Source organism: Chroococcidiopsis sp. CCNUC1 (assembly GCF_023546805.1).
GTDB lineage: Bacteria > Cyanobacteriota > Cyanobacteriia > Cyanobacteriales > Chroococcidiopsidaceae > Chroococcidiopsis > Chroococcidiopsis thermalis.
The window spans coordinates 5,071,176-5,993,921 of record NZ_CP097480.1 but is presented as its reverse complement, the minus strand read 5'-3'; the positions used below and the strand labels follow the sequence as shown (position 1 = coordinate 5,993,921).

The 922,746-nt window shown below is 44.1% G+C and carries 837 protein-coding genes, 12 tRNA genes, 6 rRNA genes, 22 pseudogenes and 1 riboswitch (2 of these 878 running past the window's edge); of the genes and pseudogenes, 444 read left to right on the top strand and 433 right to left on the bottom strand.

From position 1 onward, the window contains the following. The 3 genes from M5J74_RS27740 to M5J74_RS27730 form a co-directional block, all read left to right on the top strand. Window positions 1–848, top strand: the 3' portion of a protein-coding gene (locus M5J74_RS27740; RefSeq protein WP_106167715.1) for an AtzE family amidohydrolase. It extends 550 nt beyond the left edge of the window; only the last 848 of its 1,398 coding nucleotides appear in the window; its start codon lies beyond the left edge, outside the window; the stop codon is at window positions 846–848. A gap of 48 nt (window positions 849–896) precedes the next feature. Then, window positions 897–1,814, top strand: coding sequence for an isopenicillin N synthase family oxygenase (locus M5J74_RS27735; protein ID WP_250014449.1), 918 nt, complete (start codon window positions 897–899; stop codon window positions 1,812–1,814). 90 nt (window positions 1,815–1,904) lie between these two features. Further along, complete coding sequence (locus tag M5J74_RS27730; RefSeq protein WP_250014447.1) at window positions 1,905–3,332, top strand: GIY-YIG nuclease family protein; 1,428 nt, start codon at window positions 1,905–1,907, stop codon at window positions 3,330–3,332. 10 nt (window positions 3,333–3,342) lie between these two features. Here M5J74_RS27730 and ggt read toward each other — a convergent pair whose 3' ends face one another. Beyond that, window positions 3,343–4,983 carry a gamma-glutamyltransferase gene (gene ggt / locus M5J74_RS27725; RefSeq protein ID WP_250014445.1) on the bottom strand — a complete coding sequence of 547 codons (1,641 nt, stop codon included), beginning with the start codon at window positions 4,981–4,983 and terminating at the stop codon, window positions 3,343–3,345. 233 nt (window positions 4,984–5,216) lie between these two features. Here ggt and M5J74_RS27720 point away from each other — a divergent pair, with 233 nt between their 5' ends. Next, entirely contained in the window at window positions 5,217–5,444 is a 228-nt protein-coding gene (locus M5J74_RS27720; protein ID WP_250014443.1) for a hemolysin XhlA family protein, read from the top strand. Between the two features lie 31 nt (window positions 5,445–5,475). Here M5J74_RS27720 and M5J74_RS27715 read toward each other — a convergent pair whose 3' ends face one another. Next, complete coding sequence (locus tag M5J74_RS27715; protein ID WP_250014441.1) at window positions 5,476–7,617, bottom strand: chromosome segregation ATPase; 2,142 nt, start codon at window positions 7,615–7,617, stop codon at window positions 5,476–5,478. A 212-nt stretch (window positions 7,618–7,829) separates the two neighbouring features. Then, window positions 7,830–8,726: an Hsp33 family molecular chaperone HslO gene (hslO, locus tag M5J74_RS27710; protein ID WP_015157098.1), complete on the bottom strand. Its 897-nt coding sequence runs from the start codon at window positions 8,724–8,726 to the stop codon at window positions 7,830–7,832. A 73-nt stretch (window positions 8,727–8,799) separates the two neighbouring features. Here hslO and M5J74_RS32955 point away from each other — a divergent pair, with 73 nt between their 5' ends. The 3 genes from M5J74_RS32955 (at window position 8,800) to M5J74_RS27700 (ending at window position 10,151) form a co-directional block, all read left to right on the top strand. Further along, complete coding sequence (locus tag M5J74_RS32955; RefSeq protein ID WP_256498639.1) at window positions 8,800–8,931, top strand: hypothetical protein; 132 nt, start codon at window positions 8,800–8,802, stop codon at window positions 8,929–8,931. Window positions 8,932–8,998: 67 nt separating this feature from the next. Beyond that, a complete protein-coding gene (gene rpe, locus M5J74_RS27705) occupies window positions 8,999–9,706 on the top strand; it encodes a ribulose-phosphate 3-epimerase (protein WP_041463527.1) in 708 nt (235 codons plus the stop codon). Window positions 9,707–9,911: 205 nt separating this feature from the next. Continuing rightward, complete coding sequence (locus M5J74_RS27700) at window positions 9,912–10,151, top strand: hypothetical protein (RefSeq protein ID WP_250014439.1); 240 nt, start codon at window positions 9,912–9,914, stop codon at window positions 10,149–10,151. A gap of 27 nt (window positions 10,152–10,178) precedes the next feature. On the opposite strand, the gene M5J74_RS27695 is transcribed toward M5J74_RS27700, so the two are convergent. Genes M5J74_RS27695 through M5J74_RS27680 form a run of 4 tightly spaced genes read right to left on the bottom strand, consistent with a single transcriptional unit; the run spans window position 10,179 to window position 13,641 of the window. Beyond that, a complete protein-coding gene (locus M5J74_RS27695; protein ID WP_250014437.1) occupies window positions 10,179–11,729 on the bottom strand; it encodes a response regulator in 1,551 nt (516 codons plus the stop codon). 51 nt (window positions 11,730–11,780) lie between these two features. After that, the gene (locus M5J74_RS27690; RefSeq protein ID WP_250014435.1) at window positions 11,781–11,993 is read right to left on the bottom strand and encodes a hypothetical protein; all 213 of its coding nucleotides are present in this window, start codon (window positions 11,991–11,993) and stop codon (window positions 11,781–11,783) included. A 23-nt stretch (window positions 11,994–12,016) separates the two neighbouring features. After that, entirely contained in the window at window positions 12,017–13,066 is a 1,050-nt protein-coding gene (locus tag M5J74_RS27685) for a response regulator (RefSeq protein WP_250014433.1), read from the bottom strand. Next, window positions 12,958–13,641, bottom strand: a complete 684-nt coding sequence (locus M5J74_RS27680) for a response regulator transcription factor (RefSeq protein WP_250014432.1) — start codon at window positions 13,639–13,641, stop codon at window positions 12,958–12,960. The genes M5J74_RS27685 and M5J74_RS27680 overlap by 109 nt, the downstream gene beginning before the upstream one ends. Window positions 13,642–13,865: 224 nt before the next feature. Between M5J74_RS27680 and M5J74_RS27675 the strand changes: the two genes are divergently transcribed. After that, a complete protein-coding gene (locus M5J74_RS27675; RefSeq protein WP_015157092.1) occupies window positions 13,866–14,138 on the top strand; it encodes a 2TM domain-containing protein in 273 nt (90 codons plus the stop codon). A gap of 154 nt (window positions 14,139–14,292) precedes the next feature. Next, a complete protein-coding gene (locus tag M5J74_RS27670; RefSeq protein WP_015157091.1) occupies window positions 14,293–14,601 on the top strand; it encodes a DUF3181 family protein in 309 nt (102 codons plus the stop codon). A gap of 133 nt (window positions 14,602–14,734) precedes the next feature. On the opposite strand, the gene murJ is transcribed toward M5J74_RS27670, so the two are convergent. After that, window positions 14,735–16,336 (bottom strand): murein biosynthesis integral membrane protein MurJ, encoded by a 1,602-nt coding sequence (gene murJ, locus M5J74_RS27665; protein ID WP_015157090.1) that lies wholly within the window; start codon window positions 16,334–16,336, stop codon window positions 14,735–14,737. 401 nt (window positions 16,337–16,737) lie between these two features. On the opposite strand from murJ, the gene M5J74_RS27660 reads away from it, so the two are divergent. Then, a complete protein-coding gene (locus tag M5J74_RS27660; protein ID WP_250014431.1) occupies window positions 16,738–20,112 on the top strand; it encodes a PAS domain S-box protein in 3,375 nt (1,124 codons plus the stop codon). 135 nt (window positions 20,113–20,247) lie between these two features. Next, on the top strand, window positions 20,248–21,339 hold the full coding sequence (locus M5J74_RS27655) for a response regulator (RefSeq protein ID WP_015157088.1): 1,092 nt from the start codon (window positions 20,248–20,250) through the stop codon (window positions 21,337–21,339). A gap of 34 nt (window positions 21,340–21,373) precedes the next feature. Here M5J74_RS27655 and argJ read toward each other — a convergent pair whose 3' ends face one another. The 6 genes from argJ to gatB form a co-directional block, all read right to left on the bottom strand. Beyond that, window positions 21,374–22,729, bottom strand: a complete 1,356-nt coding sequence (argJ, locus tag M5J74_RS27650) for a bifunctional ornithine acetyltransferase/N-acetylglutamate synthase (protein ID WP_250014430.1) — start codon at window positions 22,727–22,729, stop codon at window positions 21,374–21,376. Between the two features lie 81 nt (window positions 22,730–22,810). Further along, the gene (locus M5J74_RS27645; protein WP_250014429.1) at window positions 22,811–25,393 is read right to left on the bottom strand and encodes a TonB-dependent siderophore receptor; all 2,583 of its coding nucleotides are present in this window, start codon (window positions 25,391–25,393) and stop codon (window positions 22,811–22,813) included. 96 nt (window positions 25,394–25,489) lie between these two features. Beyond that, entirely contained in the window at window positions 25,490–26,509 is a 1,020-nt protein-coding gene (locus M5J74_RS27640) for an AraC family transcriptional regulator (RefSeq protein ID WP_015157085.1), read from the bottom strand. A gap of 118 nt (window positions 26,510–26,627) precedes the next feature. After that, window positions 26,628–29,216 (bottom strand): TonB-dependent siderophore receptor, encoded by a 2,589-nt coding sequence (locus M5J74_RS27635; RefSeq protein WP_250014428.1) that lies wholly within the window; start codon window positions 29,214–29,216, stop codon window positions 26,628–26,630. 104 nt (window positions 29,217–29,320) lie between these two features. After that, a complete protein-coding gene (locus M5J74_RS27630; RefSeq protein ID WP_250014427.1) occupies window positions 29,321–30,334 on the bottom strand; it encodes a helix-turn-helix transcriptional regulator in 1,014 nt (337 codons plus the stop codon). 486 nt (window positions 30,335–30,820) lie between these two features. Next, window positions 30,821–32,305 carry an Asp-tRNA(Asn)/Glu-tRNA(Gln) amidotransferase subunit GatB gene (gatB, locus tag M5J74_RS27625; RefSeq protein WP_106166628.1) on the bottom strand — a complete coding sequence of 495 codons (1,485 nt, stop codon included), beginning with the start codon at window positions 32,303–32,305 and terminating at the stop codon, window positions 30,821–30,823. 277 nt (window positions 32,306–32,582) lie between these two features. On the opposite strand from gatB, the gene M5J74_RS27620 reads away from it, so the two are divergent. The 3 genes from M5J74_RS27620 (at window position 32,583) to M5J74_RS27610 (ending at window position 34,328) form a co-directional block, all read left to right on the top strand. Continuing rightward, complete coding sequence (locus tag M5J74_RS27620; protein ID WP_015157081.1) at window positions 32,583–33,518, top strand: SPFH domain-containing protein; 936 nt, start codon at window positions 32,583–32,585, stop codon at window positions 33,516–33,518. After that, a complete protein-coding gene (locus tag M5J74_RS27615) occupies window positions 33,515–33,727 on the top strand; it encodes a hypothetical protein (protein ID WP_250014426.1) in 213 nt (70 codons plus the stop codon). Before M5J74_RS27620 ends, M5J74_RS27615 begins: the two co-directional genes overlap by 4 nt. 220 nt (window positions 33,728–33,947) lie before the next feature. Next, complete coding sequence (locus M5J74_RS27610) at window positions 33,948–34,328, top strand: phosphomannose isomerase type II C-terminal cupin domain (RefSeq protein ID WP_015157079.1); 381 nt, start codon at window positions 33,948–33,950, stop codon at window positions 34,326–34,328. A gap of 26 nt (window positions 34,329–34,354) precedes the next feature. Here the strand turns inward: M5J74_RS27610 and M5J74_RS27605 are convergent, their stop codons facing one another. The 4 genes from M5J74_RS27605 to M5J74_RS27590 form a co-directional block, all read right to left on the bottom strand. Then, window positions 34,355–37,036, bottom strand: a complete 2,682-nt coding sequence (locus tag M5J74_RS27605) for a glucosidase (protein WP_250014425.1) — start codon at window positions 37,034–37,036, stop codon at window positions 34,355–34,357. A 66-nt stretch (window positions 37,037–37,102) separates the two neighbouring features. Next, window positions 37,103–37,942 (bottom strand): SWIM zinc finger family protein, encoded by an 840-nt coding sequence (locus M5J74_RS27600; RefSeq protein ID WP_250014424.1) that lies wholly within the window; start codon window positions 37,940–37,942, stop codon window positions 37,103–37,105. 5 nt (window positions 37,943–37,947) lie between these two features. Further along, a complete protein-coding gene (locus M5J74_RS27595) occupies window positions 37,948–41,115 on the bottom strand; it encodes a DEAD/DEAH box helicase (protein WP_250014423.1) in 3,168 nt (1,055 codons plus the stop codon). A gap of 17 nt (window positions 41,116–41,132) precedes the next feature. Then, a complete protein-coding gene (locus tag M5J74_RS27590; protein ID WP_250014422.1) occupies window positions 41,133–43,028 on the bottom strand; it encodes a serine/threonine protein kinase in 1,896 nt (631 codons plus the stop codon). Window positions 43,029–43,119: 91 nt separating this feature from the next. Between M5J74_RS27590 and M5J74_RS27585 the strand changes: the two genes are divergently transcribed. Both M5J74_RS27585 and M5J74_RS27580 read left to right on the top strand, forming a co-directional pair. Further along, window positions 43,120–43,302 carry a hypothetical protein gene (locus M5J74_RS27585; RefSeq protein ID WP_127022191.1) on the top strand — a complete coding sequence of 61 codons (183 nt, stop codon included), beginning with the start codon at window positions 43,120–43,122 and terminating at the stop codon, window positions 43,300–43,302. Between the two features lie 194 nt (window positions 43,303–43,496). After that, a pseudogene (locus tag M5J74_RS27580) lies at window positions 43,497–44,898 on the top strand (lipid-A-disaccharide synthase-related protein). Window positions 44,899–44,977: 79 nt separating this feature from the next. On the opposite strand, the gene M5J74_RS27570 reads toward M5J74_RS27580, so the two are convergent. The 5 genes from M5J74_RS27570 to M5J74_RS27550 form a co-directional block, all read right to left on the bottom strand. After that, window positions 44,978–45,556: a hemerythrin gene (locus M5J74_RS27570; RefSeq protein WP_015157074.1), complete on the bottom strand. Its 579-nt coding sequence runs from the start codon at window positions 45,554–45,556 to the stop codon at window positions 44,978–44,980. Window positions 45,557–45,704: 148 nt separating this feature from the next. Then, entirely contained in the window at window positions 45,705–47,045 is a 1,341-nt protein-coding gene (locus M5J74_RS27565; RefSeq protein ID WP_015157073.1) for a TldD/PmbA family protein, read from the bottom strand. Window positions 47,046–47,219: 174 nt separating this feature from the next. Next, the gene (locus M5J74_RS27560; protein ID WP_015157072.1) at window positions 47,220–48,704 is read right to left on the bottom strand and encodes a TldD/PmbA family protein; all 1,485 of its coding nucleotides are present in this window, start codon (window positions 48,702–48,704) and stop codon (window positions 47,220–47,222) included. A gap of 283 nt (window positions 48,705–48,987) precedes the next feature. Continuing rightward, complete coding sequence (locus M5J74_RS27555; protein WP_250014417.1) at window positions 48,988–49,248, bottom strand: nucleotidyltransferase family protein; 261 nt, start codon at window positions 49,246–49,248, stop codon at window positions 48,988–48,990. A gap of 189 nt (window positions 49,249–49,437) precedes the next feature. Then, window positions 49,438–50,886 (bottom strand): hypothetical protein, encoded by a 1,449-nt coding sequence (locus M5J74_RS27550; RefSeq protein WP_250014416.1) that lies wholly within the window; start codon window positions 50,884–50,886, stop codon window positions 49,438–49,440. Between the two features lie 920 nt (window positions 50,887–51,806). On the opposite strand from M5J74_RS27550, the pseudogene M5J74_RS33700 reads away from it, so the two are divergent. Continuing rightward, window positions 51,807–54,180, top strand: a pseudogene (locus M5J74_RS33700) (ATP-dependent helicase). An 82-nt stretch (window positions 54,181–54,262) separates the two neighbouring features. On the opposite strand, the gene M5J74_RS27535 reads toward M5J74_RS33700, so the two are convergent. Next, the gene (locus M5J74_RS27535) at window positions 54,263–55,108 is read right to left on the bottom strand and encodes an AraC family transcriptional regulator (protein WP_250014411.1); all 846 of its coding nucleotides are present in this window, start codon (window positions 55,106–55,108) and stop codon (window positions 54,263–54,265) included. 173 nt (window positions 55,109–55,281) lie between these two features. On the opposite strand from M5J74_RS27535, the gene M5J74_RS27530 reads away from it, so the two are divergent. The 9 genes and pseudogenes from M5J74_RS27530 to M5J74_RS27485 all read left to right on the top strand — a co-directional run bounded on the left by M5J74_RS27530 (window position 55,282) and on the right by M5J74_RS27485 (window position 64,754). Beyond that, window positions 55,282–56,307 (top strand): ABC transporter permease, encoded by a 1,026-nt coding sequence (locus tag M5J74_RS27530; protein ID WP_106218223.1) that lies wholly within the window; start codon window positions 55,282–55,284, stop codon window positions 56,305–56,307. A 149-nt stretch (window positions 56,308–56,456) separates the two neighbouring features. Beyond that, window positions 56,457–57,596: a hypothetical protein gene (locus M5J74_RS27525; protein ID WP_250014409.1), complete on the top strand. Its 1,140-nt coding sequence runs from the start codon at window positions 56,457–56,459 to the stop codon at window positions 57,594–57,596. A 128-nt stretch (window positions 57,597–57,724) separates the two neighbouring features. Continuing rightward, on the top strand, window positions 57,725–57,874 hold the full coding sequence (locus M5J74_RS27520; protein ID WP_250014407.1) for a hypothetical protein: 150 nt from the start codon (window positions 57,725–57,727) through the stop codon (window positions 57,872–57,874). Between the two features lie 228 nt (window positions 57,875–58,102). Next, entirely contained in the window at window positions 58,103–58,564 is a 462-nt protein-coding gene (rimP, locus tag M5J74_RS27515; protein ID WP_015157062.1) for a ribosome maturation factor RimP, read from the top strand. Window positions 58,565–58,709: 145 nt separating this feature from the next. Continuing rightward, complete coding sequence (nusA, locus tag M5J74_RS27510; protein ID WP_015157061.1) at window positions 58,710–60,044, top strand: transcription termination factor NusA; 1,335 nt, start codon at window positions 58,710–58,712, stop codon at window positions 60,042–60,044. Between the two features lie 65 nt (window positions 60,045–60,109). Further along, window positions 60,110–60,367: a YlxR family protein gene (locus M5J74_RS27505; protein WP_015157060.1), complete on the top strand. Its 258-nt coding sequence runs from the start codon at window positions 60,110–60,112 to the stop codon at window positions 60,365–60,367. A 468-nt stretch (window positions 60,368–60,835) separates the two neighbouring features. Continuing rightward, a pseudogene (gene infB, locus M5J74_RS27495) lies at window positions 60,836–63,867 on the top strand (translation initiation factor IF-2). A 44-nt stretch (window positions 63,868–63,911) separates the two neighbouring features. Next, window positions 63,912–64,547 carry a low-complexity tail membrane protein gene (locus tag M5J74_RS27490; protein ID WP_015157058.1) on the top strand — a complete coding sequence of 212 codons (636 nt, stop codon included), beginning with the start codon at window positions 63,912–63,914 and terminating at the stop codon, window positions 64,545–64,547. 6 nt (window positions 64,548–64,553) lie between these two features. Then, entirely contained in the window at window positions 64,554–64,754 is a 201-nt protein-coding gene (locus M5J74_RS27485; protein ID WP_015157057.1) for a hypothetical protein, read from the top strand. A 72-nt stretch (window positions 64,755–64,826) separates the two neighbouring features. Here M5J74_RS27485 and M5J74_RS27480 read toward each other — a convergent pair whose 3' ends face one another. After that, complete coding sequence (locus M5J74_RS27480) at window positions 64,827–65,357, bottom strand: alpha/beta hydrolase (protein WP_106218226.1); 531 nt, start codon at window positions 65,355–65,357, stop codon at window positions 64,827–64,829. 180 nt (window positions 65,358–65,537) lie between these two features. Here M5J74_RS27480 and M5J74_RS27475 point away from each other — a divergent pair, with 180 nt between their 5' ends. Continuing rightward, complete coding sequence (locus M5J74_RS27475; protein ID WP_250014402.1) at window positions 65,538–67,337, top strand: DUF1565 domain-containing protein; 1,800 nt, start codon at window positions 65,538–65,540, stop codon at window positions 67,335–67,337. A 612-nt stretch (window positions 67,338–67,949) separates the two neighbouring features. Here M5J74_RS27475 and M5J74_RS27470 read toward each other — a convergent pair. Then, window positions 67,950–68,228: a DUF3493 domain-containing protein gene (locus tag M5J74_RS27470; protein WP_015157054.1), complete on the bottom strand. Its 279-nt coding sequence runs from the start codon at window positions 68,226–68,228 to the stop codon at window positions 67,950–67,952. Between the two features lie 34 nt (window positions 68,229–68,262). On the opposite strand from M5J74_RS27470, the gene M5J74_RS27465 reads away from it, so the two are divergent. The 4 genes from M5J74_RS27465 to M5J74_RS27450 all read left to right on the top strand — a co-directional run bounded on the left by M5J74_RS27465 (window position 68,263) and on the right by M5J74_RS27450 (window position 71,539). Further along, window positions 68,263–68,334: transfer RNA gene (locus tag M5J74_RS27465), tRNA-Thr, on the top strand. Window positions 68,335–69,056: 722 nt separating this feature from the next. After that, window positions 69,057–69,875 carry a DUF1206 domain-containing protein gene (locus M5J74_RS27460; protein ID WP_015157053.1) on the top strand — a complete coding sequence of 273 codons (819 nt, stop codon included), beginning with the start codon at window positions 69,057–69,059 and terminating at the stop codon, window positions 69,873–69,875. Between the two features lie 3 nt (window positions 69,876–69,878). Then, window positions 69,879–71,030: a glycoside hydrolase family 10 protein gene (locus tag M5J74_RS27455; RefSeq protein WP_250014400.1), complete on the top strand. Its 1,152-nt coding sequence runs from the start codon at window positions 69,879–69,881 to the stop codon at window positions 71,028–71,030. Between the two features lie 89 nt (window positions 71,031–71,119). Next, window positions 71,120–71,539 carry a DUF2358 domain-containing protein gene (locus M5J74_RS27450; protein WP_015157051.1) on the top strand — a complete coding sequence of 140 codons (420 nt, stop codon included), beginning with the start codon at window positions 71,120–71,122 and terminating at the stop codon, window positions 71,537–71,539. 47 nt (window positions 71,540–71,586) lie between these two features. On the opposite strand, the gene M5J74_RS27445 is transcribed toward M5J74_RS27450, so the two are convergent. The 6 genes from M5J74_RS27445 to M5J74_RS27420 all read right to left on the bottom strand — a co-directional run bounded on the left by M5J74_RS27445 (window position 71,587) and on the right by M5J74_RS27420 (window position 78,635). Beyond that, window positions 71,587–72,012, bottom strand: coding sequence for a hypothetical protein (locus M5J74_RS27445; protein ID WP_250017179.1), 426 nt, complete (start codon window positions 72,010–72,012; stop codon window positions 71,587–71,589). 81 nt (window positions 72,013–72,093) lie between these two features. Further along, window positions 72,094–72,945 (bottom strand): hypothetical protein, encoded by an 852-nt coding sequence (locus M5J74_RS27440; protein ID WP_106166286.1) that lies wholly within the window; start codon window positions 72,943–72,945, stop codon window positions 72,094–72,096. Window positions 72,946–73,050: 105 nt separating this feature from the next. Then, window positions 73,051–73,941, bottom strand: coding sequence for a 2OG-Fe(II) oxygenase (locus tag M5J74_RS27435; RefSeq protein ID WP_250014398.1), 891 nt, complete (start codon window positions 73,939–73,941; stop codon window positions 73,051–73,053). Window positions 73,942–74,380: 439 nt separating this feature from the next. Next, entirely contained in the window at window positions 74,381–75,463 is a 1,083-nt protein-coding gene (locus M5J74_RS27430; RefSeq protein WP_250014397.1) for an ABC transporter permease, read from the bottom strand. Between the two features lie 66 nt (window positions 75,464–75,529). After that, the gene (locus tag M5J74_RS27425) at window positions 75,530–76,315 is read right to left on the bottom strand and encodes an ABC transporter permease (RefSeq protein ID WP_015157046.1); all 786 of its coding nucleotides are present in this window, start codon (window positions 76,313–76,315) and stop codon (window positions 75,530–75,532) included. Between the two features lie 52 nt (window positions 76,316–76,367). Next, on the bottom strand, window positions 76,368–78,635 hold the full coding sequence (locus M5J74_RS27420; RefSeq protein WP_181824235.1) for a bifunctional diguanylate cyclase/phosphodiesterase: 2,268 nt from the start codon (window positions 78,633–78,635) through the stop codon (window positions 76,368–76,370). A 514-nt stretch (window positions 78,636–79,149) separates the two neighbouring features. On the opposite strand from M5J74_RS27420, the gene M5J74_RS27415 reads away from it, so the two are divergent. From M5J74_RS27415 to M5J74_RS27405, 3 genes are all read left to right on the top strand, one after another. After that, complete coding sequence (locus M5J74_RS27415) at window positions 79,150–81,927, top strand: response regulator (protein ID WP_250014389.1); 2,778 nt, start codon at window positions 79,150–79,152, stop codon at window positions 81,925–81,927. Between the two features lie 124 nt (window positions 81,928–82,051). Then, complete coding sequence (locus M5J74_RS27410; RefSeq protein WP_371934091.1) at window positions 82,052–82,387, top strand: Hpt domain-containing protein; 336 nt, start codon at window positions 82,052–82,054, stop codon at window positions 82,385–82,387. Between the two features lie 346 nt (window positions 82,388–82,733). Then, window positions 82,734–82,946 (top strand): hypothetical protein, encoded by a 213-nt coding sequence (locus tag M5J74_RS27405; protein WP_132867019.1) that lies wholly within the window; start codon window positions 82,734–82,736, stop codon window positions 82,944–82,946. 87 nt (window positions 82,947–83,033) lie between these two features. On the opposite strand, the gene M5J74_RS27400 is transcribed toward M5J74_RS27405, so the two are convergent. After that, window positions 83,034–83,465 carry a nucleoside deaminase gene (locus M5J74_RS27400; RefSeq protein WP_106547510.1) on the bottom strand — a complete coding sequence of 144 codons (432 nt, stop codon included), beginning with the start codon at window positions 83,463–83,465 and terminating at the stop codon, window positions 83,034–83,036. 17 nt (window positions 83,466–83,482) lie between these two features. Between M5J74_RS27400 and M5J74_RS27395 the strand changes: the two genes are divergently transcribed. Further along, on the top strand, window positions 83,483–84,406 hold the full coding sequence (locus M5J74_RS27395; protein WP_015157041.1) for a nucleoside hydrolase: 924 nt from the start codon (window positions 83,483–83,485) through the stop codon (window positions 84,404–84,406). A 297-nt stretch (window positions 84,407–84,703) separates the two neighbouring features. Here the strand turns inward: M5J74_RS27395 and M5J74_RS32950 are convergent, their stop codons facing one another. After that, window positions 84,704–84,826: a hypothetical protein gene (locus M5J74_RS32950; RefSeq protein WP_255410047.1), complete on the bottom strand. Its 123-nt coding sequence runs from the start codon at window positions 84,824–84,826 to the stop codon at window positions 84,704–84,706. Between the two features lie 43 nt (window positions 84,827–84,869). Here M5J74_RS32950 and M5J74_RS27390 point away from each other — a divergent pair, with 43 nt between their 5' ends. Beyond that, on the top strand, window positions 84,870–85,466 hold the full coding sequence (locus M5J74_RS27390; protein WP_250014387.1) for a hypothetical protein: 597 nt from the start codon (window positions 84,870–84,872) through the stop codon (window positions 85,464–85,466). A 37-nt stretch (window positions 85,467–85,503) separates the two neighbouring features. Here M5J74_RS27390 and M5J74_RS27385 read toward each other — a convergent pair whose 3' ends face one another. Then, a complete protein-coding gene (locus M5J74_RS27385) occupies window positions 85,504–86,595 on the bottom strand; it encodes a M48 family metallopeptidase (RefSeq protein WP_250014378.1) in 1,092 nt (363 codons plus the stop codon). Window positions 86,596–86,960: 365 nt separating this feature from the next. On the opposite strand from M5J74_RS27385, the gene rpsU reads away from it, so the two are divergent. Further along, window positions 86,961–87,140, top strand: coding sequence for a 30S ribosomal protein S21 (gene rpsU, locus M5J74_RS27380; RefSeq protein WP_015157038.1), 180 nt, complete (start codon window positions 86,961–86,963; stop codon window positions 87,138–87,140). 118 nt (window positions 87,141–87,258) lie between these two features. Here the strand turns inward: rpsU and pth are convergent, their stop codons facing one another. From pth to psbH, 3 genes are all read right to left on the bottom strand, one after another. Beyond that, window positions 87,259–87,936 (bottom strand): aminoacyl-tRNA hydrolase, encoded by a 678-nt coding sequence (gene pth / locus M5J74_RS27375; protein ID WP_127022176.1) that lies wholly within the window; start codon window positions 87,934–87,936, stop codon window positions 87,259–87,261. 28 nt (window positions 87,937–87,964) lie between these two features. Beyond that, entirely contained in the window at window positions 87,965–88,252 is a 288-nt protein-coding gene (locus tag M5J74_RS27370; protein WP_015157036.1) for a TatA/E family twin arginine-targeting protein translocase, read from the bottom strand. A gap of 222 nt (window positions 88,253–88,474) precedes the next feature. Continuing rightward, the gene (gene psbH / locus M5J74_RS27365; RefSeq protein WP_015157035.1) at window positions 88,475–88,684 is read right to left on the bottom strand and encodes a photosystem II reaction center phosphoprotein PsbH; all 210 of its coding nucleotides are present in this window, start codon (window positions 88,682–88,684) and stop codon (window positions 88,475–88,477) included. A gap of 83 nt (window positions 88,685–88,767) precedes the next feature. Here psbH and psbN point away from each other — a divergent pair, with 83 nt between their 5' ends. Beyond that, window positions 88,768–88,899, top strand: coding sequence for a photosystem II reaction center protein PsbN (gene psbN, locus M5J74_RS27360; RefSeq protein WP_041462633.1), 132 nt, complete (start codon window positions 88,768–88,770; stop codon window positions 88,897–88,899). A 105-nt stretch (window positions 88,900–89,004) separates the two neighbouring features. On the opposite strand, the gene M5J74_RS27355 is transcribed toward psbN, so the two are convergent. Next, window positions 89,005–92,175: an alpha-mannosidase gene (locus tag M5J74_RS27355; RefSeq protein WP_250014376.1), complete on the bottom strand. Its 3,171-nt coding sequence runs from the start codon at window positions 92,173–92,175 to the stop codon at window positions 89,005–89,007. A 254-nt stretch (window positions 92,176–92,429) separates the two neighbouring features. Between M5J74_RS27355 and M5J74_RS27350 the strand changes: the two genes are divergently transcribed. Both M5J74_RS27350 and M5J74_RS27345 read left to right on the top strand, forming a co-directional pair. Continuing rightward, entirely contained in the window at window positions 92,430–93,818 is a 1,389-nt protein-coding gene (locus M5J74_RS27350; protein ID WP_250014366.1) for a hypothetical protein, read from the top strand. 251 nt (window positions 93,819–94,069) lie between these two features. After that, window positions 94,070–94,234 carry a hypothetical protein gene (locus tag M5J74_RS27345; protein ID WP_250014364.1) on the top strand — a complete coding sequence of 55 codons (165 nt, stop codon included), beginning with the start codon at window positions 94,070–94,072 and terminating at the stop codon, window positions 94,232–94,234. A 44-nt stretch (window positions 94,235–94,278) separates the two neighbouring features. Here the strand turns inward: M5J74_RS27345 and M5J74_RS27340 are convergent, their stop codons facing one another. After that, a complete protein-coding gene (locus M5J74_RS27340) occupies window positions 94,279–94,755 on the bottom strand; it encodes a hypothetical protein (RefSeq protein WP_015157031.1) in 477 nt (158 codons plus the stop codon). Window positions 94,756–95,405: 650 nt separating this feature from the next. On the opposite strand from M5J74_RS27340, the gene M5J74_RS27335 reads away from it, so the two are divergent. Further along, window positions 95,406–96,725: an OmpP1/FadL family transporter gene (locus M5J74_RS27335; protein WP_250014362.1), complete on the top strand. Its 1,320-nt coding sequence runs from the start codon at window positions 95,406–95,408 to the stop codon at window positions 96,723–96,725. 116 nt (window positions 96,726–96,841) lie between these two features. Here M5J74_RS27335 and M5J74_RS27330 read toward each other — a convergent pair whose 3' ends face one another. The 5 genes from M5J74_RS27330 to M5J74_RS27310 all read right to left on the bottom strand — a co-directional run bounded on the left by M5J74_RS27330 (window position 96,842) and on the right by M5J74_RS27310 (window position 99,184). After that, the gene (locus M5J74_RS27330) at window positions 96,842–97,078 is read right to left on the bottom strand and encodes a hypothetical protein (protein ID WP_106168012.1); all 237 of its coding nucleotides are present in this window, start codon (window positions 97,076–97,078) and stop codon (window positions 96,842–96,844) included. Window positions 97,079–97,209: 131 nt separating this feature from the next. After that, window positions 97,210–97,443 carry a hypothetical protein gene (locus tag M5J74_RS27325; RefSeq protein WP_250014360.1) on the bottom strand — a complete coding sequence of 78 codons (234 nt, stop codon included), beginning with the start codon at window positions 97,441–97,443 and terminating at the stop codon, window positions 97,210–97,212. A 42-nt stretch (window positions 97,444–97,485) separates the two neighbouring features. Beyond that, window positions 97,486–97,989: a hypothetical protein gene (locus tag M5J74_RS27320; protein ID WP_250014359.1), complete on the bottom strand. Its 504-nt coding sequence runs from the start codon at window positions 97,987–97,989 to the stop codon at window positions 97,486–97,488. A 27-nt stretch (window positions 97,990–98,016) separates the two neighbouring features. Beyond that, the gene (locus M5J74_RS27315) at window positions 98,017–98,634 is read right to left on the bottom strand and encodes a hypothetical protein (RefSeq protein ID WP_015157026.1); all 618 of its coding nucleotides are present in this window, start codon (window positions 98,632–98,634) and stop codon (window positions 98,017–98,019) included. Window positions 98,635–98,968: 334 nt separating this feature from the next. Next, window positions 98,969–99,184, bottom strand: a complete 216-nt coding sequence (locus tag M5J74_RS27310; protein WP_015157024.1) for a hypothetical protein — start codon at window positions 99,182–99,184, stop codon at window positions 98,969–98,971. Between the two features lie 384 nt (window positions 99,185–99,568). Here M5J74_RS27310 and M5J74_RS27305 point away from each other — a divergent pair, with 384 nt between their 5' ends. Continuing rightward, a complete protein-coding gene (locus M5J74_RS27305; RefSeq protein ID WP_041462629.1) occupies window positions 99,569–99,781 on the top strand; it encodes a hypothetical protein in 213 nt (70 codons plus the stop codon). 2 nt (window positions 99,782–99,783) lie between these two features. Here M5J74_RS27305 and M5J74_RS27300 read toward each other — a convergent pair whose 3' ends face one another. Beyond that, the gene (locus M5J74_RS27300; protein WP_015157023.1) at window positions 99,784–101,205 is read right to left on the bottom strand and encodes a serine/threonine-protein kinase; all 1,422 of its coding nucleotides are present in this window, start codon (window positions 101,203–101,205) and stop codon (window positions 99,784–99,786) included. 170 nt (window positions 101,206–101,375) lie between these two features. Between M5J74_RS27300 and crtD the strand changes: the two are divergent. Together crtD and M5J74_RS27285 are read left to right on the top strand one after the other, a co-directional pair. Then, window positions 101,376–102,889 (top strand): annotated as a pseudogene (gene crtD / locus M5J74_RS27295) (C-3',4' desaturase CrtD). Window positions 102,890–103,018: 129 nt separating this feature from the next. After that, on the top strand, window positions 103,019–104,371 hold the full coding sequence (locus tag M5J74_RS27285) for a pentapeptide repeat-containing protein (RefSeq protein ID WP_015157021.1): 1,353 nt from the start codon (window positions 103,019–103,021) through the stop codon (window positions 104,369–104,371). Between the two features lie 105 nt (window positions 104,372–104,476). Here M5J74_RS27285 and M5J74_RS27280 read toward each other — a convergent pair whose 3' ends face one another. Both M5J74_RS27280 and M5J74_RS27275 read right to left on the bottom strand, forming a co-directional pair. Further along, a complete protein-coding gene (locus tag M5J74_RS27280; protein WP_106168018.1) occupies window positions 104,477–105,901 on the bottom strand; it encodes an NADP-dependent isocitrate dehydrogenase in 1,425 nt (474 codons plus the stop codon). Between the two features lie 158 nt (window positions 105,902–106,059). Beyond that, the gene (locus M5J74_RS27275; protein WP_250014354.1) at window positions 106,060–106,380 is read right to left on the bottom strand and encodes a hypothetical protein; all 321 of its coding nucleotides are present in this window, start codon (window positions 106,378–106,380) and stop codon (window positions 106,060–106,062) included. Here M5J74_RS27275 and M5J74_RS27270 point away from each other — a divergent pair. Together M5J74_RS27270 and M5J74_RS27265 are read left to right on the top strand one after the other, a co-directional pair. Then, complete coding sequence (locus M5J74_RS27270) at window positions 106,379–107,125, top strand: GUN4 domain-containing protein (RefSeq protein ID WP_250014352.1); 747 nt, start codon at window positions 106,379–106,381, stop codon at window positions 107,123–107,125. The two genes, M5J74_RS27275 and M5J74_RS27270, sit on opposite strands and share 2 nt — an antisense overlap. A 232-nt stretch (window positions 107,126–107,357) precedes the next feature. Then, on the top strand, window positions 107,358–108,872 hold the full coding sequence (locus tag M5J74_RS27265; RefSeq protein ID WP_015157018.1) for a GAF domain-containing sensor histidine kinase: 1,515 nt from the start codon (window positions 107,358–107,360) through the stop codon (window positions 108,870–108,872). 93 nt (window positions 108,873–108,965) lie between these two features. On the opposite strand, the gene M5J74_RS27260 is transcribed toward M5J74_RS27265, so the two are convergent. Continuing rightward, window positions 108,966–109,778, bottom strand: coding sequence for a family 16 glycosylhydrolase (locus M5J74_RS27260; protein WP_015157017.1), 813 nt, complete (start codon window positions 109,776–109,778; stop codon window positions 108,966–108,968). Window positions 109,779–110,457: 679 nt separating this feature from the next. Between M5J74_RS27260 and M5J74_RS27255 the strand changes: the two genes are divergently transcribed. From M5J74_RS27255 to M5J74_RS27240, 4 genes are all read left to right on the top strand, one after another. Then, window positions 110,458–111,891 carry an IctB family putative bicarbonate transporter gene (locus M5J74_RS27255; RefSeq protein ID WP_015157016.1) on the top strand — a complete coding sequence of 478 codons (1,434 nt, stop codon included), beginning with the start codon at window positions 110,458–110,460 and terminating at the stop codon, window positions 111,889–111,891. 326 nt (window positions 111,892–112,217) lie between these two features. Continuing rightward, on the top strand, window positions 112,218–113,576 hold the full coding sequence (locus M5J74_RS27250) for a Mur ligase family protein (protein ID WP_015157015.1): 1,359 nt from the start codon (window positions 112,218–112,220) through the stop codon (window positions 113,574–113,576). 62 nt (window positions 113,577–113,638) lie between these two features. Beyond that, complete coding sequence (locus tag M5J74_RS27245; RefSeq protein ID WP_015157014.1) at window positions 113,639–114,361, top strand: DUF4253 domain-containing protein; 723 nt, start codon at window positions 113,639–113,641, stop codon at window positions 114,359–114,361. 13 nt (window positions 114,362–114,374) lie between these two features. After that, window positions 114,375–115,184 carry a type 1 glutamine amidotransferase gene (locus tag M5J74_RS27240; RefSeq protein ID WP_250014351.1) on the top strand — a complete coding sequence of 270 codons (810 nt, stop codon included), beginning with the start codon at window positions 114,375–114,377 and terminating at the stop codon, window positions 115,182–115,184. Between the two features lie 23 nt (window positions 115,185–115,207). Here the strand turns inward: M5J74_RS27240 and M5J74_RS27235 are convergent, their stop codons facing one another. The 3 genes from M5J74_RS27235 to htpG all read right to left on the bottom strand — a co-directional run bounded on the left by M5J74_RS27235 (window position 115,208) and on the right by htpG (window position 118,773). After that, on the bottom strand, window positions 115,208–115,945 hold the full coding sequence (locus M5J74_RS27235) for an ABC transporter permease (protein WP_015157012.1): 738 nt from the start codon (window positions 115,943–115,945) through the stop codon (window positions 115,208–115,210). A gap of 502 nt (window positions 115,946–116,447) precedes the next feature. Next, window positions 116,448–116,597 (bottom strand): hypothetical protein, encoded by a 150-nt coding sequence (locus tag M5J74_RS27230; RefSeq protein WP_015157010.1) that lies wholly within the window; start codon window positions 116,595–116,597, stop codon window positions 116,448–116,450. 151 nt (window positions 116,598–116,748) lie between these two features. Further along, window positions 116,749–118,773 carry a molecular chaperone HtpG gene (gene htpG / locus M5J74_RS27225; protein ID WP_250014349.1) on the bottom strand — a complete coding sequence of 675 codons (2,025 nt, stop codon included), beginning with the start codon at window positions 118,771–118,773 and terminating at the stop codon, window positions 116,749–116,751. Window positions 118,774–119,135: 362 nt separating this feature from the next. On the opposite strand from htpG, the gene M5J74_RS27220 reads away from it, so the two are divergent. Both M5J74_RS27220 and M5J74_RS33695 read left to right on the top strand, forming a co-directional pair. Then, entirely contained in the window at window positions 119,136–120,113 is a 978-nt protein-coding gene (locus tag M5J74_RS27220; protein ID WP_250014347.1) for an FAD-binding domain-containing protein, read from the top strand. A 53-nt stretch (window positions 120,114–120,166) separates the two neighbouring features. Then, window positions 120,167–120,592, top strand: coding sequence for a hypothetical protein (locus tag M5J74_RS33695; protein ID WP_371934090.1), 426 nt, complete (start codon window positions 120,167–120,169; stop codon window positions 120,590–120,592). Window positions 120,593–120,602: 10 nt separating this feature from the next. On the opposite strand, the gene M5J74_RS27215 is transcribed toward M5J74_RS33695, so the two are convergent. The 6 genes from M5J74_RS27215 to M5J74_RS27185 form a co-directional block, all read right to left on the bottom strand. Beyond that, on the bottom strand, window positions 120,603–121,433 hold the full coding sequence (locus M5J74_RS27215) for a carbohydrate ABC transporter permease (RefSeq protein WP_106166511.1): 831 nt from the start codon (window positions 121,431–121,433) through the stop codon (window positions 120,603–120,605). Between the two features lie 634 nt (window positions 121,434–122,067). Further along, the gene (locus M5J74_RS27205) at window positions 122,068–122,811 is read right to left on the bottom strand and encodes a carbonic anhydrase (protein WP_250014345.1); all 744 of its coding nucleotides are present in this window, start codon (window positions 122,809–122,811) and stop codon (window positions 122,068–122,070) included. A 103-nt stretch (window positions 122,812–122,914) separates the two neighbouring features. Next, a complete protein-coding gene (locus tag M5J74_RS27200) occupies window positions 122,915–123,211 on the bottom strand; it encodes a P-II family nitrogen regulator (RefSeq protein ID WP_015157004.1) in 297 nt (98 codons plus the stop codon). A gap of 4 nt (window positions 123,212–123,215) precedes the next feature. After that, on the bottom strand, window positions 123,216–124,187 hold the full coding sequence (locus tag M5J74_RS27195; protein WP_106166509.1) for a sodium-dependent bicarbonate transport family permease: 972 nt from the start codon (window positions 124,185–124,187) through the stop codon (window positions 123,216–123,218). Between the two features lie 255 nt (window positions 124,188–124,442). Then, complete coding sequence (locus M5J74_RS27190; protein ID WP_106166508.1) at window positions 124,443–125,084, bottom strand: Uma2 family endonuclease; 642 nt, start codon at window positions 125,082–125,084, stop codon at window positions 124,443–124,445. 34 nt (window positions 125,085–125,118) lie between these two features. Continuing rightward, window positions 125,119–125,742 (bottom strand): hypothetical protein, encoded by a 624-nt coding sequence (locus tag M5J74_RS27185; protein WP_250014343.1) that lies wholly within the window; start codon window positions 125,740–125,742, stop codon window positions 125,119–125,121. Between the two features lie 114 nt (window positions 125,743–125,856). Between M5J74_RS27185 and cobU the strand changes: the two genes are divergently transcribed. Further along, complete coding sequence (gene cobU, locus M5J74_RS27180) at window positions 125,857–126,435, top strand: bifunctional adenosylcobinamide kinase/adenosylcobinamide-phosphate guanylyltransferase (RefSeq protein WP_106218812.1); 579 nt, start codon at window positions 125,857–125,859, stop codon at window positions 126,433–126,435. Window positions 126,436–126,560: 125 nt separating this feature from the next. Further along, window positions 126,561–126,986: a hypothetical protein gene (locus M5J74_RS27175; RefSeq protein WP_106166505.1), complete on the top strand. Its 426-nt coding sequence runs from the start codon at window positions 126,561–126,563 to the stop codon at window positions 126,984–126,986. A gap of 31 nt (window positions 126,987–127,017) precedes the next feature. On the opposite strand, the gene M5J74_RS27170 is transcribed toward M5J74_RS27175, so the two are convergent. Then, window positions 127,018–127,983, bottom strand: a complete 966-nt coding sequence (locus tag M5J74_RS27170; protein ID WP_106166504.1) for a ribonuclease Z — start codon at window positions 127,981–127,983, stop codon at window positions 127,018–127,020. Window positions 127,984–129,111: 1,128 nt separating this feature from the next. Between M5J74_RS27170 and M5J74_RS27165 the strand changes: the two genes are divergently transcribed. Beyond that, window positions 129,112–131,955, top strand: coding sequence for a polysaccharide biosynthesis protein (locus tag M5J74_RS27165; RefSeq protein ID WP_250014334.1), 2,844 nt, complete (start codon window positions 129,112–129,114; stop codon window positions 131,953–131,955). A gap of 78 nt (window positions 131,956–132,033) precedes the next feature. Here the strand turns inward: M5J74_RS27165 and M5J74_RS27160 are convergent, their stop codons facing one another. From M5J74_RS27160 to M5J74_RS27130, 8 genes are all read right to left on the bottom strand, one after another. Next, window positions 132,034–132,630 (bottom strand): FHA domain-containing protein, encoded by a 597-nt coding sequence (locus tag M5J74_RS27160; protein WP_250014332.1) that lies wholly within the window; start codon window positions 132,628–132,630, stop codon window positions 132,034–132,036. A 229-nt stretch (window positions 132,631–132,859) separates the two neighbouring features. After that, a complete protein-coding gene (locus M5J74_RS32945) occupies window positions 132,860–133,045 on the bottom strand; it encodes an EamA family transporter (RefSeq protein ID WP_071925456.1) in 186 nt (61 codons plus the stop codon). Continuing rightward, a complete protein-coding gene (locus M5J74_RS32940; protein ID WP_256498637.1) occupies window positions 132,996–133,322 on the bottom strand; it encodes an EamA family transporter in 327 nt (108 codons plus the stop codon). Before M5J74_RS32940 ends, M5J74_RS32945 begins: the two co-directional genes overlap by 50 nt. Continuing rightward, window positions 133,319–134,083 carry an SDR family NAD(P)-dependent oxidoreductase gene (locus tag M5J74_RS27150; RefSeq protein ID WP_106217515.1) on the bottom strand — a complete coding sequence of 255 codons (765 nt, stop codon included), beginning with the start codon at window positions 134,081–134,083 and terminating at the stop codon, window positions 133,319–133,321. Before M5J74_RS27150 ends, M5J74_RS32940 begins: the two co-directional genes overlap by 4 nt. Before the next feature lie 195 nt (window positions 134,084–134,278). Further along, a complete protein-coding gene (locus M5J74_RS27145; protein WP_015156994.1) occupies window positions 134,279–134,479 on the bottom strand; it encodes a hypothetical protein in 201 nt (66 codons plus the stop codon). Window positions 134,480–134,585: 106 nt separating this feature from the next. Beyond that, window positions 134,586–135,920 (bottom strand): flippase, encoded by a 1,335-nt coding sequence (locus M5J74_RS27140; RefSeq protein WP_250014330.1) that lies wholly within the window; start codon window positions 135,918–135,920, stop codon window positions 134,586–134,588. 36 nt (window positions 135,921–135,956) lie between these two features. Continuing rightward, complete coding sequence (gene add, locus M5J74_RS27135; protein WP_250014328.1) at window positions 135,957–136,994, bottom strand: adenosine deaminase; 1,038 nt, start codon at window positions 136,992–136,994, stop codon at window positions 135,957–135,959. Between the two features lie 129 nt (window positions 136,995–137,123). After that, a complete protein-coding gene (locus M5J74_RS27130) occupies window positions 137,124–137,699 on the bottom strand; it encodes a helix-turn-helix domain-containing protein (protein WP_015156991.1) in 576 nt (191 codons plus the stop codon). Window positions 137,700–137,871: 172 nt separating this feature from the next. On the opposite strand from M5J74_RS27130, the gene M5J74_RS27125 reads away from it, so the two are divergent. Beyond that, window positions 137,872–139,065 carry an NAD(P)/FAD-dependent oxidoreductase gene (locus M5J74_RS27125; protein WP_015156990.1) on the top strand — a complete coding sequence of 398 codons (1,194 nt, stop codon included), beginning with the start codon at window positions 137,872–137,874 and terminating at the stop codon, window positions 139,063–139,065. A gap of 62 nt (window positions 139,066–139,127) precedes the next feature. Here M5J74_RS27125 and M5J74_RS27120 read toward each other — a convergent pair whose 3' ends face one another. After that, the gene (locus tag M5J74_RS27120) at window positions 139,128–139,847 is read right to left on the bottom strand and encodes a diacylglycerol/polyprenol kinase family protein (protein WP_015156989.1); all 720 of its coding nucleotides are present in this window, start codon (window positions 139,845–139,847) and stop codon (window positions 139,128–139,130) included. Window positions 139,848–140,033: 186 nt separating this feature from the next. On the opposite strand from M5J74_RS27120, the gene yidD reads away from it, so the two are divergent. Further along, on the top strand, window positions 140,034–140,279 hold the full coding sequence (yidD, locus tag M5J74_RS27115) for a membrane protein insertion efficiency factor YidD (RefSeq protein WP_041463508.1): 246 nt from the start codon (window positions 140,034–140,036) through the stop codon (window positions 140,277–140,279). A 40-nt stretch (window positions 140,280–140,319) separates the two neighbouring features. Here yidD and M5J74_RS27110 read toward each other — a convergent pair whose 3' ends face one another. After that, on the bottom strand, window positions 140,320–142,443 hold the full coding sequence (locus M5J74_RS27110) for a serine/threonine-protein kinase (RefSeq protein WP_250017177.1): 2,124 nt from the start codon (window positions 142,441–142,443) through the stop codon (window positions 140,320–140,322). A gap of 719 nt (window positions 142,444–143,162) precedes the next feature. Between M5J74_RS27110 and M5J74_RS27105 the strand changes: the two genes are divergently transcribed. Both M5J74_RS27105 and M5J74_RS27100 read left to right on the top strand, forming a co-directional pair. Next, complete coding sequence (locus M5J74_RS27105; protein WP_250014326.1) at window positions 143,163–144,329, top strand: WD40 repeat domain-containing protein; 1,167 nt, start codon at window positions 143,163–143,165, stop codon at window positions 144,327–144,329. Between the two features lie 111 nt (window positions 144,330–144,440). Further along, window positions 144,441–145,130: a M15 family metallopeptidase gene (locus M5J74_RS27100; RefSeq protein WP_015156985.1), complete on the top strand. Its 690-nt coding sequence runs from the start codon at window positions 144,441–144,443 to the stop codon at window positions 145,128–145,130. Window positions 145,131–145,159: 29 nt separating this feature from the next. Here the strand turns inward: M5J74_RS27100 and M5J74_RS27095 are convergent, their stop codons facing one another. From M5J74_RS27095 to M5J74_RS27075, 5 genes are all read right to left on the bottom strand, one after another. Continuing rightward, entirely contained in the window at window positions 145,160–146,737 is a 1,578-nt protein-coding gene (locus M5J74_RS27095; protein WP_250014324.1) for a DUF6798 domain-containing protein, read from the bottom strand. A gap of 115 nt (window positions 146,738–146,852) precedes the next feature. After that, complete coding sequence (locus M5J74_RS27090) at window positions 146,853–148,400, bottom strand: hypothetical protein (RefSeq protein ID WP_250014323.1); 1,548 nt, start codon at window positions 148,398–148,400, stop codon at window positions 146,853–146,855. A gap of 47 nt (window positions 148,401–148,447) precedes the next feature. Continuing rightward, on the bottom strand, window positions 148,448–150,040 hold the full coding sequence (locus tag M5J74_RS27085) for a glycosyltransferase family 39 protein (protein WP_250014321.1): 1,593 nt from the start codon (window positions 150,038–150,040) through the stop codon (window positions 148,448–148,450). Window positions 150,041–150,215: 175 nt separating this feature from the next. After that, window positions 150,216–151,781, bottom strand: coding sequence for a glycosyltransferase family 39 protein (locus M5J74_RS27080; RefSeq protein WP_250014319.1), 1,566 nt, complete (start codon window positions 151,779–151,781; stop codon window positions 150,216–150,218). Between the two features lie 20 nt (window positions 151,782–151,801). Next, window positions 151,802–152,524 (bottom strand): WecB/TagA/CpsF family glycosyltransferase, encoded by a 723-nt coding sequence (locus tag M5J74_RS27075; protein ID WP_015156979.1) that lies wholly within the window; start codon window positions 152,522–152,524, stop codon window positions 151,802–151,804. 150 nt (window positions 152,525–152,674) lie between these two features. Here M5J74_RS27075 and uvrA point away from each other — a divergent pair, with 150 nt between their 5' ends. The 4 genes from uvrA (at window position 152,675) to M5J74_RS27055 (ending at window position 157,922) form a co-directional block, all read left to right on the top strand. Continuing rightward, window positions 152,675–155,407 (top strand): excinuclease ABC subunit UvrA, encoded by a 2,733-nt coding sequence (gene uvrA / locus M5J74_RS27070; RefSeq protein WP_250014317.1) that lies wholly within the window; start codon window positions 152,675–152,677, stop codon window positions 155,405–155,407. 35 nt (window positions 155,408–155,442) lie between these two features. Further along, window positions 155,443–155,697 carry a hypothetical protein gene (locus M5J74_RS27065; protein WP_250014315.1) on the top strand — a complete coding sequence of 85 codons (255 nt, stop codon included), beginning with the start codon at window positions 155,443–155,445 and terminating at the stop codon, window positions 155,695–155,697. 376 nt (window positions 155,698–156,073) lie between these two features. After that, window positions 156,074–156,919, top strand: coding sequence for a carbohydrate ABC transporter permease (locus M5J74_RS27060; RefSeq protein ID WP_250014314.1), 846 nt, complete (start codon window positions 156,074–156,076; stop codon window positions 156,917–156,919). A gap of 46 nt (window positions 156,920–156,965) precedes the next feature. After that, window positions 156,966–157,922 (top strand): D-2-hydroxyacid dehydrogenase, encoded by a 957-nt coding sequence (locus M5J74_RS27055; protein WP_250014312.1) that lies wholly within the window; start codon window positions 156,966–156,968, stop codon window positions 157,920–157,922. On the opposite strand, the gene M5J74_RS27050 is transcribed toward M5J74_RS27055, so the two are convergent. Continuing rightward, the gene (locus M5J74_RS27050) at window positions 157,919–160,579 is read right to left on the bottom strand and encodes a carboxypeptidase-like regulatory domain-containing protein (RefSeq protein WP_250014310.1); all 2,661 of its coding nucleotides are present in this window, start codon (window positions 160,577–160,579) and stop codon (window positions 157,919–157,921) included. The genes M5J74_RS27055 and M5J74_RS27050 overlap by 4 nt on opposite strands. Window positions 160,580–161,190: 611 nt before the next feature. On the opposite strand from M5J74_RS27050, the gene M5J74_RS27045 reads away from it, so the two are divergent. Both M5J74_RS27045 and M5J74_RS27040 read left to right on the top strand, forming a co-directional pair. Beyond that, window positions 161,191–161,739, top strand: a complete 549-nt coding sequence (locus tag M5J74_RS27045) for a hypothetical protein (RefSeq protein ID WP_015156974.1) — start codon at window positions 161,191–161,193, stop codon at window positions 161,737–161,739. A gap of 141 nt (window positions 161,740–161,880) precedes the next feature. Continuing rightward, the gene (locus tag M5J74_RS27040; protein WP_015156973.1) at window positions 161,881–162,705 is read left to right on the top strand and encodes a hypothetical protein; all 825 of its coding nucleotides are present in this window, start codon (window positions 161,881–161,883) and stop codon (window positions 162,703–162,705) included. 13 nt (window positions 162,706–162,718) lie between these two features. Here M5J74_RS27040 and M5J74_RS27035 read toward each other — a convergent pair whose 3' ends face one another. Next, on the bottom strand, window positions 162,719–163,168 hold the full coding sequence (locus M5J74_RS27035) for a hypothetical protein (protein WP_015156972.1): 450 nt from the start codon (window positions 163,166–163,168) through the stop codon (window positions 162,719–162,721). Window positions 163,169–163,300: 132 nt separating this feature from the next. Continuing rightward, the gene (locus M5J74_RS27030; RefSeq protein ID WP_015156971.1) at window positions 163,301–163,438 is read right to left on the bottom strand and encodes a hypothetical protein; all 138 of its coding nucleotides are present in this window, start codon (window positions 163,436–163,438) and stop codon (window positions 163,301–163,303) included. A 309-nt stretch (window positions 163,439–163,747) separates the two neighbouring features. Here M5J74_RS27030 and M5J74_RS27025 point away from each other — a divergent pair, with 309 nt between their 5' ends. Continuing rightward, a complete protein-coding gene (locus tag M5J74_RS27025) occupies window positions 163,748–164,200 on the top strand; it encodes an EVE domain-containing protein (RefSeq protein WP_015156970.1) in 453 nt (150 codons plus the stop codon). A gap of 85 nt (window positions 164,201–164,285) precedes the next feature. On the opposite strand, the gene M5J74_RS27020 is transcribed toward M5J74_RS27025, so the two are convergent. After that, entirely contained in the window at window positions 164,286–165,452 is a 1,167-nt protein-coding gene (locus M5J74_RS27020) for a DUF1822 family protein (RefSeq protein ID WP_015156969.1), read from the bottom strand. After that, window positions 165,449–166,663: a sigma-70 family RNA polymerase sigma factor gene (locus M5J74_RS27015; RefSeq protein ID WP_106546025.1), complete on the bottom strand. Its 1,215-nt coding sequence runs from the start codon at window positions 166,661–166,663 to the stop codon at window positions 165,449–165,451. Before M5J74_RS27015 ends, M5J74_RS27020 begins: the two co-directional genes overlap by 4 nt. 133 nt (window positions 166,664–166,796) lie before the next feature. On the opposite strand from M5J74_RS27015, the gene M5J74_RS27010 reads away from it, so the two are divergent. The 3 genes from M5J74_RS27010 to M5J74_RS27000 are packed head-to-tail and all read left to right on the top strand — an operon-like array spanning window position 166,797 to window position 167,415. After that, window positions 166,797–167,066, top strand: coding sequence for a Mo-dependent nitrogenase C-terminal domain-containing protein (locus M5J74_RS27010; protein WP_015156967.1), 270 nt, complete (start codon window positions 166,797–166,799; stop codon window positions 167,064–167,066). Continuing rightward, entirely contained in the window at window positions 167,047–167,253 is a 207-nt protein-coding gene (locus M5J74_RS27005; RefSeq protein ID WP_250014309.1) for a hypothetical protein, read from the top strand. Before M5J74_RS27010 ends, M5J74_RS27005 begins: the two co-directional genes overlap by 20 nt. Window positions 167,254–167,277: 24 nt before the next feature. Continuing rightward, window positions 167,278–167,415, top strand: coding sequence for a hypothetical protein (locus tag M5J74_RS27000; RefSeq protein ID WP_158631798.1), 138 nt, complete (start codon window positions 167,278–167,280; stop codon window positions 167,413–167,415). A gap of 91 nt (window positions 167,416–167,506) precedes the next feature. Here M5J74_RS27000 and M5J74_RS26995 read toward each other — a convergent pair whose 3' ends face one another. Next, window positions 167,507–168,364: a FecR domain-containing protein gene (locus tag M5J74_RS26995; protein WP_250014307.1), complete on the bottom strand. Its 858-nt coding sequence runs from the start codon at window positions 168,362–168,364 to the stop codon at window positions 167,507–167,509. A 280-nt stretch (window positions 168,365–168,644) separates the two neighbouring features. On the opposite strand from M5J74_RS26995, the gene M5J74_RS26990 reads away from it, so the two are divergent. From M5J74_RS26990 to glgP, 11 genes are all read left to right on the top strand, one after another. Then, window positions 168,645–168,995, top strand: coding sequence for a hypothetical protein (locus tag M5J74_RS26990; RefSeq protein ID WP_015156964.1), 351 nt, complete (start codon window positions 168,645–168,647; stop codon window positions 168,993–168,995). Window positions 168,996–169,275: 280 nt separating this feature from the next. Beyond that, complete coding sequence (locus M5J74_RS26985) at window positions 169,276–169,653, top strand: hypothetical protein (RefSeq protein ID WP_015156963.1); 378 nt, start codon at window positions 169,276–169,278, stop codon at window positions 169,651–169,653. A 127-nt stretch (window positions 169,654–169,780) separates the two neighbouring features. Next, window positions 169,781–170,209, top strand: a complete 429-nt coding sequence (locus tag M5J74_RS26980; RefSeq protein WP_015156962.1) for a hypothetical protein — start codon at window positions 169,781–169,783, stop codon at window positions 170,207–170,209. An 80-nt stretch (window positions 170,210–170,289) separates the two neighbouring features. After that, window positions 170,290–170,637: a hypothetical protein gene (locus tag M5J74_RS26975; protein ID WP_015156961.1), complete on the top strand. Its 348-nt coding sequence runs from the start codon at window positions 170,290–170,292 to the stop codon at window positions 170,635–170,637. 85 nt (window positions 170,638–170,722) lie between these two features. Then, complete coding sequence (locus M5J74_RS26970) at window positions 170,723–171,109, top strand: hypothetical protein (protein ID WP_127023379.1); 387 nt, start codon at window positions 170,723–170,725, stop codon at window positions 171,107–171,109. 23 nt (window positions 171,110–171,132) lie between these two features. Further along, on the top strand, window positions 171,133–171,351 hold the full coding sequence (locus M5J74_RS26965; RefSeq protein ID WP_250014299.1) for a hypothetical protein: 219 nt from the start codon (window positions 171,133–171,135) through the stop codon (window positions 171,349–171,351). A gap of 43 nt (window positions 171,352–171,394) precedes the next feature. Next, window positions 171,395–171,781 (top strand): hypothetical protein, encoded by a 387-nt coding sequence (locus M5J74_RS26960; protein ID WP_051033303.1) that lies wholly within the window; start codon window positions 171,395–171,397, stop codon window positions 171,779–171,781. 289 nt (window positions 171,782–172,070) lie between these two features. Continuing rightward, the gene (locus M5J74_RS26955; protein ID WP_250014297.1) at window positions 172,071–172,700 is read left to right on the top strand and encodes a hypothetical protein; all 630 of its coding nucleotides are present in this window, start codon (window positions 172,071–172,073) and stop codon (window positions 172,698–172,700) included. Between the two features lie 182 nt (window positions 172,701–172,882). Beyond that, window positions 172,883–174,241 (top strand): serine/threonine-protein kinase, encoded by a 1,359-nt coding sequence (locus tag M5J74_RS26950; RefSeq protein ID WP_250014295.1) that lies wholly within the window; start codon window positions 172,883–172,885, stop codon window positions 174,239–174,241. A 172-nt stretch (window positions 174,242–174,413) separates the two neighbouring features. Beyond that, window positions 174,414–174,884, top strand: a complete 471-nt coding sequence (locus tag M5J74_RS26945; RefSeq protein ID WP_106167576.1) for an ABA4-like family protein — start codon at window positions 174,414–174,416, stop codon at window positions 174,882–174,884. 142 nt (window positions 174,885–175,026) lie between these two features. Beyond that, entirely contained in the window at window positions 175,027–177,717 is a 2,691-nt protein-coding gene (glgP, locus tag M5J74_RS26940; RefSeq protein ID WP_250014293.1) for an alpha-glucan family phosphorylase, read from the top strand. Here glgP and M5J74_RS26935 read toward each other — a convergent pair. Then, window positions 177,619–178,491, bottom strand: a complete 873-nt coding sequence (locus M5J74_RS26935) for a DUF429 domain-containing protein (RefSeq protein ID WP_250014292.1) — start codon at window positions 178,489–178,491, stop codon at window positions 177,619–177,621. The two genes, glgP and M5J74_RS26935, sit on opposite strands and share 99 nt — an antisense overlap. A 70-nt stretch (window positions 178,492–178,561) precedes the next feature. Here M5J74_RS26935 and gloB point away from each other — a divergent pair, with 70 nt between their 5' ends. Then, a complete protein-coding gene (gene gloB, locus M5J74_RS26930) occupies window positions 178,562–179,335 on the top strand; it encodes a hydroxyacylglutathione hydrolase (protein WP_106217530.1) in 774 nt (257 codons plus the stop codon). A gap of 17 nt (window positions 179,336–179,352) precedes the next feature. Here the strand turns inward: gloB and M5J74_RS26925 are convergent, their stop codons facing one another. Continuing rightward, complete coding sequence (locus tag M5J74_RS26925) at window positions 179,353–180,096, bottom strand: glycoside hydrolase family protein (RefSeq protein WP_015156953.1); 744 nt, start codon at window positions 180,094–180,096, stop codon at window positions 179,353–179,355. 39 nt (window positions 180,097–180,135) lie between these two features. Then, on the bottom strand, window positions 180,136–180,798 hold the full coding sequence (locus M5J74_RS26920) for an NAD(P)H-binding protein (protein ID WP_015156952.1): 663 nt from the start codon (window positions 180,796–180,798) through the stop codon (window positions 180,136–180,138). Between the two features lie 184 nt (window positions 180,799–180,982). On the opposite strand from M5J74_RS26920, the gene M5J74_RS26915 reads away from it, so the two are divergent. Next, entirely contained in the window at window positions 180,983–181,645 is a 663-nt protein-coding gene (locus M5J74_RS26915; protein ID WP_015156951.1) for a DUF1997 domain-containing protein, read from the top strand. Between the two features lie 36 nt (window positions 181,646–181,681). Here M5J74_RS26915 and M5J74_RS26910 read toward each other — a convergent pair whose 3' ends face one another. Beyond that, window positions 181,682–182,152, bottom strand: a complete 471-nt coding sequence (locus M5J74_RS26910; protein WP_015156950.1) for a DUF4079 domain-containing protein — start codon at window positions 182,150–182,152, stop codon at window positions 181,682–181,684. Window positions 182,153–182,343: 191 nt separating this feature from the next. On the opposite strand from M5J74_RS26910, the gene M5J74_RS26905 reads away from it, so the two are divergent. Then, window positions 182,344–183,825 carry an ankyrin repeat domain-containing protein gene (locus M5J74_RS26905; RefSeq protein ID WP_106217531.1) on the top strand — a complete coding sequence of 494 codons (1,482 nt, stop codon included), beginning with the start codon at window positions 182,344–182,346 and terminating at the stop codon, window positions 183,823–183,825. Window positions 183,826–183,907: 82 nt separating this feature from the next. Here M5J74_RS26905 and M5J74_RS26900 read toward each other — a convergent pair whose 3' ends face one another. Then, the gene (locus M5J74_RS26900; RefSeq protein ID WP_041462623.1) at window positions 183,908–184,291 is read right to left on the bottom strand and encodes a pentapeptide repeat-containing protein; all 384 of its coding nucleotides are present in this window, start codon (window positions 184,289–184,291) and stop codon (window positions 183,908–183,910) included. Window positions 184,292–184,470: 179 nt separating this feature from the next. On the opposite strand from M5J74_RS26900, the gene M5J74_RS26895 reads away from it, so the two are divergent. Continuing rightward, complete coding sequence (locus M5J74_RS26895; protein WP_250014290.1) at window positions 184,471–184,839, top strand: VOC family protein; 369 nt, start codon at window positions 184,471–184,473, stop codon at window positions 184,837–184,839. A gap of 55 nt (window positions 184,840–184,894) precedes the next feature. Here M5J74_RS26895 and M5J74_RS26890 read toward each other — a convergent pair whose 3' ends face one another. Beyond that, complete coding sequence (locus M5J74_RS26890; RefSeq protein ID WP_250014288.1) at window positions 184,895–185,125, bottom strand: hypothetical protein; 231 nt, start codon at window positions 185,123–185,125, stop codon at window positions 184,895–184,897. On the opposite strand from M5J74_RS26890, the gene M5J74_RS26885 reads away from it, so the two are divergent. Next, window positions 185,119–186,417: a recombinase family protein gene (locus M5J74_RS26885; protein ID WP_250014287.1), complete on the top strand. Its 1,299-nt coding sequence runs from the start codon at window positions 185,119–185,121 to the stop codon at window positions 186,415–186,417. The genes M5J74_RS26890 and M5J74_RS26885 overlap by 7 nt on opposite strands. A gap of 20 nt (window positions 186,418–186,437) precedes the next feature. Here the strand turns inward: M5J74_RS26885 and M5J74_RS26880 are convergent, their stop codons facing one another. Next, window positions 186,438–187,046, bottom strand: a complete 609-nt coding sequence (locus tag M5J74_RS26880; RefSeq protein ID WP_127023370.1) for a hypothetical protein — start codon at window positions 187,044–187,046, stop codon at window positions 186,438–186,440. Between the two features lie 463 nt (window positions 187,047–187,509). Between M5J74_RS26880 and M5J74_RS26875 the strand changes: the two genes are divergently transcribed. After that, the gene (locus M5J74_RS26875) at window positions 187,510–187,926 is read left to right on the top strand and encodes a DUF1499 domain-containing protein (RefSeq protein ID WP_015156944.1); all 417 of its coding nucleotides are present in this window, start codon (window positions 187,510–187,512) and stop codon (window positions 187,924–187,926) included. A gap of 268 nt (window positions 187,927–188,194) precedes the next feature. Here M5J74_RS26875 and M5J74_RS26870 read toward each other — a convergent pair whose 3' ends face one another. The 3 genes from M5J74_RS26870 to psaA all read right to left on the bottom strand — a co-directional run bounded on the left by M5J74_RS26870 (window position 188,195) and on the right by psaA (window position 193,469). Beyond that, a complete protein-coding gene (locus tag M5J74_RS26870) occupies window positions 188,195–188,587 on the bottom strand; it encodes a hypothetical protein (RefSeq protein ID WP_015156943.1) in 393 nt (130 codons plus the stop codon). 345 nt (window positions 188,588–188,932) lie between these two features. Beyond that, a complete protein-coding gene (psaB, locus tag M5J74_RS26865; protein ID WP_015156942.1) occupies window positions 188,933–191,146 on the bottom strand; it encodes a photosystem I core protein PsaB in 2,214 nt (737 codons plus the stop codon). A 64-nt stretch (window positions 191,147–191,210) separates the two neighbouring features. After that, window positions 191,211–193,469, bottom strand: a complete 2,259-nt coding sequence (gene psaA, locus M5J74_RS26860) for a photosystem I core protein PsaA (protein ID WP_015156941.1) — start codon at window positions 193,467–193,469, stop codon at window positions 191,211–191,213. A 678-nt stretch (window positions 193,470–194,147) separates the two neighbouring features. Here psaA and M5J74_RS26855 point away from each other — a divergent pair. Further along, window positions 194,148–196,088 (top strand): hypothetical protein, encoded by a 1,941-nt coding sequence (locus tag M5J74_RS26855; protein ID WP_250014285.1) that lies wholly within the window; start codon window positions 194,148–194,150, stop codon window positions 196,086–196,088. A gap of 7 nt (window positions 196,089–196,095) precedes the next feature. Further along, window positions 196,096–196,395 (top strand): hypothetical protein, encoded by a 300-nt coding sequence (locus tag M5J74_RS26850; RefSeq protein ID WP_250014283.1) that lies wholly within the window; start codon window positions 196,096–196,098, stop codon window positions 196,393–196,395. Here the strand turns inward: M5J74_RS26850 and M5J74_RS26845 are convergent. Then, the gene (locus M5J74_RS26845) at window positions 196,373–196,960 is read right to left on the bottom strand and encodes a rhomboid family intramembrane serine protease (protein ID WP_015156938.1); all 588 of its coding nucleotides are present in this window, start codon (window positions 196,958–196,960) and stop codon (window positions 196,373–196,375) included. The two genes, M5J74_RS26850 and M5J74_RS26845, sit on opposite strands and share 23 nt — an antisense overlap. Window positions 196,961–197,097: 137 nt before the next feature. Then, window positions 197,098–198,060 (bottom strand): lysylphosphatidylglycerol synthase domain-containing protein, encoded by a 963-nt coding sequence (locus tag M5J74_RS26840; protein ID WP_106546211.1) that lies wholly within the window; start codon window positions 198,058–198,060, stop codon window positions 197,098–197,100. 486 nt (window positions 198,061–198,546) lie between these two features. Here M5J74_RS26840 and M5J74_RS26835 point away from each other — a divergent pair, with 486 nt between their 5' ends. Further along, window positions 198,547–198,789: an RNA-binding protein gene (locus tag M5J74_RS26835; protein ID WP_015156936.1), complete on the top strand. Its 243-nt coding sequence runs from the start codon at window positions 198,547–198,549 to the stop codon at window positions 198,787–198,789. Between the two features lie 191 nt (window positions 198,790–198,980). Here M5J74_RS26835 and M5J74_RS26830 read toward each other — a convergent pair whose 3' ends face one another. Continuing rightward, the gene (locus tag M5J74_RS26830) at window positions 198,981–199,253 is read right to left on the bottom strand and encodes a GlsB/YeaQ/YmgE family stress response membrane protein (protein WP_015156935.1); all 273 of its coding nucleotides are present in this window, start codon (window positions 199,251–199,253) and stop codon (window positions 198,981–198,983) included. 161 nt (window positions 199,254–199,414) lie between these two features. Between M5J74_RS26830 and M5J74_RS26825 the strand changes: the two genes are divergently transcribed. From M5J74_RS26825 to M5J74_RS26805, 5 genes are all read left to right on the top strand, one after another. Next, on the top strand, window positions 199,415–200,293 hold the full coding sequence (locus M5J74_RS26825; protein ID WP_250014281.1) for a M28 family peptidase: 879 nt from the start codon (window positions 199,415–199,417) through the stop codon (window positions 200,291–200,293). Window positions 200,294–200,365: 72 nt separating this feature from the next. Continuing rightward, the gene (locus M5J74_RS26820; RefSeq protein WP_250014280.1) at window positions 200,366–201,322 is read left to right on the top strand and encodes a hydantoinase/oxoprolinase N-terminal domain-containing protein; all 957 of its coding nucleotides are present in this window, start codon (window positions 200,366–200,368) and stop codon (window positions 201,320–201,322) included. Then, entirely contained in the window at window positions 201,322–204,231 is a 2,910-nt protein-coding gene (locus M5J74_RS26815; RefSeq protein WP_250014278.1) for a hydantoinase B/oxoprolinase family protein, read from the top strand. Before M5J74_RS26820 ends, M5J74_RS26815 begins: the two co-directional genes overlap by 1 nt. 285 nt (window positions 204,232–204,516) lie before the next feature. Continuing rightward, the gene (locus M5J74_RS26810) at window positions 204,517–204,732 is read left to right on the top strand and encodes a DUF2945 domain-containing protein (RefSeq protein ID WP_015156932.1); all 216 of its coding nucleotides are present in this window, start codon (window positions 204,517–204,519) and stop codon (window positions 204,730–204,732) included. A 9-nt stretch (window positions 204,733–204,741) separates the two neighbouring features. Beyond that, on the top strand, window positions 204,742–205,074 hold the full coding sequence (locus M5J74_RS26805; RefSeq protein ID WP_015156931.1) for a DUF3140 domain-containing protein: 333 nt from the start codon (window positions 204,742–204,744) through the stop codon (window positions 205,072–205,074). Window positions 205,075–205,162: 88 nt separating this feature from the next. Here the strand turns inward: M5J74_RS26805 and M5J74_RS26800 are convergent, their stop codons facing one another. The 4 genes from M5J74_RS26800 to psbQ all read right to left on the bottom strand — a co-directional run bounded on the left by M5J74_RS26800 (window position 205,163) and on the right by psbQ (window position 208,347). After that, window positions 205,163–205,645: a hypothetical protein gene (locus M5J74_RS26800; RefSeq protein ID WP_015156930.1), complete on the bottom strand. Its 483-nt coding sequence runs from the start codon at window positions 205,643–205,645 to the stop codon at window positions 205,163–205,165. Window positions 205,646–205,707: 62 nt separating this feature from the next. Next, window positions 205,708–206,553: an alpha/beta fold hydrolase gene (locus M5J74_RS26795; RefSeq protein WP_250014276.1), complete on the bottom strand. Its 846-nt coding sequence runs from the start codon at window positions 206,551–206,553 to the stop codon at window positions 205,708–205,710. A gap of 74 nt (window positions 206,554–206,627) precedes the next feature. Beyond that, window positions 206,628–207,779 carry an FAD-binding oxidoreductase gene (locus M5J74_RS26790; RefSeq protein WP_250014274.1) on the bottom strand — a complete coding sequence of 384 codons (1,152 nt, stop codon included), beginning with the start codon at window positions 207,777–207,779 and terminating at the stop codon, window positions 206,628–206,630. A gap of 112 nt (window positions 207,780–207,891) precedes the next feature. Then, window positions 207,892–208,347: a photosystem II protein PsbQ gene (gene psbQ / locus M5J74_RS26785; protein WP_015156927.1), complete on the bottom strand. Its 456-nt coding sequence runs from the start codon at window positions 208,345–208,347 to the stop codon at window positions 207,892–207,894. 727 nt (window positions 208,348–209,074) lie between these two features. On the opposite strand from psbQ, the gene M5J74_RS26780 reads away from it, so the two are divergent. The 3 genes from M5J74_RS26780 to M5J74_RS26770 all read left to right on the top strand — a co-directional run bounded on the left by M5J74_RS26780 (window position 209,075) and on the right by M5J74_RS26770 (window position 211,508). Then, window positions 209,075–209,806 (top strand): carbonic anhydrase, encoded by a 732-nt coding sequence (locus M5J74_RS26780; protein ID WP_106218120.1) that lies wholly within the window; start codon window positions 209,075–209,077, stop codon window positions 209,804–209,806. A 438-nt stretch (window positions 209,807–210,244) separates the two neighbouring features. Then, the gene (locus M5J74_RS26775) at window positions 210,245–210,853 is read left to right on the top strand and encodes an SET domain-containing protein (protein WP_106171203.1); all 609 of its coding nucleotides are present in this window, start codon (window positions 210,245–210,247) and stop codon (window positions 210,851–210,853) included. 37 nt (window positions 210,854–210,890) lie between these two features. After that, window positions 210,891–211,508: an MFS transporter gene (locus M5J74_RS26770; RefSeq protein WP_106218121.1), complete on the top strand. Its 618-nt coding sequence runs from the start codon at window positions 210,891–210,893 to the stop codon at window positions 211,506–211,508. Between the two features lie 31 nt (window positions 211,509–211,539). Here M5J74_RS26770 and M5J74_RS26765 read toward each other — a convergent pair whose 3' ends face one another. The 3 genes from M5J74_RS26765 to M5J74_RS26755 form a co-directional block, all read right to left on the bottom strand. Then, on the bottom strand, window positions 211,540–213,978 hold the full coding sequence (locus tag M5J74_RS26765; RefSeq protein ID WP_250014267.1) for a GH116 family glycosyl hydrolase: 2,439 nt from the start codon (window positions 213,976–213,978) through the stop codon (window positions 211,540–211,542). Window positions 213,979–214,256: 278 nt separating this feature from the next. Continuing rightward, complete coding sequence (locus tag M5J74_RS26760; protein ID WP_015156922.1) at window positions 214,257–214,979, bottom strand: molybdopterin-dependent oxidoreductase; 723 nt, start codon at window positions 214,977–214,979, stop codon at window positions 214,257–214,259. Between the two features lie 16 nt (window positions 214,980–214,995). Beyond that, window positions 214,996–215,580, bottom strand: a complete 585-nt coding sequence (locus tag M5J74_RS26755; protein ID WP_250014259.1) for a cytochrome b/b6 domain-containing protein — start codon at window positions 215,578–215,580, stop codon at window positions 214,996–214,998. A gap of 98 nt (window positions 215,581–215,678) precedes the next feature. Between M5J74_RS26755 and M5J74_RS33690 the strand changes: the two are divergent. Beyond that, window positions 215,679–217,560: pseudogene (locus tag M5J74_RS33690) on the top strand (RluA family pseudouridine synthase). Here M5J74_RS33690 and M5J74_RS26740 read toward each other — a convergent pair. Together M5J74_RS26740 and M5J74_RS26735 are read right to left on the bottom strand one after the other, a co-directional pair. Continuing rightward, the gene (locus tag M5J74_RS26740; RefSeq protein WP_250014254.1) at window positions 217,557–220,712 is read right to left on the bottom strand and encodes an efflux RND transporter permease subunit; all 3,156 of its coding nucleotides are present in this window, start codon (window positions 220,710–220,712) and stop codon (window positions 217,557–217,559) included. The pseudogene M5J74_RS33690 and the gene M5J74_RS26740 sit on opposite strands and share 4 nt — an antisense overlap. A 63-nt stretch (window positions 220,713–220,775) precedes the next feature. Further along, window positions 220,776–222,134, bottom strand: coding sequence for an efflux RND transporter periplasmic adaptor subunit (locus M5J74_RS26735; protein WP_250014253.1), 1,359 nt, complete (start codon window positions 222,132–222,134; stop codon window positions 220,776–220,778). Window positions 222,135–222,298: 164 nt separating this feature from the next. On the opposite strand from M5J74_RS26735, the gene M5J74_RS26730 reads away from it, so the two are divergent. Further along, a complete protein-coding gene (locus M5J74_RS26730) occupies window positions 222,299–222,832 on the top strand; it encodes a PadR family transcriptional regulator (protein ID WP_250014251.1) in 534 nt (177 codons plus the stop codon). 127 nt (window positions 222,833–222,959) lie between these two features. Here M5J74_RS26730 and M5J74_RS26725 read toward each other — a convergent pair whose 3' ends face one another. The 5 genes from M5J74_RS26725 to M5J74_RS26705 form a co-directional block, all read right to left on the bottom strand. Next, window positions 222,960–223,769, bottom strand: coding sequence for a tryptophan-rich sensory protein (locus M5J74_RS26725; protein WP_250014249.1), 810 nt, complete (start codon window positions 223,767–223,769; stop codon window positions 222,960–222,962). 51 nt (window positions 223,770–223,820) lie between these two features. Beyond that, complete coding sequence (locus tag M5J74_RS26720) at window positions 223,821–224,369, bottom strand: methylmalonic aciduria and homocystinuria type D protein (RefSeq protein WP_015156918.1); 549 nt, start codon at window positions 224,367–224,369, stop codon at window positions 223,821–223,823. Between the two features lie 8 nt (window positions 224,370–224,377). Then, on the bottom strand, window positions 224,378–225,256 hold the full coding sequence (locus M5J74_RS26715; RefSeq protein ID WP_106166194.1) for an alpha/beta hydrolase: 879 nt from the start codon (window positions 225,254–225,256) through the stop codon (window positions 224,378–224,380). Between the two features lie 4 nt (window positions 225,257–225,260). Continuing rightward, entirely contained in the window at window positions 225,261–225,725 is a 465-nt protein-coding gene (locus M5J74_RS26710; RefSeq protein ID WP_015156916.1) for a cupin, read from the bottom strand. Window positions 225,726–225,911: 186 nt separating this feature from the next. After that, window positions 225,912–227,498 (bottom strand): glucose-6-phosphate isomerase, encoded by a 1,587-nt coding sequence (locus M5J74_RS26705; protein WP_250014248.1) that lies wholly within the window; start codon window positions 227,496–227,498, stop codon window positions 225,912–225,914. A 269-nt stretch (window positions 227,499–227,767) separates the two neighbouring features. Between M5J74_RS26705 and M5J74_RS26700 the strand changes: the two genes are divergently transcribed. From M5J74_RS26700 to hpt, 5 genes are all read left to right on the top strand, one after another. Continuing rightward, window positions 227,768–228,955 (top strand): branched-chain amino acid ABC transporter permease, encoded by a 1,188-nt coding sequence (locus M5J74_RS26700; RefSeq protein WP_015156914.1) that lies wholly within the window; start codon window positions 227,768–227,770, stop codon window positions 228,953–228,955. Window positions 228,956–229,042: 87 nt separating this feature from the next. Continuing rightward, entirely contained in the window at window positions 229,043–229,828 is a 786-nt protein-coding gene (locus M5J74_RS26695) for an ABC transporter ATP-binding protein (protein ID WP_371933984.1), read from the top strand. 373 nt (window positions 229,829–230,201) lie between these two features. After that, the gene (locus M5J74_RS26690) at window positions 230,202–231,638 is read left to right on the top strand and encodes an NCS2 family permease (protein WP_015156912.1); all 1,437 of its coding nucleotides are present in this window, start codon (window positions 230,202–230,204) and stop codon (window positions 231,636–231,638) included. Window positions 231,639–231,704: 66 nt separating this feature from the next. After that, window positions 231,705–232,706 carry an adenosine deaminase gene (locus M5J74_RS26685; RefSeq protein WP_250014244.1) on the top strand — a complete coding sequence of 334 codons (1,002 nt, stop codon included), beginning with the start codon at window positions 231,705–231,707 and terminating at the stop codon, window positions 232,704–232,706. 7 nt (window positions 232,707–232,713) lie between these two features. After that, on the top strand, window positions 232,714–233,241 hold the full coding sequence (hpt, locus tag M5J74_RS26680; protein ID WP_250014242.1) for a hypoxanthine phosphoribosyltransferase: 528 nt from the start codon (window positions 232,714–232,716) through the stop codon (window positions 233,239–233,241). Between the two features lie 15 nt (window positions 233,242–233,256). On the opposite strand, the gene M5J74_RS26675 is transcribed toward hpt, so the two are convergent. Next, a complete protein-coding gene (locus M5J74_RS26675) occupies window positions 233,257–234,684 on the bottom strand; it encodes a sensor histidine kinase (RefSeq protein WP_106166198.1) in 1,428 nt (475 codons plus the stop codon). Window positions 234,685–234,961: 277 nt separating this feature from the next. Here M5J74_RS26675 and M5J74_RS26670 point away from each other — a divergent pair, with 277 nt between their 5' ends. Together M5J74_RS26670 and M5J74_RS26665 are read left to right on the top strand one after the other, a co-directional pair. Then, the gene (locus tag M5J74_RS26670; protein WP_250014240.1) at window positions 234,962–235,453 is read left to right on the top strand and encodes a hypothetical protein; all 492 of its coding nucleotides are present in this window, start codon (window positions 234,962–234,964) and stop codon (window positions 235,451–235,453) included. A gap of 44 nt (window positions 235,454–235,497) precedes the next feature. Further along, a complete protein-coding gene (locus M5J74_RS26665; protein ID WP_250014238.1) occupies window positions 235,498–236,118 on the top strand; it encodes an FMN-binding negative transcriptional regulator in 621 nt (206 codons plus the stop codon). A 20-nt stretch (window positions 236,119–236,138) separates the two neighbouring features. Here M5J74_RS26665 and M5J74_RS26660 read toward each other — a convergent pair. Next, window positions 236,139–236,234, bottom strand: a pseudogene (locus tag M5J74_RS26660) (TetR/AcrR family transcriptional regulator); the annotation flags it as partial. 108 nt (window positions 236,235–236,342) lie between these two features. Further along, window positions 236,343–236,864, bottom strand: a pseudogene (locus M5J74_RS26655) (TetR/AcrR family transcriptional regulator); the annotation flags it as partial. 111 nt (window positions 236,865–236,975) lie between these two features. Here M5J74_RS26655 and M5J74_RS26650 point away from each other — a divergent pair. Beyond that, window positions 236,976–237,926, top strand: a complete 951-nt coding sequence (locus M5J74_RS26650; RefSeq protein WP_250014236.1) for a Rieske (2Fe-2S) protein — start codon at window positions 236,976–236,978, stop codon at window positions 237,924–237,926. Window positions 237,927–238,125: 199 nt separating this feature from the next. Continuing rightward, window positions 238,126–239,727: a glycosyltransferase family 39 protein gene (locus M5J74_RS26645; RefSeq protein ID WP_250014234.1), complete on the top strand. Its 1,602-nt coding sequence runs from the start codon at window positions 238,126–238,128 to the stop codon at window positions 239,725–239,727. A gap of 105 nt (window positions 239,728–239,832) precedes the next feature. Here the strand turns inward: M5J74_RS26645 and M5J74_RS26640 are convergent, their stop codons facing one another. Continuing rightward, window positions 239,833–240,210, bottom strand: a complete 378-nt coding sequence (locus M5J74_RS26640) for a hypothetical protein (RefSeq protein ID WP_041463490.1) — start codon at window positions 240,208–240,210, stop codon at window positions 239,833–239,835. A 727-nt stretch (window positions 240,211–240,937) separates the two neighbouring features. On the opposite strand from M5J74_RS26640, the gene M5J74_RS26635 reads away from it, so the two are divergent. After that, window positions 240,938–242,827 (top strand): chloride channel protein, encoded by a 1,890-nt coding sequence (locus M5J74_RS26635; RefSeq protein WP_106166202.1) that lies wholly within the window; start codon window positions 240,938–240,940, stop codon window positions 242,825–242,827. A 399-nt stretch (window positions 242,828–243,226) separates the two neighbouring features. On the opposite strand, the gene M5J74_RS26630 is transcribed toward M5J74_RS26635, so the two are convergent. Beyond that, window positions 243,227–243,628 carry an AbrB family transcriptional regulator gene (locus M5J74_RS26630; RefSeq protein ID WP_015156902.1) on the bottom strand — a complete coding sequence of 134 codons (402 nt, stop codon included), beginning with the start codon at window positions 243,626–243,628 and terminating at the stop codon, window positions 243,227–243,229. A gap of 587 nt (window positions 243,629–244,215) precedes the next feature. On the opposite strand from M5J74_RS26630, the gene M5J74_RS26625 reads away from it, so the two are divergent. Genes M5J74_RS26625 through cbiB form a run of 3 tightly spaced genes read left to right on the top strand, consistent with a single transcriptional unit; the run spans window position 244,216 to window position 245,793 of the window. Further along, window positions 244,216–244,659: an Rrf2 family transcriptional regulator gene (locus M5J74_RS26625; protein WP_015156901.1), complete on the top strand. Its 444-nt coding sequence runs from the start codon at window positions 244,216–244,218 to the stop codon at window positions 244,657–244,659. 16 nt (window positions 244,660–244,675) lie between these two features. Next, on the top strand, window positions 244,676–244,813 hold the full coding sequence (locus tag M5J74_RS26620; protein ID WP_250014232.1) for a hypothetical protein: 138 nt from the start codon (window positions 244,676–244,678) through the stop codon (window positions 244,811–244,813). Beyond that, a complete protein-coding gene (cbiB, locus tag M5J74_RS26615) occupies window positions 244,810–245,793 on the top strand; it encodes an adenosylcobinamide-phosphate synthase CbiB (RefSeq protein ID WP_250014231.1) in 984 nt (327 codons plus the stop codon). The genes M5J74_RS26620 and cbiB overlap by 4 nt, the downstream gene beginning before the upstream one ends. Window positions 245,794–245,805: 12 nt before the next feature. Here cbiB and M5J74_RS26610 read toward each other — a convergent pair whose 3' ends face one another. The 5 genes from M5J74_RS26610 to M5J74_RS26590 all read right to left on the bottom strand — a co-directional run bounded on the left by M5J74_RS26610 (window position 245,806) and on the right by M5J74_RS26590 (window position 249,000). Continuing rightward, the gene (locus M5J74_RS26610; RefSeq protein WP_250014229.1) at window positions 245,806–246,495 is read right to left on the bottom strand and encodes an urease accessory protein UreF; all 690 of its coding nucleotides are present in this window, start codon (window positions 246,493–246,495) and stop codon (window positions 245,806–245,808) included. Then, window positions 246,482–246,916, bottom strand: coding sequence for an urease accessory protein UreE (gene ureE / locus M5J74_RS26605; protein WP_015156897.1), 435 nt, complete (start codon window positions 246,914–246,916; stop codon window positions 246,482–246,484). Before ureE ends, M5J74_RS26610 begins: the two co-directional genes overlap by 14 nt. Before the next feature lie 152 nt (window positions 246,917–247,068). Then, window positions 247,069–247,554 carry a DUF4168 domain-containing protein gene (locus M5J74_RS26600; protein WP_015156896.1) on the bottom strand — a complete coding sequence of 162 codons (486 nt, stop codon included), beginning with the start codon at window positions 247,552–247,554 and terminating at the stop codon, window positions 247,069–247,071. A gap of 107 nt (window positions 247,555–247,661) precedes the next feature. Then, entirely contained in the window at window positions 247,662–248,654 is a 993-nt protein-coding gene (gene holA / locus M5J74_RS26595; protein ID WP_106166205.1) for a DNA polymerase III subunit delta, read from the bottom strand. Between the two features lie 208 nt (window positions 248,655–248,862). Continuing rightward, on the bottom strand, window positions 248,863–249,000 hold the full coding sequence (locus M5J74_RS26590) for a hypothetical protein (protein WP_250014227.1): 138 nt from the start codon (window positions 248,998–249,000) through the stop codon (window positions 248,863–248,865). Here M5J74_RS26590 and M5J74_RS26585 point away from each other — a divergent pair. Next, window positions 248,999–249,595: a precorrin-8X methylmutase gene (locus tag M5J74_RS26585; protein WP_241994272.1), complete on the top strand. Its 597-nt coding sequence runs from the start codon at window positions 248,999–249,001 to the stop codon at window positions 249,593–249,595. The two genes, M5J74_RS26590 and M5J74_RS26585, sit on opposite strands and share 2 nt — an antisense overlap. Before the next feature lie 92 nt (window positions 249,596–249,687). Beyond that, window positions 249,688–250,935 carry a precorrin-6y C5,15-methyltransferase (decarboxylating) subunit CbiE gene (cbiE, locus tag M5J74_RS26580; RefSeq protein ID WP_127023659.1) on the top strand — a complete coding sequence of 416 codons (1,248 nt, stop codon included), beginning with the start codon at window positions 249,688–249,690 and terminating at the stop codon, window positions 250,933–250,935. Between the two features lie 165 nt (window positions 250,936–251,100). Here the strand turns inward: cbiE and M5J74_RS26575 are convergent, their stop codons facing one another. Both M5J74_RS26575 and M5J74_RS26570 read right to left on the bottom strand, forming a co-directional pair. Continuing rightward, the gene (locus M5J74_RS26575) at window positions 251,101–251,931 is read right to left on the bottom strand and encodes a CPBP family intramembrane glutamic endopeptidase (RefSeq protein WP_051033300.1); all 831 of its coding nucleotides are present in this window, start codon (window positions 251,929–251,931) and stop codon (window positions 251,101–251,103) included. Between the two features lie 115 nt (window positions 251,932–252,046). Further along, window positions 252,047–252,460, bottom strand: coding sequence for an AbrB family transcriptional regulator (locus M5J74_RS26570; RefSeq protein WP_015156891.1), 414 nt, complete (start codon window positions 252,458–252,460; stop codon window positions 252,047–252,049). 1,046 nt (window positions 252,461–253,506) lie between these two features. On the opposite strand from M5J74_RS26570, the gene M5J74_RS26565 reads away from it, so the two are divergent. Next, window positions 253,507–254,517, top strand: a complete 1,011-nt coding sequence (locus tag M5J74_RS26565) for a succinate dehydrogenase/fumarate reductase iron-sulfur subunit (RefSeq protein WP_084739233.1) — start codon at window positions 253,507–253,509, stop codon at window positions 254,515–254,517. 166 nt (window positions 254,518–254,683) lie between these two features. Here M5J74_RS26565 and M5J74_RS26560 read toward each other — a convergent pair whose 3' ends face one another. From M5J74_RS26560 to psbX, 4 genes are all read right to left on the bottom strand, one after another. Continuing rightward, window positions 254,684–255,208, bottom strand: a complete 525-nt coding sequence (locus M5J74_RS26560) for a TolB family protein (RefSeq protein WP_041463488.1) — start codon at window positions 255,206–255,208, stop codon at window positions 254,684–254,686. 145 nt (window positions 255,209–255,353) lie between these two features. Then, a complete protein-coding gene (locus tag M5J74_RS26555; RefSeq protein ID WP_106218307.1) occupies window positions 255,354–255,914 on the bottom strand; it encodes a TolB family protein in 561 nt (186 codons plus the stop codon). Between the two features lie 25 nt (window positions 255,915–255,939). After that, window positions 255,940–256,839 carry a Ycf66 family protein gene (locus M5J74_RS26550; RefSeq protein ID WP_015156887.1) on the bottom strand — a complete coding sequence of 300 codons (900 nt, stop codon included), beginning with the start codon at window positions 256,837–256,839 and terminating at the stop codon, window positions 255,940–255,942. A gap of 173 nt (window positions 256,840–257,012) precedes the next feature. Continuing rightward, window positions 257,013–257,132, bottom strand: coding sequence for a photosystem II reaction center X protein (psbX, locus tag M5J74_RS26545; protein WP_106218306.1), 120 nt, complete (start codon window positions 257,130–257,132; stop codon window positions 257,013–257,015). Window positions 257,133–257,343: 211 nt separating this feature from the next. Between psbX and pdxH the strand changes: the two genes are divergently transcribed. After that, the gene (gene pdxH / locus M5J74_RS26540; RefSeq protein ID WP_106218305.1) at window positions 257,344–257,988 is read left to right on the top strand and encodes a pyridoxamine 5'-phosphate oxidase; all 645 of its coding nucleotides are present in this window, start codon (window positions 257,344–257,346) and stop codon (window positions 257,986–257,988) included. 27 nt (window positions 257,989–258,015) lie between these two features. On the opposite strand, the gene M5J74_RS26535 is transcribed toward pdxH, so the two are convergent. Then, window positions 258,016–258,813, bottom strand: coding sequence for a DUF3153 domain-containing protein (locus M5J74_RS26535; RefSeq protein ID WP_250014221.1), 798 nt, complete (start codon window positions 258,811–258,813; stop codon window positions 258,016–258,018). Window positions 258,814–258,972: 159 nt separating this feature from the next. Between M5J74_RS26535 and M5J74_RS26530 the strand changes: the two genes are divergently transcribed. After that, entirely contained in the window at window positions 258,973–259,725 is a 753-nt protein-coding gene (locus tag M5J74_RS26530; RefSeq protein ID WP_106166378.1) for an FRG domain-containing protein, read from the top strand. Window positions 259,726–259,742: 17 nt separating this feature from the next. Here the strand turns inward: M5J74_RS26530 and M5J74_RS26525 are convergent, their stop codons facing one another. Beyond that, a complete protein-coding gene (locus M5J74_RS26525; protein WP_250014219.1) occupies window positions 259,743–260,279 on the bottom strand; it encodes a tetratricopeptide repeat protein in 537 nt (178 codons plus the stop codon). A 214-nt stretch (window positions 260,280–260,493) separates the two neighbouring features. Between M5J74_RS26525 and M5J74_RS26520 the strand changes: the two genes are divergently transcribed. Continuing rightward, window positions 260,494–260,781 carry a hypothetical protein gene (locus M5J74_RS26520; RefSeq protein ID WP_250014218.1) on the top strand — a complete coding sequence of 96 codons (288 nt, stop codon included), beginning with the start codon at window positions 260,494–260,496 and terminating at the stop codon, window positions 260,779–260,781. Continuing rightward, window positions 260,778–260,987, top strand: coding sequence for a hypothetical protein (locus tag M5J74_RS26515; protein WP_250014209.1), 210 nt, complete (start codon window positions 260,778–260,780; stop codon window positions 260,985–260,987). The genes M5J74_RS26520 and M5J74_RS26515 overlap by 4 nt, the downstream gene beginning before the upstream one ends. Before the next feature lie 88 nt (window positions 260,988–261,075). On the opposite strand, the gene argB is transcribed toward M5J74_RS26515, so the two are convergent. Next, window positions 261,076–261,969 (bottom strand): acetylglutamate kinase, encoded by an 894-nt coding sequence (argB, locus tag M5J74_RS26510; protein ID WP_106166376.1) that lies wholly within the window; start codon window positions 261,967–261,969, stop codon window positions 261,076–261,078. Between the two features lie 86 nt (window positions 261,970–262,055). Here argB and M5J74_RS26505 point away from each other — a divergent pair, with 86 nt between their 5' ends. From M5J74_RS26505 to M5J74_RS26465, 9 genes are all read left to right on the top strand, one after another. Further along, window positions 262,056–262,250: a hypothetical protein gene (locus tag M5J74_RS26505; protein WP_250014208.1), complete on the top strand. Its 195-nt coding sequence runs from the start codon at window positions 262,056–262,058 to the stop codon at window positions 262,248–262,250. Between the two features lie 603 nt (window positions 262,251–262,853). Then, window positions 262,854–263,297, top strand: coding sequence for an Hsp20/alpha crystallin family protein (locus tag M5J74_RS26500; protein ID WP_250014206.1), 444 nt, complete (start codon window positions 262,854–262,856; stop codon window positions 263,295–263,297). Window positions 263,298–263,613: 316 nt separating this feature from the next. Beyond that, entirely contained in the window at window positions 263,614–264,009 is a 396-nt protein-coding gene (locus M5J74_RS26495) for a nuclear transport factor 2 family protein (RefSeq protein ID WP_250014197.1), read from the top strand. 59 nt (window positions 264,010–264,068) lie between these two features. Further along, window positions 264,069–264,743 (top strand): hypothetical protein, encoded by a 675-nt coding sequence (locus M5J74_RS26490; RefSeq protein WP_015156877.1) that lies wholly within the window; start codon window positions 264,069–264,071, stop codon window positions 264,741–264,743. Window positions 264,744–264,891: 148 nt separating this feature from the next. Further along, window positions 264,892–265,350, top strand: a complete 459-nt coding sequence (locus M5J74_RS26485) for a DoxX family protein (RefSeq protein WP_015156876.1) — start codon at window positions 264,892–264,894, stop codon at window positions 265,348–265,350. A gap of 126 nt (window positions 265,351–265,476) precedes the next feature. Continuing rightward, window positions 265,477–266,298 (top strand): tetratricopeptide repeat protein, encoded by an 822-nt coding sequence (locus M5J74_RS26480; protein ID WP_250014195.1) that lies wholly within the window; start codon window positions 265,477–265,479, stop codon window positions 266,296–266,298. Between the two features lie 212 nt (window positions 266,299–266,510). Next, the gene (locus M5J74_RS26475; RefSeq protein ID WP_015156874.1) at window positions 266,511–266,888 is read left to right on the top strand and encodes a DUF952 domain-containing protein; all 378 of its coding nucleotides are present in this window, start codon (window positions 266,511–266,513) and stop codon (window positions 266,886–266,888) included. Between the two features lie 70 nt (window positions 266,889–266,958). After that, window positions 266,959–267,924, top strand: a complete 966-nt coding sequence (locus tag M5J74_RS26470) for a queuosine salvage family protein (RefSeq protein ID WP_106166371.1) — start codon at window positions 266,959–266,961, stop codon at window positions 267,922–267,924. Window positions 267,925–268,421: 497 nt separating this feature from the next. Continuing rightward, window positions 268,422–268,685 (top strand): hypothetical protein, encoded by a 264-nt coding sequence (locus M5J74_RS26465; RefSeq protein ID WP_015156872.1) that lies wholly within the window; start codon window positions 268,422–268,424, stop codon window positions 268,683–268,685. A gap of 27 nt (window positions 268,686–268,712) precedes the next feature. On the opposite strand, the gene M5J74_RS26460 is transcribed toward M5J74_RS26465, so the two are convergent. Next, a complete protein-coding gene (locus tag M5J74_RS26460; RefSeq protein ID WP_071925454.1) occupies window positions 268,713–268,874 on the bottom strand; it encodes a molybdenum-pterin-binding domain-containing protein in 162 nt (53 codons plus the stop codon). A gap of 498 nt (window positions 268,875–269,372) precedes the next feature. Between M5J74_RS26460 and M5J74_RS26455 the strand changes: the two genes are divergently transcribed. Then, on the top strand, window positions 269,373–269,717 hold the full coding sequence (locus tag M5J74_RS26455; RefSeq protein ID WP_250014194.1) for a hypothetical protein: 345 nt from the start codon (window positions 269,373–269,375) through the stop codon (window positions 269,715–269,717). Between the two features lie 18 nt (window positions 269,718–269,735). Here M5J74_RS26455 and M5J74_RS26450 read toward each other — a convergent pair whose 3' ends face one another. From M5J74_RS26450 to M5J74_RS26440, 3 genes are all read right to left on the bottom strand, one after another. After that, window positions 269,736–270,464, bottom strand: a complete 729-nt coding sequence (locus M5J74_RS26450) for a pyridoxine 5'-phosphate synthase (protein WP_250014192.1) — start codon at window positions 270,462–270,464, stop codon at window positions 269,736–269,738. 104 nt (window positions 270,465–270,568) lie between these two features. Further along, a complete protein-coding gene (locus M5J74_RS26445) occupies window positions 270,569–271,105 on the bottom strand; it encodes a GNAT family N-acetyltransferase (RefSeq protein ID WP_250014190.1) in 537 nt (178 codons plus the stop codon). A gap of 109 nt (window positions 271,106–271,214) precedes the next feature. After that, window positions 271,215–272,696: a PLP-dependent aminotransferase family protein gene (locus M5J74_RS26440; protein ID WP_250014189.1), complete on the bottom strand. Its 1,482-nt coding sequence runs from the start codon at window positions 272,694–272,696 to the stop codon at window positions 271,215–271,217. A gap of 275 nt (window positions 272,697–272,971) precedes the next feature. Here M5J74_RS26440 and M5J74_RS26435 point away from each other — a divergent pair, with 275 nt between their 5' ends. Then, window positions 272,972–273,226, top strand: a complete 255-nt coding sequence (locus M5J74_RS26435; protein ID WP_015156867.1) for a hypothetical protein — start codon at window positions 272,972–272,974, stop codon at window positions 273,224–273,226. Window positions 273,227–273,473: 247 nt separating this feature from the next. On the opposite strand, the gene M5J74_RS26430 is transcribed toward M5J74_RS26435, so the two are convergent. Genes M5J74_RS26430 through M5J74_RS26420 form a run of 3 tightly spaced genes read right to left on the bottom strand, consistent with a single transcriptional unit; the run spans window position 273,474 to window position 276,404 of the window. After that, the gene (locus tag M5J74_RS26430; RefSeq protein ID WP_250014188.1) at window positions 273,474–275,114 is read right to left on the bottom strand and encodes a CocE/NonD family hydrolase; all 1,641 of its coding nucleotides are present in this window, start codon (window positions 275,112–275,114) and stop codon (window positions 273,474–273,476) included. After that, a complete protein-coding gene (locus M5J74_RS26425) occupies window positions 275,108–275,563 on the bottom strand; it encodes a cupin domain-containing protein (protein ID WP_015156864.1) in 456 nt (151 codons plus the stop codon). Before M5J74_RS26425 ends, M5J74_RS26430 begins: the two co-directional genes overlap by 7 nt. A gap of 55 nt (window positions 275,564–275,618) precedes the next feature. Then, window positions 275,619–276,404: a cysteine hydrolase family protein gene (locus M5J74_RS26420; protein WP_371934089.1), complete on the bottom strand. Its 786-nt coding sequence runs from the start codon at window positions 276,402–276,404 to the stop codon at window positions 275,619–275,621. Between the two features lie 196 nt (window positions 276,405–276,600). Between M5J74_RS26420 and M5J74_RS26415 the strand changes: the two genes are divergently transcribed. Further along, complete coding sequence (locus M5J74_RS26415; protein WP_015156862.1) at window positions 276,601–277,998, top strand: amidohydrolase; 1,398 nt, start codon at window positions 276,601–276,603, stop codon at window positions 277,996–277,998. A 261-nt stretch (window positions 277,999–278,259) separates the two neighbouring features. Beyond that, complete coding sequence (locus tag M5J74_RS26410) at window positions 278,260–278,964, top strand: rhomboid family intramembrane serine protease (RefSeq protein ID WP_015156861.1); 705 nt, start codon at window positions 278,260–278,262, stop codon at window positions 278,962–278,964. Between the two features lie 70 nt (window positions 278,965–279,034). On the opposite strand, the gene rrf (M5J74_RS26405) is transcribed toward M5J74_RS26410, so the two are convergent. From rrf (M5J74_RS26405) to M5J74_RS26385, 5 genes are all read right to left on the bottom strand, one after another. Next, window positions 279,035–279,152, bottom strand: a 5S ribosomal RNA gene (rrf, locus tag M5J74_RS26405). Window positions 279,153–279,226: 74 nt separating this feature from the next. Further along, window positions 279,227–282,107: ribosomal RNA gene (locus tag M5J74_RS26400) — 23S ribosomal RNA — on the bottom strand. A gap of 222 nt (window positions 282,108–282,329) precedes the next feature. Then, a tRNA-Ile gene (locus M5J74_RS26395) sits at window positions 282,330–282,403 on the bottom strand. Window positions 282,404–282,583: 180 nt separating this feature from the next. Further along, window positions 282,584–284,075: ribosomal RNA gene (locus tag M5J74_RS26390) — 16S ribosomal RNA — on the bottom strand. The 16S, 23S and 5S rRNA genes sit together here with 1 tRNA gene alongside, the layout of an rRNA operon. A gap of 243 nt (window positions 284,076–284,318) precedes the next feature. Continuing rightward, a complete protein-coding gene (locus M5J74_RS26385; protein WP_250014177.1) occupies window positions 284,319–285,566 on the bottom strand; it encodes a glycoside hydrolase family 10 protein in 1,248 nt (415 codons plus the stop codon). A gap of 167 nt (window positions 285,567–285,733) precedes the next feature. On the opposite strand from M5J74_RS26385, the gene M5J74_RS26380 reads away from it, so the two are divergent. From M5J74_RS26380 to moeB, 3 genes are all read left to right on the top strand, one after another. Continuing rightward, a complete protein-coding gene (locus M5J74_RS26380) occupies window positions 285,734–286,714 on the top strand; it encodes a 3'(2'),5'-bisphosphate nucleotidase (RefSeq protein ID WP_250014175.1) in 981 nt (326 codons plus the stop codon). Between the two features lie 15 nt (window positions 286,715–286,729). Next, on the top strand, window positions 286,730–287,209 hold the full coding sequence (locus tag M5J74_RS26375; RefSeq protein WP_106170816.1) for a Mov34/MPN/PAD-1 family protein: 480 nt from the start codon (window positions 286,730–286,732) through the stop codon (window positions 287,207–287,209). Between the two features lie 180 nt (window positions 287,210–287,389). Further along, window positions 287,390–288,562, top strand: a complete 1,173-nt coding sequence (gene moeB, locus M5J74_RS26370) for a molybdopterin-synthase adenylyltransferase MoeB (RefSeq protein WP_015157394.1) — start codon at window positions 287,390–287,392, stop codon at window positions 288,560–288,562. Window positions 288,563–288,708: 146 nt separating this feature from the next. On the opposite strand, the gene metK is transcribed toward moeB, so the two are convergent. The 5 genes from metK to M5J74_RS26345 all read right to left on the bottom strand — a co-directional run bounded on the left by metK (window position 288,709) and on the right by M5J74_RS26345 (window position 295,362). Beyond that, the gene (gene metK, locus M5J74_RS26365) at window positions 288,709–289,968 is read right to left on the bottom strand and encodes a methionine adenosyltransferase (protein WP_250017175.1); all 1,260 of its coding nucleotides are present in this window, start codon (window positions 289,966–289,968) and stop codon (window positions 288,709–288,711) included. A 256-nt stretch (window positions 289,969–290,224) separates the two neighbouring features. Further along, a complete protein-coding gene (locus M5J74_RS26360) occupies window positions 290,225–291,592 on the bottom strand; it encodes an aldehyde dehydrogenase family protein (RefSeq protein ID WP_250014167.1) in 1,368 nt (455 codons plus the stop codon). Window positions 291,593–291,858: 266 nt separating this feature from the next. Next, window positions 291,859–292,953: a hybrid sensor histidine kinase/response regulator gene (locus M5J74_RS26355; protein ID WP_015157397.1), complete on the bottom strand. Its 1,095-nt coding sequence runs from the start codon at window positions 292,951–292,953 to the stop codon at window positions 291,859–291,861. A 283-nt stretch (window positions 292,954–293,236) separates the two neighbouring features. Further along, on the bottom strand, window positions 293,237–294,955 hold the full coding sequence (gene ureC, locus M5J74_RS26350; RefSeq protein ID WP_015157398.1) for an urease subunit alpha: 1,719 nt from the start codon (window positions 294,953–294,955) through the stop codon (window positions 293,237–293,239). A gap of 95 nt (window positions 294,956–295,050) precedes the next feature. Further along, complete coding sequence (locus M5J74_RS26345; protein WP_015157399.1) at window positions 295,051–295,362, bottom strand: urease subunit beta; 312 nt, start codon at window positions 295,360–295,362, stop codon at window positions 295,051–295,053. A gap of 241 nt (window positions 295,363–295,603) precedes the next feature. On the opposite strand from M5J74_RS26345, the gene M5J74_RS26340 reads away from it, so the two are divergent. Then, a complete protein-coding gene (locus tag M5J74_RS26340; protein ID WP_250014166.1) occupies window positions 295,604–301,513 on the top strand; it encodes an EAL domain-containing protein in 5,910 nt (1,969 codons plus the stop codon). Window positions 301,514–301,740: 227 nt separating this feature from the next. Here M5J74_RS26340 and M5J74_RS26335 read toward each other — a convergent pair whose 3' ends face one another. Both M5J74_RS26335 and M5J74_RS26330 read right to left on the bottom strand, forming a co-directional pair. Beyond that, window positions 301,741–302,787: a M42 family metallopeptidase gene (locus tag M5J74_RS26335; RefSeq protein ID WP_250014164.1), complete on the bottom strand. Its 1,047-nt coding sequence runs from the start codon at window positions 302,785–302,787 to the stop codon at window positions 301,741–301,743. Window positions 302,788–302,886: 99 nt separating this feature from the next. Continuing rightward, window positions 302,887–303,879, bottom strand: coding sequence for an SGNH/GDSL hydrolase family protein (locus tag M5J74_RS26330; RefSeq protein ID WP_015157402.1), 993 nt, complete (start codon window positions 303,877–303,879; stop codon window positions 302,887–302,889). A 269-nt stretch (window positions 303,880–304,148) separates the two neighbouring features. Between M5J74_RS26330 and M5J74_RS26325 the strand changes: the two genes are divergently transcribed. Next, entirely contained in the window at window positions 304,149–305,087 is a 939-nt protein-coding gene (locus M5J74_RS26325) for an ABC transporter ATP-binding protein (protein ID WP_041462657.1), read from the top strand. Then, complete coding sequence (locus tag M5J74_RS26320) at window positions 305,084–305,863, top strand: ABC transporter permease (RefSeq protein WP_106168361.1); 780 nt, start codon at window positions 305,084–305,086, stop codon at window positions 305,861–305,863. The genes M5J74_RS26325 and M5J74_RS26320 overlap by 4 nt, the downstream gene beginning before the upstream one ends. Before the next feature lie 57 nt (window positions 305,864–305,920). Here the strand turns inward: M5J74_RS26320 and M5J74_RS26315 are convergent. From M5J74_RS26315 to purE, 4 genes and pseudogenes are all read right to left on the bottom strand, one after another. Beyond that, a tRNA-Pro gene (locus tag M5J74_RS26315) sits at window positions 305,921–305,994 on the bottom strand. Window positions 305,995–306,673: 679 nt separating this feature from the next. Next, a pseudogene (locus tag M5J74_RS26310) lies at window positions 306,674–307,057 on the bottom strand (ammonia channel protein); the annotation flags it as partial. A 383-nt stretch (window positions 307,058–307,440) separates the two neighbouring features. Then, window positions 307,441–309,000 carry an ammonium transporter gene (locus M5J74_RS26305; protein WP_051033315.1) on the bottom strand — a complete coding sequence of 520 codons (1,560 nt, stop codon included), beginning with the start codon at window positions 308,998–309,000 and terminating at the stop codon, window positions 307,441–307,443. Between the two features lie 904 nt (window positions 309,001–309,904). Then, window positions 309,905–310,423 (bottom strand): 5-(carboxyamino)imidazole ribonucleotide mutase, encoded by a 519-nt coding sequence (gene purE, locus M5J74_RS26300; protein WP_015157406.1) that lies wholly within the window; start codon window positions 310,421–310,423, stop codon window positions 309,905–309,907. Between the two features lie 137 nt (window positions 310,424–310,560). Here purE and nagA point away from each other — a divergent pair, with 137 nt between their 5' ends. The 5 genes from nagA to M5J74_RS26275 all read left to right on the top strand — a co-directional run bounded on the left by nagA (window position 310,561) and on the right by M5J74_RS26275 (window position 315,256). Then, on the top strand, window positions 310,561–311,730 hold the full coding sequence (gene nagA, locus M5J74_RS26295; RefSeq protein ID WP_371934088.1) for an N-acetylglucosamine-6-phosphate deacetylase: 1,170 nt from the start codon (window positions 310,561–310,563) through the stop codon (window positions 311,728–311,730). Window positions 311,731–311,780: 50 nt separating this feature from the next. Next, a complete protein-coding gene (bchM, locus tag M5J74_RS26290; RefSeq protein WP_015157408.1) occupies window positions 311,781–312,473 on the top strand; it encodes a magnesium protoporphyrin IX methyltransferase in 693 nt (230 codons plus the stop codon). 89 nt (window positions 312,474–312,562) lie between these two features. After that, window positions 312,563–312,946 (top strand): DUF423 domain-containing protein, encoded by a 384-nt coding sequence (locus M5J74_RS26285; protein WP_015157409.1) that lies wholly within the window; start codon window positions 312,563–312,565, stop codon window positions 312,944–312,946. A 232-nt stretch (window positions 312,947–313,178) separates the two neighbouring features. Continuing rightward, window positions 313,179–313,634 carry an orange carotenoid protein N-terminal domain-containing protein gene (locus M5J74_RS26280; RefSeq protein ID WP_015157410.1) on the top strand — a complete coding sequence of 152 codons (456 nt, stop codon included), beginning with the start codon at window positions 313,179–313,181 and terminating at the stop codon, window positions 313,632–313,634. Window positions 313,635–313,777: 143 nt separating this feature from the next. Then, window positions 313,778–315,256 (top strand): CoA-acylating methylmalonate-semialdehyde dehydrogenase, encoded by a 1,479-nt coding sequence (locus tag M5J74_RS26275; protein WP_015157411.1) that lies wholly within the window; start codon window positions 313,778–313,780, stop codon window positions 315,254–315,256. Between the two features lie 274 nt (window positions 315,257–315,530). Here the strand turns inward: M5J74_RS26275 and petE are convergent, their stop codons facing one another. Further along, window positions 315,531–315,950, bottom strand: a complete 420-nt coding sequence (gene petE / locus M5J74_RS26270) for a plastocyanin (RefSeq protein ID WP_015157412.1) — start codon at window positions 315,948–315,950, stop codon at window positions 315,531–315,533. Between the two features lie 479 nt (window positions 315,951–316,429). On the opposite strand from petE, the gene M5J74_RS26265 reads away from it, so the two are divergent. Further along, window positions 316,430–316,954: a TIGR02281 family clan AA aspartic protease gene (locus M5J74_RS26265; RefSeq protein ID WP_106218046.1), complete on the top strand. Its 525-nt coding sequence runs from the start codon at window positions 316,430–316,432 to the stop codon at window positions 316,952–316,954. On the opposite strand, the gene M5J74_RS26260 is transcribed toward M5J74_RS26265, so the two are convergent. Next, the gene (locus M5J74_RS26260; RefSeq protein WP_371934087.1) at window positions 316,942–318,516 is read right to left on the bottom strand and encodes a bifunctional pantoate--beta-alanine ligase/(d)CMP kinase; all 1,575 of its coding nucleotides are present in this window, start codon (window positions 318,514–318,516) and stop codon (window positions 316,942–316,944) included. The two genes, M5J74_RS26265 and M5J74_RS26260, sit on opposite strands and share 13 nt — an antisense overlap. Window positions 318,517–318,734: 218 nt before the next feature. Further along, window positions 318,735–319,793, bottom strand: a complete 1,059-nt coding sequence (locus M5J74_RS26255) for a septal ring lytic transglycosylase RlpA family protein (RefSeq protein WP_106217682.1) — start codon at window positions 319,791–319,793, stop codon at window positions 318,735–318,737. A 484-nt stretch (window positions 319,794–320,277) separates the two neighbouring features. Between M5J74_RS26255 and purM the strand changes: the two genes are divergently transcribed. Continuing rightward, window positions 320,278–321,309 (top strand): phosphoribosylformylglycinamidine cyclo-ligase, encoded by a 1,032-nt coding sequence (purM, locus tag M5J74_RS26250; RefSeq protein WP_015157415.1) that lies wholly within the window; start codon window positions 320,278–320,280, stop codon window positions 321,307–321,309. A 168-nt stretch (window positions 321,310–321,477) separates the two neighbouring features. After that, window positions 321,478–322,737: an MFS transporter gene (locus M5J74_RS26245; protein ID WP_106217681.1), complete on the top strand. Its 1,260-nt coding sequence runs from the start codon at window positions 321,478–321,480 to the stop codon at window positions 322,735–322,737. Between the two features lie 29 nt (window positions 322,738–322,766). Here M5J74_RS26245 and M5J74_RS26240 read toward each other — a convergent pair whose 3' ends face one another. Both M5J74_RS26240 and M5J74_RS26235 read right to left on the bottom strand, forming a co-directional pair. Continuing rightward, complete coding sequence (locus M5J74_RS26240; protein ID WP_015157417.1) at window positions 322,767–323,039, bottom strand: hypothetical protein; 273 nt, start codon at window positions 323,037–323,039, stop codon at window positions 322,767–322,769. After that, window positions 323,036–323,221, bottom strand: a complete 186-nt coding sequence (locus tag M5J74_RS26235; protein ID WP_015157418.1) for a hypothetical protein — start codon at window positions 323,219–323,221, stop codon at window positions 323,036–323,038. Before M5J74_RS26235 ends, M5J74_RS26240 begins: the two co-directional genes overlap by 4 nt. A 142-nt stretch (window positions 323,222–323,363) precedes the next feature. Between M5J74_RS26235 and M5J74_RS26230 the strand changes: the two genes are divergently transcribed. Continuing rightward, on the top strand, window positions 323,364–325,115 hold the full coding sequence (locus tag M5J74_RS26230; RefSeq protein ID WP_250014151.1) for an ABC transporter ATP-binding protein: 1,752 nt from the start codon (window positions 323,364–323,366) through the stop codon (window positions 325,113–325,115). A 7-nt stretch (window positions 325,116–325,122) separates the two neighbouring features. Here M5J74_RS26230 and M5J74_RS26225 read toward each other — a convergent pair whose 3' ends face one another. From M5J74_RS26225 to M5J74_RS26205, 5 genes are all read right to left on the bottom strand, one after another. Next, window positions 325,123–325,317, bottom strand: coding sequence for a hypothetical protein (locus M5J74_RS26225; RefSeq protein WP_106166514.1), 195 nt, complete (start codon window positions 325,315–325,317; stop codon window positions 325,123–325,125). A 129-nt stretch (window positions 325,318–325,446) separates the two neighbouring features. Beyond that, window positions 325,447–326,958 carry an HlyD family efflux transporter periplasmic adaptor subunit gene (locus tag M5J74_RS26220; RefSeq protein WP_250014149.1) on the bottom strand — a complete coding sequence of 504 codons (1,512 nt, stop codon included), beginning with the start codon at window positions 326,956–326,958 and terminating at the stop codon, window positions 325,447–325,449. A 50-nt stretch (window positions 326,959–327,008) separates the two neighbouring features. Then, window positions 327,009–329,240 (bottom strand): peptidase domain-containing ABC transporter, encoded by a 2,232-nt coding sequence (locus M5J74_RS26215; RefSeq protein WP_250014147.1) that lies wholly within the window; start codon window positions 329,238–329,240, stop codon window positions 327,009–327,011. 301 nt (window positions 329,241–329,541) lie between these two features. Continuing rightward, window positions 329,542–329,922, bottom strand: coding sequence for a hypothetical protein (locus M5J74_RS26210; protein WP_250014145.1), 381 nt, complete (start codon window positions 329,920–329,922; stop codon window positions 329,542–329,544). 206 nt (window positions 329,923–330,128) lie between these two features. Then, window positions 330,129–330,497 carry a hypothetical protein gene (locus M5J74_RS26205; protein ID WP_250014143.1) on the bottom strand — a complete coding sequence of 123 codons (369 nt, stop codon included), beginning with the start codon at window positions 330,495–330,497 and terminating at the stop codon, window positions 330,129–330,131. Window positions 330,498–331,385: 888 nt separating this feature from the next. Further along, window positions 331,386–331,592, top strand: a riboswitch (cobalamin riboswitch). Between the two features lie 21 nt (window positions 331,593–331,613). Between M5J74_RS26205 and M5J74_RS26200 the strand changes: the two genes are divergently transcribed. The 5 genes from M5J74_RS26200 to M5J74_RS26180 all read left to right on the top strand — a co-directional run bounded on the left by M5J74_RS26200 (window position 331,614) and on the right by M5J74_RS26180 (window position 339,867). Next, complete coding sequence (locus tag M5J74_RS26200; protein WP_250014141.1) at window positions 331,614–332,282, top strand: HupE/UreJ family protein; 669 nt, start codon at window positions 331,614–331,616, stop codon at window positions 332,280–332,282. 264 nt (window positions 332,283–332,546) lie between these two features. After that, window positions 332,547–333,602 carry a cobalamin biosynthesis protein CobW gene (gene cobW, locus M5J74_RS26195; protein WP_106217679.1) on the top strand — a complete coding sequence of 352 codons (1,056 nt, stop codon included), beginning with the start codon at window positions 332,547–332,549 and terminating at the stop codon, window positions 333,600–333,602. 236 nt (window positions 333,603–333,838) lie between these two features. Then, the gene (locus tag M5J74_RS26190; protein WP_250014132.1) at window positions 333,839–336,154 is read left to right on the top strand and encodes an ATP-binding protein; all 2,316 of its coding nucleotides are present in this window, start codon (window positions 333,839–333,841) and stop codon (window positions 336,152–336,154) included. Between the two features lie 117 nt (window positions 336,155–336,271). After that, on the top strand, window positions 336,272–336,727 hold the full coding sequence (locus M5J74_RS26185) for a response regulator (RefSeq protein ID WP_106167942.1): 456 nt from the start codon (window positions 336,272–336,274) through the stop codon (window positions 336,725–336,727). Next, window positions 336,727–339,867 carry a PAS domain S-box protein gene (locus M5J74_RS26180; RefSeq protein WP_250014130.1) on the top strand — a complete coding sequence of 1,047 codons (3,141 nt, stop codon included), beginning with the start codon at window positions 336,727–336,729 and terminating at the stop codon, window positions 339,865–339,867. The genes M5J74_RS26185 and M5J74_RS26180 overlap by 1 nt, the downstream gene beginning before the upstream one ends. On the opposite strand, the gene M5J74_RS26175 is transcribed toward M5J74_RS26180, so the two are convergent. Continuing rightward, complete coding sequence (locus M5J74_RS26175; protein WP_250014128.1) at window positions 339,833–340,714, bottom strand: PfkB family carbohydrate kinase; 882 nt, start codon at window positions 340,712–340,714, stop codon at window positions 339,833–339,835. The genes M5J74_RS26180 and M5J74_RS26175 overlap by 35 nt on opposite strands. Next, a complete protein-coding gene (locus tag M5J74_RS26170; RefSeq protein WP_250014126.1) occupies window positions 340,708–340,881 on the bottom strand; it encodes a hypothetical protein in 174 nt (57 codons plus the stop codon). Before M5J74_RS26170 ends, M5J74_RS26175 begins: the two co-directional genes overlap by 7 nt. Before the next feature lie 42 nt (window positions 340,882–340,923). On the opposite strand from M5J74_RS26170, the gene M5J74_RS26165 reads away from it, so the two are divergent. Both M5J74_RS26165 and M5J74_RS26160 read left to right on the top strand, forming a co-directional pair. Further along, on the top strand, window positions 340,924–341,256 hold the full coding sequence (locus M5J74_RS26165) for a type II toxin-antitoxin system RelE/ParE family toxin (RefSeq protein ID WP_015157430.1): 333 nt from the start codon (window positions 340,924–340,926) through the stop codon (window positions 341,254–341,256). Next, the gene (locus M5J74_RS26160; protein ID WP_106167938.1) at window positions 341,243–341,533 is read left to right on the top strand and encodes a transcriptional regulator; all 291 of its coding nucleotides are present in this window, start codon (window positions 341,243–341,245) and stop codon (window positions 341,531–341,533) included. The genes M5J74_RS26165 and M5J74_RS26160 overlap by 14 nt, the downstream gene beginning before the upstream one ends. Before the next feature lie 115 nt (window positions 341,534–341,648). On the opposite strand, the gene M5J74_RS26155 is transcribed toward M5J74_RS26160, so the two are convergent. From M5J74_RS26155 to M5J74_RS26125, 7 genes are all read right to left on the bottom strand, one after another. Beyond that, window positions 341,649–342,401, bottom strand: a complete 753-nt coding sequence (locus M5J74_RS26155) for an amino acid ABC transporter ATP-binding protein (RefSeq protein WP_015157432.1) — start codon at window positions 342,399–342,401, stop codon at window positions 341,649–341,651. A 99-nt stretch (window positions 342,402–342,500) separates the two neighbouring features. Then, window positions 342,501–343,691, bottom strand: a complete 1,191-nt coding sequence (locus tag M5J74_RS26150; RefSeq protein WP_250014124.1) for an amino acid ABC transporter permease — start codon at window positions 343,689–343,691, stop codon at window positions 342,501–342,503. Window positions 343,692–343,695: 4 nt separating this feature from the next. Then, window positions 343,696–344,856 (bottom strand): amino acid ABC transporter permease, encoded by a 1,161-nt coding sequence (locus M5J74_RS26145; RefSeq protein WP_106167936.1) that lies wholly within the window; start codon window positions 344,854–344,856, stop codon window positions 343,696–343,698. Window positions 344,857–344,964: 108 nt separating this feature from the next. Continuing rightward, the gene (locus tag M5J74_RS26140) at window positions 344,965–346,053 is read right to left on the bottom strand and encodes an amino acid ABC transporter substrate-binding protein (protein WP_106217675.1); all 1,089 of its coding nucleotides are present in this window, start codon (window positions 346,051–346,053) and stop codon (window positions 344,965–344,967) included. A gap of 229 nt (window positions 346,054–346,282) precedes the next feature. Beyond that, complete coding sequence (locus M5J74_RS26135) at window positions 346,283–346,516, bottom strand: hypothetical protein (RefSeq protein ID WP_015157436.1); 234 nt, start codon at window positions 346,514–346,516, stop codon at window positions 346,283–346,285. A gap of 90 nt (window positions 346,517–346,606) precedes the next feature. After that, a complete protein-coding gene (locus M5J74_RS26130) occupies window positions 346,607–346,789 on the bottom strand; it encodes a hypothetical protein (protein ID WP_250014122.1) in 183 nt (60 codons plus the stop codon). Further along, window positions 346,782–347,129 (bottom strand): hypothetical protein, encoded by a 348-nt coding sequence (locus M5J74_RS26125; RefSeq protein ID WP_106167934.1) that lies wholly within the window; start codon window positions 347,127–347,129, stop codon window positions 346,782–346,784. The genes M5J74_RS26130 and M5J74_RS26125 overlap by 8 nt, the downstream gene beginning before the upstream one ends. 269 nt (window positions 347,130–347,398) lie before the next feature. On the opposite strand from M5J74_RS26125, the gene M5J74_RS26120 reads away from it, so the two are divergent. The 6 genes from M5J74_RS26120 to M5J74_RS26095 all read left to right on the top strand — a co-directional run bounded on the left by M5J74_RS26120 (window position 347,399) and on the right by M5J74_RS26095 (window position 352,372). Further along, on the top strand, window positions 347,399–347,911 hold the full coding sequence (locus tag M5J74_RS26120) for a YdcF family protein (RefSeq protein ID WP_015157439.1): 513 nt from the start codon (window positions 347,399–347,401) through the stop codon (window positions 347,909–347,911). Beyond that, window positions 347,866–348,078: a hypothetical protein gene (locus M5J74_RS26115; protein WP_250014120.1), complete on the top strand. Its 213-nt coding sequence runs from the start codon at window positions 347,866–347,868 to the stop codon at window positions 348,076–348,078. Before M5J74_RS26120 ends, M5J74_RS26115 begins: the two co-directional genes overlap by 46 nt. A gap of 100 nt (window positions 348,079–348,178) precedes the next feature. Further along, entirely contained in the window at window positions 348,179–349,108 is a 930-nt protein-coding gene (gene uvsE / locus M5J74_RS26110) for a UV DNA damage repair endonuclease UvsE (protein ID WP_250014118.1), read from the top strand. 65 nt (window positions 349,109–349,173) lie between these two features. Next, a complete protein-coding gene (locus tag M5J74_RS26105) occupies window positions 349,174–350,598 on the top strand; it encodes a hypothetical protein (RefSeq protein ID WP_250014117.1) in 1,425 nt (474 codons plus the stop codon). Between the two features lie 142 nt (window positions 350,599–350,740). Further along, window positions 350,741–351,397, top strand: a complete 657-nt coding sequence (locus M5J74_RS26100) for a DUF1295 domain-containing protein (RefSeq protein WP_041463587.1) — start codon at window positions 350,741–350,743, stop codon at window positions 351,395–351,397. A gap of 198 nt (window positions 351,398–351,595) precedes the next feature. Next, on the top strand, window positions 351,596–352,372 hold the full coding sequence (locus M5J74_RS26095) for a ZIP family metal transporter (protein WP_015157443.1): 777 nt from the start codon (window positions 351,596–351,598) through the stop codon (window positions 352,370–352,372). 68 nt (window positions 352,373–352,440) lie between these two features. Here the strand turns inward: M5J74_RS26095 and M5J74_RS26090 are convergent, their stop codons facing one another. Beyond that, complete coding sequence (locus tag M5J74_RS26090) at window positions 352,441–352,740, bottom strand: hypothetical protein (RefSeq protein ID WP_015157444.1); 300 nt, start codon at window positions 352,738–352,740, stop codon at window positions 352,441–352,443. Window positions 352,741–353,115: 375 nt separating this feature from the next. Here M5J74_RS26090 and M5J74_RS26085 point away from each other — a divergent pair, with 375 nt between their 5' ends. The 4 genes from M5J74_RS26085 (at window position 353,116) to M5J74_RS26070 (ending at window position 356,552) form a co-directional block, all read left to right on the top strand. Further along, window positions 353,116–354,132 (top strand): CsgG/HfaB family protein, encoded by a 1,017-nt coding sequence (locus tag M5J74_RS26085; protein WP_127023120.1) that lies wholly within the window; start codon window positions 353,116–353,118, stop codon window positions 354,130–354,132. Window positions 354,133–354,287: 155 nt separating this feature from the next. Next, window positions 354,288–354,695, top strand: a complete 408-nt coding sequence (locus M5J74_RS26080; RefSeq protein WP_106171661.1) for an Npun_F0494 family protein — start codon at window positions 354,288–354,290, stop codon at window positions 354,693–354,695. Between the two features lie 121 nt (window positions 354,696–354,816). After that, entirely contained in the window at window positions 354,817–356,301 is a 1,485-nt protein-coding gene (cobQ, locus tag M5J74_RS26075) for a cobyric acid synthase CobQ (protein ID WP_015157447.1), read from the top strand. An 11-nt stretch (window positions 356,302–356,312) separates the two neighbouring features. After that, entirely contained in the window at window positions 356,313–356,552 is a 240-nt protein-coding gene (locus M5J74_RS26070) for a 2Fe-2S iron-sulfur cluster-binding protein (protein ID WP_015157448.1), read from the top strand. A 10-nt stretch (window positions 356,553–356,562) separates the two neighbouring features. Here the strand turns inward: M5J74_RS26070 and M5J74_RS26065 are convergent, their stop codons facing one another. From M5J74_RS26065 to M5J74_RS26055, 3 genes are all read right to left on the bottom strand, one after another. After that, on the bottom strand, window positions 356,563–357,747 hold the full coding sequence (locus tag M5J74_RS26065) for an MFS transporter (protein ID WP_250014115.1): 1,185 nt from the start codon (window positions 357,745–357,747) through the stop codon (window positions 356,563–356,565). A 25-nt stretch (window positions 357,748–357,772) separates the two neighbouring features. Then, entirely contained in the window at window positions 357,773–358,270 is a 498-nt protein-coding gene (locus M5J74_RS26060; protein ID WP_106217668.1) for a DUF192 domain-containing protein, read from the bottom strand. Between the two features lie 160 nt (window positions 358,271–358,430). After that, window positions 358,431–358,952 carry a DUF192 domain-containing protein gene (locus M5J74_RS26055; RefSeq protein WP_015157451.1) on the bottom strand — a complete coding sequence of 174 codons (522 nt, stop codon included), beginning with the start codon at window positions 358,950–358,952 and terminating at the stop codon, window positions 358,431–358,433. Window positions 358,953–359,305: 353 nt separating this feature from the next. Here M5J74_RS26055 and M5J74_RS26050 point away from each other — a divergent pair, with 353 nt between their 5' ends. Beyond that, a complete protein-coding gene (locus M5J74_RS26050) occupies window positions 359,306–359,818 on the top strand; it encodes a hypothetical protein (RefSeq protein ID WP_015157452.1) in 513 nt (170 codons plus the stop codon). Window positions 359,819–359,857: 39 nt separating this feature from the next. Here the strand turns inward: M5J74_RS26050 and M5J74_RS26045 are convergent, their stop codons facing one another. From M5J74_RS26045 to M5J74_RS26035, 3 genes are all read right to left on the bottom strand, one after another. Further along, the gene (locus M5J74_RS26045) at window positions 359,858–360,937 is read right to left on the bottom strand and encodes a pentapeptide repeat-containing protein (RefSeq protein ID WP_015157453.1); all 1,080 of its coding nucleotides are present in this window, start codon (window positions 360,935–360,937) and stop codon (window positions 359,858–359,860) included. 122 nt (window positions 360,938–361,059) lie between these two features. Further along, window positions 361,060–362,241 (bottom strand): NACHT domain-containing NTPase, encoded by a 1,182-nt coding sequence (locus M5J74_RS26040; RefSeq protein WP_127023114.1) that lies wholly within the window; start codon window positions 362,239–362,241, stop codon window positions 361,060–361,062. Window positions 362,242–362,330: 89 nt separating this feature from the next. Next, window positions 362,331–363,116, bottom strand: coding sequence for an RNA polymerase sigma factor SigF (locus M5J74_RS26035; protein ID WP_015157455.1), 786 nt, complete (start codon window positions 363,114–363,116; stop codon window positions 362,331–362,333). 331 nt (window positions 363,117–363,447) lie between these two features. Between M5J74_RS26035 and M5J74_RS26030 the strand changes: the two genes are divergently transcribed. The 9 genes from M5J74_RS26030 (at window position 363,448) to M5J74_RS25990 (ending at window position 370,627) form a co-directional block, all read left to right on the top strand. Beyond that, window positions 363,448–364,176: a Bax inhibitor-1 family protein gene (locus tag M5J74_RS26030; RefSeq protein WP_015157456.1), complete on the top strand. Its 729-nt coding sequence runs from the start codon at window positions 363,448–363,450 to the stop codon at window positions 364,174–364,176. A 287-nt stretch (window positions 364,177–364,463) separates the two neighbouring features. Next, window positions 364,464–365,577, top strand: a protein-coding gene (gene prfB / locus M5J74_RS26025) for a peptide chain release factor 2 (RefSeq protein WP_127023111.1) whose coding sequence is annotated in 2 segments (ribosomal slippage) — window positions 364,464–364,535 and window positions 364,537–365,577 — 1,113 coding nt in all. Because the reading frame shifts where the segments join, the coding sequence is not laid out codon by codon here. 347 nt (window positions 365,578–365,924) lie between these two features. Then, window positions 365,925–366,854: a hypothetical protein gene (locus M5J74_RS26020; RefSeq protein ID WP_106217667.1), complete on the top strand. Its 930-nt coding sequence runs from the start codon at window positions 365,925–365,927 to the stop codon at window positions 366,852–366,854. Between the two features lie 229 nt (window positions 366,855–367,083). Further along, window positions 367,084–367,311 carry a DUF3285 domain-containing protein gene (locus tag M5J74_RS26015; RefSeq protein ID WP_015157458.1) on the top strand — a complete coding sequence of 76 codons (228 nt, stop codon included), beginning with the start codon at window positions 367,084–367,086 and terminating at the stop codon, window positions 367,309–367,311. Next, window positions 367,311–367,844, top strand: coding sequence for an rRNA maturation RNase YbeY (gene ybeY / locus M5J74_RS26010; RefSeq protein ID WP_015157459.1), 534 nt, complete (start codon window positions 367,311–367,313; stop codon window positions 367,842–367,844). The genes M5J74_RS26015 and ybeY overlap by 1 nt, the downstream gene beginning before the upstream one ends. A gap of 182 nt (window positions 367,845–368,026) precedes the next feature. Next, window positions 368,027–368,482, top strand: a complete 456-nt coding sequence (locus M5J74_RS26005) for a diacylglycerol kinase family protein (protein ID WP_250014113.1) — start codon at window positions 368,027–368,029, stop codon at window positions 368,480–368,482. Window positions 368,483–368,600: 118 nt separating this feature from the next. Beyond that, window positions 368,601–369,197: an aminodeoxychorismate/anthranilate synthase component II gene (locus M5J74_RS26000; protein WP_015157461.1), complete on the top strand. Its 597-nt coding sequence runs from the start codon at window positions 368,601–368,603 to the stop codon at window positions 369,195–369,197. 19 nt (window positions 369,198–369,216) lie between these two features. Beyond that, the gene (locus tag M5J74_RS25995) at window positions 369,217–369,993 is read left to right on the top strand and encodes an MBL fold metallo-hydrolase (RefSeq protein WP_250014111.1); all 777 of its coding nucleotides are present in this window, start codon (window positions 369,217–369,219) and stop codon (window positions 369,991–369,993) included. Window positions 369,994–370,162: 169 nt separating this feature from the next. After that, on the top strand, window positions 370,163–370,627 hold the full coding sequence (locus M5J74_RS25990; RefSeq protein WP_015157463.1) for a hypothetical protein: 465 nt from the start codon (window positions 370,163–370,165) through the stop codon (window positions 370,625–370,627). Here M5J74_RS25990 and M5J74_RS25985 read toward each other — a convergent pair. Together M5J74_RS25985 and M5J74_RS33685 are read right to left on the bottom strand one after the other, a co-directional pair. After that, complete coding sequence (locus M5J74_RS25985; RefSeq protein ID WP_250014110.1) at window positions 370,624–371,931, bottom strand: URC4/urg3 family protein; 1,308 nt, start codon at window positions 371,929–371,931, stop codon at window positions 370,624–370,626. The genes M5J74_RS25990 and M5J74_RS25985 overlap by 4 nt on opposite strands. A gap of 164 nt (window positions 371,932–372,095) precedes the next feature. Then, a pseudogene (locus tag M5J74_RS33685) lies at window positions 372,096–373,351 on the bottom strand (GTP cyclohydrolase II). A gap of 334 nt (window positions 373,352–373,685) precedes the next feature. On the opposite strand from M5J74_RS33685, the gene M5J74_RS25970 reads away from it, so the two are divergent. From M5J74_RS25970 to M5J74_RS25960, 3 genes are all read left to right on the top strand, one after another. Then, window positions 373,686–374,153, top strand: coding sequence for a tetratricopeptide repeat protein (locus M5J74_RS25970; RefSeq protein ID WP_015157466.1), 468 nt, complete (start codon window positions 373,686–373,688; stop codon window positions 374,151–374,153). A 95-nt stretch (window positions 374,154–374,248) separates the two neighbouring features. Continuing rightward, window positions 374,249–375,580: an FAD-binding oxidoreductase gene (locus tag M5J74_RS25965; protein ID WP_106218105.1), complete on the top strand. Its 1,332-nt coding sequence runs from the start codon at window positions 374,249–374,251 to the stop codon at window positions 375,578–375,580. 14 nt (window positions 375,581–375,594) lie between these two features. Continuing rightward, entirely contained in the window at window positions 375,595–377,097 is a 1,503-nt protein-coding gene (locus M5J74_RS25960) for an FAD-dependent oxidoreductase (protein WP_250014105.1), read from the top strand. Between the two features lie 79 nt (window positions 377,098–377,176). Here the strand turns inward: M5J74_RS25960 and M5J74_RS25955 are convergent, their stop codons facing one another. From M5J74_RS25955 to M5J74_RS25945, 3 genes are all read right to left on the bottom strand, one after another. Beyond that, on the bottom strand, window positions 377,177–377,797 hold the full coding sequence (locus M5J74_RS25955; protein ID WP_250014103.1) for an antibiotic biosynthesis monooxygenase: 621 nt from the start codon (window positions 377,795–377,797) through the stop codon (window positions 377,177–377,179). A gap of 106 nt (window positions 377,798–377,903) precedes the next feature. After that, window positions 377,904–378,773 carry an AraC family transcriptional regulator gene (locus tag M5J74_RS25950; RefSeq protein ID WP_250014101.1) on the bottom strand — a complete coding sequence of 290 codons (870 nt, stop codon included), beginning with the start codon at window positions 378,771–378,773 and terminating at the stop codon, window positions 377,904–377,906. A gap of 67 nt (window positions 378,774–378,840) precedes the next feature. Next, window positions 378,841–379,251, bottom strand: coding sequence for a VOC family protein (locus tag M5J74_RS25945; RefSeq protein ID WP_106169009.1), 411 nt, complete (start codon window positions 379,249–379,251; stop codon window positions 378,841–378,843). A gap of 174 nt (window positions 379,252–379,425) precedes the next feature. Here M5J74_RS25945 and M5J74_RS25940 point away from each other — a divergent pair, with 174 nt between their 5' ends. The 6 genes from M5J74_RS25940 to M5J74_RS25915 all read left to right on the top strand — a co-directional run bounded on the left by M5J74_RS25940 (window position 379,426) and on the right by M5J74_RS25915 (window position 385,803). After that, the gene (locus M5J74_RS25940; protein WP_371934086.1) at window positions 379,426–380,646 is read left to right on the top strand and encodes an aminotransferase class V-fold PLP-dependent enzyme; all 1,221 of its coding nucleotides are present in this window, start codon (window positions 379,426–379,428) and stop codon (window positions 380,644–380,646) included. A 66-nt stretch (window positions 380,647–380,712) separates the two neighbouring features. Then, window positions 380,713–381,819 (top strand): glycosyl transferase, encoded by a 1,107-nt coding sequence (locus M5J74_RS25935; RefSeq protein WP_250014097.1) that lies wholly within the window; start codon window positions 380,713–380,715, stop codon window positions 381,817–381,819. Window positions 381,820–381,835: 16 nt separating this feature from the next. Then, the gene (locus tag M5J74_RS25930) at window positions 381,836–382,240 is read left to right on the top strand and encodes a secondary thiamine-phosphate synthase enzyme YjbQ (protein WP_250014089.1); all 405 of its coding nucleotides are present in this window, start codon (window positions 381,836–381,838) and stop codon (window positions 382,238–382,240) included. A gap of 79 nt (window positions 382,241–382,319) precedes the next feature. Next, on the top strand, window positions 382,320–383,126 hold the full coding sequence (locus tag M5J74_RS25925; protein WP_250014078.1) for a Nif3-like dinuclear metal center hexameric protein: 807 nt from the start codon (window positions 382,320–382,322) through the stop codon (window positions 383,124–383,126). Window positions 383,127–383,656: 530 nt separating this feature from the next. Continuing rightward, window positions 383,657–384,877, top strand: coding sequence for a glycosyltransferase (locus tag M5J74_RS25920; protein ID WP_127023105.1), 1,221 nt, complete (start codon window positions 383,657–383,659; stop codon window positions 384,875–384,877). Window positions 384,878–385,491: 614 nt separating this feature from the next. Next, window positions 385,492–385,803: a DUF6679 family protein gene (locus tag M5J74_RS25915; protein WP_015157477.1), complete on the top strand. Its 312-nt coding sequence runs from the start codon at window positions 385,492–385,494 to the stop codon at window positions 385,801–385,803. A gap of 43 nt (window positions 385,804–385,846) precedes the next feature. Here M5J74_RS25915 and M5J74_RS25910 read toward each other — a convergent pair whose 3' ends face one another. Beyond that, window positions 385,847–387,532: an MBL fold metallo-hydrolase gene (locus tag M5J74_RS25910; protein ID WP_015157478.1), complete on the bottom strand. Its 1,686-nt coding sequence runs from the start codon at window positions 387,530–387,532 to the stop codon at window positions 385,847–385,849. A 221-nt stretch (window positions 387,533–387,753) separates the two neighbouring features. After that, the gene (locus M5J74_RS32935; protein ID WP_015157479.1) at window positions 387,754–387,876 is read right to left on the bottom strand and encodes a hypothetical protein; all 123 of its coding nucleotides are present in this window, start codon (window positions 387,874–387,876) and stop codon (window positions 387,754–387,756) included. Between the two features lie 145 nt (window positions 387,877–388,021). Between M5J74_RS32935 and M5J74_RS25905 the strand changes: the two genes are divergently transcribed. The 7 genes from M5J74_RS25905 to psbM all read left to right on the top strand — a co-directional run bounded on the left by M5J74_RS25905 (window position 388,022) and on the right by psbM (window position 392,110). Further along, window positions 388,022–388,606, top strand: coding sequence for a DNA-3-methyladenine glycosylase (locus M5J74_RS25905; RefSeq protein WP_015157480.1), 585 nt, complete (start codon window positions 388,022–388,024; stop codon window positions 388,604–388,606). A gap of 117 nt (window positions 388,607–388,723) precedes the next feature. Continuing rightward, a complete protein-coding gene (mscL, locus tag M5J74_RS25900; RefSeq protein WP_106170586.1) occupies window positions 388,724–389,158 on the top strand; it encodes a large conductance mechanosensitive channel protein MscL in 435 nt (144 codons plus the stop codon). 195 nt (window positions 389,159–389,353) lie between these two features. Further along, a complete protein-coding gene (locus M5J74_RS25895; protein WP_127023103.1) occupies window positions 389,354–390,277 on the top strand; it encodes a class I SAM-dependent methyltransferase in 924 nt (307 codons plus the stop codon). A 6-nt stretch (window positions 390,278–390,283) separates the two neighbouring features. After that, window positions 390,284–391,327, top strand: a complete 1,044-nt coding sequence (locus M5J74_RS25890; RefSeq protein WP_106168769.1) for a PrsW family glutamic-type intramembrane protease — start codon at window positions 390,284–390,286, stop codon at window positions 391,325–391,327. Between the two features lie 130 nt (window positions 391,328–391,457). Then, window positions 391,458–391,757 (top strand): 2Fe-2S iron-sulfur cluster-binding protein, encoded by a 300-nt coding sequence (locus M5J74_RS25885; protein WP_041463596.1) that lies wholly within the window; start codon window positions 391,458–391,460, stop codon window positions 391,755–391,757. Beyond that, window positions 391,754–391,948, top strand: a complete 195-nt coding sequence (locus M5J74_RS25880; protein ID WP_250014062.1) for a hypothetical protein — start codon at window positions 391,754–391,756, stop codon at window positions 391,946–391,948. The genes M5J74_RS25885 and M5J74_RS25880 overlap by 4 nt, the downstream gene beginning before the upstream one ends. 48 nt (window positions 391,949–391,996) lie before the next feature. Continuing rightward, window positions 391,997–392,110: a photosystem II reaction center protein PsbM gene (gene psbM / locus M5J74_RS25875; RefSeq protein WP_015157485.1), complete on the top strand. Its 114-nt coding sequence runs from the start codon at window positions 391,997–391,999 to the stop codon at window positions 392,108–392,110. A gap of 139 nt (window positions 392,111–392,249) precedes the next feature. Here psbM and M5J74_RS25870 read toward each other — a convergent pair whose 3' ends face one another. Continuing rightward, window positions 392,250–393,101, bottom strand: coding sequence for a universal stress protein (locus M5J74_RS25870; RefSeq protein ID WP_106168770.1), 852 nt, complete (start codon window positions 393,099–393,101; stop codon window positions 392,250–392,252). Between the two features lie 702 nt (window positions 393,102–393,803). On the opposite strand from M5J74_RS25870, the gene M5J74_RS25865 reads away from it, so the two are divergent. The 4 genes from M5J74_RS25865 (at window position 393,804) to M5J74_RS25850 (ending at window position 398,077) form a co-directional block, all read left to right on the top strand. Next, entirely contained in the window at window positions 393,804–395,615 is a 1,812-nt protein-coding gene (locus M5J74_RS25865; RefSeq protein WP_015157487.1) for an iron uptake porin, read from the top strand. 249 nt (window positions 395,616–395,864) lie between these two features. After that, on the top strand, window positions 395,865–396,302 hold the full coding sequence (locus tag M5J74_RS25860; protein WP_015157488.1) for an Rrf2 family transcriptional regulator: 438 nt from the start codon (window positions 395,865–395,867) through the stop codon (window positions 396,300–396,302). A gap of 83 nt (window positions 396,303–396,385) precedes the next feature. Then, window positions 396,386–397,348 carry a cysteine synthase A gene (gene cysK, locus M5J74_RS25855; protein WP_041463597.1) on the top strand — a complete coding sequence of 321 codons (963 nt, stop codon included), beginning with the start codon at window positions 396,386–396,388 and terminating at the stop codon, window positions 397,346–397,348. A gap of 15 nt (window positions 397,349–397,363) precedes the next feature. Then, window positions 397,364–398,077, top strand: coding sequence for a J domain-containing protein (locus M5J74_RS25850; RefSeq protein ID WP_015157490.1), 714 nt, complete (start codon window positions 397,364–397,366; stop codon window positions 398,075–398,077). 139 nt (window positions 398,078–398,216) lie between these two features. Here the strand turns inward: M5J74_RS25850 and rrf (M5J74_RS25845) are convergent. From rrf (M5J74_RS25845) to M5J74_RS25830, 4 genes are all read right to left on the bottom strand, one after another. Further along, window positions 398,217–398,334: ribosomal RNA gene (gene rrf, locus M5J74_RS25845) — 5S ribosomal RNA — on the bottom strand. A gap of 74 nt (window positions 398,335–398,408) precedes the next feature. Next, window positions 398,409–401,288: ribosomal RNA gene (locus tag M5J74_RS25840) — 23S ribosomal RNA — on the bottom strand. 222 nt (window positions 401,289–401,510) lie between these two features. Beyond that, a tRNA-Ile gene (locus M5J74_RS25835) sits at window positions 401,511–401,584 on the bottom strand. A gap of 180 nt (window positions 401,585–401,764) precedes the next feature. Next, window positions 401,765–403,256, bottom strand: a 16S ribosomal RNA gene (locus M5J74_RS25830). A gap of 270 nt (window positions 403,257–403,526) precedes the next feature. Here M5J74_RS25830 and glyQ point away from each other — a divergent pair. From glyQ to M5J74_RS25795, 6 genes and pseudogenes are all read left to right on the top strand, one after another. Beyond that, a complete protein-coding gene (glyQ, locus tag M5J74_RS25825; protein WP_015156860.1) occupies window positions 403,527–404,405 on the top strand; it encodes a glycine--tRNA ligase subunit alpha in 879 nt (292 codons plus the stop codon). A gap of 7 nt (window positions 404,406–404,412) precedes the next feature. Then, the gene (locus M5J74_RS25820; RefSeq protein WP_250014060.1) at window positions 404,413–404,892 is read left to right on the top strand and encodes a DUF4079 domain-containing protein; all 480 of its coding nucleotides are present in this window, start codon (window positions 404,413–404,415) and stop codon (window positions 404,890–404,892) included. 75 nt (window positions 404,893–404,967) lie between these two features. After that, window positions 404,968–405,772 (top strand): annotated as a pseudogene (locus M5J74_RS33680) (NYN domain-containing protein). A 12-nt stretch (window positions 405,773–405,784) separates the two neighbouring features. After that, window positions 405,785–408,070 carry a ComEC/Rec2 family competence protein gene (locus M5J74_RS25805; RefSeq protein ID WP_250014056.1) on the top strand — a complete coding sequence of 762 codons (2,286 nt, stop codon included), beginning with the start codon at window positions 405,785–405,787 and terminating at the stop codon, window positions 408,068–408,070. A gap of 41 nt (window positions 408,071–408,111) precedes the next feature. Continuing rightward, window positions 408,112–408,198 (top strand) — tRNA-Ser (locus M5J74_RS25800). A 136-nt stretch (window positions 408,199–408,334) separates the two neighbouring features. Continuing rightward, on the top strand, window positions 408,335–409,438 hold the full coding sequence (locus M5J74_RS25795; RefSeq protein ID WP_015156857.1) for a TRAP transporter substrate-binding protein: 1,104 nt from the start codon (window positions 408,335–408,337) through the stop codon (window positions 409,436–409,438). Window positions 409,439–409,525: 87 nt separating this feature from the next. On the opposite strand, the gene M5J74_RS25790 is transcribed toward M5J74_RS25795, so the two are convergent. From M5J74_RS25790 to rpmI, 3 genes are read right to left on the bottom strand one after another with little or no spacing between them, the layout of a single operon-like run. Next, entirely contained in the window at window positions 409,526–410,359 is an 834-nt protein-coding gene (locus M5J74_RS25790) for a transporter substrate-binding domain-containing protein (RefSeq protein WP_015156856.1), read from the bottom strand. A 10-nt stretch (window positions 410,360–410,369) separates the two neighbouring features. Continuing rightward, window positions 410,370–410,723, bottom strand: coding sequence for a 50S ribosomal protein L20 (rplT, locus tag M5J74_RS25785; RefSeq protein WP_015156855.1), 354 nt, complete (start codon window positions 410,721–410,723; stop codon window positions 410,370–410,372). Window positions 410,724–410,743: 20 nt separating this feature from the next. Next, window positions 410,744–410,941: a 50S ribosomal protein L35 gene (gene rpmI, locus M5J74_RS25780; RefSeq protein WP_015156854.1), complete on the bottom strand. Its 198-nt coding sequence runs from the start codon at window positions 410,939–410,941 to the stop codon at window positions 410,744–410,746. A gap of 234 nt (window positions 410,942–411,175) precedes the next feature. Between rpmI and M5J74_RS25775 the strand changes: the two genes are divergently transcribed. Further along, window positions 411,176–412,375: a choice-of-anchor tandem repeat NxxGxxAF-containing protein gene (locus M5J74_RS25775; protein WP_015156853.1), complete on the top strand. Its 1,200-nt coding sequence runs from the start codon at window positions 411,176–411,178 to the stop codon at window positions 412,373–412,375. On the opposite strand, the gene M5J74_RS25770 is transcribed toward M5J74_RS25775, so the two are convergent. Then, window positions 412,368–413,162: an RNA methyltransferase gene (locus M5J74_RS25770; RefSeq protein WP_106168368.1), complete on the bottom strand. Its 795-nt coding sequence runs from the start codon at window positions 413,160–413,162 to the stop codon at window positions 412,368–412,370. The genes M5J74_RS25775 and M5J74_RS25770 overlap by 8 nt on opposite strands. A 130-nt stretch (window positions 413,163–413,292) precedes the next feature. Next, window positions 413,293–413,374 (bottom strand) — tRNA-Leu (locus M5J74_RS25765). Window positions 413,375–413,722: 348 nt separating this feature from the next. Here M5J74_RS25765 and murA point away from each other — a divergent pair. The 10 genes from murA to M5J74_RS25715 all read left to right on the top strand — a co-directional run bounded on the left by murA (window position 413,723) and on the right by M5J74_RS25715 (window position 422,935). Next, a complete protein-coding gene (murA, locus tag M5J74_RS25760; protein ID WP_051033298.1) occupies window positions 413,723–415,102 on the top strand; it encodes a UDP-N-acetylglucosamine 1-carboxyvinyltransferase in 1,380 nt (459 codons plus the stop codon). Between the two features lie 144 nt (window positions 415,103–415,246). Then, a complete protein-coding gene (locus M5J74_RS25755; protein ID WP_015156850.1) occupies window positions 415,247–416,584 on the top strand; it encodes an adenylosuccinate synthase in 1,338 nt (445 codons plus the stop codon). Window positions 416,585–416,663: 79 nt separating this feature from the next. Continuing rightward, a complete protein-coding gene (locus tag M5J74_RS25750) occupies window positions 416,664–417,302 on the top strand; it encodes a 50S ribosomal protein L25/general stress protein Ctc (RefSeq protein ID WP_015156849.1) in 639 nt (212 codons plus the stop codon). 123 nt (window positions 417,303–417,425) lie between these two features. Next, on the top strand, window positions 417,426–418,958 hold the full coding sequence (locus M5J74_RS25745) for an AAA family ATPase (protein ID WP_250014054.1): 1,533 nt from the start codon (window positions 417,426–417,428) through the stop codon (window positions 418,956–418,958). A 21-nt stretch (window positions 418,959–418,979) separates the two neighbouring features. Beyond that, on the top strand, window positions 418,980–419,120 hold the full coding sequence (locus M5J74_RS25740; protein WP_219336008.1) for a hypothetical protein: 141 nt from the start codon (window positions 418,980–418,982) through the stop codon (window positions 419,118–419,120). Then, entirely contained in the window at window positions 419,101–419,817 is a 717-nt protein-coding gene (locus M5J74_RS25735) for a YdcF family protein (protein WP_250014052.1), read from the top strand. The genes M5J74_RS25740 and M5J74_RS25735 overlap by 20 nt, the downstream gene beginning before the upstream one ends. Window positions 419,818–419,958: 141 nt before the next feature. After that, complete coding sequence (locus M5J74_RS25730) at window positions 419,959–421,029, top strand: Mrp/NBP35 family ATP-binding protein (protein ID WP_250014050.1); 1,071 nt, start codon at window positions 419,959–419,961, stop codon at window positions 421,027–421,029. A gap of 105 nt (window positions 421,030–421,134) precedes the next feature. Then, on the top strand, window positions 421,135–422,406 hold the full coding sequence (gene rodA, locus M5J74_RS25725) for a rod shape-determining protein RodA (protein ID WP_015156845.1): 1,272 nt from the start codon (window positions 421,135–421,137) through the stop codon (window positions 422,404–422,406). After that, on the top strand, window positions 422,331–422,678 hold the full coding sequence (locus tag M5J74_RS25720; protein WP_250014048.1) for a hypothetical protein: 348 nt from the start codon (window positions 422,331–422,333) through the stop codon (window positions 422,676–422,678). The genes rodA and M5J74_RS25720 overlap by 76 nt, the downstream gene beginning before the upstream one ends. 65 nt (window positions 422,679–422,743) lie before the next feature. Beyond that, complete coding sequence (locus M5J74_RS25715) at window positions 422,744–422,935, top strand: NAD(P)H dehydrogenase subunit NdhS (protein ID WP_015156844.1); 192 nt, start codon at window positions 422,744–422,746, stop codon at window positions 422,933–422,935. A 63-nt stretch (window positions 422,936–422,998) separates the two neighbouring features. On the opposite strand, the gene M5J74_RS25710 is transcribed toward M5J74_RS25715, so the two are convergent. Next, window positions 422,999–423,622, bottom strand: a complete 624-nt coding sequence (locus M5J74_RS25710) for a chemotaxis protein CheB (RefSeq protein ID WP_106169962.1) — start codon at window positions 423,620–423,622, stop codon at window positions 422,999–423,001. Between the two features lie 234 nt (window positions 423,623–423,856). Here M5J74_RS25710 and M5J74_RS25705 point away from each other — a divergent pair, with 234 nt between their 5' ends. The 4 genes from M5J74_RS25705 (at window position 423,857) to M5J74_RS25690 (ending at window position 432,415) form a co-directional block, all read left to right on the top strand. Continuing rightward, on the top strand, window positions 423,857–424,582 hold the full coding sequence (locus M5J74_RS25705; RefSeq protein WP_041463480.1) for a Crp/Fnr family transcriptional regulator: 726 nt from the start codon (window positions 423,857–423,859) through the stop codon (window positions 424,580–424,582). Between the two features lie 181 nt (window positions 424,583–424,763). Then, window positions 424,764–425,420 (top strand): HAS-barrel domain-containing protein, encoded by a 657-nt coding sequence (locus tag M5J74_RS25700; protein ID WP_015156841.1) that lies wholly within the window; start codon window positions 424,764–424,766, stop codon window positions 425,418–425,420. 233 nt (window positions 425,421–425,653) lie between these two features. Then, on the top strand, window positions 425,654–430,390 hold the full coding sequence (locus M5J74_RS25695) for a response regulator (RefSeq protein WP_250014046.1): 4,737 nt from the start codon (window positions 425,654–425,656) through the stop codon (window positions 430,388–430,390). 132 nt (window positions 430,391–430,522) lie between these two features. Then, a complete protein-coding gene (locus tag M5J74_RS25690) occupies window positions 430,523–432,415 on the top strand; it encodes a response regulator (protein ID WP_250014044.1) in 1,893 nt (630 codons plus the stop codon). A gap of 17 nt (window positions 432,416–432,432) precedes the next feature. On the opposite strand, the gene M5J74_RS25685 is transcribed toward M5J74_RS25690, so the two are convergent. Both M5J74_RS25685 and murD read right to left on the bottom strand, forming a co-directional pair. Next, window positions 432,433–433,023, bottom strand: a complete 591-nt coding sequence (locus M5J74_RS25685; protein WP_015156838.1) for a Crp/Fnr family transcriptional regulator — start codon at window positions 433,021–433,023, stop codon at window positions 432,433–432,435. Between the two features lie 221 nt (window positions 433,024–433,244). Then, on the bottom strand, window positions 433,245–434,639 hold the full coding sequence (gene murD, locus M5J74_RS25680) for a UDP-N-acetylmuramoyl-L-alanine--D-glutamate ligase (RefSeq protein ID WP_250014042.1): 1,395 nt from the start codon (window positions 434,637–434,639) through the stop codon (window positions 433,245–433,247). 66 nt (window positions 434,640–434,705) lie between these two features. On the opposite strand from murD, the gene M5J74_RS25675 reads away from it, so the two are divergent. Next, complete coding sequence (locus tag M5J74_RS25675; protein WP_250014040.1) at window positions 434,706–434,939, top strand: hypothetical protein; 234 nt, start codon at window positions 434,706–434,708, stop codon at window positions 434,937–434,939. Here M5J74_RS25675 and M5J74_RS25670 read toward each other — a convergent pair. From M5J74_RS25670 to M5J74_RS25620, 11 genes are all read right to left on the bottom strand, one after another. Further along, window positions 434,936–435,256, bottom strand: a complete 321-nt coding sequence (locus M5J74_RS25670; protein WP_015156836.1) for a hypothetical protein — start codon at window positions 435,254–435,256, stop codon at window positions 434,936–434,938. The two genes, M5J74_RS25675 and M5J74_RS25670, sit on opposite strands and share 4 nt — an antisense overlap. A 21-nt stretch (window positions 435,257–435,277) precedes the next feature. Further along, window positions 435,278–437,440 carry a peptidase domain-containing ABC transporter gene (locus M5J74_RS25665; RefSeq protein ID WP_015156835.1) on the bottom strand — a complete coding sequence of 721 codons (2,163 nt, stop codon included), beginning with the start codon at window positions 437,438–437,440 and terminating at the stop codon, window positions 435,278–435,280. Between the two features lie 106 nt (window positions 437,441–437,546). Further along, complete coding sequence (locus M5J74_RS25660; RefSeq protein ID WP_015156834.1) at window positions 437,547–438,854, bottom strand: HlyD family secretion protein; 1,308 nt, start codon at window positions 438,852–438,854, stop codon at window positions 437,547–437,549. 112 nt (window positions 438,855–438,966) lie between these two features. Further along, entirely contained in the window at window positions 438,967–439,188 is a 222-nt protein-coding gene (locus M5J74_RS25655; RefSeq protein WP_015156833.1) for a hypothetical protein, read from the bottom strand. A 205-nt stretch (window positions 439,189–439,393) separates the two neighbouring features. Beyond that, on the bottom strand, window positions 439,394–439,654 hold the full coding sequence (locus M5J74_RS25650; RefSeq protein WP_015156832.1) for a CTB family bacteriocin: 261 nt from the start codon (window positions 439,652–439,654) through the stop codon (window positions 439,394–439,396). A gap of 110 nt (window positions 439,655–439,764) precedes the next feature. After that, window positions 439,765–440,028, bottom strand: coding sequence for a CTB family bacteriocin (locus M5J74_RS25645; protein WP_015156831.1), 264 nt, complete (start codon window positions 440,026–440,028; stop codon window positions 439,765–439,767). A 124-nt stretch (window positions 440,029–440,152) separates the two neighbouring features. Beyond that, a complete protein-coding gene (locus M5J74_RS25640; RefSeq protein ID WP_015156831.1) occupies window positions 440,153–440,416 on the bottom strand; it encodes a CTB family bacteriocin in 264 nt (87 codons plus the stop codon). 80 nt (window positions 440,417–440,496) lie between these two features. Then, window positions 440,497–440,757: a CTB family bacteriocin gene (locus M5J74_RS25635; RefSeq protein WP_015156829.1), complete on the bottom strand. Its 261-nt coding sequence runs from the start codon at window positions 440,755–440,757 to the stop codon at window positions 440,497–440,499. A gap of 124 nt (window positions 440,758–440,881) precedes the next feature. Further along, on the bottom strand, window positions 440,882–441,148 hold the full coding sequence (locus M5J74_RS25630; protein ID WP_015156830.1) for a CTB family bacteriocin: 267 nt from the start codon (window positions 441,146–441,148) through the stop codon (window positions 440,882–440,884). 80 nt (window positions 441,149–441,228) lie between these two features. Beyond that, window positions 441,229–441,489 (bottom strand): CTB family bacteriocin, encoded by a 261-nt coding sequence (locus M5J74_RS25625; protein ID WP_250014038.1) that lies wholly within the window; start codon window positions 441,487–441,489, stop codon window positions 441,229–441,231. Between the two features lie 770 nt (window positions 441,490–442,259). Beyond that, window positions 442,260–443,021 (bottom strand): response regulator transcription factor, encoded by a 762-nt coding sequence (locus tag M5J74_RS25620; protein ID WP_106168935.1) that lies wholly within the window; start codon window positions 443,019–443,021, stop codon window positions 442,260–442,262. Between the two features lie 1,130 nt (window positions 443,022–444,151). Between M5J74_RS25620 and M5J74_RS25615 the strand changes: the two genes are divergently transcribed. Both M5J74_RS25615 and M5J74_RS25610 read left to right on the top strand, forming a co-directional pair. Then, window positions 444,152–446,278 (top strand): serine/threonine protein kinase, encoded by a 2,127-nt coding sequence (locus M5J74_RS25615; RefSeq protein WP_250014036.1) that lies wholly within the window; start codon window positions 444,152–444,154, stop codon window positions 446,276–446,278. Window positions 446,279–446,472: 194 nt separating this feature from the next. Continuing rightward, a complete protein-coding gene (locus M5J74_RS25610) occupies window positions 446,473–448,194 on the top strand; it encodes a hypothetical protein (protein WP_250014035.1) in 1,722 nt (573 codons plus the stop codon). 143 nt (window positions 448,195–448,337) lie between these two features. Here M5J74_RS25610 and M5J74_RS25605 read toward each other — a convergent pair whose 3' ends face one another. Together M5J74_RS25605 and M5J74_RS25600 are read right to left on the bottom strand one after the other, a co-directional pair. Then, the gene (locus tag M5J74_RS25605) at window positions 448,338–448,847 is read right to left on the bottom strand and encodes a shikimate kinase (RefSeq protein ID WP_181246451.1); all 510 of its coding nucleotides are present in this window, start codon (window positions 448,845–448,847) and stop codon (window positions 448,338–448,340) included. 81 nt (window positions 448,848–448,928) lie between these two features. Next, window positions 448,929–449,090 carry a hypothetical protein gene (locus M5J74_RS25600; RefSeq protein WP_250014033.1) on the bottom strand — a complete coding sequence of 54 codons (162 nt, stop codon included), beginning with the start codon at window positions 449,088–449,090 and terminating at the stop codon, window positions 448,929–448,931. A 128-nt stretch (window positions 449,091–449,218) separates the two neighbouring features. Here M5J74_RS25600 and M5J74_RS25595 point away from each other — a divergent pair, with 128 nt between their 5' ends. The 6 genes from M5J74_RS25595 to M5J74_RS25570 all read left to right on the top strand — a co-directional run bounded on the left by M5J74_RS25595 (window position 449,219) and on the right by M5J74_RS25570 (window position 453,855). Continuing rightward, complete coding sequence (locus M5J74_RS25595; RefSeq protein ID WP_250014031.1) at window positions 449,219–450,694, top strand: leucyl aminopeptidase; 1,476 nt, start codon at window positions 449,219–449,221, stop codon at window positions 450,692–450,694. Between the two features lie 65 nt (window positions 450,695–450,759). After that, a complete protein-coding gene (lgt, locus tag M5J74_RS25590; protein WP_250014029.1) occupies window positions 450,760–451,644 on the top strand; it encodes a prolipoprotein diacylglyceryl transferase in 885 nt (294 codons plus the stop codon). Between the two features lie 161 nt (window positions 451,645–451,805). Further along, on the top strand, window positions 451,806–452,630 hold the full coding sequence (gene cobM / locus M5J74_RS25585; protein WP_015156820.1) for a precorrin-4 C(11)-methyltransferase: 825 nt from the start codon (window positions 451,806–451,808) through the stop codon (window positions 452,628–452,630). A gap of 125 nt (window positions 452,631–452,755) precedes the next feature. Next, entirely contained in the window at window positions 452,756–453,235 is a 480-nt protein-coding gene (locus tag M5J74_RS25580) for a flavin reductase family protein (protein ID WP_015156819.1), read from the top strand. A gap of 86 nt (window positions 453,236–453,321) precedes the next feature. Continuing rightward, window positions 453,322–453,675 carry a phenylpyruvate tautomerase MIF-related protein gene (locus M5J74_RS25575; RefSeq protein ID WP_106546744.1) on the top strand — a complete coding sequence of 118 codons (354 nt, stop codon included), beginning with the start codon at window positions 453,322–453,324 and terminating at the stop codon, window positions 453,673–453,675. Between the two features lie 107 nt (window positions 453,676–453,782). Further along, window positions 453,783–453,855: transfer RNA gene (locus M5J74_RS25570), tRNA-Arg, on the top strand. Between the two features lie 8 nt (window positions 453,856–453,863). Here M5J74_RS25570 and M5J74_RS25565 read toward each other — a convergent pair. Beyond that, the gene (locus M5J74_RS25565) at window positions 453,864–454,877 is read right to left on the bottom strand and encodes an NAD(P)-dependent alcohol dehydrogenase (protein ID WP_250014027.1); all 1,014 of its coding nucleotides are present in this window, start codon (window positions 454,875–454,877) and stop codon (window positions 453,864–453,866) included. Window positions 454,878–455,142: 265 nt separating this feature from the next. Between M5J74_RS25565 and M5J74_RS25560 the strand changes: the two genes are divergently transcribed. Together M5J74_RS25560 and M5J74_RS25555 are read left to right on the top strand one after the other, a co-directional pair. Further along, on the top strand, window positions 455,143–455,499 hold the full coding sequence (locus M5J74_RS25560) for a helix-turn-helix domain-containing protein (RefSeq protein WP_015156816.1): 357 nt from the start codon (window positions 455,143–455,145) through the stop codon (window positions 455,497–455,499). A 95-nt stretch (window positions 455,500–455,594) separates the two neighbouring features. Beyond that, complete coding sequence (locus tag M5J74_RS25555) at window positions 455,595–455,777, top strand: hypothetical protein (protein ID WP_250014026.1); 183 nt, start codon at window positions 455,595–455,597, stop codon at window positions 455,775–455,777. Window positions 455,778–455,809: 32 nt separating this feature from the next. Here the strand turns inward: M5J74_RS25555 and M5J74_RS25550 are convergent, their stop codons facing one another. The 3 genes and pseudogenes from M5J74_RS25550 to cbiD all read right to left on the bottom strand — a co-directional run. Continuing rightward, the gene (locus tag M5J74_RS25550; protein ID WP_015156814.1) at window positions 455,810–456,073 is read right to left on the bottom strand and encodes a hypothetical protein; all 264 of its coding nucleotides are present in this window, start codon (window positions 456,071–456,073) and stop codon (window positions 455,810–455,812) included. Between the two features lie 9 nt (window positions 456,074–456,082). After that, complete coding sequence (gene guaA, locus M5J74_RS25545) at window positions 456,083–457,672, bottom strand: glutamine-hydrolyzing GMP synthase (RefSeq protein ID WP_041462616.1); 1,590 nt, start codon at window positions 457,670–457,672, stop codon at window positions 456,083–456,085. A 159-nt stretch (window positions 457,673–457,831) separates the two neighbouring features. Next, a pseudogene (cbiD, locus tag M5J74_RS25540) lies at window positions 457,832–459,108 on the bottom strand (cobalt-precorrin-5B (C(1))-methyltransferase CbiD); the annotation flags it as partial. 188 nt (window positions 459,109–459,296) lie between these two features. On the opposite strand from cbiD, the gene M5J74_RS25530 reads away from it, so the two are divergent. After that, on the top strand, window positions 459,297–460,712 hold the full coding sequence (locus tag M5J74_RS25530; RefSeq protein WP_015156811.1) for a glycosyltransferase family 2 protein: 1,416 nt from the start codon (window positions 459,297–459,299) through the stop codon (window positions 460,710–460,712). A gap of 77 nt (window positions 460,713–460,789) precedes the next feature. Here M5J74_RS25530 and M5J74_RS25525 read toward each other — a convergent pair whose 3' ends face one another. Then, window positions 460,790–462,835, bottom strand: a complete 2,046-nt coding sequence (locus M5J74_RS25525) for a DNA polymerase III subunit gamma/tau (protein WP_250014022.1) — start codon at window positions 462,833–462,835, stop codon at window positions 460,790–460,792. A 249-nt stretch (window positions 462,836–463,084) separates the two neighbouring features. Then, entirely contained in the window at window positions 463,085–465,181 is a 2,097-nt protein-coding gene (locus M5J74_RS25520; RefSeq protein WP_015156809.1) for a thioredoxin domain-containing protein, read from the bottom strand. 293 nt (window positions 465,182–465,474) lie between these two features. Between M5J74_RS25520 and clpP the strand changes: the two genes are divergently transcribed. Then, window positions 465,475–466,083 carry an ATP-dependent Clp endopeptidase proteolytic subunit ClpP gene (clpP, locus tag M5J74_RS25515; RefSeq protein WP_106171151.1) on the top strand — a complete coding sequence of 203 codons (609 nt, stop codon included), beginning with the start codon at window positions 465,475–465,477 and terminating at the stop codon, window positions 466,081–466,083. 32 nt (window positions 466,084–466,115) lie between these two features. On the opposite strand, the gene M5J74_RS25510 is transcribed toward clpP, so the two are convergent. Further along, window positions 466,116–467,057 carry a hypothetical protein gene (locus tag M5J74_RS25510; protein WP_250014020.1) on the bottom strand — a complete coding sequence of 314 codons (942 nt, stop codon included), beginning with the start codon at window positions 467,055–467,057 and terminating at the stop codon, window positions 466,116–466,118. A gap of 10 nt (window positions 467,058–467,067) precedes the next feature. Then, on the bottom strand, window positions 467,068–467,235 hold the full coding sequence (locus M5J74_RS25505) for a hypothetical protein (protein ID WP_250014018.1): 168 nt from the start codon (window positions 467,233–467,235) through the stop codon (window positions 467,068–467,070). Window positions 467,236–467,790: 555 nt separating this feature from the next. Here M5J74_RS25505 and M5J74_RS25500 point away from each other — a divergent pair. The 3 genes from M5J74_RS25500 (at window position 467,791) to M5J74_RS25490 (ending at window position 471,774) form a co-directional block, all read left to right on the top strand. Beyond that, entirely contained in the window at window positions 467,791–470,115 is a 2,325-nt protein-coding gene (locus M5J74_RS25500) for a ribonuclease R family protein (protein WP_106217837.1), read from the top strand. Beyond that, a complete protein-coding gene (locus tag M5J74_RS25495; protein ID WP_015156804.1) occupies window positions 470,105–470,719 on the top strand; it encodes a flavin prenyltransferase UbiX in 615 nt (204 codons plus the stop codon). Before M5J74_RS25500 ends, M5J74_RS25495 begins: the two co-directional genes overlap by 11 nt. 173 nt (window positions 470,720–470,892) lie before the next feature. Then, on the top strand, window positions 470,893–471,774 hold the full coding sequence (locus tag M5J74_RS25490) for a LapA family protein (protein WP_250014016.1): 882 nt from the start codon (window positions 470,893–470,895) through the stop codon (window positions 471,772–471,774). Window positions 471,775–471,791: 17 nt separating this feature from the next. Here M5J74_RS25490 and M5J74_RS25485 read toward each other — a convergent pair whose 3' ends face one another. The 3 genes from M5J74_RS25485 to M5J74_RS25475 form a co-directional block, all read right to left on the bottom strand. Further along, the gene (locus M5J74_RS25485; RefSeq protein ID WP_250014014.1) at window positions 471,792–472,016 is read right to left on the bottom strand and encodes a hypothetical protein; all 225 of its coding nucleotides are present in this window, start codon (window positions 472,014–472,016) and stop codon (window positions 471,792–471,794) included. Between the two features lie 292 nt (window positions 472,017–472,308). Next, window positions 472,309–472,614 carry a hypothetical protein gene (locus tag M5J74_RS25480; protein ID WP_015156801.1) on the bottom strand — a complete coding sequence of 102 codons (306 nt, stop codon included), beginning with the start codon at window positions 472,612–472,614 and terminating at the stop codon, window positions 472,309–472,311. 22 nt (window positions 472,615–472,636) lie between these two features. Next, a complete protein-coding gene (locus tag M5J74_RS25475) occupies window positions 472,637–473,545 on the bottom strand; it encodes an alpha/beta fold hydrolase (protein ID WP_106168786.1) in 909 nt (302 codons plus the stop codon). A 360-nt stretch (window positions 473,546–473,905) separates the two neighbouring features. On the opposite strand from M5J74_RS25475, the pseudogene M5J74_RS25470 reads away from it, so the two are divergent. The 3 genes and pseudogenes from M5J74_RS25470 to fba all read left to right on the top strand — a co-directional run bounded on the left by M5J74_RS25470 (window position 473,906) and on the right by fba (window position 475,958). Beyond that, window positions 473,906–474,432 (top strand): annotated as a pseudogene (locus M5J74_RS25470) (GNAT family N-acetyltransferase). Window positions 474,433–474,578: 146 nt separating this feature from the next. Next, window positions 474,579–474,650, top strand: a tRNA-Lys gene (locus tag M5J74_RS25460). A 228-nt stretch (window positions 474,651–474,878) separates the two neighbouring features. Continuing rightward, on the top strand, window positions 474,879–475,958 hold the full coding sequence (fba, locus tag M5J74_RS25455; protein ID WP_106168787.1) for a class II fructose-bisphosphate aldolase: 1,080 nt from the start codon (window positions 474,879–474,881) through the stop codon (window positions 475,956–475,958). A gap of 89 nt (window positions 475,959–476,047) precedes the next feature. On the opposite strand, the gene M5J74_RS25450 is transcribed toward fba, so the two are convergent. The 4 genes from M5J74_RS25450 to M5J74_RS25435 all read right to left on the bottom strand — a co-directional run bounded on the left by M5J74_RS25450 (window position 476,048) and on the right by M5J74_RS25435 (window position 481,778). After that, on the bottom strand, window positions 476,048–476,860 hold the full coding sequence (locus tag M5J74_RS25450) for a carbon-nitrogen hydrolase family protein (RefSeq protein ID WP_127022923.1): 813 nt from the start codon (window positions 476,858–476,860) through the stop codon (window positions 476,048–476,050). Window positions 476,861–477,237: 377 nt separating this feature from the next. Further along, a complete protein-coding gene (locus M5J74_RS25445; protein WP_250014008.1) occupies window positions 477,238–479,010 on the bottom strand; it encodes a M61 family metallopeptidase in 1,773 nt (590 codons plus the stop codon). A gap of 180 nt (window positions 479,011–479,190) precedes the next feature. Next, window positions 479,191–480,462 (bottom strand): hypothetical protein, encoded by a 1,272-nt coding sequence (locus tag M5J74_RS25440; protein ID WP_250014006.1) that lies wholly within the window; start codon window positions 480,460–480,462, stop codon window positions 479,191–479,193. 131 nt (window positions 480,463–480,593) lie between these two features. Next, a complete protein-coding gene (locus M5J74_RS25435; protein WP_106168177.1) occupies window positions 480,594–481,778 on the bottom strand; it encodes a HetZ-related protein 2 in 1,185 nt (394 codons plus the stop codon). An 809-nt stretch (window positions 481,779–482,587) separates the two neighbouring features. Between M5J74_RS25435 and upp (M5J74_RS25430) the strand changes: the two genes are divergently transcribed. Then, the gene (gene upp, locus M5J74_RS25430) at window positions 482,588–483,223 is read left to right on the top strand and encodes a uracil phosphoribosyltransferase (protein ID WP_015156791.1); all 636 of its coding nucleotides are present in this window, start codon (window positions 482,588–482,590) and stop codon (window positions 483,221–483,223) included. Window positions 483,224–483,262: 39 nt separating this feature from the next. On the opposite strand, the gene M5J74_RS25425 is transcribed toward upp (M5J74_RS25430), so the two are convergent. From M5J74_RS25425 to M5J74_RS25410, 4 genes are all read right to left on the bottom strand, one after another. Next, complete coding sequence (locus M5J74_RS25425) at window positions 483,263–484,192, bottom strand: ABC transporter permease (protein ID WP_106217843.1); 930 nt, start codon at window positions 484,190–484,192, stop codon at window positions 483,263–483,265. Between the two features lie 148 nt (window positions 484,193–484,340). Further along, complete coding sequence (locus M5J74_RS25420; protein ID WP_106168179.1) at window positions 484,341–484,886, bottom strand: superoxide dismutase family protein; 546 nt, start codon at window positions 484,884–484,886, stop codon at window positions 484,341–484,343. 335 nt (window positions 484,887–485,221) lie between these two features. Continuing rightward, window positions 485,222–485,638 (bottom strand): hypothetical protein, encoded by a 417-nt coding sequence (locus M5J74_RS25415; RefSeq protein ID WP_106168180.1) that lies wholly within the window; start codon window positions 485,636–485,638, stop codon window positions 485,222–485,224. A gap of 53 nt (window positions 485,639–485,691) precedes the next feature. Then, on the bottom strand, window positions 485,692–486,579 hold the full coding sequence (locus M5J74_RS25410; RefSeq protein WP_015156787.1) for a M48 family metalloprotease: 888 nt from the start codon (window positions 486,577–486,579) through the stop codon (window positions 485,692–485,694). Window positions 486,580–486,721: 142 nt separating this feature from the next. Here M5J74_RS25410 and M5J74_RS32930 point away from each other — a divergent pair, with 142 nt between their 5' ends. The 5 genes and pseudogenes from M5J74_RS32930 (at window position 486,722) to M5J74_RS25395 (ending at window position 489,411) form a co-directional block, all read left to right on the top strand. Next, on the top strand, window positions 486,722–486,856 hold the full coding sequence (locus tag M5J74_RS32930) for a hypothetical protein (protein WP_255409974.1): 135 nt from the start codon (window positions 486,722–486,724) through the stop codon (window positions 486,854–486,856). 209 nt (window positions 486,857–487,065) lie between these two features. Next, window positions 487,066–487,324: pseudogene (locus M5J74_RS33675) on the top strand (CrcB family protein). 42 nt (window positions 487,325–487,366) lie between these two features. Next, a complete protein-coding gene (locus M5J74_RS25405) occupies window positions 487,367–488,047 on the top strand; it encodes a class I SAM-dependent methyltransferase (RefSeq protein WP_015156786.1) in 681 nt (226 codons plus the stop codon). A gap of 47 nt (window positions 488,048–488,094) precedes the next feature. After that, the gene (locus M5J74_RS25400) at window positions 488,095–488,238 is read left to right on the top strand and encodes a hypothetical protein (protein WP_158631768.1); all 144 of its coding nucleotides are present in this window, start codon (window positions 488,095–488,097) and stop codon (window positions 488,236–488,238) included. Window positions 488,239–488,256: 18 nt separating this feature from the next. After that, window positions 488,257–489,411, top strand: a complete 1,155-nt coding sequence (locus M5J74_RS25395; RefSeq protein ID WP_015156785.1) for a quinone-dependent dihydroorotate dehydrogenase — start codon at window positions 488,257–488,259, stop codon at window positions 489,409–489,411. A 62-nt stretch (window positions 489,412–489,473) separates the two neighbouring features. Here the strand turns inward: M5J74_RS25395 and M5J74_RS25390 are convergent, their stop codons facing one another. From M5J74_RS25390 to M5J74_RS25355, 8 genes and pseudogenes are all read right to left on the bottom strand, one after another. Further along, complete coding sequence (locus tag M5J74_RS25390; RefSeq protein WP_250014003.1) at window positions 489,474–490,256, bottom strand: hypothetical protein; 783 nt, start codon at window positions 490,254–490,256, stop codon at window positions 489,474–489,476. A gap of 146 nt (window positions 490,257–490,402) precedes the next feature. Beyond that, the gene (gene holB / locus M5J74_RS25385; RefSeq protein ID WP_015156783.1) at window positions 490,403–491,353 is read right to left on the bottom strand and encodes a DNA polymerase III subunit delta'; all 951 of its coding nucleotides are present in this window, start codon (window positions 491,351–491,353) and stop codon (window positions 490,403–490,405) included. A 209-nt stretch (window positions 491,354–491,562) separates the two neighbouring features. Then, a complete protein-coding gene (locus M5J74_RS25380) occupies window positions 491,563–492,951 on the bottom strand; it encodes an NAD(P)/FAD-dependent oxidoreductase (protein WP_250013988.1) in 1,389 nt (462 codons plus the stop codon). Further along, window positions 492,948–493,609, bottom strand: a pseudogene (gene tmk, locus M5J74_RS25375) (dTMP kinase). Before tmk ends, M5J74_RS25380 begins: the two are co-directional and overlap by 4 nt. A gap of 67 nt (window positions 493,610–493,676) precedes the next feature. Then, the gene (gene trpA / locus M5J74_RS25370) at window positions 493,677–494,477 is read right to left on the bottom strand and encodes a tryptophan synthase subunit alpha (RefSeq protein WP_106218922.1); all 801 of its coding nucleotides are present in this window, start codon (window positions 494,475–494,477) and stop codon (window positions 493,677–493,679) included. 10 nt (window positions 494,478–494,487) lie between these two features. Then, window positions 494,488–494,799: a DUF3007 family protein gene (locus M5J74_RS25365; RefSeq protein ID WP_371934085.1), complete on the bottom strand. Its 312-nt coding sequence runs from the start codon at window positions 494,797–494,799 to the stop codon at window positions 494,488–494,490. A gap of 36 nt (window positions 494,800–494,835) precedes the next feature. Continuing rightward, window positions 494,836–495,048, bottom strand: a complete 213-nt coding sequence (gene ndhL, locus M5J74_RS25360) for an NAD(P)H-quinone oxidoreductase subunit L (protein ID WP_015156778.1) — start codon at window positions 495,046–495,048, stop codon at window positions 494,836–494,838. A gap of 114 nt (window positions 495,049–495,162) precedes the next feature. Beyond that, a complete protein-coding gene (locus tag M5J74_RS25355; RefSeq protein ID WP_250013983.1) occupies window positions 495,163–495,399 on the bottom strand; it encodes a hypothetical protein in 237 nt (78 codons plus the stop codon). 70 nt (window positions 495,400–495,469) lie between these two features. Here M5J74_RS25355 and M5J74_RS25350 point away from each other — a divergent pair. Both M5J74_RS25350 and M5J74_RS25345 read left to right on the top strand, forming a co-directional pair. Next, window positions 495,470–495,554: transfer RNA gene (locus M5J74_RS25350), tRNA-Leu, on the top strand. 315 nt (window positions 495,555–495,869) lie between these two features. Continuing rightward, a complete protein-coding gene (locus M5J74_RS25345) occupies window positions 495,870–497,105 on the top strand; it encodes a hypothetical protein (protein WP_015156776.1) in 1,236 nt (411 codons plus the stop codon). Between the two features lie 181 nt (window positions 497,106–497,286). Here the strand turns inward: M5J74_RS25345 and M5J74_RS25340 are convergent, their stop codons facing one another. Continuing rightward, a complete protein-coding gene (locus tag M5J74_RS25340) occupies window positions 497,287–498,228 on the bottom strand; it encodes a lysylphosphatidylglycerol synthase domain-containing protein (RefSeq protein WP_127022920.1) in 942 nt (313 codons plus the stop codon). 292 nt (window positions 498,229–498,520) lie between these two features. Here M5J74_RS25340 and M5J74_RS25335 point away from each other — a divergent pair, with 292 nt between their 5' ends. Together M5J74_RS25335 and M5J74_RS25330 are read left to right on the top strand one after the other, a co-directional pair. Continuing rightward, the gene (locus tag M5J74_RS25335) at window positions 498,521–499,087 is read left to right on the top strand and encodes a DUF6658 family protein (RefSeq protein ID WP_015156774.1); all 567 of its coding nucleotides are present in this window, start codon (window positions 498,521–498,523) and stop codon (window positions 499,085–499,087) included. 93 nt (window positions 499,088–499,180) lie between these two features. Then, on the top strand, window positions 499,181–499,909 hold the full coding sequence (locus tag M5J74_RS25330; RefSeq protein WP_250013980.1) for an apolipoprotein A1/A4/E family protein: 729 nt from the start codon (window positions 499,181–499,183) through the stop codon (window positions 499,907–499,909). Between the two features lie 84 nt (window positions 499,910–499,993). On the opposite strand, the gene M5J74_RS25325 is transcribed toward M5J74_RS25330, so the two are convergent. The 4 genes from M5J74_RS25325 to M5J74_RS25310 form a co-directional block, all read right to left on the bottom strand. Beyond that, window positions 499,994–500,572 carry a TetR/AcrR family transcriptional regulator gene (locus M5J74_RS25325; RefSeq protein WP_106168197.1) on the bottom strand — a complete coding sequence of 193 codons (579 nt, stop codon included), beginning with the start codon at window positions 500,570–500,572 and terminating at the stop codon, window positions 499,994–499,996. Next, a complete protein-coding gene (locus tag M5J74_RS25320; RefSeq protein ID WP_015156771.1) occupies window positions 500,569–500,943 on the bottom strand; it encodes a hypothetical protein in 375 nt (124 codons plus the stop codon). Before M5J74_RS25320 ends, M5J74_RS25325 begins: the two co-directional genes overlap by 4 nt. A gap of 98 nt (window positions 500,944–501,041) precedes the next feature. Beyond that, window positions 501,042–502,298: a nickel pincer cofactor biosynthesis protein LarC gene (gene larC, locus M5J74_RS25315; RefSeq protein ID WP_106168198.1), complete on the bottom strand. Its 1,257-nt coding sequence runs from the start codon at window positions 502,296–502,298 to the stop codon at window positions 501,042–501,044. Next, window positions 502,295–502,489 (bottom strand): hypothetical protein, encoded by a 195-nt coding sequence (locus tag M5J74_RS25310; RefSeq protein ID WP_250013977.1) that lies wholly within the window; start codon window positions 502,487–502,489, stop codon window positions 502,295–502,297. Before M5J74_RS25310 ends, larC begins: the two co-directional genes overlap by 4 nt. Here M5J74_RS25310 and M5J74_RS25305 point away from each other — a divergent pair. Next, a complete protein-coding gene (locus M5J74_RS25305) occupies window positions 502,466–503,116 on the top strand; it encodes an L-threonylcarbamoyladenylate synthase (protein ID WP_106216797.1) in 651 nt (216 codons plus the stop codon). The genes M5J74_RS25310 and M5J74_RS25305 overlap by 24 nt on opposite strands. A gap of 317 nt (window positions 503,117–503,433) precedes the next feature. After that, window positions 503,434–504,129, top strand: a complete 696-nt coding sequence (locus M5J74_RS25300) for a PHP domain-containing protein (RefSeq protein WP_015156768.1) — start codon at window positions 503,434–503,436, stop codon at window positions 504,127–504,129. An 18-nt stretch (window positions 504,130–504,147) separates the two neighbouring features. Here the strand turns inward: M5J74_RS25300 and M5J74_RS25295 are convergent, their stop codons facing one another. Further along, window positions 504,148–505,098: a cobalamin-binding protein gene (locus tag M5J74_RS25295; RefSeq protein WP_015156767.1), complete on the bottom strand. Its 951-nt coding sequence runs from the start codon at window positions 505,096–505,098 to the stop codon at window positions 504,148–504,150. Window positions 505,099–505,503: 405 nt separating this feature from the next. Here M5J74_RS25295 and M5J74_RS25290 point away from each other — a divergent pair, with 405 nt between their 5' ends. Further along, window positions 505,504–508,416: a PAS domain S-box protein gene (locus tag M5J74_RS25290; RefSeq protein WP_250013974.1), complete on the top strand. Its 2,913-nt coding sequence runs from the start codon at window positions 505,504–505,506 to the stop codon at window positions 508,414–508,416. Window positions 508,417–508,455: 39 nt separating this feature from the next. On the opposite strand, the gene M5J74_RS25285 is transcribed toward M5J74_RS25290, so the two are convergent. Beyond that, window positions 508,456–509,460: a DUF1565 domain-containing protein gene (locus M5J74_RS25285; RefSeq protein ID WP_015156765.1), complete on the bottom strand. Its 1,005-nt coding sequence runs from the start codon at window positions 509,458–509,460 to the stop codon at window positions 508,456–508,458. Between the two features lie 637 nt (window positions 509,461–510,097). Between M5J74_RS25285 and M5J74_RS25280 the strand changes: the two genes are divergently transcribed. Further along, window positions 510,098–511,645 carry an NB-ARC domain-containing protein gene (locus M5J74_RS25280; RefSeq protein WP_250013958.1) on the top strand — a complete coding sequence of 516 codons (1,548 nt, stop codon included), beginning with the start codon at window positions 510,098–510,100 and terminating at the stop codon, window positions 511,643–511,645. A 67-nt stretch (window positions 511,646–511,712) separates the two neighbouring features. Here the strand turns inward: M5J74_RS25280 and M5J74_RS25275 are convergent, their stop codons facing one another. The 3 genes from M5J74_RS25275 to dapF all read right to left on the bottom strand — a co-directional run bounded on the left by M5J74_RS25275 (window position 511,713) and on the right by dapF (window position 513,819). Continuing rightward, window positions 511,713–512,339 (bottom strand): hypothetical protein, encoded by a 627-nt coding sequence (locus tag M5J74_RS25275; RefSeq protein ID WP_250013955.1) that lies wholly within the window; start codon window positions 512,337–512,339, stop codon window positions 511,713–511,715. 104 nt (window positions 512,340–512,443) lie between these two features. Next, a complete protein-coding gene (locus M5J74_RS25270) occupies window positions 512,444–512,908 on the bottom strand; it encodes a MarR family winged helix-turn-helix transcriptional regulator (protein ID WP_015156762.1) in 465 nt (154 codons plus the stop codon). A 71-nt stretch (window positions 512,909–512,979) separates the two neighbouring features. Further along, window positions 512,980–513,819 (bottom strand): diaminopimelate epimerase, encoded by an 840-nt coding sequence (gene dapF / locus M5J74_RS25265; RefSeq protein WP_041462613.1) that lies wholly within the window; start codon window positions 513,817–513,819, stop codon window positions 512,980–512,982. 181 nt (window positions 513,820–514,000) lie between these two features. Here dapF and M5J74_RS25260 point away from each other — a divergent pair, with 181 nt between their 5' ends. Then, window positions 514,001–514,234: a hypothetical protein gene (locus tag M5J74_RS25260; RefSeq protein WP_015156760.1), complete on the top strand. Its 234-nt coding sequence runs from the start codon at window positions 514,001–514,003 to the stop codon at window positions 514,232–514,234. Between the two features lie 59 nt (window positions 514,235–514,293). Here the strand turns inward: M5J74_RS25260 and M5J74_RS25255 are convergent, their stop codons facing one another. Then, a complete protein-coding gene (locus tag M5J74_RS25255) occupies window positions 514,294–516,621 on the bottom strand; it encodes a cation:proton antiporter (protein ID WP_015156759.1) in 2,328 nt (775 codons plus the stop codon). 173 nt (window positions 516,622–516,794) lie between these two features. On the opposite strand from M5J74_RS25255, the gene M5J74_RS25250 reads away from it, so the two are divergent. The 5 genes from M5J74_RS25250 to M5J74_RS25230 all read left to right on the top strand — a co-directional run bounded on the left by M5J74_RS25250 (window position 516,795) and on the right by M5J74_RS25230 (window position 520,579). Then, entirely contained in the window at window positions 516,795–517,796 is a 1,002-nt protein-coding gene (locus M5J74_RS25250; RefSeq protein WP_250013953.1) for a M23 family metallopeptidase, read from the top strand. Window positions 517,797–517,886: 90 nt separating this feature from the next. Further along, window positions 517,887–518,432 (top strand): late competence development ComFB family protein, encoded by a 546-nt coding sequence (locus tag M5J74_RS25245; protein WP_015156757.1) that lies wholly within the window; start codon window positions 517,887–517,889, stop codon window positions 518,430–518,432. 320 nt (window positions 518,433–518,752) lie between these two features. Then, window positions 518,753–518,941, top strand: coding sequence for a hypothetical protein (locus M5J74_RS25240; protein ID WP_015156756.1), 189 nt, complete (start codon window positions 518,753–518,755; stop codon window positions 518,939–518,941). Window positions 518,942–519,171: 230 nt separating this feature from the next. After that, window positions 519,172–519,831 carry a sigma-70 family RNA polymerase sigma factor gene (locus M5J74_RS25235; protein WP_015156755.1) on the top strand — a complete coding sequence of 220 codons (660 nt, stop codon included), beginning with the start codon at window positions 519,172–519,174 and terminating at the stop codon, window positions 519,829–519,831. A 166-nt stretch (window positions 519,832–519,997) separates the two neighbouring features. Further along, window positions 519,998–520,579, top strand: a complete 582-nt coding sequence (locus M5J74_RS25230) for an anti-sigma factor (RefSeq protein ID WP_015156754.1) — start codon at window positions 519,998–520,000, stop codon at window positions 520,577–520,579. An 88-nt stretch (window positions 520,580–520,667) separates the two neighbouring features. Here the strand turns inward: M5J74_RS25230 and M5J74_RS25225 are convergent, their stop codons facing one another. Further along, on the bottom strand, window positions 520,668–521,099 hold the full coding sequence (locus M5J74_RS25225; protein ID WP_250013950.1) for a gamma-glutamylcyclotransferase: 432 nt from the start codon (window positions 521,097–521,099) through the stop codon (window positions 520,668–520,670). Window positions 521,100–521,282: 183 nt separating this feature from the next. Between M5J74_RS25225 and leuS the strand changes: the two are divergent. The 18 genes and pseudogenes from leuS to M5J74_RS25130 all read left to right on the top strand — a co-directional run bounded on the left by leuS (window position 521,283) and on the right by M5J74_RS25130 (window position 545,238). Then, window positions 521,283–523,918, top strand: a pseudogene (gene leuS, locus M5J74_RS25220) (leucine--tRNA ligase). 112 nt (window positions 523,919–524,030) lie between these two features. Then, window positions 524,031–525,251 carry a 1-acyl-sn-glycerol-3-phosphate acyltransferase gene (locus tag M5J74_RS25210; protein ID WP_250013941.1) on the top strand — a complete coding sequence of 407 codons (1,221 nt, stop codon included), beginning with the start codon at window positions 524,031–524,033 and terminating at the stop codon, window positions 525,249–525,251. Between the two features lie 611 nt (window positions 525,252–525,862). After that, window positions 525,863–526,321, top strand: coding sequence for a hypothetical protein (locus M5J74_RS25205; RefSeq protein ID WP_015156750.1), 459 nt, complete (start codon window positions 525,863–525,865; stop codon window positions 526,319–526,321). Between the two features lie 28 nt (window positions 526,322–526,349). Continuing rightward, entirely contained in the window at window positions 526,350–527,474 is a 1,125-nt protein-coding gene (locus M5J74_RS25200; RefSeq protein ID WP_371934084.1) for a DegT/DnrJ/EryC1/StrS family aminotransferase, read from the top strand. 91 nt (window positions 527,475–527,565) lie between these two features. Continuing rightward, window positions 527,566–528,894, top strand: a complete 1,329-nt coding sequence (locus M5J74_RS25195; RefSeq protein ID WP_250013935.1) for a glycosyltransferase family 1 protein — start codon at window positions 527,566–527,568, stop codon at window positions 528,892–528,894. A 400-nt stretch (window positions 528,895–529,294) separates the two neighbouring features. Further along, complete coding sequence (locus tag M5J74_RS25190) at window positions 529,295–530,890, top strand: S-layer homology domain-containing protein (protein WP_015156747.1); 1,596 nt, start codon at window positions 529,295–529,297, stop codon at window positions 530,888–530,890. A 24-nt stretch (window positions 530,891–530,914) separates the two neighbouring features. Beyond that, window positions 530,915–531,505: a hypothetical protein gene (locus M5J74_RS25185; protein ID WP_015156746.1), complete on the top strand. Its 591-nt coding sequence runs from the start codon at window positions 530,915–530,917 to the stop codon at window positions 531,503–531,505. Window positions 531,506–531,630: 125 nt separating this feature from the next. Beyond that, window positions 531,631–532,464, top strand: coding sequence for an ABC transporter permease (locus M5J74_RS25180; RefSeq protein ID WP_015156745.1), 834 nt, complete (start codon window positions 531,631–531,633; stop codon window positions 532,462–532,464). Window positions 532,465–532,480: 16 nt separating this feature from the next. Further along, the gene (locus tag M5J74_RS25175; protein WP_250013932.1) at window positions 532,481–533,755 is read left to right on the top strand and encodes a polysaccharide ABC transporter ATP-binding protein; all 1,275 of its coding nucleotides are present in this window, start codon (window positions 532,481–532,483) and stop codon (window positions 533,753–533,755) included. Window positions 533,756–533,786: 31 nt separating this feature from the next. Continuing rightward, entirely contained in the window at window positions 533,787–534,293 is a 507-nt protein-coding gene (locus M5J74_RS25170) for an acyltransferase (RefSeq protein WP_106216786.1), read from the top strand. Window positions 534,294–534,352: 59 nt separating this feature from the next. Beyond that, window positions 534,353–536,887, top strand: coding sequence for a glycosyltransferase (locus tag M5J74_RS25165; protein ID WP_250013930.1), 2,535 nt, complete (start codon window positions 534,353–534,355; stop codon window positions 536,885–536,887). Between the two features lie 135 nt (window positions 536,888–537,022). Next, window positions 537,023–538,063, top strand: a complete 1,041-nt coding sequence (locus M5J74_RS25160) for a Gfo/Idh/MocA family protein (protein ID WP_250013927.1) — start codon at window positions 537,023–537,025, stop codon at window positions 538,061–538,063. After that, window positions 538,060–539,157 (top strand): DegT/DnrJ/EryC1/StrS aminotransferase family protein, encoded by a 1,098-nt coding sequence (locus M5J74_RS25155; RefSeq protein WP_250013924.1) that lies wholly within the window; start codon window positions 538,060–538,062, stop codon window positions 539,155–539,157. The genes M5J74_RS25160 and M5J74_RS25155 overlap by 4 nt, the downstream gene beginning before the upstream one ends. Window positions 539,158–539,259: 102 nt before the next feature. After that, on the top strand, window positions 539,260–539,982 hold the full coding sequence (locus M5J74_RS25150; RefSeq protein WP_106216782.1) for a DapH/DapD/GlmU-related protein: 723 nt from the start codon (window positions 539,260–539,262) through the stop codon (window positions 539,980–539,982). Window positions 539,983–540,135: 153 nt separating this feature from the next. After that, window positions 540,136–541,110, top strand: coding sequence for an SDR family NAD(P)-dependent oxidoreductase (locus M5J74_RS25145; protein ID WP_250013907.1), 975 nt, complete (start codon window positions 540,136–540,138; stop codon window positions 541,108–541,110). Beyond that, window positions 541,103–542,269 carry a DegT/DnrJ/EryC1/StrS aminotransferase family protein gene (locus M5J74_RS25140; RefSeq protein ID WP_250013905.1) on the top strand — a complete coding sequence of 389 codons (1,167 nt, stop codon included), beginning with the start codon at window positions 541,103–541,105 and terminating at the stop codon, window positions 542,267–542,269. The genes M5J74_RS25145 and M5J74_RS25140 overlap by 8 nt, the downstream gene beginning before the upstream one ends. 46 nt (window positions 542,270–542,315) lie before the next feature. Continuing rightward, a complete protein-coding gene (locus M5J74_RS25135; RefSeq protein ID WP_250013903.1) occupies window positions 542,316–543,968 on the top strand; it encodes a glycosyltransferase in 1,653 nt (550 codons plus the stop codon). 61 nt (window positions 543,969–544,029) lie between these two features. Further along, a complete protein-coding gene (locus tag M5J74_RS25130; RefSeq protein WP_106166826.1) occupies window positions 544,030–545,238 on the top strand; it encodes a glycosyltransferase in 1,209 nt (402 codons plus the stop codon). A gap of 232 nt (window positions 545,239–545,470) precedes the next feature. Here the strand turns inward: M5J74_RS25130 and M5J74_RS25125 are convergent, their stop codons facing one another. Next, window positions 545,471–548,722 carry a DUF4082 domain-containing protein gene (locus tag M5J74_RS25125; RefSeq protein ID WP_250013902.1) on the bottom strand — a complete coding sequence of 1,084 codons (3,252 nt, stop codon included), beginning with the start codon at window positions 548,720–548,722 and terminating at the stop codon, window positions 545,471–545,473. Between the two features lie 98 nt (window positions 548,723–548,820). Continuing rightward, window positions 548,821–552,399, bottom strand: a complete 3,579-nt coding sequence (locus M5J74_RS25120; protein WP_106216777.1) for a DUF4082 domain-containing protein — start codon at window positions 552,397–552,399, stop codon at window positions 548,821–548,823. 1,304 nt (window positions 552,400–553,703) lie between these two features. Here M5J74_RS25120 and M5J74_RS25115 point away from each other — a divergent pair. The 14 genes from M5J74_RS25115 to M5J74_RS25050 all read left to right on the top strand — a co-directional run bounded on the left by M5J74_RS25115 (window position 553,704) and on the right by M5J74_RS25050 (window position 569,456). Beyond that, entirely contained in the window at window positions 553,704–554,765 is a 1,062-nt protein-coding gene (locus tag M5J74_RS25115) for an NAD-dependent epimerase/dehydratase family protein (protein WP_106166828.1), read from the top strand. 8 nt (window positions 554,766–554,773) lie between these two features. Next, window positions 554,774–556,045, top strand: coding sequence for a glycosyltransferase (locus M5J74_RS25110; RefSeq protein WP_127022903.1), 1,272 nt, complete (start codon window positions 554,774–554,776; stop codon window positions 556,043–556,045). Between the two features lie 69 nt (window positions 556,046–556,114). Beyond that, on the top strand, window positions 556,115–556,639 hold the full coding sequence (locus M5J74_RS25105; protein WP_250013901.1) for a glycosyltransferase family 2 protein: 525 nt from the start codon (window positions 556,115–556,117) through the stop codon (window positions 556,637–556,639). Between the two features lie 44 nt (window positions 556,640–556,683). Further along, a complete protein-coding gene (locus M5J74_RS25100) occupies window positions 556,684–556,986 on the top strand; it encodes a hypothetical protein (protein ID WP_250013898.1) in 303 nt (100 codons plus the stop codon). Between the two features lie 19 nt (window positions 556,987–557,005). After that, the gene (locus tag M5J74_RS25095) at window positions 557,006–557,809 is read left to right on the top strand and encodes a bifunctional 2-polyprenyl-6-hydroxyphenol methylase/3-demethylubiquinol 3-O-methyltransferase UbiG (RefSeq protein ID WP_106166830.1); all 804 of its coding nucleotides are present in this window, start codon (window positions 557,006–557,008) and stop codon (window positions 557,807–557,809) included. 23 nt (window positions 557,810–557,832) lie between these two features. Continuing rightward, window positions 557,833–558,933, top strand: a complete 1,101-nt coding sequence (locus M5J74_RS25090; RefSeq protein ID WP_250013896.1) for a glycosyltransferase family 1 protein — start codon at window positions 557,833–557,835, stop codon at window positions 558,931–558,933. Between the two features lie 64 nt (window positions 558,934–558,997). Beyond that, window positions 558,998–560,410: a hypothetical protein gene (locus M5J74_RS25085; protein ID WP_250013893.1), complete on the top strand. Its 1,413-nt coding sequence runs from the start codon at window positions 558,998–559,000 to the stop codon at window positions 560,408–560,410. Beyond that, entirely contained in the window at window positions 560,370–561,626 is a 1,257-nt protein-coding gene (locus M5J74_RS25080) for a glycosyltransferase family 4 protein (RefSeq protein WP_250013891.1), read from the top strand. The genes M5J74_RS25085 and M5J74_RS25080 overlap by 41 nt, the downstream gene beginning before the upstream one ends. Further along, window positions 561,614–562,771, top strand: a complete 1,158-nt coding sequence (locus tag M5J74_RS25075; protein ID WP_015156721.1) for a glycosyltransferase — start codon at window positions 561,614–561,616, stop codon at window positions 562,769–562,771. The genes M5J74_RS25080 and M5J74_RS25075 overlap by 13 nt, the downstream gene beginning before the upstream one ends. Beyond that, window positions 562,768–563,988: a glycosyltransferase gene (locus M5J74_RS25070; RefSeq protein WP_250013888.1), complete on the top strand. Its 1,221-nt coding sequence runs from the start codon at window positions 562,768–562,770 to the stop codon at window positions 563,986–563,988. Before M5J74_RS25075 ends, M5J74_RS25070 begins: the two co-directional genes overlap by 4 nt. A gap of 30 nt (window positions 563,989–564,018) precedes the next feature. After that, window positions 564,019–564,615 (top strand): YdcF family protein, encoded by a 597-nt coding sequence (locus M5J74_RS25065; RefSeq protein ID WP_250013885.1) that lies wholly within the window; start codon window positions 564,019–564,021, stop codon window positions 564,613–564,615. Between the two features lie 18 nt (window positions 564,616–564,633). Next, window positions 564,634–565,182, top strand: coding sequence for a WcaF family extracellular polysaccharide biosynthesis acetyltransferase (locus M5J74_RS25060; RefSeq protein WP_250013882.1), 549 nt, complete (start codon window positions 564,634–564,636; stop codon window positions 565,180–565,182). A 517-nt stretch (window positions 565,183–565,699) separates the two neighbouring features. After that, window positions 565,700–567,067, top strand: a complete 1,368-nt coding sequence (locus M5J74_RS25055) for a glycosyltransferase family 4 protein (RefSeq protein WP_106170728.1) — start codon at window positions 565,700–565,702, stop codon at window positions 567,065–567,067. A gap of 61 nt (window positions 567,068–567,128) precedes the next feature. Next, window positions 567,129–569,456, top strand: coding sequence for a polysaccharide biosynthesis tyrosine autokinase (locus M5J74_RS25050; RefSeq protein WP_250013864.1), 2,328 nt, complete (start codon window positions 567,129–567,131; stop codon window positions 569,454–569,456). Window positions 569,457–569,541: 85 nt separating this feature from the next. Here M5J74_RS25050 and M5J74_RS25045 read toward each other — a convergent pair whose 3' ends face one another. From M5J74_RS25045 to M5J74_RS25035, 3 genes are all read right to left on the bottom strand, one after another. Continuing rightward, on the bottom strand, window positions 569,542–570,867 hold the full coding sequence (locus tag M5J74_RS25045; protein ID WP_245570510.1) for a bestrophin family protein: 1,326 nt from the start codon (window positions 570,865–570,867) through the stop codon (window positions 569,542–569,544). A 34-nt stretch (window positions 570,868–570,901) separates the two neighbouring features. Then, a complete protein-coding gene (locus tag M5J74_RS25040) occupies window positions 570,902–572,812 on the bottom strand; it encodes a GAF domain-containing protein (RefSeq protein WP_250013861.1) in 1,911 nt (636 codons plus the stop codon). A gap of 430 nt (window positions 572,813–573,242) precedes the next feature. After that, window positions 573,243–573,386: a hypothetical protein gene (locus tag M5J74_RS25035; protein ID WP_158265858.1), complete on the bottom strand. Its 144-nt coding sequence runs from the start codon at window positions 573,384–573,386 to the stop codon at window positions 573,243–573,245. A 130-nt stretch (window positions 573,387–573,516) separates the two neighbouring features. Here M5J74_RS25035 and M5J74_RS25030 point away from each other — a divergent pair, with 130 nt between their 5' ends. The 9 genes from M5J74_RS25030 to M5J74_RS24990 all read left to right on the top strand — a co-directional run bounded on the left by M5J74_RS25030 (window position 573,517) and on the right by M5J74_RS24990 (window position 582,810). Further along, window positions 573,517–575,493, top strand: coding sequence for a phosphodiester glycosidase family protein (locus M5J74_RS25030; protein ID WP_219336001.1), 1,977 nt, complete (start codon window positions 573,517–573,519; stop codon window positions 575,491–575,493). 327 nt (window positions 575,494–575,820) lie between these two features. Then, window positions 575,821–576,240: a phosphomannose isomerase type II C-terminal cupin domain gene (locus M5J74_RS25025; protein ID WP_015156712.1), complete on the top strand. Its 420-nt coding sequence runs from the start codon at window positions 575,821–575,823 to the stop codon at window positions 576,238–576,240. Window positions 576,241–576,325: 85 nt separating this feature from the next. Next, window positions 576,326–576,652, top strand: a complete 327-nt coding sequence (locus M5J74_RS25020) for an iron-sulfur cluster assembly accessory protein (protein WP_250013858.1) — start codon at window positions 576,326–576,328, stop codon at window positions 576,650–576,652. A gap of 150 nt (window positions 576,653–576,802) precedes the next feature. Further along, the gene (gene rpsL / locus M5J74_RS25015) at window positions 576,803–577,177 is read left to right on the top strand and encodes a 30S ribosomal protein S12 (RefSeq protein ID WP_015156710.1); all 375 of its coding nucleotides are present in this window, start codon (window positions 576,803–576,805) and stop codon (window positions 577,175–577,177) included. A gap of 300 nt (window positions 577,178–577,477) precedes the next feature. Beyond that, entirely contained in the window at window positions 577,478–577,948 is a 471-nt protein-coding gene (gene rpsG, locus M5J74_RS25010) for a 30S ribosomal protein S7 (RefSeq protein ID WP_015156709.1), read from the top strand. Window positions 577,949–578,081: 133 nt separating this feature from the next. Continuing rightward, on the top strand, window positions 578,082–580,157 hold the full coding sequence (fusA, locus tag M5J74_RS25005) for an elongation factor G (protein WP_015156708.1): 2,076 nt from the start codon (window positions 578,082–578,084) through the stop codon (window positions 580,155–580,157). Between the two features lie 111 nt (window positions 580,158–580,268). Next, on the top strand, window positions 580,269–581,498 hold the full coding sequence (gene tuf, locus M5J74_RS25000) for an elongation factor Tu (RefSeq protein WP_015156707.1): 1,230 nt from the start codon (window positions 580,269–580,271) through the stop codon (window positions 581,496–581,498). 202 nt (window positions 581,499–581,700) lie between these two features. Next, window positions 581,701–582,018 carry a 30S ribosomal protein S10 gene (gene rpsJ / locus M5J74_RS24995; protein WP_015156706.1) on the top strand — a complete coding sequence of 106 codons (318 nt, stop codon included), beginning with the start codon at window positions 581,701–581,703 and terminating at the stop codon, window positions 582,016–582,018. Window positions 582,019–582,165: 147 nt separating this feature from the next. After that, window positions 582,166–582,810 carry an LON peptidase substrate-binding domain-containing protein gene (locus tag M5J74_RS24990; protein WP_015156705.1) on the top strand — a complete coding sequence of 215 codons (645 nt, stop codon included), beginning with the start codon at window positions 582,166–582,168 and terminating at the stop codon, window positions 582,808–582,810. 114 nt (window positions 582,811–582,924) lie between these two features. On the opposite strand, the gene M5J74_RS24985 is transcribed toward M5J74_RS24990, so the two are convergent. From M5J74_RS24985 to dacB, 3 genes are all read right to left on the bottom strand, one after another. Further along, window positions 582,925–583,680, bottom strand: a complete 756-nt coding sequence (locus tag M5J74_RS24985; RefSeq protein ID WP_015156704.1) for an ATP-binding cassette domain-containing protein — start codon at window positions 583,678–583,680, stop codon at window positions 582,925–582,927. Window positions 583,681–583,700: 20 nt separating this feature from the next. Next, entirely contained in the window at window positions 583,701–584,255 is a 555-nt protein-coding gene (locus M5J74_RS24980; RefSeq protein ID WP_250013855.1) for a hypothetical protein, read from the bottom strand. A 165-nt stretch (window positions 584,256–584,420) separates the two neighbouring features. After that, window positions 584,421–585,971 (bottom strand): D-alanyl-D-alanine carboxypeptidase/D-alanyl-D-alanine-endopeptidase, encoded by a 1,551-nt coding sequence (gene dacB, locus M5J74_RS24975; RefSeq protein WP_015156702.1) that lies wholly within the window; start codon window positions 585,969–585,971, stop codon window positions 584,421–584,423. 102 nt (window positions 585,972–586,073) lie between these two features. On the opposite strand from dacB, the gene M5J74_RS24970 reads away from it, so the two are divergent. Continuing rightward, window positions 586,074–587,153: a hypothetical protein gene (locus tag M5J74_RS24970; RefSeq protein ID WP_250013853.1), complete on the top strand. Its 1,080-nt coding sequence runs from the start codon at window positions 586,074–586,076 to the stop codon at window positions 587,151–587,153. A gap of 175 nt (window positions 587,154–587,328) precedes the next feature. After that, window positions 587,329–587,931, top strand: coding sequence for a hypothetical protein (locus M5J74_RS24965; protein ID WP_015156700.1), 603 nt, complete (start codon window positions 587,329–587,331; stop codon window positions 587,929–587,931). 64 nt (window positions 587,932–587,995) lie between these two features. On the opposite strand, the gene ilvB is transcribed toward M5J74_RS24965, so the two are convergent. From ilvB to M5J74_RS24945, 5 genes and pseudogenes are all read right to left on the bottom strand, one after another. Then, the gene (gene ilvB, locus M5J74_RS24960) at window positions 587,996–589,834 is read right to left on the bottom strand and encodes a biosynthetic-type acetolactate synthase large subunit (RefSeq protein ID WP_041463457.1); all 1,839 of its coding nucleotides are present in this window, start codon (window positions 589,832–589,834) and stop codon (window positions 587,996–587,998) included. 328 nt (window positions 589,835–590,162) lie between these two features. Next, a pseudogene (locus M5J74_RS33670) lies at window positions 590,163–590,389 on the bottom strand (type II toxin-antitoxin system HicA family toxin). 4 nt (window positions 590,390–590,393) lie between these two features. Next, complete coding sequence (locus M5J74_RS24955) at window positions 590,394–590,603, bottom strand: type II toxin-antitoxin system HicB family antitoxin (RefSeq protein ID WP_015156698.1); 210 nt, start codon at window positions 590,601–590,603, stop codon at window positions 590,394–590,396. Window positions 590,604–590,664: 61 nt separating this feature from the next. Beyond that, window positions 590,665–591,921 (bottom strand): MFS transporter, encoded by a 1,257-nt coding sequence (locus M5J74_RS24950; protein ID WP_015156697.1) that lies wholly within the window; start codon window positions 591,919–591,921, stop codon window positions 590,665–590,667. Between the two features lie 160 nt (window positions 591,922–592,081). Beyond that, window positions 592,082–592,675: a hypothetical protein gene (locus M5J74_RS24945; RefSeq protein WP_106169312.1), complete on the bottom strand. Its 594-nt coding sequence runs from the start codon at window positions 592,673–592,675 to the stop codon at window positions 592,082–592,084. Between the two features lie 117 nt (window positions 592,676–592,792). Between M5J74_RS24945 and M5J74_RS24940 the strand changes: the two genes are divergently transcribed. After that, the gene (locus M5J74_RS24940; RefSeq protein ID WP_250013850.1) at window positions 592,793–595,834 is read left to right on the top strand and encodes a diguanylate cyclase; all 3,042 of its coding nucleotides are present in this window, start codon (window positions 592,793–592,795) and stop codon (window positions 595,832–595,834) included. On the opposite strand, the gene M5J74_RS24935 is transcribed toward M5J74_RS24940, so the two are convergent. Continuing rightward, complete coding sequence (locus tag M5J74_RS24935; protein ID WP_250013836.1) at window positions 595,789–596,091, bottom strand: hypothetical protein; 303 nt, start codon at window positions 596,089–596,091, stop codon at window positions 595,789–595,791. The genes M5J74_RS24940 and M5J74_RS24935 overlap by 46 nt on opposite strands. Window positions 596,092–596,213: 122 nt before the next feature. Between M5J74_RS24935 and M5J74_RS24930 the strand changes: the two genes are divergently transcribed. Next, a complete protein-coding gene (locus M5J74_RS24930) occupies window positions 596,214–597,383 on the top strand; it encodes a ferrochelatase (RefSeq protein ID WP_041463455.1) in 1,170 nt (389 codons plus the stop codon). 34 nt (window positions 597,384–597,417) lie between these two features. On the opposite strand, the gene M5J74_RS24925 is transcribed toward M5J74_RS24930, so the two are convergent. Next, complete coding sequence (locus M5J74_RS24925; protein ID WP_250013833.1) at window positions 597,418–597,963, bottom strand: NADPH-dependent FMN reductase; 546 nt, start codon at window positions 597,961–597,963, stop codon at window positions 597,418–597,420. Between the two features lie 464 nt (window positions 597,964–598,427). On the opposite strand from M5J74_RS24925, the gene ftsH reads away from it, so the two are divergent. From ftsH to M5J74_RS24860, 13 genes are all read left to right on the top strand, one after another. Further along, window positions 598,428–600,347 carry an ATP-dependent zinc metalloprotease FtsH gene (ftsH, locus tag M5J74_RS24920; RefSeq protein ID WP_181245490.1) on the top strand — a complete coding sequence of 640 codons (1,920 nt, stop codon included), beginning with the start codon at window positions 598,428–598,430 and terminating at the stop codon, window positions 600,345–600,347. A 164-nt stretch (window positions 600,348–600,511) separates the two neighbouring features. Further along, window positions 600,512–600,769 carry a BrnA antitoxin family protein gene (locus tag M5J74_RS24915; protein ID WP_015156691.1) on the top strand — a complete coding sequence of 86 codons (258 nt, stop codon included), beginning with the start codon at window positions 600,512–600,514 and terminating at the stop codon, window positions 600,767–600,769. 46 nt (window positions 600,770–600,815) lie between these two features. Further along, a complete protein-coding gene (locus M5J74_RS24910; protein ID WP_250013830.1) occupies window positions 600,816–601,796 on the top strand; it encodes an NAD(P)-dependent alcohol dehydrogenase in 981 nt (326 codons plus the stop codon). Between the two features lie 12 nt (window positions 601,797–601,808). Further along, window positions 601,809–602,300: an ATP-binding protein gene (locus tag M5J74_RS24905; RefSeq protein ID WP_250013827.1), complete on the top strand. Its 492-nt coding sequence runs from the start codon at window positions 601,809–601,811 to the stop codon at window positions 602,298–602,300. An 81-nt stretch (window positions 602,301–602,381) separates the two neighbouring features. Further along, complete coding sequence (locus M5J74_RS24900) at window positions 602,382–603,554, top strand: AGE family epimerase/isomerase (protein ID WP_371934083.1); 1,173 nt, start codon at window positions 602,382–602,384, stop codon at window positions 603,552–603,554. 283 nt (window positions 603,555–603,837) lie between these two features. Continuing rightward, complete coding sequence (locus M5J74_RS24895; protein ID WP_106168220.1) at window positions 603,838–604,185, top strand: hypothetical protein; 348 nt, start codon at window positions 603,838–603,840, stop codon at window positions 604,183–604,185. 322 nt (window positions 604,186–604,507) lie between these two features. Continuing rightward, window positions 604,508–604,873 carry a response regulator transcription factor gene (locus M5J74_RS24890; RefSeq protein ID WP_015156687.1) on the top strand — a complete coding sequence of 122 codons (366 nt, stop codon included), beginning with the start codon at window positions 604,508–604,510 and terminating at the stop codon, window positions 604,871–604,873. 30 nt (window positions 604,874–604,903) lie between these two features. After that, window positions 604,904–605,398: a chemotaxis protein CheW gene (locus M5J74_RS24885; protein WP_106218298.1), complete on the top strand. Its 495-nt coding sequence runs from the start codon at window positions 604,904–604,906 to the stop codon at window positions 605,396–605,398. After that, window positions 605,395–608,136, top strand: coding sequence for a methyl-accepting chemotaxis protein (locus M5J74_RS24880; RefSeq protein ID WP_127023400.1), 2,742 nt, complete (start codon window positions 605,395–605,397; stop codon window positions 608,134–608,136). Before M5J74_RS24885 ends, M5J74_RS24880 begins: the two co-directional genes overlap by 4 nt. A 2-nt stretch (window positions 608,137–608,138) precedes the next feature. Next, a complete protein-coding gene (locus tag M5J74_RS24875; RefSeq protein ID WP_106168223.1) occupies window positions 608,139–610,685 on the top strand; it encodes a response regulator in 2,547 nt (848 codons plus the stop codon). 18 nt (window positions 610,686–610,703) lie between these two features. Beyond that, window positions 610,704–611,738 carry a response regulator transcription factor gene (locus tag M5J74_RS24870; RefSeq protein WP_106168224.1) on the top strand — a complete coding sequence of 345 codons (1,035 nt, stop codon included), beginning with the start codon at window positions 610,704–610,706 and terminating at the stop codon, window positions 611,736–611,738. Window positions 611,739–611,780: 42 nt separating this feature from the next. Continuing rightward, complete coding sequence (locus tag M5J74_RS24865) at window positions 611,781–612,461, top strand: hypothetical protein (RefSeq protein WP_015156682.1); 681 nt, start codon at window positions 611,781–611,783, stop codon at window positions 612,459–612,461. Window positions 612,462–612,619: 158 nt separating this feature from the next. Continuing rightward, complete coding sequence (locus tag M5J74_RS24860) at window positions 612,620–614,170, top strand: alkaline phosphatase (protein WP_106218852.1); 1,551 nt, start codon at window positions 612,620–612,622, stop codon at window positions 614,168–614,170. A gap of 38 nt (window positions 614,171–614,208) precedes the next feature. Here the strand turns inward: M5J74_RS24860 and M5J74_RS24855 are convergent, their stop codons facing one another. The 4 genes from M5J74_RS24855 to M5J74_RS24840 all read right to left on the bottom strand — a co-directional run bounded on the left by M5J74_RS24855 (window position 614,209) and on the right by M5J74_RS24840 (window position 618,494). Further along, entirely contained in the window at window positions 614,209–614,382 is a 174-nt protein-coding gene (locus M5J74_RS24855; protein WP_158265857.1) for a hypothetical protein, read from the bottom strand. 8 nt (window positions 614,383–614,390) lie between these two features. Next, complete coding sequence (gene petN, locus M5J74_RS24850; RefSeq protein WP_015156680.1) at window positions 614,391–614,483, bottom strand: cytochrome b6-f complex subunit PetN; 93 nt, start codon at window positions 614,481–614,483, stop codon at window positions 614,391–614,393. Window positions 614,484–614,633: 150 nt separating this feature from the next. After that, on the bottom strand, window positions 614,634–616,949 hold the full coding sequence (locus tag M5J74_RS24845) for an amylo-alpha-1,6-glucosidase (protein WP_250013821.1): 2,316 nt from the start codon (window positions 616,947–616,949) through the stop codon (window positions 614,634–614,636). A gap of 519 nt (window positions 616,950–617,468) precedes the next feature. Continuing rightward, a complete protein-coding gene (locus M5J74_RS24840) occupies window positions 617,469–618,494 on the bottom strand; it encodes a glycosyltransferase family 4 protein (protein ID WP_015156678.1) in 1,026 nt (341 codons plus the stop codon). 481 nt (window positions 618,495–618,975) lie between these two features. On the opposite strand from M5J74_RS24840, the gene M5J74_RS24835 reads away from it, so the two are divergent. From M5J74_RS24835 to M5J74_RS24820, 4 genes are all read left to right on the top strand, one after another. Beyond that, window positions 618,976–620,982 (top strand): DICT sensory domain-containing protein, encoded by a 2,007-nt coding sequence (locus M5J74_RS24835; protein WP_106544357.1) that lies wholly within the window; start codon window positions 618,976–618,978, stop codon window positions 620,980–620,982. 230 nt (window positions 620,983–621,212) lie between these two features. Next, on the top strand, window positions 621,213–621,641 hold the full coding sequence (gene psaD / locus M5J74_RS24830; protein WP_015156676.1) for a photosystem I reaction center subunit II PsaD: 429 nt from the start codon (window positions 621,213–621,215) through the stop codon (window positions 621,639–621,641). Window positions 621,642–621,880: 239 nt separating this feature from the next. Continuing rightward, window positions 621,881–623,419 (top strand): anthranilate synthase component I, encoded by a 1,539-nt coding sequence (trpE, locus tag M5J74_RS24825; protein WP_106218310.1) that lies wholly within the window; start codon window positions 621,881–621,883, stop codon window positions 623,417–623,419. 167 nt (window positions 623,420–623,586) lie between these two features. Further along, window positions 623,587–624,459 carry an inositol monophosphatase family protein gene (locus M5J74_RS24820; RefSeq protein WP_250013819.1) on the top strand — a complete coding sequence of 291 codons (873 nt, stop codon included), beginning with the start codon at window positions 623,587–623,589 and terminating at the stop codon, window positions 624,457–624,459. Window positions 624,460–624,477: 18 nt separating this feature from the next. Here M5J74_RS24820 and M5J74_RS24815 read toward each other — a convergent pair whose 3' ends face one another. Together M5J74_RS24815 and M5J74_RS24810 are read right to left on the bottom strand one after the other, a co-directional pair. Next, window positions 624,478–625,482 carry a glycosyltransferase gene (locus M5J74_RS24815; RefSeq protein WP_250013816.1) on the bottom strand — a complete coding sequence of 335 codons (1,005 nt, stop codon included), beginning with the start codon at window positions 625,480–625,482 and terminating at the stop codon, window positions 624,478–624,480. 344 nt (window positions 625,483–625,826) lie between these two features. Then, window positions 625,827–627,179, bottom strand: coding sequence for a deoxyguanosinetriphosphate triphosphohydrolase (locus M5J74_RS24810; RefSeq protein ID WP_371934082.1), 1,353 nt, complete (start codon window positions 627,177–627,179; stop codon window positions 625,827–625,829). 184 nt (window positions 627,180–627,363) lie between these two features. On the opposite strand from M5J74_RS24810, the gene M5J74_RS24805 reads away from it, so the two are divergent. Beyond that, window positions 627,364–628,800 carry a S41 family peptidase gene (locus M5J74_RS24805; protein ID WP_250013812.1) on the top strand — a complete coding sequence of 479 codons (1,437 nt, stop codon included), beginning with the start codon at window positions 627,364–627,366 and terminating at the stop codon, window positions 628,798–628,800. Then, window positions 628,790–629,209 carry a hypothetical protein gene (locus M5J74_RS24800; RefSeq protein WP_015156669.1) on the top strand — a complete coding sequence of 140 codons (420 nt, stop codon included), beginning with the start codon at window positions 628,790–628,792 and terminating at the stop codon, window positions 629,207–629,209. The genes M5J74_RS24805 and M5J74_RS24800 overlap by 11 nt, the downstream gene beginning before the upstream one ends. Here the strand turns inward: M5J74_RS24800 and M5J74_RS24795 are convergent. Further along, a complete protein-coding gene (locus M5J74_RS24795; protein WP_250013809.1) occupies window positions 629,196–629,870 on the bottom strand; it encodes an SDR family oxidoreductase in 675 nt (224 codons plus the stop codon). The two genes, M5J74_RS24800 and M5J74_RS24795, sit on opposite strands and share 14 nt — an antisense overlap. 351 nt (window positions 629,871–630,221) lie before the next feature. On the opposite strand from M5J74_RS24795, the gene gntT reads away from it, so the two are divergent. Then, window positions 630,222–631,574, top strand: a complete 1,353-nt coding sequence (gene gntT / locus M5J74_RS24790) for a guanitoxin biosynthesis MATE family efflux transporter GntT (protein WP_371934081.1) — start codon at window positions 630,222–630,224, stop codon at window positions 631,572–631,574. Window positions 631,575–631,850: 276 nt separating this feature from the next. Here gntT and M5J74_RS24785 read toward each other — a convergent pair whose 3' ends face one another. Both M5J74_RS24785 and M5J74_RS24780 read right to left on the bottom strand, forming a co-directional pair. Further along, entirely contained in the window at window positions 631,851–632,450 is a 600-nt protein-coding gene (locus tag M5J74_RS24785) for a cysteine hydrolase family protein (protein ID WP_250013803.1), read from the bottom strand. A 122-nt stretch (window positions 632,451–632,572) separates the two neighbouring features. After that, a complete protein-coding gene (locus M5J74_RS24780; RefSeq protein ID WP_106544411.1) occupies window positions 632,573–633,427 on the bottom strand; it encodes an ABC transporter permease in 855 nt (284 codons plus the stop codon). A 590-nt stretch (window positions 633,428–634,017) separates the two neighbouring features. Here M5J74_RS24780 and M5J74_RS24775 point away from each other — a divergent pair. The 3 genes from M5J74_RS24775 (at window position 634,018) to M5J74_RS24765 (ending at window position 636,778) form a co-directional block, all read left to right on the top strand. After that, window positions 634,018–634,845: an ABC transporter ATP-binding protein gene (locus M5J74_RS24775; protein ID WP_015156664.1), complete on the top strand. Its 828-nt coding sequence runs from the start codon at window positions 634,018–634,020 to the stop codon at window positions 634,843–634,845. Window positions 634,846–634,937: 92 nt separating this feature from the next. After that, entirely contained in the window at window positions 634,938–635,954 is a 1,017-nt protein-coding gene (locus M5J74_RS24770; RefSeq protein WP_015156663.1) for an ABC transporter substrate-binding protein, read from the top strand. Between the two features lie 56 nt (window positions 635,955–636,010). Next, on the top strand, window positions 636,011–636,778 hold the full coding sequence (locus M5J74_RS24765) for an MBL fold metallo-hydrolase (protein ID WP_041463447.1): 768 nt from the start codon (window positions 636,011–636,013) through the stop codon (window positions 636,776–636,778). Window positions 636,779–636,830: 52 nt separating this feature from the next. On the opposite strand, the gene M5J74_RS24760 is transcribed toward M5J74_RS24765, so the two are convergent. The 7 genes from M5J74_RS24760 to M5J74_RS24730 form a co-directional block, all read right to left on the bottom strand. Beyond that, entirely contained in the window at window positions 636,831–637,913 is a 1,083-nt protein-coding gene (locus tag M5J74_RS24760; protein WP_250013800.1) for a fatty acid desaturase, read from the bottom strand. Window positions 637,914–638,027: 114 nt separating this feature from the next. Further along, on the bottom strand, window positions 638,028–639,512 hold the full coding sequence (locus M5J74_RS24755) for a mannitol dehydrogenase family protein (protein ID WP_371934080.1): 1,485 nt from the start codon (window positions 639,510–639,512) through the stop codon (window positions 638,028–638,030). Next, complete coding sequence (locus M5J74_RS24750; protein ID WP_250013795.1) at window positions 639,478–640,623, bottom strand: ABC transporter ATP-binding protein; 1,146 nt, start codon at window positions 640,621–640,623, stop codon at window positions 639,478–639,480. The genes M5J74_RS24755 and M5J74_RS24750 overlap by 35 nt, the downstream gene beginning before the upstream one ends. Continuing rightward, window positions 640,605–640,835 carry a hypothetical protein gene (locus tag M5J74_RS24745; RefSeq protein WP_250013792.1) on the bottom strand — a complete coding sequence of 77 codons (231 nt, stop codon included), beginning with the start codon at window positions 640,833–640,835 and terminating at the stop codon, window positions 640,605–640,607. Before M5J74_RS24745 ends, M5J74_RS24750 begins: the two co-directional genes overlap by 19 nt. Before the next feature lie 40 nt (window positions 640,836–640,875). Continuing rightward, window positions 640,876–641,697, bottom strand: a complete 822-nt coding sequence (locus tag M5J74_RS24740; protein ID WP_015156658.1) for a carbohydrate ABC transporter permease — start codon at window positions 641,695–641,697, stop codon at window positions 640,876–640,878. Between the two features lie 2 nt (window positions 641,698–641,699). Further along, window positions 641,700–642,620 carry a carbohydrate ABC transporter permease gene (locus tag M5J74_RS24735; protein WP_106170385.1) on the bottom strand — a complete coding sequence of 307 codons (921 nt, stop codon included), beginning with the start codon at window positions 642,618–642,620 and terminating at the stop codon, window positions 641,700–641,702. 226 nt (window positions 642,621–642,846) lie between these two features. Then, window positions 642,847–644,145: a sugar ABC transporter substrate-binding protein gene (locus tag M5J74_RS24730; protein WP_084739185.1), complete on the bottom strand. Its 1,299-nt coding sequence runs from the start codon at window positions 644,143–644,145 to the stop codon at window positions 642,847–642,849. 207 nt (window positions 644,146–644,352) lie between these two features. On the opposite strand from M5J74_RS24730, the gene M5J74_RS24725 reads away from it, so the two are divergent. Genes M5J74_RS24725 through M5J74_RS24715 form a run of 3 tightly spaced genes read left to right on the top strand, consistent with a single transcriptional unit; the run spans window position 644,353 to window position 646,439 of the window. Continuing rightward, complete coding sequence (locus tag M5J74_RS24725) at window positions 644,353–645,156, top strand: SDR family NAD(P)-dependent oxidoreductase (protein WP_015156655.1); 804 nt, start codon at window positions 644,353–644,355, stop codon at window positions 645,154–645,156. Next, window positions 645,146–645,637, top strand: a complete 492-nt coding sequence (locus M5J74_RS24720) for a hypothetical protein (RefSeq protein WP_250013789.1) — start codon at window positions 645,146–645,148, stop codon at window positions 645,635–645,637. The genes M5J74_RS24725 and M5J74_RS24720 overlap by 11 nt, the downstream gene beginning before the upstream one ends. Next, the gene (locus M5J74_RS24715) at window positions 645,519–646,439 is read left to right on the top strand and encodes a sugar-binding transcriptional regulator (protein ID WP_342669351.1); all 921 of its coding nucleotides are present in this window, start codon (window positions 645,519–645,521) and stop codon (window positions 646,437–646,439) included. Before M5J74_RS24720 ends, M5J74_RS24715 begins: the two co-directional genes overlap by 119 nt. Before the next feature lie 91 nt (window positions 646,440–646,530). Here the strand turns inward: M5J74_RS24715 and apcB are convergent, their stop codons facing one another. Beyond that, complete coding sequence (apcB, locus tag M5J74_RS24710; RefSeq protein WP_015156653.1) at window positions 646,531–647,040, bottom strand: allophycocyanin subunit beta; 510 nt, start codon at window positions 647,038–647,040, stop codon at window positions 646,531–646,533. Between the two features lie 369 nt (window positions 647,041–647,409). On the opposite strand from apcB, the gene glnA reads away from it, so the two are divergent. The 5 genes from glnA to thiL all read left to right on the top strand — a co-directional run bounded on the left by glnA (window position 647,410) and on the right by thiL (window position 652,887). After that, window positions 647,410–648,831, top strand: a complete 1,422-nt coding sequence (glnA, locus tag M5J74_RS24705; protein WP_015156652.1) for a type I glutamate--ammonia ligase — start codon at window positions 647,410–647,412, stop codon at window positions 648,829–648,831. A gap of 284 nt (window positions 648,832–649,115) precedes the next feature. Next, window positions 649,116–650,171 (top strand): class I SAM-dependent methyltransferase, encoded by a 1,056-nt coding sequence (locus M5J74_RS24700; RefSeq protein WP_106169521.1) that lies wholly within the window; start codon window positions 649,116–649,118, stop codon window positions 650,169–650,171. A 159-nt stretch (window positions 650,172–650,330) separates the two neighbouring features. Next, window positions 650,331–650,825 (top strand): YbjN domain-containing protein, encoded by a 495-nt coding sequence (locus M5J74_RS24695; protein WP_015156650.1) that lies wholly within the window; start codon window positions 650,331–650,333, stop codon window positions 650,823–650,825. Window positions 650,826–651,102: 277 nt separating this feature from the next. Then, complete coding sequence (locus M5J74_RS24690; RefSeq protein WP_106219021.1) at window positions 651,103–651,780, top strand: biotin/lipoate A/B protein ligase family protein; 678 nt, start codon at window positions 651,103–651,105, stop codon at window positions 651,778–651,780. Window positions 651,781–651,843: 63 nt separating this feature from the next. After that, a complete protein-coding gene (thiL, locus tag M5J74_RS24685; RefSeq protein ID WP_106544423.1) occupies window positions 651,844–652,887 on the top strand; it encodes a thiamine-phosphate kinase in 1,044 nt (347 codons plus the stop codon). A 66-nt stretch (window positions 652,888–652,953) separates the two neighbouring features. On the opposite strand, the gene M5J74_RS24680 is transcribed toward thiL, so the two are convergent. From M5J74_RS24680 to M5J74_RS24645, 8 genes are all read right to left on the bottom strand, one after another. Further along, the gene (locus M5J74_RS24680; RefSeq protein ID WP_015156647.1) at window positions 652,954–653,967 is read right to left on the bottom strand and encodes a type I glyceraldehyde-3-phosphate dehydrogenase; all 1,014 of its coding nucleotides are present in this window, start codon (window positions 653,965–653,967) and stop codon (window positions 652,954–652,956) included. 128 nt (window positions 653,968–654,095) lie between these two features. Continuing rightward, on the bottom strand, window positions 654,096–654,716 hold the full coding sequence (gene nadD, locus M5J74_RS24675; protein WP_015156646.1) for a nicotinate (nicotinamide) nucleotide adenylyltransferase: 621 nt from the start codon (window positions 654,714–654,716) through the stop codon (window positions 654,096–654,098). A gap of 73 nt (window positions 654,717–654,789) precedes the next feature. Continuing rightward, entirely contained in the window at window positions 654,790–655,392 is a 603-nt protein-coding gene (locus tag M5J74_RS24670) for a methyltransferase domain-containing protein (RefSeq protein ID WP_106167677.1), read from the bottom strand. A 76-nt stretch (window positions 655,393–655,468) separates the two neighbouring features. Then, window positions 655,469–656,191: a rhomboid family intramembrane serine protease gene (locus M5J74_RS24665; protein ID WP_015156644.1), complete on the bottom strand. Its 723-nt coding sequence runs from the start codon at window positions 656,189–656,191 to the stop codon at window positions 655,469–655,471. A 221-nt stretch (window positions 656,192–656,412) separates the two neighbouring features. Further along, entirely contained in the window at window positions 656,413–657,981 is a 1,569-nt protein-coding gene (locus M5J74_RS24660) for a B12-binding domain-containing radical SAM protein (RefSeq protein ID WP_015156643.1), read from the bottom strand. A 448-nt stretch (window positions 657,982–658,429) separates the two neighbouring features. After that, window positions 658,430–659,830: an amidohydrolase family protein gene (locus tag M5J74_RS24655; RefSeq protein WP_015156642.1), complete on the bottom strand. Its 1,401-nt coding sequence runs from the start codon at window positions 659,828–659,830 to the stop codon at window positions 658,430–658,432. Between the two features lie 35 nt (window positions 659,831–659,865). Next, complete coding sequence (locus M5J74_RS24650; protein ID WP_041463443.1) at window positions 659,866–660,207, bottom strand: DUF962 domain-containing protein; 342 nt, start codon at window positions 660,205–660,207, stop codon at window positions 659,866–659,868. Window positions 660,208–660,681: 474 nt separating this feature from the next. Continuing rightward, a complete protein-coding gene (locus M5J74_RS24645) occupies window positions 660,682–661,164 on the bottom strand; it encodes an adenosine-specific kinase (protein WP_250013787.1) in 483 nt (160 codons plus the stop codon). Window positions 661,165–661,343: 179 nt separating this feature from the next. Between M5J74_RS24645 and M5J74_RS24640 the strand changes: the two genes are divergently transcribed. Genes M5J74_RS24640 through M5J74_RS33665 form a run of 3 tightly spaced genes read left to right on the top strand, consistent with a single transcriptional unit; the run spans window position 661,344 to window position 662,933 of the window. Beyond that, the gene (locus M5J74_RS24640; RefSeq protein ID WP_250013784.1) at window positions 661,344–662,423 is read left to right on the top strand and encodes an ATP/GTP-binding protein; all 1,080 of its coding nucleotides are present in this window, start codon (window positions 661,344–661,346) and stop codon (window positions 662,421–662,423) included. Beyond that, window positions 662,423–662,788, top strand: coding sequence for a DUF3226 domain-containing protein (locus M5J74_RS24635; RefSeq protein WP_250013782.1), 366 nt, complete (start codon window positions 662,423–662,425; stop codon window positions 662,786–662,788). Before M5J74_RS24640 ends, M5J74_RS24635 begins: the two co-directional genes overlap by 1 nt. Further along, window positions 662,760–662,933 (top strand): DUF3226 domain-containing protein, encoded by a 174-nt coding sequence (locus M5J74_RS33665; RefSeq protein ID WP_342669350.1) that lies wholly within the window; start codon window positions 662,760–662,762, stop codon window positions 662,931–662,933. The genes M5J74_RS24635 and M5J74_RS33665 overlap by 29 nt, the downstream gene beginning before the upstream one ends. 54 nt (window positions 662,934–662,987) lie before the next feature. On the opposite strand, the gene M5J74_RS24630 is transcribed toward M5J74_RS33665, so the two are convergent. The 4 genes from M5J74_RS24630 to dxr all read right to left on the bottom strand — a co-directional run bounded on the left by M5J74_RS24630 (window position 662,988) and on the right by dxr (window position 666,507). Then, complete coding sequence (locus M5J74_RS24630) at window positions 662,988–663,521, bottom strand: hypothetical protein (RefSeq protein ID WP_250013780.1); 534 nt, start codon at window positions 663,519–663,521, stop codon at window positions 662,988–662,990. Continuing rightward, window positions 663,511–664,785, bottom strand: a complete 1,275-nt coding sequence (gene iscB, locus M5J74_RS24625) for an RNA-guided endonuclease IscB (RefSeq protein ID WP_250013777.1) — start codon at window positions 664,783–664,785, stop codon at window positions 663,511–663,513. The genes M5J74_RS24630 and iscB overlap by 11 nt, the downstream gene beginning before the upstream one ends. A gap of 211 nt (window positions 664,786–664,996) precedes the next feature. After that, entirely contained in the window at window positions 664,997–665,224 is a 228-nt protein-coding gene (locus tag M5J74_RS24620; protein ID WP_015156638.1) for a hypothetical protein, read from the bottom strand. Window positions 665,225–665,310: 86 nt separating this feature from the next. Then, on the bottom strand, window positions 665,311–666,507 hold the full coding sequence (dxr, locus tag M5J74_RS24615) for a 1-deoxy-D-xylulose-5-phosphate reductoisomerase (protein ID WP_015156637.1): 1,197 nt from the start codon (window positions 666,505–666,507) through the stop codon (window positions 665,311–665,313). On the opposite strand from dxr, the gene M5J74_RS24610 reads away from it, so the two are divergent. Then, window positions 666,460–666,831, top strand: coding sequence for a hypothetical protein (locus M5J74_RS24610; protein WP_250013774.1), 372 nt, complete (start codon window positions 666,460–666,462; stop codon window positions 666,829–666,831). The genes dxr and M5J74_RS24610 overlap by 48 nt on opposite strands. Before the next feature lie 177 nt (window positions 666,832–667,008). After that, the gene (locus tag M5J74_RS24605; RefSeq protein ID WP_015156636.1) at window positions 667,009–667,242 is read left to right on the top strand and encodes a Nif11-like leader peptide family natural product precursor; all 234 of its coding nucleotides are present in this window, start codon (window positions 667,009–667,011) and stop codon (window positions 667,240–667,242) included. Window positions 667,243–667,287: 45 nt separating this feature from the next. Here the strand turns inward: M5J74_RS24605 and M5J74_RS24600 are convergent, their stop codons facing one another. Further along, a complete protein-coding gene (locus M5J74_RS24600; RefSeq protein ID WP_015156635.1) occupies window positions 667,288–668,925 on the bottom strand; it encodes a CTP synthase in 1,638 nt (545 codons plus the stop codon). 265 nt (window positions 668,926–669,190) lie between these two features. Between M5J74_RS24600 and M5J74_RS24595 the strand changes: the two genes are divergently transcribed. Beyond that, a complete protein-coding gene (locus M5J74_RS24595; RefSeq protein WP_250013772.1) occupies window positions 669,191–671,029 on the top strand; it encodes an N-acetylmuramoyl-L-alanine amidase in 1,839 nt (612 codons plus the stop codon). Window positions 671,030–671,099: 70 nt separating this feature from the next. Here M5J74_RS24595 and M5J74_RS24590 read toward each other — a convergent pair whose 3' ends face one another. The 8 genes from M5J74_RS24590 to M5J74_RS24555 all read right to left on the bottom strand — a co-directional run bounded on the left by M5J74_RS24590 (window position 671,100) and on the right by M5J74_RS24555 (window position 677,176). Beyond that, complete coding sequence (locus tag M5J74_RS24590) at window positions 671,100–671,918, bottom strand: glucosamine-6-phosphate deaminase (protein ID WP_250013769.1); 819 nt, start codon at window positions 671,916–671,918, stop codon at window positions 671,100–671,102. Between the two features lie 52 nt (window positions 671,919–671,970). Then, window positions 671,971–672,345, bottom strand: a complete 375-nt coding sequence (locus tag M5J74_RS24585; protein WP_015156632.1) for a hypothetical protein — start codon at window positions 672,343–672,345, stop codon at window positions 671,971–671,973. Window positions 672,346–672,540: 195 nt separating this feature from the next. Then, entirely contained in the window at window positions 672,541–673,428 is an 888-nt protein-coding gene (locus M5J74_RS24580; protein WP_106166531.1) for a hypothetical protein, read from the bottom strand. Between the two features lie 83 nt (window positions 673,429–673,511). Beyond that, a complete protein-coding gene (locus M5J74_RS24575; RefSeq protein WP_015156630.1) occupies window positions 673,512–674,027 on the bottom strand; it encodes a hypothetical protein in 516 nt (171 codons plus the stop codon). A gap of 70 nt (window positions 674,028–674,097) precedes the next feature. Continuing rightward, window positions 674,098–674,742: a class I SAM-dependent methyltransferase gene (locus tag M5J74_RS24570; protein WP_015156629.1), complete on the bottom strand. Its 645-nt coding sequence runs from the start codon at window positions 674,740–674,742 to the stop codon at window positions 674,098–674,100. Between the two features lie 82 nt (window positions 674,743–674,824). After that, window positions 674,825–675,127, bottom strand: a complete 303-nt coding sequence (gene ureA, locus M5J74_RS24565) for an urease subunit gamma (protein WP_015156628.1) — start codon at window positions 675,125–675,127, stop codon at window positions 674,825–674,827. 12 nt (window positions 675,128–675,139) lie between these two features. Further along, on the bottom strand, window positions 675,140–676,015 hold the full coding sequence (locus tag M5J74_RS24560) for an urease accessory protein UreD (RefSeq protein WP_250013767.1): 876 nt from the start codon (window positions 676,013–676,015) through the stop codon (window positions 675,140–675,142). A 3-nt stretch (window positions 676,016–676,018) separates the two neighbouring features. Then, window positions 676,019–677,176 carry a metal ABC transporter substrate-binding protein gene (locus M5J74_RS24555; protein ID WP_371934079.1) on the bottom strand — a complete coding sequence of 386 codons (1,158 nt, stop codon included), beginning with the start codon at window positions 677,174–677,176 and terminating at the stop codon, window positions 676,019–676,021. A 160-nt stretch (window positions 677,177–677,336) separates the two neighbouring features. Here M5J74_RS24555 and M5J74_RS24550 point away from each other — a divergent pair, with 160 nt between their 5' ends. The 3 genes from M5J74_RS24550 (at window position 677,337) to M5J74_RS24540 (ending at window position 679,490) form a co-directional block, all read left to right on the top strand. Next, window positions 677,337–678,092: a metal ABC transporter ATP-binding protein gene (locus M5J74_RS24550; RefSeq protein ID WP_051033293.1), complete on the top strand. Its 756-nt coding sequence runs from the start codon at window positions 677,337–677,339 to the stop codon at window positions 678,090–678,092. Beyond that, window positions 678,092–678,958, top strand: a complete 867-nt coding sequence (locus M5J74_RS24545; RefSeq protein WP_015156624.1) for a metal ABC transporter permease — start codon at window positions 678,092–678,094, stop codon at window positions 678,956–678,958. Before M5J74_RS24550 ends, M5J74_RS24545 begins: the two co-directional genes overlap by 1 nt. Window positions 678,959–679,088: 130 nt before the next feature. Beyond that, complete coding sequence (locus tag M5J74_RS24540; protein ID WP_015156623.1) at window positions 679,089–679,490, top strand: fasciclin domain-containing protein; 402 nt, start codon at window positions 679,089–679,091, stop codon at window positions 679,488–679,490. Between the two features lie 38 nt (window positions 679,491–679,528). On the opposite strand, the gene M5J74_RS24535 is transcribed toward M5J74_RS24540, so the two are convergent. The 5 genes and pseudogenes from M5J74_RS24535 to M5J74_RS24515 form a co-directional block, all read right to left on the bottom strand. After that, window positions 679,529–680,566 carry a low specificity L-threonine aldolase gene (locus M5J74_RS24535; RefSeq protein WP_250013764.1) on the bottom strand — a complete coding sequence of 346 codons (1,038 nt, stop codon included), beginning with the start codon at window positions 680,564–680,566 and terminating at the stop codon, window positions 679,529–679,531. Between the two features lie 15 nt (window positions 680,567–680,581). Then, on the bottom strand, window positions 680,582–682,024 hold the full coding sequence (locus tag M5J74_RS24530; RefSeq protein ID WP_250013762.1) for an ATP-dependent DNA helicase RecQ: 1,443 nt from the start codon (window positions 682,022–682,024) through the stop codon (window positions 680,582–680,584). Window positions 682,025–682,179: 155 nt separating this feature from the next. Beyond that, window positions 682,180–683,250 (bottom strand): 3-deoxy-7-phosphoheptulonate synthase, encoded by a 1,071-nt coding sequence (locus M5J74_RS24525; protein WP_015156619.1) that lies wholly within the window; start codon window positions 683,248–683,250, stop codon window positions 682,180–682,182. 221 nt (window positions 683,251–683,471) lie between these two features. Next, window positions 683,472–683,749 (bottom strand): annotated as a pseudogene (locus M5J74_RS24520) (acylphosphatase). A gap of 209 nt (window positions 683,750–683,958) precedes the next feature. After that, complete coding sequence (locus tag M5J74_RS24515) at window positions 683,959–684,186, bottom strand: hypothetical protein (protein WP_015156617.1); 228 nt, start codon at window positions 684,184–684,186, stop codon at window positions 683,959–683,961. Window positions 684,187–684,597: 411 nt separating this feature from the next. Here M5J74_RS24515 and M5J74_RS24510 point away from each other — a divergent pair, with 411 nt between their 5' ends. Beyond that, a complete protein-coding gene (locus tag M5J74_RS24510) occupies window positions 684,598–685,857 on the top strand; it encodes an MFS transporter (protein WP_250013740.1) in 1,260 nt (419 codons plus the stop codon). Between the two features lie 3 nt (window positions 685,858–685,860). On the opposite strand, the gene M5J74_RS24505 is transcribed toward M5J74_RS24510, so the two are convergent. Both M5J74_RS24505 and M5J74_RS24500 read right to left on the bottom strand, forming a co-directional pair. Then, window positions 685,861–686,202, bottom strand: coding sequence for a polyribonucleotide nucleotidyltransferase (locus M5J74_RS24505; protein WP_106166524.1), 342 nt, complete (start codon window positions 686,200–686,202; stop codon window positions 685,861–685,863). A 169-nt stretch (window positions 686,203–686,371) separates the two neighbouring features. Then, window positions 686,372–688,402 carry an aconitate hydratase gene (locus tag M5J74_RS24500; RefSeq protein WP_250013726.1) on the bottom strand — a complete coding sequence of 677 codons (2,031 nt, stop codon included), beginning with the start codon at window positions 688,400–688,402 and terminating at the stop codon, window positions 686,372–686,374. Between the two features lie 178 nt (window positions 688,403–688,580). Between M5J74_RS24500 and M5J74_RS24495 the strand changes: the two genes are divergently transcribed. The 5 genes and pseudogenes from M5J74_RS24495 to M5J74_RS33660 form a co-directional block, all read left to right on the top strand. Further along, on the top strand, window positions 688,581–688,808 hold the full coding sequence (locus M5J74_RS24495) for a hypothetical protein (RefSeq protein WP_041462604.1): 228 nt from the start codon (window positions 688,581–688,583) through the stop codon (window positions 688,806–688,808). Between the two features lie 2 nt (window positions 688,809–688,810). Then, window positions 688,811–690,103 (top strand): cytosine permease, encoded by a 1,293-nt coding sequence (gene codB / locus M5J74_RS24490; RefSeq protein WP_250013723.1) that lies wholly within the window; start codon window positions 688,811–688,813, stop codon window positions 690,101–690,103. A gap of 452 nt (window positions 690,104–690,555) precedes the next feature. After that, window positions 690,556–692,772 (top strand): polysaccharide biosynthesis tyrosine autokinase, encoded by a 2,217-nt coding sequence (locus M5J74_RS24485; RefSeq protein WP_250013722.1) that lies wholly within the window; start codon window positions 690,556–690,558, stop codon window positions 692,770–692,772. Window positions 692,773–692,897: 125 nt separating this feature from the next. Next, window positions 692,898–694,175 carry an oligosaccharide flippase family protein gene (locus M5J74_RS24480; RefSeq protein ID WP_250013719.1) on the top strand — a complete coding sequence of 426 codons (1,278 nt, stop codon included), beginning with the start codon at window positions 692,898–692,900 and terminating at the stop codon, window positions 694,173–694,175. A 389-nt stretch (window positions 694,176–694,564) separates the two neighbouring features. Beyond that, a pseudogene (locus M5J74_RS33660) lies at window positions 694,565–695,248 on the top strand (O-antigen ligase family protein); the annotation flags it as partial. Window positions 695,249–695,325: 77 nt separating this feature from the next. On the opposite strand, the gene M5J74_RS33655 reads toward M5J74_RS33660, so the two are convergent. Continuing rightward, entirely contained in the window at window positions 695,326–695,490 is a 165-nt protein-coding gene (locus M5J74_RS33655; RefSeq protein WP_371934078.1) for a hypothetical protein, read from the bottom strand. Between the two features lie 98 nt (window positions 695,491–695,588). Here M5J74_RS33655 and M5J74_RS24470 point away from each other — a divergent pair, with 98 nt between their 5' ends. Genes M5J74_RS24470 through M5J74_RS24455 form a run of 4 tightly spaced genes read left to right on the top strand, consistent with a single transcriptional unit; the run spans window position 695,589 to window position 700,151 of the window. After that, complete coding sequence (locus tag M5J74_RS24470; protein WP_250013713.1) at window positions 695,589–696,638, top strand: glycosyltransferase; 1,050 nt, start codon at window positions 695,589–695,591, stop codon at window positions 696,636–696,638. 14 nt (window positions 696,639–696,652) lie between these two features. After that, entirely contained in the window at window positions 696,653–697,864 is a 1,212-nt protein-coding gene (locus M5J74_RS24465) for a glycosyltransferase family 4 protein (RefSeq protein WP_250013710.1), read from the top strand. Beyond that, on the top strand, window positions 697,846–699,024 hold the full coding sequence (locus M5J74_RS24460) for a glycosyltransferase family 1 protein (protein ID WP_250013696.1): 1,179 nt from the start codon (window positions 697,846–697,848) through the stop codon (window positions 699,022–699,024). Before M5J74_RS24465 ends, M5J74_RS24460 begins: the two co-directional genes overlap by 19 nt. Further along, a complete protein-coding gene (locus tag M5J74_RS24455; protein WP_250013693.1) occupies window positions 699,021–700,151 on the top strand; it encodes a glycosyltransferase in 1,131 nt (376 codons plus the stop codon). Before M5J74_RS24460 ends, M5J74_RS24455 begins: the two co-directional genes overlap by 4 nt. Window positions 700,152–700,493: 342 nt before the next feature. Here M5J74_RS24455 and M5J74_RS24450 read toward each other — a convergent pair whose 3' ends face one another. Further along, complete coding sequence (locus tag M5J74_RS24450) at window positions 700,494–701,171, bottom strand: class I SAM-dependent methyltransferase (protein WP_250013679.1); 678 nt, start codon at window positions 701,169–701,171, stop codon at window positions 700,494–700,496. Window positions 701,172–701,668: 497 nt separating this feature from the next. Between M5J74_RS24450 and M5J74_RS24445 the strand changes: the two genes are divergently transcribed. The 3 genes from M5J74_RS24445 (at window position 701,669) to M5J74_RS24435 (ending at window position 707,570) form a co-directional block, all read left to right on the top strand. After that, a complete protein-coding gene (locus M5J74_RS24445) occupies window positions 701,669–705,151 on the top strand; it encodes a Calx-beta domain-containing protein (protein WP_250013676.1) in 3,483 nt (1,160 codons plus the stop codon). A 399-nt stretch (window positions 705,152–705,550) separates the two neighbouring features. Next, complete coding sequence (locus M5J74_RS24440) at window positions 705,551–706,984, top strand: sugar transferase (RefSeq protein ID WP_250013675.1); 1,434 nt, start codon at window positions 705,551–705,553, stop codon at window positions 706,982–706,984. A 232-nt stretch (window positions 706,985–707,216) separates the two neighbouring features. Beyond that, a complete protein-coding gene (locus tag M5J74_RS24435) occupies window positions 707,217–707,570 on the top strand; it encodes a DUF6464 family protein (RefSeq protein WP_015156599.1) in 354 nt (117 codons plus the stop codon). A gap of 20 nt (window positions 707,571–707,590) precedes the next feature. On the opposite strand, the gene fmt is transcribed toward M5J74_RS24435, so the two are convergent. Together fmt and M5J74_RS24425 are read right to left on the bottom strand one after the other, a co-directional pair. Next, entirely contained in the window at window positions 707,591–708,583 is a 993-nt protein-coding gene (fmt, locus tag M5J74_RS24430; RefSeq protein ID WP_250013672.1) for a methionyl-tRNA formyltransferase, read from the bottom strand. A gap of 142 nt (window positions 708,584–708,725) precedes the next feature. After that, complete coding sequence (locus tag M5J74_RS24425) at window positions 708,726–709,250, bottom strand: DUF937 domain-containing protein (RefSeq protein ID WP_106167500.1); 525 nt, start codon at window positions 709,248–709,250, stop codon at window positions 708,726–708,728. A gap of 215 nt (window positions 709,251–709,465) precedes the next feature. Between M5J74_RS24425 and purH the strand changes: the two genes are divergently transcribed. Beyond that, entirely contained in the window at window positions 709,466–711,049 is a 1,584-nt protein-coding gene (gene purH / locus M5J74_RS24420) for a bifunctional phosphoribosylaminoimidazolecarboxamide formyltransferase/IMP cyclohydrolase (RefSeq protein ID WP_250013670.1), read from the top strand. Between the two features lie 149 nt (window positions 711,050–711,198). Beyond that, window positions 711,199–713,826: an ATP-dependent chaperone ClpB gene (clpB, locus tag M5J74_RS24415; RefSeq protein WP_106544730.1), complete on the top strand. Its 2,628-nt coding sequence runs from the start codon at window positions 711,199–711,201 to the stop codon at window positions 713,824–713,826. A 78-nt stretch (window positions 713,827–713,904) separates the two neighbouring features. Here the strand turns inward: clpB and M5J74_RS24410 are convergent, their stop codons facing one another. Further along, on the bottom strand, window positions 713,905–714,549 hold the full coding sequence (locus M5J74_RS24410) for an XRE family transcriptional regulator (RefSeq protein ID WP_250013667.1): 645 nt from the start codon (window positions 714,547–714,549) through the stop codon (window positions 713,905–713,907). Between the two features lie 152 nt (window positions 714,550–714,701). Here M5J74_RS24410 and M5J74_RS24405 point away from each other — a divergent pair, with 152 nt between their 5' ends. From M5J74_RS24405 to M5J74_RS24365, 9 genes are all read left to right on the top strand, one after another. Further along, entirely contained in the window at window positions 714,702–715,943 is a 1,242-nt protein-coding gene (locus M5J74_RS24405; RefSeq protein ID WP_250013666.1) for an FAD-dependent oxidoreductase, read from the top strand. A gap of 2 nt (window positions 715,944–715,945) precedes the next feature. Further along, a complete protein-coding gene (locus M5J74_RS24400; protein WP_015156592.1) occupies window positions 715,946–716,203 on the top strand; it encodes a sarcosine oxidase subunit delta in 258 nt (85 codons plus the stop codon). 12 nt (window positions 716,204–716,215) lie between these two features. Then, on the top strand, window positions 716,216–719,116 hold the full coding sequence (locus M5J74_RS24395) for a 2Fe-2S iron-sulfur cluster-binding protein (protein WP_250013663.1): 2,901 nt from the start codon (window positions 716,216–716,218) through the stop codon (window positions 719,114–719,116). Continuing rightward, window positions 719,113–719,766, top strand: coding sequence for a methylglutamate dehydrogenase (locus M5J74_RS24390; protein WP_250013661.1), 654 nt, complete (start codon window positions 719,113–719,115; stop codon window positions 719,764–719,766). Before M5J74_RS24395 ends, M5J74_RS24390 begins: the two co-directional genes overlap by 4 nt. Window positions 719,767–719,822: 56 nt before the next feature. After that, window positions 719,823–721,151, top strand: a complete 1,329-nt coding sequence (gene glnT, locus M5J74_RS24385) for a type III glutamate--ammonia ligase (protein WP_015156589.1) — start codon at window positions 719,823–719,825, stop codon at window positions 721,149–721,151. Between the two features lie 215 nt (window positions 721,152–721,366). Beyond that, the gene (locus tag M5J74_RS24380) at window positions 721,367–722,257 is read left to right on the top strand and encodes a class II glutamine amidotransferase (protein ID WP_015156588.1); all 891 of its coding nucleotides are present in this window, start codon (window positions 721,367–721,369) and stop codon (window positions 722,255–722,257) included. A gap of 2 nt (window positions 722,258–722,259) precedes the next feature. Beyond that, complete coding sequence (locus M5J74_RS24375; RefSeq protein ID WP_371934077.1) at window positions 722,260–722,940, top strand: protein glxC; 681 nt, start codon at window positions 722,260–722,262, stop codon at window positions 722,938–722,940. After that, window positions 722,924–723,145 carry a hypothetical protein gene (locus M5J74_RS24370; RefSeq protein ID WP_250013657.1) on the top strand — a complete coding sequence of 74 codons (222 nt, stop codon included), beginning with the start codon at window positions 722,924–722,926 and terminating at the stop codon, window positions 723,143–723,145. Before M5J74_RS24375 ends, M5J74_RS24370 begins: the two co-directional genes overlap by 17 nt. 33 nt (window positions 723,146–723,178) lie before the next feature. After that, a complete protein-coding gene (locus M5J74_RS24365; RefSeq protein ID WP_250013654.1) occupies window positions 723,179–724,543 on the top strand; it encodes an FMN-binding glutamate synthase family protein in 1,365 nt (454 codons plus the stop codon). A 17-nt stretch (window positions 724,544–724,560) separates the two neighbouring features. On the opposite strand, the gene M5J74_RS24360 is transcribed toward M5J74_RS24365, so the two are convergent. After that, window positions 724,561–724,980: a fasciclin domain-containing protein gene (locus M5J74_RS24360; RefSeq protein WP_015156585.1), complete on the bottom strand. Its 420-nt coding sequence runs from the start codon at window positions 724,978–724,980 to the stop codon at window positions 724,561–724,563. A 147-nt stretch (window positions 724,981–725,127) separates the two neighbouring features. Here M5J74_RS24360 and M5J74_RS24355 point away from each other — a divergent pair, with 147 nt between their 5' ends. From M5J74_RS24355 to M5J74_RS24345, 3 genes are all read left to right on the top strand, one after another. Next, entirely contained in the window at window positions 725,128–726,387 is a 1,260-nt protein-coding gene (locus M5J74_RS24355; protein WP_250013652.1) for an ABC transporter substrate-binding protein, read from the top strand. Window positions 726,388–726,467: 80 nt separating this feature from the next. Continuing rightward, complete coding sequence (locus tag M5J74_RS24350; RefSeq protein WP_084739232.1) at window positions 726,468–727,304, top strand: carbohydrate ABC transporter permease; 837 nt, start codon at window positions 726,468–726,470, stop codon at window positions 727,302–727,304. A gap of 77 nt (window positions 727,305–727,381) precedes the next feature. Next, complete coding sequence (locus M5J74_RS24345) at window positions 727,382–727,711, top strand: peptidase M35 (protein WP_015156582.1); 330 nt, start codon at window positions 727,382–727,384, stop codon at window positions 727,709–727,711. Window positions 727,712–727,751: 40 nt separating this feature from the next. Here the strand turns inward: M5J74_RS24345 and M5J74_RS24340 are convergent, their stop codons facing one another. The 4 genes from M5J74_RS24340 to M5J74_RS24325 form a co-directional block, all read right to left on the bottom strand. Beyond that, a complete protein-coding gene (locus tag M5J74_RS24340) occupies window positions 727,752–728,669 on the bottom strand; it encodes a TIGR01777 family oxidoreductase (protein ID WP_015156581.1) in 918 nt (305 codons plus the stop codon). A gap of 57 nt (window positions 728,670–728,726) precedes the next feature. Further along, the gene (gene psb28 / locus M5J74_RS24335) at window positions 728,727–729,098 is read right to left on the bottom strand and encodes a photosystem II reaction center protein Psb28 (protein WP_015156580.1); all 372 of its coding nucleotides are present in this window, start codon (window positions 729,096–729,098) and stop codon (window positions 728,727–728,729) included. A gap of 151 nt (window positions 729,099–729,249) precedes the next feature. Next, window positions 729,250–729,513, bottom strand: a complete 264-nt coding sequence (locus M5J74_RS24330; RefSeq protein ID WP_015156579.1) for a Txe/YoeB family addiction module toxin — start codon at window positions 729,511–729,513, stop codon at window positions 729,250–729,252. Next, window positions 729,476–729,769, bottom strand: a complete 294-nt coding sequence (locus tag M5J74_RS24325) for a type II toxin-antitoxin system Phd/YefM family antitoxin (protein ID WP_233222533.1) — start codon at window positions 729,767–729,769, stop codon at window positions 729,476–729,478. The genes M5J74_RS24330 and M5J74_RS24325 overlap by 38 nt, the downstream gene beginning before the upstream one ends. Before the next feature lie 50 nt (window positions 729,770–729,819). Between M5J74_RS24325 and M5J74_RS32925 the strand changes: the two genes are divergently transcribed. Next, complete coding sequence (locus tag M5J74_RS32925) at window positions 729,820–729,951, top strand: hypothetical protein (protein ID WP_255409934.1); 132 nt, start codon at window positions 729,820–729,822, stop codon at window positions 729,949–729,951. Between the two features lie 138 nt (window positions 729,952–730,089). On the opposite strand, the gene M5J74_RS24320 is transcribed toward M5J74_RS32925, so the two are convergent. The 19 genes from M5J74_RS24320 to M5J74_RS24230 all read right to left on the bottom strand — a co-directional run bounded on the left by M5J74_RS24320 (window position 730,090) and on the right by M5J74_RS24230 (window position 755,914). Continuing rightward, on the bottom strand, window positions 730,090–731,409 hold the full coding sequence (locus M5J74_RS24320; protein WP_106216708.1) for an APC family permease: 1,320 nt from the start codon (window positions 731,407–731,409) through the stop codon (window positions 730,090–730,092). 241 nt (window positions 731,410–731,650) lie between these two features. After that, complete coding sequence (locus M5J74_RS24315; protein WP_250013649.1) at window positions 731,651–732,925, bottom strand: hypothetical protein; 1,275 nt, start codon at window positions 732,923–732,925, stop codon at window positions 731,651–731,653. Window positions 732,926–733,733: 808 nt separating this feature from the next. After that, a complete protein-coding gene (locus M5J74_RS24310) occupies window positions 733,734–735,596 on the bottom strand; it encodes a hypothetical protein (RefSeq protein WP_250013648.1) in 1,863 nt (620 codons plus the stop codon). A gap of 78 nt (window positions 735,597–735,674) precedes the next feature. Further along, entirely contained in the window at window positions 735,675–736,967 is a 1,293-nt protein-coding gene (locus M5J74_RS24305; RefSeq protein ID WP_015156573.1) for an NAD(P)/FAD-dependent oxidoreductase, read from the bottom strand. A 96-nt stretch (window positions 736,968–737,063) separates the two neighbouring features. Further along, window positions 737,064–737,948 carry a lysylphosphatidylglycerol synthase transmembrane domain-containing protein gene (locus tag M5J74_RS24300; RefSeq protein ID WP_250017171.1) on the bottom strand — a complete coding sequence of 295 codons (885 nt, stop codon included), beginning with the start codon at window positions 737,946–737,948 and terminating at the stop codon, window positions 737,064–737,066. A gap of 68 nt (window positions 737,949–738,016) precedes the next feature. Next, complete coding sequence (locus M5J74_RS24295) at window positions 738,017–739,012, bottom strand: glycosyltransferase family 2 protein (protein WP_106168758.1); 996 nt, start codon at window positions 739,010–739,012, stop codon at window positions 738,017–738,019. A gap of 174 nt (window positions 739,013–739,186) precedes the next feature. Beyond that, window positions 739,187–740,101: a dTDP-4-dehydrorhamnose reductase gene (gene rfbD, locus M5J74_RS24290; protein WP_015156570.1), complete on the bottom strand. Its 915-nt coding sequence runs from the start codon at window positions 740,099–740,101 to the stop codon at window positions 739,187–739,189. Next, entirely contained in the window at window positions 740,098–740,643 is a 546-nt protein-coding gene (gene rfbC / locus M5J74_RS24285) for a dTDP-4-dehydrorhamnose 3,5-epimerase (protein WP_015156569.1), read from the bottom strand. Before rfbC ends, rfbD begins: the two co-directional genes overlap by 4 nt. Before the next feature lie 4 nt (window positions 740,644–740,647). Continuing rightward, entirely contained in the window at window positions 740,648–741,574 is a 927-nt protein-coding gene (gene rfbA, locus M5J74_RS24280; protein ID WP_015156568.1) for a glucose-1-phosphate thymidylyltransferase RfbA, read from the bottom strand. Window positions 741,575–741,616: 42 nt separating this feature from the next. Beyond that, window positions 741,617–742,450, bottom strand: a complete 834-nt coding sequence (locus M5J74_RS24275; RefSeq protein WP_106216712.1) for a class I SAM-dependent methyltransferase — start codon at window positions 742,448–742,450, stop codon at window positions 741,617–741,619. Window positions 742,451–742,537: 87 nt separating this feature from the next. Then, window positions 742,538–743,452 (bottom strand): hypothetical protein, encoded by a 915-nt coding sequence (locus tag M5J74_RS24270; protein ID WP_181245328.1) that lies wholly within the window; start codon window positions 743,450–743,452, stop codon window positions 742,538–742,540. 10 nt (window positions 743,453–743,462) lie between these two features. After that, the gene (locus M5J74_RS24265; protein WP_250013645.1) at window positions 743,463–744,950 is read right to left on the bottom strand and encodes an MBOAT family protein; all 1,488 of its coding nucleotides are present in this window, start codon (window positions 744,948–744,950) and stop codon (window positions 743,463–743,465) included. Window positions 744,951–745,144: 194 nt separating this feature from the next. Next, window positions 745,145–747,436, bottom strand: coding sequence for a hypothetical protein (locus M5J74_RS24260; RefSeq protein ID WP_250013643.1), 2,292 nt, complete (start codon window positions 747,434–747,436; stop codon window positions 745,145–745,147). Between the two features lie 120 nt (window positions 747,437–747,556). Beyond that, the gene (locus tag M5J74_RS24255; protein ID WP_106166933.1) at window positions 747,557–749,872 is read right to left on the bottom strand and encodes a polysaccharide biosynthesis tyrosine autokinase; all 2,316 of its coding nucleotides are present in this window, start codon (window positions 749,870–749,872) and stop codon (window positions 747,557–747,559) included. A gap of 753 nt (window positions 749,873–750,625) precedes the next feature. Beyond that, complete coding sequence (locus M5J74_RS24250; RefSeq protein ID WP_015156562.1) at window positions 750,626–751,561, bottom strand: NAD(P)-dependent oxidoreductase; 936 nt, start codon at window positions 751,559–751,561, stop codon at window positions 750,626–750,628. A 65-nt stretch (window positions 751,562–751,626) separates the two neighbouring features. After that, window positions 751,627–752,706, bottom strand: a complete 1,080-nt coding sequence (gmd, locus tag M5J74_RS24245; RefSeq protein WP_106166932.1) for a GDP-mannose 4,6-dehydratase — start codon at window positions 752,704–752,706, stop codon at window positions 751,627–751,629. Between the two features lie 55 nt (window positions 752,707–752,761). Beyond that, a complete protein-coding gene (locus tag M5J74_RS24240; protein WP_106166931.1) occupies window positions 752,762–753,721 on the bottom strand; it encodes a hypothetical protein in 960 nt (319 codons plus the stop codon). Window positions 753,722–753,851: 130 nt separating this feature from the next. Then, entirely contained in the window at window positions 753,852–754,796 is a 945-nt protein-coding gene (locus M5J74_RS24235) for a glycosyltransferase (RefSeq protein WP_106166930.1), read from the bottom strand. Next, complete coding sequence (locus tag M5J74_RS24230) at window positions 754,784–755,914, bottom strand: glycoside hydrolase family 99-like domain-containing protein (RefSeq protein WP_250013640.1); 1,131 nt, start codon at window positions 755,912–755,914, stop codon at window positions 754,784–754,786. Before M5J74_RS24230 ends, M5J74_RS24235 begins: the two co-directional genes overlap by 13 nt. 939 nt (window positions 755,915–756,853) lie before the next feature. Here M5J74_RS24230 and M5J74_RS24225 point away from each other — a divergent pair. The 13 genes from M5J74_RS24225 to M5J74_RS24170 all read left to right on the top strand — a co-directional run bounded on the left by M5J74_RS24225 (window position 756,854) and on the right by M5J74_RS24170 (window position 769,297). After that, entirely contained in the window at window positions 756,854–757,714 is an 861-nt protein-coding gene (locus M5J74_RS24225; protein WP_106166928.1) for a DUF3102 domain-containing protein, read from the top strand. A 579-nt stretch (window positions 757,715–758,293) separates the two neighbouring features. After that, window positions 758,294–758,428: a hypothetical protein gene (locus M5J74_RS32920; RefSeq protein ID WP_256498615.1), complete on the top strand. Its 135-nt coding sequence runs from the start codon at window positions 758,294–758,296 to the stop codon at window positions 758,426–758,428. 385 nt (window positions 758,429–758,813) lie between these two features. Beyond that, on the top strand, window positions 758,814–760,076 hold the full coding sequence (locus M5J74_RS24220; RefSeq protein WP_250013639.1) for a glycosyltransferase family 4 protein: 1,263 nt from the start codon (window positions 758,814–758,816) through the stop codon (window positions 760,074–760,076). A gap of 3 nt (window positions 760,077–760,079) precedes the next feature. Then, window positions 760,080–760,844 (top strand): FkbM family methyltransferase, encoded by a 765-nt coding sequence (locus M5J74_RS24215; protein WP_250013636.1) that lies wholly within the window; start codon window positions 760,080–760,082, stop codon window positions 760,842–760,844. Between the two features lie 339 nt (window positions 760,845–761,183). Beyond that, a complete protein-coding gene (locus tag M5J74_RS24210) occupies window positions 761,184–762,050 on the top strand; it encodes an ABC transporter permease (protein ID WP_250013634.1) in 867 nt (288 codons plus the stop codon). A gap of 97 nt (window positions 762,051–762,147) precedes the next feature. After that, window positions 762,148–762,747 (top strand): class I SAM-dependent methyltransferase, encoded by a 600-nt coding sequence (locus M5J74_RS24205; protein WP_250013632.1) that lies wholly within the window; start codon window positions 762,148–762,150, stop codon window positions 762,745–762,747. Window positions 762,748–762,837: 90 nt separating this feature from the next. Then, window positions 762,838–764,142, top strand: coding sequence for a polysaccharide ABC transporter ATP-binding protein (locus tag M5J74_RS24200; RefSeq protein WP_015156551.1), 1,305 nt, complete (start codon window positions 762,838–762,840; stop codon window positions 764,140–764,142). 4 nt (window positions 764,143–764,146) lie between these two features. Continuing rightward, complete coding sequence (locus M5J74_RS24195) at window positions 764,147–765,076, top strand: FkbM family methyltransferase (protein WP_015156550.1); 930 nt, start codon at window positions 764,147–764,149, stop codon at window positions 765,074–765,076. A 58-nt stretch (window positions 765,077–765,134) separates the two neighbouring features. Beyond that, a complete protein-coding gene (locus tag M5J74_RS24190) occupies window positions 765,135–766,061 on the top strand; it encodes a methyltransferase domain-containing protein (RefSeq protein WP_015156549.1) in 927 nt (308 codons plus the stop codon). A 71-nt stretch (window positions 766,062–766,132) separates the two neighbouring features. Continuing rightward, entirely contained in the window at window positions 766,133–766,774 is a 642-nt protein-coding gene (locus M5J74_RS24185) for a bifunctional 2-polyprenyl-6-hydroxyphenol methylase/3-demethylubiquinol 3-O-methyltransferase UbiG (RefSeq protein ID WP_250013629.1), read from the top strand. Between the two features lie 62 nt (window positions 766,775–766,836). After that, window positions 766,837–768,015, top strand: a complete 1,179-nt coding sequence (locus M5J74_RS24180; RefSeq protein ID WP_250013627.1) for a glycosyltransferase family 4 protein — start codon at window positions 766,837–766,839, stop codon at window positions 768,013–768,015. A gap of 471 nt (window positions 768,016–768,486) precedes the next feature. Next, window positions 768,487–769,089, top strand: coding sequence for a glycosyltransferase family 4 protein (locus M5J74_RS24175; protein ID WP_241994147.1), 603 nt, complete (start codon window positions 768,487–768,489; stop codon window positions 769,087–769,089). A gap of 40 nt (window positions 769,090–769,129) precedes the next feature. Beyond that, window positions 769,130–769,297, top strand: coding sequence for a hypothetical protein (locus M5J74_RS24170; protein WP_250013624.1), 168 nt, complete (start codon window positions 769,130–769,132; stop codon window positions 769,295–769,297). Window positions 769,298–769,563: 266 nt separating this feature from the next. Here the strand turns inward: M5J74_RS24170 and M5J74_RS24165 are convergent, their stop codons facing one another. The 16 genes from M5J74_RS24165 to M5J74_RS24090 all read right to left on the bottom strand — a co-directional run bounded on the left by M5J74_RS24165 (window position 769,564) and on the right by M5J74_RS24090 (window position 791,020). Beyond that, complete coding sequence (locus M5J74_RS24165) at window positions 769,564–771,183, bottom strand: hypothetical protein (protein ID WP_250013622.1); 1,620 nt, start codon at window positions 771,181–771,183, stop codon at window positions 769,564–769,566. Between the two features lie 311 nt (window positions 771,184–771,494). Further along, window positions 771,495–772,952 carry a hypothetical protein gene (locus M5J74_RS24160; protein WP_015156544.1) on the bottom strand — a complete coding sequence of 486 codons (1,458 nt, stop codon included), beginning with the start codon at window positions 772,950–772,952 and terminating at the stop codon, window positions 771,495–771,497. Between the two features lie 261 nt (window positions 772,953–773,213). Further along, a complete protein-coding gene (locus tag M5J74_RS24155; RefSeq protein WP_250013619.1) occupies window positions 773,214–774,104 on the bottom strand; it encodes a glycosyltransferase family 2 protein in 891 nt (296 codons plus the stop codon). Between the two features lie 135 nt (window positions 774,105–774,239). Further along, window positions 774,240–774,914: a hypothetical protein gene (locus M5J74_RS24150; protein WP_250013616.1), complete on the bottom strand. Its 675-nt coding sequence runs from the start codon at window positions 774,912–774,914 to the stop codon at window positions 774,240–774,242. A 138-nt stretch (window positions 774,915–775,052) separates the two neighbouring features. Continuing rightward, a complete protein-coding gene (locus M5J74_RS24145; RefSeq protein WP_250013614.1) occupies window positions 775,053–776,351 on the bottom strand; it encodes an ABC transporter ATP-binding protein in 1,299 nt (432 codons plus the stop codon). Continuing rightward, entirely contained in the window at window positions 776,351–777,244 is an 894-nt protein-coding gene (locus M5J74_RS24140; protein WP_015156541.1) for an ABC transporter permease, read from the bottom strand. Before M5J74_RS24140 ends, M5J74_RS24145 begins: the two co-directional genes overlap by 1 nt. Continuing rightward, window positions 777,241–778,455, bottom strand: coding sequence for a glycosyltransferase family 4 protein (locus tag M5J74_RS24135; protein ID WP_015156540.1), 1,215 nt, complete (start codon window positions 778,453–778,455; stop codon window positions 777,241–777,243). The genes M5J74_RS24140 and M5J74_RS24135 overlap by 4 nt, the downstream gene beginning before the upstream one ends. 10 nt (window positions 778,456–778,465) lie before the next feature. After that, the gene (locus M5J74_RS24130; RefSeq protein ID WP_015156539.1) at window positions 778,466–779,524 is read right to left on the bottom strand and encodes a glycosyltransferase family 2 protein; all 1,059 of its coding nucleotides are present in this window, start codon (window positions 779,522–779,524) and stop codon (window positions 778,466–778,468) included. Between the two features lie 90 nt (window positions 779,525–779,614). Next, the gene (locus M5J74_RS24125; RefSeq protein WP_041462595.1) at window positions 779,615–781,105 is read right to left on the bottom strand and encodes an NAD(P)/FAD-dependent oxidoreductase; all 1,491 of its coding nucleotides are present in this window, start codon (window positions 781,103–781,105) and stop codon (window positions 779,615–779,617) included. 43 nt (window positions 781,106–781,148) lie between these two features. Continuing rightward, a complete protein-coding gene (locus M5J74_RS24120; protein ID WP_015156537.1) occupies window positions 781,149–782,174 on the bottom strand; it encodes a glycosyltransferase family 2 protein in 1,026 nt (341 codons plus the stop codon). A gap of 1,115 nt (window positions 782,175–783,289) precedes the next feature. After that, window positions 783,290–784,105 (bottom strand): polysaccharide lyase, encoded by an 816-nt coding sequence (locus tag M5J74_RS24115; protein WP_250017169.1) that lies wholly within the window; start codon window positions 784,103–784,105, stop codon window positions 783,290–783,292. A 431-nt stretch (window positions 784,106–784,536) separates the two neighbouring features. Beyond that, a complete protein-coding gene (locus tag M5J74_RS24110) occupies window positions 784,537–785,472 on the bottom strand; it encodes a class I SAM-dependent methyltransferase (RefSeq protein WP_250013601.1) in 936 nt (311 codons plus the stop codon). Window positions 785,473–785,671: 199 nt separating this feature from the next. After that, window positions 785,672–786,628 (bottom strand): FkbM family methyltransferase, encoded by a 957-nt coding sequence (locus M5J74_RS24105; RefSeq protein WP_106216727.1) that lies wholly within the window; start codon window positions 786,626–786,628, stop codon window positions 785,672–785,674. A gap of 86 nt (window positions 786,629–786,714) precedes the next feature. Further along, a complete protein-coding gene (locus M5J74_RS24100) occupies window positions 786,715–787,818 on the bottom strand; it encodes a glycosyltransferase family 4 protein (protein ID WP_015156533.1) in 1,104 nt (367 codons plus the stop codon). Between the two features lie 89 nt (window positions 787,819–787,907). Next, window positions 787,908–788,783 carry a class I SAM-dependent methyltransferase gene (locus M5J74_RS24095; protein ID WP_015156532.1) on the bottom strand — a complete coding sequence of 292 codons (876 nt, stop codon included), beginning with the start codon at window positions 788,781–788,783 and terminating at the stop codon, window positions 787,908–787,910. Window positions 788,784–789,409: 626 nt separating this feature from the next. Then, entirely contained in the window at window positions 789,410–791,020 is a 1,611-nt protein-coding gene (locus M5J74_RS24090) for an NB-ARC domain-containing protein (protein WP_051033292.1), read from the bottom strand. A 779-nt stretch (window positions 791,021–791,799) separates the two neighbouring features. Here M5J74_RS24090 and M5J74_RS24085 point away from each other — a divergent pair. After that, a complete protein-coding gene (locus M5J74_RS24085) occupies window positions 791,800–792,129 on the top strand; it encodes a hypothetical protein (RefSeq protein WP_106167277.1) in 330 nt (109 codons plus the stop codon). Window positions 792,130–792,973: 844 nt separating this feature from the next. Here the strand turns inward: M5J74_RS24085 and M5J74_RS24080 are convergent. Beyond that, window positions 792,974–793,771, bottom strand: coding sequence for a DUF3102 domain-containing protein (locus tag M5J74_RS24080; RefSeq protein ID WP_106167267.1), 798 nt, complete (start codon window positions 793,769–793,771; stop codon window positions 792,974–792,976). Between the two features lie 1,065 nt (window positions 793,772–794,836). On the opposite strand from M5J74_RS24080, the gene M5J74_RS24075 reads away from it, so the two are divergent. Next, window positions 794,837–795,259, top strand: coding sequence for a cell division protein SepF (locus M5J74_RS24075; RefSeq protein ID WP_015156528.1), 423 nt, complete (start codon window positions 794,837–794,839; stop codon window positions 795,257–795,259). A gap of 279 nt (window positions 795,260–795,538) precedes the next feature. Here M5J74_RS24075 and M5J74_RS24070 read toward each other — a convergent pair whose 3' ends face one another. From M5J74_RS24070 to cysE (M5J74_RS24035), 9 genes are all read right to left on the bottom strand, one after another. Then, complete coding sequence (locus tag M5J74_RS24070) at window positions 795,539–795,808, bottom strand: hypothetical protein (protein WP_015156527.1); 270 nt, start codon at window positions 795,806–795,808, stop codon at window positions 795,539–795,541. Between the two features lie 853 nt (window positions 795,809–796,661). Continuing rightward, the gene (locus M5J74_RS24065) at window positions 796,662–797,225 is read right to left on the bottom strand and encodes a hypothetical protein (protein WP_106216730.1); all 564 of its coding nucleotides are present in this window, start codon (window positions 797,223–797,225) and stop codon (window positions 796,662–796,664) included. 5 nt (window positions 797,226–797,230) lie between these two features. Beyond that, window positions 797,231–797,452 (bottom strand): putative nitrogen fixation protein NifT, encoded by a 222-nt coding sequence (gene nifT, locus M5J74_RS24060; protein ID WP_015156525.1) that lies wholly within the window; start codon window positions 797,450–797,452, stop codon window positions 797,231–797,233. Next, window positions 797,449–797,715 (bottom strand): nitrogen fixation protein NifZ, encoded by a 267-nt coding sequence (locus M5J74_RS24055; protein ID WP_015156524.1) that lies wholly within the window; start codon window positions 797,713–797,715, stop codon window positions 797,449–797,451. Before M5J74_RS24055 ends, nifT begins: the two co-directional genes overlap by 4 nt. A gap of 35 nt (window positions 797,716–797,750) precedes the next feature. Next, window positions 797,751–798,938: a homocitrate synthase gene (gene nifV / locus M5J74_RS24050; protein WP_106547368.1), complete on the bottom strand. Its 1,188-nt coding sequence runs from the start codon at window positions 798,936–798,938 to the stop codon at window positions 797,751–797,753. 335 nt (window positions 798,939–799,273) lie between these two features. After that, window positions 799,274–799,369, bottom strand: a complete 96-nt coding sequence (locus M5J74_RS33650; RefSeq protein WP_371933983.1) for a DUF2949 domain-containing protein — start codon at window positions 799,367–799,369, stop codon at window positions 799,274–799,276. 45 nt (window positions 799,370–799,414) lie between these two features. Then, window positions 799,415–799,969, bottom strand: a complete 555-nt coding sequence (locus tag M5J74_RS24045; RefSeq protein WP_106216732.1) for a Dps family protein — start codon at window positions 799,967–799,969, stop codon at window positions 799,415–799,417. A gap of 95 nt (window positions 799,970–800,064) precedes the next feature. Then, a complete protein-coding gene (locus M5J74_RS24040) occupies window positions 800,065–800,319 on the bottom strand; it encodes an Asr1405/Asl0597 family protein (protein ID WP_106216733.1) in 255 nt (84 codons plus the stop codon). Between the two features lie 235 nt (window positions 800,320–800,554). Beyond that, complete coding sequence (cysE, locus tag M5J74_RS24035; protein WP_106167275.1) at window positions 800,555–801,244, bottom strand: serine O-acetyltransferase; 690 nt, start codon at window positions 801,242–801,244, stop codon at window positions 800,555–800,557. Between the two features lie 844 nt (window positions 801,245–802,088). Between cysE (M5J74_RS24035) and nifB the strand changes: the two genes are divergently transcribed. From nifB to nifU, 4 genes are all read left to right on the top strand, one after another. Further along, complete coding sequence (gene nifB, locus M5J74_RS24030; protein WP_250013598.1) at window positions 802,089–803,564, top strand: nitrogenase cofactor biosynthesis protein NifB; 1,476 nt, start codon at window positions 802,089–802,091, stop codon at window positions 803,562–803,564. Window positions 803,565–803,566: 2 nt separating this feature from the next. Next, window positions 803,567–803,902, top strand: coding sequence for a 4Fe-4S binding protein (locus tag M5J74_RS24025; RefSeq protein ID WP_015156518.1), 336 nt, complete (start codon window positions 803,567–803,569; stop codon window positions 803,900–803,902). A gap of 95 nt (window positions 803,903–803,997) precedes the next feature. Then, a complete protein-coding gene (gene nifS, locus M5J74_RS24020; protein ID WP_250013595.1) occupies window positions 803,998–805,221 on the top strand; it encodes a cysteine desulfurase NifS in 1,224 nt (407 codons plus the stop codon). A 78-nt stretch (window positions 805,222–805,299) separates the two neighbouring features. Continuing rightward, window positions 805,300–806,187, top strand: a complete 888-nt coding sequence (gene nifU, locus M5J74_RS24015) for a Fe-S cluster assembly protein NifU (protein ID WP_371933982.1) — start codon at window positions 805,300–805,302, stop codon at window positions 806,185–806,187. 63 nt (window positions 806,188–806,250) lie between these two features. On the opposite strand, the gene M5J74_RS32915 is transcribed toward nifU, so the two are convergent. Then, the gene (locus M5J74_RS32915) at window positions 806,251–806,373 is read right to left on the bottom strand and encodes a hypothetical protein (RefSeq protein WP_256498613.1); all 123 of its coding nucleotides are present in this window, start codon (window positions 806,371–806,373) and stop codon (window positions 806,251–806,253) included. 2 nt (window positions 806,374–806,375) lie between these two features. Between M5J74_RS32915 and nifH the strand changes: the two genes are divergently transcribed. The 16 genes from nifH to fdxB all read left to right on the top strand — a co-directional run bounded on the left by nifH (window position 806,376) and on the right by fdxB (window position 818,263). Further along, window positions 806,376–807,266 (top strand): nitrogenase iron protein, encoded by an 891-nt coding sequence (nifH, locus tag M5J74_RS24010; protein WP_015156515.1) that lies wholly within the window; start codon window positions 806,376–806,378, stop codon window positions 807,264–807,266. A gap of 186 nt (window positions 807,267–807,452) precedes the next feature. Continuing rightward, window positions 807,453–808,934, top strand: a complete 1,482-nt coding sequence (gene nifD, locus M5J74_RS24005) for a nitrogenase molybdenum-iron protein alpha chain (protein WP_250013593.1) — start codon at window positions 807,453–807,455, stop codon at window positions 808,932–808,934. Window positions 808,935–809,104: 170 nt separating this feature from the next. Further along, complete coding sequence (gene nifK / locus M5J74_RS24000; RefSeq protein ID WP_250013591.1) at window positions 809,105–810,643, top strand: nitrogenase molybdenum-iron protein subunit beta; 1,539 nt, start codon at window positions 809,105–809,107, stop codon at window positions 810,641–810,643. 83 nt (window positions 810,644–810,726) lie between these two features. Further along, window positions 810,727–811,041: a Mo-dependent nitrogenase C-terminal domain-containing protein gene (locus M5J74_RS23995; protein WP_015156512.1), complete on the top strand. Its 315-nt coding sequence runs from the start codon at window positions 810,727–810,729 to the stop codon at window positions 811,039–811,041. Window positions 811,042–811,278: 237 nt separating this feature from the next. Continuing rightward, a complete protein-coding gene (gene nifE / locus M5J74_RS23990; RefSeq protein ID WP_250013578.1) occupies window positions 811,279–812,838 on the top strand; it encodes a nitrogenase iron-molybdenum cofactor biosynthesis protein NifE in 1,560 nt (519 codons plus the stop codon). Beyond that, complete coding sequence (gene nifN, locus M5J74_RS23985; protein ID WP_106168615.1) at window positions 812,778–814,100, top strand: nitrogenase iron-molybdenum cofactor biosynthesis protein NifN; 1,323 nt, start codon at window positions 812,778–812,780, stop codon at window positions 814,098–814,100. Before nifE ends, nifN begins: the two co-directional genes overlap by 61 nt. Next, window positions 814,090–814,230, top strand: coding sequence for a hypothetical protein (locus tag M5J74_RS23980; RefSeq protein ID WP_158631744.1), 141 nt, complete (start codon window positions 814,090–814,092; stop codon window positions 814,228–814,230). The genes nifN and M5J74_RS23980 overlap by 11 nt, the downstream gene beginning before the upstream one ends. Then, a complete protein-coding gene (nifX, locus tag M5J74_RS23975) occupies window positions 814,208–814,618 on the top strand; it encodes a nitrogen fixation protein NifX (protein ID WP_250013575.1) in 411 nt (136 codons plus the stop codon). The genes M5J74_RS23980 and nifX overlap by 23 nt, the downstream gene beginning before the upstream one ends. Beyond that, a complete protein-coding gene (locus tag M5J74_RS23970) occupies window positions 814,615–815,088 on the top strand; it encodes a NifX-associated nitrogen fixation protein (RefSeq protein WP_250013573.1) in 474 nt (157 codons plus the stop codon). The genes nifX and M5J74_RS23970 overlap by 4 nt, the downstream gene beginning before the upstream one ends. Before the next feature lie 25 nt (window positions 815,089–815,113). Then, window positions 815,114–815,344 carry a CCE_0567 family metalloprotein gene (locus tag M5J74_RS23965; protein WP_015156508.1) on the top strand — a complete coding sequence of 77 codons (231 nt, stop codon included), beginning with the start codon at window positions 815,114–815,116 and terminating at the stop codon, window positions 815,342–815,344. Then, window positions 815,341–815,655, top strand: a complete 315-nt coding sequence (gene nifW, locus M5J74_RS23960) for a nitrogenase-stabilizing/protective protein NifW (RefSeq protein WP_250013570.1) — start codon at window positions 815,341–815,343, stop codon at window positions 815,653–815,655. Before M5J74_RS23965 ends, nifW begins: the two co-directional genes overlap by 4 nt. Window positions 815,656–815,666: 11 nt before the next feature. Continuing rightward, window positions 815,667–816,491 carry a HesA/MoeB/ThiF family protein gene (locus tag M5J74_RS23955; protein ID WP_106216743.1) on the top strand — a complete coding sequence of 275 codons (825 nt, stop codon included), beginning with the start codon at window positions 815,667–815,669 and terminating at the stop codon, window positions 816,489–816,491. 191 nt (window positions 816,492–816,682) lie between these two features. Beyond that, entirely contained in the window at window positions 816,683–817,054 is a 372-nt protein-coding gene (locus M5J74_RS23950) for an iron-sulfur cluster assembly accessory protein (RefSeq protein WP_250013568.1), read from the top strand. Window positions 817,055–817,190: 136 nt separating this feature from the next. Next, window positions 817,191–817,490 (top strand): 2Fe-2S iron-sulfur cluster-binding protein, encoded by a 300-nt coding sequence (locus M5J74_RS23945; RefSeq protein ID WP_015156504.1) that lies wholly within the window; start codon window positions 817,191–817,193, stop codon window positions 817,488–817,490. Between the two features lie 11 nt (window positions 817,491–817,501). Next, the gene (locus tag M5J74_RS23940; protein WP_106216744.1) at window positions 817,502–817,891 is read left to right on the top strand and encodes a FeoA family protein; all 390 of its coding nucleotides are present in this window, start codon (window positions 817,502–817,504) and stop codon (window positions 817,889–817,891) included. 75 nt (window positions 817,892–817,966) lie between these two features. Further along, the gene (gene fdxB, locus M5J74_RS23935) at window positions 817,967–818,263 is read left to right on the top strand and encodes a ferredoxin III, nif-specific (protein WP_106548288.1); all 297 of its coding nucleotides are present in this window, start codon (window positions 817,967–817,969) and stop codon (window positions 818,261–818,263) included. Between the two features lie 48 nt (window positions 818,264–818,311). Here the strand turns inward: fdxB and M5J74_RS23930 are convergent, their stop codons facing one another. Continuing rightward, a complete protein-coding gene (locus tag M5J74_RS23930; protein WP_250013565.1) occupies window positions 818,312–818,488 on the bottom strand; it encodes a hypothetical protein in 177 nt (58 codons plus the stop codon). Between M5J74_RS23930 and M5J74_RS23925 the strand changes: the two genes are divergently transcribed. Then, window positions 818,471–819,139 (top strand): trans-aconitate 2-methyltransferase, encoded by a 669-nt coding sequence (locus M5J74_RS23925; RefSeq protein WP_250013563.1) that lies wholly within the window; start codon window positions 818,471–818,473, stop codon window positions 819,137–819,139. The two genes, M5J74_RS23930 and M5J74_RS23925, sit on opposite strands and share 18 nt — an antisense overlap. Here M5J74_RS23925 and M5J74_RS23920 read toward each other — a convergent pair. After that, window positions 819,113–819,322 carry a molybdopterin-binding protein gene (locus tag M5J74_RS23920; RefSeq protein ID WP_015156500.1) on the bottom strand — a complete coding sequence of 70 codons (210 nt, stop codon included), beginning with the start codon at window positions 819,320–819,322 and terminating at the stop codon, window positions 819,113–819,115. The genes M5J74_RS23925 and M5J74_RS23920 overlap by 27 nt on opposite strands. Before the next feature lie 251 nt (window positions 819,323–819,573). Here M5J74_RS23920 and modA point away from each other — a divergent pair, with 251 nt between their 5' ends. Both modA and M5J74_RS23910 read left to right on the top strand, forming a co-directional pair. Further along, entirely contained in the window at window positions 819,574–820,380 is an 807-nt protein-coding gene (gene modA / locus M5J74_RS23915; RefSeq protein ID WP_106217651.1) for a molybdate ABC transporter substrate-binding protein, read from the top strand. Between the two features lie 453 nt (window positions 820,381–820,833). After that, on the top strand, window positions 820,834–822,432 hold the full coding sequence (locus M5J74_RS23910; protein ID WP_250013561.1) for a helix-turn-helix domain-containing protein: 1,599 nt from the start codon (window positions 820,834–820,836) through the stop codon (window positions 822,430–822,432). Window positions 822,433–822,620: 188 nt separating this feature from the next. On the opposite strand, the gene M5J74_RS32910 is transcribed toward M5J74_RS23910, so the two are convergent. Further along, window positions 822,621–822,746: a hypothetical protein gene (locus M5J74_RS32910; RefSeq protein WP_256498612.1), complete on the bottom strand. Its 126-nt coding sequence runs from the start codon at window positions 822,744–822,746 to the stop codon at window positions 822,621–822,623. A 53-nt stretch (window positions 822,747–822,799) separates the two neighbouring features. Here M5J74_RS32910 and M5J74_RS23905 point away from each other — a divergent pair, with 53 nt between their 5' ends. Further along, the gene (locus tag M5J74_RS23905; RefSeq protein ID WP_250013559.1) at window positions 822,800–824,572 is read left to right on the top strand and encodes a S8 family peptidase; all 1,773 of its coding nucleotides are present in this window, start codon (window positions 822,800–822,802) and stop codon (window positions 824,570–824,572) included. Between the two features lie 148 nt (window positions 824,573–824,720). After that, window positions 824,721–824,945, top strand: coding sequence for a DUF1344 domain-containing protein (locus M5J74_RS23900; RefSeq protein ID WP_015156496.1), 225 nt, complete (start codon window positions 824,721–824,723; stop codon window positions 824,943–824,945). 59 nt (window positions 824,946–825,004) lie between these two features. Here the strand turns inward: M5J74_RS23900 and M5J74_RS23895 are convergent, their stop codons facing one another. Next, the gene (locus M5J74_RS23895) at window positions 825,005–825,316 is read right to left on the bottom strand and encodes a hypothetical protein (RefSeq protein ID WP_015156495.1); all 312 of its coding nucleotides are present in this window, start codon (window positions 825,314–825,316) and stop codon (window positions 825,005–825,007) included. A 363-nt stretch (window positions 825,317–825,679) separates the two neighbouring features. Here M5J74_RS23895 and M5J74_RS23890 point away from each other — a divergent pair, with 363 nt between their 5' ends. Both M5J74_RS23890 and M5J74_RS23885 read left to right on the top strand, forming a co-directional pair. Then, window positions 825,680–827,476, top strand: coding sequence for a PAS domain S-box protein (locus M5J74_RS23890; RefSeq protein ID WP_250013556.1), 1,797 nt, complete (start codon window positions 825,680–825,682; stop codon window positions 827,474–827,476). 17 nt (window positions 827,477–827,493) lie between these two features. Continuing rightward, window positions 827,494–829,047: a hybrid sensor histidine kinase/response regulator gene (locus M5J74_RS23885; protein WP_015156493.1), complete on the top strand. Its 1,554-nt coding sequence runs from the start codon at window positions 827,494–827,496 to the stop codon at window positions 829,045–829,047. A gap of 55 nt (window positions 829,048–829,102) precedes the next feature. Here M5J74_RS23885 and M5J74_RS23880 read toward each other — a convergent pair whose 3' ends face one another. From M5J74_RS23880 to M5J74_RS23850, 7 genes and pseudogenes are all read right to left on the bottom strand, one after another. Next, on the bottom strand, window positions 829,103–830,620 hold the full coding sequence (locus M5J74_RS23880) for an aminotransferase class I/II-fold pyridoxal phosphate-dependent enzyme (RefSeq protein ID WP_250013554.1): 1,518 nt from the start codon (window positions 830,618–830,620) through the stop codon (window positions 829,103–829,105). Window positions 830,621–830,813: 193 nt separating this feature from the next. Continuing rightward, window positions 830,814–831,107, bottom strand: coding sequence for an NIL domain-containing protein (locus tag M5J74_RS23875; protein WP_015156491.1), 294 nt, complete (start codon window positions 831,105–831,107; stop codon window positions 830,814–830,816). A gap of 264 nt (window positions 831,108–831,371) precedes the next feature. Then, on the bottom strand, window positions 831,372–831,815 hold the full coding sequence (locus M5J74_RS23870) for a 2'-5' RNA ligase family protein (protein ID WP_250013552.1): 444 nt from the start codon (window positions 831,813–831,815) through the stop codon (window positions 831,372–831,374). Beyond that, entirely contained in the window at window positions 831,799–833,310 is a 1,512-nt protein-coding gene (locus tag M5J74_RS23865) for an IS66 family transposase (protein WP_250013550.1), read from the bottom strand. The genes M5J74_RS23870 and M5J74_RS23865 overlap by 17 nt, the downstream gene beginning before the upstream one ends. Before the next feature lie 35 nt (window positions 833,311–833,345). Beyond that, a complete protein-coding gene (locus tag M5J74_RS23860; protein WP_250013525.1) occupies window positions 833,346–833,501 on the bottom strand; it encodes a hypothetical protein in 156 nt (51 codons plus the stop codon). 20 nt (window positions 833,502–833,521) lie between these two features. Further along, window positions 833,522–833,803 carry a hypothetical protein gene (locus M5J74_RS23855; protein ID WP_250013524.1) on the bottom strand — a complete coding sequence of 94 codons (282 nt, stop codon included), beginning with the start codon at window positions 833,801–833,803 and terminating at the stop codon, window positions 833,522–833,524. Continuing rightward, window positions 833,776–834,097, bottom strand: a pseudogene (locus M5J74_RS23850) (carbon dioxide-concentrating mechanism protein CcmK). Before M5J74_RS23850 ends, M5J74_RS23855 begins: the two are co-directional and overlap by 28 nt. Before the next feature lie 211 nt (window positions 834,098–834,308). Between M5J74_RS23850 and M5J74_RS23845 the strand changes: the two are divergent. Continuing rightward, window positions 834,309–837,551, top strand: coding sequence for a tetratricopeptide repeat protein (locus M5J74_RS23845; RefSeq protein ID WP_250013520.1), 3,243 nt, complete (start codon window positions 834,309–834,311; stop codon window positions 837,549–837,551). A gap of 78 nt (window positions 837,552–837,629) precedes the next feature. Here the strand turns inward: M5J74_RS23845 and M5J74_RS23840 are convergent, their stop codons facing one another. The 7 genes and pseudogenes from M5J74_RS23840 to M5J74_RS23810 all read right to left on the bottom strand — a co-directional run bounded on the left by M5J74_RS23840 (window position 837,630) and on the right by M5J74_RS23810 (window position 843,573). Next, complete coding sequence (locus M5J74_RS23840) at window positions 837,630–837,818, bottom strand: CPXCG motif-containing cysteine-rich protein (protein WP_015156486.1); 189 nt, start codon at window positions 837,816–837,818, stop codon at window positions 837,630–837,632. Between the two features lie 22 nt (window positions 837,819–837,840). After that, window positions 837,841–837,984: pseudogene (locus M5J74_RS23835) on the bottom strand (VapC toxin family PIN domain ribonuclease); the annotation flags it as partial. A gap of 101 nt (window positions 837,985–838,085) precedes the next feature. Beyond that, window positions 838,086–840,353 carry an FdhF/YdeP family oxidoreductase gene (locus tag M5J74_RS23830; protein ID WP_250013516.1) on the bottom strand — a complete coding sequence of 756 codons (2,268 nt, stop codon included), beginning with the start codon at window positions 840,351–840,353 and terminating at the stop codon, window positions 838,086–838,088. Window positions 840,354–840,576: 223 nt separating this feature from the next. Then, a complete protein-coding gene (locus M5J74_RS23825) occupies window positions 840,577–841,437 on the bottom strand; it encodes a 3'(2'),5'-bisphosphate nucleotidase CysQ (RefSeq protein ID WP_015156484.1) in 861 nt (286 codons plus the stop codon). A 65-nt stretch (window positions 841,438–841,502) separates the two neighbouring features. Then, window positions 841,503–842,315 carry a TlyA family RNA methyltransferase gene (locus M5J74_RS23820; RefSeq protein ID WP_015156483.1) on the bottom strand — a complete coding sequence of 271 codons (813 nt, stop codon included), beginning with the start codon at window positions 842,313–842,315 and terminating at the stop codon, window positions 841,503–841,505. Between the two features lie 6 nt (window positions 842,316–842,321). Next, window positions 842,322–842,750, bottom strand: coding sequence for a DUF29 family protein (locus M5J74_RS23815; protein ID WP_041463411.1), 429 nt, complete (start codon window positions 842,748–842,750; stop codon window positions 842,322–842,324). A gap of 49 nt (window positions 842,751–842,799) precedes the next feature. Beyond that, the gene (locus M5J74_RS23810) at window positions 842,800–843,573 is read right to left on the bottom strand and encodes a nucleoside phosphorylase (protein ID WP_250013514.1); all 774 of its coding nucleotides are present in this window, start codon (window positions 843,571–843,573) and stop codon (window positions 842,800–842,802) included. Window positions 843,574–843,749: 176 nt separating this feature from the next. Between M5J74_RS23810 and M5J74_RS23805 the strand changes: the two genes are divergently transcribed. Then, entirely contained in the window at window positions 843,750–845,480 is a 1,731-nt protein-coding gene (locus M5J74_RS23805; protein ID WP_250013512.1) for a dynamin family protein, read from the top strand. Between the two features lie 176 nt (window positions 845,481–845,656). Next, the gene (locus M5J74_RS23800) at window positions 845,657–846,688 is read left to right on the top strand and encodes an IS630 family transposase (RefSeq protein WP_250013510.1); all 1,032 of its coding nucleotides are present in this window, start codon (window positions 845,657–845,659) and stop codon (window positions 846,686–846,688) included. A 353-nt stretch (window positions 846,689–847,041) separates the two neighbouring features. Here the strand turns inward: M5J74_RS23800 and M5J74_RS23795 are convergent, their stop codons facing one another. From M5J74_RS23795 to M5J74_RS23740, 11 genes and pseudogenes are all read right to left on the bottom strand, one after another. Continuing rightward, the gene (locus M5J74_RS23795; RefSeq protein WP_250013508.1) at window positions 847,042–848,085 is read right to left on the bottom strand and encodes a hypothetical protein; all 1,044 of its coding nucleotides are present in this window, start codon (window positions 848,083–848,085) and stop codon (window positions 847,042–847,044) included. 228 nt (window positions 848,086–848,313) lie between these two features. Then, on the bottom strand, window positions 848,314–850,446 hold the full coding sequence (locus tag M5J74_RS23790) for an AGE family epimerase/isomerase (protein WP_250013506.1): 2,133 nt from the start codon (window positions 850,444–850,446) through the stop codon (window positions 848,314–848,316). Window positions 850,447–850,483: 37 nt separating this feature from the next. After that, window positions 850,484–852,579 (bottom strand): annotated as a pseudogene (gene glgX, locus M5J74_RS23780) (glycogen debranching protein GlgX). A 26-nt stretch (window positions 852,580–852,605) separates the two neighbouring features. Beyond that, window positions 852,606–853,253 (bottom strand): DJ-1/PfpI family protein, encoded by a 648-nt coding sequence (locus tag M5J74_RS23775; RefSeq protein ID WP_250013502.1) that lies wholly within the window; start codon window positions 853,251–853,253, stop codon window positions 852,606–852,608. 45 nt (window positions 853,254–853,298) lie between these two features. After that, window positions 853,299–854,750, bottom strand: a complete 1,452-nt coding sequence (locus tag M5J74_RS23770; RefSeq protein WP_250013500.1) for an ankyrin repeat domain-containing protein — start codon at window positions 854,748–854,750, stop codon at window positions 853,299–853,301. An 18-nt stretch (window positions 854,751–854,768) separates the two neighbouring features. Continuing rightward, window positions 854,769–856,277 (bottom strand): GMC oxidoreductase, encoded by a 1,509-nt coding sequence (locus tag M5J74_RS23765; RefSeq protein ID WP_250013498.1) that lies wholly within the window; start codon window positions 856,275–856,277, stop codon window positions 854,769–854,771. 40 nt (window positions 856,278–856,317) lie between these two features. Further along, window positions 856,318–856,758: a VOC family protein gene (locus M5J74_RS23760; RefSeq protein ID WP_250013496.1), complete on the bottom strand. Its 441-nt coding sequence runs from the start codon at window positions 856,756–856,758 to the stop codon at window positions 856,318–856,320. Between the two features lie 36 nt (window positions 856,759–856,794). Then, window positions 856,795–857,490, bottom strand: coding sequence for an EthD family reductase (locus tag M5J74_RS23755; RefSeq protein WP_015156472.1), 696 nt, complete (start codon window positions 857,488–857,490; stop codon window positions 856,795–856,797). An 80-nt stretch (window positions 857,491–857,570) separates the two neighbouring features. Next, entirely contained in the window at window positions 857,571–858,161 is a 591-nt protein-coding gene (locus tag M5J74_RS23750; RefSeq protein WP_250013494.1) for a nuclear transport factor 2 family protein, read from the bottom strand. 28 nt (window positions 858,162–858,189) lie between these two features. After that, a complete protein-coding gene (locus M5J74_RS23745) occupies window positions 858,190–859,896 on the bottom strand; it encodes a thiamine pyrophosphate-binding protein (protein ID WP_250013492.1) in 1,707 nt (568 codons plus the stop codon). Window positions 859,897–859,946: 50 nt separating this feature from the next. Next, on the bottom strand, window positions 859,947–860,810 hold the full coding sequence (locus M5J74_RS23740) for a type 1 glutamine amidotransferase domain-containing protein (RefSeq protein WP_106167772.1): 864 nt from the start codon (window positions 860,808–860,810) through the stop codon (window positions 859,947–859,949). A gap of 1,610 nt (window positions 860,811–862,420) precedes the next feature. Between M5J74_RS23740 and M5J74_RS23735 the strand changes: the two genes are divergently transcribed. After that, window positions 862,421–862,999 carry a hypothetical protein gene (locus tag M5J74_RS23735; RefSeq protein ID WP_015156467.1) on the top strand — a complete coding sequence of 193 codons (579 nt, stop codon included), beginning with the start codon at window positions 862,421–862,423 and terminating at the stop codon, window positions 862,997–862,999. Between the two features lie 82 nt (window positions 863,000–863,081). Here M5J74_RS23735 and xylB read toward each other — a convergent pair whose 3' ends face one another. Both xylB and M5J74_RS23725 read right to left on the bottom strand, forming a co-directional pair. Then, a complete protein-coding gene (gene xylB / locus M5J74_RS23730) occupies window positions 863,082–864,545 on the bottom strand; it encodes a xylulokinase (protein WP_250013483.1) in 1,464 nt (487 codons plus the stop codon). An 81-nt stretch (window positions 864,546–864,626) separates the two neighbouring features. Further along, complete coding sequence (locus tag M5J74_RS23725) at window positions 864,627–865,262, bottom strand: hypothetical protein (RefSeq protein WP_015156465.1); 636 nt, start codon at window positions 865,260–865,262, stop codon at window positions 864,627–864,629. Between M5J74_RS23725 and M5J74_RS23720 the strand changes: the two genes are divergently transcribed. Further along, a complete protein-coding gene (locus tag M5J74_RS23720; RefSeq protein ID WP_250013481.1) occupies window positions 865,204–865,620 on the top strand; it encodes a hypothetical protein in 417 nt (138 codons plus the stop codon). The genes M5J74_RS23725 and M5J74_RS23720 overlap by 59 nt on opposite strands. A gap of 135 nt (window positions 865,621–865,755) precedes the next feature. Beyond that, window positions 865,756–866,196: a hypothetical protein gene (locus M5J74_RS23715; RefSeq protein WP_015156464.1), complete on the top strand. Its 441-nt coding sequence runs from the start codon at window positions 865,756–865,758 to the stop codon at window positions 866,194–866,196. Window positions 866,197–866,355: 159 nt separating this feature from the next. Here M5J74_RS23715 and M5J74_RS23710 read toward each other — a convergent pair whose 3' ends face one another. From M5J74_RS23710 to upp (M5J74_RS23700), 3 genes are all read right to left on the bottom strand, one after another. After that, window positions 866,356–866,640, bottom strand: a complete 285-nt coding sequence (locus M5J74_RS23710) for a YggT family protein (RefSeq protein ID WP_015156463.1) — start codon at window positions 866,638–866,640, stop codon at window positions 866,356–866,358. Window positions 866,641–866,779: 139 nt separating this feature from the next. Next, window positions 866,780–867,130: a hypothetical protein gene (locus M5J74_RS23705; protein ID WP_015156462.1), complete on the bottom strand. Its 351-nt coding sequence runs from the start codon at window positions 867,128–867,130 to the stop codon at window positions 866,780–866,782. A gap of 57 nt (window positions 867,131–867,187) precedes the next feature. Next, complete coding sequence (gene upp / locus M5J74_RS23700; protein ID WP_015156461.1) at window positions 867,188–867,838, bottom strand: uracil phosphoribosyltransferase; 651 nt, start codon at window positions 867,836–867,838, stop codon at window positions 867,188–867,190. Between the two features lie 331 nt (window positions 867,839–868,169). On the opposite strand from upp (M5J74_RS23700), the gene crtH reads away from it, so the two are divergent. Then, window positions 868,170–869,714, top strand: a complete 1,545-nt coding sequence (gene crtH / locus M5J74_RS23695; RefSeq protein WP_015156460.1) for a carotenoid isomerase — start codon at window positions 868,170–868,172, stop codon at window positions 869,712–869,714. 17 nt (window positions 869,715–869,731) lie between these two features. Here the strand turns inward: crtH and mazG are convergent, their stop codons facing one another. Beyond that, complete coding sequence (gene mazG / locus M5J74_RS23690; protein WP_106167773.1) at window positions 869,732–870,553, bottom strand: nucleoside triphosphate pyrophosphohydrolase; 822 nt, start codon at window positions 870,551–870,553, stop codon at window positions 869,732–869,734. A gap of 53 nt (window positions 870,554–870,606) precedes the next feature. Beyond that, on the bottom strand, window positions 870,607–871,239 hold the full coding sequence (locus M5J74_RS23685; protein WP_250013479.1) for a metal-binding protein: 633 nt from the start codon (window positions 871,237–871,239) through the stop codon (window positions 870,607–870,609). On the opposite strand from M5J74_RS23685, the gene M5J74_RS23680 reads away from it, so the two are divergent. Further along, a complete protein-coding gene (locus tag M5J74_RS23680; protein WP_250013478.1) occupies window positions 871,221–871,442 on the top strand; it encodes a hypothetical protein in 222 nt (73 codons plus the stop codon). The two genes, M5J74_RS23685 and M5J74_RS23680, sit on opposite strands and share 19 nt — an antisense overlap. A 48-nt stretch (window positions 871,443–871,490) precedes the next feature. After that, window positions 871,491–871,562 (top strand) — tRNA-Val (locus M5J74_RS23675). A 413-nt stretch (window positions 871,563–871,975) separates the two neighbouring features. On the opposite strand, the pseudogene M5J74_RS23670 reads toward M5J74_RS23675, so the two are convergent. The 3 genes and pseudogenes from M5J74_RS23670 to bchL form a co-directional block, all read right to left on the bottom strand. Then, a pseudogene (locus M5J74_RS23670) lies at window positions 871,976–873,375 on the bottom strand (ferredoxin:protochlorophyllide reductase (ATP-dependent) subunit N). A gap of 147 nt (window positions 873,376–873,522) precedes the next feature. Beyond that, window positions 873,523–874,092, bottom strand: a complete 570-nt coding sequence (locus tag M5J74_RS23665; RefSeq protein WP_106167859.1) for a DUF5331 domain-containing protein — start codon at window positions 874,090–874,092, stop codon at window positions 873,523–873,525. Between the two features lie 34 nt (window positions 874,093–874,126). Further along, window positions 874,127–874,993: a ferredoxin:protochlorophyllide reductase (ATP-dependent) iron-sulfur ATP-binding protein gene (gene bchL, locus M5J74_RS23660; RefSeq protein ID WP_106167858.1), complete on the bottom strand. Its 867-nt coding sequence runs from the start codon at window positions 874,991–874,993 to the stop codon at window positions 874,127–874,129. A gap of 963 nt (window positions 874,994–875,956) precedes the next feature. Here bchL and M5J74_RS23655 point away from each other — a divergent pair. Beyond that, on the top strand, window positions 875,957–877,447 hold the full coding sequence (locus M5J74_RS23655) for a hypothetical protein (RefSeq protein WP_015156453.1): 1,491 nt from the start codon (window positions 875,957–875,959) through the stop codon (window positions 877,445–877,447). A gap of 63 nt (window positions 877,448–877,510) precedes the next feature. On the opposite strand, the gene M5J74_RS23650 is transcribed toward M5J74_RS23655, so the two are convergent. Both M5J74_RS23650 and M5J74_RS23645 read right to left on the bottom strand, forming a co-directional pair. Then, on the bottom strand, window positions 877,511–878,764 hold the full coding sequence (locus tag M5J74_RS23650; RefSeq protein ID WP_250013475.1) for a glycosyltransferase family 4 protein: 1,254 nt from the start codon (window positions 878,762–878,764) through the stop codon (window positions 877,511–877,513). A gap of 15 nt (window positions 878,765–878,779) precedes the next feature. Next, window positions 878,780–879,577 carry an ABC transporter ATP-binding protein gene (locus M5J74_RS23645; RefSeq protein ID WP_250013473.1) on the bottom strand — a complete coding sequence of 266 codons (798 nt, stop codon included), beginning with the start codon at window positions 879,575–879,577 and terminating at the stop codon, window positions 878,780–878,782. A gap of 256 nt (window positions 879,578–879,833) precedes the next feature. On the opposite strand from M5J74_RS23645, the gene msrB reads away from it, so the two are divergent. Then, a complete protein-coding gene (gene msrB / locus M5J74_RS23640) occupies window positions 879,834–880,328 on the top strand; it encodes a peptide-methionine (R)-S-oxide reductase MsrB (protein WP_106218586.1) in 495 nt (164 codons plus the stop codon). 116 nt (window positions 880,329–880,444) lie between these two features. Here msrB and M5J74_RS23635 read toward each other — a convergent pair whose 3' ends face one another. Continuing rightward, a complete protein-coding gene (locus tag M5J74_RS23635) occupies window positions 880,445–881,020 on the bottom strand; it encodes a DUF981 family protein (RefSeq protein WP_106168907.1) in 576 nt (191 codons plus the stop codon). 189 nt (window positions 881,021–881,209) lie between these two features. Further along, window positions 881,210–881,641, bottom strand: coding sequence for a NirD/YgiW/YdeI family stress tolerance protein (locus tag M5J74_RS23630; RefSeq protein WP_250013471.1), 432 nt, complete (start codon window positions 881,639–881,641; stop codon window positions 881,210–881,212). Between the two features lie 313 nt (window positions 881,642–881,954). Between M5J74_RS23630 and M5J74_RS23625 the strand changes: the two genes are divergently transcribed. The 3 genes from M5J74_RS23625 to M5J74_RS23615 all read left to right on the top strand — a co-directional run bounded on the left by M5J74_RS23625 (window position 881,955) and on the right by M5J74_RS23615 (window position 883,597). Further along, window positions 881,955–882,332: a hypothetical protein gene (locus M5J74_RS23625; protein WP_015156447.1), complete on the top strand. Its 378-nt coding sequence runs from the start codon at window positions 881,955–881,957 to the stop codon at window positions 882,330–882,332. Between the two features lie 136 nt (window positions 882,333–882,468). Continuing rightward, window positions 882,469–883,341 carry an S-methyl-5'-thioadenosine phosphorylase gene (locus M5J74_RS23620; RefSeq protein WP_015156446.1) on the top strand — a complete coding sequence of 291 codons (873 nt, stop codon included), beginning with the start codon at window positions 882,469–882,471 and terminating at the stop codon, window positions 883,339–883,341. Window positions 883,342–883,348: 7 nt separating this feature from the next. Further along, on the top strand, window positions 883,349–883,597 hold the full coding sequence (locus M5J74_RS23615) for a hypothetical protein (RefSeq protein WP_015156445.1): 249 nt from the start codon (window positions 883,349–883,351) through the stop codon (window positions 883,595–883,597). Window positions 883,598–883,613: 16 nt separating this feature from the next. Here M5J74_RS23615 and M5J74_RS23610 read toward each other — a convergent pair whose 3' ends face one another. Beyond that, on the bottom strand, window positions 883,614–884,789 hold the full coding sequence (locus tag M5J74_RS23610) for an AAA family ATPase (RefSeq protein WP_250013470.1): 1,176 nt from the start codon (window positions 884,787–884,789) through the stop codon (window positions 883,614–883,616). 222 nt (window positions 884,790–885,011) lie between these two features. Continuing rightward, window positions 885,012–885,085: transfer RNA gene (locus tag M5J74_RS23605), tRNA-Phe, on the bottom strand. Between the two features lie 147 nt (window positions 885,086–885,232). Between M5J74_RS23605 and M5J74_RS32905 the strand changes: the two genes are divergently transcribed. Further along, a complete protein-coding gene (locus M5J74_RS32905; RefSeq protein ID WP_255410077.1) occupies window positions 885,233–885,358 on the top strand; it encodes a hypothetical protein in 126 nt (41 codons plus the stop codon). A gap of 186 nt (window positions 885,359–885,544) precedes the next feature. Here the strand turns inward: M5J74_RS32905 and M5J74_RS23600 are convergent, their stop codons facing one another. From M5J74_RS23600 to M5J74_RS23585, 4 genes are all read right to left on the bottom strand, one after another. Further along, window positions 885,545–885,730: a hypothetical protein gene (locus tag M5J74_RS23600; protein ID WP_146139846.1), complete on the bottom strand. Its 186-nt coding sequence runs from the start codon at window positions 885,728–885,730 to the stop codon at window positions 885,545–885,547. Between the two features lie 103 nt (window positions 885,731–885,833). Further along, entirely contained in the window at window positions 885,834–886,223 is a 390-nt protein-coding gene (locus tag M5J74_RS23595; RefSeq protein ID WP_106168901.1) for an alr0857 family protein, read from the bottom strand. Beyond that, window positions 886,217–886,759, bottom strand: coding sequence for an HNH endonuclease (locus M5J74_RS23590; RefSeq protein ID WP_015156440.1), 543 nt, complete (start codon window positions 886,757–886,759; stop codon window positions 886,217–886,219). Before M5J74_RS23590 ends, M5J74_RS23595 begins: the two co-directional genes overlap by 7 nt. Before the next feature lie 118 nt (window positions 886,760–886,877). Further along, window positions 886,878–887,141, bottom strand: a complete 264-nt coding sequence (locus M5J74_RS23585; RefSeq protein WP_015156439.1) for a hypothetical protein — start codon at window positions 887,139–887,141, stop codon at window positions 886,878–886,880. A 97-nt stretch (window positions 887,142–887,238) separates the two neighbouring features. Here M5J74_RS23585 and M5J74_RS23580 point away from each other — a divergent pair, with 97 nt between their 5' ends. Then, window positions 887,239–887,574, top strand: coding sequence for a hypothetical protein (locus tag M5J74_RS23580; protein WP_041463407.1), 336 nt, complete (start codon window positions 887,239–887,241; stop codon window positions 887,572–887,574). A 69-nt stretch (window positions 887,575–887,643) separates the two neighbouring features. On the opposite strand, the gene M5J74_RS23575 is transcribed toward M5J74_RS23580, so the two are convergent. Beyond that, complete coding sequence (locus M5J74_RS23575) at window positions 887,644–887,898, bottom strand: hypothetical protein (RefSeq protein ID WP_250013468.1); 255 nt, start codon at window positions 887,896–887,898, stop codon at window positions 887,644–887,646. A 297-nt stretch (window positions 887,899–888,195) separates the two neighbouring features. On the opposite strand from M5J74_RS23575, the gene M5J74_RS23570 reads away from it, so the two are divergent. Continuing rightward, on the top strand, window positions 888,196–890,337 hold the full coding sequence (locus M5J74_RS23570) for a GAF domain-containing sensor histidine kinase (protein WP_250013466.1): 2,142 nt from the start codon (window positions 888,196–888,198) through the stop codon (window positions 890,335–890,337). Between the two features lie 35 nt (window positions 890,338–890,372). Then, complete coding sequence (locus M5J74_RS23565; RefSeq protein ID WP_015156436.1) at window positions 890,373–890,942, top strand: SRPBCC family protein; 570 nt, start codon at window positions 890,373–890,375, stop codon at window positions 890,940–890,942. 86 nt (window positions 890,943–891,028) lie between these two features. On the opposite strand, the gene M5J74_RS23560 is transcribed toward M5J74_RS23565, so the two are convergent. Both M5J74_RS23560 and M5J74_RS23555 read right to left on the bottom strand, forming a co-directional pair. Next, window positions 891,029–891,101, bottom strand: a tRNA-Glu gene (locus tag M5J74_RS23560). A gap of 100 nt (window positions 891,102–891,201) precedes the next feature. After that, complete coding sequence (locus M5J74_RS23555) at window positions 891,202–891,480, bottom strand: Npun_R1517 family heterocyst differentiation transcriptional regulator (protein WP_015156435.1); 279 nt, start codon at window positions 891,478–891,480, stop codon at window positions 891,202–891,204. Between the two features lie 803 nt (window positions 891,481–892,283). Between M5J74_RS23555 and M5J74_RS23550 the strand changes: the two genes are divergently transcribed. Continuing rightward, the gene (locus tag M5J74_RS23550; RefSeq protein WP_106168325.1) at window positions 892,284–892,829 is read left to right on the top strand and encodes a 3-isopropylmalate dehydratase; all 546 of its coding nucleotides are present in this window, start codon (window positions 892,284–892,286) and stop codon (window positions 892,827–892,829) included. A gap of 110 nt (window positions 892,830–892,939) precedes the next feature. Further along, entirely contained in the window at window positions 892,940–893,296 is a 357-nt protein-coding gene (locus M5J74_RS23545; protein WP_015156433.1) for an NAD(P)H-quinone oxidoreductase subunit M, read from the top strand. Window positions 893,297–893,432: 136 nt separating this feature from the next. Here M5J74_RS23545 and M5J74_RS23540 read toward each other — a convergent pair whose 3' ends face one another. Beyond that, a complete protein-coding gene (locus tag M5J74_RS23540; RefSeq protein WP_015156432.1) occupies window positions 893,433–893,705 on the bottom strand; it encodes a hypothetical protein in 273 nt (90 codons plus the stop codon). Between the two features lie 525 nt (window positions 893,706–894,230). Between M5J74_RS23540 and M5J74_RS23535 the strand changes: the two genes are divergently transcribed. The 3 genes from M5J74_RS23535 to M5J74_RS23525 all read left to right on the top strand — a co-directional run bounded on the left by M5J74_RS23535 (window position 894,231) and on the right by M5J74_RS23525 (window position 899,435). Beyond that, entirely contained in the window at window positions 894,231–896,549 is a 2,319-nt protein-coding gene (locus M5J74_RS23535; protein ID WP_106168324.1) for a protein phosphatase 2C domain-containing protein, read from the top strand. Between the two features lie 182 nt (window positions 896,550–896,731). Continuing rightward, window positions 896,732–898,351: a CHAT domain-containing protein gene (locus tag M5J74_RS23530; RefSeq protein ID WP_015156430.1), complete on the top strand. Its 1,620-nt coding sequence runs from the start codon at window positions 896,732–896,734 to the stop codon at window positions 898,349–898,351. Window positions 898,352–898,790: 439 nt separating this feature from the next. Then, window positions 898,791–899,435: a hypothetical protein gene (locus tag M5J74_RS23525; RefSeq protein WP_250013464.1), complete on the top strand. Its 645-nt coding sequence runs from the start codon at window positions 898,791–898,793 to the stop codon at window positions 899,433–899,435. 50 nt (window positions 899,436–899,485) lie between these two features. Here M5J74_RS23525 and M5J74_RS23520 read toward each other — a convergent pair whose 3' ends face one another. The 3 genes from M5J74_RS23520 to def all read right to left on the bottom strand — a co-directional run bounded on the left by M5J74_RS23520 (window position 899,486) and on the right by def (window position 901,860). Continuing rightward, a complete protein-coding gene (locus tag M5J74_RS23520) occupies window positions 899,486–900,853 on the bottom strand; it encodes a PrsW family glutamic-type intramembrane protease (protein ID WP_250013463.1) in 1,368 nt (455 codons plus the stop codon). Between the two features lie 231 nt (window positions 900,854–901,084). Further along, complete coding sequence (locus M5J74_RS23515) at window positions 901,085–901,285, bottom strand: hypothetical protein (protein WP_015156427.1); 201 nt, start codon at window positions 901,283–901,285, stop codon at window positions 901,085–901,087. A gap of 11 nt (window positions 901,286–901,296) precedes the next feature. Continuing rightward, entirely contained in the window at window positions 901,297–901,860 is a 564-nt protein-coding gene (gene def / locus M5J74_RS23510; protein ID WP_015156426.1) for a peptide deformylase, read from the bottom strand. Between the two features lie 37 nt (window positions 901,861–901,897). Between def and M5J74_RS23505 the strand changes: the two genes are divergently transcribed. The 4 genes from M5J74_RS23505 to cysE (M5J74_RS23490) all read left to right on the top strand — a co-directional run bounded on the left by M5J74_RS23505 (window position 901,898) and on the right by cysE (M5J74_RS23490) (window position 904,186). After that, complete coding sequence (locus tag M5J74_RS23505) at window positions 901,898–902,074, top strand: hypothetical protein (protein ID WP_250013461.1); 177 nt, start codon at window positions 901,898–901,900, stop codon at window positions 902,072–902,074. A 450-nt stretch (window positions 902,075–902,524) separates the two neighbouring features. Further along, window positions 902,525–902,836 (top strand): hypothetical protein, encoded by a 312-nt coding sequence (locus M5J74_RS23500; RefSeq protein ID WP_250013459.1) that lies wholly within the window; start codon window positions 902,525–902,527, stop codon window positions 902,834–902,836. A gap of 69 nt (window positions 902,837–902,905) precedes the next feature. Continuing rightward, complete coding sequence (locus M5J74_RS23495; protein WP_250013457.1) at window positions 902,906–903,103, top strand: hypothetical protein; 198 nt, start codon at window positions 902,906–902,908, stop codon at window positions 903,101–903,103. Between the two features lie 348 nt (window positions 903,104–903,451). Then, window positions 903,452–904,186 (top strand): serine O-acetyltransferase, encoded by a 735-nt coding sequence (gene cysE, locus M5J74_RS23490; RefSeq protein WP_015156424.1) that lies wholly within the window; start codon window positions 903,452–903,454, stop codon window positions 904,184–904,186. Here the strand turns inward: cysE (M5J74_RS23490) and M5J74_RS23485 are convergent. Both M5J74_RS23485 and M5J74_RS23480 read right to left on the bottom strand, forming a co-directional pair. Further along, a complete protein-coding gene (locus M5J74_RS23485; protein WP_250013455.1) occupies window positions 904,183–904,812 on the bottom strand; it encodes an Npun_F5749 family FMN-dependent PPOX-type flavoprotein in 630 nt (209 codons plus the stop codon). The two genes, cysE (M5J74_RS23490) and M5J74_RS23485, sit on opposite strands and share 4 nt — an antisense overlap. After that, the gene (locus tag M5J74_RS23480; protein ID WP_106218236.1) at window positions 904,805–905,974 is read right to left on the bottom strand and encodes an AI-2E family transporter; all 1,170 of its coding nucleotides are present in this window, start codon (window positions 905,972–905,974) and stop codon (window positions 904,805–904,807) included. The genes M5J74_RS23485 and M5J74_RS23480 overlap by 8 nt, the downstream gene beginning before the upstream one ends. A 105-nt stretch (window positions 905,975–906,079) precedes the next feature. On the opposite strand from M5J74_RS23480, the gene M5J74_RS23475 reads away from it, so the two are divergent. Next, window positions 906,080–906,580, top strand: a complete 501-nt coding sequence (locus M5J74_RS23475) for a hypothetical protein (protein WP_015156421.1) — start codon at window positions 906,080–906,082, stop codon at window positions 906,578–906,580. Between the two features lie 349 nt (window positions 906,581–906,929). Further along, entirely contained in the window at window positions 906,930–908,282 is a 1,353-nt protein-coding gene (locus tag M5J74_RS23470; protein WP_250013453.1) for an LCP family protein, read from the top strand. Window positions 908,283–908,359: 77 nt separating this feature from the next. Here M5J74_RS23470 and M5J74_RS23465 read toward each other — a convergent pair whose 3' ends face one another. The 8 genes from M5J74_RS23465 to M5J74_RS23430 form a co-directional block, all read right to left on the bottom strand. Continuing rightward, a complete protein-coding gene (locus M5J74_RS23465) occupies window positions 908,360–909,292 on the bottom strand; it encodes an alpha/beta fold hydrolase (protein ID WP_015156419.1) in 933 nt (310 codons plus the stop codon). 62 nt (window positions 909,293–909,354) lie between these two features. Next, window positions 909,355–909,981 (bottom strand): HAD family phosphatase, encoded by a 627-nt coding sequence (locus tag M5J74_RS23460; protein ID WP_015156418.1) that lies wholly within the window; start codon window positions 909,979–909,981, stop codon window positions 909,355–909,357. 16 nt (window positions 909,982–909,997) lie between these two features. Then, complete coding sequence (locus M5J74_RS23455; RefSeq protein WP_250013444.1) at window positions 909,998–911,050, bottom strand: PstS family phosphate ABC transporter substrate-binding protein; 1,053 nt, start codon at window positions 911,048–911,050, stop codon at window positions 909,998–910,000. 102 nt (window positions 911,051–911,152) lie between these two features. After that, window positions 911,153–912,379, bottom strand: coding sequence for a Na/Pi cotransporter family protein (locus tag M5J74_RS23450; protein ID WP_015156416.1), 1,227 nt, complete (start codon window positions 912,377–912,379; stop codon window positions 911,153–911,155). A gap of 322 nt (window positions 912,380–912,701) precedes the next feature. Beyond that, window positions 912,702–913,247 (bottom strand): hypothetical protein, encoded by a 546-nt coding sequence (locus tag M5J74_RS23445; protein WP_250013442.1) that lies wholly within the window; start codon window positions 913,245–913,247, stop codon window positions 912,702–912,704. Window positions 913,248–913,290: 43 nt separating this feature from the next. Beyond that, window positions 913,291–914,022: an ABC transporter ATP-binding protein gene (locus M5J74_RS23440; protein WP_250013441.1), complete on the bottom strand. Its 732-nt coding sequence runs from the start codon at window positions 914,020–914,022 to the stop codon at window positions 913,291–913,293. Window positions 914,023–914,117: 95 nt separating this feature from the next. Continuing rightward, complete coding sequence (locus M5J74_RS23435) at window positions 914,118–914,342, bottom strand: ferredoxin family protein (protein WP_015156413.1); 225 nt, start codon at window positions 914,340–914,342, stop codon at window positions 914,118–914,120. A 166-nt stretch (window positions 914,343–914,508) separates the two neighbouring features. Beyond that, on the bottom strand, window positions 914,509–915,060 hold the full coding sequence (locus M5J74_RS23430; RefSeq protein ID WP_250013439.1) for a GNAT family N-acetyltransferase: 552 nt from the start codon (window positions 915,058–915,060) through the stop codon (window positions 914,509–914,511). A gap of 331 nt (window positions 915,061–915,391) precedes the next feature. Between M5J74_RS23430 and M5J74_RS23425 the strand changes: the two genes are divergently transcribed. The 4 genes from M5J74_RS23425 to M5J74_RS23410 all read left to right on the top strand — a co-directional run bounded on the left by M5J74_RS23425 (window position 915,392) and on the right by M5J74_RS23410 (window position 918,729). Continuing rightward, the gene (locus M5J74_RS23425; protein ID WP_015156411.1) at window positions 915,392–916,027 is read left to right on the top strand and encodes a peroxiredoxin; all 636 of its coding nucleotides are present in this window, start codon (window positions 915,392–915,394) and stop codon (window positions 916,025–916,027) included. Window positions 916,028–916,146: 119 nt separating this feature from the next. Continuing rightward, entirely contained in the window at window positions 916,147–916,707 is a 561-nt protein-coding gene (locus M5J74_RS23420) for a TRAP transporter small permease subunit (RefSeq protein ID WP_015156410.1), read from the top strand. Next, on the top strand, window positions 916,691–918,028 hold the full coding sequence (locus M5J74_RS23415) for a TRAP transporter large permease subunit (RefSeq protein WP_041463399.1): 1,338 nt from the start codon (window positions 916,691–916,693) through the stop codon (window positions 918,026–918,028). The genes M5J74_RS23420 and M5J74_RS23415 overlap by 17 nt, the downstream gene beginning before the upstream one ends. Before the next feature lie 173 nt (window positions 918,029–918,201). Next, complete coding sequence (locus tag M5J74_RS23410) at window positions 918,202–918,729, top strand: tetratricopeptide repeat protein (RefSeq protein WP_015156408.1); 528 nt, start codon at window positions 918,202–918,204, stop codon at window positions 918,727–918,729. Between the two features lie 59 nt (window positions 918,730–918,788). On the opposite strand, the gene M5J74_RS23405 is transcribed toward M5J74_RS23410, so the two are convergent. Beyond that, on the bottom strand, window positions 918,789–918,914 hold the full coding sequence (locus M5J74_RS23405; protein ID WP_015156407.1) for a photosystem II protein Y: 126 nt from the start codon (window positions 918,912–918,914) through the stop codon (window positions 918,789–918,791). Window positions 918,915–919,110: 196 nt separating this feature from the next. Next, a complete protein-coding gene (locus M5J74_RS23400; protein ID WP_015156406.1) occupies window positions 919,111–919,671 on the bottom strand; it encodes a gamma carbonic anhydrase family protein in 561 nt (186 codons plus the stop codon). A gap of 177 nt (window positions 919,672–919,848) precedes the next feature. Here M5J74_RS23400 and M5J74_RS23395 point away from each other — a divergent pair, with 177 nt between their 5' ends. Next, on the top strand, window positions 919,849–920,358 hold the full coding sequence (locus M5J74_RS23395) for a TIGR02652 family protein (protein WP_015156405.1): 510 nt from the start codon (window positions 919,849–919,851) through the stop codon (window positions 920,356–920,358). Window positions 920,359–920,469: 111 nt separating this feature from the next. Beyond that, window positions 920,470–920,919, top strand: a complete 450-nt coding sequence (locus M5J74_RS23390; RefSeq protein WP_015156404.1) for a VOC family protein — start codon at window positions 920,470–920,472, stop codon at window positions 920,917–920,919. A gap of 3 nt (window positions 920,920–920,922) precedes the next feature. Here M5J74_RS23390 and M5J74_RS23385 read toward each other — a convergent pair whose 3' ends face one another. Together M5J74_RS23385 and M5J74_RS23380 are read right to left on the bottom strand one after the other, a co-directional pair. Further along, on the bottom strand, window positions 920,923–922,143 hold the full coding sequence (locus tag M5J74_RS23385) for an aminomethyltransferase family protein (RefSeq protein ID WP_250013437.1): 1,221 nt from the start codon (window positions 922,141–922,143) through the stop codon (window positions 920,923–920,925). 67 nt (window positions 922,144–922,210) lie between these two features. Beyond that, window positions 922,211–922,746 carry the final stretch of an aspartate aminotransferase family protein gene (locus tag M5J74_RS23380; protein ID WP_015156402.1) on the bottom strand. 973 nt of this gene lie beyond the right edge of the window, so 536 of the gene's 1,509 nt are visible here — the last part of the coding sequence; its start codon lies off the right edge, out of view — the gene reads right to left on this strand; it ends in the stop codon at window positions 922,211–922,213.

Here is a 922,746-nt window from a genome sequence, read left to right as displayed (position 1 = left end):
CGGCTTTATGCGGTGTCTACGGACTCAAACCCACCTATGGGAGATTATCGCGGGCGGGAGCGTTTTTATTTGCCAGTAGTTTCGACCACATTGGCACGTTTACCCGTTCTGTAAGAGATGTAGCGATCGCCTTTGACGTGCTGCAAGGATGGGACAGTCGCGATCCGGTTTGCACGCAACGTTCCCCTGTAGAGACGTTACATGTAACGTCTCTACAACCGGACAATATTGATGGGTTACGCATTGCCATTGCTGAAGATTATTTTCGGACAGGTGCAGAACCGGAAGCTTTAGCTGTTGTGGAACGAGTCGCCCAAGTTTTAGGCGCGACGCAATACGTTACTATCCCAGAAGCGCACCGTGCTAGGGCAGCGGCTTTTATAATTACAGCGTGTGAAGGGGCAAATCTGCATTTAGCAAACTTGCGATCGCGTCTTGAAGACTTCGATCCGGCTACCCGCGATCGTTTTTTGGCTGGGGCGATGATTCCTGCGAGTTGGTATATTCAGGCGCAGAGATTTAGACGGTGGTTTCGCGATCGCGTCCGCGCAATTTTTCAACACGTCGATTTGATTCTAGCCCCTACAACACCATGTGTTGCACCATTCATCGGACAACAAACAATTCAGTTAGATGGGCGGGAAATTTTAGTTCGTCCCCATTTGGGATTGTTTACTCAGCCGCTATCTTTTATTGGTTTACCTGTTTTATCCGTGCCAATCGCGCGATCGAATGGTTTACCTTTGGGGGTGCAGTTGATTGCCGCACCTTACAATGAGGGGAAAATTTTACAGGTGGCTGCAATGTTGGAGGCTGAGGGTGTTATTGCTGCATCTGTTGTTGATTAATACTAATTATTTATTATCAATTACCAACATTTACGTGCAAATATAACTATGACTAACCCAGTATTGCAAATTCCAATTATTGATTTGCAAACATTTGCAACAGGAGATGAATTAGAAAGACAAACTATAGTCGATCGCGTTTATCAAGCTTGTCATGAAATTGGATTTTTATATATTAAAAATTCAGGTATTTCTTCTCATTTAATCCAACAGCTATTTACACACTCTCAGCATTTTTTTAATCTTCCGTTGGAAGCAAAAAACCAAATAGCGTGGTTAGATGAATCTCACAACAGTGGTTATGTAGGTATAGAAAGGGAACGCCTCAATCCAAAACAGCCAGGAGATTTAAAAGAAGCATTAAATCTAAATTTAAAATCCATTGCTCAAAACCCAGACTTTAGTACTGAATTTCATAGTTGTGTATTGAATTTCTGGGAAGCTTGTGTACAAATAACGGATATAATTCTACAAACTTTTGCGATGGCATTACAAATTCCAGAAGACTTTTTTATTGCCAATCATAATGCACAAGCTCATACTCTGAGATTACTACACTACCCCCTATTAGAACAACCTCCAAAACAAGGACAGGTAAGGGCGGGAGAACATGCTGATTACGGTAGTATTACTTTGTTATTTCAAGATGATATTGGCGGATTAGAAGTACAAACGAAAAATGGAGAATGGATCGCAGCTCCAGCGATTCCTGATACGATAATTGTAAATACTGGAGATTTAATGCAACGATGGACAAATCATGTTTTTTGTTCTACCAAACATCGGGTAGCGATTCCAACAGATGAAAAAATGAAGCGATCGCGTTATTCAATAGCTTTTTTCTGCCATCCTAACGATGATACTGAGGTTGCTTGTCTTCCTGGTTGTTGTACGGATCGAGTAGCAATGTATCCTTCTATTTCTGCCAAAGATTACTTGATTAGCCGCTTGCAGGCAACTTATTAAAAATAAAATCAGTATATCTACTGTTTTAATATAACTAATAATTAATACAAAATCGAAGATGATAGTAGATTCTATGAGTTAAGTTAAACAATGAAATGTGGTGTTTACCAAATTACTAATACTGTAAATAATAAATCTTACATAGGTCAATCTAGAAATATACAAAAACGCTGGAGGCAGCATACTAGAGGTTTAGATCGAGCTTCTGCTTTAGATAGTGGTAGTTATCCACTGCGAGCAGCTTTCTTAAAGTATGGGTTGAGGACAGTAGTTTCTAAGGCAGGTAGAATAGGAGTATTTGAATTCAATATAATTGAGGAATGTCAAGAAAAGCAATTATTAGAAAGAGAACAGTTTTGGATTAAAAAACTTAATCCTGAGTATAATTGTAATACTTGGACTCCTGCAAAATCTCAGAGACAAGAAAAAACCAAGTCAAAATTTTGGATTCAATATCATAATTACGACAAGCTAGGATATTTGCCAGCAGAAACACTGCTTGACTATGATGAATATGAGTATGAAAGTGCATTATCCTGCGTATCAACAAATAAAAGAGCCATCCTTAATGCAGAAGGAGATACGATCTTTCTAATAGTTGGAATAGGTAAAAATCCTAAATTGTATTATTTATGGTCTAAAATTGTGGTTGAAGAAGTAGAAGTAATTGATGAGGCAGAAGAACATTACTATCATGCCTTTGGTAACGGCTATCTCCTTGAACAACCTCAGCTTCTCAACTCTACAGCATTTAATAAATTTAAAGAGTTTTGTGGAAACTTTGGTTTTGGCTTGATGTCAGTAGATAGTTCTCCATACTTAGATACGCTTCAAAGTATAGCAAAAACCAAGAAACCTCAAACTCCTAAAATTAACTTTTTCCAATACATAGAAAAATTTTATAATCAAGTATCTCAAACTAATTCAAAAATAGATATCTCTAACAGATTAATCAGTAGAACATTAGGAGCTTCTTTGTATCCAGACAATGTCCTATTTTATTTAGCAGGTATACACAATACTCTAGTTGTTTTTGAACCAAATAATATCGTAATAGACTATAAAGGAAAAATTTTGTTACACACTTTAGATTTCTATGAAATAACATCAAATAAAAACGATTGCGAAGTTGTAAGACTACTTGAAAAACTGAGGAAAAACTGTTTTGAAATCCTATTCTCATTTGAACTAGATGAAAAGACATTTCCAGCTCATGCTATCCAAGGATGGGCTACTGTTGAGAAGGTTTTCAAGTATGATTCTGTTAGTTTTGCAGCTGATAAAGAGGCTCATGGTTTGGGTGATAATCTAGCTGAATATCAAGCTGAATGCAGCATGGATAGACAAGAGGCTTGGGGTATTCGTTTAAGTAACCCAGTTTATTTGGAAGAACCTGTATGTGACGTTTTACCACCTGATAATGTATTCAGCGGAGATATTTGGTTTCCGCAAAACTCACAGCACATAGAAGCCTTCAAGATTGCTTTTCAAAGCAAAATATTTAATGAGACTGATTAATTAATAGAAACTAATACCCTACAGCAGCACCATCACTTCTTGGATCGGCAGCACCGTATTTTATATTAGTTTCAGCGTCGATTAAAATCGCCCCAGCGTGTCCCATCACATCTGTATAATCTTCAACAACTTTAACAGAGTGACCGCGATCGCTTAATTCTCGAACAATATCTGCTGAAACTCTGCCTTCAATTTTAAGTTCGTTGGTAGCGACTCCCCAAGTACGTCCTTGCAACCATCGCGGTGCAGAAATTGCATCTTCGACATTAAAACCAAAATCGACAATTCGAGTTGCGATCGCAGCTTGAGTTTGAGGTTGTCCTTCTCCTCCCATCGTACCGTAGACTAAATACGGTTTGCCGTTTTGAAATAACATGGCAGGGTTTAACGTGTGAAAAGTACGTTTTTTAGGTTGCAAACAATTTACATGTTGCGGATCTAAGGAGAAAAAACACCCTCGATTTTGTAATAAAATCCCCGTATCACCTGCAACTATACCCGAACCAAATTCGTAGTAAATACTTTGAATTAAAGAGACAGCGTTACCATCTTTATCTACAACTCCCAGCCAAATTGTATCGCCTTTTGGATCGAGAGGTTGTACTTGGTTAGCGGCTTGCTGCAAGTTAATCTGTGCTGCTAGTTCTTTACCACGTTCTGAAGATAATAGCCAATCTAAAGGCATATTTACAAAGTCAGGATCGCTCACATATTTATCGCGATCGCTAAATGCTTGTTTGGTTGCTTCTACAATCAAATGATAGTAATCTGCCGTTCCTTCTCCTAGTTTGCGTAAATCGAAATTATTTAAGATATTTAAAATCGATAAAGAGGCAATTCCTTGAGTGTTGGGTGGTAAGTTATAAGCAATATAATCGCGATAATTGACTGAAATTGGTTCTACCCAGTTAGCAGTATGTTCCGCAAAATCTTGCAGAGTTAAAATTCCCCCGTTCTCTTGTAAATCTGCAACGATATTTTGGGCAATTTCCCCTTGATAAAACTCGGCTGCACCTTGAGAGGCGATCGCTGCTAAACTTTGAGCTAAGTGCGATTGTTTAAATATTTCACCTGTTTGATAAATTGTTCCATCAGATTTCAAATAGATTTGACGAAAACCAGAAAATCTTTGTAAATTAAAAAATTCTTTATCTACATCAATACTTGTTTGAGTCCAGCTTGCTTGATTTTGAGAAGTTGGGAAACCATTCTCAGAAAACTTAATTGCAGAAGCAAAAAGTTGCTGCCAAGGCAAAGAATTATTTATGCTTGCTTGAGCGTATTTATATGCTAAATCCCAGCCGGATACTGCTCCAGGTACGGTATTTGCAGCTAAATAACCTCTAAAAGGAATTCTGTCATAACCTAGAGACTGATAGAGATCGATTGTTGCCTTTTCCCCCGCTCGACCGCTAGCATTCAAACCTTTTAATTCTCGTTTTTTGATATTATAAATCAACCAAAAATTATCGCCACCCAAACTATTCATATGGGGATAAACCACCGTCAAGGTAGCAGCAGCAGCGATCGCAGCATCAACGGCATTTCCCCCTTGCTGAAGTATTTCTAAACCCGCTTGGGAAGCTAGGTAGTGAGGGGTTGTGACTATACCATTAGTAGAAATGGCTGCTTTGTTTGTCAAATGAGACATAGCTATTTTTAGGTGAAAAAAGTACGAATCGCGTTGACTCTTGAGTTTCCCTACTGTCTTCTGTGCTGAGTCACCATTTATATATTACAGGTATATATTACAGGGTATAAACTATACCTTATAAGGTTAAAAAACTTGATTGTAGGGAATCGCTTTTAACATTCCAGGGGAAATGCGATCGCAACTATGCTAAAAGAATCTATAATAATTTCTCCCAAATAGGAATTTTACCTATGTCAGTCACACTAGAGCAAGACTTAAAGGAAATTTTAGCTAAGCTTGACCAGAAATTAGATGGTCTACAAAAAGATGTTGTCGATCTAAAAGTAGGGCAAACCGAAATTAAAGGAGAAATTAAAGCTCTGGGTGAGAGAATAAATGGACTAGATGAACAAGTTAAGAACCAAGATTTTATCAATAGAATGGTAACAACTTTTTGCTGCTATGTTTATGATGCCTAATCAAAACCGTTAAAGTTTACAATCGTCAGGATTAGTTATCATCAGGACTAGCACTAGGAATAGGCTCGGAATTTATCGGACTCGGTGCGGTGTTATCGAGGCTGGGAAGCGGTTCGGGAGGAGGAGGGTTCAAAATCCTCTGCCACTCGCCTATCTGCGCTTGAGCGGCTCCGTAGGCGCTGCTGCTGCGCGGAATTTTACGGGCTATGTCAATCCCTGCTTGCGGGTTGTATGTCCCTTGGTCTTGCGCCAACCGCAACAAGCGATCGCCCCAGTTATTAATGGCTGGATTCACATCCAATCGTAAGGAATTGCTGTTAGGAACCCGATCCGCCAGCCGAATTGCTTGTGCCAATGCATCGGGAGTATTCTGCAAAGCAACTTGCTGGGCTTCGCGCCAATCTTGTTCCGCCTGAAGTTGAGTTTGCCATTCCTTAACTTCTGCCTGCGCTGTGGCATGTAGCGCCCGTCCCGCACCAATTTGCCCAGCAGCAGCGATCGCCGCTGGTAGATTGCCATTATTTGCCAAGTCTCGCGCTTGGTCTAAGAATGGCTGGTCTTCAATCGTTTGGATCTGGCGCGTCCAGTTGCGAATTCGCTTACGGGCTTCGCCATAAAGCGCGCGTCCTTCACCAATTTTACTCGCTTCATCAACTGCTGCTTGTAAAGCGACGACATCGCCTTCAACCACTATCTCGTCGGCACGGTTAAGGTAAGGTTGGTCTTCAAATGTTTGTATCCGTCGCCGCCAGCCGTCAATTTCTCGCTTGGCTTCAGCAGCACGGGGATTCGAGTCTGGAATCATCAAAGCTTCAGCGATCGCTGCATTTAAATCGGCAACTGCCCCTGGTTGAGCTAAGCTGCGTGCTTTGGCTAGATGCTGCACATCTTCAATTTCAAGTTGCCAACGGGCGATCGTATCTTGAGCTTTATAGTAAAGCGGTCGGTCTAGTCCAATTTTTTGCGCTTCGGCAATTGCCGCTTCTATGCTAGAAACAGTACCGACAAAAGCACTCCGATGTGCCTCAGCTAGGACGGTAAAATCTTGGACTTCTGTTTCTAATTTGGCAACAGCAGGAATTTGATTGGCAATTTCAACCGCTTTGTCTACATCTCTTTTATCTAAAGTTTCCTGGGCTAAATCGAGCATTTTGCGCCCGATATCGGGAATCATTGCTTGAGCTTTCTGATAAAAATAGCTACCTGCTTCAATTGCTTGAATTTGCTGTATAGCAGCTAGAAAATCGTCGGCTCTGCCTCGATTGACCAAATTTTGAATTTTCTCCAATCTTCCGCCATCTTCTCTGGCGGTGGCGATCGCATATTTTAATTCTTCGTATTTGGTATTTGCCCAATAGTTGTTACCGACATTGAGCAAACGTACCGCTGCCATCGAAGCCCGATACCAGTTTTCTTTCGGGATCTGGGACTCGGCTTCAGCATAAATTTTTTCTGCTTCCGCCCAAATCGATTTCCACTTTTCAATTTGCGTTGGGACGGTGGAGGCTGTAGAGACATCTGACGGAATATCGGAGGCGATCGCGATCGCCTCCGATAGCTGTCCGGCTTGAAACTTTTCTTCTGCTAAGGCGAGTAAATCTTGCGACCACTCTGCTAAACCCCGTTCGATTTCTTGACTTAAAGGATGATTTTGTGGTAGAGGCTTTACTAAGGCGATCGCTGCCATTAAATCTGGTACAGTTCGTTTTGCCGCTGCAACTTGAGCGCAATGCAACCGCACCGTCCCTGAAGCCAGAGGCCAAAAAATTGCCGGACAATTAGGTGCAGATGGTAACTTAAATAACATCGTCATGGCGACGATCGCCACTCCATTAGCCCCCAACGCTGCCAGAGCTGCCCAAAGCATCCAGTGTTTCCACCACCGCTTGCGTCCGACACTAGGCGGCTCTCCCGATGGAGGTACGCTAGACCACAACTTACCGTCTGTAGCTGATGAAGGGGAAACGCTACCAGATTGGGACGAGTTCGATGGTGATTGTGGCATGACTTCTGAATTGTGCCTTTGCTGGGACAGGTATTGAGACAGCTCGCGATCCGTTGGATATTGAGAAGCAGAGTCTACAGAATGTTGGGTATGAGGCTGATTGCCATTGTCCTCCTTTGCTGGCGGCTGACTCACAGACCAATCCTCTGGCATACTCCGATCGCTCATGACTCGCCCCAATATCTTAAGTACTATGCTTGATTTTGCCTGCTAAGCACATTCATTGTCATCCTATATTGGTCATTGGTCATTTGTCATTGGTAGTTGGTAATGGGTAATTGGTAATGGGTAATTGGTAATGGGCAATTCGCGCCATGCACGCAATTCAGATTAATCGATCGCTCTCTACCGATCACTGGTCACTGGTCACTGGTCACTGATTAAGACTCTGCCCGTAAATCCAAAATCAACTGCTCTAACTGATTGCTGCTGGCTTTGTAAACTTGTCCGCAAAAATGACATGTGGCTTCGGCTCCGTCATCTTTGGCAATCATGTCTTGTAATTCTGCTTCGCCTAGAATTTTCAGCGCTCCTAGAACGCGCTCAAAAGAGCAACCACAGTAAAAGCGCACTAACTGAGATTCTGGAAAAATCTCCAAATTCATATCTCCTAACAGTTGCTCGAAGATTTGCGGTAAGGTCTTTCCAGCTTGGAGTAAGGGCGTGAATCCTGCTAGCTGAGCAATTCTTGATTCTAATGTTTGTACTAAAGCTTCATCGCGGGCTGCTTTGGGCAAAACTTGAATCAGCAATCCTCCTGCTGCTGTCACTCCTGTAGCGCCGACAAATACGCCTAATACTAACGCTGACGGTGTTTGTTCTGACGTAGCTAGGTAGTGAGACAAGTCGTCGCCAATCTCTCCCGATATTAGCTCTACCGTGCTGGAGTAGGGATAGCCATAGCCAACATCGCGTACGACGTAGAGATAACCCTCTGAACCCACAGCACCGCCAACATCCAATTTACCGCGATCGTTTGGTGGTAGTTCGATCGCGGGATTGCCGACGTAACCTCTTACAGTACCGTCTAAACCTGCATCGACTAAAATTCCCTCTAACGGACCATTACCTTTGACCCGAATATTGACTCGCGAATCAGGGCGTTTCATGCTAGAAGCAAATAACAACCCAGCGGACATAGTGCGTCCTAGCGCTGCCGTCGCCACGTAGGAAAGTTCATGCCGTTTTCTTGCCTCTTCAGTCAGCTTGGTGGTGATAACGCCGACAGCGCGAATTCCCCCATCGGCGGCTGTGGCACGAATTAACCGATCTGCCATGAGAAAACCTTACAATTCTTTACGAAAGCTACTCTATTTATTCTATGTTGGCGATCCGGTAAAAGGTTGAGGGGTGAAGTACGGCTTTCCTGGCTGGCGATCGCAAGTTCGTCAAATTCAAGTAGGGTTAGCATTGCCCACCCTACTACTCCCGGTCGCAATTCCGAATTCCGAATTCCGAATTCCGAATTCCGAATTCAGATAACACTTGGGGGAAAACTAAACATTTTGTTAAAATGCTGACAACAGAGGAAGCAGGAGAATCTCCAACCATGACCCAAACGCCATCCAAAAAGCAAACTGTTATTGCTCCATCCATACTATCAGCAGATTTTAGCCGTCTAGGAGCTGAGATTCAAGCGATCGATGAGGCTGGAGCTGACTGGATTCACGTTGATGTCATGGACGGTCGATTCGTGCCTAACATCACTATTGGTCCGCTGATTGTCGAAGCAATTCGCCCAGTGACTCAAAAACCTCTGGATGTCCACTTGATGATCGTAGAGCCAGAGAAGTACGTTGAAGATTTTGCCAAAGCAGGAGCCGATATTATCTCCGTTCATGCCGAGCATAATGCTTCCCCTCACCTCCACCGCACGCTCGGTCAAATTAGAGAATTAGGGAAACAAGCAGGGGTCGTACTCAATCCTTCTACACCATTAGAACTGATCGAGTACGTACTAGAACTTTGCGACTTAGTGCTAATCATGAGCGTTAACCCAGGTTTTGGTGGTCAAAGCTTTATTCCATCTGTCGTACCCAAAATCCGCAAACTGCGCCAAATGTGCGACGATCGCGGTTTAGATCCTTGGATTGAGGTTGATGGTGGCTTAAAAGGTAACAACACCTGGCAGGTGCTAGAAGCAGGCGCAAATGCGATCGTTGCTGGTTCGGCAGTATTTAAAGCTAAAGATTACGCTGAGGCGATCGCAGGCATTCGTAACAGTAAGCGTCCCGCACCTGAGTTAGCAACCGTTTAGAAAACATAGCATTTCTTTTGATTAGAATTGCAATACATTTCAATCGTAGGGGCGTACAGCGTGCGCCCCTGCTACTATATATACTTTTTGAAAGCGGTTATATCTAAATCAGTAATATATTCGGGATTGCCTGTTCTTAACTTTGTATTAATTCCATACTTGTAAGATTGAAATTGCTATTCACTGCTCGCGTTAGATCGAATTTATGAATGACCGATTAGAGCAAATCCTGATTCAACAACTTCATTTAATTACCAAGCTGCAAACCAAAACTGATGAAATTTTGAGCTGGAATACTTCAACTGAATCCGCAGCAGCTACAGCAGCTTATTTTCAAGCTTTGGAAAGCGCGGTTGATGGTTTGGAAAGTTTGTCTGAAGTTTACGAATATTTTGAAGACTGGAGTTTAGCAGAAGACGAAGTTGCAGAAGTTATTTCACCCTAAATTGTCAAAATTCTAGCAAAAGTCGAGCTAGGTCGATCGCTCTGACGCGGATAGATGCTTGTGAATCAATTTCACGACTGCATCAGCTTGCACGGGTTTGTCCAGACAGTCGGATGCACCCACAACCATCGCCCGCACGCGATCGATCAAATTGCCGCTAAAAATGACGATCGGTGTATCGCGGAACGCATTAATTTTGCGGATGCGCGTGCAAATTTCATAACCATTTAGTTTTGGCATGATGAGATCTAAAAAGATCATGTCTGGTTTTTGACTTAACAAAATTGCGAGCGCCCGCAAAGGATCTTGAATGTCTATAAACTGATATCCTGCATCCGTAATAATGTTCCGCATCACCTCGCACACTAATGGACTATCATCAATGCAGGCGATCGTCGGTTTCAGTGCTATGGGCGTAACTGGTGGTTCTAATGCAACCTCTCCAGTCGTGGGCATAGCCAGATCGGGAATGTCTATTAATTCCACCATGTCGTCCTGAAGGTAAGGTGACAAAGTGTAGGATAGCTCTAAAACCTGACGTTTCATCAGTACGGCTAAATCGCGTAGCGTCCGCCGTCCGTCTAGAAGTGTAGTCAACTGGCGGTAAGTATTAGGAGAAGTTTTTCGTTGCAATAATTCTGGATTTTTGAGGATCGGAGCTTGATTGGGACAAACATTTGTTAAGTTAGCGTGTTGCCAGTTACGCCACATTTGATAAGCTGACGCAAGTGCTTGCTCGATGTCCATGAGTAATAATTGCAACCCAGAAGAATTTTCGATCTGCACCTGATATTTGATAACTTGCCCAGTTTGCAAAATATCAAATAGCACTTCCGTGATACTACCGCGCACGATTTGCGTGACTTGCCTGCTGGTAATTTGCTCCTGTTTGAGCCATAAACTCAGAACTTGATACTCCCATGCCGAGCCAGCTAGATCGGTTGGTAATTTCAGTCGATCGATTGAAATTTGCGGGCAGTGCGTGACTATAAGCCTTTGCCACCTGCGGATGGGATGCATTCCTCCAGTAGCATATAAAACTCGACCGGAGTACAGATAAAAAGTCCACTCTTGCCCCGAAGCACTGGTGACAGATAGTCTGCCAGTCACTTGAGCTGACTTGAGCGAAAGAAACTCGGCAACAAAAATATTTGCGTTGTCGCGATCGCCATGATGTTCGTCGTGGGATGGTTCCGGTTGGCGTAACGCTGTTTGCTTTTTTAACCGCGCGGCGATCGCCCCTAATAAATCTTTTTTTGAGAACGGTTTAGTTAGGTAATCATCAGCACCTAATTCCATCCCTTGGCGCAAATGAGTTTTATCTGCTTTGGCTGAGAGAAAAATGAAAGGCATCAGTGCTGTAGTTGGTTCTTCGCGCAGCAACTTCAACACTTCATAGCCATCTAATTCCGGCATCATCACATCGCACAAAATCAGATCGGGTTTATGTTCCCAAGCCCAGTTAATGCCAACGTGACCGTTCTCTGCGGCAACGATTTCGTATCCCTCCGTCGCTAGCAGCTCGGTAATATTTTCTCTAACTGCCTGCTCGTCTTCGATGACCAGAATCTTTGTCATTTCGCTCTACCTGCGGATCTCATGCCAGTCTCAGTTATCAGTTATCAGTTATCAGTTATCAGTTATCAGCGAACAGGGTGTAAGGTGTAGGGTGTGGAGAATTGGTAGTTGGTAGTTGGTAGTTGGTCGTTTTCTCCCTTGTCTCCCCCCTCTCCCTTGTCTCCCCCCTCTCCCTTGTCTCCCCCCTCTCCCTTGTCTCCCCCCTCTCCCTTGTCTCCCTTGTCTCCCCCTCTCCCTTGTCTCCCCCCTCTCCCTTGTCTCCAACTCCCGACTTACGACTTTTCTCTTCAGCTTCCTACAGAAATGTGTTTGCCAATCATTTGCAATAACTTTTCTGTTTGTACGGGTTTTTCTAGGTAATCCGAGACTCCTGCTGCTTGCGCTTGGGCGCGGTCGATCGCATTACCACTAAGAATGACAATCGGTGTATCGCGGAAAGCTGCAATCTTACGCAGTCGCGAGCTAATTTCATAGCCATTCAAGTTAGGCATAACCAGATCTAAGAAAATTAAATCTGGCTTGCGCGTCAGCAAAGTTGAGATTGCTCGTAGAGGATCTTGAATTGTCAATACCTGATAGCCTGCGTTGGACAGCATTTGATCCATAGTTTGACAGACGAGAGGGCTGTCATCGATACAAGCAATCAGTAGCGATTTGGCTGCTGTTGATGTGGCGGGTGTAGCTGATGTCGGTGGTGTTGCAGGTTGTGCGGTGGCTGCGTGCGGTAGTGGTAGGTCAGGGAGTTGGACGAGTTCGACGATCTTGGATTGGAAGTAGGGTAAGAGAGACACAGCAACTTCGGCAGCTTGACGCTTCATCAATACTGCCAGTTCGCGCAGCGATCGCTTGCCATCGAGTACTGCTGTCAGTTGACGGTAGACAGCTGGTGAAGTTTGTTGTTGTAAAGCTTCTGGCTGTTTGACTAGGGGGGCATAGTTGGGTAGAAGCGAAGTTAGATTGCTCGATTGCCAAGCTTGCCATAGTTTTTGGGCTGGGGTGAAGACTTGCTCCCACTCTAAAGCAAGAAGTTGTAAAGGCAAGGCTTGCTCCGATTTTTGGTAATTGATTTGCCCTGCCTGCATCATGTCAAACAGGACTTCGACAACACAATCGCGCACTATTGGGGCAATGTGTTCGCGACCGATCTGTTGTTGTTTCAGTAACAAGCCGAGTAATTGATATTCCCAAGCAGGTCGAGTAAAAAGCTCGGTTGGTAAATTTAATTGAGTCAGTTGAATTTGGGGCAGTAAGTCGAGACATGCCGCTGCCAGCGCCGCGCTAAATGCATCCCTCCTGTAGCGTACAACAAGCGCCCCTGATGCAAGTAAAAGTCCCAAGACTGATCCGTGGCGCTTTTAACATTTAATTTGCCAGTAAATTGAGCCGATTGGAGTGCTGCTAGTTCCTGAGCAAATGCGTTGAAGTCTTGATATTGAGCTGGTGCAGGCGTGGAAGGCGCGTTAATTATGGGTTGAGGTGCGAGCGAAATGCGATCGCTGTTGAATAGGGAAGCCTGCAAAAGTTCTGCATATTGGACGATCGCATCCCGTCTTTTCAGCCGCGCCGCCACCGTATCTAATAGTTCGTCGGGAGTAAAGGGTTTTGTAATGTAATCGTCAGCTCCCAAGTTCATGCCATGACGGATCTCAGCTTTTTCCACCTTGGCGGAGAGAAAAACAAACGGCAGCAGTGCCGTGGTTGGTTCTTGACGCAGCGATCGCAATACTTCGTAGCCATCTAACTCCGGCAGCATCACATCGCACAAAATCAGATCGGGTTTGTGTTCGCTTGCCCAGTCCAAACCAACTTGACCGTTATCAACTCCAACAACCTCATAGCCGCCATCTTCCAAACAGTCTAGGATGTTGTCTCTAACCAAACGCTCGTCTTCTATAACTAAGATCTTTTTCATAGGTCATGCCTAAATTGTCTAAATTCAACAAATTTCTATTTGGCTCATTGTCAATAGCGGCAAACGAGCATTTTTATATAAATGACTGTCTCCATAAAACTTAAATTTGGTTTTGAGAGAGTTTCTTACTTCAGGTCTAGTTTGCCCAGTTTGGCATCGATACTTACTATCCGCAGCAAGAAGTCGATAAAATATAGACAACTCAATCGGTGAACAGCAAACACATGCCTCCTCGTTGGCCCCGTAAACCAGACCGCCGCGATCCTGCCTATCGACGTTTAGACGATCGCATGAACTTTGCTACCCACGTAGCGATTTTCGCTGCCATGAATTCCGGTCTGTGGTTCGTCCACATTCTCAAAACCACAGCTTGGGAGTGGTTGCCTTGGTTAACAGGGGGATGGGCAACTGTATTATTAGGACATTTAATTTACATTGCCGCGATCGCCAACTATTCTGAGTCAGCTGCGCCAGATACACCGCCCAAATCTACCTAGAGAGTCAGTTATCAGTTGTCAGTTATCAGCTATCAGTGAAGAGTGGTAATGGGTAATGGGTAATTGGTGAGTGAGGCAAAGAGGCTTTCTTGCAACAGGCTTTTGACTTGCGACTTATCCATTACCCTTTTCAAATAGAAGGAAGTTCAGTTTTATGGCTAAACAAAGTACTTCAGAAGTTATTGAAGCGATCGCAGCTGAAATCGGCGAAAACGTATATATAGATATTGCCAAATGGCATCTTTATCTTGCCGATGCCAAACTTCATACCCTGCTTGCCGAACAACTCTATCCCATTTTGACGGCGCGATCGCTCTCAGAAGATCGAGTCCAGCAAGTTTTACAAAATATTCCCGTTAAACTTGGGGGCGGGAAAAAAGAAATCCCCCTAATTGACTTGATACCAGCCCGAGGTCAAGCTGACTTAATGGAGATTTTGCAGAAGTATCAAGATGAAATGTAATGGGTAATGGGTAATGGGTAGTTGGTAGTTGGTAGTTGCTCCCTTGTCCCCCTTGTCCCCCTTGTCCTCCTTTTCCTCCTCAGCCCCCTCAGCTCTCTTTCCCTCCCGTACGGGCGGGTTTAGAAACCTGCCCCTACTGGCTCCCGGCTCCCCTTTTAGTCAACCGAGCCACTAAAAAATCGATTTCTGGCAATTTCATCCGAGTGGCAAGGAGGGCAAAAACTCCCATGCCTACTAACCCGGAAGCGATCGTTTGCAGCAGTAGTAAAACTAATCCCTGACTACCGAAGAAATGTTGCAAACTCCAAAGAGTCCCCCAGCTAGAGACTCCTGCGGTAAAACCACTGACAATTAAACCTAAAATTGGTAAACTCCATTGTCGCAATGGTAAACCGTGGAGTTTACGATGCAAGATACCCAAAAACAGCAGCATCGAGATCGTATTGACTCCTACTGTTGCCAGTGTAATTCCAGGGGCACCAAAAGGTTTGATGAGGATAAAATCTAGTAGAACGTTGAGGAAGATATTTAATACACCAACGCGGAAGGGCGTTTCTCCATCTCCCAAGGCGTAAAATACTCGTACCAAGACATCGCGCCCTAAGTAGACAAACATACCAATACCGTAGGCAACTAAAATTGAAGCTACGAGTTGCGAATCATCTTGTTGAAAGGCTCCGCGTTCGTAAACGATTCGGACGATTGGCATCGCTAGAGCCGCAAACAAAGCTCCTAAAGGCAGCATCGTGAGAGCCGTTAGAATCAATCCCTGGCGCAGTCGCGATTTCAAATTGTGCCACTCTAACGGATCGGCAAGCCGAGAGAGAATTGTAAATAAGGGCAGCAAAATGACATTGGAAATGATGCCCAGGGGAGTCTGAACGATCAAGTTAGCGTAGTTGAAAGCAGCAGCAGCCCCAGGAATGCCGGAAGCAAAGAAATAATCGGTGAACAGATTAATTTGTAGCATCCCAGAAGCAAAAACAGCCGGAGCCATTAACTTAACTGCTTGCTGCACGCCAGGAGAGCGAAAATCGAACCGCAGGCGCAGCGTACCGAGTCGTAACCGCCACTGTACGATTAATTGTACGATCCACTGAAATAATGCCCCTGCAAGGGTTCCCCAGGCTAAAACCTGCCCGCCAATCGCCACATAAGCAGGAGAAATTATTTGGCTTCCCACGGATAAATATAAGATTCCCAGCCCCAAAATAATTGTGATACTAGAAAGTACGGGACTGAGGGACAGCAACCAGTATTGATTGGCAGTATTGAGCGTGCCAAAACCAATTCCAATTAATCCCGATAGTAAAATCATTGGAGACATAATTCGCAATTGCTCGGCAGCGATCGCGTGGGCTGTCTGGCTCAATTGCGGACCCACCAAATAAATTAATCCATCCGCCGACAAGAACAGGGCGATGGATACGAGCAACAACACTCCGCTAACTAGAGTCGTGATGCTTTCCACTAGGGGAGCGGCTTCCTGTTTGCTACGCTTTTCTAAGATGCTGACAATCGTGGTGTGGATCGGACCATTCACACCTCCCAGCAAGATTAAAAAGAAACTAGGAATGATATAGGCATAGTTGTAGGCATTAGCAGCTATACCCGTACCGAAAGCCGCCGCGATCGCCTGTTGGCGGAACAAGGCAACTAATTTACTCAGCAGGGTTGCGATCGCCACAATCCCCGCAATTCCAGCTAAAGTTCGAGATTTCTGTTGATTGGTCACAAAAAAATAGGGAGCGCACGAGCAGGGAGCGCACGAGCAGGGACGAGCTGGGAGCAGGGACGAGCTGGGAGCAGAGGGGAAGAGGGGGAGAGGGGGAGAGGGGGAGAAGGGGAGTAATTACCAATTACCAATTACCCATTACCTATTACCCATTACCCATTACCCACACCCTACACCCCTTCTTCATGCACCACACACCACTCTTCACTACTCGCTTGCCAAATAACATTTAAACCCAGAATTCCCAATCTTTCACATCGCCAGCAGTAAAAATGTAAGTCAATGCAAAAACTTGGGAATACTAACTGTTAAGAATAACCCTTGGAGAATTCAGAATTAACTGGTCACTGGTCACTGGTCACTGGTAAAGGCGATCGCTAAATCATAGTAGGAAAATGACGGTGAAAGATTCACTGCCTAGTAACGAAATAGATAGACTTCATGCCCTACAGCGGTACGATATTCTGGATACTTCACCAGAACAGGCGTTTGACGATCTCACTCGTTTGGCTGCCCAAATTTGCCAGACTCCTACAGCACTCATTAGTTTGGTCGATGCCGAGCGCCAATGGTTTAAGTCTCAAGTTGGTTTAACTATTCCAGAAACTCCTCGTCATATTGCTTTTTGCGATCGGGCAATTGCCGAACGCCACTTACTGATCGTGCCTGATGCTTGCCAAGACGAGCGTTTTGCCGACAACCCACTGGTAACTGGAGAACCCAAAATTCGGTTTTATGCGGGCGCACCACTGGTGACATCGGACAATTTTGCTTTGGGAACTCTCTGCGCGATCGACTACGTACCTCGCGAGTTGAGTCCCCAACAATTGGAGGCTTTGGAAATTCTGGCGCGTCAGGTCATGACACAGTTGGAGCTAAGACGGAATTTCATCGATTTACAGCAGGCACATCAACAGCAGCGGCAAACTGAATTTGCCCTGCGACAGAGCCAAGAACGTTATCGAGATTTATTTGAAAATGCTAACGATTTGATTCAATCGGTTACGCCAGATGGCAGATTTATCTATGTTAACCGCGCCTGGAAAGAAGCTCTTGGCTATAGTGAAGCAGAACTTGCCGAGCTAAAAATTTACGACATTATTCATCCCGATAGCTTGTGCCACTGCCTCGAAGTCTTTGGGCGCATCATGGCTGGCGAGAAATTCGCGCAAGTTGAAACAATTTTTGTCACCAAGCAAGGCGAAAAAATTTGGGTAGAAGGTAGCATCAACTGTCAATTTGTCGAGTCTCAACCAACGGCGACTCGCGGAATTTTTCGTAATATTAGCGATCGCAAAGCTGCGGAATTAGCCCTACATGATGCTTATTGTCAGTTAGAAACCAAAGTTGCCGATCGGACTGCCGAACTGGTCAGCATCAACCAGCAACTCCACAGTGAAATGGCAGAACGTCACCGCGCTGAGGCAGAAGTCCGGCTGTTACAAAAAATCGCTCAGGCGATCGGAGATGCCCAAAACTTCCATGCTGCTCTGGGAGTGGCACTGCGTCAGATCTGCGAATTTACTGGTTGGAGTTATGGTGAGGCGTGGATACCCAGTGCAGAAAACGATATCCTTCAGAGCAGTCCTGCTTGGTATGGCAAGCATTACAACGTCACAAACTTCCGTAGTTCGAGCAAGAAATTTAAATTCTCCCCTGGCGTTGGTTTAATCGGTCATGTTTGGCGATCGCAGCAACCGCATTGGGTTCCGAGTCTAGAAGACGAGACTGAGATGGCGATCGTCCGCAGCCATTTAGCACGGGCTGCTGGTCTCAAAGCAAGTTTAGCCATTCCGATCGTCGCCGATCGCGCTGCGAACAGATCGGAAGTACTAGCTGTTATCGCCTTTTTCATGTCCGAATCTTGCACTGAGGACAAGCATCAAGTCGAGATCGTCTCAACTGTGGCTACCCAGCTAGGCGGATTAATGCAACGCAAGCGAGCAGAAGAAGGACTGCACGACAGCGAATCTCGGTATCGTGCTGTAGTCAAGCAGACTGCCGAGGGAATTTGTCTCGTCGATATCGAGACAAAACGTATTTTGGAAGCAAATGATGCTTTTGCGCGTTTCCTCGGTTATGCTCCCGAGCGACTTTTACAACTGACGCTATACGATATTTTCGCAGGCGATCGCCTGACAATCGATCGCAATGCCCAGCGCGCGCTGAGGGGAAAAAATCTATTTTTAGGAGAAGTGCCACATCACCGCAGCAATGAGAGCGTGGCTTATGCAGAAGTTCATCTCAACTCAATTTTTTATGGTGGCAAAGAAGTTTTTTGTATCGTTGCCCACGATGTCACAGAACGCCAGCAAGTACAAGAGGCACTGCGGCAGAGCGAGGAGCGGTTACAAGCAATTTTAGATAACTCTACGGCATTAATTTACGTTAAAGATTTAGAGGGCAAATATCTCACGGTCAATTCTTGGTATGGGATTCTGTTCCATTTAGATCGAACTGAGGCAATTGGTAAAACTGACTACGAGATCTTCCCGCCAGAAATTGCTGAGGTGCTGCGAACCAACGATCGCCAGGTGTTAGAGACAAAATCGGCATTGGATTGGGAAGAGGTACTACCCCACGATGACGGTTTGCATACATACCTTTCAGTTAAGTTTCCCTTATTCAATGCTGCTGGCGAACCCTACGCTGTTGGGGGTATCTCTACCGATATTACCGAGCGCAAGCGAGCAGAAGAAGCTCTCCGTTCTAGCCTTGCTACTAACCGCGCTCTGATCAATGCGATTCCCGATTTAATGTTCCGCATGAATGGCGATGGAATTTTTGTCAACTACAAAGTTTCTAAAGCAGAAGAGTTAATTGTCCCGCCAGATCGGTTTTTGGGCAGACGAATTGATGAAGTACTGCCACCAGAAATCGCTCAGCCGACGATGTATTACATTCAGCAAGCCTTAGCTACGGGAGAATTGCAAATCTTTGAATACCAACTTTACACCGAAGATGAATTGCGCGATTACGAAGCGCGAATTGTCGTGAGTGCAGAAAATGAAGTGATGGCGATCGTCCGCAACATTACCGATCGCAAGCGAACTGAAGCAGAAATGCAGCACACGCTGGCTAAAGAAAAAGAACTTAGCGAACTCAAGTCTCGCTTTGTCACCATGACTTCTCACGAATTCCGCACGCCATTAACCACTATCCTGTCTTCAGCCGAATTGATGGAAGATTTCGGCTCTCAATGGGCAGAAGAAAAGAAACTGCTGCACTTACGGCGCATTGTCACCACTGTCAAGCACATGAATCAACTTTTAGATGACGTGTTGTTAATTGGGAAAGCCGAAGCGGGAAAACTAGAGTGTAACCCAATCGAACTCGATATCGTCCAGTTCTGTCGCGAGCTAGTAGAGGAGATGCAAATGATTACCGACAGCCACACAATTCATTTAAACTCTCAATGTGAATCTAGCGAGGTGGCGTTGGATGAAAAGTTATTGCGCCATATTTTGATTAATTTATTATCAAATGCAATTAAATATTCTCCTACTAGTAGTATCGTCAGTTTCAATCTGAATGTTGATGCAAAAAAAGTTATCTTTCAGGTGCAGGATCGAGGTATTGGAATTCCTAAGATCGACAGAGAACAGTTGTTTCAGTCTTTCTATCGGGCTAGCAATGTCGGCACGATCTCCGGTACGGGTTTGGGTTTAGCTATTGTCAAAAGAGCAGTCGATTTGCACTGCGGCAATATTACTGTCGAAAGTGAAGTTGGAGTAGGAACAACTTTTATAGTTTCTCTTCCTTATGAAAGCAGTTAGGAGTCACGAAAAATTCATTTATCAAGACATGAGGGTACGAGGTATTTCATTTTGACGATTGAGTTCTGAATGCTAATTTTTGAATACCTCATTAAAACACAGTTTTTAACTCTAAATTAATTAGGAAAGATCGACATGAGCCGAATTTTAGTGATTGAAGATGAACTATCAGTGCGAGAAAATATACTCGCCCGTTTGGAAGCAGAAGGATTTGATACGATTGATGCAGAAAATGGATTGAAAGGCTATCAGATGGCATTAGCGCATAAGCCAGATCTGATTATTTGCGATGTGATGATGCCAGAAATGGATGGCTATGGGGTATTAACTATGGTACGTCAAAATCCGCTCACAGCATCAACTCCATTTATTTTTTTAACGGCTAAAGCTGATAAATTAGACGTGCGCCAAGGCATGGAAATGGGAGCAGATGACTACATCAGCAAACCATTTACACGCACGGAACTATTGGGGGCGATCGCGGCGAGATTGCAAAAGCAGGCATTTGTCGCCCAACAGTCAGAAAAAAAGCTAGCCGAGTTACGCAGAAGTATTACCGATGCTCTACCGCAAGAACTATTGTTACCTTTAAGCGAAGTCCTAGCTTTTTCTAAAGTCCTAGTTGAAAGTTACGATACAATAAAACCTCAAGAACTATTAGAAACCGCCCAGAATTTACATAATTCTTCTCAACGCCTGCAAAGAATGATTGAGAATTTTATTATGTACGCTCAAATTGAACTATTAGCAACTAATCCTGAAGAACTACAAGCTTTACGCAGTTGTCAAACCCTCAACCCTAGCGATATTATCTTTGCTATAGCAATTCAAAAGGCAAAACAATATCAACGAGAAGCAGATTTAATTTTACAAGTTGCTAATTCTAACGTCAAAATTGCGAAGCGAGACTTGAAAAAAGCGATCGAAGAAATTATCGATAATGCTTTTAAATTCTCTGAAGCTGGCACATCTGTTCATGTCAAAGCTGCCACTGAAAAAGATGGATTCAAAATTAGTATTACTAACTACGGACGCGCTATGTCTAACGAACAAATTGCTAGTATTGGCGGTTATATGCAATTCGAGCGCAAATTTTACGAACAACAGGGTTTAGGCTTGGGTTTAATTTTGGCAAAACGCATCACAGAATTACATGGAGGTAAATTATTTATTGAAAGTGGCGGGACAGAATTGAAAACGACTGTCAGCGTGTTGTTGCAACGTTAGATGTAGAGACGTTGCGTGCAACGTCTCTACATCTTCACGTCGTATATTCAGCGTTAATCTTCACGTAATCGTAGCTGAGATCGCAGCCCCAGGCTATGCCAGAACCGAAACCACTGCCAATGCTGACGGCAATTAAAACGGTTTCGTCTTGAAAGCGATCGCCTCCGCTTTGACGCTCGAAAGCTTGTGTTTCTCCATCTTTAACCGCTAATAATTCGTTGCTCTGGGCAGTACTAACGGTTTCTACTTGAGACTTTTGTGCTGCTTTTTGCTTTAAGTATGCACTAGCAGCAGCGCGATCGAAGTCTAAGGGCTGTCCGTTTTCCATTAAGAGAAAATCTCCTAATTGGATTCTGAGATTTTCCTGCTCGAAAGGTACTCCCGCACGTCCCGCCGCAGCTGCAATTCTACCCCAGTTGGGATCGCGTCCGAAAATGGCTGATTTAACTAGAGAAGAACCAGCGATGGTTTTTGCTACCTGACGCGCGGCTTTTTCGTCGGTTGCCCCTGATACTTGCACTTCAATTAAACAAGTTGCCCCTTCACCGTCGCGGGCGATCGCTTTGGCTAGATGCTGGCACACGGCTGTGAGCATTGCTTCTAATTTTTCTGCCTCTGCACCCATTTCGGTAATTGCTGGGGTGCGCGATTGTCCGTTGGCTAAGGCAATTAAACAATCGTTGGTGCTAGTATCGCCATCAACGGTGATTTGGTTAAAACTTTTATCGGCAGCTCGACTCAACATATGTTGCCATAATGCGGGAGAGACAGCCGCATCGCAGGTAACAAAAGCTAACATCGTTGCCATGTTGGGGTGGATCATGCCCGAACCCTTAGCAATACCACCAATTCGCACGGGGCGATCGCCCATTGTTGTTTCTAAAGCAATCGATTTTGTGACTAAATCTGTAGTGACGATCGCTTGTGCAGCCGCATCTCCGCCTGTTTCGGAAGCCTCTGCAACTAGTTGGGGAATGCCTGCGTGCATCTTGTCCATCACAATTCTTTTGCCAATTACCCCAGTAGAGGCAAGCAACACCGATTCTGAGGGAATACTCAATGCTTGCCCCAGTGCCATCGCACACTCTAGGGCATCCAACCAGCCTTGAGAACCCGTAGCAGCATTAGCTTGCCCTGCATTGCAAAGAATCGCACGGGCGCTGGGTTTGTCTTGTAATCTTTGCTTGCAGTAATCGACACAAGCAGCACGGACTTGAGATGTGGTAAACACACCTGCGGCGATCGCTTCTACATCTGACAAAATTAGGGCTAAATCTGGTAGTCCTGAAGGCTTTAACCCCGCTCTAATGCCTGCCGCTTTGTAACCCCTTGGCGCAGTGATTCCACCGCTTATCTCATGCCATGCCATGTTGCCTGTCTCCCAACGCATAGCCTGCGATTATATCAGAAGGGGTGAGGGGTAAGGAGTGAGGGGTGAGAGATTTTGAGAATTAAGGGGTGGTGTCAGCTACTAAAACTCCCAAGACACTGTTCCTTGCACGGTGAATGGTTCGCCATAGAATACGCGGAATCTATTTAACGCAGCTTCAAAGTAATCTGCGTCGAATAGATTTCTAAAATTTAGAGCAGCTCTGAAGCGATCGCGCTTGTAAAAGATAGAGGCATCAGTGCGAAAATAGCTGGGAGCTTGAAATGTATTGGCTAAATCGCCTTGTCGTTCTCCCACAAAATATAATCCCAAGCCAAAGCCTAACCCTTGCAAAGAGCCTTGTTGAATTTCATAGGTCGTCCATAAATTAAAAGCATTTTCTGGTGTATTATTTAGGCGATTGCCAACATCAAAAGTTTCATCTTCTCTAATCCGCGCATCGGTATAAGCATAGCCACCAAAAACGTTCCATCCTGGTAGAATTTCACCACTAACATTGAGTTCAATACCTTGGCTGTTTTGCTTACCTGTTTGGATAGAAAAACCTTCATTTAGGGGATCGTCAGTTAAGACATTAGAGCGGGTTAAATCGTATAAGGCGAGGGTTGCAGACAGTTGTTCGTTCAAATCTGCTTTAATCCCAACTTCGTATTGCGTCCCGCGTTCTGGTTGAAATTGGTTATTATCGAAAGATCTACCGATTGCTGGTGTAAACGAGCGAATATAGCTGGCATAAAGAGAAATCGGTTCAATCGGTTGATAGACGATACCTATGCGGGGACTGAAAGCATCTCCAGTTTGCTCTTGTTCTGTGTCTTCAATGAAATCTTCTGTGGTTTGCTTAAAGGTATCAAATCGACCACCCAATAGTAACTTGAGATTGTCTGCTAGCGTAATTTGGTCTTGAATATAGATACCCAGCGAATCTGTCAGCCTAGAAGTATCACCTCTATCAGTAATAGGACCTATTGGCTGACCGTACACAGGGTTAAAGAGATCGAGTGGTGCAGCAGTTCCAGTGACATACTGTTGTCGGTATTCATTGACTCGATATAAATCAAAGCCAAATAGAAGTTGGTGTTGAATAGAACCAGTGGAAAAAGTACCCAAAATATTTGTGTCTAAATTAAAGATGTTGTCATCATATTCACCAAGCTCATAACCACGATTTAGGGTGCGATTATCAGAATCGAGACTTGTAGCATATAAAAATTCTCGATTTGCACGATAGAATGAAGCCAAGAAGCTACTTCTAATTGACCAATTTTCGCTAAGCTTGTGTTCGAGTCGATAGCCTGCTTTGCTTGTCGTAATCCCAAAAGTGTCATCGTCTCCGATAGGAGATTCACTATAATTCAAGTTGCGTGGTAACCTGCCAATACCAGTAGGCAGAACCGAACCAACTGCTGGTTGACCTAGTAAGAAGAAAAAGTCCCATTTGCGGTACTCTGCTTCTAAGGTCAGCTTCGTGTTTTTACCAATATCGAAGCTTAAAACGGGTGCAATAAAGAAAATTTTATCTTGTTGGAAATCAATAAATCCTTTGTTATCTTGATAGGCAGCATTAAGTCGGTAGGCAATTGTTTTAGAACTGTTTAATGGTCCAGACAAATCGATCGCGCCTCGATAAAAGTCATAGTTGCCGATCGTCCCTTCAACCGCATAGAACGGCTCGCGAAGTGGCTGTTTTGTCACGATATTAATCGTTCCACCTGGACTCCCCAAACCAAATAATACCGAAGCTGGACCTTTCAAGACTTCAACGCGATCGACATTGGCAAATTCAAGTCCTAATCCTCCACGCGGATCTCTCAATCCGTTACGCAAGAGATTTCCAGTAAAGCCAGAAGACTGAAATCCGCGAATCGTTACTGCCCCGTCTCTTACATAAGATGCTCTCGTTCCAGTCACGCCGCTGACATTGCGGGTAGCATCCTCTAAACTGTTGATATTTTGGTCGCGCAACACTTGTTGTGGTACTACCTGAATCGATTGGGGAATGTCGCGCAAAGGTGTGTCGGTTTTGGTTCCAGTGCTGGTATCTGTAACACTATATCCATCTTGCTCGCCCGTAACCACAATTTCCATTTCTTCCCCTGGCGCTGTATCTGCTGGTTCGGGTGCAGATGGTGGAGTGCTTTCGCCTTCTGCCTCTGGTGTCGTTGCTTCTGGCTGGGTGGGAGTTTGCGGTATGGTTGGAGGTGGTACGGGTGTTTGAGCAGTGGGAGCGACGGGGGCAGTTAAACTGAAAATGCTATTGCCATTACTCTGCCTCACCTTTGCTGTTGGCAATCCTTCAGAACCGATCGCACTCACCCGAATACCATTGTTTCCTTGTGGAGTAACGCTAACAATCGCAATTCCAGCGTTGGGGTTTTCCTGACGAAAGCTGTTGCCTTCTGGTAAATCTAAGCGAGCATTGGTAATGTTGGCAACAAAAGTTTTTCCATAACCGGAAGTCACAATACTGAGTGGCTGCTTGCTTGTAGTTTCCAAGAATATTTCCAAACCACTATCCGTTTGGTTCAGTCGCACGCTTGTAACGGTTACGGGCGATGGAATACTTATGCTTGACTGAGCAAAAACTCGTACCTGTACGACTGGAACGATCGAAAGAGAAAACACACCTGCTAGAAATAGCGATCGCCACCACAATTTCAACATCACTCACACCAAACTGAGAAGAATTGTCAAAAACAATACAGGATGGTAAGCGCGATCGAAAGATATTTTGGCGGTTGGAGGAACTTTTTTTTAACGCTAGAAGAACTTTTTTCGCTGCATCTGATAAGTCTTAGGATTGAAACCAAATTTTTTTCTAAATGCCTCCGCAAAATAGCTTTGATTGTTAAATCCCACGGCAGCAGCAACTTCAGCTACTTTCATTTCTTTAGTTTCTAACAGTTGACGCGCTTGCTCTAGCCGATAGTGGTGCAGGTAAGCAAAGGTAGGTTTGCCAAAACAAGTGCGAAATCCCTCTTTAAGCGCGCGGCTATTTAGCCCTACTTGTTGCGCTAGGTCTATCAACGATGGCGGATTGTCAAGTTTTCGTAATAAAATTTCTCTAGCATGGTGAATTCTCTCCACTACATCAGGCTTTAAGGAGTAAGATTCGCCGCTACCTTTCCAGATTTCTATTTCCTCCACAACTACCATTGCCATCAATTCTAGGGCTTTGCTTTCTAGGTATAACCGTTTGGCAATTCCTTGATAGGGACACTGTACAATTTGCCGCGCCACTCTTTGCATTGCCAGTGAAGCATTTCCCCTACGACAGTAATGTTCCCGATCTAACTGTCCGATCCACGGCTGCAATGCTGGTGGTAATTCTCCTGCCTGGTTACTGGCAAAAGAGTACAGCACCTCTGGCTTTATATGTACGATCGCTTCCAGATAGGGTTGCCTATCCGAACAATCACAAGTTCTATGCGGATCGATGCCAATTCCAAATAACCCATATTCGCCGCTACCAATAGATGCGCGACGATCCTCATGTCTACCTGAAAAATGAAAGTGATACTGGATGTCCTGTCGTTCCTGTTCGGGGTGTTTTGTCACCATGCGATCGCGTAACTGAAGATCTCCAATCGTCAACTCTAGTCCCTGTCGCAGTTTAATTTCCCGCCAGTAGCCCTGTCCTAGCGGTTGTGGATACTTGTACATCACATCCAACGGATCGTCAGGATCGGGGTGTTGCGTTAGCGAAGCTGACCGAAGGTATCGCTCCACAGTCTCCTGAAATAGGTCGTTGAGGGCTTGCTGGGAGATAGTGATAGTCATGAGGGTTCAGCCATGCAGATAAGAGGCTTTGAGGATTAATAAGAAATTATCGCATTAAAGCCTTTTGGCGATCGCCCAACTTAAAGCATGACAAAGACGCGATCGCCTAGTACGTCACCTAAAACTGCCACGAAATCGTTCCCAGCACCGTAAAAGGCTGTCCGTAGTTAACACGAGTAGCACTAGAACCATTTTCAAAATACTCTATATCAAATAGGTTTCTAAAGTTGAGTGCAATTCTGAATGTATCTCTGTTATAGAAAACAGCCGCATCAGTCCGAACATAACTAGGTATATCGTAAGTATTGTCCAAATCTCCAGCGCGATCGCCTACAAAAAACAAGCCAAAGCCAACACCTAACCCTTGTAAGTTACCCTTTTGAATTTCGTAAGTAGTCCATAAGTTAGCAGCATGGTAGGGAGTGTTGGGTAATTGGTTTCCAGAATCATAAGTATTATCTTCAGTGATTCGTGCATCTGTATAAGCGTAGCCTGCAAAAATATTCCATCCTGGCAAAATTTCGCCTGCAAGATTCAGTTCGATCCCTTGGCTATTTTGCTCGCCTACTTGGATAGAAAAATCTGGATTATCAGGGTCTTCTGTTAAGACATTAGTACGAGTTAAATCGTACAATGCAAGTGTAGCTGACAACCGATCGTTTAAATCTGCTTTTACTCCAACCTCATACTGACGACCGCGTTCTGGCTCAAAGGGATCGTCCAAACTACCACCAAAAAGATATGTGCCTCTTGCTGGAGTGAATGAACTGATATAGCTAGCGTAAAGTGAAATAGCTGGAATAGGTTGATAGACAATCCCAAAACGAGGACTAAATGCACTATCTGATAGGCTGCTTTCCGTGTCAGCAGAAAAATCTTCAGATTTTTGGTCGAAAGTATCAAAGCGACCACCCAATATCACTTTCAAGCTATCTATTGGTGAAATTTGGTCTTGAAGATAAATCCCCAATGAGTCTGTAATTGTGGTGTTACTAGTTTCTGAACTAAGTTCACCTCGTGGCTGACCGTAAATAGGATTGAATATATCAATTGGTGCAGCAGTAGCTTCAGCAAATTTTAGTGTTTCGTTCTCATAACTATTCAAATCAACTCCAAATAACAACTGATGCTGAATTGAACCAGTGGAAAATTTGCCAACAACATTCGTAGTTAAAGCATAAGATGTGCTTTGAAATTCGTAATCTCGGTAGGAACGATTCAGCGTGCGATTATCTGCTTCTAAGCTTCCGGGAAGCGTTCTTTTGTCGCTGTAATCGCGAAAATTGTATGCAAAAGTATTGCGTAACGACCAGCGATCGCTAAACTTATGTTCTAGTTGATATCCCAGCCTAGTCAACGATGCATTGATTTCATCTGAAGGTTCGCCAACGTTGCGATCGCGTGGTATCTTGCCATTAGGGTTGCTTAGTACAGAGCCAACAACGGGTACAAAAGGTGTGAATCCAGAATCCTTGGTTTCGATATAATCTCCTTCTATAGTCAGGTTAGTTCTCTCACCAATTGCCACAGTGACGACAGGTGATATATTAAAATGTTCGCTATTGTAAAAATCAATAAAACTATCTGAATTTCTGTAGGCTGTGTTGAGACGATACGATACGGTTTTTGCATCGTTTAAGGATCCAGATAAATCAATTGCACCTCGATAGAAACTATAACTACCAACAGTTGCATCGACACCATAAAAAGGTTCGCTTAAGGGACGCTTAGTGATGATGTTGATGCTTCCACCTGGATTACCTAAGCCAAATAGCACTGATGCAGGTCCCTTGAGGACTTCGACTCGCTCGACACTGGAAAGTTCAACAGATTCTCCCGCCCCCGCATCTACTTGCCCATTCCTGAGCAAATTATTATTTAATGCCTCAAATCCGCGAATTCTATAGGTAACATATGGACCAGAATTAAAATCTGGAGTTGCACCAGCCACATTTCTGAGTGCATCATCCAAGCGAGTAATCTGTTGGTTGCGCAACACTTGTTGTGGTACTACCTGAATCGATTGGGGAATGTCGCGCAAGGGTGTATCGGTTCTCGTTCCCGTCGTTGCACTGGGTACAAGATACCCATCTTGCTCCCCTGTCACCACAATTTCAATTTCTTCGTCCCCTTGCACCGATCCCTCTGGCTGTTCGTCGGGTGTAACTGGTGGGGGTATTTCTTCTGTTTCTGGTGCGATCGCCTCTGGCTGAGTTGGAGTTGCTGGTACTGCTGGCTGAGGTGTGGGTGTTTGAGCTGTGGGAGCGGCGGGGGCAGATAAACTGAGACTGGTACTGCCATTACTCCGTCTCAACTTTGCCGTCGGTAATCCCGCCGAACCGATCGCACTTACCCGAATACTACTTCCCTGCTGAGTGACGCTCACAACTGCTATCCCACCAGTTAAGTTTGACTGACGAAAGCTGTTGCCTTCTGGTAGGGCTAGCCGAGCATTGATAATATTGGCAACAAATGTTTTTCCGTAACCAGAAGTCGCAATACTGAGTGGCTGCTGGCTTGTAGTTTCCAATAACACCTCTAAACCACTATCTGTTTGCTTCAGCCTTACTCCGGTGACAGTTATGGGTGATGCATGACTTGCTGGTGACTGAGCCAAAACTCTCTTTTCGATCGATACTGCTGGAATCACCGAAACAGAAAATACACCTGCGAATAATAGCGATCGCCACCACAATTTCAACTTCACAACCCACACCTATAAACTAGCTAGGAATTTCTCTCAGTTAGCTTACAGGAAACAAATGATACTCAAGCGATCGTAATTCGGCTTAAACGGAATTTCTTTTCAGCTCAAACGGAATATTTTTTCATGCAGTCGCGCGGTCGTATCCCAAACTTTTTATAAAAAGCTCTGCCAAAAGCAGTAAAATCCCTGTAACCGACCATTTGAGCGGCTTCTCCCACTCTCCAGGTTCCTGCTTCAAGCAGTTGCCGTGCTTGCTCCAAACGATAGTTGTGTAGATAGCCGAATACTGTTGTCCCGAAAATCTGCCGAAAGCCCCGTTTTAGAGTACATTCATTGAGTCCTACTTGTCTTGCCAGTGTTGCCAGAGTTAGCGGATCGTCCAATCGTTGTAGCAAAATATCTCTGGCGTGGTGGATTCTGTCTACTGCATCAGATTTTAAAGAGTAAGGATTGTATTTGCCGTCCCCGATTTCAATTTCCTCAGCAATCAGCATTCCCATTAACTCCAAAACCTTACCTTCCAAGTACACTCGCTTGGCAATTCCTTGGTAGGGACACTGGACGATTTGTTTAGCTACAGTCTGCATGGTAGGGGTTGCAGTTCCCAGACGGCTGTAACGCTCTCCCTCAGTCTGTCTAATCCACGGTTGCAAGCAGTGCGGTAATTCTCCTTCGCAATCGCCTGCGAAGGAGTAAAGTAACTCCGGCTGTACGTGGATCAGAATCTCAAAGTATGGTTCTTTACCCGAACAATCCCAAACTTCTTGAGGAGCTAAACCATTGCCATAAAGTGCGTATTGTCCGCCACATATTGAGTTGTACCTGTCTTGATGCTCTCCAGAAAAATGAAAGTGATATTCCCACCAATCTTCCCGTTCTGGCGCTCCGGTAATAATGCGATCGCGCATTTGCAAGTTTCCAATTGTCAACTGCAATCCTTGGCGCAGTTGAATTTCCCGCCAGTAACCCTGTCCCAACACTTGCGGAAATCGATACACTGCATCCAAAGGATCGTCGGGATCTGGGTGTTGCGTTAGCGAAGCTGACCGAAGGTATCGCTCTACCGTCTCCTGATGAAACAGTTCGTCGTAGGCTTGCTGGGAAATGGTGATAGTCATGACAACGGAGGCATAGAACTTAATAAGAAATTATCTCATTAATTCCTTTTTCTACTTGAAGCGATCGTAGCTTTTTCAGTTATCAGTTATCAGTTATCAGTTACTTGCGATCGGAATGCAGGGGAGAAAAACAAGAAAGCCTCTTGCCAACTACCAACTAACCATTACTACTATTCACCGCTCGCTGAAAAAAGCCAAAAAAAAAGAGAGTCAGTTCGGTGACTCTCCCAATCATCAGGGTGCATCTACTCAGTAGAATATAACAGGTGGTGTGTAAAGAATCTTACGGCTTTCTACGGGATTTTCTTAAAGATCCGATGAAGAATTGCTGTTTTTGGAGGAAGCAGAGAGCAGCGAGCAGGGAGCAGTAACCAGTTATCAGTTATTAGTGGCTAGTAAAAGCGCGGCTGGAGACTAGAAAAAATTCCAGCTACTAGCCACCAGCCACTCATCAATACCCAACAACTACCAACTACCAACTACCTATTACCCATTGAGCTTTTCCGCTAACAGTTGGTTTGTCAGTTTCGGATCTGCACGTCCGCCTGTTTGCTTCAGCACTTGCCCGACAAAGAAGCCGAGAAGCTTGGTTTTGCCGTTACGGTACTGTTCTAGTTCTTTGGGATTGGCAGCAATGACTTGCTCGACGATCGCTTCTATGGCGCTGCGATCGGAAATTTGAATTAATCCTTTACGTTCTACTAACTCCTTCGCCGAACCACCTTGAGCTAGCAGTTCAGGCAAGATATCTTTAGCAATTTTGCCGCTGATTGTATTGCCTTCAATCAACTGAATCAATTCGGCAAGAGTATTTGGTTTGAGGGCAAGTTCGGTAATGTTGAGCTTATTGCTATTTAAGTAAGCTGCAATATCTCCCATAATCCAGTTAGCAGCTTGTTTTGCCGAGGCTCCAGCCGCCACAGTTGCTTCAAAATATTCCGCTACCGCTCGCTCATCGGTTAGTACGCGGGTGTCGTAAGCGGAAAGCCCCAGTTCGCTTTCATAGCGATGGCGTTTTTGGGCTGGTAATTCTGGCAACTCAGCACGCCATTTTTCTAACTGTTCTTTGGAAACTTCAATCGGCGCTAAATCCGGTTCGGGGAAATAGCGGTAGTCGCTAGAACCCTCTTTAGTCCGCATACTAACAGTGCGTTGGCTGCCTTCTTCCCATAGCCTGGTTTCTTGAACAATTCTTTCTCCAGACTCTACAGCCGCAATTTGCCGTTCGATCTCGTATTCAATCGCCCGTTGAATGGCGTTGAACGAGTTCATATTTTTAATTTCTACCTTCGTGCCAAACTCTTTTTGTCCGACAGGACGCACGGAGATATTGACATCGCAACGTAAAGAGCCTTCTTGCATATTGCCATCACTGACACCCAAATAGCGCAAGATCCGACGTAGTTCTTGGGCGTATTCCGCCGCTTCTTGTCCAGAACGCATATCGGGTTCTGAGACAATTTCCACCAAAGGCACGCCAGCACGATTGTAGTCTACTAAAGAGTAAGTAGAACCAGACAGGCGATCGCTACCCCCGTGTACTAACTTGCCTGCGTCTTCTTCCATGTGCAAGCGCGTAATCCCAATTCGCTTACTGATAGGGTTGTTATCCGCATCGAGAAGTTCGATTTCTAACCAACCGTGTTCGGCAATTGGCAAGTCATACTGAGAAATTTGATAATTCTTCGGTAAGTCGGGATAAAAATACTGTTTGCGATCGAACTTGCTATAAGGTGCAATTTGGCAATTTAACGCCAAACCCGCCTTCACTGCGTATTCCAATACCTTCTCATTCAATACGGGCAACACTCCAGGTAAACCCATACAAATCGGATCGATATTTGTATTTGGAGGCGAGCCAAACTCTGTAGAACTGCTAGAAAAAATTTTCGTATTCGTATTCAGCTGGCAATGGGTTTCTAAACCAATAATCGCCTCATATTTAGTTTTTGTCGGTGCAGCAGTAGTCATATCTTTTATTTGCCGCTGTGATTGTAATACTTTCCAATCTTTACACTTCTCTGGTTTTTGGTCACGCAAAGACGCAAAGGCGCTAAGAATCTTTTGCGTCTTCGCTACGCCAGTCGCGGGACTCGGGGGAAACCCCCGCACGGCGCTGGCTCGTCTTTGCGTGACATTTTCTCAGACAAACTTTAACTAAGTGATACTGTAATAATATCACATTGACATTATGAACAAACTAATTATATCGTTGTGATATCACATTAAAATCAGGTGACAAAAATCTATGGAGCGATTAAAGGAGCGTCCTGCCTTTAAGGTTGATGGTTTTGTGGCGTTGGTAGTATTAGGTGCGATCGCAATTTTGGCTATTTGGTGGCTGTGGACGACTATCCACGGATGGGAGGCAATCTTAGGTAGAACTCTGAAAATTACCGATTTTCTGGGAGAAGACACCGCAGCAGAAATAAGTGCATGGCTGGGAGCAACTCTAATTGCAGTCGTTATCCCTACATTTTCAGGCTTCTTTACGGTGGAACCAAACCAAGCAGTTGTAGTAACATTTTTGGGTCGTTACGCTGGTAGCGTTAGAGAAGCAGGATTTTGGTGGACTAACCCTTTTACCCGCAAACGCAAGATTTCATTGCGAGTACGCAACTTTAACAGCAAAATTCTCAAAGTCAATGACGCTCAAGGTAGCCCAATTGAAATTGCAGCCGTGGTAGTTTGGCAAGTTGTAGATTCTGCCAAATCCTATTTTGAAGTAGACGACTACGAAGAATTTGTTGCCATCCAAAGTGAAACGGCAATTCGTGCCTTAGCGATCCGCTACCCTTATGACACAGGTGATGATGAGAGTATACCTTCGCTGCGAGGCATTCCTGACGAAGTAGCGCGATCGCTGCAACAAGAATTACAAGCACGGTTAGAAGTTGCGGGGGTAGAGATTATTGAAGCTAGGCTTTCTCACCTTGCCTACGCGCCAGAAATTGCTCAAGCAATGCTCCGCCGCCAACAAGCTAAAGCAATAATTGACGCTCGACGGCAGATTGTAGATAGTGCTGTAGGGATGGTTGACGAAGCATTGAGAAGGTTAAGCGAACAACAAATCGTCGAATTGGATGAGGAACGCAAAGCTACGATGGTGAATAATTTACTTGTGGTTTTAACCTCGGAACAAAACGCTCAGCCTGTAGTCAATACTGGTAGTTTGTATACATGAGTCAAAAAAAAAGATTCTTGCTGCGTCTAGATCTAAAACTGTATAAAGTATTAGAAAAATGGTCGGCTGACGAACTCAGAAGTGTCAATGCTCAAATTGAATACTTACTCACAGACGCGGCAAGAAAGACGGGAAGATGGAAGGAAGATCGGCACAAGAAAGTTTCTGAATCTCTCCCAGAAAATACAGATTCGGAAGATTTAGAGTGATGAAGATATCGAGATGTTTAGTTCAAAATATCGAAGTTTTAGCAACGAAATTTCGATCGGGCTGAAACTACTTCAGACAAATCCCCAAAAAGCCGATTGTGAAGAGTACATTTTGAAGTTTAAATAAATTTGAAGATTTTGTTAACCAACCTACTCTTCCAGAGCTGAAATGCCATACTTCTGCTAATAATGGCGATTGACGTTTATTTTCAGGCTATTTATGAGTAACAACGGGAATCAGGCTCAGCTAGATTTAATTGAATCCTCTCCACACGCAGGTCAGAGATATTGGGGTTTGGTTGAGGTAATAGAAGAAGGAGAAAATTATCGAATTAATCGGATTGAAATTAAACCGAAGCACCGCATAAAATCGCAAATTCACTACCATCGTAGCGAACATTGGGTTGTTGTTTCTGGTACGGCTAAAGTTAATTGCGGTGATGATGAGAAGTTACTACATCGCAATGAGTCAACATACGTACCTGTAGCAACGCTACATAGTATTGAAAATCCTGGGGCAATTCCACTCATTTTACTAGAAATTCAAAATGGCGAATATATGGGTGAAGATGATACCGAACGTCCTTACGATTTGACTTAAGATTATCTACCTGCGAAATCAATTCTTCATCTATCGTATTCACCACACTGCTGAATTAATTTCGCCACTAAACCCGTCCAACCCGTCTGATGATTTGCCCCTAAACCCGCACCATTATCACCATGAAAGTATTCGTGAAACATAATTAAATTGTGCCAGTGTGGATCGGTTTGGAACTTTTCTAGATCTCCATAAACTGGTCTTTTCCCCGATTCATCTTGCAGAAATATTTTAATCAGTCTTTGCGACAATTCCTGAGAAACTTCCCACAGATTCATTTCGCGACCCGAACCACTGGGAAACTCAACTTTAAAATCATCACCTAAATAATAATGAAACTTTTGTAATGCTTCTATGACTAAGTAATTGATTGGAAACCAAATGGGACCTCTCCAATTAGAATTACCCCCAAATATAGCATCACTTGATTCTGCGGGTTCGTATTTGACGTGATATTTTTGTCCGTCTAATTTAATGGAATAGGGATGAGAAGCATGATATTTAGATACGGAACGAATACCATAGGGACTTAAAAATTCGTTCTCATCTAGCATTGTTTTCAAAATGCAGCGCAACTTATTTTCTGCTTCCGTTCCTCCTGGTGGTTTATAACAAATTGCTAATAGCCTTCTTGCACCAATTCCTTTTGTTTCCATACAAGCAACATTTTGACGCAGATCGGGGCGATTGTTAATAAACCACTCCATGCGTTTTTTAAAACCAGGCAATCGTTCTAAAACGTCTGGTTCTAAAGTTTCAACAGCCAATAAGGGAATCAGTCCTACAAGACTTCGCACTTTCAGGACTATATCCCCATCAGCGGGGACGTGGAGCATATCGTAATAAAAACTATCGTCTTTATCCCACAAACCTTTGCGTTCCTCTCCCATACTATTCATCGCATCAGCAATGTAGAGGAAATGCTCGAAAAATTTACTGGCAGTATCTTCATAGGCGGGATTTTCTTTAGCTAATTCTAACGCGATCGCCAGCATATTTAAACAGTACATACCCATCCAACTCGTACCATCTGACTGCTGTAAATAGGCATCAGTAGGAACTTGGGTACTGCGATCGAATACTCCTATATTATCCATTCCCAAAAACCCGCCTTGAAAAACGTTTTTACCAGCTATATCTTTGCGATTTACCCACCAGGTAAAATTGAGTAAGAGCTTTTGAAATACCCGTTCTAAAAATAAGCGATCGGCGCGTCCGTAGATCTTTTGTTCGATCTTATATATGCGCCACGTCGCCCAAGCATGAACGGGCGGATTGACATCGCTAAAATTCCATTCGTAAGCTGGTAATTGCCCGTTAGGATGTAAATACCATTCTCGCGTCAAACGACTTAATTGACGCTTGGCAAAATCAGGATCGATAATAGCGAGAGGAATGACATGAAAAGCTAGATCCCACGCTGCATACCAGGGATATTCCCATTTATCGGGCATGGAAATAACATCATCGTTAAATAGATGAATCCAATCAGTATTTCTCACGTTTTGTCGCGATTTTGATGGCTTAGGATGAGCCGGATCGCCTTGCAGCCATTCATGGATGACATAATAATAATATTGTTTAGCCCATAGCATCCCCGCAAAAGCCTGTCGCTGGATATTGCGTCGATCTGGTGTTAATTGACAAGGAGAAGTAATGCGATCGTAAAACTCGTCTGCTTCTTGAATGCGAGTTTGAAATATTTGCTCGAAATCTTTACCAAATGGGGTGACTAAATAAGGAGAGTCGCATAGACGTAGGCAAATAGTTACGGTTTCACCTGCGGCAATATTTAGGTTATAATTGGCTGCAAATTTAGTACCAATTTGGCGAGGATTGACGGTGTTTTTATCATTGTTAACAAGATAATCGTTAATTCCATCTTTAACGAAATCAGATTTATTTTCGACCCCGAACAACTTTTGGTAGTTCGTGTCATTTTCAGTAAATAATAACTCTGCTGTACCTTCACAATACAACCAGCGATCGCCTAAACTAGGATGAGTAGATTCGATAATACTCAGATTGCTATCTTGATGCAGCTTTTTCAGTCTGGGTTTAGCGGTTTCGGCTCGTCCCCAAGCCCAAGTATTGCGAAACCATAATGTAGGCAATAAATATAAATTTCTAGTTTCCGAAGCACGATTAGCGATACTAATTTTAATTAAAATATCTTCAGGTGTATTTTTGGCATATTCAACAAAAACATCAAAATAAGTGTTATTGTCAAATATTCCTGTATCAAGTAATTCAAATTCACGATCGCGCTTGCTGCGATTTTGATTTTCTGTCACTAATTGAGTATAGGGAAAAGCTTGCTGAGAATATTTATAGAGATATTTCATGTAAGAGTGAGTGGGAGTATTGTCAAGGTAAAAGTAACATTCCTTGACATCTTCGCCGTGATTGCCTTCATTACCAGTTAAACCAAACAGCCTTTCCTTTAAAATTGGATCGACACCATTCCAAAGCGCGATCGCAAAACACAAGCGTTGGTGATTGTCGGAAATACCTGCAATTCCATCTTCACCCCAGCGATAAGCGCGAGAACGCGCTTGTTCGTGAGAAAAATAATCCCAAGCCGAACCATCAGCACTGTAATCTTCGCGGACTGTTCCCCATTGTCGTTCGCTTAAATACGAACCCCAGCGCCGCCAGTGTGCTTTGCGATCGCGGTCTTCTTGTAATCTTTGTTCTTCTTGAGTCATGATGAGAATTGAGAATGAGGAATAGAGGATATGGGGGACAAAGAAAATTAGTAATTTTTGACTTTCTTACATAACGTCTTTGTTTTTTGTTCTCACTCGCTGATATAATTCTTCCATCACCGTAATAAAGGAAGTATCTTTTTGCCAAAAAGCGGGATAGTCCCCCTGTTTTTTCACGACAATTGCTGGAATAATTGCTGGTTCGGCAACTTCAATATTTGATGGTAAGCGCTTAGTTCCAAGCCAGAATTCTCTAGAATGCATCTGCTCGGTTACAGGCACTTGTTCGAGTTTTGTATAGTAAGATGTTTCTGCTACTAAAGGAGTTTCTTTAGTAGTTAATTCGGCAGATAAAACTTGTCCTAAAGGAGATTTCACGAGTTCTGACTGCAATTCTTCCTTAGATAAACCCCTCAATTCAAATAAGAGAAATGGGTTATGGTCGAGTTGAGATGCAACTAAGTAATAAACACCTGCAATATGTTTGCAAGGGTTAGCATAATCGGGACAACTACAGCTCGTTTTGAAGTCTTTTCTACTATGCGGTAGTAAATGCAATCCTAAGTCAGCAAAAGCTGAGTCAATACTGTCTGGCACTTCACTCATTAACAACTTTGATACAAAACTTGCTTTAGAAGAAACGTATTTAATTGCCTTTGACCAACTCGCTTTGTCAATTGGAGTAATTTCGATTTTTGTATCGTATTTTGGTTCTTTATATACCCCAAAATAGGGATTTATCGAACCTCTCACCTTAGCCGTAATTTTGTTGCCGTCAATTTTATATTCAATGATTTTACCATTGCTAGCATAGGAACGTCCGCGCCCCAGCCTACCAGAATCGCTGAATGCTTCTAAGGCTTCAATGAAACGCTTTCCCCACCAAGTTCGACTGAATTTAGCCACGATCGCTACTCCAATATTGCAGTTTTATTTAATGCAATTAGTTGTTTAAATGCTTCATTATCGAGTTCTGTCAGCCAAGACTCATCATTACCAACAATCGCAGAAGATAGCTTTTTCTTATCGGCGATCATTTGGTCGATGCGTTCTTCTAACGTACCCATTGCAACGAATTTATGTACGAAAACATTCTTCTTTTGACCGATCCGAAAAGCTCTATCTGTCGCCTGATCCTCTACTGCGGGGTTCCACCAGCGATCGAAGTGAAAAACATGGTTGGCTTTAGTCAGAGTAATTCCCACTCCTCCCGCTTTTAAAGATAGAATAAATACCGATGGTTCTGTTTCAGGGTCTTGAAACTCGGCGATCGCTGCTTCTCTTTTATTACGGTTTGTCCCACCGTGAATGTAATAAGTATTGTAATGACAATTGTGCTTCAAATACTTTTCTAAAGGGTCGCAAATTTCTTTAAATTGACTGAAGATCAACATACTTTCTCCTTCAGCAATCGCCTCTTCTACCATTTCTATTAAACGGCTAAGTTTGTGCGATCGCTCTGGAGAAAATTCGCTACTATCTTGTAAAAACTGTGCCGGATGATTGCAGACTTGTTTGAGTTTCAATAAAGTCGATAGAATTAACCCTTTGCGTTGAATTCCCTCTGATTCTTCAATTTGCTTTGAGACATCTTTTACGACAGCTTCATAGAGCGAAGCTTGTTCTTTTGTCAAGTTACAATATAAATTTTGTTCGACTTTATCCGGTAAATCATTAATAATCGATTTATCAGTTTTGACTCGCCGTAAAATAAACGGTTCGACTAGTTTCTTTAAACTACTAGATTTGACTTTACTATTATCTTTTTGAATTGGGATTTCAAACGATTTCCGAAATTGTGCTTCTTTTCCCAAATAACCTGGATTGAGAAAATTGAAAATCGACCATAAATCTAATAAGCGGTTTTCTACAGGCGTTCCCGTTAAAGCTAGTCGATGTTTAGCTTGTAATTTTAAAACGGCACGAGTTTGAGCTGCTTTCGGATTTTTGATATTTTGGGCTTCATCTATTACTATGCGCTGCCACGTTACACTACTTAAAAGTTTTTCATCTTTACGAGCAAGAGTAAATGAAGTAATTACCACATCGTGTTTGAGACAGGTAGCTTTAAATTCAGCTTCATCTTTGAGGCGATCGCTACCATGATGTACCATTGCTTGTAGATGTGGTGCAAATTTAGCAATTTCCCGCAGCCAATTTCCTACGACTGATGTAGGTGCAATTAATAAAGTTGGTGGTGTAGCAATCGCTTCTTTTTCATTGATGATTCTGGTAATCACTTGTACCGATTTTCCCAGTCCCATATCATCAGCTAAACATCCGTTGATCCCTAAAGCTTCTAAATATTGCAGCCAAGCTACACCACGTTTTTGATATTCCCGTAAAGTCCCTTGCAACTGCGGCGGATCTGAAATTGGTTCTAGCTTGCTTTTGTCCTGCAACTTCGCCATCATTGTTGCTAAAGCATCATCGTGGTCAACTTCTAATTCATCTTCTGATGCTGCTAATTTCATTAAATCGAGTAGCGACATTTCTGGCTGTTCTTTAGCTTGAGATTGCCAAAATTCCAACATCTGCCGCATTTTATCTTGGTCTAATTCTATCCACTGACCCCGAAATTGTACGAGCGGAGTTTTCGCATTCACAAGTTGCTGCCATTCTTTTTGCGTGACAGCCTCACCGCCAATTGCCAATTCGTATTGATACTGTACTAGAGAGTCTAGACTGAAATATCCCTGGTTTGCAGTTGTCGATTTAGCGCCGCGTGAAGACGTTTTGAGACGAATCTTGGCGCGACGACGACCTTCAGGAGTCCACCAAGCAGGAACGATAACTTTGTAGCCTGCATCTTCTAATACCCAGGCGTTTTCTTTGAGAAATTCAAAGGCTTGTGTCAAACTTAGTTGTAACCCAATCGGGCGATCGGTTTCTAATCCCTCCCAAAGCAAAGGATACATTCTTGCTGCGTATCCCAAATTCAATAACAAATCGGCTTCAAAATCCGTACCCAAATGTTTAAACCAAGCTTTTTTAGCTCTTTGGTTCATACCCCAATAATCGGATAGCGATAGCTTTAAAGAAGGGTCTTGTTTTGGCGCTACTAAAAAGTCAATATTCCAATTATCTACGCGATCGGCTGGCGCTTCCTGGAGTTGAAAACAGAGGTCAAAAGGGGTAGCAGTTTGGGTACGGGTAATTTTTTCTTTCCAGGCGTACCACTGTTTGTATTCTATTAAAGCGCGATCGCTTTGTTGGGGAGTATTGTTAGATTGAAAGCATTTTTGCAGCAAGGAATCAGAGATTAAGCTATCAAATGCAGCCGTGGAAGGGGTATGAGTTATAATGTCTCGCAGTAGATATTCGGAAAAGTGTCGCAGCAAAGTTTCTGGAGTAAAAAACTCCACGCGATCGCTCGAAGTTGCCCGTCCCGCCGTGCAGATAGCTGGCATATAATCAACATATTTTTGGACGATCGCATCGTATTGTTCGGAGACTATTTCCCAAGCTGGATAAATTTCAAATCGATTAGCTGTCTGTTTGCGTTTACTTTTGGTTGCTGGCAGTTCGCGATATTTTAGTGCTGGGATATATTGGTCTTTGAGGATAATTTCTTTAAAAGCTTGGGTGTAGTGATACCAAAATACTAAATCCGAACCAAATTGAATTTCATCAGCATTATTTAAAGCTAAAAAATGAATGTCGTTGAGCAGTTTAATAATATGACTGACTTGACTATAGCTGTAACTGTTTGTTTTGACGCTGGTATTAACTAGGTAACAAGCAATTGCCCAATATGCAAATCCTTCATTTTCTAGCTCGATGTCATCAAGATATCTGGCTAATTCTGGTGAAGGAAGGGGGCGATCGCTTGCAGTTGGTAGGGCAAAGTATTTAGTAGAAATGCGATCGTTCGTCTTGCTATAAGTAGCTGAGGCAATTCCCAATTGCTCAGTTAAGAAGGCTTCTAGATCTGCTGAAGCCAAATGAAAAGGATGGGTGCGCCGATCGGTGTTGCGACGTTTTTGGACAGTTGAAGTTTCTACCCACAGGTAAAATGCACCATCTTGAATGAAATCAGCTTCGGCAGAGGGAATCCAAGTACCGTGGATGATTTTCATGGATAGATACCAGGTTTTTAATGTGGTGGATTGGCAGGGGGTGTTTGTGCAGCTGTGGGCGTTGGTGATGGCGTAATGCTACCAGACTCGTAATCGCTAGGCAACATTGGCTCTCCTCCTTTTGCTGGAGAGGAATTTGAACTTGGTGCAGCGGGTGTTGGCGATGGTGGTTGGTGGTTGGTTGTTGGGGAGGCTTCTGGTGTTGGTGCTGGTGCGTTCTGGGGTGAGGGTGCTGCTTCTGGTGATGGCTGAGCGTTTTGCGGTGAGGGTGATGCTTCTGGGGATGGTTGAGCGTTCTGGGGTGAGGGTGATGCTTCTGGGGATGGTTGAGCGTTCTGGGGTGAGGGTGATGCTGCTGGGGATGGGGATGGTGTTGGCGAGGATGGGGTTGGGGACTGCTTAGATGTTGGCGATTGTTCTGGTTTTGGTGTAGGGGATGGTGCAGGTTGAGGTGATTTATTCTTATTTGTCTTTGTCGAGTTACGTTGAGGATTGGTTTTAGGTTGAGTAGGCGTGACAGTTGAGCGATTTCTGGTTGATGAGGTAGCCCTCACTCTACGGTTAAAACCTTGCCCAGCATTATTCCGATCTTGTCTCCATCTGCGAGTGCCAGATCGAATTGTTGGGTTGACGGGGCTGCTGAGATTTTGCGTCCCACTTTGCCCAGAAGTATTGGCTGCTGGCTGTTGCTCGGTAGTATTTTTTACAGGTTGAGTTGGCGGGGGAGCGGTTGAGTTTGCTTTTTGCGAGTTTTCTTTTTGTGGAAGTGTAATGTTTTTCTCATATCTAGCATCGGTGGGCGATGTAGGCTGAGGTGCAGGCTGGCTGGAGCGCGCGGGTATCGAATTTTGAGGTGACTGAGGTACAGACTTAGGAAAAACTGTGCCGATCGCTAGAGTTGCAATGCCAGCGATCGCAGCTAAACCACCACCAATCCACAAACCGCGTAAAAAAGATTGTTTGGCGGGGATCTCCTCGCTCTCGATAGATGGGGGTTCCATAACCGATACTCCAGGTTGGCTGGACTGAGAAAGCCAACTCGGGATCGAAGAATTATGAGTTGGCGATCGCCCGCCACCCGTCAGACCACCTGAGAAACTTTGGGAATAAGTATGAGGCAATAGTTCCAGCCAATCGGCTACGGTAGCAGGTCGATTGACAGCTTCAATCTCCATCCCCAAAATAATCGCTCGTTCCACGTCAACACTTAACCGAGGATTGATTTGGCGTACGTTGGGCATAGGGATGCGATCGCGCAGGCTAGCGGCAACTGGTACTTTGGCTGTCAAGATCGCGTATAGCGTTGCTGCTAGGGCATAAACATCTGTGGCTGGAGTACGGGGGGCATGGGCGAGATACTGTTCTATGGGTGCGTACCCTTCTGAAACCATGTTGGTATGAGTTTGGGTTGAACCTGGAGTAAATTCCCGCGCAATCCCAAAATCAATCAGTACGACTTCCTGAGTTCCCTGGCGCAAAATAATGTTTTGGGGTTTCACGTCCCGATGCAGCAAGTTCTTCTGATGCACGACTTCCAATGCCGCACCAATCTGCCGAATGTAGTGAATTGCCAGCGTTTCTGGCAAGGGACGATCTGGAAACACCACCTTGGCGAGAGTTTGCCCAGGAATATAATCCATCACCATGAATGGCAAGCCGTCCTCAATGAAGAAGTCGCTGACTCGCACAATATTGGGGTGGACGCAGGCTGCTAAGCGTCGGGCTTCATCCTGAAATTGGCGCTGAAACTTAGCAAATTGCGGCGCTTGCCGGAGCAATTCATTCAGCGTTTTGACTACCACTGGTTGCCCTAAAAATTGGTGGGTGGCTTTATAAGTAATGCCAAATCCCCCCCGTCCTATTTCTTGTTCCAGGGTATATTTCCCACGCTGTAATGTTTTGCCAGCTAGCATACTCCCCTCAAGACTAATGCACGACCTTTAGGCTTGCTTAATTTTTCTGCCTCTTGCCTATGCTAAATCGCTTTTATGTAGAATTTTTAACTTGGTTCCACTTATAGACCTGTCACCCTCCGACGCGACAAAAAACCAGTATGGATTATACCAACCACTGCTACCAGCCGTACACTCATCCAGTCGTCCAATCTGCTTGCTGCGTAGCGAAAGCGATCGCGGCGTGACGTGCAGTTTTATTCTTTCTTTAGAGATGAAAGACGAGAAACAGTGAGGGCTACAGCAATGAAATCCAAAGCCATACATCTATCAGTCTAAGTTAGTCCAAATTAGTCTGGCTGAGAAGTTATGGTTTGTTAACTAACCCACAAGCCTCGAAATAGCTTCTTAGCGACCTAGTAACAACGCTTCTTCAATGCTAAAAATTTAAACAACTCCCTCGCTCTTTTATTAATTTTTATTACTGAAATGGACTATAGATCTCATTCCTGCTTCAGTTCTGACTTTATACTCGCCCCTCATTCGCGGTTACTCTGTCTAAGTAACGGTCATGGCGAAGATATCATTTCAGTTCGGATCGTCCAAGAACTCCAGCAGCTTTGTCCAAACCTCGATATTGCTGCTTTACCAATTGTCGGTGAAGGTAAAGCTTACGCTCGTCTGGGTATTCCCCTAATTGGTAGCGTAAAAATCATGCCTTCTGGTGGCTTCATTTACATGGATGGACGGCAACTGCTAGGAGATCTTCAAGGTGGCTTGTTACAACTGACTTGGCATCAGTTGAGGGCGATACGTCAATGGGTAAGGGGAGCAGGGAGTAGGGAGCAGGGAGCAGGGGAGAAGAGAGCTGAGAAAGCTGAGGAAGCAAATCAAAATTCAAAATTAATTCCGAATTCCGAATTCCGAATTCCGAATTCTTTAGTATTAGCCGTAGGCGATATCGTACCCTTACTCTTTGCCTGGCGGAGTGGAGCGAATTATGCTTTTGTGGGGACAGCTAAATCTGAATATTACGTGCGGGATGAAAATGGTGTTTTGCCTGGGCGATCGCCTTTTGCCCGTTTAGAACATTGGTCGGGTTCGATTTATCATCCTTGGGAGCGCTATTTTATGAGCCATCGCCGCTGTCGAGCGGTATTTCCTAGAGACTCCCTGACTGCTAAAATTTTGCAACAGCATAACGTTCCTGCCTTCGATCTGGGAAATCCCATGATGGATCGCCTCGAACCATCCCAATTTGTAGAGGAGACAAGCCAAGCGCTAAAAATTCTGCTGCTACCTGGTTCTCGTCCTCCCGAAGTTTACCGAAATTGGGAACTGATATTGCAAGCAGTCAAAGATTTAATCGTGACTTTCGGCGATCGCCCATTGGTATTTTTAGCTGCGATCGCCCCTAATCTCGATTTAGAGCCTTTTTGTCAATCTCTTGTAAATACTAGATTTACCAAAGCCCCCCGATCTTCGGGGGTTGGGGGATCCTCCCGAGTCATTGACATTTCAACAAAAAAATGCATCTGTTATCTTAACTCAACACGCCTACAACGACTGCTTGCATCAAGCCCAAATTGCGATCGCAATGGCAGGAACGGCGACAGAACAATTCATTGGGCTAGGCAAACCTGCCATTATCATGCCTGGTCAAGGTCCGCAATTTACCTATGCTTTTGCTGAGGCACAAAGCCGTCATTTTGGGGAATCGATTACTTTCGTCCAAAACCCTCACCAAGTTGGTGTTGCGATCGCGGCTTTACTCTCTAACCCCGAAAAGCTGCAATCTATCGCTGAGAACGGCATACGCCGCATGGGTAAACCGGGTGCAGCCCGCCGCATTGCCGAGTGCTTAATTGAGAAATATAGCAAATGTCTGTAGGGGCGCACAGCTGTGCGCCCCTACACAAGGTGTTTAAACAAACTATATGCCTTTTAAAGGGAGTTGGGGGAGCGAATAACTACTTCGTCAACCCATCAAATACGCCCCGCAAAGCAGCGACAGCATCTTGAGTTCTTGCCCAAACGCTTTGATCTGGATCTTTACCCGTTAGTTCGCGGGTTCCCAGAACCTCTAGAATTCCTTTCATTTGCTCTTGGTGGGCGCGGTTTTCAAAGTTGACTTGGTTAAGAGGCGCGATCGCATCCTTGACATCTTCCCCTGTCACCTGGGATGCTTTGTGAATAATTAAGCCAGTCATAACAGCTTGGTGTTTGATCCGCTCGTGAGCTGAGACTTTTTGATATAACGAAAGTTCGTTACCATCCATTAAACGGTTGACTTGCTCTACATATTGCCCAGTTGTATCTCTATGCCCGACAGAACCACCACCAAACTTAGCAATAACTTCGTTAATGACAGTCAAATTTTGCCTGTCGTCTCTGAGAAAATCGTTGAGGCGATCGCTAATTTCTTTATCGCTACTGACAGATGGAATCAATTTCTCTTCATTGCTAATTAGCAACTCTTGTAGGGCTTTTAAATCTGCTAGTTCCATTGCGATCGCTCTACGCTTGGTATCGTCTAAAGTTGCGACCATATTTCACTTTCCCTCCAATTGCTATGTCAAGCTATAAGCTCTCATATAAAGCTATTTATTTGAATCTTACTTGAGATATATTCTCAAGAAATCTGCAATCGATAGGGGCGCACAGTGTGCGTCCCTACCAAGAACTAGCAACCAACAACTATTCCCCAGTAATTGATAAATTATCGATCCAAATCCGAGGGCAAACCCCAGATGGGGTTAATTCTGCCTCTGGTTCGACGAAAATAATTGACTGCAACACTTCCAGAAAATCTCCTGCCACAGTAGCAGATTCGATACTCGTCCGCTTGCCATTGTTAACGACCCAACCATCGAAGGGGAGGGAGAAAGAACCTTGCAAGGCTTTGACTCCGGCATGTAAGGCATGTAAATCGTCAACAAAAATGACATTTTCAGCCGTATCTAAGTTGTATGTTTGAGTTGCTGGTTGGTTAGAAAAAACGTGATAGAAATGAGGACTAACCGTCACCTTTGCCCCAATGTTAGCGTGTCCGGTGGGTTTTGCGTCTAAGCGCTTTGCCGTACCTGCGCTATGGAGAAAATTTGTTAATACTCCATCAGAGATAATCGAGATGCGACGGGTAGGCGTACCTTCACCGTCAAACGTTTCTCCAGCAATATTTTCAGGATGTAATGCATCATCGCACACCGAAAGCAAAGGCGAGGCAATTTGCTTACCGATAGATTCTGGTGTAGACAGACTTTGTTTATCCAGAATACTTTGAGCATTGTACAGATTAGAAAAAGCACCCAGCAGACTTAAAAAAGCTTCAGGAGAAAAGACAACGCGATATTTACCAGACTTAACTTTCTCGTAATTCAAGTGACTGATAGTTTTTTCGGCTGCTTCTTTCAGACAAGCTTGAATATCTAAGTTGTCTAGATTACGGCTAATCCGAAATGCGCCAGCAGAACGGGGTTTTTTCCCTTCTTCATCGGTTTTGCTGTAAAGATAGATCGAAGCATAGGAACGGGCTTCATGACGTGTCGCACCTTCACTATTAAGATAAAACCGATCTAAATCTCTTTGCGATAAACCATTGTAGGGTACACCCGCGATCGCCGGGTGAGCAGCCAAGAGTTCCTTTTCAGCCGAGATCAGGGTTTCAATTAACTTAGCTACAGGTGCTTGAGGTGCTGTAGCTTCTGTATCAGCAGTAATCGGCGCGATTGCTTCTGGACTAAAATCTGGTACATTTTCTTTAACCCCAAAGAAACTCGCTTCATAGGCAGTTTTCAAAGCAAGTTCGATACCTTCAGGATATACGTCTGTCGTGCTAGTGACTCCTACGTTATTGTTTTCATTCCACACCCGCACCGTCACCCCAGAACGATTTGAGGCTTTGACTTGTTTTGGTTCGCCTGAATCTACCTGCACGCTAGTTTCATCAACAGAAGAACCGAAAATATCAAATTTTTGAACGCCAATTTTACCAGCACTATCTCGAACGTAATTTGCAAGTTCTTGAATATTCGTCATACTCTTTACTTATCTTCTTAAAATGCGATCGTGCAAAGACGCAGAGACGCTAAGCATCCTTTGCACGGACACTTTGACGCGACGTGCTTTAACGGGGGAACCCCGCAACGCAGTCGCTCCTCAACGGGGGACACCCCCGCACGCAAGTGTCCTTGTCTTTGCGTGACAAAATTCTTATCTTCCGCCAACCGTAATCGAATCTACCTTAATATGAGGTTGTCCGACAGTAACGTAGATACTACCGCTAACAGAACCGCAGAAACCCGCCGCTAATCCCAAATCCTGGGAACACATAGAAATCTTATTCATAATTTCCTGTGCGTCACCAATCAAAGTAGCACCTTTAAGGGGTTTGGTAATTTTGCCATTTTCAATTAAGTAAGCTTCTTCAACCGCAAAGTTGAACTGTCCCGTCGCGCCGACGCTACCACCACCCATTTTCTTGCAGTAGATCCCTTTGTCAATCGAACCAAAGATTTCTTCGTTGGTATAGCTACCTGGTGCGATATAAGTGTTGCGCATCCGCGAGGCGGCGGCGTAGGTATAACTTTGCCTGCGTCCGCTTCCCGTTCTGGGGTGTCCGGTGCGCAAGGAACCAGCGCGATCGCTCAAGAAGTTTTTCAAAATTCCATTTTCGATCAATAATGTCCGTTGGGCTGGCATTCCCTCATCGTCCATGTCAATCGTACCGAAAGCACTATCTGACAGTCCTTCATCCCAAGCAGTCAGGCTTTCATGAGCGATTTTTTCACCCTTCTTGTCAGCAAAAGGAGTGGTTTTGCGTTCGATTTGGGTGGTTTCCAGCAGGTGTCCGCAAGCTTCATGGAAGATGACACCACCAAACTGATTTGCCATCACGATTGGATACGTACCCGATTCTACATAATCGGCATACAACATCTTACCTGCCGATTCTGCCACTTCCTCAGCGGTTGATTTGTAATCCCAAGCTCTGAGAAAATTAGGATCGCTAGTACTACCTGCCCGTTGTCCGATGGATGTCCGATGGATGCCATCCGCACACAACAAGTTAAATCCTACCGATTGCGTCAAGCGAATGTCTCTAGCAAATGTGCCATCACTGGAAGCAACTAAAACTTCTTGCCAGTCGCGGAAATAGGTAGCGCGTCTCGATTGGACGTGGTTTGCTTTGAGTTGTAACTGTTGGTTGGCATCTAGCAGCACTTCTCCCATTTCGCGAATCGAACTACAGCTAGCAAACCAGCTATCTTTACCTTTAGTCGTGGCGTAGTCTCGCAGCAGTTCTAAATTAATCGCAGGGATGTAGGCGTTGGGTGCTGGAAGTTGTAACCCTAGAATGGAAAGTCCTTTTTCTAAAGCGGCTTTGAGTCCGTTAAATGTTAAATCGTTGGTGCTGACATAGCAATCAGCCTTACCGCGAAACACTCTCACCCCTGCACCAGTAGATAATCTGGGGGAGATGCTGGCGATCGTGTCGTCTTCTGCTAAACAGTTAATATAGTTAACTCGTTCCAAGAAAAATTCTACAAAATCTGCACCTGCTGCTCGTCCTAAACCAAGTAGGGTAGCAAGGGGTGCTTCCCAAGTTTCATCAAAGCGATCGCGTTTTAATTTATAGTCCAGGTTAGGCAGTTCTCTCGATAGCAGTAGGCTACTCGGATACGTCGATAGCATCATCGGGCTTGAGCGTCCTTGTTGAGGATTTACTGACACTTTAGACTTTCAGTCTAACAAACTACCATCAGCCCAAGCTGTAGGGGTATCGCTACGTTAAAGTAGGGTGTGTTAAATAACGCACCCTAATACTAGGGTTTCATCTTGCACAAATTTTGTCTTGTCTAAACTCGTAGAATTTGTGATGATGTATGTCGTTTCATCAAGAATGTGCTGCAAATATTCACGAGCCGACGGAGACATACTCGACCTCATCTAGAATGTGCGGAGCAATGTAAGGACTTAATTATTCAATAGTAATAAGGTCAACTGCTCTACCGAAAAGATCTTCTAGAAAAAAGGATAGGTGTATAAAGTTATCAAACGTTTTCTGGTCTGGCTCAAAAGCAACTAAAATATCGACATCACTTTGAGCGTGAATTGCGGTATCACGGGCGAACGAGCCGAAAACGCCGCAACGTTTAACTCCAAAGCGCTGCAACTCCTGCTGATATTCCTGGAGAAGAGCCAGCACTTGAGCTTTCGTTTGTACGGGCATCGTTTGCATAGACTACTCATCTGATGCTGAGTCTATCACAACCTTGGGGACTCAGAAATAGCATCAAAACATTGTCTCCGCTGGGGGACTGAGCAGGTCAACGTTCCTGTTAAGTAGTTACAAGTAACTTTGTGTAACCCCACCAAGATCTTTCAACAATTCACTTCAACGTAGTTTTTGTGTCGCTTCACACAGATCTTACTCTAGCTTTATCCAAGCTCTAACGACAGCTTTTCCAACATTGATGTAAGGATTGTCTAAAAATTCTTCAATGGCTGCCTCACTACCAGCTTGCAATGCACTAACTACTCGACGTTTAAAACTAGGAGTAGTTTCATCATTAACATATGCTACCTTGTCGGCATCAGTGGCGGTAGGATTACTTTGCTCTAACTGTTTAAGAAGTTTTTGAATTTCTGCTGCTGCTTCAGCAAGGGTTTTCTTTTGTTCCATCTGAACAAAAGTATTATTGTCTGAACGAGCATATCTGCCCGCAGCTCCTGCCTGACCAATATTGTATGTATCGCCCATGTTGTATACCTCTGTTAGTGTTACATTTGCCCACTGATTGACAAACCGCTCTAACTTGTCAAAAATATTTTTACGTATGTCTAACCTTTCAAGAGAAGCAAGAAGATTATCACGTTGTCCTGGACTAATGATGTGAATAGATTCACGTGCGATTTCAATAAGCTCTGTTTCAAAATGTTTATTAGAAGCAGTTTCTAGCTTGCTTATTCTTGCTGTTGCACTGTTCAAATACCTTTGAAGCGTATCACTTTGCGGAGTTCTAGGTAGTATGTTGATTTTCTCATTCATTATATTCCGTAGAATCAGACGTAATCCCTCGTGTTCAGCATGTAATCTAAGAAGACAAATACGCAAGGTTCTTGCTCTATCTGACTCATAGAGTTTTTCATGATGGTTGCTTCTCCATGTTGAACTTCTATTAGTATGAAGTACCCACATACGGAGATTAAACCCTGAGTAAGGCACAAGACAATGAAGAAGCTGAAACTCTTCATCTTCTGATATAATAACTGGCTTAGACCAAAATGGTAACTTAATGTCTTCTTTAGCATTTAACTGAGTAAATAGCAGCGGGACACCAGACCTTACCCACCAATCTTCTGGTTTACATAAAAAGCTTTGGCTTGTAGTTGCCTCCTGATACAGTTGAACCAAATGCTTACCCGAGCGCAATAAATCATAGAATTCTGTATTTCCTTGAAAGTTTCTAATTGAAACAGGAAGAGATAGAAAATGTTCGATAAGCTCCTTGAATTGCCAATTAAGTAGTGTCGAGCGCATTCTCTTCTTGGGACAAATACCTACTTCGTATTTACCAACCGCCCAGCCATCAAAGTATAAGCGCCGAAAAACGCAGCGAAGCAAAATACTCGATGCTAATTTGCTATCAACGAATTTCAGGCTATTACAAAATCGAAGCGCTTTATCTGCCTCACAAATTTCATCTTCTCCTATCCATCCTTCTATGCCACCTCGTCTTCGTCTCCTGATGCTTCCAAAACAGCGAACGAATTCATAATCAGGTGTAGGTAATGGCCATCCTGGAACATCTAATCGCCCAGTATTTTCAAGAAATTTTCTTGCATCTGCAAACGGAAATTGGATGGAAATTAACATGAATCAAGTTTTTTTAAATGTTCCTCCCCCTCGAACGAGGAGGAACTGTAGATAACCAGATCGAATCCGGTGGGAACTTCTAGTTAATTTGCTTTACGTTTTTTGACTTGGGCATTTACCTGCCTCACGGTATGCTATCTACAATCGCTACCAGTGATCCACAGTCACCAGATCAATAGTCTTTAAGCTCGATATGCTATTCTGACAAGAACCACCGGTACATACCAGCTATGGGTAACCCCCAACAGATTAATGGTTTAGATGCTGAACAACAATTAACCACCTAAGATTAGCTTCGTTCTTTCAGATATAGACTGACAATAGATAGACTAGAGACTTTTAGCATCTTCAATATGAAACTTCCGCATGGTCTCTGTCAATAGATATTCCATCAAGTTGAGCATTCTTAGTTTTCTAACACCTCCAGCTTGACACACGCACAATTTCTAGCTGGTCGGCATAATTATTTATCATGCAGAAACTTTCTGTATAACTATCCCATTTAGGACTTTATCCAGAATCCTTCCGTATAACTACCCTGTTTAGGACATTATTCGGAATCTTTTTGTATATCCACCTTGACTAGAATTTCATCCAGAACAGAATTTCAATTAAATACGATCGCACCTCTCCTATTCTCATTACATGGTAAGGGCGATCGCTTTATCCTGTACAAATACTGTAGTCTCACTTGTCATCCAACGACAATCTGGGCTTAATATTGAAAAATTACGCTGAAAACATAAATTCTCTTTTAGATTTAGATATCTAGATTGAGTCCAAAATTCCCGATGCCAGAAGCCAACCTCACCGACCAATTATCCATCCCGACTCCCGACTCTAGTACGGGCGCACAGCTGTGCGCCCGTACAAATAATTGGGAACAGCTGCGCAACAGCTTGCGCCCAGGACAGCAACAAATGGCAGATTGGCAGGGGGGACAGTTGGCAGTCTCGGCAGTGCCAGGGGCAGGCAAATCGACGGGAATGGCAGCAGCAACGGCAATTGCGATCGCCCGCTATCAATTACATGCCAAACGTGCGATTGTTGTTGTTACATTTACTCGTTCTGCGGCAGCAAATATTAAAGGTAAGATTCGCAGGTATTTACGAGAAGAATTATCTCTACCACCAAGAGGATTCACTGTCAATACCCTACACGGTTTAGCGCTGAATATTGCCAGCCGCTATCCTGACTTGTCGGGACTACCGTTGGATAACGCGACGTTAATCACGCCCAACCAGAGCCACCGCTTGATTCGGACTTGTGTAGAACAGTGGATTGCTGCTAATCCCCGCTTGTATTCTCGGTTACTCGAAGGTAGGCAATTTGACGGCGAAGAAACAGAACGCTTACGGCGACAGTCGGTATTGCGGACAGAAGTACTACCAGGATTAGCTTATTTAGTCATTCACGAAGCGAAAAGCTCTGGATATCAACCGCAACAGTTGCGAGTGTTGGGCGAACAGGCAATAGATGAATATGAAATTTTAACCGTCGCCGCTGGATTGTACGAACAGTATCAGAATCTAATGCGATCGCGCGATTTAATCGACTACGACGATATGATTTTGGCAGCGCTACGGGTACTAGAAAATCCTAGCGCCAGACGCAACGAACAAAAGCAAGTTTTTGCCGTATTTGAAGACGAAGCTCAAGACTCTTCACCCCTGCAAACCAAACTCTTAGAAATTCTGGCGCAAGATCCAGAAAACCCAGATTTACCACCAAATTTAATCCGCGTTGGCGATCCCAACCAAGCAATTAATTCTACCTTTACCCCTGCCGACCCAATTTATTTTCGTCGCTTCTGCGAAGAGTGCCAGCAGCAACAACGTTTGGCGACAATGGATATGGCAGGACGCAGCACTAGGATTGTCATTGCCGCAGCTAACTTTATGTTGGGGTGGGTGAATGGAAGGGAGCAGGGAGTAGGGAGTAGGGAGCAGGGAGGAAGGGGACAAGGGGACGAGGGGGAACTCGGGGTCCCGCGACCGAAGGGAGTGGGGATTAGGGGGCGAAGGGGGACAAGGGGGACAAGGGAGCGGTCAACCAATTACCAATTACCAATTACCAATTACCTCTTTGCCATTTCGAGCGCAAACGATTCATCCGGTTAGCCTGGACGACCCGCAGCCGGATGCTAATCCTGCGCCGATTGGTGGGGGATTGGAGTTGCATACGCCTCGCGATATTCATCACACGGCAGAATTGATTGGTCGGCGGGTAGTGGCGCTGTGTCAAGCAGAATCGAATGGAGAAACACAAACTCCAGAAACACCGAATAATCTGCGCATGGCGGTTTTAGTGAGGGAAAACAGACAGGGACGATGGCTGGCTGAAGCGATCGCGCCGATTTGCCAAGAGCATAATATCGTAGTGTACGAGGTTTCAGAAAGCGATCGCCATTCTCAAGTTCCGGCGGAAGTGCTAGCACTGCTGCAATTCCTCGACCGTCCTCACTCCCCCGATTATCTCAAAGCTGCCTTGGAAGTTTTGGTACAGCGTCAGTTAATCCAACCGCAAGATTTGAACGCGCTGGCAACCATTCCCGAACAATTTCTGTATCCTGGTCCTTTAGACGCACCTCAACCCGAACCAGCTCAAAAAGCCAGTCATTTGTGCCGCAGCCTGCTTCGCGCTCGCATGGAGTTACCTCCCTATCAATTAATTTCCTTCCTTGCCTTAACCCTGAATTACGACCAAGCAGAACTCGCGACAGCAGATAAGCTAGCAGAACGAGTGCAGCAACAACTTGCTGGTAATGGCAGTCATAATTTGGCTGCCATGTTGCTAGTGTTGAGCGAAATTGTCAATTCGGAAAAATTTGAAGCCGTGGATACGGAAGATTCCGAGGCGCGTTATACCCGTCCTGGGCAACTGACAATTATTACCATGCACAAAGCTAAAGGATTGGATTGGGACTGCGTATTCATTCCGTTTTTACACGAAAATACAATTCCTGGAAATCTGCGCGTTTTACCTCAAGCTCATTTTTTGGGAGATTTCACCGTTGCAGAAGTTGCCCGCGCCCAAATTCGCGCTGCTTTGCACGAACAATTTCCCTTACCCGATGTTGCTACGGCGTGGGAACAGGCAAAACAACTCAAGACAGCAGAAGAGTTTCGCTTACTTTATGTTGCCATCACTCGCGCCAAACGGTTACTGTGGATTTCTGCGGCACAAAAAGCACCTTTCACCTGGAGCAAACCTGAAAATTTAGATAACAGTCGCCCCTGTCCGGTATTTTCGGCTTTAGTGCGCCAATTTCCGCGATCGCTAGTCACAACATAACAATATTGACTGTCCCGAACATAATTATCAGCAGCTCGTCTCTCGCAGTCGCCACAAATGCCTAGAGCCCAAAGTGATGGTATTATCCGACTGGTTTACTATACTTCCCTGGCGTGACTCCAACAAAACGCTTGAATTGCCTGGTTAAATGACTTTGATCGGCAAAACCCGTTTGTTGCGCCACCTGCGCGATCGCATATCCTCGTGATAAAAGCCTTTTTGCTTTTGCCACCCGCACTTGAGTTAAATACTCGTAAGGTGGCATACCAACGCGATCGCGAAATGTTCGTAATAAATAAAACGGACTGAGATTGGCGATCGCGGCAAGTTTTTCTAAAGAAATATTTTCTGTATAATTTGCTTCTAAATACGATCTAATTCGCGCGATCGGTTTGTCTTGTGTACCTATTTGTTTCAGTGTAGGGCGAGCGCCTGCATGACGTTGAATCAATTTTACAAGCGTTCCCAACCAGCGCGTATCTTTTTCTAACTGCGACGGCGAAGTTTCTAAACTTTGATGTAGTTGTAATATCTGTTGAGCAAGCTGGCGATCGTCAATCACGGCTTGCGGAAAATAAGGCATAACCTGTCGTCCCACAAAAGCCTCAGCCGCAGCTTGTTGCAATAAACTCACATCAGGATATAACACGCGATATGTCCAACCATTCTCAACTCCCGCACTTCCCGTATGCACCTCACCAGGGTTGACAATCACCACCGTACCAGCAGGGGCAAAATGCATTTCGCCTTGGTAAGTAAACTTTTCTACCCCTTGTTCGATGACACCGATAGTATAAGCTTCGTGAATGTGTCGGCAGAAAGCATGAGTAATATAAGTTGCTCTAAGTAACTCCAAATTACCAAACTCCGGCTGTCGCCAAAACTTAGCACGTTCGCACCTAGCTGGAGTTCTAGCAGCGTTATCCATAAGATAGCAGTTCGTAGCGATCGGCTTTCCTGAAGGGATATTAGCATTAATGGCAGTTGCCGATCTAAGATATTGCTGACTAATCGTTCTTCCCCGATCTTAAGTCAGCGATCGGTCGCTAATTCTCCCTTATTTCCCTGCTCCCAGCTCGTCCCTGCTCCCTTATCCCTCATATGTCTCGCTCAAAATCTCTGCAATATTACATTCTGGCTCGATTGCTGCTGACACCACTCATGCTGTGGACGATCGTGACTGTGGTATTTTTGTTGTTAAGAGCAACTCCTGGCGATCCCGTCGATGCTGTGTTAGGAGGACGCGCCCCAGAAAGCGTCAAGCAAGAATATCGGCAACGGTTAGGGCTACTCGATCCTTTGCCAATTCAATACATTCGTTACATTGGTAGTCTTTTACGTTTCGATCTCGGTAGTTCCATTACGACTCAAGGGGAATCCGTTTGGCAAACCATCGGACAGCACTTCCCCGCTACGGCAGAATTAGCCGTATTTAGCATGGCATTTGCGCTCATCATTGGAATTAGCATCGGAATGCTAGCTGCTTCCCGCCCTAATTCTTGGTTAGATGTAGGGGGGCGATTATTTGGGATTATCACTTATGCCTTACCCTTATTCTGGGTAGGAATGTTAATGCAGTTGGTATTTGCAGTACAGTTGGGGTGGTTTCCCTTGGGAACGCGCTTTCCAACTTCTATACCCGCACCTGAAGGTTTTACAGGACTCTACACTATTGATAGTTTATTAAGCGGCAATTTTACCCAGTTTTTCAGTGCTATCTATTACCTATTGCTGCCGAGTCTAACTCTAGGACTTTTACTATCGGGAATTTTCGAGCGTATTGTTCGCGTCAACCTCAAACATACCCTTAAAGCTGACTATGTAGAAGCTGCCCGTGCTAGGGGAATTCCCGAACGACGGATCTTATTTGCCCATGCTTTAAAAAATGCCTTAATTCCCGTGATTACGATTATGGGACTCACTTTCGCCTCTTTATTAGGCGGAGCAATCTTAACTGAGGTGACATTTTCTTGGCCTGGTTTAGCCAACCGCCTCTACGAAGCAATTTCCTTGCGCGATTATCCTACCGTTCAAGGAATTTTAGTATTCTTTGGTACGATCGTCGTGCTTGCCAGCATCATCATTGATATTCTCAATGCCTCCATCGATCCCCGCATTCGTTATTAATACTACTGGTAAGATCTAGAAGACACGCAGGTTGTAATGGTAATGGGTAATGGGTAATTGGTAGTTGGTGGTTGCTAGTTAGAGCGGGTTAGTTTTCATTCCTGACCATCACTGTTATCTCCTATATCCTAATTTTTGACATTTAACTTTTGACTTTTGACTTGCCTAAACGTCGCTTTTCTCTATGGTTCGAGCGCTTAATGGCGATCGCAGCTACAGTAAATTTTGGTTTAGTCATTTTTGACTTCACCTACGTCCCCTGGCGCGATTTTTACCTCAACCGCATTCCTGAAGTTACAACAATTTACGATCCAATTAAAGGCATTGAGCCGCACCGCGAAACTCAGCAGTATTTAAAGCTAGTCAATGCCTTAGAACAACAAGTGAGTCAAACAGGATTGCAGTCACCCCAGACAGCAGCCGTATTAGAGCAACTGCGCCGCTACAGCAGTGACATTATCGAAACTAATCCGTTTGCCTTGGCAAATAAGACGGGGACGCTAGAAAGAATTAAAAATCGAATGCGCGATCGCATCGGTGAAGAATCTTCGCGTACTGCTTTTAATATTTTTTGGAGTCAAGAATATCTCCTCAAGGCTGGGTGGCAAAAAGAGATTGACTTTTTCAATCGCAGTATTCGCCCTTTAGTTGCCACAAATTATTATCGTGCGATCGGTGAAAACGGAGAATTTATCGATGAATTCTGGGGAATTGACGCTTATTTCATCGTCCTGTTTGGCGTAGAATTTCTCATCCGCACTTTTATCATTAGCCGTCGTCATGTTGGGTTGAAATGGCAAGATGCGATGTTATGGCGATGGTATGACATTCTACTCATCGTTCCCTTTGAGTTGTTACCTTTTTTGCGCTGGACGTGGCTGCGAATTATTCCAGTGACGGTTCGCTTGCACCAAGCAAAATTATTAAATTTAGAATCAGTCCGACGACAAGCGACTCAAGGATTTGTCGCCAGTTTGGCACAGGAAATCACTGAAGTCGTTTTAATTCAATTTATTAATCAGTTACAAGTTTCGGTACGACGGGGAGAGTTAACAAATTGGTTATCCGCCAGCTCTAAGCGGCAACCATACATAGATTTAAATAATATTAACGAAATTGAGACGATCGCTTCTCTGGTCGTCAACGTCCTCGTCTACCAAGTCTTCCCCCAAATCGAACCAGATATCATTGCCATTTTACGCCACAGCATCGAAAGTACCCTCGACCAATCCCCCCTCTACCGCAGCATCCAAAATCTACCAGGAGTCGGCAACTCCCCCACGCGCTGAGCCAGCAACTAGCGACCTCCATTACCCAAAATTTTTATACCGCGATCGTCAAAGCCGTAGAAGATCCGGTTGGGGCAAAAATTTCCCGCCAGCTAGCTCAACATTTCAGCCAAGCTTTAGGTACGCAAATGCAGGAAAAACATACCTTAGAACGCATTCAATCTCTGATTTCTGACTTTTTAGAAGAAGTCAAACTCAACTACGTCCGCAGACTAGCACAAGAGGATGTCGAGCAAATTATGGAACAAACCCGGCTATTGAAGCGGGGTGAGAAGTGAGGAGTAAGGGGTGAGGGACAAGGAGGACAAGGGAGACAAGGGGGACAGGAAGAAAAACATTTTTCCCCTCTCCCTTGTCTCATTCTCTCGCTCCTCGCTCCTCACCCCTAATTGATGCGCTAAACTCAAATGTAAGGGCGAAACGAATTTGTTTCGCCTTTAAACTTTCTGGAAAAATAACTGTTTCTCAGGAAGTGGGTGTCCACCCGCTTTTTTTATGTCTGAACAATGGCTCATCCCTTAATTCCCCAAATCATTGAACTCGCCTCGCCTGTAGCAGAAGATCTAGGGTTGGAAATCGTTGACGTTGTTTTCCATACAAACCATCGTCCGCCAGTGCTGCGCGTGGACATCCGCAATCCGCAGCAAGACACCGGACTAGACGACTGCGAACGCATGAGCCGCGCTTTAGAAGCAACGCTAGATACAGCAGATGTCATTCCTGATGCTTACGTTTTGGAGGTTTCTAGTCCAGGGATATCGCGCCAGCTGGTGGCAGACCGAGACTTTATTTCTTTTAAAGGATTCCCTGCGATCGTCACCTTATCCGAACCCTATGAAGGTCATACAGAGTGGACGGGTCAATTAATTAAGCGCGATGAAACCGCAGTGTTTTTGAATCAAAAAGGTCGGGCGATCGCCATTCCCCGCTCTCTCATCACCAGGGTACAACTGGACGAGCGCCACTAAATCAGAGGTTAGGAGTGAGGGATTGGAGGTTAGGAAAATTGTGAATTTGAGATTTCGGATTGCAATTTCTCCCTTGTCTCCCTTGTCCTCCTTGTCTTCCTTGTCCCCACTTCCGACTCCCTACAGATAAAGAGGTTTAAATATTATGTCAATGGTTAGCCTACCGGGTCTAAAAGAATTAATTGAAAGCATCAGCCGCGAACGGAATTTACCTCGGAATGCGGTACAAAATGCCTTGAGAGAAGCTTTGCTAAAAGGCTACGAGCGCTATCGGCGAGCGCAAAATTTAGACAAAAAGCATTTTGAAGAAGAATATTTTGACAACTTTGAAGTAGAGTTGGATGTTGAAGAACAAGGCTTTCGAGTTCTAGCAACTAAAACGATTATTGAAGAAGTCACCAACTCCGACCACGAGATTTCCCTCAAAGACGTGCAAGAATTTGCAGGGGATGCAGCTCAAATTGGTGATTCGGTGCTAGTTGACGTGACTCCAGATAAAGAAGAGTTTGGACGCATGGCAGCGATGCAGACCAAACAAGTTTTGTCGCAAAAACTCCGCGATCAGCAGCGTCAAATGATCCAAGAGGAATTTCAAGATATAGAAGATACCGTACTGCAAGCTAGAGTACTACGGTTTGAGCGACAGTCAGTGATTATGGCGGTTAGTAGCAGCTTCGGTCAGCCAGAAGTCGAAGCAGAATTACCCAAGCGGGAGCAACTACCTAACGATAATTATCGCGCCAATGCTACTTTTAAGGTTTATCTCAAGAAAGTCTTGCAGGGACAGCATCGAGGTCCACAGTTATTGGTTTCCAGGGCTGATGCTGGTCTAGTCGTGTATTTATTTGCGAATGAAGTGCCGGAAATAGAGGATGAAGTCGTCCGCATTGTCGCTGTAGCTAGGGAAGCCAATCCTCCCTCCAGGCATGTCGGTCCTCGGACAAAAATAGCTGTCGATACCCTAGACCGAGATGTAGACCCAGTAGGGGCATGTATTGGCGCTAGAGGGTCGCGAATTCAAGTCGTAGTCAACGAATTACGCGGAGAAAAAATTGATGTGATTCGCTGGTCGCCCGATCCAGCTACTTATATTGCCAATGCTTTGAGTCCGGCTAGGGTGGATGAAGTACGGTTGATGGACCCGGAAACTCGTCAGACTCACGTATTGGTGGCAGAAGATCAACTCAGTTTGGCAATTGGTAAAGAAGGACAAAACGTCCGTCTAGCTGCCCGTTTGACAGGATGGAAAATTGACATCAAAGACCGCGACAAATACGATTACGCCGCTGAAGATGCTAAATTTGCGGCAGCAGCTAGACAACAAGCCGCCGCACAGTTAGAGGAAGAATTAGCAGAGGAAGAATTGGCAGAGGAAGAACTAGAAGACATGATAGAAACAGTAGATGACACTGGTGAAGCATTGGATGAAGAACTGGAAACATCTGAGGAGCTAGAAGAATCGGCGACTAACGAACTGTGACTCGTGACTCGTGACTTGGTAACTGCCCCTGAAGCTCTCTTCACCGTCCCAACCCCCTCCTGTTGATGAAACCTAACTATCGCCGTTGTATCAGCTGCGGTCGCGTGGCATTAAAATCGGAGTTTTGGCGCATTGTCCGCGATCGCGACTCGGGAGAGTTACAATTAGATCGGGGCATGGGGCGTTCTGCTTACATCTGTCCCCAAGCAAGCTGTCTACAAGTGGCGCAAAAGAAAAACCGCTTGGGGCGATCGCTCAAGGTCAAGACAGTCTCAGAGGTGCTTTATCAAACTCTATTGCAGCGCCTAGTTACAGAACCATAAGTACGAAACCAGGTGACAGAGCCAGATAGCAGTGATATGTACAACCCCTTATACTTACCCACTCCTTGAACTTAACAAGAGCGAACGAGCATCAAGCATACAAACACATCGGCATTCCCATTGACAGGTTAAGGAATTTGCAGCTGGTAATTTCTGCAAACCTAACTTGATGCCAAAATAATATATGGGTCAAAATATCCTAGTAGTAGATCGACAACCAAAAGTTGCGACCGGATTTCCTCAAGTTGGAGCGCTAGCAAAAAACACAAGCAAAAAACACAAGCAAAAAACACCTGCTAACCCTATCAAAGTAGGGATTTAAGCCAAATAGAAAGCTTCTCTGTTATATCATTTGGAGGCAAGAACCGCAATTCAAACAGTAAACGAATATACAAAAATCGGAGGATGGAGATGTTGTAAATCGGGCAACCATCCAGTTATAGCTGGTAGGTACAAGGGGAAGAATGGATGAACAACGGCAAAGTCAGAATTTACGATCTATCAAAGGAATTGAATTTGGATAACAAGGAAATATTAGCCATTTGCGATCGGCTTAATATTGCAGTGAAAAGTCATAGCAGCACTATTAGCGAAGAAGAAGCAGAGCGAATCAGACAAGCAGCAGAAAAACAAGCTGCAAACCCCGTCACTGCTGGTAGAGAAGGTCATGCCAACAGCTACAAGGCACATCCTCAACCAGCCACTAACAAAGTTAAACCAAAACCTGTCGTGCCTCACAAACAGCAAATCTTGGAAATTCGCAAACCAAAGCACAACCCCGATCGTCCTAACCCCCCGAACCTTCTGTTGCCGTAGCACCTCAACCTCCAGCTCGTCCGACCGCTTCTAATTCACCCGTGCGACCGACAACAGCGCCAACCCGTCCCGAAGCACAAAAGCCAGTGCAAGCAGTAGAAACTCAGCCTACAACCCAAAGCGAGCAGGGCGATAATTCAATACCCACAAACAAATCCAGACCACCAGAATCACCCAAGCTGTCAACACCACCCCCTAGACCGTCCGGGGCAAGAGACGGTGTAGATGAAACTGCCGGACTACCACCGTCGCCACCACAGCGAGCGGAGCGCCTGGAACGATCGGAACGACCGGAGCGACCAATTCTCAAGCGGGAGCAAGACGATCGCGCAGCCAATCGTCCAGTGGCGAAGGCAGATAGAGTCGAAAAACCAATGCGTCGTTCGCAGGAGGCAGCTGCTAGCTCGGAAAGCACGCCAGCTAGACCTAAACCCGTGCTGGAACTGCAAAGACCTAAGCCAGTGAGGGCAGGCGAAGCAGTAGCACCAGAACGCTCTAAACCAGATGGGGCAGAAGCTTTACCGGGAACGGAAGAAATCGCCGAGATCGGTGTGGATGACAAGCCAATCCTCAAACGCCCCATGCCGCGTCCAGTGGGTAAAGGTGGCAAGAAATGGCAAGAAGAGGAGATAGACGAAGGACAAGACGCAAAGGCAACGAAGGCAGGTGTAAAAACCAAACGTCTCAAGCCTATAGTCGATTTGGATGACGAAGAAGACTTTGACGATGAGGAGGACGGAGATAGCGATACTCCAATTCAAGTTAGCCTGTCCATAGCTCGTCCGCCAAAACAGAAAACAGCAGCTCGTCCAGGACAGCCGCAGCCTGCTGCTATTAGTGTAGTTAGAAGCAAAAAGTTTAGCCAAGCACGAGAAAACAACCGTCGCCGCGAACCAGAACAGAAACGCGAACGCCCAGAAAAAGTGGTAGTCATGGGCAATCTCACCGTGCAAGAACTAGCTGAGAGTTTAGCAACTCCAGATACAGAAATTGTCAAGATTCTGTTCATGAAAGGGATAGCAGTTAGTATTACCCAAAGTTTAGATCTTGCCACGATTAAAATGGTGGCGGAAGAACTGGGCGTAGAGGTAGAAACTGCCGAGCCAGAAGCAGAAGCCCGTAAAGTTACAGAAATGCTCGATGCGGCAGACTTGGAAAATCTCCAGCGCCGTCCGCCAGTCGTAACAATTATGGGTCACGTAGACCACGGAAAAACGACTTTGCTCGATGCCATCCGCAAAACAAAAGTGGCGCAGGGCGAAGCTGGAGGCATTACCCAGCACATCGGTGCTTACCACGTCGATGTCGAACAAAACGGGCAAATGCAGCAAGTCGTATTTCTAGATACCCCAGGTCACGAAGCCTTCACGGCGATGCGGGCGCGAGGAGCGCGAGTGACGGACATTGCCATCTTAGTGGTTGCTGCCGATGACGGCGTTCAACCCCAGACGGTTGAGGCGATCAGTCATGCCCAAGCAGCAGAAGTACCAATTGTCGTCGCAATCAATAAGATTGATAAAGAAGGCGCTCAACCCGATCGCGTCAAGCAAGAGTTAACTCAATACAGTCTAACTCCTGAAGAATGGGGCGGAGACACGATTATGGTTCCCGTCAGCGCCATTAAAGGTGAAAACCTTGACGGCTTGCTAGAAATGATTCTGTTGGTTGCAGAGGTAGAAGACCTATACGCTAACCCAGATCGGACGGCGAAAGGAACGGTAATTGAAGCCCATCTTGACAAAGCCAAAGGTCCGGTCGCAACCTTGCTGGTACAAAACGGAACGCTGCACGTGGGCGATATCCTTGTGGCTGGGTCGGCATTTGGCAAAGTCCGCGCTATGGTGGACGATCGCGGTCGGCGGGTAGATATCGCTAGTCCCTCCTTCGCCGTAGAGGTCTTGGGCTTGAGCGACGTGCCAGCAGCTGGAGACGATTTCGAGGTGTATCTCGTCGAGAAGGAAGCACGGGCGATCGCCAGCGAACGGGCAGAGAAACAACGTCAGTTCCGCTTGCTGCAAGGACGCGCGACCCTAACTTCCATATCCGCACAGGCTCAGGAAGGCGAGTTGAAGGAACTCAACTTGATCCTCAAGGCAGATGTCCAAGGTTCCGTCGAAGCAATCGTCGGGGCGCTCAAACAACTGCCACAAAACGAAGTCCAAATCAGAATGTTGTTGTCTGCACCTGGAGAAGTCACTGAAACTGACATCGACTTGGCAGCAGCTAGTAACGCCGTGATTATCGGCTTCAACACCACGCTTGCTAGCGGTGCTAGACAAGCAGCCGACGAAGCAGGGGTAGATGTTCGAGAATACGACATTATCTACAAACTGCTGGAAGACATTCAAGCTGCCCTAGAAGGTATGCTAGAGCCAGAATTGGTAGAAGAACCTCTCGGTCAGGCAGAAGTCCGCCAGGTCTTCCCAGTCGGTCGCGGTAAGGTGGCTGGTAGCTACGTGCAGTCGGGCAAGCTCGTGCGTAACTGCAAGCTGCGGGTGCGTCGTGGTGGTAAGGTGATCTACGAAGGTGCTTTAGATTCTCTCAAGCGGATGCGAGAGGATGCCCGCGAAGTCAATTCCGGCTACGAATGCGGTATTGGCGTTGATAAATTCAATGATTGGGTTGAAGGCGATATCGTCGAAGCCTATCACATGGTGACAAAACGCCGCACGCTTACGAGGTAGCACTGTCAAGACGTGCGATCGCGCGTCTTGACATCTTGAAAACTATGCAATCATTTCGCTCCGAACCGTTTTTGTGGATTCACCTAGCTGGGTTAGCAACGCTGCCGATTCTGTTGCAGTTGTGCTGGCTCGGCTTGGCTGTGGGCGATCCCATCTTGCCCGTGTGGTTAGAATTCTCAATTGTGGCGGCGATCGGAGTCTTACCCGTTCTGTGGATGCAGCTATCCCGTCCTTTTTTGATCTTTGCCGTGCTGGGAGTCGCACAAAAACCAACTCAGCTCGACGAGCAGCAAAGAAAAGTTCTCAGGTTAATTCGTACGACTGCCAATCGCCTGCTGGCTATGGTAGCAGCAGTATTGCTAGTAGGGCTATTATGGTTGTTGTATCGTACCGCGCCGATCGCGGCAAATGTCATACCCTTACCACCCCAATGGCGAGGCTTAGGATTGTTGGTAGCTAGTGTTGCCTTTTTAGCAAGCAATCTATTTCTGCAAATCCCTGTCAGCGTGGCACGGGTTTTCGTTACTAGCGAAACAGAATTTTCTAAGGCAAAACCTTATCCTGTAGAAAGAATAGCGCGAGACTTTACGATTGTTGGCTGGCAAGTTAACCGCATCTTGCCCCAACTCACCAACTCTCAAACAGACACAGCTCAAGTAACAGCTCAAGTAAAGGAATGAGGAAACATGGCTCATCCAGCTACAGACACCAGCAGATCCGAAGATAGCCAAATCTGGGACGAACTAAAAAGCGCAATCGCTGCTAGCTCCGGCTTTCAGCGCTGGCGGTTAGAAAAGATGTCTGGCGATCGCCAACTGCAAGAGGTGAACCTCGATCGTCAAGTTAGTCTATATTTGCGCGAAACGCTGGAAACTTTGGCTTATTAGGGAGCAGGGAGTAGGGAGCAGGGAGTAGGGAAAAGGCAAATTTTAGGTTGACTCTCCTTGTTTCTCACAGAACTATTTCAAAAAATTTTTCAGAGTCCCTTCTAGGCGACGCAGTTGGCTGTAAACGGCTTCCAGGCGATCGCCTTCCACTTCCACATCTGTTGTCGGGTAGTTTTGGAGAATTTCCAGTAGCGAGAGCTGGCGATCGCGAGCAGATAAGGTAATGGCAGCGCGTAGAGCTTGTCGATTTGCTTGGCGCGAAGGTGGATGAACGGTTTTACCTATTTCATCTAACAATAATTCTCCTAAAGCATTGTTGAGAAATCGATCTAACAAGATTGGATCGACCGTTACTGTATTTGTAAGGGACTGGCGAATTGTCTGGGGATCTTGTCGGGCTAATGCCAAGTTTACCCGTAGATCGGGTGACATTTCTCCAGTGCGCGCAAACTTTGTCAAATCCTCAATCGCGATTGATTCGCGAAAAGCTCGGTACTTCAGTACGACTCGTTCGGCTGCAAAAACGGAGGTGCTAGAAAATACAATTGCTGCACTTACCCAGGAGGCGAAACCATAACGCAGCAACAACGAAAATAAGCGCATTAATTAAAAGTTAAGATTTAAGTTGTTTTTATTGTTTTAACTTCAACACAGTAGCACGGTTGCTTTCAGTCAAGACTCATCCTACAAGATTGTTTCTCACAACTAACCGAGTTTGGTAAAGCAGGTACTATCTACTCTGCGAAAGATTTATAGAAAATTGCGGAACATAGTAGCAGTGGTATGTGTCATCAGCTCAAATCTCAGGACAAGCGAATTCGTTCCAAGAATGTTAATAAAAGTAAAATTTTTGTGCAATTTTTGCGATCGCTTGTCTTACTAGATGCAGATCGTCAGCACATGACACATCCTACAAGTATGACACGCCAAGATTCTCCAATTTTCTCGTCTGCCAATCGCGCTTCGTCCGTCAAACCGCTTGTTTGCTCGTTATTTCCTTGGCGAACTGGACTAACCGCCTTACTGTTAGTTGCCAGTGGCACGATCCCCATCGCTACACTAGCAGATACTTCTATCGTACACGCTCAAGCGCCAACTACACCTCCAATTGCCGCTCCCACCACTGCCAAAGTTATTTACGTCAATCCCGAAGTCGGTACGGATACTCCTGGTGCTGGTACGAGCGAAGCATCTGCTTACAAAACTATTACTTTTGCTTTGACTCAAGCCGAACCTGGCACGGTCGTTCAACTTGCTGCTGGTAACTACACTAACGAAACTGGAGAAGCCTTTCCCCTCACTCTCAAATCCGGCGTGACGCTACGCGGTGATGAAGCAACTAAAGGTGAGAATATTATCATCAGTGGTGGTGGAGAGTATATCAGTCCTACCTTTGCCCGACAGAACGTCACGATTCGTGCCGAGAAAGAGACAACAATTAGTGGTGTCACCGTGACTAACACTAATACACGCGGCACGGGCTTGTGGATTGAATCAGCTAATCCTACGGTAACGAACAGTACTTTTGCCAACAGCAATCGAGATGGTATTTTTGTGACTGGAACGGCTAGCCCCAACATAGAAGCAAACCGATTCATTAAAAATGGTGGTAACGGAATCTCTGTAGCACGGGCAGCACAGGGAGAAATTCGCAACAACGTCTTTCAAGCTACGGGTTTTGGACTCGCAATTGGTGGTACGTCATCACCCTTAGTCAGCGATAACCAAATTCAACAAAATAAAGACGGGATCTATGTTTCCGAGGCGGCTCAACCGATTTTACGCAATAACGTGATTCAAAATAACGATCGCGATGGAGTTGTCGCCACTGTCAACGCTCAACCCGATATTGGTTCCGCCGATAACGCCGGACAAAATCTGATTCGCGGTAACAAGCGCTATGACCTATACAATGCCACGCGGAGCAACGCTCTGGTTGCAATTGGTAACGATATCGATCCCAAGCGCATTTCTGGCAAAGTCACATTTACCCCTGCTCAATTTGCTCTGCGCGATATCAAAGGTTTATGGGCGCAGCCTTATATTGAAGCCTTAGCTGCTAAAAATATTATTGCTGGTTTCCCTGATGGTACTTTTAAGCCAGACGAACCTGTCACCCGCGCCCAATTTGCCGCAATTGTCAGTAAAGCCTTTACACCAAAAGGACAACGCCCAGCCGTTAATTTTCAGGACGTTCAGCGTAAATATTGGGGCTACCAAGCGATCCAAACGGCATATCAAGGTGGTTTTGTGGCTGGATATCCTGGCAATTTATTTGAACCCGAGCAGAAAATTCCCAGAGTCCAAGCGCTGGTTTCCTTGGCAAACGGTCTAAAATTGAGTGCGGATAATTCTAGCGCGATCGCAGTTTATACTGACGCAGCTCAAATTCCCAACTACGCCGCTCAACCCGTAGCCGCCGCTACTCAGAAACAATTGGTGATTAACTATCCTACACCCACTCAATTAAACCCAAATCGCGAGGCTACCCGTGCTGAGGTTGCTGCTTTTGTCTATCAAGCACTCGTGAACGCCGGACGAGCTAAAGCGATTCCCTCACCTTACCTCGTTAGCCTACCCTAGATCGGGGAGCAGAGAGCGCGCGAGCGCACGAGCGCACGAGCAGGGGAGAAGAGAGCTGAGGGAGCAATTACAAGTCACAAGTCACAATGAATTCCAAATTCCGAATTCCGAATTCCGAATTCCGAATTTTCCCCACACCCCACACCCCGATCTCTGGTCACTGACAACTGATAACTGAATTAACAACGCCAGCGTTCCTGTCGGAATGCTGGCGCTATTTTGCTTCTTATATGCAGTGGGGTCTTTATATATTTATGGCTGACCCCTTTGAGTTAGCGGAGATATAGTCAGGGTCTTTATATAAGCTGACCCCGTTTGAACCTATGTATATAGTATGACAAACTCTATCTGAAGTAATGACTTTTCTAATGTTTTCTTTATTTTTTCTACGATACCGTTGAGAGTTGTGAATGAGCTTGAACTTTCTTTAAGGAGCGGTCTGTTTAACAGGGCGATCGCGCCGCCGAGCTGCCAAAACGAGTAATAGTATACATTTGACAAGAGATAATCCTGAGTATTTCTTCCAAATTTATTTAGAAGGAGTGAGGGGAATTCAGATTTTTGAAGTCTAAGAGTTTCCCGTGTTCCCCAAGTCCTCCTTGTCTCTATTAACTACGACTTTGCTCGCCCCCGTTCCAGACGAAACAGGAAAATCATCAAGGCAACGATTCCTACTTGGAGAGCAAAATTGGGTAAAGCATTACTGACGTTTTGTCCCGCTGCTAGTTGAGCTAAAAAGATGACAGCACCAATTAAACCCGATGCTCCGAAAGAAAAGTAGATAAATTTTCTCAATCCTCGATAAGGAGCGGCTGCTTCTGCTCTCAACCGAGCGTATTGTTCTGATGTCAACCGTTTGTCGCCGCGATTTTTAGGATTTTGCTCTATCATCAAAGTTTTGATAGTATAATAAAGGTTTGGCAGCGCCGATGTGGCTCAGTGGTAGAGCACTCGATTCGTAATCGAGCGGTCGCGGGTTCAAATCCCGCCATCGGCTTAAGAAAGAGAGAGTAATGAGTGGTGTAGACTTGCAAAATTGGTGTAAAAGTGGTGTAAGCTAAGTAGACCTATCGACTTTCGCAAAGGCAATGACCAGTGGGTGTAGTTATCATTAGATGTTGTAACACGAGAGATTGTGGGCTTGCACATTGGCGATCGTAGTGGCAACTGTGCAAAAGCGTTCTGGAACTCGATGCCACCGATGTACCGTCCAGTGTGCTGTGCTTTACACCGACCGTTGGAGCGCCTATCCTATTCTTTTTTCTCTAGCCTTTCCTAAATAGCACTACTACTTTAAGTTAATACTCTAAGTGGTTTGGGAGAATGGATAGCTGGATGGCATGATTGTACGTTTTTTGTACGCATAGTACGAACGTTTTATTTACTCCGTACAGAAAATTCTACATACATTTCGTGTATATTTGTACGCTTAACGTACGTAAATTTTGTACAAAGTCTGAAAGCCTTACGGAGTAAGATTCTTTGCCAGAATCTAGCTTATGTCCTGCTCTCTGAGCATTACACTCTATAGGGGCGCACCGATGTGCGCCTCTACGGATTTATTGCAATTAGCAGTTGACATAATATTTGCGATCGCGCTTGTATCGATCCTAACAACTGACCAAGCAACGAGCTATCAAAATCCTAGCTAAACACTTGGATAGATGTAATTATTAATGCTTTACTGCTAAAGAACTTACATGAGTTCTACTACGTACCATGACACAACAGCTGACAAGGCAAGACCCTTCAACTTGGGTGGAGCGACTGGCGAGATTTGGTTATGCAGCTAAGGGAGTGGTTTACGGTATTGTTGGATTGTTGGCAGCACAAGCGGCTTTTGGCGCAGGTGGAAAAACAACAGATACCGAAGGTGCATTACAAACGGTATTAACTCAGCCATTCGGAAAATTTTTACTAGCCGCGATCGCTCTTGGTTTACTTGGTTATGCACTTTGGCGGTTCGTCCAGGCAATTAAAGATCCCGAACATAAAGGTACAAATGCTAAGGGAATTTTTCAGCGACTTGGTTATGCAATTAATGGTTTTATCTACGCTGGATTAGCTTTTACTGCAATTCAATTAGTTGCTGGAACTGGCGGTGGGAGTGGTGGTAATGCAACTCAAGATTGGACGGCAAGGCTACTTTCTCAACCTTTCGGACAATGGTTGGTTGGAACTGTAGGTGCATTTATTATTGGCATGGGTTTCTATCAGTTTTACCGCGCTTTTAAGGCTAAATTTCGTCAAGAAATGGATCTGCATCAATTAAGTGAAACTGAGAAAAAATGGGTACTAGGTATTAGTGGATTTGGCACGGCAGCACGGGGAGTCGTATTTTGCGCGATCGGCTTTTTTCTGATCCAAGCGGCAAGAAATAATAACCCTAACGAAGCAAGAGGACTGGGTGAGGCGCTACAGGTGCTATCCCAACAACCTTTTGGTAAGTGGATTTTAGGAATTGTAGCTTTGGGATTAATTGCTTACAGTATTTATATGGTGTTGCAAGCACGATATCGCCGATTGAAAGTAGATTAAATCGTGAGTGAAATACGAGGCATTTGGATTACCAATACCGATAGTACAGTTCTCGACTCTCAAGCTAATATTGCCGAGGCGATGAATTTCTTGGCAGCGACGGGATTTAATGTGGTGTTTCCCGTTGTGTGGAGTAAAGGAGCTACAGTTTATCCCAGTCAAGTGATGCGATCGCAGTTTGGCTTGGCGATCGATCCGCGCTACACTGGACGCGATCCGTTAGCCGAACTGGTGACTGAAGCAAGACGAGTCGAACTGAAAGTTATTCCCTGGTTTGAATATGGCTTTGCTAGTTCCTACAATCAAAACGGAGGACAGTTATTAGCAAAAAAACCAGAATGGGCAGCCCGCGATTGTAACGGTAATCTACTGAAAAAGAATGGCTTCGAGTGGATGAATGCCCTCGACTCCCAAGTACAAGATTTTTTGCTGAGTTTAATTTTAGAAGTTGTCAATAATTACGATATAGATGGCATTCAAGGCGACGATCGCATTCCTGCTATGCCGTGTGAAGGCGGCTACGACGCGGGAACTGTAGCCCGCTATCGCCAAAAATTTCGCCGTCAACCGCCCTCAAACCCCCAGGATCGGCGTTGGCTGCAATGGCGGGCAGATATTTTAACTAACTTTCTCGCCCGTCTGAATCGAGAAGTCAAAGCCGTTAATCCCAATTTACTCATATCAATGGCTCCTAGTATCTACGATTGGGGTTATAAAGAATATCTGCAAGATTCTCAAACTTGGCTGCAACGAGGATTAGTCGATCTACTCCATCCCCAAGCTTATCGGCGCGATTTCAACAGCTACAAACAGATTATCGATCGCCTTGTCACAGAACAAACCCCACAACAGAGATCGCGAGTCGCCCCAGGTGTTTTACTCAATATTAGTTCGTACCGCATGACTCCTCAATATTTATCGCAGGCGATCGCCCATAATCGCTATTGCGGTATCAATGGAGAAGTCTTTTTCTTTTACGAAGGCTTGCGATCGGATAATCATGCTTTAGCTAAAGTTTTACGTAACGGTGCTTATGCGAAATCTGCTGCCTTTCCCTCTGTTGCCAACCTTGCCCAGCCCCAGCCTGAGAACGCTGATTCTTCGGTAGCTAGAGGAATTCAGAATTTATTCAAATTGTGGCAAAATCGCTTTTAAGGACAAATTCTCTGTAGGGACACACAGCTGTGCGTCCCTACTACCAACCGCGATTTCACCCAACACAAAACGGTAATAAATAGGGATAAATGGAATATCAATTACAGGTAAAACATAACATTAATACGCTCAAACACGATTTACCAACTCTGTTTGAACGGGATATTTCCTACGATATCTATACACAAAATATTTACTTTCAAGACCCAGTTAATAAATTTAAATATAAATTCAATTATCGAATCATCTTTTGGACGTTACGATTTCACGCCAAATTATTTTTCACAGAAATCTACTTCGACGTACACGACGTACATCAGAAAGACGAACAGACGATTCTAGCAACTTGGACTGTTCGAGGAGTCTTGCGCGTACCTTGGAAAGCTAAAGTATTTTTTAACGGCTATTCCAACTACAAATTAAATGACAATGGTTTAATTTACGAACATATCGACACCTGGGATCGATCGCCAAAAGAAATATTACAGCAATTCTTTCGCAAAAGGTAGTCCGCGTACTCGAAGGCTAACGCCTACATCTGCGTTCAATTTAAACATTACTGCCATGACAATACAAGCTTTGTCCAATTTTTATCAATAACAGTTTCCTTTGCTTTTGGCATGTACTCAATTTCTTGAGAATAAGCTTTAATCTTCAAATCCTTCAGGGAAGCATGACCAAAATTTATTAAATTGTATAAACTTAATAACAAATTGAGAGGTAAAGGTTCGAGCAAAGGATAAATATTATTAACTTGAATTAGTACTTCTTTAAAATCTAAAGCCTTACTATTTGTCTCCTTTTCTTGTGACTCAGCAAAAGCACCCCGTAGTTTCATAAAACCACAATTTGCAGCAGAATCACTTTCCCAATAACTATTTACTCTATCGAAAGCAACAGTTAGTTCTACATTTTTTAGAATGGTTAGAGGCAATACCAACCGTCCATTAGGCTTTAATTGCTGTTGCCAAGCAGGTGAAATATCCCCAGCGCCAACTGTGAGAATAATCCGATCGTATGGTGTATGAGGCGATCGACTAGTGCGTAGTGTCGTGCAGATACATCACTCATCACTCAATCCTGACTGCTGCAACGCTTGTGCCAATAATTCCTGTAATTCTAGCGTTGCAGCCCAATAATTTAAATAGTCAAGATCGAGGCGATCGCTTTGAACTTTTAGCACACCTAATACATCTCGCCACTGTCGATCTGAAACTCGATTTCCGATTTGATACCAAATCAACTTTTGTAAAATGATGTCTTCAGGAGTTGGCAACCAAGCCAATCGTTCGGGGTTTTGAGCGATCGCTAGTTGCTGTTTCCGCTGCATCTCCGATTGAGCTAAAGGCTGATTTGAAAGAATAAAAATATCGACTTTTTGTAAAGTTTCAAGATGGATAACATTAAAAGACGATTTACGTTCGATTGCTTCTCTTACCATCATTTCATCGACAAAAAATTCTCCAGTTAGCATCTCAACCAATGGCTGTATCTGAGAATTTTGGATATCGGCAACAATATCTACATCCAGAGTAGCACGCGGTTCGCCCCAAATTGAACTTGCTACAGAACCGCCAATTAGATAAGGAATAGCTAGTGTATCTAAAATTTCTGCCATTCTCAAAGCTAGTTGAATTGATTCTGCATCCACTAATTTATCCTCATTTCTATCTCCGCAAAATCGAACTGCTATATCTTTTCCTAACCATCTAATCGCTAGTTGAAATTTAATTTGACTAGTAGTAGCATTGGGATATTGATGGCGAATCCCAGCGATCGCCATTTGTCGAATTCCTTTCGTTGCTTCGTCGATCGAATGTGCTTTTTTCCAAACAGGCATGTGACGAAAAGCTTGCATCAGGAAGCGATCGACGTTTGGATGCGTATCACTAGCTTGAGGCTGATAGCTTGACATACATTACTGTAAAGAAAGTTATGTCTAGTTTAACTACATAGCCACTGGATGAGATGTTAAAATAACTGCTAGTTAAGCTTCATACATGCGATCGCCTCATCGCGGCTAGTCAACACCCCAAAGACAATCCTGTTGATGTGTGGATAATCTCGGCATCAAGGTAAGTAAATCTTTTTGCGGTAGAGAAGACTTGCAGTAATAGGGATATTTTGGTTCTCTCGAACTGTAATCGTAAAATAGAGCAAATCGATCGCTATTCTCCGGCACTTTGCCTCGGTGGAAAATACTGCCAGTATCCACTAAAATTACCGTGCCAGCCGCACCAGTGCATGAGATCCATTCAGATTGAGGAATAATTGGTTCTACAGTCTTATCTTGTAGATAGCCGTGTTTGTATCCTAACGAATTAGATAAAAGCGCAGTCAAAGGTTTGGAAATGTATTGAAAAGGACCGTTACCTTCGCTGACATCATGTAAGTAAATGATAATTTTAAAGACACAGCGATCTTCTGTATCTATGTGCCAAAGCCTTGATTTAATTTTGACATCATTTGCTAGATCTTTCCGAAAGTATACGCCGTGATACGAGATCGGTAGACCAATGTAATTCTCGGTAATATCCAGCAATCTATCTTCTAATCCCCAGAGAAAAAGCTCTGGATGTTCTATAATTTGTGCGTTGCTGGCGTGAAGGGCAAATTCTTGTTTGTTGCTGGGTAAAACGTTTCGTAAGGTTGGCAGTATTTTTTTTACAGATGCCAGAACTGAAGGTGTAGAAGAAATATTTAATGCTTCTAAGGAAGTTATAAAAATTCCTTCTTGTTTGAGTGTCTTAACAATCTGAGAGTCGTTGGGAGTAAGTACGGGTAACTTATGAGTATGCTGCTCAACTGCCTCTTTATAAGCAAGTTCTGAGGGAATTGTAAATACTGGAGTATCAAAAATCTTTCTTAAGATTTTATTACGTACTTGATGTATTCTTTTTGTTATGAGCATCTCAGTTACTTATACGCTTACTCTTGATTTAAAAGTGTTTGTTTAACAGAGCTAATCGATCATTTCTATATTATGTATAAATTCTAACATACACTCGAACTACCTCTTTGGATAGAGATTTGAGATAAAGTGTGTGTAAATCTAAGTTGAAGAAACGATGAAGTGTTTGACGATCGCCGCTCTAGAATCGAGTGGAGAATGCATGGGAGAGCGATCGATGCTTACTTTTGCTGTACTCGCTGTGAACGAAACTTTGTGTGAATGGAAGTCATGCGCGCTTGCTAGAGGTGGATTTAGTTAAAATACTGTTTGTCATAAGCAAATTCCGCGAAATATAGCTCAATTTCACGTAGATGTAATATATTGTTACGAATGACTTGTGGATATTGGCAATACATCGCGTCATCCACTGCACCGTTAAGCTCTGCGATCGCCAATTTTACGATTCGTTAGCAGGAGAGACTGTTTGAACAATGCTTTCTCTCTGCGGTGGTTTAACTAACCAACGCTGGCTAATAGCCACGAACAACACGGTTAACCCCTGAATCGCAAAAACAATCGTTACGGGAACACCTGCGCTGCGTTGCATGACATTTGCACCGCTACGGAGGGCGCTAAAAAATAGAGAAGTGAGAACAACTCCGAGAACGCTACCGCGACTCAAAAAAGCGATCGCGATCGCATCAAAGCCGTAACCGGGCGAAACTTGCTCGAACAGGCGAAATTTCAACCCCATCACCTCCGATGCACCAGCCAACCCCGCCAAACCACCCGCCAGCGCCATGACAAGCACGATCGTACGTTGTACCGATATACCACCATAACGGGCTGCAATTGGGTTCATTCCCACGGCGGCGGTACGATAACCAAAAGGCGATCGCTGCAACAGTACCCATAACACCCCAGCCGCTACGAGTCCGACTAAAATTCCTGCATGGGCTAAACTGCCTGGTAGAATAATCGGCAATTGGGCAGAACGGGGAATGATGGGAGAATAAGGGCTAGGTGCATTGGGAGCCATTAACGGTCCTTGCACGAGGTAACTGACTAAGTTGAAAGCAATATAATTGAGCAACAGCGTAGTAATGACTTCATTGACTCCCCGCACTGCTTTCAGATAACCAGGAATTAAACCCCAAATTCCCCCAAACAGAAAACCCGCTAGTAGTGCTAAAGGGACGTGAATTAATGCAGGTATACCTTTGATAGATAATCCTGCGATCGCACTTCCTAGCGCACCCATATAAATCTGTCCTTCGCCGCCAATATTAAATTGTCCAGCTCGTAAAGCTACTAGAACCCCTAGACTGGTTAGTAGTAGGGGAGCCATTTTTGTGAGCGTATTACCAAAACCGAAATAAGTAGAGAGGGATTCTTGAAATAGGGCTGTATAAGCCGCGATCGGATTTGCCCCTGCAACTAACATCAATCCCGCACCTACAAGTAACGCTGAAGCGATCGCGACTACTGGAGGTAGCAAAGATGGGAAAATTGCCAATATTTGCTGAAAAATCTTCTGCAATTTTAAAATTAATCTTTATTTTAAGTTCGTGGGCTGCGTTAACAAGGTAACTTATCCTACATCTTACTAACTCGAAGCACTGGTGTAAAACCGTAAAGCAAACCGCCAAAATACAGTAGCGATCGCAAATAAAAATAGCGCCAATACTCCCGCACCAATTACCCAGCCTAACTGAACTCTTCCCAACATTGTCTCGGCTGGAACTGTGGTGAGAAAAGCGACGGGAACGACAAAGGTAAAGAAGAAACGATAGGCAATTGGATAAGCTACCATTGGATACCGTCCTGCTTCTAATAATCCTCGTAATACCTCGGTGACGTTATAAATTTTGACAAACCAAATACTTGTCGCCCCTAGCATAAACCACAAGCTGTAGAGGCTGATAAAACCAAAGATTAATGGAATTGCACTCAGTAAGTAGTCACCAATTGTTAAACCGAGTAGACTCCCAGCGTAACCGATGATGATGCTACCGAAAAGAATATCGGGAACTCCCCAAGGGGAAAGGGTGTGGGTAGAAAGCCAAAATTGGCTATTAATTGGTTTTAACAGCACGAAATCCAACGTTCCCTGTTGGACATAGGTGACAATTTTGTTGAGATTAGGCGAGAGAAACGTACTGGAAAAGCCTTGAAGTACAGTAAAAACACCCAGTACGATTAAGGCTTCTTGCCAACGCCAGCCTTCAAAAGTATAGCCAGTGCCATTATAGAATAGGGAAAGCCCGAATAAACTGCCTGCAAGATTGCCAAGGCTGGTGAGGGTTGCTAAAACAAAATTAGCGCGGTATTCTAACTCAGCCGCGATCGCGGCACTCCACAACAGCTTAATTACGTCTAGATATCGATTCACGTTAAGGCTGTCTATCGATCGTCATTCCTAATTCTAAACGAGATATTCCTCCCTATCTGCGATCGGTTAATCCATGCCCGCCCAGATCGACTAAATCTGGTAGGCTAAATGTTTTTGTTGCGTGTTGAGAACTATTTTCCAATAAATCGACGTGACGAGTTTCCATCAAATCGATATGACGTGTTGGCATATGTTGTTTCGATCTGCGCGAAGAACGGCTACCTCTAATCTCAAAATACTGTAGAGTCTTGGCAGCTTCAGCATCCGCCGGACGCGAGAAGAAATAACCCTGTCCGTAATCGCATCTTAAGGCTTGCAATTGATACATTTGCTTTTTCGTTTCTACCCCTTCAGCAACCACATTGATGCCCAAGTTCCACGCCATAGAGACGATAGTACGGATCATCTCAATTTTTTCTGGATCGCAATCAATATCGTTAACGAAAGAACGATCGATCTTCAGCGTATCTATGGGTAGGCGATGGAGATAGCTGAGGGAAGAATAACCCGTGCCAAAATCATCGATCGCCAATTGGATTCCCAAGGTCTTCAACTGCTGCAAAATAGTAACCGCAGCATCAACATTATCCATCAGTACGCTTTCAGTAATTTCTAACTTCAAGCTACTGGGAGAAAGTCCAGTTTTGTGCAGAATTTGTTTAACTTCCCGCGCCAGATCGGGTTGCGTCAATTGCTTGCCAGAAAGATTGACATTCACTGTTAATCGAGAGTCAACTACAGAATGCTGTTGCCAAGTGCGTAACTGCTGACACACTTGTTCGAGTATCCACCAACCAATCGGGACGATCGATCCAGTTTCTTCGGCTACAGGAATGAATTCTGCGGGTGATACCCAGCCTCGTTGGGGATGCTGCCAACGAATTAATGCTTCAAATCCAGCAACTCGACCGCTGTTGAGCGAGACAATTGGCTGGTATACTACCATGAACTCTTTGTGTTCTAGCGCCCGCCGCAGGTCAATTTCGAGCTGCATTCTGGCGATCGCCCGATCGTGAATGGCAGGTTCAAAGACTTCCGATCGCGCTTTACCCATAGCTTTAGCACGATACATGGTCATATCGGCATCTCGCAGCACGTCTTCCGAATGTTCGTACCCGCTATGACTTAAAGCAATCCCAATACTAGCGGTGCAAAAAACTTCATTGCCTTTGAGGTTGAAGGGGGTTGACAATTCTCGATGAATTCGATCTGCAATTTGCCGAACTCGAAGAGCGTCGCAATTTTCCAACAGGATCGTAAACTCATCTCCTCCTAACCTAGAGAGAGTGCTATTGGATGGTAAGCACGCTTTTAAGCGAGTTGCGATCTCCAACAGGAGGCGATCGCCCATAGCATGACCTAAACTATCGTTGACCACTTTAAAGCGATCGAGATCTAAAAATAGGAGGGCAAATTGAGATTTCGGGTCTTGTTTTGTTTGGTGAATGGCTTTTTCTAATTGCTCCATGAACCAGAGACGATTTGGTAGACCTGTTAACCCATCGTGGAAAGCATCGTGCAGTAATTTCGCCTCAGCTGCCTTTTGTTGAGTAATGTCAGTTTGAGAACCTGCCATGCGGTAAGGTTTGCCTTCAGAGTCGCGCACGGCTAGCCCCCGACAAAGCATCCAACCGTAGCTACCATCCTGACGCAATAACCGATATTCAGTTTCAAAATGGTTGGTTAACCCCGCTAAATGGGCGCTTAATTTTCCTTGGAACTGAGCTTTATCTTCAGCATGTATGCGATCGAACCATTCTGCTAAAGTATTACCTACTTCTTTCTCCTCATAACCCAACATCGATTTCCAACGAGGAGAATAATAAATCTGATTGCTTCTGATATTCCAGTCCCACAAACCATCGTGAGCGCTCTGCGCGATTAAAGCATAACGTTCGCGGCTCTCTTGCAGTGCTTTTTGTGCTTGGTGGAGTTCGTTGATTTTTGTTTGTAATTCGCGATTCGATCGCGCCAATTGCTTGTAAAGTTGAGTTTGGTGTAAAAGTCGGCGGACTCGCTGCCGTAAAACAGCCCAGTGAATCGGTTTTGTCACAAAGTCGCTTGCACCAGCGCGGAAGGCGCGATCGACTGATTCTTGGTCTTCTAGAGCCGTGATAATTAAGATAGGTGCGTGTTTGGAGCGAGAAAGAGCTTGTAGCTGACCGCAGCAAGTAAAGCCATCCATCACGGGCATGAGTGCATCGAGCAAGACCAAATCTGGATGAACTTGAGTATACGCCTCTAACGCTTGCTGTCCGTTTACCGCTTCTACTACCCTGTAGCCATCCTTCTCCATTGCTTGACGCAGTAAAATCCTCATGGTTCTATCGTCGTCCACCACGAGAATTAAGGGTGTAGTTGAAGAGACGGGGTTAGAGTTCATAGTGACGAACACCCATAAGAAGTAGGAAAGATTAGTAAAGTTGCAGTAGAAGAGCAAGACTTTTTGCACTGCCAACTGTCTGGTGTTACCAGTACTGGTATTGCCAGTATTGTTATTGGCACTCGCGTTGAGAGAATCAATCGTAATAGATGCAGCACTTGAACTCTGAATAGCAAACTATGAGTCACATATTCTACCGAGCCGCAAAGTCTGCTGGATCTCGTAGCTTCACTATGGACTACTATTGTCAGCTTTCACATCGAGTAAATCACGCAATTTTGTCCCACTCTCATAAATTTTTGATAAAGAAAATTTTAGGGAAATCAGAATATTCTCCCTGCTCTCTGCTCTTGCGCTCGTGCGCTCCCTCTTCACTGATAACTGATAACTAATTCCGGGAATACTAAATGCGAACGTAGCGTGAAGCATTTGTCGGATTGGAAATTAAGATATGGCTTCTAGTCGAATAGCAATTGGCAAGATAGCACGGCGAACATTATTAAAAATAACACTGAGAGTAACTCTTGTGATTATTGCTGCTAGTGCGATCGGTTATCTTCATGTTTTATCGAATTTAGAATCTCATGTGCGAGAAGACCTCAAACAATATGTAATTGAACGAGGTCGGCAAGAGAGCAATTTTTTGGCTCTCGCAGCAGCAACTCAGGACGAGCGACGCTTAACCTCAACCGATCGTGACATTCTGCTCGACGATCTAGTTAAGAGAACGACAAACGAGTGGTTGCCAGGATCGTACAGCATGATTTTTCACTCCGACGGTCGCCTAATTGCTCATCCAAATTTGATGTCACAAATTCAAACTAGTCAGGGTAAATTTTATCTCGATCGCGCGGACGATTTGCATTTGCAAACTATTTTTAAATTAGTTAAGCATAGTCAACCCGGACAAACAGTCATAGATAACGTCAAGAATAACGAGTATCTTGCTGTTGCTAGTATTCCCACTCTTAATTGGTATTTCGTAGTTGTCCTTCCCAAGTCATTCTTGTTCCAGCAAGCATGGTCTAACGCTAAATTTATCCCGATCTTAGGGCTATTATCGCTATTAACAGAAGTTGCCTTAATATTTGTCACTTTACGCCAGCAAATTGCTAAACCTTTAAGGAGATTGCTGACAGCCACAGAGCTGATTGCGGCGGGAAACTTAGATGTCCAACTAGATGCCGACAGAAAAGATGAATTGGGGTATCTGGCGACATCATTTAACAAGATGGCAAATGCGATCGCGCATCGGGATACCCAGTTAGCAGAGCAAAATACGAAGCTAGAACGAGAAGTAGCCGCGAGAACGGCAGCTTTACAGGCAGCCTTAGAGCAAGCAGAAGCCGCTAGTATGCAACTTGTAGAATCAAAAACAGCATTGGAAGTGTTGCAGTTGGAAACGCAGATGGCTCGTACCACAGCTGAGGCTGCCAATCAAGCTAAAAGTGCGTTTCTCGCCAACATGAGCCATGAAATCCGTACTCCCATGAATGGAGTGATTGGCATGACAGGTTTGCTGCTCAATACATCCCTAACTCCTCAGCAGCAAGATTTTGTAGATACGATCCGCAGAAGCGGCGATGCTTTACTGACAATCATCAACGACATTCTAGACTTTTCCAAAATTGAATCAGACAAGTTGGATTTAGAAGAACAACCCTTCGATTTGCGAGTTTGTATTGAAAATTCTCTCGATGTGCTAGCTCCTCAAGCTGCGGACAAGAACCTGGAGCTGGCTTACCTGCTCGATCCACAAACACCAGCTACGATTATGGGAGACGTGACGCGGCTATGTCAAATTCTAGTCAACCTGCTGAGCAATGCAGTTAAGTTTACGGAGCATGGAGAAGTTGTAGTTTCAGTCACGACTAAAGAGATAAATAGTAGCAAGTACCTAGAGGGGAGAAAAAAAGAGCAACTACCGCAGACTGCCGATTATCTCATGCCGACATTCTATGAAATTCAATTTGCCGTTAAAGACACCGGGATTGGAATTCCTAGCGATCGCATGGATCGGTTATTTAAGTCCTTCAGTCAAGTCGATACTTCCACTACTCGTCAATATGGCGGGACGGGGTTGGGTTTAGCAATTTCTCAGCGTTTAAGTGTGATGATGGGCGGGAGAATGTGGGTAGAGAGCCAAGTCGGTGTTGGTTCTACCTTCTACTTTACGATCGCGGTAGCAGCACCCAATATCGTGCAGCATGAAAGTTCCTGTATTTTGCCGCAATTGCACGGTAAGCGTTTGTTAATTGTGGACGATAGTGCTACCAATCGTAAAATTCTGATGCTGCAAGCTCAATCTTGGGGAATGCTTCCCCGTGCAGCTACTTCTGGTGCAGAGGCATTGGAATGGTTGCAACGTGGCGATCCTTTCGATCTAGCAGTGTTAGATATGCAAATGCCGCAGATGGATGGTTTGAGCCTAGCTACAACTATCCACCAACACTCTAACTATCGCAAGCTACCTTTAGTCATCTTGACTTCTATGGGTAAGCCAGAAGTCGCCAGTCAAAGTACAGCAGTCAAGTTATCTGCCTGTCTGACAAAGCCTGTCAAACAATCTCAGCTATATAACGTACTGTTGCAAATTTTGAGCGAACAATCGCAGCCATCCCAAGTTGCGCCATTTTTGCCTAAATCCTCAACTCTTAGCGCTCAAATAGCGCAAACTCATCCTTTAAATATTTTATTAGCTGAAGATAATACGGTAAATCAGAAGGTAGCGTTGTTAATGTTGCAGCAAATGGGATATCGGGCAGATGTTGCTAACAATGGACTGGAAGTTCTAGCCGCGCTGCAACGTCAGCCTTACGATGTCGTGTTGATGGACGTACAGATGCCAGAAATGGATGGATTGGAGGCAGCAAGACAAATTTGCCAGCGGTGGTTCCCTCCGCATAAACCGCGAATTGTCGCCATGACTGCAAATGCCATGCAAGGCGATCGCGAAGCCTGTCTCTATGCTGGTATGGACGATTACCTAACTAAACCCGTGAAGATCGAGCATTTGGCTCAGGCTTTGAGTCAGTGCCATCCCGTAGGTGTTGGCAGCAGGGAGCAGGGAGCAGGGAGTAGGGAGCAGGGGGACAAGGGGGACAAGGGGGACAAGGGGGACAAGGGGACAAGGGGGACAAGGGGGACAAGGGGACAAGGGGGACAAGGGGACAAGGGGGACAAGGGGACAAGGGGGACAAGGGGACAAGGGGGACAAGGGAGAAATTAGTCACGCACCACGACGCGGCTTTATTGCGGAGGAACCGGACGCTCCCGCCCGCTTCACCACCTACCACGCACCACCTTTACCCTCTCCTGCAATCGATCCTAAAGCTTTGCAAGCATTAGAGGAGATGGCGGGGGAAGGTGGAGCAGCAACGATCGCAGTGGTAGTTGATGCTTATTTAGAAGATGCACCGAAATTAATTCAAACAATGCAAATCGCGATCGCATCTGTAAATGCTACAGAATTACAACGAGCAGCCCATACTCTCAAATCTAGTAGCGCTACTTTGGGCGCAATGTATTTCAGTCAGCTATCAAAGCAATTAGAAATCATCGGACGTAATGGCACAATTGAATTCCCAAAGAGTAGAGAAATTGTCTCTGAGCTTGAGGCTGAGTACATAAAAGTTAAAGCAGAACTAAAGAAATACTTAAATACTACTGGGTTATCAAATAACTCGTAGTACTGATTACAAAATATTTTCAGCTTGTTGACCCGTTAAACTTCGTCTGATATTGTGACGTTGGAATTAAGTAAGAGTAAAGTCAATATTAATAGCTGCCAATCGAAATTACTTTCTCTCAATTGATTGAGGGTTGTCTGGGCAGTTCGTTTGCGTCAATTGTAGGTCAAGTGTTCTTCAGTAAGAAAAACATATTTTGGCAATCAACCCATAAATCGAAGTTGACCTCAACATATAATTCACGGCAAATTGTATAGAAGGAGAATCACAACTTAATCAATTTAACGATCCAGGTTCGAGACAAGAAACAGCAGACAACCATATCCTCAAATAAGGAGAGTGAGCCATGTTTCAAGTCGGCGATCGCGTTATTCATCACGCTAGCGGACAATCTGGTAATGTCATCGGTTACGGACACCAGATTATTGATGGAGTTTATCAGCCAACCTTAATAGTCAGAGTCGTGAGAGATAGGGAATTAAGGCAAACAGGTGTGGTTGAAGACTTATCAGCTAACTGGATACCGAGTGAAGAGGAAATACACTCGCAAGTTGCTTGAATCAAATTACATAAATGAAATGAGAGCGCACGATTTGGCGCTCTTATTTTTTGCGATCGAGTAGAGTCTGACGCGCTATGCCGTAACCTATTCACCAATATCCTCATTCCAAAGAGAGGGATTTTTTTCAATAAAATCTCCCATCATTCGCTTGCACTCATACATATTTAAATCGATAACTTCTACGCCATGTGCCTCCATAAAGTCTTTGGCTCCAGCAAAGTTGGCAGATTCAGCCGCAATCACTTTTTTAATCCCAAACTGCACCACAGCACCAGCACAGAGATAACAAGGCATCAATGTGGAATAAAGAGTTGTACCTTTATAGTTACCGATTCTACCTGCGTTGCGGAGGCAATCGATTTCTGCATGGGTCACGGGATCGCCGTCTTGAACTCGCTTATTGTGTCCCTGACCGACAATTTTGCCATCTTTGACTAGTACCGAACCGATGGGAATACCTCCTTCTGCTAACCCTTGTTGTGCTTGAGCGATCGCTTCTGCCATAAATTCATCCATGAATAATTCTCCTATTTATGTCTAAACAACTCGTACTTATGGATTGTGACGGTGGTGTAGATGATTATCTAGCAACTATGCTACTGATGACGATGGAACGAGTTGAATGTCTGGGCGTTGTTGTCACTCCAGCTGATTGTTACGCCCACGCCGCCGTCAGTGCTACCCGTAAAATTCTCGATTTCATGGGATGCGATCGCGTTCCGGTTGCAGCTAGTACCGTGCGCGGGATTAATCCTTTCCCCCGTCTCTATCGTCGCGATTCTCTCATTGTCGATTGCCTACCCATTCTCAACCAGCAAGATACCATTTGCACGTCTTTGGTTGAGCAAACAGGTCAGGAGTTTACCATCCATACGTTGCTGAATGCGCCAGAACCCGTAACCTTGATGGTAACTGGTCCCTTGACCACTATTGCAGTTGCTTTAGATACGGCTCCAGAAATCGAAGCTAAGATTCAACGCTTGGTTTGGATGGGTGGGGCGCTAAATGTCCCTGGTAATGTGGAAAAAAGCATCGAGCCAGGACAGGATGGTTCGGCGGAATGGAATGCTTACTGGGATGCAATGGCTGTCGATCGCGTTTGGCAGACACAGATTCCGATTGTGATGTGTCCTCTGGATTTAACAAATAATGTTCCAGTCACAGCCGCGATCGTGCGGCAAATGGGCAAACAGCGTCATTATCCCCTTTCAGACTTGGTAGGACAGTGTTATGCCTTGGTCATTCCTCAAGATTATTATTTTTGGGATGTGTTAGCCACAGCATATCTAGCTCATCCAGAGTTTTATCAACTGCGAGAATGGGAAACCACAATTATCACTACAGGTGCAAGCCAAGGTCGCACCAAAATTCAACCTGGCGGGCGCAAAGTTCAAGTCATGGAGCGAGTCGATCGCGAGATATTTTATGAGTACATATTACAGCAGTGGCAAAGATGAGGGACAGTTATCAGTGACTAGTGACTAGGGGCTGGTGGCTAGAATCGTTTCTAACCACTAGTCACCAGCCACCAGCCACTCATCAATAACCGTTGCTTTCTTAAAAATATGTAGATTTTTATTAACAATTGCTGCGTTTATCTACTCCTAATGGACTAAGCAATAATACTTGAGTGGTTTAGGGTAAATAAATGTTAAGAAATAAATAGTAATCTTGCATAAAATTCCCAAAAAATTTCATAATTAATCCTAATTAGATCCAAATTTGAGTGACCTGCAAGAAGTATCTAGGGATATTTAGCCTAGTGAAGCAATTTCAACTGCAAGCGAAATAGTATCAAAGGAAACAAGTGCTGTCAGATCGCAGGGGGCAGCGCGATCGATCTTGTGTTGCGATCGCAGCCTAGTTGAGTTTTTCATAAGTTGCCGTCAATCTCATCGTCAGAAGCCAGGAGTATTGCAAATGTTTGGTTCGATCAAAAAAATACTGAGTGGGATAGTGTCTTTCTTTTTAGGTTTTTTCAGTAGCAAAAAATCCTTAGAAGGTAAACCCGATAAACCTCGCAAGCGTAATGGTTATTTTCTTGAATTAGAAGAAACAGAAGTCCCTAAAGAACTAAAAGCTGCTGCTAAATCAATTGCTTCAGCAACCAACGAAGTTAAAGCTAAAGCGTCAGAACTCGTCACTGCTGCAACAACCAAAGAATCTGAGTCTAACGCTAAAGCAGAGCCAGCTAAAGCAGAGCCAGCTAAGGCAGAGAAGGTAAAAACAGCTGATGCAGCTACACCAGCCAAAGCAGAAACGGGAAAAGCTGAGGTTCCTACTAAGAAACAACCCCCTAAAGTAGAAGTAGAATTGGTGCAAACTGCTGAGGGAGTCAAAGCTCAGGCTGTTAAGCCAACCAAACCAGTGAAAGCTGTTGCTGATAGCAATGGTAAGGCTGCTTCTACATTTGCGCCCAACTACCTGATGCCGTCTGCTTCTAACAGCCGTCGTCGCCCAGGAGCAAATATGAATTCTTTCTTGGATATGGCACGCCAGGTTAAGACTCCTGGTTAGATTGAAGTAGAAAATGTAGGGTGTGGCGATCGCCTCTCTACATTAATTTTTCCTTCCTTTTAAGAAAAACTAATCCACTGTAGAGATGGAATGCTGCATCCCAGTTGGAGGGATCGCGGCGGAACAGATGGATGTGAGATGGAATTGGAGCGAGCAAATCGCTCCAATCCAAAGCTGTATTGGCAAAAATGGTAAAATCTGACCAGGATTCAGCGCGTTCGAGTTTTTGGTCGAGAAAATTCTGTAAATGATTCCAGTTAATTCTGACGGTTGTTTGATTGTGCGTTTGCTGCTCGGAAAAAGAAATGCCGTTGTGGAACATATAATCGCGATCGCATAGTCGCACGATATAACCGCGATCGCTTAAGTGTAAATCGCAGAATTGCGCGTAGTCTTGAGTCTGAGTTTTGCGTTGTAGCTTGCCACGTACATTTATGTCTACAACTTGCTCGAAAAGGGGTAATAACCCCATCACTTTATGAGTCACTTCCGACCATTGAAAGCTCAGAAAACTCAGCTCATCTACTTCATTTTGACAAACAACACTGGCTGCTGGAGCGACTTCAAAATATCGCGCTTGAAAAACTTGGATTTGTTCGATTTCTGCCAAAGTTGCCCAAAAACAAGGAATGTCAGCAGCTAAAAGTTGTTGACCGAAAAATTGTAATTCGCCAATTGCACCTGTACGATACAGCCGCCAACCGCGACTTGGTAGCTGAAGTCGAGCTGTATAAGGGTCAATCTGCATGATTTGGGATAATCTGCGGGCAGCTTCAGACTTGCGATCGCTAGCAATCGGTTCTAATACCAACACGCCTTTTTGCATGTTATCTGGATCGGCAATAGCTTGGGCGATCGCCTGCTGGCGTTGTGCCTTGAGCAGTGATTCGATGCGGGTTATACCTTGACGCGCTTGCGCCATAATCCTAGCGTGAACGTGAACCGAACTCAGTAACAGTTGCCGATAAATCTCTGCTGCTGTATCTAATTTGCCAGATATTTCATCTAATCTACCCGAGTAGAATTGTACCCAAGGGTCTGTGGGAGAACTATGTCGCAGCTGCTGTAATAACTGGGCTGCGGTGTCATAATCTTGGCGTTCAAAAGCAGCAGCAATGAGATCGAGCATCAATAGGACAAGAGAGCAACTGTATTTATGTTGCCCAAAATGTCAGTTGTCAGCTATCAGTTATCAGTGACTAGTGACTAGTGGCTGGTGGAACCAGAATTCTCCCCCTTGTCTCCCTTCGCCCCCTAATCCCCACTCTCTTCGGTCGTGGGGAAGAGCGAGTTCCCCCTTGTCCCCCTTGTCCCCCTTGTCCCCCTTGTCCCCTTTATCCCCCTCAGCTCTCTTCCAGCATTGGTTATCCCTAGTTAAGGCAACAACGATAATGTTAAACTTGTTTTCAGCACTATTTATGGTATGTAGTCACCGAACAAACGAACTTTAGGGAAGACTACAATTGAATTGATGATTTTGAGGAAAGAGATAGAATGACCCAAGTGCTTCTCGGAGAAAATGAAGGAATTGATTCGGCATTACGGCGGTTCAAGCGCCAAGTATCAAAAGCAGGAATTTTGGCAGATGTAAAATATCATCGTCATTTTGAAACACCCCAAGAGAAACGCAAACGCAAAGCTGTTGCAGCTCGACGCAAGCGACGGATGAGATAGATAGATCGGAAATTTAAATTTAATATATTCTCAATTGGTGACGCTGCTTAACTGAATTGAAGGAAGTAAGTCATCGTATCAGATAAAAAGTGAGATAAGGATACAAAATAGGCGATCGCTAGTTACCTACAGCCTGTTTTGTATCCTTCGCGTTTAATAAGATATTGCGGTTGTTATAACGGTTCATTGCTTGCGCGACTCCTTGCTTTAAGCTTAGTTCTACAGCTTCTAACGCCATTTGCAAAACTTCAGCTACTAATGGGGTTTGATCTGAGGAAAAGCGTCCCAGCACGTAAGATATAGTCGATGCGTCTTCCTTGGTATTGTTGCCTTGAGGTCTACCGATACCGATTCGTAGGCGGGGAAAGTTTTGCGTTCCTAAGTGAGCGATCGCACTTTTCATTCCATTGTGTCCGCCAGCCGAACCGGATAAGCGCAGACGAATTTTTCCCAAGGGGAGATCCATATCGTCGTAAATTGCCAGTACCGATTCTGGTGGTAGCTTATACCAATCCGTGACGGCGCGAATTGCCTGACCGGAATTATTCATATATGTTAAGGGTTTGAGTAAGCGGATTTTACCTGCATTACTCCTACCTTCACCAAATATGCCCTGAAATTTGCGATTGTCTGCCAGTGGAATTTGCCAAGCACGAGCGATCGCATCAACAGCAGCAAAACCAATATTGTGGCGGGTTTGGTCGTATTTAGGCTCTGGGTTTCCCAGACCAACAATGAGTTGCGGCACAATGAGAACTTGATTGGAAGTTGAATTAGACGCGATCGCTTCTGTCATTACACCTATCGATCTAGCTTTTATTTGTCTAGCTTTGCTGCGTTGAAGAAGTTGTCGTATTGGTAGAAACGGTTTCTTCTGTTGCTGCTGGCGGAATTTGCTTTGGTTCTAGTTCGGCAGTTGTCTGCATTGCCTGTTCTATCTGTTCCGCTTCGCGCTTAAACTCTGACTGGAACTCGCTAGAGGCATCTTGGAAACTGCGAATAGCCTTCCCCAAGCTCCGACCAATCTCTGGCAGCTTTTTGGGTCCAAAGATCAGCAATGCAACTACAAAAATTAAAGCCATTTCTGGCAGTCCAATACCGAAGACATTCATAAACAACCCTCCTGCAATGTCTGTTCCCCCAGTCTTAGTATAGGCTGCGAACAGTAACTATTGAGTAGCGATTGGTTGTCAGTGTAGAGACGTTACATGTAAAGTCTCTACAATGTTGTCACGTCTGTACTTTAATTCCTTATATCTCAAAAAAAAACCCAGATCGATTCTGGGTGGAATGCAAGTTATAAGTATTGTTAATAACTCTCAGTTTTCTAACGATTAACCACCTAAACCAGTCCAATTAGGGGCAATATCAGGTCTTTCAATCAGCAATGATTGGTTATAGATTTGCAGGATGATCAAGAGAAAGACGAAAAATAATAGTATGAAAATCGCCATTACGGGAGTCGTCCCCCAACCAGGGGCAACCTTACCATACTCTGAATTCAAGGGTCTGAGGATTTCTCCCAACCAAGTCCGTTGTGCCATGACTCACCTATGATGAATTGCGAAAGCATTTTTTAACGTTCTGTAATATTGTATAGGAAGAGTACTCATAATCTATCGCTATGATGGAACCCGCAACAGTTCTTAGCATTTCCTTGGCTGCCGTATTGATTGCCATTACTGGCTGGACAGTGTATACCTCCTTCGGTCCTCCAGCAAAAGAGTTAAGAGATCCGTTTGAAGAACACGAAGATTAAAGATAGTTATACTTTTGTATTATTGGTGGGCAGCAGGCAGTCTCTATATTCTCCAGAAGCCCACCGCAATCGCCTGCGATCGCCAGAGATCGCAGTTGCTCCGTTTCATCTAACCTTGAGCTTTAAGGTGACGATCTTCCACGGTGAAATAGTCTTGGCTGTTCGGTCGGCTCGATTAGTAGCTATAGATCTTTCTAAAAGATCGAGATCGTCGGCTACGTTTAAATTTAAGGTGTTCTGTAGGTCTAATTGAGCTGGATCGCCGTGGCATTCATAGCACCGCAAAATCAACTCTTGCGGCTCGTCTTCTGAAGGCTTGAACGCCATCAAAATTAAGTTATCGGCTGATATTGTTAAAAAGCTGGTCTTATCTGGGATCTTTCCTGATGTAGCTGTCGCAGCAGGCAATAGTAAAACTTGCAACGGTATATTCAGTTCGTAACCACGCCTAACTGTCTGTGCTTGTTGCCACGTACCAGCATGGGGATAAAGTGCATAGGTAAATTCATGTAAGCCCATGTCTGCTTCGGGATCGGGCCATACAGGACTACGCAGTAATGTTAAACGCAGTCGATCCGGTTGGCAATCGTAGCCATATTTACAATCATTTAGCAAGCTGACACCGCGATCGCTCATACTTATGTCAGCCCAACGTAAAGCCGGTACTTCCCATTTTGCCTTTTCTGCTGGAGTTTGGGGTTGCGTCGGTCTGGCGATCGCACCGCAGGGAATTTCATAATTAGCATAGTTTGCTGATACATTCAGGGGAAAAGCAGCTTTTACCATTACATGACGTTCTTGCCAGTCAACGCTAGTTTTAATTTTGAGGACGGGAGAACCTATTTCTAAAATGTAATCTTGGCTAAAAACTGACTGACCGATTTTTCGAGCTACACTGACGCAACTTTGTAGGAAATCGCGATCGCAATGTTGGTTAATACTTATGAGTTCAGCAGATGGTAAGGGGTGTTGAGCGTAATTAGGATCGATGTTCCATGCATCCCAATATTGTCCGCTATCTTGGAAAGCTTGCAGTTGATTGCCTGCACCATTGAGGACTTCCCATCGATTGATTTTGTCAAAAACGCTTGATAAATCTCCCGTATGAGAATCTACAGTAACGCGCAAATACTCATTTTCAATAACATATTCGGTAGAACTTGCTACCTGAGAACTCAATGCAATGAAATTGGGATGGGGACATAACCAATAAACGCGATAACCAACGGAGGGAATATCTTTGGCGAGAAAAGAAATAAGTCCGGTAGATGATTGTCGATCGCCCGTAAATTCAGTAACGTTAATGTAAGATTGGACGCTTTCTCCCGTTGAAGTACAGATTTGCCAGTTAGTATCTTGTAGATTTGGAACTGTAAGTTCGACAACTTGCGATCGCACCCAATTGAGGGAGTTAAAAACGACAATTGGCTGTGCTTCAGGATGGGGAGATGGAGGGAGATCGATTTGAGCGGCGATCGCCTGCAAAGATTGGTTTAAAATAGCGGTTGCCGTTTGCTCTGCTTCTCGCCAGTCTTGGTTAGCATCAACATAAACTTCAGGAATAGCAGAACCAGGTAAAATATCGTGAAATTGATTAAATAAGACTTTTTTCCAAGCCTCTTCAATTTCTGTTTTGGGATAGGCTGTCTCAGCAGTCAGCATTGCCAAAGTTGCGAATAATTCTGCTTGATATAACAAGTCTTCGCAACGACGATTGAATCGTTTTTGATCGGCATGAGACGTATAACAGCCGCGATGAAATTCTAAATAAAGCTCATCGTTCCATATGGGCAAATGTAGAGACGTTACATGTAACGTCTCTACATGCGGAATTCCCCGCAAATACTTCTCAGCGGTGGTAAATTCTAAATCGGGAAAAAAGGGCGATTGTTGCCAGCGTCGCGCGACTTCAAGCATATCGCGGGTGGGACCACCACCATGATCGCCGACCCCAGGTAGCCAGAGAAATTGTGGTAATTGAGTTTTGGCTTCCCAGTCGCAAGCATAAGCTGCCATTTTGACCGGATCGATGCCTTCACCGATGGGCGCAGACATGAGGCTCAGTATATCCGTACCGTCAGGCGATCGCCACCAGAAAATTTCATGGGGAAATTGCGTCGTGTCATTCCAGCGTAATTTCTGGGTGACGAAATATTCCATTCCTCCTAAACTCAGAAATTGCGGTAGAGTCGCGCAGAAGCCGAAACTATCTGGCAACCAAGCAACAGAAGAAATTTGACCAAATTTTGCTTGCACGTATCTTTGTCCGTACAAGAGCTGCCTGACAATTGATTCTCCACTGACGGTGTTGAGTTCTGGCTCTACCCATAAACCGCCGACAATTTCCCAACGTCCAGTTTTGACTTGTTGCTGAATTGCGGTAAATAAATCGGGACGGTATTGTTCGATCCAGGCGTAAAGAGCGGGAGTAGAATGGCAAAAAGTGAGTTCGGGAAAAGCTTGTTGCAGGTTAAGAACGGAAGTAAAGGTACGCTGAGCCGCTTCCCAAGTTTCGCTGACAGCCCACAACCATGCTAAATCTAAGTGAGCGTGTCCGAGGAGAAAGATTTTAGATTTTGGCTTTTGGATTTTGGGTTGGAGATTTTGGCGTAAAGCATGGAGCGATCGCCCAAATTTATCTTTATCTGGTAGACTCGACCAATCGATTTGAGCGATCGCATCTGCAAGCGTGGATAATTGTGCTGGCTCAAAGGTTTCTAAATGCTTCTGGAGAATGGTTAATTCATCTGCCACAAAACTTGGCTCTGGATCTGCTGGATCGTTTGATTCATATAAGCATAGCGATCGTACCAAGGCTCCATCGTCGTGATTTGGACTTACCAGCCGTAAACTCACAGAAAATTCTTCCCCAGGACTCACGCCAGAACTGAGGAGTATTCTTGTCGAGCAATCGAATAAATCTCCCTCTTGTACCAATTCATCGTTGACATAAATTTGAGCTAATTCCGCCCACCAAGTCAAAGCCAGTCGCAGCGATAAGCCAGCCAGAGGATAGCCCTGTAATTGTGCTGGAACTACTAACTTTTGCTGTAACCACAAGACTTTTTTCCCTTTTTCCCAGGCAATATGTCCTCTGTTATTGAGGGAGCAAAGGGTTGGTAGGGGCGCACAGTTGTGCGCCCCTACAGACTTCTCCGATTTTGGCTCCAGCCACCCCAACCAATTCATTTGCAGATCGACTTGAGTACAGTGGCGTAACTGGGCGATCGCTTGTGCAATTACCTCTAAATTGGAGTGTGGTGCAAAAGATGTCATAGATCTAGCCCAGTTATGAGGACGCGAAAATATCAAAACACTAAATTATAAAGATAAAAGCACGGTTGAGAAGTGATAAGAATCGATCTATTTTAAGATTTCAGTTAGCAACAAACGTTATAAAAGGATCTGTTTCTCGATAAGATCGGTGCATATCTGCCGACATGAATGTTAGCCGCCTCAAGGATAAAATACTCATTCATTTTTTAGATCGTTCGTTTCATAATTTATAATTCCTCGTCCGCACTTAGTCTATGACTCCTGCTTCCTCCGCTCGCTATCAAAGCAGACTGTTTCGATTCGTTCACAAGCAATCGCGCCGCTTTAACCAGCAGTGCGATCGCGCTTGGCGCAATCTCCAATCTACTGCCAGTTGGGTTGCAGCTGTAGGAATGTATCCCATATTTCTACTGTTACAGTCCAGGCGATCGACGGCAAATCAAGTACATCAAGCAGTTGAAGCCACCCTGCGTCAGTTACCATCTGATGACGCAGTGATTCAAGAGGAATCGCCAACGGTTGATACTCCGATTCGGCAAGTTTTGCTGTATGTGACGGGAGCACGGAGAAGAGAGCTGGGGGAGCTGAGGGAACTGAGGGAGCTGAGGGAGAAAAAACAACACTCACCTGTTTTCACGCAGTGTAGCGCCAGCGTCTACTGTCAACTGTCAACCAACAACTACCAATTACCAATTACCAATTACCAATTACCAATTACCAATTACCCCATCCAAGGAATTGCTTCACAGCTAGATAGCCGAAATTTGGTATTAGTGACAGCACAAAATCAAACTCTGGATGTTATCGATCCTCAGCAGCAAGTAGCGTTACAAGACCAAATAATGACTGCCATAGCTCAGTACTGGCAATACCGTCAAAAAATTGGGCATCAATCTCAACTCCCGAACGCCAGTTCGCACAACGGGGGGAACCCCCGCAAGCGACTGGCTCCTCCCGACTCCAGTACGGGCGCACAGCTGTGCGCCCCTACAACTCCCCCGTGGCTGACTTCTCTAGACCATACTGTGGCTGAGGTAGAATCTCATCATCTCGTCCGAGTTAAGTCAGCTGCGATCGCCTTCTATCAAGGTATTTTCTCTCAAAGTCACGATATTGCTGGTTCAGAACGCTCTACAGCCGCCGTGCGAACTGAGGCAAGCAGCAAAACTCACGCGACAGGAATTCTATCTCTGATTTGGGCGGCGATCGATTACTTTTTTGGGACGGACGATCGCGCTACTACACCTTCCATCACAACTAGTACGACTCCCAAGGGAGTTTCCCCGCTCGCAGGTAGATCGATCCCCGTAAATCCTAAATTTCCCGCTCGTCGCCCAACTGCCAAACTTCCTGCTAGTGAAGGTTCAGCCGAGGAAGATCTAGAAGATCCCTGGCTGACGGCTAGCGATCTCTTCGGATCGATTACGCCAGAAACGACAGGCGATCGCACCATGCCTAATTTTGCTCTCCCCGCTAATCCTAGTATTGACTATACTTTCCCTCAAGAACGTGGAAGGTTGCGTCAATTTCTCTCCAAAATTAGAGCGCCTAAAGGTATAGCTAAACAACAAATTCGGGCAAGCGATCCCCCAACCCCCCTTATAAAGGCGGGCAGGCGAACGATCCCCCAACCCCCCTTATAAAGGGGGGCAGCAGTCTACTCCTGAAATTTCAAGGCTGCAAAATCGTGCTAGCAAGAGAATCTCACCTCTCTTAAGAAGAGGAGTTGGGGAGAGCGGCTCTCGCGAGAAAATCTCGCCCCCCTTGAGAAGGGGGTTGGGGGATCGAAACTAGAGCAAAAAGTTCTGAAATTCGTAAAGCTAGCAAAGGCAAACAATCGCTGCATAAAGCTGAGCCGAGCAATATTTCTACATCAGAGACTCAAAATTCATCCGTGCAGTCAACACCAGACTGGATTGAAACCCCTGCAACCTTAATGGGTTATGTTAAACATCCACTAGAGCAAATCTTGGCATGGCTCGATCGCGCCATGTTGTGGTTTGAAGAAGTTTTTCTGAAATTTTGGCAGTGGATACACAAGCTGTGGCGTAAGTTCTAAAAACTCAGCTTGAAAAACTAGGAAATTCCGCGACGCGATCGCCCCTATTTTTCCGATTCATCTTTTTCAAAAAACGTCCGCAATCGCTCTCGCCAACTGCGATCTTGTGCCTTACGCGATCGCCCTTTGTATTCCCAATTTTCTATACCTGTAACATTTCTGGCATCTGAGGATTTACGCGAGAAGATCTCTAGCTGTACCAACCACCAATGATAAAACTGGGGATATTTGACGTTTTCGGTAGAGCAGTCTAGCAATTCCATTGCCCGTGCTTGAGGTGAGAAAGTCGTATTGCTACTGTCGTCTGTTTCTTCCAGTAGCAGCATTGCCCGCTCTCTAATTTTATGTTGAATGGTTTCGACCGATAGCCTCATGCACTCTGGGCAAATGTCACCTTGGATGAATCCTTCGTCATTGTGTAGGAGCGTGCGGACTCTACCTGATTCAAACATGCGATCGCAGACAGTACAACATAGGTGATGGGGGCATGAACTTAACTTTCGCTCCAGTCGAATCCTCATTGTAATTTTTTACTCCATCAGTGTAGTTGAGTCTGAGAGTGCAAAGACAACATTAACCGTTCGCTCCCCTAGAATTAGTCAAATTTTGAGTTAAATATTGTAAATTTCAACATTAGAAAAACTTTTATCTATAAAGGTCGTACTATTCTAAGTAGTTACACTCAGATAAGCCATATTGTTGCCAGATCGTTTGTTTTACCTTACACCTTCACCTGTAGAAAATCCAACTTAACTCTACTGTGAAAGTAAAAGCAGACGCTGACGGAATAGTAAGTTACAAAATATGATGTAGCTCTGCCAGACTAACTTACTTCATCATAGTTTTTAATGCGCCTTAAGGACGAATTCTTGCAGTACATCAAGAGGTAGCATTTGTTATCAGTACTGTAGGGGAAAGTCGTAGGAAAATACATCTCGCAACGTAAAGGCGATCGACTATTCAGCTATTTCTAGATCTTGTGTCTTTCCCTGCTCCCTTGCTACTTTTTGTTGTTGGCTGCCAGTTCTATTTTCTATATTGGCACTGAAACCCGACTGAAATGTAACGATCTAATAATTATTTGTTCATTTAGCTTCACAACTATAAGCGTGACTGCTCGAAGGTATATATTTGCTTTTGCTTTATTCAAATATCAGAATGAGGAGTCAGAGTGAGGAGAACGTTGCAGTCAATTGCAGCGCTGTTGCCGCTGTTTTTGGCGTTAGAATTTTTTGGCACGACTAGTACTGCTGTAGCATCAGGTTTTGCAATTCTCGAACAAAGCGTGCGCGGTTTAGGCAGTGCTTTTTCTAATAGTGCAGCGGCGGATGATGCCAGTACGATCTTTTTCAACCCTGCTGGATTAACTCGTCTGTCAAATAATTCGGCGATCGCGGCAGGATACTATATATCTCCTACAGCTCTGTTTCAAGATCGAGGTTCGGTCGTTGTCACTGGCGCACCTTTAACAGGTGGAGATGGCGGAGACGGCGGCGTGGATATTTTTGTCCCTAACTTCTACGCTGTCTGGAATGCCAGCGATCGCGTTAAGCTAGGTTTAGGAGTAAATTCGCCTTTTGGTCTGAAGACGAGGTACGATTGCGACTGGGTTGGGCGCTACTACGCGATTAATTCAGAACTCGTCACAATTAATATTAATCCTACTGTTGCGGCAAAACTGACAGACAACCTTTCTTTAGGTGCTGGCATCAATTTACAATATGCTGAGGCAAAACTATCAAACGCGATCGATTTTGGTTTGATTGGTGCTACGAGATTGCGTACCTCGCCTCAAGCAACTGATGGTTCTGTCGAATTAGAAGGCGATGATTGGAGTTGGGGTTATAACTTGGGGGTACTCTACGAACCCAATCGGAAAACGCGCCTCGGCTTGGCTTATCGTTCGGCAATTACCCACGATTTAGCAGGGGAGGCTGATTTTAACGTTCCTGCTGCGGTGTCAGCTTTAACCGCGACTGGACGATTTCAAGATGGTAGTATCGACGCTGAATTGAACCTACCCGATACTCTATCTCTCAATGCCTATCATCAAATTAGTTCTCGCGTTGCACTTACAGGTGACGTAACTTGGACGAATTGGAGTCGGTTTGAAGAGTTGCGCGTCACATTTGACAACCCAGCGGAACCGGATAACGTGCAGCCGGAAAATTGGCACGATACAGTGCGCTATTCTTTAGGAATTAACTATACATTAAGTCCAGTTTGGGAATTACGTGCTGGTGTTGCATACGATCCGAGTCCGGTAGATAGTACTTATAGATCGCCTAGAATTCCCGATAATAATCGTACTTGGTTAGCGATCGGTGCTAGTTTCAAAGCTTCTGATGCTATTACTTTTGATGTCGGTTACGCTCACTTATTTGTTGATGATAGTCAGATCGATTTATCTAGCAGTACTAGCGGTAATTTGAGAGGAAGCATTGAAAGTGATGTTGATGTTGTCGGACTGCAACTAACTTGGAAATTTTGATCGAAATATACCATAGAAAATCCCCTCATCTCCTGAATTAGGGGAGCGAGGGGGATCGAATCTAGTGTGGCGATCGCCAAAATTGTGACGAACTATTTGCTCAAGTATGAATCTATTCAGTCTGAGGGATTGTCTATGCCTATACTAAGACCACCCCCCAAGGAAATTGACACTCTACGACTATCTGGTAATTTTACAGCAAAGCTGAAAGCGCCTGTTCTAGAATAAGCAAAGTTCGTACCGTCCGCAAAGGCAGAAATGCTGATTCCTGTAGAAACCCCGCCACAAAGACTAGCTTCGCTATCTTCTGCAATGTCTGTCAATAATTCCGAATCAATTGCTAAATGAGTCATTGTTTACCTCTCAATTTTCGTGTCAACAACAGTACAGACTTTCACTAACGCGGAAAGATTTGCCGTATGCTCAAACAATTTAGCGCTAGCGGGATTGTCCCTAGACAAATTGGTACGAAGCAAAAAATTCATTATTTATCCTGCTGAGAACGAACGGTTGGTAGTTCTTGACTTTCAATTGTCCAAGAATTGAGATAAAAATTACTGTACCTTCCACTTTGGCTAACTCGCCAACCGGCAATCAGAAAGGTAGTTGTAAAAGCTAGCCAAATACCGACTAAGCCAAATACAGCTTTATGCATCTGTCTTACTTGTATTTGATGCAAGCGAGTTTGATTCGAGTAATTTTCTTGTTGAGTAATCATCAGCTTTGTCAAGATACTGCAAAAATTTGTCATGAACTAGAGCTATTTTGTTGGCATCAATGGCATGTAAGGGAATAATGGATGCCAATTCATCAAAGTTGCGGCTACCAAGAAAAAAGCCATCCAAAAAAACATGAATGAGAAATGAATGTTTTTGCGCTTCCACAAATTATGCAGCCAAAACCAACTGCATAGCCAACCAAACAACAATAATGTCTCTTTACCAGAATATGGACCAATTTCACCAAACAGCTTGTTAGCATTGTGGCTACCTGGTATCCAACTGCCAAGCATCCAAACAAACTCATCCCACGATTTAAAAAGTACAGTTAAATGTTGGTTGACCATCATATAGAAGCAACCAAAACTAGCACTAATTAAGGCAGCGGCTGCTGAAGCAGAACTATGAGGTGGATTTTTAGAACCAACAGCTAATCCTGATGGAAAATGCTTGAGCCACTGCCAAATTTGACTGTAAATTGGCAAATCAACCGTTCTATCCTCGTCAATCAAATTTTGAGTTTTTTGGAGCGAATTTTGCTTCATTTGTCAGTTTTTCCAGTTATTCAACGATCACAAGCTATGGATTTTGGCAATACCAATACCAGTGACTAAACCACCCAAAGCAAAAAACATAATTGCCATCAACGCAATTGAGGTAGCTGCCAGAACAGGAACATTTTTCTTATCAACTATAGAGTCTCCATAGCGCCAAAGAATCCACGCACAAGCTGTTCCTAGTGGGACTGTAAACAGTACGGTAAATTCGTGATATTCCATGAACACGTTATGAACTAATGGAGAGTTTGATTGCAACCAAGCACGCGCACCACCTATAGGCGCGCGGTATCTCATATAAGCCCAGTTACCTGAAACAATAGACAGTAAGGCTAGTACTGTTGTCCAAAATGTTAACGTTCGCAGTTGCGGTAAAATCTTGCTTGCACCTCGAAGCAATGGGAAAGCTAAATGTCCTGTATAAACAGCAACTACTGTTGCCAGTATGGCGGCTGAACCGTGTACTACACCCATCCAACGTTGCCAAGGACTAGGATGCAATAAATTAAACAGAGGCAAGAATAGGAATGTTGCTGCTGATAAGATGCTAAGACCATAAACACAAACCTTAGCAATTTCTGTCTGCTTGGGAAGATTTTGTGCTTCTGGGTAAATGTGAGATGGCAACGCCATAAATTTAGATGAACTCCCGATCGATCCTGTTAGCTATTACTACTGAAAGTATCGGTAATAGCTTTAATAGTTAAGAACGTTGATGTACATTTAGAAAGTTAGCTTGAATGACTGAGATAACCTTGTAGCGAATCACTATCTTAATCAACTCAATCTCACTTTTTGGATATACACGAACAAAAAACTTAGCTGCAAACTGAAATTCCATTTTGTTGCAACCAATTTGTTAGAAGACAATTGCAGAAAGCAAATCTTATCGCTGAAAGCAAATCTCTTAGATTGCAGGAAGCTTTCAGCGATATAGCGTCAATGCTAGAGCAATTTCACTAGCGCTCTACTGTAAGACTATAGAAGCAATCGAGGTAGAGCGAGCATAACGAAAAACTCCATCATCAATAGCTTCTACTATCACTGACGTTCTAGCGTCAGCATCTTTCGGATCTAAACCACGAGCATCAGCAAAACCATAAGCTCTGGCTGCACCGCCAGTCAAACAAATCTCATCTTCTGCTTGCAGAACTTTCAAACCTTTTATGGAATTTTCGATCATACCAATATCCTCCAAATATACAGAATATCGCAGTACTAATACAACTCCGTCTATCGATTTGTAGTTGTATTTAATAATACTGGACTGACTGCAATTGAGAATACCAGCCAATACAATTCAAAAAAGATAAGTTTACATATCTTGATTAACGATATTCTTTTGCAAACTAACATTGATATATTTTAAATTAACCGAGAACAAGCAAACGATCGAAGTAACAAAAAACTGCTCATAAAAATCACTTAAATGTTTTATAACTACACGGCTAAATTTAGCTCGATCTATGTGCATCTGAACTGCAAAATACTTGTTTTTGTTATGTAAAACATCCGAGATTATTCCTATACAGAAGAACCATTAAAAATACTAGTAAACTATATAGGTATGCTAGATTTGGATCGGCTAGATATTAAAATTACACTACGTAGCAATACACTCTATCTATTGAAGCGATCGCTTTCTTCTATCGCTCGACTCAGAAAAGTTGTTGTAGCATTAGTTTCGGTGAAAATCTCGAATAACATCTGCATCTATCCGAGCAATGTCTACTGTTTCAAAAAAAATGAGCGATCGCTCGCCGATCGCAAACTGTTGTAAAGTTAATCGCCTTTGGGAATATAAAAATTAGGTTCTCTAGAAATCTCTATCCCTAAACAACTACTAACTTCTTGCGCCAACCATTCCATTTCGGGTTCGGTTAGAATCGAATCACCCCACAACTCATACCTATTTTTACCAATCCAAATATGCATGTATCGGCGGTTACCGTGATATCCATAAATTAACTTTAATGCTGACACATCTTGTTTACTTGCATTGAAAATATGGCGATACTTCCAGCCGATTATTTCATGAGTAAGCTCGATTTCCTGAGAACTGATTTTGAGTCTAACTCGCTTTAATAAATACTTCAGAACTCCCGAGATTAAAATATAATTTCCATACCACAGACCTCCAACAATTAACCATATTAAAGGATGGCTAATTCTCCAGTATGGGGAAAAAGCTATACCTGTTGCAGGAACGAGTATGAGGTTATAAAAAGTAGTAAAAGCCGTAGTAAATCCTACGCCAAAATTCCAACCTTTAGCAGGAAGAAGAATTTCCAAGGTATCTGCTTTTCTAGTTAATTTGACTTTACTATCACTAGGTTGTTGGGTCGTTGAAAGAACTATATCTACAAGCTGAGGTTGAATTAATTCTTGTAATGCATGTTCGGCAGAAGTAAAACGACGTTCTAAACTTGGCTCTATCATCCGCCGCAACCACTGGGTAAATTCAAGACTGAGATTTGTCAATAACTCAAATTGTATTCGTCCGTCTTTTTGCGGTAAATCTGCCGGATGCGTTCCCGTTACCAGATAAACTAAAGTTGTACCCAAACTGTAAAGATCGGAAGCAGGAACGGTGCGATCGCCAAATTGTTCTGGTGGCATATAGCCATAAGTTCCTACTACTGTCATCGTTCCGCCTTCTTTTGCCGCTAAAGTTTGCACGGAACCGAAATCAACTAAATAGACTTGTCCGATACTGTTACCAGAGCGATCGCCCAGTAAAATATTACTCGGTTTAATATCGCGGTGTATCACTGGCGGCTGTCTGCCATGCAAATAAATTAAAATTTCTAGTACTGCTTTCGCTAGCTGTTTAATTTCTACTTCATCAAAGCTACGTCCAGATTTAAGGTACTCTTCTATAGATTTTCCAGAAATATAAGTTTGTACTAAAGCAAAACCCTTGTTACCGTTATTGAAATCGAGTTCGTAATAATCTAGATAACGGGGAATCGCAGGATGAGAGATTGCTTGTAATATTTTGGCTTCCCGTTCAAATAATTTCAGTGCATCCCACTCAAAATCACTGGTGAAGGACAGGAGTTTGACAACAACTAACTCCTCAGTTTTTCTGTCACGCGCCAATAACGTGCGTCTGCCTGCTTTTTTTGCTAATTGTTGTATAATCTCATATCGCTGTTCTAGAGTATTGCTAGTCAGCGGTGTCTCCCAATCGCGATCGGACATAAGCTTAAGTCAGAAGTCAGATGTGATGGTGGTTGGTAGTTGGTGGTTGGTAGTTGGTAGTTGGTAGTTGGTAGTTACTCCTCTGCTTCTTCTGCTTCCTGTGTCTTTTTTGCAGTGTTTAACATAACTTAATATAAAGATAGAGTAGGTTTGATTGTGGCTTTATATCCATGCTAAGTAGGTTAGCGAGCGATCGCAAATCGCGTGTTGTCGTCATTGGTGCTGGAATTGGTGGACTAACGGCGGCGGCGCTGCTTGCCCGTCGCGGCTACCAGGTTTTAGTCTTAGACCAGGCAATCGTCCCTGGAGGGTGTGCCTCGACCTTTAAACGCAAAGGATTTACATTTGATGTCGGCGCGACTCAGGTAGCTGGTTTAGAACCAGGCGGAATTCATCACCGCATCTTTGCCGAATTAGAAATCGATCTACCAGAAGCAACGCCTTGCGATCCTGCTTGTGCGGTATATTTACCAGGAGAGAATCAACCGATTAATGTTTGGCGCGATCGCGCCAAATGGAAAGCCGAAAGAGAAAAACAATTTCCAGGTAGCGATCGCTTTTGGCAATTAATAGACAATCTATTTCAAGCAAGTTGGGCATTTCAAGCCCGCGATCCGGTTTTACCACCTCGCAACATCTGGGATTTGTGGCAACTGACGCAAGCCGTTCGTCCAGGGACTTTAACTACCTTACCCTATACCTTTTTGACCGTGGGCGATGCTTTACGGGGACACGGTTTGGAAGACGATTGGCGGCTACGGACGTTTTTAGATTTGCAATTAAAACTTTACTCCCAAGTCGATGCAGAGGAAACAGCTTTACTTTATGCGGCTACAGCATTAAGCGTTTCCCAATCACCGCAAGGATTGTCTCACCTTCACGGTAGTATGCAGGTGTTGAGCGATCGCTTGGTAGAAGCGTTAGAAAAATATGGTGGCAAGCTGCTGATGCGCCATAGTGTAGAGAAAGTTTTAGTTGAAAACGGCAAAGTTAAAGGTGTTTTGGTGCGCAACCAAAAAACTAAAGAAGTCAGGACAGAAACCGCAGACGAGATCGTGGCTAACGTTACGGTACAAAACTTAGTTCAGTTGTTGGGTAGAAATGCCCCCAAGGTTACAAGCAACGTGTCGATAAATTACCCGAAGCATCGGGGGCTTTTGTCGTGTATCTCGGCGTAGATGAAACTGCGATTCCGTCAGGATGTCCGCCGCACTTGCAATTCATGTACGATCGCAATGGAGCAATCGGGGAAAATAATTCTTTATTTGTCTCCGTCAGTCGCACAGGAGACGGACGCGCCCCAGAGGGAAAAGGTACGATTATTGCTTCATCTTTTGTCGATCCGAAACCTTGGTGGCGGAGTGAAGACTATGAGGCGATGAAGGAAAAATATACTCGGGAAGCGATCGCCCGTTTGGGACAATTCTTTCACCTCACGCCAGAAACAATATTACACCAGGAAGCAGCGACACCACGCACGTTTGCCCGTTATACAGCACGCGATCGCGGTATAGTAGGCGGGATCGGTCAGAGAGTCCCGACATTTGGACCCTTTGGTTTTGCCAACCGCACCCCTGTTAAAAATTTGTGGTTAGTCGGCGACTCTACGCATCCAGGAGAAGGAACGGCTGGCGTGAGTTATTCAGCCCTAACAGTGGTGCGGCAAATCGAGGCATTGCAATAGCGAGTATGGGGCGAATTACATTCGCCTAGATGTAAGAAAAATTTGATACCGAGGCGCGATCGTTCCGTTCTTGGCAGCAGTTAACATATGAAAGCGAGAAGCCCTTCAGCCTGCTGCAAATAATTGAGCATGACTAGCCAAAACAACTCAGATAGTAACAATAAGGCATCATCTCCGAATCCAGAGATTGGGACTCAATCTCGATCGCCTTTGGATCTAGATGATTTCCAAGACAACGATACATCAAATGAGAACTTGGCAACTCAGCAAGCACTGGCAGCAATTGCTGCAATTCATGCCCAACAGCAATCGTCTTCTGCATCAAATCTCATCGTCAAACGCACGAGTTGGCGCACGGCACATCCCAGGGCTTCTTTACTTACCTTAGTCGCGATCGCGCTGATTTGCGTCGGACTGTACTTAAATAACTTTTTATGGATTGGCTGGGTGGGAACCCTGCTAGCGTTGTTACTTTCGCTGGGGGTACTTTTACCTTGGACGATAAAAGCAGTATCAGACATATTTTCTCCCCTAGAGCGATCGCTATTTGTAGCGGGGACAGGTTTAACTATTGCCTTAATTGGCTTATTCCGATTTGGAAATATCGGTCGCGCCATTATCGATTGGGCAACAAAATTAAACTGGGATGCGATCGGGGCATTAGGTGAGGTATTTGGCGCGTTAGGACAAATTTTAATTGCAGTTATTGCCGTTTATGTCGCTTGGCGACAATATGTTATTTCCAAGGACTTGACAATTCAACAAAACCTGCTGACAGTCCAGCAAAACTTAATTACCCAACAGCAAACCATCGATTCTTACTTTCAGGGAATTTCCGATCTGGTATTAGATGAAGAGGGAATGTTAGAAGATTGGCCCCAAGAACGAGCGATCGCTGAAGGACGTACGGCTGCAATTTTTAGTAGTGTCGATGCTAGCGGTAAAGCCAAAATCATTCGCTTTTTATCCCAGTCAAAGTTACTGACTCCCTTACAGCGAGATTTTCGCTTGGGTAGAGCCATTCTCAACGGTGAAGGCGGTTACTCCGAAGACCGTAACTACGGTATTCGCGTTATAGATTTAGGTGTAATGCTAGCTAGAGCAGATCTTTCTAAAACCGATTTGCGTTGGACAGATCTCTCAGAAGCTAATTTAATTGGGGCAGATCTTACCAATTGCGACTTAGTAAAAGCTAATTTTTCCCGTACCATTTTGTATGAAGCACAGCTAGTGAGTGCCGACCTCAAAAGTACTCGTTTATTTTACGGTGATGCCCAAACTGCTACACCCCGCAGTCGCAATATCGCTCCCAACTACAATACAGGAGAACAGACGGGGGCAGTCATTGAGAATGCTGATTTTACTGATGCCCAGCGAATGTCTGAATCCTTACGTTATTACTGCTGCGCTTGGGGAGGCGAAAAAACAAGAGCCACCATTCCTGGTGGCTGTGAAGGGATTCCAAATAAATTGGGACGATAAATTAAGTGGCTGATGACTAGCGGCTGGTGACTAGTGCCAGAAGGCACAAGGAAATAATACGTGTAACCTCAGACCTAATCTTTTCTAGCCACCAGCCACGAGCCACTAGTCACTAAAATGTTTAATAATCGCGTCGGCAAATTCAGAACATTTAAGCGGTTGAGCTGGGGGTTCCATCAATCGCGCTAAATCGTAAGTGACTTCACGATTGGCGATCGCATCTCCAATTCCTTTTTTGATTAATTCTGCTGCTTCTTGCCAACCCATATATTCCAACATCATTACGCCGGAAAGAATTACCGAACCAGGGTTAATTCTGTCGAGTCCGGCGTGTTTTGGTGCAGTGCCGTGAGTCGCTTCAAAAATAGCGCACTCGTCGCCAATATTTGCCCCTGGACCCATCCCTAAGCCGCCGACAACCGCTGCTGCTGCATCGGATAAATAGTCTCCATTCAAATTCATAGTAGCCAGAATGGAGTATTCATCGGGTCGGGTTTGGATTTGTTGGAAAATACTATCGGCAATGCGATCGTTGACCATGATTTTATGTTTCCATTGACCGTTGCCGTGCGTCTCCCAAATTTGACTCAACACCGCTTCGACTTCCTGGCAAATTTGGGCTTTTTTATCGGCAGTCAAAGCATTGTAGCCAGGTTCGAGCTGTCGGGCGTTGTCTTCTGTACTGAGGTCCGAGTTATGTTCTTTGTTGCTAAGAATCCAAGATTCGCGTTCGGTGATGCACTCGTTGCGAAACTCAGATGTTGCCAATTCGTAGCCCCAATCGCGAAAAGCGCCTTCGGTGTATTTCATAATGTTGCCTTTATGCACCAAAGTCACCATTTGTTTATTGGGAGGCAACCGTAGAGCGTGTTTAATTGCGCGTCTGACTAAGCGTTGAGAACCAGTCTTGCTGATGGGCTTGATGCCGATCCCTGCATCAAGGGGAATTTGTTTTTTACCGTGTTCGGGGGTAGCAGGGATGAGATCTTCATTCAAGATTTTAATCAGGCGATCGCCAATTTCGCTACCCTGTCGCCACTCAATACCTAGATAAATATCTTCCGTGTTTTCGCGATAAATAATCACATCTAGTTTTTCTGGGTTTTTGTGCGGGGAAGGCGTTCCAGGGTAGTAACGACAAGGGCGAACGCAGGCATATAAATCGTTAATTTGGCGCAGCGCCACGTTGAGCGATCGAATACCACCACCAATCGGTGTCGTGAGCGGACCTTTAATTGCCACGCCAAATTCTTTAATCGCCTGAAGCGTATCTTCAGGCAAATATTGATACGTTCCGTACACTTCGCAGGCTTCATCTCCAGCGTAGACTTTAAACCAGTCAATCTGTCTTTTGCCCTGATAGGCAGTTTGTACAGCAGCATCCATCACCTTTTGGGCGGCGGGCCAAATATCTACCCCCGTACCATCTCCGCGAATGAAGGGGATAATTGGATTATCGGGAACGATTGGTTCGCCATTACTGAAGGTAATTCGAGAACCAGTAGTAGGAGGAGTAATCTTCTCGTACATGGATTGCTACACCAGGAGTCTAGAAACTTTTATTTTGCCATCTGACGATGCTGTTATGGAACGCTAGCAGATTTTAACGCGAGAAAATGTAATCAGTTATCAGTTGTCAGTTATCAATGAAGAGTGGTAGTTGGTAGTTGGTAGTTGGTAGTTGGTAGTTAATTGTCATTCCCCCTTGTCCCCCTTGTCCCCTTGTCCCCTTCGCCCCCTAATCCCCACTCCCTTCGGTCGTGGGGTCCCCGAGTTCCCCCTTGTCCCCTTGTCCCCCTTGTCCCCCTTGTCCCCCTTGTCCCCCTTATCCCCTTGTCCCCTTGTCCCCCTTGTCCCCCTTGTCCCCCTTGTCCCCCTTGTCCCCTTGTCCCCCTTATCTTCCTCCTGTCTCCTGTCTCCTCAATTTTGACTTCTGACTTCTGGCTTCTGCGTAATATAGTTAAAATTAGCGATCGGTGCTGAACTTTGTGCGTTTCTAGTGAGAGCATGACTAACCCAACCACGACATCAGATACTCCCATTGACTTTTCTGCTCTCCGCTTGCAGCTTTCGTCTGGATCGGAAAAAGTTCAACAGCAACTGATTCAACAGCTAGCAACACTAGGCGAGCCAGGTTTAGAAGTGTTGATGGAATTTTTGCTACAACGCCGCGATCGCCTACCAACTTGGATTGATGGCAAAATCTACCAAATCCTCTATCATTCCAAGTTTTCTCCGGCACGGGAATTTTTGCAAACTCACTTTCCCGCTGGAATTGTGACACTGCGATCGCAATCTAATATCGATTACAGTTCCTTACAACAGTTGTTGATTGAGGGAGACTTCCAAGCAGCAGACCGCGTGACGCTACAAAAACTTTGCGAACTGGCTGGCGCAACTGCCGTACAGCGCAAGTGGCTGTATTTTACAGAAGTCGAAAGATTTCCCATTCTCGATTTGCAAACTGTCGATACCCTCTGGTCAGTTTACTCTGAAGGAAAATTTGGCTTTTCCGTGCAGCGAGGACTCTGGTTAACTTTAGGCAAAAACTGGGAAAAACTATGGGCAAAAATTGGCTGGAAAAACGGCAACACCTGGACGCGCTACCCTGATGGATTTACTTGGAGCCTTGACGCTCCTGTAGGACACCTACCTTTGTCAAATCAGCTACGCGGCAATCGTGCGATCGCCGCACTATTTTCCCATCCAGCCTGGGGGAAAAGGGAGCAGGGACGAGCTGGGAGCAGGGAGTAGGGGGACAAGGAGACCAGGAAGACAAAGGAGAACAATCACCAACTACCAACTACCAACTACCCATTACCAACTCCTTAAGAGTTAGCAAAATCTTTCTGCGCCCAATTGTTGATCCTGAATAAAAATCGGGAATCTTAAGTCTAGTAGATATCCCTGAATCTAGGGTTAGATACAGCACAACATTCATGTCGCAGGTGCGATCGCTTTCTTGCAGTGTAAGGTGGATTGGTAAATGGTGGAGCCAGAAAACAAATTATTGTGTCGAGGGGATACTGGCGTAGATCCAATGATAGATCGGCGCATGAAGGCGTTGTCGGATCTGGGCTTGTTGGAAGCTCAAACGACACCAGTTTTTGAGGAAGCAACTCAAACCGCCGCCCACCTGTTAGAAGTGCCGATCTGCATTTTGGGGTTTTTAGACCGCAATCGCCACGTATTTAAATCAGCAGTGGGTTTGTCGCGTTTGGGGCTGATGAATCCACTAGCGCAGGAAAGACAATTACCAATCCACGAATCTTTTTGTACCCAAGTTGTTGAAACGAGTCAAATAATTAACGTTGGCGATACCCGCACTCATCCTGCCTTTGCCAACAGCGTCCTAGTCCAGCGTTACGGTATTCTTGCTTACCTGGGAGTTCCATTGATTGACTCCTCCGGTTTATGCTTGGGTGCGATCGCGGTGATGGATTTAGAAACTCGCAATTTCAGCATCCAACAAATGAAATTTCTCGAACTCATGGCTCGCTGGAGTATGAGTGAATTCGAGCGCAATCGACTACTCAAAATGCAGCAGTTGGAGCCACTAGAACAGCAGGCAATCGAGATTGCACCGCCAGTTCTCAACCCTGCACCAGCAATTTCTTTCTCACCTCCTACTGCTTCACCAGAAGCCCTTTCCATTGTCCAAGTTAAACTCAAGTTGCTAGAGCAGCTCACCCAAGAACTCAGAACTCCTCTAACATCAATTTTAGGAATGGCAAATGTCGTAGGACGAGAAATTTACGGTCCTTTGACGACGAAACAGAAAGAATATCTCGAAATTATTCAAAATAGCGGTCGATATCTCCTCTCCCTAGTTAATGAAGTGTCTCAGTTGGGAGTCGTAGAAGAATATTCCCTTGGTCTTAATTTAACGACTGTAGATATTGAAATGCTTTGCCAGCAGATACTCAACACTTTAGATGAGGTCGCCAAACGCAAAGAACAAAAATTACGACTGTCGCTAGAGCCTGCGAAAAGTCGTATGTGGGTGCTGGATAAAGACAAGGTAAGACAGCTAATCTATCACCTCATATCGAGTATGATTCAAGCTGCTACTAGTGGGAGTGCGATCCGCATTCACATTTCCTATAAAAGCAACTCTACGCTCGATCGCGGGGGACAAAGTAATCTTTTGAATCTGGCAATTTCAGTTTCTCATCCTTGGTTAGGAGAAGGATTAACCCCCGTCGATCCCTACTTAGGGCAAATTTCTGCTTTTCATGGTTCTCGTACTGGCGACGAAAGGCAGGAGTCAAAAAGCAAGAAGTCGATGCACGAGCATGACGATCGCGGGGAAGACAAGACAGAATTAGTCAATGTCAATAGCTTCAATCGTTCTTGTGAAAGCCTACGCTTGTTGCTCAGCCGCGCTTTAGCAGAACTACACGGTGGTCAAATTGATATTTTAGGCACTCCAGAATCTGGCTATCGTTATGTCGTCAGTCTTCCTGAGTTAACATTGGCGCAAGCTAATGCTGAAATTTAATTTTAATGCAGTTCGAGCCGATCGCACTTGCATCTGAAATAAAAATGCGATCGGCTTTAAAAGTTATACAGTTGTTAGCCTTAGCAATGTTCCTTATTGGCGTTGCCAAACTTTAATATAGTCAATGTCAAAATAGCTAGGAAACGGTGTGGATTCATCTGGAAGTTTATTCGTCCAAATGGGACCGAGTGCTAGAGTCGTTAAAATATACATTGGTTTTTGGGGAATATTTTGGCTGTTTGTATAGCGCATCCGCTCCACTCCATCTACGTACCAAATTATGGCATTTGGTTCCCATAGCACTGCGTAAACGTGGTAGTTTTCTGAAAAATCAAAGTTATTACCCCACGATAAAGATGAGTATGTGGGCTTACCGCGATCGTTGATATAGTGCAAGACCATCAGCACGCTTTTCGTATCTGAACCAAAAAACTCCCCGATATTCACTTCTGGAGGCCAGTTTCTATCCTCTGCGGCAAGCCACATGGTAGGCCAAAAACCCCTACCTTTAGGTACTTTGGCACGTATTTCTACAAAGCCGTACTGAAATGCATACCTTTGGTGGGAAGAAATCATCCCAGAAGTGTACTGGAATGTAGCATTATAAGCATTCCAAATGCGTTTTTGAGTGCGTAAACGCAAAATTCCATCTTGTACCAGCACTTCCTCTGGTAAAAACCATTGGATTTCTTGCGCTCCATGATTGGCACATCCCCTTCCCAAATGCCACCAATAGCAAGTATCCCATTTGAGCGGATCGAGAGATGTACCATTGAATTCATCCTCGAATACCACCCGCCAGTTATCTGCCCGCACAACAGATGGGTTGAATAATGTTGTTGCGATAATAGCAAAACTAAGCAAAGTTGGTCGAACGCTCTTTCGCAACCACAAGCCGTATTTCATATTTGTAGAACATTTGCAGAGTTATTTTCAGTCAATTGACTTCATTTCGTGTTTAACACTTGGTTGTCAATTGCCCTTTAAGAATTTGGTAAGATTTTATATTTACGAGTAGTAATTTGGCAATATCTCTTGCTACTCGCAATAATTTATTTTGGTATTATAAATGGATCTATGATACAAAATGCACTGCATTTTTTATAGGTAATAGCTTCAGTACTTAGAACAAATTGGAGAAAGGTTGAGAAATCCATAAATATATTTTAAGCATGTGTAACCGAAATGTATTGTTATTGACTTTTTTTAAAAATCCTATCTATCTCTAGATATAACTTTATCCTTGCTATAGCCCACTGAACAATTATAGAGAAAAAAACCTAGCGTGCGGACATCAATAGCCCTTGATAATTTCTATAATTCCAACAGAATTGTGGGGAGAAACAAGAAAGACTTGTGGCAAAGCGATCGCGCGTAACTGAGAGTACTCAGCATTTTCTTGTCAACTTACAAGTACTAATGGATACCACCAGGAATGTATTCAATCACAATCGTAAACTTGTAGAGATAATTGTGACTGACATTGTGTATTAAGCTAAAGCAAATAAAATTCGCAATTATGGTAAGTCAAGTCAGCCTAACGTTGACTTAAGATAGACCAATCCCTATCTCGCAGCTCATGTTTATGAACTCAGTTTGGCAGCAATTTACTTTATCTAGCTTGCCGCTGCAAGAATGGCGACGTGCAAGCTACTTACACCGTTCTGTTGTCGGGCTATTTAGTACTTGGCGACAGGGTAGCTGGCTGATGCAATGGTCGGAAGCCTTAGCAGCTTTATTAGTCAGTTTGGTCTTTGCGCTCGCGCCATTTGTCTCCAACGACCTAATTGGCGTGTTACTCTTTGCTTGTGCTAGCTTCTGGGTACTGCTGACTTTAACAGACGAACGGCGTTATGCTTCAGAGCGTGCCAATACTCTGACTCCAATTCATTTATTGGTATTGCTTTACTGGGGTATCTCTACAGTAGCTACAGCACTATCGCCCGTCAAAGCCGCTGCTTTCGTAGGTTGGCAAAAGTTGACGCTATATTTAGTTCTGTTTGCCTTGACTGCGAGGATTTTACGATCGCCCCGCATTCGTTCTTGGCTGATTACCCTCTACCTCCACGTAGCGCTGATTGTGAGCATTTACGGTTTGCAGCAGTGGTTTTATGGGGCAAATGCTCTAGCTACTTGGGTCGATACTCAATCTAATCTCACCCGCATTACCCGCGTATACAGCTATCTTGGCAATCCTAACTTGCTAGCTGGCTATCTACTACCAGCCGTGGTTTTGAGTCTGGTTGCTGTCTTTGCTTGGCAGCGCTGGGTTCCCAAGTTGCTAGCACTAACAATGTTCGTTGTCAATAGTGCCTGTCTCGTCCTCACCTTTAGTCGTGGTGGTTGGATGGGATTACTCGTAGCGATTTTTGCCGTGTTGGTACTATTGGTGTATGTGTTGAGCGTCCATTTCCCCCCATTTTGGCGTACTTGGTCGCTACCATTGCTTATCGGTGGCGTAACGTTGGTATTAGTAGGTGGGGTGTTGTTTGTCGAACCAATCCGCGATCGCTTTTTGAGTATCTTCGCTGGAAGGGGTGACAGCAGCAACAATTTTCGCATCAACGTTTGGATAGCAGTGATTGAGATGATTAAAGACCGTCCGATTTTAGGGATCGGTCCTGGGAACACTGCCTTTAACAAAATTTATCCGCTTTACCAATTGCCTCGTTACAATGCCCTAAGTGCCTACTCAATCTTGTTGGAAGTAGCCGTAGAAACTGGTTTGGTTGGTTTAGCTTGCTTGTTATGGTTACTGGTTGTCACCTTCAACTCAGGGTTGCAACAACTGCGCCGTTTGCGGCAAACTGGCAGTCGAGAAGCATTTTGGTTAATTGGGGCGATCGCGGCTTTATTTGGAACTCTGGTTCACAATATCGCCGATACTGTCTGGTATCGTCCTGAAATCAACACGATTTGGTGGTTTATGGTAGCGATTATTGCTAGTTACTATGCTGCCCCAGTCACGCGATCGGATCTTTTGGCTAATTCCTCTTTCAATCGCGGTTCGGATAGCTAATCTCGGTGGATATGTATTTGTAGGGGCGCACAGCTGTGCGCCCCTACAGTTTGTGTGCGCCCCTACAGTTTGTGTGCGCCCCTACAGTTTGTGTGCGCCCCTACAGTTTGTGTGCGCCCCTACAGTTTGTGTGCACCCCTACGGTTTGTGTGCGCCCCTACAGTTTGTGTGCGCCCCTACATTGTGTGCGCCCCTACAGTTTGTGTGCGCCCCTACAGTTTGTGTGGGACAGATCGTTAAAAATCAACAACAGCCCTCCTCTTTTCCCAAAAAGGCAGTACAACAATACAGTAATACAACCGGATTGAGATCGAGCTGTGGGAAAAATGCAATTGATGGATAGACTGCGCTTGGGTGCGGCTGTATTGACAGCAAAAACCGTGACTTTCGGGGTGCGATCGCTACGTCTGGGTGCGGCTAGCGTTTTACCAGGAGAAATTGCCCGTCGTCTTCAGCCAAAGTTGTTGCAACTGCTAAGTTGTCAGGTGAAGCAAGGAGTTATTCTCATTGCGGGGACGAACGGTAAAACTACCACATCCTTACTACTACGCACGATGTTGGAACGTCAAGGTTGGCGGGTTGTCCACAATGCAGCGGGGGCGAATTTAGAAAATGGTTTGATGACAGCGCTGTTACAAAATACTAATCCCATCGGTACGTTAGATGCAGACTTTGCCATTTTAGAAGTAGACGAAAATATTGTTCCCAAGGTGTTAGCACCTCTACAACCTCGGCTAATTCTGGCGTTAAACTTGTTTCGCGATCAGCTGGATCGCTACGGGGAAGTCGATACAATTAGCAGGCGTTGGGGACAAGCGATCGCACCTTTACCGTCAGAAACTATTATTGTTGCCAATGCTGACGATCCTACCTTGGCTTACATGGGGCAACAACTCAGTCAAAATGTTTTATTCTTTGGCTTGAGCGAACCAGAACATTATCTTGATGAAATTCCCCATGCTGTAGACTCAATTTATTGTCCCAGTTGCGGTACTCGCCTGGTTTATCAAGGGGTTTATCTTTCACACCAGGGAGATTATAACTGTCCTAACTGTGGTTTTCACAAACCATCTCTGGCGATCGCTAGTCGGGAATGGGAGCAAATTTTAATTGGGTTGTATAACAAATACAATACTCTAGCAGCGGTGTTATCAGCACAGCAACTTGGCGTAGATGAAGCGATAATCCGCGATACTATAGCTAACTTTCAGGCGGCTTTTGGACGTGCTGAAGAGTTGCAAGTTCGCGGTAAACACGTCCGCATTCTCTTGTCTAAAAATCCTGTGGGGATGAATGAAACAATTCGGGCAGTGAATGAGGTAAGAGGCGAGAGGCAAATCGAAGCGGAATCGCGTCAACTTGCGCCTGTGTTGATGGTTTTGAATGACAGAATACCCGATGGTACAGATGTTTCGTGGATTTGGGATGTGGATACAGAAAAGTTAGTCGAACGAGGAGGGACTTTAATAGTCAGTGGCGATCGCGTTTACGATATGGCTTTGCGTTTGCGTTACAGTCAGCCGGAGATAGATAGCAAAATGAATTTGGTTGTGAAGGAAGATTTAAAAGAGGCGATCGCAACTGCTTTGGAACAAACTCCAGCACATGAGACATTACACATTTTGCCTACATATTCTGCCATGTTAGAAGTGCGGGAGATTTTGACGGGAAGAAAGATTTTGTAATAAGTTGTAAATCGTAAGTCGTAAGTCGTAAGTTGGAATGAACTGATAACTGATAACTGACTATGCTTTTATCTCAGACAGAAAGACATTTAGCTGCTGAAATCGATTTTGATGAGTCTGTTTTGGAGATGATTAAGCAAGAATGCCAAGTCAAAATGCAGAAAATTCTTTTAAAACAAGAGGTGTATCTCAAAGATAGCGAATTGAGTTGTGTAAATGAAATTTTGCCAGCTTACTATCTTGAATTTGAGCAAGATATTTACGGAGTCTACAACTATGGAGGCAATCTTTTAGTAGAAGGCTTGTCTATTATCATCCCATCTTACATAGATTATCGGGATATTTTTGTCAAGCTAAAACAATCATTGAATCCACACGGCTATCTGACAAGCTGCGAAAATCGAGTTGGTTTGACTCCAGAGAAAAACAGGTTGAACCAATATATTTCTAGAGTTTTAAATTATGTCACACAAGCAGAATTAAGAATTGCAGTTTTTAAGGGTGAAGAACCTTGGGATATTATTAAGATTCATCAGACTAATGGGTGGAATTATGATATTTCTCCTAAAGACATAATTAATAAATTAAAATCGTGGCGGGAAGTGTGTGAATTTGAAATTATATTCGCTAGTAAAAGTAGTTTGAGTCTGGAGTTTGTAAGACCACCTACAGATATTGAAAAATTTGCTAAAGACGTAGTTGAATTTTGTCCCGATCTCCAAAATACTCAGCTAGTTGCAAGCAAGATCGAGAAGTATAAAAGTCTTTATTTAACTTGGAATTGAGCAAGAAATATATATGAATCTGGAAATGGAAATTACAATTGGCTGGTTATATCCAACTTTAATGAGTACCTATGGCGATCGCGGTAATGTTATTTGTATCCAGCGGCGCTGTGAATGGCGCAATTATACAGTGAAAATATTACCTTTAGATCGGGATTCTACGGCTCAAGATTTTTACCAAGTCGATATCCTCGTCGGTGGTGGTGCGCAAGATAGACAGCAAGAAATTGTCATGCGCGACTTGCGCGGTGCTAAAGCTGAGGCGTTACGAGACAAAATCGAAACTGGTACGCCAGGAATTTTTACTTGTGGTGCGCCGCAATTATTAGGACATTACTACGAACCAGGAGAAGGACAACGAATTGAGGGACTGGGATTATTTGATTTTGTTTCTATCCATCCCGGGTTAAATGCGCGTCGCTGTATCGGGAATTTAGTTATTGAAGTGACTGCTAAAAAGTTAGCACAGGAATTAATAGCAATGATAGGTTCGCCACCCTACTTGATTGGTTTTGAAAATCATGGCGGGCGCACAAAATTAAGTCAAGTGGAGGCGTTGGGACGGGTAATATATGGTTTAGGAAATAATGGTGAAGATGGTACAGAAGGAGCAGTTTATCAAAATGCGATCGCGACTTATTCGCATGGTCCCCTGTTACCTAAAAATCCATTTTTAGCTGATTGGTTGATTCAAACTGCCTTGAAACAAAAATATCAAGAATCAATTGCACTTGCACCTTTAGATGATACTTTAGCTAACCAAGCACGGGAAGCAATCTTCAAGAAACTGCGCGTAAATCTGCCAACCTTGGTTAAACAGTAGGGTGCGTTAATTAACGCACCTACCTAATCGAGAATTAGGCGCGATCGCTTGAATCTTTTGACTGCTATTAACAATAATCCCGCGTCAATTGCTGCTAAAATAATTAATACTATCAAAATTATTTGAGTCATATTAGTATTTCTGGCAGACTTTAAAAGACTGGTTTGTAATTGAGTTGGAATTAGGCTCAAACTCAACAGTGGAATCCAAGTTAAGGCAATAGAGACAAAAGCTAATTGTTGGGCTGCTTGTTTGACTGTGGGACTGCGGAGAGAGACAATGACACCTATACTCGCCATAGCTGTAGCTGTCAGAATTCCCAATCCAATTCCAGTTAAAGTTATTCCTATGGGGTAGAGTAAGATTTCTCCCGTGTTATGAGTTAAATTAACAGCTATCAAACCTGTTATTAAAACTATTAACGTTAATAAAAAACCATAGATAACAACTGTAATAATTTTACCGAATAGAATTGCTGCTTCTGATAGAGGACTTGCTAATAAAGTTTCTAAAGTATGTCTCTCTCTTTCTCCAGCAAAACTATCAGCAATCAGCGCCATAACTGGTAAAGTTGGTAGCCAACCCCAATAAGCAATTGTGAAGGGAGAGTCTACCCAAAATGTACCAATCTGAATGGGCATAAGCAAGCCAAATATTAATATTAAAGGTAGCCAACTTAGGATTGTTGTTTTAATGCTACCGCGCTGAAATAGTAATTCGCGCCATTCTTTCCAGATGACAGTCCAAATATCGGTAATCATACAAAATCTATTTGATTGACTATATATCCCGTAAGGGCGGGTTTACTAAACATGTCTGTTTTTAGATTGAGATCTTGGTGAACCCGCCCCTACGTTATCCACAATTGATGACTTGTTGTGCTGTTAAATTTAAATCTGGAAATAATTCTGATGGAATGCAATGCTAGGTTGAACACGTGGATATTGTTTTTTATACTATTCTTGCTTTAGTAGATAGTTATTATTAAATACAATGATTCGAGTCAAAACTTTACGTGAGGAGTTTGAAGCAGGCGAAAATGGTGGATACGTATATGGTGAGATACAAAGACGAAGAAGTTTTCCCGTATATGTTGAGCTTGGGATAGAACAAGAATATATTCCATCCTCCTAGGATAATTCAAAGACAGAATATAGACTGTTTCAAAAATGTAACGTTTTCGTCGCTGAGACTGACGAGGAACTTGACCGAGAAGAATATATATACTCTTCACTCAATGTGACGGTAATTATATATTGTTAGTTACTGGGAAGAAGACACAGGAGCAACACGCCGTTTTCCCATTTGCTTGTGCTGAATTTCTATGCGATCGCGATTTTTTTCTAAAAATTCTTCAAGTTCTTCTATAGGAACTTGAATAGTCTCTCCGTTTTTGAGTTTGACGGTAAACATAGCGCATTGTTTCTCTAAGATTATCCAATAATACCATGTTTACATGGTATTATTGGGAGCCAACCAGGCTGCGTATAGTAGTGGTAAGGTGCGTTTTCAAAACGCACCCTACAAGCTGTGCCAAATTTGGGCGGGGCGACTCATAGCCGCCTTAAGCACTAGTAGCGCGATCTGTCAGGCGAGTTAATACCTGATTAGAACGCTCGACAAAAGATTTCATTCCTTCTGCATTAAATCCTTTTTGTGCCATTAATGCCAAGTCATAAACGTGTTGACAAATTGCATTTGCTAATTCGGCACTTGGTGACTGTCCTTCACCTTGGATAATACTACCTTGGCTGAGACTGACTAAGTTTTGAATCAGCGGATGCGCGGTATTAACTAGCAAGATATGATCGTCAGGAAACTGTGCTGTTTGCTGCTGGACAAAAGCACTCATTTCTTGAATGCGGCGCATATATTCAGGTAACAACACCATTGCTGGCGGAGTACCTTGCGGATCGTCAGATTTTAATGCTTCGGTACGGATATTGAGTTTGGGTTTATTCAAGGCTTTTTCAAACAATTCCTTGATTAATTCGCTGCGAGTTTTGTTTGTAGTTGGATCGACAATTTCCCCAGCTTTATCTTTGTCAAGTAGAGTTTGATCTAAGTCAGAATCAACGCGAGAGAATTTAACGTCTGAATACTCTCTTTCTAGGAAAGAAATAAAGTGAGTATCGATAAAGGAATCCATAAATAGGACTTCTAAACCCTGCTTCTTATGCAGTTCTACATAAGTAGCTTGGGTAACTTCATCGGTGCAATAGTAAACGCGATTCTCGTGACGTTCTTTGTTACGTTCCAGGTATTCTTTCAGCGTGGTATAGGAGGAAGTCGTAGGGGCGTTCTCCTGCACGCCCGTACCTGAGTCGGGAGTAGATTCTGCTGGTTGTACGTCTTGCCATGCGTCTCCCTCTTCTGCTTGCACTTGGACGGCTGGTGTTTCTGTCGCAGGTGAGGACGCAGCCACTACAGGCGTTTCATAGGTTGTGCGGTAGATGACGATATCTTCGACTTGTTTTTTGAATTTCTCGTCGTTAAGGGAACCAAATTTGACAAACGTACCTACGTCTTGCCAAACTTTGATATATTCTTCGCGGCTATTGCGATAAAGTTCTTTCAGGCGATCGCCGACTTTACGAGAAATATAATCGGCAATTTTCCTTACCGTCCGGTCTGTTTGCAAGGCGCTACGAGAAACGTTAAGGGGAATATCGGTGCTATCAATCACTCCCCGCATGGGTAGCAAGAATCGCGGGATAATCTCTTCGCAATGGTCGCTAACAAAGACTTGATTGCAGAATAGTTTGATCTGTCCCTGGGTGACATCGACATCCGGTCTGAGTTTAGGAAAATACAAAATCCCGTTGAGGATGAAGGGATAGTCGGTGTTGAGATGTACCCATAACAGGGGTTCTTCTTGAAACGGATACAAGTAGCGGTAAAATTCCAAATAATCTTCTTTGGTGAGATTATTAGCTGACTCTCGCCAAGGTGCTTTTTGCTGGTTGATAACCTCGCCATTCAGTTTGATGGGAACAGGCAGAAAATCGCAATAAGTCTTGACAAGTTGCTTGATACGTGCATCTTCTACGTACTCCTGCTCGTCTTCCATTAAGTGCAGGGTAATAGTCGTACCGCGATCGCTCCGAGATGAATCTTCCAAAATAAACTCTGGGGAACCATCGCAACTCCAATGGACGGCTGGCGCACCTGCTTGGTAAGACAGAGTATCGATCTCAACTTTTTGCGCCACCATAAAGGAAGAGTAAAAACCCAAGCCAAAATGACCGATGATCTGTTGGTCTTTCCCTTCGTACTTGTGAATAAATTCTTCCGCACTAGAGAAAGCCACTTGGTTGATATATTTCTTGACTTCCTCCGCCGTCATCCCGATACCGTTGTCGGAGATGGACAGAGTTTTGCGATCTTTGTCTATAGCAATTTGAATTTCTGGTTCGCCTATATCGCCGGAATACTCCCCAGCACGGGATACCATTTTCAGCTTTTGGATAGCATCGACAGCATTAGAGATCAATTCCCGTAAGAAAACCTCATGGTCGGAGTAGAGAGATTTCTTAATAATGGGGAAAATATTCTCAGTGTGGATGCTGATTGTGCCTTGTTCCCGCATACTAAATCAGTGTTGTGGTGAATGTTCTTTAATCAGGATCTTAATGGCTTAAACCACGCGATCGCTCTTTACTTAACTAAAGATTCCCCCCAACGCTAATTCGGTTTACCCTACCTGTCTTTAGTAAGTCAGGAGTCGGGAGTCGGGATAAGAGAGCCGAGGGAGCGCAAGGTTGCTGAGGAAGCTGAGGGGAGAAGAGAGCTGAGGGAGCCCAGGGAGCCCAGGGAGCCCAGGGAGCAAAACTACCATGCACCACGCACCACGTACCACTTTTTAACCAACTACCAACTACCAACTACCAACTACCAATTACCCTTTACCCATAACCACTCCTTACTGATAACTGATAACTAATAACTGATATGACTCAGGATATGCAACGCGAATTTACCAGTCGTGAAGAACTGGTAGCCTACTTAAAAGAACAATTTCCCACCGCTGCGAGTCGAGATGATAATATCAGCGAGACTGTCGGGGGACGCAAAGCTGCTGAAAAAGCTTTACAAACAGTAGATCCGGCAGGTTACGCCAAAACTCGCAACTTTCTCACGGGTGCGGTAACCCGTCTCTCGCCCTATCTTCGCTATGGAGTTTTGAGTCTCGCTGATGTTAAGAAATATGTCTTGAACAAAATTCAGCAGCCAGATGAAGCAACGAAATTAATTAACGAACTCGGCTGGCGCGATTATTGGCAACGCCTATATGTCAAATTAGGAAATGGAATTTGGGAAGATCGAGAAGAATATAAAACTGGTTACACTACCAAAGAGTACGCCCCCGAACTACCAGAAGATATCGCCACAGGGACGACAGGGCTAGTTTGTATCGACAGTTTCAGTCAACAAATGCATCAAACTGGATATTTACACAACCACGCCCGGATGTGGATGGCTGCTTACATGGTGCATTGGCGACGTATCCGCTGGCAAGTCGGGGCGATTTGGTTTTTGGAACATTTATTAGATGGCGATCCGGCGAGTAACAATATGTCTTGGCAATGGGTAGCAAGTACGTTTAGCCACAAACCCTATTTCTTTAACCGCGAAAATTTAGAACGTTATACAAATGGTGTTTACTGTCGCGAATGTCCCCTCTACGGACATTGTGACTTTGAAGGCAGTTACGAACAAATAGAACAGCGATTGTTTCCCAAGGCAGAATTTAACAAACAACCCAACAGTCAAAGTTGGCAACGCGGGAAGAGACAAGGTGGACAAGGGAGACAAGGGGGACAAGGGGGACAAGGGGACAAGGGAGACAAGGGGGACAAGGGGGACAAGGGGACAAGGGGACAAGGGGGACAAGGGAGACAAGGGGGACAAGGGAGACAAGGAGGATAACTACAACCATCAACCACCTACTACCAACTACCCATTACCAATTACCCATTACCATGAACCAACCGATTATTTGGATACACGGAGATTGCTTGAGTCCAAAAAACCCTGCACTGCAAGAATATCCCAATTCGCCTGCAATTTGGGTTTGGGATGAGGCTTTAATTGAGGAGTGGCAGTTAAGTTTGAAACGAATTGTTTTTATTTATGAATGTTTGTTGGAATTACCAGTTGTGATTAGACGAGGTGATGTGGCGAAAGAAGTGTTAGCTTTTGCCAAAGAACATAATGCTGATTCAATTGTGACAGCCGATAGTCCTAGTCCCAGATTTGAAACAATTTGTGATGAAATTGAGCGATCGCTAAAACTTGAAGTTCTCGAAACCGAGCCATTTTTTGAGTACGATGGTTACATCGATCTGAAACGATTCTCTCGTTATTGGAAAGTAGCAGAAAGATATGTATATGGTAGGGGGCATTAATTAACGCGCTCTACTTATTCCCCGTAAAAGTTACCCCTTGAATAAAGTAGCGATTGAAAAAGGCATAAATTAGTAAGGCGGGTAAAGTGAATACCATTGAAGCAGCCATGATATAGTTCCAATAACTAATGTATTGCCCCTTAAATGTATTCAAGCCCAAAGGTAAAGTAAACATTTCTGAAGTAGAAACAATCATTAACGGCATTAAAAAGTTATTCCACGAACCTAAAAAGATAAATATAGTTTGAGCTGCTAAGGCTGGTCTAGCTAAAGGTAAAACAATCTGAAAGAAAGTTTCTAAGTAACCCAAACCATCTAAGGCAGCAGCTTCTTCTAATTCCTTGGGAAAGTTAACAAAAAACTGCCGCATCATAAAGATAAAAGTTGCATTGACAATATTCGGAACGATTAATCCCTGATATGAATTTAACCAGCCTAAAGATTTTAGAATTAAAAAACTAGGAATTAGCGTGACTTGAGCTGGAACCATTAAAACTGCTAAAATACAGAAAAATAAGATCTGATTTCCTTTAAAAGGAATGCGAGCAAGGGCATAACCAGCCATTGAGTTAAATAAAAGGTTGAAAATAGTGACAGTGCTAGCAACTACAACACTATTAAATAGCCAACGACCAAATAATGGTTCTTCTAGAAAAATCTTCTGATAATTTTCTAAAGTAAAGTTTTGCGGAATCAAGTTCAAGCCGCCAGCAATAATTTCAGACAAGGGTTTAAATGAAGCAGAAAGCGCCCAAGCAAAGGGTAAAAAAGTTGCGATCGCATAGACAATCAAAATCGCATATAAAATTGGAATAAAAGATATTTTTCGGTTTGCGTTCATTCGCATATCCTTTGGCAAGGCTTACACCTATAGCCTTTTTCAAATGGCTGAGATATAAGATCTGTAGGGGCGCACAGCTGTGCGCCCCTACGAATGTATTCCATCATAATGAGAATAGCTATATATTCGCAATGAGTTTTCTTAAATATATACTCATCCCTCTTTTGTTACCTTTGAAGCAGTAAAATAAAAATCTCCTGTTTCATCTAGGCATAGGACAATTGGTTTGTCCCCAACTGATGCTTTAATTAACTGCAATCGTAGTTCTCGCAAGGCTTTAATATCCCTGGCGTGTATCTCGTAAGAAACGATCTAATTCTTGTCCATCAGATAGACCAACAATCCGGGCGATTGCTGGAGCGCGATTTTCGTTTAATTTCAGAAATGATCCCTAGATGCAGAAACTTAAAGGCTTCAAAATTTCTCACATCACAGAAAAGATTTCGGTACGTTTGGCAATATTCGTCGATCAACGCTACTGTCGATCCTGGCTCTCTACGCTCAACCATAGTCGCAGCCTAGCTTCTAACACTTCCTTCCCTATTTTAGTCTTGCCAAAGCAACAAAAGAGGGATTAGTTCAAATGCAACAGACAGCAGACAAAAGAGATTAGAGGGGTGACGCGAGCCGCATCTCAAGTCACGATCGCGACTTCTCCGGTGTCTAAATCGTATCGTCCGCCAACAATTTTCAATTTACCTTCTCCTACTAGTTGCATTAAAAGATCCGATCGCTCTAATTTTTTCACTTGATATTGCACGTTTGCCACAACTGCATTCTCAATTAAATCGCTTTCCGATTTATTATTTGATTTGTGATTAAGTTGCGCGTTAGCGGAGCTTAACGTAGTTATCGCAGGTTCGATCGCTTTAGCAAAACTACTAATTTGACCTGGAAGTGGCTTACCTTGTACTGCTGCTGTAACTGCACCGCATCGTTCGTGACCTAATACCATAATTAGGGGAGTCCCTAACATAGCTGCGGCATATTCTAAGCTGCCAAGTGCTTCAGTTGTGACAATATTTCCAGCAATCCGCACGTCAAATAAATCTCCAATTCCCAAATCGAATAGGATTTCTGCCGGAACGCGAGAATCAGCACAACTTAGGAGAGTAGCAAATGGATGCTGTGCGGTAGCCACTTCATGCAAGCGTGTCTGGGACTGATGCGGATGTCTCAGCTTTTGCTGCACGAAACGCTGATTTCCCGCTAGCAATCTTTGCAATGCTGTATTAGGACTATCGGGTTCGATATCCTCTATAACTACGGCTTGCGCCGATCGCGCGTAACCAAGTAGGCTACTTGCAGCAACGCTAAAACCAACACCCGCTATCTTTAAAAACTGACGGCGATCGACAAACTTATTCTGACGACTCATAATCCTTCCTAACAAAGCAAGTAACTAGACAGCGGCACGCTAGCCACCAGCCACTAGTCACTGATAACTGATAACATTTGTACAGACGTTACATGTAACGTCTCTACAGAGACGCAATACATCTAACCGAACGAATCTCCATCGCATCGGAGATATAACAAGCGCCACCGAATTTATTCAAAACTGGTCGAATATTCTCTATGACTGGCTTAACTTGCTCTGGCATACAAAAAGCAATGATATAGACATTATCTAATTGCGTTGCGTCTGCACCAGGACTTCTACCAACCACGTTGCGGATCACAGTGTGTGCGATAATACCTGCTTTATCCAAGCCTGCTAAAATTTTTGTCAGTTCTACCGAATCCGCGAGGACTTCTATTCTCTTCACTGCGTGCATAGTTTTACCCCCAAAGCAGATTGATGCCGTACAAATACAAAGGAATTCCCACAATGATATTGAAGGGAAATGTCAGTGCTAGAGCGGCAGTAACGTAAAGGCTGGGATTGGCTTCTGGTAGCGTCATCCTCATAGCAGCTGGAACCGCTATATAAGAGGCACTCGCACACAATACCGAAAATAACAGTGCATTTCCCTGCGGCATCCCGATCGCTTTTGCTAAAAGTATGCCAATTGCCGCATTAACTATTGGTATCAATATAGAGAAAGAAATCAAAAATGTACCAGTTTTACCTAGATCTTTGATTCTTCCAGCAGCAACTAATCCCATATCTAACAAAAAGAAGGTTAGGACTCCGTAAAATATGCCTTGAGTAAATGGCTCTTCTACCTTCCAGCCTTTTTCTCCTGACACTGCACCTATTATTAGGCTACCAACTAAAAGAAAAACCGAACTGTTCAAGAAAGCTTCTTGCAAAACTTCCGACCAAGAAAAATCGCCATCTTGCTTGTCGATCGCAAATAGTTTTACCAAAAGCAGTCCGACAATAATTGCTGGGGATTCCATCAAAGCTAAAGCCGCTACCATGTAACCGCTAAAATCAATCCCTAGTTCAGTCAGAAAAGAACCAGCAGTAATGAAAGTGACAGCACTGATAGAACCATAGGTAGCGGCGATCGCAGCTGCATTATACAAGTCGAGTTTGATTTTGAGAATAAAAAATGTATAAATCGGCACGATACAAGCCATCATTACCGCTGCCAAAAGGGTGAGTATGACTTCTTGACTGGCTCCGCTTTTGACAAGTTCGTTGCCTCCCTTAAACCCAATGGCAAATAGGAGATAAAGCGAAAAAAGTTTAGGTAATGGTTGAGGAATCTCTAAATCCGATTTGACAAAAACAGCTAACATCCCCAGAAAAAAGAACAGCACTGGCGGACTCAGAACGTTAGACGCAATCAAGCTTACATCCATTCCCACCTCTCCTTGAATCTGCGGGAACAGACGCTCAAAACAGTTTTTAACATCACAAAACTTAATATTTTATGTTAAATGCGATCGCCGGACAATAATCTAGCAACCAAGGTGATTTGACTATTCTAATTTGGCAATTTCTACCAAACAAGAACAGCATGAAGCATAGTTTATCAGAAGATGCAACTATTTCTACATTTGCCAGCACTCATTTGTCAAGAAAAGCGGCACTGCAAATCTAACTTGCAAATCTAACTATTGTTGAAACTGAGACAGCAACCACGCGCTAACTCTACCATGATTCATTTGACGAGTTCGCCGCAAAGCTTCTTCTAATAAAGCAATTTCTAAACCTAGTAAAACTTGGGATTGTGTAATTCTTCTGCTACCACCATTTGCTACAGAAAAGGCAAAAATTTCAATATTTTTTACATCGACAATCCAATATTCTGCGACTCCTAACTGTTCGTAAAGCAGACGCTTTTCACCTTTATCATCTGATATAGAAGTATTAGCCACCTCGATTGCTAAAGTCGGTGGTGGATAGAGATCGAGATTAATAATTGTCGTTCCCCAAGGAATTGCTTCAGCATTGCCACCAATATAGTAAGACACATCGGGTTGTGCTTCCCGAACACCTGTTTTCCGATAGGTACAGTTATCTTTACCATTTAAATCTATGCCTGTTATTCCCGCCCAGAGGTGAACGGCATGATTAACTATTGAATGGTCGCTGGCATGGTCGTTTCCCACTGGTGGCATTTCAATTCTCATCCTCTCGTTGAAATAATAACCCTTGGCTTTCTCTAATTGCGGATTTTCAATTATCTGAATGTACTCATCCCAACTAGCTTTCACCCAGGTATCTGTTGGTAGCTCGATCTGCGGGATATTCATAAATCACCTCAGCACAACTTGCTAGATTTGACTTTCAAGAGTTATTAATATTTTCTCCGATCGCACTTGGTTTGATTTGAGCTTCCAGTTGTCGTTTTTGGGCTAAAAGTTCTTGGATTTTACGATAGCGCGCGATCGCTACACTCAGCTCCAACAATTGATCCATAGGACAAGGATAAGACCATTGCTCACCGGATGCATCGAGACCGCAAACGCGATAGCTAGTTGGAGGTAACGAGCGATCGCTGGATAAATCTGGACGTTCAAACACAATTTCTTCGATCTCGTCGTCCGATGCTGAAGCAATCGGATCGGCATCGATCCAACCATTGACAATTGGACCCTCGTAGTAGAGCGCTTGAATTTTCTGTGCTATCTGTTCTAGAGTGGCAACTGGTGCAGATCGTGGTTTTTCTACTGGAGTTTTGGTTGCTAAAGATGGATTGACACTACTAGCAGAAGATAGTTCGGGTAACTGAGGCGATTGGGGACGTTCGCTCTCGATTGCTGACGGTGAAGGTAAATCGACTTTTGGCGCTACTGGCAAAATCTGAAATGAGATCGGGCGATCGGTAACAGTAGACGGTTCAGTGGTAGACTGCTTAAGCGTCTCTAGTTGGTCTAAAGTTGCGTGAATGCGTTGTAGTGCCTGTTTCATGTGTTTATATTTAGTGGCTAGTGGTTAGTGGCTAGTGGCTAGTGGTTAGTAATCAATATGGTGTGGGGTGTAGCGAGTGGTGCGTGTGTTAATTGCGACTTACGACTTACAGCAATGATGCCAACTTCTCCTTCGAGTCGAATTGTACTCGTTACTGGACCAACTAAATCTGGTAAAAGCGAATGGGCAGAAACTCTAGCAATGCAATCTAGAAAATCGGTGATTTACATTGCGACGGCTCAAACCAATGCTGACGATGCTGAGTGGCAACAGCGGATCTCTCAACACCGCGATCGCCGTCCTGCTGACTGGTTAACCGTAGAAGCTCCAGAAAACTTAACCGAAACAATCGCCACAGCTCCCTCCTGTTGCTGCTTGCTAGTCGATTCGCTAGGAACGTGGGTAGCGAATTTGCTGGAGCAGGATAGCATTACTTGGGCAGCAACAGAGCAAAATTTAATCTTAAGTTTAGAGCGCTTAGACAATAAAGATGTAATTGTTGTAGCAGAAGAAGCTACCTGGGGCGTAGTGCCAGCTTATTCAAGCGGCAGGTTGTTTCGCGATCGCTTAGGTCAATTAGTCCGTCGCTTAGGAGCTATTGCCAACCCCGTTTACCTCATCGTCGGCGGACACGTCCTTAACCTCAGCCTGCTGGGTTCCCCACTACCCACCCCTTTAAACGAGAAACGATAGCATAGATTCAGTTGTCAGCAAGAGAGTGACTAGTGGCTGGTGACTAGTGACTAGATGAAGAATTCTACTACTAGCCACTAGCCACTAGCTACTAGCAACTCCCTACTCCCTACTCCCTTCTTAAAATGGCATCCACACAAGACGTTAGAAGATATCTCGCATACTGGTTTCAGTTAGGTAAGCATGTCGTCATCCGCGACGGACAAGAACGCTTGCTACCACAACCAGTGATAGAAGGCGATCGCTACAGCCAAGCTTTTGAAGAGTGCTGGCAACGCATTAACGCACCTAATGTAGGGGACTGCTACTTGGAGGCAACAGAGGAATCAGTAGCCGATTTACTCACGCCAGAGTGGGATGTGTCTCCTTGCGCCCGTTGTGCTATGCCCGTACCCGTGCGTAATGTGGGAATGCCTCCGGCTTGCTGTCCTTGCAATGACTTACTGAGTTGGCCCAACCTTGACGTTCCGCAGCCGCGATCGCCAGTCAACTCCCAAGTAAAGCTCAAAGATATACAACAACGGCTGATGTCAATGCGCGATCGCGGTTAGATAGCTTAAATAAATTAGGCACGCAGCTCAACTAGACCTTTGCCGCTTGCTTTTCTCCCTCTGGTTGGCGACGACGGGGAATTTCATAAGTTAAAAAGTCGTGTGCCATTTCAGTGTTGGGAAAGATCGCCCGCGCTTCCTCTAAAAGGTGTTGTAATTGAATGTCATTACCAGGAGCATAGCGAGGGCTAAAATGTGTCATAATTAGCAGCCTCACTTGGGCAGCTAATGCTGTTTGTGCTGCCATCGTTGATGTGGAATGCAAACGTTGAAAAGCGAGTTCTGCATCGATATGAGAAAATGTCGCTTCGTGAATCAGTACGTCCGCACCTTGGGCAAGAGCAACCGCCCCATCGCAGAAAATTGTATCGGTGCAGTATGCTAGCTTGCGCCCTTGTTCTGTGTCACCGCATAGATCGACTCCCCGAATGACCCGTCCATCATTGAGAGTTACAGTTTCGCCCCGCTTCAGTTGACCGTATACTCTCCCAGGAGGGATGTTTAACGCTTTGGCTTTTTCGACATCGAACCGCCCAGGACGATCTTTTTCAGCAATCCGATAGCCAAAAGCGGGGACGCGATGCTCTAAGAGATCGCAACTCACTGTAAATTCTTCATCCTCGTAAACCATCCCAGGCTGTACTGTATGGACGTGCAGCGGGTAAGATAGATGAGTTTGAGAATAGCGACCGCAGGCGCGGAGATACTCTTCTAACTTTGGTGGACCGTAAATATCAATTCGGTGCGGACTACCCGCTAAACCACAGGTGGCTAGCAATCCCATTAAGCCAAAAACATGATCGCCGTGCATGTGAGTGACGAAAATGCGGTTAATTTGGCTAATTTTTAAGTCACTCCGCATAATCTGATGCTGAGTTCCTTCCCCACAGTCAAATAGCCAGACTTCTGCTCGTTGCGGTAGGCGAAGGGCAACACTAGAAACATTACGCGATCGCGTCGGTACGCCGGAACTCGTTCCTAAAAATGTAATCTGCACTGCGGCTGCTGTCGATCTACGACATGGCTGACGTATTCTTTATCTATACTGCCACGCGATCGGCAATCGTAATCCGCGAATCGGGGGATGGGATGTATTTTGACTTCTGAGTTGGAGACTTCCCTTTTGCCTCTCCTCAACCTAGTCGAATCAAGACCCAGTACGATTAGTTTTAGCTTTAGTATTTGGTAGATTCAGGTTGGTCGAGTTTTTGACATACTACAGTTGTGTTCTTATTTTTAGGTTTTTTAGGGCGATTTTAATTACAAAAACGCTTTTTATTAAGATAAATCTAAATATTACCTGTTTTTGCTAGTTTTTCTAGTTGATAATTACTGCTATTTTAATTATTAATAACTGTTTTTATTGGTATGGTAGCTGTAAGCTCAGAAGGTTGTAATACCTCCCTATCTCCAATCTCATTTCCCGTGGTGCAGTTACAGCGGCAAAACCTGTGTCGAAATTTGCAGTATTGCCCTAAAGCCGTGTCGAATTCGAGCCAGTTTGGGTGAAGTTAAAGTTTTTCTTTCACCAGATCTATATGTATCTAAAAATGCTTCGTCAACTGTAATTTTACTGATATTCAGTATCGGTAAAACTCAAAAGTTTATGAATCTGCGGTAAAAATTCTTTCAAGGGGTGTGAAAGTTGTGGTAAACTCTTAGCGAGCGTTGATATATAGGAGAGGAGGAATACAAAAAAAAGTAATGATTAATAACTCAATTTTTTGCGATCGAACTAGCAAAGTTTAAAGATGCTGATGGAAATGCTGGCATCATATTATTGATTTATCTACAACGTTAAAATCCATTCAATTAAAATAGAGCGTATTAGCTTTTTCTGAAAAAATGGACGAGCAGCTCGGTCTAATTAGGCGAGCATTTTGTCATTAGTGCTAAAGATATCTAAGCACTAGATTTCTCATGTTTTTTCAGATTTCAAAAATATCGCGGTATCCTGAAATTGGGCGTGAAACGCCTGGATTGTTCGGCTATTTACTCCAATTGCAGACTGTAGCGATCGAAAGCAGAGATAAGTATTCGTGCAAAAATTGCATCTAGTATCTGCTGCAAAATCTTAAGTAAATGAAGCGTAAACCCTTCAATTTCCGAAGCACCTGTCAACAAAATGAAAATCATAGTAGAACAAGTATCCAAAGCTTTATTGGAAATCAGAAATCGACATTTTATTATTCTCGACACCATCGTATTTTCAATCGCACCAATCCTAGCACTGAGTCTGCGCTTGGACGAACTCAATATTATTGAAACCCTTAACACATATGGGCTGCAATTAGCGATCGTCTCTACCGTATTTATCATTGTAAAACTAAGCATCTTATATAGTTTTGGTTTTTATCGACGGTGTTGGCGCTACGCTAGTATTGACGAGCTGACGCAAATTGTCATGCTGACGTTAGCAGCGATTGTCCTCGAAACAATAATTGTCTATACCTTTAATAACTGGTCTAATTTTTCCGCTGTCTTGCCGCGATCGCTAGCGCTGCTAGATGGAATGCTCAGCCTAATCTTCGTAGGTGGACTTCGCTTGAGCATTCGAGTGGTCGAAAGAGCAAACTACAGGCAGGCTCAACCTAAAAGTAGCGAACGCTTGCTAATTGTTGGTGCAGGTAATGCAGGCGTGACAATTGCCCAACAGATGCAGCAGAACCCACACTTCAATCTTTACCCCATCGCTTTTATCGATGACGATCCGGCGAAATTTCAATTAAGAATTCGCAGTTTACCTGTAGTTGGCGATCGCCATCAGATCCCGAAAATTGTCCGATCCTTGCGCGTCGATCGCGTCGCGATCGCCATGCCGAGCGCCCCTGGCGAAGTCATTCGCGAGATCTTAGATATCTGTCAATCGAGCGGCGTGCGTACCAGCACTTTACCTAGCGTCAGCGAGATCGTCAACGGTTTCAACGGTCGCGTGGCGATCGAAAGCATTCGCGAAATCAAAATTGAAGACTTATTGCGTCGGGAACCAATTCAAACAGACGGGCAGAAAGTCTCGCAGTTATTAACAGGTAAAAAAGTACTCATCACTGGCGCAGGTGGGTCGATTGGTAGCGAACTTTGCCGTCAAGTCTTTCGCTGTCGTCCCGCAGAAATCATGCTGGTAGGACACGGCGAAAATTCGGTCTTTTACATCCAACAAGAATTGGAACGAGTCATGGAAGTGCTGCGGCAAGACGGCGCGATGCAGGGATATATGCCACGCCTGCGCGCTTTTATCGCCGATATTCGCTTTCCATCGCGTTTAGAGTATGCTTTTGACCAATTTCGCCCAGATATCGTTTTCCATGCTGCCGCGCACAAGCACGTACCCCTGATGGAGGTGAACTCACCAGAAGCGATTACCAACAACGTCTTGGGGACGAAAAACCTGCTCGATCTTGCTCTGAGATACGATGTCAACCAATTCGTCATGATTTCTACGGATAAGGCAGTTAACCCAACTAATATAATGGGAGCCAGCAAGCGGACTGCCGAAATGCTCGTTCTGCAAGCAGCGCAAAAGAGCGGCAAACCTTATGTTGTCGTCCGGTTTGGTAACGTGCTGGGGAGCAGAGGTAGTGTCGTGCCTACCTTCAAGCAACAAATTGCTAAAGGAGGACCGATTACCGTTACTCATCCCGATATTCGACGCTATTTCATGACAATTCCCGAAGCCGTGCAATTAGTATTGCAAGCGGCGGTTGTTGGCTGTGGCGGAGCCATATTAATGCTAGACATGGGACAGCCAGTGAAGATTGTGGATCTAGCGAAAGATTTGATTCGGCTGTCTGGATTGCAGGTAGATAAGGATATTAAAATTCAGTTTACGGGGTTGCGACCAGGAGAAAAGCTCTTTGAAGAACTGTTCATCCCTGGCGAACAGTACGAAAAAACAGAACACGAAAAAATTCTGATTGTCAAAAATGCCAGTAACTTTACGCCAAAAACTTTAAATTCTTTGGTAGAAGCACTGTGCGATGCCGCACGGCAAAATGATGCTCCGGCGATCGCCTTCTTATTACAACAGCTCGTACCTGAATATAAGCCACAAAACTCTCCAATTCCCAAACAATTACCTGCAAGCCAAGAAATGCTGGATGAACTTATCGTTCCAAGATCGAAGCGGCAGCATATTCTAGATACGCCTATTGCTGCACTCGATCGCCAGTCCAAAATTCAGCTACAGGAAATTGAGCAAGCATTCGAGCAGGGTGAATTTGAGATTCACTACCAACCGATTGTTGTGTTGCAAACCAATAGAATTGTTGGGTTTGAAGCACTCTTACGCTGGCAGCACCCCACGCAAGGGATAGTTTCACCTACGGACTTTATTTCTGCTCTAGAAGCAACAGACGCGATTTCAACTATCGGCTGGTGGTCGTTGCGGCAAGCTTGTCAACAGCTACGCCTATGGCAAGAGTGCTATCCCAACATTCCTCTGACTGTGAGCGTGAATCTTTCCAGTACCCAGTTCGCCCATCCAAATCTCGTGGCACAGTTGGGACTCGTTCTGGAACAAACTGGATTGAATCCTCGAAATTTGCGTCTGGAAATTCCTGAAAGCGCGATCTTATCGGATATTGAATTTGCGAACCAAAGGGTAATAGAACTCAAAGCATTAAATGTAGAATTACAAATTGATAATTTGGGTATTGGCTATTCATTTTTGAGCTTACTGCAAAGGCTCCCCAATCGCATGTGCTATGAAAAATTCGATCGCCTCAGCGTCGATCGCTCCCTCGTCAATCAGATTGATACTGATGAAGAGAGCTTGGAGATTTTACGGACAATCGTGGCGATCTCCCGCAACTTGGGTGTAGAGACAACGGTAACTGGTGTGGAAACTGCGGCTCAGCTAGCACAACTCAACGCTTTGGAATGCCAATACGGACAAGGCTACTTTTTCGCCAAACCCATTAACAAAGATGCTGCCAGTACGCTGATTAATTCGCAATTGCAACCCTTGTAATCAGTTGTCAGTTATCAGTTATCAGTTGTCAGTGTAGAGACGTTACATGTAACGTCTCTACTTACTGGAGATTAGTGGCTAATAAAACTCTGATTCAAGCTCCTGCCACGGATCTAATTCTAGAATTGGATCGACTTCATCTAATTCGATATCTGTCGGGCGATCGCTCAGAGGAATTTCTGCGGCTTCAGGGAAAATAGACGGTAGTTGAATTACAGTTGCTTCTCCTGCATTACTGCCATTCTCATCAAGTTGAAGTTCGTCAATCAAAAATTGCTCTTGTAGGTTTTGGCGATCGGAGATTGCTACATCATGAGCATGACTAAAAACTGTCTCGGCTAAGTCTTGCCGAATTACATCTACTTCTTCCAAAATCAGTACGAATTCTCCAATCCGTAATATATCTCCAGGTTTCAGGAGATATTTTTGATTAACATCAGCTAATTTACCATTAATTATTGAGCCGTTTCTACTTCCAATATCAATAAAGTAATAATTGCCACCTTGCTGAAGAAATTTTCCATGTAAACGGCTAACATCAGCACTATCTAAAACTAAACTTGCAGAAGAAGAGCGACCGATCGAACACTCTTTTTGGAAATTGTTTGTTGCTAGGAAGAGATTAACTTCTTGCGTTTCATTTAGCTTGCGAGAATTAAAAATTTTAATTTGCATAAATCAAAATTCAAAAGTCAGAAGTCAAAAGTAGTTTTTCTTCCTCAGCTTTCTCAGCTCTCTCCTACCCTAATCTCTGCCATAAATGACAGTAGCCATACTCTCTCTTGATAAAATACCCAAATCGAAAGGTATGTTAACTAAGTTTTTGATTTGTTTTGTTAATTTTTCTAAATGTAGGGTGACATTGCCCACCTGATGAAACTATCTAAGGATTATGCAGGCTAATTTACGTTTCTTGGAGATTGACCAAGAAGACACCCGTAAGTGTAATTATTCCACCGACTATAGATAACAAACTGGGTAATTCTTGCAGCCAGATCCAGGCGATCGCAATTGCGAGAAATGGCACGAGATAAAGATAGCTAGCGGCTTTGGCGGCAGAAATTTGCGATAGGGTGTAAGTCCAAGTCATATAGGCGATCGCAGCGGGAAAAATGCCTAAATAGGCGATCGCTAAAGTTGATTCTAATCCCTAAAAATCCGCCAAGGGCGATCGCGGGTAAGTCTTTAAGTTGCGGCAAACGCATCCGCGTCAGATATGCATAACCTACCAGGACAAGGGAGGCGATCGCAAAGCGCAAGGCAACTAAATGTTCGGGGCTGTAGCCGCGTAAACCTGCCCGCACGCCAGCAAAGCCAGAACCCCAGAGGATGAGAGTTACCAACAGAGCAAATAGTTTTTTATTCACGCTGCATGATAGCCCCCGTCTACATACAGCACCTCACCTGTGATGTATGAAGCTGCATCGCTGGCAAGGAAAATATATGCACCAAGAAATTCTTCTACTTTTCCTCGCCTTCCCATTGGCGTAAATCTCGTTACCCGTTGCTGATACGGATCGTTTTCGTCGTACTCAACGCCTGCCATCATGTTGTCAATGTATCCAGGCGCGACAGCGTTAACTCTCACTCCTTTTTGCGCCCATTCCACAGCCATTGTGCGCACCATTTGATTAATCCCTCCCTTAGAAGCGGCATAAGGGACTAACCCTGGTATTCCTACAGCGCCAGCAATAGAAGAAGTCATAATGATACTACCAGCGCCGCGATCGAGCATTTGTTGGGCGGCGAACTGGGCGCAGAAGTAGTATCCCCGCAAGTTAATATCGATAATTTTGTCCCATTCTTCCGCTTCGTATTGCTCGGCAGGTTTAATAATATCGATGCCAGCATTGCAAATTAAGATATCGATCGCGCCATAATGCTCTACTGTTCGGTCTATGAGTTGCTGGCAACGATCGCGTTTACTGACATCAACTTCAACAGCGTAGACTTCTAAATCTTGTGACTGAAACTCGCGTTGAGTTGCTTCTAGTTCCTCTAAATTCCAAGAGGAGATAACCACTTTTGCACCGCGATCGGCAAAACCTCGCGCAATAGCTTTGCCCAATCCTCTACTAGAACCGGTGATGCAAACAACTTTACCCGCAACGCTGAATATATCTGCCATGAGTTGTTGGAGACCGAGTAGATTCTCATCATCTCAACATATCTCAAATCTAACTTGAGTTCAACATATTGAAAATTTAATATATGGAACTCCACTCTGAATGTTTCAGTAACTCATAGCACCGATCGGCTAGTTCCTGAATCTCGTTTGGTAGCTGTCGATAGTGATACCAAAAATCAGGAGTCGCACGATATCTCACAAGTCAGTACAACGTCCTTCACGTAAGTGTTGCAGTGCCCGTTGAGCCAGACGATCGAGCCGACCTGCTGCGACATCTTCCTCAAACTGCCGATCCCATACTGCTGCATCGAATTCTGCAAACCACGCTCGGAAATCGGCAAGCTCCTCTACTGATAGTTGGCTGACAGCCTGTTCGATTTCTTGCAAATTATTCATACGAAGGAAATTTACAGATGACTGAACCCTTTTGATGATAACGCTCCGCCGTACGCATAACTAACTTCTCCGCCTACCCTTTTCGACTCTTGAAGAAGCGATCGCCTTATCGGAAGGTAGCCAGAATTGAGGGACGAACATCAAGCCGTTTAACAACTATGGCATGAAGCCAAACATTCCATAACATCATGGAAAATGCCGTGGCTAATGCCGCGCCAAAAATTCCTAACCAGTGGATGCCAATTAGGTTTAAAACGACATTAACTAAGGCACTAATTCCCATCACTGATGCAGCAGGATTTTGGTTGCCTGTCATCATCAACAGGTATCCCACCGAACCCGCACCCACGTTTACGAGTTGCCCTAGAATCAGCACGATCAGCGCTCCTCTGGCTGCTGTAAATTCTGTCCCGAATAATTGCAGCACTGGAACGGCAAAAACAATGAGTCCGATCGCAATTGCCAATGCCGGATAAAACATCCACCGCGCAATTGTAGGTACGAGCTGCTGCAATCCTTGGCGATCGCCTTGAGCGTGTAGCGAAGCGATGATGGGAGCAAAAATTGCATTGACAGCGGTGAGAATGAAATGAACCCACAGCGATGTTTTGAGTGCTGCACTGTAAATCCCCACGGCTTTAGCTCCTAGCATGGCTCCTAGCATGAGCGTATCTGTTTGGCTCAACACAATCGACGAGCCATCAAGAAACATCAATGGCAAGGCAACTCGCCACCATTGACCGATTGCATAAGCAGGAACAGCTTGAGAGATTTCTGTAGTTAATTCTCGATAAAACAGAAGTGCTTGAACTAACAAAACCAGTAGCAGTGACAGAATTGAAAGCGCGATCGCCTCTGTGCTATTTAAATTCTCATGTAGCTGCCAAATAAAGGCAATGGCAATTAATACTAACGGATAGGCGATTAAGTATGGAGCATAAGCTAGGGTAATTCTTTGAAAGGCTCTAGCGATTTGTTGCTGAAGAATAGCCAATGCCATCAAAGGCACACTCCAAACACCAAAAATCAGCGATCGCGAATGCTCTAACCTGTAATGTATTGATAGCCACTGCAATACAATCGTGCTGAATATGGCTGTAATCAAACTAGCGATTAGCGTTTGTTGCCAACTTCCCCAAATAATTCCCCGCAAATGTCGCCAATCTTGCTCGAACTGGTATTTGGGGATAAATCGTAAAACCGCAGTCGGCAAACCCAATCCGGCGAGAAAAGCTAGAGAAAGACTGAGGGCGATCGCATAATCGTAAATTCCATACTCCGTGACTCCCAGCCACCGGGCAAGCAAAATTTGAGATATATAGATCGCGATCGCGCTGAAAATTTGGACGCTCAGCGCCGCCCTTGCACCTCGTACCAATGTGTTTAGCAGATCGGATTGCTGGTGTTGTAGCCAAGATTCAAATTTGGGCAGATGAGGCATCAATCGCACTCTTGAATTCTAGATGCTACAAATATACTACATAGCCGTACTGATTAAAAACGCTTGCCATTGAGCATCATATTTCGCCTTCTCTGTTGCCGATAGAAAAGTCGCTGCCAGCGTGTTGAGGTTAAATTGCCATAGTTCTTCCCATGAAAACCCTTGAGATGCTAGCGTTAAATATTCGTTATTGAGACTGGTAGAAAACATTGCCGGATCGTCAGAATTGACAGTGCAATAAAGTCCTGCATCTACCATTTGACGGATCGGATGCGGCTGTTCGCGTCCCACAACTCCAAGGCAATAGTTACTTTGCGGCGAAACCTCCAAGGGAATTTGACGCTGGCGGAGTACCTCAACCAATTGCGGATCGTCTAAACAGCGAATACCATGACCAATTCGTTCGGCTTGCAAGCTATTCACTGCTCCCCAAATACTTCTAGTTCCGACGACTTCACCAGCATGAGCCACGACTCTCAATCCTTGCTGACGCGCTTGGGCGAATGTTTCGGTAAATAATTCCGGTGGATAGCCAGCTTCAAGTCCTCCAACTCCCAACCCGATAAATAATCCTCGCTCTTTACCTTTCAAGACAAATTCCAGTACGCGAGTTTGAGAATCGGGAATTTCACGGGCAATATCGGGAATTAAGTTGACTCGAACGCCATACTGTGCTCGTCCCGCTTCAAGTCCAGCGGCGATCGCATCTAAAATCGCTTCATCTTCAAACTTTTGGGTCAAGAAAGACGCACTGAGAGAAGCTTCGGTATAAACGATATTTTGTTCTGACTGCCGCTGAAAGAAACGCTCAATTATCAACTTGTAATCATCTGGAGTTTGCAAGCAGCGCGCAGCAGCAGTGTAAACCTGAATAAAATGAGGAAAACTACGAAATTCAAAATACTCTTTCCACTCCCCTAAAGAATTAGCAGGCAGATCGACTCGATGGCGTTGCGCCAACTGATAAAACGTCTCAGCATCCGTCGCGCCTTCAATGTGGACGTGGATCTCTGCCTTTGGCATCGCTTGCAGTCGGGCAGCGAGGACTGAAGAAACTGTAGCTGGATGCTGCATGAGTTTAACCTTTTAGCTATCTTTTCGCTTTTAGAGCGATCGCGAAAATTCGCATCAGCTTCTCAACTTATCGCAAGCAAACAATAATTTCAATATATTGAATTTCGTCCTGTTCTACTGCGACTGGAGCTATAAAACATAAACGAGTAATGCCCGTGCTTCCTCCGCGCCAATATTTTGAATCTGGTGATGAAGATCCGCAGGATATCTCGCTGTATCGCCTGCGTTTAGAGTTTGCTCGCATGTACTGCTTTTAACTAGCAAATTTCCGCGCAAAACAGTTAAATGCTCGTAACTACCGGAGGCGTGTGGTTCGCTCTCCAAACAGGCATTGGGTTGCATCACCAGTTCGTACCACTCAGTAGCACCAGCAGATGAGATCGGGCTTAAAATTCGTAACTTACACTTACTATCTTGGCTGGCGATTGTGGGGGTATGGTGCGATCGCATCACCTCAATTTTCGTAGGCGCGATCGCGGTTTCCACATGCGCTTGACTGACTAACTCGGTAATACTGACATCCAAGGCATGGGCGAGACTCCATAAAGTGGCGATCGTCGGATTTGTTAACTCTCGTTCGATCTGCGACAGCATCGACTTAGAGACGTGAGAGCGTTGAGCGAGTTGTTCCAGAGTCAAATTACGGCGTTTGCGGATAGATTTAACGATCGCCCCGATTGCTGGAGGGGAAGGCTGGCGGGTCATCTATAGTAGCAGTACGATTGTATTTTTTACTCTAGGAGATTACAGCAGCAATTCGCCAATGCCGAAGTTGCAGTAACTCAAATTAACCCCCGCAGCAAGAGCAGGAATTTGTAATTGCTTTGTTAGAGTGAAGAGAGTAGCCCTACTTGCAATTCGATCGCCCCTCAGAATTATGTCCCAACAACCCGCACGTATTTGTATTCTCGGTGGCGGCTTTGGCGGTTTATATACGGCACTACGCCTGAGCCAATTACCTTGGGAATCGGAAAAACCAGAAATTGTCCTAATCGATCGCAGCGATCGCTTCTTATTTTCGCCCTTGTTGTACGAATTGCTCACGGGTGAATTGCAAACTTGGGAAATTGCCCCGCCGTTTGTCGAACTCCTCGCCTCAACTGGGATTCGCTTCTGCCAGGGTGAAGCAGCAGAAATCGATATTTACGAACAGCGAGTTCGGCTGCAAGATGGAATCGAAATTCCCTACGATCGCCTAGTACTAGCTTTAGGTGGTGAAACGCCTCTAGATATGGTTCCTGGGGCATCCTCCTATGCTTTCCCCTTCCGTACCCTTGCCGATGCCTACCGCATGGAAGAAAGGCTGCGGTTACTTGAAGCATCTACAGCAGATAAAATCCGCGTGGCAATTGTAGGGGGAGGATATAGCGGAGTAGAATTGGCGTGTAAGCTGGCAGATCGTCTTGGTGAAAGAGGACGCTTCCGATTGGTAGAACTGAGCGACCAAATTCTCAGAACCTCCCCAGAATTCAACCGCGAAGCAGCCACAAAAGCATTGGAAAAAAGAGGGATTTGGCTCGATCTCGAAACTAAAGTCGAGTCAATCGAACCAAATGCGATCGCCCTGGAATATAAAAATCAAGTCGATATTATTCCTGTAGATATTGTCGTTTGGACGATAGGCACGCGAGTTGCGCCAATCGTGCGATCGCTGCCCCTCAAACAAAACCAACGCGGACAACTCACAGCGACATCGACATTGCAAGTCATAGATCGTCCCGAAATTTTTGCTTTAGGTGACTTAGCTGAATGTCGCGATGCCGCAGAGCAACAAGTTCCCGGTACTGCCCAAGCTGCCGTACAACAAGCAGACTACGCTGCTTGGAATATTTGGGCTTCCTTGACCCACCGTCCTTTACTTCCCTTCCGCTACCAGAATTTAGGGGAAATGATGACTCTAGGGATTGACAGTGCCACGCTTACGGGTTTGGGAATTAAGCTAGAGGGTCCTCTCGCCGCGATCGCCCGTCGTCTGGCTTATTTATATCGACTGCCAACTCTAGATCATCAAATTAAGGTGGGCATCAATTGGATTACCCGCCCGTTTTTGCAGGGACTAGAAGAGAGCTGAGGGAGCTGAGGGAGCAATTCTGGTTCCACTAGCCACCAGCCACTGATAACTGATAGCTGTTCTTACAACAACTGAGTCAGGAGAAATCCCAACCCGGCGCTAGCTATGGGTACAGATAAATTATCAATGCCGTACCAAGAAAAAGCTTCTAGACCTGTAGCTACCAAAGCAACTACAAAAGCCACGAGCCAAACTAACGAAGAATTACCATGTACGGCTACGAGAATGGAGCTACTCACAATGTAGCTGACTACAGCCATAGTCAAAGAGCCTTCCCAGCTTTTTTTCACACCTCCGACCGTGTAGACGTGCTTTCCGTAACGCTGTCCGATTAAAGCTGCGAGTCCATCACCCCAAGTCATGATGAGTATGCCCAAGGCAGCGAAGTAGGGTTTCTGTACTGCCCAAAACCAAGCGACCAAAACGCCGATGCTTACAGCGTAGAAAAACGTCCCTAAGCTCTTGCGTCCGATACTGTTGATTCCTGGTAGAAGTGGCAAGCGATAGGATAATAAAGTCGCAATACCTGCTAATACTGATGCGCCAATCCCTACCCAGGCGGGAATATTTAATAACCAAGCGAATAAAATGACATTGCCAGTACCAATGTGAACGATTTTCCGCACAATTTCGGGATCGCTATTTGCGAAACGGCTAACTGCACCTGCGATCGCCAGAACAATTCCGAGCCAAACTCCTACCACCGCTATCTGTAGCCAGAGAGTAGGAATTCGAGCCAGTAGCGGAAAATCAGCCATCAAAGACTCAATCAAAACAGTCATAAAAGCTACTACATATCAAATGTAGTAGATTTGGGATACACAAGGAGAAGTCAGAAGTCAAAAGTCAGAAGTCAGAAGTCAGAAGTCGCAATTGACCGATCGCTGGTCACTGGTCACCGATCGCTGATAACTGCTTGCTGGTTACAAATGACCAATGACCAATAACATTGGAGGAAATTATCGATGTTGAAGATCGGATTAATTTGGTTAATTCGGGGCTATCGAATGTTAATTTCTCCTCTATTGCTGCCATCGTGTCGGTTTCATCCTACCTGTTCTACTTACGCCATAGAAGCGATCGAACGTTTTGGCGCTTGGCGGGGTGGAATTTTGGCAGTGCGACGCATCTTACGCTGTCATCCCTGGCATCCAGGCGGCTACGATCCTGTACCAGCAGGGAGGGAGCAGTTATCAGCGACCAGTGACCAGTGACCAGTGACCAATTATCAGTCACTTACGACTTACGACTTGATTAAGGCACGGTTTTTGTTTGCCAGTTGTATAAACTTCTGGTGTTTCCGACTGGAAAACGGGCGCGTCTGCGGATTGGGCGGTTGGTGCGTCTGGCGATCGCGGGTTTGACTCGTCTAGAGATGGGTTGCAATCGCCTTACAGTTGTTCGTCTCACAGTCGTTTGTCTTATCCTCGATTGAGGACGGGAGGTAGGAGTTGCGATCGCGGTTCTAGAGCGGTTGGGGCGGCTGCGGGGGCGATCGGTAACAGTTTTGGGTCTAGATGGAGTTACGACGGGCTGCGTTCGCGATTGGGGCGGTTTTGTTGCCGCTCTAGACTGTTGCGGTGGGATAGCGGTATTGGACGCTAAAGCAATTTTAATGGCTGCTTGTTGGGCAAGAGGAGCGATCTGCTGTTGCCAGTAGGGATGAATAGTAACTTTTCTGGTAGCTTGGAGGACATCTTGCCACTTACCCACAGCGGCGGCGCTTTTTGCTGCCTCCCAAGCGGCGCGGTTGTTTTGCCAGTCTCGCTGCCATTGGGCAATTGCAGTTTGGGCTGTTTGATAGACGGGGTTAGTGATGGGAATTGCTTTAACTAAGGCGATCGCCTGTGGTAAGTTTCCTGCTTCGTAATCGGTTTTCGCTTTTTCTAATAAACGGTTCGTCCACTGCGCGATCGAAGGTTTAGCTACGGGATAAAGCGGATCGGTGCTGGGAATTTGACTGCTTAGGGCGATCGCAGCCGATAGATCGGTGGCAGCTAGCTGCTGTGCCTGGGCGAGGCGACACTGTTGAAGTCCGGCTTGAAGTTTGGCGTTGGTACTACTGTGAGTCGATGCTAGATCGATGCACTCTTGGTATTTTCTCGCAGTTTTGAGCGCGTTCATCTGCTCCAGAGTTTGCTCTGGATCTGCGACTGGATGCCAATTCGTTACGTACATCGCTGCTACGCTTGCTAAGACAGCCGTGAGTGCTGCTCCCACGCGGAGGGGATAGCGCTGTCGCGTTCTGGAGGCTTTAGCAGGAGTTGACCGATCGGGGTTTACTAATGCGATAGCGGGCGGGTCGGGTATCCGTTCTAGAACTGGTATTGCTTGGGTGGCAACCTCGGTAGTTGGGTTCGTGTCGAGTCCTGCCATCGTCACAGTATGAGTCTCGGCATGATTTTCAGGCAGCTCGGTTTTCACTTCACGCTCTATGCCTTTAGGTGTGCCAACCAGAGTCAGATATTTCTCGACGTTCGACTGGTTGAAGTGAGATGCAGGTGGCGGTTGAATTCCTATAACTGGTTGCAGTAATGTGGGAAAATTGGCGAGTTGGCGCAGGGCAACCAAAGCAGCTACCGCTGTTTGATAGCGATTTTTGCTGTTGTAGCGCACCATCTTGGCGATGACTGCCCCCAGTCCCTCGCTGACTTTGGCATGTTGTCGCCACTCAATTTCGCCAGTGTCTGACTGTTCTGCTAACTGGGAAGGATTCATCCCTGTGAGAGCTTGAATGGCGATCGTGCCGAGGGCATAAATATCGCTATTGGGTTGAGGTCTACCTTGACCTTGTTCTGTGGGCATGTAACCAGGAGTCCCGATCGCGATCGTGGCTGGCGGGCTATTTTCCTGTTGCCCGGTTCGCGTAAACACCTGCGTCCAAACCTGTTTGACTGAACCAAAATCTACTAAGACTAACTTGCCATCTGCAATTCGCCGGATCAGATTGTCAGGTTTAATATCACGATGAATTGCTGCGTGAGCGTGGACGAAAACCAATATTTCTAGGACTTCTTGTAGCAGTTGGTAGACTTTACTTTCTTCCCAGCGATCGCCTGGAAGTAATTCTTTGGTAAGAGTATGTCCTTGAATGAACTCTTGAACGAGGTAAAACTCTTGGTGTTCTTCAAAATAAGCTAGTAACCGAGGAATCTGGTCGTGATTGCCGAGTTGCTCTAAAATTTCTGCTTCTGTTTGAAACAACCGCCTGGCATTGTGCAAAAATTTAGAGTTGACGCTAGCAGGCTGGAGGTGCTTAACGACACATCGAGGATTTCCTGGTCGATGCATGTCTTGGGCTACGTATGTTTGACCAAAACCACCATTGGCTAAAACTTCTACAACTTGGTAACGCCCGCCTAGCAACTTGCCTCTCATCACCTGAATTCCCAGAAAATTAAGATAATGTTACAATATTTACAAACTATCCACTTACTCCTACAGTAATAATTACGTATTTTTTAAATTAATTTTGAGCGATCTCAAATAGTGTAAGTCCTCAGAGCTTGCTGAGAACGAGCAGTAGCCAAAATTTAATTACTAAAAGTTTAATAAATTTCCTGCTTTCTCACAAAGATGTTATTTCAAGTACGTGAGTTCCTGAAAACAAAGCTAAAATTCAAAATCTCAACTCCAAAAATAAAGTTCCTACAACGCCCTCAAAATTGGTAATAGCAGCTTTTCTACCGCAGTGTAGTCAACGAGACTATGTAGTGAAAAAAACGCCATCATTTTACGTTGTAAAGGTTCTGCTTTTCTTCCTCCTGCCTGCTTGCACTAGTTTGTGCTTTGCTTTTTGACAGCACAATTCTCAAAAAAACTGTTAATAATGAACTGGCTGTATGATGTCAGGAATTCAATGAAAGATTGTCAGGAATTCAAAATTTGCCTGCCCCCAATTTAAACTTGGCAGCTACAAGCAATTGCGTTTATCTTTGGTAAATTTATCCCTAGTAACTCTATTCCTAGTAAAAAGGTAGTTCAGTCCGTTCACTTTGTCTAGCCTCTGAGGATTTTTACTCAAAAAAGAGAGCGATTAGTCCAAAAACTATTTCTAGGTTAGCAATAATACAGCCAGTATCACTCCAGCTTCATCTATGCCACCTCAGTCTTTAGTTTCCATTGCTATTGCGATCGCCTGTCAGTTGTTAGTTGTCAGCTATCAGGGAGCAGAGAGCAGGGAGCAGGGAGGAAGAGAGCTGAGGGAGCTGAGGGAACTGGGGAGGCTGAGGGAGAAACCTCTCGCCTCTCACCTCTTGCCTCTCGCCTCTTCTCACGCACCACTCACCGCTCACCACCCAATTACCAATTACCAATTACCAATTACCAATTACCAACTACCATTACTCCTAACTCGTCTGTGGCAGGGAAAATTTCAAGTCGATACGATTAGCGGTGGGCATCGACGGGCAGTTTATTCAGTAGCGTTCAGCCCGAACAGCCAGATGATTGCAAGTAGCGGTGGAGATCGGACGATCAAAGTCTGGTATTTGGCAGGGAAAAGATTATTGCAAACTTATATAGCACACAGAGATTGGGTGAGTTCTCTGGCGTTTATGCCCGACAAAACCGGACAAAAAACGATTCTTGCTAGTGGGAGTGGGGATAGAACAGTCAAGGTGTGGAATTTACGGCATAGAAGATTAATTCGTACCTTTGTAGGACATAAAGATTGGGTAAGTTCGGTAGCGTTTAGCCCGAATGGAAAACTTTTGGCAAGCGGTAGTGGAGATAACACCGTGAGGTTATGGAACCTCAGAACTGGCAAAGCCGCGCGCGTCATCAGCGAAGGCAGTGGAGTTACGGCGATCGCCTTTAGTCCCGATGGCAAAACCCTAGCTAGCAGCACTTTTTTCAATAGCGTCCAACTCTGGGATGTCGAGAGTGGCGAACTGATTCGTACTTTTACCGGACACAAACGTCCAGTCTACGCGATCGCCTTTAGTCCCGATGGCGAAACTCTTGCCAGTGGTAGCAATAACGGGCAAATGATTCTATGGCGAGTTGAAAGCGGTAAGTTACAAGAAACTATCAAAGCCCACAAAAAAGAAGTCACGTCGCTGTCTTTTAGCGCGGATGGCGACACCCTCGCCAGCGCCAGTGGAGACAAAACGATTAAATTGTGGAATCCTGCCAATGGAGAATTACTGCGCAGCTTATCAGATCATTCAGCTGGAGTCACGTGCGTTACCTTCAGCCCCAGAGGACATTTCGCTAGCGGTAGCAAGGATAGAACGATTAAAATTTGGCGAGAAAAATCTTAAATAAAGTCAAAAGTTAAAAGTTAAAAGTCAAAATCCAGGAGATAGATAACTGATAGCTTTGTAGAGATGTTACATGTAACGTCTCTACACTGATAACTGATAACTGAATAAATGAAACCTTACCAACAGATTCAAATTACAGAGTGTGGGGAACCGCTAGTAGAAATTCCTTTAGAAAAGTTTGCTGTAGAGTCACCCCATCCCTACCAATTACTAGGTGCGCCTTATCAAGGGCGATCGCCTTATCATCTTCGACAAGGCGTACTGAATCGCCTACTGCAAGCCCAAACCTATCTTCAACAATCTCATCCCCAGTGGCGCATTCAGATTTTCGATGCCTATCGTCCAATTGCCGTTCAACGATTTATGGTAGATTATGCCTTCAGCCTCGTTTTGCAAGCAGAAGGACTGACGGTAGAACAATTATCTCCCGACCGACAACAGGCTTTATGGCAGCAAGTGTATCAAATTTGGGCAATTCCTAGCACCGATCCCAAGACTCCCCCACCTCACAGTACGGGTGCAGCAGTCGATATTACCTTGGTAGATGCGGCTGGAATGACAGTAAATATGGGTTCTCCGATTGATGAGATGTCAGCGCGATCGCAGCCCGATTATTTCGCAAATAGCGCCGATCCTGTAGAGCAGGAATATCACGAGCGCCGCCAGTTATTGCAAGATATCATGCTCAAAGCTGAGTTTACGCGCCATCCTGGGGAATGGTGGCATTTTTCCTTCGGCGATCAAATGTGGGCATGGCTGAGCGATCGCCCTGTAGCTCAGTATGGTGGTATCGTGTAGAGACGTTACACGTAACGCCTCTACACGACTCACTTTTTAAGCTGATAAACCCCATAGCGATCGTCTTTGTAGAGTTGAGCTAAGAAGGTGCAACTAGCATTGAAATTTTGGCTTTCGGTGACGACTTTGTTAATTTGATAATCGGCTACGAGTTGTTTTAAAATGTCGCACTGGCGATCGCTTGGCGATTCATAAAATGCTTGTGCGGCTAAATTTCTTTCATACCACTCTAAAACTTCGACATCTTTGTATGGATGTGATTTAAAGTTAACCAGAATGGGAGCGCCTGTATAAACTCTAAATTTGCGTAACTCTTTATTTTTATTTGGGACTAGATAGAGATCTTCTTGTTGCGTTGTTTTTTTGACATAATTCAACATTGGAACGCTTCTATCTTGTTCTACAAACATTTGTCCTTGATTGTACAAGCCAAGCACAAAAACCATAGATATTGTAGCTAAACTCGCCGCCATCACCGAGCGTTTGTGTTTTACTTGAAAGTAGCGATCGAATAAGTAAGATACGAGCCAAGCAACTATAATACTAGTGGCGATCGGTACTAAAACCGCAGACAGTCGCCAAGGAGCAACAAAAGCTATTGTATTATTGGGATAGAATATTTGAATAAGAGTTAAAGTAACAATAATAAAGAAAGGAATAAATAGAGTCGCAAAAACTTTAGTTTTTCTAATTAAATACAGTGCTATAACAACTAAAAGAATTTGTAAATAAGCCGAAGGTTTACTTAAAAAAATCTGCGGGATAGAATGGTGAGGGATTCTCAATTGGACGATGATATATTGAGATTTTGCCCACAGTTCAGCGGTGGTTGGTCTGAACTGAAAATACATATAATTAAATACTGGTAGTAATAATAGAGTTGCTACACCTCCAACTGATACGACTTTAATCAAACTACCTTCGTTTTTATAGATAATAATTAAGTAAGTCAAGCAAATAATTGCTGCACCCATAAGATATGTGGGATGAAAAGTAGCTGCTATAGCTAGACAAGCTACAGCTAAGAAATAATTTCGGTGGAGAAACCGATAAATCGAGAAAATGATAAAAACACCAAAATTACTCGGTTGAAAGTAAGGTCCGAGAACGTATTGTTCTGCAACTCCATAATGAATATTTAAAGCCGTATCTAAATCGAGAGCTTTAATTTGAATATTGATCGAATGAATGACGATTAGAATAGCAAAAAACACTAGATATCTCAGGCGATCGCTATTGACTTTAGCATCTACGTTTTTTCTAGAGTTGATGCCAATTGGGAAAATAAATGAAACAATTCCAGTCAAACTGTAAATGTATACGCCAAAAATAATTATATAATAAAGATAAAAAGCATATTCATTTAAATATAAATGAGTTATCTTAACTAAAAAAGTAAAAGCTGGTAAAGGATCGATAGTGCTTGCAAACCAATCATTTTCCAAAAAACCATAGCCAGCTTGTGCTAGTCCATGAAAAAATTTAGTTGTTTGATTGTCGTAGTATAAAGGTCTTTGAGTGTATGAAATTCCAAAGACAAAAGAAATAAGTAAAAACTGACTTATTGACAGAAAAATTTTTTTCCAGGGAATTAGATTGATTTTCATTTGTATTCTTAACCGGGCGTTATCTGTTTATAGCGGTTTCCATATAGATACAATACATCTGTAGGGGCGCACAGCTGTGCGCCCCTACTACAAATATGTGTACCTCTATCATCTTTTAAGAAAAATCATATAAGTACGCAAACGAACCGGGAACTGTAAAAACATCAATTTTTTGACCCATACTATCTAAATAAGTTAAAATTCTTTGCTGCTCATTTGGAACGTGAGTAATGTGAGATAATATGACCCACACCCTTCTCTTCCCACGCAGTTGGTCGAAATCATTTTGATATCTTTGCCATTCTTGTTCTGACATTCCCTTCCCATCATATTCATCGAGATCGTCTATTCCCATAATGTAATCACCCTCACGGTAGCCATATTTTGCAGCATAATATCTAAATTGATATTCAGCTCTTTGATAAATGTATAAAATATCTTCTGGCTGTTGATGAGTTTTTACGTAACTTATAACTTGCTTAATTTCTTGTTTGGTTTGTGGCTGTACCAGGCGATGGGTAGCATTGGCTATAGGAACGACAAGCAGCAAGCTGATAATTAACATACCGATAATAGCAGTCAATTTATTTCTACAAGTTTTCTGCCAAATGAAATAGCTTCCCTCCGCAATTCCTAAAATAAAAAAGGGAGTTAAAAAGACAACTAAGCGACTGTGAAAAGGATATTTTTGTAGATAACCTGCAAGCAACGTCACTAAGAAAGGAGAAATTAGAATAAATAGGATTTCTCTTTTCCGATACCAGAGGGAGATAAATCCAGCTAGACAAACTAACCGTGGAACAATAACCAAAGGTTCGGAAAAACCTAAAGGATCTTTGAACAATTTGATATATCTTAAATACGACCAGTTAATATCAAATATTGAGGTAGGAAAAGCATACTTGTTTGTCCACGATCGCAATAAATATTCACTTTCACCGAGATTTCTCAAAGATAAAAAATATAAGCTAGCAAAGCTTATCAACCAAATTGAAGTTACTGCCAATACTATAATTAACTTTTCTCTATTTTTTTGCTGCCAACCAGCTAATACATGATATATTCCTACGCCTGCCAAAACAAAAATTGCTGGATGGGAAAACCAAACTGCGATCGCACCTCCTATTGCATATGCTATTAGTTGAAAAGGCTCGATCTTTTTCCGATTCAAAGATACTCCAATTGTAGCGCCAAGTATGGCGACGGCTACATCAGTTGAATACTGTTTGACTTCAGAAGCAAAGTAAAGCAAATACTCTAAACCAACAAAAAGAGTTAAGGCAATGGGGATAGCTGGTTTTTGCAAACATCTTTTTGCCAAATGGTAAAATAAGAATAAAGAAGCAATACTAGAAACTAAAGGAAAGAGTCTTAAAGCATACTCGTTATTACCAAATAACTGAACTGCTAACTTTTCCACCATTAAAAAGCCAAGGGGTGCGCCTTGGTTGTAATCTAAAGGCTGGAGCAATTCTAAATACGAGCGATTGACAATATTTAAAGCTAGTGCGGCTTCGTCATTCCATAAAGAACGATTAAATAGATATTGAACTAGCCTGACTAGGATACCAAAGCCGATAATGACGAATGATATTCTGTTTAGAGTGAAAGCAGTAAATTTGCTGGGTTGAAGCTTTTTAAATTGCTTTATAGTAGTTTGCATAAATTTGGATAAATATAGAGTTGCGATCGCAACAGTAATTGCTATACCTAATTTAGGGAAATTGATTTATCTTGGCTCAACTTCCAGAGACGGGCGGGTTCGTAAACGAGTTTTGTTGTATAATTCTGTATTTGGTTAAAATTGTTTAACATATCATCTGAAGGCTTGTACACAAATATGTCACTGTAGTTCGTAGAAATCCCGGAATTAAAGGATAGATTTGCTGTAAAATCGAGTTGGCAAGTATGGCATTTGGGTTTGAGCTGAAATTGAACCTTTGGTTCTAGTAAATAGCTTAAAGAGATAATTCTGCCAATCTTAGTATCGCTAATTACCAATGGACGATTTGCCTCATTTATTATTTGAGCAACTTGAGGATTTTCAGCACTATTACCTTTAGTCCACCAAGTCTCCGTTCGAGCGCTGACTACACAGGATAGAATACCAGAAGTTAATATCACGAGTGTTAGCAACCGCCAAAATTTTTGCTGTTTGACACCGCTTGACGAGAGTTTAGTAGCTAGCAAATAAGCAACAGCAATTTGAATCCCTAAATAAGTCGGAATAAGATAGCGCATCGTCAGCGATCGCTGTCCTCCTAAAATCAAATCTGGTAAAATTAGGGGTATAGTTGGTATTGCGATCGACAATAGAATAAATAATGAGACTTGTTTGGTTGTTGTCCGATATAAAAAATAGAGAGAGTATCCTGTCAGAAATAAGAATGGTGAAACGATAAGATGCGTGAGAGCGAATCTAGATTCTAAACTTGACTGTCCCCAAATATCAAAAAAAATATAACTTAAGTTGAAAACCCAGGCTTTAACTAAACTAAGTAAGGGTATTGCTTCATCCTTGTTGACGTTACTATTAATCGCAGAAAAATTGCTGACAACAATAACTAGCCAAGGGATAAACGCTGCGATCGCGGTAGTAAAGGCGATAAAATAAGCAGAGACTGCTTTGCTAAATTGCAGCTTTGTCTTCAAACTAAATAAATATAGTCCGTGAGCGATCGCGACTAAACCAGTAAATAAAAATGTATATAATCCTACAATGAGACTAATTGCGTACAGTCTCCAACTTAGTTTACTGCTGAGACGAATAGCGCTTAGTACAGACGCACTTGATAGTAAAATTATCACCGTCCACAAACTATACTGACGTGCTTCCTGAGCCATTAAAACATGAAATGGCGAGACTGCGACTAACGCCATAGAAACCCAAGCAACCGAGGGTGACGGAAATAATTCTCTACACAGCCAGTAGATACTAGGAAAGACAAGCACGCTAATTAGAGCCGATAAACCTCTAATTGCAGCAATTGAATCGCCCAACCATTTTACCCAAAAATGAGCGATCGCATAATACAGTGGTGGATGCTGAAAATCTTCCGTAGCCAAAGATTTTATCGTATCTAATAAATTTCTACCAGCGTCGTGCTGATACCGTTGTAAATCTTCTAAACTGACAACAGGATGACGAGAAACTTGTTGAATCACTTCTGATTCCGTGTAGCCAAAAATACGCAATGAAGTGAAGACTTCATCGTACCAATAAACCTTGCGATCGAGATAGAGAAATCGAAAAAATATACCGAAAACTAGAAAACTGATAATTAATAATTGCCATCTAGTCATGTCACTTCGCTCCAATTCAAAATTCAAAATTCAAAATTCAAAATTTATAGATTAATTTTGAATTATTCTTCAGAGCTTAAATATTAATGGTACGTATTTGTCGATCTCTCATAAATAATAGTGGTATAGGATTATCTTACTAGATTATCGTTGAGGCGATCGCAGTGTGACATATCTACTTGCTGGCTAATGTAAGATTGTATAAATAGACAAAAGATCCTTCCTTCTCAAAAGCATCAACACGTTTACCGATACCATCCAGATAAGCTAAAACTCTTTCTTGCTCATCTTCCCAGCGCCGCAAGTGAGATAATAAAATCCACACCCTTTGCTTACCGCGTAACTTATCAAAATCGCTAGTATATCGCTGCCATTCTGCTTCTGAAATACCTTGTCCATCTTGACGATCGAGATCGTCTATCCCTAAAATATAATCTCCTTCCTGATATCCATACCAATTCGCATAATATTTGAACTGATATTCAGCACGTTCGTAAATATAAATAGTATCACCTGTTTGTTGATGACTACTCATGTAACTAAGAACGGGTTTAATTTCTTGTTTAGTATAGGGGTCGAAGATGAGATAAGCAGCAGTTCCTATGGGAGGAACGAGAAGCAATATCAAAATCAGAGTACTGACTTTCTGGAAAACTCGACGATCTCTTATCTGTCGAATTGCCACTGTTCCTTCTGCAATGAAAAGGATAAAAAAAGGAATTAAAAATATGACTAGCCTACCGCTAAATGGATACTTTTGTAAATAAGCTGCGAAAAAAGTTACTAATATGGGAGCTAACAACGTCAGTAAAATAGCTCTATTTTGAAACCAGAGTGAGATACAACCAGATAAGAACGCCAGAATCGCAATTCCTAGAAAAATATCGGGAAGTCCTAACGGAATGTGAAAAAATTCTACAAAGGCATTAAATAACCAGCCGAAATCCCAAATAGATGTAGGAAATGTACCGCGTCCCGCCCATGATTTAAATAAAGATTGATTGCTGGCTATATTGCGTAATGAAATAAAATATGAAAGACCAAAACTAAACGTCCAGATAGCATAGATAGCTAACAGCTTTAAACTAAATAAAAATTTTTGTTGAAATAAACTTATAAATAAATAGCTCGTTCCTATCCCCGCTAAAACAAAGACAGCCGGGTGAGAAAACCAAACGGCGATAGCGCCGACAACACCAAATTTTAAGATTTGTCTTAGTTTAATTTGCTGTCGTTCTATGCCAATTAAAATGAAAGATAGTATGACAGCGATCGCCACATCGCTAGAATATTGTTTTGTTTCTGTAGCAAACTGAAGCCAAATATGTACGGTGGAAAACAAAGTAAGAGCGATAATCGCAGCCTGACGAGATCGCAAGCATTTTTTAGCTAATTCGTAGAAAATAAATAAACTTGCGATCGCGCTGACAAAAGGAAATAATCTCAAAGCATATTCGTTGTTTCCAAACACCTGCACCGCTAACTTTTCCACCATCAAAAAGCCAATAGGTGCGCCTTGGTTGTAATCTAAAGGTTGTAGCAATTCTAAATACGAGCGATTGATAATATTTAACGCTAGTGCGGCTTCGTCATTCCACAAAGACCGATTAAATAGATATTGAACTAGCCGTACCAAAATGCCAAAACCAATAACTGTATATGGCAGCTTTTGAGGCGAAAATAGAGAAAAAATAGCCTTTTGACTAAAATAAGATTTTTGCAATTGAAATACACCGCGCATAGAATTGCTTGAGGTCGATATCAATGAGTTAAGCGGTAAACAATTGCCTTACCTGCAAACTGAGGTAAAGCCAGCATCCGCCGCCAGCGCCAGGGTTCCTGATAGAGACGGTAAAGCCATTCCAAATTATTATTTGCCAACCATGCAGGCGCTCTTGATTTCGTTCCTGCCCAAATATCAAAGCTACCACCAACACCAATCCAAGTCGCATTAGGACACAAATAACGATTTTGCGCAATCCATAATTCTTGACGTGGCACTCCCAAACCTACCAAAATCAATTGAGGTTGGAGTTGACTGAGGGTTTGCTGAAATTCCGCCTCTTCTGGGGAAATGTATCCGTGTTGCGTGCCAACAATATTGATATCTGGGACTTGTTGTCGCCACGTTTCGGCGGCTTTGGCTGCTACTCCAGGCGCACCACCATAGAAAAATACCCGCGCCTCCGTATTCTGCAATAGAGACTCTGCCAATTCAATCCCAGGACATCGCTGTACCTGTTGGTGAAATAGTAATTTTAGGTAGAGTACTACCCCCGCACCATCGGGAATCACCAACTCTGCTTGCTGAATAGCATTGCTTAAAGCAGGGTTCTGTTCGGCTTGCATACTCATTTCCGCATTAAGCGTTACGACATGAGTACCGAGTTGCTGCCCGATGCGCGATCGCAACCAAGCCGTATAATCATCGATGAGATGGACTGGTAGCCCCATGACCGAAAAAGGCTTCATGACCGCACTCATAACCTTACCCTAACCCCCCGCGAAAAACTCTTTAGCAAGGCTACCTTATTTACGCACGAGAGGCTAGTAAGCGAAATCAGATGATAACTGAATAGCAAAAACAGTCGGAAAATCGTTAAAATCGTCAACGGACTCTTTCGCCTTGCCCTCATGAATTACCGTCCCGATGCAAAGATTGAAGTCACTGAATCCGCAAACGGGCATCATGCAGATACTTCTAACCCCAATAGCCAAAATACCATCCGCATTCGCGGCGCGAGACAGCATAATCTCAAAAATATTAGCTTAGAACTACCCCGCGATCGCCTGATCGTTTTTACGGGGGTTTCCGGTTCCGGTAAGTCTTCCCTCGCCTTCGATACTATCTTTGCTGAAGGACAGCGGCGCTACGTAGAGTCTCTCAGTGCTTATGCAAGACAATTTTTAGGGCAAGTCGATAAGCCAGATGTGGAAGCAATTGAAGGCTTGAGTCCGGCAATTTCCATCGATCAAAAATCGACTTCCCATAATCCCCGTTCTACGGTGGGGACGGTAACGGAAATCTACGACTACCTGCGTCTATTATACGGACGAGCGGGTAAACCGCATTGCCCGATCTGCGATCGCTCGATTGCGCCTCAGACAATCGATGAAATGTGCGATCGCATCATGGAATTACCCGATAGAACTAAATTTCAAATTTTAGCACCCGTCGTGCGGGGTAAAAAAGGGACGCACAAAAAACTACTCTCCAGTCTGGCTTCGGAAGGATTCGTCCGCGTCCGCATTAATGGCGAAGTGCGGGAACTCAGCGATTCGATTGAATTGGATAAAAATCAAGCGCACAATATTGAAGTCGTGATTGACCGCTTGATTAAAAAGCCAGGGATGGAAGAGAGATTGACTGACTCCCTCACCACCTGTCTGCGGCGTTCGGAAGGGATTGCTGTTATCGATTTGTTGGATGTGGAAGAGGGGCGAGGAGCGAGGAGCGAGGAGCGAGGAGGTAATATATTAATTCATCCCACTTTACAGGCAAAAGTAGCAGAAGGGGCGACTTCCTACCAAGTAGAAGACCAGGATAGAGGTAGAGAGAAAGAATTATTATTTTCCGAAAACTTCGCCTGTCCCGAACACGGCGGGGTAATGGAAGAGTTATCGCCGCGTCTGTTTTCTTTCAACTCTCCCTATGGGGCTTGTCCTCACTGTCACGGCTTGGGGAGTATGCAAACTTTCTCACCTGAATTAGTCGTACCCGATCCGAGTCAATCAGTCTATGCTGCGATCGCCCCTTGGTCGGAAAAGGATAACTCCTACTACCTTTCTTTACTTTACAGCTTAGGGAAAGCTTTTGGATTTGAAATTCAAACCCGTTGGAACCAGCTAACTTCAGAACAGCAGCAGACAATTTTATACGGTAGCGACCAACCCGTTTGGATTGAAGAACGTAAAGATTATCGGCGTTACGCTGGGGTTATCCCCATCCTCCAGCGCCAGTTTGATGAAGCGAGTTCTGAATTAATTAAGCAAAAGCTGGAACAGTATGTCGTCCAGCAACCTTGTCCTGTATGTCATGGCAAGCGGTTGAAACCGGAAGCCTTAGCCGTGCGTCTGGGACAATATCACATCCTCGATCTTACCAGCGTCTCAATTCGAGAATGCCATCAGAGAATTGGTAGTATTACACTGAGCGATCGCCAAATGCAAATTGCCGATTTGGTGTTGCGCGAAATCAAAGCCAGATTGCAATTTCTCCTTGATGTCGGTTTAGATTACCTCACCTTAGACCGTCCCGCCATGACGCTTTCGGGGGGAGAAGCCCAACGCATTCGCCTCGCCACTCAAATCGGTTCTGGTTTGACAGGAGTACTCTACGTCCTTGACGAACCCAGCATCGGCTTGCACCAAAGGGATAACGGGCGCTTGCTACAAACTTTAACCAGACTGCGAGACTTGGGCAATACATTAATTGTCGTCGAACACGATGAAGAAACCATCCGCGCCGCCGATCATTTAGTAGATATTGGTGTAGGGGCGGGAGTCCACGGGGGAAATATCGTCGCCCAAGGGAATTTACCAGCTTTACTCGCTGCACCGGAATCTTTAACTGGGGCATATTTATCGGGAAGGCGAGTGATTCAAACTCCCGCCCAACGTCGGGAAGGAAACGGACGAGAGTTAGTTATTAAAAATGCCTATCGCAACAACCTGAAAAATATTGATGTCGAAATTCCCTTGGGGAAACTTGTTTCGATTACGGGAGTATCCGGTTCGGGCAAATCTACCTTAATTAACGAATTACTCTACCCAGCTTTACAACACCACCTAACGCGCAAAGTTCCCTTTCCGAAAGACTTGGAGGAAATGAAGGGCTTAAATGCAGTTGATAAAGCGATCGTGATCGATCAATCTCCCATCGGACGCACTCCCCGTTCTAACCCAGCTACATACACGGGTGTTTTCGATGCGATTCGAGAAGTATTTTCCCAAACTATCGAGGCAAAAGCTAGGGGTTATAAACCAGGGCAATTCTCCTTTAACGTCAAAGGAGGGCGCTGCGAGGCTTGTGGCGGACAAGGCGTAAACGTGATTGAAATGAATTTTCTACCCGACGTTTACGTGCAATGTGAAATTTGTAAAGGGGCGCGATACAACCGCGAAACTCTCCAAGTCAAGTATAAAGATAAATCGATCGCCGATGTTTTAAATATGACTGTAGAAGAGGGCGTAGATTTCTTTCAAAATATTCCCAAAGCATTTAATAAACTGCAAACTTTACTTGATGTTGGTTTGGGATATATGCACTTGGGGCAACCTGCAACTACATTATCGGGGGAGAGGCACAGCGGGTTAAGCTTGCTTCAGAATTATCGCGTCGCGCCACTGGAAAAACTCTGTATTTAATTGACGAACCAACGACAGGTTTATCATTTTACGACGTGCATAAATTACTCGATGTTCTGCAAAGATTGGTAGACAAAGGTAATTCTATTATTGTCATCGAACATAACTTAGATGTGATTCGTTGTAGCGATTGGTTGATAGATTTGGGACCAGAAGGAGGAGATAAGGGAGGAGAAATTATCGCTGTCGGAACGCCAGAAGTAGTAGCAAAAAATTCTCGTTCTTACACGGGACAATATTTAAAGCAGGTGTTGCAACAATATCCGGCTGTTAAGGAAGTCAAAAGTTAAAAGTTAAAAGTCAAAATGTGGCGCTTGTAATCTGCGTACCCCGTGGGAAGGTTTTGCCTACATCCGCGTTCAAAAATTTCTCCGCCAAGATTGCAAAAATCTACAATTTTCTGCAAAATAACTCTTTACAAAACAATGCGCAATACAAATGCGCGATACAATTGTATCGCGCACCTCAACTAACCTGCTTTAAACAAGCATTCAGTTAAAAAAATACTATTAACATAGTAAGATGAAATTACAAATAAATCAAGTGTCTTTACCAGATAAATCTAAATTTTTTTAAATAAATAAGTTAATTTACGATCGATTGATTCCTACTTTGAAAGAAATTTGCTTTGCTATTGATGAGATATTCGATCGCAGTGAGGAATGTATGAATCAGGGTAAACAAAGACAAAATCAAACTTGGCGAACAATTTGGACGTATGGTTTACTAGGCGCGATCGCAATTTTAATGCTGTTTCCTCTGCTGTGGCTGCTGAGTACGTCGCTGAAATCTCCGACAGAAAATATTTTTCAGTTTCCACCGCAATTTTTACCCAGTCAGCCAACATTTAATAATTTTGTCCGCGTTTGGCAGACAAATCCTTTTGGCAGGTATTTATTTAACAGCACGCTCGTAGCATTGCTGACAGTGGGATTGAATTTATTATTTTGTGCTTTAGCAGCTTATCCCCTCGCCCGCTTAGAATTTCGCGGTCGAGAAATTATCTTTACGGCAATTGTCACTACCATCATGATTCCGTTTCAAATTGTGATGATTCCGCTGTATATTTTGACAGTACAGTTAGGAATGAAAAATACCTATTTGGGAATTATTTTTCCGGCGATCGCCTCTGCTTTTGGTATATTTCTACTACGGCAAGCCTTTCAAGGCGTTCCGAAAGAATTAGAAGAAGCAGCCAGAATTGATGGGTGTTCGGAATTAGGTATTTGGTGGAACGTCATGCTACCAGCTATTCGCCCTGCCCTCGTCACGTTGGCAATTTTTGTTTTTATCGGTGCTTGGAGTGACTTTCTTTGGCCTTTGATTGTGATCGATCGCCCCGAACTTTACACTTTACCTTTAGGGGTGGCAATGTTAGCAGGAACCTTCTCTTTAGACTGGCGATTAATTGCAGCTGGTTCGATAATTTCAATTGCACCAATTTTAATTTTATTTCTGTTCGTGCAACGTTACATCGTACCCACAGCAGCAGGTAGCGGCGTGAAAGGGTAATTCGGAATTCGGAATTCGGAATTCGGAATTTGGAAATAAGAATTTTATGAAAATTGTTTTACCAAGTAATTTAGCAGCACAGATCGAGCCTCATTTATCGAACGACGATCGCATTGTCAGGCTCGATCTTCAAGGGAATCTAGATGGAGATCCAAGCGATGCTGAGGTGTATTTTCATGAATGGTCTTATAATACGTTTTTCGAGCGAGTATTATCACAATTACCCAATCTACGTTGGCTGCATACTGAAAGTGCAGGCATTGACCATTTATTAATCCCAACCTTAGTCTCTCGCGATCTGATAATGACAAATAGTGCTGGAGTTCATGCAATTCCCATTGCTGAATTTGTCTTAGCATATATGCTCGATCGCGCCAAATGCTTATCTACATTTAAAGCCCAACAGCAAGATCGTTGGCTGTCATATCCAGAAGTAGAAGCTTTGGGAATCCAAGAATTGATGGGCGCAACTATCTTAATTATCGGTGCAGGAGGTATTGGTCAAGCGATCGCCACCCGCGCTCAAGCTTTTGGAATGCGCGTCTGGGGGAGTTGCTTGCATCCGCGATCGCTGCCCGGTTTCGATTTAGTCGTTGGGGCTGAGGAATGGCGTACACTTTTACCAGAGGTAGATTATCTCGTCTTGGCTACGCCTTTAACACCTCAAACGAAACACCTAATCGATGCCAATGTCCTAAAATCCATGCAGGCAAGTGCTTATTTAATTAATATTGCCCGTGGCGGAATTATCGATGAGAATGCTCTCATTCACGCTCTCCAAAAAGGCTGGATTGCAGGCGCGGCTTTAGATGCTTTTACTGTAGAACCACTACCAGCAGACAGTCAATTGCGATCGCTACCCAATGTCTTTATAACTCCTCACTGTAGCGGCATATCTCAACAGATGCAACAACGGGTAATAGAGTTATTTCTAGAAAATTTGGCACTTTATCAAGCTGGGAAACCTTTGCGCAACATTGTAGATCGAGCGGCTGGATATTAAGCCTTGGTTTTCAAATTAAGTTCTTGAAACGGTTTGGTAGATGTATCTAATTTCAACCGTAAATGGGAGCGACCATTTACTGTCAGTGTATACTCTCCCTGAGACAATCCTTCTAGATAGTAAACTCCGGCGCTGTTCGTCACGGAAAATTTGCGCTGACCAGATTTTCCTATAGCTTCTACCGTTGCACCAGCAATCGGTTTGTTTTGCATATCGATAACAACTCCAGTGCGGCTAAAGGCAGGAACTAGAGGCACGAAAACGGGGGTGTAACTGCCAGCACTGACAACCACAGCCAAAGCTTGTAGGTGTGCTTGCCAATCGGGAGGGAATCCCGCCGGATCGAAATCTAAGCGGTAGGTATTGGGTGGTAGGCGCAAGAGGATGCGATTGTGTTGAATTTTCGGTCGCCAAGCGGTTAGTGGTTGATTATTTAGTATCAGTAACAGATCGCAGTTTTCGGTGTAAATCTCTTCACTTGGATCGCGTTTTGAGTTGTTGTTGCGGTCAAAAAACGGTTGAATTAATAAACCGCCTTGGGTACGGAACTCGCTGGTATGCCTGTCGCCTGGGCTAATACCCGCCTGCAAGCCTAAGCTAGAAACTAACTCTACACTGAAACTCGACTCATCAGAGGTGAGAGATACTCCTTGGTAGCGTCCGCGCAACATCACGCCTGGTAGGACGGTGGTTCCCAGCGAGGCAAATAGACCGCTACCTCCAGAATTCATCCCGTAACCTAGTTGGGCTTCCCATAAATAGTTTCCATCACTTGCCCGTTGTGGCGATCGATATTGCCAGCCAAGAGTCAGTAAGCGATCGCTTCTACCTTGACTGCGCGTTTCATAATTTAATAGCAATGAGTGTCCGGTGTTGCCATTGTCTTGAGATAAGTTGTACGTCAGTGCCGAATTCGTACCTACTTCGTTACCTTGTAAGTTCAGTTCCAATCTGCCCAAACCTTGGAGTAAGTACCAACGTAGGCGGTTTTTGGTATCCAAGCCAGCACGGGCAAAGGTGAAGACATTTTTCCTGCTAAAGCTAAATTGCACTCCTCCAGATGTGGCATCGCGACTGTTAGCTGAGGCATATAAGCTGAAGCTGCGCGACAACTGCCAATTGAGATTCAAACGACTGGAATATCTGTCACTCGATAGCAACGCACTGAAATTAGGCGAGGGAGTGAATTGAATATCGGCGATCGCCTCCAATTTAGAACCCGCCAGCGCCGAGACTGCTACTTGTAAAGGAAAGTTCTCAGGTCGCCAGAAGATCTCTGCCAAGCCTTGTAAAGAGTCGTCGTAGACCCCACCTAAACCTACAGTTAGCGTTGGCGATAAACCCCAGCGTCCAGCAACTCCGCCGCGCAACTCTCGCATGGAAGGAATTTGCGTGTCCGTATCGCTTTGCCAACCGCCAGACACGACGAAAGCCGAAGCACCTGCGGGAATTTGTCCTGGTACAGTAGAAAAACTCGCTTCCCGAATTTCTGGTGGTGCAGTCAGCCGTCCTTGGGGATAGAGGAAAACACGATAGTTGCTGTCATAAGCGCGATCGGATTTAATATTTTCAAAGCGATAGATTCCAGAGGAATCGACTAAAACTTCTGCGATCGCCCGACTGCCAAATCCTCGGACTAACCTAACTAAGGTTCCTGGTTCGGCTTTACCGGCGATCGTGCGTCCCACGACAGCAGCTTGCAAGCGTTGGCGCGGATCGGAACTCCCAGCAGATAGACTCTGAGGTGGAGAAAAGCCTTGTCTTTGAACTAAGGTTAAACCCCAATAATTTCTCGTTTCTTGACTTTGCCAAAATGTCGGTTGAGAGCCTACAAAATAGTCGGTAAAATCGGTTTGACGCAGAAATTGAGCTTCGGCAAGTTTCCAAGTGGAGAAGTCTTGCAATTGGGATTGAGTGGTACGGACAAACCAAGAACCACCGAAAGCACTACCAACAGCAAGTGTGTCTCCCGTGTAAGTGGGTGTGGTGTCTCCCGTTCCCGTAGCATTGACCCTTTGTTCCATACCAGCAATATTTAATTTGCCAGGGTAGAGGCGTTGTAAGCCATTTAAGACAACAGGCGTTTCGGTTTCTTCAAATGTATTTGTTGCAGGCTGAGTCAGCCAAGGCACTTCTAAAATAATTGCATATTCATTCAGGTCGAACTTTGCTTTTACTCCAAATAATGTTTGTAAATCTTGAATCGAAAATACCAAGCCTAGTTCGGGATCGGTACGCAGTTTTTTAGGATTGAGGCGAGTCACAATTCCTGCGGAACGGACTTCTATTTGACCGTCTGCTAAAGTGGTAACGTTAAATTTTAAGACTTGAATTATATCATCGTAAGACAGTCGCCAATTAGCAAAGTTAAGTGCTTGTCTGCCGTCTTCTTGTCCTCGGACTAATGCGCCAGATTTAACATTGCGATCGCCTATATTTATTCCTACAGGAAAAACGCTAAACTCAGTCTTAGGCGTTGATGAGTTATCTGAAGTTTTAGCACTTGCTGGTGCAGCAGAATGCATGAGTTCAGAATTTAAGAAATCTGGCGAAATTTGTCTAGCATTCTCATTTGATATTACTTGCGCGATCGCTGTCTCAAATGTTCCCAGCACAGCCGTGAGGAGCGATAAAGTCAGCAGATATTTTGTTTTCATATATTGAAAATCAATCCGTCCAGGTTAGTTAAATTGAATTAACTTATCAACAGGCGATCGGCTAACAAGTAACAAATTTTGTAAAATTTTGATTTTACAAAAAATCTTATACAGATATTTGCTGTACAAAAGCAGTAACACATTACCAGCCGATTTTGGTAATGCAAATAAAGTTATTTTGAGCGAACAGCGGATTAATATAGCTCGACAATTATTAACGTCACATCCGTAGAATTCACGATATTTCTCGCTCGATGCGCAAATATCGGTCAAATAATCGAAAATAAATAAATTATTAAAGTAAATAGCTATTTTTGTCGTTTTTTGCGGCTAAACTTACGTAATTTCTCTCAGAGAGTTTTGAGAAATACTTGCTTATTTTAGTAATCAGTCACAGCAATAGTTGAACCTAAAATTGAATGGCATGAGTTAAAAAATCTCTGGTTGATTAATTTAACTGAAGTGATTTTTTAGAGCCATCAAGTAGTTTTTTATTAGGAAAAGCTATCTGGACTTAGAATGCATAGACTAATGCAAGTTTATTTCTAAGCAGTACTTTGCTGTGTCCTAGTTGAAAAATTCACCAAGATTTAATTTGAAAGGAGTAGCTTATGAATTGGCGTTTAGCTTTAGCTAGTAGTCTTGCTGTGTTGAGTACTGCATCTTTCATCCCCGTGGCAAATGCAGCACCAACAACCCAAGATGTTCCATTTAACGGCACTGTTGCAGGAAGCTGTGTATTTTCTGGGACTGTCGGCGGTACTCTCGGTCAGGTTATGCCCAAATATGGCTGGGTTGAATCTAGTGGAGGTATTCCTGGTTTAACACCTGGTCTCCCTGCTGGTCAAACAATGATTAATTGCAATTCTCCCGCTCAACTGAGTACTTCTGTTCCAGTAGCAGTTAGCGTCCCTGCTAGTTTTAATCCACAGAAGTTACAATCTATTGTTTACGATGGGGCAAACTATACTACTGCCTATTCCGGTGGTAGTACTTTTGATAGTGGTGCTTGGAACAAGTCTACGACTCCCATAACAATTCCTTCTGGTGTTGATGTTCCACTCCAAGTCGGTATGGTTGCCGGTACGAGAAGCTTTACTTCTGACGTTCCTAGCGGCACTTACCAATATATGGTTACTTTGACTGCAACCCCTAACTAATGCTATGACTGATTTGCTTAATTAAAAGCAATTGAAAAGTGACGAACTTGGTTTTTTTCAAACCAAGTTTCGTTGCTAAATGGAGTTGCGCGTGCGTAACTAACAACGGTAATAGTTATTGTTATTGTGATAAAACCATTGATGAATGTTGCTGCCATCGGTCGCTGTTCGTTACTAGGTAGTTGTTTGCTATCTAGCTTTTTATTGTGGGGCAGTGTTGCCCGCGCAGATATTGCTATTACTCCTATGGTCGTGGAGACAGAAGCTAAACGGGGTCAAGCACAAGGTACGATGACTGTTTACAATCAAGCGCCGGAAGCTTTTCGCGCCCGCGTTTACACTGCTCCCTTTACTTACGACAAAGAACAAGGGTTTCAGGCTTTGAAATCTAGCCCTAACGATCTGAGTCCCTATTTGCAATTCTCTCCTACAGAGTTAGTCGTTCCTAGCTCTGGTAAGCGGAAAATTCGTTTCATTGTAAGGTTTCCACCTAACTTACCAGATGGTGAATATCGCACCATGATTTTTACAGAAAACCTTCAGGCGACTAAAGTTACGCAAACTAACCAGGCAAATCAAGTCACGTTCATTACTTCTGTTGTGCCGCGCATTGGTGTCACGGTCTACGTCCGTAAAGGAGATGTGTTACCAAATCTCGTTGCTAATAGTGCCAGGTTTAACCCAAAATCGAACCAAGTGCAATTACTCGTGCAAAATACAGGCAAAGCTTCTGCCGTTGTTGCGGGAAATTGGACGTTGAAACAAGGCAAGCAAGAGATTTCTACAGGTAAAATTAACGATACGACTGCGATCGCCCAAGGAGAACGCTATCTATTAATTTCTCCTCAAACTCCCCAGCAAACTAAGTTAGCACCAGGAGAGTATCAACTCTCTGGCGAGTTGAAATGGGGTGAGGGCAAGACAAACCACACTCCCTTTAGCGTTAGCTTCACCGTACCGCAGTAATTAAGGTTAGTCATTAAGGTGGCGTGACAGTGACGCTGAGATTCAGGCGATAATTATAATTTCCTGGGGTAAAGGCAACAGGACGCTCTACCCGCATCCGCACTTCTAAATCCGTGTTACCTGTGGGTAAGTTGGCAGTATTATTTTGACTATCGCTGCTTAGGCTATTCGCTCCAAAGTTCAGAAAACCTACCCGCGTCGTCCCCTCTGGATCGTCTGACGCTCCTTCTACCAAATTCGGAGATAAAATACTAATCTGAGCCGCTAGCTCTGATGGTACGTTAACGCTCAGGGTCGCTGGTGCAGTTGACTGCAATATTTTCATATTCCCCAACATCGGCTCTACAATGCCAGGGTTAACATTGCTGAATGCTACTTGAGGTGCTTCTTGAGCGATCGCGGCATAATTACCAAAGCCTACCAAGATCGCTCCAGTGATAAATAATGTTAATCGGTGTAGCATTCGGCTCAGAATATGTGAATATTGATTGACTTCACTCCAGCGATCGCGAGAGTGTCAACCGGGAATATGGCATTTTCCAGTTATGAGTGTCAAGGATATCGAGCCGAAATCACCTTACACTTTGCGATCGCCTTAACCTTTGGTTAAACGAATATGCTCCATAATTCGCTTCTTGCGGTCTTCGGAGTTGAGTGACGGTTTAATAAAATCTCCCGTACTGCGAGATAAATGTTCCATAATCTGCCGTTGCCGATCTGATGCTTCAGCCATGAGCGAGTTAATCTCCAATGCTACTATTTTTATCAATACTTCATATTATTTTACGTAAATTCATGAATTTTGGAAACGAGCGGTTATCAGTGGCTAGTGGCTAGTGGCTAGTGGCTAGGAGACAGTTCTACTACTCGTGAAATTGACGCTCCTTGAGTGTTATCAGTAGCTAGTGGCTAGTGGCTAGTGGCTAGGAGACAGTTCTACTACTCGTGAAATTGACGCTCCTTGAGTGTTATCAGTAGCTAGTGGCTAGTGGCTGGACTCCTTTCTAGTTACTAGCCACCAGTCACTAATCACTAACGATTTATGAATTATTGGTTGATGAAATCAGAACCACAGACTTACAGCATTTCAGACCTCGATCGCGATCGCACCACAATTTGGGATGGGGTACGCAACTATCAAGCCCGCAACTATTTGCGTCAAATGCAAGTAGGAGATTTAGCTTTTTTCTACCACTCTAATGCCACACCCCCAGGAATTGTGGGTTTGATGCGAGTTGTCACACCTGAAGTTATCGATCCGACGCAGTTTGACTCTAGTAGCCCCTACTATGACCCAAAATCGGACTCTCATTCTCCGCGCTGGTACACAGTTAAAGTGGAATTTGTCAAGGTTTTTCCTCGATTTATTTCCTTACCTACGTTGAAACAAAAATTTAGCCCAGAAGAACTAGGCGTAGTCAAACAAGGTAATCGATTATCAGTAATGCCCGTTACCGAGGCGATCGCCCAAAGAATACTAGCATTGGCTCAGTAAGTATTTGTCATTTGTCATTCGTCATTTGTCATTTGCAAGTAGCTAGCCACCAGCCACCAGCCACCAGCCACTGATAACTGATTTCTCAAAATCGCAAAATCTCGCGATCGTAATTGATTGGGGTGGGTTCGATTTCCCAAACTAAACCTTCGCCTGGAGCAAGAGAGACTTCGACAAATAGACATTCTACAGGTTTGCTAGCTGTGTCTTCGTTGCCTTCAAATGCTTGTAAGTCTTCAGTTAATAAACGTAGTGTAAATCCGGCAGGAATGGAATCGCCCATAGCATGACGTAACTCAAATCGCCAGACTCCCCCTGTACGAGGCATCACTCTTAATTCATACTGCTGCTGGGCAATAATCATGTGGCGAGTCAGCAAAACTTCTGGAAAAAATTGTGTCGTCCCTCTTGCAGCCGCCACGATCGCTGGTTGCCAGGTGCTTTGTCCCCATCCCATCTGTCTTGCTGCGTCCGATACTCCTGTTTGCAGCCATTCTAAAACCGACCACTGTTCGGGATGTCCCAAACGGTGATGGTAAAGTTTTTGTCGCCAACCGCCATGCGAGATTAACGCGCCCCATAATTGAAACGGTACTGCCAAGCGCGGACTCACAACTTCTGAGCTTCCCAGGCGGGGAATTAAATTTTCTACCTGTGCTAAGGGAATGACAGGTAAAGTTGCAACTGTCCGGCGTGTCGTTTCGGTAATACCGAGTTGTCTGCTTACCCACAATACGCTCATGTTCTGAATTACATGGGCTTCATCTAGGCAATAGCTGCGGTCTTGGGAATCGTAGCTACCATTTTGTTTGAGTTGTTCGTGGGTAGCATAACCCCAAACTCTAATAGATGCGCAATCGGGGTCTACTTGTACGCCAAAGTAATAATCAGCAACCCAGTCAGGAATGTCTACCCATTCTTGAGGCACGCGCAGTTCGCTTAAATCAATTGTCTCTGTTGGAATTAAGACGATCCGCAGCCTGTCCCAAGCTACGCCCGTCCCATTCACAAATTCCCAGATACTAGGTAAAGCGGTGAAACTCGGTACAGCCAGAGCTTTTCCAGCATGTTCTTCCCGCAACCAGGGTAATATAGTCTGGAGGCAAACTTGATTGAGATAGGCGTTCCAACGACTGCTGGGATGAGAACAAGCTTGGCTGCGCTGCCATGCCTGCGATCGCACTAAATCCGACACTTCCAGCCACACCTGTGTCGGATCGGTTAAAGTTAGCGAGCTAGGATCGAAGGTCATGAGGTAGACTCCATGAGCGAGGAGGGACGGCGGTAATGTACCTGCAACCATTCCTCTAAAACTGTGTTGATATTATTGAGTACCTCTGATGTCAGAGTAATATGCAATGTCTCTTGACTCCATTTTGCCAAAGCCAGTAACATGCTTTCTCTGGCTCTGGTGAGGCGGCGAGAAACTGTATATTGTTTGGTATCGATCGCCTTGGCAATTTCCTGTTGCGTCAGTCCCTGTCCGTAGTACATTTGCATAATTGTCTGCGCTTGCGAGTCCAGTTTGGCGATCGCTTCTGCTAAAACTGCCTGCATCTGAGTTTGTCGCGATTGCTGTTTTTTCTGTTCTTCAACAGCGATCATTTCGTTCAGGTAATTATCTTGCTCGAAGCTACCTAAATCGTCCAGAAATGCTCCTGATTCTTGTCCTGGTTTGGGAGCGTCGATCGATACGAGTGAGGGATAGAGGTAAGAGCGTGCGGCTTTGGCACAGGCAACAAGCCATTTTTCTAGCGTCTGAGCGTTACATTCTGTCCCTGATGGCTGGAGTTGGGTAATGCGTTCTTGATTGTAAAGTTTAGCGATCGCCTCCCAAGTCTCAGATTCCGGTTTGGGCAGTTGGCGGGTTCCCGTGGGCTGAGTCGGAACGTAAAGCGTTTTAAAGCAATTCCAAGCAAGGACGTAACGGTTAATAACTTCTACACCAAGTCCGGCATTTTGTAAAGACTCTACCAGTCTTTTTTGACTTAAGCGACGCAGCAGCGACCAATTTGTCGAAATATCGACTTCCTGCTGTTGGCGCAGCAAATCTTTCAGGACGCTGCTAAAAATCGCACTGGCATAGTTTTTAAACCCGTAACCCAATTGGGGGTTAAAGCCTTTTAAGACCTTATCAAAACGGGCGATCGCCATTTGAAAGCAATCAGACAAGGTGTATTGGGATGAAGCAAAGCTGGCACTCGTTTTATGTGCCGTCCAGTAGCACACTTCCTGCAAGTAAGCGGTAAGGTGTGCCTTAGCTAGACTATCAGGCTGAGTTTGCCACAACTTATACCAATAAAGAACCCAATAGTTTTCCGCCGCCTCCATTTGCGGAGATTGTGCCAGCCTAGCTTGCATACTCCGCCGCAAGTGCGGGTCGCTGACCCAAGCACGGAAGCGGTCTGCGTCAAATTGCAGAAAGGTCGAAAAGATTTCGATAATGCCTTGACGGGGACGCATGAATCAATCGCTCACGTTAGTTGCATAACACAGCAGAGGTAAACCTATCAAATAAATGAAGGTAATTAACCACCTATATAAATAAAACCCACCAGTTCCACCTAATTTCAGTATTACAAAAGGAGAGATCCCTATGTTCGCACCAATCGCACTCAAAAGTAATATCTGCCAATGGTTAGAAAGCCTAGAAATTCACAATCCCAAATTCGCTCATCTGTTTTGTCAATTAATTCCCGCACGGTGTCCTTTTGAACGGACAATTAGCTTCTTTGGACGCAAGCTGGTTCACATTCCACCTCTATGTAAGTTAAATCCTTTTTACGAACAGATCGTTTACCTCCGCTTCAAGTGCCTGTGCTTCCTAGCAGACGAGTGCGGTGAAGATGTTACGGTTTATTGTTAAACGGCGGGAGTCGGGAGTCGGAGAGACAAGGAGGACAAGGAGAACAAGGAGGACAAGGAGGACAAGGGAGACAAGGAGGACAAGGGAGACAAGGGAGACAAGGAGGACAAGGGGGACAAGGGAGACAAGGGAGACAAGGGAGACAAGGGAGAATAATTATCATCCACAAATGACGAATGACAAATGACGAATGACGAATGAGAAATGATAAATGACGACACAGATTGGGTTATGGATGCGAAAGATAATTGCTAGCACTGTCCCAGGACTATTGTGGATGCATTCGGTGTTGGCGCAGGACGAGCTATTAACCCGTACTGACGTTTTAGAAGTTAGATACTCTGTATAACCGCAGCGCGATCGCGGACAGATTGACTCTTTCACCTGTGCTATTTGGGATAAGGCGATGTCATTGTGGGATGTAACAGCGATCTGACCCATCATCTCCTACTCGGCACAGATGGAAAACCCTGAAAAACATTTTGAGGATCTGTTGAAATACCTTTCGGTTCTTCTTTAACGGTACACGGTACGATCTGCTCGAAACCAGGTGGGGGTTCTGTTTCTTCGCGGAATTGATCTTCTAAAGCGGCGATCGCCTGATTTCGGACTGTCAGAATCGTATTTTGTGCTTGTGGCGGGAGGCTATCGCTCGGTGTTTCCTCCGCCGTGCCTAAGTCAGCCGCTAGATTGCAGGCTTTGTAAAATCGCCTCAAGCTCATATCTTTTACAGCTGTCAATTCTCCTTGTTTCACAGCCGTGCGCTGTCCCGCATCTAAAACCACTACGCCTTCACCCCCAGAAGTGGCAACAGTCACGGGAACTTGGGGGTTTTCGGTCAAAACTCCAATTGATGTCATGTGTTTATCTGAGTTATGCTGCACCCATACGGCTGTTCCCGGCGCTGTGACTACAGCTTCTGGTGTCACAACAGTACCGCTCTCATCTCCAGGTGGAAAAATAAACAAGGCAGTACCGTTACGCAACTGAAAACTACGGCTACCAGGTACAAAGCGAAAAATAGCATTTCCCCCTAACCGCACCAGCGAACCTTCATTAAAAACTAAATCTGCTCTAGCGAGGGGATCGGTTTTGACTGCATCTAGAGGCTGAACCATGTCTGCAACTTGCGCCGATCGCGGCGGTTGGTTTTTCAGCCATAATTGAACTCGATTGACTAATTTATAAATTTCTGCTTGAGTCAACAAATCTGACTGCGCGATCGCTAGACTGCCGAACATGGCTACCAGATTACCTGCGATAAATCCTGGCGCGAGCAAACGTTGCCACCATTTCATCAAAATTATCTTCTCCTTAACTTGACTGTAATTTACTGTCTCAGGAACTTATACAACTCGGTCAAAGTCTTTTTGGAAGGGAGCAGGGAAAAAGAGAGCTGAGGGAGCTGAGGAGGCTGAGGAGGCTGAGGAAGCAATTCAAAATTCGCGCATTCAAAATTTCCCACTCGCCTCTTGCCTCTTGCCTCTTGCCTCTTCTCGCACACCCCACACCCTTTCTTCACGCTCTTACTGATAACTGATAACTGACTGACAGCTAAGTGCAAAGGAAGAAATTACTATGAAAATCGATCGCATCCTCAAAACTGGTTGCAGCGGTTTAATTTTAGCTGCAAGTTTCGGATGGTTTTGTATGCCTGCCCAAGCCGATAAGATTATTCAAATTAACACGCAAATTACCGGACAGGATGGTAATAGCAACACTTCGGTCCAACAATCCTCTCAAACTGCCGAAATTGATAAAAAGGGGATAAAAACGAAACTCGATCGCTCCGGTGACTACGACTATTTGCACGATTCCTCCGAGTCTTCTCGTCAAGACAAGCATAATCGAGGCAATCACCAACAAACCAATCGCAATGACAAGAAAAACACTTCTGTCGATCGCGGCGTTACTGTTTATCCTCGCTAGTACCTGCGATCGCTAGTAGCTTCAGAAATTTCTCAATGCTCTAGCGCGATCGCGTCAAATGTAAGCCTACACTGCGATCGCCTTTTCTTTTTCTTTCTAGTCTCAAAAAAATTTTGCTTTCTTTCCGAAATGAGGCACAACTTTTCTGATTAACTGTAATAGTGATGCAGCAAGTAACCAAAAACACTTGCTCGTCTGTGGAACAAATCTCTAAAAACCTCCGACATGAAGGCTATCGTCCTTCTGAGGACAACAACCAAGTGCAAGTGAAGTAATAAAAATGACAAACAACAATCTCAGAACCAATCTTAACGCCGGACTCAAAACAGGTTTAGTTGGATTAATCGCTGCCGCTGGCTTTGGTCTAATTGCTCTGCCCGTCAAAGCTGACGAAATTAACCAAGGTAACACGCAAACCACCGGACAGGACGGCTACAGCAACACCTCTGTCAACCAAAATACCCAAACGGGCGAAATTGAGGAAACTGAAACAAGATTTGGTCGTCCAGATCGTAGAGAAGGTCGTCCCGATCGCAACTCCATCAACCAAGGCAACGACCAACTCACCGATCAATATGGTGATGGTAATACTTCTGTCAACCAAAACACTCAAGATGGACGGATTCGCCGCGACCGCTTTGAGGTTCGCGATCGCTAAATCCTAATTCCCATCCTGCAATAGGTTGGGTCATGCTCCTCACACACAGCTGTAATGCGATCGGATTTGACGACCCTCAACTATAGAACTAATCTGAAACCGATCTTAGTCGAAGGAAGTCACGCACATGCTAAACACCACTTCACATCCAGAAGTGAAGAGAATTTTCTCAACTTGTTTGCTCGGTCTTGTTGCTGCTACTGGAATTGGATTGAATTCCCTTCCCGCGCGTGCCGATGTCACCAGTCGTAGCAGTTCTTCTAACAGTGCAACAGCGAGCGATGGTGGCAGCGTCAACCAAAGCACTCGGCAAACGAATATCATTCACAGTGACGGTTCGGGAAATCATACATCAACTCAAAATTCCCGTGTCAGTGGCTCTGCAAGCGGTGAAAACAACCGCATAGATCAACAAATCGACCAATACAGCGACCAAGATCGACGTGGTGACAGCACGAACAGTACCACCAGACAAAACGCTCAAAGCGATGCTGTGACGAACGGAACCGATAACCGCATCCAGCACAAGATCGACCAATTCATTCGACGAAGATAAGAATTTGCTGTAGAGATGTTACATGTAACGTCTCTACAGCCCAACAACTAACAACTAAGTGCAAAAAGAAGGAAAAAACTATGACAACCATCAAATCTACTGTTAAAGCTGGTCTAGTCGGAATTATTGCTGCTGCTGGTTTTGGATTGCTGGCTCTGCCTGCTAAAGCAGACGAGATTAACCAGGATTCAGTCCAAACCACAATCCAAGAAGGAAATAACAACACTTCTGTTAACCAAAGCACTCAAAACGCTGAAATTGATAAATCTGAAAGAAGATTTGGACGGCGTGGTGGTGCAGAGCGTTCGAGAGATGTTATCAATCAAACCTCCGATCAATTGACCGATCAATTTGGTAGCGGTAACACTTCTGTCAACCAAAACACTCAAGATGCTCGAATTCGCCGCGATGTATTTAATCGTCGTTAAACAATCGTTCATTGTTAATGGTTAATGGTTAATCGCCATCAACCATTAACCATTAACAATTAGCTAATAGTGCAGGTATCTGCTCATGATGAACAAAAAATCGATTTCAGTCTTGGTTGCCTCTATTTTTCTGGTGTTACCAATGGAAATGGCGAAAGCAGGCAACGTAGAAATTCGGTCAAGCAACGGGGGGTCAACGGTCGTTCGAGGTGACGACATCCGCGTGACCAACGGCAACTCTCAAGTTACAATTCAACGCAATCGTCCAGCCGTGAGAAGTAGCAACCGCTGGCGGCGGATCTACAATACCCGTACCAGACGCAGCCCGTGGAGTGTCAGTCCCCAAGTCCGGCGGACGCAAACCAGTTGTAGAGGCGGTAGTACATACAGTCACCAAAGTTCTTCCACAACCACTTCTTCTGGTGGTGGAGTCAGCCGCACTCAAACTTCTTCCACAACCACTTGCAGATAGCCGTCGGTAAATAGGAGCTAAAAGTGCGGTTTAAATTCTGGTTACTCGGCTTACTCAGCGTTACCACTTTATCTGTGGCTGCTTGCGCGGTCGATCAACCTCGTGCAATTGATAATTCTCAAGTTCTGAGAACTCGAACTGATTGTAACAAGGGTAATTATAGCCACCAGCGATCGCAGACCACTGTTTCTTCTGGTGGCGTTTCTCGCACCTATAGTTCTTCATCAACAACGTGCGAATAACACTACAAATCGACATTCCACACTAGGAGAAAAAGTGAGATTTATGAGATTTAAATTTTTGTCCCTTGGTTTATTTTCCCTTTCTACTGTATTGGCTTTAGGTACGACGACAATTAAACCCGCCCAAGCTGTATGTACTGCAACTGATGTGAACGTGCAAGTGGGCGTATCTAGAGAGCCAGCCGAGCAAAACAACGAAGCTAGCGCCGAGTTTGACGAAAATTGCTACAACAACAATAGTACTCATACGTCTACTCAAGTCGGTCAAGGCGATCGCGTCAGACAAAATCGCCGCAGCGAACATAAACTAGGTGGTCGTGAAGGCGACAACAAATTGCGCGAAATGGGGATAGATACTCCAAATATTTATACTCCTGTCGATGTTCGCGTGAATGTACCTACTCCAGAAGGAGCTTTGGAACGCCGTTAAATCAGTTGTCAGTTATCAGTTATCAGTAGGGTGGGCAACGCCTACCTAATGCTTGATTTGATGCATCAATAAGATGGCTAAATCGCACGCAATCTTAATAACTGCCTTAATAACTGCAATAACCGCTCGCTATTCGTAGCATATTTCAACTTTCTTGAAGTTAATTCCACAAATCCCTTCACCCTTTTGTACACTTAGCTTATACAAAGGGGTTTTTCAGTTATCAGTTATCAGAAGGAGTCGTAAGGGCGGGTTCACCAAAGATCTCTAACTCCGACGAAGATTTCGGATGAACCCGTCCGTACAGGAGTCAGAAGAATGTAATTACAATCTCTTCCACGCACCACGCATCACACACCACTCAATTACCAATTACCAATTACCCATTACCACTCACTTTCTCCCTACTCACTTAAAGATGTTAATCGGATTCATAATTGCTGTTTTAGGACTAAGTTCGCCATTAAATTATTATCAAAATAATTTATCTTTACCATCAAATAGTCAAACAATTAAACCTATGAATTATTCAAGAAGCTACTCGTATTCTCATAGTGTTGCTAGTACTTATAGTCAATCATCGACTCAATCATCGCAGCAACAAACAACTGGAATCAGTTTGAATGCAACCGCACTGCGATCGCCTCACATTTTATCAGTTGCGATCGCCGGAAATACTCGTCTAACCGGAAAAGTCATGGTAGATGGGGTAGAAGTGAAAAAACTACAAGCAAGTCAAACAAGCTTCAATTTAGTGCCTTATTTAACAAAAGGAGATAACAAAGTTGAAATTGTAGGAGAGTATCGACCAGTTTCCTCTAACGTGGCGATTAAACTTTCTGGACCTGGGACACAAATATCACAGCAAGTCAGTGGCAACGGTAAATTAAGACAAACGCTCATTATTACCATTCGTTAAGCTTTTTCAAAAACCTCTGATTTATTTGTGAATAATTAAGTTATAGGGTAGGTATCGCTTACCCTATTTTAGATTTGGTCTTGCATAACCATTCTACTTCGCTCCTAACTAATAATAAGAGTAGATAGGATGATAACTTTATACCCACCTCCCCCTCCACTTTGTCCGAGGAAAGGATCGCTATGGCTGACGGTAACAATAATAACGCCAATTTTTTAAAAATCGTTTATACCAAAGTCACAACCAACGGTCAAACTGAGTTAGTGCCACTTAAGCTCTACTCAGAAGTGCCGATTGAAGAAATTGCCTTGCCTGAAGTTAAAACTCCAACCGCAAATACGGCAACGGGAATGTTAATCGCTAATCGTTATTTGCTACATCGAGTTTTAGGACAAGGAGGATTTGGACGGACATACCTAGCCTACGATCAACATTGCTTTAATAAGTTTTGTGTTTTAAAAGAATTTTTACCAGATTCAATTGCGACACATTGTTTACAAAAATCTCGCGATTTGTTTGAGCGAGAAGCAAGAATATTATATCAAATTTCTCATTATCAAATTCCTAAGTTTCTAGCATGTTTTGAAGATAACGAACGACTATTTTTAGTTCAGGAATACGTTGACGGCAAGAATTATTCTCATATTTTACGAGACCGTCTACTAAAAACCGGACAAGCCTTTTCTGAAGCAGAAATAGTTCAATGGCTTCAGCATTTATTACCTGTATTAGATTATATTCACCAACACGGAATCATTCACCGCGATATTTCTCCCGATAATATTATTTTTGATGGCGAGAAAAATTTACCTGTATTAATTGACTTTGGAGTTGGGAAACAGGGAGTAGAAGCATCTGGTAATATGGCTGCTAATAACTCCGAGCAAGCCTATATTAACTACAAATCTATGGTGGGTAAAGTTGGCTATGCGCCCCACGAACAAATTCGGATGGGTCACTGTTCTCCTAGTAGCGACCTCTATGCTTTGGGAGTAACTGCAATTGTTTTATTAACTGGTAAAGCACCCCATGAATTGCTCGATCGCTATTCTTTAGAGTGGCTCTGGCAAGATTATAAACCCGTCAGTTACGGCTTGACTCAAATTCTGAATAAAATGCTTGCCGACAGACCGCGAGAGCGCTATCAATCGGCAATGGAGGTACTTTCAGCAATGGGTGGAGGGCGATCGCAGCCTACTGTTATTAATCCACCTGGGACAGAATTTGTACCGCAATCGCCACAAAAACCTGTATTTCCCAGCCAACAACAGGCTTCTTTTTATCCGCAGACTACAGGTATTTCATCGCAACCACCACAAGTCACTCCACCTCCAATCGAGCAACGTTCCTCGCTGCATCCTGAATTCGTGAAACTTTGCCATCAAGAACTAACTAATTTTGTGGGACCAATTGCGAGTTTTCTAATTCGAGAAACTTTAACTCAAAATCCTAGTATATCGGCTCATATGTTAGTAGAAGCTTTAGCCGAAAAAATTCCCAATCCACAACAGGCGATCGCCTTTCGTCGTCGTTTGCACTAGATTTTTGTACTAGATTTAAGTATATGTATATTGGTAGGGTGCGTTAAATAACGCACTCTATTGAGCTTTCAGCCCGATCGCGCGATCGATAAGTAACTTGACAGATAGCGATCGCCCCCTGTAGTAATGCTGTAGTAGTGCTATTGTCTCACCCCTACTTTGCAGCACAGTCATGACAATCGAACAACTATTCAATGGTGCAAATATCTTCGTTTTACCCTTTTGGGTATTAATAATTCTGCTGCCGAACTGGGGTGTAACCCGAAAGATAATGGAATCATACCTCCCATTTGTCGCCTTAGCAGTGCTATACGGTTTTTTCTTCGTTAATAGTCTCACTGCTGAAAACGCCCAAGCTTTATCCAATCCCCAATTAAAACTAGCAGATCTCGCCCAAATCTTTGCCGATCCGAAAGTCATGGCGACGGGATGGACTCATTACCTCGTCATGGATTTATTTGTCGGACGCTGGATTTACTGGGAAGGACAGCGCACCAGAGTTTGGACGATTCACTCATTAGCCTTGTGTTTATTTGCAGGTCCTTTAGGCTTACTCTCCCACATTCTCACTAGCGCGATCGGTCAAAAGTTCTTTACTCGTACCGAAGAGAGTAAGGTAGAGACTGTTACTACATCTAGCTGAATTGGTAGTTGGTAGTTGGCTAGACTGATAACTGATAACTGAAGCAATGAGTCATCGGTAATGGGTAATTGGTAGTTGGCTAGACTGATAACTGACAACTGATAACTGATAACTGAAGCAAGAAAGAATTACACCCTGCTATATGCAACCAATTCGCACGTTTAATGTCTCTCCTCGCCTATCGTCGCGCCTCGAACCTCTCCGGCGACTGGCTTACAACTTACATTGGGATTGGAACGTTGAAAGCAAAGATTTATTTCGGCGCTTAGACCCCGATTTGTGGGAATCGAGCCACCATAACCCTGTATTAATGTTGGGTAACATTAGTCAAGCGCGGTTGCAAGAAGTGGAGGAGGATGAAGGCTTCTTGGCGCAAATGGATAGGGCTGCCCGTCAGCTAGATGACTACTTGCAAGAACGCACCTGGTATGATAAGCAACGCGGACAGAAGACGGGAGACGGTAGCCTTGCCACACAGCACACGCTCCACGAATCTACGCGCTATGCGAAAGAGTGTTACGCTTATTTTTCGGCAGAATTTGGTTTAGTAGATTGTTTGCCCATCTACTCCGGTGGCTTAGGGGTACTAGCAGGAGATCATCTCAAATCTGCGAGTGACTTGGGTTTACCGTTGGTGGGTGTGGGCTTACTCTATCAGCAAGGCTATTTTGCCCAATATCTCAACGCTGATGGTTGGCAACAAGAACGCTATCCCATCAATGACTTTTATAATATGCCACTGCACTTAGAGCGCAATCCTGACGGCTCTGAGATCCGCGTTGCAGTAGACTACCCTGGAAGAACCGTCTATGCAAGAGTCTGGCGCGTCCAGGTGGGGATGGTTCCGCTGTACATGCTCGATACCAATATCGAACCGAATGGCGCATACGACCATAACATCACCGACCAACTCTACGGCGGCGACCTCGATATGCGCATCCACCAAGAAATTATGTTGGGAATTGGTGGCGTGCGGATGCTAAAGGCGTTGGGATATAACGTCACGGCATACCACATGAACGAAGGACACTCGGCATTCTTGGCATTAGAGCGCATCCGCGTGTTGATGCAGGGTGAAGGTTTGAGTTTTACTGAAGCCAGACAAGTCGTAGCAGCAAGTAACCTATTTACCACCCATACCCCGGTTCCCGCAGGAATCGATTTGTTCCCCGCAGACAAAATGTTGTATTACCTGGGACATTATGCCGATGCGTTCGGGTTGGGACGCGATGAGTTTTTGGGGTTGGGACGCGAAAATACTGGGGATCTGAGCGCGCCTTTTAGTATGGCAGTGTTAGCGCTAAAAATGGCGACTTTTGCTAACGGGGTAGCCCAGTTACACGGTGTTGTGTCACGCGAGATGTTTCAAGGATTGTGGCACGGTGTTCCAGAAGAAGAAGTGCCAATTACAGCCATCACTAACGGGGTTCACGCCCGTAGTTGTGTTGCTAAGTCAACCCAGGAATTATACGATCGCTACTTGGGTCCGAATTGGTCTTCAGCCCCCAGCGAGAATCAGTTATGGGAACGGATGGATGCAATTCCCGATGAGGAGTTGTGGCGCAACCACGAACGCTGTCGCTTGGACATGATCGTGTACGTGCGGGAGCATTTAGTCAAGCATTTGCGCGATCGCGGTGCTTCTCCTGCTGAAATTGCCGAAGCTCAAGAAGTTCTAGACCCCTATGCTTTAACCATCGGCTTTGCACGGCGCTTTGCTACCTACAAGCGCGCAACTTTATGGATGCGCGACTTTAAGCGGATCGAGAAAATTCTTACCAATAAAGACCGCAAAGTACAATTTGTCTTTGCAGGTAAGGCACACCCTAAAGATATTCCAGGCAAAGAACTGATTCGCGAGATCAACCGCTTTATTCGCGAACATGGGTTAGAGAAGCAAGTTGTCTTCGTCCCGAATTATGATATGCATATTTCGCGGTTGTTAGTTGCTGGCTGCGACGTTTGGCTCAACAATCCCCGCCGTCCCCGCGAGGCTTCCGGTACGAGTGGAATGAAAGCAGCGATGAATGGACTACTCAACTTGAGTGTCTTAGATGGATGGTGGGATGAAGCCGATTACGTCCGTACTGGTTGGGCGATCGGACATGGAGAAATTTACGACGATCCCAATTTCCAAGATGAAGTCGAAGCAAATGCCTTGTACGATTTAATCGAGCAGGAAGTTGCCAGACTATTCTACGATCGCGATACTGACAATCTGCCCCGCCACTGGATTGCCAAAATGAAGGATGCAATTCGGATTAACTGTCCGTTTTTCAATACTTCCCGGATGGTAGGCGAGTACGCCTTACGGGGTTATTTCCCAGCTAGCGATCGCTACTCTACCTTAACTGCCGATAAATTTGTCCCAGCAAAAGAATTGGCTCGTTGGAAAGCCGATTTAACCGAACACTGGAACTACATTAAAGTTGTCGAGATCGATATTGCCGAACCAGCAGAAATTCAAGTGAATCAAAATATTGCTGTCAAAGCCAGAATCGATCTTGCCACATTGTCCCCTGATAGCGTGCAGGTAGAACTGTATAAAGGTAACGTTGATGCTAGTGGGGAAATTGTCAACGGCGTACCAATTACGATGCAGTTTCAAGGTACAGATCCACAGGGGATGAGTATCTATACGGTTGAAATTAACTACACCACTTCTGGCTTACAAGGATTGTCATTACGGGTATTGCCAAAACACAAATATCTGTCCAATCCCTACGAGACGCGACTAATTCTCTGGGCGGAGGACTCTAGCGCCGTCAAGGTTAGCAGCTTGGACGGGCAAGGGAGCAGGGACAACAATGTACCCGCTGGTGCGATCGCCTAATACCCAGTTCCGCTCTAAACCCCAGTACCACCAATGCGCCGCTACATAAGCACAGATCAGACTATCTAACTGGTCTTCTACGGCTTTGAGGCTAGCAAGAGTCAGTGATGCGTGGCGATCGCTATTTAAAACCGATTGTATTCTCTTGTGACTCGTTATAGAGGGAATTTTGCCCCCCTTTTTAAGGGGGGTTGGGGGGATCTCCGAGGATTGGCAACTCTCCTGGCTCAAAACCAGAGCAGGTTCTAGAGTTGACAAAACATCAACAATATGCCGGCGGAGTTTGAGCAATTCTAAGTAACGTTCCGCCAGCTTTCCTTTTTTATATTTAAGAATCCGATCTAACTGGAATAAATGCACGATCGCAGGATGCGGAAACACCTCAATTTGGTAGCGTCCTAGCATTTGAGGCGTAATTTCTGGCGCGTGGTTAAATCCCCTAGCTTCTAAAGCTAGACCAAAATCTACTGTCCTTTGAGCAAAAGGTAGGCTGAGATTAGCTGGATAGCAACCAGCATGATATTTACCAAAATATTTGTGAGTGAGTTTGTCAGGTAAACGCATCCCTGTGGCGTTGGGGATTAGAGTCGGCGCGTCTACAGCAACAATGGCTGGTTCCTCTAGTTGTACCCAAGTATCGATCCAAGCGAGGATATCGGCAATAGATTCTCTACGATCTAAATCCAATAGTTGTAACTGCCCGTTTGTTAGTTCTAAACAACACAAACCGCTTGCACCAGAACTCCAACCCAAATCTATTCCTAGAAATTTCATCCGTTAAAGCGATCGCCTTACCAAGACTCACTCGTTAAATTGTAAATGGCACTATACACGGTCAGACTAAATGCAGGTTATTCGTCTCAACGCACTCTCTGATAACTACATTTTCTTACTTTACGAACCACAGCAGAATATAGCTGCTGTCGTCGATCCGGCTGAGGCTGAACCAGTTTTAAAACAACTGCAACAACTGGGTGCAGAATTAGTGGCAATTTTCAACACCCATCACCATCACGATCATGTGGGTGGAAATCAAAAGCTGATGCAAAAATTTCCCCAACTGACAGTTTATGGTGGAGTCGAAGATAAAGGCAGAATACCAGGACAAAAGGTGTTTTTACAAGAAGGCGATCGCGTTTCATTTGGGAATCGCACTGGCGAAGTTTTCTTCGTCCCAGGACACACCCGCGCCCATATCGCTTACTATTTTCCTCCTACCAGCGTCAACGAACCTGGAGAATTATTCTGTGGCGATACTCTATTTGCTGGAGGATGCGGGCGATTATTTGAGGGTACGCCGACCCAAATGGTAAACTCTTTGAGCAAATTACGAAATTTACCCGATAATACCCGGGTTTGGTGCGCTCACGAATACACGTTGAAAAATCTGCAATTTGCCTTAACTGTAGATGGAAATAATTCAGAACTGCGATCGCGCTTTGCCCAGGTACAAGAGGCTCGCGATCGCGATCGAGCGACTGTACCATCATTATTGGGAATAGAAAAGCAAACTAACCCATTTCTCCGCTGGCAGCAACCCGAACTACAAGCAGTTACTAAAAGTCAAGATCCCGTGCAAACATTTGCTCGTTTGCGGGGCATGAAAGATAGATTTTAACAGTTATCAGTTGTCAATTATCCCCGATTTTGTAATTCCTGTTGCAAGACTTTTTGGTAGATTCGTGGCAAAGAACTGGTCATCGCGTTATCTTCAATTCCGTAACCGAGACTCGTCCAAGTACCGGAAAGCAGCCTTAACACTCGGTCTAACTTTCCTTGGCGCAATAATTCAGCAATATCCGTCCCCCACTCTTGCGAGTCGTTGAGCCAAGCATAAACCACCTTATCCTGATATCTTGCCTCAAAACTATAAGACTGCCAAAACAGAAAGCCAGAAGGCTGAGGGTGGTATCGAGGCGCAAGAGCATACCAAGTTGTATTTATCATTTGATATCGCCCCGCTGCGGTAGAGCAATTTCCCTTGTTAGGACCGTTGACAATTGTGATACAGCGTTCTGGATGACGGCTCAAATCGCTAACGCGCTGACCACCATAGATTAGAGAATAGGGTCGAGAACCATTTGCCTCGCTAGCGGAGATCGTCCGCATTAAAGCCCGAATGTAAGGATCTCCCCCCTGCATCACCAGAGGAGGAAAATTACTCTCAAAAGTAGGATCGGGAGGCGATTTCTCTTGAGGTAAATGCCGCAGAAAGGAAAGTAAGACAAATGCAGCAATACCAGCGGCAACTAAGCGCCTTCTGCCGATTCTTAACAAGGGGGTGGTAATGGGTAATTGGTAATGGGTAATTGGTAGTTGACTATTATTGGTTGTAGACGCTGGCACTACACTGCGTGAAGGTTGTTGGTTGTCGGTCATTATTCTCCCTTGTCCTCCTTGTCCCCCTTGTCCTCCTATTTAAGCAACGCCTGCAAACAAATCCGCCAAATTCTTCTCTGGGGCTTCTGGTTTGGCGATCGCCTCGACAATTTTATTCCGCGCTGCTGGTTGAAATAAAGCTTCCACACAGATTTCAGCTACCTTGGTACGCGGAATGCTACCGCTTAAAGACAGCGTATCGGGAGAATATAACTCGATCTTATCTGCGTTATCTTCATTCTTTAACCCCCCAGGACGGACGATTGTATAAGTCAAACCACTTTTTTGAATGTACTCTTCCGCTTGCTTCTTCCAAACCAAAATTAACCAAAACAAGTTGAGTGGATGGAAGAATTGCGACGCACCAACCGAAGACACCAAAACAAAATGCTCGATGCCTTTGGCTTTAGAAACATCGACGAGATTTTTCGTGCCTTCGTAGTCTACTTTATAAGGTGCTGTGGGGTCGAAGCCCGGTTTTGCTCCTGTCGCACACAAAACGACCGTACTATCTGCGATCGCAGCTTCTAAGCTACTTGGCTGTAGCACGTCACCCTGCACCAATTCGGCAGTATTAGGTAGAATTGCTCTAGCCGAGTCCAAGTTTCGCACCAGCGCCCGCACGGGAATATTTCGTGCCACGAGTTGCTGGACGATCCTGCGACCTGTCTCACCTGTTGCGCCTGCTACAAATGCTTTCATAGTGATTATGTTAAATAAACGACAGTTATTTGTCCTGCTATCTCTAAATTTTAAATTTGATAAACATTTGATGAACTCTGCCAGATTGACGTTTTGTTTTAGTAAAGATCGAGTTGGGAACAGCAACCTCTAACTTATCGTGGGCATCCTGAATATAGAGACCAGATTAGACACAAGGGCTTTTATGCTGTCAAGCAATCGCGAATACCAATACATGGAGGCTTCAGAAACGGTTTGGGATGCAGCAGCCGTGCCAGAGGTAGAAGTACCAGCCGAGAAACTAACTCGTTTTCACGGTCAGTTTACCGACTGTATGGAAATGTATGCTGACGTGCATACTGTTGCCGAATATCTTAACGCCCATCAGGGTTGGTTTTGTCGCTGCGCTCAGCCGATGACAGTAGAGCCACTTGGCGCTAACGGTTATGCCTTGACAGTCGGTCGCTTTGGTGCCTTCAATTACGAAGTAGAACCTAAAGTCGGTTTGGAACTTCTACCTCCAGAGTCAGGCGCTTATCGAATTAGAACGATCGCCATTCCAAATTACGTTGCTCCTGGCTACGACGTAGACTTCAAGGCAGTGATGAATTTAGTGGATGCTAGTACTAACAGTCATTACAGCGGTGTCGTTACTGGAGTCGAGTGGGAACTCGATTTATCGGTTTATTTGCATTTTCCCAAGTTCATTCAGCGCTTGCCGCAATCTGTCATTCAAGCTACAGGCGATCGCCTCTTGAATCAAATCGTGCGTCAAGTCTCCCGCCGTCTAACTCACAAAGTACAGGAAGATTTTCACACGTCCTTCAATTTAACTTTTCCCAAAAAATCGAAGCGCCGTCATAGTTAATATTAGAGCGCGATCGCGCTCTAACACCAAATGCGATTACTGTTTAGTAATAATTCTCTGGACAATTTGTACTCCACTTACGGCTTGCCAACTAAATAGAGCTAAAATCGTGGCATTTAGGACAATATGGGTGTATCTCGCCCAATCTTGTCCTTTTTGCATGAAAGGGGACAAGCTAGCAGAAATAGCAATCATTCCTGTCATACCCAATCCCGCTAAAAGGTGAGGTCCAACGAATAGCTTGCCGTTATTAATGTAAGTCACAGCCATTGCACCAATCGCACCCAATACCATCAGCGCCAAAATCACCGAACCAACTTGGTAGTGTTTGACATTGTATCTGCCTTTGAGCAGCTCTTTCTTTTTCTCGCCTTCAGCAGTTCTTGCCCGTCGCCACTGTATACCCAAATAGAGCGCATAAATTGACACTCCTAGTAAGATCCACATCAAGACTGGATGGAAAAAATTGAGCCAGAACTTGACTTCTGGGGAGAGTAGAGTATTCATCGTGCGTTCACCTGGCTTTAAGAATCTTTATAAAAATTATAGTAGGGAGTCGGTAGGGGCGCACTGCTTTGCGCCCGTACAGAGGAGTCGGGAGTAGAGGAGCGGAGGGAGTAATTCAAGTCACAAGTCGCAAGTCACAATGAATTCCGAATTCTCCTCACTCACCACGCACCACGCTTTATGAGATGATTATGAGCATGGATAGTCGTGGTGTCTCCTTAATTCGAGCGGTAAAAAGTGGCGACGTTGGGCAGGTAACAGCGCTACTCGATCGCGGCGCTGACCCTAACGAGTGCGATCGAGAGGGTACGACAGCCTTGATGTTTGCCGCTCAACTTGGATATAGAGAAATCGTTCGCGTGTTGCTCGATCGCAATGCCAATCCCAATATCCACCGGCAACTTTTTGGCATTACGGCTTTGATGTTAGCAGCTGCGTCCCACCGTCTCGACGCGATCGAACTCCTGATTGCGAGGGGAGCAGATGTTAATGCTGGTAATGACGACAACAGCACAGCCTTGATGGTAGCAGCTGCCAAAGGAGATCTCGAAGTCGTACAAATCTTGTTACAAGCAGGTGCAGATGTCAATACTAGAGACAAAGATGAGGATACAGCACTGCTCCTAGCTATCCAGCACGGACACGATCGCGTCGTCCAAGCTTTACTCGTTGCAGGGGCAGATCCAAACCAAACCACAGCAGGCGAAACAGCTTTAACTCTAGCAACAGCAACAGCTAACACTCAGCTAGTCAGAATTTTGCTGGCACATGGTGCAGCAGTGAATGGCAAAAATTGGGAAGGTAGAACGGCACTCATGCAAGCTGCGCAAAGAGGTGATGTTGCCGTAACTCAATTGTTGCTAGCTAAAGGTGCTGAGCTGAATTCAAAAGATGATGCTGGCGAAACAGCTCTCACATTGGCAGTAGACGGAGGAAACCTAGAGATTGTCAAAGCCTTGTTGGAAGCCGGTGCTGACGTGAAGGCAAGGACGGAAGATGGTAGTACGGTAGTCGCGATCGCAGCAGCTAGCGGACAGGGAGCGATCGCCTCTGCTTTGCTTCTATACGGCGCTGACATTAATGCTAAGGACAAAGATGGAGAGACCCCCTTACATTTGGCTACCGTTGAAGGCTACGCTGATGTAGTAGAGACCCTACTCGATCGCGGTGCTGATGTCAATGTCAAAAATCAACTTGGCGATACTCCGCTACTGGTAGCAGCTTTGCAAGGACACAGCCAAATTGCTGAAGCATTGCTGCGGCGGGGTGCAGACCCTAATGTCAGAAATTTAGACGAAACTCCCCTCAACCTTGCCGCTAGCCTCGGTCGCACTGAGACAGTCAGAGTATTGTTAAACTATGGCGCAGACCCAAATATCCAAACAGCAGACGGTAAAACCCCGCTGATGAAAGCAGCAGACCGCAACCAGATCGGTGTGATGCAAAAGCTATTAAAAAAAGGCGCAGATGTAAATCGCCAAGATGCAGCCGGAGCCACAGCTCTGATGTGGGCAGCCCATCGAGGTTACAGCGAAGCCGTAGAATTATTATTAAATGCAGGGGCAGATGTTAATTTAAAAAATCGTGGCGGACATACAGCACTGACGATCGCCGAGTTTAACGGTTATAAAAATGTGGTGCGATCGCTCCAAGCCCTTGAGGGTAAGTCGTAAGTCAAAAGTCAAAAGTCAAAAGTCAAAAGTCAAAAGTCAGAAGTTATAACAGATCGCTGATAACTGCCCCCCTGCTCACTGCTCACTGTTTCGCTCCAGCTACATATGCTCCCCAAAGACTAGCACCGTCCATATTGGCATCGGTTAAGTTGGCTTGGGTAAGATTTGCCATTTTCAATTCTGCTCCACTCAGGTTAGCACCTTTGAGATTCGCTCCAGATAAATTAGCACCATTCAATTTAGCACCGCTTAAGTCAGCATGAGTGAGATTTGCCATACTCAAAGAGGCTTCTTGCAGGTTTGTTGCGCTTAAATTCGCTCCACTCAAATCGGCTTCGCTCAAAGATGCTTCTTTCAAGTTAGCACCACTCAAATTTACGCCGCTCAGAGCAGCACTGATGGCATCGATTCCTTTAAAATCTCTCTCTCCAGCTTGATAGCGCTCGATTAGTTCTGAAACGTTCATCTTCACCATCGATTCTCACAGTAGGATTGGTAGTAAGCATCAAGCTTGAGCGAACGGACTCTAGAGCCTGTGTAGTCGTGACTTACAGTCGCAAGAGTGCTTACTCGTATAAGTTTTGCAAATATAAAAAGCGAGAAAAGTAAGATTAGATACTGATGTTGGGGAAGGTGGAGCAATTTATGCAAATCGAGCAATGTCTTCATACAGCTATACTAGTCTCCAATTTAGAGCAAGCCGATCGCTTCTACGGGGAAATTTTGGGATTAGCCAAAGTCGAGCGATCGCTCAAATTTTCTGGTAGTTGGTATCAAGTCGGCACGTATCAAATTCACCTGATTGTTGCACCCAGCGTACCTTTTACAACTCAAAACCCCGAAAAATTGGGTCGCAATCCTCATATTGCTTTTGCTGTATCCGATCTAGATGCTGCCAAGCAAAGACTTTTGGCTCACAACTGTCCTATCCAAATGAGTGCTTCCGGTCGCGCAACTCTTTTTACCCAAGACCCTGACGGCAATATCATCGAATTGAGTCAGTTATCAGGGTAATGGGTAATGGGTAATGGGTAATTGTTATCAGTAGCTAGTGGCTGGTGGCTAGTGACTAGAAATTCTTCCTTGTCTTCCTTGTCTCCCTTGTCCCCCTTGTCCCCCTTGTCCCCCTTGTCCCCCTTATCCCCCTTGTCTTCCTTGTCTTCCTTGTCTCCCGTGTCCCCCTTGTCCCCCTTGTCTTCCTTGTCCCCCTTGTCCCCCTTGTCTTCCTTGTCTTCCTTGTCCCCCTTGTCCCCCTTGTCCCCTTGTCCCCCTTGTCCCCCTTGTCCCGACTTAATGACAATCTTTGCTTACTGCTATACCGATCCTCTCCTCGATCCGACACCCGATCTCGGTCGATGGCAGGGTATGGATCGAGTTTATCAAGACTTAGGGCAGCGATCGCAGTTGCAGCAGTTGTTGAGTGACTGTCAGACAGCACCACCAAACTGTTTGTATATTCGTCGCTTGGACGATCTAGGCGATAGTATGGCAGAAATTGGCGATCGCTTGGTTCAATTACAGGCTCTGGGTGTAAAGGTAGCGATCGGTGAATCGTCTTTAGCAACCGATTTGGGGAGTGAATTAACGCTACAGACAGATTTAATTCAACTTCTACACACCATAGGACAACAGCAGCGCAGCCGTCGTCTGCGTCAAGGACACGCTCGCACTCGTCTCAATGCCTTGCCTCCTCCTGGTAAAGCTCCCTATGGTTATCGGCGTGGTAAAGAAAAATACGCGATCGACCGCACGACTGCTCCAGTTGTGAAAGATTTTTTTGAAAACTTTCTCCTGTTCGGTTCTTTGCGCGGAGCAGTACGGCATTTAGCACAAAAATATGGCAAAAAGATTTCCGTGACTACCGGACGACGTTGGCTGACGAATCCTGTTTATCGAGGCGATACGGCTTATCAAAACGGTGAGACGATCGCCAATACTCACGCACCAATTATTTCTCGGGAAGAGGCGGCTCAGATCGATCGGCTGTTGCGGCGTAACCGCCAGCTCCCGCCGAGAACTGCTAGCGCTCCTCGTTCCCTCGTCGGATTAGCGAATTGTAGCGAGTGCCAAGCGCCAATGACGGTTGTGAGCGTTACTGCTCGTCGTCAAAAGCGAGAATATCTCTACTTGCGCGCCTTACAATGTCCTCATCGCCCTAAATGCGGTGCTATTGCCTACGAACAGGTATTAGAACAAACAATTGCTGCTATTTGCCGCGATTTACCTAATGCTGTGGCTCAAATGAATTTTCCTCAATTGGATGCAGCAAAGCAGTCTTTACTCAACGCGATCGCCAATCGGGAAGAGATTCTAGCTCAACTTTCTCAGCTTACTAGTACAGGTATTTTGGATGAAGAGACTGCTAGTTTACGCGCCTACAAACTGCGCGCGGAAATTTCCCAGTTACAAGCTCAATTTGCGACTTTACCACCAGTTAATTTACGTTCCGTAGCTCAGGCTGTATCCATTCCTCAATTTTGGTTCGATTTATCTGAATCGGAGCGTCGCTTCTACTTTCGCGAATTCATCGACCAAATTCAGATTCTGCGGCAAGATACGGCTTGGCAGGTACGCTTAGTTTTTGTTTTTTAATATTAGGCTTCACTGCAATATTAGGTTTCGCTTCTCAGGCGCATTGCTAGTTCTGCAAATAAAGCCGATAATGTAATTCGATTAGCTTTGTCGCTCCGAATTTCCTGAGTTTCTCGCTCAACTGTTGCTAGAATTTCCGCATATTTCTTGCCTATATCCTCGTTCATATTTTTAGATTGGTCTAAAATCTGCTGGCGTAAATCTCGGGCAATTTTATTTGTTTGCTCGTCCAAATCAAAAAGCTTTCTCTCTAGATTTTCAACTTGGTTTTTATGTTCTTGGGTCAGTTCTTTTAAAGTTTCATCTCGACTGACTTGCTGTTTTTTAACGACTTCTGTGAGAGATTCAATCTCTTGTCTGATGTAGGCTTCCAAGCCATCCATGCGCTTTCTTGTATCTTCCCGCAGTTCTGTAAATTCTTTCAGCAGTCGTTCTTCAATCCGGTTGAATCTTTTATTATTTTCTCGAACTTGCGTCCCGAAGAGAATCTCTCGAATTTTATCTAAACTTCCACTACTCAAATTTTCTACCTGAGCATATTGAGAACCATTTGCTCCAGGTGAAATCGACTCGTTGTTTGGAGATTCTCCATCTATATATTTGATATCGTCCTCTGTCGATGCACTCATTATTAACTCCTTATCTTTTCCTGAAAATGATTTATTTACATTTTCATTCTTGCCAGATCGTTTGCGATCGCAGTCCGAATTTAACTCAACTTTTCTAGTTTAGACGAGATTGTCTCTAAAATCTTTTCTTGAACCTTGTAGGCTTTCTTACTGGTGTATATACTTTAATTTACTAAAATTAATCGTAGCGCGAGTGCTTGAGGTTAATTAAAGTTTTTTGAAAAATTTAAACTTCGCTTTACAACAAAATCTCGAAAAACCAAGAAAATATTAAAAAATTTACACAGCTCGTCTTTGTCACAAAGAACTGTAACAAGATAGATCTTACTGAGTTCGATCGTTTCCAGTTTGGAGCCGCGTCACAACGTAACTATCGTGAGAAAATGTTAATTGCTCGCGATCGCAACTAACATGAGCAATACAATATTAAAATTCATAGATAGATGTCTCGCCGATAAAGAGTGTGGGTATATTTACAGGAAATAGACCAAATAACTTGGGCGTGCGCGATGGTAAGCTCGCCCCATGTCCGAATACACCAAACTGCGTCTCTAGTCAAAGTACAGATGCTAGCCATAAGGTAGAGCCGCTGAACTATACATCTGCTCCCGAGGTGGCGTTGACCCAACTCAAACAAGTTATCTCAAGTTTACCGAAAACAAATATTGTGACGGAAACTGACAGCTATATCTATGCTGAATTCACGAGTGCGATCGTGGGTTTTGTCGATGATGTCGAGTTTTATTTAGATCGCGACGCACAAGTCTTCCACGTCCGTTCGGCTTCTCGATTGGGTAAATCCGATCTGGGCGTGAATCGCAAAAGAATCGAGACGATTCGAGCGCAGTTTCAAGAACTACAAGTACAAAATTCCGCTTAGTACAAGAAGAAAAGAAATAAAACTGATAACTGGTCACTGGTCACTGGTCACTGGTCACTGACAAAAAAATACCCTCCTACTGTGGCTTGAGGAGGGTTTGAATCTTTGCATGAGGAAGCAGACTGTTTGGTCTACTGAAAGATAGAATAGAAGGCTAATGTGACATAAATGTGACACAATTTTCAATTCGATCGCCTTCTCTGTCAATTGCTATATGTTTTTATGGGCGTACCTCTGTGCGCCCTTACTAATTTGTCTATCTCGCGAATTAATCTACAAAGTCTGAAGGCATCTCAGGTTGTGCCTTGTCATTTGAAGAGATTGGACGCTGACCATCCACATTCAACGTCTTGTCAACTTTAAAATCATTCGCAGCGATAGGGCGTTGACCGTCAATATTTACTGTCTCTTTAATGTCTAGATTGCTGGGATCGACTGGACGGCTGCCGTCTACATTCAATGTCTCTTGAGTTTGCAGATTACTAGCAGTAATGGGACGCTGACCATCCACATTCAGGGTATCGCGCACTTCATTGCGATCGGCAGCGATAGGGCGTTGACCGTCAATATTTACCGTCTCTTTGACTTCTAGATCGCTAGGATCGACGGGACGATTACCATCTACGTTAATCGATTTTCGGGTTTGCTTCTTGCGACTCATGTTTCTTTCCTATATCGATTCTTATGGGTGAATCATTGGGTGGGGGTGGGTTAATTAAGTTCCTGGTGTAGAAACAAATATTTTTGCTGAAGCCACTCCTACAGACTTAATACTTTTGCGCTCTTCAGTGTTGCGCTTCTCTTCGCGCCTTTGCGTCTAACGCTACGCTTCACCTACGGCTGATGCGCGACACAAAATCTTTTCTTGATTTCTTCAACCACGATCCAAAATTTATCTTTTAACCACATCAAAAACATCTACTAAAAGTCCAATCATCAAAAATTAAAAATCCCCCACCCGTAGGCGAGGGATTTTCTCATTTAACTACACAACTAGGTAGAGGCATTAGCCAAACTTACCAGCCGTGGAGGCAATGAGGAACGCAGCATACGTGAGGATGTATCCAGCAGCGAAGTGACCCAAGCCAACAATCCGAGCTTGAACGATGGATAGAGCAACGGGCTTGTCTTTCCAGCGAATCAGGTTCGCTAGAGGAGTCCGCTCGTGCGCCCAGACCAAAGTTTCGATCAATTCTTGCCAGTAACCGCGCCAAGAGATCAGGAACATGAAACCAGTTGCCCAGATCAAGTGTCCGAGGAGGAACATCCAAGCCCAGACAGACAGGTTGTTCATGCCATAGGGGTTGTAGCCGTTGATTAGCTGAGCTGAATACAGCCACAGGTAATCGCGCAGCCAGCCCATCAAGTATGTCGAAGACTCGTTAAATTGAGCTACGTTGCCTTGCCAAATACCTAAGTGCTTCCAGTGCCAGTAGAACGTGACCCAACCAGCAGTGTTTAGTACCCAGAAAGCAGCCAGGTAGAAGGAGTCCCAAGCGGAGATGTCGCAAGTACCGCCACGACCAGGACCGTCGCAAGGGAAGGCATAACCGAAGTCTTTCTTATCGGGCATCAGTTTGGAACCACGGGCATCCAACGCGCCTTTAACCAGTACCAACACGGTTGTGTGGATCGCCAAAGCAAAAGCGTGGTGTACCAAGAAGTCGCCAGGACCGATGGTCAAGAATAGAGAGTTCGTGCCGTTATTGATTGCATCCAACCAGTTAGGCAGCCATGCAGCGCCAGCGGTGGAAGCAACGCTATCGGGATTCGATAGCAGGGTATCGAAGCCGTACAGTACTTTACCGTGAGCGCCCTGAATGAACTGCGCGAAAACTGGTTCGATCAGGATTTGCTTTTCAGGAGTACCGAAGGCTACTACAACGTCGTTGTGGACGTATAGACCCAAGGTGTGGAAGCCCAAGAAGAGAGACACCCAAGACAAGTGGGAGATAATCGCTTCTTTGTGCTTCAAGACGCGATCGAGAACGTTGCCTTTGTTTTGCTCTGGGTCGTAGTCGCGTACCCAGAAGATTGCAGCGTGGGCAAACGCACCCAACATCAACGCACAAGCAATGTACTGGTGATGGGTATACAGCGCTGCTTGTGTCGTGAAGTCCTGCCCGATGAATGCATAGGGAGGCATCGCGTACATGTGCTGCGCGACCAAGGATGTAATCGTTCCCAGTGCAGCCAGTGCCAAAGACAGCTGGAAGTGCAGGGAGTTGTTGATCGTGTCGTACAAGCCTTGGTGAGGCAGGTTGAACTGACCTTCAGTGCTAGCGCCGAAGAATTTCTTGGCGTTGAGCATTTCTTTGATGCTGTGACCGATACCGAAGTTGGTACGGTACATGTGTCCGGCGACGATGAATAATACAGCGATCGCCAGGTGGTGGTGTGCCATATCCGTCAGCCACAAGGACTGGGTTTGGGGATGGAAACCACCTAAGAAAGTTAGAATTGCGGTTCCTGCGCCTTGACTCGTGCCAAATACGTGATTGGCAGTGTCAGGGTTAGCAGCATAAGCGCCCCAGTTACCAGAGAAGAAGGGTTGTAGCCCATCTGGATGAGGTGGGGTGGTGAGGAAGTTACTCCAACCAACGTGCTGTCCGCGAGATTCGGGGATCGCAACGTGAACTAGGTGTCCAGTCCAAGCTAAGGAGCTAACGCCAAACAGACCAGCTAAGTGGTGGTTGAGGCGTGGCTCGGCGCTCTTGAACCAGGAAAGACTGGGGCGGAACTTGGGTTGCAGGTGCAGCCAGCCAGCGAACAGGAAGAGAGACGCTAGCAGCAGCAGGAAGACAGAACCCATGTAGAGGTCGTTATTTGTCCGCATCCCAATGGTGTACCACCAGTGGTAAACACCAGAGTAAGCAATGTTAACGGGATAGCTTGCACCACCTTGGGTGAAAGCATCAACTGCGGCTTTGCCGAATTGCGGGTCCCAAATTGCATGGGCAATGGGACGGACGTGTAGTGGGTCTTTAATCCACTGCTCGAAGTTGCCTTGCCAAGCGACGTGGAACAGCAGGCTAGATGCCCACAGGAAGATGATTGCCAAGTGACCGAAGTGAGTGGCGAAGAGTTTCTGATAGAGATTCTCTTCAGTCATCCCGTCGTGGCTTTCAAAGTCGTGAGCGGTTGCGATGCCGTACCAAATCCGACGTGTTGTCGGGTCCTGGGCTAGGTCTTGGCTAAATTTAGGGAATTTTGTTGCCATAGGTTACGTGAATCCTCTGACCTATTGCCATCAGCAATCCATAAGAATTGCTGATGACTGAATGCTAACCTACTGAAAGTATTCGCGCCTCGAAGAACGCCCAGATCGTGACGATCGCACCCAAGAGGTAGTGAGCTACCCCCACAGCTCGACCTTGAATGATACTCAAAGCACGAGGCTGTACGGTGGGAGCGACTTTTAACTTGTTGTGCGCCCAAACGATCGATTCGATCAGTTCTTGCCAGTAGCCGCGACCGCTGAACAAGAACATTAAGCTAAATGCCCAGACAAAGTGAGCGCCCAAGAACAGCAGTCCGTAAGCGGACAGTGCCGAACCGTAGGACTGAATGACCTGAGCGGCTTGCGCCCACTGGAAGTCACGCAACCAACCGTTGATCGTAGTGGCGCTCAACGCCCAGTTGCCTGCCGTAATGTGATTGATCGTACCGTCTGGGTCTACCGTGCCCCACACATCCGATTGCATCTTCCAGCTGAAGTGGTAGACAGCGATCGAAATCGTGTTGAACATCCAGAACAACCCTAAGAATACGTGATCCCAACCAGAAACTTGGCAAGTACCGCCGCGTCCTGGACCGTCGCAAGGGAAGCGGAAGCCCAAGTTAGCCTTGTCTGGGATCAAGCGAGAGTTACGGGCAAACAAGAAGCCCTTAAGCAGGATTAGTACAGTAACGTGGATTTGGAAAGCGTGGATGTGGTGGATCATGAAATCCGCCGTACCCAACGCGATCGGCATCATGGCGACTTTTCCACCTACAGCCAGCACGCCGCCACCGAAAGCATAGCTGACGGGTTCGAGGGCGTTAGGAGCGGTAGAACCAGGAGCCAAGGTGTGTAGGTTTTGCACCCACTGCGCGAATACGGGCTGAAGTTGAATCGCCGTATCCGAGAACATATCCTGGGGACGACCGAGCGCTTGCATCGTGTCGTTATGGATGTACAAGCCGAAGCTATGGAAGCCCAAGAACATGCACACCCAGTTGAGGTGAGAAATGATAGCGTCGCGGTGACGAAGGACTCGATCCAGAACGTTGTTCATGTTCGTGGCTGGATCGTAATCCCGCACCATGAAAATGGTGGCGTGAGCCGCACCACCGACGATACAGAAAGCGCCAATCCACATGTGGTGCGTGAAAATGGACAGCTGGGTGGCATAGTCGGTTGCCAAGTACGGATACGGAGGCATCGCGTACATGTGATGCGCCACGATAATCGTCAGCGAACCCAGCATGGCTAAGTTGGTTCCCAACTGAGCGTGCCAGGAAGTGGTCATGTTTTCAAACAGACCTCTATGACCGTCTCCGGTGAAGGGTCCTTTGTGATTTTCCAGAATTTCCTTCAAGCTGTGACCGATGCCCCAGTTCGTCCGGTACATGTGTCCGGCAATGATGAACAATACGGCGATCGCCAAGTGATGGTGCGCTTGATCTGTCAACCACAGTCCACCAGTCACGGGATTAAGCCCGCCCTTGAAGGTGAGGAAGTCAGCATACGCGCCCCAGTTCAACGTCCAGAAGGGTGTTAAACCTTGAGCAAAACTGGGATACAACTCAGTCATCAAATTGGAGTTGAGGATAAATTCTTGCGGTAAAGGAATATCCTTTGGCGCTACCCCAGCATCCAACAGCTTGTTAATTGGCAAAGATACGTGGATCTGGTGTCCCGCCCATGCCAAGCTACCTAGACCTAACAATCCTGCTAGGTGGTGGTTCAGCATTGACTCGACATTCTGGAACCATTCCAACTTAGGAGCGCGTTTGTGGTAGTGGAACCAACCAGCAAACAGCATTAGCGCCGCCATGACTAAACCGCCAATGGCAGTGCAATAGAGTTGGAACGTGTTCGTGATGCCAGCACCACGCCAAATTTGGAAAAACCCAGATGTAATCTGAATGCCGTGGAAGCCACCACCGACATCAGCATTTAAAATGTCTTGACCAACAACAGACCAGACGACCTGAGCGCTAGGCTTCACGCCCAGCGGATCGGCTAGCCAAGCTTCATAGTTTGAAAAACGAGCGCCATGAAAATACATCCCGCTCAACCAGATGAAGATCACCGCTAAGTGACCGAAGTGAGCGGCGAAGATTTTACGGGAAATATCTTCTAGGTCGCTGGTATGCGTATCGAAATCGTGTGCGAGGGCGTGCAGGTTCCAAATCCAGGTTGTGGTTTTGGGACCTCTAGACAAGGTGCGATCGAAGTGTCCTGGTTTTGACCACAACTCAAATGAAGTTGGAACCGGATCGTTATCGACGACAACTCTTGCTTTCTTTTCCTCTCGCTCCGGAGGACTGATCGTCATTTAGACTCTCCTCTCTTGACAAGGAAACAGGAGTGGTTTAATTCACAAATCGATTTTCTTTGAAGAAGCCAACCATTTTGTCTGCTTTATGACATCCATCAGGTAGACAAGAAGACCGATCGTGAAACTGCTTTCTGATGAATTATAAAATCTCGGTTGTCTTCATCTTAGGCGTTTGTTAACAATAATTCAAAATTGCTCAACATTAAGCAGGTTCAGGTGTCCAACTTTCCATGACTGTGAAAAAAGTCAAGGGGTTATTTATATAATTTACAAAGCTAAATAATTTGCAACACTTATGAAGAAAGGAGCCGGAAGTCAGGAGTCAGGAGCCAGGAGTTATATCTTGAGACAGAAGTTTCTGAGTAGCTATAGTTGTAAAGAATGTATAAGTCACATGTGACCGTTAATACCCTCGGATCGCTAAAAATTAGCCATGATAAGGAAACAATAAGAAATTCTGACTTCTGACTCAGCAATTCCTGTACGGGCGGGTTCACCCGAAATACTTGTCGGAGTCAGAGAGATTTAGTGAACCCGCTCCTACGACTTCTGGCTCCTGACTCCTTCTCGGTCATCTGGCACAATCTGTAAATCATTTCAGGCGATCGACCCCAAACCCTTAAAATTTAGATTGAGGGTGATAGTAAATTTCGAGTATGAGGAGCATTCGGGGTGGTGGCGATCGCAAAACTACGAAAAATGGCTAAGGCTGCGATCGCAGTTCTAGCCGCAGCATGTTTGAGCTTAGGTTTGGTAAGTTGTGGCAGTTCGGATACTTTACGTGCCGCTACTCCTCCAAACGCCCGTAGCCCCGTCCAACTTGCAGGTAACATTACCGAAGTCGCCCCGCCGGAAGCTATTCTGCAGTTGCGTCAAGCCTTGGAAGTTCGCCAGCCGCAAGTGAAAATCTTGTCTCCCCAGCCCGATGAGGTGCTGCAAGACGATACGGTATCAGCCCGCTTTCAAGTTCAAGACCTACCCATTTTTCAAAATTCAGATTTAGGCTTAGGACCCCATCTTCACGTTATTCTCGATAACCAGCCCTACGAAGCCGTCTACGACGTGCAAAAACCTTTTGTTCTATCCAACCTATCCCCAGGAACTCACACCCTGCGCGTCTTCGCTTCTCGCCCTTGGCACGAAAGTTTTAAGAACGAGGGTGCATACGCCCAAACTACATTTCACGTTTTTACCAAAACCGACGACAACAACCCCAACTCTAGCCAGCCATTATTAACCTACAGTCGTCCTAAAGGTAGCTACGGGGCAGAACCAATCCTACTCGACTTTTACCTTACCAATGCCCCTCTACACCTCGCTGCCCAAGCCGATCCTCAAGACGAAGTTCCCGACTGGCGTATCCGTTGTACGATTAACGGCAAGAGTTTTATCATCGATCGCTGGGAACCGATTTATCTTTCGGGTTTTAACAAGGGCAAGAACTGGGTACAACTCGAATTTCTCGACGAACAAGGCAACCCAGTCAAAAATGTATTTAATAACACCGTTCGCGTCATTTCCTACGATCCGAATAGCCAAGATACTCTTTCAAAACTGGTAAGGGGTGAACTATCCGCCGCCGCCGCCCGTGGTATTGTCGATCCTGACTATAAGGGTGAAGTAGAAGCAGCGCCTGCACCCTTACCACCAGCGATAGAAGAGACTACTCCACCGCAACCAGAAGAAGAAATACCAACCGAAACGAAAGAAAAGCCTGCCGAAACAAAGATTGAAACTCCAGAAACTGAAACTAAAGAACCAACCCCGATACCTCCAGCCAAGGCAGAAGAACCAAAGGGATTTTTCAATCGCTTCCGCCGTCCTGCTACACCATCCCCAACTGTACCGGAAGTCAAAGAATCTCCTGCACCGGAGTTAACTCCACCTGCTGTAGAACCACAGCCAGAAATTTCGCCGGAAGTAGAACCTGCTGTAGAACCAGAAGAGAAACCCGAAGCAGCACCAAAAAAACTAGAGGAAGAACAACCGAAAGGATTTTTCAACCGCTTCCGCCGTTCTCCAGTTGTCGCACCATCTCCAACACCAGAAGTAGAAGCACCTGCACCAGAATTAACGACTCCTGAAGCAACGGAACCATTACCAGAAATTGCCCCAGAAGTACCAGCAGTAGAAATTACGCCACCAGTCGCACCGACTCCAGCGACTCCCGACTCCCCAGTACGGGCGCACAGCAGTGCGCCCCTACCGACTCCCGACTCTCAACGTTTTGGTGGTTATTTCAATCGTTTTCGTCGTCCACCAACTGCTACACCATCACCCACTTTGCCTGAAGTGGAAGAATCACCCGCATCCGAGTTAAATACTCTTGAAGAGGAAACAACTACTCAAGAAACTGCACCAGAGTTAACAACACCAGTAGAACCAAAACCAATTGCACCAGAAAAACCAAAGACTCAAAATCCAATTGGTCAAAAATTTGGTGGTTACTTCAATCGTTTTCGTCGTCCTCAAGTTACGCCATCTCCTAATGTGACACCTGCATTACCAGAAATTACAGAACCAAGCGAACAGCCAATTCCTGACACTAAAAATTCAGGTGATGCGGAGTTGGTTCCGTCTGTTGGTGTCCCTGAAAGTATGGGCGATCGCAATTAGCAATAGAATGAAAATTTCTCAAAGCTACATTATTGAAACACAAAGATGTAGGCTCAGATGTGTTTCTCTAGAAGATATTCCACACACATTTTCTGCTACTCAATATCAGGGTTTCAATGATGGTATGTTGTGGGAACCACCTACAAAGGAAGAAGAATTAATTGAGCCATATCAACGCAGCATTATATCTTGGGAAAATGGCGAAGCATACACCTTTACTATAGAGTCTAAAGATAGCAAAAATTTTAGATCTCTTGAGGGCGCACGGCTGTGCGCCCCTACTATCAATACCTCTTTTTTGGTTTAGCTAGTAAACGAGCCGCGATCGCACCCCCAATAAATCCAAATAAATGCCCTTGCCAGGAAATACCATATTGTATCGGTAAAACTCCCCAAATCATCCCGCCGTAAAGGAAACCCACAACAAGAGAAAATAAGATCGCTGCAAAACTCCGTTCAAAATAGCCGCGTAGGAGTAAAAACCCAAAATAACCAAAAATAACTCCACTCGCGCCAACGTGAATTGAATAAGGCGAACCAGTCAGCCATACACCCAATCCGCTGACGAACATGGTAATGATGCTAACGACAAAAAAATCGCTGGTTTCCCGCAACATCACTAACCAGCCTAGAGTTAGAAAGGGAATTGTATTCGCAATCAAATGCCCCAATCCACCGTGTAAAAAAGGAGCTAAGAAAATGCCCCGCAAGCCGATAAAACTGTGGGGACGAATACCAAAAGCGTCTAATCTACCTCTAAAAAAGAAGATATCTATAAATTCGGTAATCCACATCAGGGCGGCGAGTCCACCCAATACTAAAATTTGGGTTTGAATTTCCCGCGCGATCGCTCCAGATTCTTGTTTACTCATAGTTCATAGTTACGAAGTTGGTAGCAGCCTCCCCCACACTCAAAACTTCTTAGCTCAAGCATAATTTGCACTGACTCAGACAGCGAATACAACAATATCTGTGGCTGTGCTTGTATTTTAAAATGAGTTCAGAAAGTTTAGGTACGATTGCGCGAAGAAAACTCTGTTTTCTCGAATCGTTGCCGCAGTTCATAAATCCCCAGCAGTACGATCGCCACAATCAAAGGTAAAAAGTAGTAAATGCCTCGATATGCTAATAACGCCCCAAATAGTTCGGCTGATGGAATTTGCGCTGATAGCGACAGCAAGAGTACCGTTTCAAACACGCCTAATCCACCCGGGACATTGCTAATAACTCCTGCCAACTGTCCTAAAATGTAGATCCCGAAAAAACTTGGATACGATAGGGGAGCGTTAGCTAATAGCAAAACGTAAAGAACGCCCCCTGCAATTGCCCAGTCGAGGATCGCGATCGCTGTTTGAAATAGTGAAAGCTTACCAGGAAGGCGCGGAATTCCCCACTTGCCGAGTTTCATCGGCTTGTGACTCCAAGTATTCCACAATAAATATCCTGCAACTAAAAATAAAAATATCGTACCAAGCGGAAATAAAGAGTTTGAGGGAATGCGGAGTAAAGAGGGGACAGATACAGGTTCGCCGATCAACACCAAGCCAGCTACCGCAAAAAAACCCAGCCAAAAGCTAACGTGACAGAAAGTAATCACTTTCGCAATTTCTAGAGTCGATAGCCCCCAAGCCGAATAAAATCGGTAGCGAATCGCGCTGCCAGTTAAGAGTTCTAATCCGGCAGTATTGGTAATTGCCTGACTAATAATCGCCGTCAGTGCCACTTTCCGAAAAGGTATGGAACGGCGAATGTATCGCATTGCTAAAGCATCATACCCCGTCAGCATCAAGTAGTTCAGCGCAGTGCAAATCAGTGCAAGGACTATGTAACTTTTGGGAATTTCTGCCAAGCTGCGAAAAATATCTCGATAGTCGAACTCTCGCAATTGAGTTGCGATCGCCCACAACGATACTCCAAATAAGAGTAAACCTAAAATCGGAGAGCCAAACTGAGATAAGCGTTTGAGGTTCATTTAGCAATCTTAATAAATTTTACGAAAAAGCTAAATTTGTATTATCTTCCCGTAATACGTTGCCAGAAGTCATGAATCTAACGTAGTAGATGTGCTGTCAATTATTAATTCTGAGTTAATTGTTATTAAATATACAAAAAAAATAAATACTACTGACTCGCAAGCGGTAACAATCAAAACTGTCACAGCAACAATAGGTAGAAGCCGCAAATTAGACATCATCTCACGTCCCAATTTTGCTTAGCTGCCTAAAAAGGGTCAGGAGTTACGCACAAGAAAGTCTGAGATCTCGATCCCCCTGGTTCCCCCCTTAAAAAGGGGGGACTTTAAGCCCCCTTTTTAAGGGGGTTTGGGGATCGACTGCGTAAGTCCTGAAGGGGTTTGGAGGATCTCCGAACGAAGCCAATCTGTCAAGCCAAATTGTTGATGAAATTTTGGGAATACTAGAGTCCAGGCATTGCCATGAATCGATAGAGGAGTGTTTTTATGACCCTGTTCGTTAATAACTTACCGCACCAAGTAGCACAAACAGATATTTTAGACCTCTTTGGCAATTATGGTTCTATCAAACATATTTTTTATCCGACTCACTGGAGTACAGGTGAAGGGTTAGGATTTGCCTTCGTTCAAATGACTGCAAAACCTCAAGAAGAAATAGCAAAATTTCAGCTTCACGGTGCTGAGTGGATGGGTAATGCTTTACAAATTCGAGAAGTGAGTTCGGATTAAGTTTGACTGACAATCTGACATGACTCTTATTTAAAGATCGGTTCTAGAACAAGAAGTTATAGAGAAAATTTTGCCTGCTTGGATTCAGAGCTGTATATCGAATATTTAATTAAAAAATCGGGATAGTTTAGCTAACTTCCTATCCCGATTGATTCTAGATTTTATACTTTAGCTACGCTTTTACTAACAATTTATACAGCGCTACGACGGTTGATTGCATTCCAAATAAATATAGCAACAATTGCACCAAGAACTGCTAGAGCTATACCAGGAATACTAAATGTTGTGGCTGCCAACTGTAAGGTTCCCGTACTGAGGAAAGTTCCCAAAGTACCACCTACAAATGCACCAATAATACCTAGTAAAATCGTACCTAAGATACCACCGCCTTGGCGACCGGGATAGATAGCTTTGGCGATCGCACCAGCAATTAAACCTAAGACTATCCAAGCTAGAATATTCACTGCTCAAACTCCTTTGAATAATTTATTTCAATACTTTTATGGTATTGATATATACTAAAAAGTCGATCTATCGCACGGAAGAAATTTGAGAATCGCAAGATATATTCGGTTTATACGACAATGAAGGTGAAAACTATTTAAGTAAAAAATTAAACCAGACTGTGGATCTCAAACAACGCTTGCAGAATCACTTAACGGAAATAGTCCGCGATCGCGATCCTTTCCTATCAACAGCAGGACATTTCTTCGTCCGCCAATATATTCATGCAGAACTCAGTCAATGGGGCAAGGTAGACATTCATGAATTTCAAATTAGAGGACAAACTTTTCAAAACTTAATTCTCAATCTTCCTGGCTTGCAACAAAGTAGTCAGAGAAAATCTCCACCAATTTTAATTGGCGCGCATTACGACACCGTTCCCGGTACGCCTGGGGCAGATGATAATGCTACAGGTGTATCGGTACTACTAGAATTAGCAAAATCTTTGGCTACCCAACCAGCCAAACATCCCATTCAACTCGTAGCATTTGATTTAGAAGAATACGGATTTACCGGAAAAGACGGTATCGCTGTAGGTTCGGGTGCGTCTGCATATGCCGATTTATTACGCCAGCAGCAGCAACCGCTACGCCTAATGATTTCCCTTGAAATGTTGGGTTATAGCGATGCCACACCTGGATCGCAACGCTATCCGAGTCCCCTAGAACGCTTCTATCCCAATCGCGGCGATTTCATTGCTTTAATCGGTAATTTATCGATTGTTCCTGACTTAATTCATCTCAGCCGAAATATACGCCAAGTAGGAGTTCCTAGCGAGTGGCTGCCAGTTCCCAACCGAGGTAGGATTGTTCCCCAAACGCGATTAAGCGATCACGCTCCCTTTTGGGATCGAGGATATCGAGCGATGATGGTTACAGATACAGCAATGTTACGCAACCCTCATTATCACAAACCGAGCGATCGCATTGAAACCTTAAATTTAGATTTTCTCACGGGTGTTTGTCAGGGATTAATTCAAGGTATTTATCAATTACGGTAGAGCGATCGCGCCATGCAACCATACCCAAGCTACTGCTAACTTACAAATAGCCCTTGCATTGAGGAATGAGTGATGACGGTAGCCGATCGCGCGATAGGACGTTGGCAATTTTGGATCGATCGCGGTGGTACGTTTACCGATATCGTGGCGCAGCATCCTGACGGACGAACGATCGTTCACAAACTCCTGTCGGAAAATCCAGAACGCTATACCGATGCAGCAATCCAAGGTATACGGGAAATTCTGGGCGTTCCTGCCAACGCACCCCTACCAGCAGCAAAAATTGGCGTGGTGAAGATGGGAACTACTGTCGCGACAAATGCACTGTTAGAACGTAAAGGCGATCGCACTGTCTTAGTCGTGACAAAAGGCTTTCGAGATGCCTTACGCATCGGCTATCAAAATCGCCCCAACATCTTTGCACGGCAAATCGTTTTACCAGAAATGCTGTACGAACGAGTCGTTGAAGTAGAAGAACGCTACAGCGCCCAAGGCGAAGAACTCATTTCTGTTAATCCAGCCTATACTTTAGAACTGCAAGCAGCTTACGATGCCGGAATTCGTTCCTGTGCGATCGTCTTCATGCACGGCTACCGCTATCCTCACCACGAACAACAAGTTGCAGCCGTCGCCCGAAAAATCGGTTTCACTCAGATTTCAGTCTCCCACGAAGTCAGCCCCTTGATGAAACTCGTCAGTCGAGGTGACACTACCGTAGTTGATGCCTATTTATCTCCCATTTTGCGTAGGTACGTGGATCGGGTGGCGAGTCAGTTGGGAGGGAGCAGGGGAAAGAGAGCTGAGGAAGCTGAGGGAGCTGAGGGAGCTGAGGGAGCAAAAAACAATTATCAACCAACTACCAACTACCAATTACCAATTACCAATTACCAATTACCAATTACCGACTCACCCAAATTAATGTTCATGCAATCCAATGGTGGGTTAGCAGATGCCCAAAGGTTTCAGGGGAAAGATAGCATTCTCTCGGGACCAGCGGGAGGGATTGTCGGGCAGTACAGACAAGTTTGATGGCAGGGTTTAATAAGATTATCAGCTTCGATATGGGTGGAACTTCTACAGATGTTGCCCACTACGCAGGCGAATACGAACGGGCGTTAGAAACAGAAGTGGCAGGAGTGCGACTGCGAACGCCGATGATGGCAATACATACGGTGGCGGCGGGTGGCGGTTCGATCGCCCAATTTGACGGGGCGCGCTATCGTGTGGGACCCGAATCAGCTGGGGCAACCCCAGGACCCGCTTGTTATCGTCAAGGAGGACCGCTGACGGTAACGGACTGCAACATCATGGTAGGCAAGTTGCAGCCAGACTTGTTTCCCAAGGTATTTGGATCGCGTGGAGATTTGCCCTTAGATGCAGAAGTCGTGCAACGCAAGTTTAGCCAACTAGCGGCAGACATTGGGGATGGGCGATCGCCCGAACGAGTCGCAACGGGATTTTTAGCGATCGCTGTGGAAAAAATGGCGAATGCGATTAAGAAGATCTCTCTTCAGCGCGGTTATGACGTGTCGGAATACACTCTCTGCTGTTTTGGCGGCGCAGGCGGACAACATGCTTGTTTAATTGCCGATGCTTTAGGAATGCAGCAGATTTTGATCCATCCCTATGCTGGGGTGCTGTCGGCTTACGGTATGGGTTTAGCAGACGAACGGGCGTTGCGGGAACGTGCCGTGGAGAGGGTTTTAGATGTAGGGTTGGTGGCTGAATTAGAGGAAATTTTAACTCAGTTGGAGTTAGAAACAAAAGCAGAACTAGACCTTACAGATAGGGATCTCCGCGTTGCAGATCGGGTTGAGGTGATGCGGCGAGTACATTTGCGCTACGAGGGAACAGATTCGCCTTTGGTAGTCCGATATGAAGATATAGCAGGAATGCGACAGCAGTTTGAGGCAGCGCACCGTCAACTGTACGGTTTTATTGCTGCGGATCGACGATTAATTGTCGAGGCTGTAGCTGTGGAGGCGATCTTAAAAACAGAGGTGGCTACAGAACCAATTGTGACCCGGCGCACCGACGCACCTCCCGTACCAGTGAAGACAGTACAAATGTATACAGCCGCTGCGTGGCACGACACACCTGTATATAGAAGAGAAGACTTACAACCAGGAGATTGTATTTTCAGTCCGGCGATCGTTGCGGAAGCCACGGGGACGAATATCGTCGAACCTGGTTGGCAAGCCGAAGTGACACAGAGAAATCATTTGGTGTTGAGAAGGCGAGAGTCGGAAGTCAGAGACAAAATTCAAAATTCAAAATTCAAAATTCAAAATTGGGACAAGGGAGCAACTACCAACTACCAATTACCAATTACCAATTACCAACTACCCGATCCGGTTATGTTGGAAATTTTCAATAATTTATTTCGGGCGATCGCGGAACAGATGGGTATAACGTTACAAAATACAAGTTCTTCGGTCAATATCAAAGAAAGGTTGGATTTTTCCTGCGCCATTTTCGATTCTCGCGGACAGTTGGTGGCAAACGCACCTCACATTCCGGTTCATTTAGGTTCTATGAGTGAAAGCGTGACGGCGTTGATTGCCCAGAAAGGCAGTAGCTTGCAACCTGGTGATGTCTATGTATCGAATAATCCTTACAATGGTGGGACTCACCTGCCCGATATTACCGTAATTACGCCCGTTTTTCCCGATTCCCTATACGGGCGGGTTCACCAAGAAACTTCGTTCGTCACAAATATTTCAGGTGAACCCGCCCCTACACCCATCTTCTACGTTGCTTCCAGGGGACACCATGCCGATATTGGCGGGATTACTCCTGGTTCGATGCCACCCAATAGCACGACTGTGGAACAGGAAGGGGTATTAATTGATAATTTTCTGCTGGTATCTCAAGGAGAGTTTCGCGAACCGGAGTTAATGCAACTTCTATGTGATGGTGCGTATCCCGTTCGCAATCCGATGCAAAATCTTGCCGATCTCAAAGCCCAAATTGCCGCAAACGAACGCGGCGTGCAAGAACTCCACAAAATGGTAGAACACTACAGCTTGGAAACAGTTCAAGCCTACATGGGTTTTGTCCAAGATAATGCTGCCAAGTCAGTGCGAAAAGTTATAGAAGGACTCAACAGTGGAGAGTTCGCTTACCAACTCGACAATGGCAGCGTCATTCAAGTGGCGATCGCGATCGATAAATCTACCCGTAGCGCTCGAATCGATTTTACTGGCACTTCGCCCCAACTGAAAACCAATTTTAATGCTCCGGCTGCGGTGTGCAAAGCTGCGGTGTTGTATGTCTTCCGCACTTTGGTAGATGACGATATTCCGCTTAATGCTGGCTGTCTCGAACCTTTGGAAATTATTATTCCTGAAGGTTGTATGTTGAATCCTCGCTATCCGGCAGCGGTGGTAGCGGGAAATGTCGAGACTTCTCAAGCGATTACCGATGCTTTATATGGTGCTTTGGGTGTGATGGCAGCAGCGCAAAGTACGATGAATAATTTTACTTTTGGTAGCGATCGCCATCAATATTACGAAACGATCTGCGGTGGTTCGGGTGCGGGTGCAGATTTTAACGGCACGGATGCGGTGCATACTCACATGACAAATTCCCGCCTTACCGATCCTGAAGTCTTAGAATGGCGATTTCCAGTCTTGTTAGACAGTTTTAGCATTCGTCCCCACAGTGGCGGTGAAGGCTTACATCACGGTGGTAATGGTGTCATTCGCCGCCTTCAGTTTCGCGAACCAATGACAGCTGCAATTCTCTCTGGACGTAGGATTGTACCTCCCTTTGGCTTGCATGGTGGTAAGCCTGGGAAAGTAGGGAGAAATTATATTCAACGCCAAGATGGTACGGTGGAGGAGTTAGGTAGTACGGCGATCGCGCAGATGCAGCCTGGAGATATTTTTGTCATTGAAACCCCAGGTGGTGGTGGCTTTGGTGCTTTGCGATCGTGATTTTCAATTGAGGAAAACACACGTTCTGTAGGGGCGCACAGCTGTGCGCCCCTACAAATGTCACCCATGCAAGCGAGAATTCTATGAGAGTCTTGAGGCGATCGCAAAAATCCCCTAAATATAAATACCACGCTATCTAAATCTCAACCACTGACAAAAGTAAGATTTAGAGTCAAATTCATCGAATTTGTAATCTGTAAATAGATTGATGGCTGCTTGCTTAATCGTCAAGATAATTAAACATTAATAGGTAAAGAAAATTTAAGTAGGCACAATCTTTTACTCATGTCTGAAGAATTTAAGCAAGGCGATAAAGTTGAGTGGAAAACCTCTCAAGGAAAAACCACTGGTGAAGTAGAAAAGAAACTCACTTCTCCTACAGAAATTAAAGGACACCACGTTGCTGCATCGAAAGATCATCCTGAGTATCTGGTAAAAAGCGAAAAAACAGGGAAAGAAGCAGCTCATAAACCAGATGCTTTGGACAAAGTAGAGGAGTAGAATTAAGTTATGAGTCAAGATGTCAATTCTGCGATCGCAGAGTTTCATCAAGTCGTCAATATGACTCCTAAAGAGCTTGAATCTTGGTTGAAAACTGAGGAGTCACAAGCGGTAGGACAAAGAAAGGATGATGACGAGTCAACCGGACATAAATCTGGAAGACGAATCGTTGAGTTATTGCAAAAAAAAGAGGATGAATATACTGAAGACGAGATTTCTCATATGAAGAAAGTCATCAGTTACGTCCACCGTCATAGCGCCCAAAAACCATCGCACGATATTGAGAATTCGCGCTGGTATTATTCCCTAAAAAACTGGGGTCACGATCCGCTGAAGAAGTAAATCATTCGGTAGGGTGCGTTAACAATAACACACCCTATTGTTAATCGATCCAGAAGTGCTATATATAGCTCGACAATTAAAAAATTATTTAAGCATTTGCAGACAAGAAAGGAATATTTTCAGCCAAAGCATCCTTCACGATTGTTCCTTGTTTGCTTGCCCAATATTGACTCAAAAAATGAATTTGTCTCAAACCGACAACTAAATTCAAGCCAGGTACAAATATCCACCAAACAGTTAGCGGTTCTTTCATTCCTGCTTCTCGATACAGCGCATTCACAGTTTTATACAGCTTGAACTGCACGATATAAATCCAAACCACCCCCAGCAGTGAAAACCAGCCGAACCAACCTGGTACGTCAGGATCGTAAATCCGTAACAATTGGGGAACGACAACCCCTAGTACAAAAGGTGCTAAGCACAACGTCCCAGACCAGCCATAACCGTTGTAGCGGCGTAATTCTTCTTGGATAATCCATTTATACCAGCCGTAATACAGCATCAGACTAGCAACAGACAGTAAAATGACACGCCAAAGAGGACGGGGTTTACCTATGAATCGGTCAGACATATGAAAGGAGAAGCTTTTCTTTACATTACTTCATAATAAATCGAATGAAGCTATCTCGCACTCTACGAAGCACGACGCACGAAAGGTAAAAGGTCTGATAAGATGTCTTCGGCAAAATGCTCTTGAGGATAATGCCCCGCTTTTTCAAGTTTGACAATCTCTGCTTGGGGTAGGCTGCTGGCAAATTTCTGGGCGATTTCGACAGGAAGCCAAGGATCGTTGACACCCCAGACAATTAAAAGTGGTTTCTGCCAGTTTTGAAAACCATCGGCAATTTCCGACATAGACGGGGACATTTTCAGATTGCGTACCGTCGTCATCAGCGATCGCCCCGCTTTTGAACTTTTCAAAAAAGGCTTGCGAAATATGTCTAAATCTGCATCCGAAATCTGGTAACGGCTACCACCTTCGAGGGTACGATCCACCAATAAAGGATCTTGCGTCGCCATGTCTCCCGCAAAAGGTAGTCCCCACTGTTGCATCTGCCAAGGTAGTTTAGCAGCCGTAGTCAAGGGAGTATTGAGAATGGCAATATTTTCGACGCGATCGTTATGGCGTAAGGCATACTGCAAGCCTACCGAACCCAAAAATCCTTGCACGACCAAACAAAAGCGATCGATCTCCAAAGCTTGAATAAAGTCATCTAATGCCTTGACAAAAGCATCGGGAGTGTAATTAAAATCCCGCCCTTGGGGTTTTGCTGACGAACCAAAGCCAATCAAATCGGGAGCGATCGCCCTTGTTCCCTGACTCCCCAAAGCAGGCATAACGTGTCGCCAACCGTAGCTATGGGAAGGTAAACCATGTAACAGCACCACTGGCAGCAGATCGCTCATTCCAATCGGAGCAACCTCGCGGTAGAACCATTCTAGGGAACCAACATTAATTTGATGTTCTGTAATAGACACGATACGAGTAATGGGTAATGGGTAATGGGTAATAGGTCATAGGCAACCACCAACTACCAACTACCAATTACCAATTACCACTCTTCATCAGAAGATAATATCATTTTGCGGATCGCTTGTGCGGTGGCGGGTGCGAGTAAAACACCGTTGCGATAGTGTCCCGTCGCTAAGAGAATATTGCTAAATCCTGACAAGTAGTCGATTATAGGAGCGGAACGACCTTCAGGACGGGGACGCAAACCAGACCAGGTTTTGATAATATTTGCCGTAGCTAGAGCGGGACAAAAAGCGATCGCCTGTTGCATGACTTCCTCTAACAAGGCTGGTGCTGCCTCGATTTCTCGTCCAATGGCAGGAAATTCCACCGTTGCTCCTACCCAATATTCAGTGGCTTGTTGACCCCCATTTAGAGGGACGATATGCACGTCGTTACCCGTGATGACGGGTTGAAAATCTGTGTTACCCAGAGGGCGATCGAGCTTGAGGTGAATAGCTTGACCTAGTACGGGTACGATGTCAAATTTTAGCGGGGGTGAAGTTTCTGTTGGCAGAGATGGTAACGAGCCTAATCCAGCCGATACAACTAGCCAATCAACATTCAAATGCGATCGCTCTCCAGAAATTGTTATTTGTCTGATGCGGCGATCGTCGGGCAAACCACCTTTAGCATAACTAGAACTGAAATTAGATTCCTCTATCTGTGTTCCAAAGTAAAATTTGACACCGTTGCGTTTTGCTCCTTCAACTAGAGCTAAAGTTAAACTCACCGGATCGACTTGCCGATCTTGGGGCGAGTAAATTGCCCAAGTCGAGGAATTGCAGTTAATTTGCGGACAATAAGACTTGACTTTTGCCCCATCCCAAATTTCTAAAGCTAAGCCATGAGAGGCGCGAGTCGCGACGAGTTTCTCCCAAGAACCGAGTTCTGCTGCCACGCACAACATCAAAATTCCCTGCCGATTAAAGGGGATGTGATGCCCTGTGAGTGCTTCTAATTCTGGAATGAGGGTTTCATAGCGTTGGATACTTGCCTGTCGCAACTGCCACGCCCTACCCTTAGTTTTATGGCTGATGACACCCATCAAAACGCCCAAAGCCGCTTTTGTTGCTGCTTGCGCTGGCAATTGGCGATCGAGGACAGCAACCTGTAACCCTGGAACTTGGCTCAGTTCGTAGGCGATCGCTGCCCCCACTATACCGCACCCGATAATTACTACTTGAGTCATATTTGAGCGGTTAGGAGTAAGGGATAAGGGAAATTTTGGGTTTTAGATTTGGAATTATAGATTGTAATTCCCCCTTGTCTTCCTTGTCTCCCTTTCCCCGACTCCCGACTCCCTACTCTGCTGTTTGAGGAAGCAACTGAAGAAAGTTGTCGATGTCTGCTATGGCTTCTCTGGCGTTGAGCAAGACTTTTTTCGCATCGCCTTGTTGAGCAGCTTGATCGACCGCTACTAGGTCGTTAAAGAAGTTTCGCGTAATCTGCTTTGCTTTAGATTGATCTTGCGGCAGCAGATTGCGCGTCATGTAGTTCATAGTCAACCGCAGTTCTCCTAAAGGTCCGTGGACGAAATTACCGACATCGATCCAATCTTTTCTTTGTACTAAAGACGGGATTTCTCTGCTGGCGCGATCGCGCAAGCTTTGGATATCGGGAATGTACTGCTGGATCTGCTGAATTTGAGCCGAGCTGTAGGTCGGGGGTACTGTGGCAGTGCTGGGACTACTACAGCCGATGAGAAATGTTGCCAAAATTACCAAAATAAGGGATAAGAACGATCGATGGCGCAACATAGAATCAATTGCTTGTAACTGCTACTAATCAGTGTCATTTTAGATCGCTAATGGTAACAATCAATCCTAGCTATGGGAGTGAATTCAAAGATTTTAGATTTAAGGCAGAAGGCGAGGGGTGAGAGGTAAGAGGTGAGAGGCGGTAAATCCGAGCTAGAGGGGCATTGATTTAGTTGTAGTCCCAGCCCTACCATGCAGCGCCAAGCATCTGACGTGTCATCTTTGCTAGTTCTCGTATCGGCATTCAGTTGCGCTAGGCTCCAGGGTCGTCAATGCCAGTAAGGTGAGGGGCGTGAATTTTAATTTACCGGAGAGGTCAACTGGTAAAAAATAATTGGAAATTATGTCAATTCTTCTTTTTAAGAAAGTCGTGTTGAGTACAGCAAAAAGCTTTTTGTGCCGAGAACAAAAAAAATTGCGATCGCAGTATATCTATTCCTTTTGATGAATATCATAGACTCAACTATTATTTTTTTGTACTTACCATAAAATAGCTCTATAGTAAGTATGAGTTTTTTGTACCCATAATTTGATAAATTTCCTAATCGTTGGGTCTGTTGTTTGATAAATTTTTTGCAAGTTAGTTTATTTTAAATTTGCAGATTTTCACGTCAAAACGAAATTAGGTCGTGCGACTACAAACGCAGCAAACATAGAGGTTTACTATGCTGATTTTTCCTGTTTTATCAGGTATAAATCAGCAAATAATTTTAATTGAGGTACGGTGATGACTCGAAAAAATGGATTTGTTGGACGGCGCAATTTGCTCAAATTGATGGGTGTAGGAGGAGCTAGTGTAGCTGCGACTACTGTTGTTAGTAGCTCGTGGGGCGCACAACCTGCTGTGGCACAACAAACAGACACTCAAGAAAAACCAAAGTCCGTTAGTCCAGATGATGCTCTCAAGAGATTAGTGGAGGGCAACCAACGGTTTATAAAAGAGAAGCGGCAGACTCCTAACCAATCGCGATTGCGCATACGAGAGGTTGCCGTAGCTCAATATCCTTTTGCTTCTATTTTGGGATGTGCTGATTCGCGAGTTCCAGCAGAAATTGTCTTCGATCAAGGACTAGGAGATTTGTTTGTAGTTCGGCTTGCTGGTAATGTTGTCAGTCCTACAGCTACAGGTAGCCTAGAATTTGCTACATCGGTGCTAGGTTCTCAACTGATTATAGTTTTAGGACATGAAAGATGTGGTGCAGTACAAGCAGCACTCAAAAGCGACCTACTTCCTGGTAGAATTGGTACTTTTGTTGAGGATATCAAACCAGCATTAAATGGGATAAAAGCTCAATCAAACGATCCAGTGAATGATGCTGTTGTGGCTAATATTCGGTATCAAGTTGACCTACTGCGGCAGAGTTCTTCAATACTATCTCAACTGGTTCAAGATGGGAAATTAAAAATCGTAGGTGGTCGTTATGACCTAGATACTGGAGCAGTTACTCTAGTAACTTAAATTTTGGCGAGGGGCGATCGCCTACTGAATTTTTATCATACACTTCTACAGCGGCAGCGCTAGAGATGTTTATTCAGCAATGGCGATCGCTCTCAGTCACATCATTTATGGGAAATTTCCTGAAGGTCAAGCTTTAACTGTATATTTGGCAACGATCGCTCTACGAATATTTGCTCTACAAATGTGAGAAAGCTATTTACTGTTCGTGAATTATTTAAGATAGCTGTAGAATAATATACTAAGTTTTAAATGTTGCTTTGAAATAGCTGTAATTACAACTAATCGCTGTTGAATTGAGTTAGATATTATATATAACTAGGGGTATAACTCCTAACATTTATATTGTTACTGTGTAGAAATATTAAAAAAAGCTTAAATTGCGTATACTGCGAAAATAATTATGATAGAAAATTACGCATTGCTATACATTAAAACTTTATGATTCATCCAGACACAGAGTTACGTCTTGTTAATGAAATTATTGGTTACGGTGTATTTGCTACTAAATTTATTCCTCAAGGAACGATAGTGTGGGTATTGGATGAATTAGATCAGCAATTCGACGAGGGATATATATTGTCTCTAGACCGACTTCAACAAGAACACGTATTCAAATATTCTTTTCGAGGAAGAAACGGTAACTATATACTATGTTGGGACATTGGTAGATATATCAATCATAGTTTTTATGCCAACTGTATTTCTACAGCTTATGACTTTGAAATAGCTCCTAGAGACATTTATCCTGGTGAAGAACTAACCGATCACTATGCTTGTTTTAATTTAGACAAACCTTTTGAATGCCTTCCAGAGCCAGGTATCACCAAAACTAAAGTTATGCCTGATGATTTTTTGTTACTATACCCAGAATGGGATAGACAAGTTGCTGAAGTCATGCCCTATTTCAATTGCGTCGAACAGCCATTAAGAAAGTTTATTTCAAGTAAATTTGTAGACAAAGTGAATGCCGTTGCTGCTGGAAAAGAACGGCTTGATTCCGTACTTGATACCTACTACGACCGTCAACATAGACTAATAACTGCATAGAATATATCCAGTTCATTAAGTCATTGTTGTGTTTTCTATGCTACAAAAAAATCTCAAAATCCTACTTTACAGTAGTAATATTTGGTACTTAGGCGAAGGAATGTTTGCTCCGATTTTTGGTTTATTCACTCAAAAAATTGGAGGTAATATTCTTGATATTAGCGGAATTTGGGCTACATATCTAGTTGCTACAGGAATTTTTACCATCCTAGTTGGAAGGTTATCAGACCGCAACATAAGCAAAGCCAAACTCATGATAATTGGCTATGCTTTAAATGCCATTTTCACATTTTGCTATCTATTCGTATCTTCTCAACTAAGTTTGTTTGTCGTTCAAGTAGGGTTGGGCATAGCTTCTGCTTTAGCAACTCCTACCTGGAATGCTTTATATGCACAATATGAAGATCGAGGAAAGGCAGGGCAAATTTGGGGCTTGGCTGACGGACAATCAAAAGTCATGACTGGTCTTGCTGTAGTGCTTGGGGGAGTGATTGTTAATTGGTTGTCTTTCAATACTTTATTTATCACAATGGGAACGATTCAAGTTATTGCTACCTTGTATTCCATTCAACTGTTAAAGCAACAGGGACGTGCAGCAACAACTACTGATAAAAAGCATTTGCTAAGAAAACATCAAATAAAGTCAAGCGATTGACAAAAGCAAAAGATGGTAAATTGCTAGATCGCTAAAAATCAAACCACACGCCATAAATTGCCCAAATTGCCATTGCTCGCAAATAATAGCTTGCCCGAAAAGTACCAACAGATGTAATTGCTTCTGGAGTACGGAATTGCAAACCATTTTCATAAATTTGATTGACAACTGTTTCTGTTAATTGCAGTGCCTCAGCTTTCATTCCCATTTGTAAGAGAAAAGCCGCCAATCCAAAATTAATTCCCGTCCATACTTCTAATGGATGGGTAGCATTAGGATTTTCAGGAGAACCATTCGGTTTTAAACCATTCGCTGCCCCAAATTTTCCCTGATGAAACTTCAAAAAGCAAGCATCGTATATAGTTTTGAGTGCAGATAAAGCACATTCTTGCGGTACAATGTCAGGTAGTTTTAATAAACGAGCGTAAAATTGTCCGCAGAGTTGATCTGCCATCACGACATCAGAACCGCTATTGCTATCCAAGCGATAATATTGTCCGTTCCAAAGTTTTTCTTGGTAGATAGGACGCGATCGCGATAACCAAGATTGATAAGTGTCGATCGTTTCTTGTAGAGACGTTACATGTAACGTCTCTACATGTAACGTCTCTACAGAATTGAGTAAAATTTTACCAATGGCGATCGCGGCTTCTAAAGCCGCCAACCACAATCCCCCACAATAAGCACTAATACCCTGCAACTTCCAATCATCAAAAGTTTGATCTGGCGCACCAGAATTTTCAGGAATTCCATCGCCATCTTCATCGAAAGTTTTCAAATAGTTGAGGGCTTGAACGATCGCCTCCCAACATGATGCTAAAAACTCTACATCAGTTGCACCTGTCAGTAAATAGTCTCGATATACCTGCAAAACAAAATCGCTGGGTAAATCCTTCCACAAATTGCAATCTTGATATGCCGTGTAATTTGTCTTTTCCCAAACGTGTTCGTTGGGTGCGCCTAAATCGTGAGGTGTTGCACCAGCAACTTTACGCGGCGCGAGGGGCATTTCCGCCCCGATAGTTAGGTAATATCCAATGAGGCGACGATGATTGTCACTAGCAGGAATAGCCCGTGCAAAAGCACGCATCACAGCCTTTTCTAACTCTGGAAATAAGATTAATAAAGCAAACGAACCGTAAAGCCGCACGTCAAGGCTTTCATACCAGCGATAATCAATACATTCTAAAATGGCAAACTGACCGATCGGATCGCGCTCTGTCGCCGCACTCCACAGCGTCCCACCACTGGTAAGATCGTAAAGTTCGTTAAACAATGCCATTTTGAACCAATCGGGCAGATCGGTTTTATCTAAAATTGGTTGCTGCCAAGCTTGAATTTGAGATTGCCAAGACTGGTATGCTTGTAAGGCTGTGCGAGCGATCGCCCAAGCATTTTTACCCGTGCGATCGAAAAAATCTGTATAGCGACGATAATATTTGACCCCAGCAGCAAATTCCGTAACGGGAAAATCCCAAGTTAAGACAAAGGGAATCGTGCGAGTTTCTCCTGGTTGAAGTGTAAAACGAATGGCGATCGCACCTGCAATTTGTTCTCCCTCTATAGCTGGTGTCTCATCTTGTATATTGGGTAAAGCACCTGATTGGGCAAAACTTGTCCATATGTCTTCTCCCGTACCGACAGGATTCCAACGGGTATGATGAAAGACTTCTACACCGGGCTGTTTTGCCGTAGCAATGCACCACTGCCCGTCTCCTTCCTCTACATCCTCACCGCTATCTCGCCCTAATACGCATCCCACATACTCGGATTCCACCAACCGATTAAAATTTCCCTGGCTTTCTCCCCAGCGCGATTTATATTCATACACTGGGCTACCATCATCTCTAATTTTGACTTCTGAAGATTTACTGGCATTAGTAAACCACCCCGTCATATTCTGCCAGGACAGCATAATACTCAGAGTTATGGGGGCATTAGTAGGATTATGGGCAGTCCAGACAAATACACCCACTGGATAGCTGCTTTCTTGATAGTTATTTGCCCAAATTGGCGAAAACTGTTCGCAGGTTAACTGAGATTGAAACACACCCTCATACACAAACCAGCTACGAGGATACAACGCATGATACGTGCCTGTATGGGCGTGTTGTTCGCCCCTAGATGGATACCACTGCCAATTCTGCAATCCATCTTCAGGTGCTTCCGTACACAAAGCGTAAGCCTGACGAGATGCACTCCGTTCAGACACGCTTTCAAACACGCTAAACTGACAAGCAGGCATCGGCTGAAAAATATGCTCGCCGCCGTCCACCTGCCACACGTTAAAATCACCCCTAGAAGATCGACCGATACAACCCGCACCAAAGCCCCCTAAAGGCATACCGTGCCAGGGACCATCATCTAAATTACTCGCGGTACGGACAGTATAGGGCTTATCCCAGCCCAGACCGATAGGGCGCTGCCAGGTACAGTTAGGAATGTTCATCATTAAGGTGCTGAATTGCATCCCATAGATTTTACTCTTGGATTTGGTAATTGGTCATTGGTAATCTAAGATCTTGCAGTTGTTGCAACGTCCGCCTGGGATTCAAATCCCAGTCTCATAGCTTAAGTCGGATAAATCCGACTGTAACTAGTTTTTAGTCTACTGAAGTAGACTTGTGCTATTAGCCCAGAAATTAATTTCTGGGCGGGTCTGGACACAAGTTGAGATTGCTACAAAATCTCAGTAATTGGTAATTGGTAGTTGTAAATTTTAACTTTTAACTTTTGACTTTTGACTTTTTACAATCCTGCATACCATTCATAGCCTTGGTCTTCCCAGTAGCCTTTGACGGGTAGGAGGCGATCGCTAAGGATGATGTTAGTGACCCATTTACTTTGCTTGTAACCTAATTTAATTGGCGAGGCGAGACGTAAAGGCGCACCGTTATCTATTGGTAAAGGTTGCCCGTTTTTCTGATATGCCATCAACGTTTGTGGGTGCAGACACGATGCTAAATCCCAGCTTTCGTAGTAGCCGTCAGCGGATTTAAAGTAAACGTATTTTGCCTCGGGTTTAGGTTGGGCAAGATTAATAATATCCCGCAATCGAACTCCACCCCACTGCACGATCGCCGCCCACCCTTCCACGCAGACGTGACGAATCACCATTGAGGCAAGGGGCATTTGCTGAATTTCTATCATGCTGAGGCTGAGAAATTTATTGACTGCACCATCGACAACCAGACGAAATTTGGTTGGATCGATTTTTGGAGTAAAGTTAAATGAGTTAACAATTAATGCTTCTGGTTCGATCTCGCTGACTGGAAATTCTGGTGCGAGTTTTTCAGGATTGAAAATTAAAGTTTCAACTTTTTGGTTCAATGGTTCGGAGACTTTACCGACTATATCTTCAAATAAAGGCGTGCCACATCCACCTAATAATAAACTGACGCTGGAAAGCCCAGAAAGTTTTAGAAAGTGACGACGTAATAGTCTTTGGCGAGGGATTTGAATCTGATTCATATTGTTATAGATAAGCTTACCAAAACATCGATTCCAAAAGGCGATCGCCACCGACTTTTCGTCCTAGTAAGGCGTGGATTGTGGCAAAGATAATCACGATTGGGACGGTAGCGAAGTGAACGATTCGCAACGCTTGCCAATCGCCAAAACAATCGACAATCCAGTGAAATTGAGCGGGTTTGTACATACCCAAGCCGCTAAATATAGCAAGTAATAAAATGGGAACGATCGCCGTATAAGCGATCCGATGCCATGCATAAGCACGACGCTTTTGGTTTTGACTCAATTTCAGTGCTTTGATGTCTTTGTCGCTGACAAATCGATGTTTCCAACGACGGGAAACGAGGATATAAATTCCATAAAACACCAAGTTGAGCGAAAACAGCCACATTGCAGCAAAATGCCAGTGTCTACCACCAGCCAGCCACCCTCCAAGGGCAAAAATTGGTGGAATATGCCAGCCAGCACGCCCGCCAAATACGGGGTTAGCATTGTAGATTTGCAGTCCGCTGGTCAGCATAATGAATAAACTAACAATATTTACCCAATGAAAAATTTTGGCTGCAATATTTTGCCTGGGAAGTCGAGACAGAGATTTCATATCAGTTATCAGTTATCAGTTATCAGTGACATCTCGATCGCACACCACGCACCACTCAACTACCAACCACCAACTACCAACCACCAACTACCAAAATTATGACCCTTCATCTACCAACAGATTTTATTAGCTCAGGTTGCGTTGCTGATGATTCACCTGTTAGTTATTGGTATGAAGGTTATTGTCCTCAGACGGGTAAATTATTGACACTGCCCCGCACCCCTTTTGTAGAAGCGATCGCAATTGGGTTGATGCAACAGCTTGCTACTATCGCGCGGTATTCCCATGAGGGGAAAATGTACGGTGTGCTGCTTGTCGAGACTGCTGCTGGGGAACAGCGAGTGCTGAAAGCATTTTCTGGGCTTTTGCATGGTTGTAGCACGGTTGCAGGTTGGGTGGGAGCGATCGAGGGCAAAGAGCTGGCTTTAGAAGAAGCCCGTACCCTGGATATGTTAGCAGCAATGAAACAAGAGCTAATTGCTTTGCAACAAATACCGGAACGGCAAAAGTATGCAACGTTAGTGCAGGATTTTGAAACGCGCTGGCAGCAACTTACAATCCTACATCGCGATCGCAAGCAACAGCGACAATTTCAGCGCCAGGTATTTCAAGATACCCTCGCAGGCGTTGCTTTAGTAGAGGCATTAGCGCAACTGGACGAACAAAGTCGTCAGGATGGGATCGATCGCAAGCTGTTTAAGCGTCAACGAGATTGTCTGTTACAACCGCTCCAACAGGCGATCGAGCAAGCAGATAAGAGAATGTACGAGTTGAAACAACAGCGGAAAAGTTTATCGAGGCAGCTGCAAGCACTGATGCACGCTAGCTATAGGTTGAGCAATTTCGCAGGGGAGTCTCTACCACTACAGCAGTTGATGGCGGGTTCGCTACCTACTGGAACTGGGGCTTGTTGTGCGCCAAAGTTGTTGCATTATGCGGCAACTCATAACTTGAAGCCACTGGCAATGGCGGAGTTTTGGTGGGGATTGCCTTCGACTAATGGCGAAAAAGTGCAGGGAGAGTTCTATGGAGCCTGTACGGAACGCTGTCAGCCGTTGATGGGGTTTTTATTGTCAGGTTTACAGCAGAGATCCCCCAACCCCCCTTACAAAGGGGGGCAATGAGATCTTCCCAACCCCCCTTAATAAGAGGGGCAATCCGATCCCCCAACCCCCCTTAATAAAGGGGGCTAAGAACGATTTTGTTTCCCCCTTTTTAAGGGGGATTAAGGGGGATCTCCAAGATCTATGCATCCAAACCAAGACATCTATTCTTTATGAAAAGGATGGCTTTGTTTCCCCCTTTTTAAGGGGGATTAAGGGGGATCTCCAAGATCTATGCATCCAAACCAAGACATCTATTCTTTATGAAGATGAATGGCTGATTGCCGTGAATAAACCGCCAGGACTGCTCTCCGTTCCCGGTCGTTGTAGCGATCGCTATGATAGCGTCGTGTCTCGTTTACGTCACTTACTGCCCGATGGCATGGCGATCGCAGCTCCACATCGCCTCGATCTAGAAACGTCAGGTATTTTGCTACTGACTCGCGATCGCGCCTCTTATCGTCATCTGAGCCAGCAATTTCAACAACGGCGAGTGCGTAAAGTTTATGAAGCGGTACTTGCCGGATGCGTGACGCAAGAAAGCGGTACGATTCAACTGCCACTTTGGGGAGATCCTAGCGATCGCCCTTATCAGAAAATTGATGCACGGGGAAAACCTAGCTTAACGGAATTCCAAGTCATAGCAAGATCGAAGGATTCGACTCGGATTCAGTTCCTCCCTCTAACAGGACGAACGCATCAGCTTAGGGTTCATGCTGCCGATCCTAGAGGTTTAGGAATACCCATTTTGGGCGATCGATTGTACGGTTGTCGCGCCCAAGTAGAGCGTTTATGCTTACACGCGAGAGAACTTTGTTTCGAGCATCCCCACTCAGGAAAAATTCTGACTCTACAGGTGGTAGAAACTCCGTTTTAACTACTTTGCCAGGCAACCGTTACAGACTGGTGACGAGTTTTTGTCCACAACAAATAGACAGCAGGAACGAAATACATAGAGAGTAAGGTAACACCTCCCAATCCTCCTGCGATGACGATCGCCAGTGGATTCCAAAAGCCTGTAGGGTCGAAAAGTAGGGGAGTAAAGCCAGCCATATCGGTGATTGTAGTGGCAATTAAGTGGCGCGTAGCGCGCACGACAACTTCTTCAACAGCGTGGCGATCGCCCGTACTAGCTTTCACATCAGCTTGCAGCGCCGCAATCACTACCGTTGCTTCGTTCACGGCAATCCCAATCAAGCCAATTGTACCGAGAATAGCTGTAAAGCCAAAAGGATAGCCCGACAGCCACAATGCACCTAACCCTAAACCTACAGAAAGAATAGCGATCGCGCCAATACTAGCTGCTAAAGCAAAGGAATTGAAAGTCAGTACCAGAGTTGCAGTCATCAATACTCCCAATACTCCAACGGTAGATAAGATATTGCCCACAGCTGTATTTCGTTCTTCCGACTCACCACCAAACTCAAAGGAATAACCAGGCGGAAGTTGAAAATTATCCTGTTGCAAACGTTGTTGTAACTGAGTCAAAGCATTGGCGGGAAGAGTCCCAGCCGTCATGAACCCTTGCACGACATTAACTCGTTGTCCGTTGCGGCGGCGAATAACGGCAAGATCGGGAACTAAGCTAATGTTTCCTACAGTAGATAAAGGTATCGTTTGACTGTTTCTATTATCAGTTGGTAATAAATCGAGATCCGATATCTGTTCTAGATTACTCCGCCCAGAGTTGGACAATCGCACGCGGACGGGTAATTCTTCCGTTGCTTCCAGTACGGAACCCCCTGTTGTTCCTTCTAAATTTGCATCTAACTGACGGGCGATCGCACTGCGATCTAGTCCTACCATTCTGGCTTGTTCTTCATCGACATTGACCGCAAGTTTGGGCTGCGCTTCAGTTAGACTAGCACGGGTATGAGTGATCTCTTTAATTTGAGCCATTTCTGCCCGCAGGCGATCGCCTAATTTTCGCAGTTGAGTTAAATCTGCACCGTACAACCTGACTTCTACAGGTGCATCGAATGGCGGTCCCTGTTCGATTTGTCGTACAAGTATCTGTGCGCCTGGAAAAGCTCGATCTAACTGAGTTTGCAGGGATTGAATAATCGGACGCGAAAGGGTGTTAGGGCGCAGTTGAACGAGTCCTTGGGCGTAGTTAGCGGCATCCTCTTGACTACCCACAATATTGTAGTAGAAAGTCGGGGCGCTTTCGCCTAAAAACCAATGTACGTCCGTTACCTCTGGTTGCTGTAAGATTAATTCCCGTGCTTGCAAAACTTGCGATCGCGTTTGTTCTATTCCAGCCTGACTGGGAAATTCAACTTCAATGTAAAACTGATCGCGACCGGAGGGCGGAAAAAATTGTTGCGGTAGGTGGGGTGCGAGGGTAAACCCGACCGTTGGTAATATTAAGGCTAAACCAACTGCGATCGCAGGACGGCTAAAAGCAAGTTGTAGCGATCGGCGATAAATTCTGGTGAGTTGAGGATGGGAAAAACCTGACTGTAAGATCCCCCTAACTCCTCTCGGAAAGGGCAAAATCCCCCCAAACCCCCTTAAAAAGGGGGGCAAAATTCCCTTGAAAACAGCAGGCGACCATTGATGTAATCTTCCCGATAGAGCGGGTAGAATTGTTAGGGAAATAACTAAAGAACTTGTGAGTCCGAGAATTCCCGTTACGCCTATTGTCCCCGTAAATTCTCCCACGCCGCCAGGTGCAAGGGCAATTGGTAAAAAGGCTAGTACTGTGGTTAGAGTAGAACTGAGCAGGGGAACGAGTATATGATGGATGCTATCGGCGATCGCTGCTCTTGCTTTCATGCCTCTTTGCAACCGTACCTGAACTTCATCTGCCATCACGATCGCGTTGTCAATTAGCAATCCAATTGCAATCACCAAACCCGTCATTGAGATTTGATGCAAGGGGACGTTTAATACTTCCATGCAGCCAAACGCTAACAAAGTTGCCAAGGGTAAAGCTGCACCTACAACCACAGCCGATCGCCAGCCCATCATAAATAAAATTACTGCCATGGCTAACAGCGAGCCAAAAGCCATTTCCCACAACACGCCATTGATGCGTTGCTGCACGTAACGACTTTGATCGAGAATTGTATGTAAACTAATACCTTTGGGTAATTGGGTTTGAAACTCTTGCAAAGCCTGTTTAGCAGCCTGCGCCCAGGCATCCACGCGCATAGCTGATTCTACTGTAGCAGCCAAGGCGATCGCGGGTTTTCCTACGACAAATGACAAACTTGCCGCTGGTTCGATAATACCTTTATTAACTTGGGCAATATCTCCCAGCCGCGTTACTTGTCCGTTATTTTCAGTGCGGATAGGAATGTTGCGAATGCGTTCTAAAGAATCTAATTCTCCAGCAACTTCAAACGAGAGTTCGTTATTTTGTCCTCGCAATTGTCCGGCACTAATCTTGGCATCGCTAGCTAAAATCTGCTGCGATAATTCTGCTGCTGTTATTCCCAGCATTGATAACTCAGCCGGACTAATTTCTACCCGCATTTCTTCTTCTGGAGCGCCAAATATTTCTACCTTCTGCGTTCCGGGTAAATATCTCAGTTTGTCTTCTAGTCTTTCTGCCGTTCTACGTAAGATAGCATAATTTGGAGGTGTATTTGTTTCCCAAGTCAAACCTATAATTAGGGCATTTGCTTTGACTTCCCGATCTTCATATACTGGCGATCGCGCTCCTTGCGGTAATCTGGGAATCACATCATCAACTTCACTGCGTACCTGTTCCCATACTCGATCTACATTCCGCACCGACTCTTTCAGATTGACAGTAACTACAGAAATTCCTAACTGCGATCGCGATTCTAAAGAATCAATTTCTTCAATTTCTGATAACTCATCTTCAATTGGTTTTGACACCAAAGCTTCTACCCGTTCGGTACTCGCACCAGGAAACAAAGTCGTTATCGTCGATACGCGCTGGGTAATTTCTGGATCTTCCAAACGCGGTAAAGTAAAAAATGAAGACAATCCCCACACTAGAATTAACGTAAGTGCGAGGAGAAGTAATTGACGATTGCGATAGAAAAGAGTAGACATAAAAACTTAAAAGTTGAAAGTTAAAAGTCAAAATATTACCAATTACCAATTACTAATTACCAATTAAATCGGCTCTACTAACTGCCCTGGTACAACGCGCTGCGTACCGTCAATAATTGCCTTATCTCCAGATTGAATAGTGCCTCTGACTAAAGCGCGATCGCCTGCGGTATGCAAGACTTCTACATCCCTACGTTCCACTTGATAAGACTTATCTTGTGTTTCTACTGGGGTATAAAATGCCCACAAGCCTCGCTCTCCTCTGACTAATGCTGTAGTAGGCAACCAGTAACCTGTCGTTGCTACATTTTGCCGAACTTGTAACCTTGCCACCTGTCGCGGTGCTAATAAATTGGAGATTGCAGATGGTAAGGCTAAAATGACGGTGCGTGTACGAGTCGCAGAATTAATTTCTGGCAAAATCGATGTAACTTCTGCTGAATAAGTTTTTTGCCCGATTTGTACTTGTTGCTGGCTTCCCAATCTTAGTTGTGCTACTACGTGCGTCGGAACGCCGATTTCAACTTCAGGTTCGCTCTCTTCTACCAAGCGCACCACTGTTTGTCCAGCATTAACTACAGTACCTTCATCGAGTTGCCGTGTTGCGACAATTCCAGAGAAAGGGGCTTTGATGGTACTTTTGGCAATTGACACGTCTATATCTGCAATACTTGCTTGTAGCTGTCTCACTTCAGCTTGTTGGGCAGTAATTTGTTCGCGGCGCGTCCCAGTTAATAACTCATCTAGATTGCTGCGGGCTGCTGCTAGCCTTTCTGAGAGGGCATTGGAACCGTAGGCGATTTCGTCAAATTGTTCTCTAGAAATGGCTCCATCGCGCCATAATTTCTCTCTGCGATCGCGTTTGATTTTCTCTAAACTCAGTTGTTGTTCTAAATCCCGTACTTGCGATCGCGCTGCGGCAATTTCTTCCGTTCTAGCTCCATTTTGCAATTCCTCCAACACAGCTTCAGCTTTGGCTTTTTGTGCTAATAACTGCGATCGCTGTGTTTCTAAATTCCGCGTATCGAGTTTGGCAATAGGAGTACCGCGATTTACCTTCTCGCCGCGATCGACATACACCTGTACTAACTCCCCCACTCGCTCAAATCCCAGTTCGCTAGCTCTCTGCGCTGCTACCTCACCCGTGTAAGTTCGTATTGCCGTATAAGACTGCACGGCTTGCAAAGGAGCTGTTTTGACTGGCAAGCGGCGCTCGGATTTCGTACTGATAGGAGCATCATTACTAACGAGCCGCATTACACCCACAGCTATGACTGATAGCAGCAAGATACCAAGTGCGGATGCTAATAGATTTCTGCGTTTAGGAATACGGGGTACGACTTCTACATCTAGAGGAGTTGATTCTGGCTCTGTGGGTGTGTGTGATGATACGTCCATACCTTCTAATGGTCGATCGTTCATGAAATTCTGCTCCTGATGTCGGCATCTACGGTTGCATCAGTCTGGAAATATGTCTATTGGTATTGGCGATCGCTTCTTTATATTCAACTGTTTTATATAAAACAAATTGAGTATAAACAAGATGCTATACTCAACTTATTGGATATGTCAACCTCTGTTTGGAAATGGCATTAGGGCATACGATATTAGCAGCACTCAGCATAGAACCCTTGAGTGGCTATGACTTGGCAAAAAAGTTTGCGGATAAAAGCGGTTGCTATTGGAAAGCGACGCAGCAACAGATCTATCGAGAATTAGCCAAGCTAGAAGATGAAGGCATGGTAATATCCGAGACGATCCCTCAAGCAGGACGACCGGATAAGAAGCTATATCACATTACCGATAGCGGTAGAGAAAATTTGTGTGAATGGATCGCTCAACCTTCGGAACCTACACAGATTCGCGAAGATTTGATGGTCAAAGTGCTGGCGGGACATTTAGTTCCCCGTCCGGTAATTCTTAAAGAACTAGAACGTCGCCGCCAAATTCACTTAGAGCAGTTATCAATCTACAAAGAATGGTATCAAAAATGCTGTGAGAACGTGGCTGAATTATCGCTACCAGAACAATGTCGCTGTCTTACCCTAAGACGGGGTATTCGTTATGAAACCGAGTGGGTAGCTTGGTGTGAAGAAGCAATGCAACTGTTGAACGAGTAACGTAGGAGCGTGCATCTGTACGACAACAATTTTAAGCAAATCGGGAATGCGCGATCGCGTCCAAGTTGCTTTGTAGGCGCAGCAGCATTTATATCCGCATTTTTAGCCAAATATCGTACTTTTGTGCTTAGAACCTTGCATTAACTGCTTGCTGTTGACTTTTGCGCTTTTTCTTACCGTAAAATAGCAGAACTGCAAGTCCGAGCGCTGCTACTACAGCGGTTATTGAAATGGCAGGATTATTTAAAGATAAATGACGCACGGCGATCGCCACATACGCCCAAACAAATACCAGCGTAAAGGCGATATCTGCCCGTTGAAGGGCAACTACAGAGGCGATCGCTGCACCAATAAGTAGCATAATGACAGTCCATCCTAGAGAGCTTATGCCCCAACCATCCCAATTAGAAATATACAGAGCAGAGGCAATATTAACAATCGTTGCTACAGAGATCCAACCTAAATAAATACTAAATGGTACGTGTACCAGCCATTTGAATTCGCGCGATACTCGTTTGCCAATTTCTAATTGCAAGTAAGCTCCAATTAAGGAAATTAGAATTGCTAGCATTGCTATTACTGAAAGCCAAAATAGCTGTAGCGTGAAGAGATATACCCAAGCAATTTGAGCTAGACAAGCAATAATTAGTAAGACATCAACTCGATGCAGAGTTGAATTTTGGCGCTGTGCTGGAAGAAACTGATAAACGCCATAGGCAATTAATCCGAGATAAATTAATCCCCAAATAGCAAAGGCATAATTTGCTGGCGTAATTTGCACGCCTTGAAGGATGGTATTGGCAATTTCACCAATATTTAATCCTCGAACTGGAAAGAAATTTGACAAGACGTTAACGCTGAGAGTCGCCAAGATAGCAAATAGTGTTGCCAAAGGCAGTACAATTTCTTTACCAGAACCTTGTGTGGATGCTTTCATAAATTTTTTCTCAAGCTGCGATCGCAGATGCACGCTCTTATATTGGCTCTCTTATACTGACTTTATATTTGGAAAAGATTGCCCCTCTACGGTTGGATCGCTCGATCCTGCTACGGGTTGAATATCGTAGTGCGTGCTATTAGCTGCTATGTTAGCCACGATTTCTGCAACTACATCTGGTTGGGCAGATGAGACAAGCGTAGAAGGATAAACTGCTTTTCCCCAAGTTGGATGGACGATCGCGGCACACTGACCGCTACGATCGATTGTATAGCCCAGGGTAGCGCCGACAACTTTCACATCGCTCAACCGCACTTGACCGGGAGGAGAAGTCATAGGGAAACCAGTGCGCGGGTCGAACATATCTGCTAAGTATCCCATTGTTCCCAGTTGGGCAATGATTTGGCTGCCAAATTCTAGAAATTGTTGCCGAAATTCGTTCTTATAGATTTCTGTCTCAACTGTCCGTTCCAAGAAAGCAAATTGACACAGTTGTAAAACTACAACCACAGATAAAACTGGCAACGACCAACTCGGTAAAAGCCGATTTAAATGAGTGCGAATGAATCTAGGAGCTGGGTGAACTGAGTATTGCAGCATTTAATCAATTAATATGCTTGCTGAATATCTTCTAGAGCTTTTTGTAAATCTGGTGCGTGCAACCAACCAACAAAGCCTGCATACAAACATTCTCCGGTAGGAGAGGCAACAAAGACACAATCAATCCCAAATAAGTTCTTGCAAGTGCGAATAGTAGCACCATTTGGCAGTGCGATCGCAATTTGGGCTTTACTAAAATCGCGGCGATGACCGTCTGTCATGCCTGGTACTGCCTGCAACCGTTGTACGATATCGTCATAGACGATCGCCTCACCGACATTAGCATCCATCCAAAAGTCTTGAATGATGGTGGCAACCGTAGGATAATTTCGCAAAACGGCATGAGCTAGTCCTGGCAAGCAGATAAACCGAGCATTTTGAAACTTTGTCGATTCTACTGGAACCGTGCCATCGCTACCACCATCAATATCGCCAGCAATAACTAATGTGGGAATTATAGAGGCGATCGCGGCTGCAATTGGCTTACGATTTTTTCCCAGATCGCCAGCAATCCCAATTCCCCAATTTAAAGGATCGATCGCCCGTGCCACATCTGCACCACCGACTGGCGATGCAATCAAAACCAACGAGTGAATACTAGACCACCACTCAGGATGCTTATGCAATACCTCTAACCAGATCAAACCACCCATCGAATGACCGATAATCTTCAGCGGTACGTCTGGATATTTGGCAATCTGTTCGCTAGCCAGCTTTTCCACTGCCTGAATCAAAGGCTCAATTCTCACCCAAGTTTGAACGTAACCCAGACTCGGCGCAAACACTGGAATTGTATCTGTGACCAACCGACGCGCCAGTAGCATCATGGCACGGTTATCATCTGCCCAGCCGTGCTGCACGAATAAAAGAAATGCCGGATCTACCAATCAGTCATACTCCCACACTACCCAAGGCTTGCTGAATAATTACAGCCTCCATCTCTGCTAGTTTAGCTCCCGCGATCGCGAGATTGTAGGGAAAAGGACGGGGACGAGGAATATAATCTCGCGGTTGCGTCGGACGATGGCGCAGAACGGCGTTAACGATCGTGCATGGTTCGGAATCTAGATTTATTGCACCGTGTAGCACGCCTGGGGGAATTTTAACAACTTGAGGCAGGCGATCGCTCAATGGAGTGTAGCGATACTGCTTATTTTCTAAAGTCACGAGGGCTAAACGCCCTCTAACAACTAAAATCTGGTCTGTCTGAGATTTGTGAACGAAGAGATCGTCAATCGTGTGCGGCGGAATCTGTACCAACATTGTCTCGTGGCTGGACTGGGGAGTATAAAACTGAGCCATTCCCCCTTGAATTGAAGCTAGCGGATAGATCTCAATACCCCGATGAGCAGCCATACCAAACCCGTTTAGACTAAGTGGTTCGCTCCTAATCTAACCCAGTTTTCTGTAAAAAAGTGTTGCGCTAGCAACAGAATGTAACCAAATGTGATATGGAATTGTAGAGACGTTACATGTAACGTCTCTACAATTTTCCCGACTCCCTAGTACGGGCGCACAGCAGTGCGCCCCTACGAATCCCAATTAACTTAAAGAAAACGTCAAACTACCGGGTTGGGCGGGATCGCCTTGCATTGCCACCCCTCTCCGATTTGCTTGCAGATGGCGCAGAATTTTATAAATTGCCTCAATTTGGTCTGTGGCTGCGGCTTTCTTGGCAATTTGTGCCAGAGATAAAGGAGTTTTAGCCTCTTGCAGGACTTGCAAGACTTGTTTTTGCAAATCTAACACCACGGCGGCTGCTTTTTTCCCTGCTTCCACGCCTGGTTGGTGGTAGGCGTTAATATTGACTAGCGAACCATAAAAACCTACAGCTCGTTCGTAAAGGGCAATTAATGCGCCTACTGTGTGGGGGTTGACTTGGGGAATGGTAATGGTAATGGAATCGCGCTGTTTTTCATACAAGGCTTGGCGAGTTCCTTGGAGGAAGCCAGAGAGATAATCTCCAGCAGTTGCGCCTGGATCGATGTCTGGCGAGGAGCCCGAACGGTCTTCCAAGACTTCGATAAAGGTAGCAAAGAAGTTGGGTACGCCTTCGCGCAATTGCTGGACGTAGGCATGTTGGTCGGTCGAACCTTTGTTACCATAGACGGCGATTCCTTGGTGGACGATGTTACCGTCGAGGTCTTTTTCTTTACCCAGAGATTCCATCACCAATTGCTGCAAGTAACGGGAAAATAGTAAGAGGCTGTCTTTATAGGGCAGCACCACCATATCTTTTTCACCGCGTCCGTTCCCAGAGTAATACCAACCGAGGGCAAGCAAGGCGGCGGGATTGGTTTTGAGATCGGCAACGCGGGTTGCTACATCCATTTCTTTTGCGCCAGCCAGCATCGCCCGGATGTCGATACCCTGCAAAGCGGCTGGTAGCAAGCCGACGGCGGATAGTTCTGAAGTGCGTCCCCCCACCCAGTCAAACATGGGGAAAGTGGCTAGCCAGCCTTCTGATTTTGCTTGCCGATCGAGTTTGCTATCGGGAGTCGTGATGGCGATCGCGTGTTTGGTAAAGTCTAAATTGTGACCTGCATAGGCTGCTTTGAGTTCAATCGTGCCGTTACGCGGTTCTGGCGTGCCTCCAGATTTGGAAATGACGATAACTAAAGTGCTGGTGAGACGATTTCTCACCCGCGTTAACACGCGATCGATCCCCGCCGGATCGGTGTTATCAATGAAGTGAATCGCCAGGGGAGGAAAATCAGGAGCTAAAGCTTCAGCGACAAATTCGGGACCGAGTGCCGAGCCGCCAATACCAATAGAGATAATATCAGTGTAGCGGGGTGCTTGGGGTGGATGAATTGCTCCGCTATGAATTTTTCGGGCAAAGGTTTCAATTTGGTCTACAGATTCAACAATCTCTTGTTTAATTTCTGGAGTTGGAGCCAGATCGGGATCGCGCAGCCAGTAATGTCCTACCATCCGATTTTCGTCAGGATTGGCGATCGCTCCCCCTTCTAAAGCCGCCATATCTTGAAATGCTTTCTCTAACTTGGGCTGCAACCCCTCTACAAATGCATCGTCAAAGCGCATCCGACTGATATCTACGTAAAATCCGAGTCCGGCGTGATAATAGAGCCAGTCTTGATAGCGTTGCCAAAGTGCCGCAGCATCCATAACAATTCTCTACTTACTGTTTGCGCTGATAACAAGTCTTAGTTTAAAGGAAGCTGTTGCTTGCGTTTTGCAGTCTTATATAGTTTTTAGTGTTGACTAGAGGACGGGCTTGCTGTGTATCCCTTTAGTTTGATTTCTCGTAGCTGTTGCAGAAAACAGTCTCGGTGAGATAAAGATGCGATCGCTACTGACTTCTATCCTTGTTGGGTTAAAATCTTTTAGCACAAAAGCATACATTCCCTAGTGTGGCGACGGGTTTAGCAACGCTTATGTTAGATTTAAACGCCCTGATGAACGATCCAACAATTATCGGTTGGGTTGCCTATATCTTGTTTCTGACAGTTTCTACAGCAATTTTTGCCCTGTTCAGCTTGGGGTTAAACTTGCAGTGGGGTTTAACGGGGTTAATTAACTTTGGTCTGGTTGCTTTCATGACTTTGGGAGCATACACGACTGTATTGTTAAGCATGTATGGCGTACCCTTAATCGTAGCAACGCTAGCTGGAGCTTTAGTAGCCGCTCTCTTAGGATGGTTAATTGGTTTATCAACACTAAGGTTGCGGGAAGACTACTTAGCAATTGTCACGATTGGGGTATCGGAACTCATTCGCTTGGTGGTCAACAATCAAGATTTGCCAACTCCTAATACTCCCACACCTGGGGCTTTTGGATTGCAGGGATATCCTCTACCCTTAACAGATTTTAACCCCGATACGGTGATGAAATGGATAATGGTAGGGCTACTCACATTAGTTGTGGTTGCGTGTTACTGGAAACTTTGGAAATGGGCGATCGGAAGTCAAAAGTCAAAAGTTAAAAGTCAAAAGTCGTTTGTGACTCGTTATTTACCACTAGTCTTTCGGGCAATTGTCGGCATAGTGGCGACGCTGTTGATTTTTGTCCCCTATGCGGCGGGAGCTATTGGACTATACAACTTCACCAACTACGAAAAATCGGGATTGATGCTGATCTCGGTGTTGGTGCTAGCTTTTGTCGTATGGCGGTTAGAAGTGCTAGCGCGATCGCCCTGGGGAAGGGTATTAAAAGCAATTCGCGAAGATGAGGAAGTTGCCCGCGCTTTAGGAAAAAACGTCTTTTGGTATAAATTGCAAGCTTTAATGTTAGGCGGGGCGATCGCTGGGATTTCTGGTGCTTTGTATGCATGGCAGCAAACTTCAATTTATCCGAACGATTTCCAGCCGCAGACAACTTTCGATGCTTGGATTATGGTGATCTTAGGTGGTGCGGGTAACAATTTCGGTACGATCCTCGGCGCAGTTGTTTTCTTTGCTTACGACAGCGCCACCCGTTTTATCTTGCCCAAAATCGTACCCCTCGATGACGTGCGCCTGAGTGCGTTTCGGATTATGGTTATCGGCTTACTACTGATGATACTGATGATTTGGCGACCGCAAGGAATATTAGGTAAGAAAGAAGAATTGACACTTGGAAAGTAGTCATTGGTCATTTGTCATTTGTCATTTGTCTAAGACCAACCAACAACCCATTACCCATTACCCATTACCCATTACCAATCATTATCAATGGAATCCAAAGATCTACAATCCCAACCAATGCCACTATTATCAGCTAGCGGTCTTACCAAAAGTTTTGGCGGGATTAAGGCTGTGGATAATGCCGATTTAGAAGTAGCGAAAGGAAGTATTACGGGGTTAATTGGTCCCAATGGTGCGGGTAAGACAACTTTATTCAACTTACTGTCAAATTTTATTCGTCCCGATCGCGGCTGGGTAATTTTTGACGGCGCACCCGTGCAGCAATTGAGAACCTATCAAATTGCCTTACAGGGTATGGTACGCACGTTTCAAGTCGCACGGACGCTTTCGCGGCTGACAGTACTAGAAAACATGATGCTAGGGGCGCAAAAGCAAGACGGAGAGAACTTTTGGCGGCTGCAATTTCAACCTTGGGCGATCGCCAAAGAACAGCAAATCCTGCGAGAACAAGCGATGACGCTACTAGAGTCGGTGGGCTTGGCGCATATGGCGCACGAGTATGCGGGGGCGCTATCGGGAGGACAGCGCAAGTTATTGGAAATGGCAAGGGCGTTAATGACGCAACCCAAGTTAATTTTGTTAGACGAACCTGCGGCGGGGGTAAATCCCAAGTTGATCGAACAAATTTGCGATCGCATTTTAACTTGGAACCGCGAAGGTATGACATTTTTGATTATCGAACACAATATGGATGTGATTATGTCCCTGTGCGATCGCGTTTGGGTGATGGCAGAGGGGCGTAACTTAGCTCATGGTAGCCCAGAGGAAATGCAACAACATCCTCAAGTGCTAGAGGCATATTTAGGAAAATAATCCAATACTGTTGTCAAAGATGTGTATCGCTTCAAACAATCTCTATCTTAGGGAGTATTCCCATGAAACATTGAGATTTGTTAATGGTATCTGAGGTGGAAGGTTAATTTGAGCCACATTCGAGTCTCTGGCGCTCTAACTGCAATAGTCAGCTTTAGCCAGCGCCAGTTAACTTTTCTTATCAAGTTTAGAGTTGGTGTTTTTTGACACAAAAAACCGATCGAACAACGACATACAGTATGCACCCAGTAGTCACTAAATTTAGGTGCAAAAGACAGCTTTTATGTCGTTAGAGTAACAAGCCTGACTGACGCTTGCTGAGAACTTCCTCAAAATTGATAAGCAAAGATAACTTGGTGGAGACAGCCAAAGAATGAGCAGCGATACAGATCGATTAGAACTACAGCAACCACCTACGCCACAGTATACGGGTTGGCAAGCAGCGATCGCTCGTTTTTTTCAATTTGACCTGTATAGAACTAACTTTCGGATCGAGACTCTGGCAGGATTGACAACTTTTATGACGATGGCATACATCCTCGTCGTCAATCCCTTAATTTTGTCGGATGCGATTTTTCTACAGCAGCCAAAAGATTTATTCGCCGAACAAGTCTTTGCTACCGCAGTCTCAGCCGCAATTGGAACGCTGGTAATGGCATTTGTTGCCAACTATCCCTTTGCCCTCGCCCCTGGCATGGGATTAAACGCCTTTTTTGCTTATTCTGTCGTTTTAACCCTAAAAATCGATTGGCGTTTGGCACTAGCGGCTGTATTTGCCGAAGGATTGATTTTTATTGCCCTCACCCTTACCAACGTTCGCAGTCAAATTGTCAATGCCATTCCCATGTCGCTGAAAACAGCAACATCAGTAGGGATCGGTTTATTTATTGCCTATATTGGGATATCTGGCGATCCGAAAACTGGAGGTGCTGGGCTAATTATCGCCAGCGAAGTGACAAAAACAACCCTGGGTAGCTTCAGAGAACCTAATACTCTACTAGCTGTTGCCGGAATTATTATTACTACAGCTTTTTTAGTACGCCGCGTTAAGGGGGCATTACTCTGGGGGGTACTCGCCACCGCCTTACTCGGTTGGATTGTAGGTGTTACACCCCCGCCCAAAGGAATTTTTCAGATCCCTACCCTACCGACAGATCTGATCGGACAAGGCATTTTCGGTTTATCGCGATTGACTGCTAACAACTTTCTCGACTTTATCGCCATACTTTTAGTATTCTTATTCGTCGATATTTTTGACACCGTTGGTACTCTGTCTGGAGTCGGCATGAAGGCAGGGTACATTAAAGAGGATGGAAAACTACCGCGAGTCAATCAAGCACTGTTTGCCGATGCAGTAGGAACAACTGCTGGGGCGCTGATCGGTACGTCTACAGTCACTACATATGCAGAATCAGCCGCAGGCGTATCGGAAGGGGGGCGCACGGGCTTCACAGCTGCGATTGTAGGCGTATTATTTATCCTGGCGATCTTCTTAGTTCCTTTATTCGAGGCAATTCCCGCCTACGCTACTACACCAGCCCTAGTCATTACAGGCGTGTTAATGATGACAGGTGTATCAGATATTCGTTGGGGTGATGTAGCTGAAGCTGTTCCGGCATTTTTGACGATTTTGTTTATGCCCCTTGCCTACTCAATTGCCACTGGGTTGTCAGTTGGTTTTATCACCTATCCAATTGCCAAAGCACTGCAAGGCAAAGCCCACGAAGTTACGATCGCAACTTGGATTTTAGCCGCAGTTTTCATAATTCGATTTGTCTTTATGACATTGCGCTTCGGTACATCTGAATAAATTTCATATTTATATGTAGAGACGTTACATGTAACGTCTCTACACGCAACTACTAACTCTCTAAAGATGAATTCATTCTTTTGCCAGATTCCTAAAGCTGAGTTACACATACATATTGAAGGTTCCCTCGAACCAGAAATGATGTTTGTATTAGCCGATCGCAACAATATTCAACTACCCTACAAATCGGTAGAAGAAATTCGTGCTGCTTACAACTTTCAAAACCTGCAATCATTTCTCGACCTTTATTATGCAGGAATGAGCGTGTTGCAGACAGAACAAGATTTTTACGATCTAACTTGGGCATACATGCAAAAAGCATCTGCTCAAAATGTGCGCCACGCTGAAATCTTTTTCGATCCTCAAGGTCATATTTCTAGAGGGGTTTCGTTTGAAACAGTTCATCGAGGAATTTATCGTGCATTACAGGAAGCAAAACAACAACTCGATATTTCTTCTTATTTAATTCTCTGTTTTCTACGACATTTAAGCGCTGAATCAGCAATGGAAGCTTTAGAACAAGCTTTACCTTATAAAGATACAATTCCAGCAGTAGGTTTGGATTCTTCAGAAGTAGGAAATCCACCTTCAAAATTCCAAAAAGTCTTTAATAAAGCCCGAGAAGAAGGATTTCTTACCGTTGCTCATGCAGGCGAGGAAGGACCACCAGAATATATTTGGGAAGCCATAAATCTTTTAGGCATATCGCGTATCGATCACGGTGTACGCTGCATCGATGACCCGAAGTTATTAGAATATTTGATTGAAAAACAAATTCCTCTGACTGTCTGTCCGCTATCTAATATCAAACTTTGTGTTTTCGATTCGATGGCAAAGCACAACATTAAACAATTATTAGACATGGGATTGTGCGTGACAGTAAATTCTGACGATCCGTCTTATTTTGGCGGCTACGTAGCTGAGAATTTACAAGAAATAGAATCGGCTTTAAATTTGAGTAGGCAAGATATTTATAAATTGGTGAAAAATTCCTTTCAAGCAACGTTTTTGAGTGCGGAAGAGAAGCAGACTCGAATTACTGAATTAGATGAGTTTATGGTGAAATAGAAAAACTATGAATAAAAAACTCGTTCCACTCATTTCTCAGTCAGAAATAGCAGCAACTGTGCAGCGATTAGCGCGGGAGTTGGATCGAGATTATCAGAATTGTTCTCCAGTTGTTATTGGTGTTTTGAAAGGCTCTTTTATCTTTCTCGCCGATTTGATCCGGCAGATGCAAACTCCGATTTTTAATGTCGAACTGATCCGTTTATCTAGCTATGGTTGTTCTACCATTAGTTCGGGTGAAGTCAAGATGTTAATGGGTTTAACTGAAGGTATTATTCACAACAAGGATGTCATTTTAGTTGAAGATATTGTCGATACTGGGTTGTCAACCTCAAAAGCAATAGAAATATTGAAAGCTGATAATCCATCCTCGCTCAAACTTTGTGCCTTACTCGATAAACCCTCACGCCGCAAAGTTCAAGTTGAAATCGATTATTTGGGAATTGAAATCCCCGATCGCTTTATTGTCGGTTACGGTATAGATATGGACGAAAAATATCGTCAACTACCAGCAATCTACGCGATCGAGGAGTAGATAAAAAGTAACTGTTCACTGATAACTGTGTGTAGCAATTGGCAGACAAATTGTAAAACAAGTCTTACCAGGCTGCGATGTAAATGTAATTGTTCCTTGGTGACGGTTCTCGACAATCCGCCGTACTGCATCTAAACCTAAACCCGAACCAGAACCTACAGGCTTTGTCGTATAGAAAGGCTCGAAAATTCGCGATTGAATTTCTACAGGAATCCCAGCACCAGAATCGGCAATTTGTACCTGGATATAATCGCCATTTTGAGCGGTAGCTAATTCAATGACTCCTTTCCCCGCGTTAGCAAAGCTTATCGAAGATATCGCATCAACTGCATTATCAATTAAGTTCGTCCAAACTTGATTCAACTCGCTACCGAAAGCGAGAATTTTAGGCAAAGAGCGATCGTAATTCCGCTGAATTTCAATTCCTTGCTTGAATTTATAAGCAAATAATTGCAATGTATCTTCAATTCCATCGTGAACGTCAACAATTTGTTGCGCGCCGCGATCCATGTAAGAATAAGATTTCATCGACTGGACGAGCTGAGAAATTCGCTGCGCTCCCCGCAAGCCACTCGAAACCGTACACATAACCTCAAAAGACAGCGCCAGCCAGCGCAACCCCATATCTTTTAATTCTGTCGGATCGTCCTTCCAGCGCTCCATCAGCTGGGTTAAAGTCTCTATATCTACATTTCCAGCTGCTAATGGTTCGGCGAGTTTCCAAGCATCTTCTACGCCATAGTTTTCTAACCACTCAAGCAATTGTTCCTCGCGATCGCTAAATTCAATGGGGTTCATGCGACGGTTGACAACCGCATCCCAACCATCGTCACGCACTTTGAGCCATTTTTCTGTATGTTCTACCTCTACTTGGCGCTGTCCGTAAACAAAATTCATCCGTTGGAGTTCGAGCAGTGCTGGGGTGATATCTTGCAAAGCACGAATTACAGCTGCCGCAGGGTTGTTAAGTTCGTGTGCTAAGCCAGCCGCTAGCGTGCCTAGAGCTGCCATTTTCTCTCGATTTTGAATAAAAGACTCTAAACCGCGCAATCGTTTCTGTACGGCTCGAAATATTAAGCGCTCGAAGCCTCGACAACTATGTAGTAGGGTACGAAAGTCGTCGCCTGAGATTTCGTAGAGCCGACAATCAGAAAGAGCGCGTAATGTTACGGGGACTGGTTCATCGGTTAAGACTTGAATCTCACCAAAAAAAGCAGGTGCTTGGTGCTGTCCGATCGGCATTTCGATCCCTTCGCTGATGCGGGTAATGCTCACCCGACCTGATAGCATGACATAAAATCCCCGTGGCGGATCTCCTTGTTTGACGAAGACTTCGCCGCTAGATAGCTCCATTTCTTGAGCGCGATCGCAAACCCAGTGAATCTGCTCTTGGGAAAGCTGTTGAAACAACTCCAGCGTTAACAGTTCGTCTACACATAGCATGGTTGAATCTTCTCCACGCGAGTCGTACTGTTACTGTATCTGAGGATTTATAAGCAAGGGAAGCATGGGAATAATGATTTATTTGCTGTATTGAAGGATACTTTCCGTGAAAGTTTTTGTCGATGAGATGCGATCGGAGTGACACAGGCGATCGCGTTGGGTAGATTCCTTGCATGAAAAATTATAGATATACTCTAGTTGTTTGCATCTGCTCGTGATGTCAACTCGATTGTTAGTTTAACCTTGCGGCTTGACTAACTAGATGGAGAAGAAAACAATGCCAGCAAGCGAGACACAGCGACAGGAAGCGGAACGGGAAAGGCAAAACGCCGAACAACATCGGCGCGAGTCGGAAGTAAAGCGAGAGATAAGTGCTGAGCAGCAGCAGCAAGCTGCATTGCACCAATATGCTGCCGAACAACAGCGCATCCAGTCGGAGAAAGACCGTCAGGCTTCTGAGGAGAGCCGAGAATTCGCGGAGGAGATGCGGCAGACAAAAGAGGCTATAAGGCAGCAGGCTGAAGAGGCGCGGCGTGTTGCGGAAGAGGCGCGACGTGCTGCGGAAGAGGCGCGGCGTGTTGCGGAAGAGGCGCGACGTGCTGCGGAAGAGGCACGACAGCAGGCTGCTGAAGCCCGTCGTATAGCGCAAGAGGCACAACGAGCAGCGGCAGAGGCACAAAGCATCGTGCAGGAGCAACGCGAAATATTAGCGGAGATGGCGCTGACTGCACAACAGTACCGAAAAGTAATGACACAATACGAAGAGTAGCTGAAGTTAACGCTAGTTTGGCAGCCTACATAAGTCGATATATCATGTATATCCCCAGCGCCTTTCGAGAGGACGATCCTGAGAAGTTAGTAGCTTTTATGCAAGCTCATAGTTTTGCCACGTTGGTATCTACAACTGATAGTTTACCTGTTGCCTCGCATATTCCGCTCGTTGTCACAGTGCAGGATAATGTTGTTAAACTAACTGGTCATCTTGCGAAGCAAAATCCTCAATGGCAAGCTTTTGGCAAGCATGAATCATTGGCTATTTTTACAGGAGCGCACGCTTATATTTCACCATCTCTATATGAGAAACGCGAGAACGTACCAACGTGGAATTATGTTGCCGTTCATGCTTATGGTATACCTCAAATTATTACTCGCGCTGGCTCGCCGGAACTAATGGACAAGATGATGGAGGAGACAATTGACACCTACGAGTCTGAATACAAAGCGCAATGGCACGAGCTGTCTGACAGCTACCGTGAAGGAATGATGAGTGGAATAGTTGGCTTTGAAATGATTGTGACGCGGTTGCAAGGGAAATACAAACTCAGTCAAAATCGTAGCCATACAGAGCGGCATAATGTTGCTCATTCATTATTAGAAAGTACCGATCCGGCTGCACGGGAAGTAGGTGAAATGATGCAACAACTTGAACCATGAGCTTATCCCTTCCATGCTGGAAACTGCTTGCCGCAATCTTTACACAAATAACGCTGCTTGCCGTGGCGATGCCCGTTTTTAGATAGTCGTTCGGATTGGCAGTGAGGGCATTTCATTACTTTCATTACCTCGCCCTGCAATACCTCATCGCCAACATGAGGACTGAGGTAGGATACGAGTAGATCTTCAATCTGTTGGATGAGCTGCTGACTGTGAGTTTCGCTGCTGCGGAGAGCAATCAAAATTAATGTGTTGCTGCAATGAACGCAGACTTCGGCTAATAAGCTAGCTCTCTCGTCGCTTAAGGTAGGGTGGCGCTGTTTCAATAAACTAGCCATAAATGCGATCGCCTCTTGAGTCAAACTCTCGTCAATTGTTTGAAATATTTCTGGTGCGGTGAAAAATTGCACGAAAACAACACGAGATGTCGGTTGCTCGAATAGTTTGGCAACAGCGGCTACTAGCTGTTGAATCATCTGTCTCAGAGGTAACTGAATAATGCTAGGCGTGTTTACCTTAGCCCACATTGCTTTTACTCGTTCGACATGACGAATTTCTAGGGCGCGAAAGATAGCTGCTTTATCAGGAAAAAACTGGTAAAGCGAACCAACAGCTGTATTTGCCCGTGTTGCGATCGCATGGGTTGTAGCGGCTTCATAACCTACCTCAGCAAATACCTCAGCCGCAGCATCCAAAATTTTTTCTACCCTTTGCTTACCTCGTTGCTGTTTCGGTGAACGACGCATAGATTTTGTAGGTGACTCACCACCCTTGCTTGACAAACACGAACAATCCGTCATATTTTGAGAAAATACGAATAAACCGTCATATATTTTAGATCTTTAAGAGGTCAGTCTATGCATCCTATTCTTCCTGGTGCGCCGTGGTTGATTGCTCATCGCTCGATGCTAGGAGTTAATAAACCTCATAAAATTACTCTTAACGGTCGAGATTACGTACTGTGGCAAAATCAAAGAGGCGAAGTCTTTGGCTTAGATAATATTTGCCCTCACATGCAAGCCCCTCTCTCCGATGGCTGGATTTGTCGAGAGCGAGATACCATTACTTGTCCGTTTCACGCCCTAGAATTTGACACGCAAGGACAGTTGTACCGAGAGGAAACAGTAACTCAACCTTTGTTAGAAAAATTAGATTTGACGGTTATTGGCGATAATATCTGGACGTATGGGGGATGCGAGCCGAAAATTCCCATTCCCGAATTAATTGAAAGAATTACCCCTGGTTTTGAATTTGTTGGGATTGCTGGTAGTAAAAGCATTCAAGGTAATTTTTTAAGCAATCTTTTAATTAATTACGATTACAATCATCAAAATGGTACGCATCGAGAAATATTCAAAATCAAGGCAATTGAGGTGAACGATTATCAAGAAAATGGTTACACTACTAAGCTTCTACAAAAAGTGACTAGAGATGACAACACATTCAAGGAACTTGCCAGTAATCCAGTGTTGTTCACCGTTCCCAAAACCTTTGTCAATCAATTTGAATATTCCTTTCCTTCTCTAACTTCATTTATTGCTACAATTCCATCTGGTCAATTTATTCAAATTCATTCTTTATACCCTGAAACAGAAAATCGTACTAAGACATTTGTTTTAGTTTTTGCCAAAATTCAGAATTTAGTTTTAAAAATCTTATTAAAGAATTCGCTCCTCAAAGCAGTAGATGAAGTCATCCGCCAAGATACAGAAACAATCGAGAATTTATATCCCAGGCAAAAACCAAAAATCCGCCTGCCAAACGAAGAAATTATGTTTTACGCCCAAAAGCTATATCAAGAATGGTAAGCGATCGCCTTGTCAGTGCAGCCCGTGGAGCATCTAGGATAGTTTCAAAATTTGGGCGATCGCGTCATTGTAGCAAGAATAGAAAGAAGTGGTAAATTGTACTCGTTCCCTGCTGACACCTGAGACAAGCCAAACAGCTACAAAGTGGAACGTTAATTCACTACTCTATTGACACCTAGCCTTGAGTATTAAAACTTAGATGCGTCGTTGGATTTTGACTGGGGATAATGCTAAGCATTGGAAATCTCAGCTGCATAGCCGAGCCGATTGGTTATGGATTGGGGGACTGCTCTTGGCAGCACTACTTCTATATACTAAAAACTTGGGTGACTTACCGTTGCGAGACTGGGACGAAGGTACGGTAGCGCAAGTCGCAAGAGAAATATGGCGATCGCCTGCAAACTGGCTGCACCCAAAAACTATAGGCGGCGAACCTTATTTAAATAAGCCACCCCTCATGCATTGGCTCATAGCTCTCACCTATACAATTGGTGGGGTAAATGAGCAGACATCTCGTTTACCAGGGGCATTACTAACCGCGCTTGGTATACCAATTTTATACAGTATTGGACGAGAAATCTTTCACTATCGCCAGCCAGCAATTTTCTCGGCTTTAGTTTACCTAGTCATGCTACCCGTGCTACGTCACGGCAGGCTAGCAATGCTAGATGGTGCGATCGTCAGTTTTTTTCTATTTACAGTTTGGTGTTTGTTGCGATCGCGTCGCAATCTGCGCTACTGCTTGGGCGTAGGCATCGGTTTAGGATTGATTGGACTGACTAAGGGTATGGTAGGGCTATTACTCGGAGCGATCGCCCTGTTATTTCTCTTTTGGGATACGCCCCGCTTGTTAGGTAGTTGGTATTTATGGGGTGGAATCGCGATCGGGAGCTTGCCTGTAGCAGCGTGGTATGCTGCTCAGTGGTGGCAATACGGACATCAGTTTACCGATCGCGCTGTCGTCGAGCAGTCCCTCAGCCGGATTTGGCAAGCGGTAGAAAACCACCAACATCCCCCCTGGTTTTATTTGCTTGAAATTCTCAAATACTGCTTTCCCTGGTTAATCTTTTTACCTAGCGGTCTGCTTTATACCTGGAATCATCGCAACTGGAGTTGGGCAAAACTGATCTTAGTTTGGGGCGGAGGCTACTTGCTAGCAATTTCCTTAATGGGAACTAAACTGCCCTGGTATGTTTTACCTATTTACCCCGCGATCGCTTTGGCTGTGGGAGTCCAATTGGCTCAGTTTTGGCAGCAACCCTATCCAGCTAAATATCCCCGCTACGCGATCGCATTTTTAACTTTACTAGCGGTGGCGACGTGGGCAGCCAGTTTCTACTACAGTCCTTGGAATACCGATCCCGACTGGGAATTACAGTGGATTTTGGCAGCAGTAGCAGGCACGATGACTTTCAGTGCTTGGCTAGCTGTGAGGGGAGATAGACAATTTATCGCCGTACTTATTTGGGGCATGTACGTTGCCCTGTTACTCTTCGTCACCTCTCGCCACTGGGTTTGGGAACTAGCAGAAGCCTACCAAGTCAAACCCGTAGCTGCTCTCATTCAAGCTCGCACACCTCCAAACCGAGAAATCTACACTTCCTTCGCCTATAATCGTCCTTCCTTAGATTTTTACAGCGATCGCCGCGTCATTAGTAGTAACTTCAACCAACTGCAACAACAGTGGCAGCAACCACATCCATATTTACTTCTAGATCGCCCTACCCTAGAACGTTTAAAGCTACCAGCGATCGAATCCCTCGGTCAAGCCTCTGGCTGGATGTTAGTTACAAGGGAGTAGGGAGCGCACGAGCGATCGAGCGCACGAGCAGAGGAGCAGAGGGGCAATTACCAATTACCAATTACCAATTACCAATTACCCACACCCTGTTCGCCGATAACTGACTCAATTTGCTATTTCCTTCACATCTTCTACCAATCTGTCCCAGGGAGATTGTTGTTTGTTGAGGCTATCTAGACTGAAGATACTAATCCCTAACAAAAAGATACTACCCGCCGTTAAGACTGCTACAGGACGTTTGAGCGAACCAAGGTCGCGGATGATTCTTGCCCAAGGTCGGCTTTGACGACGCAGCGCGTGCGCTACCATAACTTGTTTTAAGCATTGGGGATCGCGCACGTAATGACCGCTCCAACTGACAACTAATTTTTCTTGACAATTAGGACAGGTAAAAAGCCCACGATTGCCTTTGATTGGCTTGAGCTGTTCGGTACGTTGACAAATCGGGCAAGTGAGAGAGTGGTTTCCAGTGTGAGTGTTCATCAGCGATAACCTAATGCGTCGAACCTGGGGAGCGTGAGAAATTGTTGGCATAAGCAATGTAAAACTGCTAATTCCAACTAATAAAGCGATCGCGATCGAACCAAACTAAAAATTTAGCTTTTGTTCACAAGAGATAACGAGGACTGGCGGATGCAAACCACGGCAATAGGCAGCTCCTGCCAAATCTTTTTGACAAAACTGGTAGAAGTATATACCAGCCGCTCTGATATTAGCCCCTATCTTTGAGAGTATTCGGGGCTTTACGAGTTTCTTCACGCCTAGAGCGTTCGATTACGTGAATCTATAAATTTTTATTTTTTCTATCTTAAACGCTAATTCAATATATCGTCTGATTTTATATGCATACTGAAAATAGTTAAGCTACAAGCTAGATGGTGTTTGTTGTCATTTGTCATTTGTGAGTGGCTAGCCACCAGCTCTCGTTGCTACCAACTCATATCGCCACTACTCACTACTCACTTTACTCTAGTCATTTGTCATTTGCGGTTGCCTATGACGAACGCGAGCGGATTAGGGATTGCTAATTAGCTCCCAACCTACATTTAAGCACTCTTATAACTCTTTTTCGAGCGCGATCGCACTTGCTTAGCAAAGCTTCTTAAACGATCGCAACTATCTACTTGTCTGGCTTCAGAAAAATCGCTGAGAATGAGTAATAGTAGATTGTGAAAAAAATTTAACTTTATTTTTCGTTTTTTATCTCTAAATGACCGATCGTTCCCTGTCTGAGGTGAGTCAGCCACAATCTGGCGGGCTTGCTGCTCCTTCTAACCCTATTGCCCACATTCTCAATCGCTTTCAGCCTTCTCCAGAAGCCGTTGTCTTACTTCTAGCGGTCTTGATTGGCGGCGGTACGGGTATGGGTGTGGTGACATTTCACTATTTAATCGAACTCGTTCACTACGTTGCTTTTGTTAATTTGATGGGGACGCTCTCCGCTTGGGGTGCGTGGACAATTGCTCTGGTTCCAACTCTGGGCGGATTCATTGTCGGATTGATGCTGACGCGCAGGCAAGATTTCGGTCCTGGGCTGTCTTCTTTAATTGCTGCGGCTTCTGGTAGTGCCACGCGACATGCTATTTTGCAGCGGCTTCAGCCTGTAACCAAGATGGTAGCTGCTTCTGTATCTTTGGGTAGTGGTGCTTCGCTCGGTCCTGAAGGTCCCAGCGTCGAAGTTGGAGCTAATTTTGGCGTGTTACTCGCTCACGTTCTACAAGTCTCGCAAGAACGCCAGCGTCTACTTTTAGGTGCAGGGGCAGCAGCAGGTTTGGCAGCGGGTTTCAATGCTCCCATTGCGGGAGTATTTTTTGCTCTAGAAGTGGTGTTGGGAACGACATTTGCGAATTCGGCTGTCAGCGTCGTCTTGCTAGCAGCGGTTGTATCGGCGCTGGTTGCCCAAATTGGTTTGGGAGGACAGCCAGCTTTTGCTTTACCTGTATACGAGGTTCGCAGCCCCTTAGAGTTACCGCTCTATGTCGGCTTGGGAATAGCTGCTAGCATTATTTCAATCGCCTACACTCAATTACTCCTTTGGGGACGAGCCTGTTTTCGCGGACAAGTTAAAGGTTTTGCTTGGCTGGGTCGCGTTCCCTTGCCAATGCATCCGGTGATTGGTGGTGCTTGTGTCGGCTTGGTGGCGTTGCTCTATCCGCAGATTTTAGGCATTGGATACGAAACCATAGAAGCTATGCTTCAGGATGTTGAGTTTTCTTTGCTGCTATTGTTAATTCTGCTGGTGCTGAAGCTAGTAACCACGGCGATTAGTATGGGCAGCGGTTTGGTTGGCGGGGTTTTTGCTCCAGCTATGTTTCTCGGTGCTTCGTTGGGAGCAGCATATGGCAAAATTTTAGCGGCACTGCTACCACAAATTGGCATGTATATGGCTGGTCCGCCAGCTTACGCGATGGTGGGAATGGCAGCTGTACTAGCTGGAAGTGCTAAAGCTCCTTTAACAGCAATTCTATTATTGTTTGAATTGACGCGCGACTATCGCATTGTTTTACCGTTGATGGCGGCGGTTGGCTTAAGTGTCTGGTTAGTAGAACGGCTGAAAAAAAGCGTAACTCCTGAATCTAGCGCCAATTTACAACAGTTGAATTTGAATTTAGTTGGGGACGAAGATCGAGAAATTGTGCAGCAAATATTGGTAAGAGAAGCAATTTACGAATCGCCTCTCATGTTGCCAGATTCTATGTCTGTCTCTCAAGCAGGTTTATCCATGACTAACGCTCATTGTCGTAGTGCTTTGGTGGTCAATCCCGAACTGCAACTACTAGGAATTGTGACTTTAGAAGATATTAATCGGGCGATCGCAACTTGGGAAAATGCTGATGCTCAATTGGTCGATATTTGCACGACCGATTTACTTTATGCTTACACGGATGAACCTTTATCTGAGGCTCTATCTCGAATGGGAGCCAGGGGGTTACATCAGTTACCAATTGTCGATCGAGATCAGCCAGAACAAGTTTTAGGCTTGCTCGAACGGGAACAAATTGCTTTAACTTGTAAACTAGCAACAACTCGCAAAGCGCTTCATCCTTATCTCAAAGTTTCACTACCTGTAGAAGAATTAGCGTTGCCAAAAAGTGAGTAATGGCTAGTGGCTAGCGAGTAGTAGATTTAATCGTCAACGTCCTGTCAATCGCAAATTGAACTTGCGATCGAAAATATAGTGGCGGGCTTTATCAGTTCTAGTCAGGAAACCTTAACAATAAATTGCTTGCCTCTGGTGGCAAGTTTGTTAAGCTGCGTTTCTCCAATGGGATCTCGATAAGTACCCGCCTAAGTAACTCAATAAAGTTATCGCACTCTTACAAGTCGAACAGCTTAGTTTTTCACCCGCTAGCTTTACTTTCGGGTGAAAAACTAACTCTGCAACTCTCAAAAAGCGCTTTTCTAGCAAAACTTGAGGTACTGTTTGCTGCTGATAAAATTGAGCTTGAAGTCTGACGAAATAGCAGATCGATTTGGATGCGATCTCGTCCCCTAAATCTCAAGCTGTAGCCTCTACGTCTTCTTTTGCTCCATCTATTTGCTTGAGATGAATGTGTTTTTTCCCTAGAGTGATGACAAATTCATCTCCTTGTTGTAGACCCATTTGCTTCGTATATGCCGAACCAATTAGCAAATTACCGTTCGATTGAACGCTAATGCGGTAGCTGGCACTACGTCCGCCACGCCCATTTGAGTTGGAAGTACTATCTAATTCAATGCCTTCCGCATCTATTAGCGCGTTGAGAAACTTCATCATATTGACACGCTCTACACCATTTTTGGTAGTCGTGTAGTAGCCGCATTCCTTTGCCTTTTCTTCTTTACTCAGGCTATCTAGCTCTTTGACTTTCTTGAGCAGTGCTTCTCCGGCTAGAGGCTCGATCTTTTTCTTTTTATTCATCAACTTAGTTCTGTTTTAACTGGAGCAGGTGGTTTACAGTTTTGATTGTCAGCTAACTGAAGCTATGATTTAGTTTAATTTAGCTTTATATCAGCTTAGCTAACTATAATACACTGATTATAGTAATTCTTTCAGCTTTTCGATCTTAATTTTGAAATTTTTTTTGATTGAAAATAGTATGAATCATCCTAATAACTGTCCGAACTTTGTCAATCCCCGATCCAATCGAATCATCCCCAGGAAATAGCATCGGCAAAAACTGACTGAAGTACTGTTGGTTGTGTGGTAGCGATCGCGATCGTCATCTTCGGGAAAATTTATTCGTTCGGGAACGAGTGACTTCGTCTATTTATCTACCCTCAGTAGGTAATTAAACTGAAAAATTGCTCTCCCCCAAAAGACAACTACGTGATTTTTGCTGCACGCATCAATGTGTAAAGTAATTTTCTCTAAATATAAAAAGAGTGGGCGATAGAAGTCAAAAGTCAAAAGCCAAAAGTCAAAAGTCTCCAAGCCGCAAGTTGCAAGTCGCAATTAATGACTCATCACTCACTGATAACTGATAACTGAGAAATGATAACTGAGAAATGAAACTGACAACTAGGGGTCACTACAGCGTTAAAGCATTGCTCGATCTGAGCCTGCAACCAAATTACACTCCGGTAGCAGTTAAAGCAATTGCCGCTCGGCAAGAAATTCCTGCTCCTTATTTAGAGAAATTACTGATTGAAATGCGACGAGCAGGATTAGTAACATCGGTGCGGGGAGTTCAAGGAGGATACAAATTAGCGCGATCGCCTGCGGCAATTTCATTAGGTGAAATTCTCGCTGCTGTCGGAGAAACTATCGAACCTTTGCCCCACCATCAACCAGAACCAGGACAAGCAGAAGATTGGGTCACTTTTACGCTCTGGCAACGATTGCATCAAAAAATGAGAGAAGCATTGTATAGTATTACTCTTGCCGATCTCTACTACGATGCCCGTAGTTGGCAAGCCGCTCAAGGAGAAGAAACAAATTTTGTGGTTTAGGAGTGAGAAGCGAGGAATGAGTATGATGTGGGAAGAATTCGGAATTCGGAATTCGGAATTCGGAATTGGCGATCGTTCTCCTCCGCTCCCTCAGCTCTCTTTTCTCCCTTGTCTCCCTTGTCCCAATTTTGAATGCGTGAATTTTGAATTTTGAATTTTGTCCCCAGCTCCCCCAGCCCTCTTCTCATCGCCGCAGTTTTAGACTACTTAATTGGCGATCCTTGGGGTTTTCCACATCCGGTGCGGGTGATGGGATGGCTAATTGCTCAGTTTAATTATTTCGCATTCAAATATTTGAAATCCGAGCGATCGCTCTACTGGGCGGGTGTGGTTTTAGGTTTGGGATTAATTCTTGGTAGTGGTGCTGTTAGCTGGTTATTGGTTTATGCTGCTAGCCAAGTACATCCATTATTGGGTCTAGTGACAGATAGCATTTTATTAGCCAGTTGTTTTGCTGGGCGCAGTCTGAGAACAGCAGCAGAAGATGTCTTGCAACCTTTGAAAACTGGCGATTTGGTACAAGCGAGAGCGAAATTAAGTCTTTATGTTGGTAGAGATACGCAAGAACTCTCAGCACCAGAAATTTTGAGAGCAGTCTTAGAAACAGTAGCGGAAAATGCCACTGATGGGGTGATGGCTCCCTTATTTTACGCGATCGCCTCTGCCTTCATACCATATACAAATGTGGCGTTTCTGCCCTTGGCATACAAAGCAGCAAGTACTCTTGATTCGATGGTAGGTTATCGAGAAGCACCATACACTCATTTAGGCAGATTCAGCGCTAAGTTGGAAGACCGATTAACGTGGTTGCCTTGTCGTTTAACAGTATTAACTCTCGCATTGCGATCGCTTAAGCCTTTGTATGTATGGCAAATGTGTCAGCGAGATGCAATTAAAGATCCTAGTCCTAATTCAGGTTGGAGTGAATGCGCTTATGCAGCTGTCTTAGGCGTACAACTGGGGGGGACAAATTGGTATCGCGGAGTAGCCAAGCAAAAGCCTTTACTTGGAGAACCGATTTATCCCATCACAGCTGAAAAGATTCATCAAGCCCTACAACTGACGCGGCATAGTTTTTTCATTTGGTTGGGATTAGGAATTGGGGCGATCGCAATTTCTACTTATAGTTTTTAGTCAGAAATACTATTAACTGCGAAATAAGCGCGTATATTGAGTTTCGTGTGCCATACTAGCCAGCGATAAACCCCAGCTACAACTACTCAACTCGTCATCAGTTAAGACTGAAATCCGAGCAGCTGCATCAACTATATGAGCTTGTAAATTAATTAAAATCTGTTGTCCGGCAGTTTGTCCGAGGGGAATTAGTTTAATCCCAGCAGTAACTAAATTTGTCGCCCAACTGTGTAAATAACCTAAAACAGCAGTTTCTTGGGAAATTTGCCAGCAATGCGCAGCCACTCCGAAGGCGATCGCATAATTCACCGAATTACCTACCGCATTAAATATAGATTCTAACTGTGGCTCAAGTTCCAACAACAACCGCATCAGCGATCGCCCCATTTGCCAACTAGAATTACGCAACTCTTCCGTTTCCCGCGCCGCCGATAGCCAACTATTCCAATAATTTAAATTTGTTAAATTGCTTGCCAAAACAGCATTATATGCTCTGATCGTCATCGCCGCTTCAATCCGAATTGCGCCAAAATGCAATTCCCGTTCTAACCAATGTTGCAAACTTTGAGCATCTGCGATCGCCCCCCATTCTACCAGCGTTTCTATACCCTCAGAATAACTATAAGCCCCTACTGGTAAAGCTGGACTCGCCAATTGCAGCAAACTTAGTAGCGCCAATTCCGAATTCCTAATGGTGTCCATATGCGCCAACTTCAGGCTGAAATGGAGCGTTTTCTTCTATTACGATGACTCCCAGATGTTCTAACATTGCTTGCAATACTGGATCGGGAGATAAGCGAAGATAGTTAGTACCAATTTCTAGAGGTACGTGACGATTACCCAAATGATATGCAGCCCTCAGTAAATCTAAAGATGTAGCTGCTGTGACCGTCAAGACTAGTTCTGATTTTGCCTTGACTAAAATCAAATATTCGCCATTATCCGATCGCAGCATATCTCCATCTCGCAACACCGTTCCTCTGGGTAAACGTAGAAATACCGTTTCTCCTTCCTCAGTTTCAAAGCGATGGCGGCTTTTCGTACGTTCCTCCGCCGTCAGCACCAAGGTAAAAGCATTGACAGCACTGTTAATAGCTGGTAAGCGATCGGTTATAGTTAACATCAGTTATCAGTTATCAGGAAGTAGGGAGCAGTTATCAGTGACCAGTGACCAGTGACCAGTGACCAGTGAGCAGGGAGCAGTTAATTCTCTACTTACGAATTACGAATTACGAATTACGAATTACGAATTACGAATTACGAATTACGACTTCGTTAAGGGCTACCTTGTAATCGCAGCATTTCATCTTGAATTCGCTGTCTTAAATCGGGATTATTTTGGACTGTTTTGGTAATTTGATTAAATTCTTCAAAAGAACTAAAGTATTTTTTCACAATTGATTCATACTGCGAGCAATAGCCTTTGGCAATACTGCGAGCGTTATCTGGTAGGTTAGAGATGCTATCTTCGCGATCGCACGCAATGCGGGGTAACTCTTCAGAACCCATACTTTGTTTGAGATCGGTTAAAGCCGTTTGGCGGACTGGTTCTGCCTCCAAAACAGCCCTAGCATAATTGTTAACTTCTGCTTCGCTGAAGTCTTGAGCAGATGCAGCAGTGCTGAAGTTGAGATTGCTGAAATTGTGCAGATCGGGTAGTCCAGCAACTACACTCAACGCGCTAATTGCCCCAATCAGCAGCGATCGCGATAACATCCGGTTGAAGTTGGTCAGTAAATAGAGATAGCAAAATTTAGTCATATTTTATGTTGGCAGAAAATGTCATACCGGAGGCATCAGTTCTTTTGAATCATTTTCAGAGTTAGAAGTTCCAGCCATTTCTCACTGCGCTTTATTCCAGCTTACAGCTAGCTGTTAGATGATGAAAAAATCTGGCAAAGGGCGATCGCTTTTGTTTGCAACGTCGTTATGTGTTCTGCACCTTGTTTCAAGCTCACTTCTAATTCCAGCAAGACGGGTAAAGCAGCGATCAGTTGCTGTGTAGAAATCTGCATCACTTCTCGCTTGAGAATAAATACTCGTTTAGGATTGCTAATTTCTGCTGCTTGAGCGATCTGTTGTTCCGAGTTTTCGCCTCGTTCTAACATTAGCTTTACCCATAGCCAAGTCCGAAACTGTCCGATCAACGTCGCCACGATTTTGAGTACGGGTTCGTTGCGACCGATCAACTGCCCGATGAGAATCAAAGTTTTGTTTGTATCTCCCTGACGAATTGCTTCTGCTAGCTTTAAGCTATTTTGAGTATTGACTTTAACCAAGTCTGCTACAATACTCTCGCCTATGGGTGGAGAATTCTCACCTGCATAGAGTTTGAGCTTTTCCAGTTCGTTATAAAGCAGTCGCGTATCATTTCCTACAGATTCAACGATCGCTTCTACTGCACTGGGAGTAAGCTTCACCCCCAAACTTTGAGCGGCTTGTCGTACCTGCTGAAGCAGTAAATCTGTTTTCCACGGTGGAATCAGCGCAAATTCCTGCACTTCGGCATGTTCTTGGAAAAGTTTAGTCGATTTCAGCCTGCCATCCGGTTTATTGCGACTTGTCAGTAACAAAACTGAAGTCTCGGGAATAGCTGGTAGGGTGCGTTTTAGTTCAGCCAATAAGTCATCCGAACAATTTTGACAAACAGTGGTATCCACCAGCCAAACAAGACGACTACCCATCCCAAATGGTGGTGTCATCGCTTGATTGAGTCCCTGAATTACCGCATCGGATTGTGTAGGCGGAATTTGCGTGTAGTTAAAACTCATCCAATTTGGGTCGAGGCAGCGATCGCGCAAGCCATTGACTGCTTGTTGCAACGAAAACTCATCCTCACCCCAGTAGAAGTAGATTGGCACGGTTAGTAAGTCGTAATTCGTAAGTAACTACTCAGAAGCTCCCTGCTTCCTGATAACTGACAACTGACAACTGACATACTCTAGCATCTCGATCGTCGCACATTGACCAAATCAAATGAGAAGTATAGTTTCAGTGGAGTAAACTTGTTTTATGGTGGAACTAGTTTTGTACAGACGTTACTTTGTAGAGACGTTACATGTAACGTCTCTACAAAGTAACGTCTGTACGGGCGGGTTTTGACTCCCGATCTACTGTTTTAATTGTTAATCTATTGCCTAAACCCGCCCCTACGATAACTGATAACTGATAGCTGACAACTGTGAACTTCCCTATCCATCCCATCATGACGCAGAGTTTTGCGGTTATCGATCGCGAAATTGGCACGTATAAAGATAAATTTAGTCCGGCTGAGTATGCGATCGTCAGACGGGTAATTCATAGTACGGCTGATTTTGAGTTTCAGCATTTGATTCGTTTTAGTCCCAACGCCATTGAAGCAGGAATTCAGGCAGTTCGCGATCGCGTGCCGATTATTACTGATGTAGGAATGGTGAAACAGGGTGTAGTGAGTTTGCTCAGAAAAACTTTTGATAATCCACTCATTAGTGCTGTAGAAGGAGTTGAAGTAGCTCTTCCAGGCAAAACCCGCACGGAAACAGGATTAATCCAATCTTATGCAAAGTTTCCTACAGCAATTTTTGCGATCGGTAATGCTCCCACAGCGCTTTTAGCTTTATGTCAAGAATTAGAAAGCGCCAGTACGCTACCAGCTTTGGTAATTGGTGCGCCAGTAGGTTTTATCTCAGTAGTTGAATCTAAGGCTGCATTAGCTCGCTCCCCAGTCAATCAAATTCGTGTAGAAGGACGCAAAGGAGGTTCCTCCATCGCTGCTGCGATCTTAAATGCTTTAATTATGTTGGCATTAGAACGGGAGTCGTAAGTCGTAAATCGTCAGTCGTAAGTCGTCAGTATTTCCCACGCCACGCACCACTTTCTACCGATCGCCGATCGCTGTCAACTGATAATTATTAAATGACACCAATACACGTAATTGGCATTGGATTAGATGGAACTGAGGGACTAGTTGATTCACTACGTCAATTGGTTGTGAAGGCAAAATTACTTGTAGGGAGCGATCGCCATTTAAATTACTTCCCACACCACCCAGCACCACGCCTGATACTAGGAGATTTCATCGAAGCGATCGCTCAAATTCGCCGTTATTTAGCAGATGGGAAAGATGGTATTGTAATTTTAGTATCGGGCGATCCGTTATTTTTTGGTTTAGGGCGATTGCTACTCGCGGAACTCCCACCAGAACACCTAACTTTTCATCCCCACCTCAGCTCAATCCAGTTAGCATTTAATCGGCTCAAAGTTCCCTGGCAAGATGCTAGAGCGATCAGCGCTCACGGGCGATCGCTAGATGAATTAATTCAGGCGTTGCAGCAAGGGGTAGAGAAGATTGCCGTATTGACGGATAACACAAATAACCCTCATGCGATCGCTCGTCTATTAGTATCGCTAGATTTACTCGCTCGATACAAACTTTGGGTATGCGAAAATTTGGGTAGCGAGGACGAAGTATGTCGAGAGATTAACTGTAACGTTTCTACAGACAATCTGTCTTTTGCACCTTTAAATATTGTTGTCTTACTCCGCCAATCCGAGTCAGAACTGCAACTGAACTTAGCCAACTTACCGCAACTAGGGATACCAGATCGTTTATTTCTCAGTTTTAGCGATCGCCCAGGATTGATGACAAAACGAGAAGTACGCCTGTTGATTTTAGGCGAACTGGCGCTGCAACCCGAACAAATTGTATGGGATATTGGGGCGGGAACTGGTTCGGTTTCGATTGAAATTGCTCGTTTATTTCCTACTAGTAAAATTTACGCAATTGAAAAAACGGCAGCTGGTAGCACGTTAATTGCTCAAAACTGCCAACGATTCGGAGTCAAAAACGTTATGTCAATCCACGGTACTGCTCCAGAAATCTTACAGGATCTTCCTAGATGCGATCGCGTTTTTATCGGTGGTAGCAGTGGTAACTTAACCTCTATTCTAGAAACCTGTTCCTGCTTATCTTCTGGCGGAGTTTTAGTCATTGCTCTTGCTACCCTAGAACACCTCAGTACAGCTCTAGACTGGTTCAAGCATCAAAATAGCTGGGAATATCAATTATTGCAAGTCCAACTCTCCCGTTCCGTACCCATAGCGCAACTCACTCGCTTTGCCCCTCTAAATCCAGTTACAATTATCACAGCTAAACACCTTTAGCGATCTTCTTCGCGCCTACTCTACGAGAAGCCACTTTGCGCCTTTGCGTCTTTGCGTGACATAAAAATTTGAACGTTGGATACTACATGACGGTATTAACGATCGCTTTGCAGCATTTCCCGAGCTTCTGCATGTTTTAACATCCTGGCGCGATCGCGCTTTTATTTAAGCGTAAAAAACTCGGTACAACCAAATAAGCGTGCCTGTTGCAAGTAAAAATAGTAACCCTACAACACCAGCCAAAGGCTTGCCATATTTCCCCGTGACCCATTCTGCTGCATTACCCGTATAATCTACGACTTGTAAGGTATCCAAACACGCGATCGCCCATACCCAACCCGCATGGAGTCCCCAAGCTAAGCCCAAACTTCCATTGTCTACCCAACGGGCAAGCACCAACACCATACCCATTAACCACAGTCCGGGTAATTGTGGCAATGTTTCTTTTTGCTCCCAAACTAGATGTAACAAAGCAAAAATTAGACTGGAAATCGCAGCTGCCCAGCCTAAATAAAAGTCGTGTTTTAGTTGAGTGAAAACGAAGCCGCGAAAAATTAATTCTTCCGTGCCGCTAATCCACACTGCTAATAGTAAAGTTAGCAGCACAACTGATGCAATTTGTCTAGATTTTTTTGGTTCGGATTGCTGCCATTTCACCCAACCAAGAGCTATTTGTCCGGCAAATAAACTAGTAATACCGATCGCGCCAATTACAAAACCCCCACCACTAGAAATTAACAGATGCCAATTCCAGGTGAAGCCCCAATCGGTAAAAGGTACTGCCAAAATCTGGCTGGCTTGCCATAAAATCAAGGGCGCGATCGCGTAAAGTGAGGCAAGCAGTGGTAATTTTTGTCCACTTGTAATTGGTTGAGACGGTCGCCATTTAATTGCGATCGCGCAGCCAATTGCTAATGGTAGCCAGCAAGCAGTCCATACTAGAAAAAATTCTGTCACCTGTATCATCGATACAGGTGCAATTGTCTGGAATGACATTAAGATTTGGCAGTTACTACGATCCGCGATTAGCACGCCTCAGATAAAATTTGTCATCGGTCACTTGCCATTGATTGCTGGTGGCTAACCAATGATAATTGACCAACGACCATTTTTATTCGTCGTCTTCATCGTCTAAGTTATCGTCTCTACTTTTATCGCTATCGAGTTGAATTAGGTGAATGTGTTTGTAACCTAATTTAATCTCAAATTCATCACCTGGCTTTAAGCCCATTGCTTCGGTGTAAGTAGCACCAATTACAATTTGACCGTTTTTGTGTACGCTGACGCGATAGGTTGGTTCCCGTCCGCGACCATCTTTTGGTCCTTCAGGACTCAGAGGAATGCCCCTTGCTGCGAGTAAGGCATCATAAAAATCGGTTAAATTGACGCGAGTTTGGCTGTTTTTTGTGACCGTATAATAGCCACAGGCTTTTGCTCTTTCTCGTCTAGGTAAGTTAGAAAGTTCTTTTACCTTTTGCAGCAATGCTTTTCCAGTTAATGGATGGGTTGCAGTTTCAGTACTCACGCTCCAAATATCCTTACGTTCTCCAAAGTGGGTAAAGTTTGCTTGACAGATATTGACTGAGCTGTTTGCTTTTTGTCTATCGTCAAGTTGCTCTTTGCTAGTCGCACATTGTTTGTGCGATTTTTTCAGCCATCAGTTACACTTTGTCAGTTGTAGGCTGTTTATTTGCCACTGACATGCGATCTTCGATCGCCGACTGCTCTGGCTAATTGCCAAGTAGCTAATCTCTTATTTTATAGAAGAAGTATGTCCAAATCTCTCCTGTTCTCCAAAAATTTTTTCCATAATTAGATACTACCCATTTTAAATTCAACTTTGCAAATTTAATCTTAATTTTTTAACCAACCTTACCAAATATACAATCTTCGATCGCTAACATCGAAGTTTTTTAGTCAAGCAGACACTCCTCGGACTCTAACTGGGAAATGCAACAAACATCAATAATTTTTCCCATTTCTGTAGCAGACTGAACTAAACGCTAGCCATAAGGGGACAATTTGGTTAGGCATAGCAGAATCTAACTCCCAAAAATGGTTGCAAGCGCTTAGCTTTCACAGCAAAGAACCAAAAAAATTTCGATCGAGACAGGTAAAATCGGAGGAAAGAGGTCATCCCTTTCTACTGATTTATGGCGAGAAAAGAGATCTGCCTAGCCCCCAAATCATTAAAGAGGTCAGGGAATCGGATCTGTTGTCAGAGCAGATAAAATTGGTATCAATCTAAAATCCCTGACCTTTACGAGTACGAAATTGCTCTAGCTTCATTTCTTTAGCACCAGCGACTCATGCGCCCACAAAGAGGGAAAATATATTTTTTTAAAAAAGGGGTTGACAAACCTGAAACTTGACCCTGGGGCTAGATAAATTCCACCAGATTTAGGTCGATCGTTCTAGACTAGAAGCAGTTCCAGCGCGATCGACTACAGAGCAGTAATTTAACTAACCAGACAGCAAAATCTCCTTTGAAAGGATGGATTAAATGTCAAGTAGCGTTAACAACGATTTATCAGCGCGATCGCTCCTATGTACAAAATTTAGTTGATGGCAATGCAAGTTCTATTTAAAATCATCCGACAATCAGAAAATTCCGCGCCTCGCGTTCAGTCTTATCAGCTAGAGGTAGAACCAGGAAATACAATCTTGGACTGCTTAAATCAGATTAAGTGGGAGCAAGATGGTAGCTTAGCATTTCGTAAAAATTGTCGCAATACTATTTGTGGTAGTTGTGGAATGCGAATTAATGGTCGCTCGGCTTTAGCCTGTAAAGAAAATATTGGTAGCGAAGTCAGCCGACTGCAATTAAGCACGGGTGAGAGCAGGAATAGAGATGTTAAGACACCAGAAATCATTATCTCTCCTTTGGGGAATATGCCAGTCATCAAAGATCTGGTAGTGGATATGAAGAGTTTTTGGAATCATCTAGAGGCAGTCGATCCCTATGTCAGCACGGGGGCAAGAAAAATCCCAGAACGGGAGTTTTTGCAATCACCAGCAGAGCGATCGCAATTAGATCGAACGGGTAACTGTATTATGTGTGGTGCTTGTTATTCTGAATGCAATGCTCGCGAAATCAATCCCGATTTTGTCGGTCCTCATGCTTTAGCCAAAGCATACCGCATGGTAGCAGATACTCGCGATGCTGAAACCGCAACTCGGTTAGAAAAGTATAACCAAGGAACCCAAGGCGTTTGGGGCTGCACTCGTTGTTATTACTGCAACACTGTTTGTCCAATGGATGTTGCACCGATGGATCGCATCAGTCAGATCAAGCAGGAAATCTTACCATTAAAAGATGCTGCCGATAGCCGTTCCATCCGCCACCGTAAAGTTTTAGTCGAGTTAGTCAAAGAAGGTGGCTGGATCGACGAGCGTAAGTTTGGGTTGCACGTTGTATCAAATTACCTGCGAGATCTTAGGGGCTTACTCAGTTTAGGACCTTTAGGATTGCGAATGCTCGGACGCGGCAAATTCCCGCTCAAATTCGAGCCTTCCGAAGGCGTGGCAGAAGTGCGATCGCTGATTGAAGCTGTGAAAGAAGGAGCGAGGAGTGAGGAGTGAGGAGACTCTCGAAGACAAGGGGTATGAGGGGATAAAAGAGTTGCGGGAGCGCAAGGTTGCTGAGGGAGCAAGACAAGTCGCAAGTCGCAATTAAAACATGCACCACTCTCTTACCCCTCACTCCTCGCTCCTCACTCCTCACTCCTCACTCTCCCCTGACAACCGTTCACTGCGGGTTCATCGGCACGTTAATCAAGTTACCAGCGCGATCGCAAACTAAAATATCCCATTGACCGTTAGCGCTCGATTCAAAGGCAATCCTGTTGCCATCGTTGCTAATGGTAGGGTGGCGCACTTCTGCTGCTAAATTTGCCGTCAAATTCCTTAATTGGCGAGTTTCGCGATCGTAGAGAAAAATACCAACTTGACCTCGCCTACTACTAGTAAACACAATGTAGCGACCATCGGCTGATAAGTCGGGATCGGAGGCGATCGCATCAACAGAGTTTAACCCTGGCAGATTTACGAGACTACTCGTTTTCAAATTAAATAAATAAACATCTTGTCGCCCGAAGCGATCGGATGTAAACACTACGTATTCACCTGCAACGCGCGGAGACAATTCTGCGGCAGGACTGTTGAGGCTGCGTCCCCCTAGATCGAAGGGATAGCTTAAAAGATGGGGAGAGCCGCTACAGCCACTCAGGAAACTAACTAGGAGCAATATCAATAGAGAGAAACAGATAGACAAGGGAGACAAGGAGCGAGGAAGACAAGGGAGACAACGGAGACGAGGGAGACGAGGGAGACAAGGGGGACAAGGGAGCTGAGGAGATAAAATAACTAACTGGTCACTGGTCACTGGTCACTGGTCACTGGTCACTGATAACTGCTCCCTACTCCCTAACAACTGTCATCGTACCATCTGGAATATCCAACTCAATGCGATCGCCTCGGTCTAGAATTTCGATATCCCATTGCCCGTTTTTACTGCTTTCAAAGGCAATGTAACGCCCGTCAGGACTGATGCTGGGGTTGCGCACCCATGCCTGATACCACTGGCTGACAATCTGCGTCTGTTGCGTAGCGCGATCGTATAGTGTCAAAACAAGTTTACCGCGATCGCCAGTTAAATAAGTTAAATAGCGCCCCGTATAACTCAAGCTCGGATGTTCTGCGATCGCTGCGGCGGGAATGCGCGGTAGAGAAATGAGGCAGCGGTCTTGTAAATCGTATAACAGTAAACGGTGCTTGCCATCGCGATTTGAGACATACGCTAACCAACGCCCATCACCGCTCAAGGCTGGTTGTTCGTCACTATAGGGGCTATTCAGGAAGCCTGACAAACAAACTTGGCGATCGCTAGGACTACAGGCTGCGATCGCCAAACTCAAGATACTTATAGTGAGCGTCCAACACAGCCACTTCAGCCACCGTCTCAGCGTAGATTTTTTCATCTATGCTGTCGCCATCCGTGCGAAACTATGGCTCGTCAAAATTAGTCGAATTGTCGCGATCGTCGTCAAACCGCTCGATTGGCTTGTAATCGACATAATCGGAAGCTGGAACTTGGACATCATCTTGACCGTAAACTGAATTTTGAGGCGGACGACGTTTTCTGGGTCTAGATGACACTTCTGTATCCGCTGGTTCCACACGTCTGGAGCCGTTACTACCGGAGCGAGGCGGCTTGCTGGTACGAGTCACTTTTTCTTCCCAGTCATCTTCTCTAGTTGCCTGAGTTGAATCGTTCCAATCTTCATCTTGTGTGTCTGGCGGGAGGGGACGAGATTCTGGACGAGAACGACGCTTGCTGGTGCTGGTACGAGTTCGGTCGGCAGGTGCAATTCTTTCAGTTCCGCTACGGCTTGACGAGCGGCGGGGTGGTTCTTCCTCATCGCGGCGATAGCGTCGGGGGATTTCATCCTCGCGATCGTACTCGCGATCGTAATCGTCCGTGCGCGTGGAACGTCCATCTCTGCTCCCTCGAATCCGCCGTGGGATCGTGCGTTCTTCCTCTAAAGGATCGTATTCGTCTAACTCTGCTTCATATTGATATGCAGAGCTGACGGGTCTTTCTTCGTCTACAATTCGAGTATTGCGTCGAGCTTGTTCTGTAGCTACGCTCCGTAGCCTCACGCTTTCTACAGCAAAAAATATTGTTCCTCCTGTCAGCAGCAGTTGACCGAATTGCATAATTGGGTCATACCGCCAACCTTGAAAAATCAGGACGAAACCACAGACTAAACCGATCGCAGCAAAAAAAATGTCGTGATCTCGCGCCAATCCAGGGCGAAAGTTGCGGAGGAAATATAGCGCTGCCCCAGCTACAGCTAAGACAATGCCCGAAATACTCGCAAAGTTAAAGTTGAAGTTGACCATTTTCGTTCTCTCAAGTATGTCTAGCCTAGCGAGTCAACTAGAAGATCGTCAAAATTTGCTGGGTAAACGAGGGATCGGGAGTTAGGAGTGAGGGGTAAGGAATTCTCCATTAATTCCGCGCTTCCGAATTCCGCGCTTCCGAATTCTCCCTGCTCCCTGCTCCCTGCTCCCTCTTATGAGCGTTCAATCTTGTCTTGTTGGCTAATAAAAATCAAACCAACGACGACTGGGATCACCACAATTGCCAAACCTGCTAGCAGACTGTAAAAGAAATTCATTAAAGAAGGTGTCATAGATTTTTAACCCGACAGTTTAACACTTCAACTTTAATTGTAATTTGTCGTTACACGCTTGAGAAGGCAAATTGGTAGTTGGTAGTTGGTCATTGGTCATTGGTCATTGGTGGATACTCGCTTTTCACTTACGAATACCCGACTGACGACTTTTCCATTACCCATTACCCATTACCCATTACCCATTACCCATTACCCATTACCCATTACCATGAATCCTAATGTTGCCGATCTTCGCATAGATTATCAACTTGAAGGTTTGCAGGAAACTGATGTCGATCCGAATCCTTTGCGTCAATTTCAAATTTGGTTCGATCGCGCCCTATCAGCTCAAATTCCCGAACCAAATGCTATGACCTTAGCCACTGCTACGACTGATGGCATACCTTCGGCTCGAATTGTCTTGCTCAAGGGTTTTGACGAACGCGGTTTCGTTTTTTATACCAATTATCAAAGTCATAAAGGGCAAGAACTAACAACCAATCCCCATGCAGCGCTAGTTTTTTGGTGGGCGGAACTCGAACGCCAAGTGCGGATTGAAGGGCGGGTAGAACAAGTTTCAGCCCAAGAGTCAGATGAATATTATCGCAGCCGTCCGTTAAATAGCCGCTTGGGAGCTTGGGCTTCCGAGCAAAGTCAAGTGGTGGAAAGTCGCGCAGCTTTAGAACAGCGCTTGCAAGAATTGCAAACCAAGTATGAAAATCGAGACATTCCCCGTCCGCCGCACTGGGGAGGTTTTCGCGTTATTCCTAACGCAATTGAATTTTGGCAAGGTAGACCGAGTAGATTGCACGATCGCCTCCGCTATCGCCTGCTAGAAAACGGTAGTTGGGCGATCGAGCGGTTGTCTCCTTAGGGTATAGAGACGTTACGTGTAACGTCTCTATACTGCTCCCTGCTCCCTACTCCCTCCTGAAGTTGGCGCAGTTCGATCGCGTAAATAAACCCCTAACGCAATGAATAAAATAATGAAAATTGTGCCAATTCCCAGGGGACTGGGGAGCCAGAAAATAGTTTCTATATGATTCATCTGTCCTGGTTGCAGCCGCCATATCAACCGATTACCCTGTTTGTTAGCGGGAATGGCGTTTTCTGCCTTCTCGATGCTGCGTCCTCCCCAAGGGGCGTTGAGGCTGAATTCAAAATCTAAGATCGAACTAGGGTTAATGGCGAGATTTGTGTTTGTAGAAATTAGGGAGAGCGATCGCAAGTCTAAGTCGAAACTCAACCGATTTCTCACTAACAATAAAAAATTATTTTGCTTCAAACTCAATTGAGAGTCTATTGGTGGCAAGTCCGTTTCTGTTAAATTATTTGGATTTTCCTTGTCAATGTAGTGGAAAAATGCATTAAATTTTTCTGCTAAGTCCGCCCCATTTTTAAACGGAATTGTGACCGTGACTTCTCGATCCGATCGCCGCTTCGCTTTTCCGTGCAGTTGCTTGACGCGACGTTCGATGCTGTCTAGCCAAGTCTTGACCGAATCGCCACTCAAACTCATCAGCCGTTCGTCTAGCTGGATATGCTGCACGATTTCGCCATAGTTGGGACTGTCAAAATTTACCCCGACTTGATACTGGACGCAGCCGGAAAGAATCAAGGAAGACAACAACACAATTCCTAATAAGCGCAGCTGTCCGATAATTTTCCTAGCTGATGCCATCAAGATAGATAGTTTCACAGATCCCCCTCTGAATACTCTGGCGTGAAGGGCGCAACTTAATAAAGTTATCGCTCTTATTTACTATTGATATCATCATTGCTTGTCGCGTGATGACATAGTATTTTTACTCGATCCATAAGACACTCATCAGAAGTTAGAAGTCGTAGGGAAGGATCTATGCAAGAAATCACCATCCATACTGTCTCCGAATATGTAGAGCGTCTTTCGGATATTAACCGTGGAAGACGCGCTGTTTACCGTGGTCAGCGACGCGATCGGAGCCTATTACCTAAAATTGCTCGCCTCACAACTTACTTACCTATTCTTCAAGCAGAACGGGAAATGCTCGAAGTTTTTAAACTCAGAAGTCTTCCTCTGCTTGAGCAGCACCCCGATAATGATTGGGACTGGCTGACAATCATGCAGCACCACGGGCTAGCAACGAGATTGCTAGATTGGAGTCTTAATCCCCTAGCGGCTCTTTGGTTTTGCGTCTGCAAACCACCTGCTGAGAACGAGTCCGGCGTAGTGTGGCTATTTTATCCTGATGCTAATGATTATGCTGTACCCTCAAAGCAAGCAGATCCAACCAGCATCAGTAGAGTTTATTTGTTGAGAGGTAAATTGGTTGCGTCTCGCATTCAAGCACAGTTTGGTTGGTTTACCGTGCATTATTTCAATTTAGAACAAGAGAAATTTATTGCTTTAGAAAATGATTCATCCTATGCGTCTCGTCTAGTAAAAATAATCATTCCCTCTAATGCGTTTGCCCACATTCGCTTTCAATTGGATCGTTTGGAGGTTAATTCAGCAACGCTATTTCCAGATCTTGATGGACTGTGCGCCAATATTGAATGGGCTTTTTCGAGCTTGGCAGACGAAGAACTTCAAGACATTCCGAAAAAGAGCTTTCCTACCCCAAATAATTAGCATTTTAACCCAGCATTCTATAGTCCCCACCAAATCAATGCACCAAGGGTTAGAGCGATCGCGAATAGAGCAACGACGATAAAGCGATTGTCTTTCGTGTTGATTTTGCTCAGGTCTTCGATTTCGCGGGTTGGTTCTGACTGTGGCGATCGCTTGCGATTATCGCTCTTAATGCTCAGTTTGATTTGCGACTCATTATCTGATATTGCCCCCAGATCGGGGATTTGAGTCATCCATTCGGCGGGGCGTTGCAATTGCGGTGCTTGCAGAATATACAGCAACCGCCGTCCTTGCTTGTTAATTTCATAGTGAGGATGACGTTTGAGCTGTTCGCATAGCGCGATCGCTTCTTGTCTTTGTCCAGCAGCTTCGTAAGCATTAACCAACCATAGCTGCACTTCACCACCCTGGCGACTGTTACGGTTAGATAAGGCGCTAGCTTTTTCTAAGTGTTGTACGGCTTGGCGGTATTGTCCTCGCTCAAAAGTTGCTAACCCTGCTTTGTACTCAGTCTTGACAATTTCTTGGGATTGGGAACTCACGTTTGATTGCATGAATCTCTCTTTCTCGATTGTGTCACTCATGGGCAGCTTAACGACATCTGACTTAAGTAACAATTTTACGCAACATTAATCGCCATAATTATCTAAAATTTTAGATAGTGGGCTGAAATATCGGGAACATAGAGACAACAACGCAACATCAGAGTGTTTAGACTGCCGATCGCGCTTGGGTATTAAGCGTTACTCAAAATTTTAGGTTCTGGATATGAGAAAAATCACCGAGGTTCCACACATACCACGCAAACAGATTTTACATATATATACAAGCTGGGTTAGATGGGGTAGAGTGGCTTGCTCAACTGCTGCGCTTTTACCATTGGGAATACTATTAGTCAATGCAACACCCGCATCTGCACAATCTACAATTATTATCAATGGTGGTGGGAGCTATCCTGATGGCAACTATTATCGCAGGAACCAGCCACAGTCTGCCCCTACATCTACGGTAGTCCTATTCCCTCACCTATTCCAGTTAATCCAGCAACGGGGATGACTCCTAAACCCGCCGATCGCTACTTCGATCGCTACCCCGATTCCGCTCCTAGCAGAGACCAAAATATCACGATTATCAATGTCGATCGCTCGTATGACCGATATCCGCACGATCGCTATCCAAATGAAGTGGGGTATCCAAGAGTACGTACTATAGAAGTTATACCCGCTCCCCCAATTCCAAATGGACTCGATCCTTACAGATAGGCTATTGGCGATCGCGCTGTGTGAAAACTTAAAGATCCCCCCTAGCCCCCCTTAAAAAGGGGGGAAGAAGAGAAAGTTACATGTGGGGCTAGTAGGTGTATTCAGAAGCAACGATCATCGAACCAATCCCTACGTCAGTGAATACTTCTAGTAAAAGGGCGTGGGGAATGCGACCGTCGATAATGTGAGCAGCACGCACTCCTTGGGCGAGCGATCGCACGCAGCATTTAACTTTGGGAATCATCCCGCCACCGACAACACCAGCAGCGATTAAATCTCGCGCCTCTTGAATATCCAATCTAGGTAGTAGCGTTGAAGGATCTTTGTAGTCCTTGAGAATTCCGGCTGTATCTGTCAGTAAAATCAATTTTTCTGCTCCCAGGGCTGCGGCGAGTTCTCCCGCTACAGTATCGGCATTAATGTTGTATGCCTGTCCGTTTTCGTCTGCTGCTACGCTGGAGACGACCGGGATATAACCTTCTTTGAGTAGGGAATTCAACAGTCGCACGTCCATACTCGTTACTTCTCCGACAAAGCCAATCCCCTCGCGACCTTCAGGACGGGCTTTGATTAAATTAGCATCTTTACCGCATAGCCCAATTGCAGAACCACCAGCACGGTTGATCAGAGAAACTAATTCCTTGTTCACCCTGCCAACTAACACCATTTCTACCACGTCCATTGTCGGCGCATCCGTTACCCGCAGTCCGTGCTTGAATTGCGGTTCAATGCCGAGTTTATCTAACCAACTATTAATTTCTGGACCCCCGCCGTGAACTACGACAAGCCGCACTCCCACAGAAGTTAAAAACACGATATCGCGAATCACTTTATCTTTCAGGGTGCTTTCTTTCATCGCTGCGCCGCCATACTTGACGACAACGATTCGTCCGGCAAATTTTTGAATGTAGGGTAGTGCTTCGCTGAGAATTCTTACCCGCGTGGCTTCAGTTTCTCTAATGTACTCGCTCTCGTTGCTCATGAATTGCTTCCAGAACGCAAATAAATACTCGATAAGAGTGCAGTTTAAAAGAGTTTGCGTTTTGCCACAATCTCAGAAATAACAGTTTGAACAGCCTAGTGTGTGGTAGTTGGTTATTATTGCATGAGCCGTGGAGCCGCGCTGCACGCACAAACGCGAGTAGAATCGATCTCGATCGCGCCGTATTGTACCGAGCGCATGGTTGCGGTTTTTATCTCGTCCTACCCGTACTGGGAACTGAGATGAAAGTTGGCGAGCATCGTTTCACCCTCACTTGCTGATAAATGATAACTGATAACTGAATTAGTAAAGATTAGTTGCAGGAAATGTGTTTTTCTAGTCGTTAGTAGTATCTTACAAATAGAAGCTTTCCATAGCTTCTGTGGCAGATAAACAGCCAAAAGTCCGATAGATCAACTGAGTTAAGAGGTAAAAGAAGCTGTTTTACTATCTGTCCGACCGACCGACAGCAACACCCAACTCGAACGCTGATATTTCCTCCTAGTTGAAAACAGAGGGCAATGTAACCGGCAATCTAACCTTTCTCTGAACAGGAATTGCGATCGGTGCAACCCCAGATAGGATTACAAACATGAGGAAATCGCTAAGCAAGTAGATGCTTGGGTGTTGTTGTTTTGAAATCCAAAAATAATTGAAAAACAGAAACTGGGATAGTCGAAGCGTCGAACTAGGTTAGGTTTCCCGCACTCCTAATATTGCAGATATCCGTACAAACTTTTACCTACCTTTCAACTGATATTTTCAGTTCGGTAATCATCATTTCAGCATTCATAAAAACCGAATTTCCTCGAACTTTCTACACCAGTAAGATAAGAAGCAAGAACACGGAAAACAAACTTAAAGCAATCAATTAAGGTGTAGTTATGGTATTAGTTCGCTGGAATCCTTGGCAAGAAATGAATACTCTGCAACGTCATATCGATCGCTTATTTGAAGATTCATTTGCATCTAATTCTGTCGTGAATGGTAACATCGCTAAAATACCAGCCGCAGAAATTTCTGAAACTGAAGATGCCGTCTACCTCAAACTAGAAGTACCTGGAATGGAAGCGAAAGATTTAGACGTGCAAGTTACAGAAGCTGCTGTTTACGTTAGTGGCGATCGCAAGTCTGAAACTAAGCAGGAAGAAAACGGCAAGACTCGCAGCGAATTTTACTACGGTAAGTTTCAGCGTGCCATTCCTTTGCCAGCACGGATTCAAAACACCAACGTTACCGCAGAATATAAAGATGGAATTTTGAATCTGACTCTCCCTAAGACTACGGCAGAAAAAAATAAAGTGGTCAAAGTTAATTTAGAGGGATAAGCAATAAGGGAGTAAGAAAATTTCTTCTTACTCCCTTATTGCACTTTTTTCTGTCTATAAAATCACAGAATCAACTTGCCTAGCTTCACGCAGTAGCTAGGTTTTTTTGCGCTCGAGAGTTACGCAATTGAAGCATCGAGATCTCGATTCCCCCTAATCATCCCTAAAAAGGGAAGAATTTGTCGTTTTGACTTTTGACTTTTGACTTTTGACTTTTGATTTTTGGCTTTTGACTTCCTGATGTCTCTACAGATAGAGGTAGCTACCTTGACAAAAATTAATAATTTTAGAACGGAAGTTATAGGAGTTCAGCGAAATGACGAGTGAAATTGCCGATCGCTTCATGCAGACGCTACAGCAAATCGAAGCTAGTGGCGATGTAGAACCATTAGTTGAAATGTTTGCCGAGGATGCAGAAGCGACTAACCTAGCAATGGTAGAACCACTCAAGGGAAAGGATGGCGTGCGGCGATTTTGGCAAAAGTATCTCTCAGTGTTCGATCGCATCCACTCTGATTTCACCCATGTCACCGCAGATAGCAACACTGCGGTTATGGAGTGGCGATCGCAAGGGACTTTATCCAATGGTGAAGACGTATATTATCGAGGTGTCAGCATTATTGAAATTGACAATGGATTAGTACAAGCCTTCCGCACCTACTACGATTCAGCCGTATTTCTGCCTACAGGTGCAAAGCAAGCACAGAGATAATTGAAAAGCGATTAAGGCGATTAAAATGAAACAGCATCGATCTGCAAATAATCTAACTCATGCCATCTGAGATTCAGCTGTTACCTAGCATTCATGCCAAATCCGTGCGCGAGAATGGCAAGCAATATTACTTAAGTACAAATGGCGATCGCCTTCCTAGCGTCTCTACCATCCTCAACGCTACAAAACCTCAAGCAGATCGAGATAGACTATTCAACTGGAAACAGCGTGTTGGTGTAGAAACTGCAAATCAAATCTCCTCCACCGCCAGCCGTCGCGGTACGCAAACGCACAAATACATTCAGCGTTACTTGCAGGGTGAAGATATATCTTGTTCTGAAGCCAGCCGTCCTTACTGGGAGAGTATCGCACCAGTCTTGGAAGAAATTGATGTCGTCAGATTAATTGAAGGGGCAGTTTTTCACTCAGATTTGAAATATGCTGGAATTGTAGACTGCGTTGCCAGTTATCGAGGTGTACCTTGTGTCTGTGAATGGAAAACAGCAGATCGACCAAAAAGAACCCTCGAACGGCTATTTGATTATCCTTTGCAATTAGTAGCTTATTTAGGTGCAGTCAATCACTATTATCGCGACTATGGAATTCAGTTGAATCGCGCCTTAATTGCGATCGCAATTCCTCAAGCGCCAGCAGAAATCTTTTGGTTTGAACCAGAAGCAATCGCATCTTATTGGCAACAATGGCAACAGCGTGTTACTTCCTATTGGCAATAAGGGTGTGAGGTGTGGGGTGTAAGGTGTAGGAAGACTTAGAAATTACGTCTTTAGATAGAAGCATTTCCACTCATATCATCATTAGAACTGGCAGAAGAGAACCGCTCGTCACAATTTTGACTTTTAACTTTTGACTTTTGACTTTTCTATGAACTCAAGTACCAGTCAGCCCAATCGACGCAAAGAAATTTTTCGAGGCATTCTGGCTGTAGCAATTATTATTGTAGGAATGACTCATTTTCTCAAACCATTAGAATACGCTAAGATTGTTCCGCCTCAACTGCCCAATCCCGTCGAACTAGTTTATATCAGCGGTTTTTTTGAAATTTTGGGTGGCATTGGTTTGTTAATTCCCTTTATTAGCGTTGCTGCGGCTTGGGGGCTGATTATTTTATTTATTGCTGTCTTTCCCGCCAACATTTATTTAGCAACTCACAGCGATATTGTCATTGAAGGCATTCCACATAGCCCGATTATGTATTGGGTGAGGCTGCCGTTACAAGCAGTTTTAATTGCTTGGGCATGGTGGTATACTCGTAAACCAGAAGCGCAACCAGGGGCGAAAAGTTTTGTCTCTGGTACAGAAAAGTTAGTTAGTCGCGATTAAATTGGTAATGGATAGTTGTTGGTTAACGGTTAACGGTTGACAGTTAACTACTCTCTGACAACTTTGTACAGACGTTACATATAACGTCTGTACACTGATAACTGATAACTGATAACTGACAACCGTATGGGACGATCGATTGAAGCAAATCAAAATAATTTTGCCACTGAGGTTATCGAGCGATCGCAACAACAACTCGTTTTAGTCGATTTTTTTGCTCAATGGTGCGGTCCTTGTCAGGTTCTCAAACCAATTCTCGAAAAACTTGTAGAAGAATATAACTTTACCCTGGCTAAAGTCGATATCGACAAAAACCCGGAACTAGCGCAGGCGTATCGCGTGGAAGGGGTTCCCGATGTCAAAATTTTTAGCCAAGGACAAATGCAGCCAGGATTTGTCGGCGTGCTACCAGAGGCACAAATTCGGGAATTACTAGCTCAATACGGCTTAAAATCTACTTTAGATACCGAAATAGAAGCAATCCAACTCGATCGCGCTGCTGGTAATATTGAAATAGCCAAGCAACGCTTCCGCGAACTGATCGAACTCTATCCTCAAAATCCCAAATTAGCGATCGCTGCCGCAGAGTTTTTAATTGGAATTGGTAGTTTGGAATCGGCAGAAAAATTGCTGGCAGCAGTCCCTTCTGGTAGTCGAGAATACGATGCTAAAGTACGAACGCTGCGAGAGTTGATGCAATGGCAGCATCAAGCAGCACAGTTGGGACCAGAAACAGATTTAGACCAACAATATTTGCAAGCAGCTCAATTGACTCTTAAGGGGGATTACGAATCAGCACTATCTATTTTATTAGCAATGGTAGAGCGCGATCGCAAGTATCAAAATGATGCCGCTCGCAAAGCGATGATCGCGATTTTTGGCTTACTAGGAGACGACCATCCCTTAACTAAGAGCTATCGCAAGCAACTAACTCTTGTTTTGTACTAAAAATTAGTTATCAGTTATCAGTTTATCAATAATCAGTGACTTCTTTTCACACACCGCGCCCCGCTCAGTTTAAACAAATCTCATCTTCTATTAAAAATCACTATAAAACATTACTAAAAAATAAAAAAATGCCAAATATGACTCAGCGTAACACTATCATAAATAGTAGGGATTAATATTGCCGATAGTAAATTTAATGTCAGCTCAGGTTCATGTCAGTTCAGGCAGATACGACTGCTCCACAACTTATCTTGCACATCACGCAGCGATCGCAATGGGAACAAGCACGTAGAGAAGGAATCTATCGAGGTGACACGCTCGATACTGAAGGGTTTATTCACTGCTCTACGCCAGCACAAATTGTTAAAGTAGCCAATAAGTTTTTCTTTCAGCATCAAGAATTAATCGTGCTTTGGATCGATTCTCGGCGCGTGCTAGTTGAGATTAAATATGAAGAATCGGAACCCGAGGAGCAATATCCTCATATTTACGGTTCGCTCAACATAGATGCTGTAATTAAGGTAATCGAGTTTGCACGAGGCGCAAATGGCAAATTTGAATTTCCGCCACAACTTGTGGGATTTACTTGAGGAATGCCGTCCGTGCATCTTGTAATTAATTGGTGTAAGATGCCGATGCTATGAAGTTAGGGGAGTGGAGATGAGTTTAGGTATACTAGATCGAGTCCGTGCAGCCGCGCAAGAAGTTGCTGTTAGGGCAAATTACGTCCGCATTGACGAGTCAAGTATTCCAGCCTATGTTGCTTCTTTGCCCATAGAACAGGCTAGTTCGCCCAAACTCGATCCCCGCTATCATTATCTTGGCGATCCGCGAGAAATAGTCGCTTATATTCTCACGCTCAATGCGATCAACTTTGGTTCTGGCTACTTTCCCCACCTACAAAAACGTCCTCGTCTTTCGGGATACTTTACCATTGCCACCTGTTTGAAAGAGCGGTTTGAAACTCGTGGAGCTTTTAGAGCGCGAGAACTTTGTCGCCTAACGCCGGAAGATTGTGCGAATATTTTCGAGCAAAATCTCATTAAACCACCAATTCGAGAGTTGATGGGGTTATTTGCCTCAGCTTGGAATGAATTAGGACGACATCTACTCGATCGCTATGAAGGAGATTTTGTCGGATTAGTCAATGCTGCTGACTCATCAGCCGAGCGTTTAGTAGAATTGTTGGCAAAAATGCCTCATTTTCAAGATATACAAACATATAGCAATGTAGAAGTTCCATTTTATAAACGCGCTCAACTAACTGCTGCCGATTTATCCATTGCACTAGGAAATCAAAGTTTTGGTTTTTTCAACGACTTACCACGATTGACAATTTTTGCTGACAATCTCATTCCTCACGTTTTGCGTGTCGATAATGTTTTACAATACGAGCAAAGTTTGGCTGCAAAAATCGATGCCGAAGAATTAATTGGTGCGGGAACTGAGGAAGAAATTGAGATCCGTGCCTGTACTATTCACGCTGCGGAGTTGATAGTCGCACAGTTGCGCCGCTTAGGGCATAAAGTTTCTGCCTTAAAATTAGACTATTTCCTTTGGAATCGCGGACAGCAACCTGAATACAAAGCACGTCCGCGTCACCGAACCCGCACGATATTTTATTAACTATTGATAGCAATCTCGTGATAGCAATCTCGATCGCGATCGCTAGAGGACGGGCTGTGATTTGCAAGTTGCTAGCGATCGCCCCTAAGACTGGCTATTTTTCTACTGTCCCTTGCCTCTCGCCTCTTACCAAAAACGAACAACCGAGCGCAAGATTTAATCTAAAATTCATAAACATGGTCAATTAATCGCTGTTATTTAAAGAACTTGTAAACAATGTTCGTTACTGCTCGAAATCGGGAACACTTATAGCGTATCTTAATGTATCTTGTTCTTAGTAGTGGTTTAACATATAGTTCAAATTTATCTAAAAGAATAAAACTATGTCGCTAGACAGCTAGCAGAATAATTCTTCTGAACATGGCTAGTGATGTGAGGGACTGATTATGGGGTGTGTGTCTCTAACTAGATCGAGAATTGCCGTCTTTGGAATTCGCCTGTAGGTTAATAGTTATAAGTTCTTGAGTATAAACTCGGAATTGGAGCGCAGCAGCAACATGACACCAATTCAAATAGCCGCGTTAGAGCAGTTTTTGGCTAACAATGGTTTTCTATATGACGATTACGATGAAGAAACTGGTGCGGTTATCTATAGTGTCAGCAGGGGTGACTGGACGATGCAAATAGCCTATGGCGATGAATGTTACTACTGTTTGTATAACGATGTCACCGAGGATGCTGATTGTGCGGAAATTACTCAGCTAGCGGAATTAATGGTGAAGTATGACAGGCTAGCCAAAACTCATTGGCACGCCGCTTAGGGAGTGAAATAGGCGCGTCGCCATAAATCACTCGGTTTGACTGTCCTCAGAATATGTAGGTAGCTTGCGGATCATTGCCCGCAGCAAGTCAGTTTTTGTTCTCTGAGTTTGATGACAATATGTTTCGAGCGCTTGCATTTCTAGCTCCGAAACTTTGAAGGTGATCCACTGCTTTGAATCCTTAGCCACTTGTCTACAGTTGAAGTAACATTAAAACCCACAACGAGCTTCTGTATAGACTAGCACGATATCTTGTGCGTTTAACAAATAGCGGTATCGCAAGAGACTGATTCTGTGCCGCAATTGTGAAAAATTAGATGGTAATTGGTACTAATATCAACCAACCTGCCTCGAACGAGAGCTAGGGCTTACGCTGGGCAATCTATGCTTTGGCAGCATACTTAGCATTTGTTGGTCAATTTTATTCGCAATCTAGATCTGATTAGCCTGGCTCCTCGCTCCTGGTGCGCCTGTAAGAATTTAAACGAAGTATTATTTAACACAGTGAAAAAAAGCTTTGGTAACGATTAGAATTCGCTCTAAAGCTGTATGTAAATCTCTGTGGCTAGATAGATTAACTTGTCTGTCAGCGAACAAACAATAGTATTAGGTTTATGGTTTAGTAGTTTTAGCAAAGAGTATTAACAAGTTGAACGGACAAAATCTGGTCAAGTTATGGGGTGCGCTATGCCAGAAGAGATAGACTTAACAAAAATTAAAGCAATTGGAGAAGTCATTCAGAAGAATTTAGCGATCGTACAGCAAGCGTTGGGAATTGAGAAAATAAATGATAGTGATTTGAGTGAATTAGAAATTGAATCAGAAGTATTTGCCAAGGAAACTGTTAGTAACTTCCCCAGCAGGAGAATAACTGTATCAGAACTGGCAGAAGAAAAATGCCACTTGTTAGCTATGAGAGAGGCAAATCGAGCTAGATTTTTGGAAAATCAAGCTATTTTTGCAGAAAGCGTGACCAAGTTTAATAGATCGAAAGATAGATTTGTTCAACGACAAAAAGTCAGACATCGGTAAAACCGATGTCTGACTTTTTCAAATTTTTGACTCTGGCAGCACTTTCAGATATTCTTTTACTGCTGTTGATAGTCCCATGTCCAATGCATCTGCTATCAGAGCATGACCGATTGAGACTTCAAGTATATTGGGAATTGAGCAGAATTTTGCCAAGTTTTGTAGGTTCAAATCGTGTCCGGCATTGACACCTAAACCGATCGCCTGAGCTTGTCTAGCGGCAGCAGCATATTGTTGAAAAACTGATTCTACATTACCATGACGAAATGCTGTAGCATAAGGTTCTGTATATAATTCAATGCGATCGCTACCAATCTTTTTAGCAATTTGAATTTGATTTGGATCGGTATCCATAAACAAACTGACGCGAATTCCTAAAGATTTTAATTCGTTGATAATTGGTATCAGCTTTTCCCCATCTCGCACCAAATCCCAACCGCAATCTGAAGTGAATGTATTTGGTGCATCTGGAACCAGAGTGCATTGAGTTGGGTTTACTTGACGAACTATCTCCATAAATGGAGGTTGAAAAGGATTCCCTTCAATGTTGAACTCAACTGATAACATCTCTGCTAACTCATAAACATCTGAAGGTTTGATATGTCGTTCGTCGGGACGAGGATGAACGGTAATTCCACTTGCGCCTGCATCAATGCAAATTTGTGCTGCGTTTACAACACTTGGTATGCCAAGATTTCGAGTATTTCTCAACAAAGCAACCTTATTCAAATTAACGCTGAGATTTGTCATCCAATTCTACTCGCGATCGCTTCAATAAACTTATAGCAAAATAATGTCACGCGGAGGCGCAAAGACGCGAAGAAAAGCACAAAGAAGATTCTGAAAAAAAATTATTACTTTAGCTTCAATTGATAAAAGGTTGTATCGCCTGCCATTGTAGGGAAAGTTACGGGTAATTGCTTTCTACTAATTGCTGTAAAACCATTTTTCTCATAGAAACGATGAGCAGCTTGAAAAACATCAACTGTTCCTAAATAAATATCGCAGATATTTTTATTTTGCGCCCAATTTAGCAACGTATGCAATAAATTTTGACCAACCCCGATGTGCTTGCCGCGATAGTTAGGATCGACAAACATTTTTCTTAAAGCTAATTGACGATCGCCCATATCAATAGCTGCGATCGTACCAATAACTTTTTCTCGGTATAAGGCAATCCAAAAGTTACCGTTACCTTGTTGGTAGAAGTTTGGAATGTCTAGTAAGTCGCGTTGATCTTTAAGAGTAATTGGCAAGCCAAACTCTTGTTGTTGAATGTTTAAAATGAGCTTGATAATTGCTGCTTGATACTGAGACTGGTAAGTAATAATTTGAATATTCTGAATATTTGATAATTCGTCTGAGAAATTAGGTGAAGTAGATTCTAACATTGAGCTAATAATCTCATTCTAATTCTACAACAGCTTGATAGTACGTTTTATTTGTCTTGCTGACGATTTTTAGTAAGGTGGGGATTGCCCATTCTACATTTGATTTTGACTAAACGTACTTCTGCAAGATTTCTCCTAAAATGGCGATCCCTTGCTCGATTTGTTCTGGTAAAAGGGTAAAATTCAAACGCAAAGCAGGATAGCTTTGCTGTCCGCCTGGGAAAAATGGCGTTCCTTCGGCAACGAATATACCTCTAGCTAACGCTTTTTGACAAATTTCTGCTAGTGGTAAGTGGGCAGGCATTTGCACCCACAAGAAGGTTCCACCTTTGGGAATCGTCCAATAAGTAGCAGGAGGATAGTGACGCTGCATGGCATTTAGCATGGCATTGCGACTTTGCAGATGGACGGCTTGCAAATGTGCTAAATGGTGGCGATAATGTCCAGATGCTAAATACTCGCTGACAATAGCTTGGGAAACTGTAGATACGTGGATATCGTAGTGCAATTTACGCTCTACCAAAGGCTGATAATCTTCTCCAGTGACAACGAGATAGCCGACGCGGATACCTGGCATGATGGTTTTAGAAAACGTACCAGCGTAGATGACGCGATCGCTTGTATCTAATGCTTTAATTGGCACTGGCACGGGTTCAAAATTCAGTCCTTCATAAGCATTATCTTCTAGTACGACACAATCATATTTTTCGGCTAATGCCAACAATTGACGGCGATGATCTAAGGAAGTGGTAAGACCTGTAGGATTGTGTAAAGTGCTAACGGTAAATATCAGCTTGGGACGGTAAGTATAAAGATTTTTTTCCAACAACTCCAAATTTATACCTTCGGGTGTCATTGGTATACCAATGACCCTTGCACCCATGTTGTACAGCAGGGATAGCATACCGTACCAGGTGGGGCTTTCAACCAACACCCAATCACCAGGTTTGACATAGTGATGTACGGCTAACAATATTCCTTGTTTGGAACCGTTAGTAATAATTAAATTGTCTGCCGTAACATTTAAACCGTGCTGCTGTACCAATAGCCGCGCAATTTGTTGCCGTAGTACGAACTGTCCTTGAGGTAAGTCGTAGTTAAATAAACTACCCGATATTTGCTTCACGGCGCGTCGGGCAACACGCGGTAAATCGTCCAATCCAGAAGCTAAAGAAAAACCGCTACTAAGATCGATCGTCCCTGGTTGCTGACGGGCTTGCACCGATTTCATGTAGAGATTGAAAGACGAACCGCCCTGGAATTCTTCAATTCGTGGTGGTAGGGGGGGTTGTTCTAGAACAATCGTGTCTTGGGGTGGCGCAAATTGGTGCTTTGACTCGACGCGATCGATTTTTGCCGGACAGACAAAGTAGCCAGATCCTTGACGGGCTTCTACCAGTCCTTCTGCTGCCAAGACATTGTAAGCCTCGATGACGGTAAGCTTATTTACCCGCGTACTAGCAGACAAGGTGCGAATGGAAGGAAGTTTATCCCCCGATCGCAATGCACCAGTTTCAATCAAATGACGGATGCGATCGCAGATCTGGAGATAAACAGCCGTAGATGAGTGTCTTTCAATAGGAATTCTCACAATGCAATCCTTTTTAAAGATGAGAATTCAGCCTGTTTGAATATGATAAATGATTCATCTGAATCTGTGATGGTACACTTTGACTTTATTTACCTAGAACAGTTTTAGATCGAGTCAACTGTTCTATTAAAAATATCTGAATCCGTACCTTATCAGATTTAACGGGTGTGGATAAAACTATATGTAAGCAAGTCGAAAGGCAAAAGTCAAAAGGCAAAAATATAGAAAATTGCCCGTGAATTTTGCTGCAAATAAATACGATCGCCAGGTTTATTATGATGAAAACTTCAGTTTTACCTACGCAAAAAACAAAAATATCTTTATTGCTCATTGAGAGTTTCAAGGCAATTATTGAAAAATTAATTCAGGCTTTAACTCGCAGTCATGAATTACAAGTTTGGCGCAAAAAAGACCGTAATGGTAACGCTTACTGGCAAGCATTCGATCCAAAAACCCGTAAATCTACTAGTCTCAGTTCCGAGGCAGAAATGCGAATTTGGATCGAGCAACGCTACTACCACTCTGACTAAACGAAACATGGAACTCATCATTACTTACTCAATTGTCCACATCTGTTTAGTAGCAGCATCATGGCTATCAACCAATGCAAAAAATCGCCCCATCTCTCCCCCAACCCGCTACCTTGGGAGTACGGATATTGAACCAGAAGTAACAATAGAAATGCAAAAAACACGACTTTGGTTTTAACAACCTTGCATCACAACCAAAATACCTTTTGCGCCCTTACTTTGCGTCTTTGCGTCTTTGCGTGACATTTCAACCAAGATCCACAACTGGCAACAACAACCTAGAAGCGCGATCGCCACCACACTCAACCCTCAAAGTCACAACTTGAGCATCCATCAACCGCGTGCTACCCAAAGGCGAACCCGTACCAGGATTCATCGGATAAGCCGGAAAACAAGCCGCACTCAAACTCAACCGCAAAGCATTCCCCTTTCTAATACACACACATGTCGCTTGCAGAGACATTTTTAAAGGTCGATCTTGCCCTGACGGAACGTGAATGTAACCCTGAGTCAGGTTATAGACACTCCCATTCGGGTGTACCTCAGAAACCACCGCACACAAGTCATGACTGGGTGTATCGGCACTGCACCAAATCTCTGCCATCACTTCCCCCGCCAAATGCAAATCTGTCACTAAGGGTGCAGTAGTATAAGTCAAAACGTCGGTACGACAGTCAATTTGCGATCGCTCAAACGATCCTGCGGGTACGACTGCATGACCTCCCAACGCTGGCACGGGTCGCCAAGGGTCGTGAACGAAGACATCTGAAGCATAGGATTCGGGACAAGATTCGCTTAGCATCCCTGAGTCTTCCCGAATACTTGCCAATCCAGTGCTTGACAAAAAATACGATTTCTGGTTTGATTTGCTTATTATGGGTAAAGTGTGCCACATATTAGCTCCCATCTCAAACCAACGAATTGGTGACTCTGCTTCTAAGCCTGTATCCAAACCCTTTAAAAACAGATCGAACCAACGAACTTGCATCTCATCTACGGGACTGACAGCTTCCAGCCCGTAATCAACTGCACCGACTTTGCGCGACCAAGGTAAATGCGCCCAAGGTCCCACGAGCAATTGCTGACGATATTGACTCCGTTCTGCCATATCTTTGTACAAACGCAGCGTCCCGCGCAGGTAAGTATCAAACCAGCCGCCAATATGAAACATCGGTAGATCGACATGTTGCAAGTAGCACTGAGGCGAAATTTCCTGCCAGTAGTCATCATCTTGAGAATGTTCCAACCACTCGTGATAAAAGGCATTAGGCGCGAATTTACGCAGGCACTCGTTTAAGCTAGGAACGCGATCGTAGACAGATATATCTTGAGCCGCAGCGTAGAGAGTGTAATGTGCCGCAACATCACCCTGTATCCTGGCGGATTCGGCAGCGAGTTGAATTGCCCAGCCCAAATTCGTTTGCAAGCAAAAAGCCCCACCCTCGTATACCCAGTCGCTGTAAAGGTTATAGGCAACCATCGCCGGGCAAATTGTTTTTAAAGCAGGAGGCTTGGCAGCAGCAGCATACAACTGCGTCATTCCCTGATAAGAAAAGCCATACATCCCAACTTTGCCATTACTACCAGGTAAATTTGCTGCCCAATTTACCGTATCTTCACCATCTTCAATTTCATGGACAAATAACTTAAATTCTCCCTCTGATGTGCCTCGCCCTCGCACGTCTTGGATTACGACAATATATCCACGGGCAGCATACCAAGTTGGATGGGCATAGACTACAGTAGACGCGATCGCCCTACCATAGGGTTGACGCATTAATAATACGGGAAATTCACCTTCAGCATCAGGATAGTAGACATCTGCATCCAACCGCACGCGATTGCGCGTCAGCATCGAAACAGTTTTTTTCGGGCGCACTGCTAACATAAAACTGGTGCAGGTAAGCGACGCAACACGGAAATATCCTCCTCATCCAGCTCTACAGGCGTACCGCTACGGATTAGTTCGGCAAAGTCTTCGTTTGGAACCATGATACACAGGGCATACAACCGAGTCGAACCAGTATTTTCTATGATATGAGTTCCCGTAGCAGGGACTAAAATGCTATCTCCGGCTTGGATAGAAACCGTTTTCCCATCACACATTGCTCGTCCTTCGCCTTTGAGGATAAAAAACATTTCTACTGCCCGTCGGTGTCGATTAGGAGGAGTCTTGCCATCCACATCAAAAATTTCTACACACATCGTCAGTGACTTGTTAGCAGTTGCCGTGTCAAAGACAAGCGCCAATCTGTTGGTATCTTGAGGGCTAATCCGAAAGGCTTGGTAGTCTTGGGGAGACTTAATAACGGGAATTACACAACGATTTGTATTCATACGTGGTAATTAGTAGTTGGTAATAGGCAAGAGGCGAGACGTAACTGATAACTGGTCACTGGTCACTAGTCACTGTATCTTTAATTGCTTCCACGATAGCTTGGGAATCGGTGACAAAACCAAAGCATTGCTTAACGTTGTATAAAGTTGCCAGCCAGCAATATTCTGGGGATGTGGTAGCGGTACAGTCTTCGACTAACACGCAGTCGTAGCCTAAAAAATTAGCATCTTGTAATGTTGCCATGACGCATTGATCGACATTTACGCCTGCAAAAAATAGCGTCGTTCTGCCCAAATTACGCAAAATACTATCTAAGGGAGTATCCCAAAAACCACTCATGCGGTACTTATCGACGCGGATATCTTGGGGAAGTTGTTCTAACTCATCTACTACCGCCGCCGCCCAACTTCCAGCCGTTAGTACCTTAGCACCGTTGGTAGGGAGAGGGTCGCCTAACCCGACTCCCGTACCTGTGGGGTTGTAAACGTGGCGCGAACCAGCACTAATATTAACTAAATCGACACGATTGCCCCAGTTGATCCAGAGGACAGGGACATCAATTTGCCGCAAAACTGGCAGTAAAGATTTTAGCGGTGAAATCGGGCTGCGGGCGGGAGTCACATCCACGCCAATATGTGCCAGCCAGCCATCGGGATGACAGAAATCATTTTGCATATCTATAACTAGAATGGCAGACTTTGCCAAGTCGAGGCGTAGAGTTTTGGTTTGAGTTAGTAGGGTAATAATTTTTGTGTCTAGAGGCGGACGAGTGATATCTGCGATCGCTTCATTGACTGCCCAGGCGTTGGGTGGTATTCCTAGAGTTGTTAGGTGGTTCATATTAGAGGGGAGTTGGGAGTCGGGAGTCGGCGTGCATAAATGTTTGTCCAGATGCGGTTCGATCGATGCATCGCACGCCTCTATATGCAAGATTATTATTCAGTGACTTTGTACTCTGAGTAGAAATCTTTTTTACAGAATTGGTGTCACACTAAATAACAAGATTTTATATTTGTTGATATTTAAGGATAAGTTTGTGAGTTATACGATTCAACAAGCCTTAATTCCGGTTGAAGACGGTTACACAACAGTAGACGTGCAGATAGAAAACGATCGCATTGCTGCTATTGCTCCCCAATTACCTATAAACGGCACGGCGATCGATGGTAAAAATAAGTTACTCCTACCTGGTTTTTTTAACGCTCACACGCATTCTTCTGAAATGTGGCAACGGGGGATGATTCCTCCCGTACCTTTAGAGTTGTGGCTTGCCGAACTGTACGATTTTGCCCCCCTCGATCCCGAACAAGTCTATCTCAGTGCTTTGGGTACGGCAGTGGAAACCCTACTTTCAGGAGGGACTAGCGTTGTCGATCACTTAGTTTTGATCCCAGGAAAGGAAATTGAAACTGTAGCAGCGGCAGTGAGGGCTTATCGTGAAATTGGCATTCGGGCTTTCGTTGCGCCCCTAATTCAAGATGAAGCTTTGACTGCGGGAATACCAACTGGAGGGAAGGAAGTAGAAAAAGAAGCTTTCTTTCGTTCTACAAATGAGATATTGGCAATGATGAAGGACGTTGTGACTCAATTCCACCGCCCAGAGGAAGGAATTAATCTACTCGTCGCCCCTACAGGAATTCAACTATGTTCTGATGCTTTATTTACAGGGTGTATTGAATTGAGCGATCGCTACAATCTCTGTCGTCATTCTCACTTACTCGAAACCAAAGCCCAGCAAAAATTAGCACGAGAAAAGTACGATTGCAGTGCTGTAGAACACTTAAAACAAATTGGCTATTTGAACGATCGCACTTCTTTAGCCCATTGTGTATGGTTGGATGACGACGACATTGCTATCCTTGCCAAAACGAAATCAACTGTAGTTCACAATCCCTTAAGTAACCTACGTTTAGGTAGCGGCATCGCCCCTATTTTAAAATACCGTCAAGCAGGAATAAACGTGAGTTTTGGTTGCGATGGTTCTGCGAGTAACGATTCGCAAGATTTGCTAGAAGCAATCAAAATTGGTTCAATTCTACACACTGTTACCGATCCAGATTATCGTCACTGGATTACACCCCGTCAAGCAGTAGAAATGGCATCTTGCGGCGGGGCAAAAGGACTAAATGTTTCAGATACAATAGGAACCTTAACAGTAGGAAAAAAAGCCGATCTAGTAGTTTATAATTTGACTAATTTATCGCTCCTACCTCGTACCGATCCAATTGGTTTACTAATATTAGGTCGTCCAACTCAGGTTGTTGATAGTGTCTGGGTAAATGGCAAACAAATTGTGAGTGGTGGGAAGTTAACAACTATTGATATTGACGAACTACGACAAAAACTATTTCATCGCAGCCAATGGAGTAGCCAGCGCCAATCTAAAACTGTGACAGATATTGAGGTTCGCTATCGTGCGGTGATGGGATTATAAGTTAAAAATGAGAAAGAAAAAAATTCTATTAAATCATATTCTTCGATCGACCTGCGCGATCGCTCTCATTCTCTTCAAATCGAACAAATTTACCTAACTTTTCTGTCATTTCTCCATGTCACTGTGAGCGCAGTGCGTGTTTCTCTACTTCGGCAATGTATGCTGACGATACCTTTTTCCTATTCTAGTATTTACGTCTATTCTGCCCTCTGTCTGCCCAATCGATGTCTGACAAAAGAATGAGTTTTTACCCCAACTACTATGATTCCAATTAGCAATCGCATTCCTAGCGGTAGGCAACCAGTTGTTGTCTATTTAATAATAGGTATAAATATTGTTTTATTTATCTGGGAATGGAAACTCGATGTTAAAGGAGAACTAAGCCATATCATTAATAGTTGGGGAGTGACTCCAACAAAAATATTTTATGTCACGACAGCAGCTTTTACTACCTTGAATCCTGCTGCTTGGATAGCTTGGCTTTTACTTCAGTTGTCCCTAGTTCAAGGACTATTCTTGCATAGTAGTTTCAGCCATTTAATCGGTAATTCACTATTTTTATTAGTATTTGGCAAAACTTTAGAGAACTTATTAGGACATCTCAAGTTTTTATATTTTTATTTACTGTGTGGCGTTTTAACCTTTGGATTGCAGATTTTAGTTGAGCCTACACTCAACTTACCTTTAATTGGCTCGAATGGTGCGACTGTGGGAGTTTTAGGAGCTTATCTCTACAAGTTTCCTAAAACTAAAATTGATACTATATTACCCTTACTAATTATATTTATTCCCCTGAAAATACCAGCATCCTTTTATTTGTATTGGTGGTTTATTCAACAGCTATTTTATGGTTTTGGTAATTTAAGCATTCATAGCAGTATAAATCCTTCTAATCTTAGCTATTGGATGCATGGGATTGGATTGATTATTGGTATAATTTTGATGCGCTCTCTAAAATATAAGTAGTTATAAAAAATATCTATAGATAAATAGCAAAAGCCCCTCTATTCCTAGAGAGGCTTCGATTGAAAAATCGACCTGGCGCGGAGCTATTGTCCCGTGGGGCGACCCCCAGAGTATCGTCGCCGCAGTCGCGTTTCACACCTGAGTTCGGGATGGAATCAGAGTGGGTCCACAACGCCATGCGCACCAGGAAAGCTGTCGGGTGGAGGTCACCCTGAAGACTGCATAGAAAGAGAAAATTGTCAAGTCCGCCAATGATTTGGTTGTGGTCAAGCCCTCGGTCTGTTAGTATCAGTCGGCTGCACGTGTTACCACGCTTCCACCACTGACCTATCAACCCATGTTCTGTGGGTGACCTTACTGAATTTAATTCATGAGAGTACTCATCTGGAGGTGGGCTTCCCACTTAGATGCTTTCAGCGGTTATCCGCTCCGAACTTGGCTACCCAGCGTTTACCGTTGGCACGATAACTGGTACACCAGCGGTTCGTCCTTCCCGGTCCTCTCGTACTAAGGAAGGCTCCTCGCAATACTCTAACGCCTGCACCGGATATGGACCGAACTGTCTCACGACGTTCTGAACCCAGCTCACGTACCGCTTTAATGGGCGAACAGCCCAACCCTTGGGACGTACTTCCGCCCCAGGTTGCGATGAGCCGACATCGAGGTGCCAAACCTCCCCGTCGATGTGGACTCTTGGGGGAGATCAGCCTGTTATCCCTAGAGTAACTTTTATCCGTTGAGCGACGGCGCTTCCACTCACTACCGTCGGATCACTAAGGCCGTGTTTCCACCCTGCGCGAGTTGTCACTCTTGCAGTCAAGCTCCCTTTTGCCTTTACACTCTGCGGCTGATTTCCAACCAGCCTGAGGGAACCTTTGCGCGCCTCCGTTACACTTTAGGAGGCGACCGCCCCAGTCAAACTGCCCACCTGAAACTGTTCCCCGACCGGATAACGGTCGCGGGTTAGAATTCTAGCCTCGCCAGAGTGGTATCTCACATTGCGGCTCCTCACTCCCCACAAGGAGTGAATCATTGCCTCCCACCTATTCTGCGCAAGCAAAGCCCGAACACCATTCCAGGCTACAGTAAAGCTTCATAGGGTCTTTCTGTCCAGGTGCAGGTAGTCCGTATCTTCACAGACATTCCTATTTCGCCGAGTCTCTCTCTGAGACACCATCCAGATCGTTACGCCTTTCGTGCGGGTCGGAACTTACCCGACAAGGAATTTCGCTACCTTAGGACCGTTATAGTTACGGCCGCCGTTCACCGGGGCTTCGGTCGCCAGCTTTAGGCTCAAGGCCCTGACCGACTTCCTTAACCTTCCGGCACTGGGCAGGCGTCAGCCCCCATACCTCGTCTATTGACTTTGCGGAGACCTGTGTTTTTGGTAAACAGTCGCCTGGATCTCTTCACTGCGACCTACTTGCGTAGGCACCCCTTCTTCCGAAGTTACGGGGCCATGTTGCCGAGTTCCTTAGAGAGAGTTATCTCGCGCCCCTTAGTATTCTCTACCTCCCTACCTGTGTCGGTTTTGGGTACAGGTGACGATTAGTTAACGTGTTTAGAGCTTTTCTTGGAAGCTTGACCGCTACCACTTCGGGTCCGTAGACCCTCGGTCTCTTAACCCCAGCTCGAAGCGTTTTCGCCGCTTCTCGATGCCTCGGTTAATTGCGCCAGTAACCAACATCTGGCTGGTGCGTGCCTTCTCCGTCCCTCTGCACAACTAATCTTCAGTACGGGATTGTTCGCCCGTTGTCCATCGACTACGCCGTTCGGCCTCGCCTTAGGTCCTGACTAACCCTCCACGGACGAGCCTTGTGGAGGAACCCTTAGGGTTTCGGGGTATTGGATTCTCACCAATATTTGCGCTACTCAAGCCGACATTCTCACTTCTGCTTCGTCCACACCTGCTTGCCGCTAGTGCTTCACCCTATCGCAGAACGCTCCCCTACCACTTGTATCGCTACAAGTCCGCAGCTTCGGTACAAAGTTTAGTCCCGTTCATTTTCGGCGCAGGAGCGCTTGACCAGTGAGCTATTACGCACTCTTTCAAGGATGGCTGCTTCTAGGCAAACCTCCTGGTTGTCTGTGCACTCCCACCTCCTTTGCCACTTAACTTTGATTTGGGGACCTTAGCTGGCGGTCTGGGCTGTTTCCCTCTTGACGATGAAGCTTATCCCCCACCGTCTCACTAGTAAGATTGTTGCTGGTATTCTGAGTTTGTCTCGATTTGGTACAGCTTGAGGCCGCCCGCACCGAAACAGTGCTTTACCCCCAGCAATTATCACTTACCGCTGCGCCTCAACACATTTCGGGGAGAACCAGCTAGCTCTGGGTTCGATTGGCATTTCACCCCTAACCACAGCTCATCCGCCGATTTTTCAACATCGGTCGGTGCGGACCTCCACTTGGTGTTACCCAAGCTTCATCCTGGCCATGGTTAGATCACCCAGGTTCGGGTCTATATACACTGATAATTCGCCCACTTCAGACTCGCTTTCGCTGTGGCTATTCGCCATACCAGTGACTATAACTCGCCGGCTCATTCTTCAACAGGCACGCGGTCGGACGTTGAATCATCCTTCCACTGCTTGTCAACTGACGGTTTCATGTTCTATTTCACTCCCCTTATCGGGGTTCTTTTCACCTTTCCCTCGCGGTACTGTTGCTCTATCGCTCACGCAGTAGTATTTAGCCTTACCGAGTGGTCTCGGCTGATTCACTAGGGATTTCCCGTGTCCCTAGCTACTCGGGATTCAGCTAGTAGCACTTCAACTTTCGACTACGGGACTATCACCCTCTTTGGTACGATTTGTCAATCGTTTCGTCTAGTCTAGTGCTTCCATCTCGCTGTCCCACTACCCCAGAATACTTGTACTCTGGTTTAGGCTGTTCTCCTTTCGCTCACCACTACTGGGAGAATCTCGTTTGATTTCTTTTCCTCCAGCTACTAAGATGTTTCAGTTGGCTGGGTTGGCTCATACCTGTCTATGGATTCAACAGGCTGTACAAGGGGGTTGCCCCATTCGGATATCTTCGGCTCAGTGCTTGCTGCCAGCTCCCCGAAGCTTTTCGTCGGTCGCCACGTCCTTCTTCGCCTCTGCGTGTCTAGGTATCCACCGTCAGCTGTATTTCGCTTGACCAGTTATTTCGCAAATACTTGGTTTTCTACCTGACTATTTCTCTTTTCTCTATGCAGTTTTCAAGGTGCTCGCTGGAGAATTTCCAGCAGTTGTCTCCACTCGCAGACAGTGCTGAATTTTACTCAACTTGACTAGCCTATCACATCCCACTGGATTTGACTTGACCAATTGCTTGTTTCAATTTTTTTGAATCTCGAACTGGAAATTCTCAATTCTTTGAGGTGGGCCATCCTGGACTCGAACCAGGGACCTCACCCTTATCAGGGGTGCGCTCTAACCACCTGAGCTAATAGCCCCTACTGGTGGTACCGCTCCTACCGAACCAGTTCTAGTTTGAAAGCGTTGCTGCACTCGAGCTGTTTTGTCAGTGTCGTCCGACCTCGGGATGTCCTCAGTTTCCAGCTTGGTGTTAGTGCCTTTGCCGATACAATCGGCACCGGTCACTCTCTACTGGTTACTGAAGTTGGTCTCCCTGTAAAGGAGGTGATCCAGCCACACCTTCCGGTACGGCTACCTTGTTACGACTTCACCCCAGTCATCAGCCCTGCCTTCGGCATCCTCCTCCACGAATGGTTAGAGTAATGACTTCGGGCGTGGCCAACTTCCATGGTGTGACGGGCGGTGTGTACAAGGCCCGGGAACGTATTCACCGCCGTATGGCTGACCGGCGATTACTAGCGATTCCGCCTTCACGCAGGCGAGTTGCAGCCTGCGATCTGAACTGAGCTACGGTTTGCTGGGCTTTGCTCCCCATCGCTGGTTGGCTTCCCGTTGTCCGTAGCATTGTAGTACGTGTGTCGCCCAGGACGTAAGGGGCATGCTGACTTGACGTCATCCCCACCTTCCTCCGGTTTGTCACCGGCAGTCTGTCTAGAGTGCCCAACTGAATGATGGCAACTAAACACGAGGGTTGCGCTCGTTGCGGGACTTAACCCAACATCTCACGACACGAGCTGACGACAGCCATGCACCACCTGTGTTCTGGCTCCTTTCGGCACCCCATAGTTTCCCACGGGTTCCAGACATGTCAAGCCCTGGTAAGGTTCTTCGCGTTGCATCGAATTAAACCACATACTCCACCGCTTGTGCGGGCCCCCGTCAATTCCTTTGAGTTTCACACTTGCGTGCGTACTCCCCAGGCGGGATACTTAACGCGTTGGCTCCGGCACTCCTCGGGTCGATACGAGAAACGCCTAGTATCCATCGTTTACGGCTAGGACTACTGGGGTATCTAATCCCATTCGCTCCCCTAGCTTTCGTCCCTCAGTGTCAGTTGCAACCTAGTAGAGCGCTTTCGCCACTGGTGTTCTTCCCGATCTCTACGCATTTCACCGCTACACCGGGAATTCCCTCTACCCCTATTGCTCTCTAGCTCACCAGTTTCCACCGCCTCTTCCCAGTTAAGCTGGGGGCTTTGACAGCAGACTTGATGTGCCACCTGCGGACGCTTTACGCCCAATCATTCCGGATAACGCTTGCATCCTCCGTATTACCGCGGCTGCTGGCACGGAGTTAGCCGATGCTGATTCCTCAGGTACCGTCATTGCTTCTTCCCTGAGAAAAGAGGTTTACGACCCAAGAGCCTTCCTCCCTCACGCGGTATTGCTCCGTCAGGCTTTCGCCCATTGCGGAAAATTCCCCACTGCTGCCTCCCGTAGGAGTCTGGGCCGTGTCTCAGTCCCAGTGTGGCCGGTCGTCCTCTCAAACCGGCTACCGATCGCAGCCTTGGTAGGCTCTTACCCCACCAACTAGCTAATCGGTCGCGAGCTCCTCTTTTGGCTATGAATATTTCACCCAAGGGCACATCCGGTCTTAGCTGCCGTTTCCAGCAGTTGTCCCGGTCCAAAAGGCAGATTCTCACGCGTTACTCACCCGTCCGCCACTAAGCTCCGAAAAGCTCCGTTCGACTTGCATGTGTTAAGCATACCGCCAGCGTTCATCCTGAGCCAGGATCAAACTCTCCGTTTTTTTCCTTAAACTCAATTATCTTCTTTTAATTCGACACCAACCTCTTGTGCTTGTTGGCGCTTTCAAACTATACTCTTTTCTAGGTTCGGTCGCCCTTTGGGAGGTCGCTTCGCGTCCCTCTTTCATCCGGCGCTTTATTAATCTATCTAATCTCCACCAAATGTGTCAACCCTTTTGGTGAAAAAAAAATTTTGACTTTCCCCCCAATTCCCTTCCCACACCGGTTTGAAGAATTCTTAAACATTACTGCTTGACTCCCTGAGTAGTCCCTGCCCAACCGTGGGAGATTTGCGGTCGCGCTACAGTGTTAGGAAACATGGACCGGAAAGCAGAATCGCGATCGCCCAAACTTTCGTAGAAGAAGAAAGATACTCCTGCAAATCCTCGATTACGGACTGCTTGAACCTGCTGTTCAATCCGCTTCATAGGAGTAGGACGCTTTTTCAAACCTGCCAATATACCTATACTGACAGGAATACGGCTACGGACTGCTTTGATTTCTGGATGCTCTATTTCTTTAACGAAAGTTTTCAAATCATCTCGATAGACTTGTAAGACGACTTCCTCTACCAAACCCTTTTTTTCCCAAGTACGCCAATCTTGTAGAGACGTGTTATAAGCGTATTCGTGAGCATTTGGCGCTAGAGTCACGAGACAGTCAGGTCTGCGAGTTTTGACCGCTTGATAAATTTGGGTCATTAACTGCGTAATTTTGTTAGCACGCCAGCGCATCCACTGCGGATGACGAGGATTGGCAGGCGGCTTCTTACCGCCATTTTCCCGCTGGTAGAGTCGGGTAGTAAACGTGTCATAGCCTAAGTCAATAGGCAAACTGAAGTGATCGTCGATTTGGATACCGTCTATGTCGTACTTCAAGACAATCTCGGCAACTAAGTTGACGATAAATCGTTGCACCATTGGATGAAAGGGATTAAGCCAAACTTGGTTATATTTATTTCCTTTAGAAATTCGGCGGGAGTTGCGGCGATAGGTAATCCAGTCTGGATGACGGCGGATGAGGTCGGAATTGGCGGGTGCTTTTAACCCAAATTCAAACCAGGGAATAACGCTCAGTCCTTGCTGGTGACTCTGTTGGACAATTTCGGCTAAAACATCTCTTCCTTTCAACTTCGGATTGGGATCGAGCGACCTCCCAATTGTACGTTCTGCTACAGAGCTGGGATAGAGAGTATAGCCGCGATTCCAAACGGTAGGATAAACCGTGTTGAAGTTTAATTTTGCCAATCGTTGTAAAGCTTTGCTCAAGCGAGCGCGGGAAAACAAAACATCGCTGTCAACATTGGTCAACCACACTCCCCGCACTTCAGTTTCTACAGGGTGAGGCTGAGATGCTACTTGTAGCGGTAGGTGTAGTAGCAAGACGATCGCCATACATAGACTGAATAAAGTCATAAACCAAGCTTGACGCTTACCCTTCACCAGTAATCCGTCCTTTTGAGAATTTGTTGGCAGTGGATTCGATCGTCGCACATCTCTTTTGTCAGTGGAAGATTGTCAAATTTCATATAGACTCGCAACCGATTGTAAAGAGTTAAGTTAACGAGTTTGTCGTAAGGGTTCACAGCCGTGCGCCTCTACCACTCTTTCTAGCTATGTGTCATAATCCAGCCTGGATGCTATGTCTGAGGAAGTAGCTGATGGCATACGAATTAGAAAAACAGGTGGCGATCGCATCTGTAATCGGAGCAATCAAACTCTGCACGCAAATTCAAAACGATTGCCTGGTTGCTGCAATAGAAAAACCAGATTTTAGTCCAGTCACAATTGCAGATTTAGGCGCTCAGGCAATTATCTGTCAAGCGATCGCGGCAGATTTTCCTCAAGATACAGTTGTAGGGGAAGAAGATGCAAAGTTGCTGCGCCAACCGCATATGTCTGAGCAACTGGAACAAATCGCATCTTACGTGCGGGTACATATTCCAGAAACATCTGCTGAGACTGTCTTGGAGTGGATCGATCGCGGTAACGGTCAAGTAGGCGGTCGCTTTTGGACTCTAGATCCGATTGACGGGACAAAAGGATTTTTACGCGGCGATCAATATGCGATCGCTCTCGCTTTGATTGAGGATGGAGAAGTCAAGCTAGGGGTGATGGGTTGTCCAGCATTACCACTAGACTTGAATCAGCCACAAGGCGAACGAGGAGTTTTATTTGTAGCTGTGAGGGGACAGGGAACAACTCAAATCGCTTTAAAAAGTGGGGTTTCTCAGCCAATTTTAGGGGCGAGAACTGCGAACAAACACAATTTCCGTTCGACGGAGAGTGTAGAGTCAAGACATGGTAATTTGCCTTTACAACGAGCGATCGCGCAAGCAGTTGGCATGACTCCCGAGCCACTCTCGATCGATAGCATGGCGAAATATGCCGTAGTTGCTAGGGGTGAAGCTGCTCTTTATTTACGACTGCCTTGGGCAGAATATCCCGATTACCGCGAAAATATTTGGGATCATGCCGCAGGAGCAATCGTTTTAGAAGAGGCTGGCGGTCGTGTTTCAGATATGTACGGTAAGCCTTTGGAGTTTGCTGCTAATGCTAAGATGCTCAATAATCGGGGCATTATTGCTAGTAGTAGCGATATATATGATGCCGTGTTGGATGCACTGCAAGAGAAAGTTTAAGTCAATTTAAAGCTTGTGAGTATTAGGTTAACAGTCGAACATTTGCGGCTGATTTGCAGCCACGCAGAAAGTACTTATCCACATGAGTGCTGTGGCTTATTGCTGGGTAAGTTGAGTCAGGATGACAAAATTTTAGTAGAGGCGATCGCAACTGAAAATGATTGGAATCCAACAGCTGCCGCAGATTTTCAAGCGATCGATCCAAATCTGAATTTAGGCACGCAGAAGAATACTTACTACACGATCGCCCCAGAAGTGATGTTGAATGTGCAAAAAGAGGCACGCGATCGCCAACTTGATATTATTGGGATTTATCATTCCCACCCCGACCATCCCGCAATTCCATCAGAATTCGATCGCCTCTGTGGGTGGCAAGCCTATTCGTATATCATTGTTTCAGTTCTCCAAGGCAAGGCTAGAGACGTATTGAGTTGGAGCCTTGACGATAACCATCAGTTCCAACCAGAAGAGATTGTCGTAGAAAGATTAATTTAGCGATCGCAAATTTAAGCACCAAAATTTAAGAATTGTATCGCGATCGTATCTAGTGTTTTTCCATTTAAGATACGATGTAGGGTCTGTCTGTATTCAAGATAGATTCCATCTCCCCATCACCCCCTCATGATGGTAATCAACCGGAGACGATGTTAATCCGCTCCTTTCCATCAAACTGTTATGCTCAATCCCAATTTGGATGAAATCCAACTCTCACAAGAAGAATACGAACGTTTTTCCCGTCACCTGATTTTGCCAGAAGTCGGACTGGAAGGACAAAAGCGTTTGAAAGCCGCCAGCGTACTGTGTATCGGTACGGGAGGTTTAGGTGCGCCCCTGTTGTTATACTTAGCGGCAGCTGGGATCGGACGCATCGGGATTGTCGATTTTGATATCGTCGATCGCTCCAATTTACAACGTCAGGTGATTCACGGCACATCTTGGGTTGGGAAACCGAAGATTGAATCTGCTAAAGAGCGAATTCTAGAGATTAATCCTCATTGCCAGGTTGACCTTTATGAAACGCGCTTGAGTTCGGAAAATGCGCTGGAAATCCTCAAACCATACGATATCGTCGCTGATGGAACTGACAATTTCCCTACGCGGTATTTGGTAAACGATGCTTGCGTGTTGTTAGATAAACCGAATGTTTACGGTTCTATTTTCCGATTTGAAGGACAAGCGACTGTATTTAACTATCAGGGTGGTCCTAACTACCGCGATTTATATCCCGAACCCCCACCACCTGGGATGGTTCCTTCCTGCGCTGAAGGTGGGGTACTGGGAGTGCTGTGTGGCATCATTGGCACAATTCAAGCAACAGAAACTGTCAAAATCATTTTGGGTAAAGGAACGACTTTGAGCGGGCGTTTGTTGTTATACAATGCCCTCGATATGAAGTTCCGCGAGTTGAAGTTGCGTCCCAATCCCGTGCGTCCGGTAATTGAAAAGTTAGTAGATTACGAACAATTCTGTGGGATTCCCCAAGCGAAAGCAGAGGAGGCAAAACAGCAGATGAATATTCAAGAAATGACGGTACAGGAATTGAAGCAGTTACTCGATAGTGGTGCTGATGATTTCGTGCTGCTAGATGTGCGTAACCCGCACGAGTATGAAATTGCGAAAATTCCCGGTTCGGTATTAGTGCCTTTGCCAGATATTGAGAATGGGGAAGGTGTGGAGAAGGTAAAAGAGATACTCAACGGTCATCGGTTAATTGCTCATTGTAAAGCAGGAATGCGATCGGCTAAGGCTTTGGGTATTTTGAAGCAAGCTGGGATTGAAGGGACGAATGTAAAGGGTGGAATTACTGCCTGGAGTCAGGAAGTCGATCCTTCTGTGCCTCAATATTAGATCCCCTAACCCCCTTAGAAAGGGGGAAATAATGCAATATCCCCAGGTAGGAGCGCACAGATGTGCGCTCCTACTGATATGTGTAGGTACAAAAAAAGTAGAGACATTAAATCAATGTCTCTACTTGAAGAACTACCTATGTTTGGTTAAACTGTCGCTGAAACAGGTTGATTTAATGCTTGCTTTAAGATGTCTGCTTTGTCGGTTTTTTCCCAAGGCAAGTCTAAGTCATTTCGTCCCAAATGACCGTAGGCAGCAACATCTTGATAGAAGCGACCACCTCTTTCAGCTGGTAGGTTACGCAAGTTGAAGGCGTGGATAATACCAGCTGGACGGAGTTCAAAATTCTGTTGGACTAACTCCAGCAAACGGTCTTCGTCAATTTTGCCAGTGCCGAATGTTTCTACTAAAATGCTAACGGGTCGCGCTACACCGATCGCATAACTCAGTTGTACTTCGCACTTGTCAGCTAACCCAGCAGCAACAATATTTTTTGCCACGTAGCGGCAAGCATAAGCCGCACTGCGGTCTACTTTAGTGGGGTCTTTACCAGAAAAAGCACCGCCACCATGCCGTGAGTATCCACCGTAGGTATCGACAATAATTTTACGTCCAGTTAAGCCAGAATCACCTTGGGGACCGCCAATGACAAACTTGCCTGTGGGGTTGACTAAAAAGCGAGTTTGTGCATCTGGTTTGACCTCAATATCGGCAAAGACTGGCTCTACAACCGCTGACCAGAGGTCTTCTCTAATCTTGGCTTGCACTGCTTTCTCGTCGGTGATGTCGCCAATCGTCGGTGCGTGCTGAGTCGAGATTAAAATCGTATCAATTCTTACAGGTCGTCCGTCTTCATAGGCAATTGTAACTTGAGTTTTGCCATCAGGACGCAAGTACGCCAGTTGACCAGTTTTCCGTACTGCGGCTAGACGGCGAGAAATTCGATGGGCAAGGCTGATAGGCAAAGGCATCAATTCGGGGGTTTCGTTACAAGCGAAACCAAACATGATCCCCTGGTCGCCCGCACCCGTAGAATCAAATATTTCTTCACTAGATTTTTCGCGAGTTTCGTGCGCTGTATCAACGCCTTGAGCAATATCAGCCGATTGTTCGTCTAGGGCAACTAGTACGGAACAGCTATTGGAACAAAAGCCATTGACAGCATCGGTGTAGCCAATTTCAGCAATTTTTTGTCTAGCTAAATTGACATAATTAACTTGAGCTTTGCTAGTAATTTCACCAGTAATTAAGACTAATCCAGTGTTAACGACTACTTCTGCTGCGACTCGGCTGGTGGGGTCTTGCGCCAGTAGTGCATCTAAGATAGTGTCGGAAATTTGATCGCAGATCTTATCAGGATGACCTTCAGTGACTGATTCTGAGGAAAATAGGTAGCGACGAGACAAAGGCAGTTCCTCCTTGGAGTTGCTGATATTGAGTAAGTTTGCTTTGAGTGTAGCTATGTCAATCGGCGATCGCCGCCGTTTTACCACTATTTACAATTATTATGTGGGTGCTATCCCCTCAGCGATTAAAAGCTAGATAGACGGTGTGTATTTTAGCCTATCTCAAACAAGTCGGTTTGTAAAAATTCTAGTAGGAAATTTGCCATCTTAACGCAACAGGTGTATTAAGTCTGTGTAAAGTTCGATCGTTTCACAGCTAACCTAAAATGCGCTTAAGTAAGGGTAACTTGCCGCGATAGGGAGGATAGCGTAAATTAATCTCGATCGCCAGAGAACGATACAGTACGCTCTTGTAGTGCGAAAATATGTCAAAACTAGCCTTGCCGTGATATTTTCCCATGCCACTACTACCCACTCCACCAAAGGGTAATGTGGGAACGACAAATTGCAATACGGTGTCGTTGATGCAGGCGCTACCAGAGGAAGTTTCTGCTAGAACGCGCTTTTGCAGGTTTCTGTCACGAGAAAAGAGGTATAAAGCCAACGGTTTCGATCCTTGATTAACGATCGCGATCGCCTCAGATATATCTTGGTAAGTCACGACTGGTAAAATGGGACCAAAAATTTCTGACTGCATTGCTGGCACGTCTAGGGAAGCTAACTCAATGACAGTGGGTGCAATATAGCGTGACTCGGCATCTGTTTCTCCCCCAAAAACTATCTTGCCATCCGCTAGCAAGGCAACTAAGCGATCGAATTGTTTGCGATCGATAATTCTGCCATAATCGGGGCTATTCGCGGGTTGCGCGCCGTAAAATTCAGCGATGCATTTTTGAATTTTCTCGATAAATTGTTGTTTAATTGCTTCCGGGACTAAAAGATAGTCGGGGGCAATACAACTTTGTCCAGCATTAATAAATTTTCCCCAAGTAATTCGCTTGGCAGCATACTCAAGATTGATGTCAGTATCGACAATACAAGGACTTTTACCACCTAGTTCTAAGACAACTGGAGTTAAGTGCTTGGCTGCCGCTGCCATCACAATTTTACCTATATTCGTACTCCCCGTAAAAAAGATCAGATCGAATTTTTCTGTTAAGAGTTTTTGGCTAGTTTCGACTCCGCCTTCCACCACTGAAATATATGTGGAATCAAAATATTTTTGTAACATTTTAGCTAAGACCGCAGCAGCGTGAGTAGCGATTTCTGATGGTTTAATAATCGTACAGTTGCCCGCTGCGATCGCCCCCACGAGTGGAGTAATAGCTAACTGCAATGGATAATTCCACGGACTAATAATTAAAACAATTCCTCGCGGTTCTGGATAGATTTTGCCAGCACCAGGTAGTTGTTCAAGCGGAACGGCAGCTTTATGGGGTTTTATCCAACTTTTTAGATGTTTAATGGCATAGTCGATCTCTTTCTTGACTACGGTAATTTCTGTTAAGTATATTTCAACAACTGGTTTATGGAGATCTGCTTGTAATGCCTCGTTAATAGCAATTTCGTACTCAACTATCGCCTGTTTGAGGATTTTTAGCTGGGCAAGCCGAAAGTCTATCGATCGCGTTTTACCAGTTTGAAAAAATTCTCTTTGTTGGCGTAGCAGCTCGGAGTAATTCATCTTTTTTAATTATTTCACTACACTTTGATAGTGAAGTGCTTGCAATAGCACATACAATATTGATATAATTTACTTCATAATGGGAATATAATTGCTTTTTTAAATTGCGTTTATATTTCCATTATTGAACTAAACTACTTTACTACAATTAGGTTTTTAAAACAAGTCGCAACAGCGATCGCTTCTCATAAAATCAATTGCAGAAAAGTCTAGCTCAATGTGAGCGATCGCCCTTGCAAATGACGAATGACAAACAACAAGCGAATCTACTTCATCACAGGTAGGCTAACCCTAAAAGTACTACCTTTTCCAAGTTCGGAATCAACTTGTAGCGTACCTTGATGGGCTTCGACAATGCGGCGTGATAAATACAGTCCTAAGCCGCTACCGGAACGCCTATGGCTACCTTGACGGAATCGTTGAAACAAAGTCTCTCTATCTTCAAAGGAAATACCGGAACCCGTATCGATCACGTCTACTTGTAAATAAGAGTCAGGATTGGTAGACACGCAAACGGTAACGGAACCTTTATCGGTAAATTTAAGGGCGTTGCCCACCAGATTAGTAAAGAGACGATGCAATTCCAAGCGATCGCCAGAAACTTGCACAGATGGAATTGGCTGCTGTTGTTGTAACTGGAGCGATACACCTTTATCTTGTGCCAGAGGAGATAGTTCTTTTACGATATCTTCTAGCAAATTTTGCAAGTCTACTGGAAAGAATGCCAAGGTCTTGCGCCCAGCCTCAAAACGATAGACTTCCAACAGCGTATTGACCATTTGCAGCAGATTCTGATTGCTACGAATCATCGTTGCGATCGCTTCATGGATCGGTGGCGATAGTTCTCCTAACGCCCCTTGCGCGAGAAGTACGAGCATTCGGTCGGCAGCAACAAGGGGAGTCCGAAGGTCGTGCGTTAAACGAGAGACAAAATCTTCTCTTTGACGGGCAATTTCATCCCGTTCGTCTACGCTGTGCTTCAACCGTAGTAGCGATCGCACTCTTGCCAAAAGTTCTTCGACTTCGACAGGCTTGCGGATAAAATCGTCTGCACCCGTATCCAAACCTTTAGCCACACTAGGTTGGTCGTAAGCAGTAATCAGTAAAATTGGAATGAAAGGTAGTTTGGCATTTTGCCGGAGGCGCTGAGTCACCTCAAACCCATCCATTCCTGGCATCATCACATCAAGCAGAACGAGATGAGGCGGTGATTTTTCAACTTCTGCTATTGCAGTGGGACCGTCTTCTGCCGTAGTAATGGTGTATCCTTCTTCCTCCAAAATCGTTTGAATTAGGAACACATTATCGGGAGAGTCGTCAACCACGAGAATTCGGTCGGCTTTGGAGGATGGGATAGTCATGAAATCCGCACGCTGCTCAATAAATTAAGATTTTAATATTTTCTAAATATCTATTCGTTGGTATCATTCTTCCTTGTCGTTCCAAAATTAACCTCTTACCCAAGAGAGAATGTTTCTCCAACTACAGATCGTTACATTTTTTGGCAATGTTCGATCGCGGTAGCAAATTCACCTGCCGAGCGAGCAATTGAGGCAAAAAGTTCGCTTCGGCAGATAGATAACAATCTGAAATAGTCAGCATCAGCGATAGTACCAGCGTCTATAACCAACAGCTAACAACCATTTAAAACAAAAAATATCTTTGTGCCATTGGTAAGATTGTAGCTGGTTCGCAAGTGAGAAGCTCTCCATCTGCCCTAACTTCGTAGGTTTCAGGATCGACTTCGATGCGAGGTAGGGCATCGTTTAATTTTAAATCCTGCTTACCGATTTGACGGGTTTGTGAGACAGCAACAGCAGGTTTTTGTAAACCTAACCGAGAAGGAATTTCTTGTTCTAGGGCAATTTGAGAAACAAAAGTCAAGGATGTTGCCGCGATCGCACCGCCAAAACTAGCAAACATGGGACGCATGTGAACTGGTTGGGGAGTGGGAATACTAGCGTTAGCATCACCCATTTGCGACCAAGCAATTAATCCGCCTTTGAGAACAATTTCCGGTTTCACGCCAAAAAAAGCCGGTCGCCAGAGACACAAATCGGCAAGTTTCCCCACTTCCACAGAACCGACATAATTAGCAATACCGTGGGTAATGGCAGGGTTGATCGTGTACTTGGCAACGTACCTTTTAGCGCGGAAATTGTCATTTTCTATAGATCCCCCATCGGGAGAAGATAAATGCCCCCTTTGCACTTTCATTTTATGTGCCGTCTGCCAAGTACGGATAATCACTTCCCCTACTCTTCCCATCGCTTGAGAGTCGGAGGAAATCATGCTGAATGCCCCTAAATCGTGCAAAATATCTTCTGCGGCGATCGTTTCTCGACGAATGCGCGACTCGGCAAAGGCGACATCTTCGGCAATACTTGGATCGAGGTGATGGCACACCATCAACATATCTAAGTGTTCATCCAGGGTATTGAGCGTATAAGGGCGCGTAGGATTGGTAGAAGATGGTAAAACGTTGGCTTCACCGCAAACTTTAATAATATCTGGGGCGTGACCGCCGCCAGCCCCTTCTGTATGGTATGTATGAATCGCCCGTCCTTTAAAAGCACCGATGGTAGTTTCAACAAACCCAGCTTCGTTGAGGGTATCGGTGTGAATCGCGACTTGGACATCATGTCGGTCGGCGACATCCAAACAAGTATCGATCGCGGCGGGAGTCGTTCCCCAATCTTCATGCAATTTCAAACCCATTGCCCCAGCTGCAATCTGTTCGACTAAGCCTTGAGGTTGACTGCTGTTACCCTTACCGAGAAAACCTAAATTGACGGGAAAGGCATCGGCGGCTTGCAACATCCGGTAAATGTTCCAAGGTCCAGGGGTACAGGTTGTGGCATTCGTACCTGTAGTGGGTCCCGTACCTCCACCAATCATAGTTGTCACACCAGAGGCGATCGCCGTTTCAATTTGCTGGGGACAGATAAAGTGAATGTGACTGTCGATCCCACCAGCCGTGACGATTGCGCCTTCTCCTGCTAAGACTTCCGTACCAGGACCGATGATAATATCTACGTTGTCTTGAATGTAAGGATTGCCAGCTTTGCCAATTTTGTAAATCTTACCGTCTTTAATTCCGATATCGGCTTTGACAATCCCCCACCAATCGAGGATTAAAGCGTTGGTAATGACTAAATCGACAGCACCATCAGCATTAGCAATGGGAGATTGTCCCATCCCATCGCGGATGACTTTACCACCACCAAACTTGACTTCATCACCGTAGGTGGTAAAGTCTCGTTCGACTTCGATAAATAATTCTGTATCGGCGAGACGGATGCGATCGCCTGTTGTGGGACCGAAGGTTTCGGCGTAGGCACGGCGATCCATGCGATAGCTCATAGATATTCCTTGTCAGAGTCTATAGGAGATTGAACCATACAGATACAGAAAATATCGAGAAAAATTTTATATAGGTTTCACAAATTTCACGAAAACTATCCGTCTAGCGCTCCATTGACACTACTGTTGAAGCCATAGACATGTCTAGTTCCAGCTAAGGGGATAATGGTAACTTCCCGTTCGTCTCCTGGTTCAAACCGGACAGCCGTACCTGCGGGAATATCTAAGCGCATCCCTTTTGCCCGTTCTCGATCGAATTCTAAGGCAGGATTGACTTCAAAAAAATGATAATGAGAACCAACTTGGATCGGGCGATCGCCTGTATTTGCTACTCGTAAAACAGTTGTGGGACGACCTGCATTTAATTCAATTTCCCCTGACTGGACGATCGTTTCACCTGGAATCATTGCCTATTCCTCGTCTTGCTATTTGCTGATGAAATAAAAACATTGTAGCGATCGCTGACACCGAGCGCTTTCGCACGCCAAAATATAATCGGTTTGGTGTCAACTATTGCTAGCCACCAAATCTTATGCACAAAATGTTAATTAGTGCAAACTTGTTTGAAGTTCATTATGAACTTACTTCAAAAAATTGCCCATAGCAATTTTTTTCTATGTTATTGAAAATACACTTGGTTAACCAAAAGTGAGTACGATCGCTATTTCTAGCTATGAGATTATTAATAAAATTTACGAAAGCGATCGCTCGGTAGTTTATCGAGCGTGGCGAATCCGCGATCGTCAACCAATTATTCTAAAAATTTTAAAAGCAGAGCAACCTAGTTTAGAAGAGCTGATTCGGTACAAGCAAGAATATGAGATTACCCATTCTTTAAATTTATCTGGAGTCGTAAAAGCTTACAGTTTAGAAAATTTCCAAAACACTGTATTAATTACTTTAGAAGATTTTGGCGGTGAGTCTTTAGAAATTCTCAGTAAAGCTAAAAAGATCGGTCTTAAAAATTTTCTTGAAATTGCTATTCTCATAGTAGAGAGTTTATGCCAAATTCATGCGGCAAATATAATTCATAAAGATATTAGTCCGGCTAATATAGTTTTTAATTCTGCTACCAAGCAACTCAAAATTACTGACTTTGGAGTTGCTACTGTTTTATCTAAAGAAACTCCTAATTTTAGTCATCCTAGTATTTTAGAAGGAACTCTGAATTACATATCTCCAGAACAAACTGGCAGAATGAACCGCAATGTTGATTATCGAACAGATTTTTATTCTTTAGGAGCAACTTTCTATCAATTACTCACCCACCAACTACCATTTGATACTGACGATCCTTTAGAACTCATTCATTGTCACCTTGCTAAGCAGCCAATTCCGCCCCACCAAATCGATCCTAGTATCCCTCTAGCTCTTTCACAAATTATTATAAAACTATTGGCAAAAACCGCTGAAGCGCGTTACCAAAGTGCCTGGGGAATCAGAGCGGACTTAAAAAAATGTTGGCAGCAATTAGAGAATAATCATACTATTACAGAATTTGAATTAGGCAAAGAAGATGTTTCCGACAAACTACAAATTCCCCAAAAGCTTTACGGTAGAGAACGAGAGATTAAGATTCTATTAGCGGCTTTTGGGAGAGTCTGTGAAGAAGGACAAAGAAGACAAGGAGGACAAGAGATACCAATTACCAATTACCAATTCAAACCCGAATTAGTCTTAGTTCGTGGATATGCTGGAATTGGCAAATCATCTCTCGTACAGGAAACTTTTAAATTAGTTACTCAAAAAAAAGGATATTTTGTTCAAGGAAAATACGAACAATATCAACGGCATATTCCTTATTTTGGCTTAATTAAAGCACTGCAAGAATTAGTTCGACAACTCTTATTAGAAGACTCAGATCGATTAGCAAAGTGGCGAGATTGCATTCTCACTACTTGCGGAGAGAATATCGGCGTTCTGATCGATGTTGTTCCCGATTTATCATTGCTTTTAGGTCAACACTCAGCAATCGCAACTTTAAATTCAACAACAGCAGAGCATCGGTTTAAATTAGTATTTCAGAAGTTGATTCAAGTATTTGCCCAGGCAGAACATCCACTCATAATTTTTTTAGACGATCTTCAATGGGTAGATAGAGCTACTCTACAATTAATTCAGATTTTAGTCGCGGAAGGAAAGCAGTATTTATTTTTGATTGGGGCATATCGAGACAATGAAGTTAATGTTTTTCATCCTCTCAGCTTGAGTTTAGAAGAGTTAACCAAATTTGGAGTCACAATTCATTATATCTCTTTAACACCTCTTAATATATCTCAGATTAATCAGCTACTTTTGGAAACTCTTAAGTGCGATCGCGAGGTGACAGAACCTTTAGCAAAACTGATTTTAGAGACAACTCGCGGTAATCCATTTTTTATTAGTGAGTTTATCGCTTATTTAGAAGCAGAAGACTTATTAAAATTTGAACGAGCGAGACAAATTTGGTACTGGAATTTAACAGAAATTAAACTAGCTCAAGCAACTCATAATAATCTTACCGAGCTTCTCGTTAAGAAAATTCAAAAGCTCGATGACAATACACAACAAATTTTAAAACTAGCAGCATGTATTGGTAGTTCGTTTGAGTTATCTACTTTAGTTGGCTGTATGACAAAACCTGCTGAAGTCATAGTGGCACTTCTACAACCAGCGATCGCTGCTAGTTTAATTATCCCTATTGGCAACGATCGCACGGCAATTGAGTTAGGTATTTCTCTAACACGAATATTAACAGTAAAATATAAATTCGCTCACGATCGCATTCAACAAGCCGCCTACTCGTCGATTCCAGAAGGTACAAAACAAACTTTACATCAAATAGTTGGTCGAACCCTACTACAAAATACTCTAGCAGACAAGCAAGAAGAAAAAATTTTTGATATTGTCAATCATCTGAATTTTAGTATCTCTTTGTTACAGAACCAAACTGAAAAAGATGAATTAGCAGCACTAAACTTAACTGCTGCCAAAAAAGCTAAAGAATCCATTGCCTATGAGTCAGCATTGAGTTATGCAAGTTTGGGTATCAAACTTATTGAGGAAAAAAGCTGGCAACGACAATACGAGCTTTCACTTGCTTTATTTTTAGAAGCAGCGGCAGCAGCATATTTGTGTGGCAAATTTACCTCAACAGAAAATTATACAGATATCGTACTACAACAAGCAAAAAATTTATTAGATAAAGTTAAAGTCTATGAAATTAAAATTCTCGCTCATGTTGCCCAAGGAAAACCACTTGCAGCTGTCAGCATAGCAATATACGCCTTGCGGCTTTTAGGAGTTAATTTACCTCACCGAGCGAGTAAATTTAAGATTTTACTAGCGGCGATCGCCACCAAATTTAGCTTATGTCATAAACACATTGAGGCACTAATTAATCTACCATCTATGAGCAATCCCCATACATTAGCAGCTATGAAAATTATGGGAATTGCTGGTTCGCCTACATACAATGCTGCGCCACAATTCGCTCCCTTATTAGCATTTGCTGGAGTCAATCTATCACTAAAATATGGTAATACAGCAATGTCTGCTTATGGTTATGCCAGTTACGGTGTGATGTTATGTGGCATATTGGGGAATATTGATGCTGGCTATCAATTTGGTAAACTTGCTTTAGACCTATTAGAAAAGTTTCAGGCAAAGGAATTAAAAGCTAGAACCTTCATGGTGTTTAATAATTTTATTCGACACTGGAAGGAACATGTTAGAGAAGGCTTACCATCCCTCATAGAAGCTTATCAAAGTGGATTAGATACTGGCGACATTGAATTTGCTGCCTATTGCGGGTTTATTTACTGCTATCATTCCTATTTTGTCGGCAAGGAATTGACAGCACTCGCCCAAGAAATGGAAACATATTTACAAGCAAGCGATCGCCTCAAACAAGAGACAGCCTCGCATTTATTGCAACTCTATAGACAATCTGTCGCAAACTTGTTGGAGACAACAGAAAATCCGTGTTTTTTTAGAGGCAAGTACTACGACGAAAAAAAGATGCTGTCATTACTATTAGCAGTGAATCATAAAACTGCTTTATTTCACTTATATTGTCAGAAACTTGTACTCAATTATCTATTCGAGGCATACGAGTGCGCTGCTGAAAATGCATTGCAAGCAAAAAAATATACAGATGGTGTTATTGCTTCTCTATCTTTACCTATTTTTAATTTTTATCATTCTTTAACTTTAATATCCACATATAGCTCTACTTCAATTTGGCAAAAAAAGCGTATTTTAAAACTTGTCAAGATGAATCAAAGGCAAATGCAAAAATGGGCAAATTCTGCACCAATGAATTATTTGCATAAGTATTATTTAGTTGAAGCTGAGAGAAATCGAGTTCTTGGCAATTGTAACCAAGCAATAGATAACTACGATCGCGCCATTACTTTAGCTCAAAAAAATGCATACTTACAAGAAGAAGCATTAGCAAACGAACTAGCAGCTAAATTCTATTTAGAATTAGGTAAAGACACGATTGCTCGCATTCATCTTTTAAATGCTAGATCTTGTTATCTAGTCTGGGGTGCAATAGCTAAAGTAAAGGCTTTAGATACCAAATATGCTCGATTATTATTTACCTTGGCAAATCAGTCTCATAAATTCACTGCAAGCCATAACATTAATATTCATACATCCGATCGCTTACTCGATTTAAATACATTTATTAAAGCCGCACAGATCGTTTCTGGCGAAATTGTTTTTCAGGACTTAATTCATAAAATAATGCAAACTGCAATCGAGAATGCAGGCGCGGAGTTAGGCTTTTTATTATTGATTCGAGATCAAAAGCTAGTTATAGAAGCAGCTATATCTATCGCATCATCTGAGCAAACGCTCTCATTTCCTATGGCAGTGACAAGCGATCTGCTACCAATTTCTTTAATTAACTATGTAGCCGAGCATAAACTTGATGTCGTGCTACAAAACACTATTGATAGTTACAATTTTGCCCGCGATCCTTACGTTCAATCGCATAAACCCAAATCAGTATTGTGCGCCCCTATTTTGAATCAAAATCAACTCGTAGGCATTTTCTATTTAGAAAATAATCTTGCCACAGGTGCATTTACGAGCGATCGCTTAGAAATTTTGCGATTGCTCTGTTCTCAAGCGGCAATTTCCTTAAAAAATGCCCAACTGTACCAAGACTTACAGAGATCGGAACTGAAAGAACGAGAAAAAGCTAGTCAATTAGAAAAATCATTAAAAGAACTGCAAATCGCTCAAGATCGTCTCGTACAAGTTCAAGAACAACTACTGCATGATGCCTTTCACGATCCCCTCACCGATTTACCCAATCGTGCTTGGTTGATCGAGCGTTTAGAACAAGCGATCGAAATGCACAAACGCTATCCAGATTATCTCTATGCTTTACTGTTTATCGACCTAGACCGTTTTAAAGTTGTGAATGATAGTTTAGGGCATTTGGTAGGAGATGAGTTAATTAAAAGTGTTGCTAGTAGGTTAAAACTTACTTTACGTGCCTCAGATACAGTAGCGCGACTCGGAGGCGATGAATTTGTAATTCTACTAGAAAACATTCGCGATCTTGAAGAAGCAACTGTGGTAGCAGACAGAATTCAAGCACGCTTAAAACAACCGTATCGACTGCTGGAATATGAAGTTTTTACCAGCGCGAGTATTGGCATCACGTTCAGCACGATGAATTACGAACGAGCAAGCGATGTTCTCAGAGATGCGGATGCAGCCATGTATCATGCTAAAGAGCAACATAAAGGACGATATCAAATCTTTGCCCCCGCAATGCAAGCCCGCGCGATCGCCCGTTTGCAATTAGAAAGCGATTTACGACGGGCGATCGCCCAACAAGAATTATCTTTACATTACCAACCAATTATTCAACTTTCTAGCGGCTGTCTGACTGGATTTGAAGCTTTGATCCGCTGGTATCATCCCCAGCAAGGTTGGATCGCACCAACAGAATTCATTCCAGTTGCAGAAGAAACTGGATTGATCGATTCTTTGGGTTGGTGGGTATTGCAGCAAGCCTGTCTGCAATTACAAACTTGGCGCGAACGATTTCCTAAATATCATAGCCTTGCAGTCAACGTTAATTTGTCAGTGCAACAACTCAAACAAGCAGATGCAGCCGAACGAATCGAGCAAATTTTACAGACAACTCAACTGCCAGGAGAATGTTTGAAACTTGAAATTACCGAAAGCTGCTTGTTAGAAACAGCAGACTTAGCCCCACAGTTACTAGAACGTCTTCAAGCTTTAGGAGTTCAACTGTGTATCGATGATTTCGGTACGGGTTATTCTTCTCTAAGTCGCCTGCACGATCTACCCATTGATACGCTGAAAATCGATCGCTCTTTTGTCAACCATCTCGAATCTAGTCGTCACACCGAAATCGTCCAGACAATCGTTACACTAGCACGCAGTTTGGGCATAGATGCAGTAGCAGAAGGCATAGAAACCCAATTGCAGTTAGAAAAACTACAACAGCTTGGCTGCGATTTAGGGCAAGGATATTTATTTTCTCAACCTGTAGACAATCAGAAGGCGGAAAAATGGTTGAATAAGTAATTCGGGAGTCGGTACGGGCGGGTTTGGAAACCCGCCCGTACGGGAGTCGAGAGTCGGGAGTAAAAGGCAATACAGTTCAGATCGGACTCGATCCCCCCAACCCCCCTTAACAAGGGGGCTTTGTTTCCCCCTTTTCCAAGGGGGCTGGGGGATCTTCGAGGATAGATCGCTTTTAACTGAAATGTATTGGAGTAAAAGGTTACTAACGACTCACAAATGACAAATGACTAACTATCAAATTGTGTTTCACAAAAACATTGGAGAATTTCAATACAGTTAGCGATCGCTCCTAAATGAGCAATTTCATATCCGTGAGTGTTTTGGGTTGGAAATGCCAAACACGCAGCACGCGCAACGTGTCCGAATTTCATGGCGATTGAAGCGTCGCTGCCAAACCCGCTGAGGGTTGCTAACTGCAAGGGAACATTCTTTGCTTCTGCTGCATGACGCAGTTGTTGGTTCAAACCTTCATCGTAAATTCCATAACCATCTTGAGACAAAATTACGGGCGCTTCCCCAGACTGAATTGGATACTCTGAAGAGAGAGGGCAGATTTCTAAGGCGATTAATCCATCCAAGCGTTGCTGCTGCGTGAAATATAGCGCCCCAATTGCTCCCACTTCTTCTTTTGCAGAAGCTACCAAATAGATATCTACTGCTGGTTGTTTAATTCTCTCAGCTAAAGCCAGCAAGATCGCAACGGAAGCTTTGTTATCTAAAGTGTAGCTGGCAATATGGTCTTTTAATCCGATCGGACGCTTGCGATGCTTGCCAATTACCATCCGCGTACCCGCACGAACTCCCGCAGCTGCGAGTTCTTCAGGAGTACGCATAGTTTCAATCCAGGCATCTTCCCATCTTACAGGCGTATCTTCCTGCTGCACTTTTTGGGGCGACTCGTGGGAAACGTGGCGAGAACCAAAGCTGAGAATGCCGCTAATAGTTTCGTTGTCTCCCAGCAGATCCACGACTCCTTCGCCATATACCCAAGGGAAAGCACCGCCTAGTTTTCTAACTTCTACGCACCCATCATCGCCCACACTCTTGACAATTGCGCCAATTTCATCTTTGTGGGCAGTAATCGCGATCGCACCTTGAGGATCTCGCCCAGGAATTTTGGCAATAATATTGTCAGCACGATCTAGCCACACTTCTACCCCCAAGGCAGAGAAGCGATCGAGCAAGAATTGATTAATCTCTGCCTCGACTCCACTGGGAGAGTGATGCATGACTAATTCTTCGATAGTGGTAAATAGGCGATCGTAGTTAGACACGAAGGATGAATGAGAATGAGGTGTAGAGATGTTATCTGCAATGCCTCTACAGTAACAAGGGCTGAGCGATTAACTCCATCGATCTTCGATAATTGTTCCTTATCTCTTGTTCTTGTATAGCGATACCGTAGTCCCTGCCGCAGTGCCGAGGGTAGCCAACATGAATGCGTTTAATCCAGCAGTTGATGATTCAGAAGATGATTTAGCAGTAGATGCAGATTTGAGGCTAGATAAAGCTAATTCTCCTACTAATGCATGGACTCCAGTTGTGGGGTGCAAATTGTCCCAGAAGAGATATTCGTTAGGATTGCTGCATACGCTTGTTCGAGTCAAGCAAGTATCGGTGACATTGGTAAGCCCAAACTCAGATGGATTGGCGATCGCTCGTCTGAATAGAGAATTCACGTCCACTGAGACAATATTAGTATTGGTTCTCTTATCCAAGACTTGCAAAGTTGCTGCCAAGCCAGTGTTGTGGAATTGAGTCAAAGCATTCAGGGTGTTAGCAATTTCTTGATTATTTCTAGTAGCGGGAATGCGCCCCAAATCTGGTAAATTTACTACTAAAATATGTCTTGCCCCGCGCTCTGCGAGAGTACTTACTGCTGATGTAATATTGTTAACTGGTACGAACGGATCGGTGACTCCACCTCCTAAATAGTCATTTGCTCCCACCCATATAACATAAAGCGCTCTGCGATCGGCTTTGGGATGCTGAGCTTTAAAATTCTCTAGCTGCTGCTGCAATCCTGGTAAAGGAGGCGTGTTGGGAGGTAGTGGGGCAGTAGTATTATTCTTGCCAGTCGTGGCTCCGCCAAAAGCGTAATTCGTAAGGCGATCGCGACTTAACCCTAAATTGTCTACCAGATAATCTATCCAGATCGAACCGTTAGAGAAACGTCCTTCAGAGTACGGCGGACTGGGAGGAATGCCTGTAGCTTGAAATGTATTCCCCGTATCGGAAAGACTATCGCCAAACACGACGATCTGACTGAAAGGAGTTTTTGCTTGTGCTTGTAGGGGGACAATACACGAACCGATCGCAAGTCCCGTAGCGAGAATTTTGATTCTAACGTTCTCTTTTTTTGCCATCTAATTTTACCAGGGAGCGCACGAGCGCACGAGCGCACGAGCAGAGGGAGAATTTAATTCCTAATTCCGACTTCTGACTCCTGACTCTTGACTCCTGACTCCTGACTCCTGTTTGCTGACAACTGACAGAAAATTCTACCATTAGTTAGAATCATCTTCCCTGCTAGACATACAATAATCCCCTGCTATACTACAATGTATTACAAAGGAGTTAGCACGATTTGTTCGAGCTATCTGCCAACAACAGCCCTAAGTCAGCACCACAATCTATGACTAGCATTGCTAGATCGTCACAAACTGAAGCGGTAGCGCTCGCAGCCTACGACCTGTGGAAATCCTATCGCGATCGCCCAGTCGTACAGGGAGTCAACTTCACCCTCAATCCAGGAGAGATTTTAGGCTTGCTCGGTCCCAACGGTGCGGGAAAAACGACGATTGTGAGAATGCTTTATGGTTCTGTCAGACCCGATCGCGGCTTCGTCCAGTTAGGGCAAAATAAAATTCAGTTGCAGGGACGAGCAGCTAGAGCAAAAATGGGAATTGTCACCCAAGAAGACAATCTCGACCCTGACTTTACAGTTTGGGAAAATTTAACTTATTTCGCCCACCACTATAGAATTACTGGAGCGGCAGCACGTCAACGTGCCGGGGAATTGTTGGCTCTGGTAGGATTAGAAGACCGTGGCAGTTCCCTGGTTGACGAACTTTCAGGTGGGATGAAGCGGCGGTTGGTGCTAGCACGCGCTTTGATTAACCATCCTCAAGTCGTATTTCTCGACGAGCCGACAACAGGACTCGACCCAAATGCACGACAAGATTTTTGGCGTTTGGTACTGCAATTAAAACAAAACGGTTGTGGGGTACTGTTGACAACTCATTATATGGATGAAGCGCAACGGCTGTGCGATCGCTTGTTGTTACTCCAGCAGGGCAAAATTCTCGATCGCGGCACGCCCGCAGAGTTAATCGAACGTACAGTAGGTTTAGAAGTGGCGGAAATTATCGGGATTCCTGAATCTACGATTCAACAGCTTGCCCAACAAGCAGGTACTTGGTATCACCCATTTGGCAATAGCTATTTACTTGGGCTACCAGCAGATCCCCAATTTTGGCAGCAGATCCATACCATAACACCAACTCCGCCCATTCGTCGTCCCACTAATCTTGAAGATGTTTTCTTACGACTGACAGGAACAGCACTGGCATGAAACGGATTTCAGTTACGGCTTGGGGTATATATTCTGTCTGGCGTCGTCATGCCAAGGTGTATCAAAAAACTTGGTTAGTTAACAGTTTGCCACCATTATCCGAGCCTTTAATCTATTTAATTGCCTTCGGCTACGGTTTAACCCCTCTGATTGGCGATGTAACTTATCAAGGGCAAACCGTTAGCTACTTACAATTTATTGCCCCCGGCATGATTGCAGTAGGAGTACTCTTTCAATCTTTTTTTGAAGGTTCTTTCGGTAGTTTCATCCGTTTGAGTTACCAAAAAACATGGCAAGCACTACTCACCGCACCTCTGAGTTTTACTGAAGTCTTCTTAGGCGATTGGTTGTGGGCAACGACGAAAGGCTCGATTGCAGGAATACTGACCGGTCTAGTTGCAATGAGTTTAGGGCTATACTCGGGTTGGCATTTGCTAGGATCTCTACCTTTAATTATCTTGGGTAGTATGCTATTTGGTGCGCTAGGGCTGTTTACTGCGGGTACGGTGCGGACTGTCGATCAAATTAACGTGCCGATCTTCTTATTTGTTGTCCCCATGTTTACCATTTGTGGGACATACTTCCCGCGCAATACTCTCCCACCAGTGTTGGGTTATGTTGCTAATATCTTACCCTTATCAGCACTAGTTGACCTGCTGCGTTGGTCGCTGGGTTTGCCTCAATTCTGGTATTTACAGGTTGTGTGGTTACTCTTGTGGTTGAGCGTTTTTACCGTATTAGCTTGGCGACAGATTTATCCGCAGTTAATTCAATAGTTGAACTGAACCATCTCAGAATAATTCTAGCGATCGCACCAGATTGCATTGATAAAATCGGGATGACTGGATTCGAACCAGCGGCCCCTTCGTCCCGAACGAAGTGCGCTACCAAGCTGCGCTACATCCCGCGATCGTTTTGAGTCATTAGACGAACTCAACCTCAAAGCATTGTAACATACCTGTCTACCTGCTGAAATTTCGCTTTTGGGTCAGACAGGGGATGAGGTACATAGATCTGTAGGGGCGCACAGCTGTGCGCCCCTACGCATGTATTACACCTGCATGGAAAACGCTATAGAATTTCAATGTTTCTGTAAAGTTTGAAATTTTATATATCAAGCAGTATATGGATCGGCTAAAATGAGTAAAAGTTTTCACAGAGAGAACAGCTTACTGTTTGCGCGATGAAATAGCAAGAATGGCTCTCAGGAAAACTTGATTATACATATCTTTCTACGCGAGAAACCGAGAAGAAATCGCCTGAGCTTTTTGGCTCAGGCAACTTATAACCTGGTCCACTTCTTCAGACTACTTCACGCTAATTTAGATCGATAACAGTAAATTTCCCTAAAACCGATAGAGTAGTTACTAATAAAATCAGTATAAATATGGTAGCTATCTGATTTGTCAAGATTTTCCCAGCCCTTCAACGCACAATTCATTGAGTTCGTGCAGATTTTGTACAGCAAAAAACAGGGATATAGCATGACTAAATCCCTATTAGTAGCTCAGGCAAAGCTAGACTGAACTGTGATGCTAACTCAATCGAAACACGAGAAAGATTCAATCTGCGCTCTGAATAATTTGTCACTTTGGCTCGGTAAATGACAGTCGTTCGCCAAACTCTTCATTGTAGCCTTCTTCACCGTGTTCGCTAATATCCATACCTTGAAGTTCTGCTTCTGGTTTGAGTCGCAGTCCTACAGTAATATCCAAAATTTTCATTAAGATAAAAGTCCCGATCGCGGCGATCGCGTAAGCAATTAAAACTGCAACAATTTGAACGATAAACTGGTTGAAATTTCCCCGTAACAAACCATCTTTACCAGCTGAATTAACTTCCGTAGTAGCGAAGATACCCGTGAGAATTGCGCCCACTGTTCCGCCCACACCATGTACGGGAAAAGTATCGAGGGAATCGTCAAATTGCAACTTTGCTTTAAAAGTAACGGCATAGAAGCAGACTAAAGCAGCCGACATCAGCATAAATGCCGTATCTGCTGCGGTTTGCGCGTTGGCGATCGCTGCATTTGCGTCACTCGGTGCAGCAATTGCCTGCCCCGCAAGTGAGAATATTAGCCCCAAGACAATGGCGATCGCGAGCGAAACTTTTTGCAACACTGATTTTTCCTTAGACTTCCAACAGTTGTAAAACAATTTCATCTATGCCGCGTGGATACCATTCCATCAATATCTAAGCCACGATTCTGTGTTCAGAAATACATTTTACCTGCTGTCATCCCCCTTGCGATAGAGCGATAAAAAACCTGCTGTCAGTTTCAATTGGATTGAAACTGACAGCAGGCTATTTTTACTTAACTAGCTACGAACTAGAAAAAGTTTAGTTAAAAAGCCTAGTAAGGATTGCTGGATACATCGCCAGCTCGCTTACCCATATTAGTAGCACTAGTATCAGCAAACCCAGTCACATCAGTTTCTTTGAGAAAGCCACTGTATGCTTCCATACCATGTTCGCCAATATCCAAGCCTTCAAATTCCTCTTCGGCAGTCACGCGAATTCCCAAAGTTGCTTTCAGCGCTAGCCAAAAGATAGTAGATAACAGGACAGTCATACCACCAACGGTGATGATACCGATGAACTGCGCCCATAGTTGTGAGAAACCACCACCGAGCAGCAATCCTCTCGCAGGTCCCAATCCGTCTTCATACAAGTTCAGCGCTCCACCTGGACCTTCAGCAAATAAACCTACGCACAGAGTCCCGAATATACCGCAGACAAGGTGAACGGAGGTTGCACCTACAGGGTCATCAATTTTGATTTTGTCGAAGAAGGTAACGGAGAAAACAACGATGATACCAGCAATTAGACCAATTACCGCCGACCAAGGCACGCTAACAAAAGCACAAGGAGCAGTAATTGCTACCAAACCCGCCAGAATCCCGTTGATAATCATGGACAAGTCAGGTTTACCTAAGTAAAGCCAAGCAACAATAGTAGCAGCGATACCACCCATAGAACCAGCTAGGTTAGTCGTGACTGCAATATGAGCAATACTGGGGCTGACTGCCATCGTAGAACCAGGGTTGAAACCAAACCAGCCCAACCACAGAATTAAACAGCCTAGAGTGGCAATACTCATGTTATGCCCGGGCATGGCGACTGAAGTGCCATTTTGGTATTTACCGATCCTGGGTCCTAAGAACGCCGCACCCATCAAAGCCGCCCAACCACCTACAGAGTGGACTACAGTGGAACCAGCAAAGTCCCAGAATCCAGCTTTTGCCAACCAACCGCCACCCCAAATCCAGTGACCTGTAATTGGGTACGCAACCCCGACTAACAATACGCTAAAGATTAAGAAGTCAACAAACTTGATCCGTTCCGCTACAGCACCCGAAACAATCGTAGCAGCAGTACCAGCGAATACAAGTTGGAACAAGAACTTGGCAAGCAAGGGTACTCCTGCCCAGTTGAGCGCACCAAACACGCCTTTGTATGCATCTGCCGTTGCCGGACTGTTATCTGCTCCCGCTAAGAACCAGCCCGTCGTACCAACGAAGGGATTGCCATCGCCGAACATTAAACCAAATCCAATTGCCCAAAACGCCACGGTAGAAAGGGCAAATACGATTAGGTTTTTTGACAAGACGTTAACAGCGTTTTTCTGACGGCAAAAGCCAGTTTCCAACATCCCGAAACCAGCATTCATAAAAAACACTAAAAAAGCAGCAATACACACCCAAAGAGTATCTATTCCTACCTTGAGATTTTGTAATTCCTCCGCTACTTTATCTTGACTTGCAGGTGCGGCATCTTGGGCAACTGCGGCATAACCCCACGCCAGCACAATAACTACTGTTAGGGGAATGCAAGCCTGCCAAGAAGGAGACAATCGCTTCACCGCTAACTTTAGCTGCGTGAATAGAGATGTATGCTGAGATAAACGCTTCATTCCAGCAGCAGGTAGCCGCTTTCTATTTATTCTGCGTTTATTTTTGGGTCTTAGTTTTAACATCATCACTTGTAACTATCCTCAAGCGGGCAAAAACTCTATAAAGTGGCTGATTAGCTACCAATTCTCGATTCAGAAGCGGCTATATTTAAACTCAATAACCAGATGCTGTCGATCTCGTGGTGTTTTTTCAGTTGTAAGCTAACTACCACAAAACTTGGCGCTACTCATTGCTGTAGGTTTAAATCTACAAAAAAGTATGTATACACCAGTAGGGGCAGATTGAAGTTAACACTTTTACCCGTGAAAACCATTAGCTTGTTGTGTATTAGAATTAAGATTTTGTATTTTTTCTATTTTTGATTCTGTATCATTAGTTACATTAAATCAAGATTTCCTGACAAATCTAAATACAGCAAAATACAGCCCAGAAAATTCAAACAATGCAACTAGGGCAAAAGTATTGCCAGTAAAGGGATTGAGTCAAACTGAGTGCTTGAACTGATGCGCTCTCAGTGACTTGACTTCAGATCGCTCCATCTCCGTCCAACCCTTTAAATTTCAGTATATTTTATTGCATATCGCTAAGTATATTTAGGTAAGCAAGCATTTTGGTTGCACTTACCTTTGCATCATAGACATCACTCGCGCTTAACTAGAATGTCCGTGGTTTCAATTGATAGTTAGCCCTTGTCGATCGCCATAAGTATTGAACAGAGCTAAGAGCTACTCGGATTCAATTTATCGCTTATCTGGCTTAACGTAAAGCAGCGAACAAAAAAAGGATCTTCCTTTGAACGAAATATTACCTGTTGTTCGATACCTGTTATCTGATACCTGTTGTTTGTATGCAGGGCGAGATGACTGTTATTCATGCTTTCAGCACAAACTCGGAGATCGTGAACTACAAATTAGCTATGTATTTTTGATAACCTATCTGTTCTAACTTTGCTTGCTTTTCCATCACAGTATTTGCCAAGCTTTGACGATATTTTTGTACCTTTGTCAATAACTCTGGTTGATGAGCTGCCAAAATTTGTACGGCTAACAAGCCAGCATTTTTCGCATTACCGATCGCCACTGTAGCTACAGGAATCCCCGCAGGCATTTGCACGATTGAATAAAGCGAATCTAGCCCCTGTAAGTGACGGCTAGCTACGGGAACGCCAATCACGGGTAGGGGTGTGAGAGCAGCAACCATACCTGGTAAATGGGCAGCACCACCAGCACCAGCAATAATAACTTTGAGTCCGCGTTGATGAGCAGATTGGGCATACTCTACCATTCGTTCTGGGGTACGGTGGGCAGAAACGATCGCCACTTCTACGGCTAAAGCAAATTCTTCGCAAACTGCGATCGCATCTTGCATTGTCGGCAGATCGGAGTCGCTACCCATAATAATGCCAATTTGGGGTTGAGTCATAAGAGGAGTGAGGAGTGAGGGATGAGGAGTGAGGAATGCATTGGTTCGACCTGGCGAGAAATAGAGAGATAGGGTTAGTTATAAACTAAATTGGCACTGGAATTTAGATAGATTTTTTGGATAAGGGTGACCGCTCGATGACTCATGCAGTAGATATTATCAACGCTCGCGTGCCTGGTTACGCGCAATTGCAGGGAATTCGGATCGATCTACACGGTCAAATTTCCGCAATTGAACCAATGGATCGATTTATTAAAAAAATTCCGCCTGCCGATTTGCAAATTATCAATTTAGCAGCAGATTGGATATCTTTGGGTGGAGTCGATTTGCAGATTAACGGGGCGCTAGGCTTAGCATTTACAGATTTGCAACCGACCGATATCGATAAACTGCAAAAAATCTCTGAATACTGGTGGCAACAAGGCATAGATGCTTATTTACCCACATTAGTGACGACTTCTGTAGAAGATATACAGCGATCGCTAGCTGTTATTGCTAACTATATGCAGCGGCAAACCACATCTCTACCAACTGCCCAAGTTTTAGGAGTCCACCTTGAAGGACCATTTTTAAACCCACAAAAGCGCGGCGCTCATCCAGCAGAATATTTATTACCGCTGACAATTCCATACATTCAGCAACTTTTAGGCGAATACGCTCGTATAGTCAAAGTTATCACCCTTGCCCCAGAATTAGATCCCACGGGCGAAGCCATAACCTATTTGCGTTCTCTCGGTATAACAGTCAGCCTCGGGCATTCGCTTGCCACGGCAACTCAGGCGGAACAAGCCTTTAAACTAGGGGCAACAATGGTGACTCATGCTTTTAATGCCATGCCGGGACTCCACCACAGAGAACCTGGATTGTTAGGTGCTGCCTTGGTACATCCTCATGTGAAATGTGGGTTAATTGCTGACGGACAACATATTTGCCCCACAATGATTCAAGTATTACTTCGCGCTGGCTGTTACGAACGAGGAATCTTTCTTGTCAGCGATGCCTTAGCACCTCTGGGGCTTTCAGACGGTGTTTATCCTTGGGATACGCGGCAAATAGACGTGAAAAACGGTACGGCTAGACTGTTCGATGGTACTTTGACTGGTACGACTCTACCACTACTCGTAGGAGTCCAGAACCTAGTTCGCTGGGATCTTTGTGACGTAGATACAGCGATCGCACTTGCCACCACCGTACCGCGACAGGCGATCGATCTTCCCACAATTCAACTCGGTACTCCCTTTCATCAACTCCTACGCTGGCAGATAAAACCAGACAGCAAAGAACTGACGTGGAAGAGATTGCAGTGACATATAGTGATAAATTTAAGGTTTGTGAACCAAAATAATAACCTATCTATATGACTGCAACAGACGATAAAACGATTGTTAAAGAATATTTCAATACAACGGGATTCGATCGCTGGCGACGGATTTATGGTATTACCAATGACGTTAACAAAGTCCAACTCGATATTCGCAACGGACACCAACAAACTGTAGATACTGTTATTGGTTGGTTGCAAGCAGATGGCAATTTGTCAGAAATATCTATTTGCGATGCAGGATGTGGAGTGGGTAGCCTCAGCATTCCTCTGGCGCAGGCAGGTGCTAGGGTGTACGCTAGCGATCTATCAGAAATGATGGTAGCAGAAGCCAAAGACAAAGCTAGAGCAGAATTGGGAGATTTGGTCAAGAATCTGACTCTGACCGTGCAAGATTTAGAAACACTAAGCGATCGCTATCATACTGTGATTTGTCTTGATGTTTTAATCCATTATCCTCAAGAACAAGTAGAGCAAATGATTTCTCATCTTTGTTCTTTAGCACAGACGCGCATAATTTTGAGCTTTGCCCCAAAAACTTTTGCGCTTAGTTTGCTGAAAAAAGTTGGTAGTTTCTTTCCTGGTGCAAGTAAAGCTACCCGTGCTTATTTACACCCAGCATCAACAGTCATCAAAATTTTAGAAAAAAACGGTTTTTCCGTGCAGCGTCAGGCAATGACAAAGACTCGCTTCTATTTTTCTCGTTTAATAGAAGCAACTCGAAAATGATTTCCAAATCGGAATTAATTATAAAGCCAGCGAGTCCTTGAATTAAGAGATGAAATAATAAGAAAGTCTGGAATATAGGTTATTGGCTGATGGGTCAATTCTTTCTGGCGATCGCTGCTATATTTGGTGGTTTATCTGTTGGTGTAGGAGCCTTTGGCGCTCATGCTCTAAAAGAAAAATTAACTGAGCGATCGCTAGAAATTTTTGAAACTGGTGCTAGATATCAAATGTATCATGCTCTAGCACTTCTATTCGTGGCTTTATTAATTAGAACCAGTGGCGAAGAATTTGCTCAGCCTGCATTAATAGCCGCTGGCTGGAATTTTATGATTGGAATTCTAATTTTTTCCGGCAGTTTGTACGCCTTAAGCTTAACAGGAATTAAGGTCGTCGGTGCAATTACTCCACTAGGAGGAGCAGCTTTTATTGCTGGGTGGGGTGCATTGGCGATCGCTGCCTTAAATAATAAGTAAGTTAAGTAAGTAGTGATAAGTAAGTTAAGTAAGTAGTGAAGAGTGGCGATGAACGCTGGTGGCTAGCTACTCACAAATGATAAATAACAAATTCATCTGTCGTAAGTTGAAATCTCCATATCTGTCTCTAGCAAGGTTAAGTGAGGCGATCGCTGCACTAAAACTATGAGAGAGGTTACAAAAGTTTACCTCGCCAGCTAGCAAGCAGCAATTATTGCAATCGGAGAGTTTTATGACTTACGCGACTGATGAAAGTACAAAGCGATCGCTAGAGCAGTTTAACCGTTATGATGCCGATACCAAACTTGGATTGTTGTGGTTTGGGTATCTCGATCTTAAAGATAAGCTAACACCTGCAAACGAGACTTCCACACAGGATACCGCAGCAGCAGTATTCGATCAATTTGTTGCACTCTCACAAGAAGAACAGCTGCAAGCACAGCGCGATATTGTTAATCGTGCTGACACAGATCTTAGCCGTGCCTACAGTGCTTTGGCTTCTAGTGGCAAATTAGATCTTTGGTTGCGCTTAGCACAAGGAATGGAAGACGGTAGAATTATTGGCGTACCATCTGATTACGAACCACCCGCAGAAACAAATGAGTTTGTAGAGCAAATCAAACAGCTTGAATTTGAGCAGCGGCTTAATTTTATGCGTAGTGCCGTTGTCGAGATGGGTGCTAAATAAGCGATCGCCATTTTCAGAATAATTAAGACAACACGTTAAATCGTAAATAAGCATTGGGGCGCACGGGTAGGGGCGCACATCTGTGCGCCCCTACTTATGTAAAATATGATTTAGCGATCGCAGCTAATAACCAGGTGATGACTATGAGTTCCGCCGCAATTCTCCAAAACTACATTAACGGTGAATGGTGCGACTCTAGTGCAAATGAATATCTAGAAGTCATCAATCCTGCCACAACCGAGTTACTCGCTCAAGTTCCCTTGGGGACATCCGCCGACGTAGATCGAGCCGCTACCGCTGCTGCTAACGCTTTTAGCAGTTGGCGACGCACGCCAGCCACGGAGCGAATCCAATATTTATTTAAACTCAAAGCTCTATTAGACGAAAATTTTGAAGACATCGCTCGGACAATTACTCAAGAATGTGGCAAGACTCTAGAAGAGTCAAAAGGGGAAATGCGTCGAGCAATTGAGAATGTGGAAGTTGCCTGCGGTATCCCAATTTTGATGCAGGGACAGTACTCGGAAGATATTGCTAAAGGAATTGACGAATTTGTCATCCGCCAACCTGTAGGAGTTGCCGCAGTTATTGCACCGTTTAATTTCCCGGGAATGATCCCGTTTTGGTTTTTACCTTATGCGATCGCCTGTGGTAATACATATATCATCAAACCTTCAGAGAAAGTCCCGCTGACAATGCAAAAAGTCATGCACCTGATAGAACAAACGGGACTACCAAAGGGTGTTGTCAATTTGGTTAACGGTGCAAAAGAAGTTGTCGATGCGATTTTAGATTCTCCAGTGATTCGGGCGATTAGTTTTGTCGGTTCTACACCTGTGGCTCGATACGTATACAGTCGTGCCACTGCTAACGGCAAACGCGCCCAATGTCAAGGAGGGGCAAAAAACCCAATCATCGTATTGCCAGATGCAGACATAGACATGACTACTCGAATTGTTGCTGATAGCGCTTTCGGTTGTGCGGGACAGCGTTGCTTGGCGGCTTCGTTAGCGGTGACGGTAGGAGAAGCAGGAAAAACATTTACAGAGGCGATCGCTCAAGCTGCAACTTCTCGCGTTGTCGGTTACGGCTTAGATTCAGGCGTACAGATGGGACCCGTAATTACAGCTGAAAGTCAGTCGAGAATTAAGCACTTAGTAGAGCAAGGCATCGCCGCAGGGGCAAAACCATTAGTAGATGGTCGAGAATCGCTAATTTCTGATTATCCTGATGGTTATTTTATTAAACCGACAATTTTACAAGATATCGATCCAGCAGGTGCGATCGCCCGTACTGAAATTTTTGGTCCCGTTTTAGGACTGATTCACCTCGACAGCATAGAAGCGGCGATTCAGTTTATCAACAGCGGTCAGTATGGTAACATGGCTTGCCTATTTACCTCCTCTGGTGCAGCCGCACGAAAATTCCGCTACGAAGCAGAAGTTGGTAATATCGGGATTAATATTGGTGTTGCCGCACCGATGGCATTTTTTCCCTTTAGCGGTTGGAAGGAAAGTTTCTTTGGGGACTTGCACGGACAGGGACACCATGCAGTTGAATTTTTTACCCAGACTAAAGTTGTTGTAGAGCGCTGGCGACAAAATTGGTCGAGACAGTTTTGAAAAAGTCAAAAGTTAAAAGTCAAAAGTCAAAATAATATCGCCTTATACGTACGCTAATATCTTAACAACCCAGAACTATTTAGACCTGGTGGCAGTGTCATTTTTGTAGTTCTTATGCTAAGTTCTTTTTCATTTTGAGCGACTTTAAACAATTTTGCGAACGGTTCATAGTTTAAATGCCTCGAAAGTCATTGGTGGTGACTCTCTGAGGCATTTGGCTTGTTATACGATATATAGATGGCTCGGTTATTCCCAGTAGGATGTAGCTATCTTTCTAGCTAGCAACCGTAACTTTACCAATCATTCCAGCACCACGATGAGGTTCGCAGTAGAAGGTGTAGTCCCCAGCAGGAGCATCAGCGGGAATAGTGGTTGAAACTGATTGACCTGGGGTCATCAGTAGTTGCTTGTGGGACAGAGATTTTGCCAGATCCGCACTCTTGTTAGGAGTGCCAGCTGTATCGAAAACAACGTTGTGGGGAGGCACTTTGTTGTTTACAAACTCAATGGTGTCCCCTGGCTTTACAGTCAGCTTGGATGGCTCAAACGCCAGCATCCCTTTATCTGTACCTAACTTAACTTGAAAAGTTTCAGCAGCGGCAGGGGCAGAAAAGAATGCAAAGCTACTAGCAACCAAAACAATGGTTAAAACAGCTAAACCCAAGCGCCGCAAAGTTGCAGCAAATAGTTTCATGACCTTCTCCAAACAGGTTTGACAATTCGTCATACTTAATTTTATCAACTATGGATGTTAATTCTTCATTCTCTTTCTGGCTAATTTATTCTCACTCTCACGACATAGGCTTAAAAGCAGCAGGCAGCAGTCGGAAGTAACCCATAACTGGTTGCTGTGAGGCGGTTGCTGTGAGGCGATCGCCTCTGCTTTTAGCCTCAATAGGTGAAACCCGAAGCCACAGCTTTTAATAAATCTGTAATATCTTCATAATCCGACTAGCAGGATCACGGAAGAATTCCCAAAATTTTAAGCTTATTTTAATAAATAGAGATGCGCTCCTAGAACTATAAGTAGCTACTGCTAATTACAATTCAGCCGCACCGGATAAATTTGGTGATGTTCAATAGCTGCTACCCAGTCATTTGTGCTTCATCTTTACCAAATGACCAATGACAAATTTATTGTCAGCTTTATCTAAAATTTCTATTTGACCATATATGAAACAATTACTGAGGCTGTTTCTTCCCCTTGCTGGAATAGCTCTATTTCAGACAACCGCGATCGCTCAAGAAGCAGATGGATGTTTTATGCTTGACTCTGCCGGACAGACAATTGACTTATCTACTGTTTGCGGTCTACCAAAAAAAAATTCGGCTCACGCTAGCGAATTTCAAGCAAAAATCAAGCGTCGTGAAAGTGGAATACCAGTTATTGACGTAACTTTTAACGGTCAGCAAAAATTTGAGATGCTTTTAGATACTGGGGCTTCTCAAACCACAATCACGACGGAGATGGCACAAGCGTTAGGAGTCGTTCCAATTGGTACGCACAAAGCACAAATTGCCAATGGCGATATAGTAGAATTCCCCATTGGACAGGTAGCTTCAATGAGTGTCGGCAAGGCTATAGTTCGCGAACCAAAAGTTTCGATTACTGAAGGAGATCCACTATTGGGACAGAACTTCTTTGAAGATTATGACGTAACGATTAGGCGAGATGTAGTGGAATTTCAGCCGCGTTGATCGGTTCTCGCAAAAACTTGGTCGTACTGCGAGACAATTTCTGCAATGACTTGAGTAATACTCTTGCCATCAGTAATAATCTCAACTGCCCCAGCAGCTTTTTTTAATGGCGCAACCTCGCGATTGCTATCCTGCCAATCTCGCGCGGCAATATCCCGTTCTAGTTGTTCCAAGCTCACCTGTGGCTGTCCCTGAGCTAAAAAGTCTTGCTGCCGCCGTTTAGCTCTTTCTTGCACGGAAGCCGTCAAGAAAATTTTCAGGTCGGCATCGGGAAAAACCTGCGTGCCGATGTCTCGTCCTTCCGCCACCAAGCCGCCTTTTTGTCCCCACTGCTGCTGTTGCTTGACTAAAACGTGTCGCACTTCTGGAATTGCCGCGATCGCAGATACATTTGCCGTTACTTCCAAACTGCGAATCGCTGAAGTCACTTCGCGATTGTTAATCCAAACTCTTACGGGTTGCGCTGCATCTAGGCTAGCAGCCAGTTGAATTTCGCACCGATTTGCTAATTCCGCGATCGCACACCGATCCGTAACTGAAATTCCCGACTCTAAAACCAACCACGTTAAGGCGCGGTACATAGCTCCCGTATCGAGGTAGACTAACCCCAACTCCCGCGCTACCGACCGCGATACAGTTGATTTGCCGACTCCTGCCGGACCATCAATGGCGACAATCGGCTGGCGATCGCGCAAAATTATATTGTCGATTAACCGCGTCGTTCCTACTCGTGCGGCAACCGCGATCGTGCCTGCTTCCTCTACTCTATTCACTGGTCGTAACGTATCAGGATGTACTAACTCCAGATACTCTACTGCCACTCCCTTAGCCAGCGCAAGTACTTGCTCTACAGTTGTTAATAAAGTTTGGCGATCGCGCTTTCCAGCGATAAAAGCTGCTTGAGCGTGCTGCAAACCGCGATATATATATGATGCTCGTTCTCTTTGTTCTGGGGTTAAATACTGATTGCGAGAACTCATTGCCAACCCCGATGCTTCCCGCACTGTAGGACAGCCGACAATCTCGACTGGTAAACTTAAATCTCGCACTAACCGCCGAATAATGGCTAACTGCTGTCCGTCTTTCTGACCAAAATACGCTCGGCTCGGCTGGACAATATTTAACAATTTAGTCACGATCGTCGCCACACCCTGAAAATGCCCTGGACGCGATTCACCGCACAATACTGAGGTCATTTCTGGGGTGGAATAATTTGGGTGAGTTGGTAGTTGGTAGTTGGTAGTTGGTAATTGGTAATTACTCCCTTGTCTCCCTTGTCTCCCTTGTCTCCCCCTCTCCCTTGTCTCCCTTGTCTCCCCCTCTCCCTTGTCTCCCTTTACTCTCTCCCCAATCCCCAGATCCTCGGCAGTGGGAGCAAAGATAATGTCAACGCCTGCTTGCTCGCAGAGTTGGCGATCGCTTTCTAGCTGACGCGGGTATTGTTGATAATCTTCTGTGGGACCGAATTGCAGCGGGTTGACAAAAATGCTGACCGCCACAATGTCATTTTCCTGCCGCGCCCGTTGCATCAAGCTTAAATGTCCGGCGTGTAAAGCACCCATCGTCGGAACTAAACCGACGGTAATCTCAGCTGAAGCGGCTAGATTTCGCTTAGCTTCTGCTTTCAACACGCTTAAGTAACAGCGTAATGCTGCAACTGTTGCAAACAGACGCACCAATACCCCCTCTGTTTTAGTCTCAACCCGACTCTATTGTAGAGCAGATCGGAAGAGGGGTGTGGGGTGAGGAGGAGCCAGCGCGCTGGCTCCTCCTCGCTCCCCTATCTTCCCAAGATTTCAACTCGCACGGGGGCAACACCCGAACTAGCTATGCCGAGGACGCGGGCGGCGGCGGCGGAGAGGTCGATAATGCGACCGCCAATGTAGGGACCGCGATCGTTGATGCGGACTACAATTGAGCGACCCGTTCCCGTGTGGGTGACTCGTACCCGCGTCCCGAAGGGTAAGCTTTTGTGGGCAGCAGTAAGGGCATTTTGGTTGTAAGTTTCGCCGTTAGCCGTGCGATTGCCGTGGAAACCAGGACCGTACCAAGAGGCAACTCCATTCAGGACGGCACGCACTGGTGCGAAAGCTATATTTTGTGGCTGCGATCGCTTGGGTTCTGGCATTCCTGCCACTTCTTTGAGGGGCGGAGCATTCCCTAAGAGTCGCCGCAAGCGGTTAGTGGCTTGTAATGCCTCGTCTGATAGTTTTTTCTTATTCTGCTCTGGTAGTCTGGTATCCGCATCAACTGCTACTAGTTTTCTGCCGTCGATGGCAATCTCATAGCGTTCTGATGCTTTTTGAGCATTAGATTTGCCAGTGTCTTTCCATTTGACTGTAATTTTGCTGGCATCGACACCATCTGCACTTATTTGGTTGAGTCTAGCTGCTACTGCTGCTGCCTGCCAAATGGGGGCATTATTCGCTGAAGTTGGTTCGATGCTGGGTAACTTGCCTGTTGTTGCTACTTGGGTTGTTTTGTCAGCAGCATTTTCGGCACTCTGGGTTTGTCCGACTTTGGTAGTTTTTGCTGCTTGTTTGTCGCCTAAAAACGTCAGTACGGGTATGTTACGCACGTACAGCGTCACTGCTTGGCGATCGCCCCTTTCGTGGGGTTGGATTCTGGCGACCGTGGCTTCTTTAGCTTTAGATTCGCCTCTGGACTGGGTTTCGCCTACTTTCTCAACATTCTGCGGTTGAGCCTGCACTGCTGAGGAGATCTCCTGTCTGTTATCTCTTGAAGAATCTGCATTCAGCGATTCTGCATAACATGACAGGGGTACGCCTACGGCAGTAGTAAGCAGAGCAACGGTTGTTAATAAAATTTGCTTTTTCATGCTTCCGTTGTGAATTGCACTCCTCGACTTCGGCAAGAGTTACGCGGGGACACCACTGAATGGTCTCAAACTGACCCACTAACTCGTACTCATTACGCTTTTATGTTGAAGTTTCAACTGCAACAGACTACCACGAAGTTTTTGCATTGAGGATCGGTAATGTCAAGGGGAAATTGTTAATTTTAATAAAAAGTTTTTGTAAAGCAAAGCATAAAACCTTTACAGAGAGGCAAAATCAGCTTTTCTGTCTCTCTAACCAAATAAATTATTTTTTAATAAAATTAATATTACTTAAAATACTTAAAAAAGAGTAAAAGTAAATAAATATTGGTTTAAAACTTAACTTTTTAGCTATAAAGTGATATTTAAACAGGCGATCGCCCTCAAGCAACACGTAGAATGCTAATGCTGTCGCGCAGCAAAATTAAGATAAAATGCTGATGCGTGAAGCGGAGCTATCTGCCGCATTGAGGAAACTGGCAGCATGGATTATCGAGCAGCAGGGGTTAATGTTGAAGCTGGTAGAGCATTTGTTGAAGGCATTCGCCAGCTCGTGCATCGCACCCATCGCCCAGAAGTGATTGGGGGATTGGGAGGTTTCGGAGGTTATTTTCAACTCCCTAGCGGTTACACGGAGCCAGTTTTAGTCTCTGGGACAGATGGAGTCGGCACAAAATTGAAACTTTCTCACGCGCTCAACCGTCACGACACGGTAGGAATTGATTTAGTGGCGATGTGCGTGAATGATGTACTGACTTCTGGGGCAGAACCGCTGTTTTTCTTGGATTATTTAGCAACGGGAAAGCTCAACTCGGAGCAACTGACACAGGTAGTTAGCGGCATCAGTTTGGGATGTCAAAAGGCGGGGTGTGCGCTGTTGGGGGGTGAAACCGCTGAAATGCCTGGTTTTTATCAGGTAGGAGAGTACGATCTAGCGGGTTTTTGTGTTGGAATTGTGGATAAGAGCAAGTTACTCGATGGTTCTAGGGTACAAATAGGCGATGTGGCGATCGCGCTTGCCAGTCAAGGTGTCCACAGTAACGGTTACAGCTTGGTGCGGAAAATTGTTGAGGTGGGGGGATATGCTTGGAGCGATCGCCCAGAAGAGTTTTCCGGTCAAAGTTTGGGAGAAGTTTTTTTAACACCAACGCGGATTTATGTCAAGCCCGTATTGGGCGCGATCGCATCTGGGATCGAAATTCATGCAATGGCACATATTACGGGTGGGGGAATACCGGAAAATTTACCCCGTTGCTTGGATAAGGGACAATCGATTCGCGTGGATGCGAACAGTTGGACAATTCCCCCAGTATTTCAGTGGCTGGCGAAAGTTGGTGGAGTCAGTCAGAAGGAGATGTTCAATACTTTTAATATGGGGATTGGCTACGTGGCGATCGTTCCTCCCCAAGCTGTAGAAGAGACGCTGCGGTGGTTTGACTCTCAAGATGTCGAAGCGTTTGCAATTGGAGAGGTTATTGCTGGTAGTGGAACCGTTGAGGGTATACCTAAAGACTGAAATTCTCAAGGTAGAAAAGCAAGTGATGGTAACATAATTGTCATGAAACTTTAACTTTTGTGACAATCATTGCTCTGCCAATTTTTGGCTTTGGCTCTCCAAGCTAGATACTAAGTTTTTAGCATCTAGACATTTAGAGTGGGCAGTGAGTTGAAATACTCAAAACCCATGTCAAACCGCAAAGAACATCTTGAGCATTTACCTCACGCTGAAGCAGTCGATCGCACGATTCGTTTAAAGCAGCATAACCGCCTATTTGCCTTACTCTCGCTGGCGGCGGGTCTAATTTTTCTGCAAGGATATACGATCGCTCCCCTGATTCCGCGTTTGGCGGAAGTCTTTAACGTTCCAGTTCAAGAAATTGGCATTATCGTTCCAGCCTATATGCTGGCTTACGCGCTGATGGCATTGTTCTACGGCGTGCTGTCAGATCGATTTGGCAGATGGTCGGTGATTCGCATCTCGCTCATCATTTTTGTCATCTGCACGGCTTTGACTGCAACAGCTCAAACAGCTTCGCAAATGGTAATTTGGCGACTGCTGACAGGACTGGGAGCTAGTGGAGTAATTCCACTCACGTTTGCCTTAATTGGCGATTTGTTTCCATTCAACCAACGAGGTAGCAAATTAGGGCTGGTTTTCGCAGCTATGGAAGGGGGAATGGCAGCGGGTTCTGCGGGTGGCGCGATTCTCGAACCGTTTATTGGGTGGCGATCGCTATTTATCGGGACGGCTGTTTTCGCTGCTTTCGTCCTTTGGCGGCTGCATCTTTACGGCGCTTTATTCGATACAGCCAAAGTAGAAAAATTACCGACGATTCGCCAGATATTTAGAGGCTATAGCCAGATCTTAAGCAGTTTTCGCGGCAAACGGACTTATGCCTATGTTTTATGGAACGGCATCTACCACTCTGGCGTGTATACCTGGCTGGGGTTGTACTTGTCGCAACGCTACAACATGGATGCATTGAGCATTGGTCTGACTATTCTCGGCTATGGTATTCCTGGGTTGCTGCTCAGTTCTCTAATTGGTCGAGCCGTGGATCGTTGGGGACGGCGTTGGTTGGTTCCAGCAGGATTAATTATGGCAGCCTTAGCGGGAATTGCAATGATTTTTGAGATTCCCCCGATTGGAACGACGATCGCAGTGCTTATCTTATCTTTGGGGTACGACCTGACGCAACCTTTATTTGTGGGTATCGTGACTGACTTGGGAGATAGCAATAGTTTAGGTCAAACAATGGGACTGAAAGTATTTGTCTTGTTTACGGGATTTGGTATTGGCAGCTTAATATTCGGAGAATTGTTACGGTTTGGATTTGGAGTATCGCTGGCTGTATTTGGTGGCATTCAGTTGATTAGCGGCGCGATCGCAATTAAGCTATTCTGGCAGGAAGTCCCATATCGGTTGCGATCGAAATCGCCTTAGTGCTGAAAAACGCTCAATCTGTTGATTATTCATGGCAGATTTTCATTTTTTGCTTCAAGTACAGGTACTTTCCAAACCCGTCCTTGACAGTGAACTTCATCAGCAATTACACGAGTACCAGCTAGCAGTCGCATTAATTTTACTAACTCTTCCCTTTCTGTTGCCGTGAGAAAATCTTCACCAGGAAGACCGCTATGAGTGCCTTTTGGTTCGCCTCCTGCTGCTAAATAACGCTGATGAGATATGTCCAGCAGTTCTTTAACTCGTGCGTACTGCTGTTTTTCTGTTTCTGTAGATTTCATGACTCTAAAAACCATGTAATAGGAACGATTTCACCATTTGGTAGCAAAAAAGCGATTGGTAACACGGAATTAGGCGTTTCAATTATCCAAAAGCCTTGTTCTGGATCGTAAACCCTTCTTTGTAGTAGCTCTAGCGTTTCCAGGGCGTTCAGAATGAGATATTGGGCTTCAGTAGGTTCCACTATGATTTTATACTGGCTGACAGATTGCTTCTAGGGATTTTACACTGTGAAGCCGCTTGCTTAGTCCAACTTCCCCCAACAGCCAGAAGACAACTATAACTGCAATAATTCTAGAATCAGCAAAGTCCTTCATGCGGCGGTCATGGCTCAACGTTCTCGCTTTTCTAAACTCCTCAATTACCTGCGTCCCCACTGGAAACAAGTTCTCATAGGGGTTGTGGCTTTATTTGTAGTTAACGCCGTCGGAGTATACATTCCACTATTAATTCGCGACATTATCGAGCGCCTTCAGGGAGAATTTAGGTTCGACCAAGTCTTACAGTTTGTCGGATTGATAATTGTTTTGAGTTCTGTCATGTGGGTAATCCGCATGGTATCGCGGATTGCCCTGTTTGGTGCAGGACGACAAGTCGAATTTGACTTGAAACAAAAGCTATTTCAACATCTTTTGAAGCTGGAACCTACCTATTTCAACACAAATACAGCGGGAGATTTGATCAACCGCGCTACAAGTGATGTCGAAAATATTCGGCGATTGGTAGGTTTTGCAGTACTGAGTATTGTCAACACGATCTTTGCTTATGCGTTGACGCTACCTTTCATGTTACAAATTAATGTCGAACTGACTCTTGCGGCTGTAGCAATTTATCCAGTGATGTTGGTGGTGGTACAGTTATTTAGCGATCGCCTCCGTAACGAACAAGCAGAAGTCCAAGAAGAACTATCTGACATTAGCGAATTAATTCAAGAAGATATGAGCGGGATGGCATTAATTAAAATCTACGCTCAAGAAACAAACGAACGCCTAGCTTTTCGGCAAAATAATTCCAGGTTATTAGGGGCAAATTTAAAACTCGCCAAAACTCGTAATACTTTGTTTCCCCTAGTTGGAGGTTTTTCTTACGTTAGTCTGCTCTTATTATTGTGGTTTGGAGCGGGAAAAATTGCAAATAACAGTTTAGGTGTTGGTGATTTTATAGCACTCATACTTTATGTCGAAAGACTCGTTTTTCCCACCGCTTTACTTGGGTTTACCATTACAGCTTATCAAAGAGGAGAAGTCAGTATCGATCGCGTAGAATCTGTTCTGGCAGTCAAACCTCAGATTTACGATAAACCTGACGCGATTTCATTAGCAAAAGAAGAAATAAAAGGAAAGTTAACAGCACGCAATTTGAGCTATACATATGCTGGTTCTGGTACACCATCATTACAAAATGTCAGCTTTTCTATTCAGCCAGGGGAGACAGTCGCAATTGTAGGACCAATTGGTTCGGGAAAATCAACTTTAGCCAATGCTTTACCTCATCTTTTAGAAATTGACCCAGGACAATTATTTTTAGATGGGCAAGATATTACTCAAATTACATTGAAAGATTTACGTCGCGCGATCGCCTACGTACCACAAGATAGTTTTCTCTTCAGTACCACAATTAAAAATAATATTCGATATGGCGATCCGCTCGCAGAACAATCTGATGTAGAATACTGCGCCAAGCAAGCTCAAATTCATCCTGAAATTCTCAATTTTCCACAGCAATACGAAACAATTGTGGGCGAACGAGGGATTACCCTTTCCGGTGGACAAAGACAGCGTACAGCGCTTGCTAGAGCTTTGCTTGTAGATGCTCCGGTACTAATTTTAGACGATGCCTTATCTAGCGTTGACAATCAGACTGCAACAGCGATTTTAGATAATCTTTCCACAGGAACCGATCGCAAAACTGTGATATTTATCTCTCATCAACTATCAGCTGCGGCTACTACCGATCGGATTTTGGTGATGGATCGGGGTGCGATCGTCCAATCTGGCACGCATGAAGAACTAGTTCAACAACCAGGGTTATACCAAAATTTGTGGAACCAGCACCAATTACAAGAGATTTTGCAGTAAACCGGAACTAGTTGTAGTAGAACGCGCCAAAAGCAAGTGCAATGACGATGGGGATAATAATTGGTAGAGCAACTATCAATCCCCATTTACCAAAACGAATTTCTTGACCGTCAGATTTTAGCAGTGCAATTACACCCGCAGTTCCCATCAGAACCCAGATACAACCAAAGACGATAAAAATAATAAATTGAGAGTCTTCCATTTCATTAGACCGCTTGCGGACTAAACTCAATTAATCTGATAAACATCAATTTAGTATCAATGAGAATAAAGGGTAACTCAACAATAGGATAGTTTAATGCTAACAATAAGTTTAAAACATGACTTCTGGTCACAAATCTGCAATTAGCCTTGCCTTCCTGAGAAAGAATTGGAGTACAGTCTCTTCTCTAGAAATAATATCGACTCTACCCTCCATTCCTAACTGGATAGAACACTGGCGATCGCCCCGAACTAAAGAAAGACTTTCTGGCTCAACCGTGACTTCGTAGAAACTAGGAAGAGCAGTCGCTGTTTGACTGGTAGTCGTTGTAGAGGTTGCCGTAGAAGCACCATTTCCTTGAGGCACAACGGCATCTGGGGAAATTGCCTTCACCCTACCCTTGAGAGTGCCGTAGTCTGTATAAGAACAGGCAGAAACCCGCATTTGTACGTCTTGACCTTCATTCAACTTATTTTTTTCCTGAGGCGCGATCGCTGCCTTAATGACCAAGGGTGCATTAGTTGGCACAATTTGGGCAATTTCCTCACCAGAAATTACAGTTTGACCAGGATTGCGCAAGTTCAGCTTGGAAATAATACCGTCAGATGTAGCGGTAATGTTAGTCTGTCCTAGCTCGAATTTTACTTGTTGGAGTTCGCTTTTGTCGCGCTCTAGCTGTTTTTGAATTTCAATTTGTTGTCCGATCAGGGCATCGCGTTCTTTGTTTAATGTAGCAATACTACCTTTTCCTGAAGCTTTTTCTTGAGCGATACGCGATTCGGCGATCGCGACTTCTGCCTGACTGGGATTCAGGGAAGTTTGGGCGCGTTGCTGTTTAGCATGGGCTGCTGTAACTGCTTCTTGTAGCCCCTCGATCGCTTGTTCTTGCGTCTGGACTGCCGCTCTTTGCGCCTCAACTGCCTGTTGTTGTTGGTCAACAGCTAGTTGTGCTTCCTCAAACTGATCCCGAGACAGCGCTCCTACTTTAGCGACACTCTCATATCGGTTTCGCTTTGCTTGAGCTGCTTTGAAGCCAGCGATCGCCGCTCTGAAATTCGCCTGAGTCACGCCTAATTGTGCCTGAGCTTTTTGTAATTCCTCCCGAGCTATCCTAACGTTTGCAGAAGCTTCTGCAACGTCAGCAACAGCAATAGTTTTCTTGTCTTGATATTCTCGACTGCGACCGCTCAGTTGCGCTTGAGCTGAGGCAACAGCGCGATCGATCCGGTCAGTTTCTGCTTCAATGTGGCTATCGAGAGCGCTAATCTGGGCATTGATTTGAACGAGTTGTAGGCGGCTCTGTCCAATGCTGCTAACTAGTTGACTCTTTTTAGTTTGTAGCTTCGAGTCATCAATTGTGGCGATCGCATCTCCAGTCTTGACAACTTGATTCTCTCTAACAGAAATCCGCATCACCGAACCTGCGGTTGCTGCCTGAACGAGCCGCAATTCTCCAGCCGGACGGACGACTGCCTGCGCTTTGACGGTGACTTTATACTTAGCTACTGAGGCAATTGGGACAGCTAACCAGACAACAGCAAGAATTAATAATCCACTTACATTAGTCCAACGACCGAGTGGCGGGAGAAATCCGTTTTCTTGAATTAGAGGTAGAAAGTGAGAATTGGAGCGGCTAGTCATAATAGATCGTTCGTAATTTCTAATCAAAAACAGTAATTATCAATTAGTCATTAGTAGCCTGGAGCTTGAGTGCCAGTGGGAGACTTACCGTTAGAATACGAGGCAGATTTGCCGACTAAACCATTTGTTGCTGGAGTAAAGTCATCGAGAAAATCTAAGTGGTCGCCGACTTGATAGCGTAGTTCCTCTGGAGTGCCAGAGATTTTCAAGCGTCCTGCTTCTAGCAGCACAATCCAATCGGCTCGCCCAATCACTTTGGGACGGTGGCTGATCAAAATCGTCGTTTTGCCCTGGCGATGGTGCAGCAGTCGATTTAGTACTTGAGCTTCACTGACTGGATCGAGAGCGCCAGTAGATTCATCTAAAATTAGTATCGGTGGGTCAGTAACTATGGCTCTGGCTATAGCTAGTCTCTGCCGTTGTCCCCCAGAGAGATTCGCACCAAATTCTCCTAAAATTGTTTGATATTTATCGGGCAGGTTACTAATAAACTCATCTGCACCTACAATCTGGCAAGCCCTCACAATTTGCTCAAAAGTGATGTGGGGATAGCTAAAGTGGAAGTTGTCAATGATGGAGCGACTCCAGAAGTGGGGTTCTTGCGGCACTAAAACGACTTGCTGTCGCAGGCATTCGAGAGAGAGATCTTGCTGGTTATAATCACCGTAGCGAATGTTGCCAGATTGGAGAGAATATAAGCCAGTAATCAGTTTGGCAAGAGTACTTTTGCCACAGCCGGATTTACCAATCAAAGCTGTAACTTTACCGCCAGGGATCTTGAGGGAAAAATCTTCGAGCAGGTCAACTCTACCTGCATGGTGAAAGTTGAGATTAGTGCAAATAATATCCGCATTGCCCTGAATTTCTGTCCAAGGTTTTTTGAAGTCGTTTTCATCTTCTGGAGTGGCATCGATGACTTCTGTAAGGCGTTGGATGACAATTTGGGCAGTAATAAACTCATCAGCCAACCCAATGGCTGAACTTAAAAAACCGAGAAAGTTACCGCTCATGCCGTTAAATGCCAGCAACTGACCGATAGATAATGTTTGATTAATTACTAGGTAGCTGCCCAACCAGAGAACACCAATATTGGTAAAAGTGGAGAGGATACCAGTAATAGTGCTACTGTAAAGCCCTAACTTCATCGTACTCCAGCCCAAGTTGGCAAGATGACCGTAATTGCTTTGATATTCTTGCCAAGCTTGCTCCGTGGCTTGGGTGGTTTTGAGTACCTGAACACCGCGAAAAGTTTCGACCAGAAAACCCTGGTTTTCCGTGCCTAAGACAATTTGGTTGCGAGTTTTCTGGCGCAAGGCAGGGAGAAACAGCAGGTTAACGATTGTGACAATGACAAAGGCAGCAAAGGAAGCTATGGTAAGTCCCCAGCTATAGAAGAGCATAAAGCTGAGGGAAACCAAGGCAATAAAAAATTGGCTGGGTAAACCGAGAACAATTTGGGCAACTAGTTGATTGATCGAGTTAACATCAGCAATGCGGCTGACGACTTCGCCACTGCGCCGTCCTTCAAAGTACGATAAGGGCAAGTGCAGAAGTTTTCGCCCATATTCCAAGATTAAGCCTAATTGCAGTCGCTGACCAAAGTGACCGATCAAGTGAGACTGGACTAAACCGATCGCACTTCTAAATAGATTCATCGTAACGACCCCAATTGCCACTGTAGTTAGCAGTTGGGTATCTCCCCTCACCAGCACGTCGTCGGTGAGCAATTGCATCATTAAGGGAGTGGCAAGGGAAAGCAGCCCAATGGTCATGTTGATGGCAATTGCCTGAGCGAGAATGAACCGATAGGGCAGAACGCGCTTCAGATAGCGCCCAAAACCGCCAACTCTATCGTTTGGTTGTTCGTAAAAGCGGCTGTCATCTGGTGCGAGCAGTAGCATCGTACCATTAGTCCAACCTTTGACTAGTTCCTCGCGGCTCAGGTAGCGGATACCAACGGCGGGGTCGGCAATGACATATTTTTTCCCTTTTTGTCCGTACAAAACAACCCAGTGGTAGCCTTTCCAGTGGATGATGGCTGGCAGCGGTGCTTGGTGCAAGCGATCGAGTATTTGAGGATTTGCTTTGACTTGACGGGCATTGAATCCTAAAGTTTCTGCTCCCCGATTCAACCCTAGTAGGGTAGTCCCCCGAGACCCCGTACCAACTGCTTCTCGCACGCGGTTGAGGGTGAAGGTGCGTCCGTAGTGTTTGGCAATGGTTGCTATGCAGGCTGCGCCACAGTCTTCTTCACTGTGTTGAAGGACAATTTGGTATTTCATGTTGATGAGTAGCCCTTGATAAATCAGGGCTGTTTTATTCGAGAAAACTTTTATTAATTATTTTGTTCGACCAAGCTTTTATTAATAAAGAAATTGGGAGCTAAGGAAAAATATCTTTGATTTTCCCTAGTCTCCCTTCTTGCAGACTTGATTCTATGGAGAATAAAATGACCTACTTTTACATAGGGGTATATCTCTATAGCTCAGAAACCTTTTATAGCTATAAGCTATAGTCCGATCTAGCCTGTCTGCTGAGGCTCTAACATGCGTTGTTGTCCTGTAAAGTAGTGTATTACATCTGCTAGATCGGATTCATAACATTCACAGGTACTGGCGGCATATTCCCTATATGGAAATTTACAGTGTTACCAGTTTGGCTAAGTCTGTAGAATCCATCAGCAACTTTTCCCCCTGCTAAAGTCAAAGATGTAGGGTTAGCATCCTGGTCAAATAGCAAAGTAACTTGCTGGTCATGGCTCTTGAAGGAAACTGTTTCGCCGTTCTTTATAGATACTTTATTTGGTTTGTAGAATTTATCCATCCAATAAATAATCTGTTCAGAACCTGTAGTATTTTCGACTTCATAAGTCCAGTTGGTACCTCCACTAATAGCAGCACCTTCTTCGGGGGTTAATTCAGCAAACAATTGTTCATCAGTAAAAGAAAAACTGTTGTCTAACATTGTGTTAATCCTTTAATAGATTTGGGTAAAATTATCTGGAAGTCGGTATTTATTCCAGATAGAAAACTGCGCTTCAAAATGAAATGATTTGTCTCATAATTTTTGAAGCTTTTCTTTTTACGAGAGCGGTCAGTTCTTCACTTGAAATGGCAAAGAATAATGAACCTTAGAAAATCAAAACAGTAAATCTTCTTGATATCTAGGTATTATGCTATGTAGAGATCGAGGTCATATGGGTTTTCAGGAGTGTAGTTATTGTCTTCAAATTTATACTTTCCTTCATTGTTTAAAGTGTATGATTTGTCTTGCTTGTAATTATCTCGACCATCTGTGTCAAAGCTAATATATCCGTTCGGAGCAGCAAAATACCATTTTTCACCTGGTTTCATGAGATATTGCTTACCATCCAAGACATGGGTGATATCGTATTTCGTCTTGTTTGTAATTTCAACCAGCTTGCATCCGCCACTAATTATTTCTGCATCTTTTTGATTTAAATCCACAAAAATATCTTGGTTAACAGAAGTAAGTTTGAGCAAGTCAGCAGTAGTAGTCATTCTATCAATCTTCAACATTGTTTTAATCCTTTAATAGAATTGGGTAAATTTATCTGGAATAAGTACTAACTTCCAGATAGAGAACTAGTAGGAAGGGGTTAATTATTTAACTTATCTTCCTGGGGAAATGTATCTCTACTAGTAGGCTATCCGTGTCTTATGCGATCGCAAGTCGAACGAACGGCATTGTTAAATTGCTCACTGATAGCGGTTTGTGAGTCCATTTAGATGAAGATACTAACTCTCGAAAAATGGCTTGATACCTTTTTTCGCGTTGCATCTTTGCAGCTATAAAACTAATCAATAATTGATTAGTACTTTTAGTATGAAAGCAACCTGTTTGCGATCGCGTTCAATTAAATGTATGACTTTATGTATAAGTTAAATGATTTCTATCTATTGTTGTTTGAGTTATAGAAAATTTCATTAATTTAAGTAACAAGGTAGATCGTGCAGGGCAGAAGTAAAGTAGATCGTGCAGGGCAGAAGTAAAGTAGGTCGTGCAGGGCAGAAGTAAAGAACTACTATACTGAACGAGAGGCGATCGACTTTGAGCAGTTGCGCCACAAAAACTTGTTGATAGCAAAAGAATCGGCTCAATTAGAGCAGATTATAAAGCCATAAGGTGAATCACATTTTGAGCTAGTTTCATTACGCAATGATAAGAACTGTAAGTTACTTTTAAGGATTGATGATGAATCGTTTAGCAGCGTATTTCTGACTTGACACTCAGCATAAAACTAATCATGTGACTAATAGAATTAACTATTCGATACAGATGCTTCCACGTGCTTATCACCCTTTAAATATATAGAAAGAATAAAATACTAACTCTGCTACGATTTTTACAAAACAACTGTAAGAACAGTTCTGTTTTTCTCTAAAGATGCGATCTGGTGGTATGATAATCTCCTCAATCTAATCGGTTCTAGCAGGAAACAGCTGTTAGAGGCAACGGGGAAAGTTCGGTGTAAGTCCGGCGCTGTCCCGCAACTGTAATTGGTAGTTGGTAGTTAGTAATTGGTAGTTGGTAATTTTTGCTCAGAATTTCTCGATTCCCGATTCCCAGCTCCCGCATGAGTCAGAATACCCACCGATAGAAATTGTTTAACTCACATCCTTCGCGAGGTACGGATGATGTCTAAAGATTTGATGTCTAAAATTTTGCAGCTATTTTGGCGCTATCTAGGGGCAATCGCAACCGCTTTGACGATCGCATTTTTTGCCATACCCCAACCAGCTTATGCCCATCACGCGATTGGTGGCAAGACTCCGGTAAATTTATTTGAAGGTTTCTTGTCAGGACTGGCTCACCCTGTTATCGGTTTAGATCATTTAGCTTTTGTCGTGGCAATTGGATTACTTGCAGTCGGACAGCGGCGCGGTGCTTTAATTCCGGCTGGGTTTGTCGTGGCGGCGATGTTGGGGACAGTTATTCACGTCTTCCAAATCGATTTACCTGCGGCTGAGGTCGCGATCGCAGTTTCTGTTATCATCTTTGGGGCAATGCTGGTGTGGCGAGATCGTCCTCATTGGTTGATAACATTGGGGTTGGGTGCGATCGCGGGATTATTTCACGGTTACGCTTACGGAGAAGCTATTATCGGGGCGCAAATGTTTCCTCTATTTGCCTACTTGTTGGGTTTTACTCTAATCCAATATGGTGTTGCTTTAGTTGCCTTTTTAGTAGGAAATTTAGCATTGCAGAAATCTGCTAATTCTAGTCCTGCTTGGTTAAGATTATCTGGTTTAGCAATCTGTGCAATTGGGGTAGTGTTCTTGACTTCCTCGGTGATGGGTTAAAAGTTAAGTAGTCACCTGTGGCAATCGCCGCCAGTGAATTAATTCACTGGCTTATAGCTCAAGTCGGATAAAGCCGACTACAATTGATTTCTAGTCTACTTCAGTAGACTTTTGCTGTTAGCCTCGGACTTAAGTTCGAGGCGGGTCTGAATACTAATTGAGAATGCTCACTGGTCACTGGTCAGTGATAACTGCTCCCCACTCCCTCAATACTTGTGAGACAATGCTGTTTGTCGATCGCAGGCTAATTTCAATTAGAATCCAATGGCTACAAAAATTCCCGTTACAGTCGTTACTGGTTTCTTAGGCAGCGGCAAAACAACTCTCATCCGTCATTTGTTGCAAAATAATCAGGGACGGCGCATTGCTATTTTAGTCAATGAGTTTGGTGAGTTGGGGATAGATGGGGAATTACTGAAATCTTGCCAGGTTTGTCCAGAAGAGGCGAAAGGTGAAGATAGCTTACCTCAGATTGTGGAATTAACAAATGGTTGTCTGTGCTGTACGGTACAAGAAGAATTCTTGCCGACAATGCTGGAGTTATTAAAACGCCGAGATAGTATAGATTGCATTGCGATCGAAACTTCTGGGTTAGCTTTACCAAAACCATTGGTGAAAGCTTTTCGCTGGCACGAGATCCGCAATGCTGCTACGGTGGATGCAGTGGTGACGGTGGTAGATTGTGCTGCTGTTGCCGCCGGAACGTTTGCTAGCAATCCGCAGGCGATTGAGGTGCAAAGACAGGCAGATGAGAGTTTAGAACACGAAACCCCATTACAGGAATTATTTGAAGACCAGTTGGCTTGTGCAGATTTAGTTGTATTGAATAAAACTGACTTGATTGATGCAACAACGCAAGCCGAAGTTTTAAAGTTGGTGCAACAAGAACTACCGCGACAGGTAAAAATGGTAACAAGCGATCGCGGTCAAATCGATCCTACAATTTTGTTGGGTTTTCAAGCTGCGGCTGAAGATGATTTGTCCAATCGTCCCAGCCATCACGACACGGAAGAAGACCACGAACACGAAGAAGAAATTACTTCAACCCATGTTGTGTTAAATCGCACATTTGAACCTAATGCTTTACAAAACCAGTTGCAAGTATTAGCAAAAGAACAAGATATTTATCGGATTAAAGGTTTTGTCGCTGTTGCAAATAAACCGATGCGTCTGGTTTTACAAGGCGTGGGAACCCGATTTGACCAATTTTACGATCGCTTGTGGCAACCTGAAGAAATGCCGCAAACTCGATTGGTTTTTATCGGTCGCAGTCTCAATCCTACTACAATTGAATCTCAATTAGTAGCTTTGCCGAACTAAAATTGCACTCTTGTTAGGGTGGATCGATCGCACACTCTAACAGACTATGTATTGCGTTCAATCTTCAAGAACAATAACGATTTATCTATAGTTCAAAGAATTAAGAATATCTTAATTTTGTATCCTAAATGACCATTGTATAGAGGATGATACAATAAGCGGAGCTATTACTCTATGCTTATAGAAATAATCCTATAGTATGGGATTGTAGCAGCCTAACTATCAGGTTGAATTGTATGGATTGGTCATTACAATCGCTAGATCGAGACAACGCCAGTGCTTCACAGTCGGAGGAGTTGACGATCGCCGAAACGGTTGATTTGACGAATTGCGATCGCGAACCAATTCATATTCCTGGATCTATCCAACCTCACGGTGTACTTTTTGTCCTACAAGAACCTGACTTAATCGTTGTACAAGTTAGTAAGAATGTTTCCGATATCATTCAAGTTTCAGCTCAAGAATTACTAGATAAACCATTAAATAATCTACTTAATTTAAAGCATATTAATTCGATAAAACAATGTTTATCGCAGGAATTTGATAGTGTAAATCCCTTAAAAATAGCCATAAAATCTCAAAACAAAACTCTAGTTTTTGATGGAATTATTCATCGCAATATAGATAATTTACTGGTTCTAGAAATAGAATCAAGAAGAACGAATAAAAGTAGAGACTTTTTTGATTTTTATCATTTAGTCAAAAACCCGATCGATCGGATGCAAAAGGTAGATACTTTAGCAGAGATGTGCCAAATTGCTGTGAAAGAAGTCAGAAAACTGACGAACTTCGATCGCGTCATGGTTTATCGCTTTAATTCTGAAGGTGCTGGCACGGTTATAGCGGAAGATAAACGCGAAGATTTGACTTCTTATCTTGGCTTAAACTATCCTGCTTCCGATATTCCTAAGCAAGCCAAGCATCTTTATACCTTAAATCTCCTCCGACTCGTTCCCGATGTCAATTACGAACCTGTAGAAATTATTTCTACCGATTCAGATAACAATAAGACTTTGGATTTGAGTCTTAGTATTTTACGTAGCGTTTCTCCGATCCATATTGAGTATTTAAAAAATATGGGGGTCGGCGCTTCTATGTCTATTTCTTTGGTGAAAAATAAAAAATTATGGGGATTGATTGCCTGCCATCATTCCGCAGCTAATTATCTCACTTGTGAAGTCCGTACTGCTTGCGAGTTTTTGGGTCAAGTCATGTCTTTGGAACTGGCTACCAAAGAAGATAATGAAGGCATGGACTACAAGATTAAACTCAATTCAATTTTATCAAAATTTGTTGAAATTATTCCTCAAGACGAAAATTTTGTTGAGAGTTTACTCCAAAATCGAATCAATTTATTAGAGTTGACTGCTAGCGAGGGAGCTGCTATTTGTGCAGACAGTCAGGTATGGCTAGTTGGTAAAACACCCAGTGAAACAGAAATTCAAGAATTAATTCAATGGCTTGAACCTCAAATTCATAATGACGTATACTGCACGGACTCGCTGCCAAAAGTTTATCAACCAGCGACAAAATTTAAAGATAGTGCGAGTGGTTTGTTAGCAACGGCTATCTCCAAAAGTCAAAATGATTACATTCTTTGGTTTCGTCCTGAAGTGATTCAAACTGTGAATTGGGGTGGTAATCCTCATAAACCAGTTGAGATACAACAAGATGGAAGTTTACGCTTATCCCCGCGTCAATCTTTTGAATTGTGGCAAGAAACAGTAAAATTAAAATCTCTACCTTGGCAACAATGCGAAATTGATGTAGCAGTAGAACTGAGAAGTGCAATTGTAGGTATTGTGCTGCGTAAAGCAGCGGAATTAGCACGAATTAATAGTGAGTTAGAACGGACTAATAGCGAGCTTGATGCCTTTGCATATATTGCTTCCCACGATTTGAAAGAGCCGTTACGAGGAATTCATAACTACTCTAGCTTTCTGCTTGAAGATTATGCAGATATTCTGAATGAAGACGGCGCATTTAAACTGCAAACTTTGGTACGTTTGACGCAGCGAATGGAGGATTTGATTGAATCTCTACTTCACTTCTCGCGGTTAGGAAGGATAGAACTTTCGTTCCAGAAAACGAATTTGAATGAATTGGTTAGTAACGTCGTTGATGTACTAAATATTAGTTTGAAAGAAGAGAGAGCTAATATTCGCATTTCTCAGACTTTACCAATTGTTGAATGCGATCGCGTCCAAGTTAGTGAAGTTTTTAGCAATTTAATTAGCAATGCAATTAAATACAACAACAAAGAAGATAAATCTGTAGAAATCGGCTATTTAGAGTCTGAAAATAGCTCTAACGATAGCCAAAGTAATTCCTTTGTTTTCTATGTTAGAGATAACGGTATTGGAATTAGAGAAAAGCATTTAGAGACTATTTTTCGCATATTTAAGCGATTACATGCACCGAATCGGTATGGAGGTGGAACAGGCGCTGGTTTAACCATTGCCAAGAAAATTGTAGAGCGTCATGGCGGGAAAATTTGGGTGGAATCAACTTATGGAGAAGGTAGTACGTTTTATTTTACATTGCACGGTTAATACTACGTATTTCAGTTATCAGTTATCAGTTATCAGTTATTAGCTTCCAGTGACAAATGACAAAAATGGTACGAAATAATGGTCACTTCTTTCAAATTAGCAACTCAAGTTGAACGTATGACTAGTAAATCGACCCAACCATTGCTGTTAATTGAAGATAGCGATGAAGATTTTGAAGCTTTCGGGCGGATAATGCGGCAGTTATCCGTTATCAATCCTATTCATCGCTGTATTGATGGTGACGATGCATTAGACTATTTATATCATGATGGCGAGTACGCCGATCTAGAGCGAGTACTTCGTCCAGCAATTATCGTCCTTGATTTAAATCTACCAGGTACAGATGGACGGGAAGTACTAGAACAGATCAAGCAAGACGAGGAGTTAAAAATAATTCCTATTGTAGTATTTACAACATCTTCTAATCCAAAAGACGTGGAGGTCTGTTATCGCTATGGCGTGAATGGCTACATCATTAAACCAATGGATGTGAAAAAATTAATGCATACGATTCAAATTCTCATTCAATATTGGTTTGAAGTCGTGATTCTACCTCATAGGAGGAGGTATTGATGAGTTTTGAGAGAACAGTTCTCATCGTTGATGATTCTCCTGAAGATCGAGAAACATACCGTCGCTTCTTACTTACTGACGAGCGCTACCATTACATATTTTTAGAAACAGATTATGGTGAGAATGGACTAGAAGTATGCAAACTAGTACAGCCAGATGCTATTTTGTTAGACTTTCACCTCCCTGATATTGACGGTATTGAGTTTTTATGCGAGTTAAAAACTCAATTTGGTAAAATGCAATTACCTGTAATTATGTTGACGGGACGAGGAAATGAAGATGTTGCCGTGCAAGCAATGAAAAGTGGTGCGGCTGACTATTTGGTAAAAGGAAAAACCACGTCAGAAAATCTTCGTTTAGCAATTCATAATATTTTAGAACGCGATCGCCTACAACAGCAATTAGAACAAAGCGAAGACAGATTTCGCACTTCAATTGAAAACATGCTCGATTGCTTTGGCATCTACAAATGCTTGCGTGATGAATCGGGTAAAATTGTAGATTTTATTGTCGAGTACGTGAATGCGGCAGCTTGTACTAATAACCGCATGACAGCAGCAGAACAAATTGGTAAAAAACTCTGTGAAATTTTGCCTTTTCATCGAGAGACTGGATTATTTAATGAATATTGTCGGGTGGTAGAGACAGGCGTACCTCTGACAAAAGAAGACTTAATTTACTCAGATAGATTTAACCAAGAATATTTAACCAGAGCCTTTGATATCCGAGCAAATAAATTGGGCGATGGTTTTGTGGCTTCTTGGCGAGATATCACCGATCGCAAACGCTCTGAAGAACGTTTGCGATTACTAGAATCTGTCGTTGTCAATGCTAACGATGCCGTCATCATAACCGCGATCGCTCCTTTAGAGGAGCCAGGACCGCGAATCGTATATGTGAATCAAGCATTCACTGACTTAACTGGCTATACCTGTGAAGAAGTTGTAGGCAGATCGCCGCGTTTTCTCCAAGGTGCTAAAACCGATAAAGCAGCACTCAAGCGTATTCGGGATGCCTTACAAGCCAAAAAGCCAGTACAAGAAGAACTGATCAATTATTGTAAGGATGGCTCGGAATTTTGGGTAGAGATTAGCATTACACCCATAGCGGATGCCGCAGGGCAGTACACCCATTTTGTCGCCATTCAACGCAACATAAGCGATCGCAAGCAAGCAGAAATGATATTGCGAGAGACTCGGCATTTGATCGAGCAAATTGCCGTGACTATCCCTGACATTTTATATATTCACGATTTAAAAGAGCGGCGAAATGTCTATATAAATCGACAAGTTACTGAAGTGCTTGGGTATACGCCAGAAGCAATTTGCCAACTCGGAACGGTGGGATTGCAAAGCCTGATGCACCCTGAAGACCTTGCTTTATTGCCCGCACACTTACAAAGATTCGATGGAGTTGGAGATCGTGAAGTTCTGGAATTCGAGTACCGAATGCAGCACGCTAACGGTGAATGGCGGTGGCTGTGCAGCCGAGAAAGCGTGTTTACCAGAAACAGCGATGGTTCGGTTCAGCAAATTCTCGGTACGGCTCAAGACATTACCGCACGCAAGCAGGTAGAGATAGAACTACGTCGCAGTCAAGAACGTATCCAACGCACGCTAGAAACATCTCAAATTGGCATTGGCTTTGGTTCATCTAATGGTGATGTTTTAGAGATGAACGATACGCTGTTGTCGATCCTGGGTTATACCCGCGACGAGTTTCGCAATTCTAAACTGAGTTGGCGGGATATGAGTCCGCCAGAGTATGCCGAGATAGATCGGCAGGCAATGGAGCAGCTAGAATTGACTGGCAGCATCAAAGCAATAGAGAAAGAAGTTATTCGCAAAGATGGGACGCGCCTACCAATTTTAATTAGTGCTACGCGCTTGCAAGGTGAGGTAGAAGAACATATTGCCTTTATCGTAGATCTCAGCGATCGCAAACGAGCCGAGATTGCCCTGCGCAACAGTGAAGAACGATTGCGGCTGGCTTTTGCCACAACTCAGATGGGAAGTTGGGATTGGGACATTTCAACTGGTAGCATCACTTGGTCTGACAACATGGAAGCCATGTTTGGCTTAACTCCAGGGGAGTTTGACGGTTCTTACGAAATGTTTGAATCGCGACTGCACCCAGAAGATCGCGATCGCGTGCTAGAGGCAATTGACAGCGCCGTCAATACGGGAGCAGACTACAACATCGAATTTCGAGTTGTTTTTCCTAATGGTACAGTTCGTTGGGCGCAGAGCAAAGGACAGGTTTTCTACGATCGAACGGGTAAAGCCGTCCGTATGACAGGAGTTGATTTAGATATTACCGATTGCAAACACAGCGAAGTAGAAAACGCTCGTATGCTGGAACTAGCTCAGCAAGCACAGAGAGAAGCTGAAGCTGCTAACCGTGCTAAAGATGAGTTTGTGGCAATGGTATCTCACGATTTGCGCTCTCCCCTGAATGCGATTCTGGGTTGGGCAAAACTGCTGAGGACTCGTCAGGTGAATGCTGAAACCACTGCCCGCGCCTTAGACGCGATCGAGCGTAACGCCCAATCTCAAGCAAAATTGCTCGAAGATCTGTTAGACGTGTCGCGCATGATTCGCGGCAAACTAGAACTCCAAGAGAGTCAGTTCGATTTAGTTTCCCTTGTAGAAGAGTCGGTTGAAACTACTTTTCTTGCTGCTAGCGCCAAGCAGATTCATTTAGAATTCCGAATTCCGAATTCCGAATTCCGAATTCCAATCTCTGGCGATCGCGATCGCTTGCAACAAGTCTTGGGTAACTTACTCTCAAACGCAATTAAATTTACCCCAGAAGGTGGCAAAATCGAAGTCCAGTTATCGTTATTAACTAGTAGTCACAACCACCAATTACCAACTACCAATTACCAATTATCAACTACCAACTACGCCCAAATTCAAGTTATCGATACGGGCAATGGTATCAGTCCTGAGTTTTTGCCCCACGTCTTCGATCGCTTTCGTCAAGCCCAGAGTCCTAATAAGCAAGGAGGATTGGGACTGGGATTGGCGATCGCCCGTCACATCGTAGAATTGCATGGTGGTACAATTCACGCTGCCAGTCTTGGCGTGGGACAAGGAGCAACGTTTACGATCCAGTTGCCATTAATGCCTCCAAAGTAGGGCGATCGCACATTGCAGACTGCGCCCCTGGCTTGGTTGCAGCTAAAGCGCCCGCCGCTGCACCCCATACTACTGCTTGTCTCAAGGGTAGTCCTTCTACTAGTGCCGCAGCTAAACCACCATTGAAGGCATCTCCTGCGGCTACCGTATCTACAGCCGTGACGGAGAAGGCGGGAGTAAAAAATGTTTCTGCTTGAGTCGCACAGATGACACCCCTAGCACCAAGTTTGACGATCGCATTACCCACACCTTTTTGTAACAAAGCCCGTGCTGCTGCGGTTGCAGTTTCTCGTCCATCTACAGTAAAGCCAACTAATCGCCCTGCTTCTGTTTCGTTTGGGGTGATGATATCGATCAAGGGATAAAGTTCATCTGGTAAATTTTGGGCTGGTGCAGGATCGAGAATGACTTGAATTCCGGCTGCTTTTGCAACTTGGGCGGCTGCAATAACGGCGCTGAGGGGAATTTCTAGTTGGAGGAGTAGGATCGATCCCCCCAACCCCCCTTGGGAAGGGGGGCTAATAGATTTTTCTAACTCCCCTTGGGAAGGGGGGCTATTTGTTCCCTCCCTTTGGGAAGGGGGGCTACTTGTTCCCTCCCTTTGGGAAGGGGGGCGAGAAAGGATCTTTAATACACTCTGGAGACGTTCTACATCTGTCTCATCGACTCGTCCATTTGCCCCAGGAGTTATGATAATTTGGTTTTCACCATTGTCATCAACCGCGATCGCAGCGACTCCAGAACTGATACTTTCATCCACCAATACATTTTCAGTTCGTACTCCCGCCGCTTGCAAACTTGCTAATAATTCCCGACCGAAATTATCTCCGCCAACACGCCCTACCATGTATGAGGGAACGCCCAATTTGGCAATCGCAACTGCTTGATTTGCGCCTTTTCCCCTGGCGCGGTGACAAAACTATGTCCCGTCAGAGTTTCTCCAGGTAAAGGTAATCTGGGTGTTTTACTAACTAGATCGATATTGATACTACCGAATACGATAATAGAGTTCATATTACGTCTCAATCGAAGAAAATAGCTTTTTTACAGATAATAATGCCAGAAGCCTCTCCTAGAGAAATTCAAGTTTATGCAACTCCAGATGGGAAATATCCTTTCATAGAATGGTTAGAGTCTCTACGAGACAGTAACGCTAGAGCTAAAATTAAAGCAAGGCTCGATCGCGTTGAAACTGCTAATCTTGGGGACTATAAAGCAGTTGGGAAAGGCGTGTGTGAGTTGAAAATAGATTATGGTTCTGGTTATAGAGTTTATTTTGGACAAGTAGGAACGACGTTGATTCTACTTTTATGTGAAGGAGATAAGAGTACTCAAGAAAAAGACATCCCCCAAGCTATTCAATATTGGACGGACTATGGAAACAGATAAAATGCCGAAAAATATTAGCTACCACAGTTACCTAATTGAGTCTTTAAAAGAACCATCTGAGGCTAGTGCCTACTTCAAAGCTGTTTTAGCAGAAGGAAGTGTAGAACTGCTTCAAAAAGCCATAGACAATCTAATCGAAGCAGGCTATAACAATTTAGCGATCGCTTTGGATTTACAACAGTTAAATAACTTCACTCTGTTGTCAGCAATGACTACCAAAGTAGAAACAAAAAACTTATTTCAAACAGCCGATCTTGAATTGAAACAACGAGTTTAATCGAATCCGATAACGACTCCCTACTCCTGTACGGGCAAGTTTATCCGAAATATCTGTCAGTATCAACCCTTCGGTAAACCCGCCCCTACGATTCCCTCTTTTACAAAATTTACGCTTACAAAATTTGCGATAAAAACTTGCGCGTCCGTTCTTCTTTGGGGTTTTGAAAAAATTCTTGGGGTGGGGCTTGTTCGACTAACATTCCACCATCCATTAAAACGATGCGATCGGCAACTTCGCGGGCAAACCCAACTTCGTGCGTCACGACTACCATTGTCATCCCCGATCGCGCTAGACTCCTCATCACATCTAACACTTCTCGTACCATTTCTGGATCGAGGGCTGATGTAGGTTCGTCAAATAACATAATTTTAGGCTGCATTGCTAATGCCCGGGCGATCGCTACCCGTTGTTGTTGTCCGCCAGAAAGTTGTCCTGGGTACTTTTGCGCTTGTTCTAAAATTCCTACCCTTTCCAACAGTTGCATGGCGACTTCTTCCGCTTTTTGCTTTTTCCAGCGGCGTACCCAAATCGGTGAAAGAGTTACGTTTTGTAGTACGGTAAGGTGAGGAAACAAATTAAATTGCTGAAACACCATTCCCACTTCTTTACGAATTGCATCTATGTTACGCAAATCGTGAGTTAGGGCAATTCCATCAACTTCAATTCGCCCTTGTTGGTAATCTTCTAAAGCATTAAACGTGCGAATAAACGTAGATTTACCCGAACCAGAGGGACCCATCACCACCACCACCTCCCCCCGATTCACGGTAAGGCTAACCCCACGCAGGACGTAAAATTTATTGCTGCTATACCACTTATGGACGTTCTCAGCAATAATCATTGGTTGTGAATTGTCATTTGTCATTGGTAGTTGGTAATTGATAGTTGGTAATTGGTAGTTGGTAGTTGGTAATTTTTGACTTTTAGCTTTTGACTTTTGACTTTACCCATTACCCATTACCTGTTAGTTACTAACATTTAATTTCCGTTCTAAATAGCGACTTGCAGTAGACATTCCATAACAAAAGAGCCAGTAGAGTAAGCCAATGAATAAATAAACTTCGGCATAACGTCCGAGAAATTGGGGTTGTGCCAAAATCGAGCGAGAGATTCCGGTTAATTCTAGTAAACCAAATAGAGCTAGTAGAGATGTATCTTTAAATAAACCAATAAATTGACCGACGATCGCGGGAATTACGGCTTTAAGTGCCTGGGGTAATACGATCAGTAACACAACTAAAGGCGAACTTAAACCCAAGGCTTTAGCGGCTTCGTATTGTCCTCTAGGTATAGCTTGTAATCCACCACGGATATTTTCTGCTAAATACGCTGCACTAAATAATACTAGTCCAGCGATCGCCCGTAGTACGCGATCTAAATTGCGGAAGTTAGGCGGGAGAAATAACGGTAACATTACCTGGGCTAAGAATAAAATGCCAATTAATGGCAACCCGCGCACGACTTCAATGTAGAGAATCGATAAGATCCGGACTATAGGTAACGGACTTTGGCGACCGAGGGCGAGTAAAACGCCAAAGGGAAACGACAGTACGATCCCGCAAATTGCTGTGAGTAGGGTTAGTAATAGCCCCGACCATACATTTGTTGGGACTGAAGCTAAACCTAAACCACCTCCAATTAACCAAATATTGACGATAAATACTAATCCCCAAGCTGGTGTTAGCCAAGGGCTAATACTAGTAGGTAATTTGCGTCCAACTGCGTAGCCAACTATAGCAATAATGGCGATCGCTAATATCCATAGACGCGCACTCAGTTCTAAAGGTAGCAGTACAATAGCTGCAATCATTACCCCTAAAACAAATAAAATTGTCCGACTAAATATGGGAGAGTTTCTGACAATATAACCCCAACAAAGCCCTGCTAAACCGATAATCAGCCCCAGCGCCGTCCACACCCGCCAATACAATTCCGGAGGAAATCGACCGACAAAAAAGAGCTGCAAGTTTGCACCCACGACCCCCCACTGTGCTGCGGTTAATGCCCAACTAATAAAGTTACTCAGTCCCCAAATAATGACTGCTAAGCAAACAATTGTCAGAATACTGTTGTACCAAGTACTGAACAAATTGTTCTGTACCCAGTTCAGGGGAGATGTGGGTGGGGTAGGAGGCGCAGACGATTGGATTTGCAAGGGTCTATCTCTCCTTAATTTGCACAGTGCGGTTGTATAAATTCATGATGAGAGAGATGGTTAAGCTTGTAGTTAGATAGGTAATCATAATTAGCAACATCACTTCCACAGCCCGTCCCGTCTGATTAAACGTGGTGGAAGCAACAAAATAAACATCGGGAAAACCAACTGCGATCGCCAAACTGGAGTTTTTCGCTAAGTTGAGGTAGTGACTCGTCAAGGGTGGTATGATTACGCGCAATGCTTGCGGTAAAATCACCATTTGCATGATCCGATTCGGCTTCAGTCCCAAAGCACGAGCTGCTTCCCATTGCCCTTTTGGTACGGCTAGAATCCCCGCCCGCACAATTTCAGCAATATAACTACTCGTATAAATCACCAGTCCAGCAAGGAGGGCGCAAAACTCTGGCGACAGACGCAATCCACCCTCAATCTGTCCCTGCGTAACTTGCGGAATACTCAACCGAAAGGGAATATTGCGGGTCAAGACAAAAGCGATAACGATAGCCCCTAAAATCGAACCCAAAGCATACCAAATTTGATGTCCTGCCTGTCCTCGTTCTACCATGACGCGCCCCCGCCAGCGCCACAAGGCGATCGCCCCAACAATTCCCGCCAGCAGTAACACCAACCAAATGCCTCCCCCCGACCCAATTTCCAGCCACGGAAAAAACACGCCTTGTCCCGTCAGGTAAGTAGAACCAAGAAGAGTAATAGGATTTTCAATTCCTGGTAGGTTGATAAAAACGGCAAAGTACCAAAAAAATAGTTGCAATAGTAGAGGTACATTGCGGAAGATTTCTACATAAGAAATAGCAATACGTCGTACCAACCAGTTATCTGAAAGTTGGGCAATACCAAAGACCAATCCAAAAATAGTAGCTAAAACTAGACCGATTGCTACCACACGCAATGAATTAAGCAATCCGACAAATATTGCCCGACTATAGCTATTAGACGGATCGTAGGGAATGATGCTTTCGCCAATATCAAAGGAGGCTTGCACTCCCAAAAAATCAAATCCTAACTGAATGCCTAATTGCCGCAGATTATAAGTGAGATTATCCCAAATCAGAGCAACAAAAATTACCACCAACAAAACCGCGATCGCCTGTCCGGCAATCTGCCAGAAGCGATCGTCTCGTAATAGTTTCTGCAACTTCATGTAGTGGTAATTGGTAATTGGTAAGTCAAAAGTCAAAAGTTACAAGTCAAAAACCAAAAGCCAGAAGTCAGACATCAAAAGTGACTGCTCCCTGCTCCCTGACAAATGTTACCTGAACGGTGGAGCGTAGTGTAAACCACCTTTCTCCCAGATATCGTTCTGACCGCGTGGTAAATTGAATGGCGTGCCAGGTCCGAGATTACGGTTGTAAATCTCGCCGTAGTTGCCGACTTTCCTCACTGCACGGGCAACAAAATCATTCGGTAAACCCGCACCTTGACCTAAATTCCCTTCCGTGCCTAGCAATCTTTTGACAACTGGGTCTTGGCTTTTGGCGAATTGGTCGATGTTTTGAGAATTAATCCCCAGTTCTTCGGCTTCAATTAAGCCAAAGATCGTCCACTTAACCGCATCAAACCAGCGGGAGTCTCCGTTTTTCACGGCTGGTGTTAGTGGTTCTTTGGATAAAAGCGCATCTAGAATAATATTATCTTGCGGATTTTTCAGCGTTGTTCGACGGGATACCAATCCAGAGCGATCGGTACTCACAGCCTGACACCGACCTTGTTCGTATGCTGCGTAAACGGCATTAGCATCTTCAAATACTAGGGGCGTGTATTTCACTCCAATTTTGCGCATTTGGTCGGCAAAGTTTTGCTCGGTAGTAGTTCCCGTCTCCATGCAAACAGCTTTGCCTTGCAAACCCTTCAAGTCTTTTGTCCCAGCAGATTTCTTCACCATTACGCCCTGACCGTCATAAAACGTCACGGGAAGAAACTCCAGCCCTACCGAAGTATCGCGACTCATCGTCCAAGTCGTATTGCGACTGAGAATATCGACTTCTCCTGCTTGCAGGGCAGTGAATCTCTCTTTTGCGTTCAGATTGCGGAAATCGACAGCATTCGGATCGTCAAATAAAGCCGCTGCGATCGCCCGACAGATATCCACATCGAGTCCAGAATACTTACCTGCTTGGTCTACGTAGCTAAACCCTGGTAAAGTACCACTGACACCGCACGCCAGCCTGCCGCGAGACTTAGCTGCATCTAATGTACCCCCTCCTCCCCCTGCGGCTGGGCTACTTCCTGTTTGAGCGGTTCCCTGTGGCTGTGGTGACTGGGAATAAAATTGGCTGCAAGCAGTTAAAGGAGTTGCTACCAGCGCAACACCCACTAGCAGTACACTCCTTTTGAACATAAATAGATTTGTCCTACTCTTCTCTGTTTTTTTACGATGCACGCTCATACTAAGTGGTATCAATTGCCACAAAAGCGAGTGTTTCTCTGTAAATTTGATTAGTTAAACTTTACCGCAAACAGACGTAAGAAGTGAGAGATCGGAGGTAAGTTGATGCATACACACTTGTAGGGGCGCACAGCTGTGCGCCCCAATAAATTAGGCATAATATGGAGGAAATTACACGTCGCTAATTCTGATACGAACGACCGCGCCTATAAAGAGTTACTCCTAGAGCAATTCCAGGAATAGTCAAAACTGCTACCCAAGGAGAACGCCACCAATCAATTGATTGCGTCGTGTAGCTGTTCCGATATCTGCTGCAAGGATAAGATTGAGCTGGATCGACAGAAGAAAATAAAACTCCACCCGCGATCGCAGTCGTGGATAAGATAGTCGCCAACGATAATTTTGCTGCTTTCATTGTGCTTAACTTCCCTAGCTTTTATCAGTTCAACTCAAGTAGCTTGAGAAAAGCATGAATTTTTATAAATTGTAATCTAGAACTTGTAATTTAGAACTTGTAATTTCTACCCTGAAGCCGAGTTCGGCGCTGATGGCGCAAATCGTTATCAACTCTAGCAATCAATTCATCCAGTGCCAAAGTTACAAATTCGAGTTGTCGATTACTGTCACGTAATTGTTCGACGGTACGCTTAACTTTGTCTGGATCGGGAATTTTTTTAGGTTTACTCATGTAGGTCAAAGTCCCTCTTAGCTTCTCTAATACTTGCAATTGAAGCATCGCGGGCAGCTTGGGCTTGCTCGATGTTTTGATACAGTAAATTTACCACATCTGTAGGAGCAGTCGGTTGATATTCGGAAATTCTAGGTAAGAGCGCACTCAGACGAGAATAAGGAGCTAGTAGGCGTTCTCTCACATTCAGGAGTTGTTCTAATACTGGAAGCGTTTCTTCTGTTTCACCAAACTGTTCAAAGAGCCTTGATTCTGTTGCTGCTGCCTCATCCATCCCTTCCACTAACTGTCTTTGTAGAGTAAAAATGGTACCTAAAGTTTCATCTGAAAGCTTTGCCATCTGCGTATTTTTTCATCTTTAACTGTTTCATAAAATACACAGAAAGGTTGAGTTATAGCAAGAAGCCAGTATTATCTGACCCCATCAGATTGCCGAAAGCAATTTTCTTCAAAAACATTAAATTTATCTTGACCTCAGCCATGCCGCTCAGTTGCCTGCTACCCTAGATATTCGTGTTGTTGCGCTGAAGCTCTGCTAAAGTTCTGAAAAAGCGACGTTATCGACGGGTCAAACCGCGAAAATCTGGGCGTAGGGGTTGGTGTTGGCTGATGCTACTACTGCCTACCTTATTGTGGCTGGGATATCAGGAGGTGAAAAGCCAGTTAGAGCCATATCAAGCAATTCTCGTTCTCGGCGGTTCCGTCCAACGAGAGAAGTTCGCAATCGAATTTGCACAGAACAAGCCAGATTTACCAATTTGGGTTTCCGGTGGTAGTCCGAAAGAATACGCCCGTAATTTATTTACCCAAGCTGGTGTCGATCGCAGTCGTTTGCATTTAGACTACCAGGCAGTAGATACGGTCACAAACTTTACTACCTTAGTCGGCGAGTTTCAAAAGCGGGGCATCAAGAAGATCTACCTGATCACGTCTGACTATCATATGCGCCGTGCCGAAACAATCGGTCAAATTGTCTTAGGTAGTCGTGGGATTGATTTTACCCCAATTTCCGTTCCCTCGCAGCGATCGCCAGAACCCTACAACAAAACCATCCGCGACGGAGGTAGAGCTTTGCTTTGGGTACTGACAGGACGCACGGGTTCGACATTAACGAAAAGATAAGTCGGTACGGGAGTCGGAGGACAAGGGAGACAAGGGAGACAAGGAAGACAAGGGAGACAAGGGAGACAAGGGAGACAAGGGAGACAAGGGAGACAAGGGGCAGAGGAGCAAGAACTGTCAACCACCAACTACCCATTACCCATTACCCATTACCTCTCACCTCTTGATAGATGTGATTTTAGATTTGGCAGATTAAATTTGTCTTTGATTGCTAAGTTTATCTGTGGTGGCGATCGCACTTGTTAGCCAACTACTGTCTTTATGTGTATGATTACTGAGCCAAGCAGTACAAAATTATTATCTCGCACGGGCGATCGCTCTAAATTGGGTTTAGTTTGTATCACCGTTTCTAAAGCAGTCCGCTATCGTACCATGACGCGGACGCGCTACCTCAAGTTAAGTGCAGCAGAACGGGAAACTGCCTTACGAGAGCTTTATTTGAGCAATTTAACTCGCTTGGATGCGGCAATATCTTTTTGTCAAGCAAACCAAATCTTCCTCTATCGAATGCCTTCGGGTTTATTTCCCCTAAGTGACATGGAAGACGGCATCGGACAGAACATCTTAGCAGAAATGGCTGCTGATTTAGCAGCAGTGGGAAGGCGATCGCAACAACTGGGCATCCGCATGGTACTCCATCCCGATCAATTTGTGGTATTAAGTTCTGACTCGCCACAAGTCGTGGAAAACAGTATCAAAATTTTGACACAACATGCCCAAATTATGGACTTGCTCAGTTTACCGCGCTCGGCTTGGGCGTGCATGAATATTCACGGAGGCAAAGCTCAGAGAACGTCGCAATTGGTGCAAGTTGTCAATCGCCTTCCAGAAGCAATTAAAAGCCGCCTCACTTTTGAAAATGACGAATATGCCTACAGTGCTGAGGAAATCTTAGCTGTTTGTCAGCAGGCAAAAGTCCCAATGGTTTTTGACGCTCACCATCACATCTGTCATGAGAAACTAGAAAGCTACGATCGTCCCTCCGTAGCCGAGATGTTTTATGCTGCTAGATCGACGTGGAAAAATCCAGAGTGGCAACTCGTCCACATTTCTAACGGTGAAGCAGCTTTCAGTGATAGACAGCATAGCGAATTTATTACCGTCATGCCCAGTATCTACCGAGAAGCACCCTGGATTGAAATTGAAGCTAAGGCAAAAGAAGAGGCGATCGCGGCTTTGACTAACAGCAATTGGTGATACTATTTGCTGTTATCGCTCCTTAACTGCGATCGCATTCTTGGTGCGAGCAAAATTTGGTTGAAATGAATATGTCATCTGTGCAACAAACTCAAATAGCATTTCGTCCAGTACGGCGCTTTCTCTGGCTGGAAAGATTAGTTGCTCTTGTGGTTTTACTGAATTTCTTCCTTGTCTTGTTCGATTTATCATATATTCCTTGGCGCGACTTTTATTTTGAAAAACTTCCTCAAATTGTTCAGCAGTACGATCCGATTAAAGGTATCGAACCCCATCGAGAAACAACCCGATATCTGGCTCAATTTCAACAAATCAAACAAGAAATTGAGCAGACGGGTATTCAGTCACCAGAAGTCGAGAATCTATTAGCTCAAATGCGGCAACTTAGCAATGAGTTAATCGAAGATAATCCTTTTGCGATCGCCCAGAAAACCGGACATTTAGAAAATATCAAAAATCAAGTCCGCGATCGCGTTCATATTAACTCAGCTCATCAAGCCTTCGATACTTTTTGGAGTCAGGCTTATCTCAATCGCGCAGGCTGGGAGCGAGAATTAGATTTCTTTACAACAAATCTTCAGCCACTCATAGAAACTAACTACTATCGTGGAATTAATACTCAAGGTAAATTCATCGATCGCTTTTGGTTAATTGACTTACCTTTTATCGCTTTTTTTGGCTTAGAAATTCTCATCCGTACTTTCATTATCAGCCGTCAAAGACCAGATTTAAATTGGCTAGAGGCACTGCTAAGGCGTTGGTACGATTTATTTCTCCTCTTACCATTTTGGCGCTGGCTGAGGGTAATTCCAGTAACGATACAGCTTTATCAAGCACAATTATTAAATCTCGAACCTGTTCGCAAGCAAATTAAATATGATTTCGTCACTAATTTCGCTGAAGAAATGACAGAAATTGTTGGCGTGCGGTTAATCGATCAAATGCAAGACTCTATCGAACGAGGTGATGCAGCTGAGTGGTTATTAAGAACGGGACGTTATCAACCCTATATCAATATTAATAACACTAATGAAGTGCAAGAAATTGCTAATCGCTTACTGCGAATGACAATTTATCAAGTTATTCCCAAAGTCCAAACTGAGATTGAATCATTACTCCACTACAGTATCGAAAATGCCATTAAGAAAACTCAAATGTACCAGCAAATACAGCATTTACCAGGTATGGACACTCTACCTCGTCAAGTTTCATCCAAATTAGCTAACGATATTTCCCAATCTACTTACACAACTTTGACCAATTTATTAGAAGATCCTATAGTTATAGAAAAATCGAGTCACTTAATTCAAAACTTTAGCATTGCCCTAGAAACAGAAGTCAAAAAACAACACAACTTGCAAGCACTCAAGTCATTATTTGTAGACTTACTCGAAGAAGTCAAAATTAATTACGTCAAAGATATTGCCCAAGGTGGAGTTGAAAGAAGTTGGGAAGAAGCAAATCAATTGCGCCGCATCATTCGCCAGTAGCAGTAAATCTTGAGAAAAATGTCACGCAAAGACGCAGAGACGCTAAGCACCCTTTGCGCCTTTGCGTCTTTGCGCGAGACAAATTTTAGAATAGAATTCCCAGCTACAATTAAGAAATGTTAAGAGAAGTTTGTCAGTTATGATGCAGAATACATCTGATGCGGGAGCGAGTGCCATAACTCAACTAACAGCAATTAATGCAGCTAAGGTGCTGACAGTTTTTTGCTTGGCAATTTGTGCAATCGTTTTTGGGATATCCGACTTACGCCAAGTTATTTATCTTTGTTTGCACGTTAGCTATTGTCTGTGGTGGTTGCTAGAACAGTGGTTCTTTCCTAACCGACGACAGATATTTAACGAACCCATAGGAGTAGGAGGTTTTAGCTTCACTTTGATATTTGTCGGAGTATTCTATACCTTACCTGGATATTTGGCATTTACCAACCCCGCACCTATTTCTGCACTCGCGATCGCGATCGCCATACCACTTTACATCTTCGGGACTCTAATTAATACCACTGCTGACGTACAAAAACTAACTGCTAAGCAATACGGGGCGGGTTTAGTGCAGGATGGAGTTTGGAGATTCTCTCGCAATATTAACTACTTCGGTGACTTGCTACGCTATCTCAGTTTCAGCGTTGTCGCAGGTTCTTTATGGGCTTATCTCGTACCAGGAACTATTACCCTCCTCTATCTCCAGCGCATCTCTCAAAGAGAACAAACCATGTCTGGCAAGTATAGCGAGTATGCAGCGTATCAAGAGTCTAGTAGCCGCTTGATTCCTTTTCTTTGGTGATTCAGGGCAGCATACCATATCCATTCTGAGAAGGCGTACAATCGTGCGCCCTCAAAGTGTACGCACATTAATAATGCGTACTCATAACGAGTATGATATACTTGATTTTCAGGAAATATCTTTTTACAGATGTAAACCCAAGCAGCATCTATTTAAGTTGCTATTTCACTATTACTATCACTACCGCGATCGCAATTTATGAACGTTGTTCTTGTCGGATTTCTTGCTAGCCTACTCGCTGGACTAGCAACTTTTGTTGGAGCTTTACCAATCTTACTACCAATCAATTTGACCCAGAGAATCCAGGGAATCATGTTGGGGTTTGGTGGTGGAGTTATGTTAGCAGCTACAGCTTTTTCTCTGATCGTTCCAGGTACAGAAGCAGCAGAAAAAATTGGTTATTCCAGAGCGATCGCTGCTCTAATTATGGTTGTAGGAATTTTGTTGGGTGGATTGTTCTTACAAGTTGCCCACCATGCTTTACCGCACGAACATTTTTTTAAAGGACGAGAAAATTGTCGAGGTAAAAGTCTTAAACAAATTTGGTTATTTATTACCGCGATTACAATTCATAACTTTCCTGAAGGATTGGCTGTAGGAGTCAATTTTGGGAGTGGAAATATCGAACAAGGGCTACCCGTTGCTTTAGGTATTGGCTTACAAAATATGCCCGAAGGTTTAGTAGTAGCTCTATCATTAATCTCAGAAAGATATTCTACTAGCTATGCTTTGGGAATTTCTCTGCTTACGGGTTTAGTAGAGCCTTTGGGCGGGTTAGTGGGTGCTGGCGTAGCAAGTATAGCTCAGTTTATTTTACCTTGGGCAATGGCGTTTGCAGCAGGAGCAATGCTATTCGTAATCAGCGACGATATTATCCCCGAATCGCACCGTAAAGGATTAGAAACCGAAGGAACTATCGGTGTCATGTTAGGTTTTGTGGTAATGATGTTTTTAGATATTGCTCTAGGGGGATAGTCAGTTATCAGTTATCAGTTATCAAAGAATGGAATTTGACTTTTGACTTTTGACTTTTGACTTTTGACTTAATCCTTTGATTCTAATTGTTTTATTTTCCGCTCTAATTCAAACTCGCGATCGCTGACAATTGTTTCTAAATTTGCAATGCGTTGCTCAAGTTGTTTTGGATCGCTATTTGCTAGCGATTGAGACTGCTTATCATCGCGCCAGACAAAGTACGTACCTGTGGCAGCTCCGGCGATCGCGGCTAGCGGTAAAATAGGACCACTCCTAGTTACGCTAGAAAGTGGAATGCAAATTGCTAGCATTCCCGTAGCGAAAGCCCAAATTTTTGAAGTTGCAGCAACGCGGATATCTTTACTCATTGCCTGCTTCCTGGACGGAGATTACTGACAAACTATTTAATTTTACTGTAGCAACAAACTTCAGTATCTTTGCTATAGCTTTGCAAAAATTTGACTGAGTTAGCCCGAACCACATGGCACTCGTCTGCGTTTATCTGCTGACACATGGCTGGATCTGAAATACAAATTTATACAGTAGAGATAACAATGCCAATTGCTCTTAATGCATTATTCATAGATTTGAATACTTAAACTTTAAGTAGATATACTACGGTAAAAACAGCGATCGCCTGGATATAATCGCGATTATCCATCTGTAAGATATCTGCAAAATAGTAGGTTCTACAGTTAACTAGGATATTTTTTTGCCACAGTTTTATTGCTAATCGAAAAAATATGCAAACTCATGTAAAATTAGCGACTCGTTCGCTGAATTTGTTATGTCTTTTTAGTTTATTGAGTACGGCTAATTTATCTCTGCTGATACCTATAGTTAATGCTCAAACTCCTATTCTGACTGAAAATAGCCAAACCCAAGCACCTCAACGCCAGCGAGTTGCTGTCCTAGATTTTGATTTTGCCGATACTGGCAGTGTTAATTTTGCAAATATCTTTGGTGGTGCTAGCCCAGCCCAAGGAGTGAGTAATTTGATCGCAAATGCATTAGTTAAAGATGGTTCTTATAGTGTTATCGAGCGTAGTAAAATTGACGCTATTTTACAAGAACAAGACTTAGGTGCTTCGGGACGGATAAATCCAGAAACCGCTGCTCAAATTGGTAGGGTTTTGGGAGTTGATGCTGTCGTAATTGGTGCGGTAACTCAATTTAATATTGAAGAAAATAATTCTGGTAACGGCTTTTGCGTTTTTGGAGTTTGTTCGGCGAAACAAAAAAGTCGGGCGATCGTGCAAATTGATGCTAGGCTCGTCAGCACGACGACCGCAGAAATTCTCGCTGCAACTCAAGGTAAAGGAGAAGTTGATAAAAAAAGCAAAGCTTTAAATGTGGGTGGTATTTATCACGAGTCGAAAAATGCCGATCCTGAAACTTTATTGAGTGCAGCCGCAGAACTTGCTGTGAGTGAAATTACGCGAGAAATTGTTGCCTCTGCTGCCAAAGTTACGACAGCAGCTTCGTTTACACCAAATGTTAATGCTGTAGTAGCTGATGTCACTAATAATTTAGTCACGATTAACAAAGGACAGGAAGCAGGTTTAAAAACCGGGATGAAAATCTCAATCGAGCGAGTAGCCAAAGAAATTAAAGATCCTGAAACTGGTAAGACTCTGCGCGCCTTAACTTCGCCAATTGGCACGATTGAATTAACAGAAGTCGGTCAGGGATTTGCCACTGGTAAAGTTACAAACGGTGTGGGCTTTAAACGAGGAGATATGGCAAAAGCCGGACAATAGAGAGGAATTAAGAATTCGATGTAGGGTGGGCATTGCCCACCTTATTTTATGGGTCATTATCAATGACAAATGACCAATACCTGTAATAATTAAGATATTTAGAAGTTTCAAAAATCGTTTTTCAGGCAGAGTGACTGTAAGGTACAAATACCAAAATGACTCATGCGAATACTAGCAACACTAAACCATTTTTCTATCCCAACCGTACCTTAGAGCGGGCGCGTCGGGCGCTGATTTGTTCTAGCTTTAACTTACACTTATTTCAGGCAATGATAGCTCAAAGCGTACCAGTTATGGCGATCGCGGGCAGTTCTGGCATGGAAAAAGGCTATACTCAGCGTCCTTTAACAGAACTTGCAGTAGACAACGAACTCTTTTGGCTGATTCAAGTCGGTGTATTGCGGCGCGAGGTAGACGGACAGGGAATCACAGATAGTTTTCGGCTCACGCCTCTGGGCAGACAGCTAGTAGAGCGATACGCTCAGCATGGTAAGTGGGATACTCCAACGTGGCGCGATCGCCTTTACAATACCCTGAGTCGCTGGCTGCGGCTACCTTTTTAGGTGAATGTCTTAAATTTGTCAGCGCAAAAGTTAAGAATCAGCAAAAAAGGGGAAAAATAAACACAGAAACCCATCTCGGTCTGAAATTTCTGCCTTTACCTGCTCAAGCCGATAGCCGCATATGAAATCAATCATGATCGTGGGAACGACATCCCATGCTGGAAAATCAACAATCGCAGCTGCAATTTGTCGCATTTTAGCCAAACGTGGCTGGCGCGTAGCCCCCTTTAAAGGACAAAATATGGCGCTGAATGCTTACGTTACCGTTAATGGTGGCGAAATTGGCTATGCCCAAGCGGTGCAAGCGTGGGCGGCTGGCGTTGCTCCAATGGTAGAGATGAACCCAATCTTGCTCAAACCCCAAGGAGATATGTCTTCTCAGGTGATCCTCAAAGGCAAGGCTGTGGGCAGAGTCAACGCAGCAGACTACTACGAGCAATTTTTTCAACCAGGATGGCAGGCAATTGAAGAATCTCTGCGCCATCTGTCAGCAGAATTTGACATGATCGTGTGCGAGGGGGCAGGCAGTCCGGCAGAAATTAATCTCAAGCATCGCGATTTAGCAAATATGCGGATCGCCAAGTATTTAAACGCGCCAACGTTACTAGTCGTAGATATCGATCGCGGTGGTGCTTTTGCCCATGTCGTAGGCACGCTAGAATTACTCGAACCAGAGGAACGCAGTTTAGTGCGCGGGATTATCATCAATAAATTTCGCGGACAGCGATCGATCTTAGAACCGGGCATTAAGTGGCTGGAAGAACGGACGGGAATCCCCGTCATTGGTGTCATTCCCTGGCTGGATCATTCATTCCCCGCCGAAGATTCCCTCGATTTGTTTGAACGCAAGCCCTCTCGGGCTAAAGGCGAACTCAACATTGTCGTAATTCGCCTGCCGCGAATTTCTAACTTTACCGACTTCGATCCGTTAGAATCGGAACCCTGTATTGGTTTGAGATATCTCAGCCCCAAACACGAACTAGGACATCCAGATGCAGTGATTCTCCCAGGAACGAAAACCACAATCGCCGATTTACTCGTCCTGCATAAAACCGGGATGGCAAAGTCAATTCAAAACTATGCGGCGGCTGGGGGAACGGTTTTAGGTATCTGCGGTGGCTTCCAAATTCTGGGGCAACAGCTAGCCGATCCAGAAGGGCTAGAGGGCGAAGCTGGTAGGTATCCAGGTTTAGGATTGCTGCCAATCAGAACGGCAATCACGATGCATAAAGTTGCTCGCCAGCGTCAAGTCATATCGAATTTTCCGCAGTCAGGATTGCCCGTATCGGGGTATGAAATTCACCAAGGGCGATCGCGTTTAGTGGAATTACCCCCCGCCCAAGCCAACGACTATCAACCCCTGTTTGACGATACCGGTCTTGGCATGGTAGATAGTAGTCAATCAATCTGGGGAACATATCTGCACGGAATTTTCGATAATGGACCTTGGCGGAGGGCTTGGTTAAATCGCCTGCGGCAACAAAGGGGACTCAAATCTCTGCCTACAGGTATCTCTAATTATCGCGAGCAGCGAGAAGCAATGCTCGACTCCCTAGCAGGTATGGTCGAAACCCATCTAGACTTATCTTCTGTTCTGTCGCCTTAAAGTTAGGAATTATGACTGTGCGAGTCAATTTTTTACCCGATGATGTCACTGTAGAAGCCACAGTCGGAGAACCATTGTTAGATGTAGCAGACCGAGCGGGGGTTATCATCCCCACGGGCTGTATGATGGGTTCCTGTCACGCTTGCGAAGTCGAGATTGATGGGGACAATACAGTGTGCGCTTGTATTACTGCCGTTCCTCCGGGACAAGAACAGTTAACGATCGATCTTTATTTCGATCCAGCGTGGTGAGAATCAATACCTAGCTAGCATTTCCCGCTGTTTTAGCCCGCATCAAAAATACTAAGGCAGCTATAGCCATTATCCCCATCACGATTCCAGCAGTTCTGTAAGTTACAGCTATTCCTACGAAATTAGTCAAAGGCTGACTGACGAGGGGTGAGAGAAATTGTCCCAAAAAAAAGCTAGTTGTTAACCCACCTAAAACTCTCCCACGGGCTACACCAGGAGCGATTGAAGTCAGGCAAAAGTTCATATTTGGCATGAGTAAACCCAAACCCAGACCCGCGATCGCTAATCCTAGTAGAATCACCGCATAACCTGCGCCAAAACTGATCAATTCATATCCTAGTGCCATGTTTAAAAAAGCAATGCCATAAATGCTAATAAAGCTGAGGCGGGCTTTGACGCGCTGGTACAATAACGAGCTAACCGCAGAACACCCAGTTGCAAGGGCGATCGCTAACCCGCTTTGAGAACTGCTTGCTTGGAGTAATTGCTGTAAGTAAAAGGGGAGTTGGACGGGAATTAGATAAAATACAATTTGCGAGATTAGGGCGATCGCATAAGTCAATACCACTAAACCAGTCGCCAAGCTGGTTGGTTCGTCTGCAACATTAGCCCCAACACCCTTAGCTGTACGATTCGGTTCCGGTAGCAATAACACGACGCACGGGACTAAAACTAGAGCAATTAAGTAGATAAAAAAGGGCATCCGCCAATTGATATCGGCAAGAAAGCCCCCTAAAGTCAGGAAAATAACTCCTCCTAATGCCATAAAAGCAGCTTGGATACCCAAAAACTGCCCTCTCTCTTTCCCCGTGTAGTAATCTGCAATCAACGCCGTCGCCGTTACCATTACCCCAGCCACGCTCAAACCTAATAGCGCTCGTCCGAACAGAATAAAGCCGATCGCATTCAACCACAGCCCCGAACTACCTGCTAGCCCGTATACGAGTAAGGCAACGATCAACACGGGTTTGCGTCCCAATCGATCGATCGTCGCACCAATAAAGGGCGCAGCCAAGGCAATAAATAGGGCTGGAGCTGTCAAAATCAACCTTACCCAGTAATCTGCATTCGGTATGGTGCTAAAGTGCTGTTTCATTGCTGGTAGCGAAGGTGCAATTGTTGCACCCGCCATCACAGTCAGCGTACTGACAACTAGCAAAGTGATTTTGACAGGTAACGAGTTAGTTGGCTGCATCAGCTAAGCTCTAGGGGGTTCATCGTTAGAGAAACTGAATTGGGACGCGATCGCCTACCTCTAGCCCTAATGTTGCTGTCGTGCCACCTCGTAGCTGAATCATTTGATCTACCGTTGACTTGGAGCTATATGTAGGGCAAGCAATTGCATCGCAAGGCTTTGCCTCCACTTGAATGGCTGCGATCTGTCCGTTTTGCAAATAGACAACATCCACAGGGAAGCGCATATTTTGCATCGAGACCTTAACTGGGCGAGGCGGATCGATAGTATACAGCATTCCTCTTGTCTGGGACAGTTCGCCACGATACATCAGTCCCAGAGATTGTTGCTGCGCTGTTTGAGCAACTTCCAACTCAATTTCTTGTCCAGAAATTTGCGCTTTCGCACTTACAGGTAGAGATTGTGGTTGTTTTTCAATTTGAGCTTGAATTATTAGTAAAAGCAGACCGCTCACCAATGTAACTATGCAAAAAGCATTATTAGCTGAAATCTTCCAGTACTTCTTCTGGGTCGCAGTTAACATAAAGCCCTCGCTTTAACGATTTCTTAACCGAAGCTATTCGACTTTTTAACCGGAAATCGACTAATTTCTTAACCAAAAATCGTTCTTGTAAATAGTTTAAATTAACTCTTACTTAAATCTTTTATCTAAAACAAAAGAACGGGCGTTAAGTTTTATTAAGCTAAGATCGGCGAAAAGTTTTAGTATCTAAGTCGAGAAACTCGATTGGTAGGCGATCGCCTATTTTTAAACCTAGCTCTAAAGTTCTTCGAGCCTGCAACTGAATCATTTGGTCTACTTTTACCTTTGAGCTATATATAGGGCAATTGACTTCGTTACAGATAGGAACAGCTATTTGAATTTGCTGAATTTCCGTATTTCTCAGAAAAATTGTATCGACTGGTACAAAAATGTTTTGCATGGAAAATTCGATCGTTTGAGGCGGATCGAATTCAAATAAAATTCCCCTACTCCTGGGAATTATAGTACGATACATTAAGCCTTGTGCTTCTTGTTCTGGGGTTTGAGGAACTTCTAAGTAAATTCTTTGCTTGGCAACTTCAATTCTGGCTAAAACTTGGATAACTTGTGGTTTTTGCGGCGAACTAATTTGTAAAGACAACCAGGAAAAGCCTAAATACAGAGCAGTAAAAATAATAAATATTGAGATTCCAACTAGCCAAAGAGAGATTTTAGGAAACATAATTTTATGAATTTAAACATATCAATTGATTCGCAGTTAAATAATAAGTAATCGGCAATGCAGGTCGCGCGCAATGAAAAAACTGCACCATTAACACATTATTAATCAGCAATTCACAATTTTAGGAACGATCGCTGTAGATAGTTTTAGCTCTATAAAGTTAAGAGCAAAGGCGATAATTTATTAAGAATCAATGAAAAGAGATAGAAAATATGGATAATGCAGAAGCGTGTTTTGACTTGTAGTTTCTAACTTCTTTCTCGATCGCTCAAATATTGCCAGTCCCAGAGAGCAAATTCGCTGTACCATATAACAAATCAGTTGCGTCTGAGTGCTTTGAGGGATGAGGAGTTATGAAAGCAGCTATCTTACCAATCTTAGCGATCGCCTTAGTCGTCTTTTCCGATCGAGAAACGCCAGCCCAACAAGTAGAAACTAGCTCTGACCGTTCTTTCTTAGCGCTGGTGGAGGGAGACGAAGGCGATCGATGTAGCTTTATCTCTGCTGATGTCTTGGAACGATCGGCAGACATCGCTCAGGGATTGCTATTCGTGCGATCGGGAGACTCTCCAGACCAAGTAAAATACAAAATGCGCTTCGTTCCCGATGGAGCGTATGCCAACGAGATATTACAGTGGACGGCGATCGCTGGAAAAAACTACACGCGGGCTGATGTAAATTTCGACAAGAACCGCGCCGCTACACGCTCGTTTACAATGGCGGTTAACTATCAGCAGCCAGAACAAAAACAATGCCGTTGGGAAGTACGCGAACCGCAACCAGCAGCAGCACAGACAACGGAACAAGATTTAGCCCCTACACCTGGTAGTAATTCAACGGAGCAAGATTTAGCCCCTACACCTTAAATCTAAGATTAAATATGATGGTGCGATCGCTGTTTAAATCTAAGTTGAGATTGGCTGGCGATCGCCCATAGAGTCCTCAAAAATTGCGCCTTGTTGCTGAAACTCAAGTTTCATCTGCGCTGAAATTCCAACAACATTGACAAAGCGTGTTGTTTCTACTTTTACCTGATTCAATTCTGCACGGGTGAGATTAGCTGCATTCAAATTTGCATGGCTGAAATTCACGCCATTTAAATCTGCTTGTTGCAATAACGTATCGTTTAAATTTGCCCCCTGTAAGTTAGCATTCTGAAGATAGGCACTCGATAAATTTGTCCGGCTGAGATTCGCACTGCTTAAATTCACGCGGGGTAGAATTGCGCGTAAGTCTGCATCGCTCAGATCGGCATGACTGAGATTCGCATCGCGAAGATTGGCATTACTGAGTTTGGCACGCACAAGACAAGCACCACTCAAATTAGCGCGACTCAGATCGGCTAATGTCAAGTCAGCACCACTCAAATTTGCCCCTTCTAAATTAGCGCGACTCAAGCTAGCATTACGAAGATCGAATTGACTGAGATCGGCTCCGACTAAATCTTGTGTAGGATCTAAACCGATCGCTTCTAGACTAGAAACAAAGTCTGTCGCGATTGCCGAGTTGAGTAATTCCCGCGCGATCGCCAACTGTTGCTGTTGATATTTGCTCGCCTGGGTCAATTCTCCTAAACTAGTGTATGCTTGTCGCAGGCTATTTAAGATCTGTCCTTCCTGTAGGCGATCGCCTTGTGCTGGTACAATCGCCAATAGTTTTTGCCAGTACTCGATTGCACGCACATATTCTGCTGATGCCAAATAAGCATTACCAATATTGGCAAGAGCATTCATTTCGCCAGTTGCATCTTGAGTTTTCTGGGCGATCTCCAAATGTTGTTGAAAGCAGACGATCGCCTGGGGTATGTTTCCTAAAGCTTGATAAGCTGCGCCCAAATTCCCTAAAGCCGCACCTTCGCGCTTGAAATTTTGGCTGCTGCGATAAAGATTTAATGCTTGTTGCCAAGACTGCAATGCCAGCTCAAATTCACCTGTTTGGTATTGAGAAATACCTTGTCTTAGCAATAAATCTGCTTCACTAGTCATCTAGCGATTTTTGCCGTGCGATCTTCAGCTCTAACATTACCATAAACCTGCTAGATCGTGACAACATTGTAGGGGCGCTTTCTCTGTGCGCCCCTACAAGAAATTTATGTTAGGTATTTATATTAAGCGATCGCAGTTTCGATCGGACAACTTAAATATGAAGGAACTAAAAGTGTCTCTTCAATTTCTGTACGTAAGCTCCGCGTCATGTATTGTGCTTGGCGCAAGCAATCAAGTATGAGTTGATTGACATCGTAATATTGTTTGAGAATAGCTTTTTGCTGGCAAGTAAAAGGAAAATTTATCAGCTCGTAACTCGAAGCATCGATATCAGATAGATGAAGATGGCGATCGGTGCGATCGTCTTGGAGAGAATCTGATTTAAGATCGAGGATAAATTCTAAATAAAAGGCACGGAAAGCAGCTGGTTTAAACTGAGGTTTGCTCAGATGATGTGACTTGCGCTCCAGCCAGAAAAGAAAGCGCGATAATTCTGGATCGACTCCGGCGATCGCGTCAGCTTGTTGCTTCATCAAGCTGAGAAAATAGTCAGCATTTCGCAACATGCCAACAACGAAGACAAAAACTTCGTGCCAGCGTGGTTCTGAAATCCGAGCAGCTAAATTTCTTAAAGCTTGTTCTGCTCTTTGAGGATGAGAAGGATCGGCTATTTCTCGCGCTATAAAATACTCGTGAAATCTGCTATCGGAGAAAGAATAAACCTCTGGAGCGGACTCAACAAATAACTGGTGTTGATATTGAATAGACTTTAGTAGCGCCTCAGTCGTAAGTTGCAAGAGTTCCGGACTAGTAGGTGCTTTTGGCAGGTTACATATATATTCGGTAATAGATTTTTCAATATCCTGTTTGCTAAACTTACCTCCAGTTTCAAATGTAGCCAAAGCAATTTTACTTAACAAGTCTTGTTTGTGCTGTACGGACAAATTTTTGTAGAAGCGATCGCCTGGAATGTGATAAGCTTCATCCCATTGATTCAATAAAATTTCTAGTCCTTCGCGGTAGAGCTGACAGCGATCGTCAGGAATTTCTCGACCGGCTTCAACTAATAGACAAAGCAAATTTAATAATGGATCGTTAGACAATTCATTAACAATTTCTTTTTCCTCGTGTTTTAAAGAGAAATTTACAACGCGATCGAGTTGCTTTGAGTCATTTTTCTGTAAGTTCTCAACTTGTACCCATTTACCACTAAACTTGACACCTTTTCGGTTATCCAACTTAATACCTTCAGTTTCCATCGGCTGAGGAAAACGATCTACCAACGCTGAATCGATGGAGTTCATAAGCTTTATGGTTTTGGTGTTACAGTTTGAATTTATCGGACGTTTATTCAATTCATAATTACGAATTGCGAATTACGAATTATAAATTATCATGCTCTAGTTTGAGCAATTTGAGGTTGAAGCAAAGAAAATAACTGTTCTTTGCCCTTTTGAAGATATCGAGTTACAGTCATTGGACTAATACCAATTCGTTTAGCAGCCTCTTTACGAGAAAACTCTTTTAAGAAAACAAATTCTACAGCTTTACGAGTTTTTTCTTCCAGCTGATTCATTGCTCCTTGCAATTGTTGGCGATCTTCTTCCTGTTGTTGCAAGCTAGTAGAGCGCTGGTCAGGTAAAGCATCAGCTAATTTAATTTGGCAATCGAGATGTTGAATAACTGTACTATCCAAACTTAAGACAATTCGATTTTGGAAAGCGAGCTTACTCTCTAACCATTCTTGAATTGCAACATTCAATTCTTCAGCAATTTCTATATCTGTAGGAGTGCGACCGAGAGTTAATGTTAGATCTTTACGAGCCTTTTGTCCTTGATTGTGAAGTTCTTGCCAACGACGGGGAATTTTGACAACTCCCGTGCGATCGCGTAAGAAATGTAAAATTTCACCTCGAATATAAGGAATGGCAAAAGAACTAAAAGCATAACCTTGATAAGGGTTGAAGCGCTCGATAGCACGAATCAAACCAAAGTAACCGATTTGTTCTAAATCTTCATATGGTTCGGTACATTGGCGGCTAAATTGATGCGCCATCTTTCGCACCAAACCAGTGTGCATACTTACAAGTTTATTGCGTAAGGCAATCGAAGGATGTTGATAATAAGCAATTAATAGCTCTATCCCATTAGAGCAGCCTCTAGTATGAGTTATCGACATAAAAATCCTCAACAGCGATCTAAGCTTCCCTAATGGGAATTAACAGGTGGTGGAAAATCTTTAATCAAAGCTGAAAATTATTGTCGGTGGAGAAGGCTTCTCAAACCATGTCGTTCTTACTGAATTTATGAGGAGATTAGCAGATTGCGGTGAATTTTCTCCGTAGATCTGCTGAGTTGACTGGCTGAGAATGCTAAATATTTTAAGATTAGATTTAGATTTCTGCTGCTAGTCTCACCCTGGTTAACTGTTAGAGGTTTAAGCCAAAATAGGCATATGTCACCATATCGTTGCTCTCACACAACCCGTTAAAAAATTAAGAAAAAATTCCATGAGTAGCACTAGCAATTTTCGCGAAGCAATTCGTCAAGCTAAAACTAGCGCCATAGTAGGTCCAAACGTTATTGCTAACGCCCTGCCTTATCTAGGTGGCGGGCTGGTACTAACAGCACTGGGAACCTACGGTGGTCTAAGTGTCATCCGTGCCAATCCAGGGTTATTCTTCCCTACGTTTATTGGTGCGGTCATTTTGGAACTGATTTTGTTCTTCGTGGCGATGAACGTTGCCGAGAAAGGTAATAATCGCGTTGCCCTGCCTCTACTAGCAACATATAGCTTGCTAACTGGCTATACTCTTAGCGGCATCGTCTTTATGGCACTAAGAACCCAAGGCGTAGGTATTGCAGGTGTGGGGTTTGCTGCCCTCGGCTGCGGTGTCACCTTTATTGCGGCACGTCAAATTGGTTCTAACTTGTCAGAACAGGACGGCATGGCATTGACGAAAACAGTCAGCCTGGGAGTCATTGCCCTAGTGGTCGTCTGTTTGGCACAATTTCTGTTTGCTCTGTTTGGCATCTATACGCCGACTTGGTTAGAAATTGCAATTTCAGGCATTGGCGTGTGTCTATTCGTTGGTGCAGCAGTCGTAGATTTCTACGTTCTGCCTCGTACCTACCGCAACGACCAATATCTCCCTGCGGCGCTGTCGATGTATCTGACTTACATCAACCTGTTTATTTTCATCTTGCGGTTGTTGATTGCCTTGAATAGCCGCGACTAGTAGAGACATTAAATGAACTGTAGAGACGTTACATGTAACGTCTCTACAGCAAGACCGTGGTTTAACCTCAAGCCACGGTTTTTTTGGTTGTTGCCCCAAAGGTTTTCATAGCAATTCTCGATTGCGTGCATGACATTTGTAGGGGCGCACAGAGAAAGCGCCCCTACAGATCGTGTGTTTTACTCAATTGAAAACCGCTATCAACTCTAGTTAAAATCATCAATACAAGTAGGGTGCGTTGTTAATGTACCCTATCACTCAGTGAGCGATCGCTACTCGAAACCTATATGGAAGCACTAGAAATCAAGCGCGAAGTTGAAAAGTTGTCCGATCGCCTGGGTAAAACCCAGGACTATCTTTGACATCCCCGCACTAACGGCAAAAATTCAAGATTTAGAACAAATTGCTGCCCAACCGGAGTTTTGGAACGACCAAACCAAAGCACAGCAAACACTTCAGGAACTCAACGACCTGAAAACTCATATCCAGCAATACGATCGCTGGCAAGGTAGCCTAGAAGATACCAAAGCCGTGCTAGAGCTACTGGAACTCGAAACGGACGAATCTCTGCTGCAAGAGGCTGAGACAAACGTTACCAGCCTCAACCGCGAACTCGACCAATGGGAGTTGCAACAGTTGTTATCTGGTCCCTACGATGACAAAGGCGCAATTTTGACAATTAACGCTGGGGCGGGTGGAACTGATGCTCAAGACTGGGCGGAAATGCTACTGCGGATGTATACTCGTTGGGCGGAAGATCGCGGCTATAAAGTCCAACTCGATGAGATTTCGGAAGGAGATGAAGCGGGAATTAAATCCGCTACCTTAGAAATTTCCGGTCGCTATGCCTACGGCTATTTACAAGGCGAAAAAGGAACTCACCGTTTGGTGCGGATTTCTCCGTTTAACGCTAACGGTAAACGACAGACTAGCTTTGCTGGTGTGGAAGTGATGCCCCAAATCGATACTTCCGTACAGTTGGAAATTCCAGATAAAGATTTAGAAATTACTACCACTCGCTCTGGTGGTAAGGGAGGACAAAACGTCAACAAAGTAGAAACAGCCGTGCGCATTCTCCACATTCCTACGGGAATTGCCGTCCGCTGTACCCAAGAGCGATCGCAGTTACAAAATAAAGAGAAAGCCCTGGCGATCCTCAAAGCCAAGCTGTTAATTATTGCCCAAGAACAACGCGCTCAAGAAATCGCTGAAATTCGCGGCGATATGGTAGAAGCAGCCTGGGGAACTCAGATTCGCAACTACGTTTTCCATCCATATCAGATGGTGAAGGATTTGCGGACAAACCTAGAAACAACAGCAATTACCGACGTAATGAATGGCGAACTCGATACCTTTATTGAGTCTTATCTACGCCAGGAGAAACAACTAGTGGCTAGTTAAGGGACAAGCAAGACCCAGAGCAGAAACAAGAAAGCTGAGGAAACTGGAGGAGAAAAACCAAAATGGTTTTGCTGTTTACAGTCCTTAGCTTTTTCTTTTAATTTTACCAACTATAGCAGTTCTAAATGATTTGTAAAGCAAGCTTCTAGCCTGCTCCATATTCATGAATCAAATAGGATTGCTGTATTTACCCTGAACTTTTTTGCTGAATTTTTCCATATTGCTCTGCTGAATTTTAAGCTTCATAATTATTGCAATAAATAGCTACAAAAATCTATTTTCTCACGTGCTGTTGATGCTGTTGGCTCCACGTTAAGACACAAAAAAATTATTTTAGGACAATCATCGTGCTAATTCAAAGTTTATCCGAGCTACCTGCTGTAACAGAAAGAGCAGTTATTATTAATTTCAATACAAAACTAGTTACAACCTTAGCTTTACTTTCTGTTATTCGTCATGCAAAAATGCCCGTACTGTTGATCGACTGCGAGTCAACTGATGGTAGCTTAAAACATTTTCTAGCTTTGATGAAGCGGTATGATTTTGATATTTTAACCGCTCCCTTACGCCCTCACGGTCAAACTTTAGACTGGCTTTTTAATCATATTGCCGCAGAAAAAGTTTTATTAGTTGATTCGGATCTGGAAATTCAGGATTCCACTATAGTTAGCTTTTTCAAAGATTATATTGACGAACCGCAGGTTTTTGGTTGTGGCTTTACCAATGGACCAAGTTGGCTGGAAGAACCAGCTTTTCAGGGAACCGCTTTAGAAAATGCTCTCTATCACGAACGTCCTTGGATACCGCTAACTCTCCTTAAGGTAGCCCCTATTCGAGAAGCACTTAGGCATGGAAAGTCATTTGTAGATTTTTACCTAGACAATGAATACTCATTGCTGTCACCTTTTAATAAACTGCGATCGCGCTTCAAGCTACTCCACAGAATATTCAAGAAAGGACCAATTGAGTTGCGACGCTCTTGCCATGCTTTGAAACCCGCTGCGATATTTTACGATACCGGAGCCAAAATATTTGAATACCTTCGGTACGAAAGGCTGATGTTTTTTGTAGGACTACCAGAACCAGTGCATCACCGTTTTGCGACTCACTTTTTCGGGATTACCCGAAATACGCTGAAACCATCAGATACTCACGGAGGCGGTGGGCTAGCTAAAATCTCCGATCGGGTTCGCTATCGTTTATTAGAAGTTTATGGTGAGGAGGTTCACACTGAGGAAGTAACCGAGCGCCAGCAGGTACTTGTCGGACGCAAGTAACAACATTAGTAATAACATTAGTAATAACATTGCTTGTCTAATGGCGAATGGGAGCGATCGCTGTAGTTAGTATAAACGGCAATCTTTAGAAACTTAGACAAAGATTGGGAACGAGCGCAAAGCGATTTGCGCTTGTTTCTCAGCTATTAACCCTGGTACGGACTACATTATTGGTGCAACAAACTGTTACATTTGAGAAAGAACCTAGCAAAACTTTAGGGTCAATCTCATGGAGAATTCACCTGACACGACGAAAACCGCCGAGGCACAATCCACGGAAGCGACAACCATGCCCCCTCATGTAGCGAATGAAGTTGCCAATGAGCCTCGACCGAGTTATGTAAAACTCGCTATGCGCAACATGGTGAAAAAGCGGGGGACTTCTCTGAAACATTTTGCCCTCACAACTATAGGATTATTGTCTTTACTGGTGGGTTTAGCTTACATAACTAGATAATGACAACCAGGAATACAGAAAATTCCGGCGTACAAGTCGAAGTCTGCGTGCAAGACTGTTTTACTGAAGCTTCTGGAATGAAGCCAGCAGTTGATGCTCAAACTTGGCAAAAATGGTTTGAGTGCTGGCTAGAGAGTTTATCTTCTCAGCTTCCTTCTGCTGACAGTTACGAACTGAGTTTACGTCTAACGGATGATGCAGAAATTCAAGTACTTAACTCGCAGTATCGGCAGCAAGATAAGCCCACGGACGTTTTAGCCTTTGCTGCACTGGAAACGGACGTACCGCAGTTAGAGGAGTTGCGATCGCTTTTACCTCTGTACTTAGGCGATATTGCGATCTCAATTGATACCGCTAGCAAGCAGGCACAACAACAAGCACATTCGCTATCGACAGAGCTGGCTTGGTTAGCCGCTCACGGTCTTTTACACCTTTTAGGTTGGGATCACCCAGATGAGGAAACCCTATTAGAGATGTTGGAACAGCAAACTTTGCTACTAAGGATAGTTGGTCTTGATGTCAATCTTGATTAAACTGGGCAAGATTGTAATTGTAAATATTGGCACAGCGCGATCGCGACAATTTGTTACTAATATGGTCTCGCTAGATGAGATATGTCTAAATTAAACTGTCTGTGGAAATTGACAAATTAAGCAAGTAGTAGGCTGTAACTCGGCTAGATATAAAAACCAAAAATTATTGATGTTTGCCATCTATGACCCAAAAAGTTTCGACCTCAACGCCTAGTAGAACAGAAAAAGTGCTTCCAATTCAGCGAAATTTCTCTTGGCAAGTCGCCTCCAACTTATTAGTGAGCTTCAAATATGCTTGGAGTGGCATTGCTTATGCGTTTAAAACTCAACGCAACTTCCGCATCCATATCTGTATAGGAACTCTTGCTGTCTTTCTGGGCTTATTATTACGTTTGCCTTTGGTCGAAATAGCTGTGATTACGCTGACTAGCGGCTTAGTGCTAGTGATGGAATTACTAAACACCGCGATCGAGTCTGTTGTAGACTTGACGGTAAAGCAGACATATCACGAACTCGCTAAAATTGCTAAAGACTGCGCCGCCGGAGCAGTGTTAATCTCGGCTATCGCTGCCCTTTTAGTCGCCGCCGCTCTTTTGTTACCTCCCCTGGTCAAGCTGATTATTTCTAGCTTGAATTGACAAGATTGTGACAAGGTAGCGGCGAATGAGTCACTCCTCACAATTAATTCCGAATTCCGAATTCTGAATTCCGAATTCCGAATTCTCCCCGCATCCCTTCTTCACGCACTACTCAAAAATGATTATAGTTATTGATAACTACGACAGTTTTACTTATAACCTAGTGCAGTACTTAGGTGAGTTAGGGGCAGAGTTCCCAGTTGCAGCAGAGATTCGAGTTTATCGTAACGACCAAATTACAATCGAGCAGATCCGCGAGTTGCAGCCAGATGGGGTTGTGATTTCTCCAGGTCCAGGTCGCCCAGAAGATGCAGGAATTTCTCTAGAGGCGATCGCGCAGTTAGGCGAGAATACACCGATATTGGGCGTATGTTTGGGGCATCAAAGCATCGGACAAGTCTTTGGTGGTAAAGTTGTCTCTGCACCTGAATTGATGCATGGTAAAACTTCATCAGTTTCCCATACGGGAGTAGGCGTATTTAAAGATTTAGAAAATCCGTTGACCGCAACCCGCTATCATAGTTTAGCGATCGAACGGCAGACCTGCCCAGACGTTTTAGAAATTACCGCCTGGGTTGAGGACGGGACAATTATGGGAGTGCGACATCGGCAATATCCTCACATTGAAGGAGTCCAGTTTCACCCAGAAAGCGTCCTCACAACTTCAGGAAAGCAATTGCTGCGCAACTTCCTGAAACAACTGCCGTCTCACTAGTGGAGTGAACGGAGAAGCAATGAAACGACGACAGTTGATTGGCTATGCTGGAGCGGGGCTACTTTCTACCTTAGCAGTGACGCTTGCAGCAAAATCTCAGCCTGCTGTAGCCCAAACTGGTAGCGGGTTAACGGTACGATGGTTGGGTCATACTTGTTTTCTATTTACTGGTGGTGGGGCGCGAATTCTGGTCAATCCTTTTCGGCAGCTAGGCTGTGCGGCGGGATACAGACCACCGAAAGTAGAAACAGATTTGGTTTTAATTAGCAGTCAATTATTGGATGAAGGGGCAGTAGAAGAAGTTCCTGGCAATCCCCAGCTGATCTTTGAACCTGGAGTATACCAATTTAAAGGAACGCAGATCCAAGGAATTGCGATCGACCACGATCGCGAAAAGGGGAGAAGATTTGGTACTAACGTAGCATGGCTGTGGACGCAAGGCGGGATTAGGATTTTGCACTTAGGGGGAGCTGCTGCACCAATTACAATCGAACAAAAAATCCTCATAGGTCGTCCCGACGTGTTACTAGTGCCAGTGGGGGGTGGTGCTAAAGCTTATAACCCTCAAGAAGCTCAAGCAGCCGTCAAAACTATCAATCCCAAGTTAGTCATTCCGACGCACTATCGTACCCCAGCCGCCGATCCTGCTGCCTGCGACATCGTGCCGTTAGATGAATTTTTGTCATTGATGGAAGGAACTCCCATCCGTCGCAGTCAAAGCGATAGCTTAACGATTAAACCTGCCGACTTACCCAAGGACGGAACTGCTATTCAGGTATTGAGTTATAAGTTTTAACTGGTAGTTGGTCATTTGTCATCGATCGGTGGTAGTTGGTAGTTGCTCGTTGGTTGTTGGTTGTTAGTCATTGATAACTGGTTACTGGTCACTGGTCACTGGTCACTGCTCGTGCGCTCCCTGCTCCCTAATAACTGCTAACTTGGAAAGATGTAGTTTCCTGACAGCGATGATGCAGTTGAACTCTAACAGCATTTATCCCTGCCCAGCCTGTCGCCTGGGCAAGGTTCAAGCTATGCCTTTAATGGAAGCGATGGCTTGCGACTGCTGCCAGCAGATTTTTGAAACTGATGTAGAAAGACAGCAGTTGAAAATGCTCTCCTGTCAACCACCGCTAGTCTGGCGTTGGAATGGCAGAAGGTGGATAGAAGCTTATTATGACGGCGTAGAATTTGGCTGGGGTTATACTCTAGCCGCGATCGCTCTCGTAGCAGTACCAACAGCTATAGTTGGGCTGACCGTCTATATCTTTCCGCCACTCCCAGATACTCCTTTATATTGGCTACCGTATGCTTGGATTTGGCTCACCTTTTTGTCACACTTATTAACAATTTGTTGGTTAGCGATCGAATTTTATCAATTTCAGCTCGGCATATTTTTGAAAACTTTGTTGCAGCGCTTAGTATTTCGCTAAAACACCGTACCGTCACTCTGTAACTGAATGGGGGAAACTCCATTCGGTCTGAGTTCGGCAGCAATCCGCCGTCCGGCGCTCCAAGTTCCGCCTTGCAAAATTTTGACTAAAGGCAGCTGCTTAGCATCCATTTCCAACTGCTGGCGGATCGTTGCAGCAATTTGGTCTAATAGAATCACAGTTAATGCTCGCCACTCGACAACGACTTCCGAGTCCACTGAGTGGGCGTAGTGGAAAATATCTGAGTGTTTGGCTTGTAGCAGTCCGAGATCGAGGCACAAACCACCATTTCGATATTCTGGTAATCCGGTCAGGTCGTCAAGTCCTGTAATTTCTAAACCGAGTTCTTGTAGTGGCTCCAAAAGAGAATAAGTCAACCATTGCGAGAGTTTGTGAAATGGTACGAGGGAATTCAGAATTCGGAATTCGGAATTCGGAATTAAATTCTCTCTCTGCTCCTTTGTTTCCCTACTCCCTGCTAAAGCAGGATGATGCCAGACATCGCCGAGGTTAACTCCGGCTATTTCAATTCTGCCAGACCAAATACTGCCGAGTCCTTCTAAAACAGCACGCAAAACTGTTGCAGCTGGTAGTTGTTTGTGGTGCGATCGCTCTAATAAATAATGCACCAGATGACCCGGACGGGGATTGTCGTCACCGAACATTTGCGGGAAATCGAGGAGCGATCGCCCTAATTTTTGTAATAGTTCTACTCGTCCTGCCAACCCTACCAATGGATTATCCTCACTTACCTGAAATCCTTGAGCTAGGGTTGCTTCACTCAGAGATTGCAATCCTTGGGCATCGACTTGTAAAAGCTGATGAGGATGGCTGGAGAAAGCACCTTGACAGAACATCCGAAAACTAGCCACTGCTAGCCCCTCCGATCGCTGAAAGATCGAATCGGTTTCCCGTTCGCAATACAACCAACGATCGCCCGCACCCGCATCTAACAACACGCTGACGATCGCCAGATCGAACCGAGTCACAGCTCGCTCGACTGGCGATCGCCCTGCCAACAGCCGCTCTAACTGTGCTAAACGCGGTACTCCACCAACTTCAAAATGCTGCCAGCGGCTATGGAAGGGAATTTGCCCATCGGGATATTGCTCTTGCATGACGGCAATAACATAGTCTGCCACCCGTCCCAACTGCGACAAATCGCAGCGGAAGTGACTCAACTTATCTTGCCGTGCCAACTCAAACAACTGCCCGCAGCGATCGCGAATCGCCCTGGGAGAACGCAAATAAGCGATCGCCTCTTCTGGAGACTGAAGGTTGGATGGCGAAGTTTGAAGATTCATCGTCAAGGAACAGGGAACAGAGTATGGGATATGGGGTGTAGAGGCGGGTTTAGCAAAAGATTTACGGGCTTTGACAACAAATCTTCAGCCAAAACCCGCCCGTACGAGTTTGGGGTGTTAATTCCGAATTCCGAATTCCGAATTCCGAATTCCGAATTCTGAATTCATTCCATTTCTCTACCTTTAATTTCTGCCAATCCTAACGGATCTAGTACCGCGCCAGGAGTGTAATAGCCAGCAGCTTTTTTCGCCTCAATTTCCACCTGTGCGTCTTGGGGAATCAAATCGTCAGGGATCGGTACTCGTTCTACAACTTCAATACCTGAGTTAGTGATGGCTTCATATTTCATGTTGCTCATCGATACCAAACGCTCGATTCGAGTAATGCCCAACCAATGCAATACATCTGGCATTAACTCTTGGAAGCGCATATCTTGCACCCCAGCAACGCATTCCGTGCGGGCAAAGTAAGCATCAGCGCGATCGCCTCCTTCTTGCCGCTTGCGAGCATTGTAAACTAAAAATTTCGTCACTTCTCCCAATGCCCGACCTTCTTTTCGACAGTAGACAATGACTCCCGCACCGCCTTCCTGTGCTGTTTGGATGCAAACTTCAATTCCATGCACTAAGTAAGGACGACAAGTACAAATATCGCTGCCAAAAACATCGGAACCATTGCATTCATCGTGAACCCGCACTGCCAAGGGTCGATTGGGATCGGTAATTGCTGCCAAATCGCCAAATATGTATACCGTGACTCCGCCAATTGGTGGCAGGAATACTTCTAAATCCGATCGCGTCACTAATTCTGGGAACATTCCCCCGTTTGCTCGAACAAGGCACGGCGCAAGTCTGCTTCCGAAATTTGAAAGCGTTTGGCAATGCCTGGTAAATACCATACAGGTTCGATCGCTGCTTTAGTGACAAGGACATCGCCTTTAGATTTGAGCAGCTTGCCATCGATCGCCAACCGCCCTTTTTCCACCGCTGCTTGTAATTCTGGAAGGTAAACGTGCGCTTTTGTAATGGCGATCGTCGGTCTGATATCGTATCCTTCCTGGTAATAAGATGCAAACGCCTCGCCTACCATTGCCCCAAACGGATCGAGCGAAACTATTTTCTCCGGGTCGTACCAACTCGGATATGGTCCAATATGCTCGACAGGCGAAGTATTTGTTAAATCAGCACGGTGATCTGCTTGCAATACCCCGCTTGCTACAGCCAGAGCGCGATAGACGGCATAACCGCCTGAATGAGTCCCGATCGCATTTCTGTGAGTTGGGTTAGCGAGGGTAGCCACGACCGGACCCCGTTGCATTGGGTCTTTGTCTCCCCAGCGAATCGGAATAGGTTGCGAACCAAAATTGCTCGGGTGAGAAGTCAGAATAATATGCCTGGGACTACTTTTTCGCTCTTGCATCGTTGTATTTGCTCTACCTGCTAATGGGGTTAAGAGGGCTGTGACGCAACCAGACAAAGTAAGATGCTACGAATAGCAAACCTTAAGGGGGAAACTTCAATTATAGCGATCGAATTTTGGTTTCAATAGTAACCCATAGCACGAAATTGGCTGCTCTTGGGTTAAATCTGAGGTTCAGGATACTAAGTTCTCGAATTTATGTATAAAAAAGTACAAAAAAGTGGTAGGACTTGCTTAATTCTAAAATTGAAGGAAACGGGTAAAAGCCCTTAGTCATACCGCGATCGCCTTTAACATCCGACTTAACTAATAACTTAGCTATGACAACGAACGTATGAATGAGTCGTCTATTCAATCTTTTCTAGAAAACTTGAAGCATCCTGATGAAGTCGTGCGTCAGGCAGCAACAGAAGCGCTGTGGCGAGCTTGGTTTTATCAAAAAGGGGACTACGGTTGGGAATGCATCCAACGTTCTCAAGTTCTTTTCTCGGCTGGAAAAGTGTCGCAGGCAGAAGCAGTCTTGACAGAACTTATTCGCGACCAGCCAGATTTTGCCGAAGCTTGGAATCGCCGAGCTATTTTATACTACTTCACTGCCCAGTACGAAAAAGCATTGGTAGATTGTCAGACAGTCGTTAAACTCAACTCAATGCATTTTGGTGCTTGGCACGGTCTGGGTTTATGCCAAATGGCACTAGCAAATTATGCCGCTGCAATTCGCGCTTTTCGCCAAGCATTGAAGATTCAGCCATATGCCATAGATAATCAAAGGCTGCTCTTGGAATGTACGGCAAAGTTATGAGGGGCAAAGAGCTAAGTATAGGCGAGTAGTTCTAGTCACTAGTCACCAGCCACTGGTTCCACTGACAACAGATAACTGATAACTAATAACTGATTATGATTGATTGGGATGCACTGACGGCTGAGTTACAGGGAATTGAAGTTATTAGCGATCCTAACCAAGTTGCTAAGTTATCTCAGGATTACCACACTTTCAGTCCCATACTGCAAGCTCAGTTAGATGGCAAAAAGGGGGATTTGGTTGTCCGTCCTACGACAGAAGCAGAGGTAATGCAGGCTGCAACAACCTGCGTTAAATACCGCGTTCCGGTGACGATACGGGGGGCTGGAACGGGCAATTACGGGCAGTGCGTACCCCTCCACGGTGGCGTGGTTTTGGATATGTCTCGGATGCAGGCAATTCGCTGGATTAAATCGGGAGTAGCGCGGGTAGAAGCAGGGGTAAAATTAGCTGCTTTGGACAAAAAAGCGCGAGAGACGGGGTGGGAGATGCGGATGGCTCCTTCTACTTATCGGACGGCGACGATTGGCGGATTTATTGCTGGCGGGAGTGGGGGAATTGGCTCGATTAATTACGGACAGTTACGCGATCGCGGTAATATTAATGCTATTCGTGTCGTAACTATGGAAGACGAACCCAGAGCGATTGAACTGCGGGGAGATGATATCCACAAAGTCAACCACGCTTGGGGTATTAATGGCATTATCACGGAATTAGAAATTCCCCTTGGTGCGGCTTATCCTTGGACTGAGGTGATTGTCACTTTTGAAAGTTTTATGGCGGCTGCCCATTTCGGTCAGGCTTTGGGCGATGCTGATGGGATGATTAAAAAGCTTATTTCTATTTTTGCTTGGTCAATTCCCTCTTATTTTGGCGCACGTCAATACATTCCTGATGGAACTCACGCAGCACTGTTAATGGTAGCTGAACCGAGTTTGGAATTATTACCTGGATTGGTACAAGAATACGGCGGTTGTATTACCTATCAGCGATCGCAACAAGATGCAGGTAAGAAATTCAACTTGGCAGAATTTACCTGGAATCATACTACTTTACACGCTCGTAGTGCCAATCCTAATATTACCTATTTACAAAGTCTGTTTCCTGCCGATAAAAATCTCCAAATAGTAGACCATATGTATCGTTACTTCGGCGACGAGGTGATGATGCATTTAGAATTTATCCGTGTTGGCGGTCGAACTGTTCCCGCTGCTCTGCAATTAGTGCAATATACTACCGAGGAACGCCTGAACGAAATTATCCGCTATCACGAAGAACACGGGGTTTTCATTGCTAATCCGCATACATATATTATTGAAGACGGTGGCAGAAAAGTTATCGACCCAGAACAGATGAAGTTTAAACAAATGGTCGATCCCTATGGGTTGCTCAATCCAGGTAAGATTAAGGCGTTGATGCGATCGTAGGCTGACTCTCAAGCATGGAATCACAGAATCCGAAAGTCGTCGTTATTGGTGCTGGCTGGGCTGGATTAGGAGCTACATATCGCCTAGCAAAACAAGGGTACAATGTGACGCTGTTAGAAGCAGGTGCTTATCCTGGGGGTTTGGTTGCGGGTTGGAAAACTCCAGGCGGGCGATCGGTAGAAGCGGGAATTCACGGTTTCTGGTACCCTTACAGCAATATCTTTTCCCTCATACGGGAACTAGGAATTAATCCTTTTACACCTTTTACCCGTTCTTCCCAATATTCCCCTGCTGGATTAGAGGTAGAGTCGCCAATTTTTCAAGATTTACCGCGCCTTCCTACACCACTGGGAACTTTTCTCTACACCCAGTTCAAAAGATTACCTTTAAGCGATCGCCTCAGTGCTTTACCATTACTCTATGCTGTAGTAGATTTCGATAATAGTGACGAGGCTTGGCAGCGTTACGATAAAGTTACAGCTCGCGAACTGTTTAAAGATTTTGGCGTATCGGCTAGACTTTACCGCGATTCATTTGAACCGATGCTGCTAGTAGGGTTATTTGCACCAGGCGAACAATGTTCTGCGGCTGCGGCTTTGGGAATGTTGTATTATTTCATTTTGGCGCACCAACCAGATTTTGACGTGGTTTGGTGTCGGGGTACGGTAGGAGAAAAGATTTTTCGTCCTTGGGTAGAACAAATCGAACAAGCGGGAGGCAAAATTCTATCTAACCGTCGCGTCAGCGATATTCTCCTCGATAGTGAAGGATTGGCAAAAGCTGTAGTTTGCGGCGATGAAGTCTTCGAGGCGGATGCTGTTATCTTTGCTGTAGGAGTCAGCGGGATGCAGAAGATTGTTAGCGGTAGTTCTAGCTTGCAAAACCGCAAAGAATTTCGGAATTTAATGAATTTGGGTGCGGTTGATGTGTTAGCAACTCGGCTATGGTGCGATCGCAAAATTCACATTCCCCGTCCTTCCAATGCTTGTTTTGGGTTTGATGCTACCACGGGTTGGACGTTTTTCGATCTCAATGCTTTACATGATGAATACCGCGACGTACCGGAAACAGTAGTTGAAGTAGATTTCTATCATGCCAATCAACTGTTACCGATGAGCGATGAGGAAATTGTTCAGATGGTGCAAGATTATTTAGCAACTTGCATACCAGAATTTCAAGCAGCTAGAATTTGCGATCGCAGTATTATTCGTTTATCTAGAGCCGTAACTCATTTTGCCCCTGGTAGCTATCAAAATATGTTACCAGCGAAGACGAGTATAGATAATGTATTTATGAGCGGTGATTGGATTATCAACCGTCACGGTTCGTGGTCGCAAGAAAAAGCCTACGTTACTGGTTTAGAAGCAGCAAATCTAGTTATAGAAAGATTTGGGAAAGGGACAAAAGCCGAAATTATTCCCGTTGAAGCAGACGAACCGCATATAGAAATGATGCGATCGCTTAACAGAAATTTACGTAATTTAGGTAATACTTTTCCTCCCATTTGGCTACCATAACCTCAATTGATTTCAGTCCGCGCAGGCGGACTTTGCCTGTGTAGACGCGAATTCTATTCGCCTAATACTTAACTTAAGTCTATTTTTCGTATGCATGAACGACTTGATAGAGATGGAATTCGTTACGAGCAATTCCCGCCCAATAAGGCTCATCTGGATTAAATCCAGGCTGCTTCAAAATAGCTTCAAATGCTTCTTGGCTCTCCCATTGCCCATAGTTGAAAACTCTCGTACCATCTAGACTACGATGAAAAGTAGCCGAAATCAAACCTGGTGAATTATTCATAGCGCGATCGAGTTCAGCTGATGCGCGTTTCACCATTTCTTGCTGATTAGCAGAAATCATTCTAAACTCTGCTAAATGAGTGATGCGATCGCCTGCAACAATCGAAACTTCTTGAGATAGAGATCGGCTAGCGAACACTTCGAGTAAATGGGAATCGGGAGGAAAAAATTCAGTAAAAATAGTTGGGCGTGATAAATTGCGATAATCGAATTTATGCATCCACTGGCTATAGGTAAAGACACGAACGCCATCTAAACTTTTATGAACGCTAGCAGATTTTAAGAAATTGCTAGATAACCAAGATTCAATCTGTTGTTGTACAATTGCTTCTACTAAAGCATCTTGATGCCTTGGGGCGACGCTGTAAAGATCTAGCCCGACAGTAACGGCATTGGTGCTATCTATTTGAATCATCTTAGATTTTCTACATTAATGCTACACTAACTTGCCAGTTATAGTAAAGTCTTTTTATCGTCTTGTCTCACGCATTCTTGCTAAAGTTGTAACAATCTTGCTGGATTTACAGCAATTTTTTATAAGCTTGGGGAGTTATCCCTGTATATTTACGAAACATCTTTGTAAAGTGACTTTGGCTTTGAAATCCCACCTTCTCTGCAACAAGAACAATCGAGTTGTGTTCTTCTAGCAATTGTTTTGCTTTCTCAATTCGTTTGCTAATTACGTACTGGTGGGGTGTAATTCCTATAGATTGTTTAAATAAACGAGCAAAGTGATAGGGACTTATTTGAATGACAGCAGCTATCTCTACTAAGGTCAGATTTTGCTCCAAGTTGTCGTGAATGTAATCAATCACCTGTTTGATTTTTAATTTAGATAAACCACCAGCGCAATTGCGAACTTTATATTTCCGTACTGAGTAATGTTTTAAAAGATGCACTACTAATGCATTTGCCATTGATTCTGCATAGAGGCGATCGCTTAATCCCTCTAATTCTAATTCCGATTTGAGTGCTAAACCAATTTGTTGAATGAGTGGATCGTGAAGTTTGAACTGTGGGATAATTTCAATATTCGCTGATTCATAAAAAGCAGATACGAAAAGCTTACTGTCAAGACGAAGTAACAGGAAGTCAGCATCACGATCCCAAGCTAATTTGCGATACAGATAAGGCGGCGTAATCATGATGTCACCTTGTATCAGACATTCGCTAATACATTGTCCCTCTGCTGTTCGCTCTAGTTGAATTGGGTGTCCAAGATGAATGCTAATTAGATGCTGAGGAAGACAGCATTCAGATAATCCATTTGCAGGTTGATAATGATGTTCGACACGAATAAGGTCTAAGCCAGTTGCTTGACTAGATAGAATGGGCGAATGCGGTACAATATCTAGAAAACGTTTACTCTTGGTTGTGTTTTCTCGGCTCATTTTCCCTTTGCAATTCTCTTAATTTCTCACTTCATTCGCCTCATCCTTTTGGATAAAACAATCGCACCTACTCAGGCAAAACAGGCATATGAACTAACTCCAATTTTAGCCCATCAGGATCGGCAAAGAAAACGGCGTAGTAACCAGGTGAATATTGATATTCTGCGGGAGGATCGAGGACTGTCGCGCCCATTTCTTGAACTAATTTGTATAAGTTATCTACTTGCTCCCGACTATCGGCATTAAATGCCAGATGGTGGAAGCCTGGGGAGTAGCGATCGTGAAATTTGTTAGGCGAATCTGGATTAGCAACAGTAATTTCAATTGCTCCAGCATCCTGCAACCACCACATAATATAGATATCATTTTTTTCTACCTGCTGGTAGCCCATAAAGCCTAGAATCGCATCGTAAAAAGGTTCGGATTGTTCTAAACTTTTGACTGTGAGGCAGAGGTGGTTCATCGTTCCTAGAGTCATAAAAGCCTCTCGCATGTACTAGAACAAATGTATTGTATTACGATCGCCGCAGCACTTTGATGTACTTAACCATTTCTTCCTGATATCCCAAGCGATCGCGCCTCTCCTACCACAGCAACAGGATAAAGATAATGCTAGAGTGAGCGAATGGCTTTTTTCCCCGCTTGCTACACCATGACGAGCATCTCTGCGGCACAAACCCGAACCGAACAACATCGCCAGCAATTCCCTGCCCTGGCAAATAAATCTTACTTCAATTATGGGGGGCAAGGACCGATGCCTCAAGCAGCCATAGACGCAATTATTGCTGCCCACGAATACATTCAACTTAACGGTCCCTTCTCCTCTCAAGTTAACGCTTGGATTACTCAAGAAACCGAGAAAACCAGACAGGCAATTGCCACTGAACTAAACGCCCCACCCGAAACCATTACCCTCACCGAAGATGTCACTGTAGGCTGTAACATTGCCTTATGGGGGATTGACTGGCAAGCAAAAGACCACATCTTACTCTCAGACTGCGAACACCCAGGAGTCATCGCCACTACCCAAGAAATTACTCGAAGATTCGGTGTAGAAGTTTCTACCTGTCCCCTCATGGCGACGCTGAACCAAGGAGATCCAGCCGCAGTCATCGCCCAACACCTCACACCCCGCACCCGCCTAGTTGTCATCAGTCACATCCTCTGGAATACGGGTCAAGTCTTGCCAGTTGACAAAATTGTAGAAGTATGCAAACAGCATCAAGGCGATCGCCCCGTGCAAATTCTAGTCGATGCAGCGCAATCTGTCGGCTTGTTACCCTTAAATTTGACTCAACTAGGGGCAGATTTCTACGCCTTCACGGGTCATAAATGGATGTGCGGACCCGCCGGAGTTGGTGGTTTATACGTCCGTCCAGAAGCACTTCTTGGCACGGATAACTGCCCTCCCTTACAGCCTACCTTCATCGGCTGGCGGAGTATAGTTATGGATAGTAAGGGACAGCCCCAAGCATGGCAACCAGACGGTAGACGTTATGAAGTCGCCACATCAGCCTTTCCACAGTATGCCGGATTGAAAGCCGCGATCGCCACCCATCAGCAATGGGGAACCGCCGAGTCACGCTATCAACAAATTTGCCAACTCAGCCAATATCTCTGGCAACGTCTGAACCAATTATCAGATATTATTTGCCTGCGTCACGCCCCACCTCAAGCCGGACTCGTTTCCTTTCAACTCAAAAATCGATCTTCTCTTCATGCAAAACTCGTCCAATTTCTCGAATCAAATCGCTTGATGACACGCACTCTTGTCGATCCAAGCTGCGTCAGGGCTTGCGTCCACTACTTTACCCTCCCCTGCGAGATCGATCGCCTTATTGAAGAAATCGAGAGATTTTGCCAGCAAAGCTAAAATGTCACGCGAAGACGCTAAGCACACTTTACGCCTTTGCGTGACACTAATCTGTCTTTAACTTTTATGGAAAAATCTAGACCCACCATATACATAGCCATCACCAACCACGGATTCGGACATGCTACCCGCACCGCCTCACTTGCAACGAAGATCCAGCAGTTGTGTCCCGATATCTTACTCATCATGGTGACAACCGCACCCCGTTGGTTACTGGAATCATACATAGAAGGAGATTTTATCTATCGTCCTCGCGCCTTCGATTTAGGTGTAATCCAGTCAGATAGCTTAACGATGGACAAAGTCGCCACGTTAGAAAAGCTACAGCAAATCCGCAAACAAGAACGCTCGATAATTGCCTCAGAAGTTAACTTTATCCGTCAAAATCGCGTTAATCTGATCCTTGCCGATATCCCTCCTTTGGCAGTAGCGATCGCCCATGCCGCAGGTATTCCCTGTTATATGAGTAGTAACTTTGGATGGGATTTCATTTATCGCGACTGGGGAGGTGAATTTGTGGAATTTGCCGATTGGATGGGCAAGCATTACGCACAATGCGATCGCCTATTTCGGTTGCCTTTTCACGAACCGATGAGTGCTTTTTCCAATATTACCGATGTTGGCTTAACAGGTGGTTCACCACGTCACGCGATCGACACGCTACGATCTAATTGGGGTATCAGTACCCCACCAGAAAAAACTATCTTACTCACTTTTGGTGGTTTAGGTCTACAACAAATTCCGTTTGAAAACCTTCAACTTTTCCCCGATTGGCAGTTCCTTACTTTTGATGTTACAGCTCCAAACTTACCAAATTTAATCAAAATTACTGACCAAAAGTTACGTCCAGTTGATTTTATGCCCCTCTGTGGCAGAGTTATTTCTAAACCAGGTTACGGTACTTTTGCTGAAGCAGTTGGCGTGGGAATTCCTATAGTTACCCTGACTCGTGAAGACTTTGCCGAAGCTAAATTTTTAGTTGATGGAATTGCAAATTACTCTTACCATCAAATTCTCAACACAGAAGAATTCTTTCAAAGCCACTGGGAATTTCTCCACCAACCTCCACAACCGCCTCGACAATCTCAACCTATAGCGAAAGACGGCAACGAAGCGATCGCTCAAGCCGTGCTTGAAGCCGTAAGTCATAAATCGGAATTAACTGATAATTGATAACTGACAACTGACCATGCATCAACATATTCTCAGACTTTCTACTACTGGTAAATCTTTTACTAACATCACTGCTAAAATTGAAGCAATTGTTGCTCAATCTGGTGTAGAAACTGGACTGTGTAGTTTATTCTTGCGCCATACTTCTGCAAGTTTAGTGATTCAAGAAAATGCCGATCCTGATGTACTGCAAGATTTAGCAAACTTCATGGCAAAACTCGTACCAGAATCAGCGAATTACATCCACAATGCTGAAGGTGCAGATGATATGCCCGCCCACATTCGTACAGCCCTAACTCACACTTCCGAACAAATTCCCATTTCTAGAAGACAATTATTATTAGGAACCTGGCAGGGAATTTACATTTGGGAACACCGTCAGCGCAGCCATATTAGAGAACTCGTCGTTCATATTGCTTAATAAGTCGGAAGGCGGAAGTCGGAAATAAAAGTTTATCTCTCACCAATTACCAATTACTGATTACCAATTACCAGCCACAATGAAAATCTCAGATTTAATAAATTGGTTTGAAAATTGGGCAAATCCTGCTTGGCAAGAAAGTTGGGATAATTCTGGTTGGCAGATTGAACCAGGAGTATTAGAGCAACCTGCAAGGGTACTGGTATGCTTGACACCAACTCTAGCTGTGATGCAAGAGGCGATCGCACTACAAAAATTGGGTATTCCAGTCAATCTAATTTTTGCCCATCATCCACTAATTTTTAGTCCGCTGAAATCTTTGTGTAGTGGAAATGCGATCGCGGACATGACGCGCCTAGCTTTTCGTCACCAGATCGGCGTTTATACAGCTCATACTAACTTTGACCAAGTAGCAGACGGTACTGCTGACGTACTAGCGCAGTTATTACATCTCAAGCAAGTTGCGCCAATTGTACCGACGCAGCCAGAACTAGGCTATGGTCGTGTGGGAGAGATTAACCCTTCTTGTCCTTTGCAAGAATTGTTACAACAAATTCAAACAGTACTGAACCCTCCCGATCTGATTTTCTCCCCCACAGTAGATTTACAAAAACCAATCGAGCGAGTAGCTGTTTTAGGTGGGTCTGGTGCTAGTTTTATTTCGGATGTGGTAAAAACAGGGGCGCAAGCTTATTTAACTTCCGATTGTAAGTTTCATCAATTTCAAGAAAGTCGCGATCGCGGTTTAATTCTGATTGATGCCGGACACTACGCTACCGAACGTCCAGCTTGCGATCGATTGGTGACAAAGCTTCAAACTGCCGGAGTGGAATGGGCGCAATTAAGTCAGCAAGACGAAGATTTTCGACTTTTCTACAAGCGCTAGCAGTTTCTCGACCCAAACACCTCCGCGATCTTACGTAAGTCACAGCCAATATCGTTATATATTTTTACATTTACTCGAAAATTTTGTAGCCCATTTTACAATTTATCTGAGATCGAGCAAGTAACCTAAAAAGTATAAAACAATACGTTTATCAAGACGGTAAGAGTTTAAGCAACTTCTGCAAGCAATTCTTACTAGTTTTCGTCAGCAGCATCTTACATACATACACTGTTTCTACTAACTTTGCCTTTTTTAGTTTAAGTATTTAATAGCAAGATTTGATTTTTTAAAATCAATTCACTGCATTGATTGTCAACAAATTATTACGAAATATCAAAATAATTTGTTAGACTATTTTGCGGAAGTTTGGTAAAAGCTGTTGTAGTAATTCGGCAGACTCAATCGGATAAATTCACGAGTTGCATAAATGCGATCGCTTGCATAGGCAAGCGAAGAATTTTGCTGTGGCATAGCAGTAGCTATTGCAAAACTAAACTATCAATTTAAATATTCGAGTAGGGGTAAGCTATATGTCAGTAATCTTCAATCTCGATGCTAAGAAAAACGCTCGAATTCTATTACTATCTTTGCGAAAGATAAAGTTTCATGTTGCCCGCTGTTATTTATACGAGCTAGAAGATTTGATTTGTGAATTTGACTCAGCCGATATACTTACACCAGTTTTTAATCCCGACTTGTTCAAAGTTACTAATAGAATTGCTAATACTATGGCTCAAGCTGTTGGTAGTAGCAGGCTAATTAATCCATTGTTCAAGCAATTTAATCTGGATAAAGAGTATGAACTATTTTTTATCATCTGTCAGTCTCCTCTAGATATTCTAACGATAAATTCAATAAGAAACTGGCGAAACAAATGTCGTAGAGTAGTAGTTTGGCTCGATGAAATTTGGGCAAAAGATATTGAAAAATGGAAAGTTCAGCTGAGTTTTTTGCAAGAAATTGACTATATTTTCATGAACTTTAGCCAAAGTATCGAGGGAGTCTCCAAAATAATTCAGCGTCCTTGTGAATACATTCCATTTGGAATTGATGCAATTAAGTTCTGTCCTTATCCGCTGAATAGAGAGCGTAGCGTCGATCTTTATAGTGTTGGTCGCCGCTCGCAAGTCACGCATCAAGCTTTATTGAATTTATCTGAAAGAATTAATTTTTTTTATATCTATGAAACTATCAAAGATCTATACACAGCCGATCATAGATATCATCGAAGTTTATATAAAAATATTTTAAAAAAGAGTCGTTATTTTATTGCCAATCGAGCAAAGATTGACGATGCAAATGCAACTGGCGATCAACAAGAAGTAGGCGCACGCTTTTTTGAAGGTGCAGCAGCAGGAACAGTCATGCTAGGAGTTCCCCCTGAATGCGAATCCTTTACTCGAAATTTTGACTGGGAGGATGCAGTCATTCAAGTTGCTTACGATGCCCCTAATATAGTTGAAATTCTAGCCGAACTTGACTCCCAGCCCGATCGCTTGCAAAAAATCCGTACTAACAATGTTGTTAACTCACTCTTAAAACATGATTGGGTTTACCGTTGGGAAACAATTTTAGCTACAGTCGGACTGGATAGTACGCCAGCAATGATGGCTCGGAAAGCTCGTCTACAGAACTTAGTCGAGAGAATACTGACTCGGAAAAACAGCGATCGGCAGCTCATTACTCAGACCGGATTCACAAGCAAGACAGAACGCAGATGCCAGTTGTTTGAATCAGTTATCACTGACTAGTGACGAGTGGCTGGTGACAAGAATTGAGTTTAACCACTGGTCACCAGCCACTCACCAATGACAAATGACTAGTTAAATGGCGCCAAAGAGCGAGGAAGATTTATAGAAAACCCTGATTTTTCTCTATTCAAGCTGATGAGATGCTAAAGAATGAGTTAAAATTGATTAAAATAGATCGAGCTGATAAGGTCGAGTTTTCTCGAATTGACGCTTAGAGGGATGCCACTCAAGCCGAGGAGGCAGAGGGAAAGGCATGATTCGTTTAAGTAAACGTCTAGCGTAAAGGTGGTACAAAAATTTCCAAGTTGCTTAATGCATGTAGCGCGGTCGATAGCCACTGATATTGGTCGGAGTGCGAGGATAAGCGAAATGCTGCTAATGACAGATGAAGTTTCTAATAGGCTTCTTTAGTGTCCGCTAGACTCAGTAGTAGTTTCAATCAATAGCTGGCGGTCGAAATATAATATGAAACTGAAATACAAGCAAAAACTGAAACACAAACATATAATTGCCAAATTGGAGTAAAGTTAAGTAGCTCAAACTGGGTATTATATAGTAGGGTTTAGCCCAACAGTCCACAGGTATAACGACGTTGAGAAAGGTAGAAGCAATAAATGCTACACCGCAAGATTTATCAACTGTGTTGCGATGGGCGTGAAGTATGTATCTTCTTGCGGGATCAGCAACGCTGGATCGAGAAAGCCCGCATCATCGATATCGAAGGCGATTTAGTCACTCTCAGATATGAAACTGAAGAAGAAGACGAAATCTGCTCTTGGGAGGAGATGGTTCGCCTAGAAAGTATTGGTGCAGTGACTCAGAAGCTAGCTTCTGTACCGCGAGGCAATGCTGAACCCTTAGTTTCTGACGACTGCCCCGAAGCAGAGCGCATTCGCAATCGCTTTACTGATTCTAATCCTGAATAAGTTCTAATCAGTAAAGGCGTTATCTAAAACGCCTTTACTTGTTTTATTCGTCTTGGCGTTCGTAGGCAGGGCAGTAGCCATCCGGTGTAACCTTGAAGCCAAATAAGGGCGACTCTGGATTCCAACAGCGCTGCCCGCGCTGGAACTTGCAGGTAGCACAGCAGCTCAAATCCGTCCAGGCTAAGCGATCGCCATTTTGGTTCATCAACTCGCGGGGCGACAAGCCCCGCAAAACTAGGTCTTCACCTTGCCAGCGAGCTTCCACTAAGCCTGTATCGGCAAAATTGCGCCAGCGAGGATCGGCGGTAATGGCATCAGGCAAGGTAATAGTTACAACAGTACCTAATTCGTTAAGTTCTCCTTCATAATTCGTTTCTGGAGCAGCTGGTTGAACGAAAACATCGCCGATGGGTAAATCGACAAGCGTGCCAACGGCTGGAGAATGTAAGTGGTAGCGGTTGCGTAATTCTTCCAGGCTAGCTAGGTCGGCTAGATAAGTTGGAGCGCCATGAACGAAAATAACGTGCTTCGGTCGCAGGTTGTGAATGAGTTGAGTCGTACCAGGACCGTCGCTATGCTGTGCTAGCAGGTAGGTTTCTACCTCTACTAGGGGTGAGGAATGAGGAGTGAAGAGTGAGGGTTGAAACTCGTTAGGATGACCAGGATTTTCAGGCAGAAGAACTAACCAGGGTCCGGTGTTGGGTTGGCAGTATTGACTTAAATCAGTAACATTATCTGCGATCGCGATACAGGGCGATTGACCGACAATTCCTCGCTGTTCGAGTGGTAGGCGACGGACTCGCGGGCGTACCTTTTCATCCCAAAATAAAGATTGATGTTTGGCAAAGTTTTGTACTGCTGTGGGGAAATGTGGTAGTAATTCTAAATAGGCATCGCAGCCCTGAGCTACACTGCCATCAACCCAAATATCGAGGTTGCGTCCGGTAAAGTTGTGATGGCTGCGCAACAGCATCAGAATTTCCTGACCTAGACCTAGAGTCGATGTAGGCAAAAGGACAGAATACGAACTGGCGATCGCCCGATTAATTCTTTCAGCCAGTTGATTTTCTTGGTTGCGACGGTGCGGATGACGTGCCGTGCCGTAGGTTCCTTCGATAATTAATACATCTGGTTCTAAACCGCGTAACTCTTCTAAAGGTAACCCTTCCACCAGGCGAGAGTTAGATAAGAAAAAGTCCCCCGTGTAAAACACTGTATAAGTGCGCCGTCCAGTCGTGTAGGTAAGGAGAATGGCTGCTGCCCCTGGTAAGTGTCCGGCAGGATATAATTCAGCCGTCAATCCATCCTGAAATTCCACAGGCGATCGCCAAGGTAGCGCTTGACAAAATTGCGGGATCTTTCCATCCTCATCTAACCAATTCAGCGGTAGCAGACGAGTTGTTGCTTCGCTGGCATAAATTGGCAGTTGCGGAAAGGCACGATGCAGGGATAGTAAACCTTTAGCATGATCGGGATGAGCATGACTGCATAGAACTAGGTCTACTGGCAAGTTGGTAGCGACAAGTAAACCATGAGACTTAGGCTGTTCTAGTCCCGATTGTAAAACAGAAATGTCCGTCAATCCGCAATCGAGCAGAATGCGGTACGGTCCCATCTTGACCATCAAACAGACACCTTCATCCCCATGCTTCACACCATAGGGAAAGCATTCTAGTTCTGAATTTGCTTCCCCTACAGGCATAGAGGATGCTGACATGCGATCGCTCATCTTCCCCTCCACTCAAACCTAATGCCGCTGTTGGAGCGCAGCGATAAATATGAAACGATGAATTGTAGGATAATTAGGTCATGAATGAAGCGAGCAGCGAATAGAAGCGACAGGTTAGGGAAAGATCGGGGGGCAATTCAATTCATAATGCGCAATTAGACCCCACGCACTCACAACTAACAACTCTTCACTAATAACTGGTCACTGGTCACTGGTCACTGTTAATGGGCGGAGCCGTTACCGTGGTAGTTGTCTGAATCGTAAAATCCGTTTTTCGTGCCAAAAAATAGGCAACAAACAGTAAATACAACCGTTAATCCTACTAAGACAAGTTTGATATCCATTTCTTAATTATTCCTCTCTTTAATTTCGACAAGCACAACGATTTGAAGTCGAGAGACTTCTACCCTGGGGATATTAGCAGAGCGCGATCGGGCGATCGCTAACAGCCTTCATCCGTTCAATTGTAAATAAATAATTGCTGGTAAATTGACTCTCTTCCATCAGATTTTAGAACCTTCTACCCTAACCCGTCCATCTACTGAAGTTGCACCAGCATTACTTGGCTGCACTTTAGTTAGGCAATTGCCGTCTGGACAAATTCTCAGGGGAGCGATCGTCGAAACAGAAGCTTATGCCCCTGGAGATCCAGCTTTTCATGCCTATCGGCGTGTCACCCCGCGCAATCAAGTTGTATTTGGCATGGCAGGGAGAGCATACGTGTATCAAATCTATGGCATGTACCACTGCCTAAATGTCGTCACGGACTGCGAAGGAATTCCTAGTGCCGTACTCATTCGCGCTTTACAACTGGAGTGCTTGCCTAGTGGCTGGGAAATTGGTAGTAAAGGAAACTTGCACCGTCTAGCGGCTGGACCAGGTAAACTATGTCGTGTTTTGCAGATCGATCGCGGCTTAAACGGAACTATATTACAACCAGGACAACCGCTATGGCTCGAACAACGTCAGCAAGAATTTGCGATCGTCCAGACAACGCGGATCGGACTATCTCAAGGTGTAGATCTCCCTTGGCGGTGGTACGTGCAGGGTTGTCCGGCTGTTTCTAAAGTTTAACTATGACATGTAGCATTTGTAACAAATAGCGCGATTGCATTTGAGCAAAAACCCAAAAAACTTGTATAATCCTCATCTAAACATCAAATCTCTACATAAAAGGAGATTGACAAATTTATGGCACGTAGTAATGGCGGCGGTTTTTGGGCAGATTTTCGCAAGTTTATCATGCGCGGCAACGTCATTGACTTGGCAGTTGCAGTTGTTATCGGTGGCGCATTTGGCAAGATCGTTACCTCTTTCGTAGAAGATATTATTACGCCCGTAATTCTCAATCCGGCATTGCAGGCTGCTAACGTTCAAGATTTACAAAATTTATCGGTCAACGGCATCAAATACGGTGTATTTCTAGCAGCTGTTCTCAACTTTGTAGTCATTGCCTTTTGCCTTTTCTTAATCATCCGTGCCTTTGAAAAAGCCCAGCGCCGATTTTTCCGCAGTCCAGAAGCTGCTGAAGCTGCACCACCCGATCCTACTGTCATTGCCCAAGAGAGATTGACAGGAGCATTAGATCGCCTGACGACCACAATTGAGACTCGGAACCTGGGTTAATCCCGAGTTGAGCAAGATAAACATAGGTGCGATCGCACCCCTATCTCATAAGATCCAAAGCTTGTAAAATTGCAGTATTGCTTGGCTTTTAGCCAACCAGAAATGCCTGTTGGCTTTTAGTCCACACAAAACGTCAGTTGGCTTTTAGCCGACCAGAAATGTTTATAGAACAACCAATTGTTTTAACTCTTACTCATGACCGTTGCTGCAAATACTGCTACGGGACTAGGTTCCCGCTTGGTAAACACCGTGCTGGCAATTCAGCCTCTAGCTAACTTAGCTAAGCATCAAGCACGGCAAATGATGGTGAAACGAGCAGAGAAAATCGGCGTACCCTGGACCAAAACAGTCCGAGAATTACGCTCTCAAGAATGGGAAAGCCACTGGCAACAGGTATACAATCCTCAATTGCAATATCCCGAGTATTATTGCTGCTCTTTCCACGCTTACGAACAAGGCAATCTCAGTTGGGATGCAGCTTTTGAGGTAGAAGTCGCTGCGCGTGCCGTTCATGCAGGAATTTGGTCTGATGCAGGCGCGGCTGGCGATGCTCAACTTCGTCAGAGCTATCATGAAATCGTCAAAAGCCAACTTCCTCACAACCCACAAGCAATTCTTGATGTAGGCTGTAGCGTGGGTATGAGTACATTTGCTCTAAAAGCACTCTATCCCCAAGCAAAAATTACTGGTTTAGACTTATCACCCTATTTTCTTGCCGTTGCCCATCAGCGATCGCAGCAGCAAAACCAGAGCGAAATCGAATGGGTACACGCTGCCGCAGAAGCAACAGGACTACCAGAGGCAAATTACGATCTCGTTTCGATTTTTCTTGTCTGTCACGAATTGCCTCAGTCAGCCACGCGGCAGATATTGCAGGAGATGCAGCGGTTGTTGCGTCCGGGCGGATATTTGGCAATTATGGACATGAATCCCCAGTCAGAAATCTATGCCCAGATGCCACCCTACATCTTGACGCTACTCAAAAGTACCGAGCCATATCTAGACGAATATTTCACGTTGGATATTGCTCAAGCAATCGTAGCAGCAGGTTTCCATCCACCTACTATCACCTGTAACAGCCCCCGCCACCGGACGATTGTGTCTCAGGTGAAGGATTAGTAGTGCGTGGTGCGTGGTGCGCGAGCAGAGTGGAACGTATTTAATTCCGAATTCATTTGGGCAGTTATTCCGCCACTATTGCTACTGATTTATTACTATCGTCGGGCAACTGCACCACCTCCCCTGTTTCTATTACTACTGTGCTTCGGTTGGGGCGCAATTTTTGGTAGTATCGCTCTGGGTCTAGAGTGGATATTCGAGCATCTCACCAGCCAGTGGGAAGATTGGCAAAGATTTACTCGCACTCTTGCTGGTGTAGCTGTACGTCAGTTGGTGTTTATTGCCCCAATTGAAGAGGGATGTAAGTTAGCTGGAGTCATTACTTCTCAATGGTTGGCAGGACGTAGAGGTAACGGGCGATCGCCTGCCCTCTCTATTTTCATACAGACAATCGCGATCGCTCTAGGGTTCACTGCTCAAGAAAGCTGGGTTTATTTATCCAATGGCGTAGCAACTGTATTCGAGCGCGCGATCGGTACTCCCATTCATGCCATGTTCTCAGCAGCTTTTGGCTATGCTCTGGCAAGGGAGCAGGGAAGAAGAGAGCTGAGGGAGCCCAGGGAGCCCAGGAGGCTGAGGGAGAAGTTACCTCTTGCCTCTCGCCTCTTGCCTTTTGCCTTTTTGATCGACGCAATTATTTGTCATGCTCTCGTCAATATATTTTCTAGTGCTTGGCGCTACAATCCACCAATAAATCTTTTGAGCTACTTATTATTTCCATTTTTCCTCTGGCTCTTTTGGCGCATGGAAAGCTGGTGGCGACAGGTGCAGCATCAGCCATCAATTATCCTGATTTCTGGCATCACATCTATCCATCGCTACTGGCAAAGAGGTTTGGTTGCGTTTGCCCTGATGCTCGGTGGTAATGCAATTTTTGGCTTTTTTCTGCTTGTCAGAACTCTTAGCCCTTTACATCCCGTCCAGCTACTCGAACCAGATATTTTCTGGTTTATCGCGAGTCGCTCGGCACTCAATTCGATTCCTGGAGCGATCGCCTGGGGAATTTATCGATACTTGAGGTTTGCTGCTAGCCGTCGCAATTTGTCATGATACTCTTTAAAAAAATCATTTATAAAACTTCGCAATCATTTAACATAATTAACAAGACGTATAATTTTTGTTTCAGCAAAGTATTATGATGCAGGGCGGAGAGACAGAAACCCAGGTAAAGAGAGCAGCTATGGCTAACATCAAATTTGTGCAAGAAAATCGGGAGGCGATCGCCGCTGATGGGGCAAACCTCCGCATCAAAGCTCTAGAAAATGGTATCGATCTTTATACGACTTGGGGCAAAATGATGAACTGCGGCGGCTATGGTCAATGCGGTACTTGTATCGTAGAGATTGTTGAAGGTGTAGAAAATCTCTCACCCCGCACTCCAGTTGAAAACAAAAAGCTGAAGAAAAAGCCAGCTAACTATCGTCTTGCTTGTCAAACTTTAGTCAACGGACCAGTTAGCGTTGTCACTAAACCAAAATGAGGGAGCGATCGAGCAGAGGAGTAGCAGAGCGCAAGGTCGCTGAGGGGCTTCAGGAGCAACTACCAACTACCAACTACCAATTCCCCACGCCTTACACCCTACACCCTTTACGCCTTACACCCTACACCCTTTCTTTACTGATAACTGACAACTGGTCGCTGACTCGCCCCTCCCTCTGTGTCACGCATTGATGATATCCTGAAAGAGTCAAACCCCCGTATAAAAGAGGCTTTCTGGCGATGCAAGTAAACGATTTAGGCTTTGTGGCAAGCATCTTATTTGTGCTAGTTCCATCTGTATTTTTAATCATTCTTTACATCCAAACCGCTAGCCGCGAAGGAAAAAAAGATTAATTATCACTGTTTTGTCAATTGCTTTGAATCAAAAACAAAACCTCTGTAGAAAGAACTACAGAGGTTTTTAGTTATTAGTTCACGGGGTGTAGGATTGAATTGTGACTTGTCTTGCTTTGCGACTTTCTCTTCCTGCTCTTCAACCAACCGTCCGCGCTAACAGCACGGGACATGTAGCATTGACACGAACGTAATCTGATAGCGATGAGCCGATTAAGCGATCGATGTCAACAAAACTTTTAGCCACGGAAGGACGGCGATCGGGTGAACCCAGCATTAGTAAGTCTACAGACATATCTTCAGCTAAGCGGCAAATTTCTTCGCCTGGCTTGCCCATACTAGTAACACAGCGGGTTTGCACTCCTTGCTTTTTCGCTTCAGCGATCGCCCCAGCCAAAACTGAATCTTTTTCTGCTGCTGCTAGGGCGACTTCTCCTTGTTTACCGCTCAAATTCTTATTAACGTATGCTAAGACTAGCTGACCGCCTTTAATATCTCTCAGCAAAAAGAGTGCTAACTGCAAGCATTGTTTTGCCGCATCGGAACCGTCATAAGCTACCATGATACGGTTGATTTTCTTCACGTAAATGTCATCCTTCACCAGCAACATAGGACGCGAGGATAACTGAAATACGTATTGACTGACAGAGTTAGATAAAATTGCTTGCAACCGCTTGAGTCCTCGCGAACCCATAATAATTAAGTCAGCATCAATCTCATCTGCTACTTGACATACTACGTCTTTGGGTTCTCCCTGTCGCAGCATAGTAACAGTTCGGCTGGGATCTAAGCCTAAGTACTCCACAGCATTTGCGATAATTTTGTCACCTTCCTCTAGCTTGGTTGTCATTCCAGCAGAAGTTGCTTGGGAAGGAACTACATGTAAAACAGTAACTTTTGCCTGTCCGATCGATGGAATCTCTTTCAAATTCTTGAGCATTTCTTCTGCGTGTCCCAGTCCTGAGACAGCAAGCAAAATTTTTTCAATCATTGATTTAACCCGATAGTGAATGCGTCTAGTTTTTATGCTTGGTTAGTGGATGAGTGGGTTAGAATTTGCTTTTTTTCAGTTAGCTCAAGCAGCTTAGCAAGCCATCATCTCTCATTATTATTCTTAAGCATAACGGTCATGCTACTGCAATAAGTTTGACAATTTGTTATCTTCTTTCAAGATAGATAAATTATTATTTAATTTGACTTATATATTACATAGAAAAAAGTATTTTAAAATTTGTTAAGATCGAGGGTGAGAAAATCTCAAAATCCGATCGCTTCAACTGTTATTTCTTCCCGAGCAGCGGGAGCGTGAAGCTCGCTTCAACTTTGTGCTGAGACTGACAATAATGGCAATACTTTCAGTAGTTCGCACAACAATCGTCGCGCTGGCTAGGCGTAGTTCAAAGCAATTGGAAAGTAAACTTTTGAGTGACAGTTTGAATAGTGTCACTCAGCCAGAGTGTAGAGCTGTGTAGCAAATTTTGCTGAAGCTTGAATTGAGATTGGAGTGAGATAATATTTTTTGGATTTTATTAATCTTTTTTTAGATTGAGTATTGCACTATTCGAGAACGGAGTTAAACTAAATATGAAGTATCTTATCTACAGATACTAGTAAACTAGCTGTACCGCGATCGCAAGACGAAGGTAACAGTTGAGTATATAGATTGATTAAAGGTGTGAGGGAAAAAAGGAATATGTCTAGGTTATTGTGGAAAACCGTTATTCTCAGCCCAGCGTGGCTGACTGCCGCACTCGCAGTTTCAACATCGGCAATCGCTGCTACACCAAGCAGCGCTCCAGCAGTTTCAGAACTTAATGCTGCTATTGAAGCCAAAGAGACAAGTATTGTCAATAGTGGCGTTACAAAACCACAGGGAACGCTAATTGCACAACAAGTGCCTGCTGCCCCTGAAACTGACAATACAATTTCCGAAATCAACCGTTATGGTAATGAAGGTCGAGGCGATCGCAACAACATCGCGCAGGTAACCTCAGTCTCTCAGCTATCAGACGTACAGCCTACAGACTGGGCATTCCAAGCCTTGCAATCCTTGGTAGAACGCTATGGCGTAATTGCAGGTTATCCCGATGGCACGTTTCGAGGTAACCGTGCCATGACTCGTTATGAGTTTGCCGCAGGTTTGAACGCTGCTCTCGATCGCGTTAATGAATTGATTGCAGCTGGCACAGCCGATCAAGTTCGCAAGGAAGACTTAGCTACCCTGCAAAGATTGCAAGAAGAATTCTCTGCGGAACTAGCAACTCTACGCGGACGGGTAGACAGCCTAGAAGCTAACGTTGCAGAACTCGAAGCGAATCAGTTCTCGACTACCACTAAACTCGTGGGTGAAGTGGTCGCTGCTGTCAGTGATGCTTTTGGCGGAGACACCGACGCTAATACAGTGTTCCAAGATCGGGTGCGATTGGATTTCCAAACCAGTTTCACCGGTAGCGATATCCTCCACACTCGTTTATCAGCTGGTAATGCGACTCGCTTAGATGTGGGTGAAGATACTTACCAAAACACTCTCACTTTCAACCCAGCCGACAATGGTAATGATGTTGTGGTAGACTGGGCAGCCTACGACTTTAAACTCCCAATTGGCGAAAACTCCAGAGCTTATCTAGCCGCAGCGGGAGGCGTTCACGCCGACTACGCTCCTACCAACAACCCCTTCTTTGAAGACTTTGATGGTGGTCGTGGGGCAATATCTACCTTCGCTTCCGAAAACCCGATCTATCGGATTGGGGGTGGTGCAGGTTTGGGGATCAACATCGCTCCTTTTGGCGAAGCCAGTGGTTTTAAACCTAGTATCACAGCTGGCTATTTTGCTAGAAATGCTCAAGATCCAGGTCAAGGGGCTGGCTTGTTTAACGGTGATTATGCAGCATTAGGACAGCTGAACTTCAACTTCGGCGATCGCATTGCCCTTGCAGCAACTTATGTTAACGCATACAACACCGGAGCTTCTCTCGGCAACCTCAATCCAGATGACGATGAAAACTCCGATATCTTTAATTACGCCGGTAGTACTGGTGTTGTTGGGACGCTAGAGGCAAACAATCCATCTAGGCTTTTGGGTGCGGCTGTAGGTGCTGATACTGTCCCAATCTCTTCTAATTCCTACGGTCTTTCTGGTTCTTTCAGATTAAGCGACACCATCTCGATCAGCGGCTTCGGATCTTACACCAATGCTACTCTTATTGGTCGTGGTAATGGTGATATCTGGTCATTTGGTGGCGGTGTAGCTTTCTCTGACCTGGGTAAAGAAGGTAACTTGTTAGGTATTTTTGCTGGCGTGCAACCAACATTAACATCTCTAGATGCTCCTGGTGTCAGAGATTTCAGTAATGAATATGGACTCCACGTTGAAGGCTTCTACCGCTACCAACTTACCGATAATATTTCCGTCACTCCTGGTGTGATTTGGCTCAACCGAGTTGGTCAAACTGGCAGCGATGAAGATGCAATCATCGGTACGCTTCGCACAACATTCAACTTCTAGGTTTTGGTGACCGACTAATTTGAGCGACTCTTAGTTCTGGAATTAGCCGTTTTCTCAATTATCATACCCCGCGATCGCAGCGGGGTTTTTTGTTGGTCATTCGTCATCTGTCTTTTGTCATTTGATGAACCCCTTGACAAATAACAAGTGACAAATCACAAATCTATCAAACCCCAGTGGAGAACCGGGGTATAATAGAGAAGTTAAGACTAAAAATTAAAATATCCTTCAACTTCTTGGAACTAGCTTGTGGAACTGTCGTGTAAATCAGAATATGCTCTGCTTGCCCTCTCAGAGCTAGCAGCTCGCTACCAAAGCGGTGAACCGTTGCAAATTCGGCAAATAGCAGCTCAACAAAACATTCCAGACCGTTACTTAGAGCAACTACTAGCAACCTTAAGACGCGGTGGTATAGTCAAAAGCCAACGGGGAGCCAAGGGAGGCTATATCCTAGCGCGAGAACCTTGGAAAATTACTTTACTAGAGGTTTTGGTCTGCCTAGAAGGTATAGAAGCAAGAGCTACTGAAGAAGAAAGTAAGCCTAGAACGTTAGAAACAGCTGTCGTGCATGAGATTTGGCATGAAGCTCGACAAGCGGCAAATATGGTCTTGCAGCAGCATACCTTACAAAATCTTTGCGAACAGATAGCTGCCAGACGACAACTCGATATTATGTACTATATCTGATTGCCAGTGAGTAATGAGTAGTGAGTAGTGGAATTACTATTGCTGCTCGCGAATGATAAATGACACCTGACGAAGGACAAACTATGCGTATTGCCCAAAATATTACAGAACTCATCGGTCGTACTCCTCTAGTACAGTTGAATCGTATTCCGCAAGCTGAAGGCTGTGTTGCCCAAATTGTCGTAAAACTGGAAAGCATGAACCCTGCCGCTTCGGTTAAAGACCGAATTGGCATCAGCATGATTAATGCTGCCGAACAGGAGGGATTGATTACCCCTGGCAAAACGATTTTAGTCGAACCAACTTCTGGTAACACGGGTATTGCTCTGGCAATGGCAGCAGCAGCAAAGGGATATCAGTTAATTTTGACGATGCCGGAAACTATGAGTGCCGAACGTCGAGCTATGCTGCGGGCTTACGGAGCAGAGTTAGAACTGACAGCAGGCATCGAAGGGATGAGTGGTGCAATTCGGCGGGCACAAGAAATTGTGGAATCAACGTCGAATGCTTACATGTTGCAACAATTCCGCAACCCTGCTAACCCCAAAATTCACAAAGAGACAACGGCTGAAGAAATTTGGCAAGATACAGATGGTCAGGTGGATATTTTAGTTGCTGGTGTTGGCACTGGTGGAACAATTACTGGAGTAGCGGAAGTTATTAAAGCCAGAAAACCCAGGTTTAAAGCGATCGCAGTCGAACCAGCTAACAGTCCCGTACTATCGGGAGGTCGTCCAGGACCCCACAAAATTCAAGGAATTGGAGCTGGGTTCGTACCGCAAGTCCTGAAAGTAGACTTGATTGATGAAGTCATTACCGTAACTGATGAGGAGTCGATCGCCTACGGTAGGCGTTTGGCAAAGGAAGAAGGGTTGCTATCGGGGATTTCTTCTGGATCGGCTCTGGCTGCGGCAGTTCGGGTAGCTCAGCGTCCAGAAAATAAAGACAAGCTAATTGTGATGATTCAGCCTAGCTTTGGCGAACGCTACTTGAGTACGCCATTGTTTCAAGATCTTGAGCCGAGACTACCCGCCACGGTTAGTTAACGCTAAAGTGATTGAATGGCTCACTCAAATCACTACGAAACCCTACGAATTCAACCTCATGCCAGCCAAGCGGAGATCAAATCTGCCTATCGCCACTTGGTGAAGCAATTTCATCCCGATACGAATCCTAAGACAGGCGATCGCGATTGGATTATTCAGATTAACGCTGCTTATGAAGTGTTGAGCGACGTTCAAAGTCGTCGGCAGTACGATCGCCAATTAGGAGCAGGTGCGCCAAAGCGATCGCCTTATTCAACTACCACACAACAGCGATCGTCCCAACGCCCAAATGCTCGATCTTCCTACCAAAATCGTCCTAGTGGTAGAGATGCTGACGAGCAAATAGAAATATGGATGCAACAAGTTTATCAACCTGTCAATCGATCGCTATGTCGAATCCTAAACTCTTTAGAACAACAAATCGAAGAATTATCTGCCGATCCATTTGATGACGAACTTTTGGACAAGTTTCAGGCTTACATCGTCGATTGTAAGGACTGGTTGAAACAAGCTCAAACGACATTTCGTTCAATGCCAAATCCTCCCAGTATGGGCAAAGCAGCAGCGCATCTTTATTACTGTATTAATCAAGTAGCGGATGGATTAGATGAATTAGCTTACTTTCCGCTTAACTATGATGAACGTTATTTGCACGTCGGGCAAGAAATGTTTCGGATTGCCCACGGATTGCACTGCGAGGCACAAAAATCGGTAGAGGCGATCGCTTAAGAAGTCCAGTCATATCATATTGAAGTTTTCTTCAAGTTGACACATACTAGATAGACTTAGAACTTGACGAAAAAGATTAAAAAAATAAAGCCCCCTTCATCTATAGAAAAAGAGGGCTTTGCATTAATACAAAAAATCGACCTGGCGCGGAGCTATTGTCCCGTGGGGCGACCCCCAGAGTATCGTCGCCGCAGTCGCGTTTCACACCTGAGTTCGGGATGGAATCAGAGTGGGTCCACAACGCCATGCGCACCAGGAAAGCTGTCGGGTGGAGGTCACCCTGAAGACTGCATAGAAAGAGAAAATTGTCAAGTCCGCCAATGATTTGGTTGTGGTCAAGCCCTCGGTCTGTTAGTATCAGTCGGCTGCACGTGTTACCACGCTTCCACCACTGACCTATCAACCCATGTTCTGTGGGTGACCTTACTGAATTTAATTCATGAGAGTACTCATCTGGAGGTGGGCTTCCCACTTAGATGCTTTCAGCGGTTATCCGCTCCGAACTTGGCTACCCAGCGTTTACCGTTGGCACGATAACTGGTACACCAGCGGTTCGTCCTTCCCGGTCCTCTCGTACTAAGGAAGGCTCCTCGCAATACTCTAACGCCTGCACCGGATATGGACCGAACTGTCTCACGACGTTCTGAACCCAGCTCACGTACCGCTTTAATGGGCGAACAGCCCAACCCTTGGGACGTACTTCCGCCCCAGGTTGCGATGAGCCGACATCGAGGTGCCAAACCTCCCCGTCGATGTGGACTCTTGGGGGAGATCAGCCTGTTATCCCTAGAGTAACTTTTATCCGTTGAGCGACGGCGCTTCCACTCACTACCGTCGGATCACTAAGGCCGTGTTTCCACCCTGCGCGAGTTGTCACTCTTGCAGTCAAGCTCCCTTTTGCCTTTACACTCTGCGGCTGATTTCCAACCAGCCTGAGGGAACCTTTGCGCGCCTCCGTTACACTTTAGGAGGCGACCGCCCCAGTCAAACTGCCCACCTGAAACTGTTCCCCGACCGGATAACGGTCGCGGGTTAGAATTCTAGCCTCGCCAGAGTGGTATCTCACATTGCGGCTCCTCACTCCCCACAAGGAGTGAATCATTGCCTCCCACCTATTCTGCGCAAGCAAAGCCCGAACACCATTCCAGGCTACAGTAAAGCTTCATAGGGTCTTTCTGTCCAGGTGCAGGTAGTCCGTATCTTCACAGACATTCCTATTTCGCCGAGTCTCTCTCTGAGACACCATCCAGATCGTTACGCCTTTCGTGCGGGTCGGAACTTACCCGACAAGGAATTTCGCTACCTTAGGACCGTTATAGTTACGGCCGCCGTTCACCGGGGCTTCGGTCGCCAGCTTTAGGCTCAAGGCCCTGACCGACTTCCTTAACCTTCCGGCACTGGGCAGGCGTCAGCCCCCATACCTCGTCTATTGACTTTGCGGAGACCTGTGTTTTTGGTAAACAGTCGCCTGGATCTCTTCACTGCGACCTACTTGCGTAGGCACCCCTTCTTCCGAAGTTACGGGGCCATGTTGCCGAGTTCCTTAGAGAGAGTTATCTCGCGCCCCTTAGTATTCTCTACCTCCCTACCTGTGTCGGTTTTGGGTACAGGTGACGATTAGTTAACGTGTTTAGAGCTTTTCTTGGAAGCTTGACCGCTACCACTTCGGGTCCGTAGACCCTCGGTCTCTTAACCCCAGCTCGAAGCGTTTTCGCCGCTTCTCGATGCCTCGGTTAATTGCGCCAGTAACCAACATCTGGCTGGTGCGTGCCTTCTCCGTCCCTCTGCACAACTAATCTTCAGTACGGGATTGTTCGCCCGTTGTCCATCGACTACGCCGTTCGGCCTCGCCTTAGGTCCTGACTAACCCTCCACGGACGAGCCTTGTGGAGGAACCCTTAGGGTTTCGGGGTATTGGATTCTCACCAATATTTGCGCTACTCAAGCCGACATTCTCACTTCTGCTTCGTCCACACCTGCTTGCCGCTAGTGCTTCACCCTATCGCAGAACGCTCCCCTACCACTTGTATCGCTACAAGTCCGCAGCTTCGGTACAAAGTTTAGTCCCGTTCATTTTCGGCGCAGGAGCGCTTGACCAGTGAGCTATTACGCACTCTTTCAAGGATGGCTGCTTCTAGGCAAACCTCCTGGTTGTCTGTGCACTCCCACCTCCTTTGCCACTTAACTTTGATTTGGGGACCTTAGCTGGCGGTCTGGGCTGTTTCCCTCTTGACGATGAAGCTTATCCCCCACCGTCTCACTAGTAAGATTGTTGCTGGTATTCTGAGTTTGTCTCGATTTGGTACAGCTTGAGGCCGCCCGCACCGAAACAGTGCTTTACCCCAGCAATTATCACTTACCGCTGCGCCTCAACACATTTCGGGGAGAACCAGCTAGCTCTGGGTTCGATTGGCATTTCACCCCTAACCACAGCTCATCCGCCGATTTTTCAACATCGGTCGGTGCGGACCTCCACTTGGTGTTACCCAAGCTTCATCCTGGCCATGGTTAGATCACCCAGGTTCGGGTCTATATACACTGATAATTCGCCCACTTCAGACTCGCTTTCGCTGTGGCTATTCGCCATACCAGTGACTATAACTCGCCGGCTCATTCTTCAACAGGCACGCGGTCGGACGTTGAATCATCCTTCCACTGCTTGTCAACTGACGGTTTCATGTTCTATTTCACTCCCCTTATCGGGGTTCTTTTCACCTTTCCCTCGCGGTACTGTTGCTCTATCGCTCACGCAGTAGTATTTAGCCTTACCGAGTGGTCTCGGCTGATTCACTAGGGATTTCCCGTGTCCCTAGCTACTCGGGATTCAGCTAGTAGCACTTCAACTTTCGACTACGGGACTATCACCCTCTTTGGTACGATTTGTCAATCGTTTCGTCTAGTCTAGTGCTTCCATCTCGCTGTCCCACTACCCCAGAATACTTGTACTCTGGTTTAGGCTGTTCTCCTTTCGCTCACCACTACTGGGAGAATCTCGTTTGATTTCTTTTCCTCCAGCTACTAAGATGTTTCAGTTGGCTGGGTTGGCTCATACCTGTCTATGGATTCAACAGGCTGTACAAGGGGGTTGCCCCATTCGGATATCTTCGGCTCAGTGCTTGCTGCCAGCTCCCCGAAGCTTTTCGTCGGTCGCCACGTCCTTCTTCGCCTCTGCGTGTCTAGGTATCCACCGTCAGCTGTATTTCGCTTGACCAGTTATTTCGCAAATACTTGGTTTTCTACCTGACTATTTCTCTTTTCTCTATGCAGTTTTCAAGGTGCTCGCTGGAGAATTTCCAGCAGTTGTCTCCACTCGCAGACAGTGCTGAATTTTACTCAACTTGACTAGCCTATCACATCCCACTGGATTTGACTTGACCAATTGCTTGTTTCAATTTTTTTGAATCTCGAACTGGAAATTCTCAATTCTTTGAGGTGGGCCATCCTGGACTCGAACCAGGGACCTCACCCTTATCAGGGGTGCGCTCTAACCACCTGAGCTAATAGCCCCTACTGGTGGTACCGCTCCTACCGAACCAGTTCTAGTTTGAAAGCGTTGCTGCACTCGAGCTGTTTTGTCAGTGTCGTCCGACCTCGGGATGTCCTCAGTTTCCAGCTTGGTGTTAGTGCCTTTGCCGATACAATCGGCACCGGTCACTCTCTACTGGTTACTGAAGTTGGTCTCCCTGTAAAGGAGGTGATCCAGCCACACCTTCCGGTACGGCTACCTTGTTACGACTTCACCCCAGTCATCAGCCCTGCCTTCGGCATCCTCCTCCACGAATGGTTAGAGTAATGACTTCGGGCGTGGCCAACTTCCATGGTGTGACGGGCGGTGTGTACAAGGCCCGGGAACGTATTCACCGCCGTATGGCTGACCGGCGATTACTAGCGATTCCGCCTTCACGCAGGCGAGTTGCAGCCTGCGATCTGAACTGAGCTACGGTTTGCTGGGCTTTGCTCCCCATCGCTGGTTGGCTTCCCGTTGTCCGTAGCATTGTAGTACGTGTGTCGCCCAGGACGTAAGGGGCATGCTGACTTGACGTCATCCCCACCTTCCTCCGGTTTGTCACCGGCAGTCTGTCTAGAGTGCCCAACTGAATGATGGCAACTAAACACGAGGGTTGCGCTCGTTGCGGGACTTAACCCAACATCTCACGACACGAGCTGACGACAGCCATGCACCACCTGTGTTCTGGCTCCTTTCGGCACCCCATAGTTTCCCACGGGTTCCAGACATGTCAAGCCCTGGTAAGGTTCTTCGCGTTGCATCGAATTAAACCACATACTCCACCGCTTGTGCGGGCCCCCGTCAATTCCTTTGAGTTTCACACTTGCGTGCGTACTCCCCAGGCGGGATACTTAACGCGTTGGCTCCGGCACTCCTCGGGTCGATACGAGAAACGCCTAGTATCCATCGTTTACGGCTAGGACTACTGGGGTATCTAATCCCATTCGCTCCCCTAGCTTTCGTCCCTCAGTGTCAGTTGCAACCTAGTAGAGCGCTTTCGCCACTGGTGTTCTTCCCGATCTCTACGCATTTCACCGCTACACCGGGAATTCCCTCTACCCCTATTGCTCTCTAGCTCACCAGTTTCCACCGCCTCTTCCCAGTTAAGCTGGGGGCTTTGACAGCAGACTTGATGTGCCACCTGCGGACGCTTTACGCCCAATCATTCCGGATAACGCTTGCATCCTCCGTATTACCGCGGCTGCTGGCACGGAGTTAGCCGATGCTGATTCCTCAGGTACCGTCATTGCTTCTTCCCTGAGAAAAGAGGTTTACGACCCAAGAGCCTTCCTCCCTCACGCGGTATTGCTCCGTCAGGCTTTCGCCCATTGCGGAAAATTCCCCACTGCTGCCTCCCGTAGGAGTCTGGGCCGTGTCTCAGTCCCAGTGTGGCCGGTCGTCCTCTCAAACCGGCTACCGATCGCAGCCTTGGTAGGCTCTTACCCCACCAACTAGCTAATCGGTCGCGAGCTCCTCTTTTGGCTATGAATATTTCACCCAAGGGCACATCCGGTCTTAGCTGCCGTTTCCAGCAGTTGTCCCGGTCCAAAAGGCAGATTCTCACGCGTTACTCACCCGTCCGCCACTAAGCTCCGAAAAGCTCCGTTCGACTTGCATGTGTTAAGCATACCGCCAGCGTTCATCCTGAGCCAGGATCAAACTCTCCGTTTTTTTCCTTAAACTCAATTATCTTCTTTTAATTCGACACCAACCTCTTGTGCTTGTTGGCGCTTTCAAACTATACTCTTTTCTAGGTTCGGTCGCCCTCTCCAGCGCTCGCCTGTCGGCTTGCCTCTCTTGTGGCGCTTTACTAATCTAGCAACCCTCTTCCATCTTTGTCAACTACTTGGCAGAAAAATATTTTCGCTCGCCCCAGACTGCTGATTTCACATAGTTTAAGCGACAATGACATATGCATTGTGCTGCTGAGGAACGAGACTTGTGAACTTTCAATCAGTGATTGCTGTACTAAATAAGTTTTGGGGCGATCGCGGTTGCTTGATTGCCCAACCCTATGACACGGAGAAAGGTGCAGGTACGAAAAATCCCCATACTTTTCTAAGAGCGTTGGGACCTGAACATTGGTCAGTCGCTTATGTGGAACCTTGTCGCCGTCCTACAGACGGACGATACGGAGAGAATCCTAATCGCTTTCAACACTATTATCAATATCAAGTATTGATTAAGCCTTCTCCTGAGAATATTCAAGGCATATATCTCGATTCCTTAAGAGCTTTGGGTATTCACCCAGAAGATCATGATATTCGCTTTGTAGAAGATAACTGGGAAGACGCGACTGTCGGTGCTTGGGGTACTGGTTGGGAAGTTTGGCTGGATGGGATGGAAATTACTCAATTTACCTACTTTCAACAGTGCGGTGGGATTGATTGTCGTCCTGTTTCAATTGAAATTACGTACGGCTTGGAACGACTAGCAATGTACCTCCAGGGAGTAGAGGCATTTACAAAACTGAAATGGACTGACAACATCACATACGGAGACGTTCATCTCCAAGGGGAAATCGAGCAGTGTACGTATAACTTTGAAGCCTCAAACCCCGAAATGTTGCTGACGTTGTTTAACATGTACGAGCAGGAAGCAGAACAACTGACTCAAAGAGCATTAGTTTTACCTAGCTTGGATTATATTTTGAAGTGTTCTCACACTTTTAACCTACTAGATGCTAGGGGAGTGATTTCTGTTACGGAGCGGACTCGTTATATTGGCAGAATTCGGCATTTGGCAAGAAAAGTGGCTCAACTGTACATTCAGCAGCGGGAAGCGTTAGGGTTTCCACTGCTGCACAAAGCAAAAGGGTAGAAAACTAATGGATAATTTGAGAGATCTATTGGAACCGATCGCAGCTTGGTTTCGTAGTTTGGGCATTCCAGAACCAATCGTGCATTGGGGACATCCCTTAATGATGGGAATTGTCGTGTTTGTGATGGGTAGTTTTGTTGGATTTGCGGGGTGGCGAGGAAGAATAGTTGCAGATAAGGACGTTGCAGTTGAAAATTTGATATCTCACCGTACTCTAGCGCCTTGGATGTTTGGCTTTATGGCAGCTGGTTATACTGGTGGCTTGCTATCGCTGGTAATGCAACAACACCCAATATTGGAGAGTCCTCATTTTTGGACTGGATCGATTGTACTACTGTTATTGCTAGTAAATGGAGCGCTCGCGTTTTTTGGTTTTGGTAAAGATAAAGGTACTTTACGCACAGTTCACGCTTACTTGGGTAGTACAGCACTTTTTTTGATGTTTCTCCATGCTGTCTTGGGATTGAGGTTGGGTTTGGCGATTTAATTGCTTTGTATTGAGATTGCTGTTGGAGGTGGGAATTATAAGCTCATAAAAAGCTAAAATCCCACCAAGCTGATGATGCCACATGATGTTTTGCTTAAAACTGCGCGACTTGCAGTACTTATTGATGCAGATAATGTAGAAGCAAGTCTAGTTGAACCTTTACTAAAAGAAATTACTAGCTGCGGTATTGCTTGCGTCAAACGAATTTATGGAGACTGGACGCAATCCCAACTAAGTAGCTGGAAAGAAAAGCTACATAAGTTTGCCATTCAACCGATACAGCAATTTAGCTATACATCAGGCAAGAACTCTACAGATAGTGCCTTGATTATTGATGCAATGGATTTACTATATACCAACAAATTTGATGGTTTTTGTATTGTTTCCAGCGATAGTGACTTCACTAAGTTAGCTTGCAGAATTAGAGAAGCTGGTTTGATCGTTTATGGTTTTGGCGAAAAAAACACCAGAAGCTTTTGTTAAAGCGTGCGATCGCTTTATTTATACAGGAAGTTTAGACAATAGTTCGACGAAGGAAAAGCAAACTTCAACCGTAATTGTAAGTAAAAATGAACAAGCATCTACTGAAGTTTTACAAAAAATATTCGAGCAAGTTCATTCAAAATTGAAACACGATCGAGAATTACTAGAACTTGTTAAACAAGTGTACGATATGACTGTAGGAAAAGATGGATGGACTAGTGTAGGTATATTAGGACATCAGTTACATAAGATGTATCCATCTTTTAAATCGAAAGATTATGGTTGTACAAATCTCAGTAAACTAATTCAATCTATGAAGATATTTGAAATTAAACAAATTCCCCAAACTAAAAACCCAAATCATAAAGATATATATATCAAATTCAAGAATAAATAATTGTTACTATTAATGAATCACATTACTCTGACTATCTTTTGCTTTGCATATATTTTAGGCTTACTAGCTACTGCATTCAATTGGGGAGAATATAACTTAATAGTTATAGGAATTCTAACTGTAAGCTTATCACACTTTGGTAGAAAAAGTATATTGAGAACTAAGTTACATAGAAGTTTTTGGCAGATCGAGCCGCAAATATGGTTGTTAGCTGGATTAGTAGGGTTTGGTGCAACTATATATTTTCAAATTAGAACACCGCATCCTAGTGAGAATGATGTTAGTAAATTTATAACTGCTACTCTTAAAGATTCAGTACAAGTTGTAACTGTTCAAGGAACAATTACTAGTACGCCACGCTTAACAAGAAATCAACGATCGCAATTTTGGCTAGAAGCGTTTCATTTAAATATTGGCAACGATATTAGTAAAGATATATCGGGAAAATTATATACAACTGTACCTTTATTACAAGCAACTGGATTGCATGAAGGAACAAGAATTACTACAACAGGAATTTTATATAAACCTAAATCGCCAAATAACCCAGGAGGATTTAATTTTCAGGCTTATTTAGCTAGAGAGGGAAGTTTTGCTGGTTTAAAGGGAAAAGAGGTTAGTTTAATTGATTCTGAAATCAATAATAAAACTAAGAATTGGGGATGGTGGACAGTCAGACAAAAAATTCTTCGCTCTCAAGTGCAATGGTTAGGCGTACCGGAGGGTGTTTTGGTAAGTGCGATGGTTTTAGGAAACCGCGTAGTTGACTTACCATCTTCTGTCAGCGACTCGTTTATTCGAGTTGGTTTAGCTCATGCTTTAGCTGCATCCGGTTTTCAAGTATCTCTAATTCTTGGAGTAGTATTAGCGATCGCTCAGCGTTTTTCTAATCGAATTCAATTTATTATTGGAGTATTGGCACTCCTAATTTTTCTCGGTCTTACAGGTTTACAACCATCAGTTTTAAGAGCAGTTATTATGGGAATTGGTGCTTTAACTGCTCTAGCATTAGAACGAAAAGTTCAACCTTTAGGATTAATTTTATTAGCTGCTACTCTGTTATTATTCATCAATCCTATTTGGATTTGGGATTTAGGTTTTGAATTTAGTTTTCTAGCAACTTTAGGATTAATAGTAACAGTACCCGCTTTGACGAACAAGCTAGATTGGTTGCCGCCTACGATCGCCACTTTAATCGCAGTGCCAATTTCAGCTTATATCTGGACAATTCCGCTGCAAATATACAATTTTGGCTTAATCTCACCTTATAGTATTTTAGTTAACATAATAACAACAATACCAATTTCCATTATTAGCTTAGGGGCTTTTATCAGTGCGCTCGCAGCGTTAATACATCCAGCTATGGGGAGTGCTTTAGCTTGGTTATTATATTATCCAACTTATTACCTCATGGAACTCGTCAATTTTTTTGCTAGACTGCCAGGAGCAGCAACCGCTGTAGGAATAATATCCTCATTACAGCTCGTAATAATATATGGGTTATTTATCTTAACTTGCAGTCTAAAATGGTGGCAGAAAAAATGGTGGATTGTAGGGCTAGTCACGATTAGCTTAATATTTATTCCAGCTTGGCAAACTCAAGCTAGCTTATTCCGAGTTACTGTTTTAGCAGCAGGAAAAGAACCTGTTCTAGTTATACAAGACCGGAGTAAAGTCTTATTATTAAATAGTGGAGATGAAACCACTTCTAGGTTTACAGTTTTACCTTTTTTACAACAACAAGGGATTAATCAGCTCGATTGGGCAGTAGCAGCAGAGCCTAATTCGATGAACAACATAAATGGTTGGTCGTTACTTTTGCAAAATTTATCAGTCAAAAATTTTTATAATTGCCCTAATCGCGATCGCAGCATAAAGATTACTGCCAAACTAACAGATCCAAACTGCCAGCAGTTGCTTCCAGAGCGAGAAATATCTACAGGTTCGACATTTATAAAGCTACTCGATGCCCAACAACAGATTCTACAGATACAGATCCAAGATCGGATCTGGTTAATTTTAGGGGAAAGAGAGATAGAGAAGACTGATACAAAATTACCACATGCTCAGGTATTGGTATGGTCGGGAGAGAAACTAGATTCTAGCTTGATTGCAGCAGTGAAGCCGGAAGTGGCGATCGCCTCTAGTGCTAAACTCGATCCGAAAACGATCGCTGAATTGCAACAAGGCAAAACTAAGGTGTTCTTGACGGGCAGAGACGGTGCAGTGCAATGGACACCCAAAGATAAGTTTGAAATTGCAGTAGAAACAGTTGAAGACAAGGCATCTGCACTGTAGAATAGTATTCTTGTCTAAAATAAAGCAAGACTATCTCCTGTGGAGAGGTGGCAGAGTGGTTGAATGCGGCTGACTCGAAATCAGTTTTGGGGTCAAACCCAACGGAGGTTCGAATCCTCTCCTCTCCGTTTCTAAATTAATAAACGCGATCGCGCAACAGAGATAACGAGCTGCCGTGGTACGATCGTCATGCTTTTAAGTCAAATGTGCTGTTGGTGACATAACCAGTAGTATGATGACCGATTCTCAATTTTTAGAGCAACAATGAAACGGCGACGATTTATTGCCAAAACGACTACGGCTGCTGCTACCACCACAGCTTTAGGTGCTTGCGTCCGCGTGCAAACCAATAACGCCCAGCAAGCAGGTGCTTTACCGAAAGTACGATGGCGCATGGCTACAAGTTGGCCTAAAGCTTTGGGGATTTTCGGTGGTGCGGAAACCTTCAGCAAGCGGGTGCAGGAAATGTCAAATGGGCGGTTTATCATCACGCCATTTGTCGCGGGGGAATTAGTCCCGGGATTGCAAGTTCTAGATGCAGTCCAAGCAGGAACGGTTGAATGCGGTCACACCGCTAGTTACTACTATATTGGTAAAAATGCTGCCCTTGCCTTTGCCACATCCGTACCATTTGGATTAACTGCCCAGCAGCAAAATGCTTGGCTGTATCACGGTGGTGGTTTGGAAGCAATGCAAAAGCTTTATGCTGATTTCAACGTGATTAATTTTCCGGCTGGTAACTCTGGGGCGCAAATGGGTGGCTGGTTCAAGCGAGAAATTAAATCAGTTGCCGACTTGAACGGTTTAAAGATGAGAATTCCTGGCTTGGGAGGTCAGGTGATGTCGCGCTTGGGCGTGAACGTGCAGGTGCTACCTGGCGGAGAGATTTATCTAGCACTAGACCGAGGTGCGATCGATGCAGCAGAATGGGTTGGTCCTTACGATGATGAAAAATTAGGTCTCAATAAAGCAGCAAAGTTTTATTACTACCCGGGTTGGTGGGAACCAGGACCAACTTGGGAAGTATTGGTCAATCGAGCTGCTTGGGATAAGCTGCCAAAGGAATATCAAGAAATTCTCAAGAGTGCTGCTACAGATGCCAATATGGATAATTTGGCTCAATACAATGCTTTAAATGGGGCAGCATTAGAACGGCTCGTGAAGGGCGGAACAAGGCTAACTCCTTATACTAAAGAAATTATGCAAGCAGCACAAAAGGCAACTACCGATTTGTTATCTGAAAATGCTGCTAAAGATGCGACTTTTAAACAGATTTACCAGCAATGGAATGCGTTCCGCGCCCAAGTTTATAGGTGGAATGAGATCAATGAGTTAAGTTTTACGAGTTTTACATTTCCTTCTGTTTGATTTATAGTGTTTTGCTTTTTGTTTACGGCAAAGAATATCCCCCTAATCCCCTTTTTAAGGGGGCTGAAAGAAGTCTTCCAATCCTTCTTATTTGCGTAATTTATCTACAGGTAAGCCCCAAAATTCTGCCCGTTGTCGCAGCCAGCCCGCAGTAGTATAACGGGCGATCGCAGCGTTGACTTGTTGTCGCAAGCTGTCGTATTGCAATCCTTTTGGCATGACTACAGCTAACGGTTCGGCTGACAATAATGTCGGTAGAATCTCATACTGGGGATATTCTCGCACCCAACCGCTCAACACGCTGGCATCGGCTGTAAAGGCGGCTGCTATGCCAGACTCTAGCAATGCGTGCGCCTGTTGATAGGAATCAACGCCTAATAACTGTACTTGCGGTAACAAATATTTTATTGTTGGAATTGTGGAAGAACCTTTGAGGACGGCAACTGTTTTCTTGGCAACATCGTTGAGACTTTCTGCTGTTGCTTTTTTAGCAATTATTGCCGCACCATCCATGTAGTAAGGCGGACTGAAACTAACCAAACGCGATCGCGAATCTGTAGCTGTGACTTGGGCGATCGCTAAATCGACTTTATCTTGTATTACCGCATTGAGGCGATCGCGGTTTGCAACTGGAATAAATTTTACTGCTGCTGGGTTTCCCAGTAAATCTGCTGCTAATTTTTGGGCGAGTTCAATTTCTAATCCCCGCAGCTTTCCTTGGCGATCGCGAAAGCCTAGAGGAGGTAAATTGTCTTTTACAGCTACTAAAAGATAACCCCGCTGTTGAATCTCTTTAAATTCGGCGGCGTTGCTTTTAAATGTGAAAGGGTAAAGGGTAAAGGTTAAAGGGAAGAGTAAAAGAAAGAAGTGCAAACAGTTCGTCATGCTTCTACTTACCTTCATTCTGCCTTCATCCTTCATCCTTTATCCTTTATTTTGCTTGATTTGCGAGTTCTGCAACTTTAGCAAAGCTAGCCGGATCGAGAACTGCCAATTGTGCCAACATTTTGCGGTTAATTTGAATCTCAGCTTTCTTGAGATTCCCCATCAATTGACTGTAGCTCATCCCGTGCTGTCTTGCCGCTGCATTAATCCGCACGATCCACAGGCGACGAAAATCGCGCTTGCGCTTGCGGCGATCGCGGTAGGCACTCCGCAATGCTTTCATCACTTGCTGATTTGCCGTGCGGAACAAAGTCGAGTGAGAACCGCGAAATCCTTTCGCGAGTTTGAGAATTTTTTTGCGGCGTTTGCGGGCAACGTTACCGCGTTTTACCCTAGTCATGAATAGAATTCCTTAGTAACTTACAAATAAGGGAGCATCATCCGAACGTTTTGCTCGTCGCGTTCGTGTACGAGTGCTGCTTTTGAGAGACGATTCTTTCTAGCAGTCGTTTTCTTTTCCAAAATGTGATTTTTGAAAGCTTTACGACGCACGATCTTACCAGTGCCTGTGGCACGGAACCGCTTTGCCGCTGCTTTGCGAGTTTTCAGTTTAGGCATGAACTAGCTCTGATTCGACACAATCCATTAATATAGCATCTTTCATATTTCTTCTACTGTAAATTTTTATATGGAGTTGTGGGGGTTCGTTTAGGATGTATTGACGATCGCGCTCTAGCTAAGTTTTAACAAAATAGCTGAATTTTCAGATTGTTGACGGTTGACGGTTAATGGTTGAGCGCTGACATTTATGAAATTTCATGCGTTTTGTATTCTTTGCAGCGTTAGATAGTTATGAAGTCAAAAAGTTGTATTGCAGTAGCAGCCATTGGTCTGAGTTTGAGCTTAATCGATAGTGGAGCGATTGCGGTCAAGTCTTCCAAGTACGCTTACCAAAAGATGGCTGATACGAGTAGTTCTTTTAGCAGCTTTGGATTGCCTGTTATCAACAATGCTGGAACCGTTGCCTTTAGTGCCAATACGGACGGAGCATTAGGAGCATACACCAGTACGGGCAAGACAATAACAACGATTGCCGAAAACGTTGGTTTATATGAAAGTATCGGTAGTCCCATCGCTATTAACGATACTGGAACCGTTGCTTTTGTTGCCACACCAGCAAGGGGAACTACCACCACAGAGTATCCAACGGAAACGATTTTTACTAGTACAAATGGTAAGGTAACTCAAGTTCCTGCTTACAAGCCATCACCTGAGAGTGGCTATCCTGCCTACGATCGCATTGTATCTTTGGCACTTAATAATCGAGGCACTATTGCTTATGTCGCTCAGAATATGCGTGGTATTGGTGTATTGAGTAGTGATGGTAGGCTGATTGCTGAAGCAAGTGACGCTAGATTGTCCACTGTAGATTCAGCCAATATTAACGATCGCGGCACGATCGTCTACAGATCTCAAAGTGGTAGAGCCTTTGAAATTTTTGCCAACAAAGGGACGAAAACTACAACTTTATCCAGTACTACTTATCCTTTGTATGTCATGGCTCCTAAGAATGGCGCTTTCTCTCCCTCGCTCAATAACCGAGGAACGGTTGCATATGTTGCTTTGGAAATCAAACCGACAAGCGAATACACGGCTGAGTTTAATCCTGCTAAGGCAGCAATCTTGAAGAGTAACGGCACTAAAATAACTACTGTTGCCGATACTAACGGAGCCTACAGCAGCTTTAGCAGTGGGAACAATTATAATTCTGCCGCTGTACCCCCTACAATTAACGATCGCGGTACGGTTGCATTTTTTGCGCAACTAGATACAGGTGGCGAAGGAATTTTTATTGGTTCCGATCCTGTCAAACATAAAGTTATTGCTACTGGTGATTCTTTATTTGGTTATACGGTACAAAGTGTTGCTCTATCTACAGATGGAATCAACGATTTCGGTCAGGTAACTTTTATTGCCAGACTAGCTAACGGTACAGAAGTCATCGTCCGTGCCGATCCGCTTGGTGCTGGCTGCAATTGTTTTGTTAAATAGACTCTACCTGTTGCTGCGATCGCTGTCGTTGTGCTTCGTATAACAGCAACGCTGCTGCGATTCCCACATTCAACGACTCTACCCCTGCACAGAGGGGAATTTGCACCTGTAGATCTGTCATTGCCGTTAGATCTGCTGATAATCCCGCTCCCTCATTTCCCAAAAGAATGACACTCGGACGCTGCCAGTCTACTTCCCAATATGTCATCTTCGCAGTAGGTAAAGTCGCGATCGCTTGCATTCCCGCCGCCTGACACTGGAGTACAGTTTGCCGCAGATCTTGACTCACGACCATCGGCAATCGAAACCACTGCCCAGCGGAAGCTCGTAACACCTTGGGATTGTCTAAATCTACACTATCCCTACTCAACCACAGCCCCGATGCACCAGCCGCCGCCGCCGTGCGAATTATCGTTCCCAAATTCCCAGGATCTTGCAGCGTCTCTAAAGCTAAACTAATGCCTGTATGGGGTACTTCTCGCCCTTGCTGTCTAGTTGCTGTCGCTACAACTCCATCGGGATTGATCGTAGTTGCGATCGCCTGCAAAACCTCTGGAGTGACAATTTCTATCCGCGCTCCCGATTGACTAATCTGCTGCCAAAGCTGTTGATGGTTTTCCTGCCATTGGGAAGTACAACAGACGCATTCCAAGGGATACTTCGCTGCATAAGCCTCCTCTAACAAATGCGTTCCTTCCAAGAGAAAAACACCCTGTTGCGATCGCTGTTTGGCAGAGTGCAGCTTTCGCATCTGCTTGACCAGAGGATTTTGCAAACTCGCGATCATATATAAAATCTACTATTGACGATTCGGAACTATCGTGGTAGTAATTAACTGCCAACTAGATTCACAGGACATATAAGGCTAAACATATAAAGCTAATAGCTCGTTGCTAGTAACCAAAACTCCAAATTGATGCGGAACCCGGGACTTGAACCCGGAAGCCTTTCGGCACATGAACCTGAATCATGCGCGTCTGCCAATTCCGCCAGTTCCGCTTGCCTTCGCCCTCGGTGGGCGCAATTTCTCATCATCACTTAAATATCTGTGTTTGTCAAGGTTTTTCAATTGTCAGTTATCAGCGGCTAGTGGCTAGAAAAGAGTCAAACCACTAGCCACTAGCCACTAGCCACCAGCCACTCATAAGTAACTAATGACCAAATCTAAAATTTTTTGACTAAAGCAAAAACTTTAGGGCAGCAACTGTAGAAATACCGAGATAGATCCAGATATTTGTAGCAGAGATAAGAAAATTCACAGTTTAAACTTTTACCATCTCAATGTAAAATCTAAACCAAATTTTTGCCAACTCGGGTACGGATTAACTAGATTCGGAGGACAGAGCCATTACTACTACCCATAACTCAATTAGACCGCAGCCTTCACCAGAAGTCGATCCAGCCGTACTGGAAATTTGGGGCGGGCATCCTTTGGCAGGTCAGGTCAAAATCAGCGGAGCAAAGAATTCTGCCCTTGTTATCATCGCTGGTGCTTTGCTCTGTCCTCAAGACTGTCGTATCCGTAACGTACCATCACTCGTGGATGTGGCGCGCATGGGTCAGTTGCTATCATCGCTGGGAGTAAAAATCTCTCAACACGGTGATGTATTAGATATTGATGCTAGCGATCTCAGCACATCTCAAGCTCCATACGAAATTGTCAGTCAACTACGGGCAAGTTTCTTTACCATTGGTCCGTTACTAGCTCGCCAGGGATATGCTCAAGTCCCCTTACCTGGTGGATGTACGATTGGAGCTAGACCAGTTGATTTGCACGTCCGGGGCTTACAGGCAATGGGGGCAGATGTCCAGATCGAGCATGGTATGGTCAATGCCTACGTCGCTGGCAGTAGCCGGAGATTGAAAGGAGCCAAAATCTATTTAGACTATCCCAGCGTCGGTGCAACAGAAACCTTGATGATGGCGGCGACATTAGCTGAAGGAGAAACAGTCATTGAAAACGCTGCTCAAGAACCAGAAGTTGTCGATCTAGCTAATTTCTGTAACTCTATGGGAGCGCGCATTCGGGGAGCTGGAACTACAGCAATTACGATCTCGGGCGTTCCCCGCTTGCACTCAACAGATTATGCAATTATTCCCGATCGCGTGGAAGCCGCAACTTTTTTAGTAGCGGGAGCCATCACCAACTCCGAGATCTCATTAGCGCCAGTCATTCCCGACCATCTCACCCCGGCGATCGCCAAATTACAAGAAATTGGAGTGCAGATTGTTGCCGATGCACCTGACTGCCTTCGTATTGTCCCTGGTGAAGGATTACGGGGAACGGATATTAAAACTCTGCCTTACCCTGGTTTTCCCACAGACATGCAAGCGCAGTTCATGGCTTTGCTGAGTTTGAGCGAGGGCGATAGCGTCATTACCGAAACTGTATTTGAAAACCGCCTGCGCCACGTCGCCGAACTCAATCGCATGGGGGCAGATATTCGCGTTGAGGGCAATATTGCTGTCGTGCGGGGAGTACCCCTACTATCTGGTGCGCCAGTCGTCGCTAGCGATCTACGCGCTTCAGCCGCTTTGGTACTAGCAGGACTAGCAGCAAAAGGTAAGACAACAATTCAAGGACTGCACCATCTCGATCGCGGTTACGAGAAACTAGAAGTCAAACTGCTCTCCTTGGGAGCGAGGTTACAAAGAGTAACAGGTGCGATCGTTTCTCCCGAGCGTCAACTAGGAGTTAATAATCCTACAGCGAACAGTTATCAGTGAATAGGGAGCGATCGAGCAGGGAAGCAAAGGGAAAAATACTCGTGACTTGTCCCCACACCATACACCCTTCTTTTCAACTTGACATCAGATACAATCTGCGACTATAGTTGTAGATTGTGTCAACTCTAACATTCAGAAATACCCTTGGCTAACGTCATTGTTATAGGAGCCCAGTGGGGCGATGAAGGAAAAGGAAAGGTCACGGATTTACTCAGTCGCTCCGCTGACATTGTGGTTCGTTACCAAGGGGGAGTCAACGCCGGACACACGATTGTCGTCCAAGATCAGACTTTCAAGCTGCATCTGATTCCCTCTGGAATTCTGTATCCTAAAACAGAATGCATTATTGGCTGCGGTACGGTCATCGACCCAAAAGTTTTGATTGAGGAACTCGATCGGCTAGAAAGTTTAGATATTTCTACAGATAACTTGTTTATCTCTGAAACCGCTCATGTCACCATGCCTTATCATCGGCTGATCGATCGCGCGGCAGAAGAGAGACGGGGTAATTATAAAATTGGCACGACAGGGCGAGGAATTGGACCCACCTATGCCGATAAATCAGAACGGACGGGGATTCGAGTTCTCGATTTAATGGATTCGGTAGGACTGCGAGAACAGTTACAGTGGGCGATCGAATATAAAAATGTCATTCTCGAAAAACTTTACAATCTACCACCTTTAGATCCAGAAGCCGTCATTGACGAATATTTGGGTTACGCAGAACGCTTGCGTTCCCACGTAGTCGATACCTCGCTGAAAATTTACGACGCGATTCAACGGCGGCGAAATATATTATTTGAAGGCGCTCAAGGTACGCTGCTGGATCTCGATCACGGCACTTATCCCTACGTCACCTCATCTAACCCCGTCGCGGGAGGGGCTTGCGTTGGGACAGGGGTAGGTCCCACGGCAATCGACCGCGTGATTGGCGTAGCAAAGGCTTACACGACGCGGGTAGGAGAAGGTCCATTCCCCACAGAATTAGACGGACAACTAGGGGAACTATTGTGCGATCGCGGGGCAGAATTTGGTACGACTACCGGAAGGCAACGGCGCTGCGGTTGGTTTGATGCCACCATCGGTCGCTATGCCGTGCGAGTGAACGGCATAGACTGCTTGGCAATTACGAAGTTAGATGTCCTCGACACGCTCGAAGAAATCAAAGTTTGTGTCGCCTACGAAATAGATGGCGATCGCTACGAACACTTCCCTCGCAACGCCCGCCAATTTGCCAAAGTCCGCCCGATTTATAAAACTTTACCAGGATGGCAGCGATCGACAGCTGATTGTCGCACGTTAGACGATCTACCCAGACAAGCGCTCGATTACCTGAAATTTCTGGCAGAGTTAATGGAAGTACCGATCGCGATCGTCTCTCTCGGCGCTAGCCGCGACCAAACTATCATCGTGGAAGACCCAATCCACGGACCTAAACGTGCTTTATTGCACGCTGACGGCACGCCCGTCTCAGCTAGCTAAGTAACGAATCGTCAGTTGTAGGGACGTACAGATGTACGCCCCTACATTAGCAACCAACAACTAACAATTAACAACAAAGATGGAACTTACAGTTGAGTGTCAAAAACGCCCAGAGGGAAGTCAACCTAATGCTTTACGTCGCGGTGGCATGATTCCAGCAAACCTTTACGGACATAAAGGTACAGAAGCAATTTCTCTAGTCATGAATGCTAAAACAGCAGAAACAATGCTGAAAAAGGCTTCTGTCAACAACACCATCATCGATCTAAACATCACCGATCTTCCTTGGCGTGGTAAAACTCTGGTACGGGAAGTACAATCTCATCCCTATAAGGGAAATATCTACCACATCAGCTTCTTTGCCGTTGCAGCGCAAGATTCTGTGGATGTAGAAGTACCTCTACATTTTGTTGGCGATGCAGTAGGCGTAAAGCAAGAAAGCGGAATTGTCGATACACTGGCAACAAGCTTGCAGATTCGTTGCAATCCCGATAGTATTCCAGAGGCGATTGAGATTAATATCTCTAACCTACACGTAGGTGATAGCTTGTACGTTCGCGAACTAGTTTTACCGTCAGGGGTAACAGTTTTAGGTGACACAGAACAAGCAGTTGTGACTGTTTTATCACCGCAGAAGACAACCGCAGCTGCGGTAGAAGAGTTGGAAGCAGAGGCAGGAACGGAATCAGCATCAGAATCTGATGCAGAAGCAGAATAATAGCTGACAACTTGAGTAGAATTGCCGATAATACCAGGGGGAAACTCCTGGTTTTTTATTTGCAGAAGAGATCCCCTAACCCCCGCAAGATCGGGGGAATATTAGAAAACACAGAGGAAAGAAATGACAGCAGCTTCAATTCCCGCTTCGATTCAACAAATGATGCAGCCTGGGTTTTACCCTCATCCAGTGCAAGAACCAATTCAACTGATTCAGACGCATATTTCTTACGTGTTATTAACTGGAGAGTATGCTTATAAAGTGAAAAAGCCGATGAACTTTGGTTTTTTAAACTATTCAACGCTGGAAGCAAGAAAGCACTTTTGTCAAGAAGAATTACGCTTAAATCAAAGAGGTGCAGCCGAACTTTATTTGGAAGTATTACCAATTACTAAAACTGAACAGCAGTACCAACTAGGAGGTACGGGAGAGCCTGTAGAATACGTATTAAAAATGCGTCAATTTCCCCAAGATATGTTGTTAATTAACATGTTTTCTCAGGGAAAAGTTGACGAAAAACTAATGACTAACTTAGGACGAGTTGTAGCAGAATACCATAAAAAAGCTGCAATCAACGACTATATTCGTAACTTTGGGGAAGTAGCTCAAGTTCGCCAAGCTTTTGATGAGAACTACGAGCAATCAGAAAAATATATTGGCAAAGCACAGACACAAAACCAGTTTGACGAAACAAAAGCGTATACAGATAAGTTTTTTGCGGAGAAAGAGTCATTATTTAAAAGCCGCATGGCAGGTGACTTTATTCGCGAGTGTCATGGCGATTTATACATGCAAAATATTTGTCTATGGCATGACAAAATTTTATTATTTGATTGCATTGAATTTAACGAACCATTTCGATTTGTAGACGTAATGTATGACGTGGCGTTTGCCGTGATGGATTTTGAGGCACGGGGGCGCAAGGACTTAGGCAATATCTTTTTAAATACATATTTAGAGCAAACAGGCGACTGGGAAGGATTGCAAGTTTATCCTTTATATCTCAGCCGTCAGGCATACGTGCGGGCAAAAGTCAATTCATTTTTGCTGGACGATCCAGGTGTACCCGCAGCTGTAAAGGAAGAGTCCGCAAAAACAGCAGCAAACTACTATCGCCAAGCCTGGGAATATACCAAACCTCGTCAAGGCAAGTTAATTCTCATGTCTGGGCTATCGGGTGCGGGTAAGAGTACGGTAGCGAAGCAACTAGCGCGACAAATGGGAGCAATTCACATCCGTTCCGATGCAGTTCGCAAGCATTTAGCCGGAATTCCCCTGGAACAACGCGGGGGAGATGAAATTTATACTACTGAATGGCATCAAAAAACCTATCAAAGGCTGTTAGATTTAGGACTGCTGCTAGCAAGTGAGGGTTTTACAGTCATTTTAGATGCCAAATACGATCGCACCGCTTTACGTCAAGAGGCGATCGCCCAAGCAGAATCCCGTCAAATTCCCCTACAAATCCTCCACTGTACCGCACCAGTAGAAGTCTTGCGCCAACGGCTGCAACAGCGCACCGGAGACATTGCCGATGCTACCGTTGACTTACTAGAGTCTCAACAAGCCACCGCCGAGCCTTTTGCCGACACCGAAAAGCCCTACGTCACCACAATTGACACGACACAGCCTGTAGAAACTCAATTGAAGTCGTAAGTCCCAAGTCGTAAGTTAAGAATGACCAACTACCGATTACCAATTACCAATTACCACCCAAATGTTCCTCTTCCTGTCGAAATTGCTACCACTATTTCTCTACCCGTTGGGAATAGCCTGCGTGCTTTTGGTGGTGGGGTTAGTGCTGTTGTTGTGGGGTAAAAAAACGCGCGGGGCGGCGATCGCAATTGCTCTTGCTCTGATAATTTTATTGGTAGGGGGTAATAGCTGGGCTGCTCGTTCTTTCGCGCGATCGCTAGAGTGGCAGCATTTGCCACTCAATACTGTACCAACTGCCGATGCGATCGTGGTTTTGGGTGGTGTCACCAGAACGTCAACACCACCACGCCCGACTGTAGAAGTGACTGAAGGCGGCGATCGCCTCCTCTATGCTGCTTATCTCTATCAACAGAGTAAAGCACCTGTAATAATTCTCAGTGGAGGACGAATTGAGTGGTACGGGAATGATTCTGCTGAAGCAACTGATATGTCAGCGTTACTGAAGAACATGGGCGTGCCAGAATCGGCAATAGTTCAGGAACCCAACTCTCGCAATACTTACGAAAATGCAGTTAACGTGCGTCAAATTCTGACACAGCGAGGTATTCGCCAGATTTTATTGGTCACTTCAGCAATGCATATGCCGCGATCGCTGTCAATATTCAAACGTTTAGGAATAGCAGCTATTCCCGCTCCCACTGATTTTCAAGTGTCTACTCAAGAGTTTCAAGAGCTAGCGAGTTCGCCCGAAGCTAAATTACTGAGTTTGTTACCAGATGCCAGCAGTTTATTTTTATTCACTCAAACTCTCAAAGAATACATCGGAATTGTCATTTATTGGTTGCGCGGCTGGTTGTAATCGGCGATAAGTCCGACTGACTCATAACCATTTCACCATTCACACCATTGACAAAGCCTTTGGGATGGATCGACTTTCACTCTACACTGACCGCTAAGATGCAAATAGATAGCAAAGCAGCCTTAGAGAGTGAAGAATGTCATGCTCGATACCCTTAGTACCAGCTCCGTATTAGAAGTTTTGCGCCCCGTGCAAGATCCAGAACTCCGCAAAAGCCTAGTAGAACTGAACATGATCCGCAATGTCAAAATTGACAATGGCAAAGTCAGCTTCACTTTGGTTTTGACAACTCCAGCTTGCCCGTTACGAGAGTTTATTGTGGAAGACTGCCAGAAAGCTGTCAAGCAGCTACCAGGAGTTACGGAAGTCGCGGTAGACGTAACAGCAGAAACGCCGCAACAGAAAAGTTTACCCGATCGCACGGGAATTGCTGGAGTGAAAAATATTTTGGCAATTTCTAGTGGCAAAGGTGGTGTGGGAAAAAGTACTGTCGCAGTCAACGTTGCCGTTGCTCTAGCACAATCGGGGGCAAAAGTAGGATTGTTGGATGCAGACATTTACGGTCCTAACGCGCCTACTATGCTGGGACTAGAACAAGCACAGGTTGCAGTCCGCCAAGGCGAGAAAGGGGACGTTCTCGATCCGGTTTTCAATCATGGTGTGAAGTTAGTCTCGATGGGTTTTCTCATTGACAAAGATCAGCCTGTAATTTGGCGGGGACCTATGCTCAATGGGATTATTCGCCAATTTCTCTATCAAGTCCAGTGGGGAGAATTAGATTATCTCATCGTAGACATGCCACCGGGAACCGGAGATGCTCAACTCACATTAACGCAAGCCGTACCGATGGCGGGTGCAGTGATTGTCACGACACCCCAAAATGTAGCATTGTTAGATTCTCGCAAAGGCTTGCGGATGTTCCAACAGATGCAAGTTCCAGTATTAGGAATCGTGGAAAATATGAGCTACTTTATTCCCCCCGACGCGCCAGATAAACACTACGATATTTTTGGTTCTGGTGGCGGGGAAAAAACAGCTAAAGAACTAGGCGTACCCTTGTTAGGCTGCATTCCGTTAGAAATTTCCCTGCGTCAAGGAGGCGATCGCGGTATTCCCATTGTTGTTGCTGAACCTGAGTCTGCCTCTGCTAAAGCTTTAATGGCAGTAGCAATGGCGATCGCGGGTAAAGTCTCGGTAGCAGCATTAACTTAGGAGTGAGGGACGAGGAGTGAGGAGTGAGGAAAAAAAGCTAAATTTAGACTATGAAAAGGGAACCATGAATTAGTCGTAATTTGTCCCTATCTCCAATCCTCGTCCATGCTGTTAAAAAGATTCATATTTTCTGTTCCTTGGAAATTACTGCTTGCCCCTTGGCAGCAGGTGGACTGGTGGCTGTTGGCGCTGACTGTAGGCATCACAATATTTGGTGGTATTTCCATTCGCAGTGCAGAGTTAAATCAAGGAATTACCGATTGGTGGCAGCATTGGCTGTTTGGTGGTATAGGATTGGCATTGGCTTTCTTTCTATCGCTTTGCCGCTACGATTTTCTCTTGCGCTGGCACTGGTTGACTTATGCCGTCACGAATGTATCTCTGATTGCGGTCATGCTAGCTGGAATCAGTGCCAAAGGCGCTCAACGCTGGATTAGTGTTGCTGGGTTTAATCTCCAACCCTCAGAATTTGCCAAAGTTGGGATGATTATCACCCTAGCAGCATTATTACAATCCCGTAGTGCGGGAAAAATTCCTGGCGTGCTGCGCGCTTTGTTAGTTAGCGCCGTGCCTTGGGTTTTAGTATTCGCACAGCCAGATTTGGGAACATCTTTAGTTTTTGGGGCAATAACTCTCGGAATGCTCTACTGGGGTAATGTCAATCCTGGCTGGTTGATCCTATTAATTTCTCCGATCGTGGCAGTTATCCTATTTAACGTCTCTTTACCAGCTTGGTGCATCTGGGCTGTAGCAATGGGAGCGATCGCCCTGGCGACTATGCCTTGGCGGTGGTTGTCGGCAGTTGGAGCGATTGGAATTAACTTTCTGGCAGGAGAATTAGGACACATTCTCTGGGGATTGCTCAAAGACTATCAAAAAGACCGCATCATTTTATTTCTCGACCCAGAGAAAGATCCTCTTGGCGGCGGTTATCATTTAATACAATCGCGAATTGCCATTGGTTCCGGGCAATTATGGGGACAAGGACTTTACCAAGGCACGCAAACCCAACTCAATTTCATTCCCGAACAGCACACGGACTTTATCTTTTCGGCAGTAGGCGAAGAATGGGGCTTTATTGGTTGCCTTGTTTTATTATTTATCTTTTGGTTGATTTGCTTGCGATTGGTATTGATTGCCCAAAGTGCCAAAGATGATTTTGGTTCCCTCCTTGTCATCGGCGTATTTTCGATGATAGTGTTCCAAGTCATCGTCAATATCAGCATGACGATTGGGCTTGCACCAGTCACGGGAATTCCCTTACCTTGGATGAGTTACGGGCGCTCGGCACTGCTGACTAATTGGATCGCGATCGGTATCGTGCAATCCGTCGCCAACCATCGCCCAAAGAGAAAGGGGCGAGGAGCGAGGAGTTAGGGGCTAGGGTAAGAAAGGACAAGGGGACAAGGGGGACAAGGGGGACAAGGGGGAACTCGGGGATCCCACGACCGAAGGGAGTGGGGATTAGGGGGCGAAGGGGGACAAGGGGGACAAGGGGGACAAGGGGGACAAGGGGACAAGGAAGTAGGTGTACAGGGGAAATCGGGAAGACTTGGGGGACTTGGGAGCAACTACCAACTACCAACTACCAACTACCAATTCCATACATCTCACACCCCACACCCTGTTCGCTGATAACTGACAACTGATAACTGACATCACTACACTTATAAGCGAAAATTTAAATTATCAGTGTTAACAAAGAGGAAAAGCTATGATTCTACCAGGAGCAACTGTGCGCGTTAAGAATCCTAACGATACTTACTACGGTTATCAAGGGCTAGTGCAGAGAATTACTGATGGTAAAGTTGCTGTGTTGTTTGAAGGTGGTAACTGGGATAAACTGATTACTTTCAATCAATCCGAACTAGAAGCAGTCGAAGTGACTCGGAAAAAAGGCAAGTAAGTTGTTAGTTGTTGGTTGTTAGTTGCAATCGACTATCGGTCAACAACTAACAACGATCGACCATTATGCTGCTTTTGGTGACATTACCAGGTCGTATAGGGTAGAGGCGATCGCATTTGGGGGAAGCACGAAATCTACTTTCCCAGTATTAATGGCAGCCTTGGGCATCTCGAAACACTCGCAAGTCGCTTCATTTTGGGCGATCGCTATGCCACCGTGTTTCTTAATTGCTAGCACTCCCAGTAAGCCATCAGTATCTTTACCACTCAGAATTACAGCGATTGCCCGTCTCTGATAACTTGTAGCAACCGATCGAAACAGCACGTTAGCTGAGGGACGAACAAAGTTAACTCTCGCTGCATCCGATAGCGACAACTTACCGCTAGGATTAACGACCAAATGCTTATCAGGCACGGCAACATAAACCGTTCCTGGGCGCAGCAATTCTCCTGTCTCTGCGTTTTTCACCCGCAGTCTAGTGCGGTATTTGAGAATCTCAGCCAGGTAGCTGGGGCAGTTAGGAGACAAGTGCTGTACGATCGCAATTGCTGCGGGAAAATCTGACGGTAAGGTGGATAAAATTTGACTAATTGCATTTAACCCACCTTTAGAAGCGGCGATCGCCACAACGTTAAACGCAACATTGGGAAAGTGGGAAAAGATTTTATGTTCGTGTTTGCTATTCACGCTTTTTCTATGATGCTTCTACGATCGCCCTGGCAAGCCAGGGCGATCGTTGCCTACTGCAAACAAGGGAGTTAAACGTTTATGTCAGCTAACTAACACACTTCCTATTCTATATGTTAGCTAAGATACATACGTTATTTACAATATTTATAATTAAATAAATCTTGGGTGAGAAGTCCTCGATTGATGCTGTCAGTTATCGATTTAGATAAGACTAGCTCAAAGAGGTTTTTGATTTTGGTATCCAATAACCCCCATCATGCTGTTGAAAATCAACTCTTAGCGAGCTTGCCTAGAGAGGAATACGAACGCCTCGTAGCTAACATGGAGTTAGTCCCCCTGACTTTTAAGCAAGTTCTCTACGCACCTAACGAATCTATTCAGTATGTCTACTTCCCTAAGAGTGGTGTAGTCTCTTTGCTGACGCTGATGGAAGACGGTACAGCAGTTGAAGTGGGAACGGTTGGCAATGAGGGAATGGTAGGTCTTCCCGTATTCCTGGGATCTAATAAGATTCCTGGTCAGGCTTTGGCACAAATTCCTGGCGAAGCTTGGAGGATGAGAGTAGATGTATTTAAAGATAAAGTTATCCCAGGTAGCACGCTTCACGATCTGCTGCAACGCTACACGCAGGCGCTGTTTAACCTGATTTCCCAAATAGCTGCCTGCAATCGCATACACTCAGTCGAGGAGCGATTTTGCCGCTGGTTACTCATGACTCAAGACCGAGTGGGTTCAGATGAGTTTCCGCTCACCCAAGAGTTTCTCTCGCAAATGCTGGGCGTGCGCCGCCCTACTGTCAGTTTGTCAGCCAGCGTTCTTCAGAAAGCAGGGCTGATCCGCTACGTTCGGGGTAAAATGACTATTCTCGACCGTGAAGGGCTAGAAGCTTCTTCCTGCGAGTGTTACATGATTATCAAGAGTGAATTTGAGCGTTTGCTCGGCAGCGATGTTGCCTAGCTAAAAGTTAGCATGGAGCAGGGAGCAGGGGGGAGAAGAGAGCTGAGGAAGTTGAGGAAGCTGAGGGGGAGAATACCTACCAACTACCAATTACCAATTACTAATTACCAATTACCGCAGGATAGAGTATGAAGGATAAAGTTTAATTAACGTTTCAACCTTTACCCTTCTGCCTTGAAATATGCGCCTTCCCCTACCACAATTTACAACAGGCGATCGCCACCCCAGCTACATAGCCGAAGTGATCGAAACTTCGACAACGGAATTTTTAGCTCAATGCTTGGAACCAGAAGATTTGAGCTTTCCAGTGATGCCACCTTTTGGTAGTTGGGTAAAGTCTGCGGATGATGAATCGGGAAATCAAGTTTATGGGGTAGTTTATTACGCTACTACCATGCCGATCGACTCAATCCATCGGGCAAGGGCTTTAGGATTATCTCTCATGGAGTTGCGCGAACAGCAGCCGCAAATTTTCGCCATGCTCAAAACTGAATTTCGCGCTGCCATTATCGGTTTTGAGCCAGCTAAAGCCTCAAAACGCGCTCAACGCCAAGTTTATCAATACCTTCCGCCTCGTCCGCCGCAAATTCACCAAGCGGTCTATTGCTGTCAGCCAGAAGATGTCATTTTATTTAGCGATCGCCTGGATTTTCTACGCACTCTATTACAAGTTCAAGGTGCGCCTGTAGAAGCTTTAACCGCTGCCGCGATTCGAGAGGTATATCAGTTGCGGAAAGCTGATAGACAATGGTTAGTCCAAGCCGGACGCACCCTCAGCACCCTCCTCAAAGACGACTACGATCGCTTGCGCTACATTTTGAGCCAAATACATCCTTGACAGTTATCAATTCGTAATTCGTAATTTGTAATTCGTAATTCAATATAGCGCTTTTGCTTATCGCGCCTCACTTTCTACCTTAAGGCGGATCGCGGTTGTATTAGTTTTATCCTTACGATGGAAGACGAAAATCTGTCAACACCCAGTCAATACTTAGGTGTTGCTTGAAGGAAATTTTTTCTCTCACGCTACAACAGATTCCTCACACGTCTCCATTTCAGTATTGAGTCACTATGACGACTGCCACAGCTAACCCTGATAGCGATGCTCTCGACCTCAAGCAACTCCTGCAAACATTACTAGAAGTTAAGAAGGGTAATTTTTCCGTTCGGATCTCTAGCGAACAAACAGGCATTGCTGGCAAGATTGCGGATACCCTCAACGACATTATTGAGACAAACGAGCAGATGACAACCGAGCTAGCGCGAATTAGCACGGTGGTTGGCAAAGAGGGCAAAATTTACGAGCGAGTATCGAATAACGGGGCAAAAGGATCTTGGCAAGCATGTGTCAATTCAGTCAATACCTTGATTACTGACTTGGTGCAGCCGATGGCAGAAACAACTCGCGTGATTCGGTCAGTGGCTAATGGCGATTTGTCACAAGCGATCGCTACAGACATTGCCGGAAACCCTTTACAGGGTGAGTTTTTGCAAACAGCGCAAATTGTAAATAAGATGGTCGGTCAACTGAACTCGTTTGCCTCAGAAGTGACGCGGGTGGCGCGGGATGTGGGAACCGAGGGAAAATTGGGCGTGCAAGCAGATGTGCGCGGTGTGGCAGGCACTTGGAAAGATTTAACCGATAGCGTTAACTCAATGGCAGGTAACCTGACAGCACAGGTACGCAACATTGCGGAAGTCACTACAGCCGTAGCGAATGGCGACTTATCCAAAAAAATTACGGTAGATGTAAAGGGTGAAATTCTAGAGTTGAAAAATACCATCAATACAATGGTGGATCAGCTCAATTCGTTTGCCTCGGAAGTGACGCGGGTGGCGCGGGAGGTGGGTTCTGAAGGCAAGTTAGGCGTACAGGCGGAAGTTAAGGGGGTAGCGGGAACTTGGAAGGATCTCACTGATAGTGTCAACTTTATGGCAGGTAGCTTAACGGCACAGGTACGCAACATTGCGGAAGTCACTACAGCCGTAGCGAATGGCGACTTATCCAAAAAAATTACGGTAGATGTAAAGGGTGAAATTCTAGAGTTGAAAAACACCATCAATACAATGGTGGATCAGCTCAACTCCTTTGCCTCAGAAGTAACGCGGGTAGCGCGGGAAGTCGGTACGGAAGGAAAATTAGGAGTACAAGCATACGTGCGGGGTGTCGGTGGTACTTGGAAAGATCTCACCGATAATGTCAATTTAATGGCAGGCAACCTCACAGCACAGGTACGAAATATAGCAGAAGTTGCCACAGCGATCGCCAATGGTAATTTATCTAAAAAAATTACGGTAGACGTAAAGGGCGAAATTTTAGATTTGAAAAACACCATCAATACAATGGTGGATCAACTTAGTTCCTTTGCTTCTGAAGTGACGCGAGTAGCGCGGGAAGTCGGCACGGAAGGGAAATTAGGCGGACAGGCACAAGTCACGGGGGTAGCAGGAACTTGGAAAGATTTAACCGATAACGTGAATTCAATGGCAAGCAACCTCACGGCACAGGTGCGAGGTATTGCAAGGGTTGTTACCTCGGTAGCCAATGGCGATCTCAAGCGCAAGCTGATGCTAGATGCTAAGGGCGAAATTGAAACGCTTGCCGAGACAATTAACGAAATGATCGATACCCTGGCAACATTTGCCGCACAGGTAACGACAGTGGCGCGAGAAGTCGGAATCGAAGGAAAACTCGGCGGACAAGCAAAAGTCCCAGGTGCTTCAGGGACTTGGCGCGATTTAACCGACAACGTGAACGAGCTAGCAGCCAATTTAACCACGCAGGTAAGAGCGATCGCCGAAGTGGCAACGGCTGTAACCAAAGGCGATTTAACGCGATCGATCGCCGTTGAAGCTTTAGGAGAAGTTGCTGCCCTTAAAGATAATATCAACCAAATGATCGCCAATTTGCGCGAAACAACACAGAAAAATACCGAGCAAGACTGGCTGAAGACCAACCTTGCCAAATTCACGCGGATGTTGCAAGGACAACGCGATTTAGAAACTGTATCCAAGCTGATTTTGTCAGAGTTAGCGCCTCTGGTTTCAGCCCAACACGGTGTTTTTTACTTAATGGAAAGCGGCGAGAACCACCTGCCTTACCTAAAATTAATTAGCAGCTATGCCTATCGGGAACGCAAACACTTAGCTAACCGCTTCTATTTGGGTGAGGGATTGGTAGGACAATGTGCGTTGGAAAAAGAACGCATTTTAATTACTGAAGTACCGTCGAACTATATTAAAATTAGTTCCGGTTTAGGAGAAGCAGCACCCATGAATGCGGTAGTTTTGCCCGTATTATTTGAAGGGCAAGTTACCGCTGTTATCGAGTTAGCTTCCTTCAATTATTTCAATGAAATTCACCTCACGTTCTTCGATCAATTAACTGAAAGTATTGCGATCGTCCTCAACACGATCGCCGCTAGTATGCGGACTGAAGAGCTATTGAAACAATCTCAATCTTTAGCAGAAGAATTACAATCTCAACAAAAAGAACTGACAGGTACTAACCAGCGATTGGAACAACAAGCGAAATCGCTGACAGCTTCAGAAGAATTGCTCAAAAAACAACAAGAGCAATTGCAACAAACCAATGCCGAATTACAAGAAAAAGCTGAGCTATTAGCATTACAAAATCGCGAAGTCGAACGCAAAAATCAAGAGATCGAACAAGCAAGGCGATCGCTAGAAGAAAAAGCCACACAACTTGCCTTGAGTTCTAAATATAAGTCTGAGTTCCTGGCGAATATGTCGCACGAACTGCGTACTCCTCTCAACAGTTTGCTGATTTTGGCGAGATTATTAGCTGATAATCAAGACCGAAATCTCACCGACAAACAAGTAGAATACGCTCGCACAATTCACTCATCTGGCAACGATTTATTGGCATTAATTAACGATATTCTCGACCTTGCCAAAATCGAGTCGGGCAAAATGTCTGTGGATATCGAACCAGTTAGATTTACTCATTTGCGGGAAAACATAGAGCGGACATTTCGTCAAGTTGCAGGCGATCGCCAACTCAAATTTGAAATTCAGTTTGACGAGCGATTACCCCGTACGCTTTATACCGATGCCAAACGCTTGCAGCAAATATTGAAAAATTTACTCTCCAATGCCTTCAAATTCACTGACGCTGGCTCCGTACGCTTAGATGTTACCCCCGCACTTGCAGGTTGGAGTGCGGAACAAGAAGTTCTCAACCGTGCTGCTAGAGAAGCACCACCTGGAGAAGCAGGTGTTATTGCTTTCTCAGTCACCGATACAGGCATCGGCATTGCACCTGACAAACAGCAAATTATTTTTGAAGCATTTCAGCAAGCAGATGGCACGACCTCTCGCCGTTATGGTGGTACGGGATTGGGTTTGTCAATTAGCCGCGAAATCACGCGCTTGTTGGGTGGTGAAATTCAACTAAGGAGCGAACTCGGTCGGGGTAGTACATTCACGCTCTACTTACCGCAAATGGTAAGTCGGACGGTAGAGCAACATGCAACCCCATCGTTAGTTCCAACTCCCCCTCTACCGACGCTCCCAACTTCCCCGCCTGAAGTCGTGTCCCTTGTCGAATCCCAAATCTCGAATTTATTAGATGAAAGAGCGGTTGAGGACGATCGCGAGGTTATTCAACCAGGCGATCGCACGCTGCTAATTATCGAAGACGATCTCAAATTCGTCAAAATATTAATGGATGCAGCCCGTCAACAAGGCTTTAAGGTGTTAGTTGCCACGCGGGGTAATGTTGGTTTAGCACTAGCACAGCAATTTCAACCCACGGCGATCACGCTCGATATTCGCTTGCCAATCGTCGATGGCTGGACGGTACTCGATCGCCTCAAACACAATCCCGATACCCGTCACATTCCCGTACATATCATTTCGGTTGAAGAAACAACGCAACGGGGATTAAAACAAGGTGCGATCGCCTACTTGCAAAAGCCAATTAGCAACACCGCATTATTAGATACGCTGTCTCAGATTCAAGAGTTTGCCAATCGCTCGGTGAAAAACCTTTTAATCGTCGAGCGCGACGAATTGCAGCGTCGCACTATGCTCGACTTGATTGAGGAAAGCGATATTGCGATTCAGGTAGTAGAAACAGGTGCAGCCGCACTCGAAGCTCTCCAAACTGGTCATTTTGACTGTTTAGTTTTAAATCTAGCCTTGCCGGACACCAACGGATTTGAATTGATCGATCGACTCAAGCAAGAACCATTATTTAGAAATCTACCCATCATCGTTTATACTCCCAGGCAGCTCACTGCTGAAGAAGAAATCGAACTACAACGCCTGTCAGGTAGCTCGATTCTCAAAGAGGCGCGATCGCCTGAACGCTTGCTGGAGGAAACTACGTTATTTTTACATCAAACGCAAGCCGATCTGCCTGCACCTAAGCGATTGATGTTAGAGCAGTTACAGCAAAACGATTCCGTCCTGGCAAGCAAGAAAGTCTTGGTTGTCGATGATGATATGCGAAACATTTTTGCACTCACCAGCATCCTAGAACGTCAGCAGATGCAAGTGATATATGCAGAAAACGGTCGAGAAGGTATTCTTCAGATTCAAAACAATCCAGATATTGACATTGTATTAATGGACATTATGATGCCAGAAATGGATGGGTACGACACGATCCGAGCTATACGGCAGATCGATCGGTTAGCAGCACTGCCAATTGTGGCGCTGACAGCTAAAGCAATGCAAGGCGATCGCGAAAAGTGCCTTGAAGTCGGAGCTTCCGATTACATTTCCAAACCCATCGATACAGAGCAACTATTCTCGCTACTAAGAGTGTGGCTACAGCGTTAAGCTCGCAGCCTCAAATCTAATCCTAGAGAGATAAAAATTTGACCTAACGATAGATGTATTCTTAACCTCTTAGTCTATCGTTAGATAGAGAGAATATATGCATTAAACTATACAATTTGAAGCAAAAATCTATTGTTCGCCACTCTCTTAGCTGTCGCTCATGCCATGAAGTCCGAACCTAAAATTAACGTCTTATTAGTAGACGATTATCCCGAAAATCTTGTAGCACTGGAGGCAACGCTTAACAGTTTAGGGCAGAATTTAGTCAAAGCTTATTCCGGTAAACAAGCCCTGAAATGTTTATTAGAGCAAGATTTTGCTGTCATCCTACTAGACGTACAGATGCCAGAAATGGATGGATTTGAAACAGCAAGTCTGATTCGACAAAGAGAGCGATCGCGCCATACACCAATTATTTTTCTCACGGCAATTAGCGATAGCGATGACCTGAAGTCAAAAGGATATGCTCTAGGTGCAGTAGATTATTTACTTAAACCTATCGATCCAATTATATTAACATCTAAAGTTGCAGTATTTGTCGAGTTATTTAAAAAGAATTTAGAGGTGCAACGTCAAGCAGCTCAATTGGTTGCCAAGAATTTAGAAATATTTCAAGCTCAAGCCGCCCGGCAGCAAGCAGAAGCAGCTAACTTAATGAAAGATGAATTTTTGGCGGTTGTTTCTCACGAATTGCGATCGCCCTTGAACTCAATTTTGGGTTGGGCGCAACTGATGCAGATGCGGAAGTTTGATGAAGCCAAATTGTGTCAAGCACTTAAGATCATCGAACGGAATGCCAAATCTCAAGCGCAGCTGATCGATGACATTCTCGATATGTCTAGATTGATCCGTGGGAAAGTGCAGCTATCCATTCAACCTGTAAATGCGATCGCCACGATTGAATTGCTATTAGAATCAATTCGTCCCCAGCTTGAGGAGAAATCGCTACAACTACGCACGCACCTCGATCCGGCAGCACAAACAATCGCCGCCGATCCAACCCGCCTACGACAAATTATTTGGAATTTACTCTCCAATGCAGTTAAATTCACTCCCGAAAAAGGGCAGATAGAGATACGGCTGACTCAAGAGAGTAGGGAGCGGGGAGCAGAGGAAAGAGAGCTGAGGGAGCTGAGGGAGCTGAGGGAGCTGAGGGAGAGAAGAGAGCTGGGGGAGACTAGGAGCAGAGGAGAAGGGAGACTAGGAGCAGAGGAGCAGAGGACGAATTTAATTCCGAATTCCGAATTCCGAATTCCGAATTCCAATTACGCTCAAATCCAAATTATCGATACAGGAATTGGCATTCGTCCCGAATTTCTGCCGCAAATTTTCGATCGCTTTCGTCAAGCAGACAGTTCTATTACTCGCGCTTTTGGCGGACTGGGGTTAGGACTGGCGATCGTACGACAACTGGTGATTTTACATGGTGGCACGATTGAAGCTCACAGCGAGGGAGAAGGCAAGGGAACAACGTTTACAGTACGACTACCACTAGCAAATAGTCCTTCTACCGCGACTTCCCCCACTACAGCGACTCCCAATCTCATTAACTTGACTGCAAATGATGCATCAAAGTTAAATTCATTACTGGATGGGGTAAACGTGTTAGTTGTCGAGGATAACAACGATAGCCGCGACTTCATTAAATTTGCGCTCGAACAAGCAGGTGCAACCGTCACGACAGTTTCTTCAGCAGCAGATGCAGTCGCTTATTTAAAACGCGATCGCCCCGATGTCATAATTAGCGATATTGCCATGCCAGAAACCGATGGCTATCAATTAATTCAACGGATTCGAGCCACCGAGCAACAAGGAGATAGACAAATCCCCGCGATCGCCCTGACTGCTCACGCGAAGCCAGAAGACCGTTCACGATCGCTAGCAGCAGGATTTCAACAGCACATTACTAAACCAGTAGAATCTACTGCTCTCATTACAGCCGTAGCGGAGTTAATCAAGCAGCAGTCAGTTGTCAGTTCTCAGTGGGCAACAATCGATCGCTCGCAAATGACGAATGACAAATGACAAATGACTAGACTATTTCAAATTTCGTAGTGCCAGAAAGGTAAGCGATCGCTCATAACAATAAATTGACGTTCTTGCCGTTGAATCGAGCCTTGTTTTTCTAAATCGCTCAGTATTCGCGTTACCGTGACGCGAGTTAATCCTACTAATTCGGCAATTTCTTGATGAGTCAAACGCAGATCGATTAATTTACCTTGCAATACATGTTGACCGAAGCGATTAGCTAGCCAAGCAAACAGTTGTAAAACTGCGGCTTCAGCATTGCGACAGTGCAAGATTTCCATTAACTCACCCGATCGCTGAATATGCGAAATCATTGCCTCATTGAGTTCGTGCCATCTCGACCTCGGAATCAGATTTACTTCAACTGGCGTTAAACATTCCATTTGATAGGTCTGAGCGCTACAAAATACTCTGCCGACTACATCCCCTACACCCCAAATTCCCAAAGTGCTGTAGTTCCCATCAGCTAATACTGTCAAGGTGCGAACCATACCAGACTTAATCTGCCACAGAGCATCATGCCTTAAAGGTAGAAGCGAACGACGCGCAAACCGAGAAGATTTCAGCTCGGTAGACTGATTTGATACCAGCAAGGAGACGGTCATAGCAGTTTATTTGGGTAGCAACAAGTATCAGAGCAATGCTCTTACGCAATACAATTATCTTAAACTCGGTCGGGATAGCGTAATTTACTCTAACTTCAGCAGTATGTCACATCTAAAGTATGAGCGCAAGTCCAAAAATACTAAATTTCTATCCATAAACCGTAGTAAAAGATAGAAACGTAATCTGCTGGTATTCGGAGTTGAGTTAGCTCGGTCGAATTCTATTGCACTAACTGCATACATAACTGCCGAAAATCGTCGCCGCGTTGCTCGAAATTTTGGTAGCGATCGAAACTGGCACAGGCAGGAGAAAGCAAGACAACCCGTGCCTGATATTGTGGGGCTAATTCTGCGGCTCTAGACACGGCACGCGCCATCGTTTCCACAATCTCGTAATTGTTGTAACCCACTTGAGATAGACGTGAGGCAAAAGCTGGCGCAGCATCGCCAATGAGTAAGACGGCGGCGGCTTGAGCTTGAATTGTTTGCAACCATGCTAAGTCATCACCAATTTTTGCTTCGCCGCCAGCAATCAGAATTGCAGGGCTAGTGACAGAAGATAACCCAACTTGAGCCGCATCGTAGTTAGTTGCCTTGCTATCGTTGATAAAATCAATTCCTTGCCAAGTGCAAATGTGTTCTAAGCGGTGGGGAACGCCTGGAAATGTAGCTATTGCAGTGGCGATCGCCTCTTTGTCAATGCCTGCTAATCGCGCCACCGCTACCGCCATCAGCAGATTTTGCAAGTTGTGCGCGCCTACCATCCGTAACGCCGACACCTGCACGATCTGCTCCTGCCCAAAGATAACCCAATCATCTTCAATATAAGTCCCTAAATCAGGACTGCAATTGAGGAAAGCTTTACCTTTTACACTTGTCCAGTAAGCATCCTGCCAATCATTTAGCTTCTCCTGGCTCAGGAAAGCATCATCGCCATTAATCACTTGCAATTGGGATTGATGCACTAGGTGCGCTTTAATGTCGTAATACCGCTCTAAAGTTTTGTGGCGGCTGAGGTGATCGGGTGTAAATGTCGTCCAAACACCGATACGCGGCGCAACCGAGGGAGCAGATTCAATTTGATAGCTGCTGATTTCGGCAATTATCCAATCGGGATATTTAGTAGGGGCGCACGGCTGTACGCCCCTACTATTATTTTGGAATTCCAAAGCTACATCGCAGACGGCATGACCGATATTCCCACAGGCGGGGGCGTTGAGTCCGGCGGTTTGAAAGATTGCAGCAACTAAAGCTGTCGTTGTGGTTTTGCCGTTAGTACCAGTGATTCCTACCCAGGGAACAGCGTTGAGATAGCGCCAAGCCAGTTCCATTTCACCAATCGTCTCGATCCCTAATGCTCTGGCACGATTTAAGATATCTGCATCCCAAGGTACGCCAGGACTGACAACAATTAACTGGGGTGAATCCGTGCTGTCTAAACTTGGAGTATGACCCAAACGAACTGTAATCTCCTCTGCTGCGAGTTGTTGCTGTTGCTGGCGCAAAGATGCAGAATCAGAGCGATCGCTCAGTATCACTTGCCAACCCTCTCGTTTCAACAGTCGGGCAGCAGCAACACCAGATTTTCCGAGTCCGATTACACAAGCATTGGACATACGCTATTTAGCAAAATCCCTGGACTAAGCACTCTATATAGTAAGGGGCTAGTGGGAAATTTGCCAATGCAAGGCGCGAGAGGTAAGGGAAGGACAAGGGGGACAAGGGAGACAAGGGGGACAAGGGGGACAAGGGAGACAAGGGGGACAAGGGGGACAAGGGGGACAAGGGGACAAGGGAGACAAGGGGGACAAGGGGGACAAGGGGGACAAGGAAACAACAATTCTAGTCGCCAGCCACGAGCCACCAGCCACTTACCCTGCTCCCTGCTCCCTACTCCCTGCTCCCTAGCTAACTAGCTAAACAGAGACATCAATAAACTAAACATATTCATGCGAGAACGACGCGATCGCCGTCCGCCACCGCCGCCACCGAATAGAGATAGTAGAGGCATCACAAACGTAGTTTGAGACATTTTATAACCAGTTCGGCGAGTCGAAGACGTACCGTCGTTGAAGTTTGTAGTTGCTTCGGCGGAAGTATCAATATCAGTTTGTTGGAAAAATATAGGACCAAACAGATCTTGTAAACTCGCTCCCCCTGCTACTGATTCTTGTTCCCGATCGGATAATTCAACAAATAGTGCTGTATCTTTAATTTCTGTCATCTGAGACATAGCATCCTCCCCATTTCTTCATTAAGGTAAGAAAAATTTCAAATGTTCCCCTGGTGCATGACGCAACTCTGATAGGGGTCCTTGGACGACCAATTTACCTTGATTCATTAACACCACCCACTCTGCGCGATCGACCACGGCAGGACGGTGAGTAATTAAAATTGTGGTTTTGCCTTTACGGGCAGCAAAAAGCCGTTCCAAGACTTCAAATTCGCCGATCGGATCGAGTCCAGATGTCGCTTCATCCAAGATCAGCACGGGTGGGTTGTTTACAATAGCGCGGGCGATCGCCAACCTCTGCCGCTGTCCTCCAGACAAGTTCGCCCCAAATTCTCCTAACACTGTCTGATATTTATTTGGTAGTTGGCTAATAAAGCCATCTGCATTAGCAATTTGACAAGCTTTCACTATTTGTTCAAACTCAAGATGGGGATTACCTAAACGGAAATTATCTAAAATCGAGCGACTCCAAAAGTGGGGTTCTTGAGGAATTAAAACAACTTGCTGACGCAAACAATCGAGCGATAAATCCTGCAAGTTATATAAGCCAATCCGAATATTTCCCGACTGCGGCTCGTACAACCCCGAAATCAGTTTTGATAAAGTACTTTTACCACAACCCGACTGTCCGATCAAAGCAACAATTTTTCCTCCAGGAAGTGTGACTGAAAAATCTTCTAATAAATCTATCCGTCCCGCATGATGAAAACAAATATGCGAACATTCAATGTCAGCATCGGGTAAAATTTTGGCAAATGGTTTATAAGTGTCTCCTACAGATTCTGGCGTAGCATCAATCACTTCTAAGAGGCGAGTGACAGCAGTTTGAGTCCGAAAATATTCATCAGTCAGTCCAATTAAAGAACTAATTAAGCCGATGACATTTCCCTGCATACTATTGAACGCCAGCATTTGACCGATGCTGAGTTCGTTTTTAATCACTAAAACGCTACCATAACCTAATAGAGCAATGCCCCCAATACTACTAATAAGTTGCGTAAAAGTACTATTAAGAATACCGAGTTTAATCGTACTAAATGTTAAATTTGCCATTCGTCCAAAACGGCTCTGAAATTCATCCCAGAATTGAGGTGCAGCTGTTGTGGTTTTCATCACCATCGCACCTTTAAATGTTTCTACTAATACACCCTGATTCTCAGCTGATAATATTAAAAGATTACGTGTTTTTTGCTGTAGCGTCGGCAAAAATGGTACAGTAGAAAAAGCCATTACCATCCCTACTAGTAAGACGGTAAGTGTTAGTTTCCAACTATAAAATACCATAAATGCGAAAGAAATTATCGCTATAAAAATCTGGCTGGGTAGGTGAGCGACAATTTGCGAAACTAACTGGTTAATTTCACTAATATCTCGCAGACGACTGGTAATTTCTCCACTACGACGAGATTCAAAATAACTTAAGGGCAAGTGCAAGAGTTTGCGACCGAATTCTAACACCAATCCCAATTGCAACCGCTGACCGAAATGAGAGATCATGGTTGATTGCAACAGTCCCATCGTGCTGCTAAAAATGTTGGTCACGATCACAGCAGCTACCACCACCGTGAGTAACTGCATATCTCCCCGCACTAGAACATCATCTGTAAGAATTTGAATTAAAATTGGGCTGGCTAAAGAAAGTAAACCTAAAACAATATTGATCCCAAGTGCTTCTAGCAATAGCAGGCGATAAGGCCAAATTCTGCGGAAAAAGCGTGAAAAACCGCCAGAAGATTCTTCTTCTCCCATATTATGGAAGCGGTCTGGATCGGGAACCAGCAACAGCATGATTCCACTCCAAGCTTCCAACAACTCTCGCCGGGTGAGGTAACGAATACCAACTGCGGGATCGGCGACAACAAATTTATTACCTTGCCGTCCAAACAAGACAATCCAGTGGTAGCCTTGCCAGTGAATGATGGCTGGGAGAGGGACTTCATGAATTTTGTCTAAAACCTCACTCGATGCTTTGACCGATCGCGCATTTAATCCTAAAGCTTCAGCACCGCGTTTCAACCCTAACATCGTCGTTCCCAGTTGTCCGGTTCCGACTGCTTCCCGACTGCGGTTGATGCTCAAAACTTTACCGTAATGCTTGCAAATCGTTGCCAAACAAGCCGCCCCGCAATCTTCCTCACTCGCTTGTAAAATCGCTTGATATTTTTTCTTCAGCAGACTAACCATGATAGATGCAGGCAATTCAGTTAACAGTGACCAGTGACCAGTTAGTTTTGACTTTTGACTTTTGACTTACCAATGACAAATGACAAATGACAATTGACCACTACTTTTAGATACCCGAAAGAATTCTTGCTTTACGTAAAACGAATTGTAATGGTGTCTCTGATTTGGAAATAATGTCTACTGTCCCTTCCATACCAGGTTGCAATCGACACAGGCGATCGCCAGTACCGACAAACCACGTATTCGGCTGAATTGTCACCTCATATGCGCCTGCTGGAGTCGGGGACTCGCTGGCTGCACCGCTAGCAGTAGGTACGACATCGGGAGCCACGGTTTTGACTACACCCTTAAGCGTGCCGTAGTCGGGGTAAGGACAGGCGGAAACGCGCATCTGAACTTGCTGACCTGGCTTGATCTTGCTAATCTCTGCGCCTGGGACGTAGGTTTTGATGTCTAAACGCGAGTTGGTGCGGGAAATTTGGGCGATCGCTTGTCCGGTGCTAACTACCTGTCCTGGGTTGCGCAACTCTAGTTTCAACACCGTACCATCAGTGGGGGAGAGAATCATGGTCTTGCTCAGTTCTACCCCCATTTGTTGAACTTCTTTAGTGTCGCGGGCAACTTGGTTTTGTAATTCGATTTGGTTACTAACTAAGTTTTTACGTTCTTTTTGTAATGCGGCTACGGTTGCCATACCCCGTGCTTCTTCTTGGGCGATGCGTTCGTTGGCGATCGAGACTGTAGCATTACTGGGGTTGAGATTGGCTTTGGCTTGATTGACTTTTGCCTGCGCCGCTTTATAAGCTTGTTCTTTTTCTTTAACTTGTAATATAGGAATTGCGCCTGTATTGGCTAGTTGACGGTAGCGTTGCATCTCCTCTCGCGCCAGATCTAATGAGGCTTGAGCGACTTGCACTTCTGCGATCGCTGTCTGTTGTTTGGCAAGGTAATCTCTTTGCTGTAGTTGCAATTCTGCTTGGGCGGAAGCAACTGAACGAGTTGATAAATTTGATTCTGCCGCAATTTGACTATCGATGGAACTCAACTGAGATGAAATTTGTCTCAGTTGAGAACGGCTTTGTTGAATGCTGTCAAGTAATTGGTTTCTTCTAGTTAAAATTTGTGAATTGTCAACGTAAGCGATCGCGTCACCTTTTTTCACCAATTGGTTTTCTTTGACGGTAATATTTCTGACAACGCCATCGGATGCCGATTGGACAATTTGGACTTCGCCGCGAATTGATGCAGGTGCTTTAACTGTCACGTTGTAGTTGAGCGTAGCAGCCAAGGATACCGCTGCACTGAAGGCAACTACCAGAACTCCGCCGCCAATTGTGACTGTAGGACTAATTGAGGGTAGAAACTCTTCGCTTTCAACTATTCGTAGAGATTCTGGATTGACTTCGCTAACCATGACTGTGAACCTTTAAACTACATCATTTGTCTGAGACGTTGAGCGCAAAAGTTAGGTAACTGCGATCGCTATTAAGAAAACTTCTAGTTCTCGCTTTTGTTATAAATCTTTTCTAGAAGATATAAAATCTTGACATTGGTTTAAGCAGGAAGGGATGATGAAATGGATCTTTCTTACCATTGTCTGATTCTGTTTGGCGGCTTGTTTCATGTTCCGTAGATTCATGAGTTTCCTTATTAATTTCGGTATAGTTAGCGCCGCCAGCTACAGACTCTTGTTGCTCTGTGGTTAATTCTAAAAACAATTCTGGTAATAGATTTTTCGGAAAAGACATGGTTGATTTGCTCCAATTGTTACAATCTCATTCATTTCGTCATAATAAAAAACTTCCAGAGACTTCATACCTTGGGTTGTTCTCATTTATGCACCGAGCTAGGCAAACCAAGCGCAATGAAAACGGTAGTGGAAGCTCTGGAGTTGTTTAGCGGATAGTCTGTACTACTGATTTATCTATCCATCACCGTAATCTTTCTCAGCGATTACTTGGCAGTAAAGTACTTGAAGGCATCAGTTTCAAACTTGTGGTTGGCATTCAAGTAATCTTGCTCAACATAGCTACCGTCGCGAGTCGAAGCAATCCCTACCTTGAGATGTTGCACGGATTTGTTTTCTTTCAAGCTGGTTCCCAGAGCATCATAGATGGAATTGTCACCATAGCTGTCCCAAGAATAACCACCTGCGACTAATTGTTGTTGCTCGTCAGATAGTTCGACAAATAACTCGGTGTTTTCGTTAATCATTGTGAGTAATCTCCTGAAGTTGTTTAAATGACTTAATTTAGATTTTGCTGGGAGGTAATTCTCTCGTTGGAGTTGAGAGAATTACACCTTATGAGTTCAGTTAGTCTGAACTATTTAGCTGTGAAATACTTGAAAGCGTCAGTTTCAAACTTGTGGTTGGCATTCAAGTAATCTTGCTCAACGTAGCTACCGTCGCGAGTCGAGGCAATTCCTACTTTGAGATGTTGCACGGATTTGTTTTCTTTCAAGCTGGTTCCCAAAGCATCATAGATGGAATTGTCACCATAGCCGTCCCAAGAATAACCACCTGCGACTAATTGTTGTTGCTCGTCAGATAGTTCGACAAATAATTCAGTATTGGTTTCGTTAATCATTGTGAGTAATCTCCTGAAGTTGTTTGAGTTGAAGTTATTTGGGTGAATTAATTTGAGATTTGCTGAGAGGTAATTCTCTCGTTGGAGTTGAGAGAATTACACCTTATGAATTCAGCTAGTCTAACTACTTAGCTGTGAAATATTTGAACGCATCAGTTTCAAACTTATGGTTGGCATTCAAGTAATCTTGCTCAACGTAGCTACCGTCGCGAGTCGAAGCAATTCCTACTTTGAGATGTTGCACGGATTTGTTTTCTTTCAAGCTGGTTCCCAAAGCATCATAAATAGAATTGTCACCATAGCCGTCCCAAGAATAACCACCTGCAACTAATTGTTGTTGCTCGTCAGATAGTTCGACAAATAATTCAGTATTGGTTTCGTTAATCATTGTAAGTAATCTCCTGAAGTTGTTTGAGTGACTTAATGTGTTGTACGTTTGTGGTTCGAGAATTATGCACTGAAGTTCAATTATTTAGCTGTGAAATATTTGAAAGCGTCAGTTTCAAAGCTTTGGTTAGCATTCAAGTACTCTTGGTCAACATAGCTACCGTTGCGAGTTGAAGCAATTCCCACCTTGAGTTGTTGCACGGATTTGTTTTCTTTCAAGCTGGTTCCCAAAGCATCATAGATGGAATTGTCACCATAGCCGTCCCAAGAATAACCACCTGCGACTAATTGTTGTTGCTCGTCAGATAGTTCGACAAATAATTCGGTATTTTCGTTAATCATGATGAGTAATCTCCTGAAGTTGTTTGAGTTGAAGTTATTTGGGTGAATTAATTTGAGATTTGCTGGGAGGTAATTCTCTCGTTGGAGTTGAGAGAATTACACCTTATGAGTTCAGTTAGTCTGACTATTTAGCTGTGAAGTACTTGAAGGCATCAGTTTCAAACTTATGGTTGGCATTCAAGTAATCTTGCTCAACGTAGCTACCGTCGCGAGTCGAAGCAATTCCCACCTTGAGATGTTGCACGGATTTGTTTTCTTTCAAGCTGGTATTGAGAATGTCATAGATGGACTGACCATCACCACCGCCGGGATAAGAATAACCACCTGCAACTAATTGTTGTTGCTCGTCAGATAGTTCGACAAATAATTCAGTATTGGTTTCGTTAATCATTGTAAGTAATCTCCTGAAGTTGTTTGAGTGACTTAATGTGTTGTACGTTTGGGATGCGAGAATTATGCGCTGAAGTTCAATTATTTAGCTGTGAAATATTTGAAAGCGTCAGTTTCAAAGCTTTGGTTAGCATTCAAGTACTCTTGGTCAACATAGCTACCGTTGCGAGTTGAAGCAATTCCTACCTTGAGATGTTGCACGGATTTGTTTTCTTTCAAGCTGGTTCCCAAAGCATCATAGATGGAATTGTCACCATAGCCGTCCCAAGAATAACCACCTGCGACTAATTGTTGTTGCTCGTCAGATAGTTCGACAAATAATTCGGTGTTTTCGTTAATCATTGTAAGTAGTCTCCTGAAGTTGTTTGAGTGACTTAATGTGTTGTACGTTTGTGGTTCGAGAATTATGCACTTAAAGTTTAGTTCGTTTGAGTTTTAATCTTTAAAATACCTAAAAGCTTTGTTGTCAAAAAAATAGTTTAAGCTTGGTATTTTTAATCAATACAATAACTTTTAAAGTTATTGTATTGATATTCAGATTTACCGACCGTTTTTTATACAGATTCGGTTTAGAGAACATCTTTTAGTGCTGAGAGAACGCTGTAAGAGTAACTACCAGCTTTAGTTGTTGTTTCTCGTTATTTAATCCTACAGTTAGTTCAGATTTGATTTCGGAAAACCTGTTTGAAAAAATTTTTGTTTTCTCTTGCTCAGGCTATTATTCGTCATCTACTAATAATCTATAAAAAGATTCAGATTATTTGTACGGCAAAGTTACCCAAAGCAATGGGTGAGTTCACTAGGTATATGCCCGTTTTAAAACAGTAGATATGCTATCTATTTTTAGAGGTTATGATATTAAAAAAGCCAAGTCAAGTACTAGGATATAATAGGTTTCTATGGAAACATATTATCCTTAGCACCAAACTTGGATGGCAGATAATAAATATTCTATTTTTGTTGTCTTTAGTAGAAGGCGGTTTAACTAAAAGAAATTTCTGTTGAGCAAGTAAATGGGGAGGAATATAAAAAACTACAATTAAATATTGCTAAGACACCATAGATAGAAAAAGAACATACTGTTTGATGCGATCGCAATCTTTACGAGTGTCTTAAGAAATTAAATGGTTCTCCATCGCAAAGCGCAGCAATTCAACACGATTGCTAGTTCCAGTTTTACCTAACAAATTGCTCACGTATTTCTCTATCGTGCGCGGACTGAGAAATAGATTGGTAGCAATTTGAGAATTAGATAGTCCCTGCGCCAGAAATTTGAGTACAGCCTGTTCTCTGTCTGTGAAATTAATGTGAGATCTAGTAGCTGCAATTGCTGCTTGGATTTGGGAATGCAATTGGTGGCGTAAGGTTTCAGTTGGCGATGAAATTGGTGTTGAGACACTGAGAGGATTGTAGTCGAAAGTATCTGTAGAGACAAGTAGCCTACCTGTATTTTGTGCGCGATCGCGCAGGCGCAATTCCCATTGCATCAGTTGAGATATCAGCTGCGATCGCTCCAGCAGATTGCGAACGACAGCATGTAACTCATCTAATTCAAACGGTTTAGGTAAGTATGCATCGCCTCCCATTTGATAGCCGCGAATGCGTTCTTCTGTTTCCGTGCGTCCGGTTAAAAATACGACAGGCAATAACCGAAATGCCGGACGCTGACGCACCCATCGAATCAGTTCGTATCCATTCATCTGCGGCATCATAATATCGGTGATAACTAAATGAGGTTGATATTCCTCAATAATTCTCAGCGCTTCTTTTCCATGTTCTGCCGTGACTACTGAGTAACCGATTTGCTCCAATGCATAGCTGGTAGAAACACGAATCGACGGCTCATCATCAACCACGAGAATTAGTAACGACATAGGACGCAAACATTTCCTAATAACTTGTGAAGGCTCGATTTGAGCTATATGCGCTGACCTACTAACCAAATGTTATATCAAATGTTATATATAGATACGCTGCAATTTTAGATTTGATGCATGGCGATCGCTTGTAGGTTTCCAGCAGAGAAAGCATATCTGGCTCAGTTAAACTTTACAAAAAACAACAATTTTTGTCCGCAGTAAACAAAATTTTTTTCTAGGCTGATGCATTGTATGTATAACTACAAATTCAACTTGAGTGATAAAGATTACGGAAAAAGTGCATACTTCTAAGTAAATTTGTTACCAGCACCCAAGACTAACAGCAAATTGCATAAAAGTAGCAAGATTACCCATAGCAAATGTTGCAGAGATGCAAGCAAAAGCTACAGAATGCTCTGCCTTAAGTGGTAAACCTAACTTCCTCAGAGTTTGGTTAAAGTCGGGAACCGTGCTTAATTTTTTTTAGCTTTGTTTTGTTTAAATCGATATTGTAATGCTGCTTAGCATTGCAAATAGGCTGTAGTTAGCACCCTTTGCTATCTGTCTGCAAGGTAGACAGCGTCACAGTTATCTTTCTCGTGTTTTTGTATAGCGAGTTTTGCGCCTCGATGATGCCAAGATCGAGAAGCAAAGAAGAAATTTTCTTACATCACTAATTTAAGTATTTTCCCAGCCAAAGTGTCAAAACCAGCCGTAGTCTTTATTAAATCTTTACTGAAACTCAACATAAGCTTAACTCCAGATTAACCGAAAGTAGCAGTAGATGTCGTAACAAAATTTCATTATTTTGCAGAGTTCGACTTAGTAAAGTTTTCTAGTTAGTAAAGTTTTCTAGCAAAACCATTCTTGCCGATCCGTTGCCGATGCTAAGTATAAGACAACTAAAGCAGGGATAACTTGAACTAGTACAGCTAAGATAGCAAAGATAGACCAGATGTTAGCGTGCATGGGGTTTCTCCTACTGCGCAATGCTTGTTACATGTTACTTAGGTTGCCCTCAGTTAGTTTATGCAGCGATTCGACCAGCAGTAGAGACGTTACATGTAATGTCTCTATACTGACAACTGATAACTGACAACCGAACGTGGTATGTTAGAACTAAAACTGAAAATCAGCAACTTCCGATGGCAGCAATCTTGTTAAAAAATCGTTACCGAGTGCTGCGAGAACTAGCAAATAGGAGGTTTGGGAAGACTTTTTTAGCAGAAGACACTCAGATGCCTTCTGGTAAGAAATGTATCATTAAGCAGCTCAAACCGATCGAAAACAGTCCCCAGGTCGATCGAATAATCAGAGAAAAATTTCAGCGTGAAGCCGCAACTTTAGAAACGCTAGGCGATATCAATAGTCAAATCCCTCGTTTGTATGCCTATTTTATAGAGGCTGGAGAATTTTATTTAGTTCAAGAGTGGATTCAAGGTCAAACTCTGAGCGATCGCGTCCAGCAAGTAGGACTGTTTAGCGAACGAGAAGTTAAAGAAATACTATTAGATATACTGCCAGTTCTGCAATACATTCACAGTCAAGGTATTATTCACCGCGATCTAAAACCAGACAATATTATTTGGCGATCGCGAGATAGCAAACCCGTACTAGTTGATTTTGGCACGATTAAGGAAATCATGGGAACGACGGTAACGGCTTCCGGTCGTGCCACAAGTTCGATTGTGGTAGGTACGCCAGGATTTATTCCCAACGAACAAGCAGCGGGAAAACCTTTATTTGCTAGCGATTTATATGCTTTAGGCTTGACAGCAATTTATTTACTGACAGGTAAGATGCCGCAAGAACTGAAAACTAACCCTTTGACGGGTGAGATCCACTGGCGACAGCAAACATTAAATGTGAGTCCAAAATTTGCGGTGATTTTAGATAAAACAATACAACCATCCGCCCGCGATCGCTACATGAATGCGCCTGCTATGTTAGCAGCTTTGCAGCAGCTCGACACTCATACTGTTCCACCGAAAGCTAGTGCGCCGCAAACGCCAGCGAGTGCAACTCCACCGACTCCTGCTTCACCGAGATTTAGTGCGCCACAAGCACCACCGAGTGCAACTCCATCCACTCCTATTCCACCGAAAGTTAGTACGCCGCAAGCACCACCGAGTGCAACTCCATCCACTCCTATTCCACCGAAAGTTAGTACGCCGCAAGCACCACCGAGTGCAACTCCATCCACTCCTATTCCACCGAGAGTTAGTGCGCCGCAAACGCCAGCGACTGCAACTCCACCGACTCCTGCTTCACCGAGAGTTAGTACGCCGCAAACGCCAGCGAGTGCAACTCCACCAAATCCTACTCCACCGAGAGTTAGTGCGCCACAAGCACCACCGACTACAACTCCACCGACTCCTGCTTCACAGACAATTATTCCAGAATCCTCTCCTCCGCCACCAACGGCAGTTTCTACGCCTCCCAAGCAAGTAGAGAGAAAAGAAATTCAGACAAGCGTTACTTCAGGTAAAGCTAATCGTGAAAAAGCTAAAACCTCTGCTACTAGTAAACTAGTCACTTTGGCAAAAGCTGCTTTAATTCTTTGCGGTAGCTTAGTAGCTTTAGCCGTACTATTTGTTGCAATCAGCTATGTAACAAGACCAAAAACGAATTCTATCAATAATGACTCTCCTACAGCGATCGCAGAGCAAAACGGCAAACCGAGTGAATTGAATTCCTCGTCAACAACTAACAATCAGCCAAATGGTGTTTCTCCGCAGCCAGCATCGACAACATCAAACTTGAACGAGCAAGTGAAAATCGGTCGGCTAAAAACTTATACTTACAATACCAATCTGTTTTCCATAGACGTACCGGAAAACTGGCAGCGTCGCGATCGCAGTACGACAGGTGAAGCAATTGTAAGCTGGTACGATCCGACAAATAATGCAGCTATTGTAGTTGATGTCTTTACCAGAGAAGCATTTCAGCAAAAAGGTCAAATTCCCCAAGCAAGATTGAGCCGATTTTTAGCCAGAGCAGCCCAACAACAGTATCGTGCCAATCCTGATTTTCAGTTAGCTGCCACCGAACCAGCGAGTGGTGGTTGGCTGCAAGTTCATTGGAGTTATGCAGTGACCAACCTGCAAGGTAAAAAAAGCAAAATGTTGGGCTACGGTTTTGTCAAACAAGACGATGACAAAATTTCTTACATTCACTTCATCATTCCTGAGACACAATATCCGCAATTGCGATCGCAGCTTGGTAAAGTTACCTCCAGTTATAGCGTCAACTCCACAGCGCCATTACCTTAAGTTCAACCTGGGTGCATTTATCGCAATTTTCAATTGAATGAGGTACACGTATTTGTAGGGGCGCACAGCCGTGCGCCCCCACAGATGTATTGCTTCTGTATATTTTTGTTTCTCCTATTCTGAAATTTTCTGGAAGACCACGTGTAGGTATAACACATAACAGAATTTCACGAATTTCAATTTTTGGAGAACATATGTCTTTCGTCTCTAAACGCCTCACGCTATTTATTTGGGCGCTATTAATAACGTTAGGACTAGCTGTCACTCAGTCTGCACCATTGAAATTAGCAGTGGCAAAAGAATCGAACCGCGATCGCGCACCGTCTAACCCTCATGCGATGCACCTTACTCAAGCAACATCATCTCAACCCACTGCAACGCTGTTTGACGATCTCGGTAATCTCCACCACCCTATTTCAACGAATTCAAAACTCGCTCAACGCTACTTTGACCAAGGTTTAACCTTAGCATATGGGTTCAATCATGCAGAAGCAGCCCGTTCTTTCAAACAGGCTGCTAAACTCGATCCTGAATGTGCGATTTGCTACTGGGGTGTTGCCCTCGTCCTTGGACCCAACATCAACGCACCGATGGAGCCAGAAGCCGTATCTGAAGCTTGGCGATCGCTCCAGCAAGCACTTAAGCTGAGTAAAAATGCTAGTGACAAAGAAAAGGCTTACATTCAAGCATTAGCAAAACGTTACCCATCGCAGCCAGTTGACGACCGCAAGTCATTCGATCTTGCCTATGCTAACGCCATGCGAGAAGTTGCCCAACGCTACCCAGACGATCCAGATGCAGCAACTTTGTTTGCTGAATCTTTAATGGACACAACTCCCTGGGATTACTGGGAGGAAGATGGCACGCTTAAACCAACAGGTAAAGAAATTATCGCCACCTTAGAGTCAATTCTACAAGAACATCCCAACCATCCTGGTGCTAACCATCTCTACATTCATGCCGTAGAGAAAGAACGTCCCGATTTGGGAGTTGCGTCTGCCGATCGCCTGATGCAACTGGTTCCCAATTCCGGTCACTTAGTACACATGGCATCGCACATCTATATTCGTGTAGGCAGATATCACGATGCCGTACTGTCCAATCAACGCGGGATTGCTGCTGACAACGCTTACGCGGCTCGGAACCAGGTAGAGGGAATTTATCCGTTGGCTTATATGCCCCACAACCATCATTTTCTCTGGTTCGCCGCCTTAATGACCGGACAGAGTAAAGTCGCAACCCAGGCAGCACTTCACACAGCTAAAGTAGATGCAAAACTCATGCGACAGCCCGATTTTGCTGGAGCCTTGCAGCACTTCTCTACGATTCCCATGTATACCTATATTCGGTTTGGTCAATGGGATCGGATTCTCTCAACCTCTGCACCCGCAAAAGATCTGAAATATCCTTCGGGAGTTTGGCACTACGCACGCGGACGCGCTTTTGCTGCCAAAGGTCAGATTAAACCAGCAATGCGGGAATTAAAACAACTACAAGCGATCGCCGCGATTCCAGCCTTGCAAGACATCAAAATTTGGGGCTTTAACTCAACGGCAAGTATCTTAAATATTGCTTCCCAAGTGCTAGCAGGTGAAATTGCCGCACAGCAGAAAAATTACCAGCAGGCGATCGCGCACTTGCAAACAGCGGTCAAGCTAGAAGATGCTCTCGTCTATACCGAGCCTGCCGACTGGTCTCAACCTGCACGACAATCGCTAGGAGGTATTTTACTCAAAGCACGTCGCTTTGCCCAAGCAGAACAAGCCTATCGAGATGATTTGAATATTTATCCCGAAAACGGCTGGTCTCTCTATGGGTTAATGCAAAGCCTTAAAGCACAGAACAAGCAAGCGGAAGCTCAAGTCGTCCAAAAGCAGTTCGAGCAAGCTTGGCAGTATGCTGACAGTTATCAGTGATTCAGCTATCAGTTATCAGTCATCAGTTATCAGTGAAGAGTGGTAGTTGGTAGTTGGTAGTTGCTCCCTTGTCCTCCTTGTCCTCCTTGTCCTCCTTGTCCTCCTTGTCCTCCTTGTCCCCCTTGTCCTCCTTTCCCGACTCCTTACTCCCGACTGCCGACTCCCGCTTTCAACACTGAAGGAATTGCTTCTAATACCTGTGCTGCGATCGCATTTGGCGTATCTTGGGGATGAGGGGTAATGTGCAAGTCAGCTTCGGCGTAGAGCGATCGCCTCTCATCGAGGAGCGATCGCAGTTTTCCAATTGGATCGGGATCTTGTAGTAAAGGTCTAGTATTATCTTCTGCTAAGCGGCTGTAGAGTTGTTCGACCGGCACATCCAGCCAAACAATTAAGCCATAATGCAAATAACTCCAGTTTTCTCGCCGCAGTACTATTCCGCCACCAGTAGAAATGGCGAGACGAGTGTAGGCACAAACTTCTGATAAGACTTTAGTTTCTATCTGCCGAAACGTTGTTTCTCCCTCTTCAGCAAAGATTTGGTTAATTGATTTTTGTGTCAGTTGTTCGATGACTGCATCCGTATCGACAAACCCGTAACCGAGTTGGGCTGCTAGTATTTTTCCTATTGTCGTCTTACCCGCACCCATCATTCCCACCAGGTACAGGTTAATTCCCTTAAGTAAGTCGCTGTCTCCCACTCGATCTGAATTTAACTCATGACTTATATCATTTTAATGGTAATGGGTAATGGGTAAATGGTAATGGGTAATGGGTAATGGGTAATGGGTAATGGGTAGTTGGTAGTTGGTAGTTATTCCCCCTTGTCCCCCTTGTCCCCCTTGTCCCCTTGTCCCCCTTGTCCCCCTTGTCCCCCTTCGCCCCCTAATCCCCACTCCCTTCGGTCGCGGGGAAGAGCGAGTTCCCCCTTGTCCCCCTTGTCCCCCTTGTCTTTCTTCCCTGCTCCCTACTCCCTTTTTTACGCAATACTGGAACAAGAAGCTAAAAAGCGGAACGCAGAGTAATGGAAATTCGAGCGATTGATACACCACTTCTAGACTGGGCTGGAGATGCTCTTGCCCTTGGTTTATTTGAGGATGCTGTAGAATTGACAGGCGAACTGGCAGAGCTGGACGGAAAATTTGCTGGGGCGATCGCGGAACTAATCGCAGATACGGAGTTTAATGCGAAAGAAGGTAGTACGGCGGTGACGCGGGTTAGCGGTGGTAGCGCCGTCCGCAAAGTCATATTGGTAGGACTGGGTAAGCCAGATGGACTAAAAATAGATAGCTGGCGTAAAGCAGCTGCGGCAGTGGCGCGGTTAGCGAAAAAGGAACGGTGTAAAACTTTAGGAATTAGCTTGCCAGCGTGGAATAACGATCCGACTGCAACGGCTCAAGCTTTGGCTGAGGGAATTCAACTGGCTTTATTTCAAGATAATCGGTTTAAGTCAGAACCAGAAGAGAAACCGCCAACTGTAGAGCGAGTTGACTTACTAGGGTTGGGCAGTCAAGATGATGCTGTTACCCGTGCCAGCCAGATTGCTTCGGGTGTAATTTTGGCGCGGGAATTGGTGGCTGCTCCAGCTAATGCCGTAACACCAGTCACAATGGCAGAAACAGCACAGGCGATCGCCTCCGAACACGGATTGGCGGTTGAAATTCTCGAACGGGAAGATTGTGAAAAGTTAGGTATGGGCGCGTTTTTAGGTGTTGCCCAAGCTTCGGAGTTGCCTCCCAAATTCATCCACTTGACCTACAAACCCGATGGTACGCCTAAGCGCAAGCTGGCGATTATTGGTAAGGGCTTAACCTTCGATTCTGGCGGCTTGAATATTAAGGGCGCTGGCAGCGGGATTGAAACGATGAAAATGGATATGGGTGGTGCTGCGGCGACTCTAGGGGCAGCTAAAGCGATCGCGCAACTGAAGCCCGATGTAGAAGTGCATTTTATCAGCGCTGCTACTGAGAACATGATCAGCGGTCGTGCCATGCACCCTGGCGATATCCTCAAAGCCTCAAATGGCAAGACGATTGAAGTGAATAACACCGATGCTGAAGGACGGTTGACTTTAGCAGATGCGCTGGTGTTTGCTGAAAAATTAGGCGTAGATGCGATCGTTGACTTAGCTACTTTAACTGGTGCTTGCATTGTCGCCTTGGGAGATGAGATCGCGGGATTATTTACTCCCCACGATGCTTTAGCTCATGAAATCCAAGCTGCTGCTGAGATTGCAGGCGAAAAGTTTTGGCGGCTACCTATGGAAGAAAAATATTTTGAGGGTTTGAAGTCTGGGATTGCCGATATGAAGAATACGGGTCCCCGTGCTGGTGGTTCGATTACCGCTGCCCTATTTCTCAAACAATTTGTTAAAGAAACTCCTTGGGTGCATTTGGATGTAGCTGGTCCTGTCTGGACGGACAAGGAAAATGGCTATAACAACGCTGGAGCAACCGGTTTTGGCGTAAGAACTCTGGTAAATTGGGTGTTGACTAACTAGATGTAAGATAAATTCCGTAGCCTGTGCTGTTGCACAGGCAAAACACCCTCAAACATATAATCCCAATGCTACCTGCGATTCCCGATTTGCCTTTGGCATGGCAATTTGCTTCTCCTGGACCAATTCTGGTACAAATTGGTCCTTTGACACTCCGATGGTATGGTCTGCTGATTGCCTCGGCTGTATTAATTGGAGTTACTCTATCGCAATATTTGGCTAAACGCCGTCACGTTAACCCCGATATTATTGGCGATGTAGCGATTTGGTTAGTCGTGGGAGCGATCCCTGCTGCCCGCTTGTACTATGTATTATTTGAGTGGTCGAACTATGCTAACAATCCAGGTAAGATCTTTGCGATCTGGGAGGGTGGAATTGCCATTCATGGTGCAATCATAGGTGGAGTTATCGCAACTTTAATCTTTTGTCGGTTACGCAAGATTTCTTTTTGGCAAGTAGCCGATCTGATTGCTCCTTCGCTGATTTTAGGACAGGCGATCGGACGGTGGGGAAATTTTTTCAATTCTGAAGCCTTTGGTAGCCCTACAAATTTACCTTGGAAACTCTATATTCCTCCTAGCAACCGTCCGCCTGGATACGGAAATTTTGAATACTTTCATCCTACGTTTCTCTACGAATCGTTATGGAATTTAATGGTATTCGGGCTCTTAATGTATTTGTTTTTCCGCAGCTTACGAGGATTGCGTTTGAAGACTGGCACGCTATTTTTAACCTACATGGTAGCTTATAGCTTAGGGCGCTTTTGGATTGAAGGATTGCGTACCGATAGTTTAATGCTAGGACCGTTGCGGATGGCTCAAATGGTGAGTCTAGTAGGAGTTGGCATCGGGTTATTAGGGCTTGCTTGGTTATATATTTATCGTCGTTCATTACCAGATGTTGCGCCTCCAGTTACAGCACCAGAACCAAGGATAGAAGTCTCCAAGCGCTGAATCTTAAGAAAAAAAAGCCCTAAGGGCTGAATTTAGGGCTTACTTATGATGCAGCATCTACCAATAGGTATCTTCATCGTGAAGTGACTCGACTTCGGAAAAGAATGTGAAAATTTGGAGAAAATCTTAAATCTGCGATTACAAGCAGCTCTCGATCGCCTATGTCTAATACTTCTGAATCTACTATCGAGTTAAATCGCACATCAATTCCTACCCTCGCCCCAGGAGTATACATTGTAGGGGCAGGACCAGGCGATCCAGAACTTTTGACCGTTAAAGCCCAAAAGCTTTTAATGCAGGGAGATGTCATTCTTTATGCCGACTCCCTCGTACCGCGACAAATCTTAAAAATGTGCCGTCCAGAAGCAGAAATTATCCATACGGCAAATAAAACTTTAGAGGATATTTTACCCGTGATGGTGGAAAGGGTGCGATCGCATAAATCTGTGATCCGCCTGCAATCTGGAGATCCGAGTCTCTACAGCGCCATCCACGAACAAATACAAGCCCTCGCTGCCGCTGAAATTCCGTTTGAAGTCATTCCTGGGATCAGTGCCTTTCAAGCTGCTGCTGCCAAACTCAACGTTGAATTAACCGTCCCCGGACTCGTACAAACAATTATTCTTTGTCGCATTAGCGGACGCACGCAAGTTCCAGAAAGAGAAGAATTGTCATCCCTCGCCGCCCATCAAGCTAGTCTTTGCCTCTACCTCGCCGCCCGTCATGTAGAATCGGCACAAAGCCAATTATTGGCACACTACCCGTCAGAAACTCCCGTAGCAATTTGTTTTCGCTTGGGTTGGGAAGACGAAAGAATTTGTGTCACCACCCTTGACAAAATGGCAGAGACTACTCACAAAGAAAACCTAATTCGTACTACTCTTTACGTTATCAGCCCCGCATTAGGAGAAGTCACGGCAAGATCTCGCCTCTACCATCCCGAACATACCCACCTGTTTCGCCCTCAGCAAAAACTCAATCCATAATTACGGTCACTGATAAGTGATAACTTTGTACGGACGTTACATGTAACGTCTGTACACTGATAACTGTCCCCTGCGGTTCGATAAGATTTACTTAGTGAAGTAAAAATAACTGAGGGGAACGCGCCTTGCTAGACGAACAAGCCAAGAAAACCATGTTGCGGAAGATTCCGCACGGACTTTATGTATGTGGTGTGAAAGATGGAGAAGACGTGAATGGCTTCACTGCTAGCTGGATCATGCAAGCTTCTTTCAAACCACCTTTAATAGTCAATTGTGTCAAACAAGACTCCAAATCCCACGAAATGATTAAAACCAGTGGGGTATTTGCTATCAGTTTTCTCGATGCCGAACAAAAAGACATTGCCCAAAAATTCTTTCAACCCCAACGACGAGTAGGCAACAAATTCGACGATATTGAGTTTTATCTCGGTGAAACGGGGTGTCCGATCTTGACTGACTCTTTAGGCTATGTCGAGTGTCAAGTTGTTGGCGCGGTGGAAAAAGGCGACCATACAGTTTATGTTGGCGAAGTCATCGCTGCTGGCGTTCACCGTGAAGGAGACGCGCTGCGCTTGGAGACAACTGGCTGGCAATATGGAGGCTAGAAAGAGGACAAGGGAGACAAGGGAGACAAGGGAGACAAGGAAGCTATTTTAGTCACCAGCCACCAGCCACTAGTCACTTACTAACTATGCCATTAATTAAAGTCCAAACTTCGATCGCGACTCCTGCTGAATCTGACGTGGAAGCGTTGCTGAAAAGCCTATCTTCCATGTTGGCAAAACATACAGGTAAACCAGAATCATACGTAATGACAGCGTTTGAACCTGGTGTACCGATGACTTTTGCTGGAACGTTAGATCCAGTTTGCTATGTAGAAGTAAAAAGCGTTGGAACAATGAAGCCAGAGCAAACTAAGGCAATGAGTCAAGACTTTTGCCAGCAGATTAACCAGGCGCTGGGTGTAGACAAAAATCGCATCTACATTGAATTTAATGACGCGAAAGGTTACATGTGGGGCTGGAATAGCTCGACTTTTGGATAGTCATCCACAATCGACCAATTTTTTGATAGGATATGTAAGCTCACTTCTAATGTAAGTGCAGCTTACTTTTTGTTAGGGTAGCAATGTTCTACCTTGACTTAGTTTCTGGATCCTTAGTTCAGTGGATAGAACAACCGATTTCTAATCGGTAAGTCAGAGGTTCGAGTCCTCTAGGATCCGTTTGATTCTCACAGGCTTATACAGACTTTGCCCAAGTGTGCGCCGCTTTCGAGATAGGCTAGTGCTGCTCTGGCTTCGTGGAATGGAAAGACCCGATCTATAATCGGTTTCATTTGATGCAGCTTAATACTCCGATTCATGTCTTCAAATAAATCGCGAGAGCCTACATAAATACCTTGGACTCGGATATGTTTGAACAGGATTGAACCAGTGCTGACATCTCCTGCAATACCTGTAAGCACGCCAATCATCGCTACCTTACCGCCATAGCGCACGGCACGAAGGGATTTTGACAGCGTTCCCGATCCCCCAACTTCTACAACTAGATCTACACCTCTACCATCGGTCAATTTCTCAACTTTTTCATCCCAGTCGGACGTAGTTTTGTAATTAATTCCTACATCTGCGCCTAGCTGGATAGCACGGTCTAATTTGTCATCGCTACTGCTAGTTAGAATAACTCGTGCGCCCATCATTTTTGCGAATTGCAAGCCAAACAGCGATACGCCACCTGTTCCTTGTAGCAGCACCGTATCACCTGCTTTAAGTTGTCCCTCTACTATCATTGCATTCCAAGCTGTAACAGCAGCACAAGGTAAAGTTGCAGCTTCTTCATAAGATAGGTGTGCGGGAATTTTGACAACTCCCTGTTCGTCAAAGACAACGTACTCTGCTAATACACCATCGATCGCACCACCAAGAGCAAAGTTGGCTTTTTCTGCTGTTAATTCTCCCGATATAAATGTTTGCATGAAAATGCCTGCAACGCGATCGCCTACCTTCACTCGCGTCACACCTTCTCCCACAGCGACAACTTCCCCCGCACCATCAGAAAGCGGCACTATTACTTTGAGAGATTTGGGATCGTAAGCTCCTTTTGCAACTAGTAAATCTCGGTAATTGAGGGATGCAGTTTTCATTTTTACCAAAACTTGTTTAGCTTTGGGTTGCGGTTGCGGGCGTTCTACTAAAGTTAAAGCATCCAAACCTGGCTTGTCGTTTTGAATTTCGTATGCTTTCATAAATGTCTCCAATTAGTTGACAGACAGCACAAAATTGTAGATTGAGACGACCTCAATCATTGGTTGAAACGCGACAAATAACTAACAGCAAGCTGAAATGAAAGTGCGACTTTACTTCTAATTGCACTTCGTTTAAATAGCTGCACTTCAAAAACTATACTTTGAGTTTCTAGGCTAAATTAAAAATTGACAAGTACGCACAATTTTGTGAAGTAGTATCAAACTTGTGCAGTAGTATCAAAAATTATCCTATCCGAGGCATTCTATGCAAAGCAGACAATACGATTACCGCTACAGTTGCTCTGTAGAAGCAACATTAGATGTGATTGGTGGTCGATGGAAAGGCGTGATCCTATTTCATTTAATGGAGGGAACGAAGCGATTCAACGAACTCCAGCGTCTAGTACAAGGCTGCACTCAAAGAATGTTGACTTTGCAGTTACGCGAATTAGAAAAAGATGGTGTGGTTAAGCGTACCGTTTATGCTGAAGTGCCACCAAAAGTAGAATATTCTTTAACCGAATTCGGTCGCAGTTTAGAACCAATTTTACTGATGATGCGCGATTGGGGCGATCGCTATGTGAGTCAGTTGGTAGAGCAAAAGTCAAAAGTCAAAAGCTAAAAGTCAAAAAGTAAGGGCTAGTACTTACTTGCAGTCAGCAAATACTAACGTTACAATTTATACCACATTACTGACTCTAAAAAACTACAAAAGTCATGGCATTTAATAATCAACACTACTATACTTTTACTGCATTGCTACAGCTTTGGGGGCTTCCATCACAACTAGTTGAGCCTATTAGCCGTCAACTCGCCAACATAGACAATACTCAGCAAGATGAATTGATTCAACTGTTCGCTGTTGAGTTACAAAAAAAACAAAGCCTTAGTGAGAAGTAGGGTGGGCAATGCCCACCCCACTCAAGTACGATTTAGGAAACAAAACCAAAGATTTTGGCAAACCCTCCTAAAATTGCCAGTACTAATCCAATTACCACTCCTCGGTTGATGAATTCCTGGGTGTCAACCCACTTGACAATACCGTCTATTTTTTCATCCAAAACCCAAATTTCGCCTTTGAGTTCTGCTTCCACTCTGACTAGATTGGTTTTGATATCGCTAGCATCTTCTGAAATCTTGTCAACTTTGGTTTCTAACCTAGTCAAGATTTCTTTGAGATCGAACTCTATATTCACAATCTCTTCCTATTCCCACTCGATGGTTCCAGGTGGCTTAGAAGTAATATCATAGACGACGCGATTTACGCCCTTGACTTCATTCACGATCCGATTAGAAATTAGTTCCAACAAATCGTAAGGAACCCTTGCCCAATCCGCTGTCATCCCATCTTCGCTAGTAACGAGGCGTAGGACAATTGGGTAAGCATAAGTACGCTGATCGCCCATGACACCAACGCTACGAATTGGTAAAAGGACTGCAAAGGCTTGCCATACGTCATTGTATAAACCCTGCCGATTGATCTCTTGACGGACGATCAGATCTGCATCGCGGAGAATTTCCAACCGTTCGGCTGTAACTTCACCAATAATCCGAATTGCTAAGCCAGGACCAGGGAATGGCTGGCGCTGAACAATTTCTTCCGGTAAACCGATCGCCCGTCCGACTTTACGAACTTCGTCTTTGAAGAGTTTGCGGAGGGGTTCGACGAGTTTGAATCTCAAGTCTTTGGGTAAACCACCGACGTTATGATGGCTCTTGATCTTCACCGCGACACGTTCGCCTGTTTTGGGATCGACGTTAGTATCGGCAGATTCGATCACGTCTGGGTAAAGCGTCCCTTGCGCGAGGTAGTCGAAGGGTCCGAGACGCTTGGAACTTTCTTCAAACGTGCTGATAAATTCATGTCCGATCCGACGGCGTTTTTCTTCGGGATCGGTAACACCCGCGATCGCAGCTAAAAAGCGATCGCTAGCGTTAACATACTCTACCGGAATGTGAAACTGTTCTCGAAACAACTTCACCAACCGTTCCGGTTCGTGCTTGCGCATAAAGCCTTGATCGATGAATACACAAGTCAGTTTGTCACCGATCGCCCGATGTAACAAGAAAGCTAGGGTAGAAGAATCTACACCACCCGAAAGTGCCAACAACACTCGCTTATCACCGACTTTCGCCCGTACTTCTCGCACTGACTCTTCAACAAAAGCCGCTGTCGTCCAAGTTGGTTCGCAGTCGCAAATATGGTAGACAAAATTGCGGATCAATGCTAAACCACCGATTGAGTGGACGACTTCTGGATGGAACTGCACGCCGTAAAGTTTTGTATTGTGTTCGGCGATCGCCGCACAGCTAGTATTTTCTGTATGGGCGAGAATTTCAAATCCTTCCGGTAGCTTGACGCACGAATCCCCGTGGCTCATCCACATGGTCGTCCCATCTTCTACGTTGGTCAGCAAGTCCGTGGGATCGTCTATACGCAAGGCTGCTTTACCATATTCTCCCCGTTCGGCGCGAACGACTTGCCCGCCTAACTGATTTACCATCAGCTGCATTCCATAGCACACGCCAAGGATAGGGATACCCAAATGCCAAATTGCGGGATCGCACTGCGGAGCACCTTTGTCATACACGGAATTGGGTCCCCCTGAGAGGATAATTCCTTTAGGATTGAGTAGGCGCAGTTGTTCGGCGCTGGTGCGATAGGAGATCACTTCAGAATAAACTTGAGTCTCGCGAATCCGACGGGCAATCAATTCCGAATATTGAGAGCCGAAGTCAAGAATCACGATCGTTTGCCGAGCTAGCCGCCTGAGTGACGTATCTTGTGGCGGCATTTCTGTTTGTATTGTCACTGCTGGAAGTCCTACTGGATGAGAAAAGGTTGCTCTAAGAGATGAAGCTCTCGATGACAAATCTAAAAAATATATCCCTATCTAAAGAGGGATACTAAAACTGTATTTATTGCTATCTTTAAAATGTTTATTCTTATTAAGTTAACACAAGTGATCCAGGATGGTAGTAGCAGTTTCGCTTTTGACTAAAATTTGACGATCGCGGTCAAACAGAACTGTACCAACACTAACTTGGCGATCGCTGTGATTGTAGATATATTCCTGAGAACGTCGATCGATTTCTGCGGCGATCGTTTCATAAACTCGACTTACCCAGTCGCTGTTTTCTCTTACATCCAATTCCCGTAAATATTTCAGCGCGGCTTCCGCTGTAGGACAAGCAAAAATTGCCTGAAGAACGTTTGTCGGTAAGCCTAAATTGGCGCAGTGTGCCGTGAGGATCTCGCGCCGTCCATCAGCCAGGTGGTGGTGCGTGTGAAAAATCCCACCTGCGAGTTTCAGCAGCTTACCATGATAGCCGAACAACAAAATTTCTTTGACTCCCTGCAATCCCGCCTCTACTAGCAGAGAACCCAGCCAATTTGCGGTTTTAACTAACCGTTCGCGATCGATCCCCAGTTGAGGTGCTAAGTCTAGACCATTTTCTCCCACACAAAAAACCAAACTTTCAAACTGTCGTGCTTTTGTTTGTAATTGTTCGCGACAGATATCTAACTGTCCTGGGGCGCTCAAAGGTTGAGAGATCCCTGTCGTCCCCAGCAAAGAGAGTCCATCTACCACGCCAAAAGCAGAATTAGAAGTCCGCTCCGCGAGTTTTCTGCCTTCTGGAAGGATAATCGTAACTTGAATTGTTTCCCCTGGAGCAAGCGATCGCTCTAAGTTGGCGTACAGCAATCTTTGGGCATAGGCGTAAATTGCCGGGGAATTCGGAATTCGGAATTCGGAATTCGGAATTGAAGAATCATTGACTATCCTGCCGATTCCTTCCCCACCATTGATGATGATATTTTGCGGGTGCGTGGTAGTTGGTAATTGGTAGTTGGTAGTTGGTAGTTGGTAGTTGGTAGTTGGTAGTTGGTAGTTGGTGTTGTCTCCCTTGTCTCCCTTGTCTCCCCCTCTCCCTTGTCTCCCTTGTCTCCCCCTCTCCCTTGTCTCCCTTGTCTCCCCCTCTCCCTTGTCTCCCCCTCTCCCTTGTCTCCCTTGTCTCCCCCAGCCCTCTTCTCCCCGACTCCCAATTCTACCAATGCCCAAATTGGGGTATTGCGCGTGATGTCCAAATTATCCCCAGGATCGCTGCGGGTAACTGCTAAAGCCATCCCTGGCTTGAGTTCGGCTACTTGTTCGATCGCAATTTCGACAATTTCAGGTGGTTCGAGTAAGTCGATTGAAACGCGATCGAGCGATCGCCCTTGTTTGATCTGCTGTAAAGCTGCTACAGCCGCAGCACAAGCGAATACTGGTAAGGTGTATCCAGAGCGGGGTGACATGGGTTGGAAGTCGGGGCTAAGAGGTGAAATGCCGAGATGGGTATAAATGTCAGATACAATAAGACTGCAAAGCCACTGATGGCGCAAACAATTACTGGTGTTCGATCGAGTAGTGACCTATGCCAGCCAATTCATGGTCTGAAAATGATTCATATGACGAACTAGACGCACTGAGCGCTTTCTTGTCAGACCTGTCAGATGCAGAAGAATCTGTAGAAACGTTGCCAGCAACGTCGCTGCCATCTCTGTTCCAAGGTCGCAGGCGCAAAGCCGCAGTTGTTTTAGTTACGATCTGGAGCAGTACTATTGCCCTGCATTTAGTTTCTTGGGGAGCATGGTTTGTACTTGGTCTAACTACGTTGTTTGGGATTCATGCCCTGCGGATAGTCTTAGCTCGACCGCGCCAGCAGGCAGAATTAGTTAGTGATGAAGCACTGGCAACGGCTCCTTTTATTTCCCTGCTTGTGGCAGCCAAGAACGAAGAAGCAGTAATCGGCAATCTTGTCAAGATACTTTGCAATCAAGATTATCCAAATGACAAGTACGAAGTTTGGGTGATAGACGATGATAGCACCGACAACACGCCAAAAATCCTATCACAACTGGAGCAGGAATACGACTGCTTGAGAGTATTGCATCGCCAGACTGGAGCAACTGGTGGCAAGTCAGGAGCGCTAAATCAAGTCTTGCCGCTGACTAAAGGTGAGATTTTAGCAGTATTTGATGCTGATGCTCGCGTGACTCCCGACCTACTCAAACAAGTTCTGCCTCTGTTTGCAGAAAAAAAGGTAGGAGCCGTACAAGTGCGCAAGGCGATCGCCAATGCCAGCGAAAATTTCTGGACGCTGGGACAGCAAGCTGAAATGGCTTTGGATGCCTACGTACAGCAGCAACGACTTGCAGTTGGCGGACTGGGTGAACTACGAGGGAACGGTCAATTCGTCCGTCGTGCAGCTTTGCAGCGCTGCGGTGGCTGGAATGAGGAGACAATCACCGATGACCTCGATTTGACATTCCGCTTGCACCTAGATCGGTGGGAAATTGAGTTTCTACCTTATCCAGCAGTGGAGGAAGAAGGTGTAACGACAGCACTTGCCCTATGGCATCAGCGTAATCGTTGGGCAGAAGGCGGCTATCAGCGTTACCTAGACTACTGGCGACCGATCCTGAGCAACCGCATGGGAACTCAAAAAACCTTTGACATGTTCATGTATCTGCTAATTCAGTACTTATTACCCGCTGCCCAGGTTCCCGATTTGTTCATGGCGATCGCCCGCAATCGTTTGCCTGTATTTAGCCCGCTGACAGGTTTAGCCATGTCAATGTCTATGTTGTGGATGTATCAAGGGCTAAAGCGGTTTCATCCAGATGGAAAGCTGCGTTTATCAACGCTGTTGATGCTGCTACTTCAAACCATGCGCGGTACTATTTATATGTTTCACTGGTTAGTGGTGATGCCCAGTATCACTGCGAGAATGTCCGTTCGCCCTAAACGATTGAAATGGGTTAAAACTGTTCATCAGGGTAAGAGTTAGGATTTGGTAATAAGGTAATAGGTAATAGGTAATTGGTTGTCTTTCCACGCAACACTCACCACGTACCACTTACCACACTAAAAATCAAGATCGGAGTCTTCGGCAGTATCACTATCTTCCCACTCTGGAACAGTGGCAGATGAGATACTGCTGATGTCTGTAGATGAGGTAAATTCTGTACTGTCACCGATCGCCTCACCATTGAAAGATTTAGCAAAGCGTTGAACTACAATATCGAACTCGCTAATTTCTAGTTGTCCGACTGGAGTGGAAGTCGTGGGAGTCACCGGATCTCCAGTTGCGGCTGCTGAGATTGGTGTTTTCGCAGAGCCATCCTGAAAGGCGGTTGCTGATTGGGAGTTTGAGACTGGAGCAGCTGGCTGAGCCATACTTACTCCAGTTGTATACTCGATCGCGGGAGCAGTGCCATTCGTATTATTGTTTTTCGTTTCAAGTGCGCTGCTATTAGCTGGAGCAATCTTAGCCACAGTCAAGGTTGCCTCGCGAACTTCCTTCGGCATCGCGGCTAATTCTAGCTGTACCTGAACTTCTTGTCCGAATGCCGAGAGAAAAGCAGCTTTGATATTTGGCACGTAAGCTTTAGCGCGATCGCGCCAAGCCGGAGATTTCATGCCAATCCGAGCAATACCAGCTTCAAATTGAATCAATCGTCCCATTTGCTTGAGCAATGCTTGAGTCGAGTGCGGTTGCAAGCAAGCAAGTACCTGAAGCCAAACTTCCTCATTAGAAGAATTTGGAGTTTGGAATTCGGAATTCGGAAGTGAAGATTCTTGAGTGCTGGTAGTTGTTGGTTGTTGATTGGTAGTTGTTGGTTGGTAGTTGTTGGTTGTTGGCTGTTGGTTGTTGGCTGTTGGTTGGTGGTTAGAAAGTGGTGCGTGATGCGTGGTACGCTCAGGAATAGGGTGTGGGGTCTGGGGTGTGGGGTGTGGAGTTGAATTGCGAATTGCTCCCTCAGCTCCCTCAGCTCCCTCAGCTCTCTTGCCCCTGCTCCCTGCTCCCTGCTCCCTAAGTGAAGCAGATGGCAACAATCCCAATAAGCTGACTTCTAGCCATAAGCGGGGCTGGGTTGTATTTTTGATTTGGGCTTCACTTTTAGCTAAGTGCTGTTGTCCTACCAAGATATTAGAAATATCCCAAACTTTAGCTTGCGTGCAAAGCGCATCCCATGTTGCAGGAGTAACGGCGATGAGATCGTTACGGTTGGGCGCGGTTTTAGCCACAAGTAAATCACGATAGAAACCTGCCAAGTTTTGCAGCAGCGTTAACGGTTCCCTACCCCGATCCATAATTCGACGCACGGCATCGAGTAATGCTTCTGGTTGATTCTGTGCGATCGCCTGTAAAATCTCTAGCAAGTCTGGCTCGGCAACAGAACCGACTAAATCCCAAATTCGCTCTACAGTCACGACTCCAGCTAATAAGCTCAACTGATCGAGTAAACTTTCGGCATCCCGCAACCCCCCCTGGGCAAAGGATGCAACTAAATGTATGGCTTCTGGGGTAATATCAATGCTTTCTTTAGCTGCGATCGCGCTTAAATGCCCTATCATCGCGTCTAGCGGAATGCGGCGGAAATCAAACCTTTGGCAGCGCGAAATAATTGTTGGTAATACCCGTTGGGGATCGGTGGTAGCTAGGACAAATACGACGTGTGCTGGTGGTTCCTCTAAGGTTTTCAGCAGGGCATTAAACGCTGCCGTACTGAGCATGTGGCATTCGTCGATTGCGTACACTTTGTAACGACACTGGACGGGGGCAAATTGGGCGCGTTCGATCAGTTCTCTAACATTATCTACGCCCGTGTTACTAGCAGCATCGATTTCAATCACATCTAGAGTCGCACCTTTAGCAACTCCTTGACACACGACACAGACACCACAGGGTTGAGCTGTTGGTTTGTTGCTATTGAGGCAGTTCAGCGATTTTGCTAAAATCCGAGCGCTAGAGGTTTTTCCCGTCCCCCTCGGACCCGTAAATAAATAGGCAGGGGCGATTTTCTGTCGCTCGATCGCATGAGTTAATGTAGTCGCGATCGCCTCTTGACCTACCAAATCGGCAAAAGTCTGAGGGCGATATTTATGGTGTAGCGGCTCGTAAGACATTGATTTGAAACTCTTCCCTACCACTGGGTAAATAGTACTAATGCACTATTTAGAACCCCATCTATAGTATGGCAGAGGAAGTATATCTCCTAAAGAAACGAAATTATATTCTATTAAGCTGGACGATTAGAAATCGCGTCTATACAAGCAAAACCCGCAGCTGCAGGTTTTGTAAATCCTCGACTTTACTATTAGTTCGCCCAGGCGGACTTGATTTGTGTAGCTGCGCCTTTCATTCGCACTATTTTCCTACATCCCTCTCATCTGGCTTTGTTGAATCTGTTGTTGCATTTTTTCTAAGGTTTCGGCAGGTGCAAGACAAGTCAAACCCTTACAGACTAGACCAACACTGGAATCTGGTAAGTTATCTGCTTGGGTCAGTACGGCAGCAGGAAGATACTGTGTTAAAAATGTCTCAATTTGCTGTTGTGAAGTCCGAATCGTCGTACAGTGAGAATACCAATCAAAAGCAGTGAATAGACTGGGGCAAGCTTGTGGGTGTTGGTGCATGGCACTGCTAAAAGCCTGTAAACCTTGCTCGGCGCGATCGAGATAAGTTAGATCTTCCGTCAGTAGAGCTAACCGCACGAGATTGGCGATCGCTACTCCATTCGCCGCCGGAGTCGCATTATCCATATAGCTGCGTTCTCTAATAATTAACTCCTGACTCGCATCTTTAGCGGTATTGAAATAGCCTCCTAGTTCTACACTCCACAAAAGTTCATCAAACTCTGTTTGAACTGCGATCGCTTTTTCCAACCAATGTAGAGACGTTACATGTAACGTCTCCACATGTAACGTCTCTACAAGTGATGCCTGATGTAAATCCAACAATGCTTTGATAAATTGGGCGTAATCTTCCGACTGCGCCATCACAGCAGCCTTACCATCATAATTCAGCCGATGAAAACGCCCGTCTACCCACTGATTTTCTAAGATGAAGTTTGCTGCACGAACAGCCAAATCTAAATAATCATTTTGTTGGAATACGATAGCAGCTCTTGCTAAACCTGAAATCATCAAACTATTCCAGGCAACAATCATTTTGGTATCGGTGACAGCCGGAATTCTCCCCGCCCAAGTTTGAGTTTTTGCTTCTTGGTTATTTCTAGCAGGAGGGAAAATCTCTAATTCTTCAACTGTAGAACCGTAGCGCACTTGAAACAGTTTTTTCAAAGCTGATTCTACTGTCTCACTTAAAATACCAACTTGGCGGCGTTGTAAAACATTTTTGCCTTCAAAATTGCCTTGGGGAGTGACGGTAAATTCTGCCTGTATTGCAGTTAATTCTTCTGAAGTTAGGATATTCTCTAATTCGCTGTAACTCCAAACGTAAAACGCTCCTTCCTCTGGCTCTGCTTCTTCTGGATGTATAAAACTATCAGCATCTTGAGCGGCATAAAAATAGCCTTCAGGAGCCGTCATTTCTCGTTGCAACCATTTTACAGTCAGCGCGATCGCCCTTTCAAAAGCTGGTTCTTTGACTCCCGCACTCCACAAATTTGCTAAATACTCGACAATTTGCCCGTTATCGTAGAGCATCTTTTCAAAGTGGGGGACTGTCCAAGTCGGATCGACAGTGTAGCGATGGAAGCCACCCCCTACGTGGTCGTAAATTCCTCCCAAAGCTAAATCGATACCACGCTGAGTACAAGATTCTGGGAGATTGTAGCGAAAATTATCTTTCCAGACGGGCAAGAAACGCCACCCCCGTAAAGCTAAGTCAGCATAAGGAATCATGGGAAATTTAGTTCCGTAGTCGCCACCTGTAATAATTCCCGTACTGGTTTCAATTCCTTGACGCAGTAATGCTGAATTTAAAGGCTGGGTATTGGGGAGAATAGCAGCTTGCTGGATAGCTTCGAGAATTGCTTCCTGGCGCGATCGCAGATCCTGTTTTTCGGTATCGTAATAACGGCGCAGCGCTTGCAGAACCTGTAAAAATCCTGGTCTACCGTATCGCGGTTCTAAGGGAAAATAAGTTCCACCATAAAATGGAACTAAATCTTCTGGCGCGAGAAAGATATTTAAAGGCCAACCCCCTTGTCCAGTCATCATCTGCAAGGCTTGCATGTAGATACTGTCAATATCGGGACGTTCTTCTCGATCTACCTTAATTGGCAAAAAGTTAGCATTCAAGTATGCTGCCACGGCAAGATCGGAAAAAGCTTCTCCCTCCATGACCGTACACCAGTGACAGCTAGAATAACCAATCGACAGAAAGATCGGCTTATTTTCTGCTTTTGCCTTTGCCAAAGCCTCATCACACCAGAACCACCAATCAATCGGGTTTTCAGCGTGCTTGCGGAGATAAAGGCTTTGAGTTTGAGCCAAGCGATTAGTCATGGTTAAATTGTGGTTGCCTTCACTGCCAGTCTATCGAAAAGGAGCGAGGAGTGAGGAGCAAGGAGTGAGAGAAGGATAGATAGACAAGGTGACAAAAGAAACAAGGCGACAAGGCAAACAAGGCGGACAAGGGAGAAATTCGATCTAAAATCCAAAATTTAAAATTTCCCTCACTCCTCACTCCTCGCTCCTCACCCCTTCTTAAAAATTTAAAATTTCCTTCACTCCTCACTCCTCGCTCCTCACCCCTTCTTAATAGATAAAATGAAGAAAACTCACAACAGACTAACCGAATGATTCCTATTGTTATCGAACAATCTGGACGCGGGGAACGCGCTTTTGATATCTACTCTCGCTTGCTGCGGGAACGGATTATCTTTCTAGGACAAGCCATTGATTCTAACTTGGCTAATTTGATTGTCGCCCAGTTGTTGTATTTGGATGCTGAGGATGGCGAGAAAGACATCTATCTCTATATCAACTCTCCTGGTGGCTCGGTGACGGCGGGAATGGGTATTTTTGATACGATGAAGCACATTCGCCCCGATGTTTGTACTATATGTACGGGATTAGCAGCCAGTATGGGGGCTTTTCTACTCAGTGCTGGCATGAAAGGAAAGCGCATGAGCCTGCCAAATTCGCGAATCATGATCCATCAACCTCTCGGTGGCGCGCAGGGACAAGCCACTGATATTGAAATTCAAGCTAAAGAAATCTTGTACCACAAGCGGAAGTTGAACGAGCATTTAGCCGAACATACAGGTCAACCGCTAGAAAGGATCGAGCAAGATACAGAGCGAGATTTCTTTATGTCGCCCCAAGAAGCGATGGATTATGGTTTGATCGATCAAGTTATCGACAAGAAAGCTGTTGGTAGACGACCGATGGCAGCGGTTGGCTAGATTGTTTTGTAGAAACGCGCAACTGCGCGTTTCTAGCTTACACCAATGCGATCGCGCTCGGTTTGCAAATAGTCCAAAAATCCCTGTAATTCCCGCTCGGTCAATTGATGCCGCTTATTCTTGCTATATTTTGCTTGCAGGTATTTAGGACCTTCTTTAGCATCCCATCCAAGTTCCTGTAGCTCTTTGACGGCTTGAGTTGTTTGACTATATAACTCCAAATAGCGATTGAAGTCCCGTGCTTGTAGGGCTGTTAACTCGTAGCGCGACCCTTTACCGTAGTTAGTTTCCAAACATTCGCGTTCGTCATTTGCCTTCAGCTTTGCTTCCTTCAGTTTGACCTCAATCTTTTGTAATTCCGTAGCTAAGTCCGCAGATGATTGAGTTTCTTCTCTTGTTGTATCATCTGCGATCGCTAGAGATTCATAATTAGAGGACAAATCTGCGCTTTCATAATTGTCTTTGGATAAAGGCGGTTTACTGCTACTAGCAGCGAATAAGTCAGCAGCAAAATCTCCGCCAAAAATATCTGTTTCCAGTGATGGTTCGGAATTGGTGGCTAACGATTTACTGTTGCCTCTACCACCAGTACTGATGGAAGTCGATTTTTGTTCTTTTGTAAGGGGTTCTAATTCTGGCGTGTAGCTAAAATCTAACTGCGATTCAGTAGGAGTAGGAGGACTAGAAGAACTGCTGGGTTCAGATAGAGATGCAGCTGGTTGCGCCACGGGTATTTCTGGTGGCGTAGGTAATGCAGAAATTGTTTGATTTTTTGGGGCAATTGGGGCGAGAAAATTGTGGTTGAAACAAGCGATCGCTCTTTCTCTCGCCTTATCTTCTGCTGCTTCCAGCGTTTCTGCTGTTGCCATCCCAGTAGCACGAACAATACCATCAACCTGTACCGCTACCCGCACGACAAACTTACCCTGATAAATTGTCAATAACTCTGAAATTAAGCTTTTGTCATTTGTCATTTGTTATTCGTCATTCGTTGTTTGTCAGGAGCCAGGAGTCAGAATTCAGGAGCCAGAATGAGAAGAATATATCAAAATTCTCCCTTGTCTCCCTTGTCTCCCCCCTCTCCCTTGTCTCCCCCCTCTCCCTTGTCTCCCTTGTCTCCATTGTCTCCCCCTCTCCCTTGTCCCAAGACACTCTAGCCCCTAGCCCCTTTCCTATATGTCGCTTGTTTCCTAAAATAGAATGGGGATAGCCAATTTTAGTAGATGGCGTACTGCTTACTCAAATGTTACCGACTTTTTGAAGAGAGTGTAACAAAACTGAGTAAATGGTATTCCAACTCAATCGGGCAAATCCTACTGCATCACAAGTGTTACATCTTTTGACACTTCAATCCTCGTTATCTCACTGCCTAGCTGCGATTTACTTGTGGCTATATATCCGTTGGTGAGAGGCAACCGACTCGCACGCAGCATTACTACATCCGTTGTGTAGAGTATAGACCTTGATGATGCAACCCTCTCGCCTTTCCTAGTAACAAAGGTTATTTTGGGAGTTGGGTGAGATACTGCTGTTAGAAGTCCCAACTGTTTCACCCTACCAAAGCCAAAGTTGCGCCCAGTGGTAAAGATCTGGCTAATGGTAGAGATAAAAGGAAAAAGCGTATTTTCCACAGGCAGGAAGAGATAGCTAACTGCCTAACCCAGACAACAAGAAGTATGATATTTTGACCGGAGGTCGGCTCGCTACATGGAGTTTTCAATCGCTACACTACTAGGTAATTTCACAAGTGATAAATTAGTTGCAGCAAAAGCCCTAGAAAAAAAACTAGATTATCAAGACGAAAGTAGTATTCAAAGGTTATTTATTGCCCTAGACGTACTGGAAAAAATCGGTGTTTTGGTTAAGGAACACGGTAAGTATCGTCGGGTAAGAGAAGAAGGAACAATTGAGGCTAAACTTCGTTGTTCTAGTAAAGGCTTTTGCTTTGCAATTCAAGAAGCTGAGGGAGCAGAAGATATTTACATTCGCGAAAGTCATCTAAGTAATGCTTGGAATGGCGATCGCGTTTTAGTGAAACTGACGAAAGAAGGTAGCCGTCGTCGCAGTCCCGAAGGCGAAGTCCAACTCATTTTAGAACGGGCAAATCAAAGTCTGTTAGCAAGAATCAAGCAAACAGATACTAATTTTAGAGCTGTTCCTCTAGACGATCGCCTCCTATTTGAAATCGAACTGCAACCCGACGGTCACGACTTAGCACAAGCGATTGACTATTTAGTACATGTAGAAATCCTCCGCTATCCCATTGCCCAATATCCTCCTTTAGGCAGAGTGGTACAAGTTTTAGGCAGCGATGCCGAAGCCGCCTCAGATGTAGAGTTGGTGTCGTGCAAGCACAACCTACCCCGTGCCTTTTCCTCATCCGTGCTTGAAGCAGCGGTCGAATTACCAGCTCAAATTAGCCGCAAAGAATTCAAAACTAGAAGCGATCTGCGTCCGCTCCTCACCTTAAGTTTCCGAGAGTCAGCGGACGATACGACCTATGTTGAAAATGCTTTTACTTTGGAAAAAACGACGACGGGACAGTGGCAATTAGGCGTTCATACTGCCGATCTTGCCTACTTTATCGATCCAGATACGCCTTTAGATCGTGAAGGGTTGAAACGTTCCAGCAGCGTTTACCTGGGAGAAAAAATTCTGCCTTTATTCCCCGATGCGGTGGCGCAACGGAGTGCATTCGAGCCAGAAAGCGATCGCCGTGCCATTTCCGTTCTGCTAACTTTGGATGCAGCAACCGGACAAATTGTGGAGTTTGAAATTCAACCGAGCGCGATCCAAGTCGATTACCAACTTGATGCTGAAGTTGTAGAGAATATTCTCAGCGATCGCAGTGCAGAACTAGGACTACCAGCCGCAGTGGTAGAAAAAGTGGGGCAGCTAGCAGTATTAAGCAAAGCCTTACAAGAGCAAAGACAAGCTAGAGGTAGCTTTGCCCTCAATTTACCACCTCGTCAGTACTCCTACTACGACGAAGGCAGGTTAGGAGTTCTGACTCAAGGAGAACCCAAACTCTCCGAATTGGTCACTGAGTTGTTGTTATTAGCAAATCAAGTTGTTGCCGAGCATCTAAACGCTTTGGGCGTACCTGCGATTTATCGCATTCAACCGCCTCCCGATGTCGAAGACGTGCAAGAAACAATCAAGCTAGCAGCTAACTTAGGAGTAGAGCTGGGCTTAGATCGAGAAGATGCCGTCCATGCAGGAGACTACCAAGAATTTACCGAGCAGTTTGCGCGATCGCCCCAAGCAGAACAAGTCTTGACTTATTTGTTACGGGATACGCTAAAGCCGAGTGCCTACAGCAGTAAATTCCAGCCATACTTTAGCTTAGCTCTACCTGGCTACACCCACTCTCACGCTCCCTTGCGGCGGTTTGCCGATCTAATCGTTCAGCGAGTTTTACATACAATATTCGAGCAAGGGCGCGATCGCCGGACTACACGGGCAAAAGACAGCATAAATTTACGTCATAGCTCCTCTCATGGCAAAATTGGCTGGAACGTCTTGCCTCCAGAAACGCAGCAGGAGCTAGAAGTTTATATTGCAGGTGCGATCGCGCAGTTGAACGAGCGAGACAAGGAAGTTCAGGAAGCCGAAGACGATTTAGTTGGGTTACAAAAAGCTCAACTGATGAAACAGCGCATCGGCGACGTGTTTGAAGGCATTATTACCGGAGTCCAGTCCTACGGCTTTTTCGTGGAAATAGAAGTCTCCGACACTAAAGGCAGAACGTTGCGAGTTGAAGGCTTAGTCCACGTCAGTTCTCTCAAAGATGACTGGTACGAGTATCGCGGCAGACAACAAGCTTTATTTGGGCGGAAAAACCGTGCTGCATATCGTTTAGGCGATCGCGTTTCCGTACAAGTCAAGAGCGTAGACTACTACCGCCAGCAAATCGACTTAGTGACAGTCAACGGCGATCGAATGCTTAGTGGCGATCGGCTAGAGGACACCTCACCCCTCGATAACGACTTGAGCGACGACTCAGATACGTATTTTGACGATGAGGAATAATCTACCGCTGATCCTGGGCGTCAGCGGGGCATCAGGATTAATTTATGCCGTCCGAGCGGTGAAATATCTCTTGGAGGCAGACTACGAGATCGAGCTAGTTGCCTCCAAATCAGCCTACATGGTTTGGCAGGCGGAACAAAATATTCGGATGCCTGTAGAACCCTTGCAACAAGAGCAATTTTGGCGACAGCAGGCAAGGGTAGAATCTCTAGGAAAACTCCGCTGCCATCCTTGGGGAGATGTAGGCGCTAACATTGCCAGCGGCTCGTTTCGTACGCTAGGCATGATAGTCATGCCTTGTAGTATGAGTACGGTAGCAAAGCTTGCCAATGGTTTGAGTTCCGACTTGCTCGAACGCGCTGCTGATGTCCAGTTGAAAGAAGGGCGCAAGCTGATTGTCGTGCCTAGAGAAACCCCCTTTAGTCTGATTCACCTCCGCAACCTCACCACGCTAGCAGAGGCAGGCGCTAGAATTGTGCCAGCAATCCCTGCTTGGTATCACAATCCAAAAACTGTCGAAGACTTAGTGGATTTTGTCGTTGCTCGTACCTTAGATCAACTCGATATCGACTGCATTCCAATCGAACGATGGCAAGGACGATAATAGGGAGTAGGTAGCAGGGAGTAGGGAATAGGGAAGTTAAAAATTAAAACTTAAAAGGAGCCAGTGTGTTGGGCGGCTCTGCCGACAGTCCCGCAACTGGCGTTCAAAATTAACTGCTTCCTTGTCTTCCTTGTCCCCTTGTCTTCCTTGTCCCCTTGTCTCCCCTCAAAATTATGGCTGCCATCCGCTTCTTTCTTTTATTGATATTACTGGGAGGTCTGACGGTACTGCTGGTGCAAAACTGGACACCAGTACTGTCTTTGGTATTTTTAGGCGGACAAACTCAGGCATTACCTTTGTCAATCTGGATTTTGTTTAGTGTTGCTGCTGGTGCAATAACCTCAATATTCATTGCCAGTTGTTTTCAAATCGCTAGCTATTTTGCCCAACCGAGAGCGAAAAAGCAGCGCCGTCGAGCCGCAAAAACTTCGACTCGGTTTGCTTCAGAAGAGAAAAATCCTAACAAAACGCCAGACCCTCCTAAAACAAATACCTACAGCTATACTGCTAGTTCTCCACGACCAACTCAACCATCCGTGCAAGAATCGGACGGATGGGACACTACAGCTAATGACGATTGGAACTTTACTGAAGATACAGAACCCGCCACGCAAGATCCCCCCGATCGCCAAGAGTATACCGATCGCGCTGTTGCGGACAGAAAACGCAGTAGCAACCTTGATGATGACTGGGATTACGTTCCTCAAGACACTCAGCGTCAACCCCAAGAGCGGCAAAAAAACTATGCTAGCGATGAGACCAATCACCTAACTAGCAATGATGCTGACGAACCTAATGAACCCAAAAGTAGCGATCGCTCTGCTTCAGTTTACTCCTATAGCGCTCGCGAACCAAAAAATTCAGGTATAGGTAGAACCGAATCAGTCTATGATGCCGAGTACCGCGTTCTTACCCCACCCTACAAACAACAAAATACGTCTTCGCCACCACCCAGTAACCGCCCTCAAAATAACGATGACGATGATTGGGGATTTGTGGATGACGAAGACTGGAAGGTGGATAACGAGGACGATTCGTCCCGTTCAGAAAAATAATTTAGCGCCAGACTTAGTTACGTCCGTGATGCGATCGCTACGCTCAAGTGCCTTCGCTTTAGCCGCTCCCGCGATTCCTGTGTAACCCTGCCTTGCATAGCGGCTTCCTGCAATCGCATGAAAGCCAGAAAATCTTCTTGTCCGTAGTGATGTGACATCAGATAACGCAATTTCTCTTCAGCTTCCAATGTCAGATATCCAGTTTTAATTGCCTGGAGAGCTAGGTCGCGAATTTCAGCCATATTCAACTCCTCATGCACCACAATCGGGAAGCTTGCTTCCCATTTATCAATCCTAGACTTTACAAGTCTACATATAGTTTCGGTTAACTTAAAGAAAATTTTATACTATGTTGCGTTTTCTTATGGTAACTATACCAACATTATACTCTCAAAGCTTACTACTAAACTTCTTTGAGTAGTTGACTTTATAGTTACAGAGTAATAAAAATCGATAGTCGATCGGTAGTTAGTTGTCAGTGACTAGCAGCTAGTATCAGTGGCTTGAAGAATCTAGTTACCTGATACCTAGTCACTAGACACTTAAGTTGTCTCCTTTGCCCTCTTCTAACTGCCAGTTTGCCAACAACTGTTGTATTCTTAGCCGTTCGATATAAGGCCAACCGCCCGTAGTTTCAACGTCTTTTAGTAAAGCGTAAAGTGCTTGACGATTATCTGGCAAAGATTCTTGAAATAAACCATCCCGAATTTCCCGATGCAATTGCTCTAACTGTCGCAGTAAGGCTAAAAGAGCGAGATTATCTCCCCGACACTTATCGGCTAAACTCAAGACGATAATAGCAATTTGCTGTAACTCTGACTCTTCTAGCTGCCAATTCATGCTGTTTTGGAGGGGGTGAGGACTATTTGTACTGCGTCACTATAGCTCGAATTTGCTCGGCGACCATATCTGTTTGTTCTAACATTGCCAAATGTCCGCATTCAGGAATTTCGATCGCATTTTCGCCACAGGCTTGAAACAAGGGGTGAAAACTGGCAAGATGGCGGACGTATTTTGGTTCCATAATCTTGTCTTTGTCTCCTGCCAGAAAATAAACTGGTTGTTGGAGTTGTGACACGATCTGTGGTAAGCGATTAATTTCAGTCTCCGTAGTAGAGTCTAGAAGCGCTCCTAGAGCTGCTTCTGGATGAGCGATCGCTAGATCGACAATGCGCTGACGACCCCACGAGCGGGCGATCGCCCTGGCGACATTTGCCCGCGTCATCCATAAATCGACTAACGGTAATAAAGGCAACCAACGGGGACGAAGTTTCACCAACTGAGTCCCAACAGCGCGAAATTGCTCGAAAGATTCCTTCAGATAAATTCCGCCACCAGCATTCACGCAAATGACCCCCTGTACGGACTGGGGCATTTGCTGAGCCGTCCAGAGCGCGATCGTCCCACCAAGGGAGTGACCGATCAACCAAGCGCTGGAAATGTTAAGTTCCTGCAATAAACATTTCAAATCGCGAGCATAAGCAGTGGGTGAATAGGGAGAATTATCTTCTTTTGTAGCATTGGAGCCATTTAACGCCAGATCCCGAGTATCTGCTTCAGCCTTCTCTTGAGAAGAAATGGCGTGAGATTGACCAAAGCCACGCAAATCGTAAGATAAACATTGATAGTCTACTGCCAGCCTTTCAATCAGAGGTTGCCAGTAGGCACGGCTGAGAAGCCAACCGTGAACGAATACCAAAGCATGGGGAAAAGTCGTCGGTGCAGTCAACTCGTAAACGTGACGCACTCCCGCAATCTCTATGGTTGCCATGCTTCTATCCTAGCCTTAACGCTACCTCAGCAGTTGTAGAGTTTATCTTTACTTCTTTCTTTTGACAGGACGCTTGCCCTAGAAGTTTCCTTCTTGCCACTTGCCGCTTGCCTCTTACCCCTAATTCCTTTAAGGTGCTAAAGTTAAAAATGGCTGGTTATGAGTAAGCTAGTTGTACTTCAACTCTAATTCTGTGTCTCTCATACTAGGGCATTCATTTGACAACCAAACTGTCGCTTGAATCGGGTGGTGGGAAAGTAGACGTTAGAACTTGGGTAAGAACAGCGAAACTAGAAAAACTAGAAGTATCATACTAGTTCGTGTAGTCAATATCGTTTCTATCTCATAAATTGCATTGGCATGGGTTTTTGGAAAGGCTGGTTTAGCGGTTCTGAAACTGCTACCGGAACCAAGACAGCGCCAGTAGAGGAGGAAGCCGTCGAATCTATGGGCTTTTCTGCTCTAAATGGTGAAAGTATTGTTTTTAGCACCGATCGCAACATCGACCTTTACGAGTTGGAAGAACTTTGCGATGCTGTCGGTTGGGCGCGTCGTCCTCTCCGTAAGGTTAAAAAAGCGATTCAGCACAGCTTTCTCGTCGTGTCGATGTGGCAAGTACGAGGAACTCAGCGAAGGCTAATTGGATTTGCCCGTGCTACTTCAGATCATGCCTTCAACGCTACTATTTGGGATGTCGTCGTGCATCCTAGCTTTCAGGGAAAGGGCTAGGTAAGGCATTGATGAAATACGCAATTAAAAAACTTCGTGCTGAGGACATCAGCAACATTACTCTGTTTGCCGACCCCCACGTGGTAGATTTTTATCGGGGTATGGGTTTTATGACCGATCCTGAAGGGATTAAGGGGATGTTTTGGTATCCCAATTAGCTAGGGAAGGGAGTAAGGAGCAGGGAGTAGGGAGTAGGGGAGAAAATTTTTTTCTGGCAACTGGCGCGAAATGTAGTGACTTTGACTAAGTGCTTGCATAAATCCAGGAGCCTCTGATAAACTAGTAAAGTTGCAAAAACGCAAAAGGGTCGCTAACTCAACGGTAGAGTACTCGGCTTTTAACCGAATAGTTCTGGGTTCGAATCCCAGGCGACCCATATTTTTAACTCGATATGTTTGTTTAGCGTTCAAGTCACAGTAGACGCTGGACAAATTGGCTTTGGCTCCAAGGTAGCAATAAAGCGATCGTGGTGAAGGTATCCCAGCACCTTACCTCATCTCTAAATCTAAGTCTCTAGTAATGATCTGAAATTTATCTTAAGATTAGCGTAATAAACACGCTTGTTCAAAGCAACTAGCTGATAACAAAACTAGGAGGACATTGTATGGCGCTCGTACCAATGCGGCTGATGTTGGATCACGCGGCAGAGAATGGATACGGCATTCCAGCTTTCAACGTGAATAACATGGAGCAGATCCAAGCAATCATGCAGGCTGCTAAAGAAACAGACAGCCCCGTGATTCTACAAGCCTCTCGTGGCGCTCGTAAGTATGCAGGTGAAAACTTCCTGCGTCACCTAATTTTGGCAGCAGTAGAAACTTATCCTTATATTCCTATTGCCATGCATCAAGATCATGGTAACGAGCCTGCTACTTGCTATTCAGCAATCAAAAATGGCTTTACCAGCGTCATGATGGATGGTTCTCTAGAAGCTGATGCTAAATCCCCAGCTAGCTATGAATACAATGTCAACGTTACCCGCGAAGTTGTAAAAGTAGCTCACGCTCTAGGCGTTAGCGTAGAAGGCGAACTCGGTTGCTTGGGTTCTTTAGAAACTGGCATGGGTGAAGCTGAAGACGGACATGGTTTTGAGGGTAAGTTGTCCCACGATCAATTGTTAACAGATCCAGATCAAGCAGTTGATTTCGTAGAGCAAACTCAAGTGGATGCTTTGGCAGTGGCAATTGGAACCAGCCACGGCGCTTACAAGTTTACCCGCAAGCCAACAGGTGAAATTTTGGCGATTAGCCGCATTGAAGAAATCCACCGTCGTTTGCCCAACACTCACTTGGTCATGCACGGTTCTTCCTCAGTACCCGAAGACTTACTGGCTCTAATCAACCAGTACGGCGGAAAAATTCCCGAGACCTACGGCGTGCCAGTAGAAGAGATTCAAAAAGGAATCAAGAGTGGAGTACGGAAGGTAAATATCGATACCGACAACCGCTTGGCAATCACTGCTGCGGTACGGGAAGCTCTAGCTAAAGATGCTAAAGAATTTGACCCCCGCCACTTCCTGAAGCCTTCCATCAAGTACATGCAAAAAGTCTGTGCCGATCGCTATCAGCAATTTAGCGCTGCTGGCAACGCTAGCAAGATCAAGCAAATTTCTACCGATGATTTTGCTGCTAAGTATGCTAAGGGCGAATTAAACGCTATCACCAAAAAGGCTGCAACCGTGTAATTCAATACAACGTTGCCAGACAAGCGTAGGGTGGGCATTGCCCACCTTACATTTTTGCTTATGCGATCGGTCGTTGATGCAATGACTAGTTAAACAAATACCCGATGCTGTAACGAAGGCATTTGGCGGCGAACTTGTTCGAGACGAACGGGATTAATTTCCGCGATCGCCACTCCTGGGCGATCGCCTGCATCGGCTAAAATAACTCCCCAAGGATCGATAACCATTGCATGTCCGTGAGACTGACGTAGGGCGTAATGTTTCCCTGTCTGCGCGGGGGCAAGAATATAACAAGTATTTTCAATTGCTCTAGCTTGTAACAAGATTTGCCAATGGTCTTTCCCAGTGTATGCCGTAAAAGCCGCTGGGATAAACATCACATCGGCTCCCTTGTATGCTAAGTGGCGGTAGAGTTCGGGAAAGCGGACATCGTAGCAAATGGAAAGCCCTAGATGACCCAATTCTGTAGAGGGATAAACCACTGGTAACTGCGTTCCAGCTTGTACGGTACTGGATTCGTGGTAAGTATTGCCATCAGGTAAGTTGACATCAAATAAGTGTACCTTTTGATAGCAGGCGAGTTCTTCCCCACTTGGTCCAATCAGTAAGGCTGTATTGTAAACTTTGCGATCGTCAACTGGTACGGGAAACCCGCCGCCGAGAATTGTTACCTGAAACCGTTGCGCGACAGTTCGGAGAAATTTTTCGCTTTTCGAGGCGATCGCTGCTGCTTGGGCAATTTTATCCTCTTCTCGTCCCAAATAGGAGAAGTTTTCCGGCAAGGTGACCAACTCCGCGCCTTGACGGACGGCAAGTTCGATTAATTCTTCAGCCTGTACCAAATTTTTTTCTAGGTCAGGCACGCTAGTCATTTGAACGGCAGCAGCGAGATAAGACTTCATGTATATTCCGATAAGACAATCTGAAGTAGATTATTAAAAATATATCCTTCAATAGTGCCTTTCGCGTATCTCAGAAAAGTTCTGTTCTTCTCCTGTCCCCTGTCTTCTGCTAAGGACAGAGCGCTATTAACCAACAACAGGTTAAGTCCGTGCTGTTTGAGTTTGTTGCTCCCAAAACTTATTAACTAGGATAACAAGGGAACTCAAGAATGTGCCGCTACCACTTTGAGAATTGGGTAGAGTGCTGTCGGCTTTCGATCTACAATAGCTTTGACATACTCCCCAGCACAGCAGGACGCGGCTTTAAACCGATTCTCTTGGTAACAGTGCAAAAGGCTGCTCGAACTTTGAAACAGCCTTTCTTTAAAGAGGAGATATTAACAGCGACTCCCAAGCCATCCCTCATAGTTGTGTTTTTGAGTCAGAGAGGGATTTTCTACTGGAACAACCTGATAGCGACTGGGACGAGGAGCAGCTAAAGTCACAGTATGAGTACATAGTTCTTCTTGATGGAAAACTGTAACTTCGATCGCGTCTCCTGGTTGGTAATCTCGCAGGCGATCGCTCAGATTATTTGCTGTTGCTTTTAAGCCATCAATTGCTAGTAATTCATCCCCAGGCTCGATTCCGGCTCGCTGCGCTGGTGCATCGATCTCTACAAATTTAATCGCGTCCTTGCCATTTTCTGCTTGCACTTTCATACCTATATAAGGTAAGAATTCCTCATCTTCTGCGACTAATTTCAATCCAAAGGGTTCGAGATAACGATCGAAAGGTAATTCTTCCGTACCATCAACGTAGCGTTTAAAGAAATCATCTAAACTTGTTCCAGCCACAGATTCAATAACTTGTTTTAACTGTGGGGGAGTAAAACCAATTTCATCCTTGCCGAATTGCTCCCACATTTGACGCATTACATCATCTAGCGATCGCCGATTTTGATGTTTCTCTCGGATCGATAAATCGAGTAAAAGCGAGACTAATTCCCCTTTTAGATAATAGGAAATTTGGGAATTGTTAGTATTATTGTCGTAACGATACAGCTTAATCCAAGCATCAAAGCTCGACTCAGAAGCAGGCTGTACGAGTCGTCCTGGCGTAGTTTGTAAGCGAGTAATTTCCTTACTCAAATTCTTCAAATAAGTCTTATCGTTATAAATACCCGCCCGTAAGGGAATAGCTAAATCGTAATAGCTAGTCGTCCCTTCACAAAACCACAGCGACGGCGTGTAATTTTCGTTATCATAATCGAAAACTTCTAATGCTTTTGGACGAATTCGCTTGACATTCCAGAGATGAAAAAATTCGTGAGCAACAAGTTGCATGAAGCGCTCGTACTTGTCGCGATCGCGAAATCCAAAGCGAGAATAAATCAACGAGCAAGCAAATTTATGCTCTAACCCGCCATTATTTTGCGATGCTAGATGCAACAAAAATATATATTTGTCGTAAGGTAAACCACCAAATAGTTCTGCTTCCACCTCGATAATCTTTTTAATATCGGGAATCATCTTGGCAGCATCGGCATTACCTTTACCCCAAATTGCCAGTTCGTGCGACTTACCCAGCACCTCAAACTGATGCGATTGGTGACAGCCAATTTCAAACGGACTGTCTACCAACGTATCAAAATCTGTGGCAGTAAACGTGTTAGTTTGCCCCGCTACTGCTGGTAGAGGAGTCGTGACGCGCCAATCCGATCTCGGTGGTGCGATCGCGACTTGGATCGGTTGCTGTTCTAGTCCTGGGAGGCGAAAGAAGATAGCCGCACCGTTAAAATAGCCGTGAGTTGCATTGAGGTGATTCGTCCGTACTGATAGCTCGTTAGCATGGATGCGGTAACGTACAGTAATGTCAGGGCGATCGCCTGTTTCTACTTGCCAGTGATTTTTACTTAACTTCTGCCACGCTAAAGTCTGTTCTCCCGCGCTGGCAGAAAAATCTTGTAGATGTTTGGCATATTCTCGCACCAAGTAAGAACCTGGTGTCCACACTGGCATTTTTAAATCTAATACTGGCAATTTCCAACCGCTTAAATGCAAAACAACCTCAAACAGATGATTTTCTGGTTGAGGCATGGCAACTTGATAATGAATTGTTGGTGTAAAGCTAGAAATCTTACCAACTTGAGTTAATGTAGCTTCAGTCATCAATGGTAGTGAGTTGTTGGACTTAGGATAAATCTAACAACTCTTTAGTGGTTGTTGGTTGATTGACTGTAGAGAGTGACTAGTGAGGAGTGGCTAGTGGAACCAGAATTGCTCCCCCCCTCTCCCTTGTCTCCCCTTCTCCTGAAGCTCCTGAAGCCCCCTGCTCCCTCATAATGCAGGTCACTGCTTCAGCTGTTCCAATTGCCGCTCTACGTTTTCGATGATTTGATTGAGAGCGAGGAGAGATTGGTATCGTTCGCCATGTTCTTCAGCGTCGATGCTAGCTCGTTCTTGCAGTTGGCGCAACTTTTTCTGAAGCTGGTTGGCGATCGCCATTGCGTCGCGGCTCAAAGTATCTATTTGTTGTTGTTGATAAAACTCTAAGGCTTCTCCGCGCAAAACTTGTAAAGTTGCTTGTTCGCCGTTGCTACCTGGCATGACGCGCAGGCGCAATAATACTCGTTCGCCATGATAAAAACGCTCGATCTCTACCTGTTTTGCTTCCTTCGCTGGCGCAAGAGGCATGTGCGTCAATTCTTTCAGTTGTTCGATCGCGTCCTGAAACAGCTTTGCTGGAACCTCTGTTAGCACGCACTGCAAGTTTCCATCTTGGCTACACACGATCCGCCCTTGCTGTAGCGACTTACGCTCGAAATAAAGCCGTCCAATGCCTTTTTCTAAAACCCGTCCGAGTAATTCTCGTACGAGTTTCTTGGGAGGTAGGGTTTTGAGGGACTCGACTGAGTTAGTAGAGTAACTAGCTGGTACTTTAATCGCCGACAAACCTGATGGAGTTGGGTTGGCTGGAGATTTTTGCTGGGACTTTGGCGTTCCGATCCCGCCTAAACCAGATGGTTTAGCAGCAGTTTGTTGAGATTGTGCCGATTTAATTCCACCTAAACCAGAATGTCTAACAGCAGATGGTTGGGATTGCGGTGTCTTAGTTTCACCCAATCGAGAAGGTGTGGGTTGTGGCGTTTGTGGCTGAGAAGTCTTCCGGGCTGCAATATTTTCTCGCTCGTCAGCTAAAATAAGCGTCGGTTTGTCATTCGGGCTGAGTCCTGTTGGTTTCTCGGTTGTAGGTTTAGCAGCAGACGCACCAGGATATCCCGCAGCAATGGAGTGCAGCTTATCTGAGCTTAAATCGTTGTTTTTTGAGCGATTTAAGTAGGCTGACATGAGCTGGCGGTGGTCTTCTGAGTCGAGCGCCTGGGGGACTAAAGTATATTTTAAATATGCAGCGATCCGTTCGACGTATTCTATGGCAGCAGTATCGTCTAGATTTACCATTCCCAAAATCAGATTTTGTCCCTCTACAGCTACAGGCAAAACTTGATGATATAAGCAAGCTTCAAAAGGCAGCATTCTATCAATGAGGCTGTAGATTTGCTCAGTATTCAGTTGGAATCTACCGCTTGCTGGCTCATCATTTTGGGAATGAGATTCTACCATAAAATTAGAATATTTTTCTGTATACTAAACTCTAATATATTCGCGTTCAGTGAAAACACGCAACGGTTAAGTACTTTAGTTTACAGAGATTTGAATGGAGAAACGGAAATAATAAGTTGAGGTGAAATTCCTCATGCTTGGCTGCGCATTTCTTGAGCTATCAAGTAGAGTTTACCCCATTCAGTCATAACCTGATGGCTCTTTAAATTCAAGGTTTTCGCAATTTCTTCATTATTCTGATTCGCTTTTTTCAACTGGACGATTTGTTGTTGAATTGGAGTTAATTGCTTTAAAAAGTCTTCCCACTGGTTTTGTGTCAGTCCCATATTGTGTTCTATGAGGGAAGTCTCTAGCCATTCGCTCACGAGTTCTGGTTTATGTTTGAGTCCAAATACTCGTACGGCATGGTAGTTAATTTTCTCCCGCAAACGATAGATCTCTTTAACTGAGATGTTTAACTGAGCAGCGATCGCTTCTTGCGACTTACCTTGTAAGTAAAGCTGGAGCCATTGTGCGGCAGTAGTTCCCAGATTTTCTTCGAGATAGCTAGAAAATTCTTGTTTCACTAGCTGTCGCGCGGTTTGCTGTTCTTCTAAGCTTTGTTCTTCTTGATAGTCTGCGACTGCTTTGGGATCTAACAAGCTAAAGGAGTTATCGCTATCATCGCCTAATATTTCTTCAGACAGCAGGCGTAATTTATTATTGACAGGAACTTGTGTGACTCCTCCCCGTGCCGTGCGGCGCAAATAATTGACAAAGCGATAGACCAATAAGGGTTGACTGCGGATCGGGCGCAAGCAATATTCTTCTAAACTAGCAAATAGCAGAGCGTTGCGTAATTTTAGGTCGTCCGTACACTCAGCAATCCAAGCTATTTGCTGTTGCATGTAGCGATCGCTTTGCAATAATTCTTGTAGTACTTCTTGCAATACTTCTGTAACTTGCCGCTGGCGATCGCGACTCATAGATACGAGCGTGCGAATTTTATTGCGCAACAACTCCAAACTACAAAGCCTCGTCATCAATTGACGATAGGCGCGTTCTGGTGGCATTCCCAAATAACGTTGCTTGAAGATGCGAAAGCGATATTCCATCGCTTGTTTGGCGATCGCTTGTTCGTTGGTGTTAAGTTGTTCCCAATCTTCGATCGCGTTGCCGACTAACCAACGAATGATACTCTCTCTCGTGGCATCGCTTTGTTCTGGACATTCAGTGCCTAGATGCGATCGCCAACTTTGTATCAGGTCTGTTGCCAACTTACTCATGAGATGGCACTCCTCCAATCCCTGCTTTACAGTTTGCATAACAACCTGCATTCTTCCTACCTACTACCTTTTGGAGCTGCTTGGGTTGGCAGTACGTGGTGTTTCAGGTCGTAATGATGAAACTTTCATCTCTTTTTATTCAGCAATCTTACCGACGCTGTGACTAATAGAGTGAGTTCCTAGCCAGAGAGGCATCAAACTTTACATTTGGAAGTCTTGTCAACGTTCTCCCCATGCGTGTCATGACCCTAGCTAGCCTGTCATCAGTACGAACTTCCACCCATATACTGTGAGTAGCGGTTCATTTACCCAATGGACACTTATGAACCTCTATTTATTTCTCAAGTCTCAGTACAAATATCGTGCAATAATTTATATTAATTTACATTTGCTCTCAATGGTAGGATATTTTTTAGAAATGATTGGATAAATCACTAATATAATATCAAGTAACGATGCATTAAACATACTAATTTGTCAAGATTCAATGTTGAATTTTGTCTTAAATCATCTCTTTTTCGTCTAGCTCGAAAAAATTCTGTATTTTTAACTACAGCAGAAATATTTTTGATGTATCGTTTTAGTAAAGCCGCGAAATGTTTTAGAAGGAGATTTTAGAAGGGCGATCCGAAGGATCTTATGAGTCAGTTAGTGTCTGAGTTTCATGCTCAAAAAGGAGAGATATTTTAGCTAGTAATTGCTAGATAACTGACTATTGCTCGATCGAGATTGACAAATAACTCGCAAGCGATTCTGTTGCTCTAATAGTGAATCGTTTCCAAAAAATACAGTATATGATGAAGATTGCTATATTTTCGCCAGCTATTTTAAGAAGTATTTAGCTCTATTATTGCTCCAATATGCAAGCCGAAGTTCATGCGATCGATCATCCATTAATCCAACACAAATTGACGCTGATGCGGAAAGCCGAAACTAGTACGGCAAAATTTCGCACGTTGTTAAAAGAAATCAGCTTGTTACTAGCTTACGAAGTAACGCGGGATCTACCGCTCAAAACCGAACAGATCGATACACCAATTGCCTCTACAAACGCGCCAATGCTAGCTCCCGATAAAAAGCTAGTGATAGTATCGATTTTACGGGCAGGGCAAGGAATTTTGGATGGAATGTTGGAGTTGATGCCCTCCGCACGAGTAGGACACATAGGCTTATATCGCGATCCTAAAACTTTAACAGCGATTGAGTATTATTTCAAAGTTCCCGATGAAGTGGAAAAACGAGATGTCTTAATTGTCGATCCAATGCTGGCAACCGGAAATTCAGCTATAGCCGCCGTGGATCGCCTCAAGGCTATTAACCCTAACTCTTTAAAATTTGTCTGTTTGCTAGCTGCGCCAGAAGGAATCAAACATTTCCACTCTCAACATCCTGATGTACCAATTTATACTGCGGCAATTGACGATCGCTTAGACGAACATGGTTATATCGTTCCTGGCTTGGGAGATGCAGGCGATCGCTTATTTGGCACGAGATGAAGTGTAGAGACGTTACATGTAACGTCTCTACACTGGTTGCTACTCACTTTTTTCCTTGAGATAGGGAAGACCTAAAGCAGATGGGGGAGAAGATTTTCCGGCTAAGCCGACTAGGGCGAGAAGGGCGATCGCGTAAGGTAGCATGACCAAAAATTGATAGGGAATATTAACACCCAGAGCTTGAATGCGAAGTTGGAGAGCTTCGGTAGCGCCAAATAGCAAGCAAGCCAAAGTAGTACCAATGGGATGCCATTTACCAAAAATTAGGGCGGCGATTGCAATAAAACCTTTACCGGCACTCATCCCCTCAGCAAAAAACTTGACCTGTACCAAACTTAAGTATGCTCCTCCCAACCCCGCCAAACAACCGCTGAGAATGACGCTGAAATAACGCACCAGTTGTACGGAAACTCCAGCTGTATCCGCAGCACGGGGATATTCCCCTACAGCACGCAGGGTTAAGCCAGGATGAGTGTAGAACAATAAGTAATTCGTAAATACAACCAGAAAAATAAGCAAATATACTAGAATATTTTGCGCGAATAATAGAGAACCAATTATGGGAATATTGACTAACCCAGGAATGGCGATCGCCTCAATACCTGGTAATTTCTGCGCACCACCACTAAAGATCAGCCGCGCCAGAAAAGATGTCAAGCCAGCAGCAACTAAATTAATTGCCAACCCAGAAACTAACTGATCGACACGCCAAGACACGCTCAGTAGTGCGTGCAGTAGCCCTACCATACCTCCAGCTAGAATAGCCGCTAATACGCCCAGCCAAACGTTGTTACTGTAAAATGTTGCAGCCGCGCTAGCAAAAGCACCAGCGAGCAACATCCCTTCTAAGCCAATGTTTAATACCCCAGATCTCTCTGAATAAAGACCTCCTAAAGCTGCAAATGCTAGCGGTACGGCAAGGCGTACGCTAGCAGCTAGATAATCGGCAAAGAAAGATTCATTAGTCATTTGTCACTGGTCATTTGTCATTTGGGAATAGCTAGTTTTGAACGCCAGTTGCGGGACTGTCGGCAGAGCCGCCCAACGCACTGGCTCCTTTTAACTTTTAACTTTTGACTTATTCCTTGCCAATTATCTGCTGGAGAATTAAAACAGTTTAGCTTTGTTCGATCGCGCCACAGGCAAGCCGACCACCGCCCGATTGTGCTGCCGTGCCTCCAGATATCATTAAATCGGGTAATTGGTGAACGATGATAGCGCTGCTATCTTCATCAAATAGAGAGACGGGGCTTTCGTAAAGGGTAATACGACTTGTAGCAGTTATCAGTCTGCCCTCACCTTTCTGATTAATATCTATATTTGGTAAATCTCCTAAATGATAAGGGTGATTTTCTTGGACAGGTAAGGAGCTACCGAATGGTCCTGGATCGAAATGTCCGCCAGCAGTACTAAATCGGGGTTCTGCTCCTTCATCACAAATAGCTTTTTCGTGGAAGTGAATGCCGTGTAATCCTGGTGTAAGAACGCCAGGATCTCCTTTCAGATAAAGATCGACAAGAGTAACTCCATTACTAATTTGTCGTAGCTTTAATTCTCCAGCAATATCGGGACCGAAGATCTTTGCTTTGGCAGTAATGGGGCGAGAATCCTGAGCAAAACTTCCTTTAGAGGCAATGGCGAGGACGAACATTGACACAGCCATTGCGATTAGTACAACCCTAAATCCGAATTTTCTCATATAAATTAGTTCTGAAAACAGCACGGAGAAAAGCTGCTGAAGGCGAGTTTCAACAGCTATGGCAGATTTTTGGCGATCGCAAAAAGTTCATCGAATTGAGAAACTCGATACTTTAAAAATTACTACAGGGCTGGTACGAGTTTTTACGAAGATTTTCTGAAGATTGTCAGCAAAGTTAGATAAACGAGTTAAACATCGAACTCTATCGATCTGACCAATAAAAAACAGGAGAGTGGCGATCGCCACTCTCCTGCTCTAAAACAGGGCTATTTTATACTAGACACTCTTTCATTAAATACTTAGCGGTTAGAACCACGGGGAGCAGTAAAGGCATCCCAAGCGGCTTTAGCTGCATCTGCCAGCCGATCGCCAAATTCGTGTATTTCTCTGGCGACCGATTCCCAGTTCTTCTCGGCTTCTTGCTTGAGGTGTTCGTAGGAGTTCTCCAGGCGATCTCTTTCGATCAAAGGCTGATTCCGTTCTACAAACTCCCTTGCCTTACGAACAGCTTCTATGTACGTTTCGCGAGTGAAAGAACCGGCAGATTGTGCCTCTAGTTGAGCGCGGGTTTTAATTGCTTCAATCAAGGCTTTGGTTTCGTTTTTAATTTCATCGCTTTCCCCAGGCATTTGCTCGTCAACAAGAGCGCTGCTATCTTGGGGAATGATTTCGATTCTCACGGAGTTGTCTTCTTGATTGCCAATTTCATTAGTCATGGTTCGATCTCCTAAATGAGTAACTTGCGATCTATTGCTTGCTTAACTGATGACTACTGACCGAAGGAAAACTTAGTAGACTGCGGTAACTCTCTTTCCAATTTTAAAAGTTGCTCGATCCGTGCTTCAGTTGAAGGGTGGCTGGAAAACAATCCGCTCATGAATTGTCCTGAAAAAGCATTAACAATGAGTAGCGGTTCAAAAGCAGGATTACCCACCATCGGTGCCTGTCTAGCAGCACTTTCCAACCGCTGTAGCGCTCTTGCCAAAGCCCGAGGATTGCCAGTCATCCGTGCCGAACCAGCATCAGCCGAGAATTCGCGCGTCCGCGAAATAGCGAGTTGAATAATTGTTGCTGCAACAGGCGCAAGTACAACTGTCAGTAAGATTCCAATCGGGTTGGCACCACCGCGATTATCTCTAGATGTTGGTGCAGAGAACCATAAACCATAGCTAGCCATTTGAGCTAAGAAAGAAATTGCCCCTGCGATCGTCGCTGCAACTGCTTGCGTCAAGGTATCTCGATTTGCGACGTGAGTTAATTCGTGAGCAATGACACCTTCTAATTCATCTTCTGGCAATAATTCTAAAATTCCTTCCGTTACAGCAACAGCTGCGTGTTCGGGGTCCCGTCCAGTTGCAAAAGCATTCGCTGCCCGCGAGGGAATGAGGTACAGTGCAGGCATCGGCAATTGAGCGCGATCGCACAACCGTTTTACCATTTGATATAGTCCTGGTGCTTGCTGGGGACTAATCGGTCGGGCGCGATAAGCTGCCAGTGCGATCTTATCTGACTGATACCAAGATACTAGGTTAGTAATTGCAGCAATGGCAATACCAGTTATAACACCAGCGCTACCACCAAGAATCCAGTAGCTGATTGCAATTAATAAACCACTTAATAAACCTAGCAGTGCAACTGTTCTGAACTGATTCTGCATATATTTTCTCCTTGTAATGCTGTTATTAACGCTGAATTTGTATAGCAACAACATTACTCAAAGCGCACTCTAATTGTATCGACCTTGATTCAGATTTAGGAGGCAGATAACCTCCCCCTTGAGTACGGATCTACTCACCTTTATGAGGGGTGAGAGAACATTGTTGTGTCATGCCACAATTTTTTCTCAAGGAAATTACTTAATTGCTACTATCTATACAGATTTTGAATCTATCGGTAGTAATAAATATGAAGACCGATCGAGAATCAAACGTTAAAAAACAGTATTTTAAGAATATCTGATAACTAGAATACAAAAATATTGGTATTCATAACTGTTGCGTTCCAGAACTACTGACTACGATCGCTGTAGTAGCGAGCGATCGTTTGTAGATGACAGATAATTTTATAGTAAGGTGAGCCATGCCCATCTTACTACCAACTACTCATGATTATGAGTTGGAAAGATTTAATCCAACTGTTAGCACTGCAACAGCCAGCAATTCGCAATCCGATCGCGATTAGTTTTGGTGCGAGCGCTGGAGCTTTGAGCCGCTATTATCTGACTTCATGGTTTGTGCAACGCTTCGGTAGGTTTTTTAGGTTCCTACACCACCTTTTCCACCTATGGCTTAGATACGGTAACATTAGCAAGAAACCATCAAATTGCAACTGCTAGCCTCTATTGGTTAGAAAGTTATCAGTTGACAGTGGAACCAGTGGCTGGATTCTTTTCTAGTCACTAGTCACCAGTCACTAGCCACTCACTCCTTACTACTCACTTCCCAATGACCAATAACAAATTACTCAGAATTCTAGAACCGGAAGTGATGGACTCTTGGGAAGAAGCAGTTGAATACGATGCGATGGATTTCGTAGAAGTCAACACTGCTTTTGCTCAAACCGCAAGTGAGTTATGTCGGATGGACACAGCTAAAGTTCTCGATGCGGGGACTGGTACAGCTCGAATTCCAATTATTCTCAGTCAAATGCATCCTCATTGGCAAATATGGGGAATTGACTTGGCAGAAAATATGTTGAAATTAGGTTTTCAGAGCGTCAAAGCCGCAGGCTTGCAAGAGCGAATTAGTTTGGAAATAGTAGATGCTAAGCGCCTACCTTACCCTGACGATTACTTCGATCTAATCATTTCTAACAGCCTCGTTCATCACTTACCGAACCCCTTGCCTTTTTTGCAAGAACTCAAACGAGTATTGCAACCCAAAGGAGCCATTTGTATTAGAGATTTAATTCGTCCAAGTGATGCGGCGACTATAGATCGGTTAGTTGAAGGAATTGGTACGGAATACAGCGATCGCCAGAAAGATTTATTTCGCGATTCTTTGCACGCAGCTTTTACAATTGATGAGGTCGAACAACTCGTCACTCAAGCCGAAATTCCGGGTGTGAGGATTTATCAATCAAGCGATCGTCATTGGACTGTAGAGAGACTTTGGAATGGGGATTAGGTTGTTTTGGGACAAGGGGGAACTCGGGGATCCCACGACCGAAGGGAGTGGGGATTAGGGGGCGAAGGGAGACAAGGGGGACAAGGAAGCAGGGGAGCAGGGGAGCAGAGGGGCTTAAGGTGCAACTACCAACTACCAACTACCAATTCCCTACACCCTTTCTTCACGCACCACGCACTACTCTTTACTGATAACTGATAACTGAAAAAGTGGATATTTACAAATCTGCAATTAGACCGTTTCTATTTGATGGCATTAAAGCCGATCCTGAGTGGATGCACGATCGCGTCATTCATTCTTTAGATTGGCTGGATCGAAATCGCGCGCGTCCTGGTGTGAAACAGATTTTAGAACAACTGCAAAAATCTACAGGTTTGCAAGACAAGCGATTGCAACAGCAACTTTGGGGAATCGACTTTCCTAATCCTTTGGGATTAGCAGCTGGGTTTGATAAGGATGGGGTAGCGGCTCATATTTGGTCGAATTTTGGTTTTGGCTTTGCCGAAATGGGGACGGTGACATTTCATCCTCAACCAGGAAATCCTCGTCCGCGTCTATTTCGATTGCCTCAAGACTTTGCCGTTCTCAATCGCATGGGTTTTAATAATCATGGCGCAGAGGTGATGGCGCAACGGTTAGCTGAGAACAATAACTCTCCTACTTTTAGACCAATACCTTTAGGCATTAACTTAGGCAAATCAAAAATTACTCCCTTAGAATCAGCCGCAGCCGACTATCTCAACAGTTTTCGGTTGTTGAAAGCCTGGGGTGACTATTTTGTGGTGAACGTTTCATCTCCAAACACTCCAGGGTTGCGATCGCTCCAAGACGCAGCTCAGTTAGGCTTAATTTTAGATGCCTTACAACAGGAAAATCAGGGAAGAAAACCGATTTTAGTGAAAATCGCTCCCGATTTAGAGTGGGAAGCGATCGTCAATATTCTTGACATTGCCCAAACTTATCAATTGGCTGGAATTATTGCCACCAACACCACAATCCGCCGGGATGGATTAAAAACGCAGATAATTGCTAAAACTGGCAAATCAATTGTCGAAGAAGCTGGAGGAATCAGCGGTTTACCCGTACGCGATCGCTCTACAGAAATTATTCGGTTTATCTACCAACAAACTCAAGGACAGTTACCAATTATTGGTGTTGGAGGAATTTTTACGGCTGAAGATGCTTGGGAAAAAATTATCGCTGGTGCTAGCCTAATCCAGGTTTACACTAGCTGGATTTACGAAGGAATCGGTATAGTCAACCACATCCTCGCGGGATTGCTGCAAAAAATGGCAAAACACGATTTAAACTCTATTTCCGAGGCTAGAGGAAGTCAGTTATCAGCTCGTCGAGGCAGCGACTAGTGGCTGGTGACTAGTGATTAGATGAAGAATTCTACTACTAGCCACCAGCCACCAACCACTCGCTAAATTCGATAAAACTCCTTAGTTTCAGCCGAAAATCCCCAGGAAATGCCATCAGGATCGCGACTGCGAGTCCAGTCAGGAAAATCTGGATCGTCTCGCCGCTTATACACAGTGCTGGAATAGACATTCAGCCGCTTAGCCAGTTCTGACTGGATCAGGGTTTGGGGTAAAGGTTGATTTTGGTTGTGGGATATTGATTGTTCTGTAGCTACTGCGATGTCGTCCGGCTGCGGCAATTGTATGGAGGTTGCGCTTTCTGGAGCATTAGGAGTAGGAGAAAAAGCTGAGACAGTTTCTAACGGAAGCGATTCGGCTTGCTTAACTGACTGTGAGGCAATTTGCTGAGCATTCTGAGCTTTTTCTTTTGCTGGCTCTAACTCCTTAAGCGGTTCGCTCTTGTCCAGCATACTGCCTAAAGTGCTGGAGGTGATAAAGTAATAGACTGTCCCTAAGTCTTTATATTCCTGTCGCTGAGCGCCAAATTCGGCTGCTTTACTATCTAAATAGTATTTAGCTGTAGCAGCAGACAAATTTGCCTTGATTGCTAAATCTAATGGTGCGATCCGACCTTGATTAGCTTGAATGACTTGCAAAAAAATGGGATTAACTTGCCGACTCCATTGTTGCCACTGATAGTACTGCCATACTTTATAACCAATACTAAAGATTGCTAGCCCCAGCAGTAAAGGCCAAGTTGTAAAGAAGATGACGATCGCGAATGCTATCGGCAACAGCAAAATCAGAAAACCATCGACACCTCTTTCTAAAGATTTTTCTTTCATTGCAATTTTGGCAAAAAGATCCACTTGTTGGCAAATTAATCATAAACTTGGCAAAAGTAGAGCGCAATTTTTGTAACTCTTAACAATTGCGATCGCCTTGGGCTTTTTTGCCAACGGCAAAATTAGCAACTATCTATAGGGTGATTTTATAGATATAAAGGCGTTTCCCGCAACATCTCTACATCTGTCAAACCTAGTAACGTGACTTCCCAAACAAGTCGAGGCTGGGCATAACAGAGTAAGTAACGCCTAGTTGTCTCCAGTTTTTCCAAGGGAAAGTGCTGCATTTCTCTAGCCAAAAACTTTTGCCAGTAGCAATACTGAAGATAGTCTACCAACCAAATTTGAGTTTCTAAATCCAGAGTGCGATCGATTTGACGCGCAAGATCTAGAGCTTCATGGCAAGATGGAGAAATCTGCTGAAGTTTTGCCAGTAATTCAGCCGGAATTCCCTCTAGCTTTTGCCAAGCCGCGATCGCTGCCCCTGGGCTGCCCTGCGCTAGTGCCAAAATAGCTGGTTGGCTCAAAATATGCGCGTAGCCGACTTGTTGTAGTACTTGAGCTAAAGACTGAGAGTCCAAGCGATAAAAAGGAATGCGCTGACATCTCGATACCAGTGTTGGCAATAACGATGCAGTAGAGGGAGCGATCAACACAATTGTCGCCTGTCCTGGCTCTTCCAGGGTTTTTAATAGCGCATTTGCCGCTGCCTCTGTCATGGATTCGGCTGACTCGATCGCGACTACAGCACGAGGTGCTTCCAGAGGTGGACGACTGAGAAATTGCTCGATATGGCGAATTTGTTCGATGCGGATAACTGGTGCTGCTTTGCGTTTTTCTTCAGGCTGAGGCGGTTCGATCCACAAAACATCGGGGTGATTGCCCAACTGCAAGCGCTGGCGCACTTGTTGCTGCTTGGAATCTGGAATTTGAGAGCAGAATAATTGTTCTACAAAGTATTTGGCTGCCATGCATCTTCCCACGCCCTCCGGTCCCGCAAATAAATAAGCTGGAGCAACGCGATTTTGCGCGATCGCTTGAGTCAATAATTCTACTGCTTGATGCTGTCCTATGAGTTGGGCAAAAGAAGCGGTCATGGAGAAGTTGTAAGTCGTGAGTCGTAGGAGCGGGTTTAGCGAATAGTTCGACAACTGAGGCAGTAAATCTTGGGTCAAAACCCGCCCTTATAGAAGTCGTAAGGGTAGTTTTAGCAAATAGCTCGACAACTGAGGCAGTAAATCTTGGGTCAAAACCTGCCCGTACAGAAGTCGCAAATCGGAAGCATCTAGCCACCAGCCACCAGTCACTAGTCACTGATAACTGTCAACACCTGCCAGACGATCTTGGGATGGTAGAAGCTAAGTGGTGATTTGAGCATTTGCCCTACCTCCAACACTAAGGCATGTAGTTCTGGTCTAGAACTCGTACCTTTCATCAACTGCCGATTATACCAACGCATGAACTTGCCTAGCTTGCCTGACGATGATTTATTTGAATTGTTAGTTGGGTGCTGCTCCGTTTTGGGAAAGCCTAAGTCTTGAGTCGTTGCTATAGTCCAAGCTAAAGCAGTCGTTTTAGCTAGACGTTTTTGAAAGTCTGAGGTATCTAAATCTAAAGCATTTACATGAGAGCCATATCCTTGCTTTATCCAGTCGCGTAATGCGATCGCTCCCATAGCGCTGACTGTCATCCCCTGCCCGTAAATCGGACACAGGGCGCAAACTGCATCGCCTAAAGCAACAAAACCTTGCGGTAGCCTAATTTTTTCGTAGTGGTACAGTCTGTTAGCAGTCGCACGATGAGCGTAGGTAGGTGACACAGGCTCGGCAGATGCGATCGCCTCGTAAAATCTCTGACTGGGTAGACTGCGGGCAAATGCTAAAAAGCCTTCATCGTCCAATGGCGGAAAATCTTTGCTGTAGCCGCCTAGTGTAGCAATCCATTCTCCTCCCTCGATTCTGGCTAAATATCCCAATCGTGTATTCTCTGGTGGAGATTGGGATATTAACATAATTTTCCAATCTGCATCAAATCCTACCGGAGCGCGGTAGCGGCGCGTTGCATAACCGAGAAATGGATTGACGACGGTTTCATCTGGTGGGGTAAATCCCGCGCTTTCTAGCCATTGTGGTGCTTGGGAACGACGACCGCTAGCATCGACAATTAATGTAGCGACTAGTTCGCTCTCTGTGACTTCACTCACGGGACGTAGGCGAATACCTGTAACGCGATCGCCATGAGAATCGCGCACCAAACCCGTTGCGCGATGTTTGGCAATAATTTCAATATTAGGTATCTCTAAAATACGCCGTCTAATTGCCCACTCTAGCAGCGGACGACTGCAAGTGCAGGAAATGATTTCTGAGGCAGATGTCGTGTTGGCACTCCAGTTACCGTAGGTAAAGTGATGAAACTCCCGCAACCAATCAATTGATAGTGCGCCAGCAGTAGAGAGTTCAGCACCGATTCCCGGAAAAAGTTCTTCTAATATTCTGTACCCTTTGGCAAACAAAACGTGAGGTTGTACTGATTGGGGTACGCCTTTTCTAGATTGAGGCTGGCTGGGTAGCATATCTGTATCGACGATCGCGACAGTCGCAAAATAATCTGCTAGTACCCGTGCAGCCAGCATACCAGCAATGCTCCCTCCTATGACAACAGCACGATCTTGTCCGTGTCTCCGTATTGAGTTCATTGTTGCAGTATTTCAGCTAAGTTTTGGCGCAAAATCGTCTGAATCTGTTGACGAACTTCGCTTTCACTCAAACTAGCATCAACTCGTACAACGCGGTGCGGATCTTGTCGAGCTAATTCTAAATATCCCTGTTGAACGCGACGATGAAAGGCGATCGCCTCTTGTTCGATGCGGTCGTTGCTTCCCCGTCCTTTAGTTCTGGATAAACCGACTTCTACATCGAGATCTAACCAAATTGTTAAGTCGCTTTCCAGACCAGCAGTTGCGATCGCGTTGAGTTGATGGATTAAATTTAAATCTAAACCGCGACCGTAACCTTGATAAGCAATCGTGGAATCGGTATAGCGATCGCACAGAATAATTGTGCCAGAAGCGATCGCCACCTTGAGCGTTTCTTCTACATGCTGAGCGCGATCGGCGGCGTACAATAACAATTCAGTCGTGCTGAGTATGGGTGCTTCACCTCTAGATTCCAGCAGCAAGGAGCGCAGTTCTGCCCCTAATTGAGTCCCCCAGGTTCCCTCGTTACAATGACATCTCGTTTAGGAATCGCAGAGCTGAAAAGCTCCTGAAGCCAGGATTGTGTGGCTTGAATTTGTGTTGTCTTGCCACTACCTTCAACACCTTCAAATACAATCAGTTTGCCTGGTGAGTTCAACTTCGTTCTTTATCAGTTATTAGTTATCAGGGGTAAGGGAGCAGGGAGTAGGGAGCAGGTGGCAAAATTATTTGTTGGCAATAACAGCTTTGAGACTGCGGCAAAATTCGGCGATCGCAGCGAGTCCTTGCTCTGGTGTCCCTTCAGCTAGACGCTTCACTACGGCACTACCCACAATGACTGCATCTGCACCCCACTGTTTTACTTGTGCTGCGTGTTCTGGCTGAGAAATGCCGAAGCCAATTCCGATTGGCTTATCGCTCATCTGCCGAATTTGTTGTAACAAGTCCTGCGCTCGTGCTTCTAATCCAGTTCTGATCCCAGTTACGCCAGTCACGCTCACTAAATAAATAAATCCTTGGGAATGCCGTGCGATCGCCTCAATTCGTTCTGGCGAGCTGGTAGGAGCCACTAGTAGTATAACTTCTACCCCATATTGGGTTGCCACCTGCAAGACGTATTCCGCCTCTTCTAGAGGCAGATCTGGTATGACTAACCCTGCGACCCCGGCTTGAGAGATCTGTTGAAAGAACGGCTCGATCCCTCGGTATAAAATCGGGTTGTAGTAAGTAAATAAAACAATTGGCGATCGCAAATCTGACTTGACAGCCGCGACTACCTCCAAGACTTGCTCTAACTTTGTTCCCCGTTGCAAAGCGCGGGTAGCTGCTGCTTGGATCGTCGGTCCATCAGCCAGTGGATCGGAGTAAGGAACGCCCAATTCGATAATATCTGCACCAGCCGCATCCAAAACCCGTAGTGCCTCAGCGGTCGTTGCTAAGTCAGGATCGCCTGCTGTAATAAATGGGATCAAGGCACACTCATGGCGATCGCGCAAAGACTTAAAACACTCGGAAATAGCAGTCATAAATTAGGGGTTACGAATTAATCTTTTCTTCTTTTTCCAGTTCGGCTTGCAGCTTTTCCAGTTCTTCCGGTGAGAGTTCGTCTAACTTTTTTTGCCAGAAAGCTTCTTCATAGGCACTTCGCTGCTGGTGATAGGTCATCTTCTTCCCCATCACGCGAAAGATATAGCTTAGCAGCCATCCAATCAAACCACCTACTAATAATAGCTGGCTCCAGATCCCAGCTTCTAGATTATTTAAGCCAGCAACTTTTAAAGCAACGTATGCTAAGCCTCCAGCAGCAAAGACTCCTAGAGTCACTCCTATCGCGTCAATTCGTCGCATTGCAACTGTGTCAACCACTCCTATGTAATTCTTTACCTATGTCTGAATTTGGCGGCGCTTGGGTCGAAAGTTGAGGAAGGGCGATAAAACCAATAAACCTGGGAAGAAAAAGAATACCATAAAGTACATAAAACCGCGCTCGAAGGAAGTAGCCGTATACCACCTGAGATTTAAGTAGAGCAGTAGTGCAATTGGGACGACAAGCAAGTATGCTCCTGCCAAAGCTAAGTACAGTAGGGCTACCATCATAAATTTTTTCCCAAGTAGGTATAAATGAACGAGCGATCGCCTAAGGCGAGTTCTTTGTTAACTAAGGTGTATTCCCTGTTTTTAGATATTGTACCGCTCTTCAGTTATCAGTTATCAGCGATCGGTGAGGTGAGTGGCAGGTGGTAAGTTGTTCCGACTTACGAATTTTCCCTTGTCTCCCTTGTCTCCCCCCTCTCCCTTATCTCCCTTGTCTCCCTTATCTCCCTTGTCTCCCTTGTCTCCCCCCTCTCCCTTATCTCCCTTGTCTCCCTTGTCTCCCCCCTCTCCCTTATCTCCCCCCTCTCCCTTGTCTCCCTTATCTCCACACCTACTTTCTTTTTTTAGTTGCATAAATTCCCCTTTAGTGCTGGAATAGTAAAGCGGGGTAGACAACCCTGTCAAAACTCACACTAATAGCTAAGGGGGCGTGGCGGAATGGCAGACGCTACGGACTTAAAATCCGTTGACCTTAAACGGTCGTGAGGGTTCAAGTCCCTCCGCCCCCATAAGATACTTTAAAAACCTACGCTAACAGCGTAGGTTTTTGTGCTTTAATTACATGTTTACGTGTTTGCTCCGATTGCAATTGTCTGCCAACTTTTCCATTGAAATAGCTATAAACTATCCCGCAATATTACTCAGAAATCTTCCTTTCTCGAACCCCTCTACCCGTAATTTTACGGATGTTTGTTTACCACATGTTTACGATAAAATTGCACAGAAATACTCTACTGTACTAAAACTTTTTAAACTATAGTTCATACTATATAACACCTAATTCGAGCGCAAACAAAATCGCTTCCTACATGGAAAGGCATTGTATGGTTAAGCCTACTATCTTCGATGCTACTGGTTCGTCCAGCGAAGCACAAACTGCAAGCAATCTTACCTCGCGGCAAACAAGCAACTTTGAAGAAGCACAGGAAACTATATATGCTTACTTGTTAGATATTATTAAGCAGTGGTCGCCTGAAAATGTTTTGAAGGAATTCAGACATTTATTTATTCAAGATGATGACCCAATTAACTCCAATGTCATCCGCTCTATATATGAAATTGTGTTTGCCAACGATCGCCAAGAATTTCATTATACGCTCAAACGGTCGTGTTATATTCTCGTCAATAACTGGGTTTCTAAAAGAAAATTTAAATACATCCAACAGCTACTGGAAATTTTAAACGATCCGATTACTAAGCGAAAGTCTCTTTCGCCAATGGTCGATCGCTTAAGAGGTTGGATGCAAGCTTTTGCTAAAAGCGACGATTATCAAAAATTAGAATTGTATGCTCAGGCTAAATTTCAAGAACACGCTCGTTGGAATTCTCGCTATGCACCAATCTTGCTCTCAACTCAATACAACGACTTAAGAAACCCAATCGAACAACGAGAAGCAGCTAGAAATCGAGCATTACAACTACGGTGTAGATTTAAGTTTGACTTGGCGATGTATATGGCACGGTTTGAATCTGCTGGAATCGACAGCCAAATTCAAAATCCGACAGATGTAGGAGATGAAATTCTCCGAGTCATTAAGCTTATTGTAGCTAAACGCGATACTTACAGCTATGCAAACATGGCTAACGTATTTAGCAAAACAACTCAAGGACAGAACTACAAAAAGTTTAAGCAAAGTTTAAAAGACTATCTACTCTGCTATGGAGAAAGTCAGGAGTTTTCTGATACCTTAAAACTCAATTTATGGCATAAATTAGATTCGTTATATGAAACCTGGCACGATCAGCTACTAACCGATACAATGTTGCTGAAAACATGCAATAAACTGATAGACTATTTAACAACAGATAAGCGAAAACAGCCTTCACCACTACTAGAATCATTGATATCGCAAGGTAATCCGCTCACGGTTGTCATACTCTTATTGAAGATTGTCTTAATTTGTCAACCCGCACGAATACGTTTAGAAGCTTGTGTTGCCGACTTAATTATGTATCATGAAAAGTCTCCAGAAAGCTGTGTTTGGATGACTAATTTTATTGAAATTTTCACGATTATCTTTGCAATTTATGCAGACAATATGACAATATCAGTTAAATGATATTTTATTAAATTTGTAGAACATTTGTATGGTGAGCATTGCTCACCTGATTTTTATCGATATTTGTAGGGCGAACAAATATTCACATAGTTATAAAAATATCTATTATTCGCCAATGATTGAAAATTGCTACTATCTGTCATTCATCATTGATGATTTGCAGGTAACCAACCACCAACTATCAATTACTAACTATCAATCTCTCATTTAACCAAGCTAATCCCGCGCCAGTAGCTTCAGCAGTAATACTAATAAAGCGATATAAAGCGATCGCGCTAATGACTGCACCAACAGAAAAACTGTTTTGCAATAAAGCGATCGCCGTGACTTCAAAGACTCCTAAACCTCCAGGCGCACCAGGAATTACTAATCCCAGTACCCAAGCTAAACTAAAAGCAGCAAATAATAAAGGAATACGCTCTATTGACAGCGGAATTATAGCTAGTAAAGTTAGTAAAAAACCCGTTCCTCGCAATCCCACGAAACCCAATTCTCCCAATAAAGGTCGCCAAGGATAGCGTTTAATTTGACAGAGAACGCGATCGCTTGTATTTGTAGTAGTCGATTTAAATTTCATTCGACTGAGCAGCCGCATCGCCAAGTTTAGCAAATGAGGGTGAATTGCTAACAATACCCCAGCCAAAACAAAAAATAGTAACAATTGGATATAACTTTGAGTTAGAGCGATCGCCGATTGGATTCCTAGCAAAGCCAACAGGATTGCGGCAGCCGCCATTAATAGAGGTTCTAACAATACGCTTAAAGCTGCTATGCTGGTAGGAATACCAGCAGTTTTTGCCGCAGAAATTCGACCGTAGTAATGCCAGACATTCCCTGGTAAATATTTAGCAATATTTGTTTGCAAATACACTCGTACGAATTGAGGAATATTGACGGTCTGGTTGAATTCCTCTAATATCCAAGTCCAGACCCATCCAGACCAGATATGGGCAAGTAGAGTCACGCATAAAGCGATCGCTAAAGTTAGCCATCCTAAAGTAGCAATCCGAATTGCTGCTACTTCTTGCCAATTGTTTTTGAAAGCTGTTATTAAGAAAAATAAAGTCCCGCCTAGTATTATCCAGCGCAAGTAAGGTTTCAGGCGTGACAAAATGTGCTGCATTCAGTTTCCAATGTGAATCTCTCTTGAGTTAGAAACAAATTGAACTATAGCGATTGCAAAATGCACCCTTTGCTAGAGGTAGCGATCGTTCGTAAATGCCTAAGATTAGCAATCGTTGGTCAAATTCGAGCCACTTTATACAATAACGCCAAAATGCTCTTGACACACATATAAGTAAGTCTAATTGAAAGCATGAAATTTAGCACGCGGCTGAGATTAACAGTACTAGTGTTTATTGCAGCACTTAGACCAAGGGCATTTGGCGGACTGGTTCAGTAAATAGGAGGGTTTTATGCAAAAGTTAACTACTTTGTTCAAAAAACTAAGATTGCGCCAAGTGCTGACAGTATGCCTAGTCAGCGTATTACTGATCTTCAGCGCAGCTTGTAGCAATGCAACGACAGCCCAAGGTGCAAATCCTAATAACCCTGCTGTACAAGCGGGTGGCAATAACAATCCTCACAAAAATCCTGGGGTTAACTACAACAACGTAGATAAATATACTACCGATCCCACAGTTAAAGAGACACCCGATAAATCGCCAACCAATCGCGCTAGTTTAGATGGATATTCTCTGCTTGTAGCAGCTAACAGCGAAGGACTTCTTTACCCTGGAGCAGAAACCCCAGCCGGTAGAGCAGCAAAAGAAACTGAATTACCAATCAAAACAGCGAAAGACTTTAAACAACCCGAAGCAGGCGGGTTGAACCAAAGAAATGAAGATTTAGGAGAGCGGCTCGGTAACCGTTTAGAAAAGGTGCAAGAAGCTTTTAGAGAGGCATCGGAGTTTACTCAAGAAAAAGCAGCAGAAGGTAGCAGAAGACCAGAAGCTCAAAGCAATCCTGCTTTAGGTCAATAGGTTCCAATCGAGTAGCAAAATTTTGTGGCGAAACAAGAACAAAAAACATCTTGCTCTCACAAATAACTCTATCCAATTAAAGGGAGTATTAACATGAACAGGATCGTAACTGCTGTGAAAAAAGTCCATCTGGGACGAATTTTAGTCACCTGTATGGCAGGAATTTTACTCTTCGTTAGCACTGCTTGCTCTAGTGCTGTACAAGCAAAGAGTCCTGATGCAGGAGTTGTGACTGGAAGAAGACAGAATGTCCCTGCTGGGAAATTAGCCGTCCCAGGACAGAAGAATCCTAGACCAGAAGTTCCAGGTGGTACGGCAACTTCTCCCGATTCCGGCGTGGTGAATAAGTTTGAGGGAGGACCGACAATGAATGAATTTAGCGATGTCGATCCCAGAGCCAGAGATTTAGAGAAGGCAGCTAACAAAAAGGCTAATGCCTTAATCGAAAATGCCGAGCGCAACGTCATCGACCAAACAAGTGATGTTGGCGAAAACACCAAGCGAATTCTAGGTAAAAAAGGTGAGAACGCAGAAGATTTCGGTAAGAATGTTAACCGAAATACCGAGAGTCTCCAAGACAAGATCAAAGGTACTGCTGAAGACCTAGCCAAAGGCGCGAAGCGCGGTACGGAAAATATCAAAGACAACACCTCTGATGCCCTACGAGGAGCAGACAGAAATGTCAGCCGTGCTGCTGAAGATGCCAAAGATACAGCTAGAGATTTAGGCAAGAGCGCTCAACGCAAAGCTGACGAGGCAGCTCAAAACACTCAACGTAGCTTAGACCGCGCCGGACAAGCTGCTAGAGATGCAGTTGACTAATTTTCTTGAATAAGTTCTGTTGCTGAGGGTGAGTCTATGCTCACCCTATTTTTTGCTAAAAACAAACTCAGTGACTTGACTAATTTACTCAAGTTCTTTTCTATGAAGAGCCACACAGTAAGCAGAAGCCATTTGGTTGAAACGATTAAAAATTTGTTCTAGCCAGTGAGAATCGGCATTTGGAAATAATTGCTGAAGTCCGACAAAAGTAGAATACTCAACAATCGCAAGTTCAAGTGCAATTTTTTCGTCAATTTGTCCCATCTCACTAATTAAGCCGACTAAGTATTGGATTCTCTGCTCGTCAACCTGCTTGAGGACGAGTTGCACTCGTCGATCGACTCCCGACCAATTTCTAATTGCTCGCTCAATATGTCTGTCTATTCCTGCTGCTAGACGGTCGAGTTCTCGACGGCGATCGCTCAGATTGTCAAGTTGCTCGACGGTTGTGATAATCCGGTTTGTATATTCGGACTGCCAATACTCAAGTAGTGCGTTAATAAATTCGTCGTGATTCTTGAAGTGGTGGTAAAAGGAACCCTTTGTCCGACAGGTCACTTGACAAAGGCGTTCGATGGTTAAAGCTTTTTCCCCCTCAGAACCCAATAGTTGCAAGCCAGTATCGAGCCAGTCTTTGCGGGTCAATCGTTCAGCCGTGGTCATGTTGAGAACAAACCTAAAAATCCTAGTAGAGTAATGGGGATGAAGAATACCCACTGCGGGTAATCAAGCGGTTTTAGCCTGCGTAGAGTTATTAATCCCACATTAAGCAACGCACAAGCAGCTGGAATACTGGTTGCAGCTAGAGCTAAAGGAATATTAGTTGGCAACAGTGCAGCCCAGGCATACGTACAGGTCAAAAACAACAGCGCGATCGTCACAATGTGCCAGCAGTAGTACATTGTCAGCTTGGGTATTTCTTGGAGATCTGAGGCATCAAGTAATGGTATTACCACCTCACGTCCACCCCAAAAAAGATGAGCGAGGAAAGTAATTAGCGAGATAACGGCAGCAGCAAAAAGAAACCAGTTCATGACATTCTCCTTCTTTGCTGAGATATTCATACAATACCATACCAAATGGTATGTTTAAGTTTAGCTGAATTCGCTCAGCACAAATTTCTGAAATATTTTCATTCCGAATTCTGTTCGTACCAAGCTTGCAGCGCTAATCGATGAACTTCTCGCCAAGGGAGATCGTGCCGTCGAGCAATTTGCCAGCAATCTTCGTATTCTGGCTGGACGTTAGTAATTTGACGCTCTGTGGCTGTACCAGTCCAAGCAATTTTAACTCGCACCGTACCGTGGTCGGTTGTTACAGATTGGATTTCGCGCTGTAAAGCCAGCCGTTGTTGAGTATAGTGGCGAATACCTAAAGTTGTAGTTTCTCGAAAGACGATCGCCTCAAGATCGGTCACCTTGTCAGGGTAGCAAATTACAGTGAGCAAAATGCCAGGGCGAGATTTTTTCATCCCAATTGACTGCGTAAAAACATCCAACGCTCCAGCCGCTAGCAGCGCCTCCAAGACGTAGCCGATCGCCTGGGGGTTAAGATCGTCGATCTGGGTTTCCAGTACCGCGATCGCCTCTAGAAAGGGGCTAGTATTCGATCCTTGTAGGGGCGCATCATGCAACGTCTCCACACCCAGCCACAAGCGCAGAATATTAGGAATCGGTAGATTAATGGAACCCGCACCCTGTCCGATCCGCTGTATCGTCATGGTGGGTGGAGAGCCAAAATCTGTAGCTAAAGTGGTGGCGATCGCGGCTCCCGTAGGCGTAACTAATTCCTTTTGGATACCATTGCTATAAACTGGACAAGCCCGCATTTCCCACAACTTCAATACCGCTGGTACGGGAACCGCCATTAGTCCGTGGGCAGCTTTAATTGTACCGCCTCCCGTGGGTAAGGCAGAACAGTAAATTTTATCTATCCCCAACCAATCTAAACCCAAGCAAGTACCGACAATATCTACAATGGCATCCACCGCACCAACTTCGTGAAAGTGGACTTTCTCTGGCGCAATACCATGCACTGCTCCTTCCGCAACAGCTAGCTGACGAAAAACAGCTAAACTCCAAGCTTCAGCACGAATCGGTAAATTAGCTTTGAGGATTAAATCTTCAATCTCGGGCAAATGACGACCGTGATGATGGGTATGATGGTTGTGGTGGTGATGCTCGTTACCTAGTAAATCGACATGAAATTTTGTTGCTAACTGCCCATTACGGTGAACGGATTCAACCCTTAGTTGGTATTCTCGTTCGATTCCTAAACCCTTAAGCTGTTCTTGTAAGTATTCTAGCGGCACGCCAGCATCTACCAGCGCTCCTAAGCACATATCACCAGCAATGCCAGTAGGACATTCGAGGTAAGCTAGTTTTGTCATAAGTTAGTGGTGCGTAGTGAGTGGTGAGTGGTGCGTGAGAAGAAGTGGCAAGTGGTGCGCGGTAAGTGGCGAGAGACAAATTTTGAATTTTGACTTCTCCCCCTTGTCTTCCTTTTCTCCCTTGTCTGTTCCCCTACTCCCTGCTCCCTGCTCCCTACTCCCCGATCATGGCTACAGTCTACACAATTCATCCCGACAATCCTCAAACTCGCACCGTGGAAGAAATTATCGCAGCGCTGCGCGATGGTGCAGTCATGCTGTATCCGACTGATACTGTCTACGCGATCGGCTGCGACCTTAATTCTAAATCGGCAGTGGAGCGAGTGCGCCAGATCAAACAGCTATCAAATGATAAGCCGCTAACTTTTTTGTGTCCTTCTCTCTCTAATGTGGCAACTTATGCGATCGTCAGCGATCCTGCTTACCGGATTATGAGGCATTTAATCCCAGGGTCTTATACTTTTCTGCTCCCCGCCACCAAGCTCGTACCGAAATTAGTCCAAAATCCCAAGCGCAAAACGACGGGCATTCGAGTCCCAAATCATAAAATTTGTGCTGCTTTATTAGATACTTTGGGTAATCCGATTATTTCTACCTCAGCTCACTTGCCTCAAAATGGCAACGGGCGCTCTGCTCCGGCTGAAGCTAACTTATCGCGAGTCGAGTTATTCGATCGCCTAGACAACATAGTAGACGCGATCGTCGATGATGGCTCGGAGCCAGAAGATGAAGTCTCGACAATTATTGACATGACGACAGACGAACCAGAAATTATCCGCCAAGGTAAGGGCTGGGAAGCTGCCGTAGCATGGGTGTAATAAATTCGGAATTCGGAATTCGGAATTCGGAATTCACGCATTAGTTTGTACCCCACACCCTTTCTTCCCTGATAACTGATAACTGGTAACTGATAGCTGAATTGACTCATCGAAAATTCTCATCAGCCGAATCGTGCCATTAAGTGTATTGTTTTGCTAAGTTAGTCTTAACATATTGAAAAGAAAGTCTTCCCCCAGATCGCTGCGATCGCTCCAAATTAACTTCCAATTGCGGAATAGGTAACGAGTGATACACAGATATAAGTGGGCAGTATGTTAGAGAAATTAAACGAACGTCTATTCGTTCTGAGGCGGTTATGGCTGTCTATTATGCCCAGACTTTTAATTTATTGAGCCAGCAGTTGCAGAGAGTTTTTCAGACAATTGATGCTGAAAGTTGCCCGCTAACTTTCAACTTCCACATGCACACGGTATATTCTGACGGTAGGTTAGAACCGGAAGAAGCGATCGAGCAAGCAATTTCAATCGGGCTGCGAGGATTGGCAATTACCGACCACCATACTATAGGTGGGTATCGAGCTGCTCAGCGTTATTTAGCCCAATGGCAATTGCATCATCCAGATTTAGAAGACTGCGTGCCTCAATTATGGAGTGGAGTTGAGATTAATGCCGGATTGTTAGATACAGAAGTGCATATTCTGGCATATGCATTCGATCCCCAACACGCACGTATGCAGCCCTATCTCCAAAGACGTACTGCAACCGGAGAAGCATATTGTGCTGCTAGCATTATTAGTGCAATCCATGAAGCAGGGGGATTAGCAGTGTTAGCTCACCCAGCTCGCTACAAGCGATCGCCTTTCGATCTTATTGCTGCTGCTAACCAACTGGGAATTGATGGGGTAGAAACATATTATGCCTACAACAATCCCCATCCCTGGCGACCTAGCCCGAAAGAAACTCAACAAGTACGCGCTCTGGCTCAACAATACCACTTGTTAAATACCTGCGGTACGGATACCCACGGTCGTAGCCTGCTTCAGCGTCTGTAACTGGCAACTAATAACTGGTCACTGGTCACTGGTCACTGGTAACTGAACTTGTTCCCAAGCAGTTCCCTTATAACCGTAGGAAAATATTTCTGGATGAAGAATCTCGGCGAGAATTTCTAGGGAATCGACTAAGCGTGGACCCGGACGATTGAAATAAGCGTTACCGTCAGTAGCATAGACTCTGCCACTTCTAACTGCTCGTAGATGCTGCCATTCTGGGCGCTGCGTTAAAGGCAACATTTCTGCCTGGGTACGGTTGAGGTCAAGACCGCAAGGCATGACCACAATAATACTTGGATCGGCAGCTATCAGGTTTTCCCATCTTACTTGAGCGGATGCCTGACCGGAAACACTAAATAAGGATTGACCCCCGGCGATCGCCACTAGTTCGGGAATCCAGTTACTTGCTACCATGAGAGGATCGATCCACTCAATACATACGACTGTTGGTAATTCCGACACCGATAGCCCGCGAACCTTTTGCCGACAAACTTCAATCCGCGACTGAATATTTTCAATTAATCTATTTGCATCGACTCCGAGCGTCTGAGCTACACGCTCTATATCTGCCCACACGTCTGCTAAAACGTTGGGTTGAAGAGAGATGATTTGCGGTTGAGAATGCGTTAGGTTAGCAACTGCTTTTTCTACTTCACCCAGACTTACGGCACAAACATCGCACTGGTCTTGAGTGACTATGTGGGTTGGCTGTAACTGTTCTAAGAGGTCGGTTTCAATTTGGTAGATGCTCAGTGCTGATTGGATTAGTCGATCGACATCCTGATGAATCTCAGCGCTACTACCGTTAGAGTTAATTCGCGCCCGCGTACAAGCCGGACGGTTGAGTATTTCTGGAGGAAAATCGCATTCGTGCGATCGCCCGACCACCACGTCTGTTAGACCCAATGCTGCTAAAATCTCGGTAGCACTAGGAATCAGCGAGACTATTCTGAGATCTTGCTTTTTCATCAGTCGCTCCTACATCTCAACTTGAATCCTGTAACTTCAGCGTTAAACTTCAGCTTTTAAGCAAAAAATTATACAATTAGCACAAATATTTATTAACTATAATCAAATTCTACTTGAGATAGCACTGCTATTAATCAATCTCTGGTATTACATCCGAATAGTTGATGGAAAACTCTTATATATCGCCTCTTGACGCTAAAAAGCTATTTGTTTTCTAATGAAAGAATTAAAGAAAACATACAGAAAAATGTCACTAACACACCTACTGGCTGAAGAACCTGACTGAAAAAATAACTAAGAATTTCACGACTGAGAAAAATTTAGATCGGAGGCACGATAAAAAGTAGAGTTGGCGATCGCAGCTAAAATTGCCTCACTGCGAAACTACTAAAATTCTTGGGCTGAATGAGCAATCCTGAACGACAATTTGTAACGCACGTAAACCCAGCTCCACTGAAAATATTATTAGTGGGGCAGCCTAGTTTGGAGCGAAGAATTCGGGAAATGCTACGGGCAGTCCAAACCCCGTTACAACTCGTTTGGCAAGAGCGGGTGCAGGCAGCTTTAGCGGAGCTCAAAACAGAATCAGCTAGTGTTGTCCTACTCGAACTCGATCGAGCTGGGCAAAAACTCAAACAATTGCGGTTAGCTTACCCGCACATGCCAATTGTTGTTTTAGGAGAAGACGAAGCAGAAAATGCCCAAACAGCATTAGCCCAAGGAGCGCAGGAATATTTAGTCAAGGCAGAAGTAGAGGCGCAGGGATTGCTGAGGGCATTGCGCTATGCAATCGAGCGCCAGCAGTGGCAAACTCAGTGGCGACAAACTCAATCCCAGCTGAAGCAAGCCGAGGAAAAGTTAAGCCTTTACCAAGAAATTGTGGCGAATTCTAATAACGCGATCGCAATTTATGACTCTCAAGGCAATTTTGTCGAACAAAACACCGCTCACCGCACTCTACTAGGGTACGAAGATGAGGAACTGTACGGACAGAAAAAAGACGAAATTTTCTCGTCGAAAGCACAGGTGGCGGAGATTTCTACTCAATTGCAAAATGGTGATAATTATCGGGGAGAAGTGACTCTGCGCCGTCGGCAAGGATGGTTGGTGACAGTAGAGTTATTTGCTTTTCCCCTGCGCGATCGCTCGGGAGAACCAGTTTACTACGTAGGAATTGGACGAGATGTCACGGAAAGGTTGCAGGCAGAATCTACCCTCAAAGAACGCGATCGCCTGTTGGCGGCTGTTGCCACCGCTAACAATCACCTGTTAACCACCACAGATTTCTCTGCTGCGATCGACCTAGCCTTGGAAACTTTGGGTCAAGCCTGCAATGTCGATCGAGTTTACGTATTTGAAAATCATCTTCATCCCAGCACGGGCGAACTGTTAATGAGTCAGCGTTTTGAGTGGACTAGTTCTACCGTCATCGCTCAAATCGACAATCCAGAATTGCAAAGTCTGTCTTATCAGACCTGCTCTCCTGTATGGTATGACAACTTAGTTGCAGGTAAACCAATTGGTGGACTCGTCAAAAATTTACCGGCGCACGAACGCGAAGTTTTAGATCGGCAACAGATTATCTCCATTTTAGTCGTGCCGATCTTTCTCGAAGGTCAATTTTGGGGTTTCGTCGGCTTTGACGACTGCCATCGAGAACGTCAGTGGACGGAAACCGAACGAGCAATCCTCAGCGCCGCAGCGGGTAGCATTGGTGGTGCGATCGCGCGCCAGCAAACAAAAGTGGCGCTTCAAGAAAGCGAATTGCAATTCCGTGCCATTTTTGAACATTCCAGTATTGGGATCGGTCTTTCAGACTTGAAAGGAGGGCAGATTGATAGCAATCCAGCCCTGTGTCATATTCTGGGTTACAGTCGGGAAGAACTGTTAAAAATGAGTTTTACTGACTACACTCATCCAGATGATATTGCCGCAGATGTCAAACTTTTTTACGAACTGGTCATGGGTCAACGCGATCGCTACGAGATCGAGAAACGATACACTCGTAAAGATGGTTGTCAGGTGTGGTGTCGCCTGAATCATTCACTAGTGAGAGATAGTGCGAATCGACCTCAGTTTGTCATTGCTTTAGTAGAAGATATTACCATTCACAAACAGATAGAAAATCATTTACGCGATAGCAAGGAAGCAGCAGAAGCAGGTAGTCGGGCGAAAAGCGAATTTTTAGCAATTATGAGCCACGAACTACGCACGCCTTTGAATGGAGTTTTAGGGCTATCGCAGCTGCTAGGGCAAGAGTTATTTGGTAGTCTTAATGCTAAGCAAAAAGAATACGTGAGTTGCATTCACAGCAGTGGCGAACACTTACTAGCTTTAATTAACGATGTCCTCGACCTCTGCAAAGTTGAAGCAGGTAGGGAAGAACTCACGCTGGTGCGGCTAAATGTTCGGGATTTATGCACTTACTGTTTGAGTGTCGTGCGCGATCGCGCCGTTGCCAAGCAGTTGCAATTACTCAGTGAAATCGATCCGCAAATCGATAGCTGCATTGCTGACGAGCGCCGTGTCAAGCAGATGCTATTAAATTTACTCGCTAATGCAATTAAATTTACTCCCAAGGGGCAAGTATCCCTACGGGTAGAACAAGTCAACCAGGGAATTGCTTTTAAGGTTGCAGACACGGGAATAGGCATTGAGCGATCGCAGCTAAACCTATTATTTCAGCCGTTCAAACAGCTGGATAGTCGATTAAACCGACAGTATGAAGGCACGGGATTGGGTTTATCGTTAACCCGTAAGTTAGCGCGGTTGCACGGCGGCGATGTCACTGTCCGCTCGACTGTAGGTAAAGGCAGTGAATTTACCCTATGGTTGCCAAACGCTTACCTAAACGATCTACGTCAAGAGCCAGCCAAGGAGCGATCGCTCCTATCCCCAACCGAACCAAAGCTATCCTGTAACCGTCCTGCTAACGGCTGTCGATCGCCAATCGCTAAACGGATTCTCATTGTAGAAGACGACGATCGCAGCGCCCTACTATTGCAAGATTATTTTGAGATCGTTGGCTACCAAGTCAAGCATCTCAAACACCCTCATAACTTTCAGGGGATGTTATATCTCTACCAGCCAGATTTACTGCTATTAGACGTACAGCTACCAGGCGGTGTGTCAGGAATGGATTTGCTTTGCAGTTTGCGCCAGCAACCAGAGTGGCAAAAATTACCTGCGATTATTCTTACCGCTTCGGTAGAAGCAGGAGAACGCGATCGCTTTTTAGCAGCTGGAGCCAACGACTACTTCAGCAAACCCATAGGCATTGCTCAAATTGAAAAAATCTTGATGCAGTATTTAAGCTAGTGGCTAGTGGCTAGTGACCGTCAACCGTCAACCAATGACCTAATAGCAATGATTTTGCGGTTTTTCCCGAGCGGTTTTTGCCGTACCACCAACCAAAACTATTGGATTAGCACCACCGTTGTGAATGTCATATTGACCGTTGTTACTGAAAGTGTTACTACCAGCTAAATCGATCTGTGCTTGAGAACAAGCCGCGATCGCAATTCCATCCCTTTGATTATTTTCGATCGCGTTGTTGCGTAGTACCGGACGCGCTTCCTGAGAAACAAAAATTCCATCTCTGTTGTGAATAATTTTGTTTTCCACGACTACAGGTGCAGCCGTACCACCTATTGCTAGTCCGAAACCAGTGTCTTGAAACACGTTGTTGCGAATCTCTCCTTGAGCTTCGTTAGCCAAAGACATGCCGTTACCACCGTTTTTCACAAAGACATTTGCCGCAATTTTAGGTGTAGCAGTCCCAGTCACAAAAATTCCTTCTCGATGGTTGTTGGTGAAGGTGCTGTACTGTACGGTGGGATTAGTTGATTCAATCCACAATCCCGTCCCGCGTAAGTTGGAGTTACCAATTGTCACACCAATAATTGTGCTATCTTTTTCGGCTACGACAGCAACATTCTGACGCGCAAATGTGCGGCTGAGATAGCGTCCGCCACCATTAATCACAACGTTCTGACCGTTAGTCGCAACATCGCCTTTGAGCGTTATACCCGATTTGAGTTTTAGGGGAAATACTTCACCACTGCGAGCCGAGTAAGTACCAGCAGCTAACTGAATTAGGGTTCCCGGTTGTGCTTGTCGTAAAGCAAAAGTAATAGTACGCAACGGAATTGAGGGGTCTTTACCTGCTGTGGTAGCATCTATACCTGTTGCAGAGTTAACGTAAATTATCTGCTGACTCGGTAGGGTTTTGACTCCAGAAACCGAAGCTTGTTGCTGTACGGGATTTGGTTGTGCTTGGGTGGGAAAATTCACCATACCAATACACAAAGATCCGGCGATCGCGCCAACTTGACAAAATCTGATGATTGTGGGAGAGTTCATACCTATCCTAGACTTATACTTCCTGATTGTTTGCGTGCCAGCCTGACTTACAGCAGTTAGAGGAGAAGATGCACGTCTTCAGCAGGTATTAACCTACAAATTGCGATCGCAGTTTGTCGCGATCGTCCTCTTGCTACTAAAAAAGTAATTAGCTGTGTTATTTGATATTTCTCGTGAGGTTTCTCCTGCTACCGTTTGCTCACTCAGAAACGCTTTCACACACCACAATTGAAAGCTCGTCCACACACCAGAATTAACTAGGCAGTTAAGGAGTACCCAGCGCCTAAACTTGCGACTGGCTCAATTTGCAGCAGCAACCTTTATGCACCGATGAAATAAACCTTAAACTCTCAGCTCTGGCTTTGACAGTCGGTAAAAGTCATCAAGTATGTCAGTCAGAAAAAGTCATATCGAAGTCAGAAGTCAGAAGTCGGAATGGCACGAGCGTTTTGTGACTGGGTACAACAATGGATTTGTGCTGACTATTTGTCAATTAACAAAATATTAAAATTACTGCTGAAAGAAATATTAGTAGTTATTCTGATTAGTTATTAGGCAGCGAGTAGTGACTAGATAAAAGCATTGAGCCGCTAGCTACCAGCTACTAGTCATTGATAACTGATACTGATAACTGATAATGGATGTCGAACTAGGCTTAAAGATTGTCGAGCAAATTCTGGAAAAAAAACACTTATCCAAAGTGCAGGAAATCTTGTTGCAACAGTCTTTGATAGGACATTCTTACACAGAAATTGCTAAAACTTCTGGCTATGATGCTGGTTATCTCAAAGATGCAGGCTCCCAACTGTGGCGAATTCTCAGTAATGTTTTGGGAGAAAAGGTAAGTAAAAATAATTTGGTTGCCGTACTAAAACGTAATTCTTTCCGCTTTGCACGTACAGAATCAGACAGACAATTCAATTCACAATTTACAAGTGATATTAATACTACACCAACCAAATACAATTCACAATTAAATCCTACTTCCTATTCGACTCCTGACTCCTCTGTACGGGCGGGTTTTGAGCAAAAATCTATTGACGTAAGCCGTGAATCTTTTGATAAAACCGCCCCTACGACTCCCGACTTCCAAAACTTGGAACTAGAAATTGATATTTCTCTTTTTTACGGACGCAGTACTGAATTAGCTTTACTAGAACAATGGATTTTAGGTTCACGCTGTCGTGTGGTAGCAATTGTAGGAATGGGTGGGATTGGTAAAACTGCTTTATCTGCTAAATTAATAGCTCAGATTCAGGATAAATGTAACTATACGATTTGGCGATCGCTACAATCCGCACCTTCCCTGTCTGAATTATTGTCAGACATAATTCAAGTACTGACTCAAAGACATGAGCTTTATCTTCCAGAAAAATTAAGCGATCGCATTTCACTTTTACTCTTTTATTTACGCCAGCAACGCTGTCTTTTAATCTTAGATAGTTGGGAAACAATTCTGGCTAGCAACGATCGCTTGGGCTGTTGTCGAGAAGGATTTGAAGGTTATGGGGAGTTAATCGAGCGTTTGGGTACAGAAATTCATCAAAGTTGCTTAATTCTCACTAGCCGAGAAACACCTCAAGAAATTGTCGCTTATTCAGGAGAAAAACTTGCAGTGCGATCGCTGCAACTTACTGGACTACAAGTTACTGAAATTAATGCTATTTATCAGACGATTAATACTTTCTGGGGAACTCCTGAAGAATGGCGGCAACTAGTTGATTATTACAGTGGCAATCCGCTCAGCCTCAAAATAGTTGCATCTGCTATTCAATGTTTATTTGACGGTAATATTTCTCAGTTTTTGCAATGCTGGAGAGCAGAAGTTTTTATCCTTGATGGAATTCGAGATTTACTAGACTCTCAGTTTAATCGCTTGTCCGATTTAGAAACGGAAGTGATGTATTGGCTGGCAATCGAGCGAGAACCAGTTACGGTAATAGAACTTCAAGACGATTTACTTTCTATTCTCTCTAAACAGCAGCTTGTTAATACTTTAAATTCTCTTTGCCGCCGTTGTTTAATCGATAAAAATGGAGGAAAGTTTATCCAGAGTCCATTGATTACAGATTATATTCTTGAAAAGTTTACTCAACAAATATATCAAGAAATAAGTTTAGAAGATAGAGAGGTTTTTGGCGATCGCCTCTCGTTAAAAAACAATTGTAAGGGCTTCTCTACTTGAATTTCGTAGAGTGGGCATTACCAACTCTACGCTTGAATTTCAGGTATTGTATTAAGTGTGTATGCACTTATTTTTGAAAATCATTTATCAATTTTTCAGAATAGTACTTGCTTTTTAAAAGCCTATCCAAGGTCATAATGCTCAGCGCCCCCGTGATACATACGCCATAGAGGGGAATAAGCACGATCGGATAAGTAATTACATTCCTCATTAAAGGATCGTTCAGTAGAACATTAAATGTGAAACCGGTACCAACCGCAATCGCAAAATCTAACATTCCAAAAATGTGAAATACAAGATACTTAGTGTAACTTTCTCTTAAGAACAAAATAATTGGTACTAATAAACCTACTGCTAAATCTCCAAATCCTGCGTCGATAATAAACTGTTTGGGCAGCAAATTTTGGCTTCCATAATCGAAAAATACTAGTGCTGCAACAATTCGCCATACATGATAAATCGTGAGATGTTTGAGGTCAATAGACCAAATATACGACCTAAAATCTTCACTGAAATAGTACGCTAAAACTGGAATAGTAATACCTGCTATAACTAACAGTGGAACCCAGATTGTATTAATGTTTGAGAGAATCCCAAAATATCCCGTAACAAATACGGCGGCACCCCAAATCGTTAATACTAAAACAAACCAGCGTTCTGTCGTTTCGTTCTTAACGTTACTCTTCGTACTCATGTAGACTCCTTGTGTTGAATAGAATGCTAAATGTAAGTGGTATTTTCATTTAAGTGTATATACACTTAAATAGAAAGAACGAGCGCATGTGCTTTTTGGTACAATTAGTTCTCATACGCTAAAGAAACAGTATCATTCAAAGCAATCAGTAAGGAATTCCACTGTTGTTGACCTAATCCATCAATTACAGAAGTTTGCGCCCGTTCCCACAAAGGCAATGCTACAGCCAATGCATTGCGACCCTTTGCAGTCAGAGAAACAACCCGTATCCGCCGATCCTCACCTGGCTGAATAGCAACAAAACCTTCTCTTTCTAGTGGCTTCAGATTGCGCGTCAACGTTGTTCTATCCATAACTAAGAGATCGGCTAGATCGTTGATCGTTCCTGAACCTGCTTGAGCGATCGCTACTAATATCGTAAACTGAGTGATTAACAATCCACTCGGCTTGAGCTGCTCGTCAAAGAATTGCGTCACAACGCGAGTGGCTTTGCGGAGATTAAAACAGGTACAGGTATTAGCAACATTGCCTAACTGAACTAAATTGAATTGGGCGTTTTGCTCTGACATACTTTTAGTGTATATACACTTATTGGTAATGTCAAGCCATAGAGATACGCGATTGGGTTTTTGCGGTCAGATTACTCGATCTTCCCCGCAAACACGCGCTCTGCCGCACCCGTCATGTAAAGTTTTTGGTCGTGCGACCATTCAATTTGCAGACAGCCACCTGGAAGTTCTACAGTAGCAACGCGATCGCATTTTCCTGCTAACACTCCAGCCACCAGGGAAGCACAAGCACCCGTACCGCAGGCTAAAGTTGCCCCAGCACCGCGTTCCCAAACCCGCATTTTCAAGTAATCTCTGCCTGTAACTTGAATAAATTCCGTATTCGTGCGCTGGGGAAAAACTGGATGATGTTCAAACTGGGGTCCGATCTCCTCTAGGGGAATAGCAGCCACATCATCAACAAAGGTAATACAGTGAGGATTACCCATGCTGACACAGGTAACTGACCAAGTCTGACCTGCAACGTTTAGAGATTGGTTAATAACTTTCTCTCCAGCAGTGACAAGAGTTGTCGGAATTTCCTCGGCTAACAATCTTGGTTCTCCCATGTCTACCTTGACCTGACCATCAGCAGTGAGTTCGGGAACGATGATACCAGCTAAAGTATGAATGCGGAGGCGAGAGGTAGGATTCGTGCTTCCCTCTAAATCTGCTAAAAATTTGGCAAAACAGCGAATTCCATTACCGCACATTTCCGGTTCCGAGCCATCAGAGTTGAAAATCCGCATGGTGTAATCAGCACCGTTGGTTCCAGGTAGTGCAAAGATGACACCATCAGCACCAATCCCAAAATGGCGATCGCATAATTTGACAGCTTGCTCTGGCGTAACGATTGGTTCGCTAGAGGCACGATTGTCAATCAAAATAAAATCGTTACCTAACCCGTGATATTTAACAAATTCGATAGTCATGTTTAGAACAGTGAATAGGGAGTAGGGAGTAGGGAGTGGGTCAACAATTCCTGACTTCCGACTCCCCATTTTTAACTTTTAACTTTTAACTTTTGACTTTTGACTTTTGACTTCTCCAATGACAACTGAAAGCCCAATCGAGGGAACTATCAATATATAGGAATTAAAGTTAAGTATAAACATGGCTAGCGACTACGATACAGCATTACCTAGTATTCGGCAGGTACAATCTCTGATCAAAAGTCAGATTGTCGTAGAAATGAAACTCATGACAGGCGACTCGCTGACGGGTAGATTAGGCTGGCAAGATTCTAATTGCGTTTGCCTAATTGATGAAAGCGATCGCTCCACTACAATTTGGCGACAAGCGATCGCCTACCTCAGACCGAGAGTTAGGGAAATAAGAGACGAATAAGTGGTTAGCAGCTGGCGATTAGTGACTAGATATTCTAGCCACTAGCCACCAGTTACTAGTCACTCCCGCCAACTATCCAACGGCAAATACTCCCGCAAAGCTTCTGCTTCTATAGCTTTCACCACTGGTACGCTGGAGAGCGGACTTGAAGTGACGGCTAGCAATTTTTGCAACTGTGTCATTGCCAAGTAACCGCCGCACAATAGCAAGCGATCGCCTGCCCGTAAAGCCATATTGCCATCGGGAAACCGCAGAAATTTACCGTCGCGGCGAATGGCTTGGACTTGTATGCCAAAACGACGGCGAATGTCGAGATCTCCTAGAGTTTGACCGATCGCGGGGCTATCAGCAGCTACCATCAACCAATGACAAGCAGCATTGGCTTCTGGTACAGTTGCCTCGCTTTGAGCCAATTCCTCTAAAGCGGCTAATTCTTCTGCTTCTCCCACTAACAATAGGCGATCGCCCTTTTCCAACATCGTCTTAGCATTGGGATAATCGACCTCTTGCCCGTTTGCCCGTTTAATTGCCATCAAACTCACCCCCGTCAAGTAGCGCAAGTCCGCTTCTTCTAGCGTCATACCCGTGAGTGGCGAACCTGCTGGTAAGGCGTACCAACGGCTATTTAAATCTTGAGTAGCCTGCTGCAATTCGCGCGAAACTTGAGCCGCCGTCCGTTCTGGACGTAACTCTAGATAATGATGATTGCGAATTTGCTGCATTTCTTGCTGAATCGAAATCGGTGCTAAACCAATTTGTGTTAGCAAATGACTGGCTAGTTCCAAACTCGCTTCAAACTCGGGCTGTACGACCTCTCTCGCCCCCAACTGATAGAGTAATTCAATATCTTTATCCTTAGTTGCCCGTACTACCACATCGAGATCGGGCGATAATTCCAACGCCCGCTTCAGACACAGGCGGCTGCTCATCGGATCGGGTAGGGCGATCGCCAGCGACTTAGCTCGTTCGACCCCTGCCTTTTCTAATACGTGTAAACTAGCTGCATTGCCATATACATAAGGTACGCCCGCCTCGCGGACTTGCTGAATTCGGCTTTCTGATTGGTCGATTACGACTACGGGGCGATCGCGTTCTTGTAATAAGCGCACTAAGTTTTTCCCAACCTGCCCGTAACCGCAGACGACAACGTGATTTTGTTGAGGCGTGTTGGCTGAAATTTCGAGTGGTAAATCTTGCCCTTCAATGAATTTTTTCAACCAAGGTAATTCCAATAACTTTGGCACGAGTCGCAACACGAAAGGCGTAAGAACGAGCGTAACGGCAGTCGTACCCAAAATCAGCAGGTAGACGGGACGGGACACCAAACCGAGCGATCGCCCTTCACTCGCTAATACAAACGAGAATTCTCCAATCTGAGCTAATCCTAATCCCGCAATCAAAGCTGTTTTCAATGGGTAACGGAAAAGCATGACTAAGGGCATGACAATTGCAAACTTACCCACAAAAACCAAAGCCACCAGCCCTAAAATTAACTCCAAGTTTTGCCACAAAAACACGGGATCGATCAGCATTCCAATCGCGGCAAAAAACAGCGTCGCGAATATATCTCGCAGTGGCTCAACATAAGTTAGAGTCTGGTCGGCATACTCCACTTCAGAAATCATTAATCCGGCGACAAACGCCCCCATTTCAATCGATAGCCCCAAATGCTCTGTTAATAGAGCAATTCCCAGACACAGCGCTACGACTCCTAGTAAAAATAATTCTTTGCTTTCAGTTCGTGCCAACAGGCGTAATAGAGGAGGAATCAGCCAAATTCCTGCGGCAACAGCTCCGGCAGCAAATAAACCAATTCGCAGCAGTGCCGTTACTACCGCTATACCAATTAACTGCGGCGGTTGGTCTAGTGCGGGTAAAACTGCCAGCATCAATCCCAGTGCTAAATCTTGGACGACCAGAATTCCCAACATCACCTGTCCGTGAGAACTCGCCGTTTCGTTTCGTTCCATCAGGCACTTGAGGACGACAGCGGTAGAAGATAAAGATAAAATTGACCCCAAAAATACGCCCTTAGCAGGTAAGATTTCCCAAGCTCCTGCAACTCCACAGACCAACACCGTGACCAGGATTGTGAGAGCAATCTGCAATCCTCCTCCGCCAAGGGCGATCGCCTGCACTTTTTTTAATTCAGCAAATGAAAACTCTACACCCAAGGCAAACAGCAGAAAGGCAACGCCAAATTGAGCGAGAGTTTCAACTTGAACTAACTCCTTAATCAGTCCTAGTCCAGCTGGTCCTACAACCATGCCACCCAGCAAATAGCCTAGCAGTACTGGTTGACGGCACAACGCCGCCAGTAAGCCGCCGCCTGCCGCTACTGCCAAAACCAAAACCAAGTCAACTATTAATCTAAAATCTTCCTGCACAAACTTATAAAAGAACTATTAAGGTATATAAACTTCAGCATACAGAAGTTTTAAGTTTATTTGGGAGCGATTACAACATATCTACTTTTGTAAAAACTCGATACAGCTTTCATAGGGGATCGAGACCATAAAGTTAATCTAGTTGGTCAATCAGTCTGGACTTTTGCGAGTATATGAATCAATTTACAGGGAGCAGGGAGCAGAGAGCAGGGAGCAGGGAGCCGGAAAGCAAAGGACAAGGGAGACAAGGGAGACAAGAGAGACAAGGGAGCGGTCAACCAACTACCAGCTACCAACTACCAACTACCAATTACCAACTACCAGTTCTCCACTGCTTTTTACTCTCACTGGGTATTGCCTTAGTCTCAGCCTTACCAGCCCAAGCTTTGCAGGTACGGGTCGCTCCCACTAAGCCTCATTTAGGCGATACGCTGTCGGTAGTCGTCAGACCAAACAACCCCGATATCAACGTCAGCCCTATCGTGACTGTCAATCGCAAAACTTATCCAGCTTTCGTCATTGCTCCTGGTGTATTTCGCGCTTTTGTTCCTACCACACCTTTACAAAAAGTAGGAAAAAGAGAGATTCAGATCAGCAGTGAAGGTAAAGTTAGAAATATAGCCGTATGGGTGGCAAATCGTAAATTTCCCGTGCAGAGAATCAACTTTCGACCCGGGAAGGCTGGGCTAGAAGCAACCGAACTCGAACTGAGTCGAGTAGCAGCTTTTAAATCGCTCGTTACCCCGCAAAAATTTTGGAATGGTCCTTTTCTTAAGCCCAATCGCGGCAGAGTCAGCACGATTTACGGAGTGCGGCGCTATTACAATGGCAAATTTGCTAGAGATTACTACCATCGTGGCGTTGACTATGCAGGTCCGGTAGGTTCTCCCGTAGTTGCGCCTGCCGCAGGGCGAGTTTCCTTAATCGGTTTAGAATCTCAAGGGTTTCGAGTTCACGGTAATATAATTGGACTCGATCACGGTCAAGGAGTAACGAGTGTTTTCCTGCACTTAAGCCGAATCTATGTCAGAGAAGGAGATATTGTTAGAGCCGGACAACCGATTGGCGCGGTAGGTTCGACGGGGGCTTCAACTGGACCCCATTTGCATTGGGGATTTTACGTTCAAGGGGAAGCAGTCGATCCGACAACTTGGCGGGAACAAGGAATGAATTAGACTTAGGGTGCTAATTTTTGTGCTGTAGCAGGGCAAAATCAATCCAGGGTTAGTTTAACTATAGGAAAGCAAAATAGGTAAAGCAGCGTTATGAGCATTCAACAAATTGTCGAGCAAGCCCTTCAAGATGGCTATTTAACACCAGCCATGGAAGCAGAGGTGGGTAGAATCTGTGACACTGCTTCCGAGCTTTCCATAGAAGAGTATATGGCGTTAGATAAGTTGATGGGTTCGCTCTTGACTGGCGAAGTTGTAGCGGTGCAGCGCAAACAATTTATCAACGTCATGGAAGAGTTAGTGCTGACTGAAGTTATCGCACGGGTAGCAGAAATTAAAGTTACCAGTGGTCACAGTCTAGACGTAGGTGATATCGCTGCCTATGCACTCAATCGTCTTCCTCCCCTATATGCTACGACTGAAGAAGGTGCTAATTACCAGCGCCAGCGGGCAAAAGAAGAACTGGCAGCGCTAATTGTACAACAAATCGATGAAGCGATCGCCCGCAGCTTAGACCGACCCGAATTCTTCCCAGAACGCCAAGCCCTCGGTAAAAGTAGTGGTGGTAAAGAGGTAGTGAAACAAGTCAGTATGCTACTCCAAGCCTACGCACCTAACTTCGAGCAACAGATTTCTTAGCCAATCGCTAATTGCTAATTGCTAATTGCCAAAAACAAATATACAGACTGCCAATGACAGAGCGTAGATTGTCTTCCACCGTTAACGTGGGTGACAAATTAGTCTTGTCAATCGCTTGACGGAACTAAGTTTAATCTATCTTCATCTAAAGCCAAGAAAATATTAAGATAGTATTATGATTTGCTTCTATCTTAGGATGGAAATAGGCAAACTAGAAATATCTAAAGAATTCTGGCAATTAGATTTCAGTTGTTTCAAGTCGGCGCTCGGTTTTGTGACTGTAAGTGAAGTACAGCTAGTGGTTGTGGGGGACAAAGGCAATGTTAGAAAAGCTGATGTTAGCGATCGCAATTACCATGTGCGTCAAGTTGTTGCTGGGAGTCGGTGTACCAATCGGTCACGAACCTGCGAAGCCCAGTTATCGGGTCGTAGAAAATCCTAAATCCTCCTTAATGAAGGTCATATTTCCCCGCGATCTCCGACAGCAACTAGCTTTTAGGGAGTGGTAATGGGTAAGTGGCTAGTGGCTAGTGGATAGTGAATAGTGGATAGAATCGCTTCCTTGTCTTCCTTGTCACCCATACCCCAGACCCCACACCCCATTTCAGCCCCCGGCTTCGGGAACATACTGGTATCAGATTCACGTCTCTAACTTGAGACAGATTCCGCTTTGCTGTAGGGAACTTCTGTAAAGTGGGGCAGTCTATGAATCGGGAATGTTTTCGAGCCATTGGCATTTATGAGTCAATCAATTCCTGTATGCTGGTCAACAGTTCACGCAACGGTTACTCCAGCGGCAGTGACAGTAGAAAAGCTATCCGATCGCGATCTCATTTTGCGCTGTCAGGCTGGGCTGCGTCCAGACAAGGCTGCATTTGCCGAGCTGTTACGCCGTTATCAGCCCCATGTAGAGCGCATGTTGTATCATTTAGCACCTGATTGGCAAGATAGAGCCGATCTAGCTCAGGAAGTTTGGATTCGCGTTTACCGCAACATCAAGCGGCTAAATGAGCCAGCTAAATTCCGAGGCTGGTTGAGTCGTATTGCCACCAATATCTTCTACGATGAATTACGCAAACGTAAGCGAGTTAAACATCCCTTATCTCTAGATACTCCCCGCGTCGCCGAAGATGGAGAGATGGACTGGGAAATCGCCGGAGATAATCCTAGCCCGGAAGAAGAGTTGACAACGCGAGAGTTTTACGAGCAGTTGCAAGAGGCGATCGCAGATCTACCCGAAGTATTTCGCACAACTATCGTGCTGCGAGAAATTGAAGGAATGCCCTACGAGGAAATTGCAGAAATTACCAACGTTTCTTTAGGAACCGTCAAATCGAGAATTGCTAGAGCTAGAGCTAGACTCCAATCGCAACTGCAAAACTATCTTAACGGTCAATAATCAATCAGTCTGAAGATAGACAGCAATGACACCAGAATATACGTTTGCAAGTAGATCGAAACTCTAACTCAAATCTTTAAAATCTTCAGAAATATCAGCAAACTCGGTAGCTTGGTGAAAAGACAGATCTAGGCATATCTATGAATAAGTGGGTGATGATGTTAAAATGACCTCTGATGAAAAACGTTGGATCGACAATCGCCCCGACTCAGGGGAAATAGATAAACACCATACTATTGAGGCAAATCAATTAATCGGTGCTATGGATATGTTGAAGCGCGATCGCTTCGAGTTACTGAGCGCATATCTGGACGGGGAAGTTACCGCTGCCGAAAGGCGAGAGGTAGAGACATGGCTAGAACACGATCCAGAAACCAAGCGGCTATACGAGCGCTTGCTTAACCTCCGTCAAGGAATTGGAACGCTGCCAGTACCGACACAAGAACCTGTAGAACAAACTATTCAACAGGTCTACCAAAGGATACACCGTCGATCGCAACGGCAGGCAATCGTGTGGGGTGGTACTGCCATTGCAGCTGTGTTTGTAGGCGCGATCGCTACCCTACCAAACTCACCAATCGCACAACTTGCCCGACTCTCCAAAATTGAGCCACTTATGGTCGCTATCAACGACCCAGTGGTAGAAATCCCCAAGATCGTGATTCCTTCACCAAATGGTGAAAGACAAAATCAAAATAATCGACCAATAGAGCCACAACAACATCCACAAAATAAGAATTTTAATTGAAGTGAGTTGTGAGTTGTGAGTGGCTATTGACTGGCGGCTAGCGATCGGAAAGGAATCTAGCCACTAGCCACCGATAACTGGTTACTGGTCACTGGTCACTGGTCACTGATTTGTGACTGCTCCACCAGCCGTCAGGAAGAAGAACGCCACCAAAAGTGCGTGCTTGTTCTAGGGTCATCAAGTACGTCCAAGCTCTACCTAAAGGCGCTAGAGAAGTATCGTAGACTTCTATTTGCTGCCGATAATACTCGTTTTCGGCGATCGCCCTTTGCGGGTCGTAATCCTCTAGCCAGTCAAGCTGCTGTAAAACATCTGGATTGGTAAAAGAAAGCAGAACTCCATAGACTTTGAAACTACCAGGAGTCATGGCTGGATATCCGAAAGGTAGATCGAATAGTTGACCCAAAGCGATCGCTTCTCGTGCTGCCACTACATAATCCGCACAATAACGCTGATAATTTGCCTCGCCAGGTTTGAGCGTACCATATACAAAGACTTTTATGATTTCGTCATTTGTCATCAGAGAACAGGGTGTAGGGTGTGGGGTGTGGGGTGTAATGAGTGGTGCGTGGTGCGTGGGAAGAATTCGGAATTAATGCGTGAATTTTGAATTTTGACTTCCCCATCACCAATTACCCATTACCCATTACCAGTAATTTAAAATATTGAGACAGACACGAACGCATCAATAGGAGTCTCATTCGTGGAGTCCCGTTATAATCCCGCAGCGATCGAGGAAAAGTGGCAAAAAACCTGGGTAGAACAAGGTATAGACAAAACTGAAGAAAACCAAGATAAGCCGAAATTCTACGCCCTATCCATGTTTCCGTATCCATCGGGTAGCCTGCACATGGGTCACGTTCGTAATTATGTGATTACGGATGTAATTGCTCGCCTCAAACGAATGCAAGGGTATCGGGTGCTACACCCTATGGGTTGGGATGCTTTTGGTTTACCCGCAGAAAATGCTGCCATTAAAAATAATATTCCGCCTGCCAAGTGGACTCAACGCAATATCGCCCAAATGCGCGATCAATTAAAGCGGCTGGGTTTGTCAATTGATTGGGATAAAGAACTTGCCACTTGTTCGCCAGATTATTATAAGTGGACGCAATGGATCTTCTTACAATTCTTGCAAGCTGGACTTGCTTACCAAAAAGAAGCAGCCGTTAACTGGGACCCCGTTGACCAAACAGTATTGGCAAACGAACAAGTTGATAGTGAAGGGCGTTCTTGGCGCAGCGGGGCAAAAGTTGAGAAAAAATTACTCAAACAGTGGTTCTTAAAGATTACCGACTACGCCGAAGAATTGCTGCAAGACCTCGACCAATTGATAGGCTGGCCCGAAAGAGTCAAGCTGATGCAGGCTAACTGGATTGGGAAATCTACAGGGGCATATTTAGAATTTCCCATAGTTAGTAGTTCGGAGAAAATCGGCGTTTTTACCACTCGTCCCGATACGGTTTACGGCGTTACCTATGTTGTTCTTGCGCCGGAACACCCTTTGACTCGTCAGGTGACAACGCCAGACAGAAAAGCCGCAGTAGAAGCATTTATCCAAGAGGTTGCAGCCGAAAGCGAATTAGAACGCACGGCTGAGGATAAACCCAAACGCGGAATTCCTACAGGTGGAATGGCAATTAACCCGTTTACAGGTGCAGAAATTCCGATTTGGATTGCTGACTACGTATTGTATGAATACGGTACTGGGGCAGTCATGGGAGTTCCCGCCCACGACACCAGAGATTTTCAGTTTGCTCAAGGTAATAATCTGCCGATTCAGGTTGTCATTGTGCCACCCAACAATGATGTAGAAACGTTACGTGTAACACCTCTACAAGAAGCATATACGGAACCAGGAATTATGGTGAATTCTGGTTCTTTTGATGGCACAGATTCAGTAAAAGGCAAACAAGCGGTCATTGAATACGCCGAGAAACAAGGCTGGGGTAAAGCCAGAATTCAATATCGCCTCCGAGATTGGCTGATTTCTCGTCAGAGATATTGGGGCGCACCCATTCCTGTCGTTCATTGTCCTAACTGCGGTATCGTACCCGTACCAGAAGCAGATTTACCCGTAAGGTTGCCAGAAGATATAGAATTTACGGGTCGCGGTGGTTCGCCCTTAGCGCAGTTGTCAAGCTGGGTTAACGTACCTTGTCCTACTTGTGGCACGCCTGCGAAACGAGAGACAGACACGATGGATACATTTATCGATTCGTCATGGTATTTCTTGCGCTTTCCCGATGCTACAAATGACAAACTGGTCTTCGATTCAGCACGAGTCAATGACTGGATGCCCGTAGATCAATATGTTGGAGGAATCGAACACGCAATTTTACACTTATTGTACTCGCGGTTCTTTACCAAAGTCTTGCGCGATCGCCCGCAGGAAGGTGCCGAAGGCAATCGCCCAAAGGGAGGTACCGAAGGCGATCGCAATTTACTCAACTTTGACGAACCTTTCCAACGCCTGTTAACCCAGGGTATGGTACAGGGATTAACTTACATGAATCCCAACAAGGCAGACAAAGATAAATGGGTTCCCACCTCAATTGTCAATGCCGACGATCCTCGCGATCCGCAAACGGGCGAACCGCTAAAACTTGTTTACGCTACCATGTCCAAATCTAAGGGTAATGGTGTTGCTCCAGAAGAGGTGATAGCCAAGTATGGGGTAGACACCGCTAGAATGTTTATTTTGTTTAAAGCACCCCAGAGAAAGATTTGGAGTGGGACGAAGCAGATGTTCAAGGGCAATTTCGCTTTTTGAATCGGGTATGGCAATTAGTCACCGAGTTTGCCCAACAACCAACAGTAAAAGAAACATCCATCAAAAATCCAAAATCAAAAATTGAAAAAGATTTGCGACGGGCGATTCATACGGCAATTCAAGCAATTACCGAAGATTTAGAAGGCGAATACCAATTTAATACAGCCGTCTCTGAATTAATGAAACTCAGTAATGCCCTGGCTGATGCAACGTGCAAAGATTCTCCAGTGTATGCGGAAGGAATTAAAACATTAATTCTCTTGTTGGCTCCATTTGCGCCTCACATTGCCGATGAATTATGGCACGCGATCGCAAACCAGGAATCGGTTCACAAACAGTCGTGGTTGAAAGCCGATCCAGATGCTTTGGTAGCAGATGAAATGACATTAGTAATTCAGATTAATGGTAAAACTAGAGGCACAATTCAAGTTCCCGCTCAAGCCGATCGACAAATGCAAGAAAAGCTAGCACGAGAATCGGAACCCGCGCAGCGATATGTTGAAGGCAAGGAGATTAAAAAGGTCATCGTCGTACCTGGAAAACTAGTGAATTTTGCGATCGGATAATTGATAATTGCCGAGCGAGCTTTTGTAGGTGGGCATTGCCCACCTTTTTGATTTTAAATATATATACAATTAAATATACGGAAATGAATCGCTAAATTCATTGCAGTAAAAAATGAAAAATTACTTTTATCCTCCTTTACCTAATACTTGTTTGATTAACTTTGCTCAAGTTATTGCTCCAGTTGTTATCCCATATTTTTTTCAATTTGAATTACGTATCGATCGCGAATCCATCGAAAAAATTCAGGCTTTAAACGAGCGAAGATTACTTTTATTGCCAAATCATCCCACATTTCAAGATCCAATTGCAATCTTTGCTCTTTCTGGTAAGGTAAACCAAAAATTTTACTACTTATCAGCATATGAATTATTTCAAGGATTTATGACTGGGATTTTTCAAAGATTAGGAGTCTATTCTATCCGGCGTGGTTTAGTCGATCGCCCCAGTATTGCAAAAACAATAGACATATTAATTCAACCGAATTGTCGTTTAGTCATATTTCCAGAAGGAGGATGCTCTTTTCAAAACGATACGGTTATGCCTTTCCGTGCTGGTGCTATCCAAATTGCTTTTCAGGCTATGAGTAAGCTAGCTAAGCAAGGAGAAATACCCGATCTATATACTCTACCAGTTAGTATTAAATACCGCTATACACAAGATATGCAGAGAGTTATTCGGCAAACTCTCAACCGTTTAGAACAAGCATTAAGTATAGAATCTAGTCTCAAAGATTACGATCGCCTGCAAGCGATCGCACAACATGTTTTAGTCCGTATGGAACGAGAATATGAGATTTATTCACCTACTAAAGACGAACTAACCTGGAACGATCGCATTTCTCTGCTACGGATGCATATTTTAGAATCCTGCGAACAACAGCTAGGCATTTCTTCTAATCCTAAAGAACCAGTGCGAGAACGAACCTATAGAGTTGAATATGTACTAAAAACTCAAGTAGACACACTAGAGTCAGAAGCAACAGCAGAAACCGAAACTGCAACAGGCGATCGCGCTAACAAATATAGTTTAATTGAAAAATCAATTAAACGCTTGTTAAACTTTGATGCGATTTACGATGGCTACGTAGCTGAAAATCCTACACCAGAAAGATTTTTAGACACTCTCACTCGTCTAGAACGAGAAGTATTTGATATCGATAAACCCCCAGCTAAAGGATATCGTCACGCCAGAATTAAAATTGGAGAGCCGATTAATCTTAAAGATTTCTTTACCGAATATCAACGCGATCGTGCTAACACTGTGAATACTGTTACGCTCAAAGTTCAACAAATAGTACAGCAGAATCTTGATTTGTTAAATGGTAATTGGTAATTGGTAGTTAGTAGTTGGTAGTTGGTGATAGATGTATATCGTTGAGTTTTCTCGCTCGTTCGGTATAGTTATGGCTAATTACTTAAAATCTAATATAGTATCAATTATGTCAGCGAGGATGACATTCGCTAGTTGAGCGTGATAAGATTTACACATAAGTTAAACATTCATTCCGATGCGAGGAAACAGAAAATACTCTATGCTTCGGTGACAAGATCGAACTAAATATACGGTAAGTGACAGCACCTAAAAGAAACGTATTTCTGTAATTTTACTTGTATGAAATTATTTGGTTAGATTGTATGCAGCTCTAAGCTGCGGCAGAGTAACTATTATTACTTAGTACAAACAATACCTTACATCAACTGAATTAAGGGTATCTACTGGAAAAACTATCTCTTCATGCAAGCGATCGCTTTGGCATGGGAATTTTTCAAATATACATAGCAATTTGTGTTGACTTCAGGCAGATTTCGCGATCGTGCTAGACGGTCGATGGCTATCTTTGACTATCTTCACAGCAGCGTGAGTTGCGTGCATTACAAATGACATTGCTATAGCTGAGCGCGATCGCAATTATATCAACCATATATTTTATTTAGAACAGCAGTATGATCCGAGAAATTAAGTCCGAAAATATATTAATAGCGATGATTGTTTCTCATAAATTTCAAGCACCTGGAATTCATTTTTTTACTCCAGGTGATTTTTCTCAGCAATTAGCTTATATGCGTCATCCTGTTGGAAAAATTATTCCGCCTCACGTCCACAATCCAGTCAAACGGGAAGTGCAGTATACCCAAGAAGTACTTTTGATCAAAAAAGGTAAACTACGAGTAGATTTTTATAATGAGTCTCAGCAATATTTAGAAAGTTATATCCTCGAAGCAGGCGACGTGATTCTTTTAATTGCAGGTGGGCATGGCTTTGAAGTATTAGAAGAAATCGAAATGTTTGAAGTCAAACAAGGACCCTACGTAGGCGATCTAGATAAAACTCGATTTGTCGGAATTCAAACAGAACAAGCTCAGCTAGCTGACGATCGCTTACTCCTTGTTAATAATCAGTAACAAATGACAAATGACGAATGACAAACATATGCTTGATTATATTCCTGTCAACGAACCACTATTAGATGGTAATGAAAAAAAGTATCTGAATCAATGTATTGATACTGGTTGGATTTCTTCAGAAGGACCATTTATTAAACAATTTGAAGAACAATTTGCGGCAAGAGTAGGACGTAAATATGGCATTGCTGTTAGTAATGGCTCCGTAGCTTTGGACGCTGCTGTATTAGCACTAGGTATTGGTGCGGGTGATGAAGTCATTCTACCTACTTTCACGATTATTTCCTGCGCGGCAGCAATTGTTCGTGCTGGTGCTATACCCGTTGTTGTAGATTGCGATTCTCATACCTGGAATATGGATGTGAGCCAGATTGAGGCTAAAATCACACCCAAAACCAAAGCAATCATGGTGGTTCATATTTATGGATTACCTGTAGATATGGAGCCAATACTTGCTTTAGCGGCAAAGTATAAGTTGCAAATTATCGAAGATGCAGCCGAGATGCACGGACAAACTTATAAAAATCGTCCCTGCGGTAGTTTTGGTAATATTAGTACCGTTAGTTTTTATCCGAACAAACACATTACTACAGGCGAAGGTGGGATGATTCTCACCGATGACGATCGCCTAGCTGAACGTTGTTGTTCTCTACGAAATCTATGTTTTCAACCCCAGCAGCGTTTCATCCATGAAGAACTCGGCTGGAACCTGCGGATGAGTAACATTCAAGCTGCTTTGGGTGTAGCGCAGCTAGAAAGATTAGACGAATTCATTGCCCGTAAACGCCGAATGGGACAACGTTACACCGAGCTATTGTCAGATCTACCTGGCTTACAATTGCCAATCCCCCAGACTGACTACGCCGATAATATTTACTGGGTCTATGCATTAGTCCTAAAAGATGAAATTCCATTTGATGCTAAAGAGGCAATGAGGCGCTTGCACCATCATCAAGTTGGTAGCCGTCCCTTCTTTTGGTCTATGCACGAACAACCTGTTTTCCACAAAATGGGATTGTTTGCTAAAGAGTCGCATCCAGTATCAGAAAATATCGCTCGGCGCGGCTTCTACATTCCTAGTGGTATAGCTTTAACTGACGAACAGATGGAACGAGTCGTCGAGGTCGTCAAAGAAATTTTGCGATCGCCATAATTTTTGCCAAATTAATTAGATAGTAGGGTGGGCATTGCCTACCCTATATTTGATTTTCATTTACAGCATTTCTTGCGTTATAGGAGATTAAATGAGGGTTGGAATTTTTTTATCAAATTTTACTCCTCAAATTGGGGGAGGCTTTACGTTTGAAAACGAAGTATTTCGAGCGATCGCTGAATTTGGTGGGACAAGCGGTCATACTTTTATTGTATATAGCTGGGACAAAAAATTATCTCAAGCACCTTTATTAGGACAACATATTGAATATAGATCGCTGCATCACAGCGTCAAAAAACTATTACTGTCTCAACCGCTAAAACTTATCAAAGAACTATTTAAAAGACTACGGCAATCAAAAAACCTACTCGAACTTAACAGCGTATTTAAAGACGTAATTTTAGTCGCGATATTGGGTAAAGAAGTCGATCTAGTTTGGTATTTAGAACCAAGTACTCGCACAGTCGAAATTCCTTACATTACTACACTTTGGGATCTACAACATCGCGTACAGCCGTGCTTTCCTGAACTCAGTACCCAAGGACAATGGGACGAGCGAGAACAGTTTTACGCAAAAGTACTGAGATGTGCTTCCATTATCGTGACTGGTACAGAGGCAGGTAGAGCCGAAGTCGAACGATTTTATCAAGTGCCATCTGACCGAATTAAGATCTTGCCTTTTCCCACACCTGAATGGGCGTTAAATGCTCCGCATAACGACGATCGCTACATACTAGAAAAGTACAATATACCGGAAAATTACCTATTTTATCCCGCACAGTTTTGGGCGCACAAAAACCATGTTGCCTTGTTGATGGCGGTTAAATGGCTGCGATCGCAATACAATTTAATTTTTCCCGTAGTATTTGTTGGTTCGGAAAAGGGCAACAAGCAATATATTCAGCAAGTTGTTGCCGATCTCGACTTATCGAGCCAAGTTCACTTTTTAGGGTTTGTACCGCAAGCTGATATAGTTCCCCTGTATCGCCATGCATTTGCTCTAGCTTTCATGTCTTTTTGCGGACCTGATAACATACCTCCTTTGGAAGCATTTGCTTTAGGTTGTCCGGTTGTGGCTGCTAACGTGTCAGGTGCTTTAGAGCAGCTGGGAAATGCCGCTTTACTAGTCGATCAGCGAGACGAACGGCAGGTTGCTTTGGCGATTAAGTCACTCTACGATGACCCAATTTTGCGACAAACGTTGGTACAACGAGGGTTAGTACGAGCTGCAAAATGGACGGGACAAGATTACGTCAAAGCTGGATTTGAAATGATTACTGAATTTGAATCGCTGCGGCGTTGTTGGAGTCAATACGGTTTAGTTAAAAGCGCTCGATCCTCAAATATCCCCCTAGCCCCCTTGTTAAGGGGGTTGGGGGGATCTTCTTATCTGAACTGTATTGCTGTTGGAGTAGCGTAAAACCTTACAATCGCTGAAGCAGGTAGGAGGCACGCAGAAAAGTTATTCTTCACTTACGTATGTAGGGGCGTGCAATAGATGTTGTACGCCCCTACGTATATATGAAGCTCATCCTGTGGATCTACTGATAGTAACTGCGATCGCTCCGTAAACCAAAAGTTAATTCCGTGAAACCACGCATGGGGATACGGAAAAAGGCGGCTAAACTTCGTTTGAAGTTGAGTTAGTTCAGGCTAACTTTTAACTTCTTCTAGATAGACAACTTATCTGAAAAATTAGGCTCATTTCATCAGTAAATTATGCCTCAAAGGTGTGTGAGGAGTTACTAACTCAAGGTAATTCCTGCGGATACGTCTGTCTTGAAGTTGGTAACTTTCTCTAGGTCATTGAGCTACTTGTAATGTGTATTATTAAAGCTGCTACAACCACTATTCTCTTAGCGACTCTTGCTTGTTGCGAGTTGAGCTACAAAGCCAATGCCAATCCTAGACCAATCGCCCAAAAACAGTTAGGCGATCGCGCTATGGCAGTGCAGCAAAATAGGGCAACTGCATTAGAACAGGTGTTGCATAATCAAAAGTTTAAAGCCTCCGATTTAGCGCAAGCATCGACTTTAAATGATATTCAGGGTAGCTGGGCGCAGAGCTTTATTGCCGGATTAGTCTCGCGAGGTATTATTCAAGGTTTTCCCGATGGTAGTTTTCGCCCAGACGAACCAGTAACTCGCGCTCAGTTTGCCGCAATTGTCAGTAAAGCATTTCCACAACAATCTAACCGCAACGCGATCGCTTTCGTAGATGTACCGGAATATTACTGGGCAAAGGATGTAATTCAGACAGCTTACCAAACAGGTTTTCTGGCTGGATATCCCAACAACACTTTTTTACCGGAGCAAAACATTCCCCGCGTCCAAGTGTTGGTAGCTCTAGCCAACGGACTGAACTTGACTGCAAAAGCAGAATCTTCCACCCTGCTCGATACTTCATATCAAGACGCAGCAGAAATTCCCGACTTTGCCCGTAGTCCAGTAACAGCGGCAACAGCAAATCGCTTGGTCGTAAACTATCCCAGTAAAGATGTATTGCGTCCAAATCAAACGGCAACCCGTGCAGATGTCGCAGCATTTATCTACCAAGCTTTAGCTAGCCAGGGTGAAATGCCGCAACTGAGAGCTGAAGATCCGGCATCTGAATATATCGTTGGTTTGCAGCCAGCAACTCCAGCAGCATCCGCACCAGAACCACAGCCACTGACACCCGAGCAAGTCGCAAAACTGCGTCAGCAGTATCGCATCGAAGCGACACCGTTAACAGCTTTGATCAGACCGTCAGTACCAGGTGGCGGATCGAGTGTTGGTTCGCCCACGGCATTTGGTGCGGGTTGGGGTAGTGCCTTCTTCGGTACGAGCTTTCAAGGTAGAGCGCGCGATACTAGCAAATCAGATGGAGCGGCTTCATTTGGATTTGGTTTAGGCGATGCAAGTAGAGCTGTCGGTCTAGAAATTGCGGCTACAACTGTCGATCTGTATGGAAATACTTTCGGGGATGGGACTATTAGTTTCAAACTACATCGCCTCCTACCAGCAAACTTTGGAATTGCAGTTGGGGTAGAAAATGCAATTATTTGGGGCGAGACTGACGGTGGTAGCAGTCTTTACGGCGTAGTCAGTAAAGTTTTCAGTCTCACAGAGGATGCAGCAAAGCCTTTTAGTAAGATTACGACCTCAGTAGGTCTAGGTGGTGGTCGCTTCCGTTCCGAAGAGGACGTAGAAGATGGTAACGATACGGTTAATGTTTTTGGCAGCATGGGCTTGCAAGCAACTGAACAACTTTCCCTCATCGCAGACTGGACGGGTCAAGATCTGAACTTAGGTGTATCTGTCGTACCTTTCCGAAGTCTACCTATAGTCATTACTCCATCTCTTGCCGATGTCACTGGCAATGCTGGTGATGGTGTCCGATTTGTTCTTGGTGTCGGTTATGTCGGTCGTTTTTAAGTCGTGACGAAGGGAATCAAAATAATGAATGTTCAACGCCAGCTCTGTATTAGTTTAGCTTTAGGGTCGTTTCTGCTAGTTGGTTCGTTACCCGCTCTAGCTCAGAAGAACAACCAGTCAGATGTCACGGGCTTTATTATCACTACTGGTGATATTGTTAGTGGTGCTTTTGTTCCTGGGAGGAATGGCGGTTTTAATCCTGCTGCTCAAGTTGCGATCGATCGGGCTGCTGCTGCGCTTAACGGTTTACTGGCAAAAGGAGCGATCGCTGGTATTCCCCAAGAGACGCAGCAAGCACTAGCAAGCATACTGACTGAAACTGGAAATCCTACCTTGGCTGTCACTCAATTCCAAAACACTTTAGTTGCGGCAGGCGCAGATTCAAAATTAGCGGCAGGGTTTGTCAAAAGTTTGCAAGGGCTAACTGCTGGAAATGTCATTTCTCCAGGTAAATTAGTAGGGGCTATAGAAGCCTACAACGCTTTAGTTAATAGTGGGAATGGAAACTTTTTGCAAGTTGCTGCGCCACAATTGCAAGCGGTAAAAGCAGCCCTATTACAACTAGCAGAAGCTTTGACGAAAGCTAATTCTCCAAAAGCTAATGCCCGCCCCTAGTTTTTTAGAGAACAACTTCAGAAGTTGCGATCGAAAAGAACATCAATCGTTTATGGGTAGGCTTCTAGCCTGCCTTTCATACAAGCTTACATTAAACATTTACTAAGTAATTACTCTGACTACTTGTGACAAACCACGGTCAATCTGAATTAATTATTGCAGCTGGTAGAACAGAACACCAGTACTGGAAAGATTTATGGCGCTACCGCGAGTTATTTTACTTTTTGGCTTGGCGAGACATTTTAGTGCGTTACAAGCAGACTGCGATTGGTATTGCGTGGGCATTAGTACGCCCATTTTTAACCATGATTGTCTTTACAGTCGTATTTGGCAAACTCGCAAAACTACCTGCTGAGGGCGCACCATATCCAATTATGGTGTTTGCAGCTATGTTACCTTGGCAATTTTTTGCTAGCGCTCTTGCAGAATGTAGCAATAGTCTTATTTCTAATGCTAATTTGATTTCCAAGGTTTACTTCCCCCGTTTAATTGTGCCTGCTAGTGCAGTTGTTGTCAGTTTTGTAGATTTTCTAGTTTCAGGCATGATTTTGTTAGGTCTGATGGCATGGTATAACTTTATTCCTTCCTGGCGAATTTTAACACTGCCATTATTTATGGCGATCGCTTTTGTCGCTGCTATCGGCGGCGGATTATGGCTATCAGCATTGAATGTTAAATACCGCGATTTTCGCTTTATCGTGCCGTTCATCGTTCAGTTCGGTTTGTATATTTCTCCGGTTGGATTTAGTAGCAGTATCGTACCCGAACAATGGCGTTTGGTTTATTCACTTAACCCAATGGTGGGTGTTATTGATGGTTTTCGTTGGGCAATTCTTGGTGGAGAAACTCAACTCTATTGGCAAGGATTCATGTTGTCTGTCGGATTAGTCGTTTTACTATTTGCTAGTAGCATTTGGTATTTTCGCAAGGTAGAGCGATCGTTTGCAGACGTAATTTAAGTCAGAATTTTAAAGTATGTCAGATTCAGTAATTCGCGTCGAAAATCTAAGCAAGAAATACATTCTCGGTCATCAAAAGCAAGAACGTTACACCACACTCAGAGATACGCTGACCGAGCAAGCTAAAGCTTTTCAAAGTCGCTTTTTAAAACCTCGCGATCGCCGCACTTATAATCCAACTCGCGAAGAATTTTGGGCATTAAAAGACGTTTCTTTTGAGATTAAACAAGGTGAGGCTATTGGTGTCATCGGACGCAATGGTGCAGGAAAATCGACACTATTAAAACTTTTGAGTCGTATTACTGAACCTACTAGAGGAAATATAATTGCTAAAGGGCGAGTAGCAAGCTTGCTAGAAGTAGGAACGGGATTTCACCCCGAACTAACTGGACGAGAAAATATTTATCTCAACGGTTCTATTTTAGGCATGAGTAGAGCCGAGATTAAGAAAAAGTTTGATGAAATTGTTGCCTTTGCTGAAATTGAAAAGTTTTTAGATACTCCTGTCAAGCGTTATTCTTCTGGAATGTACGTTCGCCTTGCTTTCTCTGTTGCTGCTCACTTGGAACCAGAAATTTTGATTGTGGATGAAGTTTTAGCAGTAGGCGATTCAGCATTTCAAAAGAAATGTTTGGGGAAGATGGGCGATGTGTCAAATAAAGAAGGACGCACAGTTTTATTCGTCAGCCATAGTATGCAAGCTATTGCCCAACTAACTAAGCGTTGCATACTACTTTCCCAAGGAAATATTCAATTTGACGGTCACAGCGATAAAGCAGTACGGTTATATCTATCTGAGCAAAAAAATGACTCTGAAAAACTTCCTTATTACCAAGCTTCTGCAAACAAAACAAACAACTATATAGCCTGGGCGCGGGTGCATACTTCTGAAGAACAAGGAATTCACTGCTGGGGTAAACCTATTACTTTTGAGTTTGCCATACATATAACTCAACCCCATGAAACTTTGTGGTTCTCTTTTAATGTAGTTAATGAGTTGCAACAATCTATTTGTATTTTCTGGTTTTACGATGCTAAAGCTCCTTTTCGCCGAGAGCCAGGAGATTTTATTGTGCGATGTGAAATCCCAAAGTTTAAGTTATACATGGGTTCGTATACTATAACTACATGGTTGTCTGAAATTCGTAGCAATACCGTATTAGAAAATATCTCTAATATTTGTCCTTTTGAAGTCACTATGCACGGTATTGAACGGGAAGAGTGTCAATGGCAATCTCATGAGTGCATGTATTTAGAAGAAGCAGTTTGGCACAGTGTGGAAAAGAATTGATTCTATATTGAGAGCGATAGGTAGATAAGAAATGCCAGTCAAAGATGATGTAAAGTTTGGCAAAAATGTGAGTATTTTTCATCCTCAACTTGTGAATCTTTATGGTTGCACAATTGGTGACGATACTAAAATTGGTACTTTTGTAGAGATTCAGAAAAATACTGTTATAGGGAGTCGGTGTAAAATTTCATCTCACAGTTTTCTCTGTGAAGGTGTTGCGATCGAAGATGAGGTGTTTATCGGTCATGGAGTCATGTTTACTAATGACCTTTATCCGCAAGCCACAAATGAAGATGGAAGCTTGCAAACTGAAGCTGATTGGAGTGTAGTCAAGACTTTAGTAAAATGCCGTGCTTCTGTTGGCAGTAATGCCACTATTCTACCAGGCGTAACTATTGGAGAAAAAGCGATAGTTGGAGCTGGTGCAGTAGTAACTCGTGATGTTCCTAACTATGCAATTGTAGCCGGAGTACCTGCGCGTATCATCGGTGACGTGCGCGATCGCTCTCAAAACTTAGAATTGGTGCTTGACAGTTGATATTTTAGCTGTATCAAGGTAGCGCGATCGCCTAAAAAAATTTTAGAGAGACACTTTTAATGAATGCTATTACCGAGTTAGCAAATAAACCGAAACTCGTATATTTTCAAAGAAGATACGAACATATAGCTAAATTTGTGCGGTTGCACTATCAACAACAAGTTAATTGTTTAGCTGAATTCTTTGATGTCACTGTAATTAATGAAGACTGCGACTACCAAGAAATTTGCGATCGGTATCAACCGGAAGTTACGCTTTTTGAAATTGGCATATCGGCTTGGGGATATACTCGTCTAAATATTCAAAATACTTCTGTTTATCCAGAAATACCTAAATTGGGTTTTTATCATGCAGATTGTTTTTGTGAGGCTCGATCCGCTTTTATTTCTGATATAGATAATTGGGGTATACAAACATTATTCAGTCTATCTGTACGTTCTGCTGAGTATATGCCCGAACTTGGCGATCGCATATTTACATGGTCTAATTTTATCGACCCCAATTTATATCGAGACTATGAATGTCCTAAAACTATACCAGTGCTTTTTACAGGCAGTAACAGTTCTTTTTATCCTTGGCGACAACAAATTTTGAAGGTTGTATCTCAAGCTTATCCATCCTTGATCAGTCCGCACTTTGGATATGAAGAGAAAACAGCATTCCGAATGCTTTACGGTCAGCAGTACGCACGCACGATCAATGCCTCTTGGTTTGTACCAGCTTGCGGCACAATAGTTAAAGAGGTTGTGCGCAAACATTTTGAAATTCCCGCATGTAAATCTTGTCTAATTACAGAAAAAACTCCAGCTTTAGAAGCTGCTGGTTTCGTCGATATGCAAAATTGTGTCTTTGCTGACGAAACTAATGTGTTAGATAAAATTGATTACCTATTTCAAAACCTAGAAGAACTTGAAAGAATTACTAATGCAGGCTATCAACTAGTTCACTCTCACCATACCTTCAAACAGCGAGATCAAATCTTTCAATGGTTTAATCTAAATAAAATAATTAAGCCTGGTCAAAAGATCGTTCAAAATAATCCCTTCGGTTCGCTGACTCTTGTAGAGGAAAATTCAGGAATCAAAAATGCTCAGATTATTAGTAACACATTAGATAAAATTCTTTTATACCAAGGAGATGAAAAGCTCTGGACGGGTCAATATGATGAAGCAGAATCTCTATATTTGTGCTGCCTAAATTCTTTAATCCAAATGCTACCTGAGCCAAAATTACGTCTGGCAATATGTAGCCTTTATAAAGGAAATGCTCAGCAGGCACTCTCGTGGATTCTACAACCAATTGAATGCATACTAATTTTAAACAAAGCTTCAGAACCCGATCCAGTAGAGTGGGCTTACCTGATTATTATCCTCCTTTGCCAAGGAAAGCTAAGCGAGGCAACAGAACGTGTTAATCAGTTTCCTTCCCTTAACCATCCCGAACTAGATCGCGTGCGTTGGGCGATTGAGGTTTTAAATAATTCAGAGAAACAAATTGCCATACCTGACAATAATTTGTCAAACTATCGAATTAGCGTTCACCAATTACCGAAGTGGAGTTTTAGCGACTGGGTTACTAATGTTTGTACCATGCTAACAGCTTGCCAGCAGTTGACTTTTGCAGCAAAACTGAATAATGTACCTGGTTCAAAAGAGCGATTTTTTAAAGAAGAATCGTTGAAGCTCAGATGTATTTTTAATAATTCATTGAATCTCTTTTTTAGACTGAAACTGAGAAAGTGTAATAATTTATTACCTACTCAAAATTATATTGATTTTCGATTTGCTAGACGGCTGATATCAAAACTAAAGTTTAAGTTAAGACCGAAAATAGTTCGATTATTAAACGTTTTAGAAAAGTCGCTTGGCTATTTTCTACCTTATCGTTTATCAAGATTTCAAAATGACGAGTTTGTCTCTGTAATTAAAAAACTGATACAGGAGGAGAACATCAAAACGTTTTTAGCGATCGGTGCATTTACTAAATTAAAAATAACTGAGATTTTGTTTGCAGGAATACAAGAAAATCTGAATAAAATAAAAATATTTTGTGTCGATTTACCTACGACAAAATTTCAAAAATTACAAAGGCGATATTTACCTGACTCTTCAATTGAATTTTATAATGTTTTAATCGATCGAGAAAATACATTTGATACGGAAAAACCTTCAAGGTTTGCTATTTTTCAAAAAAAGTCAAATAAAAACGATCGCCAACTCTTATTGAATGCCTTACATCAAAATAATGAAAGTTCAAATGCTATAAAACTTGCTAAGAATACCATTAAAACTATTAAACAAGAAAAGCGGATTAACTATTTTGACATGGTATTAGTTGGTAATCCTAAATTTGATTTCTCTGCTGAAGTCGATGAGATTTATGGAGCTAAGTTTGTTGTAATTGATAGTATCAACTCCTTATCTAACCACAACTTACTCCATAGATTGCTAGCACAATCGGGCTATACCATAGTTGCTCAAAATCTTTTTCTCAGAAATGGATATGCCATTTTAAAGAAAACCGATCGCGCTAGAACACTACTGACTGCAATAGATGCCGATCGCTTGAGTGATTTGGAATGCGAAAAAATATAGTAACTATCTTGGACGAATTATGAGTTTGATTCTACTTCAAAGTTGTATGCGATCGCGACGAGAAAAAAAGTCATTTTGACTATACGTGAATTACAGCACTTGTTAATTAGTTGAAAAATTGGTTAGGTAACAATAATGAAAGATGCGATCTCTATAGGTGTCATAGGCTATGGTTACTGGGGTCCTAATTTGGTGAGAAATTTCTCTGAAATCCCAGGAGCGCAGGTAAGAACTGTGAGTGATTTTAAACCAGAATTGCTGGCAAAAGCGCAGACACGGTATCCTACCTTGAAAGTCACGACCGATTATCGAGACATATTAAAAGATCCAAAGATCGATGCCGTGGCGATCGCCACACCAGTTTCCACGCACTTCGATTTAGCTCTAGCAGCATTGCAAGCTGGCAAGCACGTCCTGGTAGAGAAACCGATGACGACCTCCTCCGAACAGGCAATGAGGTTAATTGAGGAAGCTCAACAGCGCAACCTAGTGTTGATGGTAGATCACACCTTTGTTTACACGGGTGCTGTTCGCAAGATGCACGATCTAATTACGACTAAGGTTGTAGGCGATATTTATTACTACGATTCGGTGCGCGTTAACCTGGGACTGTTTCAGCATGACGTGAACGTATTGTGGGATCTGGCAGTTCACGACCTTTCGATTATGGACTATCTACTGCCATACAAACCTTATGCTGTCTCTGCCACAGGGATCAGCCACGTCCCCAGAGAACCAGAAAATATTGCCTACTTAACGTTATTTTTTGAAAACAACTTAATGGCTCATCTCCACGTCAATTGGTTAGCACCAGTCAAAGTTCGCCGTACGTTAATTGGTGGTAGTCAGCGCATGATTGTCTACGATGACTTAGAACCGAGCGAGAAGGTGAAGATTTACGACAAGGGAATTACCCTCAATAGCAACTCTGCCGAAAGCGTATATCAAATGCTCATTGGCTACCGTGCAGGAGATATGTGGGCTCCGCACCTGGATATGACAGAGGCAATACGGACAGAAGGACTGCACTTTATTGATTGTATTCAGCAAGGCGATCGCCCCATCACTGATGGGGAAGCAGGACTACGGGTCGTGAAAATTCTGGAGGCTGCTACTCAGTCCATCAAGCGGCAAGGGCGATTAATTGAATTAAACACAACGGAGGTAGCAGTATGATTCCATTTGTAGACCTAAAAGCACAGTACTTGAGCATTAAAGACGAAATCGATACGGCTGTCATCAAAGCTCTAGAAAGTACGCAATTTGTGCTAGGCAGCGAAGTTGTTGCTCTCGAAGAAGAATTCGCTCATTACTGTAATGCCGATTCTGGTATTGCTGTCAATACAGGCACTAGCGCCCTCCACCTGGCATTATTAGCCGCTGGAATTGGTGCGGGTGACGAAGTGATTACCGTGCCTTTTACTTTCGTTGCGACTGTCGCCGCCATTTGTTACACCGGAGCCAAACCCGTATTCGTCGATATCGATCCCGTATCGTACACGATGGACGTAACCCAGATTGAAGCAGCAATCACCGAGCGGACAAAAGCAATTCTACCAGTGCATCTGTACGGTCAACCAGCCGACATGGAACCGATTCTCGACATCGCTCGCCGTCACGGTCTCGTTGTGATTGAAGATGCGGCACAGGCACACAGAGCCGAGTACAAAGGACAGCGAGTTGGTAGTCTTGGCGACATTGGTTGTTTCAGCTTCTATCCTGGAAAGAACTTAGGGGCGTGTGGTGAAGGTGGTATGGTCGTCACCAGCAATCCCGAATACGAGCGCAAAATGCGGATGCTGCGTGATTGGGGGCAAGAACGCAAGTATCATCACGTCTTTAAGGGATACAACTACCGCATGGATGGCATCCAGGGAGCGATCTTGCGGGTGAAGTTACGCCATTTAGACAAATGGACAGAGGCACGCAGAGCGCACGCCGCACGATATGACAAACCGCTAGCAAATGCAGGTGTGAAAACTCCGACGGCGATGCCTTACAGCCATCACGTTTACCATGTCTATGCCGTGCGATCGCAGCAACGGGACACTTTACAACAAAAGCTGCAAGAGAAAGGGATTCAAACAGGCATTCACTACCCCATTCCCGTACACCTGCAACCAGCTTATGCCGACCTGGGTTATCGAGCTGGCGCGTTTCCTCACTCAGAAGCGGCATCAAAGGAAGTGTTGTCATTACCAATGTATGCAGAATTGAGCGCAGATTCACAAACCCAAATTATCAATGCGGTGATTGCTGAATATGTCTGATACTTGACAATTTTCGCGAACGGCAAAACTTATACAATACAGGTCGTCTGTACTATGTTTGCCGCGATCCTAGAGCTAGTAAGGAAATAGTTGAGGAAGACAATGTTTGAACTAGATAGGATAAGAACTGTCCAAGCCGTTCATGGCTTGAAAGACTTTCAGCCAGATCCTGATTTTGAAATTGGATTGGCAGAATATCTCCTCAACCAGTATGGACAAAAGGGATTGCTTGAGCTGCACTCGCGCTTTGCAATCGGCGATGGAGATTTTGATGGACTGATGCGACGAGCTATTTGGCGAGCGGTAGCGCAGCGATTTGGACATGGAGTTCGGATTGGTAGTGGAGTAGGCTTCAAACATTTAGAAACGTTTGAGATTGGCGATCGCGTGTTTATTGGATCGCAAAGTTACATTCAAGGACGATTTGATGGTAGGTGCGTAATTGGTAACCAAGTTTGGATCGGTCCCCAAAGCTATTTTGATGCGCGTGACTTAATAATTGAAGACAATGTTGGGTGGGGACCAGGTGCAAAAGTTCTAGGTTCAACCCATACTGGATTACCCGTTGACGTTCCCATTATTCAAACAGACCTAGAAATCAAATCAGTCAAAATTGAAGCTGGAGCCGATATTGGTATGAATGCGGTTGTTTTGCCTGGAGTCACAATTGGCAAAGGTAGCATTGTTGGTGCGGGCGCAGTTGTTACCAAGAACGTACCACCATTTGCAATTGTTACTGGCGTTCCAGCTCGTTTTGTTCGCTGGCGTGATGGATACGAATCATCAGAAGACTTAGCAAAACATGCAAGTAGCTACGGAGTTTAGCAATGTAGCTGGCTGGTGCTGGAGTTTCTGATTGAATACAACAAAGTTATTTACGAGCAGAGATCGCCATTAGACGAGACGGTCGGACTACACTGCGATCGCTTCCGAGTTAAAGTTGCAATCTCACAAGTACTCTACTAGGTTTTTAGCAAAATGCAGGTTGACAAAGTACTAATTACGGGCGGAGCTGGTTTAGTAGGTTCTCACATTGCTGACTTATTAGTTGAGCAGGGAGTAGCTGAAATCGTCGTGCTTGATAACTTTACGCGCGGCGATCGGCAAAATCTGCGATCGTCACTAGAGCGTGGTTCGGTGAAGATTGTCGAAGGTGACATTCGCGATCGCCAACTGCTTGCCGATGTGATGCAAGGTGTCGATCTCGTCTTCCACCAGGCAGCGATTCGCATCACGCAATGCGCTCAAGAACCGCGCCTAGCAATGGAAGTTCTTGCCAATGGGACTTTCAACGTCCTAGAAGCGGCGGTGAATGCAGGTGTGAGCAAAGTAGTTGCAGCTTCCTCAGCTTCAATCTATGGCATGGCAGAAGCATTTCCTACCACAGAAGCGCACCATCCCTACAACAACCGCACGGTTTACGGTGCAGCCAAGACATTTAACGAAGGACTGTTACGCAGCTTCTACGACATGTACGGGTTGGATTACGTAGCATTACGCTACTTCAACGTTTACGGTCCGCGCATGGATATTTATGGTGTTTACACCGAGGTACTGATTCGCTGGATGGAACGCATTGCCGCAGGTCAGCCACCACTGATTTTTGGTGATGGCGAGCAGACAATGGATTTCGTCTATATCGAAGATATTGCCAGAGCCAACATTTTAGCTGCCCAAGCCAATGTGACGGATGAAGTCTTTAACATTGCTAGCGGTGTAGAAAGCAGTTTGAACGACCTTGCTTACAGTTTGGCTAGAGTGATGGGATCGGATTTGCAGCCAGAGTATGGTGCAGAACGCAAAGTCAACCCCGTACAGCGCCGACTAGCAGATCCGAGCAAAGCAAGAGAATTGCTGGGTTTTGAGGCAAAGGTTTCACTGGAAGAGGGGTTGCATCAGCTAGTCAAATGGTGGCGCGATGAAAAACAAGCAAAGGAAATATGCCATGTCTGAGCAGATGCAGAATATTCCAATTGCCAAACCTTGGATGGGTGAAGCCGAGGCAGATGCCGCTAAGCGGGCGATTCTATCCGGTTGGGTAACGCAAGGACCCGAAGTCGCCGCTTTCGAGCAGGAATTTGCAACTTATGTAGGGGCAAAGTCTGCTTGTGCGGTTTCTAATTGCACCACGGCATTGCATCTAGCTTTGTTAGCCGTGGGCGTACAGCCTGGGGATGAGGTAATTACCGTCAGCCATTCCTATATTGCCACTGCCAATAGTATCCGATACTGCGGCGCGATCCCAGTATTTGTGGATATCGAGCCGCACACTTACAACATTAATCCCACTTTAATCGAAGCAGTGGTGAGCGATCGCACCCGCGCGATTCTGGTCGTCCACCAAATGGGAATGCCTTGCGACCTCAAAGCGATTGTGGAGGTTACGCGGCGCTACAATTTGCCAGTTATTGAAGATGCAGCCTGCGCCATTGGCAGTGAGATTCTCTGGAATGGTGAGTGGGAAAAAATCGGCAAGCCGCACGGCGATATCGCCTGTTTTTCCTTCCATCCCCGTAAGGTAATTACGACCGGTGATGGTGGAATGCTAACCACCAGCAATCCTGAATGGGACAAACAGTTTCGTCTGTGGCGACAACATGGCATGAGCGTCCCCGATACTGTCCGCCACGGCGCGAAACAAGTGATTTTCGAGACTTACCCGATGTTGGGCTACAACTACCGGATGACCGACATTCAAGCGGCAGTAGGACGGGAACAGCTCAAGCGCTTGCCGGAGATCGTCGCACGCCGTCGGTTGTTGGCAGAGCAATATCGAGAAAAGCTGGCGGCTGTGCGGGGATTGAAATTACCAACAGAGCCAGTTTGGGCGCAAAGTAATTGGCAGGGTTACTGTGTCCGTCTGCCAAAGGAATGCGACCAGGTACAAGTCATGCAGACGATGCTAGATGCTGGGATTTCCACGCGACGGGGGATTATGTGCGCTCACCGCGAAGCGGCATATCAAATTGAAGCTTGGTCTTGTGGGAGCGATCGCCTCATCGAAAGCGAACAAGCTCAAGATCGGACTATTGTTTTGCCACTTTTTCATCAGATGACTGAGTCGGAACAGGAGCGGGCGATCGCGGTTTTGACAACTGCTTGTCAGGTTTGAGCATAGCGCCAACTAAAGATTAGTAGGGGATAGCAAAGAGTATTGTATGGAGACAATAGCTAGCGATACACTCAGCCTTTGGCGAGAAGAAGGCAGCCGCCTGATTCCACAAAACTTCGAGGCATTTCGCAGCCTAGTTGCTCAAGCGAGAGACTTTGTCCAAAGGGGTGAATATCACGCAGCAGCAGTGTATGCAGAGATTGCAGCCTTATATGCCACTGAGCAACACTGCGGTCTTTTTGTTAGCCCTGAGCTAGAGCAAATTCTCTTGACAATCGGACGACAAACTATACCGATCGACGTTACTCTGAATAAAAATTTCTCATGCAATAAAGCACCAAGAAACATATTGCATGTTTCCACTGCTGTCATGGGCATTGGCGGACATTCTAGAATGCTTTGGCGCTGGATTGGGCAAGATACCGAGCGTTCCCACTCGCTTGTATTAACGCGGCAGGGACTGCACGAGGTTCCTAAATTTTTGAAGGATGCCGTAAATAATAGCCAGGGTAGAATATACGTGCTAGACAAGAGCATCGGCAACCTTGTCTCTTGGGCGAAAAGACTACGCGAAATTGCTGCATCAGCGGATCTGGTCGTACTGCATATATGGAGTTACGACGTGATTCCAACAATTGCATTTGCAAATAGAGAACAATCTCCACCAATTGTCTTTGTAGATTACGGCGATCACTGCTTTTGGCAAGGAGTGAGTATCAGCGATGTCGTGGCTAATCTGCGAGAATCTGGTATGCGCTTATCACATGAGCGTCGAGGCATAGCGAGCGATCGCACCGCTATCCTACCGATTATTTTAAATCCCATCCAAAGAATGCTTTCCCGCGCGGAGGCTAAACGACAACTTGGTTTTGCTGAAGACAGCATTGTCTTGCTCTCTATCGCTAGGTCGCTTAAGTACAGAACGATTGATGGGGTTAGCTTTGCGGATGCACACGTCCCATTATTGGAAAAATACGACCGAGCGATTCTAATCGTAATTGGTCCAGTCGATCCCGAGGAATGGTCGGCAGCTATCCAGCGATCGCAGGGGAGAATTAAAGTTTTCGGGCAGCGCGAAGATACTGCCGTATTCTACCAAGCTGCCGATATTTATGTTGATTCATTTCCTTTCGTCTCGATTACATCGCTATTGGAAGCAGGAAGCTATGGTACGCCTCTGGTCAGCCGCTATCCCTACTCTCATGCGTCCAAAATACTGAGTGCTGATGCACCAGGTTTGACTGACAAGCTGATCCTTGCACGCAATCTTCCAGAGTACACGACAGTGCTATCCCGCTTGGTTGAAGATGAAGAATTTCGGCTATCTCTTGGGGAAGCTACTCGACAAACAATTATAGAGAGACACATGGGGAGTCATTGGCAGCGCTACTTAGAAGATGTGTACTGTCGTGCAACAACTGTGCCTGGGTTAACTGTAACATCACTTCCAACGACAGATCGAATGTTTGTCGGCGAGCCAGATGTTTTTTTGCAAAAAGTTTTTAGCTCAAGAGACATTGAAATTGAAGAAATCATTCAATCTCGCCTGAGACTAATGCCTTTAAAGCAGCGTTTCTATAGTTGGGTTGAACTCGTCAAGCAGCATGGTTTTGGACGACTTAACGTCTTACTACCGGAATGGTTTTACTGGCACTACTACCGCCGCTTACAAAAATGGAGTATTTCAATTAAAAAGTAGCTTTGCCAATATCTTCCCATTCAAATTTCTAAACCCTGAAGATAAAAATTTTTCCTAAATTATGTGGACATATTGGCGTACTCGTAATGGCAGTACTCGGATCAAACTTGCAATTGCCCGTTCTATCCCCTATTTCTTTGAGGATTTACGCGGCGGATTGATTCATCAAGTCAGCAATCTCCTTCGCTTCACTGGCATTCATGCCAACATGAAACGTCTTGGAATGAAACTTGGTATTGTCAAGGCTCCAGAAAATACTATCCCTTATATCTCAGACGAGTCACCAATCCAACAGCTGGCAACTCCAGTGAGCAAACCGATTATTTTTGCTTCCTATTGTATCGATGCTAGTTTCCAAGGCAACTTAAAATTTTGTGGTGGCACTAAAGAACTCAATCTGCTAGTGAAACTGCTGCGTCAAAAAGGCTACGAAGCTTACATGGTTACCTATGACGGTAGCTACGAACCTTGGTTGCTCGATAGTCAACCTCATCTTTCCATAGCTGAATATCAGGAGAAACTTAAGTCGGCTCAGAATGTACGCTGCGTGACTTCCCTTGCAGGTGCTAAAGCTTTCATACAACCCAGCCAGCAGATTTACTTTTGGGATATGGAGCTAGCAATTACCGAGCATCAAGATTTTGCTGCCTTGGCAGAGCTGTATCAAGGCAAACTTAAAGGTGTAGCTGCTATTTCCCGCACGATTCAGGCTTGGCACATGGCTCACTTCCAGCGTGCCTGTACCCTTTTGCCTAATTTGATCGATCGCACCCTTTGGTTTCCGACTCCAGAGCAACGGCAACCTCGTCGCATTGGCTACATGGTTGAAGGTTCTCACACAGAAGCCTATCTCACAGTTATACAAGAAGCCATTCGAGCGAAGGGTCTCGACTTAGAATTTCAGCGAATTCAGGGCATTGAAGCAGAGGTTCTTGCTGGGATGCGTTCTTGCGAAGTTTTCCTCAGTATGAATATTGGTAAGGATCTCTTGTGGGGAGAAGGCTGCCCTAGAACTGTAATTGAAACCCTCGCCACTGGATGTATTGTCATTGCGTTTGACATTATCGGCAACCGCGAAACGATCCAAGACAACTTCAATAGTATCCTCGTACCCCGATATCGCCCCGACTTAATGGCAGAAGCACTAGTACGCCTTTATAGTATCCCTGGCGAACTCGATCGCCTTCGCAGCAATGCCCTCACCTTAATGCAAGCGTGCCATACTTTTGAGGCTCGTTGGTCTGCTATCCAAGAATTCTTGCAACTGTAACAGTTAACTACATTCTGAAATCTGGCAAGTTTGTTATTGCAAAGTAAAAGCGATCGCATTCCTCCTTGAGTAAATGCGATCGCTTGAAAGGAAGTTTTGATAGCAGTTTTTAATTGGGTAAAACAAACGGTTTGTAGGGGCGCACAGCCGTGCGCCCCTACAAATGTCACGCACGCAATCGAGAATTACTCTGGATTAGAAAAGCGTGAAACGATAACTGCCCAGATAGGATTTAGTTATTGGGAGTAAAAACAACATCAACCCAGTAGTTACTTGCCTTATATGTTTGGTTGGGGAAACCACTGGAGCCATATTTGTAAACTCCATTGCCGCCGTTGGCTCCATTGACTAGAAAGTGTAACGGTCCATTGTCAGCGCCAGAAACAGCAAAGTAATTCTCATCACTAGAGTAGCGCCCGACATTGGTGTGATAAGAAGCAACATAGACAGTATTGGCGCTAATTGCTACGGGACGATCGAAGTTGACTTGCTGCCAACCTGAAGCAGTTTCGTTGGTAAATGTTGCCGTTGCTAGTTGTTGTCCGCTGCTAGTCCACAACTTACCAGTATGTACGCCCGTATTTCCAGTACTCTTGTAGAATCGAATGCCAGTGATATAGCCGCTGACATCTGTTCTAAACTTAATGCCGAGTTCCACGGCTGCGGTATCGGAGTCGGCTACCACAATAGGCATTGCATTAGAACTCCAAATACTATAAGCAGAAGTCGATGCTGCGGCTGCGGTGGTGAAAGACCAAGTAGAGTTTGTTGCTAAGGCGTTACCTGCTAGGTCTTGTACCCGTGGTTGAGTTGTCCCACCTCTGAGGGTAGCGCGATAGGTTGCACCAGTTGCCAGTAGATTGCTCGGTTGCAGTGTAGCGGTGCGAGTCGCGGTGTTGTAGCTGACAGTGGCAGGGACGACGGCGTTATTGGCATCCTGCAACACAAAAGTATTGGGATTTATCGTTGCCGGGTCGAGCGCTTCGCTAAAAGTAGCGGTGAGGCTCGTGTTAGTACTCACATTAGTCGCGCTGTTGCCAGGAGAAGTCGCACTGACACTGGGCGCAGTTGTATCTGTAACTGGTGGAGTGGGATTGGTAGCATTGGTGGCAAAGGTGACATCAACCCAATAGTTGCTGGCGCGATAGGTGTTGATGGGGAAGCCAGTTGTACCGTACTTATAGACTCCATTCCCGCCACTCTCGCCATCGCGCAGAAAATGTAGTGGTGGGCTATCGATGCTACTGGTAAAATAGCCTTCGTTGATGGCGTAACGACCGCTACTGGTGTGGTAGGAGGCGACGTATACGGTGTTGGCGTTAATCGCTACTGGTTGAGAAAAGTTAACTTGTTGCCAACCGCTAGCAGTTTCGTTGCTAAAGGTGGCGGTTGTTAGTAGCTGTCCCGCACTCGTCCAGAGGTTGCCAATGTGCGTCCCGGTATTACCACTGCCTTTGTAGAAGCGGATGCCAGTCACATAACCGTTGACATCGGACTTGAACTTGACTCCTAGTTCTACAGCTTGAGTATCAGAGCTGGCTGCTGTGGTAGGAGTTGCCGTGTCATTCCAGGTACTGCAAGGACAGGTACGTTCTCCAACTGTAACGGTAGTGCTTGCCCCAGAGGTTTCTAGATTGCCGCTATCATCGATCGCACGGCTTTTAATTATTACCGATCCAGTTGCTTGTGGTGTCCAAGTGTAGCTCCAGTTAGCACGACCCGCAGTTGGATGCCATGTCGTACCACCATCAACGGATACCTCAACACCAGCGACAACACCACCAGTATCGCTTGCCGTGCCACTAATCGTGACTGGGCTGCCTGCCTGTACGCTGACAGATGGTAGCGATGAGATTGTTGAAGTAGGTGCGGTGATGTCGGTTGAGGCAGTAGCAGGAACCAATCCAGCCTGCAATGTATTAGGCTGCACGCCCATGTCAGCAAATAAGTTAACTGTCGCCTGCTGCATCCGCACATCTGGAACCGAGCTACCGCGATCGTGATTCCCATCTAAGCCCCAAGACCACTGGACTGTTCCAGCACCAAATACGAGCGCACCACTATTATGTTTATACAGTGTCAGGTGGTGAGTTGCTCTAGCCCGTCCAAACCTAGAGCCATAGTCTTGTAGAACAGGTGCATTGTCAACGGTGGTTGTTGACATCCGAATTAAGCCAGCTGGTCGGAAGCCATTGTCAATATCCTCATCCCATTCATAACCGAGCGTGCGATCGGATAGTGTAGCAGTGCTTCCTGGCGAGAGGGTGGCAACACTTGTATTACGCCAAAAACGCATTTTCCCGTCTGCCTCGGGTACTTTAATAGCAGTCGTCGCCCCGTCATTAACTGTAAAGAGAGTGCCAGTTAAGGCATTTTCAGGACGACCACCATCTGCTGGTGGGCTGAAGCGCGGATCGCGCCAAGTACCAGTCCAGATCCCTGGTTGCGGATCGATTTTCGCGTTGGCTACGGTCTCCTTATAGGCGACTAGAGTGTGATAGGATGTCCCTGACCCATCAATGGCGTTTTCCCAGCGCGTTTTCCAATAGACTTCGTTACCGCTGAAGAAAGCCAAATTCACACCGCGATCGCGAGCGGCTTCCACGTTGGCGCGTTGCCCTGCCGACCAATACTCGTCATGACCGACCGATAAGAAGATTTTGTGATTGCGGATTAGGCTGCCGTAGCGATCGCTATCTACTCCAGTGAAGTAGCTGACGTTATATCCGTTAGCTTCCAGCCAGCGAACCATTGGATACTCGGTGGCAAACAGCCAATCCTGACCACCATCAACCACGCGCGTGTTAAATGGGCGATTGTAGCTAACCTTATAGGCTCTACCAACTGGAGATCCGGTATAGAGACTATTGCCACCATAGTTGTTGTAAGCTTGCCAGGTAGTATCGGCAGTCTGAAACAGCAGGTCGGACGTACCAGCGTCATCTCGGACAATAAAGACGATATGGCTAGCTCCCCCAGTATCAGTGCGCACCAGTTTGGCAAAGTAGATACCCGACACGGCGTTGGTCGGTACAGCCCAGGAAGCAGACACTGCCCAGTTACCGCAATCAACCAGTCCGGTTGCTGTGTCAGTTAAGCAGTTTGGTTGACTCTGAGGGCGATTTAAAACTTGAACGGTCGTGACTTTACGAGCGCCCATGCCACGATAGTAACCCATGCGATAGATGTCGAGGCGATAACTAGTGGCGTTAGTTTTGATTTTGAAGTTAACTGTCTCACCTCGATTAACGCTAATATCGCTGGCAAAGCCTTGAATACTCGTATCGCCAACACCGCTAATATCCCACTCTGTGGAGGGATTGCCCGTTAAACAATTTTCCGCCGCGATCGCATTGGTGGGAGCAGCGCAGATATCGGCAGCGATCGCCTTTTGCACTTGCAGATTAGACCCCACATCCAGTCCTAAGACCAGAAACATTGCTGCACTTGCAATTGCAATAAACCTAATCAATCTTTTTTTCATTTAATTTTCTGTTCAAATAGTAGTTGTGGATAGACAATGCCAGGGAACCCTATTCCCTGGCTTTAGATAAAATGCGAATCTTCGTTCGCTATAGAGATTTACTGATTTGGAGTAAACACGACATCGACAAAATAGTTACTCGACCGAAATGTTTGAGAAGGGAAGCCACCATTGCCATACTTGAAAACGCCGTTGCCACCGTTAGCTCCATCACGCAAAGCATGTAATGGTCCGTTGTCTAGCCCAGAATTAGCAAAGTAGTTCAGCGCGAAAGCGTAGTTGCCAGTTGTGGTGTGATAGGAGGCGACGTAGACGGTGTTAGCAGTAATTGGTACTGGTTGGGCAAAGTTGACCTGCTGCCAGCCTGTGGCAGTTTCATTTGTAAATGTTGCTGTTGCTATTTGCTGTCCGTCGCTAGTCCACAAAGTTGCTTTGTGCAAACCCGTGTTACCACTACTTTTGTAGAAGCGAATACCAGTGATATAGCCATTCGTATTCGACTTGAACTTAACTCCTAGCTCGACAGGATAAGGATCGAAAGTGGCGATTTGTGCAGGAATGGTCGAACTGTTCCAAAGACTATAAGAATTAGATGCGGCGGCTGCGGTGGTGAAAGACCAGGTAGAGTTTGTATCTAGAGCATTGCCAGCCAGGTCTTGTACCCGTGGTTGAGTTGTCCCACCTCTGAGGGTAGCGCGATAGATTGCACCAGTTGCCAGTAGATTGCTCGGTTGCAGTGTAGCGGTGCGAGTCGCGGTATTGTAGCTAACAGTGGCAGGGACGACGGCGTTATTGGCATCCTGCAACACAAAAGTATTGGGATTTATCGTTGCCGGGTCGAGCGCTTCGCTAAAAGTAGCGGTGAGGCTCGTGTTAGTACTCACATTAGTCGCGCTGTTGCCAGGAGAAGTCGCACTGACACTGGGCGCAGTTGTATCTGTAACTGGTGGAGTGGGATTGGTAGCATTGGTGGTAAAGGTGACATCAACCCAGTAGTTGCTAGCGCGATAGGTGTTGATGGGGAAGCCAGTTGTACCGTACTTATAGACTCCATTCCCGCCACTCTCGCCATCGCGCAGAAAACGTAATGGTGGATTATCGACGCTAGCAGTAGCAAAATAGCCTTCGTTGATGGCGTAACGACCGCTGCTGGTGTGGTAGGAGGCGACGTATACGGTGTTGGCGTTAATTGCTACTGGTTGAGAAAAGTTAACTTGTTGCCAACCGCTAGCAGTTTCGTTGCTAAATGTTGCTGTTGCTAGTAGCTGTCCCGTACTCGTCCAGAGGTTGCCAACGTGCGTCCCGGTATTGCCACTGCCTTTGTAGAAGCGGATGCCAGTGATATAACCGTTGAGATCGGACTTGAACTTGACTCCTAATTCCACAGCTTGAGCGTCAGGAGCAGATGCTGTGGTAGGCGTTGCCGTGTCATTCCATAGCCTGTATGAACTCGATGTTGTGGTGGTGAAAGACCAAGTAAAGCTAGCAGCTAGAGAGTTATTTGCTAAATCTTGAACGCGAACTTGACTCGTCCCACCCATAACGGTAGCAGTATATGTTTTCCCCGCCAGCAGCGAACTGCTGGGTTGCAATGTAGCGGTGCGGGTCGCGGCGTTGTAGGTGACGCTAGCGGGTACGATCGCATTGGTGGAATCTCGTAATGCAAAAGTATCTGCATTAATTGTTGCTGGGTCGATTGCCTCGCTAAAGGTAGCTGTGAAACTCGATCCAAGGCTGACGTTTGTTTCGCCGTTGCTGGGAGAAGTAGAATTAATACTGGGTGGAGTCGTGTCTGTAGTATACGTAGCAACGTAATTTCCACTAGCAGCTGAGAATAAGGCGTACTCAATACCTTTGATCTGCTGGGTTGTGTAACTCACTGGAGTACCATTAAGCGTAATGCTGGCAACTGTTCCAGCAGCCGCTCTCAATGGAATCATTGCTTGCAATCCTCTTGCACCTGTACCTGGGGCGATCGCAAAGCTTAAAGTATTGTTATTCCATACCAACCCGCTAAATGAGGAACTGTTACGACCATCAAGCCAGGTCAACATTTGACGAGCAGAAACAATCGGTACACCACGGGCTTGTGCTGAGGCAACTACTGCATCAGAAACGGCTGAGATGTTGCTATCAGTATGGGCGTTGACAGTAAAGACACCATAGTATCCCTCTGCTCCAAGGGCGCGATCGAGTAGAGTATCGACTGTGAAAGGATATTGCTGTCCCGACTCATCGGTCATCTGTGTAGCTGCTTGATATACGTCAATAAATGTCCCGTCTAGATCTGCAACGCGCATCGGCATACCACTACCAGTCATAAATCCTGGGCGATTGCCTACCCAATTAGGCGGCCAGAAGTAGTAGTTAGTATCGAGCCTTATTCCATGATTCAGCTCTACTTTGAACCCGCTAGCCCAGTCACTCCAAGCAATACAGTGATGTCGTTGGGTTGGTGAGACAGGCACGCTCGGAAAAAGGTTACTGAATGTCCTATGCTGCTGTGCGTAGAAAGTCTCAAGTGAGGTAGGCGTATAATTCGCACAGTTAGTGTTGACGTGTAACCCTACTTCAAAACCATCAGCAGTGAAAGCACTTGCCTGCGCATTAGTTATTGGTGTATTGAGAAAGATATATGAAGTGCCGCGAACGCATTCCCAATCTTCTACAGAGCAACCAGCTGGACTCATAGCTTTGTATTGGTTGAATCGAGCTATTGTCCCTCCGTTGGCATGGTCGTCACCAGTCATCAGCACAACTGCTTTCTTACCATGCGGAAAATACCAGAAACGGGGTAGGGGTTTTTTATCTAGGTTCATCGTCAGGATCAAGTTTGCTAGCAAGCGCTGTTGTTCGTCGGCTTGTGGAATAGCAACCTTGTTTAAATCGATCCAGTCTGGTTGAGGATCGTTGCTGGCAGCACCAAAAAACAAGTCACTGGAGCGAATCAGTGGCATCCCATCGCGCTCTTGTCCAGCCCAAGCGGGATTTCCTTGCCGGGTGTAGACGATCGAACGCGCTAAGTCGTAGGTAAATGCAGCAACCTGACCACCACTACTACCAACACTACGCAAAGTTATTGCTGGGTTAGAAGTTGCAGTCGTTGCATTTGTATAAAGATTGGCGATACTGGTAGCACCGTTGAGAGTGTAGCGATCGGCAGTGTCGTGGAACTGGATAGTTTGGTTAACGATGCCACTACCAGGGGCTTTTGACGTGTCTACGCGTAAGTAACCGTTTGAGAGTGTGGAGGTTGCATCAGTAATACCAAGCAAATTACTAAGCTGCTTGTCAGGACGCATTGCAATCAAATTACCTCCACTAGCTGCCCAGTTACTCAACATCGTTACTTGAGCAGGACTAAGAGTCATTTTGGCAAGGATAACTACGTCGTAGTTAGCAAGCATCTCTGAGGAAACTGAAGAAATATCGCTGACGCTGAATGTATTCAGCCCTTCATTTCGCAGAATCTCGGTGTAGTATTTGCTGAAAGGGTCGGAAGTCGTTGTAATGACTAGGATCGGTCCACCGGGTTCTGCGTTAGGTGATGGCGCAGCAACAGCAGCTGATGTTTGTAACCCTGGCAAGGGTAGTGTTGTCATGAGTACAGATGCTTGACCTGCGCTCAGGAGAAATGTGCATAGAGATAATGTGAAATACTTGAGTTGTCGTTTCATTGGAATCCTTACCAAATTACAAATATGAATAGAAATAAATAGGTTAAACAGAATTGTTCGTCTGTTTTTTCTTAGTTCCCACGGCAAAGCTTGCCTACTTAGCAGGCATTTAATGCTAGGTCGCTTGCAGAATTTAAACTTAAAGCTAATGGAGATATCGTTGAAAATAATTCAGTACTTACAACCTCCTCATCTTTGACTTGAAATCTCTATGTTTCAAGGAGTAAGCGACGGTACTAAATTATTTTTTGGCAATCGATACATAATGCTTCTTGCCACGATCGCCAATGCAATTTATTAATTCAGAAACCTTATTTCTACGCTTTCAAACTATTTGTTTTTCTTTCGTCTAACTGTGCTGAGAAAGCCCTGTTAATGATTCTGCGATCGCGTAAATAAACTTCATGCAAACTATACAGAGATAAATGTATTGAGAAGATTGCAACCCCTTCCTCATGGAAGTCAATAGCTTGAAATTATAGAGGTATATTTTTTATCTAAAATAGAAAAATATCATTTTTACCTTCAGTGTTTTTACTGCTAGTGATAGTTACATTAAATACTAAAAAACTGACTTGTAAAGCAAAAAATGGTGAAGAAGCAAAGCTAAATGTTAAATAAACTGTAAAGAAAGTAGCTTGGTAGGTTGTACGAGTTCGATTGTATAAAGGGATTGAGGGAAAAGATGTAACATTATGGAAGCGTAGAAATATACGTAGGGTGCGTTACGCGACGCGATAACACACCCTACTAGACTATGAGGTCATTAATTTAATATATGGATGCTAAATGCACTAGCTACGATCGCTACTAACTTGTACTTCGATGCAGCGATCGTGCAGCAATTCTGTAGGCTAGGACTTTATTGAGATATATACAATTCAGTTGCCGTACATTTACTTAAGTAGATTTACGGTTGCGATCGCGCCAGATAGAATTATCAGTAAAATTGCGGTTGGACACGCGGAAAAGAAAGAATTACAGTTTATTCGTAAATCGAGCGAGTAAGGACTAAATCAACGATTTCGTTCAATACGTAAGTCACTTACATCTGAAGTATATATCTCTGCGAGATTTTCAATCTCTACGACTTCAATGTATATAGCTTTAGTAAATATAGCTTGTGTAGAGAAGTTACATTTAACGTCTCTACCCAAGAAACATTCACAAATTAATTTGGATGGCTATAAGTAGTTGAAATAACTGAAAAATATTAAATTATTTTCCTTGTTTCAAGGTGAAACTGAGGCTTTTTTATATTAGAAACCAAAGGTCTCTTAAAGAGCAAAAAGGCATAATTTTGAATGAAGAAATTATTGGTAACTGGATCGTCGGGACTTATTGGATCTGAAGTTTGCCTACATTTTGCGAGTCAAGGTTGGGCAATTCATGGTGTTGATAACAATCAAAGAGCTGTTTTCTTTGGACCTCAAGGAGATACTCGCTGGAATCAACAGCGCTTGGAATCTCTGATTAAAGGCTTCGTGCATCATGAAATAGATATTCGCGATCGCCAACGAGTTTTGGATCTGATTGAAAGCCTCAGACCAGAGGCGATCGTGCATACAGCAGCACAACCCAGTCACGACCGAGCAGCGGCAATTCCTTTCGATGACTTTGATACCAATGCAGTAGGAACGCTAAATCTGTTGGAGGCAACGCGCCAATTTGTGCCGGAAGCTCCTTTCGTACATTTATCTACTAACAAAGTGTACGGAGATGCACCGAATGAGATTGCCATGATAGAGTTAGAAACCCGATGGGAATATGCCGAGCCAACTTATCAGTATGGTATTCCTGAATCGTTCCGCATTGACCAATCGAAGCATTCTCTTTTTGGTGCTTCTAAAGTTGCCGCTGATGTCATGGTTCAAGAGTACGGTCGATATTTTGGACTCAAAACTTGCTGCCTGCGTGGTGGATGTTTGACAGGACCGAACCATAGTGGTGTAGAACTGCATGGATTTCTCAGTTACTTAGTGAAATGTAATTTAGAAAATCGCACGTACAAAGTTTTCGGATATAAGGGAAAACAAGTACGAGATAATATTCACTCCTACGATGTTGCTCGTTTCATTGAAGAGTTTATCCAAGCACCCCGTTGTGGTGAAGTGTATAACTTAGGTGGTGGCAAGGATAATACTTGCTCTATTTTAGAAGCTTTCGAGCTTGTGGCTTCGCTAACTCATAAACAGATGCAGTACGAGTATGTAGATAAAAATCGCGAAGGAGATCATATTTGCTACTACAGCGATCTCCGTAAAATGCAGAATCACTACTCTAATTGGTCTATTACAAAACCTTTGAAATTAATATTTTCGGAAATTGTCACGACTTGGACAACAAGACTTCAAGAGGTTGCATAGCTCGGATTATGGTTGACAATCTACCGCGCATTTTATTAGTTACTGAAGCGACTTTAAGTCAAGAAGGCAAGGGAGTTAATCGAACTCTTGTCAATTTATTTGATAACTACCCTGCTGAATTACTGATGTTATTTTGTCCCGAACACGAATTAGAGTCTAACCCGACAAGTTCGCCATTCGATCGCCAAGTACTTTCCTTTGCTGGACATCGTTTACCCATAGTACACAATCGATTAGGAAAATCTCTTAATTCTTTAATCAATTGGATAAATCTACAACTACTCGACTGGTTTCCAATTTCAAATTTACAAAAACTAGAGGAATTCGATCCAGAAATTATTTTAATTTGTCCAGTTACGTCTTTATGTTTGCTAATGGGTTATAAGTTAACTCAACACTTTCACTGTCCATCCTTAATTTACTTCATGGATGATTGGATAGCGATCGATAACTCGCGATGGTTGTCGAACAGCGTTCAAAAAACGGCTAATCAACTTTTAAAACAGGCAGATGGTTGGTTAATGATTAGCGAACAATTACAAACTGAATTATCAAATCGCTATCAGATAAAACCTCAAAGTTCGCTAATCGTTCATAACCCTGTTGACTTATCAGACAAACAGCCACCTGATACAGCAAGAACTCATGAAGGTACATTTAAAGTTGTCTATGCTGGCTCCATTTGGTCAATGCACTATGATGCATTAGCAGCGATCGCTGAAGCAATTTTTCAACTCAGATGTGATGGAAAAGATATTGAACTCGTGGTACATACAGACAAATGCTTCTGGAATCCATACAGAGAAAAATGGCAGCAGTGGGAAGTAACGTATGGCGATATAATTCCCTATCAAGAACTCAATAGCTATCTCCAGCGTGCCGATCTACTACTTGTGGCTTCATCATTTTTACCTGAATACGCACACATGACTCGCTCGTCAGTGCAAACTAAATTGACTGACTATATGGCTGCTGGTAAACCAATTTTAGCTTGCGGTCCAGATTACTCTGCTTGCAATCAATTTCTGAAAAAATGGAATTGTGGACTCGTCTGTGAAACAAATAGAGTTAATGAAATCGAGAGCTTTTTAATAGATACAATCCAAAATAAAGCCTTACATAAAAAAATAGTAGAAGTGGCTTTCAATGTTTTAAATGATAATTTTGATAAAACCATAGTGACTGAGACACTTCAGTCATACGTGAAGCAGATATTTAGTCAAAATATCAGACGCGATCGCATACTCAAAACAAAAAATCTTCAGGCAACAAATTTTTAGCTTCTGACTGTAATTATAGAGTGTAGCTCAAAATTAGTATAACCGTGCCTTACAAGTCTTAGTAAAAGCATGAATTCGATGCCTTTATTTTCTATCATTATACCTACATACCAGCGCAATGACTTACTAGCAAAATGTCTACATTGTCTAGCACCTGATATTCAAACTTTACCATTTGAGCAGTATGAAGTCATTGTTACCGATGATGGTTTCCAAACAACTGCACAGCAGATGATTCGCGAGTTTTATCCTTGGGCAAAATGGGTAGCTGGTTCCCGTAAAGGTCCAGCTGCTAACCGTAATAATGGGGCAAAATACGCCTGTGGTGAGTGGCTAGTTTTTACAGATGATGATTGTCTTCCAGATTCTCACTGGTTAGAAGCCTATGCCCAAGCTAAGATAACTCAACAATCTTATCTCGTTTTTGAGGGCGAACTTATGTCGATCGCCCAAGACAAAGCCTTGCAGAAACCTCACCTATTAACGAGACAGGTGGTTATTTATGGTCATGTAATTTTGCCGTACAAAAGCAACTCTTTGAGTTGCTCACTGGTTTTGACGAACGATTTCCCTACGCTGCAATGGAAGATGTAGATTTCAGATTAAGACTTTTAAAGAATGGATATAAGTTTTCTTTTGTGCCAGCTGCTTCTGTATGCCATCCCTGGAGAGCAAAGGGAGGATGGAACAAAATTAAACAACATCGAGAATCAACATTTATTTACTTATCAATTCATGCAGAAGAATTGGTAAATATTAATTCCGTGTATTATTTCTTGTTTGCTCTACGGAGTTTTGTCAATCAGACGGTTCCGGCAATTTTAAGATTTAATTTAAATGGAATTAACGAAGCTTTTTTAGAACATTTTGCCCACTTACAGATGAGCGTACTACTTTGGCAGTATAGATTCGCAAACGTGAAAACACTTAATAATAACTAAAAACAAAACTGTTTGAGATATGAAAACTATTACCCTTCAAAATCACTGGTTAGAAAGCTGGAAGCAAAGTTATTCATACGATTTACTAGAAATGTATGGGGAGACTAGCTATCGCGGATATAGTTATGCATACGCCCATCGATATAAACATACTTTAGAGCTAGTTCAGAAAGTTGCTCGACCAGGAGCAAAAGTTTTAGATGTAGCTGCTGCACAGGGAAACTTTAGTTTGGCTTTGGCAGAACTCGGCTATGAAGTTACCTGGAACGATTTACGAGAAGAATTAGTTGATTACGTCAAACTAAAATGGGAATATGGCACTATTCGCTACAAACCAGGAAATGTTTTCACATTAGGGTTTGATGCTGAATTTGATGTAATTTTAATTACTGAAGTTATCGAACACGTTGCTCATCCCGATCTATTTCTGAAGAAAATAGCTCAGATGGTGAAGCCTGGAGGTCACATAGTCATGAGTACGCCAAATGGCGAATATTTTCAAAATCGTCTACCTAAATTTTCGGATTGTCCCGATCCCAGCGAGTTTGAAGCAATCCAATTTCAGCCTAATTCAGACGGTCATATCTTTTTATTACATTTAGATGAGATAGAAAGCATAGTTCATCAAGCTGGATTATCGATTCACGAGACAAGAATTTTTACAAATCCATTAACTAACGGTCATATCAAACTAGGAAAATTATTAAATTTTCTTACTCCTAGTTGGGTTGATACTTGTGAAAACTTGACGCAATCTTTGCCCTTAGTCTTGCGTAAAAAAATTCACACTGGAGTTGCTATTTTATTGACTCGTATAGCATAGTTTAAATTAGTGCAGCTACTTTAATGGATATCATTCAGATTGTTCCACGACTACCTCCAGCAATAGATGGCTTGGGAGATTATGCATTAAATCTGGCACGGCAGCTTTACAATGATTTCAATCTCAAAACTCATTTTGCGATTGGTGATGCTGCTTGGACTGGAAATACTCAAATTGAAGATTTTCTAATTAATTCAGTAGACGAGCGTTCCACCACAGCTTTACTATCTTTATTAGCGAGCAAACCAACTATAGTCTTATTACATTACGTCGGCTACGGTTATGCCAAGCGAGGGTGTCCGGTTTGGTTAGTTGAAGGCTTAGAACTTTGGAAAAGAAATACTCCTAACTCAAATTTAGTAACGATGTTCCATGAAGTTTATGCTTCTGGAAATTTACCCTGGACGAGTTCTTTTTGGTTATCTGGACAGCAAAGAAATTTAGCAACTCGTTTAGCAAAACTGAGCGATCGCTGCTTGACAAGTAATCAAAATTATGCGGAGATTCTATATCAGTTAAGTCAGGGAAAACAGACTCAAATTCCCACACTACCCGTCTTTTCTAATGTAGGCGAACCAAAGCAAATACCACCTTTGGCAGAGCGTTCTCGACGCTTAGTATTGTTCGGTAGTCCTAGCATTCGCAAAAGAGCTTATCGTCAATCTTTAAAAGAAATTAGTCAAGCGTGTCGGTTATTCGGCATTCAAGAAATCTTGGATATCGGAGCGCCAACAGATTTAGAACTATCTTCAATTCAAGGTATTCCAATAGTGGAAACAGGTAAACTATCTGCTGCTGAAATTAGTCATATTCTTTTGAACTCCTTCGCAGGATTCTTTAATTACCATCTAGAATATTTAGCCAAATCTGGTATATTTGCAGCTTACTGCGCTCATGGAATGTTAACTGTGAGTCCTAGAGTTTATACATCATTACAAGATGGCATAGAACCGGGAAAACATTACTGGGTTCTCAGCGATCGCCTCACAGAAATAACAGATTTCGTCGAGGCGCAGGCGATCGCGAGTCATGCCTACACCTGGTATCAGTCTCACAATTTATCAGTTCAGGCTCAGAACTTTGTCACACAGGTATTGGGTAATGTATGCACAAAACTAGGATGACTTTGCTCAATACATCAAAGCAAATTATCAAGGTATATTTACATATTCTTAAGAGGACTATCGCGTGAAATTGGTAATTGCTGCGATCGCTATTTTATCTATTTTTGGGATCTCGGCATTGAATTGGCGTAACTCTGTTAAAGCTGTGTTCTTCATTCTTGTGATTGAGGGTGCATTGCGTAAATGGGTCTTACCTCAAGCAAGCGACACAATTTATTTTTTAAAAGACTTAGTGCTTTTGGGAGCTTACCTGCAATACTATGTCTTCTCAACGAGAAGATTTTCAATTCAAAATCGCCCTATTTCTATCCTAACTATTTTTGCAAGCATATGGTGTGTATTGCAAGTCTTTAATCCCAGTTTAGGTTCACCACTAGTAGGTCTTTTTGGACTCAGAGGATATATCTTTTATATTCCTTTAATGTGGATGCTACCAACTCTATTTCAATCGGAGCAAGATTTATATAAATTTTTGCGTTCTCATCTTTTATTAGTCATTCCTGTAGGTTTTTTAGGTATTGCTCAGTTCTTTAGTCCTGCTACTAGTCCAATCAACGTATATGCTCCCAGTCAATTGAAGGAAGTAGCTACATTTGGAGTTGCAGGAGCAACCCAGATTGTCCGCGTCACAGGCACATTTTCCTACATAGACGGTTATGCAGTATATCTATTAATCTGCTTTGGCTTACTGATTTCTCTCCTCTCACTCTCCCAACCACCTTTCTGGAAATGGGTTTCTATTTTTGAACTAATTCTGGTAACTGTTAACTCTTGTATGACTGGCTCTCGTAGCGTTGTTTTTGCCTTATTATTATTTTTTGTTAGTTTCATAACTGTTAAAGGATTTACTCAGCCTGAAAAGAGTATATCTCTGCTCAGTAAATTTTTATTACCAGCTATATGTATTTCTCTAGTCTCTTTTATCTGGTTTAAACCCGTAATTGATGCCTTCTTGTTACGGACAAATTCTAATCAAGATGTGACGGCACGCATTACGGCAACTTTTACCCAACCTTTCGAGTTTATTCAATATAAAGGACTCGACGGCTACGGCACTGGAGCAACCCAACCGGGGAGTCAAGCCCTGCGCCGATCGCTAAATTTACCAGACGGCGCAACCATTCCAACTTACTTTGAAGAAGAACCAGGCAGAATAGTTTTGGAGTTAGGTCCGATTGGGTTTTTTCTGTGGTACGGACTTAGATTGAGTCTTCTCGTAGCGCTTTTACGGGTTTTCTGTCAATTAAAGAAACCATTCTTGCGTCAATTAGCATTGACAGCATTACTGATCCAGACACTTGCAATCTACGACCAGCTAGTAACTCAACCTACCTTTTTGGCTTACTACTGGTTTTTGAGTGGCTTTATCTTTCTCTTACCTCAATTAGAGTCGATAGAAAATTGGTATCGAGAACAACAATTATTGCAACAACACAATGTCTCATCCGCGTATCTCCCTGATTCACCCTACCAGTAATCCCTTTGCCCGCAATGCCGCACTAGCTTGGGGGGAAGCTAACTTACTCCAAGAAGCGATCACGACAATTGCCTACAATCCCAAGGGAGTTTTATCGCGCTACTTAAACTTATTACCACAGAAAATTAGCACTCGCGTGGCGCTGGAATTAGGCAGGAGGGCGTGGACTGCGCCTGTAAATGTACCCATGCGATCGCACCCTTGGCAAGAAGCCATACGTTTAGCATTAGTCAAAACTAAATTAAGTCATTTGCTGAACTTAGGTCGTCAAGGACCGATCGATTGGGTGTATACCTCTCTCGATCGCCACGTTTCCCAACATCATTTACAAAATCTAGATGCAGTTTATGCTTACGAAGATGGTGCGGCGATCGCGTTTGAAGTTGCTAAACAACGCGGGATTCTCTGCTTGTACGATCTCCCGATTCCCTTCTATCGTATGAGTCGAGATCTCCAAGCCCAGGAAGCCGAACGTTTTCCAGAACTAGCGCCGGCACTACAAGCAGTCAAGGAGCCTGCTTGGAAGATCGAGCGCAAGGAACGGGAAATTCAACTGGCAGACCACGTATTTGTCGCATCTTCCATCACCCAGCGATCGCTGTTAGATGTGGGTGTCAAACCAGAAAAAATTAGTGTCATTCCCTACGGCGCACCAATTGATTATTTCCACCCGCAAACTAAAACTGACAAACTGTTTCGCGCTCTGTTTGTCGGTCGCGTCGGACCTCGCAAGGGCTTTCATTACTTATTACAAGCTTGGCAAGAACTACACCTACCCGATGCCGAACTCTTAGCGATCGGGATTAACGAGTTTCCTAATAACTGGCTGACTCAATATCAAGATATTTTTCGCTACATTCCATCTCTGCCTCATGCGGCGTTGAACGAATATTACAGTACCGCAAATGTCTTTGTTTTTCCCTCGCTTGTAGAAGGATTTGGACTCGTACTGCTAGAGGCAATGGCTTGTGGAATTCCCGTCATCACGACACCCAATACTGCTGGTCCAGATATTCTGACAGACGGGGTAGAAGGCTTCATTGTCCCGATTCGCGATGTCGCAGCTCTAAAGGAAAAGCTGGAATGGTGTTATTCCCACCCAGAAGAATTAGCCCAAATGGGAAAAGCGGCTCGTCAAAAAGCCGAGCAATTAACTTGGGGATTGTATCGACAGCAATTAGCCAGTCGCGTCCAGGAGCTTTTATGCCAGAATTAGCAGGTCGAACTAACTGCCACTTGTGGTTTCCGAATATTTTTGAATTTAAAGGTGGCATTCAAGTCTATTCGGCTTTCTTGCTCGATGCCTTAGAAAGCTTATATCCGAATTGGCACTACCAGGTTTTTCTCAAGCACGACACTCGATCGCCATCCGATCTGGCGCGATCGCGCCATACTCAGTTTCACTGTACTGGTGCTTTACCTTTGCCATTGCGAACATTTGGCTTTGCCGCTCAGATCTGTGGAGCAGGACTGCGACAGCGACCGAGTTTAGCGATCGCCACTCACCTGAATTTTACAGTTGCAGCCTATTGGTTGAAACAACTAACTGGTATGCGTTACTGGGCGATCGCTCACGGTGTAGAAGCCTGGGATATTCACAAACCTGCTTTACAAAAAGCGTTGCACCATGCCGATCGCATTCTTGCTGTTAGTAGCTATACACGCGATCGCTTGCTCAAAGAGCAAAATCTCGATCCGGCAAAAGTCTCGCTTTTACCCAACACTTTTGATGCGGATCGCTTTAAAATTCAACCAAAGCCGCAATACTTACTAGAGCGTTACGGACTGACACCAGAACAACCAGTCATTCTGACTGTCGCTCGGTTAGATTGCCGCGAACGTTACAAAGGATACGACCAAATTCTGCAAGCCTTGCCTGAGATTCGCTGTCAGATTCCTGGCGTTCGTTATCTGATCGCTGGTAAGGGTAGCGATCGCGATCGGATCGAACAGTTAATCGCGAAACTCGATTTAAAAGATTGTGTAACCTTAGCTGGATTTATTCCCGATGTCGAACTGGGCGATCACTATAACTTGTGTGATGTCTTTGCCATGCCAAGTAAAGGTGAGGGATTTGGCATTGTCTATCTAGAATCTCTAGCCTGTGGCAAACCCACTTTAGGAGGAGATCGAGATGGAGCCATTGATGCCCTTTGTCATGGAGAACTAGGGGCATTAGTCGATCCAGACGATACAAACGCGATCGCCCGAACTTTAATTCAGATTTTGCAAGGCACTTATTCGCATCCAATTATTTATCAACCTGAAGTTTTAAGACAGAAAGTTATTGATACTTTCGGATTCGAGCAATTTAAACAAACGATGGATAACTTAATTAAATTCAATTTGAGCAGTCAATGAAAGTTTTACATGTTATTCCTTCGATCGATCCTGCTTTGGGTGGACCAACTCAGGTTGTCCTTAATCTAGTTAGGGCTTTGCGCGAAAATGGAATTGATGCCGAAATTGCCACCACGAACGATCGCGGTTCAGAACTGTTAGACGTGCCGCTCCATCAGCGGGTTGAGTACGAGCAAGTCCCAATTTGGTTTTTTCCACGTTTTTCACCACCACTTAAAGAGTTTATTTTTTCGGCAGCTTTGACTCGTTGGCTTTGGCAACACGCCCGAGATTACGATTTGATCGAAACTCACTATCTTTTTTCCTATGCACCCGCTTGCGCTGCCCTAATTGCCAGGTTGCAAGGAATTCCCTACACCATGCGTACTATGGGACAGTTAACGCCTTGGGCTTTGTCTCAAAGTTGGTTGAAAAAACAGATATATTCATTTCTGATCGAGCGTCACAATCTCAATTGTGCCGATATGATTCATTGCACTGCTCTAGGCGAAGCTGAGGATGTGAGAAAATTTGGCATTCAAACACCCAGTTTTACTTTGCCTTTAGGAGTCGATCGCCCAGTAGAACTACCTGATGCTAAGCAAAAGCTATACGAAACTTACGGTATACCTACCACTACACCAGTTGTCCTATTCTTGTCGCGACTTCACCCTAAAAAACGCCCAGATTTGTTAATTCAAGCCCTCAGCCAGCTAGCAGCTCAGAATCACAACTTTCATCTGATTTTGGCAGGTTCGGGAGAGCCGCAGTACCTCAACTACTTGACTGACTTAGTATCATCCCTCGGACTTTCTCCGCGTACATCCATCACTGGTTTCGTTATGGGTCGAGATAAAGATCTCCTCCTACAAGCCTCAGATCTTTTTGTCTTGCCGTCCTTCTCCGAAAATTTTGGGATTGCCATAGCAGAAGCAATGGTAGCAGGGCTACCAGTTGTTGTGACTCCCGACATCCAAATTTCACCAGAAATTGCCGCAGCCTCGGCTGGGCTAGTTGTTGAAGGTCAAATCGCACCCTTAACAAATGCGATCGCACAACTACTATCATCTCCAGAACTCCGGCAGCAATTAGGAGAGAACGGTCGGCTGTTGGCAAGTCAACAGTATTCTTGGCAAGCGATCGCCCAGAATCTGATCTCGATTTACACAGCGGCGATCGAGCGACAACCAATTCCTACCACCTTCTCAAACCCAGAGAATTTTGTCACGCTGCCGTAAGCGGTAACACGCATGGATATAACGTCAACAATGTCAAGAGTAAAAATTACCAGTTCGAGCAAAAACCAGCGCTTTCAGTACAAGAGATGCCGTTTTGTCTGTTTGTCAACTGCTGCTGTGTTATTCGTACTGTTCGGGATTATTCCTCTGCGACTAGCAATTGCTTTAGAGCGATCGCCGCTGCCCCAAGCAATTATTGCTTTAGGTGGCGATCCGAGGCGCGAATCTTTCGCTGTTGACTTTGCATTACGGCATCCACCTTTAGAAATCTGGATTTCTTCCCCTTATCTCAAAGCCTTCAATCTTCCAGATCCGAGTAGCTCTAGATCGCGAATACATATCGATTGCCGCGCTGTCGATACCGTAACTAACTTTACCTCTCTTGTTGCCGAGTTCAAACAACGGTATTTTCAACATGTTTACTTAATTACATCCGATTTTCACATGGCAAGAGCAAAGGCGATCGCCTTCTTTGTCTTTGGCAGCCAGGGGATTGCTGTAACTCCTATATCAGTTCCATCAAACCAACAACCTGAATCCTGGTTTCATATTAGTCGTGATGTTTGTCGTACTTGGTTATGGATGTTTACAGGTCGTACTGGAGCTAGCCTTAAATCTGAAATTTAAGATCGATAGTGGAATTACATGTATCTAGATCGTTACACCCTCGGTACTTACACTCCTGGCGCTCCCTTGTGGAAACAACTCCTGTGGTATTTTCTCGGAGAGCCTTTATTTCGCACTTATTGGCTACCTATCTCTCAGTTAAAAGTCTGGATACTACGTAGTTTTGGTGCTACAGTTGGTCGCTCTGTCTGTATTAAGCCTGGAGTGCGGGTAAAGTTTCCTTGGCGGCTAACTGTAGGTGATTGCGTGTGGATTGGAGAAAATGCTTGGCTCGACAATGTTGCGCCGATCGCCATTGAAAGCCATGTCTGTATTTCTCAGGGTGTTTATCTGTGTACTGGCAATCACGACTGGAGTGCTTCTGACTTCAAGCTGATCCCAGCCCCAATTCACATCGAGCAGAGTAGTTGGATTGCGGCGCGGGCGACGATTGGTCCTGGTGTCACTGTCGGTAAAGGCGCGGTGTTGAGTCTCGGAAGCGTAGCAGGGCGATCGCTTCAGCCCATGACAATTTACGCGGGCAATCCCGCACAACCAATCAAACAACGAGCAATTTGCGATCGGTAAATTTATCAGCTCGGTAATATTGCCAAAATTCGACCTATGAAAAATTAATAATTTTTCTATTTTCTAGATAAACATCTCGATATCTTTTTGGTTCTTACTTTTTGAAATATACGTAAGGTGCGTTAGCATGATGGCGTAACGCAATACTCTAAGTCTGTGGTGTGTGACGCGACTAGAAAATTTTGGGTTATTTGCAGCAGATTTAGAATTAGTATAGACACTTAAATTTCAGTATTTTTACTGAAAAAACTAAGAAGATTGTTAAACTCTAATTGAATTCTCAGTAAAACCACACTTGGACATAAAGCTAGGTCAAAGTTAGATTTTTTCAAGTTCGATCGTGTAAAGCTACCTTACATTACCTAGCGAAATAGCCTTTTGAGTTAAGAGAGAATTTTAATTTTATTAAATAGTCTTTTGTGTAGCTTTGCCTTTCACTTAAATTGAGTGCTTTTCCTTTGCACTCCTCACTGTTTAAACAAAATCATCGCATTGGCAGAGGTAGGCAGAGCTTCAGATGCTAGATAAATACGTACAGCAAGAGCAAATTGAAAAACTCAAAATATTTTTGCCGGCTCAGAGCAAAAGTAAAGAACTCGCACCTTCTTTCAACTTAAATATTATTACGCAATTTTATCCACCAGACTATGCTGCTACAGGGCAACTCATTGAAGAACTAGCACTGAATTTAGGACAACTAGGGATTCAAGTAAGGGTTTTTACCGGACAGCCAGGATATGCATTTAAAAAAAATGCAGCTCCTAGTATAGAACGTTCTGAAAAAATTCTGATTCGGCGATCGCGAACTTCTCGAATGTGGAATGCACGGATTCGAGGCAAAGCCATTAATGGTTGCCTGTTCTTTTTCCGAGCTATCTTACACTTATTAAATAAAAAGAACCGTGGAGATCTCCTACTTCTAACCACTGCACCAGCCTTTTTACCAATCGTCGGCTACATAGCCAAACTATTATTTGGGATTCCTTACGTTTGTTTAATGTACGATTTATATCCTGATGTTGCAATTGAGCTAGATATTTTCTCTAGGAAAAATTGGTTGGTAAAATGGTGGAGATTACTCAATAAAAAAGTTTGGCGCAACTCAGAAAAAATAATTGTTCTCAGCTCAACCATGCGAGAGAAAGTTTTATCTCACTCTCCCGAAATGAGTGACAAAATTGTAGTCATTCATAATTGGGCTAATCCCAACTGGATTGTACCGCTAGAAAAAGAAAATAATTGGTTTGCGCAAAAGTACGAATTGGTCAATACTTTCACCGTGCAGTACTCTGGCAACATGGGTCGCTGTCACGAACTAGAGACAATTCTAGAAGCAGCTAGACAATTGCAAGACGAACCAATTCAGTTTGTTTTTATTGGCGGAGGAGCAAAATTTCAATCTAGTTTTGAATGTGTCAAAAAACTAGGTTTAAATAATTGTCGCTTCTTGCCCTATCAAGATAAACAAGACTTACCATATTCGCTAACAGCTTGCGATTTATCTTTGGTCAGTATTAGTCCCAAAATGGAAGGAATTGTCGCCCCGAGCAAGCTCTATGGCATTCTCGCAGCTGGTCGTCCCGTCGCTGCTATTTGCGAAACCCATTCCTATTTACGGCATCTCTTAAGAGAAAGCGGTTGCGGTGCTGCTTTTAATTCAGGTGATGCCAGTGGTTTAGTTCAGTTTATTCGCCGTCTAAAGAGCGATCGCGAACTTGTTAAACAAATGGGAATGGCAGGTCGGCAATATCTCCAATTCAATTTCACGCCAGAAATTATTGCCAAACAGTACTCAAATGTATTACAACAAGCATTTCTAACAGCAAAAAGACGAGTTGTTCGTTCTAGAAATAAGAGCGTGGAAGCCGTGACAGAAGAAAGCTAAAGCTCACCAGCAGGGCTATTCCTGTTTTTTCCTTCATCAACTGCCTAATAACGACATAAATATGGAAGAGCAATATCGAACTCAGCATTTAGCAACAGAAAGAAATGGTAAGTATTCGCAGATGTCATTGCCATCCTATGTTGCACATTACTCAGAGTTACCTCAGGCAGAAGAATGGAGTTTGTCTCAGCTTCTGGCAGTTGTACGTCGTCGAGCGCCGATTATCGCTAGTGTAGCGATCGCTTGCTGCGTGACTACCTGGGTATGGACATTAACTCAACCAGCCAAGTATGAAGGAAAATTATCGGTATTGGTAGAGCCAGTCAAGGCTGAAAATAAATTATCGGGATTATCGAACGTTCCAGTTGTGAATGCTAGCCCAAAAGGGCAAGAATCTTTGGATTACAGTACACAGATTATTGTTTTGCGTAGCCCCGAAATTATAATTCCTATCGCTAAAAATATTTCTGTGCGGTATCCAGATATTAATTATGCTTCTTTACTAGAAGGCTTGAAGGTTTCTCGCTATCAAGAAACAAAAATTTTAGAAGTTAGCTATCGAGATTCCGATCCCCAGAAAATTCAATTTGTTTTAGAACAGCTAGCTAAAGGATATTTAAAATACAGCTTACAGGAGCAACAAACAAATCTACGCCAGGGAATTCAGTTTGTTAATACTCAGTTACCTCAATTGCAAGCACGAGTCAACAGCTTGCAATTGCAATTACAAAGATTTAGAGAACAATACAGCTTATTTTCTCCCGAAGAAAAAACAGGACAGCTATTTGAAAAATATAGCACTTTAGAATTTCAGAAATTAGAGATTCAAAAAGATTTAGCGGAAGCTCAGAAACTCTACAATGCCTTACAAAGTAAATCTGGCACTAAGTTAGCGCTAGAACTAGAAGCAAAAGCTCGTCATGGGGTGGGAACTTCGCAGCAACAATCGACAGTTGACCACCCTCAAAAATCGCCAGCGATCGCGGCTATAGATGAATCCTCTACGCCCAGTCGTGCAATATCACCGCAAGCCCAGCAAGATGCTCCTCAATATCAGAGTTTACTCGCTCAGTTGCAGAATATAGATACTGAAATTGCCAAGAATGCAACTATTTATCGAGTAGATAGTCCGTACATTCAGTCGCTGAAACAGAAACGGGAAAGTCTGCTGCCACTATTACACAAAGAGGGAGTGCAGGCACTAGAAAATCAACGTGCGTCAGTATTAAGCCAACTTTCCATACTCCAAGTCAGAGCCGCCAAGAACGCCCAAGCACTCGATCGCTTAAATCGAGAAATCGACGGAATGCCAAATTTGGCACGTCGTTACACTGACTTACAGCGAGAGTTAGTTATTGCTACTGAAAGTTTGAACCGTTTTCTAGAAAGGCGGGAATCGCTGCAAATCGAAAATGCTCAAAAAGAGACTCCTTGGCAACTCATTTCACCACCTCAGTTACCTTCTATCCCGATATTTCCTAATATTCCACGATTCCTGATCTTAGGCACGGTAGCTAGTATCTTAGCTGGAATTGGAGCAGCGCTACTCGTGGAAAGGCTCGATAATGTGGTTCATTCACCCGATGAGTTGAAGGAAGCGACAAAGCTACCAATATTAGGTATAATTCCTTTCCATAAAAACCTAGCTAAGCATCTGGCAGATGGAGAAACGAATCAGAGGCAAGAGAACAGCAGGTCGCGTTCCCACAGAAATGCTTATGGCTATCACTATTTCCCTTTCTTAGAATCTTTCCGATCGCTGTATACTAACATCGGCTTTTTAGGTTCCGATACACCGATCCACTCTCTCGTCATCAGTTCTTCCGTCCATGCTGACGGTAAATCTACTATCTCAACTCACTTAGCCCAAGCAGCAGCAGCAATGGGACGCAGAGTGTTACTAGTCGATGCAGATCTACGTTTACCGCAGATTCATCACATTTTACATTTATCCAATGACACGGGATTGAGTAATGCAATAACAACTAACGTACCAGTTGCCGATTTAATTCAGCGATCGCCTGCCTGGGAGAACTTGTTTGTCTTAACCGCAGGTCAAATTCCTCCCGACCCTACCAAACTGTTATCCTCTCACAAGATGCGCAACATCATGGAGCAGTTGCGGCAGCAGTATGACTTAGTGATTTACGACACTCCACCACTTTTAGGTTTAGCAGATGCGAGTTTGCTGGCTCCTCTAACCGCAGGAATTGCGATCGTCACGCGGATGGGTAAAACTGACCGTGCACTGCTAATGCAGACCCTCGATCAGTTAAAACTGTCTCGCACTCAAGTTTTAGGTGCAATTTGTAACGGGGTGAAAGATTACAAAGCTACAACTTCTTACCATCACTACTACTATCAACCTCGAACTCGGGTAGCAGAATAGTTTCATGTTGAATTTTAGATTTTAGGGTGTGCTACGTAGTTTACCGTGTAGAGACGTTACATGTAACGTCTCTATACGGACTATGTTAGAGTACCCTACTATTACTACCATTATGAGGAGCTAGAGCAATTAAATCTTCCACATTATGCAGTATGGTATTGCAAATGATATCGAGTGGTAGATCGCAAGAGTTGCGTCCGAAAGGCTCTTCAATTTCAGAACCAATTTGTTCGATACTTAATAAAATGAAACTCACAAAAGTAATAATGCTGCTAGTAAACCAATTTACCTCCTTCACAATTTCTAAGGGAATAACAAGGCAATAGACAAAAACTAAATTTTTCAAAATTAACGGATAAATTAAAGGTAGTGGTGTTTTTAAAATGCGTTCGCAGCCTCCTAAAATATCTACTAACTGGTCTACCAATTTTTGTAGCGACGTTAACTGATAAATATTCAAGCGATCGCGATCGTGTTGCTCTTGTAAATAATCTCCAACCCAAAAAGCAATTTGTAGGGGCGGATGGTTTGTATATTTCAATCGAAAGAACTGAGTTTCTGCTACTAAACCACTTAGCTCATCAGTGACGTGTTCGCCTCTTAAATGTAGTTTCATCGCCACGGCAAAAGCCACAATTAATCTAAGAGTGTACTCTTTTTGCGCCCGGTCTTGTGGTGTCTCCTCTTTGACACCAATCCATAAATCACGAGTTAAGTTGCGCACTGTATTCACTAAACTACCCCATAGCTTGCGCCCTTCCCAAAATTTTTCATGGGCTGTATTAGTACGAAAAACTAATAGTAAAGGTAAGCCAATATTGAAAATTAATACTGCTCGCGTAATTGCATCGCTCTCTTCTGGTATTGATACAGGAATGCCAAAACTATAAAGTACAGATATTAAAAAGCCATAACTACTTAAAACAAGTACCCAAGGCAAAACCCCAGGAAAAACAGCTTGAGTCAGGCGAAACACAATCTGAAACAAATTCAAGGTTTCTCCAGTATATAGCCGATACTTCTCCACAAATTTGCTATTGGCTTTTTTAGGTTTATCGCGGCGATCGGGCGGCTTTTGCTTAAGCTTGGATGGCGAAGATTGAGTTTGAGAATAAACTGTTACATTGCAATCTTTTAGCAAAAAACCTTTATCTGTCTTTGCACCCATTTGTCCGATAATTTTCGCCACCCACTGATGATAATTCTCCTGAGCTTGTTCTAGCTTTTTATAAACATGAGGTTTTAATGTTAGCGTAACTATTTGACCATCTAGATCGATTTCAAACTGCTTCCAGCCATTAGCAATAGTTCTCACACTATCTGGTAGGCGATCGATCTTGACAGTTAGTTCTAGCTTACCTGGTGTGGACATAGCTTTTTCAGTAGAGTGTGGGGATAAGTCAAAAGTCAAAAGTCAAAAGTCAAAATCAACTGATAACTGATAACTAGAATGCAACCGTAGCATCATGTTCTTTGTCTTCAGAATTGAAGCAATTTGTTTGCGGTGATGATGACTTTGCCGTTGGTGGTTGTTGCGCTGTTGTTGGAATACAGCCATCAAGATGCATGGCAATTTGGGCGATTTGAGCTAGTTTGCCATGTAATTGTGCTTGTTCCAAAGCAAAACCTACATCGATCGCGACTTGGGTATAGAAGTCAATTTCAGTTTGCTGCCATTCCCTGAAACCAAAGCATTGATGGGCAACTAACAAGCCAAATAGCTCATCTTGCATCAGGATAGGTGCTATGAGGCTACTCTTAACGGCAAAGCGCTCTAAATTATGAATGCAGCGATCGCTGAGTCCATCTGTGTAAACGTTGTTCACAGCACGAGCGTAACCAATTTGCTCGTATGCAGTGCGATCGTTCCGCCAGAAAGGATCGTCAAGACGATGATTTAAAGCTTGGGGTAAGCCAGGGGTGACTGATTCAGCTATAACTGTGCTACCGCGATCGCGATCGCAGCGATAAACTACCACGCGCTCGGTTTGTAGAGCAGATTTGAGTTCGTCTGTCACAGTTGTCAAAATATCCGACTGTACGAGCGATCGTCGCAACCGTAACGCTATTTGTTGCCGCATCTGTACTTGCTTGGCTGCTGTGGCTCGATACTCTAGCAGCGCTACCCGATCCAGTGCCAAGCCAATTTGAACGGCAATCTGCTCGAATAAATCGATTTCTGTTGGTTGCCAAGTACGGGGTGCAGTACACTGATGGGCAATGAGCGAACCTACCAGTTTACCGTTACTAACAATTGGTGCGACTAATTGAGCTTTGACGGCAAACTGTTCTAAGGCATCGATTCGATCTATCGTTAGTCCAGCAGTATGAATGTTGGCGATCGCTCGTACTCCCTGACGATCGCTCTGTTGAATCTCGCTTTCGTACCCATAAAAGCGATCGAGCGGATGATTTAGGGTTTGAGGCAAACCAGGAGCAACTGATTCTGCTACAACAATGCCGCTACCATCTGTAACAAAACGATAAACTAATACTCTATCTGCTTGAAATATCTGTCTCATTGTTGTGGTGACAGCATTAAACAGATCGGATGATGAGTGTGCTTGCTGCACTACCTGAGTCATTTGTTTTAATCTCTGGGCATACTCCACAGCAGATTGCCGCTCTTGTTGTGAGATCTTGTGTTGCAGGATCGAGCTGACTATAGTGGCAAGTTGTTTAAACAACTCGACCTCTTCTATCTGCCAGTGACGAGGTGCGTTGCAGTGATGGGCAATTAGCAAACCTAGCAGTCCATTGTCGCTTGTAATTGGTACGACTAAACTTGCTTTAACTGCAAGTTGTTCCAAAGTTTTGATGTGACACTCAGTCAAATCCGCAGCATAGATATTAGCGATCGCCCGTATCCGTCCGTCACTATATTGTCGTGCGTAATCTTCTCGGAAACAAGGATCGTCTATCCGGCAACCAATGGCGTTGGGAAACTGAGCAGTTACCGATTCTGCTACTATCGTGCCACTCCAATTGCGATCGAAACTATAGACGAGGACTCGATCGGTTTGGATTGCTTGTCTAATTTCTAACAGTAGGTTGTCTAAACAATCTTCGCGATTGAGCGATTGAATCGCAAGCGATAAAATTTTGTTGAGAATTTCTCGATCGCGCAAGTAAGTTTGCTTGCGCGATCGACTCGCTCCACAACTATTTGAAATATCAATATCGATAGACGATCTTCTAAAGTTACGATAGATATTACGATAGGTAAGACTGTACTTATCTGTAGCGGTTTTGGGAGCGAAGTCGAAGGAATTTGCCTCCATTTCATCAACCTCAAAAATTTCTCTATTACTAGAAAATACAAAACTTAACGTTCTCGTCAACAGTAGTTCGCTCAAAACGTTAGTTCAATCTGTCTAGCACTACTAGCTACTATCTATACCTCTTTATTTTCTCTATTGTTGAAGAGAATTTCTAATTTTAGGGGCTATTTCTGCTAAATCGTGCAGTTTATAGTCTGTTAGCGAAGAAAAAAAAGATTGCTACAAAGCCTAGCTTGGCATAGCTTTTATTCGCATAGCCTTCCTGTCAAGGCAGTCTTGAGTTAGTCTTTTTGTATATTTAGCGTGACAAAGTTGCGATCGCATAGAACAATATAGCTAAATAGCTTACCTCGTTGAACTAAAATAGCTTCGGTGGTTTCCGTAGTAATTTGTGTATCAAAAGTATTTTGATGAAACTAAATTATCAAAATATTTATACGATCGATAAAAAGACAAAACTATCATTAAGAGCTACTCAGTTTATTTGGAGAAAATTTTACGAGTATTAAGTATTAAAAAATACTCTCCTTTCACAGTAACCCGAGCGGTCGTCAATCGATCGTCGGACATTAAAGTCATTTCGCGATCGCCGATCGCTGATGAGATACTTTTCTGCGATCGGTAAAAAGCTAAGAAGAATTCTTACCACAGACGTTACATGTAACGTCTCTACACTGACAACTGATAACTGTCATACAATTGACCGTTAGCTATCTTTATGTTAGGAATAGCTACTTGTGCTAATGCACCCAAATTCCTGCTCGATCCTGACTCCTGCTGTGAAACGAAAATTTTGTTTGCTGCCAACTTCAGCATTATTATGGTTGCTAACTACAGCACCGTGGCTGACGTTCACTGCTGCTAATGCTCAACTTCAAGCGCCTGTAACCCCACCTGTTACGCCATCATCCGTACCGCAAAATACCCCCAGCCGTTCCACCACACCAAATGGGCTACTTGCAGCAGGCGATCGCATCTCCTTGAACGGTCGCATTCTATCCGCAGCTTGGCGACAGTGGGAAGCGCAGCCAGCCACAAATAGGATTCAAACGGCAATTAGCGATGTAGGATTGATGCAACTGGGCGTAGACTTACTGAATACTCAGGATGTAACCCGACAACCGATTCGGTGGTTTACGACTCCTGATACTCCACCACTCGTCTCAAGCATCTGGCACAGTGGCGCGTATCGTTATTTAGATCTATCTCAATTAGCAGCAAAAGTAGGTTGGCAACTGCAAAGCGAAGGTGACGTTCTGCGGATTACTACGCCAGCTGCAAAGATTACAGGACTACGCCAGGGTAAACAAACTTGGGGCGATCGCTTGGTAGTAGATTTAGATCGCCCTACGCCCTGGCAGCTAACGCAACAGCCTCCAGTCACTAAACCAAAAGTGCCGCTTGCCGAACTCCCAGACGATCCAAAACAGCAATTACCATCTCAGGCAGTCTCTGCCCTCTCACCTCCATATCAACAATGGAAGATAGCAATCGACGCTGCGATAAATCCTGAATTAGCCCAGCAGTTAAACGCTAATCTAGCCATCCAATTGCCAAAACAGAGCCAGATTTCACCGACTCCTCTCGTTAAATTAGGCACGACTGCCAATCTCACCACGATCGATCTCAATTTACCTGTAGGCATCTTCCCCCGCGTCAGTACCCTCAGCCAACCCAACCGCATCATTATCGATTTGCGCCCCGATCCGATAGTGGAACGGAATATTTTGTGGGCTAGAGGCGTGCGTTGGCAACAAAAGTATATTAATTTAGGTCGCGATCGCTTTCCCGTGACATGGTTAGAAGTCAACCCCCGCACCACAGGACTAGCCCTTAGACCAATTTGGAGTGCAGTAAATTCTCTGATTGGGACTGCCCCGATTGTGACCACCGCTCAACGTTATACAGCTGCTGCTGCCATTAATGCTGGATTTTTCAACCGCAACAATAAATTACCCTTGGGAGCAATTCGTCGCGAGGGGCGCTGGCTGTCTAGTCCAATTCTCAACCGAGGCGCGATCGCTTGGAACGATGCCGGGCAATTTAAAATCGGTCGCTTGCAACGCCAAGAAACAGCGATCGCCTCTACGGGGCAAAGTTTGCCAATCGTCAATCTGAATAGCGGCTACATTCAAGCCGGAATTTCCCGTTATACCTCTGACTGGGGAACTACCTATACGCCCTTAACTAATAATGAAGCGATCGCGATCGTCCAAAATAATCAAGTTACCGCTAATCTGTCAGGCGGTTTAGCCGGAAAAACAGCCTTTCCCATTCCCCTCAACGGCTATTTACTTGCATTCAGGACTGGTAGTACTGCTAATCTACTACCTATTGGTACGCTGTTACGCTTGACCGATGGCACTGTTCCTAGCGAGTTTGCCCAATATCCTCACGCGATCGGTGCTGGACCATTATTAGTTCAAAACCGCCAAATCGTTCTTAACGCCAAAGCAGAAGGATTCAGTGATGCCTTCAGCCGCCAAACTGCCGTGCGTAGCGCTATTGGTGTCACGGCAACAGGTAATTTGCTCATTGCTACAGTTCACAACCGAGTTGGTGGGACTGGTTCTACTTTATGGGAAACTGCCAAGCTCTTGCAGCAAATGGGTAGTATTGATGCTCTCAATCTCGACGGAGGTAGTTCCACCAGCCTTTACTTAGGGGGACAACTCGTCAATCGCTCTCCTGTCACCGCAGCCCGCGTTCACAATGGGTTTGGCATTTTTCTAGAAACAGAAAGCAGAAAGCAGTGACCAGTTATCAGTGACTAGCTATCAGTTATCAGCGCTAATCATTGTCAACTACCAATTACCCATTACCCATTACCAACTACTAACTACCTTTTTTGATGAAGATTATTTAAAGCTTAACGACTAGTAAGTAAAGAATTGATGTAGCCCATACCAATCGGCAAGTTTACTGATGACACTCCTCGGAAGAAGTCTGCTATCTTGGGCTAAGGCTATACTCGACATATTATTGCTATTGCATTGCTATTGCTGCGGTTATTACTGTCACTGTCTTTTGCTTTGGTTCCTTTTATTTTTAATAGTGGATAACAATTATCAGGAGAAAAATTCATGGTTCAAACTCAAGAAACTTCCCAGGCTCACGCGCCTACTCTACCGATTCCTACCGCAGTTGCTCCTAAAAGCGTCGCCGCTACGGAATTACGTCCTTGGGGCTCTTTTACGGTATTAGAAGAAGGGCGCGGATACAAAATTAAGCGAATTGAAGTTAAACCAGGGCATCGCCTCAGCCTGCAAATGCATCACCACCGTAGCGAACACTGGATTGTTGTTTCTGGTACTGCCAAGGTTGTGTGTGGCGATCGCGAAATTATGCTTTGTAACAACCAATCTACCTACGTACCTCAGTGTACCTCCCATCGTTTAGAAAATCCCGGCGCAATCCCCCTGATACTCATTGAAGTACAAAACGGAGAATACTTGGGCGAAGACGATATCGTCCGATTTCAAGATGACTATTCTAGGGGCTAGGGGTTAAGGGCTAGGGATTAAGGTTTAGTATTATACTCTTCATATCACCCTACTCCCTGCTCTCTGCTCCCTACTGCCTAGTTCAATGATTCAAATTAGTCCCTCTGCTGCTAAAGAAATTCAACGACTGCGATCTAAACAGAGCAACCCCGACGCTTTCTTTCGTTTGTGCGTGCAAGCTGGGGGTTGCTCTGGTTTGTTTTACGATTTGAAATTTGACGAGGCAACAGAGCAGAGCGATTGCATTCTATACTGTAACGGTATTGTTGTAGCGATCGATGCCGACAGCTTAAACTACATTCAAAATTTAAAACTCGATTATTCCGAAGATTTAATGGGTGGGGGATTTCGCTTCTCTAATCCTCAAGCGATCGCCACTTGTGGTTGTGGTAACTCTTTTGCTATGGAATGAGGGAGTCGGAAGTGGTGCGTGAAAATATTCTTGTCAACTACCAATCACCCATTACCCACTATCAATCCCACCAGTTTGACATAAATTTACTAAAATCGGTATAATCATAGATCGTTAAATTTAAGCAGCTAAAACTACGCGCTGTAAATCATGCCAACCATACAGCAGCTCATTCGTAACGAACGTCAAGTAGCGAAAAAGAAAACAAAATCCCCTGCTCTGAAACAATGTCCGCAACGTCGGGGCGTTTGTACAAGAGTATATACAACCACACCGAAAAAGCCCAATTCAGCTCTACGAAAAGTTGCTAGGGTTCGCCTAACTTCTGGTTTTGAGGTTACGGCATATATTCCCGGTATCGGACATAACCTGCAAGAACACTCCGTCGTCATGATTCGTGGTGGTAGGGTAAAAGATCTACCAGGCGTGCGGTATCACATCATTCGCGGTACTTTGGACACCGCTGGAGTAAAAGACCGCAAACAAGGACGCTCGAAGTACGGAACTAAGAGACCAAAGCAGTAAGGTAATTCTGCTGCTGACATCATTGCGGTTATAGGATTTTTACTTTTTTTGAGGTGAGATGCCTAAAATCGGAATGAAAGTCAGCGCCAGCAGGCAAAATAACGGTATATCTAACTAGTAAGCTTTACCTGTCGTCATAATAGCTAAAGCTTCGGCTAAGCAAAAGTGCGATCGCGGCGACGCAATAAACGGTGTTAGATGTTTCAACTGCCTTGTGCTAGTTACCTCAAAGCCACCATGCCATGAAAACTTAGTTCTGTTGTTGCCAACCCCAATCAAACTAAACGTAAAGAATAACTTATGTCCCGTCGTGCTGTAGCGCAAAAGCGCCCCATCCCTTCCGATTCCGTATACAACAGTCGCCTGATTAGTATGATGATGCGCCGCGTCATGCGCAGTGGCAAGAAATCGCTGGCAGCAAGAATCATTTATGATGCGATGAAAACAATCGAAGAGCGTACTGGCAACGATCCGCTGGAAACTTTCGAGAAAGCCGTGCGGAATGCTACACCTTTAGTAGAAGTCAAAGCTCGTCGGGTGGGAGGAGCAACCTACCAAGTACCGATGGAAGTCAGACCAGAACGGGGAACGGCACTGGCATTACGCTGGTTGATCCAATTTTCTAGACAGCGTTCCGGTCGTTCTATGTCTATGAAGTTGGCGAACGAATTGATGGATGCTGCTAATGAGACGGGTAGTTCGATCCGCAAACGGGAAGAGACTCACCGGATGGCTGATGCCAACAAAGCCTTTGCTCACTACCGCTACTAAAAAGTTGCTCGAAAAAAGCGATAAAACTAGGCAATATCCCCCTATTTTGGTGGCGGCTTTCCCTAAAAGTATAGAATCTTAACAGAGAGTAATATAGAGATACCTGCGGCAAAAACTACTCAAGGAGGTAGCTGTGGCACGTACCGTTCCGCTGGAAAAAATCCGCAATATTGGAATTGCGGCTCACATTGATGCGGGCAAGACAACAACGACAGAACGAATTCTGTTCTATTCTGGAATGATCCATAAGATCGGTGAAGTCCACGAAGGAACAGCGGTAACTGACTGGATGGCTCAAGAGCGGGAGCGTGGCATTACAATTACTGCTGCTGCGATCACCACCAACTGGAGAGACCATCAAATTAATATCATCGACACTCCTGGTCACGTAGACTTCACGATTGAAGTGGAACGTTCCATGCGGGTATTAGATGGCGTAATCACAGTCTTATGCTCCGTAGGTGGCGTACAGCCTCAAACAGAGACAGTTTGGCGACAAGCAGATCGGTATAAGGTGCCACGCATCATCTTTGTCAATAAGATGGATCGGACTGGAGCAGATTTTTACCGAGTATACAATCAGGTGCGCGATCGCCTCCGCACCAACGCAGTACCGATTCAGCTACCCATTGGTAGTGAAACAGACTTCAAAGGTCTGATCGATCTAGTCAAGATGTGCGCTTACATCTACGGCAACGATCAAGGTACGGATATTCAAGAAGTAGAGATTCCTGCCGATCTGCAAGAGCTAGCACAAGAGTATCGCACGAAGCTAGTTGAAGCAGTAGCAGAAACCGATGAAGCCTTACTAGAGAAGTATCTAGAAGGTGAAGAACTGAATGAAGCTGAAATCCGTAAAGGGCTGCGACAAGGCACAATTGCGGGTACGATTGTCCCCGTGTTATGCGGTTCTGCCTTCAAAAATAAAGGCGTGCAGCGCTTGCTAGACGGTGTTGTAGATTACCTGCCAGCACCTACAGAAGTTCCGCCAATTCAGGGAACAACCGTCAATGGCGAGACAGTCGAGCGCTTTGCTGACGACAATGCACCGCTGTCAGCACTCGCTTTCAAAATCATGGCTGACCCATACGGGCGCTTGACTTTCGTGCGCGTCTATTCTGGCGTGCTGAAAAAAGGTAGCTACGTCCTCAACGCTACTAAGAACAAGAAAGAGCGAATTTCTCGCTTAGTAGTATTGCGAGCAGATGACAGGATCGATGTTGAAGAATTGCGTGCAGGCGACTTGGGTGCGGCATTAGGATTAAAAGACACTTTGACAGGCGATACTTTGTGTGACGACAGTGCGCCAGTCATTTTGGAATCTCTGTTTATCCCAGAGCCAGTCATCTCGGTAGCAGTAGAGCCAAAGACCAAGCAAGACATGGACAAATTGTCCAAAGCGCTGCAATCCCTTTCTGAAGAAGATCCTACTTTCAGGGTTAGTGTCGATCCCGAAACGAACCAAACCGTAATTGCTGGGATGGGCGAACTCCACCTAGAAATTCTGGTAGACCGGATGCTCCGCGAATTTAAAGTGGAAGCAAACGTGGGAGCGCCACAAGTAGCTTACCGCGAAACCATTCGCAAGCACGTCACGAAAATAGAAGGGAAATTCATTCGTCAGAGTGGTGGTAAAGGTCAGTACGGTCACGTTGTCGTTGACCTAGAACCAGGCGAACCAGGCAGTGGGTTTGAATTTGTCTCTAAGATAGTTGGTGGTTCTGTACCTAAAGAGTACATTGGACCTGTAGAACAGGGGATGAAGGAAACTTGCGAATCTGGCGTACTAGCTGGGTATCCGCTGATTGATGTCAAAGCGACATTGACCGATGGCTCTTACCACGAAGTAGACTCGTCGGAAATGGCTTTCAAAATTGCTGGCTCAATGGCAATGAAAGCAGCAGTAGCAAAAGCATCGCCAGTGCTACTGGAGCCAATGATGAAAGTCGAAGTTGAAGTCCCCGAAAACTTCCTGGGGGATGTGATGGGCGACCTTAACTCTCGTCGCGGTCAAATCGAAGGCATGGGATCGGATCAAGGCTTATCCAAGGTAACTGCTAAGGTTCCGCTGGCAGAAATGTTTGGTTATGCTACAGATATCCGCTCGAAGACCCAAGGTCGGGGTATCTTTTCAATGGAGTTTAGCCATTACGAAGAAGTACCTCGCAACGTAGCTGAAGCAATCATTGCTAAAAGCAAAGGGACATAAATGGAGTTGTTAGCTGTTAGTTGTTAGCTGTTAGTTGACTTCTAATCGCTAATTGCTAATCGCTAATTGCTAATCGCTAATCGCTTTCAATAAAAAAGGAACCGAGAACTCATGGCACGCGCAAAGTTTGAGAGAACTAAACCTCACGTCAACATTGGTACAATTGGTCACGTCGATCACGGCAAAACCACGTTAACGGCAGCTATCACCATGACCCTAGCAGCTTTGGGTCAGGCAAAAGCTAGAAAATACGACGATATTGATGCAGCTCCAGAAGAAAAAGCACGGGGGATCACCATCAATACCGCTCACGTAGAGTACGAAACTGAAAACCGCCACTACGCTCACGTAGACTGCCCAGGACATGCTGACTACGTGAAGAACATGATCACGGGTGCGGCGCAAATGGACGGCGCGATCCTGGTAGTATCTGCGGCAGACGGTCCTATGCCCCAGACTCGCGAACACATTCTGTTAGCCAAACAGGTGGGAGTTCCCAACATCGTCGTTTTCCTGAATAAGGTAGACATGGTAGACGATGAAGAATTGTTGGAACTCGTAGAACTGGAAGTGCGCGAACTTTTGAGTTCCTATGACTTCCCTGGCGATGATATTCCCATCGTCAAAGGCAGTGGGTTGCAAGCACTGGAAACAATGATTAAAGCTCCTACAACTGCGCGGGGTGACAATGAGTGGGTTGATAAAATCTACGAATTGATGGATGCCGTAGATAGCTACATTCCTACTCCAGAACGGGATGTTGATAAGCCTTTCTTGATGGCAGTAGAAGACGTATTTTCGATCTCCGGTCGCGGTACGGTTGCAACTGGTAGAATCGAGCGCGGTAAAGTCAAAGTTGGCGAAACCGTAGAATTAGTCGGGATCAGAGGCACTCGTAGCACCACCGTTACTGGTGTAGAAATGTTCCAGAAAACCTTGGATGAAGGTATGGCTGGAGACAACGTAGGCGTACTACTACGGGGTTTGAAGAAGGAAGATATCGAGCGGGGTATGGTAATTGCCAAGCCTGGTAGTATTACACCTCATACCCAATTTGAGTCTGAGGTATACGTGCTGACAGATAAAGAAGGTGGTCGTAAGACACCTTTCTTCGCTGGCTATCGTCCCCAGTTCTACGTACGGACAACTGACGTAACTGGCACAATTACCGCATTTACTGCTGACGATGGTAGTGCTGCTGAGATGGTGATGCCTGGCGATCGCGTCAAAATGACCGTAGAATTGATCAACGCGATCGCGATCGAACAAGGAATGCGCTTTGCAATTCGCGAAGGCGGTCGTACTATTGGTGCTGGTGTTGTTTCTAAAATTGTGAAGTAGAACGACCAGCTATTAACTTAGAGCAGAAAAGCTAAGCCTAATGGGGTATAATGCTTTTCTGCTTTAATTTGTTGTTTGTCACTAATCATTTGTCATTGGTGGTAAATACAAATGACGAATGACCAATAACCAATGACAGCCCAAACGAGTTTCTTATAACTCCAACAAGATTACTGAATAAACCGAACCAAGAAAACTAAAAATGGCTACCCTTCAGCAGCAAAAAATTCGCATCCGCTTACAAGCTTTTGACCGCCGCTTACTCGATACCTCTTGCGAGAAGATTGTTGATACGGCAAACCGGACAAACGCTACAGCTATCGGTCCAATTCCCTTACCTACAAAGCGCCGCATTTATTGCGTGCTGCGATCTCCCCACGTTGATAAAGATTCTAGAGAGCATTTTGAAACTCGCACTCATCGCCGAATTATTGACATTTACCAACCTTCTTCTAAAACAATTGACGCTTTAATGAAACTCGACTTACCTGCGGGTGTAGATATTGAAGTCAAGCTGTAACGCTATTTTTTGAGTTGTAAAATGCTCGTTGAGTTACTGACGGTTGACGGTCGCTCGTCAACTGTCAGCCGTCAACTGTTAACTAATTGTAAACAAATCCGTTAAAGTAAAAACAGGATGCGCAGTTACCGTTTTTACGAATAGACAATGACATCTTCTTCTCAAATAGCGGTGCGAGAACTCCCACTGTTTCCATTGCCAGAGGTAGTGCTTTTTCCCAATCGCCCCCTACCTCTACACATTTTTGAGTTCCGCTACCGAATTATGATGAATACAATTCTAGAAAGCGATCGCCGCTTTGGGGTACTATTGTGGGATCCCGTGCAAGGTCAACCTGCTAGAGTTGGATGCTGCGCTGAAATTATTCAGTATCAGCGTTTACCGGACGACCGGATGAGAGTAGCTACTCTCGGACAGCAGCGGTTTCGGGTCTTGGAATACGTGCGAGAAAAACCTTACAAAGTTGGTTTAGTGGAATGGATTGAAGACAATCCACCACAAAAAGACCTTAGACCTTTGGCACGAGAAGTAGAGCAACTGCTGCGAGATGTGGTTAGGCTATCTGCTAAATTGACAGAACAGGAGATAGATTTACCAGAAAATATTCCCGATTTACCTACAGAATTATCCTACTGGGTAGCCAGCAATCTTTACGGTGTCGCAGCAGAACAGCAAACACTGTTAGAAATGCAAGATACGGCGGCGCGGCTAGAGCGGGAAGCAGATATTCTTAAGTCTACGCGCAATCATTTAGCAGCAAGAACGGTGTTGAAAGATACTTTTGAAGCTTGATAATAATCTCTCAGCCTCTTTTAACAAGGTGGAGATGAAGATCCCCCAACCCCCCTTAACAAGGGGTGATATTTGAAACGATCCCCCAACCCCCCTTAACAAGGGGGGCTTTCTTTAGTGCCATTCTTGGGTTGCTTTTGTTTCAGCTTGGATTAAATTCGCTTTTAATTTGTCCCAGTCAAGTTGACTAGAATTGGACGCATTTTGGCTCAAACGTCCTGCTTGCAGGAATAACACTTGCGTACAAAATTGTTTAGCTAATTCGAGTTGATGATTGACCATTAATATTGTTGTTTGACCGCTATCTGCTAGTTGGATTAATACTTCGATTAAATGAGATGCTTTACCTGCATCCAAAGCAGAAGTTGGTTCGTCGAGTAAAAGAATTTTCGGTTGGGTAGCTAAAGCACGGGCGATCGCAACGAGTTGTTTTTGTCCGACTGAAAGTTGTAGTTCCGTCTTTTCTAACCAGTCTTCAGGGATATTTAGCCGTTCCATCCAATAGGCAATTTGCTGCTGAATTTGCGATCGCGGCATTTTGCGTAAAACTAGAGGGTATTGCAAAGCCTCTCTGACTGTCATTCCCAATAGTTTTGATTCTTGCATTACTAGCGTCACTTGCTGGCGCAACTGAATTGCGGGAATTTGATGATATTCTTTCTCTTCTAAATAAATCGATCCGGCTGTAGGTTCGCTGAGGCGATTGACAATCCGCAACAAAGATGTTTTTCCCGCTCCAGAAGCACCGATAATTGCAATGCGATCGCCTGGAAATGCCTCAAAGGAAATATCCTGCAATAAGTACTGAGAACCTATTGTTGCAGCTAGGCTGACTCCTTCTAGTCTTAATTGTGCTACCTCACTCCTCACTCCTCGCCCCCAGAGTTGAATTAGTTTAATGCGATCGCAGTGGTAACTGTCCAGGCATCAACTAATAATAACAGCAGAGTAAATACCAACAAAATTAAGTACATCCAAGGTTGGGATAAGGGAATGACATCCGTGGTGTCAATTCCAGTTTTTGCTTGTACTTCCCGCACCAATTTGGCAAATCCAGCCACCCGCATCGGGAGTAAATAAGCTTTCCCTTCCTGGCTGAGGAAATAGTATACGAGTCCGCCTTGTCCGGTAGTACGGGGTTTTAACTCTTTGACTTCCGACCAAGGTAAAGACCAACCGTGCCGAAACCACTTAGGAACCCATAGGGGATATGTCACCTGAATTCCTTGGTCATCTAGTATGACTCGTTCGCTGAGTGCGGCGTATAGGGCGATGAAACCGATGCTAATTCCTATCCAAAGCCAAATTGGAGGAACTGGTGCGGCTGTCACTTTTGCTAAAAATGGCAATGGTATGGTGAGGGCTATGTATAGACTCAGCAGTGTAATCCGAATTAAAGGTGAGAGACGGAAAAGAGAAGTTGAGTTATTGACTAATGCGGTCACGATTCTACTACAATTAGTTTTTGCTCTTACTTATTATGAGTGAATTTTAAGATGTCGTGCGATCGCACGGGTATCAATCGATTAGTAATAAACTGAGCGAATATGAAAACGGTTCTCTCAGTCAAGGTAGAATTATCGAGTTTTGAATTAGGGTTTAAATTTAAACTAACAGCGCTGCAAACGAGTTAAAAACAACACGATGCGATCGATTGTCTGTCGCAAAACTGATGTAGGCTGGTCAGATTGATTGACAATAATACTAAAAACTAAAGGTTCGTAATTGGGAGAATTGATATATCCAGACAAAGCAACAACACCACTCATCGTCCCTGTTTTTGCTAAGACAATTCCTTGCGCAGTTGTACCCTGAAAGCGACTTTTCAGAGTGCCGCTCACGCCAGCTATCGGTAAAGAGGTACGATATACAGTAGCAAGGGGTGAATTTGCCATCACTCTGAGAGTTTGGGCGATCGCAACTGGACTAGCTAGATTTTGCCGCGATAACCCCGAGCCATCTGCCAGCACGTAACCAGTAGGATCGACACCCAAGGTAGTCAAAGTCTCTTTGACATTCTGCAAGCCAATTTCAGCCGTCGATCGTGTCGTAGGCGTTAGCTGTACCCTCACTCCCAGTATTCTCAATAAAGCTTCAGCATAGAGATTGTTACTCTGTTGATTTGTCTCCACTAATAACTCTGATAGCGGTGGCGAGACGACAAATGCTATCTCCCGCAGTCCGAGGGTAGACTGCCGCTCTTGTTGTTGCACTAGCTCGTTCCCAGGTGATAACGTAATTCCTGCTTGGGCAAGACTGCGCTGAAAGTGACGTAAAAAATGCGCTTTTGGATCGACCACCGCTAAATTTATTGATTCAGATGGTGCATCAATTCCCATCTGTCCGGTCACTTTGAGTATTGCTGCACCTGAGTCGCGGCTGACGTTAAGGGAAGATTTAGACGCGGGAACGGCGATCGCTTCATTTTCGATCTGCCATTGCATACCCTCTCTCAAGTCAGACCAATTGAGGCGTAGGGGTTGACCGACTTGTTGTGGTATCGCAGTTAACTTGACAGTATTTTGATTCAAAATCAAACTATTGACAGGTGCGCCATAGTCTGCTTGTATATCTTCCCATTGCCAGCTGGGGTTAACGATCGCACCTTGAAAATAATCATCTTCTGCCACTAACTGGCTGATGCGATGAAATTGCTGCTGTTTTACCTGTTTTGCTAATGCTTGCAACTGGATGTCGGTTAAGCTAGGGTCGCCGCGACCGATAACTCGTAAACCACCTGCGATCGTGGGATAAACAGAAGTGCGAATTTGAAATTGCGAACCCAATCTTTGCAAAGCGGCAGCGGTTGTGAATAATTTGACGTTAGATGCTGGAATGAAATAGTTTTGAGCGTCCCGGCTGTATAGCAGATCGCCGCGATTCACGGTTTGGACTAGAATTCCCCAACGGGCGCGATTAAGTTGGGGGCGATCGATCGCCGTGGCGATCGCTGTTTCTAATTGAGCTGGACAAATGGCATTTGTTGCGTTACGTAAAGGCTGCTGGACAATTTTGAAGGATGCATTTAAAGATGCATGTGGTAAAGATGCGTGTGGAATCTTATTGGCTATGGCTGGCAACATCAAGTAGATCTGAGCGTTGGCAATTGTTAGCAGTAGGCTAACTGGTTTGACAATATCTCTAAGAGCAGATTTCATCATGTTTTTGCTGATACATATTGTACGATTTACTTAATCTCCGACCCGTATAATTACTGCCGACTGCGTGTAGACGATGAAATGCGTACAGACGATTAAAACTATATGACTAAAGTACAAATCGCTAAACAATCGCCTGACAAAAAGACTCTTAGCATACCAAATATGGCTCAAAGCAGCGATCGCGAGAGTAAAACGTACTTTTTATTGGCGATCGCCCTGGTTATTGGAATTTGTAGCGCCATTATTGGCGGATTATTATTTGCCCAATATTTAAAATTATTCTCCACCACTCAAATTGACAAAGGCAGCCATCGCGATCTATTCTCCGTGCCACCTGCAACAAAAGTTCCAGCAGCCAATTTAGTCCAAACCGCTTTTGGCAATCAAGTCCAAGTCACGATTATTGCCGTCAAAAGAATCCCTGGCAAGCCAGATGAAGTTAATGTGGAAATGCAGATTGAAAAACTCACAGATACGCCACTTATAGAAGGTACGATTAGCGTTGGTTCGACTATGGCAAGCAATTCCGAAACCAGCGAATTCTATCGAGCCACTGATTTCATGCGGCGATCTTCAGGTAGAATTTCACTCAGTAAACTGCGTCAGGATAAACCCATAGATGCTTATGTCGTCCTCGACGTACCGCAGGGAGTCACGACAATCGATCTGTTTGTCGATCAAACTACGCCGTTTAAAAATGTGCCGATCGCGACTGCAAATCAATTTACTAGAGTAGTTTCTCGCCCTGCAACTCCAAATACAACAGCAATGCAGGCGACTGGTAGCTTGATAATGCAACCAAACGGCTTGATTCGTAAAGCTTTGGATAATAAAGCGCAAGTTCAAGTCATTTCAGCACAACGCTTGAATAATCCCGAATTGGCAACTCGCAATGTTGTGAATGTCAAAATGCGGATTTGGCGGCTGGGTACAAAACAGCCAAATTTTCAGGACGTAATTACCGTCAGCGCCACTACAGCCCGTAACCCCGAAACTAGCGAGACTTACAGAGCCTTTGACTTTCTAAATCGAGCCACTAATCCAGTATTCCTATTTTATCTGCGTCCGCAAACTTATTCGGATGCTTATGTTTGGCTACAAGTACCAGAGGGGGTTAATACTCTCGATCTTTTTATCCCAGAGACGGGAACGTTTAGAAATGTGCCGATTAGTCAGAATTAACGGGAGTCAGTAGGGGGGCACTGCTGTGCGCCCGTACTAGGGAGTTGTGAGGCATAAACCAGGTTTTTACTATATCTATTAGCTGCGATCGCAGTACCAACAACTCTAATTGTGGGGCATAATGGGCGATCGCATTTTAATTCAGCACTAGCACAAAGATTGACAACGATAGACTATGAGTAATTTTTTATCTGGTATAGCTGTTATACTCTCAATTTTGGCATTGGGTTTTAGTGGCTTCACTGCCTATCAAGTGTTTACGCTGCAAGAAAAAATCGCTGCTATTAGCAGTAACGCTAGCACTGGCACATCAGGAACTTCTCAACCAGAGACAACAACGCCAGTGTCGTCTGCTGCATCTGACACTACAGCAACTGCACCCGCCGCTACAAGTGGGATTCAACCGGGACAATTCGTCCAATCTGCTATTGGCAATAAAGCGAAATTAGAGTTATTAGCTGTCAAGCGAATCACAGATCCAGAGGCAAAAACTCGCGATGTAGTCAACGTACAAATGCGAATCCGTCGCCTTACTTCTGAAGTCAGCCCTAGCGACGCAATTAATGTAGCAGGCACGAAAGCCCGTAATCCCGATACTAGTGAAACTTACGAACCAGTAGACTATAAGCGATCGTCAGGCAGCGTTAATTTGTACTTTGTGCGGAAAAATGCCTCATCAGACGCTTACGTGTGGTTGAGAATACCGGAAGGTGTGACGGCGATCGATCTTTTTATTCCAGATACAGGTGCATTTAAAAACGTGCCAATTTCAAGCTGAAACTACTTTTTGATAATGGGCAATTGCAACTACCAACTACCCATTACCCATTCCCCTTACCAACTTAAATCTTCGTGCCACACTCAGGACAGAAGTTATTGCGCGAGAGATTTTGTGCGCCGCAATTGCTGCAATGGACGACCTCTACAGCTTTTTCAGCTTTAGGTTGTTTTGGTAAACCTACCATTTGAGCGTTGCTCTTACCAGGAGGAACCATTGGGTAGCAGTTCTCTTCGCGATTGACATGCACGTCCATCAAGACGGGACCATCGTGAGCTAGCATTTGGGCGATCGCCGTAGCTAATTCCTCTCGCGTAGAAACTACCATTCCTTTGATGCCGTAGGCTTTAGCCAGCAGCTCGAAATCTGGCATTGAAGGTTCCATATTCGAGGAAGAATAACGCTCTCCATAGAATGCTTGTTGCCACTGACGTACCATTCCTTGCCAACCGTTATTGATAATTACGGTCTTGACATTAATGCCAAACTGTGCCAAAGTTCCCAGCTCTTGTAAATTCATTTGGAAACTCGCATCACCGCTGATGCAAATCACCTCTTCATCGGGCAATGCCACCTTCGCACCCATAGCCGCCGGCATTCCAAAACCCATTGTTCCCAAACCTGCACTGGAGATCCAGCGACGGGGACCATTTTTCAAAAATTGCGCCGACCACATTTGATGCTGTCCGACATCGGTAGTGTAGTAAGCATTCGGTGCTTGCTGGCTCAGTTCTACAATCACCTCTTGGGGTGAGAGGCGATCGGCGTGACGCGGCACGATTAGAGGATAATCTTCTTTCCAACTCTCGATTCGCTTGAGCCATGCTTGAGTTTGGTTAGGATTTTGACATCCCCCTGTTTCCTGACATCGCCGCAGCAACTCGACTAAAACTGTCCGCACGTCGCCGACAATTGGCACTTCTGGGGCGCGGTTTTTGCCAACTTCCGCCGGATCGATATCGATGTGGATGACTTTAGCGCGGGAAGCAAACTCATCTAATTTACCAGTCACGCGATCGTCAAATCTTGCCCCAACAGCAATTAATAAATCGCACTCACTCACGGCAAAATTGGCGTATGCCGTACCGTGCATTCCCAACATTCCCACAGCCAAGGAATTGTGTTCGTCAAAAATCCCTTTGCCCATCAAAGTTGTGGTGACGGGAATTTGGAACATTTCTGCCAGTTGTCGAATTTCTGCATGTGCGCCAGAGGCGATCGCGCCTCCTCCCACATATAGTAATGGGCGCTGGCTCTCCCGGATCAACTGCACTGCTTGCACGATTTGGCGGGGATTTCCCTTGACAGTAGGGCGATACCCAGTCAACCTCACCGTTCCTGGTTCTACAGGTACGTAGTCAAATTCTTCTAGCCCCACATCTTTCGGCACGTCAACCAAAACTGGTCCTGGTCTACCCGTACTAGCTATGTAGAAAGCTTCCGCCACAATCCTCGCCATATCAGCGGGATCGCGCACCACGTAGGAATGTTTGACGATTGGCAGGGTAATGCCATAAATATCAGTTTCCTGAAACCCATCCGTGCCAATTGCGGCGCGGGAGACTTGTCCCGTTATAATCACCATCGGAATCGAGTCCATATGGGCTGTAGCAATTCCTGTCACTAGGTTAGTTGCCCCAGGTCCAGAAGTGCCAAAACACACGCCTACTTTACCAGTAGCACGGGCATAGCCATCAGCTGCATGAGCTGCGCCTTGTTCGTGTCTGACCAAAATATGTTGAATCCCACCAGCAGCCTCCGCCCGATATAGCTCATCGTAAATTGGTAAAATTGCTCCGCCAGGATAGCCAAAAATATGTTCGACTCCGTGACGCTTGAGACTGTCAATTAGAGCATAAGCCCCAGTCGCCCGTTTGGGCGTAACTAGAGGCGTAGTAGAAATTGCCGATGAATTCAGATGACCGTTTTTGATGGAAACACTGTGGGTACGAGATGCTCGCACGGGAAACCTCACGCAGTACTTAGTTAACTAGGGGGATACCTGTATTTATATTTTGTATTTTAAATTGCCGATTAATTATTAAATTTACTCTAATGTCTAATATTGAGGATCTCATGACATAGATAAAAAGCGCTGAATCATAGGATAAGTTTTATCTATGCGGGAGTCGAGAGCCGGGGGAAAAGAGCTGGGGGAGCGAGGGGAGAGTCGCCTACTGGGGGAAAAATCACTAGTCACTTGTAACAAAGCATTAGCTATTGCTTCTACGCTATCGAAACTTTAATAATTCTTCAATAGTTAAATCAATATCGCTGGCAATCTGCCTTAGTAGCCTGGGTGATATATCGCGTCCTTGGTGAAACGGAACTGTTGTTCCTCGACCATCGTTAGTATCTAAATTGCTTATGCGATCCTTATCTAGCGGATTTCAACAAATCCAAGGTTTTCCAGTGTCCGAATGACCTCTTGTGGTTTTAAAACGGGAACGTTGCTCATAAATCTACCGAACTGCAATTTGTTGAATTCCAACAAACTCGGTTTGGAAAATAGGTTTTTCATCTTCCAGAAGCATTTCAATGACCTCACGTAGATTCTCTTGTAACTCATCGAGAGTTTCGCCTTGGGAATGCGCTCCAGGAAAACCAGGAACATATCCTACATAAAGTTGAGTATCCCTATCTCTCTCGACGATCGCAGTAAAGGTTGTCATAACCTATGTTCCCTATCTAAGCAGTAAAAGTTGTCATCTATCTATGCTCTCTACACCCCAATTAAATCGCATCTTTCAAAACTCTACGAGTATTTTGCCACGCCCAGATCCCGATCGCGGTGACGGCGACACTCATCCCGATCAGAACGCTGCGTAAGCCAAAGGCAATGGTTAGCCTTTCGGTAATCAGCAAAGGTGCGGATAAAGCAATATTGATCGCGTGGTTTTGAAAGCCGAATACCTTCCCGTGCATTTCCGGTGGAGTTTGCTGTTGAATTAGGGTTTGCATCGGTACGCCGATAAAACCAGCCCCAACACCCAGCAACACAGACAATCCCAAGGCAAGGAATAGACTGTGGGTAAATGTAAATATGCCCAAGACAAACGCCATCATCAAAAATCCGTACAAAGGTAGAGGCTTGTGATGCAAGCGATCGCCCCAATGACCTAAAATTGCCGCACCGAATACCATACCTACCCCAGCCGCCGCCAGAAAAAAGCCGAATTGCTTTTCTTTCAAACCAAACTCTGCTGCTAGGCGAATTGCTAGCACGGTTAAAGCAGCAAATACGCAATACAAAGTTGTCATTTGCAACATGGCATTCAACACGAGCCGATTTCGCCGCAAATAGCTCAAACTCTCTTTAAACTCAGTCCAAGCATTTTTTTTCTGTCGTTCTTCTCTGGGGGACTGGCGTTCTTGAAAGCTTATCGGCTGCATGATCCCCGCCGATAGTAGATATAATCCACCCACGACTAATTCTTGTCCTGAATTACCCAAAGAAGATTTCGCCCAGCTTAACAGCGGTTCCCCCACAGCAAAACCAACAATTAACGCGCCCATCATCGTGCTGCTGAAAAGAGCATTAGCAGACATGAGTTGTTCTCGCTTAACTAGCAAGGGGATCGCTGTTTGTTCGGCGGGGGCAAAAAATTGCGTCACTGTAGAAATCGCAAAAGTCAGCAATAGCAAAATCAGAAATTGCCGTGGTAGAAGCGGGATCATCAGCGTCAATAGCCCTCGTACCACATCAGAACCAACCATGATCGGCTTTTTTGGCACGCGATCGACCAAGATACCCCCAGCAGAACCAAACAGAATCGCTGGTAGGGTAAACGCCATAAATAGGTCAGAACGCCTGGTATCCTCTATACCTGCGGCAAGGGGATAGTTTTCCAACAGGGCGATCGTCAGGACGAGAAAAACTTTATCTGCTAGCTGGGACAGTAGTTGCCCGATCCACAGCAGCATAAAATTTCGGTTGTGCAACAGGGCGCGAAACCCATTTGTGTTAGCAGGCGGTTCGGTGGGAAACATTTAGATTAGGGAGCAGGGAGCGATCGAGCAGGGAGCAGGGAATTGTAGGGGGCGGGTTTACCCAAAGTCTGTAGTTAGTATCAGAGTTCGTTTGGAAAACCAGCCCGTACGGGAGTCGGGTAATAGGGAGACAAGGGATCGATTCTGGTTCCACCAGCCACTAGCCACTAGCCACTCCCTCGTTCTCATGTCGTTTTAAAAGCATAGACAAAAATTCAGCTGCCGTCAGGTAAGTGCGGTGTTGTGCGTGACTCTCATCTGAGTGTACCCACCAACCTGTAATTGTTGGCAGCGATCGCCATAGTACCAAATGCTCTACTGGCGGATCGGCATAAAAGCTATCGTTGCTCTCACCTAAGAGGGCGGAACTCCAGTGGGTAAAGTAATCGTGGCTGAGGCGATAGCAGGGAAAGTTGGTAAATAAAGGCACTCCCCATCCGTCTACCGCGATCGCCGCTCGTACATTGCCTCCCATGAGCTGCCATCCCCAGGCTGCACCAAGTGCGCCTACGACTCCGGCGCTAAAACCGAGGAAAATCAACGGCGGCGCTGTTTTTGAACTGCCGAGGCGATCGTGAAGAAACTGTAAAATGCCTACAGCAGATAGGGATAAATACGGATATGGCGGAGAATAAACCAGTAAATTTCCCGTTTCTTTTAGCTGCGATAGAGGGGTAAAACTTGACTCGAAGGCTGTGATTAACGCTTGAGTCAGATGCAAATCGTGGATTCCCGCACAAATAACGACTTTCATGACTTGAATTTAGAAAGTTTTAAGAAGTCTTTCAGTGTTCTTACTGTAGTTACTCCTGGCTTCTCGAAACGAAACTTTGAAGAATACAAACCTTGTTTTTAAGTATCTAGAGTTTAGATGATTACCGCCGCCCACCAACGGCTGAATGCCTCAGCAGAAAAGTTATCAAAAACAAAATCTTTTATTGGAAATTCAACGCTGCTAGAAGATGAAGCCGCCAGACTAGCAGCTCTCCATCGGTGTCAAATTCTCGATACACCGCCAGAACCAGAATTTGATGAAATTGTGCAATTGGCAGCGTTAATTTGTGGTGTTCCCATTGCTAGCATTAGTTTTATCGATCTCGATCGCCAGTGGTTTAAGGCGTGTTTTGGTTGGCAGATCGAGTCCCTCTCGCGCGATCTGGCGTTGTGCGGACGAGCGCTACAACAAAAAGAAGTTTTCGTTGTCAGCGATGCTTCAACAGACTCTCAGTTTGCTACTCATCCCTTAGTTTGTTCTCAGCCCTACATTCGCTTTCATGCTAGCGTTCCCCTGATTGTTGCGGAAGGATACACAATTGGGAGTTTGTGCGCGATCGACCGCACGGCGCGAGAACTTGATGTGCAGCAGATAGAAGCATTGCAGTCTTTAGGTCGTCAAGTTGTGAAGTTGTTGGAACAGAGAAGCGATCGCCTTGCATCGACACCGACAGTCAATCGCCAACATTCAAGTAACAAGCGCTTTTTTACCCGCATGGCGCTTGGCTTGGGTTTAGCTTCAGCAACGTTAGTTGGAGTAGGAGCAGTTTCTCATCACACTCTGACGAGTCTAGGGCGCAATCACGACAAGCAAATCCAGCACTATCGCGTCCTCGAAGACTTGAAAGAGATCCATGCCTCCATGCAGAAGGCAACGATCGCCAAACATCGCTATATCGCTACTGGACAACCTAGCTATTTAGAACCGTACTACGACGCGGCAAGAGATATTCAAACCAAAGTCATCCATCTTCAGCAGGAAACTGGCAACAATCCTCACCAACAGCGCCGTTTGTCAACTCTGCAACCTTTAATCGAGCAAAAAATTACGGAAATCGAACAAGCAACTTTTTTAAGAAAAACCAAAGGAGCCACAGCTGCTTCCCAAACTACCCTGTTAGAGAAATCGAAGCAGATCGCAGATAAAATTGAAGCGATCGTCCAAGACATGGAAAGCACGGAGTACACTCTGTTACAGAAGCAGTCGCAAGCAGAATTTACGCGCACTCGTCAATCCATGTTTGCCTTTGCTGCTGCTATTTGCCTGAATATGTTGCTCTTAACTGGAGTCTACGGTTTTACAGATCGCGAAATCAGAGAGCGCCAGCAGATGACCGAAGCGATCGCCCAGGAACGAGATTTTTCGGAAGCAATCCTCAATACCTCTGGCGCTTTAATTTTGGTTCTCGACCCGCAAGGGAAAATTCTTCGCTGTAACCGCACCTGCGAAGAAATGACCGCTCGCACGGCAACAGAAGTTAAAGGAAAGTTTTTTTGGGAATTATTTTCGCTCCCTGGTGAAGCTGAATCGCCCAAAACTCACTGGGAAAATTTACTTACCAGTCAATCGGCAAGTCAATATGAAGGTTACTGTCTCAACCGTGATGGTCACACTCGCCGCATTGCTTGGACAAATACGATCCTGCGCGATCGCCAAGGGTTAGTAGAGTACGCGATCGCCTGTGGGATGGACGTTACGACTCATTCCACTGCTGAAGAAAGCCTGCGTCACAGCGAACAGCACTTACGTAACATTATCAATAGCTTATTCTCCTTTGTTGCCGTTCTCTCGGCTGATGGCACGCTGATCGAAGCCAATCAAGCTTTATTAGATGCAGCCGATCTTCAGCCCAAAGATGTTTTGGGTAAATCCCTGCTTCAAACTTACTGGTGGTCTTACTCTCCTACCGTACAAGCTGAGTTGCGATCGGCGATCGATCGCGTCAGTCAGGGTGAAAAAGTGCGTTATGAAGGCGAAGCAAAAGTAGGCGACGATCGCTTCATCACGATTGACTTTGCTTTCACACCGATGTACGATGCCAGCGGTAAAATTAGTTACATTATTGCCTCTGGTACTGATGTAACAGAACGCAAGCAAGCGGAAGCAGAAAGAGTGCAAGCTAACGAGCAACTGAGTAATTGGGTCAACGAACTCAAACAGCGCAACCACGAAATTACCTACCTCAGCTATACCGTTGATGTACTCCAAGCTTGTCTGACGCTGGAAGAAGCTTGCACTACCCTAGCTCAACTCGTGCAATCTCTATTCCCGCAAGCATCGGGGGGAATTTTTCTCAACCGCAACACGAAAAGTTTACTAGAACCAGTTGCTACCTGGGGAGTCCCCCTCTTAGCAAATCAGCAAGCTTTTAATCCCGATGATTGTTGGGCGCTCCGCTTGGGTAAACCTCATTGGGTTGATGATGCCGACGATGGTTTGCTCTGCAAACACGTACACCACAGCTTACCAGCTGAGTCCTTGTGCGTGCCTTTGATGGCACATCGAGAAACCTTCGGCGTGCTTTATCTCGGTTCGCTAGAGAAGGGCGTTCTTTCCCCTGCCAAAAGGCAACTGGCGATTGGAGTCGCAGAACATATCGCTCCGACTTTAGCTAATTTAAAACTCCGCGAGACTTTGAAAAACCAGAGCATTCGCGACTCGCTGACTGGTTTATTCAATCGACGTTATATGGAAGAAGCTTTAGAGCGGGAAATGCTACGTTGCGATCGCAAGCAACAGCCACTTTCCATCATCATGCTCGATGTCGATTACTTCAAGCGGATCAACGACACTCTCGGACACGATGCTGGCGATGCCGTGTTACGGGAATTAGGACGCTGCTTGCAAAGTTACGTCCGAGGTTCGGATATTGCTTGTCGTTACGGTGGAGAGGAATTTCTGCTCATTCTTCCCGAAGCCTCCCTTGGAGTAACGCAATTACGTGCCGAACAAATTCGCGCCGCTGTCAAACAACTGCATGTCGAATCTTCCGGTCAACCAGTTGGAGCAATAACTCTATCTTTAGGAGTCGCTAGCTTTCCCAAACACGGATTAGAGGGAGAAGCCATTCTCAAAGCTGCCGATACCGCTCTCTATCGCGCTAAACAGGAAGGACGCGATCGGGCGATCGTTGCTTGAATGAGGAGCGAGGAGTGAGGAGCGAGGAGTGAGGGAAAGAGAGTGGTGAGTGGTGCGCGATGAAAGGGTGTGGGGTGTGGGGAAATTTTGAATTTTGAATGCGTGAATTTTGAATGCGTGAATTTTGAATTTGTAGTTGCTCCCTCAGCTCTCTTCTCCCCCTTATCCCCTTGTCCTCTCCCTTGTCCTCTCGCTCCTCGCTCCTCGCTCCTCACCCCTTCATAAAGATTTCCTCCATAGATAGACCAATCCCCCATAGGGGATGCTAACCTAGTGTGAGTAAGAGTAGTACCAGCGATCGCGGGGTATGAGAATTTGTACTCTCCCTGCTACAAGCATCAAAGACTGGCAGAACATTTATTCAGGCGAGGCAAGGAAATTGGTAGCAACTCCAGAGAAACAACAACCTCAAGCGCCAGCTCCAAATTCTAACCAAGACAGAGTTGCCGTTTTACTAATGGGTTATGGTGAAGTTGAAAGCTATGCAGATTTCGCCAACTATAACGAACAAGCTTTAAATCTACTTACAGCTAAGTTTGCCCCCGTGCCAACGTGGATCTACCCGCCTTTAGCAAAGCTATTGGCAATGTTTGACTTGCACGAGTGGCAGCATCAACACAATCACTTTGTTTCGCCCCATAATGCGATTTTCGAGCAGCAACGGGCGGGGATCGAGCAAGAGCTACAAGCTAAATGGGGCGATCGCGTTCAAGTTTTTAAAGCCTTTAACTTTTGCGCTCCCTATCTTCCAGAGCAAGTTCTCACAGAAATCAAGGCACAAGGATTTGACAAACTACTGATTTATCCTCTACTGGTTGTCGATTCTATTTTTACTAGCGGTATTGCTGTCGAACAAGTCAATAATGCCTTAGCAAAGTTAGCTGATGGTGAAGAACACTGGCTGAAGGGACAACGCTATATTCCTTCTTTCTACAACGAACCTGCCTACATCAATTTGATGGCGCAGTTGGTAGAAGAAAAAATCGCCGCCGAGCTTGCGTCTGCTTACTTACCTTCCCAGATCGGCATCGTGTTAATGAATCATGGTTGTCCCCACAAAGCCAAGGGTTTCACGTCGGGGATTGCAGAAAGTGAAGCTCTATACGAACTAGTTAGAGAACAACTCATCCACCGCTATCCACTGATCTCTGTAGGCTGGCTCAACCACGATACTCCTCTCATTGAATGGACGCAGCCAAATGCATTTCAAGCAGCAAAAAATCTGATCGATTTGGGCGCAACGGCGATCGTCTTCATGCCAATTGGTTTTGCCACAGAAAATCATGAAACTCTACTAGACGTGGACCACATCATTCACAACTTGCGTCGCAAGCATTCCACAATTAGCTACGTGCAAATGCCTTGTGTTAATGCTCATTCTCGTTTTCTACAAATGGCAGCAGAATGGGCGAATCCTCAAATCGCAGCACTGTTATCAGAGCAGGCACTCTCAGTTAATCCTCAGTTAGCGGTTGTGTCCGCTCACCACCATCACCACGACCATCACGACGGACATCATCACCACGACGGACATCATCACCATCATTAATGTGTTAAGGGCGCACGGCTGTGCGCCCCTACTTTTAGGAAACACCACGCAATTTGCGCGTATTCTCAACTAAACTTTGGGCGAATTGGTCGAAGCGTTGCGACAATTTTTCATCCAATAGCTTGCCATCAGCACCAAAAGCTTTCCACGCTTGTCCGATCGCAATTTGTTCCGGTATCACCCAAGCGTGAACCCATCTCATAATTAACCGCAGATCGTTGAGAGCATTGCTATTTGGTTGACCGCCTAACACGCTGATTAGTCCTGCCACTTTACTATCTAGCTGGTCGAAACTCATCAAATCCAAAGCATTTTTTAGTACGCCGCTAACGCTACCGTGGTACTCTGGTGTAGCCAAAATCAAGCCATCAGCCTGCTGGACGGTATTCTGCAACCTCTCTACATCTGGGTAGCCTGGATATTCGTCGCCCCCATGACAAAAGGGTAACTGCATCTGCCTTAAATCTAAAATCTCTACCTCTGCTCCTAGTGCTTCGACTCGCCTTGCTGCAATTTCTAATGCGAGTTGGCTGTAGGAATCTTTCCGCAAGCTGCCACCGATACCCACAATCTTAACCATATCTCAATCCTTGTTGACGATATTTTTTGACTATTGCGAAATCAAAACTAGAAAATTCGCTGCATCACTAGTTTGATGGCTTTGTCAAGTTTCTCAATTATTGATACTCATAATCATTACGAGTATGCTTAAATTAAATATAGCGGCTTTTACCAGGGGATGTCAAATTTGAGGAAATAGTAGTAAGTCATCGGTCATTGGTCATCAGTCATTGGCAAGAGGTTACCGATCGCTGACAACTTTGTACAGACGTTATTTGTACAGACGTTACATGTAACGTCTCCACACTGATAACTGACAACCAATTCAGGAAGTTACACTAGAGATTGGAAGAATTGAGTTTATAGCTGGAGCTAAGGCAAAATCTCTTCAATCTGTTAAGTATGAAATAGAACGGTGGATCGTACCTACCGTCCTTTGCAAAACAGTTTATGGGTCAAGGCAGCGACAGAGGGCATTTTAATATGAGAGGTTCGCGCAAACAGTCATTAGATCGGCGATCGCCAGCAGGTAGTAAAGCTATGAATATGGCGAAGCGAAGTCTATGGCATTTGGCAGCAAGCGGAATGATATTGCAGTCAATGCTTGTAGGTACTCCGGTACTGGCGCAAAGAGAAAATTCCAATACGCTGAATTACGGCGAATTGTTACGCAGCATCGATCGCGGAGATGTTACCAGAATAGAGCTTGACCCAGCGCAGAATATTGCTAAAGTTCAGCTCAAGGGACAAAAGGCGGACGAACCACCTAAAGAAGTATTGTTATTACAACAAAATCCAGAATTAATTAATAGAGCTAGAGATAGACAAGTCCCATTGGAAGTTAATTCTTCTGCTGATAGTAGGGCTGCAGTGGGTCTGCTAGCAAATTTACTCTGGATCGTGCCTCTGATGGCGTTGATGTTGCTATTGTTACGTCGTTCAGCTAATTCTTCTAACCAAGCCCTAAGTTTTGGCAAGTCTCGCGCTAGATTCCAGATGGAAGCTAAAACGGGCGTGAAATTTGACGATGTTGCAGGGATTGACGAAGCCAAAGAAGAGTTGCAAGAAGTCGTCACCTTCCTCAAACAGCCAGAGAAATTTACCGCAGTCGGGGCAAAAATTCCTAAAGGAGTTTTGTTAATTGGACCTCCAGGAACGGGGAAAACATTACTAGCAAAAGCGATCGCTGGGGAAGCAGCAGTCCCATTTTTCAGCATCTCCGGTAGCGAATTCGTCGAAATGTTTGTCGGTGTGGGCGCGTCGCGGGTGCGAGATTTATTTAAAAAAGCGAAAGAAAATGCCCCCTGCTTAATATTTATCGATGAAATTGACGCGGTAGGTAGACAAAGAGGTGCGGGAATTGGTGGTGGAAATGACGAGAGAGAGCAAACTCTTAACCAATTGCTGACAGAAATGGATGGGTTTGAAGGCAATACGGGAATTATCATCATTGCTGCGACGAACCGTCCTGACGTACTCGATGCAGCATTATTACGTCCCGGTCGCTTCGATCGCCAAGTTACGGTGGATCTGCCAGCATACAAAGGACGACTGGGAATTTTACAAGTTCACGCTCGTAATAAGAAAGTCGATGATTCCGTCTCTTTAGAAGCGATCGCCCAACGCACGCCTGGTTTTTCTGGTGCAGATTTAGCGAATTTACTCAACGAAGCGGCGATTCTGACGGCAAGGCGGCGCAAAGAGGCGATTACACCGTTGGAAATTATGGATGCGATCGACCGAATTACGATTGGGTTGTCGCTGACACCATTATTAGATAGTAAGAAAAAGCGGTTGTTGGCTTATCATGAAATCGGACACGCCTTATTAATTACGCTGCTGAAAAATTCCGATCCTTTAAATAAGGTGACAATTATTCCCCGTTCGGGTGGAATTGGTGGTTTTGCCCAAAGCGTACCTGACGAGGAAAATGTAGACAGTAGCTACTTGCGGAGTCGCGCTTGGATTTTAGACCGAATTGCGATCGCCCTGGGAGGATTAGCCGCTGAAGCCGAAGTATTTGGCGATTCAGAAGTCACTACGGGCGCTTCTGGAGACTTAAAAATGGTTGCTAACCTAGCGCGAGAAATGGTGACATTATACGGAATGTCAAATTTGGGTCCAGTCGCTTTAGAAAGCCCCGATAACGAAGTATTTTTAGGGGGAGGGTGGATGGAGCGATCGGAATATTCTGAAGAAATGGCAAGAAAAATCGACAATCAAGTTAGGGCGATCGCGACTGAAGCATTTACAAAAGCGCGGACGATTATTCGCGAAAATCGCGATTTAGTCGATCGATTAGTGGATTTGTTAGTCGATAACGAGACAATCGAAGGCGAACAATTCCGGCAAATTGTCACCGAATACATGCAAGAGAAAGAGCAAAAATTATCCGTTGTTTAATGTTTACTTGTTAGTAGGGTGGGCAATGCCCACCCTACTTTTTTATGACTGAATAATGATGCTTTATTTAAAAAGTATGATGAATGCGATCGAATAACTGCTTGGGGCGCTGTTCCATTGGTAGTATGTACAGTTGTGCATACTATAGTTGAGGTGGCTTACCAATGGAAACAGAATATGATTTTAGTCGGGGTAAACGAGGGGCGATTGACCCAACACCACCTGGAAAAACTCGGATCACAATTCGGCTAGATGACGAGGTTTTAGCATGGTTTCGCGAACAAGCTCACAGTGCAGGCGGAGGAAATTATCAAACTATGATTAACGAAGCTTTGCGCCAGCATATTCAGCAGAGTCGCGAACCTTTAGAGGAAACCTTACGCAGAGTTGTTCGTGAAGAACTTGAACGTATTGAGCGTTAAGGTGCTTGTTGAGGGCTAACACTAAAGCTATCTTAGAGGAGCATTCATGAAAGCGATTGTCTGCACGGAATACGGATCGCCGGAGGTTATGCAGCTAAAGGAGGTAGAAAAACCTACTCCCAAGGACAATGAAGTATTGATAAGAATACATGCGACAACAGTAACCTCGGCGGATTTGCGCCTACGAAAGGCTGACCCATTCGCCGTACGATTTTTTTATGGTTTCTTAAAACCTAAAAAGAACGCGATCCTGGGGAGCGAGCTAGCTGGAGAAATTGAAGCGGTTGGCAAAAATGTAACGCAATTCCAAGCAGGCGATCGCGTATTTGCTGGAGCGGGAATCAGTCTTGGCGCTAATGCCGAGTACATATGCTTACCTGAAGCAGGAGCGATCGCCATCAAGCCTACTAACATGACCTATGAGGAAGTCGCCGCCATTCCTTTTGGGGCAACAACCTCACTGATTTTCCTGAGAGATAAAGGGAAGATTCAGAGCGGACAAAAAGTTCTGATCTATGGGGCTTCTGGAGCGTTAGGTACGGCTGCCGTGCAGCTTGCCAAGTACTTTGGCACAGAAGTGACTGGGGTATGTAGTACGGCAAATTTAGAATTAGTGAAATCTTTGGGAGCCGACGCGGTTATCGATCGCACTCAAGAAGATTTTACAAAAAGCGGTAAGACCTACGATATTATTTTTGACACGGTAGGCAAGAGTTCGTTTTCAGGTTGTCTGCGATCGCTCAAGAAAAAAGGCATTTATCTCAGAGCTGTCCACATAAATCTGTCCCCAATACTTCGAGGACTATGGACTTCAATAACAAGCAGCAAGAAAGTTATAGGTGGGATAGCAATTGAGCGTAAAGAAGATCTAATTTTCCTCAAAGAGTTGATTGAGGCGGGAAAGATAAAATCAGTTATAGATCGGCGTTATCCATTGGAACAAACTGCCGAGGCTCACAGGTATGTCGAACAAGGACGCAAGAAGGGAAGTGTAGTCATAACTGTGAAGCACGATCGCCAAACCTAAGCAAGACTTAAAGTGAGTACCAAATCAACTCTATTTTTCTTCTGTGGAAAAATGGCTGCGGGAAAATCTACGTTAGCAAGGCAGATAGCCAAAGAATACAACGCAATTCTTTTCGTTGAAGATGAGCTACTTGCCCAACTTTATCCTGACGAAATTGCCGATATCCCCAGCTATATTAAATACTCGCCACGCCTTCGGACTGCGATTTCATCCCATATCAGCGATCTTCTCTCTAGAGAAATATCGGTCGTTCTAGATTTTTCAGCCAACACAATCAACCAACGCAAGTGGTTTCGCGGATTGTTTGAGAAAGCTAATGCAGCCCACAAGCTATACTTCATTAACGCAACTGATGACCTTTGCAAACGTCAATTAAAAGAGCGAAGTAAAAATCAATCGGAATCAGCTTTTGTCAGCGAAACGGTATTTGAGGAAATAACCAAATACTTTCAGCCTCCTTCTGAGGAGGAGCAATTTAATATTGTCATCTACGATCGCTCTTGAAGATACGCGATCCAGCTCTTGTGAATTATCTATAGCAAGGTGATAATTAGTGGCGATCGCTCCCTCGTGCTATCCAAACTTATGCGGCAAGATTTTCAAGCATTAGCTGAACTGTACAAAAACGCTCTGCTCAACGACGTAATTCCTTTTTGGGAACGGCATTCAATCGACTGGGAGCAAGGCGGCTACTTTACCTGTCTCGATCGCGCGGGGAATGTTTACGATACCGACAAGTTTATTTGGTTGCAAAATCGCCAAGTCTGGATCTTTTCCATGTTGTATAACCAACTAGAAAAACGTCCAGAGTGGCTCAAAATTGCCGCAAACGGTGCAAATTTTCTAGCAAAACACGGACGAGATCCTGAAGGTAATTGGTACTTTGCTCTCGATCGCGCTGGTAATCCTCTGGTACAGCCATACAATATCTTTTCTGATTGCTTCGCGGCAATGGCATTTAGTAAGTATGCTTTAGCTTCAGGAGAAGATTGGGCAAAAGATGTTGCCTTGCAAGCTTACAACAACGTTTTACGCCGCCAGAATAACCCCAAAGGCAAATATAACAAAGCTTATACTGGGACGCGATCGCTCAAATCGCTAGCAGTACCGATGATCTTAGCCAACTTGTCCCTAGAAATGGACTGGCTGCTACCCAGCGATCGCCTAGAGGAAATTTTAGCCGCCACCGTGCGCGAAGTCATGACCGATTTTTTAGATCGCGATCGCGGCTTAATGTATGAAAACGTGACTCCAGATGGTTCCCATATTGACTGTTTTGATGGCAGACTCATTAACCCCGGTCATGGGATTGAAGCCATGTGGTTCATCATGGATATTGCACGCCGCCACAACGATCCGAAAACGATTAACCAAGCAGTTGACGTAATCCTCAACATTCTCAATTTTGCCTGGGATAACGAATACTGTGGCTTATACTATTTTATGGATGCTAACGGACATCCACCTCAGCAACTGGAATGGAATCAAAAACTGTGGTGGGTGCATTTAGAATCATTGGTAGCACTGGTAATGGGATATCGCCTGACGGGACGCGAAGCGTGTTGGGAGTGGTATCAAAAAATGCACGATTACACTTGGTCGCATTTTGCCGATCCTGAATATGGCGAATGGTTCGGTTACTTAGATCGCCAGGGACAAGTCTTATTAAACCTTAAAGGTGGCAAATGGAAAGGTTGTTTCCACGTTCCCAGAGCGCTCTATCTTTGTTGGCAGCAGTTTTCAGTTATCAGTGACTAGTGACTAGTGACTCCTGACCAGTGACCAGTTAATTCCGACTCTCGACTCTCGACTCTCCTCACAAATAACAGAGAAACTTAGTGAGTCTGGATACAGATTTTTATAGAGCGGTTTTAGTACCATAAGAAAAATTATAAGTTTAATCTAAAAAGCACAACTAAAATTGAAATGAGAGGTGGTGCGAATTAGGTTAGTGCGTGTCTGCAATATACGTACTTATTTGCCGACCTATGGAGTGTAGAAGTTTACTCAAACCTCGCGCTTGTTTTGACAAGCTAAAGCTATGCTCTACCTACGATTTTCTCTTATTGCAACTGCTATATTGCTAGTAACAGCCGCCTTGGGTCAACCAGTTTTAGCTCAAACAGAGGTCAACTCTGGTATCAATAACATCTCAACAGTTGAAAGTTTACAGAAACGAACGATCGCCCGAGGAAATGCAGAAATTTTAGGCACGATAGAACTAGAAACCACAACAAGGCGATCGCCTGCTCCCGCCAAACTGCCAGCCCCTAGAGCAATCCAAATCAAGCCAGTACAAAGAGATTTATTTACCCCTAGACCAGTTACACCAGCAGAAGCAGATGCAACAATTGACCGAGGGATTCAAGTCATTATCGATAACCCGTAAATGAGCGAGTCGGTAGTTTAGCGAGTAGTCAGTGACGGTTAGGGAGGGGTGAGTAATTAGTATAAATTCTTTCCTGCCCCCTACCCGAAACCTACCTATTCGCTACTTGCCTGTATACAATTTTACGGTTAAGATCTGCTGCTATCTCTAGACAAATTTACAAAATTTTGATAAGTTCCTGTTTTAGGAGTGTAAGTTAACACCTGAACAAATATAAGCTAGTAAATACAAAACCCAATTTTACTTCCACGGTGGAAAACTAGAAAAAGTCAACTATCAACAACTACAACCAGATATTTTTTACTTTAGCTGAAATTTATAGATGAAAACCGTTTTAGTTGTTGAAGACAGCCCGACCGATCGACGGTTGATAGTGGCTTTATTGCAACAAGTTGGCTTAAATGTGGTTTGTGTTGACTCGGCAGAATCTGCTTTGCACTGGTTGTCAGCCAACCACCGACCAGATCTGATCGTATTAGATATTGTTATGCCTGGGATCAGCGGACTCGATTTATGTCGCCAACTGCGTGCTAGTCCGACATTTGAAGATATATCAATTATTTTTTGTTCCTCGAAAGATCAGGAATTCGATCGGTTTTGGGCTTTACGTCAAGGAGGAGATGCTTATATTGCTAAACCTTTTGCACCACTCGATCTAGTCCAGACAGTGTGTAGTCATCTCAGTTAGTCACCGCATTCCACTGCCTAGTTGGCTCTAATGCTCACCGAATACTTTCACATTCAGCTATCGCCGGGAATCGAACTGTTATTACCGTTGGAACAGACGGTAGGTGTAGTAACCTTAACGCTAGAGCAAATTTGCCCCATCCCTGGCGTAGCATCAACATTGTTAGGGGTAGCAAACCAGCGCGGTAAGTTGTTGTGGATACTAGATTTAAGCGGGTTGTTGGGGCTAGTTAGTTCGGTCAGAAATGCTCATGCCAAGACCAACTTAACTCTTGTCGTGCTGAACGGGAGCGCTCATGTGGCAAGAGAGCAAGATTCGCGGCAAGTCGGCTGCGTGGTGTCGCTGCTCAAGGGAATTGTCTCGCTCGATCCGCAGCAGTTTCAACCCGTACCGGCAGAATTTCCGCCAGCTTTAAAGCTCTATGGCATTGGTGTTGCCCAGATCGAACGCCCCGTAACTGCCCTGAATGTGAATGCTATTTTTACGGCTCTATCCACCTGCGATCGCACCTCAGTACATCCATGACAGCATCTAGCAAAAGTTATCCAAATCTGCCCACGCCACAGCACATTGCGGCGCTAGCAGCAGAAGTCGAACGCGAACCAAAAGATTTGGTGAATAAAATTACGCTCGCGAATGCCTTAGAGCAGACGGGAGATGTTATCAAAGCTGCCGCATTTTACCGAGAAGCGATCGCGCAAGATCCCGATGGGATTTACGGCTCTGTGGCGCGAAAGGCGCTGGAAACTCTAGAAAGATCTGATGGGTGGCGAGAGGCGAATAGCTCGGAAACGGGCAAACCACTGTCAGAATCCAAATTAAGTTTGGGAGAGGGGCTGGAAAGCACTGTTAGCCCACAGCCACTCATGCTGAGAATGAGAGTAGCTGGCAGTAGAGTTACCAACGCCTGGCAACACTTCAACTTCCGCACCAAACTCGCCATTGTTTTAATAATTAGCACTGCTCTCCCAATTGTCGTCATCACCCAAGGAATTGTCACAGTCACCCGAGACACCTTACTGCAAAAAGCCAAGCAGTCATTACAAAGGGACGGGTCGTACTTCACTGAAGACTACGTGATGTGGAGTGTGGACGAGGCACAGACAGAGGCAGATACGATCGCTCGGCTCGTCGAAACTTTGAAGATCGATTTGAACAGTCAAAGCCAAGTCAGTGCGTATCGACAGCAATTGCAAACCTACATGGAGAGTTTGAAAGTTTCTGATGAAAGCGACTCGGTAGAAAAAAACTTGAGAATTGTCACCGATGCTCGGGGTAGAACGGTAGCCCAATACATTCAAACCTTATCCCCAGTATCGTTCAACCCCTCCGCCGAACAACTTCAACTCTCACCACAATATCAGCCCGTGTCCTTGCCCTTGGGGATAAATGTGGCAGATATTCCCATCGTTCAAAATGCCTTGCGCACGGGCAAAACGCTGCAAGGCATGGAGTTATGGAAGGGAGATTTTCTCAAACGTTTGGGGCAAGACAAACAAGCAAATATCAGGTTACAGTCGCCAGCTCAAGCAGCACAGCCTTCAACTGCGAGTCAATCCAGCATCGATGGTGGGAAAGCTGCTTTAGTGGGTGTCGTCGTCCACCCGATCGAAATCGACAATCGAGTCGTGGGTACTGTCATTGTCGCCTCAGTGGAAAACCGGAACTTTTTAAATAACGATAGTCTAAAACAACGGGTGGGCATTCCCATCTCAGCAGTCTATGCTCAAGACTGGCGAATTTCCTCTAACATTCCGGCTAGCGACGGCAAAACCCGAGATATCGGCACGCGATCTCCTCAAGCTATAGCCGCCACCGTTCTCGGTAAAGGACAAGAAGTTATTGCTAAAACAACAATTGCTGGTGCAGAATATCTGGGCATATACCTACCATTGTACGACCACCAGCAAGAACTCAATCCGACCAAAGCCAAGCCTGTAGGCATGACCTTTGTAGCTCGCCCAATGTCAGAATTAGACGAGCTGCTTGCCCAACAGCAAAAAACAGCTTATGGAATTGGAGCGGGAATGCTATTAATAGCAGCATTGATGGCAATTCCAATTGCTAGTACCTTTGCCCGCCCGCTCAGACGACTAGCAGAATTCGCTCAGGCAGTAGGTGAGGGCAAGCAGGGAGAGAGATTAGAAAATTCTCAGCGCGGCGACGAAATAGGCATTCTAGCGCGGCAATTAAATGCGATGACGGCAAACATTGAAGCGAACCTAGAGGCAATGCGCACCTCAGAAACCCGCCAGCGTCAGGAAAAAGAAAGGTTACAGCGGGGCATGATAAACTTGCTGTTAGAGACGGAAACAGTCAAACACGGCGACTTGACTGTCAGAGCTAAAGTCTCGCAGGGGGAAACAGGCGCAATTTCTGATGCATTTAATACAGTTATTGCCAGCTTGCGCGAGATAGTCTTGCAAGTTAAATCAGCCGCCGAACAGGTGCAAATTTCAGCCGTAGACAGCGAAGCTTCTGTAGAAAAACTTGCCTGTGAAGCCAACACCCAAGCCGAAACAGTGGCAGAAGCATTGACTTCGGTAGAAGAAATGGAACAGTCGATTCAAGCGATCGCCAGTTCCGCCCAAACCGCCGCCACCATCGCTCGTCAGGCACTAGATGCAGCCCAAGATAGCGATCGAACGATGGACGAGACTGTCAATAGCATGGAAACACTCCGCGCCAATGTTTGGGAGACAACTGTAAAAGCCAAACGGCTAGCGGAATCTTCTCAAGAAATTTCTAAAATCGTCAGCATTATCTCGACAATCTCTGAAAAAACCAACGTCCTCGCCTTCAACGCCGCAATCGAAGCAACGAGAGCTGGAGAAAATGGTAAAGGGTTTCGCCTCGTGGCTAACGAAGTCAGACGCTTAGCAGAAAGAGTCACAGACGCAACTAAAGAAATTGACCGATTGGTGCGAACTATCCAGCAAGGAACCAGCGATGTGTTAAAAACGATGGAAGTTAGCAACGCCTCTGTAGCAATAGGAACCCAACTGGTGACAAGAACGAAAACCAACTTGCAGGATATGGCACAGATCGGTCAAGAAATCGACCAATTGCTGCAATCAATTTCCGTGCGGACAGTTTCTCAAGCAGATAACTCCTGTATGGTCAATCAAACCATGCAAACAGTAGCAGCGATCGCCCAAACAACTTCGACCGAATCTGCTGCCGTGCTATCTACGCTACAGGAACTCCTTGAGGTCGCCCGCGAACTCCAACTTTCCGTGTCCCGATTTCGAGTAGAAGATTAACTATGGTGCTGGATGCTGCAAGCTTAGAGGCAATTACTCAAGAAATACGCACTTGTTTCCTGTACGAAGATGCCCCAGACCAATTGTCAGTCTTGGAACAGGGAATTCGCCAGTTGCAAGCAACAGATCCCGAGGTGAATTTGAGCGGGTTATATTCTACCATGCTGCGGGCAGCTCATTCCCTTAAAGGTGGAGCGGGAATCGCTCAATTTACCACCCTGAGCCGCCTATCCCATCACCTAGAAGACCTATTACAAGCCTTACAGCACGAACGGGTAGAGCAGCAGGAGTTAGCCTATGAGTTGATCTCCCTGAGCATCGAACAGATCGGTAGCTTGATTGTCACGGCGATCGGCAATCCCGAAGGAGTCGATCGCTTAGAAGCAACGACCTTACTACCTACAACAACAGCAATTGAAAATTTTTTGCAATCGCTGCCACCAAGTCCTAGAGCTGAGGCAACTGGAGACGAATTTTTGCTGCTCAACTCCCAAACCTTCAATCCGAGCGCACCGCATCCTCCTACTGATTCCCAACTCCTGAACGATTCCCTGGCGATCGCCTCCGGCATCCGCAGTTTAAATTTAAAAATACCCGTATCGCGACTAGAGCGGATCGATAACACCATCGGCGAGTTGTTTATCAGTTACGAACGGTTGTCTTTGTACCAAGAACAGCTGCATCAGGTCGATCTAACGTTAAAACAGCGGGCTGCCCAGCTCAACCCTCTTAGCGAAGACATGCAAGCTTTGTACAACCAACTTGCTGTACTTGGCAGGAAAAGCAGGGGAAAGAGAGCTGAGGGAGCCCAGGGAGCTGAGGGAGCAATTCAAAATTCAAAATTCAAAATTCAAAATTCAAAATTAATTCCAAATTCCGACTTTCGAGTTCCGAATTCTGCCCACGCACCACTCAATTACCAACTACTGACGACCGACTACCAAATACCCACATCTAATTCTTTACAAGAATTGCAAGAGCTGATCGTCCAGGTGCAAGAAGCTAGGGCGGATGTGGAATTTATTTCTCTAGAAATGCGGGAAGCTTTGGTAGAGTTACGCCAGCAACTCGACGACTTACGCGGAGATTTAACCGAGTCGCGCCTAGTCAAGTTTGGCAGCTTAGCAAACCAGTTTGCCGCTGCCCAACAATCATTTAGCCAACGCTACGGCAAATCCGTTCAGTTAGCGATCGAAGGACGGGAAACCACGATCGATCGGGCGATCCTCGAACAGTTGAAAATTCCCCTGTTGCATCTATTTCGCAATGCTTTCGACCACGGGATCGAATCTGCTTCAGAGCGGCAGGCAAGTGGTAAATCTCCCATAGCGCGGATGAGTCTGATTGCTGTAACTGAAGGTAATCAACTGATTATTACTCTTGCTGATGACGGGCGCGGGATTGACTTGACCGCAGTGCGACAACGAGCTGAAGCACTCGGACTGTGCGACTCAACTGCTGTACTCTCTTCAGAGCAAATTTTGGAATTTTTGTTTCGTTCTGGTTTTTCCACCTCCACCACAGTTACGACTTTATCAGGGCGCGGTTTAGGACTAGATATCGTTCGCCTGCAAGTCGAGCGCTTGCGTGGGACGATTGGCGTGGAAACTACAGCAGGGCAAGGAACTAAGTTTACCATTAGCATTCCCATGTCCTTAAATATTTTGCCGCTGCTATTGTGTAAATGCCAGCAGCAAACCTTGGCGTTTCCCGCTTCTCAGGTTAAAGAGGTTGTTGTCTTGTCGGAATACGGGACGGGATTGCAGCACGGCAGCACGATCGCTTGGCGCAATCTCCCAGCTCGACTGTACTATCTGCCACAGTTTTTACCTTACCAATGGCGGCGCGGGGCGATAACTTCGTTAAGCTTCGCTAACGCTACCGAACTAGACCAACGTTTGGGACTCGTGTTGGAGATTGAGGCAGAGACAGTCGTGCTGGCTGTAGATCAGATGTTGGGAGAGCGAGAATTAGTTCTCAAGCCTTTTGACGCTACAGTGAAAGTTCCGAATTACCTGCTCGGTTGTACGGTGCTGGGTACGGGGGAAATCGTTCCCGTTCTCTCACCCGATCGGTTTCAAGAACTGCTATCTCAGTTTTCGGTCGCACCAGCAACAATTCGTCAAGAAAGCAGCCGACAGGAGACATTTTCAGCTACAACTGAAGAGATTCCCAAAATTTTGATCGTAGATGACGCGATCGCATTTCGGCGAATTTTAGAGCGGATTCTCACGGCAGCAGGGTATAAAGTAGTACAGTGCCGTGATGGGCAAGAGGCTCTAGAAAAGCTCTCTTCCTCAGAGGAACGCTTCGACCTAGCCATTTCCGATCTGGAGATGCCCCGCGTAGATGGGTTATCCTTACTACGGGAAATCCGTGCTTCCTCCCAATGGCAAAAACTCCCAGTCATCGTATTGACCTCGCGGGAAAATCAGTGGCATCGGCAAACAGCGTTCGGTCTGGGTGCGACGGAGTATTTTACCAAGCCCTTTTGCACGGACGACTTACTGCAAGCGATCGCCAACCTCTTGCCAGTCACCACCCTTTAACTTGTCAATGTTTGCTGCATGATTCGGATTTTGCTGGTAGACGATCAAAAACTGATTCGCCAAGGGCTGAAAGCATTGCTAGAACTCGATCCTGAGATGGATATTATCGGCAGTGCTAGCGACGGTCAAGCGGCGATCGAACAAGTAGACATGCTCAACCCCGATATCGCGCTGATCGATATTCGGATGCCAGGAATGGACGGAGTGACAGCAACGCGCATCATTTCCGAACGCTTTCCAGCTACAAAAACGATCGTTCTTAGCGGCTACGACGACGAGGAATACTTAGCTGAAGCGTTGCGTTCTGGAGCCAAGGGTTATCTGTTGAAAGACACTCCTGCCGAAGAACTGGTCAACGTGATTCGTGCCGTACACAAAGGATACACTCAAATTGGTCCTGGGTTACTGGAGAAAATTAGCGGCAAAATTACAGGACGGAATATCGAGCGCATCCAAGCGATGCCAATTGCCAAAACGACTGTAGCTGCGGAGACTAAGGTGCTGTCGCTATGGCAGCGTCAGGTAGAACAACAATTAGATCGTTTCGATCCTGAGTCTTTATCAGAAACGATTCACCTTGCCATCAGTCAAAATTGGGTAGAAGAATTGCTAGCTTACGTTAAGCAACAGCTGTGGGAAAAACCGCTCAATTTATCTGCCCTTTACCTAGCTGGCGTTTTATCGTCTCAGAGCCACTCACCAGACCGCAATGCAGCTCTAAGACATCTCGGTGTCGGCTTTCAAGCAGGAATTGACCAGAAATTGTCGTCTGATGATTTACTATTATTTTACCAAGCGGGCGTAGATGTCGATCCAGCTACTGCCTTTAACTGGTTGACCCATATCAATGCTCCTTGGAACCAGAACCAAGATTTATCTTTTTTACTTACAGAAGCTTTGCGCTTATTTGGCAATAGCTCCCAACCTTATCGCACTTTATTAGTCCTAAAACAAATCAGGGATCTTCGTGCCGTCAGTGAAAACTGCAATGCTTTGAACGAGAAAATCATTGCTCTTCGTCAAAGTTTGGCGCAACTGAAGAATTTTGGATAATTTATTTAAAGTCCAAATTAAAGCCTGAGTCAAAAAAATCTTATGAAAAATAATCTGACCGAACTATTGTCTGTGGAACAAGAACTAACAGAGCTGCGCGATCGCCTCAAACAATCATTTGCTGTCTTAGATTCACTCACACAAATTCCAGCTCAATTTGCCGCTCTAGGGCAATCATACCAACAATTACAAGCAAATCTAGAACAGGTCAAAGCAAATAAAGCAGACCTCATCAACTTAGAAACAGATGTTAACTTACGTCTAGCGGCGATCGAAACTGCAATTGATGTCCGTTGGCGAGAATTTAAAGGAGAATTAACACATTTACAAGACGAACTCGGTAGCGCGGATATTCATTTAAGTAACTATAATGCCGAACTCGCCAAGCAAGTCAGCGAATTACGGGAAGAGGTATCGAAGCGACTGAAGCATTTTTGGCAAGAATGGACGGCTGACGAGGCAACGCACGCGGCAATTAGCGAAATTGTCGATACTAAATTAAATGCAGAATTAGAAGATTTTATTCAAAAATTAGAGCAAGCTGGCTTTAGTCCCCAATATTTTGAAAAACAACAAAACCTTGAAACAGAATTGCGTCTGACGCAATCCTCTTTGCGCGACACCGAACGCCAGTTACAAATGATCCGCAACTTTACCACGATCACTGGCTTGACAGTGGCGATCGCCCTTGGCTTAACAATCGTACAATTACTGTCGCGCTGAATAGGGAGTAGGGAGTAGGGAGTAGGGAGCAGGGAAAGATAAGGGGGACAAGGGGGACAAGGGGGACAAGGGGGACAAGGGGGACAAGGGAGAATAACTATACATGACCAGTGACCAGTGACCAGTTATCAGTGACCAGTGACCAGTGACCATAACCAATGACAAATAACAAATTGCAGCGGCGGGAGTTGCTGCTTGGTGCAGCGGCTTTGGCGGCTGGAACGATCGCGAGTCAGTGGCAGACAAAAACGGCGATCGCGAAACCGAAATTCTCCCAGTATCCGTTTAAGTTGGGCGTAGCTTCCGGCGATCCACTGCCAGAGAGTGTCGTCATTTGGACGCGCCTCGCACCCGATCCGCTTGAAGGTGGCGGGATGCCTGCCGAATCGGTTGTCGTCCAGTGGCAAGTGGCAACTGATGAAAATATGCGGCAAATCCTCCAGCAGGGAGAAGCGATCGCCACTCCAGAATTCGCCCATGCCGTCCACGTTGAGGTAGAAGGGTTGCAACCCGGACGTTGGTATTGGTATCGATTTCAAGCAGGGGATGCCGAAAGTCCAATTGGACGCACGCGCACCACTGCCGCGCTGAATGAGGCACTCGGACAACTAACTTTTGCTTTTGCTTCCTGTCAAGATTGGCAGAACGGTTATTATACGGCGCATCAAAACTTAGCCAAGGAAGATGTGGAGCTAGTCGTCTTTCTAGGGGACTACATTTATGATGGCGGCTCCCGCACCGATAGCGTGCGATCGCACCGTACTCCCGCCGCTGTTAGTCTTGCCGATTACCGCAACCGCTACGCTTTATATAAAACCGACCCCAACCTCCAAGCGGCTCATGCTGCCTTTCCGTGGATCGTGACTTGGGACGATCATGAGGTACAAAATAACTATGCAGGCGATCGCTCTAGCTTCGGCGACTCGCCATCTGCTTTTGGGCGGCGGCGGGCGGCTGCTTACCAAGCGTATTACGAGCATATGCCCTTACGACGCGATCGCGCACCCCAAGGCTCTCGGTTGCAGCTCTATCGGCGCTTTACGTTTGGTGACTTAGCTCAATTCAATATTTTAGATACGCGCCAGTACCGGACTCAGCAGCCCTGCGGCGGCGGATTTAAATCTCGCTGTCAGGAAGCTTTCGCTGCTAATGCAACGATGATGGGACACCAGCAAGAACAATGGTTATTTCGAGGCTTAACTCGCTCCGCAGCACGGTGGAATATTCTTGCTCAACAAACCGTACTCGCTCAATTCGATGTCGATCCGCGCTCTCGTTCGGAGTTATTCAACCTCGATCAGTGGGACGGCTATGTCGAAGCGCGTCAGCGATTGCTGAAATTTCTAGCGCAACGCCAACCTGCTAACCCCATCGTGATTACAGGCGACGTGCATTCCAGTTGGGTACACGACCTCAAACTTGACTTTAAGAATCCTAATTCCCCCACCGTTGGCACTGAGTTTGTCGGCACTTCTATCTCTTCCAATTTTCCCAAGCAGTTTATTCCGACGGCGACGATCGCGATGAGCAGAAACCCCCACACCAAATTTTTTAACGGAACTTATCGGGGGTACGTTCGATGCCACTTGACACGCGATCGCCTCGTCACCAACTATCGGATCGTTTCAACCATCCGCCAACCCGAAGCCAGTGTGAGAACGCTCGCTTCATTCGTCGTGGAGAATGGGAAATTAGGGGTGAGGAGCTAGGAGTAAGTGGTACGTGAGGAGAATTCGGAATTCAGAATTCACTTTCGTTGTTTCTTTGCCTTGCTAGAACGACGAAGTTCTTTGTTTTCCCGATCGCGACGACGGCGATCGCGCCATTCTACCAGTGTCAGGTAGCCGATACCACCAGTGACCGCCAGTAAAAGACCAAACGCCGCGATCGCCAGAATGTTGAAAACTGGTATTGTATCCACGGGATTTATTACAGTCCGTTACGACCCCAAACGACCATAGCAATAGACCAAGTAAAAGTTACCAGCAATCCAACCCAACCCAGTGTCAAAATAGCGTCCATAACAATCTGTTACAACAAATTCACAAAACAACTCTAGTGTTCATCATACTAGGAATCAGTTATCAGTTATCAGTGAATAGTGGCTAGTGGCTAGTGGCTAGAATCTTTTCTAGTCACTAGCCACCAGCCACTCATCAACAACCAATTCTCTTACGCTTCGATCACCACACGCAGGTTACCGCGTTTTTTGACCACGCGACAGGCAGTCGTATTGCCAGCACGCTCGAATTCTAGGTCGAGTAAGGTAGGACCGACACGTAGATTGTGTATGGATAGGCGATTGATGGAGTCTGGTAAAGCCGGATCGATGATTCGCAAGCAATTATTTGGGGCATCAGGTACGAGATTGATAATTGTTTGCAATAACTGAAAAATGGTTCCCGTTGCCCAAGCTTGGGGAGAACAAGCCACGGGATACTGGACGGGAGCCCGATCGCCATTGCGTTCGTAGCCGCAGAATAGTTCTGGTGGACGCTGGTAGGGTTGCTGAAGTGTCATGTCGAATAACCCCTGAAATACGTCCAAGGCTTGATCCACTAGCCCGAGCGATCGCAGGCCCAGTACGATTAGAGAATTATCGTGAGGCCAAACCGAACCGAGATGGTAGCCCATCGGATTATAGGCGGGGGATAAACTGCTTAAAGTGCGAATTCCCCAACCGTTAAACATATCAGGCGCTCGGAGCCGTTCGGCAACGCTGTAGGCTTTTTCAGGTGTAAAAATGCCTAGATGCAGACAATGCCCGGGATTAGAGGTAATACTATCGACTGGTTTGCCTTCCCCATCCAACGCCAATGCGCAAAAATCCTGGTCGGACAGCCAAAAATCGCGATTAAATCGAACTTTCAGCTCTCTGGCTTCATCCTGCCACTTTTCGGCAAGATCGAGCCGCTTCTTCATCCGAGCAATTTCTGCCAGTCGCACTTTTGCGGCATAGACATAAGCCTGCACTTCGCATAGAGCGATCGCCCCTGTGGCTAGTTCTCCTTGACGATTAACTATACAATCGCCAGAATCCTTCCAACCTTGATTGGCTAAACCTCCGCGTGACTTGCGGAAGTAGGATAAATATCCTGTTGGTTTGAGGCGGCGATCGATCCAATCCATTGCTGCTAAAGCATTTGACCACAAACGATCTAGGGTTTCTAAGTCGTGAGTCCAGGCAAAGTATTCCGCATAGAGCATTAACCACAAAGGAGTAGCATCGATCGTACCGTAATAAGGCGTATGGGGGATTTCCTGGCAACGTGCCATTTCTCCCATGCGGATTTCATGTAGAATTTTGCCTGGTTCCTCTTCCCGCCATTCGTCTTCAATTTTGCCTTGATAAGCTGCGAGTAAAATCAAAGTTTCGCGGGCGATCGACGGATTTAACATTAAAGTTTGAGCCGCCGCGATCAGCGAATCTCGTCCGAATAGAGTAGAAAACCAAGGTACGCCAGCAGAAACAGTTTTATACTTGCCAAAAGATTGCCGTAGCAAATACATGTCTTGCTCAGCTCGCTCGACGACATGATTGAAATCAGCTTTGTCAGAGCGAATTTGCGTGCTTTGCTGACACCAGTGCAGTTCCTCTGAGTCTTCCGCTGCTCTGGCTTGGACTAATGTATTGGGAGCGTGAACGGTAGAAGCTGAGCGATCGTTAATTGCCATTGACAATCGATAACCGAGCTTTTTGGTTTCGTGGGAAGCCAAGTCTAGCTGCCAAATTGCCGTATAGCCTTTGAATAAATCTGGCTGAGTGTGTTGAAACTGCAACCGCGATTCCATGATGGAATTATCTAAACCCTGATAAGCAAGGGTGAGCGTTTCTGGAGGTTGGTAATCGGTAATTGGTAATTGGTAATTGGTAATTGCTCCCTTATCTCCCTTGTCCTCCTTGTCTCCTTTCTCTTGCTGTCTTCCATCTACTGCGGCAAGCCGTAGCAATTTACCGCGCTTTTCTCGATTGAAGCCGCGAATTTCAAATAAATCGACAAAATCGGCATCAAAACTCAGGCTAATAGAAACGCTGACGGCACTCGTGCTGTAGTTGGAAATTTCTATTTCTTCAAATAGTGCTCCATTCAAAACCAGTTCGCGACGAATGCCAAGGGTGTCAGCTTTCAATCGATTGTCTACTGTAGGATTAGTACATAAGACAGAAAGGGAAAACCCTTTATCGGCGGTACTGCTGAGTAAAACAGGCGATCGCCCCTCAATCTGTAATTCTAAGCGACTTAGAAATCGGCTATCGCAGCAAAATAACCCCATGCTAGCTGCACTATCATCGCTATAACAGCCGCCAGCAATATTTCCTAGCGTATCTGTCACCAAAAATAGATCGTCGTCTTTAATCGTCAAAGTCGGTTGTGGTCTTTCGCTCAACACGCAGGGCCATTCTGGAATTGGCAATTGTTCTGCGGGAACGAATACTCTACCACTTATTTCTACTCTGTCTTGCGTTGCTATCGTATCCAGTGTCATACCAAAGGCTTTTTGCTGTTATAGGTGTGCGACCCAGTTTTATTATTATCAACCTTCTTAGTAGACCGTGCGATCGCAATTTTTTTATTGGCTTTACCACCTTCAGCAACAACTTTTTCTCTACGACTTTTGCGCTTAAAGTTGCAGCTTATATCTGTAATTTCTCTAAGCGTCAGCAATAATTAATTACACTAATTTGAACAATGTAAATTATTGTAAGCAGATCTTAAATAGAAATACAACTCATTAAAGATGTTTGCGATAAAGTTAAAAAATCTTAGCTTTCAATCCAGGGGTCAACTCATAAAGTAACAAAGGCAAACAGTTATCAGTGACTAGTGACTAGTGGCTGGTGGCTAGAATCGTTTCTAGTTCCAGGGGCGTACTGACATCGGGAGAAAAGCCAGCTAGTGACTAGTGGCTGGTGGCTAGAATCGTTTCTAGTCACTAGTCGCCAGCCACCAGCCACTCATCATCAACTGTCAACCGTCCACCGTCTGCTCAATTTTGACTTTTCCCCTACCCCTTCCAAGTTTGATACGCCTTTTCATATGCGCTCGTCATCGCTTGGACGCTAAAGCGATCGATCGCATAGTCGCGACATGTTTGGCGATCTATTTTCATCGCATCGGGAATCACATCCACCATTTGTTCTAGAGAATGACAAACAAAGCCTGTTTTACCATGAGCAATCACTTCTGGTACGGAACCCAAACCCATGCCAATTACAGGCGTGCCTGTTGCCATTGACTCAATCATGACTAGACCAAACGGTTCTCGCCAGGTAATCGGAAACAAAGTTACTGTAGCTCCACCCAAAAGCTGAGCCTTCTCTTCATGAGATATTTCCCCAAGGTACTGAATTTGCTCACCGTCAATTAATGGCTCAACGCGATCGCGAAAATATTCTCGATCCACCGGATCGACTTTGCCAGCCATTTTTAATGGTAAACCAGCAGCGCGGGCTATTTTCATCGCTTCAATCGGACCTTTTTCAGGAGATATGCGACCGACGAAAGCCAGATAAGCTGGTTGACTAGGTTGAGCCTGAAACGGATAGATAGAGGTATCAATACCGTTATAGATAGTTTGAATGTAATTTAACCCTAGACGAGGTTCTCGTTGCGCTTCGCTAATACTGATGTATGGTTGCCAAGCAAAACGCCGAAACATCTTTTCATTATCAGGAGTAAAAATACCGTGAGTTGTATGTACCGTAGGCGTTTTAGCAAAACCAGTGTAAGGCAAGGCAGCGCAGCCAACATGAGAATGAATAATGTCAAAATGATGGGCGTTGCTAAAAACCTCAAACAGCATCATTTGCTCGTAAAGCCCTGGTTCCTTGACACTGGGATCGAGACGTAATGCTTTATTGTGGACTGACTTGAGCTGAGCTGTAGTAATCGAGTCACCAGAGGCAAACAGCGTGACTTCATGACCGCGCCGGACTAATTCGTCAGTTAGTAAACTAACGATTAATTCAATACCACCGTAGCGAAAGGGTGGGACTCGTTCCCACAGAGGAGCAATCTGAGCGATTTTCATTATTTTCTGGTAATTGAGCAGTAACTACAAATCGATCTGAAGAATGCTGCCAATTTCCTTTGGCAGCCTTCTGACTCGCAAACGACAGAAGATTTCTCTCGTCGCTTAATAAGTTTTAATAAAAGGCACAAACTCGCCTAGATGCAACCCTCTATAGGTTTATATACTTAGAATTTTTAGTTCTAAAGATTAACTTATACTATTTTTACTTGACTTTTACAACATCTATCTATCTAAGGATATTGTTGGTATTTGGTATTTGGTATTTGGTATTTTCTCCCCCATGCTCCTCAGCTCCCTCAGCTCCCGATCGCTCCCTCAGCTCTCTTCCCCCTGCTCCCTGATAACTGACTACTAGCTCCTAGTCCCCAGTATCGGTAGGATGGTTGATAGAGAACCCTCGATGCAAGCAAGCAGCGATCGCGCTTCCTAGTTCTCCTGGCAGGGTGGTACGCAGGTAACGCGATCGACAAACACAGTCATGAGCAATTTGACTTCTGTGCTAAGCGATCTGCTAGTAGCAGTACCCCAACTGCGACCCCAAGTTTATTTCAAAGCTTCTTTAACGGCTTTGTCCCATGCGATGGAAGACCAAGTGCTTGCTTCGACTTCAGACCAACCGTTGCTGATTGCTAGCTTTCAGCGGGAACGCTTCTATCGTCAAGAAGCCCACCGCTACAAACGCCTTGCTCGGCAAACGAATCAAGTCTACGTACTAGCAGCACCGGAGACAGATTTTACGAATGCTTCCGAATACTACGAAACGATCGCCTTCGATCCAACAGAATCATTAAGTCAAGAATGGCATCTCGTCGCGATCGGGCAAAATTATAGCACTTGCCTGATTTGTCGCGAACGCCCCAGCATAGTCCAGATTAAACCCTCACCTCATTTACCAGCGGTGGATATGGATCCCACCCGCCAGTTTGAAGGTATCTGGACTTCCGAGCGACAAATTAGCTGTATCGCAGCCGAGCTGTTACTTCAACGCATTTTACATTACAGACCAGAATTAGCCCCTAAAATCGAACTCGCGCGCGATCGCTTCGGTATATTTCCACAAAGGCGATCGTCAGCGAAAAAGTCTAAAACTGCTGCCCCCATTACTTTACCCTCGCTAGATCCTGCGGCGATCGATACCAATCCTTTCGTCCAGAGATTAGTAACGTACCTGCAAGCCGGACAGTACAAATTACTCAAAGCCTACCGCTCGATTGCTGCCCAAGAACGGAAAGAACGCCTCATCAACTCGATTACCGCTGCGATTCGCAAAGGTAGCGCCACCGGACTACCGTTACATCCCCAAGAAATTTTGAAAGTCGCAGTTCGCGAATTGGGAATTGCCCTGGCTGCCTGCCGTTGCTTGATTTATCGCGCCCAAGCTAACGATGATAGGGTGGCGATCGCCCACGAATATTTACAACCTGGCGTTTCCTCAGTAGTAGGAAAAGTCATGCCTTTACAAAAAAATCCCTTATTTCAAGAAATGACCTGTCAGCAAGGATCGATCTGTATTGTCGATACTCAAACTGACACCCGCGTGACTGATTCACCCCTGCTACAACAGCTCGTAAAACAGCTGGATATTCGTTCTTGGTTGTTAATGCCAGTGTTGTACCAAGGTAAGTTATTGGGAATAGTCGAATCTCATTATTGTGGTTCTCAACCACACCAGTGGACGGCAGATGAAACTTCTTTAGTCGAAGCGATCGCCACTCAGGTAGGCGCAGCATTGATTCAAGCCGAAGCTTACGCAAATCTAGAAGACCTCAACCAGCAATTAGAGGCGCTCGATCGCACCCGCAGCAACCTCATCGCGATTACTGGACACGAACTTCGTACCCCCCTCTCGACGATCCAAGTTTGTTTGGAAAGCCTTGCCACCGAGCCAGATATGCCCTTAGAATTGCGGCAAGTCATGCTCAGCACTGCTCTTACCGACTCCGAGCGGATGCGCAAATTAGTCCAAGATTTTCTTACCCTCTCCAACTTAGAAAGCGGACGGGTAGAATGGCATCCTGAAACTTTACCCTTAGATGAGTGCGTCGAGCTTGCCCTCAGCCGCGTCCGCACCCGTTCTAACCCAGAAGATTTACCGCAGATCGTCAGCACAATTCCAGTCCAACTTCCTCTGATTAGGGTTGATGGAGACTGGTTGGTAGAGTTAATCGCTAAACTGTTGGATAACGCCTGCAAGTTTACGCCTCCCACAGGACAGATCGCGATCGCAGCGCGTACCAATGGTGGCACAACGCTAGAAGTTACCGTTTCCGATACCGGACGCGGTATTGAACCCAATCGGCTCGAAATTGTTTTCGATCGCTTCTACCAAGAAGAAGGCGCACTCCGTCGCACCGCAGGAGGTACGGGTTTAGGCTTAGCAATTTGTCGTCAAATTGTCAATAGCTGGAACGGGAAAATCTGGGCAGAATCAGCAGGAAAAGACAAAGGCAGTACGTTTCACTTCACTATTCCGACTGTGGAATAGTCATTGGTCATTGGTCATTGGTCTCTCCCTTGTCCCCCTTGTCCCCCTTGTCCCCCTAATCCCCACTCCCTTCGGTCGTGGGGTCCCCTTGTCCCCCTTGTCCCCCTTGTCCCCCTTGTCCCCTGCTCCCTGCTCCCTGCTCCCTGCTAACTGTTACAGTTCCTTACATACTGGCTAAATAGACGCTATCTCAGTGATAGGATGCCCTAAAAACCTTGAGAGAGAAATCTATGGCAGAAACACTTGAGGGACAAACACCTATATTTGGCGGTGGCACTGGTGGCTTGCTGACCAAAGCAGAAAGAGAAGAAAAATACGTTATCACTTGGACTAGCCCCAAGGAGCAAGTTTTTGAAATGCCTACAGGTGGTTCAGCCATCATGAGGCAGGGCAAAAATAAGCTAGAAATTGCTCGCAAAGAGTATGGTATCGCTTTGGGCGGGCAACAACTGCGGGCGAAATTCAAAATTAACGACTACAAAATCTATCGAGTTTATCCTAATGGGGAAACTCAGATGATCCATCCCGCTGATGGTGTCTTCCCAGAAAAAGTCAACCAAGGTCGTCCAAAAGTACGTTACGTCGATCGCAACATTGGCAGCAACCCCAGCCCAGCCAAGTTGAAGTTCAGTGGCGTACAGCCATACGACGCACCCTAATCGGGACTAGGGACTGGAGACTAGGGGCTAGGGATATTACGATTTCTAGTTTTTAGTTTCTAGTCTCTGTTTTTTGTTGATAAAAAAGGCAATAATATAAAACTTTCTGAGTGGGGTGGGCAATGCCCACCCTACATTTACTTTTTTCAGTTTTCCGTGCAGAAGGTAGGCGATACTCGCCATACATTCTGGTTATCTAGTGTTTTGACTTCTAACTTTTGACTTTTGACTTGTTTATCATGATTTTTCCCGATTTTGCTCAATTTCAGCAGTTAGCGACACAAGGTAATTTCATTCCGGTTTACCAAGAATGGGTAGCGGATTTAGATACACCTGTATCTGCTTGGTATAAGGTGTGTGCGGGACAGCCTTATAGCTTCTTGTTGGAATCGGTCGAAGGAGGCGAAAATATTGGGCGCTATAGCTTCTTGGGGTGCGATCCGCTATGGACTTTAGCGGCAAAAGGCGATCGCACGATTCAAACTTATCGCGATGGTACGCAAGTCACGATTGAGGGCGATCCGTTTGCTGCCCTAGCATCGTGTTTAGAACCTTATCATCCGGTGAAGTTACCTCAACTTCCCCCTGGAATTGGCGGTTTATTTGGGTTTTGGGGATATGAATTGATCCGTTGGATCGAACCCAGGGTTCCAGTTTATCCAGCCACAGAAAGCGACCTGCCGGATGGCTTGTGGATGCAGATAGACCAATTACTCATTTTCGATCAAGTCAAGCGCAAAATCTGGGCGATCGCCTATGCCGACGTGCGCGACAATGCCAATCCCCAGCAAGCATATCAACAAGCAGGCGATCGCGTGCGTCAAATGGTTGAGAAACTCCAACTGCCCCTATCGCATCGGGATACGGTTTTAGAATGGCAACCCCCAGAAAGAGACAAGGGAGACAAGGAGGACAAGGGGGACAAGGGGGAAAAAGAATATACAAGTAATGTAACGAGGGAACAGTTCTGTGCCAATGTCAATCGGGCAAAAGCATACATTAAAGCTGGCGATATTTTTCAAGTCGTCCTCTCCCAACGCCTCACGACAACCTATGAGGGCGATCCGTTTGCTTTATATCGTTCTCTGCGATTGATTAATCCCTCGCCTTATATGGCTTATTTCCACTTCCAAGACTGGCAAATCATTGGGTCTAGTCCTGAAGTGATGGTGAAAGCAGAACGAGATCCAAATGGAACTATGGTGGCAACTTTGCGCCCGATTGCGGGGACTCGTCCGAGGGGAAAAACACCCCAGGAAGATGCAGCCTATGCAGAAGATCTGTTGAAAGATCCGAAAGAAATTGCCGAACACGTCATGTTAGTTGACTTGGGACGTAACGATTTGGGACGGGCGTGTAAAAGCGGTACGGTGAAAGTTGATGAATTAATGGCGATCGAGCGCTATTCTCATGTCATGCACATTGTTAGCAATGTCGTGGGAGAACTCGCACCAGATAAGATAGCATGGGATTTGCTTAAAGCTTGTTTTCCGGCTGGTACGGTCAGTGGTGCGCCAAAAATTCGGGCAATGGAAATTATTCACGAATTAGAAACGTGCCGTCGTGGGGTTTATTCTGGAGTTTACGGTTATTATGACTTTGAAGGGCAGTTGAATAGCGCGATCGCCATCCGTACTATGGTTGTGCGTGATGGTGCTGCTAGCGTCCAAGCTGGTGCTGGTATAGTAGCTGACTCTGACCCAGAAAAAGAGTACGAAGAAACTCTCAATAAAGCTAGGGGTCTTTTAGTCGCTATTCGTTGTTTGGAAAAAAATTAAATTTGTAGCAATTTGTGTTGACAGTCATTGGTAGGGGCGCACAGATGTGCGCCCCTACAACATATGTATTGTACCCAATTGAAAACGGTTGTGAAATTTGTGTTCTAGAGACGCTGCCAAGAGATTGAGGATTTGCTACTATTGCTCAGTCCTCTAGCAGTTGAATTATGTCAGAGTCACCGAGTCCGCGCGCGATCGTCGAAAGTTTATTTCCCTATCTTCAAGTAGCAGCAGCCTACGCAGATCGGATTCAATCTAAAATTACCGCACTTCCGGCGAAAGGAGAAGGAGATAATTTTTTTGCTGCGGCTTTGACCGATGCAGATTTGGCGATTCAGAATCTAGTGGAAGTGGCACTTCTGGCAAACTTTCCCCACATCCGATTTTACGGGGAAGAATACGAACAATCGCGCAATACAAAATATTTTCGCGCGATCGATCTGGGTGGTGAAGGCGATTATCTCGTGACGCTAGACCCTATAGACGGGACTCAGTTCTACCTTGACGGACATGCAAATTATCAAATTATTCTCAGCATTCTCAATTGGGACGACTTTGAAGCAGTCATAGCCATCTCTCCCGCCCAAAATACTTACTACTACGCGCTACGTGGCGAAGGCGCTTTCCAAGGAACTTTGACACAGGATTTAGCAGCCTGTAAACCATTACGAGTCGGACAGCCAAAACCAACTATTCTCTTAGGATGGGGGATGAGTGCGCTTCAATCGAGATTGAAACAACAGGACTACGAAGTCATAGATATAGCCACTGCCTACTCGCGGGAAATTCAAGTTTCCAACCTCAACGGTATTCTAACTGGTGAAATAGCTGGGGCAGCGATCGCCTCTGGTAAATTCATCGATGGTGCTGCACTCGCTTTTCTTGCCAGAGAAACTGGCTGTATTGTCACCACTCATGATGGTTCCGTTCCTCCTCCCTTGCACACCTGTAAGGACTACAGCCTACCTGGACTTATAGTCGCTACATCAGAATCGGTACACCAGCACTTATTAACAGCAGTGCAAAGTTTGGCAGCGTAAGCATGTAATGGCATTTTCCTATCGTGCTTGAAAATATTTTTTGCTCAACTTACTCATGAATCTTTTTAAGTTTAACTGAGCAATTCTCATCGGTGTCAAATCTCGAATTGCATGAGCATAAGACGATCGCTTGTCGAAAAAGATATTAACATCATGTAAAATGACCTGTAAACGTTTCAAAATATTCTCAGTCCTGTACTCAGTCAAAATAGCCTCAGAGAGAAAAGGTAATTGAGGACGATTTATAACTTCTAGAATTCGCTGCACGTCAAATTCTCGGGCATATCCAGCAATTTTATAACAGTTAAAACCAGGATCTAAGTAATCGGATAAACCACCATTGACACTGGAAAAAACTTGACAACCACATGCCATTGCTTCTAGAGGTTGCAGTCCAAACCCTTCAGTTACTCCCTGTTGCGCCCAATATTCTGCTGAATCATATAGGTAAACTTTAGCCCGATTAAATAGTTCTGCTAAATCTTCAACATAAGAATTCACGACGACTACGCGACAGCTTTGTTCTAAAGCAGGAATTAATTCTTGGATGAGATATTGAGAAGATTTTCGTGCTTGAACTAAAACGTCTATATCCCGCTGGCGATTAAAATTGTGAAATTCATCGCTAATTTGGTTGGGCAAATAATAAATTAGAGAATGTGGCGATCGCTGTCCCCAATACCCCATCGTATGACGACTGACAGTAATAATTGGAATATTGGCTGAAAGCCTAAATCCATAATTCGTACTATGGGCATGATAGATCGCATGATATTGTTTGAGCTGATGAGCGAGTTTGGCGACATCAAATCCCCAACTCAATACAAATACGATCTCGTCTGGATTCAGATCGCTTTGCAGCAAATCATCTAAAAACGGCGTATCCTTTTCTCGCTGACGATATGTTACCGCTTCTGCATCACAAATCTGTTTTGCCAGATTTAGAGTTTTTAACTCCGCCCACAGCCCACCACAGGCAAACTTCCCACCCGTTCCCGGTACTAAGAAATACAATTTTCTCATGCGATCGCCTCATCTGCTGCCTGTAAGTTAGCTCATCCAAACCAAATTCAACCTCATTCATACTCATCTGAGGCAAGATATGTTTACATTTCTCAACTTAAAAGGGCTTTAACTGGTAGACAACAATCTTTTATCCTGAAGTAGTATGAGTGTTTGCTTGTAGGTGCAAAATGCCCGAACCCGATAAAAACGAAATCAAGATCGAACCAGGTACTTTGCTTTTGATTATCACTGCCTTGCTGCTTATACCTTTACTTTTGGCTGGCTTTTTCTTTCAATAGTATGCGCGACTTATGCTAAGCAAGGATAAGTCAAGTCTGCTGACAAAGAGTCAAAATTGCAGCTTACTTCCCGCCCCGAGGCAGAGAAATGCCTTTGATTTTTTTATAAACTGATACGGCATAAGAATCAGTCATGCCAGAAATATAATCTGTGACTTTCAAAATTTTATTGTATAAATCTAAGTTTTCATCATCTGCTTTAAAATTAGGCAGTAATTTTTTAATTAAATAGCTCTTAGAAAGATCCTCTTGACTAATAGCAGTAATAAACTCTTCTAACAAACCTCCTAAAACTTCATAGCCTGCTACTTTAACTTCAATCACTTCGCAAGATTCGTAGACTTTTCTACGGGTAATATCGACAATTTCTTTAAGACTATCTGCCGAAGGAATGACTGATGTTAAAGGTGCGTCAAATTCTCCAGATAATATTTCAGACTCGAAGTCTAGAAAAATATGCTTAGCTTCAAGGATTAATTGGTGAATTGCTTTGGAGCGCAAATATTTAATGTTATCTAATAAATCGCTACCCAAATATTCTAAATTGTCTTCTTCAAGTAGAGTTTTTAATAAGTTTTCTGCTTCTTCATAGGTGATATAACCCATACGAAAGCCATCTTCTAAATCAACAATATGATAACAAATATCGTCAGCCGCTTCTATCAAAAATACGAGTGGATGCCTGCACCACCAAGCAGACTTTGCATCGCGACGAATCAAGCCAACTTCAGTGGCAATTTGTTCGACTAAATTTTTTTCTGCTTGAAAAAAGCCGTGCTTAGCTGTACTTTTACCTTGATATTGTGGAAAAACCTCACCAGAGATCGAAGATTCTCTAGGATATTTCATAAAAGTTCCTAACGTTGCATAGGTAAGTTGCAAACCAATGCGATCGGCTTGTTTCTCTTTTTGAGTTATAATTCTGAATCCTTGGGCATTGCCTTCAAAGCAGGTGAGATCGGCTTGTTGTAGTAGATTTAACTGTTGTAATACTGACTGAGCGCGAGCCGATTTAAACCACTCTTGAATCGCATCTTCACCAGTATGACCAAATGGCGGATTGCCAATATCGTGTGATAGACAAGCAGCAGCAATAATATCGCCAAAATCAGAGGCAATATAATCATGTAAATTTTTACTATGTCTTTTAATAATTTCTTCCCCGACAATTGTGCCGAGGGAACGTCCCACACAAGATGCTTCTAAACTATGAATGAGACGGTTGCGAACGTAATCGTTATTAAATAGAGGAAAGACTTGTGTTTTATCCTTTAATCTTCTAAAAGAAGAAGAGAAAACAATGCGATCGAAGTCTCTTTGAAATGATGTCCGATTTTGTGCTGGAATTTCTGCCTCGTAAGTTTCTAAAAAAGTTTCTCCCAGCCGTTTACGAGATAGTAATCTAGACCATGCCATTAAGGTAGCCATTCTATACCCCTTATCAGTGGATAAACCTACAATAAGTCTATTCCTCACTTATTGCTTGTGCTATCCCAGATAAGGAGCGATCGCGCTTAATTCACCTAACACAACGTGACAGTCGTAAGAGTAGCGATCGCACTAGACTAGAGATCCTGCTCGAAATTCTCAACCTTCCATAATGCAGAGATTTAAACTGTCTCAGTCAAATCGTTGGGCGATCGCCTGTTTAATTAGTATTTCTACTCTGTTGCTAATCTGGTTTGCACCAATACCATCGCTGCTAGCAAAACCGCAAGCACAGGTATTCGATCGCGTCTGGCAAACGGTTAATGAAAACTTTTTCGACCCTAAATTCAACGGCGTAGACTGGAAAGCAATGCGAGAGCAATATAAGTCTCAAGCAGTTCGAGCAAAATCGACACCAGAATTTGCTACCGTTGTCAATCAAATGCTGTCCCAGTTACGGACATCTCACACGCGCTATTACACCGCAGACGAACCAGCTTATTATCAACTTTTGGGTATTTTTGCTAAACGCAATCCTGACTTACAGAAACAGTTAAAAAAATTCTTGCCTCAAGGTAAGATTGAATATCCTGGGATTGGCATTTTTACCAAAGAAATTCAAGGCAAAACTTTTATTAGTGGCATTTTAGAAGGAAGTCCGGCGGCGAAAGCCAAATTAAAAGTCGGCGATCGCATTATTAGCATAGATGGCAAACCTTTCCAACCAATTCAATCTTTTGCAAATGTTGGTAAGCCAGTTGCGATCGCAATTCAGCGAAATGCTGATACTCAAACTCAGCAAGAAATTGAGGTTACGCCGCAGATATATGATGCTACGACGATGTTTCTCAAGGCACAGCAAGCCAGTACCCAAATTATTCAAAAAGAAGGTAAAAAAATTGGGTACGTACATATTTGGTCGTATGCAGGTGACGAATACCAGCAGCAACTTGAAGAAGATTTAATGTACGGTCGCCTCAAAGATGCCGATGGGTTAGTTTTAGACTTACGGGATGGATGGGGTGGCGCATCGCCCAATTATCTTAATATATACACTGCCAATGGTCCCAGCGTTACCATGACAGGACGCGATCGCCAATCGTCTACAGCAAACTATCAATGGAAAAAACCAGTCGTGATGCTTGTCAATGAAGGTAGTAGAAGCGGTAAAGAAATTCTAGCGTTTGGCTTCCAGCGCTATAAAATTGGCTCTGTCGTTGGTTCTCCTACAGCAGGCGCAGTAGTAGGAGGTCGTCCTTTCATCATGCCAGATGGCAGCGTCCTTTATTTAGCCGTTGCTGACGTGATAATTGATGGCAAATATAGACTAGAAGGCAAGCCCATCACTCCAGATATTACCGTTCCCTTTACTTTAGAATACGCCCACGGTGCAGACCCGCAAAAAGAACGGGCGATCGAAACAGTGACTAGTTATCAGGCACAGGGAGCAGAGGCTCTGAGGGACAAGGGAGACAAGGGAGACAAGGGGGACAAGGGGGACAAGGGGGACAAGGGGGAACTCGCTCTTCCCCACGACCGAAGGGAGTGGGGATTAGGGGGCGAAGGGAGACAAGGGGGACAAGGGAGAATAACTATAAATGACCAATGACCAATTAGAAAGATTAGAATCGCTCAAGGCTGGAACCGTAGCATCTGCAACTTTAGCTTTGGCGTTCGTCGTCACTACCTTTGTAAATAACTTCTTGCTTACCCCTAGCGTTTTCAGTTTCTCCAGCCTTTTTGCAGGAGCGATCGCAGTCGTTTGTGGCTTTCTATTTGGCGTGACATATCGCTATATCATTCGAGAGGATAGCAATATTCAGTTAAAAACTGGAGCTGTTATGGCTTTTGGTTGCGTGCGCGGCTTAACTCAAATCGAAATGGCGCTGCAATCCTCCCAGACAGTCTTACCCGCGATCGCGACTGCTGGAGAAAGTATAGTCTGGTTTGCCCTTGCCGCGATCGCCCTGTCGCTATCTATTCGCCTCGGCTGGGTGAAAGCTTTTAGTTCAAACTAAACTCCTCAAATTGAGTTGGAGTATAAAGCATTTCCCGATCTACGGCGGAAAGAACTTGATTATTCGCTTTTTCTGAATTTAAACAACGACAAATCAGTTGAGCTACATCAGCGCGATGAATCGTTCCCGCAATACGCGGATCTGCTGTTAGCAAACCATTACCCGTCGCTGGTTCCGATTTCAATCCCCCAGGACGAATGACTGTATAAGTCAAACCACTTGCTGCAAGATAGTTTTCTGCTTGTTCCTTCTCGACTAAAACATCTTTCAAAGTCGCTAAAGCTTGCGGAGGTATAGCTGCTACACTATTGCCGCTACCGATAGAAGATACCAAAATAAACTTTTGTGCGCCTGCTTTCACTGCTGCATCCATTAGGTTTTTATTACCTAAATAGTCGGCTCTGACTCCATCTTTAGGTAAACCGCCAATCGTGCTAATAACTGTAGAGATGGAATCTCCCAGCATTGCCCGTTCTACGTCTTCAACATTCAACGCATCGCCAAAAACTACCGAAATTCCCATCGCTTCTAATTCCGCTTGCGCCGCCGCTGTCCGCAACAATGCTTTTACCTGCAAACCTTGTTGTACCAGGCATTTAGCAATTTCCCGCCCCACACCGCGACTCGCACCAGCCAGAAAAATGTAAGAACTATCCGTCATGTTTCTAATTTCAATCTAGTATGCAAGCTACACAATTCATTGTGGACGATCGATTACACCTTTTGACGTATGATGTCTCAAATCTCTCCCAGCAAAGTCTTTGACTGATATAGCAATCCAATTTGATTGGTGAACGTTTCTCGTGTAGAGACGTTACATGTAACGTCTCTACACGGGCTGGCTAGTAATAGCGATGTAGAAATTGATTGAATCGTCTACTGTGGTATTTAGTTATAGAGACACTATAGTGAGTTTCACAATTTTGACTTTTAACTTTTAACTTGTGACTTGCTAAGCAGTAGGGGAAAGTATGCAGGGGGTTTAAAAGCATTGCCATCTCGTTCTAGCTTTCTGCGTCACTTTTTCCAACTGGCGATCGTTAACATTCTCTCAAACCTCATGGTTCCCTTAGCTGGGTTAGTGGATGTCGCCTTTTTGGGACATTTACCGGAAATTCGTTACCTAGCAGGAGTCGCTTTAGCAACTGTTCTATTTAATTACATCTACTGGACATTTGGCTTTTTACGGATGGGGACAACGGGGATGACTGCTCAAGCGATCGGGCGGGAAGATCGAGAAGGAGTCATACTTATAGGCTTACGTAACGGCTTAATAGCACTCTCGTTGGGATTATTAATTTTAGTTTTGCAACAGCCTTTGAGAATGCTAGGCTTTACCCTCCTGAGTGCGACACCAGAAGTCAAAGCATCCGGTCAAGCATATTACGATGCTCTCATTTGGGGCGCACCAGCGACCTTGCTCAACTTTGTACTCATTGGTTGGTTCTTGGGGCGATCGCAAAGTGGCAAGGTATTTTTGCTCTCGGCTGTCGGTAATCTATCTAATGTGGTGCTAAATTACTTATTTATTGTGCGCTGGGGATGGCAAAGTACTGGAGCAGGACTAGGAACGGCGATCGCTCAGTACCTCATGTTGCTAGTAGGGCTGATTTTAATCAATCGAGAAATCCCACTTGTAAAAATACATCAGCATCCAGCAAAAGCATCATTCGTCAGACAAATTCTCAATCCCAGCGATCTACGGGCAGCATTCGCGCTCAATGGCGAAATTCTAGTCCGCACCTTTGCTTTAGTTTCCACATTTGCCGTATTTACCAATCTTAGTTCGACCTTGGGGACGGAGATTTTATCTACCAATGCGGTATTGTTACAAGTGGTGACGCTGACAGCATACTTTATTGATGGACTTGCCTTCGCCACCGAAACCCTAGCCGGAGTTTTTCTAGGCAGAGGAGCGATCGCCCAATTAACCCAACTCATATGGGTATCTGGAACAGCAAGTTTGAGCGTAGGAATACTGTTTGCGATCGCCTTCATTCTCATCCCCACACCCTTATTCGGGTTATTGACTAACCATAGTGCAATTTTGGGACGAATTAGCAGTTATGTAGGCTGGTTACTACCAGTTTTGGGATTTGGGGCGATCGCTTACATGTTGGATGGTTACTTTCTCGGCTTAACCGCAGGTCGGATTTTGAGAATTTCGGTGCTTGCGGCTGCTTTGCTGGGATTTGCACCAACGGCTATCGCTGCGTGGTATTTCCGTAACACTCATCTACTCTGGTTGTCTCTGGCTTTATTTATGGTTGTCAGAGCTTTGAGTTTGGCAATATTTGTGCTGAGAACCCTCAAGACTAATTCTATCGATCGTTGCCAGAGATCCGATCCCCCTAGCCCCCCTTAAAAAGGGGGGAACAAAGTCTCTTTTTACGGCGTTGTTTTTCTAACTCCTCGTACCAATTCTATTTATTCTTGCACTAAATCGGTCGCTCATAGCCCCCCTTGTTAAGGGGGGTTGGGGGATCTTCCGTGGCGCAGTCAGATCAAAATGGTATCGCCTGCTTCTTGCCATCAAACAGAGAGAACAAAGCCCCCTTAAAAAGGGAGTTGGGGGAGCTTCAAAATCTTGGCATCACAACAGAGATGTATTGACCAATCCCTGCATCCAAAAATACTCGTCTCAAGCTGCTGGAACTTTACCTGATATCGCTTCAACAAATGCAGCGTGTGAAATTCTCGCGCCTGTTTGCAAATATTCCATCGCCGTTAGCGCTGCCCAATGTGCGTCCCAATCGGAACCAGAACAGCAATCTTCAATAACGTGGAAGTGGTAATCGTGCTGATGAGCATCCGCTGCCGTGTAATGCACGCAAACGTTCGTCATCATACCAATTAATACTAAAGTATCTACCTTCAACCCCCGCAGCAGGATCTCTAAATCCGTACCAAAAAAACAGCTGTAGCGACGTTTGCTAATTGTAAATTCTCCGTCAATTGGAGCTAATTCACAATAATAATCAGTACTAGCCCAAGTTTCCAAACAGTGAATCGGTTCTGCACCATCTAACTCCCGTCCAAAATCCACCATTTCTTTACGATGGACTTCTTTACAGTGAATAATTGGTAATTTTGCTTGACGCGCTGCTGCTAAAACTCGCTTTGCCTTGGGCAACAATTGGGCAATACCAACATAGGAAAGCGTGCAATCTCCTGTGAACGCCCCAGTTTGCAGATCGACACAAATTAAGGCAGTTTTATTTTGCTCTAGCTTGAGGTTCATCACTGATTGGTAATTGGTAATTGGTAGTTGGTAGTTGGTAGTTGGTAATTGGTCTTTTGTTACTGATAACTTTGTAAAGACTTTACATGTAACGTCTCTACATTGATAACTGATAACTGATTCTATCGGGTTTGATCTGCCCAAGGGGTAAGCTGTCTGGAGAGCCACTTCAAACCGTAGTCAATTAGCAGACCGATCGCGCCAATTAAAGCAATACAAAATAAGACTTTCTCTGTTTGCAGAAATCGTTGAGCTTGAATAATTTTGAAACCTAAACCGCTTTGAGCTGCTACCAATTCGGCAATGACTAAAAAGTTCCAAGCTCCAGAAATATTAACTCGTAGAGTATCTAGAACGCTAGGAAATGTTGCTGGCACAATCACTTTGAACAAGACATCGCGACGATTTGCCCCTAAAGTATAGGCAACATTAATCATCTCGTTGGGAATGAATTTGACCGCATCTGCTACCATGATGGCGTTGTACAGTACGACACCCAAGAAGACAATTAGTATCTTGGCTTCTTCACCTAAACCAACCCAAATCACAATTAGCGGTACAAATGCGGTGACAGGCATATATCTCACCGTACCGACAATGGGAGCGAATAGGCTTTCCATGCTGTAGAAAGTTCCCATTGCGATTCCCATTGGTACTCCAATAATTGCGGCAAATAGAAAACCGCCGAGAACCCGACCGCAGCTCACGAGGACATCCATAATGAGATTGTCCTGAGTCAACATATCTATACCAGCTTGGAGAACCGCTGTTGGTGTGGGGAGAAACATTGGCGGAACCCAACCCGCGTAACTCGCGATCGCCCATAATATTAACGGTACTGCGAGAGATGTTGCGGCGATCGCCATTGCCAGCCAACGGGGGAAACCTTGGCGGATGCTCCAAAACACGGAAGGTTCGAGATAGCGGTTTTGACGAGGCGAAGCTAGATCTGAATTACTGAAACTAGATTGAGCCACCAGTGGTATTACCTCCATCTATTAGCAAATACTTTAGAAACTTTCAGTAACTGGAGCAGCAGAGGATGTGAGTCGATCGCTGTGAAGAATTCCGTTATTTTGCTGAATTGTCGATCGGTTGTCTCAGTCTTCTGCTACTAAAAAGCATAGTGTAGAGAAAAGCAAGATTTGGGCAGCTTATTTTAATACTATTACAGTTGCTGAATTTATATGTTTGTATCTATTTATACTCAAATCAAGTATCATAATTGAAAGAAATTGGTGTAAACTAGTTTACTTCCATTCAGGTAATACTTTGTACCCTATTGACAACAATTTGCGCGGCGATCGCTCCTTTGTTTTTTTCTCTTGCAACTGCGATCGTACTGATAAAAATAGTTGATTGGCGATCGCGCTTTAAAGCTATATTGAGAAGTCGGAAGTCGTGAATCGTATGTTAGCAAACTATTACCTTTGAAGAGGCATCATTCATAGCCAAAAATCTGTATCTCAATTAACAATTTTACTGAATGGCTTGAGATTAACTGAATTAGAGCAACTTGACAAAAGTATAGATCGCGATAATTTTTAGATGTAGGAATGCGTAGCTTATGCTTGATACCCGCTTCAACGGTCAATTGCGGGAACAATCAACCCAATCGGGACGAGCCGATCTAAATCAACCTAAGTTGGAAGTCCGAGAAATCTGCAAATCCTATTCCAATCGTGGTAAGGAATTGGTAGTACTAGAAAAGATTAACTTCCAACTTGACCCTAGAGAATTTGTTTGTTTGGTTGGTGTATCTGGGTGTGGTAAATCTACTCTACTTAATATCGTGGCTGGACTCACAACTCCTTCCGCAGGTCAAGTATTAGTTGACGGTCAGGCTGTGACTGGTCGTCCTGGGAGCGATCGCGGTATGGTGTTTCAAGGCTACACGCTTTATCCTTGGCTAACAGTCTCGCAAAATATTGCATTTGGTTTGCAGTTGCGTAAAATGTCCAAAGCGGAGCAGCGAGAGCGGGTAGCATACTACTTGAACGTAGTTGGCTTAACTCAGTTTGCTAAAGCTTACCCAAAACAATTATCAGGTGGAATGAAACAACGAGTTGCGATCGCTCGTGCTTTAGCCAACGAACCAGAAGTACTATTGATGGATGAACCTTTCGGCGCTTTGGACGCTCAAACCAAAGAACAAATGCAGCAATTTTTGTTAGAACTTTGGGAGCAAACTCATACGACTGTATTGATGATTACTCACGATGTCGAAGAAGCAATCTTTCTTTCCCAGCGCATTTATGTCATGAGTAGTCATCCCGGTCGGCTGCAACTAGAAATACCTGTCAATTTGCCAGCCAATCGTCATTTAGAAATTAAACTCTCATCAGAATTTGTTGAGATAAAACGTCAAATTCTGCACGCTTTGCGCGGTGAGTAGGGGAGTCGGTAGGGGCGGGTTTCCAAACCCGCCCGTATGGGAGTCGGAAAGAAAGACTTATTCGTGTAACTTTCAGAAATAGAGTGTAAGTGATGGTTAAATTTCCTGCAAGACGTTTGATTGTGCTGGCTTTGATATCTTTGTTATGGGCTGTTGCTTGTTCTCCTCAAACTTCAACAACTTCATCTTCTTCCCCTTCATCTCCTACGCCTCAACCTCAAGTATTGATTTCTGGTATTAATCCTTGGCCTGGATATTCAGGTCACTATGTCGCACTCCAAAAAGACTTTTTTAGTCAAGAAGGCATTAAGGTGCAAGAAACTTTCTTTCAGAGTGCAACAGAAGGTATTACTGCATTTCTAGCTGGAAAAGTTGACGTAGGCTGGGTAACATCAGGAGATGCAGTACAAATGATTAGCAAAGATCCGTCAATTCGGATGTTCTATGTTGTCGATTATTCAAATGGATCGGATGGTATTTTAGGTCATAATATCAACAGTCCCAAAGATATGAAAGGGAAAACCGTTGCTAGAGAAAATATATTATTTGAGAAGGTTTTATTACGTAGCTACTTAGAGAAAGGCGGATTGACCGAACAAGATGCGATCGTAAGAGATTTAACTGCCGCAGATGCAGCAGCGGCATTTGCTGCCAAACGTGTCGATGCTGCCGTATCTTACGAACCCTGGTTGACTAAAGCAGCCAAGGAAAGTGGAGGAAAAATTATTTTTACCACTAAAGATACGAATTTAATTGCTGATGTATTAGTCGTAAGACAAAAACTGATTGAAAGCCGCAAAGCGGATCTTCAGGCTTATGTGCGGGCGATCGATAAGGGAGTTAAGTTAGTGAATTCTGGTGATGAAGAAGCAATCAAAATTGCTGCTCAAAAGTTAGGAGTCACCCCAGAGGAAGCAAAAGAACAAATCGCGGGAGTCAAGATTTTTGATTTGGACAGTAACAAGTCAATTGCATTTAATTTAAATCATCCCAATAATGCAATGAAAAATTTCGAGCTGACGGCAAGAGCTGCTTATGACTTTAAAATAGTTCCTAAACCTCTTGAGCTGAAATCTTTGTACGATGATTCTATAGTCAAATCAACTTAAACTTTATCATCCAAATTGTAAGGTGGGCATTGCCCACCTTACTACCACTCACCATGATGCACTCTAAAGCTGTCTGTCAAAGCTGGTTTTCGACGCAAAAAATTAGTGACAACCTCTACCTAATTAGCGAACCGCATTACTATTGGTGGAATCGGGCAAATCTCTGGTTAATTAAAGGTCGCGATCGCGATCTTTTGATCGATACTGGGCTAGGGGTTGCGAGTTTGCGGCAATACATTGCTAGTTTAATTGATAAACCGTTGTTGGCGATCGCCTCTCACATTCACTTCGATCATGCGGGTGGAATGCACGAATTCGACGAACGCGCCATTCATGCGGCGGAAGCCGAAGCACTGCAAAAAGGAGATGATTATGAGGCGTTGTGTACGCCAGCACAAGGTTGGGTATTAGAAGAACATTTCGACTTGCTACCTTACCCTGGATTTACAGTCGAAACATATACCTTAAATGCAGCAGAACCTACACAAATTCTCCAAGAAGGAGACGTATTAGATTTAGGCGATCGCGCTTTTGAGGTGTTGCATCTCCCTGGACATTCCCCTGGCTGTATTGCTTTATATGAACCCAAATCTCAAGATTTGTTCTCTGGAGATGTGATTTATGATGGCGAGTTGTTAGACGAACTTCATTGCAGTGATATCCCTACTTATATTGCTACCTACGAACGGCTAGAAAAACTGCCAATAGAGACAGTTTATCCCGGTCACTACACGTTTTTTGGCAAAGAGAGATATCAACAAATCATCGCCGAGTATTTAGCAGCAAGGCGCAAACCAGGTTGTCCTTCGGAAATTCAAGTGTAGGGCATTGCCCCCGAGGATCGGAGGGTTGTTGGGGGATCGAGTCTTATCTGCGCTACACTTCGCGAACGCTTAGCGCGCCATCACTATCACTAGCAGCAAGCTTCAACCAGTCAATCGGCTCCCGTGAAAATAGAAAAGAGACTCCAACTGCCCCGACAAAGTTATCTAGATTCAACCCCTTCTCGGTATCCACGACCGTTCCTTGACCGTAGAATAAGCGATGAATCCGAAAACGATGGTAGTTAGCGATGAGTTGAGTTAGCGTCACGTACTGACGGTAGTTGCGGGGATATAATTCGGCATCTAATTTAGGCAAAAGATACCAAGGACAGCGAATAACTCGATGATGGGCGTTGTGATAGCCAAAGTTTAGCAGCAATACATTTAGCCAAGACCAACGCAGAGAAATGAGGTTAGAGAAAGTATTTGCTTCCTCATGTTCCAAACTGTATTGCGGTAAGGATTGACCTAGCTGAAACACAGTGTATGTGTGCTGAAAGCAATCAATAAATCTCAGGATGTTGATAAAGCAAATATAAGCGAAAAAGTAAAGAACAATAGCACGGGGAGAATAGATTGCTAAGGCTGTGAATAGACTACCTCGGAGTAATAGTAACAAACCGTTACGCACTCGTTCATCTCGGCGCTGTTGTCCCAAAAATGGAGAAAGGGCATTAAACCACCGCAACAAAAAGTTAATAGCGGGAAAATAAAGCCATTCCAGCGCCACAATTAGGCGTATTATCGGCTTCGGTGCAGTTTGGAGGAAATCTGGTAGGGAAAAAGCAGAAAAGTCAGCCCTGTTTTTATGATGGGCTAAATGGTTGCTGGCAACATCGCGATAACGACTGTAGCAAGAACCTGTCAGAAATAACATTACCTGCGCAAATGCGACATTCCAGCGCGGGTTACGAAAAATGTTGCCATGAATAAATTCATGGACGAAGTATGCTGCCCAAATTAGCGTATGGGTTAATAACACCGTACCCAAGAGGTTTAACCACCACAAATGCTGCACGATGCAGAAGATGGCAAAGCTGTATCCTCCTAAGACGTAGGCTAACGCCGCACCGTTAATCCAGTAGTTGCGATCGTTGATATAGAAACTTGCATCTGGGGTAGCTGCCGTAGTCATATCACTAAATGGATTTCCGAATCTAGCCTCGGATTCAGCATACGGGTGTCCATGCATGAAATATGTTTTGAAAAATACAGTTAGTTGGAGAAAGAGAACAGTAGGAAACGATCGCTATCGAGCTAGCGTTCCTTTGGCTCCAAATTCATCCAAACTGCGTAAGTAATTTCCAACTGTCTCCACAAAACGCGACGATCGCGATAAGTCGCCAAAAATCTCAGATATACCGAGTAAAGGTCGAGGATCGGAGCCGCCGGAACGAGCGCGTTGTGTCAAAATATCTGCCATAGGATCGTCGATCTCGATCGCGTTGCCTTGGTCATCCTGTCCCTTCAGGTAACGGAACCAAGCAGCAATCGTCAGACTCATATATTCGATCGCCCCATCCTGTTGTAGAGCGTCACGCAACGAACCCAGAATAAATTTTGGCATCTTAGCAGCACTATTGAGACACAAACGCGGTAGCCGATCCTGTATTTTAGGATTGGCAAATCGTTGAATTAACGTCTGTTTGTAAGCGTCTAGATCGATTCCCGGTACGGGTTGAAGCGTGGGTGTAACTTCTGCCATCAGGCGATCGACGGCTTGCCGAATTGCCGGATCTGCCATTACCTCATGCACGTAGGTATATCCTGCCAGAGTGCCGAGATAACCAATGAGTAAGTGACTGGCGTTGAGTAACCGAATTTTCATCATCTCATAAGGATGAACGTCATCGGTCATTTGTACGCCTACAGATTCTAAATCCGGTCTACCCGCACAAAAGTTATCCTCAACGACCCACTGAAGAAATGGTTCTGCCACAACTGGAAAGGCATCATCAATCTGAAATTGCTCCGCCACCATTTTGAGATCGGCTGCTGTTGTCGCGGGAGTAATGCGATCGACCATGCAGTTAGGAAAGGTGACGCGATCGCTAATCCAATTTCCTAACTCTGGATTTTGCATTTGAGCAAAGGCAGTTAACATTTTACGGGCAATATTGCCATTACCCTGTAGGTTGTCACATGATAACACCGTAAACGGTGGCAATCCTTGTTGGCGACGCTTATTCAGTGCTGCTGTCAAAAAGCCATAGACTCCGATTGGTTCGTGTGGATGTTGTAAATCGTGCTGAATTGTCGGATGGTGAGCATCAAATTCGCCGCTACCTTCAATGTAGTAATAGCCTGCTTCTGTAATCGTCAGCGTCACAATTCGACAGTGGGGATCTGCCAGTGCGTCAATAACGCGGGCGCGGTTATCTGGGGCAAAGAGATAGCGTGTAATCGAGCCAATAACACGCGCCCAATCGCCTTCAGTCGAGCGTTCCACCAAAGTATACAAACAATCCTGAGAATGCAAAGCATCGCGCATCCGGCGATCGAATTCCAGCAGTCCCACCCCGCAGATACCCCATTCGCGATCGCGAGTTTGCTGCAAATAGTTATCAAGATATAGTGCTTGGTGCGCTCGATGGAATCCACCCACACCAATATGGACGATGCCATTAACTAAGGAGTGGCGATCGTAATTGGGAACGCGGATGTTGTTCGGCAAACGAGATAAGGAAGCTTCATTCAGCTTAATTGTTGAGCCTGTGCTGATATTGCTGTTCATGGAATTCATCAGTAGTTAAATGGTGACGACGAACTTTAGGAATAGCTTCACCTTGCTGGTTAAATAAATGACAGAGATCGCCGTTAATCTGGAGCGGTGCGAGATCGTGCATCCGGCTGGGATTATCTCCGTCTGTTTGCACAATTAACGTGTCGCCACCCGCAATCTTGACGTAGAGAAAAGTTTCTCCACCCAACCGTTCTACAACAAGTACTTCGCCATTGAGCGTGGCGTTATGGCGATCGAGTCGCAAGTGTTCGGGACGAATTCCCAGCGTGGCTCTATCTCCTACCGACAATCCAGGCTGGACGGGAATTGTTACTGTTGCCTCACCAGGCAGTGCAACTGTTGTCCCAGAATTATTTACAGATGTCACCGTCACTGAGAGAAAATTCATTTTAGGCGAACCGATAAACCCAGCCACGAATAAATTGCGGGGATGGTGGTACAGTTCCAAAGGCGATCCGACTTGCTCGACAATACCACCCTGCAACACCACAATTTTGTCAGCTAGTGTCATCGCCTCCACTTGATCGTGCGTCACGTATATCATCGTGGCTTGCAAAGTATCATGAAGGCTAGCAAGTTCGATCCGCATCTGTACGCGCAAGGCTGCATCCAAGTTGGACAGCGGCTCGTCGAACAAAAAGACTTTAGGTTTGCGCACCAAAGCCCGACCGATCGCTACCCGTTGGCGTTGTCCTCCCGATAGTTCTCTAGGCTTCCGATTTAATAGCGGTTCTAATTGAAGGATACGGGCAACTTCTTTCGCTCTTTCAAGACGCTGAGCCTTAGGAACACCCGCTAGGCGCAGACTAAACGCCATATTCTCTGCTACCGTCATGTGGGGATACAAGGCATAGGTTTGAAACACCATTGCCAACCCGCGTTTATCTGGTGGTACGTCATTTACTCTCACGCCATCAATGAGTAAATCGCCAGATGTGATTTCCTCCAGTCCAGCGATCGCCCGTAACAAAGTTGATTTGCCACAACCAGAAGGACCGACAAAGACAACAAATTCGCGATCGCCGATATCAAGATCGATACCTTTAATCACCTCAGTATCGGCATACCGTTTATGGATATTTCTTAAAGTAACTGTTGACATAATTTTGGGAATTGGTGATTGTTATGAGTGGCTAGTGGCTGGTGGCTAGTAGAACCAGCAGTAAATAGGGTGTGGGGGAGCCAGTGCGGTGCGGGGGGTTCCCCCGTTGTAGCAACTGGCGTTGTGGGGTGTGGGGTGTAGGAAATTTTGAATGCGTGAATTTTGAATTGCTCCCTTGTCCCCCTTGTCCCCCTTCGCCCCCTAATCCCCACTCCCTTCGGTCGCGGGGAAGAGCGAGTTCCCCCTTGTCCCCTACTTCACTGCTCCAAACGTCAACCCCCGTACCAGTTGCCGTTGACTGAGCCAACCGAAGATCAGGATGGGGGCGATCGCCAGTGTTGATGCGGCGGAGAGTTTTGCCCAGAATAGCCCTTGGGGGCTGGAAAATGAGGCAATAAATGCTGTGAGTGGGGCTGCATCTGCTGTCGTCAGGTTTAAGCTCCAGAAGGCTTCGTTCCATGACAAAATAATTGAAAGCAGCGCGGTGGAGGCAATTCCAGGTAATGCTAGGGGTAGCAAGACATGGAGCAGTTCTTGGCGCGTGTTTGCCCCATCCATGCGATCGGCTTCGAGAATATCTTTGGGAACTTCTTTGAAGAAGCTGTAGATCATCCAGACAACGATCGGCAAGTTAATCAGGGTATAAATGATAATCAAACCGATGCGGGTATCTAGCAATCCCAAGTTGCGACACAGAATGTAGATCGGCACTAATACGCCTACGGGTGGCAGCATTTTGGTAGATAGCATCCACAGTAAGGTTCCTTTGGTGCGCTTAGTAGGGAAGAATGCCATTGCATAGGCAGCAGGTACGGCAAGCAGTAGCGCGAGTATTGTCGAACCGAGTGAGACGGCTATGCTGTTAAACGCATAGTTGAAATAATCTGCCCGATCTTGGATGGCAACATAGTTTTCCAATGTAGGCTGGAAAAACAATTGCGGTGGAGTTGAAACTGCTGCTACTTCAGTTTTGAAGCTGGTAATAAACATCCAGAAGATCGGGAAAAACAAGATGGCAGCAGCTAGCCATCCTAGAATTGTCCAGAGCCAGAGGCGAGAATTTTTACGTGCCATGATTATGTATCCAGATTACGAGCAACGCTACGCATCAAAAAGATTGCGACAATGTTGGCAAGGAGGACGGCAATTAATCCACCCGCTGAAGCACCACCGACATCAAATTCTAGTAAGGCTTTGAGGAAAATATAATAGGCAAGGTTAGTAGTTGCCAGTCCGGGTCCACCACCAGTAGTCACGAAGATTTCGGCAAAGATCGTCAGGAAGAAAATCGTCTCGATCGCAGCGACTACAGCAATAGCGCGACTCAAATGCGGTAGCATAACGAAACGAAATAAGGCGATCGCATTTGCCCCATCCATCCGCGCCGCCTCTAGTTGTTCGCGGTCTAAAGATTGAATGGCTGTGAGTAAAATTAGCAGTGCAAAGGGCAGCCACTCCCACGAAACAATGATGATAATCGCCAGCAAGGGAAAATCGGCAAACCAATCGATCGCCCCTAAGCCCAATCCTCTTGTGATTTGAGCAAACAGTCCGTTGACTGGATGCATCAACATATTCTTCCAGATCAAGGCGCTGACTGTAGGCATGACGAAGAATGGCGAGATCGCCAGTACCCGCGCAATCCCGCGACCGGGAAAGTCTTGGTCAAATAAGACCGCGAGTAACGTGCCTAGCGCGATCGTAATTGCTAACACCGAGGCGACCAGAATTAAAGTGGTGGCGATCGCCGTCCACAATGCCGGATCGGTGAGGATGAAGGTGAAATTTTCAATTCCGATGAATCGGCGGGCATCTGGATTCAGCAGGTTGTATCGCTGAAAGGAAAACCATAAGGTCATCGCCAGAGGCACAATCATCCACAGCAGCAGCACAATGACCGAAGGCGCAACTAAAGGTAAGGTCGATGTCTGTCGCCTAGAACGTTTGGCAGGTGGTGGCGTTGCCTGTTGAGGCTTTACAGCTAATGAGGAAGACATAAGTAAGTCAAAAGTTAAAAGTCAAAAGTCAAAAATTGTAGGGGCGGGTTCACCCGAAATACTGGTCAGAATCAAATACGATCGGTAAACCCGCCCGTACAAAAGTCAAAAATTGTAGGGGCGGGTTCACCCGAAATCTGTAGTTAGCATCAGAGTCTATTTGGGAAACCCGCCCGTACAGGAGTCGGGAGTCGTAGGGGCGGGTTTGGAAACCCGTCCCTACGACTCACTGGTCAATATATCCGGTGTGTTTCATAAACCGTTCGGTTGCACTCTGCGATTGTTGCAATGCTCGATCTACCGAAATGTTGTTGGTCAGTGCGGCGGCGATGGTCTGCCCAACAGAAGCGCCGATCGCTTGAAATTCTGGAATGTCTACATATTGAACTCCCTTATAAGGAGTTGGTTCGGCGGCGGGATGGGTAATATCGGCAGATTGGATTGAGTTCAAGACAATCTGAGCAAACGGTGCGGCTTTTTGATAATTGGGATTGTTGTAGGTGGAAGTCCTCGTCCCTGGTGGAACGGCAACCCAGCCATTTTTGTTCGCAACCAATTGGATGTATTCCTTGGATGTTGCCCAGGCGATGAACTTTTGCGCCTCTGCGGGAGATTTTGAGGTTTGAGGAATTGCTAACGCCCAAGCCCATAGCCAGTTCGATCCATTAGGATACTCTTCAATTGGCGCACGGGCAAAGCCAACGCGATCGGCGACTTGGGATTCTTTCGGATTAGATAACAGTCCCGCTGCAACGGTTGCATCTACCCACATGCCGCATTTACCCGTCGAGAACAACGCGAGATTCTCGTTGAATCCATTAGAACTGGCTCCTGGGGGTCCATATTTTTGTAGCAGTTGGACGTAAAATCCTACTGCCTCTTTCCAGGCTGGAGTATCGAGCTGAGGTTGCCACTTCATGTCAAACCAGCGCCCGCCGGAGGTGTTGACCAAGGTAGACAGAAATGCCATGTTTTCGCCCCAGCCAGGTTTTCCTCGCAGACAAACGCCATATACCCCGTTTGCCGGATCGTGAACTTTACTCGCCCACTGTGCGATCTGAGCGTATGTTGGTTGTTCGGGAACGCTAATTCCTGCTTTGGCAAACAAATCTTTGCGGTAGTACAGCATTGAACTTTCTCCATAGAACGGCAGCGCGTAGAGCGTGCCGTCGTTGGAAAGTCCTTCTCTGATGGGTTTTAGCAGATCGTTTACGTCATAGCTAGCAGGTAGGTTGTTCAATGGTGTTAGCCAACCTCGTCTCGCCCATATTGGGGTTTCATAAGAACCGATTGTCAAGACATCAAATTGTCCTCCCTGGCTGGCAACATCCGTAGTCGTGCGTTGGCGCAACACGTTTTCTTCCAGCACCACCCACCTGAGTTCGATATTGGGGTTTTCTTGTTCAAACTGGCGAGAAAGCCCCTGCATGACAACCATGTCGCCGTTGTTAACGGTGGCGATCGTCAGTCTAGTTTTCTCGGCGGCTGATGAAGACGAACAAGCGTGTAGCAGTTGCACCAGCATCAACCCAGTCAGGAATGCAACCAGTACTTTAGCGAAGCGAGGGATACGCACCGCATAACTCCTTTGATGTTAAAAAATTAAATGAAATTTTGATTTTATGCTCTAGACTTGGGCAAAAGCTCAATAATAGAGATCGTACTCGGCTCGATTTAAAAAATGAGAAGTCAATGAGTATTTGCAATAATTCTTCAACAATAGGTAGAACCAATGACAGCAAGAGCCACCTATGACTTTGCGGGTAAGACCATCCTGATTACAGGCGGTGCAGGAGACATTGGCAAAGCGACCGCACATCGTTTTGCTGCTAATGGTGCAGGTGTGGCACTCTGGGATTTAAACGAAACCAAAATGGTAGATGTAGCGCGAGAACTAGCAGAGTACAACGTTCCAGTCGCCACATTTGGCTGTGATGTCACAACCTCTGAAGATGTCGCCAAAGCTTTTGCTGGGGCTGTAGAGCAATTGGGACGGATCGACTATGTTTTTAATAATGCAGGCTATCAAGGTTTGTTTGCCAAGACTGACGAGTACCCAGAAGATGACTTTCAAAAAGTCATTGACATCAATGTTGTCGGTGTTTTTCACGTTCTCAAGGCTGCCGCACAACATATGCGCGAATCTGGCGGCGGGGCAATTGTCAATACGGCAAGTTATGCGGGGGTAGTAGGTCCACCGAACATGGTGGCTTACGCTGCTTCTAAGTTTGCGGTTGTCGGCATGACTCAGACAGCAGCAAAGGATCTCGCTCCTTATGGTATTAGAGTCAATGCACTCTCTCCAGCGTTAATCGGTCCTGGCATGATGTGGACGCGACAGACAGAATTACAGGCATCTGTAGGATCTCAATACTTTGATTCCAATCCCAAAGTCGTCGAGCAGCAGATGATCGATTCAGTCCCAATGCGCCGTTTGGGAAGCTTAGAAGAAGTTGCTAACGGTGTAGCGTTTCTCATGAGTGAAGAAGCCAGCTATATTACTGGGTTTAACTTGGAGATTACGGGTGGACAGTAGGGGGACAAGGGGGACAAGGGGGACAAGGGGGACAAGGGAGACAAGGGGGACAAGGGGGACAAGGGGGACAAGGGGACAAGGGGGACAAGGGGGACAAGGGGGACAAGGGGGACAAGGGGACAAGGGGGACAAGGGGGACAAGGGGGACAAGGGGGACAAGGGGGACAAGGAGGTGACTATCAATGACCCACTACCAATTACCAATTCCCCATTACCACTTTTAATAATTTGTAAAGAACTGAGCAAAATGCCTTGCTTTGAGCATATGCTCGAAGATTCAATCTTCCTTTTGAGAGATATACAAATCCTGAAGGTAGGATATGGGAGAAACTGGTTCGGAGCGACGCGATCGCAAGTTAGATCTGGCAGCTCATGCTGCATGGCTCTATTACATAGCCGGAAATACGCAAGAAGAAATTGCAGCAAAGCTCAGCGTGTCTCGGCAAGCGGCACAACGCCTAATTGCGCTGGCTGTGAGTGAAAAGCTGATCAAATTTCGGCTCGATCATCCCTTGAGTGAATGCATTGCTCTAGCTGAAGCGCTACGCGACAAATTCGATTTATCGCTTTGTGAAGTCGTACCGAGTGACGCGGGAAGTGGCGACACATTCAACGGTATTGGCGTGCGTGCTGCTAGCTGTTTAGAAACGTATCTTATTGCAAAAACGCCTACAGTATTGGCATTTACTTCAGGGCGAACATTGCGATCGATGGTGGAGCAGATCCCGTCAATGGAGCGACCGCAGCATAAAATTGTTTCTACTATTGGTAATATGTCTCATTACGGGCGGGCAGGTCATCATGAAGTCGTGATGCATTTATCAGAGCGGGTTGGTTCGCAAGCGTATCCCGTACCGACTCCGGTTGTAGCGACTAGTGTTGAAGAACGGGAACTGTTGCAGACGCAGCGATCGTTCATCGCCGTCAAAACCCTTGCCGAGCAAGCCAAGGCAACATTTGTCGGTATCGGTCAGATTGATTGGAATGCCCCATTACATCAAAATGGCTTTATTAACGATGACGAGGTAGCTGAATTAGTCGAACTGGGTGCAGTGGGGGAGATTGCAGGCTGGGCGTACGATCGCCACGGAGTTTTGCTGCAACAGGGAACGAATAGCCGTGTCGCCAGCGTACCGCTCGAACAACCCGCGCAGCGGCTCGTTATTGGTGTAGCAGGTGGCGTAAAAAAGGTAGAAGCCATTTTAGCTGCTTTAAGCGGCAAGCTAATTACAGGGTTAATTATCGATGAAGCAGCTGCTCAAACAATTCTTGCCAAAATCTGAATTAGCCAGTAAAAAAGCGATCGCCTTCATAATTTAAACAGAACGCGATCGCCCAACCACCAATTACCAACCACCAACTACCAACTACCAATTAAATATCCCGTTCGCTCAATTCGCGAGTCATGTGATCGAACGGTTCATCGATAAAAGCTGTATTTTCTACGCCAGCTGCTACTGCTTGTGCCTTCACAATATCCTTCATCATTTGGATACCGCGCACGGTAGGACCAATTGGTACACCCAGAGAATTATAAGTCTCCCGCAAGCCTTGTAGCACGCGCTCGTCTAGCACATCCATATTGCCAGCTACCAGCGCGTAAGTCGCATAACGGAGGTAATAATCCATATCTCTCAAACAAGCAGCATAGCGCCGCGTTGTATAGGCATTACCACCAGGACGAATCAATTCTGGTTGTTCGGCAAATAATTGCGAACCAGCCTGCTTGACAATTGATGCAGCATTTGAGTTAACTGTTGCAGCTGCTTGAACCCGTGCCGTTCCGGTGTCAAAGTAGGACTTGAGCCGTTCTAAGGCAGTGCGATCGAAGTACCGTCCTGCCACGTCGTAAGTCCCAATTAAGCTTGTTATTGCATCCCGCATTTGATTGCTCTCCGAATTTTTCCTATCTGTGGTTTGATATTGTTGAGCTAAGGAATTGCACTTGTTAACAACTGACCGTGCCACCTCAAGCCTGAAAGCCTACAAGCAAACCATTGCTCTTTAAGGATTTTAAGCTAAATTTGACCCCGATGAGAAACCATCCATGCGTCCCAATTAATACAGCTTGTTAAGGAATAACTAATATAAGCCTCCAGGCAGACGTTTTGTCATTTAAACTACAAAATTGCCTTCACTCTCTTTCTAGGATGATTCAAATGTGGCAAGATCTGGCTTCCAGCAAACCACATCGTGGCAGCAAGCTGAGAGTGCAATAGTTCCATTCAGTCATTGGCAGATTAAGGAGTCACCATGCCCGAAACCGCACAAGAAGTCTTGAAGATGATTCAAGATCAGAACATTCAAGTCATCGATCTAAAATTCATTGACACGCCTGGAATTTGGCAGCATTTGACGGTATACCAAAACCAAATTGAAGAAAGTAGCTTCACCGACGGCGTAGCCTTCGATGGTTCTAGTATTCGCGGTTGGAAAGCCATTAATGAATCAGATATGGCAATGGTTCCCGATCCAAAAACCGCTTGGATCGATCCATTTATGGCAGAACCGACTCTAAGCCTAATCTGTAGCATTATTGAACCTCGTACAGGAGAGCCTTACGCCCGCGATCCTCGCTCTATTGCTCAAAAAGCCCTAGACTACCTAATCTCCACAGGCATCGGTGACACAGCCTTTTTTGGTCCAGAAGCCGAATTTTTCATTTTTGATGATGTCCGCTTCGACCAAAATCAGCACGAAGGGTACTACCACGTAGATTCCATTGAAGGGCGTTGGAATACAGGTAGAAAAGAAGAGGGTGGCAACCTGGGCTACAAACCCCGCTACAAAGAGGGATATTTCCCAGTTGCGCCAACAGATACATCTCAGGATATGCGGACTGAGATGTTGCTGACGATGGCTAAGTGTGGCGTGCCAATCGAAAAGCATCACCACGAAGTTGCTTCAGGCGGACAGTGCGAACTTGGTATTCGCTTCGATACCATGATTAGGTCGGCTGACAATTTGATGATTTATAAGTACGTCATCAAAAATGTTGCCAGAAAGTATGGCAAAACTATCACCTTTATGCCAAAGCCAGTGTTTAATGACAATGGCTCGGGGATGCACACCCACCAATCAATTTGGAAAGATGGGCAGCCTTTGTTTGCAGGTGATAAGTATGCTGGCTTGAGCGAAATGGGGCTGCATTACATTGGTGGTATCCTCAAGCACGCTCCTGCACTTTTAGCTTTAACCAATCCCACGACTAACTCTTACAAGCGTTTAGTCCCTGGGTTTGAAGCGCCTGTAAACCTTGCCTATTCTCAAGGTAACCGCTCTGCTTCCATCCGCATTCCGCTATCTGGACCCAATCCCAAAGCTAAGCGGTTAGAGTTTCGTTGTCCAGATGCAACGGCTAACCCTTATCTAGCCTTTGCTGCTATGCTTTGCGCTGGACTAGACGGAATTAAGAATCAGATCGACCCTGGCGAACCCTTAGACGTGGATATCTACGACTTGTCGCCAGAAGAGTTAAGCAAAATTCCTTCGACTCCAGGCTCGTTAGAAGACGCTCTAGAAGCATTGGAAAAAGACCATGAATTCTTAACGTCAACTGGAGTATTCACGGAAGATTTCCTTCAAACTTGGATTGCTTACAAGCTTGACAACGAAGTTAACCCGATGCGGTTACGCCCCCATCCTTATGAATTTGCCCTCTACTACGATTGCTAGAACGTTACATGTAACGCCTCTACATCGCTAAATGAGTTTTCAGCCACCAAATTGCAGGTGGCTTTTTTCATGCGGTAAACATGTTAGGGCGGGTTTGCAGGGATATTTGGTTGGATCTCAGAGATTGCTGGTGAACCCGCCCCTACATTGTCTCCCTTGTCCAAAAATTTTTCACCAAAAATCTCCAGACCTATCGAAAGATTTAGGAATTTTTCGTAACACTTATTTACAATAAATTAAAGATTAGGTAAAGACCGACTCAAAACTGATTCCAGCAACTACCTATGGCTGACACTTTAACAAAACTGACATATCAAACTTTTCAGCAGAGCAAAAATTACTTCGGACTCGCTCACAAGATACTCAGCACGCGGGTAATGAGCCTAGTTTCGCCGAGCGATCGCAAGTCTAAACCCTTACCGCTCGATTTGCTACAGAAAATCAACCAGCGTTACGAACGACTGTTAGAAGTAGACTGGCAAGATGCCGAGGCAGGAGTCTATCCCCACAATATCCTGTTCGATAATCCTTGGGATGAGTTCTTCCTCTACTATCCGGCTGTATGGTTCGATTTGCCGCAAATTTGGGAAAGAGCCAAACAAAAAAACTACCAAGATTTTGACTCGAATTTAGATATTGCCGGCTATCCCAGCTACTACCTGCAAAATTTCCATCATCAAACGGGTGGTTATTTGAGCGACCTGTCAGCCAATCTCTACGATTTACAAGTAGAGATTCTATTTGGTGGCTCGGCTGATGCCATGCGGCGGCGGATTCTTGCATCCTTGAAGCAAGGATTGAGTGCTTTTGACGATGTACCCGCTAGCCAAATTAAGATTCTCGATATTGCTTGCGGTACTGGTCGCACTCTAAAAATGATTCGCGCTGCTTTACCCAAAGCGGCGTTGTTCGGTACGGATTTATCCCCAGCCTATTTGCGCAAAGCCAATCAAATGTTGTCTCAAATTCCTGGGGAACTACCGCAATTGCTGCAAGCTAATGCCGAAGAATTGCCATACATGGATAACTACTTCCACGCTACAACCAGCGTATTCTTATTCCACGAACTGCCAGCAGTCGCACGGCAGCGAGTTATCGAAGAAGCTTTCCGAGTCACCAAGCCAGGTGGTAGGTTTATCATCTGCGACTCGATTCAGATGAGCGATTCTCCAGAAATGGAGCCAGCCATGACAGGCTTCTACGAAACCTTCCACGAGCCCTACTACAGACATTACATGACAGATGACTTAGTAGAGCGTCTGGAAAAGGCAGGTTTTGAGAATGTCACTGCTGAAGTCCAATACATGAGTAAGGTATTGGTAGCATGTAAGCCAGTGTAGCAACTGCGAGTGGAAAAATTGCGATCGAAGGCGGTGACGATGCCACCGCCTTTGAATGACGGGAGAAAGTTAAGATTTATTGCTAAAGACAGGCAATTGCTATACCTAAAAGCGATAAATTGGGTCTAGAAGACCTCATAGCTGTTAGAAGGCATTTCTATGACGAGCGATCGACCAGATCCGGCAACGGTAGTAAGTGACTCTATGTCTAGCGAAGAAATCCTCGAAGAGTTAGTTGAAGGTACTGGCATTAACCATGTAGAGGTGATCGAAACTGTCATTGCAAGCTTGCAGCAAGATGAAAGTGCAATGGTCAGTCATACTCAGAATAGCTATTTATGGAAGTTTAAGTATGGTAGCGTTGAAGTCTTCGTGCAACTAACCGGACAAACCGATGAAGACACGTTCAAAGTTTGGTCTGCGGTATTAAAATTACCCACCAAAAACGATGCTGGTTTAATGCGACGGTTACTAGAAATGAACTGGTCTGATACCTTTGAAGCCAGTTTCGGTATCTTTGACGAGCAAATTGTGGTTTTGTCTACCCGCACTGTAGCAGAACTTTCTGCTGGCGAGGTATCCCGCCTGATTACAGTCGTAGCTACGATCGCCGATGATAATGACGAGGCTCTACAACAAGAATTTGCTAATTAGTGGTAGTTGTTAGTTGGTAGTTGGTAGTTGGTAGTTAATTCCGCCTTCCCCCTTGTCCCCCTTCGCCCCCTAATCCCCACTCCCTTCGGTCGTGGGGAAGAGCGAGTTCCCCCTTGTCCCCCTTGTCCCCCTTTCCCCCGGCTCCCCTGTACGGGCGGGCTTTGACCGAAGATTAATTGACGTGAGCCATGAAGCTTTTACTAAACCCGCCCCTACAACTCCCGACTCCCGCATTTGGCGGTTAATTCCTCACCTAGAAGCGCCAGGAACAGTCCAAATGGCGATCGATCGCTATTTAGTAGAGCAGCATCAATTAGGTCTAATGCCTGCTACATTGAGGTTTTACACTTGGTCGCCGCCAGCAATTTCTCTTGGCTACCATCAACATCAGTATCCCGATCGCTGGCAAAATTTAATTTGGAATGGTAGGGCGCTCGATTTGGTACGCCGTCCAACGGGAGGTAGAGCAGTTTTACATCAAGGCGATTTAACCTATGCCGTGGTGATGTCAGGATTATCTGGAAGTCGCACTCAGGCATACCAACAAATTTGTGAATTTCTGATTCAGGGGTGGCGATCGCTCGGCATCCAGCTACACTATGGTACGGCTGGACGAGGGTACATTCACAACCCTAACTGCTTTGGTACGGCAACGGGAGCGGATCTCGTCTTGGAGGATGGGACAAAATTAATTGGTAGCGCTCAACTAAGGCGGGGTGGTGTTATCCTTCAACATGGTTCGATGCGGCTGGAACCAGATGAGGATTTGTTTGCTCAAGTGTTTGGCACAGAGGCGTTTGCTGCGATAAAGTTACCTCTGCGACGAGGGGAAGATTTAATTCAATTAGTTATAAATGCTTTAGTTGCATCTGCCAAAAATTGTTTTCATGTTGACTTCGCCGTACAACCATTATCCGAGCAAGAATGGGAAAAAGTATATTTGGATTGTGATTAAAGCTACCACAAAACGCCTTTTCTTCTCTGCTCCCTGCTCCCTGCTCTCTACTCCCGACTTCTTGTGAAAGTTAAAGATATTGGCGAACAAGGTTTATTAGAGCGGTTACAGCGTTTTTGTCCGGCAGAAATTATCGGTGACGATGCAGCTGTAATATCATCATCGCCAGAACAATCTCTGGTGGTAACCACAGATATGCTAGTGGATGGGGTACATTTTAGCGATGCTACCACTAGTCCAGAAGATGTGGGGTGGCGATCGACTGCGGCTAACCTTTCTGACTTAGCTGCAATGGGGGCTAGACCGCTCGGAATTACTGTCGCCTTGGGATTACCTGGTGAGGTTCCTGTTGAGTGGGTAGAACGCCTCTACAAAGGCATGGATGAATGTTTGAAACTACATCAAACTCCGATTGTAGGGGGAGATGTCTGTCGTTCTCCAGTTATTACAGTTTCGATTACAGCTTTTGGCGAAGTGGAGCCAAACCAGACGATTTATCGCAATACAGCGCAAGTTGGAGATGCGATCGCCATCACAGGCTTTCATGGTGCTTCTCGTGCTGGTTTAGAATTGCTCATACATCCAGAAATCGGGCAAAATCTGAGCGATCGCGATCGCGCCTTTCTCATCCAGGCGCACCAACGCCCCAAACCCCGCTTAGATGTCTTACCTATTTTGCAAGAAATTTTAGCAGGAGATGTAGGGAAGGCAAAGAGAGCATTTAATTCCGAATTCCGAATTCCGAATTCCGAATTCCCCATTTCTGGCATGGACAGCAGCGATGGTTTAGCCGATGCGATCGTCCAAATTTGCCAAATGAGCGGTGTTGGTGCGAGGATCGATCGCGATCGAATTCCGATTCCTCCAGCTTTGTCTGATTTAGTTACCGCAGAACAGGCTGTAGAATGGGCTTTGTATGGCGGCGAAGATTTTGAGTTAGTTCTGTGTCTACCTCAACAACCAGCTGAAGCCCTGATCGAACATTTGGGTGAAGGAGCGGCAATTATTGGCGAAATCACCGCAGAATTGGAAATAATACTATGCGATCGCACTAACAAAAACCCCGACCGGATTCTCAGCCGCGATCGGGGGTTTCAACATTTTTAATCGTCATTGGTCAATTGTCATCTGTCATTTGCTTTTAACTAATGACCAATGACTAATGACAAATTCCTATTTCCAATCTCTAGCAACTAACTCAGCTAGATCTAACACCCGTTGGCTGTAGCCCCATTCGTTGTCATACCAAGCCATGACTTTAACTAGGTCGTTGCCCATAACAAGCGTCAAGCTAGCATCAACGATGGAAGAAGCATCGTGACCTTGGTAATCCGAGGATACTAGCGGTAGATCGCTATATTCTAGAATACCCTTGAGGGAGCCTTCAGCAGCTTCCTTCAACGTGGAATTGACTTCTTCAGCAAAGGTTGGCTTTTCAACCTGAGCAACCAAGTCTACCATTGAGACGTTAGGAGTAGGAACGCGCAAAGCAACACCGTTCAGCTTACCTTTCAAGTCTGGTAGTACCAAAGCCACTGCTTTAGCAGCACCAGTAGATGTAGGAACGATGTTCATAGCCGCGGCTCTTGCCCGTCTGACATCGCGGTGGCTGGCATCGAGTAATCTTTGATCCCCAGTGTAGCTGTGGGTGGTGGTCATCGTGCCTTTGATGATGCCGAATTTTTCGTGCAGCACTTTGACGATGGGCGCTAAGCAGTTCGTGGTACAGCTAGCATTACTTATGATTGTGTGCGTTTCATGCGCGTATTCGTGATGGTTTACGCCATAGACAAACGTACCATCATCATTTTTACCTGGAGCCGTGATCAGCACCTTCTTTGCACCAGCGTTCAAGTGTTTGGTTGCCCCTTCCCGACTGGTGAATACACCTGTCGATTCGATAATGAGATCGATATCCCAGTCTTTCCAAGGCAAGTTCTCTGGATTGCGATCGGAGGTGCATTTAACCGTCTTACCCTTGACGATAATCGAATTTTCATCTGCGCTGATGTCGATGCCTTTTAAAGTCCCCAACATGGTGTCATACTTCAGCAGATGAGCGTTGGTCTTCGGATCGGAAGTATCGTTGATCGCGACTATTTCGATATCGCTGCTGTCTCTCAGAAGCCAGCAACGCATGAAGTTACGTCCGATCCGCCCAAAACCATTGATTGCAACTCTAATCACAGCGTCTTGCCCTCTGGTGTAGTGAATTAAATACCTATTATTGACAATCGATCATATCGCAAAGGGCGCTCTATTCTAAACTAGCTTCAGTGACATTGACAGAAAAAGCACACAAATCATTGGGATCGTTATGTATATAACTGCCGATCGCCAATATAGATTCTCACTGCTTCAGGGACAAAGTAGCGAATCGAACGGCGATCGCGGCAGTATTGCCTGACTAAGCTTGCCGAAATTCCTACTAAAGGTAGATCGATAATTTGCCAGCGAATGTATGTTGATTCAGTGGCTAACTGTTGTGCTACCCGATCGCATAATACCTGAATTGGGGGACTTTCTGACTCATATAATGGACGCGGAGCGACTAACCACTCGCAAGCAGGGGCAATTTCCTGGCGATGATACCAACGGGGTAAGGTGAGAAACGTGTCTAACCCTAAAATCCAGTGCCAACGACTATCAGGGTAATTTGCTTGCAGTGCCTGCAAAGTTTGGCTGGCATAGGTGGTTTTCATAAAAGTATCCGATGGGGGTGCGATTTCCCAATCACGACGATCTGCGATCGCCTGTCGTACCATTTCCCACCGATGCTGAAATGGTGTCGATTGCTTGTAGTGTGGGCGAGAATTGACTACCCAAATCACCTGTTCTAATCCAACTTGACTGCAAGCACTCTCAGCAACCAACAAGTGTCCCCAATGCACCGGATCGAAAGTACCGCCGAAAATGCCTATTTTGTCATTTGTCATTTGTCATTCGTCATTTGTGAGTAGCTAGTAGCTAGTGGAACCAGTGGCTAGACTCTTTTCTAGACACCAGCCACTAGTCACTAGTCACTGTTACCTGAAACACTCCTAAATGTTCTTCTCCTTGGCGTTCGGGAACTGAATTTGTGACGGGTTCGAGAGAGAGAATTTCAAAGTCTGGAGTAAAGTGGTTGCGGATCTCGGTTGGAGTGCTGCCGAAGGGTGGTCCACCTGAGCGAGAATGGGTGAAGAATAAACCGATGAGTCGTCCTTGAGGTTGTAATATTTCTCGGACTAATTTGACATAGGCTAGGCGCTGAGATGGGGCGATCGCGCAGAAGCAAGTATGTTCTAATACATAGTCAAAATAATGGGGAAACTCTGCTGATAATTCAAAGATATCGCGCTCTAAGAATTTTGCCGAACTACCCGTTGCTTGAGCTAATTCCGTTGCTGAGGCGATTGCACTAGGAGCAAAGTCAATTCCAATGACATCAAATCCATACTGTGCAAATAGTAAGGCATCATAACCGCGACCGCAACCCAAAACTGCAACTTTACCAGGTTTTGGGGCTTGAGGAGAATTTAATAAACTGACAAATGGTGGTGCGGCTTGTCCAATATCCCAGCGTGCCGTTCCTACTTGGTAGCGGTTTTCCCAATATTCTGAATTTGTCATTGATGAGTGGTTGGTGACTGATGACTAGTGGAACCAGATTCAATTCTAGTCACCAGCCACTAGTCACTAATAACTGTCAACTGTATTGTGAATATTGGTCTTGCGGTTCCGTTTTTAGCATTCCAAACAGGAAGCCGAGAACAGCACCAAACAGAAAACCGCCTGCGTGCGCCCAATAAGCAATACCGCCGCTTTCCATGCCAATATTAGTTCGAGCTTCTAAACTGGCAACACCGTAAGCAGCTTGTTGCAAAAACCAGAATCCCAGGAAATAAAACGCAGGAATGCGGACGGCGGGAAAGAAAAATCCCAGTGGGATTAAAGTCAGAACTTCAGCTGTGGGATAGCGGAGAATGTACGCACCCATCACTCCGGCGATCGCCCCACTTGCACCCAAGGAAGGAATACCAGAAGATTGAGAAAAGAACCATTGTGCCAGTGCTGCCAATACGCCGCAGGCAAGATAAAAAATTAGATATTTGACGTGTCCTAAACGATCCTCAACGTTGTTGCCAAAAATCCAGAGAAACAACATATTGCCTCCCAAATGCAACAATCCTCCGTGGAGGAATTGGGAGGTGATGAGGGTAATCCACTCTGGTACGGGTTGATTTACAGTAATTCCGGCAAAACTAGCTGTTAACTCTCTAGGAACGACAGCAAATAGATGAAAAAAACCATCTAATTGTTGCGGTGGCAAATCTGCCTCGTAAATAAAGGCGAGAATATTAGCTGCAACCAGTCCATAAGTGACGTAGGGAACGATCTTCGTCGGGACGTTATCGCGGATGGGAACCATGACGCTTTTTAGCCAAAATTGATGAAACTAGCCACACAGTAGCGGATTTCACCAAAAATTGCTTCTAGCCTACAGGTAGATTATCAGTGACCAGTGACCAGTGAGAGTAGGTAATGGGTAATGGGTAATTGGTAGTTTTCTCCCTTGTCCCCCTTGTCTTCCTTGTCTCTTTCTTCCCCGACTCCTCAGTTTTGACTTTTGACTTTTAACTCTTGACTTTTCTAAGCGACTTGCTGCGGTTGCATGGTAGCTTCTAAGGCTGCGAGTTCTGCTAGTTGTGACTCAATTTGATCGCGGACGATTTGGCGATAATCGACGAAGTGTTCCAAGTGGGCGCAGTTGATGATATATGATTCAAACACGCTAGGATTATGCCGCAACATCGAAAATAATTGCCGCCAAAATTGCCAGCGCGTATTTCGCTTAATTCCCTGTCGCCAACAGATAGTTAAGATGGCGCGTATTTCAATCAAACCTGGCATCCGCAGCTTTTTCTTCAGAGATTTCGGTTTCATGAGCCGGAAGTGGCGGTAAACTCTAGCTAAGTAGCGACTGGGTTCGTACAGTTCCCAGAAACATCTAACATACTCTTGGGCAATGTCTTCTACAGGACGGGTAGGAATAAAATTGATCAGGGTTGTTTGGTGAATATTTGCTACTCCCCTACCTTCGAGTAAACGTCCTTCTTTTTGAAGGCGATGCCACAAAGCAGTATTTGGCAAGGCTTGCAGCATACTGAATAAAGCTTGAGGAATTGCAGTTGCTTCCACAAAATCGATAATGCGATCGCCTGCTCCAGGTTTTTCGCCATCAAAGCCCATAATAAAACCAGCCATGACTCTCAGCCCCACCCGATTGATTTTTTGTACTGATTCAATCAGGGAGTTACGAGTGTTTTGGAATTTCTGTGTTAGTTCTAAGCTATCAGTATCTGGCGTTTCAATTCCTAGAAATACGGCGTTAAAGTTAGCCGCAATCATCAAATCTAAAAGTTCTTCGTCTTGGGCTAAATCTACCGATGCTTCGGTAGAAAAGCTAAAAGGATATCCTTTTTCTGCCATCCAAGGACCGAGTTCTTTTAATAACAGTTTGACGTTGCGTTTGTTGCCGATGAAATTGTCATCCACCATAAAAATCGATCGCCGCCAGCCTAAATCGTACAGAGTTTGCAATTCTGCCAATAATTGTTGCGGAGATTTAGTACGTGGTTTACGTCCGTACAACACGATAATGTCGCAGAATTCGCACTGGAAGGGACAGCCTCGCGAAAATTGCACTGACATGTCAGCGTAGGCACTTAAATCTAGCAAGTCGTATCTGGGAACCGGTGTGGTCGTGACATCGGGCTTTTCACCGTTAGAGCGGATAATACCAGAAGTCTCGCCTCTTGCCAACGCTTCTACTAGCATCGGTAAGGTAATTTCACCCTCATCTAATACTAAAAAGTCTGCCCCAGCTGCCTTGGCTGCTTCCGGTACGGAGGTGACGTAGGGACCACCAACGGCGACTAATTTTCCATGTCGCTTTGCTTCTCTAATTAGATGCAGCATATCTGGTTTCTGGACGATCATCCCTGAGATGATGACCAAATCTGCCCATTCCCAATCTGCTTTTGTTTCAGATCTCACGCTACGGTCTACGAGGCGAAATTCCCACTCTTGAGGCAAAATTGCTGCCACTGTAATTAGTCCCAGTGGAGGCATTGCCACTTTACGACCAATTAGTTCGATCGCTTTATCAAAAGACCAAAATGATTTGGGAAAAAGAGGATATAGGAGTAAAACTCGCATTTAACACCACCCCTTGCAACATCAAATGGTTGCATTATTGTTCCGATTGTCTTTAAGTTGTTCTGTTGTAAAACTGCAAATAATTAGTTTTATTTTATTTACAGGCAGGTTCTAGTTGAGATCACTTTAGCAGCCTGTGTTACTTTGTTGAACCCAGCGATACTAAAAATTACGCAAATGTAAGGTGGGGTAGTCTCCGCACCGATCTGAGATCCCCCTAAATCCCCCTTAATAAAGGGGGACTGAGATTTAGATCCCCCTAAATCCCCCTTAACAAAGGGGGACTGAGATTTAAATTCCCCTAAATCCCCCTTAACAAAGGGGACTGAGATTTAAACTCCCCCTTTTTAAGGGGGTAGGGGGGGATCGGTTAGCTGACGCTAGCAGCCATCTGTAGGGGAACTGAGATTTAGATTCCCCCCTTTTTAAGAGGGGTAGGGGGGATCGGTTAGCTGACGCTAGCAGCCGTCTGTTCTGTCAGGTAGCTAGGGAGAGAACGACGCAGACGATCGCCATATAACTCTAAGGCATTACCTCCTAGCAATAACGCTAAGTGTTCGCGATCGTAATCAGCGACTCCCGCTGCATCTTTGACGCAGTTTTCCAATACACCATCCCAGTGTCCGTAGTCTCCAGAGAAGCAAGTTAGGTGCTTGCCAATCTCACCCATTGCTACGGGTAAGTAGGCGGGTGCGGGATCGTCGGATTCAAAGGAAGTAAAGATTTGTCCCCGTTCAAAATATTCCATCGGGTCGCGATGGCGCAGGTCATAATGCTCGTACAGGCTAGAATCATCGATCTTGGCGGGGTCGTGTTCGGCATTCCACAATAGATCGAAGAGATTCTTGGTCATGTTGATGATGTTAGCGCGATCGCGTCCTTTGCGTTCTTGCAACATCAATTTCGTAACATCCATCATCGAAGGACGATAAGGATTTTTGGGATCGAAATCGCGGATGCGTTTTTCCCAATGTTCGTGGAAAGAATGGGCGAGATCCGGTAGCCAGCCACAACCGCCTTCTAAAAAGCCAACCCGCAAGGTGGGAAACTGTTCAAATGCCCCATCAAATACCATCCGCGCCAAAGCGTGCTGCTGTTGGTTGCGTTGGACGAAGATGTGAGTCAGGACAAAAGTTTCCATGTAGTCAGAAATTCCGCCCATCATGTAAGAACCTGGACCACCGTGGATTCCCAGTGCAATATCTAAATCTACTGCTGCTTGTAGAATTGGTCTGAAGTCAGGATGGCTAATTGGCTTACAACTGCGGATATCGGGGAAAGCCTGGGGTGCTTTTGGGTGGGGAATGGGCATATTTGGGGCGACACCGACACCAATCATTCCTAGTTCGTTGACGCAGCGACGCATTTCGGCGACAGCCGCATCGACATCTTGTAGAGGTATGACACCAATTGGTTTGAGGCGATCGCCATATGGACGACAATCTTCGGCAATATAGTCGTTATAAGCCCGACATAGGGCGATCGCTAAGTCTTTATCTAAGATGCTAGAAAATGTCAGGTTGAACGTACCGAAAATTACGTGTACGTCTACCCCTTCCCGATCCATATCTTCAATCCGCAGGCGGTTGAATGTTGCGCCCAAAGTAGTTGTCGGGTGTAAGTTACGAAATCCACCTTTCCCCATGCCTTGAGGCTGGGGAAACATCCGCGTTAGATCGTTTTTGCCTGTAGCGGGGTTAAAATCGACTACCCGCGCCCGCTGATCGCCCAGACTATCGATTACCATCCCCACGCGATCGCGATACTTTGGCTCTAGATAATCCCGCATGACTAAGGGATTTTCAAGCTTGTGGGCATCTGCATCAATAACTGGTAAACCTTGATACATGAATTTTCCTCAAATGTCTTAAGAGTGAGTAGCTATCAATTACTTCTGACTTCTGACTTCTGGCTTCTGACTTGATTGAAATAGCGCCAAAGTTGACGCAAGCCAAATAAATTCTCGAACGACCAAGAAATCGAAACGGGAATCATAATTCCGCTGCGGTACTTGACAAATGCAGGTTTGTTCTTCTCAAAAAATGCATGTCCGCCGATCGCGAATACTTGTGTCAGTACCAGACAAACTAGCGTCCATCGCCAATCGTAGAACAGCAATACAACCGCCGATATCGCCAGTAAGACTGTTAAATGATGTAAAAATATGTTGATCGGGTTCTGATGACTCGCTATGAAATATGCTTTAGCTTCTTGGAAGTAACTCAACTTAACATTCCTCCAGGTACGCCGCACGCCAACTTTAAGCTGTATTGTAAAGATATTAACGATGCTATTGCCAAAAATTTCTACTACTGTAATATTCTTCTAAGATTTTGTGTTTGACCGAGTCAATAGCATAAGTCTTTAGACTCCTGCGTGCCTTACAGTTCGTTGTGTTCGGGCTGTTGCTTCATTATTTTTGCAGTTTAAATATAATGCATATAAGATATTTGCATCATTATATTTTGCCTCGCTTAAGTATTACACAGAAGCGTTTTTCTAGCAGCGATCGCCACTCGAAAGCAGCAGACACAAACTGACCCTTGTATTAAACCTAATTTACCTAGCTTTACCAAAGCGGTATTATGACACTTCAGGGATTGGCATTGGTGAGTGGTGCGTAGTGAGTGGTGCGTGAAACAGATTGTACTTACTCCTGACTCCTCAGTTTTGACTTTTAACTTTTGACTTTTGACTTTTTCAAAGCTTATATCCAATTTGGCGTAAAAACTTTTGTCGTGCTTGTATGTCCTCAGCGTTCTCTACACCTTTGGGGGAAAATCCGTCTACAACACCCAAGATTCCGCGTCCCTGTTGAGTTTCCGCTATGATGACTTCTACTGGATTTGCTGTCGCGCAATGGATATTGCAGACTTCCTGGCATTGTTTGATTGCATTGAGGAAGTTAATCGGGTAGGCTTGTTTCATCAGAATCACGAAACTGTGTCCTGCCGCGATCGCCTGAGCGTTCTTAGTAGCTATATCTTGTAGTTCTTTATCATTTCCGGCAGTGCGGATCAAACAGGGACCAGAAGCCTCACAGAAAGCGATCCCAAATTTTGCTTGGGCAGAGATCCCGACGACAATCTCGTATAAGTCTTCCACAGTTTTAATAAAGTGACTGTGACCGATGATAATATTGCTACCTTCAGGAATTTCCATCGCCACAGATTTGAGTTCCATTTTTCCCTCCTCAAGATTCCTCTGCTACAAACCTCAACAATATCATCGCGCTTTCTATGGATGCGATCGCGTTTTAGAAATTTACTAGGACAATTGCCTTCTCTGACGGTATTAAAGCATAACAAGATAAGCTGATAGTGGTAGAAGATTTTTATGGTGCATAATCTGTAGGTTAAGTTATGTTGCGATCGTTGACGCTCAAAAACTTTCGTTGCTTCCAAAGTTTCACTATTGAGCCACTGGAAAGAATAAACTTGATCTCTGGTAAAAATAATGTTGGTAAAACATCTTTATTAGAAGCTATTTTTATTTCTATTAATCCAATTGGTTACGATGCAGTTCTTAGAATTGAGCAGATTCGTAGTCTCGCGTCTCGCGATCGCTTCAAGACGCTTGAAGAGTGGAGAAATATCTTTTACGAGCAAGAGCTTGAAAGAACTATTAATATTAATACGATAGAACAAAGTAATATACAGCGTTCATTAAAAATTTTTATGGCAAATGAAATGAGTCAAATGTCAGTACCGCTTTTTCAAGAAGACGAAACAATTCCTTTTAGAACAAATGAATCACTCATGACAGGTTTTAGGAAGTATGACGGATTAGTATTTGAGTATGAATATCCCAATGGAGTTACTCGAAACTTTTTAAGAGCTGATGGTCGAGCGCAAAAGTCATATCCTAGATTTCCTGAAGGATTTCCCTTTGTAGGTATATATATTACTACTAACACACGCTCTCATAGAGAAGATGCTGAACGTTTCAGCAATTTGGAGCGTGTAGGCAAGCAAGATGAGATCGTAAAAGCCTTACGTCTGCTAGAACCACGATTGCAGCGGCTTACCTTACTACTTGTAGGTAGAGGACTAATTGTTCACGGCGATATTGGTATGCGAGAACTTGTACCGCTAACGCTTATGGGTGAAGGGATGGGACGATTACTTTCTATTATATTAGCTATTGCAACCGCTAGAGGTGGTATTGTTTTAATTGATGAAATTGAAAATGGCTTACATTACTCAGTTTTAGTAGATGTTTGGAGAGCCATAGCTGATGCTGCTAGAAGGTCGGACGTACAAATATTTGCAACAACCCATAGTTATGAATGTATATTAGCTGCTCATAAAGCATTTGAGACTAGCGAGAAATATGATTTTCGTTACCATCGACTTGAGCAGATTAACAATGATATTCAAGCAATAACCTATGACAGAGAAACTTTAGCAACCTCTGATGAAATGAATTTGGAGATGCGTTAATGCCTGCTAGACCAACGCAAATCTCTAAACCTAAACTTTTAATTGGAGAAGGTTCGGAAAAAATATTATTTTTTAATGCCTTGTTATCCCAGCTTAATATTACTGATGTACAGGTACTAGAGTATGGAGGTAAACCAGGATTAGGGAGATTTTTAAAAACTCTACCACAGATTTCTGGTTATAGAGAAATTACCTCTTTAGGAATTACACGCGATGCAGATGATTCCGCTAGAAGTGCATTTCAGAGTATTTGTAGTGGGTTAAGAAATGCCAGATTACCTGTTCCAAATAAACTAGGAGAGATAACTACCACTACTCCTCAAATTAGCATACTAAATATATCAAAAAATAGGACAAAATCCTAAAAGTCTTGCAAAAGCACGAATACATGCATGGTTATCGGCACAAATTGAACCAGACAAACGTTTAGGACAAGCAGCACAAGCTGGTTATTTACCTTGGAATAGTCCAGAATTCGATCGCTTAAAGCAGTTTTTCTTGTCTCTTTGAAAAATCTAATTAGTTTGAAACTGTTAATTGCAATAAATACCTGGATTTCAAACCTCACTCCTGGTGTATGGTTCGTGTTTCTTTTTTTATCTCCCAGATGACTTCATCTTTTGATGGTAATTTTGACATATTTTGCTGGCGCTCTATTCTATATGTTCGAGAAATTTTACATACTCTATTAGCTCCAAATACGTTAGATGTATAAGCTACCTTGAGATGGATATAATAGACATCCGAATGAGCAATTTGGCGAACGATTTCTTGCAGTTGCGCAGATTCGGCTGGAATAAATAACCTTTGTTTATAACCTCTGGTTTGACACCATTGAACCAAATCATCTTCTGGAGGAGGGGGAAAACCTTCTAATGGTTTGAGTCTAGCTAATTCTGCGTATTCGTAAGTAAACCATCTTTCGCGATCGAAATACCAGCGATCGCTCCGAGCCACACTCACGGTAATATGAACGTCGTTAGCAGAAATTTTATCACCGAAAGTAACAAGTCGTGCGGAAGCCCTGCCGTCTTTAGACCAGGGAGGAAGCACGACGGTAGGCAGTTTTAACTGCCGTCCGCAGTTCTCAAAATCCATACGAATAACCATCCTTTTTGTGAATTGGAGTACAAAATCTATGGCTGATTCCAGCTACTCTGCTTGATGTAGTGGTAATATCAAAGCTGCCACTTTTACGACATGAAAGCCGACCAACATATTCTCCTGCTTTCTTTCCAGAAGTAACGATAGCTTTAACAATGTCGCCTGTTCTACAGCCAAAATGGACTTGTTTTCGCTCTCTGTGACGAATCGGAAATCCATATTTGTCAGTTCCGCACATTTGACGAGTTCCCCAACCAGTACATTTAATTCGTAATGGTTGTTCGGTGAGTAAGCGAATTGTTTCGACATCGCCAACACAAGCAGCATCAATCCAATGTTGCTTGTTTAACTCAAGACGAGTCCTGTTGTACTTCGTCTGTCCGCCCGAACAATACGTCGTTGGTAGGAGGTTTTTCAAAGTATGAAACAAGCTCCATCGAGTTGCACTAACAGCTGCGGCATCTTTTAGAGGCTTCCTGGCTAGTTGCTTGATTTTTTCTAGTCTAGAGTTATCCTTTTTCAGAAATTCTTCAATCAATTTGACTCCTTTTTTGATATTGCACCGTTGGCAACTCAAACATAAGTTTGAAACTCGATGACTGCCGCCTTTGGCGCGTGGGTGAATATGCTCAATTTGGAGTGGCACGCCTGATGTATCGCAATAAGCGCATTTGCGTCCCCATTTTTCGAGCAAGTATTCGCGTACCTCATACCCTACTAATTCCCCTTGCTGGTATTCAACACCATCTATTTCGGGATTTTGCATTTTTTGAGTGTCAAATTTAACCAACTCCATGACAACTTGAGCAATTGGTGCGTAGCGGCAAAGCCGTTTAACCCAAGTCTCAGTAGTCAAAACCCGATGCATCAATGATGGAGGTAGCCATCCTTCTTTATGTTTTCTGTTATCAAAACGTGCTGGACGATAGCGAGTTTTACGATTCCTGCGACTGCGGCGTAAAGAACGCCTAGCAGAGAGAGCGTTTTTGATTATTCCTCCTCTCTGCTCAAGTTCGGCAACCCAAATAACATTTTCTCCTTCTAAAATCGCCAGTCCCGTAACTTTGCTGCCTGGGTCTAGCTTAATAGTTAATGGCTTTGGTGCAGGGTTTAAAACAGCGTGTTTCAGAATAATTGTAAAGGGATACATTCTAAATACAGCGGCTTTTTGTTTAGTCAACAATTCTCTAGCTCTTGCTGGAGAAATTGGGTTGAGAGGCTGTTTATTTGTGTCAACAACAAAAACGTAATTTTGCATTGCTGCATCCTTTTTACAGGTAATGTTTGCTTCGACATTGTTTGAGGTCGGTAACTATCCAAACGACACTGACTTAACCCAATAAGTCTGTTTAATCGCCTGGTTCTAGGGTTCAGGACTAGCAAGCATCCTAAAGTAGGTCTTTAACACTTGCCTCAAACGATAGTCTGGTCAACTAGGGCTTCAGGTTATCTGCCTGAAGCCCCCGACTTCAAGTCGGGGGTTGCTGACTTTCATTGAACAGACTACAGCTAGGAAAGATTCGGTTTGGCAACCAGTTGAGTTCTGCTCTTAATTTAGGATAGTTAGCAGCCGCAAACGTTCTTCTTGAGTTCCAAAAATTGCCCCAAGTGGCGACGACTGCCAAAATAGAGATACATAGAGCAATATATTCAGTAGGAAATGTCTTCGTACCCCACTTGATAGCAAACTCAATCATGGAAAAGTCAAAAGTTAAAAGTTAAAAGTCAAAACAATTGAACCTATAGTTGAGCAGGTTAGATGGACAAAAGTTTGACGATCGATCTATCGTAAGGAAATTAAACGATCGCCTCTACTAAGATCTTCGCTTGCTGTTAATACTTCTTGTCTTGCCCAACGGTCTGCTGCTACGATGTCAGCTAAAGATGGAGTCGAACAATTATCAGATGCATGGCGATCGCAAACTAGTTCGATACAACGAGGAATATCTAAAAAGCGGATTTTTTCTTCTAAAAATAAAGCTACAGCTTGCTCGTTAGCTGCATTTAAAACTGCTGGCATCGATCCACCCGCACGACCCGCGCTATATGCTAATTGCATACAAGGATATTTCTCGTGATCTGGGGCTTTAAAAGTTAAACTACCAATTTCTACCAAATCTAATTGCTTCCAATTAGTATAAATTCTCTCTGGGTATGACATGGCATATAGCAACGGTAAACGCATATCTGCCCAGCCTAACTGTGCTAATACAGAAGTATCTTGTAGTTCGATCAGAGAATGGATAATACTTTGGGGATGAATCACGATATCGATGCGATCGTAATCTAATCCAAATAAGTAATGAGCTTCAATGACTTCCAATCCCTTATTCATCAACGTCGCTGAATCGATCGTAATTTTTCGTCCCATCGTCCAGTTAGGATGTTTTAAAGCATCAGCAACGGTGACATTTGCTAACTTGTCTACAGGTAAATCGCGGAAAGAACCCCCAGAAGCCGTGAGTAAAATTCGCCGCAAGCCACGTCCCGGTACGCCTTGAAGACACTGAAAAATCGCCGAGTGTTCTGAATCTGCGGGTAACAGTTTAATCCCGTATTTTTCTACCAATGGTAAGACAACAGGACCACCCGCAATCAGAGTTTCCTTATTTGCCAAAGCAATATCTTTACCCGCCTCAATTGCAGCAATTGTCGGTAACAATCCCGCACAACCGACAATTCCCGTCACCACACTTTCGGCATCGCCATAACGGGCAACTTCTACAATACCCTCTTCCCCTGCTAGTAAAATCGGTGGCGAGTCGAGATCTGCGATCGCTTCTTTCAATTCTGGTAACTTATCTACATCGCAAATAGCAGCAATACTCGGCTTAAACTGTCGAATTTGCGCCGCCAGCATCTCTACATTGCGTCCAGCCGCCAACCCGACAATCCGAAATTGGTCGGGGTGCTGTGCCACAATATCCAGAGTTTGAGTACCAATAGAGCCAGTCGATCCCAGGAGAGTAATTGCTTTCACGATTGTTTCAGAATTAGCAGCAATACCACTTTATCAGGGAGCAGGGAGCAGGGGACAAGGGGACAAGGGGGAACTCGGGGACCCCACGACCGAAGGGAGTGGGGATTAGGGGGCGAAGGGGGACAAGGGGGACAAGGGGGACAAGGGGACAAGGGGGACAAGGGGGACAAGGGGGACAAGGGGGACAAGGGGGACAAGGGGGACAAGGGGGACAAGGGGGACAAGGGGGACAAGGAAGCAACTACCAACTACCCGTTACCAACTACCCATTACCAACTTTTGTTTACATTGTTACCAAAAACTTTAATTTATATCAAGATTTGATGAATTTTTTTCAGAAAAGGGTCTATGCTCACAGATACAGGAGCAGCTAGAAAAAAACTTTGGGAAATTAGGTGCGATCTCATTTGATCGCAGTTTGGGTGGGGAGTGGAGTTAACTTTGTCAAACTTCGCTAATGAGTCACTAGATTTAATTCCTCTTTAACAGCAGGAGATTTATATGACCCAAGAACATGCTGCCCGCTTTTTTAAAGCCGTACTGCAAGACGACGCATTGCAAGCTAGACTTAAGGCTACAACTGAACCAGAAGCTTTCATTCAGATTGCATCTGAACGAGGATACAAATTCACAGTTGCTGAATTGGATGCTCAAATTAGCAAGTTAACTCCTGAAGAGATGGCTGCGGTAATCAACCCAGGGATTTCTCCACGACGGCGTTTAATGCCTAGATAATGTCCACTTTGAGAGACGTTACATATAACGTCTCTACTAACCGCTCTATGATACTTCTACTGGAGTTGGCGCGATCGCCTCTGGTTGCGATCGTCGAGCGATCGCCTCAATAAACCCCTTAAATAAAGGATGGGGCGTACTAGGGCGAGACTGAAACTCTGGGTGAAATTGACAGGCGATGAAAAATGGATGGCTGGGTAGTTCGATAATTTCTACCAAGCGTCCATCGGGGGAAGTGCCACTAATGACGTATCCCGACTCCAAAAATAGGTTGCGGTAGGCGTTGTTAAATTCGTAGCGATGGCGATGGCGTTCGTAAATTAGGGGCTTTTGATACAGTGCGTGCGCTAGGGTATTGGGTGTGAGACTGCAAGGATATAACCCTAGCCGCATGGTTCCACCTAAATCGACGACATCTTGCTGTTCTGGCAAAAGATTTATTACGGGATATTGACAATTAGGGGCAAACTCTGCGCTGTGGGCATCTTCCAAACGTGCAACATGACGCGCCCATTCAATTACAGAACATTGCATTCCCAAACACAAACCGAGGAACGGAATTTGATGTTCGCGGGCGTATTCTACAGCGGCAATTTTGCCATCTACACCGCGCACGCCGAAGCCTCCAGGGACGACGATACCATGAACGCCCTGCAGTAAAGCGTCTGCCCCTTCTATTTCTAAATCTTCCGAGTTGATCCAACGCAGGTGTAATTCGCCATTTGTCGCGATCGCTGCATGACGCAAAGCTTCTACTACTGATAGATAAGCATCGTTTAAACGCACGTACTTACCAACAATGGCAACTTCAACTTGGTGAGTGGGGTTGGCTTGTCGTTGTACTATAGTTTGCCATTGCGAGAGATCGGGCTGGCGTTGTCCGAGTTGCAGCAATTCTATGGTTTGCTGTGCCAGCCCTTCTGTTTCTAAAGTTAAGGGGACTTCATAGATACTGCTGGCATCTTGACAGCTAATGACGCATTCAACAGATACGTCACAAAATTCAGCCATTTTTGCTTTTAGACCGTCGGGTAGGGGGCGATCGCTGCGACAGACTAAAATATCTGGTTGAATCCCGATCGACCGCAACTCTTTAACAGAATGTTGTGTCGGTTTGGTTTTCATTTCCCCAGCCGAAGGAATCCAGGGAACGAGGGTAACGTGCATGTACAAGACGTTTTGTCGCCCTACATCCTTACGAAACTGGCGAATTGCTTCGAGAAATGGTAGCGATTCGATGTCTCCCACCGTACCGCCAATTTCGGTAATGACGACATCGGGATTCGTATTTTTGGCAACGCGCTGAATCCTTTCTTTAATTTCATTCGTAATGTGGGGAATGACTTGTACTGTTCCCCCCATGTAATCACCACGCCGTTCTTTATTAATTACTGCCTGATAAATTGAACCAGTCGTGACGCTATTGAGGCGCGACATGGAAGTATCAGTAAAGCGTTCGTAGTGTCCTAAGTCTAGATCTGTTTCCGCGCCATCTTCGGTGACAAAAACTTCCCCATGTTGAAAGGGACTCATCGTACCTGGATCGACATTAATATAGGGGTCGAGTTTGAGAATAGAAACTGAATAATCTCGCGATTTGAGCAGCCGTCCCAAGCTTGCCGCTACAATACCCTTACCAATGCTGGAGACTACGCCACCAGTCACAAACACAAATTTAGTCATAGTAGTTTTTCTTAATCTTGGGCAACTTCCAGCCATTCACCCCGATAATTGTGACATATTCTTGAGGGGGAAGGGAGAAGTTAAAAGTCAAAAGTTGAAAGTCAAAATCCCCGACTCCCCACTCCTGTACAGGCGGATTTATTAAGCATACTTATTAGATAACAGGTATTCTAGGTAAACCCGCCCCTACGATACCCTATTCTCCTATTTTGGCGTGAAAAAACTTTTCGGATTATTCTTTCTCGGAACTATCTTTGTCCTGCTTATGGTACGTCCAGTTGGGGCAGAACAGCAACTATCAGTAGTGTATCCCCCTGCTAACCATCAAACAGTAGCCGATCGCATCTTTTTGGTAGGAACAGCGCCGCCAACGGGTAAAGTTTTGGTTAACGGTAAACCGATAGAACGCAGTCGCGCCGGACATTTTGCCCCTAGTTTTCCCTTGCGAGTCGGGGAGAATACTTTTATATTGCAATATCAAGATCGACAGGTGCAACTAAAGGTACAGCGACAAGATACAACCCCCGTACCACCTGTAGGATTGGCATTTGGTAAAGATTCCTTGACTCCTAATGTCGATATTGCCAGAATGCCAGGGGAACTTGTTTGTTTTAGCGCGATCGCACCTCCTCAATCTACAGTTTCCGTTCAATTAGGCAAAGATAACATTCGCCTTTTCCCTCAAATACAACAAGTCCAACTGCCTGCTAACTCTGCACTTTTAACCGGACGAAATCAGCCAACTCGACAATTAACATCTGGGCAATATCAAGGTTGTACCACTCTACCAGAATTAGGGAATTTCGTAGATGGCAATAATACTATTACTAGCGGTTTCACTCCTAGTTCTGGAATTCAACCACAGTTTCAACTAATATTAAACGGTCAAACCGTGACTCAACCAAGTCCAGGTAAAGTTACAGTTCTCTCACCTGCAAATTTAGAAGTCGTCGAAGTCACGGCAAATGAGGGAGTAGCGCGAACTGGTGCGAGTACCGACTACTCTCGCCTCACACCTTTACCCAAGGGTACGCGGGCAGCAGTTACAGGGAAAGAAGGAGAATGGCTGCGCTTAGATTATGGCGGTTGGATTAATAGTAAGGAAACCAGAACTATACCAGGAGCAATCCCACCGCGATCGCTTATTCGGAGTGTCAGCGCCCGTCGCGTACCTGGAGCAACAGAAATCGTGTTTCCACTGCAAGTCCCCGTACCCGTAAGCATACAGCAGGGCGATCGCACCTTAACACTAACTCTATATAATACCACCGCTCAAACAGATACAATCCGCCTCGACGACGACCCCACAATCTCTCGCCTCGATTGGCAGCAAGTCACACCCAATCGCTTGGAATATATTTTTAACCTCAAATCCCAACAGCAATGGGGTTATAAATTGCGCTACGAAGGAACGAGTTTGGTGTTGACACTGCGTTATTCTCCTAAAATTCCAAATTCCAAATTCCAAATTCCAAATTCCAAATTCCAAGTTTCCGACTCCCGACTCCCCTGTACGGGCGCACAGCAGTGCGCCCCTACCGACGCTCCTCTTTCTGGAATCAAAATTCTCCTCGATCCCGGACATGGAGGGAAGGAAACTGGGGCATTAGGACCAACGGGTTATCCTGAAAAAGATGTCAATTTATTAATCTCTAAATTAGTTCGGGAACAGCTAGAAAAACGAGGCGCGGAAGTTTACCTGACGCGGGAGGAAGACGTAGATTTATCGTTACCAGATCGAGTAGACATAATCGATAAAATTGAACCCGCGATCGCAATTTCTCTACATTACAATGCTCTACCAGATGCAGGTGATGCCATGAAAACGCAAGGATTAGCTGCCTTTTGGTATCATCCCCAAGCACACGATCTCGCCAGTTTTTTACATAGTTATTTAGTCCAAAAACTGAACCGCCCAGACTACGGACTGTACTGGAACAATCTCGCTTTAACTCGTCCCGCTTCAGCCCCAACAATCTTATTAGAGTTAGGCTTCATGATTAACCCCCACGAATTTGAATGGATCGTCAACCCGCAAGCACAACAACAACTAGCCAGCGCGATCGCCCAAGGAATAACACAATGGTTTAGTACTATCAGATAAACCTTTAGCGTCCTTCTTTGCGCCTCTGCGTCTTGGCGCGACAAAAAACTAAAACTTAAGTTTTTAACTTTTAACTTTTAACTTTTGACTTTCCCAAAAGGCTTGCTGAATCCGCATCTAAAAACAATGTTGCCTGAGCTTGACTTCTAAGTATAGTAGCAGGACAACTCGGAGCGATCGCGCCTTCTAAAGTCTGCTGTACTGCTTGAGCTTTATGTTTCCCAAGAGCAAAACAAAATATCTTTTGTGCTAAACAAATTGCTGGAATTGTTAATGTAAAAGCGTATTGCGGTACGGCTGCAATATTATTAAAATAACCTTGGTTAACTTGTTGCTGACGAGTAGATAATTCTAACTTTACAAGTTTTATATAGTCAGGATCTTGAAAATCTGCTACTGATGGTTCGTTAAAAGCTAAGTGTCCGTTGCCTCCCATTCCCAAACAACATAGATCGATAGGCTGAGACAATAATAACTTAGTATAGCGATCGCATTCTGCTAGCGGTTGTACGGTATCGCCATCAATATAGTGAAATGCTGCTGGATGAACTTTCTCTTCGACTCTTTCGCACAAGTAACGCCGAAAACTCGCCGGATGGTTAGCATCAATTCCTAAGTATTCATCCAGATGGAAAAAGACAATTCGTGACCAGTCTATCTCACCTAAATTTACCAATTTTGAGAGAAATTCAATTTGAGAATTGCCAGTTGCTAATATTACCCTAGCAGTCTCTTGCTGCGTCAGTAAGTTTTGTAAATAGCGTTGCGTAATTTTAGCTGCGTCTGTGGTAAGTTCATCAGCGCGATCGTACAAACGTACTGTCAGCGCATCTACTGGCAAAATTTTAGCGAGTGTGTCGGTTTGGAAGTTGTGAGGAAGATCGGACATTTAAACAGCCTGACAAGCGTACCGCCACTTTATAACAATCCTCAACAATTTTTCAAGCTCGTTCGCTACCGTACGAATTAACTGATAGCTCGAACTTAATTTGTTTATGCCGAAATAGTGCTGCTTGACAAATTGCTAGAGGCGCAGTTTCACCGTAACCCCAAACACCATTTGGGATAAAGCTAGCAACAAAAGGTAATCCTGGTAAAGAATGTTCCTCAACTCGAAATAACTCAAAGTGAGGTGCATCTGAATTTTCTAAATCCCAAGCCACTAATTCTAATGCAGCTCTGATGTCTGTAGAATAGGGACGCACGAAAAGGTTGAATTTTTCTGCTATTAAACTATCTAGATCTGCTAAAGAGTCAACCTTAATTGTTTCTAAATCTTCAGGTTGTAATTCCGTTAGTTCAAATGTTTCTTCCATATTATTTACTACTAGCTTTAGTTTGGTATAATTTGATATAGCAAATACAAGCAAGGCTTATTGATAGGAGAATGTAGAGGATAGATTGCTAAAAAGCAATCCCCCTACAGAGTGATTTTGCTAGCAATATTCTGTGGAAAAAGCTGAGAATGTAGAGACGCTATGCGTACGCCTCTACAAACACCTGTACAGGACTTATATTTCTGCTACTGCTCTTTCAATTAACCGTCGTGCTAATGTTTGGGTTCCTGTATGTTCGTAATAATTGGTCGAGACATCGAGAAAAGCAGCAAGGTAGTCTAATTTATCGTCAGCAACTTCCATAAAACCTTGTAGATTGCTCACGACTTTCTGCGGTGTCAACCCACGAGAAACAACTAAATCGTTCATCCAACCCGTGACAGAGTTGAAACTTTCACCGATAAAGTTCAACTTACTGGCGGAATTATTTCCTGGAATGTCGCTATTAATATTTTGGAAAGTAGAGCTTTGCTCTAATTCTTGGGGACTCGTTTTATCTAAAGTTGCTAAAGCCTTTTGGATAAAATCAGAACCAAAAGGAATCAATCCATCGACGCAAACTAAGGCTACCATGCGCATCAAGGATTCACCACTGTAATCTGCCAGGGAAGTAACGAAATCACCAATACTATCGCCAGGAATACCATTAATTTGACAAAAAGCCAGCAACTCGACGACTAATTTCAAAGTCAAGTCGATAGTTTGAGCTTTATCAGCTTTAGGAGTGACTTTATTTAAGAAACCCAAAAGCGGAATTTTTTCCCCTACCTTATTCGCAAAAGCTGCTGCACCCAAGGCTTTATCGGTTCTATCTACAGTTTGATATAACCACATCGCCCTCTGATATCCTTGAGAGCGATCGTTGTAGAGATAGATAGCCCGTTCGCCAACTTGTTGAATGATACTTTCGTCAGTTTCGCCTGTAACGGTACGAATTGTATTTTCAAAACCAACTAAATTATTCCACTGCCCGGGAATCACAAAATCGAGCGATCGCAGCATGGAAACGGTTAGATTATTAGTGGGAAGTTCGTCCACTAATTGAATAATTGACTTGCTCACAATATTCTCCTTATACGCTAATAGTTAATAGTCAATGGTTAAGAGAAAAGTACAATTAACAATTAACAATTAACTATCGACATTTATTGCAATTTTGAGAGTCCATTGAGGTTGAATTTCTTTAACCACGCTTCGCGATCGCTAGCTGTAAAGGATGGATCGCGAGATAAAACTTTAACTTGATAGCGATCGCCGACTAAAACTGCTGTTTGTGTCGTACCAACTTCTACGGCGGGATAACCGTTAATTTGTTTTGTACTCGTCTTAAATTTTGCTGCGGCAGTGGGCAAGCTTGTAGTATCAGAAATAGACAGCATTGCCAGATCTTTACCACCTCTTTTCAATTTTGCCTCAGCAAAACCTTTTTTCTCTTGGGTATAAACTCGTTGAAATTCACCGCTCGCAGCTGGGAAAAATCGATTGAACTCGCTGCCTTGAGTCGCTTCTTTGACTACTGCTTGACCGCTTTTTTGCCGATTGCTGACCTGTTGTGCTTGGTCAAACCGCCCTGGAGTTTCTGTAGCCGTACATGCTGTAGTAAATAGTAACAATGACAGCATTAACGCCACTAAAATTTTACGCCCTTGACGAAAAAACATAACGCCTCCTGCTCGATGCTTTACACTTATCATTTATTCTGGCGATCGCTTGCTTTAGTTTCGGAAGATTTTAGATGCGTTGGGCAATGACAGCGTAAAACGGATCTTTCACACCGACACCCAACCACTGAATGAAATTATTAGTGCCGGACTGATGGGTAATAACTTCGGGTTCGGAGAATCCTGGTATGGCTTGAAAATACTGTTTGACTAATTCTACCCGGCTCGACTCCGTTCCATCGCGCCAAGCTTGAATTGCTTTTTGGTAAAACATGCGGTTGGAAAAGCTGATGATAACAATTCCGCCCGGTTTCAGAATCCGATGAATCTCGTTAAACACTGCTTCTGGATACTGCAAGTATTGTATCGAAACAGTATTCAATACTGCGTCGAAATCTTGGTCTGGTAGCGGAAATTTAGGATTCTGATTCAAATTTTGCACGAAATAATGATGCAATCGAGGATTACGGGCTAGTTCCTCTTCATTCATCCCGTGTCCCTCTACATGAGCAAACTCCATTTCCTCTGGAAGGTGGGACACCCAGCTACTCATCATGTCGAAAATTCGGGTGTGGGGTTTGAGGCGTTCTCGATATAACTGAGTCAGTTGTTGAATAAAATTATCGTCTACATGGGTGACAAATCGCGGAAAAGAATAGAACTGCTGGTCGTTGGTATCGTCTAACTTGATCCGGTCGTGAGGGCGCAAAATCATAATTCGAGCGTTTAAATACCTCTACTCTTCTCAGTTTAGAAAAAATTACGAAGTGTAAAGCTATTCTTCCGCCCATTTCTAACTAACGAATCGGGTTGTGGACGGTAACTAATTTCGTTCCATCAGGGAATGTTGCCTCTATCTGGACTTCATGCAACATCTCCGGTACTCCTTCCATGACTTCATCTCGCATCAGGAGAGTTGCGCCAAAACTCATCAACTCGGCGACAGTACGTCCTTCTCGCGCCCCTTCTAGAATAGCGGCAGAAATATACGCCACTGCCTCTGGATAGTTTAGTTTTAGTCCTCTAGTTTTACGGCGTTCTGCTACCAAAGCAGCGGTGAAGATGAGTAGTTTATCCTTTTCCTGCGGCGTAAGTTGCATTGAGTGTCCTTTTTATTGTTGCCAAACTCTAGGTAAACAGCTAGACCTGTCTAATAATGATAAGCGTAGTAACTGCCACACAGATGTAAACCAGTTTCGCACCTCAATTGAACTAGAGCCACGGTAGCGACATAATAATCCATGTGGAAGGCGAGTGACTCCATAATTAGTAATTGGTATGGTTGTAGAGACGTTACATGTAACGTCTCTACACTTTGTTACTAACTCCGGTGAGACTTCGCATCCGATCCAGGTAAGGCTGGCGACAATAGAATGTCCGGCTAAACCGTGAGGACTGTTGAGAATTGCTTCTTCTCCTGGCAACCATTGTCGGTCGATCCATAAAGGTTGTCCTTGTTGCCAGACTTCGGTATACGATCGCCATTCTCCTTGTAAAAATCTTTCGCCTCTAGCGCTGCGTCCAAATCTGGTAATTTCCCAACCCAACCAGCTAGCACCTGGGGCTAGTTCTACGCGCAAGTCTTGACGATAATTTGCGCCGTTAAAGACAATTGTTTCTTGAGGCAACCACTCCAAACAAGCACCTTCATCAATCTGAATCTCGACTGTTTGTCTGGCTTGTAAGCCGTTGCTGCGATAAATTTTACTCGCTGCTGTTGTCGTGACTAAAGCTTGCGATCGCGGTTGGAGTTGCAGGTTAATGGAAAGGCGATCGCCCCCCACAATTCCCCCAGCCGTGTGCAAGATAGCAGTATGGCAGATGTCTCCTTCTGGGTAAAACGGACGCTGCACTTTTAGCGGTGCTTGAACGCGATCGCTTATTGGTTGTGTCTTACCGTTGCGCAGAGCATACACGATATCTAAATTGCCATGCCAGGTAGAAGGAATAGTATTTTTGTGATGCACAGAATTATTGTAGTTGGTCACTGGTCACTGGTCACTGGTTACTGACTCAAATGGCTCGTATTTTCCTCCCAATGCTTCTACAATCGTTTGCGTATTTGCTACCATCATTTTGATATACGAATCTCCATTACTACCAGCAGCGCCGATCGAGTCAGAGTAGAGTTGGCGCGGTGCTAATTTGACTCCTGCCTCCTGAGCAACAGTAGTAATTAAAGCAGGATTAATTGTAGTTTCGGCAAAAATGGCGGGAACCCCAGCTTTTCTGACAGCTTCAACGAGTTTTTGAACGGTCTGGGCGCTGGGTTGTTCTTCCGTACTGATCCCAATTAATGTCCCAGCGATCGCCATTCCATAGGCGCGACCGAAGTATTGAAATGCATCGTGCGTCGTAACTAATTTTCGTCGTTCTATGGGGATGGTTTGAATTTGCCGAGTCATCCAAGTATCTAATTCCTGCAACTGGGCGATCAGTTGTGCGGCATTTTGGGTAAACTTCTCTTTATCTTCCGGTGACAATTCAATCAAAGCGTCGCGAATTCGGTTCACCATTTGAATTGAATTTTCCACATCGCCCCAAACATGAGGATCGGGGACAATTTCCCCTTTGCCTTTATCTAGCTGTAAAGGTTTCACAACTTCCCCTACAGCCAATTTACGCCCTTTCAATCCTGCTGCATTCATCAGCTTAATTAGTCCTGGCTCCAAATTGTAGCCGTTATACAAAATCAAGTCCGCATCTTCCAATGCCTGACTATCGGCTGGGACTGGTTCGTAAACGTGGGGATCGTCCCCTGGCTTCAAAATTCCCCGCAGTTGAATTTCTTCTCCTCCTACCCGTTCTGCCAAATCGTTAATGATGGTGCTAGTCGCCACGACTTGTGGCTTTTCTGTCCCCGGAGAGGTGCGGCTTGCATCTGGTTGGCTACAACTAGATAGAAGGGCAAAAGGCAACAAACAAAGGAGAAGTCGTAAGTCGTAAGTCGTAAGTCGGAAGTAATTTTTCTCCCTTGTCCCCCTTGTCTCCCTTGTCTCCCTTGTCTTCCTTGTCTCCCTTGTCCCCCTTGTCTCCCTTGTCTTCCTTGTCTCCCTTGTCTCCCTTGTCTCCCTTGTCCCTCTCAGCCCTCTTCCCCCGACTCCCGATTCCCGACTCCCGACTCCCTTATCATTACGCCCGCTTATCATCAACATTATTTCCTTTTATAGATGTTTTCATATTCTTTTCATTTTTACAGTATGCTCAAAGTAGACAAAAAAAGTTAGTGTTATGAAAACTTTTAATTTGAAACTCCAGCCCAGAATAAATACTCATGGGTTTGTGCCAACTGCTGCGAACGTACAGAAAATGGATATGAATATCGCCAGCGCCGCAAATATTAATATCAGCCATTTAGGGGTGCAGTACCGCACGCAGGAAGCACTACGCGATGTTAACTGTACGGTGCGACCTGGAAGGCTGACCGGAGTTTTTGGTCCAAATGGTGCGGGTAAAAGTACTCTGATCAAAGCAATGTTGGGACTGGTTCCTCTGTCTAGTGGTAACGTGCTTTATCAGGGAAAGCCTTTGGTGCAGCAGTTGGAAAAAGTTGCATACGTTCCCCAGCGATCGCAAATTGACTGGACTTATCCTGCTACGGTGTGGGATGTGGTGATGATGGGCAGAGTCAAGAAAACGGGTTTATTTCAGCGTTTTTCTACTGTCAGTCGTAAAGTCGCCCAATCTGCATTAGAACGGGTGGGAATGGACGCATATAAAAATCGTCCCATCGGACAGCTATCGGGAGGACAACAGCAACGGGTATTTTTAGCACGGGCATTGACTCAAGAAGCCGAAATCTTTTGCTTTGACGAACCATTAGTAGGAATTGACCAAAAAACCCAAACTGTAATTTTTGATGTTTTCCACGAATTAGCCCAAGCTAGAAAAATCGTATTAGTTGTGAATCATGACTTGGGAGAATCGATTCAGCACTTTGACGATTTGATTCTGCTCAATCGCGAGATAATTGCTACGGGCGATCGCGTTTCAGTGTTAACTGAAGATAATCTTTATCGCGCCTACAGTGGTAAGGTGATGTATTTTAGTGGAGCTGCTGCTTGATGCTTGAGGCACTCATTGAGCCGTTGCAGTATGGATTCATGCAGCGATCGCTGATTGTGGCGATTCTTGTTGGTTTATTGTGTGCTGTCGTCGGCAGTTACTTGATGGTACAACGCTTAGCTTTGTTGGGAGATGCCATCAGTCACTCTGTCCTGCCAGGACTCGCGATCGCCTTTTTAGTTGGGGCAAATATTTTTGTTGGGGCGTTTATTGCTGGGGTAATTAGTACGCTGCTGATTGCTTGGATACGCACGCGATCGCCAATTAAAGAAGATGCAGCGATGGGAATAGTATTTTCAGCTTTTTTCGCCTTGGGAATTACCTTAATCACGACAATTCAGAAGCAAAATAAAATCGATCTGAATCACTTTTTATTTGGCAATATTCTCGGCGTGACATTTGATGATGTCCGCGATACGGCAATTATTGCCACTGTAGTATTAATTGTTGTTTTCCTCTTATACAAAGAACTCCTATTTTACACTTTCGATCCGCTAGGCGCTCAAGCTGCTGGCTTACCAGTGAATCAGCTAAATTTTGGTTTGATGTTGTTAATTGCTTTAACAATTGTCGCCAGCATGAAAGCAGTAGGCGTGATTTTAGTATTATCCCTCCTCATTACACCTGGGGCAACAGCTTATTTACTAGTCACTCGCTTGCATCAAGTGATGATTTTAGGTGCGGCGATTGGGATTGTTTCTAGTATTAGCGGCATGTATCTCAGTTACTTTTTTAACTTACCATCCGGTCCCGCGATCGTTTTAGTTGTTTCGGGATTATTTGCCTTAGCTTTTTTATTCAGTCCCAATTATGGGGTTTTTATGCGTTGGCGACAAGTGAAAACCAAGCAGTTGAGTAATGAATAATAGTAGAGTCAATTCTATCATTTGAATAATATATATCTTATAGGAGCGGACGGTTATGCGTCCCTACCTATGATATGTTCGTAATTGGTAATTGCTATACGAGCATTTTTTTATACTCTAGGTAAGATACATGGCTGACATTGTCGATATTGCTGTTGGTGCGGGTTCTTTCAATACTTTAGTAGCGGCAGTACAAGCAGCAGGGTTAGTAGACACCCTCAAAAGTCCTGGTCCCTTCACGGTGTTTGCACCTAACGACGAAGCATTTGCACAACTACCACCTGGAACTATTCAAACCTTACTACAAAACATTCCTCAATTAGCAAGAATTTTAACTTTCCATGTTGTTTCTGGTAAGTTGATGCAAGCTGACTTAGCAAAAGTCGATTCTGTCATTTCGGTGGAAGGTTCGCCAATTCCGATTAACTGTACTGATGGCTTTGAAGTCAAAAATGCCACAGTATTAGCACCAGATATTGAAGCTGATAACGGCGTGATTCATGTAATTAACCGCGTGATTTTAATGGGGTAATTTATATCTGTAGAGACGTTACATGTAACGTCTCTACATCAGGCGATCGACGTTTTAATATCTGCAACCAACTCATCAATTCTTTCTTTAGTCGTTCCCCAAGAACACATAAATCTTACACCACCAGCACCGATAAAAGTGTAGAATTGCCAGTTTTTAGCACGTAATTGATTAATAGTATGTTCTGATAACTGCACGAAGACACCATTAACTTGCCTGGGAAATAGAATTTCTACACCTTCAATGTTTAAAAGTTGATTTTCTAAATATTCCGCACATTCATTAGCGTGACGCGCATTTCTTAACCAAGCACCTGATTCTAACAAACCCAGCCAAGGTGCGGAAATAAATCGCATTTTCGATGCTAATTGTCCCGCTTGCTTGCAGCGATAGGCAAAGTCTTCTGCTAAGCTTTTATTAAAGAAGATAATTGCTTCACCCATTGCCGTACCGTTCTTCGTTCCGCAAAAACACAAGACATCAACCCCACTTTTCCAGGTAATTTCTGCTGGAGTTTTATTCATTGCGACGACAGCATTGGCAAAGCGTGCGCCATCCATGTGGATTTTTAAGTTGTATTTTTGGGCAACTGCTTTAATTGCTAAAAGTTCGTCGATAGAATATAAAGTTCCTAATTCTGTAGCTTGTGTCAAGCTAATAACTTTAGGTTTGGGAAAGTGAATATCTGCACGTTTGCTGACAATCGCTTCTACTGACGCTGGGTTTAGCTTACCCACTTCGCCTTTTGCTAGTAATAACTTAGAACCATTAGAAGCAAATTCTGGTGCGCCGCATTCATCGGTTTCAATATGTGCGACTTCGTGACAAATGACACTGTGGTAAGACTGACAAAGTGCAGCTAGAGAGAGTGAATTAGCAGCCGTGCCGTTAAAGACGAAGAATACTTCGCAGTCAGTTTCAAAGATTTGCCGAAAATAATCTGAGGCTTTTTGCGTCCATTCATCGTTACCATATGCAGGCGAACTTCCTGCATTCGCTTTCAGCATATATTCTAAGGCTTCTGGGCAAATTCCAGAGTAGTTATCGCTGGCAAATTGTTCTGGATTGTTTACCATAATCTATCTACATAATTAATGTTTTTTGCATCGATCGCAATGTCCGCAACCTGAAGATGGTAATTCTTGACTGAAACCAAAACATTTTAACAAATACTGCCAGCGACACTGTTTCGTTGTAAGATACTGAGTCATCTGCTGTACGGCAAGAAATTGTTTAGGTGGCTTTAGTTTAATTGGTTGACGGATCGTGTAATGAAATGGATCTTGCCAATCTAACAAATTGGCACTGTGGAGGAGAGATAACGCAATCGCACCATCAGAAAATTTGCGTGCTACAGCTTCTACTTCTCCCTTCACTGGAAGTTTTTTTGCTAATTGCTGTGCTGATAAATATTGCGATCGCATTTTATTTTCAAAAAACTGCTGACGCTGCTTATCTTCTGGATCTAGCCATCCTGTAGGTTCGCTAATTAACGTCAATGCAATACTCGGTTTTCCATCTCTGCCAGCACGTCCAACTTCCTGCACGTATTCTGATAATAATAAGGGAGAGTGGAAATGTACCACCCATCTCACGTTAGGTTTATTAATCCCCATACCGAACGCGCTAGTACAAACAACAAATTGCATTTCTCCATTCAACCAGCTAGCTTCAATTCTACGACGTTCTGCTGGACTCAAACCTGCATGATAAGCCGCAGTAGTATATCCTTGTTGCATTAACCATTCTGCTAAACTTTCGCTATCGCGGCGCGTACGCACGTAAACTAATCCAGCTTCCCCCTGTTGTGACTGAATAAATTTCTCTAATTGTTGTTTCCGTCCTTTAGGTGTCCAAACTATTTTTACCTGAAGCTGGAGATTGGAACGGTAGGGATTTTGACGAAAAATTGCTGGTTGTTGTAGTTGTAAGACTTGCTGAATTGTTTGCTGAGTTGTCGGATCTGCTGTTGCTGTAAAAGCTGCGATCGCAATTTTTGCTCCAACTGGTTTAGACTGAAGTAAAGCCGATCGCACTGTACCTAAACGGCGATAAGCTGGACGAAATGTATCGCCCCATTGAGATAAACAGTGAGCTTCATCTAAAATTAGACTATCAATTTTTAATTGTGGTTGAGATAACCTTTCCCAAATCGGTTTGCTGAGTAAAGTTTCTGGCGATAAATAAAGTAGTTTTAACTGTTGCCGTTCTAATTGTTGTAGAGTTTCAAAACGACTATCCTTTGGTAACTCACTGTGTAATAAAGCAGCTGGAAGATGGCGATCGCGCAATTCTTTAACTTGGTTTTCTATCAACGCTACTAGAGGAGAAACAACTATAGTTAACCCTGTTTGTAGTAGCGCTGGAAGTTGAAAACAAATTGACTTACCTCCACCCGTAGGCATAATTATCAAAGCATCTTGCCCTAACAATATACTACGAATAATTTCCCCTTGGGGTGGACGAAAATCTGCATATCCCCAGATTTTTTGTAAGGTAGCGCGAATATGTTGCCCAGATCCAGAGTCATTCATTGTTGTTCAGCAATTTTTTGACTCTGAATATAACTGTTAGTTGGTGAGGAAGCGATCGGTAATTTCACTGTAGAGACGTTACATGTAACGTCTCTACATTTATTAGGGGATTAAAGGGAGATTTAGCCCCCCTTTTTAAGGGGGGTTGGGGGATCTCAACCACCTACCGCGATCGCTTCCTTACTCAATTTCTCATAAGCTGCCAAAATAACTTCCTCAGTTTCTGCCCAACCGATACACTGATCTGTCACTGAAATACCATATTTCAATTTTGACAAATCGCAAGGAATTGACTGATGACCCTCATACAAATGAGATTCTAACATCATTCCTAGAATTGATGTATTTCCTTCTACAATTTGCGCGATCGCATCGTTAAAAGCTACAGTTTGTAATTTGTAGTTTTTATTAGAATTACCGTGGCTGCAATCGATGACAATTCGTGGTGGTAAACCTGCCTCTTTTAACTTTTCTTCTACTTTCTTAACATGGGCAATCTCGTAATTAGGTTTGCCACCACCACCCCGTAAAATAATATGACCGTAAGCATTTCCTTTTGTTTTGAAAACGCTCACTCGTCCTCTTTGATCGATCCCCAGAAAATTGTGTGGCGTACTTGCTGCATGGAGGGCATTGAGAGCAACTTGAATCCCCCCATCAGTCCCATTCTTAAATCCTACTGGCATCGATAGCCCGCTGGCAATTTCTCGGTGAGTTTGTGATTCAGTTGTTCTCGCCCCGATCGCCGCCCAAGACATGAGTTCGCTGATATACTGCGGTACGATTGGATCGAGTGCTTCTGTTGCCGCAGGAATACCCATTTCTGCTAGCTTTAATGATAAGCTCCGGGCTAAATGCAAACCTTTTTCAATATGGAAAGAATCATCCATATCGGGGTCGTTAATTAACCCTTTCCATCCTACTGTCGTGCGAGGTTTTTCAAAATACACGCGCATGATCAGCAGTAATTTATCTTGAACTTTATCTGCTAAATTTTTTAATTTCCCTGCATACTCTTCTGCTGCTGCAACATCGTGAATAGAACAGGGACCAACTACAATAAACTTTCTATTATCTATACCATCTAATATATTTTCTAATTCTTTCCGAAAGCGTAGAACAGTTTTTTCTGCTTTTTCCGTCAAGGGTAATTTTGTTTTTAATTCTTTCGGGGTAATTAAGATATGTGAATTATCAATGCGGATATCGGCAATACGATCGTGCATAGTAAAAATTACCTATTTTGAAGAACGACTACAGATAAAACCAATATTCAGTATAGTATTTTCTAAATAGAGGCAGACGAAACAATTTGGGAGAAAAACTCCCTTAAGCGTTCTAGATGGTCTAAAAAAAGACTACACCAGGAGCGATCGCGATTTCCACATCGCTGTCATTGTCTGTCATAAACCTAAACAGTAGCGCACGGCTGCCTCCACTTGCCAAATCAACGCCGGATCTCAAAATTGCGTAATCCTTCTGGTGTTTCGTACTCAACCGCCACGTCTTTAACAACAGCAGGCGGGTTTCCCTGGCGACACCACGCGATCGCCTCTTCTACTAATTCTCTCGTTCCTTCAAATACGGCTTCCACTCGTCCGTCAGGTAAGTTTCGCACCCAGCCATGTAACCCCATCTCAGCAGCCATCTCAGCCGTTGACATTCGGTAGCCTACTCCTTGAACTCTACCGAAACGAATACATGGGCGCGAAGTCGATCTTGCATTATAAAGTCAAAAGTGAAAAGTCAAAAGTCAAAAAGCTGAGACACAGTATATCTGATGCTGGTTAATTGCATAGTGCAAAATTAGATATGCAATAGTTTAGAGCGACAAAAATGGCGCTAACTGAGAAGCTAACGCCAAACGAAGCCTTACTTGGTTCATTCTAAGCAAAAATGGTGCTGCAATCTAGCTCAAACTCAAGACGACGGTTTTAGTCATCATCATCGTCATCATCATCATCGTCATCGCGTTTACGGCTTCTATATCTGCGATCGTCATCGTCATCATCGTCGCGCCTTCTATACTCGCGATCGTCGTCTTTGTACCTGCGATCGTCATCGTCGTCATCATCGCGCCTTCTGGATGTGCGATCGCCATCATCATCGCGGCGGTCTTGCGGAAAGCCAGGAATATTTTTGAGAAAATCGCCTATCTCCATAAAAACTCCTTGGGAGATCGATTAAGAGTATTTTCTAACAACTTGTCTCGATCGAATCACAAGAATTTTTAATGGCACGGCGACAGTTTCATTCATCCGAACTTATAGGAATAAGACTTATAAATAGAGAGAATGTATTTATATATAGTTTTCCTATTATATTGGCAAACTTCAAACATAGTGCAAAAATTCACCTTACTACTAGAAATACATCTATTGCTTGTATTGAAAGCTTTAGAGCTGCTGAAGTTGAGTTGTAAATTCTCTTCTTTTCTATTTATGAAATAGACAAAGTTGCTACAAGTTTCTATCTTAAAGTAGATTCTTGAGTTTAGTCGTTTGTTTTAGTCTGTAATCTATCTTAACAAATAACTTAGTCCTTTTTTCTACTGAGAAAGGGACTGTAATTCTATGTCTAAAAACTCTCTTAGATCGCCGAAAAAAAGTTTGAGATCGCTCGATCGGCTCAATTTCTTCCTTGCTGACGTGCGGGATGGAGTCGGACCTTATTTAGCAATCTACTTGCAAGCTTCCCATAAATGGAGTCCAGCCAATATCGGGATTGCCATGTCTGCTATGGGAATTGCTACAGTAATTGCCCAAACCCCAGCGGGGGCTGTGGTCGATCGCCTGCGACAAAAACGGTTGTTAGTTGTGGTGGCAGCGGCGCTAGTTGCGGTAGGTTGCATCGGCATGATACTGTCGCCAACCTTACCGACAGTAGTTTCAGCTCAGGCTTTAATTGGTGTAGCAGCAGCAATTTTTCCTCCAGCTATAGCAGCAATTACGTTAGGGATAGTCGGATATAACAAACTAGACCGTCGCATCGGTCGCAACGAGGCTTTCAATCATGCCGGAAATGTTGCTGCGGCAGCTTTAGCGGGTACTATCGGTCATTTCGTTGCTAGAGAAGGAATCTTTGTTCTTGTCGCAGTCACGGCGATCGCGAGTGCGATCGCCGTACTCCAAATCCGCAATCGAGACATCGATCCCGACTTGGCACGGGCTGCAAAAGATGGGCAAGATGGAGAGGGGCAGGAAAAGCGATCGCATATTTCTGGCATCGGTCAAATCTTAAGCGATCGTCGCATCCTCATATTTGCCGTTTCTGCCGTGCTATTTCACTTTGCTAACGCTGCAATGTTACCCCTTGTCGGACAAAGACTTGCAGATGGTAAGGCTACAGGGGCTTCCCTGTACATGTCAGCTTGCATCATTGTGGCGCAGTTGGTGATGATCCCCGTGTCAACTTGGGCGGGAAGTTTAGCCCACGCAGGACGCAAACCAGTCTTCTTGTTAGGCTTTGCGATTTTGCCAATTCGGGGCGTACTCTACACTTTTAGCGACAATCCCTTTTTTCTCGTCTCCGTACAAATTTTAGATGGAATTGGCGCTGGTATCTTTGGAGTAGTATCTGTGTTAATAGTTGCAGATTTAACTAAAGGGACTGGTCGTTTTAACCTGACTCAAGGGGCAATTAGTACTGCTGTAGGGATTGGCGCTTCCCTGAGTAATTTGCTGACAGGTTTTGTAGTACAAGAGGCAGGGTACAATGCAGGTTTCCTCACTTTAGCAGCGATCGCCTCTGTTGCCCTCGCCTGCTTTTGGTTACTAATGCCAGAGACAAATAGCCTTCAACAGGAAAGGATGGGGCGATCGCTAGTAGGTTGATCGTTAATCGTCATCGTCATCGTCGCGATCGCGGGATCGATATTCCCGATCGTCATCATCATCCCGACTGCGACTTCTATACTCTCGATCTTCATCGTCATCGTCGCGATCGCGCCTTCTATATCTGCGATCGTTGTCGTCATCCTCTTCGTCGTACCGATCTCTATATTCTCGTTCTTCTTCTACCCGCGAACGATATCTGTACTCGCGATCGTCGTCCTCATCTTCATCGCGATTGCGATATCTGCGATCGTCGTCGTCATTGCGATTTCGATAGTCTCGATCGTCATCTCGTCTGCGATCGCCTACACCAGGAATGTTTTTAAAAAAATCGCCTATACCCATAATCTTTCTCCTAACGGTCGAGCAAGATTTTTTTACTGAATTAATCCGTAGTCTGTCACAGAAGTTTTGATTGCTATCTCCTCCAAGAGTTATAAATAGCGATCGGTAAATAGAATGAGATCGAACGGGGAGAAGGGTTAACTTACAACTACCAACTACCAATTACCAATTACCCCAATACATCCTGTTTATCAGCCAAAGATTCTTGTTTGGCAGAAATGCTAGGATCTTCGCTTAAATCTTGTCGCTCGCTCAATTTTTCTCTAAATTCGTTAATTACACCTCCGTGTAAAAGGATATGAATTTGACGCGGGCTGATGCTGTGAGTCATTTCATAAACGAGATTTTTTGTCTTATTTTTAGCCACAATTGGTTGTCCAGAAGTTAAAGCATCGCGCAATCCTACAATTTCGATTTCATCATCGCGATCGATAGTATCGTAATCATCAGAATTGACAAATTCTAGCGGCATAATGCCGAAATTAACTAAATTTTGCCACCCAATTCGAGCGTAGGACTTAGCTAACACCGCTACTTGTCCTAAATATTTGGGTGCGATCGCGGCGTGTTCTCGACTCGAACCTTGGGCGTAGTTGTCGCCTGCAACGATGACATGACCGCCATATTCTTTCTGAGCAACTTTAGCTCGCTCCGCAAAAGTTTCATCTACCATATAGTAGACAAACTGACTGATCCCAGGAATGTTACTCCGAAATGGTAGTACCCGCGCCCCTGCCGGCATAATTTCATCAGTAGAAATATTGTTACCAACTTTAAGTAAAACGGGAGTAGTAACCCGATTTGGTAATTCTGGAAAATCTGGTAGAGATTTAATATTTGGTCCCTTTTCTAACTGAATCTGACTCCCATCTGTAGGAGGTGGTACGAGCATTTCTGTATTAATCATCTCTTTTTCTGGAGCGACAAATTGAGGATAATTCATGCCGTAAATTTGTTCTAAATCTCGCGGATCTGTAATTACCCCCGTTAAAGCTGCCGCTGCTGCTGTTTCAGGACTGCACAAATATACCTGGTCGTCAGCAGTTCCAGATCGCCCAGGAAAATTGCGGGGAAAGGTGCGTAAAGAAATTTGATTCGAGGCGGGGGCTTGTCCCATACCAATACAACCGAGACAACCCGCTTGATGAAACCGCGCCCCAGCGTGAATTAGATCTAAGAAAGTCGTTCCCATCGCAGCTAAATTCTCGATTCCCTGGCGCGAGGTAGGATTAACGTCAAAGGAAACGCGATCGCTTGCTGTTTTACCTTTGACAATTTGACTCACAATCCAAAAATCTCGTATGCCTGGATTTGCGGAAGAACCAATTACCACTTGCTGTACCGATCTGCCTTGCACTTCTCGCACGGGGACGACATTACCAGGACTGCTGGGACAAGCAATTAAAGGGACTAATTCAGATAAATTAATTTCGTCATGAAGGTCGTATTCTGCGCCAGCATCGGCGATCAGTTCTACCCAATCTTCACCCCGTCCTTGGGAAGCTAAAAACCGTTTTACCTCAGCATCGGATGGAAATACCGTCGTTGTCGCCCCCATTTCCGTACCCATGTTGGCAATAACGTGCCGATCCATTGCACTCAAGTTTTCCAGCCCCGATCCGTAGTACTCGATAATTGTATTGCGACAGCCGTGGACATCGTAGCGCCGCAGCATCTCTAGCACGACATCTTTGGCGCTTACCCAGTCAGGCAACTTTCCGGTTAGCTTCACGCCCAAAACTTTTGGCATTTTAAGATACATCGGTTCCCCTGCCATCGCCATAGCTACGTCAATTCCACCCGCGCCGAAAGCTAACATTCCCAAAGAACCAGCGGCGGGGGTGTGGCTGTCGGAACCGATCAGAGTTTTCCCAGGAATACCGAATCGTTCCATGTGGACGGGATGACTGACACCATTTCCAGGGCGACTGTACCAAATACCAAATCGCTGACAGGCAGAACGCAGAAATAAATGGTCGTCGGCGTTTTTGTAATCTGTTTGTAATAAATTGTGGTCTACATATTGGGCAGAAAGTTCGGTTTTGACGCGATCGATTCCTAAAGCTTCCAACTCCAGCATCACCATCGTACCCGTAGCATCTTGGGTCAGAGACTGATCGATTTTCAGACCAATCTCCTGCCCTGGAATCATTTTTCCCTCAATTAAATGAGACTGGATCAGCTTTTGAGTGACGTTCATTGGTATCGTGGCTCCTATGAAAAAGTCAAAATTTAAAAGCTAAAAGTCAAAAATTAGAAACTTGTATCAGGTGCAACTTTTAGTTAATGAATGGGAAGAATTAAATATAAACTTTGTTTCTTCTTTGCCTGCTATTTTCTGTCGATTCATACTACTTAGCAGTTACAGTTATTAATATATGCAAAAGTATATTCAGGCGATCGCGCATCTTCTCAAGGTAAGATTTTCTGTTATTTCCACTCTTTTCAGTCGGCTATATGTTGTAGTTTCGATATTAATTTATACAGTCATATCACTACAGTTCGATCGGCTGGGAAGGCAAAATTCAGCGCAGATCGTGTTAACTATGATACATTTACTCGATCGCGATCGCCCTGAGAATAATTTCAACCTTTTATTCGCTTGAGTATGAGTAGCACGTCAGAAGAACAGCAATTCGTAGCGCGATCGCCTGTTAGTGAAGATTATCCCCTCAGTGCTGTCCCTGCCTCAGCACGCAAATCAATTTGGTCTTTAGCTCCCTTGCTGATGGGTTTTACCTTATACTCAGGAACGTTATTTGCTGGGGGTAGGGTAGGTCCATCGTTTCGATTTTTCCCCGATCTTGTCTCGCTGATTGTCATCGGCAATTTAATTTTAGGCATCTACGCGAGTCTACTAGCTTATATTTCTGCCAAGACAGGTCTGAGTACGGTCTTGATGTCGCGGTTCAGTTTTGGCAATGTGGGTTCTCGTTGGGTCGATTTTCTGCTTGGTTTTACCCAAATTGGTTGGTATGCTTGGGGATCGGCGCTGATGGCAGAGTTAGCAAATAAGCTTTTAGGCGTTCCGGCTGGCTGGAATTGGCTGATTATTCTATTTTTTACTTATTTCTTTTGTTCTACAGCGTATATTGGCTATCGGGCGATGGATTGGCTGAGTCGAATTGCCGTCCCAGCAATGTTAATTTTAATGGTTTGGAGTTTGGCGATCGCCACCACGAAAGTCGGAGGGTTTACAGGGTTGCAGGCGATCGTCCCTAAAGAACCCATGCCAATCGGTGAAGCTATTACAATTATTGTCGGGACGTTTATTTCAGGCGGAACTCAAGCCACTAACTGGAGCCGATTTGCCAATTCGGGGCGCACGGCATGGATAAGTACCCTCACTGCCTTTTTCTTTGCCAATGGCTTACTCATATTTAGCGGTGCATTCTGCGCTCTAGTTTACGGTAATGAAGACATCGTACAAGTCATGGCGCAACAAGGATTGCTATTTTGGGGTTTGGTGCTGTTGTTCTTAAATATGTGGACGACACAAGACAACACCATCTATGCATTCTCGGTTGCAGGCGCGCATATGTTCCGTACTAACAAACGGACGGCTTTCGTGTTGGGTGGTGCGACTGTTGCTTTAGTGTTAGCCTGGGGCGGAATTTACAATTTACTCGTCCCCTACCTCATTTTACTAGGAACGTTTATTCCTCCCATTGGTGGGGTCATAATGGCAGATTACTGGTTGCATCATAAAGGACATTTCCCTGCACTAACAGAGAAACAGCCTGCATTTAATTGGGCGGGAATTATTGCTTACGTGTTAGCAAGTGCAGTCGCCTACTTCTCTCCAGGTGTCAAGCCCATTAACGGCATTATTGCAGCTGCGATCGCCTATTTTATTTTGAGTAAATTTCTAATTCCCAAAAACAACAGAGTGCAGGAATGATTCTGAAAATTTAGCGGCTAGCTTTCGATTCTTCGCCATTTTTTCTATTCAAATTTGGAGTTGCTAATTGTTCTCCACTAAAAGGGCGATTTCTGATAACGTTTCTCTTTGCAATCGCCAATATATTTGTAGGGGCGCACAGCCGTGCGCCCCTACTCGCCTATCTCATTCAATTGAAAATGGCTATGATATATAATCCTTGATTTCCTTCGTCTATACGTAAATCCACGGAAGAAGTTTTAAAAGTAAATTAGCCTGAAATAAAGTTATCGGTGAAAACTCGCTTGGATATCCTGTATTACTCAAGTTAGCTTTTATTTGAAATTTAGATTACTGAACTGTAGTATCTCAAAACCTTAATAACTTTGTAAAGATTCGCGTTGTACTGAGAACTTATAACTTGGTATTTCAGGAATTTTTACCCGAACTATTCTCTCTACTATTTTTGAGTTATGCAAGAGCGACTTATTGAAACCTCGGAAAATCTAGATTTAGATTTTTCAAAATTATGGATAATTTTAAAACGCCGTTGGCTACCTGGTACGGGCGTGTTTACTGCCATTCTGGGTTTAGCAATTATAGCTGTATGCTTGCAGAAACCCGTTTATGAAGCGACGGGGAAACTGATCGTTAAGAAAAACGATCAAACGGCTGCTCTCACAGGTTTGGGGCAGGGAATCGGAGACTTAGAAGGCTTAAATCTTCAGAGTAATCCTGTCAATACTGAAATTGAAGTCGTGCGCTCTATTCCCCTCTTACAAAAAACTGTAGCTGCACTCAATCTCAAAGACGATCGCACAAGTGAACCACTTAAGCCAGAAGATTTTATCAACAAACTAAAGTTGAAAAATATTGGTGGCACTGATGTGATGCAAGTGACGTATAAAAGCATCAGTCCTGATGAAGCTGCTGCCGTCGTCAATAAATTGATGAACGTTTATTTAGAAAACAATATTCAAACTAATCGAGTTACGGCAACAGCAGCCGGAGATTTTATTGCTAAGCAAATTCCTGATGTTGAAGCCCGCGTGCGTCGAGCCGAAAGCGCTCTGCGTCGCTTTAAAGAACAGAATCACCTAATTGCATTAGAAGTAGAGGCACAAGGTGCAGTCACGGTTATCCAAACTTTAGAAGGACAAATCGCCCAGGTTCGAGCAGAATTGGCAAATGCTAATACTAAGCTGGCAAAACTGCGCCAACAAGTCGGTATGGATACAGATACTAGCTTGAACCTCAACGCGCTCAATCAGGCTCGCGGCGTGCAAAGAGTTTTAACAGAATATCAAAAAACCGAAGCCGAACTAGCACAACTGCGGACGCGCTATGCCGAAACCTATCCAGGAATTTCCAATCTCAAGCAAAAGAGAACAGCTCTCAAAGCCTTACTCAGCCAACGGATCTCCCAGGCTGTAGGAAAGACGCGAGCCGTAGCTGATGGTAAGTTACAAATCGGTGAAAGCAAACAGAAACTAACTGAGGCATATATTCAGCTAGAAGTAGAGCGTCTGGGTTTAGCAAGTCGTTTAGCTTCTTTATCGGGTGAATACAACCTCTATAAACAAAGAGCTAACATTCTGCCCAAATTAGAACAGCAACAACGGGAACTCGAAAGACAACTCAAAGCGGCTCAATCGACATACGAAATTCTGCTGCAAAAGCTGCAAGAGGTGAGAGTAGCAGAGAATCAAAATATGGGTAACGCTCGGATTATTGAATCTGCATTAGCTCCCGAAAAAGCTTTGTTGTTCAAACCGATGATAATTTTGGCAGCAGGTATATTGTTGAGCGTAGTGTTGTCAAGCGGTACGGTTGCAGTCTTAGAAATTAAGGATACATCGGTCAAAACTCTGAAGGAAGCAAGAGAGTTATTTGGCTATACCTTTTTAGGAGCTATTCCTTCTCTGATAAAGAAAGCTGCTGCCGATGGAAAAAGTGCGGAGGCAACTACGATCGCCCTCCCAGTCAGAGACACTCCGCGTGCGCCAATTGCGGAAGCTTTCCGGATGCTTCAGGCTAACTTAAAATTTTCCAGTTCGGATAAATTGAAAGTGATTTTAGTCACTAGCTCTGTTCCTGGAGAAGGTAAATCTACGGTTTCTGCTAATTTAGGAGCGGCGATCGCTCAACTGGGAAACAGAGTCTTAATTGTTGATGCAGACATGCGCCGTCCCAGACAACACCACATTTGGGAGAAAGCTAATACAGAAGGATTAAGCGATGCGATCGTCGGTCAAGTAGATTACCAGTCTGCAATTAAAGAAGTTCTGCCTAAATTGCATATTCTCACAGCTGGTGCGACTCCTCCCAACCCCGTAGCACTGCTCGATTCCGTGCAAATGACTTCCTTAATCGATAATTTTGCTAAATCGTTTGATTTTGTAATTATTGATGCTCCTCCAGTTTTAGTAGCTGCTGATGCTCTCATGTTGGGTAAGATGACAGATGGTTTATTGATGGTAGCAAGACCTGGTGTTGTGAGTTCTAATACTGCTACTACTGCTAAAGATTTGTTGCAGTCTTCCGGTCAGAAAGTCTTGGGTTTAGTGGTCAATGGCGTGATTTTGGAAAATGAATCTGATAGTTATTACTACTATGTGAAGGACTATTACATGGAGGAGGATTCTACTAGTTATAACAATTCCATAGTTAATAGAAAAAATGTAAAATAACCGATATGAATTAAATTCTGCGAGGTGTATTCACATCAATTGAAGTTCGAGCTATAAAGCTTATTTTTCATCTTACACTTTATGGCTCGATATAAATATAGAATTTATATAGCTACTACTTAAATATGAAGTTAGCAATGTTGAAAAAGTGGGCTAATTTAATATGGCAGAATTCTTTAGTAAAAAATACCTTATGGATGTTACTTGCTCAAGGATTACGCATAGTATTGCAAGCAGTTTACTTCATAGTGATTGCCAGAGCGCTTGGAGTTGAACAATATGGTGCATTTGTTGCTGCTACTGCTTTCGTTGGAATCCTCGCCCCTTTTGCTAATCTTGGTAGCGGAAATCTATTAATTAAAAACGTTTCCAGAAATAAAGATTTGTTTAATATATACTGGGGAAACTCTTTGATTGTTACAACATTATTTGGTTTCGCAATAGTTATTTTGATTCAAGTTATATATAATTTATTTTTACCCTCCAGTATCTCTAGTATTCTAATTTGTTTAATATCTATTTCAGAGTTAATTTTTGCTAGAGTCGTCGATAATGCTGGACAAGCTTTTCAATCGGTTCAATGGTTGAGCAAAACGGCACAGTTAAGCTTTCTACCAAATTTACTTAAAACATTCGCAGCGCTTAGTTTTGCGAATTTGCTTCCTAACTCAGGAGCAAAAGAATGGAGTATATTTTATCTCATGAGTACAGCAGCTTCTGCTATTATTGGAATTTTATTCGTTCATAAGTCATTTGGTGTACCAAAAATAGATTTAATCAAAATTAAAACAGAATTTCTGGAAGGTTTTTATTTTTCGATAAGCCTGTCTGCTCAAAATATATATAACGATATAGACAAAACTATGCTTGGTCGTTTATCTTCGTTATCGTCTGCAGGAATATATGCATCAGCTTATCGTATTATTGATGTTGCTTTTGTACCCGTGCGATCGCTTTTGTATGCAGCATATGCTCGATTTTTTCAGCAGGGTAGTACTGGAATTACAGGTAGCATTCAATTAGCAAAACGTCTAGCACCAATTGCGGGAATCTATGGTGCTATAGCTGGAATTGGTTTGTTTTTCTTCGCTCCAATTGTTCCTAATGTCTTAGGTAGTGAATATATGGATGCAGCAATAGCTTTACGCTGGTTATCTCCCTTACCTTTATTAAAAGCTTTGCACTACTTTGCAGCAGATACATTGACAGGAGCGGGATTCCAAGGACTACGTAGTGCAGTACAGATATTGATAGCTATATTTAATATTTTATTTAATTTGTGGTTAATTCCCCTCTACTCTTGGCAAGGTGCAGCATGGTCAAGCTTAGCTTCAGATGGATTGTTGGTAATAAGTTTATGGTTGTTAGTAGCTTTCTTTAATCAACAATCGCTCCAAGCTTAAAACAATAAATGAACAACAAACTAGATTGCTTAATAATAAGCAAACAGAATTTGAATGAGTTATTATAATTTCATTAATTAAAGCAGGATAAAGTTTTGAATATAGTTTTAAATTTTATAGAAAAAGTGTTTGTATTATTAACGCTTATACTCTTCACAGAGCCGCTTGCCTTGCTTGAGATTTTTGCGTCTGACAAAAATTTAATTTTTCGGCTCCAAGTTTTTCTTTTATGCATAATCGGATTGATAACTATAGCTTTTATTATTTTATACAAAAAACAAATTATCTACTATGCGATCAAAGAAAAGTTATTATGGCTTTTAGTACTAATTTCTATATTTTCTATCTTTTGGTCTGCTAAACCATTATGGTCGGTAATCTCCAGCATAATGTTACTCAATACAACTCTGTTTGGAGTATATTTTGGTATTCGTTACAGCTTAAAAGAACAAATGCAAATCCTAGCTTGGGCATTTGGTGTTAGTGCAATTCTAAGTATCATATTTGCTGTAGCTCTACCAAGTTATGGAGTAATGGGAATGGGATACATTTATTCTTCTCAGGACATAGGGCATAGAGGAGTTTGGCAGGGGATATACGGACATAAGAATGCTCTAGGTCAATACATGAGTTTGGGTGGATTAATTTTTCTATCATTTACACAAACAAGTATTCAATATAGTTGGATAGCTTGGATAGGTTTTGCGCTCTCAATTAGTTTGCTTTTAATTTCAACATCAAAAACGGCTTTGGTTGTTTTTTTAGCTGTAATAGCACTTATACCCCTGTACAAAGCTTTACGATGGAATCACACCTTTGCTATACCCGCATGTATTTTCACAGTATTAGTATTTGGGGTTCTAGCTACTTTACTAGTGAGTAATCTAGACACAGTTCTACAGCTTCTAGGAAGAGATATTAAACTATCTGGTCGTACACTTCTCTGGGCTATTATAGGTTATAAAATTTGGCAACGTCCTTGGTTAGGTTATGGTTACGGTGGATTTTGGCGAGGTTGGGAAGGTGAGTCAGCTGATGTATGGAGAGTAGTTAATTGGGATGTTTCTCACGCTCATAATGGCTTTTTAAACTTATGGTTGGATATAGGTTTATTAGGACTATCAGTTTTCGTTGTAAGTTACTCAATACTCTATTTACGGGCTGTTAGTTGGGTTCGTATAACAAAGAGCAGTTGGAATCTTATACCAATAATATACTTAACATTTTTATTATTTTTTAACTTTACTGAAAGCCCACTAATGAAAGAAAATATCTTTTGGGTCTTATATGTGTCGTTGATTTTTTCAATGCACAAAATGAGCCTCAATATAAGCCAAACTTACTCTTTTTTTCAGCAAAAGAATAGGGATAAAAAGAATAAAATCACTAATTAAGAATACAAAAAAATACGTGATGAAAATTTTAGCTCGACCAGCTTTTAAAAATAAATCTGAAAATCCATACAACTGGCTACTTTACACACACATAGACGCACTCGGAGTTGAAGTAACAGAGTTTTCCCCCTATCGCTTATTGCGAGAAAAGTATGATATTTGGCACATCCACTGGCCTGAAGGAGGCTTAATGTGTCAAAATCCATTCCAAGCAATACGCCTTAGCTTGGGCTTGCTGGTCTTAATAGATATAGCTAAGCTACAAGGTACTAAAATTGTTTGGACTGTACATAATTTAAAATCACATGAAAGTCTTTATTCTAGATTAGAATCTTGGTTTTGGAAAAGCTTTATTAGAAAGATAGATGCTTGTATACATTTAAGTCAAGCTGGAAGGGAAATGGCTTTTAAAAGCTTTCCCACATTACGAAAATATAAGAATACAGTAGTGCCTCACGGCCACTATCGCGACATTTATCCTAATTTCATTGCTAAAACTGAAGCTCGGCAAAAGCTTGCTTTGCCACTAACAACAAAAGTAATAGCTTTTGTTGGGCAAATTCGTCCATACAAAAATATTCCTCGACTAATTGAGGTTTTTCGACAATTATCCGATCCACAAGCTTTTCTGTTAATTGCTGGTTTTCCTTATACACCAGAAATTGAAAAAGCTTTGAAGATAGCAGCAGCAGAAGATAATAGAATTCACTTATATTTAGATATGCTTTCCGAAAATGCAATGCAACTGTATTTAAGTGCAGCCGATTTAGTAGCTTTGCCTTATTCTCAAATTCTTAATTCTGGTACTGCTTTGTTATCACTCTCTCTTAATCGACCTGTACTGTTGCCATCTCAAGCTACATTTCATGAGCTACAAGATGTAGTAAGCAAAGCTTGGTTAAGAACATATGCAGGAGAGTTGACTTGTACTGAGATAGCAGCAGCTCTTGATTGGTCACTTGATGCTCCTCGCCACAATGTAGCACATCTAGAAGCACTTAACTGGACAGAAATTGCTCAAAAAACTGTAGATTACTTTCAAACATTGAACTCAAATCATAAATCATAAAGGATTAAAGAATAATGAAGTTATTCATAATTAATACTCTATACTATCCAAATCTTATAGGAGGAGCTGAGCAATCAGTCCAGCTTTTAGCAGAGGCAATGTTCCAGCAGGGTCATGAAGTTGTAGTAGTGAGTACCAGTCCTAATTCTGATAGAACTATTGAGTTTATTAATGGTGTTAAAGTTTATTATTTAGGTTTAAAGAATTTATATTGGCAGTTTGGTAATAAAGAAAATCTTTCTATCCTTAAACCCATATGGCATACCTTTGATACATACAATCCCTGGATGTCTCAAGAATTAGAATACATTCTTGACATGGAGCAGCCAGATATAGTACACACAAATAACTTAGGAGGCTTTTCTGTTTTAGTATGGCAAACTATAAAAAAACGTAATATAGCACTGATCCATACTTTAAGAGACTATTACTTACTTTGTATTCGCTCCGCTATGTTTCGTAAAGGTAAAAATTGTGAGTATCCATGCTTAGCTTGTCAACCATATATATTGATGAGACGCTACTTCTCTCAACTACCAGATGCAGTTGTAGGTATTAGCCATTATATTCTTCAAAAACATCTTAATTTAAACTATTTTCACAACACTTCAATTAGAAGAACTATATTCAATATTTGTTGTCCTACCTCTAGATTAATTCCTTCACTTCCCTACAAGCGAGGTATGTTGCGCTTGGGCTATTTGGGAAAACTCCAACCTGACAAAGGAATTGAATTTTTACTAAATACATTAAAAAACTTATCAATAAGCAACTGGGAACTCTTAGTAGCAGGCAAAGGTACAGTAGAATATGAATCCTATCTAAAAAAAAGTTACCAATCACCTAACATTAGCTACTTGGGTTTTATCAAAAATGAAAACTTTTTTCCAAAAATAGATTTTCTGATTGTACCTTCTCTATGGAATGAACCTTTAGGAAGAGTAGTATTTGAAGCATATAGCTATGGAATTCCAGTAATTGCTTCTAACCGAGGTGGTATTCCCGAAATAATTGATGAAGGAGAAACGGGATTTCTTTTTGAGTCTTCTTGCTCTAAAACACTTTTAGATATTCTCAGTTTTATTCTTCAAAATCCAGAAATAAAGCTTTATATGCAAGAAAAATGTTTAAAAAAAATAAATTGTTTTCAAAAAGAACATATTTGTCAACAATATTTAAATGTATACCACACTATTTTAGATAGCAAATGCGCAGCAAACAATTAGCTTACAGCAAATCTATGAAAATATATATTAACGCACGATTTCTCACACGCTCAATTTCTGGTGTTGAGCGTTACGCAACTGAACTAATTAAAGAAATAGACGCTCTTATTGATACTGGCAAGATTGACAAGCAAAAATTATCCTTTGAAATGCTTGTACCAAAAAATATAAAGTACGATCTCACTCTCAAGCACATACCCCTTAAGAAAGTTGGGTATTTTAGTGGTCATTTCTGGGAACAAGTTGAATTACCATTTTATTCTAAAAATGGTTTGTTACTAAGCTTATGTACTGTATCTACTTTGTTTAAGCTTAATCAAATTGTAACAATCCATGATGCAGCATTTGCTGCAAATTCTATCAACTTTACATGGATATTTTCCACTTGGTATAAAATTTTGTCAGTTGGTTTAGGTAAAATTGCGAAAAAAATTCTTACAGTGTCCAATTTTTCTAAGCAAGAATTAAGCTACTATTGTAAAATTCCTTATGAAAAAATAAGAGTTGTTTATGAGGGAAACGAACATATTAAAAAAATCAAACCTGATTATAGTATTTTGTATAGAAATGAATTGAAGACGGGTAGTTTTGTTTTAGCTGTCAGTAACATCAATCCTAATAAAAATTTTAGCTCTATAGCCAAAGCAATAGAATTATTAAATGGTAAAAATTTAACTTTTGTTGTTGCTGGAGGTAGTAGACCACAAGCTTTCAGGCAGATAGAACCTCTTACATCCAAACAAATTAAGTGTGTGGGATATGTGAGTGACGAGGAGTTAAAAGCTTTGTATGAACATGCTGCTTGTTTTGTATATCCTTCTTTTTATGAAGGGTTCGGACTTCCACCTCTTGAAGCTATAACCTGCGGTTGTCCAGTGGTTATATCAAAGACGAGCGCCTTACCTGAAATTTTCGATAATGCTGTGCTTTATTGCGATCCTTATAGCCCAGATGATATTGCAAACCAAATCAATAAACTTATTGGCGATCAAACTCTGAGGGAAGAACTAAAAAAGAGAGGACTAGAACGTGCTGAACAATTCTCTTGGAGGAGTTGTGCTCAAGAAACACTAAGTGTAATTAAAGAAGTTTTAGATTTAGATGAAATTTCACTTGAAAGTGAAAGTATTCCTAATTTTGAAATAATTAAACAGAAATGAAAACTAAATTTGAAGGAGTTCGCGTAGCGATCGCGCACGACCAATTATCGTTAATGGGAGGAATAGCTGGGTCGGAAAAAGTGTTGCTAGTGCTTAAAAAAATCTTTTCAGATGCACCTGTATATACAACTCTTTACAACTCTGAAAAAATACCTGGCTTTTTTGAGCGATGGGATATTCGATCTTCATTTATTCAAAAACTACCAGGTGCAAAAACTCACTATCAAATGTATTTGCCGCTCATGCCAACAGCAGTGGAGCAGTTAAATTTTGATGGTTACGATTTAGTTATATCAAGCCATCATTCTGTGATTAAAGGTATTATTACGCCGCCAGAAACACTACACATCTGTTACTGCCATAGTCCTATGCGATATGCATGGGATCTCTATCATCTCTATCTGAAAAATGACGTTAAACAATGGCAAAAACCCCTAGTTCCTTGGTTGATGAATTATCTGAGAACATGGGATCGGGTTAGTGCCGACCGAGTTGATGAGTTTATCGCTAATTCATACCACGTTGCTCGACGCATTAAGAAATACTATCGTCGGGAAGCAAAAGTTATCTACCCTCCTGTAGAAATTGAACGCTTTACTCCTACTAATGACAGTGAAGATTTTTACTTAATGGTCGGACGTATAGTAGCTTATAAGCGCCATGATTTGGCAATAGAAGCATTTAATAAAAGTGGACGAAATTTAGTAATTATTGGTGATGGACCAGAGCGTCTTCGTCTTGAACTAAAAGCGAAGCCAAATATTAAATTTCTTGGTCGTCAGCCTGATAGTGTTGTGGTTGATTATTTACAGCGCTGCAAAGGATTTATTTTTCCTGGAGAAGAAGATTTTGGTATCGCTCCTGTAGAAGCAATGGCTTGTGGTAAGCCTGTTATCGCTTATGCAAAGGGAGGAGCATTAGAAACAATTATAGAAAGGGTAACAGGTATCTTCTTTACAGATGCAACTGCTGATGCACTCAATTATGCAGTTCTGTTATCTGAAAAAGCTGCTTGGTCTAATGAAAAGATTGCCCTTCATGCTTCTCTATTCTCATCAGAGAGGTTTAATAAAGAAATCATGAATTTTCTTGAATCTCAAATCAAGAGTTATAACAACAAATTTTAATTATTAAATCGCTATTCGCAATATAGTTCAATATCTCGCATTTAAGAAATAAAAGAAATACAGTGTAATTCAAACTTAGTACTTAGTGCGAGTTATTACGCTGTTAAAAATTCATTTTGGAATAACAATCTTATCTTAAATTTTTAATTTTTACCTTGTCTAACTACCAGCCCAATTTATATTAATTTACTTCTGCTATAAACAACTATAAAAATTTTTGGGTATGTCATAAATTTTTATAAAAATAAAATGTAGTAACTAAGTTGAATTCATACTAAAAAATTGATTGAATATGTAAGGATGGCTAACTATTTTTTAGCATAAAAGTTTTGCATGCAAGTATTAAATCTTTTGAAGTATAAAAGTATGGTTTGAGGTTTCTTTACTAAATTCGTCAAGAATAGCGAATTGATTACTTGTAAACAAGCTTCTTAGTTCATCTGACTTTCTCCGTATTCTTCTAATACCTTGGCGTTGGTTTTTAGGAAGTAAAAAGTCTGGAGTTTTATTTCTAAATTGATAGAATATATTACTAGACCTAGTGTCAAAATGCAGTTGAGCTATTCCTTGTTTTCTTAAACTTTTATAAATTTTTTGAATATAGCTTTTTATAACTGAATAATCTGAAATGTGCTGAAATACAATCCAAGAATAAGCATAGTTAAAAGATTCAGTAATGTCCCAAGGCTCGTTTGGTAGAAAAGTTCTAATATTTGTAATTGAATTGACCTTAGCAGTAGCTTCTAGTTTCATTAACATAGATTTAGAAATGTCAACAGCATGAATTTCATTAAATATTTTTGCATGTGGAAATGTCAAACGCCCAATACCGCATCCTATTTCAAGTGCTCTTTCATACTCACTTAAATATTTTTTAACTCTCGATAAATAAGTTTCTGTAGCATTTATACCAGAGTCATAAAAATACTTTTGTCCTTCAGGTTTTGAATAATCAACTTTATGGGTTAAAATATAAAATTCTGGATCCACTGTAGAAAAATTTTCCCAATTATTCTTCATATTTGTTCCTAATACATTAATCAGCTTCGCATTTATCTTAAGTTGACTGTTTCAGCAAGTCTTCAGTAGAAATACATAAATATCAAAAGATAATTAAAAAATATTGAGTTAGTTTAGAGTAAGACAGAAACTTAAAAACTTAATATTTTCTTTATCGAACTACATTTGACATTGAGCAAAGAGCGCATGAATTTAGTATTTTTACTGAATTAGTAAGTAGAGGTCGCTTGCTTTATTTCCGTAGTTGTACGAATTCAATTTTGTTTTGTACTCTTATTGTCTACCTAAAATCAAAATAAATTTAGCTTTTTGTACGTTCTTGTATTTAACTTCTATTCAAATCACAGTTTTTTTGAATTGCCTTTTTAAATAATTAAATAAATTAATCGAGAAAATCAGTAATTTCTCGGTTTTATTATTACTTGTTTTTTTTGTTAAAACAGTGAGGTTTGAAAGTTTATGTCATAGTTATTTCCAATTCTGTAATCGGAGGACAAATGGCTCCTACATTCAATATCAGTGGTGCTACGATTGTTGAGGGTGAATCTACCAGCCTAGTTTTCACAATTAGTCTTTCAGAACCTCTAACCCTCAGTCAAACCCTAAAATACAGCACAGTTAATGCTACAGCTACGAGCGGACAAGACTATACGGCTACGAGTAATTTAACTGTCACTTTTAATCCAGGGGAAACTGTTAAAACTATTAGCATTCCCGTTCTCAATGACAACATTAACGAAACAGACGAAACATTCCTAGTTAATGTTTTTATTCCTAAAGGTACTCCTCTTAATAGCGGTACTACAGACAATCTGGTAACTACTGGCGTTGGTAAGATTACTGACACTAAAGTTGCAGACATCACCACAACTCTAGCAACCAATATTGAAAATTTAGCTCTTACTGGTACTACCAATGTTAATGGTATTGGTAATGGTGGTAATAACCTTCTGACGGGTAATAGTGGCAATAATACCCTAGAGGGACTGGCAGGTAACGATAACCTAGATGGTAAAGCAGGTACTGATGTCTTAAAGGGTGGAATTGGTGACGACACTTACACCATTGATAGTACAGACACAGTTGTCGAAGATTTAAATGCAGGCATTGATACTGTTCGAGCTAACTTTAACTATTCTTTATCAACCTCAACCCCTAACGTCGAAAATCTTACTTTACTAGGAACTGAAAATCTGACTGGGACTGGTAACAGCAGCAATAATAGCCTGATTGGTAACAGTGGTAATAATACCCTTGATGGTCAGGCTGGCAACGACATCCTTGACGGCAAAGCTGGCGCTGATATTTTAACAGGTGGTCTTGGTGATGATACTTACGTTCTAGATAACGTAGGAGACACGGTTATTGAAGATGCCGATCCAAGTAGCGATACCATTCAAGCTAATTTCACTTACTCTCTTGCCAATCTTGCCAACGTAGAGAACTTAACTCTTTTGGGAACAAGCCAAATCGATGCTACGGGCAATAGTGGTGATAATACACTAACTGGTAATAGTAATAGCAACACTCTAACAGGTGGTGCTGGCAACGATGTCCTCGATGGTGATGCTGGCATTGACACGCTTATCGGTGGTGCTGGAGATGATAGATACGTTCTTGATAACCCAAGTGATAATCCGATTGAATCTGATACCAGTGGTAATGACACAGGTGGCAGGGATACCATCGAAACCGATTTTAGCTATACCCTGAAAGATAGATTTGAGACGTTAATCTTAACGGGAACTGGCAAGATCGAAGGGATAGGTAACAGCGTTGCTAACACCATAACTGGTAATAGTAGTGACAACCTCCTTGATGGTGGACTTGGTAATGATACGCTAGCTGGCGGAACTGGCAACGACACTTATATTGTTGATAACGTTGCTGATAGAGTGACTGAATATGGCGGTCAAGGCGTTGACACGATTTTGTCATCAATAAATTATGAGCGATCGCTAGATAGCAACGTTGAAAATTTAACTCTGACTGGAAGTGCTACCATTGGGGTTGGCAATACCATCAATAACATCCTTATCGGCAATAATCTCAATAATACTCTCAATGGTGATAGTGGAAACGATACTCTTGATGGTGGAATTGGAGCTGACAACCTCTCTGGTGGAACAAATAACGATACATACATTGTGGACAACACTGGAGATGTCGTAACGGAAAGTTCCACACTAGTAAATGAGATTGACCTCGTACAAGCATCTGTTTCTTACACTTTGACTAACAATGTCGAAGAGTTGACACTGACCGGAACCACTAACATCAATGGTACGGGTAATACCTTAAACAACAAGATAACTGGCAATATTGGCATCAACATTCTTAGAGGTAATGGTGGTGACGATTCCCTTTATGGAGGAGATGGAGATGACTGGCTTCTCGATGATTCTGGAAATGGCAACGATTTGCTAGATGGTGGTGCTGGCAAAGATATTCTCAAGGGTGGAGTTGGCAACGACACATACATTGTTGACAATTTCAGAGATCAAGTTGTAGAAACCTGGAGTTCTGGAGGCGATCCTGGCGGAAATGACACTGTTAAGTCTTCTATCACCTATACTTTGGGAGCCAATGTTGAAAATCTCACCTTAACTGATTTAGCTAGCAATGGTACTGGCAATAGCTTAAACAACTCAATCATTGGTAACGCTGTAGCCAATACTCTTGACGGTAAAGATGGCAACGACTACCTCGATGGTGGTGGTGGCAAAGACCTGATTATTGGTGGGCTTGGTAATGATACTCTTGATGGCAGTACGGGTGACATCGACACCTTGTATGGAGGATTGGGAGACGATACTTATTTAGTTGGACTGCCAGAAGACATAATTGTAGAAGCTGCTAATGAAGGATTTGATACCGTCAACTCCGCAGCAACTTCCTATACTATCAGCGATAACGTTGAGAACTTAGTGCTATATCAAGGCAACATCAATGGTACGGGTAACGAACTTGATAACAATATTTCAGTTGCTAGTAGTATAACTACTCAATATGCCAACATCATTAATGGTGGTGCAGGCAATGACACCATGTCGGGTGGATTGGGTAACGATGTGTACTACGTTGACAGTACTGGTGATATCGTTGTTGAGTCAGCAGGAACTGATACAGGTTTTGACACTGTTCATGCTTCCGTTAACTACACGTTAGCAGATAATGTTGAGAAACTCGTCCTCACTGGCTTTGATGCTCTCAATGGCTCTGGTAATGCGGGGAATAACGTTTTGAGCGGGAATACTAACGATAACACCCTTGAAGGTCTGGCAGGCAACGATTACCTGGATGGTGGGCTAGGCAGCGACATCATGAAAGGAGGCGACGGTGACGACTCTTATGTAGTTGATAATACTGGAGATACAGTAAATGAGAACACAGGAGCAGGTCTTGACCTGGTATTTTCTTCCATCAACTACACTCTCACGGCTAATGTAGAAAACCTGACTTTAACTGGAAATGCAGATATCAACGGTACTGGCAACAGTCTAGATAATATCATTTCTGGTAATGGTGGTGCTAATAGGCTTGCAGGTGATACGGGAAATGACACGCTGCTTGGCGGTGCAGGCAATGACACCCTTGTAGGTCAAGGAGCCAACGATACTTTGGTGGGTGGACTTGGAGCCGATCGCTTCGATTACAATACTGGTGCTGCCTTCTCTACATTTGATATCGGTGTCGATATTATTAGCGATTTCAAGACCAGCGAATTAGACAAAATTGTCCTCGGCAAAATAACCTTCGGACTTACCAGCAATGTTGGTAATGGATTCAGTTCTGCTGGAGAGTTTGCATCAGTTAGTACGGATGCTGCTGCTAAAAGCAGTACTGCAAAAATCGTATACAGCTTAGAAACTGGAAATTTGTTCTACAATCCAGATCTAGGCGTATTAGGAGGAGAGTCAGCCGTCGCTCAATTCTCCGGTAAACCTACTCTCAGTGCTAATGATTTTGTCATTGCCTAACTGAGTTATAACTAGTCAGGCTTAAAGTTGGACTACAAACTAGGGGTGTGTGGATCGCTGCACACCTCTAGTTTGTATTTTCTCTTTCTACATACTTGAATTCACCTAATTCATTGATAAATTGTTTATCTAAAAGCAAAAATTTTCCGTATATTTGCTGCACTGAAAGATTAGCAGCTGACTTTAATATTAATTTATAACTTACCTACATACACTACGATCGCCTATCTCAATCAGAAATAGAGGCTTAATTCGATCGCAAATCAAATTGTATTCTGACAAGCAATAGATATATTAATTCTTCTCGATCTTTAAGCCAAAGCAGAGTATATGAGATCGAATGCATCAATCTCTATTCGCAAATATGTTTCCCAATTTTCAGTTTACCATTCATAGATTATGACATCTACTAGTGTTTTATCCGATCGGTACGCTCGGGATTTACGCGCTCCGTTATTTAGCCAACTCGGAAAAAGAATAGGTCAGCGCTGGAGAAGACTGATTACATTATTGCTATTTGATATTTTTGCTTTACTGATATCCTGGCAAGTGACAGCAAGCTTTGGCGAGCCTTTTTATTTACTTAATGACAATAAAGATAGTTTACTCGCGATCGCCACAATTATTGCATTTCAAGTTAGTCTACTAGCTTCACAAGAGCTATATCAAGCTGGGGACAAACGCCGAGATTATATTAATATTGCTAAAACTCTGACAATCGCTCATTTACTACTATTATCGGTCGTCTTCTTTTTTCAAGATTCAAGAAATATTTTGCATCAATCTTTAATCCTCTCTGGAGTTTTAAGTGTTACTTTGGTTTGCAGCTTTAGATATAGCATAGATATTGCCATTGACAATCTGCGAGAACAAGGCTTTCTTCGTTATCCTATATATTTAATCTCTAAGCTCGAAGATAAAAACTCAGCTATTAAGTTGTTAGATAGCGATCGAAGATATGATTTTGCTGGTTGGGTAGATATTACTACTATAAATGAACGAGATAGCGTCTTACAAGATATTTATAGATCGAAAGTGTCAGATGTTTTGATCTATTCTTGGGAAGGTATTACTTCTCAACCTCTTTTCTATATCAAACTCAAAAATGCAGGGGTTAATATACATGTTTTACCTACGGCATTGCAAGTTGTTGAGCAAAAGATTAAGTTGAGATTTTTAGGCAGTATTCCCACTTTTGAACTCAGCTCTTACTTAACCATAGGCGGCGATTTTTTAATCAAAAGATGCTTTGATTTCATTTTTGCGATCGCACTTATTTTGCTGTTAATCCCCGCTTATTTGTTGATAGCATTGCTAATCGCCATAGATTCATCTGGTTCTATTTTTTATAAGCAGAATCGTATGGGGTTGCACGGCAAAACTTTCCAAATCTGGAAATTTAGGACTATGAAAACTGATGCAGACCGATCGCAAAAAAGTGTAGAGTTCAGTCATCAGTGGAAAGATGGTGCTTTGTTTCAAACAGAAAACGACCCACGTATTACTCGTATAGGCAAATTTTTGAGGCGCTATAGTTTAGACGAACTACCACAACTATTTAATGTCGTGCGCGGTGAGATGAGCTTAGTTGGACCGCGACCAGTACCAAACTCAGATGTAGAGAAATTTGCCGATCGCCATTTTATTCGCTACCAAGTTTTACCCGGTATGACTGGCTTATGGCAAGTTAGTCGGTCTAATACTGATGATTATGAAATCGATAAGGTTGTCAATTTAGATGTCAAGTATATGGAAAACTGGTCGCTGGGGTTGGATATCCAAATCCTACTCAAAACGATCGCGGTAGTGCTGGGTCGCAAAGGTGCGTATTAAGTAAGTCAAAAGTTAAAAGGCAAAAGTCAAAATGTCTGGGACTGATAGTGGCAAGCGGTTCAATCGCGCCAATCGCGCAAGTTAAATGCATGGCGACTTAGTATTGCGATCGAGGCTTTAAGCATGATGTTTCTAGTTTACCAATCCTAAAACATCGTCTCAAACTGCCCAGACAAAGGTGATTGTGCGATACCATCCAAAAAGTAGTCGGCATTACACCTGAATGTGAGTTATGGAACCAGATTTACTAACCGAGGTTATTCTGACGCATCCGCGTCAGTCCCTCGGCAAAGTTATGCTCGATTGGACTCCCCAACCAGGGAACTATTTAGATTTAGAAGGAAAAACCTACGCTGTTTTAGAACGTCGCCACCGCTATCAATTGAAAGCGGGGCGTTATCGTTTAAATAAGATTGCTCTTTACGTACAGTCAGCGGCGCGACCAGCAGAGAAAAGTTTTGTAGAGGGACGTTGGGTGATTGGCGATGCTAGCTGTCGCTTCAACGCCCATTCTGAGTTGATCCGTTGTGCGGTAAACCCAGAGGGACCGTGCGATCGCTGTCGCTATTATGAAACCCATATGTAGAAAGGCAAAATATTGCACCTCTACAAGAATACCTCTCCCACAGTTAAGCGGTTGCCGTTGACAAAATCCCAGCCTGACTGAGGGCGTTTTCCTGCTGGCTGGACTTCCCGTAATAATATTAAACCTGCACCAGTTTGAATGACGGCTCCTATACCCTTAACCGTCTGAACGATTTCCCCAGGACGGCGATCGCTTGACAAATCGGCAAAGTTATGAGTTAGCTGCTGCAACTCTGGTGATAGCTGCGACGTATAGGCAGCATCTAAAGGTACAGTAGCAAGTATTTTGAGAGCGCGATCGCGAAAGGTAGCCGTGCAATTGGGATAGAAACCTCTAATTTGATTGTGCAGCGCGATCGCAGTTTTTGACCAATCGAGGGCATAATTCTCTTTTTTAATCAAAGGCGCGTATGTGGCTTCGTCGTTATTTTGGGGAACGGGTGCGATCGCCTGACTTGCTAATTGCAACAGCGTTTCTATTAATAAATCTGCCCCCAACGTTGATAGTCTGGCGGCTAACTCGTAGGCATTGTCTAGGATATGAATTGGCGTATATGCTTTCAGCAGCATTGCCCCCGTATCCATTCCCGCATCCATCAACATCGTCGTGATTCCGGTTTCCGTCTCGCCGTTATACAAACACCACTGTATGGGCGCAGCACCGCGATACTTGGGTAAAATCGAGCCATGCACGTTAATACAACCCAAGCGTGGCAAATCGAGAATCTGCTGAGAAAGAATTTGTCCGTAGGCAGCAACAACAAAAAAATCTGCCCCAGACTGTTCTAATAAATTCAGAGTTTCAGCATCCTTTTTCACCCTTGAAGGTTGCCACACAGGTATTTGTCGTGCTGTCGCAACAGTTTTTACGGGTGAGGGTGTTAATTCATTGCCTCGTCCTCGACGCTTATCTGGTTGAGTGACAACCGCTACAACGTCAAACTCTGGATGACTGAGTAGCTTTTCTAGAGTTGGAACGGCAAATTCGGGAGTACCGAAGAAGATGATTTTCATCAGGGAATGCTTGGGGGCGAGGGGGACAAGGAAGACAAGGAAGACAAGGGAGACAAGGGAGACAAGTCACAATTAACTGACTGCACCCCACACCCCACACCCTACACCCTACACCCCACAACCCACACCCCACACTCTTGTATTACCGACTCAAGTAGCGACTTGCCATTTGCATTGCATCAGCTACATCCACATCTCCATCGCGATCGGCATCTAGAAAAGCATTGAGGACGGGATTAGCGCCGCCTTGGGGGTTTTGAGTCTGAGTCCCAGATTGCAGCAAATTTAATACTAGCGGTACGAGTACGGGTAGCATCTGCTGGATCGAACCTAAATTCAGTCCTGTCATCTGGGCAATTTGTTGAATCAGTTGTTGCTGTTGGTTAGAAGAAAACAGAGTATTCACAGCTTGAGGGCTGGGTTGCGTGCCGCTATATTGATTGACGATCGCCTGTGCTTGTGCTTCGCCATTCACGGCGCGTTGCTGTTGTAAGGATGAGCGTACCTGACCACCCACTAATGATAATACTGATTGTAGGGTAGAAGGGTCTGCACCAGTATTGTTGCTGAGCTGTTGGATCGTGTTGACAATAGCACCAATTTGACCTGCGCTACCAGCTTGGTTAGAGTTACCGACTGCACTGACGATTTGATCGAAGAGTCCCATTTACTCTAATCCTCCATTTAACATCTCCATAATGTCTAATACCATGAATTGGTAATTGGTCATTGGTCATTGGTAATTGGTCATTGGTTATCTGTATTTTTACCACGACTCCCGACTCCCGACTCCCCGATCGCTGACAATTGATAACTGTCAACCAACAACTAACAACGTACAATAGTTCTTTGTCTGAATTGAATTGCAAAGGACTGGGAACTATGGCACGTTTGGCGCTGCTGAGTGTATCTGATAAAACAGGGCTGATCGATTTTGCCCGTAGTTTGGTAGAAGAATTTGGTTTTGAGATTGTGAGCAGCGGTGGAACAGCTCAAGCGATTCAAGCAGCAGGAATACCAGTAACTAAAGTTGCAGATTACACTGGTTCGCCAGAAATTCTCGGCGGGCGGGTCAAAACTCTTCACCCTCGGATTCATGGTGGCATTTTAGCACGACGGGACGTACCGCAAGACGTGACAGATCTGGAGGCTAATGATATCCGCCCTTTCGATCTAGTGGCAGTCAATCTCTATCCTTTCGAGCAAACGATCGCCAAGCCTGACGTAACTTTAGCAGAAGCGGTAGAACAAATCGATATTGGTGGACCCGCAATGATCCGAGCAGCGGCTAAAAATTTTGCCCATTTAACCGTGTTGTGCGAACCAGCAATGTACGCAACATATTTGCAGGAATTACGCCAACAAGGGGAAATCTCATTTGAATTCCGCGCTGCTTGCGCCCAAAAAGCTTTTTGGCATACATCGAATTACGATCGCGCGATCGCTTCTTTTTTGGGGAGTCGGGAGTCGGTAGGGGCGCGCAGCAGTGCGCCCGTACAGGGGAGTCGGGAAGAATTACCGCAACAGCTTGCAATTTCAGGCAAGCAAGTTCAATCTCTACGCTATGGGGAAAATCCGCATCAGCCTGCGGCATGGTATCAAACGGGAACGAGTGCAACGGGTTGGGCGGCTGCGACAAAACTCCAAGGGAAGGAATTGAGTTATAACAATTTAGTCGATCTAGAAGCAGCAAGGCGCATAATTACAGAATTTACCGATCTCCCTGCGGCGACAATTATTAAACATACAAATCCCTGCGGTACGGCGTTGGGAACTACAATTTCTGAAGCTTATGAAAAGGCTTTTAACGCAGATTCAGTTTCAGCTTTTGGGGGAATTGTTGCCTTAAATCGGGCAATTGATGCAGCTACAGCTACAGCGTTGACAAAAACATTTTTAGAATGCGTCGTTGCCCCAGAATGCGAACCAGAAGCACGGGAAATTCTAGCTAGTAAATCTAAAGTTAGGGTTTTGATATTACCAAATTTAGAGACGTTACATGAAACGTCTTTACATACAATAAAAGCGATCGCGGGTGGTTTCTTGGTACAAGCATCTGACGATCTTGTTGCCGATACTAAACAGTGGCAGATGGTGACAGAAAAACAACCAACTCCCGCCCAGTTAGAGGAATTGCTATTTGCTTGGAAGGTGTGCAAGCACGTTAAATCAAATGCCATTGTCGTGAGCCGCGATCGCGCTACTCTGGGTGTAGGGGCGGGACAAATGAATCGTGTCGGTTCGGTACAAATTGCTTTAGAACAAGCCGGAGAGAAAGCCCAAGGTGCAGTATTAGCTAGCGATGGGTTCTTTCCTTTTGATGATTCAGTCAAAACAGCCGCCGCTGCTGGCATAACTGCGATCGTTCAACCTGGTGGAAGTCTCAGGGATGCAGATTCAGTTAAGGCAGCAAATGAATTGGGAATTGTGATGGTGTTGACAGGTGTAAGGCACTTTTTGCATTAGGTCACTAATCATTCGGGAATACCCCGTATGGATTGCGTAAACACCGATCTTGCATCCTATGTCTGTATTTCTACAATGACGATAGAGGGAGGCATGAGCCAGAAATAGCTCTAATGGTTAGTAGATTTTAGCGGAGGGGACAGTAACGGATGCAACCCACTAATCCCAATCAATTTACCGAAAAAGCCTGGGAAGCGATCGCCCATACCCCAGATATTGCTAAAGCCGTTCCGCAGCAGCAAATTGAAAGCGAACACTTAATGAAAGCGCTGCTGGAACAAGAAGGCTTGGCAAGTAGTATTTTTAATAAAGCTGGTGTTAATGTCACGAAGTTACGCGATCGCACCGAGCAATTTATTAAACGTCAGCCCAAACTTTCTGGTAGCGTTAGCTCTGTTTATCTAGGACGCAGCCTCGATACCCTATTAGATAGAGCTGATGCTTACCGTCAGGAATTTGCTGACGAATACATTTCGATCGAGCATTTGTTGTTAGCTTACGCTAAGGACGATCGCTTCGGTAGGAGTTTATTTCAAGAGTTTGGGTTAGACGAAAACAAACTAAAAAATACAATTAAACAAGTGCGTGGAAATCAGAAAGTGACCGACCAAAATCCAGAAGGCAAATACGAAGCACTCGAAAAGTACGGACGTGACTTGACTGACGCTGCCCGTCAAGGTAAGCTCGATCCCGTAATCGGACGGGACGATGAAATTCGTCGCACAGTCCAAATTTTGTCTCGCCGCACTAAAAACAACCCCGTACTGATTGGCGAACCTGGTGTCGGTAAAACTGCGATCGCCGAAGGCTTAGCACAGCGGATTGTCGCTGGTGACGTACCCCAGTCGCTTAAAGACCGCAAGTTAATCGCCTTAGATATGGGAGCATTAATTGCAGGGGCGAAGTTTCGGGGTGAGTTTGAAGAACGTCTAAAAGCGGTATTGAAAGAAGTCACCGAGTCTAAAGGTAATATCGTCCTATTTATCGACGAAATTCATACCGTTGTCGGTGCGGGTGCTACCCAAGGGGCGATGGATGCAGGGAACTTGCTCAAACCAATGCTAGCGCGGGGTGAACTGCGTTGTATTGGGGCGACAACTTTGGATGAGTACCGCAAATATATTGAAAAAGATGCGGCGTTGGAACGACGTTTCCAACAAGTTTATGTCGATCAACCCAGCGTAGAAGATACAATTTCGATTCTGCGCGGTTTGAAAGAACGGTATGAAGTCCACCACGGGGTAAGAATTTCCGATAGTGCTGTGGTTGCAGCAGCTACTCTGTCAAATCGGTACATTAGCGATCGCTTTTTACCCGACAAAGCAATCGACTTGGTAGACGAGGCGGCGGCGCGGCTGAAAATGGAAATCACCTCAAAGCCGGAAGAATTAGACGAGATCGATCGCAAGATATTGCAATTAGAAATGGAACGCTTATCTTTAGAAAAAGAGAGCGATCCGGCTTCGCGAGAAAGGTTAGGACGGTTAGAAAAAGAAGTTGCCGATCTCAAGGAAGAACAAGCGGCGCTTAACGCTCAATGGCAGTCTGAAAAGGATGTTATTAATAAAATTCAGTCTGTCAAAGAAGAGATCGATCGCGTCAACGTCGAAATTCAGCAAGCAGAAAGAGATTACGATCTCAATAAAGCGGCAGAATTAAAATATGGAAAATTGACCGATTTGCATCGACAATTGGAAGCCGCAGAAAGTCAGTTAACCCAAACGCAAACAACGGGTAAATCGCTGCTACGGGAGGAAGTTACTGAAGCCGATATCGCTGAAGTTATTTCTAAGTGGACGGGTATTCCAATCAGTAAGTTAGTCGAAACTGAGAAAGAGAAACTACTCAACTTAGAAGACGAATTGCACCATCGTGTCATCGGGCAAAATGAAGCAGTGACAGCTGTAGCTGATGCGATTCAGCGATCGCGTGCTGGTTTAGCCGATCCAAATCGTCCGATTGCTAGTTTTATTTTCCTCGGTCCCACGGGTGTAGGCAAGACCGAATTGGCGAAGGCTTTAGCCGCATATCTCTTCGACACCGAAGAGGCGTTGGTACGGATCGATATGTCGGAGTACATGGAGAAACACGCCGTATCGCGTTTAATTGGCGCGCCTCCTGGTTATGTAGGTTATGACGAAGGGGGACAACTGACTGAAGCGATTCGCCGTCGTCCGTATTCTGTCGTGTTATTCGACGAAATCGAAAAAGCACACCCAGATGTTTTCAACGTCATGCTGCAAATTTTAGATGACGGTAGGGTGACGGATGCTCAAGGTCATACGGTGGATTTCAAGAATACCATTGTGATTATGACCAGCAACATCGGTTCGCAATACATTTTAGATATTGCCGGGGATGATTCGCGCTATGAAGAAATGCGCGGTCGGGTGATGGAAGCGATGCGCAATAGTTTCCGTCCAGAATTCCTCAACCGAATTGACGAGATCATTATTTTCCACGCTCTACAACTACAAGAATTGCGGCAGATTGTCAAGTTGCAAATTCAGCGACTGGAACAAAGACTGGGCGATCGCAAGATGTCGTTGCGTCTTTCTGATGCTGCTTTAGATTTCTTGGCAGAAGTAGGTTACGATCCCGTATTTGGTGCGCGTCCTTTAAAACGAGCAATTCAGCGGGAATTGGAAACGCAAATTGCTAAGTCAATTCTGCGGAATGAATTCAACGACGGCGATACGATTTTTGTCGATGTGGAAAACGAACGTCTTGCTTTTAAGCGTTTGCCCGTGGAGATATTAACGACACAATCTAATTAATTAATAGGTGGGTAAATGCCCACCTATTTTTTTACACTTGTCCTATAAGATCGAGTTTTTTCTGTACATCACTGCTCCCTACTCCCTACTCATGCGATCGCCATCAGATGTGGCATAGTGAATTATCGCAAGAAAGCGAATCGGTAACTCGATCAATTTTTCAGGACCATGAGGAATATCACCGCGAAAAGTCAATGCGTCACCAGGTTCTAGTAAGTAAGTTGATTGTCCGTGACGGTATTCAATCTTTCCTTCCAGCATATAAATGAACTCAACCCCAGGATGCTCGAAGGTGGGAAACACTTCCGAAGCGTCATCCATCGCGATCAGAAAAGGCTCGAATAGTTTTGTCGAACCGCGATCGTATGCCAGCAGGTGATAGGTATGTCCTCGCTTTGTACCGCGACGCACGACTTCCATCCCTTCACCGTTTTTCACATGCTGGGCGCTGCCTGTGGGTACGTCGTAATTGCGAAAGAAGGCTGACAGAGAAATGCCTAAAGCACGGGCAATTTTGGTTAATGTTTCCAAACTCGTAGCAGTTTGAGCGTTTTCAATCTTGGACAACATCCCCCGCGAAATTCCCGTCTGTTCCGAAATTTCGGCAATGGTGAGTCCGAGTTTTTGACGCATTTCTCGAATCGTACTGCCGATGTAGCGTTCGAGCGGATCGACGGCTGGTACTTGGGAACGCTCCAGTCCATTTGCTGTGGCATCTGTCATGCGCTTACCTCACAGTATGGGAGCAGTGTAGAGAAACAGCGCTGGCTACCATTTCACCTTACATCGTTTTGAATCATAGCAGGAAACTTTGTTGACACCCAGAAATCTTTGATGCATGATATTCAGCAAAGGTTCCTGTCAGGAAACTTACGATGCCTCTGAATCTGCTGAAATTTGCGCTGGCGAAGCAGCATCCAGAACCCGCAATGTTCCGCCATCGCGATCGCCTCAAACCAAATTACGATGCTGTCATCATTGGTGCAGGCGGACACGGACTAGCAGCCGCTTATTATCTGGCGCGAGATTATGGCATGACCGATATAGCCGTTCTCGAAAAAGGTTATCTTGGCGGCGGAAATACGGGACGCAACACGACGATTATTCGCTCCAACTATCTCACCCCAGAAGGCGTAAAATTTTACGATGAATCGGTGCGACTCTGGCAAGATTTAGCGCAGGATTTCGACCTGAATTTGTTTTATTCCACGCGAGGACATTTCACGCTCGCTCATACTGACTCTGCAATCCGAACGATGCGCTGGCGGGCGGAGGTTAACAAGCATTTCGGCATTGAGAGCGAATTAGTCGAGCCGGATGAAATTAAAAAAGCTTGCCCGCACATGGATTTGACGTGTGGTGGCAAGGCTCCAGTCATGGGCGCACTCTATCACGCACCCGGGAGCATTGCCCGTCACGATGCGGTAGCGTGGGGTTACGGTCGTGGTGCAGATCGGCGGGGAGTCGAAATTCACCAGCAAACAGAAGTTTTGGGTATTCAAGTTGAATCGGGCAAAGTGACAGGAGTACAAACAACTCGCGGCAACATTTCGACACCGCGAGTCTTGTGTGCGATTGCCGGATTTACACCACGCCTGTTGCAAATGGTAGGACTGCGATCGCCCATTTACGTCCATCCATTACAAGCAATGGTCAGCGAACCAATGAAACCCTGGCTCGATCCGATCGTTGTTTCGGGTAGCTTGCACGTCTACGTCAGTCAAACCGCACGGGGAGAGTTAGTCATGGGAGCCTCACTCGATCCTTATGAATTACATTCCACGCGATCGACCTTGGATTTTGTAGAGGGATTAGCAGCGCATATGCTGGAACTCTTTCCGTTTCTCTCTCACGTTAAAGTTGTGCGGCAATGGGCAGGGATGGCAGATATGACACCTGACTTTGCGCCAATTATGGGTAAAACCGCGATCGCGGGATTTTATCTCGATGCTGGTTGGGGGACTTGGGGCTTTAAGGCAACTCCGGTGTGTGGCAAAACGATGGCGTATACCGTGGCGAGCGATCGCACTCACGAATTAATTACAAAATTCTCTCTCGATCGATTTAAAAATTATGCGTTGGTGGGTGAAAAGGGTGCAGCATCAGTGGGGCATTAACGATGAAGATGATGACCTGTCCGATTAACGGAACAAGACCGATTTCTGAGTTTATCTGTGGTGGGGAAGTTCGCTCCATGCCCGATCCGCAAACAGTTGACGATGCAACGTGGGCGGAGTACGTCTTTAATCGCACTAGCGTACCTGGAATTAAACAGGAATGGTGGTGTCATACGCCAAGTAATACCTGGTTTATTGCAGAGCGCAATACGCTGACTGATGAGGTCTTGCGTACCTACTTATATTTATTTATTCGGTGAGGAGAATGTTGCATGAGCAATCGCCTACCTCCCATCTCCGGTGAATGGATCGATCGCAGCCAGCGAATTGATTTCACCTTTGAAGGAAATCGTTTTTGGGGTTATGCCGGAGACACGATCGCCAGTGCGTTATGGGCTGCTGGACAACGAGTACTGGGACGCAGTTTCAAATACCACCGTCCGCGCGGAATTTTGAGTTTGGCGAGTCACGATGTTAATACTTTGATGCAAAATGGGCAACAGCTCAACGTCCGAGCCGATGTCACGCCATTAGAGGCGGGAATGTCCCTGTATGCGGTGAATACGCATGGTGGGGTGATGGGCGATCGCCACAGCATTTTAGATTTTTTCTCGCCGTTCCTCCCAGTTGGATTTTACTACAAAGCCTTTCACAATAAACGACTGTTTCCCTTCTGGGAACGCACGATTCGCAATCTGAGCGGATTGGGCAAAGTCGATTTCTCTACACCGCATATTCGCACGGCAAAGCAGTATGATTTTTGCGACGTGCTAGTCATTGGCGCAGGTGTGGCGGGATTGTCAGCAGCATTAGCCGCAGCCGATGCAGGGGCAAATGTAGTGATTGTGGACGAGAATGCCAGGGCAGGCGGTTCTGGCGAACGATTGACGCAGACGCAAGAACTCGTGGAAGCAGTTAAAAATTGCGATCGCATTTGTCTTTACACCGAAACTGTAGCTGCTGCGTATTATGCCGATCGCTGGATTCCCTTAGTGGATCGAGAACGTCTGACTAAATTGCGGGCAAAAGCGGTCATCATGGCAAATGGGGCATACGAACAGCCTGCCGTGTTTCGCAATAACGACTTACCAGGAGTGATGTTAGCTTCGGCAGCGCAACGGTTGATTTATCGCTATGCTGTCAAACCGATGCAGCGAGCTGTAGTATTGACAGCAAACAGCCATGGTTATGAGGCTGCTTTAGATTTAGCAAAGCATGGCGTTGAGGTGAAGGCGATCGCGGATTTGCGATCGACTTACACGACGAACTCAACAACTCAAGCCTTACAAGCGCTCGGTATTCCCATCTTCACCAGCCATTGTATTTACGAAGCCAAGACGAATCCAGCAAGCGATGGCGTTTCGGGTGCGGTCGTTTGTCCGCTTGATGCCAAAGGCAAACCACAAAAAGAATTCAAACAAGCGATCGCCTGCGATGGGATGATTATGAGTGTCGGCTGGGCAGGCGCGGCAAATTTGCTCTACCAGGCAGGCACAAAAATGCGCTTCGATAACGGCTTGCAACAGTTCGTTCCCGATCGCTTACCTGCGGGCGTATTTGCCTGCGGACGGGTGAATGGCGTGTACGAATTCGATCGCAAGCTACTCGATGGTCGTCGGGCGGGATTGGAGGCTGCTGCATTTCTGGGATTGACAGAACCAGTCAAGATTGCTGTTGCACCTAGTTCAGAATCTCCTTCTCATCCGTGGGCGATCGTAGAACATCCAGCAGGTAAGAACTTTGTCGATTTTGATGAAGACCTTCAGTTGAAAGATTTTCCGAATGCGATTCAGGAAGGATTTGACAATATTGAATTGCTGAAGCGATTTACCACTGTAGGCATGGGACCGAGCCAGGGTAAGCACTCTAACATGAATGCATTGCGAATTTTGGCACGCATTACGGGAAAATCTCCTGCTGAAGTGGGTACAACCACCGCTCGACCGTTCTTTCATCCAGTCCCCTTATCTCACTTAGCCGGACGGGGCTTTACGCCAGAGCGCTATACTCCCTTACATACTCGTCATGCTGCCTTGGGTGCTGAGTTCGTGCTGGCAGGGGTATGGCGACGACCTGAATTCTACACCCAACCTGGAAAGAGCCGCGAAGATTGCATTCGGGCTGAAGTGAAAGCCGTGCGGACTCGCGTAGGTGCGATCGATGTTGGGACGTTAGGAAAATTAGAATTGCGCGGGGCGGATGCTGCCGAGTTTTTAGAGCGAGTTTACACTGGACGCTACAGCAATTTGAAATTGGGGATGTCGCGCTATGCACTGATGCTAGACGAGACAGGCATAATTATTGACGATGGTGTCATTGCGCGACTGGGAGCCGAGCATTTTTATTTCACGACGACGACTTCCGGTGCAGCGACGATTTACCGAGAACTGTCGCGGCTGAATACGATGTGGGGGTTAGATTGCGGTTTGGTAAATTTAACTGGAGCGCGATCGGCAATGAACCTTGCTGGAGTTTATGCTCGCGATGTCTTGGCACAACTGACGGATTGCGATCTTTCCAGTGCTGCTTTTCCCTACTTGGCTGTACGAGAAGCATTGGTGGCGGGAATTGAAGCGATTTTAATCCGAGTTGGTTTTGTAGGCGAGTGGGGTTACGAAATTCACGTTGCGGCTGAGTCGGCTGCGGCTCTCTGGGATGCTCTTTTCGTCGCAGGTAAGGCTTACGGGATTGCGCCCTTTGGCGTGGAAGCACAACGGCTTTTACGGCTGGAAAAAGGGCATTTGATTGTCGGTCAAGATACCGATGGTTTGACAACTCCGAGGGAGGCTAATTTAGGATGGGCGGTTAAATTAGATAAGCCATTTTTCATCGGTCAGCGCAGCCTGCAAGCTATTGCTAAACGACCGATCGCGCAAAAGATAGTTGGTTTTACGCTCCACCCTAATCAAGGAACTGCGCCCCAAGAGTGTCATTTGGTCATCGATCGCGGTGAAATTGCAGGTCGCGTTACCAGTATTGCTTTTAGTCCCACGCTTCAGCAGTATATCGGACTTGCTTACGTCAAACCAGAACTAGCAGCGATCGGCGATCGCATTTCGATTCGTTTATCTGATGGCGCACTCGTTAAGGCAACAGTCAGTCCCACACCATTCTACGACCCTGAAAACCAACGCCAGCAGGAAACGACACAACGTCAGGAGGCGATCGCATGAATACTCCTTTGCGTCTGAGTCCAATTCACGATTCACTCCAGTCGCTTAACGGTGTGTGGTGCGACACTAACGGTATGCCCTCCTTAGTCACGCTACCAGGCGATCGCCAGTCTGTTTCTGTGTTAGGGATTGCCGATCTGTCATTTTTGACCCGCTTTGGCGTGAAAGGAGCAAATGCAACCCAATGGTTAGCCGATCGCAAACTGCCAATTCCCGATCGCCCTAATACTTGGCATCCTCTACCCGAAGGTGGGATTATTGCTCGGTTGGGACTGACCGAATTTCTAATCGAAGATAGCCTCAACAGCGCGATCGCTCCTCAGTTAGCAACTGCCTGTAAGTCTCCACCCGCAAAAGTTTACCCGGTTTTACGGCAAGATCTCGCTTTAGGACTAGTGGGCGATCGCGTCAACGAGCTTTTACGCCAAACCTGTAGCTTTAATTTTCAGGCATTATCACTTGGCGATCGTCCGGTCGTTTTGACTAATGCAATTGGTGTCACAGTAACCGTTATCCCGCTTGACATCGAGAGAGAATTATGCATCCGCATCTGGTGCGATCGCACGTTTGGTACGTATTTTTGGCAAACCCTGGTTCAAATTGCTACAGAGTTAGGAGGTGGCGCGATCGGCACAGAATCATTTTTGTGACAAAGCTACTCTATTCATGAAATTTGAACAGATCGAGTCAACCTGGAGCCAATCGGATGAATTTAGCAGCAGCCAAAACATTTCTCGAATCGCATCAAGTCAAGTTCGTGCTGGCGCAATTTGTCGATATTCATGGAGTTGCGAAAACCAAAGCCGTACCCGTGGCTCACTTTGAAGATATTTTGCATCCAGGAGCCGGATTCGCCGGATTTGCGGTGTGGGGATTGGGTATGGAGCCGCACAGTCCAGATTACATGGCAGTTGGCGATCTCTCAACTCTATCGCTCGTTTCCTGGATGCCTGGATTTGCGCGAATTGCTTGTGTCGGTCACGTTAAAGGCAAACCTTACCCTTACGATGCTCGCTATATCTTGATGCAGCAGATCGAGCGATTGCAGCAGCGAGGCTGGACGCTTAATACCGGAGTCGAGCCAGAATTTGCCTTACTTCGTAAAGACGAACGGGGGCAGATTTACCCGTTTGATGCTACCGATACCTTGGAGAAACCCTGCTATGACTTTCGCGGATTGTCGCGCAGTGCGATTTTTCTGGAAAAACTCGTCACTCACCTGCAAGCAGCTGGCTTTGACATTTATCAAATCGACCACGAAGATGCTAACGGACAGTTTGAGATTAACTATACCTACACCGACTGCCTCACGACTGCCGATCGCTACATCTTTTTCAAAATGGCAGCGTCAGAAATTGCTAAAGAACTGGGACTAATTTGCTCGTTCATGCCGAAACCGTTTGCCAACCGCACGGGTACGGGAATGCACATTCATATGTCCATAAGCGATGGCAGCTCGAATCTATTTGCTGACGACAACGACTCGCGGCATTTAGGACTCTCGAAACTGGCGTATCATTTTCTGGGTGGCTTACTCGCTCATGCCGAAGCACTCACTGCTATCTGCGCCCCAACGATTAATTCCTATAAGCGGCTCGTCGTGGGGCGATCGCTCAGCGGTGCAACTTGGGCTCCAGCTTACATCACCTACGGCGACAACAATCGTTCCAGCATGGTACGGATTCCCAGCGGACGCTTAGAACTGCGGCTTGCCGATGGCTCCTGCAATCCTTATCTTGCCACTGCTGCCGCGATCGCTGCTGGATTAGATGGCATTGATAAAGAAATCGATCCTGGCGAACCCTATAACTTGAATTTGTACGATTTATCGGAGGTAGACCTTAAAGACAAGGGTATTCGCACTTTACCCCAGAGCTTGCACGAAGCGATCGCCGCTCTGGAATCAGATGAAGTCATCAAAGGTGCGTTGGGCGTGTTGGCAAATGAATTTATTAACTTGAAACGAATGGAATGGGTGGAATATATGCGTCATGTTTCGCAGTGGGAAGTGGAACGATACTTGGAGTTTTTCTAAAAAAGTTTTTGTATAGTGAGATCCCCCAACCCCCTTAAAAAGGGGGCATTTATTCCTCCCTCTCTAAGGTTGGAGCAACCGACGTAAATTCTTCGCTATATTTCCTGAAAAAGAGGCTTCATTCCCCCCTTTTAAGGGGGATTAGGGGGGATCGAGATCTCTAACTTCAGTGCGTAACTCTCAAGGTTTTCTAATAAATAAATGTAGGTGCGATCGTGTGTGGAATTGTCGGACTACTAATTAAAAAACCAGAATGGCGAGAATCGCTTGGCGAACTCATGGTTCCCATGCTGATTGGCATGAGCGATCGCGGACCCGACTCTGCTGGACTTGCTGTATTTACTGCTACGCTGCCAGAGCCGCATCGCAAATACAGCCTCTATTCAAAAGACAAATTCGATTGGGATTTGAGGCGATCGTTTCAAGCTGTTTTCGGGACTACACCTGAGATTGAGATCGATGGCAATCGGGCAGTGCTAACTTCGGATCGAGAACCGGATCGCGTCAAGCAATGGCTGAAAGCAAAACATCCAAACCTGCACCTGTTGTCAACAGGTCGGACGATCGATCTCTACAAAGACACGGGGAAACCTGCTATGGTAGCCGAGCGCTACAATTTCTCAACGCTGAAAGGCTCTCACGCGATCGCCCATACCCGCATGGCAACAGAATCAGCAGTGACTCCCGACCGCGCGCACCCGTTTACGGCGGGAGAAGATTTTTGCCTAGTGCATAACGGTTCTCTTTCCAATCCTTACTCGATTCGTCGTCGTTTAGAACCGCTTGGGATTCACTTTGAAACCGACAACGACACGGAAGCAGCTTGTCGCTTTTTAGAATGGCGGATGCGGGAAGGGGACGATCTAGAAACCGCAATTAAACAAGGCTTTGTCGAGTTAGACGGCTTTTATACGTTTCTGATGGGAACGGCAGACAAACTCGCTCTGGTGCGGGATGCCTTTGCCTGTAAACCTGCGGTGGTTGCTGAAACTGATGACTATGTGGCGATCGCCTCGGAATTTCGCTCTCTAGCACACCTACCCGATGTTAAAAACGCCCATCTCTACGAACCCGCACCGGAAGAGTTATACGTATGGACGGTGTAACTATGGAAAAGGTGACATTCGACCTCGCCCAAACCCCACTACGCGCAGTCAATCACTACCTGCATCACAACCTGACTCAAACTGGGGGACAAGCGATCGAGATCCTCAACCCTGATGGAGCGCATAATATTGCCGTGGGACTGAATGCTCCGGTTGAGGTAAAAATCCTCGGTCATGCAGGCTACTATGCGGCAAGCATGAACCAGCTAGCAAACGTGACGATCGCCGGGAATGTAGGAACGGGTGTTGCCGAAAACATGATGTCCGGTCGGGTGCATGTCAAAGGCTTTGCCTCGGTTTCTGCTGGAGCCTCCGCCCACGGGGGGTTATTAATTATTGATGGTGATGCCAGCCTGCGTTGCGGCATTTCGCTCAAAGGAGCAGATATTGTTGTCGGTGGCAGTGTGGGCAGCTTTGCCGCATTCATGGCACAAGCTGGACGGATTGTAGTCTGTGGAAATGCAGGGGAAGCACTGGGAGATTCGCTTTACGAAGCCGTAATTTACGTCCGAGGTAGCATTAAATCGCTCGGTGCTGATGCTCAACTCGAACCCATGTCTGAAGCTGATTATGCAACCGTAGCCGAGCTATTAGCAAAAGCAGATTTTTCCCACAATCCCCAAGATTTCAAACGGGTTGCTTCCGCCAAGCAACTCTATCACTGGAATGAAGAAAGGGAGTAGGGAGCGCACGAGCAGGGAGCAGGGGGAGACAAGGGAGAGGGGGGAGACAAGGGAGAGGGGGGAGACAAGGGAGAGGGGGGAGACAAGGGAGAGGGGGGAGACAAGGGAGAGGGGGAGACAAGGGAGAGGGGGGAGACAAGGGAGAGGGGGGAGACAAGGGAGACAAGGGAGAAAAAACTACCAATTACCAATTACCAATTACTAATTACCACCCATCGTTAAAATTAAAGTATTAATCATGAATCTGCCGTCTCAATCGCATCAATCTATCTCTCGCGAAGAATCCTGGGGTTACGATCGCCGTATTCTCAACTACATTCAAAACGCAGCGGCACACGGTCTTTACGAAATTCGCGGTTTGGGCGCAAAACGTCGGTTGCCGCATTTTGACGATCTGGTGTTTCTGGGTGCGTCCATGTCCCGTTATCCGTTGGAAGGCTATCGGGAAAAATGCACCACTAAGACGATTCTCGGCACTCGTTACGCCAAGAAACCGATTCAATTGGAGATTCCGATCGCGATCGCGGGAATGAGTTTTGGTTCGCTATCGGCTAATGTCAAGGAAGCCCTGGGACGTGCGGCAACCGCAGTCGGGACTTCTACCACAACTGGGGATGGTGGCATGACACCGGAGGAGCGCCTGTCTTCAAAAACCTTAATTTACCAATGTCTGCCTTCTCGCTACGGCTTCAACCCTGACGACGTGCGCAAAGCAGATGCGATCGAAATTGTGGTAGGTCAAGGGGCAAAACCAGGTGGTGGCGGGATGTTACTCGGACAGAAGATTAATCCCCGTGTTGCCCAGATGCGGACTTTACCAGAGGGAGTCGATCAGCGCTCTGCCTGTCGTCATCCCGATTGGACGGGTCCCGACGATTTAACTATCAAAATTCAGCAATTACGCGAATTGACCGATTGGGAAAAACCGATTTTTGTCAAAGTGGGTGCATCACGAACTTTTAACGATGTCAAGCTGGCAGTTCATGCCGGAGCGGATGTCGTGGTCGTCGATGGGATGCAAGGGGGGACTGCGGCGACGCAAACCGTGTTTATCGAACACGTTGGTATTCCCACCCTGGCAGCAGTGCGGCAGGCAGTGGATGCCCTGGAAGATATGAATATGAAAGGTGAAGTACAACTAATTGTTTCAGGTGGTATTCGCACGGGAGCCGATGTTGCCAAAGCGATCGCGATGGGTGCAGATGCAGTTTCCATCGGTCAAGCAATTCTGATGGCGTTGGGCTGCAACAGTGAAACTTACGTGCAAAAGGGGACGCATCATTCGGCAATAGAAGACTATACGGCGATCGGGACAGCACCAGGTTACTGCCACCACTGCCACACCGGAAAGTGTCCTGTGGGAGTGACAACCCAAGACGAAATTTTGGAGAAACGCTTAGAACCAGAAGTTGGCGCTCGGCGAGTCAAAAACTATCTGCAAACTCTAAATATGGAACTAACCACGATCGCCCGTGCTTGCGGTAAGCAAAACGTGCATCACTTAGAACGGGAGGATCTCGTCGCGTTGACGATCGAAGCTGCTGCGATGGCACGTCTTCCCCTGGCAGGGACAGACTGGATTCCTGGCGTTCAACCTATGTAATCTCTGGCTTAAAGCCCTTAATGTCCAGCCACGATTGCAGGCATCAACACGGTATCAATAGCGTGAATCGTGCCGTTGTCAGTCACGATATCAGTTTTGAGGATGCTGGCATTATTGACTTTAATTGTACCGTTAGCTGACTCAATTGCTAAAACTGAGCCTTCAACTGTCTCTACTTCGTCAATTTGTCCCAAATCATCAGATCTCACGTCGCCAAAAGCAACATGATAAGTCACGATTTTTTTCAGTTTAGGCAGATCTTGCAGCAGCAAATCTAAAGTTCCCTCTGGCAGTTTGGCGAAGGCTTCGTCGGTTGGAGCAAAAATTGTAAAAATGCCGGGACTCCTAAGAGTTTCTCTCAGTTCGAGAGCATCAATAGCTTTTACTAAAGTTTTGAAGTTTCCCGCGTTGGCAGCAGTTTCTAAAAGATCGCTCATGAGGTAATGCAATTTGATTCATGTAGTACAAGATACTTATAAATTGATTGGGTATCATATAGCTTCTATCAAGAGAGAGGTTGCTAAGAATTAGTTATGATGTTTTTAAATCGGTAATTGACTAACTCTACTTCAGTCTGCTACACAGTGTTTAGAAAAGTTTGGTTATTTCTGATTCTCTTCGTGGTTGGGACGATCGCTTTTACAGGTTGTATGACTGCTAGACAGCTAGAACCTGGAGTTGTCACCATCACTCTGAGCGGTTGGAGCAATCTCAACGAAAAACAACTGCTGCAAAAGGTTTTGAGAGATTTTGAAGCCAAGCATCCACGCATCAAGGTGAAATATGATGCGATCGCTGATGAATATATGGATGTGATGAAAACTAGGCTGATTGGCGAAACAGCCGCAGATGTCTTCTATTTAGAAGCTTTTGCTGCTCCAGAAATTATGCGTCCAGGGGTATTAGAACCGCTAAATAGTTATATTTCTAAAAAGTTCAACTTAGCAGATTTTTATCCTCAATTTCTTCAGGCATTTCAAAAAAAGCAAATAATTTACGGTTTACCTAAAGATTATTCTACCCTTGCCCTATTTTATAACAAAAAAGCTTTTCAGTCTGTAGATTTAACTCAGTCACCTCAAACTTGGGAGCAATTGCGAGAATATGCCAAGAAATTAACAGTCGATCGCGATCGCGATGGGAGAGTCGAGCGATATGGTTTTGCTTTAGTTCCAGAACTTGCTCGCCAAGTTTTTATTATCGAAGCTTTTGGGGGAAAGTTGATCGACTCGAATGGAGAAGTTGCATTTGCCGAGCCAGAGAGTTTAAAAGGTCTACAATTACTAGTAGATTTATATCGCTTAGATAAATCGGCAGCTCAACCTTCTGATGTTGGCACGAGTTCAGCAGGTGAAATGTTCGGTCAAGAAAGAGTCGCAATGGCGATCGATGGTCCTTGGTTAATTCCCTATTTAAAAGAAACTTTTCCTCAGCTTGAGTATGCTACTGCTGAAGTCCCAACTATTAATCAGAAAAAAGGCACAATGGCTTATACAGTTGCCTATGTGATGAATCGAAAATCGAAACATAAAGCAGCAGCCTGGGAATTAATCTCTTACTTAACCGGACAAGAAGGAATGCAAGCCTGGACGAGCCAAGGTTCTGTATTTCCTACCCGTAGATCTGTAACTGATACCCTACAAGCCGATCGCAATCCTCTTTATTCACCTTTTATTGCTGGAGCTGAATATGCTACTATTTGGCAACTAAATGAAGACTTACCAATTATTCTCAATAATTTTAACAATCAATTTGTCAGTGCTATAATCGGTCAGCAAAGTTTAGTTTCGGCAATGACAAAAGCGCAGAAAACTGCCAATAAAGAAATAGCTTTATCGAAGTAGATATAGGAATTAGAGTGATTGGCGATCGCATTTTTAAAAATAAACCTCAGCCGAGAAATACCTCAGTGGGTTATCTTTTTATGGCTCCTACAATTATTATTTTAGGAGTATTTGTACTTTTACCTATTCTGATTGCCTTGGTTCTAGCTTTTTATAAAATTCAGATTTTAGGAGAATTTAACTACAGATTCAACGGCTTCAAAAACTTCACTCGTCTCCTCAATGACGATCGCGTGTGGATTGCCCTCAGAAATACGGTTGAGTATGTGGCGATCGTCGTCCCAATTCAAACTATAATTGCTCTCGGCTTGGCTTTAATTCTAAATGCTAACTTAAAAGGTAAAAATTGGTTTAGAATTATTTTTTTTATGCCGACAGTTACTTCCTCGGCAGTATTAACGATAATCTTTTTATGGATGTATAATTCAAATGGTTTAATAAATAGCGCTCTGGCTTTTTTAGGTTTACCAACTTATAACTGGATTGGCGATCCAAATGTTGCTTTAAAAGCAATTACAATTATGAATATTTGGTCAACAGCACCTTTATTCATGGTTATTTATCTAGCTGCTTTACAAGATATTCCTGAAAGTCTTTACGAAGCAGCAGCAATTGATGGCGCAAGTTGGTGGGATAAACTAGTTTATATCACTCTACCAAGTCTAAAATCCGTCACATTTTTTGTTGTCGTGATGGGGATTGTTGGTACATTCCAATTATTCGATCAATCATACATTTTCTCTCGCGGTACGGGTGGTCCAGATAACTCGACCTTAACAGTTGTATTGCTGATTTATCAATATGCTTTTAAGAGCTTAGATCTGGGTTACGCCGCAGCAATTGCTTTGATTTTAGCTTTGGCGATCGCCATTACTACACTAATGCAACGTTATTTTTTCTCCGAAAAGGCGAATTAATTTCAACGTTATAATACATATATTCGCTCGATCGCACCAGACAGCCAAACGCTACATCGCTGTAAGGAGGAAAAGCTATGAGGTTAGCAAGATTACTGACAGCAATGCTGGCGATCGCATCACTAGCGATCGCCCAACCCGCACGTTCGGACGAAGAACCGATTTTCGATCTTTCCGAAACTCAGTTGCGGTTACCAGGAGAATCGGAGGCTGAGTTAGAAGCAAGGAACGAGCGGCAAAGAGCAGAATTTAATACGGATATTACCAGAGCGCTATACGAAATCGAACAAACTAGAACTTTTGCCCAACCCATTCAAGCAGAATTTCAAAGGAGAGTTTTCGACCTCGAACATCGTCCTTTTACTCCCGATCCAGCTAGAGATCTACCGAGTAATTTCAGGCTATGAGCAGTCAGCAAATTTCACTTTTGCTAGCTAATCCTACCGACTACACAATTGTTTTTAATGCTTCTTTAACACTAGGATATTGATAGTTGAAACCCGATGCTTGAGTGCGTTTGGGTAAAACCTGTTGCCCTTCTAAAACCACGATCGCCCCTTCTCCTAATAATGCCTCGATCGCAAGGTTGGGAACGGGCAACCAGGAGGGACGCTGCATCACCTCTCCCATCGCCTGCGCTAACTCTGACATCCGTACTGGATTTGGTGCTGTCGCATTGAATACTCCTTCCATTTCCGGTTTTGTCAATGCTGCGATAATTAAGTTTACCAAGTCATCGCGATGAATCCATGAAAACCACTGGCGACCGCTACCGATGGGACCACCAGCAAAAAGTTTGAAGGGAGTAATCATTTTGGCGATCGCACCTCCCATTCCCAAGACAATTCCAAAGCGCAAAATTACCAATCGCGTCCCTAATTCCTTGACTTTCTGCGCCTCTGCTTCCCACTCTTGACAGACTTGGGCGAGAAAATCACTACCAGCAGGACTGGATTCATCAAATGTCGCAGTTTCACTCGTCCCGTAGTAGCCAATTGCCGAGGTATTGACTAACACGCTAGGTTTGGGATTTGCTTTGGCGATCGCCTCGACAACTTTTTGCGTCCCTAGCTTGCGACTATTGAGAATTTCTTGTTTGCGTTGGGGTGTCCAACGTCCTTCACCAATTGGTTCTCCGGTTAAGTTGACTACGCCATCACAACCCGCGATCGCATCTTGCCACGCACCCGATTCTGTTGGTGTATAGGCAATAATTTCTACATTTGGAAAAGTAGATTTAGGAAATACTTTTTCTGCTTTATTGACGTTGCGACTAAATACGACAACTTGATGACCTTCTGATTTTAGTCGTTCGACCAGACGACTACCAACAAATCCAGTGGCTCCAGTAATTGCTACTTTCATAAATCTAGGGAGTGTGATTACGTTCTTAGTAAGGGCACATAGCTATGCGCCTTTATTCTATTTATTTGATTCGCTGAAAGCCATACCGTTAGCCTCTGCATAGCGATTCATAAACCGCATAAATCTCTCCCAGTGGTCTTCTTGCTCGATCGCAAATGTACAATCTAAGCGTTGAAATTCATCTCCGTCCATGCCACCAAAAATGAATTTTGTCGAGTCAGGCGTGACTTGGATTTCACCTTCTTCATCGACCAAACGCACGAAGTTATTGAATTTTTTGGTAAAACTATTGAATCTTTCCAAAGATTTGAGTTGCTCAAAGCGCAGTAAAACCGAACGAACTCCCGAACGGCGATCGCGGCGTAAGCTAACGTTACTCAGTTCTTCGGGAATCCCTTCAAAGAAATAAATTGCAGCTACAGAAGTCATTAGACAGTGACCAGTGACCAGTGACCAGAACAATTTGCATTTGGTCAACATATATTAATTATCCCTCTAAAGTGAATGCTTAAAACAGGCATTGATTCAAATCTATAATCTTTTAGTGGTATTAATGTACTACGATAGTAGGCGATCGCACTTATTCGTAATGCGACCACATTCTCAAGATCTTGACTGTTTTCGCTTCTTTGATGACTTCGTACACTAATCGGTGTTTGATGTTGATACGACGAGAATAAGCTCCTTCCAGATCGCCGCTCAATTTCTCATATGGGGGAGGGTTGGTAAAAGGATTGTCAGCTAAAATATCTAAGAGTTGCTCCATTTTATCAAAAAGCCCAACAGAGCGTAATTTAACTGCATCCTTAGCTGCTTGCTTCGTCAATCGAATCTGCCAGCTCACGCTTGAGATCCTCCCAAGAGATACATTCTTCAACTGGAGTTGCCATCCCGTCTTTAATTGACTCCTTCATTCCAGGTATTGACAGCAAGTACATAGTCTCTTGGATAGAGTTCCAGTCTTCTTGAGAGATGAGAACGGCGCTGTTTCGCTTGCCTGTAATCAGGATTGGTTTGTGAGTTTCCGATACTCGATCTACGAGACTAAATAAGTTGGTGCGAGCCTCAGATGTAGAAACAGCATCCATTGCTTCTTCCATATTTGCAATTCATGTGTTTTTGCTCTATTGTACAACATAGCGTACAAGTAGTGGTGATTTCTCGCACCTCTGATGGGTGTGGAGATGTCTATTGTCTGGACTTGAGTGCTGTACTGATAGGTGGTAAAGTTGGGCAAATCATTGAATATCGCGTTAGGCTAATGCGATCGCCTCAACTTTGACGCGGTAGTCCTGTTCTAAATGACAAGGGGAAAACAAAGCCCCCTTTTGAAGGGGGTTGGGGGATCGATATCTGAAAATTCAAGCGCGTAACTCCTGTCACGATCGAGCGATCGCCTTTTTGCAAACTAATTTGCCAACTAAGTGCTTGGTATGTGTCCTTTTCGGAAAGCCTTTTGGATCAGAATTAAAAGCATTCCAATTCCTGCAAATATCAACGCCAAAATGTGACTTGCAGGAGAAGCAAAAGCCACCAAAACGAGATCGAACAGTAACGCGATCGCCGGAATTATCAAGGGAACCCGAAACCCGCTAGTTTCAGGTTCTCGACGTTTGATCGACAGTAGCGAGAGGTTGACCAGACAAAACATTGCCAGAATCAAGGTGGCAGTGGTTCCTGCTAAAAATTGCAGTGTCCCGGAGAGCGCTAGAAAAATGGCAATGGGTAAAATGACCAACAGCGTTCGATAAGGCGTGGCTCTACGTCGATGTAATTTTCCTAACCAAGCTGGTAGCAATCCTTCACGCGACATCCCAAACAACAGCCGCGATGCCGTGACAAAATTGAGCAGCGCCGTATTGAGTACGGCAAATAGAGCAATGATTGTAAAAATGACCTGGGGAAAATTGGGCTGCGCTCGACGCACCACATCCAGTAGCGGAGCGCTAGAAGCAGCAAGCTCTGATGGATTGAGTACCTGAATTGCCAGCCAGGAGACGAGTATATAGACGACACCCGCGATCGCCAAAGCAAGTAAGATTGCTCTTGGCACGTTGCGTTCGGGATTTTTGACTTCTTCCGCCACATTGACAATATCCTCAAATCCAATGAAGGCATAGAAAGCCAGTGCTGCTCCCTGAATCACTGCCGTCCAACCGATTGCTGGCGCGTTGGGAACAGCCGCAGGATTAACCGTGCCACCACCGCTCAAAAACAAGGTTGAAACCAAAATGACGATCGCAAGACCCGAAACCTCGACAGAGGTGCAAAAGATATTCAGCGCCGAGGATTCCTTCATGCCTCTGAAATTGACATATGCCAGCACAGAAAAAAGCGCTAGGATAATCAGCCAATCTGGAATAGCTGGTGCAAAAGCGTTGAGATAGCCAGCAAACGCTTTCGACAGCGTTGCCATCGAGACTAAGCAGGTACAAAACATTAACCAGCCAACTAAGATTGAGAGCCAGTCAATGCGAAATGCCCTGTGGACAAAACAGGCGACTCCACCACTTTGTGGAAATCGACTGCCCAGTTCGGCGTAACTTAAAGCGGTGAATGCCGCGACAATCATAGCGGTCAAGAACGAAGCCCAAACCAAAGTACCGGAAAGTCCGGCAATTTTTCCGACTACTGCATAAATTCCCGCACCCAGAATGTCGCCTACTCCATAGACAACCAGAGTTGGCAATCCAAACACTCGCTTGAGCGAATCTGTTTCTACTACATCATTTACTTGCATGTAACTTTTTTATTTCATAATAATTTTCAATTCTGTAGCTTTTGCGATCGCTCGCATATAGAGTTGTCATAATGCTTTACGGTACAGCTGAGTCCCTGCTGCATCTGTATCGAGATCTACCGCTCATGGAGTAGGATTGCTGTAGAAGCACGATCGCGAAAGCTAGCCGATCGCTCATACAGATTTCAAGTTTTGCGATCGCTATCAGATTTTTTACCTGCTCGTATTTAATACAATAGGTTTATAGACTGAAGTATGTCTCCAATATCCTTCCTAGTATTTGTTTTCCATAATCATTTAAGTGGTAATTATCTCGCATCCAAATGCTATATGGATTACCGTTAGCATCTGGTGAACCGAGACCAGCAGCGGTAGCCGGTCCATAGATAAACTCACTTTGAATTCCTGTCATGTCCAGGTATTCTAGATTATTTGCATAAGCAAACCACAATAAGTTACCGCGATAATCATTAGGAATTGTCGTATTATTTGTCGGATTTTGATCGAGTTCCTTAATACTTGGATTCAGTTGATAGTCAATTGGGTTAGGATAGTTGTTAGGACTCCATGCTTTCGTCAACAACAAGATCTCGGTTTTGTGCTTAGTGACGCGATCGCTAGCTCTCACTTGGTTAACTACGCTTTGGAAATCACTTATGTTATTGCCATTGCTGATTCCTCCAATTATCAGCAGATCTGGCTTATATTTCAGTATGCAGTCCTGCACGCAATTTTTATAGTACTGAACCCCCGTACCACCTATTACAGAGGGGATAATTTCAACTTTACTACCAGGATACTCACGTTCTAAAAAGACATCTATAGGTGCTGTTGCTGTATCATTCTGAATGCTGTCTCCGAGCATAACGATGCGGAGATTCTGCCCATTTCGTAACTTTTGCATCGTGAGCGGAATACGTTGCCATCGGCTGGTTTTGGGAACATAATTCAGTTTGGCAGGAAAGCTATTATAAATTCCGTCAGCCCACTGTGCTACCTCTTGGGAAGTTGTTGACTGTACGGTAATATCATCAATAAAAAGAGGCTGCGAACCGAGCGAGTGAAAATTGATTCTCATTTGAACTGGTAGTAGGCTCCCGTTCGCTCCAACAGTAGCTTTGGTTCGGAAACGAAATTCATTATGCACCCAGTTGTTCGACTGAAAAACACTAGAGAATGTAGCATCTGGTAATTGGTTGCCAGTTTGCTTGTCATAGAACGTCGCCGACCAATATCCATAACCAACACTTCCGGGGTTATTAGTCGTTCCAGGAGCTTTACTGTTGAACGAGAGCCGATACCATTGCAGGGGAGTGGTATTTAGTAGAGGACTCGACCATGCATCATCAAATGTATAGTTTGTAGGACCAGGATGCTGAACTCGAATGGAGCGAGTACCAGATGTACCCCCAATAACCCAACTAGCACCAGGACCACGAAATATCCAGCCTTCGGAAGTCGGGCTTCGTTCAAAAGTAGAATAGAGAATTATCGCTCCCGCCAATACTTCAATCATTGTTAACAACCTTGTTTTAGAAGATATTTAGTGCTTGAGATGAGGTTGACTTATTAAAAATAGCCGTCTGTTGTATAGAACTGGAGAATAAAGGTGATATAGAAGATATTGCTAGGTATCAATCTACATAAGCAATTCCTTTGTTTGAAATAACTACTTCAAACTCAGTTATCTGAAGATGACTAAGTAACGTTTCTGCTTTGACGAACAAGCTACTGATGTCTTTAGTTAAAAATACCAGTTAATTATTTTATAGATTGCAAAAACTACTCAAGTTGTTCTATATATCTACAATGCCATAGTTTTTTCTTCTATAATTACTGACTCGTATAGATTTAACACCTAAACTTAGTAGCAGCGACACTAATAGATATTATTTTTTTAAAGTTTTGAAGCAATTGAGAACTTTATCAAAAGCATTTATCGAAAGCATACTTCACAAATATCGATTCCGTGCTTCAGAATAACCTTTTATGCAACTGAAATGCGCTTAATAATATCTAAAGTGAAGATAGAAGCTTATATTTAAAGCTTGCTATAAATTAGTTTAATTCTAGTTTATATATATTGTCAATACGATAAATTCAATAAGCATCGGAAATTATAAGTATTAATTTTGAATAATGATGGCGATCGCAAATAAGAGTTATCTAAAAATACGACTGTTATTGCCATATTTTTATCTTGGTAACGAGATTGCAAGGATAAAAGCGCCGAGCTATTTAGTAAATTTAAACTTTACTATAAAAAATCTACTTAATAGTAGGAAAAACTTCGAGTTAGCACGTAATTTTAAAAAAAAATAATTTTATTTTGTATATCTGTATAAACGTAGATCGAGGATATCATCAAGATCTTTGCTTTTCAGATCTTTACCATTGGGAAATAAATCTCTTACTGTACTTACTAGTTGGTAGTCTTTAATGAATTCTTTGATGAATCCATGTAATTCCTTTGGAGCCGCTTGGTTAAATACGCCATAGAAATCTGGCGAGCCGTCAAAAGTATCATCAATTGGACGAGCGCCGACTGTACTAATAATCCATTCTGGAGGATTTTCTCTAAGTGAAGCAATGGCTTTTTTAATATCGTTTAAAGTATAAAAATCACTATATGTAGTATCGACTAATGTTGGATTTTTACACTGTAATAAGGTATAAAGAACAGGTGCTGAACCATAGATAAAACAAGATTCACCTGGTTTAATATTTTGACGTAGCATTGAGAAAGCAACAGCTTTATCTTTTGGAACTTGAATAAATTTTGTCATTGGTGAATCTAGAGAATAGCGAACATCCCCATATAAACCCTTGTTACTAAATCCTCCTATTTGAGACACGGTAAATATAATAACTGTAATTCCAAGAAATAGTAAACAAAAGCTTTTTTTCCAGTAAGTAGGAACCTTAGATGGCATTAATATAGTTATAATAGTTAGTGGCATCAACATTACAGAGTCTAAATATGCTCTGCCAGGCCACGACATCTGCATAGCCCAGGTCGAGCCGAGGGTGAGAGCTATTAGTAAGGGAAAAATTGGCTCTGGTACTCCTAAAAGTTTCTGACTGAACTTAGGAAAAATACAACTTCCTAAAAGAGCGAAGCTAAAGAATGTACTTGGTAAATCGTAGGTGAATAAAAGAGCTGTACTAGCAATTATAGTTGGTAAATTATGAGTATTTATTAAATGTCCTATCAGTGAAATACTAATTCCAATCAGTAATAGTGAAGGAAGTAGCAATATCCCAATTAAGTTTACATTATATTTAGAGTTTGCTTTGGTCGGATACTGAATTAATCTAAAGACTATTGCAGATAATAATATAGGAATAATAACAACTTTGACAACTTCTTTAATAGAAGAATCAAATTTAATACCACCTAAGAAAACATCTATTAATGCAGCAAAACCACCAACTTTCTTTTTCTCAGATGCATCTAAAAAAAGCTGTTGAAAGGCTGGGATAAGAGCTTGATTCAGAACTAAGAATAAAACTAATGCTCCTAAACCTAATAGAAGACCTGTAATAAAAGGAGTAGTTAGAGTACGTAAATATTTTTTTGGGTTCCGTAAGGAATAAATTAAGATAACTCCTAATGTTACTAATATGCAAAGGGTTCCATTGCTCTGACGCGCTGCTATAACGAGAGCAAGAGAGAATCCAGAAATAGCAATATATAGAAATGATAAAGTAGAACTTCCTTTTTCTAGCTTGTTTAACCCAAGAATAATGAAAAGAGCGGAAATCGACAAAAATAAGTATACGTAAGAAGTACTCCAGTGAACTAGTGAAGAGTTCATCAAAGCAAATCCACTACAAAGGGCTACTGATATAACCTGAGATGAGAATTGACGAAATATGAAATAATAAACTAGCAAATTAGTCGTCTTAACTATAAAAGCGGCGAACAAGCTAGCATAGTAACTTTGACCTAAAATATTTTGGAAGAAAGCGTCAAAGATAATGGGTATAAAACCAACTTGGAATACATAGTCTCTGTAAGGAAAGTCATTATGAAGTAATCTATTGCCAAGATGAAAGTATAAAGCTGAATCTCTCCAATTCATACCATAAAATGACCAAGGAAAAGAAGAGAAAAATGCGACAACTAATAAAATGATGAGAGCAAAACTCTTTTTATGATGCTTAAAACTAAGTAGAGTATTCATTTCATCCTTTGCTATTGAATCGAAAATTATTTTTTATTAGAAGTTTTTAAGTTCAACTAACTCGATATTGAATTAGTTTTAAGAAATTTGCAATACAGCATCTGCATTGAGTGCTACTTTTATACTATTATTCACGCTCCTTTCATCTGGATATACGTGTGCCATGCTAGCTATATAAAGATTGGGAATTGGAGTTTTGTAAGCTGGAATCTTGTCAGAAAAATTTTTATCGCAAACCGTAGCAGCTGTTTTTGTGCGAAAGACTTGGATATCTTTAATTCCTTTAGTTTCTAGATCGGGATAAATTGACTGTAGCTGTTTCTTAAAAAGACTAATAATTTCTGGATCGCTTTTAGATAATATTGGTTCCCTCCAAGTAGCATATCTAGATAAATACGTGACGTGTAACCCTTGATATTCCTTTGGAGATAAAAAGTTCGTTTGCTCGATTACGCCTCCAAAATCAAAACCAGGATCTCCGACATTTAACCAATAGATGTTACTTAAAGGTTTTTCTGTAACAACAACGACGCAGATAGCCCCAAAATATTCAATTTTTTCTAGCTGTTTGCGATAGTTAGAAAATTTGCTTGGAATGAGCTTAGCTAAATAAATGGTGGGAATAGTGACTAATATTTTATCAGCTCTAAACTCTCCTTGAGGAGTTTTTACACCTATAACGCGATCGTTCTCGAAGAGTAGCTCTGTGACTGGAGTATTTTTGAAAATAATTACTTTCTTTTCTCTAAGTTTAACCTCAAGCGCATCAACTAATCTTTGTAGACTTCCCTTTAAATATCCTAGTTTTTCTTTTCCTTTGGAGCGAGATTTCAACCTCTGTGTCATTCGTCCAATCATCCAAGCAAGTGGAATCTTAGCGGCGTATTCACCAAATTTAATTTCAAGCATTGGATACCAAATAGTATTGGTAACCCGTCTCCCTGCCCACTTATAAAACCACTCTAAAGCAGAAATATTTTCATATTTTTGCCACTTTCTTTGTTTAGATAGAAATAAACTAGTTAGCCCAAAGCGGATTTTATCTAATAAGCTTAATTTTGGAAATTGTAATAAATCTTTTGTGGTTGTGAAAGGATGAATATTTCCATAACGATACATGCCCATTTTTGTTTCAACAAATCGTACATCTTGAGAAAGATTTAGTTCTTTTAGTAGCCAGTTAATCTCTGCGTCGTGAGTAAAAAAGTGATGATAAAAGCATTCGAGCTTTGTTCCTCCAATGTCAAAAGTTGATAATAGTCCTCCTAGCTTACTAGAAGCCTCTAATAAAGTTACTTTTTCACCACGTTTAGCTGCGATGTAGGCAGATGCTAAGCCAGTTGCACCACCTCCGATAATTAATAGATTCATTGCTTTGTTCAAATCTCTTTTTGTGATTTAGATATAGATTGAATTATTCGGACTTTGTAATTGCAGTCTAAAAATTGCTCTGTGTAAAAGCTAGGTTTACTCAATTTCACTTTTCAGCTTTGTTAATGACGTAAAGCCAAAGTAAGGAATGTAGCTCAATCCCCAGATTGTTATAGGTAAATACTGACAGGCATGAATGACTACAATACAAGCTAAAGCCGTTTCTGATGGCACTTGCCAAACATTTAGAGCTAGCGTTCCGAAATATTGAAAAGCTCCTAAATATCCTGGAGCAGTTGGAGCTAGGATGCCTAAATTGACTAACCCCATTACAAATAAGGGAGCTGTTAGCGGCACTTCCAGTTCAAAAGCTTGAATAGCAATATGGAAAACGATTCCCTCCACTAACCAAATAGTAAGGCTCAATCCTAATATAGTTAAAGGAAGGAATGGAGTTCGCCACACTAATGTTAATCCTTTGGCAAACTGCTGGAGAAAATTTTGTAACTTTGTCGAAGGTAAACTATTAGTTTTTGTATCCCATAGAGAACGAGTCAAAGTTAACAGCATGACTATTGTTAACGCTCCTCCAAAGATAGCGAGTCCTAAAACTCCTACTGACGAAACCCATGTAGGAGTGCTACTGTTTCTCGTTCCCAAATATAACAATCCTACTAGCACTAAACCATCAAAAATACGTTCGACTAGGATACTGGCTAGAGCAAAAGAGCGACTAATTTGACAACTTTTACCGATCGCCTGCGCCCTAACAATTTCACCTAAACGAGCTGGTAAGATATTATTGGCTCCATATCCTAAAACTACTGCTCCCAAAGAATCACCCATAGAAACTCTATGAGGAAGTAAAAATTTCCAGCGCCACGCTCTGATGATGAATCCTAAACAATATACTCCTACCATCGTTATGAGAGTGGATAAAGAAACTTTATTAAAAGCCTCTATTACTGATACCCAATCCAATCTACGGAAAACAAAGTAGAGAAAAATAAAACTAATTAACCACCCTAACCAAACTAGTGAATTGCGTTTCAAATTCTAATATCTCCTGGGAGAAGTGTCGCAGTATTGTAAGCCTCTTTTTTAGTTTCAAAACCATCCTGTTCTTTGACAATATAGAGTGGACGTTGCTTCACCTCATCAAAAATTCGCCCTAGATACTCACCAAAAAGTCCCAACGTTGTTAGTTGAGCGCCTCCAAGAAATAAAGTTGCTAAAATCAAAGATGTAAAGCCTGGTACATCTTGAGGAGAATAGCCGAAAACCCTAAATCCTAAAATCCGATGCAGGAAAAAGAATACAATACTTACTAAGGAAAAGAAACAAATGAATAGACCGAAAATGCCACTAACTTGTAAAGGTCGATAGGAGAAGTCGATCATGCCATCCAGGGCAAGACGCAAAAGTTTCTGAAACGTATATTTTACCTCTCCAGCAAAACGCTTATGTCGTTCGTAGGGAATACCAATTTGCCGATAACCTATCCAAGAGCGCAGTCCTCGGACAAAACGATTGCGTTCGGGCATGACATTCAACCAATCCACGATGGTTCTATCCATAATGCAAAAATCTCCTGAATCTAAGGGGATCTTAATAGACGAACACCACGCTAGTATGCGGTAAAAAATGTAGTAAGCAGAGCGTTTGAAGATATTTTCTTTTCTTTTAGTTCTAACTCCGTAAACTACTTGATATCCTTGTCGCCACTTATCTAAAAAGCGGTAAAGTTCTTCAGGAGGATCTTGCAAGTCAGCATCCATGACAGCTATCACATCGCCAGTTGTATAACGAAGACCTGCACTGACAGCTGTTTGATGACCAAAGTTACGAGAAAAACTAATATACTTAAAACGCGAATCTTTTTGATAGAGTTTGCGTAAAAGAGAAAGAGTTCGATCGGTACTTCCATCATCTACGAGGATGGCTTCAAACGCAGAATTCCAAGTAGGGGAAGCACCAACGATACGCTCGTAGAGCTTCGGAATATTCTCTTCTTCGTTGAAAAGTGGGATTACAATTGACAGCATTGGAAGAGTAGTTCTTAAGGTGAAGTATCGTGACGATCGCTCAGTTTGAGGTATTCTGTAGATCGAAAAGTGAAATCTCAAACTAGCATTCAGTCAGCATTTTAAGAGCTGAAGCGCGATGCTAAAACACCCTGATAGTTTTCAATAGTTCTCAACCAGAAAGGGCTGTAGCAGTTAACTCGCGATCGCTTCTGGAGTTAGTAACAACTGTAGGGTTCTTTGCCAGTTTGGTAATACGATCCCGAATGTATCAGATAACTTTTGATTGTTTAATACAGAATAAGCCGGTCGCTTTGCTGGTGTAGAATACTGCTCTGAGGCGATCGCGACTAACCTCTGTAACTTGAACGTGTTAAACTTTCGCTCTTGTTCGAGAATCGCTTTAGCAAAACCATACCAACTAACTTGTCCCGTAGCACTCAAGTGATATATCCCACTTTTATGAGCTAAGAAATCATATAGATTGTGTTTTGTGGCTTGAAATAAAATTTGTGCTGTAGCTTCAGCAATTAAGCGACTCCAGGTGGGAGATCCAACTTGGTCGTTAACGACTCGCAATTCCTCTCGTTCCTGAGCTAGCCGCAGGATTGTCAGCAGAAAATTGTTCCGATGTCGGCTATATACCCAACTAGTGCGAAGGATAGAATACGAGCCACCCACTGCCTCAATAGCCTGCTCGCCTATGAGTTTGGTTTTACCATAAACATTTTGAGGGTTGGGTAAATCCAGCTCGGTGTATGCTGTACTTTTTTTACCATCAAACACGTAGTCTGTTGAATAGTGAATGACTGCTGCACCTAGTAATTTTGCTTCTTCTGCAATGATGCCAGGGGCAATTCCATTCACTGCCATTGCTGTATCCGAATCTAATTCAGCTTTGTCCACAGATGTATACGCAGCAGCGTTAACAATTAAGGTGGGTTTAACTTCGCGCAGCGTCCGACGAATAGTGTCTGGTTGAGCCAAATCCATTTGCAGCGCTCTTTGACTGGTGCTGCGTCCTGTAGAGATGACTTTACCCAAAGGCATTAAGGTCTGCTGTAGTTCCCAACCTACTTGCCCAGTTAGACCTGTCAATAGAATTTTCATGCAAATACCTCTGCTTCTCGTAGCAATTTCCCAGCTCGATCTTTGGCAGATAGAACTGGCTCATTTTCAAGAGGCCAAGCGATCGCCAGATCGGGATCGTTCCACAAAACACAGCGTTCGTGCTGTGGAGCATAATAATCTGTGGTTTTATATAAAAACTCTACGTATTCAGTGAGTACCATAAACCCGTGAGCAAAGCCTTTAGGAACCCAAAGCTGCTGGTTATTTTCTGCACTTAAAAAGGCTCCTACCCATTGACCGAAAGTCTTCGATTGCTTTCTTAAATCTACCGCAACATCAAATACGGCTCCTTGTACAACTCTTACAAGCTTGCCTTGAGGTTGCTGAATTTGATAGTGCAGACCACGCAATACATTCTTGGTAGAGCGAGAATGATTGTCTTGGACAAAACGAGCTGAAATGCCGATTTTTTCCCAAAAAGCCTTTTCGTTATAGCTTTCGTAAAAGAAGCCTCGGTTATCTCCGAACACGTGCGGCTCAATTATGAGAACGTCAGGAATGGCAGTTTCTATAACTCTCATGGTTCTATCCTTTAAGCGCATAAAATGCCTGCTCTAGCTCGCTGAGTGTCGTCATCACATGAGATTCATCGTCTAGAAGCTCCATCAAATATCTTCCATAACTACTTTTGAGCATAGGTTTAGCAAGGTAGCGCAACTGAACTGAGTCAATATATCCTTGTCGATAGGCAATTTCTTCAATGCAAGCAATTTTGAGTCCTTGCCGTTCTTCTAAGGTTTGAATAAAGTTAGCTGCCTGATGCAACGATTCGTGTGTACCTGTATCCAACCAAGCATATCCTCGACCCAAAACCTCTACTCTTAGCTGACCTCGGTTGAGGTAAACTGAATTCACATCTGTAATTTCTAATTCATTACGAGCAGAAGGCTTAAGGCTCGTAGCGATTTTCACTACCTGAGAGTCATAAAAGTATATTCCAGGTACTGCATACTTGGACTTAGGAATGAGAGGTTTTTCTTCAATACTGACAGCACGTCCGCGAGGATCGAACTCAACTACACCGTATTGTCGCGGGTCTTTAACTGGATAACCAAATATTAATCCTCCTTTGCGAAGCATGGAAGCACGAGCTAATATTTCACTTAACCCATGTCCGTGAAAAATGTTATCACCTAGAATCAGACAAACTGGTTCGTTTTGAATAAAATCTTGACCTAAGATAAAAGCTTGCGCTAACCCTTCAGGTTTAGGCTGTTCGATATAACTAAACTTCAATCCCCACTGACTACCATCTTTCAATAACTCTTGAAACAGCGGTAGATCGTTAGGTGTAGAAATAATCAATATTTCTCTAATCCCCGCTAGCATTAGTATGGATAAGGGATAGTAAATCATTGGTTTGTCGTAAACAGACATTAACTGCTTACTAACAACACGAGTTAAAGGATAAAGTCGAGTTCCAGAGCCACCAGCTAAAATAATGCCTTTCATTTGATATACCTCAGTTGATGATGTAAAACGACTAGTTTTACGTTAATTTCCGCTGGAATGAAGTTGATAATAACTAGGATCTACCGTAGCGACAGAGAGACTTTCATGATGAAAAACCTTTCTAGTAATAAAAACATAGCTGTTAAAAATTCCTAGTTTTTGGTCGGAGTAATTAGAAAAATCCACTCTTGTCTCAAATCCGAGCGAGTGTAAGAAATGAAAAAGATCGATTCCAAAAGTTCTATAGGCTAAAATCTTGCCGCGAATTTTATCTCCATGATATTCGGGAGGCAAAAGATATACGTCCTCATCCGTAGAAGTGTCAACGCGAACAAGAGTCGGTCTATCAAAATAACAAGGAACAGTAAAAATATGATAACCTCCTGTTTTCAAAACTCGATTGACTTCAGAAAATCCTCTTTGATAATCTCTTACATGTTCAAATACATCTTCTGTGATGACAAGATCGAAAGTTTCATTATCAAAAGTTAATTTTTCTAAATTTTGACAGAATACTCTTTCATGAATTTCCGTTCCTGTTTTGATATTAGGTGAGAAAATTGAGGATGTGTATGAGTCATAATTACTTAATACTTTATAAAAAGCATCGTTCGTGTCAGTACTATAAATTTTTAAGCTTTGTTTTTTTGGAATACAAGAAATAGAAGGGGTATTTTGAATAACTTCACTAAGAATGATTTTGGCAACGTGTCTTTTTCTAGACGAGCTACGACAAAACATGCAGTACATATTATTGCGTGCCATATCCACATCTAAGCAGACGAATAACGATATTTTTCCACATACATTACATCTCCCCAACTTGTGAAAAGCAAAATTTTTTACTGCACTTTTAGCAACATTTAAGGCTCGCACGATCGCATCTCCAGAAATAGTTTTAACTCCCTTATTCTAAATTTTCAAAACCTAAGTTTCAATGGAGAAAAAATCAGAAAAAATCAGTTAGTTGTGACTTTGATTCAGTAATTTATTAATTACTCGATCGAGTTGAGAAACATACTCTTTAGCATTTGACTGGACTAAATGAATTCCATCACTCGTTATCCATTTACCAGCGGGTAATTCTGGTAACCACTCAAAAGAGTTTTTCGGAAAAAGCGATTTTAGTAATTCTCTAATTTGCCTTTGTTTTGTAGTATTATCAACAACTGGTTCGCCAGGTATATCAAATAAAATAACTCGAACAGCTTCTTTTTGAATATCTGCAATTTGATTTTTGATAAACTCAGCTTCTTTTACTATCAACTGTTTTTGTTGAGTATCTAGTTCAATATTACGATCCTCAACCAACTGTTCTATCATTTTTTTACGAAAATCTGAATTAATAACTTGTTTTTCATCTTGGCGTTCAACGTCTTTTGCATTTCTTTGTTTATACTCATTTTCTAAATACTGCATTAAAACGCTAGTAGGACGATATTCTTGCCTAAACATCGGAAAATGAATTTTTATAAATGATGTTAAAGGATGAAATAAAGGATTGACTAACTTAGTATCTAATTTTCGCCCGATAGTATCATTTAATTCAACTAATAACAAACGCGGTTTTATGTCTTTTCTTCTAACAATCTCTAAGCCAGTTTGGGTAGAACCTCCAGACATACCTAAATTAGTTGCTCGATTGCTGAAATATTTAATAGGAAGATTATTTGCTAATGAACTTCCTACTAAAACAATAGGTGTTGAGCTTCGATCGTAAATATATTTTTCTGCTTTAATAATATTAGCTTGCCATTGATTGATTCCTTCACTAGAAGGTAAAAAACCATAGAATATAGAACTTTGATATAAAATAAGGCAAGCTATACAAACTAATAACGGACGAATTACTAAACTTAAGTTAGAAATAAAAAACATGCGATCGCTCCTAAAACTGAAAGTATATAAATGTATCAGTGCTGCCAGCATCGAGAAGAGTCAGTGCTAGTAGTATTCCTAAAACTAAATCCATACCACTTTTTAATGAAATATTTTTTAGTAGTTTATGATTAGAAAAATATTTATAAGTTAAGAAATAAAATGAGTGCGAGATAATAACTGGTAAAGCAAATAAAGTAGTAGGGACGATGAGGTCGAGAGACAATTTTTGATGAATATTTCTAGTTAAAGTAATGAAAAAATCTATTGCAGCATCAAAATTAACTAATTTGAAGAATATCCAACCTATTGAAACAAAGCTAAAGATCAGAAACCAACGAATTAAATCTAATAAGAATTGCTGCCAAAAAGAATTTGACCGAGCTTGTATTTCTTTTGATGTTTGATTGACACCTAGTAATCTTTCTACAGCTAATCCGCAACCGTGGAAAATACCCCATACTGCATAGTTCCATGTTGCTCCATGCCACAGTCCGCCTAGTGTCATAACGACTATCAAGTTGATATAGGTTCTAATTTTACCTTTTCTATTCCCTCCCAAAGGAAAGTATAAATAGTCTCTTAGCCATGTTGATAATGAAATGTGCCAGCGTCTCCAAAATTCTGACAGCGAGAGAGATACATAAGGAAAATTAAAGTTTTGTGGTAGTCTATAACCTAGAGCCGCAGCTAGACCTATGGCTATTAATGAGTAACCAGCGAAATCTGCAAATATCTGTATTGAGTAGCCAACTAATAGAACTATATTTGTCATAGTTCCTAAGCTTTGATAGTAAGGAAAGCTAATCCAGTACGTGTAATCCTTTAAATTGTCAGCTATTACCATTTTTAAATAATAGCCAATTATCAGCGATCGCAAAACATCGTACCAAGGTATATTCTTCAAAAATTTTGGTTGAATTTGAGCATAAAAGTCACTTGCTCTTGAAATAGGTCCTGAAATTAAGCTGGGAAAGAAAGTAATAAACAATGACGTGCTAAGAAGATGATGCCTGAAACTGATTTTTTTGCTATAACTTCCTCTTAAAACGAAACTTTGTTCTCTAGTAAGATCGACTAGTAAACCAATAGATAAAAATGTGTAAAAAGATAAACCAATAGGTACTGGTAGATCGGATAGCAAGGTGATAATGCTATCGGTCAAAACATTTGATATATGAAAAGTAGTAGTAATAAAATTAGTTATAAGTATGCCGTATTTAAAAAAACCTAAAATAAGCAAGTTTCCTACTATGCCTAAAGTCATCCAAAGGCGTTTTTTACGTTTGTTCAATAAGTTGATTATTTGAAAACTAGCAATCGCGTTAATGCTAATTGATAGCGCTAGCAATCCAGTAAGCCATGAGGAGTTCCATCCGTAGAAAATGAAACTTCCAGCAATGATGATTATGGGTTGCTGTTTTTGAAAAAACGGCAAGTAATAAATTATAGAAGTAATTAAAAAGAAAATAGCAAATTCTGGGCTTGTAAATAACATGTCTAGTTATCTTTTGACTAAGGTTTGAATAGTTTAGTAGCTAGTAATTAGGTATTGAAGATCGTCAGTCGTGAAAAATTTGATCCACAGCTTGATGCTAATCGGGACTGATAATATTGGTCTATTGGCGATCGCTAAATGATTCGTGCAAGCTTTCAGCGGGGCGATCGCTCGTTAATGGTTCATTCTCAAACTTAGTTTTCTTGAATAGGTCTGAGAACAATACCTTCAAAAAAAGTGGTATAGAGTTTATCTGGAGTCGTCCGTCCTGCGGTCAACTCAAGGCGAAAAGTATGCTGACCTTGAGATAACTCTACAACACCAAGTTCTTGATAAAGTTCTGGACCACCCGTAGCTGCCATCTCCTCTGGTTTGACCAATTCATTCTTAGTTTGTGTCTGCCGATTGACACGCCAATAGCTTTTAAGTGGAGCTGTAACTTGTGTCTTCTGACCTCCATCAATACTCCATGCAAACGGTGATGTCCAACGATACTTCTCAAGTAGGGAGTTTGTGGTTATGCCCGTAAACAGTAATTGGTAACGTCCAGGCTTAGGCACGTTAATCGGGATCTCGACTGAGTATCCTTCTGGACTGGGTTCGCTGCTTGCAAATATTTGCAGAAAAGGTTGCCAGAAGTCACTCGCAGGTGGAGGATTGTGCTTTCCAGGTTGAGCCAACATCCATTCCTTTGTCCATTTACCTGTTTTGGCTAAAAATACGTACTGTAAAGGATCGGATTTCTCTCGCGGTAGGCTGTACTTGGCTATTTTAATTTTACTTGCATCTCGGATGAAAGTCGTTTGGTCGATTGGTAGAGTGACCTCACCATTCTTAAGCTTTAGGGGTTTGCTGCGACCCATGGCATCAATAAGCTGAGGAGTTTTATCTGGTAAAGGTGTTACTGCATATGTGACACTTCCACCACTCAAACCAGCTTGTAAGACTTTCCATGTTGCGATCGCCTCGTTGCCTTTTTGAAAGACGTAAATTTGCGCGGATGGGCGATCTATGCTTTCCACTACCTGCGCATTACCGATAATATGCGCCGCTACTGAGTAAGTAATTCCATCTGGGAGCGGCGTTAAGTCGCGATCTACAAGTGCAGCAAAGCTATCGTAATTCGTGCCAAATCGTTTGTGGAAGAAATGAAATTGCCGTGCATATCCTTCCTTCATCCCTCTAAGACTAACTAAAGTTGGATCTTCCGTTCCCCAGATGGGACGTTCCGCTGGCACGCCGTGTTTTGAGAGTAAGGCTTTATAAGGGGCTAAGTCATTAGTGTGAAAAGAAAAGACATCGATGAGAGGAGCTACGCCTTGCTTTAGCACTCGATCTAGAAAGGACACGCCATGACTAGTAAAACCAGATGCAACAATTTGAGCTTTCGGGTTAGCAGATTTCACTGCTCTGGCAGTTTGCCGGATCAGTTCGGCAAATTCCTCTGGTGTTCCTAACCAAAAGTTATTAGCATCTGGTTCGTTCCAGATTTCCCAAAATTGAATTTCTTGCTTAAACTCCCGCGCAGTTTTCTCCACAAGTTGATTCCATAACTGATAGTCTCTCGGCTTTACACGCGCCCATACTGCTGCACCTTCGCCTGTTTCTTGGGTTTCCTGTGGACGAGAAGACAATTCGCGAGGCATTTCTGCAAACTCGCCCATAACGCTAATCCCTTCCCGATGCAGAGCCTGAGCTATTCCTTTCCACTTGCTAAAACTAACTGAAACCTGCGAATCATTTTTGTTGGCACTAAGCAAGGGACACAAAGTATGCAGTTTCAGAAAATCAGCTTTTGCAACGATTTTTTGAAAAAAGTTGTCAGACTCTGTTTTATCTGTTGGCTGAAGTTGATTTGAAGAGGCAGAGATTTTTAAATCCCGCGCTTGAGCTGAGGTCGGCTTAACTTGTAGATTTTCATAAGACCAATGCCAAAAGTTGAGGCGACTCCAAGCAGCACCCAGTAGTCGGTGGCTGCGAGCTAAAGCGGCTGCTTTAGCAGGATCGTTTTCTCCATCATAAGGAATTGTAAACAAACCCCAGCGAGAGTCAGGGTTAACTGGACTAGGATCGAACACCACCCCAACTCTGGTTTTAGCCTCAACTTTTGACTGCCCTGCGCGGGCTGAAACTGTCAAGTAATACAATCCACGACTAGGTAGTTGAAGATGCAACGGAATCCCTTTAAGTGGATCGACCTGAGATCGTAATGGAATCTTAGCATTGCTAGTCCAAGAACCATTATGCTCCCGGATCTTATACTCTACAACGTCAGGCTTATTTCCTGAAACTTGAATCATTAAGTCAACTGGCTGAGACTCAATAAATAAGTTACCAGGTTGTTTTGAACTCACCCTAACTTGAAAAGCATCAGACGTACTAACAGCATCATTGAAAGTAGAAAGAACCACTGTTGCTGTACATGCGATCGCCAGGACAACATGGAAAAGGACGGATCTTTTGGTAGAAGGTTTAAACAATCTCATCTGTCTATAGGTGAAACTAGATGGAACCTAAGTTGGAAAATCTCTTGGAATACGATGTATTCTCCCAAGTCATCTGAGAATCTAGCAGCCTGTGTGTTCTTACTGTCTCACGACTGAATTCTAGAAAATTCCTCTACCTGCTAAATTAGGGTTAGTTGTAAAACCCCGCTCTAGATTGTCCTGGGAAGTCCCGTCATATACAGTGTACCTACTGTTACACTCCTTAGACTCATTAATTATGGCTCCAATAACGTTCAGCTTACTTAAGGCTTCTAAAGATTGATTGAGGTCAAATCGAGTCACGCGATTGAGGCGTTCGACTACCACAGTACCACTACAGAGTGATGCAACAATGCTGGCATCCGCCAATCCCAATATAGGAGGAGCATCTACGAGTACCAAATCGTAAGATTGTTCAAAAGACTCGATTAGATGCTTCATGCGTTGAGAGCTTAATAGCTTAACTATATCTGTTGGTGTTGGTCCTGCCGTCAAAACATCCAGTGAAGGTTGCACAGATTGAATGCAATCCCGCTCCCGTACATCTGCTTCTTCAGTCAATAGTGTAGATAACCCTCGATCGTTAGATAGATTCAGTAGTTTGTGAATATTGGAGCGTCGTAGATCCGCATCAATTAGGAGAACTCGCCGTTGTAAACGGGCTACACTCAGTGCCATACCCGCAGCCAGTGTTGACTTACCCTCACCAGTCAGTGCTGAAGTGAGTAGCAAAGACTTGAAGGATAGGGGCGAACCTAAGATTTGAATGTTTTGATATATCAGATCCATCGACTCGCGGAAAGGAAACCAGTTTAATGCTTGTATTCGTTGAGAGGTTAAACTTTGCTGTTTGAAGAAAGGTAGAGCGATCGACGGCTTCTTAAGCTCAAAGTTTGGTAATTTTGGTGTAATACCTAATACAGGTAGGGAACTCAGTTTCTGTAGTTCGTCGCAAGAGTGAATTGTATCATCGAGTGCTTCAAGAAGAAAGGCAGCTCCAATACCCAAAACTAAACCAAATACTGCCCCTGATACCAAAAGCATTATTCTGCCAGTTCCCATGTATACGCCAGGTTCGGGATCTCGGATGATTTGCCAGTTAAATCCGCCCTGCGCAATTTTAATCCCCAAATTTTGTTGCGTCTGGAGAAGTTGCTCCAGGGTTTTTCGATTGATCGCAATTTCTGGCATGAGACGGTTGTACTCTGCTAATAGTTGTGGGTATTTAAGCAGAGTAGAGCGCAGTTGCTGTTCCGATTTAGCAAGGCTTTGGTCGCGGGCACTCAAACCAAACCAAACTACCTGTGCATCAACCAAGGCATCAACTAGCTTCCGGTCAGAATCGCCAAGCTGTAGTTGTTTGGGCAGAGATTTTTCTGTGGTACTTAGTTGGGCAGGTAATCGATCCGCAGAGCGCCCTGCTTCCGTACGTAATAGACCAATTAGGTTTTGACGCTGCTTGAGTAAATCTTGAACTTTGGGGTAATCGTCTCTGTATTGCACCCGCAGCTTTTCTAAAGTGACATCTAGTGCTTGAATTTCATCCAGTAATGACTGATAACGAGGAGATTGGCTGAGACGAGAGGCAATGAGTGCTTGTTGTGGCGATCGACTTATTTGCTGCTGTAGCTTATTGTAGCGAGCTTGTTGATCCTGAAACTGGGCGCGAATTGTTCGTCGCTCGCTCTCGACAGCCGCCAGTGCATCCAACAAATTTTTTGCCTGTACTTCTGGGTCGAGTAGTTTATTTTGCTTGCGAAAATTTTCTAGGTTCGCCTCAGCCTGTGACACATCTTTTCGGATTTTGGGCAATTGCTCGTTAACAAAAGCAAGTCCATTGGTTAGGCGTAATTTTTGCTGTTCTAAATTATAAATTTGATAGACATTTTGTAGTGCTTGAAGAACTTTTTGACTCTTAATAGGGTCTCCTGCTACAAAAGTTACTTCAAAAACTTGACTGAGTGTTTGCAAAGTTTTTGTTCCGCTTTCTACTTGAGTTACTTTTAGCGGTGATTGTTTAACTTTCGCTGGTTTGCCGTTGATCTCTTCTACTGTAATATTAGGGTACTCAGGACGAAGTAGTTCCACAGCCCTCTCTACGAGCTTTGGACTTGTCATCACGCTAAGTTGCGCCGTGTAGTCAACTTTAAGATTTGAGTCAGTAAAATCACTCTCCTCTACTCCTCCTTGTGCATTACTGTTTTGTCCCTGGTAAAGATTAGAGCTGACTAGCAACTGCATAGAACTCTGATATGTCGGCTTTGCCATCAGTGCCAGAAAGCTTGAGGCGGACAGAGGAATGCAGAAAAGACTTAAGATCAAAAGGCGGCGACGCAGTAAAACTGTAAATAGTTGCCGAAGATCGGTTGCATTGGCTCTATTCTCTACTCTATGCTCTACGGACAGTCGCTCGTTATCTAGACTAGTATCAGCCATCACTAATTCCTTCAGTGTTAAATGTTTTAACAGATGCTTTCAAGTACGTGGTTGGAGTGAGGTGCAGAGAGAACGAATTATCGTTAAGTTGAAAGCAGTGCGAAAAAGAAGATTTTGTCTCACTGCGCCGATAAGATTGGTTTGCTGACATTAAAATGATAGTTGCAAGAATTGGCGATCGCAATAGCGTATTTCGGAAGCTAAAAATAATAAAAATCGCGATCGGGCAACTTCATTATTTCTGTTAAAGACTAACTTATCTTATCTAAGGTAGCTAAAATGTATTCGGAATATTTTCTTGAAAACCTCATACTGCAACAGAAGTCAGCTAGTCAGATATGCATGACTCAAACAACTATGACTTACCTGAATGTTACTATCCTTTTTAACTTACTTTAAATAATAGCAAACAATAGCAAAATAAAAAAGTTAATTTGTAAAAATAAATGTATTGTTAATCGAGCTTGACTGGATTAGTGTATTAGCAGGTCGAGCCTCGAAACTTCATCGTTAGTATTAATTGATTTGTACATCAATCTATCTAATTGTTTTGTTATCTCAAACAAATAATATATTTATGTCCGCCTCGGGTTAGAGACATATATCTTCTATAGCAATCCTATTTGATTCATGAACGTGGAGCAGGCTTCTAGCCTGCCGCAGGCTAGAAGCCTACTTTACAAATCATTTAGAACTACTATAGATAGATTAATTTTTTATGCCACTTATTATGCATCATAGTATACATATAAGTCATACCCCTACTAACTCCGCACGACACCAGCTTGCAAAAGAGCTAATGCCCTGTTCCAAACTCACAGTTGGATCGAATCCTAAAGTACTTAATTTTGTTGTATCTGCTTTCCAATAAAGCGGTACACCTGTGGGTACAACTCCGTCAAACTCCGGATTACAGTCGTAGCACAGTGTATCTAGAACTAGACTTACTAACTCTGCAATAGTCACCTCACGACCGCTACCAATATTATAAACTTCACCCTGCATAGAGCCAGTAGTGGCAATAACAAATAAAGCCGCAGCGATATCAATAGCATGAATAAAATCACGGCTTTCTCGACCCGTTCCTTGTAATGTTGGCGATCTTTGCGTAATGATTTTTTGAAAAATATCCCAGACTACCTGTCGTCGTAAACCAGGACCGTAAGCTGAAAAAATTCTAGCGCTAGCAGTTGGTAAACCATAAACATTGGTAAACTCTAAACACAATTGTTCGCACTGCCATTTATGAAATCCATATGGTGAAACTGGCAGAGGAGAATGAGATTCACTCACAGGTAGTGACTGCGGATTTCCATAAACTGCTGCACTCGATAAAAAGATAAACCGACAATCTGGAGCATTAAGACGCAAAGTATTAAGTAGCTCAAATGTCACTCCTGTATTAGCGTAGAAGTCTTTAGCTGGATCTGTAACAGATAAATTAACGGAGGCGCTACCAGCACAATGAATGCAAACTTGAGGCGAGTGTTTTTGTAACAAATCGCCTAATGCCATATCTGGCAGATGAATTTGGTAATAGGCTGATAAGTTGAGTAGGGAAGCATGTTTAACAGAAGAAGTATCGATACCGATAACAGTCCAACCTTGCCTTAAAAAGTAACGGGAGACGTATCGACCAATGAAGCCGGCAGCGCCTGTTACTAAAACCGATCTCGATTGAGTAACCATTGGTTGATAACAACCTCAATTAGATAAAAAAAATAATGACTTCGACAGGTCATTTTCTGACTACTTTAGTTATGGGAAGAAATCATTTCATGCCGAATCGTGGCAATATCCTCGATCGCATACGTACCACTACAGTTAGGTGAAGTTTGACCTATAGCTCTCAAGTCGGCTTCTACCATTAAGGCTACTAGTTGCTCAAACGTTACTAAAGGTTTCCAGCCCAGATTTTGTTGCGCCTTGGTAGCATCTCCGATCAACAAGTCTACTTCCGCTGGTCTGAGGTAGCGATCGTCAAATTCCACATAACGCTGCCAATCCAGATTGACATAACTAAAAGCGAGATCGAGGAACTCCTTCACCGAGTGGGTTTCACCGGTTGCAATGACGTAATCATCTGCATGTGGATGCTGTAACATCATCCACATGGCTCTGACGTAATCCTTGGCATAGCCCCAATCTCTTTTAGCATCTAGATTGCCCAAGTAGAGAACTTTTTGCTTACCAGCGACAATCCGAGCGATCGCGCGTGTAATCTTGCGAGTGACGAAAGTTTCTCCTCGTCGCGGGCTTTCGTGGTTAAACAATATGCCGTTACAAGCAAATAGCCCATATGATTCGCGATAGTTGATTGTTTGCCAGTGGGCGTAAACTTTAGCACAGGCATAGGGGCTACGTGGATAAAATGGTGTGGTTTCCTTTTGCGGTACTTCCTGCACAAAACCAAACATTTCTGAAGATCCTGCCTGGTAGAACCGTACCTGAATTCCAGTTCTATGCTGGTAGTCGCGAATCGCTTCCAACAAGCGTAGCGTTCCCATTCCCACCGAATCTACAGTATATTCTGGCGAGTCAAAACTCACCCGCACGTGGGATTGAGAGCCTAAATTATAAATTTCTATTGGTTGAACTTCTTCTAAAATGCGACGTAATGTAGTGCCATCAGTTAAGTCTCCATAGTGCAAAAATAACTGCGCTCCCTTCTGGTGCGGATCTTCGTAGATGTGATCGATTCGGTCAGTATTAAATGTAGAGGTTCTACGAATAATACCATGCACTTCATAGCCCTGCTCTAGCAAAAACTCACTGAGGTAAGAGCCATCTTGTCCTGTGATGCCAGTAATTAACGCGCGCTTTTGTTTTTGCATCCTCAGTACCTTTTATATCTTTAATCTAAATCTGTAAGTTATTACGTTAGTCGAGTTAATTTCTAGCAACTGAAGCAGTAGAAAGTAACTGCTTCCTGAGCTGAGCCTCATCATAAGGTTGTTTTCTAGCTCTGCACTGTCTAACCATACGCCTCAGAGCCTTTTCTGCCTGTTTGAGCTGTTGTGTAGTATGTTCTTCTGGACGAGATTTTTCAGATAATTTAGCAAATTCATCTGCCCACGGGGTGAAAACTAACCATGATACAAACCATGATATCGGTAGTACTTCTTCTATTGCTAGCGAGGTGCTATCTTCACTCGCGTGCGTTGCTAATACGCACAACATTGCAACCTTGAGGAGTAGGTCGTTAGAGCGAGGTTGTGATAAAAAATCTAAAACTTCTGAACAAATAGCTAAGTGTAGTTCGATATTAAGTTTACTAACACGCCTAGCAACTTTTAAAAAATGATTTTTTTGCTCTTTTGCATCAGGAGAAGGATTTAGTAAAGTGGCTCTGTCAAGAACGCTTGGAGATCTCTCCACAAGCAGTTTAGCAGTTTTGAGAATCTGTTGTTTATTTTCCTTAACGTATCGCTTAAAGAGTTTTAGCCTTGGCGACCAATGTTTGGGAAAACCCTCTTTTTGTAAAAGATTTTTATACATATTAAACGAAGGACTATAAGCACCAAAGACCTCCCAAAACCACATATTTAAGAGCTTTTCTCGTTGACCCCTGGCGATCGAAGCACGATGCTCGATCTCTGTTTTATCGTAACGACTGACGCGCAAATGGCATAATTGAGCTGTGGCTGGATCGATCGCTTTTCTATGAACAAATGCAGCACTTATGTTAACGATTTTTCCATTCTGGAGTTGTCGTTGATAAGTATTTCGGAGGATAACAGGTTCCTGACATTCTGGGCAATGAAGACCTAATAATAAAAAATCATCATAACTACATTCTTCTGCTGCCACTAATTGACCACCATACCGGATTGAGCTTGCAAGTTTCATAAAGATTATCCTTTCTTTTTTTAGGTCGGTAAGTTATTCTTCTTTCATTCAGTACTAACAAACTGACGTTAGGATAAAAGGTTTAGGCTACAAGCGGGAAAAAGCAAGAACTATACTGAATGCTTCAAGACTAAACGTTTACTAAAAGCTTTTTAATAATTTTTTTAGTAAGCCTAAAATTAAGCTTTGAGTCTACCGTGCTAGCAACTTTATAGATCTTGTATTGGCGTTCCCAAGATGTTTTCTCATTCTTGGAAAACATGATTTTCAACCATCGATGAATTCTCGTTTCGCAGACTTGCTCGACAACCTCTTTCGGGCAGTCTATATTAGCTAAAATATAACGTACAATCTGATAGCTTTCCTCTGCAAAGACCCCATTTCTACTAGCTTCATATCTTACTGTTTCTGAATGGGCGCGGTAATAGTTAAGCGTTTCTGCTATGAAAGCGATATCAGAAACTAGAAGCATTTTTACCCACAGCAACCAATCTCCACAGAGCCGCAAAGATTCGTCTGCATATCCTACTTTTTCGTATATACTACGCCTGATCAAAACTGCACTAGCGTTATGAATTATGTTTTCAAAAATTAGGTATTTACTACATTCATCTATTCCATTATTTACAAAATCTTTCTCCCATCGTTCCTTGTCGGGGAAATAGAGTAAATCCTTACTATTAAATATAGAGCGATCGCGCTCATCAATAAACCATGACAAGCAATAGGCTAACCCAACTGTAGGATTATTATCTAGCTTGTCAACCAGCTCTGCAAGCAGTCGTCGATCTGCGTAGTCGTCTGACTCGGCAATCCAAATATACTCTCCCTGTGCTAAACGAATTCCTTTATTCCATTGTTTAAATGGAGAGCCACTATTCGTTTGATTGTAAATTGCTCGAATCCTAGAGTTGTTAGCAAATTTTGCAAATACCTCATTACTATTATCTGTAGAAGCATCATCTAAATAAATAATTTCAAAATCTTGATAAGTTTGATCTAAGACACTTTGGATGCGTTGTTCGAGAAACTGAGCATGATTATAATTTGGAATAATAACGCTTACTTTAGGCATGTTTCTCTTAATAAGGAGGTTGTAAAGTCAGTTTTCCTATCTCTCAGTGCCATTCGAGTAGCTTCTAAATAAGCATGTCCCCATTTCTGACAAGGTTCAAGATGATTACCCTCAGCCCACTCATTCCAAGCATTGATAAAAACAATTTTCTCGGTAGAGTAGTTATTGACTAAAGTTTTGTCAACAATCGTTCTTAACCAAGACTCGTAAACTTGAGGTGTAGAATTTTGAAAAATTATTGCACCAGCTTGACGGCGTGCAGTATTGTCCCATGATGGTGTAACGCAGGAAAATCGCTGATAGCTTGGATTTGGCTTCGCAAGCATATGTTTAACAACAGTAGGGTAATCATATATGTTGTGAGTTCCATAAGCTTGATGGGCTAGTCCTAACTTTCTAGCTAGATGCCAAAACCTACCTTTTTGCAGAGGTAAACCTAGTTGAGTCCAGTCTGGTTGAAACTCCACAGATGCATCAAAGCCAATCAATCCTGGATCTTCTTGTTCGCTAGCAAAACTTTCGACTCTACAGAGGAAAATTTCTCCGACACCAAGTCTTTTTGCCTCCTCACGCCAAACTTTTACGGTTTGCTTCGGATTTGGTAGTTTCGTAGCTCGATACACTAAAAATAAAGGCTTACCATCAACTTTGATATATCGACGATCTGAGAATGCCTTAGCAAGCCACTGCATGTGTAGCCTATCGTCTTCCTCGCTGTAAACTTGCTTGAATAGCAAATTCTGCTCTTTACCATCCCATCTTCTCGTCCAATTTTCGTTCGCCCAACAAAGGCAAAAAGGAAAATCTGGTTTTCCAGAATTTAGAACATCATTGAAAGGGCGTTCTAATAAACGCTTGCCATTGAACCAGTAGTGATAATAACAAAAGCCATAAATTCCATATTCTTTAGCTAAGTCTGCTTGAGCCTGACGAGTCTCAGATAGACGCAAATCATAAAAGCCCAAATCGGCAGGCAAATGAGGCTGATAATGCTCTGAGAATAAAGGTTTAGCTTTAGTGACGTTAGTCCACTCAGTAAATCCCTTACCCCACCATTCATCATTTTCTGGGATAGGGTGATACTGAGGAAGGTAAAAAGCAATTAGGCGAGCTTGCATATCACAGCTAAAAATAATAGATTTTGTTAAATCAATACTATTTGTTCAAATTGTCAGAACAATTAGTTGGAGCTAAACCAGTAAGTAAGTTGTTTTGGATGAATTCAACAGAGTATGGTGAAAATTGAGTTTGAAAAACTTAATTAATAACATTTTTTATGACGCTAGCCTTCTAGGTTCCATGAGCTAGATGCACTGACTTCATTACTATCGCAAATCCGATTGAATTCAAAATTTTACAATAATTCGTAAATCTTTTACGGGTGCGCAATTTATTTGAATTTGCCGAGCATCATGAATAACATAAAGCATTCGCTATGTTTGCCTTCTTCATTGGCAAAAAAATAAAGAGTGCTGTTTGAGTAAACACATTCTATTATTTCCCTCTCTATAAAGGTTGTCGATACAGGAAAGTTCAGGAACGGTTCCAGAGTTTATAAAATTTTATTGCCTGTAGCAGAAAGAACAATTATCTATAACTTTAGAGAGAGCATTCACTATGAACTGAGAAGTTTAAGTATAACTAGTTTTCTACTTCAGAATTATTGAATTCTAGATTCCATAGTAATCGCACCTCCTTGCAAATCCCAATATTCTTTTTTAATTGTTTATGTACCTTCGCGCTCCCTCACAAAAAAGATACGTACTTGAACAAAAACCGCAGTTCTCTATTTGAGCCAATATTAGTAATTTAGCGATCGCAACAACAACAATGTAATAAATAGTTTTTATTCTATGAACTTACTATTCACTTGATAATACTATTATCCGACTACTATAAGATACCTGAACTTTCCCCACTGGACAGTAGTTAATAGACTCCGCATATTTAAAATTAGTAGTTTGTTTATATGAAGAGCTGTTCCTTAAATAAAATCCATACTTCAATGCAACATCAATAGCTCTGGCATTTTTTAATTCTGAGAGAAGGAGAATACTATGGCTTCAACTCAGCTATCTTCTGAATTGCAAGAACTATCATCTACTACTGAGATAGTTACTTTTAACTATGCTGAACTAGACAGTGAAACGCGAGCCGCTATTCAGCAAAATACCACTGAGATCAAAAGTTTAATGCGTCGTACCTCTCAAGATATTATTCATATCGGACAAAAGTTGAGAGCAGTTAAGCAACAGCTAGAACATGGACGTTTCCGAAAGTGGCTAAAAGCTGAATTTGATTGGAGTGTCTCTGCTTCAACCAAATTCATCCAAGTCAGCGAACAGTTTAAATGTGTAAATTTTACCCATTTAAATATTGCTAATTCTGCCCTCTATCTTCTGGCTGCTCCTTCTACGCCTGAAGTAGCTCGTCAAGAGGCTCTCCGTCGCGCTAGTTCAGGAGAGACAATAACTTACTCTAAAGCTAAGGTAATTACTCAAAAATATAAAAAAGTAATCCAACCTGAACCCGAATCAACTACAATTGACATTGAAGCTAAAACTTTAGAAAAAGATCGGTCTTCAGCAGTAAGTTTTTCACAGCAACCTACTTCTGTTTCTATCGTACCTACATCTAATTTACTAATAGATGAGCAAGAACTACAGTCTGAAAGCCATACCTCAGAACCAATCATGTATGGTCAATCGCTGTTTCAAAACTCGAATGAAAATCATTTGAGTTACACCGTAGCTAATGCTAACTTCTCTACAATCTCATTATTAGCTAATAATAATACTGACGTGCTTTGTCAGATTTTTATTAATCATATAGAGCGTCTGACTGACGCTCAAATTCTTTCTGTTTGGTATGCGATCGCCGAGCGCGTTCCTTCAGAGCTTCGGATGTTAAACAATTAGCCTGATATTGAATTGAACCACTTGGTCTAAAATGTTAGGTAGTAGCTATTTCTATGAGCTACTGCATATTTAGTTTGAAAAAATAGGTTTTGCTTTTATCGTTTAAAATGTTTTTTTAATTAGCTCTTTAAATTTAAACTCAAACAAAATAAATCCAATATTTTATTAACCTATATTACTTTTAAACAAGCCGTGAATTTAACAATATATTTACTGTGGCAATCCTATTTGATTCATGAACGTGGAGCAGGCTTCCAGCCTGCCGCAGGCTAGAAGCATACTTTATAAATCATTTAGAACTGCTATAGTTATTCAACTTATATTTCTAGTGTAAATGAAATTACTATCTCGTGTACGCATAGTAATTTCATTTGAGTTAAAGGTGATAAATGTTGAAATATAATAACCGATCGCAAAAGACAAGGATGACAACGAGTATTTTCCTTCAAAGTAAAGTACTCCTTGTCATCAACACATATCCTTATTCAACTATACTCTTTTATGCTTGAAAAGCACTGTGAACAAGATCGAAACATTCCACCTATTTACTGTCCCTATTGTAATCGACGGTTATGGTATATGGGAAAACATAAATTATTTCTGTTTCCTATGAGTAACTCAGGCGATCGACAACAAATTATTGAGAGTAATTCTACCGTGGAAGAATTAGTATGTGGAGAACATGGTAAGTTTTTTGTAGAACTTCAAGAATAAGATAAGTTCTATTACTTATAGATAGTTTTATAGGCTTCTCAACCAATTGCAAAGTGAATAATATATTGCCAGCGTACTTACCCAATATCAACTATTAAATCTTTCAATTAGATGTTTGTAATTCAAATAGAACCGCCATCTATTCATAGCGTTGCTTATCCTTCATAAAATATCAGAACTTTTCCATATCAACAAAGTCTGAGCTTAACAGCTATCATAAGCGTAACGTTTCCCTAAACTTTAAAAATAAAATTTTTCGAGCGTATATATGTATATCAAGCATAGTATAGATAAATCTATCCTGATTGGCGATCGCAATTTTTTAACCTTTAACTGAAAACTCGTTTGATTCACAAGCAACTAAAATGATTGTAGTAGGTTAATAATGAGAATTGGATTTGTTTCTCGATGGAATTTAGCAGATCCAGAGATTCGCCGCCGAGCATTTTCTGGGATTATATGGCATGTTCTTAAAGAATTTGAAGCTCAAGGAGATCGAGTTGAATATATTGGTCCAGTTCAACAGAACTTAATAGCTAAGTCTGTGAACACAGGTATTAAAGTACTTAATCGGTTAAAAGTGTTTAGCCCACATGTCTATGGTAAATACCATCCTGTGATTCTAGAGCAAATGGCGCGGCAGGCAGAGCAGCTAGTTGCCGATCGAAAAATAGATGTTTTGCTCGCTCAAGATTCTACTGTGATGGCTTACTTTCCGCCTAGTATTCCACTTGTCTATTGGCGAGATGCTAACTTTGCTGACATACAAGACGCTTACAAAGTATACTCAAATCTTCATCCCCTCAGCGTTGAGTGGGCTCATAAGCACGAACGTAAGGCGATGAATCGTGCAGACTTAAATATATTCTCCTCTGAATGTTCTTATAAAACTGCGACTTCAACTTACGGTATTCCATCTGCCAAAGTCGCAGTAGTACCGTTTGGTGCGAACCATGATTTTGTAGTGAGTTCAGAAGATACTGAGCGTTATATCACTGGCAGATCGCGCGATTTGTGCCGCTTACTATTTATTGGTATTGAGTGGGAACGCAAAGGTGGTGATACAGCTATTGAGATTTGTCGTATTCTCAATCAGAGGGGCATTCCTACGACGTTGGATATTATCGGTTCAGACTTCGCAGTCGATCCAGCAATCAGTCATAAAGTTCGCATTCACGGACGGGTAGATAAGTTTACCAGTGAAGGCAGTACAAAGTTGCAGCATCTACTCGAACAATCTCACTTTTTGGTTCATCCAGCGCGTGCAGAGGCTTACGGTTGCGTTCTATGTGAAGCTTGTTCATTTGGTATTCCTTGCGTTACGAGTTCCGTGGGTGGTATTCCCACCATTATTAAAAACGGAAAAAATGGTGTATCTTTTCCAGCAAGCACGCCCGCTTCTACATATGCTACATACATTGAAGAGACTTTTCGCAATTTCGATCTGTATATTCGGCTAGCAAAAGCTACACGCTCAGAATACCAAGAGCGTTTAAATTGGCAGGTTGCAGTAGCCAAAGCTAGAGAACTTATAACTGAGATGCTGGAGAGAAAACAAGATTTGTCTACACCTTCTGAAAAGGTTGAACTGTGTACTGACAATACACTTATCATGCCTGGAGTAGGCTACAAAATTACTAGGAATTGAGATATGGCAAACCTTTCTACCATAAAACATCTATACCAGTCTAATCGGTTGTATCACCCAGCTCGAACATTATATTGGCGATTGCTAAAACAAGAGCGTCTAGTAAAATTTCATCAAGAAGTCACCTTCTACTCTCAGCTATTAGAACCCGACAGCCTATGCTTCGATATCGGTGCAAACATTGGAGAGAAGACAGAAGCACTTTTCAAAGCCGGTATGAGAGTGGTAGCATTTGAACCACAACCTAACTGTATGAAAGAACTTGCGGCACGATGCAGTCGCTATCGTAGCAAATTAGCCAAATGTGAATGCGCCGTTGGTGCAGAACCTGGAATTACTGAATTGTACGTTCATACTCACCACGCTCACTCAAGCCTAGACCAGAATTGGACAGTAAGTGAGGTTATATCTAGTATTTATGTACCTGTAGTGACTCTCGATCGCGCGATCGCTAAATTTGGCAAACCACGATACTGCAAGATCGATGTTGAGGGATGGGAGTATGAAGTTTTAAAGGGATTAACACAACCAATACCGCTAATTTCATTTGAATACCATCTTCAGCAAGATAATATTGATAAAACCCTTGCCTGTATTGACTATTTGTCGCACCTTGGAGAATTACATATTAACATTACGCCAGCAGAAACGTTATTGTTGACATTTCAAGAATGGTTACCCGTCAAAGAATTTCTTAAGTCTTTTCCTAATAGTTTTCGTTCTCGCCAGGAATACAATTATGGAGATATCTTTGTGAAAATGCAATAGCTATAGGTAAAGACACAATTGACTCAATAGCAGCTCCGGCTTTAGCATTCGTTCTTTTCTCATTTTGTTCGGCGCGAACAGTGTATTTTTTGAACAAAATTTAGCAATCTTTACAACTTAGAGATGAATGTCATTCAAGTCTCTTAGGACTGAACTTTATGGTATCGACATCATTCACTCTCCAGAATAGCATGTAAACAACATCTACAGCCATCCAATATTGCAAAAAGTTTACTTTCGACTAACTCACGAAGAGATTAAAACTTAAAGTGAGAAATTGAAAAGCTAATCTAGAATTCTAGCTAATTTATATATAAAACAAGGGGTAAACAGCCGCAGATGACTCGATTAGTTAACCAAAAATTGTCTAAGGTAGTTTACAAGCCCGATAGCCAACTGAGAAATCCGGTTCGGCTATGTCAAGAGATGGCGCGAGATCTACTTGCTTCTCGGGAACTAGCATGGCAGTTAATGGTGCGAGACATTAGCGCTCAATATCGCCAGTCCTTACTTGGAATCTGCTGGGCTGTAATTCCACCTGTTATCACAGCTTTGGGCTTCACTTTTGCTAACAATACCAATATCGTAAATATTGGAGCAACAGATATGCCTTATCCAGCTTACGTGATGTTTAGCATGACCCTTTGGCAGACATTCGTAGAAGCACTAACTAGCCCTATTCAAGCAGTTACTAGTGCAAAGCAAATGTTAGTTAAAATTAATTTTCCGCGAGAAGCACTAATTCTAGCTAAACTAGGTCAGATATTTTTTAGTTTCGCTATTAAGTTAATTTTAATTATAGCGTTGTTTTTGTGGTATCAGATCCCAGTAAGTTGGACTGCGATCTTAGCGCCAGTAGCATTAATTCACTTAGTCATACTAGGAACATGTTTCGGTTTGCTACTAGCACCTCTAGGAGTTTTATATAACGACATTCTCAAAGGGATTACTTACATTACTGGCTTTTGGTTATTTTTAACCCCAGTAGTTTATCCACTTCCTAACGGAGGAGGATTAGCAACACTTGTACAACTGAATCCAGTCACTCCTCTACTAGTAACGACGCGGGAGTTAACGACAACAGGTGTGGTATCAAATCCATTTGGATTTTGGCTTGTCAGTCTTCTTGCCATCATAGGATTGCTCTTAGGGTGGCTAGTATATCGTTTAGCAATGCCTTTTGTAGTTGAAAGAATAAGCTCTTAAAAGAAATTAAATTTTCGAGAAGCAGAATTTTAAGTACTTAAATTGATCGATCTACCTCTTGCTAAAAACTCATTCTACCAATTAGAAATATTATTTTATGATTAAAGTACTGACACAACGTTCCTTCCCTGTTTCAATACTAAATATTTTCAGCAGACGTAACACATTAAAAGTCACTACCTTCTCGAAAGCCTCACAGTCAAGGCAAGAATCAAACCAATGGCTTAAGTGTCATGCAGCAAATATTGAGGGTTGTGTTCTTTCTATTGGCAGCGATACTGACGAAGATAATGACGGAGGACGGTATCGAGATTATTTCCAGAAATGCTCGTCATATACCACGTCAGAAGCCACTTCTGAGTTCAATGTCGATCTGGTACTTGACGTGCGATCGATGCCGCAAATTCAGAATAACACATTTGATTGCGTGTTCTGCTCTGGTGTACTTGAACATGTTGATGACTATCTTGCTGGTTTAAAAGAGATAACTAGAATTCTCCGCTCGGGAGGTATTTTGTTACTCGGTTTGCCTTTTCGACAAGCAATTCATATGGCTCCAAATGATTACTGGCGTTTCACCGAGCATGGTCTGAGATATATGCTTCGAGATGATTACGAAATTCTCGAACTCAAGTCAATAGATAATTCTGTGCCTAATTTTCCAGCTGCATACTGGCTAAAAGCGAAGAAGCGATGAGTTAGATATTTGTATATATTTTATCAGACTGTTAGATGCACTTACTTCAGCTTTTTTCTTGATTATAGTTAGTAGGAGGATAACTTTTTAATGACAATTAGTATTGCTAGCCAGGAAACATCAGAACAACAATTGGATAATGAGGTAGTTCTTTCAGTTGAAGGAGTTTCCAAAAAATTTTGCCGAGACTTGAAGCGATCGCTGCTTTATGCAGTACAAGATATTGCTACTGAGTTAGTAGGGATACGACAAAAGAGCGAAAAACTAAGACGTGACGAGTTTTGGGCACTTAAAGATGTTAGCTTTCAGTTACGACGCGGAGAAGCACTAGGCTTAGTAGGACCAAATGGCAGTGGGAAATCCACGCTACTACGAATTATTAGTGGTTTAATTAAGCCAGACAGTGGATTTGTGGAAATCAAGGGTCGAATAGCACCACTGATTGCGCTGGGAGCAGGGTTTAACCCAATACTGACAGGGCGAGAGAATATCTATGCCAATATGTCTATTTTAGGTTTGTCTAAGAAAGAAATCGACGAGCGATTTGAGGCTGTTTTAGATTTTGCAGAGATTGGTGCTGCAATTGATGCTCCAGTGCAGACTTATAGTTCGGGAATGGCTGCAAGATTAGGGTTTGCTTGTGCGATTTACACGGAACCTGACATTCTCCTGATTGACGAAGTGCTGGCAGTAGGAGATATAAAGTTTAGGGCTAAATGTTACCGTAGACTAGCTAAGCTACGCGAACAAGGAACATCTTTCATTCTAGTATCACACAACCCGCATTCAATCTTGTCTATTTGTGACAGAGCTATGTATTTATCCAAAGGTAATTTGATAGCAACAGGTAACACTGATTTAGTCATGAATAGATACGAGCAAGATCTATTTTTGAATGGATTAGAAAAATCTTCAGGATTAATGCTTTTATCAGAGAAAGCTGGGAATTCAGAATCTGATTTATATATCATATACTTATGTTTTAAGGATAAAGAAGAAAATATTCTTGATTATCCTATTACTGGTGAACCTACTTATTTTTGTGTGGGATGTAAAGTATCCAAAAAACTTAATGATTTAAGTTTAGCTATATTAATTACAGAAATGTCTGGAGAAAATGATATTGTATTAAATTTGTCGGCATACATGGATGATTGCCCATTACAAATAGATGATAAAAATACTGAAATTCAACTTCAGATGCCTTATCTAGGTTTAAAACCTGGTGTTTACAGTATGAAGGTTCATATTGCTCAAAACTCCCTTACACTTTTTGATGCGATCGAGTCCTTCAGATTTACAGTGAAAGGGAATAAAAGTATGAATCAGTGTTCATTTTACCAGCCGCGGGCATGGAAAGTTACTAATAAATTAAGTTACACCCAGTTGGTTTAAAAAAATGATGGGAAAAACCTTAAAAAAATTAATCTCTACCCCTTTTAGAAATATGCATAAGCAGCAAGCAAATGATTTTGACTTGCCGCAAGCTACAATATCTAGTTCTCATATTAAACAGTTAATTGCACAAGCTAATGAAGGCTTGTTTACTTTTGATGTTCGTGACAAAGCGGTAGGGTGGAGAATTGCACTTGAAGGTGTTTGGGAAGAATCAGAAACCAACTTTATAAAAACGATTGTTAGAGAAGGTGACTTTGCAATTGATGTAGGAGCAAATCTAGGTTGGTACACAATTACGCTTGCTAACTTAGTAGGTAAAGATGGTTTTATACTTGCTTTTGAGCCTAATCCTAGAAATCATCATCTTTTACTAGAAAATATCCGTCTTAACCAAGTAGAAAATCAAGTTAAAACGTATCAATCTGCTCTTTTAGATTCAAAGTCTACTGTAAGCTTTGAGTTATCCGAATCAAATTTTGGAGACCATAGAGTTAGGTTTCGTCACTTTAACTCTAAAGAAGTAGAAAAGTATAATGAAAGCTCTCGTTCAGTTATAACTGTTGAGGCAATTACCTTAGATGAGATTCTTGCGGATAATCTCGAAAAAAATAAAGTAGTAAGATTGATGAAGCTCGATTGCCAAGGTTCTGAAGTAGCAATTCTGAGAGGAGCGCACAAGACATTAGAAAAAATAGAATATTTAGTTACAGAGTATTGGCCTTATGGTATCCGTAGAGCGGGTTATGAACCTAGTAATTTTATTCAAATCGTCAAAAGTAGTTTCACTAGCTTTGCTGAAGTACCAAAGAGGAATGAAGTATTTTATAGCAATTTCAAGCCTATATCGGAGTTCGATGCCCATATAAAAACAGAATTTGGAGCTGATGAAACAACAAGTACAAAGGTCACTGATTATATATTTAGAAAGTAGCTTAATTATTTGCTAACCCATCAAATTATTTTTTTGTAATAGTTGGATAAATTAGGAAATGATTCATAACTCAAAGCATGATTTTATTAAGTATCTGCCTCATACCATAGCTAAAGGCTTAGTTCCTTATGGAATTTATAATTTTTTAAAAAAAGGCAGAACTTCAAGTTATACCAATCTTCTCAATAGCTATCATAAAAGTCAAAAAATTCCATTTAGTCCTGGTTATCAAGAAGCTAAGCTCGAATTCATTCAATCAACCATCTCCTCGAAAGAACTCTTTAGTTGTTTTGTACATCAAATTTTTTTACCTGAAGGTTTTGGAGCTTTTTTTGATGAAAGAGTAGTAGAGTATCCTTGGATTTTTGCCAACCTTAACTATAATCAAAATTCTAAACTTTTGGATGTTGGTCCTGCTCTTAATTATAAATTTTGTCTAGATCGGTTATTAAGCTCTAATCCAAATCAAGAAATTACAATGTTATCCTTGACTCCTGATGCAAGGTGTTTTTATCATAATAAAGTATCTTACGTATTAGGTGACGTTCGATCGCTTCCTTTTATCAACAATTATTTTGAACAGATAACCTGCATATCAACTATTGAGCATGTAGGTATGAACAATCAGAGGTATGGGGCTACAGTCGAGCATAATCCAGAAGATTATATAGTAGCTCTTTTAGAAATGAAAAGAGTGTTAAAAAACTCAGGTGCATTACTTATTACAGTACCTTTTGGTACTTACGAGGATTTTGGTTGGTTTCAGCAGTTTGATGAAACAATGGTTAATAGAATAGTTGAAGCTTTTGTACCTACAGAACACAGCATTACTTACTATAAATATACAGATAAAGGATGGAATCTATGTAGTTCGGATTTATGTTCATCCATAAGATATAATACACACCGCTCTAACGATCCTTTATTTTATACATCTAATCCTGTGTGTGCAGGTGCAGTTGCTTGCATCAAATTAATAAAATAATAACTGAAATAGCATACTTTCATAGTTTCATAGTACGAACAAAGTTTTAAACAAATGATTGGAAGGAATACATGTTAACGCTCAAAAACTCTATTTCGTATGCTGCTAGAGGAGTAAATACTGAAAGATTAAATGCTATTTTAGAAAATGCTGGGCAATCTGTACTCGATGTAGGATGTGGTAATGGAACCTACGTACTAAAACTTGCAGATCGATACAATATTTTAGGTGTTGACATTCAGCATTTTGAAACCTGGAATGCAATGCCTCATCTTTTTTCCGTTTCAGATGCTTCTGAACTTAAATTTAAAGATAGTAGCTTTGATACAGTTCTTTCTTTTGAAACGTTAGAGCATCTACCAGAACCAAAAAAGGCTCTCAGAGAGTACTATAGGATTTGCCGCAAAAATCTGATTCTTACAGTTCCAAATTGTGATATTACTTCTGGAATGCGTCAAAGCCTCATGACTTATTATCATTGGGTTGATAGAACTCATGTCAACTTTTTTGATATGGATACCATTACTGAAGCAGTTAAAGAAGCAGGCTTTAAAGTTGTAAAACATTACTATATTAATCAGCTTTCCTTACTACCTTTGTTGACTGAAGCGTTCAACTTATCTGGATTATTAGGTAAGCTCGTGCAAAAAATTTTACTAAAAAGACAACAGCGTAAATATTATATTACTTGTCTTGTGGTTGCTGAGAAATAAAAACATTGTATTTTTAGTTTCTTGTATTATAAAGTACAAATGTCAGCTATTCAGGTTTTAGAATGAGCAATAAAAGTAAGATGAAATTACTAATCCTTTTTCCTTCACGGCTTCGTGGGGGAGCTGAAGAATACTCTCTTACTATTGCGTCGGCAGCTGTAAGACAAGGATGGGATGTACATGCAGCATTTCCCAAAACTGAAAAAACAGTATCCTTAATTACTGACTTCTCAAAGAGTGGCGTGCAATATCATGAGGCAACCGTTGATGATGTAGAAGCGCAGAAACAGAAAATAACATGGCAATTTTTGTGGTTCCTTAAAACTCTTATCTTATTACTCAAGGTTAAGCCAAATTTTGTTTTAATTAACCTTCCTCTAGCCGATCTCTGCTTAGGTTCTATACTTGCCTGCGCGCTTTTAAAAAAGCCAACAGCTGTACGTTTTGCTCTGATTTTTCCCAACCAGGCATTTACTAATCAAAGATTGAAACTTTACGCATGGGCTCGTGCTAGAAATCAGCAATGGATTGCGATCACAGAATGCGATCGCCAGATTATATGTCAATCATTTAATGTTCCTGAAACAGAAATAGTTCAAATTTATAATGGCGCTAGAACTAATTTACTTTCAAGTCATCGTAGCGCCTTAGAAAAAACTGTTGAAATTCGTCGCCAAGTACGTCAAGAGCTAGGACTAGCTGAAACAAGTCAAATTTTACTAACAGTTGCTGACTTAAATCCTCGCAAGGGTCATGGCGATCTTATACCGATAGCACCATACCTAATCAAAGAGTTTCCAAATATTAGGTTCGTGTGGGCTGGAGGAGGTCAATCAAAGAATCTAATCAGTAGATTGCAAGAATATGGAATTGAAGATAAGGTATTGCTGCTAGGTTACAGATCTGATGTGCCAAGGCTTCTGCAAGCAGCAGATCTTTTTATATTTCCGACACATTCTGAAGGCTTTCCCTGGGCTTTATTAGAAGCAATGATCTATAACTTGCCGATCGTATCTTCAAATGCAAGCGGTATTCCAGAAATTGTGAAAAATAACGTTCATGGTTTGTTATGCCATCCAGGTGATAGTTATGGTTTTCTAGAAAATATTCTTTGGGCTCTCAGACATCCCGAACAGATGCAACTGATGGCACAGAATGCTCGATCGCGCGCTCAAGAGTTTTCTGAAGAAAAGATGGTAAAAAGAACCTTAGCTGCCTTGTCCAGATTAAGTCATACATAATTATGCAACATGACTAAATTTGATATAGAAATTATACGCAAGTTCCTTAAGAAAATAGCTTACAAATTTATATTTTTAACGTTTAAAATATTTAAAATACAAACTTACAAATACTTTTATTATATTCGCTACACTGATTTTTTGATCGATAAGTATTTTAGTAAATCTTCAAGTGAATATTACGATCTCGTTTTCGTGATTTTTGAAGAAAGTAAAGGTTGGATACTTGAAGCAATATGTAAAGAGATTGCTACTTACTTTAAAGGAAAATACTGCTTTCACTACTCATCTTCTTCCCTACCTTTATCCAAAGGATATTTTTTCGCTCACTACTCATTCTATGTAGCATGTTTAAAACTAAATCCATGTCTTTGGGGTAGTAAATCGCTTATTTTCTACACTCACCCCAAAGGCATCATCAATAATGAAGAATTTGTTTATGCGATGAACTGTTCCACGAAAGTCATCTCTATGTGTTCGCAATTCGCTAGACAAATGCTTGCCGATGGAGTGAAACCTGAGAAAGTCAGCTTCATTATCGGCGGCGGAGCCGACCCAAAACTTTTCCGATCGCATCAGCGCATGAATGGAGCTATTGGCTTCTGCACTGCATATTATGCTCGTAAAGATCCCGATCGCATCTTCAACATTATTAAAATGTTGCCTCACCGAAAGTTTATTCTTCTAGGTAGAGATTGGGATCGGTATGAAAAGTTTACAGAGCTGACTGCCATGCCTAACTTTTCTTATATCGAAGCGTCTTATGCCGAATACCCTAGCTACTACGCCCAAATGGATGTCTTCGTCTCCACCGCAATCCTAGAAGGTGGTCCTATTCCTCTGATTGAAGCCATGATGTGCAATGTTGTTCCTGTGGCGAGCAAAACTGGATTTGCTCCCGACATTATTCACCACGGCAACAATGGCTTTCTTTTTGAAGTTGATGCATCTGCTGAATCAGTATGCAAGTTAATCGAACAAGCCTATCAGAGCGAAACAGATATTAGAAAAACTGTCGAACACTTGACATGGAATAACTTTTCACTTGCAGTTCAGCAACTACTAGAAAAGTAGTATTAATTCTCCGAGCGTTTTTGTAAATACTCGCAAAAGATTGAAGCTATATACAGCGGCAGATGTATCAAAAGCTCGGAAGATACTACTTTATCAACCCCAGGTTGCGTTGAAAGACGGGTTGGCAAGAGAATGGGACTGGATTCAATCTTTAGCAAAAAAAGAAGAATGCGATCGGGAGAGTAAAGCTTTTATCCTTCAGTTGTAAGATTCACACATCACTCTCGCTACTTTGCAAATTCACGGATAAATTTGTAAGAAATACTCATAGATGATTACGAGACTGCCAATACCATTTTGATCTGACTGCGCCACGGAAGATCCCCCCAACCCCCTTAACAAGGGGGGCTATGAGCGACCGATTTAGTGCAAGGATAAATAGAATTGGTACAAGCAGCGAGAATTGTTGTTTCACGTCTTTTTTCCAGCTTGGAACAGCTCAGCTCAAATTAAAAATTAAGTTTAACAGAAATCTCAAACCCCAGTTTTAGATTCTATCTGATATAAATAATAAGTTTCACCAGGAGCAATACTCTGGCTAGAGTTGTATATTTCAGTTAGATGAAGCCCTGGTATCTCCTGATTGAGTTTATGACTAAGTATCAGTAAACTTTTTCTGTTATCTTGTTGTATAAGTCTATTTAATTTAGTAGGAGCTACTGCTTGAAAGTCAAGATTTTTTCTTTGATTCCAGTTAATAAAGCTACCATATTTACTGCTCTCAAAGTAATAAATTGGTTGTTTTAATAAAGCAGCAATGGGAGAAACTTCATTGTCCTGGCTACCAATAATTAAGTTATTTTGTAATTGACTATCGGTAATAAATTTTGCCACTTCTTTGCTAGCAGAAAAGGGATAAATTAAATCCATGCTATAAGCATAAATCCCAGTTAAAAGATGAATGCATAATAAAAAGTTTACGTATTGATTTTTGCGATCGCTTAGAAATTTGGCTGCACCTTTAATGAAAGAAATTACAGAACGATTTGATTCAGGATAGAAAGTGGAAATCCATAGGCAAGCAATAAACAGAATAAATAAATGTCCGTGATGCCTTAAAGAACCGAAAAACTTTTCATAAGCAAACCAGATCAGAAGGCATGTTCCGGATGTGTAGGCAAATAACACAACTGGTTTCTGATTAAATAGAGCTATGGCAGATAGCAATAGTAATAAAGATAATAAGCAAATACCTAGTAGTATAAGTTTAGAGCTATTATCATTTATAAAAGCATTAGTATTCCAAAAATTATAATTAAGAAAATCTGGTATAGGGATATAACTTTTCCACACAGACGGCAGAATAGTAAATAGAAGATAATTAATGTGATTGATTGGTGTTAAGTCTTGTTTGGCAATTCCTTGAAACTTGGCATCAGTAGGTGGAATAATTTGAACAATTGCTATTGCTATACCACAAGTCAATATAGCTATGTTAGTAAAATTTAATCTCTTAGTAGCAGAGCTTTTAGTAAAAAATTTTTCAAAGACGATGGTTATTGCTAAAGAAATAGCAATGATTAAGCTATATACGTTAGTATTTGCTAGAAAAGCTAGAATAACTGATAGAAGTAGATAGTTTCGTTTTTGTTGCGTGAAAAAGTGACAAAAAAGGAAAATTAATAAAACACCTAAACTATAATTCCTGCTAATTAAATGATACTCATAAAAAGGAAAATACCCGAAAGTAAATAAGATTTTTTGTAACTTAGTAAAAGGAGAAAATTTAGCAAATACATAAATTGTTCCACTAGCAATTAGTAAATGAAAAAGTTGCATTGCTAGTGGATTATCAGTGAATTTAGTAATTGCATATAAAAAGATATACCATAAACTCGGATGCCCTTCATATCTTAAGTTGTTATATAAATCAATGAGAGATGAGCTATCTCTAGCTATCATCCATGCCTGTAGCTCATCGCGCCACATTTCGTGATTGAGAATACCAATCAAACCGAGTACTAAAAAAACGATAACTAACACATTTATCCAAGCTGTATCTTCTTGAGATGCAAAGTTTAACCAAGATATCTGTTTTCTCAAGCCAAGGATAGAACGATTAAGTTGCTTGTTAGTTTTTAGTAAAACATCCATACAAAACTCTTAGGGGGTTTCTAAAAAATGACCAATTTGATAATTCTATTCTCACTTCCAGCATCGCAAGATATGGAGTAATTCTTGCTTTTTATTGGTGGACAAAAAGCAAGAACTGTTAGATGTAGAAATAGTTGCTAAGCACCCGTCCCTAAAACTCTCAAATCCTATGATTTCTAGAAATAGAATTCAACAGACTGCACGGTTATTGTTTGCGATCGGCGTGGAGATCGAGTAATACTCTACTTGAGAATTCTTCAACTTACTTGGAGAAATCTTGATGAATTTTTAGTATATCGTCAAATGACTATTTAAGGTGTTACAACGCTTACATCATCCCATTTTACATAGTCTCCTGAATTTCCTGTTCCCGAAGTACCTAGTTCGACAACCGCCCAGTATCTTGAAATCGGCACGGTGATTTCTAAATACTGCCAAACGTTTTTCTGACTTGCAGTTTTTGATATCTCAGCATCACCATCAAGATAGTCATAGCCCAAAGCTTTGAGCGTTGCTGTTGCTCCGCCATTAACATACACCCATGCACCGATTTTTATATTTCGATTTTTTGGCACATCGCCTAAAATTCGGCGGATAAAAATCTGCTTACCTCGTGATGCTCTACCACTATCGAGTCTGGCGTAGCAATTGCCCCCACGCGCTCCATTAGGATCGCCGCAGATAAAAGCAACATTTGGCGAAGCTCCCAGCCGGACATCATCGTTATCGAAATGTACCCATTCGTTGTCTGCGTTGTTAGCTAATTCAAAACCAGGGTTAGAGAACTTCTTGTTCAACCGCAGATCTTGAATTTGATAGTACGTTGCTGTTGGGTTAAAGTTCGGTGAAATTGCCCATTCGCCATGATTGTCCAGATCGAAAAACAATGCATGGTTATAGCCGTATCTTTTTAGCTGTTGTCCAAAGATGACAAACCATCTTTTGCGATAGTTTTCTCTTTCAGTACTAGAACCTTGATACCAACTAGAAATTGTACCGGATTCGCTTACTACAACTGGCTTTCTAATATTACGAGCTGCTAGCAATCGCCAGGGATTGCCAAATTCACCTTCTCGAATCTGCCCCCCATAAGCATGAATGCCAATAAAATCGGTGACCTTATCGATTCCTAAATCGATCATCTCTTTTAAGATATAGCTGCTAGGACTTGTAGGAGGGGGAGATTCAATTTTGATGTTAGGGTCAATTGATTTTGCTGTTTCGTAAGCAATGCGAGTCATATCTACGCATTGTTGTGCTGTCATCGTACCTTTGCCAAAATCTAGCTCAGGTTCATTGTTGATAATGTAGTAGAAAATCTTGCCTTTGTAACGTTCCATTACGTTACGTACGAAGTAGCGATAATTTGCCTTCCATTGCTCGTAGTTACTATCTCGGTCAACATGATGGCGAGGAGAAATTGTTGAGTGAATTCTCAGTCCAGCTTGGATATATTTGTTAACGACAATATCTCTAGCCGACCAATTGAAGCTAGCACCCTCTCGATTGCCATAAACTCCATCCATACCCATACGAACTAATTGTATACCTAAATCCTTGGTTTGCTGGATAGAGCGGTCGGTAAATGTGGGATCGGGGTTGTATCCAGTACCGTTGTTGATCCCTAAATAGCTAGTTTGCGATCGCGCTGGTAGAGTGTAGAACAGAGTAGAAGTGACGAGTAAAGAAGTAAATATTCTAGAGAATTTATGCGCTTGTAATAGTGAGTACTTTTGAGCTAGATGTTGTAGCTTTTGAGAGAATTTCATTTTATACCTCTAAATGGAATCAATTCAGAATTAATTGGCTAAATCGCCTGATTTGTTTTCGATGCAGTGAAAGCGAGTGCTAGTTGTCAAGCAACACAGATTGCTGGCTTAAGCTAATACCTGAGCAAGCATGTTTCGATCGCTAAGAATGGTAAGAATTGCTGGCTCTAAATAGATTCTTTAGTAGTTGGAAGAACCTATTTCATGACAGTAATGTCATAGAATAATGTCATAAAGCGCAGAGCTAAAAAGACGAATAACTCATCTTGAACAACTTGTTGTTTCCCAAAAAAAGCCCGATACATTGGCGATTTGAGACAACATAAATAGAGTTGCGATCGCTAGTGCTGGCTGACTCGCTCCCTGCGAGAAAGGATACTTTAACAAGTTGAAATAAAAAGATAAAGGTTCTACTTTGATGCGTTCCATATTGCGACGAGCGCGTACTTGGTGAAAACAAAAAGCACCGCGCCCATAGTTGTAGTGTTGTCGCCAGAATGTACGTAACGTGAGTTTATGAGCGTGATAAACTTGGGCTTCTGGTGCATAAATCATTTCGTAACCGTGCTGTAACCAGCGATCGCAAAACTCTCTATCTTCTCCCGCAGCTAGGGGAAAAGTGGTGTCAAAGCCGCCCAGGGCGTGGAAACGTTCTGCGGGTAAAGCTAGATTGTTAGAGGCAAAGAAGCTTGACCGATCGCGATCGGCATTGTAGTACTCATAGAGAAAATCAATTAGTACTTGGCTAGCTGTTGAGTAGAGATTATCGGGCAGCGCGTTGAGCGTCCGACCACCGACGAGACAATCTGGTGCTGCCTTGAAACGTACCTCTAGGGTTTTCAACCATTCAGGAGCAGGCATACAATCGTCATCGGTGAACACTAGAAACTTACCCCTGGCGCGAGTCGCACCAGTGTTGCGTGCGTTTGCCGGACCAGAATTTTGTTGCGCGATCACAGTGAGATTGAGTTGTTTGCGAAAGGATGCAACAACTGGCTCTATTGGTGTCTCACTACCATCATCTACCACTATGACTTCAAAGCGATTTGGGGGATAGTTTAGCTGAGCGATCGATTGAAGGCAATTTGCTAGTCGTTCTGGGCGATTGTACGTAGGGATAATAATTGAGAAGAAAGGTTGCTCATGTGTCATATACTTCCGATAGTCTATTTCATGCAGTTTTCTCCAGAATTGTGAAGCAATTCTAGACAATTAAATTGCTTGTAATAGATGGTATTAGGGGACTTTATTAGCTACGTCAAACCATTGTAATGACAATTAAATTTCCTAGAATGCAAAACAGAAATTTTTCAAAAAGCTTAAAATATTTTTTATGAATTGAAAGTTTAATGGATGTAAAGGATGACCGATCCAATTACCGCACTCTTTAATTTCTTTGTAAGTTGGCATAATATGCCTCCATTTTTCAGAATAACGAGAACCAACAAATAAGAGATAAATCGCAGCATTTTTGTGTTGACTTTGTGCTTCATATATAACTTCAAAATCATTTTCTTTAAATAAATATCTGAGACAAGTCGGCGTGAAACGCCAGAAGTCACAATACATATCTTTTCCGTGCTGTTTCTGACAAAAGGGAACTACAACGATAACGATATCTTTCGATACAAGACAAAGATTTTGAAAAGCTTTTCTTACATCGAAGACATGTTCTAATGTGGTGTGATTAAACACCACATCAAATCTTTGGTGTAGTTCGGAGGGGAGTTCTTGTGTTAGATCGAGGAAATATTCATTTTGCTTGCCCTGCCACCCTCTCTCCCCAGAATAATTAGTGAAGTAATAGCGATCTTTTTGAGTAAAATAATCTTGGTAGTAACCTCCTTCTTTATCTCGATCGTCCCATGCAGAAATATTAACTACATCCCCTTTAAAAAGGGGAGCTAACTTCTTAAGTTCTCGATTCGACCAAACTCGTGCTATTCTAAATTTTCTATCCATTATGAGTAACAAATTTAATTAATATCTTGACTGCGTTAAGTAGAGTTAGTAGAACAAACTTACAGTAATTGTTAAATCTATAGCTAAAAACTGTGCTAATAGAAGAATACCTGTTTGATTGAATAGCTCAAGAGTGGGTTAGCTTTTTTCTGGACTCGCAAGTTTCCATAGGCGTGGTTGATAAAAACAACATTCACTCATTTTTCCATTTGACTTGACTGTAAACCTGAATGACTCAACCACATCAAAAGTATAAATAGAACTCTGCTTTAATTTGATACTCATAGTGTATGTACCAGGTCCTAACCCTAGATAAGGCAGTTCAACTTGAAGCTCTTGTTTGCCTGAAGGAATTTCAAAAAATTTTTCATCGTGTTCGCCACTCAGAAATAAAACTGTACCCATTCCACCTTCACCACCTATTGTTTTAATTTTCAAGTGAAGAGTAACATTATCAACCCTCTGATGCGCCTGACATCCCACACAGAAATTTACTGGTTTACCGCTTACTAGTGATTTAATAATATTTCCTTCAAGATCTCTAAAGAAGAGCGATCGTATATCTAGTCCTAAACTTTCAGATTCTGTTTTTTCTGGCAGAAACAAAACTTGCGAGGACTCATGCGTATCGTTCAAAAATAAATCGTTTTCATACTTTTCTATGACTTTCTCTGTTTTGCCAGACACAATTAATTCACCCTTTGATAGATATACTGCAAAATCGCATATATGCAATATTGCCTGCGGATTATGGTTGACCAAAATAAAAGATGTACCTTTATCGCGCAGCTCATGTAACTTTCGATAGCACTTAGCTTTAAATTTGATATCTCCTACAGCCAGCACTTCATCAATCAGGAGAATTTCTGGTTCCGTATAAATTGCACAAGCAAATCCCAATCGGGCTGCCATTCCAGAGCTGTAAGTTTGTACGGGAGCATCAATAGCATTCCAGATTTCGGCAAAATCTATCACATCTTGAAATCTCTCTTTAATTTCTTGAGTTGATAAGCCCAAAATTGACATATTTGCATAGATATTTTCTCGTCCCGTTAGGATAGGGTTAAATCCAGCTCCCAGGGCAATTAATGGAGCCACCCTACCTCTAATTTTTACACTGCCAGTATCTGGCTTAATCAAACCACTAATAATTCGTAGCAGGGTACTTTTTCCAGCACCGTTTGCTCCAACCAATCCCAGTGCTTCTCCTCGCCGCAGTTGAAAATCGATATCTTTTAAAGCCCAGAATTCACCTGGACGCAGAGTATCACTTTTTCGCCTCCCACCCACTAGATCTGTTGTAATATCTTGGATACCATAGAATAAAGACTGCTTTAAGTCTCGGCAAAACTTTTTAGAGAGGCGATCGACGGAGATAACGACTTCACTTTCTTTGGGGTGAGTTGCAGTCTTTCTATCTATTATTTCAGTTGACATTATGAGCTTACCCTCTCAATTACGTAAGGTATCGCGAGACGAAATACAACCCATGTCAGCAAAATTCCAAATAAAGTCATGACACTGACAATCCAAAACCCACCAGCATTTGAGATATCTCCTGTTGTTGCTAACTCTCGTGTTGTTACTAATAACGGAGTGACGGGATTAAGTTTCACCAGAAACCCAAAGGTTCCTTCATTAGGAACGGGATAAACTACTGGAGTTAAAAAAAGCCAAAAGTTGGTTACCATTGTTAGACCTTTTGACACATCCTGATATAAAACTCCCAAAGGAGACAATAGAGTACCAATTAACGTCCCCAGCATAATTAAATGAACTAGCGCTACGGGAGCGAGAAGGATTGTCCACCTCATAGGAATCTGATACCAGAGAAACAATGCCACAATTAAGATGAGTTTGATGGCAAAGTTGAATAATACTTCACCTACCTTTGCTAAGATAATTGCCTCTCGGGGAAAATTGACTCTAGCTAGCATCGGCTTCGACAAGTTTATAGCTTGTACTGGACCATTGACTGCTTCTACAAACGTTTGCCACAGTGCCGTGCTAAACATCACATAGGCGGGATAGGGCAAGTCCGTGACACCAATTTTGATAATATTGGACTCGCTCGCAAGTGTAAATCCTGCTGCCATAGCCAGCGGTGGTAAGAATGCCCAGATAAAACCTAGAAATGATTGACGGTATTGAGCGCTAATATCTCGCACCATCAGCCGCCATGCCAGTTCGCGAGAAGCTAACAAGTCCCGCCACATCAGTTTGAATAGATGAACTGGATGCCTGAGCAGATTCTCTGGCGTGTAAACGATCGCTGGTGGTAGTTCCGGTCTTTGTAGATCCGTTCTTCGTCGTGCGGAATAGTTCTTCATGATCGGTTTCGCGACGATGATACGCTTACTGCCGATGCGCGCAGCCGCTGGTAAATTTCCAAGAACCGCTCCGTACATCGGTCTTCACTGAAGTAGGTTAAAGCATACTGACGACCAACTCGCCCCATTTGCTCGGCTAAGCTTGCATTGAGCAATAAGCGTAACAGGGCAGCGGTCAAGGCATCCACATCGAGAGGCGGTACTAAAAAACCCGTAATACCATCAACAACAATCTCTGGCTGTGCGCCAACAGCACTAGCAATGACAGATGTACCGCGCATCATTGCCTCAGTTGTTACGTTACCAAATGGCTCTGACCAAAGTGAAGGTACTACCTGCACCCAGGCTGAATCAAAATGTTTTTCCATTTCAGAACGTGGTAAGTGTCCCAACCAAGTCACGTCAGTTGCAATGCCAAGTTCCGCCGCTAAAGCTCGTAAAGCATCTTCCTCTGAACCCCGACCTGCAACGAGCAACTGCGCTTTAGGCGCTTGTGCTTTAGCACGTGCAAAGGCTCGCAACAAAACGTCAACCCCTTTTTCTGACACTAACCGTCCAGCAAAAGCAACTGTTGGGGGATTGGCAAGGGGTGGACGCATCGGTCGAACAGGTACACCGTTGTGTACAACTTCGATCGCTCCAATCCCTTCTGCTTCTAACTGTGCTTTCATGCCGTAACTAAGGGCAACCACTAGATCGAAAGCAGAGCGCCAGCGTTGCCAAAGTTGCCGCTGTACCATCAATACTGCCCAAGATTGAGGTGTAAGGCAGCGATCGCGCAGACAAGCAATTCCAGCAGTAGCTTTACAGGGACGACCATCGGGCAAAAGTTTTGTGCCTACAGGACAAATTGCTTTATACACGGCTGTTTGGTACAAACACGGCACGTCTTTAAGTAAAGTAAGGATGAGTGGTGAAAGCTGCCACATAAACATGCGTACGTGAACCACATCAGGTCGAAATTCATGCAGAATCTGGCGTAGCTTTAAATAGGCAGAGAAATTAACAGTCTGGGACAAAACTTGCAATCGAGTTGTAGTGCCAAAACAACTGTAGTCAGATAGGCAGTAGCTGCTAGCAACTTGCATAGCACGACTAGAGAATAGGCGAACATCATGACCGCGATCGCGCAAGTTCTGACGCAAGCCTAGCATTTGTAACTCGGCTCCCCCAGTTGCTGTACCATAATCATTGATCAGAAGAATCTTCATGCATCTGCACCTAGCATCGCGGTGTTGCTGTCGCGATCGGTTCTTCTAGAGCAGGCGCAGCTTGAGTATTTTTCTGCTTTAGGTGTCTTCTAGCATAACTTGCAGTCAGGTAACGATTCAGTAGTGCTTCTAGTGGTGCAAAAAGACCATACATCAATATTTTTTCTAGAGACTGATTTTTAATTCCCAAGGTTAACCGATCGATGAGAGGAAGGAGAATTGTGTTTCTGCGTCTCCATCCCAAAGCTTTGTACTTATGTTGGAAGTAGCTATCCTCTGCTAATTGCCATTTTTCGCGCAAACGACTTAGGCTAGCCAACTCCCATGCATCGCTCCAACGCAGCATGTAAAAATGCAGATCTGTAGGCTTCAAGGGTTGTCCTGGCACATATGTAATGATACTACTCGGCTCAAAATAAACTGTTCCTCCTGCCTGAATCACACTCATGCAGAAGTCCAAATGCTCTTTGGAATTAAGCATTAACTCATCGAAGAAACCTAGTTGCTCAAATATTTGAGCGCGGACTAACATGCAGTGAAACTCGCATAACTCCGTTTGCGTCCGCTGCATCTTGGGGCGCACGTCTACTACCTGATGACCTTGTTTGTACATCTTTTCCCGCAAGCGCCTTCTACCAGTAGCATCGCATACAACACGTGCTTCCCCGCCAGCACAGTGGACGACTTCATGCACTGGTTCCTCGTGACACATCAGAGGTCCAACAACCGTAGCGCCAGTTTCTTCAGCACACTGAATTAATACTTCCAACCAACCAGGTGAAACGATAACATCGTTATCGACGAAGGCGACGTACTTGGTGTTAACGCGAGCTAAGCCTAAGTTTCTAGCGCGGTTGGGGAAAAGGTAATAATCTGTCCGAATCAGTTGAAAACCTTTTTCCTGTGCTGCGGCTTCTAAGTAGCGCTGTACCTCAGTAGGGGAATTACCATCTACGTAGATCAGCTCAAATGGAATGCATGTATTCGCATAAATACTCTCCAGGGACTGGCGAGCATAGCTGAAACGTTCGCGCGGTGCTACAACAATCGTGACTTGAGGGTTTGTCATGCTACTCAGTCTCTGTTTCTAGCAGTTACGTTTTTTAATCAAGAGGAATTTAAGAATGAGGTTTGGCAATTAGACAGACACGATATCGTCTTAATTGACTTTACTAGAGATTGCCGTAGGCAATTTTTCTAGTTGAGATTGCTTTTTCAGACTCGATCTCTCTTCTTTAGTAAAATCTTCGTAGTAAGAGCGTTCGGTATTGACATTCCACAAATCATGCTGCTCTCCAAGAATGTTTTTAGCTGCTAGCAGTCCAGTTAGCATGGAATGATCCTGATTGTTGTAGCGATGCATTCCATTACGCCCAATCGTTTGTAAGTTGTCAAACTGCTTTAAATATTCTTGAATGACTTGGAGATGCTGGCGATACTCGCCGTCATATACAGGATAAGCTTTGCGCTGACGAATCACAAATCCATCCTCGATCGCGGATAACTTAGACGCTAAGTTTAATTCGACAACCTCGCGACTTGCCAGATCGATCAATTCTGTATTAGATAATTCCCAAAGAGCATCGCCCTCACTACAAAAGTACTCCATCCCCAGACATGTCTTATTAGGGTTGGGAACCATTGCAGCACTCCAATTCTTAAAGTTTTGAATCCGCCCTACTTTGAATTCTGGGCTGTGAATATAAATCCAATTGTCAGGAAATAAATCTGGTTGGTTGACGATCAGCGCCACAATTAAAAAATCCCGATATTTCAAGCTACGTGCTGCTGTCAGTACCCGCTCGGGTGCTGGCGGATCGAGTCTTTGTACTAGTGCTGTTATAGGCATACTAGAGATGAAGCGATCGCCAAAGATCTGAATTGTGCGATCTCCTTGTCGGGCAGTAATGCTCTTAATCCAAGTTCCTTCCCGTTCGATGCGAGTTACTGCGGTGTTCAGTTGCACCATAGCACCCTGACTCTCAATAATTTCCTGGCAACGCTCCCACATCATTCCTGGACCTAAAACTGGATAGTCAAATTTTTTGATTAAGCTCTTAGCATTTTGACTACCGAATAAAGCGTTAACAACTGCTCGTTTGAGCGACATCCCTTGAATACGTTGAGCTGCCCAATCTGCCCGAATTCGACTGCAAGGAATACCCCAAACCTTCTCAGTATATGTTTTGAAGAAGATCCTGTACAGGCGATAACCAAAACGATCGATCGCCCAGTCTTCAAAATTGTCCGGTTCAGGACCGGGAAACAATCTCGTTTTGACCTTTGCCTTCAAGTAGCTAAACAAAATAAAGATACTCGGAATAATGCCCAAATTGGATAACGTATTGAACAACGACAGTGGATAACTGTAAAACTTACCTCCGTAGTAAATCCGGGATAGCCGAGGAACTTTGATAAAATCGGCTGCTAAAATTTCTTGCCAAATTTGCTGTACTTCACCAATTTTGGTATAGAAGCGATGACCGCCAATGTCGAAGCGGTAGCCTTTATATGTCTCTGTCCGTGAAATTCCACCTACCTTATCGCCTGCCTCTAAGACTATAGGTTTGATACCTTGCTTGATAAGTTCGTAGCCAGCAGTTAGACCTGCCGGACCTGCACCGATAATAACGACAGAATAATGGTTCATATTCATATATGGGTCAATCCAGTTGTTTAGTTAAATTCTGAGTTCACACAAATTTAGAAGAACTCGTTTTGAGCCAACCCCACTGCCGCAATTGATGGCGCGCTGTACCGATAATGAATGCTAAACCACTATAGAAGTAGTAAAACCAGTGCCAGGGGATGACTTGGAGCGCGAACCGTATCCCCCGTTTGCGCCAAAAGAAGTGATAGACAGGTAGGTTGAGAAATAAGAGCGCCATGCATATTCCCAAAGCTACGGCTAAAAATCCAGACCACCAGAAGGCTGCACCTACAGCAATAAGTAACCCGAATACTAGTACGATGCTCAGGCGATTAGAAACTTGGAGATTCAGATCGTTAATTAATAGGCGATCGCGCCAAATCAATTCCGTCCAGGGAAGGGCACGATAGTAGAAGTCAGCCTTCAGTAGAGAACCAACTTCCCATCGCTTTAGGTGCTTAACCTGCAATGCCTTATTCAGTCGAATTTTATAACCAGCTTGTTTGAGTCGATAGCCCAATTCAATATCTTCTATGGAAGCCTGTCGATAACTATCGTCAAAACCCTCAACTTCCAGAAACACCTCGCGGCGAATAGCACCGCAAGCACCCCAAAAGGTTGAAGCTTCTTCACAGCCAGACTGATGCACGTAGTGGTGCAACAGGTTTCTGTACTGTGACAAGAAGTTGGTTGCATCTGGGGTATCATCGTAGGAGCCAATCAGAGCCGCTAAGTCTGGTTCGCGCTTGAAAGTGCTGACTACTTGACTGATAGCATCTGGACGAACGACTACATCGGCATCGACAAAAAATAGGATCTCACCTTGAGCAAAACAAGCTCCTAAATTACGTGCTACAGCTGGACCGCTCCGTGTATTTGTTCTCACAACTTGAGTCCCAAATTCTCTAGCTATCAACCAAGATCCGTCTGTATCTCCATCCGCCGCCACAATAATTTCTAATGGAGAAGGGATTGTGTTAGCTAGAGCAGACAAGCAGCGACGAAAATTCTCTCCTCCGTTATAAACTGGAATAATGACAGATACTTCAAGTTCATGATTGCAAAACATAATAAAACATATCTCAAAAGCTTGTCATAACAGTTTTACAGGGCAATGCCTGCGTTTTAAGTTATTCAAATAAAACAGCATTAGCAATTTATGAAGAATAGCTAATAGATGCGATCGCGGATTTACAAATATTCTATAATTAATAAAATAATTGCCTATACCCTTAAGGTAAGGTCTAAGAATTTGTATTAAAAGTTACTGCCTGAGAAGTAAAGAATCGCCTGATAGCTACCAGTGAATCTCATGAATCAATTCTGAAATTTCTTCTCTCTCTTCTTTAAAATTAACTAATCTTGAAAAGCCAAGAAGGTATTTTAAGTACAGGTACTCTCTTGACCAAAGTTACTAGAGCGCACTCTTAGTGTCTTCTCTGAATAACTTAGCAGCTATAGTGCTGCCTCATTTATACTTTAACAAATCTGATATACACATTTTTGCTTCCTTGTTATGGTCTCTTAACAGCAAAAACTTGTCGATACAGAAAAGTTCGGAAAAGTTCAGTTATCTTGACAAAGCTGGCTTTTGTGGCACCAATATTTTTGGAAATTGTAGTTATTTCTGAGTATATAGCAGAAAAATATATACAAAAAAATTATTTTTTTATAAACAAACACATACAAAAGACCTCCTGCATGAATCAAAAAATCATGGATGTCATTCTGTTGGCGAAGCCTTCCCGAAGGGTACGCAACGCAGTGTAGTGAAGAATCTCCCAGATGTTTCGCTTCGCGTGTGGATGACAATTCAAGTATTCACTCAGGAGGTCTAAAGAACTAATTCAGGTATTTGTAACACGCTACCAACACCTGATACCAATTCTATTTATCCTTGCACTAAATCGGTCGCTCATAGCCCCCCTTGTTAAGGGGGTTGGGGGATCTTCCGTGGCGCAGTCAGATCAAAATGGTATGAATTAGTTGATGTTTTCAGTAGATAAAAGAATGAAATATCGATTCAGTTCAAAAAGCGATAGACCGATCGGTTAAGGAAATTGGCTTTTCCAAGTCCGATCTGAGACAAAGTATTGTAGTGTTTCAATTGTTACGATATCGCTCTACAAACTTAACTACTCAGCTACCGATCGCGAACATCCTAACCAATTAATTCAAACAATCTCAAGGTGCAACTTGTCCAAAGCTAGAATTTGCATCGCCTAAGCGATATTCATCAGTATAAATAATTCGAGGGGCAGGACCTCGAAAGTTGGGATTGCCTTTGTATAATCCCATCTTAAAATACGGTCCTGTACCTTCATCATTCCAAAACGTAGCTCCTTGATAGTTGATTTTTTGAATGTAGTCACCGCTACCTGTTTTCATCCAAAGTCTAAAGAATCCATCATTGTTCCCCGTCCATTTGACGTTCACTACAAAATCAGTCCATTGCCCTCTTATTTCAGAAACTCGCGCTAAAGTGTAGTTAGTACATACAGCATCTACAGTATCGCCTCTACGTTGGAAATCTAAGATAAAGTTACTACCTCGGCGCGAGATTTTAGAACCAACGCCACCACACGGATATCTCCTACCTGGTCTGCTAGGCCAAGCCGCAAATTGATTGACAATATCAAAACCTGGATCGGTATCGCTCCAGTCTAGGGGGACAAACATCGACCAGCCGTACCAATATGTTTTGCCGATTTCGGTTCTGCTCATTTCTAGCTCGGCACGTTCTCCGCAGCGGTCTATTCGATGTCTGAAAGCTGTTTGTCCAGCTCTTGTTATGTCGTACGAAGGTTCTATTCTGGAACAATTCCTATTTATAGATCGTGAAATTTCAGTCAATGAGTCAATTATACTTGCATGAGACTGACGTATTCCTACTACAAGCAGAAAGAGCGTACTTAGAAGTAGAGATCTACTTAAAAATAAGGCTGAATGATACAAACATTTTTTCTGATGTTTGTTCTGGCGATCGGTTTTTTTGGACATTATCCTCATTTTCATTGAATTACTCTCAACTTTTAGTTTGGAATGAACTCTATTTGAATTCATATTTTGCTTTTTAAAGAAAACGGGTGAAGTTTTAAAATACCGATTGTCAAGCAAGTTCGTTTGCTTCTCTAACACAAAAAACAATTGACTAGATTTCTGTTTATTTGGTTTGATTAAATAAATCTGTATTTCTAAGTCAAAATCAATTTTTTAATTGCATTTTTATTAACTACAATGCCTGCATTTCATAAAAACTACGAACTGTAACCTTAGCTTCAGGTCAAATTTAAATTGACGATTTAAAGTTAAGTTTTTGAATTGAAACAATCTCTAACTGACAATTTATTGACTTTGCCTTTGTCAGTTTTTATTATTTTTTTGCAAATAGATTATTTATAGAATTTTTGTTTTCTCTCAAAATATTGCCTTTAAATTTGACTAATTTTTTTAAGCCAAATACTACCTCCTGTATTTTTCATGCATAACGGCATTCTTTGAATAAATTTATCTTGATGAAAAAGCTCTAGAAATGTATTAAAAAAAACTATTTCATAGTTGCGGTTATATTGTAAAAAGGCTCTCAGCATATAAGCCTCATTCCACGCCCTACCTTCAAATATCCATTCTCTTGGATATTCAAAAGGGTAAAAAATATCATGAAAATGTATATAAACTCCTTTATTTAAAAGCGGTAATATTTCAAAGAATATATGGTTAACATCACTATCTACTTTTGATACATGAGTTGAGTCAATAAAAAGAATATCTCCCGCATTTAATTCAGAAAACTTACCGATGTCCACGTTCTGAAGCTTTTTAGGGACTATTTCGATTTTATTTTTGTCTGTTTCTTTGATTAAAGATAATAATAATTGTGGGTAAGGCTCAATAAAAGTACAAGTTATTGAACTATTAAATAGTAAGTCGTTAGTATCCAAAATTAAGCAAGATGAATAACCAGAGCCTACTTCAATAATTTTTTTGGGCTTTGCATGATTAATCATGCAGTATAAACAAATTGCATCAGAATATGAATAGGAAATGTTTTCGTAAAAATATCTTAGATTTTCCTGCTGATTGGGAGTGAAAGGTAAACTTAGATAATATTCGCTAAATTCTTCAAATAGCTCAAGTTGCGCTTGTTCATTCAAATCAATTCCAGAAACTTTTTTTGTAAGGTGTTTACTAAATATTTCGTCTTCTTTAGATTTAATCTCGGTTAATGATGGAATTGGTGAGTAAAAATGACCTGGAGGAACCCAAGTTTTATATAACCTTAACTTACCTAATTCAAGAAAATTTTGTTTTAAGTAAGGAGTGTTATAGAATAATTCTTTAATTGTACCTTTCAAGTTTTTTTTCATATTGGAAATAGCTTGATTTAGAAAAGTTTGTATTGTTGTAAAACAGATGAATCGAATACTTTTCGTTGCGCTCAACTCATTGCAGCACTACAACCGCTCTGGTAAAAATTTTGCTCAAGTGAAGTGAGTAGTATTTACTAAAGAGGTGAATTTGCAGCAGAAATCTTATGAGATAATCCAATAGAGTTTCAGTAGGAAGTTATTTTTTTCCCCATTCAACAACTTCTTTCAAGCCATATGTTAAACGCTGATTAATACTATTAGGTAAAAAGCTTAGTACTTTACCAGTTTTTGACAATGATTTATGTTTTTTCCAACTATCCGATCTTTCAATATTTGTCCAGTGTTCTGGCTTTTCAAGATACTTTACTGTGCTTGCTTCTATAATTCCTAAGCTTTTAAAATAATATGCTAGCTCTAGCCCATAATCAAAATATTCTAAAGCTTGGCAGATTTTTAAATACTTTATAGCTTGTTCTGGCGTAGTTTTCTTTTTTGTACCTACGAAATCAAATAACCAAACAACTTCACACCATAAAGGCTGATGTTTGCCATGCTTGGATAGAGAATTATTACGACTAGCTTGATAAATTTCCATGTCAAACATCAGAAATCCTTGCGATCGCATAAATGCTTCAAGCTGTGTATATGTAGTTTCTCCGATATAGTTCTCCACAAAACCTGTCTCTGTTTCCACACAGAAAGCATTTTGCAAAACCTGATTCCCTGCTTTAAGAATCGGTAACTCTAATCCTTGCGTATCAAGCTTGATAATATCTGCTGTTAATTGTTGCTCGTTCGCTAAACTATTGAGTGTCATACATGAGACAGTATCTGTCCCAGTTTCTCTAAATTGATAATGATGTGAAAAACGACCAAGCCAGTCATGATTTGGGCGAAGCAGAGAATAGCAGAAAGGGTGATGTGTTTTGTACATTACCCGATCTCCTTGCTCTCCAGAAATAGCAAAAGGTAGGTAACGAGTTGACTTGTATGGATGAGGCTCGCGACTCAAGCGCTTGCATTCACTAGCGTTTGGCTCGAAGCCAGTGTATGCTAGTAGTTGTGCTAAATCAGACCATTTTGGGTCTAGTGGACCGCTACAGCCTATATCCAAAAAATTTACTTGCTGTACCTGAGTAAAAGGATTATTCATACTTGTTTGTTGACATAAAAGAATAACGAGATTGTTAGAAAACTTGAGACACTTACCTTAGTTTTTTAAACATATGCTTTTTCTATTTATACTACTCCAGCAACTACAGAGTTCTGCGATTCTTTTGTAAGTAGTTCAAACCAATTTTCAAAACTATCGCTTACTATTAGTTTTTTATCTGGAGATACGACTCCTTCAGCACCTATAGATGTAGCAACAACAGGTAACCCAGCTTCAAGCATTTCTAGAGTTTTTAGTTTAACTCCTCCTCCTTTCAAAAGTGGAACTATTCCGATCTCTGCCTTTTCAAAGAAAATAGTTGGATCTTCAACGAAGCCTGTAACTGTGATCTGTTTGCCTGCAAGTGCTAAAACTTTTTTAGAAGGATTAGAGCCGACTATATAAAGTTTAAAATTTCGATCTTGCTGAAGCAGTTTTTTAAAACATTTGTCAACGAAGTTAAGAATTGCTTGCTCGTTTTCTGGTCTTTCCATAGCAGCCCAGAATAAAAGACTTTTCTTTTCTATTTTCTCCGCTCGGCGTTTCACTTGATAAACAAAGCTGCTAGCTTTTGGAGGCTTTACAATAAGCTTTTCACTACCAATTGAAAATAAAGAACTTAAAAGATCGCGATCTTTTTTAGATAATACCCATAGTTCGCTTGCATTCGAGTAAAGTTTTTGCTCGTAACGAAAGATTCTGGCTACTTCAAGATCGAAAAATGAACTTTTTACAGATTGTCTTAACCAAACTTGTGTCAATACATCATGTATACTAATGACAATTTTAGTCTGTTTTGAATCAATATATTTTTTGACTATATCTAAATAAACGGCAGCATGAGAATATTCAAAATGAATTACATCATATGTTTTTGCAATCAGAAGCTCTTGAATTTTCTTACTAACTGCTCTATTAAAACGAGAAGCAAATTTTAAAGGCGCTTGATAATAGTTCAAGCAGTTTATAGCTTTTTTGAATTTAGTAAGTGGGTATGTATAAAGACTATTACCAAAATCTGTTTGTAGATCTTTAGCAACAACTATTTCTGTAGTATTAGCGATAACAATTACATCAACGAATTCATGTAAGGCAGCATACTTCGCAAGATTCATAAAAGCAATTTTTTGTCCAGCTTGAGGATACTGCGTTGTAGGAGCATGAGCTGAAATGAATAAGACTTTTGACATACCACAAATACTATTAGGTTAAGAAAACGAGTTGCAGCGAAAAAATAGCGCTAAATCACTCTATGTTAAAAGTACTAACAATCCAACACTTACTTTGTTAGTACTAACCACTTAGATCCTTGTAATGGGGCTACAAATTCCGATACAGGAGTCTCTGACCTTTCAATCACTACCACGAACGGATATAAGTGAAAAGACTGAATAGCATCTTGAAAATAGGTTGAGAAACTAGCAAGACCGCTACCGCTTTTAATAGGCTTATATCCAAATTCTTGTAATGCATTTAAATTATGTGTCAACCCAGATATATAGGTATGAAACTGATTTAAAGTACCATGAATGTCTTCACATATATAAACTCCTCCTGGTCGTAAATGCGGCAATAACTCTTCTAAAGTTGCAATCTGCTGTTCTGGTTCATGTCCGCCATCATCAATTACGATATCGAGAGTAGGAACCTCACTTTTGAATCGCTTCCAGAAATTGCGATCTGTTTGATCGCCAATAAAAATTTTAATTGAATCTTTTTCGTATGCTTTACATGCTTCTTCAATATCTACACCATAAATTTGACAATTAGAACCAAAATAGTTTTTCCACATTTCTAGACTCCCACCGCTGGCAACACCAACTTCTAGAACCTGAACTTTTTGCCCAACAAACTTAGAAAGGTGACGATGGTAAATATTAAAATAGTGCTTCCACTTAAGTATTCCTAATCCTTCAGTATGAGAATTAAAATAAGCTTCTAAAGCATTGGATGGAGTATTTCCATTTTCTAAGTGAGATTGACAATGATTCGTTGTTATAGTGCTAGACTCACCATTAATGGTAAAATTCTGCCCCCATTGAAAACCTTTTTCTGCTATTGGGGAACTAAGTATTAGAGTTTTTAGTGTCTTTATAGAAGTTTGATAAGAACGTGGTATTAACATTTTTGCTAAATGACGAATGATGCTTTTCATAAATGCAAATCTCTTAAACGATTTATCTATTTAATAATCTACTAGTTTTTAGTTAAAACGAAATCCTGATTTGTTCAGGATTGACATCAGAAAATTTAAGTTTATGTTCGGTTATATTACCGAAAAATATCAATTGTATCTTCTAACGTAGGAAATTCCGCTACATCCCGAAAAATCTTAGTTGGCAAGGCATAGGGAAAATTAAATTTTCAGTATATAGGTAATAGTGCAGCAGTGATTGAAAAAGCTTATTTCAAATGGAGAAACAGTTAAATAGCATGAAGCAAAGTAAGAGCAGTACAATCAACTATTCACAGATGTGTAGTGGCAATTTACAATTCAGGATACAAGAGTAAAATTAGAGTAACCCTTTACAAAGGCTAATCTGGTACAATTTTTTCTAGTAGAATAGTTTACATGACTACAAAAAATTAAGCTAAGAGAACAGAAACTAAGCTGTAAAATAGATGGATAGATAGTGAGAGATGCCCTGAAATTAAGTTATGAGACTACTGAAGGATCTGAGTAAGAAAAAGTTAATTAAAGTGCCTTGTAAAGTAATTTATCTAAATTAAGGTTTCACTTCTTTACCCGGATCGCTGCCCATAATTAGTTTTCTTCTCGGTCTACTTATAGCTACTTAGGTTCACTTGCATTCGATGAATTAAACTAATAATATCATCGGTAGTATCTTCCAATTTAAAAGATTCATGCTGCAATGTAGATAAAATTGTATCTAATTGTGATTCCACATTCTTTTTACTTCCAAGTTCTAGGAGTAATTGATCTAAAACCATTCTAAAGAAAATATTTGATTGAGTAGTTCTAACATAATTTTTTACTATTAACTTTAGTAATTTGGAACTTTTCAAGAGCGATATTTGCTGCGTGCGTATTTCTTGACAAATTTCTTTTAGCAGTCGAGCTGTTGTGTACTCCATTAATACTATTTGTAATGTAAAGAATCCCTGATTTTTTTCAACTAAAGAGCGTCGCCTCAGAGATTCTAAAGCTTCTGCTAGCTCTAGTGACTGAACTTTTAAGCCAAAATCATTCTTCAATTTCTGAAATGAAACTGGTTCGCGCTCAATTGCTAAGCAGTACATTAACTCTTTTTCAATTGGTTGTAGGCGATTGAACTGACTATCAAAAAATTCTTTAACATCATTAAACACTATTATTTCCTGTTTCAGAAAGTCAGAGGCGCTACTATCAAATATGTTTTGTATAGTTGTAGAAACCATATTCAGTAATAAAGGATTGCCTCCATAAATTTGAATTATTTTTTTCAAATCATCTTCCGAACCATAAATTCCTTTACCTTTAAGGATATACTGTCCTTCTAACTCATCCAATCCTATCAATCGTAGCGATCGCGTAGGTAATTCTTCTCCCTCTCTTATCGCAACTTCCTTGGGTTTCTCTCGACTTGTTAACAATAGACAACTTTGATGATATGTTTCTCCTATATATTTGATTAGCCGCCCGTACTCCTCATCCTCTTCTTGATAGTGTGTATCTTTTCGATCGTAATTTAAGATTGACTCAGCACCATCAAGAATTAATAAACAGGGAGACTTACGGAAATATTTCAAGAGCAATGATATTCTTCCATTTGTAGTTTCTGGTAAATCTTTTTCTTGCTGATTAGATAGAAAATAAATTATCTCTTCTAAGAGTTCTCGTATTGGTGGAGCATGACGCAACGAGCGCCAAATAATGTATTTGAAATCACTCTGAAGCTGCTGAGCTAGCTTTATAGAAAGAGTAGTTTTGCCAATACCACCCATGCCTACTAGTGCTACTAAAGGACAACGATCTTGAACAATCCACTGTTGTAATGTAGCTAATTCTTGGGTACGTCCGTAGAAAGTATGTACGTCAACTGCCTCACCCCAGTCTTGACAACTATCCATATCAAGCTGTTGGTTGTGAGAGGGGTTCGCTAGGGTTAATCTTCTCTCAAGAGCTGTTCTAAAATTCTTTTTGCTTACTTTTTCGCCTAAAGCCTCTGAAAGTATCTTCCACAATCTAGGTCCAACATCTCTTTTTAAGTACTTTTCGCTGTATCCTTCTCGGTCGGCAATCTCTTCATATGTGTATCCTTGCCAAGCACCTCTAAGTACTATTTTTTGAATATCTGTCAAATGCGTACCCTGTTTGTTAAACACAACTGTATCTGCAACGATAAATTCTCTGGTTTCAAACGTTGAGGACTGAGAGTTGATTGCATTCATCTTGTAGTTGTCTCCAAAATAGTTGAAATCTGTAGCTCTACTAGGGCAGGAATGAGCGCTCATCATTTGATAGCATTGAGTTCTATGTAATTTCTCTTAGCGTGTAATGTCGCTCTAGCACGTTTTAAATTGCTTAACTGAGAGACTTTTTGGTTCTAGTAATTTCTCGTTTGCTCTTGTTATTCCGAATATCAGCTCCAAGTCTAATCTAGAAGTTTATCCGTTAGTGAATTGGAGTGTGCGATCGCATAAAACACTTACATGTAAACGAATCTTTCACAATTATTTTACTCAGAATCAATTCAAAGCTTCTCAATAGAGATGTGCAGCTGTTTGCAGTATACAAACTCAACGATTAAGATATACTCTCTCCATCATTCATGTTCTGCTCTAAGTAAACCATATTCCTTCTGGCGTGAGTCAATAAAATTTTGGTATTACTTTAGTCACTTAATCTATATCATTACTTTAATCAGCATTGCAAGATAAATAAAGTTATTTACATGACATTTTTTGAATTTTTCGGTTGTTTTGGTTAAAACCTGAAAAAATCTGATATTTATCCGAACTTTTTGGATTGTTCAAATTAATTTAAGCATTTCAAAAACAATATTTTTCCTATACTTTGGGGAATGGTTAACCGTAGAAAAATTTAGTACATATATTAAGTGACGTTTAAATCTGTAATTATTTTGGTTATTTTTAATTCTGAACAACCAGAAAAATCGCATAGGTATCAACGCAATAGCCTAATTGCAAACTGCCGTCCAAGTTTCTATATGCCAGAGGAGTTATTAAAAACTATCGAAACTCAATCTCAACGAGAACACTCTTCCCGTTCTGGCTTTGTAACCAACTTATTATTTTTTTTACTACTATCGCCGATTGGGAAGCAATTACAGAAAAATGCTAGTCTAAATCGCCGTACTATAGCCCAAGAGTTGGAACAGTCGCTGGTACTATTTCAGCAGCAGTTGCCTCTACATCAAATCAATCAGCTTGCAGCAGCCACTCAGCGATCGCAGGCTCAGATGATGACTTATTTAGTTCTATTGGGATTGCAAGCTTACCAAGCAAAAGAACGTTTGAATAAAAATGCTGAATATTAAGTAATCAGTTCCGTTACTCTTAGTATTTTTCTAGTTGAAAGTATGGTATACCAAGTCAGTTGGTATACCATTTTTTAATCTGTAAAAACCTTTAGAAAGTGATTAACTACAAATACCGCAGCCATGCTGGCACAACTATCGAAAGCGGATGGATGCAGAAGGGAATTGCACAACCTTCTGACCACAACTAAGCTGACGTATGAGCCTTTATTGCCAATCAGATTGCCAGTTCACTTCTCGTGTATGCCCACTCTCAGATTGAATTAGCAATATCAAGCCAATCGATTAATATTCTTTTGTCTATTCCAATTGCTCGCCTTGGCTCTCAGAACAAAGAATATGAGAGATAAAGATAGAAATTGCCGCGATCTCTCAGCGAGAATTGTTAAATAACGATCTTTTTATGGTGTTGCAATTTTGACTTCGATCGGTGTATAATAACAGCGAAAGGACGTGATAGAGTAAAAAAGAATCTATTTAGTTAGTAGATACTTTTTGATTTGAGGTATTTGAATGCTCAAAGTGTAACTTTTTGTAACGTTGAAGAACCTTAAATGTTAAAATTAGAGGGCTTCATGCAGACACCACTATGTTGGCAAAAGGTTCTGATTAGCAAGCAGAGATAAGAGATTTTATATCCTTCCAAGTACTGCCGAGCAGCCGAAAACAAGCTTACAAAAGGCAGTAGCAAGCTTGAGCAGAAGATCGTCTCTAGTGCTTTTCGGCATAACTCAAAATAGTGAGAGAATTCCAGAACGTAGGAATTTCATAGTTTCGCTCTCAGTGAAGCTGCCGAAGCTGTCGAAGTTTCATCCAGCGATCGCTTTCTGAGCTGAAAAAGTGTTCATTTTTTAATTGTCTCTAAAATCTTCTCTACTGACCAGTGCTTTGCTATTGCTCTCACCAAAGCAGTTGCTTCTTCTTCTCTAAGAGACTCTACACTCTTAATCAAGGCTCTACAGTCGTCGCTAATCCTAATCGAGATAGGATTGGTCGATGGCAGGTTTTCGGCAGACACTTTTTGACTTCCCAAAACATCTCGATCGATAACTACAGCTAATACATCAACTGTTTGAGAATCTGGTAAACTTTCATGAAATGCTTCAACTGATGTAATTAACTTTGCTTGAAGAGAATCTACTTCATGCTTGTTTACATCTGAAGTAACATTACAAGTAGAATTTTTAAGTTTTTTTAATTCCTGATGTTGACTAATAATGCTTCTAGCTTTAGAGTAAGTGATGTGTTCGCCCTTTTTAGCAAGTTCTAACGCCTCCTGGCGAGCGCTTTCAGAAGTAGAAGGAGCAGCTAGAAGATATAGAGCGGAGCTAGCAATAAATAAATCGGCAAATTTTGCCGATTTAAAAACTTCCGCCACCCTCATAAAGTTTCTTGCGGTTCGTTCCTTCCAACCAAATTCAGTTATTAGCCAATTGCTAAAATGCCCAAACCCAAGATATTGCTTGACTTCGATCAGCTTTTCGCCTATTTCAATAATATCTTGTGTCGTTCTACGCATCATTCTTTTGATTTCACAAGTATGCTTTTGGACAGCAATTTGTGCTTCCATGTCAAGAGCTGCATAATCAAAGCTTTGCTGTTTAGATTGATTCCCATTATCAATATGATAGAGATTTTCCACGTTCCATCTTCCTCACAACTTTTGAAGATTTCTCGGCATCAATCGATTCTGCATAAGAGGCTGTGTCTAGATAATTATGAAGCTACAGTAGGAGCTGCGTTCTACAAGTAGCGTGTAAGCCTTTCTTAAACAGCCGGATTGATTCCAGTAAGCAAAAGCCTGCTACACTCTCTAGGATCTTAGTAAAACACGAAAATCACCTTGTGAACGGTAATTTAACCTCCATTCTCTACGAATAAGCTAGCTGTGTGCGCAATTGAGCTTTTTAATGGCAGCTACTACAGGTTAACTTCATACCGCTTTGCATCACTTAGAGTACTGGCATATACTTTGCAAGTCATATTGGCTGAAGTAGTTTACATCATACATATCAATCTGATTTTGCTATTCGATCGCCTTGAATCGACTTGTCTTGAGAGACACTCTTGATAGCCCAGTAAGTTGCGTTAAAAATTGTTTAGTTGAATATTAAACAAGTCTTTAACACACCGCACGATGCTACTTAAATTACCATAATACACTAATTATTTTGGTAATTTACATGACTATTTCTAGGGTGAGCGATCGCAGCAGTCAGAATGTTGAATCTGCACGATTTGCGTCAGATTGGGAAATTGCCGATCTAGCGATAGGATTTGATTGGTATATATTATTTAACTAATCGATCGTCTGCTCTACTAGCAACTTTTGTTCCTCTATTAGAGCCACTCAGTGTTTTAGGAAACGATTTCGGTTTCTATTACCATTTCTACAAGCAGGTAGTATGTCGCCCATCATTTTACACCGACAAAATACCAACAGAATCACTAATAATTAAAAATCTATCTGAAGAAGGAGGCAAACAAAGATTTAGTATACAAATATACGCTGTTAACAAAAAAACTCTTTTGATGAGAAAGCTGCTAATTCCCGAACTTTTCCGACCTTTATTGAATTGACAAATCAGGGTAAAAACACTGAGTTGACAAGCTTTTCATTTAACCAGAGTATAGATGTAAAGGTACTAAAAATCATACCTAAAGCTCTTCACCAGCCCCAATTAGAAAAAACAGAGGATGAGTAAGCATGATGATGCATCAGCTAGAGGTATCCGAACTAGAAGAGGAATTGTCTCAACCGAATTACGGAAAATTAAGAGCTGCTTTTCCTGCAAGTGTAGTGCGGCGGCGGGAAAGAAGAGCGGCTGACTTGACAGCAAACAAACAGAGGAGTCTACCCCAACTAGAACAGAAGACACCACAAGTGGTAGTCATGCAGCTACAGTCTTTTGAACAAGTGACGCAAGCCGTCGAAATTCTGTGGCAAGGTCAACCGCTAGTCTTAAATGTTGTACAGATGGATGCAGAGATAGCACAACGAGCAGTAGACTTTGTGGCTGGAGCAACTTACGCACTAGAAGGACAGCAACAATATCTAGCGGCAGGGATATTTCTGTTCGCACCGAGCGGCGTGCAGTTAGCGAACGCTATTGATGAAACATGCTTATAAAGTCGTGCGTTTTAGCACCTCTTGCTGTAAGAAATAGTGATGCATAATTGCGATCGCAATTGTTTGTACCAATTTTGATGCAGAGCAATCTATCCGATTGTTCCCCTTCTAGGAGTTAGCGGTTCGTGCAGCTTAAAGATATCCGTGAATGTCTTGCCAATCCCCCACCGTTTTATCCTTGCCAAGAGAAAGCACTGTGAAACACAGTGCCGATATAATTATGGGAGCAGATGGCGCAAGATTGGTATCTTAGCTCGATCTTGCGATCGCAGATCGCTACTATTGGTGAGGCTTGCCTTCCGCTAACTGGGGAAAATACCACCCACAGAAAGTGATGAATTCATCTAACGCAGCAGGCTCTAAACCTTGGCTATGCAGGTAGAAAATCCAATCTATTAACTCAAGCCAATTGAGCGTTCTCTTCAAATCGACTTCGTAAGTCCACTGAACATGACGTAGGGCTTTGGCACGTTTGCGATATTTCCAATACTTCATGACAGGTGATTTTTTGGGAGAGTCAAATATTGCCTGCGCGTAAATCACTGTCATAACAGCCTCGTTCGTAATATATACACCTTAATAGTCGATTGAGCTTTCTTTGTTCTAATTCTGGAACAGCTAGCGATAATGCATCGCAAGCTAAGCACAAACTTACTCTAGTTCTTATATCAGTTTACTCAATTTAGTTAATTAACGATCTGTATATTACAGAATTTTAAAAACTATGTAAATATATTTATGCAACATAGAACAATCATGTCTATATGAGAAAAAAGATAATCCACAAACAGAGGTGGTGGCGATTGGATTAAGCGATCGCCCCAAGAAGTTTTCTTTGGGTTGAGATAACCTTTTTCTCTGGGCTATTTCAATCAAACTGACATTTCATAAAAAAGTAAACAGCCCGCACCATCACGGGCTGACACGCGGCAGAGAAGGTTTAAAACTTTTGACCGATCTAACCCACACAAGGAATAGATATAAATGCCTTGAGCAGATACGAAAGGTAGATTTAAGCGTTAATCTTTTGCTCGTTCTTGAGTTAAAAAATAGCTGACAATTCACAGCTATAACGTTATAGCAGTTCTAAATGATTTGTAAACTAGGCTTCTAGCCTGCCGCAGGCTAGAAGCCTACGTTCATGAATCAAATAAGATTGCTATAGCAATGAAGTTTTGTAGACAATTTGGTTATATTTTTAGAAAAAATTGAATCATAAGATTTAGAATCTAAATTTACTCATAGGCGAACTCTAGAAATTACATAGCAAATTGATAAAAACTTAACTTAATTAGATAAATACAATATTTTCAGACTTAATAGAGTTTGTCGATACAGAAAAGTTCAGGTGTTGGACATCGACTCGGCAATTGATGACCTAGCACAGAACTGGATGAAAGCGTTATGCGAAATGCTCGTCCACCCGCTCCAACAGCGCGGCGATCGCGGCTTCAGGAGTCATGTTGTTTAAGCTGAGGTTGTCAGGTTTTAAGATGAGATTTGGAGCCTGAGAACAGCGTTTCAAACAGCCTGTTGTTTGAATAGTAACGCGATCGCCTAAACCGCGATCGCGCAACACCCCTTCTAGAACAGACACCAATTTGCTGCCACCTTTTTTCAGACAACCCGGCTTATAACAAGCAACAATCTTCACTTTGCCGTTTTCTGGTTGGCGATCGGAGTCATTATCTGAGTTTGCCGTCAGCTTGTGAATGCGATCGGCTTTCAATTTAAATTCGCCTGTCTCATACTTGAACTTTTGCTCCCCAAAGACTTCAATCCGATCGCCAGGTTTTAAGGTCGATCCAAGCCTAAAACGGGACTGTTTGGCGATTTTAATCCTCAACTGTTCGGTTGCAACCTCTAGTTGCAAGTATTTAGGTGTACTGTCTCGATCGACAGTAAAACCTAAAAATTTCCCTTCTACATGAAATGCCAACAGGCGATCGTGTTTAAGCTTGCTCATATCCCCTACTCCTTGTGAGTACGCTTGCAGAGCCTTTTAGCCTCTACAGTCTGCGGTAATTTCATGGGTTCCGGTAAATTTGGGATTGCTAGTTCCCAACCGTTAGCTAAGGTAAAAATTTTACCCTCAGATCCTTCTGTTTGGTTTACTACTTCTTCCTCAAGATCTTTTTTGGCAACATAAATTACCAAATGTCCGGTAGCATTTTGACGCAACATGACTTTCATTTGATTTCCTCAACTGCTTCTAGTTCTTTTTTGCGACAACCAACGATAAAACCTTTTTCGATAAAATGCACGGCGTAGATATAGGAATTTTGCAAAAACGTACCAATACTGACGATGTAGCCGATCTCTCCCTTTTTCGCTAGTGTTGCGCCAATTTCTTGCCCTGGGTACGTACCATCGTTGCGGATTAGCTTGCGAGTTTTTACTTTTGAGCCAATTTCAAAAGCTGGTGGCAAGTCTAGCTCTAATTCATCTGATTGCATGGGATTACCTCTGAGATAGGATTGTACGGTTTCACTTAAGGTTCATACAAATAGGCAGTAGAGGAGCAGAGGGGCAGAGCGGCAGAGGAGGGATTATTTGTTTTTTTCATGTGATGAAATGGAACTAGATTCATTAGTTCTTGCAGATCGAGGCTGCGTTTGTTTTGTACCGATTGCTGCCGTACTGCATCTAAGATGGATTGGGTTTCATCTGTGTTTAAACTAATGCCCTGCTGCTGTAGCAAATTAGATACTAAGTGCCTACCTGAGTGCTTGCCTACGACTAAACGCCGCTCCCACCCCACTTCTTCGGGAGCGAATGGCTCGTAAGTCACGGGATTTTGCAAAACGCCATGAGCGTGAATACCAGATTCATGAGCAAAAGTATTTTCACCCACGATCGCCTTCCAAGGAGGTACTTTGCAACCCGATGCGGTTGCTACCAGTCGGGACAGTTCTAATAACCGCGTCGTGTCAATCCCCAAATCGATCCCTTGAAGGCGTTTGAGTGCCATGACGACTTCTTCTAAAGCCGCATTGCCAGCTCTTTCCCCCAAACCATTCACTGTTGTATTTACCGATAAGGCTCCCGCTTGCAGTCCAGCTAAAGCATTTGCCGTTGCCAAGCCAAAGTCATTATGGGTGTGCATTTCTACAGGCATCGATAAATACATCACCAATTGCTTGACTTTGGTGTATGTAGTAAAAGGGTCGAGAATTCCTACAGTGTCGCAAAAGCGAAACCTTGATGCGCCCCACTCTTGAGCGTAAAGGGCGACATCCAAAAGGAAATTTTCATCAGCTCTAGAGGAATCTTCACCCCCGACTGCTACCCAAAGATTGCGATCGCGGGCGAAAGTAATCGCATCTTTGAGTTTTTGCAACATTACGCGCCACTGTCCGTGAAACTTGGCAGCAATTTGAATCTCAGAAACGGGAATGGATATATGTACTCGCTGCAAACCACAGGCGATAGAAGCCTGAAGATCTGAAATTGTGGCGCGGTTCCAACCTAAAAGTTTAGCTGACAAACCCAACTCAGAAATTGCCGCGATCGCTTTAGTTTCAACTTCTCCCATTGCGGGGATACCAACTTCTAATTCACTTACACCAATCGCATCTAGAAATTTGGCGATCGCTATTTTTTCCTCAATTGTGAAAGCAACACCCGCCGCCTGTTCTCCATCTCGTAGTGTCGTGTCATTAATCGCGATCGGATTCATAGCACAATAGCCCTCGTAGCATTTAGGTTTTCGCTCTTGAGTTTCAGATTTCAATCTCAGATGCGTGTCAATACTTTTCGGTTAAGGCAAGATCCCCCCTAGCCCCCCTTGAAAAGGGGAGGACTTCTGCCCCCTTTTGAAGCGGGTTGAGGGATCGCCAAGATTTTTGCATTGACGCTTCCAAGATGTATCAAAGTGTGTGTAGCCGTTCAAAATGGTAGGATGCCAGCAAAATTTACTTCATCGATCGCAATAACAAATAGCCGAAACAGCCATTCACAATTGCAGGAACAACTATCAAACTGAGGATAGCAACTAAGACTGTAAACATAATGTTACCCATTAAGAGTAATGTGAGGTTTGTTCTCTAGCCAAGCAAAAATTCGTGCTAATCGATCTATGGAAATCAAACCGTATTGCCAAAGAATCATAGGTAGGGGAGCCTAATCTAACTCATGGTGATGCAAGCATTACATCTATGTCCTATTCGCAGGTTGAACAAAAGCCAAAGTTAGGCTATCTTCTGCTAAGAAATGAGCGAGATGAAAGGCACGTTCTTCAGTCTTCAATAAAATTTGCTCGTACAAATAGCGAGTAGCGCGATCGCCTACACTTTCTGCTTGAGCAGCTTGACGACGAATGAGATCGATCGCTGCTTGTTCGGCTTGCAGATCGTTTTCTACCATTTGGCGACAGGAAAAAATTCCATCTGCTTCTGGCGTAAAACAGCACAATTCTGCGAGTTTAGTAAAGCTAGCTGCTGGTACGCCGCCTAGTCCATCCAAGCGTTCGCCAACGTCGTGTACGTGTGCTTGAACTTGTTCGTAACTCTCGCTGAAATACTGGTGCAGCATATAAAATTCTGCACCTTCAACGACAAAGTGATGCTTTTGATATTGTAAATAAAGAGCTTGAAAACTTGCTAGGATAATATTTAATCCTTCACAAACGGGAACGGTAACTTCATGCCCTAAACCAATGGGGTTATCTAGCACTTCTCCGAAATTACGTAATACAGTTGCTTGTGTCATTAATTTTCTCCTTTTGATTTTGGTAATTGGTAAGTCAAAAGTCAAAAGTGAAAAGTTAAAACAGTACTCACAAATGACAAATGACAAATGACAAACTAAGAAAAAATGTCTGCTGTCCAGCAGCGTTCTAACCAATCGAGTAATTCTTGGCGAGTGGCTAAGAAATGCTGTACGGTGCTGCGGACGAGAAAGGCAGCGATCGCACTATTAACTTCAACCACTAAAGAACCATCCGCAGGACAACAACAGGGGATACTTAACTCTTGTAAGCGGTGGTAAATTCGCCAGCGATCGCTGACGGGTATTTCGACAATTTGAACATTTGGATCGGAACTGGTGGGCTTAAACATAAGCAAGGTGTCCTTTTTAAAAATTTTCTCAATTATTAATTACGGGATATATAGCAATCCTATTTGATTTACAAACGGAGCAGGCTTCTAGCCTACTTTTCAAATCATTTAGAACTGCTATAGCAGTCTTAAATTATTAGATTTGGTTTGAAAATCGGGAGTCGGGAGTCGGGAATCGGGAGCCGGGAAGAGTGTATTTTGATTCTTCCGTCTCCTATTTTTTGACTTTTGACTTTTAACTTTTGACTTTTAATTGTTGTTCGAGTTTTTCGATCCGTTCTAATAAAGAACGAATGATGCTTGCTTCTATATCAGGTAGTTTTGCGTGTTCTAGGGGACAGCCACGCACACCTTTATGGCAAATATTGCGCCCAGGAACTCCTACCGCAGTACAGTCTGAGGGGACATCTCGCAAGATAATTGAACCTGCACCAATGCGGACGCGATCGCCAATTTGAATATTGCCTAAAACTTTCGCACCTGCACCCACGACTACGTTTTTGCCCAAGGTAGGATGGCGTTTACCAGTTTCTTTCCCTGTCCCGCCAAGGGTGACACCTTGATAAATCAGTGCGTAGTCTCCGACGATCGCAGTCTCTCCAATGACTACACCCATGCCGTGATCGATAAACACGCCTTGCCCGATCTGTGCGCCTGGATGAATTTCTATTCCCGTCAAAAATCGTCCTAGATGAGAAATCAAGCGGGGAACAAACGCAACTCCATGACAATGCAACCAGTGCGCGAGACGATGCAGTACCATTGCATGAAAGCCAGGGTAGCAACAAAGTACCTCGAACCAATTACGTGCTGCCGGATCGCGATCGAAGATAATCTGAAAATCTGTCAATAATGGCTGCAAAAATGACAAACGCAATTGTTTGTCCGTCTTTTGGGTTGTAAAGGTATTGGAGATCTGTTGCATCGGACTTGATGGGGTGGAGGAGCCGTGTGTTATCTCTGCTTATATCAGGCAGCTCTACCCGCAGCTATGCAGCCGATGTCGATTGGATTTATTGGATATATTAATTTGTACTCAATTAATCTAAACCCCAACTCAATTGGGATTTGCAAGCTAAAAAAAAGTTTTTTTGGAGTTGGGGTACTAGTATTTTTAAGTTAGGGGTACTAGTATTGATCGGGGTAGGGAGTCAGTATTTGTGTACTCAAAACTAAACTCTTAACCCAACAGGATTTAACGGCATTTTTATAACTGTTTTTTGGATATATTAACTTGTACTCATCTGCGCTCGAGGGTTTGTAAGCTAAATTGCGATCGCTATCTAAATAATTAAAATAATCTTAATTTAGTTTGTTCGGCAAAAAAGTGATATTTTAGATACAGAATTGAATTCTGTGAAGTCACTGGGTTAGTTCTAAATTGACTACTCTAGTTCTTTACCCTCGAATTGCCTAAGTAGATGGCGCTTTGGGGGGCGATCGCATACGATTTGAGTACAGAACGGAGAAAAGCAAAAAGCAACTCAAATCGCATTTAAACCCTTACTATGCTTAAGTTTAAAGCGAGTACAGAAATACTTGAACCCCTTCACCATAAATACTCGTACCTCAGTCAAAAAATACTAGCACCCATACCCAAAAACTTTTTTTAAAACCTGCTAATACCTTGGTATTTAAAAGCTGCAATTTTTGAGTACAAGTTTAATCAATTCAATAAATTCTATCCCGAACCACGGCAACAGCATCTTTTGAGGCGGCTGTTATAAAACCTATATCGCTAAACACCTGATGCACCAACAAAAACTTCAATGACACCACCACCTACCGGACTCCTAACCCCCACCGCAGCACCAGCAAAAACTAAAACTAAATCTGGCAGTTGTGGTTGTAGCAGTAAAACCGATGCCGCACCTAGTTTAGATGAAAAAATGAAGGCGCGGATCGAGAAGCATCCTTGCTATAGCGAAGAAGCGCACCATCACTACGCTAGAATGCACGTTGCAGTAGCACCAGCTTGTAATATTCAGTGCAACTATTGCAACCGGAAATATGACTGTGCGAATGAAAGCCGTCCTGGTGTTGTCAGCGAGTTATTAATACCGGAAGAAGCAGCGCACAAAGTCTTGGTAATTGCAGGTAAGATTCCTCAGATGACCGTGTTGGGAATTGCGGGACCTGGAGATCCTTTAGCGAATCCAGAAAAGACTTTTCGCACCTTTGAGTTGATTGCAGACAAAGCACCGGATATCAAACTTTGCTTGTCAACCAATGGCTTGATGCTTCCCGATTACGTCGATCGCATTAAACAATTGAATGTGGATCACGTCACTATTACTATTAATATGGTTGACCCAAAGGTTGGCGAGAAGATTTATCCTTGGGTTCACTACAGACGCAAGCGCTACAGAGGGATTGAAGGAGTCAAGATTCTGCACGAACGGCAGATGGAAGGATTGCAAGCCCTCAGAGAAGCCGATATTCTGTGCAAAGTGAATTCGGTCATGATTCCAGGAGTCAATGACGAGCATCTAGCCGAAGTCGATGAAGTTATTCGTGCTAACGGGGCATTTCTCCACAATATCATGCCCCTGATCTCTGCCCCAGAACACGGTACTCACTTCGGTTTAACGGGTCAGCGCGGACCCACACCCAAAGAACTGAAGTCATTACAGGATAAGTGTTCTGGCAACATGAAAATGATGCGCCATTGTCGTCAGTGTCGCGCCGATGCAGTGGGATTGTTAGGCGAAGACCGCAGCCAGGAATTTACTAAAGAGAAATTCATGGAAATGACTCCAGAGTATAACTTGGAGACACGCCAAGAAGTTCACGCCGGAATTGAGAAGTCTAAGGAAGAAATCAAAGCTGTCAAAGAGAAAGCTATAGAGACATTGCATACTGTAGAGACGTTACATGTAACGTCTCTACAGGACAATCCAAAAATCTTAGTTGCAGTTGCTACCAAAGGCGGCGGTTTGGTTAACCAGCACTTCGGTCATGCGAAGGAATTCCAAGTTTTTGAAGTGGATGCCAACGAAGCTAAATTTGTCGGACACCGCAAAATCGACCACTATTGCCAAAGTGGATATGGCGAGGAAGCGACTCTAGACCACATTATCAAAGCGATCGCCGATTGCAAAGCAGTTTTGGTTTCTAAGATCGGTCATTGTCCTCAAGAAGAATTGCACAAAGCTGGAATCCAGGCTGTTGAAGCTTACGACGTGATTGAGAAAGTTGCAAGTGAATTTTACGCGCAATATCTGCAAAATCAGCAAGGAGAATAGTCATGGCTTACAAAATTACCAGCCAATGTATTTCCTGCAACCGTTGTCTTTCTGTCTGCCCCACGGATGCTATCAAAGTCACTGACGGCAAGCACTGGATCGATCCCACTCTTTGTACAAACTGCGTTGGCAGTGCTTATAGCGTACCTCAATGCGCTGCTGGTTGTCCCACATATGACGGTTGTATTCCACAACCTAGCGATTATTGGGAATCGTGGTTTACTACCTACAACCGCTTGGTTGGTAAGTTAACCAAGAAACAAGACTATTGGGAACGCTGGTTTGATACTTACTCCGAAAAATTCTCCGATCTGAAATTGACTACGCTTCATAACTAATGCACGGGCGGGTTGAACCGCAAGATTGTTGGTTTTAGTTCAGGTATTCGCGAACAAACCCGCCCCTACAATCCCCTACTCCCTACTCCCTAATCATGCAAACTTGCATTTATCTCGACAACAACGCCACCACTAGGGTAGACCCAGAAGTTGTAGAAGCAATGCTGCCTTACCTGAGCGAATATTACGGCAATCCCTCCAGTATGCATTCTTTTGGCGGGCAAGTCGGCAAAGTGGTAAAACAAGCACGGCAACAAGTTGCAGCCCTAATTGGCGCAGATGATTCAGAAATTATCTTCACGAGTTGCGGTACGGAAGGAGATAACGCCGCCATTCGCGCCGCCCTGCAAGCACAACCAGACAAGCGGCATATTGTGACGACTCAAGTGGAACATCCAGCAGTGCTGAATGTCTGCAAGCAGTTGGAAACTCAAGGTTATACCGTTACCTATCTTTCCGTAAATCGCCAAGGACAAATCGATTTGGATGAGTTGGCAGCATCAATGACAGGTAATACAGCCTTAGTCACGATTATGTATGCCAACAACGAAACAGGCGTAGTATTTCCGATCGAACAGATTGGATTGCGAGTCAAAGAGTATGGCGCTATCTTCCACGTCGATGCGGTGCAAGCAGTAGGGAAAATTCCCCTGAATATGAAGACTAGCACTGTAGATCTATTAACTCTGTCCGGTCACAAGTTACACGCACCCAAGGGTATTGGTGCTTTGTACGTGCGACGAGGTGTCAGATTCCGTCCCCTATTGGTGGGAGGACATCAGGAACGCGGACGTAGGGCGGGAACGGAAAACGTACCAGGAATTGTTGCTTTGGGTAAAGCTGCCGAAATCGAACTGGCGCATTTAGCAGCCACGACCAACAAACAAAAGCAACTGCGCGATCGCTTAGAAAAAACTCTACTTGAGACAATCCCCAACTGTGAAGTTAATGGCGATGTCTTCGACGGCAAGCTACGCAAAAACAGATTGCCCAACACTACCAACATTGGTTTCAAATATATCGAAGGTGAAGCCATCCTATTATCTCTGAACCAATTTGGCATTTGCGCCTCATCCGGTTCTGCCTGCACTTCTGGTTCTTTAGAACCATCCCACGTTTTGCGATCGATGGGCTTACCCTACACGACTTTGCACGGTTCGATCCGGTTTAGCCTTTCCCGTTACACCACAGATGCCGAGGTTGACGCAGTTTTAGCAGTAATGCCTGGAATCGTCGAACGCCTCCGCGCCCTCTCCCCCTTCAACAACGACCAAGCCGATTGGCTGCAAGGTCGGGAAGAAGCGCTGGTGAACGGGTAAGTCAAAAGTTAAAAGTCAAAAGTCAAAACACGCACCACGCACCACTCAACTACCAACTACCAACTACCAAAACGTGCCATGTGGGACTATACAGACAAAGTGATGGAACTCTTCTACAATCCTAAAAACCAGGGATTGCTAGAAGACGATCGCGAACCAGGAATAGCAGTTGTATTTGGCGAAGTGGGCAGCATTGCTTGTGGAGATGCCCTGAGACTGCACCTCAAGATTGAAGTCAATAGCGATAAAATTCTGGATTCGCGCTTTCAAACTTTTGGCTGCACCAGCGCGATCGCTTCTTCTTCTGCTTTGACTGAGTTAATTAAGGGTTTAACCTTAGATGAAGCGCTCAAAGTCACTAACAAGGAAATTGCCGACTTCCTGGGCGGATTGCCAGAAGCTAAGATGCATTGTTCGGTGATGGGGCAGGAAGCGCTAGAAGCGGCAATTTATAAATATCGTGGGATTCCGCTAGAAGCCCATGAAGAAGATGAAGGGGCATTAGTTTGCAGTTGTTTTGGAATTAGCGAGTCCAAGATTCGCCGCATCATTCGAGAAAATAACCTCACCACTGCCGAACAGGTAACGAGTTATGTCAAGGCGGGTGGCGGGTGCGGTTCTTGTCTAGCAGATATCGATGACCTAATTGCTGCCGTGCAACGGGAACTAGTTGTAGGCGTACAAATTGCTACAGGGATTGCAGCAACGAAAGAGCAACCGCAACGTCCGCTGACAAACGTGCAAAAGATCGCCCTAATTCAAAAAGTTTTGGATGAAGAAGTTAGACCCCTATTAATTGCCGATGGGGGAGATGTGGAACTGTACGACGTGGATGGCGATCGCGTCCAAGTATTGCTGCAAGGTGCGTGCGGTTCTTGCTCTAGCAGTACGGCAACCCTCAAAGTTGCGATTGAAGCAAAGTTACAAGAGCGCGTCAACCAAAACTTGTTAGTAGAAGCAGTTTAGCAGTTACAAAGCATAAATAGGCGTAATTAGCAATATCTATGCAAGATTTCTCTGTTCCAGTTCCTAAAGTTTTAGCAGTTGAGCGATCGCCCCCAGCGATGTTCGAGCTAAGCGATCGCGGATAAATAGGCGATCGTCGCTACACAACCCAGACCAACAACCACTAACTAATTTCAGGAGAAACAACCATGACTGACAATATTAGACAGATTGCATTCTACGGTAAAGGCGGGATCGGTAAATCCACCACTTCTCAAAATACGATCGCAGGTTTGGCTGAATTAGGCGAACGGATTATGATCGTAGGCTGCGACCCCAAAGCAGACTCCACTCGCTTGATGTTGCACAGTAAAGCCCAAACCACCATTCTACACCTAGCTGCCGAACGGGGCGCAGTAGAAGACCTAGAACTAGAAGAAGTTCTACTCACAGGTTACAAAGATGTCCGCTGCGTAGAATCTGGCGGTCCCGAACCAGGTGTAGGCTGCGCGGGTCGTGGTATCATCACCGCAATTAACTTCCTAGAAGAAAACGGAGCCTACGAAGACCTCGACTTTGTTTCTTACGACGTATTAGGTGACGTAGTTTGTGGCGGTTTTGCTATGCCAATCCGCGAAGGTAAGGCACAAGAAATTTACATCGTCACCTCTGGTGAAATGATGGCGATGTATGCTGCCAACAACATTGCACGAGGCATTCTCAAGTACGCTCACTCTGGTGGTGTACGCTTGGGTGGTTTAATCTGCAACAGCCGCAAAGTTGACCAAGAAATCGAACTGATCGAAACTTTAGCAGCTCGGCTCAACACCCAAATGATCCACTTCGTACCACGCGACAACGTTGTACAACACGCAGAACTGCGCCGCATGACTGTAATTGAGTACGCACCCAATTGCAACCAAGCCAACGAGTATCGCGCCCTTGCCAAGAAGATCAAAGAAAACGACAAGCTCACCATTCCCACCCCAATTTCGATGGACGAATTGGAAGAGTTACTCGTCGAATTCGGTATCCTTGGCGACGACAAAGAATACGAGCATCTCGTTGGCAAAACTGCGGAAGAAGTTGCTGCCGTCTAATTCAGACTCAGGGGACAAGGGAGACAAGGGAGACAAGGGAGACAAGGGGACAAGGAGGACAAGGGGAATTTAACTACTATCTTCTTCCCCGACTCCCGACTCCCGACTCCCGACTCCCTACACCCCACACCCCACACCCCACACCCTTTCTTCACCCCGACTCCCTACACTCAAGAGAGGCAAATTATGACACCTCCTGAAAACACGACTCTAGAACAAGCAACCACGACAGTAGACAAGAAAGCACTGATTAAAGAAGTCCTAGAAGTTTACCCAGATAAAGCCAAGAAAAAACGAGAAAAACACCTCAACGTCTACGAAGAAGGAAAATCCGACTGCGGCGTTAAATCGAATATCAAATCCGTCCCTGGTTCTATGACCACCCGTGGCTGTGCCTACGCAGGTTCTAAGGGTGTGGTCTGGGGTCCAATTAAAGACATGATCCACATCAGTCACGGTCCCGTAGGTTGCGGTTATTACTCCTGGTCTGGTCGTCGCAACTACTACATCGGTACGACAGGGATCGACACCTTCGGCACAATGCAATTTACTTCCGACTTCCAAGAACGCGATATCGTTTTTGGCGGTGACAAAAAACTGGCGAAGCTAATTACCGAGTTGGACGAACTTTTCCCACTCAACCGAGGCGTTTCCATTCAGTCTGAATGTCCCATTGGTCTAATTGGAGATGATATTGAAGCCGTAGCGAAAAAGGCAGCGAAGGAAATTGGTAAAACCGTTGTTCCCGTACGCTGCGAAGGTTTCCGTGGAGTTTCCCAATCGCTGGGACACCACATTGCTAATGATTCTATCCGTGACTGGGTTTTCCCCCAAGCAGATAAGAAGAAGAAAGAGTTGGGCATTGAAGGGACACCCTACGATGTTGCGATTATCGGTGACTACAACATTGGCGGTGATGCTTGGTCTAGCCGCATCCTGCTAGAAGAAATTGGCTTGCGCGTAGTCGCCCAGTGGTCGGGAGACGGCACGCTCCACGAAATGATGATGACTCCAACAGTGAAGCTGAATTTGGTTCACTGCTACCGCTCCATGAACTACATCAGCCGTCACATGGAAGAGGCTTATGGTATTCCCTGGTTGGAGTATAACTTCTTTGGTCCCACCAAGATTGCTGAGTCCTTGCGGGAGATTGCTTCTAAGTTTGACGAAACAATTCAGCAAAAAGCAGAAGAAGTTATCGCTAAATACCAGGCACAATGCGATGCAATTATAGAAAAATATCTCCCGCGTCTCGAAGGCAAGACTGTAGCATTGATGGTTGGTGGCTTGCGTCCTCGTCACGTCGTCCCAGCTTTCTATGACTTGGGGATGAAGTTGATCGGTACTGGCTATGAATTTGGTCACGGCGACGATTACAAGCGCACTACCCACTACATCGAAAATGGCACGTTGATCTACGATGACGTTTCTGCTTTTGAATTCGAGCAGTTTGTTAAAGAATTGAAGCCGGATCTGATTGCTTCTGGAATTAAAGAAAAATACGTCTTCCAGAAAATGGCGCTGCCCTTCCGTCAAATGCACTCCTGGGATTACTCCGGTCCATATCACGGTTATGACGGCTTTGCAATTTTTGCTAGAGATATGGATTTAGCGCTGAATAGCCCGACATGGAGTTTAATCGGCGCTCCGTGGAAGAAAGAGAGCTGAGGGAGCTGAGGGAGCTGAGGGAGCTGAGGGAGCTGAGGGAGCAAGACAATTCGTAAGTTGTAAGTAAAACCTCTTGCCTCTTCTCACACCCCACACCCCACACCCCACACCCTTTCTTTACGCACCACACACCACTTTCTTCCCCCAGCCCCTAATATTGGAGAACAGTCATGGCTCAAAACAACATAGACAACATTAAGGATCACGCTACGCTGTTTCATCAGGACGAGTACCAAGAGTTATTTCAGGCTAAAAAAGAGTTTGAAGGTGGGCATAGTCCAGAAGAGGTTGCCCGCGTTGCAGACTGGACGAAAACCTGGGAATACCGCGAAAAGAATTTTACTCGTGAAGCTTTGACCGTGAATCCTGCTAAAGCTTGTCAGCCTTTAGGCGCAATCCTGGCTGCTGTAGGTTTTGAAGGTACTCTGCCTTTCGTTCACGGTTCTCAAGGTTGCGTAGCTTACTTCCGCAGCCACTTTACTCGCCATTTCAAAGAACCATTTTCTGCTGTTTCTTCCTCTATGACTGAGGATGCAGCGGTGTTTGGCGGACTCAACAACATGATTGATGGTTTGGCGAATAGCTACAATCTCTACAAGCCGAAAATGATCGCCCTTTGCACTACCTGCATGGCAGAAGTCATTGGAGATGACTTGGGTGCTTTTATCAAAACTTCCAAGGAAAAGGGATCTGTACCCGAAGATTTTCCAGTTCCCTACGCCCATACACCCAGCTTTGTCGGCTCCCACATTACGGGCTACGACAACATGATGAAAGGAATTCTGTCAAATCTGACTGAAGGCAAGAAGCAAGCAACAACCAACGGCAAGATCAACTTTATTCCTGGTTTTGAAACATATATTGGCAACTTGCGGGAAGTCAAGCGTTTAGCATCCTTGATGGGCGTTAACTATACTCTACTGGCAGATAATTCAGATTACCTCGACTCTCCTAATGATGGCGAGTACAGGATGTACCAGGGTGGCACTCCCTTAGAAGATGCAGCAGATTCGATTAATGCTGAAGCAACGATCGCCTTCCAAGCATACTCTACCACCAAGACGCGAGAGTACATCACAAAAGAGTGGAAACAAACCACTTCAGTTACCCGTCCTGTCGGTATCCGAGGCACGGATGAGTTTTTGATGAAACTATCAGAACTCACCGGACAGCCAATTCCCAAAGAATTAGAAGACGAACGGGGACGTGCAGTGGATGCGCTGACTGATTCCCAAGCATGGTTGCACGGCAAGCGCGTTGCTCTGTATGGCGATCCAGATCTCGTCATCGGACTAGTACAGTTTCTCCTAGAAGTGGGCGCTGAACCCGTACACATCGTAGTGTCAAACAGCAACGAAGTATTCGAGCAAGAATTGCAAGCAATCTTGGATGCTAGCCCCTTTGGTAACACTGCCAAGATTTGGGGTGGTAAGGATCTGTGGCATATGCGATCGCTCCTCTTTACCGAACCTGTAGACTTACTGATCGGCAATTCCTACGGTAAGTACCTGTGGCGCGACACCCACACCCCACTCGTACGAATTGGCTACCCAATCTTCGATCGCCACCACTTGCACCGCTATGCCACCTATGGCTATCAAGGAGCAATCAACCTGCTCAACTGGATTGTCAACACGCTACTCGACGAACTCGATCGCAATACCATCGTTCCCGCCAAGACCGATATTTCTTACGACTTGATTCGATAATCGCTGGGCGATCGGTAATTGGTAGTAGAGAAATCTTATCAATTACCAATTACCTTCCAATACTCCAATTCATCCCATCAGCCATGTCTACCATCACCCACACAAGCGATCGCTCTGTAATTCCCGAAAAAATTCCAGGCTTCGATCTACTCTCTCCCCTACGTCGATGGGTGAATCAAATCCAAATATGCGATCGCCATACTGCCCATCTCATTTGTCAAGTCATTCCCTGCTGCTGCCCTTTTGAACGAGACGTAACTCTACTCGGACGCACCTTTCACATTCCCGCACTCTGCGAACTAAATCCACTCTACAACGAGCTTATAGGCTTGCGCTTTCGCAGCCTATCCTACCTCTCAGATGAGTGTGGCGAAGATGTCACGAAATACATTTGTTAATCGGTAAGTCAAAAGTCAAAAGTCAAAACTGTTAGAAGTTAAAGATTACGACTAACCCCATGTGTGACTTTGTAATAGCCCCCTTTCTAGGGGGTTGGGGGATCGGAGAACTGCGCCATTCACGAAGAGATCCCCCCTAGCCCCTTTCAAAAGGGGGGAACAAGAGTAAAGTTGCACCGAAGCGTGACTAACCACTCACCAGATCGTCCCACGCACCACTCCACCACCAGCTAAGTCATGAAAATCACCCAAGGTAAAATTAACGAGCTGCTCAGCGAGCCAGGATGCGAACACAATCACCACAAACAAGGACAAAAGAAAAATAAGTCCTGTCAGCAACAAGCTCAACCAGGAGCGGCTCAAGGGGGTTGTGCCTTTGATGGCGCATCGATCGCCCTCGTCCCCATTACTGATGCGGCTCATTTAGTCCACGGACCGATCGCTTGTTCTGGTAACTCTTGGGGTAGTCGTGGCAGTCTTTCTTCTGGTTCCCATCTCTACAAAATGGGCTTTACGACTGACTTGAATGAGAACGATGTCATCTTCGGCGGCGAAAAAAAGCTGTACAAAGCCATTATGGAAGTGCAGCAACGATACAATCCTGCTGCGGTATTTGTCTACTCTACCTGTGTCACTGCCCTGATTGGCGATGACTTGGATGCAGTCTGCGAAGCCGCTACTAATAAAATAGGTATACCCGTCGTCCCCGTGAATTCTCCTGGCTTTATTGGGAGTAAAAATCTTGGCAATCGTGTCGGTGGTGAAGCCTTACTAGAATACGTTATCGGTAGCGCCGAACCAGAATTTACCACCCCTTACGATATCAACCTGATTGGCGAGTACAACATCGCGGGAGAATTGTGGGATGTTCTGCCTCTATTTGATAAATTAGGCATTCGCGTCCTTGCCAAAATTACGGGTGATGCCAAGTACAACGAAGTTCGCTATGCCCACCGCGCCAAACTCAATGTGACGATCTGCTCCAAAGCGCTGATCAACGTGGTGAGAAAGATGGAGGAACGCTACGGCATTCCTTATATTGAAGAATCTTTCTACGGCGTGGATGACATGAATCGCTGTTTGCGCAATATTGCAGCAAAACTGGGCGATACAGATTTGCAAGAGCGAGTCGAGAAATTAATTGCCGAAGAAACTACGGCGTTAGATGTTGCCCTAGCCACGTATCGCGATCGCCTTCGTGGTAAGCGTGTTGTCCTTTATACCGGAGGCGTGAAAAGTTGGTCGATTATCTCTGCGGCTAAAGACTTGGGGATGGAAGTAGTCGCCACTAGCACGAAGAAAAGCACCGAGGAAGATAAAGCCCGCATTAAAGAACTGCTGGGTCAAGACGGCATCATGCTCGAAAAAGGCAATGCTCAAGAATTGCTGCGGACGATCGCCCAAACAAAAGCAGATATGTTGATTGCTGGTGGTCGCAATCAATACACAGCCCTCAAAGCCAAAATTCCCTTTTTAGACATCAACCAAGAACGCCATCATCGCTACGCCGGATATACAGGCACGATCGAAATGGCGCGAGAACTGGATGAAGCCCTGCACAGCCCCGTGTGGAAACAAGTGCGTAAACCTGCACCTTGGGAACAGGGACAAGGGGGACAAGGAGACAAGGGGGACAAGGGGGACAAGGGGGACAAGGGGGACAAGGGGATAAGGGGGACAAGGGGGACAAGGGGGACAAGGGGGACAAGGAAGCAACTACCAACTACCCATTACCCATTACCAATTCAAAATCCAAAGTCCAATCTTCCAAAAAGGCAGTTGCGGTTAATCCTTTGAAGCAGAGTCAGCCTTTGGGTGCAGCCTTAGCATATTTAGGATTGAAAGGCGTAATGCCTCTGTTTCACGGTTCTCAGGGTTGTACTGCTTTCGCCAAAGTCATGTTAGTACGGCATTTTCGCGAAGCAATTCCCCTATCCACTACAGCAATGACTGAAGTTAGCACGATCTTAGGTGGCGAGGACAATATCGAGCAAGCAATCCTAACGCTGATGGAGAAATCAAAACCAGAAATTATCGGTCTGTGTACCACTGGACTGACGGAAACTAGAGGCGATGACATGGAAGGCATCCTCAGAAGCATCCGCAAACGTCACCCAGAATTAACTGACTTGCCGATCGCATTTGCCTCTACGCCCGATTTTAAAGGTGCATTGCAAGATGGGTTTGCCGCAGCCGTGGAAAGCATAGTCAAGGAACTGCCTCAACCTGGAGAAACCAGATTAGACCAAATCAACCTTTTAGTAAGCTCTGCGTTTACGCCAGGGGACGTACAGGAGATTAAAGAGATCGTTTCTGCTTTTGGACTAAAACCCATCGTCGTACCCGATCTTTCCGCCTCGCTCGACGGTCACTTGGATGATTCCTACAGCGCGGTGACAGGTGGTGGTACGACTTTGGCAGAACTCAGAGCGATGGGGACTTCGTTGTTTACCCTAGCACTAGGCGAGAGCGTGCGCGGTGCGGCGGAGATTATGCAAAAACAGTTTGGTATACCCTACGAAGTCTTTCCGCAACTAACTGGATTAGATGCAGTGGATGACTTTTTCCAAGGACTAGTAGATTTGAGCGGTAATGAAGTCCCAGAAAAATACTGCCACCAACGCCGCCAGTTGCAAGATGCTATGCTCGATGCTCACTTCTACTTTGGGCGCAAGCAAGTATCGCTAGCACTAGAACCAGATTTACTGTGGTCGATCGCTTGGTTTTTGCGATCGATGGGAACTGAAATTCATACCGCAGTCACAACCACAAAATCACCCCTTTTAGAGCAACTACCAGTCGAGAGCGTCACAATTGGTGATTTAGAAGACTTCGAGCAATTAGCAGTAGGTTCTGACCTGCTGATCGGTAATTCTCATACTAAAGCGATCGCCCGTCGCCTCGACACTCCCTTCTATCGCCTCGGTTTCCCCGTATTCGATCGCTTAGGTAACGGACAGCGTTGCACAGTCGGCTACCAAGGCACCATTCAGCTTTTATTCGATCTCGGCAACCTGTTTCTAGAGGCAGAGGAGCGAGGAGCGAGGAGTGAGGAGTGAGGGGAAGAAGAGAGCTGACCTAGCTGGGGGAGCTGGGGGAGCAACTACCAACCACCAACTACCAATTACCAATTACCAATTACCAATTACTAATTCGGAGGATCGGTATGAAAATTGCCTTCACAACTAACGACAGAGTTCATATTAATGCTCACTTTGGTTGGGCGAAAAAGATTGATGTTTATGAAGTTTCGCCAGAAGGGTATCAGTTTGTAGAAACACTCCGATTTGATGGCGATCTTAAAGAAGATGGTAATGAGGACAAATTACTGCCAAAAATTGAAGCCCTATATGATTGCACGATTGTTTATGTATCGGCAATTGGAGGAAGTGCAGCAGCTCGGTTAATTAAGAAGCGCATTACACCAATTAAAGCCAGATCTGAAGATGACGAAATTCTCGATATTTTGGAAAAGTTAGTTCAAACTTTGAAAGGCAGCCCTCCCCCCTGGTTGCGAAAAGCCTTACAACAAAAATCACCTAGTTTTGCACAATTAGAAGAGGAAGTAACTCTATGAGCGCTACTGAAACCACCAACCAAACTACTAACGAAGCCTTCAATTCTCTATTCGTTCAGGAGTTAGTCAGACAAATTCGCGCCCAAGATTCCTATGGCTTTTATCGAAATTGGGCAGATGAATTAGTTATCAAACCCTATATTGTCAGCAAAGAGGCTAAGCGCAAAATTTCTGTAGAGGGCGATGTCGATCCCGTAACAAAAGGCAGAATTTTATCATTCTATCGGGCGATCGCGGCTCGAATCGAGCAAGAAACAGGTTTATTATCCCAAGTCGTTATCGATTTGAGTCATGAAGGTTTCGGCTGGGTACTTGTTTTTTCTGGTCGTCTGTTACTAGTTGCCAGAACTTTACGCGATGCTCAACGCTTCGGCTTTGATTCCTTGGAGAAATTAACAGCTGAAGCAGACAAGCTAGTTGAAAAAGCGATCGATCTCGCTCAGCGTTATCCCGAAGTTGGCAAACTGTAAAAATAAAACATCTCAAAAGATTTGTATGGTACAAGTAACCAAAACTGCTGTTAACCCAGATATTAACGAGTTAAAAACTCAACTCAAAAAGCTTAACAGTAAAGCCGGACAAATGAAGATGGATCTGCACGATCTCGCCGAAGGTTTACCTACAAATTACAACCAACTTATGGATGTAGCAGGTCAAACCTATGAAATCTATCGACAGATTGACGAACTCAAGCAACAGTTAACAAAATTGGAGCGAGGACAATGAGCAGAATAGCCCAATTTCAACAAATTGTCGATGCAGAGCAATATTTTGAGTTCTTCAATCTGCCTTACGATGCTCAGTTTGTGAATGTGAATCGCCTGCATATTTTGCAGAAATTCTCTAACTATATCAAAGCGATCGATCGCGATTCTCCCGATCTAAACGACGAGGAAAAGCTCAATCAATATCGCCATGCTCTCCAGCAAGCTTATGACGTTTTTCTTGCTTCCAAACCTGTCGAACAAAAGCTATTCAAGGTGTTTAACGAGAAGCCACAAAATGTAGTTTTGCTAACAGAAATTGGTACAGATTGAGGAGAAAAACTGTGTTAAACCTCACCCCCATCGAATTAGAACGCTACCGTCGCCAAATTATGCTTCCTGGTTTTGGTGAGGAGGCGCAGCAACGGTTGAAATCATCAACAGTCCTGGTGACAGGTGTAGGCGGGCTGGGTGGTACGGCGGCGCTTTACTTAGCGGTAGCAGGAGTTGGGCGGCTGATCCTGGTACGGGGCGGCGAACTGCGACTAGATGACATGAATCGCCAAATTCTGATGAGCGATGATTGGGTAGGCAAACCCAGAGTTTTCAAAGCTAAAACAACGCTAGAACAGATCAACCCAGATGTGCAAATCGATGCTATTTGCGAGTATGTCACGCCGGAGAATGTTGACGATTTGGTACGTGCTGCTGACGTTACCCTCGACTGCGCCCACAATTTCATCGAGCGCGATTTGTTAAATGCTGCCTGCGTGCGCTGGAAAAAGCCAATGGTGGAAGCAGCGATGAACGACATGGAGGCATATTTAACCACAATTATCCCCGATCGCACTCCATGTTTATCTTGCCTATTTCCCGAAAAGCCCGATTGGGATAAGCGCGGTTTTGGCGTTTTGGGTGCGGTATCTGGAACCCTAGCGTGTTTGACTGCACTAGAAGCAATCAAGCTGATTACAGGAATCGGTCAACCACTGCTATCGCAATTGCTAACGATGGACTTAGGCAGTTTAGAGTTTGCCAAGCGTCGCCCTTACCACGATCCTAATTGTCCGGTTTGCGGTACTCCTGCTTTCTCGCCCTATTCTACCTCGCGATTGCGCGATCGCTTCGATCCCCCATCCCCCTTAAAAAGCGGGCTAGTAGCACAATAGACTGCTTGCAAAAGTTAATTTTTAGTGAATGAGAACGCAGATTAACGCAGATTAAGAGTGAATGCAACCAAGATATCTTATCTCCCCCTTATCAAGGGGGATTAAGGGGGATCTTCAAGAGCTATGTATCCTAACCGAGAAGTGTCGATTCTCTAGCCTCTCATTCCTACCTACTAACTCAGGAGATTTATATGACCCTAACATTAACAGAAGTTGCAGAATTCCGGCTTCGTACCTTCCTGCAAGCCGCTAGCAAAGAAGACAATTCCGCTCAACGAGGCATTCGTGTTGCTGTCGAGGATGGCGGTTGTAGTGGCTATCAGTATTCCTTAAACATCGCCAGCACGCCACGGGCAGATGACGTTGTAGTAGAGCAAGGCAAGCTACGCATCTACATTGACTCGCAAAGCGCTCCGCTGTTGGAAGGAGTTGTCATCGATTTTGTCGATAGCTTGCTAGAAAGCGGATTTAAGTTTAGCAATCCCAATGCTACCGATACCTGCGGCTGTGGAAAATCGTTCCAAGCCGGCGATTGTACTCCTGCTGGCGTGCCGTGCAGCTGAGTAGAAAAGTCAAAAGTCAAAAGTCAGAAGTCAAAACTTGTGGGGGTGGTTTTTTTGCAGATACTTGTGAAATCACAATTAGTTCTTTGATTTAACTAGCCCGTACAAAGATCGAATCATTTTGGAGGACACGACGATGACGACTTATCAAGTGCATTTAATCAATAAAAAACGATCGCTCGACATTACGATCCCTGTTGAAGAATCTATTACGATTCTGGATGCCGCAGAAGAACAAGGACTGGACTTACCCTTTTCCTGTCACTCTGGTTCTTGCTCTAGTTGCGTTGGCAAAGTGGTTGAAGGCGAAATCGATCAGTCCGAACAGGTATTTTTAGATGACGAACAAGTGAAGAAAGGATTTGTGCTTCTCTGTGTCGCCTATCCTCGCTCTGATTGTACGATCCGCACCCACCAAGAAGCCTATCTAGTCTGAGTACCCACGATATGTTTACTGACTTTACCATTTTTGGCTCCTCGCTCAGTTTGCTCCAACCTGGAGAACGGGGAGTCGTTAACGGAGTTGAGAGTGTGGACGAGGCTACGGTACAGGAACTCAGGGCAATGGGTATTGTACCTGGAGTCACCATTATTTTAGAACAGCGATCGCCTGCCTACAAGGTTATCGTAGGAGGCGATCGCCTGATTCTCTGCCAAAAGTCTGCTGATGCCATTTACGTGAGGTTGACGGCGCGATCGAATTCTGCCCCTATTCAAGCTGCTGGTATGGCTGGGGTACTAACTGCTCTATTCCAATGGTTGGGTGCAACTCAAAAAAATAATCGGCGAATAGAATTCGCGGAACCACACATTCAAAGTCCGCAAGGCAAGGACTGAATCAACTGAAATACATCTAATTTCTTACTTTTGACTTTTGACTTTTAACTTTTGACTTACTCAAGAGGAGACACTATGGCAACACTTACTGGTTTGACTTTTGGGGGTAAAACCTGGACACCCCAATTCGTACAAGAAATTAACCAAGATAAATGTATTGGTTGTGGTAGATGTTTTAAAGCCTGCGGTAGAAACGTGCTACTACTGCAAGCACTGAATGAAGACGGGGAGTTTGTCGAAGATGAGGAGGCTGAGGAAATCGAGCGCAAAGTCATGTCTATTGTTCATCCAGAATACTGTATTGGTTGTCAGGCTTGCTCTAGAGTTTGCCCCAAAAATTGCTACACTCATAGCTCGTTAGAACAAAATTAGATAGCAATTCTGTTTGAGTTGTAAACTACTCGTGAAGGTGGTCATTGGTCATTGGTCATTTGTTGTTGGTTGACAGTTAACGGTTAACAAGTAGTTATTTTCCCTTGTCCCCCTTGTCCCCCTTGTCTCCCTTATCCCCCTTGTCCCCCTTGTCCCCCTTGTCCCCCTTATCCCCCTTGTCCCCCTTGTCCCCCTTGTCCCTGAATTATGTCTACGAACGACCAATTAGAAAATCTGGTTTTTGAGCCCAATTGGTCTGCTTACTACCAAGCAGTAGAAGGTCGTCCGCCGCGAGAAACTCTGCTATCGGCGTTGATAAGGTTTGAGCCATTATCTCAGGAATTTCCACAGTTTGCAGTGGATTTGGGCTGCGGAGATGGACGAGACACGGCGGAACTGCTGAAGCGGGGTTGGCGGGTACTAGGAATTGACGGAGAAGCAAAAGCGATCGCCCGTTTGCAAAGTCGTCCTGACATCGATCTCCGTCGCCTAGAAACTCTGGTGATGCGCTTTGAAGATCTAGTATTACCAGAATCGGTCGATCTCATTAATGCCAGCTTTTGCCTACCATTTTGTCCGCCGGAACATTTTCCTAGCTTGTGGAACAAAATTATCGCAGCATTGCGGGTTGGGGGACGTTTCTGCGGTCAATTATTTGGCGATCGCGACTCTTGGGCAGTTTACCCTAACATGAGCCATCATACCCGCGCCCAAGTAGAAGAATTGCTGCAACCTTTCAAAATTGAGTGTTTTCAAGAAGAAGAACACCCAGGCACGACTGCTTTAGGCGAACAAAAGCACTGGCATATTTTTCACATTGTTGCTTGCAAACAGCAATTGACTCATCGACTAATCAACTGCAACCATAACGTCTGATGATTTAACGACAGCGTAAGCCTCTTTACCCTCTGCAAGTCCCAAGCTTTCAGCCGAGGATTTTGTAATAATTGCAACTATTTCCACTCCAGGCGCAAGTTCTAACGTGACTTCAGTATTAACGGCTCCTGGTACAACTTTTTTTACAGTTGCTTTCAATGTATTGCGGGCGCTAATCTTCATTTGTCAATCTTTTGTATATGTTTTGTTAGCTCGATCTTCTATCTATTTACGCTCGTTAAACTGTAAATTTAACTACTTTTTATTGCCGAGCGATCGCCTCATCATCTCCTTTAAGGATTAGTAGTTTCTACATATTGACTCATTGTAAGTATATGTTAATCTAATCTATCCATAAAGCATATCTAATATAGATTCTACTATAATTTATAGTTATTTTTTGTAGATAAAGTAGATATTGAACTGAAGATTCTATGAAAAGAAAAAATGTTTTTGCCTTTATTTGTGGAGTGGCGATCGCGCTGATTTTAGCAACTATTTTCAACTGGCTCAATCCATCTCCTGTTGTCGCACAAGCAAATACAAACTTACTTATATCTGCTGCTGCTAGCCTCCAAGATGCCTTAAAAGAAGCCCAACCACTTTTTCAAAAAACTCAGCCGAAGATCGAAGTCAATTATAACTTTGGTGCTTCTGGGGCATTACAACAACAAATAGAACAAGGTGCGCCAGCAGATATCTTTTTTTCTGCCGCTGCAAAGCAAATGAATGCCTTGCAGGATAAAAATTTGATTCTTCTCGATACCCGCCGCAACCTCCTAACTAATCGCCTTGTCTTGGTTGTGTCGAGTAATTCCGATCTGAAGATCGATAAGTTCGAGCAATTAACAGATACTAACATAAAACGAATTGCTGTAGGCGAATTCCGCAGCGTTCCAGTCGGACAATATTCCGAGGAACTATTCAAGAAATTAGGAATTCTATCACAAGTTAAACCAAAATTAGTGTTTGGCAATAATGTCCGTAATGTACTAGCTGCTGTAGAAAGTGGCAATGCTGATGCTGGAATTGTCTATACCACAGATGCCAAACTCTCAAATAAAGTTCGGGTAGTGGCTACAGCAACGGAAAACTTACATTCTCCGATTGTCTATCCTATAGCCATTATCAGTAGTAGTAAAAATCTTGATGCTGCCAAAGAATATATTCAGTTTTTGACTGATAAGCAAGCAAGAACCGTGTTTGAGAAATACGGTTTTGGCATAGCCAAAGCATCGTAAAAATAGCGATAGGTAGAAACGAGAACGTCTAGATTATCTGAGGCGATCGCTAATACCTATTTGATAAAGTACTCTGATTCAGCCGTATTTTCTCAGTTCTGTGCTGCCAATTGCAGTAGATTATTGACATCATCAGCAACAGCATACCAAGATAAAATTTGGTCGTTAGCTGGGCTGTCACTAGGAGATGCATGGGTTTTGCCCTTGCCGTAGGCATCGCCTCAAATGATTTTACTAAAATATTAAGACTTTATTTAATGGCTCAAAGCGAACAAAAATATCTGAACTTGCAGATTAAATATATTTACTATAAATAATTCGTAAGAGCATAGCTTCGAGAAAAACTCTTGGATGGCGAGGAGTTCAAATTTTAGTAGAGAAAATTTTCAGCGATCGCGTATTCATAGCATTCAGTAAAGCTAGCATCTTTTTGAAAAGAACCGCACAATACCCATGCCTTACGCCATTACTAAGCACTGTATTCGTTGTGACAACTGCCTGCCTCAGTGTCCTACAGGTGCAATCAAAGTTATAGAAGGTGAGTATTGGATCGATCCCAGCTTGTGTCATGACTGCCAGGATTCCATAGCACCGCAGTGTGTAGACTCTTGCCCTGTCAACTCTCCGGTTCCTTGGCAAGCGAAGAAAGGTAGATGCAAGATTGATGTTAGAACCGTACCTAGCCTCGATCTTTTTCCCGACGGTAAAAGCCATCCTTTTGCTTCCGCGATCGCTAGTTGGGAATTATGTAATGTTCTAGCACAGCGACACTCTCTTACTTGGGAAATCGATGCTGCGGGAGAGTTGTACTATCAGCGGCAAATTCATGGAGGTAAGGGTGCGATCGCCTTCCGAATTACAGACAGCTTAGATTTGGAACCGCCAGTTGCGCTTAAAGGCGATCGAGCATTATCTGCGATCGAGACATTTGATATTAGATCTGCCTGCTTGCACTTAATCTACGCCGCTCATGTTACAAGCTTAGAGCGTCCTTGGGAAGAGGAATTCATTATCAATGACCGACAGATTGAGGAATACTTGGGACTGGACAAGCGCAAAGACCTGAGCAAACTGACTAAACTCGTTCTCATTAAAGAACTTGCCCAACAACCCTGCAAGCTAATAGCTTGTATCGATCTGCCCCAACAAGGAAAGATTAAGGGAATTCGGCTGGAAAAAAGTCGTTTGTGGCATTTACTGGACACTCAACATCACTTTCAAGAAGACGATTTGGGATGCAAACATCTGGTTGGGTTGACTTTCAAAATTAAAATCGGTCAGTGGGCGCAGCATTTTCTGAATCGGCAAGGTTGCAAAGAGCGGACTGCATTCTATCAGTATGGTACTTTACCCAAAGCCCTACTCAGCGCCGTGATGAGTATTTGGCAGCAGCATGAGGGTGCAGCGCGGATGATGCTATGGTTGCTATTTAAAACCAAAATGGGTAAAGAGCAGCGCGTTACGATTCCCACTCTCATGAGAGTAGCCTACGGCGAGCGAAAACTGAGCCAAATATCTTTGCAACCGGAGAATCGCCAACGTCTATTAAGAATATTTGAAAGCGATTTAGAGGTACTCGATCGCTACGGACTCAAGCCTGTATTCGATCCTGTGACCTATCCACCAGAGATTCAACCTTTGTGGGCTAAGTTAGTCGATATTCCAGAAGATGCGGAAGCTGCATTAGAATTTTGGATTGATGATGGTAGCAATAGCACTCGATTGACCGATGCTGCCCCTCGTGGTAAGTGGAATCGATTAATGAATGCTCGGATTTTACATTTTGAACTGCCTCCAGAGTGGGAACAACAACTCGCGAAATCTAAGAAGAAGCAACGAACGACGAACCGCAAAACTAGGTCAAAATCGCAAGTAGCCCTCTCTACTGAATATATTATTGAAGCAAGAAAAAAACTGGGATTGAGCCAAAGAGATTTAGCCCAGCTAACGGGTAAAAGCCAGAGTTGGATTCGCGATATTGAAAATGGACGTTTTCAAGCTAAGTTAGAAGATCGAATATTATTGCAAAAAGCGCTAGGGATGAATGCTTGACTTGAATTATGGGTCTCTGCGCTTTAGCAGTTCTAAATGATTTGTAAAGCAGGCTTCTAGCCTGCTCCACGTTCATGAATCAAATAGGATTGCTATTGTTGGAATGGTAATTCCTGCTAGTTTGAAGCGATCGCTGAAAGTCTGCAAACTGCCCTCAAGCAACTAAAGTTGTAATGGGATTTAGAGAATTAATGTGAGTGGATAGTAACGCATTGGCTAGCAGAGTGAAACTCTTCTTCTAGCCACCAGCCACCAGCCACCAGCCACTGATAACTGTAAGAATTCTGCAACATTTGTTTGTAGGACGATCGCATGAGTTATCTTGTAGATTAAGCTACTGCCGCTTCAGTACAGATGGATTGCAGGTATGAAAAAGTTTATTCTACTGTGTTTGTTTATTGGCGGGCTGTGGTTTGCTCTGTCAAGCTTTCAAGGTCTGGCAGCTAAAGGCGAATATCAGTCCATTGTGCTAGATTTTCGGGAAAATGTGCCGAATACGGAGATAGAAGCTAAATTAAACGCGATCGCGCAGCAATACAAAGTCAAGCCTCGGCTTAATAGTGAGTTTTCCGCAGCAGATAATGTATATGTCGTGGAAGGCGATCGCCAGACTCTGACTAGCCTGAGAAACTCCAAAATCGCTAAATCTACCGAATATATCGAACCTAACTACATTTACCGCGCCTATGAGGTTCCCAACGACCCCCAATACGGTCAGCAATGGAACATGCGTAGTATTAGCATTGAGTCGGCATGGGATGAAACCAAAGGTAGCGGCGTAACCGTTGCTGTGATTGACACGGGCATTAGTCAAGTTCCAGACCTGAAAAATACCAAATTCGTCGAAGGCTACGACTTTGTAAATGATAAAGTTGCAGCAGATGACGACAACGGGCATGGGACTCACGTAGCAGGTACGGTAGCGCAATCAACCAACAACAATTATGGTGTCGCAGGTGTGGCTTACGAAGCCACGCTCATGCCCCTGAAAGTCTTAAGTGCAGGTGGTACGGGTACGACCTCCGATATTGCCGAAGCCATCCGCTTTGCTGCTGACAACGGCGCAGGCGTAATTAATATGAGCTTAGGTGGTGGTGGTGAAAGCGAAATGATGAAAGAAGCGATCGCCTATGCCCATCAAAAAGGTGTCGTAGTCGTCGCCGCTGCTGGCAATGCCAATAGCAACGCTGCCGAGTACCCCGCCCGCTATCCTCACGTAATTGGAGTTTCGGCGATCGATTCAGCGGGAGAAAAAGCCCCCTACTCTAATTTCGGTGCAGGAATCGATCTTTCTGCTCCTGGTGGCAGTAATTCCGGCAAAATCGTCCAAGAAACTATCGATCCAGATACGGAAGAACCAGTATTTGCCGGATTCCAAGGAACCAGCATGGCATCTCCCCACGTTGCCGGAGTCGCCGCCTTAGTTAAAGCTGCTGGGATACAAGACCCAGATGAAGTAGAAAGCGTTCTGCAAAAGTCCGCCAGAGTCGTGCAAGATGACGGACTCAACTACTACGGTGCGGGACATTTAGATGCATCCGCCGCCGTGAAACTTGCCGTGCGCGGACAAATTACCTTCAAAGACTTCTTCCGCTGGCTGCGGGATAACGGCTACCTCAACCCCCGTTTCTGGATTGATGGTGGTGCAGTGGCATTATTACCTAAAGTCCTGATGGTACTCGGTTCTTACCTCTTGGCTTGGTTCTTGCGGGTTTACTTCCCCTTTACCTGGAGTTGGTCGCTGTCATGGGGGTTAGTTACAGGCAGTTCGGGTTTATTCTTCCTCAAAGGCTTTTATATCTTCGACCTACCTCAATGGCCCTTCCGCTTGCTGGGCAGTTCCATTCCCGAACTCGGTAGCGCTATTCAGGGATACTCTGAGTTAAACCCCTTCTTTGCCAGCGTAGTGATTCCCTTCGTGTTAATCGTGTTACTGCTGGGAAATCCGAGTTGGAAGAAATTTGCTGTCGGTACAGCTTTAGGTGTCGCTAGCTGCTTGTTAATCAGTGCCTTTATCGCACCCGATTTAGGCTGGTTGGGAAGTGGGGCGATCGCTCGTACTTTTCTGATCGGTAATGCTTTAGCCTGTTATGGGATCGCTTGGTTGGCAATGAAAGGTGAAGGAAGCTTAGTCAGTTAACAGTGACCAGTGACCAATAGAGACGCAACATCTCTCGACCCCCCTTACTCCAAAGGGGGGATTTTTGTGTCTCATTTTCCTGGTTCCCGTAGCTCCTAGCTCAAGCGCCCCTAGTATAAGAGTAGTAATACGACATGGATCGAATAAGATGAGTATTAACATTACAGGGACGATCGAGCGGCGCGATATTGGTACTGGGGCTTGGGCTTTGGTTGCAGATGACGGCACGACATATGAGATTCCTAGAGGGACTGCCAAGGAATTGCTGAAGGACGGACAAAAAGTGAAAGTTGCTGGAGAGGTAAAAGAAGATGTGATGAGCCTAGCGATGATCGGTCCAGTCTTAGAAGTAAAATCGTTTGAAATTGTCTGAAAGAGAATTCTGGTAGAGTGCGTTAAATAACGCACCCTATGAATTTTTGCTTTCCTGCATTAGTTAGCAGACACGACTTCTTGCAAGCGCGTTCTAAACTCCCCTTTGGGATGACCCCCTTTCACTTCGCCCACAATTTTGAAGTCGCCTTCTGGCGTATCGCAAATAATATAAGTGGGCCATCCCATTTCGGCTTTATCTGGATATTGAGTTAATAAAATCTTGCGATACTTGCGATAAGTTGTCGTATCTTGCATTTTGACATCGATAAATTCTAAGCCTAATTCTTCACTAACTTTGCGATCGTAGAAAGACATTTTATGGCAAATTCCACAGTCTTCAGACGAAAATTTAATCACTGCTAATGCCATGACTTGCAACCTCCGATAGTTGAATAGTTAAAAAGTTTCTCAAATCGAATCGATCGGACTTAAACTATATCAAGTTTACTAGCAATCGACATTTATAGAATTGCGATCGCCTTTGACATAAAAGCGACTGCATAAAAACTACAGATGCGATCGCAACATAGCTTTTAAATTCAGTACAATTACTGAGTTACGTTTATCACAAGAGCAAGCGCTCGTGCAAGCGGGGAAGCACGGGGACGCAGATGAAGGTTTGCTGTTATTACTAAGCGACTTCAGAGAATTTACGGACAAAATCAAGTCGAGAAACAGATATGCTTATTATCTGGAGCCGATCTAATGATTTTATGGAAAAACTTCTGAGCAGTGGTTAAGCGTAAATCTCTATTTTGGCGTTACGGTGTAGCAGTGTTGACAGTGGCGATCGCCTTAGTTGTCACGCTCTTTCTCGCTACCCTAATCCATAAAGAAAGCCCATTTATGCTGTTTTTCATTGCGATTTTGGTCAGTGCCTGGTGTGGTGGAATGGGAGCGGGATTAGCAGCAACAGCACTCGCAGCAATCTTATGCAACTATTTTTTCCTCCCTCCTCAATACGTGCTATCCATCGCGAGTTGGGAGCAAGGCTTGCGCCTAACGATTTTCGTTCTCGAAGCCATCTGTATCTGTACTGCTATTGCTATCCTTAACTCTGCTAGAGTGCGAGCGCAACAGAGCCAAGTCGCAGCGTTACATTGCCAAGCAACTTTACTCCAAAGTGAAGAACGTTTCCGTCTGCTAATTGAGGGAGTGAAAGATTACGCAATTTTCATGCTCGATGCTGATGGAATAGTTGCCAGTTGGAATGCAGGAGCGGCTAGAATTACAGGCTATAAAGCTAGAGAAGCGATCGGGCAACACTACTCTCGATTTTACACCTATACCGACATAGAAAGCGGTATTCCCCAACAGGAATTACAAACAGCGATCGCGCAAGAGCGTCTGGAAACGGAAGGCTGGCGGATACGACGAGATGGCTCTAGGTTTTGGGCGAATGTCGTCACGACAGCTCTCAAAGATAGTAGCGGAGAAATTCAAGGTTTTTCTCAAGTCGTGCGCGATGTTAGCGATCGCCAACGTAGTGAAGAGTTGCTCCGCCAGAGTCAAGAGAGGTTGCATTTGATTTTAGAAGCATCGCAGATAGGAATTTGGGACTGGAATTTGCATACGCACGAACTTAAGTGGTCTTTGCAACAAGAGGCTTTATTCGATCTCGCACCTGGGACATTTGCAGGTACTTACGAAGCTGTTCTCGATCGGATTTATCCAGAAGATCGTGCTTCGTTCAGCGAAGCTATTACCCGCGCGCTGGAAAGAACGGGAGAATTTGAGCAAGAATTTCGCATTCTTAGTGCTGATGGTAATATTCGTTGGTTGGCGGGACAAGGTAAAGTTTTTTATGATGATGCCGATCGAGCGATCTGGATGACTGGAATTAATCGCAACATTTCCGAGCAGAAGCAAGCAGCAGCACGCATTCAAGCTGTAGAACGAGAAAAAGATTTTTTGTTGAAAGAAGTTCACCACCGCGTTAAAAATAATCTACAAATGATTTCTAGTTTGCTTAGTTTACAAACAAACTATGTCAGCGATCGCCAAACGCTAGAAATTCTAAAATCGGGTGAGGCTCGGATCTTTTCTATGGCTCTGGTTCACGATCTCTTGTATCGCTCTCAATCTCAAAATTGCGTTCAAATTAATTTAGCTGATTATATTGAAACACTAGTTAATAATTTATACAGTACATATGACACTGCTAAACTCAATTGCAAGCAAGTTACTTTAAAACTTGCAACAGAACCAATTTGGGTAAGTATAGATATTGCTATTCCCTGCGGCTTGATTATTAACGAACTTACAACAAATGCAATGAAACATGCTTTCAAAAAGAGGCAATTTGGGCAAATTTGTATTGCAGTTCAATTTGAAGAACCTCAAACTCATAATCATGTCATTCTCAAAGTCAGCGATGATGGAATTGGATTACCACTAGAACTTAATTGGCAAAATACTAAATCTTTAGGACTACAAATAGTCAATATATTAACCAACCAGCTAAAAGGAAATATTGAATTAACTAAAAAAGATTTTGGTACGGAATTCATAGTGAGATTTTCGATCTAGACTGAGTTTACAAAAGAATGAATATTCCAGCAAAAATATTGGTGGTTGAGGACGAAGGGATCGTTGCCAAAGATATAGAAAATCGGCTACAGAAGTTTGGTTACCATGTCTGTAAAACTGTCGCAACTGGAGAAGATGCGATCGCACAAATTAGCGAACTCAAACCAGACTTAGTACTCGTGGATATTCGCTTGCAAGGAGATATGGACGGCATAGCGGTAGCTCAAATTTTACATCATCATTTCGAGCTTCCTGTGGTCTATCTAACTGCAAGTTCCGACGAATACATTGTCACTAGAGCGCTGGCAACACACCCCTTTGGTTATATTGTCAAACCTTTTAGAGAGCAAGAACTAAAAACAACAATCGAGATCGCGCTAAATAAATATTTAGTAGAACAAAATCTCAAACAAAACAAATACTGGTTGAGAACTGTATTAAAAAGTATTAATAATGGCGTAATTGCTAGCGATACAGAAGGAAAAATTACTTTGATGAATCCAATTGCAGAAGCTCTGACTGGTTGGAATCGACAAGATGCCTGCGGTAAAGAAGCAACAGAAGTTGTCAAAATTATCCCGACACAAACTATATCAGAACACCCAATTCAACAAGCTTTACAGAAAGGAATAACAGTCGAGATTTCAGAGCGATCGCAACTGATCGATAAAAATGGTTTAGAAATACCCATTGACGACAGCATTGCGCCAATTAAAGACGATCGAGGAAACATTGTAGGCACGATGTTAGTTTTTCAGGATATTAGCGAACGACAGCAGGTCGAAGCTATGCATCAAAAACAAATCGAGCAAGAACAGATGTTGGTGCAAATGGAGAAGATGCACGAACTCAAAGATGATTTTTTAAGCACTGTTTCTCATGAGTTACGTACACCGATTGCCAACATGAAAATGGCAATTCAAATGTTAAAAACTTCTCCTAGTAGTGAAAAAAGACAACGATATTTAGAAATCTTGCAAGCAGAATGCAATCGAGAAGCTGAGTTGATTACCGAACTACTCGATCTGCAAAGATTAGAAACAGCGTCTTATCCCACCCTCGTACAAGAAGCGGTTAACTTACAAGAATGGCTACCTCAAATTATGGAGCCTTTTCTGATTCGCGCCCAAGAAAATCAACAATTACTAGAAATTCGGCTCGATCCTAATCTATCGCAAATCTTGACAGACCGCGCCAGTTTGGAGCGAGCGATCGCCGAACTAGCAAACAATGCCTGTAAGTATACTCCAATGGGAGGCGCGATCGTCGTAAGCGTGCAGCCGCAACTTGCGCCTTGCACCGCTTACCAACTACCAACTACACGCACGATCTTTACCGTCCGCAACCAAGCAGAAATTCCCGCAACAGAATTACCAAAGATTTTTGAAAAATTTTATCGCATTCACAACAGCGATCGCTGGAAACAAGGGGGTACGGGATTAGGATTAACTTTAGTACAAAAATTGGTAGAACACCTTCAAGGAACGCTTCAGGTAGAAAGTCAGGAAGGGTGGACTACATTCACTATGGAATTACCTGATGAGCAGGGAGCAGTTATCAGCGATCGGTGACCAGTTATCAGTTATCAGTGTAGAGATGTTACATGTAACGTCTCTACAAAGTAACTCACTTCTTAACTACTTTTAACTGAGCGAGACTCGGCTCGGTGCATCCGGTAATGTATCCATCACTGGCTTGAATCTGTTGTAGGTATTCCAATGCTTCTGAGGTGATGATTTCTCCTGGCATTAAAATAGGAATCCCTGGAGGATAGGGACAGATAAGTTCTGCACTGATGCGATCGCGTGTCTGATGAAATGGTAGTGTTTCTGTTGGAGCAAAGAAAGCCTCACGCGGTGTGAGAAGAGAATTGGGAATTCGGAATAACGCTTCGCTTCGCCTTCGGCTGACGGAATTCGGAATTTGGAGTTGGTTTTGACTTTTAACTTTCGACTTTTGACTTACTTGTGTAGATCTTTCAGCCAGAACAGCAAAACCTTCTACCAGACGCTCGATATCTGCTACTGTGTTGCCCAAGGAAATAATAAACGTGAGGTTCTGTAAAGATGGTAATTCGGCTGTAACGCCTAATTCTTGATGCAAGATTTCATCCGCCTCAAATCCCGCGATCCCCAAACCGGAGACAGTGACGGTAAGTCTCGTCTCGTCAAGTGCAACAAAGCCTGAGCTTTTTGCTGGCAGCTGTAAAACTGAAAGATTGGGAATTTGACTAATCCGGTTTCTGGCTTCATCCGCTAAACGCAAAGTTTTCGCCATCAGTTCCTCGCCGTATAATGCCATTTGTTGCCGTGCGGCATCTAGGGAGGCTAAAAGTAAATAACTGGGACTGGTAGATTGTAATAATTGTAAGGATTTATTTAGGCGATCGCGATCTATTCTATTGCCGCTAACGTGTAGCATTGAAGCTTGAGTCAATGCCCCTAAAACCTTATGAGTTGACTGTACGCTTAAATCTGCGCCAGCTGCTAAGGCAGGGGTAGGCAATTCGGAATGAAAGGCAAAGTGGGAACCGTGCGCCTCGTCAACTAATAAAGGAATATTATGTTGATGAACTACAGCAGCGATCGCATTTAGATCGCCACATACACCGTAATATGTCGGATATACCATCAACACCGCTTTGGCATCGGGATGTGCGGCTAAGGCTGCGGCTACTGCTTCAGGAGTGATGCTGTGAGCGATATCCAGCACCGGATCGTATGCAGGAGCAATGAAAATAGGGACAGCACCAGAGAGAATTAGACCTGCGATCGCTGAATTATGCACGTTACGCGGCAGAATAATCTTATCTCCTACCCCACAAGTTGCTAAAATTGCTGCCTCTACACCACAAGTTGAACCGTTGACTAAAAACCAGGTTTTTTCCGCTCCAAACGCGACTGCGGCTAATTCTTGCGCTTCCTGAATGATTCCTTGGGGTGCAAATAGGTTATCTAACTCCGGCAATTCTGGTAAGTCAGCACTAAATATGGCTTTACCAAAGTAATTCACTAGCTGCTGGGTGATTCCTTCTCCCCGTTTATGTCCTGGGGTATAGAAAGGAGCATGATTGATTCGAGTTGCACATTGCCAAAGAGCCTCCAGAATTGGAGTTTTGGCTTGAGAGATGATGTCAAATTCCATCAGGCATACACTAGCAGCGTCAAGACGATCGTATAACAATATGCATGTATACCTGCACGCGCGATCGCGATCGCCCCACTAAAATCGTACTTTTATTTGTACGGGCGAGTTTTAGTGAGAGATCTTCGTTAGTTATTCAGGATTCTAGCTAAACCCACCCCTGCGAATTTTTGACTTTTAGCTTTTAACTTGCTTACCAGCCATCTTCTTCTGGCGTAGAGTGTCCCCAAATTTCTAAATCCAAGTCGTTCAAATAGGTAATCGCGTTACCAATCTGAGGTTTTGTCCCATGAAGTTCTAAATCGAACCAACCATCATCGCGTCCATTCGCACTCAGTAAAGCCGCCAAAATGTTTACAGTAATCCCACACTGGGAAGTGAGGCGAGAAATGACTGGTTCGCTATGCAAGCCTTTGGGTATGCGAATCTTGAGCCGAGTTTGAGTTGGTCTATGCGTACCTAATTCCACATCGCTTGGAATCGCCATAAGTTATCTCCCATAAAGGTTAGTTTTTACATCTGAGATCTGAGATCGCAGCTCTACAAGCTATAGCCTTAATCAACGGTTAACTTATCGAAATAGTGTATTTATTAGTTGCGATCGCTATTGTACCGACTGCACAGCAGAAAAGCAATCGGACAAGAAGTAAAGATTTATTACTATTATTTGATTTTTTGCAGATTTGGTAATTTGTCACGGGTAATTTGTCACGCACCACTCACCGCTGTATGGGTGCATGGCTGTGCGTCCCTACTCACAACTCCCTGGTAACTGACAACTGATAACCGATGTAATATTTTCAATATCTGCTTGCGATTGAGCGGTATCTGGAGTCAGCAATACTTGAATTTCATCGAAAAAAACCTCAGTTCTCGGTAGAGAAATGGTTGCAGCTATTGATTGTTTTACATCTGCATCGAGATGTTTGTACATCAAGCTGAGATGGGGATTGAGAGTAAAATCGGCAGGGGACTGGGAATGATTCCGAATTGACTCTGTAATCTGACTTAAGATTATACTGGGATGAAATTGGACGAAAAGAGTTTTCGTAAATTGGTCTGTATATAAGACGCGATCGCACTGTAAACTAAAAGCGTTAATTCCTCGAACTGCCTGCTCTAAAATTTCAGTTAGAGATGCATCATCTGCAAATTCTCCCCAGTAAATTGGTAATTGTTCACGGGGTAGCAGCATCAACAGGTAGCAGGGATGGGGTAGATCGACCCTGCCGAGCAGCACGACACGCCTCGACCAGATAATCTAAAACCGGACGGTTTTGAGCGCGCAAAGTGGTCACAACTGTCAGTATTCTGGAAACAAACAAACTACCCGCCTCACTTTGAGAACCAAAGCTATTTTTGCGCCACAAAACTGCCGGACGCAGTGCCCGTTCTGCCGCATTATTGGTCGGTTCAACACCCTCCGCTGTGACAAACGTCCACAGTGCCGATTCGACTTTCAACAGTTGCTGGCAGGTGCGTACTGTCTTTGCCAACGGGGTTTTTTCATCTTTGGCAATTGCATAGCTTGCCCCTTCAACCAGTAAGGTATGCACGCGTTGCCGAATGGGAGTGACAACCGAGACAAATTCACGGCGACTGAGTGTGCCATCTCGGACTCGATACCAAAGTTCAAACAACAACCGCTGCTGTTCTAATAAGGCATTGCCCAACTCCCCAGAAACTCCAGTTCGTTCAGCAATGCGAGTAAAATCTCGTTTGAGATGTGCCCAGCACAGTTGCCGTCTTTGTAGTTCCAATTTGGTGTAAGCACTAAAGCGGTCACTGCCAATAATGCCTGTGAAGGTGTCTCCCAACAACTGTTGACACACTGCTCCACAGCGACTCAGACAAACCGCAAAATAGCTCACCAATGGTGTCACCATCACCCACAACCAGCCTTTACTACCCTTGGGATTCTTGCCGTCCGTGTTGCCTTGGTCAAAGCTGGTTTCATCTATGTTCACCTGCGCCCACGCCTGCACATACGCGTGTGCCTGCGAGACTGCTGCTGCCACTGATGCGCTACTTTCTTGCCGCAGTTGATTGATACTCCCCACGGATAGCTCAATCCCGAACAACTCCCGCAAGAGTTCCTGCACCATCCGATGCGATTGTCGATACTGCCCACTTAACACGCCCACATGGGCAACAACTCGCTCCCCATACCGACTCCCATTCAGGATCGCCTCATCCCACGCTCGCGTTGCCGTACCACAGCACTCACACGTTAAGGCATGAAATCGATGCTCATGCACAATTGGCATCACCGGAGGAATCTCCACGAGCTGTACCCGATAGGGCTCGGGGTCACTGCCTTGCAATGCCGCACCGCATTCAATGCACCGTTCTGGGTAATAGTCCTCAAGCAGTTGACATTGCTCTACTGGATACAGCTTAGGGTCGTGTCCCTCATGCCCAAATTGTGCCCCTCGCTTCCCTTTGGGCTTTTTCTCTTTTGCCTTGAATCCTTTGCTCACATCCTGCGATGGCGGCTTCGATGAGTTCTGGCTATTCTGCTTCACCTGCTCTCGCAACAGTGCGTTTTCTGCTTTCAGTTCTTCGTATTGTCGCTCTAGTTGCTCGATGCCTCCCAACAATCTCCGCACTAGCCGCTTGACACTTTCCGGCGTCTGCGCCCAGTCCGCTTCGCTGATTTCATCCAGTCGGTTGGGAACGTTTTGACTCATCTTGTCACCTTAGCAGCAACCTGCTGGTTTCTCAATTACAATTTGTCAACCCCTTGAACGGTTACGTAAATTGTAACGTGAGGCGTGAAGGAGAAAGCAGCGTAATTTTCGGCAAGGCGATCGATAGCTTCCTGAAAGAAGATTCTATCGGCGGTGGCGGGAATTAACCAAAATGCTACTTTTTGACCCATAAGTGACTAGTGGCTAGTGGCTAGTGGCTAGTGGCTAAAATTACTTCCTTGTCTCCCTGGTCTCCCTTGTCTCCCTTGTCTTCCTTGTCTCCCTTGTCTCCCTTGTCTCCCTTGTCTTCCTTGTCTTCCTTGTCTCCCTTGTCTCCCTTGTCTCCCTTGTCTCCCTTGTCTCCCTTGTCTCCCTGGTCTCCCTTGTCTCCCTTGTCTCCCTTGTCTTCCTTGTCTCCCTTGTCTTCCTTGTCTCCCTTGTCTCCCTTGTCTTCCTTGTCTTTCTCTACGCCGACAAAGGTGGGGGAAAGCAAATATCGTGCTGAAATTGAGCTACATCTTCAGTGCGGTGAATTTGGTAAGATATACTCTAAATTTTCGTGAGGACGAGCAATAATGTGATGGGAAAGAATCTCGCCGCCATTAACCCGCAACACAGCTGCTAAGCCAGCCGTAATAGCTACATTCACCTCAGAAACAGCGCCTCTGATGATAACTGTAATGCGACCGAGATCCGTGTTTTCGTATGCAACAAGAGTCACCAGCGCCGCTTTACACATCGCATCCCCAGCTTCCACAGCAGCAGGAACGCCCGCAGTCTCAATCATACCGATCGCTAATGTTGCCACTTTATCAGTTGTCGGTTATTAGTAAGCAGTTACCACACACTACATCCTACACTCTTTCCCGACTCCCGACTCCTGTACGGGCGGGTTTAGCAAACATTTTGACTGCTAGAACTAGACATTTCGGGTCAAAACCCGCCCCTACCGACTCCCGACTGTCCAATCGAGAGATACTTAACTAGGAACGATATATTTGGATATAGTTGTCTCTATCAAACAGACAAAGGAAGTACCGATGGAACGCAAGCATTCAGAAGTCTTGACACTGGTATCCCGTAGTGGAAAGGTTCTCTCTACTTTCCTGCTGTCTGTAGGTATTGCAAGTGCTGGAGTTGCTAGCGCTAATAAGCCCATTCTTGCCCAAACAGCTACCCAAACTAACATTAGCCAAGAAAGACAGGTAGCGCAGTTACAGCCAAATAGCCAACAACAAAGTCCAGTCCAACAGCAAGTTCAAGCCGAAGCAAATCGCATATTTAGCCAGACGTTAACGATATTTAACATTCTGCTTGCCGTCCTAGTACTCATTTTAGCTTTGGCGATCGCGACTCTGTTTTTGCTACGGCGATCCGTGGTGCGCGAGGTAGCCGATTTAGTTGCAGCACGTATTAAAGAGGTGGGAGAGTTAGAAAGTAAGCTGAATACTGCTAACCAAGAAGTGAAAAAGCTGTTGCGTGCAGCTCAAGGTATCGCTGAGGATATGGATAATGAGGCAGATACTTTACACCAAGAAATTAATGCTAAAAGAAATAATCTCTCTCAGTTAATCTCTGAAGTCTACCAAACTAAAAATCAAGTTTTATCAGATCTAGCAACTCAAGTTAATACTTCTAAACAAGCATTAGAAAATTTAGAAAATCAGTTCTCTACACAACTGACAGATTTACATTTAGGAGCGCAGAAGCACAGAGATTTAATATTACGTAATTTAGAACAATTAGGGGCTGATTTTTCACCTCAACTGATGGAATTGCAAGCCGACGTACAAGCACAAAAAGATGCGATCGTGCAGAATTTGAAGCGATCGGAGCAAGACTTTATCCAACAATTAAATGATATCCAAGGGACGACTCAAAAGCAACGAGAAGCTATTTTGGGGAACTTAGAACAATTAGCAGTTGCTTTTACTCACCAACTCTCAGAATTTCAAATTGATGTGCAAGGACAAAAAGATGTTGCATTACAACAATTTGAACAGACGAAAACAAATTTTGATACTCAGGTTTTAGCATTACAAGCAGATGCACAAGCACAAAAATCTCTAACGTTGCAAGAATTCGAGCAAGCGAAATCGGAGTTTGATGGTGAGTTATCAGTAATACAAGCAGAAATAGAAAAGCGTAAGGATACTGTTTTACAACAATTCGTACAAACAAAAACAGATTTCGTCACTCAAGTTAATGCCTTCAACGCCGATATTATCGAGCAAAAAGATAGCTCTCTACAAAACTTTAGACAAGTAGAAGGTACATTTATTACTCAATTGTTTGAACTGGAAAAGCAGGCAGCAAATCAGAAAGATTTAACAATCCGCAATTTAGAAAGACTGAGTGCGGATTTTGCGCCTCAACTAGCTGCGTTGCAAGCAGAGGTACAGGGACAAAAAGACGGTATTTTGAGGAAATTACAACAGTCAGAAACAGCATTTGTAGCGCGGCTCAATGAGTTACAACAGCAGTCACAAACTCAAAGAAATTTACTAGTAGAAAACTTAGAAAGATTGAGTCTGGAGTTTGCGCCTAAGCTAGCAGAAATGGAAGCAGATGTGCGGGAACAGAAAGATACAATTTTGCAAAACCTGAGCAGATCGGAAACAGATGTTGTAAAACAACTATCAGCACTGCGGGGAAATATTCAAAAGCAGCGAGACGTTGTGATTCAAGGCTTGAAACAAGCGGAAGCAGATTACAAGCAACAATTGAATGCGATTCAAACAGAGGCGCAAGCAGAAAGAAACACAATTTTACAAAATCTCAGATCCTTACAATCTGAATTTGCGCCACAACTAGCTGAAATTAAAACTGAAACTGCACGAAAGTTTCAAGAACAAAACGATTTGGCGCTAGAGAGTATAGCAAAGTTGCGCCAAGCGATCGCCGCTCAAATTTCTGCATCTGGGACAAAACTGCAAACGGAAATCGAGCAAGCCATTCAAAACCTCAAAACGCGAGAAGTTGAGTATGAATCTGAGGTGGAAAATACTCAAGCTGGAATTAAATCTCAACAAGATCGGACAATTCAAAGCATAGCAGAACTGGAAACCGAAGCGAGAAATAAACTTTCGGGTATTCAAGCAGAAATTCAAACTCGGAAAGATAAAACGTTGCAAGCGATCGATAAATTAGAAACCACGCTGTCTAGTTTCTTAAAAGATTTGCAATCGGAGGCAACAACCCAGAAAGAGTTAATTTTGCATAATTTAGCAGAAGTTGCTCCCAAAGCGATCGCAGAAGCGGCATTTGCTGAAATGACTGAGAAATTAGAGGAATTGACAGCGCAGATCGAACGCCTGAGATCGAATCAACCGCACTTATTCCTTAACCCAGAAGATTGTGTAAATCAGGGTAATACTTTATTTGCTGAAGGTAGATACGAAGCTGCTGTTGTCGCCTACAATCGGGCTTTAGAATTGAAACCCGATAACCCCGATGTATGGTATCAACTAGGAATAGCACATTGGGAATTACAACAATACGAAAAAGCGATCGCAGCATACGATAAAGTATTGGAAGTTCGTCCTAACAATCCCGAAACTTGGTATCAACGGGGTTTGGCATTGAAAGAATTAAAACGCTATGAAGGTGCATTTGCAGCGTTTAATAAAGTCCTCAAAGTCGAACCAAATGATGAGAAAGCTTGGTTCCAACGCGGGATTGTGTTAGGAAGAGCGAACAAACTGGCTGAAGCGATCGCGGCTTATGACAAAGCAGTAGAAATTAACCCACAATACTATCAAGCTTGGATCGATCGCGGTGTTGCTTTAGGAAAACTACAACGCCATGAAGAAGCGTTTCAATCATTTGACAAAGCCGTACAAATAAAACCCGATAGTGCAGTAGCGTGGTTGAATCGGGGAATGGCATTAGAGGTATTGGAAAGGTATGAAGACGCGATCGCATCTTACGATAAGGCGATCGAATTTAATCCCGACTCATTCAAAGCTTGGAACTCTAGAGGATATCTCCTCGTACAACTAGAACGGGATGCAGAAGCATTAACGAGTTTCGATCGCGCTCTACAAATTAAATCTGATTATTCCAATGCTTATTACAATAAAGCTGCCTGTTATGCTTTGCAAGGACAAGCCGAATCTGCCTTAGAAAACTTGCAGCAAGCAATTAAACTCAATCCCAGCCACCGCGAAGAAGCACAAGCCGATCCCGATTTTGAAGGGTTAATTAACGATCGGCGCTTTCAGCAAGAAATTGGGGGATAAAAGCGAAAAGGAGTTTACTACAGAAAACAAATTCAGCGTCCTGTTAAATCAGTTTTATTAGTTAAAGAATAAATCAGTTTAACTTTCAGGTTCGCTACTAATTTCTATGTCTAAATTATCCTCGTCAATATAAATATAAAGTACGTTAGGCTGACAGCAAACTTGGCAGTCTTCCACATAAGATTGCTGCATTCCCCCGCTAAGATCGACAAACGTAGCATTAGGTTCGCCACAATAAGCGCAGAGATATTCAGATGTATTTTGCATATGCGATCGACCTACTAAAATATTATTCAGAAACTTGTACGAGATTGGCAATCGCATCTCCAAGGCGAGTAAAATGATTTGGATTCAATGCCAGGAGAATGTTTACATGTGCTTTCAAGGCAGCTTGAGCAATCAAAGCATCAAAAATGCCACCAACTGGAACATTTATGGCTATCGAGCCAAGCAAGCGGGATGCTGAGAATGACTGACAAGTAGTGCAGCAACCAAAACAGAAGTATCAAACAAAATTCTCACTAAGCTATAGCGCTAAGCATACACAAAAATCGGTACTCGCTTGAAGGCAGGTATTCCACATTTAGGATCGATCCTTGCCTTAAATATCGCGTTAACTTCGGGATAAAACATGAAAGCCGTCCCTTGACGCACGGAACCAAAAATAATCTCTACATTTTCCATCTTGCCTGCATCACCCTGCACCGTGACGCGCTGATGCTCTTGCAATCCTGCTTTTTCGGCATCAGCTGAATGCATTAATATACAATTTCGATGTGGCATTCCCCGATAGCGATCGCCTTCTTTGTACACTACAGTATTATGTTGTGAATAACTGCGTCCAGTCATCAAAATTAAGCTAAGACTGCGAGTAGATTCACAGATGCCAAAATCTTGCGGCTGAGGTGCGTGCAGTTGGGGTAAAAGCGTAACAAACATCTTGGCTTTACCTGATGGGGTAGCAAATTTAGGTTGTTTAAAGATGCGTCCGCCAATGGTAAATTCTTCTTTAGTTTCGTCAATAGTTGCCATTTGCTCGAAACCAGGGATGGTTTTGGCGATGAGTTGACGCACGTATTTTGTATCTTGAAGTTTGCGCCATTGAATCGGTTCTTCCCCGTGAAGCCGATGGGCTAATTCCGCGATAAATTCGACTTCTGAAATTAAATCTCCGTCTTTAATATGGGTTTTGCCTTCATCATTGAGCCGGACAAAATTATTACCAGATTCAGTCGTTGTTTTGTGTGGATTTTCAAATCTATTAAATACTGGAATGATAATTGTGTTTTTCTTAGCTAAGCCGTGGAAGTGTCCTAAATTTGGTTTTGTTGCGAGGTAGATAATGGTTTCGATGTTACCTAATGCCCGCTTAGCTTGGGTTAAATCTGGGTTAGCAGCATATAAATTACCACCCACACAAATTAACGAATCTACCTCACCCGCATCCGCAGCGTCAATTAAATTACGGGCGCGATAGCCGGGATTGCGGTTGAGCGATCGCCCTAACAATTTTTCTAAAGTTTGTTGAATTTCCGGCTTCAATTTTGCCGTGACACCCATCGAGCCAAACCCTTGCACGTTGGAGTGTCCGCGAATCGGCATCGTGCCAGCACCCTCTTTACCTGCATTTCCTGTGATTAAGGCTGTATTGGCGATCGCATAGACGTTATCTACCCCATTTTCGTGTTGTGTCGCCCCCATTGCCCAAGCAAAGACCACACCTTTTGAAGTCCCGATAATGCGGGCTGCTGCTTCAATTTCTGCTTTGGAAATGCCGCAAGTAGCTACAATAGTTTCCCATTCAGTAGAAATAGCATAATCTACGACAGCTTCCCAATTTTCAGTTCGATCGCGTAGATAATCAATTTGAATGAGATTTTGTTCGATTAATGCTTTTTGAATCCCCACAAATAAAGCAACATCACTACCAGGAATCAACTGAAGATAGAGTGAAGAAATATCCGATCCGGTGAAGAGAGATTTAAGCGGGTATGCAGGTGAGGCGAATTTAACTAACCCAACTTCTACAACTGGATTGACCACAATAACTTTACCACCGCGATCGCGTAATTGAATTAATTCGTTCATCAAACGCGGGTGGTTTGCAGGCGCATTCGAGCCAATTAACACTACACAGTCTGCTTTTTTTAGACTATCTAAACTTACCATTGAAGTACCGGAACCAAACATTTCCTTCAAACCTACAGTAGAAGGAACATGGCACAAATCGGAGCAATCTGCTAAGTGATTCGATCCCAAAGCCCGGATCGTTAATTGCAACAAAAATGCCGCTTCGTTAGACGATCGCCCCGAACTATAGGACGCAACTCGTTCTGGAGGGTGGCGAAAAGCTGTTTCGGCAATTTGATAAATCTCTTCCCAAGAAATACGTTCGTAATGAGACTTTCCTTCACGTAAAATGACAGGAAAGCTAAGACGACCGAGACGATCTGCTTCTAGAGAGGACAACTGCTGGAGTTCGGTAATTGTGTGGCGATCGAAAAAATGCCGTTCTACTGGCGGTTGCAGTTCGGCAGAAATAGCCTCTACACTCTTCATGCAGCGTTGTAGCGGTTCGTCTAGTTCGTTGCGAAACCCGCCTTTTTGTCCGCCCGTTCCCCAAGCACAAGATAGGCAAGAGCTTTTATGTAATAGAGTTTGCCACAGTTTCGGTCCCTCTGGAGACAACGTATGTTCTGCCCAATACTGAATTACAGGTAATCCACCACCCATCTCTGGGGTGTTGTGCTTCTCGCCGTTGTGGTTTGAGTGGGATTGTTCCTGTTTTGTATCTGCGTCCATACGGTTCTCTCCTAGCACGGCTTAAGTGCATCCTCTCCTTCAATGTAACGAGAATTGGAGGAGATAAAAAATTTCTCTAGGATGATTTTTGTGTCAGCAAGCAGAAGCCAGGCGATCGCGAGGTTGTATGGTATTTCCCATGCGGGTGTAATACATTCGTAGGGGCGCACAGCCGTGCGCCCCTACAGATCCGTAATCGCTATAAAACCGTTCTCAAGAGCGTTTAAATCGCCTCATTTTCTATTTCTACTAATATTCTTTCAGCTTCAACGCACAATCGATCGTGACACTCACCATTACTAGCAATTAAACCGCCCCATTGACTGACATCTTCTTTGTTATAAATTAAAGGAGTTCCATCAAAGTGTGTTAGTTTTCCTCCAGCTTCTGTAAGAATCAACTCTGGTGCGGCTAAGTCCCAATCTTTAGGGGCAGATTTACCAGAAAGAGAAATATAAACATCTGCTTGTTGTTCGACAATAGCAGCTATTTTTCCGCCAATACTACCCACACTCTTTTGTTTTTTACATAGTAATTTAGATAAAACTTTCTCTAATTTCTTACCTCTGTGCGAACGACTCACAACTATTGTAAATTCTTCAACATTCTGCCGTTGAGAAACTTTTACTTGTTGAATATTGCCATCGCGAGTTTCAACAAATGTTCCGCCTCCTAATGTAGCAAAATAAAGTTTTTCTACTTCTGGATAGGCTACGACTGATAACACCGGACGACCATCTTTAACCAAAGCAATGTGAATTGTATATTCTCCAGTTTTATCGATAAAATCTCGCGTACCATCTAAAGGGTCAATTATCCAAACCCAAGATTTGGTGGGTTGTGGTGTAGAAGATTTATAAGTTTCTTCGGTAATGTAGGCAAATTCTTCCTGTCCCAAGTTAGTTTGCAGGCGATCGAGGATATAACGATTCACGGCTAAATCTGCTGAGGTGACAGGACTACCTTGCTTATCTTTAATGTCTAGGTTGTCTTTATTTTCACCATAATAGTAAGACCGGAGAAGATAGGATGCGCCCCAACCAACAGAACGAGCGATCGCGAGAATTTCTTCTAAAGCTGGCATGTATTTATAACTGTAATCGTTTTACCCCCATTAATTCTAGTTGTAGAAACGGAAGTCTTGCATCTTTAACTCGAAAATTGCTGCCGCGCTTTGCTAGCAAGCTGTTGAATTGCCTGAAGTTCGGGTTCTGGTGTCTGGCTTTCCATTCCCAGCCATAATAAATACTCAATGTTTCCTGCTGGACCCTGGATTGGCGACCAGGTTAAGCCGCGGTATTGCCAGCCTAGTTCTCGCGATGTTTGGAGAACTTGAAAAACTGCCTCTGCTTGGTCGTTAGGATCGCGCACAACTCCTTTTTTACCAACTCGCGATCGCCCAACTTCAAATTGAGGTTTTACTAATAATATCGTCTCGCGAGGCTCGATTAAAAGTTGCCACAATGCAGGCAAAACTTTAGTTAAGGAAATAAATGATACATCAACGACGGCTAAATCAGCTGGTGCTGCATTGCCATATAATTCTTCTGGGGTGAGATGGCGTAAATTCGTCCGTTCCCGCAGTACGACACGCGGATCGTTACGCAAGCGCCACTCGACTTGTCCGTAACCGACATCGACACCGTAGACTTGTTTTGCACCCGCTTGCAACAAGCAATCGGTAAAGCCTCCCGTAGATATTCCCCCATCTAAACAAATTCTGTCTGTTACAGAAATAGTAAATTCAGCTAAAGCTTTGGCAAGTTTTTCTCCACCTCTAGACACATATGGCGATCGCGCTTTAATTTCAATTTTTGCGGTGGTTTCAATTTCCGTACCAGCTTTATCAATGACTTGCCGATTGACCATGACTTCCCCTGCCTGAATCAGCCGTTGTGCTTGCTGGCGCGAGGTACATAAATTTAATTCTACTAATAAAGTATCGAGTCGTTGTTTAGTCAAGGCAATTCACTCTTGCGGTAATATCAATTTCATAGCGCGATCGAGAATGACTTCGCGATCGACAATTTCTGCTAATGCTTCTGGTTCGTAAAGTCCTTCTGCTACTTCTAAAGAGGCATAATCAATTGCATCAGGATAAGCTTCTTCTAAAGCTACGTACAGTTCCTCTAATGTTAAATAATACCCTCCCGCTTTACGTCGCTTATTCTTTTTTTGGATAGCTCGTACCGAATTGCGAATTGATACTTCCCAGGAGGCGGTTGAGCGATTTTCAACTTGTTGCTTAATCAGATGTAACAGGAGAATAACAGCATAGCTGCCAATAGCACTAATTTTATCGTCGCGACTCATTTCTTCTAATTCTTCAACAATCTCCAATGCTGCTGGGACATCACCTTTGAGCAGTAAATCTTTTAACTCTAGTAATTCTTCCATGACTAGCACCTCAAAATACATCCATCTCTATTCCGATTAATTCAGAGTATTATGCTAAATTTTCTATAACTCGAATCGCCACAGCGATCGCATTACCACCTGAATCTTCTTGCTGTTTTAATAATATCTCCTCACTACTCGTTCGCTGGGCAACAACAGTACAAATGCAAGCTGCGGCAAAGTTATAAACTCCCGCCATTTTAAACAGCGTACCGGATTCCATTTCATAGTTAAGTATATTCAACCGTCTATATTCTGCTGTAATTCCTTGTAGCGATCGCATTAAATGCGGATTGGCAGAATCGACTCGTTCCTGTCCTTCATAGAACGTATCCACCGAAGCTGTAATTCCTAAATGATACTCTACTCCTAACTCCCGTGCTGCCTGGACTAAAGCCACCGTGAGGAAAGGATCGGCAGCGGCGGGATATTCTACAGGTGCAATATCGTTGGCTGCACCCTGACGACACAAAGCCGCCTGACTGATGACAATACTTCCTGCTGGTACGTAGTCTTGGATCGAACCGCAAGTTCCGATGCGAATAATTTGCCGAATTCCCAACTGCACTAACTCATTCACCACAATACTTAGGGAAGGCGCACCCATGCCACTTGTCGCCGCTAAAAGCGATCGCCCATTCGCTAAATTGCCGATATAACTATTTAAACCGCGATTTGCCGACAACAAGCGATCGCCCTGTAAATAAGTTTTGGCGATGAAATGCGATCGTTCGGGATCTCCCGACAACAGCGCTATTGTGGGGGGTACAGTACCCAAGTCGTCTTGCCCAAAACCCAAGTGATACAAACGCTTACTTGTCATAACTTACTATAAACCAGTATTTTTACCATCTCATCATCTTCGCGATCGTCACTAACCACGGGAAAACTAGCTAAATTTCCCTAGTTTTGCTATGGGCATTGTAGGAATCTCAAGGTTACGGTTGTACAGAATTTACTCTTACGGACAAGATCGTTCCTTTACATAAGCGAAACAGCATGAATTACGAAATAGAAACCGAAAATTTTCTTAAAGATTTAGAACGAGTTGCTCAAGTGAGGGTAGAAGTTGCTAACTATCTGGAACAGATGGCTGAAACGATCGAACTAGCAGAATTAGAAGGAAAAATCTCTTCTGGTGGACTTGGTTTAAATAGCCAGTTAGAAGACATAAAAGCGGTAGAAAATAATTTACGTCGAGGAGTATTTCGGCTTTTAGTTTTAGAGAATATGAAGCGAGATAAGACCACCTTTTGGAATGCTTTGATTGGCGAAAATTTATTATATAGCGATCTCAATTCATATACGGCTATCTTAACTATTTTACGTTATGGCAAGGAGAAGAAGGTTACAGTTTATTTTAACGATGACACGAAACCCGAACAATTAGATTTTCAACAATTCAAACAAACTTATACAATCGAACCTTCAGAAGCAAAGCAGTTAAAACAAGATGAGCAACAGATATTTCCTAATGTTAGCCATGCCTTAGTCGAATATCCTTTACCCTTATTAGAAAAAGGTATAGAAATTATTGATAGCCCTGGTTTAAATGATACGGAAGCTCGGTTAGAAGGAACTGGTTTTCCCGAATTTTTAGGTTCGTTAAATACATTTCTCACAAAAGAAAGAGCGGTCGCGCAACTGCGACAAGCAAGAACTATAGCGCGTCAAGCTTATACTCGCACTCACGCAGCGATCGAGCGTCGTATTCCTTTATTAGCGCAAGATGTCGATCGATTAAAGCGCAAAATTAATTCTCTAGAACCGGAATTTAAAAAGTTAACTGGTATTCGCGATCGCTTTCAACAAGAAATTCGCAGTATGAGAGATATCCAAGCGAAAGAAATTGCCGATTCATTTCGTAACTATATCTTAAATCTAGGTAATACTTTTGAAACTGATTTTTTAAGCTATCAACCAGATTTAAAACTATTTGATTCTTTGAGCAAAAACAAGCATGATGCTTTCAATACAGTACTAAAAAAAGTATTTGAGCAGTATATTAACGATAAATTATCTAATTGGACGTTGAGTGCTGAAAAAAACTTAAATACAGCCTTTGCCCAACTTACCGTTAGCGCGGCTCGACATGGCGAATCTTATTCTCAAGTCACTGACGAAATAACCGAAAAAATTACCGAACAAAAGGTCGTAGCTAATTCTAATGGTACGGCTGAAAACAATAAGACACCTGCTTGGACAAAATGGGCAATGGGATTGTTTTCGCTTACTAGGGGTAACTTAGCTGGGATAGCGATGGCGGGTGCAGAGTTTGACTGGAAAAATATTTTATTTAACTATGTTGCTGTCATTGGTATTGATAATATTATTTTTGCGGTAAAAAGAATCTTTAGGGAACTATTAGAATTAGCATTAATTGGTTTAAACATGAATTTTTTGCAAGCAGATCGGGTACGTCAAGAATTAGTTAAAATGGCTGAGAAAGAATTAATTAAACATTTACCGCAGGTAGCTAGCGAACAATGGCTTGCTGTATATAACGGCGTGAAAGAATATTTTGATGCTTACGAACGAGAAGTAACTAAACGGATCGACGATGATATTATCTCTCGAAAATCTGAACTAGATAATCTAGTTCAGCAAAAAGAAACTTTTGAGGTAAATCGGGATGCAGAAATGCAACGTTTGCAAAAGCTAGATGGGGAAGTTGCGATGAAGTTACAACAGATAGAAGGCTTATTTCAAAAGTCGATCGCTTTAACATGAAGAAGTAGGAAGTAGATAATAGCAGGGGCATATCAATTAATATTTGTGTCACGCCGATAAAAGTCCAAGACAAGTTTACATAGAGTGTAGGCGATCGCGATTTAAATTAAACCAGTTTTACTAACCAGAGCAGAGATTAGTTAACATGGTAGGTGTAGACACGTCCGGAGTCAGTGATGAAACTCAAAGACGCTCGTCATATGTCAGCTTCTGCCCAAGAAGCGCTAAGGTATCGAGTCGTGAATGCGATTGAAAATGGCATGAGTAAATCAGAGGCATCGCGTGTATTTCAGGTGTCGCGCACGGCAATACATCATTGGACAAAAGCTACAGCGACAGAGGGAGCAAAAGCATTAAAAGCAAAAAAGCGTGGTCCACGCTCTAGCTCGCGGTTGCTACCTCATCAAGCAGCAACGGCAGTCAGGCTAATTGAGCAGAAGTGTCCGGATCAATTAGGATTGCCCTTCTATTTGTGGACGCGCGAAGCGGTGCAACAGTTTCTGGCAAAGCGATTTGAGCTATCAGTGTCAGTGTGGACAGTTGGACGTTATTTGAAAAAATGGAGCTTTACGCCACAAAAACCACTGCGACGTGCCTATGAGCAAGACCCTTTGGCGGTTCAGCGATGGCTAGAGACTGAATATCCCCAAATTTGTCGAGATGCTCACCGCGAGGGAGCCGAAATTCATTGGGGTGACGAGATGGGAGTGTGTTCTGACTATCAAGCCGGACGTAGTTATGGGCGTTCTGGACAAACACCTATTGTATCGGCTACAGGCAAACGGTTTCGCTGTAATTTAATCTCAACTATTACCAATCGTGGCAAGTTATGCTTCAAAGTGTTTACACAACGCTTTGACACTACAGTCATGCTCGATTTTCTGCGTCGTTTGGTTCGTCATAGCGCCCAGAAGGTATTTTTGATTGTCGATGGTCATCCAGTGCATCGTTCTCGTGCAGTGCATAAATGGCTAGAAAAACACTCCGACCGCATCCGCATGTTTTTCTTACCTGCTTACAGTCCCGAATTAAACCCTGATGAGTTACTCAACCACGATATTAAAGCCAATGCTGTCGGACGGCAACGCGCCAAAAACAAAACCGAGATGATTGGCAACATCCGCAGCTATTTACGTAGTACACAACGTTTCCCTCACGTTGTGCAAAACTTCTTCCACGAGAAACATGTTGCTTACGCAGCTGCCTAAACTGTTCACTATTCTATGCTCTGGTTAGTAAGTCAGTAGGTTGATGTTTTAAATCTGAAATGGTAGCGAATCAAAATAAGTGCGATCGATAAATTTAGATCGGATAACAAGCACACAAATTACTGTGACAAAGCTTTCAAGCTAGCCTTCTCGATTTTTAAAGTTTTCTATACGTGCCGAATTTACAAATCATTTAGAACTGCTATACAACTCTCATACAATATGAAGCAGTTGCAGCACAGGCAACGTTCACAAATCAATTTGGATTGCTATAGAAGCAGAGACTACTATTTTAAATTGAGTACGTTAGCCGTAAGCTCTATTCAAACCACAATTCAATTTATCGTTTTTTCTTAAAGTAAAAAAAATGCAAGTAATCCGATGTTGGATGCCGCAAACATAACTGGAACTAACCAACGTGCTACCCGATCGATCTTCAACGATCGCTCTTTCTGTTTTTCTAAATCGAGCCGATGTTTGACTACAGTGTAAATAACTACTAAACAAATGAAAATATACACAATCAGAATAAATCCATTGATGAAAGTTAGATAAGCGACTTTTGGTAATTCTTCTGCAACTACTATATTGAAGGCGATCGCTGATAATAAAGAACTGGTAGCTATAACAGTATTAGATTCAAAAGACCTCGACCAAAATACCGTCCAGGAAAGTCCAATGATAAACAAGAGTGGAAGAATTATATTCCAAATGTATGGTTTAGAATAACGAAAAACATCAATTTCATACACAAATTCTGGAAAATATGCTTCTTCAATATCTGATTTAATGGTTCTGACATTTGCCTGCTCCTCTCCGATTGTCCATCCCGCCAAAAAAGCATCTTGAGATTTGCCAGTTTTGGTCTTATCTACAGTGAAAATTATGTTTTTACTATCATCTAAGGTTGTGAGGATAATTTGAATTTTTTGATTATCAAAAGGAAATTCTTTCAGGTCGAGTTCGTAATTAAATTGACCTGTAAACTTTTCTTTGTAATATACAGTACCGTCAGGTTTTACCTTCAATTCTTTATAAGCTGCTTCTCGCTTGCCTTCAATATTCAAAAAACTTACATTAGGTGTCCAAATTTGCCCTGAGTTGTAAGTTTTATGTTTTCCTCCAGTCTGACTTGGATTAAAAGCTAGACGTTCATCTCTCCAATTCAAAAACAAGTAACCATCGAGTGTAAAAGACTCTTCTTGTTCATTAAAATCATCAAAATCGATCAAATACATCCCTACTGCAACTTCAGTAGATCGATCGAGCTTGGGTAGAGTCTGGGTTAATTGAATTGTAGGTTTTTTCTCAGAAGTTTCTTGAGCAATAACTTTGAGTTCATTAATAGGTAGACAAAAGGATAACAGAGCAGAAAAATAAACAAAATTTCTACGCATGTCTATTTACACAAAATAGTTCAACAAGTCTTGCAGAAAATCCAAGTTTAGCAATGATTTTAGCGACGATAAAAATCAGAGCTAAAATTAAGGTTGATAGAGTATCTCAATTTAAGCTTGCAGCTTCAGTATTCTTAGTAAAATAGGATTCAGCATAAACTTGGAAAGTTAATTTGTTTGGAAAGTTAATTTGTGAGGTTAAAGGTTTTCCCTTTAACCTTTAACCTTTTACTGAGCTAGCAAACTGATTTCTTCATTGAGTTCGCTTTGCTCGATCGCTGCTTTCACAGATCCTTCAGCACCCAAGACAGCGATACTAAAGTCACTGCCAGCTTTTTGTTTATAAAAGGCAAGATACCGCAAAGCCTCATCGGAGATCGACTTGAGATCTTGCATATTCAGGATCACACCTTTGACTCCATGAGCCTTCTCCAACTCTTCCTTAAAATATTTCAACATGCTTGGCTCTAGGGAACCAGCTAAATCGATCTTCGCTACCCCATCGCTGACTTCTATCAAGTCAGCATCGAAATCAACCCCAGCAGGCACTATTCTTACTCTGAACTTCATTTCATTTCGATCGGTTGGTAGTTCGATCGTTAACGCTTCAGGATCGAAATTAGTGTATTTGTGACCGTTGAGCCACACTTCTCCAATCCGAATGCTGCCAGGTGGTAGAATATCTGGCTGTACTCGCAAAATATTATCTGGGAAACCTCCAGGCATTGGCTTGAAGTAGAAATCCATTGGTTCCTGATTAATCAACAAGTTGATATAAATAGCTGCTAGGTAGCACAGCTCAAAAGAGTGATAACCAGCCATTGAGTGGCTGCCTTTACCGCGTTCCGTACCCAGTGCGTAGGGTTGTCCATTGGCTAAAACATTGAAATAGACCCCACCAGATTCGGTATCCAGAAACCAAGCGTTATAGAAGGCAGCACCTTCGCGGGCAAACCGAATGAAATCAGGGTCTTGATAGACACCAGCCATGATGTAGTAAGCCAGAATTCCTTGCTCTTGTTGCCACCAAGCCTTGCGATCGTGCCAGACGAGCCGATAGAACTTTTGATCTGGAGCTAATACTCTTTCTTCCATGTCATACCAGCCACCGCGCTGGCGATCGCAACCAACGCCAGGGATAACGTGACCGATCTTCTCAGCAAAATTTTTATATGTTTCTTTGGCATTGAGACTGTGCATCCGCGTCAAGTTCCAAGCAATTTTCAGGTTGTGACCCACAATTGCTCGGTTTTGCTGCACTGTATGGTAGTCTTTTGACCAGTCATCATTAAACTTCTCTTGGACGAAAGGACTAGCATCATAATCGGGAAAATGGGCAGCGATCGTGTCAAAGGTATACTCTAGGAAGTCGGCATATTCTGGTTCGCCAGTGGCTAACCAGAGATTGATTAAATAGGCGGGGGCGTGGTCGCCGACCGAGTTCCAATTCTTTTTAGCCCGATTGCGCCCAAGGGATTCACTATAGGGACTAAGGGTAATTGGATCGATGTGAGAATAGTAACCACCTTTTTCACTTTTGTCTTTGAAAAATCGGTGAAACAGATTAACCGTTGCCTTGATGTCATCTTTAATTAAGCGATCGCCTGTGACTCGGTAAGTTTGCGTAGGACCTGCCAAGGCGTAAATCTGCTCGTAGCAGGGAATCGCGTCGTAGTCATCGCCGAATTCTGAGGCAAAGATTTTTTGCTCGCTGCCGTCCGCCTTAATATCAACAGCATGATACCAATAGCAAATACCCTCGCTTTCATCGCGGAAACGCATATGTTCGCGCAGATATTTCGTACCCTTTTCCGCAGCTTCCAGAAAACGATCTTCCCCAGTGAGTAAATAAGCAGAGGCAAAGCCATAAACTAGACGCGAGATCGTGTCCGTTTCTTGACGACCGGACTTTTGCTTATCTCCTGCGATGGTGAGGTTAGTACGGTATTCGGAGTAGTCAATTTCCCCGTCGCCAAACTCAGCTTCTAGATAGAAATCGGCTAACTGCCGCACCTGCTTAATCCACCAGTTTTGCGTTTCAAAGAGGTATTCGTTCTCGCTACGACCCAGAAAAACAAGGTGATTGGCTGCAAAAGCGCAGTCGCCGTTTTCTCCATCTGGGTAAAAGATGCCATAAGCAAAGACAAATCGTCCTGGTACGAGCATTTCTCGCATTTGGGCAGTCGCATCGCGATACGCCTCTCCTAAGTTACGTACCAGTTCGCCAAAGGCAGTCGGGGCTAATTGAACGAGAAATTCCCGATTGTCGGAGGTTTTTAAGCTAAAGGTGTCTTTGGTCTTGTCAAACTGTGTTACATACCCAGCAATCAAGTCTGAGAAAGTAAAGTCTATTTTATTCATTGGATTTGCTTTAAATGTAGAGAAAGAATTAACAAAATTACTGAGAAATTAGTACAACAACACTACGACTTTGCACAAAGTAGGTGTTACTTGTTACCAGGGTTTCTTTGCCTGGTTCTGCAATGTCTAAGGGAGAATTCTGAGCGGTGTCTATAGCTCTATACCACTGCTTGCCTGCAACGGCAGGAATTTCAAACTCAAGTTCTTCCCAGTACATGTTGAGCATGACATGAATGTCTGCCTCTTCGTTGAAACCCCCTAAGGTAAATGCCAGAACGCGAGCGTTGGGATCGTTCCAACCAGGGCTGTATAACTGGCAACCATGCCAGGAGATGTCTGCTAAGCCACGCTGATTTACACTACCCGTGAAGTAACGGGAGCGATGTAAATTGGAATGGCGTAGGCGGAAGTCGATCGTTAACTTCCAGAATCGGAACAATTTGCTGTTTTTCTCAACCAGATTCCAATCAAACCAACCGAGTTCGTTATCCTGACAATAGGCGTTATTATTACCTTTTTGAGTCCGCCGAACTTCATCCCCATCACAATCATCGGTACGCCTTGGGAAAGCAGGAGAATGACGGCAAAGTTCTTAATCTGGCGATCGCGCAGATCTTCCACCCAGCGATCGCTCGTCTCACCCTCCATGCCACAATTCCAACTTAAATTCTCATCAATGCCATCTCGATTACCTTCTCCATTTGCTTCGTTGTGTTTCTGGTTGTACGAAACCAGATCGTTTAACGTGAAACCATCATGAGCAGTAATAAAATTCACGCTATTGATCGGCAAGTGTCCGTGATTTTGGTATAGGTCAGCACTACCAGCAATCCGAGCCGCAACAGCACCCACGATGCCAGACTCACCTTTGACAAAGCGCCGAATATCATCTCGATAGCGTCCGTTCCACTCTGCCCAACGATACCCTGGGAAATAGCCAATTTGGTAAAGTCCAGCCGCATCCCAAGCTTCAGCAATGATTTTGGTATCGGCAAGCGTTTCAGATAACTCGATATTCCAAATGGCTGGCGGATACTGTAACGGCACTCCATCTTGCCCGCGAGATAGGACTGACCCTTCATCAAAGCGGAAGCCGTCAATATGCAATTCTTTCACCCAGTATTCGAGAGACTCGACAATTAGCTTTTCAGGGATGGGATGGTTGCAGTTGAATGTGTTGCCGCAGCCAGTGTAATCGTAGTAGTACTGCTTATCTCCTGCCACCAGATAGTAGTAGATGCTATTATCAATGCCCTTAAAGCAGAAGACAGGTCCCTGATGGTTGCCTTCATCGGTGTGGTTAAAAACTACATCCAAGATTACTTCAATCCCAGCTTGATGCAGGGCTTTAACCATGTCGCGAAACTCTCGAACGTGGTTGCCGATTTGAGGGTTAACGCAATAACCAGTGTGAGGGGCAAAGTAACTCATAGTACTGTAGCCCCAGTAGTTCTTCAGGGGCTTGCCGTCCACATCCCGCAGAATTTCTGTGTCGTCGAACTCGAATACAGGCATGAGTTCAACTGCTGTAACGCCTAATTCCTTAAGGTAAGGAATTTTTTCGATCGCTCCAGCGAATGTTCCTGGATGCTTGACACTCGATGTCGGTGACTTAGTAAACCCGCCAATATGCATCTCATAGATGATAGTTTCGCTCATGGGACGATTGAGCGGGCGATCGCCTTCCCAGTCATATTCTGATGTATCAATGACAACACTTCTCATTGATGTCGTCAAATTATCACCAGGTAAACATGCATTCATTCGCTGCCAAAGAGTTTTGTTATTTCCTTTAGCATATGGGTCAATTAACAGCTTATTTTTATCAAAGCGGTGTCCGCCATTGCGATCGGAAGAACCGTCAACTCGATAGGCGTAGTGCATCCCTGGTTGCAGCCCGCTGACATAGACATGCCAGAAGTGGAATGTTTTATTGACATCGGGGTCTAATTGAATAACTTGGATGGGTTCTGGGTCATCATGTTCGTCAAACAACAATAGTTCTATACCTGTAGCATGTTCTGAAAAAATCGAGAAGTTTACCCCATTTTCATCTGGAATTGCTCCCAAAGGATGTGGGTGTCCCTTCTCTATTTTATATGCAGTTTTGGGCGGATATACTATTAGCGCCATACCCCACTTCCTCTATTATTTAATGTTTATCTTACAGCCAGTATTTCAATGATTTTCTGGGCAAATAAGTGACAATGAGCGCCGCTACGTCCTGTGACTAAATCTCCATCCACAACCACATCTCGATCGGTGTAGATAGCACCCATATTCACAACATCACCATGCAAATTGTTGTGGCAAGTCACGTGGCGATCGCGTACTAGTTCTGGCACAGGTGCAACTAGCCACATACCATGACAAATAATTCCTTTCAAAATGTTTTGATTGGCAAAAGCTTGCTTCAGAAATCCAGTAGCTGGTGGAAGTTGGCTTAGATCTTCTGTATACCTGAGACGGTCAGCTACAAAGGCAGATGGTACAATGATAGCAGCATAAGTATTGAGTTCGCGATCGTCTATATCCTCAAAACTTTCATGACAATCCAGCGGTGCATGATATTCATGTCCTTGAAAAGTTAAAAACTGTTGCCCCCACAAGCGGGTGAGGAGATGAGTTTCAGCACCTTCTTCTGCAAAGCGGTAATGGTAATACCAAATTTCATGTTCGTAGAAGTCACTTTCAATCAGAATACCAATTTTTTTTCCTTGCAGTTTTGCTGTTTCTTCCCGGTTTTTTAGTACCCCTTTAGAAAAGTGATGCCGAGATCCCGACTGGTACAAATGAGAAACCAACATAATCCATTTCCTACAGTCTAAAGTCGTCCTCAATGAAGCTTCCGTTCATATCATTTTTGAGCGAATCAATTTTGGGATTTCACCATCTGAACCATATACGTCAATAGAAATATCCAAAGGTGTTTTGCCATCATGTCCTTTCAAATCTAATCGGGCATTCGCATTAATCAGAATTTCAGCACATTCGTTATATCCATGCCAAAGAGCATCGTGAAGGGGCGTGTAACCATTGATCGGTCCCTGCACGTCCAGATCGATATCGGGGTGTTCCACCAGCATTTTCAAAATTTCAGGATTACCGTTATAAGTTGCTTTATGGATAGGAGACCCCTTAAATACCCAGTCTTCGACCCTGACTTTCGCACCTGCTTTCAAGAGTTCCCTGACGATTTCTGTATGCCCATCGCGGGCAGCAACTAAAAGAGGAGTATGTCCATCGAGAAAGGAATTTATGTGAGGATAAACAGTATTGACATCAGCCTTATTCTCGATTAACTGCTTAACTGCATCCAGATTTCCTCGATCGGTTGCTGCCATGACTTGTTGAGATTCAATACTTTCTCGTGCAGCTTTTCTACCCGCATCAACGATTTGTTTAATGACAATAAATTTCTGCTTTTCTTCGCCTTGGTTGACGTTGAGTTCAAAGTTAAGGTGATCGTCTAGCGTAAAGCCATAGTGAGTACTCAAATTGAGGTTTGCCCCTCGTTCGACGAGTAACTTCACCAATTCCAACCACTTGTACCACAGGGCATCCATAATTGGAGTATGACCCATTGTCGGCGTAACAGCGTCAATAAATGCTCCGGCATCTAAAAGCAGCCGAGCGACTTCTACACTACCGCCCTGGCAAGCTTTATGTAAGGGAGTTGCCCCAGTTTTACGATCGGTAGTTAGAACGTCTGCACCAGCATCGAGCAATAATTTCACCATTGCAACATTGGCGTGACAGGCGGCGGTCATTAATACAGTCAATCCGTTTTCTGGATTGCGGGTATTAGGATCGGCTCCCTGTTGTAGGAGACTTGTAGCTGCCTCTAGATCCTCATTTTCTACAGCTTCGATTAAACGAGCCTTTGAATCTCCCCGAAATGCTGCAACGATCGGGGACGGGTCGCAGTAAGATTTCCATTTCACAATTTTCCCATCTTGAATCTGCATCCAGGTAGCAAAAGTGATGTCGAAGGTGAGTCCAGTTGCTTTAATTGTTGTCATGTCATGCACGGTGCCAAATGCCCGATCGCCTTGCACGACTAGCTCGACAGGTTTAAAAACCTTAACCTCAGCTATGCGATCGCGGACTTGAAAAGATTTTGTCACCTCAGCAACACCGTGAGACGTACCAATCCAGGGAATGATATCGCTGACACCCTTAACTGGTTGGAGATTGATCCACTCGATATCGTCTGCCAGACAACTCATTGCGGTTTCATAGTCAGCTAGATCTAGCGCGTTGAACCACTTTTCGGCGACTTTCTGTGTTTCTTCCTGGCTCATGATTGACCTCCCCAAAAGTCATGAATGTTGAATATCCTCAGCCAAAATCCGCTCTAGACAACGCTCGGCGATCGCCGCGATTGTTAGTGCCGGATTGACACAGGTACTAGACCCTGGAATTAAAGCACCATCGACAACATATAGGTGTGAATGCCCTTCCACGCGCCCGCAGTCATCGCAAACTTGACCCATACAGGCTCCTCCCAGTTGATGACCAGTCGTCTGAGAGGCAATCGGAGGCACTTCGCCACCATTTTTCTCGCTCAGCAGTTCGGCTAAATACTTAGCAGCTTCTTTGGCTTTGGGGTCGCTGGCAAAATTTAATTGGACTGTATCTGAAGCTGGGTCGTAGCTAAAGTTGCCTCGATAAGGGGTCATAGCAAAGACAAAGCTACCAATGACATTTTTATTCGGAAAATCTCGTTCAAATCTCGGTAATGGCGCTCGCATCATCACACAGGGAAAGATGGGATTGTCATAATTGAGAACAGCGATCGCACCTGGACCGCCTAAATGCGGGTTGGTAGTTTCTGACAGATTGGTGCGAAAGGCATAGGTATCGCCATCGTTGCCAAATCCCTGTCCTATGCGATCGTTGATTTTTGGTAAATCTCCCTTAGCTTTAGCTTTGATTAGGAGTTCGCAAGTCCCCATGACCCCAGCAGCCATAAACAGGTACTCACAAGTTAAAGTTTGTTGGTTAATAACTTCACCAGAGTCGTTAATTATGTCTACTACAACTGCATAACCACCTTCCGGTCTTTCCGCAACTTTGGTGACAACATGATGAGTGCGAATTTCAACGGCAGCCGTTTCCTCAGCTAACTTCAGGTAGTTTCGATCCAGTGTTTTTTTACCACCACTGTTATTGCCAAACCAAAACTCAGCTGCAATCACAGATGGCACTCTTTTTCCTACCATTTCTTCTCGGACAATATCCCAATCAATTCCCATTGGAAATCGATTAACTCCGTTGATTAAGCCACAATTGGTAGATTCGACATAAGGGAATCCTGCCTTGAGAGCGTGTTGTTCCAATACCTTTAATCCCAGATAATATTCACTTTCTAGAACATCATCTGGAATAGGGGCGCTGCCAATAATAGAGTGGACTCGGGGAAAATAAACAGCATCCATTTCGTCATAGTTAATGGAGCTAGGAAACACCTGCTCGAATAGTTCCTGCGGTGGTTGAATTAAAATTCCCCCATATGCCAAAGAACCACCACCCACACCACACCCGACTAAAAACTTGTAGTCTCCTCTTTCTAAAATTTCGAGTACCCCGGTGTATTTTTCAATCGGAATTCCTTCATAACCTGGAGTTTTTGTGACTGTATTCAGCCACTCTGCTCGTCTATCTGGATTTCTAAATGTTGCAAAAGTTGCATTTTTAGTAGGATCTTCAATTGTCCAGCGCCGTCCCCTCTCTAAAACAAGAGTTTCAACTCCTGCTCGTCCTAAGCGTAAGGCAGCTACTGCTCCACCGAAACCACTGCCGATTACAATTGCTTTGATATCAGTCATGATTTGTGCCTCAATGATTTTGGCGCATCTTGATAGCCGCTTAACGTATGGGTTCAAACGTTTCTAGAAATTGAATGATATTACCTTCGTTGTCTCTGATAAAAAATTCTTTAAAACCGATATCCTTGACAATAACGAGATCCCAAGCAATTTTGATCGGTCGGCTTTTGACCCGTGCGATCGCTGCTTGAATATCATCAACCTTGAAAGTAATCTGGCTGACACCTTGAATTGAAGTGTGTTGCGGCGGATCTGGACGATTTATAGGATGCCAATTCTTATCCTCGATCAATTCGATTCTGACACCGTTTGTCTCAATAAATACAATCCGAGTGCCAAATTCTGGAAACTCTCTTCTTAGGACTTCCTCGAAACCTAATTGCTCTTTGTACCACCTAGCTGTTGCTTCCAGATTCGACACTGCAATAGAAACTCCGAGATGCTTCACAGTAGCTAGAAGACCTTCACTTTTATCTGTCATGATTTTTATCCAAATCGAATACCATGCTCTAGATCGCTAGCGGAATTCTGGACCAATAATCCAATGTTCTTTTGCGACAAAGGTATGAGCATATTTAGGCTCGACAAAATTAGCTAAATCCCACTCAGATTCTTTGCCTTGCGGCGAGTTCAAAGCTTTTTCTAGTGACTGAATGTCATCAAACCACAACTGTGAAACACAGTCGAGGATTGATTCTCCAATAGCGTAGAAACTATCGCGCACGTGACACTGAAGGTAACGCCGCAGACCTGGAAGTTTCAAATCCTTGGGCGCATGAACCTCCAAACTGTATTGACGAAATTCCTCCAGCGGCATCCCAGCCTTACGCTTGACTAGAGCAAAAATTTTAACCAAAGTTGAATCTTTTTTCAAAGGTTCGCCTTCCATCAGGACGTGAGCTGTTGTATCTAGTACCATAGTGCGCCAGAAAGCTGCCCAGTTAGGCTCATCCAGCCGCGCTCCTGCTAAAAACTCCTTTGACTGAAGAGATGCTAGTTGCTCTTCCTCGTTCTCTAGCCATATTTCCGCTACACCACTAAAAAGAGGGTCTTCTGGCTCTTGACCAAATGGGATGCGGGTATCAACCAAGTAACGCTTGATCTGAGAAATCTTACTGGCATAGTAAACTGCATGAAAATTGACCCAGTAATCCTGGAACTCTTTCTCAGTCATACCTGGCTTAGGGTGGGCAAATATAAGTTGATGGATCATATGAAACCTTATGAAGTTAGGAGTAGTGCGTTAGTTGTAGCGATCGGTAAAGTTGTTTGTCTTGAAAGTTATTTCTAAAGTTATTGAATATAGTTCATCGTTGGTGCAGGGACGTTAGGATCGAGGATGAGAGTTCGAGCTTGAAACTTCCAATTTTCGCCAAATTTCACTAATCGATCTTCGTATAATCCAGTTCTAACGATTGTGGCGGGAATACTCTGGATATTCATGGCGATGACATAACATCCTCCTTTAGCACCTCCAAAATCAGGTTCGATCAGGAGGTTATTGTTCCAGTGCCGAGTAGTTTGCACGTCAGGAAAGGCATTGTAAGTATTGATTAACTCCTGCGTCCCTGTCGCCTGTACTATAACTGTCCCATCCGCGCTCGTTAGCGAGAATATACCATCAGGCGTGAATGTATCTGCCCATTTAACAGCGTTATTGCCTTCTTTGAGGGCATCAAGAGTATAGAAATAGTTGCTATTGAGCTGCTGAATCGCCAAGATATCGTTGGATGACAGGGCTCTCTTAGGAGTCTGGGCAGAGAGTTGCAAGGGATTAAAACTACTCAAAACTAGTGCTGAGAGTCCAGCTCCGGTTACAAGCAACATTCTTCGTCTTGTAGTTTTCTGTTGTCGCCTGCTTTGATAGTCCGCCTCTTGATGCATAAAATCTCTCTTCCTAGTACGACAAATCTTACTGCCCACACCTAACGCCGATCGCATTTGGATGAACGTTACCTTCTAAGATCAGCTCAATTAAAAATGGTCCTTGATGGGATAAAGCTTGTTTGATGGCGGGGGCAATCTCTTCTGGCTGCTCGACTCGGACTGCTGCAACTCCCATTGAACGTGCTATTTCGTCAAAGCGAATGGTTGGCTTAGATAAATCAAAGCACAAGGGAAAATCATGCTCTGCAATACCCTGCTCCTTCCAGTAAGCTTGGATATTCAACTGTAAGATTCGGTAAGACCTGTTATTACAGACGATGAACTTAGCATCTACGTTATGGCGAGCGGCTGACCAAAGAGCCTGAATAGTATACATAGCCCCACCGTCACCTGTTAACCCAATGACGGTCTTATCGGGGTTAGCAAGTTTTACACCGATCGCCCCAGGTATTCCTACACCCAAGGAACCACCACGAGTCAGGAAGTAGTGTCCTGCTTTCGTTGTCGGTCTATAGCGTGTAACCGCAGGGGAGTTAGTTAAAGCTTCATCAAAGATAATGGCATCTTCTGGTAATTGAGTTGCCAGTTCTGCCATAAACCGAGATAAATGCAGAGGTACGGCATCCCATACAGCGCGATCGCGTGCCAACTCACTTTCATGTTTGGCTATTTTAGCTTGAGTAATTTCAGTAGTTCGAGCCTTAGCAGATTCTTTCTGTTCTGTTGTCATGATTGCTTCAAGAATATTCGCCAGCTTCGCAATGGTCAGTTGAGGATCGCTGACTATCCCAAGATCGACAGGGTGATTTTTAGCAATCTCATAGGCATTGAGATCGATGTGGATCGCCTTTGCACCAGGAGCAAAGATATTACCCCTTTCAGGGAAAACCTCTGGCAAAAGGTAAGTGCCACAAACTAAATTGACATCTCCCTTAGACGTAATCGGCAAGCTGCGATCGCCAAACATATGTCCTGTTGCACCCTGATACAGGGGATGGGCATGGCTCATGTTCAACTCACCAGCATCTGCTTCCCATACCTCTGCACCTAAGAGTTCGGCAACGCGAGCCAGTTCATCCTGCGCCCCAGAAAAAGCAACTCCATCTCCCACAAAAATCATCGGCTTTTGAGCCGCTGCTAGCATTGTGGCTCCAGTCTTGAGCGTTGCTTCATCTGGCATGACTTTGGTGGAGGGAAACGAAGTTGGTCTTACTTCCTCAACCGCAGGAGCATCCAAAACATCCTGTGGCAAGCAAACATACACTGGTCCGGTTGGAGGAGTGGTTGCAATCTTGATCGCCCGCCGCAGCACCCGTAGGAGCGAGGATGGTTCCATTACCATCGTTGACCATTTGGTAACAGGCTTAGCGAAAGCCACTAGATCGCCTGCCATTTGAGCGTCCATTGCTTGATACTTGATTCCAGCATCTCCACCGATAACCACTAGTGGAGAGTGACCCCGCTTTGCCTGGTAAAGCGCTCCGATCGCATTCCCTAAACCAGGAGTGCTGTGTATCTGCACGACTGTTGGCTTCCGAGTTGCTCGTGCGTAACCATCAGCTGCCATCACTGCAACAGTCTCTTGCAGCGTCAAAATGTATTTCAGATCTGGGTATTCCCAAAGGGCATCAAGAAAACCCTGTTCAACTGTACCGGGGTTACCAAATATGTAACGGATGCCATCTGCCAGAAATTGCTCCAGAATTGCAAAACGTCCAGTTTTATTAATCATCAATTCCGCCTTGTGCAGAACCTATAGCTTTTTCAGCGTTTTCCTCACCGCTACCAACCGTAGCGAGTCAGTCCCTTCTCCAACACTTGCACCAAGATGCGACCGCACTCGCGAGAAGATGCAGTTGAGCGACTGGTGATGAAGGGATAGTCAACAAGAACCGATGTCTGATGTCCTACATTACCAATAAAAGCACCATCCAATCCCACAGCATCGCGAAGGATGAACTCTAGTGGGTAGAAGGGAGGACCAAAGTTAATGTATCCATCTCCAAATCCTCTATTAGAGCCATCAATCCCATGAAAACCTTCAAAGCCCGTACCATCTAAGTAATCATAGTCAATGGGATGACCCGTGACGTGCTTGCCCCAGATCAAGCTCCTTTTCTCTCTAAAGTCTCGTGCAAATGCCAGACAAGCAACACCGTAGCACTCGGCTGCAATTGGCTTATTGAGCTTATAAAAGCCAAGAATCAGCTCGTGCAGTCTCTGATTATTTGCTAGATCGATCATTGCTCCACTACCACCGACGATCGCGAGAGCATCATACTCTCCCAGTTCCTCGGCAACGATCTTATCGAGCTTCATGTAGTAAGCTTCCATATCTCTGAGATAAGTTGGAGAGCTAGGATAAGGTCGCTGAGGTATCCAACTTGCAAGATTTTTGGGTCGGTCTAATCGATTTGACTCATTCACTTGCCGCGTTTTTTCAGCCATTTCTTCCGAGGTCACCGACCTACCCAAGGGTGGATCGATGTAACCTGGCGAGCAACTGACTGATAATGGAGTTGGCTTCTTTCCAGTCGGAGTTAGAAATGTGATGTCATATCCGGCAGCGTCACATGCCTCTAACGGACCAATTAGTTCTTCTCCCCAATAACCCCACTCTGATAGCACCAACAGAATTTTTTTCACGACTTCTTCTCCGCTTACATAGTTTGCTGTGACAGAGCGAACTTCGCTAGGAGCGATGGCTAATAACTTGTACCCCTCCTGAGGCAGTCACGTAGTATTGATTAACTGAGCTTAGAATCAACCAAATTAGGCAATGAGTAAAAGACACAGCTCAATTACTGTCAATTACTGGATATCGCGCCTACAGCCGAGAGGTGTAATAAATTCAGCTGTTTATGAACGTAAGAGCTTCGCATTAAACTTGAATTTACGTTTGGGTGAAAATTGAAAGGTAGAATTGCGAAAATAGAGCATAAAAAAAGAGCGTTTCAGTTTCAGGGATAGTCGTAATTTCATTAAAAATTTATGCTGAAATAGCTACAGTTACTACACAATGGTTTCAGCAAATATTTTATATCTAATTCAATTACTTATTTCTATCCAGTTAGAATTCATCTTGTTCTTACGTTTTTTTAAAGTTGTAACTCGTTCGCTAAAAATGATCTTCGCACGAATGAAATTAGTAATGCTAGCTCAAACCATTACTAAAATAGAACTCACTCCTTTATTTAATTCATATTTGTTTTTTGCATTTGCAGCCTAATTTCATAAAAAAATCATGCTGTAAACACATTCTTTTAATGCTAGAAACTAGTGCTAAACCTATAGCGATGATAAAAAAGATATCTCCAATCGAGCCAAACTTTTCTCGTAACTTATTGTATTTCAAGTTCGTTTATTTTGATTGAATTTCATAGTTTTTTAATAACTGAAATTTTGCTTTAGTAGTTCAGATAGTCTCTATCATTTTAGTAAAAGTCTTTGTCAATTCTCTTCAGGAATTGCCTGAGCTAAGAGACTATTTTGTTTGGTTTTCGAGCGCTCTAAATTATTTTTAGCTTCTAGCGTAATGTAGGTTAGCTAAATATCGGCAATTAGCAACAGATAATATTGCCAAAAAAACAACGGGTTTAGTCAATACTTTTATATTTTTAAGCGAAAATACGCTCAAGCCTCAACTTTAGCTACTAACAAATATCGTTTTGATTAAATTAGAGCTTAATTAAGTTGTATTCATTTTTGACCGAAGTTTATTTGACTTTGTTCTGAAAAGAGCTAAGTAATTTCTAAGCCGTTGAGAGCTTTAATCTAAAAATATATTTAGATCTCAACTCAACATTCAGTTTTAAAAATTATAGTGGATCGATTGTTATTAGAAAACTTAGTCAAGGCACGACTTAACTTTTCTCTATCGTTCACTCTAAATCATTCTCTCGTTTATGCTGAAATAATTTCACATTTAGTAATAATATACCAATTGCTTATATAGTTTTATTGGCACTATTAAACTAGTGTCATTTGCACTCGATAGCTTTGTTTAAAATTACACCAACAGGATTGTATTTTTTAGAAAGACATACAAATTCTTCACCATTAATCGAGCCGTACAGCCTAGCAAAGAGATATTGAAGCTAGTGAAACTCTCAAGTAATTGTAATTGTGACTTCTAACAAACGGTCACTACTTTTGGCAACACAACCTGTGATACGTGGCGCGACAACGCACCTTACTAGTTGATACCATTAGCAAAAAGAGCGATCGCATCTCTTGAGCAGATTTGCAGAAACACTATGGCAAAGCGTAAGAAAACCAATCTCCAGTGGATCAAAGAAACGCTTGAACTAAAGCCCGACCATCGTTGGGAAGCACCATCGAGTTACAAAATTTTTGTCGCAGATCGGGGGGCTGTTCGCTTTAACGTTCCCCAGAATTGGATTTTTGAGCCACAAGAAAGTTCGTTCAAGTTTCGCGATCGCAAACCGCCCAACGATGATTGCTGTCTGGAAATGTCTTTCAATCGCCTGCCACCGCGTGATTGGAGCCTGTTTCCACTAAAATCTACCTTGAAGAAGATCGTAGAAGACGACAGCCGTGACGTTATTGCTAAGGGAGAAATTGTTACCCTTAAGCGCCAAACTGCCAGAATTGTGTGGACGGAGATTAAGTTTATCGACACCCAGGAAGAACCGCGCGAAGCTTTCTCGCGGACTTGCATCGGTTTAGGGTCAAACGTTCAATGCTTGATTACATTCGATTATTGGGCAGACCAAGCAGAACAGTTAACACCCGTTTGGGATGAAGTGATGCGATCGCTCACTTTAGGGCTGTATATCCGCGACCCAATGACTGGTGTGGCTTTTCCAGATTGAACCACAGGTATGAATCGCAAATACATACCATAGGGGGCATAGCTATGCACCCCTACAATAGCGCCCCTACAATGATTTTCTGTTAACGAACGGCTTTGAGGGCTTCGTATAGTAAGCTGTATCGCTTGAATGCTGCTTCGTATGCAGGGTTTGCTTGTGGCTGTACGACTTTATTATCCTGGGGTAGGATCTCAAACGCCGCCTCTAAATCTGGATGCGCGCCAACTCCTACCATTGCTAGAATAGCAGCTCCATAAGCGGCTCCTTCTTCTGAAGAAGGAGCCATCAGTTCTGCTTGTAAAATGTCTGCCAGAATCCGCAACCAAGTGTTAGATCTCACGCCTCCACCCGTTGCTAAGAGTTGATGAACGGGCGTAATCTCACTAACGATCTCCATTGCCGTTCGCAAGCTAAATGCAACCCCCTCTAAAACGGCACGAACCAAATCTGCCTGTGTATGAGCCAACGATAGGTTAACCCAAGCCCCGCGAGTATCAGGATCGAGGTAGGGGCTGCGTTCTCCTGCTAAATGGGGTAGAAATAGCACCCCACGCGCACCAGGTAGCGATCGCTCTGCCATCTCCATCAAATCGGTAAAGGCAAGCTTTGAGGCAAATGTATCTTTGTACCAACGCAGCGCCCCACCAGCCGCTAGCGTCACTCCCAGTAAGTGATAACCACCGTCAGCATGGCAAAACAAATGCACTCGCCCTTCAGGATCGGGAACCGGGCGATCGCACGGGACAAAAATAACTCCCGATGTACCGATACTGAGACTGCCCCGGTTTAAATGACTAGACGAAATACCCAAGCCAATCGCCGCCGCTGCATTGTCACCACCACCCGCAACCACAGGTAATCCAGCAGGTAATCCCGTACGACTAGCTATTTCCGATTTCAACCGTCCGGCGATCGCGGTGGATTCAACTACGGCAGGAAATAGCCCTACATCGATCTCCAAGGCATTCAGTATATCTGCATCCCATTGCCGCGCTAGATTCAAACATCCCGTACCGGATGCGTCAGAAGGCTCTGTCACTGCCTCCCCTGTCAGCACGTATCCAAGATAGTCTTTTGGCAAAAGAATCTGCTGTAGGCGATCGTATGCCTGCGGTTCTGCTGTCTGCAACCACACCACCTTCGGCAGTTGAAATCCCGTAATTGCTGGATTTCCCGTGCGTTGAATTAACTCTTGTCGCCCAATTGCAGTTTCAATGGCATCAACCGCTGTACCCGTGCGCTGGTCGTTCCACAAAATTGCCGCTCTAATCACTTTACCATCTGCATCGAGCGGTACCATACCATGCATTTGTCCAGATAAACCCAGGGCGATCGCTGAGTGTCCGTTCAGCTTTTGCGTCAGATCTGACAGGGCTTCTAGACTAGCTGCAACCCAATCAGCAGGGTTTTGCTCAGTCCAACCAGGTTGTGGTGTTAACAGGGGATAGCTTCTCGTCGTCTGCGCGATCGGTTTCCCTTGGAGATCGACTGCGATCGCTCGCACCCCTCCCGTACCCAAATCTAAACCAATAACAACTTCAGCCAACCGCTTTTTCCCAAATTCACAAATCCTATCTTAGCGATTTTAAAATGGCGATTGGTTTAAGCTCAGAAGAGAAATAAAATATTACCTCTGAAGCCAACGCCAATAATAGCGATTCCACTGATAAATTCCCTGAATTTCATACTCCATACCCGTATTTATTAAACGAATGATGCAACTAGTAATAATATCTTCACCATTACGAACCTCGTTAACTTGAAGCACGGTACAGACAAACCATTGACGGCTGCAAGGTCCTTCATCTTGAACCCACTCCCACAAAGCATTAGAGACCTCAATGCGATCGCCTACTTTCAATTTCATTGGCGGTTCGTCATCAATTTCTACATATTTTTCAAAATGAGATGGTTCGATCCGATTGAGCCAAGATAAGCCAAAGCGATCGCGAATAAATTGGACGCTGCCTGAATCTCGCTCTTGCAGCCAATCGTTCATTAGTTGAACTTTCCAAGGTCGTTCCTGTCGCTCCTTTTCCCTCACAAACTGTAAAAAACTTTGTCGTTGTTCGAGAGTCAATTCGTCTAGAGGATTTATTTCCTGCCACTCCTGACGATTGCTATTTATCAACCCTTCTTTACAGAGTGATTCCAACACCACTTGCCGCAGAATTTGTTGCTGCTGGGGATTCAAAGGGTAATTCATGGCATCGCAGCGGGCGATCGCTGCTTGCAAGGCTGCTTCTATCTCACCTGGAGTCATAGCCAATAGCACGTTACTGCTAATTTCTATTTTCTTAATTATTACAGAGGGGCGAGGAGTGAGGAGACAAGGCAGCGGGGGGAGACAAGGCAGACAAGGGAGACAAGGCAGACAAGGGAGACAAGGCAGACAAGGGAGAGGGGGAGACAAGGCAGACAAGGCAGACAAGGCAGACAAGGCAGACAAGGCAGACAAGGCAGACAAGGGAGACAAGGGAGACAAGGGAGACAAGGGGGACAAGGGGGACAAGGGGGACAAGGGGGACAAGGGAGACAAGGGAGACAAGGGGGACAAGGGAGACAAGGGAGACAAGGGAGACAAGGGAGACAAGGCAGACAAGGGAGACAAGGAAGAATAATTACCGTCAACTGTCAACTGTCAACCAATTACCCATTACCAACTACCAATTACCACTGGTCACCGATAACTGGTCACTGGTCACTGATTAGGGTAAGCTGAGGTTCTAGTCCCGATTAAGATTACAGTTAAAAATATGCGGCGGATTCTGGCTTTAGTTTTCTCTTGCTTTGTGGGAGCGATCGCCTGGTTTAGCCCCTGGTTATATATACCCCCTGCTCATGCCCTGACTCAAATTAAATTAACTAATCTTGATTATCATGAGTGTCCCGCCGAGCTAGCAGCAGGAGCAGTGACAAGTGGTGGTAACACCAGGGCAGCAAAGTGCTTTATTGTCACTGGTAAAGCTGAAAATTCCACGAATAAAACTGTTTATGATGCTGATATTTTCGGACGAGTTTACGATGCTAATAACGACCCGATGATTCAAAACCGCACTCGTCTGGGTTCAATTCCCGAAATCCCACCAGGAGTTAGCGATTTTGAAATGCGACTCTCCGTTCCGGCAAATCAGCCTTTACCTTTACAGTTGAAACAATTTAAAGCAGCAGGTTTTGCTGCCCAAATCCGTAAATAAAGAGGGAACAGGGAACGGGGAACAGGAAATGGGCAAAACTGTTCCCTTCGCTTATTTCCTTCTATAGCCTTTTTCAATTGGATGAAATACAAGATCTGTAGGGGCGCACAGCTGTGCGCCCCTACGAATGTATCGCATCATAACGAGAATCGTTATATCTTAAAAACCCATTGTCGGAGATCCGCTCAATCCACCGACCAAACTACCCGCCAAATTGAGTAAAAGAATTGCCAAGATGGGAGAAATATCAATCCCACCTAGAGGCGGGATAATTGAGCGAAACAAGTTTAAGTAGGGGTCTGTGATTTGGCTCAACGCTGCGAAAGGCTGATTGTACCAGTCAATACTGGGAAACCAGGTCAGCAAAATCCGAATAATAATGAGAACAGAATAAATTTGGATGAAGGTTGCAAGTGTATTTACCAGCAGCTGGGTTGAACTCATAGATGGGTAACTTTCCTGTCAAATATCAATAGTCACAATTCTTTTCAATCTAACCGATCTTTGCGACTAGCAAAGGAGAGAACTGGTTGAGGGTGACATCATCTGTTAGTATCCGCAACCTGAATAGAATAATACTATTCTAGGGCGCGATGTCTTCTTCTCGGTGCGGGACGCGCTCGGAATCCCCTACTCGTTCCCCATTGACTTGTCCTAACGTCAAGCGTACTTCGTCAATTGTCTCATTCAACTGGGCAATTTTATCTTCTAAGCTGCGGCGGGCAATTTCGATACTTTGTTCCGAAGCAGCTTTAAATTGTCGCCGCGATCGCCTGTTGTTAGATCCGGCTAGATTGGCATTGCGTCGATCTGGATCGGCTGCTTGTTCTGACGATCTTTGGGTAACTAGCAGTGCGCCGATCGCACCTCCTAACACACCTCCTACAATCGTCCCGGCGATAAATCCAGTGCTAAATCCATCACGCTGACTCACAATCTCACCATCCCAAAGAATACGATCCCAGCTGCATCTTACCTTATGTGCTGAACCTTATGTACCGAAGGTGCGATCGCCCGCGTCTCCCAATCCTGGCACGATAAAGCCTTGGCTATTCACTCCCTCGTCAATGGTTGCCGTGTATACAACTAAGCCGGGATACGCCACACTTAATTTTTGTAAAGCTGGGGGAGCGGCAACAATGGAAATAATTCGTGTTAGCGCCGGATCGACTCCCCGTTTGGTTAGTTCGCTCATTGTCATCATAATCGAACCTCCCGTTGCTAACATCGGTTCGGTAATCAACACCCGCGTCCCAGGTGGAAACTGAGCTGGTAATTTATTCAGATAGCAACTTGCTTCCAGCGTTTCTTCATTACGCACCAAACCGAGATGGTAAATCGATGCTAAAGGTAATACAGTTTGCGCTGACTCTAGCAATGCTAAGCCCGCTCGTAAAATTGGGACGATCGCGATCGGCACTGTAGGATTAATCATTGTTGCCGGACAAGTAGCTAGAGGCGTTTGCACGGTTAATTCCTCTGTTGGCAACCATTCGCGTACTGCTTCGTAGGTCAACCATCGTCCTAGTTCTGTCATTGCGCTTTTAAATAGCACAGAAGGGGTATCAGCATCGCGAGCAACACCCAACCAATGCTGAATTAATGGGTGGGGAGGAACGTAAACGCGCAGTTGCAATGTCATGAATCTCTAGAAGGCAAGGTGATGCAATTGTTGAATCATCATACTCTGTAGAGACACAAAATTTTGCTAACGGGTAGACACGCGAAATTACTCTCCCTTACATCAGGTAGGTCATCTTGGCAATAGTTGAGAATCTCTTTCATTAGTATTGACATTTATTCTCAATCAAGTTTATATTGTTTCTCAAGTGTTCTCCTCTCTTTAAGGATCGGCAGACGGGATTGGTCAGCAAGTGCGGCTAATCCCTATTTTTTTAGGGGTGAGGAGCGAGGAGCGAGAGGAAGAAAAGGTACACTATAAATTCAGTAAAGACTTTTAAAGTGCTAACCCCATGCCTGCTGTTCTACCTGCCTCTAACCCTTACTCCTCACCCCTCACTCCTCACTCCTCATTTGATGCCATCATCATCGGCTCGGGCATTGGGGGATTGGTGACAGCAACTCAACTAGCAGCCAAAGGCGCTAAAGTCTTAGTATTAGAACGCTACTTGATTCCTGGTGGTAGTGCAGGATACTTCGAGCGAGAAGGCTACCGTTTTGATGTTGGGGCATCAATGATTTTTGGCTTCGGCACGCAAGGAACGACTAACTTATTAACTAAAGCCTTAGCCGCAGTTGATGTGAGCCTGGAGACAACTCCCGATCCCGTGCAAGTTCAATATCATTTACCCAAAGGTTTAGACTTAAAAGTTCACCGCAATTATGAGAAGTTTTTGCAAGAACTGACAGCCTATTTTCCCCACGAACGCCAAGGCATCCGCAAATTTTACAACGAATGCTGGAAAGTTTTCAACTGTCTCAACAGTATGGACTTGCTGTCGTTAGAAGAACCTCGGTATTTGACGCGAGTTTTCTTTCAGCATCCTTTTTCTTGTCTGGGGTTAGCCAAGTATTTGCCTCAAAATGTTGGCGATGTGGCACGACGTTATATTAAAGACCCGCAACTGTTGCAGTTTATTGACATAGAGTGTTACATCTGGTCGGTCGTTCCTGCCAACATGACACCGATGATTAATGCAGGGATGGTGTTTTCAGACAGACACTATGGCGGGATTAATTACCCCAAAGGGGGTGTGGGTCAAATTGCGCTGAAATTAGTAGAGGGGTTAGAAAAGGCTGGCGGGAAAATTCAGTATGAAGCGAGAGTGACAAATATTCTGACTGAAAACGGACGGGCTGTAGGCGTACAACTGACATCAGGAGAAGTCTATCGTGCCAAGCGCGTTGTTTCTAATGCGACTCGTTGGGATACATTTGAAAAATTACTGCCAGCCGAGAAAATGCCTCCCTCGGAACAGAAATGGCAGCAAAGATATCAAAAATCTCCTGGTTTTCTCAATTTGCACTTGGGAGTTAAAGCAGATGTGTTAGCACCAGGAACCGAATGCCATCACGTTTTATTAGAAGATTGGGACAAGATGGAGGCAGCAGAAGGAACGATTTTTGTTTCGATTCCAACTTTACTAGATCCTCAGTTAGCACCTGATGGATATCATATCGTCCACACTTTTACTCCTAGCTGGATAGAGGATTGGCAAGGATTATCGCCTACTCAGTACGAACAGAAGAAAGAAGATGCAGCCGGACGTGTAATCGATCGCCTCGAAAAGATTTTTCCTGGTCTAGATGCAGGTTTAGACTATATGGAGGTAGGCACGCCTCGCACCCATCGTCGCTTTTTAGGACGAGATGACGGGACGTATGGACCCATACCTCAGCGTAAGTTATTGGGATTGTTAGGAATGCCATTTAATCGCACGGCTGTACCTGGGTTGTATTGCGTCGGCGATAGTACATTTCCAGGGCAAGGATTGAATGCAGTTGCGTTTTCGGGGTTTGCCTGCGCTCATCGAATTGCTGTCGATCTGGGATTATAACAGTACAAATAGCAGCATTACGGCAGTTTATCTGATTGCTTTAACTGGGCTTTAGCACGCTGCCAGAGAGCTTCTAATTCTTCTAAAGAGTAATCTGTTAGGGGACGACCTGCTAATGTTTCGACTTGAGATAAGCGCTGAATAAAACGCTGATTTGTACCTTGTAAGGCAGCATCAGGATCGAGATCGTACCACCGCGCTAAATTAATAATGACAAATAGCAAATCTCCCAGTTCTTCTTGTTGCCTTGCAGGAGATTCATGGGCGATCGCCTGTTGAAATTCTGCCAATTCTTCGTTAAATTTTTCCCAGACTCCTTCTACATTGTCCCATTCAAAACCGACTGCCGCAGCTTTGCGCGAAATCTTCATTCCGGCGGTGAGGGGTGGGAGTGTTCGAGCATATCGTAAAAGTTTATTGGTCAGTTTTTCTGCTGCAATTGGCGATTCACCTTTTTCCGCAGCTTTGATTGCTTCCCAATTTTGCCGCACTTGTTCGACGTTTTCTACAGTGACATTGCCAAAGACGTGAGGATGGCGGCGAATTAGTTTTTGGGTAATGCCTTGAGCAACTTCTGCCAAACTAAAATCACCCACTTCTGAAGCAATTTGGGCTTGCAGAACGACTTGTAATAGTAAATCTCCTAGTTCTTCCGCGATCGCATTTTTATCTCCACTCCGAATCGCGTCAACGACCTCATAAGCTTCTTCAGTAACGTAGGGAATTAATGTTTCTGGTGTTTGGACTAAATCCCAAGGACAACCACCATCAGGCGATCGTAATTTGGCTACTACATTAATTAGATCTTGTAAGGCGGCGAGAATTCGCTCTTTTGTCATTGGTAGTTGGTAGTTGGTAGTTGGTAGTTGGTAGTTGGTAGTTGGTGAGCAAATTACGACTTACGACTTTTCCTTTGCTCCCTCAGCTTCCTCAGCTCCCTGGGCTCCCTCAGCTCTCTTCTATCTCCTGTCTCCTTTTTTCTGACTATTTTGCCACGTCGCGGTGGAGTATTGCGGCTTTTTTGTTTCTGCTGGCGTTTATAGGTAGAATGGCTCCAATCGCTAATAACGTGGCTCATCGCTCCTAATTCTAGTCCGAGACAGAGCGCGATCCATTCAGTGGTATGGTGAGTTAGCGATCGCTTGACCGTTTCCCACCAGGTCTGCCAGTGCCATCCCACATTCCACACAAATTGAGCAATTCCCAAAAAGAAAAGTCCTAAAATACTTAACCAGATAGCAAGGTAGATGAGGCGTAGGATCGTGCCGATCGCGAATCCGTGAGACAGTATGGAACGGTGCTTGACGGTTTTTTGATAAGGTATCCAAATCCAGCGCGCGTAACCCCAACGCTGGTACTGTCGAGAGTAGAGATCCAAGTCGGGACCAAACATCAGCCCGCTGAATAAATATGCCCCTGATAAGATTAATGTAATATTGCCGCTCTGAGTTTGTCCGAAGGCGATCCCGGCAACTACAGGTAAACTCCAGAGAGTGATGCGATCGTGTGTTTGACCAGAGGGCATGGGCTTGTTTTGGGTTAATTATTCGTAATTGGAACAAGGGGGACAAGGGGGACAAGGGGGACAAGGGGACAAGGGAGACAAGGGAGACAAGGGAGACAAGGGGGACAAGGGAGACAAGGGGGACAAGGGAGACAAGGGGGACAAGGGAGACAAGGGAGAATGGTTTGTGGCAAACAAAAAATTTTTGGAAAAGCTGGATCTAAATCGTAGATGTTTGCTATGATAAACATCCGTGAGAAAAACGGCTACACGGGCGATTAGCTCAACGGTAGAGCGCCTGCCTTACAAGCAGGATGTTACAAGTTCGAATCTTGTATCGCCCATAAGTTATCAAAAAATAGAGTGTCAAAACTGCTATGGGACAACAACCATAAGCTGTCCCATTCAGATAAGACAATCCCCCCTAGCCACCTAACAACAGGTAGAATAATGTCTCCCTTTTTAAGGGGGGTTGGGGGGATCTTCGAGGATCGATCGCTTTTAACTGAACCGTATTGCTGTATAAGAGTAAAAAATAAAAAGTAGAGACGTTGCATAACACATCTCTACTTTTTGTAAGTTGCCTAACTTGACAGCTAAAATGCTAGCTCTGACCTTATTTAGGCATTTTGACTTTTGACTGATGTACGGACGGGTTTAAGGCAGAATGCTCGGTTCTAGAACAGATCTCTTCTAAAAACCCGCCCCTACAAATGCTTGCCTTTTGACTTTTAACTTTTAACTTTTGACTTTTGTGCTAGATTTTGGCTTCTTCTTTGACTAACTTGTCCCAACCCAAGTCTTTGAGGTTGTTATTGCGGCGTAGGGGTCGAGTTACCAATTCGAGAATATCGCGGGCGTTGGTAAAGCCGTGAATTTGCGCAAATGTGAACTCTACAGACCACTTGGTATTGATTCCCCGTGCTTCTAGGGGTTAGCATGTGCCATACCTGTAATTACCAAATCAGGCTTCAACTCATAAATCCGCTGGACTTGGTTGTAGTTGTCCGGCTTCTCAACAATTTTAGGTAAGGGTACGCCCATTTCTTGACAAGTTTTTTCTAGCATTGCCAATTCAGCCGCTTGGTAGCGTTTATCCATATATGGAATGCCGATTTCGGGTACGGTCATGCCACAGCGAATCAGGAATCTTGCCAAAGAGATTTCGAGTAAATTATCTCCCATGAAGAAGGCAGATTTACCGCGAATCAATTGCACGTAATCTTCTAAATTTGCCCAAATTTGAGCTTCTCGTTCGTCTAACCCTTTGGGAGTGATGCCAAATACAGAGCAAATTTTTTCAACCCAAGCGCGAGTGCCATCGGGACCAATTGGAAAGGGTGCGCCGATGAGTTTGCACTTGCGACGACGCATTAAAGTTGTTGCCGTCCGCGATAAGAAGGGGTTGACACCAACGACATAATACCCTTCTTCTAGAACTGGTAGTTCGGTGTAACGCTTGGCAGGTAGCCAGCCAGAAACTTTGATCCCCTGTTTTTTTAATTCCAAGGTAAGTTGGGTAACAACCGGATCGGGGAGAGAACCAAATAATACTAGTGGCGGATGATTGACATACTCAGATTCTTCTTGGGCAAGTTCTTCTTTTTTCTTCCCAAAGTGGAGCAGTTTTTGAATCGCGTTGCGTTCGTTTTTCTCAGTCTCGGCTACAGGTGCTTCATTCGGACAACGGGCTGCCATTGCTGCTAGAACTGTATCTTCCCCTTGGGTAAAGGCGTAGTCTAAGCCATTTGCCCGCGCTACTACGATGGGGATACCGATCTCGGATTCTAACTTGGGTGCTAAGCCTTCCAAGTCCATTTTGATGATTTCGGTGGTACAAGTGCCGATCCAAACAATCACGCTGGGGTTGCGATCGCGCTTAATTTGCTCGCACAATCGCTTTAACTCCTCATAATCGTTCAACTGGGCGGAAATATCCCCTTCTTCTAGTTCTGCCATCGCATAGCGAGGTTCGGCAAAAATCATCACCCCCATAGCATTTTGCAAGAAATAGCCGCAGGTCTTCGTCCCAATTACCAAAAAGAAACTATCTTCAATTTTTTGGTAAAGCCATGCGACGCAACTAATCGGACAAAACGTATGATAATTGCCAGTTTCGCATTCAAAATTGAGTGCTTCCGGTTGTGCCAAAGTCATAAATCGGTGTTCTCCCCTTCTGATTTAAAGGATGAATGGGGAGCCGAGAGACACGGGAGACAAGGAGGACAAGGGAGACAACGGAGGAAAGATTCATTCAATATCTAAAATTCCCCGACTCCCGACTCCCGACTCCCGACTCCCCAATTAAAATTCAGGAAATAAACGTGAAATCTCGTCGTTGCCAGTTTTACCTTCTCTAGGACGGTTAGAACTCGCAGACTGTTCGTCCGCCCAGATATCGCCGAAGTCAGACTGACTAAAATTTTTTTTTGCGTCAGGTGTTTGCCCAGTTGCCTGCGCTGTTGTAGGAGGGACATCACCCGTAGATAATGCATCTAGTTCGCTTTCGGCGCGATCGTCCATCATACCCATGAGCGCATCCATTTGCGTGTCAGGATTAGAGGGATGGGGGTTTCCCATCGGATTGTGCGGGCGATCGCTTTGCATCTTTTCTGGGTCAAAATTTAACTCCAGAACGTCAATCAAAGCATTGAGATCGGGATTGAGTTTAGTAAAAGGAATCATTAATTCCGCTAATTGCGGTTCCAGCGCGCTCACAACTCCCAGGATGAGGTTAGAAGATGGTCGCCTTCCACCATCGGGCGTGGTGACGTATTCTACTTCCATTTGCTTAGCAATCCAAGCATGATTGGCATGAAAGAATTGCACCCACTTTTGTTTTAAAGATGCCGTTAAGTCTGTGAAAAATGCCATCTACTTTACACCTCATCCAAAAATACTAGACCGATCAAACCATCATCAAGTCTAGTTCTTCTTCTGGAGTTGGAACAGGTGGTTTGGTGGGATTGAGGTAAAAATCAGACAACAGGGCAAATAATTCACGATCTGGCGAGTCATTTGGCACAACTCCTTCTGGACGCGCCAAAATTTGGTCGGCGACGTTGAGATAGTAATCGCAGACGTAATTTAGGGAAGGATCGGACTCAGCCATTTCAAACAAAGTCTTGCCTTTGACGCGAGAAACGCGAATATCTTCGATGAGCGGCAATACTTCTAATACGGGCATGGGTACGGATTCGATATATTTATCGATCAGGTCGCGTTTAGCGGTACGATTGCCGATCAATCCTGCCAATCGTAGGGGGTGGGTGCGTGCTTTTTCTCTCACAGAAGCAGCAATGCGGTTGGCTGCAAACAAGGCATCAAAACCGTTATCGGTGACAATCATGCAGTAGTCAGCGTAGTTTAATGGAGCAGCAAAGCCACCACATACCACGTCACCCAATACGTCAAATAGAATCACGTCGTATTCGTCAAAGGCGTTGAGTTCTTTTAACAGCTTGACTGTCTCGCCAACGACGTAACCACCGCAACCTGCACCCGCTGGTGGTCCCCCTGCTTCAACGCAATCTACGCCACCGTAGCCTTTATAAATCACGTCCTCAGCCCAGACATCTTCGTAGTGATAGTCTTTTGACTGAAGCGTATCGATAATGGTGGGAATTAAAAATCCTGTCAGGGTAAAGGTACTATCGTGCTTTGGATCGCACCCGATTTGTAAAACCTTTTTACCGCGCTTGGCAAGAGCGACAGAAATGTTACAGCTCGTTGTAGATTTACCGATGCCACCTTTTCCGTAGACTGCAAGTTTCACGTTGGGTTGGCTCCTATCGTTGTTTTGTTATGGCTCTGGCTCAAGAAGTACACGAAGTCAAAAGTCAAAAGTTAAAAATCAAAAGCCCTATGTTGTGGGCATTTGGTACTTTTCCTTATTGATGATTTATTTCTGTCGTGCTGTACTAGCTTGCCGATCGCCGTTTTTGGTTCGATTACTTGTCATTATCTGGCAAGGGCAAGGGAAATGAAAGGGCATCTTCAGATAAAAAAGAGAGTAAATCAGTATTTCTGAGCTAAAAAAGTAATATTTTCTCTAATATCTTCCGAAAACTCTATTTAAGCTTAAATTATCCTACTAAAACAATTTTGTGTTTTTATTTTATATAAATAGTTACAAAATACAAATAAACTTGTTTGTGGAAACGATCGCGATCGCCGAGTCCCAAAGCTAGAGTATTTATACTTATTAAACTTGTAATGGCGATCGCAAATATCGCCCTAATCCCTCTTACTCGGGGCGATCGAGGTGTCCTCTGATGAAGAGTTAAATTTTGCTGAAATTGAGCTACGTTACAAGACAAATAGCAAAACTATGGCGGTCGCACTGTGAAAATGGAGTTAGCTGGTAAGGAAAGCGGTTGGGAATAAGCGATCGCTCAGTTTATACAAAGAATCATTAATTTTCTCAAGCCATAGACTCAGATCCCCCTAGCCCCCCTTTCCAAGGGAGGAACAAAAGCCCCTCTTTCGACACTAGGAACAAAAGTCCGCTTCTGACAGTATGAACAAAAGCCCCCTTCCGACGGTGTGAACAAATCGCCCCCCTGCCAACGCCACAAACAAAAGCCCCCCTTTTTAAGGGGGGTTGGGGGATCTCTTTTGCCGTAGTCGAAAATTCAAAAGGCACGAAATATAGATACGATATGCGATCGCAAATTCTCGCTCCTAGCAGTAGAATCTACTGTATGCCGATACTACTAACTTAAATTTCTGTCTACACTTGCCACAAAATCTCAGGTTTAGAAGAAATAAGGAAGATTTACGCGATCGCAGCTCTAGTTATGGCTGGTATCATATTCTGCCAGTAATTTGCATTGCCAGCTTTTTCTTCTACCTACAAGCCCGTTACTTACATTTAGCAGCGTTTCCATTTACTGACGAAGGAGTTTATGCAGAAGCGGGTCGATTGATGTTGGAAGGACTCGCCCCCCACAAAGATTTTCCGCTTTGGCATCTGCCGCTGTTACCGCTATACAGTGGCATCGTCTTGAAATTAACCGGAAATATGTATTGGGTACGGCTGTTATTTCTTGCTTTAAATTGCTTTGCCGTCGTTCCCTTTTATTTAACTTGTAAAAAGTTACGAGATAATTCTTCAGCCGCCATTCTTGCCATTTTATTTTACCTGACATTTCACGAACTGATGTTTCAGGATTTTCGATTTCTAGCAATTAGACAAATGGCAAACAATTTTCTAATTGTATTCTTTTATTTAGGGGTCTGTCAAAAGCAGTGGAAATGGAAGCCAATAGTACAAGCTCTCTTATTTGGCTTTTCCGTGTTACTATTTTTACCTAACTTATTAAATTTTTCTTTTCTGGCTTTGGCTATGAGCTACTCTGAAGAGTCAAGAGTACAGCGATCGCGAGAATTAAAAAAATATTTTTTACTCGGTGTTCTAGCAATATTTATCTTATTTATCTATTTTGTGTTTGTTCCTCGCAGTCTTGACCAAATTGTATTCGGACAAATAAACCGCGAAGCAACTGGGAGATTCGAGCGGTTATTTGTTCTTTTACAAGCTAAAAAAGATATATATTTATATCTACTTGGTTGCGGCGGACTAATCTATACTGCTATCTGGCAAAGGAAATTAAGATTTTACGCTTTAGCATTCCTTGGCTTAGTTGTAACTAGCACCTTTCTTTCTTCAAACTTCTTTCCTCACTATATGTCAGGTGCTGCACCAGCATTTGCTTTTGGTATATTTGGGTTAGGAATAGGAATTTACCAATTTTGTCAACGTCTTCCTCTAAGTGCGATCGCTGCAAATTTTATCTCGTTAATTATTTATATCCTGCTTTTTTCATATCAATTTTCAAATACATTTCCCTCGTTGTACGAGCAATGGACAAATAATCGTAATCCTAGTTATTATCAGACAGTTGTAGCACTTACCAAAACGCCTGAACCACTCCTAACTATGGAACCTATCTTTGCTGTTGAAGCAGGAAAAAAGCTGGTCAGAACTCCAATTGAAATCTATTTTCGCGCCCCAGGAATTGATTTTCCCAATCCAGATGTTGCAAATAAGTTTAGTCAACAAGATTTTCAAGCTATGGCAACTGAAGCCTGCACGATTTTTTTAGAAGGCAAGGGCGAACAAGTTTTTCCGATTGAGTTACAAAAACGATGGCGAGCAGAATTTCAGACTTTTCAGAAAACTCGCTGGGGAACTATTCTGGTGACAAATAACTTTGGTTGCCATTAATTATCAGTTGTCAGTTAAAGGTTGTTAAAAGCGATCGCGCAAAGGCGCTAAGACGCAAAAGGGTTAGCTTGTGGTTACTTTAAATTTTGAGTTTTTAGTTGCTAGTAATTGCTGATAAATATTGTCGTGTGCTTTGGCGATCGCAGACCAAGTAAAGCGATCGCTCAATGTACTGGCTGTAGCACTGAGGCGATCGCATTTCGCTCGATCTGGAATGAGTTTGAGCAAAGCCTCGGTTAGTGCTGTGTCATTGCGAGTTGGTATGAGTTTCAACAGATTTTCAGCTAATAAATCGGGATCTGGTGGAGTGCTGCGAGTAGCAATTACAGGCAAACCATGCGCCATTAAAGCCAGTAAGGAGCCGCTTTTGAGCGTCACGCCATGATTGAAGGGTAACACGCCCAGATCGGCTCCAGAGAGGTAGTGAGAAGCTGTTTCACCACTTACGTAACCCGTCATGGAAACGCGATCGTTCAGATGGAGTTCCTTAACTAATAGTTGCAGCCGATCCCAATAAGATTTCGCTGCTTCTGCCTGTAAAGCTAAACTTTCTACACCTCCCAGTAATAACAATCGCGCCTGGGGCTGTTGAGTCACAACTTGCCTAAATGCCGATAATAAATACTCGATGCCTTTAACAGGATGCAGAAAGCCAAAAAAGACAACTACAAAACTATCTGACAACCAACCAAATTGCTGTCGTAGCTGCTGTCGCGCCTGTTGGCGATCGATCGGAACTACTGTAATATTTGCGGCGATCGCAATTCGGTGCAAGCGATCGGTATAATTTGGCATTCGTTTGAGGATGACACTTTCTGCCTCGGCGTTAGTCGTAATAATGGCATCGCTTCCCGTGAGTAAAAAACCATCTTCTCGATCCCACCATCCCCGCTGTTGTCCCCAAATTTTCAGCCATTCCAAAAACTGAGGTGGAATTCCTTTTGGTTGCCATTCCCACCAACCATACTCATGCACGGTGGTGACAATTGGTTTTCGGTAGCCAAAAATTCGTAATAGGGGTGGTAGGAGAAAAATCGGGCGTTGAAAGCAGTACGTCCCAGCTGCGTGTTGAATGTGAAGCAGATCGGCAGCAGTAGATTTGACAGCACGGACTAGAGATAATATTTGAGACAATCCCCAATCTGTCACGACTCCCTTAACATTAGGGTCGTCGATCGCTGTTGCCGCAGCCTGAGTTGTGAGTACGATCGAATTCACCCCCTGTTTTGCCAGTGCTTGTCTCAAGTAAGCAGTATAGTGGGCAGTACCACAGCGATCGGGTTGATATGTACCTGCAATAATAGCGATGGTAGTCATTAGCAACAATTTTATTTATAATTTATTTTCCTTGCCCTTACGTCCTATTGGTACGCACATTGGTGTTCCCAAAACTGGATCGGCAACAATACGACACTCCAGCTCGAAAACCTCTTGGATCGTATCTTCAGTCATCACTAGCTTTGGCGATCCAGCGGCAAAAATTCGACCATCTTTGACAGCTACTAAATAATCGGCATAACGGCACGCCTGATTTAAGTCATGCAACACCATCACGATTGTCCGTCCCTGGTGGTTTAACTCATACAACAAATCTAAAACTTCTATCTGGTGGGCTAAATCGAGAAAAGTCGTCGGTTCGTCCAAAAGTAAAATCTCCGTGTCTTGCGCCAAAGCCATTGCAATCCAAGCTCGCTGTCGTTGTCCGCCTGATAAAGTGTCTAGCGATCGCTCTGCTAGCTCTATCAAATCTGTAATCAAGAGTGCCTGTTGAACGATCTTCTCATCTTGTACTGACCACTGTTGCAACCAGTTTTGATAGGGATAACGCCCTTGTGCTACTAAATCCCGTACTGTTAACCCTTCTGGTGCGACTGGAGCTTGAGGTAAAATTCCTAACTGTTGGGCGACTTCTTTGGTAGAAAGCTGCAAAATCGAAGTGCTATTGAGATAGACCGCACCACCACGAGGTTTGAGTAATCTTGCCAGTCCCCTTAATAAGGTCGATTTACCACAACCATTTGCACCAACTAAAGCAGTAATTTGTCCTGTCGGGATTGCCAAATTCAAGTCATGGATAATCGGCGTACCGTCGTAAGCTAAAGAGAGATTTTTGGTTGACAATCCTTTCATAAGCTCGATCTCTAACGATGACGAATTAACAAATAGAGAAAATCGGAATGCGTAGTCCCAGCCTTAATGGTTCGGGATTTGAGTTTTAATTGCGAACTATTGACAACAATTCTACAGATAAACGATCGGAGGAAGTCAGAAGTCAATGATTTTTAGCTGGCTTTAATTTTCATCTCAGCCGGAACTCAGAGTTTTTGCTTAGCGTGTATGAGGTGCGATCGCGCTTATACAAATCATCGGTCAGAATATATAAATGATGAAAAAACGAGATTTTTTACACGCTAGTGCAGCAGTAGTTGGCATGGCGCTGTTATCGCGTTATCTACCTTGGAGATCGGACGATATGGCAACGGCAAATAATGAATTTGAGATCGAAAAAACTGAGGCAGAGTGGCGCAAAACATTAACACCAGAACAGTTTCGCGTCCTGCGTCAACACGGAACCGAACGGGCAAGGACTAGTCCCTTAGATAAGCAATATGGCAAAGGTACATATGTCTGTGCTGGTTGCGGCTTACCACTATTTACCTCGGAGACTAAATTCGACAGCGGTACTGGCTGGCCCAGCTTTTTCACTCCGATTGAAGGTGCGATCGCGACATCTGTAGATAAGTCACTGTTTATGACCAGAGTTGAAGTCCATTGTCGTCGCTGTGGCGGGCATTTGGGTCATGTCTTCGAGGATGGTCCCAAACCGACTGGCAAGCGTTATTGCATGAATGGTGTGGCAATGAACTTTATTTCTAGCTGATAGAACAGCTATGTATGCGCAGGGGCGGGTTTATCTAAAATATCTATCAGAGTCAAAGCTGTTTGAAAAACCCGCCCGTACAAAATTCGTGTCTGTCTCAATAGCGATCGCATAGGCTACCGCATTGGCGCTGGAACCCACTGCTGAAAGCTATCTAAGTGACTCCAATAAGCCATGTATCCGGTCAGCGCCCAAATTAATGCAGCGGCAATTAATCCGACTGCTCCAACGATGCGCCACAAACGATTATTTTTAAAGTACCAGAGTGTTGGTGCGGCACAAACTCCAGCTAATCCCGTCAAAATGAAGCCGATGCCTGAGAGGATAGGTTGTTTCGTCAATCCTAAATTTATCAGGCGTACGCCTACTAAGATTGCGACTAGCCCAGCAAAGAAACCATAAATCGCTAAAGTAATTAACTCCCAGCCTTTAGCCAAACTAATAGACGTACCAATAAACAGGATGCCAAACAGAACGCTCGTTTCACCAAATGCAATATTGAAACTGCCTCTGACAGTCCAGGTTAATGTCATGTGCAATCCAGTGGTAAGTGCGATCGCGCCCGTAATTCCAAACCCAGGAATCCATTTGTTTTGGTAGGGATCGTCCAAGCCAGCATAGACATAGTACGCCAGTAAAAACAACCCAGCGACCATATTAATCAACATCAGCGTGATGTAATCGATAAACACAAATAAACCTCATCAACCAAAAGTAGATTTTCCGAAATCTAGCCTGAGAGTCTTGAAGCTATATAACAACAGTTCAATTCTAAATTTAAAACTCTATATCAAAACTGGGGTGCAAACTATAACTGCACCCCTTATTATTTGCTCTTTTATTTCTCCTGCCAATCGCTCTAGTTTTACAGCAGTACCACTTTACGGTTTTACTGGCTGAGCAGCGGCAGGCAGACGTTCGGGCTTTGGCTTGCCTGCCCAAGGCGGCGGACCCTCAGCAGGGCGAATTTCAATCGTGGAACCATTAGCACGAGTGATAGAAAAGGCATCAAACTCGCCACTTTTTTTGCCGATCTCGCCTCTTACACTGACTTCTTCCCCTGGTTTGAGATTAATTTCTCGCCACCAACGGGGACCAGCATCGACAATAATTTCTCCCGAACCATCTCTAAGAGTGAAATCGTTACCAACAATGCTGACGACTTCGCCAGAAATGACTGTACCTCTGGCACGTTGTTGTAGATCGCCAATTCTAGTTGTACTTTGCGCTTGGGCAGAGCTAGGCAACATAGGAATAGCGATCGCGCCCACAACTGCTGTTAAGGCTAAACTCAAGAATGCTCCATGCTTCATAGTTATTTGCCTCCAATATTTTGATTCTAGTTTTCAGTATAAAAATGATGCAAATATGACAACAAGAGGTCAGAAATTAGGAGTCAGCAGTCAAAAACTATGACGTGACTTCATAAAATAGCTAAGCTAGATTGCATTTTTTAGTTTTTGAGCTATTAAAGATTACTGAGGAATGTAACTCAAATTACATCTTGAGATAGAGATATTCAATTCTTATATTTGACACAAACTCTCCAAAAGGTAGATCCATCTAGCTAAAGGAAAGTTTTAGCATCGATCCCAACAATAAACAAATCTATTGGGAGAAAAATTCATGAGTGAAGCAAGATCTAAAGAAAAAGTTACCCGTAATGACGAGATGGATACCTCAACAGCAGATCGGGGCATCATTCCAGCAGAGGTAGCAGCTCGTATGGATCGTGAAGGTGAAGATTATCGGGAAACAGCTGAAGAACAAGCGGGTGCTGAAAGCCTTAATGTTACAGGTGGTGCTACTGTAGACCAAGAGGGTTTAGCCAATAACTATGCAGTTGAACCCGAAATGTATTACGAAACTCCAGGCGATCGCACCGCCATGATTGAAGCGGAAGAAGCCGAACGCCAGCAAACACTAGAAGAACTGAATGAAGACGAACAAGGCAAGCTGACTGAAGAAGGCGACCAACGCCACAAAGGACCGGGAATCATTTAATCCTACAAATATTGGAGACAGCTAAATACTCCAGAGGTCAGCCGCTTGACAATCTTGCAAATTGATTGAAGCGGTTTTTTGTTGCTTATTTGCCTTAGAATAATCTGACGTTGCGGCATTGCGTGGAGCGAAAATCGTGGCAGAGGCAAAAATTGGCATCATTGGAGGCAGTGGACTCTACAAAATGGAAGCACTTCAGGATGTAGAAGAGGTGCAAGTTGATACGCCTTTTGGTGCGCCCTCAGATGCATTAATTGTGGGAACCATAGAAGGAACGCGGGTAGCCTTTCTCGCCCGTCACGGTCGCAATCATACGCTTTTACCTTCAGAATTGCCTTTTCGTGCCAATATCTACGCGATGAAACAGTTAGGCGTAGAATACATCATCTCTGCGTCTGCTGTTGGTTCTTTGAAGGAGGAAGCGAAACCTTTAGATATGGTCGTACCCGATCAATTTATCGATCGCACGAAAAATCGCATCTCGACTTTTTTTGGTGAGGGAATAGTTGCCCATATTGCTTTCGCCGATCCGGTATGCGATCGATTAGCGGGAATTTTAACTGAGGCGATCGCCAGTCTCAATCTCTCAGATGTTACCCTACATCGTGGCGGAACTTACGTTTGCATGGAGGGTCCAGCCTTTTCTACCAAAGCAGAATCTCACCTTTACCGCAGTTGGGGTGCAACGGTTATCGGTATGACCAACTTACCAGAGGCAAAGTTAGCCAGAGAAGCAGAAATTGCCTACGCTACCCTAGCCTTAGTAACAGACTATGACTGCTGGCATCCAGACCACGATAGCGTTACCGTCGAGATGGTAATTGCTAACCTGCAACGTAATGCCAAGAATGCCCAAATGGTAATTCAAGAAACGGTACGGCGCTTGAGTAAAAATCCTCCTGCCTCAGAAGCGCACTCCGCTTTAAAGTATGCTATTCTTACACCCCTAAATAAAGTGCCTGTGGCAACTCAAGAAAAGTTGGGACTGTTGTTGAAGAAATATCTATGAAATTGATATGAAAGAGCAATTTCTCAAATGGATAAATCTTGCCCTAGTAGCAGATTTCTTTCTCGTCCTCTTTGCTTTCTTCTGGCTGGCGATCGCAGTTGCTGGTCACGTCTTGCATTTACCCTTGGGTCTAGACTTATGGTATAAGCTGTGGCAACCTGTTTTTACTCCCGCGATCGGTATTCTCATGGCTGGAACGATTATTAGCGGGTTGGCGAGTTGGGTAACAAAGCGGCTCAATTCTCAGCAGAATTGAGCCAAATGTAAATAAGTTACACAAATTGGTGCGCGAACTCGCACATCAAATCTATCCTTCCTTTGCGTAACATCGCCGGGTCTAATCTTTCTGTCGTATTGCAAGTCATCAACACGACTAACTTTTGTTGCTCCTGAATGCCCGATTCATCAATGACACTTTGATATAACGTGCCATCGAGTAAGCTGAGAATCCGCTCGGTTTTATAATTTGATTGTGCGATTTCTGTAGAGCGATCGGGAGCTAAGTTATCAGCCTCGTTGATAATAATGCAAACTCGTTCTAAGTAACTCGGCGGAACAAAATTCTCTACAGCCGCCTGGTCGAGGATAAAAATAATATATCCCAGTGGGGCGAGAATTTCTTTTGCTACGGCTTGCGCCCAAACTGTCTTTCCCGTACCAGGATTACCATACACTAATACAGCCAATTGGTTTTGGGTAAAAACTTTCTCTTGAACGGCATCAGTAAAACTTTGTACGTCAGCCGGAAAAGAATTAATAGCAAACTGACTGTGAACTTGTCCGATCCGACTTTGGTAGCCACTTAACATCACGGCAAGATCGTAAGTGACTTTGTTTACCAATGGTGCGAGTTTCTTTGCCATTATAGTATAACGGCGATCGCGATCCATACTATAAAGTGGATCGATTCTCAGCCAAATTTCATGTTCCGACCAATACGCAAAAATACTACCAATACTTTTGAGTTTATTCCATTCAACAAATTTTTCTGGTGGGTAATAGAAATATTTTCCAGTACTGTACTGCGTAATTAGATCTGGACGACCTAAAAAACTTAAGAGTCTAAAAATAGTAATCTCTTCTAGTTTTAACAGAACTTGTTCAATCGGAATTAAATCGCGTGTCACCGACTTAACAACAGGTGTCTCAATTGATAAACTATCTCTATATCGATTATCTGGCGTAAGTGGTTCGGGCGTGATGAAGTTCCAGAACTCATCAATTTCTTCTCGCGTAGTTTCGTAGAATAAGTTTAAAAAATTTGCCCACCAAGCATAGTGTTCTCGACCGAGTGCATCAGCAATATAGCTGACTACATTCATAGCTTTATGAGATACTTCCCACGGATTATTCAACCAAGTTTCCCAAAGATAATTTAGGTCGATGTCTCTATTTAGGGGTTGCCATCCAGCGCCTATTAAGTTAGGTTCTTTTTGCTTTTTGTACATATTTTTGTGTCATCGATCGCTAAAATATATCTAAACTTGCTGAATCCAGTTTAGTCTTGCTTTCCAAGCAATATAGTTATTGAAAAATGAATTTAATTGCTTCTTTGCTAGACTGTTTCTTACTAACAGCATAAATGTTTTTGCCATATATCGTTTGTTTTGAATTTTAACTTTTAACTTTTGACTTTCGCCAAATGGGGATAGTAGGACTCGAACCTACAACCCCCCAGGTTGGAATCGAACCAACGCTCTCCTGTTCTTCACACAGGTGCTACTAGCAACTGAGCTACCAGGGGATGACGAGAGTGGGGGAATCGAACCCATAAATCCACAAAATAGGTAATAATATTCAATTTTTAAGGTTCAAAAAAAGAATTTTTAACTATTATAAATACCATCGATTTTCTAAATAATAAACTTGTTGAATATGACGCATAATTTCGATGGCTTTTGCTTTTGCGCGGCGAGAATTTTTATTTTGGGCTGATTCTAATGCCGTGCGATCGCAATTAGAATCAGATTTATCGCATGGGAAGTCTGAAGGCTTTTCACCTCGATTAATTATGTGAATGTAAAACATTATTGTTTCGGGATTAGATTTGTCTCTCGACTCACTACATATATACTACAAATCGTATTACAAAAATGTCAAGGGTTTGGAGAAACTTTTTTTGAAATTGGCTGTAGCTCTTGTAGAAAATGGATTTAAGCGTATTACAGAATTGTAGTATAGATGGGTAGTACTAATAGTTTATTTATCCAGGTGCGATCGCACGACCGAAGGTAGGTATGCGCGTGTCAGTAATAGCTGTGATTTTGTGTCGCGCATCAGCCGTAGGCGTTAGCGATAGCGAAGGCGAAGCCGTTAGCGTAGCGTTAGCCGCAAAGACGCAAAGTGGTTCCTCACAAGATAGACGCAAAGAAGAACACCAATTACCCATTACCAATTACCCATTACCAATTACCAGTAATAGGACGCACAAAGAAATCCATGCGCCCTAAACAGACATTCTTTTGACTTTTAACTTTTAACTTTTGACTTGCTTAGCGATCGCTCATTGCAGCACTCATTTGAGATTCTTGCCACAAATGAAATAACAATAACTCGATCGCGTAAGACAAAGATGTGACAAACACGCCTGCGGCATTCTCAGCATCGGATGCTAACCAAAATCCTTGCAAGCAGATTTCTACATATTCTGCGTCGCACTTTTCTAATGCAACTTCATCTGTCCCATATCGTTCGATCGCGGTTGCGAGTGAATTCAACTGTGGTAAATCCCCAGGTAATAGAAATGAAGCTGTGCTAGGTTCTATGCAAATGGATTCGCCTACGCGCAGGGCGAATATGGCTCGCATTGCAACCCACTCTTCTAAGGATTGAGTCAAATGCTCTAAGTGAAAACCAGTTTCAGTGTAATTCAATTTCAGCATGAGATAGAGTTTCCTCCTATGTCTGGCGGGAGATGCTCCGAGCGCCAGAATTTTTCGGCAAAAGCAACTGTTGGATGAATCGGTGCTTTGGGTTTAGAGTGCAGTAACATTCCTGCCTGGTGTGGGGTGCGATCGCTTTTATACTGGTTGCATTGTTCGCAAGCTGCCACAACGTTATTCCACGTATGTAATCCACCCTTAGAGAGAGGAATGACGTGATCGATTGTCAAGCGCTTGTTATTACCGCAATATTGACAAGCGTAATTGTCTCTGCGTAACACTTCCCTGCGATTCACAGGGGGAATCTTCCAAATTCGTTCCGTACTGGTAAACGTGAGACGAATATAGGAGGGAACAGCCATGACTAAATTGGGCGATCGCACAAATAATTCTGTCTCTTGCCCAAAATCAAGTGCTTCAGCTTTACCCAGAATCAACAGCGCGATCGCACGCTTGACGTTGATGCGACTGATGGGTAAGTAATTTTGCGAAAACACGACTACAGGTTGCTCTAACACTTGACTTGCGATTGCCACAGCCGTACTCCTCCTATAAAAAATGTTGTCCTCAAAAATTTCTAGACAAAAAACACCAAACAAAAACCCCCGTTTCTAATTAATTCAGAAGCGGGGGCTGAAATTTCTGTAAGTGGTTCTACCCTGATAAAGGTACAGTTTTATACCTGTACCTCCCGCTATCTAGTTGTGTTCGTGGTTCTGACGAATGTAGCTCAATGCTTCCATAGCCAAAATTATCGTTAATTTCTGCGGATTGTGCTTGACTGAGGCGATCGCCTAGCCGCCAAAATCTGGCTGCACCACCCATAAACAAAGACTCCACCGCCATAGCTACTGATTCCCAACTGCCGAGACAGTTGGCGCAAACCAGTAGAGGAGAGATGAAGCCTAAACGTTTCACTGAAGTTATACCTAATGCAGAGAGTTATTTAATCCTTACTTTAAAGATACTACACTTGTATTACTGAGTTGTCTAGATCTTTTAAGGAGAATTCATGATGCATACACTCACTCGCATTCCTACAACAGACATGGAAGTTACTAGCATCCGTCTAGAGAGGGAATTAAAAGAAAAATTAAAAGAGATATCCGGTAACCAAGGATATCAAGCTTTGATCCGAGATATTCTGTGGAATTACGTACAGCAAAAATCAGGTGATTGGAAACCGAAATTTTCTCGCGCTGATATCCGCGCTAGTATTCCAGCGACAGCACAAACAGAGGAACGCTGCGTTTTGACGGGACAAACGATCCAACCACAAGAGGCTATGATGTTAGGATTTACCAGCAACGGCGACTTAGTACCCTTGAGTATGGAAAGTTTGGCAGGATAAGAAGAGAGGAGGGAGCAGGGAGTAGGGGCGAAGGAAAGTCAAAAGTCAAAAGCTAAAAGTCAAAATAAATTATTTCTTTGTCCCCCTTGTCCCCCTTGTCTCCCTTGTCCCCCTTGTCCCCCTTGTCTCCCTTGTCCCCCTTCGCCCCCTAATCCCCACTCCCTTCGGTCGTGGGGTCCCCGAGTTCCCCCTTGTCCCCCTTGTCTCCCTTGTCTCCCTTGTCCCCCTTGTCCCCCTTGTCTCCCTTGTCTCCCTTGTCCTCCTTGTCCCCCTTGTCCCCCTTGTCCCCCTTGTCCTCCTTGTCTCCCTTGTCCCCCTCAGCACTCTTACATCCCCCTACCCCCCATAAGCTGTATATTCTGTCTCCTGAAGGGTACGGAAGGCATACTTAAGATATAGAGGGAAATTACCTAACGGAATCTGCGGAGTACCTCTGACTCACAGCTTTTATAATCAGGGAAAATACCGATCCAGCGATTTTTGAAGCAAGATAATCTAGATAATCGAAAATACAAATTTTGCTGTTGCAGTAGAAGTCGATCTAAGTTTTTTTAAATTTAGTACCTGCTTGGTCGCGCTCTGGCTAATTTGGGCATCCTAAGTAGGAAGGAGTAATCTAAGGTGAGAAAGCGTGTTAGCCAAGACTGGACTGTTTATAAAAAATCTGCTATCAACCGCTGGAGTAGGGATACACTCAAATCGCTATCAACTGAAGTTGTCCGGTTATCATCTACAAACACCTCACGGATGAAAAATGTTTCTGTTTCATCAGACTCATCCTTACCAGAGCGATCGCCCAAAATCTCCCTCACACGAATGCAGCCAGCAGAAGACTTAGCTCAACTGGGACAACAGATCCTTCAAGTCGCATTGAGTCACTCTGACTCAGAAACAGCACTAACGCAAATTGCCAAATTACTTGGAGAAGTGTTTCAAGTAGATGGCTGTATAATTACGTTTGCCCCTGGAGTCACAGAAACATCGGTAGTGGGTTCGTGGTATTTTAATGCAGCAGTCTCTGTCTCGCCGCAAAAGCTCCTTCAGCCACTCCAAAAGTTAGCAGCGACAATTCCTACTCAAGCTAGCTTGCTGGCAATTGACAATCTTCATGCTCTAACCCATGAAGCGTTAACAGAAGATAAAGACTTCCCACCTACAATTAAAGCAGTATTACAAATTCCGATTTGGGAGCAAAATAAGCTCACTAGCGTTATTAGCTTGCTTTGCTACGATGTCCGTCAGTGGGATGAGCTAGCTGCAAATGCAGCTCAACAACTCATGACATCGCTATCAATCGCGCTCGCTCACCTCGCCCAAGCCCAGTCTGTCGCTACTCTACAACGGCAAATCCAGACAGCTGCTCGTACTAAAGCTTTACTTAATCAACTCACAGTCGCTAGCCGCAGCTCGATGGAGCTGAATCAAGTGCTGCAAATGGCGATCGCGGGTACAGCTCAAGCTTTGGCAGTCAGTCGCGCCTCGATTCTGTTATTGAAGTATGTCGAGCCACAACTGAGAAACAGAGTCAGAGAAAAACTACCTAGAGCTAAAGCAACAATTGCCAGCGAATGGTGTCAGGACGTAGAAGCATATACTTGTGGAGCGCATCATAGCAAGAGCGCCGAACAGTCTTTTTGGCTTTCCGAATGTGGGTTGTGCCAACAAGCGCTCGTGAATTCACCGCAACCAATAGCGATCGCCAGTAAAAGCGATCTACAGTTGAGCGAGCTAACATCTTGTTTAGCGCCAATTTTTGATTTTTCGCAATTTCCTGCTGCCTTAATTTTACCAATCGAAAGCCAAGGGACAGTATTAGGCTTTTTAGTTTTGCAACACTGTGGCGATCGCCACTGGCATCCAGAAGAATTATCGCTGGTAGAGTTGGTTTGCGCCCAAATTGGGACGGCAATTATTCAAAACCAAACGCTACGTCAGGTACAATCTCTCGTAGACGACCGGACTTTGCAACTCCAGCGCAGTCTGGAAGTTCAAAGTTTACTTTATGAGAAAACCCGCAAGCACAACGAACAATTACGTCAACTCAATCAGTTAAAGGATGAGTTCCTCAGTACGATGAGCCACGAGTTACGCACACCGCTAACTAGCATGAGTTTGGCGATTCGGATGTTACGGCAACAAGGAATTACTCCAGAGCGTCAGGCTAAGTATTTGGATATTTTAGAAGAACAGTGCGATCGAGAAATCAACTTGATTGCTAACTTGCTCAAGCTTCAGCAACTTGAATCAAACCAAGCACCGCTGAAATTAGAAACTATAGATCTCAAAGTTAAACTGCAAGCCTTATCTCAGTCTTTCAGACAAACTTGGGTAGATAAAGGATTAAACATTCAGTTAGATATCCCAAAATCTTCTCTACTAGCGCAAACAGACGAGGAAGCGTTCGATCGCATTCTTCAAGAACTTTTAACCAATGCCGGGAAGTATTCTCACCCAGATACAACTGTAGTTTTGCAAGTCACGCATCAAGTCGATCTTCAGCTTAACCAAATTGTTTTACAACTGATCAACACTGGTGCTGGTATTTCTGAAGAAGAAAGAAAGTATATATTTGAAAAATTTAGGCGCGGTCAAGGTGTGACACAGCAAGCCATTCAGGGTACAGGATTGGGACTCGCTTTAGTAAAATGCTTAGTACAGCATTTAAATGGCAATATTGAAGTAACTAGCAATCCGACCGATGATTCTGCTGCCGCCTACGCAACCTGCTTTACTATTACCCTACCACAGACCTTTGCTCGTTAAAGTTTAACTATCTACAGTTTAATTATCATCGAACAGTGACTCAACAGTACGACGAATCCGATCTCGATTTCGAGCTTGATGATACCAATGGCGACGACATCGATGCTGCATCTTCAGCCGAGGATGTGGAAGTACAGACAGAAGAATTGGCACACCGTCAACGTCAAATTACCGCTAAAATTCAGATCTCCCACCCCGTAGAAAAGGTGTGGCAAGTTTTGACAGCCTACGACACCTTAGCCGATTTTATTCCTAACTTAGCGGTGAGTCGGCGGCTAGCTCATCCTCATGGTGGCATTCGTCTAGAGCAAGTTGGAACTCAGCGATTGCTGCGTTTCAACTTTTCTGCCAGAGTCGTTTTAGATTTAGAAGAAAAATTTCCCCACGAAATTCATTTCGACATGGTTGAGGGAGATTTAAAAGCTTATTCTGGGAAGTGGCTGCTAGAACCTTACTTTGTATGTGAAAATCCAGGCACAAATCTCTGTTATACAGTGCGAGTATTGCCCAAGCGTACTATGCCTGTAGCAATTGTCGAGCGCCGCCTGCGGCAGGATTTGCGATCGAACCTGCTAGCCATTCGCCGCCGCGTTGAGGAGTTATAGATAGCAGGGAGCGCACGAGCAGATGAAAAAGTCTTGGCACAAATAAACAAAAGAGGTAGTATTTACTACCTCTTTTGTCTTTCATATACCCCCAGGGGAATTCGAATCCCCGTCGCCTCCGTGAAAGGGAGGTGTCCTAGGCCTCTAGACGATGGGGGCGCGTCTGAGTTCAACCTTATCTAGGTTAGCGAATCTAACGAGTTCTGTCAACACTTTCAGCAGAAAAAATTCGCTCCACTCGATCTCTAGCAGATCGAGCCTATGTAAGGTTAGAAGAATTGCGCAGTCGCATCAGTTGACGACGCATGTGGGAAGAGGCTTCTAGCTCAGAGATCTCTTTGGTTTTCACGCAGGAGTGCAAAGGCTCTAAGTATTCATCTGCACCCGCTGTAAATGCGTCAATCAAGAGTTCTAATAATTTTTCGCGATCGTTCAAAACACAATTTTCTTCAATCAGCCGAAATTTCAAATGAATTTCACACTCGAAAACACCGACTTCTAGCTGTCGATTTGGATGTGATGCTGCGTCAGGATTCATTGCTTTAAACAAATTCTAATTGGGTGTGCAGTTGCTAGCAGAGTTGTCTGAAATACATCGCTCTCAGCATCGCTAGCTTTACCAAACATTTAGTTGAGACTCTAGCTGATGCTGATGAAAGCATCTCCAAGCAGTTATTGCTAGTAGCTTTCCCCATCCACTGATGCTCGGTGCTTGGCTCTTGTCTCCCTCCTGTGATATTTTTTACCAAACCTCCTGCTAGGCAAAAAGTGCTTGCATCGCGCTCCAGCTAGTAGCAGATAGTAGTTTTGTAAAGAATGTCGTATTTGCATTTACCGATCTCGTTATACGTTCATAGATACAGTAAACGGCGCGTGCCAGCCCAGGTTATATGATGAAAATTTAGGAGTCGATTTAAGAGACAACTACTATTATTCAACCTTTAAGATTAATTACAGTAAAGTTTGTGTAAGGAATTTGTAAGGCTTTCAATAGTTTTTTGTATTTCGCCTGCACTACGGATAAAGTTTAGTTTTAATTTTTACAAATCTGGATACAGTAGTATTAGTAATATTGCTGCTGCTTCCTGGAAAGGGTCTTTACCTGAAACCATTCCATGTCAATTCTGGACTTTATTTGTCATCCGGTCAAATCAGTATAAATAATTACATCAATTTGTTTCAGCAGCTTAGGGCAGGATAACTTGTTAAAAATTTGTCTTCCCGCGAAGCGAGTCGTGAGTCATGGTAAATTCTCCGTAACTCTCGATTGGCTTTCTCTCGTCTCTTCCAGCGATAGGATAAGTAAAATATCATGGTATAAGCCTTTGGAGACTGCTGTTAATGAGTACTTGCGTTCGCGGTTTAATTTTTGTAGTTGATGATAATATCGATACCGATCAGATCATTCCCGCAGAATATTTAACGCTGGTTCCTTCCAAGCCGGATGAGTATGAGAAGCTTGGTAGTTACGCCATGATTGGCTTACCAGATCGCTACGGCAAGTTTATTGCTGCCGATGAAATGAAAACACGCTATCCAATTATTATCGCTGGAGAAAACTTTGGGTGCGGGTCATCTCGCGAACATGCACCAATCGCTCTTGGCGCTGCTGGAGTGAAAGCAGTCATCGCTCAATCTTACGCGCGAATATTTTTCCGTAATTGTGTTTCTACAGGCGAATTATATCCTTGGGAGTCTGGCGAGCGACTGTGCGATCGCTTCGTGACTGGACAAGAAGTCACGGTTGACTTTGACAAAAATCAAATCATCAATCATACGCTAGACCAAACCTATTCTCTAAAATCTCTAGGAGAGATTAAACCTGTAATTGATGCTGGTGGTATTTTTGCTTACGCTCGTCAGACTGGAATGATTGCTGCTCGGTAGTCCGCGATCGGTTATCAGCGACTTGCGACTTGCGACTTGTGACCAACAACTGTCAACCAACTCCTATAGAATAAACTCAATACCATAAAGTCAAGTTAGAATCCCTACTTATGGAAGAGCAGCTACTTAAGTCCACAACCCGCCACGTTCGGATTTTCTCTGCGGAAGTTAATGAAGATGGCGAACTCGTTCCTAGCAATCAGGTGTTGACGCTAGATGTTGACCCCGATAATGAATTAACTTGGAATGAAGATGCGTTACAAACGGTATACGGCAAATTTGACGAACTGGTGGAGTCTCACAGTGGCGCGGATTTGACCGATTACAATCTACGCCGCATTGGCTCGGATTTGGAACACTTGATTCGATCGCTGCTACAAAGCGGTCGGATTAGTTACAACTTGAATAGTCGGGCGATTAACTACAGTATGGGACTGCCACAAGTTGCCGTGGAAGATAATCGATAGAGGAGTAAGGAATAGATAATTAAAAGGACGCATCACAATGCGCCCCTTTTTTAAATTACTATTTCGCGCTCAAGTGCGACTGCTTTTCATCTCACAAAGACCTTCATTCTAAAGCGAAAGACAGCGAGTACGGGAGCTACCACCAAGTGCGTTCGCCGTTTTCGTCAACTCTTGACTGGCGAATGACATCAGAAATTTCTTCTGCGTCTTTGACATGGTGTAAAGCTTTTTCTTCGCCATCTGGTTCTTCTACAGCAAAATAGGTAGGAACTTGAATATGGTCGCCAGTGATATCTGGGGAATCTACAGCAAGTTGTTGCTTTTTCTCTTCAACTGATTGCTCTTCATCAGCGATAACATCACCAGGATTAACTGCACGATGCGTTTCTTTTTCTTGGTTGTTATCCATAATTGTTGTAATCTCTTAAAAACGTAATGACCAATTCACTATTTAAAATTTAAGAATATCGGTTCGCGATCGCCTCCTTCGTAAGTAGGAAATACTTACCTACAAAACGCTAGGTCTGCAAATTGCTCGCCTCGGCTCTAAACACAGGGCGTTCTAAGCTAAACAATCGGATTGAAATCGCTAAAGTAGTAGATAGATCGCGAATTAGACTCGGCTGAATGCGAGAGACTACACTAGCGGGTAGGACTGTAGCAGATTTAGCTGCTTGCGCCAAGCGATTAAATCACAATTTATTCAAAATTCATGTTTGCAATCGATAGTCAAAGCTTGTTAAAGTTAATGCTCAAATCATCTGGGTGGAAGTGAGGTAACAACTGCATCCAGATCTTGCAAAAATATAAGAACAGAAGCGCAATTGCCGTGCGGGAAGCTAAATATAGAGATATAAACATGAATGAGCAGTTTAATCGTCTCTTACGTCTGCTGTTTTAAATTGATTTAATATGGCTAATCGGTGCGCCAGCTATGCAAAATAATGAGGTAACGATCCAATGTCCAAACGATCTGTGTAAGGCTGCCAACTCTGAAGGCGACAAGTTTTGTCAGCGCTGCGGTACATCCTTAATTAAACGTTACTTGTGGGTTGTGGGGCAAGGCACAGAACTCCACGAGATCGGAACGTCGATCGCGGAACGCTTTTACCTCAAAGCCGAGCGAATTGTTTTAGATACTCAACCTGGTTTACTGCTAGACTCTCCTTATTTAGATATTTCTAATGAAATTAGACCTTATTTGAGACTAGTCGCGTATCGTCTCCAAGTTCCGCAGGTATACGGATTAGTATCGCTCGATCGCGAACCACCTGAAAAAGAAATTTTGCTGTTGGAACAAGCACCGATTTATCCCGATGGTGTGTTAACAGCAGGACAGCTAATGCCTCAGATGACTGCTGTTTGGCAGTCCGTTTCTAGCTTACGCCAGCTCAATTGGTTATGGCAAATTGCGCAACTGTGGCAACCCCTATATAGCGAAGGCGTAGCCTCTAGCTTGCTCGTCCCCCAGTTTTTACGAGTAGAAGGATCGTTACTAAGGCTGTTGCAATTGCAATTGGATGATGCCGAACGTCCCACACTAGCGCAACTCGGTCAATCTTGGTCGCAGCTCGCTAAAGAGGCTCGACCAAGCGTGAGTGGATTTATAGAACAATTAAGCCAAGAATTGCAACAAGGAGAAATCGTCAACTCGGAGCAATTGCTAGCGTGTCTGGATCGAGGATTGTTGGAATTAGGGCAAAACATTACGAATAGAGACATTGCCCCCAGTCGGAGTTTCCAGATTAGTACTTGCACCGATACTGGTCCTAGCCGTCAGCGAAATGAAGATGCCTGCTATCCAGCCAGCGGCACCACACTTGCTAAACCACCAGAAGCAAAAGCGATCGCAATTGTCTGCGATGGGATTGGCGGACACGAAGGAGGTAACGTTGCTTCCAGTCTAGCGATCGAAACGCTACAGCACCAGGTACAACAGCTGCCGCTAGATGAAGCAAGTTTAGACCCGAATACCCTCACTCATGCTCTAGAACAGTTTACGCGCAAGACAAACGAATGTATCAGTAGCCGTAACGACAAAGAGCATCGTCAAGGAAGACAGCGAATGGGGACAACCTTGGTGATGGCAGTAGGACATCAACATGAAATATATATTGCTCACGTTGGTGATAGCCGCGCCTACTGGGTGACGCGCACGGGTTGCCATCAAATAACCCTAGACGATGACGTAGCTGCCCGTGAAGTACGGTTGGGTTATGCTGTCTATCGAGAAGCACTACAACAACCCTCGGCTGGTTCTCTCGTCCAAGCGATCGGCATGAGTGCATCGGTACATCCCACGGTACAGCGGTTTGTGTTGGATGAAGACTGCGTATTCCTCTTGTGTTCTGATGGCTTGAGCGATTACGATTTAGTCGATCGGTGCTGGCAAACAGAAATCTTGCCAATTTTAGATGGGAATATGGATGTCGCTACAGCAACTAAGCAGCTTGTAGAACTTGGTAACAACCTTAACGGACACGATAATATTACCGTTGCTTTAGTACATTGTCAGGTAAAGGTGCAAGAGCCAGAAACTCCGCTTGGTTACAGTCAGTCGTTAGACAAAACGAGTAATGGTGCGGTCAGCTCATCTTCATTTGCCGTAACTCTCTCAGAACCACCAACGGCAGATGCGATCGAGCACTACGTCCCGATCGCCAATACGCAGTTACTCTCACCATTACCACCACCGCAACAATCGCGATCGTGGTTGCTCCCAATAGTGTTGGGAATCGGTTTGCTCTTAAGTGCGGCAGCAGGACTTTGGCTGGCTTACAATCACAATTGGCAAGAGCGAAACCCAGCAGCAAATAGTGACAGTAACGATACTACAAATGTTGCGCGATCGCCTGAAAGAGTATATGAGGCTCAGCAGGAAACCCCCCTCCAGCGCCAAGCAGGAGCGACCAACTCTTCTCCCGAGCCACCCCAACTGAATGCACCCGATTTTACTTTGCCCCAGGGCAGTATCGTCAAAGTTCTAAACGAATCAAAACTGCCCTCCCAGCAGCGAGAGACTTGGACGCAGCTGCAAGTCTGCTCAAACCCTGAATTCTCCCGTACTTCTACATCTTCAACTGGCGATCGCCGGATATTAAAACCAGGAGACAATGCTTGGATTGCAAATACCGAACTCGATCGACGATTTAAGGAATTTTCAGGAGGGAACAATCCTTGTTCTACATCTCAGGCATTGCCAACACAGACAGACGGTGGAAATCAGGAGTCAGGAGGACAAGGCAATCGGTAAGAGAGTAGAGGAGACGTTACATATAACGTCTCCACAAAGCGATCGGTGAAGAAAGGGTGTGACTTGTGACTTGTGACTTGCCCCACACCCTTATCACCTCAGCCTCTAGCTCCCAGTTAAATAAACTATTAAACTAAGACAGTTGCATATTTGCGAGTATTTGATAGCGATCGTGGTTATTGATGTCCCAGTCTGACATTCCCTGCTTGAGTTTAGCAATCGAACGTCTTGCCAATGCTGGTAAAGATAACTTTGCCGTTTGGGTAGTGCAAGCCCCTTATCCTGGTGGATATGTGAAACATGATTGTGTTTTGTCCCCTAGATTGATGCAGGCTTGGCAAGCTTGGCAGGCAATGTTTGCGCCTCGCTCATCACCACCAATTTCTCCAGAGATAATTTCCCAGACCTTGGATTTAGTTCCAGAAATCGTTGCCTATCCTGGCGGAAAAACCAACGGACAAGGGGGTCGTCTGATGCAACATTTATGCATCAACCTTTGGCAGTGGATTTTTCAGGGACAAGTACAAATGAGTCTGGAGAAGAGTCAAGGGATTGCGATCGGACAAGGAAAACCATTACGGCTAAGAATAGATATTCGAGAGCCGGATCTCATCGCCTTGCCTTGGGAAATTATGCAGCCTCAGGCTGGAAAACCAGCTATCTCCCTACCTTCGCCACTGCAAGCGCCACAAGTCTTTTTCAGTCGCACGACTAACGATGTTGGTTCTCTGATTTCGCTACCACCCAGTCAGGGTTTAAATGTTTTGCTGGTTTTGGGACAAGACACCGAAGCCGGAAGCTTGCAGTTGGAAACAGAAGCAAAAATTCTCGAACAAACTCTGAGAAGCTTTCAACAACTCAAGCCAATTGAAAGGAGAAATTTGGCAACGGTTCCCTGTCGGGTAGACACTTTGCTACAACCTACTCCTAAAGAATTAATCTCGCAGCTAGAAACTCAAGCTTACAATATTTTCTTTTATTCCGGTCATGGTTTGAGCGCTCCAAATGGAGGATTGTTGTTTTTACGCCCCGGCGTGGCGATTGACGGTACGGAGTTAGCCCATGTACTAGCACGTTCTCAAGTCAAACTGTGCGCGATTAATGCCTGTTGGGGAGCGCAACCCGCGTTTGATAACGGACAACCTTTACCGCGTAGCAGTTTAGCAGAAGTTTTGATTCATCACGGCGTACCAGCAGTACTGGGAATGCGGGATGAAATTGCGGATGAAGAAGCTTTAAGTTTTATTCAAGTTTTTACCCAGGCATTAGCAGCAGGTTCGCCGATCGATCGTGCGGCGGCGATCGCCAGACAGCAACTACTAGCTGTTTATAAATATATTTCTCATGCTTGGACTCTACCCATCCTCTACATGCATCCAGAGTTTGATGGGGAGTTGCTCGGCGCACCCGCTCGTGACGAAATTACTCAGCTACCAGAAGATACGGTCGCGGGTACAGTATACCCACCAGTACGAGCGCAACTGCGTTCTACTTCTGCTCCAGAGCAAGTCTGGCATTTAGGTACGAGATTAGTAAGGGTAGGTCGTCTGGCAGAGAATGATATTGTAGTTCAAGAAGGCTGGGTCAGCCAAAGACATGCAGAAATCTATTGCCGTCAAGATCGCGGCGATACGACTTTTTTCTTACGAGATAATTCTCGTTTCGGGACTTTGCTGTCAAATCTACCCAGTAGCGATCGCTGGCAAAATGTATATCGTGAGGAAGTCCCGCTAAAATCGGGAATGAAGTTAAAGTTCGGCAGCCATAAGGGTCAAACCTACGAATTTATTGTTGAAGACTGAAGCTGAGCGAAGGAAGACAGAAGGTAGAGGGCAGAAAGAAGAAAAAATTGATATATTTTTGCGTAAAGCTCTGTCTTGAGAACTGCTGCCATACAACTCAGACCAAAGTAAATTTTTTATGGAGAAAAGTCAATGCACCAGCTAATTGTTAAATTTATTCAAGTGACGCAGCTCTGCGTAGCAACGGGTTGCCCGCTCGCCGATTTATGAGAATACCCTCTGTCTTCTCAAGCTGGAATTAATCCGCACTTCATGCAGTAAAGAGAGGGAAAAAGCAAGATGCTTTATGCAAAAACTGCAATTAAATACTGCAAAATTGCAGCAGAGATACTGCGATCCCCAATCTTATTTGCATAATTTATGTAGTTGCGGAAATGGCTGTTCAGGTGGTGTAGCTACTCATACAGCGTTTTTGCAGACACCCATGATGAATTGTACAATGACAAACGAATTCAAGTCTTCTGAAATTAACGAACGGCATCGGTTGTTGACTGAATTAGAGTTATTAGAAACACTACTTGCCTCTGAAACAGCAACTTATCCCTGGAACCCTGCTGAAGAAGCAGCAGAAGCATTCTTTCTCGAACAAGAACAGCAATTACAGCAAGAAGACTGGTGGGAAGAGGAACTCTCTGCCCATGCGCCAGATTTCCTCGCTAGCATGGAACATTTATGGGAGAAGACTCAGCCAACAACTGTGTCTGCTAGTGCCACAGACGAGCAGTCTCTTCAAATAACTTTGCAACAGCGATTTGCAGCTTACATGCCGACACCTTGGTTACAAGCGATCGCTCATAAAGCAACTGACATGTTAGCGACACAAAAATCTATGGCGCAACAATTGGTACAGTGCGTACAAGAATTATTACCGAATTGTTCGGAAGACGATCTGTTAATTCTCGCTCGTCCATATGCCTACAGTATGCGCAGTAGTATTGAGCCATCTACTACCGCGATCGAATCCACGCTCAATCGTTACGGTCAAGACTGGGAAGTGCGATCTGACATCGAACGCGCTCAAATCAGTTTGGCGATCGCTCGCTACGCTATATCTCAATTGCAAGCTGAGCGGGGCGAGGAGTGAGGGGCGAGATCTTAGAGAGCAATTAACTCAATCTAAAATTCAAAATTTTCTTAATCTGGTCTTCTAGGTGTCTTTTCCAAAAAGCGAGTGGCAAAGTTTTGCGATCGCGTTGGTGAGAGCATTCTGGCTTTGAGAATCGCTGCTGTTAAAAACGCATACGATAGAACGCCTACCACGACTAGGAGCAAGCCGCTAAAAGCAGCGGTGGAGTTCCATAAAGCATGAAGTGCGGCTGCACTGATATATCCCACAGTCAAGATCTGCCAACGTTGACGCGGTTTGAGTACGCTTAAACCAATGAAATAACCAAAGTATCCGCTATCTGCCATATGTCCAGCAACTGCACCAATGATACGCGGAATCAGTAATTGCAATCCCACAATTTGACCAGCAGCTTGTCCGGCTGACATCGCCACGTTTTGAGCAATTTCTGGCACGTATTGCCACAACGTTTCGACCAAGGTAAAGCCTACAGCTGAGGCAGTTCCTAGTAGAATGCCGTCTAAAGGTTCCCAGACCCCAATCCATTCACGCCAAGGAGAAGCAAGTCGTCGTCCTAAAGCATATGCCCCCAGGACGGGTAAAGCTTTCAGAAACTCTTCCATTAAGCCAGCTCCGACGAACATCCGCAAGAATAATTCGGGAAAGCTAAGCGCCATAAGAGAGTTAGGTAAATCTCCTGGTAAGATGCGACGGAAGATAAAGATAAATAGGGGTAAGATAGGGCTAAATAAAATGAGTGCTGTAGCTGTGGCAGCAAGAATTGGGAGCCACCAAGGTTTAATTTTTCCACAAAGCCGATAGATAAAATAATAAGCAGCGCTACTCAAGTAGGTAGCAACCAAGAGTTGATTGAAGCGAATCGCTTTTGGTTGACCGACAGTAGCAAACATTAATACGACAAATATAACTGTAAAAATACCAGGAATTAAATAAGCTTTGCGGGTTAAGTCTTTAGCCGTAGAGATAATCGGAAATAAGTGGGAGAAATTGACTTCCGCTTCAGTCAGAGGCGATACAGGTGGCGGGATAATACTGGATGGGTGAGGAGAATGAGATTCAAAAATGAATTCTGCGCCGCGATGCCGAAGGCGGTTTGCTTCGCGACCTTCGCCCAACGTGATGCGATCGCCTGGAACGAGTTCCCGACAGCCTTGCAAGCGCTGTCCGTTGATAAAAGTACCGTTACTACTGTTCATATCACACACCTGCCACCGATTTTGAGGTTGGGGGTATAAAGTGGCATGATGGCGAGAAACCATACCGTACTGCTCCGATTCCAACACGATATCGCAAGCAAGGTCGCGCCCGATCGCCATTTCTCGCTCGGGTGAAAGGCTGTAACTGCGTGTCAGTCCAGCTTCTCCTGCATTCGGTAATAGCCGCAACCATCCTTCAGCAAGATGTTGTTCGGTCATATAGTATCGGTAATGAGAGGAGACGAGAGACAGGAGACAAGAGACGGAGAGAATCTGACAACTAAACATTCATATATTTGGAATCGAGGCTGTTTGCACTCGCGCTCTTGTTCTCAAGACCATCATTTTATACTTGAGTCCTGCAATTGCTAGATAAATTTAAGGACTTGTACCGATTGAATCTTCCAAACGAATGTCAGTACTTTCTGTCTTCTTCTATCTCCTCTGAATTCACTCGCTGTTTGCATTCCGCACGGCAGCAATAAACAAGAGGACTGTGGCTGGAATACTTACAGCAAGAATTACCGCTGTGTTCAAGTTACCTAAATCGGGTTGACCAGAGGCTAGCTCGAACACGGAACCAACTGCTGCGATCGCCGTAATACAACAGCCGCCAAGAAATAAGCCGCTTTTGGGTGTCATTGCATTCATGGTAAATCTCCTCAAGCAACAGGTTTGACTGCACTCATGGAGAAGCCATGCTTTGCCAGTTCTTGGGTTAAAGCCAGCTTGTTTTCGACGCGATCGACGAAGACAATTCCGTTGAGATGGTCGATTTCGTGTTGAATACAGCGAGCCAGTAGGTCTGTAGCTTGTAGCGATCGCGGATGCCCGTATTCATCCTTATAAGCAATTTCTACGGCTTGGGGGCGCGTCACGTTCAAATAAATGCCTGGGATACTCAAGCAACCTTCTTCTGCCACGCAGATATCGCTGCTGGTACGTTTGATCGTAGGATTGATCAGGATCAAGGGTGGGTTAGCAGCATTGTCTGGTTCGCAGTCAATGACGATGATTTGCTTGGATACAGCTACTTGTGGCGCAGCCAAACCGATGCCGTCAGCGCTATACATACTCTGTAGCATTTCTCGCGCCAACTGGCGAACTTCTACATCGACTTTGCTGATGCGTTTTGCAGGTTGACGCAGAGCGCGATCGCCCAAATAGCGGATATCTAAGGGAGGGTTTTTTAACTTTTTCTTTTCAACTGCGATTTCAGAAGCCATGTGAATCTACTCGCTACGGTCGGCTAATTTGCAAATTGTGACATTATTTCAATTTTACCAAGTAGAAGTCAGAAAAGGGACTAGTGACTGGTTGTCAGTTGTCAGGGAGCAGGGAGCGCACGAGCAGGGGGAATTACTTGCGACTTATTCTCACCCACTACACTATGTAAAAATCGGTAATTTTTCCCTTTGCATCTATAGCAATCCTATTTGATTCATGAACGTGGAACACGCTTCTAGCCTGCCGCAGGCTAGAAGCCTACTTTACAAATCATTTAGAACTGCTTGTTTTTACTAAAAAATTCGTTGCATTTACTTAGGTAAAATTTGGTAATACTAGACCACCATTGTCGCGATCGCTCTACAAAAGTCATTATGATTTCCCTTGAGGATAAACAATATTGCTGTCACGAGTAGAAATAGTTTCTTAGTATTTTTATGATATTTTCTTGCGCGTATAATTGCAAGTATTGAAATACCTCATTGCAAGATTTATTTTAAAGCCATTTTAGGATTAAAAACTTTCGTAGGGTAGGCAATGAATATTTGTCAAAGATTATATTTCATCTTTATTTGTACGTTTATTTGGGGAGAATTGATAGATGCACTGCGATCGCCATAAATTCAAAAACTCAATCTTTGATTTCAAGAGACGATCGTAACAATGCTGTCATCATTAGAGCGATCGCAAATAGTAGAACAGAGCGAACGAGATGACAGCGCTCGTCAAGCTGAGATTGTGATAAATAAGAAAAAGGAGATAGAAGCAAAATTAACGAAAATCAATCAGTGTTTATTAAATTTTCGTACCGATCCGATCGAAAATATCAATCAATTAACATCATTGTTAGGAGAATTATTGGGAGCGAGTTGCACATTATATAGTTTTCTAGATAATGAGGGCTTCGTGCAGTATGACAGTGGCAAACGCCGCCATCCGAATAAACCTACTCACAACAAAATACGCTCAATCTGAGCCTAGTATTCAGGCGCACAACATTAAAACATATGTTGGTAAAGTCGTCTGCCAGCAACAAGTTGTTGGTTGTTTGTCTGCCTGGTACACGATCGAATACATGCCCGGCGAGATCGATCGCAAAATAATCGATGTTATTTCTTCTCGAAGCCTACAGATAGCAAGGCGGCGGAAGCTCTACTCATGACTCAGCCAGACTGGGCGCAAGATTTACAGGCAATGGCTCAGTCGGTGCAGGGAAAGCGATCGAAGCCTATCAAGCCATGAAGCGATCTGGATCGAGCAGGAAATTTAATTATAGAGTTTCGTCTTACTCTTCCCCAAAACACCAAAGGAATACTAACAACAGCCCGCCCAAAAGTAACCAATGCGGTATATTTGCGTGCCTGATTAACTCTATGGGAGTTAGGACGAATATATTAGTCACCATCGATGCGGTAAATAGTAACAAGGTAATCAATAGGAGTGGAGGCACGATTGGGAACCAGGTAGAGAAGTTAGGAAAAAGTAAGTCGAAATTTCTACACTGCAAAGAACGCGAATAAACTTTATCGATCGCACGGTGAGAGATAAGATAAAAGAAGTAAAAATTTTGTCCTGGCTAGGCATTGACCCGTGCTATCTACCATAGCTGCTGACTTCAAGATTATTTTCGATCGCGACCCTGCTGCCCGTAATTGGCTAGAGGTACTGTTATGTTACCCTGGGTTACAGGCAATTGTCTTCCATCGGGTAGCGCATCAACTCTACAAACTGCGTCTTCCCTTCATTCCAAGGTTTATTTCCGCGATCGCCCGATTTCTAACTGGGATTGAGATTCACCCTGGCGCGACAATTGGCAAGGGTTTTTTTATCGACCACGGTATGGGGGTCGTGATCGGCGAAACCGCGATCGTAGGTGATGACGTTCTGCTCTACCAAGGCGTGACTCTGGGCGGTACGGGGAAAGAAAGCGGCAAGCGTCACCCGACTGTGGGAAATAATGTCGTGGTGGGTGCGGGGGCAAAAGTCCTCGGTAATATCGAACTTGGCAGTAACGTCAGAATTGGAGCGGGTTCTGTTGTTTTACGCGATGTACCTTCTAATTGCACGGTTGTTGGCGTACCAGGTCGAATTATCTACCGTTCTGGGGCTAGAGTCGATCCGTTAGAACACGGTAGCTTACCTGACTCAGAAGCAGAGGTCATTCGCGCTCTCGTTGACAGAATTGAAGCGTTAGAACAACAGCTAGAAAAAGTACAACAGCAGCAAGCACACCAAGATTCTGTCGTTATGTCTCTTCCCGCTGCTGCTAGCTGTCAAATGAGAGATAAAGTGATCCAGCAGTTTCTAGATGGTGCGGGGATTTAAGGATTGACGGCTTGAGTAGACCAAGTGCGATCGCCCTCTAACCAAGTATAAATGGTACGGTTTTGAGGGTCGCCGCGCAATTCTAAGCGATCTACTTGAACTGGCTCCAAAAGCAGCAAACAAAAGTGCGGTAATGGCACTTCTGCGGATGGTGCTGGAGGATTGAAGGTGTCATCAGCAGCTCTCAGCTGCCCTGGATGCGCCCAAGCAAATTGCAGCCGTGCAGAGTCGCTCAACTCTTGCCAGCAGGAGATACGGGCTTGCTGTAATTCTGGATCGGGAGAGTCGGAGGCGATCGCCTTTAGCGTACCAGTAATCCGAAATTGTTCGCGGGTTTTGGGAAAATACCAGCAAGCCTCTGCCCAAGGTTGAGCTTCAATTTGGGCAAATTTTTCACTGCGAGTATCGCTGACAAACTTGAGGCGATCGCTGTTATCCAAAAATCCCCGGAATACCACTGTACGATTAGCAGGACGACCATCAAGCCGGACAGTCGCCAATTGGAGATAACGGGCATAAGGCAGACTGCGATTGAGGTGCAGCGCCCGTGCTAGGGGCGATCGCCAAGGAGCAAAAGAATTCGGAATTCGGAATTCGGAATTCGGAATTGTACGATCGCTACTCACTACTCGCAACTTGCTCCCTACTCGCTGCTCCCAGCTCGTCCCTGCTCCCTGCAAGATTCTCAGTTGTTGTCATAGCTGATGCAGCAGCATTAGGACTTTCAACCAGTTGGGGCGATCGCACGGCACTTAAGGCTGTCTTGATCACGACTGCTGTAGGTACGGCAACGATTACGCCCAGCAAACCGCCAACTCTAGCGCCTGTTAAGACGGAAATCAGTACCCATACGGGATTTAATCCAGTTACGCTACCAAGAATACGGGGAGCAACGATATTATCTAAGATCTGCTGAATGATGACAGATGCTACCAAGACTCTAGTACCTAGCCAGAAATCTTGCAGCGCTACTAATAAAGTGGTCAAAATAATTCCCACCGTACCGCCGAAGGGAACTAAAGCCATAAACCCGATCGTGATTCCAAACAGTAACCCAAACGGTACTTTCAGCCATAAGAAAATGGCAGTTAGGGCAGAACCCATACAAATACCGAAAATTAACTGTCCGATGAAGTAATTTTGAAAGCTCAACCGGATGGTTTGGGAAAAAGGCTGGCGAATGGGTGTTGGTAGCCAAGCGATTAAGCTTTGCCAGAGTTCGTCCCCATGCTGTAACAAATAAAATGTTAAAACCATGCCCAGCAGAAAATCGAGCAGGCTTGTCACCGTCACTACAGCTAGGTTGAGTGCTTGGACGGCGATCGCTTGTAATTGTCCCTTAACGCGATCGTTGATTTGTATGACTAGGGCATCGAGATTAATTGGATAACCCTGAGCCTCAGCCCACTCATTTAACAACACCAACTGATAGCGCCCTGAGTCTATCCATTCTGGCAAACGAGTTACGAGCTGCTGCGCCTGACTAATCACTAGAGGCACGAGGGTGACACCTAGCGCCAGTAAAATCGACAAAGCCAACAAAAAGACTAAAATAGCAACTTGTTCTCGCCTTGCGCCTTGCTGCTCCATCCAGCCTACCGGATAGTTCAACAAAAATGCTAGTAAAGAAGCACCGACTAAAATAACAATCAGCGAGTGAAAGTAATCAACGATGGAGGAGATTGCCCAAGCATTGAGTACGAGTAGTGGAGCCAATAGCGCGATCGCCAGAAGTCGCGTCAAAGGTGACATTGCTTGCCACCAACCTATAATAATGCGTTTCTGCATTTTCTCAGTTGCGGGAGCGAACTAAATCAAATGTCCCTTGCAGCCTATTATCCCTAACTCCGCTGTCATAACTCATCCCCCCAAGCTCGGATTCGATTACATCATATGAAAAAGCTTACAGTCTCAGAGCATTTAAATCGCGATCGCCTGCATTTATTTTTTCACCTCATCCCCATTATTGGCTTTTTTCCTTCGCTGTGGACTTTGTATCGTCATGAGGGAGCAGGGACGAGCTGGGAGCAGGGACGAGCTGGGGGAAAGAGAGCTGAGGGAGAGAAGAGAGCTGAGGGAGCTGAGGGGGAAAATACCTACCAACTACCAACTACCAACTACCAATTACCAATTACCAATTACCACAAAGAAAAACTCGCCGTCAGCCGTTTATCTATCACTCTAGCACTAAGCTGGTTGCTGGCATATTTCTTGTTGAGTGCTGGAGCAGAAGCTTCAGAGTTTTTAAATTTTCGTCTATTAATGTTAAATAGTTTACTGACATCTGGGTATTTTTTAGTCAGTGTGTGGTTAATGCTGCGACTAACTACTGGAAAGTCAGTGCGTCTACCTGGATTTTCGGCACTTGCAGATCGGACGCTCGATGAACGCTGAGGTTCAAAGACAACGCCAGCGGTAGAAAGTACGACTCTCTGGCTGGAATTCCGTAATAAGCCAGATGACGACTTTGTAGGATTTGCAGTAGACTCCAGGCAATATTCTCTAATTCGATCCCAGAGCCATGAAATTTACTGTTTCAGTAGCCAGCGTTACCCGTGCAGAGAATATGCCAATTGAGAAAGCGCAGCATATAGCTGTGCCTTTGTCCATTATCATGTTAAAAACTTATTAACTATTTTTGCTGACTAGTGTTAAGTGTGAGGAAGTTGTATCAGTGCAAAGAATATCAGGCTCAAAATCCAATTCTACAAGTAATTCCAAAAATTTTAGGCGCAGTAGTGCTATGAGTAGGACTGGGCGTTGGCTGTGGTTCTGGGTAATCATGAGTGGTGTCGCTGTGTTGTCAGCCACAGCAGGGGCGCTCTTAGCCTATACTATGTCAACCAAGCCGCTGATGCAAAGTCAGCTTAGCCCTGAGGAGCAAGCAATTTTCGGGACTCATGGCGATCGCTTAACGCGGGCTGGTTTTAAACTTTCGGAGCTGACCCGACCAGTTAATATTTTAGTTCTAGGTGTAAAAGTTCTCACTACAGACGTTAATACCCCTGCTGCCGAAATCAAAAAGCAAGGATATCATGCGTTAGTCAACTCCTTCGACGGCTTGACAGACACTATCCTTTTGCTACGATTTGACCCAGCAACCAAAAAAATCGCTGCCCTTTCTATTCCCAGAGATACCCGCACCAAGGTAGAAGGTCGAGGCATAGCGAAAATCAATGAAGCTAATCTCGTTGGTGGTCCAGCAGGCAGTGCCAAAGCTATTAGCGAATTACTAGATGGAGTGCCGATCGATCGCTACATTCGGATCAACGTCCAAGGAGTGGAAAAGCTGATCGATGCTTTGGGTGGCGTAACCGTTTACGTTCCCAAAGACATGAAATATCAAGATGATAGCCAGCATCTATATATTAATCTCAAAGCTGGCAAGCAGCATCTTGACGGCAACAAGACTCTTCAACTACTGCGCTATCGCCACGACGAAAATGGCGACATCGGACGGATTCAACGCCAGCAGCTCGTCATGCGGGCGCTAACAGAACAAACCTTGTCGCCGAATACGCTGACTCGGATGCCGCAGATTCTCTCTGTGGTTCAATCGCACCTCGATACGAATTTGTCGATGGATGAATTGGTAGCACTGGCAAACTTTGGCGTACAAACTAATCGATCCAACATCCAAATGTTGATGTTGCCTGGACGATTTAGTAATGCGGGAGAATATAGAGCTAGCTACTGGTTGCCAGACAGCGATCGCATTGCCAAGATGGCAACGCAGCATTTCGATGCCCCTCTGTCTGAATCCGAGCCAGTTGACTTCGATCCGGCGCGATTGAGAATTGCAATTTCCAATAGCACGGGTAGCGATCGCGCTGTCCGCTCTTTGGTCAAATCTCTTGCTGGTGCAGGCTATCGCAATGTATACATTACAAAATCGTGGTCTGAGCCATTAGACACAACTCACGTCGTTGCCCAGCAAGGCGATACTGAAAGTGCTACAACAATCCGCGACCTCTTAAACGTAGGCGAAGTCCGCGTTGAAAGCACGGGCAACCTTGGCTCTGACATTACTATTCAAGTTGGTAAAGATTGGCTGGAACAAAGTAGGGAGCAGGGACGAGCTGGGAGCAGGGAGTAGGGTAGGACAAGAGGGACAAGGAGGACAAGGAAGACAAGGGAGCAGAGAAAAATCCAAAATCTAAAATTCTCTAGCTACTAGTCACTCTCCCGACTCCCCAATTCCACAATCCACTCCTGCAAGATCGGATTCACCAATTCTGGTGCTTCGTCTTGGGGACAATGCCCGACTCCTTCTAAGGGAATAAACTTTTGTACTTGGGGATAGTTTGCTAGCTCTTGCCCCAACTCTACTGGTTCCCAGGGGTCGGCTGTTCCCCACAAGAAAATTGCCGGACAAGATAGCTGGGGCAACAAATCTTCTGGTAGCGGTCCTTGAGAATAAGCTGTGAAAGCAACAAAGACTGCTACAGCCCCAGCATCTTTCGCTGGAGCCATCAAAAGGTCTACTAACTCATCTGTTACTGCTTCAGGATGAGCGTAGGCTTGGAGCAAGATTTTTTTGACTGTTTTCGGTTTGGCAAGTTGTTGAAAGAAAAATTTTCCAACTGGCTGAACTGCTAATAATTTCTGAATCAGCGGCGCGCCGAAGCGTCGATGCCAAGGTAAGCTAATGCGCTTGCGATCGTGAAGCAAACGTAGGGAACAATTGAGCATCGCTACACCCATAGTTAGCTCGGGGGCGTATACTGCTGCTTGCATTGCCGCAATACAACCGACAGAATTACCAATTAAAACTGCTGGCGTTCCCACGACTTCGCGGCAAAAATCAGCAATTTGTTGTCCCCAAGTCTCAAACGAATATAGGATTTGTTCTCCTGGCTTGAATTCCCCTGGAATCGGTTTAGCAGAACCACCAAAACCGATGAGATCGATCGCGTACACCCTACAAGTCTGCGCCAGATCGGGAATATTCTTGCGCCAGTGCCACCAAGAAGCGCCAAAGCCATGTACCAGGATGACGGGAATACCAGTATCGCCTTGTTGTTGATAGCAAATCGAAAATCCCTGCCAAGTCCACGTTTTTACGGGTGGAAATGAGCTGGATGCAGTTAGAGGTGAGGCAGTCATGAATTTGAATAGCTGGTGACGGATGCTGTTTTTATTGTGACAAATCTTTACATTCTCATCTCTTAACTATCTGTAACTCCTATCTCCGCTTCTGATGTCAGCCACAGTTCCCGCACGTCGATCGCCCGCATTCCCGCACGGTGAGCAGCTTCTAAACCTGCATCGCTATCTTCATAAACGATACAATCTGTAGGCGTAACGCCCATGCGATCGGCAGCCAACAGAAAAATATCGGGTGCAGGCTTACCCCGTTCTACATCGTTAACAGTCACGATCGCATCAAATAAAGAATATAATCCGATCGCCTTTAGGGTAGGTTCTACTACGCGAATATCGCCGCCTGAAGCTACTGCTAGGGGAACTCTACCATAGTGACTGCGGGCAACATCTGCTACTGCTTCAATTTCTACGACTTGGTGCAGTAGATCCAAGAAGTATTTTTTCCGTGCGGGATTGACAGTATTAGCGTCTAAGGCATATCCAAAAGTATGATTTACGGTTTCGATCAATTCTAACGATGACATACCTCGGCGATCGTAAAGCCATTCCTGACTGAGATCGACACCCAAAGGACGCAGCGTTGCCAACCATGCTTGAATATGAGTGGGGATAGTATGCGCTAGAGTGCCGTCACAATCAAAAATTAAAGCGCTATAAGGTGGCGTTGGTACGAGACACGTATCTTGCATACTGCGTTTGACTGACCTACAAACCCTCTTGGGCTACACCGATTATCGCACCTCTACCACCAAAATTTGTCCCCGTCATTCCCCGATTAAAACGGCTAGCTGCGGCTCTGAGGGTAATATTAGGTAGCGGCACGTCGCCCACTTGTAAGACCAAATTGGCATTATCGGGATTGAGATAGAAGTTAGTAAAAGCACTAACTTCTGGACGCGCCGCCGCTGCTTTTTTGACATATATAAATACTGGACGTGAGAGGGGTTGGTAACTACTATTGGCGATTGTTTCGGGACTTGGCTGAACGCAACCAGAGCCACTATCAATCGCTACCAGTTTCAATTTATCCTGATTTTTTAAGTAGTAAGCATAGCCAAAATAACCAAGAGCATTGGGATTAGCCGCAACTCCTTGTACTAAAGCGTCGTCGTTAGCATTTGATTTATAATCAGTGCGACTTTTACCTTCCTGCCCTACAGTTGCTAAGGTGAAGTAATCAAAAGTTCCCGATTCAGCATCGGGACCGTAAAGCTGTAACGGTTGATTTGGAAAACTACCACGAACTTGATTCCAATTATTAATCTTACCCTGAGCCGCAGGCTCCCACATTTGTCTTAATTCTCCAGTTTTAAGGCAACTGACAAAATTATTTTGGGGATTCACTACAACTGCCAAACCATCAAAGGCAATCGGTAATTCTGTATATTCAACTTTATTTTGCTGGCACAACTCCATCTCTTGCATGTTAATGGGACGAGATGCACCAGTGATATCCGTTTCTCCAGCACAGAATTTTTTGAAACCGCCACCAGTACCGGATACGCCTACATTTACTTTTACGTCTGGATTATCCTGAGTAAATGCTGCTGCCATTGCCTGAGAGATAGGGAACACCGTACTGGAACCGTCGATAACTACGCTACCCGATAATCTATTCGTGGTTATATTTCTTTGAGCTACATTTAACGCTTGGGGAAAATCCACAGCCGTATCAGTTGTTTGAGTATTCGTACAACCAAATAAGCCCAACATGAAACTCATGACACTTACAGATGCCAGTTTGTATTGCTGCAACATATTTTTTCTGATTAGCGCTGTTTGATAATTAATAATTGGTAAGTCAGTCAAGCAACAAGAGATAAAATGCTAACTTCTGACTTCCAACTTGCGACTTATAAGTTATCTTGCTGCTTGAACTGTTTCTGGTTTCAATTTCAAGTCATTACCAGTATCGGGAATAAGCCTTTGCAAAATTTGAGCGATCGCAGGTAAGAATATCACCATTACCAACACGCCAATTCCATTGAAAAGAATCTGAGCGTTAGCCACTTGACGACCGACACCCGCACCACCAGAAAATGAAAGTACTAGTTGTACTAACAAGGGCGCAAAAATAATTCCTAAAATGGCACTAACTAAATTGAATCCGAAATGAAACGCTCCTGTGCGTAATGCCGGACGACCGCGCCCGATTGTAGCAATTAACGTATCGGCGCAAGTCCCGACTTCTGCACCTAGCATGATGGCAACTCCCGCAGGTAGGGAAATTAGACCGGAGCTTGCTAAGGTAATCACGATCGCTACGGTAGCGGAAGAAGACTGAATAATTACGGTAAATAATGCGCCAACAGCAGCACCTAAAATCGGATTATTCCCCAAGGTTTCCATCAAATCGATGAAGGGTTCGTAGGTGCGGAAAGGTTTCATCGCTTCATCGATCGCTTCTAATCCATAAAACATCAAACCAAATCCTAGCAGTACGATACCAAGATTTTTCCAGGTCTTTGTTTTCTCCAAAAATAACAATAATAACCCCGCAAACATCAGTAGGGGAATGTACTGTTCGATGTCCAAAGAAATGATTTGCGCTCCTACCGCAGTGCCGATATTTGCCCCTAAAACCACCCCCAATGATTGTACAAAAGTCAAGACTCCTGCACTCACCATCGCAATCGTCATGATGATTGTGACAGAGGAGGATTCAAGTAGCGTGGTGGCTATAGCTCCCGTAACTACACCTGCAAAGCGGTTTGTGGTGCATTTACTCAAAAAACCTCTCATCCGTTCCGTACCCATGTCCTCTAGCCCTTCGGAGAGACGGGTAACGCCATAGATAAACAGTACTAAACCTGCTAACGCACCCATACCCATTGCGAAGAAGTCTATTAACTCTTCTTTTTCCTCGGCTGCGGCTGGTTCTGGTTTAGCAGCAGGAGCCTGAGCTATTACAAATTGAGTTGAGCTATTTTCAGGTCGGAGCGGAGTTTGAGCTTGAGCGGTTGTTTGTGCGATCGGAAAGTCATGCGAGCGGTTGAAGGGAGAAGGCGCGATCGCGAGGGCTGCTACTAGCAAGCTGAGACTAAAATACTTAAGTACTCTACTCTTAATGTTTTTGAATCTATACATTTTTCTGATGGTGCAACTATACAACAAAAATATATCGATTGAATTTTTATTGCGTGTATAGAAGCCAACATTGAGTCAGATATTTTATCACTTGAAAAAGACAGAAAGCAATTTTGACGACAGATTTTTGGTTACAATTTAGTTAAAACCAAATTAATCACGGGTTAAACCACAAAGAGTTCAATTGATACTGAGAAAGTCTCAGATTGCAACAAATAAGCTAGCTCATATTTTAAGTTAATGAGCATTAGGTAAGCAATTGGCATTTGTGAGAATGAGTCAAGCTTTTATCAGCGTTAATTTTTAAGTATCCTGGTTATCTTTATATTTCTGATTTCGTACAGGTCGGCTCAATATCAAAGCCAAGATAATAATAACTGTGCCATTTTCTAGTTCCAGTCAACGCTTGACCAGACCAAACGGTGAGATGAAGACCTTCAAAACTCGCACAAGAACGAAACGATTCTTCTATACCATCGCTATCTAAATCGCCTACTACTTTTAACCCAACTCTATGAAGTTGGTTACTTGAGGTCAAAATACCAATTGCAGGTACGCTCAGATGAGAGCGATTATTCAGTAGCGATAGCCGATAAGATTTTCCAGAGACATTGTGTGGTTTTGATATCTCACTACACTGGCGATCGCTCACTGATACAACCATTCCACTAACTACTTTCTGTGGAACAGACAGAAGTACGAGATTGACTTGACTACCAATATTGAGACTTGTCGCGGACGTGATGAGACAAACTACATTTTCTTTCGCTACCACAATGCCGAGTTTTCGATCCAGCGAACCAGCCATAGCAAATTGCGAGTCGAAAACAAGCATGAAGCCAGCCACAATTGGAAAAACTCGCTTCATTTCAATTTGAAAACTCAATTAATCTTTCGCTAACCTTGATTTTTCAATGAACCCTACCCGCACCAAGATACAATTCTGCGACTTTGGGATCGTTGAGCAACTCATTCCCAGGACCGGAAAAGCGATCGCGTCCCGTGTCTAATACATAACCCCGATGTGCCATTGCCAAAGCTCTACGAGCATTCTGTTCCACTAAGACAATTGCTGTTCCACCTTGGTTAATTTGTTGAATTTGCTCAAAGACACTCGATACCAATACGGGAGATAAGGCAGCACTCGGTTCGTCAAGTAATAATAAACTCGGTTCTAGCATCAAAGCTTTACCCATCGCGAGCATTTGACGTTCTCCCCCAGAGAGGGTTCCAGCTTTTTGCCGTCTGCGGGTGGCTAGAACCGGGAAAGTCCCATAAATTCTATCTTTTAAAGGAGCTAATGCAGTTTTGCGAATGTATGCTCCCATTTCCAAATTTTCTTCTACGCTCAAAGAGGCGAAGACGTTAGAAATTTGCGGTACATAACACATTCCCATCTGCACGATTTGATTTGACTTCAAACCAGTGATACTGCGATTTTTAAACGTAACTTTGCCTCGATGGGGGCTGAGTAATCCAAAAATCGTCTTAGCTAGAGTCGATTTTCCCGCACCGTTGGGACCAATCACCGCTACGATTTCTCTAGGAAAAATCCGAAAATTAACACCTTGGAGAATATCTAGGTCTTTGACGTACCCAGCCCAAACATCTTCAACTTCTAACAGAGGAGCAGAACTGTACATACCTCAAGGTTGGCTCTCAGCAATTAGCATTTAGCTTATCCCAGATTATGACTCAGCAAGTGCGATCGCTACCATTTACATCTGCCCTCTGCTAGCTAAGGAGTTTTCTGCAAGTCTGGTCTTTCTTCTGGGACAATCGCCCCCTCCACAGGACAAACTTGAATGCAGATGCCGCAGTCTATACAAGTCGTAAAATCGATCCAGTACCATTCTGTCCCCTGAATATTTTTCCCTGGACCTGGATGAATACATGCTACAGGACAGGCATCAACGCAATCCGCAACACCTTCGCAAACTTCAGTAACAATTGTGTGTGACATAGAGCGTTCCCTTAAAATGTTTCGATTTGCAGCGCTAATGCTTGTTTTTGTACTCTAACAAAAAATTCTGTTGTCGTTAATTTTTATTACATTCTCACTCATTTAATTTTAACGAGTAACGATTAAGTATTGTCTCTGTAACTGTAACTGGCAATCTCTAAGATACTTAAACCAACAAAACATACACAGAATCATCTGACTGATATTCTACTCGGCGTAATGTATAATACACTACATTCAATCCGTAAATCTGGGCATCTTTTGTGTAGTGCAATCCAGCTTTCTCCATCACGCGCCGGGAAGCTAAATGGTGTGGTAGCGTCAACGCTACGATCTGGTCTAACTGCACTTGCTCAAATCCGTACCTCAAACTAGCTTTTGTGGCTTCAGTTGCTAGCCCTTGATTCCAGTATGCCCGATCTAGACGATAAAGAACTTCTACTTCATGGCTATCGGGCAAGCAGTTGAGTCCGCACTGTCCGATTAATGTATGGTTGACGCGATCGCAAATTGCCCAAACGCCAAACCCGTGTTGCTGCCAATGGTAGGTAAAGTAGTTATAGGCTGCTTGAGCTGCTTCCCTTACTTGCTCTGGAGGTACGCTCCCCTTGGGAGAGTAACGGGTATATTCTGGATCGGCAAAAATTCGCACGTAATCTTCTAAATCTCTCTCAGTAAAACACCTCAGTCGCAGTCGAGCAGTTTCAATTGCAGGCATCACTGTTTATCGCATCTCTACACATCTTGTAATATAAAAAAGCTTCTCCGAAGCGATCGCACTGTCGTAAACTAAGCTTTGCTTACTAATCAGTTATCAGTTGTCAGTTATCAGTTATCAGTGAACAGGAGTTAGGAGTCAGGAGCCAGACTTTTCAAGTTCTTTCTCCCCCAGCCTCCCCAGCTTCCCCAGCTCCCTCAGCTCTCTTTCCCCTCACCCCCCATCATAAATTTTTCTTTAAAACAGGCAAACTCCTATCGGAAAACAGGGGTTTTATGGCAGGATCTGTATAGTAGGCGAACTATGACATTTTGACGACAGGAAAACAAAAATGGCGCTTCAACTTGGCGATACAGTACCTAACTTTACCCAGTCCTCTTCATTTGGGGATATCGATTTTTACGAATGGGCTGGTGATAGCTGGGTAGTGCTTTTCTCTCACCCTGCTGACTATACCCCTGTTTGCACGACAGAATTAGGCGAAGTCTCAAAACTGAAGCCTGAATTTGATAAGCGGAATGTAAAAGTGATTGCTTTGAGCGTTGATGATGCTGAATCTCACAAAGGTTGGATTGGCGATATCAATGAAACTCAATCCACAACCGTTGACTATCCGATTTTGGCAGATCCCGACAAAAAAGTCTCTGATTTGTATGGCATGATCCACCCGAACGCCAATGCTAAAGTTACCGTTCGTTCGGTTTTTGTGATTGACCCCGCCAAAAAATTGCGCTTGACTATCACTTACCCACCTAGCACTGGTCGTAACTTTGAAGAAATCTTGCGGGTGATCGATTCTCTGCAACTAACTGATAACTACAGCGTTGCTACGCCAGTGAACTGGAAAGATGGAGATGATGTAATTGTCGTACCTTCTATGTCAACTGAAGAGGCGAAGCAAAAATTCCCTAAAGGAATTCAGGAAGTTAAGCCATATTTACGGGTAACTCCTCAGCCCAATAAATAAATTCGAGAGTTCGAGAATTCCGATTGATGTAGAGACGTTACATGTAACGTCTCTACTAATTTATGTGCGCAGCTTATTGATAGAATGCTACATCTATCGCTTTGGAGAGGGAAAACACCTTGCAAAGCCTACTACGCATATCAAAAATCATCGACACGATGAACGAATGGATTGGACGCTTCACGGCTGGCTTCGTCCTGCTCATGGTACTCGTCGGAGTCTGGAACGTCGTCGGTCGCTATCTAGGACGGGCAGTAGGACAAAACTTGAGTTCTAACGCTTTAATTGAAGCTCAATGGTATTTATTCGATCTTGTATTTCTTTTGGGTGCTGCCTACACCCTCAAATATAACGATCACGTCCGAGTAGATATTTTCCATCGTAACTGGTCGCCCAAACTCAGAGCCTTGACCGATCTCTTAGGCACAATATTATTTCTGATTCCTTTTTGCATCATCGTGCTGGTTGTTTCTTGGGACACCATTCTTGTCTCTTGGAGAATTGGCGAAACTTCTCCCGATCCTGGTGGATTACTCCGCTACCCAATCAAAACGATGATTATCGTTAGTTTGGTGTTACTGATTTTTCAAGGGATTTCTGAAGCCATCAAAAACTTAGCTATTATCACCAATCGAATGCAGCAGGAGGAACAGAGTGATAACCCTGGAACTGGACTATGAGTGGTTGGGTCCCTTGATGTTTGCAGGGGCGCTGGTACTGCTTTCTTTCGGCTACCCAGTTGCATTTGCTTTAGGTGGAGTAGCAATTTTATTTGGCTTGCTAGGTATTAGTTTGGGTGTATTCGACCCGATTTTTCTCACGGCTATGCCTCAGCGGATTTTTGGCATCATGGCTAATTACACGCTGCTGGCAATTCCCTATTTCATCTTTCTGGGTTCGATGCTGGAAAAGTCGGGTATCGCTGAGAATCTGCTGGAAACAATGGGAATTCTCTTGGGGCGATTGCGTGGAGGTTTGGCTTTAGCAGTCGTGGTTGTGGGGGCGCTACTAGCGGCAACAACGGGTGTAGTCGCTGCAACCGTAGTAGCAATGGGTCTAATTTCCCTCCCAATCATGCTGCGATACGGTTACGATAAACGATTAGCTACTGGCGTAATTGCTGCTTCTGGGACGTTGGGACAGATTATTCCTCCTAGCGTAGTGTTAGTCGTATTAGGCGATCAGTTGGGCGTTTCCGTTGGAGATCTATTTATTGGTTCCGTCATTCCTGGTTTGATGATGGCAGGAGCATTTGCCATACACGTTGTAGTTGTAGCGTTCCTCAAGCCAGAAGTAGCCCCAGCTTTACCAGAAGATGTCAGGGCAGCAGCAGGAAAAAATTTGGGTAAACGAGTTGTACAGGTGATGATCCCGCCCTTGCTGTTGATTTTATTAGTGTTAGGTAGTATCTTCTTTGGCATTGCCACGCCAACAGAAGCAGGTGCAGTAGGATGCTTGGGCGCAATAGTACTAGCTGGTTTTAACCGTCAGTTGAGTTGGCGATCGCTCTGGCAAGTTTGCGACGTTACCCTGCGAATTACCAGCATGGTCATTTTTATTTTAATTGGCTCGACCGCTTTTAGTTTGGTATTTCGCGGCTTAAACGGCGATCGCTTCATGTTTGACGTTCTGACTAATCTACCTGGCGGCGAAATCGGCTTTTTGTTCGTCAGTATGCTGGTGGTGTTTATCCTCGGCTTTTTTATCGATTTCTTCGAGATTGCCTTTATCGTCGTACCTCTATTTGTTCCCGTAGCGCAGAAATTAGGCTTGAATCTCATTTGGTATGGCGTGGTATTAGGAGCTAACTTACAAACATCCTTTCTCACTCCGCCTTTCGGCTTTGCTCTGTTCTATCTACGGGGTGTTGCTCCCCGCGAAGTTACTACTGGAGATATTTATCGCGGTGTGGTTCCGTTTATCATCCTGCAACTGCTCGTTTTATTGGCGATTATCGTCTTCCCTGGAATTGTTAGTTTTCTTCCCTCACTGATTCGCTGAACTCGTATCTGTCTGAGAGTCCGTGCGGCTAAGAATTCTATTCACTGAGGCTGAGTCTGAGGCGATCGCCTTGACTTCAAACAAGTTTAATCCAACCAAAATTACAATAACTCCACCACAGTCGCAGGATAATTAAGATAGAAACACTATTTTCATTTGAGTTATTACAGCCAATGGATAAAAATCTAGCAGCTGTCTATCTGCTAATCTTGTTAGTCCTGCTGGGCGGAACGGCACTGGCTATCTTTCGCCAAGTCTTTAAAACGCGCCGCGTTGAAGGTACTCTGGCACAACTGCAAAAAAAGTTGTCTCAAGCCCAAGGCACGGCTGAAGAGCATTACGAGTTGGGTGGAATTTATTTAGATAAAAAACTTTACACCCAGGCGATCGCCAATTTCCAAAAAGCACTCAAAGCAGCGGAGCAAGAAGAGCAAAACCCAGAAAATCTAGCTCTCATCTACAACGGCTTGGGTTATGCTTATTTTGCTCAAGACCAATACGACTTGGCAATTCGCAACTACAAAGAAGCCTTGAGATTATATCCAAGCTATACTACAGCGCTTAATAACGTCGGTCACGCCTACGAACGAAAGAACTTGACTACCCAAGCACTACAAGCTTACGAGCAAGTATTAGAGTCAGAACCAAAAAACAGTACGGCAAAACGACGGGCTGCATCTCTTCGCAAGCGGGTTGCTTAGCGAAGAATAGGGTGCGTTCAATAACGCACCCTAAGCTTTTTAACCCCCCCTCCCTCAAATTAAGCTTCTTTGTTGAAAAAGCCTTGAATTTGTCTGATTGCAGCAGGAGCAATGTTAAATAGCGCCCAGCTAGCAGCAGCGATTACTGGTAGCAGAACAAAAGCAACGCGCAGATCGATGTCCATATGTCTTCCTCTCTTAAATAGAGTTTAAAGATTTTTGAAATTTTCTCATCTTTAATTGTTAGCCGAAAACGACAAATTGACTAGTCCTTTTCAAAAGTCAAAAGTTAAAAGTCAAAAGTTAAAACAAACTGCTTCCTTGTCTCCCTTGTCTCCCTTGTCTCCCTAGTCTCTCCCCTCTCCCTTGTCTCCCTTGTCCCTAGTCTCGGTAAAATCCTAGATCGGTTCCCTTCCCTGCATGGACGAGGGCGAGTTTTTCGTAGCGACGAGCGTGTTCGATCAATTCTGCGGCTTCGGCTTGGGAGACTTCCCGTAAAATTTTGGCAGGTACTCCGACAACAAGCGATCGCGGTGGTACATCTTTACTCACAACTGCTCCCGCTCCCACAATGCTTCCCGCTCCGACTCTAACACCATCTAAAATTACTGCGCCAATACCGATTAAACTGCCCCGCTCGACGTAAGCTGAATGCACGACCGCCCGATGTCCTACCGTAACATAATCTTCCAAAACAGTCGGTTTTCCAGGATCGCCGTGTAAGATAGCGCCATCTTGAATATTAGTACATTCACCAATTTCAATCCTTTCGACATCGCCGCGCACCACGGCTCCGTACCAAATACTCGCACCTTTTGCCAGCTTGACAGCGCCCATGACGACAGCATTAGCTGCAACAAAGGCAGCCGGGGAAAGATCGGGAATTGACCAGTAGGATTGGGCAGACACGATAGAATGTTCTATATGATGATTAAGAATCATCGTTTAGCTTAAAACCTTAAGATTCCAAATCTATAATGGTGTAGCTATTCTATACAAAAAATCGCAATGTGATAGTCTTTAGGAGGCGGTGGTGGGTCTAAAAAGCTCTAGTTGGTCGCAAAAACAGAATCGAATCAACGGCAGTGGTAGACAAGTCAGTATTCTGGTTTACGCCTCATGATCAATCCAGGCTTGCAGTACCCAATATTTGGTCCAGAAATTCCGTGTCCCCACTGTCGCCAACCGATCCCGGCGCTAACGTTGACGGATACTTATTTATGTCCGCGTCATGGGGCTTTTGAAGCCGATCCGAAAACAGGTGAATTGATTCATCTCCAGTCAGGTCGCCACTGGCGGCGTTGGAATAACGAGTGGTACAGACAACATACCCACCCAGACGGTATTAGGTTTGAAATTCACGAAGCACTGGATAGGCTGTATACACAGGGTTATCGCGCCACGCGGGTGATTATCGCTCGTCGCTATCAAGACTTAATTAGCGGTTACTTGGAGCGCAGTACCCCCTGGAAAGGGCAGTCCGACCAAACCAAACCCAGACTTTACGGCTTACCCGTAGAATTTAGCCCCGATCCTTTAGATGAACCCTGCTGGGAAGTCATTAATTTCGATCTAGAGAAAGAACCAGGAGTCCCCGTTCGCTATCCCTACTTCCGGTTATTTGAGTGAATAGGGAGTCGGGAGTCGGAAGTAGGGAGTAGGGGAAGAAAGTAGTTTTACATCCCCCTTGTCCTCTTTCCCTCGCCCCTCGCCCCTCGCCCCTCGCCCCTGTCCCTAGTTATGCACCACGTCTCCATTCGGACTGCAAATATTCATAAAGCGATCGCCTTTTACGAGCAGTTAGGATTTACTGTGTGCGATCGCTTTACCACGGGTTACACTCTGGCTTGCTGGATGGAAGGATTAGGAGGGCGGATTGAATTAATTCAAATTCCCCAGCCGCGCCCCGCCCCAGATGCGTTTGGTGACGAGCATTACGTGGGATACTATCATCTATCTTTCGATTTGACCGATACTGCTACCGATTTACCAAGTTGGTTAACTTCTGTAAAGGATCGATTTGCCCAAGCTGCTGAAACCCAACCAGAACAGTATCAACCCTTAAAAGTCTTATTAGAACCCACGCAACAACAAATCGGCGATCGCGTTTATGAAGTCGCATTTATCGCCGATACTGATAGTTTACCCTTAGAATTTATTCGGACTTTACCCAAACTACAATCGGTCTAAGCCTCAAGCTAGCGCCAAAGTAGGAACGCTAGTTGCAGTACTACGCTTGTGGTCTGGATCGTAGAAGGGAAGAGATTTGATGCTGGTAGGGATGGTTTGCCCGTGAATTTCTACAGTCATTTTGGGGGCGAGGGAAGTTGTCGCTTGGGCGTAGTTGGACGATACACAAGCGATCGCAATATAATTTTGACCTGCGGGCGACCAACAGCCGCTCGTTACCTGACCGATTGTTTGTTCTCCTACGCGGACGGGGAACTTCGTCCGCCAAGGGGTACGCAAATCTTGTAAAAACAAAGATTGTTCGCCGTAAGTTTGATGGAGAAACTGGCGATCTAACTCCAATCCTACCAACTGTCGCTGTATCCCTTGTTCTTTTTCCTTCAGCAATGCTTCCCGACCGATGAAACTTGCCTTGCTAAAGTCTACAGTCCAAGCCAAGCTGACTTCTAGGGGAGACAATTTTTCTGCGTCGGTTTGAGCTTGACGGGAGGGAATGTAATCGTATTCGTACCAAATTAGACCAGCTTCAATTCTTGCCAAGTCCAGCGCGTAGAAACCAGCAGGCTGAATACCTTCCGAGCTTCCTGCTTCCATCAAAATATCCCACAGGGCGATCGCATCTTTAGCATCAGACCAGACTTCATAACCGAGATCGCCTGTATAACCCGTGCGGGAAATCACCACCGGGATATCGCGAATTTTTGTCTCGACGAAATTGAAATACTTTAGCCCATCTAAGTTAGTAGCAGCAACTTGATTTAGGATAGTGCGGGATTTCGGTCCTTGTAAGGGTAGGGTGTTAGTTGTCAGGGTTTTGTCTTGAATCTCGACTCGCAAGCCTGTGGCATTTGCCTGCACCCAATCTAAAGTTGGTGTATTAGTCGTCAATTGAAACGTTGTTTCGTCAAAACGATAAACTGTACCATCGTCGAGCAACTTACCCTCAGCATCGCACAGAGCTGTATACATAACTTGCCCGATTTTGCACTTATTAATATTGCGCGTAATCAAGCGATCCAGTAACAAAGCTGCATCTGCACCGCGAATGAGATAGACGTACAGTGGAAAGAAATCAAACAAAGCAGCCGTATTGCGAATTGCTAAATACTCAGGCATTACCGAGAAGTTATAAGTGTCTGCCATGATGTAACCTTCCCAGGACTGCCATTTCCGAGACTTACATAGTGCTGCGACTCTAGGATATACGGGTGTTGGTTTTAACATAGGTTTTCAGTGAGTAGTGAGTAGTGTGAAGAAGTTGCAAGTGGGGAGTGAGAGAATTTTTTGACTTTTAACTTTTAACTTTTGACTTTTGATTCCCGACTCCCGCTTCTATTGCAGGTTGGAGGAAATGGGGTGATTCGCTCAGCATTGTTCCTAGACGTTTGATTTTTTCGACGAGGGCAACTGTGCGATCGAAGGTGACTAGGGGATTAATCAGGGTAAATTTTAGATATGCCTTGCCTTGGATTTCGGTCTGACCGATGACGGCTTTACCTGTCTGTAATAAGGCTTGTTTGATGCCCAAATTTACAGCATTGGTGGAGCGATATCGAAAGACAACAGTACTCATTTCGGGGCTGACTGCTAGTTCTAGCTGCGGATCTTGCTCGATGTGTGCCGCAATTTGCTGAGTGATTTCAATGCCGCGATCGACAACGCCAGCAAAGAATTCTCGCCCGAGGGCGCGAAAGGCAATATATGGTTTGACTGCATCAAACCGACGAGTGGTCTGAATTGATTTTGTCACTAAATCGGGAATGCCTTCGTCTTCGTTATGCTCTGGATTTAGGTAAGCAACATTCAGCCGCATCAACTCAAAGCGAG

Coding starts and splice junctions, on each gene's coding strand:
- M5J74_RS27735 (WP_250014449.1), top strand. CDS start 897: ATGACTAACCCAGTATTGCAAATTCCAATTATTGATTTGCAAACATTT.
- M5J74_RS27730 (WP_250014447.1), top strand. CDS start 1,905: ATGAAATGTGGTGTTTACCAAATTACTAATACTGTAAATAATAAATCT.
- ggt (WP_250014445.1), bottom strand. CDS start 4,983: ATGTCTCATTTGACAAACAAAGCAGCCATTTCTACTAATGGTATAGTC.
- M5J74_RS27720 (WP_250014443.1), top strand. CDS start 5,217: ATGTCAGTCACACTAGAGCAAGACTTAAAGGAAATTTTAGCTAAGCTT.
- M5J74_RS27715 (WP_250014441.1), bottom strand. CDS start 7,617: ATGAGCGATCGGAGTATGCCAGAGGATTGGTCTGTGAGTCAGCCGCCA.
- hslO (WP_015157098.1), bottom strand. CDS start 8,726: ATGGCAGATCGGTTAATTCGTGCCACAGCCGCCGATGGGGGAATTCGC.
- rpe (WP_041463527.1), top strand. CDS start 8,999: ATGACCCAAACGCCATCCAAAAAGCAAACTGTTATTGCTCCATCCATA.
- M5J74_RS27700 (WP_250014439.1), top strand. CDS start 9,912: ATGAATGACCGATTAGAGCAAATCCTGATTCAACAACTTCATTTAATT.
- M5J74_RS27695 (WP_250014437.1), bottom strand. CDS start 11,729: ATGACAAAGATTCTGGTCATCGAAGACGAGCAGGCAGTTAGAGAAAAT.
- M5J74_RS27680 (WP_250014432.1), bottom strand. CDS start 13,641: ATGAAAAAGATCTTAGTTATAGAAGACGAGCGTTTGGTTAGAGACAAC.
- M5J74_RS27675 (WP_015157092.1), top strand. CDS start 13,866: ATGCCTCCTCGTTGGCCCCGTAAACCAGACCGCCGCGATCCTGCCTAT.
- M5J74_RS27670 (WP_015157091.1), top strand. CDS start 14,293: ATGGCTAAACAAAGTACTTCAGAAGTTATTGAAGCGATCGCAGCTGAA.
- M5J74_RS27655 (WP_015157088.1), top strand. CDS start 20,248: ATGAGCCGAATTTTAGTGATTGAAGATGAACTATCAGTGCGAGAAAAT.
- argJ (WP_250014430.1), bottom strand. CDS start 22,729: ATGCGTTGGGAGACAGGCAACATGGCATGGCATGAGATAAGCGGTGGA.
- M5J74_RS27645 (WP_250014429.1), bottom strand. CDS start 25,393: ATGTTGAAATTGTGGTGGCGATCGCTATTTCTAGCAGGTGTGTTTTCT.
- M5J74_RS27640 (WP_015157085.1), bottom strand. CDS start 26,509: ATGACTATCACTATCTCCCAGCAAGCCCTCAACGACCTATTTCAGGAG.
- M5J74_RS27630 (WP_250014427.1), bottom strand. CDS start 30,334: ATGACTATCACCATTTCCCAGCAAGCCTACGACGAACTGTTTCATCAG.
- gatB (WP_106166628.1), bottom strand. CDS start 32,305: ATGACTACTGCTGCACCGACAAAAACTAAATATGAGGCGATTATTGGT.
- M5J74_RS27620 (WP_015157081.1), top strand. CDS start 32,583: ATGGAGCGATTAAAGGAGCGTCCTGCCTTTAAGGTTGATGGTTTTGTG.
- M5J74_RS27615 (WP_250014426.1), top strand. CDS start 33,515: ATGAGTCAAAAAAAAAGATTCTTGCTGCGTCTAGATCTAAAACTGTAT.
- M5J74_RS27610 (WP_015157079.1), top strand. CDS start 33,948: ATGAGTAACAACGGGAATCAGGCTCAGCTAGATTTAATTGAATCCTCT.
- M5J74_RS27605 (WP_250014425.1), bottom strand. CDS start 37,036: ATGACTCAAGAAGAACAAAGATTACAAGAAGACCGCGATCGCAAAGCA.
- M5J74_RS27595 (WP_250014423.1), bottom strand. CDS start 41,115: ATGAAAATCATCCACGGTACTTGGATTCCCTCTGCCGAAGCTGATTTC.
- M5J74_RS27590 (WP_250014422.1), bottom strand. CDS start 43,028: ATGCTAGCTGGCAAAACATTACAGCGTGGGAAATATACCCTGGAACAA.
- M5J74_RS27570 (WP_015157074.1), bottom strand. CDS start 45,556: ATGGTCGCAACTTTAGACGATACCAAGCGTAGAGCGATCGCAATGGAA.
- M5J74_RS27565 (WP_015157073.1), bottom strand. CDS start 47,045: ATGACGAATATTCAAGAACTTGCAAATTACGTTCGAGATAGTGCTGGT.
- M5J74_RS27560 (WP_015157072.1), bottom strand. CDS start 48,704: ATGATGCTATCGACGTATCCGAGTAGCCTACTGCTATCGAGAGAACTG.
- M5J74_RS27555 (WP_250014417.1), bottom strand. CDS start 49,248: ATGCAAACGATGCCCGTACAAACGAAAGCTCAAGTGCTGGCTCTTCTC.
- M5J74_RS27550 (WP_250014416.1), bottom strand. CDS start 50,886: ATGTTAATTTCCATCCAATTTCCGTTTGCAGATGCAAGAAAATTTCTT.
- M5J74_RS27535 (WP_250014411.1), bottom strand. CDS start 55,108: ATGGATAACGCTGCTAGAACTCCAGCTAGGTGCGAACGTGCTAAGTTT.
- M5J74_RS27530 (WP_106218223.1), top strand. CDS start 55,282: ATGTCTCGCTCAAAATCTCTGCAATATTACATTCTGGCTCGATTGCTG.
- M5J74_RS27520 (WP_250014407.1), top strand. CDS start 57,725: ATGCAGGAAAAACATACCTTAGAACGCATTCAATCTCTGATTTCTGAC.
- rimP (WP_015157062.1), top strand. CDS start 58,103: ATGGCTCATCCCTTAATTCCCCAAATCATTGAACTCGCCTCGCCTGTA.
- nusA (WP_015157061.1), top strand. CDS start 58,710: ATGTCAATGGTTAGCCTACCGGGTCTAAAAGAATTAATTGAAAGCATC.
- M5J74_RS27505 (WP_015157060.1), top strand. CDS start 60,110: ATGAAACCTAACTATCGCCGTTGTATCAGCTGCGGTCGCGTGGCATTA.
- M5J74_RS27490 (WP_015157058.1), top strand. CDS start 63,912: ATGCAATCATTTCGCTCCGAACCGTTTTTGTGGATTCACCTAGCTGGG.
- M5J74_RS27485 (WP_015157057.1), top strand. CDS start 64,554: ATGGCTCATCCAGCTACAGACACCAGCAGATCCGAAGATAGCCAAATC.
- M5J74_RS27480 (WP_106218226.1), bottom strand. CDS start 65,357: ATGCGCTTATTTTCGTTGTTGCTGCGTTATGGTTTCGCCTCCTGGGTA.
- M5J74_RS27475 (WP_250014402.1), top strand. CDS start 65,538: ATGTGTCATCAGCTCAAATCTCAGGACAAGCGAATTCGTTCCAAGAAT.
- M5J74_RS27470 (WP_015157054.1), bottom strand. CDS start 68,228: ATGATAGAGCAAAATCCTAAAAATCGCGGCGACAAACGGTTGACATCA.
- M5J74_RS27460 (WP_015157053.1), top strand. CDS start 69,057: ATGACACAACAGCTGACAAGGCAAGACCCTTCAACTTGGGTGGAGCGA.
- M5J74_RS27450 (WP_015157051.1), top strand. CDS start 71,120: ATGGAATATCAATTACAGGTAAAACATAACATTAATACGCTCAAACAC.
- M5J74_RS27440 (WP_106166286.1), bottom strand. CDS start 72,945: ATGTCAAGCTATCAGCCTCAAGCTAGTGATACGCATCCAAACGTCGAT.
- M5J74_RS27435 (WP_250014398.1), bottom strand. CDS start 73,941: ATGCTCATAACAAAAAGAATACATCAAGTACGTAATAAAATCTTAAGA.
- M5J74_RS27420 (WP_181824235.1), bottom strand. CDS start 78,635: ATGAGGATTTTACTGCGTCAAGCAATGGAGAAGGATGGCTACAGGGTA.
- M5J74_RS27415 (WP_250014389.1), top strand. CDS start 79,150: ATGGCTTCTAGTCGAATAGCAATTGGCAAGATAGCACGGCGAACATTA.
- M5J74_RS27410 (WP_371934091.1), top strand. CDS start 82,052: ATGGCGGGGGAAGGTGGAGCAGCAACGATCGCAGTGGTAGTTGATGCT.
- M5J74_RS27405 (WP_132867019.1), top strand. CDS start 82,734: ATGTTTCAAGTCGGCGATCGCGTTATTCATCACGCTAGCGGACAATCT.
- M5J74_RS27400 (WP_106547510.1), bottom strand. CDS start 83,465: ATGGATGAATTTATGGCAGAAGCGATCGCTCAAGCACAACAAGGGTTA.
- M5J74_RS27395 (WP_015157041.1), top strand. CDS start 83,483: ATGTCTAAACAACTCGTACTTATGGATTGTGACGGTGGTGTAGATGAT.
- M5J74_RS32950 (WP_255410047.1), bottom strand. CDS start 84,826: ATGAAAAACTCAACTAGGCTGCGATCGCAACACAAGATCGATCGCGCT.
- M5J74_RS27390 (WP_250014387.1), top strand. CDS start 84,870: ATGTTTGGTTCGATCAAAAAAATACTGAGTGGGATAGTGTCTTTCTTT.
- M5J74_RS27385 (WP_250014378.1), bottom strand. CDS start 86,595: ATGCTCGATCTCATTGCTGCTGCTTTTGAACGCCAAGATTATGACACC.
- rpsU (WP_015157038.1), top strand. CDS start 86,961: ATGACCCAAGTGCTTCTCGGAGAAAATGAAGGAATTGATTCGGCATTA.
- pth (WP_127022176.1), bottom strand. CDS start 87,936: ATGACAGAAGCGATCGCGTCTAATTCAACTTCCAATCAAGTTCTCATT.
- M5J74_RS27370 (WP_015157036.1), bottom strand. CDS start 88,252: ATGAATGTCTTCGGTATTGGACTGCCAGAAATGGCTTTAATTTTTGTA.
- psbH (WP_015157035.1), bottom strand. CDS start 88,684: ATGGCACAACGGACTTGGTTGGGAGAAATCCTCAGACCCTTGAATTCA.
- psbN (WP_041462633.1), top strand. CDS start 88,768: ATGGAACCCGCAACAGTTCTTAGCATTTCCTTGGCTGCCGTATTGATT.
- M5J74_RS27355 (WP_250014376.1), bottom strand. CDS start 92,175: ATGACATCTTTTGCACCACACTCCAATTTAGAGGTAATTGCACAAGCG.
- M5J74_RS27350 (WP_250014366.1), top strand. CDS start 92,430: ATGACTCCTGCTTCCTCCGCTCGCTATCAAAGCAGACTGTTTCGATTC.
- M5J74_RS27340 (WP_015157031.1), bottom strand. CDS start 94,755: ATGAGGATTCGACTGGAGCGAAAGTTAAGTTCATGCCCCCATCACCTA.
- M5J74_RS27330 (WP_106168012.1), bottom strand. CDS start 97,078: ATGACTCATTTAGCAATTGATTCGGAATTATTGACAGACATTGCAGAA.
- M5J74_RS27325 (WP_250014360.1), bottom strand. CDS start 97,443: ATGATTACTCAACAAGAAAATTACTCGAATCAAACTCGCTTGCATCAA.
- M5J74_RS27320 (WP_250014359.1), bottom strand. CDS start 97,989: ATGAAGCAAAATTCGCTCCAAAAAACTCAAAATTTGATTGACGAGGAT.
- M5J74_RS27315 (WP_015157026.1), bottom strand. CDS start 98,634: ATGGCGTTGCCATCTCACATTTACCCAGAAGCACAAAATCTTCCCAAG.
- M5J74_RS27310 (WP_015157024.1), bottom strand. CDS start 99,184: ATGATCGAAAATTCCATAAAAGGTTTGAAAGTTCTGCAAGCAGAAGAT.
- M5J74_RS27305 (WP_041462629.1), top strand. CDS start 99,569: ATGCTAGATTTGGATCGGCTAGATATTAAAATTACACTACGTAGCAAT.
- M5J74_RS27300 (WP_015157023.1), bottom strand. CDS start 101,205: ATGTCCGATCGCGATTGGGAGACACCGCTGACTAGCAATACTCTAGAA.
- M5J74_RS27285 (WP_015157021.1), top strand. CDS start 103,019: ATGACTAGCCAAAACAACTCAGATAGTAACAATAAGGCATCATCTCCG.
- M5J74_RS27280 (WP_106168018.1), bottom strand. CDS start 105,901: ATGTACGAGAAGATTACTCCTCCTACTACTGGTTCTCGAATTACCTTC.
- M5J74_RS27270 (WP_250014352.1), top strand. CDS start 106,379: ATGACTAACCCAACCACGACATCAGATACTCCCATTGACTTTTCTGCT.
- M5J74_RS27275 (WP_250014354.1), bottom strand. CDS start 106,380: ATGCTCTCACTAGAAACGCACAAAGTTCAGCACCGATCGCTAATTTTA.
- M5J74_RS27265 (WP_015157018.1), top strand. CDS start 107,358: ATGGTGGAGCCAGAAAACAAATTATTGTGTCGAGGGGATACTGGCGTA.
- M5J74_RS27260 (WP_015157017.1), bottom strand. CDS start 109,778: ATGAAATACGGCTTGTGGTTGCGAAAGAGCGTTCGACCAACTTTGCTT.
- M5J74_RS27255 (WP_015157016.1), top strand. CDS start 110,458: ATGAACTCAGTTTGGCAGCAATTTACTTTATCTAGCTTGCCGCTGCAA.
- M5J74_RS27250 (WP_015157015.1), top strand. CDS start 112,218: ATGCAATTGATGGATAGACTGCGCTTGGGTGCGGCTGTATTGACAGCA.
- M5J74_RS27245 (WP_015157014.1), top strand. CDS start 113,639: ATGCTTTTATCTCAGACAGAAAGACATTTAGCTGCTGAAATCGATTTT.
- M5J74_RS27240 (WP_250014351.1), top strand. CDS start 114,375: ATGAATCTGGAAATGGAAATTACAATTGGCTGGTTATATCCAACTTTA.
- M5J74_RS27235 (WP_015157012.1), bottom strand. CDS start 115,945: ATGATTACCGATATTTGGACTGTCATCTGGAAAGAATGGCGCGAATTA.
- M5J74_RS27230 (WP_015157010.1), bottom strand. CDS start 116,597: ATGTTTACCGTCAAACTCAAAAACGGAGAGACTATTCAAGTTCCTATA.
- htpG (WP_250014349.1), bottom strand. CDS start 118,773: ATGCGGGAACAAGGCACAATCAGCATCCACACTGAGAATATTTTCCCC.
- M5J74_RS27220 (WP_250014347.1), top strand. CDS start 119,136: ATGACTCAGGATATGCAACGCGAATTTACCAGTCGTGAAGAACTGGTA.
- M5J74_RS33695 (WP_371934090.1), top strand. CDS start 120,167: ATGAACCAACCGATTATTTGGATACACGGAGATTGCTTGAGTCCAAAA.
- M5J74_RS27215 (WP_106166511.1), bottom strand. CDS start 121,433: ATGAACGCAAACCGAAAAATATCTTTTATTCCAATTTTATATGCGATT.
- M5J74_RS27205 (WP_250014345.1), bottom strand. CDS start 122,811: ATGAGTCGTCAGAATAAGTTTGTCGATCGCCGTCAGTTTTTAAAGATA.
- M5J74_RS27200 (WP_015157004.1), bottom strand. CDS start 123,211: ATGCACGCAGTGAAGAGAATAGAAGTCCTCGCGGATTCGGTAGAACTG.
- M5J74_RS27195 (WP_106166509.1), bottom strand. CDS start 124,187: ATGGATGTAAGCTTGATTGCGTCTAACGTTCTGAGTCCGCCAGTGCTG.
- M5J74_RS27190 (WP_106166508.1), bottom strand. CDS start 125,084: ATGAATATCCCGCAGATCGAGCTACCAACAGATACCTGGGTGAAAGCT.
- M5J74_RS27185 (WP_250014343.1), bottom strand. CDS start 125,742: ATGAAACAGGCACTACAACGCATTCACGCAACTTTAGACCAACTAGAG.
- cobU (WP_106218812.1), top strand. CDS start 125,857: ATGATGCCAACTTCTCCTTCGAGTCGAATTGTACTCGTTACTGGACCA.
- M5J74_RS27175 (WP_106166505.1), top strand. CDS start 126,561: ATGGCATCCACACAAGACGTTAGAAGATATCTCGCATACTGGTTTCAG.
- M5J74_RS27165 (WP_250014334.1), top strand. CDS start 129,112: ATGAAAATCATAGTAGAACAAGTATCCAAAGCTTTATTGGAAATCAGA.
- M5J74_RS27160 (WP_250014332.1), bottom strand. CDS start 132,630: ATGCAAATTAAAATTTTTAATTCTCGCAAGCTAAATGAAACGCAAGAA.
- M5J74_RS32945 (WP_071925456.1), bottom strand. CDS start 133,045: ATGACTTGGACTTACACCCTATCGCAAATTTCTGCCGCCAAAGCCGCT.
- M5J74_RS27150 (WP_106217515.1), bottom strand. CDS start 134,083: ATGGCAGATATATTCAGCGTTGCGGGTAAAGTTGTTTGCATCACCGGT.
- M5J74_RS27145 (WP_015156994.1), bottom strand. CDS start 134,479: ATGAATAATTTGCAAGAAATCGAACAGGCTGTCAGCCAACTATCAGTA.
- M5J74_RS27140 (WP_250014330.1), bottom strand. CDS start 135,920: ATGCCTCATCTGCCCAAATTTGAATCTTGGCTACAACACCAGCAATCC.
- add (WP_250014328.1), bottom strand. CDS start 136,994: ATGCAGCATCCAGCTACAGTTTCTTCAGTCCTCGCTGCCCGACTGCAA.
- M5J74_RS27130 (WP_015156991.1), bottom strand. CDS start 137,699: ATGACCCGCCAGCCTTCCCCTCCAGCAATCGGGGCGATCGTTAAATCT.
- M5J74_RS27125 (WP_015156990.1), top strand. CDS start 137,872: ATGTCCCAACAACCCGCACGTATTTGTATTCTCGGTGGCGGCTTTGGC.
- M5J74_RS27120 (WP_015156989.1), bottom strand. CDS start 139,847: ATGACTGTTTTGATTGAGTCTTTGATGGCTGATTTTCCGCTACTGGCT.
- M5J74_RS27110 (WP_250017177.1), bottom strand. CDS start 142,443: ATGAGAGGCAAGTTGCTAGGCGGGCGTTACCAAGTTGTAGAAGTTTTA.
- M5J74_RS27105 (WP_250014326.1), top strand. CDS start 143,163: ATGCCACCTCAGTCTTTAGTTTCCATTGCTATTGCGATCGCCTGTCAG.
- M5J74_RS27100 (WP_015156985.1), top strand. CDS start 144,441: ATGAAACCTTACCAACAGATTCAAATTACAGAGTGTGGGGAACCGCTA.
- M5J74_RS27095 (WP_250014324.1), bottom strand. CDS start 146,737: ATGAAAATCAATCTAATTCCCTGGAAAAAAATTTTTCTGTCAATAAGT.
- M5J74_RS27090 (WP_250014323.1), bottom strand. CDS start 148,400: ATGCAAACTACTATAAAGCAATTTAAAAAGCTTCAACCCAGCAAATTT.
- M5J74_RS27085 (WP_250014321.1), bottom strand. CDS start 150,040: ATGACTAGATGGCAATTATTAATTATCAGTTTTCTAGTTTTCGGTATA.
- M5J74_RS27080 (WP_250014319.1), bottom strand. CDS start 151,781: ATGCGCGGTGTATTTCAATTGCAAAAATCTTATTTTAGTCAAAAGGCT.
- M5J74_RS27075 (WP_015156979.1), bottom strand. CDS start 152,524: ATGAGTGCGGTCATGAAGCCTTTTTCGGTCATGGGGCTACCAGTCCAT.
- uvrA (WP_250014317.1), top strand. CDS start 152,675: ATGAATTACCGTCCCGATGCAAAGATTGAAGTCACTGAATCCGCAAAC.
- M5J74_RS27060 (WP_250014314.1), top strand. CDS start 156,074: ATGAATCAGGGTAAACAAAGACAAAATCAAACTTGGCGAACAATTTGG.
- M5J74_RS27055 (WP_250014312.1), top strand. CDS start 156,966: ATGAAAATTGTTTTACCAAGTAATTTAGCAGCACAGATCGAGCCTCAT.
- M5J74_RS27050 (WP_250014310.1), bottom strand. CDS start 160,579: ATGAAAACAAAATATCTGCTGACTTTATCGCTCCTCACGGCTGTGCTG.
- M5J74_RS27045 (WP_015156974.1), top strand. CDS start 161,191: ATGAATTGGCGTTTAGCTTTAGCTAGTAGTCTTGCTGTGTTGAGTACT.
- M5J74_RS27040 (WP_015156973.1), top strand. CDS start 161,881: ATGAATGTTGCTGCCATCGGTCGCTGTTCGTTACTAGGTAGTTGTTTG.
- M5J74_RS27035 (WP_015156972.1), bottom strand. CDS start 163,168: ATGCTACACCGATTAACATTATTTATCACTGGAGCGATCTTGGTAGGC.
- M5J74_RS27030 (WP_015156971.1), bottom strand. CDS start 163,438: ATGGCTGAAGCATCAGATCGGCAACGGCAGATTATGGAACATTTATCT.
- M5J74_RS27025 (WP_015156970.1), top strand. CDS start 163,748: ATGAATTATTGGTTGATGAAATCAGAACCACAGACTTACAGCATTTCA.
- M5J74_RS27020 (WP_015156969.1), bottom strand. CDS start 165,452: ATGACCTTCGATCCTAGCTCGCTAACTTTAACCGATCCGACACAGGTG.
- M5J74_RS27015 (WP_106546025.1), bottom strand. CDS start 166,663: ATGCGTCCCCGTCAAGGCATTATCGAAATCTTTTCGACCTTTCTGCAA.
- M5J74_RS27010 (WP_015156967.1), top strand. CDS start 166,797: ATGTTCGCACCAATCGCACTCAAAAGTAATATCTGCCAATGGTTAGAA.
- M5J74_RS27005 (WP_250014309.1), top strand. CDS start 167,047: ATGTTACGGTTTATTGTTAAACGGCGGGAGTCGGGAGTCGGAGAGACA.
- M5J74_RS27000 (WP_158631798.1), top strand. CDS start 167,278: ATGACGACACAGATTGGGTTATGGATGCGAAAGATAATTGCTAGCACT.
- M5J74_RS26995 (WP_250014307.1), bottom strand. CDS start 168,364: ATGAAATGGTGGCAACGTTTGCTCGCGCCAGGATTTATCGCAGGTAAT.
- M5J74_RS26990 (WP_015156964.1), top strand. CDS start 168,645: ATGAAAATCGATCGCATCCTCAAAACTGGTTGCAGCGGTTTAATTTTA.
- M5J74_RS26985 (WP_015156963.1), top strand. CDS start 169,276: ATGACAAACAACAATCTCAGAACCAATCTTAACGCCGGACTCAAAACA.
- M5J74_RS26980 (WP_015156962.1), top strand. CDS start 169,781: ATGCTAAACACCACTTCACATCCAGAAGTGAAGAGAATTTTCTCAACT.
- M5J74_RS26975 (WP_015156961.1), top strand. CDS start 170,290: ATGACAACCATCAAATCTACTGTTAAAGCTGGTCTAGTCGGAATTATT.
- M5J74_RS26970 (WP_127023379.1), top strand. CDS start 170,723: ATGATGAACAAAAAATCGATTTCAGTCTTGGTTGCCTCTATTTTTCTG.
- M5J74_RS26960 (WP_051033303.1), top strand. CDS start 171,395: ATGAGATTTAAATTTTTGTCCCTTGGTTTATTTTCCCTTTCTACTGTA.
- M5J74_RS26955 (WP_250014297.1), top strand. CDS start 172,071: ATGAACCCGTCCGTACAGGAGTCAGAAGAATGTAATTACAATCTCTTC.
- M5J74_RS26950 (WP_250014295.1), top strand. CDS start 172,883: ATGGCTGACGGTAACAATAATAACGCCAATTTTTTAAAAATCGTTTAT.
- M5J74_RS26945 (WP_106167576.1), top strand. CDS start 174,414: ATGACAATCGAACAACTATTCAATGGTGCAAATATCTTCGTTTTACCC.
- glgP (WP_250014293.1), top strand. CDS start 175,027: ATGCAACCAATTCGCACGTTTAATGTCTCTCCTCGCCTATCGTCGCGC.
- M5J74_RS26935 (WP_250014292.1), bottom strand. CDS start 178,491: ATGAAATTTCTAGGAATAGATTTGGGTTGGAGTTCTGGTGCAAGCGGT.
- gloB (WP_106217530.1), top strand. CDS start 178,562: ATGCAGGTTATTCGTCTCAACGCACTCTCTGATAACTACATTTTCTTA.
- M5J74_RS26925 (WP_015156953.1), bottom strand. CDS start 180,096: ATGACCGACAACCAACAACCTTCACGCAGTGTAGTGCCAGCGTCTACA.
- M5J74_RS26920 (WP_015156952.1), bottom strand. CDS start 180,798: ATGAAAGCATTTGTAGCAGGCGCAACAGGTGAGACAGGTCGCAGGATC.
- M5J74_RS26915 (WP_015156951.1), top strand. CDS start 180,983: ATGCTGTCAAGCAATCGCGAATACCAATACATGGAGGCTTCAGAAACG.
- M5J74_RS26910 (WP_015156950.1), bottom strand. CDS start 182,152: ATGAATACTCTACTCTCCCCAGAAGTCAAGTTCTGGCTCAATTTTTTC.
- M5J74_RS26905 (WP_106217531.1), top strand. CDS start 182,344: ATGAGCATGGATAGTCGTGGTGTCTCCTTAATTCGAGCGGTAAAAAGT.
- M5J74_RS26900 (WP_041462623.1), bottom strand. CDS start 184,291: ATGAACGTTTCAGAACTAATCGAGCGCTATCAAGCTGGAGAGAGAGAT.
- M5J74_RS26895 (WP_250014290.1), top strand. CDS start 184,471: ATGCAAATCGAGCAATGTCTTCATACAGCTATACTAGTCTCCAATTTA.
- M5J74_RS26885 (WP_250014287.1), top strand. CDS start 185,119: ATGACAATCTTTGCTTACTGCTATACCGATCCTCTCCTCGATCCGACA.
- M5J74_RS26880 (WP_127023370.1), bottom strand. CDS start 187,046: ATGAGTGCATCGACAGAGGACGATATCAAATATATAGATGGAGAATCT.
- M5J74_RS26870 (WP_015156943.1), bottom strand. CDS start 188,587: ATGAGTCGCAAGAAGCAAACCCGAAAATCGATTAACGTAGATGGTAAT.
- psaB (WP_015156942.1), bottom strand. CDS start 191,146: ATGGCAACAAAATTCCCTAAATTTAGCCAAGACCTAGCCCAGGACCCG.
- psaA (WP_015156941.1), bottom strand. CDS start 193,469: ATGACGATCAGTCCTCCGGAGCGAGAGGAAAAGAAAGCAAGAGTTGTC.
- M5J74_RS26850 (WP_250014283.1), top strand. CDS start 196,096: ATGAAAATTTCTCAAAGCTACATTATTGAAACACAAAGATGTAGGCTC.
- M5J74_RS26845 (WP_015156938.1), bottom strand. CDS start 196,960: ATGAGTAAACAAGAATCTGGAGCGATCGCGCGGGAAATTCAAACCCAA.
- M5J74_RS26840 (WP_106546211.1), bottom strand. CDS start 198,060: ATGAACCTCAAACGCTTATCTCAGTTTGGCTCTCCGATTTTAGGTTTA.
- M5J74_RS26835 (WP_015156936.1), top strand. CDS start 198,547: ATGACCCTGTTCGTTAATAACTTACCGCACCAAGTAGCACAAACAGAT.
- M5J74_RS26820 (WP_250014280.1), top strand. CDS start 200,366: ATGACGGTAGCCGATCGCGCGATAGGACGTTGGCAATTTTGGATCGAT.
- M5J74_RS26815 (WP_250014278.1), top strand. CDS start 201,322: ATGGCAGGGTTTAATAAGATTATCAGCTTCGATATGGGTGGAACTTCT.
- M5J74_RS26810 (WP_015156932.1), top strand. CDS start 204,517: ATGTCTGAAGAATTTAAGCAAGGCGATAAAGTTGAGTGGAAAACCTCT.
- M5J74_RS26805 (WP_015156931.1), top strand. CDS start 204,742: ATGAGTCAAGATGTCAATTCTGCGATCGCAGAGTTTCATCAAGTCGTC.
- M5J74_RS26800 (WP_015156930.1), bottom strand. CDS start 205,645: ATGTCTGACCGATTCATAGGTAAACCCCGTCCTCTTTGGCGTGTCATT.
- M5J74_RS26790 (WP_250014274.1), bottom strand. CDS start 207,779: ATGACTCAAGTAGTAATTATCGGGTGCGGTATAGTGGGGGCAGCGATC.
- psbQ (WP_015156927.1), bottom strand. CDS start 208,347: ATGTTGCGCCATCGATCGTTCTTATCCCTTATTTTGGTAATTTTGGCA.
- M5J74_RS26780 (WP_106218120.1), top strand. CDS start 209,075: ATGACTCGAAAAAATGGATTTGTTGGACGGCGCAATTTGCTCAAATTG.
- M5J74_RS26775 (WP_106171203.1), top strand. CDS start 210,245: ATGATTCATCCAGACACAGAGTTACGTCTTGTTAATGAAATTATTGGT.
- M5J74_RS26770 (WP_106218121.1), top strand. CDS start 210,891: ATGCTACAAAAAAATCTCAAAATCCTACTTTACAGTAGTAATATTTGG.
- M5J74_RS26765 (WP_250014267.1), bottom strand. CDS start 213,978: ATGCAATTCAGCACCTTAATGATGAACATTCCTAACTGTACCTGGCAG.
- M5J74_RS26760 (WP_015156922.1), bottom strand. CDS start 214,979: ATGAATCAGATTCAAATCCCTCGCCAAAGACTATTACGTCGTCACTTT.
- M5J74_RS26755 (WP_250014259.1), bottom strand. CDS start 215,580: ATGAAATCTCTGTCTCGACTTCCCAGGCAAAATATTGCAGCCAAAATT.
- M5J74_RS26740 (WP_250014254.1), bottom strand. CDS start 220,712: ATGTCTACTCTTTTCTATCGCAATCGTCAATTACTTCTCCTCGCACTT.
- M5J74_RS26735 (WP_250014253.1), bottom strand. CDS start 222,134: ATGAACGATCGACCATTAGAAGGTATGGACGTATCATCACACACACCC.
- M5J74_RS26730 (WP_250014251.1), top strand. CDS start 222,299: ATGGCATTAGGGCATACGATATTAGCAGCACTCAGCATAGAACCCTTG.
- M5J74_RS26725 (WP_250014249.1), bottom strand. CDS start 223,769: ATGAAAGCATCCACACAAGGTTCTGGTAAAGAAATTGTACTGCCTTTG.
- M5J74_RS26720 (WP_015156918.1), bottom strand. CDS start 224,369: ATGCTGCAATACTCAGTTCACCCAGCTCCTAGATTCATTCGCACTCAT.
- M5J74_RS26710 (WP_015156916.1), bottom strand. CDS start 225,725: ATGGCTGCTCATCGGGGTATTGAGATCTATCCGCTAGCTTCAATTCAA.
- M5J74_RS26705 (WP_250014248.1), bottom strand. CDS start 227,498: ATGGATGCTGCGGCACTTTGGCAACGCTATCAAGACTGGCTCTATTAT.
- M5J74_RS26700 (WP_015156914.1), top strand. CDS start 227,768: ATGTTAGATTTAAACGCCCTGATGAACGATCCAACAATTATCGGTTGG.
- M5J74_RS26695 (WP_371933984.1), top strand. CDS start 229,043: ATGGAATCCAAAGATCTACAATCCCAACCAATGCCACTATTATCAGCT.
- M5J74_RS26690 (WP_015156912.1), top strand. CDS start 230,202: ATGAGCAGCGATACAGATCGATTAGAACTACAGCAACCACCTACGCCA.
- M5J74_RS26685 (WP_250014244.1), top strand. CDS start 231,705: ATGAATTCATTCTTTTGCCAGATTCCTAAAGCTGAGTTACACATACAT.
- hpt (WP_250014242.1), top strand. CDS start 232,714: ATGAATAAAAAACTCGTTCCACTCATTTCTCAGTCAGAAATAGCAGCA.
- M5J74_RS26675 (WP_106166198.1), bottom strand. CDS start 234,684: ATGCTATGTGTAGACGAACTGTTAACGCTGGAGTTGTTTCAACAGCTT.
- M5J74_RS26670 (WP_250014240.1), top strand. CDS start 234,962: ATGCCAGCAAGCGAGACACAGCGACAGGAAGCGGAACGGGAAAGGCAA.
- M5J74_RS26665 (WP_250014238.1), top strand. CDS start 235,498: ATGTATATCCCCAGCGCCTTTCGAGAGGACGATCCTGAGAAGTTAGTA.
- M5J74_RS26650 (WP_250014236.1), top strand. CDS start 236,976: ATGCATCCTATTCTTCCTGGTGCGCCGTGGTTGATTGCTCATCGCTCG.
- M5J74_RS26645 (WP_250014234.1), top strand. CDS start 238,126: ATGCGTCGTTGGATTTTGACTGGGGATAATGCTAAGCATTGGAAATCT.
- M5J74_RS26640 (WP_041463490.1), bottom strand. CDS start 240,210: ATGAACACTCACACTGGAAACCACTCTCTCACTTGCCCGATTTGTCAA.
- M5J74_RS26635 (WP_106166202.1), top strand. CDS start 240,938: ATGACCGATCGTTCCCTGTCTGAGGTGAGTCAGCCACAATCTGGCGGG.
- M5J74_RS26630 (WP_015156902.1), bottom strand. CDS start 243,628: ATGAATAAAAAGAAAAAGATCGAGCCTCTAGCCGGAGAAGCACTGCTC.
- M5J74_RS26625 (WP_015156901.1), top strand. CDS start 244,216: ATGAAACTGACAACTAGGGGTCACTACAGCGTTAAAGCATTGCTCGAT.
- M5J74_RS26620 (WP_250014232.1), top strand. CDS start 244,676: ATGAGTATGATGTGGGAAGAATTCGGAATTCGGAATTCGGAATTCGGA.
- M5J74_RS26610 (WP_250014229.1), bottom strand. CDS start 246,495: ATGGACACCATTAGGAATTCGGAATTGGCGCTACTAAGTTTGCTGCAA.
- ureE (WP_015156897.1), bottom strand. CDS start 246,916: ATGTTAACTATAACCGATCGCTTACCAGCTATTAACAGTGCTGTCAAT.
- M5J74_RS26600 (WP_015156896.1), bottom strand. CDS start 247,554: ATGACTAAATTTTGCTATCTCTATTTACTGACCAACTTCAACCGGATG.
- M5J74_RS26585 (WP_241994272.1), top strand. CDS start 248,999: ATGACGCAGAGTTTTGCGGTTATCGATCGCGAAATTGGCACGTATAAA.
- M5J74_RS26590 (WP_250014227.1), bottom strand. CDS start 249,000: ATGATGGGATGGATAGGGAAGTTCACAGTTGTCAGCTATCAGTTATCA.
- cbiE (WP_127023659.1), top strand. CDS start 249,688: ATGACACCAATACACGTAATTGGCATTGGATTAGATGGAACTGAGGGA.
- M5J74_RS26575 (WP_051033300.1), bottom strand. CDS start 251,931: ATGTCATTCCAGACAATTGCACCTGTATCGATGATACAGGTGACAGAA.
- M5J74_RS26565 (WP_084739233.1), top strand. CDS start 253,507: ATGCAAGTTCTATTTAAAATCATCCGACAATCAGAAAATTCCGCGCCT.
- M5J74_RS26555 (WP_106218307.1), bottom strand. CDS start 255,914: ATGAAAAAATCTACGCTGAGACGGTGGCTGAAGTGGCTGTGTTGGACG.
- M5J74_RS26550 (WP_015156887.1), bottom strand. CDS start 256,839: ATGGTCAACTTCAACTTTAACTTTGCGAGTATTTCGGGCATTGTCTTA.
- psbX (WP_106218306.1), bottom strand. CDS start 257,132: ATGACACCTTCTTTAATGAATTTCTTTTACAGTCTGCTAGCAGGTTTG.
- pdxH (WP_106218305.1), top strand. CDS start 257,344: ATGAATCCTAATGTTGCCGATCTTCGCATAGATTATCAACTTGAAGGT.
- M5J74_RS26530 (WP_106166378.1), top strand. CDS start 258,973: ATGCAAGAAATCACCATCCATACTGTCTCCGAATATGTAGAGCGTCTT.
- M5J74_RS26525 (WP_250014219.1), bottom strand. CDS start 260,279: ATGCAATCAAACGTGAGTTCCCAATCCCAAGAAATTGTCAAGACTGAG.
- M5J74_RS26520 (WP_250014218.1), top strand. CDS start 260,494: ATGAGAAAAATCACCGAGGTTCCACACATACCACGCAAACAGATTTTA.
- M5J74_RS26515 (WP_250014209.1), top strand. CDS start 260,778: ATGACTCCTAAACCCGCCGATCGCTACTTCGATCGCTACCCCGATTCC.
- argB (WP_106166376.1), bottom strand. CDS start 261,969: ATGAGCAACGAGAGCGAGTACATTAGAGAAACTGAAGCCACGCGGGTA.
- M5J74_RS26500 (WP_250014206.1), top strand. CDS start 262,854: ATGGTATTAGTTCGCTGGAATCCTTGGCAAGAAATGAATACTCTGCAA.
- M5J74_RS26495 (WP_250014197.1), top strand. CDS start 263,614: ATGACGAGTGAAATTGCCGATCGCTTCATGCAGACGCTACAGCAAATC.
- M5J74_RS26490 (WP_015156877.1), top strand. CDS start 264,069: ATGCCATCTGAGATTCAGCTGTTACCTAGCATTCATGCCAAATCCGTG.
- M5J74_RS26485 (WP_015156876.1), top strand. CDS start 264,892: ATGAACTCAAGTACCAGTCAGCCCAATCGACGCAAAGAAATTTTTCGA.
- M5J74_RS26480 (WP_250014195.1), top strand. CDS start 265,477: ATGGGACGATCGATTGAAGCAAATCAAAATAATTTTGCCACTGAGGTT.
- M5J74_RS26475 (WP_015156874.1), top strand. CDS start 266,511: ATGTCAGTTCAGGCAGATACGACTGCTCCACAACTTATCTTGCACATC.
- M5J74_RS26470 (WP_106166371.1), top strand. CDS start 266,959: ATGAGTTTAGGTATACTAGATCGAGTCCGTGCAGCCGCGCAAGAAGTT.
- M5J74_RS26465 (WP_015156872.1), top strand. CDS start 268,422: ATGACACCAATTCAAATAGCCGCGTTAGAGCAGTTTTTGGCTAACAAT.
- M5J74_RS26455 (WP_250014194.1), top strand. CDS start 269,373: ATGCCAGAAGAGATAGACTTAACAAAAATTAAAGCAATTGGAGAAGTC.
- M5J74_RS26450 (WP_250014192.1), bottom strand. CDS start 270,464: ATGACAAATCTCAGCGTTAATTTGAATAAGGTTGCTTTGTTGAGAAAT.
- M5J74_RS26445 (WP_250014190.1), bottom strand. CDS start 271,105: ATGTTAGAATCTACTTCACCTAATTTCTCAGACGAATTATCAAATATT.
- M5J74_RS26435 (WP_015156867.1), top strand. CDS start 272,972: ATGATGAAAACTTCAGTTTTACCTACGCAAAAAACAAAAATATCTTTA.
- M5J74_RS26430 (WP_250014188.1), bottom strand. CDS start 275,114: ATGTTAGCAGTGCGCCCGAAAAAAACTGTTTCGATGCTGACGCGCAAT.
- M5J74_RS26425 (WP_015156864.1), bottom strand. CDS start 275,563: ATGAATACAAATCGTTGTGTAATTCCCGTTATTAAGTCTCCCCAAGAC.
- M5J74_RS26420 (WP_371934089.1), bottom strand. CDS start 276,404: ATGAACCACCTAACAACTCTAGGAATACCACCCAACGCCTGGGCAGTC.
- M5J74_RS26410 (WP_015156861.1), top strand. CDS start 278,260: ATGATTCCAATTAGCAATCGCATTCCTAGCGGTAGGCAACCAGTTGTT.
- M5J74_RS26380 (WP_250014175.1), top strand. CDS start 285,734: ATGGCATACGAATTAGAAAAACAGGTGGCGATCGCATCTGTAATCGGA.
- moeB (WP_015157394.1), top strand. CDS start 287,390: ATGCTCAATCCCAATTTGGATGAAATCCAACTCTCACAAGAAGAATAC.
- M5J74_RS26360 (WP_250014167.1), bottom strand. CDS start 291,592: ATGAATTACTCCGAGCTGCTACGCCAACAAAGAGAATTTTTTCAAACT.
- M5J74_RS26355 (WP_015157397.1), bottom strand. CDS start 292,953: ATGACTATCCCATCCTCCAAAGCCGACCGAATTCTCGTGGTTGACGAC.
- ureC (WP_015157398.1), bottom strand. CDS start 294,955: ATGAGCTATCGCATGGATCGCCGTGCCTACGCCGAAACCTTCGGTCCC.
- M5J74_RS26345 (WP_015157399.1), bottom strand. CDS start 295,362: ATGATTCCAGGTGAAACGATCGTCCAGTCAGGGGAAATTGAATTAAAT.
- M5J74_RS26330 (WP_015157402.1), bottom strand. CDS start 303,879: ATGGCAAAAAAAGAGAACGTTAGAATCAAAATTCTCGCTACGGGACTT.
- M5J74_RS26325 (WP_041462657.1), top strand. CDS start 304,149: ATGACTAGCATTGCTAGATCGTCACAAACTGAAGCGGTAGCGCTCGCA.
- M5J74_RS26320 (WP_106168361.1), top strand. CDS start 305,084: ATGAAACGGATTTCAGTTACGGCTTGGGGTATATATTCTGTCTGGCGT.
- M5J74_RS26305 (WP_051033315.1), bottom strand. CDS start 309,000: ATGAAGCGTTTATCTCAGCATACATCTCTATTCACGCAGCTAAAGTTA.
- purE (WP_015157406.1), bottom strand. CDS start 310,423: ATGACTCAACCCCAAATTGGCATTATTATGGGTAGCGACTCCGATCTG.
- nagA (WP_371934088.1), top strand. CDS start 310,561: ATGACTCATGCAGTAGATATTATCAACGCTCGCGTGCCTGGTTACGCG.
- bchM (WP_015157408.1), top strand. CDS start 311,781: ATGACTGCAACAGACGATAAAACGATTGTTAAAGAATATTTCAATACA.
- M5J74_RS26285 (WP_015157409.1), top strand. CDS start 312,563: ATGGGTCAATTCTTTCTGGCGATCGCTGCTATATTTGGTGGTTTATCT.
- M5J74_RS26280 (WP_015157410.1), top strand. CDS start 313,179: ATGACTTACGCGACTGATGAAAGTACAAAGCGATCGCTAGAGCAGTTT.
- M5J74_RS26275 (WP_015157411.1), top strand. CDS start 313,778: ATGAGTTCCGCCGCAATTCTCCAAAACTACATTAACGGTGAATGGTGC.
- petE (WP_015157412.1), bottom strand. CDS start 315,950: ATGAAACTATTTGCTGCAACTTTGCGGCGCTTGGGTTTAGCTGTTTTA.
- M5J74_RS26265 (WP_106218046.1), top strand. CDS start 316,430: ATGAAACAATTACTGAGGCTGTTTCTTCCCCTTGCTGGAATAGCTCTA.
- M5J74_RS26260 (WP_371934087.1), bottom strand. CDS start 318,516: ATGGGTGCTTTACACGCCGGACATTTAAGCTTGATGCAACGGGCGCGG.
- M5J74_RS26255 (WP_106217682.1), bottom strand. CDS start 319,793: ATGAAAAAGCAAATTTTATTAACAACCGTTGCTCTGCTTACTACTGCC.
- purM (WP_015157415.1), top strand. CDS start 320,278: ATGGATTATCGAGCAGCAGGGGTTAATGTTGAAGCTGGTAGAGCATTT.
- M5J74_RS26245 (WP_106217681.1), top strand. CDS start 321,478: ATGTCAAACCGCAAAGAACATCTTGAGCATTTACCTCACGCTGAAGCA.
- M5J74_RS26240 (WP_015157417.1), bottom strand. CDS start 323,039: ATGAAATCTACAGAAACAGAAAAACAGCAGTACGCACGAGTTAAAGAA.
- M5J74_RS26230 (WP_250014151.1), top strand. CDS start 323,364: ATGGCTCAACGTTCTCGCTTTTCTAAACTCCTCAATTACCTGCGTCCC.
- M5J74_RS26225 (WP_106166514.1), bottom strand. CDS start 325,317: ATGGAAGACTCTCAATTTATTATTTTTATCGTCTTTGGTTGTATCTGG.
- M5J74_RS26220 (WP_250014149.1), bottom strand. CDS start 326,958: ATGACTAGCCGCTCCAATTCTCACTTTCTACCTCTAATTCAAGAAAAC.
- M5J74_RS26215 (WP_250014147.1), bottom strand. CDS start 329,240: ATGAAATACCAAATTGTCCTTCAACACAGTGAAGAAGACTGTGGCGCA.
- M5J74_RS26210 (WP_250014145.1), bottom strand. CDS start 329,922: ATGTTAGACAACAGTTTTTCTTTTACTGATGAACAATTGTTTGCTGAA.
- M5J74_RS26205 (WP_250014143.1), bottom strand. CDS start 330,497: ATGTTGAAGATTGATAGAATGACTACTACTGCTGACTTGCTCAAACTT.
- M5J74_RS26200 (WP_250014141.1), top strand. CDS start 331,614: ATGATGTCTAAAGATTTGATGTCTAAAATTTTGCAGCTATTTTGGCGC.
- cobW (WP_106217679.1), top strand. CDS start 332,547: ATGGCTACAAAAATTCCCGTTACAGTCGTTACTGGTTTCTTAGGCAGC.
- M5J74_RS26190 (WP_250014132.1), top strand. CDS start 333,839: ATGGATTGGTCATTACAATCGCTAGATCGAGACAACGCCAGTGCTTCA.
- M5J74_RS26185 (WP_106167942.1), top strand. CDS start 336,272: ATGACTAGTAAATCGACCCAACCATTGCTGTTAATTGAAGATAGCGAT.
- M5J74_RS26180 (WP_250014130.1), top strand. CDS start 336,727: ATGAGTTTTGAGAGAACAGTTCTCATCGTTGATGATTCTCCTGAAGAT.
- M5J74_RS26175 (WP_250014128.1), bottom strand. CDS start 340,714: ATGGTAGGGCGTGTTGGCGGAGATAATTTCGGTCGGGAATTATTAGCA.
- M5J74_RS26170 (WP_250014126.1), bottom strand. CDS start 340,881: ATGAACTCTATTATCGTATTCGGTAGTATCAATATCGATCTAGTTAGT.
- M5J74_RS26165 (WP_015157430.1), top strand. CDS start 340,924: ATGCCAGAAGCCTCTCCTAGAGAAATTCAAGTTTATGCAACTCCAGAT.
- M5J74_RS26160 (WP_106167938.1), top strand. CDS start 341,243: ATGGAAACAGATAAAATGCCGAAAAATATTAGCTACCACAGTTACCTA.
- M5J74_RS26155 (WP_015157432.1), bottom strand. CDS start 342,401: ATGACAAATGACAATTCACAACCAATGATTATTGCTGAGAACGTCCAT.
- M5J74_RS26145 (WP_106167936.1), bottom strand. CDS start 344,856: ATGAAGTTGCAGAAACTATTACGAGACGATCGCTTCTGGCAGATTGCC.
- M5J74_RS26140 (WP_106217675.1), bottom strand. CDS start 346,053: ATGTTCAAAAGGAGTGTACTGCTAGTGGGTGTTGCGCTGGTAGCAACT.
- M5J74_RS26135 (WP_015157436.1), bottom strand. CDS start 346,516: ATGAAAGCAGCAAAATTATCGTTGGCGACTATCTTATCCACGACTGCG.
- M5J74_RS26130 (WP_250014122.1), bottom strand. CDS start 346,789: ATGAGTAAACCTAAAAAAATTCCCGATCCAGACAAAGTTAAGCGTACC.
- M5J74_RS26125 (WP_106167934.1), bottom strand. CDS start 347,129: ATGGCAAAGCTTTCAGATGAAACTTTAGGTACCATTTTTACTCTACAA.
- M5J74_RS26120 (WP_015157439.1), top strand. CDS start 347,399: ATGCTACTACTGCCTACCTTATTGTGGCTGGGATATCAGGAGGTGAAA.
- uvsE (WP_250014118.1), top strand. CDS start 348,179: ATGATTACTGAGCCAAGCAGTACAAAATTATTATCTCGCACGGGCGAT.
- M5J74_RS26105 (WP_250014117.1), top strand. CDS start 349,174: ATGAATATGTCATCTGTGCAACAAACTCAAATAGCATTTCGTCCAGTA.
- M5J74_RS26100 (WP_041463587.1), top strand. CDS start 350,741: ATGCAGAATACATCTGATGCGGGAGCGAGTGCCATAACTCAACTAACA.
- M5J74_RS26095 (WP_015157443.1), top strand. CDS start 351,596: ATGAACGTTGTTCTTGTCGGATTTCTTGCTAGCCTACTCGCTGGACTA.
- M5J74_RS26090 (WP_015157444.1), bottom strand. CDS start 352,740: ATGAGTAAAGATATCCGCGTTGCTGCAACTTCAAAAATTTGGGCTTTC.
- M5J74_RS26085 (WP_127023120.1), top strand. CDS start 353,116: ATGCAAACTCATGTAAAATTAGCGACTCGTTCGCTGAATTTGTTATGT.
- M5J74_RS26080 (WP_106171661.1), top strand. CDS start 354,288: ATGACTCATGCGAATACTAGCAACACTAAACCATTTTTCTATCCCAAC.
- cobQ (WP_015157447.1), top strand. CDS start 354,817: ATGAAATCAATCATGATCGTGGGAACGACATCCCATGCTGGAAAATCA.
- M5J74_RS26070 (WP_015157448.1), top strand. CDS start 356,313: ATGACTGTGCGAGTCAATTTTTTACCCGATGATGTCACTGTAGAAGCC.
- M5J74_RS26065 (WP_250014115.1), bottom strand. CDS start 357,747: ATGCAGCCAACTAACTCGTTACCTGTCAAAATCACTTTGCTAGTTGTC.
- M5J74_RS26060 (WP_106217668.1), bottom strand. CDS start 358,270: ATGTTAACTGCGACCCAGAAGAAGTACTGGAAGATTTCAGCTAATAAT.
- M5J74_RS26055 (WP_015157451.1), bottom strand. CDS start 358,952: ATGTTTCCTAAAATCTCTCTTTGGCTAGTTGGAATCTCAATATTTATT.
- M5J74_RS26050 (WP_015157452.1), top strand. CDS start 359,306: ATGAAAGCAGCTATCTTACCAATCTTAGCGATCGCCTTAGTCGTCTTT.
- M5J74_RS26045 (WP_015157453.1), bottom strand. CDS start 360,937: ATGACTAGTGAAGCAGATTTATTGCTAAGACAAGGTATTTCTCAATAC.
- M5J74_RS26040 (WP_127023114.1), bottom strand. CDS start 362,241: ATGAACTCCATCGATTCAGCGTTGGTAGATCGTTTTCCTCAGCCGATG.
- M5J74_RS26035 (WP_015157455.1), bottom strand. CDS start 363,116: ATGTCGATAACTCATACTAGAGGCTGCTCTAATGGGATAGAGCTATTA.
- M5J74_RS26030 (WP_015157456.1), top strand. CDS start 363,448: ATGAGTAGCACTAGCAATTTTCGCGAAGCAATTCGTCAAGCTAAAACT.
- M5J74_RS26015 (WP_015157458.1), top strand. CDS start 367,084: ATGGAGAATTCACCTGACACGACGAAAACCGCCGAGGCACAATCCACG.
- ybeY (WP_015157459.1), top strand. CDS start 367,311: ATGACAACCAGGAATACAGAAAATTCCGGCGTACAAGTCGAAGTCTGC.
- M5J74_RS26005 (WP_250014113.1), top strand. CDS start 368,027: ATGACCCAAAAAGTTTCGACCTCAACGCCTAGTAGAACAGAAAAAGTG.
- M5J74_RS26000 (WP_015157461.1), top strand. CDS start 368,601: ATGATTATAGTTATTGATAACTACGACAGTTTTACTTATAACCTAGTG.
- M5J74_RS25995 (WP_250014111.1), top strand. CDS start 369,217: ATGAAACGACGACAGTTGATTGGCTATGCTGGAGCGGGGCTACTTTCT.
- M5J74_RS25990 (WP_015157463.1), top strand. CDS start 370,163: ATGATGCAGTTGAACTCTAACAGCATTTATCCCTGCCCAGCCTGTCGC.
- M5J74_RS25985 (WP_250014110.1), bottom strand. CDS start 371,931: ATGAATCTTCAAACTTCGCCATCCAACCTTCAGTCTCCAGAAGAGGCG.
- M5J74_RS25970 (WP_015157466.1), top strand. CDS start 373,686: ATGAATGAGTCGTCTATTCAATCTTTTCTAGAAAACTTGAAGCATCCT.
- M5J74_RS25965 (WP_106218105.1), top strand. CDS start 374,249: ATGATTGATTGGGATGCACTGACGGCTGAGTTACAGGGAATTGAAGTT.
- M5J74_RS25960 (WP_250014105.1), top strand. CDS start 375,595: ATGGAATCACAGAATCCGAAAGTCGTCGTTATTGGTGCTGGCTGGGCT.
- M5J74_RS25955 (WP_250014103.1), bottom strand. CDS start 377,797: ATGATTCAAATAGATAGCACCAATGCCGTTACTGTCGGGCTAGATCTT.
- M5J74_RS25950 (WP_250014101.1), bottom strand. CDS start 378,773: ATGAGCCGAGAAAACACAACCAAGAGTAAACGTTTTCTAGATATTGTA.
- M5J74_RS25945 (WP_106169009.1), bottom strand. CDS start 379,251: ATGACTCTAGGAACGATGAACCACCTCTGCCTCACAGTCAAAAGTTTA.
- M5J74_RS25940 (WP_371934086.1), top strand. CDS start 379,426: ATGACGAGCATCTCTGCGGCACAAACCCGAACCGAACAACATCGCCAG.
- M5J74_RS25935 (WP_250014097.1), top strand. CDS start 380,713: ATGGAAAAATCTAGACCCACCATATACATAGCCATCACCAACCACGGA.
- M5J74_RS25930 (WP_250014089.1), top strand. CDS start 381,836: ATGCATCAACATATTCTCAGACTTTCTACTACTGGTAAATCTTTTACT.
- M5J74_RS25925 (WP_250014078.1), top strand. CDS start 382,320: ATGAAAATCTCAGATTTAATAAATTGGTTTGAAAATTGGGCAAATCCT.
- M5J74_RS25920 (WP_127023105.1), top strand. CDS start 383,657: ATGTCAGTAATCTTCAATCTCGATGCTAAGAAAAACGCTCGAATTCTA.
- M5J74_RS25915 (WP_015157477.1), top strand. CDS start 385,492: ATGCTACACCGCAAGATTTATCAACTGTGTTGCGATGGGCGTGAAGTA.
- M5J74_RS25910 (WP_015157478.1), bottom strand. CDS start 387,532: ATGAGCGATCGCATGTCAGCATCCTCTATGCCTGTAGGGGAAGCAAAT.
- M5J74_RS32935 (WP_015157479.1), bottom strand. CDS start 387,876: ATGGATATCAAACTTGTCTTAGTAGGATTAACGGTTGTATTTACTGTT.
- mscL (WP_106170586.1), top strand. CDS start 388,724: ATGGCACGTAGTAATGGCGGCGGTTTTTGGGCAGATTTTCGCAAGTTT.
- M5J74_RS25895 (WP_127023103.1), top strand. CDS start 389,354: ATGACCGTTGCTGCAAATACTGCTACGGGACTAGGTTCCCGCTTGGTA.
- M5J74_RS25885 (WP_041463596.1), top strand. CDS start 391,458: ATGGCTAACATCAAATTTGTGCAAGAAAATCGGGAGGCGATCGCCGCT.
- M5J74_RS25880 (WP_250014062.1), top strand. CDS start 391,754: ATGAGGGAGCGATCGAGCAGAGGAGTAGCAGAGCGCAAGGTCGCTGAG.
- psbM (WP_015157485.1), top strand. CDS start 391,997: ATGCAAGTAAACGATTTAGGCTTTGTGGCAAGCATCTTATTTGTGCTA.
- M5J74_RS25870 (WP_106168770.1), bottom strand. CDS start 393,101: ATGATTGAAAAAATTTTGCTTGCTGTCTCAGGACTGGGACACGCAGAA.
- M5J74_RS25865 (WP_015157487.1), top strand. CDS start 393,804: ATGTCTAGGTTATTGTGGAAAACCGTTATTCTCAGCCCAGCGTGGCTG.
- cysK (WP_041463597.1), top strand. CDS start 396,386: ATGCGTATTGCCCAAAATATTACAGAACTCATCGGTCGTACTCCTCTA.
- M5J74_RS25850 (WP_015157490.1), top strand. CDS start 397,364: ATGGCTCACTCAAATCACTACGAAACCCTACGAATTCAACCTCATGCC.
- M5J74_RS25820 (WP_250014060.1), top strand. CDS start 404,413: ATGGATAATTTGAGAGATCTATTGGAACCGATCGCAGCTTGGTTTCGT.
- M5J74_RS25805 (WP_250014056.1), top strand. CDS start 405,785: ATGAATCACATTACTCTGACTATCTTTTGCTTTGCATATATTTTAGGC.
- M5J74_RS25795 (WP_015156857.1), top strand. CDS start 408,335: ATGAAACGGCGACGATTTATTGCCAAAACGACTACGGCTGCTGCTACC.
- M5J74_RS25790 (WP_015156856.1), bottom strand. CDS start 410,359: ATGAAGGATGAAGGCAGAATGAAGGTAAGTAGAAGCATGACGAACTGT.
- rplT (WP_015156855.1), bottom strand. CDS start 410,723: ATGACTAGGGTAAAACGCGGTAACGTTGCCCGCAAACGCCGCAAAAAA.
- rpmI (WP_015156854.1), bottom strand. CDS start 410,941: ATGCCTAAACTGAAAACTCGCAAAGCAGCGGCAAAGCGGTTCCGTGCC.
- M5J74_RS25775 (WP_015156853.1), top strand. CDS start 411,176: ATGAAGTCAAAAAGTTGTATTGCAGTAGCAGCCATTGGTCTGAGTTTG.
- M5J74_RS25770 (WP_106168368.1), bottom strand. CDS start 413,162: ATGATCGCGAGTTTGCAAAATCCTCTGGTCAAGCAGATGCGAAAGCTG.
- M5J74_RS25750 (WP_015156849.1), top strand. CDS start 416,664: ATGGAACTTACAGTTGAGTGTCAAAAACGCCCAGAGGGAAGTCAACCT.
- M5J74_RS25745 (WP_250014054.1), top strand. CDS start 417,426: ATGACAGCAGCTTCAATTCCCGCTTCGATTCAACAAATGATGCAGCCT.
- M5J74_RS25740 (WP_219336008.1), top strand. CDS start 418,980: ATGACCAACTACCGATTACCAATTACCAATTACCACCCAAATGTTCCT.
- M5J74_RS25730 (WP_250014050.1), top strand. CDS start 419,959: ATGCTCGATACCCTTAGTACCAGCTCCGTATTAGAAGTTTTGCGCCCC.
- rodA (WP_015156845.1), top strand. CDS start 421,135: ATGCTGTTAAAAAGATTCATATTTTCTGTTCCTTGGAAATTACTGCTT.
- M5J74_RS25715 (WP_015156844.1), top strand. CDS start 422,744: ATGATTCTACCAGGAGCAACTGTGCGCGTTAAGAATCCTAACGATACT.
- M5J74_RS25700 (WP_015156841.1), top strand. CDS start 424,764: ATGCGCCTTCCCCTACCACAATTTACAACAGGCGATCGCCACCCCAGC.
- M5J74_RS25695 (WP_250014046.1), top strand. CDS start 425,654: ATGACGACTGCCACAGCTAACCCTGATAGCGATGCTCTCGACCTCAAG.
- M5J74_RS25685 (WP_015156838.1), bottom strand. CDS start 433,023: ATGACCGTCTCCTTGCTGGTATCAAATCAGTCTACCGAGCTGAAATCT.
- murD (WP_250014042.1), bottom strand. CDS start 434,639: ATGTCCAATGCTTGTGTAATCGGACTCGGAAAATCTGGTGTTGCTGCT.
- M5J74_RS25675 (WP_250014040.1), top strand. CDS start 434,706: ATGCAAGGCGCGAGAGGTAAGGGAAGGACAAGGGGGACAAGGGAGACA.
- M5J74_RS25670 (WP_015156836.1), bottom strand. CDS start 435,256: ATGTCTCAGATGACAGAAATTAAAGATACAGCACTATTTGTTGAATTA.
- M5J74_RS25665 (WP_015156835.1), bottom strand. CDS start 437,440: ATGGTTAGTCTGCTGAAGAAAAAATATCAAGCGATTTTACAAGCGAGT.
- M5J74_RS25660 (WP_015156834.1), bottom strand. CDS start 438,854: ATGGTTAGCGAAGTCAATCCAGAATCTCTACGAATAGTTGAAAGCGAA.
- M5J74_RS25655 (WP_015156833.1), bottom strand. CDS start 439,188: ATGTCTTTTCCGAAAAATCTATTACCAGAATTGTTTTTAGAATTAACC.
- M5J74_RS25650 (WP_015156832.1), bottom strand. CDS start 439,654: ATGATTAACGAAAACACCGAGTTATTTGTCGAACTATCTGACGAGCAA.
- M5J74_RS25645 (WP_015156831.1), bottom strand. CDS start 440,028: ATGATTAACGAAACCAATACTGAATTATTTGTCGAACTATCTGACGAG.
- M5J74_RS25640 (WP_015156831.1), bottom strand. CDS start 440,416: ATGATTAACGAAACCAATACTGAATTATTTGTCGAACTATCTGACGAG.
- M5J74_RS25635 (WP_015156829.1), bottom strand. CDS start 440,757: ATGATTAACGAAAATACCGAATTATTTGTCGAACTATCTGACGAGCAA.
- M5J74_RS25630 (WP_015156830.1), bottom strand. CDS start 441,148: ATGATTAACGAAACCAATACTGAATTATTTGTCGAACTATCTGACGAG.
- M5J74_RS25625 (WP_250014038.1), bottom strand. CDS start 441,489: ATGATTAACGAAAACACCGAATTATTTGTCGAACTATCTGACGAGCAA.
- M5J74_RS25620 (WP_106168935.1), bottom strand. CDS start 443,021: ATGTCGTTACTAATTCTCGTGGTTGATGATGAGCCGTCGATTCGTGTT.
- M5J74_RS25615 (WP_250014036.1), top strand. CDS start 444,152: ATGGCAGCAATCTTGTTAAAAAATCGTTACCGAGTGCTGCGAGAACTA.
- M5J74_RS25610 (WP_250014035.1), top strand. CDS start 446,473: ATGTCTTTCGTCTCTAAACGCCTCACGCTATTTATTTGGGCGCTATTA.
- M5J74_RS25605 (WP_181246451.1), bottom strand. CDS start 448,847: ATGATGGGTGCGGGTAAGACGACAATAGGAAAAATACTAGCAGCCCAA.
- M5J74_RS25595 (WP_250014031.1), top strand. CDS start 449,219: ATGGAAATTCGAGCGATTGATACACCACTTCTAGACTGGGCTGGAGAT.
- lgt (WP_250014029.1), top strand. CDS start 450,760: ATGCTACCTGCGATTCCCGATTTGCCTTTGGCATGGCAATTTGCTTCT.
- cobM (WP_015156820.1), top strand. CDS start 451,806: ATGTCTAATACTTCTGAATCTACTATCGAGTTAAATCGCACATCAATT.
- M5J74_RS25575 (WP_106546744.1), top strand. CDS start 453,322: ATGCCATTAATTAAAGTCCAAACTTCGATCGCGACTCCTGCTGAATCT.
- M5J74_RS25565 (WP_250014027.1), bottom strand. CDS start 454,877: ATGAAAGCATACGAAATTCAAAACGACAAGCCAGGTTTGGATGCTTTA.
- M5J74_RS25560 (WP_015156816.1), top strand. CDS start 455,143: ATGCAAAGCAGACAATACGATTACCGCTACAGTTGCTCTGTAGAAGCA.
- M5J74_RS25555 (WP_250014026.1), top strand. CDS start 455,595: ATGGCATTTAATAATCAACACTACTATACTTTTACTGCATTGCTACAG.
- guaA (WP_041462616.1), bottom strand. CDS start 457,672: ATGCCGCCACAAGATACGTCACTCAGGCGGCTAGCTCGGCAAACGATC.
- M5J74_RS25530 (WP_015156811.1), top strand. CDS start 459,297: ATGCCAGCCAATTCATGGTCTGAAAATGATTCATATGACGAACTAGAC.
- M5J74_RS25525 (WP_250014022.1), bottom strand. CDS start 462,835: ATGTCTTACGAGCCGCTACACCATAAATATCGCCCTCAGACTTTTGCC.
- M5J74_RS25520 (WP_015156809.1), bottom strand. CDS start 465,181: ATGACTAATCGCTTGGCTCAAACTCAAAGCCTTTATCTCCGCAAGCAC.
- clpP (WP_106171151.1), top strand. CDS start 465,475: ATGATTCCTATTGTTATCGAACAATCTGGACGCGGGGAACGCGCTTTT.
- M5J74_RS25510 (WP_250014020.1), bottom strand. CDS start 467,057: ATGACAAATGACAAAAGCTTAATTTCAGAGTTATTGACAATTTATCAG.
- M5J74_RS25500 (WP_106217837.1), top strand. CDS start 467,791: ATGGAGTTTTCAATCGCTACACTACTAGGTAATTTCACAAGTGATAAA.
- M5J74_RS25495 (WP_015156804.1), top strand. CDS start 470,105: ATGAGGAATAATCTACCGCTGATCCTGGGCGTCAGCGGGGCATCAGGA.
- M5J74_RS25490 (WP_250014016.1), top strand. CDS start 470,893: ATGGCTGCCATCCGCTTCTTTCTTTTATTGATATTACTGGGAGGTCTG.
- M5J74_RS25485 (WP_250014014.1), bottom strand. CDS start 472,016: ATGGCTGAAATTCGCGACCTAGCTCTCCAGGCAATTAAAACTGGATAT.
- M5J74_RS25480 (WP_015156801.1), bottom strand. CDS start 472,614: ATGAATTGGCAGCTAGAAGAGTCAGAGTTACAGCAAATTGCTATTATC.
- M5J74_RS25475 (WP_106168786.1), bottom strand. CDS start 473,545: ATGGCAACCATAGAGATTGCGGGAGTGCGTCACGTTTACGAGTTGACT.
- fba (WP_106168787.1), top strand. CDS start 474,879: ATGGCGCTCGTACCAATGCGGCTGATGTTGGATCACGCGGCAGAGAAT.
- M5J74_RS25450 (WP_127022923.1), bottom strand. CDS start 476,860: ATGAAGTCTTATCTCGCTGCTGCCGTTCAAATGACTAGCGTGCCTGAC.
- M5J74_RS25445 (WP_250014008.1), bottom strand. CDS start 479,010: ATGACTGAAGCTACATTAACTCAAGTTGGTAAGATTTCTAGCTTTACA.
- M5J74_RS25440 (WP_250014006.1), bottom strand. CDS start 480,462: ATGGTAGAATCTCATTCCCAAAATGATGAGCCAGCAAGCGGTAGATTC.
- M5J74_RS25435 (WP_106168177.1), bottom strand. CDS start 481,778: ATGCAGGTTGTTATGCAAACTGTAAAGCAGGGATTGGAGGAGTGCCAT.
- upp (WP_015156791.1), top strand. CDS start 482,588: ATGCAAGCCGAAGTTCATGCGATCGATCATCCATTAATCCAACACAAA.
- M5J74_RS25425 (WP_106217843.1), bottom strand. CDS start 484,192: ATGACTAATGAATCTTTCTTTGCCGATTATCTAGCTGCTAGCGTACGC.
- M5J74_RS25420 (WP_106168179.1), bottom strand. CDS start 484,886: ATGGCTGTGTCAATGTTCGTCCTCGCCATTGCCTCTAAAGGAAGTTTT.
- M5J74_RS25415 (WP_106168180.1), bottom strand. CDS start 485,638: ATGACTAATGAAATTGGCAATCAAGAAGACAACTCCGTGAGAATCGAA.
- M5J74_RS25410 (WP_015156787.1), bottom strand. CDS start 486,579: ATGCAGAATCAGTTCAGAACAGTTGCACTGCTAGGTTTATTAAGTGGT.
- M5J74_RS32930 (WP_255409974.1), top strand. CDS start 486,722: ATGAGGGGTGAGAGAACATTGTTGTGTCATGCCACAATTTTTTCTCAA.
- M5J74_RS25405 (WP_015156786.1), top strand. CDS start 487,367: ATGACCAATAACAAATTACTCAGAATTCTAGAACCGGAAGTGATGGAC.
- M5J74_RS25390 (WP_250014003.1), bottom strand. CDS start 490,256: ATGAAAGAAAAATCTTTAGAAAGAGGTGTCGATGGTTTTCTGATTTTG.
- holB (WP_015156783.1), bottom strand. CDS start 491,353: ATGACCGCTTCTTTTGCCCAACTCATAGGACAGCATCAAGCAGTAGAA.
- M5J74_RS25380 (WP_250013988.1), bottom strand. CDS start 492,951: ATGAACTCAATACGGAGACACGGACAAGATCGTGCTGTTGTCATAGGA.
- trpA (WP_106218922.1), bottom strand. CDS start 494,477: ATGACTGCTATTTCCGAGTGTTTTAAGTCTTTGCGCGATCGCCATGAG.
- M5J74_RS25365 (WP_371934085.1), bottom strand. CDS start 494,799: ATGCGACGAATTGACGCGATAGGAGTGACTCTAGGAGTCTTTGCTGCT.
- ndhL (WP_015156778.1), bottom strand. CDS start 495,048: ATGATGGTAGCCCTACTGTACTTAGCTTTGGCAGGAGCATACTTGCTT.
- M5J74_RS25355 (WP_250013983.1), bottom strand. CDS start 495,399: ATGCAACTAAAAAAAGAAAGTAGGTGTGGAGATAAGGGAGACAAGGGA.
- M5J74_RS25345 (WP_015156776.1), top strand. CDS start 495,870: ATGGTTAAGCCTACTATCTTCGATGCTACTGGTTCGTCCAGCGAAGCA.
- M5J74_RS25340 (WP_127022920.1), bottom strand. CDS start 498,228: ATGCAGCACATTTTGTCACGCCTGAAACCTTACTTGCGCTGGATAATA.
- M5J74_RS25335 (WP_015156774.1), top strand. CDS start 498,521: ATGCAAAAGTTAACTACTTTGTTCAAAAAACTAAGATTGCGCCAAGTG.
- M5J74_RS25330 (WP_250013980.1), top strand. CDS start 499,181: ATGAACAGGATCGTAACTGCTGTGAAAAAAGTCCATCTGGGACGAATT.
- M5J74_RS25325 (WP_106168197.1), bottom strand. CDS start 500,572: ATGACCACGGCTGAACGATTGACCCGCAAAGACTGGCTCGATACTGGC.
- M5J74_RS25320 (WP_015156771.1), bottom strand. CDS start 500,943: ATGAACTGGTTTCTTTTTGCTGCTGCCGTTATCTCGCTAATTACTTTC.
- larC (WP_106168198.1), bottom strand. CDS start 502,298: ATGACAAAACTAGCTTACCTCGAATGTCCTACTGGCATTGCTGGTGAT.
- M5J74_RS25305 (WP_106216797.1), top strand. CDS start 502,466: ATGGCTACAGTCTACACAATTCATCCCGACAATCCTCAAACTCGCACC.
- M5J74_RS25310 (WP_250013977.1), bottom strand. CDS start 502,489: ATGAATTGTGTAGACTGTAGCCATGATCGGGGAGTAGGGAGCAGGGAG.
- M5J74_RS25300 (WP_015156768.1), top strand. CDS start 503,434: ATGGCTGTCTATTATGCCCAGACTTTTAATTTATTGAGCCAGCAGTTG.
- M5J74_RS25295 (WP_015156767.1), bottom strand. CDS start 505,098: ATGAAAAAGCAAGATCTCAGAATAGTCTCGCTGATTCCTAGTGCTACC.
- M5J74_RS25290 (WP_250013974.1), top strand. CDS start 505,504: ATGAGCAATCCTGAACGACAATTTGTAACGCACGTAAACCCAGCTCCA.
- M5J74_RS25285 (WP_015156765.1), bottom strand. CDS start 509,460: ATGAACTCTCCCACAATCATCAGATTTTGTCAAGTTGGCGCGATCGCC.
- M5J74_RS25280 (WP_250013958.1), top strand. CDS start 510,098: ATGGATGTCGAACTAGGCTTAAAGATTGTCGAGCAAATTCTGGAAAAA.
- M5J74_RS25275 (WP_250013955.1), bottom strand. CDS start 512,339: ATGAGTACGAAGAGTAACGTTAAGAACGAAACGACAGAACGCTGGTTT.
- M5J74_RS25270 (WP_015156762.1), bottom strand. CDS start 512,908: ATGTCAGAGCAAAACGCCCAATTCAATTTAGTTCAGTTAGGCAATGTT.
- dapF (WP_041462613.1), bottom strand. CDS start 513,819: ATGACTATCGAATTTGTTAAATATCACGGGTTAGGTAACGATTTTATT.
- M5J74_RS25260 (WP_015156760.1), top strand. CDS start 514,001: ATGGCTAGCGACTACGATACAGCATTACCTAGTATTCGGCAGGTACAA.
- M5J74_RS25250 (WP_250013953.1), top strand. CDS start 516,795: ATGAATCAATTTACAGGGAGCAGGGAGCAGAGAGCAGGGAGCAGGGAG.
- M5J74_RS25245 (WP_015156757.1), top strand. CDS start 517,887: ATGAGCATTCAACAAATTGTCGAGCAAGCCCTTCAAGATGGCTATTTA.
- M5J74_RS25240 (WP_015156756.1), top strand. CDS start 518,753: ATGTTAGAAAAGCTGATGTTAGCGATCGCAATTACCATGTGCGTCAAG.
- M5J74_RS25235 (WP_015156755.1), top strand. CDS start 519,172: ATGAGTCAATCAATTCCTGTATGCTGGTCAACAGTTCACGCAACGGTT.
- M5J74_RS25230 (WP_015156754.1), top strand. CDS start 519,998: ATGACCTCTGATGAAAAACGTTGGATCGACAATCGCCCCGACTCAGGG.
- M5J74_RS25225 (WP_250013950.1), bottom strand. CDS start 521,099: ATGACAAATGACGAAATCATAAAAGTCTTTGTATATGGTACGCTCAAA.
- M5J74_RS25210 (WP_250013941.1), top strand. CDS start 524,031: ATGAAAAATTACTTTTATCCTCCTTTACCTAATACTTGTTTGATTAAC.
- M5J74_RS25205 (WP_015156750.1), top strand. CDS start 525,863: ATGATCCGAGAAATTAAGTCCGAAAATATATTAATAGCGATGATTGTT.
- M5J74_RS25200 (WP_371934084.1), top strand. CDS start 526,350: ATGCTTGATTATATTCCTGTCAACGAACCACTATTAGATGGTAATGAA.
- M5J74_RS25195 (WP_250013935.1), top strand. CDS start 527,566: ATGAGGGTTGGAATTTTTTTATCAAATTTTACTCCTCAAATTGGGGGA.
- M5J74_RS25190 (WP_015156747.1), top strand. CDS start 529,295: ATGTGTATTATTAAAGCTGCTACAACCACTATTCTCTTAGCGACTCTT.
- M5J74_RS25185 (WP_015156746.1), top strand. CDS start 530,915: ATGAATGTTCAACGCCAGCTCTGTATTAGTTTAGCTTTAGGGTCGTTT.
- M5J74_RS25175 (WP_250013932.1), top strand. CDS start 532,481: ATGTCAGATTCAGTAATTCGCGTCGAAAATCTAAGCAAGAAATACATT.
- M5J74_RS25170 (WP_106216786.1), top strand. CDS start 533,787: ATGCCAGTCAAAGATGATGTAAAGTTTGGCAAAAATGTGAGTATTTTT.
- M5J74_RS25165 (WP_250013930.1), top strand. CDS start 534,353: ATGAATGCTATTACCGAGTTAGCAAATAAACCGAAACTCGTATATTTT.
- M5J74_RS25160 (WP_250013927.1), top strand. CDS start 537,023: ATGAAAGATGCGATCTCTATAGGTGTCATAGGCTATGGTTACTGGGGT.
- M5J74_RS25155 (WP_250013924.1), top strand. CDS start 538,060: ATGATTCCATTTGTAGACCTAAAAGCACAGTACTTGAGCATTAAAGAC.
- M5J74_RS25150 (WP_106216782.1), top strand. CDS start 539,260: ATGTTTGAACTAGATAGGATAAGAACTGTCCAAGCCGTTCATGGCTTG.
- M5J74_RS25145 (WP_250013907.1), top strand. CDS start 540,136: ATGCAGGTTGACAAAGTACTAATTACGGGCGGAGCTGGTTTAGTAGGT.
- M5J74_RS25140 (WP_250013905.1), top strand. CDS start 541,103: ATGTCTGAGCAGATGCAGAATATTCCAATTGCCAAACCTTGGATGGGT.
- M5J74_RS25135 (WP_250013903.1), top strand. CDS start 542,316: ATGGAGACAATAGCTAGCGATACACTCAGCCTTTGGCGAGAAGAAGGC.
- M5J74_RS25130 (WP_106166826.1), top strand. CDS start 544,030: ATGTGGACATATTGGCGTACTCGTAATGGCAGTACTCGGATCAAACTT.
- M5J74_RS25125 (WP_250013902.1), bottom strand. CDS start 548,722: ATGAAAAAAAGATTGATTAGGTTTATTGCAATTGCAAGTGCAGCAATG.
- M5J74_RS25120 (WP_106216777.1), bottom strand. CDS start 552,399: ATGAAACGACAACTCAAGTATTTCACATTATCTCTATGCACATTTCTC.
- M5J74_RS25115 (WP_106166828.1), top strand. CDS start 553,704: ATGAAGAAATTATTGGTAACTGGATCGTCGGGACTTATTGGATCTGAA.
- M5J74_RS25110 (WP_127022903.1), top strand. CDS start 554,774: ATGGTTGACAATCTACCGCGCATTTTATTAGTTACTGAAGCGACTTTA.
- M5J74_RS25105 (WP_250013901.1), top strand. CDS start 556,115: ATGAATTCGATGCCTTTATTTTCTATCATTATACCTACATACCAGCGC.
- M5J74_RS25095 (WP_106166830.1), top strand. CDS start 557,006: ATGAAAACTATTACCCTTCAAAATCACTGGTTAGAAAGCTGGAAGCAA.
- M5J74_RS25090 (WP_250013896.1), top strand. CDS start 557,833: ATGGATATCATTCAGATTGTTCCACGACTACCTCCAGCAATAGATGGC.
- M5J74_RS25080 (WP_250013891.1), top strand. CDS start 560,370: ATGTCTCATCCGCGTATCTCCCTGATTCACCCTACCAGTAATCCCTTT.
- M5J74_RS25075 (WP_015156721.1), top strand. CDS start 561,614: ATGCCAGAATTAGCAGGTCGAACTAACTGCCACTTGTGGTTTCCGAAT.
- M5J74_RS25070 (WP_250013888.1), top strand. CDS start 562,768: ATGAAAGTTTTACATGTTATTCCTTCGATCGATCCTGCTTTGGGTGGA.
- M5J74_RS25065 (WP_250013885.1), top strand. CDS start 564,019: ATGTCAAGAGTAAAAATTACCAGTTCGAGCAAAAACCAGCGCTTTCAG.
- M5J74_RS25060 (WP_250013882.1), top strand. CDS start 564,634: ATGTATCTAGATCGTTACACCCTCGGTACTTACACTCCTGGCGCTCCC.
- M5J74_RS25055 (WP_106170728.1), top strand. CDS start 565,700: ATGCTAGATAAATACGTACAGCAAGAGCAAATTGAAAAACTCAAAATA.
- M5J74_RS25050 (WP_250013864.1), top strand. CDS start 567,129: ATGGAAGAGCAATATCGAACTCAGCATTTAGCAACAGAAAGAAATGGT.
- M5J74_RS25025 (WP_015156712.1), top strand. CDS start 575,821: ATGGTTCAAACTCAAGAAACTTCCCAGGCTCACGCGCCTACTCTACCG.
- M5J74_RS25020 (WP_250013858.1), top strand. CDS start 576,326: ATGATTCAAATTAGTCCCTCTGCTGCTAAAGAAATTCAACGACTGCGA.
- rpsL (WP_015156710.1), top strand. CDS start 576,803: ATGCCAACCATACAGCAGCTCATTCGTAACGAACGTCAAGTAGCGAAA.
- rpsG (WP_015156709.1), top strand. CDS start 577,478: ATGTCCCGTCGTGCTGTAGCGCAAAAGCGCCCCATCCCTTCCGATTCC.
- tuf (WP_015156707.1), top strand. CDS start 580,269: ATGGCACGCGCAAAGTTTGAGAGAACTAAACCTCACGTCAACATTGGT.
- rpsJ (WP_015156706.1), top strand. CDS start 581,701: ATGGCTACCCTTCAGCAGCAAAAAATTCGCATCCGCTTACAAGCTTTT.
- M5J74_RS24990 (WP_015156705.1), top strand. CDS start 582,166: ATGACATCTTCTTCTCAAATAGCGGTGCGAGAACTCCCACTGTTTCCA.
- dacB (WP_015156702.1), bottom strand. CDS start 585,971: ATGATGAAATCTGCTCTTAGAGATATTGTCAAACCAGTTAGCCTACTG.
- M5J74_RS24970 (WP_250013853.1), top strand. CDS start 586,074: ATGACTAAAGTACAAATCGCTAAACAATCGCCTGACAAAAAGACTCTT.
- M5J74_RS24965 (WP_015156700.1), top strand. CDS start 587,329: ATGAGTAATTTTTTATCTGGTATAGCTGTTATACTCTCAATTTTGGCA.
- M5J74_RS24955 (WP_015156698.1), bottom strand. CDS start 590,603: ATGACAACCTTTACTGCGATCGTCGAGAGAGATAGGGATACTCAACTT.
- M5J74_RS24950 (WP_015156697.1), bottom strand. CDS start 591,921: ATGTTTCCCACCGAACCGCCTGCTAACACAAATGGGTTTCGCGCCCTG.
- M5J74_RS24945 (WP_106169312.1), bottom strand. CDS start 592,675: ATGAAAGTCGTTATTTGTGCGGGAATCCACGATTTGCATCTGACTCAA.
- M5J74_RS24940 (WP_250013850.1), top strand. CDS start 592,793: ATGATTACCGCCGCCCACCAACGGCTGAATGCCTCAGCAGAAAAGTTA.
- M5J74_RS24935 (WP_250013836.1), bottom strand. CDS start 596,091: ATGGGGGATTGGTCTATCTATGGAGGAAATCTTTATGAAGGGGTGAGG.
- M5J74_RS24925 (WP_250013833.1), bottom strand. CDS start 597,963: ATGGTTAAGATTGTGGGTATCGGTGGCAGCTTGCGGAAAGATTCCTAC.
- ftsH (WP_181245490.1), top strand. CDS start 598,428: ATGAGAGGTTCGCGCAAACAGTCATTAGATCGGCGATCGCCAGCAGGT.
- M5J74_RS24915 (WP_015156691.1), top strand. CDS start 600,512: ATGGAAACAGAATATGATTTTAGTCGGGGTAAACGAGGGGCGATTGAC.
- M5J74_RS24910 (WP_250013830.1), top strand. CDS start 600,816: ATGAAAGCGATTGTCTGCACGGAATACGGATCGCCGGAGGTTATGCAG.
- M5J74_RS24900 (WP_371934083.1), top strand. CDS start 602,382: ATGCGGCAAGATTTTCAAGCATTAGCTGAACTGTACAAAAACGCTCTG.
- M5J74_RS24895 (WP_106168220.1), top strand. CDS start 603,838: ATGCTCTACCTACGATTTTCTCTTATTGCAACTGCTATATTGCTAGTA.
- M5J74_RS24890 (WP_015156687.1), top strand. CDS start 604,508: ATGAAAACCGTTTTAGTTGTTGAAGACAGCCCGACCGATCGACGGTTG.
- M5J74_RS24885 (WP_106218298.1), top strand. CDS start 604,904: ATGCTCACCGAATACTTTCACATTCAGCTATCGCCGGGAATCGAACTG.
- M5J74_RS24880 (WP_127023400.1), top strand. CDS start 605,395: ATGACAGCATCTAGCAAAAGTTATCCAAATCTGCCCACGCCACAGCAC.
- M5J74_RS24875 (WP_106168223.1), top strand. CDS start 608,139: ATGGTGCTGGATGCTGCAAGCTTAGAGGCAATTACTCAAGAAATACGC.
- M5J74_RS24870 (WP_106168224.1), top strand. CDS start 610,704: ATGATTCGGATTTTGCTGGTAGACGATCAAAAACTGATTCGCCAAGGG.
- M5J74_RS24865 (WP_015156682.1), top strand. CDS start 611,781: ATGAAAAATAATCTGACCGAACTATTGTCTGTGGAACAAGAACTAACA.
- M5J74_RS24860 (WP_106218852.1), top strand. CDS start 612,620: ATGACAAATAACAAATTGCAGCGGCGGGAGTTGCTGCTTGGTGCAGCG.
- petN (WP_015156680.1), bottom strand. CDS start 614,483: ATGGACGCTATTTTGACACTGGGTTGGGTTGGATTGCTGGTAACTTTT.
- M5J74_RS24845 (WP_250013821.1), bottom strand. CDS start 616,949: ATGACACTGGATACGATAGCAACGCAAGACAGAGTAGAAATAAGTGGT.
- M5J74_RS24840 (WP_015156678.1), bottom strand. CDS start 618,494: ATGAAAATCGCTCAGATTGCTCCTCTGTGGGAACGAGTCCCACCCTTT.
- M5J74_RS24835 (WP_106544357.1), top strand. CDS start 618,976: ATGAGCAATTTGACTTCTGTGCTAAGCGATCTGCTAGTAGCAGTACCC.
- psaD (WP_015156676.1), top strand. CDS start 621,213: ATGGCAGAAACACTTGAGGGACAAACACCTATATTTGGCGGTGGCACT.
- trpE (WP_106218310.1), top strand. CDS start 621,881: ATGATTTTTCCCGATTTTGCTCAATTTCAGCAGTTAGCGACACAAGGT.
- M5J74_RS24820 (WP_250013819.1), top strand. CDS start 623,587: ATGTCAGAGTCACCGAGTCCGCGCGCGATCGTCGAAAGTTTATTTCCC.
- M5J74_RS24815 (WP_250013816.1), bottom strand. CDS start 625,482: ATGAGAAAATTGTATTTCTTAGTACCGGGAACGGGTGGGAAGTTTGCC.
- M5J74_RS24810 (WP_371934082.1), bottom strand. CDS start 627,179: ATGGCATGGTCTAGATTACTATCTCGTAAACGGCTGGGAGAAACTTTT.
- M5J74_RS24805 (WP_250013812.1), top strand. CDS start 627,364: ATGCAGAGATTTAAACTGTCTCAGTCAAATCGTTGGGCGATCGCCTGT.
- M5J74_RS24800 (WP_015156669.1), top strand. CDS start 628,790: ATGACCAATGACCAATTAGAAAGATTAGAATCGCTCAAGGCTGGAACC.
- M5J74_RS24795 (WP_250013809.1), bottom strand. CDS start 629,870: ATGACGGATAGTTCTTACATTTTTCTGGCTGGTGCGAGTCGCGGTGTG.
- M5J74_RS24785 (WP_250013803.1), bottom strand. CDS start 632,450: ATGAACCTCAAGCTAGAGCAAAATAAAACTGCCTTAATTTGTGTCGAT.
- M5J74_RS24775 (WP_015156664.1), top strand. CDS start 634,018: ATGCTTGATACCCGCTTCAACGGTCAATTGCGGGAACAATCAACCCAA.
- M5J74_RS24770 (WP_015156663.1), top strand. CDS start 634,938: ATGGTTAAATTTCCTGCAAGACGTTTGATTGTGCTGGCTTTGATATCT.
- M5J74_RS24765 (WP_041463447.1), top strand. CDS start 636,011: ATGCACTCTAAAGCTGTCTGTCAAAGCTGGTTTTCGACGCAAAAAATT.
- M5J74_RS24760 (WP_250013800.1), bottom strand. CDS start 637,913: ATGACTACGGCAGCTACCCCAGATGCAAGTTTCTATATCAACGATCGC.
- M5J74_RS24755 (WP_371934080.1), bottom strand. CDS start 639,512: ATGAACAGCAATATCAGCACAGGCTCAACAATTAAGCTGAATGAAGCT.
- M5J74_RS24750 (WP_250013795.1), bottom strand. CDS start 640,623: ATGTCAACAGTTACTTTAAGAAATATCCATAAACGGTATGCCGATACT.
- M5J74_RS24740 (WP_015156658.1), bottom strand. CDS start 641,697: ATGGCACGTAAAAATTCTCGCCTCTGGCTCTGGACAATTCTAGGATGG.
- M5J74_RS24735 (WP_106170385.1), bottom strand. CDS start 642,620: ATGTCTTCCTCATTAGCTGTAAAGCCTCAACAGGCAACGCCACCACCT.
- M5J74_RS24730 (WP_084739185.1), bottom strand. CDS start 644,145: ATGCTGGTGCAACTGCTACACGCTTGTTCGTCTTCATCAGCCGCCGAG.
- M5J74_RS24725 (WP_015156655.1), top strand. CDS start 644,353: ATGACAGCAAGAGCCACCTATGACTTTGCGGGTAAGACCATCCTGATT.
- apcB (WP_015156653.1), bottom strand. CDS start 647,040: ATGCGGGATGCAATAACAAGCTTAATTGGGACTTACGACGTGGCAGGA.
- glnA (WP_015156652.1), top strand. CDS start 647,410: ATGCCCGAAACCGCACAAGAAGTCTTGAAGATGATTCAAGATCAGAAC.
- M5J74_RS24700 (WP_106169521.1), top strand. CDS start 649,116: ATGGCTGACACTTTAACAAAACTGACATATCAAACTTTTCAGCAGAGC.
- M5J74_RS24695 (WP_015156650.1), top strand. CDS start 650,331: ATGACGAGCGATCGACCAGATCCGGCAACGGTAGTAAGTGACTCTATG.
- M5J74_RS24690 (WP_106219021.1), top strand. CDS start 651,103: ATGGCGATCGATCGCTATTTAGTAGAGCAGCATCAATTAGGTCTAATG.
- nadD (WP_015156646.1), bottom strand. CDS start 654,716: ATGACAAATGACAAAATAGGCATTTTCGGCGGTACTTTCGATCCGGTG.
- M5J74_RS24670 (WP_106167677.1), bottom strand. CDS start 655,392: ATGACAAATTCAGAATATTGGGAAAACCGCTACCAAGTAGGAACGGCA.
- M5J74_RS24665 (WP_015156644.1), bottom strand. CDS start 656,191: ATGGTTCCCATCCGCGATAACGTCCCGACGAAGATCGTTCCCTACGTC.
- M5J74_RS24660 (WP_015156643.1), bottom strand. CDS start 657,981: ATGCGAGTTTTACTCCTATATCCTCTTTTTCCCAAATCATTTTGGTCT.
- M5J74_RS24655 (WP_015156642.1), bottom strand. CDS start 659,830: ATGTATCAAGGTTTACCAGTTATTGATGCAGATGCCCACAAGCTTGAA.
- M5J74_RS24645 (WP_250013787.1), bottom strand. CDS start 661,164: ATGGAACTCAAATCTGTGGCGATGGAAATTCCTGAAGGTAGCAATATT.
- M5J74_RS24640 (WP_250013784.1), top strand. CDS start 661,344: ATGTTGCGATCGTTGACGCTCAAAAACTTTCGTTGCTTCCAAAGTTTC.
- M5J74_RS24635 (WP_250013782.1), top strand. CDS start 662,423: ATGCCTGCTAGACCAACGCAAATCTCTAAACCTAAACTTTTAATTGGA.
- M5J74_RS24630 (WP_250013780.1), bottom strand. CDS start 663,521: ATGGATTTTGAGAACTGCGGACGGCAGTTAAAACTGCCTACCGTCGTG.
- iscB (WP_250013777.1), bottom strand. CDS start 664,785: ATGCAAAATTACGTTTTTGTTGTTGACACAAATAAACAGCCTCTCAAC.
- M5J74_RS24620 (WP_015156638.1), bottom strand. CDS start 665,224: ATGATTGAGTTTGCTATCAAGTGGGGTACGAAGACATTTCCTACTGAA.
- M5J74_RS24605 (WP_015156636.1), top strand. CDS start 667,009: ATGACCCAAGAACATGCTGCCCGCTTTTTTAAAGCCGTACTGCAAGAC.
- M5J74_RS24600 (WP_015156635.1), bottom strand. CDS start 668,925: ATGACTAAATTTGTGTTTGTGACTGGTGGCGTAGTCTCCAGCATTGGT.
- M5J74_RS24595 (WP_250013772.1), top strand. CDS start 669,191: ATGGTACGTCCAGTTGGGGCAGAACAGCAACTATCAGTAGTGTATCCC.
- M5J74_RS24590 (WP_250013769.1), bottom strand. CDS start 671,918: ATGTCCGATCTTCCTCACAACTTCCAAACCGACACACTCGCTAAAATT.
- M5J74_RS24585 (WP_015156632.1), bottom strand. CDS start 672,345: ATGGAAGAAACATTTGAACTAACGGAATTACAACCTGAAGATTTAGAA.
- M5J74_RS24575 (WP_015156630.1), bottom strand. CDS start 674,027: ATGTTTTTTCGTCAAGGGCGTAAAATTTTAGTGGCGTTAATGCTGTCA.
- M5J74_RS24570 (WP_015156629.1), bottom strand. CDS start 674,742: ATGATTTTGCGCCCTCACGACCGGATCAAGTTAGACGATACCAACGAC.
- ureA (WP_015156628.1), bottom strand. CDS start 675,127: ATGCAACTTACGCCGCAGGAAAAGGATAAACTACTCATCTTCACCGCT.
- M5J74_RS24555 (WP_371934079.1), bottom strand. CDS start 677,176: ATGATAAGCGGGCGTAATGATAAGGGAGTCGGGAGTCGGGAATCGGGA.
- M5J74_RS24550 (WP_051033293.1), top strand. CDS start 677,337: ATGGATATGAATATCGCCAGCGCCGCAAATATTAATATCAGCCATTTA.
- M5J74_RS24545 (WP_015156624.1), top strand. CDS start 678,092: ATGCTTGAGGCACTCATTGAGCCGTTGCAGTATGGATTCATGCAGCGA.
- M5J74_RS24540 (WP_015156623.1), top strand. CDS start 679,089: ATGGCTGACATTGTCGATATTGCTGTTGGTGCGGGTTCTTTCAATACT.
- M5J74_RS24535 (WP_250013764.1), bottom strand. CDS start 680,566: ATGGTAAACAATCCAGAACAATTTGCCAGCGATAACTACTCTGGAATT.
- M5J74_RS24530 (WP_250013762.1), bottom strand. CDS start 682,024: ATGAATGACTCTGGATCTGGGCAACATATTCGCGCTACCTTACAAAAA.
- M5J74_RS24525 (WP_015156619.1), bottom strand. CDS start 683,250: ATGCACGATCGTATTGCCGATATCCGCATTGATAATTCACATATCTTA.
- M5J74_RS24515 (WP_015156617.1), bottom strand. CDS start 684,186: ATGGAGATAGGCGATTTTCTCAAAAATATTCCTGGCTTTCCGCAAGAC.
- M5J74_RS24510 (WP_250013740.1), top strand. CDS start 684,598: ATGTCTAAAAACTCTCTTAGATCGCCGAAAAAAAGTTTGAGATCGCTC.
- M5J74_RS24505 (WP_106166524.1), bottom strand. CDS start 686,202: ATGGGTATAGGCGATTTTTTTAAAAACATTCCTGGTGTAGGCGATCGC.
- M5J74_RS24500 (WP_250013726.1), bottom strand. CDS start 688,402: ATGAACGTCACTCAAAAGCTGATCCAGTCTCATTTAATTGAGGGAAAA.
- M5J74_RS24495 (WP_041462604.1), top strand. CDS start 688,581: ATGCAAAAGTATATTCAGGCGATCGCGCATCTTCTCAAGGTAAGATTT.
- codB (WP_250013723.1), top strand. CDS start 688,811: ATGAGTAGCACGTCAGAAGAACAGCAATTCGTAGCGCGATCGCCTGTT.
- M5J74_RS24485 (WP_250013722.1), top strand. CDS start 690,556: ATGCAAGAGCGACTTATTGAAACCTCGGAAAATCTAGATTTAGATTTT.
- M5J74_RS24480 (WP_250013719.1), top strand. CDS start 692,898: ATGAAGTTAGCAATGTTGAAAAAGTGGGCTAATTTAATATGGCAGAAT.
- M5J74_RS24470 (WP_250013713.1), top strand. CDS start 695,589: ATGAAAATTTTAGCTCGACCAGCTTTTAAAAATAAATCTGAAAATCCA.
- M5J74_RS24465 (WP_250013710.1), top strand. CDS start 696,653: ATGAAGTTATTCATAATTAATACTCTATACTATCCAAATCTTATAGGA.
- M5J74_RS24460 (WP_250013696.1), top strand. CDS start 697,846: ATGCGCAGCAAACAATTAGCTTACAGCAAATCTATGAAAATATATATT.
- M5J74_RS24455 (WP_250013693.1), top strand. CDS start 699,021: ATGAAAACTAAATTTGAAGGAGTTCGCGTAGCGATCGCGCACGACCAA.
- M5J74_RS24450 (WP_250013679.1), bottom strand. CDS start 701,171: ATGAAGAATAATTGGGAAAATTTTTCTACAGTGGATCCAGAATTTTAT.
- M5J74_RS24445 (WP_250013676.1), top strand. CDS start 701,669: ATGGCTCCTACATTCAATATCAGTGGTGCTACGATTGTTGAGGGTGAA.
- M5J74_RS24440 (WP_250013675.1), top strand. CDS start 705,551: ATGACATCTACTAGTGTTTTATCCGATCGGTACGCTCGGGATTTACGC.
- M5J74_RS24435 (WP_015156599.1), top strand. CDS start 707,217: ATGGAACCAGATTTACTAACCGAGGTTATTCTGACGCATCCGCGTCAG.
- fmt (WP_250013672.1), bottom strand. CDS start 708,583: ATGAAAATCATCTTCTTCGGTACTCCCGAATTTGCCGTTCCAACTCTA.
- M5J74_RS24425 (WP_106167500.1), bottom strand. CDS start 709,250: ATGGGACTCTTCGATCAAATCGTCAGTGCAGTCGGTAACTCTAACCAA.
- purH (WP_250013670.1), top strand. CDS start 709,466: ATGGCACGTTTGGCGCTGCTGAGTGTATCTGATAAAACAGGGCTGATC.
- clpB (WP_106544730.1), top strand. CDS start 711,199: ATGCAACCCACTAATCCCAATCAATTTACCGAAAAAGCCTGGGAAGCG.
- M5J74_RS24410 (WP_250013667.1), bottom strand. CDS start 714,549: ATGACAGATGCCACAGCAAATGGACTGGAGCGTTCCCAAGTACCAGCC.
- M5J74_RS24405 (WP_250013666.1), top strand. CDS start 714,702: ATGCCTCTGAATCTGCTGAAATTTGCGCTGGCGAAGCAGCATCCAGAA.
- M5J74_RS24400 (WP_015156592.1), top strand. CDS start 715,946: ATGAAGATGATGACCTGTCCGATTAACGGAACAAGACCGATTTCTGAG.
- M5J74_RS24395 (WP_250013663.1), top strand. CDS start 716,216: ATGAGCAATCGCCTACCTCCCATCTCCGGTGAATGGATCGATCGCAGC.
- M5J74_RS24390 (WP_250013661.1), top strand. CDS start 719,113: ATGAATACTCCTTTGCGTCTGAGTCCAATTCACGATTCACTCCAGTCG.
- glnT (WP_015156589.1), top strand. CDS start 719,823: ATGAATTTAGCAGCAGCCAAAACATTTCTCGAATCGCATCAAGTCAAG.
- M5J74_RS24375 (WP_371934077.1), top strand. CDS start 722,260: ATGGAAAAGGTGACATTCGACCTCGCCCAAACCCCACTACGCGCAGTC.
- M5J74_RS24370 (WP_250013657.1), top strand. CDS start 722,924: ATGAAGAAAGGGAGTAGGGAGCGCACGAGCAGGGAGCAGGGGGAGACA.
- M5J74_RS24365 (WP_250013654.1), top strand. CDS start 723,179: ATGAATCTGCCGTCTCAATCGCATCAATCTATCTCTCGCGAAGAATCC.
- M5J74_RS24360 (WP_015156585.1), bottom strand. CDS start 724,980: ATGAGCGATCTTTTAGAAACTGCTGCCAACGCGGGAAACTTCAAAACT.
- M5J74_RS24350 (WP_084739232.1), top strand. CDS start 726,468: ATGGCTCCTACAATTATTATTTTAGGAGTATTTGTACTTTTACCTATT.
- M5J74_RS24345 (WP_015156582.1), top strand. CDS start 727,382: ATGAGGTTAGCAAGATTACTGACAGCAATGCTGGCGATCGCATCACTA.
- M5J74_RS24340 (WP_015156581.1), bottom strand. CDS start 728,669: ATGAAAGTAGCAATTACTGGAGCCACTGGATTTGTTGGTAGTCGTCTG.
- psb28 (WP_015156580.1), bottom strand. CDS start 729,098: ATGACTTCTGTAGCTGCAATTTATTTCTTTGAAGGGATTCCCGAAGAA.
- M5J74_RS24325 (WP_233222533.1), bottom strand. CDS start 729,769: ATGGAAGAAGCAATGGATGCTGTTTCTACATCTGAGGCTCGCACCAAC.
- M5J74_RS24320 (WP_106216708.1), bottom strand. CDS start 731,409: ATGCAAGTAAATGATGTAGTAGAAACAGATTCGCTCAAGCGAGTGTTT.
- M5J74_RS24315 (WP_250013649.1), bottom strand. CDS start 732,925: ATGATTGAAGTATTGGCGGGAGCGATAATTCTCTATTCTACTTTTGAA.
- M5J74_RS24310 (WP_250013648.1), bottom strand. CDS start 735,596: ATGAATACTCTACTTAGTTTTAAGCATCATAAAAAGAGTTTTGCTCTC.
- M5J74_RS24305 (WP_015156573.1), bottom strand. CDS start 736,967: ATGAATCTATTAATTATCGGAGGTGGTGCAACTGGCTTAGCATCTGCC.
- M5J74_RS24295 (WP_106168758.1), bottom strand. CDS start 739,012: ATGCTGTCAATTGTAATCCCACTTTTCAACGAAGAAGAGAATATTCCG.
- rfbD (WP_015156570.1), bottom strand. CDS start 740,101: ATGAAAATTCTATTGACAGGTCTAACTGGGCAAGTAGGTTGGGAACTA.
- rfbC (WP_015156569.1), bottom strand. CDS start 740,643: ATGAGAGTTATAGAAACTGCCATTCCTGACGTTCTCATAATTGAGCCG.
- rfbA (WP_015156568.1), bottom strand. CDS start 741,574: ATGAAAGGCATTATTTTAGCTGGTGGCTCTGGAACTCGACTTTATCCT.
- M5J74_RS24270 (WP_181245328.1), bottom strand. CDS start 743,452: ATGTTTTTTATTTCTAACTTAAGTTTAGTAATTCGTCCGTTATTAGTT.
- M5J74_RS24265 (WP_250013645.1), bottom strand. CDS start 744,950: ATGTTATTTACAAGCCCAGAATTTGCTATTTTCTTTTTAATTACTTCT.
- M5J74_RS24260 (WP_250013643.1), bottom strand. CDS start 747,436: ATGAGATTGTTTAAACCTTCTACCAAAAGATCCGTCCTTTTCCATGTT.
- M5J74_RS24255 (WP_106166933.1), bottom strand. CDS start 749,872: ATGGCTGATACTAGTCTAGATAACGAGCGACTGTCCGTAGAGCATAGA.
- M5J74_RS24250 (WP_015156562.1), bottom strand. CDS start 751,561: ATGGTTACTCAATCGAGATCGGTTTTAGTAACAGGCGCTGCCGGCTTC.
- gmd (WP_106166932.1), bottom strand. CDS start 752,706: ATGCAAAAACAAAAGCGCGCGTTAATTACTGGCATCACAGGACAAGAT.
- M5J74_RS24240 (WP_106166931.1), bottom strand. CDS start 753,721: ATGAAACTTGCAAGCTCAATCCGGTATGGTGGTCAATTAGTGGCAGCA.
- M5J74_RS24235 (WP_106166930.1), bottom strand. CDS start 754,796: ATGCCTAAAGTAAGCGTTATTATTCCAAATTATAATCATGCTCAGTTT.
- M5J74_RS24230 (WP_250013640.1), bottom strand. CDS start 755,914: ATGCAAGCTCGCCTAATTGCTTTTTACCTTCCTCAGTATCACCCTATC.
- M5J74_RS24225 (WP_106166928.1), top strand. CDS start 756,854: ATGGCTTCAACTCAGCTATCTTCTGAATTGCAAGAACTATCATCTACT.
- M5J74_RS32920 (WP_256498615.1), top strand. CDS start 758,294: ATGGGAAAACATAAATTATTTCTGTTTCCTATGAGTAACTCAGGCGAT.
- M5J74_RS24220 (WP_250013639.1), top strand. CDS start 758,814: ATGAGAATTGGATTTGTTTCTCGATGGAATTTAGCAGATCCAGAGATT.
- M5J74_RS24215 (WP_250013636.1), top strand. CDS start 760,080: ATGGCAAACCTTTCTACCATAAAACATCTATACCAGTCTAATCGGTTG.
- M5J74_RS24210 (WP_250013634.1), top strand. CDS start 761,184: ATGACTCGATTAGTTAACCAAAAATTGTCTAAGGTAGTTTACAAGCCC.
- M5J74_RS24205 (WP_250013632.1), top strand. CDS start 762,148: ATGATTAAAGTACTGACACAACGTTCCTTCCCTGTTTCAATACTAAAT.
- M5J74_RS24200 (WP_015156551.1), top strand. CDS start 762,838: ATGACAATTAGTATTGCTAGCCAGGAAACATCAGAACAACAATTGGAT.
- M5J74_RS24195 (WP_015156550.1), top strand. CDS start 764,147: ATGATGGGAAAAACCTTAAAAAAATTAATCTCTACCCCTTTTAGAAAT.
- M5J74_RS24190 (WP_015156549.1), top strand. CDS start 765,135: ATGATTCATAACTCAAAGCATGATTTTATTAAGTATCTGCCTCATACC.
- M5J74_RS24185 (WP_250013629.1), top strand. CDS start 766,133: ATGTTAACGCTCAAAAACTCTATTTCGTATGCTGCTAGAGGAGTAAAT.
- M5J74_RS24180 (WP_250013627.1), top strand. CDS start 766,837: ATGAGCAATAAAAGTAAGATGAAATTACTAATCCTTTTTCCTTCACGG.
- M5J74_RS24175 (WP_241994147.1), top strand. CDS start 768,487: ATGTGTTCGCAATTCGCTAGACAAATGCTTGCCGATGGAGTGAAACCT.
- M5J74_RS24165 (WP_250013622.1), bottom strand. CDS start 771,183: ATGGATGTTTTACTAAAAACTAACAAGCAACTTAATCGTTCTATCCTT.
- M5J74_RS24160 (WP_015156544.1), bottom strand. CDS start 772,952: ATGAAATTCTCTCAAAAGCTACAACATCTAGCTCAAAAGTACTCACTA.
- M5J74_RS24155 (WP_250013619.1), bottom strand. CDS start 774,104: ATGACACATGAGCAACCTTTCTTCTCAATTATTATCCCTACGTACAAT.
- M5J74_RS24150 (WP_250013616.1), bottom strand. CDS start 774,914: ATGGATAGAAAATTTAGAATAGCACGAGTTTGGTCGAATCGAGAACTT.
- M5J74_RS24145 (WP_250013614.1), bottom strand. CDS start 776,351: ATGTCAACTGAAATAATAGATAGAAAGACTGCAACTCACCCCAAAGAA.
- M5J74_RS24140 (WP_015156541.1), bottom strand. CDS start 777,244: ATGAAGAACTATTCCGCACGACGAAGAACGGATCTACAAAGACCGGAA.
- M5J74_RS24135 (WP_015156540.1), bottom strand. CDS start 778,455: ATGAAGATTCTTCTGATCAATGATTATGGTACAGCAACTGGGGGAGCC.
- M5J74_RS24130 (WP_015156539.1), bottom strand. CDS start 779,524: ATGACAAACCCTCAAGTCACGATTGTTGTAGCACCGCGCGAACGTTTC.
- M5J74_RS24125 (WP_041462595.1), bottom strand. CDS start 781,105: ATGAACCATTATTCTGTCGTTATTATCGGTGCAGGTCCGGCAGGTCTA.
- M5J74_RS24120 (WP_015156537.1), bottom strand. CDS start 782,174: ATGTTTTGCAATCATGAACTTGAAGTATCTGTCATTATTCCAGTTTAT.
- M5J74_RS24115 (WP_250017169.1), bottom strand. CDS start 784,105: ATGTCCAAAAAAACCGATCGCCAGAACAAACATCAGAAAAAATGTTTG.
- M5J74_RS24110 (WP_250013601.1), bottom strand. CDS start 785,472: ATGAAAAAAAACTTGAAAGGTACAATTAAAGAATTATTCTATAACACT.
- M5J74_RS24105 (WP_106216727.1), bottom strand. CDS start 786,628: ATGAATAATCCTTTTACTCAGGTACAGCAAGTAAATTTTTTGGATATA.
- M5J74_RS24100 (WP_015156533.1), bottom strand. CDS start 787,818: ATGTCAAAAGTCTTATTCATTTCAGCTCATGCTCCTACAACGCAGTAT.
- M5J74_RS24095 (WP_015156532.1), bottom strand. CDS start 788,783: ATGAAAAGCATCATTCGTCATTTAGCAAAAATGTTAATACCACGTTCT.
- M5J74_RS24090 (WP_051033292.1), bottom strand. CDS start 791,020: ATGAATGCAATCAACTCTCAGTCCTCAACGTTTGAAACCAGAGAATTT.
- M5J74_RS24085 (WP_106167277.1), top strand. CDS start 791,800: ATGCCAGAGGAGTTATTAAAAACTATCGAAACTCAATCTCAACGAGAA.
- M5J74_RS24075 (WP_015156528.1), top strand. CDS start 794,837: ATGATGATGCATCAGCTAGAGGTATCCGAACTAGAAGAGGAATTGTCT.
- M5J74_RS24070 (WP_015156527.1), bottom strand. CDS start 795,808: ATGACAGTGATTTACGCGCAGGCAATATTTGACTCTCCCAAAAAATCA.
- M5J74_RS24065 (WP_106216730.1), bottom strand. CDS start 797,225: ATGAGCAAGCTTAAACACGATCGCCTGTTGGCATTTCATGTAGAAGGG.
- nifT (WP_015156525.1), bottom strand. CDS start 797,452: ATGAAAGTCATGTTGCGTCAAAATGCTACCGGACATTTGGTAATTTAT.
- M5J74_RS24055 (WP_015156524.1), bottom strand. CDS start 797,715: ATGCAATCAGATGAATTAGAGCTAGACTTGCCACCAGCTTTTGAAATT.
- nifV (WP_106547368.1), bottom strand. CDS start 798,938: ATGAATCCGATCGCGATTAATGACACGACACTACGAGATGGAGAACAG.
- M5J74_RS33650 (WP_371933983.1), bottom strand. CDS start 799,369: ATGATTCTTTGGCAATACGGTTTGATTTCCATAGATCGATTAGCACGA.
- M5J74_RS24045 (WP_106216732.1), bottom strand. CDS start 799,969: ATGACACAAGCAACTGTATTACGTAATTTCGGAGAAGTGCTAGATAAC.
- M5J74_RS24040 (WP_106216733.1), bottom strand. CDS start 800,319: ATGTTTAAGCCCACCAGTTCCGATCCAAATGTTCAAATTGTCGAAATA.
- cysE (WP_106167275.1), bottom strand. CDS start 801,244: ATGCAACAGATCTCCAATACCTTTACAACCCAAAAGACGGACAAACAA.
- nifB (WP_250013598.1), top strand. CDS start 802,089: ATGACACCACCACCTACCGGACTCCTAACCCCCACCGCAGCACCAGCA.
- M5J74_RS24025 (WP_015156518.1), top strand. CDS start 803,567: ATGGCTTACAAAATTACCAGCCAATGTATTTCCTGCAACCGTTGTCTT.
- nifS (WP_250013595.1), top strand. CDS start 803,998: ATGCAAACTTGCATTTATCTCGACAACAACGCCACCACTAGGGTAGAC.
- nifU (WP_371933982.1), top strand. CDS start 805,300: ATGTGGGACTATACAGACAAAGTGATGGAACTCTTCTACAATCCTAAA.
- nifH (WP_015156515.1), top strand. CDS start 806,376: ATGACTGACAATATTAGACAGATTGCATTCTACGGTAAAGGCGGGATC.
- nifD (WP_250013593.1), top strand. CDS start 807,453: ATGACACCTCCTGAAAACACGACTCTAGAACAAGCAACCACGACAGTA.
- nifK (WP_250013591.1), top strand. CDS start 809,105: ATGGCTCAAAACAACATAGACAACATTAAGGATCACGCTACGCTGTTT.
- M5J74_RS23995 (WP_015156512.1), top strand. CDS start 810,727: ATGTCTACCATCACCCACACAAGCGATCGCTCTGTAATTCCCGAAAAA.
- nifE (WP_250013578.1), top strand. CDS start 811,279: ATGAAAATCACCCAAGGTAAAATTAACGAGCTGCTCAGCGAGCCAGGA.
- nifX (WP_250013575.1), top strand. CDS start 814,208: ATGAAAATTGCCTTCACAACTAACGACAGAGTTCATATTAATGCTCAC.
- M5J74_RS23970 (WP_250013573.1), top strand. CDS start 814,615: ATGAGCGCTACTGAAACCACCAACCAAACTACTAACGAAGCCTTCAAT.
- M5J74_RS23965 (WP_015156508.1), top strand. CDS start 815,114: ATGGTACAAGTAACCAAAACTGCTGTTAACCCAGATATTAACGAGTTA.
- nifW (WP_250013570.1), top strand. CDS start 815,341: ATGAGCAGAATAGCCCAATTTCAACAAATTGTCGATGCAGAGCAATAT.
- M5J74_RS23950 (WP_250013568.1), top strand. CDS start 816,683: ATGACCCTAACATTAACAGAAGTTGCAGAATTCCGGCTTCGTACCTTC.
- M5J74_RS23945 (WP_015156504.1), top strand. CDS start 817,191: ATGACGACTTATCAAGTGCATTTAATCAATAAAAAACGATCGCTCGAC.
- M5J74_RS23940 (WP_106216744.1), top strand. CDS start 817,502: ATGTTTACTGACTTTACCATTTTTGGCTCCTCGCTCAGTTTGCTCCAA.
- fdxB (WP_106548288.1), top strand. CDS start 817,967: ATGGCAACACTTACTGGTTTGACTTTTGGGGGTAAAACCTGGACACCC.
- M5J74_RS23925 (WP_250013563.1), top strand. CDS start 818,471: ATGTCTACGAACGACCAATTAGAAAATCTGGTTTTTGAGCCCAATTGG.
- M5J74_RS23920 (WP_015156500.1), bottom strand. CDS start 819,322: ATGAAGATTAGCGCCCGCAATACATTGAAAGCAACTGTAAAAAAAGTT.
- modA (WP_106217651.1), top strand. CDS start 819,574: ATGAAAAGAAAAAATGTTTTTGCCTTTATTTGTGGAGTGGCGATCGCG.
- M5J74_RS23910 (WP_250013561.1), top strand. CDS start 820,834: ATGCCTTACGCCATTACTAAGCACTGTATTCGTTGTGACAACTGCCTG.
- M5J74_RS32910 (WP_256498612.1), bottom strand. CDS start 822,746: ATGCGATCGTCCTACAAACAAATGTTGCAGAATTCTTACAGTTATCAG.
- M5J74_RS23905 (WP_250013559.1), top strand. CDS start 822,800: ATGAAAAAGTTTATTCTACTGTGTTTGTTTATTGGCGGGCTGTGGTTT.
- M5J74_RS23900 (WP_015156496.1), top strand. CDS start 824,721: ATGAGTATTAACATTACAGGGACGATCGAGCGGCGCGATATTGGTACT.
- M5J74_RS23895 (WP_015156495.1), bottom strand. CDS start 825,316: ATGGCATTAGCAGTGATTAAATTTTCGTCTGAAGACTGTGGAATTTGC.
- M5J74_RS23885 (WP_015156493.1), top strand. CDS start 827,494: ATGAATATTCCAGCAAAAATATTGGTGGTTGAGGACGAAGGGATCGTT.
- M5J74_RS23880 (WP_250013554.1), bottom strand. CDS start 830,620: ATGGAATTTGACATCATCTCTCAAGCCAAAACTCCAATTCTGGAGGCT.
- M5J74_RS23875 (WP_015156491.1), bottom strand. CDS start 831,107: ATGGCGATTCCAAGCGATGTGGAATTAGGTACGCATAGACCAACTCAA.
- M5J74_RS23870 (WP_250013552.1), bottom strand. CDS start 831,815: ATGCTGCTACCCCGTGAACAATTACCAATTTACTGGGGAGAATTTGCA.
- M5J74_RS23865 (WP_250013550.1), bottom strand. CDS start 833,310: ATGAGTCAAAACGTTCCCAACCGACTGGATGAAATCAGCGAAGCGGAC.
- M5J74_RS23860 (WP_250013525.1), bottom strand. CDS start 833,501: ATGGGTCAAAAAGTAGCATTTTGGTTAATTCCCGCCACCGCCGATAGA.
- M5J74_RS23840 (WP_015156486.1), bottom strand. CDS start 837,818: ATGCAAAATACATCTGAATATCTCTGCGCTTATTGTGGCGAACCTAAT.
- M5J74_RS23830 (WP_250013516.1), bottom strand. CDS start 840,353: ATGGACGCAGATACAAAACAGGAACAATCCCACTCAAACCACAACGGC.
- M5J74_RS23825 (WP_015156484.1), bottom strand. CDS start 841,437: ATGCCAGCTTTAGAAGAAATTCTCGCGATCGCTCGTTCTGTTGGTTGG.
- M5J74_RS23815 (WP_041463411.1), bottom strand. CDS start 842,750: ATGGAAGAATTACTAGAGTTAAAAGATTTACTGCTCAAAGGTGATGTC.
- M5J74_RS23810 (WP_250013514.1), bottom strand. CDS start 843,573: ATGACAAGTAAGCGTTTGTATCACTTGGGTTTTGGGCAAGACGACTTG.
- M5J74_RS23805 (WP_250013512.1), top strand. CDS start 843,750: ATGAATTACGAAATAGAAACCGAAAATTTTCTTAAAGATTTAGAACGA.
- M5J74_RS23800 (WP_250013510.1), top strand. CDS start 845,657: ATGAAACTCAAAGACGCTCGTCATATGTCAGCTTCTGCCCAAGAAGCG.
- M5J74_RS23795 (WP_250013508.1), bottom strand. CDS start 848,085: ATGCGTAGAAATTTTGTTTATTTTTCTGCTCTGTTATCCTTTTGTCTA.
- M5J74_RS23790 (WP_250013506.1), bottom strand. CDS start 850,446: ATGAATAAAATAGACTTTACTTTCTCAGACTTGATTGCTGGGTATGTA.
- M5J74_RS23775 (WP_250013502.1), bottom strand. CDS start 853,253: ATGTTGGTTTCTCATTTGTACCAGTCGGGATCTCGGCATCACTTTTCT.
- M5J74_RS23770 (WP_250013500.1), bottom strand. CDS start 854,750: ATGAGCCAGGAAGAAACACAGAAAGTCGCCGAAAAGTGGTTCAACGCG.
- M5J74_RS23765 (WP_250013498.1), bottom strand. CDS start 856,277: ATGACTGATATCAAAGCAATTGTAATCGGCAGTGGTTTCGGTGGAGCA.
- M5J74_RS23760 (WP_250013496.1), bottom strand. CDS start 856,758: ATGACAGATAAAAGTGAAGGTCTTCTAGCTACTGTGAAGCATCTCGGA.
- M5J74_RS23755 (WP_015156472.1), bottom strand. CDS start 857,490: ATGATCCATCAACTTATATTTGCCCACCCTAAGCCAGGTATGACTGAG.
- M5J74_RS23750 (WP_250013494.1), bottom strand. CDS start 858,161: ATGCATCAAGAGGCGGACTATCAAAGCAGGCGACAACAGAAAACTACA.
- M5J74_RS23745 (WP_250013492.1), bottom strand. CDS start 859,896: ATGATTAATAAAACTGGACGTTTTGCAATTCTGGAGCAATTTCTGGCA.
- M5J74_RS23735 (WP_015156467.1), top strand. CDS start 862,421: ATGGCAAAGCGTAAGAAAACCAATCTCCAGTGGATCAAAGAAACGCTT.
- M5J74_RS23720 (WP_250013481.1), top strand. CDS start 865,204: ATGGCATCGCAGCGGGCGATCGCTGCTTGCAAGGCTGCTTCTATCTCA.
- M5J74_RS23725 (WP_015156465.1), bottom strand. CDS start 865,262: ATGACTCCAGGTGAGATAGAAGCAGCCTTGCAAGCAGCGATCGCCCGC.
- M5J74_RS23715 (WP_015156464.1), top strand. CDS start 865,756: ATGCGGCGGATTCTGGCTTTAGTTTTCTCTTGCTTTGTGGGAGCGATC.
- M5J74_RS23710 (WP_015156463.1), bottom strand. CDS start 866,640: ATGAGTTCAACCCAGCTGCTGGTAAATACACTTGCAACCTTCATCCAA.
- upp (WP_015156461.1), bottom strand. CDS start 867,838: ATGACATTGCAACTGCGCGTTTACGTTCCTCCCCACCCATTAATTCAG.
- crtH (WP_015156460.1), top strand. CDS start 868,170: ATGCCTGCTGTTCTACCTGCCTCTAACCCTTACTCCTCACCCCTCACT.
- mazG (WP_106167773.1), bottom strand. CDS start 870,553: ATGACAAAAGAGCGAATTCTCGCCGCCTTACAAGATCTAATTAATGTA.
- M5J74_RS23685 (WP_250013479.1), bottom strand. CDS start 871,239: ATGCCCTCTGGTCAAACACACGATCGCATCACTCTCTGGAGTTTACCT.
- M5J74_RS23665 (WP_106167859.1), bottom strand. CDS start 874,092: ATGGCATTTTTCACAGACTTAACGGCATCTTTAAAACAAAAGTGGGTG.
- M5J74_RS23650 (WP_250013475.1), bottom strand. CDS start 878,764: ATGACTACCATCGCTATTATTGCAGGTACATATCAACCCGATCGCTGT.
- M5J74_RS23645 (WP_250013473.1), bottom strand. CDS start 879,577: ATGAAAGGATTGTCAACCAAAAATCTCTCTTTAGCTTACGACGGTACG.
- msrB (WP_106218586.1), top strand. CDS start 879,834: ATGAAAAAACGAGATTTTTTACACGCTAGTGCAGCAGTAGTTGGCATG.
- M5J74_RS23630 (WP_250013471.1), bottom strand. CDS start 881,641: ATGAAGCATGGAGCATTCTTGAGTTTAGCCTTAACAGCAGTTGTGGGC.
- M5J74_RS23625 (WP_015156447.1), top strand. CDS start 881,955: ATGAGTGAAGCAAGATCTAAAGAAAAAGTTACCCGTAATGACGAGATG.
- M5J74_RS23615 (WP_015156445.1), top strand. CDS start 883,349: ATGAAAGAGCAATTTCTCAAATGGATAAATCTTGCCCTAGTAGCAGAT.
- M5J74_RS23610 (WP_250013470.1), bottom strand. CDS start 884,789: ATGTACAAAAAGCAAAAAGAACCTAACTTAATAGGCGCTGGATGGCAA.
- M5J74_RS32905 (WP_255410077.1), top strand. CDS start 885,233: ATGGCTTTTGCTTTTGCGCGGCGAGAATTTTTATTTTGGGCTGATTCT.
- M5J74_RS23600 (WP_146139846.1), bottom strand. CDS start 885,730: ATGGGTAATTGGTGTTCTTCTTTGCGTCTATCTTGTGAGGAACCACTT.
- M5J74_RS23595 (WP_106168901.1), bottom strand. CDS start 886,223: ATGCTGAAATTGAATTACACTGAAACTGGTTTTCACTTAGAGCATTTG.
- M5J74_RS23580 (WP_041463407.1), top strand. CDS start 887,239: ATGCATACACTCACTCGCATTCCTACAACAGACATGGAAGTTACTAGC.
- M5J74_RS23555 (WP_015156435.1), bottom strand. CDS start 891,480: ATGAATCCTGACGCAGCATCACATCCAAATCGACAGCTAGAAGTCGGT.
- M5J74_RS23550 (WP_106168325.1), top strand. CDS start 892,284: ATGAGTACTTGCGTTCGCGGTTTAATTTTTGTAGTTGATGATAATATC.
- M5J74_RS23545 (WP_015156433.1), top strand. CDS start 892,940: ATGGAAGAGCAGCTACTTAAGTCCACAACCCGCCACGTTCGGATTTTC.
- M5J74_RS23540 (WP_015156432.1), bottom strand. CDS start 893,705: ATGGATAACAACCAAGAAAAAGAAACGCATCGTGCAGTTAATCCTGGT.
- M5J74_RS23535 (WP_106168324.1), top strand. CDS start 894,231: ATGCAAAATAATGAGGTAACGATCCAATGTCCAAACGATCTGTGTAAG.
- M5J74_RS23530 (WP_015156430.1), top strand. CDS start 896,732: ATGTCCCAGTCTGACATTCCCTGCTTGAGTTTAGCAATCGAACGTCTT.
- M5J74_RS23525 (WP_250013464.1), top strand. CDS start 898,791: ATGACAAACGAATTCAAGTCTTCTGAAATTAACGAACGGCATCGGTTG.
- M5J74_RS23520 (WP_250013463.1), bottom strand. CDS start 900,853: ATGACCGAACAACATCTTGCTGAAGGATGGTTGCGGCTATTACCGAAT.
- M5J74_RS23515 (WP_015156427.1), bottom strand. CDS start 901,285: ATGAATGCAATGACACCCAAAAGCGGCTTATTTCTTGGCGGCTGTTGT.
- def (WP_015156426.1), bottom strand. CDS start 901,860: ATGGCTTCTGAAATCGCAGTTGAAAAGAAAAAGTTAAAAAACCCTCCC.
- M5J74_RS23500 (WP_250013459.1), top strand. CDS start 902,525: ATGCTGTCATCATTAGAGCGATCGCAAATAGTAGAACAGAGCGAACGA.
- M5J74_RS23480 (WP_106218236.1), bottom strand. CDS start 905,974: ATGCAGAAACGCATTATTATAGGTTGGTGGCAAGCAATGTCACCTTTG.
- M5J74_RS23475 (WP_015156421.1), top strand. CDS start 906,080: ATGAAAAAGCTTACAGTCTCAGAGCATTTAAATCGCGATCGCCTGCAT.
- M5J74_RS23470 (WP_250013453.1), top strand. CDS start 906,930: ATGAGTAGGACTGGGCGTTGGCTGTGGTTCTGGGTAATCATGAGTGGT.
- M5J74_RS23465 (WP_015156419.1), bottom strand. CDS start 909,292: ATGACTGCCTCACCTCTAACTGCATCCAGCTCATTTCCACCCGTAAAA.
- M5J74_RS23460 (WP_015156418.1), bottom strand. CDS start 909,981: ATGCAAGATACGTGTCTCGTACCAACGCCACCTTATAGCGCTTTAATT.
- M5J74_RS23455 (WP_250013444.1), bottom strand. CDS start 911,050: ATGTTGCAGCAATACAAACTGGCATCTGTAAGTGTCATGAGTTTCATG.
- M5J74_RS23450 (WP_015156416.1), bottom strand. CDS start 912,379: ATGTATAGATTCAAAAACATTAAGAGTAGAGTACTTAAGTATTTTAGT.
- M5J74_RS23445 (WP_250013442.1), bottom strand. CDS start 913,247: ATGAAGCGAGTTTTTCCAATTGTGGCTGGCTTCATGCTTGTTTTCGAC.
- M5J74_RS23440 (WP_250013441.1), bottom strand. CDS start 914,022: ATGTACAGTTCTGCTCCTCTGTTAGAAGTTGAAGATGTTTGGGCTGGG.
- M5J74_RS23435 (WP_015156413.1), bottom strand. CDS start 914,342: ATGTCACACACAATTGTTACTGAAGTTTGCGAAGGTGTTGCGGATTGC.
- M5J74_RS23430 (WP_250013439.1), bottom strand. CDS start 915,060: ATGCCTGCAATTGAAACTGCTCGACTGCGACTGAGGTGTTTTACTGAG.
- M5J74_RS23425 (WP_015156411.1), top strand. CDS start 915,392: ATGGCGCTTCAACTTGGCGATACAGTACCTAACTTTACCCAGTCCTCT.
- M5J74_RS23410 (WP_015156408.1), top strand. CDS start 918,202: ATGGATAAAAATCTAGCAGCTGTCTATCTGCTAATCTTGTTAGTCCTG.
- M5J74_RS23405 (WP_015156407.1), bottom strand. CDS start 918,914: ATGGACATCGATCTGCGCGTTGCTTTTGTTCTGCTACCAGTAATCGCT.
- M5J74_RS23400 (WP_015156406.1), bottom strand. CDS start 919,671: ATGATTCTTAATCATCATATAGAACATTCTATCGTGTCTGCCCAATCC.
- M5J74_RS23395 (WP_015156405.1), top strand. CDS start 919,849: ATGATCAATCCAGGCTTGCAGTACCCAATATTTGGTCCAGAAATTCCG.
- M5J74_RS23390 (WP_015156404.1), top strand. CDS start 920,470: ATGCACCACGTCTCCATTCGGACTGCAAATATTCATAAAGCGATCGCC.
- M5J74_RS23385 (WP_250013437.1), bottom strand. CDS start 922,143: ATGTTAAAACCAACACCCGTATATCCTAGAGTCGCAGCACTATGTAAG.